An 886,208-nucleotide genomic window follows, 5' to 3' on the forward strand; every position below is an offset into this window, starting at 1 on the left:
TCGACGACGACGTTCTCGCGGTCGACGCCGGCCTTCTCGGCGAGCAGCACGCGCTCGGAGAGTTGGTCGATCACGTCCTCGACGACGTCGTCGTAGGTCACCTCCTGGTCCGGCACGACGGGCGCGTTGATGCTGTGCATCACGATCAGCCCCGCGTCGTGCTCGGCCGCGACGAACCGCATCTCGGGGTCCTCGAGCCCCGAGACGTCGTTGATGATATCGGCGCCGGCCTCGAGCGCCGCGTCGGCGACGGCGGCCTTGCGGGTGTCGATCGAGATCGGCACGTCGAGGTCTCGGATCCGCTCGAGAACAGGGACGACGCGGTCGATCTCCTCCTCGGTCGAGACGGGGTCGGCGCCGGGGCGGGTCGACTCGCCGCCGAGGTCGAGCACGTCGGCGCCGGCCTCGACCATGGCCTCCGCGCGGGCGACGGCATCCTCGACGGCGTCGTACTCGCCGCCGTCGTGGAAGCTGTCGGGCGTGACGTTCAGAATGCCCATCACGGCGGTGCGGTCGTTCCACGGCCATCGGGACTGCGAGGACCGATCGGCCGTCGAGCCGTCGTCGGCGTCGATCTCGAGCGTCGTCCGCAGGTCGCCGGCGAGTTCCGCAAGTCCCAGCGCCCGCGCGTCGGCATCGGCCTCGAGGCGGTCGACGAGGCGCTCGAACTGCGCGAGCGTCCCCATCAGGACCGCGTCGACGGGTTCGTCGTCCCGCTGTAGTCCCGAGAGCGCGCAGTCGCCGCCGACCCGCAGCAGTTCCTCCTTGACCAGCGTCGCCTGCCGGCGCCGCAGTCGCGTGCGCACGACGCGGTGGACGCCCTGCGCGCTCAGTTGCCGGACGCTAGCCTCGGGGACGTTGGCGTCCGCGAGCGCCTCGCGCGCGTCCGAGCGGTCGCAAATGCGTTTCGCGATCTCGGTGCGGGTCCACCGCTGGCGCGCCTCGGCGACCGCGAACAGCGAGCCGGTGACGAGCACGCAGTCGTCCGCGCCGGCCTCGGACAGCGCCGTCTCGAGGGCAGCCTGAACCGCGTTCTCGGTGCGGACGTCCGCGACGCCGGCGTCTTCGAACACGTCGGCGAGGACGGCCGAATCCTCGGCGCGGTCCAGCGTCGGCTCCGTCGCGATCACCGCGTCGGGCGTCGGCAGCGCCGCGGCCATCTCGCGGTGGTCCTTGTCGTGCATCGCGCCGAAAACGAGGCGGAGGTCGTCGTAGTCGTAGGTTCCGAGCGTCGAAGCGAGCGTCTCGCAGGCCCCGGGGTTGTGCGCGCCGTCGAGGACGACAAGCGGCTCCGTGTCGATGACCTCGAACCGGCCCGGCCAGTGGGCACTTCGCAGCCCGCGAGCGATGTCGTCGGTCGAGACATCGGCGACCTGCCGGGCGAGGGTCGCGGCGATCCCGGCGTTTTCCGCCTGGTGCTCGCCCGGCAGCGGCACGCGCGTCTCGACGCTCCACTCGTCGGCGTCGATCGAGACGGCGGCTTCGGTGTGGTTCGTCCGCCCGCCGTACTCGACGCGGACGTCGGGTTCGGGGTCCTCGTCGGCGAATCCGACCGTGACGACCTCGCCGGCCACGTCTCGAACCGCCTCGAGGGGCTCATCCGAGACGCCAGTCACGAGCGGCGCGTCGTCCGGGGCGACGTGGGCCTTATCGCGGGCGATTTCTTCCTCGGTGTCGCCGAGGATGCCCGTGTGCTCTAAGGTGACGCTGGTGACGGCGCTCGCGATCGGGTCGACGACGCTCGTGGCGTCGTACTTTCCGCCGATGCCGACCTCAAGGACGGCCACGTCGACGTTCTCGCGGTCGAACTGCCACAGCGCCAGCGCGGTCATCGCCTCGAAGAAGGTGGGCGACTCCCCGTCGGCGGCCCGGTCCGTGATGTACTCCTGCGTAGATTCGACGAACTCGCAGACGGCCGAGCGGGGGATCTTGCGCCCGTCGACGCGCACCCGCTCGCGCAGTTCCTCGAGGTGCGGCGAGGTGTAGAGCCCGACCGAGAGCCCGGCTTCCCGGAGCGTCCGCTCGAGCATCCGCGCCGTGCTCCCCTTCCCGTTGGAGCCGGCGACCTGCACGAAATCGACGCCCTCGTGCGGGTTCCCGAGGTGGGCGAGGAGCCGCGCCGTCGACTCCGTCCCTGGTTTCGGGCGGAACCGTCGCAGACCGAAAAGCGCGTCCGCCGCCTCGTGATACTCCATATCCGAACCACAGAGTCCGCCCGCTTTAGGGTGTCGGACTCGGGTTCGAGCCGGGTTGTGGATTTCACCGATCGACGGCGGCTACGCGGGAACGAACCGATCGACGACAGTTGCTCGAACGACTGTCTCGAGGAGCGCACTCAACAGTTCGCCGGCGATCACGACGGGACCGTATACAAACGCGTAGATGAACAACGCGTCGGATTCGCCACCGACGTGCAAGAAGAGGAGCGCAGCGAACGCCGTGCCGACGAACAGACAGACGAGCGGCGCGATGAGCGTCCGGCGCACGAACAGCACATGCGGAATCGCAGCCTGCAGTCCGAGGACGACGACGCCGACGCCGACGACGAACAGGAATCCGTCCAGCGACGGCCACAGCGCGGGCGGATGGCGGCCGACCGCGATCCGGACGCCGAACCAGAGGCCGACGCCGCACAGTCCGTACGCGAGCCCGGCAGCGGCTGCGGACAGCATCGAATCGGCCGTTCGGCCACGGAACGCGATCGGAAGCGACGCCCCTACCGCAGCGATCGCCAGCGCCGCGCCGGCCGTCAGTAGGTCGCTCCTGAGCACGGGTCCGGCTGTTTCCAGCACACCCAAACATCAACTGGATTAGGCATGGGTCTTTCGACGGGCAACCGCGGTGCCAGTGTGCCGAACGTGTTCGTCAGAAGAAGCATCAGGGCGGCGCGAGCAGTCTCACGCAAACGGTTTAGGGTAGCCTAAACCGAGGTGATCCACCCCATGTCAAAGACGGATTTCGATTCCGAACGAGAGTACGACGACGAGAAATTCTCTGCGCGTACCGTCTTCGAAACCGACCGCATGAAGGTCGTCTGCGGCTACTTCGAACCCGGACAGTTCATCCCGGTCCACGCGCCGGGCAGCGACGTCGCGATCCACGTCCGCTCCGGAACCGGGGTCGTCCGCGACGGCGACGACGAACACGCCGTCGAACCCGGCGACGTCGTCACCGTGCCGGCCGACGTCGACCGCGGCGTGCGGGCGAGCGAGGACGAACGCCTCGAGGCGCTGCTCGTGACTAGTCCGCCGCCGACCGACGCCGAGCACGCGCCCGTCCGCGAGGGGCTGAAACGGGGCGTCTTCGATCCCTGAGCAGATCGATTCGAGTCACTGCGACGGCTCGGCCCGCCCCGTGGGTTCGGTCCCGGGTTCCTCGCGGGTCACCTCGAGGAAGGCGTCCTCGAGGCTCCGCGCCTCGCCGGTCTCGGCGCGGGACTTGAGCGTCTCGGGGTCGCCCTCGGCGACGAGTTCGCCGTCGTGGAGGACGCCGATCTCGTCGGCCAACTCGTCGACCACGGGGAGGATGTGCGTCGAGAGGAAGATCGTCATCTCCCGGTCGGCCAGATCGGCGATGGTGTCCCGCATCGTCCGCGCGGCGCGGGGGTCGAGCCCGCTGGTCGGCTCGTCGAGGAAGGCGACGGCCGGCTCGTGGAGGACGGCCTGGATGACGCCGACCTTCTGGCGCATCCCCTTCGAGTAGTCCTCGATGCGCTTGTTGGCGTCGCCGAGCAGGTCGAACCGCTCGAGCAGGGATTCGATTCGCTCGTCGGCCTCGTCCTCGGGGATGTCCCGCAGGCCGGCGGCGTACTCGAGCTGTTCGCGGCCGGTGAGTTCGTCGTAGACGGGCGGATCCTCGGGGAGGTAGCCGATGTGGGGCGCGACAGCCTCGCGCTCGACGATCGAGTGGCCGGCGACGCGGGCAGACCCTGACGTCGGCTTCGTCAGCGTCGTCAGCATCCGCATCGTGGTCGTCTTACCGGCCCCGTTGGGTCCGAGAAAACCGTAGACGGTCCCGCGATCGACCGCCATCGTCAGGTTCGAGACGGCGGTCGTCTCGCCGTAGCGTTTCGTCAGGCCGTCGGTCTCGATGGCGGGGGCGTCGGCGGGGCGCATACCGGCCATTCCGGCCGAATAGCATTAAACCCCTGTCATTTTCTGCGCCGTGATGACAGAGATCCAAAGTGTTTACTACCAGCGCGGTGCGGATTCGACCATGTGCTTCCCGTTCGCTCGTCTTCGGCCCCGTTCCCGGCTCCGCCCCCGGGAGCGCCGCTCGAGTGCCGCTCGAGGTGAGCCCTGATGCGCGCCGCGCCCGCCACCGTCGCGCACCTCGAACTCCGTCGGACCGTTCGGACCTTCGTCGGGAACAAGACGAAACTGCTCATGATGGCCGCGGTCGCCCTGTTCGCGCTCGGGCCGATCACGTTCCTCGGCCTCTCGATCCTCCCGTCGCTGGGCGAGGAGGCGGCCGCCGGGACGATATCCCCCGAGACCGCCGAGACGATCACCGGCTACGTCACCGGCGGTACGGCGGTCGTGTGGCTGTTTCTGACCTTCATGGCGATACTGCGGACGGTGACGACGGTCGGCGACGTCGACGAGCCGGAATTCCTCCTGCTGTCGACCCCGATTCGCAACACCGTCGTCGGCGTTATCGCCGCCGAAACCGTGCTGCTCGGCGTCTGGGTGGTCCCGCCCGCGATCCTCTTTGCCGCCGCGTTCGCCTACGGCGCGGGGACGGTCCTGCCGGTGCTCGCGGCGCCGCTGCTGATCGCGTGCCTGCTCGTCACCGCCGTCCCCGTCGCGTTCGTCGTCGGGATCGCGATTCGCCACCTGATCACCGTCTACGAGCCGATCGCCCGCTACCGACTGGTGCTGTTCGCCGCGTTCTGGCTCGTCTACTTCGGCGCGATCGCGACCGGCGGCCTCGACGCCGTCATGACGACGCTGTTTACGCACCTCCAGGCCAGTCCCCTCGGCTGGCCCGGTCACCTGCTGTTGCTCGGCGTCCCGGGAATCGACGCTTCGATGGTCGGCGTCGGCGGGGCGCTCGTCGGCTCAGCGCTGCTGGTCGGCGTCGCGGTCGCCGTCGGGATCCCCGCGGCGCGGCTGCACTGGTTCTCCGATCCGGCCCGCTTCGAGGACGACGAAATCGACGAGGAGACGTCCTCGGACCGGCTGAGTGAACTCCTCTCCGGCGCGGTCTCGCGTCCCGTCCGAACGGTGACGGTGACGGCGATCCGCCGATCGAAACGCTCGCCGATCCGGCTGGCCTACGCCGGCTACCCGCTGCTCGGGACGCTCGGGTTCGTCCGGCAGATCATGGAACTGGGGACGGTACCGCCGTTTCTGGCCGTCCTCTTTAGCCTCTACGTCGTCTGGGCGGCCGGCGTTCTCTTTACGCTCAACCCGCTGGGCGATCTCGGTCCGGGACTGCCCGCCGTCCTGACCTCGACGCTGACCGGGCGGCAGGCGATCCGCGGCCGCGTCCTCGCCGGCGCGCTCGTCGGCGTGCCGATCGCGATCGTCGCGTCCGCGGTGCTCGGATTCGTCAGCCCGCTCTCGCTCGAGCACACCGCGGCGCTGGTGGCCGGGACTGCAGTCGGCGCGGTCGCCACGCCGGCGCTGGCGACCGGCGTCGGCTCGGCGTTCCCCCGCTTCGGCAGCGTCAAGGTGACGAACAACCGCGAGGCCGTGATGCCGAGCAAGACCGCCTTCCTCGTCTACACGCTCTCGATCGCGCTGCCCGCCGTCGCCGCCGTCGTGCTCTACCTTGAGGCGCCGGCACTGATCGCCGATCTCATCGCGACGGTGTCGGCGTGGACGCCGGGGCCCGAGCTGGCGATCTCCGCCCAGGCAATCACCGTCGCGGCCTGGATCGTGCTGGTCGTCGGACTGGTCGCGCCGCTCGTCTCCTACCGGTACGCGGTCGAGCGGTTCGACTGGTACTACCTCGACTGACTGGCCGGCCGATCGGCTCGAGGGCATCGGACCCGGCCGCCTGCGCGGCCGAAAGGCCGACTGACTCGCCGGTTCCCGATCTGTTTTAGCGATCCCTTGAGAACGCCGACACGAGATGGAGTACACGACGCTCGGCAACACGGGAACGACGGTATCGAAGCTCTGTTTCGGCACCTGGCGCTTCGCCATGGAGAGCGACGGCGTGGTCGAAACGGACCGCGAGGAGGCCCACGAGCTGCTCGACACCGCGTGGGAGAACGGCATCAACTTCATCGACACCGCCAACGTCTACGGCGATCCCAACGGCACCAGCGAGGAGTGGATCGGCGAGTGGCTCGAGGACCACGACCGCGAGGACTTCGTCGTCGCCTCGAAGGTCTACTTCCCCTTCGACGGCTGGGGCGAGCCCGGCCCGAACGACTCCGGGCTGGGGCGCAAGCACATCCGCGCCCAGATCGAGGGCACGCTCGACCGGCTCGGGACGGACTACCTCGACGTCTACTACATCCACCGCTGGGACGAGGATACGCTGATCCGGGAGACCCTGCGGACGCTGACCGAACTCGTCGAGGAGGGGAAGGTCCACTACCTCGGCGCCTCCTCGATGGCCGCCTGGCAGCTGACCAAGGCACTCTGGACCAGCGACGTCGAGGGACTCGAGCGGTTCGACGTCACCCAGCCGATGGTCAACGCGGTCCAGTACGACGAGGTCGGCGACTACCTCGACGTCTGCGCCGATCAGGACCTGGCGGTCTGTCCGTACTCGCCGCTGGCCGGCGGCTTCCTCACCGGCAAGTACGAACGCACCGAAGACGGCGGCTTCGAGGCCCCGGACGGCTCGCGAGGCAGCCTCGACGAGATGTTCGACGAGTACTACGTCAGCGAGCGGGCCTGGGACGTCCTCGACGCGGTGGAGAGCGTCGCCGACGAACTGGACGCGACCCCGGCGCAGGTCTCGCTGCGCTGGCTGATGGCGCAGGACCGCTTTACCTGCGTCCCGATCGTCGGCGCGCGAACGTCCGAGCAACTCGAGGAGAACGTGGGCGCAGTCGACCTCGACCTCTCGGACGAGCAGTTCGAGCGCATCGACGCGGCTCGAGCGGCGGACGAGTAACGGTCGGTGAGAAACGGATCGGGACGGCTGACGGCGGTTACGAGTCGGCCGTTTCGTCTTCGTCTTCGTCGCGCTCGTCATCCGCGTCGTCCTCGCGGTCGTCGCGCGGCTCGGCTTCGTCGGTTCGATCGATCGCCTCCTCGAGTTCCCGCTCTCGCTGGCGGTCTTCCTCGTCGCGCGCTTGCTTGTCTCGCCCCCGTTTCGTGTCTCCCATGTAGTAAACGACGGGGGTGACCTGGATAACGCTGCGCCCGGCACGCGCGAGACCGTCCGAGCGCGGGCTGCTGCCTGCGCCGACGCGGGCGTCCCCTACACGATCGTCGACGACAGCGGCGAGGACGCGATCGTCCTCGCGCTCTCGACCGTGACCGGGCGGATGCTCTCATCGCTGCTGCTCGAGGACGAGGAAGTCCTGACGCCGGAGACGCAGTTCGAGATCATCAGGACGACGGCGCCCGCGCTCGTCGGGCGGAGTCTCGGCGAGGTGGACGTTCGCGCCCGGCTCGGCTGTACGGTCGTCGCCGCCGAGCGCGACGGCAAGCTGCTGACGAACCTCGGCGCGGAGTTTACGATCCGCGCCGGAGACACCCTCATCGTCGCCGGCAGCGACGAGACGGTCAACCGGTTCATCTCCGTCGCGAAATGACGCCGCGTCGCCGCGACCCGCCGCCAACGATCCGCGGACGGGCTCGCGACGTGCGTTCGGGGGACGAGACGAGCGCGCCGGTCACGCGAGCGCGTTCTCGATCGCCGCAACGATCGATTCCTCGTCCTGTGAATCGTCGACCGGCTCGCCGTCAACGAACACCGTCGGCGTCGCCTCGACTCCCTTCTCGTCGCCGCGTTCCCAGTCCGCGACCAGCGTCGGGTAGTAGGTGTCGTCCTCGAGCGCTGTCGTCACGGCCGACGGGTCGACACCGACGTCCTCGGCGGTCGCAGCCAGTTCGTCCGCGCCGCCGATGTCGTCGCGCATCACCGCGCGCTTGTACTCGAAAAAGCGCCCGTTCGGATCGCCGTCAGTGCGGGTTTCGGCCTGAACCGCGCGGGCAGCGTTCGCCCGCGCTGCGGACGAATCAGATGCCATCACGACGAAATCGCGATGGCGGTACTGGATCTCCCCTGGCTCGATATAGTCGGACTCGATCGTCGGGAACACGTCGGCCTGAAACTCCTGGCAGTGGGGACAGCCCAGGTCTTCGTAGACGGTGACGGGCACGGTGCCGTCGCCGAGCGTCGGCACCGGGAGTTGGCGATCGGCGTCGACGCCCTCGAGTTCGCCGGGGATCGACGCCTCGAGGAACGACGTACAGCCGGCGAGACCTATCGCGGACGCGCCGGCGGTCGCGGCCAGAAACGAACGGCGATGCATTACCCGACTCTAGCGAGCGAAGCGAGTTAGGCCCATCGCAGCGGGGAGGAACCGACGCCGGCGGCGGTTACAGAACGAGCGCGTCGACCAGCACCGCGACCAGCACCGCCCCGAGGAAGGCGTTCGAGGCGTGGAACGACCGGAACGCCGCGGCTTCGGTCTGCTCGAAGTGGAGGACGACGGCTGCCCAGAGGAAGATCCCGCCGAAGATCGCGACCGTCGCCGCGTAGATGACACCTAGGTCGGTGAGCCACGCGAGCGCGACGGTGCTCACGAGCGTCGCCGCGAGGTAGTAGACGATGTGCTTGCGGGTCTCGGTCTCGCCGCGGACGACCGGCATCATCGGGAAGCCGCCGCGAGCGTAGTCGTCCTTGTACGCCAGCGCGAGGTTGTAGAAGTGCGCCGGCGTCCAGAGGAAGATGACGCCCGCGAGCGCGAGCCCCGGAACCCCGATCTCGTTGGTGACGGCCGCCCAGCCGATCAGCGCCGGCAGCGCGCCGGCGAAGCCGCCGATGACCGTGTTCTGGACCGTGTTCGGCTTGAGCAACAGCGTGTAGACGACGCTGTAGAACAAGATTGCGGCCAGTCCCAGCGCCGCCGCCAGCCGGTTGATCGAGAGGAAGACGGCCAACGAGGCGACCGTCAGGAGGCCGCCGAAGGCCAAGGCGTTCCGGACCGGCACCAGATCAGTCGCCAGCGGCCGGTCCGCGGTCCGGGACATCCGCCGGTCGATGTCGCGCTCTAAGACGTGGTTGAAGGTCCCCGAGGCGCCGATCGCGAGGACGCCACCGCCGAGCGTGGCGACGATCGTGTAGGGATCGAGCGACGGGCCGGCGGCCAGGGCCATTCCCGCGGCGGCGACGAGACAGAGCAGCCACATCAGCCGCGGCTTCATCATCTTGAAGTAGGCGAATGCGGTCAGCCGGGCGCGAGCGATCGGGCTCGAGGGGAGCTCCCGTTTCTCGGTCGGGCCCTCCTCGAGCGGTTCGTCCGCCATCGTCGGCTCGGACGCGATCGCGTCGTCTTCTCGGCCGGTAGCGAGCTCGAGGTCCCAGGCAAGCGCGAGCACGACGCCGGCGAAGATGACGACGCCGAGCCCGAGGTGGAGTCCGGGCGCGATGGCGTCGGCGCCGAGCGTCGCGGTGGCCGCGCCAACGCCGACCTGAATCACGTAGAGGCCGGTCGCTGCGAGCAGCGTCCGTCGAACGCGGGCGGTGGCGTCGCCGAACGCGGCGACGGCGGCCGTCGCGGCGACGAGCAGTCCCACGACGACGGCCGCGATGCGGTGGCCCCAGACGATGACGAGCTGCGTCTGGTCTAACGGATCGGTCGGCGCGTGGCAGGTCGGCCACGTCGAACACGCCGACGCGGCGTCCGTGATCGACGTCGTCGCGCCGACGATCAACAGGAGGTAGACGCCCAGTGCGGTCGCTGTAAGCAGTGCGGAAAACCGTCGGTGCGTCCCGATCGGCCGGGGAAACGAGTCGGTTGCCACGGCTATTCTCGTCTGCAACGTTCGACTCTGCGTATTTATGATTCCCGCTTTTGCCCCCGCTTTCCCCCGATTCGGTCGACGTGCGTGACTCTCACATTCCCATGTCTTCGGCCGCCGCGGGGATCGGCAGGTCGTGCGGCGAGACCCCGAGCAGCTCCGCGGCGTGGTCGAGCGCCATGTCGAACCCGTAGTAGCGCTCGAGTTCGTCGCCGTCTGGCGTCGGACGGACCTTCAGCATGGCGTACCCCTCGATGTTCTGCGCGATGGCGGCGGTCGCGCGCGGCCCGGATCCGCCGCCCGTGCGTTCGAACGCGAGGATTCGCTCGGCGTCGGTTTCCTCGTAGGTCGCCGCGATCCCGTCGGCCTCGGCGGTTCGCGCGTCGGCGTCGGTCCCGTTCGACTCGCCTTCAGCGGCCGTTTCCGTCTCCGTACCCGATTCCGCCTCCTCGTCCGGCTCGGTCATGGCTCGTACTCGAAAGTCCAGAACCGGGAAGTTATCGGTTTCCGAGCCGAGATCGATACCGCTTTTTCGCCGCCGTCGGGAGTCGACGACGTGTCCCGGACGGCGTCCGACAGGTCCCGCCCGCTCGCCGAGTTTCGGCTCACCCGGCGCGTCGCCCTCCAGTGGCTCGGGACCGCGGTGGTCGGCTTCTTCGTCTTCGCGTACTGCTTCGCTCGGGTTCTTGCGGCGATTCGCGGCGAAGCCCTCGAGCCGATCGTGATCCGGGCGACGCCGCCGACCGTCCACTTCTGGCTCGTCGTCTCGCTAGGGCTCGTCGCGCTCGTCGTGGTGCTCCACGAGGCGCTTCACGGGCTGGTCATGACGCGGTACGGCGACGAGCCCGGCTTCGGGATCGGCGTCGCCTACTTCGTGTTGCCGTACGCGTACGCCGAGACGCGGGGCGATTTCACCCGTAACCAGTTGCTCACGATGCTGCTCGCGCCGTTCGTCGCGATCACGACCCTCGGCGTCGCCGCCATGGTCGTCTACCCATCCGCCGTGTTGCTCATCCCGCTCGCGACGAACGCGGCCGGCTCGATCGGCGACCTCTGGATGGCAGCGACGGTGCTGCGGTACCCCGCGGACGTCCGCGTCACCGAGCTTCCGGACGGCGACGGGGTGCAGGGGTTCGCGATCTACGGCCCGGAACGCGGTCACGCCGCGGACGGACGGCCCTCCTCCCTCGAGCGTCGGCCCGCCGCGGTCCTCCTCACGACGCTGCTCGCGGGCGCTGCCGGCACGCTCGCGATCCTCGTGGGACTGGGCATCGTCGCCGTGCTGGGCTCGCTCGCGCTCGGCTCGGGCGACGTCGTGGTCGGCTACCCCGACGGCGGGTGGTTCCTCTTCCGGCACGAACTCGGGGTCGACGGGAACGCACGCCTCGAGATCGGCGCCGCGTCCGTGCTAGCGGTCGCCGCCGTCGGCGGGATCGCGTGGACGCTCGCGGCGGCCGTTCGCGGCGGACTCGAGTGACCGGCGGGTGACGGCGGTCGATCGCCTCGAGCCGGACGGACGAAACCGGAAACCGTAACGTTCGAGCGACGCCCCCGCGACTCTCCCGCCATGACCAAGTGGCTCCAGAGCGGCCGCCGCCGGGACATGTGCGTCCTGCTGGCCGCCGCCGAGGACGGCGAACTCCGCGGGCAGCAACTGAAGTCCCGCCTCGAGTCCCACTACGACGACCGCATCGACCCGAAGTCGTTCTACGGGTCGCTCTCGGCGCTGGTAGATGCGGGCTTCGTCGAGGAGCGAACCGAAGGCATTCACGACGTCTATCGACTTACTGACGAGGGTGAGCGACGGGTACAGGAACACTACGAGTGGCTCCGCGAGCGTCTCAAGTCGGACGCCTCGAGCGAGATGGTCGACTCCTGACTGCCGACCATGAATCCGCTGCGGTCCCTCGATCGCCTCGATTTCGCGGTGACCCTGCGGCGTCGCTAATATATCCCCCTGATATCGTGGGGGTCGGTCCGGCGAACTTCCGCGCGCTGGGAATTAGCGGCGAGGTTTGTCCGTGCGCGGCGCCACGTTCCACGTGAGGGGATTCACAATGGCCGTCGCCGACATCGAGCGGGACGTCTTCGGCGAACAGATTCACCCGATCACCCGGGCGGTCGCCGGCGTCATCGCGGCGATCGGGGTTGCAGGTCACGTTGCGCTCGGCGTCGCTGTCGCGTTACTGTTCTATATCCTCCTCGCGGGGATGTGACGCGGCAGTGCGACCGCGTCACCGCGGTCATATCGCCGTTCTCGATCATCCGGCGCGTCGCGGGCCGGTTACTCCTCGAGCAACTGCTCGCCGATCGTGTTCCGCAGGATCTCGCTCGTTCCCTCGTAGATCTCGTTGAGTTTGGCGTCCCGGTAGAACCGCTCGGCGGGGAAGTCCTTGGTGTAGCCGTAGCCGCCGTGGATCTGGATGCCCTCGTTGGCGACCTCGCGGCTGACTTCGGAGGCGTAGAGCTTGGCCTGAGCGGCCTCCTTGATGTAGTTCTCCCCGCGGATCTTCCGATCTGCGGCTTTGTGCATCAACATCTTGGCGGCCTGAATTTTCGTGTCCATATCCGCCAGCTTGTGTTTGATCGACTGAAACTCGCCGATCGGCTGGCCGAACTGCTCGCGCTCGTTGGCGTAGTCGCGGGCCGCCTCGAACGCGGCGCGGGCGATGCCGACGCCGCGGGCGGCGATGGTGATCCGGCCGCCGTTCAGCGTCTTCAGCGCCTGGACGAACCCCTCGCCTTCCTCGCCGAGCAGGCGGTCCTCAGGCAGGCGCATGTCGTCGAACCGCAACTCGGCCGTGGGACAGCCCTTGTCGCCGAGTTTCTCCTCCGTGTTCTCGACGATGAAGCCGTCGTCCTCCTCGGGGCGGACGACGAACGCGGAGATGCCCTTGTTGCCCGCCTCGGGGTCGGTCTTCGCGAACAGGGTGATCGTGTCCGCGACGGAGCCGTTGGAGATCCAGAGTTTGCCGCCGTTGACGACGTACTCGTCGCCCTCCCGTTCGGCCGTGGTCTCCATCGCCGGTACGTCGCTGCCCGCGCCCGCCTCCGAGAGCGCGAACGCGCCGATGTCGGAGCCTTCGGCGAGCGGCACGAGGTACTCCTCCTTCTGGCCCTCGGTGCCGAAATTGTAGAGCATGTTCCCCGCCAGCGAGGTGTGGGCCGCGACGATCGTTCCCAGTCCGCCCGAGCCGCGGGAGATCTCCTCGAGGCCGATCGCGTAGGAGTGGTAGTCGAGGCCGGCGCCGCCGTACTCCTCGGGGAACGGCATTCCCATGAGCCCGAGGTCGGCCATCTCCTCGATCAGGTCGTGGGGAAACTCGTCCTCGTGGTCGATCTCGTCGGCGACGGGAACGACCTCCTCGTCGACGAACTCGGCGACCATGTCCCTGATCTGTTGCTGCTCGGGGGAGAGCGCGAAGTCCATACCGTGGTATTTGGAACCACCGGACTTTATTGTTCGTTCCGTTATCCGTCCGCCGCGGTCGTCGTCGAACCGGCCGTAGCGAGCCGAACGCCGACCGCGGGGCCGATTCAGTCGTCGTCCGGCGCGGCCTCCTCCGGAACCCGTCCCTCGACCAGCGACTCGTCGGCGTACTCCTCGCGGATGTCCTTCTTCGAGAACTTGCCCGTCGCCGTCTTCGGAATTTCCTGGATGAACTCGACGTCGTCCGGGAGCCACCACTTCGGGTACTCGTCGGCGAGTTGCGCCCTGATCTCGTCGACGAGCGTCTCGCGGTCGGCGTCCTCTGTAGGGACGACGAACGCGACCGGCCGCTCCTGCCACCGCTCGTGGGGCACGCCGACGACGGCCGCCTCGGCGACGTCGTCGTGGGCCATGATCGCGTTCTCGAGTTCGACCGACGAGATCCACTCGCCGCCGGACTTGATGACGTCTTTCTCCCGGTCGACGATCTTGACGTAGCCGTCCTCGTCGACGGTGACGACGTCGCCGGTCTTGAGCCAGCCGTCTTCGAACTCCGCCTCGTTGGCTTCCGGCCGCTTGAAGTACTCCGTGGCGACCCACGGGCCGCGGATCCACAGTTCGCCGAAGTCCTCGCCGTTCCAGGCGACTTCCTCGCCGTCGTCGCCGACCACCCTGAACTCGAGCCCGGGCATCACGAGCCCCTGTTTGCTGCGCTTGTCGACCTGGGTCTCGTAGTCGGCGTCCTGCAAGTCGGCCCTGAGGTGCGAGACCGTGCCGATCGGCGCCGTCTCCGTCATCCCCCAGGCGTGCAGCACCTCGACGTCCCGGTCGTCGAACCACTCGATCATCGACTTCGGCGCCGCCGAACCGCCGACGATCACGGTCTCGAGCGCCGAGAGATCCACCTGATTCTCCGAGCAGTACTCCATCAGGCCGAGCCAGACGGTCGGCACGCCCGCGGTGATCGTCACGCCCTCGGTTTCGATTAGGTCCGCGAGGTCCGCGGGCTCCGGGGACGGGCCGGGGAAGACCTGCTTGGCACCGCCCGCGGTCGCCGTGAACGGCATCCCCCAGGCGTTGACGTGGAACATCGGGACCACGGGCATGACGACGTCGTCGTCGGCCATCGGGATCCCCTGGGGCGTCTGCGAGGCCATCGTGTGGCTCCAGAGCATCTGCTGGGTGTACTCGACGCCCTTCGGATCGCCGGTCGTCCCCGAGGTGTAACACATCCCCGCGGGCTGTTCCTCGTCGACGTCGGGCCAGTCGTACTCCGTGTCCTGTCCCTCGAGGAACGACTCGTAGGGCGTCGCCTCGAGATCGTCGGACTCCTCGCTCCCCATGACGACGAAGTCGACGCCGTCGAACTCGCCGTCGGCGTCGTCGACCGCACCGGCGAGTTTCCCCGCGAAGGACTGATCGACGAAAATCAGTTCGTCGTCGGCGTTGTCGACGATGTACTGAATGTGCGCGTCGGGGAGGAGGGGGTTAATCGTGTGTAGTTGCGCCCCCATCGACGGGACGGCGAAGTACGTCTCGAAGTGCCGCGAGTGATTCCAGCAGAACGTCCCGACGCGGTCGCCCTGCTCGATTCCGTGCTCCTCGAGGGCGTTCGCGAGGCGGCAGGTACGGTCCTCGTACTCGGCGTACGTGTACCGCTGCATCCCGTCGTGGTTCCGGGAGACGATCTCCGTGTCGGGGTACAGCTTGTTCGCGCGCCACAGAAACGGCCGAAGGGTCTGGTCTGTTCCCGCTGGCATACCAACTGTTTAATCATGAATATATCGTATTACTCTTTCCATATGCGGGTTGATAGACAGGACCACGGTACGGGTCATGACGGCCGATGAACGTGACGCGGCGTGACTGAGGACACAAAGCGCGAGTCCCGACCCGGTCGGCGGGTCACCGGCCGCGGCGACGCTATCCGGAACTGACCGCCTCGAGCGCGTCCTCGATCGGCTCGTCGCCCGACAGGATCTCGAACGTCTCCCCGTCTACGGGGTCGAAGTCGATCGCGGTCACGAGCACGCGGGCGACGTCCTCCCGTGGGATGTCGCCGTCGGCCGGCTCGAGGTCGGCGGCGGCCCGAATCTCGCCCGTGCCGTCCTCGGTCGTCAACTCGCCCGGGCGGACGATAGTATAGGACAGGTCGCTCTGGCGGAGGTACTCGTCGGCCTCGGCCTTCGCGATGAGGTAGTCCCGCAGCGGGTCGGGGCCCGATTCGGGATCGTCGGCGCCCATCGAACTGAGCATGACGAACCGGTCGACGCCCGCGTCCTCGGCGGCGTCGATCAGGTTGATCGCGCCGTCGCGGTCGACGCCGTAGACGTCCTCGCCGTTCGAGCCGGCGGCGAAGACGATGGCGTCGCAGCCCTCGACGGCGGGCTCGAGCGAGTCGGGGTCGGTCAGGTCGGCGACGACCGGCTCGCCGCCGAGCGATTCCAGCTCCTCGGTCTGCGATTCGTCGCGGATCATCGCCCGCGGTTCGGCGTCGCGCTCGGCGAGCAGCCGCGTGACGTGCTGTCCGGTTGGACCGTGCGACCCGGCGACGAGTACGGTCTCGGCCATATGAACGGTTCGGTCGTGTTCGGAAAAGACGTTTCGCCGGGCGGTGCCGGCGCCCGACGGCGACGGGCCGGATCGGCGCGTCACGCCCGGCGCTACCGCCGACGTGTCAGTCGAGACGACGGTCAGAACCCGCGACGGTTGTAACGCGGCCTACATAAACCGACCACGGTATTTTTCCGACGTGGCGACAAAGAAAACGCGAGTAAATGACCACCGGCCAGCACGATTGCACAACTGACGCCGACCTGGAGTGGTGTTACGACGCGGTTCACGGTGTTTCGCGGACCTTCTCGATCACGATCGATCGGCTCGAGGAGCCGATGTCCAGACACATCTGCGTGGGGTATCTCCTCTGTCGCGTTGCGGACACTATCGAGGACGCGGGCCACATCCCGCCGGAGACGCAGACCGAACTCCTCGAGACGTACGATCGACTCCTCGATCCCGACGCGGAGCAGCCGGTGGCTGCGTTCATGGACGACGTCGAGCCCTGGATCCCCGACGAGCGAACCGACGACTGGGAAGTCGTCGCCCAGACGCCGCGGGTCCTGCGCACCTTCGACTCGCTCGACGAGGAGCCCCGCGAGATCATGCGCGAACCCGTCCGCGAACTCGTCGACGGGATGGCCATGTTCACCGACCGCTACGCCGACGAAGGCGGGCTGCGCCTGCAGACCCTCGAGGAACTCGAGGAGTACTGCTGGTACGCCGCCGGCACCGTCGGCACTCTGATCACGGGCCTGGTCGCCCGCGGCGCCTCCGAGGATCGAGCCCAGGAGCTACGGGACAACGCCCGCTCCTTTGCCCTCCTGTTGCAACTGGTCAACATCGCCAAGGACGTCGAGGACGACTACCGCGAGGAGAACAACGTCTACCTCCCCGCGGAGTGGCTCGCCGAGGAGAACGTCGACGCCGAGGCCGTGACCCACGAAGCCAATCACGGCGGCGTCACGAACGTCATCAAGCGCGTCACGAACCGCGCGGAGACGTACCTCGACGACGCCCACCGCTACCTCGAGCTCGTGCCGGAGCGACACGGCAACCGCCTCTCGGCGTGGGCGATCCCCTACCTGCTCGCGGTCGGCACGATGCGCGAGCTTCAGGCCCGGCCCGAAGACGTCGTCCGCGAGGGCGACGTGAAGGTCTCTCGAGCGGAGGTGTACGCACTCATCCAGCAGTTCGAGGAGGACGTCCCCCGTAGTCGGCTCGACGAACTGCGCCGGAAGATGGCGAACCAGCCGCTGCATCAGTAATCCGTCGAAGGCGCTATTCTGTCCGTCCCCTACGACGATCCGTCGGTCGAGCCCCGTCGGCCGCCAGCAGCCGTCCGACGAGCGCCAGCGGATAGCCGAAGACGACGACCGTCGTCGCCCAGCCGAGCAGGACGACCCAGGCGACGAGAACGCCGAACCCGGCCGGCGTGACGAACCACGACAGCGCGACGGCACCGCCGATCAGGGAGACCCCCGCAACTGCGGCGATGGCGAGCGGCACGACGGCGCTCGAGCGGCGCTCGGCGGCGTACCCGAGGGGCAGGAAGCTGGCGGTCGCCAGCCCGAAGGGGAGCGCGGCCAGCGACGCCGCGCCCCCGAGGAGCCACAACAACGCGCCGGTTCCCGCGGTGACGAGCGCCGCGAGTCCGATCACGCCGCGAGTACCGCGTCGGCCCCCGCCGCGGCGAACTGCGAGTCCGAGACCGGCGTATCCGACTCCGAGGGCGCTCAGCGCGCCGAGGGCGGGACTGAACGGGTGTCCGGTTGCGGCCGTGCTCACGACGATCAGGCCGACCGCACCGGTCGCCCCGACGACGACGAGCAACCGCTCGAGCGCGGCGAGATCGTACGCGTCGCGGCCCCAGTCGACGCGACCGACGGCGATGCCGGTGAGCGCGAGGAAGACGCCCGGAAGCAGGCCGAAGCGAACGCCCTGCGCGAGCACCGGCGGACCGATCTCGAGGCCGATCGTCGCGTAGCCGGTCGCGGCGCCGACGAGCGCGGACGCGTCGCTCGAGGCGTACGTAACGTAGGTCCGGTCGCCGAACTCGCTGTCGCCGGTCCACGTCGCCGTATTGCCGTCGACGGTCGCCCCCGGCGGATCGTTCGTCACGACGGTCCCGTCGGGCGTGTGGATCGTCACGCGATCGGCCTCCAGCCAGTAGCGGTCGTACCGATTATCGAGCGCGAAGTAATCGATGACCTGAGTGTCACCGACGCCCGTTCGAACGACATCTTCGACGGCGTAGGTCACCGTGACGGTGCCGTTCTCGAGCGCGATCGTCCGGTCGACGTCCTCGTCGACGACGTGGTAGTAGGTGCCCGTCGGATCGACGTCGCGCTCGAGGGCGGTGGCGTTCTCGCGGTACCGGTCGGCGGCGGAGTCGTTCACGGGGACGCGCTCGATCCAGCGCGAGTCGCCGTCGGCGTCGACGTACACGTCGAGCGTCCCGCCGTCCGTCGCGCCGGGGACGCCGTCGGCGCAGCTGCCACAGAGGGTCGTCGGCGGGGGTGCGCCCGCGACGACGGCGACGGTTGCGAGCCCTGTCAGACAGCAGCAGAGGAGTACGGCGAAGCGGGAACCCGTCATCCGTGGCCGATTCGAGTGTCAGACACTAAAACTTCTAGTCCGAACAGAAGAAGTTGCCCACGCCCGTCGCATCGTCGGTCGTCGGACCGGCCGCCCGTGCGGCTCACTCGCCGTCCAGTTCGGTTCGCACCATCTCCTCGAGGCGATCCAGCCCCGTCTCGAGGCGCTCCAGCTCGTTCGCGAAACTCAGCCGGAGGTGGCCCTCACCGCCGGCGCCGAAGGCCGTCCCCGGTGCCGCGACGACTTCGTAGTCGTAGAGCAGTCGCTTCGCGACGTCCGCGCTCGAGCCCTCGAGCGCGCTCACGTCGATAAAGGCGTAGAAGGCGCCCTCGGGTTCGGCCGCGGAAACGGCGGGGATCGACTCGAGGCGGTCGACGACGTACTCGCGGCGCTCGCGGAAGGCGGCCCGCATCTCCTCGAACGGCTCCTGCGGACCGGTCAGGGCCTCGACGGCGGCGTACTGCGCGGGCGTGTTCACGCAGGAGGTCGTGCTCTCGTGGATCGTCTCGATCTTCGAGAGGACGTCTGCGGGACCGGAGAGCCAGCCCATGCGCCAGCCGGTCATCGCGTAGGTCTTCGAGCAGGAGTTGATCGAGAGCACCCATTCGTCGCGGTCGGCGCGCTCGGCGAGGGCGACGGCGCGGGGCGGAATCTCCTCGTAGGCCAGTTCGCGGTAGACTTCGTCGGCGAGGACGTAGGCGCCGTGGTCGGCCGCGGCCGCGACGACGCGTTCGACGGCGTCCGCGGGGAAGACCCGGCCGGTCGGGTTCGACGGCGAGGTCAGCAGGACCGCCGCGGTGTCCGGCCCAATCGCGTCGACGATCTGCTCAGGGTCGGGCTCGAATCCCCGGTCGGCGGGCATCGGCACCTCGACGGGAACCGCGTCGGCGAGTTTCGCCTGCGAGATCGGATTCGGCCACGCGGGCGTGGGGACGACGACCTCGTCGCCGGGATCGGCGACCGCGTGGATCGCGAGGTGCAGCGCCTCGACGCCGCCGTTCGTGACGACGATCTCCGAGTTCGGGTCGACCGCGCGGTCCCGCTCGCTCGAGAGCTTCTCCGCGATCGCCGCCCGCAGTTTCGGCAGCCCCGCGTTCGAGGTGTAGTTCGTCGCGCCGCTCCGCGCGGCCTCGACCGCCGCCTCGACCACGTGCTCCGGCGTGTCGAAGTCGGGCTCGCCGAACTCGAGGTGGACGAGGTCGCTGTCGGCCGTCTCGCGCTCGTACTCGGACGCGAGCTCGAACATCACGCGGATCTGTTGGGGCTCGATCTCGCGGACGCGTTCGGAGAGCCGATTCGCTTCGGGTTCGGAGTCAGTGTCGGCGGCGGACGACCGAGTCATTGCTCGAGACGAGGACGGTGAGCGGCAAGAAGATTCGGAGTCGCGACCGGCTGTGGCGGCGTACTCGCTACTCGTACTCGTAGAACCCCGTCCCCGTTTTCTTCCCGAGGTCGCCGGCCTCGACCTTCCGCTTGAGGAGGTAGGCCGGCTGGTACCGGTCGCCGAGTTCCTCGTGGAGCGTCTCGGAGGCGTGCAGGCAGATATCGAGGCCGATGTGGTCGGCGAGCCGCAGCGGGCCCATCGGGACGTTCGTCCCGAGTTCCATCCCGCGGTCGATGTCTTCCTTCGAGGCGACGCCCTCGTCAAAAGCGCGGATCCCCTCGTTGATCCAGGGCATCAGAATTCGGTTCGTGACGAAGCCGGGTTTGTCGTCGGCCTCCCAGGTCGTCTTCTCGAGATCTGCGGCGATCTCGTGGGCCAGATCGGTCGCCGCGTCGCTCGTCTTCTCGCCGACGACGACCTCGACGCCCTCCATGATCGGCACGGGATTCATGAAGTGCAGGCCGATGACGCGCTCGGGGCGCTCGAGGTCGGCGGCGATGGAGGTGATCGAGAGCGTGCTCGTGTTCGTCGCGAGCAGGACATCGTCGTCGCAGACGCGCTCGAGGTCGGCGAAGACCTCTCGCTTCACGTCGAGGTCCTCGAGGACGGCCTCGACGACCAGATCGCAGTCCGCGAACTCCTCGAGGTCCGTCGTCCCCTCGATCCGCCCGCGGATCGTCTCGGGGTCTTCCTCGAGGGCGTCGCGGTTTGCGAGCCGCTCGAGGCTGTCCCGGACGGAGTCGAACCCGCTCTCGACGAACTCCTGCTCGACGTCGCGCATCCGGACGTCGTAGCCGGCCGTGGCGGCGACCTGCGCGATGCCGCTGCCCATCGTTCCCGCGCCGACGACGCCGATCCGGTCGATGCGATCGCGTACCATACCCCGCGTTCGACGGAGCACGTGGTAAACGTGGGGGCTAACCCGCCCCCGGAGCCGCGAGCTGACCGGATCGCTCGAGGTCCCCGCGGCGGCACTAGACCTATAAGCGAGCACGAACGTCGGCACGGGTATGCAACGCGATGGCATCCAATTCCATAACGTCGCCGAGGCCCGGCCGGCTACGGGACGAGACGGGCACCTGCTGCAGCGCGTGCCGGAGGCGGTCCGGCGGGAACTCAACGAGGGCGCGCAGTCCCGGATGCACCACCCTGCAGGCGTCGAACTGCGGTTCGTCCCCGACGGGACCGCGTCGGTGACGGTCTCGACGCTTCCCGGCGGGAGCGCCCCGGAAGGCACCGTCCGGGTCTTCTGGGGGCCGATTCAGGGGACGACGGCGGTCGTCGGATCAGAGCCGACGACGATCGAGGTCTCGCCGCCGGAGACGCTGGCCGACCTCGAGTCGGCGGCCCGCGAGGACCTGGCGTTCGATCCCCGGGTCTGTCGGCTCCGGCTGCCGGGCGAACACCGCGGCGGCCCGATGGTCTACCACGGCCACGAGGGCGACGTCCGGCCGCCCCACGAGGACGAGTTGCCGGACCGGCGGTACCTCGCGTACGGGACTTCGATCACCGAGGGCGAGGCCCCGTCGGCGGAGCACCTGACCTACGTCGGACAGACGGCGCGGCGGCTGGACGCCGACCTGATCAACCTCGGCTCCTGCGGCACGGCCTACTGCGACGCCGCGATCGCCGACCACATCGCCGCACGCGACGACTGGGACGTCGCGACGCTCTCGATCTCCGTCAACATGGTCGGGATCTTCTCCGCCGACGAGTTCCGCGAGCGGGCCGAGCACCTTATCGACCGCGTCGCCGCCGCTCATCCCGAAAAGCCGGTCGTCCCGATCACCATCTTCCGGAATGGGTGGGACGTCCGACAGGGCGCCGGCGAGTCGAGCGAGGCCGAGGAGTGCGAGCGGTTCCGCGAGGAACTGCGCGCGGTCGTCGCCGAGACGTCCCACGACAACGTCCACCTGCTCGAGGGCCCCGAACTGCTGCCGACGATCGAGGGGCTCACGACCGATCTGCTCCACCCCGGCGACGACGCGATGATCACGATGGGCGAGCGCCTCGCGGCGGAACTCGAGCCGTTGCTTGAGGCGTGACCGGCGGGCGACCTGCGAAGGAGTGGGCGCCAGGGCGACCGCCACGGCAGGCGCCGGCTCGAGCGCTCGCGCATTCGGCGGCGAGACCGACGGGACAAGTTTCAAGACCGGACGGTGAGAGCTACTGATAACCGGTGGAACTGCGTGAGCAAGAAAGAGGTCGTCAACGACGCGGGTGCGAACGGGGGTAGTGTCGACGAACGTGACGACAGCGACGGGCGCGTCGATATCGGCATTGGGATCACGGTCGACATCGATCCCGCGGCCGTCGACACCGAGCACGTCGAACTCACGTACGACGAGGACGAACTGCTCGAGGCGGACGCCGACGCTGATGCGGGCCCGTTCGACGACTCGACCGCCAGCGGCGAGCGACGGCGCGACATCGAGGCCGACGAACGGGAGGCGCTCGAGGCGGCCGACGTCGACCCCGACGCGGTGCTGGAGAAGGAGTACTCCTACCGCATGCTGCTGGATGCGGGCGTCGCGGAGTCGACCGCTGATGCCCTGCGCCGGCGGTTCTCTCTGCCGTGGTCGTTCGAGGGCGACGGGGACGACGACCTCGAGCGCCGCTCGAACGAGATCCGCGGCCTCGGCGCCGCCGAGCGGGAGTGGATCGCCGTCAGCGACGACGAGGGGTGGCAGGCCTTTGAGTACGAGGCCGTCACCAAGAGTGACGACCGTTCGGACGCCGAGGGCGCCGACGACGCCGACGCCGAACGACCGTGGCCGCGGCCCACCCCCGTCACCGCCGTCACCGGTGTCGGGCCCGACGACGCCGAGACGCTGGCCGAGGCCGGCGTCGTTTCGGCGGAACGACTGGCGACGATCGACGCCTTCGAGGTCGCGAAGGCGCTCGACCTGAACGTCTTGCACGTCCGGACGTGGCGCCACAACGCGCGGGAACTGCTCTGAGTGTCGACCGGCAGCCGACCGTTTCGACTACGTGCTGACCGGGATCCCCTCGTCTCGAGTCCGGTATCGATACCCGAGCGGCGGCGAGTACACGCCTTACGAATTCCCCACCGTTTATAATCGCGTTGTTAGTTACGCTTCGGTAGTATGTCGATTCTAGACCGGTAGAAAATCGCCGCCGGAGACGCTTACTACTAAAATAAGTAATTCTGGTAATTCGGATCACCAGAGATTTATACTCGCCTGTTGGACGATCCACCAGATGCTTCCCATCGACGACTCCCCGATCGTCCGCGACGGCAAATCACTGATTCTCGCGATGGACCACGGGTTGGAGCACGGCCCGACCGACTTCGAGGAGGTCCCCGAGAAACTCGATCCGTCGACGGTCTTCGAGACGGCGACCCACGACGCCGTCACCGCGATGGCCGTTCAGAAGGGGATCGCCGAGGGGTACTACCCGAGCTACGAGGACGACGTGAACCTGCTGGCGAAGCTGAACGGCACGTCGAACCTCTGGATGGGCGAACCCGACTCGGCGGTCAACTGGTCGGTCGACTACGCCGCCGAACTGGGCGCCGACGCGGTCGGGTTCACCGTCTATAGCGGCTCCAACCACGAGGTCGAGATGTTCGAGGAGTTCCGCGAGGTACAGGAGCAGGCTCGCGAGTACGACCTGCCGGTCGTCATGTGGTCCTACCCCCGCGGCCAGGGGCTGAAAAACGACACCAAGCCCGGCACGATCTCCTACGCGACCCGCATCGGCCTCGAGCTCGGCGCCGACATCGCGAAGGTCAAGTACCCCGGCAGCGCCGAGGCGATGGCACACGCCTGCAAGTGCGCCGGCGACATGAACGTCGTGATGAGCGGCGGCTCGAAGACCGACGACTACGAGTTCCTCTCGACCGTCGAAGCCGCCGTCAACGCCGGCTGCTGCGGGCTCGCCGTCGGCCGCAACGTCTGGCAGCGCGAGGACCCCACGCGCATCCTCGACGCCCTCGAGAAGGTCATCTACGAGGAGGAAACGGCCGACGCCGCGCTCGAGGCGACCGAGTAACATGACGGTCTCGGATCCGGTCGTCGAGGAGGTCGTCGCGACGATCAGCCGCTCGGCGACGGAGATCCGACAGGGGCTGATCGGCCGCCGCGGGGCGGTCGAGGAGGACGCGGCGAACCCAAGCGGCGACACCCAACTGGAGGCCGACGTCTGGGCGGACGAGTTACTCGAGGACCGGCTGTCGTCGATCGGCGGCGTCGGCCAGTACGCAAGCGAGGAGCAGCCAGCGGTCGTCGACTGCGGCGGCGATCCCGAGACGGAGGACGTGTACGCGGTCGCGGTCGACCCGCTGGACGGCTCCTCGAACCTCGAGTCGAACAACGCGATGGGGACGATCTTCGGCGTCTACGACGCCGCGCTTCCGGCCCGCGGCGAGACCCTCGTCGCGGCGGGGTACGTGCTCTACGGGCCGATCACGACGATGGTGCTCGCGACCGAGGAGACCGTCTCGGAGTACGAGATGACCGGCGGCGAGCGGCGGCTCCTGCGCCGCGACGTGACCCTCCCCGACGACCCGGTCGTCTACGGCTTCGGCGGCCGCGTTCCCGACTGGCCCGACGACTTCGAGTCGTACGCCCGCGAGATCGAGCGGGAGCTGAAGCTGCGCTACGGCGGCGCGATGATCGGCGACGTCAACCAGGTGCTCACCTACGGCGGCGTCTTCAGCTACCCCGGCCTCGAGTCCCGTCCCGAGGGGAAGCTCCGGCTCCAGTTCGAGGGGAATCCGATCGGCTACGTCGTCGAGCGGGCGGGCGGACGCTCCTCGGACGGGGAGCGGTCGCTGCTGACCGTCGATCCCGAAGAACTCCACCAGCGGACGCCGGTCCACGTCGGCAACGAGGGGCTGATCGAGCGCCTCGAGGACGCCCTCGAGTAGCTGCGGACGCCCTCACGCGGCCGTAGCGGCCGGCCGCTTTTCTTCTCTGCCCGCCGGCGTCAACCGCGCTCGGTCCAGGCCGCCGTGACGGTGACGTAGCCCCCGATGCCCAGCACCAGCAGCGCGTAGAACAGCCACCGCGGCCACGCGGTCTCGAGGAACAGCAGCGTCAGGAAGACGACCCACAGCGTCGCGACGAGGAGGTCGACGGCGAGGCGAACGCCGGCGCTGGCGAGCGTTCCGACGGTGAGCGACGGTCGAGCGGAGTCGTCGCTCATGGACGATCACGTCCACTCGGAGTGTCTTCGTCGCACGGGTCGAAACGGCCCCTCGGAGTGCCTCGGGCGGACGAGTCGAGACGGTCGCGATTCGTCGATCGAGTCATCAGAAGTGGTACCCCTGCGTTTCGGTCAACCGATAGGCGCTGACGCCCCAGACGTAGCTCTGGCCGGGCCACCAGGTCCGGGCGTTGTTGAATCCGGCGACGAGGACGTCGTTCGGTTCGCCTTCCGGATCGGCGTAGTAGCTCACCGAGCCGCTGTCGCCGTCGGTCAGGTCCATCTCGCCGCCCCAGCGGATCTGCCCGCGACGGCAGGACCGCTCGGTGAAACACGTCACGGCGTCGACCCCCTGGATGCGCCCCGTCGTGTGGCCGGTGAGCGCGCCGACCTTCTCGAGGGTCGCGCCGCGCGCGGCGAGGTCGGCCAGACCGAACTTCGTGAGCTGCCCCCGGACCCGAACCGGCGTCGGGGCGTCGATCCAACTCGTGGGCGCGTACTCGCCGGTCGGTTCGACGGCGGCGACGTCCACGAGCGGGTGGATGCGGCTGACGGTGCCCAACTGAACCGTCTCGCCGTGCTGCGTCGGAAGCAGCAGCCGTTCGCCGTCGGCCTCGTCGCCCGCGAATGCGTGGCCGGCCGTCACGAAGAACGAGCGCTCGCCGTCGGGGTGGTACAGCGCCGGGGAAAGCGTCGCCATGCTCGAGGGCGTGTGGCAGGCGACGCCGCTCGGGGGGCCCACGCCCGCGATCCCACTTGCGATCCGCGGCTCGGCGTCGGCCGCGTCCGGCCCGATCACGTTGTCGTCGATCTCGATGATCGTCTCGGTGTCGATCGAGACGTCGTCGGCGAATTCCCTGATCGCCTCCGGGACGGAGTCGCCGTCGCTCGAGATGCCGACGGAGACCGAGGCGGTGCCGCTCTCGTGATCGCCGGGGACGACCGCGCTGCCGAGGTAGCCGGTGAAGGCGACCCGGGCCAGCAGGTCGTTCACTTCGAAGGCCTTCTCGACGGCGGCGTACCAGTCGGCGGGGACGTATTTCGTCCGCTCGGTCAGCGAGAACGGGTCAGCGGGATCCTCCCTGACCAGCGCGGTGACGATCGGCACCTCGCCGTCGTCGGCCGCGAGGAAGTCGTCGACGCCGAGCCAGCGGGCCATCCCGACCGCGAACCCGCCGCTGACGAGGGTGCGAACGAACTCGCGACGATCCATCCCCGGCTCGACGCGATCGCGAAGCGTCGCGAGCCGTCCGGCGGGACGGTCTGATTGATCCTCTGACATGCCCTCGAGACCGATGCCGTGTACCGCTGCACCCCGTTACGGCAAAGCTAATGTTCACGTACACGGGGTAGTCAGGAGTTACTTGAGCTACGGCGATATCGGCGATAGCGATTCTGCCTGCAGGTGCTACGCGACGGACGGCGCGGGGACGTCGCGCCGTCCGACTCCGACGGGCGGCCGGGAACGACCGCGTACCGATTCCTGTCGCCCAGCTAACCGACCCGTTATAATGGGCGAACGGGTGAACGCGAGCGTTCGTGCGAGCGGCCGTACCACGACGAACTGTCTCCGTGCTGGTGACCACGGAGGCGATGACACCCCCCGACCGGTTCGCGCCGTCTCCCGACGCGCGATCCTCCTCATCCGTCCGCTCCTCGACCGCCGACCGCAGTTATCGCGGTTGTCGGTGCGGCGCGAACCGCTCTCTACCGTGTCTTTTCCCTCCTTTCTCGCCTACCACGAGCGCGCGCTGGTTTTTTGCGACGGGCCGCCCCATACTGTGGTATGAGAGTCCGTATCGCACCGGGGGCGTCCGACGACGAAGCCTCGGCGATCGCGGCCGCGCTGGCCGAGCACCTCGGTGCTGCGGTCGAAGTGTACGTCGGCGACGCGGACGAGCCGGCGGCGGTCCGCGAGTACGACGGTGACCGGACGGGACGCGAACCGCCCGCCGAGGGCGACGCCGGAACCGCGATGGCCGACGGCAACGACGATGCCGACGACCTCGGCCCCACCGAGCGCGAACGCCGGCTCCGCGCGGAGATCGCGGACATCCTCGAGGGCGGCCCCGAGAAGTACCGCGAGCAACTCCCCGAGGAAGGGAAGCTGTTCGTCCGGGATCGACTGGACCTGTGGTTCGACGGCGAGGACGACGCCTTTCTCTTCGAGGACGGCAAGTTCGCGGCCTTCGACGGCTGGCACCCCGACGGGACGGGCGAGGAAACGGACGATCGACTCCCCGCCGACGGGCTCATCACCGGCGCGGCGACCTTCGAGGGGCGGGACGTCCACTTCATGGCCAACGATTACACGGTCAAGCGCGGCAGCATGGCCGCGAAGGGCGTCGAGAAATTCCTGCGGATGCAACAGCGCGCCCTGAAGACCGGGCAGCCCGTCCTCTACCTGATGGACTCCTCGGGGGGCCGGATCGACCAGCAGACCGGCTTCTTCGCCAACCGCGAGGGGATCGGGAAGTACTACTACAACCACTCGATGCTCTCCGGGCGCGTCCCGCAGATCTGCGTCCTCTACGGCCCCTGCATCGCCGGCGCGGCGTACACTCCCGTGTTCGCCGACTTCACGATCATGGTCGAGGGGATGTCCGCGATGGCCATCGCCTCCCCGCGGATGGTGCGGATGGTAACGGGCGAGGAGATCGACCTCGAGGAGCTGGGCGGCCCGCAGGTCCACACCCGCGAGTCCGGGTCGGCGGATCTCGTCGCGAAGGACGAGGAGCACGCCCGGGAACTCGTGGCGCAACTGATCGGCTACCTGCCGGACAACGCCGACGAGAAACCGCCCCAGCGGGGAACGAAGCCGCCGGCGAAGTCGCCCGACGGCATCGATTCCGTCGTCCCCCAGCGGCCCAACGAGGGGTACGACATGACCGCCGTCATCGAGCGGGTCGTCGACGACGGCTCGGTCTTCGAACTCCAGCCCGACTACGGCCAGGAGATCGTCACGGCGTTCGCCCGGATCGACGGCCGGCCGATCGGGATCGTCGCGAACCAGCCGGCCAAGCGCGCGGGGGCGATCTTCCCCGACGCGGCCGAGAAGGCCGCCCAGTTCATCTGGAAGTGCGACGCGTTCAACGTCCCGCTGCTGTACCTCTGTGACACCCCCGGGTTCATGGCCGGTTCGGGGGTCGAGAAGGAGGGCATCTTGGAGCAGGGTAAGCGGATGATCTACGCCACGTCGGCGGCGACGGTGCCCCAGCAGACCGTCGTCGTCCGGAAGGCCTACGGCGCCGGCATCTACGCGATGGGCGGGCCGGCGTACGATCCCGAGAGCGTCATCGCGCTTCCGTCGGGCGAGATCGCCATCATGGGCCCCGACGCGGCGATCAACGCCGTCTACGCGCGCAAGCTCGCCGAAATCGACGATCCGGCGGAACGCGAGCGCACCGAGCGGGAGCTGCGCGAGGAGTACCGCGAGGACATCGACGTCCACCGGATGGCCAGCGAGGTCGTCATCGACGAGATCGTCCCGCCGAGCGCGCTTCGCGAGGAACTGGCCGCCCGGTTCGCGTTCTACGAGGACGTCGAGAAGTCCGTGCCCTCGAAGAAACACGGGACGGTGCTGTAGACTGTAGCGAGTCGCTTCACGACTCCTCGCCTCGGTCCGCGAGTCGGCTCGAGGCCGGCCGTCGCCCAACCTCCCACGTTTCGTATAGGTATTACCGCACGTTGACTCGCGTATTCCTCGTTTTCCGCCGCGGTTATCGCCGCTTAAATCCGGGGCGATCGCGGCTACGGTTGTCATAACAATACACGGTGTGCTGGAACCGCCGGGTGTTCCGGCGCTCCGATGGCCCCGGCCGGTTCGACTCCGGCGGAGCGCCTATGGGTTCCGACGCCCCGTACTGGCACCACCGCCTCCCCGTCGACGTCACGTCGCTCGGCTTCGAGCGGCTGCTGTGGGTCGTCGTCGTGATCGCGCTCGTGGGCGACGTCGCGACGACGTTCGCCGGGCTCTACCTGGGGCTGTCCGAATCGAACCCGGTCGCCCGCGGCGCGATCGACGGCTACGGGCTCGGCGGCATGCTCGCCCTGAAGGGGTTCGCCGTCGGCGTCGCGCTGTGCTGTCGGCCGCTGCTGCCGCAGGTCTACCGCCCGATCATCCCGGCCGGCCTCGCGCTCCCGTGGACGGTCGCCGTCTGCATCAACCTCTACATGATCTCGTTCGTCGCCTGAATCGACTCGGCGCCGCTCTCGCTCTCGCCCCGCTCTCACTCGAGGAACTCGACGGCGACGTCCGTCGAGTTGGCTTCCCACTCCGCCCGCGAGATGCTGTAGCGGTAGCAGTCCGCCGGCTCGCCGTTTAGAACGACGTGGTTCCGGATGCGGCCCTCGCGACGGCCGCCGTAGGCGTCGACGTACGTCTCGATCGCGTGATTCGACCGGTCGTTGTCGACGTGGGCGGCGACGGCCACCAGTTCGAGGTCGAGCCGGTCGAACGCCAGGTCGACGAACGCGGCGGCTCGCTCGCCGGCGTAGCCACGGCCCCAGAACCGCTTGCGGAGCCAGACGCCCAGCGTCATCGTCCGCTTCTCCCAGTCGATGCCGAAGCCGCCGACGCCGGCGATCTCGCCCGCGCCGTCCTCGCCCTCGCGAGGTCGGATCACGTACGACGCGCCGTCGTTCGACTCGTATCGCTCGGCCTCGCCCTCGCAGAACTCGAGGGTGTCCTTAGGCGTCTCGTGGGGGTCCCAGGGGAGGTACTCGGTGACTGCCTCGATGTCGGGGTCCGACGAGCAGATCTCGTACAACTCGAGCGCGTCGACCGTCTCCGGCCGCAGCGCCTCGAGTCGCAGGCGATCGGTTTCGATGCTTTCGGGGAGCACGTCGCCCATAGCCGTCGTGTCGTCAGGTCGAATAAAAGTCGTGCCGGTGGTGTGCGAACGAGTCACAAACGATGCGCAGGGCGTCGCATCAATCGTCGGCTGCGTGCTCCCGTTTCAGCGAGAGCACCGTCCGATCGAACTCGCAGACGAGGTCGTCGTCCTGGTTGAACGCCTCCACGTGCATGGTGACGACGCCGCGCTCGCCGTCGCTGGTCTCGCGCTTGTCCGTCACCGTCGACCGCGCGCGGATCGTGTCGCCGTGGAAGACCGGGTTCGGGTGCTCGACGTCGTCGTAGGAGAGGTTCGCGACGATGGTGCCGTCGGTCGTCTCGGGGATCGAGATCCCCACCGCGAGCGCCATCGTGTAGAGGCCGTTGACGACGCGCTCGCCGAACTCGGTGTCGGCGGCGAACTCCCGGTCGAGGTGTAGCGGCTGCTGGTTCATCGTCATGTCGCAGAAGCGCTGGTTGTCGCTCTCGGAGATCGTCCGCCGGCGCTCGTGCTCGATGGTTTCGCCGACCGCGAACTCCTCGTAGTACAGGCCCGTCATACTATCTCCGTCGACGATACGAACCAAAAGCCTACCCCAGCCGATCCTCGAGCGGCGCGGTCGCTCGAAACTCGAGACGCGAGGATCGAATCGAGGTCGGACGAGCCGACCGAAACTGTTTTCGATGCGTTCGTATTAGAATACTAATATTTCAGCCGTCGGCCGGTGATTCCCGTGACGTGGTTACTACAGGTCGTCGACGTCGGCGCGACCCTCGAGGAGGCGACCGGTGTCTGGCGGTACGTGCTCGTGTTCGTCCTGACGATGGTCCCCGCGATCGAACCGTTTCTCGTGATCCCGGCCGCGATCGGCCTCGGGCTCGACCCGGTACTGACGGGGCTGGCTTCGCTCGCCGGCAGCGTCACGGCCGTCGGCGTGATTGTCCTCGCCCAGCGGCGACTCGTCGCGTGGTGGTCGCGCCGGTTCGGCGGAGAACCGGGTGACTCGAGCGACCGCTACGACCGCGCGCGGCGGCTCTGGAATCGATACGGACTCGCCGGGCTCGCGTTCGCCGGGCCGATACTCGCGGGAATCCACCTCACGGCGCTTTTGGCGGCGACCGCGAGGCCGGACGGCCGGACGGCGATCGGCTGGCTGACCGTCGGGCTCAGCACATGGACGGTCGCGCTCGTCGCCGGGTCGGTCGCGGGATTCTCGGCCCTCGGAATCGTCTGAGCGCGGACGCCGGCCGATCGCTCGGCCGCCGCGCCTGCGACGCGCAAGGCCCATCCCGAAGACGCCGCGACCCCGAGCCCCGACGGGTGAGTCACGTGAACGCACGTCGATCCGGGACGATCGCTGACACCGATCCCGACCGTGCGGCGCGAGTCGTCGCCGAGCGCGCGACGGGGATCCGGGAGGGGCTCGAGGATCTCGTCGACGGCCTCGCCGACGCCGACGTCGTCCTCCTCGGAGAGGCGTCCCACGGCACCTCGGAGTACTACCGGCTGCGAGCCGAGATCACCGCTCGACTGCTCGAGCGCGGCGACTTCGCGTTCGTCGCCGTCGAGGGCGACTGGACCGACTGCTACGACGTCACCGAGTACGTCACCGGCCGATCCGAGGCTGACGGCGCCCGCGAGGTGCTCGCCGACTTCGATCGCTGGCCGACGTGGATGTGGGCCAACTGGGAGGTCGTCGAGTTCCTCGAGTGGCTGGCCGACTACAACGACGGCCGCGAGCGCGGCGAGCGAGCCGGCTTCTACGGGCTGGACGTCTACGGACTCTACGAGTCGATGGCCGCCGTCATCGACTACCTGCGGGAGATCGATCCGGAGCTGGCCGACCGCGCCCGGGACGCCTACCACTGTTTCGAACCGTACGGCGAGGACGCCCGCGAGTACGCGTCGTCGATCCGGCTCGTGCCCGAGGACTGCGAGGACGAGGTGCTCGAGGTGTTGGGAGACCTCCGCGAGGAGGTCCGCCGGCGCCACGAGGACGCCGACGGCGACGACCCGCTCGCCGAGTTCGCCGCCGAGCAGAACGCCCTCGTCGCGAAGAACGCCGAGTCGTACTACCGCACGATGGCCCGCGGCGGGGGCGAGTCGTGGAACGTCCGTGACCGACACATGAGCGAGACCCTGGAGCGGCTACTCGAGTTCCACGACGGGCCGGGGATCGTCTGGGCGCACAACACGCACGTCGGCGACGCTCGCGCGACGACGATGCAGGACCGCGGGAAGCTCAACCTCGGGCAGTTGGCCCGCGAGGAGGTCTGCGAGGACGACGCCGACGTCGCCGCCGTCGGCTTCGGCTCCCACCGCGGGAGCGTCGTCGCCGGCGAGGAGTGGGGCGCGCCGATGGAGCGGATGACCGTTCCCGAGGCGCGGGCGGGTAGTCACGAGGACGTCTTCCACCGGACCGACCTCGAGGACACGATCGTCCGGTTCGACCGGGGCTACGGGACCGCCGACGACGAGCCGGCGCCGCTGGCCGAGCCGCGGGGCCACCGCGCTATCGGCGTCGTCTACGATCCCAGCTACGAGGGCGGCAACTACGTCCGGACGGTGCTGCCGAACCGGTACGACGCGTTCGTCCACGTCGACGAGACCGAGGCGCTGCACCCGCTGGACATCGAGGGCGGCGAGACGCCGCCGGAGACGTACCCGTGGGGGCTCTGACTCCGACGATCGTCCGCCGTTAGCGAGGTCGTCCGCCCGACCGGCGCACCGCCGCGACCGGCCCGCCGCCGCTGACGATGTCTGCAACAGACGTTTTCCTCGAGCGCACGTATTCGGGACGATATGACCCGCGATCGAGACGAGTTCGATCCGGAGGGTCGCGAGGAGCGAGAGATCGGTCGCGAGATGGTCGACGGTAGTTCGGGGCTGGGGTCGGTGCTCGCCCACCTCTACCGCGGGGAGGTCGATCGCGCGGTGAACTGGCGGACGCGGCTCGATTCGACCACCAACTGGGCGGTGACGGTCATCGCGGGCCTGCTCGCGTACGCCTTCTCCAGCGAGGACGCCGCCCACACGATCGTGCTGATCGCGATGCTCATCGGCGTGGTGTTCCTGCTGATCGAGGCGCGCCGGTACCGCCGGTACGACGTCTGGCGCTCGCGCGTTCGCACCATGCAGGAGAACCTGTTCGCGACCGCGCTCGATCCCGCCGCGGGGATCGAGCAGCGCGACTGGCGACGTCAGTTGAGCGCTGACTACCGAGATCCGGACGTGAAGCTGCCGCTTCGCGACGCGCTCGCACACCGGCTCAGGCGGGTGTACCTCCCGCTGCTCGTCGGCCTGCTGATCGTCTGGATCGTCCGACTGACCGACGCCGAGGCGCCCCTGCTCCGGGCCGCCGCCGTCTCGAGGACGCCCGGCTGGCTCGTCGTCGGGCTCGTCGCCGCGGTGTATCTGGCGCTGACCGCGGTCGCGTTCTGGCCGAACGCCGCCGCCGTCTCGGAGACGACCGAGGAGGGGGATCGCGGCGACCTCGAAGCAGACGAGGCGGCGAAAAGAGAGCGGTGACGGCCGTTACTCGACCATCTCCGTCTCGTCGCCGGCGTCCTGCTGCACCCAGATCGTCTTCGTGTTCACGAACTCGCGGATGCCGTGGCGGGAGAGTTCCCGGCCGTACCCCGAGTCCTTCACGCCGCCGAAGGGCAGTCGCGGGTCGGACTTGACGAGTTCGTTGACGAACGCCAGCCCGGACTCGAACTGCCGGGCGATCCGCTCGCCGCGCTCTAAGTCCTCGGTCCAGACGCTCGCGCCCAGTCCGAAGCGGGTGTCGTTTGCCTTCTCGATCGCCGCTTCCTCGTCGGGGACGCGGAAGACCGTCGCGACGGGGCCGAACAGCTCCTCCTCGTCGGCGGGCGCGTTCTCGGGGACGTCCGTGAGCACCGTCGGCGGGTAGAAGGCGCCCTCGCGGTCCATCGGCTCCCCGCCGAGTTCGAGCTGGCCGCCCTGCTCGACGGTCTCCTCGACCTGCCCGTGGAGGTCCTCCATCAGGTCCTCGCGGGCCTGCGGGCCGATATCCGTGTCCTCGTCCATCGGATCGCCGACCGTCTGGTCGTCCATCTCCTCGACGAACCGATCGACGAACTCGTCGTACACCTCGTCGACGACGACGAACCGCTTCGCCGCGATACAGGACTGGCCGTTGTTGATGAGTCTGGCCTGGACCGCCGTCTCGACCGTTTCCTCCATCGGCGCGTCCTCGAGGACGACGAACGGATCGCTGCCGCCCAGCTCGAGGACGGTTTTCTTGAGCTGACTGCCGGCGGTTTCCGCAACTGCACGGCCCGCGCCGTCGCTGCCGGTGAGCGTGACGCCGGCGATGCGCTCGTCCTCGATGACGGAATCGATCTCGCTCGAACTGATCAGCAGGGAGGTAAACGCCCCTTCGGGGAAGCCCGCCTCGCTGAACACGTCCTCGATGGCCCGCGCGCAGCCGGGGACGTTCGAGGCGTGTTTCAGCAGGCCGACGTTGCCCGCGGCGAGGTTCGGCGCGGCGAAGCGGAAGACCTGCCAGAACGGGAAGTTCTGAATCTGACTGAGGGCGGTTGAAGGTGAGAACATGGCTCTACGAACTTGAAACGTCGGAATATCCGTGTTAACGGTGAAAACACTTTAGTGGCCACAGTCCCCAGGGACCCACATGGGCAAGAAACCCACCGTCGCGTTCCGTGTCGAAGCGGACACCAAGGCGGAGTGGTCCGAAGCGGTCGAACAGTCCGACGAATACGCCAGCATGAGCCACCTAATCAAGAAAGCGGTAAACCGTGAACTGGCGGGCGCTTACGACCGCGACACGGGCGGAGGAAGCGGCGTGAGCGACGCCAAGGTGAGTGAGATAGTGGAACACCTCGAAGCCCTCGAAGCCACCGTGAGCGGCCTTGACGACGACGTGAGCGACGCCACGGACGCCCTCCACGCTTCGAGTGGCGTAGACGACGAACTACCCATAGACGTGTTCAAGGCGCTTCCCGAGGGCGAGGACAACGCCGTGACTGTCGCGGAACTGTCCGACATGACGGGGCGGAAGGAACCCGCGGTTCGCTTTGCCCTCACCAACATCAAGCGGAACACGGGGGCGATTCGGAAGGTCGAACCCATGCGGCCCGAAGGTGACAACGACGGCGTAGAGGCGGGCCAGGAATCGGGCGTGATTGAGGAACCGCGGTGGTACAAGGTTGAGGGGGCGTAAACATGGCTCAAGCCATGAGCGACGCCGTGAGCCGTGTCATAGCGGAGGTGGAGAGTAAGAACAGCGACACCACGGGGTCACGGTACGCGGGGGCGATTCGCGCCTTTGAGGCGTGGTGTGACGACCGCGACACGGACCCCTTCGAGGCGACGCCGCTCACCGTGGAGGACTACCTACAGTACCAGGCGGACGACGGTGGCCAGGGCGACGACGGCTACGCCTACCAGACGCTTACTGTTCATCGGGCCGCCCTGGTACAATTCTACAAGCGGGCGCGGCGTCTCGCGGAGTACGGTGAGGCTCCCGAACTACGGTACGACGACAACCCCGCGGGCGAGGTGAGCATGGGCGATATTGACGTGGCGACGACGGACACCAAGCGGAACGACGTATTCGAGAACCGCCCCGACGACGACGGCGCGACGCTATCGCCCGACGACGTAGAGGAACTGGCGAATAACGTCCCCGCCCCGAAGGTACGGAACGAACTACTGGTACGGCTCATGTACCAGGGGATGTTGAGACGTGGAGAGGCGGCCCGTATCAAGGTGGAGAACGTGGACAGAGACGCCAGAGAGGTGTTCATCCCCGCGGAGGACAGTAAGACGGGCGATAGCCACACGGCCTACTACAACGACTCTCTCGACCGTCTCATGTCGCTGTGGTGTGACGCCGACCGCCCTGCCGTCGCGGACGACGACAACCCCTATCTGTTCGTCTCGCAGAAGGGCGGGCGTCTCGCGGACTACACGGTGAGCGACATTATCCGTCGCGCGGCAGACAACGCGGACCTACAGGAAACGCTCTACACGAACGCTCGCGGCTACGACGTGTCCCGTGTCACGGGCCACACACTCCGCAGGGCGGGCGCGACACGGCTCTACGACAAATCCGACGACATCTACCTGGTAAAGGAAGCCCTCAATCACGACTCCATAGAGACGACACGCCAGTATCTCCGCCTTGAGGAGTCGGACCTTGGCGAGAAAGTCCGCGAGAACTGGTAGCCACGCCGTTCTCCACCCCAATATCGCCTCTACTCCCGTTTTTCAGACGCCTGAGTGGGTCGAAACCACGGAATCGCTCAGACTGGAATCCCGTCTTTCCTGGTTTGGTCCGTCTCACCCCCAGGGGTAGCGCGGACTAAACACCGCTCCCTCTCTCGCGCCCGTATGCTGGCGTCTCAGACTCTCTCGCGGAGGTGGGGGTAAAACGCCTCTACCGTCCGATACTGGCGGGTAGACGCCCCCACGCGCCAATATCGGGGTGGCGGCCCGTGTCTGAGAGCGGTGAACTGAGTATGAGCGGCGTGCATATCGGGCCGCCCGTTCCGCTCGCGCCACGCGCCCGCGCCCCCACACACGCGCGTGACCCGGCAACGGGCGTGGAGCGCGACAGGGGCGTACCACTACCGCGGTCCCATATACGTTGTAGTAATACGCCCGTTAATCGCGCCCGCCCGCGCGGGGACGCCCGACGCGCCCGCTAATCGCTTATCTGGCCTTCTAACGGCTTTTGGTGGCGTGACGTGGCCCGCTACGCGCGCGCCCGCGCGAACCATGACGGTGCCTGATTATTAGGCGGTGGTATTACTCGGTGATATTCTCGCGTGACCCAACCGCCCCCATGCTGTTCACCGAGGTACGGGCGAAACCACCGTGGAGCGGGCGGGGTGTTCACTTGTAAGCGGAAGAAATCGCCCGAAGATAGGGGGATGGGGCGGGCCAAATTCCTGCCGCGGTGATGCGTGACCCGCATACGAACTGTCGGGAAAATTACTTAGCGTAATGTTTAAGTGGCTCCAGCCCGTAGTGTATACTGAGCGGTGGCCGCGCGCGGTGAACAGTTCCCCGAACGGCGAAACGCCCGTTCTCTCGGCGCTCAGGTGGATAACGAGAGAAATCCACATTCCGCGCGCCAGGGGCGTGTACCCACGCGGGGCCACGGCGGAGGACAACGACTATGGCAAAAAGAACCAATCGAGTGAGACTGAGCGACCAGGAAAAGCGGGTCCTCGAACTGGCCCGCGCCACCGTCTACGACGGTGAGGTTCCCTTTGGCGTGGTAGTCGAGCGCGCCTGTCGGAACCTGTTAGCGGAGGAACAGAACGACGACGGACCACGCCACGACCGCGGTAAGGGGGTGGAACTGTGAGCGAATCCGTGTACGCCGAAACCTACCGACGGCCCGACGACGGCGACGTTATCGAACTGCCAGCAGACGCCCGTACTCAGGTGGAGCGGGTCGGCAGTCAGACGGTCCCCGATTGCATCATAGAAGTGATAGGAACTGGCGAGCGGTCGGCGTTCGTTCTACTGCGTGACGACGCCGACGGTGAGGTGTCCATGCCCCAGGGGTCGAAGGTAATCGGAACGGACCCGTGGGAGGCGGAACTGTGGTATGCGGTCCCAAAGTCCGCCTACGCGGACGGGGGTAAGGAATGACCACGTTCGACCTTGACGCCGTGGCGGACGCCCGTGAGAGGCTTCCCGAACGTGGCGACGTTCCGACCCCCGTCGCGGAAGCCCTGGAACCGCGAGAGGTGCCAGGATACGAACGGGAGCGGCCCCTGTCAGAAAAGGGATACCAAGCCTACCCGTCTGAGGACCCCAGGGACATCCTGAAACCACGGTACGGCGAGGTTCTGGCGGAGGTGTGCGACCACCCTGCCGCGGAGAGTGTCGGGGACGTATCACGTGAGTTGGGGGTTTCGGAGGACCTTGTGAGGGAAGCCGCCACCCTGCATGAGGGTGTCGAACTACCCGACGGGGCGGACGGTGATGGTGGCGACGCCAACACCCTCACGTTCCCCCAGGGTGGTGAGGTTTCGCTTGACCACCTTCGGACCCCTCCACATGAGGACGCCAGGGTGTTGCATACCCTGGTTGTAGACGCCGCGCTCGGCGTGGGGGACGTGGTTACGTGGTTCGACCGCCAGGAGGGTGTCGCCACCCCTTCCGCCAGGGACATCAAGAACGCCCTGAAGCGGGTCGGACTCATGGAGGGGGAACCCACGGACACCGACCGACGTACCGCAAGGGGGGAGAGGCTGGAAGTTAATAGGGGCCAGGGACGCCACGACGCCACGAGCGTAGATGCCACGGGGATTACGGGGTCCCACCCTGACGACGCCGACCGCATCATTACCAGGCGAGCGGACGAGTAAAGCGCCCGTACCGCCCGAACACGGGCGTCTGACCACCTTCTTACCCTCTTTTTACGTGAGTTTATCAGGGGTAGCCGCGGGACCCCCGTGTAGCGATTGACATACCCCACCCTGGCGGTGTGAAAAGCCACGAGCGCGAGAAAGACTGAGGAAGCGGCGTTAGCCGCCACCAAAGGCGTGTCGAACAGAACCGCGGATTCCAACGACGTGGGGGCGGATTCCCACGTCCGCCCACCTGGGATGACTTCGACATCCCCAACCTCAGTTGGGGCGCGGGTCATCGGGCGAGCAGAACGCCCTCTCCGTTTAGACATAGGGGCTGGAGACGTAAAAATGTTTCGGACGCATATTCGTGGCGGAGAATATGCCTGTAGTGTATCGGGCGGAACGGCGTAGTTGGGGCCGCCCGCCCGCCAAAACGGTGGGGTCGGGGCGCGGGAAGCGGACGGTTCTCCGCCCCTCCGCATCGTCCCGATGCGTTCGGTAGCGGAGACGCCACGCCTCTCCGCGACCTCCGCGGGTCCGTTCCTCGGGGGACGGGGTGGCCTCCCGACACGCGGGGCGGTGGCGGTGGCGCGCGGAAATTCCGTTCTCAAGTGTCGAACAGAAATATGGGACCCGCGAGACGGTGGTGGGGCGGCCCATACTGTGGTTGACACGCCCCAGGTGGGTGGGGACTGTTCCAACACACGGGGCGCGAGTATGGACCACCACACCGTACCCTCTCGGGTTCCGCGTAGCCTATCTTTGATGTCCCGCCCCCACGCCCTCTTGCGAATCACTTTTCTGATGAAAGAATCCAGAGAGGTTCGCTGTCGTCGCTGTTCAATATGTTTGCTACGTTAACACCAATATTCTGGCGTATCGCGTTCCATATCGGTAGAATAGTCGTTCTCAATCCAGAAAGTCAGATTAGAACGGGAAGTTCCAGGGCATGATCGCCAGGATCGGGCCCAGCGGCTGGTAGGCGACGACGGTGCGGGCGCTCTCGTCGCTGGCGACCACCTCGTCCTGCAGGAACTCGGCCGCGTGCTCGGCGTAGTAGTCGCAGACCCACGCGCACTTCTCGACCTCGTCGCGGGCCTGCCCGATGGGTTTCCCCATCTCTCGAGTCATGAGTTCGGCGTACTCGTCGGCGTTCTCCCGGAGGACTTCGCCCGCGCGAGCGAGCAACCGCTGGCGGGTCTCGATCGGCGTTTCGCTCCATTCGTCGAAGGTCTCGCTGGCCCGCTCGAGTTGCTCGTCGCGCTCGTCCGCGGACTCCTCGTCGTAGGTGTCGACGACCTCGCCGGTGGCCGGATTGGTGCTCTCGATGCTCATGCGCACGTCGACGACGAGCAGACGCTTAGAACGTCGGGCGGCTATCGAAGGGGCCCGTGAATCCGGGCGTCCGTGAGGAAAACCGATGCAGCGCCAAGCGTTTTCCCGGCTGGTCGGGAAGCTCTGACACCTGCACACCCGGCGGTCGCTGCGGCGTCCCGACGCGGTCGCGGTCGCCGCAGCAGCCTTCTACCCGATTATGACACCAGCTAACTCCACGACCGAGTCCGAATCCGAGTCCGAGACCAACCACGAGCCGGAAAGCGCCGTCGAAACCGCCCGGCGGCAACTCGAGCGCGCGGCCGCTCTCCTCGACGTCGACGACGGCATCATCGAGCGACTGCGGCACCCGACGAGCGTGTATCGGGTGTCGGTCCCGCTCGAGCGCGACGACGGGAGCACGGAGATACTCACGGGGTATCGCGCCCACCACGACAGCGTCCGCGGCCCGTACAAGGGCGGGATTCGATACCATCCCGGCGTGACCGAGGACGAGTGTATCGGCCTCTCGATGTGGATGACCTGGAAATGCGCGGTGATGGACATCCCCTTCGGTGGCGGCAAGGGCGGCGTCGTCGTCAACCCGAAGGACCTCAGTCGCGACGAGAAGGAGCGACTCACCCGCCGGTTCGCCGAAGAACTGCGACCGATAATCGGACCGATGACGGACATCCCGGCCCCCGATATGGGAACCGATCCGCAGACGATGGCGTGGTTCATGGACGCCTACTCGATGCAGCAGGGCCAGACCGAGCCCGGCGTCGTCACCGGCAAACCGCCGGTCGTCGGCGGCTCCTACGGCCGCGAGGAGGCGCCCGGCCGAAGCGTCGGGATCATCACCCGGGAGATGATCGAGTACTACGACTGGGACCCCGAGGAGACGACCGTCGCCGTGCAGGGATTCGGCAGCGTCGGCGCGAACGCGGCCCGGTACCTCGACGAGCTGGGGACGTCCGTCGTCGCCGTCTCGGACGTCGACGGCGCGATCTACGATCCCGACGGCCTCGACACCACCGACGTCGAGGACCACGACGAGACGCCGGGGATGGTCTCGGGCTACGACGCCCCCGAAACGCTGTCGAACGAGGCCCTGCTCGAACTGGACGTCGACGTCCTCATCCCCGCCGCGATCGGCAACGTCCTGACGGCCGAGAACGCTCGCGACGTGCAGGCCGAGATGATCGTCGAGGGCGCGAACGGCCCGACGACCTCGAGGGCCGACGAAATCTTCGAGGAGCGCGGGGTACCGGTCGTGCCCGACATCATCGCCAACGCCGGCGGCGTCACCGTGAGCTACTTCGAGTGGCTCCAGGACATCAACCGCCGGTCGTGGCGCCTCGAGCGGGTCAACGAGGAACTCGAGACGGAGATGCTCCGGGCCTGGAACGCCGTCCGGTCGGAGTACGAGGATCGGGACGTCACCTGGCGGGACGCGACCTACATCGTCGCGCTCTCGCGGATCGCCGCGGCGCACGAGGCGCGGGGGCTCTGGCCGTAGCTCGCTCGTCGGGCCGTTGCTGGTCTCCGCCGGTCCCCCCACACCCCTCGTTCAGAGTGAAAACGGCTCGTGGGGGAGGGGCCTCCCTGTCTCAGGTCTGCGGGTGAGGCCGAGGCCGAAACCGAGTATGGTCGGCGGTTCGAGAAACGAAAGACGTCGCGAAACAGCGGACGCCGTCCGGATACCGAATCGGGATCAGGAGAACGACGAGAGATCCACGTCTCGGTTCTGTACCTCGTTGCTGCGGTCGACGAGCCGATCGTACGTCGGGAGGTCCTCGAGCGAGGAGTCCCGGCGGACGGCCTTGACGATGTGCTTCGGGTCGGTGACGAGCCGGTGGAGGAGGTAGCTGCCCTGCGAGCGGCCGCCGCCGGTCTTCTCGGACTCGATGACCCCGAGAAAGGCCTGCTCCTTGAGCTGGCGGTAGAGCCCGTTTTCGGTGATCGGATCGTTGGCCACGAGTTCGCAGATGCTGACGTAGCGCTCGTAGATCTCGCGGGTCTTGTACGTCTCCCGGTCGCCGGTGATGATCCGACTCGCGAGCGCGTACAGCGCGAGCTTCGCGTGGACTGTCGCGCCGCTGGTGAGCTCCTCGATCCGGTTGATCTCCGCGACCTCCTGGGCCTGCTGGATGTGGTCCTCCGAGACGATCTCAGAGCCCGTCCGGCGAGCGAGTTCGCCGGCCTCCTTCAGAATCTCGATCGCCTTGCGCGCGTCGCCGTGTTTCTTCGCCGCCAGCGCCGCGCAGAGTTCGATCGTGCCGTCCTCCAAGACGCCCGGCTGGAAGGCGTCCTCGCGGTTGCGCATGATCTCCCGCAGTTGGGAGGCGTCGTAGGGGTGGAAAAAGAGTTCGCGGTGGCCGAAGCTGCTGTCGATCCGCTCGTCTAACGTCTCGCGGTACTGGATCTTGTTGCTGATGCCGATCACGCCGATGTAGGCGTCGGTCTTCTGGGCCTCGCGGGCCCGCGAGAGCTGCATCAAGATGTTGCTGTTGTCCAGCTTGTCGATCTCGTCCAAGATGACGACGATCGCGTCGAAACACTCGTCGAGGATGCTCCAGATGTGCTGGTAGTACTCCATCGTCCCGACGCCCCGGAGAGGGATGTGCTCCTGGTAACCCGTCTCCTCCTTGAGGCTGAGCGCCAGCTGGCGGGTCGCCCGCGTCTCGGTGTTGGCCTCGGAGCAGTCGACGTAGAGGACGCTGCAGTCGATGTCGTTGCGCTGTGCGGCGTCGCGAGCGCGGGTCGCGACGTGGCGGGAGATGAGGCTCTTGCCGGTGCCGGTCTTGCCGTAGATCATCACGTTGTTCGGCGGATCGCCCCGCGTGATCGCCCCGACCTCGGCCGCGACCGACTGGATCTCGTCGTCGCGACCGACGATCCGGTCCTCCTCGGGGACGTGACCGACGTGGAGGAGCTCCTTCCGATTGAAGATCGGATCGTGCGATTGAAAGAGCGGATCCCCACCAGCCTGATCGGACATGTCCGCATCCTCGGAGACGTATATTATAAAACCACGTGAAGGCGTTCAGACTGATAACGTTCAAGTACGGCGACGAACGCCCGGAAAATCGTCCGGGCGGCTGTTCTCGCGCTACAGGCCCGATTCAGACTGAATTCGAGACTCGAGTCCCGGAGGCGGCCGACTTCGTCACGACTACCCACACCCCTCGTTCAGAGTGAAAACCGTCGAACGGACGGGCCGACTCGAGGAGGGATGAGCGTCGGAACGAATCGCACAGGAGCGGCGAAGTTGTGGTGAACGCCGTCGTCCTTCAACGAGTGTATCCGCTCGTGCGAAAATCATCTCTTTTCCTTTCTCCTTCTTCCTTCCTTCACCGGTCTAGCTAGTAGTATTGTATCTTACGAATAAGGAAATAGTATCCTATTCATATCCGATCTCGAGAATATCTGGATCGGGTCGGACGGAATCACCGCGGTCCCAGCCACCGACCTCCCCTCTGCTGACCGTTTCACTCTGAACGAGGGGTGGGGCCCTCGGGAGTCACGAACGTCCCACCGTCGAGGTAGTGAGCGAACCGTTCCGCGACGGTTCGCTCGCTTCCCGTATACCACCCCCCGTTCAGAGTGAAAGTTCGCGGTGCGATCCGTCGACCGATTCGATGCGCCTCCGCCGAACGGTGCGGACCGTCGATCGATCCGACTAGCACCCGCTCGACGGCGACCGGTACACCGATCGCCGTTTTCACTCTGAACGACGGGGGTGACACGTTCGAGAACGCCCGTCTCTCCGGTTCGAACGATAGCCGCTCGAGCGAATTCGCCCTCGCACACTCCAACGACGCCGTTTCACTCTGAACGAGGGGTGTCTCCGAGCGAACCGGTCGCCGTCTCGTCGTCTCGAGGCGGACCCCACTTTCACGGTCGTCGCCCGCGTGTGTGTGGCCATGGCACGCCGAAGCGTTCTCTTCACCCCCGGCGATCGGCCCGACATGCTCCGATCGGCCCCCGAGTCCGGCGCCGATACGATCGTGTTCGATCTCGAGGACGCCGTCTCGCCCGATCGAAAGGACGACGCGCGAACCGCCGTCCGGGAGGTCCTGGCTGATCCCGACTTCGACCCCGACTGCGAGGTCTGCGTTCGGGTCAACGCCGCGCGGGCCCAGTTCGCGACCGACCTCGAGGCCGTGATCGGCGACGCCGATTCGGAGGGATCGAGCGCCGCTGGCCGACCAGATGCGGTCGTGCTCCCGAAGGTTGCCGGCCCGGCGGACGTCCGCGAACTCGTCGACGAACTCGAGCGAACCGACGGCACCGACGGCACCGACGGCACCGACCTACCGGTGTTCGCGCTGCTCGAGACCGCGGCCGGCGTGCTCGCGGCGCCGGAGATCGCCGCCGTCCCCGCCACCGATGCGCTGGTGTTCGGCGCTGAGGACCTCGCGGCTGACATCGGCGCGACCCGCACCGCGGAGGGAACGGAGGTGCTCTACGCGCGGGAGCGAGTCGTACTCGCCGCAGCGGCCCACGATTGCACGGCGATCGACACGCTCGTCACCGACTACGAGGACCAAGACCGACTCCGGGAAGACGCTGCGTTCGCGGTCCAGCTCGGCTACGACGGCAAGCTGGCGATCCACCCCGCGCAGGTCGGGCCGATCAACGAGGCGTTCACGCCGACGGCCGAGGAACGGGAGTGGGCGGAGCGCGTCCTCGAGGCCAAACGCGAGGCCGACGCCGAGGGGCGGGGCGTCTTCGAGGTCGACGGCGAGATGATCGACGCGCCGCTGGTCGCCCAGGCCGAGCGGATCCGCGCTCGGGCGGACGCCGCGGACGAGTGACGGCGCCGCTGATCGGGCCGGGGTTGCGATCGTGCAGTATACTAATATCTCCATATTCCTTATATTGTTATTTTATGCCCCATCAGGATTCTTCGCTACGTTTATTTTGGATACCTCGAAACCGTCACGTAATGGCAAGCCAAGTAAACCCATTCGAGAGCCTCCAGTCGCAGATCGACGATGCGGCAGCGTACCTCGACGTCGACGAGGACGTCATCGAACGCCTCAAACACCCCGAGCGGGTGCTCGAGACCAACCTCACCGTCGAACTCGACGACGGCAGCCTCGAGCGCTTTAAGGCCTTCCGGTCGCAGTTCAACGGCGACCGCGGGCCGTACAAGGGTGGCATCCGCTACCACCCGGACGTCTCCCGCGACGAGGTCAAGGCGCTGTCCGGCTGGATGACCTACAAGACCGCCATCGTCGACATTCCGCTTGGCGGCGGCAAGGGCGGTATCATCATCGACCCCGACGACTACTCCGAGAGCGAACTCGAGCGGCTCACCCGCGCGTTCGCCAAGGAGCTCACCCCCTGATCGGCGAGGACCGCGACGTTCCCGCGCCCGACGTGAACACGGGCCAGCGGGAGATGAACTGGATCAAGGACACCTACGAGACCTTCGAGAACACCACCGAGCCCGGCGTCATCACCGGGAAGGCGCCCGACTCCGGCGGCAGCGCGGGCCGGGTCGAGGCGACCGGCCGCTCGACGGTCATCGCCGCCCGCGAGGCCTTCGACTACCTCGACAAGGACCTCGAGGGCGCGACGGTCGCCGTGCAGGGCTACGGTAACGCCGGCTCGATCGCCGCGGAGCTGATCGACGAGATGGGCGCGACGGTCGTCGCCGCCAGCGACTCCTCGGGCGGCATCTACAACCCCGACGGCTTCGACCCGGTCGCGGCCAAGGCGCACAAGGCCGAGACCGGCAGCGTCGTCGGCTACGACGAGGCCGAAGAAGAGATCACCAACGAGGAAGTCCTCACGCTCGACGTCGACCTGCTGATCCCCGCGGCCCTCGAGAACGCGATCGACGCGGACCTCGCCGAGGACGTCGAGGCGGACGTCATCTCCGAGGCCGCGAACGGGCCGCTGACCCCCGACGCCGACGAGGTGCTCGAGGACAAGGACGTCTTCGTCATCCCGGACATCCTCGCGAACGCGGGCGGCGTCACCGTCAGCTACTTCGAGTGGGTCCAGAACCGCCAGCGCTTCTACTGGTCCGAGGAGCGGGTCAACGAGGAACTCGAGGAGATCATCGTCGACGCCTTCGACGCGCTCGTGGAGACCTACGAGGAGCACGGCCTCGAGAACCCCCGCACCGCGGCCTACGTCGTGGCGATCCAGCGGGTCGCCGACGCGTTCGAGGAAGCGGGCTCGTTCCCGTGAACTGAGCGGTCCGCTCGCGATCGCGCGGTCACACGGTCATGCAGTTACGCGGTGACGCGGTCACGCGGTCACGACCGCATCAGTACCGTTTCGTTACTTTTCAGGCGAACCTGACGCTCAGCGATTCGTAGAGGGAGCGAGCGTTTCCGCATGTGGGTCTCTTTTACACACCAGTCCTGAAGGCCGACTGGACTGCGTCATGGCTGGGTCCGATCCGCACGGCAGTTTCGAGGACATCCGCGACGAACTCGAGGGGAATCCGATGGCGAAGCTGGTTCGGTACGCGCTCCCCTACTGGGTGCCGCTGTGCATAGGGTTCGTTTCGACCATGATCAACCGCGCCGCGCGGCTATTTCCGGCGCTGATGCTCGCGGCCGCGATCGACCTGGTGATCACCCAGTCGGGCGGCGTCGATCAGTTGCTCGCGGCGACCGGCCTCGTGCCGACCGAGCCGATCCCGGCGGATCGGACCGGCGAGCGGCTCTCCCTGCTGTACTACCTGGGGGCGCTGACGGTCGGCGCCTACGTCGTTCAATCGATCGCGCACTACCTGTCGCGGTACTTCTTCCAGACGACCGCCCAGCGCATCCAGCACGACCTGCGGCTAGACACCTACGACCACATGCAGCGGCTCTCGCTGTCCTTCTTCAACGACCACCAGACCGGCGGGATGATGGCGATTCTCAACAGCGACGTCAACCGCCTTGAGGACTTCTTCAACACGGAACTCCGCCAGCTCACGGAGGCGGTGATGATCTTCGCGCTGGTCGGCGGCTACATGCTCTACACCGAGCCGTGGCTGGGCGCGCTGGTGTTGCTCCCGGTGCCGCTGATCGCCCTCGCGACGGCGAAATTCATCATCTGGATCGAGCCGAAGTACAAGCGCATCCGCGAGCGGGTCGCCCAGTTGAACACGCGGCTCTCGAACAACCTCGGCGGCGCGGCCATCGTGAAGTCGTTCGACCGCTACGACGTCGAGCGCGGACGGGTCGCGGAGCAGAGCCGCGGCTACCGCGACGAGAAGATCGGCGCGATCACGGTCCGGAAGGCGTTTTTCGCCTCGCTGCGGTTGCTGGTCGGCGCGATGTTCGTCTCGATCCTCGTCGCCGGCGGCTACTCCGTCGTCACCGCGGGCGGGCTCACCGCCGGCACGTTCGTCGTCTACTTCATGTACCTCCGGGAGCTCGACGGCCCGATGACCCGGATCGGCAAGACGGCCAACAACTACCAGAAGGCCAAATCCAGCGCCGAGCGGGTCTTCGGGATCCTGGCGACCGACGCCGACGTGCAGTCGCCGCCGGACGCCGAGACTCCCGACGCGGTCGCGGGCGACGTCGCGTTCGAGGCCGTCCGGTTCAGCTACGGCGCGGACGGCGAACGGATCCTCGAGGGCGTCGACTTCGAGGTCGAGGCCGGCGAGACGGTCGGCTTCGCGGGGACCAGCGGCTCCGGGAAGTCGACGCTGCTGAAGCTCCTCCCCCGGTTCTACGACGTCGACGATCGCCACGCGCTGGCGGACGGCGGCGTCGACGGCGAGTCGGGCGACGACCCGGCCGTGCGGATCGACGGCGTCGACGTCCGGGACTACGACCTCCAGACGTTGCGGGACCGGATCGGCGTCGTCGAGCAGGACCCCTTCATGTTCTCCGGCACGATCCGCGAGAACGTCGCCTACGGCGACGGCGAGGCGTTCCGGACGGTGCTCGAGGCCGGCGAGGGGGCAGACGGCGTGCCGGCCGACGTGGATCGCCGAATTCGCGAGGCGGCGATCGCCGCGGGCGCCCACCGGTTCGTCGAGGAGTTACCCGAGGGCTACGACACGATGGTCGGCGAGCGAGGGGTCAAGCTCTCCGGCGGCCAGCGCCAGCGGATCTCGATCGCGCGGACGATCCTCAACGACCCCGATCTCATCGTCCTGGACGAGGCGACCAGCGACGTCGACACCGAGACCGAGCGGGTGATCCAGCGCAACCTCGAGGAACTCACCGCCGATCGAACCGCCTTCGTCATCGCCCACCGGCTCTCGACGATCCGAGACGCCGACCGAATCGTCGTCATGGACGACGGCGAGGTGATCGAGACCGGGACCCACGACGACCTCGTCGCGGCCGACGGGACGTACGCCGACCTGTGGGCGTCGCAGACGAGCGACGGGAGCGACGCCGATGACGGCGGTGGTGCGGGCGGGGGTGGCGACGACCGACCCGGCACCGGCGACCCGTCGCTCGCGGGCGACGACTGACGACGCCGCTCGAGACTCCCCGTCTCGGCGCGCGGCGGTTTCCGCGACGGGATCGGGAGCACCGAGTTTCTCCCCCGTTACTTGTTAGAACTATGCCCTTTCAGGAAACGAACAAACACTTATGAACTGACTCGAGATTGTCGCGGTGATGCAACGACGAACCTTCATCGCCGGACTCGGTATCGGCGGCCTCGCCGGGCTCTCGGGCTGTCTGGGCGCGATCGGCATGGCCGAACACGCGTCGACGCCGGCCGGCGTCGACCCCGCCGTCCGCGAGGACAACGGCTACGAACCGCCGACACTCGAGGAGCTCGTCGTCGAACGGGAGGTCGGGACCGACGCGTACTCGGAGACGATCACGGTCACCAACCACCAGACGCAGTACGAGCGGGTCGTCGACATGGGCCCGCTGGGCGAGCAGCGCGGGGCCGTCTTCTCCGTGCTCTCGACGCCGCAGATCGAACTGGCCGGCCGGCAGTTCAACCCCGTCGCGGAGATGTCGACGACGGAACTCGTCGACCTCATCGCGAGCAACTACGAGGGGATCGGGAACGTCACGCTCGAGGAGGAGGCGGCGATCCAGATCCTCGGACAGGCGACGACGCGCTCGCGGTTCAGCGCGGACGCGGAGTTCGAGGGCCAGAGCGTCGAGATCGACCTCCACGTCACCGAAGCCGTCGAAACCGACCAGGACCTGCTCGTGACCGTCGGCGTCTACCCGAAGCGGCTCCGGAGCCGCGAGCAGGAGCGCGTGCTCGCCATGATGGAGGGCGTGACCGAAACGCTCCGAGAGGACGCGTCGGCGAACGGCGGAAACGAGAGCGACGGTGACGGAGGCAGCGGTAACGAGAGCGACGGCTCCGGTGGGGGCAACGAGACGCAGGACGGAAACGAGAGCGGCGACGGCAGCGGTGGAAACGAGAGCGATGACGGCAGCAGCGGCGGAAACGAGAGCGACGACGGCGGGCTTTTCGGAAGTTAACTCGCGGTTCTATCGTCCACCTTTTGCCGGAACTTCGGCGCCGACGGTCCGATTTTTCGCTTGGGACTCGTGTCCGACGGCGAGCGGAACTCGTGACTCGCGACTCGTAACCGTCGCTACAGCCCCAGCTCCCGCCCGATGACTAGGTGCTGGATCTCGCTGGTCCCCTCACCGATCTCCATGAGCTTCGCGTCCCGGTAGAACCGCTGGGGCGCGAAATCGGTCGTGTAGCCGTAGCCGCCAAGCACCTGCACGGCGTCCTCGGCGACCTCGCGGGCCGCCTCGCTGGCCTCGAGTTTCGCGAGCGCGGACTCCCTGGTGACCGGTTCGCCCGCGTCGTAGGTCCTGGCGGCTCGGTAGGTCAGCAGGCGGGCCCGCTCGGTCTTGCGGTGCATGTCGACGATCGTGTCGCGGACGGCGTCGAACTTCGAGATCGGCTGCCCGAACTGCTCGCGCTCCGTGCTGTAGGCCTTCGCGCTCTCGTAGGCCCCCTGCGCCAGCCCCGTCGAGAGCGCCGCGATCGAGATCCGGCCGCCGTCCAGGGTCTTCTTCGTCTGCTCCCAGCCGTCGCCTTCCTCGCCGAGCAGGCGGTCCTCGGGGAGCCGGACGTCCTCGAGGCGGATCTCGCAGGTCGGCGAGGCGTTCAGCCCCATCTTGTCCCAGACCGTCGAGACCTCGAAGCCGTCGTCCTCGCGGGGGTCGACGATGAACGTCGAGATGCCGTCGTAGCCCGCGTCGGGCTCCGTCACGGCCTTGACGAGGATCGAGCCGGCGACGCTGGCGTTCGTGATGAACTGCTTGGTGCCGTTGAGTACCCACTCGTCGCCGTCCTTCTCTGCCGTCGTGTCCATATCGGAGGCGTCCGAGCCGCTCTCGGGCTCGGTCAGCGCCCAACCGCCGAGGTACTCCCCCTCCGCGAGCGGGCGGAGCCAGCGTTCCTTCTGGGCGTCGGTGCCGAACCGCTCGATTGGTTTCGAGGCCAGCGAGACGTGCGCGACGTAGGAGAGGCCGATCGCGCCCGAGACGCGCCCGAGCTCCTCCGCGACCAGCGCGTACATGAGCGTGTCGCCCCCGAGCCCGCCGTACGCCTCGTCGATCGGGACGCCGAGCATGTCCAGCTCCGCCAACTGGTCGAAGATCTCGTCGGGAAACCGGTGCTCGTCCTCGATCTCCTGCGCGATCGGCTCGATCTCCCGCTCGCAGAAGTCCCTGACGGTCTCCTGTATCATCCGGTGTTCGTCGGGCAGCTCGAACTCCATGCCGCAATACTTGCCGGCATGTGGGATAAACGCACCGCCGACGTTCACCCATTGCGCCGGCGAATGTCGCGTTTCAAACGCCGAGCGACTCGAGGAAGGGGGAACCGACGACCGCGAGGCTACCAGCCGCGGTCGCCCTCGCCCTCGTCGTCGGACCGCGAGCTATCCCGGTCGTCGGTTTCGTTGGAATCCCACCCGTCCGCGTCTCGATCGTCGGCGTGGCCCTCGTTCCACCAGTCGTCGCGGTCCTCGTCGGCAGGCCGGTCTCGGTCGGCCCGCTCTCGCCTGTCGTCCGGGTAGGGCGACCCGAGGCCGTTTCGTCGATCGCGGTCGGCGGTTCGAATCTCCCGCCGCAGGTCCGAGACGAGGTCGAGGTCCGCGTTCGTATCGCCCAGCAGCAACAGCGCGTAGTACTGGAAGTACGTCGGGATCGGCAGCTGGACGAGCGCGACGACCAGCAGGATCGCGAGCGCGCCGAGAACCGCGAGACCGCCCGCGATCCAGACGCCGACTCCGCCGAGCAGTACCAGGACGAATCCGACCGCGAGGAAGGGGATCGCGACGACGATCGCCCCGAAGAGGGCCACCGCGCCCGCGCCGACGGTGACGACGAGCCGGAGGATCCAGACCAGCACCAGGTAGACCGCGTACTCCGCCGGGTTCGATCGCAGCGTCGGCCAGAACCGTCCCCACGCGCCGAGGACGCCCCGGTCCTCGAGCAGCATGATCGGGGCGACGAACTCGGTGGTAAAGCGCATCACGACGCCGTAGACCAGACCGACCGGGACCGCGAGGAGCACGACCGGAGCCAGCGAGGCGAGCGCGGCCTCGACGGTCGATGCGCCCGAAACGAGGAGAGCCGCCGGAATCCCGACGAGCGCGAGCGCGGCGAGGCCGACGAGCGCTCGAAAGAGAAAGAGCCGCACGCCACGCCCGACGTTCGCCCGCGCATACTGCCGAACGCGGACCGTCGTCGAGCGCAGCGACTCGATGAAGACGAACTCCATGATCGCGCCGACGAACTCGAAAAGCACCCAGAGCAGGAGCGCGACCGCGAGCACGATCGCGGCGACGACGAGTACGTCGTCGGGAACGTCGCCGGGGCCCGTCTCGAGGGACGGGGACGGGTCCTGGGGCACCATCTCGGGGTTGCCGGACGTGGCCACCCCCGGGTTGCTCACGCCGAACCCGCCGACGAAGAAGGCGACGAGCGCGAGCTTGAGCCACAGTGCCGGGCGGACGGGCAGTAGCAGGCGTCGCGTCGCGTCCAGCGCGTCGCTTAAGTCGTCGACGGCGTCCATCGCTACGTCCGCCTACTCTCGGCGAGTTGAAAATAATACTGCCCGACGACGGCCGGCCGAACACGTCTTCCCGGTTACACTTCGGGATGCATTTAACGCTGAAACGAGTCTATCCGTCGTATGGATCTCCGCCAGCTAGCCCGCGGGACGGTCGAGTGGGACCGCATCGAGCGCGTCGTACGAACGCTGGCGGACCGCTACGACCGCGAGGTCGTCCGCGTCGAGTTCCTCGAGGCCGACAACTGGCTGTCGACCCCCTGCGTCATCGACGACGAGTGGTTCGTCAAGATCGTCTCGCGGCAGAACGCGTTCGTCCACGCCCTCCTGACGACCGGCCGGAACGTCGGCGCGGTCTCGGCCGGTACCGGCGGCTTCTTCGACCGCTTTAGCACGCCCCGCGAGATGGTCGAACACGAGTACGAGGCGACCCAGCGGATGCGCGAGATCGGCGTCAACGCGCCCCAGCCGATCGAGGCCTTCGAGGTCAACGGCCTCGGAGTGCTCGTGCTCGAGTACCTCCCCGAGTTCGAGTCGTTCGGCACGGTGTCCGACGCCGTCGTCGACGAGCGAGCCGAGGAGCTGTTCGACATGCTCGCGACGCTGCACGAGCACGGCCTCGCCCACGGCGACCTGCGCGCGGAGAACATCCTGCTCTGTAACGGCGAGATCTACTTCATCGACGCCACCAGCGTCCACGCGGACCGCGTCGCGGAGACGACGGCCTACGATCTGGCCTGCGCGCTGGCCGTCCTCGAGCCCCGGATCGGCGCCCGGCGGGCCGTGCAGGCGGCGTCGTCGGCCTACGACCCGGAACAACTGCTCTCGGCGCGGCGCTTCCTCGATTTCGTCCGGCTGCGCCCCGACCACGAGTTCGACTCGACGCAACTACGGGGGGAACTCGAGAAGGCGGCGGATCTCGGCGGGCAGTGAGCGGACCGTCGACGAGTCGCCGACGAACCGTCGGCGAACCGGCGCTCCGGCGTCGCCGCATGTGAGTCACCACCAGGGTTTTGGCGGTTCTCGTCGTACGATTTCCCATGAGCCAGCAAGCCTCCGAGCAGGCGTACGGCCACTACATCGGCGGGGAATGGACCGACGGCAGCGGCTCCGACACGTTCGACAGCGAGAACCCTGCGACGGGCGAGACCCTGGCGACGTTCCGCCGCGGCACGGAGGACGACGTCGACGCCGCCCTCGAGGCGGCCGAGGACGCCTTCGAGGAGTGGCGCGAACTGTCCTACATCGACCGGGCGGAGTACCTCTGGGACATCTACCACGAACTGCGGGACCGCCACGAGGAGTTAGGCGAGATCGTCACAAGGGAGTGCGGCAAGGAGATCTCGGAGGGGAAGGCCGACGTCACCGAGGCCTGGCACATGGTCGAGTGGGCGGCGGGCAACGCGCGCCACCCCCACGGCGACGTCGTCCCGAGCGAGGTCGCGGGGAAGGACTCCTACATGCGCCGGAAGCCCCGCGGCGTCGTCGGCTGCATCACGCCGTGGAACTTCCCGGTCGCGATCCCCTTCTGGCACATGGCGATCGCCCTCGTGGAGGGCAACACCGTGGTCTGGAAACCCGCCGAGCAGACCCCCTGGTGCGGCCAGATCATCGCCGAGATGATGGAAGACGCCGGGATTCCCGACGGCGTCTTCAACATGATCCAGGGCTTCGGCGACGCCGGCGCGGCGATCACCGACGACGGCCGCGTCGACACCGTTCTCTTCACGGGCTCGGCCGAAGTGGGCCACGAGATCGCCAGCAAGGTCGGCGGCGAACCCGGCAAGCTCGCGGCCTGCGAGATGGGCGGCAAGAACGGGATCGTCATCACCGAGGAGGCCGACTTGGACATCGCCGTCCACTCCGCCGTGATGTCCAGTTTCAAGACCACCGGCCAGCGCTGCGTCTCGAGCGAGCGCCTGATCGTCCACGAGGACGTCTACGACGAGTTCAAGGAGCGGTTCGTCGACATCGCCGAAGACATCGCGGTCGGCGATCCGCTCGAGGCGGACACGTTCATGGGGCCGGCGATCGAGGCCGACCACGTCGAGAAGATCCGCCGGTACAACGAACTCGCCGTCGAGGAGGGCGGCGAGGTGCTGGTCGACCGGTTCGAACTCGAGGACGACGAGATACCCGAGGGCCACGAGGACGGCCACTGGGTCGGCCCGTTCGTCTACGAGATCGACTACGATCCGGATCTGCGCTGCTTGAAGGAGGAGTGTTTCGGGCCGCACGTCGCCCTCGTCGAGTACTCGGGCGATATCGACCGCGCCATCGAGATCCACAACGACACGCCCTACGGCCTCGCGGGGGCGATCGTCTCGGAGGACTACCGCCAGATCAACCGCTTCCGCGACCGGGCCGATCTGGGACTGGCGTACGCGAACCTGCCCTGCATCGGCGCCGAAGTGCAACTGCCGTTCGGCGGCGTCAAGAAGTCGGGTAACGGCTACCCCAGCGCTCGAGAAGCCATCGAGGCGGTCACCGAGCGCACCGCCTGGACGATGAACAACTCGAAGGAGATCGAGATGGCCCAGGGGCTGTCGGCGGACATCGTGACGCGGGACGACTGAGCGGCCAGCCTCGCTCTCCAGATATTTTCCCGTCTTCGCTTGCGCTCGAGAGAGCGGAGTACCGTCCCGACGGCGACGTAGCGTACGCTCGGCAGTATCGTGCGGGAAGCGAAATGGAAAGGGGTGGACGAGGCCGAGGTGTGGCGACGGATGCGGACGCGGATGCGGGTGCGGACGTAACGCTCGGTCCCGGGCCCGAGCGTGCGACGGGCCGGAGCGACGCGCATGCCGGTTCGACGTGAAAAGCGTCTTCCCGGCACCTATCGATTGGCGCCCCGAGACAAAAAGTCAGCGGTCGGCAGTTGCCACCCGCCGCCCGTCGCGGATCCCTCGGATCGGGCCTTCGTGGCGCTCGTACCGCTCAGAAGCGCCGATCCCGAAGCGCCGGAAACTCCGCGCGGACGTCGGCGACCTCCTCGCGGTCGACGTCGGCCGCGACGAGCGCCGGCCCGTCGCCGCTCGAGGCGACCGGCACGCCCCAGGGGTCGTAGACGGTCGACCGGCCCAGCAGCGTCGTCTCCCCGTCGTCGGTGTCGAACGTACCGGCGCCGTTGATCGTCGCGACGTAACACTGGTTCTCGATGGCCCGCGCCCGCGAGAGGGTCTCCCAGTGCTCGATCCGCGGGTACGGCCACGCGCTCGGGACGAGCACGAGTTCGGCGCCCTCGTCGATCAGCCGGCGGTACAGTTCCGGGAATCGCAGGTCGTAACAGGTCGTCACGCCGACCGTAACGCCCCCGATCGTCGCGGTCTCGAGGCGCTCGCCGGGGACGAGCAGCTCCGACTCGGCCGATTGGTAGCCGAACAGGTGGTGCTTGCGGTAGCGCAGTTGCAGGTCGCCGTCGGCGTCGAACAGCGCAGCGGTGTTGGCCAGCCCCTCGTCGGCGGGGGTCGGGACGGTCTCGGTCGCCGCGAGGTCCTCGACGATACTTCCGGCGAGGACGGCGACGCCGTGCTCGGCCGCGGCGTCCCGCAGCGCCGTGAACGTCTCCCCCTCGAACGGCTCCGACAGTCGCGCGTAGCGGTCGAACGCGAAGTAGCCGACGTTGAACAGCTCCGGGAACGCGACCAGGTCCACGCCCCGCGCGGCGGCGCGCTCGATCGCCGCCAGCGCCCGCTCGACGTTTTCCTCGACGCGGCCTGCCTCGATACGGATCTGGGCGAGGGCGATCGAGAGCGATTCGGCGGCGGTCGCGTCCGCGGTCGATGGGTCGTTCATGTGCATCTCTGTCTCACGGGTACTCGTTTATTCGTCTAGCTCCCGCTCGAGCGCGCGGCGGAGGTTCTGAATCTCGTCGTCCAGATTGCGCTTGAAGAACTTCTCGACGCCCGGGAGTTTGCCGTCGACGACGAAGTGGTTCTCGAGGCGGGTACCCCCGTCGATCTCGACGATCTCGTGTTCACCGGTCACCTCGAGGACCTTCGATTTGCCGACGAACTTGACGTACTCCGGCGGCCTGCGCGTGACGTCCTCGGTCTCGACGGCGACGGTTCGGCGCACGAGCGGGATCGGCAGTTCGACGTGCCAGGTGACTCGCCGCCCCTCCGGGTCGTCGGCGGAGTAGCGCTGGACCACGCTGATCGCTCGAGCGCGATTCTCGGGGTCGGCGATGAACTCCCAGACGCGCTCGGGCGGTGCCGACACCTCGAACGACCGGTCGACCCGTACAGTCATGCGGCTAACTGAGTCGTTGTGGGGTAAAAAGACCGTGGACCGCGGCGAGACGACGGTCGCGGCGAGCGGGAACGGAAATCGGGAAGCAGGGAGAGGGAGCGGTCGGGTGAACGTTCGAGACGGCAGGAGACGATCGGCAAACCGCTTCGAACCCCGACGCGGCGATCGCCGGTTCGCCGTCCGGAGCGACGTGCGGTGCGCGACGACGTGCGACGCGCGACGGAGCGACCGTCGGCGTCAGCTCAGAGTGACTTTCCACGTCGTCGACCGGGCGCGGCCCCACTTTTCGATGTCGACCTCGTCGGATTTCTCGGCGAGGTGGGGGAGTCGCACGCCGACCTGCTTCGACGAAAGTCCGATCGCATCCGCGATGTTCTTCGCCCGGAAGTACCGTTCGCCGCGGGCGGCGCTCTCGCGGAGATACGAGAGGATTCGCTGCTCTTCGTCGGAATAGTCGGTCATCGTCCGTACGTGGTCTAGGGGGTCACCGGCCTTAACTCTTAACGGCCGCCCCCTCGTCCGTACCGGGTTTCCGACCGCAGAGAACGGTTCGTCGGCGGTTCGGTTCGGCAGTTCCGCCGCCGTCGCGAGCGGCCGCCCGGGAGGCCGTCAGTCGTCAGTCCCAGAGATGCAGTCCGACGACCGCGATCGAACTGAAAAGGACCGCGGCGCCGAAGCCCCAGGCCGCTTCCAGTTCCGGTGCGCCGATCAGCATCAGGAGCGCGCCGAGCACCGCGATTGCGCCGGCGCCGAGCGCCAGTCCGACGCCCTTGTCCGTCGAGTTCGTTTCAGTAGCCATGCTCGTGGGTTGTTAGCGGGGTCTCTTAATAGCACTTGTTCGCGGCCGTATTTGGACCCCGTCCCGAACCGCGGCCTGAGCAGAGCGCTCAGTTGATCGTCGTGTGCTCGGACTCCTCGTTCAGCGCGAGGTTGGCCGCGATCTCGGCGTTTCGCATCGCGTACTGTGCAGTCTGCTCGAGGCTGACCAGCACCTCCCGAACTCGCAGCAGGTCCTCGTTGGCCATCTCCGGCAGGTTCTCGAGGATCTCGTCCTCGAGGGTGGTGATCTCGTGGAAGAGGACGCGAACCTGATTGGACTTGTCGTAGTCGCGTTCGACGGCCGCTTCGACCGCCAGCGAGGTAATCTCGTCGACGAGATCGTTCAGTTCGCGGATGTCCCGCATCACGGAGCTGTCGACGTCTAACGTGTGGTTCTCGGTCTCGATGACGATCTCGGCGATGTCCTCCCCGTTGTCGGCGGTCAGCTCGAGGTTCTTCGCGATCGAGCGGTAGCCGATCAGCGGGAAGCCGCTGGAGAGCCCGACCGCGCGGGCGAGGTTGGGGTTCTGGTAGGCCGTGAAGATCAGGCGAAGCAGGAGCACGAAGATCTTGTTGGCCTGTCGCTCCCGGTTCAGCGCCCGTTGGGCGAGGTCGGGGTTGCCGTGCGCGAGGGCCTTGATCCCCTCGCCGCGCATCGTCTGGCCGGTCCGCTCGAGTCGTTCTAAGAGGTTGTCGAGGGTGAAGTCCTCGGGGTCGACCGAACAGCGGATTGCAATGCTTTCGGGGGTTTCCTCGATGACGCCCAGCCCCATCAGCTGGGTTTCGGCCTGGTAGACGGCGTTGATGTGGTCGGAGTCGAGCGCGCCGTCCTCGCGCTCGATGCGGATGACGCGCCGGCCCAGCACGTACTGGGCGACGATCGCACGCTCGACGGCGTCGGCGTCGAGATCGTCGGCGTGGATGACCGCCTCCGTCTCCTCGGAGCTGGCCGATTCGGGCATCACGGTCAGGGTGCCCTTGCCGCTGGTTCGCAGGGAGACCTCGTCGCCCTTCTCGACGGCGTGCTCGGACGCCCACTCCGCGGGCAACGTCATCGCGAGGGTCGACGGGCCGAGTCGCTGCACTTTCCGGGTTTCCATGCGACGGGCTACGCGGGACTCGACCTTAATCTTGACTATATGGTCATTATATCGAGTCCAATAGTTATATGGTTAGTTCCCTCGGTAGAACCGATCCGATCCTTAAACTAGATTCAGGCAGTTGCGGTAGCGATACGCAGACCGAATACGGTGCGAGAACGCGCGGTGAGCGGCGGACCGGCGGGGCTACGCCGCGTCAGACGACCTTCACGAGCCGCGTCGTGAACCGGCCGGTCCGAACGCGGAGCCACCCCCGCAGCTCCTCGTCGATCGCTTCGTCGTCCGTATCGACGTGGAGCGCGTCGATCCCGTCGAGTTTCGCCTCCGAGGCGACGACCTCGATCTCGTCGGCGCGCTCGATGACCGCTGGCGAGATCTGGTGGTTGCCCCGCCCGAAGATAAAGCCCTGACCGCCGATCGGCGAGACGACGATCGTGACGGGGTCCTCGAGAACTGCGAGGATGTCCGATTCGGCGGCGTCGCGGGCGAGCACCTCGCCGTCGCGCCAGACGTCGACGCCGAGCGGCGACGGGTCGATCCCCAGTTCCTCCTCGATCGCGCCGACGGTGCCGCCCGGGCCGAAGACGTAAGTTCGATCGTCGTCGACCTCGCGGGCGAAGCCTGCCGCCAGCGAGTCGACGCTGCCGCTCGAGAGCTGCTTGCTCGACTGGACGTCCGGCGCGACGGGGACCGGGACGACGGCCTTCAGTTCGGTTCGGACCTCGCCCTCGCGGTAGGCGTCCTCGTCGATGTCGTTCACTTCGCGGGCCTCGACGCGGTCGAACTCCGCGGCGATCCGGCCCGCGTCGGCCGGCGTGACGGCGAACGCCGACGAGTAGATCTTGACGCCCGCGGGGACGCCGAGCATCGGCGTGCGGTCGTCGGTTCCGATCTCGGCGTCTCCCTCGACCGCCTCGAGAACCTCCGCGACGTCGACGGCCGTCCCGTCCCCGCCGACGAACAGCACGAGGTCGACCCCGCGCTCGAGGAAGGCCCGGACGGCGGCCCGCGTGTCCGCCGCGGTCGTCTCCGCGTCGGCCGGGTCGACGCCCGTCGCCCGGCAGTCGGCATCGGCGTCGCTGGCCGGCTCGTAGACGACCTCGGGGTCGAACCCCGCGTCTCGAGCCGCGCGCTCGCCCAGCACGCCCGCCCCGGTGTAGACCGTCGCATCGGGGTCGCGGCGGTGCAGCGAGCGCAGCGCCTCCCGCGCCCGGTCGGGTGCGCGCGGCTCGGCGCCCAGGCGGCGCGCTTCCGCGACTTTGCCGTCCGTTCCCTTCAGGCCGACCCGACCGCCCATTCCTGCGATCGGATTGACGACGACGCCAAGCGCGTCCATGGCGGCTCTAGGGCGATTTCGGACAAAAGGCGTCCGGTGTTCCGGGCGATCACCCCGTTTTCTGAAATATTAAGAGGGGCGGGGACCGATGGCCGACCATGAACGAACTGACCTACGTGCTCGCCGCGGAGACCAAACTGCCGATCGAACTCGTCGGCTGGGGCGTCCTGATCGTCAGCCTGCTCGTCACGATCGTCTGGCTCGCCTACGTCTACCGCTGACCGCCGGTATCGACCCGTTCTCGAAGCCACGCCGCCGCCTCGGCGACGGTCGCTTCGTCCGTGCTCTCGATCGCGATCCGGACCGACTCGCCGGGGTAGCTGCCGACCGACACGTCGAACCGCTCGCGAACCCCCTCGAGGCGATCTAGCAGCGCGCTTTCGGGCTCGTCCGCGACGACCTCCTCCCGATAGGTCGGCGTCCCGGAGAACTCCGGGGCGATCGTCTCGAACATCGCCTGCATCTCGTCGGGAACGCCCGGCAACACGTAGACGTCCTCGAGCGCCGCGCCCGGGGCGACGCCGGCCTCGTTGTGCAGCGCCCGCGCACCCGCTGGGAGATCGGCCGTCCCCTCCGTCAGTTCGGAGCGCGAGTAGCCGTCCTCCTCGAGCCAGGTCAGCGCCTCCTCGTGGGTCTCGAGCGGGCGTCCGAGCGCGGCGGCGATTCCCTCCATCGTGACGTCGTCGTGGGTTGGGCCGAGGCCGCCGGTGACGACGACGGCGTCGTACTCGGCCCGGTACTCGTTGACGACGCGGGCGATGTCGGCGACGCGATCAGGGACCGTCGTGACGCGCTCGACGGCGACGCCGCGCTCGTTCAGGCGTTCGCAGAGCCAGGTGGCGTTCGTGTTCGTCGTCTGCCCGGCGAGCAGTTCGTCCCCGACCGTAACGACCGCGACGTTCATACGAGCGTGTTAGGGACCGGTCCTCAAAACGGTATTCCAGCGGCCGTCGCCGCTTCGTCCCCGGACCAGTCGCCGTTCAGTCCGTACGCACGCCATTTTCGGATCGGATCGTTCATATAAATAAACAGTTCACCAGCCACAAGATTCAATTAGAGGAGTTAGAATAGTCCACCAATGTCTTCGGGTCGGACACAGTACGAATCGGATTCGGATGCGGTTCTCTCAGCGCTCGGCAACAAGTACAGCGCCGAAATCCTCTGCGCTGCGGGCACGCCGAAATCGGCGCAGGCGCTGAGCGAGGACATCGAGATTCCGATCGCGACCTGCTACCGTCGTATCGAGGAACTCGTCGACGCCGGGCTCCTGACCTGCGAGGGGCGGGAACTCTCCGAGAAGGGGCGGCGCACGAACATCTACCGCCGCACGGTCGACGAACTCGAGGTCGATTTCTCCGAGGCCGAGCCGGAGTTCTCCCGCAAACGCCGGACCGAGGCGAAAAACCAGCTGCAGGACCAACTCGAGGACTGACGGGACGGCGCCCCGACGGTCGGTCTCCCGAATCGCGCGGGTAGCGTCGGCACCGCGCCGGTGCGGCCGGTTCGTGGACGCACCGGCCGCGCCCGCAGTGACCATTCTTAAGTAATATCAGGGGAATACTGCGGTGTGACTGAACGAACCGCCAGCCGCGAGCGCGCGGAGCGAGCCGACGCGGGGCTCGAGTCCGGGGCGCCCGCGGCGCAGGTCTCCGGCACCGAACGCGTCCTCCACGTCGGTCGCGACCGGCCGATCCGCATCAGCGCGGGCCACCGGCTGCAACACCACGACGGGAAGTGCGCGCGCCCGCACGGCCACAACTACGAAATCGCTGTCACCGTCACCGGCGAACTGACGGATGAAGGGTGGGTCGCGGACAAGGGCGATATTACCCAGGTAATAGACGAGTGGGATCACCGGTTCCTGCTCGAGCGCGGCGACCCCCTGATCGAGGCCTTCGAGGCGGCCGGCGACGCCGACGGGATTGTGGTCCTCGAGCACCCGCCGACGGCCGAGGTGATGAGCGTCGTCCTCGAGCGGAAACTCGAGGCCGCGCTGCCCGACACCGTCTCGGAGGTCGCGGTGCAGGTCAACGAGACGAGCGAGCTCTGCGGCGGTGGGTTCTGAATGCCGGTTTCCGATTCGGTCTCGGCCGACGACCGGGAGGCCGCCGGCGACGAGGAGACCGGCAGTGCGGGCGACGGCCCCGGCCTCCCGATCAACGAACTGTTCGAGTCCCTGCAGGGGGAGGGCACGCTCGCCGGCGTCCCCTCCGTCTTCGTCCGAACCAGCGGCTGCAACCTCCGCTGCTGGTTCTGCGACTCCTACCACACGTCGTGGGAGCCGACCCACGCCACCATGTCGCTGGCGGAAATCGTCGCCGAGGTCGAGCGCTACGACGCCGACCACGTCGTGCTCACCGGCGGCGAACCGCTGCTCCACGAGGCGAGCGTCGACCTGCTCGAGCGCCTCGACGATCGGGGCTACCACACCACCGTCGAGACCAACGGCACGATCCACCGCGACGCGCCGATCGACCTCGCCTCGATCAGTCCGAAACTCGAGAGCAGCACGCCGACGCCGGAGCGGGATCCGAAAGGCGAGGGCGAGTGGGAGAAGCGCCACGAAGACGCCCGCATCGATCTCGAAGCGCTGGCCGCGCTCGTCGAGGACTACGACTACCAGCTGAAGTTCGTCGTCACCGACGACGCGGACATGCCCGAGATCCTCGACCTCCTCGAGGAGCTTCGGGGCGTCGCGGACGTCCCCGTTCGCGACGGAAACGTCCTGTTGATGCCCGAGGGAGCCACTCGAGAGCGCCTCGCGGAGACCCGGACCCGCGTCGCGGATCTCGCGATGGAGTACGGCTTCCGCTACACGCCGCGGCTGCACGTGGATCTGTGGAACGACGCACCGGAGACGTAACTCGACGAGTACGATACCATGACTGCAGACACTGACACGACCGACGAAGCCGAACCGTCCGCCGACCGCAGCAAGCGCGCCGTCGTCCTCCTCTCGGGCGGCATGGACAGCGCCACGGCCGCCTACGAGGCCCGCGAACGGGGCTACGAGATCTACGCCCTGCACACCTCCTACGGCCAGCGCACCGAGAGCCGCGAACTCGAGTGCGCCCGCCGGTTGGCCGACGAGATCGGCGCCGCGGACTTTCTGCAGATCGAAACGGGCCACCTCTCGGCGATCGGCGCCTCGAGCCTGACCGACGACGAGATGGCGGTCGCGGACGCGGACATGGACAGCGACGAGATTCCGACGTCGTACGTCCCCTTCCGCAACGCGAACCTGCTCGCGATGGCGGTCTCCTACGCGGAGGCCAACGACTGCGACGCGGTCTTTATCGGCGCCCACAGCGAGGACTTCTCGGGGTATCCTGACTGCCGCCCTGAATTCTTCGAGGCCTTCGAGAACGTGGTGGACGTCGGAACGAAACCCGAGACCGACATCGCGATCGAGGCGCCGTTCGTCGAGTGGTCGAAGACCGACATCGCCGAGCGCGGGGTCGAACTCGAGGTCCCCTACGAGCACACCTGGAGTTGCTACCGCGAGAACGAGCCGGCCTGTGGCACCTGCGACGCCTGCGCGTTCCGCCTGCAGGCGTTTCAGAATATCGGCGTGCGCGATCCGATCGAGTACGCCGAGCGACCGTCGTACGTCGAGCGCGACGGCGGCCGGTAAGCCGTTTTGAACCGAGCGCAACCCTGCCACCTGAAGGGATTATCCCGCTCGAGCACCGAGGACAGATATGCAGCGGTGCGACCAGCTACCGAGACTGACCGGGAGCGAGGGTGGAAGCGCCCGGGTCAGACGCTCGAGGGGGGAGTGACGTGACTGACGATCCGCTCCCGGCCGAACACCTCTCGCCGCTCGCCGCGCTCGTCGACGAGGTACTCGCGGGGGTCGGCTACGAGATGGCGGCCGCCACCGACGCCATCGACGATGCCGTCCCCGGCTACGGCGGTCTCTTTGATCCTGCGACTTCTCGAGACGAGTTACGCCGCGCGCTCGAGAGTCTGCTCGCGTCGGATCTCTCTCGGCCGCCCGTTCCCGAGCCGGCGAGCGACGCCTTCGTCCTCTACGTCGACGGCAGTTCGCGCGGCAACCCCGGCCCCGCAGGTGCGGGCGCCGTCATCATGGACGCTTCGGAGGACCAACTCGCTCGTCTCGGTCGGCCCGTCGGCTCCCGGACCGGGAACAACACCGCCGAGTACGTCGCCCTCCAGCTCGGACTCGCCGAACTGTTGGCCCGCTACGAGCCGCGTAGACTGGAGGTGCGCATCGATTCGATGACGGTCATCCGGGACGTCTGGGGCGGCGACGACCCGACGGAGCCGGGCGTCGAGACGTACAGCGAGGCCATCGGGGCGGCGCTGTCGAACGTCCCGGACCACCGGTACACGCATCTGGCCGACAGCGATCCGAACCCCGCCGACGCGCTGGCGACGGTCGGTGCCGATATCGCGGCCATCGGTCCCGGATAGCAACCGTTACTCGTTGACCAGCAGCAGCTTCCCGCGGAAGTCGCCCGCCTCGCCGCGACGGTGGGCCTCCGCGACCTCGTCGAAGGCGTAGCGGTCGTCGATGTGCGGCTCGAGGGCGCCCTTATCGACCAGCGTCGCGATCGTGTCCAGTTCCTCGCCGATGCGCTCCTGGCGGTCGCCCAGCAGCACCGGCAGAATGACCAGCACGACGCCCAACTCGAGCGAGTTGGCGTGCATCGGTGCGAGGTCGAGGTCCTGCGCGGCGCTGGATTCGGTCGTCACGACGCTGCCGAACGGCCGGACCGCCTCGAAGGCCGTCTCGAGGTGCTCGTCGCCGACCGGGTCGAAGACGACGTCGAAGCCGTCGCCGCCGGCGTGCTCGTCGACGTAGGTCTCGACGTCCGTTTCGGTGTAGTCGACGGTCGCGTCGGCGCCCAGTTCTTCCGCGAGCTCGCGCTTTTCCTCGCTCGAGGCCGTCGCGGTCACGTCCGCGCCGAACCAGTCGGCCAGTTGGACGCCGACGTGGCCGACGCCGCCGGCGCCGCCGTAGACGAGCACGTCGTCGCCGATATCGACGGTCGCCTTGTCCGCGAGCATCTCCCAGGCCGTCAGCGCGACGACCGGGAGCGCGGCGGCCTCCTCGAGCGGAATCTCGTCGGGTGCGTGGGCGAACGTGCCGGCGTGGCCGACGACGTAGTCGGCGAGCGAGCCCTGCCGGCCCGCGCCGCCGGGCATGCCGTAGACTTCGTCACCCTCCTCGAACTGTTCGACGCCGTCGCCGACCGCGTCGACGACGCCGGCGACGTCGCAGTGGAGGATCGCCGGGAACTCGGGCGCGAAGTCCGGGATCGCGCCCTGGCGGATCTTGTAGTCGACGGGGTTGAGGCTCGAGGCGACGACCTCGACGCGGATCTCGTTCGGCCCCGGTTCGGGGACCTCGCGGGTCGTCTCCTCGAAGACGTCGGGGTCGCCGTACTCCTCGATCGCGTAGGCGGTCATTTCAGAAGGCATCTCGTCTCGACGTTCGGCACCGATTCGGGAATACCCGGCGCTTCCGGTCACGCGTGCTGAGAGTCATGGATAGCGGACCGTCCTGCTGGTTTCGGTTCGGTCCCGATTGGCACGCCGTGCGGTCCGGCGGGGAACTCGAGTTCCGTCCGGGTCGCTCGTCTCGAGGCGCTCGAGCACAGCTAGCGATTCTTACCAAATGTTCAACACGATTGCCGTCGAACGCCGTACCGAGCACCGATGGTCGATCCCCTGGCGTGGTTCCGCGACGACGAGGGCGACTGGACGGTCCCCGAGGGCCGCTGCGGGGAGTTGCTCGTGCTGGTCGTCGGGCTCCCGCTGTTCGCCTGGCTTGTCCCTGCACAGGCCGACCTCTCCCTGCCCGCGCGCTGGACCGACGCGTGGTGGACCGCCGTCTCCGTCGGCGTCTGCTGTGGCTTCTGTTACGCCGTCATCACGAGGGAGTACCTCGTTGCGGCGGTCCCGGACACGAACGCCTGGACGATCGTCTCGTTTCTCTGCAGTAGCGTCGGGTTCTCCGTCTTCAGGCACGTGCCGGCAGCCGGCGCCGTCGCAGTGGGTCTCGTCGCCGCCGGTGCGACGATCGTCGGAATCTACGCGCTCTGGCTGCTGTCGCCGCTCCACGAGGGGATCGGGCCGGCCAGACGCGGCGTCGAGCCCCCGTCCGCTCTCGAGTCACGGTCGTCGGAGCGGTACTCGTCCGATTGGTACTCATCGGATTCGTAATCGACTCGCACTACCGGCGTCTCACCACGCCGACTCGAGAATCCCTTCGATCTCCTCGGCGGTCGGCTCCAGCCCCGGCGGTGCGTTTTCCATAAACCGGTCCGCCAGTACGTCCCCGGCGACCCCCTCGAATTCCTCGGGCTGGGGCCCGTCGACGTTGCGCAGCTTCGCCGGAAGCTCGAGGGCGTCCCGAATCTCCGCTACCGCCTCGACGACCGCGGCGCCGTGATCCGCGGCCTCGTCCACCCCGAGCGCGTTCGCGAGCAGCCCCGAGCGCGCGTCGATGGCCCCGGCGTCTTCGCGCTCGAACAGGTACTCGAGGACGTGCGGCGCGACGACCGCGTGGGCGGCCCCCTGCTGGACCTCGTACGTCCGGCTGAGCGCGTGGCCGAAGGCGTGGATTATCGAGAGCGTCGTCCCCTCCGGGCGGGAGACGCCGTACTGGACGAGGACGATCCCCTCGAGGATCGTCTCGTACGTCCCGGTGTCGCGACCGTCCGGATCGCCCGCGCCGAACGCGCGCAGGCCGTCCTCGAGCTTCTCGAGGCCGTGCCTAGCCGTCGCGTCGGTGACCGTCGTCGCGTTCGCGGCGTAGAGCGTTTCGACGCCCTTGTCGAAGCCGTTCATCGCGGAGCCGGCCAGCACCGAGTCGGGCGTCGTCGCCACGAGTTCGGGGTCGTAGAACGCCGCCTCAGGCATCAGCCGCGGGTCCGAGATGCCGCCGCCGATCGCCGCCCCGACCGGGCTCGAGTCGGGGGCGGCGGTGACGCCGGCGACCTGTGAGAGGTCGGCGCCGGCCAGCGTCGTCGGGACCGTGAGGATCGGGAGCAGCGCCGCGTCGTCCGGCACGGCGATCGTCCCCGTCTCCTCGAGTTCCTCGGCCAGCGCGGCGGCCGAGCGGTCCCGCGCGGCGAGGACGCTCATCACCGTTGCGACGTCGAGACTGCTACCGCCACCGACGGCGACGAGCGCGTCCGCGTCCTCGGCGTCCGCCCGCGCGACGCCGTCCAGCGCCGTCGACAGGCGTTTCTTCGGCGTCGTTTCGTCGAAGACGCCGGCGAGCCGATCGCCGAGCCCGGATTTCACCGGCTCGATCACTACCGGGGTATCGCCGACCGTCGACCCGCAGACGACCAGCGCGCGCTCGAGGCCAAGTCGCTCGAGTTCGTCCTCGAGGGCGGCGACGCAGCCGGCGCCGAACCGGATCGTCGCCGGGTGGTACTCGAATCGGAACGCGGTCTCGCGGTCGTAGCCGTCGTCGCTTGGGCCGCTCGGATCGCTCGAGACGGGTGGGTTCATGGACCGCAGTACGTCGCCGCGAGTGTTAAAAGCGCGAACAGCATCGCCCGGCGGGAGGGCTCGACGCTGGATCGACGCGCCTACTCCGGCACCGGAATGAACTCCGGTTCGACCTCGCGGAGCCGTCCGGTGCTCTCGAGGAACGAGTGGAGGTCGTCGTACAGGTCGAACTCGGCGTCCGAACCGCCGTCGGCTGCCACACCGCGACCGCCGCTGCGGAGCGTGTACCAGTCGCCGACGATCGCGCAGTAGCGCTGGGCGCGGGTCATCGCCACGTTCAGCCGGCGCGGCCCGTCCAGCGGCCGGCCGAGGAACCCGATCTCGCCGTCGGCGTTGCTCCGGACCAGCGAGAGCACGATCGCGACCTTCTCGCTGCCCTGGAAGGAGTCGATCGTATCGACGGCGACCTCGCGGCCTCGGCCGCGCTCGAGGTGCCGGCGCAGTTTCCCGCGGATCGCGTCCACCTGCGCCGTGTACGGCGTGATGACGCCGACGTCCGAGGGCTCGAGGGCGTCCTCGCCCTCGAGGAGGTTCGAGACGAGGTGCGCGACCAGCCGCGCCTCCGCCTCGTTTTTCGTCGAGCGGTCGACGGTCGCCTCGCTGCCGCCGACGTCATAGCCCACGAGCGCCGGCCGGTCCGCGAGGGCGTCGACGTCCCGGCCCTGCCGCAGCGCGCGGTCGTAGAACCGGCGGTTGGGGAACCAGGCGACGTCGCGGTGCATGCGGTACTGGGTTCGCAGTTGGACGCCGACGCCCTCGTAGACGCCGCCGTCGGCGTAGAGGTGCTCGAACAGCGAGAGGCCGGCCGCTGAGTCGGGCGGCTCCTCGGTCGCGCTGAACGGCGGCAGCTGCTTGTGGTCGCCCGCGAGGATCACCTTGTCAGCCCTCGAAAGCGGGATGCAGGAGGCGGTACACGTCGCCTGTGTCGCCTCGTCGAGCACGAGCACGTCGAACTCCCGATCCAGCACCGCCGCGCTACTGTTCGTCGCGGCGACGACGTCGGCCCGCCCGTCGCACCCGGCGTACCGCCGGCCGACGACCTCGTTCGACGAGTTGCCGGCGTTGACCCGCCGAAGGGTGAACTCGCCGGCCCCATACTGGGCGTAGGCGTGCAGCGACCGCTCGTCGGCCGCGTCTGGCGTGCTCGAGCCGACGACGAGGTTGTCGACCGCCTGGTTCGAGTCGGCGCAGACGAGGACGTCGTCGCCGGCTTCGACGGAGCGCCTGACGACCTCGACGAGCGTCCGCGTCTTTCCCGTCCCCGGCGGGCCGTGAATGCAGAACAACTGGTCGGCGAGCAGGGCGCAGGAAACGGCGAGTTCCTGCTCCTGATTCAGTTCGACGTCCTGCTGGCTGCTCTTGACGCCGGCGGTGTCGCCGAAGGTGACCGGCTTCCCCCCGGTCAGCAGCGCGCGCAGGTCGTCGCGCTCGCGGACGCGCTCGATCGCCTCGAGTTCGCGGTCGTAGGGAACGGGATTCAACAGCAGGGTCGCCGCGAACCCCCGCCGTTTCTTGTTCAGATAGCCGCCGACGGTCGTTCGGTTCTCGATCTCGCCCCAGTCGATCGCGAGGGCGACTGTCGTTCCCTCGAGCGCGTCGACCGTCGCCGGGATCGGGAACTCGTCGGGCGCGTGCTCGTCGCTCGGCGGGTGAAGCAGTACTTCGTTTCCCTCGTGGATGCCGAACTCGTCCTGGACGTACCGGTATCGGTCTCGCCGCTCGGCACTGCCGTCGCCGCCGCTGTCATCAGCACCGTCGTCGACCCGAAACCGGTAGACGCCGTCGTCCGGACGGCCGAGCGACGCCAGCGAGGGGATCGCGCCGAACCCCTCCCTGCGGAGCTGTTCGGCCGATTTCCCGGCTGCTCGCTCCCGGTTCTCGTCCCGCTGGGCGTCCATCTCCGCCTGAACGAACGACTCGAGTTCGTCGAAGAAGGCGTCCGGATCGCCGTCGACCGGGTTGCGGGCGGGCTCCCGTTCCGCGATCGGGGAGTCGAAGTACGCCGGCGGCTCGGCGGGTGCGTAGTCGGAGTGCCAGAACCGAATCCGCTCGGCGAGCGGGGTCCTGACGAACGCGTCGCGGTCGATCGACTCGTGCTCGTCCCCGTCTTCGTAGACGAACACCTCGCCGTGGAGGGCGTGATCCGTGAAGGCGACGTACTCGCCGGTTAGCGACGCGCCGTCCGGTTCGTGCAGCGGGATCGCGATCCAGTCGTCCTTCTCGGGGTGACCGAGGTCCTCGTGGTGGCTCGCGTACTCGACGATGCCGTCGACGGGGATCGGCTCGTCCCGCGTCGGCTCGAGGGCGTCACTGACGGGTGCGCAAAGGGTCGCAGACGAGAGGTCGAAGGTGTCGATCGCACTCTCGAAGAGGAGGGACATATCGACCCGATCGAAGTGTTCGCTCCTAAACTTTTGTGTCGCGGTGACGCATCGTCGGGCCGCTCCGGTCGATCACTTTCGCCCCGCTGCGGGAACGCTTTTAAATCCTGCACGCCAAGTACGGACGAATGGAACTCGATGATCATGCCGAGGATCTCGCCTCCGACCTCGGCGTCGACAAAGAGGAGGTCAAATCCGACCTGCAGAACTTGGTGGAGTACAGCGTCCCGATCGACGAGGCCAAACAGAGCCTTCGCCGGAAGTACGGCGACGGCTCGAGCGGCGGCGGGACGCCCGAGTCGAAGGACATCGCCGACATCACCCCCGAGGACGGCAACGTCACCGTGACGGGGGTCGTCCTCACGGCGGGCAAGCGATCGATCCGCTACCAGGGCGACGACCACGTCATCGTCGAGGGTCGCCTCGCCGACGACACCGGCGTCATCGACTACACCGCCTGGGAGGACTTCGGCCTCTCGCCGGGCGACACGATCACCGCCGGCAACGCCGGCGTCCGCGAGTGGGACGGCGAACCCGAACTCAACCTCGGGGAAAGCACCTCGCTTTCCTTCCAGGAGGAGTCGATCGACGTCCCCTACGAGGTCGGCGGCGACGCGCAACTCGCCGACCTCCGGACGGGCGATCGTGCGGTCAACATCGAAGTGACGGTCGTCGAGTGCGAGCGCCGCACCATCGACGGCCGCGACGGCGAGACCGAGATCCTGAGCGGCGTCTTCGGCGACGAGAGCGGCCGCCTGCCGTTCACGAACTGGGACCCCGCGCCCGAGATCGAGGAGGGGAACGCGGTCCGCATCGAGAACGCCTACGTCCAGGAGTTCCGCGGCGTCCCCGAGGTCAACGTCTCCGAATTTTCGACCGTCACCGACCTCGAGCGCGAGATCGACGTCGGCGCGGACACGACGACGATGGACGTCGGCGAGGCCGTCCGGACGGGCGGCATCTACGACGTCGAGGTCGTCGGCAACGTCATCGCGGTCCGGGACGGCTCGGGGCTCATCCAGCGTTGCCCCGAGTGTTACCGGGTCATCCAGAAGGGGCAGTGCCGGACTCACGGCGACGTGGACGGCATCGACGACCTCCGCGTGAAGGCGATCATCGACGACGGCACCGGGACCCTCACCGCCGTCCTCGACGACGAACTCACCGAGGACGTCTACGGTGGCACGCTCGAGGACGCCCTCGAACAGGCCCGCGAGGCGATGGATCAGGAGGTCGTCGCCGACCGGATCCGCGAGCGCATCGTCGGAAAGGAGTACCGCGTGCGCGGGCACCTCTCGGTCGACGAGTACGGCGCGAACTTGGACGCCGAAACGTTCGCGGAAAGTGACGACGATCCGGAAGCGCGTGCGACCGCCTTCCTCGAGGAGGTGCGAGCATGAGCGCGAACGACGACGAAGAGATGGAGATTCCCGGCCGCGAAGTCGCCTACCGGCTGTTCGCGGCCGAGTACGACGACGCCTCCGTCTCCTACACCGAGAGCGACGAGGAGCGGGCGCCCAACTACGTGATCGCGCCGACCGGCGCCCGGATCAACCGGCTGTTCGCGGTCGGCACGCTGACCGAGGTGACGGCGGTCAACGACGAGATGGTCCGGGCCCGCGTCGTCGACCCGACCGGCGCGTTCGTCGTCTACGCCGGCCAGTACCAGCCCGACGAACTGGCCTTCCTCGAGGGGATCGAACCGCCGGCGTTCGTCGCGGTCACCGGAAAGGCCCGTACCTTCCAGCCTGAGGACTCCGACCAGGTGTATACCTCGATCCGCCCCGAGAGCATCGCGACGGTCGACGCCGACACGCGCGACCGCTGGGTCGTCAGCGCGGCCGAGCAGACGCTCGAGCGGATCGAACTGTACGCGGCCGCCGCGGAGGCGGACGTCCGCGGCGACGAGCTGACCGACGCTCTGCTCGAGCAGGGGGTCGAACCCGGCCTCGCGGCCGGCATCCCGCTCGCGCAGGACCACTACGGGACGACGCCGTCGTACCTCGCGGCCCTGCGCGACTGCGCGCTCGACGCCGTCGAGGTCGTCTCCGGCGACCTCGATCAGGTCGGGCCGTTCGACGCCGGCCCCGGAGAACCGAACGCCGGATACGAGGACGCGACGTTCGACTCCCTGACCGATCTGGGCGTCGACGCCGTCGACCTGTCCGCGCTTGAGGCCGTCTCGACCGAGAGCGCCGCCGAGCAGGAACCGGCGGTTGAGGCGGCAGCTGAACCCGAATCCGAATCCGAACCTGAACCGGAAGCGGTCGCCGCGACCGCCGGCGGCGACACCGTCGAATCGTCGTCGGCAGCCGGCACCGCGACCGGTGACGCCCGCGACGACTCGACCGAGGGTGCGACCGAGGCCGATATCGAGTCGGACGCCGACGACGCCGGCGTCGAACTCGAGAGCGAGAGCGTCGAGGGCACTGTCGAAGCCGAAGCGGCGTCCGGAGCCGAACCGGAGCCGGCATCCGAACCCGAACCCGCCGTCGACGCGGAATCCGAATCGGACGCTGCCGCGGAGTCCGACCTCGAGACCGACGCGACCGACGCGGTCGACGAGGGTGCGGACGAGGACCTCGGCGACTTCGACGCCGAGGACATCGGCGACGGCATGTACGAGATGGACGACGAGGAGCGCGAGCAACTCGAGGAGGAGTTCGGTGCCGAGTTCACGACCGGCGCCGAGGTCGAGGAGCCCGGCGAGGCCGGGATCGACGTGCCGGAGCCGGACGAGGCGGACGCCGATGCCGAGGCTGACTCCGATCTCGAGGCGGACACCGGCGCCACCGACACTGACGCCGACACTGAGGCCGCCGTCGACGACGACCTCGGCGCGCCGCCGACGTCCGGCCTCGAGGACGAGGCGCGCGAGTCTGACGTCGAAACCGACGCCGAACCGGACGCCGAATCCGAGGCGACCGAAGACGAGTCCGTCGAGGAGACGGCGGCCGAGCCGGACGAGCCGGAGTCGGAGCCGGAAGCGGCGTCCGCTACGGACGACTCCGCGGACGACTCCGAGGACGAGGACGAAGCCGCTGACGAGGCCGCCGACGGCGAACCCGCCGAGGACGTCGATCTCGAGGACTACGTCGTCGAAACCATGGCGGAGCTCGACGACGGCGACGGCGCTGACCGCGGGGAACTGGTCGAGACCGTCGCCGCCGACACCGGCGCGTCCGCGGACGAGGTCGAGGACGCCATCCAGGACGCGCTGATGGGCGGGCAGTGTTACGAGCCGGACGACGAGACGCTGAAACCGATCTAAGCCGGCTCCGCTCGAGCACACAATGAACCCAGGATCGGGAGCGCCGACCCCCCGCGTCGAGCCCGTTCCCGGCGAGCCCGCCGCGACCGCGACGGTCGACGGTGACCGCGCCCTGCTGGTCGCCGACTACCACGCCGGCTACGAGGCCGGCCTGCGCTACGAACGCGGCGTCGACGTTCCCAGTCAGGCACCCGACCGCCGCGAGCGCCTGCTCTCCTTGCTCGAGCGAACCGCCGCCGACCGGCTGGTCGTCTGCGGCGACCTCATGCACTCGATCGGCGATCCCGGCGGCGCCGAGCGCGGTGAACTCGAGGTACTGCTCGAGTCCGTGCCGTCGACGGTCGAGGTGACGGTCGTGAAGGGGAACCACGACGGACAGCTCGAGACGTGGTTCGGGGCCGACGCCGCGGACGCCGTCGACCGCCCGAACCCCGACCTCGCCACCGTCACCGTCGTCCCCGGAGACGGCGTCACGCTCGACGGCGTCGGCGTCTGTCACGGCCACACCTGGCCAGCGCCCGACGTCCTCGAGAGCGACGTCGTCTGCCTCGGCCACGAACACCCCTGCGTCCGCCTCGAGGACGAGGTCGGCGGGAGTCGCGTCGAGCGGGCGTGGCTCCGCGGCCGGCTCGATCCGGCGCCGTTTCGCGAGTACGGCGGCTACGACGACGCGGCGATTTCGTGGCTCGAGTCGCCGGACCTCGAGCCGCCGCGAGTCGTCGTCGTCCCCGCGTTCAACGATCTGGTCGGCGGCACGTGGGTGAACGTCCCGAACCAGTCGTTTCTCTCGCCGTTCCTGCCCGACGGGATAGCTGACGGCGAGGCGTACCTGCTCGACGGGACGCGGCTCGGGCCGTACCGGGACGTCTGACGCTGACCGCGCGGTTCGTCTCCTCGAGTTGCCCGCTATTCCTACGCGCTTGGAACGAGCGGTGGCGCTACGACACTGACGCGCCAACAGTGAGTTATGGCTGACGGTGAGCTCCGCGTTCCGCCACTCTCGTCGTCGATTCGGATCGTCGGCGAAACGGAGACGGCAATCGACGGCGATGCGCTCGCCGACTGTCCGCTCCGCGAGCGCGAGTGCGAGATCGTCTGCGCGACCGGCGACCGATACACGGAAACGTGGTACGGCGTCCCGGTGCTCGAACTCCTCGAGCGGGCGTCGGTGCCGCCCGAGACGACCCACCTGCTCGTCGTCTCCGCCGACGGCTACCGCGCCTGCGTCGCCGTCGACACGGCGCTCGAGGGGCTGGTGGCGCTCGGGAAGGACGGCCGGCCGCTCGCGGACGCGAGCGACTACGAGACCCGGTTCGTCGCGGCCGGCGCGGACGGGCCGCGGACCGTAAAGGACGTCGCGCGGATCGAGGCGGTGACCCTCGAGCCGGGGGAAGATCCCGAAGCGTACGAGATTGGCGTCGAGTCGGCGCCCGAGTCGGAATCCGAATCCCCGTCGCCGGACGACGCCGCGTAAGCGCCCGCGCGATCGGCCAGCGCATGTAAGCCGAATCGCCATCTCCCGACCGGGAGAACCCCCGTTCATGTCCATGGAAACGTACCGGCTCGAGGTGCGCGAGACCGAGGAGCCGGGCCTCGACGCCGACGTGTACAACGCGGACGACGTCGTCGAGGAATCGACGTACGTCTCCTACGATGACTACGAGCTCGAGCCGCCGTCCCAGTCCGACGAGCGGCGGTCGTCCGCGGCAGAGATTACCGCGGACGTGACGACGGTCGATCTCCAGTACGAGCGGGACGACGGCGGCTTCCGCTTTCGACTGCTCGGCGATCGCGACGAACTGGCGACCGTTCGGATCGAAGCCGAAGCGTCGGACCGCGAGTGAGTCGAGCCGCCACCGACGAGGCGACGGGCGAGAAGGAGCGACGACTCTCGACGGGTATCGGTTCGCGGTAGCGGTGCCGACCCAAAGAAACGGCGGCGATCGTTCGAGAGTCGATCTCGGCGTCCGCGCGTGTCGGCGTCAGCCGAAGATTCCGACGAAGCTCTCGTAGACCCCGGTCGCGTTCTGCCAGAGGACGATCAGCAGCAGGATGATGACCGGAATCCGGAGGATCCAGATCCAGGTCTGCCCCCAGGCGCCGAGGTTCCGGATGCCCTTGCTGATCTCCTCGAGGCCGAGGTCGGTCTGGACCCAGCCGATGTAGATCGCCAGCAGCAGGCCGCCGAGGATGAGCAGGATCTGGTTGGCGATCCCGTCGTACACCACGAGCCAGACGAGCGACGACGACTGGTCGTACGCCACGGGGACGCCGAGGAGGAAGATCGCCGTCCCGAGGACCGCGACCGCCACCTTCCGATCGACGTCGTGTTCGTCGATCAGGTACGAGGTGACGACCTCCATGATGCTGATCGCGCTCGAGAGGGCGGCGATCGCGACGGTGGCGAAGAAGACGGCACCGAGGAGCCAGCCGAACGGGATGTTACTGAACGCCTCGGAGAGGCTGACGAAGATGAAGCCCGGGCCGTCGGTGGTCTCGGTCAGGTCGGCGGTGAAGAGGATCGGGAACGCCACCAGGCCGGCGGTAAACGCGATCAGCGTGTCGAGGCCGACGATGATGACGCCGTCCTTGGCGAGATTTCGGTCCTCGCCGAGGTAGGACGCGTAGGTGATCATCACGCCCATCCCGAGCGAGAGCGTGAAGAACGCCTGCGCGGCCGCCGCGGGCAGGATCGAGTCCCAGTTCGAGATCATCGTTCCCAGGTCGGGCGAGAGGTAGTACGCGTAGGCCTCGCCGGCGCCGGGGAGCGTTCCGGCGTAGACCGCCAGTCCGATCAGGAGCGCGATGATCGCGGGGACCATCAGCTTGACGGAGAGTTCGATCCCGTCCTGGATGCCGAACGCGACGATGCCGATGACGGCGGCCATGAAGATCGCGTGCGTGAGCACCGACGGCAGCCCACCGGTGGTCGCCGCGAACTGTGCGCCGGCGCCGCCGGCGGCGTAGTTACCCTGCAGTCCGATGACGATGTACTGGAGAATCCATCCGGCGACGACGCTGTAGTACGACAGGATGACGAAGCCGGCGACGAGGAACACCCAGCCGACCTTCGACCAGATCCCCTGCCCGACCTGTTTCATCGCGCCGACGGGGTTCCGGTCGGTGTATCGGCCGATCGTGAACTCGACCAGCATGACCGGAAAGCCGACGAACGCGATCAGGAGGAGATAGAAGACGAGAAACGCCGCGCCGCCGTACTCTCCTACCTGATACGGGAACCGCCAGATGTTACCTAGCCCCACTGCGCTACCGACCGCGGCAAGGATGAACCCTGCCCTCGTTGCCCATGATTCTCGTTGAGCCATATCGCTCTGTTTGAAAGAGGGCCCATATAACTTTTCGTGGTTTCCGGATCGAGATCCACCGGTTCGAGGCCGGTTCCGAGCGGTATTCCGGCTAAAATTGCAACCCGGCGGAATCGTATTTCTTTATAAATTATAGTTCACGGGGGCGTCGGTCTCGCGCGACCGGTCACCGCAGGCAGTGATAAACCGTGAAGGTGTTACGGAATCCTTTTCCTGTTGGTCATCACAACAGGGCGTATGATACCGACAGGGGTGTTTCGAGCGTGACGATGGAAGACCGCATCGACGAACTCGAGAAGCTCCGCGAGGAGGCCGAGTTGGGCGGCGGCGAGGAGCGCATCCAGAAGCAACACGACAAGGGGAAGATGACCGCCCGCGAGCGGATCGACTACTTCCTCGACGAGGGCACCTTCACGGAGTTCGACCAGCTCCGGACCCACCAGACGAGTCAGTTCGGGATGGAGGAGCGAAAGATCCCCGGCGACGGCGTCGTGACGGGCTACGGTGAGGTCAACGGTCGCACCGTCTTCGTCTTCGCCCACGACTTTACGGTCTTCGGCGGGTCGCTGGGCGAGGTTTTCGCCGAGAAGATCTGTAAGGTAATGGACATGGCGATGGAAGTCGGTGCCCCCGTCGTCGGGCTCAACGACTCCGCCGGCGCCCGCATTCAGGAGGGCGTCAAGAGCCTCGCCGGCTTCACCGAAATCTTCCGCCGCAACCAGGAAGCAAGCGGCGTCATCCCTCAGATATCAGGTATCATGGGCCCCTGCGCCGGCGGCGCGGTCTACTCGCCCTCGATCACGGACTTCATCTTCATGGTTCAGGACACGAGCCACATGTACATCACCGGGCCCGGGGTCACCAAGACCGTCACCGGGGAGGAGGTCACCCACGAGGAACTCGGCGGCGCGATGACCCACGCCGGGAAGACCGGCGTCGCCCAGTTCGCCTGCGAGAGCGAGGAGCAGGCCCTCGACGACATCAAACGACTGCTCTCCTATCTACCGCAGAACAACGTCGAGGACCCGCCCCGCGTCGAGCCGTGGGACGATCCCGACCGCCGCGACGAGCGACTCAACGACATCGTCCCGCCGAGCCCCCAGAAGCCCTACGACATGATCGACGTCATCGACTCCGTCGTCGACGAGGGGTCGTTCTTCGAGGTCGCGGAGAACTTCGCGAAGGAACTGGTCGTCGGCTTCGCCCGCCTCGACGGGCGCTCGGTCGGCATCGTCGCCAACCAGCCCCGGGTCAACGCCGGCACGCTGACCGTCGACTCCTCGATGAAGGGCTCGCGGTTCGTCCGCTTCTGCGACTCATTTAACATCCCGATCGTCACCTTCGTCGACGTCCCCGGCTACATGCCCGGCACCGATCAGGAGCACCGCGGGATCATCCGCCATGGCGCGAAACTGCTGTACGCCTACGCCGAGGCGACCGTCCCCCTCCTCACCGTGATCACCCGGAAGGCCTACGGCGGCGCCTACTGCGTTATGGCCTCCAAAAATCTCGGCGCGGACGTCAACTACGCCTGGCCGACCGCCGAGATCGCCGTCATGGGTCCCCAGGGCGCGGTCAACATCCTCTACCGCGACGAACTCGAGGAGGCCGAGAACCCCGACGAACTCCGCGACGAACTCATCGAGGAGTACCGCGAGGAGTTCGCCAACCCTTACACGGCAACGGACAAGGGCTTCCTCGACGACGTGATCGTTCCCACAGAGACCCGGCCGCGGCTGATCGACGACCTCGAGATGCTCGAGACGAAGCGCGAGCAGAACCCGGACAAGAAACACGGGAACATCCCGCTGTAACGATCGACCCATGGCATCACAGAAACAGACGAACGCGACCGATGGGGCCGAGCCCGCGGCGGCCGATCGGCCCGCCGGCGAGCGGCCCGACGCGGCGGCGGTCCTCTCGGACGTCGAACTCGACATTCCGGACACCGCAGACGAGGAGGAGGCGGCCGCGATCGCCGCCGCGGTCGGCGCCCACCTCCACGACCACGCCCTCGCGGTCGCCGCGGCGGCCGCGAGCGAGGAGGAGACGTGGGACGGCAAGCGCTGGGCCTTCAGCGGCCGGTTGCGCGACCAACAGCACCGCCACGCCCGCGTCCCTCGCGAGGCGCCGACGAACGCGTGGTCGGCCGCGGGACGGACGGATCGGTTCTAACTCCGAGACCGTCCACACTTATCCTGTCACCCACGACCGTCCGACCGTTCAGCGACTATCGCGATCGCCCGCAACTGCGCCTCGTATCGCTCGAAAACCCGCCGTAGCGATCGCACTCGGCGCCGTACCTGCGGCCGTCTGAACAGATTGTACCCGATCCGCAGCGTGCCCAGCAGTCCTTCGTCCGCGAGCACTCGCCGCGGCTCGAGCAGCGCCATCGGCTCGACGGCCCGCCACGTCACGGTGAAACCCGCGGTCTCGAGGCGGTCGACCCAGCAGGACTCGGTGAGCGGCTGCGGGTGGACGTTGGCCACCTTCGCGGCCTCCCGGCGGATCCGGGTCGCGGTCTCGTCGTCGACGCCGTCCGCGAGCGCCAGTTCGTGGATGCCGTACCGGCCGCCGGGTCGCAGCAGTCGGTGCGCCTCTTCGAGGATCGCCCGTTTCCCGGAGTCGGGCTGCATCGTCAGCATCGCTTCGCCGTAGACGACGTCGGCCGAGTCTCGAGGGAGGTCGGTGTCGGCGGCGTTCCCGACGACGATTTCGGGCGCGGGCTGAGCGACCCCCTCGAGCGTCTCCCGAAGCCGCGCCGCCCGCTCGCGATCCAGTTCGATTCCCGCGTACGAGTTCGGATTTCGAGCGAGCGCGAGCCGTGCGGTCTCGCCGACGCCGGGTGCGAACTCGACGACGTCGTCCGCCGACGTAATCGAGAGGGCCTCGAGCAACTCGCGAGTCAGCGCCTGGCCGCCGGGACGGAGCGTCCGCTTGCCGAGGGCGGCGAGCAGTTGGTGTGCCGGTCGGTTCGCGATCGGCATCGACTTGCGGGTCATGTTGAGCGTCCGGCGTCGCTCGCTTGAGCGCCGCTGTGGACGTCCGGAACGTCGCTTCCTCGTCGTATCGCCGTTGCCCCGAACATGCTCGTCCGGAGTAGATAGCACCCGTTCGGAACAGTGTCACCGGTCGGTACGACCGGCGAGGCGGCGTCTCGAGAACTGCATTCGACGCCGGAAAGGCCGGCGTCGCGACTGCCGATCCGTGAATAGAGGAATGAAGTATGAATAGTGAAGCGGCGAACCGACGTTCCCGGAGGCTCGCGCACTCCAGTACTTGCCGGAACGCAGGCGGGCTTAACTTCCGTGTTCGGGATGGGTACGGGTGTTGCCCCGCCGCTGTGGCCGCTTCAACGCCGACCCGCGGAATCGAACCACGGTACAGCCATCGTCGGTTTCCGCGTTCAGTACGCCGTTCCCATTCGGGGAACGTAACGGTTTCGTTTCGAACCAACCGCGCGAACGAGACGCGTTCGCGCGGGACGGTCTCAGTGAACCGATCGGTTGCGAAAAAGTAAGGTAGCAGCCTCGCAACTGTTTGTACAGAAATGTTCAGGAAGGTCCTGGTGGCGAACCGCGGCGAGATCGCCGTCAGAGTCATGCGCGCGTGCGAAGAACTGAACGTCGGGACGGTCGCGATCTACTCGGAGGCGGACAAGGACGCCGGACACGTCCGCTACGCCGACGAAGCGTACAACGTCGGGCCGGCTCGCGCGGCCGACTCCTACCTCGATCACGAGGGCGTCATCGAGGCCGCGCGCAAGGCCGACGCCGACGCGATCCACCCCGGCTACGGCTTCCTCGCGGAGAACGCCGAGTTCGCCCGCAAGGTCGAGAACGCGGACGGGATCACCTGGATCGGACCTTCCAGCGACGCCATGGAGTCTCTGGGGGAGAAGACCAAGGCCCGGACGATCATGAACGAGGCCGACGTCCCCATCGTTCCGGGGACCACCGATCCCGTCACCGAACCTGAGGAGGTCAAGGAGTTCGGCGAGGAGCACGGCTACCCCATCGCGATCAAGGCCGAGGGCGGCGGCGGTGGCCGCGGGATGAAGGTCGTCCGGTCCGAGGACGAGGTCGAGGACCAACTCGAGAGCGCCAAGCGCGAGGGCGAGGCCTACTTCGACAACGACTCGGTCTACCTCGAGCGCTACCTCGAGCAGCCCCGCCACATCGAGGTCCAGATCCTGGCCGACGAGCACGGCAACGTCCGCCACCTCGGTGAACGGGACTGCTCGCTCCAGCGACGCCACCAGAAGGTCATCGAGGAGGCTCCCTCCGCGGCGCTGACCGACGAACTGCGCGAGAAGATCGGCGAGGCGGCCCGCCGCGGGGTCGCCGCCGCGGACTACACTAACGCCGGCACCGTCGAGTTCCTCGTCGAGGAAGAGTCCGGCCGGGACGGCCCGCTGGGTCCGGACGCGAACTTCTTCTTCCTCGAGGTCAACACTCGGATCCAGGTCGAGCACACCGTCACCGAGGAGATCACGGGCTACGACATCGTCAAGCGCCAGATACAGATTGCGGCCGGCGAGGAGATCGACTTCGAGCAGGACGAGGTCACCTTCGACGGCCACGCGATGGAGTTCCGGATCAACGCCGAGAACGCGGCGAACGACTTCGCGCCCGCGACCGGCGGCCGACTCGAGACCTACGACCCGCCGGGCGGGATCGGCGTCCGATTGGACGACGCCTTGCGGCAGGGCGACGAACTCGTCACCGACTACGATTCGATGATCGCCAAACTCGTGGTCTGGGGCGAGGACCGCGACGAGTGCATCGAGCGCTCGCTGCGCGCGCTCCGGGAGTACGAGATCGAGGGCATTCCGACGATCATCCCCTTCCACCGGCTGATGTTGACCGACGAGGAGTTCGTCGCCAGTACGCACACGACGAAATATCTCGACGAGGAGATGGACCCAGAGCGGATCGAAGAAGCCCAACAGCAGTGGGGCGGCGACACCGGCGACGGCGGCGACGGCGAGGACGAGGAAACCGTCGAGCGCGAGTTCACCGTCGAAGTCAACGGCAAGCGCTTCGAGGTCGAACTCGAGGAACACGGCGCGCCGGCGATCCCGACCGGCGATGTCGAGGCCGGCGGCGGCGGCCAGGCCCAGCCGCCCCAGCCGGCGGGCGGCTCCGGCGGCGGTGGCGAGGTCGCCGGCGAGGGCGAGACCGTCGACGCCGAGATGCAGGGGACGATCCTCGACATCGAGGTCGAGGAGGGCGACGAGGTCGCGGCCGGCGATGTGCTGGTCGTCCTCGAGGCGATGAAGATGGAAAACGACATCGTCGCCTCGAAGGGCGGGACGGTCGTCGAAATCCCCGTCGAGGAGGATCAGAGCGTCGACATGGGCGATACGCTGGTCGTCCTCGAGTAGCGTCGGCCGCTTCGGGAGCGTCCCTCATTCTCGGCAGACGACCCCGGCCGGAACGTGTTCGGCTGAACGCCCAACTTCCTTCGTTCGGAAGACGGAGGTGCACGCGATATCGACGACCGCCCCTGCAAGCGATCGACGGCGTCCGGACTCGTCTGCACGTGGTACCGGCTCCGTCTTTCACCCATACCGATATCGCGTGCGGTCGGAAGCTACTCACCGATCGGTTCGATCGTGCGGTCGGTGCGTCGATGTGCCGACTCCGCTCTAGAGCCATCGTCTTCCGCCGGTCGGCCCGAACCCTGTAATCGACGGGCTCGAGAACCCGTCACCGGTGGCTGTTCAGTCAGTCCGGGTCGACCTCGCGGTTCACGTTCGATCTTTTGTCTCGGTACCGATCGTCCACGCAGTCGGCCGTCTGTCTGGTCTCGATTCCGGCGAAACCGGGCGTACAGTCAGTCGCCCGAGGCCGGCCGCTCGAGCGTCGAGGCGTCCTCGCGTTCCCACGGCAGCGGACCGTCGTACGCGTCGGGAACGTAGGGACAGAGCGGGTCGCTCGCGAGGGGATTTCCGGTGTGGGCGTAAGCCCGCGAGCGGCTGCCGCCGCAGACGTGGCGGTAGGGGCAGGCGCCGCACTTCCCCTCGAGGTTGTCGCGATCGCGCAGCGACCGGAACAGCGACGAGTCGCGGTAGATCTCGGGCAGGGATTCGTCGCGGACGTTGCCGGCCGACTGCGGCAGGAAGCCCGAGGGGAACACCTCGCCGGTGTGGCTCACGAACGCGAAGCCGTCGCCGGCGATGATGCCGGTTCGGCGGCCGATGCCGTCGTCTGCGGGTCCGTCGTTGGATCCAGACCCGGCACCGGACCCGGCTCGAGGCCTGCCGCCCGAGCCGTCGGTCGCTCGCTGCATCGCGACCCGGCGGTACTGGGGCGCCTCGGTCGTCTTGACCCCGAACGGCTCCTCGTCGCTGACCTCGTTCAGCCAGGCCATCACCGCGTCGGCCTCGTCCGGGTCGATCGGCTCGAGCACGCGGCCGCGGCCGACGGGGACCAGGAAGAAGACGCTCCACAGGACTGCCCCGAGGTCACGCAGCAGATCCTTAATTTCGGGGAGTTCGCCGACTGTCTGGCGGCAGACGGTCGTGTTAACCTGCACGGGGAGGCCGGCCGCGCGGGCGTCCTCGACTGCCCGCACGGTTTCCTCGAAGCTGCCGTCCTCGCCGCGGAACTCGTCGTGGGTCGCGGCCGAGGCGCCGTCGAAGCTGACCGCCATCCGCTTGAGGCCGGCGTCGGCCAGCGCCTCGATCCGGTCGGCGGTCAACGAGTGCGTGCCGCTGGGCGTGATCGTCATCCGGAGGCCGAGGTCGGTGCCGTAGTCGACCAGCTCCTCGATGTCGTCGCGGACGAGCGGATCCCCGCCCGAGAGCACGACGAGTTGTCCCTCGCCGAACTCGGCGGCGTTCTCGAGCAGGCGCTTGCCCTCGGCCGTCGAGAGTTCGTCGGGGTGGCGTTTCTCCTTCGCGTCGGCCCGGCAGTGGTCGCAGGCGAGCGCGCAGGCCTGGGTGACCTCCCAGATGAGGACGAACGGCCGCTCCGACGTATCGACGTGACCAGGTCTCATTGCTCGGTACTCGTAAGCGACCGAAGGAAAGCCGCGCTCTCGTTCTCACCGGTCGGGAAGACGCGAACGCGTTCGTCCGACCGACGACGTGTTCCCAGCCGCTGGGAGTTTGGGGAACGATCTTGCTCGCCGTTTCGTACCGTCGAGTATGGTCGAGAAGGCGCGCCGCACGAAGGTCGAACGCGACGACTCCGAATCTCCGATCCCGCAGTGGGAGGTCTTCGTCCGCGACGAGGAATCGGAGCCGCTGCGCCACGTCGGCAGCGTCGCCGCCGAGAACGCGACCGACGCTCACGAAAACGCCTCGAGGCTGTTCGGCTGGTATTCGGTCGACCTCTGGGTCTGTCCGGCCGACGAAGTCGTTCGGTTCTCGACGCAGGCGGTCGACGACGAGGGGGCGGCCGATCCGGAAGTAGACGGCGACGAATCGACCGACGACGCGGACGGCGAGAGCGAGGAACCGCGCGTGTACAAGGAAACCGCCGGCGCGTCCGACATCAACAGTCTGTAGGGGGATCCGTTCGTCGTTCGGTGATCCGCCCGTCGACCGCGAGCGCGACACCGGGCGTTGACCGACGGTCAACCGCCACTATTCAATTCGTATATCAGTCCTGAAAGCTGACATCCCGCGTATAACAATGTCGGTTCTCTCCGGAGAACCGACGATGCGTTCCGTATCGCCGTCCGACGATCGAACCGCCGTCTCGTCCGTCGTCGGCGTCCTCGTTCTGATCGCGATCACCGTTGTCCTGGCCGGCGTCGTTCACGCGTTCGCGTTCGGTCTCGCGGACGACACCCTCCAGACGTATCCGACGGCCGGCGTCTCGATCGACGCCGACGCGGACTGTGACGACGAGAAAGCGACGGGGCTCATCGCGACCCACATCGCTGGCGACTCGATTCCCGCGGACGAACTCTACCTCAAGGCCGCGGGAGACGATCTCGAACTCTCTGGCTCGTGGGCTGATCCCGACGGGTACTCGACCGCCGCCGTCGACGACGGGGCGGTGAGCGCTGGCGATACCGCGACCGTCTGCGCCAAAGACGAGACGCTCGAGGAGACGACGGTACGGGTCGTCTGGCGGGCGGATTCGGGCACGCGATCCCTCGTCCTGGCTGAGTGGGACGGCAGCTAAGCTCGAGTCGGCTGCGGCCGCCGCGTCTTACTCTTGGACGTGCGCGCGAGTCACGTGGCCGCCACAGCCACACTGATCGACGTACTCGAGGTCGACGTCCTCGAACGCGGCCTCGAGTTCGTCCCAGAGGTACGTTTCGGGGTGGCCGTGGTCGCCGTGGGTCACGAGGTTGACGTGGTAACCGCTCGCGGTCGCCTCGATCGCGTCTTTGGCCTGCTCGACGACGAGGTCGCGGTCGGCCGCGTGGTGGGGCTGCTCGAGGTTCGCGGACCACGAGTTCTCGTGGTCGCGCCGCGTCACCGGTTCGACGTCGCTGACGTCTTCGGCCATACGGCAGCGTCAGCGCTCGACGGGCCTAAGGGCTGAGACGAACGCGTTCGGTCGACGGCCCGCACGGGTCTCCGTCAACAGCAGAACATGAACGGGTAGATCAGCGCCACGCGGTCGCCGTCCTCGAGTTCCGTCTGGAACCCGTCGAAGTGTTCGTTGAACTTGCCGTTGATGCAGACCCGGGCGTAGGTACGGGTCTGCTCGCCTTCGGGGTTCTTGCGCCACGTGCCGGGCAGTTCCTCGGGCGGGTCCGCCCAGCCGTGGGCCGTCGCCTCCTCCTCGGTTTCGGCGATCAGCAGGTCCTCGACGTCGTACTCCTCGAAGAAGGCCTCGAGGAAGTCCCGCAGCCGGGTCCCCTCGAAGGTGAACTCGAGTTCGTGGGTGCCAACGGCGTCGCGGACGTGGCCGGTACAGCGGACGGTCACGGTGGTGGTTTCGGGAGTGGATTCGCTGGCGTGATCGACGTCGGTCGTCTGCTCCTGGGTAGCTTCGGCCGTCATACTCGTCCGTACGACGCAGCGGGGCGAAAACCCGACTCCGAACGTGTTCGGGAGTAATCGAACGACGATCGGAACCGAACGGTCGCGTATGAACCGGATGCCTGGCGGGCTACGGACCGATCAGCAACCGCCGATGGCGATCCCGTTTCGCCACTTCGTGCTCGCGCTGGCGTTTCTGGTCGCCGGCGTGGTCGGCGGGACGGTCCTGACCGTCGCGACGCTGCCCGGACTGTCTACGCTCGCGGTCGTCCACGTCGTCCTGCTGGGGTGGATCGCCGTGACGATCATGGGCGCGATGACCCAGTTCGTCCCCGTCTGGTCGGGCGTGACGATCCACTCGCGGCGGCTCGCCGTCGCCCAGCTGTGGCTGGTCGTCGTCGGCCTGCTGGGCTTTGCCGGCGTCCTGGTGGCCGGCGCGCTCGCGTGGCTGCCGGTCGTCGCCGCGCCGATCCTGCTCGGCATCTGGCTGTTCGTCTACAACGTCGGCCGGACGCTGCTCGCCGCGCGCCCCCTCGAGTTCACCGAGCGCCACTTCGCGCTCGCGCTCGCGTGTTTCGCCCTCGTCGCGCCGCTGGGCTACTTGCTCGCGGTCGATTTCACCCGCCCGGCGTTCGACGCGGTATCGCTCGGCCACGGCGACGTCCGGCTGCTCCACGCCACGCTCGCGCTGTACGGCGCCTTACTCGCGACGGTCGTCGGCGCGTTGCTCCAGCTCACGAAGATGTTCGCCCAGTGGGACCTCGGAGCGCTCGAGGATCGACTGCTCCAACTCGAACAAGTTCTCTATCCCGTCGGCCTCGTGGCGTTCGCGGCCGGCCGCGCACTCGGAGCGGAGATCCTCGCGAAAGTCGGCGCAATGGCCCTGCTGGCCGGCCTCGTGGCGTTCACGGTCGTCATCGTCCGCGCGCTCGCGGGATCGACGGCCGAGGGGTCGCCGATGACCGACCGCTACTGGGTCGTCGCCGCGTCGCTGTACGCGTGGGCGTTCCTGACGGTTCCCGCGTGGTGGCTCGAGCCGACCGGCGAGACGGTGTTCGGCCATCCCGACGCGTCGAATCTGCTGATCTTCGGGGTCTTCGGCTTCGTCGTCGTCGGCTCGCTGTACCACATCGTGCCCTTCATCATCTGGCACGAACGGTACAGCGACCGGCTAGGGTTCGAGCAGGTGCCGATGATCGACGACCTCTACGACGACCGCCTCGAGCGGGCGGACTTCGCGTTCACCGTCGTCGCGCTCGTCGGACTCGTGGTCGCGCCGCTGTTCGATCTCCCTGGCTTCGTCACGGTCGGCAGCGCGGTCCTCGGCACGGCCGGCGTCGTCCTGTTCGTCTCGAACGTGTTACTGACGATCCACCGACACGGGCCGAACGGTCTCGCCGGCGTGCTGCGGAGCGGGGACGGCCTCGAGGCCGACGAGAGCGGGGACGACCTCGAGTCCGCGGAGGGCGGCGTCGGCGAGGTCGGCGACTGACGTCCTATTCGAGCCGAATCAGCGAGTGAATCTTGTCGTACCGGATGCTCCCCTCGTCGAGCGGTTGCCCGTCGAGCTCGAGGTAGCCGGGCTCGAGGCCGGTGACCTCGCCCTCGTGTTCGGGGTCGTCGGAGCCGGTTCGGTCGGCTTCCCAGACCTGGACGACGTCGCCGACGTCGACGTATTCCTGTACGAGTGCTTTGGCCCGTTCGTCGTCGGCGTCGGGCGGAATAGTGAGATCGGTCATCGTCTCGGACCACGAGGGCCACGGGGGTAAACGCCGTCGCGTCAGGTGACGGGCGCTTTTGTAGCCGCGCGGACTGCGGTCGCGGTCGTCGTCGCGCTTCGCTCCCGCTCACTCCCACTGCGTCGAGATGTACAGCAGCGCGATGAGACAGAGAATAACGACGACGAACAGCGCCACCGTCATCACGAACGGATCGAGCATATCGGCCGTTCGGATCGGCCGATCAAAGTGCTGTCGGTTGGCTGACGAACGGCGAGGGTCGTCGCGAACTGCCGACCGCCGGCGAACGCCGCCCGTCCCCGTCACGACAGTTTTTGTACGGTCCGGCCGAACTATCGGCATGAAAGTCATCAAGGACAGCGTCCACGACCACCTCCAGGTCGAGGGCGTCGCGCGCGATCTCCTCGATACCCCGCTGGTCCAGCGGCTCCGAGGTATCAGCCAGCTCGGCACCGTCTCGCTCGTCTATCCCTCCGCGAACCACACCCGCTTCGAGCACAGCCTCGGCGTCTACCACCTCGCCTGCAAGGCCCTCGAGCAGCTCGGCATCGAGGGCAGACGGGCCGACCGCGTCCAGGCCGCCGCCCTGCTGCACGACGTCGGCCACGGCCCGTTCAGCCACAACCTCGAGTCGCTGACCCACCGTCGGACGGGCCGGTACCACGACGACGTCGACGACTTGCTCGTCGACGGCACGGTCGGCGACGTCCTGCGCGACCACGACCTGGATCCCGAGCGGATCGCGGGGCTGATCGCCGGCGAGGGGCGGTTCGGTCAGCTCGTCTCGGGCGAACTCGACGTCGACCGGATGGACTACCTCGTGCGGGACGCCCACCACACCGGCGTCCCCTACGGGACGATCGACCACGAGCGGCTGGTTCGGGAACTCACCTTCGTCGACGGCGAACTCGTCTTAGACGAGGGGAACGTCCAGGCCGCCGAGAGCCTGCTGGTCGCACGGGCGCTGATGAACCCGACCGTCTACAGCCACAGCGTCGCCCGGATCAGCAAGGCGATGCTCCGCCGGGCGGCCGAACGCTTGCTCGAGCGAACGGACCTCGACGCCGAGACCCTCCAGCGGATGGACGACGCCGACCTGATCGTCGCCCTGCGGTCCTGCGAGGAGACGCAGGAGTTCTCCCGCCGGCTGGACGAGCGGGACCTGTACAAGCGGGCGGTGTGGGCCGAGATCGACGACGTCCCCGGCGGCGTCATCGAGAGCGACCACGAGTCGGTCCGCGAGTTCGAGCGCGAGATTGCCGACCGCGCCGCGGTCGACCAGGAGTACGTGATCCTCGACATCCCGAGCCGCCCGTCGATGACGGAGTCGACGACGCGGGTGATGGTCAACGGCGACATCCGACGGCTGGGCCAGCAGTCGCCGCTCGTGGAGGCGCTGCGCGCGGCCCAGTACTCGCAGTGGCGACTGGGCGTCTACTCGCCGCCCGAAATACGCGAGCGGGTCGGCCGGGCCGCCGTCGACGTGCTCGGGCTCGACATCGACGGCGCGCTGGTCAGCGAGGTCCGGAACGGGATGGATACGACGCTGGATCAGTTCGTCGACGACTGACGGCGGAGCACGGAGAATTCGACCGTCAGGACCGCAGCGACTCCACTCGCTCGAGCGTATCTGCGTCCTCGGGTTCCTTGTCCGACCGCACCGCCAGGAACCGCGGGAACCGTAGCGCGTAGCCCGACGAGTAGGTCGGCGAGGTCTGGATCTCCTCGTAGCCCACCTCGAAGACGACCGCCGGCTCGAGACCGACGTCCTGACCGTCCTCGGCGGCGATGTGGGGCTCGAGCAGCTCCGTCAGCTCTGCGAGCTTCTCGTCGGTGATGCCGGTCGCGACCTTCCCGACGGTCTCGAGGTCGTCGCCGTCGCGCACCGAGAGTTCGAAGGTCCCGAGGAAGTTCGCCCGGCGACCCTCGCCCCACTCGGCGCCGGTGACGACGCAGTCCAAGGTCTCGACGTCGGGTTTGCGCTTGCGCCAGTGTTTCCCCCGGCGGCCGGGCGAGTACGTCGAGTCGGGGTTTTTGAGCATGATCCCCTCGTGGCCGGCCTCGAGGGCGTCGGCGTCGATCGCCTCGATCTCGTCGGGGTCATCGGTGGTCCAGAGCAGGGAGAGGCCCTCGATGTCGGCCTCGTCTTGCTCCGGCGCGTCGTCGGCGTCCGCCAGTACTGCTCGTAGCCGGTCGTGACGGGCCGTCAGCGGCTCCTCGAGCAGGTCCTCGCCCCCGGCGTGCAGGCAGTCGAAGAAGACCGGTCGGACGGTGACTTCTTCGCGAGCCTTCTCGACGTCGTGCTTGCGGCGGAACCGCTTGAGCACCTCCTGGAAGGGGAGCGGGCTGCCGTCGTCGTCGACGGCGACGACCTCGCCGTCTAAGATGGCCGGTTCCTCGAGGGTCTCCTCGGCGTACTCGAGGACTTCAGGGAGGGCGTCGGTTACTTCCTCCATGTTGCGGGAGAAGACGCGGGTCTCGCCGTCGGCGGAGTGGTGCAACTGGATCCGCGCGCCGTCGTACTTCCACTCGACGGCGGCCTCGTCCCACTCCTCCAGTGCGTCGGTGACGGTGCCGGCCTGCGCGAGCATCGCCTGCACGGGCCGGCCGATCTCGAGGTCGATCGCCTCGAGCCCCTCGCTCCCCTCGTCCCGGGCGATGCGGGCGACCTCGCCGTAGTCGTTCGAGACCTGCAGAGCATGCTCGACCTCTTCCTCGGGGACGTCGAAGGCCTCGGCGATGGCGTCCCGGACGGTCCCCTCGCCGACGCCGATGCGCATCTCCGAGAGGACGAGCCGCGCGAGGTAGCGCGCTTCCTCGCTCGAGCAGCGGTTAAAGAGGCCAAAGAGGAGATCGACCTTGCGGTCCTGGCTGCCCGACCCTTCGGCGGCTGCGAGGTCGGTGAGGGTCTCCGAGACCTCGCGGACGGTGAGGTCGTCGCCCCCGCCGTCGCCGCCGGTGAACGCGCCCAGGCCCTGCTGGCCGCCGAAGTCGTAACTGGCCGCCACGTCGCCGATCTCGCCCAGGTCGGCGAGGCGCTCCTCGACGTCGTCGGCGTCGACGTTCGTCCCGGCGGCCCGCGCGATCGCCTCGTAGCACGCGCTCGGGCCGATGTCCAGGGTCGTCGAGTCCCACGCGGGGAAGACCCGGCCCTGGACGAAGCGGGCGACGACCTCGAGGTCGTCGCCGGCGTCGCGGAGCAGGTCGGTGACGTGGGCGACGATCTCGAGGTCCGCGGGCTCGGCTTCGATCGCGGCGGCGCGGTCGGCGAACGTGGCGAACTCCATCGGCGGACGCTACTGCCGGCGGGAGTAAGAGTAAAACGGTTCTGAGACGCCGACGCTCCTCGGAAGCGAGTCGAGTGGACCGGCGAGCGGCTCCCGCGGCCACGCCTCGCGGTGAACGTATTCGAGGGGCTGCTTTAAAGGCAGTTGCGGCCGCACTCTCAGGTAGACCAATGCCCGAGGAGGAACTCGCGGACCGGGTCGCCGACGTGCTTTCGGTCGACGCCGAGGCGTACCAAGCGCAGGCCGCGGCCGACGCCGAAGTCATCAAGGAGGGGGTCGAGAACGGCGTCTTCGACAACCCGCAGGCGATCGTCGGCCTCGAGTACGAGTTCTACGCGGTCAAGGACGACGACTGCGCGCTCCGGCGGGTGCCCCGGCGGCTGCTCGAACTGATCGGGTTCGAGAAGGAACTGGGGCTGCACAACGCGGAGATGACGACCAGCCCGCAGCCGTTAAACGCCGACGGGATCGTCGCCCAGGAGTCGGAGGTCAAGTCCCGGCTGCGGACGGCGCTGACCGTCTCCGAGTCGGAGGGGATGCGGCTGGTCAGCGACGGGCTCTGGACGATCCCGCCGGAGGGCGAGGACGCGGCGACGTACCTGACCGACAGCGTCGAGCGGACGGCGACCGCCGAGGACGGCAGCGAGCGCGCGATCCGCGTCGCGACGAACATGAGCGACTCGGCGCGCTACCACGCGATGGCCAACACCGATCAGGCTCAGGCCGCGGGGATGCGAATCGAGGCGCCCCACGTCTCCCTGCAGGCCGACACCGTCATGCCAGAGAGCCTCATCACGTCGATCCAGCCCCACTACCAGGTCCCCCACGCGCCCGACCTCCCGGACTACTTCAACTACGCACTGCGGATCGCGGGCCCGCTGCTCGCGCTCGGGGTCAACTCGCCGTTCTTCCCGCCGGACCTCTACGACGAGGACGCGACCGCCGAGGAGATCCTCGAAGACGGCTGGATGGAACACCGGATCAGCGTCTTCGAGACCGTCCTGAACGACCCCACCACCGGCGAGGGGAAGGTGCGGTTCCCCCGCGATATAGAGACCGTCGAGGAGGCGATCGATCGGATCGCGGGCGACGACACGATCGTCCCCATGCCCGTCGACGAGGGCGAGCGGTTCGACGACCAGTTCCCTCACTTCCGGCGGAAACACGGCACTTACTGGCGGTGGGTCCGTCCGGTCTTCGGTGGGCCGACTCGCTCGGCGGCCAACGCCCGCATCGAGTTCCGCCCGATCCCCGCCCAGCCCACGGTTCGGGACGGCACTGCCTTCCTCGCGGCCTTCGCCGGCCTGCTCCAGAGTCTCACCCGCCTCGAGCACCCCGTCCGCGAACTCGACTGGCCGGTCGCTCGCGAGAACTTCTACGCCGCGATGGTCGACGGCCTCGAGGCCGATCTCACCTGGATCACCAACGACGGCAAGGAGACGACCGACCGGCTCGAGCTCTACCGGGACCTGCTGGCCCACGCCGAGGACGGCCTGACGAACCGCGGGCTGAACGAGGAGGAGGCCGCGAAGTACCTCTATCCGCTCCGGCGGCGGGTCCGCCAGGAGGTGACGCCGGCGAGTTGGAAGCGCGAGCAGGTCCGCGACGAACTCGAGGACGGCGCGAGCCTTGACGAGGCGATCACGACGATGCAGCGACGCTACGTCGACCGCCAGCGCGAGACGCTGCTCGAGGGGAGCTTCGCGGACTGGATCGGCGACTGAGTCCGAGTGCAGGCCGGTCCGGGCCGGATCCGCACGGCCGACGAGCGGCCGCTCGCGAACAGCCAAAAGCGATTAAGTAGCCACGCTCGAGAGTGTAGCGTATGGTAACCTTCCTCTCCGGGGGCACCGGGACGCCGAAGTTGTTAGACGGCGCTGGGGCCGTGTTTTCGCCGGAGGAGACGACGATCGTCGCTAACACGGGCGACGACATCGAGATCGGCGGCCTGTTCGTGTCGCCGGACGTCGACACGCTGCTCTTTCAGGGCGGGGGCGTCCTCGATCGCGAGACGTGGTGGGGGATCGAGGGCGACACGCACCGGACGAACGCGGCGCTGATGGAGCTCGCCGACGCCGCGGACCTCCCCGAGGGGCCGCAGTACCTCCCCGAGGACCGGCAGACGGCGGGGCGGGACATCGCGAACTGGCGGCGCTTCTCCGGGATCGCCGAGTTCATGACGATCGGCGACCGCGACCGGGCCGTCCACATCACGCGCACGAGCCTCCTCGATCAGGGGTATACGCTGAGCGAGGCCACCGAGCGCCTCGCCGACGCCTTCGATCTCTCCGTCGACCTCCTCCCGATGAGCGACGACCCCGTCGCCAGCCTCGTCCACACCGACGAGGGGATGATGCACTTCCAGGAGTACTGGGTCGGCCGCCGCGGCGATCCCGACGTCGAGAACGTCGAGTTCCGCGGCTCCTCGACCGCCGAGCCCGCGCCCGGCGTCCTCGAGGCGCTCGAGGACACGGTCGTCATCGGCCCGTCGAACCCGGTCACCAGCATCGGCCCGATGCTGGCGCTGCCGGGGGTCGCGGACGCGCTCGCACAGACGCCGGTCGTCGCGGTGTCGCCGTTCCTCGGCGACGAGGCCTTCTCCGGCCCGGCTGAGGACCTCATGGAAGCGGTCAACGCCGAGCCGAGCACTGAGGGGCTGGCGACCGCGTACCCCTTCGCCGACGCCTACATCGTCGACGAGGGCGACGACGTCGAGTTCGACCGGCCGACGATCCAGACGGACATCCGCATCGACTCGCCCCAGGACGCGACGCGCGTCGCTCGGGCGATCGAGCAGGCGATCGAGATCGTCAGTTAGCATGTCTGAACTCCCCTTCGACCCGCCGCTCGCCCTCGCCAGCCTCAGCGGCGAGGCCGACGCCGAGTGGGCCCGCACCGGCGCCGAGTACGCCGGCGCCGCCTTCCTGGGCGGTATCGCCCTCGACGAGGAGTCGCGGGCCGCTGCGCGCGAGCTCGTCGCCCGCGACCGGACCGAGTTCCTGCCGCCCGAGCCGCTCGCCTTTATCGACCGCCAGCTCGCCGCCCTCGAGGATACCCCGATCCAGCCGGGGTTCAACGTCCGGAGCGCGACCCGCGAGCCGATCGCCGACGCGGCACGGGTCTGTCGCGACCGGGAGGCGCTGCTCGAGATCAACGCCCACTGCCGGCAGGACGAACTGTGTGCGGTCGGCTGCGGCGAAACCCTCCTGCGGGACGCCGATCGGCTCGCCGACTACGTCGCGACGGCCGCCGAGACCGGCGCGACCGTCGGCGTCAAGGTCCGCGCCGAGGTGCCGGGCGTCGACCTGCCGGCGCTCTCCCGGCGACTCGAGGACGCGGGCGCGGCCTTCGTCCACGTCGACACGATGGACACCGAATCGGTGGTCGCCGACGTTACCGACGCGACCGACCTGTTCGTGATCGCCAACAACGGCGTCCGCGACGACGAGACCGTCCGCGAGTACGTCGACTACGGCGCGGACGCCGTCAGCGTCGGCCGGCCCAGCGACAACCCGGCGGTGCTCGAGCGCGTCCGTTCGGCGGTGGATCGGCGGCTCGGGGTCGAAGCGCGTCCCTGAGTTCGCTCGGATTCTCCTTATCACGGTCTCGGATGCAGTCGATACAGCCGGTAACTACTTCGAATAATATCAAATCGGCAACAACTGTTTTAGGGACTGCGTCGCTCTGTCCAGAGGATGTCGACGGAACTCATCGAACGAACCGACGAGTACACGATCGAACTGGACGAGGAGCAGGGCGTTCCGATTTTCACGTACAACGACTTCGTCTCGGGTGAGGAACTCCGGGAGATCGCCCGCACGTGGGCGGACTTCATCGCATCCGAAGGCGCCGACCGGTACGTCGTCAACACCGAATCAATCTCCGCGCACGACGACGCGGACAAGCGGTGGCTCGCCGAGACGTGGCTCCCGAACCTGATCGAGCAGGGCGTCCGCTACGGCGCCGGCGTCTACGCCGACTCGGCGATCGCGAGCATGGACATGGAGGAGATCGAAGGCCAGTTGAACGCGATCGATCCCGACTTCGAGTACCGCATCTTCGGCTCGGACGACGACGCGCTCGAGTGGCTGGCGGCGCAGTAAGCCGCGAGTACGGCGTTCTCGACGACCGGTTCGACGGCTGCCCGAGAGGAAAGGCCTAACCAGCGGGCTCGCTTGCATCCGAGCATGAGCCTCGACGATCTCAACGAGGAGATTCAGGCATCGTACTCCGAGTTCGGCGACGAGCTGTCGATCGACCTCGACCGCGAGACCCGAAACGAACTCGCGCTGCTCGAGACCGCCTTGGATCCCGAGGAGACGGACGAACTCGTCCGCCGGGCGATCCACATGCTCTTTCAGTCGACCGTCGAGACGGGGAACCTCGATTTCCACCTGCGCTCGGCCTACGACGTCACGTACGACGAGTATCTCTCGGGCATGACCTTCGACGAGATGACCGGCGCCGATCAGTATCCGACGATGGACGACGAGCGGCGGTACCAGTTCTAGCTCTGCCCGGCGTTTCTCACTCGGTCGATCCCATTTGGGGCGGTAGTCGAGCGGCCGCGAACCAGAACCTGACGAGCAATCGCATCGTCTCGACGAACTCGTCCGCGGTCCCGTCCTCGCGGTCGTCCGCCGGGAGTTCGACGACCGCGTTCGCCCGCCGATCGTAGGCGCGACGAACCGCCGCTTTGGACGCGGTTTCCGGGAGAAAGACGACGAGCGGAATCCGCGCGAGCTCCGGCTCGGCGGCGATCGTCTCGAGGACGGAGTCGCCCTCCAGCAGGGTCGAGGGATCAGTTCGGAGGACGACCAGCCCCGGGACGGGGGCGTCCTCGTACGCGCCTCGCTGCCGGAGGAAGTCCAGACACGCGGATTCCTCGCGGACGACGTGCAGCGTGACGTCGTCCCGCTCGGCCTCGAAGGCGCGTTTCGTCCGCTCGATCCGGTCGCTCGAGGACTCGACGAGTAACACGTCCGGCGGCTCGGTGGGATCGTCGCGGTCGATCATCGTTGGCGTCCGTTCTGCAGAGCGCGGTGGCGGGTCGTCACCGGGACACGTCGGCTGCGTCGTCGGCCGTCCGGAGCGAGATCCGAATTCGGACCCGAACCCGGATCCACAGCCGAACTCGCCGTCCGTCGCTCGAGTCTCGAGCGCTTCGGACTGGGACCCGGACCCGGACTCGGATTCGGCGTTCGGGCCGCTACTTGTCGACCGACCCGTGTAATCCTTCGCACTGCATACCGAGCGGTGCGGGCGGACCCTGCCGACGGCGTTCGTATTCGCGTTCGTCGCATCGTCACCGACACGCCCGATAGAACACCGACGCGACGGGGGATTCGACGCGTCCGGTCGGCTCTCGAGAGCCGGTTTCGGCCGCGGTTCGACGGGACACTCAGTCGTCGATCGGCGCGGCGCTCGAGAGCGCCTCGTCGAGTTCGGCGTCTTCCATCTTCTCGACTAAGGCCTCGATCACTTCCTCGCGCTTGCCCTTGACGAACTTGATCGAGCCGACGACGAGGTGGCCGCCGCCGGAGACGCCGCCGCCGGGGACCTCCTCCTCGAGTTCCGAGACCATCTGCGGGATGTCCAGGCGGACGCCGTCGGAGCGCAGGACGGCGAAGTCCGGCCCGTAGCCGACCGTGATGACCGGGTCGCCGGTCTCCTCGATCTTGCGGTCGTGGATCTCGCCCGTCGTCTTGCCCGGTGCGGGGTAGGTAAAGCGGTGGGCGTAGTTCTCGACGTCGATCCGGTAGAGGTGTGCGCCGTTATCGAGCTCCTCGTGCTCGAGGTGGGGCGTCGCGGCCGCGAGTTGTTCGTCGACCTCCTCGCGGGCGCGCTCGGCGAAGAAGTCAACGAGCTTGCGGTGGCGCTGCTCGTCGTCGCTGTCGATCTGGAGCAGGTCCTGAATCAGCTGATCGCCGGAGTTGTAGCGCAGCCAGAAGGCGGCGTAATCCAGGGCCTCGCTGACGTCCTGCAGGCGCTGTTCGTCGTACCCCTCCTCGGCGGCCAGCGCGAGGTAGTCCTCCATCGCGTCGGCCTTCGAGCGGTCCGAGAGGCCGGCGACGGCGGGGACGTGGCGCAGCTGGTCGGTCAGGTCGGGGTAGATCATCCGCGCGAGTTCGACGCAGAGCATCCCCGTCGTGATCCGGTAGTCCTCGTCGTGGAGGTAGGGGTTGACGTGGGCGTCGAGCAGGTCGCCGACCGCGTCGGGGTCGGGGTGGTGGTGATCGATCGCGACGATCGGGATGTCGTAGTGGGCCAGCGTCTCGTAGGCCGGGACGTCCTCGGCCGTCGAGCCGTTGTCCAGCATGAGCAGGAGGGGAAGCTGCTGGCCGTGTTTCTCGCGGTCCTCTAAGGCGAAGTTGAGGTCCCGCGTGGCGTCTTCCATCTCGTAGAACGGCGCCTTCGCGGGCAGGCGCTTGATGAGGTGTCGCGGCGCGTCCTCGTCCTCGTGGACCTCGGCGATGAACCGCTCGAGGGCGATCTGGACGGGGACGGCGGCGCACATCCCGTCGCCGTCGGCGTGATGGCGCACGCGGATCGGGCGCCCCTCGAGGACGGTGCGGCGGAGTCGCTTCGCGACCTCCTCGAGGTCGGGGCGGAGCTTCTCGAAGGCGGGCCAGTCGATCAGGGGCTCGACCTCGTGGGGCTCGGCGCGCTCCTCGAGGGCGATTTCGATGCGCTCGCGGGCGTCCTCGGCGTCTCGGCCCTCGAGTTTCGAGAGGCCGTCGACCTCGATCTGGACGGAGCCCTCGCGGTGTTCGGGGGTGCCGGTGACGCGGACGACGTCGCCGACCTCGACCTGCGGGTAGGCACGGACACCGGCCTCCTCGAAGGCCGCGCAGGGGACGACGCCGTACTCGTCGGCGACGTGGAAGATGGTCGGGCCGCCGGTCTGTTTGACCTGGACGACCTCGCCCTCGAGGTGGATCTGCTCGCCGACGTTGGCCTCGAGGCGGTCGGTGCCCGTCAGCGCGTAGTCGTGGGGGACCTCCCGGAGGGTGTAGTCGTCGACGTCGACGGGCTCGAAGGCCATGTCGCCGTTGTCGCGGACGCTCTCGAGTTCGACGACGAGTTCGTCGCCGACGGCGTAGGTGCCCTCGAGGACAGATTCGTGGACGAGACCGGAGACGGATTCGGAGAGATCGACGAAGACGCCGTAATCGACGATGCCGTTGATTTCGGCGAGATAGGGCTGGTTCTTCTCGAGATCGTCTGCGGTGCAATCTGCATCGAGATCGTAGACGACGGAATCCCCGTCGTCCGCGCCGGGTTCTCCGGCGGACGCTTGTGTCATCTTGATACGTCGTTTGGGGGTGGCCGCGTATAACCCTTGTCAAGAAGGGCCGGGTACGGCGCGAGAAGCGGATGTAATCGACTGCGAATACCAACGGTGTTCGCTGCTTCGGCTTGGATGCCGGGCTCTCCGTTACTCCGTGAGGACGGTCACGGGTCCATCGAACTCGAGCAACACCTGCTGGGTCGCATCGCCGAACAGCGCCTTGCCCGTCGGCGAGCGCTCACGACCCGGGAGGTAGACGTGGTCGCAGTCACGTTCCGCGGCGGCCTCGAGGATAGCGTCGGCCTTCTCCCCGACGTAGCCGGCCGTCTCGTACTCGACGTCGAACTCGGACAGCACGTCCTCTGCGAGGTCGCGTGCGAACCGTCGTGCGCCCTCGCGTGCGTCGTCGGTCGTGTACGTGCCGCCCGAACTCGCGATCGACGACATCGCCTGCTTGCGTGCGGCGTACTCCTCGTCAGTCGTCGCATGGATCAGGACGACGGTCGCGTCGTCGGCTTCGGCGAGCGATCCTGCCATTCGTGCGAGTTCCGTGGCCGCTTCCGTCGGTTCGGCGACGACGAGTGCTCGGTCCATGTCTGATCCTGTGATTGCAAATACGTAAATACATATGGGTATTAGTTAGTGATATTCAAAATATATAACTGATATTCGGAATCTATAACGAATATTTTCGAATCGTTGTCCCAATACCATAAAATATACCAATTGTTCCTTGGGAACGTAGCTGGTGAACTATGTACATACCGCTACAGGGAGTTGAGTTCGCTCACAGTCCGATGTTGACGTTTCTCGTCGGACTGGTCGTCGTCGTAGCACTGCTCGTCTGGCTGGATTTCCCGGCGTTCATCGGGTTGATCCTCGCCGCCTTCACCGTCGGCCTGGTCAACGCGGTCTTCGTGCCGGACTTCGGGCCGGCCGAAGCCGCGACGCGGGTCGCGGAGGCGTTCGGTAACGGGATGGCGGGTATCGGTATTCCGATCCTCGCCGCCGCCGTCATCGGCAAATCGATGCTCGAGAGCGGCGCTGCCCAGCGCATCGTCCGCGGCTTCCAGAACCTGCTCGGGAAGGACAACTCCGACATCGCGCTGCTCGGTAGCAGTTCCGTGCTCGCGATTCCGGTCTTCTTCGACAGCGTATTCTACCTCATGGCGCCGCTCGCCCGATCGATGCGTGCCCGCGTCGGCCGCGACTACACGCTCTTCCTCGTCGTCGTCGGGGCCGGTGCGGCGACCGCGCACGTCTTCGTGCCGCCGACGCCCGGCCCGCTGGCCGTCGCGTCCGAAGTCGGCAGCGACCTGGGCGTGACGATCCTCATCGGTCTGATAACGGCGGTTCCGGCCGTGACCGTCGCCGGCCTCGTCTACGGCCGCTGGATCAACGCCCGGCTCGACATCCCGCTTCGCGACTCCATGGCGACGACCACCGAGGAACTGCAGGAAGTCGCCGAACGACCGACGAGTTCGCTGCCCGGCCTGCTCGCGTCGTTCGCGCCGATTCTGGTCGCCGTCGGTCTCATCGGCGCCTACACCGTCGTCGACTCGTTCCAGGAGGTCTTCCCGCCGCTCGGCCTGATCGAGCCGGTCGTCGTCTTCGTCGGCGATAAGAACGTCGCGCTGATGCTCGCCGCCATCGTCGCCGCCTACGTCCTGTACAGCCACAACGAGATGAGCTCGAGCGAGTGGAGCGAGGAGCTGACCGAGGCCCTGAAAAGCGGCGGTAACATCGCCGCGATCACGGCCGCCGGTGGGGCCTTCGGTGCGATGCTCGCCGCCTCCGGGATCGGCGATTACCTGGCGGACGCGCTTCAGGAGGTCGGCATCGGCCTGCTGATCACCGCCTGGCTCATCGCCGCGATCGTCCGGATCGCGCAGGGGTCGGCGACCGCCGCGATGCTCACTGCGGCCGGGATCATGGCCCCGCTCACGGGACAGCTCTCGGTCAACGCCGCGTACCTCGTCATGGCCATCGGGGCCGGCGGCAACATCTGCTCGTGGTACAACGACTCCGGCTTCTGGCTCGTCAAGGAGATCGGCGGTCTCACGCAGGTCGAGACGCTGAAGACCTGGACCGTCCTGACGACTCTCATCTCCGTGACGGGACTGATTACGACCGTCGTCGTCTCGTCGCTGTTCCCGCTCGCGTAGCGCGGACGACCCCGACGCTCGAGCGCGTCGGTTCCGGTTTCGTTCTTTTTGCGCAGTTCGCCCGGAGCAGCCGCCTCGAGCGCCGCGTCCACGCCGCCGACCCGCAGACCGCGCGGAGTCGGCGCATCGGAACGTTTAGCAACCGCAAGCCCGGACGTGGTGACATGGGGCTGCTCGACGCGCTGTTTCGCTCGAACGAGATCCTCGGCATCGCCGAGGAGACCCTCGAGTTCGCCATCGAGTCCTCGGAGGCGGCCCACCCCAACGAGTACATGGGCTTTCTGCGCGGGACCGAAGCCGATCAGTTGGGGCTGGACCGCGACGGGCTCGTCATCACGGATATCCTGGTGATTCCGGGCACCGAGTCCAACAGCGTCAGCGCGACCGTCAAGACGAATCAGATCCCGAACGACGTGAAGGCGTTGGGCAGCGTCCACTCCCACCCGAACGGCGTCCTGCGGCCCAGCGACGCGGACCTGGGGACGTTCGGCCGCGGCACCGTCCACATCATCGTCGGCGCACCGTACCGTCGGACGGACTGGAAGGCCTTCGATTCCCAGGGGCGACCGACGTCCCTGAACGTGATCGACGTCGATCTCCCCGAGACCGAGGAGTTCTTCGACTTCACGCAGGCTGACATCGACGAGGAGTTGCGAGGATGACGGCGGACGACGCGACGGCCGATGACGAACGCGGCTACGGCAACGAGGGCGCCACCCGCACTGTCATCGCCCAGGGCACCTTCGACATCCTCCACCCCGGCCACGTCCACTACCTCGAGGAGGCCGCGGCGATGGGCGACGAACTGATCGTCATCGTCGCCCGGAAGGCCAACGTCGATCACAAGGAGAAGCCGATCTGTCCCGCCACGCAGCGCCGGGACGTCGTCGACGCGCTCGAGGCCGTCGACGAGGCTATGTTGGGTCACGAGGAGGACATCTTCGTTCCGATCGAGGAGATCGATCCCGACGTGATCGCGCTGGGCCACGACCAGCACCACGACGAGGCCGCCATCGAGGCCGAACTCGAGCGCCGGGGGATCGACTGTACGGTCGAGCGCGCGAGCGGCCGCGAACCCGGCGAGGCGGAACTGCTCTCGACGCGTCACATCATCGATCGAATTCTGGAACGGCGGGGGTAAGGACGGATAGTCGATGGCAACCGTCGCGACGCGTTTCCGAGCGCTTAGTTCTCGATGATCGCCGCCGGCGGCGGCAGGCGCAGCGAGTCGACCGTGTGACCTGTCTCGACGAAGTGCTCGATCGCCTTCTCGGACACCTCTTTCTCGCTGTACCCCTCCGACGTGCTGATCTGCCACTCGCACTCGAGACAGTACTTACACATTCGATTCTCTACTGGCCCTCCGTGGTATGGCATCGAAAGGGTCATGCAGGAAATCGAAGGGACGCGTTCGTCCTCGAGCCACGGCATCTTCGCCGAAGAAACCGTCGTACGACGTCTATACCGTGATTCGAGACGGACCGACGCAGCGGCCGACCGCGACCGGGCGTAACTACTCCCGTTTAACGCCGGGGTTGGTCACCGCGCCGTTGGCCGCCGAGCCGAAGTCGCGGCCGTACTTCGCCAGCACGCCGGTCGTGTACTGGGGCTCGGGCAGGTCGCGTTCCTCGAGCCGCCGCTCGATCTCCTCGTCCGTGAGGTCGACGGAGAGCTCGAGGTCGTCGATGTCGATCCTGACGGTGTCGCCGTCCTCGAGGGCGGCGATGGGCCCGCCGACGGCGGCCTCCGGGGCGACGTGGCCGATGGAGAACCCGCGGGTCGCGCCGGAGAACCGGCCGTCGGTAAAGAGCGCGACGTCCTCGGCGTGGCCCTGGCCGGCGACGGCCGAGGTGACCCCGAGCATCTCGCGCATGCCGGGACCGCCGCGCGGGCCCTCGTTGCGGATGCCGATGACGTCGCCGCTCTCGACGCGACCGTCCTGAACGTACTTCATGGCGTCCTCCTCGTTCTCGAAGATGCGGACCGGGCCCTCGTGCTCGAGGTGGTCCTCGCCGGTGATCTTGATGACGGCGCCCTCGGGCGCGAGGTTGCCGGTGAGGATGCGGATGGCGCCCCGCTCGTGGATCGGGTCGTCGACCGTGTGCAGGAAGTCGACGTCCAGGTCCTCGATGGCCGGCGGATCGACGCGCTCGAGCGCCTCGGCGAGCGTCTCGCCGGTCACGGTCAGCGCGTCGCCGTGGAGCAGGTCGGCCTCGAGCAACTCGCGGAGGACGACCGGGATGCCGCCGACCTCGTGGATGTCGTTCATCACCTTCTCGCCGCCGGGCTGGAGGTCGGCGATCTTGGGCGTGCGGGCGCTGATCTCGTTGAAGTCCTTGATGTCGAGGTCGACGCCGGCCTCGGCGGCCATCGCCAGCAGGTGGAGCACGGCGTTGGTCGAGCCGCCGACCGCCACCTGCAGCGCGATGGCGTTCTCGAAGGAGTCCTTCGAGAGGAAATCGGAGGGTTTGCGCTGCTCTCGGACGGCCTCGACGGCCAGTTCGCCGCTCTCGCGGGCGACCTCGTAGCGCTCCTCGTCCTCGGCGGGCGGCGAGGAGGAGCCAAGCGGCGCGAAGCCGATGGTCTCGGAGATCGAGGCCATCGTGTTGGCGGTGAACATCCCGCCGCAGGAGCCGGCGCCGGGGCAGGCGTTGCGCTCCATCTCGTCGAGTTCTGCTTCGTCCATGTCGCCGTCGGCGACGGCGCCGACGCCCTCGAAGACGTTCTGAATCGTGATCTCGCGGCCCTCGTGCTCACCAGGCATGATCGAGCCGCCGTAGAGGAAGACCGACGGGAGGTCGGTCCGGATCGCGGCCATCATCATCCCGGGCATGTTCTTGTCGCAGCCGCCGATCGTGACCAGTCCGTCCATGCGCTCGCCGAAGGAGACGAGCTCGACGGAGTCGGCGATGAGTTCCCGCGAGATGAGGGAGGCCTTCATCCCCTCGGTCCCCATCGAGATGGCGTCGGAGATGGTGATGGTGCCGAACTCGATGGGCATGCCGCCGGCCTCGTCGACGCCCTCGAGGGCGGCCTCGGCCACGTCGTCGAGATGGACGTTACACGGCGTGATGTCCGCGGCGGGGTTCGGGACGCCGATCATCGGCGCGCCGAAGTCCTCGTCGTCGAACCCCATCGCCCGGAACATCGCGCGGTGGGGGGCCTTGTCGGGCCCCTCCGTCACCTCGCGGCTCCGGAGGTTCTCGTCCTTTCCGTAGTCGAACTCGTCGTCGCTGCTCATGGTCGGTTCTTGTATCCCGCAAGTATAAACACCCAGTTCTCGGCCGATTATTCCGCACGGAACTGTCCGGGCGAACATGTTCGACCGTAACCTGGGGATAGTCGTTCGCGCCGGTTACGCGAGTCGACCGATGACCGCCTACTCGAGGCGCGCCGCGGCGTCCTCGAGCGCCTCCCTGGTGTCGACGCTCTCGAACGTCGCGTCGTCGACCCCGGCGTCTTCGAGGACGTCCTCCGCGACGGTCACGTAGTCGACCCGCTCGAGGGCGGCGACGATCCGCTTGTCGTCGGACTCGAGGGTCGCCGCACACGCTTTCGCCATCGGCTCGGTCCGGTAGACCGCCTGGGTCGTCTGGTACCAGCCGTCCTCGAGTCGGACGACGGCGCCGTCGGCGTCCGCGTCGCGAGCGCGCCCGTAGAGACGTTCGAGCAGGTCGGGATCGACAAAGGGCATGTCGCAGGCGACGACGGCCGCGAACTCGCGGCCGTAGGTCTCGCCGACCGCCTCGAGGCCAGTGGCGATGCCGGCGACCGGCCCCCGATCCTCGACGGGATCGAGCGCGAACTCGATCGTCGGGGTCGCGCCCTCGAGGGCGGTCGCGATGGCGTCGCGCTGGTCCGCGCGACAGTTGACGACGACCGCGTCGGTGACGGCGGCGAGCCGGTCGACCACGCGGCGGATCATCGGCGTTCCGGCGAGGTCCGCGACCGCCTTGTCCTCGTCGCCGAAGCGGGTCGAGTAGCCGCCGGCGATGACCAGCCCCGCGAGGTCCGGCGCCGGTGCCGGCTCCGACTCCGGCTCGAGAGCCGCGTCGGCGTCCGCGTTCGAACCCGAACTCGAGTTCGCGGTCGGACCCGAATCCGGTCGGGAGCGATCGGGAGGTGACACGCCTCGAGATAGTACCGAGGCGGCCATAATACTGGTGTTGACGCGGCGCCGACGGCTGCGGATAGCGCATCCAGTTCGAATCTGAATATCAGGTAATTTTATACGCTCTCGGGGCTAATTCGTCCGATCCTACCGTTCTTCGAGGAAGAAAGCTTATACCGCACCGTTCGACTCATCGAACCATGGCACGCGACGCTTCGGTACGCAGCCAGACAGCATCGAGCGACTCACCACTCCCGAACCTCGTGACCATCGTCGGTCGCGGCGTCCCCTCGAAGTTCGAGATCGCCGTCGACGGCGAGATCGAGATGGTCGCCGACGATCCGGTCGCGGAAGCCACGATCGTCTCCGAGAACGTCGCCGAGGGCGCGATCGACGTCGGCGTCCAGCGGTTCCGCTTCTCCGGCGAGATGGCCAACGTCCACGTCGTCGACTGGAACGGCGTTCCCGCACCCGAATCCTCGAGTACGCCGAACGTCCACGTCGACTACAACGTTTCCGAGCGATAACGTCGCTCTTCTCCGGGTAGGTGCCTCGGTTTCTCGCGATATTCCTCGTCTTCGTCCCGCCTTCTCGAGTCGCGACGCTCCCCGTCGTGATCCGCCGTCGCGTCTCTCGCGGACCGGTAGCCTCCGCCACCGTCGTCAGGCGTTGCCAGCGCCGAAACCCCCTTGCGGGGGGCGCTCCTACCCCGACGATATCGATGTCGAACGCGACGACCGGCGCCCCGTCGGACCCCGAACCCACCGCTGCGACCGTCAGCGCGGGCGCCCGGCTCCACGTCGGCTTCCAGAACCTCTCGCTTGCCCGCGAGCGCCTCTACGGCGGGATCGGCGTCGGCCTCGAGGAGCCCCGCGTCACCGTCACCGCCGAACCCGCCGAGGGCGTCGCGAGCGACGACCCGCTCGGCCGGGAGTACGCCGCCCGCGCCGTCGAGATCCTCGACGTGCCCGGCGTCGACCTCGCGGTCGAGGAGCGGCTCCCCCGCCACGTCGGCCTCGGCAGCGGCACCCAGCTCGCGCTGGCGGTGCTCGCGGCGACGGCGCGGGCCTACGGCCTCGAGGCCCGCCCTCGAGAGCGCGCGCCGGCGATGGGCCGGGGCGGCCGCAGCGGCGTCGGGGTCGCGACCTTCGAGGGCGGCGGATTCGTCGTCGACGCCGGCCATCCGACGAACCGCTTTACGACGGAGCCGCCCGCGGAGGGCGACTGGACGGTGCCGCCGGCCGTCGCCCGCCACGCCCTCCCCGAAGACTGGCGATTCCTCGTCGTCGTTCCCGACGCCGAACCCGGCCGCTGCGGCGAGAGCGAGGACGAGAGCATGCGCGCGGTGGTCGAACGGGCCGACCCGGCCGTCGCCGACGAGATCGCCGGCGTCGTCACCCGGAAGCTGCTGCCCGCGGCCGCCGCGGGCCGCCTCGAGGCCTTCGGCGAGGCGGTCGCCGAAATCGGTCGGAAGAACGGCGCGTGGTACGCCGATGCGCAGGGCGGGGTCTTCCGCCCGCCGGCCGGCGAACTCGTCGAGGCGCTCGAGGACTGTCCCGTCCTCTCGGGCATCGGCCAGTCGTCGTGGGGGCCGGTCGTCTACGGGGTGACCGACCGCCGGCACGCCGACGAGGCCGCCGCGGCGGCCGAGGACGCGCTCGCCGAGCGGGGCCTCGAGGGGGAGGTGCTGCTGCCCCGCGCCGCGACGGACGGGGCGACGATTCGGACGGCGGACGATCGCTGACGCGGTCGTCGCGGGCACCGTCGCCGAGATACCGCTGCGCGCTCGAGGCCGCAGAGTAAAAGGTCGCGTGCGCCGACGGTGCGGGTATGGAACGGATGCCGCTGGGCGTCGCGCGCCTCGACCGGATGATCGGCGGCGGCGCGCCGGCCGGCAGCGTCGTGTTGCTCGCCGGCGAATCGGGCGCCGGCGCGCGGGAGTTCGCCTACACGAGCGCCGTCATGAACGGCCTCGCCGAGCGGGGCGCCGACCAGTTCGACCTCCACTACGGCGACCTCGAGGACGGCGCGACGCTGCCCGAGGGTATCCACTACATTTCGTTTACGGACGAGCGGACGGCGGTCGCCGGCGAGATGTCGTTCGTCATGGAATCGGACCTCGTCGAGGCGGGGATGGCCGCCGTCGAGTTCGTCGAACTGGCCGAGGAGTACTTCCAGCTGACGCCGGTGCCCACCGAGTGGTACGCCGAGCGCACGGCCGACATCACGCAACTGGGATCGCAGACCGAACGCGACGACGTCCTCGACGCCTTCGGCGGCTACCTGACCGAACACGCCGCGGGGAACCTCGTGATCGTCGACTCCGTGACGGACCTGATCGCGGCGGCCGACGACCGGCTCGGCTGGGCCGAGCTGACCGTCCTTCTGAAGGGGCTCGCCCGGGCTTCCCACCGCTGGGGCGGCGTCATCCTCCTGCTGGTCAACTCCGAACTCCTCGAGCCGACGCAACTGGGCCGGCTCAAGGAGGCGACCGACGGAACCCTGCTGTTCGAGTGGGAGAGCGGCGGCTCCGAGCGCGCCCGGACGCTGGTCGTCGAGCAGTTCCGCGGCGTCCTCTCGCGGCTCGAGGACGAGAACATCGTCCGGTTCGAGACCGAGATCGGCGACGCGGGCTTCGACATCAGCAACGTCCGAAAGATCCGCTGAGGTCCCGTCCGGGACCGAGATCGGCCACTGCGGGCGGTCGCCGTCGGCAACAACCCTTATGCACCGACCCTCGCTAGCTACAGTAGATGGAGAGCGAGGACGACCAGGGGGACGTCTCGTTCGCGCTCCCGGCCGACGTCGACGACTGGGTGACCGACACGGCCGCGGACCGCGACGAATCGCCCGCCGACGTCTGTCGGCGCGTCGTCGCGGCGGCCCACGCCGCCGCGACTGAGGGGGAGGACGCCGAACCGGCCGATCGCGAGGACCTCGAGGAGCTCCGGGGTGAACTCGAGGCCCAGCGCGAGGAGTTCCGCGACCTCCTCGAGGACGTCCGCTCGCGGGTGATCCAGGTCAAACGCGAGACCGACGCGAAGGCGCCCGCCGAGCACGACCACGAGGAGTACGAGGCCGACGTATCGTCGCTTCGCGCGGATCTCGAGGACCTCGAGGAGACCGTCGACGCCGGCTTCGAGAACTTCGAGGAGGTCCTCGAGTACCTCTTAGAGCGGACCGACCGCCTCGAGGAGCGCTCGACGGTGCTCGCGAAGGCGGCCGTTGACCTCCGGGATCACTGGGACGCGTTCGCCGAGCGTGAGCGCCGCCGGGCGGCGGCCGACCGGCTCAAGACCGCGGCCAACCGCCTGGGAGTTCGGACCGCAAACTGCGAGGATTGCGGCTCGAGCGTCGACGTCGCACTGTTGACTGCACCCGAGTGTCCCCACTGCGCGAGCCCGTTCGCCGACGTCGCCGAGAAGCAGTCGTTTTTCGGCTCGCCGACGCTCGAGACCGGCGAGCCGCCGGCGCTCGAGGGCCGAGCCGAGCGCGCGACGGAATCGACGGCCGAGGACGTCTTCGCGGCGATCGAATCGAACGCCGAGACCGCCGCCGAAACGGAGCGCGACCGCGCGCTGCCGTTCGACACCGACGCATGAGCGACGGATCCGACTCGAACTCGAGCGACGACCCCCGGAACGGTGAGCGCGACCAGGACCTCGAGCGCGGGACGGCCGTAGACTACGACGAATTCGACGCGCTTCCGGGTCCTGAACGGGCCGGCTCGGAATTCGAAGCCGACGGCGCGCCGGACCCGGACGCTGGCACTGACGTGGACGCGAGCGCACCCCAAGACCGCGAATCTGGCGCGCGAGCCCGCAACTCGGCCTCGAGTCGCGAGTCGACCGCCGATCGTGCCGGGCCGCTCGGCGACCTCGCCGCCGCCGTCGACGACCGGTCGACGGAAACGGATCGCGACGGGACGGACGACGCCTTCGACGACCTGTTCGAACGCGAGGACGTCACCGAACTCGACCCCGACCGGCTCTGGGAGCGCCTCGAGGAAGACGACCCGCTCGCCGACCAGTACGCGGACGACCGCGAGATCCGCGAGATCGACAAGCACGAGTACTGTCACCGGTGCGAGCACTTCGCCGACCCGCCGGCGGTCGGCTGCACACGCGAAGGGACCGACATCCTCGAACTGACGACCCTCGATACGTTCCGGGTCGCGGACTGTCCGGTCGTCCTCGAGGACGAGGACCTCGAGCGCCGGTACTAATCCTCGGTCGGCCACAGCGGCCTCGAGGCGTCCCTCGAGCCGTCGTCGGGACGGGAATACGAGGTGTTTTTGCGCTCGATGTCCTACCTGCGGGTATGCAGTTTTGCGACGACTGCGGCTCGATGATGAAAGCCGACGGCGACCGCATGGTCTGTACGAGCTGCGGCGCCGAGACGGAACGGGACCGCGAGCAGGAGGACGCGTTCGTCACGACCGAGTCTCAGACGGACGACGACGTGATCGAGTCGGACGAGAACGCGAACTTCGAGGGGAAGCCGAAGGCGACGGACGTCGTCTGCGAGGAGTGCGGGAATCAGGAAGCCTGGTACACGCTCAAACAGACCGCGTCGGCCGACGAACCGCCGACGCGCTTCTTCAAATGTACCGAGTGCGGGAAGAAGTGGCGCGGCTACAATTGATCGCAATCACACGCACCCCCGCGTAAGAGACGAATCCGGGGCGTCGGAGACCGGTCTATCGGAACGGTCCCCGACCGACGGTGTACCTATGAGTCGCGACGAAACGGAGTCACGGAGCTGCCGGCTCAGAAGTCTCCGTTGATGATGTCCGCCACCTGCTGGGGGTCGAAGAGCGTGAGCGAGTCCCCGCGCAGCGTCTCGATGCCGTCCCACTCTCCGAAGGCGTCGGGGTAGAACTGCCTCGCCGCTGCCTCTGTCTGGAAGAGGTTGATGACTGGTCCCTGGTAGGAGCCGCCGCCGCGGTAGAGCCGGTCGTTCTCGACGGCTGAAAGCTGGCTGCCGACCGGGTCCTCGCGCATGGTCTCCAGCCGGGAGTCGAACTCCTCGGCCGAGACGTGCGAGAAGCCGTACTGGAACACGATCGCGTCGGGATCGACCTCGAGCAGTTGCTCGTAGTCCCACTTCGCGTACCCGCCCTCGATGTGGTCGTCGAAGGCTCCGCGCATCCCGAGGTCGCGGTACTGCTTGTGATTGTTCCCCTCTTGGACGGGATAGACGTAGAACGACCCCGCCTCGAAGTCGGAGTTGACCGACACCAGACCGACCGTGGGCCGGTCCTCGGTCGGCGGCAGCGTCTCCTCGATGGTCGCCTGCATCTCGTCGTGGATCCCGGCGAACGCCTCGTAACGCTCGGTCTCGTCGAACGCCTCGGCGACGATCTCGAAGGCCTCGTACAGCGAGTAGTACCGGTAGTCGTGCCAGTCGTCGCCGCGCCGTCGGATGTAGTTCCCGAGGAACGGGCCGACCTGGGTGGCGATCTCCTCGGCGTCGTCCTCGCTCCAGTCGTCGGACAGGACGCCGAGCCAGTTGGGGTCGATCAGGTGGACGTCGCTGTCCAGTTCGTAGAAGATCTCCTTGTCGAACTCGCCGTCCTCCGCGATCGGCGTGACGTCCTCGAACGAGACGTCCACGCCCGGCAGCGCGTCGTAGAACGTCGTCGGCATGGTTGCGGGATCCCAGAGGCCTCTGAGGCCGTCGGCCTTCCCCAGGGCGATTCCCATGTCGCCGTATGTGCTGAGAAACGCCGACCAGGTCTCCGGCGGTTCGTCGAACTCGACGGTTCCCATCGGCTCCATCGAAACCGAGTAGGACGTGTCGGCCGTCGGGTCGGAGTCCTCGGAGCCGTTCGACGTCGATCCCGACTCGTTGCCGCCAGTTCCGTCGTCACTGGCCGAGGTATCGTCCCCGGCACAGCCGGCGAGTACCCCACCCGTGATGACCGCGCCGCCGTACTTCACATAGTCTCGTCGCGTCGGTGCCTCGGATACCGTATCGTCTTCCGCCATACGGTTTAGGCTCGCCTAATTGTTCTAAAGCGTTCTGATTTTAGGTCGGCCAAAACGGATCGATCTAGAACTCCGCCGCGCGGCTACAACCCGCCGACCGAGTCTCCGTTCACTGGAGCGCTCGAGCCCGCCATCCAGTCATCGAGGCCGGCATCAAAACTCGTCGGCGAGGATCCCGCCGACGATCGCACCGACGACGCTGAGCCCGAGCGTGTACAGGACGCCGAACGCCAGGACGACGAAGAACAAGCCGCCGGTCCTTCCGGGCGCGCCGGCGCCGAGAAACATCAGCGCGGCGAGCAGGCCGAACAGCACCGTCGGTACGAGCATGACGAGCCCGGCGAGCGCCCCGACCCGCAGCCCGTCCCCCGTATCGCCGTCCTCGAGGTAGCCGGCGAGCGCGCCGCCGACGAACGTCGATCCGGGGACGAACGTGAAGACGATGCCGACCCCGCCGCCGACGAGGGCGTTGATCGGCGTGCTCCAGCCGGGACTCAAGTCGTCATCGTCGGGGTACGTCTCGATCGTCGGCGGGGTGTCGGCGGTGTCGGAGGACATACGGACCGATACCGACAGCACCGTGAAAAGTGTTCGTCTCCGAGAGGTCCGTTCGGTCGGTCTAGCGCGGCCCGCAACGTTCACAACCCCGCAGACGAACCGACGAGTAGACGAATGTCAGACGGCCCGCGGCTGCCGGGCGTCGAGCGCGAGGACGAGGAGGACCGAATCGTCCTCCACGTCGACGCCGACTGCTTCTACGCCTCCTGCGAGCGACTGCGCGATCCCGACCTCCGGGGCGAACCCGTCGTCGTCGGCATGGGCTATGAACCCGGCGAGACGATCGGCGCCGTCGCCACCGCCAGCTACGAGGCCCGCGAGTTCGGCGTCGAGAGCGCGCAAGCGATTTCGACCGCCCTCGAGCGTCTGCCCCGCCGCGCGGCCCTCGATCCGGACGCCGAGGATCACGACCCGGACCTGACCCGCGAGGAGACCGGCTTCTACCGCCCGGTCGACATGGACTACTACGAGTCGGTCGCGAGCGAGGTCCGGGACATTCTGCACGACTGCGCCGACGTCGTCCGCGAGGTCAGCATCGACGAGGCCTACCTCGACGTCACCGAGCGAACCGCCTGGGAGGTCGCCGACGGCTTCGCCCGCCACATCAAAGACCGCATCCGCAGGGAGGTCGGGGTCACCGTCAGCGTCGGCGCCGCGCCGACCATGAGCGCGGCCAAGATCGCCAGCGACTTCGACAAGCCCGACGGGCTCACGGTCGTCCGGCCCGGCGAGGTCCGCGAGTTCCTCGCGCCCCTCGAGGTCGACCTGCTCCACGGGGTCGGTCCCGTGACGGCTCGCGAGTTGCGGGAGATGGGACTGGAGACCGCGGGGGACGTCGCGGCGGCCGACCCCGAACCGCTGGTCGAGCGGTTCGGCGAGCGCGGCCGGGAACTCTACGAGCGCGCCCGCGGCGAGGACGACCGCCGCGTGGAGCCCAAGGGCGACCCCAAGAGCTTCTCGCGGGAATCCGCGTTCGCAGAGCCGGTGTCTGACCCCGAGCCGAAGTACGAACAGATCGAGACGCTCGCGGCCGCCGTCGCCGATCGCGCCCGGCGCGAGGGTGCGCTCTACCGGACCGTCGGCGTCAAGGCCGTCACCCCGCCATACGACGTCAACACGCGCGAGCGCTCGCTACCGGGACCGGTCGACGATCCGGAGCTCGTCGACCGGATCGCCCACGAACTCTTCGAGGAGTTCGAGGACGAACCCGTCCGCAAGGTCGGGGTTCGGGTCGCGAACCTCGAGTTCTCGGCGGCCGATCAGGCGAGTCTCGACGGGTGGGACGGCGCCGAGAGCGGCGGAGCGGGCGAAAACGGCGCCGACGACGAGACAGAACCCGCCCCGTCGCTCGAGCGGCGTGAGGCGGGGGAGGAGGCGGACGGCGACGACGCTGCGTCGGCGGACGGGCTCGAGGCGCCGTCGGACGGACAGGCGTCGCTGACGGATTTCTCCTGAGAGACGCGGCGAGTCGGCAGACGCTCGGCGGGTCCCGATCGCGGTTCCGTTCCGGAGTCGATCCTAACCGCGGTGCCGTCCCGGAATTCGGACCGCCGCGTGCGACCGTCAGCCGGAACACTGAAACGATACCCCTTCGTTGCCACTCGAGTAACGAACTATACCGTCTCGATCGCCTATGACAGAGGACTTCTACGACCTTCTCGATATCCCTCCCGACGCTTCCCAGGACGAGATCAAGGAAGCCTACCGCGAGAAGGTCCGCGTCTACCATCCGGACGTTAACGACGACGATCGCGCGCGAGCGCAGTTCACGGCGGTCAAGAAGGCCCACGAGATCCTCGGCGATCCCGTCGAACGCCGGGCATACGATCGCATGGGCCACAGGGACTACGTCGCGAAGCGCACCAGCGGCATCCCCTCGCCGGACGTGTGGAGTTCCGATTCCGACGGCGGCGGGAGCGGTTCGTCGTCGACGAGCGCCGCGTCGTCCGGTTCGGGTTCACGTTCGACCTCGAGTTCGAGGTCGCGTTCGTCGCGATCGACGTCGACCGGCGGCTCTGGATCGACCTCCCGCAGCCGCTCGCGGTCGACCGCCGGCTCCGGTTCTACTGCTGGTTCCGGGTCGGCGACCGGCTCCGCCGCAGGTTCGTCAACGTCGCAGAGCCGATCGACGAACCGAACCGCCGGAACCGGCACCGCGACTGGATCGGCCGGCGCCGCGAGCGCGTCCGCTTCGAACGCAAGCACGAGCGGGGCGGCCTCGAGCGCCGGGACGGCGTCCGGCGGGACCGCGAGCACGAGAAGTGGCGGCTCGAGCGCGACCCGGAACCGAACGGAGAACCGCACTCGCTCGGACGACGCAGACGCCAACGCGTTCGTCCGCTGGTGGCGCCGCCGGAACTTCGCCTTACCGCTGATCTGGCTGTCGGTGCTCGTCTACGGGATCGGACTCGGCCACTTCGCCCGCGAGAACGAGTCCGCGCTCGCGGCGCTGGTCGCGGAACTCACCGCCGTCGGCGCCGATCCGGCGGCGCTCCGGGAGACGCTCTCGAGCGGCCGACGCGGCGTCGAGGCGCCGGCCGCGTTCGTTATGCAACTCGAGGTCGTCGAGCCGCCGCTGCCCCCGCTCGAGTGGAGCGCTGCGTTAGCGGGGATCGTCGTCGCGGCGGTCGCGATCGTTCTCATCGTCCGACTCGTCCGGCGCGAGGACACCTGGGGAACGGTCACGATCGACGAGACGATCTTCGTCGCACTCGCGGTGACCGTGGCGGCGACGCTGTTCGGCGGCCCCCTCCTCGCAGGGGCGGCGCTCATGCCGTTCCTGTTTACGGTGATCGTCCACCGGACCAGGCTCGGCCCCGGCTGGAAGCCGTCCTACCTGTACGTCGTCCCGGTGCTTGCCCCCGCCGTCGCCCTGGGGGCCGGCCTCGTCGGCTACGCGTCGCTCCCGGGCGATATACTGGCGTTCGTCGTCCTCCCGTTCGCGGGCGCGTTCGGGCTCCCGCTGCGGGCGACGATCAGGAAGCACTTCGATCGCTGACCGCCGCGATTCTCCGTCGTTCGTCCGTCCGCCGTCGTTTCGACTCCCGTTCTCAGCCGACCAGCGTCGCCACGCCCTTCGTCTGCCGGTAATCACTCGCCAGGATCTCCTCGATCGTCTCGACGATCGTCTCGCGGTCGCCGTCCTCCCACTCGGACGGATCGCGGATGGGGACGACCATGAACCCCCGGCCGCGGATCTGTCGGGCGTGCAGCGCGGCCATGTCGAGCTCGAGGTGGCGGCGCTGGGTCGTGTACTCTCGCAGGACGTGGTCGGTCGCCTGCGCGCCGACTGGCAGGAGGATGTGGGCGTTGATCGCCCGCAGCTCGGCGTCGAAGAACCGCTCCAGATCGTCGTAGTCCCGCGCGGTCGGCTGGTGACCGTTCGGGAGACAGCACATGTGGACGTAGCTGCAAAAGAGGTTCTCGAGGTCGGGCTCGTCGCGCGGTCCGGAGACGAAGCCGGTCTCGCGGAAGACGTCCTGAATCGCGACGCCCGCGTCGATCTCGGTGAAGGGGACGCCCGTCCGCTTCCCGCCGTGGACGCCGGGATGGTCGCCGATGAGGTGGAAGTCGGCGTTGGCGTCACCGTAGCCGAAGACGGCCGTCCGCTCGTCGGGCGGCGTCCGGTCGAACGGCGGTCGGAGTCCGAACGGGTTGCTCGTCCTATCGGTGACGTTTTGCACAGATATACTGACGGGCGGCTCCACAATAACGGCCGCGATTGCGGTCAGGCAGCGTGTGGACGTACTCGAGGCGGACTGCGAAGCTAGGGTTCGGGCGGTTCTTTGGGGCCGGAACCGGATCCGGTTCCGGTGCCAGTACCAGTGCCGGTACCGGAGCCGGATCCCGCTCCCCGTCTGAGACGGTTAGGTCCGCCCTCGCTCGAGCGAGAGCGCGAGCGCGGTTCGACGACGAGCGTCGCGTTGATCAGTTCGGCGAGGCCGCGGCGCAGCCGCTGGGAGACCGCGGAGTCGGAGATGCCGAGCCGTTCGCCGAGCTCGACGAGCGTCGTCTTCCGCGGCACGTCGAAGTAGCCGGCCTCGTAGGCGGCGACGACCAGCTCCCGCTGGGCGTTCGTCAGGCCGAACCGCCGGCGGTGGTCCGATCCGACCGCCTCGTGGAGCTGGACGAGTTCGATCGAGATGTCGTCCTCGACGCAGGCCGTGTAGAACTCCGAGAGGTCCTCGTAGGACGGAAAGCGGAGTCGAAACGTCCACTGGGAGGCGGTGCCGGCGGCGCTCGTGACGATCGCGTCGCTGCCCCGGATCGCCTCGAGGACGCCGTCGACCCGATCCTCCCACTCGATCTTGACGAGAACGCTGTCCTCGAGTTCGTCGACGGCGGTGGCGTCGGTGACGGTCGCGTTGTCGGTCAGTTCGTCGACGACCGAGTCGGCGAGGTCCGCTGGCACCCAGAGGTACGGAATGCTGCCCTCGTCGGCCGGGACCGTCGTCTCGACGGTGACGGTCGCGTCGCGCTCCGATTCGAGCAGCGACCCGAGCGGAAACTCCGTCGCGGGGATCGAAACCGTCGCGATGACGCTCATCGGTGACTCTCGAGCGCGGTCGAGCGGTCCGCGAGACGCCCCGCTCCCGTCTCCCTTTCCGTCCCCGTTCGTATCGGTTTTCGTCGCTTCACGTTCCAACACCGGACAGTACGCTTCGAACGTCGAACACGACTGTACATACGGTTCGTCGGTAATACATTCACAGGTCGTTACAAGAATCGGCCGGTTAGATATCGAAGTCGTTTAAATATCTCTCGCGGCGGAACGCGGTGATTTTATGCCGTCGTCCCGGCTCTCTCCCGACGAATGTATCAGCTCGGCCACTACGGCGCGGCGCTGTTGGCGTACGCGCCCCTCGGGGCGGCCGTCTCGCTCGCGGGTCACGAACCGGCCGCGGTCGTCGGCGGCCTCGTCTGCGTCGGCCTCTCGACGCTGCCGGACTGCGATCACCGGCTGCCGCTGATCGACCACCGGGGGCCGACCCACACCCTGCTGTTCGCGGGGCTGGTCGGCGCGGCCCTGGCCGGGACCGTCGCGGTCCTCGGCGACGCCTCGGCCGCGCCGCTCGCCGTCGGCGGACCGGACGACGCGCTGCTCGCGGCCTTCGCGTTCGTCGTCGGCGCGCTTTCGATCGTCTCGCACCTCCTCGCAGACGCCCTGACGCCGATGGGTATTCGGCCGTTCTGGCCCGTCTCGCGGCGCCACTACACGCTCGAGGTGACGCCCGCGGCGAACGCGATCGCGAACTACGTGCTGTTCCTGATCGGCGTCGGCGCCGTCGCGGTCGCCGTCGCCGCGGTGTCGCTGTTCGGCTGAGCAGCGCGCGGCGCGAGCACCTCGAGCGGGAGAACGGAGCCCGTCTACGACGAGGCCGGCGGCCGCGAGCGGCCCGCGGCCGTCCGGCTGAGTTTGATCGCGACGGCGATCAGGCCGAGCAGGGCGGCGGCGAGGGCGATGTAGAGGTAGTCGAGCGCCGGATTGAGCGTCATCACCGTCCGGCGACCGAGGAAGACGACGACGAACGCGAGCGGGAGCGCTCCGAACAGGATCCCCACCGTCCGCCGCGACGCGAACCGTTCGCGGCCGACCAGTGCGGCGACGATGACCCCGGCGAGCAGGGCGAGGGTGACGCCGTACTGGGCCATCTGCATGGTCGGCGAGTAGTTCGTGATGTCGCTCAACACGATCGGGCTGAGCGCGACGTGCAGCGGGAGCGCGACCGCGCTGAGCCCGAGACCGCCGAGAACGTGGGTCGTCGTCAGCCGCGGCTCCCAGACGAGGACGGTCGCGACGACGAACACGACGAAGATGAGCACGGCCGTCCAGAAGTGAAGCGAGAGGATGTTCATCTGGTACTGCAGCACCGTCTCGCGGCCGAGGACGACCTGCACCGGCGTCAGCAGCATGCCGAGGACGACCAGCGCGGCGACGCGTCGCTCGACGTCGGGCAGTCGCACGGCGGCCAGCGCGGAGCCGATGATCGCGAAGCCGGCGAACATCGCGACGAACCGGTGGATCCACTCGTAGAAGCTCGGCAGCGACGCCGGAAACAGGTTGAAGGGGCCGGCGTCGCACTGGGGCCAGTTCGCCTCGCAGGCGAGCCCCGATCCGGTCGCCTTGGCGGCGATCCCCAGCAGGATCGTCGCGGAGACGAGGAGGAGCGTCGTCCCGAGCAGGTGCCGGAAGCCGAACCGATCGATCAGCGAGCGAAATGTCGGACGGGTAGCGTGACTGGTGGACGACACGGTCGTTCGTCGGGGGTTAGGACCACCCGTATTTAGATTTCCCGTGTCGGCGGTCTCCGTCAGCGCTTCGTCAGCGCTTCGTCAGCGCTTCGTCAGCGCCCCTCGAGCGCCCGCCCCGGCCGCCGCCGGCGTCCGTCGGATTCAAGACCCGTCCCCGACAGCACCTGACATGGGCAACGACGACAAGCGCGCGCGACTCGAGACGTTCCTCGAGTCCCACGACCTCGATGCGGTGTGGTTCGCACGGCCGAACTCCTTCGCCTGGCTGACCGGCGGCAACAGCGTCATCGACCGCGAGAGCGACACCGGCGTCGCGGCGGTCGGCTACGACGGCGACGTGCGGATCGTGACGAACAACATCGAAGCCGATCGGATCGAGGCCGAGGAGCTGCCGGATCTCGAGGCCGACGCGGTCTCGATCGAGCAGTTCTCCTGGCACGCCTCCTCGCTCGCCGAGGCGATTTCCGCCCGCGTCGGCGACGACGAGCGCGCGGCCGCCGACGTCGACGTGCCGGGCCTCGAGCGGATCGACCCGAGCGCGCTGCGCCAGCCGCTGACCGAGCGCGACCGCGAGCGGTACCGCGAACTGGGCCGGGAGACGGCCGCGGCCGTCGAGTCGGTCTGCCGGGAGCTTCGCGCCGAGGACACCGAACACGAGGTTGCCTCGGCGCTGCGGGTCGCCCTCTCGGCGCGGGAGATCGAAGCGCCGGTCTGTCTCGTCGGCGGGAGCGAGCGCGCCCAGCAGTATCGTCACTTCACGCCGACGCAGGCCGAACTCGGCGACTATGCGATCCTGTCGGTCACCGCCGAGCGCCACGGCCTGCACGCGAGTTGTACCCGGACGGTCGCCTTCGACGCGCCCGACTGGCTCGAGGACCGCCACGAGGCGGCCGCGCGGGTCGAGACGTCGGCGCTGGCGGCGACCCAGGCGGTCGCAGAGAACGACGGCACCGCCGGCGACGTCTTCGGCGCGGTCCAGGACGCCTACGCCGCCGTCGGCTTCGAGGGCGAGTGGGAGTACCATCACCAGGGCGGGGCCGCCGGCTTCGCCGGCCGGGAGTGGATCGCGACGCCGGACCACGAGGCCGCCGTCGAGGTCCCGATGGCCTACGCCTGGAACCCGACGGTGCAGGGCGCGAAAAGCGAGGGCACCGCGCTCGTCACCGCCGACGAGGTCGAGCCGCTGACGACGACCGACGACTGGCCGACCGTCACCGCCGAGGCCGTCGGCCGAGACCTCGAACTCGAGCGACCCGATATCCTGACGCTCGAGGGCGAGTCGGAGTAAGTAGGCGCGAACGGACGAGCGGACGAACGGACGAGCGCGGCGCTCGCGGGCGAAGAGGAGAAAGAAGTAAACCGGGACCGACGACCGTCTCCGGATCGCGAGTTACGACCGCTCGTCGTCTTCGTCCGGATCCTTGATCTCGATGTCCGTCTCGTCGTCCTCGAACTCGAGGTCGGCGCCCGTCTCCGAGTCCTCCGCCGGCTCGGTCTCGTCGTCGAACGGCGCCGTCTCGTCGACGGTGATCGTGACCGGCTCGACGTCCTCCTCGAAGGCCGGTTTGGGCTCTTCCTCGTCGCGGTCGAGGATCCGATCAAGCGTGAAGATCGTGTTCAGTTCCTGCTGGACCTGGTCGACGACGCCACCGACGAGTTCGCTCGGCTGGATCGCCGTGTACTCGTAGGGGTTGTTGCCGGCGCCCTCGCTCGCGCGCTTCTCGCGGCTGACCCGATCCTCTTCGTGGAGCTCCGCGAGGGCCTCCCGGACCGTGCTCGGGTAGAGGCCGGTCCCCTTCGCGACCTCCTCGGAGGTGCTCCCCGGATTCGCCAGCAGGTAGACGTAGATCTTCGCCCGCGTCTCCGTGTCGAGGATCCACGACAGCAGGTCGACGATCCGCTGGTCGACCTCCTCGACCGTCGGGTTTCGCCCGCCCTCGGGCTCGTCGATGACGACGTCGTCCTCGAGCGACCGGCGCTCCTCGCTCCCCTCGTCCCCGTGGTCGTCGGTATCGTTCGGTTCCATGTGTCCTCTTATCCGGGACAAAGTTTCGTGCGGGGTTAAACCTTTGCGGGGGGTCGAACGAGCGGGATTTCGGCCGGTCCGGTGCCCCGCGATCGTTCGTCGCCGCCGCGTCGGGCGACTCGAGCGGCCGGCGTCGTCCGGCGGAAACCGCCGCGTGCGAACCGTTCCCTCGCCGTTCCCCGTTAGTACACCTTCACTTTCACTCCGGTAGCGTACACCTTTTAGCCCCGCCGCTAGTACAGGGAGGTGATGACGTCGTTCCAGTCGACGCTCGGTGAGGAACCCGGGATCGCCGAGGAGCTGGCCGAAAGCCAGCAGGCGATCTCGATCGCCGAGTTCTTCGAGAAGAACAAGCACATGCTCGGCTTCGACAGCGGCGCTCGAGGCCTCGTCACGGCCGTCAAGGAGGCCGTGGACAACGCCCTGGACGCCGCCGAGGAAGCCGGTATTCTCCCCGATATCTACGTCGAAATTCAGGAGGAGGGCGACTACTACCGGCTGATCGTCGAGGACAACGGCCCCGGGCTGACCAAGGAATCGCTGCCGAAGGTTTTCGGGAAGCTTCTCTACGGCTCTCGCTTCCACGCCCGCGAACAGTCCCGCGGCCAGCAGGGGATCGGCATCTCCGCGGCCGTTCTCTACTCGCAACTGACCAGCGGCAAACCCGCCAAGATCACCAGTCGAACCGAGGGCGCCAGCGAGGCCCAGTACTTCGAACTCATCGTCGACACCGACGAGAACGAACCCGAGATCAGCGTCGAGGAAACCACGACGTGGGACCGCCCACACGGGACGCGCATCGAACTCGAGATGGAGGCGAACATGCGCGCCCGCCAGCAGCTCCACGACTACATCAAGCACACGGCGGTCGTCAACCCCCACGCCCGCCTCGAGCTGCGCGAGCCCAAGGCCCACTTCAAGTTCGAGCGTGCGACCGACCAGCTCCCCGAGGAGACCGAGGAGATCCGACCCCACCCCCACGGGGTCGAACTCGGCACCGTCATGAAGATGCTGGCGGCGACCGACTCCCAGACCGTATCGGGCTTCCTCCAGGAGGAGTTCACCCGCGTCGGGAAGAAGACCGCCGACTCGATCATCGACGCCTTCCGCGACCGCCACTACGGCCGCGAGATGCGCTGGCGCCCGCCCGCCGTCCACGAGGAGATCGACCTCGAGGCCGCGGTCTCGGACGCCACGGCGAACAAGGGCGCCGACGCGACCGCCGCCTTCGCGGAAGCGATCGCCGACGCGGTCGACGACCGCGACCGGATCGCGCACCACGAACTGCTCGCGGTCGTCGAGGACGCCGCCGAAGCGGTCGAAGCCGAGCACGGAACGACGTTCGGCGACACCGTTCGCGAGAACGCCGTCGATGCGGTCTGGCGCACGCTCGTCGACGAACTGCCCGAGGACGCTGACGAGGACGCCGACGAGCAGGCCGCGACCGACGAGTCGCGTCTGGTCGCGGACCTCTACGAACTCGCCGACGAGGCCACGAGCACCCGCAAGGACGACGAGATCGTGCAGGCGTTCGCCCAGCGCCTCGCCGGCAAGTTCGCCGACGCCGCCGCGGACGACATTCGCCACCGACACACCCGAACGCAAGTCCGGGAGTTTGTCGACCGCGCCGCCGACCTCACCGAGGAGTACGACGAGGTCTCCTTCGGCGACACCGCCCGCGAGAACGTCGTCGAAGCGATCTGGGACGTGATGGCGACGGTGCCGGACGACCCGCCGCTCGTGCGCGAACTCAACGGCGACCGCGACGCCACGAGCGACCTCGTCGACGCGATGCGCGAGACCGACATCATGGCGCCGCCGACGCGGTGTCTCTCGCCGATCACGGCCGACCTGATCGAGGCCGGCCTCGAGAAGGAGTTCGACGCCGACTTCTACGCCTCGGCGAGCCGCGACGCGGAGGTCCACGGCGGCGACCCGTTCGTCGTCGAGGCCGGCATCGCCTACGGCGGCGAGATCGAGAGCGAGGGCAGCGCCGAGGTGATGCGCTTTGCGAACCGCGTGCCGCTCGTCTACCAGCGCGGCGCCTGCGCGACGACCGACGTGGTCAAGTCGATCGGCTGGCGCAACTACGGGCTCGACCAGCCCGGCGGCTCCGGGCTCCCCAACGGCCCCGCGGTGATCATGGTCCACGTCGCCTCGACGAACGTCCCCTTCACCAGCGAATCGAAGGACGCCGTCGCGAACGTCCCCGAGATCGAGGACGAGATCGAACTCGCGATCCGGGAGGCGGCCCGCGATCTCAAGAGCTACATCAACAAGCGCCAGTCGATGCAGCAGCGCCGGAAGAAGCAGAACGTCCTCGGGAAGATCCTCCCCGAGATGGCCGAGAAGGTCGCCGAGGTGACGGGCCGCGAGGAGCCCGATATCGACGACGCGATCGCCCGGATCATGAACAACGTCCTCGTCGAGCGGCGGGTCAAAGAGAACGGCGACGGCCAGGAAATCTCCGTCGTGGTCGAGAACAACTCGAGCACCAACGAGAGCCTCGAGATCACGGACATCGTCTCGGCCGAACCGACGAACCTGCCCGACGACGCCACGGTCGTCGAGATGGACGGCGAGTGGTTCGTCAAGTGGGAGCCCGAGGTGTCGAGCGACGACGAGGCGACGCTGGCGTACGAGGTCCCCGACGACGCGTCGTTCGATCTGGACGTGAAGGGTGTCGAAAGCGAGAAACTCACGGTAAACCAGTAACATGAGTGCAGACGACGACCAGCAAGCACGAGAGCAGTTGATCGATCTCGCGGCGCAGTTCTACGACCAGTTCGAACTGGGCGAGATCCCCCACATGTCCGTGCCGACGCGGACGAAGAACAACATCGAGTACGACGAGGACGAGGAGGTCTGGGTCTACGGCGACCGGGAGTCGACCCGCTCGGCGAACTCCGTCCGCGGCGCGCGAAAGCTCCTGAAGGCCGTCTACACCATCGAATTCCTCGCCGAACAGCTCGAGGAGGACCGCTCGTCGACCCTGCGTGAACTCTACTACCTCTCCGAGAGCTGGGACAACGAGGAGGCCCAGTTCAGCAGTCAGGACGAGTCGAACAGCCTGGTGGAGGACCTCGAGATCGTCTCGGGGGTCACCCGCGAGGACTTCCACATGCGCCCCGAGGAGTCGGGCGCGACGATCATGGGCCCGCTGCACCTGCGCGAGCAGACCCGCCGTGGCGAGCGCGAGATCCACTGCCAGAAGGACGTCGGCGAGGGCGGCTACCAGATCCCGAACAATCCGGACACGATCGAGTTTCTGGACTGCGACGCCGACTTCATCCTCGCGGTCGAGACCGGCGGTATGCGCGACCGCCTCGTCGAGAACGGCTTCGACGAGGAGTACAACGCCCTGATCGTCCACCTCAAGGGCCAACCCGCCCGGGCGACCCGCCGCATTACGAAGCGGCTCCACGACGAACTCGACCTCCCGGTCACCGTCTTTACGGACGGCGACCCGTGGTCGTACCGCATCTACGGCTCCGTCGCCTACGGGTCGATCAAGTCGGCCCACCTCTCCGAGTATCTGGCGACGCCCGAGGCGAAGTTCATCGGCATTCAGCCCGCCGACATCGTCGAGTACGAACTGCCGACCGACCCGCTCAGCGACTCGGACATCAACGCCTTGGAGAGCGAACTCGAGGACCCGCGCTTCCAGACCGACTACTGGGAGGAACAGATCGAACTGCAACTCGAGATCGAGAAGAAGTCCGAACAGCAGTCGCTGGCCTCCCACGGGTTGGACTTCGTGACGGAGACGTATCTGCCCGAACGTCTCAGCGAGATGGGCGTCCTGTAACGGCCGAGACGCCGTTCGAGATACCGTTCACCGTCAGAAAACTGATCTAGGACCCGCACTCGAGGGTCGATCCACCGGACGGACTGTTCCTACCTGCCGCTCGCGATGCAGTCCGGATGATAGACGCCGAGACCGCTGGTGTCGCTTTCGGTTGCTCTGTATAATCGTTCGCCGCTGATCGTCCCGCCGCAGGCGTCACACGTCATCGGCGTTCCTACCCCTTCACGGTATTAAACTTGCCTGTGAGCACGGGCGTAGCAACAGCGCCGAGACCACGGCCGTAGCACGTGAATCGATTCGGCTGTGGGGAAGCAGATCTGGTAGTCGGATCAGTCGAGGTGCTCCGGTTCCGGCTCCGGCCCGGTTCCGCTCTCGAGGTCCGACTTCCGCCCCGTCCCCGCTCTCGAGGGATCACTCCTCGCGGCCGAGGCCCCGTCGACGGTCTCCCGTCCGGTGCGGCCCGCCTCGGTGCCAGCGGACGAGAATTCGGCGTTCGCACACCGTTGGCAGTAGTAGTTCCGGCCTGCCGATCCCGTCAGCGGGACGCCGAACAGGCAGAACTCCGAGCGGTAGGTCCGCTCGAGGCCGCGCCCGACCGGCTCGGCGCACGCCGAGCAGGGGCGGTCGTGCGCGACGACGGATCGTTCCTCGACCGATCGGATGCGGCCGTTCGTCGTCACCGAGCGGCGCCGCTCGAGGCGGCTGCGGACTGACGGGAGGGCGCCGACGCCTACGGCGACGAAGCCGACCGCGAGCGCGAGAAACGAGAGGCCGAGTACGGGCGCCGCCGATAGCTGCAGTCCGATCGCTGCGAGGATCGCCCCCGCGATCAAGCAGACCGCGGCGGTCACTCGTTCGAGCAGGTGGGAACTGGACCTCGACTCCTCGCGATCGGATTTCTCGAGCGGGTCGGGCCACAGGACCGTCCGTTCGGCGTCCTCGACGTACCGGTAGGCGCCGTAGAGCACGTTTCCGAGACCCATCGTCCACCAGACCGTCAGCAGGGCGACGACGAGGTGCTCGTCGACGTCGCCGAACGTGCGCCGGACCATCACCGCGTGGTCGCCGAAATCGCGCTCGAGTTGCCAGCCGTCTCGGGACGCCCGCGCGATCCGCGCCTCGAGCCGCTTGCGGGCCGGCCGGTCGACGTCCTGACCTACGCTTGCGGGGCCGTCGGTCGATCGAGCGCCTCGCCGGCTCGCGTCCGAGCGCTCACGGCGCTCGATCGCGGTCCCGCAGTTCGGACAGTAGTTCATCGACGGCTCGAGGGAGTGCCCGCAGTGCGAGCAGTACCGCGTCTCGGACCGTCCCTGGCGGTCGTCGGCCATACGCGACTAGTCGCGGGGCGCGGCACTAACTCTTGGGACCGGTTGACAGACCGGAAATACAGCCGCACGGACGGGTCTCGAGGGGTTCACTCACGCTCGACGGCGCCGTCGAGCACGACGGGCACGCCCCGATTTGCAACGTCGACGACGAACGCGTCCGCGTCGGTTTCGATCGCCTCGAACGCGCCGTAGTGAATCGGCAGCACGAGGTCTGGGGCGATCGCCTCGGCTACCGCGGCGGCCTCGCTCCGGTCCATCGTGAACGTGCCGCCGATCGGCGGCAGGAGGAGGTCGACGTCCAGCCGTTCGTGGAACGAGTGGACGTCGGTGTCGCCGGGCCAGTAGGCGGTGACGCCGTCGATCGTGACGCCGAAGCCGCAGCCCTCGCCCTCCGGGTGGTACGGCCGTCCGTCGTCGTCGGTGTGCGGTCCCGCCGGATCGTTGTACGCCGGGGTCGTGAACAGATCGAGCGGCCCGAGGACGAACGACTCGTCGTCGCCGACGCGCTCGACGTCGTAGGGGAGCGTCTCGGGTCGATCGTCGACTCCCTCGATCGCGTCGGCGTCGATCGACTCGTGGACGAGGACCATCGCGTCCTCGCGGGCCACCCGCCGGATCGACGCCGGGTCGTAGTGGTCGCCGTGAGAGATGAGAACGAGGTCACCATCTCGGAGCTCTTGCCCCTCGAGGATGCCGTACCGCTCGGGTCCGGGATCGAAATAGACGACGGCACCGGTCTCCCCCTCGAGGCGGACGGTCGCGAGGCCGAACCAGTCGACGGTTACCGGGCCGAATCGGACGGTCATCGCCGAACCGTTGACCGACTAGATCGATAAGCGTTCGGCTCTTCGGAGGTTTCGGTCGCGCTTGCGACCCGTCGACCCCGCTTGCAGACGAACGGGCAATCACTACCAGTCCGGCGCACCTACGAACCGATGATGGACACGATCAACCACCATATAACCAGAACATATATATTGGACAGGGCCGATTAGTTTATAAGCAAGGCAAAACCTTTATATGCGCTACGGTCTTACTATACGTTAGCCGAGGCGACCGGGTTTCTTCTGGTTTCCCCACCCGGGAGCCCCGAGTAACCAACCCCATACACCATGTCCGATTCAAACATTCGAACCTACACGCGCGAGCAAGAGGACGAGGAGGAAGAGACAGTAACGCGGTCGGATGAGCAAGAGCAGTGCCCGGAGTGTGGCGGCCGACTCGTGTCGGACGCCGAGCACGCCGAGACGGTCTGTGAGGACTGCGGGCTCGTCGTCGAGGAGGACGAGATCGACCGCGGGCCCGAGTGGCGCGCGTTCGACGCCGCCGAGAAGGACGAGAAGTCCCGCGTCGGCGCCCCCACGACCAACATGATGCACGACCAGGGGCTCTCGACCAACATCGGCTGGCAGGACAAAGACGCCTACGGCAAGGCCCTCTCGAGCCGCCAGCGCCAGAAGATGCAGCGCCTGCGCACCTGGAACGAGCGGTTCCGCACCCGCGACTCCAAGGAGCGCAACCTCAAGCAGGCGCTGGGCGAGATCGACCGGATGGCCTCCGCGCTCGGCCTCCCCGAGAACGTCCGCGAAACCGCCAGCGTGATCTACCGCCGCGCCCTCGAGGAGGATCTGCTGCCCGGCCGTTCGATCGAGGGCGTCGCGACGGCCTCGCTGTACGCCGCCGCCCGCCAGGCCGGCACTCCGCGTAGCCTCGACGAAATCTCGGCGGTCAGCCGCGTCGACAAGATGGAACTGACCCGCACGTACCGGTACATCATCCGGGAGCTCGGCCTCGAGGTCCAGCCCGCCGACCCCGAGAGCTACGTGCCGCGGTTCGTCAGCGACCTCGACCTCTCCGACGAGACCGAGCGGATGGCCCGCGAACTGCTCGAGTCGGCCCGCAAGGAGGGCGTCCACAGCGGCAAGTCGCCGGTCGGCCTCGCGGCCGCCGGCGTCTACGCCGCGGCGCTGCTGACCAACGAGAAGGTCACCCAGAACGAGGTCAGCGAAGTCGCGAGCATCTCCGAAGTGACCATCCGCAACCGGTACAAGGAACTGCTCGAGGCCTCGGACACGGCGGCGCCGGCCTAAACCGGCTTCAACGGCCGTCATCGGGCGGGTAACGACGGGTTGTATTTTTTCGACGTGTCGGCGTGTGACGCGACAAAGCTTTTGACGCTTGGTGTGCAATCGAGTAACATGGACGAAACGACCGTGCAACTATTATGTCCAGAATGTGCGAAAGACTGGCAGGTCGCGCCCGGCGAACTCCCCGAGTCGGCGGACATGTTTCACTGCCCGAACTGTCACGCCTCGCGGCGGACGGCCGAGTTCATGCGGACCGACCGCGATCTCCAGACGCTGAAGCAGCTCGGATAGCCCCCCTCTTTTCCGCATCGCCCGCTCGAGCGGCAGTAATTGCTTCCTAAGATCGAACGACGGAGCTGTCTCGATCGGTAGTTCGATATTACGGAGCGTTCCGACAGCCGATCGTCGACGTGTCGGTGCAACGGTCAATTTGGCGGACCGTTCGACCGAGTCAGGCGACGGCTGACCCGAATTTCGATCGACTAGCGTCTGTCTTCGAACAGTTAGCGATCGGTACGGTCAGAAAACCCTGTATAGGTCGCATGGTAACGCGACTCAAGATAATAATATAACCCTGCAGTGGATAGGACAGCATGGTTATGAAGAAGCAGGAGCTCATCCACCTTCACGGTCTTCTCGCGGAGGTATCGAACCAGTGTGCAGAGTGGGACAACTGCGAGATCGACCTCGAGGAGTACGAATCGCTCGGCATTCGGCCGACATCGATCCACAAATCGAAGACCGATCACAAAGCTGCTGTTTTTGCGCTCGCCGGCGGCATCACGGCGAACATGCGTGACGACGAACAGGAAGCAGTCGCCGCTACTGCGGACTGAACCTTCGGAATATCCTCCGGTCGATCTCAACTACTACTGACTGGCGAGACCGTTCTCTCTCTCGGTGATACGCGGATAAAAAAACGGACTACCGGAACCGAACCCGCCAGTAAACGCCGATTATTCGACCAGGTCTTCGAACTCGGGCAGCACTTCGTCGTCTTCGTTTTCGTCGTCGGTCTCGTCCTCGTCTTCGCCTTCGGTCGAGCCGCCGTCGGTGTCCGACTCGAGTTCGAGGTCGTCTAGTTCGCCGGCGCCGGGTTCCGCGTCGCCCTCGGTCTCCTCGTCGAGGTCTTCCTCCTCCAGCACTTCGACTTCCTTCACCTCGAGCGGAATGTTCTCGAGCCGTTGGCCGATCTCCTTGCGCGCGATGCGCGAGGCGTGTTCCTCGCGCTCGACGTTGAAGACGGTCATCTCCAACTCGAGGGCGACGAGGGCCTCGTCCGCCGCGATGAACGCGGGCGGCAGTTCCTCCCCGGACGGGGAGGTGCGCTCGCCCATGTTTATCTCGACGTAGTTCAAGTCAGGGTTCAACATCTCTCCCGTCTTCGAGATGGCGATGCGGATCGCCTCGTCTTCCGTCTCAACGTCGAACACCGGCACTGCAGCTTCGACGACAACCCTGCAGTTCATACCTAGACATTGTATCGCCTACAGTATCAAGGTTCGCCTCTCGAGCCAAGGAAATCGGTCACTGCCCGCGGGACCATGGGGGATTGAGCCGGTACCAGGGGCGGTTGAAAGCGACTGCAGCCCTCGAGAATGTCCCGAAATCAGTTCGATCGACGTCGGCCCGGTTCGAAAGGCCCAAGCCGTCGCCCCCGAAGGCTCGCACGAATGGAAACGGGCACGATCCCGCTCGCGGACCTCGTCGGCGGCCTCGATCTGTACCGCACCCTCGAGAGCGGCCAGACCTACCTCTGGCGCCGCGAAGACGGCGAGATGTACCGCACCGAACCCGCGCCGGGAGCGTGGTACGCCACCGTCGTCGACGGCGAGGTGATCCGCGTCCGCACCGTCGACGGCCGCCTCGAATGGCGGTCGACGACCGACGCCGAACCGACCGTGCGCCGCCTGCTGCGCCTCGACGACGACCTCGAGGCGATCGTCGACGCCGCGCCGAACGATCCGCTGCTGCGGGAGGCCTACGAGGCCCACCGCGGGATGCGCCTCGTGGCGGATCCGCCCTTCGGCTGTCTGATCTCGTTTATCTGCTCGGCCCAGATGCGGGTGAGCCGCATCCACGGGATGGTCTCGACGCTGGCCCGCGAGTACGGCGACCCGATCGAGTTCGACGGGGAGACCTACCACGCGTTTCCGACGCCCGAGCAGCTCGCGGCCGCGACGGAGGCCGAACTCCGCGAACTGGGACTCGGGTATCGTGCGCCCTACGTCGTCCGCACCGCCGAGATGGTCGCCGACGGCGAAGCCCATCCGGCCGAGGCGCGCGAGCTCGAGTACGAGGCCGCGCGCGACTACCTGTGTCAGTTCGTCGGCGTCGGGGACAAGGTCGCCGACTGCGTGCTCCTCTTTTCGCTGGGGTTCGACGAGGCCGTGCCGCTGGACACGTGGATCAAGTCGGCGATCGAGGACCACTATCCGGACTGCGATCGCGGTTCCTACGCGGCGACCTCTCGGGCGATCCGCGACCGACTCGGCGGAGAGTACGCCGGCTACGCGCAGACGTACATCTTCCACCACCTCCGGACCGGCGAGTAGCGCCCGAACGCCACCCTCCTGCCCTACCCTCGAGAGTCCCAGCGGTGCGTTTCGCCGCCGTTGAATCGTGAGAACCGTTTTGTGAGTTCGCTGCCACTAGCTCCCTATGAGCCTCGAGGCACCGATCGTCCTCGCCGCGACCGGCGGCTTCGTCGGCCTGCTCGGCGTGCTGATCAAGTACTTCGGGCGGGTCGAGCTAATCGCCGGCTACGATCCCGATCAGGTGGCCGACGCGGACGGACTGGCGGATTTCGTCGGGACGAACGCCCTCTACGTCGCCGCCCTCCTGCTGGTCGTCGCGCTCGCCGAGTACGCCGAGCCGGTCGGCGGCCACGGCGCGGATCTCGCCTGGCTCGCGTTCACGGGCGGCGTCCTCGCGCTCGCCGTTCGAATGGTCCGCGGCGCTCGACGCTACGAAGTCGATTCCTGACCGGCAGTCACTCTGCTCGAGCGAGCGCCGACCGCCGACTCAGCGAGCGCCCTTGTCGCGCTCGCCCTCGTCGTAATCCGCTCGTCCGGTTAGCGCCCAGTACGCCTGCGAGACGATCGTCACGGCGAAGACGGCGACGAGCACGCCCGCGAGCGCGAGGGCAGCCGTCCGCCCGAGCAGATAGAAGGTAAAACCGCTCGCGCCGACGACGAACAGGATCGAGCCGACGAAAATCTCGAGCAGGTCACGCAGTGACGCACGGCTGCTCGAGACGTCGACGTACTCCTCCTCGAAGCGGTCGATGATGCCCATGGCTAGCAGAACTCCGCGAGCGTTCGCTGGTCGCGTTTCAGCGGCTGCGCCCGGTAGCCGTACTCGGTCGCGAGCGTATCTGCGAACGATTCGTCGAAGCCGTGGTGGGTGTAGACGACGTCGGGGTCGATCGCTTGGACCGTCGCCACGAGTTCGTCGAAGTCGCAGTGGTCGGTCAGCGGAAAGGTGACGTCGTAGTTGCCCCGGTACAGGAAGGAGTCGTCGACCGCCCAGCCGGAGAAGCCGGCCTTCAGCCCGCCCTCGCGGTCGACGGCCATCTCGACCCAGTCGGCCCGCGCCTGGTTCGACGGGAGGACGACGATCTCGTCCTCGAGGCCGCGAAGCGAGTCGTACGGCTGGCCGGGGAACTCGAGGTCGCCGTCGGTCGCCGCCGCGATGGCCCCGTTGACCGCGTGGATCGAGTCCGAGACGAGGATATCGCGGTCGTCGCCGTTGCCCTCGAGCGCCTCCCGGGCGAGCCACTGGAGCTTCTGCGCCCGGCCCAGCGAGTAGCCGAACAGAAAGCGCGGGCGATCGGCGTTGTCCCGCAGCCAGTCCGCAATTTGGGCCTCGAGTTCGTCCTGCGGCGGAAACCGGTACTCGGGGCTGCCGTAGGTCGTCTCCATCACCAGCACGTCCGCGTCGACCGCGGCGGGGTCAAAGCCCTCGAGGTAACACCGATCACGGGTCGAGAAGTCGCCGGTGTAGCAGTAGCGCCGCCGGCCTCCGTCTTCGTCGGCGTCGATGAGCGCGGCCCTCGAGCCGACGACGTGGCCGGCGGGGATGAGTTCGACGTTCGCCGCGCGCTCGACGAACTCGAACTCGGTTCCCGAGCGGGCCGCCGCGATGGCCGCGGTCTCGGCCGAGCAGACGACCGTCTCGGGCGACGAGCGGAACGTGTGATCGGCGTGGGCGTGGCTGACGACGTTCACGTCGCCGGCGGCGCTGCGGGCGTCGGCGACGATCCGGCCCGCCGGGCCGCAGTCGAAGTGGATCCCGTCCCGGTGGCGTACGGTCACTGCCACTGCGTAGGGGCTCGAGCTACCTTTCGCTGTCGCTCGCGCTGGTCCGCGATCGACTCGAGCGGGTCACAGGCTAGGGACCGCCAGCGCCGGCACCGACGGACGGGATTTTTGACGGTCGCGGACGACCCCTCGCGTATGGCGGACCGAACCCGCGCACACGTCTTCGTCTCCGGCACGGTACAGGGCGTCTACTACCGCGCGACGACTCGCGACACGGCCCGTGAGGAGGGCGTCGACGGCTGGGTGAAGAACCTCGAGGACGGCCGAGTCGAAGCGGTCTTCGAGGGGCCCGAGGAGGCCGTCGAGTCGATGGTCGAGTTCTGTCACGAGGGGAGCCCCGCGGCCGAGGTCGAGGATGTCGCGGTCGAATATGAGGACCCGCAGGGCGAGGACGGGTTCGAGATTCGGTACTGAGGCCGTTGCCCACGCAGCGCCCGTCCCCGGCCCTCGACGAACCGTGAAGCGGCGTAAAACGAGTGGGTAATACGCTCTTATTCGGGGGTAATAGCGCTTTACTGGCCCGTTTCAACCGAGTTTACGCCTCGACGCGGTCGCGATACTCCTCGAGCCACGGCGGTTCGTCGGTGTACTTCCACTCGGCCCACTCGGCCTTCTCGCCGGCGTAGTAGGCGCGGTAGGCGGCGACGGGATCGCCGGGCCGCTTGTACTCGTCGGGCATCGCCTGCGGGCGCGGCGTCGGCTCCGCGCTCGGGAACTCGATTTCGTCGGGCTCGATGAGTCGGATGACTCGCCAACTGGCGTGATCGTCATCTTTCTCGTATCGTTCGACGAACTCCGCGTTGAGCGCCTCGGCGTGGTCGCGCAGGCGCAGCCAGTTGGCCCGCGATTCGGTCGCCCACTTCGTGACGGGGTGATCGACGTGGGTCGGCCGGTAGAGAAACTCCCGCTCGTAGCCGTTCTCGCGGGCCGCCGTACAGAGCACCTGCGCGGCCTCGACGAGCAGCTTGTTGACGTGCTGGTCGCAGTGGTATCGAGCGGCGAGCCGCGGGTCCTCGTCGAGCCAGAAGACGTTCACACCGGCGATAGGGCCGCGAAGGGTATGGGTGTGAACCCTAACGGTGTTTGGTCGGCTGAAGACACGTCGGCGGTATTCGAACGGTCCGCAACGTTGAACGGCCGGCCCGTCGAAGCCTCAGACATGATCACGGGAGAGCGGATGGCCGCCGTGGACGAGAACGCCGCGGCGCTGGGCGTGCCGCGAAAGCAGTTGATGGAGTCGAGCGGACACGCCGTCGCCCGCGCGGTCCGCGAGGTCGCCGACCCGGGCGCGAGCGTGGCGATCGTCGCCGGCCGCGGGAACAACGGCGGGGACGCGTTCGTCGCCGCCCGGTTCCTCGATGCGTACGACGTCACCACCCTCCTGCTCGGCCGCGCCGAGAACATCGGCACCGAGATCGCCCGCGAGAACTGGGAGGCGCTCCAGCGGGCCGACTACGACACCCGCGAGGTGAAAGACTCGAGCCAATTCGACCGGCCGGACTGCGACGTCGTCGTCGACGCCATGCTCGGAACTGGGATCAGCGGCGACCTCCGGGAGCCGGCCGCGACCGCCGCCGAGGCGATCAACGCCGCCGACGCGACCGTCGTCTCGGTCGACGTCCCCTCCGGCTTCGACGCCGACGCGGGCGAGCACGCCGCCAACGGCGTCGAGGCCGACCGAGTCGTCACCTTCCACGACGCGAAGCCCGGTCTCGAGGAACTCGACGCCGAGGTCACGGTCGCCGACATCGGCATCCCCGCCGCAGCGGAGCGGTTCGTCGGCCCCGGCGACGTCGACCTCGCGCGACCCGACACTCGCGAGGGCCGGCCCAACGTCATCGGCGGAGGGCCCTACACCGGCGCGCCGGCGCTGGCCGCCCAAGCCGCGCTCAGGGCCGGCGCCGAACTCTCCTTCGTCGCTGCGCCCGACTCGGTGGCCGGCGAAATCCAGGGCTACAGCGAGGACCTCATCGTCCAGCCCTACGAGGAGGACGTCCTCACGCCCGAGCGGGCGGAGGCGCTCCTCGAGCGCGTCGAGGGCTACGAGACGCCGGTCGTCCTCGGCCCCGGCCTCGGTACCGCCGACGAGACCCTCGAGGCCGTCCGCCGGTTCCTCGAGTCCTACACCGGGACGGCGGTCGTCGACGCCGACGCGCTGCGGGTCGTCCCCGAGGTCGAGACCGAGGCGACGCTGGTCTGTACGCCCAACCGCGGCGAACTCGCGGCGATGGGCGGTCCCGACGCCGACGACCTCGCCGCGGTCGCGGACGAGATCGAGGACTTCGCGGCCGACCTCGGCCACGTCGTCCTTGCGAAGGGCGCGACCGACGTGATCACGGACGGCGAGCGAACCCGGATCAGTCGCTCGGGGACGGTCGGCATGAAAGTCGGCGGCACCGGCGACACGCTCGCCGGCATCGTCGCGGCCCTGCTCGAGCACGCAGCGCCGCTCGACGCTGCGGCCGCGGGCGCCCACGTCAACGGGCTGGCCGGCGAGCGCCTCGCCGAGCGCGACGAGCACGGGTTCCTCGCCTCGGAACTGCTCGCGGAAATTCCGACGGTCCTGTGGGACGGAGGTGACGGCGATGTCTGACGATCCGACGCCGGCCGAGGGCTCGAATCCCGACCCGCGAGCCGATGCCGACGATACCGACTCGACGGATCTCACCCACACCACCGACGAGGGCGACGTCCAGATGGTCGACGTCGGGGACAAACCCGACAGCGAGCGCCGCGCCGTCGCGATCGGCGAGATCCGCCTGCAACCCTCGACCGTCGACGCCATCCGGGACGACGAGATCGGCAAGGGCGACGTGCTCGCGACCGCCCGCGTCGGCGCCGTACAGGCGGTCAAACACACCTGGGAGACGATCCCGATGTGCCACCAGATCCCGATCACGAACGTCGACACCGACTTCGAACTCGGCTCGGACCGGGTCGAACTCGAGGTCGCCGTCGAGACGACCGGCAAGACCGGCTGCGAAATGGAGGCCCTCGAGGGCGTCACGACGGGGCTGAACGTCGTCTGGGACATGGTCAAGGCCGTCGAGAAGGACGCGGACGGGCAGTACCCCGAGACGGGGATCGAGAACGTGCGGGTGCTGCAGAAGGAAAAGCGGCGCCGGTAGGTGCGGAGTTCGTCTCGGCGGATCGGCGAAGGATTTTTCTGCCGACTGATGTTTGCATACTAACATGACGTCCGGTAGTGACTCCCGGAAAAACTCATCTGCAGAGAGCGCGTTCGAACACCTCGTCGCGGCACTGAAACACGTTTTCGCGGCACTCGTCGTGACGTGTGCGCCGGTGCGACGTCTCGTCGCGTCTCGATCGGGCCTCGAGCGCATTCGGCGCGGGGCCGTCGGACGGCGGAGACCCGCGTCGGTTACGGCGGTCCTGTCCGCACCGATAACGGCAGCGCTGATCGCTCCACTGGTGGCCGCCACGGTCGGCTACGGTCGAATCGAACGGTGGGTCGTGGGCGGTGCCCACAGCCCCGGCCAGTGGCTCGGCGGGATACTGCCCGGAACGGCTCCGCGAGCGATCGGGATCGTCGGAATCGGCGTGCTCGTCGCGGTCGCTGCGGCCGTCGCCGCTCGAAACTCGGGGCTGGGGCCGACGATCGCGGTCGCGATGGGGCCGATCTTCGGTGTCGGTCTCGCGAGGTACGGAACGACGGTCGAGCACTTCTCGCCGAACAAATTCCACCGGTTCTTCGGGGCGACGGGACTGCACTTCGAGGCGGTCGGCCCCGTCGCGACCGTTCAAACCGCCCTGTACCTCGCGGTCCTGTGGGGCGTCCCGATCGGGGTGCTCGGATTCGCGCTCGGGACGGTCGGCCGTCGGCTCTCCCGTCTGTTCGGCGGCCGCCGCGGTGGTAACGGAATCTCGCGGGCGGAATTCAGGTGATCTCACGCTGTCCGTCGGTTCGGAGACACGCTGCACTACCCTGTACCTGTACTCCGTCGGTTCGCACCGCCCTCTGACGACTCGTCTCGCCGGCCCGAGGTTCGATAGAACCGCCGGAATTGATCGGCGATCGGTACGAACTACTGGCCGATGACGCTTCAGACCGCTCTCTGCGACGCTCTCGAGATCGAGCACCCGATCGTGCAGGCGCCGATCGGCAGCGCGACGAACCCCGAACTGGCGGCGGCCGTCTCCAATGCGGGCGGCCTGGGCCACCTCGCGGTGACGTGGCGCGACCTCGAGGAGACCCGCTCGGTGATCCGCGAAACGCGCGACCGAACCGAGCGGCCGTTCGCGGTCAACCTCGCGCTCGACGACGCGACCACCGTCGTCGACACCGAGGAGCACCTCGCGACGGTCCTCGAGGCGGGCGCGCCGATCGTCTCCTTCTCGTTCGGCGACGCTGCGCCGTACATCGACTCGGTCCACGACGCGGGAGCGATCGCGATGCAGACCGTGGGCAGCGCGGCCGCCGCGCGCGAGGCCGTCGACGCCGGAATCGACGTCGTCGTGACGCAGGGGCTCGAGGCGGGGGGCCACGTTCAGAGTGAAACCGCGACGACGGCGCTGGTTCCGCGGGTCGCGGACGCGGTCGGCGACGCGGTCCCGATCGTCGCCGCGGGCGGGATCGCCGACGGCCGGGGCGTCGCGGCGGCGCTCGCGCTGGGCGCCGACGGCGCGTGGCTCGGCACCCGGTTCGTCGCGACCGAGGAAGCGACCGTCCACGACGAGTATCGGCGGCGGTTGCGGGAGAGCGACGAGACCGACACCCGTCACACCACGCTGTTCGACAAGGGCTGGCCGGGCACGCCCCACCGCGTGCTCGAGAACGAGACGCTCGAGCGCTGGGACGACGCCGGTCGGCCGCCCGCCGGCGAACGGCCCGGCGAAGACGACGTGGTCGCCCGCACCGGCGACGGCGAGCCGATCGAACGCTACGACGAAGCGCTCGCGACGCCCGACGTCGAGGGCGACATCGAGGCGATGGCGCTGTACGCCGGTCAGAGCGTCGGCGGGGTAGACGACGTCCGGTCGGCGGCCGACCTCGTCGCAGACCTCGCCGCCGAAACGCGCGACCGGATCGGGGCGGTGGCCGGCCGGATCGACGGTACCAAGCGCTGACCTACAGGTCCATTCCGCCGTTGATGTCGATCACTTCGCCCGTGATGTAGGACGACTCCTCGCTCGCGAGGAACCGAACGAGGGCCGCGACGTCCTCGACCTCCGCGAGGCGCTCGAGCGGGATCCCCGCGATGATCCGATCGAGCACCTCGTCCGGCACGCTCTCGACCATATCTGTGCGCGTAAAGCCGGGGGCGACGCAGTTGGCCGTCGACCCGCCCTGGGCGAGTTCGAGGGCGATCGTCCGCGTGAAGCCGAACATCCCGCTCTTGGCGGCGGCGTAGTTGGCCTGCCCGAAGTTGCCCTGCTTGCCGACGACGCTCGAGATGTTGATCAGCCGCCCCTCCTCGGCTTCCCAGATGTCGTCGTAGAACTCCTGGGTGCAGTTGAACATCCCGCCGAGATTGACGTCCATCACGCGGTCCCAGTCCTCGCGGGTCATCTCCGTGAACTGCTTGTCGGCGGTGATGCCGGCGTTGTTTACGAGGACGTCGGCCGGACCGAACGCCTCGTGGCAGACCTCGCGCATGTGTTCGACCTGATCGCGGTGGGTGACGTCCGCCTGGGCCGCGACGGCCGAGCCGCCGGCGGTTTCGATCGCGTCGACGGCCTCCTGTGCCGCCCCCTCGGAAGAGCGGTAGTTGATGACGACGTTCGCACCTTCCTCCCCGAGGTACTCGGCGATCCCCCGGCCGATACCGCGTGCCGACCCCGTGATGACGCAGGTTCGTCCGTCCATCGACATGGTTGGTCCCACGTTCTACCTCCGGTGGTAAATAATAACATGCAGTATGATACGTTCCGCGAGACGCGACTGTTCACGGAGAATCAAAAACGAGCGCGACAGGACGAGGGAGACGAGGCCGGCACCGCACCGAGCGCGCCGACCTCGAGACCCGCCGCGACGGGTCGGCGGCCGTTACCGCTCCGCGGCCTGTTCGATCCAGTCCTCGACGCGGCTCGGCGAGAGGCCGGTCTCCGCGGCGAGTTCGGCGGCATCCGCGTCGGCGAGTTGGTCGAACGTCTCGATTCCGGCGTCTGCGAGCGTATCGGCGTAGGCCTGGCCGACGCCGCTCAGTTCGGTCAGGTCGTCGGTTTCGTCCGCGATGGCGGACTCGGAGTTCAACTCCTCGTCGGTGATCTCCTCGGCGACGTCCTCGTCGACGGTCATCTCGCCCGGCTCCGCGGGTTCGTCCTGAACGTCGTCTTCGCCGCGCGCGGCGATCTCCTCGTCGGACCGGTCTTCGCCGTGGAAGTCGCTCGTCTCGGCGTCGATGTCGTCGGTTTCGGTCGATTCGGCTCCGGTGTCGACGTCGACGCCGCCGTCCGAGAGGTCGTCGTCGCCGGTTTCGTCGCCGGCGACGTCCTCGGCCAGCGCGGCGTCTTCGTCGTCCGCGGGTTCGGACGACTCCGGCTCGCTCTCGACGTCGGAGCCGTTCGAACGCTCCTCGAACCACTCGCAGACGTCCGGCCACAGTTCCTCGTGGCTGCGCGAGGAGACGGACATCCCGATGTGGCCCGTCGCGAACTCCATGATCTCGGTGTCCTCGGACGGAATCGCCTCGTTGAACGGCTTCGAGGCCCCCGGCGGGATGAGGTGGTCGTACTCGGCGACGATCTGCAACACCGGCATCTCGATGTTGTCGAGGTCGACGCGCTCGCCGCCGAGTTCGAGTTCGTTCGCGTGGAGCTTGTTCTCCTGGTAGATATCGCGGATGAACTCCTCGTAGGCCCGGCCGGCGACGTCGATGCCTTCGTCGAGCCACCGCTCCATCCGGGCGAAGTTCTCGACGAAGTCCTCGTCCTCGAGGTTGTCGTAGAAGCGGACGTACTTCGTGACGTTGTTCGCGACGGGGTCCATCAGGGCGAAGCCGGTATCGAGGAAGTCCGCGGGGACGTTGTCGAACGTCTCGGTGACCGTCTCGGGGTCGTAGTAGTCCTCGGCGCCCCACAGCTCGAGGACGCCGCCGTCGCCGGCGAAACAGAGGCCGGCGGCCATCAGCCCGAGGTTGCGGACCTTCTCGGGGTAGAGCGCGGCGTACATGGCCGACATCGTCCCGCCCATGCAGTAGCCGAGGATGTTGATCGCGTCCTGCCCGGAGCGGTCGCGGACGACGTCGACGCAGTTGTCGATGTAGCGGTTGACGTAGTCGTCTAAGCCCAGCGAGCGATCGAGCTTGGAGGGCTCGCCCCAGTCGATCAGGTAGACGTCGAAGCCGGCTTCAAGCAGCCGGCGGACGACCGACCGGTTCGGCTGGAGGTCGAGGATGTACGGCTTGTTGATCAGCGCGTAGACGATGAGGATGGGAACGTCGTGTTGCTCCTCCGTCTGCGATTCGTAGTGGAGCAGTTCGAGTTTGTTCTCCTCGTAGACGACCTCGCTTGGCGTCTGGCCGACCTCGACGTTCTCGATGGTCTCGGTGCGGTCGGGCGCGACGCGGGCCTTCTCGGCCAGTTCGGCCGTCGCCTCCCAGGCCTGACGCTGGATGTCCAGTGCGGTTGTGTAGGGGTTTTTCATGGTTTCACTCTTGGTCCTCGAGGTGCTCGAGAATCCGGTCGAGCTTCTGCTCGACGTCGTGCTGGCGGCGCTCGAGTTCGACGAGGCGGTCGCCGACCTCGACGACGTCCTCCTCGGTCGCGAAGCCGAGCGTCCGCAGCGTCTCCTGGGCGGCCTCGTCGGCCTGCTGCTGGAGCTCGAGGACGTCGCCGACGGTCTCGCCGGTCATCTTCGCGAAGGCCGTCGTCGACATGACCTCCTTGAACGCCTCGTTGGCCGTGTTGAGCCAGATGTCGCGGAACTCCTCGACGTCGACGTCCTCGCCCTCGAGCTGGTCGTTCATCCGCTCGACCATCTGCTGGGAGGCGTTCATCCAGGTGTCGTAGGCCTTCGCGTAGCCCTCGACGCCCTCGGAGATCTCGTTGTCCTCGGTGGCCTGGCCGACGGTCTCGGACCAGCTCTCGACGAACTGCGCCTGGGCCTCCATGTTGTCCTCGAGCGCTTCGAGGAACTGCTCGTTCCACTGTTCGACGAACGCGTTCCAGTCCTCTGCCTGCGGGGATTGCTGTGAGTCTGCCATAGTGTGCTAGTGTGGGGTAGTGTGGCGTAGTGCGTAGTGTAGTAAACTCGCGTACGTACGAAAAGACCGGGGGCTGACGGCGTTACGCCGACGCGTCGAACTCGTCCGCGGCCTGCTCGACGTTCTCGGCGACGGCCGAGACGTTCTCCTCGACCTGTTCGTGGGCCTCGAGGGCGGCGTCGAACGAGGTGTCGACGACCTCGGAGTAGTTCTCGACGAACTCGTCGTAGGCCTTCTCGGATTCCTCTACGGCCTCGACGGCGGCCTCGAGCGACTGGAGCTGGGCCTCGGTCGCGGAGTCGACGCCCTCGTCGACGAACTCGCGCAGCTCCTCGAAGTCGGCGCTGCCCTCGGGCAGCGAGGCCTCGATCGCGTCGAAGTAGGCGTGGGCGGCGCCTTTCGTCAGTTCGGCGTTCGATTCGACGAGGTCGCTCGACCCCTCGAGGGCGTCGGCGAACGCGCCGAACGAGGCCTGCTGCGCCTCGAGAGCGTCGTGGGTGATCGTCTGGGACTGTTTGACGGCGGTGCGCTGGGCGTCGAAGAGTGCGGTGATGGGGTTCTGAGTCATGGTTGGGTTCTGTGTAGGGTCGTTGATTCGGATTGGTGTGCGGTTTGGCTCGTATTCCGGGGCGACTACTCGTCTCGGTCGCGCTTGACCGGCACGACGATGGTCTGGACGATGTCGCCCTCTTCGATGTCGAGGGCCTCCCGTTCGGGTTCGGGAATGCTGATCCGACCGCCGCTCTGGACCCGGGCCTTGAACGTCGCCGTGCCCATGTTCATCGGCCCGAAGGCCGACATCTCCTCGAGCGGGTTCGCCGAACTCGCCTGGAACAGCTGTTTCATCATCTCCTGCTGAGACTGCGCGACTTGCTCGCCAGCCTCCTGCATCTCCTCGAACATGGCCGGCGGGAACCAGAGCGATCGGTCGGAGTCGTCCGTCATCACACGAACAAACGAGCGCCGCACTAATAAGGGTTTCCACTAGATACCATTGAATGGCAGCAGATGTATCGAGTAGGATCACAAGGGAGCGGATCGCTCGAGCGTCGGGCTCGAGTCACCGGCAGCAACGGCAATTGCGGCGATTGCGCCGCCAGCGAACTCGTTTCTCGCGGTCCTTAACGAACGATACTGGCCTACTTGTTCAGCCAAAGAATCATTACCACGCCTCCCCAAACAACGATAGATATAGATGTCACAGAATTCCGGGCGGAATAACTTCGCCGCCATGACGAACGCGTGGACGGCGATGACCCAGAGTTTCCTCCGCAGTGCGACCGCCGCCAACCGGGCGGCCCTCTCCGCGATGGTTCCGAACGGGAACGGAACGGCGTCGGACGACGGCATCGTTCCGGCCTCTATCCCGTCCGTCGACCACTCGAATCTCGACTGGGCCTTCGAACGCACCGTCGACAACCGCGACGCGATCAGCGTCGGCGACGCCGTCACCTTCGAAAAGACCCTCTCCGACGAGGACGTTTGCGCGTTCGCCCAGATCAGCGGCGACACGAACCGCCTCCACCTGGACGACGAGTTCGCCGCGCAGACGCGGTTCGGCGAGCGGATCGTCCACGGCACGCTCGTCTCCGGGCTCATCAGCGCCGCGCTGGCGCGCCTGCCCGGCCTGACGATCTACCTCTCGCAGGATCTCGAGTTCCGCGGCCCCGTCAAGATCGGCGACCGCGTCTCGGCCCGCGTCGAAATCGTCGAGGACCTTGGCAACGACCAGTTCCGACTCGAGACGCAGATTCGCGACGAGTCCGACGACGAGACGGTCATCGACGGCGAAGCCGTCGTTCTGATCGACGAACTGCCCGACGAATAGGCGTCGTCGCGCCTCGCGGCGCCGCCACATTGCTTCTCCACAGTATAAGTGGTTCCTCGCGGAACGACCGTACATGACACTGTTCGGGACCGCCGGGATTCGCGGTCCGGTAACCGACGTCACGCCGGAGCTGGCCCTCGCGGTCGGACGGGCCGCCGGCGAGCCAGGTGCAACGTTCGTCGTCGGACGCGACGGCCGCGAAACGGGGCCGGCGCTCGCCGCGGCGATGGAAGCCGGCCTCGAGAGCGCGGGCGCGGACGTCTACCGGCTCGGGCAGGTGCCGACGCCGGCGCTCGCGTACGCCTCGCAGGGACGGCGCGGCGTGATGATCACCGCGAGCCACAACCCGCCGACCGACAACGGCATCAAGCTCTTCGCCGACGGCGTCGAGTACGACCGCGAGGCCGAACGGGCGATCGAGGACGCCGTCGCGACCGACGGTGACGACGGCCTCGCATCGTGGGACCGATGGGGCGAGTCCGGTCGCCTCGAGGTCCTCGAGGAGTACCGCGACGCGGTGGGCGACTACGTCCGCGAGCAGTTCGCGGACCGTCCGACGACCGCCGACCGGCCCCTCGCCGGGCTCTCGATCGCCGTCGACTGCGGCAACGGCATGGGCTCGGTCGCGACGCCCCACGTCCTCGAGCGCCTCGGCGCCGACGTCACCGCGGTGAACGCGAACGTCGACGGCCACTTCTCCGCGCGCGAGAGCAAGCCGACGCCGGAGACGCTGACCGACTTCGTCGAGTTCGTCGCGGACGGCGAGGCGCCACGCGCCTCGGAGAACGCGAGCGGCCGGTTCGACCTCGGCCTCGCTCACGACGGCGACGCCGACCGGCTCGTCGTCCTCGGCCCCGACGGCGAGGTGATCCACGAGGACACCGTGCTCGCGGTGGTCGCGGAACACTACGTCGCCGCGAGCGACGCCGCCGATCCCGTCGTCGTGACGACGCCCAACGCCTCCGCGCGGATCGACGAGCGGGTCCGCGAGGCCGGCGGCCGCGTCGAACGCGTCCGCCTCGGCGCGCTCCACGAGGGGATCGCGCGCGAGCGACGGCAGGGCGACGCGGACACCGCCGTCGTCTTCGCCGCCGAACCCTGGAAGCACATCCACACCGCCTTCGGCGGCTGGATCGACGGCGTCGCGAGCGCCGCCGTCGTCGCCGCGCTCGTCGCCGAGGCCGGCGGCACCGACGCGCTCCGCGACCCGGTCACGGAACGGCCCTACCGGAAAGTCAGCGTCGACTGCCCCGACGGCGCCAAAGCGGACGTGATGGCGGCCCTCGAGACCGAGCTCCCCGACGCGTTCCCCGAGGCGGCCGTCGACACCGACTACGGCGTGCGCCTCGAGTTCGACGACGCGTCGTGGGTGCTCGTCCGTCCGAGCGGGACCGAGCCCTACGTGCGGATCTACGCCGAGAGCGAGACGGTCGACGACCTGATCGCGAGCGCGCGGACGGTCGTCGAGTCGGCGGTCGACGACGCGACCTGACGCCGCCGGCCGTCAGTGACAGGACGAAACGTAACCGAACTGCTCGAGTTGTTGGTGTGTCTCACCCGTATACGAGTCGTTCCCATGCGCTCGTTTATTGCCGGCCACAGATTCCGACGAGTATAAACCGATTGTTTGCGCTAGTCGCTCCTATGCCACGTAACAGACGAGCTGTTTTGACGGGGATGGGTGCTGCTGGACTCGCGGCGATGGCGGGTTGCGTCGGCGGGTTCGGCGAGGAATCGGGTAACTCGAGTGCACGGGTCGGTATGGTCTACGCGACCGGCGGCCTCGGCGACGACTCCTTCAACGACATGGCAAAGCAGGGTGTCGAAGACGCAAAAGAGGAGTTTGACATCACGTACGACCAGACGGAGCCCGAATCGGCGAGCGAGTTCGCCGGCGCGCAGCGGGACTTCGCCGAGAGCGGCGACTACGATCTGATCAACTGCATCGGCTACGCGCAGAAGGACGCGCTTTCGGAGAACGCGCCGGAGTATCCGGAGCAGAACTTTATCATCGTCGACGACGTCGTCGAGGAGGACAACGTCCGGAGCTACATTTTCGGCGAACCCGAAGGGTCGTTCCAGGTCGGCCACCTGGCCGGACTCCTGACCCAGGAGGAGTTTTCCGCCGGCGCCGGCGAGACGAATCCGGACGCGAACGTCGTCGGCTTCGTCGGCGGCACTGAGTCGCCGCTGATCCAGTCGTTCCACGCTGGCTTCCAGGCCGGCGTCAAGCACGCCAACGAGAACGCCGAGGTCGTCTCGACGTACGTCGGCGGGTTCAACGACACCGCCGGCGGCCAGCAGGCCGCCCGCACGATGTACCAGGACCAGAACGCGGACATCGTCTTCCACGCGGCCGGCCGCACCGGCATCGGCGTCTTCCAGGCGGCCCAGGACGAGGGTCGGTTCGCCATCGGCGTCGACAGCGACCAGTCGAAGTCCAACGCGGACTTCGCCAACGTCATCCTCGCGAGCATGGTCAAGCGCGTCGACACCGCCGTCTACAACGCCATCGAGTCCGTCGTCAACGACGAGTTCGCGGGCGGCGAGACCGTGACGCTCGGCCTCGAGGAGGAGGGCGTCGGTGCCGTCTACGGCGACCAGCTCGGTAGCGAGATCCCCCAGGAGATCAAGGATCAGGTCGCCGAGTCCAAACAACAGATCATCGACGGCGAGATCGACGTACCAAGCGAACTGTAACCGATGACCGAGTCGGGAACGGGAACGACTGACGGGGCAGCACCGACCGATTCGGGGGCGGACGGACGGAGCGGCGGCCGTTCCGCCGACCTGGATCGAGACCGGGAGGCCGCCGGCAGCGACCTCGCCGTCCACCTGGACGGCATCACCAAGCGGTTCCCCGGCGTCGTCGCGAACGACGACGTCGACCTCCGCGTCGAGCGCGGGACCGTCCACGCCCTGCTCGGCGAGAACGGGGCCGGCAAGACGACGCTGATGAACGTCCTCTACGGACTCTACGAGCCCGAGGAGGGCCGCGTCGTCGTCGACGGCCGAGAGCGCTCGTTCGACTCGCCGCGGGACGCCATCGACGCCGGCGTCGGCATGATCCACCAGCACTTCATGCTGGTCGACACGATGACCGTCGCCGAGAACATCGCGCTGGGCAACGAACCGACGAAGTGGTTCGGGATGGCCGTCGACCGCGAGCAGGTCGAACGCGAGGTGCGGGATCTGTGCGACCGCTACGGCTTCGACGTCGATCCGCAGGCGACCGTCGAGGATCTGAGCGTCGGGGTCCAGCAGCGCGTCGAGATCCTCAAAGCGCTGTTCCGCGGCGCCGACGTGCTCATCCTCGACGAGCCGACCGCGGTCCTCACGCCTCAGGAGGTCGAGGGCCTCTACGACGTGCTGGACGAACTCACCGCACAGGGGAAGACGATCATCTTCATCACGCACAAGCTCGAGGAGGCGACCCACGCCGCGGACGCGATCACCGTCCTCCGGGACGGCGAGTCCGTCGGCACGGTCGACCCCGAGCACACGACCCGCGAGGAGCTGGCCGAGCGCATGGTCGGCCGCGAGGTGCTGCTCGAGGCCGAGTCCGAGCCGGTCGAGACCGGTGACGTCGTCCTCTCGACGGAGAACGTCGCCGTCGAGGATACTCGCGGCGTCGACGTCGTCTCCGGAATCGACCTCGACGTGCGGGCCGGCGAGATCGTCGGCATCGCTGGCGTCGACGGCAACGGTCAGGCGGAACTGATCGAGGCGATCACCGGCCTCCGGACGCCAGACGAGGGGACGATCACCTACGAGGGGACTGACGTCACCGACTGGTCCCGCCGCGAGCGGATCGAGGCCGGCATGGCCTACATTCCCGAGGACCGCCAGGAGCGCGGGCTCGTCATGCCCTTCGACCTCGTCGAGAACGGCGTCCTCGGTAGCCAGCGCTCGGCGGAGTTCGCCGACGGCGGCCGCATCGACTGGACCGACGTCCGCGACCACGCCGAGGAGATCATCGAGACCTACGACGTTCGCCCGCCGAACGCCGACGCGGACGCCCGCTCGTTCTCCGGCGGCAACCAGCAGAAGTTCATCGTCGGCCGCGAGTTCGAGCGCGACCCGTCGCTGGTCGTCGCGACCCATCCGACCCGCGGGGTCGACATCGGCTCGACGGAGTTCATCCACGACCGCCTGCTCGAACTGCGCCGCGAGGGCGTCGCGATCCTGCTCGTCTCCTCGAAGCTCGACGAGGTCCGCTCGCTCTCGGATCGGCTGGCGGTCATCTACGAGGGCGAGTTCATCGACGTCACCGATCCGGACGCCGTCACCGAGGAGGAACTCGGCCTGCTGATGGCCGGACAGGAACTCGAGGCGGACGGCGGCCGTGGCCGCGGTGGCGATCGCAGTCACGGCGCCGGTGCCGGCGCCGGGGGTGACCCCCGATGAGCGCCGACGGGGACCGCCTCGAGCGGCTCCTCGAACGGCTCGTCGGGGCCTCCGTGCTCGAGCGAGTCGTCATCAGCGTCGCGGCGCTGCTGGCCGCCGTCCTCATCGGCGGCGTGCTGGTGTTCGTCTCCGGCGGCATCGCCTCCTGTCGCACCGGCCTCGATCTGGCCGGGGTGACGTTCTGTTACAACCCGATGCAGGTCTACTACGAACTGTTCCTCGGGGCGATCGGCCACCCGCTCGAGGGCGGCTGGAGCCCCACGAACTACAGCCTCGCGCGGACGCTCCAGCAGACGACGCTGCTGATCTTCGCGGGGCTGTCGGTCGCGGTCGCGTTCCGCGCCGGCCTGCTCAACATCGGGACCCAGGGGCAACTCGTCGTCGGCGGACTCGCGACGGCCGTGACGGTCGTCTACGCGGCGCCGATCGTGCCCGGCGGCTTCGTCGGCACGATCGTCCTCATCCCGCTGGGCGTGCTCGCCGGCGCGGTCGTCGGCGGCCTCTACGGGGCGCTTCCCGGCGTCCTGAAGGCCTACGCGGACGCCAACGAGGTCATCACGACGATCATGCTCAACTTCGTCGCGGCGGGGGTCACGTCGACGCTGCTCTCGCAGTGGTTCCAGGACCCCGACAGCACCACCTCGCGGACCGAGCCGGTCCCCGAGTACGCCGAGATTCCGACGCTTCCGTACGTCGGCTTCGGCGGCTCGGCGGACTTCTCGCTGCTCGCGTTCGGGTTCGCGGTCGCGCTCATGCTCGGGACCGCCTGGCTGTTCGTCCGCACCTCGTTCGGCTACGAACTACGGACGAGCGGCACCCAGCCCGCGGCGGCCGCCTACGGCGGCGTCGACGAGAAGCGCATGACCGTCGCCAGCATGACCCTCTCGGGCGCGCTCGGCGGCGTCGCCGGCGCGTTCTGGGTGCTGATGGTCCACGGCAGCTGGCTCGAGAACGTGCCCTCGATCGGCTTCGACGGGATCGCGGTCTCGGTGCTGGCCGGCAACAACCCGATCGGCGTCGGCGCCGCGGCGTTCCTGTTCGGGGTGTTAGACAGCGGTAGCAACTCGATCGGGACGGCCACGGACGTGCCGCCCGAACTGGTCGGCGTCCTCAGCGGCCTGATCATCCTGTTCGTCGCGATGCCGGAGTTCTTCCGCACGATCGGCCGGCGGTTCGTCGACCTCGAGACGGCGCGGCCGGTTCGCGCGGACGGCGGCGACGCCGACGCCGATGCTGACGCCGCTGCCGCCGAAACCGGAGGTGACACCGATGAGTAAGTCCACCGTGACCGAGACGGAGACGACCGACCCGGACGAACCGACCCTGCCGTTCTCGCGGCGAACCACCCTCGGACTGGCCGTCGGCGCCGGACTGCTCGCGGTCTGGATCGTCGTCGGCCTGCTCGCCCCCGACTCGTGGGCCGGCGTGTTGCTCTCGATCGCGGCGAGTCCGAGCACGCACACGGCGATGCTCCGGCTGGCCGTCCCGATCGCGCTGGCGGCGATCGGCGGCATCTTCGCCGAGAAGAGCGGCGTCATCAACATCGGCATCGAGGGGCTGCTCATCGTCTCGGCCTTCTCCTCGATCGTCGCCGTCCACTGGCTCGGCGCCGGCCAGTCGACCGCCGGCCTGTCGAACTACTGGTGGGGCCTACTCGCCGGCACGATCGTGAGCGTGCTGTTCGCGCTGCTCTTCGCGATCGTCTGCATCGAGTTCAAGGCCGACCAGATCATCGCCGGCCTCGCGGTCTGGCTCATCTCGCTGGGCCTGGCGCCGTTCGCCTCCCAGATCGTCTTCGGCAGTCCGAACACCGCCAGCGTCGGCCGGTTCTCGAGCGTGACGGTGCCGGTCCTCTCCGACCTGCCGCTCGTCGGCTACCTGCTGTTCGACACCGAACCGCAGGTCTACATCATGCTCGCGGGCGCGGCCGTCGGCTGGTACCTGCTCGCCCGAACCAACTTCGGGCGCTGGGTGGTCGCCAGCGGCGAGAACCCCAAGGCGCTGGACACGGCGGGCGTCGACGTCCGCAAGGTCCGATACGCCGCCGTCCTCCTCTCGGGCGTGTTCGCCGGCCTCGGCGGCGCCGGGTTCGCGCTGGGCGACCTCGGGACGTTCGCCGGCGGCGGCGACACGGCGATCAACGGCCGCGGGTTCATCGCGATCGCGACCTACCTGCTGGCGAACTACAACCCGATCGGCGCCCTGCTGGGCTCGTTCCTCTTCGCGGGGCTCGACGCGATCCAGACCGGGATGCAGGCGGCGGGCTACGCCCTTCCGACGGAGCTCATCCGCGTCATCCCGCACATGACGGTCATCGTCGTCCTCGTGCTCGTCGGCCGCACGCGGCTGCCCGACGCCGCCGGCGAGCACTACGAGTCCGGCGAGGACTGAGCGTCGATCACCGTTTTAGCCGCCGACGAATCGCCGGGAGCAGTGCCTTCTTGCCGTCGCCCCGCACAAGTAGCGTGCATGACCGACTCCGACGTCTCCGCGAACGACCCGCTGATCGAACGCGCACGCGAAATCCAGTCGCAGGCCCACGTCCCCTACTCCGAGTACGCCGTCGGCGCCGCCCTCGAGACGGCCGACGGCGAGGTCTTCGTCGGCTGTAACCTCGAGAACGCGAACTACAGCAACAGCCTCCACGCGGAGGAGGTCGCGGTCGCCGAGGCGGTCAAGCAGGGGTACGACGACTTCGCTCGGATCGCGGTCAGTTCCGGCCGCCGCGACGGCGTTACCCCCTGCGGGATGTGCCGGCAGACGCTCGCGGAGTTCTGCGACGACGACCTCGTGGTCATCTGCGACGAAGGTGAAAGCGCGGAGCCGTCCCTGTACACGCTCGGCGAACTGCTGCCGAACACGATTTCGCAGGAGACGCTCGAGGACTAACGCTCGTTCTCGCCGCCGTCGCCGTCGAGGCGCTCGGCGAGCCGGTCCCGAAGAATCGTCCGGTGACACCGCTTCTTCTCGGTGTTCTCGAAGCAGACGAGCGCGAGCGACTCGCCGGACTCGAGCCGCTCCGTGAGCTCCTCGACGGCCGCCTGCGCGTCCGCCGACGACTCGAGGTGGTCGCAGTAGGCTTCCTCGAACCCGACCTGTTCCCAGGCCGCGTTGTGGGCGCCCTCCTCGCACAGCCCCTGCATCTTCATGTCCTCCTCGATCTCGCGCATCGACTCGAGCAGATCGGCGGGCGGGCCGAGTTCGGGGTGGTTCTCGTCGACCGCGGCGTGGAACCACGGCGCCGGCTGTCGGACGACGCCGACGTAGGTCGCGTCGTCGGGCACCTCGGCTAAGTCGTGCTGGATGGCGGCGACGTAGGTGTCCGCGAGCACCCCCTGCGTCTCGGTACCACGAGACTCGGTAGCCATAGCGGTCCTACGCGGGCCCCGCATTTATATACGGCGCCGGTCCGAATCGCTGTCCGTTCAACAGCGATGCCAGGGGACAGCGAAAACCCGAACGCGGAGGTACAGTACCACCTCGAGGTCAGCCCGGACGACGTCGCCGACACCGTGCTCCTGCCGGGCAACCCCGAGCGCCTCGAGAAGATCGTCGACTTCTGGGACGACCACGAGCTGCGGGCCCACCACCGCGAGTACCGAACGGCGACGGGCAGCTACGAGGGGACGCCGATCTCGGTCACGTCGACGGGAATCGGCAGTCCCTCGGCCGCCATCGCCGTCGAGGAACTCGCCCGCGTCGGCGTCGAGACGTTCATCCGCGTCGGCTCCTGCGGCGCGATCCAGCCCGAGATGGACGTCGGCGATCTGGTCATCACGACCGGCGGCGTCCGGCAGGAGGGGACCAGCGCCGAGTACGTCCGGGAAGATTACCCCGCGGCCGCGGACTACGAGGTCGTCAGCGCGCTCGTCGCCGCGGCCGAACGGCTGGGCTACGACTACCACACCGGCATCACGATGAGTGCAGACTCATTCTACGCGGGCCAGGGCCGGCCCGGCTACGAGGGGTTCGAGGCCGCCGGCGCCGACGAACTGGTCGACCAACTCCAGGAAGCGAACGTGAAGAACATCGAGATGGAGGCCAGCGCGATCATGACGCTAGCGAACGTCTACGGCCTGCGCGCTGGCGCCGTCTGCACCGTCTACGCCAACCGCGAGACCGGCGAGTTCCGGACAGAGGGCGAGTCTCGAGCCGCCGAGACCGCCAGTCTCGCGACGCACCTGCTCGCGAAGATGGACGCGGCCAAGCGCGAGGCCGGCGCGGACCGGTGGCATCCGGGGCTGTCGCTCAATCTCGAAGATTGAGGACTGAACGCGAAGAACGCGGAACCTGCAGACCGCCGACGCCACACGGAGAAGCCTAGTCTCGAACGCGGACGATCTCTTCCTCGAACACCCGGCGGTTCGGGATGATGTACTCCTCCGAGTCGTCCTCGATCTTCGTCACGAACAGGTCGACCTCCTGGACGATCCCGGCCTGATCGCCGATCCGAATCTCGTCGCCGATGCCGTAGGGCTGGTTCAACAGCAGGTAGATCCCCGCCGCGCTCGAGACGAGGAAGTCCTTGAACGTGACCGCGCCGACGACGACGATCCCGGCCGCGTAGACGGCAAGCAGGATCAACAGCGGGTAGACGTAGACGCCGATCTGACCGAGCGCGACGAGAAAGGCCACGTACAGCACGGAGTACTTGACCAGCCGCGGGAGGATCGAGACCTCCGGCAGTTTGACGCTCCGGAGGTACTCGCTGACGACGAGTTCCGACTTGTCCGCGACGACGAACCCGAGGATCACGACGAGCGCCGCGACGAACACCTGCGGGATGTACTCCGTGACGCGAAACCAGAACGACTCCGTGTCCAGCAGCTGGGCGATGTGGATCGCCGTCAGGACCGCGATGCCGTAGATGAACCACGAGCTCAGGCGGGCGACGATCTCGACGGTCGACGTGCCCAGCGACTGGGCCGTCCGCTCGAAGGGCGTCCCCTCGACCGCGTCGGGCACCCCCGACGCCGCCAGCAGTTCCTTGTTGAGCCGCCCGACGAGGTAGCCGACGACGAGTCCGAGCGCCAACACCGCGGCTGCGATCACCGCCGGCTCGTCGAGAAACGTCTGCCAGTTCATCTCAGTACGCCTCCGGATCGACCTCCAGAATGAGCTCGCCGGCCTTGAACGCCCGGACGAGCCCGTCGCTTTCCGAAAGCACGATCGAAACCGCGTTCGTATCCCGCGTGATCGCCGCGCCGGACATGTGCCGGGCGCCCAGTCCCTTCGGAATGTCGATCCCCTCCGCGGACGGCTCGAGGTAGCGGTAGGCCGAGACGATCTTGCCGGCATCGGAGATGACGAACGCGCCGTCGAGCCGCGAGAACTCCTTCAACATCACGTTCACGATCGGGTCGCCGACGTGGACGTGGGACTTCTCGAAGGGGTTGTACGAGAGGGGGCGGGACTTGTTCATCACCTTGCCGGCGTCGCCGACGACGAACAGCGCGCCGACCGGTTTCCCCTTCTGGCCCTTCTGTCCCAGTTCGATCGCCAGCTCCAGCACCGACTTGATCACTTCGGGCTCGGCCCGGGACTGGGCGAACAGATCGTAGATGCCGGTGTGGGCGTCGGCGTCCGCACGCACGCGAGAGACGGTATCTATCTCGCCCCCGAAGACGCCCGTCGCGCAGATGAGCTCGTCGCCGTCGTCGACGACGTCCTGTTCCAAGGCGCCCTCGAGGGCGAACTTGACCCGTTCGGTGACCTCCTCGAACTCGAGGGGGAGTTCGACGAACGTGTCGGCGCCGACGTCGTTCTCCGTGCCCACGACGACGACGTCTAAGTCGTCGATCTCCCGAAACCGTTCGTAGAACGATCCGCTCGGTGCGAACAGCAAAATCGCGTCGGCACCGGAGAAGAGCTCCCCGAACACGTCGTCTAACCCGGCCATTGCTCATACAAGTCGCGCCCGCGCGAATAAGCGTTGTGGAGGCGTCTGACGCGTGTCTGTCGATTTTCGCCCGATTCAGGCGAATTCAATTAGTTCAACCGTTCGTGTAATTCAGTCGTCAGTACGCGCGGTCGGTTCCGGGCCCGCCGTCGGACGCGGTCGCTCCGCGAGCGGTCGGACGGTCGTCACTGATCGGCAGTTACGACAGGAGCGAAGAATGTACCGACAGTTGACTCGAATCGAACGACGATCGCGTTGTCCGTCTCGACGGACGTCGCCGCTCACTCGGCGTCGACCGTCCCTGAAATTCGCCGGAACTCGCCGTCGCCGCAGGTGCAATCCGCGGAGACGCCGATCGGCCGGATCGTCCCGTCGGGTTTGACTTCGGAGACGAAGACCGATTCGCACGACTGGCACATCACGACGGTCTTCGTACTCGATTTTGATTTGCTCACGGAAACGGAATACACGTCACTCCCGTATCACCATTCCTCCAACTCACTTTGGGAGAACGCCGGCCGAGAAATCGAAAATGCGCCGCCAATACGCTTCTAAAGCGCCGTTTCGGGAAGTTAGGAGATAGGGAGGCCCGAGTTAGCGCGCGGCCGACGGCTCGGCGAGACCGTTCAGGAACTGCTCGCTCACCGCGTTGAACGCGGTGGGTCGATCCTGGTTCACGAGGTGGCCGGCGTCATCGAGCGTCACCCGCCGGCCGTCGGCGAGGGCCGACGCGAGTTGGACGCCCTGGCGCTTGACCTGCGGGGCCTCCTGCTCGCCGTGGACGACGAGCGTCGGGACGTCGACGCCGGTCAGATCGGGCGGGTCGTACCGCAGGAGCGCGTCGAAGACCTTCCGGAACTCCGGACGGGAGACCTCGCCGACGGACTCGATCGCCGCCGAACGCACGTCCGGCTCGACCGACAGCCACTGTTGGCCGGTCGTCGCTCGGACCGACTGGAGCAGCGAGCGGAACGTCGTCTTCGGCCCCGTCAGCGACAGCGACGTCGCGAGCACCGGCCCGGGCGAGAGGAACAATTCGGTCCCGGACGGGAGGTCGACAGGCGGCATCGAGCGAATTGCACCGCCGAGGATCGCACCTGCCGGGACGGCGCCGTTCGACGCGCCGTCGGCGCCCGAACGTGAGCCCGGACCCGCGTGGCGGTGGAGGTACTCCTGGACGACCATCGATCCCAGCGAGAGGCCGCAGAGAACGGGGCGCTCGATCTCGAGGTGCGATAGCAGCGCCTCGAGGTCGTCCGTGAACAGCTCGATCGAGTACCGATCGGCGTCGGTCGCGCCCGTCCGGCCGTGGCCGCGCACGTCCAGGGTGACGGTGGGGTAGTCCGCCGCGAAGTGATCGACCTGCGGCTTCCAGGCCGTGCCGTTCAGCCAGCCGCCGTGGACGAACACGATCGGCCGGTCGCGGTTTCGTACCTGGTCTCCGTCTCGATCCAGGCCGTGCGTTTCGTACCAGAGCCGTCCGTCCTCGAGCGCGAGTTCCGGCATCGGTCCGTCCTCCGGGTCGCGAACGGATAAGCTAGCTGCCGTCCGGCCGACGGGAGTCGATCAGTCGCCGCGGCCGGAGTCGACGTTCGATCCCGCACCGCCGCCGTCGCCGAGCCAGCGGTCCCAGAAGGAGTCGAACTCGGCGTCGTCCTCGGCGATGCGGTCCCAGTGGGCGAGGCCGCGTTCCTCGCGCGATCCAGGGACGGTGTTGTCGAGGATCAGCGCCGCGAGTCCGCCGACGGCCATGCCGGTCGAGCCGACGATGTAGACGGTGTCGACGACCGCCTGCACCGCCGCCCCGGCCCAGATCGGCAGCGAGGCGAGCGTGGCCTCGAGCCCGATCGCCTCGCGGAACGCGATCGGCCCGTCGAAGTTGCCCATGTAGGCGGGGATCGCCAGGCCGACGAACAGCGCGAAGCCGACGATGAACGTGTTCCGCGAGGAGTCGAGGTCGACGTGACGGAGGTTGGAGATCCCGACGGCGACGATCTGGCCGAACATCGCGATGAACAGCCCGCCGACGATGGGGTCGGGGATCGTCGCGATCAGTTGGCCGAAGTAGCCGACGAAGCCGACGAACAGCATGACGATCGCGCCCAACTGGACGACGTAGCGGGAGGCGACGCCGGTCAGCCCGATCGCGCCGATGTTCTCGGAGTAGGAGGTCGAGCCCGCGGTGCCCATCAGTCCGGAGAAGACGTTCATCAGCCCCTCCATGCCGATGCCGTGGTTGATCCGTCGCTCGCTCGGCGCGCCGGCGCCGGTCAGGTTCGCGACTGCGTAGTAGTCGCCGATGCTCTCGACGATCGAGGCGAGCACGCCCGCGAACATCCCGACGATGAACGCGGTCGTAAACTGGGGCGTGCCCCACTGTAACGGGTAGATCGGGAAGAACAGCTGTGCGTCGGTGACGTCGCCGAGCGGGACGTAGCCCGGATGGCCGCTCGGGAGGACGCCGGTGACCGACAGCGCGGCGGCGACGATCCAGGCGATCGCGAGCGCCAGAATGACCGGATACAGTCTGAACGCCCGGTGTTTGACCTCGAGGTACTGCGAGAACAGCAGGATCAGTCCGAGCGTCAGGCCGAGCAGCCACCAGCTCTGGTCGGCCGCCGTGATCTGGCTGGCGCCGAACAGCGAGAGGCCGATCAGCGCGATCGTCGGCGCGACGACGACCGGCGAGAGGAATCGGCGCAGCTTCCCGACCAGGCCGAAATACCCCATCGCGACTTCGGCGAACGCGGCGACGATGATCGCCCCCTGTAACTGGAGGAGCGCGGTTTCCCATCCCTGCCCCTGGACGCCCCCGGCGCCGACGACGCCGACGATAGCGAGAGCGGGCGCGAGCATCGAGAACGGCGCGCCCTGCACGATCGGGTAGCGGTTCCCGAACGTCGTCTGGGCCAGCGTCGCGATCCCCGAGACGACGAAGAAGGTGCCGATGAACCGGGCCGTGACGTCGCCTGGCATCCCCATCGCCTCCGCCAGGATCAGCGGGACGGCGATGTTCGCCCCCACCATCGTCAGGTAGTGTTGCACGCCGAGGACGAACGATTCGCCCAGCGGCGGCCGGTCGTCGATCCCGTACTCGATGTCGTCGCTGGCGGCCCCGTCGGCGGCCGCGTCGTCCCCCGTCATGGATAGTCGTTCGTCGGATGACGGAACGGGAAGTCAATAGGCGTATTGATCCGCGACGGCCGCCGAGACCGGACTGGACACGTCACTAACACGTACGCAGACGGAGCGTATTGATCTCGGCGAGCGCGGGCCGAAAGCCGACGGCCGTCGGTTCGAGCCGCTCGAGGCCGACGGTCGAGTTCGATACCCCGTCCAACCGCGCTTCAGAACACGACGTTCCAGCCGTAGCCGCAGCGGTCGCACTCGAACGTCTTCTCGAGGCCGTACTCGAGTGCGGCCCGACCCGTTTCGGTTCCCGAGTCGGTGGGCAACTCGGGCAGTCGCTCGCGCACATTGTCCGCGCAGTCGGGACGCGTCACGGTAGACCAACCCCGATACGATTCGGAACGCCGCCGTCGCCGTTACTCGGACGCGGCGCGGTCGGCCGCCGCTCGCACCGTTTCCGGCGACAGCGCCGCGAGGTCGATCAGGTCGCCGTCGGTTTCGTCGGCGACCAGCCCCGAGAGGCCGGCCCGCGCGTCGTCGCCGGCGTCGACCACGAGGACGTGGGCTCCGCTGCGCGCGAGTCGGCGTGCGGCCCGCCGGGTGGACTCGGTCGGCCCCCCGTCCCCCTCGGCGACGTTCGCGCGCCCGTCGGTCACGAGCACCACCACCGACGCGTCGGTCTCGGCGCGCTCGAGGACCGCTGCAGTCGTCTCGAGGCCCGCGGGCAGCGGGGTGCGATCGCCCGACGGGAGTTCCTTGAGGTGCCGTGCAGCCAGCGAGACGCTGTCGGTCGGGGGCAGCAGGACGTCCGCATCGTCGCCCGCGAAGGCGACGAACGCGACCTCGTCGCGGTGCTCGTAGCTGTCCCGCAGCAACTCGAGGACGACGCCCTTCGCGGTCCGCATCGCCGGGCGCATCGAGGCGCTGGCGTCGACGGCGAAGACGATCGTCGCCGACGCGTCGCCGGTGCGGACGGACCGCCGGAGATCCCGCTTTTCGACCCGCGACTCGCCGCGGGCCGCCGCCGATCGCACGGACGCGGCGGCGTCGATCGGCCCGTCGCCGTCGGCGGGTTCGGTTCGAACCCGGGCGCCGCGGTTGTCGACGCTCGGCGCGGTAGCGGCGCGCGATCCGCCGGTCGCGGCTCCGTCATCGCCGCTCTCGGCGTCGGGCGTCTCGAGGGCCGGCGCCGACGCCTCGCCGATATCGGCCCGCTGCTGACCAGGGACGAGCGGTTGCGCGGTTTCGTCCGCGTCGCCGTCGTCCGGGCTCGAGCCGTCCTCGTTCGACTCCGGTCCGTTGTCGCCCTCGCTCGAGTCGTCGTCCGCACCCGCGCCGCCGGTATCCGAGGCCGACTGGCCCGCGGCGGATTCGTCGTCGCTTTCCGGCCGCTGTTCCCGGTCGGGACCGGAACGCGAGTCGTCGCCCGACTCGTCGTCGGGGCCGTCAGACTCGTCGCCACCGGAGTCGGACTCGCTGGTTTCGTCCTCGTTCTCGCCGTCCGGCGTATCGTCGTCGCGCTCGTCACTCTCGCCCTCTCCCTCGTCAGATTCGCTGTCCGCGCCGTCTCCCTCGTCAGCCCCGTCGTCGAACCGGTCCTCGAGCAGATCGTCCAGGTCCGGTTCGTCCTCGAAGGGCGTGCTCCGGAGGCGGTGGGGCAGCGCGTAACTCGCGGCTTCGTGGACGTCCGGTTCGATCACCGTCGTCCGCCCCTCGAGCGCGGCGATCGTCATCGCGGTGCGGGCGATCGCCACGTCGCCGCGGTGGCCGTCGACGCCCGCCTCGAGACAGAGGTCGGCGATTTCCGCCTTGAACTCGCGCGGGAGGTCGACGTCCGGGAGTCGACGTCTGGCCTCGAGCAGGGTCTCGCGGAGGGCCGCGACGTCGTCGGCGTACCGCTCCTGGGGGTTCGGATCGCCGTCGGCGCCCTCGTCCTCGAGCACGCGATCCATGATCTCAACGCGCTCGTCGACGTCCCGGGCGCCTTCGACGGTGGCCTGCAGGGCGAACCGGTCGCGCAGTTGGGGGCGCAGATCCCCCTCCTCGGGGTTCATCGTCCCGATCAGCGTGAACTCGGCGGGGTGGGAGACGCTGATCCCGTCGCGCTCGACGCGGTTCACGCCGCTGGCCGCGGCGTCCAGGAGGACGTCCACGAGGTGGTCGTCCAGCAGGTTCACCTCGTCGACGTAGAGGATGCCCCGATGGGCGCGGGCCAGCAGGCCGGGATCGAAGTCGGCCGCGCCGGCCAGCGCGTCCTCGACCGAGAGGGTGCCGACGACGCGGTCCCGCGTCGCCCCGAGCGGCAGCGTGACGAGCGGGACGGGCCGCGTCTCGACGGGCATCTCCGCGGGATCGCGCTCGCGACAGTCGTCGCACTGCAGCGCGGGGTCCTCGGGTGCACAGCCGTAGGGACAGTCCGCGACGGCCCGCTGCTCGGGGAGCAGGTCGACGAGTCCGCGCACCGCCGTCGACTTCGCGGTGCCTTTCTCGCCGGCGATCAAGGCGCCGTCGAGGTTGTCGTTGGCCGCGACGCACAACAGGACGCGCTTGAGATCCTCCTGTCCGACGATCGCCGGAAGGGGAAGCGACGAAGATTTTTTACCCCCGGCGTTTACAACCATACTTGAGCTAATACAACAGAGGTTTAAAAAATCGATGACACGGATCGGGATCTACACCGCGACGGAGAACGAACTCGGCTCGATCGGGCAGGCCGCACAGCGCCTCGAGGACGTCGACCTGGTCGTGCGCTCGGAGAGCGACCTCGAGGACGAGGCCGACGTCGAGGCGTTCGTCGAGGAACTGCGCGACGCCGCGGCGGCGATCTTCTGGCTGCACGGCGCCGAGGACAGCATGCCCGGCTACGACTACGCGACGAGCGAACTCGAGGCGGCGGGCGTCCCGCTGATCGTCAAGGCGACCGGCGACGCCTTCGCCTTCGAGGATACGACGGTGAGCGACGACCACCGCGATCTCGTCTACGACTATCTCGAGAAGGGCGGCACGATCAACGTCGAGAACCTGTGTCGGTTCCTCGTCTCGGCGTACGAGGGACGAGACCTCGAGTACGACGATCCTGCCGAACTCCCCACGGAGGGCGTCTACCATCCCGACTACCCCGGAATCGGGTACGAAGAACTGCTCGAGACCCACGATCCCGACAGACCCACGGTTGCGATCTGGTTCTACGAATCTCACTGGACCCACGAGAACACCCGCTACGTCGACGCGCAGGTCCGCGCGCTTGAGGAGCAGGGGGCGAACGCCCTGCCGATTTTCTGTAACCCCGCCACGGACACCGACGAGCAGGAGGACGCCGAGTGGGTGACCGACAACTGGCTCATCGACGATACCGGCGAGCCGATCGTCGACGCCGTGCTCTCCTCGTTCATGTTCTCGCTCTCGATGGACGAGCGCGGCCGGTCGGCCAGCGACGAGGGCGAGTCGGCCGAGGACGTCTTCCTCGACCGCCTCGGCGTCCCAGTTCTCCAGACGATCACCACGATGCGTTCGCGCTCGCGCTACGAGTCCAGCGACACGGGCGTGATGGGCTTCGAACTCGCCCTCTCGGTCGCACTGCCGGAGTTCGACGGCAACGTCATCACCCACCCCATCTCGGGGAAGGAGCGCACCGACGACGAGGCCGGCATCGGCTCCGCGCCGAAACACCACTTCCCGATCGAGGACCGGATCGACCACGCGACGCGGTTGGCAGTCAATTGGGCCGAACTTCGACACACCCCCAACGAGGATAAGAACGTCGCCGTCGTCCTGCACAACTACCCCCCGAGCGATGACGGCATCGGCACCGCGTTCGGCCTCGACTCGCCCGAGTCGACCGTGAATTTGCTCGAGGAACTCGAGGCTCGCGGCTACGACCTCGGCGGCGAGACGCCCGAGGACGGGCAGACGCTGGTCGAGACGCTGACCTCGCAGTTGACCCTCGAGGACCGCTGGGTCGCGCCGGAAGACGTCCGCGACCTCTCGGTCGACGTCGTTTCGCCGGACACCTACGAGAACTGGTTCGAGTCCGCAGACGAGCGATTCCAGGAGAACGTCGTCGAGGAGTGGGGCGAGGCCCCTGACCGGCCGTTCGCCATCCCGGGCGTCGAGTTCGGCAATGTGCTCGTCACGGTCCAGCCCCCGCGCGGGTTCGGGATGGACCCCTCGAAGGTCTACCACGACTCGGACCTGCAGCCGCCACACGACTACTACGCCTTCTACGGCTGGCTGCGCAACTCCTTCGAGGCCGACGCCGTGGTCCACCTGGGCACGCACGGCAGCCTCGAGTGGCTCCCCGGCAAGACCGTCGGCCTGAACGGCGAGAGCGCGCCCGATCAACTGGTAGATGACATCCCGAACGTCTACCCCTACATCGTCAACAACCCCGGCGAGGGGACCCAGGCCAAGCGCCGGTCCTACGCCGCCATCGTCGACTACCTCACCCCGGTCATGCGGTCGGCCGGCACCTACGACGAACTCTCGGAACTCGAGGAACTCGCGAACCAGTACCGCGAGGCCGGGATGGAGGACGCCCGCGCGGACGACGGCGAGCACCTCGAGACGCTGATCCGCGAGAAGGTCGAGGAACTGGACCTCGCGGTCGAGTTGGGGATTGCGGGCACCATCGACGAGAAAGCCGACGTCCGCGGCCCCGACGAGGCCGGCTCGACGCTCGCTGAGGGCGACGTGGACGGCGACGAGGTCGACATCGACGAACTCGTCGAGCGGATCCACGAGTACCTCACCGACGTCAAGACCACGCAGATCCGGCTCGGCCTGCACACCATGTCCGAGCCGCCGGCCGACGAGCGACTCGTCGAGTACCTCGTCGCGCTCACGCGCCTCGAGAACCCCGGCGCGCCGAGCCTGCGCGCGAGCGTCGCCGGCGCGCTCGGCGTCGACTACGAGAAGATGCTGAACGCGCCCGGCGAGTACGACGAGGATCTGGGCATGACCTACGCCGAGGCTGCCGATATCGTCCACGAGACCAGCCTCGAGTTGGTCGAGACGCTCGCCGAGCACGACTTCGATATTCCGGAATCCGAACGCGGCGCGGGTCCCGAGGACGAGGTGAACATGAACCTGCTCGTCGTCGACCTCGAGACGATCGGCGACGCCCGAGCGAAGTCGGGTGCCCACGACGCCCTCCGCGAAGTACTCGCGTACATCTGCGAGGAGGCCCAGCCCCGTGTGCAGGGTGCAGAGGACGAGATTCCGCGAACAGTGGACGCGCTCTCCGGCGAGTACGTGCCGCCGGGCGGCTCCGGCGCGCCGACTCGCGGCGGCGTCGACCTGCTGCCCACTGCGCGGAACTTCTACACGCTCGATCCGCGGAAGGTGCCCGCCAAACCGGCCTGGCAGGTCGGGAAGGAGGTCGCGGAAGGCGTGCTCGAGCGCCACCACGCCGAAAACGACGAGTATCCCGAGGAGATCGGCGTCGTCGCGTGGGGCACCCCGACGGTGCGCACCCGCGGGGAGACCATCGCGCAGGTGCTCGCCATGATGGGCGTCGAACCGCAGTGGACCGACGCCGGCCGCATCGACGACGTCGAGCCGATTCCGCTCGAGGATTTGGGCCGACCCCGAATCGACGTGACGACCCGCGTTTCCGGGCTGTTCCGCGACGCGTTCCCGGCCGCGGCGGGGGTCATCCACGACGCCGTGGACGCGGTCGTCGATCTGGACGAGCCGCACGACATGAACTACGTGAAAAAGCACGTCGAGGAGGAGGCCGAAGAACTGCAGGACGAACAGGACCTCGATGAATCCGACGCCCGGAAGGCCGCGAAACACCGCGTCTTCACGACCAAGCCCGGCGGCTACGGCGCCGGGACGAACAAGGCCGTCGACGAGGGTAACTGGGACGACCGCGCCGATCTCGCCTCCGTCTACGTCCAGTGGGGCGGCTACGCGATGGGCTCTCGCGGGCGCGTCTCCGACGCCCACGACGCCTTCGAGCGGCGCCTCTCGAGCGTCGACGCCACCGTGAAGCTCGAGGACACGATGGAGCAGGACGAGTTCGACTCCTCGGACTGGTACGCCTTCCACGGCGGGTTCATCTCCGCAGTGTCCGAAATCTCCGGCGAGGAACCTGCCTCCTACGTCGGCGACTCCTCGGACCCCGACAACGTCGACGTCTACACGAACGAGGAGAAGGTGCGCAAAGCGATGCGCTCGCGCGTGCTCAACCCCGACTGGCTCGAGTCCATGGAGGAGCACGGCTACAAGGGCGCTGGCGACCTCTCGACGACGGTCGACGTGACGCTGGGCTGGGACGCCACGACCGGCGTTGTCTCGGACACCCTCTGGGAGGAGGTTGCCGAGAAGTACGCCTTCGACGAGGACCGCCAGGAGTGGCTGCGCGACGTTAATCCGTGGGCCCTCGAGTCCATCACGGACACGCTGCTCGAGGCGATCGACCGCGACCTCTGGGACGCCGACGAGGAGACGGTCGACCGGCTTCGCGACCTCAATCTCGAGGTCGAGGGCGATCTCGAGGCGCGGACGACCAACGAGGCCGTCGGCGCGGACGCGGGGGTGTCGACGGATGACTGACGGCGACCAAGAGTTCGAGGAGGAGTACGCCGACCTCGGCGCGACCACGCAGAACGCGATGGACATCGCGGAGACGAGCATGGACATCGTCCGGCAGTTCGTGCCGGACGAGACGCTGGCCGACCGCGTGCGACAGAAGTCGGTCCACTCGATGGGCGACATCGAGTTCCAGCACCTGATCGAATTTACGGGCGCGGACGAGCTCGGCGACGACGAGGACGCTCCGGTCCGCGCCGGCGCTCGAGCGGTGCTCGAGGAGGCCGACATCGTGACCGACATCACGATGCCTAAAGCCGGGATCACGAGCCGGGGCCACAACTGTGAGAAGCGAAAGGCGATCGGCCACGGCGCCGAACTTGCGAAGGAGACCGGGATGACCCGGACCGCCGCCTCGGTGCTCGAGCTCGACAAGCAGGGCGCCTACGACGGCGCCGTCGCGACGATCGGCAACGCGCCAACGGCCGCGTTCGCGCTGGCGGACTGCATCGAGAACGGCACGCGACCCGCCGTAATCGTCGCGACGCCGGTCGGCTTCGTCAAGGCCGAGGAGAGCCGCCAGCGGATCCGCGAGGTCAGCGAGGAGTACGGCGTCCCCGCGATTACGAACGTCGGCCGCCGCGGCGGGAGCGGCCTCGCCGCCGCGCTGACGAACGAACTGATCCACGTCGCGAAGGACGTGCGGACCGACGAGCTCGACCTCGAGCTGACGGCCGACGAACGAGCGGCCCGGGCCGCCGACCGGAGCGAGGACGACGGCGACGAATGAGCGATTACGACCTCGACGTGGGCCCGGATCCGGCGACGTTCGCAGCCGCGGCGCCGGAACCTGATATCGACGACGCTGGCGACGAGCCGGTGTACGCCGTCGGCATCGGCCCCGGCAACCTCGAGTACCTCACGCCACGTGGCGAGCGGGCGATCCGCGAGGCGGACGTGATCGTCGGCTTCACCACGGTCGTCGAATTCGTCGAGAATCTCGTCGACGAGGACACTGACCTGCTGACCTGCGGATACAAGGACGAAGCCGCGGCGCTCGAGGCGTTCGGCGAGCGCGTTGCGGCCGGCGAGTCGGGAACGGCCGTCGCGATGGGCGATCCGAACCACTCGGGGTACCAGTTCGTCGGGAAGGTGCAGGACGCCGTGGAACGGGAGACTTCCGACGTGCCGGTCCGGATCGTTCCCGGCATCTCGTCGCTCCAGATGGCCGCCAGCCGCGCCCGCACGCCCATGGAGGACACCGAGTTCGTCACGCTGCACAAGAGCGGCGACCTCGAGGGCGATATGGACCGGCTCGCCGCCGCGGTCGTGGACGACGACCGGCACCTGCTCGCGCTCCCCCGACCCTACGACCGGATGCCCGGCGATATCGCACAGTTCCTGCTCGAGCGGGGCGCCGATCCCGCCCTCGAGGCGCTGGTGCTCGAGAAGTTGACCCACGAGGACGAGCAGATCCACCGGTTCACGCTGGCCGACCTCGCCGAGCACGCCGGCGGGAGCGGACGGGACGACACGCCGTTCTCGGATCTGGTCGTCCTCGCTGTTCGACAGCCGGTGTCGTAGTCGGGCCTCGATACGGTCCTTCGAGAGTTCCGCGGCCGTCCGTCGGCGGCGAGTTTTCCGTCGGCTCGGCTACTCCGGAACGTCGCCCGCGACGACGTACTGCTCGTAGTCTGGATCGTCGCCCCAGAGCACGGCATCCATCAACGGCTCGTACTCGACCCGCTCGAGACCGTGTCGCTCGAGCACCGTCACCAGCTCCTCGGGCGGTCGCCCGTCGTACAGCGGCAACTCGTCCCGAATCTCCCGATACCCCTCGAACGGCTCGTCGAAGTCCCAGTGGCCCTCGATCAGGACGATGCGCCCGCCCGGACGGACGACGCGACGCCACTCCCGGAGCGCCGCCGACGGATTCGGCAGCGTCCAGACGAGGTGGCGGGCCGTCGCGACGTCGTACGCGTCCGCCGGCTCCGAGATCGACTCCGCGTCCCCGTTCCGGAACGCGACCGACCGGTCGCGCTCGTGGGCCTTGGCTCGTGCGCGCTCGAGCATGTCTTCCGAGAGGTCGACGCCGGTGACGTCGTGGCCGATTTCAGCGAGTAACAGCGAGACGACGCCGGTTCCACAGCCGAGGTCGAGCACTCGTCGCGGCGGCTCTCCGTCGCCGACCCACTCGCGAAGCACCGACAGCCACGCGTCGCGTTGCGCCTCGTCTCGCACGGCGTGGTGGCTATCGCCGTCGTACGACTCCGCGCGTCCGTCCCAGTACTGCCGGACGCGGTCTTTGACGGTCTCGTCCCGTTCACTCACGACTCGCCACCTCGGTCCGGTCTTCGAATCGGGCCGAATCGACGGCCGCATCCGCGGATGTCATCGGTCGACGAGTTATTTAATTTAACTGAATAAATCGTTTCGAGAATCGGTAATATCTACACGGGATGGCGGGCGGACCGACGCCGTCCGTTCGACTCCGCGCGATGGACGGCCCGCGGGACGATTCGCGACCGCTCGTCGCCGCTCACTCGTCCGCTTCGTACTCCCGCAGCACCGACGAGACGGTGCTCTCGACCTCCTCGAGGGCGACGGCGTTGGTCTTCCTGAGGTCGTCGCCGTCCCGCGCCTCGCTCAGATGCCGCAGCGCCTTGCGGAGGTGCTGTTCGGTCTCAAGTCCGTCGTCCCCGCGTTCTCGGTCCTCGCTCATAGTTCGATCCGACGGTCGTAGCCGACTCGAGCGGTTAAATTCGTCGGTGGTACGGACGGGACGGCGGACGGTCACTCGAGGGCGTCCCGAACCGCCGCTCGCCGCTCGGCGAAGGTCGCGTCGTCGAGCACCGGCGTCGCCGCCTCGGGATCGATCGCCGCGTCCGCCGCGAGGTCGATCCAGGCGCGACAGCCCCGGTAGCTCCCCCGCTCGTCGATGAGCCGGGGTGACTCGAGTTCGCGAACCCGCAGCAGGAGCACGCGCAGTTCGTCGTCCGGGTCGTACTTGTCGCGCAGACCCTCGGGCGTGTAGACGTAGTGGCGGGCCAGCGCCTCGAGGTCGCCACTCGAGACGGCGTACTCCTCGCGGACGTCGGCGACGCCGCGGATCGGGATGCCGGCGTCGGGTTTGGCGCTCGCCCGGTGGTAGTACTCCTCGTATTCGGCTCGATAGCGGGTCGGCTTCTGGTGGCTGTAGGCCGGGTAGAGCGCGAACCGCTCGTCGATCGTTCCCGGATCGAGCGTTGGGTGGCGAACGAGCACCGTCTGTACGCCCTCGAGTAAGGCGTTGACGACGCCGGCGCGTTCCTTTAGCGCAGGGATTGGCTCCGATTCGGCGGTCGCTGCGTCGCTCATCGGTACGATTGGGAAACGACGACCGGTCCCAACTCGGTTTCGGTCCCGCGGCGAGGTCGCCCGCACCGACGGATTCAAGGTCGGTTGTGGAAACGCAACCACAATGATGAACGGATTCGTCCTCGGCGGCGTCAGTTCCGGCGTCGGCAAGACGGTTGCGACGCTGGCGATCGTGCAGGCCCTCGAGGACGCCGGCTACGACGTTCAGCCCGCGAAGGCGGGGCCGGACTTCATCGATCCGAGCCACCACGAGGCCGTCGCGGGCCGGCCCTCGCGAACCCTCGACTTGTGGCTCGAGGGCGAGGACGGCCTCCGCCGAAACTACCGTCGCGGCGAGGGCGATATTTGCGTCGTCGAGGGCGTAATGGGCCTGTACGACGGCGACGGCTCGAGCACGGCGATGGTCGCCGAGGCGCTCGATCTGCCGGTCGTGCTCGTCGTTGACGCGAAGGCGGGGATGGAGAGCGTCGCGGCGACGGCGCTGGGATTCGAGAAGTACGCCGAGACGATCGGGCGCGACATCGACGTCGTCGGCGTCGTCGCCCAGCGCGCTCACGGCGGCCGCCACGAGCAGGGCATTCGGGACGCCCTGCCCGACGATCTTGAGTACCTCGGCCGGGTCCCGCCGAACGACGACCTCGAGATTCCCGACCGGCATCTCGGCCTCGAGATGGGCGAGGAGGCGACGCTGCCGGAGGAGGCGCTCCGGGCGGCCGCCGAATCGCTCGAGGCCGAACGGCTGGCCGCGGTGGCGCGCGACCCGCCCGCGCCCGAGGAACCCGTCCAGCCCGCAGACTCGGTCGACGCCACCGTCGCCGTGGCCAGCGACGCCGCCTTCTGCTTCCGCTATCCGGCCACGCTCGAGCGGTTCCGCGAGCGCGCCGCGGTGGTGACGTTCTCCCCCGTCGCGGGCGATTCCGTTCCCGACTGCGACGGCGTCTACCTCCCCGGCGGCTACCCCGAACTCCACGCCGCCGAACTCGAGTCGAGCGACACGCTCTCGGAACTCGGCGCGTTGGCGAGCGAGGGACTGCCGGTCCTCGGGGAGTGCGGCGGCCTGATGGCGATGAGCCGGTCGCTGACGACGGCCGACGGGGATCGCCACGAGATGGCCGGAATCCTGCCCGCCGACGTGACGATGCACGACCGGTATCAGGCGCTCGATCACGTCGAACTCGAGGCCGTCGACGGGACGCTCACCGCTGACACCGGCGAGACGATCCGGGGCCACGAGTTCCACTACTCGAGCGCCGCCGTCGACGGGGACGCCCGGTTCGCGTTCGAGACCGTCCGCGGCGACGGCATCGACGGCGAACACGACGGCCTCACCGAATACGAGTCGCTGGGCACGTACGTCCACGTCCATCCCGAAAGCGGGGCATTCGATCGGTTCCTCGAGCGTCTCGCCGGCTGATCGTCGCTAATTGCCGTCGAGCCAACTGGACGTCCCGCTCTGTTTAACTGTCATTGTGGCAAACTGGATGCTATGGAAGCGACCGCGCCGACGAGCGTCTTGCTGCCGACGACGGCGTGGACCGACGCCTGCGGGGAGGTCGCCGAGCAGCTGCGACCGGCGGACGAACTCCTCGTGCTCTGCGATCGGGAACTCGAGTCGGTCGCCGCCCGGATCGACCAGTATCCCGACAACGTTCGGCTGGTCGTCGCCGGCGAACCGGAGGGGTGCTCCGGAAAGGCGAACGCGATCGCGGCCGGGATGGAGGCGGCCCAACACGACCGCATCGTCTGGACCGACGACGACTTTCACCACCCGTCGGACTGGCTCGAGCGGTTGCAGGCCGACTACGAGCGTCAGGGGCCGACCACCGAAGTGCCGGTCTTCGTCGGGCAGGATCCGCTCGCGAAACTGCTCGAGCCGACCTACGCCGTCAGCGGGACGCTCGGCGTCGCACTCACGGACGTTCCGTGGGGCGGCGCCGTGATCTTCGAGCGCGACGATCTCGCGGGCGAGGCGGCGTTCCTCGAGGATCTCCGGCGGACGATCAGCGACGACGGCCTCCTGATGGAGTACGCCGATATCACGAGCGTCGGGCGGACTCGATACGTCGAGATCGGCGGCTCGATCCGCGAGACGATCGAGAATCAGGTGCGGTTCACGCAGATCGTCCGACAGCACGACTCGCGGGGGTTCGCGGCACAGGCCGGCCTCGCTGCGGTGCTCGCTGCCGGCTGCGTGCTGTTCCCGCTGCCGGCGTTCACGGTGCTGACGGCGGCGATGGCGATCGTCTACGCCACGTTCGGCATTCGCCGATGGACGTTCCTCGCGGCGTATCCGGCGGTACTGCTATCGATCCCGCTGCTCGCGTACGCGCTGACTCGCCGGTCGTTCGTCTGGAGCGGTCGACGCTACCGGTGGCGCGACAAGTTCGACGTGACCGTCGAAACCGAGTCGTAAGGGTTTCGCGGGATCTGACGGGCGGATCGATCCGATTCGGTATTGTCCACCCGAGTAAGCAACCGTAGTTGCGCTACACCAAACAAAATTGTTTTAGGCCCGGCCGCTGATTCCACGCGTGATGCCACCCATCGCGCTGCCCTACGACGCGAAGGCCGGGCCGACCAAGTCGGAGGTCCGAGCCGTCGTCCGGTCGAAACTCGCCCTCGAGCCGGACGACCACTTCGCGGAGGTCGGCTCCTGCACGGGGGCCGTCACGATCGAAGCCGCACAGCGGGCCGGGCGGGTGACCGCCCTCGAGCGAAAGGCCGAGCGCCTCGAGACGACCGAGAAGAACCTCGCCGCTAACGAGGACTCGATCCGCGCGGACGTTGAGCTTCGGAACGCGGAGGCTCCCGAGGGCCTACCCGACGACGCCGACGCGCTCTTTCTCGGTGGAAGCCGCAACTTCGAGGCCGTCCTCGATCACGCCGTCGAGACCGAGGTCGACCGCATCGTGATGAACGTCTCGCGGCTCGAGGTCGCCGGCAAAGCGACGGAGGTGTTCCGCGAGCGAGGAATTCTCGAGGAGGTCGTCCAGTTCCAGGTGAGCCACGGCTACGAACTCGCGGGGGCGACGAGTTTCAATTCGGACAACCCGGTCTACATGCTGGTCGGGAGCGCGACGCCCGATTCGAATTCGGACTCGGACGACGGTGAGAAAGTTGCGACGGACGGCGGCGAGGTGAGCCGATGACCCTCTACGGCGTCGGCCTCGGCCCCGGCGAAGCCGACCTCGTCACCGTCCGTGGAAAGGACGTCCTCGAGAGCGCCGACGTGGTCTACTCGCCGGGTCGTCTCTCGCGGTCGGTCGCCCTCGAGCACGTCGCCGAGGAGAAGATCGGCGATCTGGACTTCCCGATGACGAAAGACGAGGAGAAGCTCCGGCGGGCCTGGAAGGCGGCCGCCGCGGAGGTCGCGCCCGAGGCTCGCGAGGGCGACGTCGCCTTCGTCACGCTGGGCGATCCGAACGTCTACTCGACCTTCGGCCACCTGCGCCGGACGATCGACGCGTTCCACCCCGACGTGGACCTCGAGATCGTCCCCGGCGTCAGCGCCGTCACCGCGTTCGCGACCGCGATGGGGATCGAGATCGAGGCCGGCGCGGGCCTCGCGCTGCGCGAGGCCGCGGGCGGCGCGAGTCCGACGGGACCGGATCGGATGATCCTGTTCAAGGTCACCGACGCCCCCGCGACCCACGAGGGGCTCGTCGACGCCGGCTACGACGTGACCTACGGCCGCCGGCTGTTCATGGAGCAGGGCGAGACGATCGTCACCGACGACCCCGCGGAGATCGACGAGCGCGACTACTACACGCTCGCCTACGCCGAGAAGGCCGACCTCGAGGTCGAGCCGGCGACGGCGGCGTTCGAGGCGGACGACGAGTCCGGGTCGGACGACGCGACGACCGATAGCGAGCCGGTCGCGGACGGTGGACGCGAACTGACCACCGAGGAACTCGCCGCCCTCGAGCGCGCCGAGGGGTACGAAAGCGGCGACTACGGACTCGGCGAGGACCGCGAGCACGAGCGCGGAGGTGACCGATGAGCGACGACGCCTCGGAGCCGAACGACCCGCAGATGGCGATCGACTCCCAGTCCGACCGGCGCCGCGAGCAGCTCGACGACCGCGTCTTCGAGCACAGCGCCGGCGACGAGCAGGAGGGCATCCCCTTCGTCGGCGCCGGGCCCGGCAACCCGCGCCTGCTGACCGTCGCCGGGAAGGAACTGCTCGAGGAAGCGGACCTCGTGGTCCACGCGGGCTCGCTGGTCAACAGCGAACTCCTGGACGAATACTGCGGTCACGCCGAACTCGTCAATTCGGTTGGGAAGGATCTCGAGGAGTTGATCCCGCTGATGCGGGACGCCTACGAGGAGGGGCGTAACGTCGTCCGTCTCCACAGCGGCGATCCGGCGATCTACGGCGCGGCCTTGGAGCAGATGGACGCGCTGGAACACGAGGGCGTACCGACGTACTTCGTGCCCGGCGTCACCTCCGCCTTCGCCGCGAGCGCGACGCTGCGGACGCAACTGACGCTCAACGAGGTGTCGAACCACGTCGCGTTCACCCGGCCGCAGGGGAAGACCTTAGAGCCCGAGGAGGACCACATCTCGGAGTTCGTCGAAATGGGCGACGTGACGACCTGCATCTACCTCGGGACCCACGCCGTCCGGGAGACGATGGACCGGCTGCTCGAGGACGGCGCGGATCCCGAGACGCCGGTCGCGGTGATCTACCACGCCTCCTGGCCGGACGAGGACGTGATCGTCGGTTCGATCGCCGACATCGCGGACAAGGTCGAGGAAGCCGGCTACCGCGCCTCGGCGCTGGTCGTCATCGGCGACGCCGTGACCGGCGCGGGCTACGAGCGCTCGTACCTCTACGGCGACTGGGCCAACCGCGGATCGAGTTCGAATTCGGGTGCGGACTCGAGCGAGTCCGAGTCCGGGGCCGCGTCCGACGAGTCGGCGGACGGCGGCGAAGCGTCGTCGGACTGAGCAGGCCGTCGATCTATTTTTCCGGGCGACCCGCGCGAGCGGGAGTTCATAAGGGATGGCGCGGCCAGAGCGGGTATGATCGCCATCGCTGGCTCGAAAGGCGGCTGTGGCAAGTCCACGGTCGCGCTCGGCCTCGCGACCGCGTTCGCCGGGGCGGATCCCCCGATCCCGGCGATCGCAGTCGACGCCGACCGGCAGCTACCGAACCTGCACGTGATGACCGATCTGGACCGAGAGCCGACGCTCGCCGCCCTCGAGCGCGGAGCGACGCTGAAAGAGATCGCACAGGAACATCCCCGCGAATCGACCGTCGGGATCGTCCCCGCACCGAAACCGTCGGACACCTTCGCGTTCGACTCGCTCGCCGATCGGGCCACCCTCGAGGGGACGCAAGTGCTGCTCGACTGCCCCGCCGGCGCCGGCCCGGACCTCGTCGAACCGCTCCGGAGCGCCGACGGCGTGATCGTCGTCGCCGGCGACTCGGAGCGAAGCCTCGAGGCCGCGGAGACGACGATCGACGTGGCGCGGCGACTCGGCGTGCCGATCTACGGCGCCGTCCTGAACCGCCGGTCCGAGGTGCCGGACCGCGCGGCCGAGTGGCGCGGCGTGCCGATACTGGGCTGCGTTCCTGATCGCCCGTCGCCGCTGGCGAACGACGAGGTCGCGGCGGCGTTCGACGAGATCGTCGAGCGACTCCGTACACAGTCCCCGCGCGAGCGGGCGCCGCCGACGACCGACGGCGATCGGCTCCCCGTCGGTGCGGATGCCCTCGACCGCCACCTCGACGGCGGGCTCCCCGCGGGCGCTATCGTCGCGCTCGTCGCCGACCCGGCGAGCCAGGCCGAGCGGCTCCTCTACCGAGCGACCGAACTCCGCGGGACGCTGTACCTCTCGACGGAGGGGTCGCGGAAAACGGTTCGGCGCGCGATCGAGACATCTACGGTCGACGCCGGCGAGCCGACGATCAGACGCGTCGCCGGCGACGACGCCCTCGCGGAGGCGACCGCGCTGGTCGAGGACCTTCCGGACGCGGCCACGCTGATCGTCGATCCGGTCGACGAACTCGAGCGACGGGATCGGTCGACGTACGTCTCCTTCCTCGATACGCTGTCCGAGCGACTGGCCGAAACTGACGGCCTCGCGATCTTCCACTGTCTCGACTTCGACGAGCCCGCCAATCGGTCGGCGACGCTGCGGGCCGCCGACGCCGTGTTCGAACTCGAGACGGTCGGCTCGGGCCTCGAGAGCGACGTCGGCCACGCCGTCTCGGTGACCAAGTACCGACCGGACGCCGGCGCGATCGGCACGGTTCCGATCGCGTTCGACGCCGTGAACGCGGGCGCAGGCGCGGGGCCGATCGAGCCCCCGTCGGACGCCGACTGCGGCGGCTCGAGGTGAGTCGATGATCGACCTCCCGTCCGAGTCATTGCTCGGCATCGCGTACGGGTTGCTGTTCGGATTCGGCCCGGCGCTGCTCGCCGGCCTCGCAGCGATCGCCGTCGGAATCGGGACCGATCGGTCCCTTCCAGTCAGTGCTGGGCTCGCAACGGTGCCAGTTGCGATCGGCACCGGCATTGCCGCCGGAATCTTCGATCCGAGCGCCGGCCTCGAGCACGGGTCTCGAGTCGCGTTCGCGTCGACCGTCGCGGGCGCCCTCGGCATCGTCGCGGTCGCTCAGGGCGATCAAATCGCGACCGAGCTTCCGCGGGACCGGGCGGTGCCGATCGTGCGCGGAACGGCCCTGTCCGCGGACGCGATCGACGCCGTCGACGCGATGGGCCAGGTGACGATCCGGTCGGCCGGCGCGATCCGCGAGTTCGACGGCTATCCGTCGCCGTCGCCGGCACTGCGGACGGCCCTCGCGGAGGGTGCCTGGCGATTCCCTGCGGACCTGCAACTGTCCGAACTAGAGCGACGGCTCGAGCAACGGCTGCGGACGATCCACGGGCTGTCGGCGATCGACGTCGCGGTCGACGGCCGCGGACGAGCGACGATCACCGCCGCGCCGCCGACGAAGGGCGTCGCGACGTCGCTTCCCGACGGCACGCGGGCCGTTACGGTCTCCGGACTGCTCCCGACAGGTATCGAATCGGGCGACCGCGTCGCGATCGGCGCCGTCGATGCTGACTCCGGTGACGGTGACGGTGACGAGTCCGCCGTCGCTGCGACGCTCGAGGGCGAGGTGCTCGCGGTCGGCGCAGGCGAAGACTCGAGCGTTCGTTCACGGTCCGATTCGACCGAATTCCACGCTGCGGACGCCGGATTCGACGGCGGCTCGGGACGACTCACGGTGTGCGTCGCGGCGAGCGACGCCGGCCGGTTACTCGCGGCCGACCGGTATCGAATCGCCGTCCTCCCGAGCGGCGACGCGCCCGCGTTCGAGGCCGCGGCGCTCCTCGAGGAGGCCGGGCGACCGATTCGCTCGATCGGCGGGGGCGACGCGCTCGGGGGCGAGGACGCCGACGGAGCTCTCGACGCCGATGCCGGCGAGGTGCTGGCCGTTCACAGCGGCGAGTGGGAGTTCGTCAGTACAGGCACGACCGATGCCGGGGGCGATCTCGAGAGCGCGGACGGGGCCACTGCGGCGACGCCGACCCGCGCGTTCGTCGCCGCACCCCGATCTCGCTCTCGAGACCGCGAGGTGACCGACGAATGATCGACGCCGCGTTCTACGCCGAGTTGCTTCGGCAGGCGGCGGTCGGCATTGCGGGACTGGGGCTACTGTCGGCGGTCGTCGCCGGCCTCCTCGCGGCGGGCTACCGGCGGGTGACGACGCGAGCGCCGCCCGCCGGCGTCGCGGTCGGCGTCGGCCTGTCGGCGGTCGCCGGTTACCTTGCGTACACCGCCTTTGCTGCGAGCGCCTTCTTCGAGGGCGTCCCCCTCGAGCACCGCGCGAGCGCCGGCTATCTGCTTGCGACGGTCGCGGTCGCCGGCGCCGTCGGCACAGCCGGCGGACGATTCGGCGACCGGCTCGCCCGGCAGGTGCTGGACATCACCCGGATCGACGCGCACGGCGAGCCCGCCTCGATCGTTCGTACCGCCCGCCTCGCCGTTTCCCTCGAGTTGCCCGCGACGATCGACGACGCGGACGGCTACCGGCCGGTCGACCCCGCCGTTCGACGGGCGCTCACCGGAACGGTCGTCACGGTTCCCCATGGCTCGTCCCCCGCCGAGCGGCGCGACCGGCTCGAGCGCCACCTCGAGCGCGACTACGAGCTCGATTACGCGGCCGTGACGATGGCCGCCGACGGGAGCGTCGAACGGGTTCGCGTCGGCCGACGGCAGCCCGGACTCGGATCGGTGCTGCCGCCGTCGACCGCCGCCGTCGCGATCTGCACGGACCCGCTGCCGGACGCGAGCGTCGGCGATCCGGTCGAAATCTGGACCTCGACCTCACGAGAAGGAGGTCGAACGCGGGACGAAAACGAGACGCGACGACGCGACGATCGGAATCAGGAGCGACTCGTCGCCACGGGGCGGCTCCGAGCGTCGACCGGATCGGTCGCCACCGTCGTCGTCGACGTCGATCGCGCCCACGATCTCGCGGCCGACGAACGCTACCGACTCGTCGCACACCCCGACGAGGCGACCGACGGCTATGCGTTCGCCGCCGCGGTTCGGACGGCCGACGAGACGGTCGCGACGGTACCCGTCGAACCCGACGGCCCGCTCGTCGGCGAGTTCGTCGGCTGGCTTCCCGGCCGAGCGCTCGTACTCGAGCGGGACGGTGACCGGCAGCCGCTGCCCCCGGATCGACGGACGCTCGAGGCGGGGGACGAGTGCTGGCTGCTCGCGTCGCCGGCCGAGTTGGCCGCGTTCGATTCCGGGGCGCTCGATACCGCAGTCGAGTCGGAATCTGGGAGCGGTGGGAACGCATGGTAACGGTCGACGCGACCAGCGACCGAACGAACGGCGTCACGCGCGTCCGAGTCGTCGTCGCGAACACGCGAGCGACGCCCCAGCGCGTTCGCCTCCGCTGCCGACTCGAGGGGCCCCTCTGGATTCCGCGCCGCGACGGCGTCCCCGATCCACACTGGGACGACGACTGCTGGACGGCGACGATCCGACCGAACCGCCGCCGCGGGGTCGGGATCGCGAGTCCGGCGCCGCCGACCGACCCGCTCGTCGAGGTCGTCTCGAGCGAACGCTGTGACGCCGACGCGGTCGGTCGCTCGGACGACGGTGCGGTCGCACTCGCCGACCTCGAGGACTGGCGGCCGACGCGCGAGACGCTCGGCCTCGAGCGCGAGCGAGAGCGGACGTACGGCGGCGACGAGACTAACCGATGATCGTCGCCGTCGTCGGTGGAAAGGGCGGCGTCGGCAAGTCGACGACGGCGTGGAACCTCGGCCGCGAACTCGGCGCGGTCGTCGTCGACGGCGACCTCGCGGTCCCGGACCTCCCGTCGGGTCCCGCCGCGGAGCCGGATCTCCACGACGTGCTCGCCGGGCGTGCGGATCCGCTCGAGGCGGTCGCGGACGCCGGCCCCGTGGCGGTGCTCCCCTGCGGTCGAACGCTCGCGGGGGCCCGCGCGTCGGCCCTCGAGGCGCTCCCGTCGGTGCTCGATCGACTCGAGCGACGCTTCGACCGCGTCGTCGTCGACTGTCCGGCGGGGCTCGCGCGCGACGTCGGCGTCGAACTGCAGTCGGCCGATCTCGCGGTGCTCGTGACGGCACCCTCGCGGGCGGCGCTGGTCGACGCGGTGCGGACCCGCGACCTCGCGGCCTCGCTCGAGACGCCGATCGCCGCGGCGGTCCTCAACAGGGCGGACCGCGACGCCCACGCGTCCCTCGGCGACCGTCTCGGCCGGCGGCTCGGCGTCGACGCGACGATCGTCGCGGAGCAGGCGGCGGTTGCCGACGCGCAGGCGCGGTGGCACCCCGTCTGCGATCATCGGCCGGACGCCCAGGCGGTCGACGCCTATCGGACGGTCGCGGGTCGGCTCGAGCGGGCGAGCGAGACGTCGTGATCGTCGGTCCGAGAACGCTCGAGAACCGCCGACTCTTTTCTCGACGGCCGGCATATGCCCGCGCATGGAGTATACGACCCTCGGCGACACCGGCATGGAAGTCAGCAGGATCTGTCTGGGCTGCATGAGCTTCGGCGATCCCGACTGGCGCGAGTGGGTCCTAGACGAGGAGGAGAGCACGGAGATCATCGAGCGGGCGATCGACCTCGGGATCAACTTCTTCGACACCGCCAACATGTACTCGAAGGGCGAGTCCGAGCGAATCCTCGGCGAGGCCCTCGAGGGCTACCGCGAGGAGTCGGTCGTCGCGACGAAGGGCTACTTCCAGATGCGCGAGGACGATCCGAACTCGGGCGGTCTCTCCCGGAAGGCGATCGAGCAAGAACTCGAGGCGAGCCTCGACCGGCTGGGGATGGACACCGTCGACCTCTACCAGATCCACCGCTGGGACGACGACACGCCGATCGAGACGACGCTGCGGGCGTTAGACGACGCCGTCCGCCGCGGGCAAGTGCGCTACGTCGGCGCCTCCTCGATGTGGGCCCACCAGTTCGCCGAGTCGCTCTATACCAGCGACCGGCTGGGTCTCGAGCGGTTCGCGACGATGCAGAACCACTACAACTTGGTCTACCGCGAGGAGGAGCGCGAGATGCTGCCGCTCTGCGAGAAGGAAAACGTCGGCGTGATGCCGTGGTCGCCGCTGGCGCGGGGCTATCTAACGCGGCCCCACGAGGAAATCGACGCGACGACCCGCGGCGAGACGGAAGAACACATGTACGAACACCCCTACCGCCAGGGCGGCGGGCAGGAAATCAACGAACGCGTGGCGGAACTGGCCGCCGAAAAGGGCGTGACGATGGCCCAGATCGCGCTTTCGTGGCTGCTGCACAAGGACTGGGTCGATGCGCCGATCGTCGGCACCACCAGCGTCGAGCACTTAGAGCAGGCCGTCGAGGCGCTCGAGATCTCGCTGTCGGCCTCGGATATCGCGTATCTCGAGGAACCGTACGAGCCGGTGCCGGTGTCGGGCCACGACTAGGGCCGCCCGGTTCGACGGCAACCGAGCGCAGCGGGCTACCCGTCGATCTCGGCCGCCGTCGCCCACCCCTCCTGCGCGTAGGCCATCTCCCAGAACTGGAGTTCGAGTCTGGCGCTGGTGCGGAACGCCTCGCGCATGGCGTCGTGCTCGCCGGGGTAGCGCTCGCCGCAGCGGTCGACGAACGCGCGCATCCAGTCGACGGCCTCGCGGAACTCGTCGCTGGTGTACTTGTCGATGAACGGCTGGTAGGGGTTCTCATCGTCGGTCGAAATCTCGGCCATGTGCTCGGCGACGTCGAGATAGCCCTGTCCGCAGGGGTAGATCGCCGCCGCGATCTCGGCGAGCGACCCCTCGTGGGCCGTCCGCACGAGATAGTTCGTGTAAGCGACGCAGGTCGGCGCCTTCTCGACGGCCTCGAGGTCCGCCGGATCGATGTCGTAGTCGGCGGCGAACTCGCGGTGCAGATCCATCTCGAAATCGAGGATCTCATGGGCGACGCCCAGTAGATGGGTCATCGTCTCCTCGTCGCGGGCCTTCGTCCCCGCGATCGCGAACACGCGGGCGTAGTCCAGCAGGTAGCGGTAGTCCTGGCGCACCCAGTGGAGGAACGCGTCCTCGTCGAGCGTGCCGGCCGCGAGTTCCCGCACGAACGGATGATCTTTCTGGGCCGCCCAGATCTGTTCGCCCTCCTCGAGCAGTCGGTCGCTGAACGCCATCGGCACTTCCTACTACCCGATAATACAAATGGGTTATCTCCACCGGTACCTCCCGTCTCGACAGCCGCTTATCAAATAGAAATAAATTATCCAGTCGACACGTCCGGCACTATCACGGAAATTCATTATAGTATCGTCGCGCGGTGGATCTCATATGCGGATCGTTCTCAACGAATCGACGAAGACGGCCCACAAACCCGCGCGCAGCACGCGAAATCAGCCGGCGGACTGCGGCGCGTTGCGCCACGTGTCGACGGATCGCATTCGGATAATCTCCGAGGAAGAAATCGAGCCGGCAGTCGAAGCCGAACTCGAGCGCTGCGGGCGGTGCTTCGAGGAATCGGGCGGCTACTGATACCGACGACGACTCCTTGCGACCGGCACGACGGCTGGCGATCAGGGACTGTACTCCGGCGACTGCGCTTCGATCGTGTCGGCGACGTTGTCGAGTTGCTCGCCGAGCGTCGCCACGAGGTCGTCGAACGTCGCGATCCCCTCGAGTTTGCCGTCCTCGTCGACGACGGGGAACCGGCGAACGTTGTGCTCCTCGATCGCGCGCGAGATCTCGATCGGCTCGTCGTCGTACCGCAGCGTCGCCGGATCTTCGGTCATTACGTCCTCGACCGCGGTCGACGTCGGGTCGTCGTAGTCGGTGAGCGCGAGCGCGATGTCGCGGTCGGTGACGATGCCGACGGGTTCGTCGTCGTCCGTGATGACGATCGCGCCCACTCGCTCGGACTCGAGGCCGGTGTCTGGACTGGCCGTTACCACGTCTTGGGGACCGAGTTCGCCGACAGGCATAGCAGTGATATCGACCACGGAGCGACTATTCAAGGTGGGCCTTTCGCCTGAAACCGATGTCGAGGGTCGCCGCGCGGGCGGGTCAGTCGTCGGCCTGCCGCCCGCCGACGTCTTCGGGGTCGCCGCCCTGCCCCTCGAGCTGGCCCGGCGTCGGCGAGACCACGTTAGACGCCTCCGCGGGCGGGACGTCGAGCGGCGAAATGCGAACGCTGGTCACCTTGTAATTCGGGATGTACGACGTCGCGTCGAGATCGTGCTCGGTGAGCTTGTTGACCGCTCCCTGCGGGAAGTGCATCGGGATGAAGACGACGCCGGGGTCGGACGTGTCCTCGACGTTCGCCCTCACGACGATCTCTCCCTGGCGCGACTCGACGCGGACGTACTCCTGGTTTTCGACGTCTAACTGTTCGGCCATCTCGGGGTGGATGGTGACGAAGCTCTCGGGGACGTGGTTTATCGACGTCTTGACCCGCCGGGTCATCGTGCCCGTGTGCCAGTGGTACAGCACCCGTCCGGTCGAGAGCGTGAGCGGGTACTCCTCGTCGGGCATCTCCGGCGGCTGGGCGTAGTCGGCGGGGACGAACCGCGCTTTCCCGTCGTCGAAGTTGAACTCGTCCTCGTAGAGGTACGGCGTTCCCGGATCGTCCTCGTCGAAGCAGGGCCACTGGATCCCCTTCGTCTCCTCCTCGAGTCGCTCGTAGGTGACGCCGCCGTAGATGGGGACGAGGTCGTTGATCTCGTCCATCACGTCGGCCGGCCCGTCGTAGTCCCAGTCGTAGCCGAACCGTCGGGCGAGCTGGATGAGAATCTCCTGATCCGGTTTCGCCTTCCCCGGCGAGTCGACCGCGGGACGGACCCGCTGGATGCGCCGCTCGGTGTTGGTGAACGTGCCCGACTTCTCGGCGGCGGAGGCGGCCGGGAGGATGACGTCGGCGTATTCGGCCGACTCGGTCAGGAAGACGTCCTGTACCGCGAGGAAGTCGATGTTCTCCAGCGCCTCCTCGGCGTTGTCGACCTCCGGTTCCGAGAGGACCGGATTCTCGCCCATGATGAACATGCCGCGGAGGTCGTCCTCGTGGATCGCGTGGAACATCTCCGGGAGCCGAAGCCCGATCTCACTGGGCGGGCGCTCTCCCCACTCGTTCTCGAACTTGTCCAACACGTCCTCGTTGGCGAGGTTCTGATATCCCGGGAGCGTGTGCGGGGCCGGTCCCATGTCGCCTCCGCCGCCCTGGACGTTGTTCTGGCCGCGGAACGCCGAGAGGCCGGCGCCGGGCTTGCCGAGGTTGCCCGTCAGCAGCGCGAGGTTGGCGATCGACAGCACGTTCCGCGTGCCGGTGTTGTGCTGGGTCAGCCCCATCGCCCAGCCGAAGATGCAGGTGTCCGCGGTGGCGATCGTCTCCGCGGCCTGCTTCAGTTCCTCGGCGGGGACGGCCGTCAGCTCCTCGACCTTCTCGGGCGTGAACGGCTCGACTTTCTTCTTCAGCTTGTCGAAGTGCTTCGTCCGCTCCTCGATGAACTCCTCGTCGTGGAGGTCGTTCTCGATAATGTACCGCATCATCCCGTTCATCCAGGCCACGTCCTCGCCGGGAGTCGTCCGGATGTACTGGTCGGCGTGCTCGGCCATTCCCATCTCGCGGGGGTCGATGACGATGAGGTCAGCGCCGTCTCGGACGTTCTGCTTGATCCGCGTCGCGAGCACGGGGTGGGACTCGGTCGTGTTCGAACCGGTGATGAGATAGCAGTCGGTCTCCGCGATGTCCTCGTTGATCCGGTTGGTCATCGCGCCGTAGCCGACCGTCTGCTGCAGCGCGGCCACCGTCGAGGAGTGACAGAGCCGCGCGCAGTTGTCGACGTGGGGCGTCCCGAGGATCTGCCGAGCGAACTTCTGGCAGAGGAAGTTCTCCTCGTTTGTCGTCTTCGAGGAGGAGATCACCGACAGCGCCTCGGGGCCGTGTTCCTCGCGGATCTCCGAGAGCCCCTCGTAGACGCGCTCGAGCGCCTCCTCCCAGGACGCTTCGCGGAACCCCTCGCGGCCGACCGGACCGTCGGGTGCGTCCTCCTTCCGGATCAGCGGGGTCTCGAGGCGATCCTCGGCGTCGACGTAGTCGTAGCCGAACTTCCCCTTCACGCAGGTCGAGAAGTCGTTGGCCGGCGCCGAATCGGGCTCGGCGGGCCGGACGCCGACTACCTCGCCGTCCTTGCCGTAGAGGTCGAACCGGCAGCCGACCGCGCAGTAGTTGCAGGTCGTCTCGGCCTTCGTGACCCGCGAGAGGCGCGCGTCGCCGATCGTCGTCGCGACGTCGAACAGGCGGCCGGCCGACATCGCCTCGCTGGCGACTCCCTCGGCGACGTGCTCGGCCTCCTTGAGCGCGCGGTCGCCCGCCTGACGGACGGCGTCGCTCGCGTGGCGTCTGGCGTCGCCGGCTCGAGCTCTCGCGAAGGACATGTAGCGGGCGACGCCGGACAGGTCCTCGTCCTCGGCCGGGACGCTCGCGCTGCCGCTCACGTCGTACGGCAGGTCCCGATTCGGAGCCTCCGTCTGATCGGCCGTTTCGGCCTTCGGGCTCTCTAAGACCTTCCCGATGGAGTTCTCCTGAGTGAACCCGGGAAGGGGCATCGTCGCGATGTCGGTCAGCCCCTGCTCGACGAGGGCGCCGGTCGGGCAGACGGTCGCGCAGTGGCCACAGGAGACGCAGGTGGACTCGTCGAAGGTCTCCTCGCCGTTCTGGAAGGCGATGCGGGTGTCCTGGCCGTGGCCCTCCATGCGGAGGACGCCCTCGACCTGCACGTCGTTGCAGGCCTCGACGCAGCGGTTACAGAGGATGCACTTGTTGCGGTCGATCTGGATGGCCGGGGAGGTGTCGTCAAGCGGCTCGTACTCGTCGCGGTCCTCGAAGACGCCCCAGCGGGGCTCCTCGACGCTCTGCTCGATCGACGTCTCCTGTAGTTCGCAGCGGCCGTTCTGGCCGCAGGTCGTACAGCGGAGGTTGTGGCCCGACAGCTGGAGGTCGAGGTTCACGTCCCGCGCTTCGGCCGCGTCGTCCTCGTCGGTCCGCACCGTGAGCCCGTCCTCGGCGGGGAACGAACAGGCCGGCACGAGCCCGTGTTCTTCGGTGTGGACGGTACAGGTTCGACACTCCCCGCGGGGCCCGATCGCGTCGGCCTGCTCCGTGTCCCGGTCGTAGTAACAGAGGGCCGCGATCTCGTCGGCGGGATCGGTCGACTCGATCGCGTCGATGATCGTCGATCCGGGCGGCACCGAGACGGACGTGCCGTCGATCGTGAGGGTGGTCGCGTCGCCGTCGGCATCGGCGCCGTCCGATCTCACGTCGGGATCGTTCGCGGTTCCGGTCTCGAACTGTTCCGTGATCGGGGTGCTCGGCCGCGGATCGGTCACCTCCGGCACCGACGGGAGCCGCTCGACCGCGGTCGGTCGCCGCTCGGTCTCCGCGTCGTCGACGTGGCTCGCCACGTCGTCGCGGCCGCTGCTCATCGTCCACCTCCGGTCTTGCACACGCCGGCGGGACAGCGACCCTCGGCGTGGGCGACCACCTCGCGCTCGAACTCGCGCATCCCCGTGACCGCCGGGCGGATCGCCGAGCGGCCGAACTGGCAGATGCTCGTCTCCCCCATCACGCGGGTCAGTTCGCGGATCTTCGCGTCCTCGTACGTACCGTCGTAGATGTCTCGAAGCATGGTCGTGAGCTGAGCCGTTCCGTTTCGGCAGGTGACGCAGCGACCGCAGTTCTCCTCCGCCGCGAAGTTCGACCGTCGGCCGGCCGTCGCGAGGACGCAGTTGTCCTCGTTCAGCAGTTCGACGACGCCCTCCGTCCCGAGGCCGGCGCCCTCGAGCGCCGGCGCCGACGGCGAGTGAGCGAGCGACCGCGCGAAGCCGCCGAACTGTCCCCCGACGCAGGCCATCTTGAACTGCCCCTCGAGGTCGGCCGCCTCGCGGACGTCCGCCAGAGTGCCGCCGGTCGGCAGTTCCACGGTCGCCGTCGCATCGACGTCGCCGGTGACGGTCACGAGGCGGGTGCCGGGATCGGCGTCGTCGGCGTCGAACGCGTCCGGCTCGAGCATCGCCTGTCGGACCTGCGCCATCGTCCGCGGCGTGTGGATGACGGTCGGTCGGCCGTAGAGGCCGTGTTCGGCGGGGGAGGGCGGACGCAGGCGTGCCTCGAGGCGGTCGTTGCCCTCCATCGCCTCGAGGGCCATCGTCGGCTCGGTGGCGACGTACCGGTCGGGGCCGACGACGACCTCCGGCGGCTCGTCGCGGTCGAGGTGCTCGCCGAGCGTCTCCGCCGCGTTCTGGGCGGCCTCGCGGACGCGCTCGCGAGCCGCCGCGTCGTTCTCGTTGCAGTAGACGACGACGTCGTCGGCGCCGACCAGTTCGGCGACCGCGAGCGCGCCGTCGACCACCTCGCCCGCTGCGCCCTCGAGCAGCGTCCGGTCGGTCTCGTTGCGGTCGTCGCTCTCGTTGGCGTTGACGACGACGACCGGCCCGCGGTCCGGCTCGTCGGTCGCCGCGGCCGCGTCGCGGGCCCGCTCCCACTCCTCGGCGACTGGCTCGTCGTCGCTCCAGTCGCCGCGGCCGCGGCCGAGCAGGCCGATCTCGCGGACGCGATCGAGGGCCGTCTCGGGCTCGTCGCTCGCCAGCTCGGCCGCGGAGTCGGCCGGTACCGACGCGGGCTCGATCCAGCCGCACCGACCGAGCGCGCGTCGCCGCCCCACGGCGAGCGGCCCGTCGTCGGGGACGGGAAGCGCGGCCGGCGTCGACTCGTGGTCGACGACGGCGATCGCGTCTTCCGTCGGGAGTTCGCCCCGCTCGAACGTCTCCACTGGCGACTCGAGGCGCCCCGTGATCGATCCCGGATAGAACGCCGTCTGACCGTCGCGGGTGAAGCAGACGAGCGGCTCGAGTTTCGGGACGCCGGTCGGGCCCGTCTCGAACACGGGCGTGTCGTCGGCCGCCGATCGAATCTCCGCTACGGCGCGGCGGCTTCGCTGTCGACTCCGCGATCCGGCGGCGACCCGGATCGCCGTCGATTCGTCAGTCGGAACGCTCCGTGTACCCATTGGGGGCGAGTCCGAGGCCAGGTACCGAAAAAGCACGGCTTGAAACGGTATGGACGGGCCGAATCGCGGCCGTCGAACGCGGACGGCGTGCGAGTGCGAGTCGCTCGGCATCGCGCCGTCGACCGCTCGTCGACCGCTCATCGTCGATCGCTCGAGCCGAGTCGGCTCGCCGGGACGTCCGTTCCGGTAGCCGGTGTCGCCGACCGTCAGAACGGCGGTTCCAGCTTCGGCGTCGCGCTGCGTCGGCGGAGGAACGCCAGGGCCGCAACGGTACCCGCGAGCGCGACGAGGGCCGCAGGTAGCGGCCGAACGCGTCGAGGGCGCGTGCGCTCCGTTCGCTGCCGGTCACTCTCCGATTTCGGTTCGGATCGTCGCCGATCGCCGAACATACGTCGCCGTTCGTCGGAGCGACGGATAGGTCTTCGCGCGGCGTACGACGACCGCGAAGGGGACCCGATTCCGACCGATCAGTCGCCCGTCTGTTCGGCCGGACGTCGGCCCGGTTCGTTGTGGGACTCCCGGACGTCCTCGATCCGGTAGTAAAGGGCGGCCACGGCTGCCAGTCCGACGACTAGCGCGCCGGTGACGATGTAGAAGGCCATGACGTAGCTGTTAGTGCGTTCGACGATCGCCGAGATGAGCATCGGGCCCGCGACGCCGGCGGCGCCCCACGCCGTCAGGGTGTACCCGTGGATGGCGCTGAGCTCCTTCGTTCCGAACAGGTCGCCGAGGTACGCCGGCAGGCACGCGAAGCCGCCGCCGTAGGCGGTGATGATCAGAAACAGCAGCCCGGCGAACAGCCAGAGCTGCGTGATCTGGGGCATCAGCAGGAACGCGGCGATCTGCAGCGCGAAGAACGCGCCGTAGGTGGTCGTCCGACCGATGTAGTCGGAGACCGTCGCCCAGAAGATCCGTCCGCCGCCGTTGAAGACGCCGATGAGACCGACCACCGACGCCGCGGTCGCCGCGTCCACCCGGGTGATGGCCTGGGTCATCGGCGACGCGACGGACAGCAGCATGATCCCGGCCGAGATGTTGATGAACATGACCAGCCACACGAGGTAGAACCGCGGCGTCCGCAGCGCCTCGCTACCGGTCAATTCCTCGAGATCGGTGCTGACGGAGACGCCCTTCGCGTTGTCCGCATCGGTGTCAAGTTCGCTCTCGTCGACGCCCGCCGGAACCCAGCCGTCCGGCGGCTTCTTCAGGTAGCTCGAGCCGGCGGCCATCAGGAGGAAGTAGGCTACGCCGAGCGCGTAGAAGGTGACCGGGATGCTGACGGTCTCGATGATGAAGTTCGCGACCGGGCCGGTCACGAGCGCGCCGGCGCCGAAGCCCATCACCGCCATGCCGGTCGCCATTCCGCGGCGGTCGGGGAACCACTGGACGAGCGTCGAGATCGGCGTGATGTAGCCCAGGCCGATACCGATCCCGCTGATCACGCCGAAGGTGAGCAGGAAGCCGACGTAGCTGCCGAACTGGACGCTCACGCCGGCGCCGACGATTCCGAGTCCGAAGGTGCCGGCCGCGATCAGTCCCGAGGTTCGGGGCCCGCGGTTCTCGACGAACCCGCCGAGAAACGCCGCCGACAGCGCGAGGAACACGATGGCGACGGTAAACGCCAGCGACACGTCCGAGATCGGCCATCCAAACTCGTCGCGGAGGGGGTTCTGATACACGCTGTACGCGTAAATCGAGCCGATCGACAGGTGGATCGCCACCGCCGACACCGCGATGAGCCACCGGTTTCGGTCTGCGTTAGTCTGTACCATTGTAGCCGGGTACCGGATTGACGAATAAGTACTCAGGGCGCGCGTTTGCTACCCGCGAGCCGCGATCGCCAGCCGGGACCGTGCCCCTCCTCCCGCCGGCGGTGACGGGTCTGTACGGTCCCAGTCGGCGTCTCGCGACGCCGAACGAGTACCGCGTCCTTAGCGTCGCAAGGACCTCGTCGGACGCTCGAGATGGCAACCAGTTCGCGGACCAGTCTCAGCGGATGGGATCGGCTGAAAAACCAGCATCGTCGACGGTTTCGAGATCCCGTCTACTGCGTCGCGGCGACGTCGTCGGCGAACTTCTCGCGAACTTTCTCGACCTTCGGCGCCGCGTGCATCGTACAGTACGCGTCGTTGGGGTTCTTCTCGAAGTAATCCTGGTGGTACTCCTCGGCCTCGTAGAACGCCTCGAGCGGTTCGATCTCGGTCACGATCCCCTCGTAGAGGCCCTCGTTCTCGAGTTCCTCGGCAAACCGCTTCGCGGTCTCGAGTTGGTCCTCGTCGTGGGCGTAGATCGCCGACCGGTACTGCGAGCCGACGTCGGGGCCCTCGCGGTCTTTCGTCGTCGGGTCGTGGATCGTAAAGAAGACCTCGAGCAGGTCCTCGTAGGCGATCTCATTGGGATCGTACTCGATCTGGACGACCTCTGCGTGGCCGGTCTCGCCACGGCAGACCGCCTCGTAGGTGGGGTTCTCGACGTGGCCGCCGGCGTAGCCGGAGGTGACCGAGTCGACGCCCTCGAGTTCTTTGAAGGCCGCTTCGACACACCAGAAACAGCCGCCGCCGAACGTAGCTCGTTCCATACCGCTTCGTAGGCGTCGCGCGAGGAAAGATGTGACGGGCTGGACCGCCGGACCGGGCTGACCGCCTCGAGCGACGGTCGCGGTGCGGGCGGCTACCGGTCGCCAGCCAGCCACGTCAGCAGGACGCCGTCGTCGAGCCGTTCGACGCTCTCGAGTTCCAGCGTCGGGAAGTCCTCGACGAACCCCTCGCCGTCGGCCAGCGTTGGCGCGTCGCGGCCGCCGATCACCGTCGGGCCGACGAACACCCGCAGCTCGTCGACCAGTCCGTCCTCGAACAGCGAGAAGATGAGTTCGCCGCCGCCCTCGACCATGAGTCGCTCGAGGCCGGCCGACTGCAGCGCCGCGAACGCGCGCAGGAGGTCGACCCGGTCGTCCCCGGCGGTGACGAGTTCCGCGCCGCGGTCGGCCAGTTCCATCCGCCGGTCGACGGGCGCCGCCTCGCTCACGCAGACGTACGTTTCCGCGGCGTCGTCGAGGACGTCGGCGTCGACGGGCGTCCGCGCCTTCGAGTCGACGACGACGCGAGCGGGGTTTTCGGGCTCGCCGTCCGCGACTCGCCGCTCCCGCAGGTCGGCGTCCTTGACGGTGAGGTGCGGGTCGTCCGCGAGGACGGTGCCGACCCCGACGACGACGGCGTCGCTGTCGGCCCGGAGCCGGTCGACGCGCTCGAAATCGGCTTCGCCGCTGATCGCGATCTGTTCGCGGCGCCTCGAGGAGAGCTTCCCGTCCGCGCTGACGGCGGCGTTGACGACGACGTGCATACCCGTGCTGGGCGGGCCGGCGCAAAGAAATCACCGTCCGCCGGCGACAGGCGACGGCCGACTGGTGACGGCCGACAGACGACGGGCGACGGCCCTCGAATCGCCAGCCGCCGCGACCCCCGTCCTGTGCAGGCTGGGCACCCTTCACACGAACGCGGCTAGGACGGCCTATGACGACCTTCACGGCCGACGACATCGGCAAGCGCGTCGAGAGCGCGACCGGGGAACCGATCGGGAGCGTCGTGAACATCGACCGGGAGACCGCCTACGTCGATCCGACGGCCGACGCGGTCGCGTCGCTCAAGGCCGTCCTCGACTGGGACGGGGGCACCGACACCGTCCCGCTCGCGGACGACGCCGTCGGCGAGATCACCGACGAGGCGGTGCGCCTCGAGGCAGAACTGCCGGCCGAAAGCGTCGAATCGAACATAGACCCGGAGTCGGGCGACGAGTCCGCGGCGGATCCGGACGCGGACGAGAGCTATTCGCCGGGCACGTCGGTCGAAGCGTCTGTCACCGAGCCGGGGACCGACCAGAGCGATCCCACGCTCGGCACGGAGCACCGAACCGAATCGAGTCCCGAGATGGGCGAACAACCGGCGCCCGACGAGCCGGCCGCGGAGACGGAGGCGGAACCGCGGACCCGAACGCAACCCGACCCCGACGCGGACGCGCCGCACCACGCGCCCGAGCAGGCGGAGCCGGCCGAGGAGTTCGATCCGATGGGGGAGATGGAGGACAGCGACGCGGTCGATCCCGAGACCGAAGATCCACTCGACGAGACCACCGGCGGCAGCGGCGAGCGCGCCGACGACCTCGAGTCGGTCGAGGAGGAGACGGGGCGGGATCTCGAGGTCGATCCGTCCGAACTCACGGAGGGCGAACCCGAGGCCGAGATCCGCTCGCGGGAGGACGTCGGCGATCGGACGGACGCCGAGGTCGCCCGGGGAAATACGACGGGCGTGGACAGCGAGACCGAGCGGCCGAACCCCGGCGAACCGGGCGACGAGGCGACGTCAGTCGATACGACGACCGAGGCCGCGGACGAGAGCGGCGGCGAGGGACAGAGCGAGAGCGAGGGCGAGGCCAGGAACGAGCGGTCGGAGTCGGACGCAGACGAGCAGCGATAGCGCACCCGCGACGGCGCACGCGGTCGACTGACTCAAGCGACGACGGGCGACTCGAGACCACGGCCAGCGGCGAGCGCGGTCAGTCGGTCGGCGACTCCGCCTCGGGGTCGTTTCGGTCCCGATCCCGGTCTCGCTCCCGTTCGATCGTCGTCACGGAGATCCCCGCGAGGACGACGAGCCCGCCGGCGACGGTGATCGCGTCGGGAATCTCCGGCAACAGGACGGCGGCCAGCACCGCCGCCCCGATCGGCTCGCCGAGCCAGGCGACGCTGACCACGACCGACTCGAGGTGCTTCAGGACCCAGTTGACGACCGTGTGGCCGAAGACGCCGGGGCCGACGGCCATGCCGAGAAAGAGCAGCCACTCGCCGACGGGGTAGGCGAGGTAGTCGTGGCCCTGCGCGGCGACGACGAGGAACAGGGTCGCCGCGCAGGCCCCGTAGACGACGGTCACGTAGGGGAACAGCGAGACGCGCTGGCGGATCGACCGCCCGGCGAGGACGTAGCCCGCGACGGCGACCGCGCCCAGCAGCGCCAGCGCGTTCCCCAGGGCCGTCGCGTCGGCGAGCGGCGCCCGCCCCGCGTCGCCGAACGACATCGCGGCGGCGCCGACGACGGCGACGGCGATCCCCAGCACCGTCTCGCGGCCGATCCGCTCGCCGAGCAGGAGGCCGGCCCCGAGGGCGACGAAGATCGGCTGGGTCTGGACGAGCGTGACGCTCGCGGCGACGCTCGTGTACTCGAGGCTCTCGAACCAGGCCGCGAAGTGAATCGCGAGCGCCACGCCGGCGACGACGGCGCCGGCGAGGTCCGACCGCGAGAGCCGCGCGAACTCCCCGCGGTGGCGCAGGAGGGCGACCGGCGCGACGATCGCCGTCGTGAACAGCACGCGGTAGAACGCCGCGACCGAACTCGGCGCCCCGCTCCAGCGGACGAGGATCGCGCTCGTGCTCGCGGCGAAGACGGCGACGGCGAGTGCGGCGTACGGTGTCACCTCGCGATCTGCCGGTAGCACGGCTCGAGAATGCGGTCGGACCGTCAAACGAGTTCCGTTACGGGGTCCGGCGGTCAGGGAGGAGAGGAAGGGAACGAAGCGACGAGCCTACGGCAGCCGGTTCCCGCGGTATATCTCGGCGTGCTCTTTATCGACCTCGGAGAGCGGGATGACATCGTCCTCCGTCAGGTCCTCGGCCTCCCACTCCTCGAGGTACGCGACGGCGTCCTCGCGGTCGGCGAACGGGCGCGGATTGGGCCCCATGGGCTCGTCGACGGTCGCCTGCTCGTCGGTGACGAGCACGTAGTGGGCCACCATGGCGTCGATCAGGTCGCGAGTTTCGAAGCCCGTCACCCAGCCGGCGGTGACGGGCGACTCGATCGGCTGGTAGGCGTAGTACGCGAACAGACAGCCCGGCGTGTCGAAGACGGCGCCTTTCCCGTTTTCGTGTGCAAGCTGGCAGTACCAGTTGGCGTAATTTTTCGCCGTCATGCCGCAGACCGGACAGCGCTGCCCCTCGAGGAACGCGATCGGTTCGTCGCCGGGGTGATCGACGAGGTCCTCGCCGTAGCGGTTTCCGCCCGCCGCGTCGGCCCCCTCGTCGTCGTCCTCCGCCGACTCGTCGCCGCTCCCCGGACCGCCGAGACACCCCGCGACGGCGAGCGCCGTCCCCGTTCCCGCCGTCCCGAGGAGCCGCCGTCGCGTTATCGGTTCGCTCGCGTCTCCGCCCTCGAGTCGATCCATACTCGCAGTAGCGGCCTGGACGGCAAAACCGGCGTGGTTCGGTTCGCGAAAGCGGCGAGACTGACCACGGCGTGGTCGGCGGCTACTCGAGCAGCTCCCGCGTCCGCCGGTGGCGGTCCCGGAACATCGCCTCGAAGCCGAGCGACGAGAACGGCGTCGCGGCGGCTCCGAGCGGACCGAGCGGGCCCAGTGGGAGTTCGTAGTCGACGCGATCCCGGACGATCGTCGCCTCGCCGTCGGCGTAGAACGCGTGCGTGTGCGTCCACTCGTCGAACGGCCCGTCGACCATCTCGTCGCGGAAGTAGGCCGTCCCGTCGCCCCGTTCGCGCTCCGTGATGACCGACGTCCACCGCTGGCGCGGTCCCGCGCCGCAGGGACGAACTGAGAGCGTCACTTCCGACCCGACCTCGAGCACGTCGGGGTCGGGGTCGCCGTCGGGGCCGACGACGGATTCGACGCGGAGTCGCATCCAGTCCGGCGTCAGCGCCTCGAGGCCGGACACCCCCGAGTGGAAGTCCCAGACGTCCTCGAGCGGAGCGCGGACCCGCGTCCGCCGTTCGTAAGTGGGCATGCGGCTCGATACGACCGCGATCGTGAAAAGCGACCGCCTCGGACAGGTGACACGGTTGAACCGATAACGCGACGTGGAGAACGGCGTCGGCGGAAATCGGGCGACGGACGCGGAGGGCCGTCGCGGGGGACGGGTGGAGAGCGGTGCGGCGGGCGAGGTCGCGACGCCGGTCGCCTCAGGCTCAGGGCCGCGGCGCGGCCTTCTGCAGCGCCGTCTCGGCGACGTTTCCGCCGTAGTCGGCGCTTCGGGACAGCGAGTCGAGGATCAGGCCGAGCGACTGGGCCAACACCGGATCGAGGTCGCGGAGGATGTCGTCGATTCGGCGGGTGTGCTCGTCGATTTTGGGAACGGCCTCGAGGGCCTCGTGGCTCTTGGCGGTCGCCTCGTCGCCGTCCTCGGCGAACAGCGCGTCCATCGACGCCTCGAGGATGTCCGCGACGTCGGCGTGCAGTTCGAGGAGCGGATCGGCGACGTCCTCGGGGACCTCCTCGAGTTTGAGCGCGATGTTGCTGATCTTGACGGCGTGATCCGCGACCCGCTCGAGCTGGCGGGCGCTGGAGTGGTAGTCGAAGCAGTCCTCGCGGGGGAGGCCGAGCTCCTCGGCGGCGCGGGGTGAGCGCAGCGTCGCGCGGAAAATGCGGGAGACGACGAGAAAGAGCCGGTCGACGTCGTCGTCGCGGTCGATGACGTCGCGGGCGATGTCGTCGTCGTTTTCGACCAGAGCGGTGACCGCGTCGGCGAGCATCGAGGTCGCGATCAGCCGCATGCGCGTGACGGCGTTGACGATCGACAGCTCCGAGGAATCCAGCAGATCCTGAACGACGACGCAGTCGGTCTGCTCCTCGACGACTTCGACGCCGATGAGCCCCTGGATCGCGCTGCGGATCGCGCGGCGCTGCTCGGTCGTGATCCGGTTCGCCTCGAGGCGGATCACGTCGAAGCCGCTGACGTACATCGTCAGCACAGCGCGAACGAGCCGCTCGTCCGTGAGCGTGGAGACGTCGAGCGTGCCCTCCTGGCGGTCGGCGTCGCTCTTCGGCGTGACCAGAAGCGTGTCGTCCTCGGAGTAGATTTCGACGACGGTACCGCTGCTGACGTCGTTGTCGGTCGCCCACTCCTTCGGCAGCGAGACGGTGTAGGTCGACCCACCGGTCACCTGGACCTTGCGTGTCTCCATATGTCGCGCTTCTAACGGGAGGAATATAAATCTACCTGGATCTATAGAGTAATCGGATATCGGCGCTTCTAGTGCCGAATAACGGCTATATTCGAAACGTTACTGGACGTACCATCAGGTAGTCATACACCAACAAACATAGATATAGATACCAGTATATACCTATCTGTTCTTGAGACCGAACGAATAACGAATTCCCGGTCGCAACGGTCGCTCATGGACGAGTACGAACGCGGCGAGAACCGGACGGACCTCGACGGACTGTCGCTCGAGGCGGCGGTCGACGCCGTCGACGACGAGTCGGCGGACGACGGCGCGGTACGCGAGACGCTCGCCGTCGTCGCCGACGACGGGGTCGTCCGCCGGGCGGCGGTCGACGACGCGCTGGCGAACGCGTCGAAGGTGGTAACGACTGCGGAGACGCGCGCCGAACTGGCGGCCACGGCGATGGACGACGCCCGCGACGCCGCAGCGGGCGTCTCGGAAATGGACGTCGTCGCGACGCGCCTCGAGGAGTTCGCGTCGCGGCTCGAGACCGTCGAGGATAGAGCGGCCGGGCTCGGCGAGCGCTTACAGTCGATCCTCGACCGCAAGGGCGACGGCGACCTCTACGACCTCGCCCGAGAGATCCGGGGGATGACCGCCGCGGCCACCGAAGTCCAGCGGGCCGCCGACGACCTCCAGTTCGAACTGGAGTCGTTCGAAGCGTGGCTCGAGGACCCCGACCGCCGAGTCGCGGAGCTCACCGACGACGTCGACGCGCTCGAGCAGTCGCTGGACGACCTCGAGGGCGTCGTCGACGGGCTCGCGGCCGAGGCCGACCTCGAGGACGGCGACGACCCGGCGGTCGCGTGGGCGCAGGCGTCGATCCAACACTGTGTCGCCGAGCTGATGCTGGCGGATCTGCGGGCCGAGCTGGCGACGCTCCGGGAGTGGGCCGACCGCGAGGACGCCGATCGGCCGTCGGGCGTCGGCCCGCGGCTCGACGATCTGGCGGCGCGTCACGACGCGACCGGCGAGCGACTCGCCGAGCGCGCCGAGCCGGCGTGGCGCGAGCGCTTCGGCGACCAAGTGGCGGCGCTCGAGGAGGCGTTCGGCGAACTCGAGCCGCCGGTCGCCTGGGACGCGGTCGAGTCCGTCGTCGAGGAGCATCGACCCGGCGACGAGTAGCGCCGCCGTCCGTTGAGGGGACGGTAGTCTAGGTGCCGAACTCTCGAATTCAGGTCACTGCGCCGCCGCAACCGTTCCGTCCCGGAAACGCGGGTCGAAGAAGCGGGAAAATCAGTACAGCAGCGCCGGATCGTTCTCGACCATGTAGCGGGTCCGCGCGGCGACGTTGACGGCGTGGTCGCCGATCCGCTCGAGATCGCGGATCGTCAACAGCGCCTGCGAGACGTCGTCGAGCAACCGCTCGACGTCCCAGGCGTCGGCCTCGCTGGCGATCAGGTCGCGCACGACCGCCTCGCTGGCGCGCTGACACAGCGCGTCGATCTCGTCGTCGCGGGCGGCGATCGTCCGACAGGCGTCGGCGTCGTCCGCGACGTAGGCGTCGACGGCCGCCCGAACCTGCTCGCGAACGTCGTCGCCGATGCCGCGAACATCGATCTCGGAGAACGCCGCCGCGTCGGCGGCCAGCGCGTACTCGGCGAGGTTCGTCGCCAGGTCGCCGATCCGCTCGAGATCGGTGATGATCTTGAACGAGGCGGCGACGAACCGCAGGTCCGAGGCGACGGGCTGTTGCAGCGCGAGCAGGTCGATGCAGTCGCCCTCGAGCTCCAGATAGCGCTCGTTGATGGCTGCGTCTCCGTCGATCACCGCCTGAGCCAGCTCGTCGTCGCCGTCTCCGAGGGCCGTCAGCGCCCGACCGAGCTGCTCGAGTACCGCGTCGGCCATCGCCTCGACGTCGGCCCGCAGCCGATCGAGGGTCTCGCGGAAGTCCTCGCGCGCCACGCGTCTCACCCGAACTTGCCGCTGATGTAGTCCTCGACGCGCTGGCTCTCGGGGTTCTCGAAGATCTTGTCGGTGTCGTCGTACTCGACGAGTTCGCCGCCGGTCAGGAAGACCGCCGTCTGATCGGAGACGCGCGCGGCCTGCTGCATGTTGTGGGTGACGACGACGACCGTGTAATCCTCCGCGAGGTCCTCGATGAGGTCCTCGATCTTCGAGGTGGCGATCGGGTCCAGCGCGGAGGCCGGCTCGTCCATCAGGATGACCTCCGGATCGACCGCCAGACACCGGGCGATACAGAGCCGCTGTTGCTGGCCGCCCGACAGCCCCAAGGCGTTGTCCTCGAGGCGGTCGTTGACCTCCTCCCAGAGCGCGGCCCGCTTCAGCGAGCGCTCGACGAGTTCTTCCTCGCGCCCGGGTTCGGCGCGGCCGGTCAGCCGCGCGAGCAGTCCCGTCTCGACGTCGCCGTGCTTTCGCGGCCCGTAGGAGACGTTCTCCCGGATCGATTTCGGGAAGGGGTTCGGGTTCTGGAACACCATGCCGACGCGCTTTCGCAACTCGACGAGGTCGACGCCGTCCTGGTAGACGTCCTCGCCGTCGAGTTCGACCGTGCCGTCGACCCGAGCCCCGCGGATGCGGTCGTTCATGCGGTTCAGACAGCGCAGGAACGTCGACTTGCCGCAGCCGGACGGCCCGATCAGCGCCGTCACGCTCTGCTCGGGAATCTCCATCGAAACGTCCTTCAGAGCGTGATCGTCGCCGTAGTGGACGTTCAGATTCTCGACGGCGAGTTTCGTCTCGCCGTCGGCGTCGTAGTCGGTCCACTCGGGACGTGTCTCCTCGGCGGTTTCGCCGGCGGTCGTCGAGACCGCCCGTTCGTCGGTCCGGTTCGTCGAATCGGTCGTCTCTGCAGGATTCGTTCGACTCATTGGTGGAGTTTCCGTCTGAAGTAGTATCGCGTCGCGATGCCGATCGCGTAGAACGCCAACACGACGAGCAGCAGCGTCAGTGCGAGCCCCCACGCGAACTGCTCGGGGTTCTCGATGTTGCCGCTGAGCCCCGCCGTGATGAGCGCGTACAGCTGGTAGGGCAGCGCGCTCGTGGACTCGAGCAGCGCGGGGTTGGTGACGAACGGCGGCGAGGCGTGCAACTGGAAGCCGCCGATGACGTTCGGCGCGGCCCCCTTTCCGGGGAGGACGCCGCCGCCCATCGTCAGCAGGATGGGGGCCGTTTCCCCGGCGATGCGGCCGACCCCGAGGATGACGCCGGTCGTGATCCCCGGGATCGCCGCGGGCAGGACGACGCTGCGGATCGTCTGCCACTTCGAGACGCCAAGCGCCGCGCTGGCGTCGCGGTACTCGTCGGGGACCGCCAGGATCGCCTCGCGGCTCGTGATCAACACGAGCGGCAGCAGCATGAACCCAAGCGTCAGCATCCCCGCGAGCAGCGACTTCTGGTTGCCGAATCGGGGGATGAGGAAGGCCGCGCCGAACAGGCCGAAGACGATGCTGGGGGTGCTCCAGAGGCCGTTGGTCGCGATCTCGACGGCGGTTGTGAACCGGCCCTGCTCGGCGTACTCGCTGAGGAAGACCGCGGCGCCGACGCCGGTCGGCACCGCGAACAGGACCGCGCCGACGACCAGCCAGATCGTACCGACGAGCGCGGGGAACACCCCGGCGACGTCGACGAACAGCGACGCGCCGTTCGTCAGGAACGGCCACTTGATCAGCGTCCCGCCGCCGACGGCGAACCCGTTGAACAGGCCGGGCAGTCCCTTGATCGTGACGAAGGCGACGAGGCCGACCAGCACCGCGAGGATCGAGAGGACGATCAGATAGATCAGGACGTACGCGCCGACGTTGCGCCCGCGAGCGCCGAACCCGCCGTAGGCCTTGGCGGCCGCCCAGCCGGTGAGCAGCGACGCGAACATCGCGAGCGCCGGGACGACGGTATCGCCGAACAGCGTCGCGTTGTAGTCGACGAGCTGCCACTCCCAGCCGGGGCCGACGACGCCGGTGACGAGTGCCAGCCCGGCGAGGACGGCCAGCCCTCCCGCTGGCAGCGTCGAGCCGACATCCTCGCGCGGGAACGCCGTCGCGGCGAACGCGGCGGCGCCGGCGACCAGTCCGACGGCCGTCGAAGCGATCATTCCCAGTCCGGCGGCGCCGGTAGTTAGCGCGCCGACCGCGAACCAGACGCCCGTGAACGCGACCGCGGCGACGAGGCCCGCGCTGGGCTGGGGGCCGGTGTCGACGTACGCGAGCTGCGAGGCGAGCCCGAAGCCGACGACGCCGAGCCCGAGCCCGAGCAGCGCCGCACCCAGCGCCGTCGACAGCGGGACGCCCGCGACGGGGACGGCGACGGCGATCTCGAGGACGTCGAGCAAGGCGACGAGGCCGACGGCAAACACCAGCCCGGAGAGGGCGACCGCGGTGGCGGCGGCGCCCTCGTAGCTGCTGCGGCCGTCGCGGACGAGCGCGGTTTCGGTCGCGCGGCTCATCGCTCGACACCCCCGAGGCGGCGGCGCATGCGCGCCTCGATGTACTGCGAGGCGACGCTGAGACAGAGGACGGTCACGAACAGCACGACGCCCGCGGCGAACAGCGCGCTCTCGTGGACGCCGTTGGCGTTGCCGTACTGGGAGGCGATCAGCGACGTGAGCGTCTCGTAGCCGTAGAAGACGTTGGTTATCGGATCGGGGATCTTCTGGACGCGCGCCAGCATCACGGTGGCGGCCATGGTCTCGCCGATCGCTCGACCGACGCCGAGCAGGACGGCCGCCGAGACGCCCGAGAACGCCGCCGGAAGCGTGATCGACGTCATCGACTGCCAGTCGGTCGCGCCGAGCGCGAGCGAGCCGTCCTTCATCGAGTCGGGGACGCTCGTCAGGGCGTCCTCGGCGACGGAGACGACCGTCGGCAGCGCCATCAGCCCGACGACCAGCCCGACGAACAGGTACGTCGAGCCGCCGTTGAGCGCGAACTCCCGGCCCGCCCACGGGTTGATGATCGTAAAGCCGATGAAGCCGTAGACGATCGAGGGAATCCCCGCGAGGATCTCGATACCGGGCTTGACGAGCTCCCGGACGGTCGGCGGCGCGATCTCGGCGATGAAAAGCGCCGCCGCCACGCCCAGCGGCGCCGCCACCAGCGTCGCGATGGTCGTCACCATCACCGTCCCGTGGATCATCGGCAGCAGCGAGTAGCGAACGGGCTCGGTGACGGCGTCCCACCGCGTCTGGGTGAACATTCCAAGCCCGGGCACGGAGACGCCGAAGACGGTCGCGCTCTCGTACCGGAAGGCGGGGATCGCCTCGAGGAAGATGAAAACGACGATCAGCCCCAGCGTAACGAGGGTGACGGTCGTCATGGCGAAGGTGATCGCCCGCGCGGTCAGCGCCTGGTGGCGGACCCAGCCGTAGCCGGTCGAAACGAGAAACGCAGCGAAGGGAACGACCGTCCACGGCGACGTCAGCAGGAACCCGGCGAACGCGGCCAGCAGCGCCCCCATCGAGAGGCCGACGACCGCCAGCGCTTCCGGCTCCGTCTCCGCGACGAACTCTCGAGTGCGCCCGAGACGTCGCTCGACGCGCTCTCCCCAACCGCCGATCTCCGAATCAGTAACTGAACTCATGGTGTCTGGAAGAATTCATTGGTTTCGTAACCTGGACCGCGAGGTCGGTGTCGATGTCGGTGTCCGCACGGCCGACCGACTACACCTGATCCGGGAGCTTGTCCTTCTCGGCCTCCAGGTCGGACGTCGGCAGCGTGATGTAGTTTTGCTCCTCGACGAACACCTGCTGGCCGAACTCGGTCAGGAACATGTTGAGGAACGCGGCCTCGCGCATGTCCGTTCCCTCCGGCGTGTCCTCGGTGATCTTCGTGTACATGTGGAGGTCGCGGTTCAGCGGGTACTCGGCGTCGTAGATGGTGTTCTCGGCGTCGGGATCGGGCTCGTAGACGGTCCCGTCGAAGTCGATGGCGACCGCCTGAATGCCCGAGCCCGCGAACGCCAGCGCCATGTAGCCGATCGCATTGTCGTTGTTCTGTAGAACCTGCTGGACCTGCTGGTTCTGCCCGAGGCGGGTGTCGACCTCCATCGGCGCGTCGGCGTCGCCGAGCATGTTCAGTCGGAAGGTGGTGTCGGTTCCCGAGCCCTCGGCGCGGCCGACCACGTAGATCTCCTGATCGGGGCCGCCGACCTCGCTCCAGTTGGTGATCTCCCCCTGGTAGATGCCGCGGATCTGTTCGCCGGTGAGCGTCTCAACGCCGGCGTCGTAGATCTCCTGACTGACGAAGACCGGCTGGCCGTCGCGGCCGACGACGTGATCGACGAAGTTCTCGTCGCGCTCCGCCTCGCTGATGTCGAGTTCCGCGGTGATCGGCCCCGAGGAGTTACCGATGTCGACGAGGCCGTCGCGGACGGCCTCGCAGCCGGTCCCGGAGTGGCTCAGCGCGACCTGCGTGCTAAAGGGCGGGTTCGACCGCTGGCCGGTTTCCTCGAACCCGTACAGCCCCGCGAAGTAGTCGGCGATGTTCTTGTCGGTCTCGATCTGGTCCCAGCCGGGAACCGACGACTCGTCGTTTGCCCCCCAGTACTCACCGTCGGACGGCGGCGCGTTGGAGTTCCAGTAGGAACTGCCCGTGTTCGAGATGGGGTAGACCGTCGAGGAGCCCTCGGCGCTCAGCGTGCTCGGGCTCGAGCCGCCGTTGCCTCCGCCGTTCCCGTTGCCGTCGCCGCTTCCGTTGCCGCCGTTATCACCGTCACTGCTGTTGTTTCCGTTCCCCCCGCTGCTACTGCTGCACCCGGCGAGGCCGGCCGCCCCGACGGTGGCGGATGCGAGCAGGTATTTTCGACGTGATACGCCGCCAGCCTGGCGCTCCGAATCGCTTGCCATCACCAGAGTCGTGGCGTGAGGCCATTAAACGGGTTTATAATAGCAGTACGATCGAATACCTATCGCTCCGTGATGACAGTTCGGAAACTCACGGCTGGATACCGGTACGTCCTGATATATACTCGTACGTATCAGTCTCGAGAGCGAGCCCCAGCGACCGCAGCGACGGCGCCGGGAGACCGAAACGCGACGATTAACGCCGTCCGATCGCGTCCCAGGCCCGTTCGCGACCGTCCGCCGACGTCCGTAGCGGTAAATGGACCTACGTATCGGAACGTCGTAAACATATAAACTGCTTATCCGAAGATTCCTGAATCCTCGCCCGAGTAACACGTGACGACCGCTTTCGCGCAGTCGGACGGGGCCGTACCGTTTGCACACCGCCGAATCGACCTCGAGCGATACGACGACGTCTACGTCGTCGGCGACGTACACGGCTGTCTCGAGGAGTTGGAGGCGCTGCTGGCGACGCTCTCGCTGGGCGAGGACGACCTCGCGGTGTTCGTCGGCGATCTGGTCCGCAAGGGACCCGAGAGCCGGGCCGTCCTCGAGCGGGTCCGGGAGTCGCCCCGGCTGCTGTCGGTACGGGGGAACAACGAGCAGAAGCTGCTCGACGGCGACGCCGCGTTGCCGGAACTGGACGACCGCGACCGCGAGTACGTCGCGTCGCTGCCGGTCGCGATCGGTTGGGACGGCGGCCTCGTCGTGCACGGGGGCGTCGATCCGACCCGGACGCTGGACGCTCACTCGGCGGGGGACGTGCTGACGATGCGGTCCCCCCGCGGGGACGGGTACGACGGACCATTCTGGTTCGAGGCCTACGACGGCCCGCCCCGCGTTTTCTTCGGCCACACCGTCCTCGAGGAGCCCCTCGAGCGGGAGTGGGCCGTCGGGCTCGATACGGGCTGCGTCTACGGCGGCCGGCTCACGGCCTACGACGTCCGCCGCGACCGGTTCGTGAGCGTCGACTGTGAGGCGCGGGTCGACCGGGACGACGACAAGATCGTCGACGTCGGAACGCGGTGACCGAGGTGGTGCAATGACCGACGAGACAGCCGACGGCGACGGCGAGGACCGACGGTCGGACCGCGAGGCGACCGACGGCGCGGCGACCGATGGATCCGCCCTCGAGCGGGACGCGAGCGACGCCGGCGATCGCGACGCGGCCGGCGCGGACGGGACGGCGGACGACCGCGACCCGGACGAGACGGAACTCGAGTTCGTCGATGACTCGGGGGACGACCGTGACGAAGCCGACGCGCTCGAGGCGACCGACGGGACCGCGGACGTGGGTGCTGACTCGGGGAGCGACGCCGACGACCCCGAGGAGCCGATCGTCCCCGCCGACGTCGATCTCTCGGACCCGGACTACTACCTCAACCGCGAACTGAGCGAACTCGCGTTCCAGCGGCGGGTCCTCCACGAGGCCCTCGACGAGACGAACCCGCTGCTCGAGCGGGTGAAGTTCCTCGACATCGTCACGCAGAATGTCGACGAGTTCTTCCGCAAGCGTATCGGCGGGCTGAAACAACAGATCGCCGCGGGGATCACGGAGGAGACGCCCGACGGGCGGACGCCGGCCGAGCAGTGGGCGGCGGCGCTCGCGGAATCGCGGGCCCTCCTCGAGCGCCAGCATCGGTGTTACCGCGAGGAGATCCGCCCGGCGCTGGCCGACGCGGGCATCCACATCGTCGACTACGAGGACCTCGGAGCGCCCGACCGCCGGGCGATCCGCGACTACTTCGAGAGTTCGGTGTTGCCGACTCTGACCCCGCTGACGTTCGATCCGGCCCACCCGTTCCCCTTCATCTCGAACCAGAGCCTCTCGCTCGCCGTCCTCACCCGCGAACGACCCGGCGCCGACGTCACGTTCTCGCGCGTGAAAATCCCGCGCAATCAGGTGCGGTTCGTGCAGATCGGCGACGACGCGCGGTACGTCCTCCTCGAGGACGTGGTGCGGGCGAACCTCGATCTCCTCTTTCCCGACGTCGAGATCGTCGACACCGCCCTGTTTCGGGTGACGCGAAACGCCGAAGTCCGGCGCAACGAGGAGGTCGCGGAGGACCTGATCGAGATGGTCGAGGAGGTCTTGGAGGAGCGACGGTTCGCGACCGCGGTCCGCCTCGAGATCGAGCGCGACGCGCCCGAGGCGGTGCTTGACATCCTCACCCGCAAGCTCGACCTCGAGGACCGGGAGGTATTCCACCTCGACGGGCCGTTGGACTACCGGGACTTCTCGGAGCTGACCGACCTCGGGCGCGACGACCTGATGGTGCCCGAGTGGACGCCCCAGCCGCACCCGCGGCTCGGCCGCGGCGAGGACGGCCGCAGCGTCTTCGACGTGATCAAGGATCGGGACGTGCTCGTCCACCACCCGTACCACTCCTTCGAGGGGACCGTCCAGCGGTTCCTCGAGGAGGCGGCCAACGACCCCGACGTGCTGGCGGTCAAGGCGGCGATCTACCGGACCGCCAGCGACTCGCAGGTCATCGAGAGCTTGCTCGAGGCCGCGCGCAACGGGAAGCAGGTCGCAGTCATGGTCGAACTCAAGGCCCGCTTCGACGAGGAGAACAACCTCGAATGGGCCAAGAAACTCGAGGAGGAGGGGATCCACGTCGCCTACGGGACGATCGGCTACAAGACCCACACGAAGACGTCGCTGGTGGTTCGCAAGGAGGACGACGGCGTCCGACTGTACTCCCACGTCGGCACCGGAAACTACCACTCCGAGACCGCAAAGCGCTACGAGGACCTGGGCCTGCTGACGGCCGATCGGGACGTGGGACAGGACCTCGTCCGCCTGTTCAACTACTTCACCGGCCACTCGATGCACCGCGAGTACCGGAAACTGCTGATCGCACCCGGCAACATGCGCGAGCGGTTCGTCGACCTCATCCGCGCGGAGGCCCGCCGGGCCCGCAACGGCGAGCGGGCCCGGATCGTCGCGAAGGTCAACCGCCTCGAGGACCCCGAGATCGTCCGCGAACTCTACCGGGCGTCGATGGCCGGCGTCGACATCGACCTCATCGTCCGGGACATCTGTCGGCTCCGGCCCAACCTCGAGGGGATCAGCGAGACGATCGACGTCCACAGCATCGTCGGCCGCTTCCTCGAGCACTCCCGGATCTTCTACTTCCGCGCGGGCGGCGACGAGCGGTACTACATCGGCTCCGCCGACTGGATGTCGCGCAACCTAGACAACCGCGTCGAGGCGATCGCGCCGATCGACGAGCCGCGGCTGCAGTCGCGGCTGGCGGAGATTCTCGAGACCCTACTCGAGGACACCGAAAACAGGTGGCTGATGCGGTCGGACGGGAGCTACGAGCGGGCCCGCGATGCGGCCGACGGCTCGACGCTCGACATCCACGAGGCGTTCATGCGGGCGGCGCTGCGGGGCGACGGGCACCGCTGACCGTCGAGCGCGCCGGATCGCGCAGCGAGGTGGGCGGTGCATACCCTGGGTCACCACGCCGGCCGGAAATAACGTTTCTATGACGGGTACGTCCCGTCCCGTACTCGAGTACGGCCGTCGCAGCGGCTACGAACCGGCACGGAGTACGACTGAGCGGTACGTAGCGGTACGAGCGGGGAATAGCGGCACGGAGTCCTCCTAGCAACCGACTTGTGGCGAGTCGTCGTGGGGGTAATCGAATGGCTCCCGACTCCGTCCCCACCTCGGTCCGAAACCGCGACGCGAACGCCGACCGGGAGGTCCCGCCCGCCGACGACGGCCGAGATCGCGCCGCGTCCGATCGACGCGACGCCCGACCGCTCCCCGCGGCACGGTCCGAGTCGCCGGCACGGACCCACGCCTGTCCGCTGTGTGGCTACACCGACGAGAGCAGGGACAGCGTGTTCACGCACCTCCTGCTCGGCCACCGGAAACGAGCGATCAGCAGCGCCCTCCTCGAGGTCCATTCGAGCGCCGGCGGTGCCGGTCGCGACTGACGGCCGCGACCGTCTCGCCCGCCGCCGACCCGATTCGGCGTGCCGGGGCCCCCGTTCGCGCGCCGACCGGCTACGGCTCCGGCCGATCGACCGGATCTGCGCCCGAGTCGCGCTCGAGTAACCGCTTGAGCGACCGATCGACGGCGTCCGTTCCGCGTTCGATACCCCGCCCGAGTTCGGCGATCGCGGCGAGGATCGGATACGTGTGCTCGCAGTTCCCGTAGAAGTAGCGCTCGAGCGTCCCGACGTCCCCGATCACGAGCTCCCGACGCCGCCGTCGAAGCGCGGTCTGGCGCTCGGTCGCGAGCTCGTCGCAGCGCTCGCGAAGACTTTCCAGGCGGTCCCTCGTCATCCCGAGCGCGTTGAACTCCATGTTCGCCAGCGGCTGATCGAGTAAGGACTGCAGGTTCTGGCAGCCGTCGGTCAGTTCGCGATCGGCGTCGGCGAGGGCCTTGCGTTCGGCCTCGACGTGCTCGAGGAGTTGCGCGCGGTTCTCGACCGCCTGTGCCGCCGCGGTCACCAGCGACCGCTGCAACTGCGGCCGGAGCCGCGCGTGCTGTTCGAGGGCCGCGGCCTGTTCCTCGCTGAACTCCTCGGCGACGCTCTCGAGCCAGGTATCGCCGTACAGGTCGTCGTAGTGGGGGACGCTCATCACCGTCTTGACGTACGCGTCCCGGACCGGCGAGAGCCCCTCGGACGGCCGTCCGCGCGCGGCGGCGCCAGCGTGCGCCGCTCCGGCTCCGACGCCGCCGGTGTCGGCACCGATTCCGCCGCCGATCCCTGCACCGGCGGTGGCGGCGGTCGCTTGCGGCGTCGCCGTCTCGAGGGCCGCCACGCGGCGCCGGAATCGCTCGAAGGCGCGTCGTTCCGCGGTCAGTTGTCGTCGCTCGCGCTCGAGGGGCTCGCGGGCCGTCGCGAGCGGCTCGCGGATCTCGGAAACGGCTGGCGCCTCGAGGGGGTCGGACGACGCGCGCGACCGGCCGTTGCGGCCGCGATCGCGATCGGGAGTCGGTGTCGGGGGCACGGTGTCCGGTGCTCGCGGCCTAGCTACCGTAAAGGCATCTAGTAGGCGTCGGTTCGACTACGTTCTCGTCCGGAGGAGACTATAGCGTCGCGAACGCGACGTGTGCGGTCGGCCGTCGGGCGCCGATCGCAGACCGCTCGAACACGGCGGCCGGCAGCTCACGAGGCGATCGTCGATTTTCGGCCCGTACGAACGCGACGGCAGCTAGCAGTAGCGCTCAATACCACAATTAGCAGCGGCTTTGTGGGCGACCGGCGTGGGACGGCACACGGCGTCTTCGACGTCGCCGTTCGAAAGCCATGACGGACTCAACGAGCGAATACGATTCCGAGGGCGTCCGACAGCGACTGGCGACGGCGGCGCGGTACCCGCCCCGAACCCGGTCGATCGATCTCGAGTCCATCGTCGTCCGGTACGAGGACCGCCCCGATCGGTGCACGATCACGCCCCGGGAGTGCGCCGATTCGGATCGGCTCACGACCTGGCTCTCGGCGGACGTCGACGCGTTCGTCGATCTCGATCGGATGCGCTGATCGCCGGTCGTCGCGACGGAGCGGGCCTGAGACGGGGTAGTTCTAGTTCGATCGACATCCCGGATGCGGCTCGCGAGGACGTGCATTCGGCAGCCAAGCGACGGTCGCAGGCTGCGAGTGGGCGGCGAGCGCGGCGAACGCGACGGTCGACGCCGGAATCGCGAGCGCTTACTTCAACCGCTCCTGCAGGAACGACGGGTGGGCGGCGGTCACGCCCTCGATCTCCATGAGGTCCTCGGAGATGATCTCGCCCAGCGAGTCGCCGTCTTCGGCGCGCACTTCGGCCATCAGCATGTGGTCGCCGCTGGAACTGTACAGCGCTTCGATCTCCTCTAAGTCCTTCAGGGCCTTCGTCGCCTCGACGTAGCGTTCGCTCGCGACGTCGATCCCGACCATCGCGATGGTCTTGCTCGAGAGTTTCTTCGGGTCGATGTCGGCGGAGTAGCCGACGATGACGCCCTCCTCCTCGAGCTGGTTGATGTACTTGCGGACCGTCGGCTTCGACACCCCCGCCCGCTCGGCGATTTCGGCGTAGGAGGCCTGTGCATCCTCTTCGAGAACCTCGAGGATGCGATCTTCCGTAGCCTGTGTACTCATGGTAGTCTCTTTTGCTCCGGCGGAAAAATATCTTTTGTATACGAAAACGTCGAATCTCCTATCGGAAGTCGAGCTGGAATCGGGGATAAACGTCCCCGATACGGCGGCTGACCGCGTCATCGCCGGACTTATTCGCCCGCTGGCCGCAGGTCGGGACGTTCGAATGGTCGACCCGAGTTACGTCAGCGGCGCCGTCTGGTTCGTCTGCGGGGTTGCGATCCTCTATCTCGGTTACCTGATCGGGCTCCGCGGCCGGGCCGATCTGCACGCAGACTACGACGAGTCGAGGGACGTCGATCCGGCCTACGTCTCGCGGTGGGTCGGCGCGACGGCGCTGCTGATGGGGACGCTGGTCGTCCTGTACGCGATCCGCGAAGCCGTCTACGGCTTCCATCCCTACGCGCTCGGCGGCCTCCTCGTCGCGCTGCTGGCGCTGAGTTACGCGACGAAACTGATCGCGCGCGGGGTCGGCTACCGCGGCGACTGACCGCCGGGGCGCCGACCGCCACCGTCGCTCGGTGCGGCGACTCGAGGGACTCGCCGCTCGAGGAGTAGGTCCGTCAAAAAACGCGTCGGAAACCGATTCGACATCGAAGCCGATCCGACTCGGCCGACGCGGGATTCGAGGTGCGGCTAGCGGATCGCCGCTATCGGCTATCGCGGCCGTTACCGGCGATCGGCGTTACTTGTGACGGTCGAGCAGGTCGTAGCTGCGCTCCCACTCGGCGTCGTCGTCGAAGTACCGCTCGGCCAGCGGCTCGTCGGGCATCTCGCCGACGGCGCGCTTCTCCTCGGTGTAGGACGGACGGTCCTCGTCGACGTAGTAGCGACCGGTCAGGACGGTCCCCTCGTTGAGGACGTCCTCGGTCTCGCGCATCATCTCGGCCGCTTCGGCGCGGTCGTGGATGTCGTGCTCGTAGTCGTCCGACTCCTGGATGTCGATGTAGGGGACGTACTGTCGGGCGTCCTTGTTCCAGGTCGGACACTGGGTCAGGAAGTCGACGTGGGCGAAGCCGTCGTGCTCGATGGCTTCCTTGATGATCTCCTTTGCCTGGTTCGGGTTGACCGCGGCGGTGCGGGCGATGTAGCTCGCGCCGGCGGTCAGCGACTGCGAGAGCGGCCGGATCGGCGTCTTCGCGCTACCCGAGGGCTGGGTCTTGGACTTGTGGCCCTTCGGGCTCGTCGGCGACGTCTGGCCCTTCGTCAGCCCGAAGATCTCGTTGTTGAACACGATATAGGTCATATCGTGGTTCTCGCGGGCCGTGTGGATGAAGTGGTTGCCGCCGATCCCGTAGCCGTCGCCGTCGCCGCCGGCGGCGATGACCTCGAGGTCGGGGTTCGCCAGCTTCGCGGCGCGAGCCACGGGCAGCGCGCGGCCGTGGATCGTGTGGAAGCCGTACGTGTCAAGGTAGCTGTTCAGCTTGCCGGAACAGCCGATCCCGGTGACGGTCAGCACTTCCTCGGGCGTCTTGCCGGCTTCCGGCAGCGCCTGCTTCAGCGATTTCAGGACGCCGAAGTCGCCACAGCCCGGACACCAGGTCGGCTGCGGTTCGACACCGGGGGTGAACTCGTCCCGGTCGATCTCTCGCTCCTCACCGATTGCGTTGAATGCACTTATTGTTAGTCACCTGCAGCAGGTTCGATTCGTACCTGTGCGGTCGGTTCGCGGTCCTCCTCGGCGATGTTGACCTCGTAGCCCTCGACGATCTCGGCGGGCTCGAAGGGGTTGCCGTTGTACTTGAGCAGGCTGGTGAGCTTCTCGCCGAAGCGACCCAGTTCCTTCTGCAGGAGCCCGCGGAACTGCGCGCTGGCGTTCATCTCGACGACCATCGCCTCGTCGACGCTCTCGAGGAACTCGGTCAGTTCCTGCTCGGGGAACGGCATCATGTCGGAGACGCCGATACCCTTGACGCGGTAGCCCTGGTCGTTGAGGCGTTCGACGGCCTCCTCGACGGCGCCCTGGGAGGAGCCCCAGGTGATGATGCCGTACTCGGCCTCCTCGTCGCCGAAGTAGGTCTGGTTGGACTCGCGTTCCTCGTCGAGTTCCGCGCGGATGGACTCGAGCTTCTCGAGGCGCCGGTCCATCTGGTAGACGCGGTTGTCCGGGTCCTCGCTGATGTGGCCGACGGGGCTGTGCTCGTTACCGGTCGCGAGGTAACGGCCCCCCTTCTGGCCGGGCAGCGAGCGCGGCGAGACGCCGTCCTCGGCGTCCTCGTAGTTAAACCGCTTGAACTTCCCGGAGTTGTCGTGTGCGGCTTCCTTCAGCTCCTCCTCGGTCAGCGTCGAGCCCAGGTCCGGCGAGGGTTCGCGGTCGAAGAACTCGACGTCGACGTTGGTGTTCTCGCCGGAGAGCTTCTGGTCGTAGATGAGCATGACCGGGATCTGGTAGTCCCACGCGATGTCGAAGGCCAGCCGGGTCTGCTCGTAGGCCTCCTCGATGTTGCCCGGCGCGAAGACGACGCGCTGGGAGTCGCCCTGGCTCGTGTACAGGACGTGTTCCAGGTCGCCCTGCTCGGGCTTGGTCGGCATCCCGGTCGAGGGACCGGCGCGCATCGCTTCGACGAGCACCAGCGGCGTCTCGGTCATCTCGGCGAGGCCGAGCGGTTCGCTCATCAGGGCGAACCCGCCGCCGGAGGAGCCGGACATGGCCTTGACGCCGGCGTGGCTCGCGCCCACCGCGAGCGCCGCGGCCGCGATCTCGTCTTCGACCTGTTCGGAGATGCCCCCCATCTCGGGGAAGTTCTGGCTGAGGATGGTGAACACGTCGGTCCACGGCGTCATCGGGTAGCCGGAGATGAACCGACAGCCGGCGTCGATGGCGCCGTAGGCGATCGCGTTCGAACCGGACAGCAGCGCCTGCTCGGTCTCGTGTTCGCTTTCCGGAACGCGCAGGTCGTGCTCGAACTCGAGGTCCTGGCCCATCTCGTAGGCCTCGTGGAGGATATCGAGGTTGGACTCGAGGATGTCCCCGCCCATGGCGTCCGCCATCAGGTCCTCGATGTGTTCGAGGTCCATCTCGAGCAGGGCGGCGGTGATCCCGACGCCGGCGGTGTTGCGCATGACCTCGCGCCCGTGCTCCTTGGCGAGTCCGCGCAGGTCGACCGGGTAGACGTGCCAGTCGTTCTCCTCGGCGCGGGCCTCGAGGTCGAGCGCCTCGACGTCCTCCTCGCTGATGAGGCCCTCGTCGTAGACGATGACCCCGCCCTCGCGGAGGTCATCTAGGTTCTCCGAGAGGGGCTTGATCTCCTCGTTGCCGTAGTAGGCTTCCTCCTGCGGGTTGCGGGCGAACGAGTCGCCCAGCGCGAGCAGGAAGTTGTAGCCGTCCCCCCGTGACTGTACGTTGTGGTCTGTGGCCCGGATTTCGACGTAGGTGTGGCCGCCACGGATCCGCGACGGATAGTGGCGGTGCGTGAATACGTCGAGCCCCGAGCGCATCAGCGCCTTCGCGAAGTTCTGGCTCGTCGAGTCGATCCCGTCTCCGGAACCGCCTGCGATTCGCCAGATGAGTTCGTCGTCGCTCATAGGTAAATCAGTGGCCGGTGGGCCAACCGTACCGAGATTTTGCCGTACCGAACCTAAAGCCTTTGCTATAGATTACCAAGGATCTTTCGTGAAGGATTGACAGTAGCGCGAAATAAACTCATGATAGATAATTTTAATAGTAGTGTATTAAGTATGAGGTGCGATATATATCTCCCGTCACGAGCGCGGCAGTCGTCCACCGCCACCGCGTGCGGCGATTCCGGCGGGGTCGGCGACGATACCTTTTACACGCGGGTTGTGATACCCTTCCCCATGGGATACATCGTCAGGATGCCGAAGCTGGGGCTCGAAATGGAGTCGGGAGAACTGCTCGAGTGGCACGTCGAGCGGGGCGAGTCGGTGTCGGAGGGGGATCTCGTCGCCGAAATCGAGTCCGAAAAGAGCGTCGGCGAGGTCGACGCCCGCGAGGACGGGGTCCTCAGGAAGACGTATCTCTCGGAGGGGGAAACCGTCCCGCCGGGGACGCCCATCGGCATCGTCGCGCCGGCCGAGGCGGACATCGCGGACCTCGAGGCCGAGGCCGAAGCCGACCTCGAGGGCGACGCCGCCGCGGCCGAGGGCGCTGCGGGCGCCGGTGATGTGGGCGGCGGTTCCGAGTCGGAAGCGGCGGCGAACGGCGCCGGCGCCGCGGCGAGCGCCGAACGCGCCGGGGGAAGCGGCGCCGAGACGGCCGACGAACTCAGGGCGTCGCCTCGAGCGCGCGAGCGAGCCGACGAACTCGGCGTCGACCTCGCGACGGTCGAGGGAACGGGATACCAGGGCTCGATCACCGAGGACGACGTCGAACGGGCCGCGGCGGCGGCCGAGGGCGACGGGGAATCGGCCGCCGACGTCGACGCCTCGCCGCGCGCCCGCCGCCGCGCCGAGGAACTCGGCGTCGATCTCGCGACGGTGGAGGGGACGGGCTATCAGGGCGCCATCACCGAAGACGACGTCGAAGCGGCCGCCGCCGCGGACGAGGGAGCCACCGCCGACGCCGCCGGCGCGTCGCGCACCCTCGCCGAGGAGCGCCCGTTCGACGGCATGCGCCAGACCATCGCCTCGCGGCTCGGCGAGAGCTACCGCGAGGCCGTCCACGTCACCGTTCACCGCGAGGCCGACGCCGAGGCGCTGGCGACCGCCGCCGCGGCCGCCGACGACGCCCTCGATACCGACGTCTCCGTCCAGGACGTCCTCCTGCGGGCCATCTCGGCGGCCCTCGAGGAACACCCGGCGTTCAACGCGACGTTCGAGGACGATGTCCACGAGCTGTGGGAGGAGCACAACGTCGGCATCGCCGTCGACGTCGAGCAGGGGCTCATCGCGCCGGTGCTGTCCGATGTCGGCTCGAAGTCGCTGGCCGAGATCGCCGACGACCGCCGCACGCTCGTCGAACGCGCGACGAGCGGCGACTACACGATGGACGACCTGCAGGGCGGCACTTTCACCGTGACGAACCTCGGCGTCCTCGGCGTCGAGTCGTTCGATCCGATCATCAACCCGCCGCAGGTCGCGATCCTCGGCGTCGACGCGATGGAGGAGCGGCCGACCCGCGGCGACGATGATGGCGTCGAGTGGCGTCGCCACCTCCCGTTCGACCTCTCTTTCGACCACCGCGTCGTCGACGGTGCGGACGCCGCCCGCTTCCTCGAGACACTCGTCGATCACGTCGAAAATCCGTGGCCGCTCCTGCCCGAGGACGTCGCCGAGGCGGCCGACAGCGGGACCGCCGGCGGAGCGGAGACGGAGATGCCCGGCCGGTCGGTCACGGCCACGAACCCCGAGGGCATGCGGGGTCGCATCGAGGCCGGCTCCTTCGAGTGGACCTACGACGAGCCCGAATCCAACGGCGGTACGGAGACCGGCCCGACGCCGGTCGACGTCGCCCTCGGTGGGCTGGCCTCCTGTCTCTCGCTGAGCACCAGGTACCAGGCGAACAAACGCGACACGGCCGTCGACGAGATCCGGGTCGACGTGGACGCGACGCCCGACGAGGGGGCGGTCGAGGACGTCACCGCGACGATCCGGCTCGCGACCGACGAGGACGACGAGACCGTCGACCGGATCGTCGACCTCGGCGAGCGGGGCTGTCACGTCTCCCAGATGCTCCGGGAGGACCTGGAACTGAATCTCTCCTGGGAGCGGCTCTGAAGACGCCGCTTCCAGGAGGCCGTCACTCGGGGTACGTCCGATCCGGCTCCGGCATCGCGTCGACGTTCGCCGCGGTCTCGAAGATCGCGCCGTTGAGTTCGTCGGCCGTGTCGAAGTACCAGTACTCGGTGCCGCCGTAGTTGCCGCTCTGGATGACCGGTAGGCCGGCGTCTTCGAACTCCTCGACGACCGCGTGCGGATCGTCGAAGGCGAAGCAAGCGACGTGGTGGAGCCCTTCCCCGTGCTCCTCGAGGTGCTCCGTGTAGATGCTCTCCCCCTCGAGCGGCTCGATCAGCTCGAGCATCGTGTCCCCGAGCTGGGCGAGCGCGAGCACCATCGAGTACTCGTGGGGCTCGCCGCGGTAGGTTCGGTCGGTGAGCGTCGGCGGCTCGAACCGGTAGACCTCCCACGGGCCGATCCCGAGGATCGAGCCGAATCGGTCCATTCCGTCCTCGATGTCCTCGACGACGAACGCGACCTGGGAGAGTTCCGGAATCTCGACGCCAGTATGTGGAATGTTATCTACCACCATGGTGGCGACCCTCGCTACCACGACGTCGAAGTAATACTTTGTGTTGGTCGTGTCGGCCCGACGGCCTACGTCTCGCGGCGCTCCTCGGGGACGGCGCCCTCGAAGGCCCCGACCCGCGTTCCGGCCTCGAGCGCCGCGCGCACGTCGACGAGTCGCGGGCCCGCCTCCGCCGCCGTCGGGCGCAGTTCGACCGTCGCGTCCGTCAACTCGAGTTCGCGCTCGCCGTCGGCGCCGACGACGCCGTCGGGAACGTCGAACTGAACCGACTCACCCGGCTCGAGTCGCTCGATCGATTCGACGCCGACGGTCGTCGTGACGCCGGGCGCCAGCACCGCGCGGACGGTTCGCGGCGCGGCTTCCGGATCGGCGAGTCGAACGGCGACGCCGCCCGGTTCGTCAGGGGCGACGGTCTCGAGCGCGCCCGCGACGGCCGGCAGGCCGATGTCGCCGGGGTGGGCCCGCGAGACGACCCCGCCCCGGAGGTCGGCCGGATCGACGAGCGCCCGCGTTCCGACGAACGACTGCGCCGACACTTCCGCGGCGGCCAGGCCGGTCAGCCCCCGCTCGCCGGTCGGGGTCTCGGCCCGCGCCTCGACGGTGCCGTGGCGCGTCGTCACCTCGTCGGTCGACACCGCGCCGGTCGCGACCAGCGCCGCCGCGACGCCGGCGACCGTGCCGTCGACGGTGGCGGGAACGACGTTGTTCGTCCCCGTCGACACCGAGACCAGCGGGACGTCGCCGAGTTCGGACGCGGCGTCCCGCGTCGTCCCGTCGCCGCCGAGGACGACCGCGGCGTCGACCGCGTCGCGAAACCGGGCCGCCGCACGGCGGGTGTCGGCCGCCGTCCCCTCGATCGGCGTCTCGAGCGTCGTCGCCTCGAGCGTCTCGGCGTCCGCCGCGTCCTCGAGCGCGCGGTCGGCGATCCCCGCACGGTCGGGCATGACGAGCACCTCGAGAGTGCGATCACGGCCGCACTCGCCGTCGCCGGCGACCGCGGTCAGCCCGTCGAGGACGCACGCGGCGACCCGCCGCTTCGCGTGGTTGTCCACGACGCTCGCGCCGCCCGTGAGGCGGCGGACGTCGCGGCCGGCCGCCGGGTTGACGATCAGGCCGACGCTCGGTACGGCCGACCCCATTCGATCACGCCACCCGCTCGATGGCCTCGCGGACGTCGTCGCCCGAGGGCAGGACCTCCTGCTCGAGGGGCGGACTGAATGGGATGTGCGTGTCCGGCGTGCCGATCCGCTGGATCGGCGCGTCGAGGCTGAAGAACGCCTCCTCCTGGACGCGGGCGACGATCTCGGCGTGGGTGCCGTACGAGAGCGGGCTCTCGTCGGCGACGATGAGCCGGCCGGTCTTCCGGACGCTCTCGGCGATCGTCTCGACGTCGAGCGGGTACAGCGAGCGGGCGTCGATCACCTCGACGCTCACGTCGCCGTCCAGGCTCTCGGCGGTCTGGAGCGACTCGTCGACGAGCCGCTGGGTCGCGACTACGGTGACGTCCTCGCCCTCGCGCTCGACGGCGGCCTCGCCGAGCGGGACGGTAAAGTCCTCGTCGACCGGGACCTGCCCCTCCTGCTCGTAGATCATCTTGTTCTCGAAGACGAAGACCGGGTCGTTCGAGCGGATCGCGGCCTTGGTCAGCCCCTTGGCGCTCGCGGCGGTTCCGGGCGCGACCGCCTTCAGTCCCGGGAAGTGCGCGATCCAGGAGTGGATCGTCCCGGAGTGCTGGCTGGCGGCGCCCATGCCGCCGCCCTCGGTCGTCCGGACGGTGACCGGCATCTCGGCCTTCCCGCCGAACATGTAGCGCATCTTCGCCATCTGGTTCATGATCTGCTCCATCGCGACGCCCGCGAAGTCCGAGAACATGAGCTCGACCACAGGCCGGGTGCCGGTCGCCGCGGCGCCCGTGGCCGCGCCCATGAAGCCCGCTTCGCTGATCGGCGTGTCGCGGACGCGCTCGTCGCCGAACTCCTCCCAGAGGCCGCCGGTCACTTCGAGGACGCCGCCGAACTGGCCGATGTCCTCGCCCATGAGGTAGACGTCTTCGTCGCGCTCGAGTTCCTCGCGGAGCGCCTGGCGGATGGCCTCCCGGACGGTCATCGTCTCGGTCTCGGTCTCGAGTTCGCGTTCGGGTTCAGCGTGTGCGGTCATGGCTGATCACCTCCCTGACGGTCGCGGCCGCCGTCGGCCCTGGTCCTGGCTGCCTCTGCAAATCGTTCGATCTCCGGCGGCGTCTCGGCGAACATGTCCTCGTAGGCCTCCTCGGGCCGCGGCTGGTCGGCCTCCTGGGCGTACTCGACGGCCTCCTCGATCGTCGTTTCGGCCTCGGCCCGCATCTCGTCGAACTCGTCGTCGGTCAGTTCGCCGCGCTCGATCAGTCGCTCCTTGAACGAGTCGATCGGATCCCGGTCCTTCCAGCGCTGGATCTCGTCCTCGTCGCGGTAGGGCTCCTCGTCGCCCTCGTAGTGGCCGCGGTAGCGGTACGTCTTCGCTTCCACGATCGTCGGCCCGTCGCCCGCCCGCGCTCGAGAGCGCGCCTCGGCGACGGCTTCCGCGACGGCGGTGACGTCCATCCCGTCGACGGTCAGTCCCGGAATGTCGTAGGCCTGGGCCGTGTCGCTCAGATTGTCGACGTTGTGCTGGTTCTCGACGGGCGTCCCCTCGCCGTACTGGTTGTTCTCGACGACGAAGATCGCCGGCAGGTCCCACGTGGCGGCCAGGTTGATCGCCTCGTGGGTCTGGCCCTGCGCGACGGCGCCGTCGCCGAGGAAGCCGACCGCGACCTGATCGCGGTCGTCGTAGTCGATCGACAGCGCCGCGCCGGTCGCCATCGGCGGTCCGGCGCCGACGATCCCGTTCGCGCCGAGCATGCCGGCGTCGACGTCCGCGATGTGCATCGAGCCGCCCTTACCGTTGCAGTAGCCCTCGGCCTTGCCGTAGAGCTCGGCCATCATGTACTTCGGATCGAGCCCCTTCGAGATGCAGTGGCCGTGGCCGCGGTGGGTGCTCGCGATGTAGTCGTCCGGATCCAGCGCCGCACAGGTGCCGACGCCGACCGCCTCCTCACCGATGTAGAGGTGGACGAACCCTGGTATTTCGCCGTCTGCGAACCGATCCCCTGCTTCCTCATCGAACGCGCGGATGGTCAACATCCGGCGCAACGCCTCCCGTCGTCCCGCTTCGGTCTCGAGGTCGTACTCTGCCATGCGACGAGTTGGCGTACAACATCATCCGGTATATGTGCTAGCATCCACCACCATGTGGTACCAGCCGAGTATCCCTCACTTCGAACGGAACTCACACGAAACGAAGACCGTCGCCGAGCGCTACTCGAGGGCGAGCGACGGCGGGGCGGCTGGCTCGAGTCCCTCGCGGGCGCAGAAGTCCTCGAGGAAGTCGGCGCGATCGCCGATCTCGCCGGGCGCGTGGGAGTCGGTCCCGACGGTGACGGCGACGTCGTGCTCGCGCAGGATCTCGAGGAACTCGTCGGTGGGATGGACGATCCCCTCGTCGGTCAGCGCGCGCCCGGCGTTGATCTCGGGGACCGTCCGGGAGTCGGCGAACGCCCGCGCGACGCGGCGGTAGTGGTCGGTGGTCGCCCGCCCCCGGAGCGATCCCGTGCGCTCGATCAGGTCGACGTGGGCGGCGACGTCGAACAGTTCCGACTCCACCAGCGAGACGAGGTGATCGAAGTACTCGTCGACGACGTCGTCGAGCGCGTCGTCCGACAGGTCGGCGAAGTTGGAGGGCACCTGTACGTTGCCGCCGTCGACGGCGTGGACGCTCCCGATCGCGTAGTCGAAGTCGGCCTCCTCGAGAAAGTCCGCGATCGCGTCCGCGTCGCGAGGGTCGTAGTCCATCTCGACCGCGTCGTAGATCTCGATCGACCGCTGCTCGCGCAACCGCTCGATCGCTCGTCGGCGTCGCTCGTAGGTGAGATCGAGGTTGAAGCCGTAGCGTCCGCGCATCCGCTCCAAGCGGTCCCGCGACGAGACGTTGCAGTGGTCCGCGAAGCCGACGCCCTCGAGATCGGCCGCCTCGGCGGCGCCGACCATCTCGCCGAGGTTCTCGCCGTCGGAGTAGTTCGAGTGGATATGAAAATCCCGCATACCGTGTCAACGGCGGCTGACGGGTTAGTAGTTCGGCACGCTGTTGCGATCACCGGATCGGCGTGGACTCGAACCCGCGACGGATTACGGCGCTACTTAGTACGAGCCTCGTGCGCCTCGAGAGGACATCTGGCGCCGTCTCGCGGTTTCGCTACTCGTTGCGCGGGTTGCTCGGGTGGTAGTCCGTGTCGTACTCGCCGGGCTGGTCGTCGACCCGGTCGGGGTTGATCCGGCCCGACAGCAGCATGAAGTCCACGAGCGTCAGCGCGAGCATCGCCTCGACGACCGGCACGCCGCGGGGCGGCAGCACGGGGTCGTGGCGGCCAATGACCTGCTCCTCCTTGATCTCGCCGGTCTCCCAGTCGGCCGTCTGCTGGGGCTTCGGGATGGAGGTCGGCGCGTGCAGCGTCACCTCGCCGTAGATCGGCTCGCCGCTCGAGATGCCGCCCTGGATGCCGCCGTGGTCGTTCTCGACGGGCGTCGGATTGCCCTCGTCGTCGAACTCCCAGTCGTCGTTGCGCTCCTTGCCGGTCCACTCGCGGGCCTCGCGGCCGAGGCCGAACTCGAAGGCCGTCGTGGCCGGGATCGCCATCATCGCCTGGCCGAGCCGCGCCGACAGCGAGTCGAACCGCGGCGCGCCGAGGCCGACGGGGACGCCTTGGGCCTCGAAGTAGATCGAGCCGCCGATGGAGTCGCCTTCCTCCTGGTACTCCTCGATCAGGTCTTGCATCTTCTCGGCGGTCTCGGGATCGGCACAGCGCACGTCGTTCTCCTCGCTGTATTCCTTGATCTGCTCGAAGCTGACCTCGGGCGCCTCGACGTCGCCGATCTGGTTGACGTGGGCCTTGAGTTCGATCCCCTCGCGCGCCAGGAGCTTCTTCGCGATCGCCCCGGCCGCGACCCAGTTGACGGTCTCGCGGGCCGACGAGCGGCCGCCGCCGCCCCAGTTGCGCGTGCCGAATTTGGCTGAATAGGTGAAGTCGCCGTGGCTGGGCCGCGGTGCGGTAATGAAGGGCTCGTACTTACCCGAGCGGGCGTCCTTGTTCTGGATGACCATCCCGATCGGGGTGCCGGTCGTGTAGCCGTCCTGGATGCCCGACTTGATCGAGACGGCGTCGGGTTCGCCTCGAGAGGTCGTGATCATCGACTGGCCCGGCTTCCGGCGGTCGAGGTCCTCCTGAATGTCCTCCTCCGAGAGCTCGAGGCCGGCGGGGCAGCCCGAGACGGTACAGCCCATCGCCTCCCCGTGGCTCTCGCCGAACGTGGTCACCTGAAAGAGGCGACCGAACGAGTTGCCGTTCATTACCCTTCCGTGGGAGGGCCTGGCATTTAGGTTTTGCAATCTCCCGTTCCGAGCGCAGTTCGTGGCCCCGAAACGCGGCGGAATCGTTAATTCCCCGCGCTGAGGGATGCGCGTATGGACGAGGAGTGCCCGTTCTGTCGAATTATCGAGGGCGAGACGGACGCTCACGTCGTCGCCGAGGACGCGCGGACGATCGCGTTTTTCGACGAGAACCCCGCCTGCGAGGGGCACACGCTCGTCGCGCCGACGGCCCACCGGGAGGATCTGCTCGCCGACGAGGAGACCAACGCCGCGGTCTTCGAGACCGTCCGGACCGTCTCGGCGGCGATGGAAGGACTTCTCGAGCCCGACGGGTTCAGCGTCTTCTACTCCACGGGGCCGATCGTCGGCCAGGTCGAGCACGCGCACGTCCACCTTCTGCCTCGCTACGATGACGACGACATCTCGCTCGGTCTCCGACGAGACGAACTGGACGACGAGCGCGCGAGTGGGCTCGCGACGCGGCTTCGCGAGCGGGTGTAGCGCCCGACGACTGCCGGCCGCCGCCGATCGCTCCCGTCGACGGCCTCACTCGAGCAACTGCGAGAGCCGACACGCCGCCAGCGGCACCAGCATCTCGTCGGGGTTGAGCCCGCCGTGCATCCCGATCAACTCGAGTTCCGCGGGCTCGTGTGCGCCGCCGTACCAGACGCCCAGGTCGCGATGGGTAACGACGAGATCGCCCAGCCGGCGCTCGAACGTCGCCGACGGCTCGCAGTCGCCGAACAGCCCCTTCTCGAGAACCGTCTCGCGCCGGAAGATCCGGGCATCGAGTCGCTCGGTCAGTTCCTCGCGGACTCGTTCGACGGTCCCCTCCCGCAGGTGCAGGTGGACGTTGCGCGGACTCCCCGCGTAACGGATCGGCTCGCCGTCGGGGCCGCGTGCGAGGCTCTCCTCGAGGACGTCGAACTCCGTCAAGTCGACGTTACGGTCGGGATCGGTATCGACGTGGCCGTGATCGGCCGTCACGAGCACCAGCGTTTCCGCGACCGTCTCGGGGTCGACGGTCGCCAGCGCGTCCGCGAGTTCGCCGCAGGCTCGCTCGAGCGTCTCTCGATAGGATCGCGAGGTCGTCCCGTGCTGGTGGGCGGCGACGTCGACGTGAGGCACGTACGCGAAGACGTACGAGGGCGACGCAGCCGCGGCGAGAGCCTCGATGAGCGTCGGGCCGAGGTCCTCGAGGGCCTCGTACTCGTGGTTCGTCGCGTACGCCTCGTGCTCGGGGTAGCCCGTGACGTAGCGGACGTCGACCGCGCCATCGAGGTCCGCGACCCACGGCTCGGCGTCGGCGACGTCCTCGGGCTCGAGGCCCGCGGGCGGATTCCCCGCCTTGTCGACGAAGGGTAGCGAGAGGAACGAGGTGCCGACGGTCGGCTCGTAGACGTTCCAGCCGATCACGCCGTGCTCGGCCGGCAGCGCGCCGGTGTGATAGGTCGTCATCGCCGCCGCGGTTTCAGAGGGGTAGACCGACGTCAGCGGGGTGACGGTGCCCCGATCGGTCAGCCGCTCGAGCAGTGGGACGTCGCGCTCGCTCCGCCAGCGGTTGAGTCCGAGGCCGTCGAGCAGGACGACGAGGACGTTTTCGACGTCCGTCTCGACGCCGGACAGCGCGTCGTCGGGGAGCGTCCGTCCCGTATCGGCACCCAGGATCGACGCGACGGTGTGGGGGACGTTCGCGAAGCAAAACGAGTCGTACGCGGGGTGGAGGTAACCGTCGTCCTCGTACCGGTCGCGCAGGCGCTCCTCGAGGTCGGACCGGAGCATGGGCGTCGCTTGTACGTCGCCGTTCCTAAAGGATCGGCAGGACCGAGGTTACTCGCTGCGCTCGAGGTCCGTACCCAGGTCGGCGAGCATATCGAAGAAGCCGGGGAATGAGACGTCGACGTGGTCGGCGCCTCGCACCGTCGTCTCGCCGTCGGCGACGAGCCCCGCGAGTGCGAGCGCCATGATGATTCGGTGGTCGCCCCGTCCCTCGACGGTCGCGCCCTCGAGGGTCGACTCGCCACCGTGGACGGTCAGCGAGTCCTGCTCCTCGGTGGTCTCGACGCCCAGCTTCCCGAGCTCCTCGGCCATCGCGCTCACGCGGTCGGTCTCCTTGTAGCGGACGTGCTCGGCGTTCGTAATGCGCGTGTCGCCCTCGGCGACCGCGCCCAGCGTCGCGATCGTCGGCAGCAGGTCCGGCGTGTCCTCGACGGAGACCTCGATCCCCTCGAGCGAGCCCGCCGCGACGTCGATCGTGCCCGCGTCGCGGTCCCACTCGACGTCGGCGCCCATGCGGTCGACGATGTCGACGATGGCGGTGTCGCCCTGCGCGCTCGGGTTCGCGCCCTCGATGCGGACGCCGTCCTCGCTGGCGATCGCACCCGCGGCCAGCGGGTAGGAGATCGACGAGAAGTCGCCGGGGACGGCGTACTCGCCGTCCGCAGGGCGGTAGGACTGCCCGCCTTCGACCGCGAACCCCTGGGCAGTCTGCTCGGCGTCGACACCGTAGGCCTCGAGCAACTCGAGCGTGATGTCGACGTACGGCGCGGACTTGAGTTCCGTCTCGAGGTCGATTTCGATGCCCTCCTCGGTGACGGCGCCGGCCATCAGTAGGGCAGTAATGTACTGCGAGGAGACATCGCCGGGGATCGATACCTCACCGCCCGCGATGGGGCCGGTGACGACCAGCGGCGCCTGGCCGTTGCCGCGGGTGCTCTCGGCCTCGCCGCCGAGGTCCCCGATCGCCTCGAGCAGCGGGCCCTGGGGCCGCGAGCGCAGCGACTCGTCGCCGGTCAGCACCGACGTGCCGTCGGCCAGTGCGGCCGCGGCGGTCACGAGCCGCATCGTCGTCCCGCTGTTGTCGCAGTCGATGACGTCCGCCGGCACGCCGGGGCGGCCGTCGAACCCCTCGATCTCGAGGCGTCCGTCCTCCCGTCGATCGACGTCGCCGCCGAACAGTTCTACCGCGCGGGCGGTCGCTCGCGTGTCGGCGCTCCAGAGCGCGTCCCGGACGGTCGCACCGTCGGCGTAGCCCGCGGCGAGAATCGCCCGGTGCGTGTAGCTCTTCGAGGGCGGTGCCCGTGCGGTCCCCCGGAGGCTCGAGGGGGAAATGGTGACGTTCATGGTGGGGGTGTCGAGCGGCCACCCTATACCGATACCGATCCGGGCGAGGCGCGATCGGACGGGCGCGCCCGTCGCTTGCGTGTCCACGGCTTTATCCGCGATATTGTGGACGTGAACCCATGCGGCTCGTAGAAATCTTGGTCCCCAACGAAAAACGGGAGGCCGTCGAGGAGACGCTCGAGGACGAGGGCCTCGACTTCACCCTCGTCGAGGAGGAAAGTCGCGAGGACCCGTCGGTCGTCATTACGTTCCCGTTGCCGGCGCCCGCGGTCGAATCCATCCTCGATAAGCTCCGGGAGACGGGGATTGAGGAGGACTCCTACACCGTGGTCGTCGAGGCGGAAACCGTCGTCTCCGAAGGGTACGACGAACTCGAGCAGCAGTACGCCCAGAACACCGCGCGGATCTCTCGCGAGGAGATGCAGTCGCAAGCGAAGGATCGCACCCCGCAATTCAGCACGTATCTCGTCATGACGATAATGAGCGTGGTCGTCGCGACCGCCGGCCTGTTGCTCGATTCGCCGGCGGTCGTCGTCGGGTCGATGGTGATCGCCCCGCTGATCGGACCGGCGCTCGGCGCCAGCGTCGGCACGGTAATCAACGACCGGGCGCTGTTTCGGCGCGGAATCAAGCTCCAGGCGATCGGCCTCGGTGCCAGCGTCGCCACCGCCGCCGCCTTTGCGTTCGTCGTCCGAACGACCGGGCTCGTTTCACCGATGCTCAACATCTACGAGATTTCGGAGATCGAGGGGCGTTTAACTCCGGATTTTCTCTCGCTCGCCATCGCGATCGGCGCCGGCGTCGCGGGCGCGTGGACGCTCACTGCGGGCACGTCGACCGCTCTCGTCGGCGTGATGATCGCCGCCGCGCTCGTGCCGCCGCTGGGCGTCGTCGGTATCGGTATCGCGTGGGGCTTGCCGGCGGTCGCCGCCGCCGCGGGCATCCTCGTCCTCGTGAACATGCTCACGATCAACATCACCAGCCTCGCCGTCCTCTGGTACAAGGGGTATCGGCCGGACACCTGGTTCCAGCAGGACGAAGCGCGCGTCACCACCGAGAAGCGCGCCGTCGTCCTCGTCGTCACGATCGTCGTCCTCTCGGCGTTTCTCGGCGTCGTCACGTACGACACCTACCGAACCGGCGTGTACGAGGAGGAGATCAACGAGGACGTGACCGCCGTCCTCGCGTCGCCCGAGTACGCCGAACTGTCGCTCATCGACGTTACCGTCGAGTACGGCGACCCGGTTCCGATCCGGCAGCCGGAACGTATCGTCGTTCGGGTCGCGTATCCGATCGGAACCGATCCGCCGGAGATCGGCGACGAGATTCGGTCCCGCGAGAGCGTCGTCGCCGAGTCGGCGATCCGATTGCCGACGGGGCCGCTCATCGACGCGCACCGCGCCGAGGTGGTCGTCTACTACATCGGGCGCGGCTAGCCGGTTCGTCCGCGTTCGTCCGCTCGTCCGCGGCGATGCGACCCCGCCTCGAGCGTTCGAAACCGCTACGACCGTTCGAACTCACGAACAGCCGATCGACGCGGCGATCTCGCGCAGCGGCTCCGCCTCGTCGATCGCGGGACTCGCGACGCGGTAGCTCAGCCCCGACCCGCGCTCGCAGGTCCAGAAGATCGTCTCGAGTTTGCCGTCCTGATAGTAGGTCGTCGTCGGAACCCCCTCGACGGCGAGCTCCGCTAAGGCGCTCGAGTCGGCGTCGAACCGCTGGGTCTCCCGTACGGCGACGAACAGGTCGCGGCCGTTCACGCCGGAATCGGTGTACCACAGCGTCACGGTCGTGCCGAGCTTCGCGGAGCGTTCGACGACGGTGACGCGGTCGAGGACGAACGGATCGGGGACCTCGGGATTCGGCAGGTCGTAGGGCACGGCACCTTCGGCCGCCTCGATCGAGTCGAAGACGCCCTCCGGTTTGGTCCCCTCCCGCTCGATCGTCGCGTCGGCCGGGGGCTCGTACGTGAACGTCCCTGCGGGCAGCCCCTCGTCGATCGCCAGGTCCGCGTAGGTGACCGCCGTCCGGTGGAGGAGTTTGCCGTCGCCGTCCCGGACCGCGTTTCGCTCGCCGACCGGGTAGCGGTACTCGTCGTCGATCAGGACGGTCCGACTGATCGTCAGCTCCTCGAGGTCGGTCGAGGGGTCCAGCGGAATGGCGTACACCGAGTCGCCGACGAGGAGCTCGATCGCCGGCCCCGTCTCCTCGAGCGGCGGGCGCGCCTCGACGGCGTGGACTTCGCGGCCGTCGACGGTCTCGGTGCCGGCGTACTCGAGGCGGTACGCGTCGCGCAGTTTCTCGAGGACGAGTCGGGTCCGGTCGGTGTCGGTCTTGTTAGGGTGGAACTGCTTCTCGACGACGTTCGATTCGGGGTCGTACTCCCAGGTGACCGTTCGGTTCGTGACCGCGACCGAACCCGCCGGCTCGTTCGGGTCGGTCGACTCGAGGACTTCGATGCGCTTCGCGGCCGGCGGGCGCGAGAAGACGCGTTCGGTCCGTGTGGCGGACGTCGTCGGCGTCTCGAGTTCCACCCGGCGGGTCGCCGCCAGATCGTCTATCCCGGCGCGGGTCTCGATGGCCTCCTGCAGGAGCGCGTCGCTCGAGGGGGCGTCGGTGCCGGTATCTGTATCGGTATCGTTGTCGGCGTCGCTGCTGGGAACACTGACGCACCCGGCGAGTGCGGCAACGCCCGCCGCGAGGAGCCGTCGACGTCGCATACAGGAGAGATTCGATCGTAAATTGATAAGTCTGTATGTCCGTTCAGCAGCCCGTAACAGCGCGGACGGGTTCGGTCGACTCCGGCGGCCGCGATCCGCGACATTATGTGCCCGCCGGTCACATGGGCGGGTATGAACGTCGATCCCGACCTCTCCCCGCTCCGCGAGGCCGTCGCGGCGGCCGGCGCGGACGGCTACCTCATCGACGACGACGCGACCGATTCCGATCAGCGGTACGTCTCCGGCTTTACGGCACCCGACCCCTACCAGACGCTCGTCACCGACGACGGCGTCCACCTGCTCGTCTCGGGCCTCGAGTACGGGCGGGCGACCGCCGACAGCGGCGCCGATACCGTCACGCGTCGCTCCGCCTACGACTACCAGGAGCTGGTCGCGGAACACGGCCCCCACGGCGCGAAGGTCCGGATGCTCGAGGCCTTCCTCGAAGACCGCGGCGTCGAGACGGTCGCGGTCCCCCGGAGCTTCCCGACCGGAACCGCGGACGGGCTGCGCGATCGGGGCGTCGGCGTGACGGTCGAATCCGAGGGCGTCGTCGAGGAAATCCGCGCAACCAAGACCGACTGGGAGGTCGACCAGATCCGGCAGACCCAGCGCGCCAACGAGGCCGCGATGGCCCGCGCCGAGGAACTGATCGCGACCGCCGATATCGCCGAGGACGGGACGCTCGTCCGCGACGGCGAACCCCTGACCAGCGAGCACGTCGCCGAGGAGATCGAGGTCACGCTCCTGCGCCACGGCTGTAGCCTCGACGAGACGATCGTCGCCTGCGGCGCCGACGCCGCCGACCCCCATGACCGCGGCAGCGGCCCGCTCGAGGCCGACGAACTGATCGTGATCGACATCTTCCCGACGGACAAGGAGACGGGCTACTTCGGCGACATGACCCGCACGTTCGCCCGCGGCGAGCCGGGCGAGGAGGCCCGCCGGCGGTACGACGTGACCCGAGAGGCCTTCGAGGCCGCCCTCGAGGCGGTCGAGCCCGGCGCGACGGGCGCGGACGTCCACAATGTGGCCTGCGACGTGATCGAAGACGCCGGCTACGAGACGCTGCGCAGCGACCCGCACACCGAGACGGGATTCATCCACAGCACGGGCCACGGCGTCGGGCTGGACATCCACGAGCAGCCGAGCGTCTCTCCCGCAGGCGGCGAGCTCGAGCCGGGCCACGTGATCACGATCGAGCCCGGGATCTACGACCCCGCCGTCGGCGGGGTCCGTATCGAGGATCTGGTCGTCGTCACCGCGGACGGCTACGAGAACCTGACCGACTACCGCATCGGTCTCGAGCCGGTCGCCGAGTAACCGGTCGTCGTCGCACGCCCCCGGCTCGAGAGTCGACTCCACGCCGCCGGCTACCGTTCAGGCGACCGAACGTATCGAAATCCCGGAATCTATTTTTACGCGTTGTCCCGAGGTCTACCCGTATGCGCCAGCTCCTGTGGTGGCTCATCGGCGGTTCGCGGGGCGGGCACAACCGCCTTCGAATCGTCCGGACGCTACAGGAGCGGCCGATGAACACGAACCAGTTGGCCGAGGAGCTCGATCTGAACTACAAGACGGTCCAGCACCACCTCGAGGTGCTCGAGGAGAACGACATCGTCACGACGCAGGGCGACAACTACGGCCAGCTGTACTTCCTGTCGGACCGCATGGAGGAGAACCTCGACATTCTGGAGGAGATCGTCGAGCGAGCGGACGTCGACCCCGATCCCACCGACCAATGATACGCGAACTCAGTGCCCCGGCGAAAACGGCGCTCGTCACCGGAATCGCGGCGGTGTTCGGACTGTTGAGCACCGCCGTCCTGCCGACAATTCCGCTTCCGCCTCGAGCCCCGGCACTCGAGGTCGTCCACCTGTTGATCCGGATGGAACTGTTCGTCACGACGTTCAACCTCGTGTTGCTGTTCGCGCTGACGTGGTCGTACGTCGCCCTCTACCGGGACCTGCCGAACAAGTACAGCATGAGCCTCGTCGTCCTGAGCCTCGCGCTGGTGCTGTACGCGATCACATCGAATCCGCTCGTGCAGTTGCTGTTCGGCTTTCCGCCGGTGAGCGATCTCGGGCCGTTCGGGTTCATTCCGGACGTCTTCGTCGGCTTCGCGATCATCGTGCTGTTCTACCAGAGCCAGACGTAGGGTCGTCGGCTGCCGCCGTTCGTCGGTCGGCTCTCGCTTCAGTTCGCGGTTCACGCCGCAGGATCGAGTGCCGCACGCGGTCGTCCGACACTTGCAACCGCTCGACGCTCCCGAAGCGAAGGACGGCCGGTTCGTCTCCGGCCTCAGACCCGCGGCTGCGGCCGCGTGCCCAGCGTCAGCTCGACCGACTGCTCCTGGCCGTCGCGGACGACCGTCACCGAAATCGTCTCGCCCGGACTCGTCTCGAGCGCCAGGTAACTCGAGAGGTCCTCGAGCGAGTCGATCTCGGCGTCGTTCAGCGCGACGATGATATCGCCGCCCGTCGGCACCCGCGTTCGGTCGACGATCGCGGTGCCGCTACTGGGCCGGAGGACGCCGTCGGACGGGCCGCCGGCCCGGACGCCTTCGACGATCACGCCGCGGGGGTTCTCGAGGCCGTTGGCCTCGGCGACGGCCGGGGTCACGGTCGCGAGCGAGACGCCCATGTAGGCGTGCTCGTACTCGCCGTTCTCGATGAGCGAGGGGACGACCCGCTGGGCGAGCGCCGCCGAGATGCCGAAGGCGATGTTGTCGCCGCCGCCGGAGTTGATGACGGCGATCACCTTTCCGTCCAGCGAGACGATCGGACCGCCGCTGTTGCCGGGGTTCGCCGCGGCGTCGGTCTGGACTGCATCGGGGATGTCGTACCCCAGCGAACTCGGGATCGAGCGGTTGACGCCGCTGACGACGCCCGTCGTGAGCGTGCCGTCGAGGCCGTAGGGGTTGCCGATGACGAGCACTTCCTCGCCGACGACCGGGTCGCCCTCGATGAAGGGCAGCGGCGTCGCGTAGTCGGGCCGATCGTCGACCCGGACCGCCGCGAGGTCGCTGTAGACGTCGGTGCCGACGACGGTTCCCGACCGCCACTCGCCGTCCCGGAACCGGACGTCGAGTTCGGTCGCGTTCCCGACGACGTGGGCGTTCGTCACGAGGTGTGACTCGTCGTAGACGAACCCCGTCCCCTGCCCGGACGACGTTTCCATCAGGGCGACCGAATCGACCGTCTCCCGGTAGACGGCGGCGTAATCCCCGTTCGAAGGGGGATCGCGCCGGTCGGCCGCGTCGGACTGCCCGGTCGTCGACCCGTTCGGTTCGGCGGCCGTCCCGTCGTTCGCGCCGGGGGTCGTGCAACCGGCGAATACCCCCGTCGCCGCCACGCCAAGCGCCTGCAGCACGCGTCGGCGAGAGAGTCGGTTTCGAGGCATCCGGCCGACTGTAGGTTCTGTTAGTACCTTTCTTTTTCCCGATTTTTGTCCCAACTCGAGGGAAACTTAGACCCAAATTCGACCCAAGTGACGGCGGCCCTCCCCGCGAGTCACTCGAGCGCGATCCGCTCGCCGACCTCGAGGCCGTTTCGGAGGGCGGCGTGGAGCCGCCCCTCGCCGGCGACCCAGTCGCCGAGACAGTACAGTCCCTCGGCCTCCGCGCTCCGGAGCGGCCCGCTCGGAGCGCCGGCCTCGGGCAGCGCGTAGCGCCAGCCCTGGTGGTCGGTCCAGTCGGGATCGGTCAGCCGCTCGTCCTCGAGCACGTCCGCGGCGATCCGGGCGAGTTCCGCGCAGTTCTCCGCGGGCGGGTCGTCGTAGTGCTCGACTGACCACTCGCGGTTGGCCTGCACGATCAGCAGCGACTCGCCGTCGGGGACGTGGCCCGGCTTGCACTCCTCGCGGGCGATCCAGCCGACTTCGTGGTCCTTGTCGGTGTTGACCAGTGCGTAGTAGGGCCGCTCGAGTTCGAACGGATAGTGGAGCACGGCGGTCCAGATCGTCCGGTAGGGGACGCTGTCGATGGCGTCGACGAGCGTCTCGCGGAGATTGCCGTCCGGTTCCCACTCGGCCGATCGCAGGAGAGCGGCGGTCTGGGGCGCCGGCGGATTCAATAGGAGGGTATCGAAGGGACCCCACTCGTCGCCGTCGGCGTCCTCGAGGCGCCAGACGGCAGTTTCGCCGCTGCGTTCGTCTCCGCCGGCATCCCGAATCAGCCGTTCGACGCGCGTCCTGCGGTGGACGTCGGCGTCCGTTCGAGCGAACAGTCGCTTCGCGATCTGGGTGAGTCCCGCCCGATAGGTCCACTTGTGCTCGTCTGCGTCGCGCCCCTCGGAGACGTCACCGTCGCGGTCGAACGTCCAGACCGGCTCCGTGACGTCGACCAGCCCGTCCGTCTCGAGCGTCTCCGTCAGTAGGTCAGTAACGCGCTCGTCGTCGTCCTTGACGTAGTTCGCCCCGTAATCGTAGACCACGCCGTTGCGCCGTCTCGTCGCCGCGCGGCCGCAGACGCCGCCGGACTTCTCGAGCACCGTCACCGTCGCGTCGGGCAGGGTCTCCTCGAGGACGTACGTCGCGGCCGCGGCGGCCGCGCCGGCGCCGACGATACCGATTCGGTCCATGCGGGGACCTTGCGCGCACTGGGGCAAGTAACCCGTCCCCGCCGCGAGGGTTGCCGCCACCGCGTGGCGGGTCAGAAACCGGACCGGCGAGCGGAGGGTCCGGATCGCCGTGATATTGTTTATCGTTACCAAACGCGTATCGGACGTGAGAAGCGATGTCCAGCGCAACGCAGACCAAAACGCAGACCGTAGAATGCCCGCAGTGCGGTGCGACCGTGAGCGTCGACGTCCCGGCGGCGGACGCGACCGTGCGAACCAGTCTATACGTGGCCGCGTTCGGCGATTCCGTCGACGTCACCTGCGCCGACGATCACCGGTTCTGGGTGTACTACTGCTGACGCTAATCGGGTGGCCGGGAGTCCCGCAACCGGTCCGGGGACGACCCTACAGTTCGCGCGCCATCATCACCTCGTCGACCAGCTCCCCGTCGACCGCGTAGTGGTCCCGACGGATCGCCTCGGTGTTCCAGCCGTGGTCGGTCAGGAACTCGAGCGCCCGGTCGTTGGTGACCGGAACGCTGTTGTACACCTTCCGGAAGCCGTTGGCGTCGGCCCACTCGACGCCGCGCTCGAGCAAGGCGCTACCGATTCCGTGCCCGCGGTAGGCCTCGCGGACGCCGACGGTCTGCTGGGCGGTCCCCTGCAGCCGCTCGACCTGCGGCAGCTCGAGGTGGGTCCAGCCGACGACGTCGCCGTCGACCGTCGCGACGAAGAACACCCGCGAGCGGACCGCGTTGTGTCTGGTGACGGCGCTCTCGTAGAGCAACTCCTCGGCGACCGTCTCCGCGACGACGTAGGTCTCCGCGTCCGTCACGTCCCGGATGGTCTCGATCAGGCCGTCGAAATCGTCCTGGTGTCCCGGCCGAATCGCGAACGCGAGGTCGTCGCTCTCGTACTCCTCGACGGCGCCGAACTCGAACCCGATGCGGAGCGTCCCTCCGTCCTCCTCGAGGTAGCCGTCCGCCTTCAGCTCCTCGAGCCGCGAGCCGAATTCGTCGGCCGGCAGCGAGACGTACTCCCGTAACTTGTGGCGTTCGACGGTGCCGTGGCGCTCGACGTACTCGTAGAGCCGCCGGTTGGCTTCGGACGAAAACGTGGGCCGGTCGGTCGCTCCCATATCCCCGATACGCTCCCATTCGGTTTATTGGTTGCCTATTGGTAGCATTTGACATCATCGAACCGACGGGTCGCGAACGATCCGATCCGTCGACGCCGCGAACCGTTAGCCCGCGGAATCGATCGAACGCCTTTTGCGACGCCGGCCGGTAGCAGGGAGCGATGGACGTACTGATCGTCGGCGCGGGGTCGATGGGGACGTGGTTCGGGCGCGCGGTCGACGCCGCCGTCGCGTTCGCCGACGTCGATCCCGACGCCGCAGCGGCGGCCGCCGACGCCGTCGACGGGGCCGAGGTCGCCCCGATCGGACTCGAGGGCGACGGCGACAACACAGCCGACGGCGGCTACGACGTCGTCTGCCTCGCCGTTCCGATGGCCTACGTCACCGACGCGATCGCGACCCACGCCGACCGAGCGGAGCGCGCCGTCGTCGACGTCTCCGGCGTGATGGCACCCGCGCTCGAGGCGATGGCCGAGCACGCGCCCGACCTCGAGCGCGCGAGCCTCCACCCGCTCTTTGCCCCCGAACGCGCGCCGGGTTCGATCGCCGTCGTCCGCGACGCGGACGGGCCGACGATCGACGCGTTGCTCGCCGGCCTCGAGGCGCGAGGAAACGACCTTTTCGAGACGACGGCGGGCGAGCACGACGAGGCCATGGAGACGGTGCAGGCGGCGACTCACGCCGCGGTGTTGGCGTTCGCGCTCGCGGCCGAGCCAGTTCCGGAGGGGTTCGAGACGCCGATCTACGAGGGGCTGGCGCGGCTGGCCGAGCAGGTGACCGAGGGGACGCCGCGGGTCTACGCCGACATCCAGACCGCCTTCGACGGCGCCGACGCGGTCTCGGCGGCCGCCGCGGAGATCGCCGCGGCAGACGCCGACGAGTTCGAATCGCTGTACCGGGAGGCGGCGGCGACGTGGCAAGGCGCGAGCGACGCGGCCGACCGACCGGACGGACCCGCGAGCGGAAACGGCGGTGATTCCACATGAGCGACCAACGGGAAGCGATCCGATCGAACGCGAAGTACCTGCGCAACGTCCGGCCGATCGATCCCGACGAGATCTGCGAGTACGTCGAGGGGAACCCCCACCCGGCCGTCGTCCGTCAGCACCTCCGCGAGGACGCCGTCGACCTCGGCCTGATCGAGCGCGACGACGGCACCTTCGTTCCCGTCGACGACGAGCCCGTGCCTCCCAATCGCGGGCCAGTTCGGGCGTTCCCCGCCGACTACGAGACGGCGCTCGAGGACCTGCTCGTCGAGCGCTACGGCGTCAACTGGCACCAGGACGGGGCCGGCGACCTGCTGCGGTCGACGATCCGCCGGTTCAAATCCCGCTACCTCGAGGGGCGACACGTCGAGTACGACGACGACGTCGCGGCGGGCTACGCGATCTACCACCTGCCGGCCTACTACGCCGCCGTCCAGTACGCGCTGAACGATCTGGCCGAGCGCGGCCTGCTCGGTCGGGACCTGCGCGTGCTGGACATCGGCGCCGGCGTGGGCGGGCCCGCGCTGGGACTCTGTGACTACCTGCCCGACGACGCCCTGCTCGAGTACCACGCGATCGAACCCAGCGCGGCCGCGGACGTGCTCGAGGAACTGCTCGCGGAGACGGGCCGGAACGTGCACACGACGATTCACCGGACGACGGCCGAGGCGTTCGATCCGGCGGCGGTGTCGGGGGACGGCGACGGCGGTGACGACGCCTTCGATCCCACCGCTCCCGACGACGGCTTCGACCTCGTGCTCGCCTGTAACGTACTGAGCGAGCTGCAGGACCCCGAGACCGTGCTTCGGGACGCCCTCGAGTGGCTCGCCCCCGACGGCACCGCGCTCGCGATGGCGCCCGCGGACAAGAACACGAGCGTCCAGCTGCGCGAGGTGGAACGGGCCCTCGAGGACGAGCGGCTGCTGGATCCCGAGGTGTTCGATGCGCTCGAGGACGGCGACGACGGTGACGACGGCGAGCACGGGCAAAGCGAAACCGCCGACCGCGCTCGCAACCGCCGCGGCACCGTCACCGTCTACAGCCCCGCCGTCCGCCTCTGGCCGGGCGAGCGCCCCGCCGATCGGGGCTGGTCGTTCGACGTTCGCCCCGACCTCGAGGTGCCGTCCTTCCAGCGCAAGCTCGACGAGGCGACCCCCGAGCACGACGCCGAGCACGCCCCCGGCGAGTTCGTCAACGTCGACGTCCAGTTTTCCTACTCGCTACTGCGACTGGACGGCCAACGCCGGATCGACATCGCGCTCGAGACCAGCGACTGGGCGAAGATGGCCGACATGGAACGCCACGTGACGAATCGGATCGACCTCGTCGCGGCGAAGCTCAGCCGGTCGCTGAGCGATAGCGACGACGGCCGCCGCAGCGGCCGCTCGAACCCCCTGTTCAAGATCAGCGACGGCAGTGAGCAAATCGACCACTACGCCGTCCTCACGAAGGAAACCGCGCTCAACCGACCGCTGCTCGAGGCCGACTACGGCGACGTGCTCTCCTTCGAGTCGATCCTCGCGCTGTGGAACGACGACGAGGAGGCGTACAACCTGGTCGTCGACGAGGAGACCGTCGTCGACCGAATTACCTGAACTCTGCTCCCGTTTTCTCGAGGCTCCGCGGAATCGTGGATACTCGATACGAACCTACGAAAGCCCCTGTCGCGCTCGGTGGCTGCGACTCGCTGCGGTCCTCGTTACACTGCGGTCCTTGCATCGTCTCGCCTACCGAGAGCGACAGCCCCTTTCATTCCCACCCGTTTCGGCTGACCGGCGAAGCCACCGTCGGGTGGGAATGAAAGGGGCTGCTGGCATCCGGGAAGACGGGCGACGGTGAGCCGAACGAAGTGAGGCGAACGTCGGAAGACTCCCTTCGGTCGTCTTCCGGAATAAGCACGCGATCGTAGCGAGCCCATCGACCGGGTGCCGGCAGGAGCTTTCGTAGTGGTATCGATCGATTCGAAAGGAACGCTGATCCGTATCGATCAGACGTGAGTTCGTACCACACGAAGCGGTGGGCTTTTCGCGCCGGCCTCCAACTCACCCGGTATGAGCGACGCCCTCGAGATCCTGCTGACCAACGACGACGGGATCGACAGCACCGGGCTGTACGCGTTATACGACGCGCTCTCGGAGCACGCAAACGTCACCGTCGTCGCCCCCGCCGACGACCAGAGCGCCTGCGGCCGCTCGATCTCCCACGAAGTCGACGTCCGCGAGCACGAACTCGGCTACGCGCTCGAGGGGACGCCCGCCGACTGCGTCGTCGCCGGCCTCGCCGAACTCGGCCCGTTCCCCGACCTCGTCGTCGCGGGCTGTAACAAGGGCGCCAACCTCGGCGAGTACGTCCTCGGCCGCTCGGGGACGATCAGCGCCGCCGTCGAGGCCGCCTTCTTCGACGTCCCCGCGATCGCGACCTCGATGTACGTCCCCGTCGACGGCGACCCGCTCGACGCGGTCGACCTCTCGACGGACGACTACGCCGAGGCGACTCGCATCACCTCGTTCCTCGCGGAACACGCCCTCGAGACGGCGGTCTTCGAACACGCGGCCTACCTCAACGTCAACGTCCCAGTCGCGGACCCCGAGGGCGAACCGGCGCCGGTCGAGATCACCCGGCCCTCTCAGCGCTACGAGATGGACGCCGAGCGCGACGGCGAGCGCGTCCACCTCCACGACCGCGTCTGGGAGTCGATGGACCCCGAGGAGATCCCCGATCCCGAGGGCACCGACCGCCGGGCCGTCGCCGAGGGCCGGATCAGCGTCTCGCCGCTGACCGCGCCCCACTCGACGAACTACCACGAGGCGCTCGAGGCGCTCGCCGATCGCTACGCGGAGTCGGTCGGCGTCCCGGAGCGCGCGCAGTAGGGCCGCGATCGGAGACGAGCGCCGATCGCGGCCGGCGGCGCCGAGCGCTTCGCTGCTACCCCGAGGGATATGTACGTCGACGGTGACGGGTCGGCTATGGCGACGGTCGAGATCGAATACTGCGTTCCGTGCGGGTTCCTGTCACGAGCAGAAGACGTCCAGCACGCGCTGCTGTCGACGTTCGGCGAGCGGCTCGACGCGGTCACCCTCGCCACGGGAGCCGACGGCGTCTTCGTCGTCCGCGTCGACGATACTGTCATCTTCGATAAGAGCGAAGACGAGTACGACGTCGACGAAATCGTCAGACGGGTCCGGGATCAGCTATAATCGCCGCCGCTCCGGACGGGACGTGTCCGCGAACCGAGCGGATGGCGGACTTGCAGTTCGCAAGGTGACCGACCTTCGAGACGGGGCCTGTCACCTCGAGACGAGGACCGGTCGTCACCGCTGCCGGCAGCAGAAATATAACCGATAAGACAGAACACCAATGTAACTGCGTGTTCAGGGTCCAGTACGGACAATCGAGGGTAGACACATGGTACTGAGTTCACTCCGGGCTCGCCTCTCGTCGCTCTGGTCGACCGAATCGGCCGACGAGACACCGAACGAGTCCACGACGACGGACGAGGCATCGACCGACGAACCGAACGAGGACGAGACGCTGAGTTACGCCGAGGAGATCGAGTACGGCGTCGACGAGCGCGAACTCCAGGACGAGGACAAGGTGCTCCGATTGCTCGTCAAGCGCGGCGGGCGCGTCGACGAATCGACCGTCCGCGAGGAAACCGGCTGGTCGGAGGAGCGACTCTCCGAGGTCATCGACAGCATGGAGGACGACGACCAGATCAGCGCGATCACGGTCGGTCGGAAACGGGTCATCTGCCGGCGGGGCTTCGAACCGAAAGGCTACCGCTCGCACCTCAACGAGTAAGCCGATCGCCGAGTCCGGCGCGATCCGGAGCCGGTACCGATCCGCCGCGGGCGGCGCGGTCGCTCGCCGCCGCTCGCGCACGTCTCCCTTTTTCCGTTCGATTGTCGCGTGACTCCGCCTCGAGTCCCAGGTCTTGAGTTCCGAATCCGCCCGTCGCCGCCGACTCCCGCTCTGCGGGCGACAGTCGCCGCTCTCGAGAGGTCGGCCGACCTGAACGCGGCACGGCCGCTGATCGCCGGCGCGGCGGCATGTTCAGGCAGTAGCGGTTTCAGTTGCACGTCCGAGTAACTATACATGCTAGAACTCGCACTCCTGTTCTTCGTTGTCGCGATCATCGCGGGCGCGCTCGGCGCGGGGGGCATCGCCGGCCTCTCGATGACCATCGCGAAGTGGCTCGTGTTGCTCTTCCTCGTACTGGCCGTCGTCTCGCTGCTGCTCTGAGAGTCCGTCGGCGGCAGTCCGTCTCGAGCCCCTCGCAAACCCTCGCAAGCACAGCGGCTATCCACGCCAACCGAGTGTCACTACGACATGACTGATGAGCCGCTCGAGACGGTCCGCTCGCCGCTGGGTCGTCGCCGGACGCTTCGATTCTTGGGATTGGCTGCGGCCGGCTCGATGACCGCGCTCGCGGGCTGTTCCGAGGAGGGCGAGGAGCCCCCCGAACCCGAAAACGACCCGACGGACGAGGACACGCCCGGCGAGAACGACTCCGACGGCGAATCACCGGCTCCGACCGAGCAAAACGACACGCAAACGGAAAACGAAAGCGGGATCGTAGAAAACGGCACGGACGCAGCGGCGGACAACGAAACGACCGCCCAAGAAAACGAGACGCAGGGAAACGAGAGCTAACGCACTCGCGCGTCCGACGGCCGTCGGCCTCCTGCTCGAGGCGTGCGGGTATCGCACGCCGAAAGGGGGTATCGCGCGCGGCTCACGCCCCCGATTGACGGATCGCTCAGCGGTGACTGCGCATCGACCTGCCCTCGAGAGGGTCGGGACCGAACCGAGGACAGGTCACCCGCACGTACGGCGTCGACGCGCGTAGCCCTTCGCCTGACCTTTTCAGGGGTACTTTGTGGGGGCCCAAATTTGGAACGGGCGAACGCGTTCCTTCCGACTCCGACGCCGCGATGATTCCGAGCGGCGTCGAAAGTAGCGAACCGGCCGATCGGTGTCTCGCTATATCATTCCTGCATTGGTTCCTTAGGAGTGCGTCTGGAACCTGATCGGACATGGTTTCGTACGAACTCGATCAGCGGGATCGACAAATTCTCCATCTCTTACAGACCAACGCCCGAAGTATCAGTACCGAAACGATCGGGGAGGAGATCGGAATCGCCGCTTCCACCGTCCGGAACCGGATCAACAAGATGGAGGACGCGGGGATCATCAGGGGGTATCACCCCGAGATCGATTACAACGCGGCGGGTCATCCACTCCACTATCTCTTTCTCTGCTACGCCCCAGCGGCGGAGCGGGACGAAATCGTCCGGGAGGTCCTCGAATCCGTGCCCGGCGTCGTCCGCGTGAACGAGCTGATAGACTCCGAGATCAACGTGGTCGTCGAAGTGATCGCGGAGGACGCGGAGACGCTGGATCGGTCCAACAAGGGGCTGAAAGAACGCGGTTTGGACGTCAAACGAGGCGAGGTCTACAAGAAAACCCACGTGCAGCCGTACGATCACTTCGGGGCCGACTACGACGATACCGACGGATCCGCGTGATACCCACTCTCAGTGTGCGTATTCGTCCGAGCAGAACCGACAGTAGACCTTCTAGAGAAGAATAAACTGCTAAATCGTCTCGTTAGAACCAACGAAGCCGCAACCTTATATCGGGCGGCGTCCTCCGTCCCATCACGGACGGGGTTGCAGGCGGTCGATCCCTCCACCAGATACAAGCGATGCAATCACAGAACTCTCCCTCGGACGAACTCCTTGCCGTACTCGCCGCTCGCGATCGCCGGCTCGTCCTCGAACTCCTCAGGCGGAACGGCGGCGCCTCCGTCGATTCGCTGAGCGCTCAACTCACCGGTGCCCGCGAGAGCGAGGCGCTCGCGACAACCGTCGGCGATACCCGTACCCGCATCGAACTCCACCACGCGCATCTCCCGCGACTCGACGCGGCTGGCCTCCTCGAGTACGATTCGGATACCGGTCTCGTCGAACCAGCCGCTCCGTCCGACGACCGCCTCGATACGCTCCTCGAGACCGGAGACGAAGCGCGGTGACTCCGATCATGGGCGAGCGATTCAACCACTGGCTTTCCTGTCCCGACTGCAGCGGGGACGAAGACGTGAGTCTACTCGCACACGGGACGGACATCGTGGTCGAATGTTACGGGTGCGGTCGCATCGCCGAATTCACGCTCGGCGAAGACACGCCGTTCCAGAACGTCAGTGCCGTTCTCGAGGGCGGTTCCGGCGAATCGGCGACCGATTAGCACGCTCTTTCGTCTCAGGGATTCCCGTGCGATGGATCAGAGATCTAATCCTGTAGAACGCGAGGACATGGTCACTCACGACCAGAGTTACCAATGCAGCTCTCAATCTCTCCGAACTACATCAAAAGCCGCCTGCTGACTATAGAGAAAGAGTTCAGCACGACGGCATCGTTTGTTTCACGTCGGAACTAGTGAACCACCCACTCAATGGATTAGCGAGTTTAACAGTTACTCAGAATCTGCTGGTTGGAGTAGAAGATACTTGCCCTCCTCAACAGTAATTTGAAAGCCGCTATAGACGAATCTGACTATCCCGTTCTGCTGTGACTCACACAGTTCATCCAACATTTCTGGGTCAATCGTCCTATATAGTGGAACCAACTCCTGAGGCTCACGCTCTTTTAATGAACTTACAGCACGGATAGCCGCCATACTCACAGATTCCCCCTCCGGAATTTCGTACTCTACCAGCAACTGCTGCTCCGGACTTTCGGGCACCATCATTGACTTCAGTGGTTGTGGGCGGATAAATCTCGAGTTGGAAATGTAACCCAGCACTGGATTAGTGCCATAGTCTAAACGGCAACTGTAGATGTAAACATAAACGAAAAAGGAATATTGAAACGAAGATGCAAATTGGTTCGAATCTGTTTGCTCGTCTAATACTCTTTGGAGGAACGATCAGAGAGGAAGCTGGTCGCTCCAGTTGATTGGAGCAGTACGCCGCAGAGACCCGAGGTAACTTTGGTAGGGTGGACCGGCTCTCGCGGTGGCTTCTCGAGTCACGGCCGACACCTCCCATCCTCGAGCGCCGGGCAGTGTTTTTCCGGATAGTCGATCTTGCAGCCGCAGAACTCGCAGATCAGTGGCGAGTGATCGACGCCGATCGGGCGCCGAATCACGCGAACCACCTCGAGTCCCTCAGAAAACCGCCAACAGGCGTCGGACTGCGTACGGTTTTCTGTTGAACTCTATTCTCTGAGGGCGTAGTCGCAGCCACACTACGATAGTAGGACTGAGACTGAGAAACGGGGGTTACGTTCAGAGTACATAGAAGACGTGTAATCTCTCTTGGAGACGGGATTTTATATCCAAGTGTTAGTTTTTGGCTTGTATGAGTGAAGCAGAGCTGGAGCCTGAAAACCGCCATAGTGAGAGGCGGATTGACCTGCTGGAGACGGAGTATGAACAAACAGGTGAGGAAATCCGATATAGAGACCGGATTCTTCACAATTCGTATTATCTGTTGGTCATCATCTTCGGTGTATTCGCAGGAAACGTTCTCAATCAGTGGGGCAACTCTGCTATTGCGGTCGCTGCGTTATCTTTTTCGGCAGGAATCGCATTTCTCTTTCTGGCTATCGTAATTGAAGTGTATTTCAGACGACGTAGTTCAGCGATGGTCCGTCGAGATGAGGTTGAGAGGGCAATACGAGATGATTTTCCCAGTTCGTTCGAACTACAGAAGGGCCTATATCGAGGATTCTTCGAAGCCGGGGAATCCGACCCAAGGGAGAAACAGGGCTTGATAGAAAACCGCGGGCCGAACACGGTAGCCTCTATCGTCAATCTCGGGTCAGGCGCATGGATTGGCCTTGCGGTTTATTATTTGCTTGACTATAGCGTGAATTGGGGAATAGCCAGTAGTGTCGGCGCTGGTGTAACCATCTGTATTCTCTGGTCAGTAATAGTAATATACCTCCAAACACGGGGGCGCACAGGACATTACGAGGGCACCTATTTCTAAATAGGCAGACACGGTACTCTATCCTCGTAACCGTGCCACGTCAGAGGGCCGTGTACCGAGACGTGTTCCAATCGGTCCGGCGGTTCTCGCCGCTATATGGGTCTCAACCGCTGGCGAATCAAAAGCCAGCCGGAGAAATCGCCACCCGGCGGAGACGTATTACTGGAGCCTTCTATGATATAGGCGGAAGAACGGTAGTGGACTCGCCGGGATTTGAACCCGGGGCCTCTCCCATGCCAAGGGAGTGATCTACCTCTGATCTACGAGCCCTCGTTCGCACTCCATAGTATTTCGGACGGATAGATAAACCCCTCGAAATTCTCGAGGCCGTGGAGTCAATCACTGGCACGGTATGACCTAGAAACGCTTTAGTCCGTCCCGCCGAAAGCCTCGGTGGGAAGCGCACGGCCGCAAATCCGACTTCGTCACCCGAGAAACGCTGTTCGTGGTGGCTTGGGATTGCGGAAGTGCACCGGCAGTCGCGCGACCGTATTCGCGACTGTCGCGTCATCGTGCGGTCAGTGCGGTTCCTATCCTCGAACAATGGCACGAATGCATACCCGCCGTCGCGGCTCGTCCGGTTCGGACAAGCCGGCGGCAGACGAACCTCCGGAGTGGAGCGACGTCGACGCGGAGGACATCGAAGACCGCGTCGTCGAACTGGCAGAGCAGGGCTACGATCCCAGTCAGATCGGGATGAAGCTGCGTGACGAAGGCGTCACCGGCACGCCCGTCCCGGACGTCAAGCTGGCGACCGGGAAGAAGATCACCGAGATCCTCGAGGAGAACGACGCCAAGTCGGAGATCCCCGAGGACCTGTACAACCTGATGGAACGTGCCGTGCGCCTGCGCGAGCACGTCCAGGAGAACCCGCAGGACTACCAGAACAAGCGCGCCCTGCAGAACACGGAGTCGAAGGTCCGCCGTCTCGTCGACTACTACCGCGGCGACGAGCTCGAGCCGGACTTCCAGTACTCCTACGACGTCGCGAAGGACCTCCTCGACGAGGAGTAAGATAGTCGATGTCCGCAGACGGTCGGTCCGCAGACGCAGACGCCCGCGCCGCCGATCTCGAGAGCGCGAGCTTCGTCCGGCTCGTCGCGCGAGCCGACGGCGACGCGCTCGCGGCGAGCGGTCTCGTCGCGCGGGCGTTGGCCGACCGCGGAACGCCGTTCCAGGTCACCGTCGGCCGGACGATCGCGGACCGAACTGCACGCGCCGAAGTGGCGGCCGGCGACGAGCGGGATCTGACGCTCGTCATCGGCGCCGCCGATGTCGACGCCGACGCTCCCGCCACCGTCACCCGACTCGACGCGGACGACCGGCCCGCGACGCTCGCGGCGGTCGATCACGTCCGCGAACTCGGCGCGACGCCCGACCTCGCGCTCGCGCTGGCCGGCCTCGCGGCTGCCGGCCTCGAGCCGGGGGCGGGCGAGAGCGAGTGGGTCCTCGAGACGGCCCAGGAGCGCGGTCTGGTCGAGCGCCGACCGGGGCTTGCGGTGCCGACGGCGGATCCGGTCGACGGGGTCGCCCATTCGACGCGACTGCGCGGACCGTGGTCCGGCGACGCCGACGCGGCCCGCGACGCGCTCGCGGACGCGGTCGACCTCGACGCGCCGCTCGAGGCCGACGCCCACCGGACGATCGGCTCGCTGGTCGCCCTCGAGGCGGTCAGCGCCGACGCAGCGGGCGAGGTCGCCGCGGAGTCGGTCCAGCGCGCGCTGCGGCCGTACGCGACGCCCGGGGCCGACGCGCCGTTCGAGACGGTCGGCGGCTACGCCGACGTGCTCGAGGCGACTGCCCGCGCGGAGCCGGGCACCGGCGCCGCGCTCGCGATGGGCCACGAGGCCCGCGAGCAGGCCCTGTCGGCCTGGCGCGAGTACGGCCGCCGCACGCACCGCGCGCTCGAGGCCGCCTCGACCGGCCGCTACGACGGGCTGTACGTCGTCGGCGTCGACGACGGGCCGGTCGAGGGGGTCGCACGCGTTGCGGCAGCCTACCGGTCGCCGGAGCCGACCGTGCTCGTCGTCGGCGACGGCGAGGCGGCGCTGGCGACTCGCGACGACGAGTCGCTCGGCCCGGCGGTCGAGGGCGTCGCTCGAGAGCTCGCCTGCGAGACCGAGTACGACGTTGGGCGGCAGCGCGGCTACCTGCGGTACGACCCGGACGGGGACGCGAACGCGGACATCGACGAGTCGACGATCATCGCGACAGTGAGGGAGCTGCTATGAGTCGGCGGGCGACGATCCGGACGGCCCACGACGACCCCGAACTCGTCGCGCGGGCGCTGCGCCCGGACAACACCGACGAGATGGAGACGACGGTCGACGCGGAGTCCGGCGAGGTCGTCACGCGGATCGAACGCGAGACGACCGGCGGACTGCACTCGAACGTCGACGACTACGTGGTCAACCTCGAGGTCGCGACGGCGATCGTCGACGGCGCGCGACGGACAGCACGCACAACCGACGGACGCGGGACAGCGTCCGAACCAGAACACAACCACACAGACACAGATACCAATGAGTGAACGCTCAGTTTCACGCGCGAAACAGGAGAAGCGGTGGTACACCGTGCTCGCGCCGGAGCAGTTCGACCGGCAGGAGCTCGGCGAAACCCCCGCTGACGAACCGGAAAAGGTCTACGACCGAACCATCGAAACGACGCTCGGCGAACTCAACGACAACGCCAGCGAGAACAACACCAAGCTGACCTTCAAGATCACGGACGTGGGCAGCGACTCGGCCTACACCGAGTTCAAGGAGCACTCGCTGACCCGAGACTACCTGCGCTCGCTCGTCCGACGCGGCGCCTCGAAGATCGAGGCCTACGTCACCGTCCTCACGACGGACGACTACCGCGTCCAGATCCAGCCCGTCGCCTTCACGACCAAGAAGGCCGACGCGAGCCAGGAGAAGGCCATCCGCGAGCAGATGGTCGAGATGGTCGAGGAGGCCGCCGCCGAGCGCACCTTCGAGGAGCTCATCGACAGCGTCGTCGAGGGACGGCTCTCCTCGGGCATCTACGGCGAGGCCAAGACGATCTACCCGCTGCGCCGCGTCGAGATCCAGAAGGCCACCCTCGAGGCCCACCCCGAGGAAGTCGCCGAAGAGGAAGCGACGGCGGTCGACGTCGACGAGGAAGACGTCGCCACGGGCGACTAATCGCGATACCGAACGCGACGACAATTTCGTTTTTTGCGGGACAGGAAGTCGACCAGTGCCAACGCTGCGTCCCACGTCCGCGCTCGTTGACTGCGTGACCGTTACGCTCGAGCGCTACAGCGGCCGTCGCAGACAGGTCGCAGTCGACGGACAGAGGTCGGCGAACTCGTCGGTCCGGCGGATCGCCGACGGCGCGTCCGATCGGTCGATTCGTTCGTAGCCGCGACCTTCGAAGAACTCGGCCGCGGTCGTCGTCAGCAGGTACAGCGTCTCCACGCCGTCGGCCCGCGCTCGCTCCTCGAGCGCGTCGCAGATCGCCGACCCGTAGCCGTTCGACCGCGCCCCTGACTCGACGACGAGCGACCGCAAGAGTCCGTCGCTGCCGTACCGCTCGAGGCCGCCGATTCCGACTCGCTCGTCGCCGTCGACGGCGACATAGAACGCCCTCGGCTTCTCGCGGACGTCTCCGCTCGGGAGGTCAGCGGCCTCGAGCAGGGATTCGACGTACGCGAGGCCCTGATCGCGATCGCGCTCGTCGGCCGGCCGAAGCGTAATCGACGCGCCGTTCATGCGAGACGACAACGACGACGCGCTATTAGTCGCTACCGGTCGCTCACCCGAGATCGATGGGGTCGACTTTCAGGTACTCTCGCGCCACGACCGTCGCGTACGACCCCTTCGGCAGTGCGAACGACAACGAGAGCGGGTCGGTCTCGAGCGACAGGTCCGTCCGCACCAGGATCGCCCGTCGCGTCCCGCTCGAGTGGAACTCGCCGGGCAGGTCGAAGTCGCCGGGTGCGAGGTCCAGATCCTCGAGCACCGCGCGCTCGATCTCGCCTTGCTCGCCGTCCGCGAGGTCGGTTTCGGTGCCGACCAGCGGCGCGGTGACGAACGCGCGGCCGCGCTCGCAGTGGCGAGTGACGGAGTCGACGCGGCGCTCGTCGACCCGCTGGAGGCGGTCCGTGTCGGGGAGGACGAGCCCCTCGGGCGCGTCGGTGTCGGCGAAACAGACCACGTCGCCCGCGACGGGCCGATCGAACGGCAGCCCGCGCTCGAGGCGTTTCGAGAGCATTCGGTTGAACGCGTAGGACTGGGCGGCGTGGACGAACAGCCGCTGGAGGTTAGAGGGGAGGCGCTCGAGCGCGGCCCTGAAATCGTCAGGGCCGGGCTCGCCGTCGCACTCGGCGAGTTCGTGGAGCATCGACCGTTCGTACCGGAGCCGGTTGGGGAACCGCTCGAGGGCCGCCTGCCAGTCGCGGGTGTCCTCGACGAACGACCGGGCCTCCTGGGTTCCCTCGGGTTCCGCGTCCGTCGGCCGGCCGAGGTAGGCCATGACGGCGCCTTCCCAGTCCCCGCGGACGATCTCGAGACCGACTCGGTGGGTGATCGGGCGGCGGCTGCCGAAGCGCTGCTGGCCGAAGAAGTTGGGGACGCCGACGGAGATGGCGTCGTCGTCGGGCTGTGTGCGTCTCGAGTCCTCGTCGAACCCGCCGAACTCGTGCAGTTCGTCCGTAATCTCCGCGGCGGTGTCGGGTCGCTCGGGGTCGCTCACGACGAGTTCGAACTCGTTGCCCGCCAGATCGCCGAACTCGAGCGAGCGGCCCGCTCGCCCGAGTACCTCGACGTCCGCCCCGTTGACGTCGGGCAGGTCCTCGGGGTCGGCGCCGTAGACCGAGAACAGTTGCGTCGTCACGGCGTACTTGTCCTTCGTGCCGGCCCAGTTGACCCGCTCGCGGGAGACGCCCAGCGCGTCGGAGAGCCGCGTCGCGAAGTCGTTCGTGTCCCAGCCCCGCAGCGTCGCGCGGACGACGAGGTGGGGGTAGGCGTCTGCGTTCGCGTCCGCGGGCTCGGTGTCGAACCGCTCGAGTTCGCGGACGCGGAACTGGTCGTCGTCGTCGCGCAGGTGGCCGCCGACGCCGTCGGCGTCGCTGACGTAGTACGCCATGCCGACGGCCTGCTCTGTGGGGTGGGCTGGACGCATCGCTTGGCGGCGGTTCGGGCGCCGGCGGTAAATCGGTTCGTTCTCGCGACGACCTGCGCTTGCACGCCCGTCGCTCAAATTCGTCGCCGCGCGATTCTCACGTATGAGCGATGCTCCGTCCCGATCGTTTGACGACGACTCGCCGCCGCGTATCGACGACCCGGAACAACTGTGCGACGCGATCGTCGAACTGATCGACGCCCTCGAGGCCGGCGATCTCATCGGCGAGGAGCAGGCGGACCAGCTCCGCTCCGACGTCTACAGCTCGGTCGAACTGGTGGATCTGCCCGAGGAAGAGGAGTGAGGCGGACAGCGGGACGACCCGGATCAGAACAGCGAGAGATCGCCCGTCACGCGGTCGACCCGGTCGTCCGCGGCGGGGCCGACGGCCAGCGCCGTGACGGTGCCGGGCTCGAGTTGCGTGTGGCCGGCGTCGCGAACGAGGGCGTTCGGAACGCCTTCGCTGTCGGCGATCTCGGAGAGCTCGTGTAGCTGGCGTTCGCTCTCGCCCTTGAGGACGACCTTCTTCTGCCCGCCGTCTTTCCACTGGCGTCGGAGCTGGCTGTCGGCCTTCTCGTAGGCCGACAGCGACGCGTGCGCGACCTGCGCGGCGAGTTTCCCCTGGCCCATGCCGATGTCGGTGCGGGCGACGATCGCCTGTTTCATAGCCGAAGCGACGACGGGAGCGCCTTTATCCCTGGCTATCCGTCTCCGGCACGGTCCGGTCGTCGGTTCCGGTTCGTGCCCCTCGCCCCACGAACGCGTTCGCACCGTCGCGTCCCGCGGCTTCAGTGGACGATCGCGTCCTCGAGCCGGAGTTCCCGTTCCGTCCGGGCGGCCTCCGGGCCCGCCTCGACCAGCGTCGGTTCGTCGACCGGCTCCGAGAACCGATCCGGATCGGGTTCGACGCGCTCGGTCATCGTCGTGAAGACGGAGCCGCGTCGGCCGCCCGCCATGACGATGCCGCCGTACTTCCGGTCGTCGAACGCGGTCTCGTCGGGGTCGGGAAACTCCTCGCGGATCAGATCCGCCCCCTCCCTGACGTGCGCCGCTGCGCGTCGCTGCGAGTACTGGCTCTCCTCGTAGTAGGTCTCGGCGTACTCGTCGTCCAGCTCCTCGGCGGCGTGCTCCGGCGACTCGTAGTAGGTCGACTTCGGCGTCGTGTAATCGCTGGCGAAGCGGACGTTCACCGTGAAGCAGTCGGGATAGCGCATGATCAGCGGCGTGTACAGCATCTCCGTCACCGTCGCGGACTGCTGGATCCGCCAGAGCCCCTCGATGAAGTACGCGGCGATCTCGGCGATCTGGTCGTCGCGCTCGTCGCGGTAGTACGCCATCGCGACGTCCTCGTACTCCTCGCCGGCGATCTGCTCGAGCCGTTGTTCGATGATTTGAGCCGCGTGCTCGAAGCTCGTCTCGAAGGCGGCCAACAGCGGCACGTCGGGGTCGGCGAGCAGCGACGCCCGGCGCTCCTCGGCCGCCGCGAGGGTCTTCGCGTTTTCGTGAAATGCCCGCTCGGCGTCCGCGTCGGGAAGCGGTATTCGAACCGCGCGCTGGTGGAGCACGCGAGCGTCGCCGCAGAAGCGATCCGTTCCCCCGGTCATGCGACGACGTACGAGCTACACCCTAATAATCGATGAGGCCGACCCGGATCCGGGATCCGACCCGCGGAAATGAACCCGCGGTGACCCGTCGCGCCTGCGCCGGATCGGGTCATTTAGGAGCCCGTAGCTCGCTCCTACTCGATATGATCCTCTCCGACGCGGACATCCTCGAGCGGCTCGAGGCGGGCGACCTCGTCGTCGAGCCCCTCGACGAGCCCGAACTACAGATCCAACCCGCGAGCGTCGACCTTCGACTCGGCCGCGAGTTCCTCGAGTTCCAGCGGACGAACATCCCCTGTATCCACCCCAACTCCGAACAGGAAGTCGACGAGTATGTCACCGAGACGGTCGTCGACGAGGGCGACGACTTCATTCTGCACCCCGGCGACTTCGTGCTCGGGACGACCCACGAGCGCGTCGAGATCCCGCCGGACCTGATCGCCCACGTCGAGGGCCGCTCCTCGCTGGGCCGGCTCGCCGTCGTCGTCCACGCCACCGCCGGCCTCTGTGACCCTGGCTACCGGGGACAGATCACCCTCGAGCTCTCCAATCTCGGGACCGCACCCGTCGCGCTCACGCCGGGGATGCGCATCTCGCAGCTCACCTTCACCGAACTCAAGACGGAGGCCGAACGGCCCTACGGCAGCGAACGCGGCTCGAAGTACCAGGATCAGGACGGCCCGCAGGCCTCGCGCATCCAGAGCGACCACGAGTTCGGCGGCGACCAACTCGAGCGGGAGCGCGAGGACGACTGAGCCCCGGTCGACGAGACGGTTATCGTCACGACGCGACTGCAAGTTCTCGTTCTCGACCGATTACGCCGGTGCGGCCGCCGAGCGATCCGTGTAGCGCCAGACGCCGACGGCGACGAGAATACCCAGGAGGAGGCCGACGCCCAGCGAACTCACCGTCCCGACGGGCTCGAGGGCGGCGCCGCCGACGATCCCGCCGACGAAGCCGACGCCGAACCCGATCGCGGTGCCGCCGACTCGCCCCCGGCCCTCGGGGACGTCGTCGCCGAGGCCGACCGAGACGGCGATCGTCGCGACGGCGCCGGCGACGGTCCCGGTGAGAAGGCCCAGAAAGATCGCGAACTCGATCCAGTGGACGGTGATCGCGGTCACGCCGATGCCGACGACGAAGAAGCTCGCGATCCCCGCGACGAGCGCGAGCGCGCCAGTTCTGAGCGACATTACTGACCACTTCCGTCCGCAGGGACAAGTATATGCAGTGTCTCGAGTCGCCGGGCGTCGGGACGAGGGACAAATGAGTTATCCGGCACGCGCTCGTACGCCCGCCAAATGCAATTCGTCGAAGAGATCGTCGTGGACGAGTTCCTGCCGACCGTCCGGTCGCTGCTGGCCGGCGAACTCCGCGAGCAAGGGCTCACCCAGAGCGAAGTCGCGGAGGTGCTCGGGATCAGCCAGAGCGCCGTCTCGAAGTACGCCCACGGCGACGTGACGACCAACGACCGCATCGCCGCAGACGAACGCGTCCAGACGCTCGTCGAGGACCTCGCGACGGGACTCGCGAGCGGCGACGTCACGCCCGTCCAGGCGCTCATCGAGATCGAGGTGCTGATCCGCGAACTCGAGTCCGGCGGCGACCTGCTGGCGCAACTCCACGAGGACGCCGTCCCCGAACTGGCCGAGCACGGCTCCGGGTTCCGCGTCCACGACCCCGAGAGCGACCTGCGGACCAGCGAGCGCGTCCTCTCCTCGCTGCGCCGGGGCCTTCGCATCCTCGAGAACGCCAGCGGCTTCGCGACCCTGATCCCCGCGGTCGGCTCGAACCTGGTCGCCTGCACCCCCGACGCGGCCGACGTCGACGATGTCGCCGGCGTTCCCGGCCGGATCTTCGACGTGAAAGGGCGCACGACGATTCCCGCGGAGCCCGAGTTCGGCGTCTCCGAGCACGTCGCGACGGTGCTGCTGGCGGCGCGCCGGCACGGCTCGGACGCCGCGGCGGCGATCAACGTCCGGTACGACGAGGACCTGCTCGGCGACCTCAGGGAAGCCGGCCACGTCACCGCGGAGTTCGACGAGTCCGACGACGTCGCCTCGAGCATCGGCGCGGCCATCGAGGACGAGCCCGAGGCGTCGGTGCTCTACCAGACCGGCGGGATGGGGATCGAGCCGCTGATCTACGTGCTGGGACCGAACGCGGAGTCGGTCGCGGACACGGTCCGGTCGCTGCTCTAACGATGGACGACTCGAGGAGTGGGCCGGAGCAACGATGAGCCGCGACTCGGATTCGGAAACCGCCCAGGAGTTCTACGGCCGCTGGGCGCGCCTCTACGACCTGATCGCGCGCCGAACCCCCGGTATCCCGGCGCTACGCCGGCGAGCGGCCGCCGCCTGCCGGCTCGAGCCCGGCGACACCGTCGTCGAGATGGGCTGTGGCACGGGCGCGAACCTCCCCTACCTGCGCGAGCGGGTCGGCCCCGAGGGGACCGTCGTCGGCCTCGATTTCACGGGCCCGGTCCTCGAGCGCGCCCGCGAGCTGACGGCCGAGTACGACAACGTCCACGTGGTCCGGGGTGATGCGACACGGCCGCCGTTCGGCGCCGCGTCCCTCGAGAACGCGGGCGTCGACGGCGGCGACATCGACGCCCTGCTCGCGACCTTCGTCGTCGGCATGCTCGGGGACCCCGCGGGCGTGGTCGACGACTGGTGCGACCTCGTCGGTCCCGGCGGCCGCGTCGTGCTCGCGAACGCCGCCCGAAGCGACGCGTGGTACGCGCCGCCGGTCAACGCCGTCTTCCGGGCGATCGTCGTCCTCTCGACGCCGCCGACGACGAAGCTTCGCTACGAGAACGACCCGCACCTGCGTCTCGACGAGAAGATCGACGCCGCCCACGCCCGCCTCCGCGAGCGATCGGCGGCCGTCGCCGACGAGACGCACGTCTTCGGGGTCGTGCGACTCACCGGCGGTCAACTGCCGGAGTCCTAACGCTCTCGCGGTGCGGTCGACTACTCCTCGAGTTCCGGCCCCTCGTGCGCGACGATCCGCTCGCGAATAGCGGCGGGAATCGGTCCCGGCCGCTTGGTCTCGGGGTCGACGAACACGACCGTCGACTCGCCGGTCGCGACCGAGTCGCCGTCCACCCGGAGGTCGTACGCCATCGTCGCGCTCGAGTTGCCGAGTTCGGTGACTTCGGCGGTGACGGTGGGGTCGTCCTCGATCGTCAGCGGCCGCCCGAAGTCGATCTCGAGGTGGGCGATGACGAAGTTCAGGTTCTCGAGGTCGACGTCGAAGACCTCGTCGACGTAGGCGACGCGGGCCTCCTCGAAGTAGCTCGCATAGACCGCGTTGTTGACGTGATTCATGGTGTCTAAATCACGGTACCGCACGTCGACGTCGACGGTGATGGGATCGGTCATATGTAACACATCGAACGCGACTCCGGTAGAAGTGGGCTGGGGTTCCGGCAGCGCCGCGGGACTGACGTGGCCACCCGGGATACGGGACGGCGTTCGCCACCGATCGTCGCGCGTCGGATTCGCCGTCCGTCACTCGCCGTACAGCCGCGCGTGGTCGGCGCAGAATTCCGGTTCGCGAAGCTGGGCGTCGATCACCTCCTCGTGATAGTGGGCGTTGTAGAGCCGACACCCTTCCCGATCGCAAAAGCCCTCGCCCGTCTCGAGAACGTGGTACGCCTGCAGGACGTACCCCTTCAGCGCGTCGGTCGTCCGGGGATCGTTCTCGATCAGAAAGTCCCCCTCGACCTGATTCTCGAGGACCTCCCGCGGCGGCGTATCGCCGGACAGCAGGGCGTGCCGTTGCTTTTCCTTGTAGTACGCCTCGGGCTTCGCGGGCGCCTCGTAGAGCCCGGGCACCGAGACCAGCGCCGGCTGGCCGAGGACGGTCACGCGCTTGTGCCAGCGGCCGTCGTGGTCGCCCCACGTACCGATCGCCCGGTCGAGAACCGCGACGTGGAGCGTCTCGAGGCCGCGCTCGTCGGCCGGCAGCGCCGCGTTCAGCGCCCGCTGGACCGCCACGCCGTCGTAGAGCACGCCGCCCTCGCGCTCGGGGTGCTCGAGCGCCCGCTCCTCGTAGCGGATCGTCCCGAGCATCGCGTTCCCGGTCTCGCGCTCGTGGGGTGATTGCACGCGCGCCGCGGCGAACCGCTCGGCGAGGTCTTCCGTCCGGTGCACGTCGAGGAACCGATCGCGCACCGTCACCGACGCCTCGATCCGCCCCTCGAGCCAGTCGGCGATCGCGTCGACGTCGGCGACGGGTTCGGTGTCGTCACCCTCCTCGTCGTCGCCTCGAGACGCCTCGCCGGCGATGGGCGTCGGTGCGCGGTAGCAGATGACTCGGTCGACCATGTATGAGATGGTGATACCATCCGGTGAAACGCTTGCGGTCGGCCCGCGCCGCCGTCACTCGACGACGACCGTTCCCGTCATTCCGGCCGCTTCGTGGGGGATACAGACGTACTCGTGCTCGCCGACGGTCTCGAACGTTCGGACGTAGGACTGGCCGTCCACGATCGCGCCGACGCCGTCGTCCCATCCCTCGCGGGCGGCGTCCTCGCTCTCGAAGTCGCCGGAGGCCCAGTATTCGGCGCCCTCGGGGATGTCGTCCTCGGAGGCCGTGACGGAGTGCGGTTCGCCCTCGACGAACTTCCAGGCGACGGTGTCGCCCTGCGAGACCGTGATCTCGGCCGGCTCGAAGGAAACGGCGCGCATCTCGACGACGTGATCGGCGTCCGCCGGAACGCCCTCGACGACGTTCGGGCCGCCCTCAAGGTCCTCCGCGTGGCCGTGGCCCTCGTCGTGGCCGTGACCGTCACCCCCGCCCTCGCCCGGCGCCCGCTCGAGCGCGCCCGCGACGGCGAACTGCGCCCGCCGTGCGGCGCCGGCGAAGTTGCCGGCCGCCTCGCCGACGCCCTCGCCGGCCGCGAGCGCCTCGATGTAGGCCTCGAGTTCGCTCTCGAAGGTCTCGTACGCGTCGCGGTCGGCCGCCTCGAGCGCCCCGTGCGAGCGCGCGCTCTCGAATCGCGCGAAGGTGTCCCGCATCACGCCCGCGGCCGTTTCAGAGTTGACGCCCTCGAGACCGTTGAGAACGGCCGCGTCCCAGCCGCGGGCCTGCATGGTCGCCAGCTGCGCCGCGTGGCCGGCGGCCTCGTCGGCGGCGAGTTCGTACGCCGCGTCGACGGCGGCCGTGAGCGCGGCGTCCGCGGCGGACGCGACCCCCTCAGCGTTCTCGTTGCCGGCCGCCTCGGCCAGCGTCGGGAGTTCGCCCTCGAACGCCCCGTACAGGTCGCCGTTAGCGCTGCTCAGTTCGTCGTGGACCGCCGACGATTCCCAGCGTTCGGTCGTCCGTTCGGCGAGCGTCTGTGCGGCCCCGAAGTGGCCGGCCGTCGCGAGCACGTCGACGTCGGCGACGCGCGCGCCGAACAGCGCCATCTCGAGCGCGAGCGCGTTCGCCGCCTCGAGGCGCTCGCGCTGGGCCGCCCGCATCTGTTCGTCGGCGATGGCGGCTTCCTCCCGGACGCGCTCGAGGGCGCCCTCGTCGAGCCCCTCGAGGCGCAACTCCTCGAGCGCTTCTTCGAACTCCTCGTAGGTCTCGCGATCGGTCTCCTCGAGTTGCGTGTGGGCGCCCCACTCGGCGGTGGCGGCTTCGAACCGGGTGATCGTGTCGCCGACGACGGACGCGCCGACGTCGAACTCCTCGGCGACGCCGAGCGCGAGCGCGTCGGCCGTTCGGGCGCGGATGGCGTTCCACTCGGCCGCGACGCCGAGTTCCGGATCGACGGCGGGCGTCTCGTCCTCCTCGGCGCCGTTCGAATCGCTGCTGCTCGAGTCGTTACCGCTCGAATCGGAGCCGTTCGTCCCCGTCTCGGTTCCGGTCTCGTCCGCACCGCCAGTACAGCCGGCAACAGCCGTTCCCGCGACCGCTGCGCTCAGCGCCAGTAGGTTTCGTCTCGTTGTCATGTTTTTTAGGCTAGCCTAAACAATAAAATACCTTTCGGGAATTCCAACCGAAGGGAAATGGTACCGAGACGGAGGGACGATTGACGACTTCCGGACGAGTTCGCGCGAACAATCGTCGACAATTCGTGAGGATAAGCGGCACCAAAACGCAGTGATGGTATCTTATTCCCGTATCCCTAAAATAGCACAGTAAACTTATTATCTGATAAACATAATGGGTTAGCCGATGGAGGATGCTGTCGATGTATTGATCATTGGACAAACCGCTGCTGACTGGTTGTTTCCGTTGGCCCGAGGCGTCGTCGGTATCGGAGTCGCGCTGCTTTTCGTCCTCGTAATCTGGCTGCGGTTCGAGCAACTCAATACGGTGTACGCCAGTGACGATTCCGAGACGGACGTCCGAAAAACCAACTGTCCGGCGTGTGGTGCTCGCATCTCGGTCGACTCCGACGTCTGCGATCACTGCGAGACGTCGGTGACCGAGGAGTCCGAGATTTCGACCGAATCCACGCCCACGCCGGAACGCGGCTGAATCGACGAACAGGCGGCGGAAATCACCCGCTCGAGCAGACGGCGTTGGTGGTCCATTCCGATACGACGGCCGATGGTCGCGATCCGTTGTGACTCCCGCTCGTCTCGATCAGTCGTCGGCCGGCGCTGCGCGCGAGGTGATGTCGACCGGTTCGGCGTCGATCTCGAGTTCGTCGAGCGCTTCCTGGGCGGCGCGCTTACCCGAGACGAGCATGGCGCCGAAGGTCGGTCCCATGCGCGGCAGGCCGTAGGTCGTCGCGGTGGCCATCCCCGTCGCGATCAGGCCGTCGTGGACGAGGCCGGTGTGCTCGACGACGGCGTCCTCGCTCTTGCCGACCCACATCGAGTCGTGGCCGGGCGAGTCGTGGCCGGGCGCGCCGTAGCTGTCGTCGCCGGTCTGGTCCATGCCGGCGTTCTCCTTCGCGTCCTCGATGCCAGGGGCGTCGAGCACGCCGCGCTCGTCGAGTTTCTTGACCGCCATCGCGTCGTGACCGGTCGCGTCGATGACCAGGTCGGCCTCGACCGCGATCGGGTCGACGCAGGTGATCTCGCGCGGGAGCGCGTGGACCGGCGTCCAGTTCATCACGATCCCCGAGACCTTGTGGTCCTCGCGGATGACGATGTCCGTGAACTCGGTCATGTTCTGCATCTTCGCGCCCGCGTCGCAGGCGGCCTTGATGAGCCCGGAACAGGCCTCCGGCCCGTTGGCGATGTACAGTCCTTCGCTGTCCTCGGACTGTTTGTAGGAGACGTCGAGTTCCTCCAAGATCTGCTGGGCCGGATCTCGCACCGTCACCTTGTTCATCAGGAACCCGCCGAGCCAGAACCCGCCGCCGAGGTAGTTGTTCTTCTCGACGACCATCGTCTTGACCCCGCGCTCGGAGAGTTCCTTCGCCGCGGTCAGCCCCGAGGGGCCGCCACCGACGACGATGACGTCCGAGTCCGAGAAGTCCATGAACTCCTCGGTCCATTCCTGCCCGATCGCGCGCGTCACGTCGGCCTCGCCGACCTGACTGAATTGATCGAATTCGCTCATACAACTAGGTGGTATCCTCCAGTGGTGAAAAACCTATCGTGATGTAGCACTGCAATTACACGTCGAGAGGGAGCCCGTTTTCGGCATTTATCAGCCGATAGCGACCGCCGGGCACAGAATGAACTAGATTCGAGCGGCGAGCCTATCGAAAACTGATCGACGGAAGAAAGCGGAGAATCAAGTCGGTCGCGGTCGCTCGAGACTCAACCGGCGGCTGGCGGCTACTCGCTTTCGGTGACGACGATCCGGCCGATCATCCCCGCCCGGATGTGGGGTTCGCAGAAGTAGTCGTAGGTGCCGGGCACCTCGAAGGTGTGCTTGAAGGTCTCGCGAGGGCCGAGGCGACCCCCGCGGTGGTCGTGCCAGGCCTCGACGGCCGTTTGCTCGTCCTCGAAGCCGCCGGTGGCGAAGTAGTCGGCGCCCTCGGGCAGGCTGGCTTCGCGGGCCGTGATCGTGTGGTCGGCGCCGCTCGTGTTCTTCCAGACGACGGTCTCGCCGACGGTCGCCTCGTACTCCTCCGGAACGAACGAGTTGCGGGTCATGCCGATGGAGCAGTCGTCACCCTCGCAGAGGTCGTCGCTATCGAAGGCGCTCATGACGGTCGAGCAGCCGGCCAGTCCGGCCGACGCGGCGGTTCCGACGGCGGCGAGGTAGGCGCGCCGGTGCATACCGTACCCTTGGGAGCACCGCGACATAACCGCCGTGGTTCGCGGCTCGAACCGAGCGGCCGCCGCGTCGGAGAGCGATCGCGGAGCGGTCGACCGCCCCGACTGTCAGTTCCGGCGACGCCGCCGCGAAACGAAAACACGTAAGGGACCGGCCCGCCGAACCCGCGAGTATGCTTCCGCGGTTCGTCGGCCGGTTGGGCGTCGCCGACGCGGTGACGATCGCGAACGCCGCCCTGGGATTCGTCGCCGTCGTCGTCGCCTTCGTCGACATCGATCTCGCCGCCCGCCTCATCCTGTTCGCGGCCGTCGCCGACGGCCTCGACGGCATCCTCGCGCGCCGGTACGGCGGCACCGAGGCCGGCCCCTACCTCGACTCGCTGGCCGACGTCGCCTCCTTCGGCGTCGCCCCCGCGGTGCTCGCCTTCGTCGTCGTCTCCCGCGGCCTCGAGATCTCCCTCGAGACGGTCACCCCGGAACTGCTGCTCGTGGCCGTCGTCTGCGCGCTGTTCGTCGCGACCGCGGTCACCCGACTCGGGATGTACACCGCCTACGACGTCGCGGCCAACTACACGGAGGGGATTCAGACGACGCTGGCGGCGACGATCCTCGGAGCGGCGATCCTCGCGGGGATGGCGGACCCGTGGCTCGTGCTCGCGGTCACCGCCGCCTTCTGTTACCTGATGGTCTCGCGGATCCGGTACCCCGACCTCCTCGCGCGCGACGCAGGCATCATGGGCGTCGTCCACGTGCTCGCGATCCTCGTGCCCGAGTTCGCGGGGCGGACCTTCCCGTACGCGCTCCTGACGCTGGGGATCGCGTACATGACGCTCAGCCCCTGGTTCTACTGGCGGGAGGACCCTCAGCCCGCGGAGACCGACGTGCATGGAAACGCTTAGGGCGATCCTGCCACGACCGTCACGTATGGACAGTGTCACGCGTCGGCGTCGTCTCGCACGGGTGGTACCATGAGTGAGGAATCGAACGGCGACGAGGGCGAACCCGAGGCCGAAGCCGAGGACGAGGCGGAACAAGCGCAGTCCGCCGACCTCGAGGCCATTCGGACCCGACTCGAGGCGCTGAACGAGGACCTCGAGGGCCTGCAGGCCGAACTCGAGGCGGCCGAGACCGAAGACGACCTGGACGTCGTCGAGGCCGACATCGAGGCGTTCCGCGCGGACCTCGAGGAGATCGAGATTCCGGAGCCGCCGGAGGAGGAAGACGAAGACGAGGACGAGGACGAGGAGTCCGAACCCGCGCCCGAAGAACAGCTCCAGGAGACCTACGACGAGATCGAGAGCGACGTCTCCGACCTCGAGGACGACCTCGAGGACAAGCGCGGTCCCTACGCCGAAGACGTCATCGGCGAGATCGACGGCGTCAGCGGTACGATCACGGGCACGCGCTGGGCCGAGGAGGGCGACGAGGAACTGATCGCGGCGACCGAGGCCTTCCTCGCGGACCTGAACGACCTGCTCGGCACCTCGGTGTCGCTGCCCGCCGGCCTCGAGCCCGCAAGCGGGGCCGAACTCGGCGAGAACGGGCAGGAGGAGAAGACCGTCCCCGACGACCTCGGTGCGACGCTCGACGAGGCGACCGAGGCCGTCGACGCGGCCGACCTCGATCCCGACGACGACGCCGAGACGATCGCCGGGCTGCTCGAGGCGACCGACGAGTTCGAGTCCGCGGTCGAGGACGCCACCGAGTGGACCGACCTCGAGGTGCGCGAACAGCTCCGCCGCGAGGGGTTCTACGACGTGCTCGACCACGTCAAGGACTTCCCGCCGGAGTGGCACGCCCTGAAGGTCCACGAGAAGCGGGGCAACGTCGACCAGATCCTGCTGGCCTACGACTCGCTGGGCTCGGAGTTCATGGAGGAACACTGCCTCGAGGCCTTAGAACGGATGGCCCCCGAGGAGGCAATCGATCCGATGCTCCAGAAGGCCAACCGCCGGGACAAAGCGGCGATGCGCATCCTCGGCAAGATCGGCGTCGCGGACGACGAGGTCGTCGACACGCTCGTCGACTACGTCGACTCCAACCCGGACCTCCAGAAGCCGGCGTTCCGCGCGCTCGGCGAGATCGGCGCCGAAGACGCCGTCCAGCCGATCGCCCAGCAGCTCGTCGAGGACAACCCGGACGTCCGGAGCTGGGCCGCCCGCGCGCTCGGTCTGATCGGCGACACCCGCGCTATCGACCCGCTCGCCGACGTCCTCGCGGACGACGAGCAGGATCGGGTCCGCGCGAGCGCTGCGTGGGCGCTGAACCAGATCGGCACGCAGGAGGCGCTCGAGATCGTCGCCGAGTACGAGGACGACCGCGCCTACCTCGTTCAGGCCGAGGCCGAGAACGTCGACCTCGAGCCGGCGGCCTGAACCCGATCGCGGCTCGCCGATTTTCGCTGCCGGTCCGACTCGTTACCGTTCGTCCAGCACCACCGGAATCCCGCGACTCGCCACGTCGCCCGCAAAGGCTCGCGAATCGGCCTCGAGTTCCGGAAACGTGTTGTAGTGAATCGGGAGGACGAGCTCCGGCTCGAGCGTCTCGGCTAGATCGGCCGCGCCGTGGCGGTCCATCGTGTAGTTCTGCGCGATCGAGGGCATGAACAGCGAGACGTCGCCCGCCAAGTCGTCGTGGGCGTCGATCACGTCGCTGTCGCCGGTCCAGAAGCAGGAGACGCCGTCGACGGTCAGGAGGAAGCCACAGCCCAGCCCCTCGGGGTGGATCGGCTCGCCGCCTCGCGCGTTCGGCCCGTCGGGGTGGTTGTACGCCGGGACGGCCCGCACGTCGACGCCCCTGACGGCGAGCTGGTCGCCGTAGCCGATCCGGCGGACGTCGTACGGAAGCGTCTCGGGTTCGACGACGTCCCGGCCGCCGGCGGAGATCCGCTCGGCGGAGACCGATTCGTAGACGACCACCGTCGCGTCCTCGGCGGCGACGCGCTCGACGCCGTCGTCGTCGTAGTGGTGATCGTGGGTGACGACCACGAGGTCGCCGTCCTGCGCGTCGTAGGGCTCGCCGCTGGGATGCGGCGCCTCGCCGTACTCGTCTTCCCACGTGCCCTCGAGCGTTCCGTAGCGGCCGGGATCGGTGTAGATCACGGTGCCGTCCGGCGCTTCGATGCGTGCGGTCGCGTAGCCGAGCCACGAGACCGCCAACCCGTCGTGCGTGATTGCCATGCTCGGCACAACCCGTTCGCATCCCAAAAAACGACAGGTCGATTCGGCCGTCGATCGGCCGATTGAGGACCCGGCCGACGGTCGCATACGGCCGATCATTTATATGCGAACGAGCGGCCAGGGAGAGCGATGCCCACTGGGGTCTTCGGTCGCGTCGCGTTCGTCGCGTTCGCTGCGCTCATCGTTTCTACGGCTGTATTCGGAATCGCCTTCGCGACCCCGGGAACGGGGATAGCGTCCGCCGACGCCGCCGATTCGACCGCCGACTCGAGGATCGGCGTCGAAACCAAACCCGATTCGAACCGCGCCTGTCCGCCCAGTGCCGCCCTCGGGTCCGACGCCGAAACCGACCGATCCGACCGATCGCCCCGAATCGTCGAACTCTACCCGAACCCGACTACCCACCGCAATGTCGGCGAGTACGTCGTCCTCGAGTTCCCGACGGACACCCGGGTCGGCAACTGGACGCTCACCGACGGCCACGCGACGGCGTCGCTGCCCAACGAGACCGTCTCCGGGCGCGTCGCCGCGACCGTCGATCCGAACGCCACGGCGACGCTCACCGACGAGCCGGTCCTGGAACTCGAGGGGGCGATCCGATTCGCGGTCGACGGCGACCGCCTCGCGCTTCGCAACGGCACCGAACCGATCGACGAGGTTCGCTACGAGGACGCGCCGACCGCCGAACGGTGGTATCGTACGGATTTCGAAACATCCGGGACGGACGCACGGAGCGGCCGGGGTCGGTGGTGGCCCCGAGACGCCACCTGCCGCCCGCCCTCGAGCGCCGACGTCGACGACGCGACGGTCTTCGTCCTCCCGGACGCACCGAGTGTTCCGCTCGAGACGATCCGCAGGGCCGATGAACGGCTCCTGCTCGCCGGCTACACCGTCACCTCCGAGGCCGTCGCCGACGAGCTCGTCGCGGCGGCCGAGCGCGGCGTCGACGTCGCGATCCTGTTCGAGTCCGGCCCCGTCGGTGGGACCCCGGAAGCGACCGGGCCCGTCCTCGAGCGCCTCGAGGCGGCCGACGTCGACGTGCGGGTGATCGGCCGCGGCGACGCCCGATACCGCTACCATCACCCGAAGTACGCCGTCGCCGACGACAGCGTGCTGGTCACCAGCGAGAACTGGAAACCCGCAGGCGTCGGCGGCGAGTCGAGCCGCGGTTGGGGCGTTCGACTCGAGGACCCCGCCCTCGCGGCCGACCTGGCGAGCGTCTTCCGCGCCGATTTCGACGGCTGGGACACGCGGTCCGGAGCCGCCTTCCTCCGAAACGCGACGTTCGGTTCCGCCGCGGACGACGGTGAGGCCGCGGAATCCGGCGCCGAGTCCGAGTTTCCCACGAATCACGAGCCGACGACGGTCCCTCTCGACGCCGCGGAGTTGTTAGTCGCGCCGGACAACGCCGAGCCGCGGCTCGCAGAACTGATCGCGAACGCCGACGACGAAATCCTCGTCAAACAAGCCAGCATCGACGGCGAGTTCGCCCTCCTCGAGGCCGTCCTCGACGCTGCCCGTCGCGGCGTCGACGTCGAGATCCTGCTCGATTCGACGTGGTACCACGAGGAGGAGAACGCCGCCGTCGCCGATCGACTCGAGCGGATCGCCGCGGCCGAGGACCTCCCGCTCGAGGTGCGACTCGCCGAGGACACCGATCGGTTCGAGAAGATCCACGCGAAGGGGGTCGTGATCGATCGCGAGGTAGCCGTGGTCGGCAGCGCCAACTGGAACGCGAACTCGTTTCGGAACAACCGGGAGGTGCTGGTGGCGCTCCACGGGGAGGCGGCAGCGGAGTACTACGCGACCGTCTTCGAGGCCGACTGGGCGGGTGATTCGTGGTCGCTTCCAATCGGGACGGCGGCCGTCGTCGTCCTCGCGCTGGCCGTCGCCGCGCTCGTCGGCCGTCGGTACGTTCGGTTCGGCGACGAATACGAATCGCCTCGCCGATCGGACTGAGCCGGCGAGGTACCGGGTCTCGAGGCGATCGCGATCGTGTCGTCGGACCGGGATTGCGACCGTAAGTAAACGCCGCTCGCTGCGGATCCGGTAACGACTGCCGTCTCAGTCGGCGTCCGCCCGCTCGCTCACCTCGAGCCGGTCGCAGCAGTCCTTCTCGACGTTGAAACAGTCCGGACACTCCTCAGGGCGGTCGATGATCGTATCCAGCCGCTCTGCGACCGTATCGTCGATGACGCTCTCGAGCGCGCGGGCCTCCTCGCGAAACTCCTCGACCTCAAGGACGTTCGTCAGGAACCGCTCGATGATGCAGTAGGTCTGCAGGGAGTCGTGAGCGCGCTCGAGCCCTTCCTCGGTCAGCGTCGCGCCCTTGTACTTCTCGTGTTCGACGAGCTCGCGCTCCTCGAGTTTTCCGATCATCTCGTTGACGCTCGCCGGGCTCACCTCGAGGAGATCCGCGAGCGTGCCCGTCGACGCCGGTCCGTCCTCCATCCGTTGTGCGAGGTAAATCGCCTTGAGATACTGATCTGCAGTGTTCATCGCGTCCCTCCGTTGCCGTTGGTGGTTTCGGTGTCGATGTCGGTCGTCGGTGCTCGGGTCGAAACCGATGCCACGCTCGGCGCGGCGACGATCTCGGTCGCCCCGATCATGCTCTGTGCTCCATGATCTCCGTGACCTCTTCGACGCCCTCTTTCTCCTCCTCGCGGATGTCGTACAGCGTCTCGAGCAGTCGATCGCGATCGACCGCGAACTCGGCATCGGCGGCTTCGATCGCTTCGATCAGGTCGTCGTAGAACTTGTAGGCGGTCTCCTCGTTGGCTAGCTGGTCGTAGAGAACGCCGTCGGTGTCCTCGGGCGGTCCGTACTGTGCGTCGACTAAAGCGTTGATCTCCTCGTAGGCCACCGTCTCGGCGTCGAGGTCGTCGATCAGCGCCTCGAGTCGCTCGCGGTGGTCGGCCGACTCCTCGCTGGCCTCGACGAGCAACTCCTCCACCGCCTCGTCGACCTCCGCCCGTTCCTCCGCCGGCAGAGACTCGAGGTGGTGGGCGGCGCGTGACTCGACGACCTCCTCGAGCACGACCCCGATCTGCAGGAGCCGCGCCAGCTGGTGGTCGCTCGAGACGCGCTGTCCCAGACTCATATCTCGATAAGTGGGCCGCTGTTACTTAGTCGTCTCGGAGCGTCACTGGGGAAGCAGGACGTTTTGCTCGCATGCACGGCTTGGAGCCGACGGTTTCGGTACCCAAAAGAAAACGACGAGAACGGAAAGAGACGAGAGCGAACGCGTTAGTCGCGCTGGCGGAGTCGGGTCGCGATCAGTTCCTCGAGGTCCTCGCGCAGTTCGTCGACGGCGATCTCCTCGAGGACGGGCACGAAGAAGCCCTGCACGAGCATGTTCGTCGCGGAGCGCTCGTCGATGCCGCGGGAGGTCATGTACAGCAGGTCCTCGCGGTCGATCTGGCCGACCGTCGCGGAGTGGCTGGCCTCGGTGTCGTGGTTGTTGATGATCAGCTTCGGCGAGGCGTCGGCCTCGCTTTCGTCCGAGAGCATCAGCGTGTTCTCGCGCTGGTAGGAGCTGGTGTCCCAGGCGTCCGTGCCGACGTCCTGAACGCCCTCGTAAACCGAGCGGGCGACGTCGTCAGTGACGCCGCGAGTCACGAGGTCCGCGGTCGTGTGCTCGCCGCGGTGCCAGACCTTCGCGTCGAGGTCGAAGTGCTGGTCGTTGTGGCCGTAGAAGGCGCCGACGATCTGGGTCTCCGCGGAGTCGCCGTTGAGCTCCGTCGAGACGCCCGACTTCGTCAGCTGCGTGCCGAGGTTGACCTCGATCCAGTCGATCGTCGCGTACGTGTCGGCGTCGCCGCGCTTGAGCGCGAAGTTGTAGGCCTCCTCCGAGAGGTTCTGGAGGCTGCCGTACTGAACGTTGCTGTTCTCGCCGGCGGCGACCTCGACGATGCCGCTGTAGTACTGCTCCTCGGCCTCCTCGCCTGTCGACTGGCGCTCGAGGATCGTCACGGAGGACGATTCCTCGGCGACGACGAGCGTGTAGTTGAACAGCGAGCGGGAGTTCTGCTCGGTCCGGATGGTGACGTCCTCGGCGTCGACGCCCTCGGGGACGTAGACGACGGTCCCGGTGCTAAAGAGGGCGGTCGACAGCGCCGTCAGGTAGTTCTCCTGGGGATCGACGATCGAGCCGAAGTGCTCCTGGACGAGGTCCTCGTGCTCCTGGACTGCTTCGGCCCACGAGAGGACGTCGACCTCGTCAGGACCGACCTGGTCCTTGTCCTCCGCTGCGTTCAGCGGGTCCACGAGCGACTCGAAGTCGAGCTCGTGGAGGTTCGTCCAGTCCCGACCCGGCGTCCGGATGACGTCCGGCATGTCGAGCTCCTCGAGCGCCTCGAGCGCCTCGAGGCGGGTCTCGAGCAGCCAGTCGGGCTCGTCGAGGTTCCCGCTGATTTCGCGGACCTGTTCCTCCGTCAGATTGGCGTGTACCTGCGTGCTCATATTATCCGAGGCTACCTTCCATCTCGAGTTCGATGAGGCGGTTGAGTTCGACCGCGTACTCGATCGGCAGTTCCTCCGTGATCGGCTCGATGAAGCCGGCGACGATCATCTTCTTGGCGTCGTCGTCGTCCAGTCCGCGCGACTGGAGGTAGAAGATGTCCTCGTCGCCGATCTTGCCGACGGTCGCCTCGTGTGCGACGTCGACCTTCGACTCCTCGATCTCCATGTACGGCATGGTGTCCGACGTGGACTCGTTGTCGAACATCAAGGCGTCGCACTCCACCGCAGTGGAGGAGTTCTCGGCGCCGTCAGCGATGTGGACGAGGCCGCGGTAGTTGGTGCGGCCGCCGTCCTTGGAGATCGACTTGGACTCGATGGTCGAGGACGTCTCGGGCGCGTTGTGGTAGACCTTCGCGCCGGTGTCGATGTCCTGGCCCTCGCCGGCGAAGGCGATGGTGATGTGGGTGTCGGTCGCGCCGCGACCCTTGAGGATCGAGCACGGGTAGAGCATGGTGGCCTTCGAGCCCATGCTGCCGGAGACCCACTCCATCGTGCCGCCTTCCTCGACGATGGCGCGCTTGGTGTTGAGGTTGTAGGTGTTCTTCGACCAGTTCTGGACGGTCGAGTACTGGACGTGAGCGTCCTCGCCGACGAAGACTTCCACACCGCCGCTGTGGAGGTTGTGGGTCCCGTACTTGGGCGCGGAACAGCCCTCGATGTAGTGGACCTCGGAACCTTCCTCGGCGATGATGAGCGTGTGCTCGAACTGGCCCATCCCTTCCGAGTTCATGCGGAAGTAGGCCTGAACGGGCATCTCGACGGTGACGCCCTCGGGGACGTAGACGAACGAGCCGCCGGACCAGACGGCGCCGTGCAGCGCGGCGAACTTGTTGTCGCTCGGCGGCACGCAGGTCGTCATGAAGTGCTCCTTGACGAGCTCGGGGTGCTCCTGGACCGCGCGGTCCATGTTCATGAAGATGACGCCCTTCTCCTCCCACTGCTCCTGCATGTTCTGGTAGACGACCTCCGACTCGTACTGGGCGCCGACGCCCGAGAGGGCGTTCTTCTCGGCTTCAGGAATGCCGAGCTTGTCGAAGGTGTCCTTGATCTCGTCGGGCAGCTCCGTCCAGTCGTCGACGCCTTCGCGCTTGTCGACGTCCGGGCGGATGTAGGGGACGATCTCCTCGACGTCCAGTCCCGAGAGGTCGGGCATGCCGGGCCAGTCCGACGGCATCGGCATGTTCTGGTACTGCTCGAGCGCGCGGAGACGCCGCTCGAGCATCCAGTCGGGCTCGTCCTTGTCCTCGGAGATCATACGGATGACCTCCTCGGTCAGGCCCTTGTCGGATTTCACCGCGGCGTTCTGTTCTTTCTTGAACTCGAACCGCGCTTCGGTGTCTGTTTCTTTGAGGTGGTCTTGTTCGGAACTCATAATTTGATTGTGTATATGGTTACGGCCGTAGGGTTATTACGGTTGTTCTAGCCGGGACCGGTTACGCGGTGCCGTAGACTTCTTCGCGGACCCAGTCGTACCCCTTGTCCTCGAGCTCCTCGGCGAGCTCGGGGCCGCCGCTCTTGGCGATCTGGCCGTCGAGCATCACGTGGACGTGGTCGGGCTCGACGTAGTCGAGGATGCGCTGGTAGTGGGTGATCTGGAGGATGCCGGTGCCCTGCTCGTCGCGCAGCGCGTTGATGCCGTTCGAGACGTCCTGCAGCCGGTCAATGTCGAGCCCGGAGTCGATCTCGTCGAGGACGGCGATCGAGGGCTCGAGGATGGCGGCCTGCAGCACTTCGTTCTGCTTCTTCTCGCCGCCGGAGAAGCCGGCGTTGAGGTAGCGCTGGGCGAACTTCTCGTCCATGTCCAGCTGCTGCATCTTCTCCTGGAGGATCTCCTGGAACTCGGCGACGCCGATCTCGCCCTCGTCCTCGGGGCCTTCCATCGGCGAGGACTCGAACCCTTCGTCCTCCTCGTCCTCGTCTTCGCCTTCTTCCTCCTCGAAGAGCTCCTCGCGCTCCTCGATCTTGGCGTTCAGCGCCGTGCGGAGGAAGTTCGTCATCGTGACGCCCTCGATCTCGGCGGGGTACTGGAAGCCCAGGAAGATGCCGAGCGCGGCGCGCTCGTTGGGCTCGAGGTCCAGCAGGTTCCAAGTGCGCTGGTCCTCGTCGATCTCGACCTCGTCGCCGAACTCGTTCTCCTCGAGGTGGAGGAGGACCTCGCCCTCGGTGATCTCGTAGGCCGGGTGGCCGGCGATGACCTTCGCGGTCGTCGACTTGCCGGAGCCGTTAGGGCCCATCAGGGCGTGGATCTCGCCCGATTCGACCTCGAGGTTTACCCCCTCGAGAATCTTCTCGTCGCCGTCCGCCACTTCTGCGTGCAGGTTGTTTAGCTCGAGACGTGCCATAGTACTCTGTCATATGAACGGTGGGGCGTATCACTCATAACGGTTTCGTATCCAATTGGATACGGTCCCGCATTAGAAAAATAATTTTCCGAAAGAGGAACTCGAGTTGTGGACGATCGGACCGCCGTCTCTCGATTCCGGTACGAACTGTCGAAGGAACGTCACGTCTTCCAGAGGGAAACAGGCGGTTCGCACCGGCCGAACGCCTACATGAAGCTATCTAGGCCCGTCTGCTCCTGTCCGCTCTTGACTTCCTCCCAGGAGACGTCAAGCGCCTCGAGGATCCGCTCGATCGGTCCCTTCAGCGTCTTCTCGAGCATCGTGTCGTAGTCGATCTCGAACTCCTCGGGAATCTGGTCCTCGTACTCGAAGCAGATGACGTCCGGATCGCGCTTGAACGCGCCGTAGAGGGGATCGGTCTGCGGATCGAACCCTTCCTCGCTCTCCATCCGCCGGAAGAACGCGGGGTCGACCCGGTCGAGGTAGAGCCGCTTGGGCTTGCTCCCGCGCTGGAAGTTGGTGCCAAGCAGGAGGTTCGCGTACTTCGCGCCCCGAACCTGGGCCGTGTCCGTGTCGTAGTTGTCCAGCCGCTTGCCGATCCCGCCCGGAATGGCGATCTCCTCGAGACTCACGTCGCCCGCGAGCACGTCCTCGATGACGCCGTTGACGTACTCCTTGGCGCCCTCGACGTCGCCCTCGCGGACGATCATCTCGATGACGCGGTGCTGGACCTCCTTGGTGATCGGCGCGATGTCCGAGCGCTGGTACTCGAAGCCGACGATGTCGATGTCGTTGACCTCTTTCCCCTCCTTCCAGGTGATGTGACCGGCGTAGCGTTTCTTCTTGCCGGCCTGGAAGAACCGCCGGTAGAGCTTCTCGAACTCGATCTGGAACCGGTGGGACTCAGCGTTGAGGTCCTCGCGCGCGAAGTCGTCGTAGCGCCCGTTGATGTGCTCCTCGATCTCGAAGGAGGTCTCGATGGCCTCCTCCTGGGAGACGCCGGGACCGAGCTCGAGCATCACGCTGTCGGTGTCGCCGTAGGTGACCTCGTAGCCGAGTTCGGTGGCCGCGGTTTCGGTGAACTCGATGACTTCGCGGCCGGTGGCGGTGATCGCGGAGGCGGCCTCCTTGTCGTAGAGGCGGAACTGCTCCCAGCCCGAGACGCCGTACAGCGAGTTCATGATGACCTTCACGGCGCCCTGCTGGCGGTCGTACTGCTCGTACTCCGGACTGCCGGGTTCGTACTCGTTGCGCAGTTCCTTCTTCTCCTCGCGCTCGGCGAGCAGTTCCGTAATCATCTCGCGCATGACGCCGTCGGGCTCCTTGCGGAAGTGAATCTCGTCGTCGCCGACCGGCGCGACGTAAGTCTCGCCGTCGTACTCCTCGGGGTTGACCTTCGTCTCCGGCGAGGCGTTGATCGTCGTCATGCACATCGGGTACAGCGACTTCAGGTCCAGCACGGTGACGTTCTCCTTGACGCCCGTGATCGGCTCGAAGACGGCGCCGCCCTCGTACTCCTCGCCGGCTTCCTGCTGGCCCTTCGAGGGCAGCGCGAACCGCCCGTGAGCCTCGTGGAGGACGTACATGTCGACCGCGTCGCCCGGCGTCGGGGCGTCCTCGAGCTTACAGCCGACGAAGGAGCGCACCTCGTCCCAGAAGGGGATAATCTCCTGCTGGCGATCGAGTTCGACGCAGAGTTCGACGTCCCGCAGGTTGTACGCCAGCAGTTGCGTCGGGTCGTCCTCCCAGAGGTCGCCGATGTCACCGGCGTAGCGCTCCTTGCCGACGCCCAGTTCCTCCTCGCCGACGGCGTCCAGCCGGTAGGAGTCCAGTTCCGAGAAGACCATCCGCTGGTAGCCGTACAGCAGGTCGAAGACGATCCGGCCCTTCACGTCCGGACCGCCCCAGTTGCTCCGCCAGACCTCGTCGACCCGCGAGAGCCGATCGATATTCAGATCGTACTCGTGGTGGGGACCCTGCAGCTCCTCGAGGCGGTCGAGGAAGTACGGCGCGTCGAAGTCCTCGAAGTTCCACCCCGTCAGCACGTCGGGGTCGGTCTCCTCGACGTACGTGAGGAAGTCGTCGAGCATCGCCTCCTCCTCCTCGTAGCTGCGGACCTCGTGGTCGATCGCGCCCTCGATCGGGTCGTAGTCTTCGATTGCGGTGGGAATCTCGCCGTCGCCGATCGGGGCCTCGTAGAGCCACATGACGTACTCGTCGCGGTAGGAGTCGTGGCTGGTGAGACAGACGATCGGCTCCTCGCCGTCCTCCGGAAAGCCCGAGCGGTCGTCGACCTCGATGTCGAAGGTGTTTACTCGGGGGGTGGCGTCGGCGTCGACCGGCTCGACCTCGTCGTGGGGGACGACCAACGAGTCGTCCTCGGCGCGGCGTTCCGGCACGCGGATGCCGCTGCGGATGTCCTTGTCGATCAGGAAGCGGTTGGGGAACAGGATGTCGGCCTCGTAGTGCTCGAAGTCGTCGCGCACCTTCCCGACGTCGCGGGGCGTCTGGCCGAAGATCTTGGTGAGCTTCTCGCCCCGGATGCTCTCGTAGCGGTCGCCGTTCTCGTCGTACTCCTTGCTGCCCGTCAGCCGCTCGTACTGCTCCTCGGGCGGCCGCTCGAGCGTCTCCGTCGGCGCGTAGAAGTAGGGCCGGAAGCCGACGACCTGGACGTGCTCGAGTTCGTCGTCGGCCGTGCGCCCGAACACGTGCATGATCGGGCGCTCCTCGTCGCCGTAGCCGGCGATGGTGTAGTCGACCTGCATCACGGCCAGATCGAGTTTCCCCTGGGGTTCGGGGAGGGTCTCCTCGAGGACGTCGATCACCTCGGCGGCGTTCGAACCGCCGTTGCCGGCGACGTGTACCGCCTCCTCGTCCGGCCGATCGGCGGACTCCTCGTCCGCCTCGGAAAACTCCGCGAGTCCGGTTTGGCCCGCCTCAGTCATGATCTCCCGATTGGCAGTCGTCGGATAAAAACCCCCGCAATCCCGGTCTCGGCCGGCCCAGTTTCCGCGCCGCCGACGGCGCGCCGTCCCCGATTCGTCACGCCGTGCGAACGGTTCCCGCGAGCTTGCGGGAGCAACAAGACATATAATGTGGTAACACATACCATAGGAATAGGTGATCGAGGTTGTCTACCCGAACCGACGACGCGACGGACGGACGCGAACCGAGTAGCGAACCCGCGGGTACCGAGACGATCGAAGCGTACGAGACCGACGACGGCGTCGTCTTCTATGACGCCGAGAACCCCCTCGCGTGGGTGGAAACGTCCCGGACGCTGACGCTGGACGAGGTCGCCTGATTCGGCACCGCCGTTTGGACCAGTTCACGTCTAAACGCGAATCCTTTTCTTGCCGCCCTGCGACGCTGCCAACGTGGCCTCCGACCGACCCGACGAGGCGGACGAGCGCGATCCCGCCCCGGACGCAAGCGCCGGTGACGGAACCGGGGACGCGACCGCGGAGCGCGAAGACTCGTCTCCCGATCGCGACCCCGACGACGCCTCCCCGACGATCCCGAGCGTCGGAACCGAGAACGCCGGCTCGGGCCTCTGGTCGGACCTGAAAGCCGACCTCGAGATCGACTCGATCGACGTCCCCGAGGTCTCGAACGACGTCACCGACGGCGCCGACGCTGACGCCGAGGTCGACGCGTCGACCGAGACCGCCCTCGATCCGTCGGCCGCACCGCCGGAACTCGTCAAGACCTTCTGGGCGCTGGTGCTCGTCATCAACGCCGCACTGCTGGCCGTCTCGCTCGGGATCCTCTTTCTCGTCTTCGAGGGTGCGACGAGGCGCGGCGGCGCGTTGGTGGCCGGGGGACTCGTCCTCTTTGGCTTCGCAGTTCGGCGGTACAGAACCTACCGGCAGTCGGCCGATCAGGCCGACTCGGAAGCCAAGGGAGACGCCGACGCCGACACCAACGACCCCGGCGTATCGGCCGATACCCGTACGAGCGTTGACGAGTCAGCGAACAGCGAAACATCTTCAAACGATGTGGCCGAACAACGGCCACCGGACGACTCAGACCCATCATGAAAACCGTCCAGGACGACACCGGGAAACGGTACCTCTTGCTCAAGCGGTCCGAACAGGCGAGTCTCGTGCGCGATCCGGAGAACGGCAACGAGTGCTACGTCCAGAACGATCGCCTCGAATCGACCGACGAACACCCCCTCGAGACGGCCGCGCGGACCGTCCCGAGTTCCGTCCGGACGCTCCTCGAGGCCGTGCCGGACGAGCGGACGCTCGGCCTCCTCGTCGAACTCGAGCGCCGGGGCCCGCTCGGCGTCCGAACGCTGCTCGACGCGAGCGACTTCTGCGAGAGCGACCTCCACGGGCGGCTGACGGTGCTTTCCGCCGCCGGCCTGCTCGCCGAAACCGACGTCGACGGCGAACGGGGCTACCGAACCACCGATGAATGCGCCGACGCGCTCGCTGTCGTCCGATCCGACGTGTCCGACGCGGCCGACGAGTCGGCGGCCGGCGCGCTCGACGTCGACGAGGGATCGACCGCGGCGAACGAAACCGAAACGTAAGGGAGACCGATTCGGAGACCCGTTCTGCAGGCCTCGATCTCAATCGGACGCGATGAGTTCCATCTCCGGCGGCTCGCCGCGCTCGAGCCGCGAGCGGTTCGACGTGGCGTCCTTCTCGACGCGGACCAGCGAGTCGGCCGCGCCGACGAGTTCCTCGTCGTGGCTGACGACGACGATCTGTTCGACGCCCAGTTCGCGCATCGACTCGACCAGCGAGACGAGTTGCGTGACGTGGCCCGAGTCGAGGAAGACCGTTGGTTCGTCTAAGATCAGCGGCGGCATCGGCGCGGTGCCCTCGACGCCCTCCGCCAGCAGGCGGTAGATCGCACAGCGCAGGCTGAGGTTAAAGAGCGCCCGCTCGCCGCCCGACAGCTGTTCCGGCTCGAGCGCCTCGCCGTCCTTCTGGTAGACGGTCAGCCGGTAGTCGCCGTCCAGTTCGATCGCGGCGTAGGAGTCGTTCTGGTAGACCAGATCGAACGTCTCGTTCAGCAGCCGCTCTAGGGTCTCGACGTTCCGTTGGCGCAGTTCGGACCGCAACTCGCCGTAGGTCGTCTGCAGCGTCTCGGCCTCGTCGTACAGCGACTCGAGGCGGTCGCACCGCTCCTCGAGGCTTTCGAGTCGCTCGCGCAGCCGCTCGAGTTCCTCGAGTTCGTTCTCGACGGCGCCGATCGCGTTCTGGAGCTCGGTGCGGCGCTCCTCGAGTTCCTCGAGTTTCGCATCGACCTTCTCGATGTACTCCTCGGCGTTTCGCTTGTCTTCGCGGGCCGTCGCGACGCGCTCCTCGTCGAACTCCGACTCGAGGTCGCGTTTGCGCTCGCGCTTGCCCGAGAGCGTCTCGCGGCGCTCGTCGTTGAGCTGCTGCCAGTTTCGCCGGCGCTCTCGGTGGTTCTCGATCTCGCTCGCGAGGTCATTTCGCTCGTCGTCGATCTCGGCGATGCGGCGCAGCGCCTCGAGCGACTCCTTGATCTCGCCCCGTTCGCCGTTTATCTCGCCGAGTTCTTTGCGCTTCTCGGCGATTTCGTCTTCCAGTTCGTCGGCCTCCTCGCGTTTCCGTTCGGCCTCGTTCTCGTACTCCTCGGCGTCCTCGAGCAGCCCCTCGCGCTGTTCGCGTCGGTCTTCGAGGCTCTCGCGCTTCTCGGTGACCAACTGCTCGACGTTGTCGCGGTTCTCCTCGAGCCGGTCGACGCGGCGTTCGGCCTCGCGGAGTTCCTCGGCGCGCTCGATCCGCTCGTCGAGGTCGTCGCGTTCGGCCTCGAGTTCTTCGAGTCGGTCCTCGAGGTCGGCGAGCTCCTCGCGCTTGTCGTCCAGGACGTCGACGTGGGGCGAGTCCTCGACGGGCTGGCCACACTCCGGACACTTCCCCTCCTCGAGCAGCCGTTCGCCTTCCTCGATGGCGTTCTCGGCGGCTCTGATGTCGGCGGTGACGTCGCCAATCTCGTCGGTAAGTTCCTCGCGCTCGCGCTCGAGGTCCGCGAGGTGGTCGGCGGCGTCGCCGAACCCGATCGGCGCCTCGTCGAACCGGCCGCGGACGTCCTCGATCTCGTCCTCGAGGTCCTCGAGTTTCGCCTCGCGGTCGGCGATGTCGTCCTCGTCGCGCTCGATCCGTTCGTCGAGGTCGTCGGCCTCCATGCGGGCCTGTTCGGCCTGAGACTCGAGATCGTCGGCCTCCTCGCGGAGTCGCTCGATCTCGCCGTTGGTCTCCGTGATCGCGACGCGGACCTCCTCGAGGTCGTCGCGCAGTTCCTCGTCACGGGCCTCGAGCTCCTCGATGCGCGCTTCGACGGCGTCGGTGTCGGCGCTCGCAGCCTTGAGGTCGGCGTCGGCGAGCAGGTCCGCGCGCTCCTCGGCCAGTGCTTCGCGCTCGGCCTCGAGTTCGCGAATCCGCTCTTTCGCCTCCTCGCGCTGCTGTTCTGTCTCGGAGATCTTCGACCGGAGTTCCTCGATCGACTCCTCGAGGTCCGAGATTTCCTCCTGCGTCTCGGCGTGGCGCTCGAGGACGTCTTCGGCGGTCTCGAGCGTGTTCCGAGCCTGCTCGCGCTGGGTCTCGTAGTGGTCGATCTCCTCGGAGACGTCGGCACGCTCGGATTCGAGGCTATTCAGCCGCTCGTGGAGCTCCTTGTCCTCCTTGCGCTCGACCTGCTTGCGGACGTCCTCGAGGACCTCCCGCTGGCCGTCCAGCACCGACTTGACGCCCAGCCGGGCGTCGCTGGCCCGCTCGCGGTAGTCCTCGAGCGCGCCCAGCTGGAGGAGGTCGTCGATCATGTCCTGGCGGTCGCTCGGCGAGGCGTGGATGAGCTTGTTGACCTCGCCCTGGCGGACGTACGCGCAGTTGACGAAGGCTTCGGCGTCCATCCGCAGGAGCTCGGTTACCTCGCGGCGCACGTCGCGGGCGCCCTCGATCGTCTCCGTGGGGGTCTCGAGGACGCACTTGGTCGTCGTCGCCCGATCACCGCGCAGTTTGAGGCGGCGCTCGACGTGGTAGTCGCGGCCGTCGTGGGTGAACCACAGTTCGACCTCGGCCTCCTCCTTGCCGGTCGTGATGACGTCGTCTAAGGTGCGGTCGTCCAGCGCCTTCGAGCCGTACAGCGCGAAGAAGACGCCCTCGAGCAGCGTCGATTTGCCGCTGCCGTTGACGCCGTGGACGACGGTGACGCCGCGTTCGAGGCCGAGGTCGGCGTCGCCGTAGCACTTGAAGTTCCGCAGGCGGATGCGGTCGACCCTCACGCGAAATCACCCAGGGAAGCGGTGTCGGCGTCTGCGGGCTCCTCGTCGCCGGTGCTCTCCGCGTCGGCGGACTCGCTCGAGGCCTCGTTGCCTCCGTCGCTGGCAGGTGCTGCGCCGGAAGCATCGTCGCTCGAGGCCTCGGCTTCGGCCGTCCCGCCCGATTCGGCAGACGCAGCGTCGGCCGTGCCACCGCCGTCAGCAGGTTCGGTACCGGCGTCGTCGCCGCCCAACTGATCCGCCACAGTCGTCACGTCCTCGTCGCTCGGTTCCCGCTCCGGGGCGGGTTCGAACGCCGAATCGTCCTCCTCGAGCAGGTCTCGTACCCGCCGTTCGACCGTCTCGCGGACGTTCGCGTCCGCGAGGTCGTCGTTGCGAACCGTCTCGTCGATCTCGAGGGCGGCGTCGCTCAGCCCGAGGTCGCGGACGCGATCGCGGACGGCGGCGTCCGGATCGGCGAAGCTGACGGACACCTCCTCGTCCTCGTCGGGCAGTTCGCGGCGGTCGTTGACGCGGGCGACTAAGGCGCCGCGATCGATCGCCAGTTCCTCGACGGCGGCGGGGGTGATCGGCCGGCCCTCGCCCTCGATCGTGACGATGACGACCGCGTCCTCGAGGTCGGGGTCGTGCTGGCGAACCCGTTCCTGAACGCGGTCGATTCCCTCGCCGTCCTCGAGTTCGACGTCGACGAAGACGAAGTCTCGCGTTTCGGCGATCGCGCGGCGGCTGATGGCGACCTCGTCGTCGAACTCGACGAGGTTGTACCCCCGATCCTCGCGCTCGCTGGCACTTGCGCGCTCGGTCGAACCGCAGTAGGTGACCCACGCGTCCTCGACTTGCGCGGTCTCGGGCGCGTGATTATCGCCGAGCAGGACGGCGTCGAAGTCGACCGTCGACTCGGTGAGCAGGCGCTCGGTGTCCCAGTCGGCGTGCGCGAAGGGTTCGAACAGGCCGTGGCTCACCAGTGTCGCGTGGTCTGCGGCGTCGGGGACCGGTTCGAACTCGTACTCGAGGTCCTCGCGCCGCGAGCGGGGGACGAAGTCGAGCCCGTAGAAGGCGACGTCGTCGACCACCTCGGGCTCGGCGCCGAGTCGCGTCGCCAGCCCGAGATCCGCAAAGAGGTCGAGCCACTGGGCGTCGCGTTTCCCCTCGTGGTTGCCGACGACGGCGAGAAAGGGGATGTCGGCGTCGGCGAGGGTGCGCAGAATATCGATCGTTCCCTGCAGGTCGACCAGTCCGGGGCGGCGGTCGTGAAAGAGGTCGCCGGCGTGGATCACGGCGTCGACGTCGTCGTCGACGGCGTCCTCGACGACCCCCCGGAAGGCCGCGAGGAAGTCCCGGCGTCGCTCGGGCGAGTTGTACTGCTGGTACCCGATGTGGGTATCGCCCGTGTGGATTACCCGCGTCATTGGGCAGTCGTTGGGGAGCGGGCCCTAAAGGGGTTCCGCGACCAGAGTGAAAGTAAAGCGAACCGACGCGTCGCTCGCGACGACGGTGGGACACGAGAGAAATCGACGGAAGCAGGAACTCGAGACGAGACGGAAGACGGCGGTCGGCAGCGCAGATTCGATCTCGGTCGAGCGGTTACGATTCGATGTCGAGACTGTACAGCCGCTTGCGGGCGTCCGAGAAGGAGAACCGCGAGTCGATGACGTTCTCCTCGTCGAGTCGGTTCAGGGCATAGCGGACCGTCCGGGACGGCAGCAGCGTCTCCTCGGCGATCTGCTGCTGGGTCATCGTGTCGTTGTACTCGAGGACTTTCGCGACGAGTTTGGCGCTGGGCGGCAGGTCGCGAACGTCCTCCCAGCTCCCCCTGTCGTCGGCCTCCTGTCGGATCGACTCTGAAGCACTCATCACGTGTCCCTTTCGAATACGGAGTGATAATATTTTCTGTTTCGTGTAATGCCTATCGGTTATATTCCCGACAGGGTGTGCTGACCCGAAGCCTCTTATGAACCAACCCCCAAAGCACGTGTGATGACCGATACTGTGGACGACGTCGACCTCCCCTACGACGAGGACGAGGCGTCCCAACAGGAGAAGATCCAGGCGCTCGAGGAACGGCTGGAGGTCCTCGAGGCGCAAAACGAGGAGATGCGCGACAAACTCCTCGACGCGAACGCCGAGAACAACAAGTACCAGCAGAAGCTCGAGCGGCTGACCCACGAGAACAAGAAGTTAAAGCAGTCCCCGCTGTTCGTCGCCACGGTCCAGGAGATCACGGACGAGGGCGTCATCATCAAGCAACACGGGAACAACCAGGAGGCCCTGACGGAGGTCACCGAGGAGATGCGCGAGGAACTCGAGCCCGACGCTCGGGTCGCCGTCAACAACTCCCTCTCTATCGTCAAGACCCTCTCGAGCGACACCGACGTCCGGGCTCGCGTGATGGAGGTCACCGAGAGCCCCGACGTCAGCTACGAGGACATCGGCGGCCTCGAGGACCAGATGCAGGAGGTCCGCGAGACCGTCGAAATGCCGCTGGAGAACCCCGACATGTTCGACGACGTCGGGATCGACCCGCCGAGCGGCGTCCTGCTGTACGGCCCGCCGGGCACCGGCAAGACGATGCTCGCGAAGGCCGTCGCGAACCAGACCGACGCCACCTTCATCAAGATGGCCGGCTCGGAGCTCGTCCACAAGTTCATCGGCGAGGGCGCCAAGCTCGTCCGCGACCTGTTCAAGGTCGCCCGCGAGCACGAGCCCGCCGTCATCTTCATCGACGAGATCGACGCCATCGCCGCCAAGCGAACAGAGTCCAAGACCTCCGGCGATGCCGAGGTCCAGCGGACGATGATGCAACTGCTCTCCGAGATGGACGGCTTCGAGGATCGGGGCGACATCCGCATCATCGCCGCCACCAACCGCTTCGACATGCTCGATCGGGCCATCCTCCGTCCCGGTCGGTTCGACCGCCTCATCGAGGTTCCCAAGCCGAACCAGGAGGGGCGCGAGATCATCTTCCAGATCCACACCCGCGACATGAACGTCTCCGACGACGTCGACTACGCGGAACTGGCCGCGGAGGCCGAGGACGCCTCAGGTGCCGACATCAAGGCCGTCTGCACGGAAGCCGGCATGTTCGCCATCCGCGACGACCGCACGGAGATCCAGATGGAGGACTTCCGCAACGCCTGGGACAAGGTGCAGGCCGAATCCGACGACACCGAGGACGTCTCGAAGACGTTCGCCTGAGGACCCTCCGGGGACTGCCACCCCGACCCCGACCAGCGGGGCTCTCGATATAGCGGCTTTCGCTCCCGGTTTCTGCGGGTTCGCCGTTCTCGATTCGTCGATTCGCCAATTCACTCTCGAGACGGTGGGTATTTTCACTCCGAGTCGCGGCGCTGTGCGGCCGGTCTCGAGACGGGCCGCGCTACGGCGTCGCGAAAACGAGCCACGGCACGACGAACAGCGCGACCGTCAGAACCGCGAGGATGACGAGATAGCCCGCGACCGTGCTCGCCGCGGCGAGCCACGCCGGGTGCTCGAGGTCGGTGCGAGTGAGTGCCATACGCGAACGTCCAGCGGACGAGGCATAAACGTGCCGACGAAGGACGTTGCGCGTTCCGGACCGTTTTTACCGGCTGACTCGCTACGGACACCCAATGACGAAGATCGTCGTGGTGGACAACCACGGACAGTTCACGCACCTGGAGCGCCGGGCGCTTCGCGACCTCGGCGTCGAGACCGAACTGATCGACAACGACACGCCCCCCGAGGAGGTCGAGGCCGACGGCGTCGTCCTCTCCGGCGGCCCGGACATGGACCGGATCGGCAAGTCGCCCGAGTACCTCGAGGCCGATATGCCGGTGCTGGGCATCTGTCTCGGCATGCAACTGATCGCCGAGGAACTCGGCGGCCGCGTCGGAAGCGGCGACTACGGCGGCTACGCGGACGTGAACGTCGACATCGTCGACGACGACGACCCGCTGACCGGTTCGCTGTACCCCGAAACGCGAGTCTGGGCGAGCCACGCCGACGAGGTCAAGGAACTACCCGCGGGGTTCGAACTGACCGCCGAGAGCGATGTCTGCGACGTCGAGGCGATGAGCGACACCGACCGCGACATCTACGGCGTCCAGTGGCACCCCGAGGTCGCCCACACCGAGGAGGGCGAGGAGATCTTCGAGAACTTCGTCGAAATCTGCGAGTCGCGGTAACGGCTCGTCGACCCGCTGGGAGTCGGGTACGCGTCGCATCGACGCCGGCCTCGACTTTCTCGCCGGGCCGTCGCTACGTCTGCCAAGCCAGCGCGACCGCCGTATCCGATTCGAGCCAGGCCGCCTCGTTCGTCGTATCGTAGATTCGAACCGTGCCGTCGGCGTCCTCCCGCTCGGCGTACCGCCCGGGTGTGTGGGTCCTATCTCGCATAGCGACTGTCACCCGAGCACGAAACCCGCAGAGCATAGCTTTTGTGGGACGGCGCCGAATCGCCGCTAGCTCGCCTGACTCGGCCCTATTCCGCCGGCTTCTCGCGCGTCGGCCCGTCCGTTCGGATCTCGATGCCGACGTCGCTCGGCTCGAGGACGTCCGGCAGCTCCTCGTCGCGGTCGCCGGTGATGGCCGCGAGCACCTCCGCGACGTAGGCGTTGAACAGTTCGGGGTGTTCGCTCATCGGGAAGTGACCGATCTCGGCGAACTCGATCGCCGTCGCGCCCTCGCCGATCCCCTCGGCCGTCTGGCGGCCGTCCTCGGGCGTGGTAAGGTAGTCGTACTCGCCGTTGGCGATGTAGAGGGGGCACGCCTCGGCGTCCACCTGATCCAGTTTGTCGCGGTAGTCGTGGTCGACGGAGTAGTAGTACAGGTCCCCCTTGAACACGCCCGTCGCACCCTGTTCGTAGAGGTACATCGTCTCGCGGCGGCTCCGCTCGGGGCTCTGGGGCGCCATCAGTCCCCAGCAGGAGTAGGCGTTGACCTCCGTCGTGTTCACCTCCGGATGGTCGAGCCAGTCGATGTAGAAGCCGGGGCTGTAGGCGCCGCACTCGAGCCCGATCAGCGCGCGGAACCGATCGGGGTACCAGTCGGCCAGCTCGAGGGCGATGTTCCCGCCCATGCTCGAGCCCATGTAGATCGGCTCCTCGAGCTCGAGGGCGTCGGCGAGGGCGACCAGCGTCTCGGCGAACTGCTCGGCCGTCAGCGTGTAGTCCTCTTTCCACCACTCGCGCGCGGTCGGGGGCACTGACTTCCCGTGGTAGGGCAGGTCGTGGGCGATGATGCGGAACTCCTCGGTGAGGTCCTCGTCGGTCAGGAGGTGGCGCCACTCCTGACAGTTGTTGCCGGCCGTGTGCTGACAGAGCAGCGGGATTCCGTCTTCCGGGCCGTTTTCCTCGACGTAGATGCGGTAGTCGACGCCGTCGACGTCGACGTGCACGTAGGAGCCGGTGATCGGTTCGACGTCGCCGGACTGGAAGGAGTCGGCCATCTCAGGTCCCCCCGTCGTTGTGCGCGACCCGCATCAGATCGAGCGTCCGCTGGAACGCGCGAAGGTGCTGGAAGATCTTCTTGTTGTTCCCGGTCAGCCGCAGGTGGCCGTCCTCGTTCCGGACCGCCGTCCGGTAGTGCGAGGCGATGATCTCGTGGTTGAACGCTGGTGGCGTCTCCTGAACGAACTCCTCCCAGGTCTCGCGGTCGCCCTCGACGCCGAACGACCACTGGTGGTTCATCGTCGGGTTCGGGACGAGGTTCGCGATCTCGCCGCCGTCCATCTCCACGAGCACGCGTTCGTCGCCGATTTCCACGTAGAAGTTCTCGGAGAACTTGTCGTGACCTCGGACGTCCATCTCCGGGTCGCCGTTTACCGTTTCCTTGTACGACTCCCACCACTGGTGAGAGCCCAGTTCTGTGTCGGTCATCGCAACCGGATCCACGTTCGCCGATCCGCTCCAAATAGCTCACACAATGGATCCTGATAGCTCGAGGACGAATACAACGCCGCCGACGCCGCCGGCGATGCAACTCGAGGACGGACGTGCGACCGTCTCGAGCGGTTTCGACGTGGCTCAACGCCGCCGAAGAAGGGGGCGACGGTCGCGGTGCGGTCGGCGGTACCGCGCCGCGGGACGTCGAACCGGAACGGGGCGAGGCGGGCCTACGCGGCCTCGAACAGTTCGTCGACCGCCTGCTGGGCGACGAGCGCGGCGTCGTCGGCGACCCGTTTCGGGTCGGGGCCGCCCTCCTCGTCCGGCGCGTTCAGATAGACGTCGACCTCGAGGACGCCGTCCTCGAAGGTGACGGTGACGTCCAGATCGCGTACGTTCGATTGCTTGTACTCCGAGAAGACGTAGCCTTCCGCGGCGTCAGAGGCCGCCTGCACGACCTCCTCGGCGGTCGGCTCGCCGTCCGTCTCGGTCGACATGTCGATCGGCGCTTACGCGCCGCCGGCGCCCGGACCGCCCGGGCCGGCCGGACCGCCCATGCCGCCGCCGGCGCCGCCGAGCAGCTCCTCGAGCTCCTCCTGGAGGCTCTCGAACTGATCCTGGACGCGCTCCTCCTGCTTCTCGAGGGTCTCGAGGCGGATCTCCAGCGAGTCGACCTTGTCTTCGAGGTCCTCCTGGGCCTCGTCGTAGTCGGTCTCGACGAGGAGTTCGCCGACGTTGCGGTACATCGTGGTGTCCTCGTCGATGTTCTCGAGTTCCTCGAGGGCGTTTTCGGCCTCGGTGAGGTTCGTCTCGGCTTCCTGCTTCTGAACGGCGACCTCCTGGGCCGTCTCTTGCAGGTCCTGGAGCTGTTCGATTTTCTCCTGTGCCTCCGGCGGCAGATTGCCTTGCATATCTCGACCGTCGCCCTCCGGACTGATAAAGCCAAGCTTTATCGTCGGCCCGGAGTGTCCGTCCCGGTGACGGTTCGAGCGTCGCGTTCCCGTCCCGAGGCGCGATTTACCGCGGTTTACCGTGGCCACTATCGCCGAATCTGCTCGGAATCGAAAACATGGCAATCCTTTTCCGCGGCGCAACAGAATTCGAGGGTATGACGGACGAAAACGAATCCGGATCCGAACCCGAGGCCGACAACGGCGACGGGGACGAGGAGAAGTCGTTCCGCGAACGAGTCGAGGAGATCCGCGAAAAGCGCGCCGAGGAAGGCGAGGAGGGCGACGCGCCCGAGAGTCCGTTCGGCGGCGGCGGTGGCGGCCCCGGCGGCATGGGCGGGGGCGGCAACCCCTTCGCGCAGATGATGGGCGGCATGATGGGCGGCGGTCCCGGCGGCGGCCCGGGCGGCCGCGGCGGCGAGGAAAGCAACGAGGAACTCGTCCGCGAAGTCCGACAGCTCCGCGACGAGATGCGCGACCAGACCCGTGCGTTAAAGCGGATCGCCGACGCGCTCGAGGACGACAACTAACCGCCGGCTCCGGCGACTCCGGCGACGAGAGCTTCCGTCGCCGGATTCCCTTTTCGACGGTGCGACGCTCGAGTAGCGACCGATTCGGCGTGCCGTCGAGACTTCCGTTTCCGGTCGCGCTCGAGGCATGTCTACTCCGCGTCCTGCTCGGCGTTCGTTCCGGGGTCGGCATCGGCGTCGGGGTCGGGATCGACCCCAGCGGGGGTTCGACCGCCGATCCGTCGAACGCGCGGGAATCGCTCCGCGGCCCACTGGTAGATCGACCAGCGGCCGACGAACGCGTGCGCCAGGGTGACGGTGGCGTAGGCCATCGCGAGTCCGGCGACGACGTCGATCGCCCAGTGGATGCCCAGATACATCGTCGAGACCGACACCGAGGCGGCGAGGACGAGCGCGACGACGAACCACTTCGGATAGACCTGCCGGGTGCGATAGGCCATCAGCGCGACGGTCCCCGACAGCGACGCGTGCAGCGACGGGAAGACGTTCGTGTTGCGATTTACCTCGCGAGTGAGGTGCTGGTACTGCGGGTAGGTGTCGTACAGCAGCGCCGTGACTTCGGGGATGATGTTCCGCGGCCCGTAGGAGATAAAGAGGATGTAGCACGCGAGCCCGAGTGCGTAGTTCAGCGTGTACGCCGCCAGAAGCTCCCGCAGCGGCCGCGTGTCCGAGAGCGCGAAGTAGGCGATGACCGGGAAGACCAGCAGGAACACGTAGCCGTAGATGTAGATCACCGAGAAGAACGTCGTCGCCGCCGGCGTCGCGAACGACTGCAGCCAGAGGATGAACTCCCCCTCGAGGTCGTAGATCGGCCCGGTGAGGTTCCACCCGAGTATCCAGGCGATCTCGGGGCTGAGTATCCTGAGGTCGCTACTCCCGATCAGGACGGCGGCGAGGACGGCGGTCACCGGCAGGATCGCGCGCACTCGCTCGCGCCACTCCCGCAGGGTCGTGCGGAGCCGTCGGCGGCCGACGAAGACGGCGACCGAGAGCAGGAGCAGCGCGGCGACGACCGCGGTCAGTTGCGTCAGGACTTGTGTCAGCATCAGTGTCTCACCCGGAGTCGGCCCTCGCCGTCGTACCTGAACCCGGCGGCCTCGAACGCGTCCCGTGCCGCGTCAACGTCGATCTCGCCGTCCCGTCCGAGAAACGGCGTCTCCGGATCCTCGCCGTCCCAGCGCAGTTCCTCGGGGGTCCACTCCTCGGTGACCGGGGCCGCGACCGGCCGCGCGTGGCCGCCGAACACGTCCTCGACGAGCCACGCCTTGTCGATCAGGCGCGCGACGCACCGCCGGAAGCGCGGGTTGCTGAACGGCGGCTTGCGCGCGTTGAACCCGAGGTGGTAGAACAGCCACGACTCGGACTTGAGGGCGTCGACGTGCTCGGTCGCCGAAGCGACCTCGAGGGCATCGTCGACGACGTAGCTCTCGAGGGTCGTGCTGGTGACGTCGACCTCGTCCGTCTCGACGCGCTCGATGGCGGAGGTGCTTCGCGGATCGATCCCGAACCGGAGCCGATCGGCGGTCGGCTCGGGCAGGGGAACGTCCTCGCGGCGGGTGAAGTGATCGTCGACCCGCTCGAAGGCGACGTAGTCGCGGTCGGCTCGGCTCGCGAACCGGTAGGGGCCGCTTCCGACCGGCGGGAGGTTGTCCGTGACCAGCGCCTTCGTCGTTCCGGGGGCGACGCGAACGCCGGGGACGTCGGCGGCCGCCGCGCGGGGCTCCCAGACGTGTTTCGGAAGGATCGGAACCGTCAGCGCGTACTCCCCGACCGCGCGGCTCGCGTCGACCGTCAGCTCCAGGCGGTGGTCGTCGACGACGGCGACGGTTTCGACGGCGTCGACGCGGCCGCGGTGGCGCGGCGACGGGGCGGCGACCTCGAGGTCGCCGAGGCCGGTGTCCGCGAGGAATCGGTAGGTGAACGCGACGTCCTCTGCGGTCAGCGGTTCGCCGTCGTGGAACCGACAGTTCTCCCGCAGGCGGATCGTCATCGTGTCGCCGGCCGCGTTCCACTCCCAATCGGCGGCGAGCCACGGCACGAAGTCGCTTCGGGCAGCGGGTTCGTCGTCGCTTCCGTCACCGCTCTCGTTGCCGCCGTCGGTTCCCGAATCGCCTCCGGCGGCGCTCTCGCTCTCGCCGTCGAGCATGGCACCGTCGAGATCGGAGTTGCCGACGGGGGCGATCGCCAGCGAGTCGTAGAGCAGATCGACGATCGTGCCGCGGCTGCGGTACTCGGCGGAAAGGGGGTTGAGGTTCTGCGACGGACGCGCGTTGACGTGGGCGGTTCGCAGTTCGGCCGGCTCAGTTCCGTCGTCGTTCCCGGTGTCGGTCCCGTCGCCCCGTTCGGACTCGACCTCGAGTCCGAGGTAGCCGAGCCGGGTAGCGGGGTGGCCGTTCCCCCAACCCGTGAACCGGTCGGTCCTGACGAGTCGGTACTCGTCGGGGATACAGATCGGGACGAAGGGCTGCTCGACGGCCAGCGCCTCGAGCGTGTCCCCGACCGCCTCGCGCCGGGCCTCCCCGTCGGCGGTCCGCTGGGCCTCGAGGCGGTCGTCGAACGTCAGATCCGTGTATCCGAACGGGTTCTGCCAGCCGGCCTCGTCCGCGTAGCGCGAGTGCAACGCTTCGTAAAGGAAGGCCGGGTCGGTGTCGGCGGGGTGCGTTCCCACGTAGACGTCGAAATCCTGGTTGATCAGTATCGTCCGGAGAAATTCCACGCCGGAGAGGATCTCGATCGAAACGTCCGCGCCGACGGTCTCGAGGGCGGCCGCGATAGTGCGGGCAACCTGAATGCTCTCGCGGTCGCCGTCGGTGGGGAGCGTCGTGATCGTCAGCGAGAGGCGATCGGCTGCTCGCCGATTGACGGTGTTTCGGAACCGGCGCACGCAGCCGCTGGTCGCGACGGTCGCACCGGCGCCGAGCGTCGTCAGCATCGCTCGACGAGTGCGACCGTCGCCGCGGCCGTCGCCGTTCACAGCGGAGTCGGTCATGAGTGTCTTGGTGGGAAGGGGGATCGGGGCGGTTTCGTATCGATGGAGGCCGTTGGCCTGTTGAATATAACAATATTGCGTTATCGCACTAACACAACGGTCGCCGGGAAGCCCGTCGGTGCTCGATTCGAGGAACGCAACACCAATAGGGACACCGACGAAACACGACCCTATGAGCGTCGCCGCCGAGCGCCTCGAGCGACTGCACGAGCTCGCCCGATCGGCGGCAGCGGCGGGCGACGACGAGCGGGCCCGCTACTACGTGCGGCTCGCGCGTCGGGTCGCCGAGCGAAACCGCCTCTCCCTTCCCGAGAAGTTCCGGCGATTCACCTGCGACGACTGCGACCGCTACCTGCGGCCGGGATCGAACGCCCGCGTCAGGCTGCAGGACGGCACCGTCGTCGTCACCTGCGACTGCGGCGCCCACGCGAGGTACCCCTACGAGGAGTGAGGGCCGCGGCAGTGCGGGCGGCCGGGAGTGGGGCGCGATGACACGAGTGACGGCGACCCGGTTCGCGAAGATTCAACTGCCTCCACTCCCTTACTCGAGGCTATGGATCAGCAAGAACTCAAGAAACGGGCGCACGACCTCGACGTGACCGTCTGGGTCGGCAAGAGCGGCATCGAATCGGTCGTCGACGAACTCGACGATCAGCTCTCGAACACGGATCTGGTGAAGGTGAAGTTCCTGCGGGCCGCCCGCGCCGGCAGCTCGACCGACGAGAAGGCGGCGGATCTCGCCGAGCGGGTGGGCGCCGAGCTCGTCGAGACGCGCGGGCATACGGCAGTGCTGTATCGATGACCGGCGATGTCGGATCTCCCTCTACGGCGACGTTTTTCCGGCCGCTGCAGGCCGACCCCGCCGGTCCGGTCGAGCGCGCCCTCGAACTCGTCGGCCTCGAGGCGTTCACGGCCAGCATCGCTAGCGCGATCCGGTTCGTCCTCGCGTTCGTCGTCGTCTGGGCGGTAGGGCGGTTCGTCGTCCTGCCGCTCGTGCGGCGCACTCTCGATCGGCGCGGGATGGACGAGCACGCGCAGAACCCGCTGTTGATGGTGACCCGGTTCGGGATGCTCTTTCTCGCGATCGCGGTCGCCTTCGGCTTCGGCGGGTTCGGCAACTTCCTCGTCTCGATGGCCGGCATCGCGGCGGCCGGCGCGCTGGCGATCGGGCTGGCGATGCAGAACGTGATCTCGAACTTCGTCGCGGGCATCTTCATCTACACCGACAAGCCGTTCCGGATCGGCGACTGGATCGAGTGGGACAACGGCGACTACGCGGGCGTCGTCGAGGACATCAGCCTCCGCGTGACCCGCGTTCGCACGTTCGACAACGAACTGCTGACGGTGCCCAACTCGGTGCTGACAGACGATGTGATCAAGAACCCGGTCGAGGGCGACAAGCTGCGGCTGAAGTTCGTCTTCGGCATCGGGTACGGCGACGACATCGAACACGCCAGCGAGATCATCGTCGACGAGGCGGAACGCCACCCCGACATCGCGGACGATCCGGCGCCGAGCGTGCGCCTGATCGAACTCAACGACTCCGACGTCGGGCTCCAGTCGCGGTTCTGGATCGACGATCCCTCGCGGGCCGACTTCGTCCGCATCAAAGGCGAGTACGTGACCGCCGTCAAGCGGCGGTTCGACGAGGAAGGGATCGACATCCCCTACCCCGTCCGCACCCTCGAGGGCGACCTCTCGTTGAACGACGCCGATCAGAGCGTCGTGCAACCGGCCGAGTGAGAGAGCACAGAAGCGCAGTCGAGGCGACTCACCACTCCTCGACGGTGGCGTTCTCCGGCGGCTCGAACGCGAACCGTTCGTCCTCGAGGCCGACGTTGAACCGCACCGTCTCGTACGCCATGCGCAGTTCGTGGCGCTGGCCGTTCTCACCTTCGTAGACGAGCCGTTCCTTCAGCGGGTAGTCGTACTCCGCGTCGATCCAGAGGGACCACTCGACCACGCCGAGGTCGGTCTCGACGGGCGCGGTCTCGAGCGGGACGACGAACTCGGTGTTCCCGACGAGCACCGAGACGTCGCGCTCGACCGTCTCGTTTTTCGGTTCGATCTCGAGGACGTGCGCCTCGCGGTTCGCGATCCGTGCGGTGCCCGCGTACTCGAGGTCGTACAGTTCGCGTTGCTCGGCGGCCATCGCGGCTCGATCGGACCGGATCGCTTCGTCGTCGAACGGCTCCGCCGGCTCGAAGCGGTACGCCGTCGCCGCGTCCGGATCGTAGCTCCAGGTCATCGAGGCGTTCGAGACGTAGCGGTCGCCGATCACGGACGGCTCCGACGCGTTCAGCACTTCGCTGCGCTCGTCGGTGTAGGGACGCTTCTCGACGCGGACGCGCTCGGAGACCGTGTCGTTCCCCGCGGTCATCTCGACCGTCCGGATCCCCTCGAGGTCCTCGAGGTCGTCGGCGTGGACGAACGCGCTCTCGAAGAGCGCGTCCGGATCGGGGTCGGAGGTGGTACCGGCTCCGGCGCCGCTCCCGTCGCTCGTCGGCACGGAGACGGCACACCCCCCGAGCGCGACGAGCAACGCGACCGCGCCGAGGAGCGCGACGAAGCGGCGAGATGTCATCACGAAAACCAATCTCGAGAAAACTTCTAAACTTTTCCATCGCCGGGACGACAGCCGGTTGCGATGCCGTCAGGTCCTGTTCCGGCTCCGGCTACGACTCCGCCGTCGAGACCACGTAGACGCCCGCGGCCATCACGACGCCGCCGAGCACGAACTGCGGCCCGAGCGATTCGCCCAGCACCGTCGCGCCGAGGGCGCCGCCGACGACCGGCTGCGCGAAGAAAAACGCCGAGATGACGCTGGCGTCGACGTACTCCATCCCCTTGTACCACAGGTACCACGCCGCGGCGGTGCCGAGCACGCCGAGGTACAGCACCGCGGCGACGAGCTCCGGCGTCGGCTCGATCGCCCGCAGCGACGCGTCGGTGAAGGCGACCTCGAGCGGCACCAGCGCCGCGAGCATCGGCACCGCGGCGAGCGTGGAGTAGGTCGCCGTCTCGAGGGCCGAGTAGCGGTCGATCAGCGGCTTCCCGCGGACGGTGTAGAGCGCCCACGTCGCGCTCGCGATCAGGAGCATGCCGACGCCGATCGCCGGCGTTCCGCCGGCGAGCGTCGAGAGGTCGTACTGGCCGGTCAATACGATCACCGTGCCGCCTAACGCGGCGACGATCCCGACGACGAGGCGGCCGGTGAGCCGTTCCCCCAGCAGCGTCACGCCAAGTAAGATCGTGAAGATCGGCGTCAACACGGTGACGAGCGAGCCCTGACTCGCGGTCGTCATCGCAGTGCCGAGGAACTGGGTCGCCATCGAGGCCGCGATGACCGCCCCGAGGGCGACGAAGCCGAGCACGTCCCGGCGCGCGAACCGTCGACGCGGATACCGCAGGCGGACGACGAGCAGCAACACTGCCGCGCCGACGGCGACCCGCAGGAACGCCAGCGTCACCGGCGGAATCGACCCGAATCCCCACATGCTGACGACGTAGAGTCCGCCCCACAGCACCGCCGCGGCCAGCGGCGCCAGCGCGAACAGGTACGTCGTGCAGAACCGTCGCAGACGAGCGACTCGAGCATACGAACGACTCATCGATCGCACGTAACGGAAGGGGGGATATGGTCCCTTCGAACCGAAATCAACCGGCTCGAGTCGAGACGCGCCGGCGAACCGACCGACGGAGAAGCAGTTCGGCGACGAGCGCCGCCGCTCTGCGATCGGTTTCGGTATGAAGTATGAGTGTGGAAGCCGCGATTGCCCGGCGTTCCGGCCGGGGGAATCCCGGTTGCCTTCTCCACCCCGCGACCCGTCGAGCGACAGGTGTCCGGCGGTCCACTGCTCGCTTCCGCGCCTGATGGGCTGTCGCCGGCTAACCGCGATGGGGCGTCCCTGCGGACGGCCATCGCGGACCGCTGTCCCCGACGGACGAGGCTTCCATGTTGGCTCCCGGGGCCCCGGCCGGTCTGACCGGACGCCCGCGGTGTTCGGTCCCCGCTAATGACCGTAGCGCGGGTAGTGAGCAGGGCCAAACTGCCCGACCTATCCATCCCTTCGTAGGGGGTTGCTCCTTAAGGGCCTTTCGCCTCCGCAATCGCACGACGGCGTGCGGGTCGCTCGTCCCGACAGCTCCGATCCCCTTTCATCGGCCGCGAGCATTACCCGACCGCCGCCTCGAGCGCTCACTCCTGCTCGAGGTCGCCGTGGTCGGCGCCGCCGGATTCGCCGCGCTCCTTCGAGGTCAACGGGACGGCGAGGGCGAGCAGCGCGAGGTAGTAGATTCCGACGGCGGCGGCGACGACCGTGCCCTCGACGCCGGGAAGCGAGGCGCTTGCGGGGAACGTTTCGTCCGGAGTGAACGCCCAGAGGTGGAAGAGCCAGCCGATCAGCATCGCGGTGATCAGCGGGAGGTAGACGCGGCGCAGTCGGTGGCTGAACGCGCCGCGGTAGCTGATCTTGGGCGACGGGTTCCGGTAGTCGTCGCTTAGTTCCTTGCGCCACGCCGTCCGTTCGACGCCCGCGGAGGGATCGAGCGCGTTGGCGAAGAGGTTCTCCTGCAGGACGCGGACCCGCGAGCGCCAGACATCGTAGTCCTGGAACCGGCGTGCCTCGATGAAGAGGAACGCGGTCCCCACGATGATGCCCGCGAGAATGACCGCGTGGGACACGTCGCCCGAGAAGGCGTACGCGACGATCGCGGACATGACCGTCACGGCCCAGTTGGTCGTGGTGTCGAGGCGGCCCCGCCAGTTGACGGCGCGATCGACTTCGCCCCTGTAGAGGTGGGCCGCAACGGAGCCGAGCCCGGTGCTCTGATCGACCATCTCGCGGCCGATCTCCCGCTCCTCCTCCGCCTCCGGATCGAACTCGGGGTCGCCCTCGCTCATACGCGGCCGTCCGATCCGCAGCGACAACATCCTTTCACCGGCAGCCGTCGGGTCCGCCTCGGTCGGGTCCGCCGACGGACGAACCGAGATCGTCGCCGAGGGGCTCTCCGAGGACGTTCGACGCGCCGGACGGCTCGAATCGCTCAAGAACGGAGACGCCGACGGGGCGAGTGCCGGTGACGCCGTCAGGCCTCGCCGGCTTCGGCGCCCTCGATGACGGACTTGAGGCCGCCGCTGTCGCCCTCGAACCGGTCCTCGCTATCCGGCGTCACGCTCTCGAGCGCCCGCTCGAAGTGGTTGGCGGTGAGTTCGATCGCTTCGACGTCGCGGTCCTCACCGGCCGCTTCGGCTTCGACGTGCTCGCGGACGGCGATCGTCGCGGCCTCGCGGCAGACGGCCTCGATGTCGGCGCCGGTGTACCCCTGCGTCTCGGCCGCGAGTTCGTCGAGGTCCACGTCGTCCGCGAGGGGTCGGTCGCGGGTGTGGATCTCGAAGATTTCGCGGCGGGCGTCCTCGTCGGGTTCGCCGACCGCGACGTGGCGGTCGAGGCGGCCCGGGCGGAGCAGGGCGTCGTCGATCAGTTCGGGCCGGTTCGAGGCCGCGATGACGACGACGTCCTCGAGTTCCTCGAGCCCGTCGAGTTCGGTCAGCAGCTGGGAGACGACGCGCTCGCCGACGTTCGAGTCGCCGGTCCCCGAGCCGCGCTCGCTGGCGATGGCGTCGATCTCGTCGAAGAAGATCACCGTCGGCGCGTTCTCTCGGGCCTTGCTGAAGACCTCGCGGACGCCCTTCTCGGACTCGCCGACGTACTTGTCGAACAGCTCCGGCCCTTTGACCGAGATGAAGTTCGACTGCGACTCGTTGGCCACCGCCTTCGCGAGCAGCGTCTTGCCGGTGCCCGGCGGGCCGTGCAGGAGGACACCCTTGGCGGGCTCTAAGTTCACCCGTTCGTAGGCGTCGGCGTATTCCATCGGCCACTGGACGCTCTCGCGAAGCCGTTCCTTGGCCACCTCGAGGCCGCCGACGTCGTCCCAGGAGACGTCGGGGACCTCGACGAAGACCTCGCGCATCGCGGAGGGTTCGATCCCCCGCAGCGCGGACTTGAAGTCGTCGACGGTGACCTCGATCGCCTCGAGCACCTCGGCGTCGATCTCCTCGGACTCGAGGTCGAGGTCGGGCCGGACCCGCCGCATGGCGGTCATCGCGGCCTCCTTGGCGAGGTTCTCGAGGTCGGCGCCGACGAAGCCGTGGGTGTTCTCGGCGAGCCGGCCGAGGTCGACGTCGTCGGCGACGGGCATGCCGCGGGTGTGGATCTGGAGGATCTCCTCGCGGCCGTCGGCGTCGGGCGCGCCGATCTCGATCTCGCGGTCGAACCGGCCCGGCCGACGGAGCGCGGGGTCGATCGCGTCGACGCGGTTGGTCGTGCCGATGACGGTGATCTCGCCGCGCTCCTCGAGGCCGTCCATCAGCGAGAGGAGTTGCGCGACGACGCGCCGTTCGGTGTCGCCGGTGACCTCCTCGCGCTTGGGCGCGATGGAGTCGAGTTCGTCGATGAAGACGATCGCGGGCTCGTTCTCGGCGGCCTCCTCGAAGACCTCGCGGAGCTGCTCCTCGCTCTCGCCGTAGTACTTCGACATGATCTCCGGCCCGGAGATCGTCTGGAAGTGGGCGTCGATCTCGTTGGCCACCGCACGGGCGATCAGTGTCTTGCCGGTGCCCGGCGGACCATGCAGGAGGACGCCCTTCGGCGGCTCGATACCTAATGTGCGGAACAGTTCGGGGTGGCGCATCGGCAGCTCGATCATCTCGCGGACCTGCTCGAGCTCCTGGTCGAGGCCGCCGACGTCCTCGTAGGTCACCGTCGGCGTCTCGGCGGCGTCCTCGCTCTCGAACGCCCCCTCGGCTTCGACCGCGAGCTGATCGGATTCGCGCTCGGCGATCTCGATCTCGGTGTCGCCGCCGACGACGACCGTGCCGCCGGGCTCGGTGTCGACGACGGTCACGGGGAGCTGCCGGCCGGCGCGGCTCGAGAGCAGGCCGAAGCCCAGCGACAGCGAGAGCCGGTCGCCGGGGCTGACGGCGCGCTCGGAGAGCTTGTCGCGCAGGTAGGAGCCGAGGTCGCCCTGCACGCGGACGTTCTCGGGGAGCGCGACGGTGACGCGCTCGGCCGGCTCGACGTCGGTCGGTTCGACCGTGACGGCGTCGTCGACGCGCGCGCCGACCGCCTGGCGCAGTTGGCCGTCGATGCGGACGATGCCTCGACCGGTGTCCTCGGAGCGGCCTGGCCAGACCCGCGCGATGGCCCGACCGTCGGGGCCCTCGATCGCGACGAACTCGCCGCTCGAGACACCGAGTTCGTCCATCCGGTCGCGATCGATCGCCGCGAGACCACGGCCGGCGTCTTTCCGTTTGAGCGGTTTTACGCGGAGTCGCATGGGTGATCACCTCGAGCGTGACTGTGCGACGGGGTTCAGTTGCAGCCGAACGGGGATGCTCGTCGGCGCGCGACTCGAGCGCGAAAAAACGCGGCCGACCGATCGACGCCGGGTCCATGTGCGCCGACGAGGGGCAGTCGGAAGCGGGACTGGTTCGCCGGGACGGAATCGGGTGCCCGGGGACCGATTCACCGGCGACGAGGCGGATTCAGCGGCGGGCGACGCCGGGCGGCGAGGCGCCGGGCCGCGAGCGGGAGGGAGGACGACGATGGGACGACGGCCCGGCGGTAGCCGGCGTTAGCTACCGCCCTCGAGCGGGATCTCCTTGCCGCGGGTGGTCGCGTCCGCCGTGGGGAGACGGACCTCGAGGACGCCGTTGGTGTACTCGGCGCTGATGGACTCGTCGTCGACGGTCTTGGGGAAGCGGAACCGACGGTGGTAGGTCTTCTTGCGGCCGCGGTCGTCGTCGACGTGCTCGGCGGCCACGTTCAGGACGCCGTCGTCCCACGCCAGCTCGATCTCGTCGGTCTCGAAGCCGGGCATGTCGATCGTGAGGACGAACTCGTCGTCCTCCTCGTACAGTTCGTAGTCGTTACCGCCGGCGTCGCCGAACAACCGGGACGGCATCTCGAGGCCTTGCATCCAGGTGCTGGGCGCGCTCGCTCGCACCATGGTGATCACCTCGAGTTCAGTTGATGATTGACAGCGGTTCGTGATAAATCTGTCGTTCCATGAGGTGTGTTATCTCATTAGTGAGCGGAACCACGCTCGAGGACCGCGGGGAGGAAAAGGCCCATTATCCGGCCGACACATCGCATACGTATGGGACTCGGCAGCACTGCAAAGAAGCTTCAGGGACTCTCGGAACGGGCCGAGGCGATGTACAAACAGGTACAGAAACTCCAGGAGCGGATCATCAGCCTGGAAGAGGAGATGGACGACACCCACGACACAGTCAACCGGATCGACCACCAGTTGACCGAACAGCGCGAACTCCTGCTGGCGCTGGCGGAGGAGCAGGGGATCGACGGCGAGGAAATCCTCGCCCAGGCGGCGATCGACGAAGTAGATGTCGAGAGCGAGGACGACGGGTCCGACGCGACCGACGGCGAGTCGGCATCGGCCGACGCCGGCGAGACGACCGCCGAGTAAGGGTCGACACGAACGGACGGACACCCGCCGAACGGCCGCCCGGCTCCGCTTTCAAAAAGCGACCAGTTGTGAACGACCGTCGCTTTGGTCGATGCGGGCGTCGATCCGAGAGGCGTCGCATCCGGCCGCGACCGCGTTCTCTCGTCATCGGGCCGGCCGGCGTCCGCTTTCTGACGGCCGCCATCGTTGCGTGAGGGCCTCGCACGCGTCGGGCGGAACGACAAACCTAACAGCAGTGGCAACTTTTGCCAGAACAATGACCACTCACGAGCAGCCGTTGGAGTCGGTCCTCGAGACGATCGGCCGCACGCCGCTCGTGCGGCTGCAGGACGGGCCGGACGACGTCCGGATCTACGCGAAACTCGAGACGTTCAACCCCGGCGCGAGCGTGAAGGATCGGATCGGCCGCTACATGCTCGAGGCGATGCTCGAGCGTGGCGACGTCTCCGCCGGCGGGACGATCATCGAACCCACCGCCGGGAACACGGGGATCGGACTCGCGATCGCCGCCGAGCAGCTCGGCCTGGACGCCATCTTCGTCGTCCCCGAGCGGTTCAGCGTCGAAAAACAGCAGCTGATGGCGGCGTTAGGTGCGGAGATCATCAACACACCGACCGAGGACGGGATGGGCCGCGCGATCGAGCGCGCGCACGAACTGGCCGCGGAACTCGACGACGCGGTCGTTCCCCAGCAGTTCTCGAACCCGCTGAATGCCGAGGCCCACTACGAGACCACCGCGCCGGAGATCTACGAGGCCCTCGACGGCGAGGTCGGCGCGGTCGTCGCCGGGTGTGGCACCGCCGGCACGCTCATGGGACTCGCCGAGTACGCCCTCGAGCGAGATCCCGCCACCCACGTCGCGGCCGTCGAACCGGAAGGATCGATCTACGGCGAGGCGATCGGCGAGGACCGCGAGGAGGGCGAGTACAAGATCGAGGGGATCGGCACGCACGACCTCGAGACCAACGAACTCTTCGACCCGGACCTCGTCGACGACGTCCTCGCGGTCGCGGACGAGGCCGCCCACGCGGAACTCAAACGCCTCGCCCGCGAGGAGGGCCACCTGGTGGCCTCGAGCGCCGGCGCCGCCAGCGTCGCCGCGAAACGCGTCGCCCAACAGATCGCCGACGGTGACCTCGAGACGCCCCACGACACCGTCGTGACGATCTTCCCGGACTCGAGCGAGCGCTACCTCTCGAAGGGGATCTATCGCTCGTTCGAGGAGTGGAGTTCCTGACCGAACCGGAGTCTACGCCGGACGACGAGACCGGGGCGACCGAACGCGAGACGTCCGCTGACCGCGACCCGTCGCACGATCGGCGACGCCGCCGCTTCGACCGCGGGGCGCCGAACCGCCTGGACCGCCGCCGTTCGACCGCCAAGACCCCTCAACTCGAGGTCGGCGTCTGGTGAAGCGTCGTCGCGTCGACGACGTCTAACTCGTCGTCGCGCTCGGCTTCCCAAACCCGGAGGACGAGATGCGCCTTACAGTGGTGCTCGACGAGTTCCATTCCCGTCTTCCGGTTCCTGAGCACGAGTTGGCAGGTCCCGTCGTTCGAACAGCTCCCGGACCGGTCACACATGGGTACTGGTAACGCGTACTCCTCTTGCGGATAAGTCTCTGTCGGTCAGTATCATCGCTGAGAGGCAGCCGTTGGCGCTTCCGGGCGTGAGACGGCTCGATCCCCGCTCGAGGGCCGCAGAGGACCGTCGGGTTCGATTCGCGCCACGCCGCTCAGGCGACCAGCCGCCGGTGCTCGACCATCATGCAGCGATCCTGAACGACCTCGCGGCCCGCCTCGATCGCCCGCTCGGCCGCCGCGTCGTCCCGAATTCCCTTCTGCGTCCAGACGACCTTCACGTCGTCGCGCTCGAGCGCCTCGTCGACGATGTCGCCGACCTCCTCGCTCGGCCGGAAGAGACAGACGACGTCGATCTCCTCGTCGACGTCGGCGAGGCTGTCCCGCGCCGGCCGCCCGAGAATCTCGTCCGCGAACGGGTTGACCGGGATCACCTCGTACCCGCGCTCGTCCAGGTAGGCGGGAATGTCGTGCGCCGCCTTCCCCGGCGTGCTCGAGCAGCCGACGACCGCGACGGTGTCGTACTCGAGGATCGATCGAACGTCGGCATCTGACTCGACGGATTCGACGGCCATACGCGGTATTAGCGATGCCGGACGTATATAGTCCGGGCCGCGGCGAACGGGTCCTCGTCCCCGCCGAGCTACCGCTCGCGCCGCCGGTCCGCCGCTCGACCGCCGTTACGTGAGCCCGGCGGTTCTGATTTCGGGATCGTCCCCGTCGCCGATCTCGACGATGCCGTCGAACAGCTGTTTCAGCGTGTTCATCGTCTGATCGTCGTGGGCCGTCGAATCGATGACGTAGACGCCCATCGCGTCGGCGCTCTGGATCCGTCCCGTGAAGACGTGGAGGAAGCGAAAGACGGTCTGGAGATCCGAGTACATCAGCAGCGTCGACACCGAATCCAGCAGGACGCGGTTCTCGGTGACGTCCCGACCCTCGTAGAACTCCCGGAGGAACTCCGAGAGCTTGATGCCGATTCCGGTCATGTCGACCGGCGAGGAGGCGTACTTGATGCGGGGATCGTCCTCGACGGCGCCGATCCCGCGCTGTTTCGTCACGCAGTCGACGATCCCGATCGTGGCCTCCTCGAGCTCGAAGTCGTCCTCGTCGTCGAACCGCTCGAGCACCTTGTCGGCGCTGTCCTTAGTCGTCACGACGATGGAGCCGTCGCCCCGACCGGCCCCGTTCGTGAGAATCTCGTAGGCGAGTTGGCGTTTCCCGGTCAGCGGCGGACCCGCGATAAGGACGTTCGTCCCCGGATCGAGTTCTGTGTCCGGAAGGACATCTACGAGGTCATACATAATGCTCATGTTCGTCTCAGCCGTGGCGACGCCCACTGCTGGCACCGCTGTCTCCGTCGTGCGTGATAGGAGAATACGGGAACCGGTTTAAAATCTTTTTGATTAGTTGTCAATTAGCGCTGGCCATTCCGAACGGCAACGGAAATCGTGAGCCACGTCCTCACACTCCGCTGACCGCGGGTACCGCACGACCGACGATGAACGCGAGCGCCGCCAGAAACATTCCGTACTTGAGATGAGACTGGCCGGCGGTTGGATCGTCGAAGCTCTCGGCGGTCGCGTAGAGCATGACCGCGTCCGCCGGCACCACGACGAGCAGGTACGCGACGCCGAAATACCCCAGCAGGTACGGGAGCGGACTCGCGAGCACGGCCAGCGCGAGAAGGGCGAGGCCGAGTCCGACGGCGCGTCGCTCGCCGACCGCGATCGGTAGCGTTCGCAACCCCTCTGCGCGGTCACCTTCGACGTCCTCGACGTCCTTGACGATCTCCCGCGTGAGCGTCGCGATCGCCGCCAGCAGGGCCAGCACAAGGGCCGGTTCGACGTCGCCATGCTCCCCGACCGCCGCGGCGCCGAACAGGAACGTGCTCCCGACGAGATAGGCGACGACCGCGTTACCGACCCCGGGAAGCCCCTTGAAGAACTCGGTGTAGGCCACCAGCGCGAGGAGGTTGACGACCGCGATCCCGATCGCGAGCACCGGCAGCGTGACCGCCAGTCCGATCGCGATCCCGAAGAGGACGAGGCTGTACGCCAGCGCCCCGCGGGCGCTCACCGCCCCCCGCGGAATCGCCCGTTCGGGTTGGTTGATCCGATCGATCTCCCGATCGAAGTAGTCGTTGATCGCGTTGCCCGCGCCGACCGCCAGTCCGGTCGCCGCGACCGCAGCCGCGACCGCGACGGGCGCCTCGGCCATCCCGCCGGCGACGAAGGCCCCGATGAACGTCAGGACGCTCGCCGCGATCACGTTCACCGGCCGCAGCAACTCGAGCAGCCCGCGCACCGTCTCTCCCGCAGTCATTTCGTTGCCGGGAGTGCTCAGGCAGGCCGGTTAAACGGTGCGATCCGGCCCGCGTTCGAGACTGCGTCTCGCGGCGAGCGTCCGTCGTCTTCGACATCGCGTTCGCCGACGGACGATCCATCCGCGGATCCGACGTCGTCTACCGCCACTCCTCGAGATCGCAGAGGGTCTCCGCCTCGACCGAGATCCACTCGCTCACCCGCTCGTCGCCGCTGGCGTCGACGGGAACGGCCGTCCAGAGCCCCTCGTCGGTCAGTAACTCGAGCGGTGCGGCGCGGTCGTACCCATCGTCCGCGACGGGGGATTCGTTCACCGTCATGTGCGTTCCTACGGCCGCCGTATAAAGAGCCGCGCCGATAATTTCCAGCGGTTGGGAACGTGAGACCGAGATGAGGGGGTTGTGCTCGAGCAGCAAGTCGGGACCGAAGCGGTGTGTCCACGTCTGTCGGAATGGGTGAAAATCGAGTCACTTATACGGACCCGTCGGATACGATATGGCGAGGGCGCTTAGCTCAGTCTGGACAGAGTGCTTGGCTTCGGACCAAGTTGTCGCGGGTTCAAATCCTGCAGCGCCCATGATTTCATACACGGCGGTAATACCGGAAATCGCCTGACGGCGGCGACTTCTTGGATCTCTTTATAAGGGCTTATTCCCCTCATTCCTCTAGCCTGCGTGAAGTGACCACTCACTTCATAATCGGCAGACGGCGGCGACTTCACCGAGTTTATTTTTAAGCCGTGGATCATGGGCGCGTCGACCTTTCGTAACAGAGTGTTACGAAATGCGGAGCCATTCGTCACACCGCGGTTGGCGTCGTGATCCGAGTTCATCCGTCCACGTTATGCGGGTCCGTCCCGTCCCTCGATTCCGTACATCCAAACCCAACACCGCTACTTATAATGGTACGCACTAGCACACCCGCCGACAATAGAATAATATACTGGGTTCAACACGCCGTGTTATCGGTGGTTCGAACGGTGAGACGCCGGTCCAAAACTCCCTACAGCTGATACCGGATTTCACGACCAGTTTAAGTACTGCCGCGCGCACCAGCACTCGACCTACCAGCTGCGTGTTATTGTTGCGGCCAATCTATCTGTCGCGCGCCACGATCCGTCTCTGGTTAGCGTTCTTTTCCGCACTCGGTACAGACCGTCGTGAATCCGAGTTCTTCCCAGACGTGGTCACACTTGGGGCGTCCGTCGTCCGGAGTAGCATCTACTGCGTGGTCGATTACAACACGGTCTGGCTCAAGCGTTATTGTCGCCTCACACTGTGACCAGAAACACGTACACCACTCCCTCCCATTGTAGTTTACTCGCCAGTCATGGCTGTGGACCGTCGGCTTTTCGCCTTTTTCTTCAATCCGCCGGGGTGAAACCGGTTTCTCCACCGTCTCCAAATTATAGACAAGTTCCGCATCTTCCTCGGCTTCTGAGTGCGGTTTTGGCCGATAGAATTGCTGTCGCTGTGGATCATACACTCGGTTTTCAGCACAGAGATCACACCGGATACACCGCCTCCGTTTCTTTATATCCACAAATACGTGTGAACAGTCTGGAATCGGATCTTCCCGCGTAAACTGTGGTCGTTCTTCCTCATCGTCATTTCTGTCTGTCTGATCCCTCCCGGTGAGCGATGGCGGCTCATCCTGATACGGTGAATACGCCTCTTCACTCCCGGTGTTGAACGCCACCTCCAGCTGATCAATCAGGAATCGATCGTTCTGGAAATCGTCTGGTGTCGCCCAGTACACGCTGAAGTCTTGCGACAGATAGTCGTGAGTCGTTGCCCGAACATTCTTTCCTTCGTTCCGGTATTGGACCTCGACGATGATCCCTTGGCCGAAAAATCGGTTTTCCTCGGTGAACTCAAGGTACGCATCGGCCCGGCGCTGATCCGCAGCTGTCTCGGTATCGTTCACGTCCACTCCAATCTCTGGTGCACACCGCGCATACTGCCCCTCATACTTCTGGCGGAGTGCAGAGACCGCGAGCGACTTCAGCTTCCGATGTGTTTCCGACTCACCCGCGGATACACCATCACATCCACCTGCATTGCTTCCGGGGGGATGGAAGAAGTGTCGGGCCGTCCCATCTTCAAATGGGCCTCGGACCTGCATCCGCTCAGAGCAGGTCGGACAGACCACATCTTCACCATCATCTACTTCCTCGGGGAGCACAGTCCGATCTTCCCTGTGAGCGATGAACGGCATTAGATATCACACCGATTAACGCTGAGGACTAAGGTTCATGACCGTAGTGAATAGGATGGCGGCGGTGACGATGAGGCCGCCGATCACTGCTCGGTATTCAGCAGAGCCGGGGATCGCGGAGAGTGCGTAGAGGCCGACGAACGCTACAGTCCAGACGATGAGTGATGGAACAACCCCCGCTGAAGACATGCTGGTAAGTTAGCTGTATATAATGTTAAAACCTCGGAGAGAACTGGCTACTAACTGATCCATGTATCTCGGGATTGATGGAGTGGAGTCCGTGACTCTCTCCATACTTCCACTTCGAACTATCAGACTTTTGCTCGATTCTCCTCTAGAAATCAGTAAGATGGAAGAACTTTCATGTATGCTGATCACGAATTTCCGATAAATGGAGATAAGTCGGCGTCAAGTACTCCGTAGTTCGACCGCAGTCGCTACTATATCCTCTTTCTCGCCACAAGATTCTATCAGTAGTGCGTCCTCATATTCTTGCCAGCCCTTCGGCCAAGCAGACCGGCCGACACCCACGGAGCCAGACGAATTCTCCCACGAGGCCGTCGTTACTGAGGCGTACGGCAAACTGGTTCTCTCTGAAGATCGGCCGTACTGGGCCTTCCCTGTATGCTCGCCTTCAGACCCAATTACGATTGAATACGAGGTCCGACCTGAGAATAGCACGTCCACGCCAAGCATCCTTGTCGTTGATGGTGACGGCCTAGACGAGTACCAAACGAAAATTGAGCCTGCCTCGATAACCACTGGCCCGGTCTTTTCCACAACAACCATCGACCCTCCTATCATTGATCCATTTGAGATTCCTACAGGGATCCGCCAGAACAACATCCATCCAGGGAATCTCCCTGATCGCGGAAAACACAACCAACCATGGACTGAAGGATCAGCTGCCATGGATCTTCATACGGTCTCCTGCTTAAACTCATCTGATTTCGGGCCAGTAGCAGAGGCCCATACTATTGAGCCCGGTCAGTACTACATGGTATTCGACTGGACCGACGACGTTCTTCAGTCGACATCTGACGATGAAACCACCGTCCACGTTTCGCTTCGAGCATCGCATCCGACGGAAATTCCGGCAAGCGACACTGTACCGGCAGCTCTCAAAACATTGTATAACAGCTTCTCGGCTGAGTCGTCGGTATCAGACGTAGTTGTCCCTCTTGCTGAAGCTGTTTGTTCCGGGGTCCCGGATGAGCTCCACGATCTGCCGGTTTCTGAAATTAATCAAGTTGCTCCGCAGGCAGGGCAGCTCGTTGCTGCTGTCAATGCTGTTCTCACCATCCTAGGTCAGGAACTCGAGTATGCTCCAGCGTTCACGCAGTCGCTTGTCAATCAGGCGTCGGCTTTGACTCGGTGGGGGATGTCGGCGATCCCAGTCGCCAGTAGTCTTACTCAACTCCTCGATGATGCCTGTAAGGTTGCACATGCGTCTCCAGACACGGTTACTGATAGTGTTGAAAATCTGTTGATGAGTCTGGGAATTTTTGTGGCGGATTTGGCGCTCGCGAAATACGGGTTGACTGCGCGGATTGCCCGCTTCGCGACGGGTATGGCTCACAAGTACCTTCTCGGATTTCTTGCTCGAGTGTTCGGCCTAGAAACGTACTTGTTACTGTTACGAGAAGTGTATACGATAACGTTGGGCGGTATCAAGGCCGTGATAGGACGGATCAAAGATGTCACGAAAGAGATCGGCCGACAATATGATTTCCTCTCTAAGGAAGAGGTTGAAACAGTGCAGGAGATGGACGAGGATTCGCTGCTATCCCTGAACATGGATATTGACTGGTTTAGTCTGAATCCGGAGTGCAGTGTTTAACGCTGACAGTGCCCTTATCTCCAGATACCAAAGAAATAGCTAATCGCAGCCGAGATAGCACCAACACCACGGACTACCTTTGTAAGCACTTCAAGGCCGATTGCACCGAGAACGCCACCGAATACAGGATCAACTACCGTTGCTATTCGGACTAGCGTACTGAACTGGAAGAGATCGATAAGAACCACGGCACTGGTGAATAATGCAAAGTCTTCGACCGTTGCAATGCCGTAGTTATGCAGGATCACGAGGCTCGCGAGGCCGATGACAAGGAGCAGCACCAGGTAGTCACGGCCATGTTCGGTAGCGTTCTCAGGATCGCTTGTTGGCCACTCTTTGAGGAAGTTCGCTGTTTGAATCAGCGATTTTAACAATCCTGGTGACATTCGCTCGTTCGTTAACTAAGCAGATACAGTGTCATAAGTTTTCTCACAGTTCTATCGATCACTGCTTCTTACTTGCCCATCCACAGTCGGGGCACTCGCTCCACGTCCAGAGATCGGGTTCAGTACCGACGCCGCGGGCCTCTCCCGGTGTTTTCTTCGCCGACTGTTCTCGTACGTTCGCCCCGCACTCCGGACAGGTGGGACGCGGATACTTTTCTCGTAGTTCCTGCTGGTGTTCCCGGTATGCTTCTTCCCGGTATACGGTGTAGATGTGGCCGGTTACGTCGTTGCCGTGGACGTCGCGGATGGCTTGCCGCCATGCCTCGACCGACGCAAACCCAGACTCATCCACGTAGTGCGACTCCATTTCATCCATGTCTGGCGAGGCGTTCCACGAAATCCCGGCGATCACTGCGTCAAACTCTTTCGGCCCGGTCCGACTCCGCCGAATCCACACCGGACCGCTATCCCGTTTGTTAGTGCGGAACGTGTAGACCTTACCCTCGTCCCGGAGCTGGCGGAAGACTTTGTCCCGACTGAAAATCATGGGTAGTCTCGGCCGGTCGTTAGCCATGTTTCTTTGCCACCTCCAATAGGTCCAGCATCAGGCCGTCGTTGACGTACTCTTCCGTCGATTCCAGTTCCTCGTCCGGGTGCAGGAACTGCTCGCGGAGTTCGTCGAATGCTTCCTCGTAGGTTTTCACGCCTTCGTTGATCTGGCCGTGTTCATACCGTAGCCAGTCCGCCAAGTATTCGAGGTTCACCCAGCCAAGGTGCCCGAACTTGTGCAACCCGCCGCTGATGTAAATGTCCTCCCGGGATGTGTCGCTGATGCAGTCCTGAACGTGGACTGCAGCGATTGCTTTTGCGTGCTCCTGTTTGTGGGCGTAGGTATCGAACGGGCATCGCTTGCATTTGATCACGTAGCTCATGCGCTGTCACCCCCGTAGGTATGTGCGGCTACAGTCGTAGTGCCGTGTGAACCGTGGTGATCCGTAGATGGCTGCGGCCTCGCCTACATCGAACGGGATGTTCGGCATTACCATCTTCTTCCCCGTTTCGTTGTGGTCGTTGATCTGGGTCGGGCCGTCCACTGTCAGCCATCCGGTCCAGGTCCGCCACCGCGGCGTGTACGTATTGAGCTGTACGACGTTGTGGTTCCCGTATTGGCTGTAGTTCATGTAGTCTGGGTCCTCGTGGCAGGTCACGATGATCGGGACGGGTTGTAGGAAGAACAGCGTCCACCCGAACCCGGCACCGACCATCACGAACACGAGCAAGAGGTAGAACAAGACATCGGGCTGTGCATCGGTCACTGCGTATCACCTTCGAACCGGTGTCGGATCTTCTTGTTGACGTACTCGTCGTTGTTGTCAACCTCGAACTGGGTGTCGTGCCAGTGGTTCTCGCAGTGCCGGCACATCACCGCCTGACACGGACAGGTGTTCCCGTGGCCGTCGTGGTGTTCAAGCGACCGTCCACAGTCCGGACACTCGCGTGGTATCCTAATCCGCAGTAGTATCACCCTCGTCAATGATTTTTCCTTGATTACGCATCACTTCGAGATCGTGTTTTCCAGCGGGCCAGACAAATCCCGCACCGAGCAGCCCGGTGAACAAGAGCATTCCTCCGTACGCGATAAGCGGTTGAGTTGAAGAAAGGTCGCCGAAGATACAGGCCATGACTCCAGAGAAGATGACGCCGATCATGACTCCTTTCGCCTTTGCATATTCCCGCCAGTATTCCTCCTCTGTCATCTCCTTAATTCCTATCACCTTCTGTGCCATTTTCGTGATCGAATTTTTGGAGAGCGACGTAGAACAGTAGTGACCAGGGCACGACGACGCCAACCAATGTCAACAACCCCAGATAGTTGAGGTAGTCCATATTCACGCCGTAACCGCCCTGATTCACCGCCCGTGCCATCGGCCCGTATGCTTTCTCGGTGAGCTGCATCCGCCACGAATCGAAATAAATGCCGACAGCGAACCCGCCGGCCACGCTCACAACAAGTTCGCTCATTTTAGGCCATCTCACTGTGTATCACCATCTGCACCACCGTTCTGGACGATCTCTTCCCAGCACTCCTCGTGGTAAAACTCCTCTATCGGGATACCTCGTCGCATCAAGGAGAGGATCTTATGCAGGGTCGAATTGAATCCCGTGATCTTTGTCACCGCGATATACGGCTCAAAGTCTGAAGCCGACCGGTGCACGATCACCGTATCCCCACAAGCCTCGCACTCCCTAACGGGGTTCCAGCTAATTTCCATCACCCTCTGCGTCAGGGTTCTGTTGCTTATCTCCGACCAGCTCTACGCGGAACGTCTTTCCGCGGAATCGTTTGGGGATGAGGATGTGGGCGCTGTTGCCGCACTTTTTGGCTTCCAGTGTGTCACGCCACTCCTCAGACTCTTCTACCAGTTCTGCCCGGAATGTTTTGCCGTGGAACCGTTTCGGCAGCCGGATGTGTGCGCTGTTCCCGCACGGGTCTGCGGTCCGGGTTTCCACCCACTGCTCCGTCGCCATGAGTACATACTATGTAAGAACATTTAAATAAATGGTCCAGCCACTTGGAACTCCGAACGTTCAGTGTTCACGCTACACGAACAACCCGCCTTCTTCCTTACCTCAGAGCGCCCCCGTCAGGCGGCGCAACCGCGGATAACACCAGTTTGCCACCAATGGCCTGGTCCAATAGGAGAGTGGAGAGATTTAGGACCAATTCTGCTCAATGTATTGGACGGCCTCTGGCGTATCCAACGGGATAGATGAACTCCCATTTCTCACGTATAGAGTCTCGTCACAATAGACTGGTTCAGGAGCGCGGTCAACGCGGACAACGCAGACTTCCTTCTCATCAATTTCTTCAAACTCGATACGAGTGAACAAGGAGGCGAACGGGCTTCCAATCCGACTGGAGATCTCCTGATTAATCTGCCGTTCAAACTCGTCTTTTCCCTCCGGCATCAACTTTAAGTCCCGCTCCAACCCCGTGATTTCCTTGCTGTCGTCTTCCACACCAATCATTAGTAATCCGCCTTCCGTATTCGCAAAAGCACATACCTCTTGGACAGCCTTTTCTTTCAATTCAGAATTTGGTTCATCCTGATGGACATCATATAAGAATGTCTCTTTGTACTCCAAATTGATGTCCTCTTCTTGTCCAATCAATTCTTCAATATTGATCTGTTCCTCCGTTTTAGAACCACTCTCAGCCTCCGCTGCTGACTGTTGTGGCTGCGACTGGGTCTTGTATCGATCTAACTCCTGACGCCCCAACGGTTCTATTTGTAATGCGGTATATGGTGGCGACCCCATTACCAACGATGCATCCACCCATCCCTTCTTTACCATATACCACATATTCAGATCGACAAGATCATCATCGAGATCGAGTTTATCTCGGAAGTCTTCACCATCAAACCGCGCTCCAGGATTATCCCGTTCTAAATCCTCCAATTCATCTAATATGTAATACCGGTGATCAGCTTCTAGAAAAGTGTCACCAGTTGCCTGCTGCAACTCGTCGACGCCCCGCGGAGTGAGACTAATTGTACCGCGTGAATTCAACGCAGGACTATAATCAACCAGGTACTCCTCATCCAAACGATTAAGCGCATAATCCAAATCGGACTCCTCCACGTCGAAATCAATCGTATCGACCACTTCTTCCACAATCGAATCAGTCCCATAGGAGCCGAAGGGACTCTCCGCCTGCGCACCGTACAAAGTTGCCAATATTTCCCTCTTTAGCGCTTCTGTATCAGTCTCGGACATTACCCCCTATATAGTCCCGTCCGACAAAAAACACCCAGTCCTTCCCAAGATAGCCCATGAAATATCAGTTATACAACCATGCTTGATTGGGTGCGAACAACCTGCCTGAAGTCCGCCGAAAACCAGTCGAAAACACGCCGCCAAAAGAGAATCGTAACGGGCTGTTACACAAGCCTGCAGCGCCCATCCTTCTGCGGGTTGATACGGATCCAAGAGCCTTTGCGGAGGTATTTCACATTCGTTGATCGATCGGTTTTAGTCGTCATCCACGACGAGCACCGGCCGCGCTGCTTGGCGAACGACGGCGTCGACCGTACTTCCGAGCAACGCGCCCTTGAACGACGAGCGTCCTCGAGAGCCGATGACGATCACGCCGACGTCCCGCTCGTCGGCGTAGGACAGAATCTCCTCGTGCGGGACGCCGGTGCGGATCGTCGTCTCGACGGCCAGCCCCTCAGTTTCGGCCGCCGCCTCGAGATCCGCGAGCACCGACTCGGCGCGCTGTCGCCGTCGCCGGTCGGCCTCCTCGGGGTCGACGATCGCGTTGTCGTACTCGGTTCGGCTCTCCAGTACGACGATCCCGTAGAGGGGAACGTCGAACCGGCGGGCGAGCGTAATCGCCTGGTCGACCGCCGCTCCAGCGGTGTCGCTGCCGTCGGTCGCGACGAGGACCGAATCGTACATGGCTACCGGTTGGGGCGCCAGGGAGAAAGCAGTACTCCCGGGGTGAGATTGCCGGCGGACCGGCGGCTACGACCGCGGTCGCCGCCGCGCGGTTCGCGTCGTCGCGAACGTCGACACCTATATGGAAGCGGTTCCAAGGGCCGGTATGGAAGAGGAAGTCCCGGTAACCCGTCGCGATCTCGGGTTGCTCGTCGGTATCTCGGTCCTCGGTGGCGTCGTCATCGCAGCCGCGCTGTTACCGCCGGAACCGTCGCCGCAGTTTCTCAACGCCGTGATGGTCGGCACGATGTTGGTGTCGTTCTTCCTGTTTATCCCCGTGATGGGGGTCCGGATGTTCATCGAGGAGGGGGCCGAGGACTGAGCCCGGACGAGACGACCGCGGGTCGACGACCGGTCGCCGCCGTCGCTCCGTCTCGGTACCCACGTGCGTTAGAGCCACGGCTATGGCGGTGAGCTCTTACGTGGGATCGCGGTCGAGCGGATGATCGGTCCGAGACCGTCCTCGACTGGCCGCTCGAGCGGTCACTCGTGGACATCCCTTCGGTGGTTCGATCGTCGAGCGCCGCGTGTTTCGAGTCGCTTCCCGGCGAGACGTGGGACCGAGCTCGCACTGGGAAACGCTTCGAGAGTTTGCCTCGGTGTATCGAATACGAGACCGGTTCTTGACGAGCGCTCGAGTCAGATTCGTCTCCGGGTAACCGTATTCAATATTATCGGGTAATGACGGCGCCTGCTGCCGATATTATGACCCTTGTTCCCACGGAACAGACAATCTTTATTCCTCCCTTCGTTGGCGACTCAGACGGATGATGTCCACGAGCGAACAGCTGCTGACGACGCCGGACGACCTCGCATCGCCGACGACCAAACTCGTCTATCTGGTCCTCCAGATCGAGGGGCAAGCGACGGTGACTGACCTTCAGCGAGGGCTCGGGCTGTCGAAGCTCACGCTGTTGCCCGTTCTCGAGTCGCTCCGCCAGCGAAACTACGTCGAACGAACGGAGGGGGGCTATGCAAGCTACTGAGCGCCGCGACGCCTCGTCCCCCGCGGTCGCGATCGATCGGAAGGGAGAGTATCGGATCGACTGCTACGTCCGCGGGGCCGTCCCCGGGCCGACTCGCGAGCGGATCGCCGCCGTTACCGCCCGCCTCCAGCGGTTGCACGCGTCCGACGTCGTCGCCGACTACCGGGTGCGCCAGTGGCCGCCGGAGCGCCACGTCACCGAGTCGAGCGAGACGACCGCGGTGTCGCGGTCCGAACTCGTCGACGCGTTCGAGCGGTGGGCCGACGACTGCGGCCACTCGCTCGAGCCGGCGTTCCGCCGCCGGGAGCGTCCGGCGTGGCCGCTGGGTCGGGAGGACGGCCAGACGTGCGAGCGGGTCCGCGTGCCGGTCGTGGCGCTGGCCCTCTACGCAGACGAGGATCGGACGGCGTCGGAACCGGCGCTGGACCGCGACTCGGAGTCGGCGTCGGGACCGGACCTGACCGCAGAGGGGCTTCGGGGCGTCGTTCCCTACACCGAGCGCGCACGGGCCGGAGACGGGCGGACGTACTCCGTGGGTGAGTGGCTCTCGGCGGTCGAATCGGCGTGGCGCGAGGATCTCGTCGCCGCCTCCGACGCTGACTCCGAGCCCGAACGGCGATCGGTTCTCGGCGGCCCCCGATGACGGCGGCCGCGATCGAACGCTCTGTGGACCACGATCGCCGGGTCGGGACCACGGCCACGGTTGACCGACCGATTCCGACAGCTGGCAGTGATTCACGACCCGCGACGGCCGGTAGTCGATGACGAGACGAGGGACGACGACGTTCGACGCTCACTTCCGGTTCTTCTTCGGCATCGTCGAGAACCGCGCCAGGCCCTTCATGTCGGCCCGCTTCGACGGCGGCGGCGCCACCGTCGAGCGACGGGCGGCGCTACTCGCTTCCCCGACCCCGCCTCGATCGGTTTCGGTTCCGAAGTCGTGCTCGAGGAGGCCGTCGTCCGCTTCCTCCGTTTCCTCCGCTTCCTCCGGTTCGGCGGCCGAATCCGCGGTCTCGTCGTCCGCGGCGTCGGCATCGGTCGCCTCGGCTTCGCTCTCGTCGGTCTCGACCGCCGAACTCGCCTCCTCGAGTCGCGCTCGCAGGTCGGCGACGTCGTCCCCGAACGAGCCGAGCGACGACTCCATCGACGACCGTAGCTTCTCGCTGAGCGCGTCGGCAGTCGACGCGTCGGTAGATTCCTCGCCTGCGGTATCGGCCTCGTCTTCGTCGCCGTCGGCCGAACCGGATTCGTCCGCGGGGGATCGAGAGTCGGACTCAGATGCCGCGTCCGCGTTCGTGTCCGCGTCTACATCTGCGTCTGCGTCGGTCGTCGCGGCGCCGTCGCCGCGATCGATGCGCTCGCGCAACTCGCCGACGGCGCCGTCGAGTTCGTCGCCGCGGTCGGCCAGGTTCGCGAGATGGAGGAGCCGTCGGAGATCTTCGACGGCGTCCGGGTCGCCCTTCGCGATCGCCTCCGGAATCGAATCGGGCTCGGTGCCGTCGGGCAGCGTCTCCAGCCCGAACGCCTCGAGGAGCGCCTCAGGGTCGGACGACTCGACGATCTCGCTGGCGTCCTCGGCGGCCGCGACGACGTCGCTCGTCGGCGATCCGTCGTCCGCGGCGTCTGCGTTCGACAGAAGCGTCCCGCTTCCGGCGGTGGCGGCTCGATTCAAGACGTCCGTAATGCGGTCGTTTCGGTGTTCGTTCATGGGTTTTGAAACCGTTCGCCGTCTGCGCGTTCGCTCATCCGTCCGCTGAATCCGAATCCGTCTTCCCGTCCGAATCCGCTGTTGTCGCTTCGGTTTCGTCCTCGTCGGTGTCGGCGGGCTCCTCGTCCGCCTCGTCCTCGTCCGTCACGGCGTCGATGATCTCGTCGGTCATCTCATCGCGGCTGAGGTTCGCCTTGACGTCCACGTCCTTGGCGATCGACTGGAGATCGTCGTACGACATCATCCCGAGGAAGTCTTCGAGCGTCTCCCGTCTGAGGTTCTCGAGGTCGTCCGCCGAGGGTTCGGCAGCCGCGTCTTCTTCGTCGGGCGCCTCCTCCGTTTCGTCGGCTGCCTCCGCCGCTTCGTCGGCCGTCTCGTCTCCTTCGTCGGTCGCCTCCGCCGCTTCGCCCGCCTCGCCTTCCGCTTCTGCCGCCGACTCGTCTTCGTCCCCGCTCTCGTCGTCGCTCTCGAGCAGCTCGTCGACGCCGGTCGCTTCGCCGGCCGATTGGGCCGCCGACTCGACGGCGTCTCGAGCGCTGGCGGCTTTGCCTTTGGCCTCGGATTCGGCGTCAGCGTCGTCCGCCGCTTCGGCTTCGGCCTCGCTCTCGTCGGCGGCCGTACCCTCGGCTTCCGACTCGCTCTCGCCCCCGCTCTCGGACAGCCCCTCGAGGCTACCGCCCTCGGCGGCGCTCCGCGCCAGCGACTGGAGCGACGACGTCGCGTTGTTTTCTTCGACGGTCTCCCGGATCGCGTCGCGAATCGCGGCCGTCAGAGCCGCCCGCATCTCCGTGCTGTCTTTCCCCTCCTCGACTCCCTCGGCGATCGACTCGTGGACGCCGCGACCGATCGCCGCGCCAAGTTCGCGACCGACGCGTTCGCCGAACTTGCGACCGACCGCAGCGCCGACCTCGCCGCCGTCGAGGCTGTCCTCGAGGCTGCCGTCGCCGAGCATATCGGCCACGTCGAGCTGGTCGCTCACCTCCTGCGTCACCAGTTTCTTTAGTCCACTCTCGTTCCCGCTTTCGCTCTCACTCATCGCGCTCACCTCGAGGCGTGATCGATCGTCTGCCGTCGAAACGAATCCGTGCCATGGTCACTCCTCCTCGGCGGCTTCGACCGTTTCTTCGTCCGCGTCCTCGGTTTCGCCGTCCGATTCGTCGGCATCGTCGCTCGCTTCGGTCTCGTCCGTCTCACCGTCGGCGTTTTCAGTATCGGACGCGTCGTCGTCAGCCGACGATTCGTTCGTCTGCTCGTCGGCTCCCGATTCCGTTTCCTCCGCCGGTTCGTCCGCGCCTTCGTCGGAGTCAGTTTCGTCCGCGTCCTCCGATTCCGCGTCTTCGTCGTCCGTCTCGGCGTCTTCGTCCTCGGATTCCGGTTCGTCCTCGTCGGATTCGACATCGCCGGTCCCTTCTTCGTCCGTTTCGGCGCCCTCGTCGCCGTCTTCGGCACCTCCCTCGTCCTCTTCGATGGCTTCGGACGGCTCGTCGGACTGAAGCAGTTCCTCGACGACCATATCGCCGAGCGCCCGGCCGATGGATTCGCCGACCTTCCGGCCGACGAGCGCCCCGATCTGGGCGCCGAGGGCTTCTCCGAGTGGCTTGTCCTCGTCGATCTCGTCCTCCCACTTCGTGCCCTCGATGAGCTCGTTGATGTCGACGTTCTCGGCGAGTTTCTCGTAGTCGATCCGCTGCGTTACTGCCTGGGTTCGGGACTGGGTGTCGGATTCCTCGCTCATCGTCATGCAGCCTCCTGTGTCGCGTCGGGTCGTTCACCCGTCTCGTCTCGTTCGTCCGCCGGTTCGAGCTGCTCGAGCAGCTGCTGTATCACCGTTCGAACGATCGTCGCCACGATTTCTTCGACCGGTAAACTCGGAACGAGACTGGCGAGCATTCCTTTCAACCGACCGCCGGCAGCGGCGAGTGGCCCCGGCGATTCGGCCGGTTCTTCCTCGGTCTCGTCTTCGCGTTCGCCTTCTTCGGACTCCGCCTCCGTCGGCGTCTCCTCGTCCGCCTCGACTTCGATCGGCTCTTCTTCCTCGGTCGCCGGTTCCTCGTCCGGCGCTTCCTCCTCGGCACCGCCGAAGAGTCCGCGGAGCCACTTCACTGGCTTACCGAGGATCTCCTTCATCGAAGTGAGGAGCGAGGAGAGCCGTCCGCCGGATTCCGCTTCCGCCGCTTCCGCTTCGCCTTCGGCTTCTTCGCCGCCGCCCATTCCCAGCAGCTCCAGCAGCTTGTTGAACAGTTCCGTTGGCTTGCTCATCAAGTTGCTGAGGGCCTCTTTGGACTTCTCGAGCAGGCCGCTGAGCAGGTCCTTGGCCTTCCCGGGAACCTTCTTGAGCAGCTCGATCGGCTTGTTCAGCAGCTCTTTCGCCTTGTCTATCATTGCCCCGGGACCGTCCAGCAGTCCTGTCACCGCGTCCAGCAGATTCCCGACCAGGTTGTTCTCGCCCGACCGCGCCGAGATGTCGAGCTGGACCGGGTTCAGGTTGACCTCGAGGCCGAGCAGGTCGAGGAACAGCCCGTCGAGATCGAGGTGCAGGACGCCGGACGCGTCGTCGCCCTCGTAGACCGTTTCGGCGTCGTCTGCGTGGCCTTCCGCGCGATTGTCCTCGGTGAACTCGCCAGTATCGTCGCCGACGTCTGGTTCCTCCGCTTCTTCCTCGACTTCCTCGGCTTCCGCTTCTTCCGGTTCGTCCTCTTCACCTACCTCCTCGAGCTCCGCTTCTTCGGCTTCTTCCTCGGCCTCCTCGTCGCCTTCGTCGACGTCCTGCTCTTCTGCTTCCTCCGCGAGGTCTTCTGCGTCCGTTTCCTCGGCCTCCTCGTCTTCAGCCTCAGATTGCCCGGATTCAGCTTCTTCCGCCAGTTCCGCTTCTTCGGCGTCCTCGCCTTCGGTTTCCACTTCCGTTTCCTCGGCATCGTCTTCGTCGGCCTCTTCTCCTTCCGGTTCCTCGTCCGGCTCCGACATCTCCGGCTGACCGCCGTCGGTCATCACCCTGCGCTCCGTTCGAGTCGGTTGGTCACTGCCGTGACGGTCGCTCGAGGCGTCCGCGACCTCCACGAGATCGGGACAGTCCTCGGAACCGTCATCTTCTAGGTGCTCTGTCATTATAGCGGAAAAGACGAGGGTTGGCGTTGTGGTGATTTCCCTTGCGTGTGCGGCTTACCGCCGGGCGTTGGCGGGTTTCGAGAACTGACGGAAAACAGAACGGCGGAACCGTTCGATCGAGTCGATCGTCTCGGAATCCTACTTGAGGGCGGTCACGTGCAGTGCGTACTCGCCGCGTGTCTCGCCCTCGTCGTGGTACGCGACGGGTTCCTCGATCGCGGCGAGAGTCCCGCCGCTGACCGTCGCGGCAGTCGCGATTCCTGGAAGTCGCTCGAGGCCCGCCGGTCCCGACTCGAGGTCGTACCACCGAACGGCGTGGGTCTCGGGGTCGCGGACGCGGAAGTTCTGGGCGCAGGGAGCGACGAGCCGATCGTCGGCGGCGGCAAGCCCGTGGACGAAGCCGCGAACCTCGTCGTCCCAGCGTAACGCGCCGTCGGCGTCGAACGCGGCGATCCGGTGCTCGTTCGGATGGCGGCTCTCCGTCTCGCGGCTCGCTTCGGCGTAGGTGTTGCCCGTCACGAACGCGATTCGGCCGTCGTTGGCGTACGCGTGGTTCGGATAGGCGTAGAGCGTCTCTCCGTCGATTTCGGTCGGGACGGCGAGGTCGACCCGCCAGCGCTCGGCGCCGCCGGGTCCCAGCAGGTAGCCGTGCTTGTCCCCGTGGCTCGCGACGGCGACTTGCTCGCCGTCGATCGAGACGTCCCCGACGCGGCGGTCACCCTCGGTGCCGGGATCCCACGTCCACGCGGGGTCGCCCGACTCGGCCTCGAGGACGACCAACCCGACATCGTGGTCGCCCATGCAGCGGTTGTAGCCGATCGCGAGCCGGTCACCGTCGGCGGCCAGGTCCAGCGCGATCGGCGAGGCGTCGGTCTCGTACCGCCAACGCACCGTCCCGTCGGGCTCGAACCCGTAGATCGTACTGTGCCACTGGCGGGTCTCGCCGTCGCGCTCGTAGCGCCGCGCAGCGGTGTAGAGCCGTCCGGTCGCCGGATCGGCCTCGAGGGCGACGACGTAGGGGAGGTAGAAGACGCTGTCCCTGGTAGGGTCGCCGACGTCGGCGGCGGTATCGTACCGCCAGCGGCGCTCGCCGGTGTCGGCGTCGTAGACCGCAATCGTCCCCGCTTCGCCGCGGCCGGCGACGACGATCGCGTCGCCGCCGTCGGTACCCTCGTCGGTTCCGTCAGCGTCCTCGAGCGACGCGATACCCACGGCGTGCTCCGGATGGGTGACGGTCCATCGGGGTTCGGGCTCGGCGTCGGAGTCGGCGCCGGACGACTCGCCGTCGTTGCCCTCGAGCGCTTCCGCGCCGCGCTCATAGGCCGTCACGGTGCCGTCCCACCGACCCGCGACGATGAGATCGTCGGTCGCGTGAACCGCCGAGCGGGTCCACATGTGGCGGCTGCGTGCGGGTTCGATCTCGCCGAGCGAGACGCTGGCGAGGTCGCTCGAGCGCTCGGATACGGCATCGGATTCAGCGTCGGCCATCGTCCGGGTCACTCGTCTTCGACCGGGAAGGTCTCGTGGAGGGTGTCGTGGGCGTCGCCGAGGCCGTCGACGATGTGGTCGCCCTGCGCGCGCAGTCGCTGGACCGCGCGCTCGGCGTCACGAACGGCCAGCAGCCGCCCCCGCGTGTAGTCGTACTCGGGGTCGTCGCTACCCATCGCGGCGACCTCCTCCTCCAGATCGACGAGGGCCGCGTCGAGGTGGCGTTCGATCTCGGCGAGGCTCTCGGCGTTGGCCAGCCCCTCGATCGGTCCCTCGAGGTGGCCCTCGAGTTCCTTCTCGGCGTGGTCGCGGGCGCTCTGGTCCCCGACGCCGAGGACGTTCATCAGTCCGAGTCGCAGCGCTTCGATTTCGTGGCAGCTCATGGTTTGGTGTGGTGAATTGGTGGAGTCGTGTCTTTCGTCTCGAGTGGCAGTTAGCTATCGATGCTCCTTACAGCGTCTGATCGACCAGATCGCTCACGATGCGGTCCCGGTCGAGGTGGTCGGAAACGATCCGCTCGGCGTCCTCGCCCGCGACGTCGCCGTACCAGATGCCGTCCGGGTAAACGGCGACCATCGGCCCGTCGCCGCAGCGGCCGAGACACGACGACCGCGTGATGCGGGCGTCGCAGTGCTCGGAATCCCGCACTTCCTGGCGCAGGCGCTCGAGGACCGCCGGCGACCCCATCTCCGCGCAGGTCTGGTTCATGCAGACCGCGACGTGCTTTTCCGGCGCGTCGTGGCTGTGGGGTTCGTCGTCGACGTCCTCGCGGTCGGCGTGGGCCTCCTGGTGGGCCAGCGCGCGCAGCATGGCGCGGGCGCCGCCGACGTCCTCCTCGTAGCCCTCGAGGTCGACCTTGTACTTGCACGTGTCACAGGACATCTCGACGCTGTCGGTGCGGGCTTCCTGCCATCGGTCGGCGAAGACGTCCAGCAGCCGCGAGTCCGTTCCCAGGGGATCGCCGGCCAGCGCGTCGACGTACGGATAGTCCTCGTCGAACTCCGCGGTCCAGTCCCGAACCCGCTGGGTGAGCACCCCGTCGCCGAGCATGTAGGGGAGGACGACCACGGCGTCGGGCCGGTGCTTCGAGAGCCCGTGGAGGGTGTCCTCGAGCGTCGGCTCCGTGACGCCGATAAAGGTCGCTTCGACGCGGTCGAACGCGCGACCCTCGTAGAGCAGCCGGGCGAGTTTGTGCACGTCGCCGTTGGCGTCCGGGTCGCTCGAGCCGCGGCCACAGAGGACCACGGCCACGTCGTCGGCCTCGCGGTCGACGCCCAGTTCGGCCTCGACTTCGGCGGCGCGGTCATCCAGCAGGTCCAGGATGGCCGGGTGGATGCCCAGGTGGGAACCGTTGGAAATCTCGAGGTCGTACTCGGCGCGGGCCTGCTCGATCGCCAGCGGCACGTCGTTTTTGACGTGGCTCGCCGCAAAGAGCGAGCAGTGGACGACCGTCACCCGGTCGGCGACCGGTTCCAGTCCCGCGAAGGCCTCGTCGATCGCCGGCTCCGCGAGCTCGAGGAACGCGGCGTCGACCGGGATGCCCAGCCGCGACTCGAGGCCGGCGGCGAGTTCGCGGACCTGCTCGTTTGACTTCTCGCGGCGGGAGCCGTGCCCGATCAGGAGGACGGCCTCGTCGTCGAACGCGGCGGTCGAACCGGGCGCGGCTTCGTCGGGTGTCGGTGTGCTCATCGTATCGTAGCGTTCCTCGTAGGTGCGTCGGTCGGTCAGTCGTCGTACGCCTCGGCCTGCTCGAGACTCCGCTCGAGTTTTCGGCGGCGACTCGGCGCGAACAGTCCGGTCTCCTCGCAGCTCTCGTAGAGCCAGGTACCGAAAGCCGGCGCGTCGGCGTCGTCGACGCCGAACCAGTAGCCGCCCGACGAGGTTTCGGAGAGATCGCCGTAGGCGGCGTCAACGGGACACTCGTCGATCAATTCCTGCGCGAACTCGAGCAGGTCGCGGTCGTCGTGGACGAAGGAGATGCCCACGGTACCGCTCGAGGACTTGAAGCAGATCGTGCCACACCCCTCGAGCAGTCCCCGCAGGAGTTCCCGGTCGTACTCGCTGAACGCGCCGAAGCGGGAGTTGCCGCGGCCGTCGACGGGGAGCCCGAGGGCGCCGCTGCGGCCGAGCAGTCCGGATTCGTCGCCGTCGATCGTCAGCGTGTACTCGTCCTCCGTCCGCGTGATCGACGTGTCGTGTGCGTAGTCCCGAGTCGTCGTCTCGTGCTCTACGTCGCCGCCGGCGACGGCCGCGAGCACCTGCGCGGATTCCTCGTCGTTGGTGACGACCTCGAGCCGATCATCTGTGACGTCGCCACTGCCGGCGACGTGACCCCAGAAGTACGCGGTCGCCGGGTGGCCCGCGAGGGGGTCCGTGGGAACCTCGATCTCGAGGACTGCGTCGGCGTCGCCGGCTTCCGCCTCGGCGGAGTCGGCGTCGCTCATTCGCCCACCTCCCGGACGACGATGGCGTCCGTCGGACAGGCCGCCGCGGCCTGCCGGGCCTCGTCGATGCGGTCGTCGTCGAACGTCGCAACGACCCGTTCGGCGGTGTCGGTGACCTCGCCCTCGCAGTCGTAGACCGGATCAGCGTCCGGATCGACGGTCGCGAGGCCGTCCTCGCCCTCGACGAACCGCGGGTCGCGGGTCAGGCAGGCGAAGATGCCGTCACAGGCGTCCTTCTCGATGGTGACTTCGTATCGTGGCATGCGTAGTAGCGGAGTGGTGGTATCGGTCGCGTCGCCGCCTCAGTAGTCGTACTTCGTCTCGTAGCCCCGCGGCGTGACCATCCGGTCGTCCCAGACGTAGGTGTCCTCGGTGCCGACGACGATCGTCGTCGTCATGTCGATGATCTCGCTCTCGCCGAGCTCCTCGAGTTCGCCGAGTTCGGTGATCATCACCTGCTCGTCCTCGCGGCCGGCGCCGTGGACGATGCCGACCGGCGTGTCGGGGTCCCGGTGGGTCAGGAGGATTTCGCAGGCCTTCTGGAAGTTCTCGCGGCGCTTGCGACTCCAGGGATTGTAGATCGTGATCGCGAAGTTCTCGCTGGCGACCGAGTGCAGCCGGGACTCGATCTCGGGCATCGGCACGAGGTGGTCCGACAGCGAGATCGAGACCGTGTCGTTCACGAGCGGTGCACCCAGGCGCGCGGCGCAGGACTGTGCTGCCGGGACCCCCGGCACGACCTCGAAGTCGACCATCGAGGCCGTCGCGCCCTTGGACTCTAAGATCTCGAGCGCCAGGCCGGCCAGCGCGTAGACGTTCGGGTCGCCGCTGCCGACGATGGCGACATCGTTGCCAGCGAGCGCACGGTCGATCGACTCCTCGGTGCGAGAGACCTCGCCGCACATCGGTGTGTCGTAGATGTCCTCTGCCTGCTCCGTGATCTCGTCCGGGATGAGTTCGATGTAGGTCGTGTAGCCGACGATGTGGTCGGCCTCGATCAGGGCGTCCTTCGCGCGCTCGGTCATCCCTTCGGGGTGGCCGGGACCGAGGCCGACGGCGATCAGTTGGCCGGGCTCGGCGTCGAAGTCCTCGATCGTCGCGCCGACCTCCTTCTCGTTGCTCGAGTCGTCGTCGGAACTCGAACTCGAGGCGCCACACTTCGATCCGCTCGAGGACGAAGCCGAACTCGAGGAACCGCCGCATTTGGAACTCGAATCAGCACTGCTGCTCGAGGAACCGCCACACTTCGAGCTCGAGCCGGAACCCGAGTCCGCGCTCTCGGTTGCGGATTCGGAACTGCTCGAGGCCCCGCATTTGGAGGTGCTCGAAGTGTCGGTACTGTCGGTGGTCGATGCGCCGCAGTTGGATGTCGATTCGCCGTCAGCGTCGGCGTCAGAATCGGTGTCCGTGCTCATGGGTCCGTAGTCTCAGAAGTCCTCGACGTCACGCCCGCCGCGCGGGGTGACGAGGTACGTTCGGTCGTCGTTGCGCCAGGTCTCGGTCTCGTGGTTGCCGATGATCAGCGAGGTGCCCATCCCCGACACCTTGTCGTCGTGATCGGCGGCCTCGCCGAGGGTGGTGATGAACTGGCTCTCGCCGTTCCGGCCGGCGTCTTCCCGGCCCGCGTCGTTGACGATCGCCACGTAGGCGTCGTCGGTGCGCTCCTCGCGGACGATCTCGACCGCCTTCTCGTAGTTCCGCCAGCAGTTGTAGAGGACGATCACGAAGTCCGAGATCGCCGCGGCGCGGAGCTTCTCCTCGATCTCGTCCCAGCCGCGCCACTTGTCCGACAGCGAGACGGTACAGAAGTCGTTGCACAGCGGCGCGCCGACGTTGGCCGCGCCGCCCAGCGCGGCGGTCATGCCGGGGACGACCTCGATCGGCACGTCCGTCGCCGACTCCTCCTCGGCCATCTTGAAGATGAGGTCGGACTTGCCGTACACGGAAGGATCGCCGCCCGAGACGTGGGCGACGTCTTTCCCCTCGCGAACGTAGTCGAACGCCGCGCGGGCGAGTTCGATCTGCCGACCCATCGTCGAGCGGACGATCTCCTGCTCGGTGCCATCCTCGCGGGTCGCGATCCCGTCCTCGTCGGTCCGCTCCTCCGACGGGATGGTGCCGTCGTCGCGCAGGAACTCCTGGTAGAGGCTCGAGGCGATGACGACGTCCGCCGACTCGATGACTCGCTTGGCCTTCTTGGTCATGTGATCCGGCAGGCCGGGGCCGATGCCGACGACGTAGAGGGTGCCGTGGTCGTCGGGCGTGCCGCCGGCCGTCGCGTCAGTGGATTCGGCGTCGGAGCTCATCGGCCGATCGCCACCGTCACCTCGTCCTCGTAACTGCGCTTCTCGAGGACCAGCTCGTGGTCGCGCCCGCCGGCGATCGCCGAGGCCTCGGAGACGCCCGGCCAGCCGATCAGTTCCTTCGATTTGGAAGGCGTCGGCCCCTCGTGCTCGAGCAGCGTCTCCTTGTCGAAGGTGACGACGCCCAGATCGAGTTCCTGAGCCGCCTCGAGCAGTCCCTCCTCGTCTTCCTTCCGGGTCGCGGTGCCGACGAACTCGACATCCTCGAGGTCGTAGTCAGTTTGCTCGAGAGCTTCGTGCCAGGCCTCGAGGAACGCCTCCTTGTCGGCGCCGGAGACGCTGCCGGTGCCGATGACGACGCCGTCGTCTTTGTTGCGTTTGAGGACGGTGACGTCGTCGCCGACCAGCACGGCGCGGGGCCCCTCGAGGCGGGCGACGGGACCGAGGTTCTCGTCTAGCACGGCGAGGTTCGTCTGGACCGTCGAGTCGCCGTTGACCACGTGAGCGTCCATCGCCTTCGCCCGTGACTCGACGCCCTGCTTCCCCGCGGCCTCGGAGGCGGTCGTCATCGCCGGCACGGCGCCCATCGTCGCCAGATCCTGCGCGACCTGGTTAGCGCCGTGGTGGCCGCCCGTGATCGGGATCGCCCACGTCAGTTCCTCGTCGACCACGCAGATCGCGGGATCCTCCCACTTGTCATCGAGCAGGTGGGCCGTCTTGCGCATCGCGATGCCCGAGGCCATCAGCCCGACGAAGCAGTCGTACTCGCCCCAGTGCTCCTCGAAGACGTCGCCGTGGTACTCGATGATGTCGATCGTCTCGTAGCGATCAACGAGTTCCGATTCGATCTCCTCCGCGGTCTCGAGTTTGCGCTCGAAGGAGATGATCGCGATTTCCTCCGCGACTTCGCCGTCGCTGTCCGGCGTGGAACAGTGACCGCCACTGTCGTCGTCCGCGCCGGAACTCATCGTCTCCCTCCGTGCCGATGCTGTGTGGTTCGCGCGTTCACGAGAGACACCATCGAGGGCCTCCCTAATACAACCTACGTTTCCTATGTACAACGTAACTTTATCTCGAGTCGATATCGTCTCCGGACAACGATAATTTATCATCGTTCACGCTATCCAAAAATTCATTACGTATGGTTATTGTATTCGGAAACGGATGTCATCTGACGCACGAACTCGCCGCCACTGGCTCGCGACGTGTGCCGTCTCGAGCGTCGGAATGGCGGCGATTGCGGGTTGTTACGAAAGCGATTCCACCACGGCGGATTCCGGGGGCGGATCAGACACGAGTGGAGCGTCGACCGAGATCGACGATAGCGGCGACTTTGGCTCGTGGCCGATGGTTCGTTACAACGCGGCGAACCGGCTTTCGGTTCCTCACAGCGGTCTCGATGGAAAACCTGAAATCCTCTGGACGGCTGATCTCGACGGCGTTGTCGAGTCACCGGTCGTCTATGACGATACTGCCTTCGTTAGTCACGGAGATGGGTTCTATACTGCGATAAATCTCAGTGACGGCGATACCGTTTGGCAGCACGATACCACCGGCTGGACTGCACCAGCGGTTTCTGACGCTGCTGTTTACGTCACCGGTGACGGTGTCGAAGCACTCGATCACGACACAGGTGACGTACTCTGGACGACCGGGCACGAAGAACGAGTCGGCACGCTTCGTGTCTATGACGGAAATGTCTATGCTGGTATTGGTGACACAGTTGTCGTACTAGATCCGGACGGTAAGGAACTCCAAAAGTTCGAAACAGCAGCGACTGTTCAGGCACTCGCGATTGACGATGACTATATCTATGTTCGTTCCGCTTCTGAAGAAGCAGAAGATATGTTTTCAGTCGCAGCCTATGATAGTGAGTCAAATGATAGTCTTTGGGAGCATAACGTAATTGACGGGACACAATGGGCGGATGACCGGTTTACAAGGTCGTTCCCAGTTATAAACGGTACTGTTTATACAATCGATAACGATACTATTGTTTCGATCGATAGTTCAAGTGGTGAACTGACTGACTTAGCCGATATCGGTACTCCTTCTTGGACACGACCCACTATTGTTAATAATACAATCTATGTTCGGTCGCAGGAACCAACAGCATATAATCTTGAATCCGGAGATGAAATAACAGACTGGGAAGTAGAAAAGAATACAAAAGAACCATTCGTAGTTACCAAAGATACTGCCTACGCTGCACGAGGAACCGGTTCCACGTCACCACAGAATCTAATGTCTGTTGATTTGGAAAGTGGTGATGTTAACTGGGAAATCCAGGTGCCAGAACTCTCAAACAATCATATGCCAGTTGTTTTAGACGGCTTGATTCTCCTTCCAATTAATGACCCAGGTATGATTGCATTCAAATAATCAGCTATCCGTCAGTTAGAACGTACATCTAAACAATGGCGTGTATCTGAACCAGCGTTTGGTCCAACTGTTTTCCAAGTTTCGGCGCAGTAGGTCGTTCCCTCACGAATATATCTTCCATCTGCGACAGCCGGAATCGGTCCACCCTTCTGTACAACAGCACCGGGCATCACCACGATCACTTCCGTCTTCGTCTCGAAGTCGACCGCTTCGTTCTGACCCACTTGAACCGTCTCGCCGTCCGAAAGTTCGACCTCGACCGGACTCTCCTCCGCGACGTACGTCAATCGGCTACTGTCCGCCGGATCGCCGATCGTCGAACTGACCTCGAGACGAGCGTACTCGCCCTTGGCGGTGACGGACCAGGCGTTGAGCGTCGCGTACCATTTACTCGGCATTGGGAAGACGAGCGGCAGCCCCGGCCAGGCGACGCGGTTGTCCGTCTGAATCGAGAGCGGATCGTGGTGGACATCGGACTCCGTGTCCAGTACGGTCGCGTTCGCCGCCCGAACGGCTGACTCTTGCGTGCGGTTGATCGACGCCGTCGCGAGATACGTCGGCGACCCCGACACCTCGTACTGGGCGTCGTCGTGGACCGGCGATCCCTCGAGCGAGACGGGATCGGGTTCGAAATCGGCGTTCGCGAACCCCTGCACGAAACTGAGCGCTTGATCGACGTGCTCGAGGCCGCCATCTTCGCCGATTGTGTCGAGTTCGTCCTCGGTGGCGTCGAGTTGTTCGTCGTACTTCTCGTCGAACAGGTCGAGCCAGTAGTAGAGGCGATCGAAGTACGCCCTGCGGACCTGCGCTCGCGCGCGGTCCTCGGGCGTCTCGTACGGGCCGTCGTCGACGTATTTGTCTTCGAACCGTTCCTTGATGTCTTCTTTCGCCAGCTGTGGCGGCGTCTTGCCGTCCGTGAGGCTGCTGATCTCGACACGGAGCGGGTCCCGTTCCCACTCCGTCGTGAAGTTCCGGTGGACTTGCTCGAGTTCGTCGGTCAGACGGTGGGTGAGTTCGCGTCGCTCGCCTGGAATGACGGCGTCCGACTCGAGCGTCGCGCTCCGTTTCTCGCGGATCGCCCCGACGGCCGCGCGGCGAAGCGAGTCGGGATCGCTCCCGCTGAGAGACCGTTCGAGTTCCCGCTCGAGCTCGCGCTCCGCGGTCGCGTAGCGGTCCGCCGTCGTAACCTCGACGAGCGCGGTTTCGAATCCGTCGTCGAACGTGGCGGCTGCGGCCGAGCCGTAGTCGGTCTCGATCGGCGCCGGCGCGACGCGGAACTCGTCGGGTCGCGCGTAGTACTCCCCGCCGGCGTCGAAGCCGTACTCGCCGTCGATCGTCAACTCGAGCGCGACGTCGACCTCGTCGGTCGCGGACGTGGTCGTGCGGTTCGGACTGGTTCGCGTCTCGTTTTTGGCCTCCCAGCCGTGGACGACCGTCACGTCGACGGTCGCCGCCGCGGAGAGTTCGTGGATCGGCCGCTCGTAGCCGTCGCCGTCGCGTATCGCCGTGTGATCGATCTCATCGATCGTGACGTCGATCACCCGTTCGGCGTCGGCGCTCCGGTCGCGGACGTACTCGCTCCCGGCCGACGGCGGCGTCGGGAGCGATCCGGCCGAGGCGGAGACGTCGGTGCGCACGTCGATCTCGTAGAGTTCGTCGCGGATGTCGGCTATGCTTCGATCGTACTCCTCGCCGGTACCGAGATCGAGGCCATCGAACTCCTCCGGGAGGCCGCCGCCTTCCTTCTCGATTCGCCGAACCATCGCGTCCGACTCGTTCTCGAGGTACGCGACCGGATCCTCGTACCGTTCAGCGTGGTACTCGAGGTACGTGGCGCGGGCGAGATCGGCGACGGGAATGTCGACCTTCTGGTTGGCCGCCGCCATGCTCCCGAGGCCGCCCTGTACCAGTTCGGAAAGCGGCGGTACCTCGGGGAGTTCGCCGGTCGATTCGTCGCCGAAGACCCAGTCGTTGATCAGGCCGCCCTCCTCGCACAGCGACCGCTTGAGATCGATCGTCCCGTTGGCCGGCCCCGTCCCGTCGTCGGTCCCGTTGCGCGACTCGGTGGCACCGTCGCCGGCCCGTCCCCGTTCCTCGAGCCCCGCCGAAAACGCGGTACTGCCGTTCGGAACGATGCCGCCCGCGTCGACCTCCGTATCGATATCGCCGATCGTCTCCGCGAAGTCCAGCCCCATGCAGGTGTACTGCGGCCGCATCGTCCGATCGGCGTAGGGGTCGCGAGTTCCGAACACGTCCTCCTGCACCGAGAAGATGGCGTGATTCGTCAGGACCTCGGCGTGGTCAGTCCCGATGCCCTGCTCGAAATCGTGGTCCGCGGGTCGCTTCGTCGCGTTGCCGAACCGGTTCCACCCCGCTTTCGTGTACGCGATCGGATACAGTCGAGCGGCGAGTTCCTGGCCGAGACCGTCGAGGCTCGTCGGATCCGGTGAGCCGTTCGGTTCGAAAAAGCCCCGGTTGAGTTCCCGTTCGTACTCGGTCATCCGCTCGTGCAGTTCGAACACCGGCGAGCCGACGGTAGTGCTGATCGACCGCGTCTCCGACGGAATCGAATCGCCGTCGACGGTCGCGTTTAGTTGGACGCCGTGAATCGTCGCCCGGATCGTCCCCCGATCGACGCCGTCGTCGAAGGCGCCGATCTCGAGGTCGACCTTGTCGATTGCGTCGCTCGGTCCGATTGCGCCGTCGTCCGGCTCGGCCGTAACTGGCGGCACCGAGACCGCCGATTCGGAACCAGCGCCGAGCGACTGCCCCGCCGCCGGCAGCCGCTCGACGGCCTCGAGGTAGACGAGGAGTTTGACGTACCGTCTGAAAGCCGTCGTCTGATCCGGTGCGGACGCGATCGCATCGACCTCGCTACCCGCCGTCGTATTGATTGGGGCCGCACCTGCGCGAGCTGTCGCCTCGAGGACTGCCGTTCGAAATTCGCTCTGGGTCGCCGCTGTCGTCCGTTCGACGAGCAGGTCGGCGTCCCGTTCGACCGTCGGCGCCGTGCGCCGCTCGAGCGTCGCGATCGCGCCGATGCTCGCGACGAGCAGGAGGACCGCGATCATCGCGAACGGAACCCGCGCGCGGTCGTCGTCTGCGATCGATACCGTCGGAGTGGATCTATCGTTGCCGCTCATTCGTACGTTTGCACCGTGATTTCGATCGGTTCCGTCGAGACGACCTCGTCGAACGTCGACTCGAGAGCGCGTCGCCGCTCCGCCCGTTCGTGAGGCGTCGGGTCGTCGCCGTAGGCCGCGTACGTCTCTCGGATCTCCGCCCCTGCTCGGCTGGTACGCATGTCCGCCGCGATCGCGGCGGCGAGCCCGTCGGCGTCGCCTGCATCGCCGCGAAGCGCCGCATTCGCCGCCGTCGCGCTGGGCGTTTCGCCCGTGACGTGGTCGTCGACGTCGACGCCGACGGTCGCAGCCGTTCGCCGGTAGTCGTACACCGTCACCGCGTGCTCCGGCAGCGTCGACTCGAGTGCGTACTGGGTCTCTCGGGGCGGGAAGTAGCCGTCCACGATCACCCCCGCGATCTCCTCGCCGACGGTGTCGAAGCCGTCCTCGATGCCGCTTCGCTCGGTCGTTCCCGTCTCGCCCTCGAGAAACGCGTCGGCCAGCGTCTCGGCGTCGACCGCCGGAACGGGACTCGAGACCGTCGTCGTCGCACTCGAGACGTCGGCCGACCGCGGCGGCCGCTCGCCGACGGTCGCCGTGCCGGCGATCCCGGCACCGTCGTACGGTTTCCAGGTCGCGATCGCGTAGACCGACCGCTCCCCGCCGGCGAGGCGTCCCTGCGTCGCCGCCTCGACCGACCGTTCGACGTCGTGCCCGTACGCGAACAGTTCGGTGCCGTCGATCCGAACGTTCGTCAGCGCCGCTTCCCCGAGCAGCTCGGTCGCCGAGCCGTACGTCATGATTTCGTCGCGATCAGCGTCGCCGGCGTCGGACTCGAGCCGCGAGGGGCGGTCGTAGTACTCGCTGTCGGTCGCGGCGACGCCGGACTCGTTCTCGGCGCCGAGATCGTAGGTGATCGTGATCGTCGTCCCGGACAGCGTCTCGAGCGCTCGATCGGCGCGCTGGCCGTCGCTCGGCTTCTGCTCTCCGTCCTCGTGGAGATAGAGCCCGACGGCGACCACGCTCGCGCTGATGAGCAGTAGCGCCAGCGAGATGTCCATGACCGTCGAAATCGCGCGCTCGTCGGCGTTGGCGCCGGCGCTGGCTCCCGTTACCATACCTGCACCTCCAGCGTTCCGGAGCGAACGTCGGCACCGTTGGTCACGGCGACTGGAATCGACCGGGTCGCGACGGACGCGTCGGCCGGCGGGCCGTCGTCGGCGAGGGTGCGCTCGAGGTCGCGAACGTCGGCCGAATCGGTCGCGTCGGGGTAGCCGGCCGGGAACGCCGCCGCGGCGATCGTTCGCTCGCCATCGCCGTCGATTACGGTTACCGTGACGGAGACGGTCGAACCCGCCGGGAGCGAGTCGCTCGAGACGAGCGTCGCCGGGTCGGCATCGGCGCCGGTACCGGCGTGCGCATAGAACACCCCGTCGTCCTGAATATCGTCCCAGACGAGGTCGATCGTCCGCTCGGCGGTCGTTCGGTCGCCGGCGCCGGAGCGGAGCGGCTGGACCGCGACCGCGTACAGTCCGAGCCCGATCACCACCATCGCGACCGCGACGATCGCCGCGATCGGTTCGGTCTGGGCCCTAGACGCTGACGAGCGTGACATAGTGAACACCGTCGCGGGTCTCGTGCCAGTAGGGATCGTCGAACGCCTCGAGGGTCGTCTCCGGACCGCAGATCGTCACCCACTCCCCGGTCCGTTCGATATCGGCCCGACAGTCGTCGAACTCGGGGCCGGAGACGCTGACCTCGAGGTCGTACGTCCCCGCCCAGACGGTGACCTCGTCCGCGTCGCTGTCGGCCACGTCCTCGAGGTCCGACTCGACGAACCGGATCGTCTCGCCGCCGGCGTCGAACGACTCGAAGCGGACGTCCGCGCTCGCTTCGGTCGTGACGTCGGGCGGGTCGTCGCACCAGACGCCGAGTCCGGAGCACGTCAGCGACGTCACGCCGTCGCGGAACCAGCCCTCGGAGTCCTCGAGGTCGACCGTCTCGACCAGTTCGCGGCCCTCGACGTCGACGGCAACGCGCTCGAGGGGCTCGTCCCGGTCGCCGGTCGTCCTGAGCCGCAGTTCCTTCGGGACAGCGACGTCGTCGGCGTCGAGCGCGTCGCTTTCGTCCGCGAGGTCCGCCTCGAAGTCCGTCGCGTCGGTCGTACGCGCCTGGATCCCGACCGCGTCGTCGGCCTCGACGGCAACCGTCCGGGCGACGAGTTCGCCGTCGGTCCGAAGCGACTCGCCGGCGTTGTCAGCCTCGGCGGCCGCCACGTCCGCGAAGAATTCGGCGGCGGCGTCGGTCTGCGGGTCCTCGAGCGCCGCGTCGTACTCGTTGTCGAACGACCGACCGTCCGTGAGGTTCTCGAGTCGCTCGTGGCCGTTAACCGGGACGACGGCGCCATACGCGAAGGTCGCATGGGCAGTCCCATGCTCGTTCGCCATGGTGATCGTCTGACGGTTGATCGTCGTACGGTCGGCGTCGTGCTCGTAGGTCGCACTGGCGGCGTACTCGCTGCCGGTGGCCGCTTCGATCGCGTCGGCCGCTCGGTCCGCGTCGGGCGTCGGGCCCGGTGCGATCCCGACCGCGAGTCCCGCGAGCGCGACGCTGACGATCGAAACCGCGACGTAGGTGTACCACGCGTCAGCGGGCGTCTCGAAATCCATGCCGTCGTTGGCCGCGCTTCGGTATATAAAGGAGAGGACGGTTACAGCGGCGCGACCAAGACGGCGTCGATCAGCGCCACCGTCAGCACGAACAGCGCCATCGAGGAGACGAGCGTCCGCCCGACGTGGTAGCCGAACAGCGTCCGGTCCATCCCGAACCGGAGCGCGTACGACAGCGGCGTCAGAATGGCGGCCAGCAGGAGCAGATAGACGGCCACGACGACGCCCAACTGATCGGTCGCCAGCGTCGTCGCGTCGCTCATCCCCACAGCGTCGAAGTTCTCGACCGAGAGCATCCCCGCCATCCCGACGGTCGCCCCGCCGACTATCGGCCCGAAGTACGCCGCCGTGTTGTCGAGCGTGCTCGTCACGCGCACGAGTTCGCGTTTCGTCTCCGCTTCGACGTCCTCGAGCTCCTCGAGGTGGTCGGCCATCGCGACGATCGCGCGGCCGGCCGGCTTCCCCTCGTCGCCGGCGATGGCGAGCAGCGCCGCCATGCTGCGGGCCCGCTGGCTGGGTACGTCCCGGAGCGCGCCGTAGTCGCCGAGGAATGCCTCCTCGACGCTCGTGTGCAGGCGACGCTGGACGCCGGCCGCGTGCGCGAGCATCTCGCCGGTCTCGTCGGCGACGCGGTCGGCGGCGAGTTCGATGGCCGCCTCGACGGACTCGCCCTCCGCGACCTGCCGGCCGATGATGTAGAGGGCGTCGGTCAGATTTGCTTCGACGTCGCGCACGTGATTTCGGAGCTCGAGAATGGGCCCGTAGACCGCCAGCAGGGCGACGCCGAGGCCGATTCCGACCGCCGCAATTTCGGCGAGGTATGCGGGTCCAACCGCCTCGATAATGGCGTAGGTTACCCCGGAAGCGAGCAGTCCCCAGCCAGCTCGCAGCCACAGTCGATCGCGGAGGTCAGGATGGGAGCGATCGATCTCCGGCGGCGGAAAGGCGACGGGACGGCGAACGAGCAGCCAGATCGCGGCACCGAGCAAACACAGCGGTAGCACGATGTCGTACAGGAGCACGAACATCCAGATGTTGAGCGAAACGCCCGCCATCGGCGCCGCCGGGACGAGCGCGATCAGCGCCAGCGGGAGCAGAATGCCGAAGGCGAACAGCATCGTCGTCGGCGCCCTGATCGCGGCCGTGAACTCGGCCATCCTGCTCCGCGTCCCGTCGAGGATCGCCGAGAGCGCTCGCTCGAGCGTGCGGCCGCGCTCCCCCTTGGGGGCGTCTTGGGCGGTCGCCAGCAGCGTCGACGAGCGCCGCAGCGCCGGGAAGTGGGGCGCCCACTCCTCGGCGAACGAAAGCAGGCCGGCCCGCGGAGTCCCCTTCGAACGGGTCACGTGGGCGGCGAGGCTCCGGGCGAGCGGCCCCTCGCCAGTCCGCGCGGCGAACCGGACCGCGTTCTCGAGCGAGGGCTGGATCTGCATCCGCAGGACCGCACGTCCGACGAGCGTCGGCGTGTCGCCGAGCGCCTCCGTTCGCCGAAACGCGGCCGCCAGGTGCGGCCACGAGTGAACGGCGTGGATCGACGCGAGCGACGCCGTCAAGACGAAAAAACCGACGAACGGCAACGGAACGCCGTAGAGCAACAGCGGTAGCGGGACGAGCGCGGCAAGCAGCCCGGCACCGTAGCCGGCCCTGACGACCGTCTCGGGGTCGTACGGCGGTTCGACGAATCGAACGGAATCCCGAAGCTCGTCGCTCGCCGAGACCGGGTACGGGTACAGTCTGGCGAGGCCGCGAACGAGCGCGGGTTCTACGTCTCCCACCGCGACTCACCCCCTGTCCGCGTACGCCGCTGCCACGTCTGCCGGCGACGTTCGGCCGTCCTCCGCGAGCGCTTGCATCGCGTCGGTCCGGTCGGCGATCGCCGCCCTGACGTCGGCGTAGGCTTCGGTCGGCCCGGCGATCGCGTTGACGAACCGGCTCTCTCCCCGGTCGATCCGCCCGGTCGGCGCCGCCTCCCTGCCCTCGAGTTCGTACAGCGGCTCGAATCGGACGTCCCCGCCGTCGCCCAGCACTTCTTCGACGCGAGCGACCCGACGACTGCGCCCGTCGGCGGTTCGGTACGACTGGACCGTGACGACGAGGTCCGTCGCGGCGAACGACGACGGTTCGACGTCCAGATCGGAGACGACTCGCTCGTACACGGCCGGCGCCCCGTCGCCGTGGATGGTCCCCAGGACCGCGTTGGCGTTCGCGCCGACGCGCATCGCCTCGTAGAGCACCCGGGCTTCTTCGCCGCGGATCTCGCCGACGACCAGTGCGCCATCGCCCAGTCGCAGGGCCGTCCGCAACGCGTCCGCCGGCGAGATTTCGGGGCCGTTGCCGGTGCCGGTCCGGAGCGCCTGCACGTCGCGCCCGACCGACTGCAGCGCGGCGACCGGGAGCTCCGGCGTGTCCTCGATGAGCACCGTCCGGGTGTCCGGCGTCACCTCGTAGAGCAGCGTTCCAAGCAGCGTCGTCTTCCCCGCGCCGCGGGTGCCGGCGATCAGCGCCGCGGCGTTGCGCTCGATCGCGACCGAGAGAAAGCCGGCGACGGCCGGCGGCACCGTCCCGTTGGCGACCAGCGCCGGCAGCGTGAACCGGTCGTCGGCCCGCTCGCGGAACGCGAAGCCGGTGCCGTCCGCGACCGGATCCGTGACGCCCGCGATGCGGAGCCCGCGACCGTTCGCAAGTGCGGCCGTCGCGTCGATCGTCGGCTTCGCCCGCGAGAACGCCCGGCCGCTGGTCCGCCGGATGCGCGAGGCCAGCGCCTCCGCGCCGGTCTCGGTGAGGTGGACGTTGGTCTCCATCGCGACCCCGTCGCACTCGACCCGCAGCGGGTTCGCCGTCACCGGCGACGTGGCGTAGACGTCGGTGACCGCCGGATCGGCGAACAGGTCCTCGAGCACGCCGTAGCCGTCGGTGTGCTTCTCGAGGATGGTCGTTAGCGTCGGATCGACGTGCTCGTCCGCGTCCGCAACGAGGTCGACGGCTCGAGACGGCGCCCGGTCGCCGTCGACCCACCCCTCGGCGATCGCCTCGTAGCCGTTGCTGAGCAGTTTTCGGTCGGCCAGCGACAGCGAGAGGTCGACGACGTCGAGCGCGTACAGCGGCAGTCGATCCGCGCGCTCGTAGACCCGCGCCGTGCTCCCGGTCGGGAGTTCCCTGACGTCGGTGAGCCGAGCCCGTGACTCGTCGTCGACCGTCCGCTCGACGTAGTAGTACGCGATCTCGAGGCCGACTCGCGGCGAGAACGCGTCCTCGTACGCCTCGACGTCCGAGACGGCCTCGAGCAGCCCCGACTCGAGGGCGACGTCGCCGATCGCATCGACGCGCGTCTCGAGGGTCGGCGTCGCCCCGAGCGGATCGCGCGCGACGTCCCGCGCCAGTCCGTCGTCGCGCGAGCCCAGCAGTTCGACGAATCGGCCGGCGGCGCCGAGCAGCGCCGTCGCCCGCGCGTCGTAGCGGTACCGGAGGCCGTTCGAGCGAACGACGATGGCGTCCGCGTCGCGCTCGGCCAGTGCGGCGACGACCGCCCGGCGACACGACGGCGCCTCGGCGAGCGTCCCGTCACAGGCCGACGCGTCGACGATGAGCGTGCGGTCCTCGAACGCGAGTTCGCAATCGCAGTCGCCGTTCTCGGTCGATCGGTCGGCAAAGTCAAAGAGGGCCCCGAGGCCGATTCCGGCGAGCAGCGTCGGCACGACGCCCGTCCGCTCGCCGTCGGCCGCGGCCTCGTTCGATGGCATAGGCTAGCTGGCTCGCGTTCCGGTTTAAACTCGGACATCGGGAGGGGGTCCGTCGCGCGAGGTGGCCATCTCCGGAGTCGGGCGGCTACATCATCGCGAGTGGGGCAGCGTCGCAACGACGACCGGCCGGCCGTCGGCGTCCGGTCGGAGCACGAGTCGGACGTCCCTCGTGCCGCTCCATCCGATTTCGGTCGTCCGATCCGCCGCCGGATCGCGGTAGACGATGCGACTCTCGAGGATCGTTCGCCCGCGCGTTCCGTCAGTCAGTACGTACCGCGCGACGCTGGCGTCGTCGGCGACCGGTTCGATCTCGAGGCGGTCGACGCCCGCTCGAGTCAGGGAGTCCGTCGGGACCGAAAACTCGACCACCCGCTGCGGGTTCGAATGCCCAGCGGGAGAGAGTTCCTCGGTCGTCTCGAGGTCGATCGCCGCCGCTTCGAGGGCCGCGAGCTCGCTTCGCAGTTCGCGTTCAGTCGTCTCGCCGGCGGCGTCGTCGATCGCGAGTCCGGCCAGCCCCAGAATCGCGAGCGTCAGGAGGACCGCGACCACGTATCGGATCATGGGAACCAAGCGCGAACCGACGCGAGCAGTCCCGATTCGGCGGCATCCCCACCGACCTCGTCGTCGGCCTCCGTCGTCCGATCGCTTTTCGCCGTCCCTGCCCCCGTCCCCGTCTCGTCCCCGAGCGATCCCGGGTCGTCCGCTCCCGCGACGATGTCCGTCGCCGTCTCCTCCGGCGTTCGGGCCGTCGCAGTATCGCTTCGGCTTTCGTCGTCGTCGGATTCGGTAGTAGCCTCGAGCGACGGGCACCTGGTCGGTTCGTCCGCTCCTTCGGTCCTCCGTTTTGCCGCATCGTTGAACTCAAACCCGGACTCGGATTCGACCTCGTCAGCCCCGGCGTCCGTATCGGAACGAGCGTCTTCCACCACCGTTTCGTCCGTCCTCGCGAGGACGCCGCCCCGGACGTCGCCGAGTTCGACCTCGAGCCGGTCGACCCGCCGCTCGAGTCGGTCGACCGTCGCGACCGCCGACGCGGCCTGGCGCTCGACGTCGTCGGTGATCGATTCGACGTTGCCGACGTACCCCTCGAGCGACTGGACCGCCGCCTCGAGGTCCGCGAGCCGTCGCTCGTGCTCGTCGACGCGCGTCTCGAGGTCGGCGACGGTCTCCGCGATCGCCGCTACGTCTGCGAGTTCGTCCAACGTCGCGTCACCGTCGACGACAACGCGCTCGACGGCCGACAGCCGCTGCTCGAGTCGATCGAGATCGGTCATGGCGGGGGTTGCTGCGGGATCGGATTTAAACTCAGACCCGGGCCCGAATCCGCACACGATTCGGATCGACGCGGCTTACGGCCGATCGGCGACCTCGCGCGCTCTCGGACTGCCGCCGCCGTGCGGGGTGTGCCGGCGGCGAATCCGTGCAGCGTGGATCGTCTCCGTCGCGTCGTCGATCACGACGACGCTCCCCGGGTCCGTCGGCAGCCGGTCGGCGAGCGACTCGCGGACGTACGTCGGCTGGGCGGCCTCGAGCGCTTCCAGGTCGCTCTCCGCCGTCAGCCGGTGGGCGACCAGCACGTCGGACTGGGAGATCGCGGTCTCCGAGAGCGAACTCGGCCGCTGGGTGGCGAGGACGAGGCTGACGCCCGGGGCGCGCCCGCGCGTGAGTACCGTATGGAGGGCGTCCGCCGCGACGCCGGCGAAGAACGCGTGGGCCTCGTCGAGCAAAAGCCACGGCAGCCGGTCGATCGTCTCGTCGATCCGCGCGCGGTACAGCGCCTCCGCGACGGCGCGACAGACCGCGTTCATCGGCGCCATGTCGAGCCCGGAGACGTCAACCACAGTGACCTCGGCGCCGGCGAGTTCCGCTGCGTCGAGCCCGTCGGGGTCGAACGCACCCCACGACTCCGCGAGCGCGATGTGGTTGGTCGCGGCCCGCTTGTCGGCCCCCGGCGCGTCCGTCGCCGCGACGCGCTCGCGCATCCCCTCGAGCGTCGCCGATTCCCGGGCGGCCCGCCAGACGAGGCTTCCCGCGCCGCTCTCGGGCGAGAGGCCGAGCAGCGCACACCACGATCGGGGGTCGAGCGCGTCGGCTGCGACGGTCGGTTCGGCGACGACCTCGACTGGGACCGGCGCATCCGTCGACCCGTCGGCGAGCGTCGCGAAGGCGCCCATCGGATCGACGATCACCGGCGCGACGCCCGACGCCCGCGCGAGTTCCTCCGCGAGGACGCCGAGGGTGTAGGACTTCCCGTAGCCGCGCTTGCCCACGACCAACATCGCGTGCGGACCGTCGAGGTCGACGTACAGGTCGGCGCCGTCGCTGCCGTCCAGCGCGCGGTAGGTTCCGACCTTGCCCGCCTGTACCGTCTCGGCGTCGCTCCCCCGTCCGATGACGAAACTCATGGCGACCGTTCGTTCGGCTTCCTACTTGAACCCGCGACCCGGAGTTTACGTACGAAGGGGCGACCAACGGCGGTATGGCTTCAGGACGAGAGTCACCGTCACCGACCGTATCGATCTCCGTCGGCTCGAGGCGCTCGTTCGCCGACGACGATCGCGCGATCGAGGGGTTGCCGATCAGACTCGTGATCGCGCTCATCATCGGCGTCGTCTCGCTGGGGATCATGCTCCAGATCCTCGGCGGCATCGACGGCTTCCAGACGGACACCGAAGTCGACGTCCGGTTCGACGACGCGACGATCGCCGATGACGACGACGACGTGAGCATCTCCGTCGTCGACGAGGACGGCAACGAGGTGACCGACGCGGTCGTCGTCGCGCAGGCCGGCACGGCGCGGATGGACGGCGCGTTATCGGCGGAGACGGGCGACGACAACGAGGTCGAGTTCGATTTCGACAGCGACGGCGACCTGTCCCTCGCCCCCGACCAGTCGACCGGCACGATCGAGTTCACGATCCAGCCGCCGGCCGATTCCAACTGGGAGGACGACGAACCGAACAACGAACTACTGGTGGTCGACGACTGAGCGGCTCGGCCGTTCGCGTTCGATCGCCGACCGTCGTTTTTCGTCGGTGCGTCGCAATTCGGTCGTCGAGCAATCGGTAGCGTCTCCAGCGCCCGTTCTCGAGTCGAACCAGATCGGTAGGGGCGCCCTGCTTCCGCTCACAGCGCGTCCGTCTCGAGCCCGCCGACGGTGCGCCGGAGCGCGACGACGGCGGCGATCCCCGCGAGGCAGTAGCCGGCGAGGAGCAGCCAGCTCGTCCCCGTCGCGCTGTCCATCGCGAACTTCGCGACGGTGTTGGCCGGGTGTTCGGGCAACAGACTCGCGACCACGAGGGCGCCGACGACGCCGATCGAGTAGAGTAACTGCGCCTGCCGCCGATCCGGAGCGGACAGCGCGACGATCGCGCCGCCGCCGACGACGAGCAGCGCCAGCGCCGCGACCAGCGCGACCAGCGCCGTCGGGTTCGCGATGGTCGTGCCGTTGACCGCGAGCAGAACCATCCAGGCGACGGCCTGTAGCGGCGCCAGCGCCGCTGTCGCGGCGACTTTCGCGTCGACGATCTCGGTCAACGAGAGCGGGGCGACCCGAAGCAGCGCGAGCGTCCCACGGTCGCGCTCCTCGATCAGCGAGTCGACGACGATCGAGCCGCTGATGAACACCGGCAGGAAGCACAGTAGCGGGAGCAAGACGGTGTAGGTGAAACCGACGTACGGACTCGCCCCGATCGCCGACGGCACGGACAGCGGCGTCTCGGTCAGTCGACCCGCCTCGGCGTTCGCCACCCGCTCGGCGCGCTCGAGTTCCTCCAGCGCGTCGCGCAACTGGACGACCAGCAGCGTCGTCTCGAGCCCCTCCTCGGGGGCGGTGACGTGGACGAATAGTTGGCCCTCGTCGGTCCGCGACGTTCGTAAGACGGCGGCGACGTCGCCGCGGTCGAAGGCCCGCTGTGCGTTCGCGGCGTCGAACCGGGCGGCGGAGAGCCCGTCCTGTCGCGCCGCGACCTCGACGAGGTCGTCGGCGCCGTCGCCGGTCACCGCGACCTCGGTCCGGTAGCCGTCGACGGCGCCGGGGTCGTACAGCGAGACCAGGCCGACGACGAGGAACGACGAGAACGCGGCGATGAACAGCTGGATCGCGATCGCGAGCAGGATCGTCTTCTCGGATCGCAGCGAGCCCAGTTCCCGGCGGACGAGCGCCAGGCGAGCGCGCCAGGACGCTCCCTCTGACTGTTCCGGACCTCCCTCGAGCGCCGGCGGGTTCGGGCCCTGCTCACGCGACAAGGGCGATCACCCCCGCGTTGTAGGCCGCGTGGACGAGCGTCGCGGCGACGAAGCCGAGCGCGTAGCCGACCGAGCCGCGGCTCGCCCCGATCGCCGAAACGACCGCCGTCGCGGCGTGGAGCGCGAGCGGCGCGAGGAAGAGCGCGCCCGCGAGGAACGGCCCGGTCGTACTCGCGAGATCGGGACCGAAGGCCGCGGCGCCGACTGTCAGTTCGGGGAGGCCGACGAACTGGACGACGTGGGTGACCTTCTCGCCGACGAAGAACCCGAGGCCGGACAGCGAGCCGACGACGATCGCGACGCGAAGCGAGGCCTCGAACCTCGAGCGGGCGAAGCCGGCGTAGACGTGGACGCTCTTCGCGAGTTCCTCGATCGCCGCCGCGAGCACGAGGACGATCGGGAGCGCGACCGCCTCGGGGACCGCAAACAGCAGGGCGACGATGAGCAACTGCCCCGCGAAGATGAAGGGGATAAAGAGGATCGAGAGGACGAACGGACTCCAGCGGGCGTCCCACCGCGAGAGCGCGTCGATCTGGCTCGCGATCGCGTCGAGGACCTTCGCCGGAATCGGCTTCTGGTCGAACATGTCCTCCTCGCGGTAGATGCCGATACCGAGCAGGAAGAGGACGACCGCGCTGAGGTAGAACGGCAGCGTCGAGAACAGGTACTCCCCGGCCGCCACCGACCCGCCCTGCAGCGCCGTTACGATGAGCGTCAGTGGCGAGATCAGCGCGATCGGCGTCACGTCCGTGAAGATCGCCGGGATGAAGGCGTAGGTCGTTAGCCCGACGCTGATCGCGACGGTGACGAACGTGAGTTCCTTGAACGACCGGGCGAGCATCGCGCCGACGAACGTCGACGCCAGAAACAGCGCCGCGATCGGCAGCGCCGCGGCGACGGCGATCGGCCCGCCGTCGATCGCGTACGCGATTCCGGCCGCGATCGCGACCAGCGCGAGCAGGTACGGCAGCGTCTTCCCCGCGACGATCTCGTAGCGCGAGGCCGGCGATACCAGAAGCAGTTCGCCGCGGCGCTTGATCCGCTCGTCCATGATCGTGCTCCCGTAGGCCTGGATGACGAAGTTCATCGGCACGACGAACAGGAACGCGAGCACGAGCGACTCGAACGGAAACGGCGGCGAGAGCGACCCGGGCGCGCCGACCGTCGTCCCGGCGGCCTCCGCCGATCCGCCGACGTTCGGCACCTGTAGTTCGTCACCGGCGCTCGCGTCGCTGCCCTCTCCCGTTCCGGTGCGCTCGGCGTCGCTCGAGGAGCCGTCGCCGGCCGTCGCACCGTCGCTGCCGGTATCGCCGTCCGCAGCGTCAGCGCCGCCGGAGTCGTCCGGCGCAGGGAGATCGCGTTCTCGGTAGTCGAGTTCGACGAGGACCGGATACGCGGCCGCCTTGTCGGTCTCCTCGTCCATTAGCATCTCGTTGTAAGCGTCGATGGCGTCGCGAAACGCGTCGTAGGCGGGTTCGCCGTTGTCGCCGACGTCCCACATCCTGTCGTCGGAGACGACGAGATCGACCGACTCGCCTATTCCGTCTCGGTCGACGCCCTCGAGCGGTACCGGCCGGAACCGGTCGCTCTCGACGGCGACGTCGTGGTAGGGGTTGGCCTCGTCGACGCCGACCACGTAGATCTCGTCCTCGAGCCCGAGGCCGTCGTCGGCGACGCCGAAGCCGACGACGCCGACGACGAGCACCATGGCAGCGAGGATCAGCACGGTCTTCCGGTCGACAGTTCCGGTACTGCGCGAGACTTCCCACCGGGCGATTCGGGCGGTTCTCGAGAGCGAGTCTCGGAGACCGGCCGTCACGCCAGTCGACTGCTGTGCGTCGGTGTCGCTGGTATCGGTATCACGCCGATCATCGCGCGACCGCTCGAGACCGGTCGTGTCTTCGTCCGCCGCGTCGTCCCTGCTCACGGCTCGGCCTCCGCGTCCCGGTTGCGGTTGCGCTCTGCATCCGGATCCGCGCCGCTCGCGATCTCGAGGAAGATGTCCTCGAGGCTCGGCGTCTTCGTCTGGATGTCGGTGACGCGGCCGCCCTTTGCTTCGACGGCCTCGCGGATGGCCTCGACGGCGGCCATGTCCGCGACGACGTGGCGGACGTGCCGTCTGTCGTCCGTCTCCTCGCGCGTGACTTCGACGAGCTGGAATTCGTCCTCGAGCGCGGTGCTACCGTCTTTGGTCGCGTAGACGTGGTACTCCGTGCCGCCGTGTTCGTCGCGGATCTCGTCGACGCTCCCGCGGGCGATGATCCGCCCGTCGTTCATCACCGCGACGCGGTCACAGACGCTCTCGACGTGAAAGAGGTTGTGCGCGCTGAAGACGATGGTCTTCCCCTGCTCGCTCAGTTCGCGGGTGAACTCGATGATGTAGTTCGTCGTCAGGGGATCGAGACCAGAGGCCGGCTCGTCGAAGATGAGCACGTCCGGATCGTTCACCAGCGCCCGCGCGATCGCGACCTTCCGCTTCATCCCCTTCGACATGTTGCCGATCCGTCGGTCGCGGTGCTCGAGGTCCAGTCGGTCGAGCGTGTCCGCGATCCGCTCGGTCGCGACGTCGACGGGAACGTCGTAGAGGTCCGCGAAAAACTCGAGGTAGTCCGTCGCCGTCATCTCCTCGTACAGCGGCGACTCCTCGGGGAGGAAGCCGAGCCGTCGCTGCATCGCCGGCGCGCCGGGTTCGCGGCCGGCGACGACGGCCGTGCCGGCGGTCGGTTCGACGAGCCCCGCGAGCATCTTCAGCGTCGTCGTCTTCCCCGCGCCGTTGGGGCCGACGACGCCGAACACCTCGCCGCGCTCGATCGCGAAGGTACTCCCCTCGACGGCGGGAAAATCGCCGTACTCCTTTCGGAGCCCGTCCACTTCGAGTATCGCCATTCGTTGTTCGTTCCTCGAGAGTGAGCCACCCGAGTAAAGTGTAGTGGCCGCTGACAGTCTTCCGAGACGTTCGGTTCGGGCCCGACGCCATCGCGATAGCGGGACCGGATGCGCCGCCGTACGGCGGTCCCGGCCACTCGAGTCGCGAGTTCGAGACGGGAAGACGTACGGATTTTGATACGAACGCGGAACGCGTCCGTACTCCGGCGAATAACTATCCTCGTGTTAGCTGGTTCGGATCCGAACTGCTATACGAGTGGGTCCCCTACGAACGGCCGACCGAGATGTCTTCCCCCCAGACACAACCCCGCGACGACGAGGCCACTCAGCGGGGCGATCACGATCACGAGCGTGAACGCGAACGCGAGCAGGACGCCGCCTGTCCGGTCATCGCGTCGATCGAGCAGATTGGCTCACAGTGGCGGCTCGCGGTCCTCCACGAACTGTTAGACGGCGAGCAGCGGTTCAACGAACTCAAGCGCTCGACCGACGCCAACGCCCGCACGCTGTCGCGCGTCCTCGACGACCTCGGCGAGATGGGGTTCGTCGAACGGCGCATCGAGGAGGACTCGCCGATCGCGACCTACTACAGCCTCACCGAGAAAGGCGAGTCCTTGGAGCCGGTGTTCGACGAGATCGAGTGCTGGGCCGGCAGTTGGCTCGAAGAAGACGCGCTCGAGAAGTAGCGACGGTTTTCGTTTTGAACAGGTCGTCGTTCGGTCGCCGGAGCCGCGGCCTCGACGCCTGGAGGAACGCGCCGGCGACCGTTAGTCGTCGACGTCGAGTTCGACCAACTCGAGCGACCGATCGAGGTGGCAGACGTCGTGGGGCGGGTCGCCGCGAATCTCTTTGATGCGGTGCTCCTCGTCGAACTCGACGCCGTCGGGTTCGCAGTACTCGTGGCTCGGACACTCGACGTACGGACAGGGGCCCTTGAGGGTCGCTTTGCTTCCGGCGAACGCGCCCTTCGACGGGACGTTGGCCTCGACGGCGGCGGGTTCGACTTCGACGGCGCGAACGCCGCCGTCGTGCATCGCACACTCCAGCGTCTGGGCCTTCTCGCGGACGTCGGTGACGCGGTACTTAGTGCCCTCGGCGAGATTCAGACACTGGCTGCGGTAGGGACAGCCGGCGCAGCCGTCGGCCTCGCCCTGGTAGACGAACTCAGTGCCGGGCTCGGCCAGGCGGGAACCGATGAGCGTGACGGTCGACATGACGCGTCGTACTCGCCACGCGCGGTTAAGCCTCTCGTCCTCGTCACTCGCGGCTGCCGGCTCGAGTCTCGGAGGTCGGCCTATAGCCCGCTACTCGCCCTCGCCGTCCGCGCTGCGGCCCGTCAGCTCGTCGAGCCGGTCGAAGTACCGCTCGCGGGGCACCTGGTACAGTTCCCGGTAGTCGATCTCGCCGTCGTCGAACGCCCGCGCGAGTTCGACCGTGCGCTCGAGCGCCGCCTCCCGCGTCGGGTAGCGGTCGTGGTCGTCGAGCGTGACGTCGGGCTCGAGGTAGAGCGTGACGAACCAGTCGGACGCGCCGGTGGTATCGGTGGGGTTCCGTCCGGGACGGCGGGTTCGCCGGCCGTGGGTCAGGTACAGGGTCGGCAGGCAGGGGGCGGGAAACGCGGCGGCGTCGAAGACGTCGGGCCGGTACGCGAGGACGAGGCGACCGTCGTCGCCCCGCGACCAGACGTCCCAGGCGTCGGGCAGGTCCGTCAGTTCGTCCATACCGGCCGTACCGTCGCCGGTCCTAAAGCCTCGTCGTCGCGGGACGGTGCGACCGCCACCTCGGCGATCTCCGGGGCTCGAACGGCCTTTCCTGCGATACTGCCGTCCGATCCCTCGCACTGATTTACCGGGCTTGCAGAATCCGGGAACAGCGTTGTCACTCCGGACCGCTCTCATGCGACCGCATTTCACACGATGCAGCGCATCCAGAGCTATAAGCGGAGCAACGTATGAGTGACAGTACCGTATGCGCCCACGCAGTCGAGCGCGCGCGAGCGCGCCACGCCAGTGCAGGGCCGCCGTTTACGGCAACCGTCTTCGAAAAATGAGGTGTGGTATCAGTTGACGGTGTACGGTTCTGGCAGGATTTGCCTGCAATTAACTGCTGGTAAATACCTTTTGGGGCTAAGATTAAGTACCTGGATTACTCACTCATTAAATACTATCGGTATCCGATCGCCGGACCGATCCACTCCGCGCCCGTCCCCGGCGCACGTCGCGCACGATCGCCGAGTCGGTCGTTGCGCAGCGACGAGTGGTGATAGCTCACACATGACACGACAAACCGCCGCCCGAAGGGGTTCGCGCTCTCCCAGCGCCGCGCTCGCGGAGGGGCGACCGCGTACCGGAGCCGCCGAACGGGTGGACCGGACGACCGGACCACCGTCGAAACGGGCGGGCCGGACGACCGACCCGGTTCGGCTGGGCGAGGCCTCGGCTGGTCGACTGCCGCCTACACCACGTCCGCACACTCCCTGCGCGGTCACGGCCGACCGACGACGGGGGACCAACCAACGAGCAGTGATACAATGAACGGTGACATCGAGACGCTCGAGACGCTCAGTACGGAATACAAGGAATCGATGCCCGCGGACCTGCGGGAGACCAAGTCCTTCGACTGGTACCTCGAAGAAGTGTACGAGGACCCGAAGATCGCCCGTAACGCCCACCAGCGGGTCGCGGACATGTTCGACCACTACGGGACGACATACGACGAGACGGAGGGCATGGTCGAGTACCTGCTGGCCAGCGAGGACCCGCTGCACGACGGGGAGAACACCTTCTACGGGAAGGTAATCCACCAGTCGATCCACGAGTTCGTCAACAAGGTCAAGTCCGGCGCCCGCCGGCTCGGCCCCGAGCGCCGTATCAAGCTGCTGCTCGGCCCGGTCGGGTCGGGTAAGTCCCACTTCGACAAGCAGGTGCGCCGCTACTTCGAGGATTACACCCTGCGCGAGGAGGGTCGGATGTACACGTTCCGCTGGACGAACCTCTGCGACGTCGTCCAGGATCAGGACCCGGCCGACGACACCGTCCGGTCCCCGATGAACCAGGATCCGCTCGTGTTGCTCCCCCTCGAGCAGCGCCAGCGCGTGATCGACGATCTCAACGAGAACCTCGACGCGCCGTACACGATCCAGAACGATCAGGCGCTGGATCCCGAGTCGGAGTTCTACATGGACAAGCTGCTGGCCTACTACGACGACGACCTCCAGCAGGTCCTCGAGAACCACGTCGAGATCATCCGGCTGGTCGCCGACGAGAACAAGCGCCAGGCCTTGGAGACGTTCGAGCCCAAGGACAAGAAGAACCAGGACGAGACCGAGCTCACCGGCGACGTCAACTACTCGAAGATCGCCATCTACGGCGAGTCCGACCCGCGCGCGTTCGACTACTCGGGGGCGTTCTGTAACGCCAACCGCGGCATCTTCTCCGGCGAGGAGCTGCTGAAGCTCCAGCGCGAGTTCCTCTACGACTTCCTGCACGCCACCCAGGAGCAGACGATCAAGCCGAAGAACAACCCCCGGATCGACATCGACCAGGTGATCGTCGGCCGGACGAACATGCCCGAGTACAAGGACAAGAAGGGCGACGAGAAGATGGAGGCGTTCAACGACCGCACCAAGCGGATCGACTTCCCCTACGTACTCAGCTACGAGGACGAGGCCCAGATCTACGAGAAGATGCTCAACAACGCCGACGTCCCCGACATCAACGTCGAGCCCCACACGCTCGAGATGGCGGGCCTGTTCGGCGTCCTCACGCGCATCGAGGAGCCCGACGCCGAAACGGTCGACCTCCTGTCGAAAGCGAAGGCCTACAACGGCGAGATCGACGAGGGCGACGACATCGACGTCAAGAAGCTCCGCGAGGAGGCCGAACAGAAGGCCGAGATCGGCGAGGGCATGGTCGGGGTCTCCCCGCGCTTTATCGGCGACGAGATCGCCGAGGCCATCATGGACTCGAAACACCGCCAGCGCGGGTTCCTCTCGCCGCTGACGGTGTTCAACTTCTTCGAGGAGAACTTAGAGCACCACGGCTCGATCCCGGAGGACAACTTCGAGACCTACTACCGCTACCTCGAGACGGTCCGCGAGGAGTACAAGGAGCGGGCCATCGAGGACGTCCGCCACGCCTTGGCCTACGACATCGACGAGATCCAGCGCCAGGGCGAGAAGTACATGGACCACGTCATGGCCTACATCGACGACGACACGATCGAGGACGAACTCACGGGCCGCGAGCAGGAGCCCGACGAGACGTTCCTACGTAGCGTCGAGGAGAAACTCGACGTCCCCGAGGACCGCAAGGACGACTTCCGCCAGGAAGTGAGCAACTGGGTCTCCCGGCGCGCCCGCGAGGGCGAGGCGTTCAACCCGCAGGACAACGAGCGCCTGCGCCGCGCCTTAGAACGTAAGCTCTGGGAGGACAAGAAGCACAACATCAACTTCTCCGCGCTGGTCAGCGCCAACGAGTTCGACGACGACGAACGCTCCGCGTGGATCGACGCCCTGATGGAACAGGGCTACTCCGAGGGCGGCGCGAAGGAAGTGCTCGAGTTCGCCGGCGCCGAGGTCGCCAAGGCAGAGATGGACAACTAACATGACCGAACGCGACTACGTCACCGAGGCCGACCGCGAACTCGAGGAGACCTACGAGGAGCCGATGAGCCTCGCGGCGTACGTCGATCGGATCTTCGAGAACCCGACCGTCGCCTCCCACGCCTCGAAGTACTTACTCGAGGCGATCGAGGCGGCCGGCACGCGTACGGTGGTCGAGGAGGGCGAGGAGAAGGAGCGGTACCGCTTCTTCGACGACCCGCACAACGACGGCGAGCACGCCATCCTCGGCAACACCGAGGTCTTGAACGGGTTCGTCGACGACCTCCGATCGATCGCCGCGGGCCGGGCGAAAGACGAGAAGATAATCTGGTTCGAGGGGCCGACCGCCACCGGGAAATCGGAGCTCAAGCGCTGTCTGGTCAACGGGCTGCGCGAGTACTCCAAGACGCCCGAGGGCCGGCGGTACACCGTCGAGTGGAACGTCACGACCGCCGAGGCCGGCGAGCGGGGCCTGAGCTACGGCGGCGATCCGACCGCGACCGACGAGCAGAACTGGTACGAGAGCCCCGTTCAGGCCCACCCGCTGTCGGTGTTCCCCGAGGACGTCCGCCAGGAGATCCTCGCGGACTTGAACGCCGAACTCGACGACCACGTCCCGGTGCAGGTCGACGCGGAACTCGACCCGTTCTCCCGGGAGGCGTATGACTACCTCGAGGAGCGGTACCGCCGAGACGGCGAGGAGGCGCTGTTCTCGGCGATCACGGACGACGCGCACCTGCGCGTGAAGAACTACGTGGTCGACGTGGGCCAGGGGGTCGGCGTCCTCCACAGCGAGGACGAGGGCCAGCCCAAGGAGCGGCTCGTCGGCTCGTGGATGCACGGGATGCTTCAGGAACTGGACTCCCGGGGCCGCAAGAACCCGCAGGCCTTCAGCTACGACGGCGTGCTCTCGCAGGGCAACGGCGTCCTCACTATCGTCGAGGACGCGGCCCAGCACGCCGACCTCCTCCAGAAGCTGCTGAACGTCCCCGACGAGCAGTCCGTGAAGCTGGACAAGGGGATCGGGATGGACGTCGACACCCAGATGCTGATCATCTCGAACCCCGACCTCGAGGCCCAGCTGAACCAGCACGCCGACCGCAACGGCATGGACCCGCTGAAGGCGCTCAAGCGCCGGCTCGATAAACACCGCTTCGGCTACCTGACGAACCTCTCGCTGGAGTGTGAGCTGATCCGGCGCGAACTGACGAACGAGACCGACGTCTGGGAGGCGGAAAGCTACGACGAACTCGAGGAGCGGATCCGGGCGCCGGTGACGGTCGCGATCAAGGATCAGGCCGGCGAGACGACGGTTCAGGAGTTCGCTCCCCACGCCCTCGAGGCGGCCGCGCTGTACGCGGTCGTCACGCGGTTAGACGAGGAGAACCTGCCGAACGGCCTCGACTTAGTCGACAAGGCGCTGATCTACGATCAGGGGTACCTGCAGGAGGGCGACACCCGCCGCGAGAAAGACGAGTTCGACTTCGACGACGACGGGGCGGACGGCGACCACGGCATTCCGGTCACGTACACCCGCGACACCCTCGCGGAGCTGTTGCAGAGCGACCGGGACCGCCACCACCCCGATCTGGCGGTCGAGGACGTCGTCATGCCCCGCGACGTGCTGAACGCGATGGCCGAGGGGCTGGCCGAGGCGCCGGTCTTCTCGACGGGCGAGCGCTCGGAGTTCGAGAACCGCGTCGTCCCGGTGAAGAACTACATCTACGACCAGCAGGAGTCGGACGTCATCGAGGCGATCATGCACGACAAGCGGGTCGACGAGGAGACCGTCGCCGAGTACGTCGAGCACGTCTACGCGTGGGAGACCGAGGAGCCGCTGTACAACGACCGCGGCGAGCGCGTCGAACCGGACCCGCTGAAGATGAAGCTGTTCGAGGTCGAGCACCTCGGGCGGTTCTCCGAGGACGAGTACGAGGGGAACCTCCCCCGCGAGAGCGTCCGCAACTTCCGCCGTGAGAAGGTGATTACGTCGCTGAACCGCCACGCCTGGGAGCACCGCAACGAGGACTTCTCCGTCGAGGACGTCGACCTCACCGCGATCCCGGTGATCAAGACCGTCCTCGAGAGCCACGACTGGGACGACGTCAAGCGGACCTTCGAGGACTTCGACCCCCGCCAGTGGGATGACCCGCCCAGCGGCACCGAGACGGCGGCGGTCAAGGAGGACACGATCGAGACCATGGTCGAGGTGTTCGACTACTCGGAGGCCTCGGCCGAACTGACCAGCAGACACGTCATGGGACAGGTGAGCTACAGATGGGACTGAGAGACGACCTCGAACGATTCCGGGAAGTGGGCGAAAAGCGCCGCGAGGACTTAGCCGACTTCATCCAGTACGGCGACCTCGGGGGCAGCGGCCCCGGACAGATCAACATCCCGGTGAAGATCGTCTCGCTGCCGGAGTTCGAGTACGATCAGCGCGACCAGGGCGGCGTCGGGCAGGGCGACGGCGACACGCCCGACACCGGCCAGCCGGTCGGCCAGCCCCAACCCCAGCCGGGTGACGGCGACGACGACGGCGACGGCGACGAACCCGGCGAGGAGGGCGGCGAGCACGAGTACTACGAGATGGACCCCGAGGAGTTCGCCCAGGAGTTGGACGAGGAACTCGGGCTCGACCTCGACCCGAAGGGCAAGAAAGTCGTCGAGGAGAAGGAAGGCCCCTTCACCGACCTCACTCGGACCGGCCCGAACAGCACGCTCGACTTCGAGCGGATGTTCAAGGAGGGCCTCAAGCGCAAGCTCGCGATGGACTTCGACGAGGAGTTCCTCCGCGAGCTCTGCAAGGTCGAGGGCATCGAACCGCGCGAGGTCTTCGAGTGGGCCCGCGGCGAGAACCTGCCGGTCTCGATGGCCTGGATCGAGGAGGCCTACGACGACATCCCCGACGAGGAACGCGGCAAGTGGGCCTCGATCGAGGAGGTCGAGGCGAACGTCGAGCGCGAGGACGTCCAGCAGAAGATCCGCCGGGAGGGGATCGACCACGTCCCCTTCCGCCGCGAGGACGAGCGCTACCGCCACCCCGAGATCATCGAGGAGAAGGAGAAGAACGTCGTCGTCGTCAACATCCGCGACGTCTCCGGCTCGATGCGCGAGAAGAAACGGGAACTCGTCGAGCGCACGTTCACCCCGCTGGACTGGTACCTCCAGGGCAAGTACGACAACGCCGAGTTCGTCTACATCGCTCACGACGCCGAGGCCTGGGAGGTCGAGCGCGAGGAGTTCTTCGGCATCCGCTCGGGCGGCGGGACGAAGATCTCGAGCGCGTACGAACTGGCCGCCGAGTTGCTCGAGGAGTACCCCTGGAGCGACTGGAACCGCTACGTCTTCGCGGCCGGCGACTCCGAGAACTCCTCGAACGACACCGAGGAGCGGGTCATTCCGATGATGGAGGAGATCCCGGCGAACCTCCACGCCTACGTCGAGACCCAGCCAAGCGGCAACGCGATCAACGCCACGCACGCCGAGGAGCTCGAGCGCCACTTCGGCACGGACGACGACGAGGTCGCGGTGGCCTACGTCAACGGCGAGGAGGACGTGACCGACGCGATCTACGAGATCCTCTCCACGGAGAGTGACGACAATGAGTAAAACCAACTCCAACGCCGATCGCTTCCGCAAGCAGGCGATCGCTACCGACCTCGAGGAACCGGTCGAGGAGGCCCGCAACCTCGCACAGAAGCTGGGCCTCGAGCCCTACCCCGTCAAGTACTGGATCATCGACTACGACGAGATGAACGAACTCATCGCCTACGGCGGGTTCCAGACGCGGTACCCGCACTGGCGGTGGGGGATGAAGTACGACAAGCAGCGCAAGCAGGGCCAGTACGGCGGGGGGAAGGCCTTCGAGATCGTCAACAACGACAACCCGGCCCACGCGTTCCTCCAGGAGTCGAACACGCTGGCCGACCAGAAGGCCGTCATCACCCACGTCGAGGCCCACTCCGACTTCTTCGCGAACAACGAGTGGTTCGGCCTCTTTACCGACGGCCGGGCCGACGAGGAGCAGGTCAACGCCGCCGCCATGCTCGAGCGCCACGCGCGGGCGATCGACGACTACATGTCAGATCCCGACATCGACCGCGCAGAGGTCGAGAAGTGGATCGACCACTGCCTCTCGCTGGAGGACAACATCGACCAGCACCGCGTCTTCCAGCGCCGCCTCGAGGTCGACGGCCCCGGCGAGGACCTCGAGGACCTGGACGACGACCTCGCGGAGAAACTCGACGAACTGAACCTCTCCGACGAGATCAAAGGCGAGGTGTTCGACGACGAGTGGCTCGAGGAGCTCGAGGGCGAGGACGGCGGCGTCACCTTCCCCGAGGAGCCCGAGAAGGACGTCCTCGCGTTCGTCCGCGAGCACGGCAAACAGTACGACGACGACGCCGAGCGGGCCGTCGAGATGGAGGAGTGGCAGCGCGACGTCCTCGACATGATGCGGGCGGAAGCGTACTACTTCGCCGCCCAGAAGATGACGAAGGTGATGAACGAGGGGTGGGCCGCCTACTGGGAGTCGACGATGATGACCGACGAGACCTTCGCCGGCGACGACGAGTTCATGAACTACGCCGACCACATGGCGAAGGTGCTCGCCTCCGGCGGCCTGAACCCCTACAGCCTCGGCATGGAGCTGTGGGAGTACGTCGAGAACACCACCAACCGCCGCGAAGTGCTCGAGCAACTGCTCCGCGTCGAAGGGGTTTCCTGGCGCAACCTCACCGACGTCGTCGACTTCGACGACGTCCTCGCGACGCTCGAGCCGCCAGAACCGATCGACACCATCACCCCCGAGACGCTGGACGCGCTCGAGGAGGTCCCCGACGAGTGGATCGACCGCGAGGCCCTCGAGAAGGCTCACGAGGGCGAGATCGACGTCGAGAAGTATCCGTGGAAGGTGCTGACCTACGAGGGACTGGCCCGACGGCACTACTCGCTGGTCAAGCGCCAGCATCGGGGCTTCCTCTCGCGGGTCAATCAGAACGAACTCGAGCGGATCGGCCGCTACCTGTTCGACGACGCGCGCTACTCGTCGGTCGAGGAGGCGCTGGACGACGTCGACTTCACCGCGGGCTGGGACCGGATGTTCGACATCCGCGAGAGCCACAACGACGTCACCTTCTTGGACGAGTTCCTCACGGAGGAGTTCATCACGGAGAACAACTACTTCACCTACGAGCACTCGCAGGCGACCGGGCAGTTCCACGTCGCCAGCGACGCCGCCGAGGACGTCAAGAAGAAGTTGCTCCTGCAGTTCACCAACTTCGGGAAGCCGACGATCGCGGTCTACGACGGCAACTACAACAACGCCAACGAACTCCTGCTGGGCCACCAGTACAACGGCGTCATGCTCGATCTCGGCCAGGCCAAGGAGACCCTGAAGCGCATCTTCGAGCTCTGGGGCCGGCCGGTGAACCTGCTGACCATCGTCAAGGAGGTCGACGAGCACGACATCGAGGTCGCGAAGCGCCGCAACCGCGAGCCCGAAGCGAAAGAACGGGGCAAACTGATCCGCTACGACGGCGACGAGGTGACCGTCGAGGACGTGCCGTGGGAGGAGGTCGAACACCTCGCGGCCGACGACGTCGACTACGACACCAAACCCGAGGATTGGCTGGCCTGAACGGCCGATTGACTTCCGTCCCCGTCCGTTTCTTTCACGGATCCGTGAATTAAACAGACAGAAGATTTTTACCGCCGATAGAATATGGAGCGCATGTTATGGATGGGGATGGGGGCGAGGGCAGCGCGCAACTCCGGCGTTCCGCGGACTCGGATGCGGAGACGGATCCGAACCCGAACCGAGACTCGAGTTCGGCGCCGAACGCACCCGCGGAAGCGACCGCGGAGTTCAACCTGCCGACAGTCCTCGCACGACTCGACGCCGCCGACGTAGACGAACAGCGACGGGCCGTCCGAACGATCCGGGCGCACGTCGACGACCGACCGGACGCCTGTATCCCGGCCGTCCCGAAGTTACGGGCGCTGCTCGAGCGACCCGACCTCGAGTGCCGCGAGGCGGTCGCCTACTGCCTCGCGGAACTGGCCGAGGAGTCGGCCGCCGACGTCGCACCGTCCGCGGACGAGATCGTTTCGTTCGCGGCCGACCGACCGTCCCACCCGGCGACGGCCGACTGCTGCCGGTGTCTGGCCGCGATCGCGAGCGAGCGGCCGGCCGCGCTCGTCGACCGCGTCGACGCGATCGCGCCGGTCCTCGAGAGCGACGTCCCGGCAGCGCGGGCGGCCGCCGCGCTCACGCTCGCCTGGATCGCCGCGGAGTTCGACGGCTGGACCCGCGGGACGGAGGGTCCCGACGCCGACGGTGGCGACGGCGACGACAGCGACGACACCGGTACCGACGGACGACCGAACGATCCCGTCGAGCCGGTGCGCGACCGACTGCTCGCGCTCCTCGAGGACGATCGCGCTCGGGTCCGGAAACGCGCCTGTCTCGCGCTGGGGTACGGCGAGGTCGCGGCGGCGCGCGATCGGCTGGCCGACCTCGCGCGGACCGACCCCGATCCGGCAGTTCGGGATCGCGCCGCGTGGGCGTCGGACCGGCTCCGGTAGTCCGGGTGCCGACGCGGTCTCGAGTCGCCGGCGACGCCGAGGCCGCCGAAGCCGCGACCGCCGAAACCCCAATCAAAAGGCCGCCGGCTCGCGTACGCTCGCGTATGCAAACGGCGTTCACCGTCGACACCGACGCGCGGCTCACGACGGTCGATATCACGGACCAGGTCGCGGCGGCCGTCCCCGAGGACCTCGAGACGGGGACCTGCACGGCGTTCGTCGAACACACGACCGCGGGGCTCGTCGTCCAAGAAAACGAATCGCGACTGCGCGAGGACCTCGAGTCGTTCCTTTCGGAGCTGGTTCCCGACGAGGGACACGCACACGATCGGCTGGACGGAAACGCGGACTCGCACCTGCGCGCGACGCTGCTCGGGCCGGCCGTGACGATCCCGGTCACGGACGGCCAACTGGCGCTCGGCACCTGGCAGTCCATCCTGCTCGTCGAGTGTGACGGGCCGCGAACGCGGACGGTCTCAGTGACGACGGTCGGCGAGTCGGATTAGCACCCGTTATCGCCGCAATCGAGAACCGACTGAAATCACCACGTATTGGGGTCAACGGTTCGACTCTCCGGTCCAAACCCTTTAGCAAGTACTCTTAAACGCGTCCCGCGACTACCCCGAAGTGAGCACCTGATCCGATGTCCTCCGCCCCATTCAGCCGCCGTCTCTCCGCTCGTGGTGATCCGCCGTGAGCGACCGGTTCACCGAACCCGTCGAAATTCTGCTCGTCGAGGACAACCCCGGCGACGTCCGCCTCATTCAGGAAGCGTTCGCGGCCCTTCCGACGGAGGTCACGCTGTGCGTCGTTACCGACGGCGACGACGCGCTCGCCCTCCTCGAGGACCGCTGGAACGGGGGCGAGACGGCGCTGCCCGATCTCGTCTTGCTGGATCTCAACCTGCCGCGCGTGGGTGGCCTCGAGTTCCTCGAGACGATTCAGGACGAGCCGGCGTTCGCTCGACTGCCGGTCCTCGTGTTGACGAGTTCGGAGGCCCACGAGGACGTCCTCGAGAGCTACGAGCTCGCCGCCAACGCCTACCTCACGAAGCCGACCGATCCCGACGAGTTCGCGTCGATGGTCGAGACGATCGCGGAGTTCTGGTTCCGGCGCGCCGCGCTGCCGCCGATGCCGTAATCCGGGTGAGCGCCGTCGGAACCTGTGACCGCACCTGCGCCCGCACCCGTATCTGCATTCGCATCCTCGATCGCGGCGAATCGCCGCGAGGTCCGTTCCCGCTGCCCCTGACATTGATCCGTTCGGCCGTTGCACGATCGGCCATGGCAGCCGACAAACCATTCACCGTCGACTTCGACGACACCGTCGCCGTGATCACCGGCGCCAGCGGCGCGCTCGGCAGCGCCGTCGTCGACCGCTTCCGGGACGCCGGCGCGACGGTCTGTGCCGTCGACGTCGTCGCCCCCGACGACGACGATAGCCTGCTCGAGCCCGACGAGGAAACCCACTTCTACGAGGCGGACCTCACTGACGAGGACGACGTCTCGGCGCTCGTCGATGAGATCGTCGACGACCACGGTCGGATCGACCACCTGCTGAACATCGCCGGCACCTGGAAGGGCGGCGACCCGATCGCCGAGACCGATCTCGAGGAGTTCGAGTTGCTGGTCGATATCAACCTGAAGACGGCCTTTCTCGCGTCGAAACACGCGCTGCCGCACCTGCAGGAAACCGAGGGGGCGATCGTCAGCGTCAGCGCCCGCTCCTCGCTCGAGGGCGGCGAGGGCGACGGGCCGTACCGCATCACGAAGGCGGGGATCCGGATCTTCACGGAGACGCTCGCCGAGGAAAACGAAGGGACCGTTCGCGCGAACTGCGTGATGCCGAGCGTGATCGACACGCCCGCGAACCGGGAGATGATGCCCGACGCGGATCACGATACGTGGGTCGATCCGAGCGAGATCGCGGACGTGATGGCCTTCCTCTGTAGCGACGGGGCGACGGTGACCAGCGGCGCTGCGGTGCCGGTCTACGGCGAAGCCTGACCAGGGTTAGGAGTCGGAGTCGAGGATCGAGGGTCGATGGTCCAGGGTCGACGCCGCGCTAGTCGGTACCACGGCCAGTTGCGTCCGCGCCGTCCCCCGACAGTTCGACGGTCTCCGATCTAATCTCGTCGCCCTCCCGCCACTGGTAGTATCGGTATTTCGTCCCCGCGATTTCGGTAACCGTCACCGTCGCGCGTTCCGGAACCCCCGGTGGGTAGCCGTCGGTGTCACCGTCACCGTCACTCGAGCCGGTCCCGTCCTGGGTCGATTCGATCCACGCGGCCAGATCCTCCGCGTACGCCGCGACCGCGGGCAGCGACTCCGGCTTCTCTCTCGCCAGCTCCGCGATGGCGGCGCGAAGCGAGGGCTCGAGGGCGGCCGGCGGGCGCGGCCGGTCGTCGTCTGACATCGGTCGCGAGTTCGTCGCGAGCGATAAAATGGGCGCCGGTTGCGGACCGGTCGGTGGAGCGCGGCCCTCCCGCGGTGATTCGGGCCACCGTTGATATGCCAACTATTAATACCTGATATCGGATATATATTCAAGCGCAGTACAGACTTATATATCAGCGCGGAGTCCTTCCTCCTGACAATGCAGGCACAGGAGCACCGCCCCACGGAAACGCCCCGAATCGAACCGGTTCCCGACGAGATCGAGTCCGCGCAGGCGAAGCTCGTGTACGTCTACCTCGCGGCGACGGGGAGCGCGACGGTCGACGAACTCCGGGAGACGCTGGCGCTGAAGAAGGTCACGCTGTTGAGCGTGCTGCGCTCGCTGATGCGGATCGGCGTGGTCGAGAAGGACGGCTCGACCTACGTCGTTACGGCGTGACTGGTTGTCGACGGAGACGTCCGTAACTGCGTCGAGTCGGTCGCTCGAGCGACGAGCGATAGCGGCGACGCAGAACCGGACACAAAAGCGCGACGCGAACCGCAAGCGGCGAGTGACGGTGACGAACGGCGAACCGCGAGGGACGAGACGTCCTCGAGCGCGGACCCAACGAACTCGGATCGTCGCGAACCGCGACGAAAGCCGGCTCAGTACTTCTCGAGGTAGCGGTCGAGTTCCCACTCGGAGACGTCGACGAGGTACTCCTCGAACTCCTGGGTCTTCGCTTCGACGAACTTGGGCGCGACGTGCTCGCCCAGCGCGTTGTAGATGACCTCGTCGTTCTCGAGGGCGTCGACGGCCTGACCGAGGTTCGACGGGAGCGTGTCGATGCCGTACTCCTCGCGGGTCTCCTCGTCGAACTCGTAGATGTTCTCGCGGATCGGGTCGGGACACTCGAGGTCGCGCTCGATGCCGTCCAGCCCGGCGTGGATCATGGCGGCGAACGCGAGGTAGGGGTTACACGACGGGTCCGGCGAGCGCAGTTCGATGCGGCTCGCGGCCGGGACGCGGGCGGCCGGCTTGCGGACCAGCGCCGAGCGGTTCCGGTCCGACCAGGCGACGTAGACCGGCGCCTCGTAGCCCGGCACCAGGCGCTTGTAGCTGTTCACGGTGGGGTTCGCGACCGCCGTGATCGCCGGCGCGTGCTCGAGGACGCCCGCGAGGTACGAGTGGGCCTCGTCGCTGAGGTTGAACTCGTCGTCCTCGTCGTGGAACGCGTTCTCGCCGTCCGCGGTCATCAGCGACATGTGGGTGTGCATGCCCGAGCCGTTGATGCGCGGGATCGGCTTCGGCATGAAGGTCGCGTGGAGGTCGTGCTGGGCGGCGATGGCGCGGACGACCATCCGGAAGGTGGCGACGTTGTCAGCCGTCGCGAGCGCGTCGTCGTACTCGAAGTTGATCTCGTGCTGGCCGCGGGCGACCTCGTGGTGGCTAGCCTCGATTTCGAAGCCCATGCTCTCGAGGCCGTAGATGATGTCCCGCCGGACGTCGCTGGCGAGGTCCTTGGGCGCGACGTCGAAGTAGCCGCCGTGGTCGCCGGTCTCTGTCGTGGCGTTCCCGTCTTCGTCCTCCTCGAACAGGAAGAACTCGGGTTCGGGGGCGAAGTTGACGGTGTAACCCATGTCTTCGGCGCGTTCGAGGGCGTTCTTCAGAACGCGGCGCGGGTCGCCCTCGAACGGTTCGCCCGTGGAGGTGTCGTAGACGTCGCAGATCATCCGGGCGGAGACGCCGTCGTTGTCGTTGCGCCACGGGAGCACGGCGAACGTATCGGGGTCCGGCACGAGGCGCATGTCCGACTCCTGAATGCGGACGAACCCTTCGATCGAGGAGCCGTCGAAGTAGATCCCCTCGGTGAAGGCCTTCTCGGCCTGTCGCGCCGGCACGGCGACGTTCTTGACCGTCCCGAGGATGTCGGTGAACTGCAGGCGGAGGAAGTCGACGTCTTCCTCCTCGATTTTCTCCAGTACGTCTTCTTCCGCAGCAGTCAGGTTGTCACCTGTCATCTTCTACTCGAATAGGACAATGGATTCTACTATTAAAGCTCTACTGTTGTGGGCGAATATACTCGGATCGAATCAAAATTAGTCAATCGTCCGGTTCAATCCCGGCATGACCGGCGCCGCTGTGAAGTACGTTCGCAAAACGGAGACAAAATTTGAGAATGTTCGCGATGGTGTCGGAAACGGGGTGTACATTCGTCTGGATATGCACGAACGACCAACAGATCGGCCGTTCACCGCGCGCGGGTCGCGGCTCCCGCGTCGGAGGAAGCGAGACGAAAATCAACTAGAAATTCGCTCGAGCGCCCGACGACGGCGACGTTCGGCGTCGGTGGCCGCGCGTTCGCGGCCGCCGTCGCTCCGGCGGTCGTCTCGGTCGTCGCGGCGAGGCCGTTTCGTGATCGTCGTCTCGCAGACCGGACAGACGTAGACGACGGTCCCGTCGTGCGCGCGGCGACGCCAGTCCCCGTCGATCGGACTGGTGTGATTACATTCCCGGCAGAACAACGTCGATTTTCGGCGCGTTACCGCCTCGTAGGTGCCGGATTCGGTCATTGGCGGTCCTAGGCGTTCGACGTATAAATGTCCTTTCTGTGATGATTATCGATCCAGTACGCGTCGGCCGCCGTCGCGTCGGCCCGGCGCGGTTCGAAGGTGGGCATTCGAATCCGTATAGAGCGTATAAGTATTGGTCGAACGGGCGATTTCCGTGTGCGGACGTCGCCATGGCCGTCCACCCTCGCCGTCCGATATCCGTATCCGTCCGGCGACCCAACCGCGCGTATGAACGACGCCGCAACGAAACCGGTACGGCTCGCGGACGGATCCGAGCTCGAGGCGTTCGTCGACCGGCACGACGTGGCGCTCGTCGAGTTCTACACGAAGGGCTGTCCGAAGTGCCAGGCCATGGAACCCGTACTCGGCAACGTCGCGCGGTCGACCGGCGTTCCGATGGGGATGCTCAACCCCGGCGACGACCTCGCTCTGGTCGACCGGTTCGATATCGAGTCCGTCCCGTCGCTGCTCCTCTTTCGGGACGGCGAGCCGGTTGCCCGCATCGCGGACGGCTTCGTCGGCGGCGACGAGGTGACCGATTTCCTGACCGATCACGCGCCCGACGCCGTCGAGGAATAGGCGTTCGGTTATTCGTCGTCCGCCTCGAGGTCCTCGGGATCGACCTCGCCCTCGAGGTACCGTTCGCCGAGCTCGGTGATGTCGTAGACGCCGGTCATCGGGTTCTTCAGGAGGCCGCGCTTCGCGAGTTCGCGGCACCGATACGACGCGTGCGGCCCCCGACAGACCCCCTCGTCCCTGATCTGGCTCGGCTCGAAAATCTCGTCCTCGCACATTAGTTCGAGGATGTCGTCGTCCACCGGATCCATCCATTCGGCGGGTTCGGCCATACGGACGGGTACGTGCGTCCGCATTAAGAATCACGCGTTTCCGGGCTCGAGGCGGCCGACGCCGGATCCGGGCCGGGATCGGGACCCGTTACTCCGCGGTGCCGTAATCCACGTGGACGTTCGGCGCCGCTGCGGGCGAGTGGCCCGTGATCTCGCGGTCGACGAACGTCACGTCGACGAGGTCGCCGTCGAAGCGGAACGAGACGGTTCCGGTCTCGACGGTTCCTTCGACGGTCGTGCCGGAGACGACCGTCGTCTCGCGAGCGGCGTCGGCCGCGTCGATCGCGCCGTCGACCGTGATCTCGAAGCTCGAGGGCGTCCCGTGGCCGACGATGGTCACTTCGTTCGGGTAGGGATCCTCGTCGTCCGCGCCGTCGATCGCGATGACCGTCGCGGGGGGCGTTTCGGTCGCATTCGGTCCCGCGCTCGCGTTCCAGCCGTCCATCCGCTCGATCGATCCGTCTCGGTCAGCGTCGCCGTCGGTCGCTTCGTTCCGTGCCATACCCGTTCGAACTCGGGTATACGATCATAAGCCTTCCCACTGAATTATCCGTCCGACATCGAGAAATTTGGGTCGTATTATCCGTTTCGTCGAAGTATCGCGTCGCAACTGCGGGAACGATCGCCGGCGGGTCGCGACGGTAGCGGTCGCTCCGCCCGTCGCGCACGGCGCCGCGACCGTTACTCGGACTCGGCGTCGAGCAGTCCGAGTTCCGTCGCGATCAGGTCGGCGATGTGGTCCGCGACGTCGGGATCGACTTCGGCGATCGCCTCGCCGTCGTGGAGCTGGTCGTTGTGTCGGTCGATCGTCTCGGCGAGGTCGGCGAGCGGCACGCGGGAGGTCGTTTCGCACTCGGGACACACGACGGGTACGCGCGGATCGTCGTCCGGTTCGGCGGGCGCCATTGTCGGGAGTCTCACCGCGACCGTCAAAACCTAATTGGTTCCAGGCGTCGCTCGAGTTCGCCCTCGCGACGAGTCGGACGAACGGACCGGAGCGACGGCGTCGGCGATCGGGCCGGCGCCGGTCGTCTCGGCTCAGGACGGCCGCGAACCGACGTACCGCGCGATCATGGCGGATCCGAGCGCGGCGATCGCGGCGACGGCGCCGAAGCCGGGCAGACTGTCGCCCGCGCCGTCGGCGGACTCGTCGCCGCCGCTCTCGTCGGTTTCGTTCGCGTCGGACGGCGTCGACTCGGACGACGCGTTTTCGTCGGCGCTGCTCGAGTTCGTCGCGTTCCCGTCGCCGGCGTCGGTCGCGTTCCCGTCGTCAGTCGCGTTCTCGAGGCTAACGTTCCTGTCCCCGTCGAGTTGGAGCACGACGACGACCTGTCCGTGCGAGCGGTTGGGGTAGAAGTTCCAGCCGCCGCCGGCCTCCTCGTAGGACTCGGCGTCCTCGATCGGATCGACGTCGGTCTCCCAGGCGTCGTGTTCCTGCTGGACGTATCCGACGAGTTCGATGTCGTCCGCGTGCTCGCCGCTGATCTCGGCCTCGCCGTACTGCACTTGGCCGTCCTCGGGGAGCCCGTGGATGCCGATGCAGTGGGCGTCGAGATAGCCGTCGCCCTGGATGAACTCCGGATCGGTGCCGAACTGGTCGCCGTCGAGCGGGCGTTCGTAGTGGTCGGTCAGCGGGTACTCGACGGTCATCGGATTCGCGTGGGAGTGCCAGTCCAGCGACTCGCCGGTCGGGACCGTGACGGTCGTGTTCGGCACGCTCTCGCCGGCCACGACCTGCCCGGCCTCGTTGAACAGCGAGACGCAGATTTTTCCGGAGCCGTCGCCGAGGTACGGGGATCGGTACTCGTCGCGTGGATTGACGTAACTCACCCAGCTACCGTCGTCTGCCCTCGCTTCGAAGTACGGATCGCCCTCCTCGGGAACCGGCGCGACGAACTCGGTCTCGGAGACGTTCTGCTGGACGGCCGGGTTCGCCAGGGAACCCGAGGCCGAGCCGGCGTCGGAGGTACCTGCACCCGCCGCGCCGACGGCGAGGCCGACCGCCGCGACGCTACTGACCGCGACGAGGGCGGCGAGAACGAGCGCGGTCCGCGCGCGCCCGTCTCCCGCGCCTCGCGGGAGGAGAGTCCGCATTCGTCTCACCTCCGGCCGGAACCTCGCGCGGTCGTCGCGAGCGATCGCGATGCGAGGGACGCGAGGGACGGGCGGCTGCGGCCGTCCTCAACCGTCGATCCGCCGCCGGGGGTTCCCGGAGTCGCGTCGGCGGGTGCGGACCGAGCCCGTCTCGAGGGCGCGGACGGTTCCGTCGGGCGACCGGTCGGAATCAGTGACTGTCGTGAATCGATAACTGTCATCTCGTCGAAGTAGCGAGTTACACCTTGTAGCTATGCGTCGCGTACTCGGTCGGAACGCGGCCCCTACCGCAGTTACGAGCCGATTTCGACGCCGGTTCGGAGCGAGCGATCCCTTGCGTTGCCACCCCGAACAGACTTCCAAGTCGGGGGAGTAAGGGCGCCGATGCGCCTTCCACCGACACCGCGAACGCGCGAGCAGGACGCCCGAACGACCCCACCGGCGGGTGACGCCGACTCGAGCGGCGGCCGGGGCCTCGTGCGGAAGCTGCTGTTGCTCTCGCTGGGGCTCGCCGCCGTCGCGTACGCCGCGTCGCGGTACATTGAGGTCCCCGACGAGTTCGAGGAGATTCCGATCGGCGAACGGGAGGCGGACGTCGACCGGAGCGAGGAGGGGCCGCCGACCAAAGACGCGAAATCGGCGGCCGACGAGGACGTCGGGTCGGACGCGGACGTGACCGGTCTCGAGGGCGAGTCCGGTACCGAAACCGACGCCGAGGCGACGGACGTCATCGATGACTCCGGTACGAACGACGACATCACCGACGAGGAGCGCTCGCCCGAAGAAATCTCGGAGCGCGCCGACGAGAACGTCCCCGATCCGGGCGAGATGTCCGGCGACGACGAACTCGTCGGCGAGGAGGACGATTCGAGCGGCGGCGAGGCGTCGGACGAGGAGTAGTCGCCGCGCCGTCGTCGCGCCACCGCGTCCTCGAGTCGCCGCTCGAGCCGCCCGAATCGACGACCGGAGCGTGGTCCTTATGCGTCGCTCGCCCCTACGAGAAATCGATGACTGACGGGGACGTCGCGGCCTTTACGCACCTCGGCTCGACGGTTCGCGGGGCGCTTTCCGAGCGCGGATTTTCGACGCCGACGGCGCCCCAGCGGCTGGCGATCCCGCCGCTCGCCGCGGGCCAGAACACGCTCGTGATCGCGCCCACCGGCAGCGGCAAGACCGAGACGGCGATGCTGCCCGTGTTCGACCACCTCGTTGCCGACGACGGGCCGCCCGAGGGCTTCGGCGCGCTCTACATCACTCCGCTGCGGGCCCTCAACCGCGACATGCGCGAGCGCCTCGAGTGGTGGGGGGAGTACCTCGGCCTCGAGGTCGACGTCCGCCACGGCGACACGACCCAGTACCAGCGGGGCAAGCAGGCCGAGGACCCGCCGGACGTGCTGATCACGACCCCCGAGACCGTTCAGGCGATGCTCACCGGCGAACGGCTACGGGAAGCGCTGCAGGACGTCTCCCACGTCGTGATCGACGAGGTCCACGAACTCGCCGCCTCGAAGCGGGGTGCGCAGTTGGCGATCGGCCTTGAGCGGCTCCACGACCTTGCGGGCGAGATGCAGCGGATTGGCCTCTCGGCGACGGTCGGCGACCCCGAGGACGTCGGCCAGTTCCTCACCGGCGGCCGGCCCTGCGAGATCCGCGAGATCGACGTCGGAAGCAACGTCGACGTGACGGTTCGCCAGCCCGAGATCACCGACGAGGACGAGGACCTGTCGGGAACGCTGATGACCGACGCCAGCACGGCCAGCCATGTCCGGCTAATCCGCGACATCGTCGCCGACCACGAGTCGACGCTGATCTTCGTCAACACGCGTCAGACCGCCGAGGCGCTGGGCTCGCGGTTCAAGGAACTCGATCTCCCGATCGGGGTCCACCACGGCTCGCTGTCGAAGGAGGCCCGGATCGAGGTCGAGGACCGGTTCAAAGCCGGCGAACTCGACGGGCTGCTCTGTACGTCCTCGATGGAACTCGGGATCGACGTCGGCCGCGTCGACCACGTGATCCAGTACAAGAGCCCGCGGCAGGTTACGCGCCTGCTCCAGCGGATCGGCCGCGCCGGCCACCGCCAGGACGAGGTCTCGAGCGGCACCATCGTCACGACCCGTCCCGACGACACCTTCGAGGCGCTGGCGATCGCTCGCCGGGCCCGCGAGGGCGAGGTCGAACCGGCGGCGATCCACGAGGGCAGCCTCGACGTCGTCGCCAACCAGATCCCGGGGATCGTCCAGAGCCGCGGCGACACCCGCTTCCGGGAGGCCTACGACACCGTCACGCGCGCGTACCCGTTCCGCGACCTGCCCGAAGAAACTCTCCGCGAGATCTGTTCGGAACTGCACCGCAACCGGATCGTCTGGTTCGACGAGGGGGAAGATCGGCTCGAGACGACCGGCGGCACCTGGCAGTACGTCTATTCGAACCTCTCGATGATCCCCGACGAGGAGACCTACGAGGTCCACGACATCGCGTCGGGCCAGCAGATCGGCACCTTAGACGAGCGGTTCGTCGTCAACTTCGCCCAGCCGGGCGAGGTGTTCGTCCAGCGGGGCGAGATGTGGCGGATCGCGGAGATCGACGACGAGGACGGGAAGGTGAAGGTCAGCCCGATCGAGGACCCCGCCGGCGAGGTGCCGTCGTGGATCGGCCAGGAGATCCCGGTCCCCGCCGCGGTCGCCCAGGAGGTCGGCGAGATTCGGGGCGTCGCGCAGCCCCAACTCGAGACGGGCGCCGACGCGGCCGCCGTCGGCCGCGAACTCGCCGGCCGCTATCCTGCCGACGAGTACACCCTCACCGAGGCCTGCGACCAACTCGAGAAGCAGGTCGAGGCCGAGGCGCCGATGCCGACGGCCGACCGAATTGTCCTCGAGCGACAGGGCCGAACGATCGTACTCAACGCTTGCTTCGGCCACATGGCCAACGAGACGCTCGGTCGCGTGCTCTCGGCGCTTTTGGGCCAGCGGGCCGGTTCGTCGGTGGGACTGGAGACTGACCCCTACCGGATCGAACTCGAGGTCCCGAGTTCGATCGCGACCAGCGACGTGATCGCGGTGCTCGAGGACACCGACCCCGACCACGTCGAGACGATCGTCGAACTCGGCCTCAAAAATTCGGACGCGCTGGCCTTCCGGCTCGCGCAGGTCTCCGCGAAGTTCGGCGCGCTCAAGCGCTGGCAGGGTCAGGGGTCGGGCCGGATCTCCAACGAACGCCTACTCGCGGCGCTCGAGGACACGCCGATGTACGAGGAGGCGGTCCGCGAGGTGTTCCACGAGGACTTGGACATCGAGCGGGCGAGTTCGGTGCTCGCGGGGATCCAGTCGGGCGAGCTCGAGCTGGTCACCCACCGCGGACGGACGCCGGTCGGCCAGGGCGGCCGGTCCTCCTCGGGGAAAGAACTGCTCGCGCCGGAGAACGCCGACGCGAGCGTCATCGAGACGGTCAGGGAGCGCCTGCGGAACGACCGGGTCATCCTGCTGTGTACTCACTGCAAGGAGTGGAAGGTCAAGACGAAAGTGAAGCGGGTATCGGAGCAGCCCGAGTGCCCCGAGTGCGGGTCGACCCGGATCGCGTCGCTGAACCCGTGGGCCGAGGAGGTCGTGCAGGCAGTTCGCGCCGAGGAGAAAGACGAGGAACAGGAGGAGATGACCGAGCGGGCCTATCGAGCTGCGAGCCTTGTCCAGAGCCACGGCAAGCAGGCGGTCATCGCGATGGCCGCCCGCGGCGTCGGGCCGCACAACGCCGCTCAGATCATCAACAAGCTCCGCGAGAACGAGGACGAGTTCTACCGGGACATCCTCTCGAAGGAGCGCGAGTACGCGCGGACGCAGTCGTTCTGGGACTGACCGGCGACGGTCGCGCTCGAGTCGGTTCGGAACCGCCCCGCTCGAGGTTCTCCGAGACGGGATAAACGGCAGTCGAAACAGTTCAATCCTATAAAATGAACCGAACAAATACGGCGACTCACCGCAGCCCTTATCCTCACATATGTCGAAACTCCAGCGATGGAATCCGGGCCGCCTTCGACGCCTCCGACGAGTGACGCGGACCACGAGAGCGACACTGCGGGTTCGAACTCGAGTCGGATCGGCGCGCTCCTCGCGGCGGCCGACATCGCCGGGTTCCGCGCGACGAAGACCGGCACAATTACCGACGTCAACGACGCGTTCACGTCGCTGACCGGCTACAGTCGGTCCGAGCTCCGCGGCGCGTCGCTCACGGACCTCGTTACCGCCGACGACGGCAGTCTCGAGGCCCTCGTCGCGACGGACGCCGCGGGCGAATCGGACGGCGAGACCGACGCGGCACCACCCCTCGAGAGCGACGCGGACCCGGTCTCGATTCCCGTCTCGCTGCGGACGAAAAGCGAGTCGGTCATCTCCTGCGACCTCCACCTCGAAGTCTTCCCGAGTTCCGACGGCGAGCGGGAGCTGGGCGGCATCGTCGACCGCCGACCGAGCGCGACGGCGACCGTCTCGGAGCCTGACCTCACCTACGGCAAGACGTTCCAGGCGCTGGCCGAGGCGCTGCCCGACGGAATCATCGTCCTCGACACGAACAGCGATATCCAGTACGCCAATCCGGCGGTCGAGCGCATCCTCGGCTACACGCCCGACGAACTGGTCGGCTCGAGCAAGGTCAATATCATCCCGCCGCGGCTGCGCCAGACCCACCTCGACGCGCTGCAGCGCTACCTCGAGACCGGCGAGCGACACCTGAACTGGACCTACGTCGAACTGCCCGGCCAGCACAAGGCGGGCCACGAGGTGCCCCTTGCGGTCTCGCTCAACGACTTCACCTACGACGGCGACCGCTACTTCGTCGGCCTGTTCCGCGACATTTCGCCCCGGAAGGAGGCCGAACGGGCGCTCACCGAGAAGGTCGTCCAGCTCGAGTCGGTCAACTACCTCGGCCGCTACGCGCTGGAGAATCCGGACGTCGACGACCTGCTCGAGAAGGCGGCCCGCCTGATCGAAACGGCGCTCGACGTCGAGTGCTGTCTCGTCCTGGAGACCGAACCGTCGCGCGTCGCCGGCGAGCCCCCTGGTCTCGCCGCCCGGGCGAGCGTCGGCTGCGACGACGAGTTGCTCGACAACGAGACGACAGACGCGGTGTCGTCGTCGGAACCGGGACTGTTGGCCGAACGAACGCTCACGACCAGCGAGCCGGTCGTGGTCGAATCGTTCGAGGCCGACGACAGGGCGGAGTGGTCGTCGGTGCTCGACGACCACGGCATCCGGAGCGGCGCGGGCGTCACGATCGGTCCCGCGGACGACCCGTGGGGCGTTCTGGCCGTCTACGACGATCGGCAGCGGGAGTTCGCCGACCACGACATTGACTTTCTGGAGAGCGCCGCGACGATCCTCGCGACCGGGATCGAGCGCCAGCAGTACGAGCGGCGGCTCAACGAGACGGTCGCCGACCTCGAGGAGTCCAACGAACGCCTGGAGCAGTTCGCCTACGCGGCCTCCCACGACCTCCAGGAGCCCCTGCGGATGGTCTCGAGCTACCTCCAGCTCATCGAGGACCGGTACGTCGACGAGTTAGACGAGGACGGCGAGGAGTTCATCGAGTTCGCGGTCGACGGCGCCGAGCGCATGCGCGAGATGATCGACGGCCTGCTGGAGTACTCGCGGATCGACTCGCAGGGCGATCCCTTCGAACCCGTCGACCTCGACGAGGTGCTCGAGGACGTGCTTACGGACCTGCAGGTGAAGATCGAGGACACCGACGCGGAGATCACCGCGGAGTCGCTCCCGACCGTCGAGGGCGACGCCAGCCAGTTGCGCCAGCTGTTCCAGAACCTGCTCAGCAACGCCCTCGAGTACAGCGGCGACGAGCCGCCGCGGGTGCACGTCGGCGTCGAGCGGAACCGACGAACGTGGGAGATCACGGTGGAAGACGAGGGGATCGGCATCGACCCCGACGAGGCCGACCGCGTCTTTCAGGTGTTCCAGCGGCTCCACAGCCGCGACGAGTACCCCGGAACCGGGATCGGGCTCGCGCTCTGTCGGCGCATCGTCGAGCGCCACGGCGGTCGCATCTGGGTCGACTCCGAGCCCGGCGAGGGGTCGACGTTCGCGTTCACGATCCCGGTCGACGGGCCGCGGAACCGGCAGTAATAACGCTTGTGGCGGGTGCCAAACGGTTTATAGTAATTCGTCCGAGTTGTCTGTCTATGTCACCGTATCGCGTCCTCTTCGTCGACGACAGCGACTTTCTGACGGAACACGTCAGCCGAACGCTGCGGTCGGAGCACGGCTTCGACGTCGAGACTGTCGCGACGGCGCCGGACGCCCGTTCCCTCCTCGCCGACTCCTCGTTCGACTGCGTCATCGCCAGTTACGAACTGCTCGACGAGAACGGCCTCGAGCTCGCGGCCTCGCTGGGTGAGGAGGCGTCGATCCCCGATCTGCCGTTCGTGCTCTTTACCGGAAACTCGCTCGAGCCGCTGGTCGACGAGGCGCTCGAGGCGGGCGTCTCGGCGTTCGTCAGCAAGAGCGACCACGCGACGGGGGAGATGAACGTCTTCGCGAATCGGATCCGGCTAGCGATCGAAGCGCACGACTGAGCCGCCGACCCCCTGCGCTCCGTAACGGCCATACGCCTTGCCGTTGTGGATCCTGTATGAAGTTCGCTCCGGGCGCCTGGAAGTACGCCATTCCGCCGCTGCTCGCCGCACCGTTCGCGCTCCTGATCAGCGCCACGGCGGGACTCCTCTCGCTCGCGGCCGGCGCCGGTGTCCTCGCCTTTTTCCGCGATCCCGACCGCTCGCCGCCGCCGACGGGCGTCGTCGCGCCGGCCGACGGGCGCGTCTCGGTCCTCCGCGAGGAGGGCGACCGCGTCCGGCTCGGCATCTTCATGAACGTCTGGCACGTCCACGTCGTCCGCGCGCCCTTCGCCGGCCGCGTCGCGGACGTCGAACACGTCTCCGGCGCGAACCGCCCCGCCTTCTCCAAGGAATCCGACCGGAACGAGCGGGTCCACGTCCGCATGGAGACCGAGTCGCCGAACCTGCCGGCTCGTGACGACTCGAGCGACGGCGAGACGGTCCCCGCACCCGACCCGGACGACTACCCCGATACGCCCGACAGCGACGCCGAAGTCACGCTCATCGCGGGCGCGTTCGCCCGCCGGATCCACCCCTACGTCGAGGCCGACGAGGACGTCGAGCGGGGCCAGCGCATCGGCCACATCGCGTTCGGCAGCCGCGTCGACGTGCTCTTTCCGCCGTCGGTCGATCGGTCCGACATCGCCGTCGAACCCGGCGACTCGACGACCGCCGGCGAGACGGTCGTCCTCGAGGGCGACGGCTTCGCGGGCGGCGGCCTCGAGTTCGACGCGGCGACCGAGACGCCCGAGGGCGCGGGCGAGGAGATCGATACCGACGGCGACGGCGAGTCCGGTTCGTCCTCGAGTCCAGCTTAACCCTTCCGGCTCGAGTCTCGCCGGTCGCAGCCGTCGACGCGACGGCGCCGACTAGATGGCATCCGTCGGCGATCGTCAGCGTGCCGGACTCAAAAAGGCGATTTCGCTTCGATCGGAGGACGATACCGGACTAGACGTCCGCGTCCTCGCGCGCCGCCTCGAGGTGGCGGCGTTCGATCAGGACCTCGTCGGCCTTTTCGTTGGCCTCTTCGGGTTCGTACTCGGCCGCGACCTCGCGGATCGCCCGCATTGAGGCGTCGCGCACGAGCGCCTCGAGGTCGGCGCCGGTGTAGCCCTCGAGTTCCGCGGCGAGATCGGAAATGTCGACGTCGTCCGCGAGCGGTTTCCCGCGGGCGTGGACCGCGAGGATCTTCTCGCGGGCCTCCCGGTCGGGTTCGCCGACGTAGACGTGCGTGTCGAGTCGGCCGGGACGGAGCAAAGCGGGGTCGATGTGGTCCTTGCGGTTCGTCGCCGCCAGCACCACGAGGTTCGGGTTCTCGCGCATGCCGTCCAGTTCCGTCAGCAACTGGGAGACGACCCGTTCGGTGACCTCGTGACCCTCGCCGCGGGCCGAGGTGATCGCGTCGATCTCGTCGAAGAAGACGATAGAGGGCGCGGACTGACGGGCGCGCTCGAACACCTCGCGGATGGCCTTCTCGCTCTCGCCGACGTAGCGGTCGATGATCTCCGGTCCGTCGACGCGGACGAAGTTGACGTCCGTCTCGCCGGCCAGCGCCCGCGCGAGCAAGGTTTTGCCGGTCCCCGGCGGGCCGTGGAGCAGGACGCCGGAGGGCGGTTCCGTGTTCGTCTCCTCGAATAGGCGGTCGTAGGTTAGAGGCCACTCGACCGATTCGCGGAGCGTGTTCTTCGCCGCCTCGAGGCCGCCGACGTCCGAGAAATCCGTGTTCGGGGATTCGGCGACGTACTCGCGCATCGCGGAGGGCTCGACCGACGCCAGCGCCTCGTCGAAGTGGCGCTTGTGGACCGTCGGGTTTCGGTTCCACTCCTCGCGGTCCTCGGAGTCGGTCGGCCGATCCCGAATGGCCGCCATCGCGGCCTCGCTCGTGACCGAGTCGAGGTCCGCGCCGACGAACCCGTGGGTCCGTCGGGCGATCGCGTCGACGTTGACGTCGTCGGCCAGCGGCATCCCGCGGGTGTGGACCTCGAGGATCTCCTTGCGGCCCTCCGCGTCGGGGACGCCGATCTGGATCTCGCGGTCGAAGCGTCCGCCGCGCCGGAGCGCGGGGTCGATCGCGTCGACGCGGTTCGTCGCGCCGATGACGATGACCTCCTCGCGGGCGTCGAGCCCGTCCATCAGCGTCAGCAGTTGGCCGACGATCCGGTTCTCGGCGTCGCCGTCGTCGTCGCGCTGGCCGGCGATGGAGTCGATTTCGTCGAAGAAGATGATCGTCGGCGCGTTCGCGGACGCGGCTTCGAACACCTCGCGGAGTCGCTCCTCGCTCTCGCCTTTGTACTTCGACATGATCTCCGGCCCGGAGATCGTCTCGAAGTTGGCGTCGACCTCGTTGGCGACCGCGCGAGCGATCAGCGTCTTCCCCGTGCCGGGCGGGCCGTACAACAGGACGCCGGAGGGCGGCTCGACGCCCAGCCGGCGGAACAGGTCGGGCTCCGAGAGCGGCAGCTCGATCATCTCCCGGACGAGCTCGAGTTCGTCGTCGAGACCGCCGATGTCCTCGTAGGTGACGCCGGTGTTCGGCTGAGACGCGGGCGCGGATTCGGACGTTGTCGCACCCGCAGCGGTACCGGAACCGCTCGAGCCGTCGGTACCCCCAGTGTCGCCGGCTCCGGTCCCGGACGTACTCCCGGCTGCTGTACCGGTCGTCGAGCCGCCGCTCGCGTCGGGGGCGTGAATCCGGATCGTCGTCGCGCTCGTGATCCGCACGTCGCCCTCGGGGGTCGTGTCGACGACCTTGAACGGCTCCGCGCCGACGCCCTCGACGCGGATCTGCTCGCCGGTCCGGACCGGCCGATTGCGGAGTTTCTTGGTCGCCTCGCGCTCGGCGACCTGCCGCTCGTCCTTCGAGAGCGACGGCGGCGGCGTCAGCGTTACGCGCTCGGCCTCGCGGATCGAGGACTTGTCCGCCGGCCGGACCGTCACCGCGTCGCCGACGTGGACCCCGGCGTTCGCGCGGGTGTCCGCGTCGATCTGGATGACGTTTTCCGCCACCGACGGATCCGCCGGCCACATCTTCGCGACCGTCGACTGCTCGCCCTCGATGACGACGGTGTCGCCGCTCAACACGCCCAGCTGTCGCCGTGCCAGTTCGGGGATCCGCGCGACGCCGCGGCCGGAGTCGCGCTTTTCGGCCGCTCGTACCGACAGCGAAACGCCGTCCGAATCCGACCCGCTCATACCCCTTGCTTTCGGGCGCGATGTCTTGAGAATTTCCCCGCGCGGGTTCCGGCGGGTGGCGGTCCGGTCGGGAACGTCAGTCGGCGGTCCACGGCGACGCGCGCGTTCCCGGTCCGTCCGAACCGGAGAAACGCATTTGGGCGTCCCCGTCGCACCGTACGGTATGGTCGTCCAGACCGAGCGCGACGACGCAACCTGGTACGAGTGCGAAACCTGCGGGTTGCTCTTCGACGAGAAGTCGGACGCAACCGAACACGAGAAACACTGCGACGGCTCCGACCCGTCCTACATTCAGTAACGCGCGGCCGCAGCGAGCTACTCGAGGCGCTCGCGGTGGTCGGCCGCAAGTTCTCGAGCCTGCTCGCGGGTGTGCGTTTCCGTCCAGCGGACGCGGGCAGCGTCGCCGTAAGCCAACGCGGTCTTGAGCTCGTCGCGCAGGATGCCGTGATCGACCGAGAGCACGGCTCCTGAGCCGTCGCCGAGCTCGTAGACGCCAGGTTTGTCGGGGGCGCTTCGGACGGTCTCCCGGTCGAGGTCGCTCCAGGGTTTGCTGAGCGGCACGGTTACTTGCTCGCTCGTTCGTCGGCGTCACCGCCAGCGTTTTCGCTCGCGCTCTCGTCCTCGCGGTCGGCCTCGCCTTCCGCGACCAGTTCGTACGCGTGCTCGCTCAACTCGTCCTCCGCGAAGACGAACACGCGGCCGTCGACGACCTCGAGGTCCGCCTCGACGCGGATCGAGTACGCTTCGGTCGTGACGGTCACGCCCGGAAACAGCACCTCCTCGTCGTCGGCCTCGAGCATCACCCGGCCGACGCCCGTCGACTCGAGGATGTCGTCGTGGGTGTCGCGGTCGTTGACGTAGGTCATCACGCCCTCGACGCCGTCGGGGTCGGTGACGAGGACGTGGACGTCCTTGCCCGGCGGCGTCGTGATGGACTCCTCGACGGGCTTCGGCGGGCCGTGGTAGAACACGTCCCGGCCGTCGAGGTACTCGACGACGATGCCGCCCTCGACGAAGTCGACGCCGATCGTGCTGGGTGCGACGTTGCTGCGCGCGCTCATTAGATGCACGTTCGGCCGGAGTTCGGAAAAGCGGCACGTTCCGCTGGACCGGAGCCGGTGTCGCCCGTCGATGTGAGCGCGAATCCGCACCGCACCGGCGGCGCTCGAGGCGGTGCGTCTCGAGCGGGTCCGGCGGTCCGCGGAACTCGGCGATTAGCTTTGCGGATTGACAACCCCCGCCGAGACCGTCAGCCGTAAATACGCGCTTTGAGAGTGTACCCGTATGGACGGCCGCGCCGTTGCCCCCGCAGCCGGGACGGTTCTCAACGCGCTCGCGACCGGGGTCGGCTCCGCGTTCGCGATCGACCTCGAGACGACAGCGACCGTTGAACTCACCGACGACGGGACCTTCGTCGGCGAGGTCGACGGCCAGCCCGACGCCGACACGACGCTCGTCGAGCGCTGCGCCGCGTTCGCGGTCGACGAGTACGCCGAACAGGCGGGCCTGGACTCCGACGAGGTTGGCGCCCGCGTCCGCACCGAGAGCGAGGTGCCGATGGCCTCCGGGCTGAAAAGTTCCAGCGCCGCGGCCAACGCGACGGTGCTCGCGACGCTCGACGCGCTCGAGATCGCCGACGCGGTCGAGCGCGTCGAGGCCTGCCGACTCGGCGTCCGGGCGGCCCGCGACGCCGGCGTGACGGTCACGGGCGCGTTCGACGACGCCAGCGCCAGCATGCTCGGCGGCGTCACCGTCACCGACAACCGCGGCGACGAACTGCTCGCCCGCGAGGAAATCGAGTGGTCGGCGCTGGTCTACACGCCCCCAGAGCGGGCCTACAGCGCCGACACCGACGTCTCGGCCTGCGAGCGCGTCGCCCCGATGGCGAAACTGGTCGAGGAACTCGCGCTCGAGGGCCGCTACGGCGAGGCGATGACCGTCAACGGCTTCGCCTTCTGCGGCGCTCTCGAGTTCTCGACGGGCCCGATGATCGACGCCTTACCTGACGTGACCGGCGTCTCGTTGTCGGGGACCGGCCCGAGCTACGTCGCCGTCGGCGACGAGGCGACGCTCGAGGCGGTACGCGAGCGGTGGACCGAGCGCGACGGAACGACACGGTTACTGAAGACGCGAACGGACGGAACACAAGTACAATGACTCGAGAGTCAGCGACCGACGGGAGCGGAAACGGAGCCGACGAGGAATCGGAGACGCGAACGCCCGACGAGATGAGCCTCGACGAACTACGCGAGGAGATCCAGACGATCGACCGCGAGATCGTCGAGCTGATCGCCCAGCGCACCTACGTCGCGGATACGATCGCGCAGGTCAAGGAGGAGCAGGGCCTGCCGACGACCGACGAGAAGCAGGAACAGCAGGTCATGGAGCGAGCGGGCGAGAACGCCGAGCAGTTCGACGTCGACGCGAATCTGGTGAAGGCGATCTTCCGACTGCTGATCGAGTTGAACAAAGTGGAGCAACGCGAGTCCCGGTAAGATAATTCGGGTGTTTCAGAGCTTCTACCGTCGCCGAGTTAGTCAAATCCTCTTCCGCTAGCTGCTCTTTCAATCATCGCTCGATCAGAGAGTGACAACAAGTGCAGGAACGAACCGCTTCGGCGAAGAAGGCGGCTTATTCGACACGATCCCGAATCACCATCACCTTCACCCTGCGAACGCCGTCGAAATCGCGGAGTCGATACGTGAGTTCGCGGATCCGCTCGGCGGCCCCTCGACAGAAGAGCGACTCGAGGCACCACTCGCCCTGGTGGGTGTGACTCGTGTTGAGGATGACGTCCTGATACTCGTGCTGGACGCCGTGAAGTTCTCGAATCACCTCGTGGTGGCGATAATCGAACGCAATGAGTGCGACGATCTCACCGGCTGTCTCTTCGAGACGAGAATGTGACTCGATATATTCCAACATCGCTTCTCTGACCGCCCGCGACCGGTTTTCGATCTCCTGTTCCTGCCATACTCTGTCGAATTCCTCGACTACATCGTCAGGGATGTTGAAACTCGTTCTCATTACCAGTACTGAACCGTGCAGATACAAGAGGCTAGTTATGACGAATCGCCCGATTCGGTATTAACAACCTCTAAAGTCAGCCATTTCCAGTACCCAGTGAGGCGATGTTTCCCAACGAACTGCTTGGTCCGCTCGTCGGTGCGGTCGTACTCGGTGCCATTCACGGTATCGAACCGGGCCACGGCTGGCCAATCGCTGCCTCATATGCTCTCGATAAAGCCAACAAGTGGGCGTACGGGTTCGCGGCGAGTTTCATCATCGGTGTCGGCCACCTCGTCAGCAGTCTTGCGATGGTGGGTGTGTTCTTCTACGCGAAAGACTATTTCAACCTCACACAGGTCAACGAGCCGATGAGGCTACTCGGTAGCATCCAAATCGGCGGACCGGTGAGTCTCGTGGCTGGTGCCTTGCTGATCGTGCTCGGTGTCCGTGAGTACTTCCATGGCCATTCTCACGGAACTCAGAACGATGACAACGGCGACCACAGCCACGGGAGCGGCCATCACGACCACGGACATCCACACGACCACGAAAACCACGGCAGTGGACTGTTCATCCGTCTGAAAGCGTTCATCCCGTTCGTCGGAGGACACTCTCACTCGCACGATGACGTCAACGAGGCTGCCGACCGTAGCCTCCTCGGTATCGCGTGGTTCGCGTTCGTCCTTGGGTTCGCACACGAGGAGGAATTCGAAATTATCGCGTTCTGCGCCGGGTCGAACTACTGCCTTGAGTTGATGAGCGCGTACGCTCTCACAGTCATCGTAGGTATCGTCGGGCTGACGATGCTGTTGATTGCGGGCTACCAGCACTCTGAGGAGAGAGTCGAACAGTACACGCCGTACCTCCCAGCGTTCTCCGCCGCCGTTCTCATCGTCATGGGAATCGGGTTCATCGTCGGTCTGTTCTGAAACGACATATATGGCAAATCGACACACGATGACGTTCTTCGAGGGTATCCAAGAACCGGTAAATACCGAAATCGTGTTACGTGAGTTAGAGACCTGAACAAGGTGGAGCAGCGCGAGAATCGGTAGCGCGCGACGGAGAGTCCGCTATCTGTATATCGTCGTCAAATTATCTCAGATTCACCTCTAGTAGCTGCGTTGCCGTTCTTGCTCGAGCAGCGAGAACGACAATTCGACCAAACGTCGCCTCCTGCGTAGCGAATTCGGTGACGAATCGGTCCGTGCTTAGACAAACCGAGCTATGAGGGGGGAGACTCGGAAGACTCGTCATCGCCGTCGGAAACGGAAGGCAGTGCCGCGATGGAGTGCCAGAACTCGACGACCGACTGAAGCCGGTCCGCGAACTCGAGCGGATCGACGGGCTTGTGCAGACACGCGTTCGCGCACGCGTCGTAGGCCCTGATGAGGTCGTCTTCGGACTCCGACCCCGTCAAAACGATCACCGGAATTCGCTTCAGTTCCGGATCGGATTTGATCTCCTCTAGGACGGTTTGCCCGCTGATCGCCGGGAGGTTCAGATCCAGGATCACGAGTTCGGGCCGGGGCGCATCGGCGAATGCATCGCGCCGATAGAGCCAGTCGAGCGCCTCTTTGCCGGTCTGTACGGAATGGAGTTCCCCCGGAAGATTTCGATCGGCGAACGCCTGCTCGATCAGGTGGATGTCGCCGTGATTGTCCTCGACCAGCAGGATCTCGAGGTCCGCCGCCGGGACGTGCGCCTCCATCAGTCCGTCGCCGTTTTCGGGAGCGTGATGTGGAACGTCGACCCGTTTTCGGGCTGCGACTCGACCCAGATCTCCCCGTCGTGGTTTTCGACGATCTCCTGGCACAGCGAGAGTCCGATACCGGTTCCCCGGTACTCGTCGTCGTGGTGGAGTCGCTTGAACACCTCGAAGATGCGGTCCGTTTTCGCCGGATCGATGCCGATCCCGTTATCGGCGACCGTAAACTCCCAGCAGTCGGATCGCTCCTCGGCCTCGATTTCCACTCGCGGCGGGTCGCTATCGTTGTACTTGATGCCGTTGGAAACGAGGTTGGCGAACAGTTGCTCGAGTTGTTCGCGGTCCGCCACGACCGCCGGGAGCGAGCCGACGGCGATCTCGGCGTCGTTCTCCTCGATCTGGACCTGAATATCGTCGATGACCTGTCCGAGGACGACGTCGCACTCGACGGGTTCGAACTCCTCGTCCGCCTGTTCGACCCGCGAAAAGGAAAGCAGGTCGCTGACCATCGCCCGCATGCGGTCGGCGCCGTCGACGGCGAAGTCGATGTACTCCTGTGCCTGCTCGTCGAGGTCGTCCTTGTATCGGTTCTCGAGGAGTTGCAGGTAGCTCGAGACCATTCGAAGCGGCTCCTGCAGGTCGTGGGAGGCCGCGTACGCGAACTGTTTCAGCCGGTCGTTCGACTGCTGGAGTTTCGTGACCGTCGCCTCGAGGTCCTGCTGGTACTGCTGCTGGTCGAGTTCGTACTTCACCCACTGCCCCATCAGTTCGAGATACGCGCGATCGTCGTCGGAGAACGGCTCTCCCTGCGGTTCGGAGCCGATAAAGGCGAACGTTCTGTCTACGCCGTCCTCGACCGGGATGTAGGTCCCCAGGTACGTCTCGACGCCGAATTCCTCGTAGACGGTGAGGTCGTCGTAGCCCGCTTCGACGGGGTCGGCGATGCTGGCGGCCTCTTTGATGGCCGTGGCGGCGCTACAGTACGTCTGCGACAGGGGAACCTCGGTTCCGGGTTTGTAATACTCGTGCTCGCCGCTGATGTATTCGACGCGCAACCGGTCGTTCTCGGGATCGACCCGGTTGAGGGAACCCAGTTCGAGATCGAACCACTCGCACCCGAGGTCGAACACTGCGTCGAGTTTCTCCTCGAAGGAGAGGTCCGGGCTCCCCGTGATCTCGTTTAGTTCCTGGAGGAAGCGCTTGTGATCCGACAGTTCGGTCTTCGCTTCGGTGCGATCCTTCAGCGTCCCCAACATCCGGTCGGCCTCGTGATCCGGGCGATCGGGTCCGCAGAACTCCTCCGGCGGCGTGTAGTAGAAGTTGTGACAGACGGTGTTGTCGTGAATGAGGTGGGGATGGACCCGGACGACGTCGCAGATCCCCTCCGACGGGAACTTCTCGCGATTGTAGACGCAGAGGGCGATGGCGTCCTCGCCCTCGAAAATGTCGTTCACCCGGCTTTCGTATGCCATGAACTCCTCGATCGTCAGATCGTCCTCGACGATCCAGGACGTTTCAGCGACCAGTCGGAACGCCTCGAACTCCCGCGTGGCCTCCGCGATGGTGTCGGCGTACAACGCCATCATTTCGTCGGCGTCGAAGGAGCCGCCTTTGAGATACGTCTCCTGAACGGTTTTGAACTCCAGCCGACCGGAATCGAGTGCGTCGTCGACCTCGATCCCCGCCTCCCGCATCGCCTCCTCTAGCTCGGCTCTCGTGCTCTCGTCGATAACGTACAGGCACTTCTCGTTGCGCTCGAGCCCCTGACGCATGAACGGAATCGCAGAGGAGAACAGCTCCGCTTTGGTTTCGTAGACGAGCGCGAAGTGATCGTTGGAGTGGTCGTGGTCGCTCAGCGGCTCGACCGGGCCGCGAAACTCCTCGCTCTGGCGAAGCGCCTCGAGCCCGCTATCGAGACTGAGAACGTCAGGCTGGCCGCCAGGCTTACTCATTAGTTTCCCTACTGGGAGCGAACTCATAAGATTGTCCCACCGAGTGAGCGAGTATGCGCTGTATCAGGGCTCTGTCCGATTCACACGCTTTCTGATCGGTTTCACAACGTCCGCCGGACGTCCCTAAATCACGACGTCGTCGTCAGCGAGGTACTCCCGCTCCGTTCGTCGCGCTTCCGAGCCCGCTTCGACGAGCGTCGGCTCGGTAACCGCGTCGGAGAATCGGTCTCGATCCGGCTCGACGCGCTCGAGCATCGACGTGAACGTCGTGCCGCGGCGGCCCCCCGCCCCGACGATGCCGCCGTACTTGCGCTCCTCGAACGAGGTCTCGTCCGGGTCGGGAAACGCCTCCCGAATGCGCTGGGCCGTTTCTCTGATGTACTCGGCCGCCCGTCGCTGCGAGTACTGACTGTCTGCGTAGAACGCTTCGGCGTGTTCGTCGCACAGGTCTTCCGTGAGGTGGTGGGGCGATTCGTAGCGGACCGACTCGGGAGTCGTGTAGCCGCCGGCGAAGCGAACGTTCACCGTGAAGCTATCGGGGTAGCGCAGGATGAGCGGGAAGAAGAGCAGCTCCGAGACGGTCGTTCGCTGCTGGATTCGCCAGAGCCCCTCGACGTAGTACGCGGTGAGTCGTCCGATCCGATCGTCGCGCTCGCCGCGGCAGTACGCCGTCGCGACCTCCTCGTAGTCCTCGCCCGCAATCTGGCGACAGCGGCGCTCGAACGTGTCGACCAGGCGCTCGAACTCGGTCTCGTGGGCGTCGAGCAACGACACGTCCGGATCGGCGAGCAGGTCCGCGCGCCGCTCGCGCGCGTCGGCCACGGCCATCATGTGATCGTGGAACGTCCGCTCGGCCTCGAGGTCGGGCAGCGGCGTGCGAACCGCCCGCTGATGGAGCACCCGCGTCTCGGCGTTGAATCGGCGGTGGGTGCCTGACATTCGACGGAGCGTTCGGCCCGTCGGGTCTTAACTGCCGGTCACTCGGCGACGTTCGCCTCGAGCGAAGGCGGAAGACGTATCGGCGTCGCTGACGGTCGTCGATCGCTGAAAAATGATTGATACGGGGGGTCGGGAAACACGGGAACGATGGCTACGTTCGGCTGGAACCGGCGTTCGGCGGCGGTAGATCGCGCAATCCGATCGCGACTCGAGCGCGGCGGCCTCGGTTTCGCGGGGCGCCGTTTCACGACAGAATCCGCGGACGGTGCGGATCGACGACAGCGAAGGACGGACCGATCGCGGGAGAGCGAGCGACCGACGCGGTCCCGGATACGGACCGACGGCGGCGAGCACTCCGGCGACGAACCGATCGCGATCGAGTTCCTCGACCGCGAGACGGTGCGGATCGTCGGCGACCTCGAGGAGACGCTGCTCTCGCTGTTCTGGTGGGACGAGTCGGGGTACGTCGGGACGATAACGGAGCCGATCGGCGGCGTCGACGGCGAGCGGACGGTCGCCGCGTCCGAGGCATTCTCCGATCAGACGTTCGCCTACGGGCCGATCGTCACCGGCGTCGAGGGGTTCACGGAACCGGGACCGTCGGTTCCGGGCACCGGCGACGTCGCCGCCTCGAACCCCGACCTCGAACGCCACGTCGAAGCCGTCCGCGACGAGTACGACGGCGTCGACCTCGAGGATCCGTTCCCCGACGCGCAGTGACGCGGCCGGCAGCGGGGGTTACAACTCCGGCACCGGAACGACGACGACCGGCCGCGTGGCCGACTCGAGGACGGTCTGTGCGGTCGAGCCAAGGGCCGCCGTCGCGTCCGGATCGCCGCTGCGGGCGCCGATGACGAGTTCGTCGGCGTCGATCTCGTCGGCGACGTCCCGGAGGACCGAGGCGGGATCGCCGTCCCGGACATCCGTTTCGACGTCGCCGACGGTCGCGAGGCGGACCGGGGCGACGTTCAGCGCCTCGCGGGCGTCCTGTCGGGCCGTGTCGTCGTCGACGGCGGCGACGACCGTCACCGCGTCGTCGCTCGTCGCCCGCTCGTCCAGGTAGTCACAGATCGCCGCGGTCGTGTGTACGGAGTCGGTGCCGATCAGATACCGCATATCGGCTGCAGGAAGTCCAGTACCAAGAACGCGGCGCCGAAACCGTCCGGCGCCGGGGCGTTTTCTCGGTCGGAAAACGCGCTCGCACCACTAATACGGAGGCGGCGAAAGGAGAGACCGGGGACGTGATAGGTCCGCCCCTGCCGCGATCACGTCCCATCGATCCCCACTGCCCGATCACGGATCGAACGACACTCACCTCCCCCTCCACCGACGCTCCCCCGATCCGCGTCGGTTCGTTCGATCCCCCTGCCACCCTCGAAGCGGTCTTCCGCCCTTCGTTCACGTTGGCTTCGGCCCTCACGGTCGTGCTCGCTCGCACAAACGTGTGCGAACACGTCCGGTTTGTCCAGTTCGTCCGGTTCGCCCGGTTCGTTTACGTTCTCTCGCCCGCGCTCAATGCTGGCCGTACAGCGAGTACATGATCGCGAGCAGCCCGCAGAGGCGGCTCACGTTCTCGAGGAAAGCAGTCACGATCTGCTCCATGTCGGTGACGGTCGTGATCGTGACGTTCACGAGGAACGGACAGAGCGTCAGCAGGAGGAGTCCGCCAGCGAGATAGAGCATCGAGGGCGCGTCGTTGCGCCGGTATCCCCGGTAGGCCTGGTAGGCGATGAGCGTCCCGAAGATCGCGACGAGAAAGAGACTCGCGACGGTAAGGAGTTCGAACAGCGTGGCCTCGTCGATGCGGACGGGGGCGCTCATCGCATCCCCTCCCACATCTGGGTGAACTTGTCCGCGACGTCCTCGTCGCGGTACGATACCTCGAGGTCGAACGTCCCGTCTTCCAGCGAGAGTTCCAGGCGATCGAGGTTCGCGCTGTAAACGCTGTAGTGATTTCCGTCGGGTGCGAGCTCCGTCTCTTCGGTGACGAGGCGGCACTCCTCGAGGCGGTCCAGCCGACGATAGATCGTCGGCAGGGACGCGTCACACCGTTCGCTCAAAGTACTGGCAGACATGGGTTCGACGCTCGTATGGGTGAGGATCTCCCGCGCGTACTCGTCGTCGAGGACTGCGAGCACCGTCGACAGGTCGGTCTCCTCACTCACTGGTAGCTGAATCGTTCCGGTACTGATATGAAAAGCAGTCCGATTTTTCTGACCCAGAAAACACGTCGCGTCTCGCGGCCGGCGCGATGACCGGGCGGGCCCGTCGTCGCCCGGTACGTGGCCGTTACGGACGGCCGGTCGCGATCCGCAGCGATCGCGATCGGTCCCGGTTCTCGCGGCCGATCGCGATCGGGCGGCGGGTATCGCGTCCATAACTAACCGGATCGGTCGGTTGTCGTCCGCTGATGTGGCCATGGGAACACGCGATCGTCGGCTATCTCGTCTATTCGCTCGTGAGTCGGCTCTACTATCGGGAATCGCCGGACGGTCCCGAAGCGCTAGCGGCAGTGATCGCGTCGGTGCTACCCGACGTCGTCGACAAACCGCTGGCCTGGGAACTCGAGGTGTTCGAGACGGGGTATGCGCTCGGCCATTCCATCTTCTTTGCGGTGCCGCTCGGGATCGCCGCCGGCCTCCTCGCTCGCACAGTCGGCCGGACGCGGGCCGGCGTCGCGTTCGCGATCGGCTACCTCCTGCACCTTCCCTCGGACGTGCTCGACGGCTACCTCCGCGGCGGCGTCCTCTACCCCGAAATCGTCCTCTGGCCCGTCGCGCGGGTTCCGACCCGGAATCAGGGACAGGGCCTTCTCGACCAGTTCCTCCAGTTCTTCGATCGGTATCGAAGCGAGTTGCTGGCCGGTGACCTCTCGACGTACCGGTCAGTCCAGATCGCGCTCGCGATCGGCGCGGCGCTCGTCTGGCTGGCCGACGGTGCGCCGGTCCTTCGAGAGTGTCTCGTGGGTGTGAAACGCCTCGTCCTCGGACGCAGCGGACGAAGCGATCGCTCGAAGGCCGGTCCCGGCAATCGGGACTAGCCGATCGACCGGTCACCGGTTTGCGGTCACGTTCCGCGCTCGATTTCCACCCGTCGCGATCGGTCGCCGTTACGGACTTCAAATAAATCCGTAATGTCGTCATTTACTATCGTATCGGTGCCGGTGAGAGTGACAGTGGAATGAGCGATACGATCCGGCGACATCGTCCCTCGAGCCGCGACCGGCGGACGCCGCTGCCGCTGCGATCCCGCCCTCGTCGCGGACGGTCGAGACGCAGGTGGAGACGAAGGCGAGCAGAACCGCAGCGATCGCCCTCGAGCGACGGTACCGCCGACGACGCGACCGACGGAGCGACCGGGGCCACCCGGATGATAGACGGATGACCGACCCGACCCGACCCGAACGGCAGTCCCGATCGACGGCCGCCGGGAGCCGAGACGGGACCGACGCAGCCGAGGACCCGGTCCGGCGTAGCACTCGCGTTCGGGAGTTGCCCGACGACGCCGAGTTCGCCCTCTGCCTGACCCACGACGTCGACCGGCCGTACAAGGGGATCCGATCGCTGTACTACGCGACCCAGGAACGACCAGGCTACCACCTCCGAACCGCCCTCTCCGGGTCGAACCCCTACTGGCAGTTCGAGGAGATCATGCGCCTCGAGGCCGAGCTGGGCGTGCGTTCGGCCTTCTATTTCCTGAACGAGCAGCATCTCCTCGCGGATCGCCCCGCCCGGGAGTGGCTCTCGCCGGCCAACTGGATCCAGCACCTGGGCCGGTACGACGTCACGTCCGAGGAGATCGTCGACGCCATCCGCGCCTTAGACGACGGCGGCTGGGAGGTCGGCATGCATGGCTCGTACCACTCCGCGGACGATCCAGAGCGGCTGCGCGAGGAGAAGGCGACGCTCGAGCGGGTTCTGGGCGGTCCGATCGCCGGCGGCCGCCAGCACCACCTGCGGCTGACGGTGCCGGAGACGTGGGAGTACCACCGCGAGATGGGGCTGCGGTACGACGCGAGCCTCGGCTCGACGACGGAGTGTGGCTTCCACGAGGGGTACCATCCCCTGCGCCCCTTCGACGACGAGTTCCTCGTCTTCCCGCTGACGATCATGGACCAGGCGCTACCGGATCCCGCGGCGAACCCCGACGCCGCGCGCCGGACCTGCGAGCGACTGCTGCTCGAGGCCGCGAACCACGGCGCGACGATGACGGTCCTCTGGCACCCGCGCTTTTTCAACGAGCGGGAGTTCCCCGGCCATCGGGACCTCTACCGCTGGCTCGTCGAGCGCGCACTGGAGCTGGACGGCTGGGTCGGCTCGCCCGGTGCGTTCTGCGACGCGCTCGAGCGGGGGCAGACGGCGGCGACTGGCGTCGACACGACCGCGACGGCGGGCGTCGAACCGTCGGAGGCCGAGACCGAACCCGGCCTCGAGGACGAGCCGACGGAGGCCACGCAGCCGTCGGCGTCGACGGCGCGAGGTGAACTATGAGGGAACGAACTCGCTCGGTCGTCGCCCTCGCGTTGACCGCGCTGGTGCTCTGCAGCAGCGTCGGCGTCGCGGCGGCGCAGTCGGCCGCGACTCCCCAGCAGGGACCGGCGGCGAACGCGCAGGCACAGGTGCAGGCCGCTGACTCCTACGTCGTCGAACAGGGCGATATGTGTCGCCAGATCCAGCCGCTCTCGACCAACGGCACGGTCGAGGCGTTCTACGACTACCGGAACCACGAGACCCATCCCGAGGGCGTCGACCGGATGTACAGCTCCTACGGGACCACGCACCTGCAGGAGGAGAACACGAGCATCCTCTTTCTCCACCGCGGGACCGACGGCCTGAGTCTCGTCGCCGTCCACGGCCACCTCGAGGACGGGACGAGCGGCGGTGGGGTCGCCTCCTTCGACATCGTCGGCGTACCCGACGAGACCCAGTGGGTCGTCCAGGACGACCTCTACGACGGCGAGTCGAACATGGCCCGGTGGCACCGCGGCGACGGCTGGATCGGCGCCGATTGGATCTGGAGCGAGGCCCGCACCGACGGGGGCGCGATCCGCGGCGGCCTCAACGGCGAGTTCGCCCTGACGGTGCAGCCGGCGTTCAACGAGGACTCGCCGTACTACGAGAACGAGAGCCTCCACGATCCCGACTTCTACGGAAACGGAACGGTCGAGGACTGGGAGGTCCTCTCCGGCGACGCCGACGACCCCGAGCGGTCGTCGCTCTCGCTCGAGGAGCCGGTGACGATCCGAACCGGCACCTGCGACGATCCCTCCGTCACGTACGAGCGCACCGACGGCGGCATCGCCGCGACGATCGACGGCGCGTCGGCCGACGACCGCGTCTCCCTGCAGCCGACCCGCGGAACGAACGAGAACGTCACCTTCGAACGCGTCGACGTCACCGGCCTCTCCGACACCGAGTCCGTGACGTTCGCGAACGACCGCCCCGACGACCTGCTCGCGTCGCCCGAGGGGGTCGACTCGCTGTCGCACCTGACGATGGACGGCGAACCCGCCGAGGACGTCTCGGCGACCGTCACCGTCAGCGTCGACGCTGCCGCCCTCGAGGAGCGCGGCCTCGAGCCGGAAGACGTCGCGCTCTACGAGGCCGACGCCGAGAGCGGCGGGTGGACGCAGGTCGAGACGACGATCGCGGACGAAACGGCGACCGAGTACCGGTTCACCGCCGAAGTCTCGTCGCTCGAGGCGGTAACGGTCGCGGAGGCGCGCGAGGATATGAGCGGCGCTGGCGGCTCGAGTTCGATGCCCGGCTTCGAGATCGGCGCTGCCGTCGCCGCGATCGCGGCGCTGACCGCGCTGCGTGCCGCTCGAGGGCGCGGTCGCGATCAGTAAGGCGTTGGCCGGCCCCGAGCCCGAGGACGATCGCGACCTCAGGCGCGAAGCGCCGCGGAACGTCCGCTTATTCCTCCCAGTCGATGAGCGGCGCCCGCTCCGACTCGTGGAGGACGAACGGGCCGATCGCGCCCGATTCCTTCGCGATCGAGGCCGTCCGGAGGACGTACGCCGTGAAGATGAAAAACGGGATCAGCGCGATCGTGACGCCGCCGTTGATGAGCCAGACGATGGTTGGGATATCCAGCACCGCTCCCGACGCGACCTCGGGTTTCAGGTAGAGCGACGCGTAGATCGAGAGGATGAGCGCCGGAATGCCCGTGACGAGGATCCGTCGGGACAAGTTGACCAGTTCCCACTGGAGGTAGTGGGCCTTGAAGAACTCCTCCGCCGGCCCGAACAGTTGCAGGATGTCGACCAGATCGTCGATCGCCTCCCGCGTCTCGTCGTCGATGCTCTCCTGGTGTTCCCAGTACAGTCGGCGCACGAGGTAGATCTTCCACGAGTAATTGTACGAGAGGGCGGCCCGCATGATCGTGAACTCCCCGAAGGGAGCGTCTGCTAACTCGTCGGTGATCTCGTCGGCGCTGGTAGCGATCCGGTCGACGAGCTGATCGACCCGTTCCTGAAGAAGCTGATCGTCGTTCTCGTCTACGGCCTCCTGCACCGCTCTGGCCCGATCGACGCTCGTGTTGATGAGCGTGCTCAGGAACCGCTCGGGTTCCGGGGGACCGGTCCACTGAAACTCCCGTTCGGAGTCTTTCCTGAACGCCATCGACTTGTCCATCCGCTCGCGCTGTCGGCCGAGCGAGCCGAACTCCTCGGAGAGCACGAGCTGGTTGATCGAGACGACGAGGGTCATGCCGGTGATGAGCACGCCGACGAGGGTCTGAAACAGCGTCTCGACCGTGTCTCCGTCGGCCAGCATCGACTCGATTGGGATATCGAGCGCGCTGAAGACCGTCAGGAGAACGAAACAGGCGACGGTCAGGACCGCCGTCACGGTCAGGCGATTCGCGCCGAACAGAAACCAGCCCCGGAGCGAGTTCTCGTTATCCATCGTCGTTCAGACGCGGCGACGGCCCGCGAGGGAAGGACGGTTCGACGATCATCTCTCGAGCGAACGGAGGTCTCACAGGCGTATAATACGACGGGCGTCGATGGCTTGCACCCGGACCGAAGCGATCAACGATCGGCATTTCGCGTCGACCTCGAGCGAAGAACGAGCTACGCCACGAGACCGCCGGCCTCGAGCCCGGCGAACGCCGGTTTAGTCGCCGCCGACCCCGAGCGCCCGGTCGGGGTCGGCCGGCTGGCGCTGCCCGAACTGGGCGAGGGCGTCGAGGCCGTCGACGTGACCGCGGGCGGTCGCCACGTCGACGATCAGTTCGGTGAGGTTCACCGTGTCCGCGAGGAAGGCGTTGCGCCGGCGCTGCCACGTCTCGTCGACGTCATCGGCCGCGAGCAGCGGCACCGCGTGCTCGACGATCTCGTCGGCCGAGGTCACGTTGCGGATCAGTCCCTGCTCTTCGAGCGCGACGAAGTTGCCCATGTCGTCGTCGCCGACGAAGGAGTTCGAGCGGATCGCGGGCGTCCCGAGCAGCGCGGCCTCGGTGACCATCGTCTGCGTGTCCGCGACCAGCAACTCGGCTTCGGCGAGCGCGTCGTGCATCAAGGCGGGATGGAGATCGAAGGGGCGGGCCGGCAGCCCCTCGAGGTCGGCCTCCCCGCTCTCGTCGGAGACGAGCACCGTCGCGTCCTCGCTGAGCCGGTCGACGATCCGGCGGCGATCCTCGGCCGTGAGCCCCTCCTTGCCGACGTCGTGTTGCGAGCCGAAGGCGTTGAGCCGGAGGATGACGTAGGGTTCGTCGGCTCCGAGCTCGAGGCGGTCGCGGATCGACGGGTTCGGCTCGTAGATCTCGGGGTGGAGGTACGCGCACTCCTTGAAGCCGGGGAAGACGTAGTGGTTCCGGCCCAGGTTCTTCCGGAACGTATTCGGCGTCAGGACGGCGCGGGCGAACGGCGTCGAGATCGTGTGGTCGAACGACGCGGGCTCGGAGTCGATGAGCAGCACCGTCGGCGTCCGCAGGACGGCGCCGGTATGGGCCGCGTAGCCGCCCATGCCGAAGACGAGGTCGGGATCGAAGCGCCGCGCCTGCGTGATCGCGCGCGCGTAGTGGGCCGGCAGGCGGCTCAGCAGCGACCCCTTGGAGGTGTCGCAGGCCCCGTACACCGCGTACGGAAGCTCGTACCACTCGAGGAGATCCACCGTGCAGGTGTAGTCGCGAGCGAGCACGAGCACCTCGTGGCCGCGGTCGCGCAGCCGCCGGACGGCGTGTTTGTACAGATGGACGTGCGCCGGGGTGTTCGTGAAAAACAGGTACTTCATGCTGGAGGCACCGTACCGTGAACGCCCCCGTCGAGCGGGTTTGTTATCTAGCTCGTACCGACTGTAACGGACGGCGGGAACGTCGGCAGTCGATCCCTTGGCCGCCGGCCGGGGCGGTAACAGCCGTATAATAATAGGACGACCGGGTGAGGGTCCCGTCAATGCAGTCGCAAGGACTTCACGCGCCGGACGACCGGGCGGTGGGACCGCGCACTCGAGACCTCGATCGGTACGTCTCCGTGCTCGATTCGGCGCTCGCGTACGCGCGCCGGCGGGACTACATCGGGCCGGACTACGGCGACGGGATGAGCAGCCAACTGCTGCAGGCGCTGCCCGTCGAGAACCGATTCCTCAATCTGGCGGTGCAGGAACTCGTCAAGCGGACGCCGGTCGATATCAGGCCGCTGTTGCGCGTCGAACACCGGCGCAACTACATGGGGGCGGCGCTGTTCTCGATGGCGAACCTGAACTACCACGACCTCCTGGCCGAGCGGGGGAAGCGAAACGACCCTGGCTTCGATCCGCTCGGGGAGGCCGAGCGACTGGCCGAGTGGCTCCTCGAGGAGCGTATCTCCGGCTACAGCGGCTTCTGCGGCGGCCACCGTCACGAGATCCAGCACCTCCGCACGAAGGGCGTGCCCAGCGATCCGGACATCGTTTCGACCTCGTTCGCGGTCCAGGCGCTCCTGCGGATCGCCGAACACGAGGGGCGGGAGGAGTACGCCGAGATCGCGCGCACGGCGGTCGACTTCATGGTCGAAGACCTGAACTACCGCGAGGTCGAGGACGGCGCGAAGGTCGACTACCACCTCAACCACCCGGAGGACTCCTACACGATCAACGCGGCCGCCCTCGGGGCGCAGATGCTGGTCGACCTCTACGAGTACTTCGGCGACGAGGAGCTCCGCGAGCGCGCGACGAAGATCTTCGATCACATCGCGGCCAATCAGACGGAGCGGGGCGGCTGGCCCTACCGGCTCCCGGCGGACGCGTCGCACCTCTCGATGGACAACCACCACAACGGGTTCGTCATCGAGGCGTTCCAGCGCTACCGCGAGGTCGTCGACGCGGATCGGTACAGCGACACCCTCGAGGACGCCGTCGAGTTCTACCGCGAGGAGCTGTTCGAACTCGACGGCGCGCCGAACTTCGACGAGGAGAGCGCCTACCCCCGGGACATCCACGCCAGCACGCAGGGCATTCTCGTCTTCACCCGGGAGGGCGACCTCGAGTTCGCCGAGCGGATCCTCCGGTGGGCGCTCGCGAACATGCAGGTCGAGGGCGAGGAAGGCCGGTTCTACTACCGCAAGTACCGCCACCACACCAAGCGCGTGACATTGATGCGGTGGTGTCAGGGCTGGATGTCCTACGCGATGTCGGAGTTCCTGCTGGCGTGTCTCGAGGCCGACGCCGACCGCGAGCGCGAGGACCGAGCCGAACCCGTAGAAGCATGAGCGAAACGACTGCCGAACGGACGGACGAGCGGGACGCGACGGCCTCGAGCGGCGACGCCAGCGGACGATCGACGAACGAGGCCGCCGAGCCGGCGACCGACCGCGACGAGACGCCGGCGCCGGCCGACTCCAGAGCGCGGTGGCGGCGACCGATCCCCGACGAGGACGCGGGCGGCGACGCGCGCGTACTCGTGCTCACCGGCCTCGCGCACAAGAACGAGCGCCACTACGGCCCGCTCGCGGAGGTCGCCGGCGAGACGACGCTCGTCTGCCTCGAGCCGGAGTACGCGATCGACGACGCGGAGTACGTGCAGGTGCCCGATATCGGGCCGCGCCTCCTGCGGATCCTCCTCCTCTTTTTCGTCGCGCTCTACGAGGGGTACCGGAACGAGTACGACGCCGTCGCGTCGATCTCGCTGTTGCCCTATGGGCTCTACGCGCTCGCGCTGAAGGCCGTCTACGGCTATCCGGCACACCTGGGGATCATCGGCATCGACCTCGACCACCACGCCAGGCAGTGGTACGGCGCCGGGCCGCGCTGGGCGTTCAGGCAGTTCGACGCGATTTCGGTTCCCGGCTCCGCCCACGCGCGGGAACTCGTCCGAATGGGCGTCCCCGAGGAGCGGGTCGAAATCCTGACGAACGCGATCGACGTCGACACCTACCACCCGATTCCGGCCGATATCGACGCCGAGTACGACTTCGTCTGGCTCGGCCGCTTCAGCGCGGAGAAGGACCCGCTCCTGTTCGTCAGGGCGCTCGCGCAGCTCGAGGCGGACGGCCACGACTTTCAGGCGGCGATGGTCGGCACCGGATCCGATCGAACCGCAGTTATCGACGAAATCGCCGCACACGGCCTCGAGGACCGCATCGATCTGCCGGGTTGGGTAGACGACCCGCTGTCGTACTACCGGCGCTCGGACACCTTCGTGCTCACCTCGCGGCGCGACGCCCTGCCGCTGGCGCTGCTCGAGGCGACGGCATCGGGGCTCGCGCCGATCGTCCCGCCGGTCGGCTCGGTGCCGGACGTCGTCACTGACGGCGAGAACGGAATTGTCGTCGACGAGCGGACGCCGGCGGCGTTCGCCCGGGCGATGGCGCGCTGTCTGGACGAGCCGGACTACCGGGCGGCGCTCGCGGACGCCGCGCCGTCAGTCCGGGAGGAGTTCGGCACGGACGAGGCCAGCGAGGACTGGCGGCGGATTCTCTCGACGCTCGAGGACTAGCGCCTGCGTGCGACTCCGGAGCGCCGTTCCGATCGATTTGGCCGTCCTTGCCCCTCGTTTTCCGTCTCGTTCCGGACGCTCGAGTCCTCGATTTTGTGCTCGATCGATCGGCGATCGCCGTCGTGTAGTTCGTGTACCGCCAGTGGACGGTTCCGCAGCCGTTACCGTCCGGTAGCAACGAGATAACAAAACGAATAGTCGTCGCAGGACGACACACATGGACATCGAACGACTGACGCTCGCCGAGTGGGGCGAGGCGCTGCCCCGGTCCGGGTTCGAGGTGTTCCACGAGCCCGACGCCTTGACCGTCCTCGACGCCCACACCGACGCCGAGATGCGCCTCTACGGCGCCTTCAAGGGACAGCAGGCGGTCGGCCTCCTCCCGGTCTTCGTCGACGAGAAGTCCGTCGGCCGCACGGTCTTCTCGCCGCCCGTCTCCCTTGGCGTTCCCCGCCTGGGTCCGATCATCAACCCGAACAGCCCGAAGCGCCGCAAGTGGGAGCGCATCAACGGCGAACTCGCCGAGGCCGTCGCGGCCGACCTCGAGACCGACAAGCGCTCGACGCTGTTCCGGATGACCTGTCCGGTCGGCTACGACGACCCCCGTCCCTACGACTGGAACGGGTTCACGACCGAGCCGAAGTTCACCTACGTCGTCGACCTCGAGGACTGTGCGGACGTCGAGGACGCGATGTCGGGGTTCAGCAAGAGCCTCCGCAACGAGATGCGCCGCTACGACGACCTGGACCTGACGATCGAGCAGGAGGGGATCGAGTCGGCGCTGCGGATCTACGAGGACGTCGTCGATCAGTACGCGGAGTACGACGACACCGCTCCGATGACCAGGCCCTTCCTGCGGGATCTGCTCTCGTCGCTGGACGACGACTGCTGGCGCGTCTACGTCGCCCGAACGCCGGACGGCGAGTACAAGAGCGGCATCATCACGCTGTTCTCGAACGATCTGGCCTACTACTGGCAGGGCGGCGTCGTCGCCTCCTACGAGCACGTCAGCGTCAACAACCTCCTCCACCGAGTCATCCTCGAGGACGTCGTCACCGATCCCGAACTCGAGTCGATCACGGGGTACGATCTGGTCGGCGCGAACACCGAACGGCTCTGCGAGTACAAGGGGAAGTTCAACGGCGAGCTCCGGCCCTACTACGCCGTCGAGTCGGAGGGGCTCGAGATGACGCTGGCGAAGTCGGTCTACAGCACCGTCAGCGGCTCGCTGAAGTGAGTCTCGGGTAGTCGACGTAGAGCCGCCGAAACCGAAGCGAGCGAACGGGTCGATTTTCGAATCGCGGCGTTACCGGGCGTTGTACTCGACGTCGACGAGCGCGTTCCCGTTCAGCCAGAAGTCCGTGATGTCACCGCTGAACCAGTAAGCGTCCTTCGAACCGTCGACGGAGCCCTCCACTGCGGTGCCGTCGACGCTGTCGCCGTCGTCGATCGTGGCGTTCCGGTGGGTCGCCTTCTCGACCGAACCGGAGACCTCGAAGCGGTACTTCGCCGACTCGCCGGTCTCGGTCGCGTCGATGACGAGCGCGTTCGACGGCCGATCTCCGGAGCCGTCGTCCCCGTTGCCGTCGTTCCCGTCGCCGGACGTCGCCTCAATGACCTCCTCGACGGACAGCTTCTCGCCGTCGAGTTCGACCCACATGACGTCGGGCTGGGCGATGTCGATCGACGTGACCGGGCCCTGCACGCGGAAGGCGTCGCCGTAGCCGCCGCCGGTGAGGCCGCTGACGCGGGTCGTACCGTCCGACTCCTCGATCGTGTCGTTGCCGTTGCCGCCGATCGCCTTGCCGGACGGGCTCTCGTAGTCGGCGTCCGCGAGTTCGACGGCGCCCTCCGCCGTGAACTCGTACTCGGCGTTCCGCGCCTCGGGTTTCGTGACGAACGCGAGGAGGTTGTCGCTCGCGCCGTCCTCGTCGTCGCTCTCGTCGCCGGACGTCGCTTCGATGACCTCCTCGACGGACAGCTTCTCGCCGTCGAGCTCCACCCACATCACGTCGGGCTGGGCGATATCGATCGACGTGACCGGTCCCTGCACGCGGTAGGCGTCACCGTAGCCGCCGCCGGTGAGGCCGCTGACGCGGGTCGTACCGTCCGACTCCTCGATGGTGTCGTTGCCGTTGGCGCCGATCGCCTTGCCGGAGGGACTCTCGTAGTCGGCGTCCGCGAGTTCGACGGCGCCCTCCGCCGTGAACTCGTACTCGGCGTTCCGCGCCTCGGGTTTCGTGACGAACGCGAGGAGGTGGCCCTCGCGTTCCTCGCCGTCGTCGCCGGTGTTCTCGTCCGGCTCCTCGCCGCTTCCCGGTTGTGTGGGGGTACCGTCGCTGCCGCCGCCCGACGCGGCCTCCTCGGCCGAAAGTGGGACGCCCTCGACTTCCTCGGGGGAGGTGCGCCGGGGCGCGCCCGCGGACGAGCCGTCGATCGAACCCGAGTGAACGTGTTCCGTCTCGTAGCGGACGTTCTCGAGGCGCGGTCGCGCGTTGTCCTGCCAGTGGCCGTCGCCGACGCGGATGTCCCCGAGGTCCGAGTCGGAGAAGTCGCAGTTCACGGCTTTCGGCGCGTTGTAGAACGCCCAGAACCCACAGTCGGAGCCGACGGAGACGCAGTTCTCGACGCGGCTGCCGTCCGTGCCCACGCGGAACGAGGAGGAGACGCAGTTGGCCGCGTAGCTGTTGGTGATGATCACGTCGCCGCCACCGCCGCCGCCGCTGGGGTGGGAGGGCAGGTCGCCCGGCGAGCTACCGTAGATCGCGTTGTCGGGCATGTCCTGAATGTTGACGTTGTTGATCCGAATCGTGCCGCTGTGAGAGTTCGCGACGTAGATTCCCGTGGGGCCGTTCGGATACGTGTCGCCCGTCGCCCCGTCCGCGAAGTAGAAGTTGTCGATGACGCCGTCGCCGCTGACGATGAACGGCTCGGCCTTCTGCGTCTCGTCCCAGTTACCGCGGATGCCGACGTTGCGCACCTCCCAGCCCGAACCGCGCGCGCTGATCTGGAACTTTGCGTTCCGCGCCGAAATGTCGATCAGCGTGTTCTCGAGCGTGTCGCCGCTACCGAGCGTGATCGTGTGCGTCTCCCCGGCGGGGACCTCGATGACGTCGTAGTCCTCGCCGGCGGCCGCAGCGGAGCCAGCGGCGCCGAGCGCGACCGCGCTCGCGGCCGCTTTGATATAGGAGCGTCGACCGACCAGCGTTCGTTCGTCGGAATCCGAGCCAGACTCCTCGTTGGTAGTCATACACTGCGGTTCAGGAACAGTTCGTCGAAGTAAGAATCTCTTCAACTGATTAGTCTTTATAACAGTACAGTCACGGCTGGCTGATCGTCAGGGAAAGAGAATAAACTCGCCGACGTGAACGTGGCGGCCGGAACTGGTCGGCGCCGCAAGCCGGAGGACGGACACCTTCGGGCCCCGGAGGACGGTACGCGAGCGAGCCGAAGCGAGGGCGTATCGAACCGCTCGAGCGAAAACTAGGTGACGGCGTCGGCGCCGTTAACTCAGCTGGGCGACGGCCCGGCGCAGATCCAGCAGCCCGCTGGTGACCGCCAGCGCGAGCCAGCTGGCGACGCCGAGACAGACGATCGCGACCAAGGAGACGACGCTCGAGACGTATGGCAGGCCCAGCACGACGATCAGCGACATGCCGAGCGCGATGGTGCACACCGTCAGGGCCGTCCGGAAGAGCGACCGGAGCGGGAGCGACAGTTCCGAGTGGATCAGATAGACGTTGATTCCGACCATGATCGCGTAGCTGATCACCGTCGACAGCGCCGCGCCGACGACGCCGATCGTCGGCAGGAACACGAGGTTGAGGACGAAGTTGAGTACCGCCGTTCCGCCCTTCGAGAGGGCTCTGTGGCGGGCGCGTCCGAGGAAATCGAGCGCGTCGTCGGTGATCTTGTTAATCGATTGGAGGACGACGAACGCCGCGAGCACCTGCACGATCGGAATTGCGCCGAGGTAGCCCGCTCCGAAGACGTACCGAATGGCCGGATCCGCGACCAGCGCGATGCCGGCGGCGGCCGGGACGTAAAAGAGCAGGTTGTACTCGAACGTCGTCCGGTAGATCTCGGCGGCCCGCTCGAGGTCGTCGCTCGACTTCGACTCACCGTAGGCGGGGGCGAGCGCGAACCCGAGCGAACTGGCGGGCGCGGTCACGAACTCGGTCAGCTGCTTGCCCAGGGTGTAGTAGCCGACCGCGACGGGTGAGAGGATCGCCCCGACGAGCACGATGTCGACCCGTTTGTAGAGGATCGACGCGGCGCCGGTGACGGTGAGCGGCAGGCTGTACTCAACGAGCCGTCGGGTGAGGCTCTCGGTCTCCGCCGTGTCTTCGCTTTCGGTCGACTCGGTCGCACCGGCGTCACCGCCCGCGTTCCAGTCGGCGCGCGACACCCACCGGTAGAGGACGGTCAGTCCGAGCGTCGCGCTCAGCGCGTAGCCGATCACGTATCCGAACAGCGCCCCGGCCACGCCGAACCCGAGCGCGAGCAGCGACAGGACGGACGCGAGGATACCGAGGTTCGCGACGATCAACAGCAGCGCGCTCCAGGAGACGCGGTTGAACCCCTGACAGAGGAAGTACCCGAACGAGTGCAGCGTCCGGGCGACGATAAAGAGGAACCCGATCGAGAGCAGCCAGACCAGGTCGGGTTCGCCAAACTGCGCGGCGATCCGCCCGCGGAACGCGAGGACCGTCCCCGCGACGATCGCGATCGCGACCGCGTTGAACGCCAGCGCGCGCCGGACGATGAACGGGATCTTCGACGGATCCGTCTCGCGGTACTCGGTGACGTAGCGCGCGGCGGACTTGGCGAACCCCATCCGGCTGAAGAAGATCGCCACGCTGCAGATCGAGATCGCCAGGTAGAGCAGTCCGTACTCCCCGGTCGTCAGGAAGACGTTCGTCAGGAGGAGCACGAGCAGGCCGTTGACGCCGACCTCGACGACCTTGGCGGCCAGATTCGCCTTGAATCCGCTGACGAGCTCGTCGGTTGCCGACATGGGTTTACGACCCGTCGGCCGTCGGCGTCGGCTCGAGGCCGTCGATCCGCGGTTCGACTGCGGGGGGAACCCGCCGGAAACGGCCGGTCGCCGTCCTCGCTGGCCGCTCGCGCTCGAGCGGCGACGGCCGGGGGTCCGACGATCCGATTCGGTGCGACGGGGTCCGATACTGGCGTTCGATGTCCGGCATTCACCGCGAACGCTAGCGCGACCGAGCCCTTGTTATTGATCTGCTACCGGATTTCACGCCGAACGTGCGGCTGTTTGCGGTCGATTGAAACGAGAAGCGACGGCGGCGGAGGGACGCCGGGTCCGAGAGCGCGGCCGCGACGCCCCTACTCGAGGGTCGATTCGGCGTCGACGTAGTAGAGGGTAAACCCGCCGTTGGACTGGACGCGATTCACGTGGGGCTGCGTTGCGATCGAGTCGAGTTCAGCCTCGGTGTACCGGAGCTCGTTGTACGCGTTCAGCTCGCGTTCGTAATCGACCTGCGTCAGTGCGAGGTATCTGTCCCCGTCGTACTGCGACGCGAGGGGTGTGCCGAACGACGACGCGTCGAGATTCGGGTGGCCGTGCATTCGCTCCTCGTTCCCGTTGATCGCGTCGTCGAACCGGTTCGGTCCGCCCCGTAAGCCGAGCATCTCGATGTCCTCGTTTCGGTTTTCGAACGCGGTCTCGTAGCCGTTCATCTGCGCGTCGCTGACGTGCGGCGACGCCTTGTAGATGTACGGGGACGGGATCACGGCCACAAGCGACAGGACCAACAACAGGGCGAATCCGACGGCGACGACCGGATGGCCGGCGACGAGTCGCGATCGATCGCGGTCGCCCGAAAACCGGGCCGTGACGCCGTGGATCGCGACCGCACCGAGAATCGTCACGAACAGCAACATCAGTCCGAAGACCCGGAAGTGCATCTTCGAGTTCGGCGCGAGGAAGTAGATTCCGAACAGCGGAACGAGCGCGGCTAACGCGCCGAGGAAGTACGTCGTTTCGGCCCGAACCGCCGCAACCCAATTCGAGTTTCGGCGGACGAGCGCGGCGAGCGCGAGCGCGGCGACGAGGATCAGGAACACCAGTTCCGGGGTGAACAGCTTGAAGAAAATCTCGACGAGGCTGCTGCCGATCGCCGAGAGCGAGGCCCCCTGCCCCGCGACGGCGTCGGCCGCCCGGCCGCCTCCCTCGAGCAGGAACTCGATGGCCGACCCGAAGAAGTGCTCGAACATGCCGCCGAAGAAATCGTAGTTCGAGATCCACACCAGAAAGAGGCCGATCAGAAACAGCGAGTGGCCGTACAGCGTCGTCTGGCCGGCCATCCGCCCGCCGTCGGCGACGCGGCGCGCGAGGAACTGGAGCGTACAGATCCCGAGGAAGACGGCGATCAGGTGGGCGACGAGCTGGGGGTGGTAGACGACGGTCGCGACCGAGACGAACGCGAGGGCGACGCCGATCGCGGACGCGGGGCGGGAAACGCTCGCTCGACCCGGCTGAACGTACTTGAGGACGAGGTACACGAGCAGCGCCGAGAACAGCACGGCCTGGGACATCGCGTGCGCCTCGAGGAACATCGAGATCGTCGTGATCGGCAGCAGGAGGAAGGCGGCGAAGGCGCCGATCGCCGCGGCGCGGCCGCGGTCCGCGGGAACGATCGTCCGGACGCAAAGGGGAACGAACGTACAGAAGACCAGGACGGCCAGCAGGACCATGAGCAGCATCGACTGCGAGAGGGGCAGGTTCAGCGTCGAGTGGATGAAGACCGTCACCGTGTGGATGGCCGGATAATAGAGGTCGAACGGGACGATCGTGCCCTCCGCGATGGCGCGCGCCCAGCCGAGGTGCGTTAACGCGTCGTAGTGGCCTAGAAAGCGGTAGCCGCGAACGATCGGGAGGCCGACGAACACGGTCATTCCGAGACCGCCGAGGAGGATCGCGAGCGGCCGGGTCGCTCGTCCGTCGCTCCGGGACGGACCGAACGCGACGGCGAGCGACGCGGCCAGCGCGACCAGCAGGCCGGCCCAGACCGCCGTGGGAGTCATCGCGTAGATCGAAAGCTCGTACTCGGTCGCCGGATTCGCACGCGCGACGAGCGCGCTGGCGGCGACCGCGAGGAAGCCGAGCGCGAGCGCTACGTTTCGAAGCGGATCGCCGACGGGTGACTGTGTTGACATTCGAACTATCGCGTCGTTCGCCGATCGCGGGCCTTGTTATTCGCTCGTTGTCGACCGTAAGCGGTGCGATACCCGCCGTCGAGTCGCGTCGAAGTGATCGTACTCGAGCGGGCCGTCGCAGACGACAGTCCGACAACAGCACGAACGGAACCCGAGCCTCGAGGACGTACGAATCCAGCGCAGCGAATCGGACGACGAGCGCCCGACGGAAGACGGGCTGGCGACGGGCAGCGACGAAACGACGGACAGACACAGGTCAGCCGACGAACCGCGACGATTCAGACGGACGATCGGGAGAACGGACAGACGACGGGGAGACGACCGGGACGACCGACGGTAGAACGACACCTGTGACACCTGTGGGCCCACGGTAGAACGACGCCCGTGAACGCACGGACGACCGCGAGTACGCGAGCGCGAGAAAACGGCCCTGCCTCGCTAGCCGTCCGACTCGGCCTCGAGCTCGTCGGAGATGTCGACCCAGAGGTAGGCCGATCGGTACGCGTTGTCGACGGTCGGCGTGTCCGGCACGTCGCCCTCGTAGAGTAACACCGCGATGCGGACGTCGCCGCTCTCGGCGGCCGGGGTCACCGATCGCTCGTCGGTCACGGTCTCGCCGTCGCCGACCTCGTACTCGACGCGCTGGTGTTCTGTTCGCTCGAGTACCGATCCGTCCTCGAGCCACTGTTCCTGGACGACGGCCGTGTACTCGGTCGCCGTCCCCTCTCGGTTTTCGACGGCGATCGTGAGCGGGACGGGCTCGCCGGACTCGATCTCGGTCGTGTAGTTGGCCGCGACGAGGTCGCCGGAGTCGTTCTCGCCGAGGAGCCGCAGCTCGGTGTACTGCTCGCCCTGCTGGGGCGAGACGAGCGCGTACCCGACGCTCGTCATCGCGATCAGCATGCTGACGACCAGGACGACGTTGATCGCCGTGTGCACCGTCGAACCCGTGCCGAAGATCGCGGCGCGGACGGCTCCGAGCTTGCGAACGAGGCGGAGTCGATACCGATCCTGGGCGGGGACCAGGAACCGACGGACGGCGGCGATCGCGACGGTGACCAGGACGAACCCGCTGACGGCGCCGACGAGGACGGGACCCGTAAAGTCCAGCGAGAGGGCCGCGATGGCCAGTCCGAGCAACGGCAGCGACGCGAAGCTCAGCCCGAACGCGAGCGCGGCGCGTTCGACCTCCGTCACGTCACGCGTCTGGCCGATTCCGAACCCCGTCGACGCCTCGAGCGGGGTCGCGCGGGGAAACAGCGCCGCGACGATCGCGTAGCCGGGCGCGAGGAACAACAGCGGAAATCCGACCGCGGCCCGCACGACCGGCGAGGCGACGTCGACGACCGTCAGGAGGAGGGTCGCGACGGCGACGAATCCGGCGACGGCGACCAGATCGGTCGGCGTTCGTGCGGCGAGGCGCCTGGTTCCCTGGCCGACGGCGACGACCGGCCGAACCGTTCGAATCAGAAGGTCTTTCATTTATCCGTCAGTTATCCGATCCTCGACCGGTTCGATAATTGTTACTCGTCGTATAACGGACGGTTCATCGAGACTACCGGTCGAGACGTCGCTCGGCTCGCGGGGTCGAAACGGTGCCGCACGCCCCGACAGCGTCCCGACGGCGTCCCCGCGGCGTTCCGACGGCTCTGCAGCCGCGAAAGAAGGGCGCTCGAGGCGAATTTCGGCTGCAGGCGGCCAACGGACGGCGTAGCTGGCGACTATACCGGCCACCGGACTCGGTCTCCCCATCGCCGGACGTGATAGCGGTCGTGATAGACAGTCCGCGACGACGGAAACAGGTTGCTTACAAAGTGCTCGTGAAGCGATCGGTCGCGTATGGTACGCCGAGCGACTGACAGCGACAACGACGACGTCCGATCGGCCGTCGCCGGGTGGTCGAGCGCATGAGCGTCGACGTCCGCGTCGCGACCGACGAGGACCGCGAGAAGTGGAACCGCTACGTCGAGCGATCGCCGCAGGGGACGCTGTGTCACGAACTCGAGGCGCTGCGGGTGCAGGCCGACCACGCCGACGCGACCTTGCACCCGCTGATCGGGTTCAAGGGCCAAGAGCCGGTAGGGCTGTTTCCGGTCTTCGAGATCAGAAAGCAGTTCGTGACGACGGCGTTCTCGCCGCCGCCGCACCTCCGGGTGTCCTACCTCGGCCCTGCGTTCCTGAACATGGGGAAGCTGAAACAGCGCAAGCGCGAGCGGCGCCGCCAGCGGTTCATGGACGGCTGCTTCGAGTGGATCGAGTCGGAGCTGGCGCCGAAGTACGGCCACATCCGGACCGCGACTGCGTTCGAGGACTCGCGGCCGTTCAAGTGGAACGAGTACGACGCGACGCCGGAGTACACCTACGCCGTCGATCTCACGCTCGAGGAGGACGACCTGCTGATGACCTTCAGCAGCGACGCGCGGAGCAACGTCCGCAACGCCGACGAGGACGCCTACGAGATCGAGGTCGGCGGCCCCGAGGAGATCCGACTGATCCACGAGCAGGTGAAGAACCGCTACGAGTCCCAGGGCATCGACTTCGACGTGCCGGTCGAGTTCGTCCTCGACCTCGCCGAGGAGTCCGCGAACGGCCACGTCCGGCCATACACGCTGCGCGTCGACGGGGAGTTCGTCGGCGGGATCTTGGCGCTCGAGTACGGCGACACCACCGGTCGGTGGATGGGCGGCGTCCGGACCGACGCCGACGTCGACGTCCCGACCAACGACCTGCTCGACTGGGCGATCATGCAGGACGGCCTCGAGAACGGCCTCGAGACGTACGACCTCGTGGGCGCGGACACGCGCCGGATCAACCGCTACAAGGCGAAGTTCAACCCCGAACTGCGGACCTACTACAGCCTCGAGTACGGCAAGTGGGGAATGCGGCGGCTCGCGTCGCTGTACGACAGCGTGAAGTAGCGCCGACAGGCCTCCTTTTCTCCGAGTAGCGCGTCCGTTCCCCGATTGTCAGCGCGCGCAACCGGGCGTCGTCGACGGTTAGCTCGACCGTAGCGCGGGCCGGGGTCGCGCCGCCGGCGCTCGCTCGGGTAATCGCGCTCATAACGAAAGGGCCCGACGACGGAGCCGGTATCGATGGACGACGGATCCTCTCTTCGAACGCTGCTCGTCGGCATCGACGCCGCCTGCGACCGCGTGCTGGCACCGATGTTCGAGGACGGCGACCTCCCGGCGCTCGAGTCGATCTACGAGCGGGGCGCGAGCAGTCCGCTCGAGTCCCAGATCCCGCCGTGGACGGCCTCGGCGTGGCCGTCGCTGTACACCGGCAAGAACCCCGGCAAGCACGGCGTCTTCGGCTTTCTCTCCTTCGACGGCTACGACTGGGACGTCGTCAACGCAAGCGACGTCCGCGAGCGGGCGCTGTGGGAGCTGCTCGACGACCACGGCATCACGAGCGTCGTCGTCAACGTGCCCGTCACGCACCCGCCCCGCGAGTTCGACGGCGCGTTGATCCCCGGCTACACCGCGCCGGAAGACCCCGACTGTCACCCCGCGGGGCTCCTCGAGGAGGTCCGCGACGAACTCGGCGCGTATCGGGTCTACCCCGACGAGGACGCGGCCGACCTCGGGGACGCCTACGCCGACTGCGCCCGCATGCGCGGCGAGGCGTTCCGGTACCTCGCCGACCGGTTCGATCCCGAGTTCGGCTTCGTCGAGTTCCAGGGGACCGACTCGATCTTCCACGAGGAGCCCGAGAACGACGAAGCGATCCGAACGATCTACCGCGAGGTCGACCGCCAGCTCGCCGAGATTCTCGAGGCCCACGACCCCGACACCGTGATCGTCGCGAGCGACCACGGGATGGGACCCTACGACGGCTACGAGTTCCGGGTCAACGACTACCTCCGCGAGGGGGGGTTCGTCGCGACGGAAAACGGCGGCGAGGGGATGCCGACGTGGGCGACGGTTCGGGACGACACCCTCAAACAGGGAGAAGACGCCACCGAGCACGATCCCGGCGTCGCCGAACGAGCCATGGCGGGCGCCGCGAAAGTCGGGCTCACAAGCCAGCGGATCGGACGGCTCCTCGAGCGACTCGGCGTCTACGACCTCGTCGCGACCCACGTGCCGACTGGCCTCGTCAACGCCGGCGCGACGCAGGTCGACTTCCCGGAATCGACGGCCTACGTCCGCTCGCGGATCGAACTCGGCGTCCGGCTCAACCTTGAGGGCCGGGAGCCCGAGGGCGTCGTCCCGCAGGCGGAGTACGAGACGGTCCGGAACCGTGTCATCGACGCCTTGCGCTCGGCGAGGACGCCCGACGGCGAGCCGGTGTTCGAGGCGGTACGGCCGCGCGAGGAGTTCTTCCACGGCCCCGAGAGCGAACGCGCGGTCGACGTCGTGGCGATCCCGGCCGACTTCGAGCACTTCCTCTCGGCGACGCTTCGGGACGAGCCGTTCGGCCCGCCCTCGGAGCCGTGGAACCACAAGCTCGAGGGGACGTTCGCGGCCCGCGGGGCGGCGATCGACCCGTCGGCCGACCTCGGCGAGCCGCACCTGTTCGACGTGGCGCCGACCGTGTTGGCGTCGCTGGGCGTGCCGGTCGACGACCGGATGGACGGCCAGCCGCTCCCCTGCGTCGAGTCGACGGGGACGCGGTCGTACTCGCGGGCCGACGACCAAGATGCCGTCGCGACCGCCGACGAGGCGGTCGAGGATCGACTCGCCGATCTAGGGTATCTCGAGTGACGCGTCCCGAGCGCCGAGTCGCAAGTTGTCGGCCGACGGCGGCCGCCGCGAGTTCCCGACCGCGGGGAACGAGCCGCGGTGATTTAACCGCCGAGTTCCACGGTTCGAATCCGGATGAGTCTCCTCGAGAACCTCGCGCTGGTGTTCGTCGCTGGTCTCGTCACCGCGCTGGCGACCGGAGTCGGCGCGCTCCCGTTCCTCTTTTTCGATTCGATCAGCGACCGTCGGAACGTCGTGCTGTGGGGGATCGCGTCGGGGATCATGCTCTCGGCGTCCGTGTTCGGCCTCGTCGACGAGGGGCTGGCCGAGGGGACGCCGGGCGAACTGGCCGTCGGGCTGGCCGCCGGCGTCGTCCTCGTCGTCGTCGCCCACGAAGTCCTGCTCGACGTCGACATCGATCCCCGTGAGTACGAGGCGGCCGACTTCAAGAAACTCGTGCTCATCCTCGGAATTTTGACCGTCCACAGTTTCCCGGAGGGAGTCGCCATCGGCATCTCCTTCGCCGACCTCGGCCTCGAGGGCGGGATCGCGCTGTTTGGCTTCACGGTGCCGCTGCTGGCGGTTTTCATGACGATCGCGATCTCGATCCACAACGTGCCCGAGGGGACCGCGATCGCGATTCCGCTCTCGTCGATGGGCGTCCGCGACTGGAAGCTCGTCTGGTGGGCCGTCTTCTCGAGCCTTCCCCAGCCGGTCGGCGCGGTCATCGCCTTCAGCTTCGTCCGTATCGCGCGGGAGTTTCTCCCCTACGGCTTCGGCTTCGCCGCGGGGGCGATGATCTACCTCGTGCTCACCGAGTTCATCCCGGAGGCGTTAGCCGTCGGCGCGGGACTGCCGGGCGACGGGCGGCGGGAACTCGTCGGCGGACTCGCCGTCGGCGTCGCGGTCATGCTTCCGCTACTGTCGATCTGAGCGGGCGTCGTAGCAAATATTCGATTCCTTCTCAGGTGCATAATACCGAAACACAGATTTAGCCGGGTCTGACAGTAGCGAACGAATGCGGTACCGTGGCGATTCCGAACGGCCGCTTCGGTTCGCCGACGTGATCCACCCATGAGCCGAATCGACGCGACGGTCGCGGACGCCGTCGAGATCTACCTCCAGCGGAAGACGGTCGGCGACGCGGACGGCCCCGAGACGGGCGGGACGTACGCCGCCAAGGCCGAACTGATCCTCGAGCGGTTCGTCGACTGGCTCGAGCGCGAGCACGGCGTGCGGTCGCTGTCGGCGCTCGAGACCGAACACATGCGGTCGTACGCCCGCGAGCTGCGCGACCGCGCCGACCGCGGGGAGTACGCGCCCGCCACGGCCGGCACCTACTACGCCGTCGTCCGGGCCTTCCTCTCGTGGTGCGCCCGCGGCGAGATCATCGCGGCGAACCCGGCGGCGAGCGAGCGGGCGACAGCGCCGCTGCCCAGCGACGACTCCCGTCCCGACCGCGAGTGGACGGCCGAGCAGCGCCGGCGGCTCGAGGCCTACGTCCGCGATCGGGCGCTCGCGGCCGACCGCGAGCGGGGCTCGGACCGGGAGGACCGGCGCGACCGACTGCGCGAGTACGCGATGGTCGCGGTCCTCGCCCACTCCGGAGCGCGGGGGTCCGAACTGTTCCGGGTCCCTCAGGACGACCGGCGGACGGGCGCGACGTGGGACGACGTCGACTTCTACACGGGGACGATCCGCGTGCTCGGCCGGTCCCAGCGACTCGAGGAGGTCTCTCTGCTCGCGCCGGCGCGAACGCCGCTGCGTCGCTACCGGGTCGCGCTCGATCCGCCCGCGAACGACTGGCCGCTGTTCCCGACCCGCCACGCGCCGTCGATCGCCCGCCGCGTCAGGACGGTGCTGCGCGAGCGCGGCTACGACGACGAGGAGATCGAATCGCTGCTCGAGGAGCGGACGGCGACCGAACTCGCCCGCGAGCGGTCGATCGCTCCGCCGGCGATCACGACCGAGGGCGCCCGCTCGGTGCTCAAGCGGCTCTGTTCGGCGGCCGGGATCGACGTCGACGGCGAGTACCTCACGCCGCGGGTCGTCCGCGACGAGAGCGCCGATCGGTCGCGCCGCGAGAGCGCTCCCGCGGGCGGGGCCGGCGGCTCGAGTTCGGTGTCGGTCCTCGAGCGCTCGACGGCCGTCCCCGAGACGGAGACGCGGCCGGTGGTGCTCGAGTCCGGCGTCGACTCGGGTACTGGCTCGGCGTCCGGGTCGGACCCCGATCGCGCGGACGGCGGGACCAGTACTGGTACCGGTAGCGAGTAAGCGAGTGTCGCCGTCGCATCTCCGTTTTCGTCGTGTTTCGTAACTCGAGTCGGTAGGGTCGCGAGGCCGAGAGAATCGGTGCGGCCGCGAGAGGTCGGATCGGCCGCGAGAGCCGACTTCGAAAAGCGTGACGGACGGTTAGCTAACGAGCAGCCACAGGATCACCGTCAGCACGAGCAGCAACACGAGGACGGTCGTGCCGATGCCCGCGCGGAGGTGGAGCGTCGACGGGCGGCCGCCGTCCGCGGGCCGGCGCTCGTCGGCGTCGACCAGCGGCAGCCGGCGAGCGGCCGCGTCGACCGCGAGGACGGGGTTGTTCCCGATCCAGTAGCAGCGCTTGACGCCCGCGACGACGAGCGCGTCGACAGCGGCGTACAGTTCGGTCGTCGCCAGCATCGACCAGCGGCCCAGGTAGTACCCCGCCGGGTAGACGAACGACGCCGGGTCCGGCAGGTCGAGCTTCGAGAGGGGCTTGCGGACGATCGCGAAGGTGACGAGCGCGATGGCGGTCAGCGTCCCCGCGCTCTGGAGGTGGCTCGCGCTGTAGGGGTGGAGGTGCCCTTCGCCGTCGTTCGGATAGACGAACGTAAACTCGCCGCCGCCGTGGCCGTGCAGCGTCGGCGCGAGGTCGGCCAGCCCCTGCCACCAGACGCCAAACAGGAGGCAGGCGCCGCCGAGGCCGAGCATCGCGACGGTCTGGCCCGGCTTGGCGTCGGGAACCGACACGTCGCTTTCGCCGTGGAGGAAGACGTAGTAGCCGAGCTTGATGAACGAGAGGAGGGTTCCGATCGCGCCGAGCCAGAGTAGCCAGTACAGCGCCTCGAACTCGTGGACGCCGTAGTAGTGTGGATCGGCCGCGTCGAAGAGCATCCCCTTGCTGACGTAGCCGTTGAAGCCCGGGATCGCGGTGATCGAGAGCGCACCCAGCGCGAACCCGATCGCGGTCAGGGGCATCTCGCGCCAGAGCCCGCCCAGCTTGTAGAGGTCCTCCTCGCCGGTGCGGTAGATGACCACGCCGACGGCCATGAACAGCAGGCTCTTGAACAGGATGTTGTTGAACAGGTGGCTCATCGCGCCGGCGACGGCGATCTCGCTTTCGACCATCCAGGCGCCCATCCCGATCCCGGCGACGATGTAGCCGAGCTGGGCCTGGATGTGATACGAGAGGAGCGCCCGCATGTCGTGTTGCAGCAGGGCGAAGGTCGCGCCGTAGACCGCCATCAGGCCGCCCATGTACGCGATGTAAATGCCGAGGTCGCTCTCGGCGCCGATCGGGAACGCCCGGTAGAGGACGAACGCGCTCGTCTTGGTCGTGTACACTGAGAGGAACACCGACGCCGCGATGTGGGGTCGCGGGTAGGTGTCGGGCAGCCAGATATGGAACCCGATAAAGGCGACGTTGACGCCCATGCCCAGCACCGCGAGCAGTTCCGGAATCCCGGCGGCGATACCGGTTCCGTCGTAGACGAACGTGCCGGTCTGGACGTAGTGGGCCGCGACCGCCAGCATCACCAGCACGCCGCCCGTGCCGTGGAACAGCGCGTACCGGAAGCCGGCCCGGACCGCCTCGCCGCCGTAGTCCCAGACCACGAGCGTGCTCGTGACGGCCATCAGTTCCCACATGAACAGGAGCACGAGCCAGTCGCCGGCGAAGGCCGCCCCGATCGACGAGGAGAGGTAGATCAGCGCGAACGCGGTCAGCCGCTTGCTCGCCTCGCTCGAGTAGGCGTAGATGACGCTGCAGATCCCGAGGAAGCCGAGCCCGAGGCCGACCATCCGGGAGAACTCGTCGACGTAGTAGGGGACGACCTCGAAGCCGAGGAAGGTCCCGCCCAGGTGTTCGCCGCCGGGCGCGACCAGCGAGATCGCGAGCACCGCGGCGAGGCTGAGCGCGCCGACGGTGAAGCCGGCGAGTCGGGGCAGTACGAGCACGAGCAGCGCCGCCGCCAAAATGAGCAACGGCGGGTAGGCCATCGAGAGGGCCTCGAGTTCGAATCCGAGTCCGAACGTCATCAGTTGTTCACCTCCGTCAGGAGCTGGTCGAAGGGAACGTCACCCAGTTCCTCGAAGGGCATCCCGAAGACGCCCTCGACGATCCGCACCGCTAGGTCGAGGAAGACCGCGTGGTCGGGAACGACCCCGAGGACGACTGCGCCCGTCGCGATGACGGCGATGGGCGCGAGCATGAGCCACGTGCTCTCCGCGAACGGGGAGCGGCGCGGCCACTGGCCGGTCGGCGGGCCGCCGGTGAGGTGGTCGTCGTGGTCGCCGTGGTGGTCGACGCTGCTGACGCGTTCGCCCGTTCCCGCGGGCACGTCGGCGTCGCTGGGGTATTGGTCGACGGCGTACTCGTAGTCGGCATCGTCTTCGTCCGCGGCGTCCGATTCGGGTTCGGTTTCCTCGGAGCGAGCCGAGTCCGCCGCGTCGGCCGCGTCGGCCGCGTCGGCCGCGTCGGAGCGGTCCGCCTCGCTCTCGCCGCCGTCGGTCCGTTCGCCGCCGTCGGCGGCGACGGCCTCGTCGCGCTCGTCGTCGCCGTACGATTCCACCAGACCGCCCCGCGGGAACTCGAGGAACGGCTTGGCGTCGTGGCGGTCCTCGCTCTCGAAGAAGGCGGTGTAGACGACCGGCCAGAAGTAGCCGATGTTGAGCACCGCCGAGAGCAGGAGGGCGCCGGCGAACAGCCAGTAGCTGCCGCCGACGTCGCCGGCGCCGATGAGCATGTAGAACTTGCTGACGAAGCCGGCGATCGGCGGCAGCCCGGCCATCCCGGCCGCGCCGATCGTGAACGCCGACATCGTCAGCGGCATCCGCTTCCCGATGCCGGCCATCTCGCTGATGTAGTCGGTGTGGGTCTCGACGTGGACCGCGCCCGCGCAGAAGAACAGCGTGAGCTTCGCGAACGCGTGGGCCGGGATGTGGAACAGCGCGCCGACGATCGCGTAGGGATGCAGCAGGGACAGCCCCAGCACGATGTACGACAGCTGCGCCGTCGTCGAGTACGCGAGCCGGCGCTTGAGGTGGTCCTTGCGCATCGCGATGATGCTGGCCGCGGTCAGCGTGAACGCGGCGACGATCGCGACCGGGATGTTCAGGCCGACCTCGCCGATCCCGGGTACGTCCAGCGGCAGGTCGTAGATCAGCCCGGGGCCGTAGACCTCAAGGATGACCCTCGAGATGCCGAAGGCGCCGGACTTGACGACCGCGACCGCGTGGAGCAGCCCGGAGACGGGTGTCGGCGCGACCATCGCGTCCGCGAGCCACGAGTGCAAGGGCATCAGTGCGGCCTTGACCCCGAAGCCGAAGATCAGCAGGAAGAAGGCGGCCTGCGCGTAGACCGGCTCGGCCTGTGCGGCTTCGGCCAGCGCCGACATGCCGCCGGCCTGGAAGGCCAGCGTCGGCGAGCCGACCAGGCTCGTCAGCCAGTAGACCATGACCGTCCCCGCGAGCAGGAAGACCCCACCGCCGAAGAACGTGTACGTGATGTACTTGCGGCCGGCGATGCGGGCCTCGTCGTCCTCGTTGTGGGCGACCAGCGGGTAGGTCACCAGCGACAGCAGCTCGTAGAAGACGAAGATCGTCACGAGGTTCGCCGCGAAGGCGATCCCCACGGCGCTCGAGAGGCTGGCCGCGAAGGCCGCGAAGAAGCGGGTCTGCGCGTGTTCGTCGAGCCCCCGCATGTACCCCGTCGCGTAGAACGACGTGAAGATCCAGAGGAAACTCGCCAGCAGAGCGAAGAAGATCCCCAGCGGGTCCGCGCGAAGGGCGAAGTCCAGTCCCTCGAGGAACCGGATTCCGGTTGCGTCGTAGAGGCTCCACTCGTAGACGGCGCCGTTCACGACGCCGGGGAGCATGCTGGCGACGAGGCCGAACTTCGCGAGGGCGGCCAGGACGGACCAGCTCTCGCGGAGGTTCGGTCGGCGATGCGATGCGACGATCAGGACGATCGCGACCGCCGAGACAAGGACGGCGGCGAGCGGGCGGATGTCAGCAACCATCAGTTAAACACCTCCGTCAGGAAGGGCGCGAGCATGTCGGCGAGCGTGCCGCCGGCGAAGCCGAGCGCGACGGCGGCGATCGCGGCGACGACGACGACCGCGAGCATCCCCGTCGAGACGGCGTCGGGCGAACCCTTCGTGCGGAACGCGGCGGCGGGGTCGACGGTACCGGGAGCGGCGTCGGACCGCTCGTCGTCGGTGCCGCCGTCCGTCGCGGCCGTCCCCGTCGGACGGGGCCGTTCGGCGGCCGTCGGCGGCGTGAAGTACATCTTCTCGAGCAGGCGTGCGGCGTAGGCGAGGGTGAGCATGGTACTGAGGAAGATCACGGCGGCGACGGGCCACAGTTCGGACTGGACGGCGCCGACGGCGATGTACCACTTGCCGACGAAGCCGACGCCCGGCGGGACGCCGACAAGCGCAAGCAGCATGACGGCTATCGCGCCGGCGGCGACCGGGCGATCCTTCGCGAGGCCGGCGTACTCGTCGACGGTGCGGGCCCCGTAGCTCGTCGCGACGAGGGCGACCCCGAGGAAGAGCCCGGCCTTCAGTAGGCCGTGGCCGACGAGGTGGATCGCGGCGCCGACGAAGGCCGTCTCGGACTGGCCCGCGATGACGACCCCGTAGGCGGCCAGCACCAGGCCGAACTGCGAGACGGACGAGTACGCGAGCATCCGCTTGACCTCGCGCTGGATCACGGCCAGCCCCGTGCCGGCGAGGACGCTGATGCAGCCGATCGCGACGACGATCGGACCGACCCGCGGGATCGACGCGAGGTAGTCGACGCCGAAGACGGAGACGATCAGCCGACCGAAGGCGTACGCCGAAGCGGTCGAGACCAGCGCCGCGATCAGCGGCGTGACGCCGTCGGGCGCCCGGTGGTAGGCGCTGGGCTGCCAGGTGTGCAGCGGCCACTGAGCCACCTTGGTCGCGAAGCCGACGATCATGAATCCGAGGCCGGCCCGGACCAACAGCGGCCGTTCGGCGTTCGGAATCGCCGTCGCGAGTTCGGCCATGTTGAGCGTCCCCGTCGCCATGAGGACGAAGGCGACGCCGATCAGGTACATCGATGCGGCGACGGTCCCCAGGATCAGGTACTTCAAGGCGGCGACGGCCGCTTCCGGCCCGTCGCCGCTGGCGACCAAGGCGTAGGTCGCCAGGCTCGTGATCTCGAGGAAGACGAACAGGTTGAACGCGTCGCCGGTCAGCGAGATGCCCAGTAGGCCGCCGGTCAGCAGCAGGTAGGCAGTGTAGAACGTGTTCCCGCGCGGGCCGCCCCGGCGCGTGTACGCGAGGACGCCGAGGGCGACGGCGGTCACGAGCAGGACGATCAGCATCGAGAACTGATCGGCCACGAGCTGGATGCCGTACTCGCGGGGGTAGCCACCGAGTTCGTGGGTCACCCGGCCGCTAGTGTAGACCTCGCGTGCGAGGGCGAGGGCGCCAGCGAACAGCCCGAGCGTGGTGAGTGCCGCGACGGGCCATCCCGTGCGGTCGAACCACAGTCCGAGCGCGATCGGCAGCGTTGCCGCGAGGATCGGCGCGACGATCAGCAGCGCCGGGAGGAGGTCGATACTACTCATCGGCACGCACCTCCCGAAGCGTGTCCTCGCGGAGCGTCCCGTACTCCGCGTAGATGCGGATCACCAGCGCCAGCCCGACCGCCGTCAGCGCGATGCCGACGACGATTGCGGTCAGGACGATGACCTGGGGCAGCGGGCTCGCGACCATGACCTCGAGCGGTTCGCCCTCGTGGGGGACGATCGGCGCTGAGGCGCCCGGGACGTCGATGTAGGCCATCGCGACGAACAGCAGGAAGATCGCCGACTGGAACAGGCTCACGCCGATCAGCTTCTTCACGAGGTTCTCGTTGGCGATCACCATGTAGAGCCCGATCCCCAGCAGGACGAACACCAGTACGTAGAGGTAGTTCGCCGCGAGCGCTTCAATCATCGTCGCTCACCTCCGTCGTCGGCCCTGCTGCGTCGGGGGCCGTCGTCTCGTCGGGCGTTCCAGCGCCGCCGCGTTCGGCCCGCCGCTCGGGCGTGAACCCGGCCGCCATCGCGAAGAACAGCGTGACGATGATGCTCGAGACGATCAGCGAGATGCCGCCGATCTCGACGGCCTCGAGGCCCCAGCTCGTGTGAATGTGGAGAGCCTCCTTGAGCTGGTCGAGTTCGAGGAAGTTCCCGCCGAGGGCGATCATCGCCAGGCCGACGGCGCCGAAAAAGAGGACGCCGCCGGTGGCGAGGCCGACGAGGACCGAGTTGCGGAGCCACTGGCGGGTCGGCTCGATCCCGAAGGCGAACGCCAGCATGAGGATCGTGACCCCGACGATGGCGCCGCCCTGGAATCCGCCGCCGGGGGCGTTGGCCCCGTGGAAGGTCATGAACAGCCCGTAGGTGAGCGTAAACGGTGCGATGATCTTGACCGCGGTCATGATCACCTGACTCTCGGTGTAGGTATCGTCGACCGGATCGGCGTCTGCGTTGGACATTAGGCGAACACCTCGCGTTTCAGGACCAGCAGCGTCGCGATTCCGGCGCCGAAGACGACGACGGCCTCGCCGAAGGTGTCGAACCCACGGTAGGCGGCCAGCACGGCCGTCACCGCGTTCTCGACGTGGGTCTCGTGGTAGGTTTCGGTGATGTAGTGTTGGGTCACCTCGAGGTTCTGCCAGACGGCCGTCTCCGTGCTGCCGACCTCGTACATCTCGGGGACGATCGTGAAACAGACGAGGCCCACGAACACCGAGACGACGGCGGCCGCCGGCAGGTGGATCCGCTCTACCAGGCGGTCGGTCGACGGGCGGGTCGTCCGCGCGATCGTGAGGAGCAACAGCAGCGTCGTCACGCCGGCGCCGATCGCGGCCTCGGTCATCGCCACGTCGGGGGCCAGCAGGAACGTATAGAGGATGGCCATTCCGAGGCTGTAGGCGCCGAAGACGATGATGACCGACAGCACGTCCCGGAACAGCGCCGTCGCGACCGCGGTCACGAGGATAAAGACCGCGAGCGAGTAGGTGAACGCGCTCATCGGGGGTCACCTCCGTTCTCGCCGTCCTCGCCGTTCCCGCCGTCGGTCGCCGCGGTCGGCCCGCCGTCGGGGTCGGTCGCGTCGTCGCCGCTCGTTGGGCCGGCGTCGGCGTCGCCCTCCTCGGCCAGCAGCGGCTCGACGCCCGACTCGGCGGCCGAGCGCGCGATCGCGTGGGCCGCCGTCGGGTTCGTGATGAAGATGAAAAACAGCAGCAAGACGGTGTAGACCGCCGCCTGCTGCCAGCCAAAGGCGAGCGCGACGGCCGCCAGCGCGAAACCGGCCCCGAGCGTGTCCGTCTGTGAGGCGGTGTGGGCCCGCGCGTAGATGTCCGGCAGGCGGAGCACGCCGACCGTCGAGACGAGCGTGAAGAACACGCCGAGCCCGAGCAGAACGACGATGGCCGCGAACCGCAGGGTCTCGATCACAGCACACCACCCCGCTCGACGGTGAACTTCGAGATGGCGACCGACATCAGGAAGTTCAACAGCGCGTAGATCAGCGCCACGTCGAGGAACCACGCCTGATCGAGCGCCGCCGCCAGCAGCGCGAGGATGACGACCGTGTTCGTCCCCAGCACGTTCACCGCGAGCAGCCGATCCTGCGTCGTCGGCCCCACGACCGCGCGGTAGAACATCGCGATCGCGAGGACGACGAAGGCCGCGGCTGCCCAGAGGAACAGCTCCTCGAGGCCGACGCCGGAGCCGAGGCCGAGCGACTCGAGGGTCACAGCTCGTCACCTCCGACGATCTCGGCGTCGTCCCGTTCGCGCGGCGAGGCGATAGCGGCCGAGTCGCGGCCGTAGAAGACGAACCGGATCCCCTTCTCGAGGCCCCCGTCGAACAGGTCCTCTCGGGCCGCGGGGATCAGCGTGTGGACCAGCAGCTCCCGGTCGTTGGCCCGGACAGTCAGCGTCCCCGGCGTGAGCGTGATGCTGTTTGCGAGCGCGGTCAGGGGCAGCCCGCTGCGAACGCGGGCGTTGACCCGCGTCAGCGTGGGCTCGATCGGCATCGACGGCCGCAGGATGACGGCCGAGACCGCGATGTTGGCCTTGACGATCTCCCAGAGCAGGTACGGGATGTAGAGGGCGAAGCGAACGGTCCGCAGCGGCGACTGCACGCGATCGAGCGGGAACGTGAACGTCACCTGGGCGAGCACGATCGAGACGACCCCGGCGACGGCGACCCCGGTGACGAGGTCGAACCAGTAAAACGGATCGCCGAGCACGAGGTAGAAGCCGAGGGAGATCGCGAACGTCGCGAAGAACCGATCGAAGGTCTCGCCGCCGCTGATCAGCCGCTGGTGGCGGGCCGGCCGCTCGACCGGCGCCTCGTCGAACGCCAGCCCCTTGCGCTGGAGTTCGCGCTCGAGGGGCTGGAGCATCGGCGTCGTCGCCCCCGGACTGTACTCGGGATCGAGGACGATCCGATCGACGCCGTGGTCGTCGACGTACTGGCCGAAGATGTCGGCGAAGTCGCGGGGACCGAACAGCAGTTCGTCGGTCCCGAGCACGGCGGTTTCGACCGTCACCGCGGCGTCGGCGGCGTCCTCCTCGACCCAGTTCGTCGCGCGCGAGAGCAACTGTTCGGCGTCGTCGCGCTGCTGCTGGCTCTCGGGGGAATCGGCGTCGTAGGGCAGTGCGACGACCAGATGACACTCGAGGTCGGGCGCGTCGGCGTCGGCTTCGGCGGCCGTGTCCGCGTCGGCCGCCTCAAGTCCGGACTGGACCGCGTAGCCGACCGTCTGCCGGACGGTCACCGTGTCCGACAGCGGTACGAGGACTCGTTCAGCCGCCACGGGACATCCCTCCTGGTGACCGTCGTTGGATACTCATGACTCTCTTTGTTACTCGAGTCAAGCGGTAGCCGTAGGAAAACGATTTCGTTCTCCCCTAATCGGCTCGAACGGTCGGGGTCGTTTTCACGACTCGTCAGTGCCACGTTCTCCACCGAAACCGACGAGCGGGGAAACGTACGTTCGATTCCTCGCGTCGCCGTCGATCCGGCGAGGGAGCGCAACCTTTACAACTTAAGTTTCAGTAGGTAAACTTGGTTTGTATGACACGGACCGAAACCGTTTCGGATCGCATCGACGCCGCACGGAGTGACTGCTCGGCGACCGAAATCGCCGTCGGGCTCGCGTTCGCCGCCGCGATCGCGTTCACGCTGGTCTTCCTGCAGGAGCCGCTCGTCCACGACGCGATGCACAACTTCCGGCACGCGGCCGGCATCGTCTGCCACTGATGCTGTACGACTACCTCAGGCGAGGCGTCGCCGCGGGCGTCGTCGCCGGCCTCGCGTACGGCCTGTTCGTCGCGCTCGTCGCGAACCCGCTGAGCGGGTACGTCGAAACGGTCGGCCACGAACACGCGCACGAGCACGGCCACGGTCACGCTCACGCCCATTCGCACGCCGTTTCGGAGCTCACGACGACCGTCGTCAGCATCGGTAGCGGCGTCCTCTGGGCGATCTTCCTCGGCGGCGTCTTCGCGATCGCGCTGTACTTCCTCGAGCCGGCGCTGCCGGGCCGGGACGCCGCGAAGGCGTACGTCCTCGCCGGCGCGGGCTTTCTGACCGTTTCGGCGACGCCGTGGCTCGTGTTACCGCCGGCCGCTCCGGGCGCCGAACACCTGTACGGCGTGGGGACTCGGCAGGCGCTCTACCTCGCGCTCGTCGTCGTCGGTGCGATCGTCGCCGCCGCGTCGGTCCTCGCGTACCGGCGGGCGGCACCGCGGCACCGCCTCGCTGGCCTCGCCGCCGGTGCGGCCCCGCTGCTCGCCGTCGGAATCGCGCTGCCGCTCCTCACGCCCACGACGGTCTCCCACCCCGGACTCTCGGCCGACCTCGTCGCGACCTATCAGGGGCTCGTCGTCCTGAGTCAGGCCGCGCTCTGGGCGCTGCTCGCGGGCGTGTTCGGTTGGCTCCACGACTGGGAGTCCCCGTCGACGACCGACGTGGCCCCGGGACCGACCGGAGACGCCGGGACTCGAGACGACCGCGTCGCGAACTCGTAACGCATGCGCGATCGAACCGCCAAGCAGCGCGAGCGCCTCGACGCGCACGTCTTCGTCTGTACGACCGAGCGCGACTCGGATCACGCCTGCTGCGGGGACGCCGGCGCCGACGAGACGTTCGACGCCGTCGTCGACTGGCTGCGCGAGCGGGACGCCTTCTGGACCGCGGTCTCGGTGACGACGACCGGCTGTCTCGGCCTCTGTAGCGAGGGCGGGACGGCGATCGCGATCCAGCCGCGCAACGAGTGGTACTCCGACGTCCAGCCCGACGACGTGCCGGCGCTGCTCGAGGACGCCTTCGGTCCCGAAGCCGAGCGAGTCGCCGCCGGAGACGGCGGGGAGCGCCGGTAAACGGCGGCCGTCCGTCGCTGCGTTCAACGTCGGACGACCGTCCGACCGAGCGCGAACATTCTTCCGCGCTCGCGTGGTCGACCCACCATGACCGCGCCCACGGATACCGATAGCGACGTCGTCCTCGTCGACGGCGCGCGAACGCCCCACGGAACGCTGCTCGGCTCGCTCGCGGACGTCGAGGCGGTCGAACTGGGACGGACGGCGCTCGACGGTCTCCTCGAGCGCGTCGACGTCGACGACGCCGCGATCGACTGGGTCGCCCTCGGCAACGCCATTCAGGCGGGTATCGGACAGGTTCCGGGCCGGCAGGTCGTCGTCGAGTCCGGGCTCCCGAACGAGACGCGCGCGACGACGATCAACGAGGCCTCGGGGTCGGGGATGAGCGCCGTCTCGCTCGCGGCCGATCGGATCGCCGCCGGCCGTGCCGACCTGGCGGTCGCGGGCGGCTTCGAGTCGATGACCAACGCGCCGTGGATTCTCCCGGACTACCGGAAAGGCCGGCGGTACGGCGACGTCGAACTCACGGACTCGATGCTCTACGATTCGCTGTGGGACGTCAACCTCGACGTCCACATGGGCGAGATCACCGAGGGACTGGTCGACCGCGAGGGTATTTCCCGCGAAGCACAAGACGAGTACGCCCTCGAGAGCCACCGGTGGGCCGCCGAGGGGATCGAGTCTGGCGGGTTCGACGACGAGATCGTGCCGGTCGAAACGAACGGCGAAACGGTCGACACTGACGAAGGCCCGCGGCCCGACTCCACGCTCGAGGACCTCGCCCAACTGCCGACTCCGTTCCGCGAGGACGGCACGATCACGCCCGGCAACGCCTCGAAGCTCAGCGACGGCGCGGGCGCAGTATTGTTAGCCGACGCGGACGCGGCCGACGAGCGCGGCCTCGAGCCGATGGCGCGGCTCGTCGACTATACGACCGCGTACCGGGACCCCGACCGGTTCAACGAGGCTGTCGGCGACGTCACCGAGGCGCTGCTCGAGCGCAACGACCTCACGGTCGACGACGTCGACGCCTACTGGATCAACGAGGCCTTCGCCGCGCAGGCGGTGTACGTCATGGACCGCGTCGGCATTCCGCGCGAGAAGCTGAACCCGCAGGGCGGCGCGGTCGCGTTCGGCCACCCGATCGGGGCCTCCGGCGGCATGCTCGCGGCGAGTCTGGCCTACCAGCTTCGTGACGATCCGGACGTCGAGCGCGGCGTCGTCGGGATGAGCATCGGCGGCGGCGGGGCGATTCTGGGGCTGCTCGAGGCATACTGAGCGTCGGGGTCGCCGCTGTACACCCGCTGCGGAACGGACGCAGAGCCGGCGCGCTCCGAGACGTTTACCTACCGTCCGTTCGCATCCCCACCAAATGACGCTGTACTCGCGGGTTCGTCCCCTCGCGTTCAAGCTCCCGGCTGAGACGGCCCACGGCCTCGGGAAGCGAGCGCTCCGGGCGGCTCAATCCACCCGTCCGACGCGGGCGGCCCTCTCCTACGCGTACCGGTACGAGCACCCGGCCCTCGAGGTCGACCTGTTCGACACCTCCTTCCCGAACCCGGTCGGCGTCGCGGCCGGCTTCGACAAGAACGCAGAGGTGACCCACGCCCTCGAGGCGCTCGGCTTCGGCTTCGTCGAGATCGGCACCGTCACGCCCTACCCGCAGGCGGGCAACGACCGCCCGCGACTGTTCCGACTGCAGGCGGACGAGGGCATGGTCAACCGCATGGGTTTCAACGGCCAGGGGATGGAGCGCGTGAAGGCCCGCCTCGAGGACGACGGCACGCCGACGGTTCCGCTGGGCGTCAACGTCGGCAAGATGAACTCCTCGAGCGAGGACGAGGCGATCGAGGACTACCGCCGCGTCTTCGACCGGCTCTCGCCGTTCGCCGACTACGTCGTGGTGAACGTCTCCTGTCCGAACACGCCCGACGAGTTCGACGAGGCCTCGCCCGAGCATCTCCGGGCGATCTTCGAGACGCTCGAGGCGGAGAACGAGGCGGACGTGCCCATTCTCGTCAAGATCGGCCCCGACGAACCCGAAGACGCCGTGCTGGATCTGGTCGACATCGTCCAGGAGTTCGGCCTCGACGGGATGATCGCGACCAACACCTCGACGAGCCGCGAAGGGCTCGCGTCGCCGAAGCGCGAGGAGTGGGGCGGCTTGAGCGGGAAACCGATCGAGGACCGGTCGACCGACGTGATCCGGACCATCGCCGACTACACCGACGGCGACCTCCCGATCGTCGGGGTCGGCGGTGTCGACTCCGCTGCGAGCGCCTACCGGAAGATCCGGGCCGGCGCCTCGCTCGTCCAGCTCTACACCGGATTCGTCTATCGGGGCCCCTCGACCGCCAAGCGGATCAACGAGGGGCTGGTCACGCTCCTCGAGCGCGACGGGTTCTCGTCGGTCGAAGACGCGGTCGGGGCGGACCTCGAGTAACGGGTGCGCTCGAGCGTCGCGACCGGAATCGATTTAGTCGAGACTCGCTACGAGGACGCGTTCGACGGATCCGGATCGTCGATCGCGTCGTCGAGGCCGTGTAGCTCTGCAGGACCGACGGCGCGGTCGGAGCCGGTCGACCGGATCTCGCGGTTCGACGACTCCTCGCGCTGGTGCTCGACGGTCGGCGCCGCGTCGCCGTCGGTCACCGATAGGTAGACCGACTTGAGTTGTTCCGTTCTGTCCGTCTCGGACTCTCGTTCGGCGTCGGCTTCGATATCGGCCATCGTTCGGTCCCTCACCGGATCGCAGGGCCGACTCGAGAATATAAACACCCCGTTACTCCCAGTTCGCGGGAACGTCACCGCGGGCGGAACGAGTTCGCCGAGGCGCCGCTGGTAGCCGCGAGCGCGCGTCGCTATGGCTTACCGGCTGAGAAGCGATTTTAACCGCGAGAGGAGCCCGCCCCCGCTGTCGGACCCAATTTTCGCCTGCTCGCCGCTCGCCCGGAAGTCCGGGCCGAGCGTGTTCGCGGCCGACACCGCGGGACAGTCGTGGTTCTCCGGCAGCCGGTGCTCGGAGCAGTAGCCGTCGCCGCAGTACGAGCAGGAGTTTTTCATGCTGTCGTCGCCGGAACATCCCGGATAGGCACAGTCTCCCATTCGGTTCTAGGGAAGGGGTCAGATAGTATCAATCTGTGGTTCGTCGCTAGTTCTCCGCGACCGAAACGAGACCGTACGCCGCGTTTACTCGACGTCGACGCGGGTGCCGTATCCCGACTCGCCGACGACCGTGCCGTCCTCGTAGACGACCTCGCCGCGGACGACCGTCGCGACCGCCTTGCCGGTGAAGGACTCGCCGATGAACGGCGTGACGCAGTTCTTGGAGTGGAGTTCGTCGGCGTCCTCGAGCGTCCACTCACGCTCGGGGTCGACGATCGTGAAGTCGGCGTCGGTGCCGATCTGGAGCGACCCCTTCTGCGGGTACATGCCCCAGATCTGGGCGGGTCGGGTCGAGTGGCGCCGGACCCACTCCTCCATCGTCAGTCGGCCCTCGTTCACGAAGGTGAGCATGACCGGCACCTCGGTCTCGAGGCCGACGAACCCCGAAATCGCCTCCCAGGTGTTCCCGAAGGGATCGTCGACCTTCTTCTCCTCGGGGGTGTGGGGTGCGTGATCCGTCGCGATGGAGTCGATCGCGCCGCCCTCGATGCCGACCTCCCAGAGTTTCTCGCGCTCGTCGGCGTCCCGGATCGGCGGCTGGATGCGGGCCGGGTTCCCCTTCTCGCGCATGACGTCCTCGGTGAACCAGAGGTAGTGGGGCGTCGTCTCGGCGGTCACGTCGACGCCGCGCTCTTTCCCGCGGGCGACGGCTTCCGCCGCCGATCCCGAGGAGACGTGGAACATGTGCACCTTCGCGCCGGTCTCCTCGGCGAAGGAGATCATCCGCTCGACGGCTTCCTGCTCGGCGATCACGGGGCGAGAGTGGGAGTGATCGATGGGGTCGTTGCGCCCCTCGGCCTGGAACTGCTCGGTGTAGTGGTCGATGATCTCCCCGTTCTCCTCGTGGAACCCGAGTCGCTTGCCCGTCTCGCGGATCTTCTCCATGGCCTCTATGATCTCGCCGTCGTTCGGCGGCGGCACGTCGCCGACGGTCGAGCCGAGGAAGATCTTGAAGCCCAGCGCGCCGGCCTCGTCGATCTCGGGGATGAGATCGAGGTTCTCCGAGGTGACGACGGCGTAGCTCTGGAAGTCGACGTGGGCCGACGCTTCCCCGCGCTCGAACTTGAGTTCGAGGTGCTCGGGTCGGTCGATGACGGGGTCGGTGTTCGGCATCCCGACGACGGTCGTGACGCCGCCGGCGGCGGCCGCGCGCGTCGCGGACTCCCAGTCTTCCTTGTACTCGAGGCCGGGTTCGCGGTTGTGGATGTGGCCGTCGACGATGCCGGGGACCAACACCTTCCCCTCGGCGTCGACGACGCGGTCCGCGTCCGGCAGGCGGTCGCTGCGGCCGACGGCGACGATGGTGCCGTCCTCGACGGCGACCCCCGCGTCGGGCGTGCGCCCGGCGGGCGTGACGACGGTACAGTTGCGGACGACGAGGTCGACGGTCATTGCCCTGCGTTTGCCGAGGGCGGCGCATATAGCTTCTGTTGGCCGGCGGCGGCCGTGACGGGCCGGCGGTCGCTACGACGGGTGTCCTCGCGCGAGTGTACCTCCTATCCGATTCGTCGTCCGCTCCAACGGCGACGCTGTCGGCGCACGGACACTCGAGACCGCCGACACGATACCGCAGTAGCGCCGATAAATACGATATTACACGCCGTAGGCGCCGGGTACGACCGGGTACGAATAGTATACTAAACCGACGGGAGATGGTCGACAGGCGAGTAATGGACTCGTCATCGTCACCGATCCGCGATCAGACGGTTCTCGTGACCGGCGGCGCCGGCTTCATCGGCAGTCACCTCGTCGACGCCCTGAACTCGCACAACGAGGTCCGGGTGCTCGACGACTTCTCGACCGGCAGCCGGTCGCACCTCCCCGACGGCGTCGATGTTTTCGAGGGGGACGTCCGCGATCCCATGCTGCTCCAACGGGCCGCCCGCGGCGTCGACCTGATCTTCCACCACGCGGCCATCGTCAGCGTCACCCAAAGCGTCGACGCGCCGCGCCAGAGTAATCGGACGAACCTCGAGGCCGGCCTCCTCGTCCTCGAGCAGGCCCGCCAGGAGGACGCCCGCGTCGTCGTCGCCTCGAGCGCGGCGATCTACGGCCACCCCGAGGAACTGCCGGTGAGCGAGCGCGCCGCGACGAACCCGACCTCGCCCTACGGCGTCCAGAAGCTCGCGCTGGACCAGTACGCCCGCCTCTACGAGGAACTGTACGACGTCCCCACCGTCGCCTTGCGGTACTTCAACGTCTACGGCCCGCGCCAGCAGGGCCCCTACAGCGGCGTCATCTCGACGTTCCTCGAGCAGGCCCGCGCCGGCGAGCCGATCACGATCGAGGGCGACGGCGAGCAGACCCGCGATTTCGTCCACGTGGACGACGTCGTCCGGGCGAACCTGCGGGCCGCGACGACGTCGAACGTCGGCGAGGCGTACAATATCGGCACGGGCGATCGAACCTCGATTCGCGACCTCGCAGAGACGATCCGCGACGCGACCGACTCCTCGTCGCCGATCGTCCACAAGGATCCCCGGCCCGGCGACATCAGACACAGCCGCGCCGACGTCTCCAAGGCCGGCCGTGACCTCGGGTTCGAGGCGACCGTCGGCCTCGAGTCGGGGATTCGGTCGCTCGTCAGCGCTGACTCGGCCGAGCCGTCGGAACCCTCGATAGAGACGACAGCGGACTCGTAGTCGGTGGCGTCGTTCGCTCCGGCCGGGCGTTCGATCACCGTGCATAACCCTTGTGTCAGTATCGACGTATTTAGCGCCCACAAAACGCGGTATCCTCGCGACCGGTACGGCCCATCGATCGATTGACGGTGGCACCGTCGGCGTCGGGTTTCTGTAGGTGAGAGATAACTATCGGCGTCGACGCCTCAGACATCTATATGATCGGCAGCCCTCTGATCGACAACCTCATCGTCTTCGGCGTGAGCCTCCTGATCGGCGCGCTCGGCATCTACGCCGGGGCGAAGGTGGTCGTCGACGCGGCCGACTACACGTACGCGATCATCACCGCGCTCATCGGCGCGCTCATCTGGGGGATCGTCGGACTTTTCTTCGGCTGGATCCCCCTGTTGGGCCCGATACTGGCGTTCATCGCTTACCTGGCGGTGATCAACGCCCGCTATCCGGGCGGCTGGATCGACGCCGCGGCGATCACGCTCATCGCCTGGGTGTCGGTACTCGTCGTGCTGTACGTCCTCGCCATCCTCGGCGTGACGGCCTTCGACGCGATCGGCGTCCCCGGCGTCTGATCGCCGTCGTCTGCTCGATCCTCGTCTCCGTCCCGGCCGCTCTCGATCCGCGCCGGTGACCTCGAGTCGGCGAACCGCGCTCGAGTCGGCCAGAGCACGGAGCGCCGATCGCGGTTCGAGTCATTACAGTTACGTATTACCGAGTAAAGCCGGATCGAATCCGGGCTAATCGAGCCGAACGTCCGACTGCGTTTATTCGGTGGGTTGGCGAACGACCGTCCGACTATGAGATCCGAGTTCATCGTCAGCCATCCGTTCGCGGCGTCCGTCGCGTCACCGGCGAGAGGCGACGGAACGGGACGGTTCGATCCCGAGTTCGGCCACCGCAGGTCGAGGTCGACCGACCGCGCGCCCGACCGCGGCGCCGTTCACGGCCGGCCGGCGCCAATTCGGCCGATCGCTGCGGATGCAGGGAGAGCGAACTTGGACGATGAACTCGCGCTTGCTAGCACTGAGGCCTGCTGCACCCGCTTCGGCGGAGGTGGTAGGATGACCGAGTCGTCGACCGCGCCGTCAGTCGGAACTCGAGATATATAATTTCGAATTAAATTAATCTAAAACAATAGTAAACCATGACTATAAAAAGTGATTTGTGGTACGCCAACGACGGTACAGAGACGACCAAGGATCGCGGCCACAGCCAACGCCATGAGCAGTAACACACAGACTTCGATTCCCGACGTCCCGCTCGTACTACCGGACGGCGGCGTCAGCGAACTGCTCGAGCCAGGCCTGGCGGACGGACGCTCGGTGGCATCGCCGGCGGCACTTTCCGACACGCCGCTCCAGTTGGCCGGGCCGCACCTCGCCGCGCTCTTCGGCATCGTGGCGCTCGCGCTGTTGGGCGGCGTCCTCGCGGTCCGAAACCGACTCGACGAGCGCGATCAGCTCGCGGCCAGCCAGGAGCAGCCGGCCGACGAGTTCGTCACCGACCGGGAGAAGATCCGGCAGCTCGTCACCGAAAACGGCGGCCGGATGAAACAGTCGCGGATCGTCGACTCCGTTGACTGGTCGAAGGCGAAGGTCAGTCGCCTGTTGGCCGAGCTCGAGGAGGAGGGCCAGATCACGAAACTTCGGCTTGGCCGGGAGAATCTGGTCTGTTTGCCCGGGCACGAACCGACGGCCTCGAAGTCGCCCGAACAGGCCCAAAACGAGTAGTGCGGAAGCGAGTTCAATAGGTATTTTCCGACCCGGCGTCGACCTGCGACGCCGCGTTTCGCAATCGGAACGCGTCGCTGATCGGCTGTTAACGGTCATAGTAGGCTGTTTCTCGCCGAAATGGTTGTCCCCGTTTATGCGTCTGATCGGACGAGTAGCCGCTGCCTTCACGGCAGACTATGAACGCACGCAATCAGGTACTGGTCGTCCTCACCGCACTGCTGATGGTATGCTCGAGCGGGGCGATGGTTGTCGGCGCATCCGGATCTGGATCCGGGTCCGGGGCAACCGTCGCTGAGCAGCCGGCAGGTGAGCAGACGACCGCCGAGACACAGGCGCAGACGCAGGCACAGGCACAGAACGATACTCAAAACGAAACGGGCGACGAACCGGTCGCGATCGAGCCCGATACGGACGACGCCGACGGCGACGGGCAACAGCCCGCGTACGTGACGTTCGAGGACCAGACGACCCAGGGCCAGACGGTCGTCGTCGACGAGGTGTCGATGGCGAACGGCGGCTTCGTGGCGATCCACGATAGCAGCCTCCTCACCGGGAACGTCATCGGCAGCGTCATCGGCAGCTCGACGTACCTCGAGGCGGGGACCCACGAGAACGTCGAGATCACGCTGGACGAGCCGCTCGGAGAGAGCGAGACGCTGGTCGCGATGCCGCACCGCGACACGAACGACAATCAGGAGTACGACTTCGTCGAGCAAGAGGGCCAGGCTGATGGTCCGTACACCGACGGCGGTCAGCCGATAACGGATCAGGCGGTCGTGACGGTCGGCCAAGCCGAGGAACCGGTCGATCAGACGCCTAACGAGACCGACGAGCAGCCCGTCGATCAGGAGCCCAACGAAACCGACGACCAGCCGGTCGAGCAGGAGCCGATCGGTGAAGAGCCGAACGAAACCGACGATCAACCCGTTGAACAGGAGCCGATCGGTGAAGAACCGAACGAGACCGACGAGCAGCCGGTCGAGCAGGAACCGATTGGAGAGGAGCCAAACGAGACTGACGAGCAGCCAGTCGAGCAGGAGCCGATCGGAGAGGTGCCGAACGAGACCGACGACCAACCCGTCGATCAGGAACCGATCGGTGAAGAACCTGAGGAAGAGCCCGCTGACGTACCCGACGAGATCGAGTCGGCGATCAACGTCAATATCGAGCAGGCGAACATCTTCGTCCTCCTCGGTGACGGACAGCACACCGGCGATACCCCGATGCAGGACGGCGACATGCCGATCGGCGCCGACGGTGACGGAGACGACGTCCTCGACGAAAACACGACCGACGTCGGCGAGTCGAACGTGACCGATACCGTCAACGAGAGCGACATCGAGGGCGTCCACAGGATCTCGCTCGGCGAACAGACCGTCCTCATCGTCGTCGACGACGCGCAGATGGCGGACGGTGAGAACGTCACCGAAAATGAGACCGAGATGGCCGTTCGCGGGCAGGTCAACGTGACGATCGAGCGGGCGAACATCTACGTCATCATCGGCGGCGCCGACGAGATGCCCGCCGAGGAAGAACCGGCCGAGGTGCCGATCGAAGAGCCGGTCGGGGACGAACCCGTTGACGAAGAGCCCAACGTAACCGAGCCCATCGGCGAAGAACCCAACGTAACCGACGAGGAGCCGAACGTAACCGAACCCGAGGAGCCGAACATCACCGAACCTGAGGAACCGAACATCACCGAACCCGAGGAACCGAACATCACCGAACCCGAGGAACCGAACGTAACTGAGCCCATCGACGAAGAGCCCAACGTAACCGACGAGCAACCGGCGGACGAGGAGGCCCAGCCGTTCGTCGTCGATGAACTCGAGGCGCCGTCGTCGGCGGAGGTCGGTGAGACGGTCAACGTCACCGCAACGATCACGAACCCCTCCGAGACGGAGGCCACGCAGGAAGTCCAGTTCCGCCTTGACGGCGATCTGCTCGCCACAGAGGACATGACGATCGACGGCGGTGAAAGCGAGGAGATTACGTTCTCCCTCGACACGAACGGCCTCGAGGCGGGAACCTACGTCCACATGGTCCTGACCGAGGAATCCGGCGCAGTCGACATCCTCGAGCTGACGCAGGGCGACGGACTGAACCAGACCGATAACGCCACCGTGGCTGGGTAAGACGAGTTCCGACGTCGCTCGCGCAGGGAACCGTCGACACCAGCCGAGACGCACGCTCATCTTCTTTTCGCGCTGCGACTCCGAGAACGAGGCACGCATCCGGCCGTCAGTACCTCGGACTGTCGAACGGTGAACGGTGTCCCGTCCTCTCGAGACCGTCCGCCGAGCGTCGCGACCCACGTTGGGTTCGACGGGAGTTCGAATAGCGTCGGCACTCGACGAGAAGAACCAGAAGAAGCGAGGGGCGAAACGGAGAGCGATGCCGCCGGCGGCTCAGGCGAACACCTGGTACGGGCTGCTCGCGGCGATGACCAGAAAGACGAGCACGCTCCACAGTACGGGATCGATGCTCGAGAGGGTCGGCAACTCGAGTCCCGTGAGCGCGATGACCGCGAGACCGAGCACGGACGCGATCAGGTGAAACTGGAGGACGGTCGACGGATCGTCGTCGTGGCCGTCGACGTACGCGAGGACGTCGTCGAAGTGCGGGCCGGGTTGGATCGTCTTCGCCTCGGAATCGTACTCGATGACGTCGTCCTCCTCGAGTTGGGGGAGGTGCGTCTGCTGGAGGGAGACGTAGACGCTCTTGTAGAGGTTGTTCGGCACGGGCGTGGTGTCGGATTCCGTTTCGGCGATTTCGGTCGCGACCTGCGAGACGTCGACCTGCCCGGACTCGTTCGCGAGCAACTGGACGATCGCGCGGCGCCTGTCGTTGCCGAGGATGTGAAACACCTCGCTTTCCGCCAGCGACCCGGAACGACTCGTCTGGACCGACATTGATCAAGAGGAGATCGCGAACGCGCTATCGACGGACAGTCCATCGCCTACCATCATACACGTCTCCCATTTTGCGAACCACTAACTTTAACCTGCTGTATTATTTACAAACGTATTTATGGGAAACGATTGAACTCTCGATCGAGAAACGGGGACGGGACGGCGTCGTCGGTCCGAGAGGGGATTCGGATCGGCGCCCGCACGACACTGATCGGCCATCGCGTCGATCGCCGCGCCCGTCTCGCTTCGAGACGGGGTCGACGGCGTGTGCGTCTCCGTCCGGCGGATCGGCGGCTGTCGGTTACGCGCGGCTCGAGGCGGTGGCCGCGATCGGTGCAGGGCGAGCGGGACCGCGCCAGCTCACTCCGATTCGTCGCTCGGCAGGTGGCTGCCGGACTGCATCTCCCGATATGTCGTACAGCCCGGACAGCCGTGGACGACGTCGCCGTTGTCGCCGAAGACGCGGGCGAACTGTTGGGTAACGTGGGTCCCGCAGTTTCGACAGCGTGCGCCGGCCGTCGACGATTCCATGGGTCGCCAGTCGTGTTGGTTTGAGTTCATAGTCGGTGTCGGTTGTGGTGGGGGTGTAGAGGCGGGTACGAACGCCCGTACCTATCGCGGTCGTCGTGTCGGTACCGACGGGCTCGTCCGTCGCCGGGGACCGCGAACGCGATCCGCGGACGACGCTGTGCAACGGAGTCGTCCGAGCACAGTACAAGCGGGGAAGCAAACGCGAATAAAGGAGGGCGACCGTTCACCCGTGCCGCCGAATAGGAGGGCCGGAAACAGCGTCTTTCCGGACGATTGCCCGGTAGAACCGATCGAGACCGTCGAATTCGAGCGTATCGAATCGGCCACCTCAACGTGAATTTGTACGGCTTGCGTCGCGTTCGATGCGAAAAGACCCGATTGATCGAGCGAGACGCCGGGAGAAACGTCGTGTTTCTCCGCAGAAACGGGAAGTTTCGTCGCTGAATGACGGTCCTACGGACGATAAAGTACATCGTTATAAAATACCCGTATCGCTTACCGGTTGTATCGCCGGAACGTAATGGTGGCATCCCCAATGACGGCTTCCGACCGATCCGATCGCCGCGCATCGCCCCCTCTCGAGACCGAGAGCGAACGACCGACCCTCTCAGCCACGCACCGCTAAGCACTGTATCACTATGTCCACGCAAGCGAGCAACACTCGATCGGAACTGACCGCGGATTCGACGGCACAACTCGACGTCCTCGGCGACGAATGCGCCCGCACCATTCTCGTCGCGACGAGCGACGGGCCGAAGACCGCCAAGGAGCTGACGAAACGGACCGACAGCTCGTCGGCGACCGTCTACCGTCGGATCAACAATCTACTCGAGAGCGATCTCCTCGCGGAGTGCGTGCGATTCGAGGACGACGGATCGCACACGACGGCCTACGAGGCGACGGTCGACCAGTTGCGGATTCGAATCGGCGCGGACGGGATCGACGTCGCGCTGGCGAACGCCGATCCGTGACGCCGACGGGACCCGCGATCCATCGGACCGGCTCGACGGCCCGGGCGATCGACCGAACCGGCGACGACGAGACGCCGATTATCGCGAACTGATACCGATCACGGCGACCGGTTCCCCGCGGAGAACGGTTACGGCGGCGGATTTCGACCAGTGTCAGACTCGTTCGTACGATCGCGACGTTCACGAGAACGCGAATTTTATCCTCCGCTCTCCTGTTGAAAGATGTACTAACGACCCTGTACGACGCGGATAACAAATATCCACTCACTGGAACGGTCACTGTGATTGAGCAATGCACGATCTAACCGGCTTCCAGCGAGATCTCCTGTACGTGATCGCGGGCGCCGATCGGCCGTCGGGGCAAACGGTCAAAGACGAGGTCGAAAAGTACTACAGCTCCGAGATCAATCACGGACGGCTCTATCCGAATCTCGACACGCTCGTCAACAAGGATCTCGTCGAAAAGGGGCAACTCGACCGCCGGACGAACTACTACGCGATCACCGACGACGGTCGACAGCGGATCAAAGAACGGCGGGAATGGGAGGAGCAGTACGTCGATTTTTAAACGGGACACGTCACCGATCCGGATCCTGTCGGACCGCCGGGTGAGATGGTGGACGCGGTTCGCTGCGGGGAGCCGCTACGCGCTACGGAGAACGACAGCGGTGCGACCGGGCCGGCACCTCGAGGCGACCGACGGAACCGCGACGGGGTTACGGGGCACGTACCGGGCCGCCGATCGGCGAACGCAGTCGCGTCGAACGGGTTCCGGCGGCCGACTCCGCCCCGTCGCGCCTTCGGCTTCGGTCGCCCGTTCGCCGCTCGAGCGTCCGATTTCCGGGATAACGCGGCCATAACAAAACGATAGCGGGTGTATCGATCCCGTCACAATGGTACCTGGATCGGCGAGAGGCGGACCGAGCGAACAACCGGTGAGTCAGCGATGAGTTTTCCGACGAACGCCCGACCGCGGCTCGGTTTCGTCCGGAAGTATCCGGTCGATCTGGCGCTGGTCTCGCTGGTCGCCGCCCTCGCGGCGCTCGTCGTCACCGGCGTTCCGGCCGGGAACGCCGGTCGGCTGCTCGCGGCGTTCGCGCTCGCCCTCTTTCTGCCGGGCTACGCGCTCGTGTCGGTCCTGTTCCCGGCGGCGGCGCGGGACCCTCGGGCGGACGCGGAAACGGAGATCGAGCGCCGGCCGCGGGGAATCGACACGGTGGAGCGGCTCGGCCTGTCGTTCGCGCTGTCGATCGCGATCGTGCCGCTGGTGGGGATCGTCCTGCCGCTGACCGAGTGGGGGCTGGCGACCGAGCCGGCCGCGGCGGCGCTGGCCGGACTCACCGTCGCGCTGGCGCAACTGGGCGTGCTCCGGCGGCTCCGGACGCCCGCGTCAGACCGGTTCACGGTCTCGCTGACGGCGACGCTCGGCCGACTGCGCCGGGACGAGGGTGCGGTCGCGACCGCCTCCTCGGTGATACTGGTCGTCGCGATCGCGGCCGCGACCGGGGCGCTTCTCGTCGGCTTCCTCTTTCCGGCGTCGGCTGGCGGGTTCTCGGAGCTCGGCCTCTACACCGAGAACGAGGACGGCGAGCTCGTCGCGGGCGAGCTTCCGGACGAGGTGGCCCCCGGCGAGTCCGTGCCGGTGTCGTTTGCGATCGAGAACCACGAAGGCGAGGAGACGTCGTACACGGTCGTCGTCCAGCAGCAGGTGCTCGAGGACGGCGAGGTCGTCGAGCGGACGGAACTCGGGCGGATCGACGGCACCGTCTCGGCCGGTTCGACGGGCGTCGCCGAGCGCGAGATCACGCCGACGGCCGGCGACGGCGAGACCGTTCGAATCAGTCTGCTCCTCTATCCCGGCGAGCCGCCCGCCGAGCCGACGAACGAGAACGCCGAGGCCGACACCTACTTCTGGGTGACCGTCACGGACGACGCGGCCGCGTAGCTCGATTCTCTCCGCTCGTCGGTCTCCGAGTCGACTTTTCGCGTCCAGGTCGCTCGTCGGACGGCGACGTCTTTCGGCTGAAACCGCAGACCGTCACCTCGACCCGTGTACTCGTCGTTTTTGCAGGAACGTCGGTACTCGAGACCGATTTCTCGACGATCGTCACCGCGAGCATCGACGCGTCGCACGTCGAGTCCGCATCGCCACTCGAGCGGGGATCGGGGGTCGAGAACGAGTCGCTCGCGGGAGCGGCCGCGAATCGCGACGGTCGGGTCGAGGAGGGCGATCAGGCGGCGCCGTCGAACCGACGGAACCGGCTCGCAGCGCGGGGCCGTGCGAGCGGTGAACGAGGCGGAGGGCAGGACTGAACGCGATCTTATCGACCCGCGAGACCGAGCGGGGAGTCGACGTCCGGTCGTCGCGAGACGTGCTGTGCGATCGAGAGCGCGAGGACGACGGCGCAAAGCGCCAGCGCGACGGCCGGCGCGGCGGTCGCCGCCGGGCCGAACGAGAGCGCCGTCACCGCGAACGCGACGACGCCGACGACGGTCGCCGCAGCGTACCAGCGGTGCCACGCGCGGCTCGTGCCGTGGTGACGGTCGAGGTACGGTTCGAACACCTCCTCGTCCGGCAGGAGCTCGATCTCGTGGCCGTCGGGATCCCAGTCGACGATCCCGTGGTCCTCGAGCATCGGCAGGTGCGTCTGGTACAGGGAGATGTAGACCCGTCGTCGCTGCGTGCGGGTCACATCGTCCGGATCGGTGTCGTTCTCCCAGGCCGCGACCTGTTCGACCAGCGGCGCGAGATCGCAGGTGCCGCCCTGCCGCTTCAGGTACTGGACCGTTCGACGCCGGCGGGCGTTGCTGAACACGTCGAACAGTTCGGCCTGCGTGAGTTCGTGCTCGTGTTCAGACATGGGTGCCCTCGCGTTCCCGAATCCGTATCGAATTCCGTTCGGGGATGGTCGGATACCTCACACCACCGACTGCCACCCGTTGACCCTTTACTATCGCACGGCTACCGTCTCGAAATCGAATTGTACCCGTTAGCGCTCGTGACTGACGCGATATCCGACGATTCGACGGCCGTAAACGAAACGAACGCGCGAAAACGGTCGAAACGGGGGAGGGTTCGAGACCCAGTTGGGGGCGGCGTTCCCGCCGCTCGAGCGCTGTAGTTCGTGGCTACGGATCCGTCAGGGCGGAGATAACAAAACCTCGTTACCCGGTGTATCAGCACGATTCCCTCGCGGGTATCGAGTAACCGATGACACAGCATCACCGACGACGAGTGCGCGTTCGGACGCGTTCGAGAACAGGACCGTCCTCGCCCCCGACGAGTCGCGCGAGCGGACCGCCCGCCGGCCGCTCGAACCGCCCGACGCGACCGACCCCCGGCGGAGGTGTCGCGCGATGAGCGAGGCCGTCCGCGACGCGGACGCGGACGACGTCGTCCGCGGCGAGGACTGCACGATCGACGACGGCGCCACCGTCGGCTACGGCGAGTTCGACGAGCCGACGCGGATCGGAGACGACGCGACGATCCGGGCCGGCTCGATCGTCTACGGCGACGTGACGATCGGCGACGGGTTCGCGACCGGCCACGACGTCCTCGTGCGCGAAGGAACGGCCATCGGCGACGACGTGCTGGTCGGCACGAAGACGGTCATCGACGGGCAGACGACGATCGGCTCGCACGTCAGCCTCCAGACGAACGTCTACGTCCCGACGCAGACGACGATCGGCAGCAACGTCTTCGTCGGCCCGGGCGCCGTCCTGACCAACGACGAGTACCCCATCCGGACCGACGACGGGCTCGAGGGGCCGACGATCGAGGACGGCGCCTCGGTCGGCGCGAACGCGACGCTGCTGCCGGGCGTGACGATCGGCGAGAACGCGTTCGTCGCGGCCGGCGCCGTCGTCACCGAGGACGTGCCAGCTGACAGTCTCGCGGTTGGAACGCCCGCGACGATTCAGGACCTCCCCGAACCGCTGGAAGGGCCGAACGATCTAGCATGAGTAATACGAATCTCGACACCGAGACCGAGGCGGAACCGGACCCCGAACCGGAGCCGGAGCCGACGACCCGCGACGCCGACGCGACCGAGACGGCCGACGGCGACGTCGACGCACCCGACTCCCTCCCGTCGGTCTCGATCGCTGACCCCGACGTCGGCGCGGACGCGATCGATCGCGTGCAGTCGATCCTCGAGAGCGGCGCGCTGGCGGACGGCCCCGAAGTCAGGGCCTTCGAGTCCGAGTTCGCCGCCTACTGCGGCGCGGATCACGCCGTCGCGACCTCGAACGGGACGACGGCGCTGCACGCCGCGCTCGAGGCGCTCGGCGTCGAGGACGGCGACGCGGTGCTCACCTCGCCGTTCTCGTTCGTCGCGAGCGCGAACGCGATCCGGCTGGCCGGCGCGAAACCGGTCTTCGCCGACGTCGACCCCGAGACCTACACGCTCGATCCGGACGACGTTCGACGAGTCCTCTCGGAGCGGTCGGACGTCGTCGGCCTGCTGCCGGTCCACCTCTACGGGCTCCCCGCCGACATGCCGGCGCTGTGCGATATCGCGGACGAGCACGACCTGTTCGTCCTCGAGGACGCCTGTCAGGCTCACGGCGCGCGGATCACCGGCGACCGCGTCGGCACGTTCGGCGACGCGGCCTGCTTCTCGTTCTATCCGACGAAGAACATGACGACCGGCGAGGGCGGGATGATCACGACCGACCGGGACGACCTCGCCGAGCGCGCGCAGCGCTACGTCAACCACGGCCGCGCCGAGACCGGCACCGGCGGCTACGAGCACGTCGACCTCGGGCACAACTACCGGCTGACCGCCATCGCGGCCGCGATCGGCCGCACGCAACTCGAGCGGCTCCCCGCGTTCAACGAGGCGCGACGGGAGAACGCCGCCTTCTACGACGAGCGGCTGTCGGACCTCCCGCTCGAGACGCCGACGGAGCCGCGGGGCTACCGCCACGTCTACCACCAGTACACGGTCCGGACCGAGTCCGAGGACGAGCGCGACGCCCTCGCGGAAACGCTCGAGGCGCGAAACGTCGATTCGGCCGTCTACTACGACACGCCGATCCACCGCCAGCCGGCCTACGAGACGATCAGCACGGCCGCGGCGGAGTTCCCGGAGGCGGAGGCGGCGGCGGACGAGGTCCTCTCGCTGCCGGTCCACCCCAACCTGACCGACGACGAGCGGCGAAGCGTCGTCGAAGCAGTCCACGATCACTACCACTCGACATGAGCACGGAACACACGGATACGGTCCCCACGGTACCCACGCGAGCCGGCGTCATCGGCGTCGGCGCGATGGGCGAGAACCACGCGCGAGTGTACAGCGAACTCCCGGGCGTCGACCTCGTCGGCGTCTCCGACCGCGAGACCGACGTCGCGCAAGCGGTCGCCGACGAGTACGGCACCGAGGCGGTCGGCCTCGAGGAGCTGCTGGATCGCTGCGACGTCGTCACGGTCGCGGTTCCGACCCACGTCCACCACGACCTGGTCACGACTTGCCTCGAGGAGGACGTCCACGTGCTGGTCGAGAAGCCGATCGCCGAGACGGTCGAGCAGGGCCGCCGGATGGCCGACCTGGCCGAGGAGCGCGGGCTCGTCCTGCAGGTCGGCCACATCGAGCGGTTCAACCCGGCCGTCCAGACGGTCGGCGAACTGATCGACGACCTCGACGTGATCAGCATCGAGGCCGAGCGCCTCGGGCCGCCGATCGACCGGGACGCGCCCGGCAACGTCATCTTCGACCTGATGGTCCACGACGTCGACATCGTCGGCTCGATCCTCGATGACACGCCGGACTCGATCGCCGCGATGGGCACCGAGGACGGCCGCTACGCGACCGCGACGATGGAGTACGACGACGTGGTCGCGACGCTGACGGCCAGCCGCGTCACCCAGAAGAAGGTCCGCAAGCTCTCGGTCACCGCCCGCGAGTGCTTCGTCGAGGTCGACTACCTAGAGCAGTCGGTGCTGATCCACCGCGACTCGTTCCCGGAGTACGTCAACGACGAGGGGCAGAAGCGCTACCGCCACGAGAGCGTGGTCGAGCGCCCGCGCGTCGACAACGGCGAGCCGCTGCGCCACGAACTCGAGTCGTTCGTCGAGAGCGTTCGCACCGGCACGGAGCCCGAGGTCACGCCCGAGGACGGCATCGAGGCGCTCGAGGCGGTCCGGACGATCGACGCGATCGTGGCGGACGAGGAGCCGCCGGGCGCGCAGACGCGACGGGAGCAGTCACAAGAACGGGAGCAGTCACAGGAACCGGAACGGGAGGTGGAGGTCAGATGACGGCGGACTCGACCGATGCGATCGGCCTCTACGGCGCGAGCGTCGCCGAGGACCGCCAGCGCGAGGCGCTGACCGGCGGCGAGGTTCCGGTCGCCGTCTACGGGCTCGGCAAGATGGGGCTCCCGCTGGCGGCGGTCTACGCCGAGACGACCGGCAACGTGACCGGCGTCGACGTCGATCCCGACGTCGTCGAGACAGTCAACGCCGGCGAGAGCCACGTCGTCGGCGAACCCGGTCTCGACGACCTAGTCGCCGAGCAGGTCGGCGCGGATCGGCTCGAGGCGACGACCGACGGGCCGGCGGCCGCCGCGGACGCTCGCGTCCACGTCATCATCGTGCCGACGCTGCTGGACGAGAACGACGATCCGAACCTCGCGACGGTCGAATCGGTCGCCGACGACATCGCCGCCGGGCTCTCGCCCGGCGACCTGGTGATCGCCGAGTCGACGCTGCCGCCTGGCACGTGTCGGGACGTCCTCGAGCCCCACCTGGTCCAGGAGAGCGGCCTCGCGGCCGACGAGTTCGGGCTCGCGTTCTGCCCCGAGCGGACCTCGAGCGGGCGCGCGCTGCAGGACATCCGCGGCGCCTATCCGAAGGTCGTCGGCGGCGTCGATTCGGAGAGCACCCGCGCCGCGACGGTCGTCTACGACGAGCTCTCGAGCAACGAGGTCCATCCGGTCTCGGACGCGACGACCGCTGAAGCAGTGAAAGTGTTCGAGGGGCTCTACCGCGACGTGAACATCGGGCTGGCGAACGAACTGGGCCGGCTCGCCGACGAACTCGAGATTTCGGTGCGCGAGGCGATCGACACGGCCAACGACCTGCCGATGTGCCAGCTGCACGACCCCGGCCCGGGCGTCGGCGGCCACTGCATCCCCTACTACCCGCACTTCCTGCTGGGTCGGACCGAGGAGCCGATGGACCTGACCCACACCGCGCGGCGGGTCAACGACGGGATGCCGCGCGTCGTGGTCGACCGCCTCGAGCGGGAACTGGCCGCGACCGGCGTTGACCTCGCGGACGCCTCGGTCGTCGTCCTCGGGCTCACCTACCGCCCCGGCGTCGAGGAGACGCGCGCCTCGCCCGCGCTGGACATCGTCGACGAACTGTCCGAACGCGGCGCGGACGTCGCGGGCGTCGATCCGCTGGTCGATCCCGCCGAGTACGGCGCGCGGCCGGTCGCACTCGAAGACCTCGAAGCCGAGTCGGAGACGCTCGACGCGGCCGTCGTCGTGACGCCTCACGAGGAGTTCGACCGGATTCCGTGGACCGACCTCGAGCCGATGGTCGTCGTCGACGGGCGCGACGCGGTCGACCTCGCCGGGACGGCCCCGGCCCACCGGGAGTACACGCTCGCGGGGTCGCGAAGCGGACGGCCGCCGGCTCCCGAGGGTGCTGCCGGCGCCGACGCAGGTACGTCCGACGACCTCGAGACCGAGACCGAGGCGGAGACCGAAGCGACCGGCGCGACGAGAACCGACGGCGGAACCGAAACCGGAGCGCGCGACGATGTATAAGGGCAACACGATCGGCGTCGTCGTCACGTCGTACAACGAGGAGGCGTTCGTCGGCCGCGTCATCGAGACCGTTCCGGCGTTCGTCGACCGGATCTACGCCGTCGACGACGCCTCGCCGGACGGCAGCTGGGACGTGATCCAGCGCGTCGCCGAGCGGATCAACGAGGAGGAGGAACCGGAAGCGGAACTGGCCCTCGCCGACGGCGGCGACGGCCGGCGCGTCGTCCCCATCCGCCACGACGAGAACCGCGGCTACGGCGCCGCCGTCAAGACCGGCTACGAGCGCGCCGCCGCGGACGGGATCGACGTCGTCGCGGTGATGAACGGCGACGGGCAGATGGACCCCGAAATCCTCGATCGGATCGTCGACCCCGTCGCCACTGGCGAGGCCGACTACGCGAAGGGGAACCGGCTACTCTCCCCCGACGACCGCGAGGGCATGTCGACGTTCCGCTTCGTCGGCAACGCGTTGCTCACCGGCCTCTCGAAGTTCGCGACCGGCTACTGGACGATCGGCGACCCGCAGAACGGCTACACCGCCATCTCGCGGGAGACCATCGAGGCCCTCGACCTCGAGGCGATCACCGACCGGTACGGCTTCCTCAACCACATCCTCACGCACCTGAACGTCGACGGGCGGCGGGTCGCCGACGTCTCGATGTCGGCGGTCTACGGCGACGAGGAGAGCAGCATCCGGTATACGTCGTTCGTCCGGTTCGTCTCCCTGCTGTTGCTCCGGAGCTTCCTGTGGCGGCTCAAGCGCCGGTACGTCGTCGAAGGGTTCCACCCGGCGGTGCTGTTCTACGGCGCCGGCGCGTCCGGACTGGCGGGCGGGCTCGCCGGCGCCGTCGGTTCGATCGCGCAGCGTCGCGGCGAGAACGGCGCCGACGGATTCGCGGGGCTGCTCGCGTCGTTCGTCGCCGCCCTGCTCGGGCTCGTCTCGCTCGGCGCCGCGATCGCGATGGACGCCGACGAGAACGAGCCGCTCGAGGTGACGTACTACGACTCCGAGGATGACGGGGCGCACGATGGCCGGATTCGAACGGACGATCACGACGGCCGAACGCGCCTGGAGGTAGAGACGAGAGACCGGTCCCAGCCCCGGTCGCAGCCGAATCGCGAACCGGAACCGACGACGGACGGCGACGACTGAAGTTCAGGATCGGCGCGGCAGCGGCGTTTCGAACGGCAGTCAGTCGATCGTGTAGGTAACGATGTCGTCGCCGCCGCAGGCCGGACAGGTCGTCGCTTCTGCGGAAACGTTCGTCCCGCAGTTGCGACACTCGTGGAGGACCGTCGTCTGTTGGCCGTCGGCGTCGGTCTCGCCCTGAGATCTGGGCGCTGAGTCGGGACCGGACGGCGAGTCGGAGTCGGGGTCGGGGTCAGGTTCGGCGGCGGAGTCGGTGAACAACTCCGATAGCAGGCTTGAGAGGGACATAGAACGGGTAGCGGTCGTACTACGGTGTCGGCAATAAGCGTTTTGTACCGGTCGTGAAACCGCCGCCCCTCGCGAGCCGCGCGTCCGCCGCTCGAGTCAGCCGTCGCCGCTCGAGACCCGCGTATGGTCACCGAACGGGTCGGAAAAAGTTCCGGATAACAAAGCCTCGTCTCCGGCTCTAGTCGGTCGACTGAGATGCACGTCCTCACGCTGACGACGAACGCCGACGCGCCGTTCATGACAGAGCAGATGCGCGCGCTCGAGCGACGCGGCGTCTCGTTTTCGACGCTTCCGGTTTCGGGGGAAGGCGATTCGGGGAAGACCCGCAGCCCGACCGACTACCTGCGCTACTTCCCGGAGGTGATCGCGGAGGCCGGCAACGGCTACGACCTGGTCCACGCCCACTACGGGCTGACGGCGCCGATGGCGCTCGCGCAGGTGCGCAAGCCGGTCGTGCTCTCGCTGTGGGGCTCGGACCTCTACGGTCCCGTCGGCCCCGTGAGCCGCACCTGCGCGCCGCTCTGCGACGAGGTGGTGGTGATGTCCGAGGAGATGCGCGAGACGCTGGAGCAGGACTGCCGGGTGATCCCCGACGGGGTCGACTTAGAGAAGTTCCAGCCCGCGCCGCAGGACGAGGTCCGCGAGGCCGTCGGCTGGGACCCCGACGAGTACCACGTCCTCTTTCCCTACCTCCCCGAGCGCGAGGTGAAGAACTACCCGCGGGCGCGGCGGATCGTCAACGCAGTCAACGGGCTGGTCGACCGCCCGGTCCGATTACAGACCGTCTACGGCGTCGATCACGACGCCGTTCCCGACTACATGAACGCCGCGGACGCGCTGCTGTTGACCTCCCGCAGCGAAGGCTCGCCGAACTCGGTCAAGGAGGCGCTGGCCTGCAACCTGCCGGTCGTCTCGGTCGACGTCGGCGACGTTACCGAGCGCCTCGAGGGGGTCGACCCCTCGCTCGTCTCGGACGACGACGAGGAGCTGATCGAGGGGCTGCGGGGGATCCTCGAGTCCGGCAAGCGGTCGAACGGGCGCGAGGCGGCCCGCGAGGTCAGCGTGGAGCAGACGGCCGATCGGTTGCACTCCCTGTACGAACGGGTCGCTGCTGACGGTCGGTAAGGCGTCGGCGCCGAGTCGGACCGCCTCTGCACCAGTACCTGCATCTGCGCCAGTACCTGCGCCCGCACCGATCGGTGCCAGAACGCAGTGCACCTACCGCGTTCGACGCTGGAGGGCATACGTACCGAGGCCGAACGCGAGTCCCCCGAGATTTCCTGGATCAGAGACGACGTCGGATCCCCGTCGAACGCCAGCACCCTGACGACGCCCGTCGCGCCGACCCAGACCAGGACGGCGAGGGGAACGGAGAGCCGCGGGCGCTCGAGGTCGAACTCCATCCGTCGTTCGATCACCACACTCGATTGATAGATTCATGGCGGGACCGACTTCCTGTTGCACAAACAGGGACTCGCTTTACCCGACGACCGGGTGAGAGATGCGACCGGAGATCCACGATGGACGGCACGATGGAAGCACTCACCTGGCACGGCGAAAAGGACGTTCGCGTCGACGAGGTCCCGAAACCGGAGATCGTCCACCCGACCGACGCGATCGTCGAGATCACGGCGACCGCGATCTGCGGCTCCGACCTCCACCTCTACAACGGCTACATGCCCAGCATGCGCGAGGGCGACGTCATCGGCCACGAGCCGATGGGCGAGGTGATCGAGGTCGGCGACGAGGTCGAGAGCCTCGAGGTCGGCGACCGGGTCGTCGTCCCCTTCACGGTCAGCTGCGGCTCCTGCTGGTTCTGCGAGGAGGAACTGTACTCGCTCTGTGACAACTCGAACCCCAACGCCGAGGTCGCCCGCGCGGCGATGGGCCAGTCGCCGGCCGGCCTGCTGGGCTACTCGCACATGCTCGGCGGCTACGCCGGCGGGCAGGCGGAGTACCTGCGAGTTCCGTACGCCGACGTCGGACCGATCAAAGTCGACTCCGATCTGGACGACGAGCAGGTCCTGTTCCTCTCGGACGTCTTCCCGACGGGCTACATGGCCGCCGAGAACGCCGAGATCGAGGACGGCGACACCGTCGCAGTGTGGGGCTGCGGCCCGGTCGGCCAGTTCTCGATTCAGAGCGCGCAGTTGCTCGGCGCCGAACGCGTGATCGCGATCGATCGCATTCCAGAACGGCTCGAGATGGCCAGCGACCACGGCGACGCGGAGACGATCAACTTCGAGCACGAGGACGTCTACGACCGGCTGATGGAGATGACGGGCGGACGCGGCCCGGACCGCTGTATCGACGCGGTCGGCACCGAGGCCCACGGCACGGGGCTGAAGGGCGTCACGGAGAAGCTGAAACAGGAAGCGCACGTACAGGACGACCGCCCCGTCGTCCTCCGGCAGGCGATCAAGTGCTGCCGGAAGGGCGGCACGCTCTCGGTGCCGGGCGTCTACATCAGAAACTCCGACAACGTCCCGTTCGGCCCGCTGATGAACAAGGCGCTGACGGTCAAGACCGGCCAGACCCACGTCCAGCGGTATCTCGGCCCGCTGCTCGAGCGGATCAAGGAGGGCGAGATCGATCCCTCATTCATCGTCACTCACGAGACGCCGCTGACGGACGGCCCGGAGATGTACGAGACGTTCAACAACAAGGAGGACGGGTGTATCAAGGTCGTGCTGACGCCCTGAGCGACGCCGTGAGAACTCAGAACGGCGCCTGCTTCCGCAGGCGGCCGACCAAATCCCTGATCGCTTCGCGTTTGTAGTAGCCGACGGCGGAGGCGACGACCACACCCCCGATGATCGCCATCCCTTCGACGAACTCGCCGCTGGCCAGTTCGCCGCCGGCGTAGACGGTGAGGACGTATGCCGGGAGGCGTCCGAGGCTGATGGCGATCATGAACGTTCGGAGCTGCCACTTAGTGAGCCCGGCGAGAAAGCACACGGCGTCGTCCGGAAGTCCGGGGAGAACGACGAACGCGACGAGGCCCGGAAAGCCGACCCGGTCGACGAACCCGTCGAAGCGGGCCACGACGTCCTCGTGGAGGACGTCCTCCACGAACGAGCGACCGTAGCGATCCGCGAGCAGGAACGCGATCGCGCTCCCGATGAGAACGCCGGTGACGCTGTAGACCGTGCCGGCCACCGAGCCGAAGAGGTAGCCGGCGACGAGCGCGACGGCCTGTCCCGGAATCGGGGCGACGATCACCTGCGCGATTTGGACGAGCACGAAGACCGCCGGCGCGAGCAAGCCGAACCGATCGATCCACGCCCGGAGTTCGGCCGGCTGAAAGACGAACGGCGCGTATCTCCGGATCGATAGGTAAAGGAGAACGAACCCGGCGACGACGAGAAGGAGACTGAGAACCCCTCGCTTTCGAGCCTCGGCCGACGAGAACACCTGCATCCCGTTTCGGACGTGTTCCCCACCCGACTTGAGTATTCACCCGTCCGATTACGGCCGACTCACTCGCCCGTTCGCCTCTCAGGTCCCCGCGTACCCCCGATTCGACGCCGTCCAACCGACGGCAGATCTACAGCCAACACGAGTCGGCCGTCCGCGGGGCTGTACGCCGCGATTACTGGAACTCGTTTCGATACCAAGCGACCGTCTCCGGCAGGTGCGCCTCGAGCGGTTCGTACTCGTATCCCAGTTCGTCGGCGGCCTTCGCGGAGGTGTAGAACAGCCGCTCGGTCGCGAGCTTGGCCATCCGTCGGTTGAACGGGAACACCTGCCGGCCGGTGGCGGCGCCGACGGCCTCGGCGACTGGACCGGCAGCGTGGATCGCCGCCGACGGCACGGGGACCCGAGCCGGCGCGCCGCCGAGGTGGTCGGAGATCCGCGAGACGGCGCGGTCGTAGGTGAGGTTCTCGCCGCCGAGGATGTAGTGCTCGCCGTCGCGGCCCCGCTCGTAGGCCGCGACGATGCCGTCCACGACGTCCGAGACGCCGACGATGCTCAGCCCGCCCGGCAGGTAGGCCGGCATCGTCGGCTCGAGGCCCATCGAGAGCAACTGCGGCGTGAACGAGCCGTCTCTGGGGCCGAAGACGGAGGTCGGGTGGACGGTGACGGCCTCCCCGTCCTCGTCGGCGTACCGGTCGACGAGTTGTTCGGCCTCGGCCTTCGAGGACTGGTAGGCGCCGATCGGCTCGGCGACGTCGGTTTCGTCGGCGAACGGCGACGACTCGTTCGGTCGGCGCGTCCCCGCCGTGCTGGTAAAGACCAGTCGGCCGACGCCGTTTTCGCTGGCGCGGCAGGCCTTGAGCACGTGGGCCGTCCCGTCGCGGTTGACGCGCTTGACCGTCTCCGGGGTCGCGCTCCAGAGGCCGACGCCCGCGAGGTGAAAGACGGCGTCGGTCCCGTCGACCAGGTCGCGCAGCGTCTCGTCGTCGAAGACGTCGCCGACGTACCACTCGAGCGTCCCCTCCTCGCCCTCGTCTGCGCCCTCGAGAACGCCGCGATCGGAGGACGGGCGACTGAGCGCGCGGACGCGCCAGCCGTCCGCGAGGAGCCGTTCGCAGAGGTGCGATCCGAGGAAGCCGGTCGCGCCGGTGACGGCCGCGATTTTCGCTTCGGTCATAGTTACTGCTCGAGTTGCGGCGGAACCGCGTCGCCGCCGACGGCCGCGTAGAGGCGGTACGCGGTCGTCACGGCGGGGTGCGTTTCGTCCGACGGCGGCAGTTCGGCGTCGGCGAGTCGGTCTCGAAGCGCGTCGAAGTCGAGAGCATCGGCGCTTGCGCCGACGCGCTCGACGGTGATCGGCTCGTCGTCGCCACCGGCCGTGAGGGCAAGCGCCGGATCGTCCTCGAGCGCGGCCCCGAACAGCGACGCGCCGAGGGCGTCGACGGCCGGCGCCGGCCCCGCGAACAGGGCGTCGGCCGCGTAGGGGTCGGTTCCGTACGCGGTCGTCGCGTCCATGACCGAGAGCGCGGGGTCGACGGCTCGCGTCGTCGCGACGGCAGCGGTCTCCGAATTGGCCGCGGAGTCGACGAGATCGGCGAGTAGCCGCACGCCGCCCGCGACCTGCCCGTCTTCGGTCGGCCGCAGCGTCGGCGCGGTGACGACCGCCCCTCGAACGAGTCGCGTCGGGACGGAGACCGACGCCGACCGGCCGTCGACCTCGCGGACGACGTCGGTCCGCGGTTCGGCGTCGTCGGCCAGATCGACGAGTTCGGCGTCGAAGCGCTCGAGCAGGTCGTCGTAGCCCAGGTACGTCGCCGTCCGCTCGAGGTCGATGAGCTCGTCGCTGGCGCCGGCGACGGCGACGTCGGCGTCGGTGCGATCCTCGAGGACGGCGACGAGAGCGCCGACGACGGCGGGGTCGGTCACCGTCCCGGTCGAGGGGTGGAAGGGGTAGTGCGCGTCGGGGACGATCGTGATCTCGTCGGCGGTCGCCAGGTCGCCGTCAGTCGAGAGCGCCGGCTCGAGCAGCGTCTGCACCGGTTCCTCGAGAGGCGCCATCCGCGTATCGAGATCCGGAATCCAGCTGCCGCGCCGATCGCCGCGATCGACGGCGGCCGCGCGAACGGGTCCGCTCACGGCATCACCTCCGGCGCGAGTTCCTCGCGATCGGTCCGCGCGGCCAGTTCGTAGGCCGTCTCCGCCAACTCGAGCGTCCGGCGGCCGGTCTCGCCGTCGACCGGCGGCGTCTCGCCCTCGCGGACCGCCTCGAGGAAGTCGCCGAGCGCTCGATAGTGGGCCCGCAGGTAGAAGGTGGGCCCGAAGACCTCGCGATCGACGTCCGCCACGCGGCTCGCGACGTTCGACAGCGCGGACTTGGCCGCGCCCGCGTAGAAGTTGTCCGGCAGGTGATCCCGGTTGCTGATCGTCCCCGTCACGCCCTCGAGGCGGAGCCGGGTGTTGACCTCCGGCAGTTGCTCCCACTGGTAGGAGCCGCAGTGGAGCGTGATCGTCGTCTCCGTCTCGGGGGCTCGCATCATCACCGTCGCCGCGTCCTCGACCGGCACGTCCAGCGTCTCGCCGGTGGCCGCGCTCTCGACCTCAAGGTCGCCGAACAGCCACTCGAGCACGTCGAAACAGTGGATCCCCAGCTCGAGCAGGGAGCCGCCGCCGGCCGCGTTCGGATCGAGCGGCCACGACGCCGGGGGCTCCTCGGCGGGCGGCCGGCCGAGCGGGCCATCGTTGAGCCGCGTCATCGACGCGTACGGAACGTGGCCGACGGCGCCATCCTCGTAGGCCTCCTTGACGCCGACGACGTCGGGCTGGTAGCGCAGCGTGTGATCGACCCCGACGGCGATGCCCGCCTCGTTCGCGGTCTCTAACATCTCGTCGGCCTCTTCGGTCGAGCGAGCGAACGGTTTTTCGACGAACACGTCGACGCCGGCCTCGGCGGCCCGCTCGACGGCTTCGGCGTGGAGGAACGGGGGTAAGGCGACGACCGCCGCGTCGAGGGCCTCGGCCTCGAGCAGGGCGGCGTAGTCGTCGTACGTTCGGTCCGCGCCGGCGCGTTCGGCTCGCTCGCGGTTCTCGGGAACCGCGTCGGCGGCCGCGACCACGTCGACGTCTGCCATTGCGCTCGCCGACTTCAGGTGTACCATGCCGATGTTGCCGACGCCGAGCACGCCCACCGAAAGCGAACTCGAGTCGGTCGATCGGCGCAGAACTGCGGATGACATCTATCCGTGACAGGGCCAGCAGCGGGTTTTGTTATCAGCGTCGTACAGAACGGGCCGGAACTGTAGCCTTCGATTCCCCCTGTCCGGCGCGCTGTCTTTTACGGATACTTATTCGAATACGCCGTTCAGTCAGGCGATTCGATAGGTACGTTTTTACGTGCTAATCGTCGCCGATCGTCTGACCGTCGACCGGGGCGACCTGTCCGTCGACGCCGCGGGCGACGTCGACCGTTCGCGCGACCTCGCCGATCGTTTCGACGGTCAGATCGGTGTTGGAGCGCTTTTGATCGAGGTACGCCAGGATCGCCCGCATCCGCCGGTCGTCCCGCTCGTGCGTGAGGTTGTTCGGATGGAGCCACATGTGGAAGATTCCGTCCGACTCGACGGCTTCGTCGATTCCGCGGCGGGCCTGAACGACCATCGGATCCTCCCAGATCGACTCCGCGACGGTCCGTGCCGGCCCCTCGAAGCCGAACAGGAACAGCGAGGCCGGGACGTTCACCAGTCCGTACTCGTCGACGACCGGTTCGACCAGCATCGATTGGTCCCGAAACGTCGAATCGAAGATCCCACGAACGCCGTCCCGCGTCGGCGACCGGCCCCGGTACGCCTGGAGGCCGTAGTCGGCGAGGACATCCCGGTGGGCGATGTCGTTGCGGGGGTAGACGAACGTCTCGACGGACTGGTCCCACTCGGCGGCGATCTCGGTGCTGCGACGGAGTTCGGCCTCGGCGAGCTCGCGATCCGTCTCCGGCTGTCCGAAGAGGACGTGGGAGAACGAGTGGCTGGCGAACTCGTGGTCCACGTCGGCCGCGAGCAGGGCGTCGACCAGATCCGGCGCGAACCGTAGATCGGCCCGGTCCGCCCACTCGGTTCGTTCCCGCTCGAACCAGCCCTCGGGCGCCGGATGTTCGGCGTGTCTCCCGTCGCAGGACTCGAGCATCAAGTGACCGACGACGGCCCAGGTCGCGGGGATCTCGAACTCCGAGAGCAGATCGAGCATGACCGACCAGCCGCGGCGGCCGGACTCTACCCGATCGGTCGGCAAGGTGTCGAAGTCGTGGAATCCCCAACCGAGTTCGGCATCGAGCGAGACGACGACACTACCCATAACTCCCACCACGCGTGATCGTCATACTCGTGATGGAGTCGATTGGACGGTTTTGTTATTGATCGCCTTTCGATGGCAAGCGCCGCCGTATCGAGACCGATAGACGACGATACGATTCGAATACGATCGGCGGGTCCCCGCCGATCAGACGCCGCACAGGCAGCCGCGAGCGGCGACGATCGGTCGCCGATCCGGACCGTCCTGTAAGCGGAACATCCAGAGGCAGGCGATAGTCGGCGCATCTAACGGTAAGCCGGTCGAACAGCCGGAAACGCCGCGGTTCGTCGCGTTAACGCGACCGAACGGGACGGGAATCGACACGGGTGAGGGTTGAACACTCCCTATAACAAAGCGGTCATCCGGTATCCTGCCGGATAGCAGGTGTTTTAAAATTATGAGCGGATCTTCCCCTACGTCCGAGCGGGCGTTCGTCCTCGGACTCGACGGCGTACCGTGGCGACTCATCGAGCAGTGGAGCGACGAGGGTGAACTCCCGAACTTCGCCCGGATGCGCGAGGAAGGCGCGTCCGGGACGCTCGAGAGTACGCGCCCGCCGACGACGCCGCTCGCGTGGCCGTCGATCGCGACCGGCGTCTGGCCGGACAAACACGGGATCTACGGCTTCCAGAACCTCTCGGCGGAGTACTCCCACGAGATGTACACGAGCCACGACATCCAGCAGCCGCCGCTGTGGGAGCAGCTCCAGCCGGCCCACGTCGGGAACGTCCCGATGACCTTCCCGGCCCGCGACATCGACGGCTCGATGGTGACGGGGATGATGACCCCCTCGACCGATCAGGAGTTCACGCACCCGTCCGAACTCGGCGACGAGATCGAGGAAGCCGTCGGCGAGTACGAGATCAGCCTCGACTATCCGGAGTACGCCGACCGCCCCGACGAGTTCGAGGAGGCCGTCGCGAACATGCTCGAGCAGCGCCGGGAGGTGATGCAGCTGCAGATGGATCGGGCGGGCGACGACTGGCGGCTGTTTTTCTTCGTGTACACGGCGCCGGACCGGTTCCAGCACCTCATCTGGGACATGGACCGGCTGCTCGAGCACTACAAGAAACTCGACGACCTGCTCGGCGAGGTCATCGAGTACACCGACGACCACGACGCGGACCTCTACGTCGTCTCCGACCACGGCTTCGGCGAGATTCACAACCTGATCTACGTCAATCACATTTTGGAACGCGAGGGCTATCTGTTCAGACGCGAGGACGAGGGCACCCGCGGCGCGCTCGCGAGCCTCGGCATCTCGCGGGACAGCATCACGAACATGCTCGAGCGGGTGGGCATCTCAGAGGAGATGCTCGTCTCGACCCTGCCGCGGAGCCTGCTGGACACCGTCGCCGAGCAGATTCCGGGCGATCACGCCCTCTACGACGTCGACTACGAGCGCACCGTCGCGTTCGTCCACGACGCGGGCAACTGTTACATCAACGACAGCCGGCGGTTCGCAAACGGCAGCGTCTCGCCGAGCGACGTCCCCGAGATCAAGGAGGAACTCATCGACGTCTTCGAGTCGGTGACCGACGAGAACGACCGCCAGCTGCTCGAGGTCTACGACGGCGACGAGCTGTTCCCGACCGATCCCGACTCGCCGGACCTGATCGTCAACGGGATCGACGGCTACGACGTCCGCAACGGGATCGAGGACGAGGTGCTCGGCGACACCGGCAACTACGCCGCGAGCCACCGCAGCACGGGCATCATGCTCTGTCGCGGGCCGTCGATCGAGCCCGGTGCGACGCTGCGGGGCGCGCGCGTGGTCGACGTGGCGCCGACGCTGCTGCACGGGATCGGCGAGCCGGTGCCGGCCAACGCGGACGGCCGCGTCCTCTTCGACGCCTTCGACGAGTCGGCGACGCCGGCCTCGACGAAGGTCCAGCGGTCCGACGTCTCGCAGGTGGCGACGACGCCGGACGGCGAGGTCGACGAGGACTTCGACGACGTCGAGGACCGGCTGAAGGGACTGGGCTACATGGAGTAACTGGTTTTCGAGTGCGCTCGTGAACCCGGAGACGAGCGTATTCGTCGAATCGGTCCGGTTCGAGTGCTCAATTACTCGCTAGTTGCCGCCTCGAGAATCCACCGTCGGACCTGTCGCTTCGCGTTTCCGTACCGCGAATGCGTCGTCGCCTCGAGTCGCGTCCCGGATCGCATGCGAGAGACCTCGTATCCGCCGCCGGGGTGCTCGTCGGTGGGTTCGACGATGAGCCGCAGTCCGGTTTCGATCGAACTGTAGTACTCGATATCTCGGTCGCGGTCGATGCTGTACTTCCAACCGGTGAGCAGGCTGTCGTCATCCCCGGTAGGGCTGGTGGAGCCGGTAGGGCTGGTGGAGCTGGTAGGGGCAGTGGAGTCGGTAGCGCTCGAGTCGGTCGTCGGTCCGGTAACCCACCGCCGCCCCTTCCGCAGGTCCTGAAACCGGAGGGCGTGGTAGCAAACCCGGACTGCCTGCCTCGTTCGGGGCGTAACCGGCGAATCATCGCGCCCGACGAGTTCTTCGAGCCGGTCCTGTATCTGGTCGTGAGTCTGTCGAACGATTCTGTCGTAGCTGGTCGTCCCGATTGGGGGTGGGGACATGTTATGCACCTGCAGCAATTCCTCCGCTCGAGCTAAGGAAGAGATGTCATCCGGCCCTGGATTGGTTCGAAGAACGGAATAAACGGCGCTTCCGGTTAGAACCGACTCGAAAAGGACAACCTCGCGGGCTTTGACGAATTTCCAATAGTCCTCTCCAGTAGCGCGTTCGGCGTTCGCCTCGAACGCGGCCTCGATCTCCGCCACGCTCGCCTCCCGATCGATGTCTAATACGTCTCGTGCGTGATTCACACCAGTTATATCGTCGGCAGTTTCGAACTCACGGTCGGCCATTCGGTATCGGTGGTTCGCGGTACTACGAAAAAGCAGTCGCGATAGCGAACTAACAGGAACCGGTCTCGAGCATACCGGACGGACTTGAGGGACGTCCGAAGATCGGATCCGGCACCTGACGCCGTGTTACCGCCCGCGGATCCGATCCAATCCGTCCTTCGCCGCCGTCAACACCGGATACGCCGCGTTGTACACCGGCGTCGGCGCGTTTCGGGCGCCCGTCCGGAACAGTCGGTGCGACAGCGGCGGTTCGGCCTCGTCGACGAGTTCGTCGAGATCCGCCTCGAGCAGCCACTCGAAGAAGGCCCGTTCGTCCGGCGATTCGGGCTCGGTTTCCCGAACGCGATCGCGAATGTCGGCCCACATGTACCGCTCGTCCTGGCCGAGGACCCACTCGCCGCCCTCGAGCGCGTGGCGGATCTCGGCGTAGTCGTCGTGAGAGAACGGGTAGCCGTGGGCCGTCGGCTCGAGTCCCGACAGCCGGAGGCCGACGGCGGTCCGGTAGCACTTCTCGCAGGCGCCGCAGTTGCCGTCCATGCGCGCGTTGCAGGTCTGGAGTTGCAGGTCGGGCGCGTCGCTCTCGACGTAGTCGGCGATGACGTCCAGTCGCTCCTGGCGGGTGAGGTCGTAGGCGTCGTGGTGGCACTCGGTGCCCGTCCAGCGGACGTGCTCGTCGATGTCGGGACGGGAGCCCCACTCGAGGTCGATGCCCTCCCAGTGGGTCGCGGCGACGTACAGGTCCTCGATGCCGCGGGCGTACGCCATCGGGGCACAGAGGCCGAGCAGGCCGAGCCCGTGGCCGACGGAGCTGTACCAGGCGCCGTCGACGAACCGCTTGTAGTGGGCGAGCAGCATCGCGTGATCGAGCGCCTCGAGCGCGTTCGTCTCGACGAAGGCGGTCTCGAGGCCGCGCTCGTCGGCGAACCCGGTCACGCGCTCGCGGAGGTGGCGCCAGTCTTCGGCGCCGGACTCGTCGGGCGCGACGGTCCAGCCGCGGACGCTCACGAGCGTCGGCGACTCCTCGCGGTGGCGGACGTACGAGCAGGTCGAATCGACGCCGCCGGTAAAGAGGAGGGCGCTGTCGCCGTCGTCGGCCCCAGTGTCGGAGGGTGGTTCAGGATCTATCGTCCGCTTCGCGTACAGCGTCCCGCCCTCGAGGAAGTCGTGCATCGCGAGCAGGGCGGCCTTGACGTCCTCGAGCGCCCGCGCGAAGGTCGCGTCGACCTCGTCGACGTAGACGTCCGCGCCGTTGGCCCACGCGACCGGACAGACGTTCGCGAGGACGGGGATCGCGAGCACGCCCTCGGGAACGTCCTCGATCGGGCGGTCGTAGCTGGTTCGGAACGGGGCGCCCGTAAAGAAGCGCTCGAGGTCGGCCGAGGGGTCGATCTCGCACTCGAGGGTCGTCCCGTCGGTCTCGAGACGGTCGATGACGATCGATGACACGGTGTCGAAGGAACCACGAACCGCTACAAAAGCCACCGGTACCGTTGATCGGTTCGGCCGCGCGAAATCGATCCGTAGGCGACGGCGGCGCTCGGACAACGGCGCCGTACTGCGGGGCGGCCCGCGACCGCTCCGGCGATCGGCGCGAACGGGTTCGTCGTCGGCTCGAGGCCGGTCGAGAGCGGGTCGAAAGCGGTGCGAAATCCGACCCGGCCGTCGCACCCAGTCGTCGTACGGTCGGTCGAACGCTCGAGCGTTCGCCGGCGGTCATTTGGAACCGACGGATTCGGATGGACTCCGGTATCCGCCGCGGAGCGGGCCGATCGCGGCGACTCCACACTCGTTGACGGCTATAGGATCCCTATAACAAACCCCGCGATCGACGACGGTCGCGCCAAGGCATGCGTATCGACATCGCTGCGACAGTGCGTCCGGAGCCGGAGGGTGATGGCGGGTCATGAGCCGAACGAGCCGCAACGTCGCGTTCGCCGTCGGCTTTTTGGCCGTCGCAGCCGGCGTCCTCGTCGCGAGAGCGAACCCCGCCACGTCGTACGAGGCGTCGGTGTACGCGGCGACGCCGACGGCGACGTGGGTCGGCCTGGGGATCGGCATGGCGATCGCCACGCTCGCGGCGCTGGGCCGTCGCGGCCGCGATCGAGCCCTCGGAATCGGGCTCGGCGGGCTGGCGGTGACGGCGATCGTGTCCCTCCCCGTGATTCGGAACTACCGGTTCATCGGAATGGGCGACGCGCTCACGCACCTGGGCTGGACGCGTGACATCGTCACCGGGGACATGCCGCCCCACGAGCTGATCTACCCGGGCGTCCACTCGCTGGCGGCGGTCGTTCACTACCTCGGCGGCGTCTCGATCGAACGCACCCTGCTGTTCGCCATCGTCATCCTGTTCGTGCCGTTCCTGATCTTCGTCCCGCTGGCCGCCCGCGAGATCTCGGACACGGGGCTGGCGGCCGGCTGCGCCGCGATCGTCTCGTGGATGGTGCTGCCGATCAACAACGTCGCGACGCACATGGGCATCCACACCAACTCGAACGCGCTGTTTCTCGTCCCCGTCATCGTCTTCGCGTTCGTCGCGTACCTCAGACGCCGGTCGACGGTCGAGCGACTCCCGTTCGGTCTCTCGCCGTTCAGCGTCCTCGTCTACCTGTCGGGCATCGGTCTGCTGCTGGTCCATCCCCAGCAGATGCTCAACGTCGTCGTCCTCGTGGGTGCCATCGCCGGCGTCCAGTTTCTCGCCCGGCGCCGGTACGACGACCACCCCCTCCTCGAGCAGCCGACGATGTACGCCCACGCGGTCGTCCTCGGCGCGATCTCCACCGGCTGGGCGCTCGGCAACGAACGGTTTCGCAACGCCGTGCGGACCCTCGTCGAGGGGGTCCTGTCGGCCGAGATCGGCGCCTCGCAGGAGGTCGATCAGCGCGGCGCCTCGCTGACCGACATCGGCGGCAGCATCGCCGAGCTGTTCGTGAAGATGTTCTTCGACGCCGCGGTGATCGGGCTCGTCGCGGGGCTGTTCGTGCTGGCGACCTGGCTCGGGTGGACCCGAACCGACCGCGAGGCGTCCACGTTCGTCACGTACCTGGGGCTCGCGCTGATCCCGCTCGGCGCGATGTTCGCCGTCTACTTCGTCGGCACGCCGACGATGGCGTTCCGACAGGTCGGGTTCATCTACGTCGTCCTGACGATCCTCGGCGGGATCGGGCTGGCCCACGCGATCGGCGGGCTCTCGCGGTACGTCTCGAGGCCGGGCGCGAACGCGGTGGCGTCGGTCGGCCTCGGGGCGCTGCTGGTGCTCGGGCTGGTGACCGTCTACGCCTCCCCGCTGATCTACAGTCCGACCCAACACGTCACCGACGAGCAGTTCAGCGGCTACGAGTCCGCCTTCGAACACACCGGTGGCGACCGACCCTACGTCGGCCTGGGCTACGATCCGTACCGGTACGATCACGGCATCAACGGCCTCGAGGGGCAGGAAAACGCGCCGCTGAGCGGGGCAGCGTTCTCGAGCGGTACCGTCGACGCCGAGCGGTTCGAAGCCGGCAACTACAGCGGGGCCTACCGCGGCGTCGACTACTACCTCACGATCTCGGCGTTCGACGAAACGCGGGAAACGGAGGTTTATCGCGGGCTCGACATCAGTGACGAGGCGGTCGAGGGCGTCGAGAGCGCCCGATCCGCGAACAAGGTGATCTCCAACGAGGAGTTCGAGATGTACGCCGTTGCTAGCGCGGCGTAAGCCGTCGTAGAACGGCAAACAGGGGGCATAACAAAACCGCGTTTTCTCGTCGTTGTATATCGATCATGTCTGCTCTCGACGACGTCCGCGTGCTCGACTTGACGCGCGTGCTTGGCGGGCCGTACTGCACGATGTTGCTCTCCGATATGGGTGCAGACGTCGTGAAGATCGAACCGCCGGGTGGGGATTTCGTCCGTGAAACGCCGCCGTTTCACGACGAGGACGACAGCTTCGGCGGCTACTTCCAGAGTATCAACCGCGGGAAACGTAGCCTCGAGCTCGATTTCACCGACGAGGACGATCGCGAAGACTTCCTGTCGCTCGTGGAGGCGGCGGACGTCGTCGTCGAGAACTACCGGGCCGGGACGATGGAGAAGTTCGACCTCGAGTACGAGCGCCTCGCCGAGATCAACCCGCAGCTCGTCTACGCGGCGATGCGCGGGTTCGGCGATCCCCGCACCATCGAGAGTCCCAAACAGGACGAACCGGCGTTCGACCTCGTCGCCCAGGCGATGGGCGGCGTGATGCACCAGACCGGCCAGCCGGACGGCCCGCCGACGAAGGTCGGGTTCGGCATCGGCGACATCTTCACGGGCGTGTTGCACGCAGTCAACATCCTCGCGGCGCTGCACTACCGCGAGCGGACGGGCGTCGGGCAGTTCGTCGACACGGCGATGTACGACTCGATGGTGAGCCTCGCCGAGCGGGCGGTCTACCAGTACTCCTACACCGGCGAGGTCCCCGAGCGGAACGGGAACTCCCACCCGACGCTGTTCCCGTACAACGCCTTCGAGGCCGAGGACGGCTACGTCGTCATCGCCGCGCTCACCGACCGCCACTGGCGGAACCTCTGTGAACACATGGGCAGACCCGAGTGGGCGGTCGACTACGCCGACGCCGCCGATCGCCTCGAGCACCGCGAGAAACTCCGCGAGGCGATCGCGGAGTGGGTCGGCTCCCGGACCGCCGCGGAGGTCCTCGAGACGCTCAACGGCTCCGTGCCGAGCGGGCCGGTGCAGGACGTCGCCGACATCTACGAGTGCGAGCACGCCCAGCAGCGGGAGATGCTCGTCGAGGCCGAACTGCCGGAGGCCGATGAGACGGTGACGATCGCCGGCACGCCGATCAAGATAGCCAAGACGCCCCCCGAGCCGGGCGACCGCGCGCCGCTGCTGGACGAGCACCGGGACGAACTCCTCGAGGTCGACGTCGCACAGCCGCCTGAGCCCGACGCCAGCGACGGGGAGACGGAGCCGGTCGGGGTCTCGCAAGAACAGTCGCAGGACGATTGATCCGACCATGGCAACGAACACGAACTCATCGAATCGAACGGAATCGAACGCAGAATCGGCGGGAGGAGACGAGGGGACGCGATCGACGGATCAGGACCGGGAATCGCCGACGAGCGACGGGAGCGCCGACGACGACCCGTACACGATCCGTCCCTACGAACCCGACGACCGCGAGGACTTCCTCGAACTGTACGATCAGGTCTTAGGCGACCGCGACGACGAGTGGTTCCGCTGGAAGTACGAGGACAACCCCTACGTCGATCACGTGCCGATGATCGTCGCGACCCACGAGGGACGGGTCGTCGGCACGAAACCCAGTTTCGCGCTGGAACTGCGCGCGGGCGAGCGGACGCTGCGGGCGCTCCAGCCGGCCGACGTCATGGTCCACGAGGACCACCGCCGCCGCGGCCTCTACTCGCGCACGACGGAGCGGCTCAAGGAGCGGTACCGGGACCGAGAGGCCGACCTGTTCTTCAACTTTCCCAACGAGGCGACGCTGTCGGGCAGCCTCAAGCACGGCTGGCGGATCGTCGAGGAGGTGCCGACCTACTACCGCGTCCAGCGGCCCGACGCCCTGGTCGACGGCGACGGACACGGGCGCCTCGAGACGCTCGCGACGGCCGCACGTCCGCTCGCGTCGGCGTACTTCCGCGCGCGCGGCCGGCTGGCCGATCCGCCGTCCGACGTCGTCGTTCGCCGGTTCGCGGACGTGCCCGTCGAACGGTTCGTCGACCTCTACGAGCGAGCGGTGCCGGGAACGCTGCACGCGCACCGCGACGAGACGTTCTACGAGTGGCGCTTCGAGAACCCGAAGTGGACCTACGACGCCTACGTCGCGAGCCGCGACGGCGAGCCGATCGCCGGCGTCGTCGCCGGTACCCGAACCCGTGACGGAACGACGGAGACCTGCCTGACCGACGTCGTCCCGCTGGCGCGGACCCGCGAGCGGCGTGACGGTCTCGAGGCGATCCTCGCTCGCGTGGTCGCGGACCGACGCGATTCGGCGTTGCTCGCGGCGAGCGGGCGAGCGGTCGGCCCCGATCTGCTCGGTAAGTTCGGCTTTCGGTCCGATCAGTCGCTGCCGTTCTCGAAGGTGACCCAACCGACGACGCAGGTGACCTACCCGCTCGCGGACGACGGGGGCCATGAGTGGACCGTCGCCGGCCGCGCGATCGCCGACCCGTCGAACTGGACCGTGACCTTCGCCGAACAGGACACCTGGTGACGGCGGTAATCGGCTCCTATTCTCCGCTCCGGTCGATCGTTTGACAGAAACGGTCGTCGGTCGACCGGTTTCGGCCCCTTCGTCCCTTCTCGAGAAAGTAGCCGGTAGAACCGCTCTCGACGGTGGTAATAGACTATTTACCCGGAAAACACGCTGTTACGACGGCCGTTTCGGCTGGTATTCGTTCATATGTTCGTGAATTAAGTGCGGTAGATTGTACCCAAATCCATAGCGTTACAAATATATTCTGTAAATTTAATCCATATCGCCAAGGAAAAGTTTATGAGTACAAGCCCAGGTTACGCAAGTGTATGGCGCAGAATCCCCGTACGACCGAAACGGAATCCGCTCCGACTACAGGCCGTAATTCCGGATTAAGCCGCCGCAACTACGTCCGCTCGCTCGCTGCGGTCGCGACCGCAGCAACCTCCCTCGGCGCAGCCGGCACGGTCGCCGGCCAGAGCCAGGGCGACTACGAGGTCATCGAAGCGTCGGGCCAGACCATCCAGGTCGGGTCCGGCGAGACGTGGGAGAACAAACTGATCGACATGACCACCGGCGGTGACATCATCGTCAGCGCGTACGGTTCCGACTGGACGATCCGCAACATCGGGTTCAAGGGCAAGAACACCTCCGGCACCGGCTCCGCCACCTTCGGCATCTGTGACGAGGGCGGCTCGAGCACCATCGAGAACATCTACCTCGGCGACGGATCGGACGGCCGCAACGGCGCCGACACCGGGCACGGCCAGACCGCCTTCTGGGTCGACCCGAAACACTCCGGCCACATCGACTTCAAGCACCTCAACATCCAGAAGTTCGCCGACAACGCGATCTACGGCTCCGCCCCCGGAAACAACGGCGGCGGCACCCTCCACATCGACCGTAGCTTCGCCGCGAACTGCCGTGTCTCGCACTTCCGCATGGCGACCGAAGGCTGTAAGCTCACGAACTCGAGCATCTACGTCGACAACCAGGAAGGCTACCAGGGCCGCGGCGTCTGGGCCTGGGCGCCGGGTACGATCGAGATCGACAACTGCCAGATCGAGATGAACGGTGCGCACACGTCGATCGCTGCGGGCGCGAACGGCAACCCGACGGAGGTCGTCGTCACCGACTCCGACTACGACAAGCAGGCCGGTATCGCCGAACAAGCCGGCTCGAACGTCCAGCTCGAGAACACCGGCACCAATCCGGAGGCCGTCATTCCGGAAGGCGCCCCGACCAGCCCCGAAGAGGCCGCCAGCGGCAACTAACGCGAACGCGAACCCGACTCGCGCTCGACCCTCCACTCCAACCGACTCCCGACGCATCCCCTCCGGTCGATCCCCCGCCCTCCGCTGACGCCGACGGCTCTCCACCGACTCCCCCGACGTCTTCGACCCTCCACTGACGTCCCCGCTGACGCTTCCCTCCGCCTTCCCCGCGTTCGTGATTTCGTCGCCTTTTTCCGTCGTTTTTCGTCCGTTAGCGCCGCTGCTCGAGGTAACCCTCGATAGTTCGCGGCGTTTCGCCCCGTTCGGACGCTGCTTCGCCGGTGAACTCGCTCGAAGCGACGGGCTCGCGGTTCGTCACCACCGGGGCGTCTTCCCTACCGACGCGCGGTGACCGCGACTGCCGCACGCCGCCGATGCGTTCGTCGTCGACCGAAATCGGCCGGTAATGACGTATTACTACCGCGAAACGGTACCCGCCGATCGTGTTTCCCCGTCCGAATCCGCCGGTCTCGAGCAGTTTCCCTTCGCAGAGGCTGCATTGGAATTGGTATAATTCCGTGTACGAATGGAGATTATTTTCTGAACTAACCTTCAGAATAGACTTACTATGTGTAAATTTTAAGTATTTTAAGGCGGAAGGTTTATGCTCGTAGTATAGTATTACCCGATCGCAATGGCACGCGAACCTTCGGTACTGGATGACGGTAAATCCGGCGAGGATGGCACTGAATCGTCGGACGAGGGCGGTAATACCGGATTACTCGATCGGCGATCGTACATGCGCCTCGCGGGCGTGACGACGGCCGCGGCGACGATCACCGGCTCCGCTACAGCGGCGGGCGACTACGAGGAGATCCCCGCCCGCGGGCAGGTCATCCGGATCGGGCAGGGCGAAACGTACGAGAACAAGCTGTTCGACCTCACGACCGGGGACAGCGTCGTCCTGCTCGTCGAGGGGAGCAACTCCGTGATCCGCAACATCGGATTCAAGGGGCTCCACCGCGGCGACGGGTTCATGATCTCGATCACCGCCCCCGCGGGCGACGTCCTGATCGAGAACGTCTACCTCGGCGACGGCTCGACCAAGGAAGGCGAGAGCTTCGTCCACGGGCCGGGCGCCGTCTTCTACCACCGGGACGCCGCCTGCGACGTCACCTTCCGGAACATGAACGTCCAGGGGTGGCCGAACAACGGCTTCTACTGTTCGAACACCGCCTCGGGCGGCTCGGTTCGCTTCGAGAACTGTTACGGCAAGAACAACGGCGTCTCCACGTACCGCGTCGCCGGCGGCGACGACGCGATCATCGACTCCGTCGCCTACAACGACGACACCGACTACGGCCCCGGCTGGGGCGGTTACACCGAGGATTCGGGCCGCCCGGTCTGGGTCTGGCCCGGCGGCACCGTCACGATCGAGGACTCCAACTTCGCGGCCGGCAGCTACGGCCGCGCGATGGTTCTGCGGGGCAGCGGCACCGCGCGCATGACTGGCGGCGGCATCCGCGGCGGCGTGCAGGGCTCCGGCCTTCAGCGCTCGAACGTCTCGAGTTCGCCGGACCTCTCGCGACCCGAGGGCGTCCCGACCTCGGCCGAGGAAGCGGCCGCGGGCGGCTCGAGCGGGTCGCGGCCGGACGCGAGTCCGAGTCCGGACGAGGACGGCCAAGAGACCGACGAGACCGAGGACGACCGGGAACTCCCGAACGTCCTCCTCGTCGAGGGCGCCGAGTCAGACACGACCCGCTACGAGTTCGAAGTCTCCGGAACGGTCGAGAAGTCGAACGCCGACGGCGCCTCCATCGACGCGGAGGACGAGATCGACGGCGGCGCCGTCCACGGCTCGGTCGCAAACTGGAAGGACGCCTTCCGGTTCGACGGCGACCTCGAGGAACTCACCGTCGACGGTCCGGGCACGGTCTCGCTCAACGGCGAGCAGGTCGACCCCGCCGACTACGGCAGCGACCTCCCCCACGTCCTCGAGGTGCAGGGGCAGGGCGTGCCGACGAGCTTCGAGATCACGGTCGACGGCGAGATCGAACTCGCCGGCGGCGCGGATCCCGACGACGAGGCGACGACGATCTCAGGTTCGACGGTCCAAAGCGCCGTCACCGACGAGACGCAGACGTTCCGGTTCGCCGGCGCGCTGACGGACGTGACCTTCACCGAGGGCGAGGCGACCGTGCTCCTCGACGGCGAGGAGATCGATCCTAGCGAGTACGGCGACCACGAACTGCTCCCCCACGCGCTCGTCATCGACGGCACCGACGCCGACGGGCCGAGCACCTACTCGTTCCGGACCAGCGGGTCGGTCGTCCGCTCGAACTACCGAAACGCCTCGATCGACGACGAGGACGTCGTCGAGGACCGGGCCGTTCGCGGCGCGGTCGGCAACTGGCTCGACGCGTACTGGTTCGACGGCGACATCGAGGACTTCCGGCTCCTCGGCGACGCGGCGGTCGACGTCCAGTACAACGCGCGCGACCAGTAACCGCCCTCGGTTTTCGACGCGGCCCTGACGGTCGGCGGTTCGATCGCTCTCCCTCCAGTCGCCGTTCAGTGTCGCCGGCTACGGTGCACGCGCGACGCTGGTACCGATTCTGCCGCAAGGAAGAATGGCTCCCGCGCCTGGAACAGCAAGCTGGCACGCGAACTGCTCCGGTACTGGATGACGATCGCCGGGAGCCAACTGCCGCTACGCGCGGGGAGATTAAAAGTCCTTCTCGAGTGAGTTGTCGGCGTTCCGGCGAGCGACGGAGTCACACGGCGGCTGCCTCTGCAGCGACCGCGAGTCCGAGGCGTCGACGGAGACGGTCGCCACGCGGGCGGTCGTTACGTAGCGGATCGAGAACGAACGGACAACCGTGACGTGAGTCGAGTCGCGCCGGCAACGGTCGCGCTCGTACCGGCCGGAGATCGATCGGGGTCGGGATTGGGGGCGGAGTCCCGAGGGCGAGCGAGCGAGAGCGAGGCGGGGAGAGAGCGACTCGGAATCACTCGATCCGGGACAGTTTCCCGTTGACGTTGCGTTCTTGCTGTCGATTCGTCACGACGTGGGCGACCGAGAGACAGCAGAACGCGGCCACGACGACCCCGGCCAGCGCGACCGTCGGAACGGCGGCCAGCCCCGGTACGCCGAGCACCGCGGCGCTCAGGAGGGCGGCGCCGACGACGCTCGTGGCGGCGTACCACCGATCCCACCGATCCTGCTGGTGGGAGTCCGTGTCGAGGTACATCATCAGCAGGTCGGCGTTGTCCGCCAGCGAGATCAGGCCGCGATCCTGGTCGTACTCGACGATGCCGGCGTCGTCCATCTTCGGGAGGTGAGTCTGGTAGAGGGCGACGTAGACGCGCTTTCGCTGGTCGGAGCTGAGCGCGTTGACGTCCGTGTCGTTCTCCCAGGCGGCGATCTGTTCGGCCAGTTCGCCTAACGTCACCGTATCGTCGGCCTCGAGGAGATAGGTGAGGACTTCGCGGCGGCGGCGGTTCTTCAGAAGCTCGAAAATGACGTCCTTCGAGAGGGATTCGTCGTCGTCCTCGCCGACCGACGACGCGATCTCGTCGGGGAGCGACGTATCGATCGAGGACATTATTTCGCGCCTCCGTACGTGGTCGTTACGGGCTGGCCCGTCCGATGCCGTCGCCGGTAGCCGCCGCAATCACCACCGAGCTGTCGGGTCGACAGCGACCGCTGTACTTCCGAACGGCGATTCGCAGTCACGATTGACACACCAAGTTGTACGCCAACACTGATACTCTTAAACACGGCCACCTTTCGCATCGGCTGCAAAGGGGCGGCGGGTACGGGACGATTTCCGCCGACCCCCGTCGCGGACGGACCGAGACAGCGTCCCGCCGCGCCGCTCGAGCCGCGACCGCGGGAGCGGTATCGGATCCCTGTGGATCCGTACCGGCGGCGTACGTGCGAAGCGGCGAGCGAGGGCGGAACGTCCGAGATGTGGATCTGCGACACGGCACTCACGCAAACGTTCGACTCCATCGACATAAATTCGACCGTCGGTTCGGGGTCGAAATCGCGGTTTACACGATGAACGATCGGTTTACGACGCGGGCGAGGCGGAACGATCGGTTGCTTTCATGTGCCACGTTCACGTTGATCTCGATGGGGCGAGGCGACCGAGCGCGGTCGCTTCGCCCGGAGACGATCGATGGGACACTCCGTCGGCGCGGGCCGACCGATCGTTTCGAGCGGGCGATCCGCGGCCCGATCCGGCGATCTTTCTCCTCTCCTTCGACCGACGTCGACGCGGGCAGTAAGACCGTGTTTCCGGCGAAACCATGTGAGCCCCTTACAGTGCCGGCAGCGGTGCATCAGTGTGATGACACAGTCTATTATCGGTCGCGCCAGAAACGACCCCCAGGAGACGAACGCCGAACTGTGTCCCGACTGCGAAACCGAGACGATCGTCCACGATCCGGATCGCGGCGAACGCGTCTGCGAGGAGTGCGGACTCGTCCTGACCGAGGACCCGATCGACTACGGCCCCGAGTGGCGCGCGTTCAACGCCCAGGAGCACGACGAACTCTCGCGCGTGGGCGCGCCGCTTACCCAGTCGATGCACGACCGCGGGCTGACGACGACCATCGACTGGCGCAACAAGGACGCGAACGGCCACTCGATGTCGGCCGAAAAGCAGGGCCAGATCCACCGGCTGCGGGTCTGGCAGGAGCGGATCCGAACGAAAAACGCCGGCGAACGCAACCTCAAGTACGCCCTCTCGGAGATCGACCGCATGGTCAGCGCGCTCGGCGTTCCCGACCCCGTCAAGGAAACCGCGAGCGTCATCTACCGACGGGCCCTCGAGCAGGACCTGATCCGCGGGCGCTCGATCGAGGGCGTCGCGACCAGCGCGCTCTACACCGCCTGCCGCAAGGAGGACATCCCGCGCAGTTTAGAGGAGGTAACCTCGGTTTCCCGGGTCGACCAGCGCGAGATCGGCCGGACCTACCGGTACGTCGCGGACGAACTCGACATCAACTTGGAGCCGACGAACCCGCGCCAGTTCGTCCCGCGGTTCTGCTCGGAACTGGACGTCGGGAAGGACGTCGAGACGAAGGCCGTCGAGATCATCGACGAGACGACCGAACAGGGGCTACACTCTGGCAAGTCGCCGACGGGCTTTGCCGCCGCGGCCATCTACGCCGCCGGCCTCCTCTGCGACGAGACGATCCCCCAGCGCGCCGTCGCCGAAACCGCGCAGACGACCGTCGTGACGGTCAGAAACAGGTACCGCGAGCAACTCGAGGCGATCGACCAGCAGCCGACGTCTACATGATCGACCGCTCGTCCTCGCCGTAGGCGTCCTCGTCGACCAGTGCGTGGAGGTTGGCGTACGGTACGAACGCCATGAAGTCGTCGTCCTCGTCGAACAGTTCAACTCCGTCGTCGCCCTGCTCGTACCGCTCACAGACGATCTGTCCTTCCGGGAGGATAGCACGGAACATACGAGTGGGTACGCCACCCACGCAGATATACCGTTCGCCGCCGCGTCCGCCGCGAGGTCAGTGGTCGACGGTAAACGCCGCGAGCTGTCCGTTGAGTTCCGTCGCCGTCTCCGAGAGGGACTCGGCCGCACCCGAGAGCTCCGAAATCGTCGCCGTCTGTTCCTCGGCGGCCGCGGCGACGTCGCCGGCCTCCTCGAGGGTGCGTTCGCTCTCCGCGGTCGCCTCGTCGACCATCGTGACGACCTCCTGGCTCGTCTCGGCCTGCGCGTCGGTCGCCTCGTCGATCGACTGAACGCCCTCGTTGGCCTCCTGAACGCGGTCGGCGATCTCCCCGAGGTGGGTGAGGCTCGCTTCGATCGTTTCGGCGCCATCGACGACCTCTCGTTGCATCGCGCGGATCTCCTCGACGGCCTCCCGCGTCGAGGTCTGCACGTCGGTCACGATCGTGTCGGCTTCGGCCGTGGCCTCGCCCGTTTCCGCGGAGAGGGACTTGATCTCGTCGGCGACGACGGCAAATCGGCTGCCGTCCGCGCCGGCTCTGGCCGCCTCGATCGAGGCGTTGACCGCGAGCAGGTTCGTCTCCTCGGCGATCTCGTCGATCAGGTCGACGATTTCGCCGATTCGCGCGAGTTCCTCGTCGAGGGCCTCGATCCGCTCGACGATCGCCTCCGAGCGGCGCTCGAGGCGGTCGAGTTCGTCGACGGCGTCGCTGGCGGTGTCCCGGCCGTTGCGGGCGCTCTCGGCGGCCTGCTCGGAGACGTCGGCGACGCCGTCGGCCGTCGACGCGATCTCCTCGATCGTCGCCGAGAGGTCGCTCATCTCGCCCCGAACCGACTCGAACCGCTCGTTTTGCTCCTCCGTCGCGGTGGCGATCGCCTCGGCCGATTCGCTGACCTCCGCGCTGGCCGTTTCGATCTCCGCGACGCTGGTCGAGACGTCCGCCCCGACCTCGTCGACCTCGTCCGCGAGCCGCTGGATGCTCGAGAGCGTTTCCTCGAGGTCGTCCAGCGTCGCGTTTAACGCGTCGGCGATTTCGACCATCGCGTCGTGGTCGCTCTCGATTTCCACTCGGCCGGTGAAATCGCCCTCGGCGCAGCGCCGGAGGACCGCGCGACATCGGTCGGCGTCGGCCTCGAGCGTCGCGTTTCGCTGCTCGACTTCCTCGCGCTGGCGTTCGATCCGTTCGCGGCTCTCCTTGAGGTCGGCGATCCGCGTCTCGAGGCTCGTTTGCATCTCTGCGAGCGAGTCGCCGAGGTCACCGGGGATCGACTCGGAGAGCGCGTCGGCGTCGAACTCCTCGGCGGCGAGCGCGTCGGCCTGGGCCGCGACCGTCGTCAGGTAGTCGTCCATCGCGACGAACGACCGCTGGAGGTCGCCGATTTCGTCGGCCTGATCCGGTTCCGGCGGCCGGTCCTCGAGTCGGCCGTTCGCGATTCCCTCGGCGACCGCCCGCAGTTCCTGTAGCGGCCGAATGACGTCCTCGCGAGCGATCAATAGCGTGTTGACGAAGGCGACGAGCGCGAGGCAGAAGACGACCCCCGTGAGGACGATCTGTCCCGTCGGAAAGACCGCGAACGCTTCGCGAGGCCCGAGAAAGACCAGCGGGAGCGCGAACACCGCGAGCGTCGAACAGAACTGGAGGACGACCGCGGCCATCATCTTTCGCTCGAGGCTCTCGGTGACGCCCAGCCGCGCCATCGAGCCCCACAGTAACGATTCGTATCGCCCGCGGATCGAGCCGGACGCCCCGCCCCGCTCGGCGACGCCGTCCGAAGAAATCGTCGACATACGGCGATACATGCTCCGTCACTTATATGAATTCCGTGCGGATTACCACGTCGCGGGAAGATCCATCCTGCCCCCGTATCGGGCATATATCAGCCACTCAAGGCGTCTCTGTCGGTAATAGCGGGCTCCGGCCAGCACGCATTTGTGGGTGTCTCGACGACCCGAGTGCATGGATCGACGTCACTATCTGGCGCTCGCGGGGACGGTAGCCTCGGGAGCGCTCGCGGGATGTACGGGACAGGTTACGGACGTGATCGAAGGAACGACCGAACAGGTCGGACGGAAAGCCAACGAGAGCGTCGACGAAACGATGGCCGACCTCACGCGCCCGCCGTCCGCGGACGTGCGGGTCGAACACGACGGCACCGTGATCGTCCGGTCGCTCGGCGGGGACACGGTCGGCGTCATGTGCGGCTTTCCGGAAACCGACTCGCCCGTCGAAGAACTCGAGACGAGCGAGCGCGCCGTCACTGGGCCGGGAATGCTCGAGAACTGTCCGAAAGAGCGGCTCGTCGCGGTGAACGAAGTCGGGGATATCAAGGTCATCGAAGAACTCGAGTGAGCGACCGCTGATTCGGTCGGCCCCGCAGCGGACGCCGTCGACGGTGCCGCTACCCGGGATTCGAGATCCAAGCGAAACCCGTTTACTCGCGCCGCGGATACGGATCGGCAGTGACGGACGAACCTGCCGCAACCCCGGATCGCGACGACAGCGAGGGCGACGCCGATACCGACGAACTCACGCTCGCGCAGTTCCACGAGGCGTCCCAGCGCGAGGGCCGCCCCGTCCTCACCGCCGGCGCCGTCGCGCGAACCCTCGAGCGCTCCCACGACGAGGTCAGCGAACAGCTCGACCGACTCGCCGAGCAGGGTGCCCTCGAGCGGCTCTCGGTCTCGACCGACCCCGTCGTCTGGTACCCGACCGAACTCGAGGACTTGACCGACAAGGAGCGGGTCGTCGTCTTCCCGAAGCGCCGCGAGATCGTCGTCGACCGCCCCGACCAATTCACGCGCGCGCAACTGGCGCAGTTCGCGCACCTCGAGGACGGCAACGGCGAGCAGGGGTACCGCTATGTCGTCCGGCCGGAGGACGTCTGGCAGGCGCCCCACGACTCCTTCGACGAGTTGGCGCGGACGATGCGCCAGGCGCTGGGCCAGCGCAACGAGCAACTCGAGGAGTGGGTCTGGAGCCAGTGGGATCGGGCCCACCAGTTCCGCCTCTACACCCACGAGGACGGCTACACCGTGCTCGAGGCCAAGAGTCCGGAAGTGATGGGCAACGTCGCCCGGCAGAAGTTGGACGAGGAACACGTCCACGCGCCGATTTCGGAGACCGAGGACTGGGTGCGCGAGGGCTCGGAGGCCGCGATCAAACGGATCCTCTACGAAGCCGGCTACCCCGTGCAGGACCACCGCGATCTGGAGTCCGGTGAAGAGCTGGAAATCGACCTCGAGGTATCCCTTCGGGACTACCAGCAGACCTGGGTCGATCGCTTCGCCGAGGCCGGCGAGGGCGTCTTCGTCGGGCCGCCGGGCAGCGGGAAGACCGTCGCCGCGATGGGCGCAATGGCCCACGTCGGCGGCGAGACCCTCGTCCTGGTGCCGAGTCGCGATCTCGCCCGCCAGTGGGCCGACACGATTCAGGAGTACACCTCCCTCGGCCCCCACCAGATCGGCCAGTACCACGGCGGGCAGAAGAACGTCCGCCCGGTGACGATCGCTACCTACCAGATCGCCGGGATGGATCGCCACCGCTCGCTGTTCGACGACCGCGAGTGGGGCCTGGTCGTCTTCGACGAGTGCCAGCACGTCCCCTCGGACGTCTACCGGCGGAGTACCCACCTGCAGTCCCGGCACCGCCTCGGTCTCTCCGCGAGTCCCATCCGCGAGGACGACCGCCAGAAAGAGATTTTCACCCTCGTCGGGCCGCCGATCGGCACCGACTGGCAGGCCCTGTTCGACGCCGGCTTCGTCGCGGAGCCGGAACTCGAGATTCGCTACGTGCCGTGGGGCGACGACGAGCAGCGCAACGCCTACGTCTCCGCGGAGGGCCGCGAGAAGTACCGCATCGCCGCTGAGAACCGCGGGAAGGTAGACGAGATCCGGTACCTGCTATCCGCGCATCCCGACTCGAAGGCGCTGGTCTTCGTCGACTACCTCGAGCAGGGCCGCGAACTGTCGGATGCGCTCGACGCGCCGTTCATCAGCGGGGAGACGCGCCACCACGAGCGCCGGCGGCTGTTCGACGAGTTCCGGCGCAACGAGCGCGACCTGCTTGTCATCTCGCGGGTCGGCGACGAGGGGATCGACCTCCCGACGGCCGACCTCGCCATCGTCGCCTCCGGGCTGGGCGGTTCCCGCCGACAGGGCACGCAGCGGGCCGGACGGACGATGCGTCCCGCCGGCGGCGCGCTCGTCTACGTGCTCGCGACGCGGGGGACCCGCGAGGAGGACTTCGCCCGCCGGCAGCTCCAGCATCTCGGTCGGAAGGGGATGACCGTGCGCGAGCAGACCGTCGAGCGTGACCGTGATGAAGAGGACGAGACGGCGGAGTCCGCCGAAGACGACAGCGAGGACGAGGAGACGGACGAGGGCGACGCCGGTGGAGAGAGCGAGAGCGAAACCGCCTTCGATCGCTAACCGACGTCAGCTATCGGCGGCGCGTCCGACTCGACGGCGTCGACCTGTTCGACTTTCTCGACCGTCCGCACGCCGACGCCGTCCTCGAGCGCCGGTCGAACGCGATCGACGTCGGCGCCGCCGGGCTCGACGGCGGCGCGGACGCGGAGTTCGACGGTGGTATCGTTGAGGCCGGGCGAGACGTGTCGGATGTCCGCATCGACGACCGTTTCGACGGCCTCGACTCGTTCGACGACGCGGACGGCGCCCTCGGCGAGGTCGCCCGGACCGCCCAGGGGGACGCGAACGGTGAGGGTTGCGACGATGTCGGGCTGGTTCTGCTTCTGCGTTTGCTTGCGCGGTTGGTTGGACAGGTCGGTCATAGGCCCCCGTCGAGAATCGAACTCGACGCTCGGCCGCGCCGCCGACCGGACGAATCGTCCGGACGACGCGGCCGCGTGTTGACCGGTACACCACGGGGGTCGCGGTCGCGGCGCCCCCGCTGGCCGAACGTCGATACCGTCTACAATGGATCCGAACCGGTGGCTCCCCTCATGGGTTATGGGGTGCCTGAGAACGGCGTCGGACCGTCCGGCCGAGCGGTGACGAGTTCCGTTACGCGGCGCGGACGGTTCCGACGTCGACACCGATCCCGGATCGCTTCGGGATCAGATTGAGCGACCGACGGACCGGCCCACGCGCGCCGGACTCGAGGCCGAGACTGGCCTCAAGCCAATAACGAGTGTGGAATGCGCCACCCGTCCCACGGTTGCAGGAATTCAGGAACGCGGTGACGAGCGCGGTGGTGGTCATCGGTCGGAACCTACGCTGACGGTGTGGTTCCATTGACATAATTATTTCCACAGTATGGTACCACACGACATAGCCGAGCCAGTCAGCGGCGGCGACAGTCACCCGAGGCCAATATTCAAGGTACCGCGTTCGAAGACTAGGTAGCATGAACGACGCGGCCTCGATCGCCCGAGCGCGACTCCGAGCGCGGAAACGAGAGGTGGGGCGCCGGTGAGCGACGACGAGAACCAGCGCGAGGTGCTCGTCGGCGAGACCGACGCCGGGAAGGACCTGTGGCTGCCGGTCGTCGAACTCCTGACCGGCCGCGGGTTCGTGACCGGAAAGTCCGGCTCCGGCAAGTCGAACACCGCCTCCGTCATCGCCGAGGAACTGCTCGAGGCCGGCTACCCCCTCCTGATCGTCGACACCGACGGGGAGTACTACGGGCTCAAGGAGGAGTACGAGATGCTCCACGCCGGCGCCGACGAGGAGTGCGACATCCAGATCGGGCCCGAGCACGCCGAGCAGATGGCGACGCTGGCCCTGGAGGAGAACGTCCCGATCATCCTCGACGTCTCCGGCTACATCGAGGAGGGCGTCGCGGACGAACTCATCCGGAAGGTCGCCCGCCAGCTGTTCGTCAAGGAGAAGAAGCTGAAAAAGCCCTTCCTGCTGGTCGTCGAGGAGGTCCACGAGTACATCCCCGAGGGCGGCGGCGTCGGCGAGACCGGCAATCTCCTGATCAAGATCAGCAAGCGCGGCCGTAAACACGGCCTCGGCATCGTCGGCATCAGCCAGCGGCCCGCCGACGTCAAGAAGGACTTCATCACGCAGGCCAACTGGCTCGTCTGGCACCGCCTCACGTGGGACAACGACACGAAGGTCGTCGGCCGGATCATCGACACCGAGTACGAGGAGGCCGTCGCCGAACTGAACGACGGGCAGGCGTTCGTCCAGACCGACTGGATGGACGCCGACGTCCGCAAGGTCCAGTTCCGCCGCAAGCGCACCTTCGACGCCGGCGCCACGCCGGGGCTGGACGACTTCGAACGCCCGGAGCTCAAGTCCGTCTCCGACACCCTCATGGGCGACCTGCAGGAGATCTCCGAGCGCAAGGAGCGCGAGGAGAACCGCATCCTCGAGCTCGAGAACGAACTCGAGAAGAAGGAAAAGCGCATCGAGACCTTAGAGGACGAACTCGAGTCGGCCCGCGACATCTCGAATGCGGCCAAGCAGATGGCCGACGCCCTGACGCGGCCTGAGACGTTCCAGACGCAGTTGCCGGACCGGGACGGCGACGGCGAGGAGCGCCGGCTGCACGACGAGATCGTCGCCCTCGAGGAGGAGCGCGACGAACTCGAGGACGCGATCGCCGAGCGAGACGAGCGGATCGAGGCGCTGGAGGACGAACTCGCGTCCCGGGCGGAGACGATCGATCGGCTTCGCGAGGTCAACGAAAAACTGCGCGAGCACGTTCGCGAACTCGAGGCGGAGACCGACGGCGACGAGGAGTCGATCATTCAGGCCAGCGGTGACGACCTCGAGTTCGGCTACGCGTCGGTCGACGGCGGCGACGAGGGCGAACTGGTCGTCGCGGGCGAGCCCGAGTCGGCGCGGCAGTCCGGCGACGACGGTGCGGGCGTTCCGGAGCGTGGCCCCCTCACCGGCTACAAGCGCGGCGACTGGCCGGACGTCGAGCAAGAACGGACACCGACCGCTGGCGGCGACCGAAGTGACGGAATGACGGGCCGCAGTCGTAACCGCAACCGCGAGCGCGAGCGCAGTTCCGCAGTTATCGAGGGCGAGGAAGGGGCGAACGGCGCCGAAACGACCGCTGACGACCTCGAGGCCGCCGTCCCCGACTACACCCTCGCCGGGCAACACCAGCCCGGCCGCCGCCTCGTGAGCGAACTCGAGGGCACGTCGGTCGGCGAATCCCTCGAGCGCGCCAGCGAAGGGTCGCGGTGCTCGGTCGAGACGGCCGGCACCGTGCTGATCGCGTTGGCGCGCGAGGGGCCGCTCGAGGCGGCCGCCGTCGCGAAGCGGGTCGATCGCTCCACGATCGCGGTCCAGAGTCTCCTCTCGGAGCTGCGCACCGAATCGGTTCTGGACAGGAGCGGCGAGCGGGCGTACGCGCTGGCGGACGACGCCTCTGAGGAGATCGCCTCGCACCTCGAGGAGAGCGACTAGTTCCGAGGGATCTCGTTTTCGCTACGTCGAAAGTCGGTCGCCGATCGCCTCGAGCGTCGACGGCTCGATGTGCTGGTGGACCGGCAGCGCGACGATCGTTTCCGAGAGCCGCCGCGCGGTCTCGTAGGCCGGGCCGTCGCGGACGGTCGTCGAGAGGCGCGGCCAGGTGTACGCGCCGACGCCGCGGTCCTCGAACGTCGCGACGAGATCGTCGGGATGGGCCGCTCGGACCGGGAACGCCTGCGGACAGATCCCCTCCGGCAGGTCGTCGTAGACGACCGCGAGGTCGTCGCGGTCGGCGAGGACGCGGCACCACGTCCTGAAGTTGGTCCGTCGCCGCTCCCGGATCCGGTCAGGATCGGCGTTCTCGAGGACGTGCTTCGACAGCTTCGCCATCGGCGTTTTCCCGTCCTCGTATCGCTCCTCGGGGGTGCCGACGGCCGGCGGGTCCTTGCCCTCGTCACCCTCCTCGAGCGTCGTCCCGCCGTCGGGTTCGGTCCTGTCGTTTTCGGGCGGCTCGGTCTCGGTCCCGTTCCGATTCGCGTCCCGCCGGTCGTCGGCCCGGGCGGACCCGCCGAGCAGCGAGCCGAGCGACGCGCCGGTGCCGCCGACGCCGTCGAGAACGTTTCGAGCGGCGGATTTGAGCACGAACGCGCCGTCACCGAGACCGACGCGGTCGCGGACGCCGGCGTGTTCGGACGGTTCGTAGGCCTCGATCGCCGCGTCGCTGTTCCGGTAGAGGACGGCTCCGTTCGGGACCGGCAGCAGTTTCCAGAGGCTCGCGATCCCGACGTCGCCGTCCGTCCCGAGCAATCGTCCGTCGGCGACGCTGAGCGGGGCGTGCGCGTTGTCGTCGATGTGGTAGCAGTCGTACTCGTCCGCCAGCGCCGCCACCTCCTCGAGCCCGGGCTGGGGAAAGCCGAAGTAGTTGACCGACATGACGGCGGCGGTCTCGTCGTCGATGCGGGCCTCGAGGTCGGCGAAGTCGGGGGCGAACGAAGGCCGCACGCGGTAGTACCGCGGCTCGAGGTCGAGGTCGCGAAACGGTTCGGCGACCGCGTCGGGCAGGTAGGCCGGGATGAGGACGTTCTGCCCGGATTCGACGAGGCCGGCGAGGCCGTCCCGGAGCGCGACCTTCCCCGAGCCGTAGTAGGTGTGGGCCCTCGCGCGGTCGTCGAAAACCGCCTCGAGTCCCTTCCCGTTCCGGCTCGCGAGCGATCGAAACGACAGGGTCGGCGTGGCACGGAGCATGCGTGACGGGCGGCCGCTCGGCGACGAGCCGCGTAGTACGTGGTTCAGTACGCGGATACAGCCTTAGTGATGGGGACGATACGTCCGGTTGCGGGTCGACAGGCGCGGCTTACAGCCCCGGCGCCTCGTGTGAATCGCGCGACATCTCCGGCTGAAAACCCCCCTTACGATTCGCAAGCGCTTGCATAACAAAGCGCGGATAGACGAACGCTTCGCCCATGGTTGATTCGACCGACGAAGACGATCTTCGCCTTCTCGTCGTCGGACTCGACGCGGGGTGTCCACCGATACTCGAGTCGCTGTTCGAGTCGGGCGAGGTGCCGACCTTGCGACGGATACTCGAGTCAGGGACCAGCGGGTCGCTGGAGTCGCAGATTCCGCCGTGGACGGCCAGCGCCTGGCCGTCGATGTACACGGGGAAGAATCCGGGCAAGCACGGCGTCTTCGATTTCCTCTCGTTCGACGGCTACGACTGGAGCGTGGTGAACTCGAGTCACGTCCGGGAGCGGCCGGTCTGGGAACTGCTCTCCGAGCACGGGATCACGAGCGTCGTCGTCAACGTTCCGGTCACGCACCCGGCCCGAGCGTTCGACGGGGCGCTGATTCCGGGGCTGACCGCCCCCGAAGACCCGGACTGCCACCCCGAGGGGATCCTCGAGGACGTCAAGCTGGAGTGTGGCGGCTACCGGGTCTACCCGCAGAGCGGCCCCGAACCGGACCAGTCGATCGAGGGGTACGAGCGGACGATCGAACTCCGGGGGAAGGCCTTTCGCTACCTCTGTCGCCGGATGGAACCCGAGTTCGGCTTCCTCCAGTTCCAGCAGACCGACTCGGTCTTCCACGAGCGACCCGGCGACAAGAAGGCCATCGAAGCCGTCTACCGCGAGGTCGACCGGCAGGTCGAGCAGACCATCGAGGAGACCGACCCCGAGAACGTCCTGATCGTCAGCGACCACGGGATGGGAAAAGTCACGGGCCACGAGTTCCGCGTCAACGAGTTCCTCCGCGATCGGGGCTACCTGCAGGCCCACCGGGGCGGCGAGGGGATGCCCGACTGGTCCAAGAGCTGGGAGAACGACCTGCTCTACGGCGAGGACGCGGGCAGCCACGAGGAGAGCACCCTCGAGAAGGCCCTGAACGTCGCCGCGCGGTTCGGCGTCACGACCCAGCGCGTCGCGAACGCGCTCGAGCGGGTCGGCCTGAAGGAGCCGATCGGCAGGCGGGTACCCAACGACCTGATTCGGGCGGCCAGCGAGCAGGTCGATTTCGCCGACTCGGAGGTCTACATGCGCTCGAAGAGCGAACTCGGCCTGCGGATCAACCTCGAGGGGCGCGAGCCGAACGGGCAGGTGCCCGAATCGGAGTACGAGCGGGTCCGCGAGGAGGTCGTCGAGGCGCTGTCGTCGGTTCGGACCCCGGACGGCGAGCCGATGTTCGACGCCGTCGGCCCCCGCGAGGAGTTCTTCGACGGGCCGTACCTCGACGAGGGGCCGGACATCGTCACGGTGCCCGCGGCGTTCAACAACGCGATCAGCGCCGATCTCGGGAAAGACCTGTTCGGCGAGCCGATGGAGCCGTGGAACCACAAGCGGACCGGCGTCGTCGGCGCGATGGGCTCGGCGTTCGACGAGAGCGCCTCGCTCGCGGACGCCGACGCGACGATCTTCGACATCGCGCCCACGATCTGCGCGCTGTTCGACGTGCCGATCGACGCCGAGATGGACGGCGAAACGCTGCCGATCGTCGAGGCCGGGCCGGAAGCGGAGTACCCGTCGTACGATCCCGAACCGATCGCGGCGACCGAGGATCAGATCGTCGAGGATCGCCTCTCGGATCTGGGGTACCTATGACCGTCGAAGTCACGACGCTCGACCCGTGGACCGAGGCCGAGGAGTGGAACCGCTACGTCGAGCGGTCGGACGGAACCAACCCCTTCTTCCGCGCCGAAGCGCTCCGCCTACAGGCCGAGGACACGGGCACGACGCTGCACCTCCTGACCGGCTTCAAGGGGCAGGAGGCGATCGGACTCTTTCCTGTCTTCGAGTACTCGAAGGGACCGATCACCGGCGCGTTCTCCCCGGCGCCCCAGTCGTGGTCGCCCTACCTCGGCCCGGCGACGCTGAACCTCGCGAAGGTCAAGCGCCGCAAGGCCGATCAACGGATCCAGCGGTTCCTCGAGGGCGCCATCCAGTGGATCGAGGAGGAAATCTCCCCGCTGTACACGCGGTTCGTCGCCGCCGAGTTCGAGGACGTGCGGCCGTTCGTCTGGAACGATTACACCGTCGAGCCGGGCTACACCTACGTCGTTGATCTCGAGGGCAGCGAGGAGGAGCTCCTGAGTCGGTTCAGCAGCGACGCCCGACAGAACGTGCGCGGCGCGGACGAGGACGCCTACGTCGTCGAGGAGGGCGACGCCGACGACATCGACCGCATCGTCGAGCAGGTCGCCCAGCGGTACGAGAATCAGGGTCGGTCGTTCCACCTGAGCCCCGATTTCGTCCGGTCGGCGTACGCGGTGCTGCCCGAGGGCTCCGTGCGGCCGTACGTCTGCCGCGTAGACGGCGAGGTCCTGGGCGGCATCCTCGTCGTCGAGTCGGACACCACCCGATACCGCTGGCAGGGCGGCGTCAAACCGGACGCCGACGTCGACCTGCCGATCAACGACCTGCTGGACTGGACCGTGATGCGCGACGGCCTCCATGCGGGCCTCGAGCGGTACGACCTCGTCGGCGCCGGCGTCCCGAGCATCAACCGCTACAAGGCGAAGTTCAACCCGCGCCTCGAGACGAACTTCACGATCACGTCGGGCGCGTTCGGCGTCGATCTGGCGATCGATCGGTACCGAAAACTCGCGTAGGGCGGCCGGGTTCGGCTTCTCGCCGTTCTGTTTTCAACCGAAAGTCTCACGGTCGACGTCGCGACTCCGTCGTCACTCGGCGATCCGATACCTCGACTGGCGGGCGTCCTCGAGGCAGACGCGGCTGGCGACGCAGTCGGCGTCCTCGAGTTTGCCGAGCGCGTACCGGACGGTGCGCGCACAGAGGCGCGACTCGGCGGCGATCTCCTCCTGAGTCATCGCGCCCTCGTACTCGAGGACCTTGTAGACGAGCTTCGCGCTCGGCGGGAGCTCCGAGACGGACGTGGCGGATTTGGAGGCGGCGTCGGACTCGGACTCGGCGGCGGCGTCGCGATCGCGCTCGCGATCTGCTTCCTGATCGGTCGCACTCATAGATGCTGTCCCGGCCTACGGGCTCGCTCGTATAGACGCTGGCGACAGTTCAGAAATATAGGGGGGCGCTAACGACGGCGGCCGTCTCGAACGGGATCGGTACTGACGGCGCCGCGGCCGGGGGTGAGTCCGCTCGAGATCCGACGGGCGCGTTCACCGGGCGAGGCCGCCGGTAATCCCCACATAGTAAGGCGCTCGGTCGCGTCACCGACGCGTATGTTCGGAACCAGCGGCATCCGCGGCACCGTCGGGGAGGACGTCACGGCGGAGCTCGCGCTTTCGGTCGGACGCGCGGTCGCGTCGGAAGGCTACGAAACCGTCGTCGTCGGGCGCGACGTCCGCGAGAGCGGCGACGTGCTCGTCGACGCGGTCGCGTCGGGGCTGCGCGAGTGCGGCGCCGACGTCCTCGAGGTCGGCGTCGAGTCGACGCCGACGATCGCGCGGTCGATCGAGCGCTTCGACGCTGATGCGGGGGTCGTCGTGACGGCCTCGCACAATCCGGCGCCGGACAACGGACTCAAACTCTGGAACCCCTCGGGGAAGGCGTTCGGCCCCGAGCAGCGCGACGCGATCGAGCGCCGGCTCCGCGAGGACGACTACGACCTCGGGGCGTGGGACGAACTCGGCACTCGTCGCCGGCGGGACGCCGCCCGCGAGCACCACGCCGCGGCGATCGAGGCGGCCGTCGACCTCGAGTCGACCCCGAGCGTGATCGTCGACCTCGGCAACGGCGCCGGCACGATCACGGCCGAGGTGCTCGCCGACCTCGGCTGTCACGTCCGGACGCTGAACGGCCAGCAGGACGGCTCGTTCCCCGGGCGTCCCAGCGAGCCGAACGAAGAAACGCTCGAGACGCTGGCCGCGCTCGTCGCGGAGACGAACGCCGACCTCGGCGTCGCCCACGACGGCGACGCCGACCGGATGATGGCCGTCGACGAGACGGGAACCTTCGTGCCGAAGGACGCCCTGCTCGCGCTGTTCGCCCGCGAGGCCGCGGGCGAGGGCGATCGGGTCGCCGCCCCGGTCGACACCAGCCTCGCCGTCGACGACGCGCTCGCGACCGTCGGCGCCGCCGTCACGCGAACCAAGGTCGGCGACGTCTACGTCGCCGAGCGGACGACCGAGGACGGCGTCGTCTTCGGCGGCGAGCCCAGCGGCGCCTGGATCTGGCCCCAAGAAACTCGGTGTCCGGACGGCCCGCTCGCGGCCGCCAAGCTCGTCGAACTGGTCGCCGACCGCGGGCCGCTCTCCGAGCTCGCCGGCGCGATCGAGCGGTACCCGATCCGCCGGACTTCCCTCGAGGTCGAGGACAAGGCCGCGGTGATGGACGAGGTCCGGACGCTCGTCAGCGACCGCTACGACGACGTGGACACGCTCGACGGCGTGCGGGTCGAGGCCGACGACGGCTGGTTCCTGCTTCGCGCAAGCGGCACCCAGCCGCTCGTCCGGGTAACCGCGGAAGCCCGCGACGAGGACGCCGCCGAGCGGGTCTTCGAGGAGGCGCGGGAGCTCGTCGGCGGCGCGCTCGAGGCGACGGAGGCGGACGCGGAGTAACGGTCCCGGACGACCCACCGCCAACCCATCGCTCGTTTCCGTACCCCAGTCCGCGTTCGTACGTTTGGCGCCGAACGAGGGCTGTGACCGCGACGACGCTCAATCGTGACTATCGGCAGCGGCGGTCGATACGGACACGATCGCGCCGTTACAATGTGAGCGAGAACGAACTGCTATCTGGCTTCTTCGGGGATGAAGTCGGACGTCTTCATCTCGCGGTACGTCGCACAGTCGGGACAGGCGTGGACGACGTCGCGGTTGTCCCCGAACACGCGGGCGAACTGTCGGGTCACCTGGTTCCCACAGTTGACGCACCGGGGGGCGCTCGTGTGTTCTCGAGACGTCATCGGCGTCCACTTCGCGTCGGATGGTTCCGTCGACATCAACAGGCCGTAGCCACAGAACGGTATTTACTATAGACCCCATAATTCGGCTCGAACCGGTTAGTCGCTCGTTGAAACGGGCCGAACCTTACGAGCGAAACGAATCAGATATCGGCAGAGTCACGAGCTGCTTCCCGATAAATATTGTATTTCGAGCCGGTAAGACCGTATTACTAGTTACGGTATTGACGATTCGATCGGCGATAGCGTCCGCTCGATCCGACCGGACGTTCGATCGTCGATCGACGATCGTGCGATCGGGTACCAACAGCCATTACCGAGCGGAGCAGTCGACCGTGATCCGCGGCGGCCGCGAGTCGCGGCCGGGCTCGCAGGGCGCGAGTAGAACCCGTATAATTATCCCCCGAATCGGCGTACGGTGGGGCATGAAAGCTGTCGTTCTCACGGCGGGTGAAGGAACGCGGATTAGACCGCTCTCCGCGTCGGTGCCGAAACCGATGCTGCCCGTCGCCGATCGACCGCTCGCCGCCCACACCGTCGACGCGGCCGTCGACGCCGGTGCGGACGAGATCGTCCTCGTCGTCGGCTACGAGGCCGAGACCGTGCGGGAGTACTTCGGATCCGAGTACCGCGGCGTCCCCGTCAGCTACGCCGTCCAGGAGGAGCAGGCCGGCACCGCCGACGCCGTCAACGCCGCCCGCGAGCACCTCGAGGGCCCCTTCGCCGTCCTCAACGGCGACAACCTCTACGATCCGGCCGCGATCGAACGACTGTTCGAGGCCTGTCCGGCCGTCTGCGCCGTCGAGGTCGACGATCCGAGCAACTACGGCGTGCTGAGTACGACCGACGGCACGATCACCGACATCGTCGAGAAACCGGCAGACCCGCCGACCAACCTCGCCAACGCCGGCGCGTACGCCTTCCCCGCGGATGCCCGCGAGTGGCTGGACGTGCCCGCGAGCGAGCGCGGCGAACACGAGATCACGGACGTCCTCGGGCGGGTCATCGACGAGTACGCCGTCACGCCGGTCACCCTCGACCGGTGGATGGACGTCGGCCGCCCCTGGGAGCTGCTCGAGGCCAACGAGTGGAAGCTCGGCGAGCTCGAGCGGCGCCTCGACGGGACGGTGAGCGACGACGCCCACCTCGAGGGCGACGTGGTCGTCGAGGAGGGTGCGACCGTGAAGCCGGGGGTCGTAATCGAGGGCCCGGCGCTGATCCGTTCGGGGGCGACGGTCGGTCCCAACGCGTACGTCCGTGGCGCGACGCTGATCGACGAGGGCGCGAAGGTCGGCAACGCCGTCGAGGTGAAAAACAGCGTCCTCTCGCCGGGCGCGACGGTGGGTCACCTCTCGTACGTCGGCGATAGCGTCCTGGGTCGGGACGTCAACTTCGGCGCGGGGACGACCGTCGCCAACCTGCGCCACGACGAGGCCGACGTGAAGTTCTCCGTCAAGGGCGACCGCGTCTCGACCGGCCGGCGGAAGTTCGGCGTCGTCGCCGGCGATGGCGTCAAGACGGGAATCAACACGAGCCTTACGCCGGGGCTAAAACTCGATACGGGCGCGACGACGATGCCCGGCGAAACCGTCGAGCGGGACCGGTAACGGCCGACCGCCCGCGGCTCGAATCGGGCCGATCGCCGTCGGTGCCGAACGTTCTCCGCGAACCGTAGTTATCAGGTGTTGACTTTATGTAGCCGGGGAGAGCCATCACATACGGAGGGTGTCGATCGGTATTCCGCGGATCACCGACCCTCCAGTTCCGATTCCGACGTCATCGAGTGCGGGTCGTGCGTATCGGCGCCGTGGGACGACGGCTACGGGGGTGGCCGATCGTCCTGCGGCCTCGAGGACTCGTACTCGCTGACGCGTCGATCGCGTCGAGTTACGTTCCGCGAGCGACGCGTTCGATATCGAGTGGGGGCGTCTCATCCGAGCGGGGGCGGGGAATCCGCCCGAACCGCCGCCTCGATCTTCTCTCTCTCAGTTCCGCAGGAAAAAGCGACGGCGCCGTTACTCGACCGTGACGCTCTTGGCGAGGTTGCGCGGCTTGTCGATTGGTCGATCCAGCAGGTCAGCCGCGTAGTAGGAGACGAGCTGCAGCTGGACGTTCGCCAGCAGCCCCGCGAGGTCGGGATCGGTCTCAGGGATCTCGAGGTGGGCGTCTGCGACCTCGACGGCGCGGTGGTCCTCGGGACAGACCGCGACCACCGGCGCGCCGCGGGTCTGTGCCTCCTCGGCGTTCTTCAGCGTCTTCTCGTCCTCTTCGCCGGTGAAGATCGCGAAGACTGGCGTCTCCGGCGTGACGAGCGCCAGCGGCCCGTGCTTGAGCTCGCCGGAGGCGAACCCCTCCGCGTGCTCGTAAGTGATCTCCTTGAACTTCAGGGCGCCCTCGAGCGCCACGGGGTAGCCGAGCCCGCGGCCGATGAAGAAGTACGAGCGGCTGTTCTCGTATCGGCTGGCGATCCACTCGGCGTCGGACTCCCGGAGGACGGTCTCGATCTGCTCGGGCATCGCGTCGAGGTCGGGCAACAGCGCCTCGAGGTCGGCCGCCGGCTCGCCGCGGACGTCGTCGGCGATGCGCTGGGCCAGCAGCGTGAGCATGACCGCCTGCGAGGAGAAGGTCTTGGTCGCGGCGACGCCGATCTCCGGCCCGGCCCGGATGAATAGCGCGTCGTCGGCCTCGCGGGCGGCCGTGGAGCCGACGACGTTCGTGACGGTGAGGGTGGCCGCACCCTCCGCTTTGGCCTGGCGGAGGGCGTTGAGCGTGTCGGCCGTTTCGCCGCTCTGCGTGACGGCGACGACGAGGGTGTCCTCGTCGACCGGCGGCGCGGCGACGCTGTACTCGTTGGCCAACAGCGCCGTCGCCTCGATGCCGGCCCGGTTCAGCGCGAGCGATCCGTACAGCGCTGCGTGGTAGGAGGTACCGCAGGCGATGAGCTGGACGCTGTCGATTCCCTCGAACGCGCCCGACTCGAACCCGTCGAGGGCGATCCGGCCGTTCTCGGGGTCGATCCGGCCCTCGATCGCCTGTGCCAGCGAGGTGGGTTGCTCGTGAATTTCCTTCAGCATGAAGTGGTCGTACTCGCCCTTGCCGGCCTGTTCGGGGTCCCACTCGACGGTCTCGGGCTCGCGCGTGATCGGGTTGCCGTCGAGGTCGGTAAACTCGACGCCGTCCTCGTCGACGACGACGACATCGCCGTCCTCGAGGTAGACCACGCTGTCGGTGTACTCGAGGAAGGCGGGGACGTCGCTGGCGAGGAAGAACTCGTCGTCCTCGACGCCGACGACCAGCGGGGAGCCCTTGCGGGCGGCGTAGAGAACGTGTTCACCGGAGAGCATCGCCGTGACGGCGTAGCTGCCCTCGAGGTCCTCGATCGCCCGCCGGAACGCGGCTTCGTTGTCCAGCCCCGAGTCGAGGTAGTACTGAATGAGGTGCGGGATGACCTCGGTGTCGGTGTCGCTCGTGAACTCGTGGCCCTTGGCCTGGAGCCACTCCTTGAGTTCAGCGTAGTTCTCGATGATCCCGTTGTGGACGACCGCGACGTCTTCGGTGCCGTCCGTGTGGGGATGGGCGTTCTCGTCGGTCGGCGGGCCGTGGGTCGACCAGCGCGTGTGGCCGATGCCGACGTCGCCCTCGAGCGGGTCGTCGATCGCTTCCTTCAGCTCCTCGACCTTCCCCGAGCGCTTCTCGACGTCGATGCCGGAGCCGTTCTGGATCGCGATGCCCGCCGAATCGTAGCCCCGGTACTCGAGGTTCTCGAGGCCGGTCAGCAGCGTCTCGACCGCGTTCCCGTCGCCGACGTGTCCGATGATTCCACACATCTCTCGATCACCGTCGGTCGAATCGGCGAGCGTCGGTCGTCGCGCGGACCGCAGGGGTCGTCGGCGCGGCCGCCGTCGAATCCGGGCTCGGTGCGGCCGGCTGTCGATGCGCGTGCGCGGAGATATCGAGATCGCTGGCCGTCCGTGACGATCGCGCAGGCGGCGTGCGTGGTCGATCGTCCGCGGCGGCCCGTCGAGATCGGAACTGATACACGGACATGAGAGGATCCAGGCAAGCCGAGCCCATTACTATAGATTGGCTACCGATTCCGGTAGCGTCGGGGTACTCTCGAGCGGCCGTTCGCTCGGTCCGCGAAACGAGTTCCGAATACGTTGATAGAATTTGACCAATTTCGTGATCGTATGTTCTATTCGAGCGCTTCGATCGAACATACGGAACCGAAACGAGCGGACAGGACGGAGTATGTCAACCAAACGCGATCGAGACGGCGGCGTACGGGCTCCCGAACGACCGTATCGGGCCCGATAAATCGTCGGTGCGACCGGAAAACGGCCGGTAAACGAAGCGAAACGCCGTGTGCCGGACTCGAGACGAGCGCGGCGTCGGCCGCGAGCGATCCCGGCCGCCGGTTTGGAAAGTGGGCGTTCGTTGTCCCGATCCGGTCACGAGTGCACCGTTTCGATCGGTTCGGCCGCATCCGTTGCGTACTCGACGCCGGCCGAGCGATTCGCCTGAAACCCATCGTTTATTAGGTCCCCGTTCGTGGTCCGGAACCACGATCCGCTCTCGAGCCGCACTGTTCGTGTACTGACCCGTTTCCACCCGCTTCGAACACCGTTCCCGAGCGACGATTCACATGATTCGGCCGCTACTCGCCGACGTCGGACTCCCCCTCGAGCAGCCGGTGCTGGTCTTTACGATCGCAATGGCGGTCTTTCTGGTCGGCCCGCTGTTCGTCAAGCGCCTCGGACAGCCGGGTATCGTCGGCGTCGTCCTCCTCGGCGCGGCGATCGGTCCAGACGCGCTCGAGTTCGTTAGCCACTCGGACGCGATCGTGTTGCTCGGCGAGGTCGGGCTGATCTACCTGCTGTTTACCGTCGGCCTCGAGCTCGACATGCAGGGGTTCAAGGAAGCCCCGGAGAACGCGGCGCTCTTCGGCCTGACGAGTTTCGGCCTGCCGTTCGTCGTCGGCGCCGCCGTCGTCTACGCCGTCCTCGATCTGAACCACTGGGCCGCGCTGTTGCTCGCGTCGGTGTTCGCCTCCCACACGCTGCTCGCGTACCCGGTCGTCAACCGACTGGGGGTGACGAAGAACCGCGCCGTCACCGCCGTCTTCGGCGGCATCCTCTTTACGGATACGATCGCGCTGATCGTGCTCGCGATCGTCACCGGCGCCGTCGGCGGCGACCTCACGCCGTGGCTGTTCGCGCGGGTCGCGCTCTCGCTCGTCGTCCTGTTCGGCGCGGCGCTGTTCGTCGTTCCGCCGATCTCGCGGCGGTTCTTCCGGACGTTCAGCGAGGAGAGCTACTTCGAGTTCCTGTTCGTGATGGTCGCCATCTTCGCCACCGCGAGCCTCGCCGAACTGCTCGAGCTCGCGCCGATCCTGGGCGCGTTCATCGCCGGCATCGCGCTGAACCGGCAGATTCCGGAGGGCGGCACCCTGATGAACCGCATCGAGTTCGTCGGCAACGCCTTCTTCATCCCCTTCTTCCTGCTGCACGTCGGGATGTTCGTCGATCCGACGGTCATCCTCGACGGCCCCGAGACGCTGTGGATCGCCGCCGTCATCACCGGCGTCATGCTCGTCACGAAGTGGGTCGCCGCCTGGCTCGTCGCCGCGGTGCAGGACTACACCTCGTCCGAACGGACCGTCATCTTCGGGCTCTCGACCGGGCAGGCCGCGGCCGCGCTGGCGATCACGCTCATCGGCTACGATCTCGGGCTGTTCGGCACGGCGGTGCTCAACGCCGTCGTGTTGATGCTCGTGGTCACCGCCGTCCTGAGCCCCTGGCTCACCGAGCGCGGCGCGACGGCGCTGGCCCTCGAGCGCGACGTCGCGGGCGGGGACGGGACGACCGATCCCACGATCCTGTTGCCGCTGTCCCACGACGCCGAACTCCAGCGGCGGCTCATGGAACTCGCGTTCGTCATCAAGGGGGATCGCGGCGCCGAACCGGTCCACCTGATGACCGTCGTCCAGCCCGACCGGGACGACGACGCGACCGAGCGCGAGATCGCCGCGGTCAGCGAGGATCTCGAGGAACTGGCCGCCGAAGGCAGCGCAGCGGAGGTCGACGTCGAAACCGAAACCCGGGTCAATCACAACGTCGCGTCCGGCATCGTCCAGGGCGCCGCCGAAGTGCGAGCCGACCAGATCATCATGGGCTGGGACGCCGAGCGGAGCTTCCGCCACCGGATCTTCGGCAGCATCATCGATCAGGTCCTCGAGGGGACCAACCGGCCCGTTCTGGTCTCGCGGCTCGGCCACCCGATCAACACGACCCGGACCATCCACGTCGTCGTCCCCGCCGGCGTCGACCACCACGGGGGGTTCTACGAGGCCGTCCACCTCGTCAAGCGGCTGGCCGCGAGCCTGGGCGCCGAACTGAACGTCATCGTCGTCGACGGCTCGGCCCACCAGCTCGAGCACCTGTTCGACATGGTCGAGGAGGACGTCCCGGCCGAATTCAGTTCGATCGACGGCTGGGAGCGGCTCATCCCGCGCCTCGAGTCCGAAACCGGCGACGACGATCTCATCGTCGCGCTCTCGCCGCGACCCGGCGGCGTCGGCTGGCGGGCCGAACTCGAGGGGCTACCGGCGCAGCTGGCCGCGTTACCGCCGGCGTCGTTCATCGCGATCCACCCGCGGCGGGGGAAACCCGAGTACGACCGGCAGTTCCTCCGATTCAAGTAGCGCTCGAACGGCGGAATCGCAATACGGCGTCGGGTGTCAACGGCTCACGGAACTACCCCGAACCGGCACACCTTTGAGGGGCGGCGTCGTTGTTCACGTATGGGTTTTGGTAGCTACGACGAATCCGAGCAACAGCAACAGACGACCGACGACGAGGACGACGCCGAAGCCGTAAACATCCACGAGAACGACCACAACGGGGAGATGTCCTTCGAGTCGGACGTCTCGACGGACGAACTCGTCTCCCAACTCGGCTCGATGAAGGACGAGGCCGACGACGAGGAGTAACGCCGACTGCGACGCCGCCCGTTCTATATCCGACGACGCCCGAACTCGAGTCGCCGCCTCCCGCTCGAGTCGAGGTGCGCCAATCCCCGCTTTTTCGCTCCCGACGAAATCGACGAGCGGAGCGGTCGCTCGAGCGCTCGTCGCGGTCGAAAAGCTACCGCCGACGGCCGTCAGCGACGGGACAGCGTCGACGCGCAGAGTTCGCCGATCGCCCGGCGAAGGCGCTGGGAGACGGCCGATTTCGAGACGCCGAGCCGATCCGCCAGTTCGTCCTGCGAGATGCCACGGGGGACGTCGAAGTACCCCTCCTCGTGGGCGACGGCGAGCAGTTCCTGCTGTTTCTCGGTGAGCGCGACGACGCCGTCGTCCTCGTCGTCGGAGACGCGGAGGTGATCGACCGTCAGGGAGATTCCCCGCTCCCGACAGTACTCGTTGAACGAGACGAGGTCGTCGCGACTCGGAAACCGCAGCTGGACGCGCCAGCCGTCCCTGCAGCTGGTCATCTCGAGCACGCGACCGCCGACCGCCGCCGTCCGCTCGACGAACGTCAGCGTCCGGTCGGCGATGCCGACCCGGTAGACGCGCCGATCCGTGTAGCGGTCGACCAGCACGGGATCGACGGCGGTCGGGTCCGCCTCGAGGGCGGCCTCGAAGGCGTCGAACGCGGCGCCGTAGACGGTGAGGAAGACGAGAGTGGGGCCGTTTTCGACCGTGGTCCAGTACTCCGGTTCGACGGTGACCTCGGTCGCGCGTCGGAGGGTCGGGCGGAGGAAGAGGTCGGCGTGGTCGAGCCGGAGCTGCGCGACGATGCCGCCGTCGGCTTCGGAGGGAACGCCGGTGTGTTCGCGGTCGACGTCGGCGTCGGTTTCGCCGGACGCGTCGGTCGCCTCGGCGTCGGCGTCGGTTCGCGTGGAGGACTCGGCATCGGTGAGGTCGATGCTCACAGCGGCATCCGCCATCCGGCTGGATGACAGGTGTAAGTTCGCATTACCGGGGACTCGCTCATCGAATGCGTGATTCGACCGCGAGTACATGGTCGTAGACGCTATACACGGAACCGATCAGCCGCCTGTCGTCAATACTGATTCAGCCGTCGTTTCTCCGTCACGTTCGCGCCGAAAGAAACAGTCTGTTACCGCCTGCGACCGGCGGGCTAACGACGAACTACGATCGCCGAATCCCCGTCCGCCGGCGTCGGTCGGAGCGGCAACGAGGGATTACCCCCGGTCGTCGCCGTTCCGGTCGTCGCCGCGCTCGTCGAACAGCAGTTCGAACAGCTTCCGCTGGGCCAGCCGGAGGTGACGGCTGAACGTCGGCTGGGAAACCCCCAACGTCTCGGCGATCTCCTCGCCGGTGCTCTCGCGGGGCCAGTCGAAGAAGCCGCCGTAGTAGGCCGCCTCGAGCGTCCGCAACTGCCGCTCCGAGAGCCGGTCGCGGAGCTCGGCGTCGAACGGGCGCGCCGGCGGCGCGGAGCGGTCGCGCTCGCGGCGCGCGACCAGTTCCGTCCCCGGGTGCGTGCGGTCGATCGTGCGGACGAACGAGCGCACGTCGACGGTGCTCGAGAGTTCGATCACGAGCCGCGCCCGGTCGTCGACCGGCGCAATCGAGCGCAACGCACCGCCGTACTCCGCGAGCGTCTCCGCGACGGTCGAATCGGACAGGCGGATCTCGAGGGGCGCCCGGTCGGCGTCGGGTCCGCCGCGGTCGTCGGTTCCGTTGGTTTCGTCGTCCTCGTCATCTCCGTCGTCACCCCCGACCACCCGGAACGACTCGACCGCCGAAACCCCCTCGAGCGTCGTGCGGATCGCCGCCGGCTCGGCGCCGCCGATCGTGCAGTAGACCGTCGAGCCGCCCGACGACCGCGGGACGACCGTCCGGACGTCGATCCGGCTCCCGACGCCGCGCGCGATCGCGGAGAGCGGCTCGGACTCGTCGCGGACGACGATCTCGAGTTCGGCGACGCTGTCGGCCAGCAGGGCGCGCTTGCGCTCGAGCGCGCCGATCGCGTGCCCGGCGACGCTTGCGAGGTGGGTACAGGCAGCCCGCAGCCCCTCGTCGAACGCCGCCGGCCGGGTCGCGTACGCGGTCAGCGTTCCGTACCGGAACTCGTCGTGCTCGATCGGGACGCTCAGCGCCGCGCGAAAGCCCCGCTCGAGCGCTTCGCGATGAACCGCGTCGGTGTCGGCGCCCTCGAGGTCGTCGACGACCGTCGGTTCGCGGCTCGTCGCGGCCCGGACGGCCGGATCGTCGGGGTCATCGCCGTCGGCATCCCCCTCTAGCGAAAGCGACGCCGACTCGAGGAAGTCGCCGTCGCGGCCGGCCCACGTCGCCGCCGTCAGCGTCTCGCGACCCGCGGCGGTTCGACCGACCCAGGCGAGCCCGAGATCGGCGTCGCGGCCGCCCTCGCCGGCGTCCGCGTCGAGCGAGGGCGACAGCGACAGCACCCCCTCGCAGAGGCGCCGTTCGACGTCCTCGCGCGTCTCCGCCGCGAGGAGGTCGCGCTCGCACCCACGAACCCGCTCGTCGCGGGCGAGGGCCGACTCGAGGCGCGCGCGGTCGCGGCGGCAGTCCCGGACGCTGGCCCGCTCCGCGAGCCGGTCGAGGGCGATCGAGGCCGCGTCCGCGAGCGCGGCCGGCGCGTCGAGATTCAGCGCCTCGAAGGCCATCGGCTCGGTGCTGGTCGCCAGCACGACCGCGCGGTCGTCGACCGGGACGGCGAGCGCGCGCTCGGCCCGGATCCCGGAGCGGGCAAGCGCCGGCTCGAGCGCCGAGCGGTCGTAGACGGTCGGCTCGTCGACGTCGAAGGGGTCCGCGTCCGAGTCGTCCGCGGTCCCCGCGCGGTCGTCGAACGCCCCGCGGTCGCGGTCGATCGACGGCAGTTCGACCGCCGGCCGCCCCTCGCGGGTCGTCACCGCGGCGGGCCTGAGCCGGTCCTCGTCGACGCGGTACCAGGCGGCTACCTCGGCGTCGGCGGCGGCGCGAAGGCCGTCGATCGCGGCCCGACGGACGTCGCCGGCCGTCTCCGCGCGGGCCAGCTCGGCCAGCGCGTCCCGGACCGACGAGAGCGCGGCGGCCCCGGAGCGGCGCCGGTCGCGGACGACGCAGACCGTTCGCTCGCGCTCGTCGTCGGGCAGCGGCGCGACGAAGACGTCGACCGGTCGTCCCGCTCCCCTGTCGGTCTCGGAGTCGCTCGTCTGCGATTCCTCGGCCGCCCCGACCGGCTCGAGCCGCCCGGAAATCGGCTCCATCCAGCGGACGATCGGCGATCGGGCGCGCTCGCGGACCGTCGCCGCGAGCGCCTCGTCGAACAGCGCGTCGACCTCCCGGCCGACGAGCGTCCTCGCGTCGGCCAGCTCGAGCAGCGCCGCGTTCGCCAGCGCGACCGTTCCGTCTTCGAGGACGGCCACCCCGTCCTCGAGCGCGTCGATCGTCGACTCGAGCAACTCGAGTCGGTCGCGCTCCCGGCTCGAGTGCTCGGCTTCGGCGGCCGGTGCTGCTCCCGCCGCTTCTTCTTCAGACGGAATCTCTCGAATCAGGACTGTCAGGCCGTCATCGTCGGGTGCGGCCAGGACCGCGAGCCGGCGCTCGTCGATCGCTGCCTCGAACCGGACGACGGAACCGGTCGTCGCGGCCTCCCGAAGCCGGCTGGAAAACGTCTCGCGGGCCGATTCGGGCAGCAGGGACCAGACGACGGTGCCCGGCCGCGGCTCGCCGTCGAAGAACCGCCGAGCGGCCGTGTTCGCGTACTGCAACTCCCAGTCGGGCCCGAGCGCGAACGCCGGCTCCGGGAGGCGGTCGAGCGCCGCTCGAGCGCCATCGCCGGCGGGCTCGACGGGACCGACGGCGGTCACGGTGACGACGAGTGCGTCGACCCCCGGCTCGGCAATCCGATCGGCGCAGGTCAGTTCGACGAGGCGCCACTGCCCCTCCGCGTCGCCCAGCCGCAGCGTCTGCCGCTCGCTCGAGCCGAAGGAGGCCGCCGCGACCGTCGAGAGCAGTTCCTGGACGTCGCCCCGATCGTCCGGGTGGACGAGCCGCGGGAGCGTCGTCCGCTCGAGCTCGTCCGTCGTGTACCCCAGCCGCGACTCGGCGGCGGGGCTCGCGTACGCGATCGCGCCGTCCTCGTCGACGGCCAGCACGAGCGCGTCGGACCCCTCGAGAAGGGCGCGGACGCGCCGGTCCCGGTCCCGCCCCGCGGTCTCGAGCCGCCGTCGCTGCGCGGCGTTTCGAACGCGCGTCGCGACGACGGCGGTCGAGTCGTCAGTCTCGACGATATCGGTTGCGCCGGCCTCGAGCGCGCGGTCGGCCGACGCGCCGTCGGTGACGGCGACAATCGGCGCGTCGGTTCGCGCCGCGAGGCGCTCGAGCCAGGACGTGCCGTCCCCGCGGCCGCGACCCGAGGCGTCGGGAGCGTCGGAATCGGGCCGGAACTCGCAGACGAGACAGTGCACGTCGGTCTCGGCCAGCCGCTCGAGCGCGTCCGCGACCGTCGGCTCCCTGACCAGCGCGGCCGGATCGAACGCCGCGGCGAGGGCGTCCGCCGTGCGGTCGATCCGGCGCGAGTCGCCGACGACGAGCACGCGGAGGACGTCACCGACCGTCGCGGTAGCGCCGTCGCTCACCGGACGCTCACCTCGCTCGCGCGCCGGATCGAATCCCCGGCGCAGCCGATGCGATCGGGCTCGGGCTCGGCTCGAGCCGCGCGAATCGCCCGTCGGCCTCCGCGCGGGCGCTTGAGGGGCGTTCGATCGCCGGTCCCTCCGGAGCGACGGACCACAGTGCGGAGCGATTCCGTCGCCGGCAGGTTAATTATCGATCGCGTATCGACGGGTAGTACCGGATTACGGGCGCTCCCGGTTCGCCGAGGCGCGGACGACGCGGCGGCGCGACCGATCGAACCGCGCGACGCTACGTCTCCCGGACCACGACGACCGGGACCGGCGAGTTGCGGACGACCTCCTCGGCGACGCTGCCGACGACCAGCTGATCGAGGCCGGAGCGACCGACCGTCCCGACGACGACCAGATCGATCGGGTTCTCCTCGGCGGCCGCGACGATCTCCTCCTGCGGGACGCCGTGGCGGACGGTCGACGTGACCTCGAGGCCCGCGTCGGCCGCGGCCCGTTCGGCCTCCTCGACCGCCAGCGCGGCCTCGCCCTCCTCGTCGTGGCTCATTTCGTCGCGCTTTTCGGCCGCGTGGGGCCCGTCTTCGGACACCGAGAGGACGTGTAGATCCGCCTCTAACTGACGCGTGAGTTCGATCGCGTGCTCGGTCGCCTGGCGCGACCCCTCGCTGCCGTCGGTCGCGAGCATGATGTCCTGATACATCGTTGTCGGCAGTTCGGCGGACTGAGGGATACTTTTCTGACCTGCGGCTGCCGGGTGTTCGCCCTCGAGGTGCCGCGCGACCGTCCCGGTCGCGCTGCGCTCAGAGCACGTCGAGGACGACGATCGCGAGGTAGAGTTGCCCGAGGCCGGCGACGATCATGATCGCGCCCGCGAGGCGCTCGAGGCGCTCGCCGTGGGCGACGAACCGGCCGGCGCCGGCGAGCAGGCCCATCCCGGTGGCGACGGTCAGCGAGACCATCAGGAGGACGACGCTCCCGATGTACGTGCCGACGACGACCGCCCCCGACGCCGGCGGCAGCGACAGCGCCTGGGCGACGACGCCGACGAAAAGCGGCGCGACGCAGCCGGCCGCGGCCAGCGCGTACCCCGCGCCGAAGATTCCGAACCCGAGGACGCTCGAGCGCCGCTGCGGCAGGGGGATCGACAGCGAAGGGGCGCGGTCGACGACGACCAGGAGCCCGAAGACGACGAGCAGCGCACCGATGAGCGGCTCGAAGTAGACGATGTTCGACAGCGTCGCGTGGCCGATCCAGAACGCGGCGCCGAAGAGGGCGGCGAGCGTCCCGAGCGCGCCGAGGCCGGCGACGGTGCCGCGGCCGAGCGCGCCGCTCAGGGAGGCCCCCTCGCCCTCGGTCTGGTTCACGTAGAAGCCGACGTAACCCGGCAAAAGCGGGTACGCGCAGGGGGAGAAGAACGTCGAGATGCCGGCGATCAGCGCGAACGTCAGCGACTCGAGGGTCGACGCGTCGACCATGCTACTCGTCGGCGCCCTCGCTGGCGTCGATCGCGGCCTCGATCCTGCCGACGAGTTCGTCGGCCGACTTGACGCCGTCGTCGGACCACAGGACCCGGCCCGACGCGTCGACCGTGACGGCGGTCGGGTAGCCGGACCCGAGGTAGCGTGCGCTCAGTTCCGCGGCGGGGTCGACGGCGATGGGCCAACTGCCGTCGTGTTCGTCCCACCAGGCGGCGAGTTCGTCGTGACTGATGCCTTCGTTCGTTACTGAGATGAACTGCACGTCGGCGTCGGCGACCCGTTCGTGGGCCTCGGCGAGCGCCGGCATCTGTTTCTCGCAGGGCGAACACCACGTCGCGAACAGGTCGATGAAGGTCGCCCGGCCCGGTTCGGGAACGAGCACCTCGCCGGGCTCGCTGCCCGGCGCGTCGATCGTCTCGAGTCGGAGGGGGTCGCGCGGTTCCTCGTCCGCCTCGTCGCTCTCGGTCCCGTTCTCGCTCTCGCCGGTGAGTTCGTCGACCGACGGCAGTCCGTAGACGGCGACGGCTCCGGCGCCCGCGAGCACGCCTGCGCTGCCGAGTCCGGTGAGGACGTCACGCCTGCGCACGATCGATCACCCCTGTGCGACGGTTCGCGCGTCGTCGACGAGTTCCTCGATGGAGACGAAGTCCTTGTTGAGCGCCTGCGGGTACGAGCGCTCGACGATCCCCTGCTTGTTCGCGAGGAGGATCAGGTTGATGTGCTGGAAGGTGTACGCGCCGTGGTCGTGGCCGCTTTCGTTGCCTTCCTGGTCGTCGCTTTCATTGCCCGCGTGACTCCCCTCGCTCTCGTTACCGGCGCCGCCGTGTCCGCCGCCGGACGACCCGTCGTCGAGCCGCTGGAGGCCCAGCCCGAACTTGTCGGCCGCCTCCTTGGCCGCCTCGTTCGTCTCCGGGCGGAGGAAGTGCCAGTTGTCGGCCTCGTGATCGATGCCCTGCTGGGCGGCGTACTCCTCGAGGACGTCGGGCGTGTCGCGTTTTGGATCGAACGTCATCGCGAGCAAGGCGATGTCGTCGGCGTACCCCTGTTCCGCGGCGTCTTCCTGAATGCGACGGAGCCGCGTCATGAGCGCGGGACAGGCGCCATCGGGACACGAGGTGAAGAAGTAGGTCATGACGATCGCCCGCTCGCCGGTAAACTGGTCGCGGGTGATCGTTTCGCCGGCGAGCGGGTCCGGGAGGGAAAAGTCGGGGAACTCCTCTCCGTGGACCGGGTAGATGGCGACGTCGGGATCGCCGCGTGACTGCTCCGGCGGTCCGAGCACCGTGTCGTCGTCGCCGAGCCCGACGGCGCTCGTCGCGCCGTCGAGACATCCCGCGAGCCCGGCGGTGCCGGCGGCCCCGAGCGCCTGGAGGTACGTCCGTCGTTCCATATCTGTTCCGTAGGATGGCGAGGTCAAAGGTTCGTTGGTACGCCTCCCGAAGCGGGCCGCGTCCCGGCCGTGCAGTCCCGCTCCGCCGATCGCCGCACTCAAACCCCGCTACCGTTTCGGCCGTTCGACGACGTAAACGACGAGATACCGAATCGAACGGTCCGGAACGGAGCGCGTTCGGCAGCGTACGGCTGGTATAACTAATTCGGGGGTCAGCGTACAGCCGCTGTATGTCGCAAGCGAACCGCTCGGCCATGCAGATCGGCTGTCCCGAATGTGATGCGACGATCGCCGCATCGCTGCCCGCCGGTCCCGGCATCAGCGACACCGGATCGAACCGGCTGCAGGGACGGGAGACGCACTGTCGGAACTGCGGCCACGAACTCGAACTGTACTACTACTGACGTCCGTTTCGGCTACTGCTGCAATCGCCTATTTCTCGACTCCCGTTTTTCGGCGGTCCGCGAGAGGACTCGCAAAATCGCTAATCGGTAACCCGAACGGATCACCGAACCGCCGCGCCGGTCTCCCAGCCGCGCGGCGAATCGTTGAGCCGCTCCGCGCCGTCCGCCGTGACGACCACGAGGTCCTCGATCCGGACGCCGAACCGGTCCTCGAGGTAGATTCCCGGTTCGACGGAGAAGACCATCCCCGGCTCGAGTTCGCGGTCGTTCCCGTCGACGATGTAGGGCGGCTCGTGGACCTCGAGGCCGACGCCGTGGCCGGTCCGGTGGACGAAGGCGTCGCCGTAGCCCGCGTCTTCGATGACCTCTCGGGCGGCCCGATCCACGTCCTCGGCTGCGACGCCGGGCTCGACCGCCTCGACCGCGGCCTGCTGCGCGTCGGCGACGACCTCGTGGACCCGCTCGTATTCCGCGGACGGCTCGCCGACGACGATCGTCCGGGTCTGGTCGCCGGGGTAGCGAGCCGTCCCGCCGTCGCCCTCGAGAGCCGCGGCGACGAACGCGCCGAAGTCGAGGACGATCGGATCGCCGCGTTCGATCTCCCGATCCCCGCTGTGATGGTGGGGTCGCGCGCCGTTGGGTCCCGACGCGACGATCGTTTCGAAGGCGGGCTCCGCGCCGCCGTACTCGGCGAGCAGGCGCTCGATCTCGGCGGCCAGTTCGGCCTCCGTCTCGCCGACCAGCTCCGCGCCCCGCTCGCGGATCTCGAGGGAGACGCGGTCGGCGAGTTCGGCGGCCCGACGGAGCGTCTCGAGTTCGAGGTCGTCCTTCCGGATCCGAAGCGGCTCGAGGACGGTGCTCGCGAGGCCGAACGCGGCGTCGGGCAGGAGCGTCCGAAGGTCCTGCGTGAACGTCGCCCACATGCGATCGTCGACCAGGACGGTGGGGTCGTCGGCACCGTCGACGCCGCACTCCTCGAGAGTCCGCCCGACCGTCTCGAGCGGGTCCTCGTCGTCGTCCCACAGCCGCAGTCGCAGGGCAGCGACGGGGAGGGCGGCCAGTTGGGACTCGTACATCGCTGGCGCGACGAGCGTCGGTTCGGCGCCTCTCCCGGCGCGGGGCACGAACAGCAGCAGGTGCCGCTCGGACGGCGATTCCTCGAAGCCGGTGAGGTAGGTCAGGTTCGGGCTCGGGAAGCAGACGGCGACCGCGGCGCCGCGCTCCTCGAGGCGGCGCCGGCAGGCGGCGAGTCGCTGGTCGAACGGAGCGTCCATGCCCGGACCATCGATCGACTGCCGGAAGTACGTTTAGGGACTGCGCCGCGTCCGGTCGCCGCGAACCCGATAATCGATGATTATCGCGTATGATGGGCGTTATAAGCGTGCTCGCCGAACGTTCAATCGGGGATATGTATCGCGACGGGCTATTAAATCCCCAGGCAAGCGCAGGCCACGAACCAACCCGTCGTCGGACTGTGGATACGCAGCGAATGCGATTTCCTGAAGAGCGCTTGTCGTCGACGAATTCGTATCGGGGTCAGGTCGGCGGCGGCGGACGCGGTCGGGCCGCCGACGAAACCCGATCGAACGGTCCGAACTGTCCCGGCTCGCTGATCGTCGTTTCGAACCGCCAACCGTACCGCCACGAGTACGAGAGCGACAGCGACGGCGACGGCGACCGGTCCGTCACCGTCGACGAACCCGCCGGCGGCCTTACCGCGGGGCTCGATCCCGTCGTCCAGGAGGCCAGCGGCACCTGGATCGCCTGGGGAGACGGCGAGGCCGACTTCGAGGTCGCGGACGAGGACCACTGCGTCGAGGTCCCGCCCGACGAGGAGGCGTACACGCTACGGCGGATCGACCTCTCCGAGGAAGCCGTCGAGTCGTACTACTACGGATTCAGCAACCGCGTCCTCTGGCCGCTCTGTCACGGCCGTACCGATCTCGTCGATCACCGGTCGGACGACTTCGACTGGTACCGCACCGTCAACGAGCGGTTCGCCGACGCCGTCGTCGAGCACGCGAGCGACGACTCGATCGTCTGGCTGCAGGACTACCACTTCGCGCTCGCGCCCCGGCGGATCCGCGAGTCCGTCCCCTCGTCGACGACCGTCGCGCAGTTCTGGCACATCCCCTGGCCGACGCCGGAGACCTTCCAGCAGTGTCCGGCCGCCGGCCACGTCCTCGAGGGGCTGCTCGGAAACGATCTGCTCGGCTTCCACGTCGACCGGTACGCGGACCGGTTCCTCGACTGCGTCGAGCGGTACCTCCCGGCCGCCGGCGTCGACCGCCGCGAGCGGACGGTTCGCTACGACGGCCACGAGACGCGGGTCGTCGCGACGCCGATGGGCATCGACGCCGAGCGGTACGATCGCGACGCCCGGTCGGTCGATCGGTCGCAACTGGCCGCCGTCCGCGACGAACACGGAATTCCGAACGATACCGTCCTCGGCCTGGGCGTCGACCGGCTCGACTACGCGAAGGGCATCCCCGAACGGTTCGCTGCGCTCGAGCGCTTCTTCGAGCGGAACCCGAACTGGCGCGGCGAGTTCACCTTCGTCCAGAAGGCGACGCCCTCGCGGACTGACATTCCGGCCTACCGGCGGTACGGCGAACACGTCCGCAGCGAGGCCGAGCGGATCAACCGCCGGTTCGGCACCGGCGACTGGCAGCCGATCGTCTACACCGAGGATTACGTCGAGCACGAGAACCTCTGTGCGCTGTACCGCTACGCGGACGTGATGATCGTGAGCTCGCTGGCCGACGGGATGAACCTGGTCGCCCAGGAGTACGTGGCCGCGAACGTCGACGGCGACGGCGCGTTGCTCCTGAGCGACCGGACGGGCGCCCACGAGCGGCTCGGCCCCCACGCGCTCACGATCGACCCGACCGACGCGGACGGGACGGCCGCCCAGCTCGAGCGGGCGCTCTCGATGCCGCTGCGCGAACGGCGACAGCGCATGGGGACGCTGCGGACCCGCGTGTTCGATCACGACCTCGAGGCGTGGATGGACACCCAGTTCGACTGGATCCGCAGCATTCACGGGGACCACGCGACGGACTCGAGCGACGGCGACGAAGCGGACGACGAGCGCGATCCCCGCGAGCGGACGCCGACGGCGTGACCCGTCGGTTTCGCCGCAGGCATCGAGCCGGAGACGACCGCGGACGTACACGCGAACGCAAACGTAACTGATGACGACCGACGACACCGTCCCCGACCCGCTCAAGGAACAGCTTCCGGCCGTTCGCGCGGCGCTTTCGAACGCCTCGCGGCTGCTCGCGTGTCTGGATTTCGACGGCACGCTCGCGCCGATCGTCGACGACCCCGACGCGGCGGCGCCGACGCCGGCGAACGACGCCGCGGTCGAGACGCTCGCGGCCGCCCCGGCGGTGACCACGGCGGTCATCAGCGGCCGGGCGCTGACCGACGTCCGCGAGCGCGTCGATGCTCCGTCGATCTACGCCGGCAACCACGGCCTCGAACTCGAGCGGCGGGGCTCGGTCGCCGTCCATCCGGTCGCTCGCAAGCGGGCGACGCAGATCGAACGCGCCTGCAAGGCGCTCGAGACCCTCCTCGAGCCGATTCCGGGGACCCGCATCGAGAACAAGCGACTGACCGCGACGGTCCACGTCCGGTCCGTACCGGCGGCCGCCGAGCCCGTCGTCGAGACGCACACGCGCGAGATCGTCGACCGGTTCGGCGACGACGCGCTCGAGATCTCGGGAGGGAAGCAGATCCTCGAGATCGAGCCGTCGATCCCGTGGGGCAAGGGCAACGCCGTCGAGCTGATCGAGGCGGAACTGCCCGCCGACACGGTAGCGCTCTACGTCGGCGACGACACGACGGACGAGTCCGCGTTTCGAGCCGTCGAACCGGACGGATTCGGCGTGCTGGTCGGCGACGCGGAGCAGTCGGCGGCGTCCGCTCGCGTCGCGTCTCCGGACGAGGTGGCGTCGTTCCTGGAGTGGCTCGGCACGACCGGGGCCGAACTGGTCGCGGAGTAACCGGGCGTCAGCGCGGCCGGGACGGAAAACGACAGGGGGCAGGCCGGGCACGATCAGGGGACGATCGGGGGGCGTCTATCGCCGACGGATACGCGGGGGTCCGGGAGAACCGTCCGTGATCGTGCCCGCAACAACGATCGGTCCCACGGCCAATAATTCTTCCGATGGTAATAACCGGTGAAGCAGCGCTCGGTAGCCGAAAGTATTAGTTACCACTGGAAATATAGTAGAAACCACGAGAGTGAACGAGAGTGAAGTTACGTCAACCAACTGACTTCCTGATCCTCGAGGCGCTCGAGGACAAGGGGCGAAACGTCGCGACGAACCTCGCGGAGCACACGGGGAAGAGTCGGAAGAACATCAACACCAGACTGCCGGTACTCGAGGACTACGGGCTCGTCCGGAAGATCGGTCCGGCCGAACGGTCCGGCCTCTACGAGATCACCTCCATGGGGAAGGCAGCACTGGTGTACCGCGATCAGTACGACGAGGTCGACGACTTCGAGTCCCTCATCGAGGGACCGAGCGCCGGCGACGTCGACGTCGAGGGGGACGCCAGCGCGCAGGCGGAGTTCGCTCGGGGCGAGCCCGAGGACGACGACGAGTAACGTCCCGAATCGATTCGACCGCGGTTTCTGGTCTCCGTTTTCGTTTCCTCGCGCCCGATTCGGGAGCCGCCGGTATCGGCGATACCGGGCGGACGATCGGAATCGTCACCGCGGGATCTCGAGTCGGGAGCGGCCGTCGGCGGCCAGTTTTCGACGGGCGCACGACGAAAAGGCGAAACTCAGCGCGCGCTCGCGACCGACCGGATCCGGGTAGTCGGTGCCACACTGCGAGCGATCGGTCTCGTGGTCGGGGTCGAAGGCGTACGCGCTGATCATCGGCGTCGCGACGACGGCGTCGCCGTCCCGGAACGCGACGCCGTGTTCGTGTCCGAGACCGAGCGCGTGACCGACCTCGTGGACGAGCACCTGCATCGTTCGCGTCGCGTCCGTCATCGGTGCGATCCGGCGCGGATCCGGCTCCGTTCCCGAATCGCTATCGCCACCGAACAGGTCGTCGAACGGCTCGAGGCCGTCGATGTGCCGGGCGCCGCCGACGGAGGCGACGCGGGGCACCCCGTAGCCGGTCGGGGCGTGCCGCATCTCCCCGTCCGTGACGAGCAGGTTGACGTCGTCGGCCGGCTCGAGCGCGCGTGCGCCGATCGTCCCCGCGGCGACCGCCAGCGGCCACTCGCCGCGGCGCGTGACCGCTGCGCCGTCTTCGGTCGACACCGGGACGGTGCCGCCGATCGACAGGTCGACCGTCCAGAACCCCAGATCGAGGACCCGGCCGAGGTACTCGCGGACGCGGTCCGCCACGTCGTCGTAGTCGGCCGCTCGTTCCGAGAACCAGACGCGCACCTCGAGCGTCTCGCCGCCGGCCCGGGTCGCGTACGCGAGCGTTCCGAGCGACGCGACCGATCCGATCGCCCCGAGAAACGCCCGTCGATTCACGCCCGCTCGTTCGACCGGAAATCCCTACTCCGTCCCGGTGAACAGTCGCACGCTTTATATTCAGGGCCGGCTGTCAGTCGCGGTCGCAGGGAGGTTCAGCGAGTTCGGAGACGGCCCCGACTTACCGGCGCGTCTCGAGCGACGGATACCGGGTGTCGACGACGCGGGCGATCTCGCCTCGCACGCGGATTTCGACCCACGCCGGCACCGTCGCCGGATCGACCGCCGAGAGCATGAGCAGGCCGCCATCGGTCGTTTCGACGAGGCGGCGGTCCGGCTCCCGCTGGCGAATACAGGGGCGCCACGCGCCGCGGCGGAGGTTTCGCGTGACTTCCCAGTCGGTGTAGTAGTGCCCGTTCGAGCCGGCGTAAAGCTCGTCGACCGGTGTATCGCCGATCACGGGTCGTCCACCACCGATCTCGACACCCGTCCGCAACCGTCGGCCGATCGCAGCGTCTTCCCTTCCATCCCGCTCGAGCGATATCGACCCTCGGCCATCGACGCTCGGGTTTACATGGTCGACCTTTATGAAATCATGACTATCCCGTTTCGCAGAACGTGGGCGACGCGGTCGCGTTCGAACCCGGCCGGGTCCGCGCCGCATCCGTCCCGGAACCGGTCGGCACGCGGCGTCTGCGCCGCGAACAACGAAACCCACATTACGGAGACGGCCCGACCTGCAGGTAGTGACCCGCGTCTGTCTCATCGGGAAGCCCGAGAGCACCCTCCGCTACGAACTCCTCTCGCGCGAGACCTCCCGCGAGGCACTCGCGACCTACGACCTCGATCGGCCGTTCGAGAACTCGCTTGCCGTCCGCACGGTCAGCGTCGGCGCCGCCGTCTCCCTGCTGAACGACCTCGACTGGTACCTCACCCGTTTCGTCGACGAGGCGCTCGTCCAGGAGCCGAGCGTGAGCGACGAGGAGTGGCTCTCCCGGGCGCTGGCCGAGCAGCTCCGGAACGGCGACGTCGAGCCCGAGGAGACCGCCGAGTACTGCAAGGTGTACGGCCTCGAGGTGGACGCGGCCGATACCGAGTCGGAGCCCAAGCCCGCCGACGAGTCGGCGCCGGCCGCGGACGCCTCGAGCGGGTCGGACGCGGCCGACGACGGTCGCGGGCGGCCGCGGCTCGTCGAACCGCTGTACGTGCGCCGGACGGACGGGGAGTTACCGGCGTACGACCTCCGGGACGTCGACGAGACGCTCGTCGTCCGGCTGACCGAAGAAGAGTACTCGCCCTGAGCGCGTGGGCGACTACGCGGTGTCGGCGTCGGCGTCGTTTTCCGTCTCGCTTTCGTTGTTCGCCGCGGTCTCGTTCCCGCCGGACGCGCTCGCGCTATCGCTGGCGGCGCCGATTCCGTATTCGCGGCCGTTTTCGTCGACGATCCGCACCGACATCTCCGTCACCGGCTCCGACTCGAAGGTCGCGCGGACCAGCAGTCCGACCGTCGTCTTCGCCTGCGCGCAGTACTCCGTCTCCTCGGACACGTCGCGGACCGCGGCCTCGAGATCGAGGACGTCCGCGCTGTCCTCCGTTTCCGTGAGCCCGATCGACTCGAGGACCATCTCGTAGCAGTGCGTCGGCGCGTCGGCCTCGAGCGGGACCAGCACGCTGTCGTTGAAGGTCGTGTCGGCGACGAACTCGGCGACCGGATCCTCCTCGAGGCCCCGGTCCGCGAGCCAGTCCTCGGCGCGGTCCTGCGTCACGAACAGCGAAGCGTCCGGTTCCGTGGGCGTTTCGGGGTACTGGTAGGAGTGGGTCTCGTGCTCCAAGGGCTCGCCGGTCCCGTCGGACCCGTCAGATCCGTCGGACCCGTTGGCACCGGATTCGTCGTCGGACTCGTTCCCGGTGTCCGACTCGTTTCCGTCGTCGGATTCGTTTCCGCCGTTCGACTCGTTGCCGCCGGAATCGTCTGAACCGGAGCCGGGAGTAGAATCGTCGAGGTCCTGAATACAACCCGCAGAGAGGGCGAGTGCACCGCTGGTGCCGAGGAGGACGGCTCGCCTCGAGAGGGACGACTGCGAAGTCGGGGATGTCATCTCGCCCGAACGTAGACGCGGGTGACTAAAGACGGTTTGCGTAACTGAAAGAGGCGTTTTTGCTATCTCGTTTTCGTTTTCCCCGCATCGGACTCGAGCGATAGAAGCGGTAGCCCGCGGCGACCGTCAGTCGAACAGACCGGTCGAGAGGTACCGCTCGCCGCTGTCCCAGAAGACCGTCACCACGAGCGGGCAGTCCTCGGCCGGCTGTCCGCCGTCGGGTTCGGGGGTCGCCGCCGGCTCGTCGAACGCGCCGGGCACCTCCGGACACTCGAGGTCGGGCTCGGCGATTTCGCGGGCGATCCGCTGAGAGACGAGGCTCGTCGCGCCGCTGGACTGGCCCACGAGGATGCCCTCCTCGCGGGCGAGGCGGCGACACTCCTCCTCGGCGTTCTCGAGTCGGACGGTCTCGACGCGGTCGATCAGGTCCAGATCGAGGTTGTCGCTGACGAATCCGGGGCCCATCCCCTGGAAGTCGTCGTCGCCCGACTCGCCCGTCGAGAGGACGGCGTTGCGCTCGGGTTCGACGGCGATGACGTCCATGTCGGGGAACTCCTCGCGGAGCCGCCGTCCCGTGCCCGAGATGGTGCCGCCGGTGCCGACGCCGGCGACGAAGGCGTCGATCTCGCGGTCGCCGACCTGCTCGAGGATCTCCTCGCCGGTCGTCTTGTAGTGGGCTTCGGGGTTCGCGGGGTTCTCGAACTGCCCTAGCTGGACCGCGCCCTCTGCCTCGAGTTCGTCGGCGCGGGCGCGGGCGTCCTCCATGTCGCCCTCGACGAGCTCGAGGTCGGCGCCGTAGGCGGCCATGATCTGCCGGCGTTCCTCGGACTTGTCGGCGGGCATGACGATGGTGAGGTCGTAGCCGCGGGCGGCCGCGACCAGCGATAGGCCGATGCCCGTGTTCCCGCTGGTCGGTTCGACGAGCCAATCGCCGGGTTCGATGTGCCCCTCGCGTTCGGCCGCGCGGACCATCTCGCGGGCCGGCCGATCCTTGGCCGAGCCGCCGGGGTTGAAGGATTCGATCTTGGCGGCGACGGTAACGCCCTCCGGCGAGTCGACCTGGACCAGCGGCGAGCCGACGGTGTCCAGGATGCTCCCTTTCATTAGCACTCCCTAGTGCGTTCGAGCCATAAACCGATGCTGGACTCAGGCAGGACGTGCCGGTGTATCGGCTAGTCGCGGAACTCGAGCGTCCAGTGAGTACTTCGAGCGTAGTGCACACCTTGAAAGCCCCCTGGTCCCTTTCAGTCCTGCCCGGCGGCGGTTGGTCGGTCCGCTACCGAAGCGGTCGGCGGTCACGCAAGCCCACGTGCACGGCCTGTCAGAAACACGGTCGTTAAGCCCCCCGGCGCACAATCCATGCGTATGAGTCTCGAGACCATGAACCCGAACCCGACGTGGGACGCCGCGTCGTACGAGGACGCCGTCGACACGCTCGAGGAGCACAACGACGAACTGGTGTACAAGGTCTGGGGCGGCGACTGGTGCAAGGACTGCCGCGCCCTCCTGCCCGATTTCGGCGCCGCGCTGGACGCCGCAGACGTTCCCGGGGACCGCATCGAGGAGATCGCGGTCGACGAGGACAAGCAGGGGCCGGGCGTCGACGAGTACGGCGTCGAGTACATCCCGACGATCGTCGTCGAGAACGACGCGGGCGAGGAGATCACCCGCTTCGTCGAGGAGGAGGACCTCCCGCCGGCGATCTGGCTGGCCCAGCGGCTCGAGGAGGAACTGGCGTAAACGAGTCCGTTCGTTCCCGTTCCGCTCGGTCGATTCCGTTTTGCTGGCGGTTGACTCCTCCAGTAGCGGCGCGTCCGACTCCGTTCAGAACCGGGGAGGGGCCAGCACTATCCCTCTCGGCGTCGGACGTGAAACGTCATGGCAGCCGACGCGGACGATCCGGTCTACTACGTGATAAGCGACCTCCACATCGGCGGCGACGAACAACTGGGGGAGGTCGACTTCCTCCCGGAGTTGCTCGAGTTCCTCCGCGACCTCGAGGAGACCGACGAGGACGCGGAACTGGTCATCAACGGCGACGCGTTCGGATTGTGGGAGTTCACGGAGGTCGACGGACCGGCGAAGTTCGACGTCCTGACCGAGCGGTACCCCGAACTGTTCGACCAATTGCGCGAGACCGGCGACTCGATCCCGATCACGCTGTTGCCGGGCAACCACGACAACGAACTCGCGGCCTACGACGAGTACGTCGAACGGCTGGCCGAGTACAACGTCGACCTCGTCCGGGCCGAATCGATCACTCGGCCGGTCGGCGACCGGACGATCTACTTCGAACACGGGCACCAGCGCGACCCCAACAATCGGTTCGAGGACTTCGGGAATCCGTACGAGACGCCGCTTGGCTACTACTACAACACCAACGTCACGAGCAGGGCCGGCCGGCTGTCCGAGCGGGGACGGTTCAACTGGCTGAAGGACGTGCAGGCGGTGACGCCGACCGAACGAGTCCCCCGCTGGCTCCTCTCGAAGTACTTCTACCGCGAGATGAATCCGCTGCTTCGCTACGCCGCGATCCCGATCCTGCTGCTGTTCAACGTCAGCGTCGTGCTCGCGGTGCTGGCCGGACTGGACGTCGCCGGCGTCTGGACGCTGCCCGTCGAGGCGGCCGACGCGGCGCTCACTCGGCTGGGTCTCGTCGGGGAGGCGGTCCACTTCCTCCTCGTCGCCAACGCGGCGATCGCCGGCGTGTTGGTGCTCGCGGGCGTGCCGCTCTACCTCGTCGTCCGCGACGTCGGGAAGACGGTCGATCGGTTCGGCGTACTCGAGACGGACCTCACTGTCGACCCCGACGAACCGTACGCGGCGGCCGCCCGCGAGGAGTTCGCCGAGCGTCCGGAGACCGCGGTCTTCTGTTACGGCCACACCCACCGCCCGCTGTTGAAGGAAGTCGACGGCCGGGCGCTCGTCAACACCGGCACGTGGCTGAAGCGCCTCCACCGCCGCGACGTCGTCGCGGGGCTGCTCCCGCCGGTGTTCTATCCGTCCTACCAGCTGTGCGCCGTGCGGATCGCCGCCGAATCCGACGGCGTCGCGGTCGAGTTCGAGCGGATCGAGAAGGACGATCCGAGCGCGGATGAGATCACCTACACCGAGCGCCTGCTCACGCTAGGGCGGGCGCCGACTCCGACCCTGCCCGATCGAGCGGTCGTCGACGACGCGGGCCTCCAATCCGCCTCCGCTCCGGACGAGTGAGGGGAAGGGAACTCGAGCGAACGCGATCCCTCAGAACGGGCTCTCGTCGTTGAGCGACGGACCGTCAGCACTCGCCCCCTCCCCCTCGACCGCCGCGTTGTCGCCGAGCCACTCGAGGGCCTCGTCGACGTCGTGGGTCGGCGGCGAGCACGTTCGATCGCGGCAGACGTACAGCGTCGGCTCGCCGTCGCGGGCCTCGCGGCCGGCCCAGATCGGCGGCGCTTCCGCGAGGTCCAGTTCGTCGAGCCAGCCCTCGAGTTCGTCCTCGGTCGCCGGCCGACGCGCGAACAGCCGGTCGGGGAAATACTGCGAGGCGAACCGGTCACGCCACTCATCGGGGAGGTCGTCGGCCGCGACGGTCACCTCGAGCGCGCCCGCCTCGAGGCAGTCCGCGGCGAGACACAGCGTCGTGTGCTCGAGGGAATTGGCCTCGATCGTGTTCGCGTGGGTCTCGAGGACGGTCGCGGCGATTTCCTCGAAGTCCTCGTCGGCGAATTCGTCGAGCGCGAGCAGGACTTCGACGGCGACGCCAGTCGCGGCGGGCGTCGACTGATCGCCCAGTTCCTGCGGTCGCGTGACCAGCGACTCGCCGCTCTCGGGGGTGAAATACAGCGTGCCCCGGTCGGCGTCCCAGAACTCGGCCTCGATCGTACGGGCCAACTCGAGCGCGAACCGGAGGTGCTCGAGGTCGCCGGTGGCCTCGTAACAGCCCAGCGCGCCCCGCGCGAGGAAGGCGTAGTCCTCGAGGTAGCCGTCGACTTTGACGTCCCCGTCCTTGTACCGCCTGTTGAGCCGCTGCTCGCTCTCGTTCCAGAGCCGATCCCGCACGAACTCGAGGGCGTCGACCGCCATGTCGGCGTACTGGTCGTCGCCGAGGACGAGCGCGGCCTCGGCGCAGGTCGCGATCATCAGCCCGTTCCAGCCCGCCAGCACCTTCTCGTCGCGGTTCGGGCGCGGCCGCCCCTCGCGGGCCGCGAACAGTTGCTGCCGTGCAACGTCGAGGCGCTCCTGCACCTCGCTCTCCTCGAGGTCGTACTCCTCGGCGAGCTCGTCGATTGAGCGCACCCGGTTGGGCTGGTTCCGTCCCTCGAAGTTGCCCGACTCCGTGATGTCGTAGCGGTCGCAAAAGAGGTCGGCCGTCGTCTCGCCCTCGAGGGCCTCCCGGACCTCGTCAGGCGTCCAGACGTAGAACGCCCCCTCCTCACGTTCGCCGGTCTCGGGGTCCTCGCTCTGCGCGTCGAGCGTACTGAAGAAGCCGCCCTCCTCGTGGGTGAGTTCGCGGTCGACGAACGCGAGCGTCTCCGCGACGACGTCGGCGTAGCGCTCGTCGCCGGTGAGCTGGTAGCCCGTCAGGAAGGCCCGCGGGATCTCGGCGTTGTCGTACAGCATCTTCTCGAAGTGGGGAACCGTCCAGTCCCGGTCGACGCAGTAGCGGTGGAAGCCGCCGCCGACGTGGTCGTAGAGCCCGCCCGCGGCCATCGCGTCCAGGGTTTCTTCGAGCACCGCCCGATAGTCGTCGCGACCGGTGCGGTCGTACGCACGCGCGAGAAGCTGGAGCCGCGAGGGTTGCGGGAACTTCGGCCCGTCGGTGCCGAAGCCGCCGTACTGGCGGTCCGCGCTCCGAAGGGCTGCGTTGGCAGCGGTCTCGAGCACCTCGCTCGAGGGCGGTTCCGCTGCGCCGCCTGCGCCCGCGCCCTCGGGCGTCTCCTCGAGGCGGTCCTTCGCCGCCTCGGTCCACTGGTCGGCGCGGTGTTCCATCTCCTCGCGGTCCTCGCTGTTCCAGGAGTCGCTGATCCGCTCGCAGAGGTCGAGGAAGCCGGGCTGGCCGCGCTGACCCTCCCGGGGGAAGTAGGTCCCGACGAAGAACGGTTTCCCCTCGGGGGTGAGCCACGCCGAGAGCGGCCAGCCGCCCCGCCCGGAGACCAGTTGGCAGACGGTCATGTAGATCGAGTCGATGTCCGGGCGCTCCTCGCGGTCGACCTTGATCGGGACGAAGTTCTCGTTCAGCACCTCGGCGACCTCCTCGTCCTGGAAGCTCTCCTCCTCCATGACGTGACACCAGTGACACGCCGAGTAGCCGATCGAGAGGAAGATCGGCACGTCGCGCTCGCGGGCCGCCTCGAGGGCCTGTTCGTCCCACGGTTGCCAGTTGACGGGGTTGTCCGCGTGCTGGCGCAGGTAGGGACTCTCCTCGTCCTCGAGCCGGTTGCGCCGGGTCGGGTTATCCATGCCCGACCATAGTCGTGCAGCCGGTAAAAGATCCGTGTTCGCGGGGCCGGAATCGGACCGGCGTCCGTCGCTACGCGTCGTTCTCGGCCGATTCCGAACCGGCCGAACCGATGCGGCGGGCCGTCGTCCGCAGGAGGGACAACTGCGTACTGAACACCTTCGCGCCGGCTTCGAACACGTAGCACGCGCCGACTTCGAGCGATTCGCGCGTGAAGACCGTCGTCGTCGATCGGACCTGCGTTTCCGAGAGTGCGAACCGGACGACGTAGCCGACGTACTCGTCGGGCCGGGTGAGGACGGGAACCGTGTCGCCGTTCGGAAGCGCGAGGAGTTCGACGACGATCGGCGCCGGCAATCGATCGACGACGCGGCCGGTCGTTCCCGGCTGATAGTCGGTTATCGGGACCAGCACCCGTGGGTCCGGTTCGTCGTCCTCCGACGGTGGAGTCGCTTCCGCCGAACCCTCGCCGGTGTCGACTGGCGAACGGATCGATTCGGCCGACTGTCCACCGGCTGCATCCGCGGTGTCCGATTGGCGATTCGTCGCAGTGGGCGCCGTATTGGCCCCTGAAACGTCCGATTCGCTCGAGCCGTTGGCCGCTCGGTTAGGAATCATGGATTGCTGAGATGGCTTTCGGTACGGGTGCGCTGACTCCGGTATCGACGGTCACCGACACCACCTGCGGACAGACGGATCGACCGTCGTCTCGTTGCAACCGAAACCGGATCCGAGTCCGAGTCCGACGAGCGCGTCGTCGTGACCGTCAATAAAATAGATGCCGAGCCGCTATTCCAGCGACGTCGAGAGGAGGTTCAATTGGGTGCTGAAGATCTGTGCGTCATCGCCGAGCGATCCACTGGCACCGCTCTCGTAACTCTCGTCGCGGGTGAACAGGAGGATCGTGGGCCCCTGCGGTCCGTCGTCGGCCTGGAGACGGACGACGTGACCGGCGTACTCATCGGGCTGCGAGATTTCGGGGACGGTCTCCCCCTCGGACTGGAGGATTTCGACCGTCGTCGACGTCTCGAGCTGCGAGATGACCTCGAAGCTTTCGCCGGCCTCGTAATCGTACGTGAACACTAGAACTTGTCCGTCATCGTCTTGCACCATCGTTATGCACCTCCGGTCGTGTTGTTCTCAGTGGTCGTCTCGTTGTCGTCGGTCGTCACTTCTACCTCCACGTCGTCCTCGGTGACTTCGGTGTCCTCGGTATCCTCGGTGTCCATGCCGCCGCCGCCGTTGACCGACGTGCTCATGAGGTTCAGTTCCGAGCTCAGCACGGACGCGTCCTCGCCGATCGTTCCGGTGTCACCGGCGCTCAGGCTCGTTCCTCGCGTGAACAGGAACGATGTGATTCCCGACTCCTGACCGATGTCGTATCGGATGACGTGTCCGGTCCACTCGTCGGGCTGGGAGATCTCCGGCACGGTTTCGTCGTCCACTGAGAGGATGTCGACCGTCGTCCCACTCTGGAGTTGGGCAAGGACTTCGAAATTCGCACCCGGATAGAGATGTCTCGCGAAGACCGCTATCTGGCCGTCCTGTGCGCTGACCGTAGCTGTTCCGAAAGTGCCGAGCGTCAGTGCGCCCGTCGCGAGGGCACCCTTCGCCATGAATGATCGCCTCGAGTCGCCTGTCGTGTCTTGTTCGCTCATGTGTTCTCTCACACCCCGTCGCGGGGCGTGACTGACCTTGTCCGAGTTGTCGAATAAACGCCGTCGACCGTTTCTTTCCGTATCAATTAATTTAGCAGCCTGGGAGTTTCTTCGAGTGATTGCGTTCGAAAGACGTTCGTCGCACCGGATTCGCCGTTTTCTGGAGGACACGAGCGCTGACAGTTTCCCACGAGAAAAGCCGGATTCGCAAAGAGGTGTCACCGATCAGTGATCATCGGAAACGTGATCGACGCCGTTTGCAGTCGGAAAAAGGGAATTACGTCGGCCGTAGAACGAAACAATAGCGACGGCGGTCGACCGTCGATATGCGGCCGTCAGGCGGTCGGAACGCCCGTCGGAACGGGAGCGGACGAGGACGGGCCACGACGTCGGTCGCGTAATCATCACTGGTCGCGAACGACCGATCGACCAGCGCAGGGACAGTTGCCCCGATAGTGTCGTATATACAACCAATCTCGACGGCAGCGAGCGATCGGTCCGCGCAATTGTCACATTCTGCGTGAACGGAACGAACGCGACGGGAGCAGAACAGGTAGTGCTTCGAACGCGCGTTCTTGCGACAGTCAGTCGGTGTGAGAGGTGACTCGTCGGCGAATCGGTAGCTGAAGTGATCTTCCCCGCCGTAGCGATTTCGCGCGAAACGACACTCTCCCGTCGAACTCGAGGGGGTTCGCCCTGGATCGCACGGGCGGTCACCGCGCTCTGTGAGGCGATTTCGGGACGTTCGAAGGCGGTTCAGGTGGAGGGTCGACGCCGCGTCCGGCGTCCGCGGAAACTCTCCCTTTGAGGCGGTAACCGCCATCATATCGCGTCGTTCACGAACGCAACGCCTAGATTCGTCGGAAACGGTCGGAGACAGTATCGGTTTTGCCAGCGATCATTCTCCTCCTCTCAGTGGTAACATATGACAAAGATAGGCGCATCCACCTGCGTGACCGATCATCGCCGGTTCTCGAACGGCGGCGGCCGGGGCCGGGCTAGGCGTCGACCGTCGATTCCGGGCTGACGTACTCGCAGAACGCGAACCCGTCACGCTCGTCTCGAGCGACTTCCGTCCACGCCTCGCGGTCCCAGTCGGGGAACCGGGTGTCGCCGTCGGGGTCGTCGTGGACCTCGGTCACGACCAGCCGATCGAGGGCGGGCAGAAACTGTTCGTAGACCGTCGCGCCGCCGGCGACGAAGATCCGATCGGCGCCGTCGTGTCGCTCCCGTGCCGCCGCCTCCGCCGCCTCGAGCGCGTCCTCGAGATCGGTCGCGACGACGGCGTTCTCGGGCGTCTCGAGGTCGCGGCTCGTGAGGACGATCGTCGTCCGCCCCGGCAGCGGTTCGCCCAGCGCCTCGAGGATCCCCTCGTAGGTGACCCGCCCCATGATGACGGGGTGGTCCATCGTGGTCTCCTTGAAGTGTTGCAGATCCGCGGGGATGTGCCAAGGCATGTCCCCGTCCTTCCCGATGACGCCGTTGTCGGCGACGGCGACGATGCCGACGAGTTCGCGGTCGGTCTCCGGAAGCGCTCCCTCGTCCTCGAGTTTGCGGTCGTTCATTCTGCGACGCCGAATTTGATCCCGTCGTGGGACTCGTACCCCTTCAGTTCGACGTCCTCGTAGGCCAGCTCGTCGATCGAGACGTCCGCCACCTCGAGCGTCGGTCGCTCGAGCGGCTCGCGCGATAGCTGCTCGAGCAGACCCGGCACGTGATCCAGCCGCTCGTCGCCCTCGGCTTCCGGCGGCGCCTCGGACTCGAGCCACTCCTTGACCGCGAGGTAGTCCTCGCGGTCGTCGACGTCGGCCAGCCGGGACTGGAGGGCCTCGAGGTTGTCGGCGTACCAGTCCCCGCGTTCGCCCTTGCCGCAATAGACGTGGGCGTCGACGACCGTGTGCGCGAAGGTGCCGGGTTCGAAGCCGGTCTGCTGGGCGACGACTTTCGTCAGCAGCGCGTAGGCCGCGACGTTGAACGGGACGCCGAGCGCGATGTCGCCCGAGCGCTGCGTGAGGTGACAGTTCAGCCGGTCGCCCTGCACGTTGAAGACGAAGGAGTAGTGACAGGGCGGCAGCGTCGAGACGGCCGCGTTCGCGGGGTGCCAGGCGTTGACCACGAGCCGCCGCGAGTTGGGGCTATCCGAAAGGGTGTCGATCACGTACTGCAGTTGATCGAACGTGCGGCGACCGTCCGCCTCCTCAGTGACCCAGCGGTTCGTCTCGTCGGGCCAGGACTCGCCCTCGAGTTGCGCCTCTCCCTCCGGAATCGGGTAGCGCCGCCAGAAGCGACCGTAGGCGGTGTCGAGGCGCCCCTCCTCGTCGGCCCAGGCGTCCCAGATCTTGGTCTCCTCGCGGAGGTTGCGGATGTGCTCCTCGCCGGAGAGGTACCAGCAGACCTCGTGGAGCATCGAGTTCCACCGGTAACCGTCCATTTTCTTGGTGGTCAGGAGCGGGTACCCCTCCTGAAGGTCGACCTCGTAGTGCTCGCTGAACGACGAAATCGTGTCGACGCCGGTCCGGTTGGGCTTGTGGGTCCCCTCCGAGAGCGCCGCGTCGACGAGATCGAGGTACTGTTGCATTGTCGCCCAATTTGGAGTGCCCGTACATAGTGGGTTCGGACTGATCGAACCGACCACTTTCACCGCGCTGTCCAAACCCTCTTTGTCCCCCCGCGCCTTCCGACGATCAATGACCGCTCGAGCCGGCGCTCGCCTGCTCGCCCTCCCGCCGTCGGCGATCGTCGACCGACCCGCCGCGACCCTCGCGGACGTCGATCGGACCCTCGAGCCCGATGCCGTCTGGGTGCTCGGCCCGTCCCGCGAGCCGCAGGCCTTCGCCGCGGCGCGGCGGGCGTTCGACGCGTCGGTCTTCCATCCACCGCTCGAGGCCGGCGATAGCTCCCTCCAGAAACAGGAAATCGCCGACCGTGAGGTCGTCGTCGCACAGAGCGCACGGGCGATGCAGGCGTCTCCGGATGCTGTCTCGAGCGCGCTCGAAACCGCCGACGAGGGCGCTGCGCTCGTCTGCGACGATATCGCGACCTCGACGCGACCGACGGCCCTCGAGACGACCCTCGAGGGCGCCGACGTCCTCGCCGCGGCACTACCGACGGGCCGCGTCACGACCGTTCTGACGGGCAGCGAGCCGGCCGGCTACGATGAACTGTGGCACCTCGAGGCTGAGACGGAGACCGGCGGCGGTGCGGGTGCGGTCCGACGCGTCGATCACGACCCTGCGATCGATCGCGAACCGGCCGGGGACGACTGCGTTTCCGTCCGCGTGCAGGGAGTCGGTCCCACTGGGGGATACGGCGGTGGACAGTCCATCGCGCTCCTCGAGTTCGCCGCCGACGGCATCGGCGTCGACACCTACGACGTGACCGACTTCGGCCTCGAGGCGGTGTCCGGAATCGGCCCGAAGACCGCCGAGCGGCTGGCCGACCGCGGCGTGACGACGCGATCCGAGTTGCTCGAGACGCCGGTCGAACGGCTCGCCGAACTGCCCAACGTCGGTCGGGACCGCGCGCGTCGGATGCACCACCACGCGACGGTCCTCGAGACCGGCGAGCCCCGTAGACTCAGCGACGAATCGCTGCCCGGCGAGAACTGGTCGACCCCGCCACTCTGTCTGGACATCGAGACCGACGGACTCTCGCCGACGATCATCTGGCAGATCGGCGTCTACGACCCCGCGACAGACGAGCACCGGGCGTTCGTCGAACGCGACGATCCGAGCGATCCGGCCGCTGTGCTCGAGGCCTTTTGCGACTGGCTGCTGGGCGTCCACCCGAACAGAGCCCTGCTGACCTGGAACGGGTGGGGATTCGACTATCGACATCTGGAGGCGTTCGTCGCCAAACACGTCCCCTACTACGCCGAGGAGTGGGACTCGATCCCCAAACTCGACCTCTACCTGTGGGCCGTCGAGAACGAGAACGCCCTCCTCCCTGGGCGGACGAACAAGCTCGAGTCGGTCGCCGGCGCGCTCGGCTACGAGGACGCGGGAACGGGCCTCGACGGCGCGCAGACGGCCGCAGCGTACCAGCGGTTTATGCGAACGGGCGAGCCGCTCGAGTGGCACCGCCACGAGGCCTACTGCGAGGACGACTGCCGGGCCCTGTGGCACGTCTACGAGCGGCTTCGGGACGCGCCGCGGGTTTCTGATTCGGGTGCGACAGCGGGCTCGAGTTCGGGGACTGTGGACGCCTCGACATCGCAAGGTAACGACAGCGATCCGAGCACGACCGATAGCGAACAGACCGGACTGGGTGATTTCTAGATGAGCGAGCGCGAGTCTGCAACCGACGATACGGAGATTCCGATCACCGGCGACGAACTGACCGACACCTTCCCCGGCTACCGGTCGGACGACGACGTCTCCGTCCTCGAGTTGCCGGGCCGCGACGCATCGACGGTGCCCAACGAGGAGGTTCTGCGGCCGGAACTCGCGGGGCCGCTCGCGAACGACCTTTATTCTCATCAGGCCGAGGCCCTCGAGGCACTGGCCCGCGAGGAGAACGTCTGTGTCGCGACGAGCACCTCCTCGGGAAAGACGCGGATCTACGCACTCCAGATCGCGCGGAACTACCTCGAGGCGCGGGCTCGCGGCGAAGACTCGACGGCGTACGTCCTCTACCCGACGAAGGCGCTCTCGCGGGACCAGGAGCGCGAGTTGACCGATCTATTCGACGACCTGGGACTCGATATTTCGGTGCGGGTCTACGACGGCGACACGGAGCGCGGGCAGACTCGCCGACAGATCCGCGAGGAGGCCGACGTCATCATCTCGAACTTCGCGGGCGTGAACACATATCTGCACGACCACGACCGCTGGGCGCGCTTTCTGTCGGCCTGCGATCTGGTCGTGATCGACGAGTCCCACACCTACACCGGCGTCCACGGGATGCACGTCGCCTGGATCATTCGGCGGTTGAAGCGGGTGCTCGAGTACTACGCGGCCGACCCGCAGTTCGTGCTCACGAGCGCGACGATCGGCAATCCGGGCGAACACTCCGAGGCGCTGATCGACGAACCCGTGACGGTCGTCGACGAGGACGGCTCGCCGACGGGGCCGCGGGATCTGGTGTTGTGGAATCCGCCGCCGCGAGCTCGCGAGGACGAGCGAAGCGAGTCCTCGGAGATGCGAACGGGAGCGACGCGGGCCGAGCGAAGCGAGGGCCGCGAGGAGCGACACGTGAGCCGCGAGGATACGGAAGACGAGCGCGACGAGTGGAGCGAGACGGACGGTGGCGAAGCGACGCAAAGCGACGGCGGCGAGGACGCCATCGTCGAGCGCGTCCCCGCCACCGTCGAAGCGCCGCGGCTCCTCTCGCATCTCACCTACCACGACGCACAGACGCTGCTGTTCTCGCCCTCGAGAAAGCTCGCCGAACTCTCGGTCAAGCGGGCGTCGAAGCACCGCCACGACAACCGCCGCTACTACACGAACCCGGATCGGGGCAGCGCCATCGAACCCTATCACGCCGGCCACTCGCGCAAGAAGCGCCACGGCACCGAGCACCAGCTCAAGACCGGCGTGCTGGACGGCGTCGCGTCGACCAACGCCCTCGAGCTGGGGATCAACATCGGCGAGATGGACGCCACGGTGCAGTTGGGCTATCCCGGCCAGCGCCAGTCGTTCTGGCAGCAGCTCGGCCGCGCCGGCCGGGGGACGAAACGCGCCCTATCGGTGCTGGTCGCCGAACACCGAACCCTCGACCAGTACGTCGTGAACAACCCCGACTACCTGCTCGAGAACGACGTCGAGGACGCGGTCGTCGACGTGGACAACGACGCGGTCTTCGCCCAGCACCTGCGCTGTGCGGCCGACGAACTCGCGATCGACGAGTCGGACGTCGGGCGGCTGGCCGACCGCGAGCGCCTCGAGCGGGCCCTCGAGATGTGGCGACGCGCCGGACAGTTACAGGGGAGCCTCGAGACGGGCGTCTCCTACGTCGGCCCGCCGCGACCGCAGCAGTCGATCTCGCTGTACGCGACGACCGGCGAGGAGTACGAGGTCGAACTGGCCGACGGCGTCGACGAGCAGTACGATCCGCAGATGGAGCCGCTGGCCGAGGAGCGCGTCCTGCGGGACTTCCACGAGGGCGCGGTCCGGCTGCATCAGGGCCAGCAGTACGAGGTCGTCGACGTCGAGCACGACGCGCCCCGGCCCTCGGTGACGGTGCGGCCGACCGACGTCGACTACTACACGCGGACGCGGACCGACGTGACGGTCCTCGATGCGGTCTCGGAAGAATCACGCGAGATCGGCGACTTCACGCTGCACTTCGGCCGCGGCCGCGTGCTGGTCTACCACGGCACCTACGACAAGGTCGCAGTCCACGGCGGGAAGAAGAAAGAGCAGGCGATCCCGACCGACAACCCGCCGCTGTCGATGGAGACGCAACTCTGCTGGCTCGAGGTGCCCCAGTACGTCGAGGACGCCCTGGTCGAGAAGTACCGCGACTTCACGGTGCCGGAGATGGACGGGGAACTCGCCCAAACGGCCCACCTCGGCTACGCGGGCGGGCTCCACGCCGCCGAGCACGCGACGATCGGCGTCGCGCCGCTCGAGTTGATGGTCGACAAGCGCGATCTCGGGGGGCTGGCGACGTTGACGATCGACTCGCACCTCGAGCAGTCGCCGCGCGAGGAGACCGGATTCGGGACGGCGCGGAACGGCGACGCGCCGCAAAACATCGCCGCCGCCGAAGCCACCGTCAGGGAGATCGCACAGGGCCTCGAGCGCGAGCCGGCCAGCGGCTGGTTCATCTACGACGGGATCGACGGTGGCCTCGGGTTCGCGCGGGCGATCTACGAAAACTTCGAAGCCGTCGCCCGGCGGGCACGCGAGCACATCGCCGACTGCGATTGTGGCCGCGTCGACGGCTGTCCCGCCTGCGTGATGGACGAGCAGTGCGGGAACGACAACCAGCCGCTGCACCGGGACGCGGCCGTGGACGTGCTGGATCAGCTGCTCGGAGACGCCGGAGAGGAAGCGCTCGAGGCACACCTCCCCGACGAGGAGTACGGCGGTGAGCGGCGGCCGCCGCTGTTCTACGCGTAACCCGTTCGTTCGGCCGTGTCACAGTCGGAAGGATTCGGACGAGTTCTGCAGCGGCCAGATCTCGTACAGCCCGCGGCAGAACAGGACCAGAAATCCGAACAGCAACGCGACCGCGAGACCGACGCCGAGGAGACGAGGCACCGGAACGAGCGTTCCCTCGGAAAGGGCGAGCATGAGGTTGGACCCGGCCCAGCAGCAAAACGCCGGAACAACGTATCGCCGGCTCCGGTTCGGTTCGGTGACTCTCGAGAGGACCGCAATTAGAAGCAGGCCGAATACCGGGATGGCGAAATCGATGACGTTCGATACGCCGCCGAACCACTCGAGCATTGACGACAACCGGTAGCGAAAGTGTCATAATTCTTCTGCAGGCTCGAGCGTCACCCTTCCGACTCGTTTTGGCGGCGACCGACTCGGTGATCAAGACGCGCTGTTCGTTGCAGACGAGACGACGTTTCCAAGTCCCACTATCAGTCCGTGTCCGCTTCCGAGATGGCACAGACCGCCGCGTCCCGGCCCTCGAGCGCAGTCGCCTCCCCCTCGAGCCAGTACGTGAAGTCGTAGGCGGCGCTGCCGCCGGAGCCGTGGACGACGGCGACCTTCCCGGTTCGCTCGTCGCCGCTGCAGTCCGCGGCGTCGACGCCGTCGGGGAATGCGAACGGCGCGTACGTCGTCTCGAAGGTTCGCGTCGCGTCGGCGGGAACGACGAGATCCGTTCTCGAGGGCGAGAGACGCTGATTCCCGTCGACGCCGACGACGCCCGGGCCGCGGTCGAACGACGACCGGTCGAACGCGTCGGCCTGCGGATCGACCGTCGGATTCGGCACGTCGCCGTAGACGGCGACGAAGCGGACGAGCAGCGGGGCGGTGCCTTGATTCTCGATCGCGAGTCGCGCGCGGCCATCGGGAAGCGGTTCGACATCGGGCACGAACGCGTGGACCTGGCCGCCGACGCGCAGGGTGGCGATGCCGTCCGCCGTCTCGGCTCGGACGCGAAGCGATGGGGAGAGCCGCGTCTCGAGGCGCTCCGGGAGGACGATCCGAAAGCGGACGGATCGATCGGGATCATCGATCGTCTCGTACTCGTCGTCGCGGGAGGGATCGAAAAGGGCGACCTCGCGCACGTCGACGTCGTCCCGGAACTCGACGACGAGGTCCCCGCCGTCGAACCGCGACGTCGCGAAAACGGCGTCCGAATCGAGCTCTGCCGCGGTGAGCGGGAGCGAGTCCGCGCAGCCGGCCGTCAGGAGGGCGCCCCCGGCTGCGAGGGTCTGGAGGAACGGGCGGCGGTTCATACGTATGACAGTTCGGTCGGGACGTATATATTTTCTATCTCCTCGCTCCAGTCGAGCACGCCGCTAGAGTAACCACAATCGTGCATACTTCCACTCGAGAAAAGAGCAACGCTTACAGGTTCGTGCGTTCCGCTAGCGACCATGCGAGAGAACGTGCTCCTGATCGGCGGCGGCGGCCGCGAACACGCCATCGCCCGTGCGCTCGAGGATAGCGAGGCCGACCTCTACGCCTGTGCGGGCAACCGAAACCCCGGTATCGCCGCGATCGCGACCGACTTCGAGACGCTCGAGACGACTGACCCGAAGGCCGTCGTCGAGTACGCCGAGGACGTCGACGCGACGATCGCCGTCATCGGCCCCGAATCGCCCCTCGAGGCCGGCGTCGCCGACGAACTCGAGGGCGCCGGCGTCTACGCCTTCGGACCGAAGGAGGCCGACGCCCGCATCGAGACGGACAAGGCCTTCCAGCGTCGGTTCATGCAGGAGAACGACGTTCCGGGCTGTCCCGATTTCGAGACCTTCGACGACATGGAGGCGGCCTGTGAGTTCATCGACGAGTACGACGGCGACCTCGCGATCAAGCCCGCCGGCCTCACGGGCGGCAAGGGCGTGAAGGTGATCGGCGATCAGGTCACCGCCGAGGAGGGCAAGGAGTACATCCGCGAGTCCGAGTACGACCGGATCGTCTTAGAGGAACGGTTGATCGGAGAGGAGTTCACCGTTCAGGCCTTCGTCGCCAACGGCGAGTTCCGGACCGCGCCGGCGGTGCAGGACCACAAGCGCGCCTACGAGGGCGACGAGGGGCCGAACACCGGCGGCATGGGCAGCTACTCCGACGCGACGACGCACCTCCCGTTCATGACCGAGGACGACTACGAGGAGGCCGTCTCGATCATCGAGGCGACCGTCGACGCCCTCGAGGACTACCGCGGGATCCTCTACGGCCAGTTCATGCTGACCAGCGAGGGGCCGAAAGTCGTCGAGTTCAACGCCCGCTTCGGCGATCCCGAGGCGATGAACACCTTACCCGTGCTGGAGACCGACTTCCTCGAGGTGCTGACGGCCGCTCGAGACGGCGAGGAACTGCCCGAACTCGACTTTGCCGAGCAGGCGACGGTCTGCAAGTACGCCGTCCCCGAGGGCTACCCGACGGACCCCGAGGCGGGAGCGAAGATCAAGGTGGACGAGGAAAGCGCCGGGGATGCGCTGCTGTACTACGCCAGCGTCGACGAGCGCGACGACGGCATCTACACGACCACCTCGCGCGCCTTCGCCGTCGTCGGCCTCGCCGATTCGATCACCGAGGCCGAGGAGATCGCCGAGGACGCCCTCGCGGTCGCCGGCGATGAGGGACTGCACATGCGCCACGACATCGGCAAGCCCGACCTCGTCCAGCGGCGGATCGACCACATGAACGAACTTCGCGGCGAGTAAGTCGCGGTCCGCAGGGCGCTCGAGTCGCGTCCGAAAACCAAAACGGTAGGAACAGCGATTCTACGCCTGTCCTTCGTTTCCGTCGTCGGTGAGCTCGTCCGTTTCCTCGGAGACCGACGACTGGACGTCGTCCGTGTCGACCGGCGTGTTCAGTTCGTCCTGGTTGATCGCGTCGTCGAGCGTCTGGGTATCGGTCACCGCCTGCAGCCCGTCCTCCTCGACCGCCGATTTGATCGACCCGGCGTCGATCGCCGAATCGAGCGTCGCGTCGTCGGCGTTCGTCTGCGATTTGAGCGCGCGGCGGACGGCGACGTAGCCCACCAGCACGAGCCCGCCCGAGGCGATCGCCCCCGGAATCCCGTAGCGTTTGTACCCGAACTTCACCGCTTTCTTGCCGACAGTAAATGCGCCGATCATTGTGTCTCGACTTCGTTCGGACGCGGAAAGAGGCTGGGGCTTTCGTACGACGATGCGCGGTGGGTCCCTCGTGGGGCTAGCGGTCGAACGCTGGTGCGACGTCCGCGGCCGCTTCCCGCAGTAACCGCACGCCGAGGTCGATCTCGCGCTCGGTGACGTCCAACGGCGGGAGCAGGCGCAGCGTCTTGTACCCGCAGCCCAGCGTCAGGAACCCGCGCTCGAAGGCCGCCTCGAGGACGGCGTCGCGGCGCGCCTTGGTATCGAACTCGACGGCGAGCATGAGCCCGCGGCCGCGGACGTCGACGGCGCCGGGGAGGTCCCCGTCCTCGATGGCGTCCTCGAGTCCTCCGCGCAGTTGCCGGCCCCGGTCGCGGACGTTCGCGAGCAGGTTCTGCTCGTGGATGACGTCCATCGTCAGCGCGCCCTGCATCGAGGCGATGACGTCGCCCGCGCCCCACGTCGAGGAGAGGCGGCCCTTCTGCTCGGGGAAGACGTCCGAGCGGGAGATCGTCGCGCCGACGCGCAGTCCCTTCCCCGCCGTGATGACGTCCGGCGTGAGATCGAGGTGGTCGACGGCCCACAGTTCGCCGGTCCGGCCCAGCCCGGACTGGATCTCGTCGACGACGACGTTGAGGTCGTAGCGCTCCCGAAGAGCCTCGAGATCGCGGGCGAACTCGTCGTGGGCGACGCGGTAGCCGCCCTCGCCCTGGATCGGCTCGAGGATGAGGAAGGCGACCTCGTCGGGATCGATCACGCCCTGTTCGGGGTGGAGTTTGTCGGCGACGACGTTGCCGCCGGGGCCGTCGGTGCGCCACCGGGTCTCGTAGGCCTCCTCGCTTCCGGGGTAGGGAACGCTGACGACGCCCGGCACTTCGGGGTAGCCCCGACGGTGGACCGTCTTCGAGCGGTTGAGCGAGAGCGCGCCCAGCGTCCGGCCGTGGAACGCGCCCTCGAAGGTGAACGCGCGGTGGCCGCCCGCAGCGTAGCAGATCTTGATCCCGTTCTCGACGGCCTCCGCGCCGGAGTTCGAGAGGAACACCCGATCCATGTCGTAGTGGTCCGTCGCGGCAACGAGCCGGTCCATCAGCTGCGATGGGCCGGGAAGCTCCGCGTCGGCCGGGGGTTCGCTGCCGTCGGTGCTCACGTAGAAGTCCTGGCCGGCGATCTTCAGCGGATCGACGAGGTCGAATTCCTCGAGTTTCTCGCGGACGGCCGGGTTGTTGTATCCCAGCGGCGCGGCGGCCACGTGGCTCGTGAAGTCCAGCAAAACGTTGCCGTCGACGTCGGTGCAGAAGGGGCCGATCGCCTCGCGACTCGTATCCCAGACGAACTCGTAGACGTAGGTGCTCGGCGCGGCGAACTCGTGGTGGTAGTCGACCCACCGCTGCGCTCGCTCGCCGGGGAGCGCCTCGACCCGCGGTTCGACCGTCTCTCTGTCCATGGCGTTCGTTTACCGGGGAGAAAGTAAAGGGATACGACCTCGCGGCGCCGTTCGTCGTGGCCGGCGGGCCGACGGGCCGGCAAGGCGGCGGCGCTCCGATCGGCGGACGGCGCGGCACCCGATCCCCGACCTTAGACGACGAAGACGACCGACGCCAGCGCGCCGCCGAGCAACAGCGCGGCACTGTAGGTCGCGACCTGATTGCGGAACCCGTGGTTCGACGAGGTCGCCGCCAGCATCGCCTTCACGACGATGCTCGAGACCGTCGCGAGCAGGATGGCGATCGTCGCCTCGGCAGCCGCCAGTTGGCCCCCGCGGTAGAGGACGACCGCCGATGTGGTCGCGCCGGCGCTCGAGACGAAGCCGCTGGCGACGGCCGTCGCGTAGAACCCGAGCGTCCCGAAGGAACTCTCGGCCACCGACCCGAACACGAGCACGACGAGGAAGACCGCGCCGAACGCGAGCGCGTTTTTCAGGGAGAAGGGACTCTCGAGTTCCATCTCGCCGGACTGGCCCCAGTCGGCGGTCAGGGCCGCGATGGCGAACGCGATCAGGATGACGGCTCCCAGCGGGACGATCGCCTCGACGAGGACGTCGTTGGGGCCGCCGACGGTGAACCCGACCGCGATCGCGAGGTTGCGCGCGGCCATCGCGGCGTTGGCCAGCAGGATGGCGGCGACGGCGTAGGAGGCGGCGTCGGGCCGCTGGCGGACGTGATCGAGCATCGTCCCGACGACGGCTGTCGAGGAGGCGAGGCCGCCGAAGAAGCCGGTGACGGCGATGCCACGGCCGCCGTAGGTCGAGACGATCGCGTAGTTGGCGATCCCGATCCCCGCGACCGCCACGACCATGAGCCAGATGACCGTCGGCTCGAGTTCGATCGTGGTGACGCCGAGATCGAGCGAGTACGTGGACGGCAGCAGCGGGTAGATGACGAACGCGAGGATCGCGAACTCGGTCGTCGAGCGCATCTCCTCGCGGGAGAGTCCCCAGGCGAACTCGTGGAGTTCGCGCTTCAGGACCAACAGTAGCGACGAGACCACGGCGACGGTCACGCCCTCGATGATGTACTGTGCGGCGACGAGCGCGCCGACGCCGTAGGCGACGAGCATCGAGACCGAGGTCGTCAGCGAGAGCCCCGCGTCCTCGTCGCCGAGCAAGCCCTGTACCGCCAGCAGGACGCCCTGGACGATCACCAGGAACCCGCCCAGGACGAGCAGTCCCTCGCCGACGGCGGTCTCGAGCGAGAGGATCGTAAAGACCGCGGCGAGCAGGCTGATCAGCGAGAACGTCCGGATGCCGGCGGACTTCTGCGACCACTCGCGCTCGAGACCGAGGAACATCCCGAGCGCGCCGGCCAGCGCGATCCGGACGACCGTCTCCTCGAGCGGCGGCTCGGCGAGTTGCAGCGGAACCTCGTTCACTCGCGAACATTCGCTCCGGCCGCACATAAGCGACGCGCCGGCGGTGAATTCTCGACCTCCATCGAACTCGCGGGAGACGGTTCGAGAACGGTGGGCCCGATGTCGATCGCGTTACTCGCTGAGACCGTCTCCGCGCAACCGCGATCCGTCGCGGGGACAGTACTCGTAGTTCGGATCGGACGTCTGGAACCCACAGTCGGGACACCGCCGCACCGCTCGAGCGTCGGCTTCGGACCGGCGGCCGCGACCGAGGAGGAACGGGACGAACGGCAGGAACAGAAACAGCAGTACCGTATCGAGGTAGATCCAGGCGGCGGCGCTGACGAGTAGGCTGACGGCGAGACCGGCGAGCGCAGTGAGCGTTCGCGACGAAACCACGTTCAGCTTAGAGGTCGACGTACTGGGATTCCCAGTCCCGGCGCGCCTCGAGTTCGCGCCGGCCGCGGCGCGTGAGCGTGTAGAAGTTCGTCCGGCGGTCGCGCCGTCCCTTCTCGACGAGGCCCTTGTCGACGAGCGTATCGAGGTTCGGGTAGAGCCGGCCGTGGTGAATCTCCTTCTCGTAGTACTCTTCGAGTTCTTCCTTGATGGCCAGTCCGTGGGGTTCGTCCTCGCCAGCGATGACGTAGAGCAGGTCTCGCTGGAATCCTGTCAAGTCGTACATTGGGAAAGTCCTAGGCTCACTTACTGTCGAATTTTAATAAGGCTATCGGGTCGTTACGAATGAAACGGAACGATACCCGGCGTATTCCGGAGAGAGAGCGTCGTTTCGAATGATAATCGCCGTGACTGATTTCCCCAGGCGACACGTATAACGTTCGCTTCATGTTTACAGTACAGTGTGTTCGTTTCGGTATAGTTATACGAGTGGAGCGATACGGCGGCGGCTCGAGCGGTGTCGATCAGAACATAGAACGAAGCCGTCGCTCGGACGTGTAGTAAACAGGAAAGCAAATCGCGTGACGGGAAAAACGTCACGCGATCGCTTGCCGCCCTGAATTGGTCCCCGCTGACGCTTCGGCCCTCCAAGCGAAGCGTCACCTGAAAGGATTCGCCGGTAAAACTTAAATGTAACGGAATAGGACGCAGCCATGATAGGTCACGGAATCACATGTGTTCTTCCTCGAGAACCCACCCGAGCGCCCGCTTGTAGTAGGTGAACATCTGCTCGACGCCGTCGTGGCGCATCTCGTCGCTCTCGAGGTGTTCCGTGAGGAACTCGTACTGTTCGCGGATTTCTTCCTCGTCGCGCATACGGATCGCTACCGGCGGCAACACCAAAATAGTGGGGCGCGACGTCTCGGCGAGCGGTCGAACACCGGTCTGTCACCGCGACGGTACCGGACTCGAGCGAGCGGTCTCGAGTCGTGAGCGGCCGCGGGTGACGTCGGGGATCGAAGGCGAGCCGCGAGCGAGTTACATCTCCGTCGTGTTCTCCTCGCTTTCGTTGCCGTCGGTCATGTTTCCGTCAGTCTCGTTGCCGCCCGCGCCGCCGGTCGCACCCTCGCCGAGGGTCAGCGTGAGCTCCTCGTCGGATCCGTCGATCGTAACCTCGTCTTCGGTCTGCTGGCCCTCGTGTTCGGCGGTGACGGTGTAGTCGCCGTTCTCGAGGTTCTCGAACTCGGCTTCGCCGTTTTCGCCCGTCTCCTCCTCCCAGGTCTGATCGGTGCCGCCGGCCATTCCGTCGGTCTCGTTACCGGCAGTCTCGTTGCCGTCGGTTTCATTGCTGTCGGTTGCGTTACCGGCGGTTTCGTTGAGACCAGTTTCGTTATCGTCGGTCTCGTTGCCGTCGGTTTCGTTGCTGTCGGTTGCGTTACCGGCGGTCTCGTTACCCATCCCGTCGTCCATCATACCGCCGGCGCCGTCGCCCTCGACCGTGACGGTAGCGCCTTCGACGGGTTCGCCCTGATCGTCCTCGACGGTGACCGTCAGCGCGTACGTCTCGGTGTCGGTTTCGTTGCCGGTCTCGTTGTCCTCGGTCTCGTTCCCGTCGCCGAGGTCGGTTTCGTTGCCGGTCCCGTCTTCCGTCTCGTTGCCTCCGTCGGTACCGTTCGCGCCGTTTCCGCCGCCGTCGGTACAGCCGGCCAGTACGAGCGCGCTTGTTGTACCTGCGGCGGCGACGAACGTGCGTCGGTTTAGTCTTCGATGGGACATATCTCCGGATAGAACGTTCCAGTTGGTTTCAGTGCGGCCTGCAACTGCCGTCCGTTAATCACCTATTGAACGTCGTCCCCCCACCTGTGACCGTCAGCGCCGCTGTACCGTCCGTTTCCGAAAACCGTCATCGGATCGAACACTCCGTACGGGGAGACACTCCGCGACGAAAAACGAGTCATTGAGCCGAGAGCGGCCGGCGTCGCTCCGGAGGGACTTTTGGGACGCCAGCCCTAGACCGGCCTATGAAGATCAGGGGCGAACGCGAGTGCAAGGAGTGCGGGACTCGCTGGTCGTACTACGAGACCGGCAGCATCGGCTGCCCCGCCTGCGGCAGCATCCGCAGCGTCGGGGTCGACGAGCGGACCGAACACACCGACCTGCAGGTCGCCTTCGATCTCACGGCGGTCCGCAGCGACGTCGACGACGTCCCGATCGACGACCTCGCGGAGCGCGCGCAGGAACACTGCCGGGACTACGTCCGCCGTCGCGGGTTCGTCAACGCCGGCCGGCTTCGCGACCTCGACGACACCTACCTCGCCGCGACCGAACTGCTCCACGTCGCCGACATCGTCGGACGAGAGATCCAACTCGAGGAGCGCGAGGAGCTGTACTTCCTCTCGCTGTTGCGCGACGCCGACGACGGCGAGCGCCCGCCCGTCGAGGAGGTCCCGACGACGCTCCGGACGGCCCGCGGACTCGCCTACGCGAACGCCGTCCGCGAGTACCGCCGCGACGTCCGGACCTGGCTCGACGAGCGGGATCGAGCCCTCACCACGAGCGAGCGCACCGCACTCGAGACGCTCGGCGAGCACGTCAAGCGGATCCGCATGCTCGACGGCGACGTCGAGCCCCGAACCGCCGAGCAACTGATCGACGCGACCCGCGACCTGGCCAACGGCCTTCGGGGCGACGAGCTGGCGTTCAGTCGCGCACAGGATCGACTCGAGGGGCTCGAGTTCACGGCGGGCGAGTAACAGAACCGGGGACTTCGAGAGAAACGGGACCTTCAGCAGCGTTTCAGGGCAGGTCGACGTCGACGCCCGCCTGCAGGCTCGCGGCCTTGACCGTGTTGTAGAGCAACATCGCGCGGGTCATCGGGCCGACGCCGCCGGGGACGGGCGTGATCGCGCTCGCCTTTTCCTTGGCGCTCTCGAATTCGACGTCGCCGACGAGCTCGTACCCTTTCTCGTTGTCGGCGTCGACGCGGTTGACGCCCACGTCGATCACGACCGCGCCCTCGCCGATCATCGAGCCGTCGACCAGTTCCGGGGCGCCCGCGGCGGCGACGACGATATCGGCGCTGCGGGTCTTCTTGGCGAGGTCCTCGGTACGCGAGTGACAGACCGTCACCGTCGCGTTGCCGTCTTCGGCCTTCTGGATCAGCAGGTTGGCGAGCGGCTTGCCGACGATATCGGAGCGGCCGACGATCGTCACGTCCTTGCCCTCGGTGTCGACGTCGGCAGCCTCGAGCAGTTTCTGGACGCCGTGAGGGGTGCAGGGACGGAACCGGGCGTCGCCGGCGACCAGCCGGCCGACGTTCTCGGGGTGGAAGCCGTCGACGTCCTTCGCGGGGTCGACCCGGCGGATGACCTCGCGGTAGTCGACGTGGTCCGGGACGGGCGCCTGGACGATGTAGCCGTGGACGTCGTCGTCCTCGTTGAGGTCCGCGATCTCGTCGTACAGCCGTTCCGGCGGAGCGTCGCCGTCGACGTCGACGTGGTAGCTCTCGATGCCGACCTCCTCGCAGTCCCGCTGTTTCATGTTCACGTAGGTCTCGCTGGCGGGGTCGTCGCCCATCAGCACCGTCGCCAGCCCCGGCCGCGCGCCCGCGTCGGCGAGCGTCTCGATGGCGTCGGTCAGGTCGTCGCGAATCTCGCTCGCGACGGCGTTGCCGTCGATGATCTCGGTCTCGGTCTCGGTCTCGGTCGCGGTCTCAGTCATACTCGAGACGGCGGCCGCGAGGCTCATTAACTCTCGGATTCGTGCGCAGAACGAGGGGCAGAACGGCCGATAGTATGCACGTATGTGCCCACATCAGCCGGACGTCGCCGGTCGAGACCGCTCGCTCGTGTCGGTTCCGATCGGTCGACCGGATCGCGACCATCGCGAATGCGACCCCGGCTCGCCGGTTCTCAGTCCCGGTTTCGATCCAGGTCCCGGTCCTCCGTCCCCGGCTCCGAAATCTCCCACTCGGCGGTGTCGCGCGCGTCGGTTACGGCGACGGCGTACTCCCCGAGGAGGTCGGCGTAGTCGTCGGTCCCGGCCTCCGCGACTAGCCGTTCGGCCTGTCGTTCGTGGACCGCCTTCGCGACCGCGAGCGCGTCGGGATCGACGTCGACGTCGCGCTCCTCGAGCGCCGGCGCCAGCCGCTCCGTCCAGGCGTCGTCGGGGAGCAGGCAGACGGCCCGATGGTCGACCGACAGCGGCGGCTTCCCGGCGACGTGATCCGCCGTCCCGACGAGGTCGTGGGTCTCGAGGGCCTCGAGGAGGCCGACGACGTCGGCCTCGGGAACGTCGGTTGGCGCGTCGGCCATCGCGTCGTCGAACGCGAGCGGATCGATCGGCGCGTCCATCGTCTCGGGCCGGGGCGTCGGGTCGCCCTCGCGTTCGCGTTCGATGGTCTCCTCGGCGACGGGATCGCTGTCGTCCGGCGTCTCCGGGAGCGGTTCGGCGCGGTACGGTTCGCCGTCGTCGAATCGGACCGGGACGAGGCCGATCGTCTCCGCGGCCGTGATCGCGTCGAACAGCAGCGGGCGGGCGGGGTCGTACGCCTCGAGGTCGATCCCTAACCCTTCGGGCGGTTCGGCTCGGACCAGCGGGTCAGGGACGGGCGCGACGACCTCGCCGCCCTCCTCGAGCAGCTGGCGCGGGTAAGGCGCGTCGGCGGTCTGCTCGTCCGGAATCGCGCTGCAGACGAGCATCGGCTGGTCCTCGTACTCGTCGACGTCCCAGTCGATCCGGTCGCCGGCCGCGGCGTCCATGAACTCGGCGACCGGCGTGAGCTCGAGCGCCAGTTCCGAGGCCGCCGACTCGTCGGTGTCCCGCAGCGCGAGCAACCGATCGTCGTCGAGGATGGTACCGGTCGGGCGCGTGGACATAGCGGCGGTACGGCCGGTCGGGCCAAAAGCCGCGTGCCGGCGAGTGACAGGGACGGACGGGCTCGAGGACGCCCTCGCACGGTCGAACCGCGGCGGACGGTACCGCACTTCGCCACGGTTTTATCGACTTCGGCCGCGTGGCGCGGCGTATGGCGGATCCGCTCGGTCGCGCCGTCCGCGACCACTACCGCGGCGAGCGCTCGGAACCGCTGCTCGATCGCGACGGCGACGAGGTGCGCGAACACCGCATCGAGGAGTGGTACTTCGGCGACCACGAGGAAGACGCGTGGCGAGACCGGTGGATCGAGGGGCCGCTGCTCGATATGGGCGCCGGCGCGGGGCGGGACGCGCTGTACTATCAGGAGCGGTTCGAGACCGTCGCGCTCGAGGTCAGCGACCGCCTCGTCGAGACGATGCGCGATCGGGGCGTCGAGGACGCCCGCCGCGGGGACATGTTCGCGCTCCGCGAGGGGTTCGACCGCGACCGGTTCCGGTCGGCCCACGCGATCGGCACACAGGTCGGACTGGCCGGTTCGATGGCCGGCGTCCGGGAGTTCCTCGCGGACCTCGCGCACGTGACGACGCCGGACGCGACCGCCGTCCTCGACAACTACGCGCCCGAACTCGAGGCCACGAGCGGTGCCTTCGGCTACCGCGCGGATCCGACGCCGGGACTCGCCTACCGGGTCTACCACCTCGTCTACGAGGGCGACGTCGGCCGGACGCTGCTCTTTCGGCTCTTCAGCGTCGATCGGCTCCGCGAGGCGACGATCGGCACGCCCTGGGAGGTCGTCGCGACCACGTACGGCGACGTGCAGTGGCGCGCGGCGCTCGAGAAGCGGTGAGAACGAAAGCGGAGAAATACGAGGTGGCAGTCGATCCGGGATTTTCAGCCGCGGATTACTCGTACAGCGGGTTCTCCTCGCAGAGCTGTTCGACTTCCTCGCGGACCTCGGCGATGACCTCGTCGTCCTCGAGGTTGTCGATCACGCGGGCGATGAGGTCACCGACCTTGCGGCAGTCGTCCTCGTCGAAGCCGCGGGTCGTCAGCGCCGGCGTGCCGGCGCGGATGCCGCTCGGGTCGAACGGCGAGCGCGTCTCGCCGGGCACCGTGTTCCCGTTGAGAACGATGCCGGCCTCCTCTAAGGCCTCCTCGGCGTCGCCGCCGGACGTGTCGGGGTGGCTCTCGCGCAGGTCGACCAGCACGAGGTGGTTGTCGGTGCCGCCCGAGACCAGCGAGAAGCCGTGGTCGGAGAGCGACTCGCCCAGGGCCTTCGCGTTCGCGACCGTCTGCTCGGCGTAGTCCTCGAACTCGGGCTGGAGCGCTTCCTTGAAGCCGACTGCCTTGCCGGCAATGTTGTGCATCAGCGGGCCGCCCTGACCGCCGGGGAAGACCGCCGAGTCGATGTCGTCGGCGTACTCCTCGTCGCACATGACGATGCCGCCCCGGCCGGCGCGGATCGTCTTGTGGGTCGAGCCGGTGACGAAGTCGGCGACGCCGACCGGCGAGGGGTGGACGCCCGCCGCCACGAGCCCGGTGATGTGAGCGATGTCCGCGAGGTGGTAGGCGTCGACCGAGTCCGCGACCTCCTGAATGCGCTCCCACTCGATCTCGCGCGGGTACGCGGAGTAGCCCGAGACGATGATGTCGGGCTCGAACTCCGCGGCGTGCTCGGCGAGGCTCTCGTAGTCGATGTAGCCCGTTTCGGGGTCGACCTCGTACTGCTCGACCTCGTACAGTTGGCCCGTGAAGTTCGCGGGGTGGCCGTGGCTCAGGTGGCCGCCGTGGTTGAGATCCAGCGACAGGATCTTGTCGCCGGGCTCGAGCATCGCGAAGTAGACGGCCTGGTTGGCCTGCGTGCCGGCGTGGGGTTGGACGTTGACGTGTTCGGCGCCGAACAGCTCCGTCGCGCGCTCTATGGCGAGTTCCTCGACTTCGTCGGCGAACTCGCAGCCGCCGTAGTAGCGCTCGCCGGGGTAGCCCTCGGCGTACTTGTTCGTCAGGGCGCTCCCCTGGGCGTCAATGACGGCCTCGCTGGCGTGGTTCTCGCTGGCGATCATCTGCAGCGTCGACCGCTGGCGGTCGACCTCGTTCTCGAGCGCGTCGGCGACGTCGGGATCGACCTCCCGAACGTGGTCGTGTTCCATGTGCGTTGTGCGAACTGGAGACGGCATAAGTGTACCTTTTCAGCCGATTCGGGCGGCGCGGGACGAGTATCGAAAGGCCGGCACTCGAACTCGATCGATTACCACGACCGATACCGATAAGTAACGGTAAGCGTCAGTAAGACTAACTGAACGGGGTGACATGTAGCCGCGTACATGATCGAGTGGGAATTAGATCCCGGGACGCTCCGCGTCCGCGACGTGGACAACGCGACGGTGGCCGTTCGCGGCGAGTTCACCGTCGCCGACGAGGCGGTCGAGATTCCTCGACCGATCGACGAGAGCGTCGCGGTGACCGCGAGCGAACTCCGGTTCCCACACGCCGTCTGCTACGCCTTCGCGCTCGAGGGCGACGACCGGTACGAACTCGATCCGAGCAGCGGGCCGGTCGTCCTCCCGCCCGGCGAGTACGTCGTCGACATCGACGCCGAAATCAAGGTCTACCTCCAGTTCTGCGGCCGGGCGCGGATCGAACAGACCGCCGATTTCGAGTCGATCGTCGTCTCCTTCCCCGAGCGAACGCGGATCGCGCTCGGCTTCCGAAGCCGGAACGAACTGCCGGTCGGCTCGATCACGGTCCCGGACCGACCCGCGGCGATCGCCGAAGCGATCACCCACCTCGGCGCCGCCCACCGAACCGACGGCCCCGACCGGACGTATCCGACGCTGCGGGGCCACCCGCCGCTGCTCGAGCCTGGCGACGAACTCTCGATTCCGGACTGCCTGCGGGCGGACGTCCCCGAGACGGGCATCGAACTCGCCGTGCCGCCGCGGTACGAACCGCTGTACGTGACCGCGCCGCTTTCCTACTACCTGCAGGCGTCGGTCCACGTCACCGACGCGCTCGAGGGTCCGAACCGTCCCGACGGCGCTCGGCTTCGACTGCCCGACCGGGGAATCGAGAAGCGACTCGGCGCAATGCCGGTCCTCGAGAGCGACGTCGAGCGCCTGCTCCGGAAGACGTTCTTCCTGGACTGTCTGGTCCGCAACGCGGGTCCGTACGGCACCGCTCTCCGCGAATGCGGCGTCCTCGACGCGCTCGGCCTCGAGAGCGAGACGCTGTACGAGGCGCCGCCGGACGAACGTCTCGCAGCGTACCTCGAGGTCCCCTTTGAGGCGATCGAACACCGGCTCCCCGAGTGGCACCTCGCGACGTACGTCTGCCCGACCTACGACAGCCTCGAGACGCTGCCGTTCCTGCTCGATCGAATGAGCCTGATCTACCGGCCCCGAACCACCGAACTCGAGGGGAAAGAACTCGTCGAACGCTCGCTCGAGGAGTTCTATCGCGGTCGCGACGGCGGCGTTTCGGGGACCGAAACCGCGAGGGGTAACGAGACTGCGACCGGCACCGCGCACGCAACCGGGGCCGAGAACGGAAACGGAAACCGAAACGGAGCCGACGCCCACTCCTCCGCGGGACGGGACCCCGAATTCCGGTCCGACCGCCGCGCGGGCGGCGAGACCAGGGCCAGCACCGGGCGGGTTGCCTCCGTCGACATCGTCAAACCGGAGCTCCGACACGGCCGAACGCACGGCTGGCTCGCCGAGGGGGCTCCGATCGACGTGTTCAAATCCGCCCCCGAAGCCTACCGCAACCGGCTCGACTACCTCGAGGGGACGGGCGACGGCGAGTCGACGTCGATCCGCGTCGTCCTCAACGATCCCGAGATGGCCGGCGAACACGACGACGTCGCGGCGATCTACCGTCGCCGCGCCCGGGAACGGTCGACGGAGATGGACGTTACCGTCGAGGAGTCGCTCTCGACGGCCGAACTCGCCCGCCTGCTCGAGTCGGAGAACGACTTCGTCCACTACATCGGCCACTGCGAGACCTGCGGCCTGTGCTGTCCCGATGGGTCGCTCTCGGTCTCGTCGCTCGATCGCTGCCGAACGCAGACGTTCTTCCTGAACGCCTGCGGCTCCTTCTACGAGGGGACGACGCTGATCGAGAAGGGCAGCGTCGCCGGCGCGGTCACGTTCACGAAGGTGCTCAACGACCACGCGGTCAAGGTCGGCTCGGCGTTCGCTACCTTTCTCGTCCACGGGTTCAGCATCGAGCGCGCCATGCGCCTCGCCCGGCGGCGGATCATGATGGGGAAAGACTACGCGGTCGTCGGCGACGGCACTCACTCGCTCGCGCAGGGGACCAACCCGTTCCCGACGACGATCACCGTCGAACCGCTCACCGACGGCCAGCGCGAACGCGCACGCTCGCGCCCTCGAGGGCGAGGCCGCGGGCGAGGGGGAGGGGCGAAATCGCGGTCGGCGTCGGCCGCGCGCTCGAACTCGAGACCGAGAGACGGCGAGGGCGCCACCCGATATCTGGTGACGTTCGACTGCTACTCGACGCGGACGACCGGATCGTACTACGTGCCCCACGCTGAGGCCGAGTCCGCGACGCTGTGTGGCAACGAGTCGAACTTCGTCCTCTCGGCCGCCGAACTGGCGACCCTGCTCGAAAATACGGACGCGGCCGTCATCTACGACGGCGACGTGTACTGGTCGCGGGAACTGTGCGCACGATTCCGCGGCTGACGGTCGCTACGGACCGCCGTAGGTGCTGACTCCTTTCGACTGTGCGGGCGGGACGACGTTCGGGTCGCCCGTTCGAACGCGGGGGAACTGGTCGGCAAGCGATCGAGGGACCAATCGTTGCGTATCGCGATCACCCATACGGTCGTGTGGTCACACACGGCCCACATAACAGTTATTGTGTTGATATATTTGTGTACAATAGATAATAGCGATCCACAATCGCCATCAGTGACGGGGAACGCCGTCGGACGATTGCCGCATACTGTAATCTGACCAACGGAAGACCGGACAAAAATTACCGTCAGACGAGCCAACAGCAAAGTTATCGCGTGCAAATGGCCACCAAAATTAAGTAGCGAACATCCGTTTACTTCTGTAGAGTGATGACCTCGAATTTACTCAACCACCAGATTGACGATATCCTCGAGTCCATCCTGACGGACGCGAGTGGGGACATTTACCTTGTCAATCCGTCCCGGGATGCCATCGAGGAGTTCGTCGGCGTCGCGACCGACTTCGACGGCACGTTACCGACGGTGCACATGCTCGCCGACGAGCGCACGCTGAAGGAAGTGATGGACGACTTCATCGTCGCCTCGAACGCGGCCGACCTCATCAGCGAGGACGCCCTCGCCCTGCGGACGCTCGAGGAGGCGCCCGAAAACTCGCTCGTCATCACCGAGGATCGGATCGTCGCGATCGTCCACGCCGGCGACCGCGTCGGCGGGCTCGTCACGGACGACGAGAGCTTCGTCGAGGACACCTACGCCGCCTACGCCGAGCGCTGGGACGAGGCCTCGACGTACAACCTCCGCACGCCGCCGATCTCGGACGTCCGGGAGACACTGGCCGACGAGATCGGTCCCGACGCCGAGGCCGACTTCACCGCGATCCTCGACTCGCTCGAGACGGCCCGCGGCGACGGCGACGGGCTCGACGAGGTCACTATCTCGCTGCTGGTCGCCGCGAAGAACGAGGCGCTGCTGTACGACATCAGCAAATGGGGGGAGGACGTCGGCATCGCCTCGAAGGCGACGTTCAGCCGGACGAAGACCAAACTCGAGGACATGGGCCTGATCGACACCGAGAAGGTGCCGATCGACGTCGGCCGCCCGCGCCTGCGCCTGAAGATCGGCGACGAGCGCCTGCAGGAAGCCGACAACGGGCAGTTGGCGACGGTGGCGCAGTCGATTCTCAACTAACAACCTTTTACGCTGCGTTTGTTTCGCGCCGGCGGCAGCATCGCTGCCGCACGGCGCGTCGGCACTCGGTAAAAGGTTGATCAAAAGCACTCCTCCTTCCGTTCCGAACGCGTAGCGTTCTCCACATCAGTCGTCGGCCCGCTCGCTCACTTCGTTCGCTCGCGGTGAGTTACGGGTGATCGCCTGCCCTCCCCCGAGTCGTCCGTCTCTCGCAATGCTCGAGACGGACTCCCGGCCGAACGATCTGGGGGCCAGTGGTTCAGCAGCGTCGGATGACGCAAACCCCAAGTCCCAGCCGCGAGAGGGCACGCGTATGTACGAGGCCGTCCGCGCCCACCCCGACGGACAGAGTACGGTCGCCAGGTTCGCCCACGCGGCGGCCGACTACGGCTTCGAGGGCGTGGTCGTTCGCAACTCGTCCGGTACTCGAGCCGACTACGACCCCGACCGGATCCGCGAGGAGTACGGGGTCGACGTCGTTTCGGGCGTCGAAATTCGGGCCGACGATCCCCAGCAAGCAAGCGGCGCGGTCGGCAACTACCGGACCGACGAGACCATCGTCACCGTCGCGGGCGGCACGCCGGCGCTGAACCGCTTCGCCGTCGAGAACGAGAAGGTCGACGTGCTCGCGCGGCCGATGGCCGACGAGGGCGACGTCAACCACGTCCTCGCGAAGGCCGCCGTCGAGAACGGCGTGCGCCTCGAGTTCGACCTCGCGCCGGTACTGCGGACCCACGGCGGCCGCCGGGTCCGCGAGTTGCAGGCGCTGCGGAAACTCGCCGAGATCGTCGACTACTACGACGCGCCCTACGTCGTGAGCGCCGGTCCGTCCTCGCACCTCGAGTTGCGGGCGCCCCGCGAACTGGCGGCGCTGGGCGACCAGATCGGCCTCTCGAGGGAGTTCGTCGAGGAGGGGCTCGCCGAGTGGGGGCGGCTCGCCGAGCGAAATCGTCGCATCCAGTCCGAGTCGTTCATTGAGCCCGGGGTCGAACGGGGCAGGTATGAAGAAGGATCTTGAGGACCACGCCGCCCGGTTCGACGAGAAGGCCGGCGAGTACGACGACTCGAAGTCCGACGAGTACCGGGCCTGCGCGAACCTCGTGATCGAACACGCCGCCCCCGAGCCGTCCGACGTCGTCCTCGATCTCGGCACGGGAACCGGCGCCATCGCGCTCCCGCTGGCCGAGGACGCCGACCGCGTCGTCGGCCGCGACATCAGCGAGGGCATGATGGAAGAAGCCCGGCGGAAGGCCGACGAACGGGGCCTCGAAAACGTCGCGTTCGACTACGGCACCTTCCGCGAGCCCGAGTACGACGGCGAGGTCGATATCGTCACCTCGAACTTCGCGATGCACCACCTCTCGGACGACGAGAAGCGCGAGGCGATCGACGCGATCGCCGCCCTCGAGCCGCGCAAGTTCGTCCTCGGCGACGTCATGTTCTTCGGCGAGCCCGATCCCGAGGAGCCGTTTTACTCGCCCGAGGTCGACGATCCGGCGACGGTCGGCGTCCTCGCGGACGCTTTCACGGACGCGGGCTTCTCGCTTTCGGCCGTCGAGCGCGTCCACGATCAGGTCGGGGTGCTCGTCGCCGAGCGGACGCCGGACGTCGAGGCGGACGCCGACCGATCAAGCGACGAATGAAACACCTCCCGAAACACCTCCGGCCCCGGTGGCGCTACCTCGCCGTGGAACTCGAGACGTGGCCCGACGAGTCGATCGACCGGCGCGCGTTCCAGCGGGAGGTGTGGTACGCGGGCCAGAACCTGCTGGGCGATCCGGGGAGCGCGGCCGCCGACCTGACCGTCGTCCGCTTCGCGTTCGCGGACGGGATCGGCGAGGCGATTATCAAAGTCCGGCGCGGGGAGACGGAACCGGCCCGCGCGGCGATCGCCTGCATCGACGATATCGACGGCGCTCCCGTCGGAATTCGGGTCCGCGGTATCAGTGGCACGATCCGTGCCGCTGAAGAAAAGTATTTAGGTCGACGCGGGCAAGTTTCCGAGGAGAGAAACGTCGTGTTCGGGAACGAGGAGCGGGTCGCCGTCGTGCGAAACGGAAACGGACTCGCAGACGTGCGACTCGAGGAGTCGTTCGCGGGTGCGACAGACCTCGATTACGATTCAGATTTAGCGTGATACTATGCAGGGACAAGCCCAACAGCAGGCGTACGACCGCGGCATCACGATCTTCTCACCGGACGGTCGACTCTACCAGGTCGAGTACGCCCGTGAGGCGGTCAAGCGAGGAACAGCAAGCATCGGCGTGCGGACCCAGGACGGCGTCGTTCTCGCCGTCGACAAGCGCGTCCCGTCGCCGCTGCTGGAGGACTCGAGCGTCGAGAAGATCCACAAGGCCGACAACCACATCGGCATCGCCAGCGCCGGCCACGTCGCCGACGCGCGCCAGCTGATCGACTTCGCGCGACGGCAGACGCAGGTCAACCAGCTGCGCTACGGCGAGCCGATCGGCGTCGAGACGCTGACCAAGGAAGTCACCGACCACATCCAGCAGTACACCCAGGTCGGCGGCGCCCGCCCGTTCGGCGTCGCGCTGATCGTCGGCGGCATCGAGAACGGCGAACCGCGCCTGTTCGAGACCGACCCGTCGGGCACCCCCTACGAGTGGAAGGCCCTGGCCGTCGGCGCCGACCGCAGCGACCTCCAGGACTACTTAGAGCAGAACTACGACGAGGAAGCCGACCTAGACGGTGGCATCCAGCTCGCGCTGGACGCGCTCGCGTCGGTCAACGACGGCTCCCTGCTCCCGAGCGAAGTCGGGCTGGCGACCGTCGACGTCGAGACGGAGGAATTCGAGCAGTTCGACCAGGACAAGATCGCGACTCACCTCGAAGAGAACGACCTCCTCGGCAGCGAGGAGGAGGAAGAAACCGACGAGTAACGGACCGGACCGCCGGCGTAATCGAGTCCATAATCGAATTCGAATCGGGCGGGAACCGGAATCGCCCGCCGATTCGACCGCGTCGCGACCCCGCTTTTGCGACCGCATCGAAATCGAACCGGACGCGAGCCGCGTTCGGCCCCACCGTTGCGTCCGCTCGGCGACGGGAGACGGGACATCCGTAGCGGCGGCCGGCCGCGTTCTCGCCGGCGAGCCGACACGGCGAACCGTCAGGAAAAGCTCTTTTAGTCGGCCGGAGGTACGTTCTGGTATGATATCACTCGACGAGGCGGTGACGGCGCGACTCGAGTCCCACGGGGCGCGCTTCGAAGTCCTCGTAGATCCGGACGCGGCGCTGGCGATCAAACGCGGCGAGTTCGACGGCGACTTAGAGGACGTCATCGCTGCCGAGGACGTCTTCGAGGACGCCTCGCGGGGCGACCGGCCGGCTGAGAACGACCTCGAGAAGGTCTTCGACACGACCGATCCCCTCGAGATCATCCCCGAGGTGATCAAGGAAGGGGAGATCCAGATCACGGCCGAGCAGCGCCGCGAGATGCAGGAACAGAAGCGCCGGCAACTGATCGACACCATCACGCGCAACGCGGTCAATCCGCAGATGGACAACGCGCCCCATCCGCCCGAGCGCATCGAGAACGCCCTAGAGGAGGCCGGCTTCACGGTCGATCCGATGGAGCCGGTCGAGAGCCAGGTCGACGACGCCTTGGACGCGTTGCGGCCGGTCATCCCGATCCGGTTCGAGGAGGTGACGGTCGCCGTGCAGGTGCCCGCCGAGCACGCGGGCAGCGCGCAGGCGAAGATCCGACAGTTCGGCGACCTCGAGCGCGAGGAGTGGCAGTCCGACGGCTCGTGGATCGGCGTGCTCACGTTCCCCGCGGGGCTGCAAAACGAGTTCTACGACGTCGTCAACGAGCACACCAGCGGCGAAGCGGAGACGGAGATCATCAAGGACAAGGACGACATCAAGACGCGGTAGCGGGACGGGAGGCGTCTCGAGGCCGTCGGCTGACTCCGTCTCACAACTCGACGACCGTCGGCGGTCACCCGCGGTGAAAGCCGATCAGAAACCCGCTCGCGAATCCGGCGCCGATCGTCAGCGTCGAGAGCACCGACTCGAGCAGGGGAGCCGCCGCCCCGTCGAGCTGCTCCCCGGTGCCGACGAGCCCGGCCGAGAGGCGCTCGTAGTCCACGATGACGATCCCCTGGGACTCGAGGTAGCGAAAGGCCATCAGCTGGATGCCGACTACGATCGCGAGCACCTTCGCGACCCGCTTCGTTCCGAAGCCGACCAGCGCACCGATCGCCAGTCCGCCGCCGAACTCGAGGGCGAGCGTCGCGGGATCGACGTCGATCATCGGCCCGACCATTCGAGTCGGCGGTAATGACTGTTGTGATCGCTTTCCGGTATCACGGTCCCGGGTTTCGATTCGGGCTCGCATCCGCGAGAGCCGGGCGATTTCGGCCGCGGAGGCAGCGCCCGACGGCGGCGGGCGCGGGATTCAAGGCGGTCGGATGCGTACGTGCATCTATGTCACTCGTTCGGTCAACGGAGGTGTTCGACCGGCATCGTTAGCGTGTCGGGGGTCCCGCCGCATCGGTCCCGGCGTCGACTGGCGGGTCCGCGCCCGCGCCGATGTCGGCACCGCGGTCGACCATCCGCGGCTCCCGACCGGCCGTGCAGTCGGCTCGCGACGGGAGACGACGAAACGCCGCCGCTCGGCTCGAGCCTCGTCTCGCGCTCGAGCGAGCGAACCGACGACCCCCGCCCGACTCACGCACGCTCACATCCACTCGCATGAACGCGATCATCGCAAAGCGCGTCGACTCCGGAACGCCAGACACGACCGAGATCCGCGACCTCGCCGAAGCGGCCGGCTACACGGTCGTCGGCGAGATCACCCAGTCCCGGAAGGCCGACCCGGCCCTTCAGATCGGCGAAGGCAAAGCCGAGGAACTCGCCGAGGCAGTCGAGCGAACCGGGGCGACGACCGTCATCTTCGACAACCGGCTCGGCCCCTACCAGACCTACAACCTCGGGCGGATGCTCCCCGAAGGCGCCGAGGTCATCGACCGGTTCACGCTGATCCTCGAGATTTTCGGCCAGCGCGCCCAGACCCGGAAGGCCCAGCTCCAAGTCGAACTGGCCGAACTCCGCTACGAACTGCCCCGCGCCGAGGCCAAGACCAGCCTCGCCAAGCGCGACGAGCACCCCGGCTTCATGGGGCTCGGGGAGTACGACGAGAGCCGCGAACAGGACATCAAGGATCAGATCAGCCGGATCAAGGACGAACTCGAGCGGATCGAGCAGACCGAGGAGCAGCGCCGGGAGCGCCGGCGGGACTCGGGGTTCGATCTGGTCGCGCTCGCGGGCTATACGAACGCCGGCAAGTCGACGCTGCTGCGGCGGCTCGCGGCCGACCTCGACGTCGACGAGAACGAGGGGCTCCATCAGGACCTCGACGCGACGGCCGAGTCGCGGGACAAGCTGTTCACGACGCTGGGGACGACGACCCGCCGCGCGGACATCGAACCCCGCGACGTGCTCGTGACCGACACGGTCGGCTTCATCAGCGACCTGCCCCACTGGCTCGTCGAGTCGTTCAAGTCGACGCTCGACTGGGTCTACCGGGCGGACCTGGTCCTGCTGGTCGTCGACGTCAGCGAAGACATCGACGAGATCCACGAGAAGCTCGTCACCTGTCACGACACCCTCTACGAGCGCAACGAGGCGCCGATCGTGACCGTGTTGAACAAGATCGACAAGGTCGACGACGACGAACTCGCCGAGAAGCGGCGGGCCCTCTCCTCGCTTGCGCCGAACCCGGTCACGGTCAGCGCGCGTGAGGGCACGAACGTCGAGGCGCTGCTCGCGCGCATCGACGACGAACTCCCCGACTGGGAGGAGGAGCGGCTGATGTTGCCGATGACCGACGATACGATGAGTCTGGTCTCGTGGATTCACGACAACGCGAACGTCGACGACGTCACCTACGGCGACGACGACGTCGTCGTCTCCTTCGAGGCCCGTCCCGCGGTAATCTCGCAGGCGCGCTCGCGCGCGAGTGAGTTGCGGACGGCGGCGGCCGAGTCGGCCTGACGCGGCGGCGACCGGCCCGGACCGTCTCCGCGACCCCAACCATATAAATTCCTGACCGAAGTCCAGTAGGATATGGAACGTGTTGCAATCATCGGCTCGTCCATGACCCAGTTCGGGCAGCGGGACGCCTGGATCCTGGACCTCCTTTCGGAGGCCGGGCTCGAGTGTCTCGCGGACGCGGGCGTCGACGCCGCGGACGTCGAACACCTGTACGTCTCGAACATGGCCAGCGGCGAGTTCGAGGGACAGACCGGCGTGATGAACGCCCTCGCACAAGACATCGACGCGGTACCGGCCTACACCCAGCGCGTCGACCAGACCAGCTCCAGCGGCGGCGCGGGGATCTACGCCGCCTGGCAGTCGGTCGCCAGCGGCGCCAGCGACATGACGCTGCTCGTCGGCGGCGAGAAGATGACCCACCGGACGACCGGCGAGGCGACCGACGTCATCGCGTCGCTGACCCACCCCGCCGAGTACAAACACGGCGTGACCCTGCCCTCGTTCGCGGGCCTGACCGCGCGCCACTACTTGGAGCGGTTCGACGCGCCCCGTGAGAGCTTAGCGAAGGTCGCGGTCAAGAACCACAAGAACGGCGTCGACAACCCCAAGGCGCAGTTCCGGAAGGAGGTCGACCTCGAGACGGTGCTCGAGTCGCCGATCGTGGCCGACCCGCTGCGGCTGTACGACTTCTGTCCGATCACGGACGGCTCGGCGGCGCTGATGCTCTGTCCCGAGTCGGTCGCCCAGGAGTACACGGACGACTACGTCGTCATCTCGGGCATCGACGGCGCGACCGACACCCACGTCGTTCACGAGCGCGAGGATCCGACCGTGATGCGCGGCGTCGTCGAGAGCGGCGAGGGCGCCTACGAGATGAGCGGGCGCGGCCCCGACGACATCGACGTCGCGGAGCTCCACGACATGTTCACCATCCTCGAGTTCCTGCAGATGGAGGGGCTGGGCTTCGCCGAGCAGGGCGAGGCCTGGCAGCTCGTCGAGGAGGGCTACACCGAGCGCGACACTGGGGAACTGCCGATCAACACCTCCGGGGGGCTCAAGTCCAAGGGTCACCCGCTGGGCGCCAGCGGCGTCGCGCAGGGCGTCGAGATCTACGAACAGCTCATGGGCGAAGCCGGCCCGCGACAGGTCGAGGCCGACGTCGGCCTCTGCTGTAACGTCGGCGGCTTCGGCAACTGCGTGATCACCACCATCATGGAGGCGGCACGATGACGATGGAAGCGACCCGCTACGAGGACGGTTCGATCAGCTACCCCGGCCACCCGCGCGGCCCCGGCGGCGCGGAGCCGGCGGAAACGATCGACCTCAGCGAGTACACCGCCGAGATCGTGACCTGGACGACGTCGACGGCCACGCCGCCCGGCGTGCGCGAGCCGAACCACCTCGCGATCGTCGAGTTCGACGTGGACGGCGAGTCCGTGCGGGCGATCGGCCAGCTCACGACCGGCGACGTCGAGACCGGCGACGAAGTGCGGCCGGTCCACGTCGACGAACTCCGCGAGCCCGGCGCCGGGATCCGCGAACCCGACAGTCAGGCCTGGGACGGCTACCGGTTCGAGCCCGTCGACTAACGGCCCGGCTCGAGCGACGCGGCCCCGCCGGCCCTCACCTGCGGAACGCGTCTTTGAGCCCGTTCGTGATCCGCTGGAGCAGCGATTCCGCGGACGGTCGCGGCGACGACCGTCGCCGGTCCGCGGTCGCGGATTCCGGTTCCCGGTCCCGCTGCGGTTCGGTTTCCGTTCCGGTCGGCGCCCGATCGGCGGCGCTCGACGACGCGGACGTCTCGCAGTACGGACACGCGTCGTTCTCGTCGGCGTAGTACGGCAGGCCGCAGTCGTCGCAGGTCGTTCGCGCTCGCCGTGTGGCTGGTTCGGTGCTCATGGCCCTCCGAAACGTGTGCAACGATCACTATTAGCATTCCGTCCGTACAGGCTCCGGCCGAAATTGTAATCGACTGTTGGCCGATTCGGGGCGTTCGAGTCCGGATCCCGGGCACCGGTAAAAACGGGACTACTCACTCGGTTCTCGAGGAACATTCGATCGCTCGATACCGCCGCTATCGGGCGATCGCCGGCGCTTCAGCGGGGAAGGCGGTACTGGCTTCGCGACCGCGGATCACGTCGCGCCGGCGTCGGCCCCACTGTCGTCCTCGTCTCCGTCTTCGCCCGTCGAATCGGAGCCCCGGTCGTTCGTCGCGTTGTCGTCGGACTCGTCATCTTCGGCGTCGTCGTCCGCCGCGTACTGATCCTTGAGCGTCTCGAGTTCGGCGTCGACGTCGACGTTCGAGTTCGCGTTTGCGTTTGCGTTCGCGTCCGCGTTCGACGCGGACTCGTCGTCCCCGTCCGTCGCGTTCTCGTCCCGGTTCGTCCCGTCTCCGTCGGGTGCGCCCTCTTCGATGTCGATCTCGACCGCCGACGAGTCCGCGTCGGTCCGCGTCCGGGTCGCGGCGGCGTCACTCGTCGCCTCGCGGAGGCGCGCGTCGACCTCGTCGCGGAGGTCGCGCGCGTCGGCGAGCAGGGATCGCGCCTCGTCGTCGGCCGGCAGCGTCCCCTCCAAGGCCGCCCGCTGGAGTTCGGCGAGCGCGGTATCGAGCCGCTCGAGGGTCGTCTCTCGGAGCCGGTCCGCGCGCTCGCCGCTCGCCGTCGCCGCGTCGGCCGTCCGATCGCGAACGTCCCGCTCCGTCCTGACGAGTTTGAGTCCGCGCTGGAACGCCTCGAGCGCGCGGACGCTCGACTCGAGGACGGTGAGGGCGGCGGGGACCGCGACCTCGTCGGCGAACGCGAGGAGTTCCCGCGGCGTCGGCGGACGGAGCGGCGGTCGCCACCCCCCGCGATCCCGCGCTCGCCCCCGCCCGCCACGTCCCGACTGCTCGAGTTCCCGACGGAGGTCCTCGAGGGTCCGCGTCAGCTCGCGGATGGCGTCCGAAAGCTCGTCGTCCTGATCGGCCATACGAGAGCTACGGCGGCCGGGCTGAAAAGTCGGCCGATTGTCAATCAGTAATCGCGAAGAACGAGAGCGTTGTTAGAAGATCCCTGCACGCGGAACCGCCACGATCGACCGCGTCAACGGGACGGAGCACGGTCACCTGCCGCGCTCCGGGCGAACGGGGTCGTCGAGTTGCTCGAGCCGCCGTTCGACGCGGTCGTCGGACTCCGAGAGCGCAGGGGACGGTACGAACGGCGGTGGCGGCTCCGCGACCGGCGGAGAGCGACCGAGTGGATCGCGCCGTGAGCGTCCGAACGCGCCGGGCGAGGCGCATGGCGCACTCGAATCCGGACGGAGCGGCCGTCACCGTCGATCCAAGCGCTTTTACCCTCACCGTTCCCCTGAACGGGTGTGCGAATCGAGAACAGTTTCATCCCGGTCCGCGGGGTCGGCGAAACGACCGAGCGCCGCCTGTGGGAACGGGGGATCACCCACTGGGACGAGTTCGACGACGGCGTCGACGTCGTCGGCGACACCCTCGCCGACCGAATCGAGACGTTCATCGACGAGGGGCGAACCCACCTCGAGCGCGGCGACGTCGCCCCGTTCGCCGAGCGCCTTCCCTCCGCGAGCCGCTGGCGGCTCTACGAGAACGTCCGCGAGCGGACCTGCTTCCTGGACATCGAGACGACCGGGCTCGACGCCGACCGGCACGAGGTGACGACGGTCAGTTGCCACCGCGGCGACGAGACGAAGACGTTCGTCAAGGGACGGGACCTCACGAGCGAGCGCCTCGAGCGGGAACTCGAGGCCGCGTCGCTGCTGGTCACGTTCAACGGTGCGCGGTTCGACGTGCCGTTCCTCGAGACGTGCTACGACATCGACGTCGACGTGCCGCACCTCGATCTCATGTACCCCTGTAAGCAGGTCGGACTCGACGGGGGGCTGAAGGCGATCGAACGCGAACTCGGCATCGACCGCGATATGCCTGACCTCAGCGGCCGCGACGCCGTCCGCCTCTGGCGCGAGTACGAACGCGGCGACGAGAGCGCGCTCGAGACGCTCGTCGAGTACAACCGCGCGGACACGAAGAACATGCGACCGCTGGTCGAGACCGTGACGGACCGACTCCACGAGCAGGTTTTCGAAGCGGCGCGCGACGAGGCGTAGCCGGCGTCCGCGACCGTCCCCCTCGTCTCTCGCCGTCGCCGTAACTTCGCCGCGTGCGGCCGTAATGCACAGCCAGGAGAGCAGCACGCGGGCGGTACGCCTACGGTGCTGGCAGTCATCCGTCCTGATATGACAACCGAGTACGAGTACGACGTCGACATCGACGTTCGGCTCCGCGACATCGATTTCATGGGCCACGTCAACAACGCGACGTACGCGACCTACCTCGAGCAGGCCCGCGAGGCGTACTTCACCGACGTGCTCGGCGTCTCGCTCGTCGACACCGGCACCGTGCTCGTAAACCTCGAGATCGAGTACGTGCGCCCGATCGACGCCGACGCGGACGTGACGATCGGCCTTCACGTCCCGGAACTCGGCACCTCGAGTCTCCCGATCGAGTACGAGATCCGCGCGGACGGCGAGCGGGCGGCGACCGCATGGACCGTCCAGGTGCTCGTCGACGAGGAGAGTGGCGACTCACGACCGCTGCCGGAGGAGTGGCGCCAACGCATCGACGCGACTCGAGAGTAACAACACTGAGACGCGGCGTCTCGAGCCGAGGCCGAATCGAGGGCAGTTACTGTCGCGGATCGTCGTCGTAGACGTCGACGTCACCGTCGCTCGTCACGACGACGTGGTAGTCACAGTAGGAGAATTCGACGCGGCCCGCGGTCCGGGCCGTGCCGTCCGTTCGCGGCGCGAAAAGCGAGTCGAGAGCTTCGGGGTTGATCGCGTCGTAGAGCGCTTCGTACTCCGGCGGTTCGATATCAGTCGGATCGACGCCTTCCCGTTCGGCGACTGCGGAGATAATTGCAAAACTTAGCGACTGGTCGTCGGCTGCTTCCGAACGATCGACTGAGAGTAGCATTGGCCGGACTCTTTCTTCGCCGAGATATAAATCCTCTGGCCTAGCCCCGATATCGACGGACAAATACGTACGTCAATGACCAGTTTAGACCCTTACCCGTCTATTTGGTCACTCGTATTGGGATAATATTAGCACTCTCGTAGCATTTGAAACGTTTCAAGGAGGAATATTCCACGTACAAGGAGGGGTTGTAGACCGCTCAGACTGACAACCGGCGGTCGATCAGTCACGGTCGCGGAACTCGGCCGCCAGAACCGACGGAACCGCTATCGATAGACCGGAGTCTGCCCGTCGCTGGAACTGATCGGCCGGACCGAAACGCCGGCCGGTTCGACACCTTTATATCGAATGTGAATGAACGTTCAATCGGCGAGGGCGGGGAGACACTATCGGTGCCCTGACATTACCCGTTCGCCCGGACGGATCTCTCCCTCGCCATCGTCGCCGGTATCACCGCCCGTGAGGCCGCGACGAACTTCTGATCGCTACCGGCGCGGATCACCGGTTTGCCCGGCCGGTGATCCGTCGTCGTTCGCGCGTTGTGATGCTCGAATGAGTTTCGTCGGCCTGCCCGCCGGTCGCTTCGATACCGACTCGAGAGTCTCCGAAACGCGCGGCGAACGAGTTCTCGGTGCGACCGAACGAGGTCACAGTTCGTCGCTACCCGTCGCGATCCGGAACCACGCGTTCTTCGGCCCTCTCATCAGATACGTCACGCTCCCGTTCGACGTGTCGGTCCATCTGACGTACTCGCCCTCCGTGTATCGAGCAGCGTCGGGCAGACCGTCTCCGTCGTGGGTCCCGTATCCGTTGAACGTCGAACCCGGTCCGAGATTCCACTCCATTCCTCCCGAGAGGCGACTGTATCCTTCTCTGACCTTGATATTCGGACCGTCGATCATCAGGCCACCGTCGGCCATCCTGTGGGGATCCTCGAGGTGACCGACGAAAAACGCCCCGTAATTATCGATGTGATCCGGTCCGTTGTTTCGAATCGCCACTTCCATATCGTTGCACTGGATGTGTCCGTGGACGATCAGCTTACCGCCGGACGGACCATCGGTGACGATTCCGTTCGTCGCTCTCGCGATCACGACCGAAAAACGGTTCCCGTTTACGAATCCGCCGTCGGTCGTATCCGTGCGGATCGCCGTATCGTACCCTCGGATGGTGAGCCTCCCCGAGCAATGGGTAATGTACTTCTCGGCCGCCGATTTCAGCAGGAGTCCGGTCCCCTCGCCTTTCTCGCCGTGCAGGTGAATCGGACCGTCTAATCTGAAGTGACTGTCCGCGTTGGCTCGGTACCATTGCGTCGTCGATCGCGCTCCGTCGGCAACGAGAACGTTGCTGGTATACCCATCGAATGCTCTCGTTTTGATAGTGAGGGGACCGGAAATCTTGGTCCCGGTGTCGACGAATAAGATGTCCGTGTCCGCCTCCGGAACTAGTGTAGCGTTATTCGGCAGCAGGCAGACCCCCTCGCGCAGGGAGACGGTTTCCGAAACCCGGTACGTTTTATTCGGAACGAGACGGACCAGCCCCTTTTCGTCCCAGCCCGCCGAATCCGCCGCCCGATCGATCACGTCCTGAAGTTCGCCGCCCTCGCGGGCCACGAAGGCGTTGTTTAGCTCGCTGATATCGGCCCCCTCCAGATACGTCGTTCCGGGGACGGGATTCTCCGTCGTTCCGGTGTTCGCCGGTCGCCAGTCGCCGGCGTCGTCGTCCCATTCGAAGATCACGTTCATGTCCTTCGCCTCCGCTCGAGCGCCGTCAAATGGGCCCTCGGCGGGAAAATCGTCGTAACTCTCGAACGGAACGATGACCTGCTCTTGGAGCCCGCGCCAGTTCTCGTCGTCCTGAACGCGGCCCCAGCGGTCTTCGTAGTCTTCCGGGTTCGCTGCATCACTGAGGACGGCGAAATCGCCCCAGTCGGTTCGCGGTGGTTCGGGGTAGTTACTCATTACTGGTGAACTCGGCTACAGTCGGTTTAGCTGGTGTATCAAGGGAAGGGAGGTCTCGGCTTGCTACTCTCGTCGACGTATCCGGATCGTCGGTCGCGTCACTGTCGTTCAGTTCCATCGGAAGTGGAACCGCTCAATTCCCCGGACCCGCGGAACGCTTCGCTCGCACCATCGTTCCGCTCGGTGGCGGACTTCCCGTAGAGGCCGGCGCCGTACGCTCCGCCGCCGTAACGCTCGCCGCTCCCGGTCTGTGCACCGACCTCGGTTCCCGTCGAACCGATCCCGACCGCTGTTACGAGCCCGAATAGCGTCCGTCGCGTGAGCCTCATGTGATTAGTTTGCTACTATTATATTTGTATTAAAGGCTTGGAGACGTATCAACGAATGACTCGCGTCCGCTCGACCCGATCCAGTGCTCGAGAGAGGGTGATACTGATTCGCTCTCGCCGACGAAGACCGGGAACTGGCAGTTCCTGACGGCGTGACCGATCGAGTTCAGCGGAAAAGTCCGAGAGCCAGGGGTGGGATTTGAACCCACGAAGTCTCGATTACAAGTCGAGTGCATGAACCGCCCATGCTCCCCTGGCGCAGGCCGTTAATTACCCGTCCTCCTTTGAGTGTGTATCGTTTTCGCTTTCCGATCGGTCGCAGCGCGCCTCGCGATCCTCGAGCGACCGCGACATCGTCACGCGAAACGCGTCGAACCCCCGGTCTCTGTAGAAGCGTCGCGCGGCCTCGTTGTCGGCCATCACCTCCAGAATCACGACCTCGGCGCCGCGATCGGCGAGCGCGTCCGCGGCCGCCTCGAGCAGCGCCGCGCCGATCCCGCGGTCGCGATGGGCGGGTTCGACGTAGATGTTCGAGATCGTCCCGCGCGTCGCGTCGAGTTCGAGCGCGCCGTGCTCGAGGGAAAACGAGACGAAGCCGACGGGGTCGCCGTTGCCGGCGCCCTCGGCGCGAGCGACGAGCAGCGCGTCGGCGGCCTGGTGGGCGGCGAGGGTTTCGCGCATACGGTTTCGGTTCGCGTCGGCGCGGACGGCGGAGTCGTACGCGCGCTGTCCGCGAGCCAGCCGGACCCACAGCTCCGTCACCGCGTCGACGTCGTCGCTGGTCGCGGGTTCGATCGTCACGTCGTCCGCCATGGATTAGAGGTAAAAACGAAGGCGGCGCCGGGAGTCGCCGCAGAAAAGCGGTGGGTCGGGTCGTCAAACGGGGCGGGCCGACGGCGCCCGCCGGGGACGTCGGTCATCGTCGGCCCCTCAACCGTCGTCGCCGAAAGGTCTTTTCATCGCGTCGAGGGGTGCGGTCGGAACGGATCCGCTACACGGTCCGGCAGTCCGGACAGACGAGTTGGCCGTTCGACTCCCGTAGGGAGTCGGCCAGCGAGCCGCAGGCCTCGCAGACGCCCTGGGTCGTGTACTCGTCGCCGCCGTTGGCGAGGGCCCGCTCGTCGGCCTCCGCGGCGGCGGATTGGGGCGTCAGGTTGTCGGACCGCTGTCCGGGTTCCGACCCCCGAACTGAATTATTCGAACTCGAGCGGGGCGCCACCGTCGCCTGGAACGAGCTGGCGGCGGCGATGACGTCGCGCTGGGTGACGACCCCGCGGACGCCGGTCTCGTCCTCGACGACGACGTTCCGGATGTTCTCCCGGGTCATCAGGCTCGCGGCGTCGGTGAGCGACCGATCCGGCGCGACCGAGATGACCGGCGTCGTCATGACGTCGCCGACGGTCAGGTCCGCCGGCTCGCGCTCGTCCGCGACGAGATCGAGCAGGTCCCACTCGGTCATGATGCCGACGGCGTCGGCGCCCCGAACGACGAGGACGCAGCTCGCGCGCTCGTCGCGCATGAGTTGCACTGCTCCGAGGACCGTGTCGGACTCGCTGACGCCGACGTAATCGGTCGTCAGGACATCCGTGACCGACAGTTCCGATTCCATGTGAGAAAGAAACACACAGACGGGCTAAAAGCTACCCCCGCTACGCTTAAGCGATTCGGCGGCGAAGATTCACGGATCGGATTCGGTCGCCGACTTCCGCTCGAGTTCGAGACCGATTGCTTATTCCCACTCGAGTTCGACGCGGGTCCCGTCGGCGCGACACACCTCGAGGGCGTGTTTCGCGGCGTAGCCGGCCTCGTGGGCGCTGTCCCCGCGACCGACGCCGACCTGCATCTCGACGTCGACGGCGTCCTCGACGTGGTGGATCGCCTCCTCGTAGTCGGGCGCCTCGAGGTCGGGACAGACGACGATGACGTTGTCGCCGCCGACGAAGAAGGAGAGGCTGTCGTGGACGCGGCGCATGTGTCGCATGAGTTCGGCGTACCCCTGCTCGATCTCGATGAACGTGTCGAAGGCGTTGAGTTCGTCCGTGTAGTTGCCCGTCGCGTTGATCACGTCGAAGTGGGCGATCTGGACGTCGCCGTCGGTACGGTGGCCCTCCTCGATGACGCGGCCCTCGAGGACCTCGCGGCGGTCCTTGTCCTGGGCGCTGCCGGCCTCCTGCAGCCGCGCCGTCGCGTCCGAGAGCGCCTGCACGGGCGTGGTGCCGGTCGCGACGCCGAGGCTGAGCGTGACCGGATACCGGTTGCCGATCGAGTCCTGCAAGCGTGCGTGGTCCTCGAGCGAGAGCCCGTTCGTGACGGCGATCATGTTGTCGAACCGGGTGAAGAAGACGTAGCCGTCGCGGGCGCCGACGAACTGGGAGATGTCCGCGTAGAGGCGGGACTGCATCGTCTGCAGGTCGGTTTCCCGGCGAGGCTCGGGCGTCACCGTCCACGGACCGTAGTTGTCGATCTGAAGGAGCGTAACCTGCGTGTTAGTCACTGTACCCCCACGTTTCGACGCCCGTCGTATAAGTGATACGTAATCCAGATTCGTGATGCGAACGGCGGTGTCACGGACGGCGCCGCTCGAGCGGCGGAGGAACGGGCGTTACGCGTGTTTCTTCTCGGGGTTGGCGCCCTTCGGATGGTACATCCAGAAGTCGCCCTCGCGCATGGCGTTGCCGACGGCCTTGTGCATCTCGACCATCTCCTCGAACTCCTCGGCGTCGACGTACTCGAAGATCTCGCGCATGGCGACGACGCGCTCGTGGTTGATCCGGATCGGGTAGTCGCCGTACTCGTCGACGAACTCGGCGACGTTGAGTGGGAAGTCCTCCTCCTCGTCGACCTTGTCCGCGATGATCCGCATGTCGTACTTGCGCCGTCCCTCGCTGCCTTCCTCGCCGTCGGGATCGACTGGCCAGTCGTTGCTCATGGTATACTCGGACGTGTGCAGGGGTCCCGCAAAAGGATTACTGTTACCGGCGTCCGGCCGGCGACACCCTCGCTCGAGACGCAGTCCGAGCGGCCGGCGGTAGTTTCGCAGCCGTCGGAAGCGGTGTGGAATTCAGTTCGGAGAGAGCCGCTCGAGGCAGAATATCTCCGCCTCAGTCGGCTGCTCGGACAACAGATCAGCCGCTCGAGCGGGCGGACGGAACGTCGTCGAGCCGGCGTAGGGCATTGCGTAGGCTGCCTCGAGCGACCCGTCCCCGTCGACCAACTCGAGCCCGTCCGTCAGGAACCGATCGCGCTCGAGGCCGTAACAGAGCGCGATCGACTCCCCGGCGGTGACGATTCCGACGTCAGATAGCGCGTGCGCGGTACCGTCCCCGTCGACGATCGAGGGAAGACCCGCGGACTCGTCGAGCCCCGAACCCTGTAGCCAGAGGTCGAACCGCGCGGCCGGATCGACGCCGGCGTCCGCTTCGAACGACGCCAGTTCCTGCACGGCGTCGGCGTGGTCGGGATAACACAACGACCGGAGCGACGACGCGCCCGCGCCGGCGATCGGAACCGTAAATTGCTGCCGTTCGCCCGGCGCTAACGCGAGACGCTCCGTCGTGCGACCGAAACAGCGGTCCTCGAGCGACGTGTCGGCCACCTCGCCGTCATCGTCGAGCGCGAGCGCCGCGGCCTCCCGCTCGGCGACGTAGGCGTCGGGATCGCACGGCATCGCGTACGCCGCCAGTAGGTCCGCGCCCTCGCTGCCGTCGGTCGTTTCGACGCGACACTCGAGGCCGTCCCCGCCGAGCAGGCGCTCGCGATCCAGCGCGCGGAAGACGGTCGCCCGATCAGTGGCCATGCTGCCGTCGGGGTACTCGCCGTCCGCGTAGCCGCCGAAGTCGCCGACGTACTTCCACGCCGCGTCGTCGCCGTCCTCGTTCTCACCCTCGCCCGTACCGCCAGCACGGACCGCCAGCCGGTGGTCGTGGAAGCCGAAGCCGTCGCCGATCAGCCAGAGGTCGAACGCGTCGGCCGGGTCGAACCCCTCCTGCGTCTCGAGCGTGGCCAGCCAGGGATAGAGGGCCCGGTCACGGGCGATCGTCAGCGTGTTGACCGACCCGCCGTCGAGGTCGGCCCCCTCGACGTTCGGGACGAACGGGTCGAACCCGCTTTCCGTCGGGACGTACCCGTTGCGAACGTACCAGCCGATCCCGGCCGCACCGGCCTCGAGCGAGGTCCGGAGGTTCATCCGCATCGCCTGTTTGCTCGGCGTGTGGTTCGGGTTGATCGTGTGGCTCTGTCCGAGGTAGAAGACCGGTCGCTCGAGTTCGGTCCGCGCGTTCGAGACGAGGCTGCGCACGGCCGCGTTGGCCGGCTCTGGACCGACGTCCTTCTCGTACCAGCCGCGGTAGAAGTCGACGAACCCGAAGTCGGGATCGGCGCCCTGATCCCGCAGTCCGTCGGCCAGCGTCGCGAACACCTCCGGGCGCTTCGAGTCGACGATGTACGGAAAGTGGACGAACGGGCCGACCTCGAGGGCGTCGTTGGCCTCCCGGACGGCCGCCGCCTGCGCGGCGAAGATCTCGGGACCGTACGCGAGCAGGTTCCGGACCGCCGCCTGGTTCCACGCTCCGCCCTCGACCCACTGGCCCATCACGGGGGCCTCCTGCCAAAGGATCACGCGGCCGGCGTCGAACAACTCGCCGTGACGTCGGGCCACGCGTCGTAAGCGCTCGAGGTGGGCCTCGCGGGCCTCGCGGTCGGTCGCGAGCCGCTCGGCGGGAACGTCGTTCAGCAGACCCACGTTGAGCCAGACGTCCAGTCCGAACTCGCTCGCGGCGACCATCGGGTCCTCGAGCACCTCGGCCAGCGTCGCCTCGTCGTCGTTCGTCGCGACGAGGACGACCGCGAGGTCGTGGCGGCGCGCGAATGCGAACAGGTTCTCTCGGACGGGCTCGTCGCTCCACAGGCCACCGCCGAGCCAGAGGAAGTCCTCCCGGGGGCCCGACCGCCGACTCGAGGCCGGGGGTGCGTCCGAGGCGGCGTCGCCGGCCGAATCGTCGCGGAGCCCGCGATAGCCCGCGTAGCTGCCTGCCAGTCCGATCCCGAGCGCGCCGGCGGCGAGGTAGCCGCGGCGGGAGAGGAGGGCGTCGTCGATGCTCGTCTCGTCGGTAGCGTCGTCGACCATGGTAGTCCCTCGAGCGCGCGAGCGGAGCGAGCGCTCGATACCGTCCCGTATCACGGTGGAGGATTTCAGCGTTGGCCCGGCACCGTCCGCGCGACGCGGCCCCGTCGGCGACGTGCACGACTCGACGACTCGAGTTCGGGCGTCGAACGGGTCGAACCGAAGAACTCGGCGACGATTGCGATCGCGATCCGCGGCAGTGAGCCGCGACCCGCGGCGTCAGTCGTCCGCCGCTAGTTCGTCTTCCTCGCCCAGCACGTCCTCGCGGTGTTCGTCGAGCAGCGGCGCTCGCCCGCGCGGTTCCGGCGGCGTCGCGGTCATCTTGATCGGGTTCCCCGCGATCTCGACCTCCTCGTCCACACCCGGCTGTTCTACCGGCACGAGCATGTCCCGGTCGTGCACGTGGGGGTCCTCGAAGATCTCCTCGGTCGACTGGACCGGCGCGGCCGGCACGCGCCCCTCGAGCCGGCCGACTAGATCGTCCGTCGCGAGGCCGCTCGCCCAGTCGGCGATCTGTTCGCGCAGGTCCTCGCGGTGCTCGAGGCGGTCGGCGGCGGTGGGATACTCCTCGGCCAGATCCGAGCGGTCCATCGCGTCACACAGCGCCTGCCAGTGGTTGGTGCCGAAGGCGGCGATGACGGCGTACCCGTCGGCAGTTTCGAACGCGTCGTAGGGGAACAGCGTCGGATGCGAGTTCCCCTGCCGCGTGGGCGCCTCGCCGGTGTAGGACTGCTGGTAGATCGCGCGCTCGGTGAGGCTGAGCATCGAGTCGTACATGCCGGTGTCGACGTACTGGCCCTCGCCGGTCTGTGCGCGATGGTTGACCGCGGCGAGGATGCCGATGCAGTTCAGCGTCGCGGTAAAGAGGTCGCCGATGCCCGGCCCCACTTTCGTCGGCGGCCCGTCCTCCTGGCCCGTGATCTCCATCACGCCGCCCAGCGCCTGCGCGATGAGGTCGAAGGAGGGCTGGCCCTGGCGGTGGGTCTCGCCGGTGCGCGGATCGCCGAAGCCGCGGATCGAGGAGTAGATCAGCCCCGGATTGCGCTCGCGCAGCGTCTCGTAGCCGAGGTCGTACTTCTCCATCGTACCCGCGCGGTAGTTCTCGACGACGACGTCGGCCTCCTCGACCAGCGAGAGGAAGTCCGCGCGGTCCTCGTCGTCGTTGAAATCGAGCTCGAGGCTCTTCTTCCCGCGGTTGACGCTCTGGAAGTAGCCCCCGTAGGCCTCCTCGTCGGGGTCGTCGACGTACGGCGGGTTCGAGCGGATGAGGTCGCCGCCGGGGCGCTCGATCTTTACCACGTCCGCGCCCATGTCCGCGAGCAACATCGTACAGTACGGGCCGGCGAGCACCTGGGTCAGATCCAGCACGCGCAGGTTCGAAAGCGCACCCATGAGGCCATCCTCCCGGGCCGGGTGCAAAAACCTTTACCATCAATAATGATGTTGTGGCTGTATGCCACACTGTCCAGTTAAACACCATTAAAGAATATTATCATGGAAGATCATTAACTTTATAGCCCACGCTCTCATCGTCCCGACTACGATGTCCGGAACGGTCGTCCTCGGCGTGATCGGCTCCGACGCTCACGTCGTTGGCATCACGATCCTAGAGCAGGCGTTCAGTGCAGCGGGCTTCGAGGTTATCAACCTCGGCGTGCAGACCTCCCAGGAGGAGTTCGCCGAGGCAGCCGTAGCACACGACGCCGAGGCCGTACTGGTCTCCTCGCTCTACGGACACGCCGAGCAGGACTGCCAGGGCTTCCACGAGGTCTTGGAGGACGCGGGCGTCGAGGCCGTCACCTACATCGGCGGCAACCTCGCCGTCGGCCAGGACGACTTCGAGAAGACGCGACGGACCTTCCGCGAGCTCGGGTTCGACCGCGTCTTCGACTCCGAGACCGACCCCGAGGAAGCCATCGCCGCCCTCCGGCGGGACCTCCAGATCACACCGACCGAATCCGAACGCGCCACGGTGAGTTCGTAGGTCCTCGATGATACGCGACGAACGCATTCCGGCCGACCAGCTACGGCGCATCGACGAGGAAATCCGGTCGAACTGGCCCACCGGCGACGAGGTCGACTTCGAGGAGGCGATTCGCTATCACGAGTCCCTCCCCGACCGCAAGCGGTTCGCGGACGTCCTCGAGTCGGCGGACAAACCCCTCTTACAACCACGGGCGGGCGTCCCGCAACTCGAGGACCAGATCGAACTGCTGGAGTACCTCCACGGGGAGGGGAAGGCGGATCTGCTCCCCACCACCATCGACTCGTACACGCGCGACAACGAGTACGAGAAGGCCCAGGAGGGACTCGAGAAGGCCCGCGAGACCGGCGAGGACACCTTGAACGGGTTTCCGGCGGTCAACCACGGCGTCGAGGGCTGTCGCGAGTTGATCGAGGCGATCGACGCCCCGATCGAGGTCCGCCACGGCACCCCCGACGCCCGACTGCTCGCGGCGATCACCTTCGCCGGCGGCTTCCAGAGCTTCGAGGGTGGCCCGATCTCCTACAACATCCCCTACACCAAACGGCACGGCCTCGAGGAGACGATCGAGCGCTGGCAGTTCGTCGACCGGCTGGCGGGGGCCTACACCGAGCGCGGCGTGCGGATCAACCGCGAGCCGTTCGGCCCCCTCACCGGAACGCTCGTGCCGCCGTCGATCGCGATCGCGATCATGCTGATCGAGGGACAGCTCGCGGCCACGCAGGGCGTGCGCTCGATCACGCTCGGCTACGGGCAGGTCGGCAACGTCGTGCAGGACGTGGCCGCCCTCAACGCCTTGCAGAAACTCGGCGATGAGTTCCTCCCCGACGAGGTCGTCGTCACGACGGTCTTCCACGAGTGGATGGGCGGCTTCCCGCCGGACGAGGCCCGTGCGAACGGCGTCATCGGCCTCGGCGGGATGACCGCCGCCATCGCACAGCCGGACAAGGTCATCACGAAATCGCCCCAGGAGTTCCAGGGCGTGCCGACCAAGGAGGCCAACGCCGCCGGCCTCCGCACCACCCGACAGGTCATCGACATGGCGATCGAGCAGAACATCGACATCGACGGCATCCGGGAGGAACAGGAGTTGATCGAGCGCGAGACGCGGTGTCTGATGGACACCGTGCTCGAGCACGGCGACGGCGACGTGGTCCAGGGAACGTTGAAGGCCTTCGACACCGGCGCACTCGACGTTCCGTTCGCGCCCAGCGACAGCGCGAAGGGCGCCGTGCTCCCGGCGCGGGACGACGACGGCCGCGTCCGCATCTTCGAGTGGGGCGATCTCGCGATGGACGACGAGATCAAGGAGATCCACAAGGCCCGACTCTCCCGGCGCGCCGACACCGAGGGCCGCGATCAGTCCTTCAAGATGGTCGCGGACGACGTCGACGCGATCAGCGACGGGAAGCTCATCGGCCGACCACAGTCCCGATCGAAGCCGGCCTCGCAGGGTGATATCTAATGACGACCGAGACAACGATTACGGCGATCCACGCAACGCCCGGTTACTCCGGATTCTTCTTCGACGACCAGCGCGCGATCAAACGGGGCGCCCGGCAAGACGGGTTCACCTACGACGGCGAACCCGTCACGGAGGGGTTCGACGAGATCCGCCAGGCCGGCGAGACGCTCATCGTCGACGTCGAACTCGCGGACGGCACGACGGTGCGGGGCGACTGCGCCGCGGTGCAGTACTCCGGCGCCGGCGGCCGCGATCCGCTGTTTACGGCGGCGGAGTACGCCCCCGTCGTCGAAGGGCCCGTCGCCGACGAACTCGAGGGCCGCGACGCGACCGCGTTCCTCGCGAACGCGGCGGCGCTCGAGGAGCTACAGGCGAACGGCGACCGGCTCCACACGGCGATCCGCTACGGCGTCTCGCAGGCGCTGCTGGCCGCGGCCGCCTCGGCGACGGGGACGACCAGAACAGACGTGCTGGCCGACGCCCTCGAGACCGAGCCCGCGACCGAGCCGGTGCCCGTCTTCGGCCAGTCCGGCGACGACCGCTACACCAACGCCGAGAAGATGTTCGTCAAGGGCGTGCCGGTCCTTCCCCACGGCCTCATCAACAGCCGCGAGAAGATCGGCGAGGACGGCGAGACCCTGCTCGAGTACGTCGAGTGGCTCCGGACGCGCTCGCAGGAGTTGGGTCCCGAGGACTACGACCCCCGCTTCCACATCGACGTCTACGGGATGATCGGCGAGATCTTCGGCGCGCCGTACGACCGCGCCGAGGTCGTCGACTACTTCGCGGCTCTCGAGGAAGCCGCCGCGCCGTACCCGATCCAGATCGAGGGGCCGATGGACGCCGGCGGCCGCAGCGAACAGATCGAAGCGATGGTCGAGTTACGCGACGGGCTGCGAGACGCCGGCGTCGAGGTCGACATCGTCGCCGACGAGTGGTGCAACACGCTCGAGGACGTGCGGGGGTTCGTCGACGCGGGCGCAGCCGACCTCGTGCAGGTCAAGACGCCCGATCTGGGCGGCATCCAGCGCAGCGGGCGGGCGGTCCGCTACTGCGAGGGGACCGACACCCGCGCCTACTTGGGCGGCACCTGCAACGAGACCGAAACGTCCGCACGCGCCTGCGCGCACGTGGCGCTGGCGACCGACGCCGCGCAGGTGCTCGCGAAACCCGGCATGGGGTTCGACGAGGGCTACATGATCGTCGAGAACGAGATGCGGCGGACGGTCGCCAGACGCGCTCGAGAGCAGTTCCCGAATGCTGACGAGGTGACCGCGGATGACTGACGACGATGATTCGGTCGATTGGACCGATCCCGACACCTTCGCGCAGGCCCTCGAGCGCGCCGACACGAAGGAGAAGGGCAACTACTTCGAGGACTTCGCGGAGGGCGAGGTGCTCGAGCACGACCCCGGCCTCCGGCTCACCCGCTGGGGGAACGAGGCGTGGATGAGCCAGACGCTGAACCACGATCCAGCCTACTGGCGCACCGACGCGGCCCGCGAACGCGGGTTCGACGAGCCGCCGATCCATCCCGACTACCTCACCGCGGCGACGCTTGGCATCACCGTCGAGGATCTGAGCGAGAAGGGCGGCTACTTCCTCGGTCGTACCGACGTCCGATACCCCGGCGCGCCGGTCTCGCCGGGCACCGAACTCCGGGTCGAGAGCGAAGTGGTTTCGACGGCGACCTCGAGTTCGCGGCCCCAGTACGGCATCGTCACTTGGCGGACGCGCGGGCGAGACGCCGCGACGGACGAGGTGCTGTGCTCCTACGAGCGCACGAACATGATCCCACGCCGGGAGCCGGTCGAGACCGACGGGAGCGGCGCTTCGGCCGCCGAAGACGTCGACGATGACGGCGGGCCCGCTCTCCCCGACACCTTCGTCACCCCCGACGGCGGCTACTACGAGGACTTCGTCGCCGCCCTCGAGGACGCCGCCGAGCGCGACGCGGCTGTCGCCTACCGCCACGAGCGGGGCCGCACGCAGGACGACGTCACCGTCGCCGCGCTGCCGCTCGCGACGCTCAACACGGCCAAGCAACACCACAACGCCGACGCGATGGCCGACGCGCCCTCGGGCGACATCGTCACCTACGGCGACGTGACCCGCTCGACCGCGCTGGGCCACGCCCGCTCGGACGAGCGGACGTGGCGCGAGGTCGGCTTCGACGACGAGTCCTTCCACACCTTCGTGACGCCCGGCGACACCGTCTACGCGTTCACGCGAGTGCTCGAGGCCGACGACGACTCGAGTTCGCCCGACGAGGCTGGTACCGTCCGTTTCGAACACGTCGCGTTCAATCAGGACGACGAACCCGTCTACTCGGGCACCAGAACCGCGGAGATCCGGAAGCGATCCCGATAGGACACCGACGACACCCGATTGAGATCACCCCCACCGTACCCCCACGACACCCCCACCCGATCCACAGATGACGACCGACGACACCGACACAGACGTTCGACTCTGTCGAACCTTCCAGACCGCACCGGCCGCCGTTCCGAAGGACGACTCGGCGAAGTACCTCGTGTCCGGCCTCGAGGCCGACGGCTTTCAGGCCCCCGACTGGCTCGTGCCCGACTTAGAGGACGGCACCGCGCCCGACATGAAGGCCGAGGGCCTCGAGAACACGATCGAGCACGTCCCCCGTCATGAGTTCCCCGGCGAGATCTGGCCCCGCGTCGAGTGGAGCTACGAGGACGAGACCGACCGCGAGAAGGGGCGCGACCAGATCGACCGGCTCGTGAGCGCGATCGGCGACGAGATCGAGGGCGTCGTCGTCCCCAAGGTCGGCCGCCTCGAGGACGTCGAGCGCGCCGCCGAGGCCGTCGCGGAGGCCGAGCGCGAGCACGGCTACGCCGACGGTTCGATCGGGATCTCGATCATCGTCGAAACGGGACGGGCGCGCTCCGATCTGCGCGAGATCTCGAAGTTCGGCGAGGACTCCCGCCTGACGGCGCTCGTGTTCGGTCCCGTCGACTACACCGCGGAACTCGGCGGTCGCGACTTAGGCGACGGGCGCCCGCGCTGGGACGGGCTGCTCGAGGCGCTGTCGAACGAGGCCAGCGCCGCGGGCCTGCTCTCGATCGGCGGCCCGTTCGACGACCTGTTCAAAGAACGGGCCGGGCTGACCTACTACAACGCCGAGGCCTACGCCGATCAGGTCGAGCACGAGGCCCGGCTAGGACTGGACGGCTCCTGGTCGCTGTACCCCAAGCAGACGATCCAGGCCAACACGATCCACATGCCCACGCCCGACGAGCTCGAGCGCGACGTCCGCAAGATCGAGCGGTTCAACGAGGCAAAACGCGAGGGCACCGGTGCGGTGACGATCGACGGCCAGATGGTCGACGAGGCGACGTTCAAGAACTTCGTCAACACCGTCCGGACGGTGCGGACGATCGACGAGCGACGGCCCGACCAGACCGCCGAGTACTACGACGACGAGCTACTCGAGCGGGCGCTCGGGATCGAACTCTCCTACCGATAGCGCGAGCGCGAGCGCACTCGACCGGTTTCGTGTTCTCGGCGTCGCGGACGCGCGGCGCTCGACGAGCGGCGGGACGGACGCTCAGTCGCCGCCGCTCGGCCGCTCGCCGTGGAGGAACGTGCTCGCGAGGGTCGGGAAGATCCGATCGGCGAAGTGAATGGCGAGCACCACGACGATCGGACCCAGAAACAGGCCGTACCAGCCGAACGCCAGCGTCCCCAGGAAGTAACTCAGGAGGACCAGCCCCATGTGGGCGCCGCTGCGCGCCGAGAGCAGCGACCGGGCGAAGAAGTCCGGAATGGTGTCGATGACGATAACCGAGAGCGCGAAGAACGCGATCGGTTGCCACAGCGGCGTCTCCGTCGTGACCGCGTCCGCGAGGAGATAGAGCCCGTAGGGGACGTAGACGATCTTCATTCCGACGGCGGGGACCAGGGTTCCGATGCCGATCAGGACGGCCAGCAACACTGGCATCCCGACGACCGTGCCGCCCGACGCGAACTGGTTCAGCAGGAAGTACGTCCCCGCGGCGATGATAGCCGCGACGCCGATGACGGCGAGGTTCCCCACGAAGACCGTCTCGAGGTCGTCGTCGACCGCCTCGAGGTACGAGACGATCTCGTCGTCGTACTCGATACTGCGGCTGACCCAGCGTCGGAGCTTCCAGTCGTCCCGCAGCAGGTAGAACAGAAACGTCAGCATGAGGAAAAAGCGCGCGAGGACCCCGGCGATGGACCCCGCGATCGAGGACAGTCGTCCGACGATGTCCGGCACCCCCTGCTGGATCACCGACGCGATCGATCGGCCGCTGCCGGTCCCGATCAGGTCTCGCAACTGCGACACGTCGCCCTGGCGGACCACCGAGAGGTACGGATCGAGCGCCGCCCGGTACGCCTCGAGGTCGTTAGCGAGGAGAAACTGATCGAGCTGTCGCAGCGCGACCACTCCCGTATAGACGATGATGGCCGCCATCGGAAGGACGATCAGGAGGATCGTGATCGTCGCCGTGACGTTCGGATGCTCGATGTGGCGGTTGAGGTGCCGGTACAGCGGCCGGGTCGCGTAGTAGAGAAAGATCGCGAACAGCAGCGTGCCGATGTAGGCGTAAAGAGCGTAACCGATCGCGGCGGCGATGACCAGACCGAGACCAGCCCAGACGGCTCGCTGGCCGTCCCACTGGCGGAGCGCGCACATAGTCGAGACACGACGGCGACGGCCAAAAGCGACCGGCGCGCAACTGCACGGAACGGCCGAGGCGGGCGTGCGGGCTTCGAGCGCGGTCGGCCGCCGCTACCCCGTCCCCGTCCCCTCCTCGGCCGATTCCTCGCCGGGAGACGCCTCGCGGACCACCAGCGAATCGACGCGCGACCCCTCGACGGCGGTCACCTCGAGCGCGTAGCCGTCGACCTCGGTCCGGTCCCCGACCTCCGGCGCTCGGCCCAGTCGGTCGAGGACGAGTCCGCCGATGGTACCGAACGCCTCGGTCTGGAAGTCGGCGCCCAATCGCTCGTTGACCGTCGACACCGTCACGCCGCCGTCGACGACGTAGGTCCCGTCCCCGCGGCGATCGATCGACGGCTCGTCGACGTCGAACCCGTCGCGGAGGTCACCGACGATCTCCTCCACGAGGTCCTCGACCGTAACGAGTCCCTCGAAGACGCCCCACTCGTCGATGACCGCGGCGATCTGGGCCCGGTCGCGCTGGAACTGCTCGAGGAGGTCGACGGCGGGCGTCGTCTCGGGAACGATCGGCAGGTCGCGCGCGATGTCGCCCGCGGTCGCCGACTCGAGGGCGTCCTCGCCCTCGCGCTCGAGGACCCCCAGCACGTCCTTGGCGTCGACGAAGCCCACCACCTGATCGGGATCGTCCGCGTCGACCACCGGATACCGGGTGTGGCCCGACTCGAGGATCAGCGATCGAAGATCCGCGATCGAGCGGTCGCTGTCGACGGTGACGGCGTCCGGGCGCGGGACCATCACCGCTCGAACCTCGGTATCGTCGAGTTCGAAGATCTGCTCGATCATTTCGACTTCGGTCGTATCGATCTCCCCGGTCTGTCCGGATCGGGCCAGCACGGTCCGGAGCTCCCGTTCGGACAGCGTCTCGTCGGTCTCGGAGGCCGGCGGAACCCCGAGCAGCCGCGTAAAGCGGTTCGCCGCTCCGTTGAAGACCACGATGCCGGGAAAGAGAACGTAGTAAAAGAACTTCATCAGCGGCGAAACCAGCAGGGCGACCCGTTCGGCCTCGGCGATGGCGACCGTCTTCGGGGCGAGTTCGCCGAACACGACGTGAAGGAAGGTGATGAAGGTGAATCCCACCGCGAAGGCCACGAGGTGAAGCAGGTTCTCGGGCAGCAGGGGCGCGAGCACCGGCTCGAGCAGCGCCGCGATGGCCGGTTCGCCGAGCCACCCCAGTCCGAGCGAGGCGATGGTGATACCCAGTTGGGTGGTCGCGAGATAGTCGTCAAGGTTGTCGACGGCCTCCTGCAGGATCGTCGCGCCCGTCCGCTCTTCGGCAACGAGATGTTCGACCGCCGACGAGCGCACGCGGACGTAGGCGAACTCCGACGCGACGAAGAAGCCGTTCAGTCCGACCAGCAGGAACGCGCCGACCAGCCGCGCGCCGGAGACGACGAGATCTACCATCGGTACCACCTCTCGCGCCGCCGCGGCCAGCGGGCCGACGGGCAGGTTGGTGGCTCGCCCGCGACGGCCGAATGAACGTCGATACGCTCCATTACCTCGAGTTCGGGTCCGAGCCCAATAGTTTCAGGGGCGACAGACGCAACCCGAAGGCAACGTCGACCGGGTTCGTCGGCTCGGTTCGCGGTTTACGGGGTACTCGAGGCAAAGCCGGCGGGGATGGGATTACCGTCGCTCACGGATTTGTTCGCGGCAGAACGGTGGGGATGGGATTTGAACCACAGTCGGAGCGAAGCTCCTCCCTGATTCAAATCCCAGCGTCCACGCTTCGCTCCTCGCGTAGTGCTCGTCGCAGAAGCGGTGGGGATGGGATTTGAACCCATGAGGCTATACAGCCACCTGCTCTCAAGGCAGGCGCGTTGGGCCGCTTCGCTACCCCACCTCACCACCTCGTACCGCGTCCGCTCAAAAATGGTTATCGGTCTATCGCCGCTCGAGCGACTCGCTCTCCCCGCTGCCCTCGCCGACTTCGAGCCCGTACTCGTCCGCCACGGCGGCCGTCGCCGGCGCACCCGGTCGCTCGGCCGCCCGCCGCGCCTCGAGCCCCGCGATCGTCGTGCACAGCCCCGATTCGGACCGCACGTCCGGCACCGTCGGCGCGAACCCGAGTTTCAGGCCGGCGTCTTCGCCGCGGTCAGCGAGCGTCGAAAGCGCCGGCGTCGCGTACGCGTCGCTGAAATCGATCGGCTCGGTGAAGCCAGCGAAGTACGCTCGTCCGCCAGTCGACGGGCCGAGTACCGCGTCGTAGCGCCGCAGCGACATCGCCGCCCCGTCGATCTCCGAGCGGCTCACCAGCGGCGCCGTCGGCTCGAGCACGCCGACGCTGCCGGCCTCCTCGCGCTCGAGCAGGTGGGTGACGCTGTTGCCGACCCGCGCCGCGTGCGTCGAGCCGACCTGCCGTTCGAATCGGACGTCGTCGGTGTTCTCGAGGGCGGCGGCCGCCAACTCGCGGATCTCGGTCTCGGGATCGGTGAACCCAGCACCGGTGAACTCGTCGGGCAGCGTCTCCGCGTCGCGGTAGTTGACCAGCAGGTCGCCGCCGCTCGAGGCGACGGCATGCAACACGTCCGCGACGGCGGCCTCGTACAGCGTAGCCGCGTCCGCGGCGGTCAGCGGCGTGGTCTCGACGAGTGCCGGGAGGACGAGCCCCTCCCGCGGCGGGTCGACGGGAACGACGACGATCATGCCCGGTACTCCGACGGCGGCGTCCTTGAACGCGGCGTTTGCGGCGTCGGTTCCCGAGACGGAGTCGAAAAGCCGCCTCGAGGACGACCGGCCTGAACGCCCCGAGGGTTACGGTTCCGGGACGCGTACTGCGGACCGCCATGGATACTCGACCGATCGCGGGCGCGGTCGGCACGCTCGTCCTCGCTGTCGTCGGACTCGCGGCGCTCTACGGCGTCGCCAGCGGCTATCTGGTCGAACCGCCGGGAGGCCTCGAACTGCGCGCGCCGTCCGTCGGAACGGCCCTCGTCGCGGTCGCGGTCGTCGCCGCGTTGACCGCACTCGGAGTACGTGGTGGTGGACGACTGCAAACGCCGTACTGGTGACCGGTTCAGAACGTCACGTCGAGCGGTCGGGCCGGCCGACTACCGTCCCTGGCGCCCCTTCGTCTGGCGGTAGTCCGACGCCATCAGTTCGGCGAAGTGTTCGACCCACGCCTGGGTCTGCCCGTCGGTCTGCTCGGACGGGGCAATCATGGGGACGAGTTCGAAGCCCCGTCCCCGGATCGTCGTCGCGTGGGCGTCGGGCAACTCGAGTTCGTCCGTGGGGGTCGTCGTGTACTCCCTGCCCAGTTCCGCGAGCGCGCGCTCGCCGACCGGGATCAGGATTTCGGGGTTGATCATCCGGATCTCGGCGTTGAGGTACGGCTCGCAGTTGCCGATCTCCTCGTCGGTCGGCGGCCGTTCGGGGTCGCGACACCGGGTGAGGTTCGTACAATAGACGTTCTCGAGGGCTGGCTCGTCGGCCGGGGAGGTCGCGTCGCAGAGGGCGAGTCGCTCGAGGATGCGACGGAGGTCGGTGCCCTCGGAGTCGTCGGCCTCGCCTCCGTCTGCGTCGCCGGAACGGGCGACGAGCGGGATCCCGATCTCGTCGGCCGTCGGCGTCGGCCGCTCGCCGACGAACAGGAAGTCCGCGCCGACGTCGCCGTAGCCGTGGACGACCTGCGTGCGCGTCTCGCAGAGCGCGGGACAGTTCCGACACTGCTCGTCCATGTTGAACGGGTTCGCCCGGCGTTGCTGATTCGCGTCCACACTCGCGTCTCGAGGGGAGCGACCAAAAGCGCCGCGGCTGGCCGGCGGCGCTCGAACGAGGGGTAAAAAAGGGTCAACGCTGCGGGGGATCGAAATCCGAACGCGGGACCGCGATTACTCCTGCGTCTGGGCCGCGTCGATCCACTCCTCGGCGTTCTCTTCCGAGATCTCTGCGGTGCTGGCGACGGTGTGTGCGTCCGCCTCCGCGAGGTCGCTGATCGTCTCGATACCCGCCCCGGCGAGGCGTTCGGCGTACACCTGACCGACGCCTTCGATCGACTGCAGGCTCTCCTCGACGACTTCGGTTCCGCCTTCGGTTGCGGTTTCGATCGCGTCGGTCGTGTCCGACGCCGCGTCTTCGGTCGCCTCGGCCGCTTCACCGACCAGATCCTGCGCGCCCTTCTGGGTCGTTTCGACGACGTCTTCGGTTTCCTGCTGGGCCGTCTGAACGGTCTCGACGACCTGTTCGGATTGCTGCTGGATCGTTTCGGCGGCCTGTTCGGTCTGCTGCTGGACGTTCTCGGCGGCTTCCTCCGCGAGCCGAGCGCCCTCGACCGCCTGCTGCTCGGTCTCCCGGTGCGTTTCGAGCGCCGACTCGATCGACTCGGCGACCACCGTCTGCTGCTGCTCGGTCAGCTCCTCGAACGCCTCGAGGAACTCCGACTCGAACTCGTTCCAGGCGTCGTCCTGGGTTCGTTCGAACTCGTCGAACTGCTCGTCGACGGCCGCTCGCACGTCCTGTCCGTCCCCCTCGAGCGCCGACTCGATCGCGTCGAACTGCGCGTTCAGCAGGTGCTGGAACAGGTCGGCGCTCTGCTCGAATCCCTCGTTCAGCAGTTTCTGGGTCTGTGCCGCGTTGTCCTCGAACTGCTGGTCGATCGTCGAGCGGACGTCGTATTCGTTCTCGTCCATCGCCGTCTCGAACGCCTCGAGCTGGGCGTCGATGAGTCGGCGGGCGAGTTCGGTCCCCTGGCGCTGAGCGCTTCGCTGCGCCGCCATTCCGTTTCGGAGGGCCGTTTCGGTCACGTTCTCCTGCATCTCGAGTCCCTGCGAGAACAGCTGCTGGCTCTGTTTGATCGACTGGCGCTGCAGTTCGAACGTGGCTTCGATGGGCGTGGTTGCGTTAGTCATGGGTATCACGGAGGTTTGTGACGAGGCGGGTCGGATCCCTCGTCGCTACTTCCTACCTAAACAAAGCAGTCACACACAGATAAGTGGTACCCTTGCATGGTACTGAGAGGTATTAGATGGTGACCAGTGGAAGAATTACAGCGACATCGAACGGCCTGCGGAGATCCGAGAGACGAGAGGCTGTCGCTATCAGAAGTACTGAGGGCCGGAAAGATGCGATAAACGGCGATCGGCCGGACCGATGACGATCGGGAGCGATCGACGGTGATCGGATCAACGAACGACGATCGGCGGGACAGAAACGGACGGATCAGCGACCGAGGCCGCCGCGTTCGTTGACCTCGAGAATGAACTTGACGTTGCGAACGATCTCCTCGGGCGTCGTCTCCTCGTCCTCGTCGTAGAGGTCGCTGGTGCGGTAGAGGATGTTCGCGAGCTGTTTGCTCTCGCTGGTCTCGCCGCGGACGTCGTCGGCGACCTCGCGGAGGAGGGCGACGCGTTCGGGGTCGGGGTCGAATTCGTCTGCGTTCGTGTCCGCGTCCGCGTTGCCGTCCCCACCCGCGTCGGCGTCGCGGTCCCCGTCTCCGTCAGCAGTGACGTCGCCGTCAGTCATCGCTCCGAGACGCCGCCCGCTGCGATTGGGAGACGCTGCGCCGGTGTACGATCCCCGTGTTGTTCGCCACGTTCTCGGTGATCGTCCGGAACGACTCGCCGACCTCGCTGTCGTCGTCGAGAACGGTCGGCTTCCCGCTATCGCCGCCCTCGCGGACGCTCGGATCGAGCGGGATCGAGCCGAGGAACGGCATGTCGTGCTCGTCGGCGAACTCCTTCCCGCCGCCGGCGCCGAAGATGTCGTGCTGGCTCCCGCAGTCGGGGCAGGCGAACGAGGACATGTTCTCGGCGATGCCGAGGACGACGGTGTCGTGCTGGGCGAACATCTCCAGTCCCTTGCGCGCGTCGTCCAGCGCGACGTCCTGGGGCGTCGTCACGATGACCGCGCCGGTGACCGGCATCGTCTGGAGCATCGTCAGCTGGGTATCGCCGGTCCCTGGCGGGAGGTCGACGACGAGGTAGTCGAGGTGGCCCCACTCGACGTCCTCCGTCAGCTGGGTGATGACCTTGTGGACCATCGGACCGCGCCAGATGACGGGGTCGTCCTCGCCGGTCAGGAAGGCCATGCTCATCAGCTTCACGCCGTACTTCTCGGGCGGGACGAGCGTCTCGTCCTCGGTGGCCATCGGCGGCTCGTCGGCGTCGACCATCCGCGGCACGTTCGGCCCGTAGACGTCGGCGTCGAACAGGCCGACGCGGGCGCCGAGTTGCGAGAGGCCGGCCGCGAGGTTGACCGCGACGGTCGACTTGCCGACGCCGCCCTTCCCGGAGGCGACGGCGATGACGTTCTTGACGCCGGGAAGCACCTGCTCGTCGCTCGAGAGGTCGTCCCGGTCGGGAACGCTGGCCGAGAGGTCGGGCTCGAGGCCCGCCTCGACGAGCGCTTCGCGGGCTTCGGCGGCGATGTCCGATTCGGTCGGCGAGTACGGTGCGCCCAGCGCGAGGTCGACGCTGACCTCGTCGCCGTCGACGGAGATGTCGTTAACGAGTCCGAGCGAAACGATGTCGTCGCCGAGTTCCGGATCCTCGACCGTCCGGAGGCGGTCGCGAACGGCGGCTTCGTCCATATAAGGGTGTACTTCCCGGCGTCGAAAAGGGTTGTGTTCCCACCGTTTTTCTTCGGGACCGCTCTCCCGGCTCGAGAGACCGCCAATCCCTCGTCAGCGACCGAAATCGAATATTTCGCGGACCTCGCGGAACGCCGGTCCGCTCAGTCACGAAACGGCGGAGCCGTTTCGAACGGCGTCGCCCGCGATTCGACCGCCGTGGCCTGCCGTTCGGACGCGTCGGCTCCTTACGCGTTAAAATCGAACCGCGGCCCGCCGTAGGTCGGCGGATCCGGCTCGAGTTCGACCCCCTGCTCGTAGCGGACGAAGTTGAGGTAGAAGGGACGGCCGCAGCCCTCGACGGGTTCGCCCTCGAGGTCGGTAACGGGGCCGTCCTCGCCGCAGATGAACTCGACCCCGTCGGCCGCCTCGCGGTCCGGGTCGTCCGGGGCGGCGTACTCCCAGCCCGGCTGGCGGACTTTGGTGACCGAGCGATCCGCGAGGTCCGGCGGCCGCTCGAGGCTGACGACGGCGCCGCAGTGGGGACAGGTGTACCGGACGGTGACGGTGTCAGTGTCAGTCATCGGCGGTTCTAGGCGCGTGACGGACGTAAGCCTGCGGGCGCCGGCCTGCAGGTCACTCGAGTCAGGTCCAAACCGTTTACCGGCTCGCGCCCACACGAACAGCCATGACCGACGGCACGGCCGAGTTCGACCCCGCAAAGTTCGAGGACAAGTACGTCCACTACTTCGAGGAACTCGAGACGGCCTACTCCAACGCCTACCAGCAACTCCACGGGCGATACGATTCGACGGTGCTGAAGGCGATCGATCGCAAGGTGCTCGCCGAGAGCGAACCGTTCTACGAAGGTGATGGCGAGTTCCGCGTCGAACTTCCCGACGACGTCGAGGAGCGCGTCGGCGCCGTCGCCGACCACGAGCAGTTCGACGCCGCCCTCGAGGAACTCGTCGACCGTATCGAAGGCGAGTTGCGCCGGATCTTCGGATTCGACAAGTAGCGTCACGGCCGGCTCGGCCGTCCGCCGTCCCGCGAACTGCCGCCACCCGGAACACCTTTGCCGCTGACGGGAAACCCCTTCAGTATGATCGACGAGACCGTCGAGGAGATCCAGGAGATGCAGACGCACAGCGCCTCGGTGGTCGCGGTCCACGCGGCCCGGGCGCTCGAAGAACTGCTCGATCGGGAGTTCGCCACCGTCGACGAATACCTCCGGGATCTCGAGCGCAACGGCTCGGTCCTCCGGCGGGCGAATCCCTCCCACGCATCGCTCCAGAACGCGGTCCGTGAAATCGTCGAGGACGTCGAGGACGCCGACCCCGACAGCGTCGAGGAAGCCAAGGAGCGCACTGCGAAGAAGATCGACGCCGTCGTCTCCCGGGTCGAGTCCGGGAAGCGGCTGGCTGCCGAGAACGCCGTCGAGCACCTCGCGGACGGCGCGACCCTGCTGACTCACGACTACTCCTCCACGGTGATCGAGGCCTTAGAGCAGGCGACCGACGCCGGCAAGACCTTCGACGTCTACGTCACCGAAGCCCGACCCAGATACATCGGCCGCAAGACCGCGCGCACCCTCGCCGACCTCGAGGGCGTCGAGGCGACGCTGATCACGGATAGCGCGCACGGCCTCTACCTCGAGGAGTGCGACCGCGTCGTCGTCGGCATGGACTGCATCGTCGAGGACACGCTCTACAACCGCGTCGGGACGTTCCCGATCGCCTCGACGGCGAACCGCCTCGACGTGCCCGTCACCGTGGTGGGCTCGGCCTCGAAGATCGTCGGCGAGGCGTTCGTCTTCGAGAACGAGTTCCGGCCGGGCAGCGAGGTCATGCCCGAACCGGCCGAAGGGTTCGACGTCGAGAATCCCAACTACGACGCGACGCCGGTCGAGTTGCTCGAGAGCGTGATTACCGACGAAGGTCGACGGGAGCTGTAGGCCGCTTTTCGATTCGTCGGCCGTCCCCGCGTCTTACTCGCGCTCGCCGAACGTCCGCGGCGATCCCTCTCGCGGGCTCGCCCACTCGACGGCGTTGCGGAGGACGCGGCGGATCTCCTCGTTCTCGTAGATGGGGAACGTCTCGTGGCCCGGCCGGAAGTAGAAGATTCGGCCCTTCCCGCGCTGGTAACAGCAGCCGCTGCGGAAGACCTCGCCGCCCTCGAACCAGCTCGTGAACACCAGCCGGTCCGGTTCCGGGATATCGAACGGCTCGCCGTACATCTCGGTCTGGGGCAGTTCGATGCACTCGTCGATGCCGTCGACGATCGGGTGGCCGGGGTCGACGACCCAGAGCCGCTCGGTGCCGCCGTCCTCGCGCCACTGGAGGTTACACGTCGTCCCCATGAGCCGTTTGAAGATCTTCGAGAAATGGCCCGAGTGGAGCACGATCAGCCCCATGCCCTCGAGTACGCGCTCGTGCACGCGGTCGACGATCTCGTCCTCGACCTCGTCGTGCGCAATGTGCCCCCACCAGAACAGGACGTCCGTCGCCTCGAGTACGTCCTCCGTAAGGCCGTGTTCGGGCTCGTCGAGCGTCGCCGTTTGCACCTCGTCGACGGGGTCGTGTCCCTCGAGGGCGTCGGCGATCGTCGCGTGGATGCCGTCCGGATAGACGGCGGCGGCCTCCTCGTCTTCCTGCTCGTGACGGAACTCGTTCCAGACGGTAACGGTGACCATTATCCTCGTGTGGCCGGCCGATCCCCTTATGTCGGCCGATCGCAGTCCGCGAAAGTCAGGGTATAAGACATCATTTTCTATCCGCCCCTCCTCGGTCGATCCGGGGAAAACTATCTTACTCCCTGAATGAATCCGGCGGAGAGAGCGTAATCAGTCACAACCCTTATTTCGGTTGCTGACCGCGTTTCTGTATGAACTGGAACCGCCCGCCTATGGGAACGAAACGAGGTTTTTCTCGCCGGTCGCTCGCCTCCTCCACCGAGACCTCCGTCCCTGACGAGACGCGAGGTGACGACGCGTGATCGGCGACGATATCGGCATCGGCGTCGTCGGACTGGGCGGTATGGGACACCTACACGCGCGAACCGTCGCGGACCAGGGCGCCTCGGTCGTTGCCGGCGCCGACCTGGTTCCGGAACAACGGCAGCGGTTCGCCGACGAGTTCAACGCGGCAACCTACGAAACCCACGAAGACCTCCTCGAGAACGACGACGTCGACGCGGTCATCGTGACGACGCCCAACCGGTTCCACGAACCGATCACCGTCGCCGCGCTCGAGGCGGGGCGTCACGTGCTCGTCGAGAAGCCCCTCGCGCACACGTTAGAGAGCGCCGAGCGGATCGCCCGGACGGCCGCGGAAAGCGACGCCATCTGCATGGTCGGCTTCCACAACCGCCACGCGGCCTCGATGACCATGTTCGAGGAGCAACACGCGCGCGGCCGGTTCGGCGAACTCACGCACGTCGAGGCCAACTACGTGCGCCGGCGCGGCGTCCCCGGTCCGGGCTCGTGGTTCACCGACCCCGATCTGGCCGGCGGCGGCGCCCTGCTGGACATCGGCGTCCACGCGCTCGATCTGGCCCTCTACGCGCTCGATTTCCCCGACATCGTCGAGGTCACGGGGACGGCTCGAACCACGTTCGGCACCCGCGAGGAGTACGCCGACCCCGAAGGGTTCGGCGACAACTGGGACGCCGAGAGCGAGACCTACGAGGTCGACGACTCGGTCAGCGCCTTCATTCGCTGCGCCGACGGGACGACGATCTCGCTGGAAGCCGCCTGGGCGACCAACCGCGAGGAGAGCATGGACTTCCGCATCCGCGGCACCGAGGGCGGCGCGCAGTTCGACATCGGCGACACGAACCTCAAACTGCTCGAGACCGGGACGGCCGGCTCCGACCACTACGCCGACATCCAGTTGACCGGCGAGGAGTCGATGACCGGCTACGCACAGCAGGACGAGCAGTTCCTCCGGGCGATCGCGGCGGGTAGACCGCCCGAGACGAACACGATCGAGGAAGCGATGACCGTCCAGCGGGTCATCGACGCGATCTACCGCTCGAGCGAGGAGAACCGCTCCGTGCAGGTCGAGACGCCGGAACTCGAGGCGGAAGCGACGCCGCGGGCGGACTGACGCGGGCACCGCAGAACGGCTTTCGACTTTCGGTTGCTATTTTCGACCCGTGACCCTCGACCCGTGGTACAGCGGCCGCTACGCCAACTGGCGCTGGTCGGGGAGAACTACCGGGTCGGCGCCGCTGTCGCGGATGGATACTGCGGAACCGACACGAACACGAACGGCGCCCGCGATACGCGCCGCTCGAGAGCGGTGCGCGCGGGCGAAAAGCGAGAGAGTCCGGAAACCGAGAACCGGCAATTGGAAACCGGAAACGGCGGGTCGACCGAGACGGCGGCCTTAGACGACCTCGTCGAAGTCGTGGTGGCCGTGGATGTCGACGCCCTCGTCGGTGATCTCGCAGAGGAAGACGCCGTTACCGGAGCCGGTGTCGCGCTCCGCGGCGGACTTGATCGCGCTGGCGGCGATCGTCGTCGCCTCGTCGTTCGAGAGGTCGTCCTCGTACTCCTGCTCGAGCAGGCCGTAGGCCAGCTGCATCCCGGAGCCGGTGACGGTGTAGTCGTCCTCCATGACGCCGCCGGCGGGGTCGATGCTGAAGACGTGGCTGCCGTCCTCGTCGACGCCGCCCAGGATCGGGTGGATGGCGAAGAACGGGCCGCCGCGGGCGAAGTTGCCCGCGAGGTTCGCCAGCGCCTCGATGCTCATGTCCTCGCCGCGGCGGGACTCGTAGAGGTTGACCTCGGCCCGCAGCGTCGAGATGAACGACTGGGCGCCGCCGACGCTGCCGACCAGCGTCAGCGCGCCGGTCGGGTGGATCTGCTCGACCTTCTGGACGTTCTTGTTCGAGACGAAGCGGCCGCCGAGGCTGGCGCGCATGTCCGTCGCGATGACGACGCCGTCGGTGGTCGTGATACCGATGGTCGTCGTCCCCGTCTTGTTGACGTTGTCCAGGTCGTTCATCGAGAGGTCGTTCTGGGGCATGCGCCCGACTTCCGGCGCGTAGGGGTCGGTGTCGTCGGCCAACTGGTCGACCGTCCCGGAGAAGTCGGAGTTGTGTTGGGGTGTACGCATTGACGGAACCTTACGGCCGGAACGGTATAAAAGACCGGCGTTCACCACCGTCGTTTCCGCTACTATCGGTAACGGCGCAGTGACGGCTCGAGCGGCGGCGATCCTCGAAAACGAACCGGACGGACGGCCGCTCGGCCGCGGCGGCGGTCAGCCACCGCGGGCGGCGGAACGGCGGTCGCTCGGCGATCGAAAAACGACAGAACGGCGCCGTGCGTTCGGATTAGGGCTGGGCGGCCTCGTACGCGTCCTCGACGTTCTCGAGGAGGCGGTGGAGCGGGAGGGACAGTCCGGCCTGGCGGGCGGCGATCGCGAGCGGCATCGCGAGGATGCCGACCACGATACACAGTTGGTACAGTGCGAACATCGTCGCGCGGTACACGCGGGATATCATCGGCGTTCAGCCGTGGTTCAGACGAGGGTCGTATATAAGCTTTCTTGGATGCTCGAATTCATAATCATCGTTAATTCACTATTGGGTCGACGCCGTCGTGCGATTCAACTCGAGTTTCGGTTTGGACAACTCGAGGTGCACTCGCGGCGAAATCCGGGTATCCAGGCGGGAATCGATCCGGCCGATTCTCGTAACTTATGAGAATCATTCGGTTCGCGTGCGCGCTCCGCGAGCGCCGTGGCACGCGAATTCGTGGCATCGTCGCCTGCGAACGGAGACGAACCGCAAAGCAGGAAACCCTTCGGACTGAGTATGACGTATGGGCAACTATCTCGTCGCGATGGAAGCTGCATGGCTCGTCCGTGACGTCGAGGAGATCGACGACGCGATCGGCGTCGCCGTCAGCGAAGCCGGGAAACGACTCAACAGCGAAGACATGGACTACGTCGAGGTCGAGGTCGGCGCGACGGGCTGTCCCGCCTGTGGCGAGCCCTTCGATTCGGCCTTCATCGCGGCCGACACCGCGCTCGTGGGCCTGGCCCTCGAGATGGAGGTCTACAACGCCGACGGGGAGGAACACGCCTCGCGGATCGCAAAGAGCGAAGTCGGCGGCGCGCTGCGGGACGTCCCCCTGTCAGTCGTGGAAGTCGTCGAGGTTCCCGAAGACGAGTAGCGCATCGGCGCACACGACCCGCTGCCGCGAGTACTGGGGCGACCCAAAGTACTTTTGATAACCGGTAGTTATCTATGCGTATGGAACTCCCGACGCCCGCCGACCTGCGCCAGCGCCGCACCGAACTCGGGCTGACCCAGAGCGAACTCGCCGAGAAGGCAGACGTCTCCCAGCCGCTGATCGCGCGCATCGAGGGCGGCGACGTCGACCCGCGGCTCTCGACGCTCCGCAGGATCGTCAACGCCTTGGAGAAGGCCGAGAGCGACGTCGTCCGCGCGGAGGACCTGATGAACGAGGCCGTCGTCAGCGTCTCGCCCGACGACGCCGTCAAGGAGGCCGCGCGAAAGATGGAGGAGGAGGCCTACTCCCAGCTGGCGGTCATCCAGGACGGGATTCCCGTCGGCTCGATCAGTCAGAGCGATCTCGTCCACCTCGACTCCCAGGCGCGCGACGAACCCGTCGAGGAGCACATGAGCGAGAGCTTCCCGACCGTCTCGAAGGACGCGACCTTAGACGAGATCAGCAACTTACTCGAGCACTACAAGGCGGTGATGATTACCGAGGCGGGCGAGACGGTGGGCATCATCACCGAGGCCGACATCGCCGCGCGGTTCTCGTAATCCGGAGACGGAGCCGGCGGGTCAGAACTCCTGTTCGACGTCCGAAAAGAGATCGAGCGACGGTCCCTTCTCGCGGTCGACGTCGACGCGAAACGTTCGGTCGTCGCCGAGGTTAATCGCGATCCGATCGAAGTTCGCAACGTATCTCGATTTGGCGTGGGGGCCCCGGCGCGCCCCGTTCGTTTCCGTCACCAGGTCCGCGTCCGCCAGTCGGTCGAGTTTCTTGTACGTCGAGGAGAGGGGGATGTCCGCCTTTTCGGCGATCTCGTCGGCCGTCAGCGGTTCCTCGAGGACCGCGATGATGCGACGGCACGCGTCGTCGTCGAGCGCGGCCACGATCGACTCGAGGCCGGCGGGCTCGTCTGACGACGAAAACTCGAGTGACATTGGGTGCCAACGGGTTAGGAGCGAGGCCTAAAGACACGTTTGGTCGGCGGCGAGGGCGTCGGTTCGGCGACGGCCGTCGGCGCCGCGACCGTTACGATCGCTGCAATCGCCGCGATCGCCCGACCGCGCGCCAGTCGGTGGCTACATGTGCCGGCGCGCCGACGAGTCGCGTATGAGCGACGAGCGCGAGCGTCCGTCCGCGGACGCAGACCCAGAGGCGGATACGGACGCGGATTCGAACACGAACGCGCATTCGGACGCCGACGCAGATCCGGTCGCGAACGCGCCCGGCCGCGGACGAACGCCGGAACCGGAGCGCATCGAGCCGGCCGCGCCCGAGGAGTTCGGCCTCGTGCAGGTGTGGTGGGGCGACGGCAAGGGCAAGACGACGGCGACGCTCGGCATGGGGATGCGCGCCGCGGGCCACGGCTACCGCGTCCACATGCTCCAGTTCATGAAGGGCGGCGCCTCGAGCGTCGAGGCCGTCCGCGGCGAGTACAACGCGATCACGGCGCTACCCGGCATCAGCTACGAGAACCTCGGCCACTACGGCTGGCACGGCATGGCCGACGGGAGCGACGAGGAAGACCACGAAGCGCAGGCGCAGGCGGGCCTCGAGCGCGCACGAGACCTGCTCGCGGCCGCCCGCGAGGCCGACCTCACGACGCCGTTCCCGCTCGACGGATCCGCCGACGAGGGCGTCCACATGCTGATCCTCGACGAGGTGCTCTACGCCGCGGACCGCGGCCTGATCGGCGAGGACGACGTGCTCGCCCTGATCGAGGAGAAGCCCGCCGACCTCGAGCTCGTGCTGTCGGGCAGTCACGCCGAACCGAGCTACCTCGAGGACCGGGCGGACCTGATCACGAACGTCCGCAAGGAGAAGCACCCGATCGACGCGGGCCAGCGGGCGCGCCGCGGAACCGAGTTCTGAGTCGCCGCGGAGCGTTAGCGATAGCGGACAATATTTGGCGAACACGTTCGGCACACCGTCGCCCTCCGTCGATCTGCCCCCAGCACAGTTATTATCCACCGTTGATAATCGCCGTTGGATGGGAGCCATACGGGTAGCTGGGTTGACGAAATCGTACGGGGAAGTGCAGGCAGTCGACGGGATGACCTTCGACGTCGACCGGGGCGACGTCTTCGGCTTTCTCGGGCCCAACGGCGCGGGCAAGACGACCACGCTCCGCGCGCTCACCGGCCAGCTCCGTCCGGACGCGGGGGACGTCCGGGTGCTGGAGCGCGATCCGAGCGCGGCGCCGATCGAAACGCGACGGCGCGTCGGCATCGTGCCGGAGCGGGGGTCGCCGCCGAGCTTTCTGACGCCGCGGGAGTACCTCGAGTTCGTCGGCGACGTCCGCGATCTCGAGCCCGACTACGTCCGCGAGCGGACGGAACTCTGGAGCGACCGGTTGGGATTCTGTAGCAAACTGGACACGCTCCACACCGACCTCTCGCGCGGGCAACAACAGAAGGTGATGATCGCGCAGGCGTTCCTCCACGAGCCCGACGCGGTGTTGATCGACGAGCCCCTGGCGAACCTCGATCCGCTCGTCCAGGAGCAGGTCAAGCGGTTCCTCGTGGCGTACGCGGCCGACGACAACGCCGTCTTCGTCTCGACGCACAACATCGACGTCGCCGCGGAGATCTGTACGCGGGTCGGGATCGTCGCCGACGGCCGACTCGTCGCCGAGCGGACGCTCGAGGACGGTCTCGGCGACGGGGACGGGAACGACTCCCTGCTCGACGTCTTCCTCGAGCACGTCGATCCGGCCGAGACGCGGGACGTGCCGTCGCTCGAGCGGGTCGCGCCATGACCGGGGAGGACGCCGGCCCGACACCGAGTTCGGGATCGGCGACGGGATCGACCCGCGCCGGCAAGAGGACCGCGTGGACCGTCTTCCGCGCGCTGGCCCGCGAGGAGTGGCGGCTCCACGCGCGGCTGTTCGGCGGCTGGCGGTTCGCCTGCTTCCCGCTGGTCGTCGCCGCGCTGACCGCCGCGGGGGCGTTCGCGCTCGTCGAAACCGGGACCGCGGCCGCGACCGTCGTGACCGGGCTGCACGTCCTCGCGCTCGGCTTCGGCCTCTACGGCGGGACGGCCGCCCTCGCCGGCTCGTCGATGCTCGAGAACGTCTTCGGGCGGCTGTCGCTCGTCCTGTCGACGGCGACGACGCTCCCGCTCTCGCGGCGCCGCCTGCTGGGCCTGTTCCTGCTGAAGGACGCGCTGTTCTACGGGCTCGTCTTCGTGCTACCGATGGCGATCGCCGCAGCGGCACTCGAGGCGCGCGCGACGTCGACGGCGACAGTACGGGGCACGGTGACCGCGGTGCTGGCCCTCTGGCTGTCGCTCTCGCTCGTCTTCGCCGTCGGGACGACGGCGACGGTCGGCCTGATCGCCGCCCGGACGCGGGGGGTTCCGACGTGGGCGATCGGCCTCGCGCTCGGCCTCGTCGCGGCCCTCGGTTGGCTGGCCAGCCCGGTCGACGCCGCGGCCGTTCGCGCCGCGCTCGTGCCGCTGAACGGCTCGCTACTCGGCGCCGTCGGACTGGCCGCCGCGGCGGCGCTCGGCGCCGTCACGGCGCTCGCGGTCTACGATCCGACCTACGGGAAGCCGTCGCGGACGGCCAGCGATCGGTTCGGGACGATCAGCGACGCGCTGCCGATCGAGACCGACGCGCTCGTGGCGAAGACGCTGCTCGAGCTGGCGCGCTCGGCCGGCGGCGTCTGGAAGCCGCTCGTCTCGGCCGGCGTGCTGTTCGCGCTGGTCGCCGCGCTCGTCGGCGTCGTCGAGTCGATCACCGGCATCGCGCCCGCGCCGGGGATCTTCTTCGGCGGCGTCCTCGGGCTCTCGGCGTTTACCACCTACAACTGGCTCACGCAGTTCGACTCGCTCGAGGACTATCTCGTCTATCCGATTCCGATCGCGGACGTCTTCCGGGCCAAGCGGACCGCGTTCGTGCTGGTCGGCGCGCCGACGGTCGCCGTCCCCTATCTGGCGGCGCTCGTCTGGTTCGACGCGACGCTCGTCGACGCCGTCGCCGGCGCGGTCGTGCTCGCCGGCTACGCGCTGTACTACTACGGGCTCACGGTCTACCTGGCCGGCTTCGATCCCAACGAGTTCCTCTTCGACGCCGTCCGCTTTTCGGGGTTCACGGCCGGGGTGGCCGTCCCGCTCGTGCCGACGCTGGTCGCCGGCTTCGTCGCCGCGCCGCCCGCTACGGCGGTCGCCGCCGCACTCGGCGTCGCGGGGCTCGTCGTCGGCGCCATCGGGTACGTCCTCTCGAGTCGCGCGGGGCCGCGCTGGGGCGAGCGGTATCGGGACGGCGCGGCGTAGCGCCCTCGGGGGGTGGGTTCGTACGGCTGACCGTGGCAGTCGCAGCCAGCACCGCTATGGGCGATCCCGGCGTAGGGACGGCGATTCATGCGCCGGCGAGACGCGCTTCGACTCGGCGCGGTCGGCACCGTCGGCGGCGCCGCGCTCGCGACGCTGGCGGGCCGTCTCGAGTCCCTCCGGCGGGAGGACGCCTGGCGACGACTGGTCGTCGACCCGCCCGAGGGAATCTACGTTCCGCCGAAAATCGACGAGATGGTCGCCTACGGGACGGAGACGGTCGGCGGCCGCGAGATCGCGGTGCTGGCGACGCGGCCCCACTCGTTCTGGACGGTCACCGGCGACGAGCGGACGCGGGCCGACCTTCGATCCGACCACTCGCTGCACCTGATGGTCCGCGTCCGGGACGTCGAAACGAATACGATCGTGCCGACGTCCGTGACCGTCGCCGTCCGCCGCCACCGCGGCGGCGAGCGCGTCGACCGGCGGACGCTCTGGCCGATGCTCTCCCAGCGGATGGGGTTTCACTACGGCGACAACGTCGCCCTCGCGGGCGACGGCACCTACGAGGCGATGGTCCGAGTCGGCGGCGCCGACTGCAGGACGGGCGGCGCGCTCGCCGAGCGGCTCGAGAGGCCGGTAACGACGACGATTGCGCTCGAGTACGCGGCCGACGAAATCAAGTCGCTGGAGCGGACGCTGATCGACGCCGACGAGCGCGATGCCGGCGACGCGCTCGAGCCGATGGGATCGGCCGACGGGGACCGCGACCGACCGGCGGCAGTCGCGCCGCCGTTCGAGTCGCTCCCCGGCGACCGCGTCGGCGTCGAGACCGGCGACGACGTCCGTTTTCCGGCGGTCGTCGTGGACGGCGTCCGCGGCGTCACCGACGCCCCCTACCTCGCGGTCGTGCCGCAGACGGCGTCCAACGGCTACGTCCTGCCGTTCGCGTCGCTCTCGGTTGCCGGTCTGAGCGGAGAGCGAACGGCGTTCGACGAACCGGCCCGCGAAACGATCGCCCCCGAACTCGGCCACCACTACGGCCTCGCGCTCGAGGGGGTCGACCTCGACCGCGTCGACGGGCTCTCGTTCGCCCTCGAGCCGCCGCAGCTCGCCCGTCACGAGGGGTACGAGACGGCGTTTCTCGAGCGCGAGCGCGTTCGCATGCGCGTACGACCGACGCTCGATGGCGATCGCGATCGACCGGCGTCGGGGTAGTGCGCTCTCAGTCGGCCGACCGCGCGCCCGTCCGCTGCTCGGCGTCGTCAGCGGACGCGAGGACGAGTCCGCCGAGCGCGAGCAGGAGGACGCTGACGACGACCCAGTGGGGGTTCCACGCCTCGGTCCCGTGGACGACGTTGTGGATGTCGAGCACGTAGTGGTCGACGACGCCGTCGAAGACGTTGAACGCGCCCGCGCCGAGGACGATCGATCCGAGGAAGGCGCGCGTCGAGAGGCGCTCGTCGGTCCCGTTGACGACGCGCCAGAGCATCGCGACGCCGATCCACGCGACGAGGAGCATCACCGCCGTGAACAGCCCGTCGAACATGACGTTCGTCCGGAGGCCGTCGTAGCTATACGGATCGTAGAATCCCGAGAGGAGGTGGTGGGTCTGCAGGATCTGGTGAAAGATGACGACGTCGAGGACGGCGCCGAACCCGAACCCGACCGTCCCGCCGGCGAGGACGAGTCGCCGTCGCAGACGGCGCCGCTGAGTGACCATACGGAACCGCCACCGACGACGGGCAAAAATCGAGTCCCGACGACTGCCACGTCGTCCCGCGGCGGCTCGAGGCCGGGGTGCACCGGCCCGCCGCAACCGATAGGACGATACTCGAGGCCGAGCGAATACCGCGTAGCGGATGACTCGAACGCTGCTCGTCGCCGGCACCGCGAGCCACGTCGGCAAGTCGACCGTGGCCGCCGGCCTCTGTCGCCTGCTCGCCGATCGGGGGGTCGCCGTCGCCCCGTTCAAGGCCCAGAACATGAGCAACAACGCTCGCGTGGTCGTTCGTCCGGAGGACGACGGTGGTGCGGCGACGCCGGATTGCGGCGCCGCTCGAGCCGAGGCCGATGAGGCCGGCGATGAGGACGAAGCCGGCGGAGCCGAGATGACCGACGCCGACCGCTGGGGCGAGATCGGCGTCTCGCAGTTCGTCCAGGCGCGGGCGGCGCGCACGACGCCGACGACGGACCACAACCCCGTCCTGCTGAAGCCTCGCGGCGAGGGGGAGAGCCAACTCGTCCTGCAGGGCGCGGCCCACGACCACGTCCCCGTCGGCACCTACTACGACGAGTACTGGGACCGCGCGCGCGAGTGCGCCGTCGACTCCTACCGGCGGCTGGCGGCCGACAACGAGGTGATCGTCGCAGAGGGCGCGGGCAGCATCGCCGAGATCAACCTCCACGACCGCGACCTCGCGAACGTCGAGACGGCCCGCTTCGCCGACGCCGAGATCCTCCTGCTGGTCGACATCGAGCGCGGCGGCGCCTTCGCCAGCCTCTACGGCACGATCGAACTGCTGCCCGAGGACCTGCGCGAGCGGGTCGTCGGCGCCGTCGTCACCAAGTTCCGCGGCGACCGCTCGCTGCTCGAACCCGGTATCGAGACGATCGAATCCCGAACGGGCGTGCCGATACTCGGCGTGCTGCCCTATGACGATCCGGGGCTGCCCGAGGAGGACAGCGTCTCGCTGCCGGGGCAGGAAGAACGGGGTGCGCTGGGCGACGACGACGGCGTCCCCGACGAGCGCCGGATTCGGATCGCCGTCCCGCGATTCCCCCGCATCTCGAACGCGACTGATCTCGAGGCGCTGGCGGCCGAACCCGGCGTCTCGGTGGTGTTCGTCCCGATCGCTGCGGACGACGGGGCCGGAGACGACGCCGCGCGGACGCAGGCCGACCCCCTCGAGCGCGTCGGCGCGGACGCCGTCGTCCTCCCGGGGACGAAGAACACGGTCGACGATCTCCTCGCGCTGCGCGAATCGCCCGTCGGCGACGCGATCCGCGCCTTCGACGGCCCCGTCGTCGGCCTCTGTGGCGGCTACCAGATGCTCGGCGAGCGGATCACGAACGCCGGCCTCGAGGGCACCGGCGGCGTCGGCGACGTCGTCGAGGGCCTGGGTCTACTACCGGTCGAAACCCGCTTCGAGGCCGACAAGCGACTCGAGCGTCGCGCGGTGTCGGTCGACGGATCCGCGACGCCGCTGCTCGCCGGTGTCGGTGCCGACGCGACCGCCTCGGGCTACGAGATCCACGCCGGCCGGACGCGCGCGCTCGAGCCCGTCGCCCGGCCGCTCGAGGACGCGAGCGCCGCGCGCGGTACAGTGCTGGGGACGTACCTGCACGGCCTGTTCGACGACGCGGCGGTCCGGACGGCGTTTCTCGAGGCCGTGGCCGAGTCGGCGGGCGTGGACTGGCCGGCCGGTACCGGTGCGGGTCGGACCACGGGCCAGTCACCAACCGAGACGCCGTACGACCGCGCGGCGGCGCTCGTCCGCGAGCACGTCGATCTCGAGGCCCTCGGCGAACCGTTCTACTGAGAGTCGATCGAGGGCGCTGGGGCGGAATCGAAGACGATCGGACGATTAAAATCGAAACAGTCGGGGCCGGGCGGGAGAGGCGGTCGTCGAGGCGCCTCAGGGCGAGCGCTCCCGGTACGTGCCCAGCAGCTCCTCAAGGATGATACACTCCTGATCGGTCGAGTCGTAGTGGGTGTCGATGAACCGCTCCGCGGCCTCGTAGTTGCCGCGAAGCCCCTGTTTGCGGACGGTGATGACGGCGTCGAGAAAGAGCGTTCCACCGTCGGCACCCAGCGCCTTCGCGTGGTCCTCCTCGGTGATGTCGAGTTCGGACTTGATCTCGTCGAAGTTGAACGTCTCGACCTCGTGATCGTCGTTGATCAGCGTGAGCACGTACTCCGCGGAGAACCGATAGAACTCGGATTTGCTCTCGAACATACCGTCTTCGACGAGCGCGTCGATCTCCTCGACGACCTCGTCGGGGTACCTGACGGTATCTTTAGCCATATGATGAACGTCCCGCCGCTGATTAATTACTGTTTCGGGGAAACATAACTAACCTGTCCGGTTGCCCGGCAGGCCTCGCGCCTGATCCGCCGCCGATCGCAACTACCCACAAATTTATTATTTACGGTATGCAAATCCGAGTCACGATGGTAGACGAATCCGAACTCCGACAACAGATGATCGACGCGTTCGAAGGCGCGGACTACCCCGTCTCGAGTCCGATGGATCTCGTTCCGGCGCTGCCAAACGGGCCGGGAACGAAGTTCGAATCCGGCGACTTCTCCATGACCGCGATGGAGATGAACACGAAGGTTTCGGGCGGGGACTTCCCCTACGACGACCCCGAATCGCTCGTCGACGATCTCCTCCAGGAACTGAAAGAGAAGGGCGAACTGTAAGCGACGCCACTGCCGTCTCGAATGCGTCCGGTCCTCGCGACGTCTGTCGAGACCATCACATTTTTATTCCGATGTGCGGTTGTGGGTAGAAAGAAGCCGCTCTGCGACTCTCGGTCGAGCGGCGCTCGAATGGTGGGAAATGACGCCTGACTTGCGCGGTCGACCGATCGTCATCGTTCGCGGCTCGGAGACCCGAGAGAGCCGCATCGCCGATTCCCTCGAGGCGGCCGCCGGTCGACCGGTGCGGGCGATCGCCGCGACCCGTCTCGCGGACGCGTTCGAGCCGATCGACAGGAGCGAGACCGGGGACGGGATCGGCGACGGCGAAGGGGCGACGATGGTGTCACTAGCGACGCCGACACTGACCCTGACGCTGACGCCGATACCGACGCCGACGGCGGCGTTCGCCGCCCGTCGGCCGTCGTCCTCGAGACGGACGATCGGTCGGAACTGCGGACCCTCCTCGAGCGCGTCCGCGACGCCGTAGACGTGCCGACGATCGCCGCTCCGCCGACCGGCAGCGAGTCGCTCGCGGCGACCGCGGTCCGCGCGGACGCGGACGAGTACGCGCCGGCCGACGGCGACGATGCGGTCGATCGGATCCTCGAGGCGGCCGCCGACGGACCCGATCGCGGCGGGGCCGACGGGGAGCGAGACTACCACCGGATCCTCGCCGACGAACTCCCGGACGAGGCGTTCGTGATCGGCGAGGACGGAACCTACCTCGACGCGCAGATCCGCCCCAACACCGCGGAGCTGTACACCGTCTCGTCGGACGAGCTGATCGGCCGGACGCTCGAGGAGGCGTTTCCCGACGACACCGTCGAGAAACTGCGGGCGTGTATGGACCGCGCGTTCGAGACCGAGGAGATCCAGTCCGTCGAGTACGCGGCCGAAACCACCGACGGCTTGCGGCGGTTTGAGGGGCGGGTGGTCCCGATCGACGAGCGGATCGACGGCCAGCGGGCCGTCGTCTGGCTGGCCCGCGACATCACCGAACGGGCGAGACGCGAGCGCGAACTCCGCTCGCAGCAGGCCCGGCTCGAGCGGCTCAACCGGATCAACGCGGTCGTCCGCGACGCGATCGAGACGCTCGTCCAGGCGCCCACGCGGGACGCGATCGAACGGCAGGTCTGCGAGCAACTCGTCGACTCCGAGCTCTACTGCGGCGCGTTGATCGTCGAACGGGCCGCGGACGACACCCTCTCCTACCGGGTCGGCGCGGGCGACGCGACGACGTACATGGAGCGCAGCCGGGCGGTCGACGCCGACGAGCACTGTTCGGTCGCCCGGGCCGCGGAAACCGGCGACACGCAGATCACCGACCGCATCCTCGAGACCGAGCCGCTTCCCGACGAGCTACAGGCGGCGGCCCGCGAGGACGACGTCAGGGCCGCCATCGCGGTCCCGATCACGTACGAGGACGCCACCTACGGCGTCCTCTCGGTGCTCGCGAGCCGGACCGACGCCTTCAGCGACAGCGAGGCCGCCGCCTTCGAGCTGCTCGGCGAGACCATCGGCTTCACGATCATGGCGGTCAAGAACCGCCGGCTCCTGCTGGCCGACACCGTCGTCGAACTCGAGTTCCGCATCGACGGCGGCGAGACGGTATCGTTCGACCTCTCCGAGCGGTACGACTGCACCTGCTCGCTCGAGTGGGTCGGCACGTCGTCGCAGGGGAAGACCTTCCAGTTCGTCACCGTCGACGGCCTCGACGGCGAGACCGTCCTCGACGAAGCGCGAGCCCACGACTCCGTCGAGGAGTGTCGGCTCATCCACGACGGGGTGAACCAGTGTACGATCGAGATGCGGCTGGCCGAATCCGGCGTGCGGACGCTGGCCAACCACGGGGCGACCATCCGGGACGTCGCCGTGAACGACGGCGTCGGAACCTGCCTCGTCGAGGTCCCGCAGGACGCGGACGTTCGCGAGATCGCGGACGCGCTGTCGGTGATCTACGAGAACACCGAACTGGTCGCCCGCCGCGAGGTCGATCGCCCGGTTCGGACGGCGGCCGAGCGGCGCAACCGGATCCTCGACGAACTGACGGACCGACAGCTCACGACGCTTCGGGTCGCCTACTACGCCGGCTTCTTCGACTGGCCCCGCGAGAGCACGGGCGAGGAGATCGCGGAGGCGATGGACGTCACGCCGCCGACGATGCACCAGCACCTCCGGAAGGGGATGAAAACGATCCTCGGCGAGTTCTTCGAGGCGGGCGACTGGACGCCCGAAGAACGGTAACGTAATCGCGGTCGTCGGGTGCGGATACTTCGGCGCTTCTAATTTCAGATCGGACGGCGGACTTCGGGTTCGGGTCAGGGCTCGACCAGTGTTGCGTTCTCGGCCGCTTCTTCGGCGCGTTCGAACAGATCGTCGGGTTCGGCCTCGAGCAGCGGCTCGAGGCGGGCGTTGGTCTCGGGTCGATCCGGTGCGACGCGGTTGCAGCCGGCGTCGATGGTCGAATCCGTGAACGTCCCGATCTCGCGGGCCGTCGCGACGATGTCCTGTTTGTCGCGGGTCAGCAGCGGCCGGTGGATCGGCAGGTCGGTGGCCCGGCTGGTGATCGCGAGGTTCTGCATCGTCTGGCTGGACTTCTGGCCGACGGCTTCGCCGGTGACGATTCCGTGGGCGTCGATCCGCTCCGCGAGCACCTCGGCGGCCCGGTAGAAAAAGCGCCGCAGCGAGAGCATCCGGCCCCGCTCCATCTCCGAGACCAGCAGGTCCACGGTCTCGCCGCCGGGGATCTCGTAGACCCGCATGTCGAAGTTGGGCGCGTACCGCGAGAGCGTCCGCACCGTCTCCATCGCCCGCGCCTCGTGGTCGATGCCGCCGTAGGCGCCGAGGTCGACGTACACCGGCACGACCGGAGAGCCGCGTTTCATCATCTCGTAGGCCGCGACCGGCGAGTCGATCCCGCCGCTGATCATCGCGATCACCTTCTCCTGAGCGCCAAGCGGGAGCCCGCCGGGCCCGTCGACTTTCTCGAGGTAGATGAACGCGGCCTCCTCTCGGACTTCGACGCCGAACGTGAGGTCGGGGTCGTCGAGATCCACTTCGGGGTCGAACTCGTCCTCGACGGCCTCCCAGATCGCCGTTCCGCCGTCGCGGGCCAGCTCCTCGCTGCCGTAGGGGAGCTCCTTGTTCGCCCGCCGAGCGTCGACGGCGAAGCTGCCGCCGTCGTAGTGCTCGCGGGCGGTTTCCGCGAGCGCTTCGAGGACCTCCCCCTTCTCGGTGCTCGTGGTCAGACACGCGCTCGCGGAGACGACGCCGAAGGCGTCGGCCGCGGCCGCGGTCGCCGCCTCGACCGCGTCCGGCTCGGTGTGGATCAGCGGGCGGTTCCAGCGGCGTTCGACCTCGCCGGGAATCGACCGGTCCTCGAGCAGCGCCTCGAGGTTCTCGATGAGGATGCCCTCCATGTACTGTTTGACCGTGTCGCTCTTGGTGTTCAGGTCCCCGTGGCGGACGAGGACGGTGTCGGCTCCCGGCGGATGCATGCTCGGGGATAGACGATCACGGCTATAAGGGGGTTACGAGGGCGTTCGGCGCCGGCGGAGACGATCGTCGCCTCAGCCGGTCGACTCGCCGACCGAGGGGCTGACGCGGCCGGTGTGCGCGTAGATTCCCGTGAGAAGGACGACGCCGGCCAACAGCGGTAGGATCGCGCTCAGCCCGTAGACGAATTCGAAGCCGACGGCGTCGACGAGCGGCAGCGAGACGAGCGGGCCGAGCGCGCCGCCGACGTCGCCGAAGACGTTGTTGGTCCCCATCGCACGGCCGACCCGCTCCTCCGGCGTGAGGTCGGCCAAAAGCGCCGTCAGCGGGCCGCCGACGCCGCCCTGCCCGGCGCCGATCAGGACGCAGGCGAGCACCAGCACCTCGAAGCTCCGGCCGGTCGCCAGCGCGACGAAGCCGACGAACGAGGTCAGCAGGAAGCCGAGCATGACGGGCACGCGAGCGCCGACGGCGTCGGAGAGCGCGCCGCCGCCGAGCGTGAACGCAGAGCCCGAAAGCACCGTGGCGGCCATCAGCATGCCCGACGAGCCCTGCGCGTCGAGGCCGAAGATGACAATCGCGCGCTCGTCGAGCAGCAGGACGAGCGTCGAGAACAACACGCCGATGTACGCGAAGTAGAGCCCGAAGTTGACGAGGCCGACGGTCAGCGCGGGGACGGTCGTCTCGACGTCCCAGGGTTTGACCGACTTCCGCTCGGCGTCGACGTGCGTTTCCGGGACGATCAGGAACGCGATGACGCTCGCCAGTCCCGCGAAGGCGGCCGCGAGGACGAACGCCTCGACGTTGCCCCAGACGTCGCTGACGAGCCCGCCAAGCACGAGCCCCGCGGGGAAGCCGAACGTGATTCCCGCGCGGACGATACCCATGCTCGTCCCCCTCGAGTCGGCCTCGCTGACGTCGGCCGTGATCGTGTAGGCGGTCGCGAAGACGAGCGCGCTGCCGATCCCCCAGAGGACGCGGGCGACCAGGAACCAGCGTGCCGGCGTCGACGAGAGGATCGCGACGACGTAGCCGAACGTCGCGAGCCCCTCGATCGCCAGCCCGGCGATGAACGGTTTGCGGGTGCCGATCCGATCGACGAGCGAGCCGGCCGGCGCGTTCGCCACCAGCCGGGTGAATCGGTTGGCGCTCAGGATGATTCCGACCAGAAACGACGAGATGCCCAGCACCTCGCCCAGGTTGGGGAGGATCGGAAAGACGACGCCGCCGCCGAACCCGACGAAGAAGGTGCTCGCGACGACGGCGAGGACGACGCGGTTCGAACTCGCTGTTGGGAGTGACACGATCGATCGCTCTCGAGCAACGGCGGATATTTCGAATCGTAACGGTTCCGCGCGGACGAAGCCACGCGGCTGCGAGTAATGGCTCTGTCGGATCCGGTCTACATCTCCGCCGCGGTCGCGGGTCGGATCCGGTCTACACCGCCGCGGTCGCGGGCGGCCGGACGTCGATCGTGGCGGCCACGGTCTCGCGAGTCGATTCCGCACCGCAACCGCCCGATCCGACTGCGATACCCGTTCGGTACCGAGCGACGCTCCGGTATCGTTTCCGGGTTAATGTCAACGCGTGAACGGATAAAAATTCGCGTAGCGGACAGTTGCCGGACGTACCGTCCCGAACATGTAGTCTCAGTGTCTACTTTCGATCGGTATGCCCGCTCACTGTTCGCGGCGGCGCTTCCTCGCGGGGAGCACCGCACTGGGCGCGACGGTCGCGACGGGGTGCATCCCGGATTCTGCGCGGGCGACGGAGACGGGGTCGACACTGGCAGCGCAGGACGACCTCGAGACCCTCGTCGACGAGACGGTCCGGGCGCAACTCGAGGAGCACGACGCCGCCGGCGCCGTCGTTTCCGTCGTCCGCGACGGGTCGATCGCGCTCGCCCGCGGCTACGGGGAGCCGACGTTCGACGACGACCCCGTCACGGCCGACGAGACGCCCGTTCAGGTGGGGTCGATCTCGAAACTGCTCACCTACACCGCCGCGATGCAACTCGTCGATCGCGGCGAGATCGCCCCCGACGACGACGTGAACGACCACCTCGAGTCGGTGTCGGTCCCGAACGCGTACGACGAGCCGGTGACGCTGGCGCACCTGGCGACCCACACCGCCGGGTTCGAACTGCGATCGCGAAACGACACCGTCAGCCGGCTCGAACACCGGCAGTCGCTCGAGGACGCCGTCGGAAGCAATCAGCCGAGCCGGATACAGCCGCCCGGCGAGCGACTCGGGTACACGAACTACGCGGCCGCGCTCACGGGCCAGGTGATCGCCGACGCGACCGGGTCGTCGTTTCGCGAGTACGCCGAGACGAACGTCTTCGAACCGCTCGGCATGGATCGCAGTACCTTCGCGCCGGTTCCGGACGCCCTCGAGGACGGCGTCCGCGACGCGCTCGTCGCCGACCTCCCCTGGCACTCGAACGTGCCGCCGGCGTCCGGGCTGTGGTCGACGGGGACCGATATGGCGCGGTTCATGCTGGCCCACCTCGAGGGCGGGGCGACCGACCGCGGGCGAATCCTTTCGGCGGAAGCGACCGACGAGATGCACCGCCAGTGGTTCACGTCCCACGAAGCCCTCGACCGCATGGCGTTCGGGTTCTTCGAGCGAACCAGAGACGACGTCCGCCTGCTCTACCACGGCGGCAGCGGGCCCGGATATCAGAGTTCGCTCGTTCTCGTCCCGGAACTTGACCTCGGACTGTTCGTCTCGTTTCAGGGAGCCGCGCCCGGCGGCGCCGCCTCGGCGATCAGGGAGGCCGTGCTCGATCGCTACGTGCCCGTAACCGACGCGGACCTGACCCCGGACGGTCGGCCCGACCGGGCCGACGACCTCGAGGGGACGTATCGGGCCGTCCCGATCCGCGACCACACGACCTACGAGAAGGGCCTTTTCACCGCGCTGATCCCCGACATCGACGTCCGAATCGACGACGACGGGGCGCTGGTCACCGACGCCGACGGCGAAACCCGCTGGGTCGAAGTCGAACCGCTCGTGTTCCGCCGCGTCGACGGCCGGCGGACGCTCGTCTTTCACGAGGACGACGGCGAGATCACGGGCTTCTCGAGCGAAACGCAGTCGTGGGCGTTCGCTCCGATCTCGCTGGCCGACGAGAAGGCCGTCCAGGCTGGTCTGGCGGTCGGCACTACGCTCGTCGTCGGGTCGGGCGTTCTCGGCTGGCCGCTCGCCGCGGCCGTGCGCCGGTATCGAGGATCGCCGTCGGCGAGCGGCGAGGACGCGCGACGAGCCCGGTGGGCGGCCGGCACCGCCGGCGCGCTCCTGTTCGGGTTCGTCGCCGCGCTCGTCGCCTTGCTCTTGCTCCTTCCGGCCCTCGGGCGTCCCGGCCTGTTCGATCGGCCGCCGCGTGGGTTCGGCCTGCTGTTTCTCGCGCCGATCGCCGCCGCCGTTGCGACCCTCGTCGCCGCGGGGTACGCGGTGCGGGCGTGGCGCGAGGGGTTCTGGAGTCTGCTCGTTCGGGTGCACTACACCGCGGTCGTCGCTGCGCTGGCGGTCCTGCTGTGGGTGTTCCGCTACTGGAACCTGCTCGGGATACCGGCGTAAGGGCGAGAAGAAGGTCGACGGGCCGCTCAGTACGTGGTGAGTTCGCCGTCGATGACCTGCCGCGTGACGTCGGTGACGTTCCCGAGTTCCTGGTCGACGATGGTTTCGATCTCCGCTTCGACGTCCTCGAGGGCGACGCCGTCGGCGGTGACGACGTGGACGTCGGCGACGTGGGGCTGGTCGATCGGGCGGCCGATCTGCGAGAGCAGGCGCACCCGCAGGTCGCGGATGCCGTCGACCTCGCTCACGACTTCCTCGGCGATCTCGGTCGAGAGCAGGTTGTAGATCTTCCCGATGTGGTTGACCGGATTCTTCCCGCTGGTGGCCTCCATCGACATCGAGCGGTTGGGCGTGATGAGCCCGTTCGCGCGGTTCCCGCGGCCGACGGAGCCGTCGTCGCCCTGCTCGGCGGAGGTGCCGGTGACGGTCAGATAGATCGACCCCTCCTCGTAGTCGTCGGCCGTGTTGACGTGGACGTTGACCTCGCGGTCGGTGTGGTCGGTGGCGACGTCTTCGACGAACGCCTCGACGGCGTCGACGGCGTCGATGTACTCGTCGAGGTCGGCGATGTGCTCGTCGATCATCGCCGCGGCGACGGTGACGTCGATCGTGTCGCCCTCGCGCTTGCCCATGAGCTTCACGTCGGGGCCGAGGAACGGGTTCTCGTCGGCAAACTCGCCGTTGAGCCGTCGCTCGGCCTCGAGGACGATCTGCTCGGTCTCGGTCAGGGGCGCGTGGCCGACGCCGAAGCTGGTGTCGTTGGCCATCGGGACGCTCACTTCGTCCTCGCCGAACACTTCCTGCAGGTCGCCGCTGCCCTCGCCGAGCTTGACGTCGACGACGATGTCTTCGCCGACGTTCAGCTGGGGAATCTCCGACTCGAGGTACTCGCGGGCCGCCCGCAGCGCGATCGTCTCGGCGGGAATCGTCTGCCCGTCGTAGTGTTTGGTCGCGCGGCCGACGATCAGGAGATAGATGGGATCGACGACCTCGCCGCCGCCGAAGGCGGGCGCGGCCTCGCCCGCGACGAGTTGGGTCTCGTCGGTGTTGAAGTGCAGTACCTCGCCGACGCGGTCGATGTACTCCCGGGCGAGCGCCTCGGAGACCGCTTCCGCGACGCCGTCGCAGATGGTGTCGGGGTGACCGATCCCCTTTCGCTCGACGATTTCGACCTCTTGATCTTCGACTGCCTGTCGGTCGATCGGCTCGACCCGGATGTTCCGCTCGCTCATTGTCGGTTCTTTGGCAAGCGCCGTTCTATAACTTGCGGAAACAGATCCTGGTTCGAAAATGTCTGTTAGTAATACACACGCGGGCGACCGTCACGACTCCAGAAGCAGGCCGAGGTACGAGGTCCGAATCTGGTCGGCCGGATCGAGATCCAGGGCCTCGAGAACGGCGTAGGCGCCCTCGCGAGCCGCCTCGAGGTCGGCTTCGCGCTCGACGTCGGTCTCGACCTCGACGTACTCGCCGACGTCGTCGACGGCGTCGAGCGTGATCGTGTAGGCGTACGTGCGCTCGTCGCCGTCGGCGTCGACGTTGACGGCGACCTCGACGGCATAGTGCTCGCGTTCCTTGCGCACCGTCGCGGCGGGGGCGAACCCGAGGCTCGTCAGCACGGCGTCCATCTTCTCGCCGTCCGCGACGCCGGTTTCGATCTCCTCGCGGCTCTTGGATTCGTCGTCGAGCAGCGGCCCCTTGTAGGTGATGCGGCTCTCGGCGTCCGCGTTCGAGTCGGGGCGCGACTCGCGGCGAATCCGCAGCGCCTCGTCCGTCTCGGGGAACGACCGGTGGGGCGCGTCGTAGTAGGTGTCCTCCTGTACGACCGCTCCCGCGCGGTCGGCCTCGAGGCGACCGTCGCCGTCGCTCCCGCCCTCGAGACGCTCCCGGACGGCCGCGAGATCGGGGTCGGCGGGCACCTTGACTTCGACCTCGTACATGGGATTCGTGTGATTCGAGTGGGCGACCGGTGGAGTAAGTATCGGTTGTGCTTGCACTCGCCTCGCCCCCGCGATCGACCTCGCGGGAAAACGTCGCCCTTAAATGCAGACGGCGGGACGTACAACGTATGACCGAGGAAGAGGAGGCCGAGCTAGAGGAGCAGGCCGATGACGTCGAAGCGGACGCAGAAGACGCCGAGGAAGCCGAGGGGCTTCAGGAAGGCGACTTCGTCGAGATCGAGTACACCGCCTACACCGTCGACGGCGACCAGCTCGTCGACACGACCGATCCCGAGGTCGCCGAGGAGGAAGGCGTCGACGACCAGGGCCAGGAGTTCAAGCCGCGCACGATCGTGCTCGGCGAGGGCCACATCTTCGAGGCCGTCGAGGACGACATCGTCGGCTCCGAGCCCGGCGACGAGGGCTCCGTGACGGTGCCCGCCGAGGACGCCTTCGGCGAGTACGATCCCGACAACGTCGAGACCGTCAGCGCCGAGAAGATCGACGAGGACGACCGCTACCCCGGCGCGAACGTCACGGTCGACGGCCGACAGGGCTACATCAGCACGATCATCGGCGGCCGCGCCCGCGTCGACTTCAACCACCCGCTGGCCGGCGAGGACGTCGAGTACGAGTACGAGATCGTCGACGAGGTCGAGGACCGCGAACAGCAGGCCGCCGGCCTGTTCGAGATGTACCTCGGGATGGAGCCCGAGCTCTGGATCGAGACGGACGAAGTCGAGGAGGAGGTCCCCGTCGAACCCGACGAGGACGAGGAAGACGACGACGAACCCGCCGAACCCGAGTTCGAGACCGAAGTCGTCGAGAAGGAGACCCTCTACCTCGAGGCCACGCCCCAGATGACGATGAACCAGCAGTGGATGATGGGCAAGCAGCAGATCGCCCAGGACATCATGGGCAAGGTCGACGTCGACCGCGTCATCGTCCAGGAGGTCATCGACGGCATGGGCGGCATGGGCATGCCCGGCATGATGGGCGGCGGCATGGGCGGCATGGGCGGCGGCGACATCGAGGACGCCCTCGAGGACGCCGACGTCGACGCCGACGAGATCGTCGAGGAGCTCGAAGGCGCCGACGAGTAACGTAACGCCGACTCGCGTTCTATCGTTTTATTCAACCCGCCGAGTCCGTAGACTCCGTTCGTCAGTACGTACCGGTTCGCCGCTCGGCGGACCGTAGACCGTACCAGGACTGCGAACTGCACCTGCGCGGCCCGGCTTTTTCCGCCGGCGGCTCGTAGCCCGCCGGGCACGATGCGCGATTCGTCGAGCGACGGCGTCGGATCGACGCGCGAGAGCCGAACCGACACCGGCGGTCTCAGGGTGTGGCTGCTGCTGGACGGCAACCGGTTCGTGATCGCCGTCGCCGTTGCGGCCGGGCTGGGAGCGACGTACCTTGGACTGACGATCAGCGGTCTCGCGCCGCTGGTCGACCTTCAGTCGTTACTCTACGTTTTCAGCGGCCTGATCTCGGGAAATTTCACGCTGATCACCGTCGTCGTCTCGATCAATCAGTTGCTGCTCTCTCGCGAACTCAAATCGCCGGGGGAACTCGAGTCCGAAATCGAGAAGACCGTCGACTACCGGGAGGAGATCGAGTCGGTGACGAACCGGGTCGCACCGGCCGAACCGTCCGGATTCCTCCGACTGGTCGTCGAGAGCTCCCGTCAGGACGCCCAGCGTCTCGGCGGAATCGCCGCGATGGCGGCGCCGGAGGAGATCCACGACGAGATCGACGATATCGTGACCGGCCTCACGGCGGAGTTCGACCGGATCGACGGTCTCGTCAAGGAGTCCGACGAGGGTATCTTCAACACGCTCTCGACGATGCTCGAGACGAATTTCGCCCACGAGATCCGACGGCTCGACGAACTCCGGCAGACCTGCGACGACGACCTGCCGGACGAGGTCGACGCCGCGATCGACGACCTGCTCGATCGGCTGCGGGAGTTCGACATCGCGCGGCAGTACTTCAAAACGGTCTACCTGCAGGTCGAACTCTCCAGACTCTCCAGAAACCTTCTCTACGCGGGGATTCCCGCCGTCGGCGTCGCAATCGGGATGCTGTTCGCGCTGACGGGGCTGGCGGGATCGTCGTTCACCCGGACGGTCCAGCAGGTCCTCTTTCCGATCACCGCGGCGGTCGGCTCGTTCCCGCTCGCGCTGCTGTTCGCGTACATCGTGCGAACGGCGACGGTTACGGAGCGGACCGCGGCGATCACGCCGTTTACGACGCCCGAGCAGGAGGAGTAAGCGAACGGTCGGAACGGAGGAGGACCGTCTCGAGCCGCGGACCCGACACGGGCACTCGCACGGATCAGGCGATGTCCCGACTCGTGTCGATCTCGACCTCCTCCGTGAGCTCGAGTTTGATCGATTCGGTCGGCTGGCCGCCGCTGCGGAACTTCGGGATCGTGAGGTGGTTCTCGAGTTCGGTCCCCGTCACGTCGGTCCGGAGGTCGAACACCGCGTCGGCGGCGTGGATCGTCCGGGCGCGGTTTTCGGATCGATCGCCGGCCCGTCCCTTGAGACAGTGAAGCACCGCGACGGAACCGGTCTCGACCATGCGCGCCTTGAGGTCGTTGAGAAAGTCGACGTACTCGTCGGTCGACGTCCGCTCGAGGGTGTCCATCGTGTCGACGATGAGGTTCGCGCCGTCGGGCAAGGCGTCGACGAGCTGTCGCGCTTCCTCGAGGAGCGCGTCGCCGGTGACGGCCCTGATGGTCGGGCTCCCGACGGCCGATGGCGAGTCGTCGATCGCGTGCTCGATGACCGTCGTCGAGCGTTCGGTCGTGAGATAGAGCGTCCCCCGCGCGGCCGTGAGTTCGTATAGGAGCAGTTCGGACTGGCTGGCCGGACGGGCGGTGTACGCGATGACGCTCCCCGGCGGTAACCCGCCGTCGAGTTTCCGATCCAGCACGTCGATGCCGGTCTCCAACCGATCGACCATACGATTGTCCGTAGTTGCTCCAGTCCCCGGATAACTCTTTGCCTTCGCGTCGCCGTTCTAACGGCGGTGAACCGGCGAATCCGGCCATCCGTCTGACATTTGGTCCGGAGCGGCGATCGATCGGGACGGTGGCGTCTCAATCTCTCGAGCGGGCGCGGGCCCGGCGCCGGTCCCGGCGGAGCGACGCGGGCGCCGCGCGAACGAGCGCGGCGCCGACCTCGAATGGAGGGATTCAAGGGGCCGGCAAGAGCCTACACGAACGAAAAGGAATGCGCCACGATCACCTCATCACGAGCAAACAGCTCTCGCGCGAGGACATCGAGACCGTCCTCGATCGGGCGGCCGAGATCGACGCCGACCGGGCGGCCGTCGCCGACCGCCACGCGGGGAAACTGCTCGGGCTCCTCTTTTTCGAGCCGAGCACGCGGACGAAGATGAGCTTCGAAACCGCGATGAAGCGCCTGGGGGGCGACGTCGTCGACATGGGTTCGGTCGAGTCCTCGAGCGTCAAGAAGGGGGAGACGCTCGCCGATACGGTCCGAGTCATCGAGGGCTACGCCGACGCCCTGGTCCTGCGCCATCCCAAGCAGGGCGCGGCGACGATGGCAAGCGAGTTCGTCGACGTCCCGCTGCTGAACGCGGGCGACGGCGCGGGCCACCATCCCACGCAGACGCTGCTCGACCTCTACACGATCCGGGAGAACGCCGGACTGGACGACCTCACCATCGGCATCATGGGCGATCTGAAGTACGGCCGGACCGTCCACTCGCTGGCCTACGCGCTGACGAACTTCGATACGAGCCAACACTTCATCAGCCCCGAGAGCCTGCAACTGCCCCGCGAGGTCGTCTACGACCTCCACCAGCAACAGGACGCCCAGATCCGCGAGCACGAGTCGCTCGAGGAGGTCCTGCCCTCGCTGGACGTGCTCTACGTCACCCGCATCCAGCGCGAGCGGTTCCCCGACGAGCAGGAGTACCAGAAGGTTGCCGGCGAGTACCAGATCGACGCCGAGACGCTCGAAGCGGCCAGCGACGACCTGACGGTGATGCACCCGCTGCCCCGCGTCGACGAGATCGCGCCGGAGATCGACGAGACCGACCACGCGGCCTACTTCGAGCAGGCCCACAACGGCGTCCCGGTGCGGATGGCGCTGCTGGATCTGCTGCTAAGCGACGCCGAGGGAGAGGGAGGAGGTGAGACCGATGAGTGACGACCACGACCACCACGACGGCAACGCCGACCACGAACTGCGCGTCAGCAAGATCCGGGACGGGACCGTCATCGACCACGTCCGCGGCGGCCAGGCGCTGAACGTCCTCGCAATCCTGGGCATCGACGGCAGCGAGGGCGAGGAGGTCTCGATCGGGATGAACGTCCCTTCGGACCGGCTCGCGCGCAAGGACATCGTCAAGGTCGAGGGTCGAGAGCTCAGTCAGGACGAGGTCGACGTCCTCTCGCTGATCGCGCCCGACGCGACGATCAACATCGTCCGCGAGTACGAGGTGGTCGAGAAACACCGCGTCGAGCGACCCGACGTCGTCGAAGGCGTCCTCTCCTGTCCGAACCGCGGCTGCATCACGACCGGCGACGAGCCGGTCACCTCGCGGTTCGAGGTGCTCGACGACGCCGTCCGCTGTGCGTACTGCGAGACGATCGTCCGCGAGGAAATCGCCTCGCTGATCGAGACGAACTGAACCCGACGTCCGTCTCGGGTTCGGCGGCGACGGACCGTCTTTCGTTGCTAGAAATCTATCCCGAATATCTAAGTGGGTTCCGACCCCATCGTTCAGTCGTACATGTCGCGTACAGTCAAGGTTTTGCTCGCCCTGGTCGTCATCGCCGTCCTCTGGAAGGTCGCGTTCAGCGGTTCCGCCGACGTCGAGGAGATCGAGTACGAGCCGACCGAATAACCCGTCGCATCGCACCCTAACCGAACGGCTTACGGCGACGGCGTCGTACCCTGAGTTATGTACGGCGTCGTCACCCGAAACGCCGAAGAAGTCCGGTGGCCGGAGTTCGAACGCGGATTCTACGAGGTCAAGGACGTGACCGGCCGGTCCGCCGAACCGATCGAGGACGGGATCAACATGGTCTCCTGTTTCGCCGACAACGCCGCCGCCGACGCCGACCCGTCGCTCGTCCCCGTCGACGATCTCGGTCGCCCCGCAACGCGGGATCGCCCGCAGTTCGACTGGGATTACATCTGTCCGACCCGGACCGATTACCGAGAGGGACTGCTCGAGATCATCGACGACTGCGTCGCGGCCAACGAGGACGTCCGGCTCGACGACGTCGGCTTCCCGCGCGCCGAGTACTGCCACTGCGGCGTCTGCGAGCAGGCGTTCGAGGCGAGCGAGTACGACGACCGCCTCGAGTGGCGCGCCAGCGTCGTCACCGAGTTCGTCGAGGAGGCCGTCGACCGCATTCCCGGCACGACCTACATGACGCTCTACCCCGATCCCTATCCCGGCCACCTCTACGAGCGTGCCGGCCTCGACCTCGCGGCCCTCGAGGACCTGATCGACGAGTTCGTCGTCCCGCTGTACGACACGCACTACGGGACGACCTACTGGCTCGAGACGATCGCGAAGGGCTTCGAGAGCGCGCTCGAGACGCCGTTCAACATCGAGTTGTACGCGGTAAACGTCGACGTCGACGATCTGATTCACGCCCTCGAAGTGGCCGAGGCGTACGGTGACGGCGTCCTGTTCGGGTACGAGGCCTCCAACGCGCGGGCGGCGCTGCGGCGCCGCCGCGCCGACGAGCGCGAGGGGAAGTCGTTCGGAGAGCCGAGTTCGGAGTCGTAAGTCGAGACCGGCCGGAGCGAGTGGCTCGGGGCCGTCTGGCACCGATCGGGCGGCCGCTAAGCTAGTGTTACCGCGATAAGGATTCGTTCACGGCCGGACTCATACTCTCCTGAGACCCGAGCGCGATCCGGGTTCGCCGGCGACGGCGGGTCGCGGTTGTCGGTCGGTTATCGATCGTTTCGAGCGGTTGAGCTCGTGCTACCGAACTGGAACCGACGGCGCCCTTTATTGACTGCTCCGTCGCGCTCGATACCGGGGATCGACGGGCCTCGAGGGACGGCAGCGAGCGGACGATTGCCGGCGGACTGCGGTCCCCGACGTCGCGACGACGCCCGTCCACCCGTCTAGACGGAGAACCGATCCTCGCATCGCGAGCGATGGCGTCCACGCCCACCGAGAGCGCTACATAAAACCAATGACAAACCAGCAATCCGACTCCGATCCGACGAGGCAGATGCAACGAACGACGGTGAACCAGGGACAGGAGGCGCTCGAGCAGCTAATGAACCTCCAGCGCAGTATGGCGCAGATGACCTTGAGCGCGCTCCAGTGGCAGGAGACGGCCCAGGAGCAGGGGATGGAGATGACGCGGTCGATGCTGAACCAGTTCCCGGGTCAGGAGTTTACGCAGTCGATGCTCGAGAGCTATCTCGAGGGGATGGAGGCGATGATGCCGGAGATGGAACGCGCGCTCGAGCGGGGTGCGGCGGCCGGAATGGCCGCGCAGTCGGACGCGCGGTCGCAGTCGCAGTCCGACCACCGGCAGTCGTCGATGGCCGGACGCGGAAGCGGGATGGAGATGAGCGGACAACAGTGGTCGATCGGCGAGACGGGCGGCCGGCACGCCGAGCAGGCGGGGTCGCATCGGATGGACCGGCCGTCTCAGCAACGGCAACCCCGACAGTCGCCGGGACCGTACCCGCAGACCGGCGAGTGGATCGATCGGCAGCAGTCAGGCTCGCAGCCACAGCCGCAACCGCGATCGCAGTCACAGTCGCAGGGCCGAACCTACGGCGGCGAATCCGCCGCCGCGACGGGGCCCGAACGGCACGTGCAGGACGACCGCTTCGGACGAATGGGGTCGGGGCTGGGACCGGAGCCGGAACCGGAGCGGGGGTCCGACCACCGAGGAGCCCCGTCCCGAAGCGGGGATCAGTACGGCGATCGACCGACCTCCCGCCACGGTCAGGAGCAGCAGCCGGAGCGGACCACCGGGCCAGAGCGAGCCGCGGATCGAACGAGCCAGCAGCGGGACCTGAGCCGACAGCAGGGCCCGGGCCGGCAGGACCGGGGGGAGCAGTACGGACAGCGACGACAGCAGCCCACCCCTCAGTCCGAAGCGCAGGGTTCACAGCGGATCGAGAGCGAGCCCGGCGGTCCGGGCGCGGAACCACGCGCCGGACGACAGCGGGCGATGAGCGGGCGCCCGTCCCAGCAGGGCGAAGGGATGGGTGCCGGTCACGATCGCGACCGCGAGCGAGCCCGCGGCCAGGGCCGCGAAGAACAGTCCGGCGATCGGCCTCGAGACGAGCGCGACGGCTCGGGGTCGGGCGAGCGGCTGCGGGAGACCGACGCCGGGAGCGACTACCGAGAGCAGAACGAGACCGACGCGCGGGAGGAGTAGGCACTCGAGTCGGCTCGAGACGTGGATCGGTTTCCTATCCTTCTTCGACGGGAGGATCAGGCCCCGCGGGGAGATAGAGGCGGCGACCGACGCCGGATCGGCCGAAAAATCGAGCGGTATCGCAACGCGAACGGATCAGCGACCGGTTCAGCGAGTGTTTTTGTCGTCGTCGCTCATGAGGCCGTCGTCATCGTCGTCATCGTCGCTCATGAGCCCGTCGTTATCATCATCGTCGCCGAGCAGGCCGTCATCGTCGTCGCGCCGCGTCCGTTCCTCGCGTCGACGATCCTCGTCGTCGCTCATCAACCCGTCGTCGTCGCTCATGAGCCCGTCGTCGTCTCGAGTTTCGTCGTCGGTGAGACCGGTCGGGTTCCCGGTGTCGGTGCCGGTGTCCGTCCCGGTGTCGGTGTCCGCCGTCCCCGCGATCTCGGTCGTTCCGCCTGTGCCCGTCGCTCCCGTCGCGGTTCCGGTTTCGGTTCCGGACTGGTGGTCCCCGAGGTCGCGCTCGAGGCGGATCTCGTCGTCGGTCACGCGGGCGATCGCCTCCTCCTGGAGCGGGTAGGCGTCCTCGTCGGTGCTCCCCCAGCCGAGCGTCGCCTTGATGCTGTCCGTGATGCCCGGGTCCGGTTCGACGTACGCCGTTCCGTGTTCGACGTCGCCGACGATCCCGATCTTGTCGCCGTCCGCGTTGACGATGTCCTTGCCGATGTCGTCGTCGGTAAATTGTGGTGCCATTGTAATTCAATCACCGTCGGAAACGCCCAAGTTGGTGGTGCTTGCTGTGGCTTGCGACCGATTCGAAAGGTCGGATTCGTCTCGAGGCCGTCAGACGGGAGCGCAGTGATCGACGACGCGGACGGCTGCGCTCACACTCGCGTTTGCGCTCGCTCGGTCGACGAGTACGGGTCGAGAAAACATCGAGGGACGAGTCAGCTGTTCGAACCGCCGAACGCGGGCCGTCCCGTTCAGTCCGAGGGCATCGGCGGTGCGGTCGTCTCCTCCTCCGCGACGTTTAGCTCCGAGGTCACCAGGGCGCGGTAGGCCCGACGGAGCCGCTCCGAGAGCGCCTGGTGGGAGATGCCGAGTTCGTCGGAGAGTTCCTGCATCGAGACCTCTCGCGGGATCTCGAAGTAGCCGTGGTCGATCGCGGCGACGAGCGTCTCGTACTGGCGGGCGGTGAGGCCGGACTGGGAGTGGGTCTCCTCGGCCACGTCGAACAGGCGCACGATCGTCGGCGTCACGTCGTTGTCGACCAGCCGATCGTAGAGCGTGCTGACCGACTCCCGGTCGACGACGCGAACGCTCAGCAGCCACGTCCTGTTCGAGGCCGAGGCGGACAGCACCGTTCCGCCCTCCTCGAGGACGACCTGGAACGGATCGACCGCGTCCGGATCGAACTCGATGTCGTACAGCCAGCGATCGCCGTCGCTGCTGATCATCGTGTACTCCTCGATCTCCGAGGAGTCCGTCAACGCGGCCTCGACCTCGTCCTGGGACGCGCCCGAGAGCCAGAGCCCCTGTCCGCTCGAGGCGATGACCCGCTCCATTTCACAGTTCAGTGATGGGACGGCCTCGAATAACTCGCCCAGTCCGGTTCCGTCCGCCGGAATCTCGATGTCTGCGATTGATGTCATGAACTCATCTACTGGTACAGCAGGGATCACAATAACCCCACTTCCAAAGAGATTAGCAACGCCGGTAGCGACTATCCGTATTTTTTATCGATTCGTTCTCGCCCACGAGATAGTCAATAATTCCTGGGTGTGCCGATCAGGACTCGCACGGCGACGACGGCCAGCAGCGTCACCGCGAGCAGCGAGAGCGCGATCGGCACGATCGCCTCGAGGCCGTCGGAGATGTAGGCGACGCGGATCTGCGTCGGCATCGTCCGCGGGTTGTACGCGACCATCATCGTCGCGCCGAACTCGCCGAGTGCCCGGACGAACGTCAGCACGATCCCGGCGGCGATCGCGTTCCGAGCCAGCGGCAGCGACACTGAACGGGCGGTCTCGAGCGGTCCGTACCCCATCGTTCGGGCGACCTCCTCGAGTCGCGGGTCGACGCCGTCGAAGCCGGCCTTCGCGGTGACGACGAGGTAGGGCGCGGCGACGAACGTCTGGGCGAGGACGACGCCGATCCGGCTATCCGTCAGGGAGACGCCCAGCGTCGCGGCCGCGGCGCCGATCGGCGTGTAGCGACCGACGACGGTCAACAGCAACACGCCGCTGACGATCGGCGGAACCACGAGCGGGATCACCACGGCGGCTTCGACGAGCCGTTTGCCACGAAAGCTCGCTCGAGAGAGAACGTACGCGAGCGGGACGCCGAAGACGGTCGCGATCGCCGTCGAGACGGGCGCCGTGAGCAGCGAGTTGCGAATCGCCGTCCGAACGGCGGGGTCCGCGAATCCGTCGAGCACCTCGATCGATCCGAGCTGCAGGATGAAGACGACGAAGGGGACGAGAAAGTACGCGAGCAGGACGGCCCCGAGCAGCGCCGGAACTGCCAGCCCCGTCGCGGGACGGCCGCCCTCGAGTCCGATTCCGAATCGCGCGTCGCCGTTTCGGTCGCCGTCGGTCACGCGTCGTCCACCTCCGGAGCGTTTCGAGCAGCCGTCACGGCTCGAGCACCTCCGGGACGTCGCCGTGGGCGCGCGGGAGCGAATCGCCGACGCGCAGGCCCCGCTCGGTGAGCAGCGACGGGTTCGAGACGAGAAAGTCGACGAACTCGCGACCGGCCGCCGGCGCGTCGCCGGTGGAACACACCGTCGCCCCGTAGACGACCGGCGATCCGTGAGCCGTGTAGCCGTCGTCGGTCGTGTAGCTCACGTCGGCGTACCGGTCCGCGTAGTCCGGATTGCCGAAGTTGTACGCGTCGGGCAACTCGACGTACGGCAGGTCGTGTGCGACGGCCATATTCTTGTAGGCGACCGCACAGGCCCGGTTGCCTGCCTCGAGGCCGGCCAGCAGGTTCGCCTCGTTGGGTTCCCGATACGCGCGCTCGAGCATCGACTCCCGAAAGCCCTCGAGGTCGTGCTCGCGCGCGGCCAGTTCGAACAGGAGGACGGCGCGGTAGCCCAGCGGGTCCAGATCGGGATCGCTGATGGCGATTTCGTCCGGCCCGGCGTCGGCGAACACCTCGTACCACGGCTCGCCGTCCGCCAGGCGGGCGCCGAGGGTCGTCGCCGGCGCGTAGGCGATCACGACTTCGTTGGCCGCGAAGGCGAGGTCCCAGGAGGCGTACTCGGGTCGGAGGCGGTCCCGCAGCAGTTCGAGGTCGGCGCTGATCACGACGTCCGGCCGCTTGGACTCCTCGACGACCATCCGGACGACGGCGTTCGATCCGTGGTACTCCCCCTCGTAGACGGTATCGGTCTCGGATTGAAACGCGGGGCCGACGCCGTTCTCGAGGACGGTCGCGAGGCTACCAGCCGAGAGGACCCGAACGTGGTCGCGATCGGCGAGACAGCCAGCCGTGCCGACGGTTCCCACGGCCGTCCCGGCAAGCGTCGCGAGGAGAGCGCGACGGCTCCCGGTGAGGCTACCGGCGGGGCTGTCTGCGCGTCGCATACGTGACCGTCGAAGCCCGCACCCAATATAACTGGTTTCAGTTCCTATGTTGTGGGAACGTAAACTCATACAGTTGCTCCGGCGGCGACGATCGACCGAATTCACCCTGCCGACTGCGGCGAAAACCGGGCGTCGTCACGTCCGTCGGTCAGTCCGCTGATCGGTCGAGCGCGAGCGGGTCGACTGAACGGATCGTCTCGACGAGGGACTCGAGGCCGTCGTCGCGGCGACCGACGACGGGACCGCCGACCTCGGCCGGCTCCCGCTCCCCGACGAGGATCGTCGGCAGCGGTGCTTCGGAAAAGCCTTCGACGAGAACGACGTCGTAGCCGCGGCGCTCGAGGCGCTCGAGGGTGCTCGCGAGCGCCCGTAGTTCCCGCAGTTCCGAGGGGTCGAGGTCGTTATCGCTCTCACGCTCGCCGAGATCGAACGGGTCCACACCGGGTTCGTCCGGCGGATCCCGTTTCCCCCGGGCTGTGACGTCGAAGGTCAGTTCGGGTGTGATACCGACGACGGTCTCCGCGCCGGCGGTTCGGTGGCGGTGCGTGTCCGCGCCGGGCGTGTCGATCTCGATGTCGTGGTGGATCGACTTGACGGTCGCAACGCGGTCGTCCTCAGCGAGTCGGGGTACGAGTTCTTCGACGAGCGTCGTCTTCCCCGAATCGCTCGGGCCGGCGAGACAGACGGCCCGGAGTCTCGATCTCGAGTCGGCGGTCATACGAGCGCGATTCGGGGAGCGGCGTTAAGACGTGTTCGAACGACCGTTGATACCGACGGCGACGCGGACCGCTGGCACGGCCCGTCGCGACCGTTCGGCCGTTGATCGCGGGGTGGGCCGCTCACCGCGGCCCGTCGCGGTCGCCCATCGGCATCTGATCGCTGCCGGGGGTCGGACCGGCCGACGGGCGCTGGCTCTGGCCCTGCCCCTGCGCCGGCGACTGCGACGGGTTCGAGCCGCAGGTCCCACAGCGGAAGTCGCCGTCCTGATCGGTGAAGTCCTCGAGCGGCGACGGGGGCGTCTCGGCGAAGACGTCGGGCTCGACGCCGAAGTGCTCGGCGTCGGCCTCGACCAGCGCCACCACGAGATCCGCCAGCGCCCGGTAGAACGGGTCGTCGGCCTCTTCGTGGACCGTATCTCGGAATCGCGGAACCCAGCGCCCGAGGTGGTCCTCGAGGAAGTCCGCCTGCGCGTTCGTGACGATTTCGACGCCCTTCTCGTCGCCGGTTTCCGCGAGGTACGCCGTCTGCAAGGCGAGGTGGGAGACGAACTCGAGTTCGACGCAGAGGTGGTCGACTCGCTCGCGGTTGCCCTCCTCGAGGTCGAGGTCGAAGGCGCCGTAGAAGCCCGCGATGTCCGCGAGCCGGTCGGTGTTGGTCACGAGCGTACCCGGTCCGTACTCGACCTCGTACTGCTGGATTTCCCCGCCCTGCTCGAAGCCGAACAGCGCGGCGTAGGTCGAGTAGCAGTCGTCGACCTCGTCGGGGTCGGTCGGACTCTCGGCGGCGACGGTTTCGGCGGCCTCGCGGAGGTCGTCGTCGCCGATCGCCGCGGCCGATTCGACGAGTTGCTCGTCGAACTCGTCGGACTCCATCGCCTCGCGGAGGTCGTCGGTCGGGCGGTCGAACGCCAGCGACGCGAGCTTATAGAGTCGCGCGCGGTGGACGTGGTGGTCTGGTCGTGGCATGGTAGAGTAGGTGTGTCGTTCGGAGACGGTTACGTGATGTCCAGTCGGTACGCGTTGTGCTTGTCGTCGAAGCGATCGCGCTCGTACTGCGGCTCCTCCATCGGCACGCGGGCGACCGTGTGGCCGTCCTTGTCGTAGCCGATGGCTTCCTCCTCGGTCACTTCGAACTCCTCGATGCGCCACTCAGTCGAGCCCATCAGCTGGATCACGCCGCGGAGCTTGCGGTACTCCTCGTCGCCGCGGCGGGCCTTGCGGTAGGTCTCCTGGGCCTCCTCGACGCCCGGGCCGAACATCTGGTAGAGGTAGTCCGTCGGCACGTTGATCGGCGGGATGTAGTAGACGTTCGGCTCGAGGCCGAGTTGCGGGTACAGCGGGAGCGCGACCTCGGCCTCGTGGACGAGGTAGTCGACGGGCGCGGAGGGGTCGGCCTGATCGGGCTGGTTGACCCAGCCGTGCATGCGGATCTTGCCCAGGCAGTTTTCGAAACACTGCGGGACGAGCCCCTGCTCGACCTTCGGGTAGCAGCCGACGCACTTCTGGGAGTTCATCGCGACGGGGTTGTAGATGGACTTCCCGTAGGGGCACGCGCGGACGCACTCCTGGAAGGACTGGCAGCTCTCCTCGTCGAGCAGGACGATGCCGTCCTCCTGGCGCTTGTAGATCGCCTGGACGGGACAGCTCCCGGCGCAGGCCGCGAACGTGCAGTGGTTGCACACCCGCGGGAGGTAGAAGAACCACGTCGGGTGGTGGTCCTCCTCGATGTGCGTGTCGGGCTCGACGGCCTCGCCGGTGGGTTCGTCCTCGCCGAGGTTGGGCTGGGCCCAGTCCTCGTCCTCGGGGATGTAGCCCTCGAACTTCGACCCGTGAATGTTCTCCGGATCGTCGTCGGGGACCATCTCCTCCCAGTTGATGTCGTTGGCCTCGAAGATCGTGTCGCCGTCGTAGACGCCGTCCGAGCCCCACTCCTGGACCCCGAGCCGGTCGAGGATCTCCTTGTCCCACCCGAGCGGGTAGGAGCCGTAGGGCTTGGTCTCGACGTTGTTCCAGAACATGTGCTCCTGGCCCTCGTTGTTGGTCCAGGTCGTCTTACACGACAGCGAGCACGTCTGGCACGCGATACACTTGTTCAGGTCGAACACTGCCCCCCACTGCCGCTCCGGACGCGCTTCCGGGTAGGGGTATTTCATCTCGCGGCCGATCTGCCAGTTGTAGACTTCTGCCATTGGTTGTCACCTCGTAGTTGTGTTTCCGTCGTCGTTCTCAGTCCGATTCGCCCGTGTAACCGCCCTGCAGGTACTGTTTCATCGTGTCGTCCTCCTGGGTCGGCCGCACGCCCTCGTCGACCGGGCGCCAGTTGCCCTCGCCCTCGAGGCCGCCGTCTTCGGCCTTCTCGATCTTGACGAACGACTCCTTGGGCGCGCCGTTGGCGGCGTGGACGTCGGGCTCGAAGCCGACGTCCATGTTCTGGCCGAACATGTCCTTGCGCGGGAGCGTGTCGGTCAGCCAGGTCCGGCGGAGCCACGTCGAGGTCATCGACTGGTGGCCGCCGCTGCGGTACATCGACACGTAGTTCGTGTCCTCGGACTCGGCCTTCCCGTCGTCGCGCTTCTGCTGGGCCTCGTAGGACTTGTGCGAGGTCTGGGTCACGTTCATCCAGCTGCGGGTGACCCCGCGCGGGAGACTGGGCTGGTAGCGGATCCGCATCAGCGCGCGGGTGTACTCGGTCTCCTCGTCGTCGGGGTCGTATCCCGGGAACGGCCGGTCGGAGGGGTCGGCGTCGACCCACACGTAGTCGCCGTCCTGTAAGTCCTCCTCGCGGGCGTCCTTGGGGTTCATCTCGACGTACCCCTCGCCGATGTACGGCTTGCGCTTGTCGAAGGTGTCCCGACCCGTCTTGCGGCCCTGGTCGCCGTAGTTGCTCCACCAGACCGCCATCTCCTCGAGGTCGGCGCCGAAGGTGTGGGTCCCGTGGCGGTACTTCGGCGTCATGTAGACGTAGTCGTAGCCGTCGTCGACGTCGGTCAGCGGGTGGCTGGTGTCGGTCAGTTCCGACGGCGACTTCACGACGTTGCGGACCTGCCGGTCGTTGGTGTCGCGGGCCTTCTTCTGGCTGTCCCAGCCGCGGTCGTCAGGCGTCTCGGGTGCGACCACGGGACTGTCGCTGTCGTCGACGATGACGTTCGGCTCGTAGGGGGTCGCGTCCATCGGCTCCCGGTGGAGCGGGATGTGTTCGCCGGCCTCGGCGAACTCCTCTTCCTCGCGGAAGAACTCGAGCCGTCCCGTCTTCGTGTACCAGGGCTGGGAGTCTTGGGTCTGCTCGTTGCCGACGTGCTTGGGGTAGGTCCGGGTCATGATGATCGCCGGCGTCCCCTTGCGGGCGTCTTCCAGCAGGTCCTCGACGTCGTACCCCTTGACGGCGTTGGAGTGGTCGAAGATGCGCTGGATGTACGGCTTGGCCCGGTACTCTTCTTCGTCGATGAAGGCCCAGTAGTCGACGAACCGATCGTCGCCGGTGAGTTCGGCGAGCTTCTCGGCGACGCCCTTGTAGTGTTGGGTGTCGTTCAGGGTGTTGTAGATCCGGTCGAGCTGCGTCTCCGGCATCGTCGTGATGAATGGGTTCGTGACCGAGGCGGTGATGTCGTGGACGTGGTGTTCCGCCCACGAGTCCGCCGGGAAGACGATGTCGGAGTACTCGCAGGTCATCGACCACCACCACTCGTTGGTGAAGAACGCCTCGATCGCCCCGGTGCGCAGGGCCTTTTCGATGATCTTGTAGGCGCCCTTCGCGTTGCCGAGGATGGAGTTCGAGCCGGAGACCCAGATCGACTTCGTGGGCGTGTGCATGTGCGAGTCGCCCTGGAAGTACTCGCCGTCGACCTTCAGCGGCTTGTCGAGGTTGGTGTAGAAGTGCGCCGAGTGGGCGTCCCAGCGCTTGTCGGTCGGCGCGGGTTTCTCTGGATCGAGTTCGGGATTGAATGGGTCCTCGTTGGCGTACTGGCTGACGCCGTTGAAGTACGCCATCCGGTAGTTCCCCGAATAGCTGCCGACGTTCCCGGTGCGGTAGCCGACGTTGCGCGTCAGCGACGCCAGCAGGAACACCGACCGGCCGTGCTGGTCGGCGTTCGCGTAGTGGTTCGGCCCCATCCCGGTCAGGACCATCGTACTCTGCTGGTTGTCGGCGAAGTCCCGCGCCAGGTTCTCGACGGCCTTCGGGTCCGTGCCCGTGACCTCGGCGGTCGACTCGAGGTCCCAGGTCTCGGTCAGGTGCTCCTTGATGAGGTCGAAGACGGTCCGGACCGCGACGGTGCTGCCGTCCGCGAGTTCGACCTCGAACTCGCCCTCGATGGTCGCGGGCACCTGGAAGTCGTCGCCGACGTCGTCGCGCGTGACCGGCTCGAACTCGCCGCTCTCGGCGTTGTGGACGACGAAGTCTCCCCACTCGCGGCGCAGTTCCTCGGTGATGACCTGGTCGTCGATGTCGGTCACGTCGACGCCGGGTCTGTCAGCGTCACTCGCGACGGAATCGGTCTTCTCGAGGTCGGCGGGTTCGTAGTCGGCGAAGACGTCGCTGGCACGGAGGAGCTCGTTGTCGTCCATCCGGACCAGCAGCGGGAGGTCGGTGTGTTTGCGGACGTACTCCGTATCGTAGAGCTCCTCCTCCATGATGACCCGCGCGGCGCCGAGGAACAGCGCCGAGTCGGTCGCGGGCCGGACCGTGATGAGCTCGTCGCACTTCGAGGCCGTCGCGTTGTAGTCGGTGAAGATGCCGGTGAGCTTCGACCCCTTGAGCTTGGCCTCGGTCAGCCAGTGGCAGTCGGCCATCTTCGAGGTCAGGTAGTTGATACCGTCGAGCACGATGTGGTCGGCGTACTCGATGGAGGCGAGGTCGAAGTCGACCGTCTGCTGGCCGGTGACCATCGTGTGGCCCGGCGGCAGGTCGGTGTGGAACGAGTAGTTGTCAAGTCCCATCGCGCCGAGGGCCTCGTCCTCGCTGACGTCCCGGACGTAGTTGTCCAGCAGCGCCATCGAGTTGGCGTTGCGGTACTGGCCGAACAGCTTGATGACGCCCAACAGCGGCATCCCGCCGCGGAACTTCATCGTCCGGACGCCGGCGCCCTGGGTCTCCTCGACGACGCGCTTGTCGTAGCCCTGATCGAGCAGCGACTGCATCCCGCTCTCGCCGCTGTACTGCTTGGCGAGCTCGAGGAAGGTGCGGGCGGCGTACTCGTGGGCCACCTCCTGGGAGACCTCGACGAAGTCGTCCTCGCCGCGCTTGGCGTACTCCTCGGGCATGGAGCCGTCGTCGTTGCGCGGGAAGCCGTCGTCGACCCACTGTTTGAATCCCTTGCGGATCATCGGGGCCTTGACGCGCTGTTCGTTGTAGAAGCGCTCGACCATCGCCAGGCCCTTGTTACAGACGCGGGGGTCCCAGCGCTGGGAGGACTGATTCCCGTCGAGGTCCGTCGCCTCGCCGTAGTTCATCGACGGGCCGAGGCGAGTGATCTGGCCGTTCTTGACCGTGGCCTCGAGGTAGCAGTTGTGCGTGTCGTTCGGCGTACACGTGAGCATGTAGGAGTCGTCGTGGGCCCAGATGTCCCGGTACTTCTGGTCCCACTCCTCGTTGGGATACTCCTCGAGCGGGTTCATCTCGATCTGGTTGCCGGCCTCGGCGTCGGCTTCGGCTTCTTCGGGACTCAGCCGACGGTAACCGAGGAAGCCGAGTCCGGACGCGCCGGCGAGCCCGGCGGCCGCGGCGCCGAGTTCGCGGCGGGTCAGGTTGAGCCCGCCGTCGTCCTCGTCACTCATCGTACCACCCCGCACGCGGCGTGCGGGTGGGCGGATGGGCGGCGGGCGAGCCGTTCGCCTGCCGGCGCGGACAGCGACAGTCGATCGTTGATCGTCCGTGTGCCATCACGGTCGGTACTGCGCACTCGACTCTTTAACGCGACGCGTCTATTCCCACGAGTTGGGGACGCTACCGCCGAAATCCTGCTAATAGTGGGTCTTTAAAACGGGACGGAACCGATCGAGACGAGACCGCAGACGGACCGAAAATCAGTACCGCGGGGGCGTCAGGTCGCCGGCTCCGACACCGCTGCCGGCGACGACGGCTCGAGTTCGACCAGCCAGCCGTCGTAGCCCAGATCCTCCACGTCGGTTCGCTCGAGCGAGCGGCCGTCACGCGCGAGGCTCTCGTCGACGACCGAGACGAGGTCGTCGGGTTCGCCCCGCATCACGACCGACACCGGCCCGTCGGTGACGCCGAGTTCGGTGACGACCTGCCGGTGGCAGGTTTCCGGTGGCAGTCCGCGCAGATCGATCGCGTCCTCGGGGACCGCCGGCCCGGCCTCGTGCTCGAGGAACGACTCGACGGTCGCCCGCAGATCGGCGATCGCTTGCTCGCCCGCCGTCTCGGGATCGTCGAACGACGCGGCCGTCGGCTCCCGCAGCGTCGGATCGAAGGGGACGGGCTCTACGTCGGCGTAGGCCGCCTCGACGACGTCCTCGGCGATGGTCTCGGGATCGGCGTCGTCGAACGGCCCCGCGGCGTCCGCGACCGAGCCGACCATGTTCGGGACGACGCCGACCGTCGGCACGTCGTTGGCCGTGTACAGCGCCGCGGTTCGCCGGGTCGCCCGCACGCCCTCGTCGGTCGGCGTGCTCACGAGCAGGCCGCCGTCGAGCGGCGCCTGCTGGACGATCGTGTACACTGCGTCGCCGATCCCCGGCGGCAGGTCCACGAGCAGCACGTCCCGGTCGTCCCACGCGGCGTCACCCAGCAGGTCCTTCACGACGTCGTGGACCATCGCGCCGCGCCAGGCGACCGGCCCGTCTTCGGCGATCAACTCGATGCTGACGACCTGAATGCCGTCGACCTCGACCGGCATCGGCTTCCCCGACGGCGAGGACTGGACCGGCCCCTCGGCCTCGAGCAGGTCCGGCGCGTCGGGCGCGTAGACGTTCGCGTCGAAGACGCCCACGTCCAGCCCGGCCTCGCTGAGCGCCCGTGCGAGCGAGACGGTGACGGTCGTCTTGCCGACGCCGCCCTTCGCGCTGCCGACGGCGATGATGGAGTCGACGCCGGAGACCGGCAGTCCGGTCTCGGGAGCGTCCGACCCCGCTGCCTCGACACGGACGTGGACCACGCCGTCGGTCGCCAGTCCGGCGCCGCGCAGTTGGTCGGTGAGTCGGTCGGCGAGCACGCGGCCGACCGGCTCGAAGTCGACGGTGAAGGTAACGATGCCGTCCTCGACGTCGACGTCCTCGATCAGCTGCTCGCTGACCGGATCGCCGCCCATGATCCGGACCTCGCGGACGCGGTCGATGACCGCCCGCCTGATCTCGTCGTCCGTCTGCGGTGTCTCGTCGGTCATATACGGGCGTTCGGTCCGGTCGGGTATTTCACTCGTCGGGAGTTCCCACGGCGCGGGAAGACCCGCCGGGGCTGCGACCGACCGCCGTCCTCGGCCGATGCGGTTGCACCGAACCGGCGCCGCTCAGATCAGCCCGAGATCGATCAGCGCGGCGCCGAACAACCCCGCGGCGGCGAGTACCGTCTCGGGGACGGCGGGACCGCGGCGAATCCGCTCGCCGTCTCGAGCGTACATCGCGTAGACGAGTCGAAAGCGCGACGACATCGCGACAAGAGCCAGCAGATAGCGCGGTTCGACGGCGCCCAACCCGACCGGGACGACGAGCACCAGTACCTGCACGACGGTCCAGGCGAGGACGTAGTGGCCGGTCCGTCGGCCGCCGAGGACGACCGGAACGGTTCGCACGCCGGCTTTCCGATCACCGTCGACGTCCCGGAAGTCGCCGATGATCGACGTCGTGAGCGCGCTGATCCCGAAGAACGCGACCATCACGAGATCGATCGCCGCGACCGTTCCCGTCAGGCTGCTCGTCATCACGAGCAGCAACGAGCCCGAAAAGAGCGCGACGACGACGTTCTTGAGCACGAACCGTTTTTTGAACCTGAACGGCGGCGTCGAGTACGCGACCCCCAGACACAGGTACGAGAGCGCGACGGCCACCGGAATCTGTCCGAGGAACGCGACCGAAATACCGACGATCGCCACGACCGCCGTGCAGAGATAGACGACGATGACGCGCCTGTACGTCTCGTCCAGAACCGGGTTGTAGCTGTCGTTCAGCCGATCTTCCTCGACGTCGGTGAAGTAGTTGTACAGGTACACGACGCCGTACGCGAGGAACATGACCCCCGCGGCGAGCGTTGCGGCGGTCCACTCGAACGCGTCGGGGTGCAGCAAAATCCCGGCGACGGCCACCGTCACGCAATTTATCGCCGGTCTAATCCGGAGGACAGTCAGGAACGTTCGGACCTTGCCGAAAACCGTCTCCAGCCCCCCTCTCGATGGCTTCGTTTCCTCCGTCGGGATCATTTGAATCCATTCATATCTTGCTGTACACGAACATTATTTGTATCGGTGATGGCTGTTAGCTCGTGACGATGTCTCCGATCTCCCCTCGAGTCCGACGATCCGACCCCGAAACCGGTTTGAGAGCGGCTGTCGACGGCACTCGGCCGAACCGTATCGCGGTACCGAGGCCGTATATTTCGGCCGAAGTTCGAATGGTGTCTCGGATTCACCCCCGACAATTAAGTGTGTTATTCGTGGAAACGATGATATGAATCCTCGAGACGAGCAGGCCCTTCGACTGCTCGCGGATCCGCGCAATCGGGCGATACTGACGGTTCTCAACGACGCCGCCAAACCGCTCGCCGTCGCCGAGTTGGTCGACCGGCTCGCGGCGACCGACGCCGAGAGCGGCGATTCCCTGCCGACCGAGGCCGACCGCGAGCGGCTGCGCATCTCGCTGCATCACACTCGACTGCCGCAACTCGAGGCGGCCGGGCTCGTTGAGTACGACCGGGAGACGAACGTCGTCGCCTACGAGCGCTACCCCGCGGTCGACGCAGAGCTCCTAGAACTGGAGATGATCGACGAACTGCTGTCGTATTTCAGCACCGGGTCCGGCGCGACCGACGACACGATCGGGGTCATCGAAGGGCGGGACGCGGTGATCGAACACGGGCGCCACCTCACCGAAACGGCCGAGGACGAACTGTTCCTGATGTACGTCTCCGACGCCCTGTTGCGATCGTCGTGTCTCGATCGCGTCGACGCGGCCCTCGAGCGGGGCGTCGACATCGCGCTCGGCTCGAAAAATGCGGACGTCCTCGAGCGGACGCGAGAGCGCCTGCCCGGCGTCACCGTCTGGGAGCCGCAACTGGACTGGTGGAACGATCCGTCGACGTATCCGACGGTCGGACGGCTGGTTTTCGCGGATCGGGAGCGGATTATGCTCGCCATTCTAAAGGAGAGCGACATCGACGGGACGACCACCGAGATGGCGATCGTCGGCGACGGTCCCGAGAACCCCCTGGTCGTCCTCGTCCGACAGCTGTTGGGACCGCGACTCGACCATCTCGACTACCAGAGCGAGGAGTTTCTGGACGACCTTCCGTTCGACTCGTAACTCGTATTCACGATCGATCTGCTACGTATGAGCGACCCACCACGCCCACGCACGGACGGCGGCGGTACCGACGACTCGTCACCCCGACTGCAGTTATCGTACGCGCTCGAGGACGACGAGGCGCCCAGTACCGGCGTCGTGAAGGCGACGGCGATCCTGACGGACACGTCGCCGCTCGACCTCGAGCCGCTGTATAACGTGATCGATCCCGATCACCTGGACGGGATGTTCCGGTCCGCCGACGGCGGCACCGTCTTCGTCGAAACCAGATTCGTCTACTGCGGCTGTACGGTGACTGTAACGCCGGAGACGGTGTACCTCGAGCGGATCCACGACGATCGTTGATCCGTCGGGCCGCTTGAGCGGTCGACTCGAGTCGGAAGTCGGAAGCGGGATAGCGACGGCTCGAGATCCGGTCGCAGTCAGAAAGCGGGTGGAAGCGGGATAGCGACGGCTCGAGGGTTTGACGGGCGCAGAACGCAGGCCGGGCGCGATTTGAACACCCAGTCGATCGCTTCCTCGCTCACTCTGTTCGCGAGACTGCGCTCTCCCTGCGATTCAAATCGCGGTCGCCGCTCTGCTCGTCACGAATTGTTCCTCGCAGAAGCGGGCCGGGCGCGATTTGAACACGCGACCGTCTGATTAAGAGTCAGACGCTCTGCCGGACTGAGCTACCGGCCCTTGCATCTGCGAGTTTTCGCCGGTCGTTAAAATACGTTTCCCTTGAAGACCGGCGTGGCAGGCGACGACACGTACCGTACCGCCGTCGAAACCAGGCATCCGACCGTGACAGTATCGCAACGTAACAATCTTCGGGAGCGTTAAGTGCGGTCGGTCCCACCACACGGGCAATGAGTACGGGGGTTACGATCTCGTCGATCTCTGACTATGCGATCTTGGGCTGCGGGAGCGTCGGCTACGCCGTCGCCGAGGAACTCGTCGAGCAGGGGAAGGACGTCCTCATCATCGACCGGGACGAGAGCCGCGTCGAATCCCTCCGCGATCAGGACTTAGACGCCCGCACCGCCGACATCCGCGAGCCCGAGGCCGCCGACCTCGTCGCCGAGCGCGACGTCGTCCTCATCCTCGCCTCCGACGTCGAAGCCAACAAGAAAGCCCTGGAACACATCCGCGACCAGAACGACGGCCAGTTCGTCGTAGCGCGCGCGAGCGACCCCGTCTCCGGCGACGAACTCGAGGACCTGGGCGCCGACATCGTCATCAACCCCTCCTCGGTCATCGCTGAGTCCGCGCTGCGAGCGCTCGAGTCCGGCGAACTCGAGTACAACGCCGGCAAGCTCGCGGAGCTGCTCGAGGAAACCGGCTCGCGGCTGGCGATCATCACCCAGGACAGCCCGGATCCGGACTCGATCGCGTCGGCGGCGGCGATGCAGGCGATCGCCGACCACCTGGGCGTCGAATCGGACATCATCTACCTCGGCGATGTGGGCCACCAGGAAAACCGCGCGTTCGTCAACCTGCTCGGCATCGACCTCGTCCAGTGGGACGAGATCGAGGACTACTCGGTGTACGACACCGTCGCGATGGTCGACCACGCAACTTCCGACGAGATGGATCTCCCCGTCGACGTCGTGATCGACCACCACGAGCCCGAGAGCGACTACGAGCCGGAGTTCGTCGACATCCGGCCGAACATGTCCTCCACGTCGACGATCATGACGAAGTACATTCAGGAGTTCGACATGAACGTCTCCGAGGAGGTCGCCACCGCCCTACTCTATGGCATCCGCGCGGAGACGCTGGATTTCAAACGCGACACCACCCCCGCCGACCTCACCGCGGCCGCCTACCTCTACCCCTTCGCGAACCACGACACTCTGGAGCAGGTCGAATCCCCGTCGATGTCCCCCGAGACGCTGGACGTCCTCGCGGAGGCGATCGCCAACCGCGACGTTCAGGGGAGCCACCTCGTCTCCAACGCCGGCTTCGTCCGCGACCGCGAGGCGCTCACGCAGGCCGCGAGCCACCTCCTCAACTTAGAGGGCGTCACCACCACCGCCGTCTTCGGCATCGCCGACGAGACCATCTTCCTCGCGGGCCGCTCGAAGGACATCCGCATCAACATCGGCAAGGTGCTCGACGACGCCTACGGCGAGATGGGCGAGACCGCCGGCCACTCGACGCAGGCCAGCGCGGAGATTCCGCTTGGCATCTTCACCGGCATCGAGATTTCGGAGGACAATCGGGACACGCTGCTCGAGTTGACCGAGGAAGCCGTCAAGCGGACGCTGTTCGACGCGATGGGCGTCGAGGGAACGGAAGGCTCGAACGGCTCCTGAATCCGCGACCGGCCGTTTCTATCGGGCGTCGGTCGCGCCGTCTTTCCTTACCGACTCGCAGATTGCGCGCTTTGCACCGTCGGCAGCCGCCAGTCGTAGGTCACCGCCACTAACCGCGTCCCGACGGTCACCGACGCACACGCCGCGGCGGCGGTACTGCCGGTTACGCCGAGGGCAGTCGCCGCCCAGTACGTCGTCCCGCCCAACACCGCGCAACTCGCGTAGAAGTCCTCGAAGAGGATGAACGGCGCTCGGTCCAGGAGGATGTCAGCGAACGCGCCACCGCCGACCGCGTTGATCGTCGCGACGGCGACGACGCCGAACGCCGAGACGCTCGCCTCGGTCGCGACGATCGCGCCGGTCGTCGCGAAGGCCGCGAGGCCGATCGCGTCCGCGACGAGCGTGAGCGGATGCGTCTCCACCGACGAAAAGACGACGTTGAGCGCGATCGCCAGCCCGACCCCGAGCAGCCCCAGCCCGATCTCGAGCGGGGACTGCAGTGCGAGCGGCACGCGCGTCACGAGCAGATCCCGCGTCGCGCCGCCCGCGAAGGCCATCGTCAGCCCGACGACGGCGATGCCGAAGACGTCGAACTCCTCGCGGATCGCCTTCGTCGAACCGACGAGGGCGAACGCGACCAGTCCGATCGTGTTCATCGCGGCGAAGGGGTCGCCGAACAGTACCCCGAGGAGCTCCGAAGCCATTAGCGCCGCCTACGCGGGGCCCCGTCTTGAGGGCACCGTCACGGGCCGAGGCAGGGCCGGCCGCCGTTCGAACGCCCGCCGCGGTCTCGGCGAGGTGGAGAAACGGAGAAATCAGGGGTGTCGTTCGGTACGACTCGAGCGGCGGCGATTGCGGGTCGCGACGCTCGACTCGAGAATCGAAACTCGGGAACCGGCGACGCGATCAGGCCAGCAGTTCGTCCTCTTCCTCGTCGGGTTCGCGAACGCGTTCGACGACGTCGTTGATGAGGACGATGTCGCCGACGGAACGGACCCACCGATAGGGGACGATGACGCCCCGTCCCGTGCGCGCTTCCTCGGTGAACAGCTCCGAGTTGAGATTGCCGAGCGCGAGTCCGGTCACGGACTGCCCGTCGATGTTCAGCTTGAGATCCTCGATCTCGCCGACGAAAACGCCGCCGTTCGAGTACACCTCGCGACCGACGATCGAGGTGATCTCCTGGGGAGTGTCGTCCATCTCTACCATGTCTTGCTCCATGGGGGGCGGACTCTTAATTGTTGGTCAGACGTGGCAGTCTCTCGAGGCAAACGGTCGCGAACGCGTATAAATAGAAGCGGCGGCTCGAGCGGCCGGGATCTCCGAGCAAGTCAGGACTCGAGCCCCAGAATCGAGTCGACGGCCGCGTGGTCGGTGAGCAGTTCCTGCATGAGTTCGACAGTCTCCTCGTTCTGCGTGCGGCCGCTGCGGACGACGTCCTCCGCACGCTCGACGGTCGTGAGCGTGTCCGTCTGGACCGACAGGACGGGGACGCCCTTCTCGGCGGCCTGGCCGAGGACGGCGCCGGACGGCCGGTGGCCGCCGGTGAGGATCAGACAGCGGACGCCGGGCGCCTCGAGCGCGGCCGTGTGGATCTCGGCGCGGTCCCCGCCGGTGATGACGGCGGCGTTTTTCGTCCGCCGGAAGCGCCGCAGGGCGCTGTCGGCGCCCATCGCGCCGACGGAGAACCGTTCGACGAGGGCGTCGTCGCCGTCTTCGACGAGCACCGACGCGCCGAGTTCGCTCGCGAGGTCCTCGACCGTCACGCCCGCGAGGGTCCGGTCGCTCGGGAGCACGCCGAAGACCGGCACGTCACGGCCCTCGAGGAAGGGGACGACGTCGGTCTCGAGCTGGTCGTAGGCGGCGTCGGGGACGTCGTTGAAGACGACGCCGGCGAAGCGGTCGCCGAACGCGTCGGCGGCCGCGAGGACGTCGTCGACGTCGCCGGGCTGTCGATAGGGCGCGACGAGCACGACCCGCGCGTCGAGCAGTTCCGCGACGTCGACGTCGGTGAGGTCGACGATGCCGCCGACCTCGTACTCGCCGCCGCCCTCGACGAACATGCGGTCGTTGCCGTCTGCGAGGGAGTCGAAGGCCTCGCCGACGCGCTCGCGGAGTTCGTCGGGATCCTCACGGCCGCGGATCGCCTGCTCGATGAACGTCGGGGAGTAGACGACGGGTTCGAGGTCGTGCATCTCCGCGTCGAGGTCGAGCAGTTCCCGGGCGAGCATCGGGTCCTCGTCCAAGGTCTTGCCGACGTTGCTCTCGAGGCGCGTCCCCTTGGGCTTCATGTAGCCGACGCTGTCGCCCTCGGCCTGCGCGAGGCGGGCCAGCGCCAGCGTGATCGCCGTCTTGCCGACGCTCTCCTCGAGCGAACTGACGAGGATCGTGTCCGTCGCGCCGTCGGCGGTCGTCGCGGTGGCGCTGTCGGTCGTCTCGGTGTCCGTGCCGTTCGTGCCGCTGTCGGTGTCAGTGTCGGTATTGGTGTCGGTGTCCGGGGTGTCGGTATCAGTCATTGTCGAGTTCCTCCGTGTCCACGGTGAGTCGCAGGTCGATCGCCTGTACGCCGTCGGGGCCCGCCACGAGCGGGTTCACGTCGAGTTCGAGGATCGACGGGAAGTCGGTCACCAGCTGCGAGAGCCGCTGGATCGTCTCGACGATCGCGTCGACGTCGGCCGGCTCGCGGCCGCGGGCGCCGCGCAACAGTGGCGCCGCCTGAATCTCGTCGATCATGTCGCGCGCTTCGTCCTCGCCGATCGGCGCGACGCGAACCGACGTGTCCTCGAGAATTTCGACGAAGATGCCGCCGAGGCCGAACAAAAGCAGCGGGCCGAACTGCGGGTCGCGGTTCATGCCGACGATCGTCTCGGTCGATTCGTCGACGTCGAGCATCTCCTGGATCTGGACGCCGATGATCGTCGCGTCGGGCTGGTAGTTGCGCGCCCGGGAGACCAGATCCTCGTAGGCGTCGTAGACGTCCGCGTCGCTGACGCCGACTTTCACCCCGCCGATGTCGGACTTGTGGGTGATGTCGGGGCTGACGATCTTCATCACGACGTCGCCCTCGATCGACTCGGCGACCTCGCGGGCCCGGTCCGGATCGTCGACGATGTCGCCCGCGGGCGTGGGAATCCCGTAGGCCTCGAGCAGGTCCATCGATTCGACGCCCAGCCGGTTATCGTCTCGGTCGGCCGCTCGCGCTAAGATCTCGCGGGCGCGCTCGCGGTCGACGTCGAACTGCGCCGGGTCGTCGACCGTCCGCTCGCGGACGTCGCGGTACCGGGCCAGCCCGTCGAGTCCCGCGACCGCCCGGGAGGGGTCGAAGTAGTTCGGAACGCCGGCGTCCCGCAGGACATCTTCGGCGGCACTGACGCGAACGCCGCCCATCAGGCTGGTGACGACCGGCTTTTCGTACTCGTCGCGCTTCTCGATGACCGTCTCGGCGAGTTCGTCGTACTCGAGGACGGCCGTCGGCGCGGCCACGACGACCGCGCTGCCGACGTTCGGATCCGCCAGCGCGATCTCTAAGGCCTCGCCGAACCGCTCGACGTCGGCGTCTCCGATGGCGTCGATCGGGTTGTAGACGTTGGCCTCGTCGGGCATCGCTGCGGTCAGTTCGTCGATCGTCTCGTCGGTGAAGTCGGCCATCTCGAGGGTCGAGTCGCCGACCGCGTCGGTCGTCAGCACGCCCGGGCCGCCGGCGTTGGTGATGACGGCGACGCCGTCCGAATCGGGCTCCGGCAGGCCCGAGAGCGCCCGCGCGTAGTCGAACAGCTCCTGAACCGACTCGGCGCGGATCACGCCCGCCTGCTCGAGGCCGGCCTCGTAGGCCCGTTCGCTCCCGGCGATCGCGCCGGTGTGGGAGGACGCGGCCTGCGCGCCGGCGTCGGTGCGACCGGATTTCACGAGGACGATCGGCGTGTCGTCGGTCACCTCGCGGGCCGTCCGGACGAACCGCTGGCCGTCGTCGATGTCCTCGAGGTAGCCGATGATGACGTCCGTGTCGGGGTCGTCGCCCCACTCTTCGACGAAGTCGGTCTCGTCGAGGACGGACTTGTTCCCCACGGAGACGACGTCCTTGAAGCCGATCCCCTCCTCGTTGGCCCAGTCTAAGACGGCGGTGATGAACGCGCCCGACTGGCTCATGAAGGAGATCGACCCCTCGCGGGCGTTCTCCGGGCCGAAGGTGGCGTTCATGCCGATCGGCGTCGACATGATCCCCAGGCTGTTCGGCCCGACCACGTTCAGGTCGTACTCGGCGGCGATCTCGCGGAGTTCGCGCTCGCGCCGGGCCCCTTCGCCGCCGGTCTCGGAGAACCCGGCCGTGATGACCACGACGTTTTTCGTCCCCGCCTCGCCGAGTTCGCGTACGGTATCGAGCACCACTGGCGGTGGGACGACGACCACCCCCAGATCGATCGGCGGCGCGCTCGCTACGTCCTCGTAACACTCGAGCCCGAGAACCTCGTCGCGCTTGGGATTGATCGGGACGATCTCGCCCTCGAAATCCGACTGCAGGTTCTCGAGGATCGCCCGACCGACTGCCCCCTCGCGGTCGGTCGCCCCAACCACACCGACGGTCTCGGGTCGAAAGAGTTCGGATAATCGTCCCATCGATTGGGGGTTCACTCCGGATCGAGTTAAACCCCGTTCTCATTCCCGCCGTGCAGGGACGAAATCCTCGTGATAGATGCACTGAGATAGCCGTTCTCGGCCGGTTTCGAATGTGGAACGATACCACTCACTCCGGACGGCGGTCCGGCGTCAGTGCATCGAAATCGCCGCCGTCGACCGATCCGAGAGGGCGATCGAACAGAGGTAGAACAGGATCGCGACCACGATGATCGAGCCGCCGGAGGGCAGGCCAAACCCGAGCGCGAACGCGAACCCGCCAAGCACTGCACACTGACCGAACAGGATCGAGCAGTACAGCGTCTCGCGGAAGCTGCGCGCGATCTGGGAGGCCGTCGCGACGGGGATCACGAGCATGCCGGCCACGAGGATCACGCCCAGCACCTGCATCGCGCCGACGACGACGACCGCGGTCATCACGATCAGCAGGGTGTTGTATCCGCGGACGTTGAGCCGGGCGACGCGGGCCGCCTGCTCGTCGAACGTGATAAAGAGCAACTGCTTGTAGGTCGCCGCGACGACGGCGACGACGGCCACGCTGAGGATCGCCATCATGCGCGCCCCGTCGGCCGTGACGACGGCGATGTTGCCGAACAGGAAGCCCTCGATGTCGATCGCGATCGACATCGACGAGCGCCCCCAGCTGATCAACAGCGTGCCGACGGCGAAGCTCCCGGTCAGCATGATCGCGACGGGAACGTCGCCGAACGCGCTCGTGCGCTCGGTGAGCCACTGGACCGCGAGCGCGCCGAGGACGGCCACGACGAGCGCGACCCACAGCAGCGAGCCGTTCCAGCCGGTCAGGCCGCTGACGATGAGCCCGACGGCGACGCCCGCGAACGCCGTGTGGGCGAGCGTCTCCCCGATCAGCGCCATCTGTCGGTGGACGAGGTAGGTGCCGACCAGCGGCGCGACGATCCCGACGAGGACCCCCGTCGCGATCTGGCGCCACATGAACGCGTGCTGGAAGACGTTCGTCCCGAGGTAGTAATCGAGCCACATCCCGGCGATGAGGAACTGCTCGAACGGGAACCGGGCCGGGGGGAAGACGTGGCGGAGCCAGTCGAGCGCCACGAATCCGACCATCGCGGCCGCGAGCACCGCGACGAGGCCGAGCCCCGCGAGTTCGATCCCGCGGCGCGGCTCGAGCGATCGGAGACCGTCGCCGTCGCCGTGCGATCGCTGCCGCGGCTCTCGTTCTCCGTCCGTCGTCCCCGTCGCCCCTGTCGTCGTGCGTTCGTCCCCGCTCATCGTGTCAGTGGTGGTGGTGGACGACCGTGCCCGTCGCCCCGTAGGCTTCGCTCAGCGCGTCACTCTCGACGAACGATTCCGTGTCGCCGTGGTGGTACAGCTCCGTGTTGATACAGGCGATGCGATCCGCCCGGTCCGTAACGACGCCGATGTCGTGCTCGATCAGGATGATCGTGATCCCGTCCTCGTTCAGCGACTCGAGCAGCTGGTAGAACGCGTCCCGGGATTCGGCGTCGACCCCGACCGTCGGCTCGTCTAACGCGAGCAGGTCGGCCTCGGAGGCCAGGGCCCGCGCGATGTAGGCGCGCTGGCGCTGGCCGCCCGAGAGCTGGTTGAGCTGCTGGTCCGCGAGGTCCGCGATGCCGACCGTGTCGAGGGCTTCGTCGGCGATGGCGCGGTCCTCGTCGGACAGCCGGGAGTGGCCGACGTGGGCGAACCGGCCCATCCGAACGCACTCTCGGACGGTGACGGGCATGGCGCCGCCGCCGCTCGTGGCCTGCTGGGAGACGTAGCCGATGCGTTCGCCCTGTTCGAACTCGTCGACGGGCTGGCCGAACAGTTCGACCGAGCCGCTGTCGGGACTGAGCAGCCCGAGCATGAGCTGCAGCAGGGTCGTCTTGCCGGAGCCGTTGGGACCGATCAGCCCGAGGAAATCGCCCGCCTCGACGGTCAGCGTCACGTCGTCGACGGCGAGTTGCTCGCCGTAGGCGAACGAGACGTCCTCCAGTTTCACGACCGGGTCCGAGGCCGAGTCCAGGTCTGGTTCCGGATCGAGGTCCGAATTCGCCGTCACTGTCGTCTCACCCGCCGTTGGACGCCGAGGGTACTTCGGTCTTCCACTTCGGCGGCCGTGCCAGTACCCGTACCGTTCGATCCCCGGTTCATTCCGCCACCCCCAGCGCCGCCCGGAGCGACGGCAGGTTCAGTTCCGTCATCTGCTCGAGCCAGCCCCAGCCGCGGTCGTTCCACTCGGCGGTGGTCCCCGCCAGCGGGCTGATCGGCTCGGCCGATTCGGCGTGGCTGTTCTCGAGGAGGTGCATAGCTTGCTGGGGAAGCTCGTCGCCGCCAGTCGTCTCGAACGGGTCGTACAGGATCGTCTCCATCTCGTGCTCGTCGATGAGGTCGATGGTGTCCGCGAGCTGTCCGGAGGTGATCTCCGCGTTGGGCGAAACGTCGACCGGCGTGTGCAACTCGAAGCCGTACCGCTCCTCGATGTACCGGAAGGAGTCGTGGCCGGCGAGGACGGCGACGTCGCGGTCGGCTTCCGCGACGAGCGACTCGAACTGCTCGTCGACCTCCGCGAGCCGTTGCGCGTACGCGTCAGCGTTGTCCCTGTAAGTCCCCTCGTTGTCGGGATCGGCGGTGGCGAGTCCGTCCGCGATGGTCCCGACGATCTCCTGCGCGAACACGGGGTCGACCCAGACGTGGGGGTCGTGGAACTCCGAACCGTCGGTGCTGTTGTCGTGCTCGTGCTCGTCGTGCTCGTGAGATCCGGCGCTCTCGTTGGTGCCGTGATCGTGTCCGTCGCCGTGGCCGTCCGTGCTCTCGTTGGGGTGGTCGTGCTCGTCTCCGTGATCGTGCTCGTGCGCCTCGTCGAACGCCAACAACTCGTCCTCGAGCCCGTCCATGCCGTCGATCAGCGTGACGTGGTCGTAATCGGTCTCGAGCTGCGACGCGACGTCCTGCGCCCAGGAGAACTCGGGCGAATCGAGGTAGACGAAGACCTCCGCGGCCGCGACGTCGGCGGTGAGATCGCCCTGGGGTTCCCAGCCGTGGCCGATCTGGCCCGCCTCGACCGGGCTCTCGAACGACAGTCGATCGCCGGCCACGCGTTCGCTCCAGTCCAGAAGGGGGAAAAACGCCGCGTAGCCGCCCTCGGGACTGACGCCAGCGTTGGGTTCGCTCAGACAGCCGGCGAGACCGGCGAGCGAGGAGAGCGCGAGCGACCCAGCGCCGGCCTGCAGCACCGAACGGCGTGACGGATTCATACGAGAGGGTACGGGCTCGAGCATAAAAGAGTTGTTATCTCCAGGCTCGTTGTTAATAACTCGTGGCAGCTAAGCCGGTCGTGTTAGTAACAGGGGGTCTGCAACCGGTCGACCGAACGATCGACGCCCGAAAAGACGCGGCGTCACGCGCTGTGCGACGAGTAAGCGGGCGAATGCGAACACGACGGCCTCACTCGCGCTCGACGACGCCGATTCGGAGCGTCCGGACGTGACCCAGTCCCCTACGGAGCTGCCGTCGCCACTCGGGCTCTCGTCGCTCATCTTCGAGTTCCCGTCGAAGCCGCTCGTTTTCGTCCTCGAGGTCGCGGTTCGCGGTCTCGAGTTCGTCGACTCGCGTCTCGAGCGCGTCGACGCGGTCCTCGAGCCGATACCGCCGGTTGCGCTGGGACGCGAGGTCGTGTTGCAGTTGGTCGCGCTCGCGGGCGACGGTCTCGAGTTGCTCGGCGAGGTGCTCGCGCTCCCGTCGGCCGTCGTCGACGAACGGCGGGCGGTCCGACTCGGGGATCGTCTCGTGATCGTCGGCGGCGTCCGGCTCGTCCGCGTCGTCCTCGTCGGCCTCGAGCGTGAGGTGGCCCCCTCTAACCCCGTTGACGACGGCGCCGATCAGCAGGATGAGTCCGCCGAAGTAGAGCCACGTGAGCAACAGCAAAATTGCACCGAGCGGCCCCGCGCTCTCCGAGCTTCCGGCGAAGGAGACGTAGACCTGAAACAGCGACTGGAGCGCCGTCCAGCCGACGGCGGCGACGGCGGCGCCCGGCAGCACCTCGCGGGCGGAGAGGTCGAGGTCGGGGAAGTAGTAGTACATCGGGAGGAACGCGAGGGTGAGTACGCCGACGAGCAGGAGCGGCTGGAGCACGCTAATGAACGGAATCGCCGGGAAGAACGCGAGGACGATGCTCGCCGCGACCGCCGCGAGCAGCGCGCCGCCAAGCGCGCCGAAGACGATCAGACCGTCACGGATCTGGTCGACGAGCGAACTCTCCGCCGTGGTCTCGTAGATCTCGGAGAACGCCGTGTCCAGCCCGCGGAAGATCTTCAATGCCCCCCATAGGAGGACGAGGACGCCGATGATCGACGACCCCGCCGTTGCGGGCGAGTTCTCGATCGCGTTCTCGACGATCAACTGTCCGCTCTCGGGGAGAAAGCCCTCGGTCGCGGCGGTGACCTCGGTGGCGAACTGGTCGCCGCCGACGATCGTGACGAGGAAGAACACGAGCACCAGCAGCGGTAACAGCGAGATGAACGCCTGGTAGGCGATGCTCGCGGCCATGAACGTGACGTTCTTCTCTTGAATGCCGCCGAAGACCGTCTTGCCGAACGAGACGGACCGGCCGAGATCGGGAGCCATGGAAGACGAACGGCGACGGAGGACGAAAGGAAGCCGGCTTGCATGCTCGTCGTCGGTTTTTTTCGGTCGCGGACGCGTCGTCTTCCACCGATCGCCATCGGTCAGCGATCCGCCGAGAGTTAGGCCGACCAAAAATAAAACCGCGATATTCTGGAATAGATTTTTGCGAAAGCGGAACAATTGTTTCTGACTGGATAAGCTTTAAGTAGGTCGCGGACCATCTATCGAATACGATGAGCACCCAGAAGACCGTCCGACAGTCCGCCGACACCGTCGAGGAGAGTCAGCTCCGGCTCGACCAAGAGAAGTCCGAGCAGATCGTCGAGGCGCTGAACACGGAACTGGCGAATTCCTACGTACTGTACCACCAGCTCAAGAAGCACCACTGGGTCGTCGAGGGCGCCGAGTTCCTGCCGCTGCACGAGTTCCTCGAGGAGGCGTACGAGCACGTCGAGGAGGGGGCCGACGAGATCGCCGAGCGGGCTCAGGCGCTGGGCGGTGTCCCCGTCTCTGGACCGTCGAACCTCGAGGAGCGGGCGACCGTCGAGTTCGAGGGCGAGGACGTCTACGATGTCCGCACTATGTTCGAGAACGACCTCGAGATGTACGGCGACATCATCGAGTCGATGCGCGACAGCATCGAACTCGCCGAGAACCTCGGCGACCCCGCGACCGCCGAGATCCTGCGCGAGATCCTCGTCCACCTCGAGGAAGACGGCCACCACTTCGAACACTACCTCGAAGACGACACCCTCGTCCTCGAGGAGGCCACGAAGTAAGGCCGACTACGGCTGCATCCCGGCGGACCGGGTACAGCGGCGGCAGACGGACTCGTTTTGATTTTGCTTTTCGCTCGCTACGCGAACGAACGATCGCGAAATCGCAACTCCGTCCGATCGATTTCGATCCGTCGAGAAGCGAGAGAACGCGGTTGTGAGCCGATGCTATCGGATCGAAACTACCGAACCGGTTCCGAGTTTCCGCCGTCGAGTGGGGGTGAGCGTCGCCTCCGATGCCGGTCCGTCGCGGTCGAGTTCGGACCGTTCAGGGCTCGAGATCGACGGCAAGATCGGTCGCGATCCAGCCGTCGGAGTTGTCTCGTTCGGTGAAGACGACCTTGCCGGGGCGGGTTTCGTGACTGGTCACGACCACCGCCGGCTCCTCCGGTTCTTCGGCGTCGGGGTCCTGCCTGCGAGCGGGTACGTCCATCACGCTGAGTTAGGTAGGCCTAATTCTAAAAAGGTTTTGGTCGGCCTAAGTTCTCTGGAACTGTGCGGTTCGCTCCGGTGCCTCCCGGTTCGACGGACGGATGGAGTCCGCCGATCTTCGGAACCTCGGTTCGAGGGACTCCTTGAGGCCCGGAACAGGCGGTCCGGCCCCCACCCTCGAGATCGGGGTTCAGCGCCTACTTTCAACCCGCTCGAGGCCGTACCGGCGCGTATGGAGTTCGACGTGATCCAGGGCGACATCGCCGAACAGTCCGCAGACGCGCTCGTCAACGCCGCGGGCACGAGCCTCGAGATGGGCTCCGGCGTCGCCGGCGCGCTCCGTCGCGGCGCCGGCGAGGAGATCAACGAGGAGGCCACCGCGAAGGGTCCCGTCGACCTCGGCGCGGTCGCGGTCACGGACGCCTACGACCTGGACGCCGAGTACGTCATCCACGCCGCGGCGATGCCCCACTACGGCGACGGCCAGGCGACCGACGAGAGCATCCGCGACGCGACCCGGAACGCGCTCGAGGAGGCCGATGACCTCGGCTGTAAGTCGGTCGTGCTCCCGGCGCTTGGCTGCGGCGTCGCCGGCTTCGACCTCGCCGACGGCGCCGCGATCATCGGCGAGGTGATCCGAGACTACGAGCCCGAGGTGCTCGAGAACGTCCGCGTTATCGCGTACGGCGACGAGGAGTACGATACGATCCGCGCCGCGACGGGGAACGCCGAGTAGTCGGCACGGACCGAGGAGAGCGAGTCCGATCGATAGGGGAGTCAGAACAGGGAAGCAGTCCGCCGGAAACGGTCGCTTCGACCCCGACGTTCCGATTTAAAGACGCCACCTGTGTTCGGGAACGATCACCTACGGCCGCGCGAACCCGCCCGTATGAGCCAGCACGTACTGGTGGCGATGGATCGGACCGACGCATCGGGCGCGGCGCTCGAGTACGCGTTCGAGGAGTATCCCGACGCGAAGATTTCCGTCCTCCACGTCACCGTTCCGGCCGGCCCGCTCGGTCGGTTCGGCGCCCAGGACCCCTGCGAGTACGTGGTTCCCGAACTGACCACCGAGGGGAGCACCGTCGTGCTCCCGGCGCCGGACCGTTTCACTCGCGCCCAGTGCCGAGGGGCCGCCGACGCGCTCGACCGCGCCCGCGAGCTCGCCGAGCACTGCGACAGGGAGATCGACCTGGCAGTCCGCTCGGGCAACGCGGCGCGGGAGATCGCCGACTACGCCGACGAGCACGCGGTCGACCGAATCGTCGTCGCGGACCACCCGCCAACGACCTTCCGACCGCTCTTTCGCTCTGTCCCCGACTCGATCGCGAACAACACGTCCACCCCGATCACGGCGCTGTAACCCGGTCAGGACAGCGAGAGTCCGCGAATTTCGACCGAGTTCCCCTCCTCGACGCGGCCGATGACCTGTCCGTCGGTCGCAGCGACGAGATCCGCCGCCTGTGCCTCGGGAAGCGCGACGACGAAGCCGGTCCCCATGTTGAACGTCCGGTGCATCTCCTCGTCAGTCACGTTGCCTTCCTCCTGTACGAACTCGAAGATCGGCTGGGCCGGCAGCGGGTCGTCGACGACATACTTGCGCTCGCCCATCCGCAGGAGGTTCGTCCAGCCGCCGCCCGTGACGTGGGCCGCCGCGCGAACGTCGTACTCGCGCATCGACTCGAGCAGATCCGTGTAGATCCGGGTCGGTCGGAGCAGTTCCTCGCCGATCGTTCGCTCGGGATCGAGCGGGAACTCGTCGGTGTACTCGTGGTCGCGCGTGACCGCCTCGCGGGCCAGCGTCAGCCCGTTCGAGTGGATCCCGTTGGAGGGGAAGCCGACCAGCGCGTCGCCGACTTCGGCCTCGCCCTCGAGCACCTCGTCCTTCCCCGCGAGCCCCGCGCAGGTGCCCGCGAGGTCGAACCCCTTCACGACCTCGGGCATGACCGCCGTCTCGCCGCCGAGCATGGTCAGGTCGGCCTCCTCGAGCCCGACGGCGAGCCCCTCGCCGATCTCGTTGGTGAGGGCCTCGTCGGGCTCGTCGATCGCGAGGTAGTCGACGAAGGCGACGGGCTCGACGCCCGCGGCCACGAGGTCGTTGACGTTCATCGCGATGCAGTCGATGCCGATCGTGGAGTAGTCCTCGATGGCCTCGGCGACGAGCAACTTGGTGCCGACGCCGTCCGTGGCGAGCGCGAGGTAGCGATCGCCGATGTCGATCAGGCCGGCGTACTCCGTGCGAAGGTCGCTGCCGAAGGCCTCGAGCAGGGCCGCGGTCGCGTCCTCGCTGGCTTCGATGTCGACGCCGGTGTCGGCGTAGGTGAGTCGCTCCTCGTCCGCGTCCGCGCTCCCGTCGTCCGCTGGGTCGGTCATGTGTGAACGACCTCCCGGGGTGAGCAAAAGGACACCGGTCCGGCGAGCGGCGGTCGGGAGGCTGATATCCTCGGACCGCGATTGATCGAGGCCGCGTCCTCAAAGCCATCGCGGACGGCTGGACGACCGTCCGCGGCGGGCTCGCCTCGCCCACGAGCTGCGTCCGCAAGTACGTGCGAAACGTCTGCCGTCAAGTTTCGGACCGGCGTCCGGATAGGAATGAGGATCGTCAATTCGCAATGATTCTATTGAGATAACTGAAGGCCTATCGTAGGCGATCGAAATGACGGCTGGGACGTTAGAATAACCCCACGAACAGAACCATGTACCCTGCAGTAAGGATGCTAGGGACGAATACGAGCGCAAAGATACCTTTGTGCCACTTGAAGACTGCTCGCCCGTCCAGCGGGCCGAACGGGATCATGTTGAATGCGGCCAAGAAGAGGTTGATCCCGATCCCCATCTGTCCGATAGTCTCGATAGGTGCGGGTAGCAAAACCAACGGGAAGAATAGCACTGCAAGCAGGAGATTAGTGACTGGCCCGGCGAGCGCGATCATCGCGTTCTCCCGCTGGGTGATCTGCCCGCGGTGGTAGACCGCTCCCGGCGCGGCGAAGAGGAAGCCGGCCAGCGCGCTCATGAGTGCCAGGAACAGCATCTGGTAGTCCGCCCGGAACTCCGCGACCTGGCCGTACTCGACGGCGACGACCTTGTGCGCGAGTTCGTGCAGCAGGAAGGCGACGCCGACGGTCACCAGGCTCAGCCCGACCGGGCGGGCGAGGGTGACGACGTCGACGGCCCGAAGGGGCGTCCGCCACAGCGCGAAGGCCAGGCTCAGCGTCAGCCAGGCGACGGCGAGATCGAACAGTTCCTGATCGCTGAAGGTCAACTCCGGATCCGGTCGACGACCGGAGCGCGAACCGGTACTCACGTCAGCACCTCCCGAAGCAGCTCGAGGCTGTTCTCGGCGCCGCGGACGAGTTCGGCCATCAGGGCGTCGACGCCGCCGATCTCGGGAGCCAGCCAGGGGAGCACGACCAGCGGAAAGAGCACGCTCGCGATGATGCTCCCGACGTTGGTCAGCGCGACGATCATGATCAGGCGGAACAGCGGCACGTCGAACATGTCCTCGAGCGCCTCCCCGATCGGTCGCTCGGTGTCGTCGACGATCTCGTTTAACGTCTGGATGTCGCGGACGTTGACCGGCCGGTGTTTGAGTTCGACGTAACCGGTGAACCAGCCCGGCGCGAGCAGCGGGTTGATGCTGGTCAGCCAGGCGACAAGCCCGCCGACGCCGGCGCTGGTCCAGCGCGCGCCGGCGAGCCGCGCCAGCGCGAACGCGAAGATCCCGTTGAACAGGAACCACGCCGCGAACAGCTTGAGCAGGAAGGCGTTCTGAACCCCCGCCATGACCAGCAGGAAGAAGAACACGACGAACCCGAACGTCAGGAGGTAGCCGACGAGCTTCGCCGGCGAGAACCGGCTGCTCGAGGCCGTCCCGGTCAGCGACTCCTTCGGCGGGAGCGTCTCGGGGTTCTCGAGGTAGCGTTCGATGCCGGCCCTGTGTCCGGCGCCGACGATGGCGAGCACCTCGTACCCCTGCTCGCGGAGGTCGTGGAGGTTGTGCGCGATGTAGGCGTCGCGCTCGTCGATCAGGGCGTTGGCTCCGCCGGGGCTGAACTGGCGGAACTCCTCCATCATCGCCGAGACGACGTCGCCGTCGGTCATCTCCTCGATGTCGATCTCGTCGACCTCCTCGACATCGCCGCTGAACGCGTCGAGGACGACCCCGAGGAGGGCGCCGACGGCGACGCCGATTCCGAGTCCGACCAGGACGCCGACCGTCCCGCGGATCGCGTAGGCGCCGGCGCCCTCGAAGGCCGCGGCCGAGATCGGGCCGACGGAGACGCCGGTCGCGACGAACGCGAGACAGGCCGCGATGCCGGCGAGGACGCTGACGGCCAACTGGCCCGCGAACGTATCCAGAATCCCGCCCGCGGCCTGCCCGAGCCGCTCGAGCGACGGGAGAAAGAGGAAGCCGCCGACGAGCCCGAGGAGGGCCCCGACCCCGGCCGCGCCGACGTACTGGAGCGTCGACGACCCCGTAACGCCCAGCATGAGCAGGTCGCCCGCCCCGAAGTAGGGCGCGAGAAAGGCGGCGAAGACGACGCCGAAGACGACGCCGGCGACGGCCCCCAGCGAGAGGCCGATCGTCCGTGGGTCGGTGACGCCCAGCGCGAGCCCGCCGACCATCTTTAGCTTCTCGGTAAAGGACAACCGCTGCCAGAACCGCTGGATCGTCACCTGAATGTCTCGGTCGACCAGCGCGACGCCGCTGCCGTTGCGCTCGGCGGCCTCGATCCCGGCTTTCATGTCCGCGCCCGGTTCGATGTCGAACTGCTCGCCGAGCCGCGACTGCACGTACGAGAGCATCCAGTAGGCCAAGAACTGGAACACGGTGTTGCCCGAGAGGAGATCCGTCGCCTCGAGGTCGTCGGGGGTGCCGCCCTGCATCTGGCGGTAGCGTCCTTCGTCGAGTTCGACGGCGACCACGTCGGGCCGTTCCCGATCGACCGTTTCGTGAACCTCGTCGACGCTCGCCTGCGAGACGTGTGCCGTCCCGAGGACGGTGACGGAACCCTCGTCGCCGTCGGAGGGGGACGTCGGGGGCTCCGGCACGTCGGCGTCGCCTGCATCGCTCATTAGCGGGTAAACTTGGCCGCGACTTTTACCAGTATCGGACTCGACAGCCGTGTCAGCACGGCCCACGGGGCCGGTGAGACGGCGGTCGACGCGACCGGACTCGGCTCGAGCGCGACGGTAAGACTCACGTGTTCGCTTTCGAAACGACGGGTGATGACCGATCTCATCGAGACGGTAATCGAGAACCGCGAGATGGTGCAGCCGAACCACGCGAACATGCTCGACGTGGCCCACGGCGGCAACGTGATGAAGTGGATGGACGAGGTCGGCGCGATGTCCGCGATGCGGTTTTCGGGGGAGACCTGCGTCACCGCCCACGTCAACCGGATGGACTTCGAACGGCCCATCCCGGTCGGCGACACCGCCTACATCACGGCCTACGTCTACGACGCGGGCACCTCGAGCGTCAAAGTCAGACTCGTCACCGAGCGCGAGGACCTCCGAACGCGGGAACGCGAGAAGACCACCGAATCCTACTTCGTCTACGTCGCGATCGACGAGGACAACGAGCCGACCGAAGTGCCCGAACTGACCGTCTCGACGGACGAGGAAGAACGGCTACGGCAGGAAGCGCTCGCGGGGGAGAACGGAAACGGTCACGAGCCGAACCACGAGAACGGCAACCACTGAGACCGAGCCGGCGCTGTGACGGCCTCGTCCGGCCGCGACCGGGTCGACCGAACGGCCGCCGTCCCTACCCGCGAGTCGACGCGTAACCGAGACCGATCGACGAGAACGGAACCGGCCGGCGTTACTCGTCTGCGGTACGCTCTTTCGCCTTCTCGACGTACTCGCTGGCCGTGTCGCGCGTTTCAGCGACGAGCGCGCCGACGAGGCCGCCGATCGCGCCGCCGGTACTCGCCGCGTTCCGACTGAACAGGGCCCCGATGCCGGCACCGATACCGGCGCCGATGGCCGCGTATCGCGAGCGTCGCAGGACGGTCGTGATTTTCTCTCTCATGTGTCGAATATAGCGGTTTATACGGGTAAATATGTTTGGTCGGATTACAGTCACGTCGACTTACCAGCGGCGGCACTCAGAGGATCGTCTCGACCTCGGCCAGCGACTCGAGGACGTGGTCCGGCTCGACGGACGAGTCGGCGAGGTCGGCTCGATCCGTCACGCCGGTGAGCACGACGGCGGTCGTCATCCCCGCGCGGGCGCCGAGTTCGACGTCCGTGTCGAGGCGGTCGCCGACGACCAGCGTCCGGTCGGGCGCCGGATCGTCCAGTAGCTCCATGGCCGCCTCGGCAGCAGTGGCGGAGGGCTTACCGAGGACGGCGTCCGGCTCGCGGCCGGCCACGGCCTCCATCGCGGCGAGGATCGCCCCCGAGCCCGGAACGGCGCCGTCGTCGACCGGGATCGTCGCGTCCGGATCGGTCCCGTAGAAGGGGACGTCGCCCTCGAGGGCCCGCAGCGCCTCCCGGAGCGTCTCGTAGGAGAACTCGTCGTCGAACGAGCCGACGACGACGTCGGCCGCGTCGGGATCGGCGGTGAGGGCGACGCCGGCTGCCTCGAGGAGCGACTCGAGTCGCTGGCCGCCGACGAGGTAGACCCGATCGTCGGGGTGGGTGTCGGCGAGGTACGCGGCGGTGATCGTCGCCGAGGTGAGCACGCGCTCGGGATCGACGTCGACGCCGAACGGGGCGAGTTTCTCGCGGTAGTGGTCGCCGCCCCGGGTCGGATTGTTCGAACAGAGGACTCGCAAACAGTCGGCATCGTCGAGGGCGCGGATGCCGTCGGTCGCGCCGGGCAGGAGTTCGTCGCCCCGGATGATCGTCCCGTCCACGTCGAGGATCACCGCCTCGTAGTCGCTCATCGGTCGGCGGTACGGGCGTCTCCCGATTGAGTGTTGGGGCGGGAAACGGCGACCGGCGGCTGCGGTTTTCAGTCCGATCGCTCGAGTTCCGGTTCGGATTCCGGATCGGACTCGGATTCGGAGCCGAACTCGAGTTCCTCGGTGTCGATCCCGGCCCGGTCGGCGCGCTCGTTGGAGTCGATCAACCGATCGAGCTTCGCCTCGAACTCCGCGTCGGAGAGTTCGCCCGCGGCGTACCGCTCCTGCAGCCGGGTGACGGGATCGCGGTCGTCGGCCGCAGCGTCCGTCGCGGTGCGATCCGCGTCGGTCGCGGTCGCCGGCTCCCGCGCGTCGTCCGACCCGTCGGACCGCGTGAGCGCCCACACGAGAATGAAGCTGAAGATGAGGAGGGCAAGCGTCAGGACGCCGGCCACCGGTCCCCCGAGCAGGAACGCCGCGATGACCAGCACGTCCCCCAGGACGAACTTGATCGCGAAGAGCTCCGTGAGACTGTAACTGCGGCCGCCGGTCTCACTGGCCATACGAGCCCCTACGACGGCCGGACGAATAACTGTAGGGTCACTACCATTACTCGAGGAACACGTTCGCGGTCGACGGTCGTCGCGGCCACGGCGCGGACCGCAAGCGCGAGGAGGGAATTCTTATCCGCCGACCGGTCCTACGAACGGGCATGACACTCGAGGTCGAACCCCCCGAGCCGCCGGAACTGGAGTTCGTCGATCCGAACGAATACGACGACGCGACGATCAGCGCCGAGGGCGAGGTCGACTACCGCCGCGAGGAGCTCCAGGAGTTTCTCGAGACCGGCGCCTGGGAGGAGGCGTTCGATACGTGGCGCGAAGACACCGATCTCGAGGAGCGGGAGTACGAGATCGCCCGCGACCTCGACCTGTTCTCGCAGTTCGACTTCTTCTGGGACGACTTCGCCGACCGCGTCGGCTACCACGCGCCCGGGATTCCGGAGGACTGGCAGGCCCGGGAGTATCACCCCGAACTCGACACGTGGGGGACCGTCTCCTCGATCAACGCGGAGCTGACGGAGTTCGGCCAGATCGTCTCGGAGGTGCTCAAGGAGGAGTACATCGACTGGGAGGCCGAGTACGAGCCGCCGGAGGACCTGCCGGACTTCGACTGAAAGGAACGCGCGTGAGCGACGGCGAAGCGACTACTCGCGGGCGACCGCGATGTTTCTCACGACGCCGCCGCACTCGGGACAGGACGCGAGCGACGCGGCCGTTTCTCGGTGGCCGCAGTCGCGACACTCGTAGTACGATCGGTCGGGGGAGTACGGATCCGCGTATACCATAGCCAAACGAGAACCAGTGCCACGGAAAAGGATTATCCTCAAACAGCCCAGTACCGATTCGTACAATTACGATCGCATAAATCCGATTAATTACCGAACGTTCGTCGAATTCCATAGCGGCTGCGCTCGAACGCATCACGTCGCAGCCGATCGCGAATCAGTGGGCGAGAACGAGGCGGATCAGTGGGCGAGAGCCAACCGGAAGCGACGTCTCGCCGGTTCGTCACGGCGGCCGACGTTCTCGACGGGCGACCCCCCTAGCCCGTCCACTCGCCGCCCATATCGCCGGCGACGTTCGTTCGCCACCGATCGAATCGGTGCTCGCACGCCTCGCTCTCGTCGATGTGATCGACGAATCCGGCGCCCGGCGACGGGAGTTCGTCCCCGCAGAAGGGGCAAACGATCGGATCGACCCACTCTCGAGTACTGTTCGTTGACATCGTGGCTCGACGTACTCGAGCCGTCCATATAAGGCTCTGCTGTATATATTCAATATACCTAGGACGTCATAATATTACCATAGGAGATCCGCGGGAACCGGACGATCGACGGCCGCGGCGCGGATCGGTGTCGGCGACGCGGACCGCAACCGGTGGTTTCTCGTCGGCCGGCGGCGCTACACTGACAGGAACGCGATGGAATCGGTATCGACGACGGTCCGACGGCTCGCTCGGTTCGACGCCCTCGCGCTGACGGCCGCGATCTGGTTTCTCGCGAAGTTCCTCCGGTACTCGTTTCCGCCGCTGTTCGGCGACTTTCAGGCGAGTTACGGCGTCTCGAACGCCACGCTGGGAACGGCGTTTACCGGCTTCATGCTCGTCTACGCGGCCATGCAGTTCCCCTCGGGCGTGCTCGCGGACCGGCTCGGCTCGGTCGTCGTCGTGACGGTGGGCGCTCTAGTCGCAGCGACCGCGGCGCTGATCCTGACCGTCGACGCGCCGTTCGCCGTCCTCGTCGCGGCGATGCTCGTCATGGGCGGCGGCACCGGCGTCCACAAGACGGTCTCGGTTCGGCTCCTCGCTCGAGCCTACCCCGATCGGACGGGGCGAGCGCTCGGCGTGTTGGACACGGTCGGGACCTTCAGCGGCGTCGTCGCGCCGACCGCGGTGGTCGCGGTGGCCGGCCTCACCTTCGCGTTCGGCGAGAGCTGGCGGCTGATCTTTCTGAGCGGCGGATTGGTCGGCGTCGCGCTCGCCGTCCTGTTCCGCGTTCGGGTCCCGAAGCGCGTGCCGGACGAGACGACGGCCGGCGGCGCAACTGGCGGCTTCGACGCGGTCGACCTCGGAACGTACGCTCGCCTCCTCCGGAACCGGCGGTTCGCGACGTTCGCGCTCCTGACGGTGCTGTTTTCGTTCACCTACAACGGACTCGTGGCCTTCATCCCGCTGTACCTGACGGACGCGGCCGGGTTCGGGGACGCGACCGCGAATCTGCTGTACAGCCTGTTTTTCCTCGTGAGCTTCGTTCAGCTCGGCACCGGCGAACTCAGCGATCGGCTCGGGCGGCTGCCGATCATCGCGTGCTCGCTCGGGGTGGCGATGGCGGCGCTGATCGCGTTCGTCTCGCTGACCGGGACCGCCGGGCCGGTCCTCCTCGGCGGCACGCTCGTCGCCGTCGGTGTCGGATCACACGGCTTCCGGCCCGTCCGCGGCGCGTACCTGATGACGGTCATTCCGGATGACATCGCCGGCGGCGGACTGGGCGTCGTCAGAACGATGCTGATGGTCGCGGGCGCGATCGCGCCCGCGATCGTCGGCGCGGTATCGGAGTTCGCCGGTTTCCGACCGGCGTTCTGGCTCCTGGTGGCGTCGGTCACCGGTGCGACGGCCCTCGCCGCGTTCCTCCTGGTGACCGACCACGGTGTGGGTCACATCCTGCAGACTGTGGGATCGCTCGGACGGCGCTGAGGGCGGTCGGGTACCGCCGTCGGCGTCCACGAGCGCCGCCGCTCGCAAACGGACGAGCACCGAGTGGCGAGTATTATTTCTCACCCGAGTACAAATCTACACATACCAGATTTAGTATGGTTATGTCTGGAGTAAGGAAACGGATTATAGTGCCGATAGAAGGTACGTAGCGCCTATACAGGATCGAGTTGAGGTAAGTTATGACACACAGCGGTCAAAATATGCATGTTTATATATCGCGGTGATCGGCTGTTACGTATATGTCCGAAACCGGGACGGAACCCCGTCCGCTGGCGACACAGCTTCCCGATCCGGCGACTGCGTCGAACGTCCGATACAACCCCTCCCGCGAGGAACTTCGGGAACTCGCCGCCCACGAGGAGACGACGACCGAGTTCGGCTCACCCTCCTACGTCAGCGAGGTCCGGTCGCGAAGCGCCGACCGGACGAAAAACGCCGTCGACCACGAGTTTACCGACCGCGATCGCGACCTCCTCGAGGACGCGGTCGGCCGAGCGGGCGACCGCGAGATGGTCTGCGTCGATCGGCTGATGGGGCGCCACCCCGACGCGACCTTCTGCTGCCGACTGTTCGTCCCCGTCGATCACGCGCGGATCGCGCTCGCGTGGACGACCCTCTTCGAGCCCGCCGACGGCCGCGAGCCCGACCTCTACACCGTCCAGGATCCGGACTACGACGAGACCGCGATCCGCGTGCTTCCCGACGAGGGCGTGACGGCCGTGCTGGGCACGGACTACATCGGCGAGGCCAAGAAGTCGTTCCTCCGGCTGTTCATGTACCGGATCAAGCAGCAGGGCGGGCTCGGCCTCCACGCCGGGAGCAAGCGCGTCCGCGTCCGCGACGCCGACGGCGACGTCCGGACCGTCGGGCAGGTCTTCATGGGCCTATCGGCGACCGGCAAGTCGACGCTGACCTCCCACGGCTGCTGGCTCGAGGAGCCCGAAGACGCCACGATGTTGCAGGACGACGTCTGCGGGCTCCTGCCCGACGGGACGGTCGCCGGCAGCGAAGGCGAGGGGCTGTTCATCAAGACCATCGGCCTCGACCCGGACGAACAGCCCGAACTCTACGAGGCTGCGACCCACGAATCGGCGGTCCTCGAGAACGTCGCCGTCGACGACGACGGCACCGTCCACTTCGACGAAGATCGGTACACGTCCAACTCCCGGGCGATCGTCCGGCGCGACCAACTCGAGAGCGCCGACGAGGAGATCGACCTCGAGCGGCTCGATCAGGTCTTTTTCATCACCCGAAATCCGCTGATGCCGCCGGTCGCGAAGTTAGACGAGAAGGAGGCCGCCGTCGCCTTCATGCTCGGCGAGTCGATCGAGACCAGCGCCGGCGACCCGTCCCGCGCGGGCGAATCGATCCGCGTCGTCGGGACGAATCCGTTCATCATCGGCTCCGAAGGCGAGGAAGGGAACGTCTTCCGGGACCTCATCGACGATCTGGACGCCGAGTGTTACATCATCAACACGGGCTATCTCGGCGACGAGTCCAAGGACGTCGGCGTCGAGGAGTCGGTGACGATCCTGACCGAAGCCGCGCGCGGAACGATCGAGTGGACCGACGACGAGCGCACCGGGCTGACGATTCCCGACTCGGTGCCCGGACTCGACGTCGAGGAGTACTACGTCCCGGACCACGTCGACGATTACGAGGACGCGGCCGCCGATCTGCGAGCGGAGCGCCGCGCGTACCTCGAGCAGTTCGACGACCTGCGCGAGGAGATCAAAGACGCCGTCTACTGAGGCGGACTCACCCGAATCGGCGGGGAGAAACGCCGGCGCAGGCCCTCGAGTCTCCGGGTTGGCGACCGGCGGCAGCGATTGCCGCACAAGAATAGCGTTATATGCGTGCAGTTCTCACGGCCTTCTAATGAGTGCACAGGTCCGAGCGCCGACGGCTCGCGTATGCGAGCGGTGCGAGCGCGCCGAATACTGGGACGAGGAACTCGAAGCGTGGCAAATCGACAGCGAGGACGGCGAAAAGCAAGTCGGGAACCCCCACTGTCTGCACGAGTGGGACATCAACGGTGCGTTTAATCCGGTCGTCGACGACGCCTAACTCCGTTTCTGATCAGCGCCTCGAGGCACGGATCGGACGACGCGGAGACGGCGGTGTCGGCGGTGCCGAGTCGCGACGTCACGACGCGACGAAGCATCCTTTTTGCGCAGGCGGCGCCTAGTCCGCGACGATGCCGACGGTCTACATCACGGCGCCGCCGGACCGCGCCGACGAACTCGCCGCGACGCTGGTCGACGAGCGACTGGCCGCCTGCGTCAACCGACTGTCGACCACCTCGACGTACCGCTGGGAGGGCGAGATCCACCGCGACGAGGAGGTCGTCCTCCTCGCGAAGACCACCGACGACGCCTACGACGACCTGGTCGATCGGGTCCGCGAACTCCACCCCTACGACGTGCCGTGTATCGAACGGTTCGACGAGGCCGACCTGCTCGAGTCGTTCGCGGAGTGGCGCGCCGAGAGCGTCGACGGCGGGTGACGGAGGCGGCTACTGTGGACGGCGGTTCGCAGCGCGCGCCGACTCCGGCGCTCGTGGCGCTCGTGCGTGAGCCTATCACAGGCGACGACTGCCCGAAAAAGCAACCCTTAAAACTCGCGCACGGGTTGTGACAGGTATGGCTGGAACCATCGAAGTGCTCGTTCCGGGTGGCCAGGCCGATCCCGGCCCGCCGCTCGGTCCCGAGCTCGGACCGACGCCCGTCGACGTACAGGCGGTCGTCCAGGAGATCAACGACCAGACCGAGGCGTTCGACGGCACCGAAGTTCCCGTCACCGTCGACTACGAGGACGACGGTTCGTTCTCGATCGACGTCGGCGTCCCGCCGACGGCGGAACTGATCAAGGACGAGGCCGGTTTCGAGACCGGCAGCGGCGAACCCCAGGAGGACTTCGTCGCTGACCTGTCCGTCGATCAAGTCAAGCAGATCGCCGAGCAGAAACACCCCGACCTGCTCGCCTACGACACGAAAAACGCCGCGAAGGAGATCGTCGGTACCTGCGCCTCGATGGGCGTGACCATCGAGGGCAACGACGCGCGCGAGTTCAAGGAGCGCGTCGACAGCGGCGAGTACGACGACGTCCTCGCCGAGTAACGGTTCCGGTTCGGAGACCGTCTCACGGGCTCGTTTTCTCCCGGTCCGACCGTGCCGTGCGCACCGACGCTGACGCCCGGAAGCCGCCGGCTCGGTCGATACTTCCCACACCCCGCTCGCGAGTGTAACGGCCGTTTCGGCGTCAGACGAGCGTCTGACGACGTTGCCGTTAGTGCCGAGCTAGCGGTGGTCGACCAGTAGCGTATCGCTGGCTGCCGTCTCGAGGCGATCGGTCCAAGCGAGGCGATCGAGCGGATCGACCCGAGCGACGGCCGCGGCAGCGGGCGGGACGCGGAAAGCCGATCAAATGGCGGCGGAGAACGAGTCTCGGCAGATTTTAGATCTTGTTCGCGGGCGGGACGGTTCGCTCGTCGGGTCGCGTCGAACCCCTCGCGGCGAACAGCACGCGGACCCCGGCCCCGACGCCGAGCGCGGCGGCGAGCGCGGCGAGGGCGACCGTCGCCTCGAGCGCACCGCCGGCCGCGCCGGCGAGGAGGCTCCCGACGAGGACGCCGGCCCACAGGCGGTCGTAGCCGGCCCGCGACGCGATCGATCGCCCGATCGCGACGAGGCCGACCGCGGTCAGCGTCGGCAGCGTCGCGAGCCCGAGGACGACCAGCGGGATGCCGAAGAAGACCCCGACGCTCTCGCCGGAAATGAGATAGCCCGTCCCGGCGAGGGAGGCGACGACGAGCGCGGCCGGCAGGCCGATACAGATCGAAATGACCGGGCTCCGGCGGGCGGTCCGGACCGATCGGGAGCCGTACCCCTGCACGAGTCCGAGGACGAGCAGTGCGAGCAGCGCCGTCAGAACGAATTGTCCGCCCGCACGCACGGGAACCGCGAGCGATCGGTAGCCCGCGATCCATTCGGAACCGAACGACGTGAGGGGGCCGGCCGTCGCTCCCCCGCTACCGACAACCGCGTATAAACTTTCTGGCCACATACGCCTACAACTATCGTTCAGTCCCATATTACCTTTGGTTGGCGGAGATCGCTGTAGCGAGTCACTCGCTCCCGACTCCCGGCTCCCGCGCTGATGGACGAACGGGTCCGCCGGCGTCATCGATCGGCGACGACGCGCCGATACGCGCGCGTCGCCGTCGCACGCCGGCGATCGGGGCGGCTCTCGAGGAACGCAGTTCGACGGGTTTAAGTTCGGCATGGCATTTCCTTCAACAGAGACAGGCCTAGCCTGTTTCACTGACCCGTAGGAGCATTCCTGCGTACTACGGAGGTGAACGATGGCAGATTCGGATATCGAAACCGCAGTGGCTCGCGCACTCGAGGAAGCGCCGGATCGGAACTTTACCGAGACGGTCGACCTCGCGATCAATCTGCGCGACCTTGACCTGAACGAACCGTCGAACCGTGTTGACGAGTCCGTCGTGCTCCCGTCCGGAACCGGACAGGAGACGCGAATCGTCGTCATCGCCGAAGGAGAAACCGCCGTCCGCGCCGAGGAGGTCGCGGACGAGGTCCTTTCGGAGGACGACGTGGCCGACCTTGACGACGACGAAGCCAAGGACATGGCCGACGAGACGGACTTCTTCATCGCCGAGGAGGCGATGATGCAAGATATCGCCCGGCACCTGGGTACCATCCTCGGTCCCCGGGGGAAGATGCCGGACCCGCTCTCGCCCGACGAGGACGTCGTCGAGACCGTCAACCGGCTCAAGAACACCGTGCAGCTTCGCTCGGGTGACCGACGTACGTTCCACACGCTCGTCGGGTCCGAGGAGATGGACGCCGAGGACGTCGCCGACAACATCGACGTCATCCTGCGACGCCTGCACGCCGACCTCGAGAAGGGGCCCCAGAACATCGACGCCGTCTACGTGAAGACGACGATGGGGCCGTCCGTGGAGGTGGCCTAACATGAGCGCACAGGCTGAACGCAAAACCGAGAACCTTCCCCAGTGGAAGAAAGAGGAGGTCGACGAGCTCGCCGACCTGCTGGCCGACTACGACAGCGTCGGCATCGTCGGCCTCACCGGCATCCCCTCGAAGCAGCTGCAGGACATGCGCCGCGATCTGCACGGCACCGCGGAGCTGCGCGTCAGCCGCAACACCCTGCAGATCCGCGCGCTCGAGGACGCCGGCTACGACGACCTCGTCGAACACGTCGAGGGTCACGTCGGCCTGATCGCGACGAACGAGAACCCCTTCAGCCTCTACAAGGAGCTCGAGGCGTCGAAGACGCCCGCTCCGATCAACGAAGGGGAAGTCGCCCCGAACGACATCGTCATTCCCGAGGGCGACACCGGGATCGACCCCGGCCCGTTCGTCGGCGAACTGCAGGGCATCGGCGCGAACGCCCGGATCGAAGACGGTTCGATCCAGGTCATGGAGGACTCGACGGTCCTCGAGGCCGGCGAGGAAGTCTCTGCGGACATCGCCAACGTCCTCAACGAACTGGGTATCGAACCCAAGGAAGTCGGGCTCGACCTGCGCGCCGTCATCGCCGACGGCGTGCTCTTCGACCCCGAGGACCTCGACATCGACGTCGAGGCCTACGAGAGCGACATCGCGACGGCTGCCGCCCGCGCACGGAACCTCGCGATCAACGCGGAGTACCCGACCGCGGCGACGGCGCCGACGCTCATCGCCAAGGCCACGGGCGAGGCCAAGAGCCTCGGCCTGCAGGCCGCGATCGAGGACGAAGCCCTCATGCCCGACCTCGTCAGCAAGGCCGACGCACAGGTGCGTGCGCTCGCGTCCCAGATCGACGACGAGGAGGCCCTGCCCGAGGAACTGCAGGACGTCGAGGCGCCCGCTGCTGAAGCTGACGCTGAAGCGGCCGCCGACGACGAGGGCGAGGACGAATCGGCAGACGAACAGGACGACTCCGAGGCCGAGGACGCCGACACCGACGACGACGAAGACGACGGTGACGGCGCGGCCGGTCTCGGCGAGATGTTCGGCTAACGACCACTAACGGAGGATACAACAATGGAATACGTATACGCTGCACTCATCCTGAACGAATCGGGCGAAGAGATCAACGAAGACAACCTCACCGACGTGCTCGACGCCGCCGGCGTCGACGTCGAGGAGTCCCGCGTCAAGGCGCTCGTCGCCGCGCTCGAGGACGTCGACATCGACGAAGCGGTCGAGGAAGCCGCTGCCGTCCCCGCCGGCGGAGCCGCCGCGGGCGGTGCCGCTGCCGGCGGCGCCGAAGGCGGTGCCGAGGAAGAGGAAGCCGAAGAGACGAGCGACGTCCCGGACACGACGGACGAAGACGAGGACGACGACGAAGACGAGGGCGCCGGCGGCGAAGGCCTCGGCGAGCTCTTCGGCTAAGTCGGTCGCGACGAGTTAGACAACCTTCCGATTTTTTGGCGTCGATCAGTTTCGGAGAGCAACAGCGCCGTGTCGTTCCCGACTCGAGCATCGCCGCGTAGCCGAGCGTGCGAGACGCGTGACGTCGTTGGCCCGATTCTTTACGTCGGTCCAGTCGCCACGCTACGGTGAGACGAACCGAATGACCGACACATCGATCTATCGCCGCGGGGCCCGATGACGCTGAGCTACCTCGGGTTTCACGCGGTGTTTCTGTGCCCGCCGATCCTCGCGCTGGGCTGGCTCGCGTACCGGCGGGCTGGATCGTCGCCGGCGCGACGCCAGTGGAGCCGGCGAGTCGGAACCGGACTGGCGATCATCGTCGCCCTCGCGGTCGTCTACACGACCCCGTGGACGAACTTGCTGATCCCGCGGGGCGTGTGGTGGTACGGCGAGGGCGTCGTTCGCGGAACGCTCTGGCACACGCCGCTCGAGGAGTACCTCTTTTTCGTGCTCCAGCCGATCCTGACCGCGCTCGTGCTGGTGCAGTTCGGACCGCCGGCGTCCGACCGGTCGGTGGAACTGGGACTGGGGCCGGGACTGGAATTACCGGGACGACGCCGTATCGCCGGCTGCTGTGCCGGCCTCACCGTCGTCGGTCTCGGCTGGGCGCTGCTGCGTTCGGGATCGACCGAGACCTACTACCTCGGTGCGCTGGTGCTGTGGGCCGGACCAATCCTCACGCTGCAGTGGGCGTTCGGAGCACCCTACCTCTGGGCGACCCGCCGGCTCGTCGGGCTCGCGGTCGGCCTTCCGACGCTGTACCTCTGGCTGGCCGACCGGCTCGCCCTCGAGTGGGGCCTCTGGTACATCTCCGAAACGCACACGACCGGCTACGCCGTCGCCGGCTTGCCGCTCGAGGAAGCGCTGTTCTTCCTCGCGACGAACGCATTCGTGGTTCAGGGGATCGTCCTCTACGCGTGGGTGGTCGATCGGGCCGACGAACTCCCCTCGCTCGACGTTCGGCGGCCGATCGGGCGCCGCTCGAGCCGGCCGGCACAGCGGGTGCAGACGGAGCGAGAGCCGGAACCAGACCCGGGAACGAACCCCGATGTGGACACCGCCGATGCGCGCTGACGTGACGAGCCGGGCCTCGCCCGGGACGGCTGCCGCGGCGAACTCCCGTCGCCGGGCGGCGCACGCGAGCCATGCTGTGGGACTGGTTACGATCGTCCTTGGCATCGCGATTGGCGTCGCGACAGACTCGATCCCGCTGGCCTACCAGTACGTACCGCTGGCCGCGAGCGTCGTCCTGCTGGGGCTGCCCCACGGCGCCGTCGACCACCTCGTCTTGCCGCGCTCGAGGGGCCGACCCGTCACGCCGCGGGCGCTGGCAGCCGTCGGCCTCACCTACCTCGCGATCGGCGGCGCCTACGCGGCCCTCTGGTTCGTCGCCCCCGCGGTCTCGTTCGCGCTGTTCATCGGCCTCACCCTCGTCCACTGGGGCCAGGGCGACGTCTACGCGCTGTGCGAACTGACCGGCGCGAGCCATCTCGAGACGCCCGCACGAAAGGGGCTCACGCTGGTCGTCCGCGGCGGCCTCCCGATGCTCGTGCCGCTGGTCGCCTTCCCCGACCAGTACGCGTTCGTCGCGGGCTCCCTCGTCGGCCTGTTCGACCCCGGTGCGGCGGCCGCGCTCGAGGGCGCGTTCCGGCCGGCGGTTCGCCACGCCGTCGCCGTCGGCTTTGGAACGGTCGTCGCCGCGGCGCTCGCGCTCGGCTACCGCCGGACTGACGCCCTCGAGCCCTGGCTGATCGACGCGGGCGAGACGCTCGGCCTCGCGGCCTTCTTCGCTGTCGTCCCGCCGATCCTCGCGATCGGCCTCTACTTCACGGGCTGGCACTCGGTGCGGCACATTCTTCGGACGCTGTTGCTCGACGACGTCGCGGTCGCGGCGCTGGCGGACGGCAACGCTCGAGGCGCGATCGGTCGCTTCGCGCGCGACGCCGCGCCGCTGACCGCCGGTGCGCTCGTCGTCTTCGCCGGACTGGCGGTCGCGGTGCCGCGGACGCCGGCGACCGTCCCCGACGCCGTCGCGCTGTATCTAGTCGGCATCGCCGTGCTGACGCTGCCCCACGTCGTCGTGGTGTCGGTGCTGGATCTCGAGCAGGGGCTCTGGACTGGCCAGTAGCGGGCCGGTGCCGTCCGAGCGCGGGTTTAAGTACGAACGGGCGGCCAGCACGAGCGATGCCCGAGCCCGTGGCGGCGGCAGCCGCGTCAATCGCGCCGATCGAACTGGCCGCCGATCCGTGGCTGACGGCCCAGTTGCTGGCGTGGACGCTCGCCGGCTGCCTGCTCGGAGGCTGCAGCGGCCTCGTCCCGGGCCTGCACGCCAACAACTTCGCGCTCCTGCTGGCCGGCCTCGCTCCCGCGGCGCCGGGCCCGCCGCTGTTCGTCGGCTGTGCGATGCTCGCGGCCGGCGTCGTCCACACCTTCCTGAACGCCGTCCCCGCGATGGCGCTGGGCGTCCCCGACGCCGAGATGGCGATCACCGCACTCCCGGGCCACCGGATGGTCCTCGAGGGCCGGGGCTACGAGGCGATCCGCCTCTCCGCGCTGGGAAGTATCCTCGCCGTCCTCGCGGCCGTGCCGCTCGCGGTGCCGATCACGCGGGGCGTGACTGCCGTCTACCCGACGGTGCGGGCGCACCTGTCACTCGTGCTGGCCGTGGTCGTCGTCGCGCTGATCGCCTCCGAGCGAACCGGGCGCCGGATGGTCGGCGGCGCCCTCTCGTTCGGGCTCGCCGCCGGTCTCGGCTGGCTCACGCTGGACCTCGAGCCGGCGGCGCCGCTCGAGGCCAGCGGGACGCTTGCGCCACTGTTCGCGGGCCTGTTCGGCGCGCCGGTGTTGATCGAGGCGATCTTCGGCAGCGGGATTCCGCCGCAGGACGGCGACGGAATCGCGGCCTCGAAGCGCCTCGTCGGGGCGACGGCCGTCGCGGGTGCGTTGGCGGGTGCCGTCGTCGGCTACGTTCCGGGCGTCTCGGCGGCCATCGCCGCCGTCGCGGTGCTGGTGGTCGTCCCCGGCGGGGCCAGCGACCGCGGCTACATCGTCGCGACCAGCGGCGTCGACACGGCCAACACCATCTTCGCTCTCTTTGCGCTGGTCGCGATCGGCCAGCCACGGACCGGCGTGATGGTCGCCTTCGAACGCGTGAACGCGCCGCTCGAGTTGCCCGTCCTGATCGCGAGCATCGTGATCGCCGGACTGCTCGGCTTCGTCCTCGTGATCGTCGTCGGCGACGCCTACCTCGAGGCGGTCGGGCGGCTGACCTACTGGAAGCTCTCGGCGGCCGTGCTCGCGCTGTTGCTCGTCCTCTCGGTGCTGTTCGCCGGCCCGATCGGCGTCGGAATCTTCGTCGCCGCGACGGCGATCGGACTGGTCCCGGTTCGGCTGCGAGCGCGGCGCGTGCACCTGATGGGCGTCTTGATCGGACCGCTGATAGTCGGGCTGTGATCCGACGGTTCCGTGCGCTACGCGTCGCTCGAATCCGCCGCCCGAGCGGCCGCGACGAGTTCCGCGACGCGCTCCCGCGAGACGGGGTTCGTCGTCTCGCCGCCCTCCTTGAGCGCCGTGCCGACGATGGCGCCGGTGGCTCCCGCCGCGAAGCAGTCCGCGATCGTCTCACGTGTGACGCCGCTGCCGACGAGCACCGGCACGGGCACCTCGCGATCCGCGAGCGCGTCGGCGACCCGTTCGACGTCCTCGAGCGACGTCTCGGTACCCGTCCCGGACCCTGAGACGATGACGCCGTCGGCCCGACCGCGCCCGACCGTCTCGAGGGCGGCCCGCTCGACGTCGGTCTCGCCGATCGGCGTCGCGTGCTTGACGTGGACGTCCGCGAGGATCGCCACATCGGCGTTGATCCGGTCGCGCAGCCGTACCGTCTCGTGGGCCCGTCCCTCGAGGACGCCCTGATCGGTGGCAGCGGTCCCGACGTGGACGTTGACCCGGACGAAGTCGGCGCCGACGGCGGCTGCGATCGACAGCGCCGCTTTGGCGTCGTTCCGGAGCACGTTGATCCCGACCGGTACGTCGACGGTGTCGGTCACCGCCGACGCGACGGCGGTCATTTCGGCGACGACGTGGGTCGGCACCGACTCCGGGTAGAAGGGCGCATCGCCGAAGTTCTCGAGGACGATGCCGTCGGCGCCGCCGTCCTCGAGGCGCCGGGCGTCCTCGAGCGCGCGCTCGCGGATCGCTGCGCGGTCGCCGTCGAAGGCCGGCGCGCCGGGGAGGGGCGGTAAGTGGACCATCCCGAGGACCGGCCGATCGGCGTCGAAGCGCTCCGCGAAGGGAGTGACTGCGGTCATACCGGAGGTGGCACTTCGAGGCGGTTATACGGTTCGTCGTCGCTTCGTCGACGAATCTGCGCTCGCGGGACGGGGGATGCGACCGCGGACCGAACGCGATCGGCACGCAATCGCAACCCGGCAAAGCCGTCGCCGTCCGCGGTCGTTTTTCCTTGCCCGTCACTACGATCGAACGCACATGACCGACCTCTTTTCCGACCTCTCGCTGCGCGACCTCGAGATACCGAACCGACTCGCGGTCTCCCCGATGTGTCAGTACTCCTGTGACACCGACGGGCTGCCCACGGAGTGGCACCGCGTCCACCTCGGCAGCCGCGCCGTCGGCGGCGCCGGGATCGTCATGACCGAGGCGACGGCCGTCGAGCCGCGCGGCCGGATCACGCCCCACGACCTGGGCATCTGGAGCGACGAACACGCCGAAGCGCTGCGGCCGATCACCGAGTTCGTCCGCGATCAGGGCGGGGTGCCGGGCATCCAACTGGCCCACGCAGGCCACAAGGGCAGCAAGACCCGCCCGTGGGACGGCAACGTCCCGATCGCGCCCGACGAGACCGACCCCGACGGCGCCGAGGGCTACGAGGTCCTCTCCCCCTCGCCCGAGGCGTATCCGCCGTTCGAAGGCGACCGGCCAGCCATGCGGAAGGCCGATCAGGACGACATTGAGGGCGTGATCGACGCCTACCGCGCCGCCGCCGAGCGCTCGCTCGAGGCCGGCTTCGAGATCGCCGAGGTCCACGCGGCCCACGGCTACCTGCTCCACGAGTTCCTCTCCCCCGTCACGAACGACCGCGACGACGACTACGGCGGGAGCTTCGAGAACCGGACGCGGCTGGTCCGGGAGGTCGTGCGGGCCGTCCGCGACGTCTGGCCCGACGAGAAGCCGGTCTTCGTCCGCATCTCCGGGACGGACTGGCTCGAGGACCGCGAGTCGTGGGATATCGACCAGTCGGTGCGACTGGCCGGCGACCTCGCCGAGCTGGGCGTCGACCTCGTCGACGTCAGTTCCGGCGGACTCCACCCCGATCAGCAGGTTCCCGGCGGGCCGAACTTCCAGGTGCCGCTGGCCGAAGCGGTCCGCGAGGGCACCGACGACCTCGCCGTCGGCGCGGTCGGCGGCGTCACCGAACCCGAGCAGGCCGACGCGCTCGTCCGCAACGGGCGCGCGGACCTCGTGCTCGTGGGGCGAGAGTTCCTGCGCGATCCCTACTTCAGCCTGCGCGCGGCCGGCGAACTCGAGGACGACGCGGCCGAGGAGTGGCCGGTGCAGTACCGACGGGCGGTGCAGCGATAGCGACGGCGATAGCTCGGTTCAGTCCCCGCCCGTCGCCCGCTCCTCGAGCGACGAGCGTCCGCGGTCGGCGCCGGTACCCTCGTCGATCCGCAGCGCCTCATCGCGGGCCGCGTGCACCCGCTGCGGGAACGGGATCGAGATCCCCTCGCGGTCGAACGCGGCGTCGATCGCCTCGATCACGTCGGTTCGGGCGTCCAGTTTCCGCCGCATCGTCGGCTCGCCGATCCAGGACCGACACTCGAGGACGATCGCCGAGTCGTCGAACCGTTTGGCGATCACCTGCGGATTCGGATTGTTCTTGACCGACTCGACCTCGTCGACCGCGTCGGCGACGACCGACCGGGCGAACTCGAGGTCAGTCTCGTAGTCGACGCCGACCTCGACGTCGATCCGGAGCTGGTCATTCTTCGAGTAGTTCGTCAGCTGGCTGTCGGTCACCTCGTCGTTGGGGACCAGGACGTGTTTGTCGTCGAACGTCTGGATCTGAGTGGTAAAGAGCGTGACGTCGGTGACGATGCCGGTCGTCTCGTTGACCCGAATCCAGTCGCCGACGGTGAACGGCCGCGTGAACAGCAGGATGAAGCCCGCCAGCATCGCCGCGAGCGTCTCGCGGGCCGTCAGCGCGACGAGCGCCGTAATCGCGCCCGCGCCGATGAAGATGTTCGTGAGGTCGATCCCCCAGAGCGTGAAGATCACCGTCCCCGCGACGGCGACGATCCCGATGTCGGCGACGTGGTACGCGACCTCGCGCTGGTGGCTCGTCAGCGCCTTCGTCTGGGCGAGTTTATCGATCGACCGGTTGACGACCCTGATCGCGAGGTAGGCCGTCAGCGCGATCGCGAGCGTCATCAGCTGGTACGCCGCGATCCAGCGGTTGATCGACAGTATCGCGAGGATGTACTCGAGAACGAACGTCATCCGCCAGACGACGCTGAGGAGGTAGACGGCGGTGACGACGACGCTCACGAGGACGAGCACGGACGCGATTTCCTCGAGTTGCCGTCCGTACTTCCGTCTCACGACGGGCCGGATACGCGAGGCGGCGACGATGCCGAGCCCGACGAACGCGGCTAGCAGAACCGTGGCGAGCAGCCGGCCCTCGAACGCGGCGAAGTACGCCTCCTGTAGTCGTCGGATCAACTCCGGCCGAAGCGAAGTTGCGACTACTGAGCGAGAGTGATCCACGTCGACAACGCGGATAGGGGAGACGCGTATTTGTACCCAGAGCCGGCACTCTCAACCCCGAATAGTCATCGAAACATCGTTTTCTGCCGACTTTTCTGCGAGCTGCGAATCGCCCACCCTCACCGCTCGCCGGCTCGAGTCGCGGCGATCGAGTCGACCGCGGTCAGTCCTCTTTCCACTTGATCGAACAGCCCTGCGAGGGCTTCCACTCGAGGTCGACGTCCTCACCGGCCAGCACCGCCTCGATCGCCTCGCGGACGTGGAACCGCGTCGGCTCGTCGTCGGGGTTCAGTGCATCGTCGAGTCGGCCCTGGTAAGCCAGGCGGAACTCATCGTCTTCTCGAGCAAAGAGGAACGGATCGGGCGTACAGACCGCACCGTACTTGGCGGCGACCTCCTGGCTCTCGTCGCGCAGGTAGGCGTCGTACCGAACGCGGCCCTCGTCGACGAACTCCTGCATCTTCTCGAAGGAGTCTTCGGGGTACTCCTCGGCGTCGTTGGGGTTGATCCCGACGACCGAGACCTCGTCGTACTCGTCGGCTAGCTCGTTCAGCAGGTCGAACTTGGCCTGGGCGTACGGACAGTGGTTGCACGTGAACACGACCAGCAGCGCCTCGCTGTCGGCGAAGGACTCGAGCGTGTACGTCTCGCCGTCGACGCCCGGCAGTTCGAAGTCGGGCGCGGCGTCGCCGGCCTCGAGTTCGGTGTCGGACTCTTGCAGTACCATACCGAACCGTTCGATCCGTTGATGCTTAAGAATCCCGCTGGCGGAACGATTCGGGCTCGAATTCGGACGTGCGACCGCAAAAGCGAGCCGTCCGTGACGGCGTACCTATTTGTACCACCCGCGGCATCGATGGAACATGCAGACGCTCGAGATCACGGACGAACAGTACGCGTTCATCCAGCGGCTCCGGCAGGAGATTTCCGAGGAGGTCGTCGGCAAGTACGGCTACGTCCGGGAGCGGGACGCGGTCCAGTTTCTGATCGACAACATCGACGGCGAGGCCGACGTGGACATCGAGATCGACGAGGCCTTTCACTCCTCGGCGACCGCCGACGTCGCTGGGTCGGTCGACGCCGCGATCGAAGCGGACGGCGAGTCGGCCGGCGAGGAGGTCTCCTACGACGAGAACGACGAGCCGATCGATCCGACCGAAACTGACGACGCGGACGAACCGTCGACCGACGACGCCGACGGTGACTCGGACGACTCGAGCGACGCCGACGACGGAACCGAAAGCGACGACGCGAACGCGAACACGGACGACGAGAACGGCGACGCCGACGACGACGAGATGTTAGACGAGATGATGAGCCTCCTCGAGACCCACGACGACAAGTGGGAGGAGTCGTCCGCCTCGGACTACCGCTACACCGTGACGCTGCCTGACGGCTCCACTGAAGACGTCCAGACGAAAGACGACGTGCGGGCGCTGCTGTTCAAGAACTACCGGTAACCGCCGAATCGTTTGTCTCGCTACCGGTTCCCGCGCTCCGATCTCTCTGTCCCTCGAGATCCGTCCCGATCTATCGTGGGAAAGAACAACGTTTTTACTCGCGCTCGCGGTTGCCCGTGATATGAGCGAACGCGAGGTGCTCGAGTTGCTTCGTGAGAACGCGCGATACTCCACCAGCGACATCGCGCGAATGACCGACCTCGAGGAAGACGAGGTCGAGGCAGCGATTGAGGAACTCGAGGCAGCAGGCGTGGTTCGCGGCTACCAGGCGGTCGTCGACTGGGACAAACTGGAAGACGAGCGCGTCCGCGCCGAGGTCGAGTTGAACGTGCGCCTCGACCGCGAGACCGGCTACGGCGACATCGCCGAGCGCCTCGCTCGATTCCCGCAGGTCAAGGCCCTGCGCCTGGTCAGCGGGGACTACGACTTCGACATGGAGGTCGAGGGCGACTCGATCCGCGAGGTCTCCCAGTTCATCAGCGAGAAGGTCGCGCCCGTCCCCGAGATCACCCAGACGGTCACCCACTACGTGATGACCTCCTACAAGGAGAACGGGATCGAACTCGGCGACGGCGACGAGGACGACCGGCTCTCCGTTTCGCCCTAATAGCCCATGACCTTCGAACTCTCAGATCGCGTGCAGGCGGTCCCACCGTCGGGTATCCGTCGGTTCTTCGAGATCGCCGAGGAGCGCGACGAGGTCATCTCGCTGGGCGTCGGCGAACCCGACTTCTCGACGCCGTGGGCCGCCCGCGACGCCGCGATCACGTCCTTAGAGCAGGGGAAGACCTCCTACACGGCCAACCGCGGCAAGCGGGAGCTCCGGGAGGCGATCAGCGACTACGTCGCCGACCGGTTCGACCTCGGCTACGGCGCCGACGAGGAGATCATCGTCACCGCGGGCGCGAGCGAGGCCGTCGACCTCGCGTTCCGGGCGCTGGTCGATCCCGGCGACACCGTCGCGATCGCCCAGCCGTCGTACATCTCCTACGAGCCGGGCGTGATCTTCGCCGGCGGCGAGGTCCTGCCGGTCCCCACGAAGCAAGAGGACGACTTCCGGCTCACCGTCGAGGGCCTCGAGAAGGCCGGTGCAAGCGAGGCCGACCTGCTCGTGCTCTGCTACCCGAACAATCCGACCGGCGCGATCATGCGCGAGGAAGACCTCAAGCCGGTCGCCGAGTTCGCCCGCGAGCACGACCTGACCGTGCTGGCCGACGAGATCTACGCCGAACTCACGTACGACGGCGACCACACCTCGATCGCGACGCTGCCGGGCATGCGCGAGCGCACCATCGTCTTCAACGGGTTCTCCAAGGCCCACGCGATGACCGGGCTGCGGCTGGGGTACGCGCTCGGCCCCGCCGACGTCATCGGCGCGATGAACAAGATCCACCAGTACACGATGCTCTCGGCGCCGACGACGGCCCAGCACGCGGCCCTCGAGGCGTTAGACTCCTGCGACGGCGACGTCCGGGAGATGGTCGACCAGTACGACCGTCGGCGGCGGTTCGTCCTCTCGCGGTTCCGCGAGATCGGGATGGACGTCTTCGAGGCCAAGGGCGCGTTCTACTGCTTCCCCGAGGTCCCCGCGGGCTGGACCGCCGAGGAGTTCGCCGAGGCGGTCCTGCGCGAACAGGGCGTCGCGGTCGTCCCCGGCGACGTCTTCGGTGCCGGCGGCGAGGGCCACCTCCGGGTGTCCTACGCGACCGGCCTCGACGACCTGCGCGAGGCGCTGAACCGCCTTGAGGCGTTCGTCGCCGATCGAACCTGACGCTTTCGTCGCTCGAGGGAATACCGCGACCGATTTGGTCGTCCTCCTCCCTGTCGTCCGTATGAGCGACTACCGTCCGCTTCCGGACGACCGCGAGCACCGCGCCCTGTTCCACGAGTTCAGGAGCTACGCGTTCAGGCCCGAAGAGGGCGTACCGGCGTACGATCCCGACGAGCACGATACGCCGCGGGCGATCCTGGGGGCCCGTCGCGGCCTGTACGATAGCGAAGGCGAAGAAGACGAAGAAAGCGAGGCCGGCGAGGACGAACTGCGCGCCGTCTGTCGCCACTACTGGCTCGCGGCCCGCGTCCGCGGCGAGGACCGCCCCGTCGCCGGCCTGGCCTCGGTCGCGACGCCGCCCGAGCACCGGCGGCAGGGGTACGTCCGGCGACTGCTCGCCGACTCCCTCGCAGAGTACCGCGAGCGGGGCGATCTGTTTTCGCTGCTCTGGCCGTTCCGCTACCGGTTCTACCGCCGATTCGGCTGGGATACCGCCAACCGGATCGCGATCCACGAGTTCGAACCCGGCGTGCTGTCGTTCGCCCGTCGCGCGGACCGGCCGGGAACGTTCCGCCGCCTCGAGGCCGACGAGTACGCCGCGCTCGAGGCGGCCTACGAATCCCGCCGCGAGCGGTACGCCCTCGGGCTGGCGCGAGACGAGGACTGGTGGCGCCACCGGGTTTTCGGCGGCGGCGAGACCGACCCGTTCGTGTACGCGTACGAACGCGACGGCGAGGTCGTCGGCTACCTGGTCTACACCGTCGACGACGGACGGGAGGGGAAGACGATGCGGATCTCGGAACACGCGGCGGTCGACCGCGAGGCGCTGCTGGCCCTGCTGTCGTTCGTCGCCGACCACGACTCGCAGGTCCGGCGCGTCCGCTTGCGCGCGCCCGAATCGTTCCCGCTGCGCGACCTCGCGACGGACCCTGACGAGATCGAAACGACGATCGAAACGGGGCCGATGGTCCGACTCGTCGACGTCGCGCCGACGCTGGCCGCGCTCGCCTCCCCCGCCGCCGACGCGAGCACGTCCCTGACGATCGCGGTCGACGATCCGCTGGCCGAGTGGAACGACGGCACGTTCGCGCTCGAGAGCGAGGCGGGCGACGGCACCGTCGACTGCGAACGAGTGGAAGCGGGCCCGGACACCGACCCCGACGCGGCCCTCGACATCGGCGCGCTCTCGCAACTGGTCGTCGGCGCCCGATCCGCCACGGCCCTCGAGCGAACGGGGCGACTCGAGGCGTCGAGCCCGGACGCGACGGCGACGCTCGCCGACCTGTTCCCCGAGACCGACGTGTACCTCGGGCACTTCTTCTGATTCCGACTGCACCGCCGTGCAAGCGCAGGTCGAACGCTTGTCCGCGCGTCGGCCGTCCCCTCGAGCATGAGCGACTCCGAACACGAAGCACACTCGCTCGAGGGCGTGACCGTCGCGGTGTTCATCGCACCCGAAGGGACGGAGGAAATCGAGTTCACCGAGCCGAAGGACGCCGTCTCCGAGGCCGGCGCGACCGTCGACGTCCTCGGGATCGAAACGGGCGAGGCACGGACGGTCAACAACGATCTCGAGGAGAGCGACGCCTACGAGGTCGAGAAGACGTTCGACGACGTTTCGGCGGACGATTACGACGCGGTGATCGTCCCCGGCGGCACCGTCGGCGCCGACACCCTGCGCGCGAACGAGGACGCCGTCGAACTGCTCCGTTCGCACGTGACGGCCGGCAAACCGGCGGGCGTCATCTGTCACGGTCCCTGGCTGCTGGTCGAAGCGGATGTCGTCGACGGCCGGAGGCTAACCTCCTATCCGAGCCTGCAGACCGACGTCCGCAACGCGGGCGGCGAGTGGGTCAACGAGGAGGTCATCGTCGACGACAATCTGGTGACCAGCCGCAAGCCGGACGACCTCGAGGCCTTCTGCGATTCGATCCGCGAGGCGTTCGCCGCGGCGTAACGTCGCCGGATCCTCGTCGATCGGTCGAACACCGCTTTTGACCGTTCTCGAACATCTTCGAGCGGAACGCGACCGGTGCGCGGATAGTCATCAATGGGTATATGTCCCGACGTTCCGTACGGTTCGGCCACGACAGTCAAATACGCCCTTCGTGAAACACTGGCTGACTGTTCGCCAATGGCGACGATAAACGACAACCTTCACGCGAGCGAGGTCGGCGCGCAGCCACCCGCAGGTGTAGGTTGGTTCAGCCGTCCGAATTCTGATCCGGGCTCGAATGCGGGTTCGAGTTCGGGTTCAGGTTCGCCCCCTGGTGATCGACCGTGACCCGACGATCGATCCCGGCGCTCGACCGGATCACGGACGCCTTCTTCGCGCTCGATACGGACTTCCGCTTCACCTATCTCAACGCGCGCGCCGAGTCGCTGCTCAAGCGTTCGCGCACGGAGTTGATCGGGCGGGTCATGTGGGACGAGTTCCCCGAAACCGTCGAGACGCAGTTCCCCGACGGCTTCCACCGCGCGATGGACGAGCAGGTCCCCGTCTCCTTCGAGGTCTACCACACCCGCCTCGAGACCTGGTTCGAGGCCAAGGCCTACCCCTCCGAAACGGGGCTCTCGGTGTACATGCGCGACGTCACCGAGCGCAAGCGCCAGGAGACGTCGCTGGCCCAGCACGCCGCCGTCGTCGAGGCGATCAGCGACGGCGTCGTGACGCTGGATCGCAACCGAGAGATCGTCTCGGTCAACGGCGCGATGAAACGGATCCTCGGCGCGGACCGCGAGGAACTGATCGGTGAACACGTCGAAATCCTCCCGGAACTGGCCGCGATCGACGACGACGACGCGGTCGAGATCGGGCGCGCGATCACCGACATCGACATCGGCACCGCCCAAACGCGGCGCCTCGAGGCGCCGTTCACCGCCGCCGACGGCACCGAACGGATGGGCGAGTTCCGCTTCGTCCCGATCGAGGACGACGCGGCGACCGTCGCTTGCGTCCTTCGGGACGTCACCGACCAGCACGAATACGAGCGCGTCGCCGCCTCGCTCCACCAGGTCACGCGGTGGCTGCTCGACTCCGACGACCCCGAGGAGATCTGCGCGATCGCCGTCCACTCGGGCAGCGACCTGCTCGATCTGCCGATCAGCGGCGTCTGGCTCTTAGAGGAGGAGCACGGCTACCTCGAGCCGGTCGCCGGCACCGCCGGCGCCCACGACGAGTTCGGCGGCCTGCCGCGGTTCTACCCCGGCGAGGGGCTCGTCTGGGAGGCGTTCGAGGCCGGCGACGTCGAGCGGTTCGACGACCTCGCGGCCCGCGAGGACCTCTACAACCCCGAGACCCCGATCCGCTCGGAGATCATCGCCCCGATCGGCACCCACGGCGTCCTCATGACCGGCGCCCTCGAGCCCAACCGGTTCGACGAGACGGACGTCGAACTGATCTCGACGCTCGTCGAGAACACGCGCGCGGCCCTCGACCGGGCCGACCGCGAGCGGGTGCTCCGCGAGCGGACCGCCGAACTCGAGCGCCGGACCGAGCGCCTCGAGGGCGTCGCCGACGTCCTCTCGAACGACCTCAAGCGACAGCTCGAGACGGTCGCCGAGGCGCTCGAGGACGGCGAGGAGCGACGCTCCTCGAGCGGTCGGACACAGCCCGACGACTGGGAGTTCCCCCTCGCGGAGGACTCCGTCGAGACGACGCTCGACCGGGCCGAGCGGCTCGTCGACGACGTCAAGGAGTTCGCCCGCAACGCCACCTCCGTGCGGACTCGGAGCCGAATCCGCCTCGAGAGCGCGATCGAGGAGGCGCTCGCGGGCTCGCGGCTGGCCGACGACGCCGTCATCGTCGAGCGGCCGGCGACGCTGCGGGCCGACGCCGACCGGTTCGTTCACCTCCTCGAGACGGCCTTCGACGACGTCGCGTCCCGGAGTCGGAGTCCCGGCGACGTGACGGTGTGGATCGACGTGATCGGCCTCGAGGACGCCGACCGCTCGCGGGGCTTTTTCCTGCGCGACGACGCGGCCGAGGTTCACCACGGGACCCACGACCGACTGCTCGATCCCGGCGCCGACGACGAGACGGCCATCGAGGGGCTCGGCCTGGCGCTCGTCAAGGCGATCGCCGAGGCCCACGACTGGACGCTCTCGATCGAGCAGGGTTCCGAAGGCGGCACGCGGATCGAAATCCGTGACGTGATGACCCTCGAGGTGCCGGAGTCGACCGCCGAGTAATCGATCCGCTCGAGTGCCGACGCGCAGGCTAGTTTTCGCCCGCGTCAAGCGCGTCTCGCATCGCGTATCGCGTCGGATACGCCGATCGCCTCAGCCTCGCTTTCGGCCGTCCGGACGTCGTACTCGGCCTCGAACCACGCCGTATAGCGGGCCGCGAGGGCCGGATCGTCTAAAGAACCGCCTCGAGGACGCGTCAAAACACCGACTGCTCAGCGAAAAAACGGTACCGGCGCGGGCCGCTCACTCGAGTTCGCGTTCGATCGTCGCGCGCCGGTCGCGGATCGTCGCCGCGTCGGTCTTGAGCGTTCGGTCGGCGGCTTCGATCTCGAGGCGGCCGTCGGCCGTCGCCGAGCCCAGGCTGACGACGGGTGCGACGCCGTCGAACGCCGCGCGGACCGCGTCGGGGTCGGTCGTCTGGATCAGGACGCGACCGGGCTGTTCGTAGAACAGCGCACCGGCGGGGTCCTCGACGTCCGCAGGTAGGGTTATCTCGAGGCCGGCCTCCTCGGTTACCATCTCCGCGAGCGCGACGGCGAGGCCGCCGTGGCTGACGTCGTGGGTCGCGAGCGTCGCGTCGTCGTCGGCGACCTCGGCGATCGTCTCGACGAGCGCCGACGGCTCGTCGGGCAGCGCGGGGAACGTATCGCTGCCGTCGAATCGGGCGAGGTACTCCGAGCCGCCCAGCGCGAACTCGCCGCGCTCGAGCGCGAGATCACCCACGAGCAACAGTTCGGCCTCGGCGTCGGGCGCGGCCGACAGCGGCGGCGCGTCGTAGCCCGCTTTCGCGCCGACCATCGCGAGCGTCGGCGTCGGCGGGATCGGGCCGGCGACGGAGTCGTTGTACAGCGAGACGTTCCCGCCGACGACCGGCGCCTCGAGGGTCGCGCACATGTCCGCGAGGCCGTCGACGATCCCCTTGAAGCCGCCGTAGACGTCGGGCTTCTCGGGATTGCCGCCGTTGAGACAGTCGACCGCTGCGAGGGGGGTCGCGCCCTTGGCCGCGACGTTCGTCGCGTTCTCGAGGGCGACCGCCTGCGCGCCCTCGTAGGGGGCGGCGTCGGTCCAGTTGGGCGCGGCGCCCGACGAGATAGCAAGGCCGGTCCCCGCCTCGCGGACCGCGACGATCGCGGCGTCGTCGCCCGGCCCGACGCTCGTGCGCACGCCGACCTCGTGGTCGTACTGGCGGTAGACCCACCGCTTCGAGGCGGTGTTCGGACTCGCAACGACCGTCTCGAAGGCCGCCTCGAGGTCGACCTCCGGAAGGTCGGTCTCGGGTTCCGCGGGCTCCTCGGCGGGCAGGTCGTTCATCGGCGCGCCCTCGCCGAGGAACTCGGCGTCGACGTCGACGACGGTCTCGCCCTCGAACGTGCAGGTGTAGTTGCCCTTGGTGACCTCGCCGATCACGGAGCAGCCGAGGTCGAACCGCTCGGCGATCTCGCGTACCCGATCGACGTTCTCGGGTGCGACCTCGTAACACATCCGCTCCTGGGATTCGGCCAGCAGGATCTCGAGGGCGTTCATGTTCGGCTCGCGCTGGTGGACGCGCTCGAGTTCGATGTCGGCGCCGAGGCCGCCCTTGGCGACCAGTTCGCTCGAGGCGCCGCCGAGGCCGGCCGCGCCGAGGTCGCGGGCCGATTCGATCAGGCCCTCCTCGACGAGCTGCTCGTTCGCTTCGATCAGCAGCTTCTCCGCGTAGGGGTCACCGACTTGGACCGCGGGCCGGTCTTCGGTCTCGGCGTCCTCCGAGAGGTCCTCGCTGGCGAAGGAGGCCCCGCCCAGGCCGTCCCGTCCGGTGGCGTTGCCCACGAGGACGAGTTTGTTGCCGGGTTCCTGCGCAACGGCTGTGACCAGTCGCTCCTCGTCGGTCAGGCCGACGCAGGCGACGTTCACGAGGGGATTCCCCTCGTAATCGGGGTGGAAATCGACGCTGCCGGCGACCGTCGGAACGCCGATGCAGTTCCCGTAGTGGCTGATCCCCTCGACGACGCCCTCGAACAGGTACTTGGAGTGTTCGCGGTCGAACGCGCCGAAGTACAGCGAGTCCGCGAGCGCGATGGGGTAAGCGCCCATCGAGAGCGTGTCGCGGACGATGCCGCCGACGCCGGTCGCGGCGCCGTCGAACGGATCGACGTAGGAGGGGTGGTTGTGGCTCTCGATGCCGAGCGTGATGTAGGTGTCCCCGTCGGCGCCGTCCCCGTCCTCGCTCCCAGCATCGGCGTCCGTGTTATCCGGCACGGCGACGACCGCCGCGTCGTCGCCCGGCCCGACGACGACCTGCTCACCCTCGCTCTCGAAGGCCGACAGCAGGGGTCTCGAGGAGCGGTACGCGCAGTGTTCGCTCCAGAGGTTCTCGAACAGCGCCGCCTCGGCCCGGGTCGGCTCCCGCCCCAGTTCGTCGACGACGAGTTCGCGGTCCGAATCGGCAAGACTCATTCATCTAGGTGGTGAAAGCCGGCCGGTAAATGGGTTTCTATGTGCACCTTCGTGTATACTACAGCGATCGTCGACGCCCAACGCCTCGAGTCGGGACGAGAATCGCCCGCGGACGCCGTGAGAGACGGTCGCAACCGTCGCTCTCAAGGTCAACCGTTACGCCCGCCAGCGCCCTTCGTCCCGGTACCATGGGAAGAAGCGAAACCACGTCCGTCCTCGAGGAGACGCTCGAGTTCGATCCGCCGGGATCGCGTCGGCTCCGGCTCGCGTTCGCCGCGCTCTGGACCGTCGACCTGATCGCCGCGGCCTGCTTCTTCCTCGTGCCGTACGCGAGTGAGCTCAACCCGGTCACCGTCTTCTTCTACGACCTGTTCGGGCTGGCCGGCGTCGCGCTCGCCGCCTGCAGTTACGCCGCGATCGTCGTCGTCGTGGGCAACGTCCTCTCGGACCCGCTCGACAGCCGGTTCGTCGGCGGTGTGATCGCGCTGTACGCCGCGTTTGCCCTGAACAACGTCGCGTTGCTCCTGTTCCGCCAAGCGCCGCTGGAGATGGCCGCGGTGGCGCTGTGATCGGAGACAGTGCGCTCGAGTCGACGGTCGCAAATCGGCATCGGTCGGCGACGTCGACGGTATCGACGACGCGACTCGACTACTCGTAGGGCTCGAACTCCTCGCCGAACAGCAGGAAGTAGCCGGTGCCGACTGCGCCGATGACCGCGGCGATCGTGAACGCGAGTTCCGCGCTGACGAACTCCCAGAGGTAGCCGCCCAGCGCGGCGCTGGGGATGACGATCGTGTTTCGCAGCAGGTAGTACGTACCCGTCACGCGACCGCCGGCACCCCGCTCCGCGGGGCCGACGATCAGCGCCTTGTGCGAGGGGAGCCCGGCGAACCGCAGCCCCGAAAAGGCGAACACGAGGATCATCGCCGCCGCGGTGTTGGCGGTGAACTCGGGGACGTTGATGAGCACGATCGGGAACATCGCGTAGACGGCGAAGCCAAGCGCCACGACGGGTTTGAGTCCGACGCGTTCGGCGGCCTTGGCCGCCGGAACCATCACCAGCAGCGCGACGAGCATCTCGACGCCCAGCAGGTAGCCGAAAAAGGCCTGCGGCGAGAGGTCGACCGCATACGAGAAGCCGCCGAGGGCGATCGTCGTCTCGAGGCCGACCTCGTAGAGCCGCGTGACCACGAGGACGAAAAAGGAGTAGACCATCCCGTTGGCGAAGCGGACGAGCGTGTCGCCGACCAAAAGCGGCCGCAGCGGGTCGGGCATGTCCCGCAAGTCCTGGGCGATCTGCTCTACGCCCTCGAAGGAACCTCCGATCGAGTCCTCTTCGGCGTCGTAGAGGAGGTGCTGGACGACGGTGCCGAGGAGTCCGAAGACGACCGCGACCGCGAGGACGTACTGGAAGCTGAGCGTGAAGTCGGGGTGGAGACCGATGAGCGCCGCAGCCAGGACGGGCCCGACGAGGAATGCGGTCCGGCGGAACGTCTCGGTGCTGGCGAAGCCGGCCGCCAGCCGCGAGGGGTCGGTGGCCTGCTTGACGACGGCGAAGGTCGCCCCGAGACCGAACGACTTCCAGGCCTGCGCGAACACCAGTCCGACGAAGATCCAGAGCCAGGGCTCGATCGTGACGGGGCCGACCGGGGTCGGCCCGAACTGCCCCGCGACGAGCCAGACCGCGAACCCGAGCGTCGACAGGAATCCGAACAGCGTCAGCGCGTATCTCGAGCCAATCCGGTCCGAGATCGCGCCGCCCGGATACGGATACAGGGCGGAGATGATGTTCCCGAACGTCCCGAATAGTCCGACGACGAACCCCGAGGCGCCCAGCGCGACCATGTAGTCCGGCAGAAAGCGGCTCGTCATCTGGAAGCCGAGGCTGAAGGCGAACATCGCCAGCGACAGCACCAACACGTCCCGCTCGAGGGCGAAGAACTGGCGGAACGTGTCCAGTGCGCTCGGTTCTCGCTCGTCGACTTCGATTTCCTCCGTCCCCATCCTCAGTCACCGGCGTGGAGTCGCCATCGATCGGAGCGACGTTCGCTTCCGTAATAGGAATAGCGTCTTCATCACCGTACGTTTCAACTCATTCCGAACTCCGTAGCTGTATTTAGAACCCAATACTCGACTAGAGTGGGATATAGAGGGCGCTATACGGCCCTAGTGAAGTGTTCCGGAATAGTTAATTGAATATCTGCTCAACCGTATTGCGATGGCCCAAGCGACCGAGCGGCTCCACCGCTATCTCGAAGACGAACTGGGCGAGTGTCGTGACGAAGACGTCGACTGCCGACTCGAGGAACTCGACGCGCTCGAGGAGACGATCGGCGCCGAGCGGGTCGAGACGGAACTCGACGTCCTGTCGGCGCTGGCGAACGGGACGCGCTACCGGATCGTCCGCGCGCTCGTCGCAGCCGAGGGGGAACTGTGCGTCTGCGAACTGGACGCGATCGTCGACGTCAGTGAGAGCGGTCTGAGTCACGCGCTCTCGACGCTCGTCGACGCGGGGCTCGCCGTCGACCGAAAGGACGGGCGCTGGAAGACGTACCGGGCGACCAACCGCGCCACGGCGCTCGTGACGGTGCTCGAGGGGTGCGTCGGCGATGACTAGCGGAAGCGGCGACGCATCCGGGCCCGACATCGCCTTCGTCTGTGTTCAGAACGCGGGCCGGAGCCAGATGGCCGCCGCCTTCGCCGAACGCGAACGCGAGCGCCGCGACGCCGACGTCGAGATCGTTTCCGGCGGGACCGATCCGGCCGATCGCGTCCACGAGGCGGTCGTCGCCCCCATGGACGAGATCGGCATCGACCTCAGCGATCGAACCCCGCGCGAGGTCACCTCCGAGGAGCTGCGGGGCTGCGAGTACGTCATCACGATGGGCTGCTCGGCCGCGGGCGTCTGTCCGGCGACCTGGAGCGGCGAGAGCCGCGACTGGGACCTCACCGACCCGCACGGGAAGGACGTCGAGACGGTTCGCGAAATCCGCAACGAGATCGAGGCCCGCGTCGAAGCGCTGTTCGACGAAGTGTAACGTCTCGAGCCAGCGCGTCTTCGATTTGCGCTGTTCGGAGGTGTAGCTTCGCCACGCCCGCTCCGATCCAAACCCGTCTCGAGGACCGTCCGCTAACCCCGACGAGACGGGTCGTAATCGGATAACTTTTGATCGCGGTCGGCGAACGTCAGTCCGTGCTGTCGGTCGAACTCCACGCCCACTCGGCGCTGTCGTACGACGGCCGGGACTCGGTCGAACTCATCTTAGAGCAGGCCGAGGCCGTCGGCCTCGACGCGATCGCCGTCACCGATCACGACGAAATCGACGCCAGCCTCGAGGCAGCCGAGCTGGCCCCCGACTACGGGCTCCTCGGCATCCCGGCGATGGAGATCTCGAGCAAGGCGGGCCACGTACTGGGTCTCGGTCTCGAGGAGGCCGTGCCGCCCGGGCTTTCCTTCGAATCGACGCTCGAGGCGATCCACGAGCAGGGCGGGTTGGCGGTGATCCCCCATCCGTTTCAGGAGTCGCGCCACGGCGTGATGGCCCGGATCTCCCGGGAGGAACTCGCGATGGGCGACGCGATCGAAGTCTACAACTCGCGGCTGTTGACCGGCCGCGCGAACCGACAGGCCGACCGCTTCGCCCGAGCGCGCGAGCTCCCCCGTACCGCCGGCAGCGACGCCCACATCAGCGAGATGGTCGGCCAGGCGATCACCCGCGTCGACGCCGAGGAACGGTCCGTCGACGCGATCCTCGAGGCGATCCGCGCGGGGAAGACGTCCGTCGAAGGGAAGCGAACGCCGTGGCGCATCAGTTTCCAGCAGTTCGCCGGCGGCGTGACCCGGCGCATCCGGAGCGGCATCATGGGGGTGTTCCGGTGACGACGCCGACCCTCCGCGGCGCCGCCGAGACGGTTCGAGACGCCCTCGAGCGCAGCGATCCGCTTCCGGGGACGACCGGCTTCGCGGGCGAGGTCGACGGTCGACTCGTGCGGGACGTGCTCGGCCGGGAACCGCTGTTTTACGAAGGGGACGGCGACGCGATGGCCAGCGACGAGAGCGCGGCGTGGGCGTTCGAACCGGCCGCGCTCGAGGAGCCGATACCGTTCCCAGCGGGTGGGGTACGAGACGCCGACAGGGCAGGACGCGTCGAACCGACCGACGTCGAGCGCCGCTGGACCCTCCCCGATCCCGACCCCGAACCCGATCGCGAGGCCGCCCTCGAGGCGCTCGAGGACGCGATCCGGACGGCGACGCGGACGGCGCGGGACGAGGACCGCGAGGTCGCCGTCGCCTTCTCCGGCGGCGTCGACTCCGCGCTGGTGGCCGAACTGCTGGACGCGCCGCTGTACGTCGTCGGCTTCCCCGACAGTCACGACGTCGAGGCCGCGCGCACGGCCGCCGACGCGATGGGCCGCGAGCTGACGGTCGTCGAACTCGAGCCCGCCGACCTCGAGCGCGCGGTGCCCGAGATCGTCCGCGCGACGGGCCGGACGAACGCGATGGACGTCCAGATCGCCCTGCCGCTGTACCTGGTCGGCGAACGGGTCGCCGCGGACGGCTACGACGCGCTCGCGGTCGGCCAGGGCGCCGACGAACTGTTCGGCGGCTACGAGAAAGTGGTGCGACTCGACCACCGCGTCGACGCGGCGACGACCCGCGGCGCCGTGCGAGAACAGATCGACAGCCTGCCCGACCAGCTTCCCCGGGACGTGCTGACGATCCGGGCGACCGGCCTCGAGCCGGTCGCGCCGCTGCTCCACGACCGCGTGGTCGAGGCGGCACTGGAGCTGCCGGACGAGTTGCTGGCCGACGAGGAGATGCGAAAGCGCGGCTTCCGAGAAGTCGCGTCGCGGTATCTCCCCGACGAGGTCGCGACGCGGGACAAGAAGGCGGTCCAGTACGGCAGCCTTGTGGCCCGCGAACTCGACCGACTCGCCCGGCAGGCGGGCTACAAGCGCCGGATGGACGATCACGTCTCGAAGTACATCGCGTCGCTGCTCGAGGGCGAGGATGAGGGCGACGATAAGGACGAGTAAAGCCCCCTCAGGACGGCAGCGGACACAGACTCGCCGTAAAGACGACCCGCTCGTCGGTCTCGTTTTTCGCGCCGTGATCGGCGCCGCGTTCGTGGTGCACGACGCCCGGCGCCTCGATTTGCTCGCTCTCATCGCCCTGCAGGACCGTCACCGTTCCCTCGAGGACGTGGAAGACGTTCGTGCTCTCGGCGTGCTCGTGGGGCTCGAGTTCCGCGCCCGGCCCGAGCGCGAAGGCCTTCACGAGCACGTCGTCGGTGACGACCAGTTCCGCCGTTTCGACCTCGCCGTCGGCCGGCTCGAGGTCGGCGATCGCGTCGTACTCGTCGAGTGACGTGGGCATGGCTGTGACTGTGAGCGTGCGATTCGGTACCGAGAATATAAACGCTACCGCTTACCCGTACCCGCTACCGCTCGTCGGTGAGAGATTCAGCCTTCGGTTTCGGTGGGGAGCGCGTCGGCCGGTTCGTCCGAGGTGTGCTCGGCGACCGTGCGACGGTTGGATTCGCCGATCCGGTCGGCGACCGCCTCGACGACGTCCTCGACGGACTCCTGGACCGGGCTGTCGTCGTCCTTGACGATCGGGCCCGCGCTGCCGTCGGCGCCGAAGTCCGGGTGGATCGGAATGCGGCCCAGCAGCGGCACGTCGTAGTTGTCGACGATCGTGTCCGCGCCGCTGGTGCCGAACAGCCCGTGCTGGTCGCCGCAGGACGGGCAGACGAACGAACTCATGTTCTCGACGACGCCGAGCACCGGGGTGTCGTGCTTGTTGAACATCTGGATCCCCTTGCGGGTGTCCTCTAGGGCCATCTCCTGGGGCGTCGTGACGACGACCGCACCCGTCACCGGCATCGACTGCAGCAGGTTCAGCGTCGCGTCGCCGGTCCCCGGCGGCAGGTCGACGATGAGGTAATCGAGGCGGCCCCACTCGACGCCCTCGAGGAACTTCATCATGAACTTGTTGACCATCGGCCCCCGGAGGATGGCGGGGTCGTCTTCCTCCTCCATCATGAAGCCCATGCTGATCACGCGGACGCCGTCCGAGCGGGGCGGAACGATGTCCTCGTCGGGCGTCACGCCGGGCTCGCTCTCGACCGGCAGGATCTTGGGCACGTTCGGCCCGTGAATGTCGGCGTCGAGCAGGCCGACCATCGCGCCGCGCTTCTCGAGGCCGGCCGCGATGTTGGCCGCGACGGTCGTCTTACCGACGCCGCCCTTCCCCGAGGCGACCGCGATGACGTTGCGCACCCGCGGGAGGACCTCGTCGTCGAAGCCGTGCTCCTCGCCGACGTGGGCCCGCAGGTCGGCCTCGAGGCCGACCTCCTCGCAGAGCTCGCGGATCCGGTTGCCGATCTCCATCTCCGAGGGCGCGTAGGGGGCGTTGAAGGCCAGCGAGATGCGGGCGGTCTCGTCGTCGATCACGACGTCGTTGACCAGGCCGAGCGTGACGATGTCCTCGCCGATGTCGGGGTCTTCGATGTCCTCGAGTTTGATTTTGAGTTCGTGTTCTGTGATGCTCATGGTGCGTCGATGTGCGTATCAGAACAGAAGTGGCCGACGGGGATACGTGTGATGGTTCGCGACCCTAGCGGTGCGACGACGGCGGCACTGTCGGCGGTTCGCCGTCTCGCGTCGGCGGCTCACCTCGGTCCGACGGGACCGAACGGCTCGGGCAGGCCGCCGTAGAAGAGGATGCCGATCAGCATCGTCAAGAAGAACATGCTGATCCACATCGAGGTCGTGAGTCCGACGAGGTACGAGACGCCGAGCAGCCCCGTCTTCGTGTCGCTCGGTTCGCCGACGAACCAGGCGATTATCATGACGTAGACCGGAACGAGGATGACCCCGAAGATGAGCCAGGTTCCGGTGTTGGGAAACCCGGTCACGCCCGCGGTCCCTTCGTACCCGTGGTACAGGGCCGTCTCGAGGGCGGCAGGGAGTGACATACGTTCCCTTCGACGATCGATGTCGTGGTGGTGGTGCCTGCATTCTCACCGTCGGCCGTCGGCCGTCGCGTAGCGGACCCGACCGTCGCAGATCGGTCGCGTCTCTCGCCCCTCGCGTATCGGACGTCCTCGCCGTTCACGCCCGTCGCTGGAGGAGGGTCGGCGATGAACGAGACTCCGTCTCGAGCGGACGAACGGACGAACGGACAAGCGGATGAGAACGCGAACGATAAAATCAGTCGACCGGCGATACGAGGGCGGCGGCCCTTACGGACCGGCCGCGCCGACCGGCTCGGGCATGCCGCCGTAGAAGAGGATGCCGATCAGCATCGTCAGGAAGAACATGCCGACCCACATCGAGGTCGTCAGCCCGACGAGGTAGGAGACGCCGAGCAGGCCCGTCTTCGTGTCACGGGGCTTGCCGGTGAACCATGCGATGAGCATGATGTAGACCGGGACCAGGATCAGCGCGAAGATGACCCAGGTCCCCTCGTTGGGGAAGCCGGTGAAGCCCTTGGTGCCGTCGTAGCCGTGGTACAGGATTTCCGCCGGAATCGATGTCAGTAGGTTCGTTGCGCTCATGCTTCCACCTCCGGTTCGGTAGCGTCGCTAGCGTGTTCCTGTTCGTGTCCGTGATCGCCGCGCAGGTGTTCGACCGCGTGGAGCTCGACGACCGGGACGAGCCGCGAGACCGACAGGAACAGCAGCGCGACCAGCGCCGTCGTTCCGACCAGCGAGAGCCACTCGATCGCGCTCGGGAAGTACGTCCCGGGCGTGTTCCAGTAGATGTCGAAGGTCGGGTGCAGGAACCCTTCCACGACGAACAGCACCTTCTCGGACAGCGTGGCGACGAGCACCGCACCGCTGGCGAGAAGCGCTCGCTTCTTGCTGAACAGCGCCGGGCGGATCGCCTGCAGGAAGATGTACACGAGCGTGGTGAAGACGAGGGCGATCGCGAACTGGTAGACCGGGTGTGCGAGCTTCCCTTCGGCCGCGTGCGCTTTGGCGAGCGGACCGAGGTAGACGCCGTTGAGGACGGACTGGAGCTGGAACCACAGGTACAGCAGGATGAAGAAGCCCAGCCACAGCAGCAGTCCGCGGAAGATGTCGTCGGTGATGATGTGGTCCCAGTCGTAGGCCCGGCGGAAGATGTACGAGATGATCGTCACGCCGCTGATCGCCGACATCAGCGCGATGCTGAGGAACGTCGGGCCCTGAATGCCGCCGGTCCAGGCGGGCATCGCCGGGAGCAGAGCGAACAGCCACGGAATGACGCCACCGTGGAGCAGGAGCGGGGCCATGATGATGACGGCGGCGGCGAGCCACCAGACCATCCGTTCGATGACCTCGTCTTCCTTCTCGGTGTACCCGATCGTCAGGAGCTTGTAGATCGGTTCGAAGCGGTCCGGCAGCTGATCGCGCAGTCGGTTCACGTCGTACCGAACCGTCAGGCCGAGGTACGTCGCCGACAGCACGAAGTAGGCCGTAATGACCGTCACGTCCCACACCAGCGGCGAGTTGTTGACCGTGATGTGGTAGTGACCGATGACGCTGGTGACCATCCGGTCCGGACGGCCCATGTGGACCAGAATGTAGAACCCGGCCGCCGAGAGGCCGCCGATGGTCGTCAGTTCAGCGATGCGGGCGACCGGCATGTACCGGTCCATACCGAGCAGGCGAACCGACGCCGACAGGATGATCCCGCCGTGTGCAACGCCGACCCACCAGATGAACGCGCCGATGTACAGCCCCCAGGTCACGCCGCCACCGCTACCCCAGTCGCCGAGGCCGGTGACGATCAGTCCCTTCTGGAGCTGGTAGGCCCACGCCACGAGGAACGCCACGAGACCGAGGGTGGCGATGCCGTAGATGGTCAGATATTTCTTCGAGAACCGGTCGACCGGACTGAGGATGTCCTCCTCAGAAGGCGTCTTCGTGCTCACAGCGACCACCCCGTGTCGCCGACGGTCCCCTCGTCGAGGACCTCTTCCTTGCGGTTGTCGACGAGCGCGACTTCGCTCCCGTCAGAGCGCGTGTACGTCACGTCGCTGTAGCTCGAGGGCCCTTCGACCTGCTCGGCTTCCGGACCGGGCTCCTGCCCGATGTACGTGATGTTCGGGTGGGTCCCGATGTCCTCGAGCAGCTTGAACTTCGAGGTCGGGTTGCCCGCGTACTCCCGAAGCAGGTCGTTGGCGTCGCTCGCTTCGCCCTCGCCGAGGCGAAGCTCCGACAGGTTCTCCTCGCTCTCGAGGTTGACGTACTCCTCGACCGCGTTGACGAACTCGATGACGGCCTGTTCCTTGTCGAGGATGCTGTTGTTCTCCTCGTCGCCGGGCTCGAGGCCCTCGCTGGCGAGCTGAATCGCCTTCATGGCGGCGAGCGTCTCGCGGTCGAGGCCTAGTTCCTCGTTTTCGAGCACGGTCTGGAGGTCCGCGTCCGAGCTAAGTTGCTCGTTGACCGTGTCCGTCGACGGCGGACCGGAGAAGCCGTAGACGTCGATGACTGCGCGGCTCTTGGCCGGGTGCTCACGGTGCTGGGAGGCGTCGCTGCGTTCGTCCTTGACGTTGCCGAACTGGATCGCGTTCGGCGGGCAGGCGCGTTCGCAGGCGGTCGTCCCGACTCGCTCCTCGCCCTGCTGGCCGTCCTGCATGGACGGACACATCGTACACTTGCTCATCGTGCCGCGGGGCGAGCGACTGTCGACCCAGCGCTCCTCGCCGTTCTCGTACTCGGCGTGGGTGATCTCCTGCGGGTCCTCGTCGTTGGGACCGGTGATCTCGCTGTGGGCCACGTCGGGTTCGTCCCACTGGAAGTAGTTGACGCCGTAGGGACAGGCGACCTGACAGTACCGGCAGCCGATACAGACGTCGTAGTCGGTCAGCACCAGGCCGTCCTTGTCGCGGGTGTGACGGGCCGTCGTCGGGCACACCTTCTCACAGGGGGCGTCCGTACAGTGCTGGCACGGCCGCACGAGCATGTTGAAGTCGCTGACCCCGCCGCGAACGTCGGGCGCGGGGGTGCCGCCGGACGAGACCTCGTCCTCGAAGGCCATGACGTACATCCAGTTGACGCCCTGGTCCAGATCGTTCTCCGAGGCGCAGGCGGACATACAGGAGAGACAGCCGTCACAGCGCTCGAGGTCGATCGTCATCCCCCACTGGACGTCGCGCTCGTGGACCTCCTTGGCTTCGGTGTGGCTGCCGCCGTGGCCGTCGCCTTCGCCGCCGGATTCGGCGACGTTCTGCTGGCCGGCTTCGGCGGTACCCCACGCGCCGAGTCCGACGGCCGCCGCGCCGGCGCCCATCTTCTTCATCGCGCCGCGACGGGTATCCTCGCCGTCGCCGCCGAACTTGTCGAGCATTCGGCCGACCGTCCCCTTGGCTTCCTCCTGGGCGGCCTCGTACGCTTCGGCGGTCGGGCGGTTGTCCTCGCCGAACTCCTCCATCACGTCCTCGTGATATTTCTCGTGGAATTCGGCTTCGGAGAGCTCGCCCTTGGTGACCCGCATCGCGTCCTGGGCCATTTTCATACCGAGTTCCGTATCGTACTCGGTATCGTCGAGCATCCCCTCGAGTTCGTCTTCCCACTCGCTTCCGAGTGGGTGGAAGGATTCATCGTCCGTACTCATTCAGTTAGAACACCTCTGTAGACGCCGTTTTCGTAAGGCAGTAACTTGCTGGGGTGTACTTTAACATGTCTATCTGTGCTCCTCTAGCCCGGACTCACAACCAAACACGGTTCAAGTATGGACCCGATTTCCACGCCGCGAGAATCGATCCGAACAAATTCGGTTCTATAAATGCTGTCGCTGTTTGACCCGGTTACGTTTCGTGCCTGGCGTTACCACGACACGTTACGCGAACCCCGCCGATCCATAAATCGGCACGAGGCCCGGAGCGGCTCGACGACGGCGCGTGCGACCCGCAGGAACGGACTAGCGGATTGCGGCCGCGACGGACCGACAAACCTCGAGAGCCGGCCGCGGACGACGTTCGGCTGAAAATACTTGTCGCGAGCACGCCGACCGTCGCGTATGGTCGACGACCGACGGCCCACGCCGACGGAAACGCGCTCGCTCGAGTCGCTCGAGCAGCGGCCTCACGCGCGGGTGTTCGACGGTGAGCCGAAGACGATCCGACTCGCGCTCGAGGAAGGAGAGGAGATTCCACCCCACCAGCATCCGGATCGGGAGATCGTCTTCCACGTGCTGGAGGGGCGGGTCTCGATCGCGCTCGGCGACGACGATCACGATCACGAGGTCGCGGCGGGCGAACTGATCCGGTTCGACGGTGCGCAGGAGATCGCCCCGACCGCGCTCGCGGATACCACGGCACTGCTCGTCCTCGCCCCGCGGGCCGCGGACGGCGACGATTCGGCCTGACTCGCGGTCAGTCCGCCGCGAGCTGTTCCTCGAGCGACTCCTCCTCGTCGAGGCCGGGCAGGTCCTCGACGAACCGCTTGATGATCGCCTCCTCGGCCCGGTGGAGCGTCTCGCTGCAGGTCGATTTCGCGATGTCGAGGTGCTCGGCCAGCTCCGTCAACGAGCACTGCCGCGGGGTGTCGTAGTACCCCTTCTCGACGGCGGCGGCGACGACCTCGAGCTGGCGCTCCGAGAGCAGTTGGCTCTCGTGGAGCCGCTCGCGGACGTTCTCGATGCGGTACTGGAGCCCGAAGTGCTCGAGTTGCTCGGCGAGTTCGGCCAGCCGGTCCCGCGAGCCCGTCACCTCGATGGTCGCCTCGCCGTCGGAGATCTCGACGGGGAGTTCGATCGGCATCCCCGACTCCTGGGAGGAAAACAGCAGGAGCGGCGCCGTCGTCTCGAAGTGGACCGTCGCCTCGTTGTCGCTCCACTGCGCGAGCGTGAGCTCGGTGATCTGCGGGTGGTTCGTCATGTCGTCGACGATCTCCGGCACCTCCGAGCCGGTGATGCGGACGAGCGCGAACCCGGTGTCGGAGCCCGGAACGCCCGCCAGCACGCGAAACGTCGCGTCGGGATACTCCGTGGAGAGCTGCTGGATCCAGATCTGGTCGGGCATCGTGATCGTCAGTGTCGCCTGTGCCATACGCGAATATCCTAGGCGTAGCTATATACCCGTAGCTACGAATATGTTCGTCGGAATTCCTACGGTGTGGGAATTCGGCCGTACGAACACGTTCGCAGGAATGCCCAACACGAATCCGGGGGTATCCACGATCGATGGCAACCAACACCGCCGACCGCACGCTCGACGTGCGCGAGATCGACGGCCCGCCGTTCGACGACATCATGTCGGCGCTGAGCGCGCTGAACGCGGGCGAGCGCCTCGAGTTGATCGCGCCCTTCGAGCCGAAGCCGCTCTACGAGGTGCTCGACGCGCGCGGCTACACGCACGAAAGCGAGCAGCGCGACGGCGTCTGGCACGTGTTCATCGAGGAGTCCTGACGACGCCCGCGAACGCCGGGCGGTCCGGCTCGAGGGAGGCGAACGTGTTCGGGCAAAGGCCGACGGCGCCGCCGCGTCGACTCCCACCTGCATGACCCGACTCGACGTCAGGGACATCCCACCGGTAAACCGCCACCCGACCATCCACGAGGAGTTCGAGGCCTTAGAGCCCGGCGAGACGCTGACGATCGTCAACGACCACGAGCCGAAGCCGCTGTTTTACGAGTTCCAGGCCGAAGTCGAGAGCTTCGACGCCGACGGCTACGAGGTCGAGCAGGTCGATACCGACGAGTTCGTCGCGAAGTTCCCAAAGGTAGAGGCGTAGACCCGCATCCGGCGGTATCGGCCGCCGTCGGCCCGAACACGTGCGGCACGAAAGATAGCTCGCTCCCCCTCGATCACTCACGTATGCAGTCACCCGCGTCCGTCGTCGACCGCACCGACGCACCGACCGATCGACCGCGAGAGACGATCGACGTGCGATCGCTCGGCCCGCCGGAGCCGCTGAAGAACACCCTCGAGACGCTCGCCGACCTGCCCGACGAGACGGTGCTGGTCCAGCGGAACGATCGCGTTCCGCAGTTCCTCTTTCCGAAACTCGAGGACCGGGGATACGCCCACGAGAGCGTGGAACTCGAGGACGACGACGAGGTCGTGACCGTCATCTGGTCGCCCGACGCCTGAGCGGCGCTCGTCGCTCGTCGTTGTCGCTCGCCGTTCGATTCCGAGGCTACGCCGCACTCAGGTGCTCGAGCAGCGCCGCCGTCAGCCGTTCGGGTTCCTCGTGTTGGACCCAGTGGCTCGTCCCCTCGAACAGCTCGAGACGCCGCCCCTCGCGGGCGCAGCGGTCGTAGCTGTCGACCGCCAGTTCCGTTCCCAGCGCCGCGTCGTCGGTGCCCCAGGCGAGCAGCGTCGGCGCCTCGACGCGGTCCCGCGGCGGAGTCGTCGCGTCCCTCGCGCTCGCCCGATACCAGTTGAGCATTCCGGACAGCGCGCCTTCCCGGCTCCAGGCGCGCCGGTAGCGTTCGAGATCCGCGTCCGAAAAGGTTCCCGGCGCCGCCGTGGCCCGGAGCGCGCGCTCGAGGAGTCGAAAGTCGTCGTACCGGCAGACCAGTTCGGGCAGGCGGGGCACCTGGAAGCAGGCGGCGTACCAGCTCCGGCGCAGCTGGGCGGGGTTCGATCGGAGGTGCTGCCGAAAGACGGTCGGGTGCGGCGCGTTGACGATCGCGAGTCGATCGACGACCGCGGGGTGGCGAAGCGCGAGGTCCCACGCGACTATCCCGCCCCAGTCGTGGCCGACGACGTGCGCCTCGTCCCGGTCTTCGGAGGCGATCAGTTCGACGACGTCTCGAGCAAGGTGTCGCCGGCGATACGCGCGCACCGATGTCGGCTTCTCGCTCAGATTGTAGCCGCGCTGGTCGGGCGCGAGCACCCGGTAGCCGGCGTCGACGAGCGGCCTGATTTGTTCGCGCCAGCCGTACCAGAACTCGGGAAAGCCGTGGAGCAAGACGGCGAGCGGGTCGTCCGGATGGCCGGCGGCGACGACGTGGAGGTCGACGCTGTTGACCGTCCGCACGTCGGTCGTCGTGTCGCCCGTCGATAGCACCGACGGGTCCGCTTGTGGGGAGACGGCGTTCGCGCACATACCCGTCCGTTCGACGCCACAGGTTTTCAATCGCTGCCGTCGGAGGAGCGAGTCGATACCGACGGAACGATAGCCGACCATGTTCGATGTATTTCCTTCATTCAGAGAATCGTCGATTAGAGTGTACGTATGTCCACCGTATTCGGAGATGGGGAGAAGAACAATGACCACCACCGCAGCCAACCGACGGCAGTTCATGCAGGCAGTCGGGGCCGCCGGCGTAGTTGCAATCGCCGGCTGTCTCAGCGACGACGTGTCGGGGAACAGCGCGACGACCGAAAACGAGACGGCGGTCGAGGAGGGACTGCCGGCGGCGAAGGCTGTCGACATCGACCGCATCGCGCGGGACCCCACTGACATCCCGGCCCCGGTCGACTGGACCGAGCCCCGCGAGCACGACGTCAGGATCCGGACGAAGGACGTGACCGCCGAAATCGAGCCCGGCGTCACGTTCGACTTCATGACCTTCGAAGGGCAGGTCCCCGGCCCGATGGTCCGCGTCCGCAAGGGCGACCGGGTCAACCTCCGGTTCGAGGTGCCGGAGGAGACCAACATGGCGGCCCACAACCTGGACTTCCACGCGGTCTACGGTCCCGGCGGCGGCGCCGAGGCGACGACCCTCGCACCCGGCGACGACGCGGCGGAGATCAGCTTCACCGCCGAGTACGCCGGCGCGTTCGTCTACCACTGCGCGGTCGCCGGCGACATGGACCACCACATCAGCGCCGGCATGTTCGGCTCGATCCTCGTCGAGCCCGAGGAGGGGCTCCCCGAGGTGGACCGCGAGTACTACCTCGGTCAGCACGAGCTCTACACCGACGGCGACGTCGGCGAGGAAGGGCACCACACCTTCGACTTCGACGCTATGATGGCGGAGGAGCCGACCTACGTCGTCTTCAACGGCCAGGCCTACGGCTTCACCGCGGACGGCGTCGGGCCGATGCGCGCCGAGACCGGCGAGACCGCACGGGTGTACTTCGCCAACGGCGGGCCGAACCTGCTGAGCTCGCTCCACCCGATCGGCAACGTCTGGCGCGACTACTACCGCGACGGCGACCTGCTCAGCGAACCGGACCGGAACGTCGAGACGGCGCCGGTCGCGCCCGGGACCACCACCGTCGGCGAGATGGAGTTCCCTGTGCCGGGACCGGTCAAGATCGTCGACCACGCGCTCACGCGGGCCGGCCGCCGGGGCGCGCTGGCGGTCATCGACGTCACGGGCGAGGAGAACCCGGAGATCTACGACGAGAATCCGGGCGGCGACGAGACCCGGTGACGGTGACCTCCCACCGTGATTTTTGGCGACGCTTCCGATCGAGCGGTCGCCGTCGACGACCGCGAGCGTTCGACGACTCCGCGTCGACGCGGATCGGGAGCAGCGAGGCCGTCGAGCGCCGCGTTCGATCCTCGCCGTCGCGCTCCGACGGCGTCACCACCGCCGTCGATCGCCTACGTCCAGACCTGCAGACAATCCGTCGAACAGAAGTGCAGCTCGATCTGCGCGTCCGGCTCGGACTCGAGGTGCGTGGTCAGCGTGTATGCGATCTCCGACTCCGACTCGCAGTTATCGCATTCGCGGTGCATACCGAACCCGTAGCGATGCACTATATTCAGTATGGACCGATTATCTGGAGTAAGATCGTGTTAGCATCGCAGACAGTCGGGTCAATACGGTGTTGGAGTCGGGAACCGACGGGGGACGGGCGAAGTTAGACCGCGAACCGCGACGGGAAACGACGCGACGTCAGGCCGGCGCGCCTTCCTCCGCCTCGAGGAGTTCGTGGTACCGATTGCGGATCGTCACTTCGGAGATGCTGGCGACCTCGCTGACGTCGTTCTGGGTGACCTTCTCGTTGGTCAGCAGCGCGCCGGCGTAGACCGCGGCGGCGGCGAGGCCGACCGGCGACTTGCCGCTGTGGATCCCCGAGTCCTTCGCCGTCTTGAGCAGCTGGCGCGCGCGGCGCTCGGTCTCGTCCGGAAGGTCGAGATCGCTCGCGAAGCGGGGCACGTAGCTCTCGGGGTCGGCCGGCTGGACCTCCAGTCCCAGCTCGCGGATGACGTAGCGGTAGGTGCGGGCGATCTCGTCCTTCTCGATCCGGGAAACCGAGGCGATCTCGTCCAAGCTGCGCGGGGTGCCGGCCTGGCGGGCGGCGGCGTACAGCGAGGCCGTCGCGACGCCCTCGATCGAGCGTCCGGGCAACAGGTCCTCCTCGAGGGCACGGCGGTAGATGACGCTGGCGGTTTCGCGGACGTTCTCGGGGAGACCGAGCGCGGAGGCCATGCGGTCGATCTCGCCCAGCGCCTGCTTGAGGTTGCGCTCCTTGGAGTCGCGGGTGCGGAACCGCTCGTTCCAGGTGCGCAGACGCTGCATCTTCTGGCGCTGGCGGCTCGAGAGGGCCTTGCCGTAGGCGTCTTTGTCCTGCCAGCCGATGTTGGTCGAGAGCCCCTGGTCGTGCATCATGTTGGTCGTGGGGGCGCCGACGCGGGACTTCTCGTCCTTCTCGGCGGCGTCGAACGCGCGCCACTCGGGCCCGCGGTCGATCTCGTCTTCCTCGACGACGAGGCCGCAGTCCTCGCAGACCGTCTCGGCGTGCTCGGCGTCCGACACAAGTCGGCCGCCACACTCCGGGCACTGCTCCCGTTCGCCTGCCTGCTCGCGCGACTCCTCCTGTACGGCTTGGCGTTGCTCGTCACTGCGAGTTCGAATGCTGGAGTCAGTCATTGTGTTAACCGTCGAAACCTCGGTGAAAACGCTCGAATCCGTAGTGCTCCCTAATAAATGGAGACGAGAACTTAAATACTACGATAGTACGCGCCGCGCGAGGGACGGCGGACCGCCCGCGTCGGGACGGTCGCTCGAGACGGGGCGAACCGATCCTCGCGTATCGAAACCCTTACTCTCCGGAAGGCGGTTCGAACAGGTATGAGCGACGACGCCGTCAGTCCCGAGGAGGTCCGCCACGTCGCGGAGCTGGCTCGCGTCGACCTCGAGGACGACGAGGTCGACCGGTTCGCCCGGCAGTTCGCGGATATCCTCGAGTACTTCGAGACGTTAGACGAGGTCCCCGAGGTCGACCGCGAGGCCGACCTCGCGAACGTGATGCGACCGGACGAGGAACGCCCCTCCCTCGAGAAGGAGGAGGCGCTGCGCAACGCGCCGGAGACCGAGGACGGCTACTTCAAGGGGCCGAACGTCTCGTAACGCCATGTCCGAGAACATCTACATCACGGAGGAGCGGATCGAGGGCGCCGACGACGGCCCGCTCGCGGGGACGACCGTCGCCGTCAAGGACAACATCTCCACCGAGGGCGTCCGCACGACCTGCGGGTCGGCCATGCTCGAGGACTACGTCCCGCCGTACGACGCGACGGTCGTCGAGCGCCTGAAAGCGGCCGGTGCGACCATCGTCGGCAAGGCCAACATGGACGAGTTCGGCATGGGGACGACCACCGAAACCTCCGCGTTCGGCGCGACGGACAACCCCGCCGCGCCGGGTCGGGTTCCCGGCGGCTCCTCGGGCGGTTCCGCCGCCGCCGTCGCCGCGGGCGAGGCCGACCTCGCGCTCGGCTCCGACACCGGCGGTTCGGTCCGCTGTCCCGCCGCCTTCTGCGGCGTCGTCGGGATCAAGCCCACCTACGGGCTCGTCTCGCGGTACGGCCTGGTCGCCTACGCCAACAGTCTCGAGCAGATCGGCCCGTTCGCGGACACCGTCGAGGACGCCGCCGCCCTGCTGGACGTGATCGCCGGCGAGGACGAGCGCGACGCGACCACCCGCGAACCGCAACTCGAGGGCGAGAGCTACGCCGCCGCCGCGACCGGCGACGTCGACGGCCTCACGATCGGCGTCCCCACGGAACTGCTCGAGGGCGCCGACGAGGGCGTCGTCGAGACGTTCTGGGACGCCATCGCGGACCTCGAAGACCAGGGGGCCGAGTACCACGAAGTCTCGCTGCCCTCCGTCGAGCACGCCGTCGAGGCCTACTACGTGATCGCGATGTCGGAGGCCTCCTCGAACCTCGCGCGGTTCGACGGCGTCCGCTACGGCCACTCCGGCGGCTACGACGGCAACTGGAACGAGGCCTTCTCGAAGGCTCGCAAGGAAGGCTTCGGTGACGAGGTCAAGCGCCGCATCCTGCTGGGCACGTACGCGCTCTCGGCCGGCTACCACGACAAGTACTACAAGCAGGCTCAGGACGCCCGCGCGTGGGTCAAGCAGGACTTCGACGAAGCCCTGTCCGAGGCCGACGTGCTCGCCTCGCCGACGATGCCCGTGCCGCCGTTCGAACTCGGCGAGAGCCTCGACGATCCGCTCCAGATGTACCTCGCCGACGCCAACACCGTCCCCGTGAACCTCGCGGACCTGCCCGCGATCTCGGTGCCCGCGGGCGAGACCGACGGCCTCCCCGTCGGCCTGCAGCTCGTCGGCCCGGCGTTCGGGGAGGAGCGGCTGATCCGGGCGGCGAGCGCGCTCGCCTGATCGAAGCCGGCGATCGGTACCGGACAGGTACAGACTTTTTACTGTGGGACGCAAAGCCACGATTCGCTGACCCTCCATCGAGTGAACAGGTATGAAAATCACACACCATCAGGAGGTCGAATTCGACGAATTTTCGCGTGCGTGTGACCTCGTCGAGCAGTACTTCGGCGAGACGCTCGACGACGTCGCGCTCCACGCCCCCGTATCGCGCCGCCAACTCGTCGCGGTCCTCGCGCGCGCCCAGCTGTCGGGTCGGCGCCTCGCGAACGACCAGGTCGCCGACGCGGGCGAGATCGTCTACCAGTCGAACCGCGAGACGCTGTTCTGGCTCGACGGCGACTTCTGGACCGACGTCCGCGGCTGCCACAACCTCGAGCCCGACGAAGGCCGCGCGGCGCGGGAAGTCCACCGGCGGATCCTCGAGGCGATCGACGGAGACGTTCCGTACTACAGCCGCGAGCGGGATCCGTTCGTGTTGATCGAGCGGTTCGGTCCGTACGAGTAACTGCGCTCGCGACGCTCAGTACCGGTCGAAAATCGAAAAGCGAAACGTATCGAACGCGCGGTTGCGGCGACCGTCTCGGCGCTCGAGCGCTCGAGGGCGCGACGGCGTCGTCGCCCGGACTTACTCCTCGTACGCGAGGTTCATGATCCACTGCGAGAAGGCGTCGCTGTTGGGGTCGACCTCCTCCTCGCCGATAAAGGGCGAGAGCATGTCGCCGGCCATCAACAGCGTGAAGTCCAGATCCCGCGCGGTCGGGCTGATGTAGTAGGTGTTGTGGCCCTCGTAGATCGTCTCCTCGCGGTCGACTAACCCCTTCTCGACGAGCGACTCGACGATCCGGCTGCCCTTCCGGGAGGAGACGCCCAGCTCCTTCCAGAAGTCGCTCTGGTGAATGCCGCCGGTCTCGCGGACGAGTTCGAGGCCGGCGCGCTCGTCCTCGGAGAGTTCTTCTTCGGCCGCGGAGACGCTCACGGTGACCACCTCTCCGTGCTCGCCGCTACAGGCAGGAGTGCGTCCATGTCCATACGAGGGTTCGGGAGCCGCTTAAATGTGCCCTTCGGCGTCGCCCGCGAACGCGGACGCGTCGGCGACCGCGGGGAGGTCGACCGCCTCGTAGGCCGTTCGACACGGCGGACCGTCCGCGAACGCGTACCGGGTCCCGTCGTCCCCGACAGGGAGCGCGATCAGCGACGACGAGCGAGTCCCGAACCCGTCGCCGTGGATGCAGACGCCGTAGTCGTGATCGCCGAGGACGGAGCCCGCCCGCTCGAGCCACTCCGAGACGGATTCGTCGCCGTCGACGACCGACAGTTCGCGACGTACCGAGCGGGCGTTCTCGGCCTGCGCTCGAGCCGCTTCGGTCCGGAACGACGGGATATCGACCTCGTCATCGACCGCGACGTTGACCACGACGTGGACGCCGGGTTCGAAGTCGGTCCGGACGAGGTCACCGTCCCACTGGAGACAAAAGGCGTCGTCCGCGTCGGCGGTCACGAGGTTGAACCCGGCGTACTCGTCGACAACGGTCGCATCCTCGACGATCGACGCTGCGTCGGCGGCCGACCGGGCCTCGAGGACATCCGCGACGAGCAAGCCGCGCGAGCGCTCGCCCGCGAGGTCGGCGTCGGTCCACCGGTTGGTGATCCCGGCGAAGACGCCGAACTCGTTGTAGCCGATCCAGGTGCCGCCGGCTTCGGCGTCCTGTGGCGCGACGATCAGCGGGTCCTCCTGGTAAATCCCCGGCGGCCGCGAGTCGCGATCGACCGCCTCATCGCGGTTCGCCGCAACGGCGACCGGCGCGTCGTCGAACACCTGCCAAGCGAGGGTCAGCGTGCACACGACCTGAAGTAGGGTCTCAAGGGTCTTAACTCCAGTTTCGAAACGAAGGGCAATCCGGCCAGTCAGCGTTCGTCGACGTCGATCCCGTCCTCGAGCAGCCGGTCGCGCGCGGACTCGCGGTCGACGGTCCCCGAGGCCGTCCTGGGCAGCCCGTCCACGAACGCGATCGTCTTCGGTTGCTTGAAGCCCGCGAGGTGCTCGTCGCAGTGTGCGAGCAGTGCGGCGATATCCGGTGCGGTCTCCGCCGCCGGTACGACCAGCGCCGCGACGCGCTCGCTCCACTCGGGATCCTCGAGGCCGACGACGGCGGCGTCCTCGACCGCGGGGTGCCCGCGCAGGACCGACACGACCTCCCCGGGATCGACGTTCTCGCCGCCGGTGACGATGCGGTCGCTGCGCCGGTTGAGGATCCAGAGCCGGCCGTCCGCGTCGCGGTAGCCGATGTCGCCGGTGTGGAGCCCGCGCTCGCCGAACGCCTCGGCCGTGCGATCGGCGTCGAGATAACCCGGCGTCACCGTCGGTCCGGCGACGACCAGTTCGCCCGGTTCGCCGACCGGCACCGGGTCGCCGTCCTCGTCGATAACAGTCACGTCGGTATTCACGAGCGGCTGGCCGACCGTCCCCTCGTGTTCGCGAACGTCGGCCGGCGTCGCGGTCGCGACCTGCGAGGCCGTCTCGGTCATCCCGTAGGTCGGGTGGACCGGCACGTCCGCCTCGAGACAGCGCTCGAGCAACTCGCTCGAGGCGGGCGCGCCGCCGAGCAGGACGAATCGCAGCGATTCGGGCGGTTCCCACCCGGCGTCGAGCAGCCGTTTGCACATCGTGGGGACGAGCGAGACTCCCGTTACGTCGTACTCGTCCGTCACGCGGGCGGTCTCGTCGGCGTCGAACGCCCGCTGGATCACGACGGTCGTCCCGTACAGCGTCGAGCGGACGACCGGCGCGAGTCCGCCCATATGGTACATCGGGAGACAGCAGAGCCAGCGATCGTTCCGGTCGACGCCCAGCCGGAACGCGGAGGCGGTCGCGCTGGCGACGAGGTTGCCGACGGTCAGCCGGACGATCTTCGGCTCGCCCGACGTGCCGGAGGTGAACAGCAGGAGTTGCGTATCGTCGCGCTCGAGCGGAACGGGATCGACCGACGGCGAACTTGAATTGCCGTCCGCGGTCGTCTCGAGGAGCCGGACGTCGGCGTCGGCCGCGGTGTCGGATTCGGGCTCGTCGACGGAGAGCACCGGCAGCCCGCGGCTGCCGGTAGATTCCGCTAGTTCGAGCGCCGTCGCTTCCGTCTCGCGCTCGCAGACGACCGCCTCGAGTTCGGTCCGCTCGACCTTCGATGCGAGTTCGGCGGTCGTCTCGCGGACGTTCAGCGGGACGACCGTCAGCCCGAGCCGCATCGCCGCGAAGAGGAGGGTCGCGAACGCCGGTCGGGTGCTCATTAGAAGGCCGAGTCGGTCGTCGACGACAGTTGCGGCCTCGAGCGCCGCCGCAGTGCGGTCGACGCGGCGGTCGAAGTCGGCGTAGGTCCACGCCGCGTCCGCGTCGCCCTCGTCCGCGTCGGCGTCGATCAGGGCCGTTCGCTGCGGCGTCGTCGCGGCTCTGTGCGCGAGGAGGTCGCGGGTGGGCCACTCCAACGTCGCACCCGTAGGCCCCGTCACTCCTCCCACACCCCCTCGACGCCCAGCCCCTTCGCCTGGGGGACGACCGCCGACCCCTTCTCGAGCAGGACCGGATCGCGGCCGAGGTCCTCGGCGAGCAGTTCGGCGGTGGCGAGCCCGCAGGCCGGCACGTCGGGGATCGCCGCCGCGAGGTGGACGGCGCCGGTCCGGGCGACGACGCCGTCGATGGTCGTCGTGACGATCGGCGTCACGTCGACCTCCATCAGCCACGCCGCGACCCGGCGGGCGACGTCGACGCCGCCCAGCGCCATCGGCTTGAGGACGACGGCGTCAGCGGCCTCGGCGTCGCAGATCGCGTCCACGCCGTGCTCGAGCAACCCCTCGTCTAACGCGATGTCGACGCCGTCGCTTTCCGCGCGGAGGTCGGCGTGGCCCTCGAGCGCCCCCGCCGGAAGCGGCTGCTCGAGGACCGAGACGCCCAGATCGGCGAAGGCGTCGAGCGCGGACTCGGCCTCCTCGTAGGTCCAGGCCTCGTTGGCGTCCGCGCGGAGTTCGACGTCGTCGCCGACCGCGTCGCGGGCCTCGCGGACGCGCTCGATGTCCTCCTCGACGCTGCGCAGGCCGACCTTGAGCTTACAGCAGGAGTAGCCCCGTTCGGCCGCCTCGCGCGCCGCCGTGCGGGTTTCGGCGGGCGAGCCGTCGCCGACGGTCGCGTTCACCGGGACGCGCCCGACCATCGGCCCGTTGCCGAGGTAGCGGTACAGCGGCGTCGCGTGCCGCGAGGACTGCAGGTCCGCGAGCGCGAGCGACACCGCGTGGCGGGCCGCGACCTGCCGGTCGACCGCCTCGAGCGCCTCGTTCGGGCCGCCGGTCCGAAACGCCTCCCGGGCGCGCTCGAGCGCCGCCCGACAGTCGTCTCGGGATTCGGTCCACCCCGGCAGCGGCGTTGCCTCGCCGTAGCCGACGACGCCGTTCGCGTCGGCCAGTCGGACGAGAAAGCCCTCGCGAGCCTCGATCGTCCCGTTTGACGTCTCGAGCGGGTGCTCGAGGGCGAGCGAGAACGGCCGGAACTCGAGTTCGAGGTCGGCGTTCGGGTCGGCGTCGGAGTCGGGGTCGCGGTCCGAACCCGGATCGGAACCACTCATAGCACTACCAGCCCCGCAGCGAACAGCACCGCGTACAGCGCGAGTAGCTTTCCGGTCCCCTCGAGCGCCGGATTGAGCGCCTCGCCGTCGGTTCTGGTCAGGACCGTCTGCGCCACCGACGCGGCGTAGGGCAGCGAGACCAGCGGAAGCAGGGCGCCGAGGCCGAAGCCCTCGAGCCAGAACCAGAGCGGCGTCAGGTAGGCCAGCGCGAGCAGCGCCAGGTACTCGACGCGGCTCCACCGGTAGCCGAGCCGAACCGCGAGCGTTCGCTTGCCGGTCTCGGCGTCGGTCTCCTTATCGCGGATGTTGTTCACGACGATGATGCAGGTCGAAATGGCGCCGATCGGTAGGCTGGCGACGAACGCCTCGAGGGTGACCGTCTCCGCCGGAATCGTCGTCGTCAGCGGCTCTGCGAGGACCGCGGCCGCCTGCACGTAGAAGGTCCCCATCACGGCGACGACCCCGAAGAAGACGAAGACGAAGGGGTCGCCCAGGCCGTGGTAGCCCAGCGGATACGGGCCGCCGGTGTAGGCCCAGCCGCAGAGGACGCTGACGAGGCCGATCACGAGGATCGGGACCCCGCCGACGTAGACGAGATAGGTTCCCGTCAGAATCGCCAGCGCAAACGTGACGATCGTCGCGAGTTTGACCTGTTCGGCGGGGATGAGCCCCGACTGCGTGACGCGGGTGAATCCCTCGCGGTCCTCCGTGTCCGCGCCCTTGATCGCGTCGTAGTAGTCGTTCGCGAAGTTGGTGCCGATCTGGATCAGCGCCGCGCCGACGAACGCCAGCAGCGCGGGCACCGGGGCGAACACGCCCTCGGAGACCGCGAGTCCGGTACCGACGATGACGGGCGCTGCGGCCGCGGGCAGCGTCTGCGGGCGCGCCGCCATCAGCCACGCCTTCGTCCGTGACGTCTCCACCTCGGTCATACCTCGAGTGTCCCACTCGAGAGAGTGTCAACGTTGGCATTGCAGTCGACCGACGGCAGCCCCGCCGCCCCTCGGCTACCCGATCGACGACGGCACCGTCAGTTCGACCGGCGGCATTTCGAGAAACGCCGTCTCGTACCCCTGGTGGCGGGCGACCTGCGGCGGCGAGTCGACCTCGATCGTCACCGAATCGTCGGCCTCGAGCGCCCCGACGCCGTCGACGTCGGACAGCGAGATGCCGTAGTGCAGTCCGAACTCGCCGTCGAGGGTCTGCTCGAGCGCCGTGTCTCCGAGTTCCGATCCGTCCCGTTCAACCCGTATACGGAGGGACATATCCGCCAGCGGCACGCGGTTGTACGGCGTCCGCGGCGAGACGAGGAGATACCGCCCGTCGCCGTCGGCCAGCCGGTGATCGGGCTCGAGCACCGTTGCGAGGAACGCCGCATCGCCGCTGCGGGGGAGGTCGGCCGTCTCGAGGTCCTCGCGGTCGGCAGTCCCGTTCTCGTCGTCGGCGGCCGACTCGACCAGCAGCGCGCCAGGGTAGGCGTCGACCGGCGGCAGCGCGGAGTAAGGAATTTGGTCGTGAGCGCCGCCACCGTCGCCGTTTGCGCCGTTCGTCGCCAGCATCTCCATCGGCTCGAGGGCGCCGCGTTCGCTCCATCGATCTTCCTTGAGGTACTCGACCCCGCCGACGACCGACTCGCGGAACGCGTCGTCGTAGTCGAACTCGAAGGTAGCAGTCGCGCGCTCGTCCAACCGGCCCGCGAGGGCGCCGGTTTTGCGGGTCGAGATCGGCGGTAGGGTAACCTCGACGGTGTAGGTTCCGTCGCCCGGCAGCCCGACGTTGTCGCCGAAGTGAAAGCCCATCTCCTGGGAGAGCATGGTCCAGGGCCGGCGCGGTGCGCCGACCTGCTGGCCGTCCCGTTGGACCCGGAGTTGGACGCCCTCGTCGACCGGAAGGACGGTTCCCGTTTCGGCGTCCCAGACGACGAACATCATGTGCACGCCGCGGGCCTCGTCCGGCGTCGTCCGCTCGACTGCGTCGTCGGTGTCGCCCGCGATCACCCAGAACTGGTGCGGGTAGGACAGCATCGCCGCGACCGCGTAGTCGCCGGCCGCGACCGGCTCGAGGGTCCGCATCGACTCGCGGTGGGTCGGCAGGTAGACGGCATCGGGCGGGTCCTCGACGGTGAGCTGTCGGGGGAGCGCCGCGTCGTCGCCGGCTTCGTTTCCGCTCTCGTTTCCAGCGTCGCCCGCGGAGTTGCTCTCGTTCCCGTCGGACCCATCGTCGGTGCTCGTACAACCCGCGAGCGCGAGGGTTCCCGTCGCTGCGGCCGTTCGGCGGACGAAGGTTCGGCGGTCGACGGCGTCGAGCCGTTGCGTTCGGTCTTGCATGTGTCTCGCGTCGTGTTCTGTGGGTGTTGCGCGCGGCGCAGCCAGCGCCTCGAGTCAGTCGGCGTCGGCGTCACCCTCGGGATTCGCCGGCGGCAGGGCCCGCAGCGACCGCGGCGGCACCAAGTAGTTGCCCCGCCGGTCGACGAAGATGTAGTGGCGGATCCCATTGTTCGCCATCGGCACGTCCAAATCGGCGCCCGTCATCGCCTCGCGCGTCCGGACGAAATCGCCGATCCCGCGCTGGAGGGCGAGGAAGTGGACGCCCGGCCGATCGCCGTCGACCGTGTTGAAGTCCCGGCGCAGGAGCGGCGGCTCGCCGTCCTCGCGGGCTCGAGCGGCCTTCTGTGCGTGGCCGACGACGTTGTGTTCCCGGGCGTCGTCGTTGGTGGCGTCGATCCGCTCGGGCGTCAGCCCGTTCGTCGTCGTCAGCTTCTCCCCGACGTCGCCGACGAGGTTCTCCTCGGCGTGCTCGCGGCTGAACAGCTTCGAAACCCGCTGGGTGTGGTTCTCCTGCCGGAACCACTGCTCGAGATTGATCTCCAGCGACTCGACGTGCTGGGTCGTCGCGCCGGCGAACGGCCCCGACTCGATCGTGACCCGGTCTTCGGTCGCCTGACTGGCCTGAAAGCCCGACCGAAAGCCCATGAAAAAGGACGCCTCCTCGGGCACCGACTCGGGGACGCCCGGGACGTCAGTGTGCTCGGCGGGCAGCCCCGCGCCGACGAAGCCGGTCCGGCGGCGGTCCTCGAGGCGCTCGAAGACGCCCGCGAGATCGGTCTCGACCGCGAGCCCGTTGAGCCGCTCGCGCTCGCCGAACAGCCCCTCCTCGGCCTCGAGGACGACCTCGGGACGGTCACTCGCGAGGTGGAGGAGGGCGTCGAACTCGTCAAACCGGGGGGCTTCCTGTGGGGTCAGCGCCTCGGGGCTCGGCAGGTCGACCGCGTCGGGCAGCGAGGCGTCGAACCGGTCGAAGTACGCCGGCGCATAGCCGAGCGTGAACACGAGTCCGTCGTTGCTCCACTCGTAGGCCCGCTCGAGGGTTCGGAGCGCGGCTTCGGTCGTTTCGCGCGCGTCCGCAGCGATCGGATCGGCGGCTTCGTCGCTGTCACCGTCGGCGCCGCTGTCGCCGCCCTCGAGCGCGCCGTCCCGAAGCGACAGCGCTACCAGCACGTGGTGCTCCGGCGGTCGGACGTTACCGTCGTCGTCGGTCGCCAGCGCGTCGTTCCACGCGTGTTGGCGGTCGGGAAGCGACTCGGGATCGGTCGTCCCGGTCGGCACGTCCGGTTCGCCGTCCTCCTCGTCGACGACCTCGAGGCAGGCGCTCAGCGCCGTCGCGCCGCCGGCGGCGACCAGCGCGCGGAGGTAGTCCCGGCGGGGCAGCGAGGACCGATCGGGAAGCGTCACTACCTGAAAGACCGGCCGTGAGCCTCAAATGACTTTCTCCGGTCGGTTACGCGCGGCGCTCGAGACCGCCCGGCGAGTCAGTAGTGCCAGGGGAAGTCGTCGAAATCCGGCTCGCGGCCCTCGACGAACGCGTCCCGTCCCTCCTTGGCCTCGTCGGTCATGTACCCCAGCCGCGTCGCCTCGCCGGCGAACACCTGCTGGCCGATCATTCCGTCGTCGGTCATGTTGAAGGCGTACTTGAGCATCCGCATCGCCGTCGGGCTCTTGGAGTTGATCCGCTCGCCCCACTCGAGGGCCGTCTCCTCGAGTTCCTCGTGGGGGACGACCTCGTTGACCATGCCCATCTCGGCGGCCTCCTCGGCGTCGTAGGTCTTCCCGAGGAAGAACACCTCGCGGGCCTTCTTCTGGCCGATCTGTTTCGCGAGGTAGGCCGAGCCGAAGCCGGCGTCGTAGCTGGCCACGTCGGGGTCGGTCTGGAGGAACTTGGCGTGCTCCTCGCTCGCGAGGGTGAGATCGCAGACGACGTGCAACGAGTGGCCGCCGCCGACGGCCCAGCCGGGCACGACGCAGACGACGACCTTCGGAATGTGGCGGATGAGGCGCTGGACCTCGAGGATGTGCAAGCGACCTTGCTCAGAAGCACGCTCCTCGTCGCCTTCGTACTGGTAGCCGTCCTCGCCGCGGATCGTCTGGTCGCCGCCCGAACAGAACGCCCAGCCGCCGTCCTTCGGCGACGGGCCGTTACCGGTCAGCAGGACGCAGCCGACGTCGGTCTGGCGCTTCGCGTGCTCTAAGGCGTCGTACAGTTCGTCGACCGTCCCCGGCCGGAAGGCGTTTCGCACCTCGGGCCGGTCGAAGGCGATCCGCACCGTCCCGGAGTCGACCGCGCGGTGGTAGGTGATATCGCGGAAGTCATCGTTTAGCTCGAGCGGCTCCCAGCGCTCGGGATCGAACAGTTCCGAAACCATGGCTCGTGTTTGGGGAGGGGCGGCTGAAATAGATTCGCGTCCAGCCGAAAGCCCCTGCCCCGGTCGACCGACTGGATCGACCGGGTCACCCCCTTTCAGTCCCGCCCGTTTCGGCCGTTTCCCGAGGGACTGGATCGAACCGAGAGGGGGCGTGGTGCGAGTTCATCGATCGAAGGCCGTGTAATCGAGACCGCGTCAACTCACGCTCGAGTGGCGTTCAGCCCCTCCTGGATATCGACCGCGTACGTCTCGTCGACCTCGAGCGACGTCGGACTGTCACGGACGGTGTTCGTCGCGACGACGCCCGCCGCGCCGGAGCGGATGCGGATCCCGGCCGCGTCGGCGCCGCTGATCGAGTTCCCCGTCACGGTGAAGCTGTGGGGCCGTTCCGTCTCGCGGGCGGCTTCGTCCTCGGGGTCCGCGGGAACGGTTCGGGCGAGGACGCCGACCGGGCAGTCGTCGACCTGATTGCCCGAAATCGTGATGTCGTACGAGCGAGCGCGGTCCGTCCCGGCGATTTCCTCGCGGACGTGAGTCTCCTTGTACTCGATTTCGATCCCCGCCTCGCCGCCCGGATCGGGGGCGTACTCCTCGAGGTCGCGACAGACGTTGCCGACGATGGCTCCCTGCTGGGCGGGCGAGCAGGCGATGAGGCTGTGCCCGCCGTCCTCGACGACGTTGCTGGAGACGGCGAAGTTGCTGACGTTGTAGATCGCGATGTTGTTGTAGGTCACGCCGGCGACGTAGTTCTGCGCGACGACCACGTTCTCGGAGCGGCGCAGATCCCGATCGCCGCCGGTCGGTGCGGCGCGGCTGGTGATCCCGTACCAGTTTGGATCGAGGACCTCGTTGCCGACGACCCGCACGTTCCGACACCGCGAAAACGAGATCGCCATCTGGAAGCCCTCGACAGTGCGGTTATTCGCGATCACCAGGCCGTCGCAGCCGTCGGCCTGGATCGCGTTGTTGTCGATCTGCGTGCCAGCGGCGTCGAATTCGACGTTAGCCACCGTCGCGTCGTCGCCGCGAACCCGAATTAGGTCGTGGCCTGACTCCCCGCTCGCGCCGGCGACGATGAAGCGAGTGCCACCGCTGCCGACCAGCGTGGTATTGTCGCCGATCGTTGCCGGTCCGCCGAACTCGAAGGTATCGCCGCTCGCGACGACGGTACCGCCGGATTCCGAGAGTTCGTCGAACGCGTACTGGAACGCCTCCTCGGCGGCGCCGTCGGTCGTGAACGCGATCGTTCCCGTCTCGCCCTCGAGAACGAGGTACTCGGCGTCGGCGAGACGGCCGCGTCCGCGTCCACGTCCACGTTCGCCGTCGGTCGCACCGCTGGCGCGGTCGCCGCTTTCGCTTCCGTTCCCGTTTCCGCCCTCGTCCCGCCCTCGTTTCCGGCCCCGGAACTCGAGCTCGCCGACTCGAGCGACGTAGTACACTGTCCCGGCCGAATCGGACGCACTGGTCGGCTGCGCCCGCCCGGAACCGGCCAGCGCGCCGAGTCCGACGGTCGCGCCGAGTCCGCCGAGGAACGATCGACGCGTCAGCCGTCCGTTCGCCGCGGGCCATCCGCTCGTCGTACCGGTATCGTCGAACATCACCCGAACCTGTCGACGGTCGACCGATAGCGCTTTATAATAGTTGTACGGCCAAATTTCGAGACGTACGTCGAGAACATATTCGACACGACGGATACGTACTAACCGCGGCGACCGTTGCAAGTCGCGCTCGAGCCCCCGCCGAAAACGCGACGGCCGAGCCGACGGATCGTCGTCGATCGCGAGAAACATAGTCCTCGATACGGTACCGTGGGCCGATGGCAGACGACGACTCCGCGAGCGACGACCGAACCGTCATCCGGGCAGGCCGCGAGTTCGAACAGGAGTACCGCCTCGACGCGAGCGAGGCGGGCGAGTTCCTGATCTCGCTCGGCGAACAGCTCCGCGACGGCGACGAGCTGACGATCAGCGACACCACCGACGGCGAAGCGTGGGAGCTGCCCTTCGCCTTCGGCGAGCCGATCGACCTCGAGCTCGACTTCGACGGCATGGGCGAGCCGGAACTCGAGATCGAACTCGAGTTGCCCGGCCGCACGGACGAGCAGGCGCCGCAGGTCGACTAAGGAGCGCGGGCCGGACGATCGGAATCGTCGGTCCGCGGTCCGACCGGCCTCGAAGGTCTCCGAAAGCCCCCGACGGCGACCGATCGAACGCCTCTTGTGTCCGTCCTTCCTGCGACCGCGATATGGATGCCGGACTCGGAATGGCGATTCTCGCCGCCGTCGTCTGGGGGCTCTACATCTTCGTCCTCAAGCGATCGTTTGCCGACTATCCGCCTGCGGCGCTGACCGTTCTCATCAACGCCTTCGGCATCGCGTGGTACCTGCCGGTCGCGCTCACGGAAGTCGACGGCGCCGCCGCGGCCCTCCGCGCGTTCGGCCCCGAGGAAGCGGGCGTGACGGCGCTGACGGTGGTCATGACCGCCGCCGCGTTCGTCCTCTTTCTCGAGGCGATCGACGAGGGCGACGTCTCCTACGTCACGCCGATCAACAAGATCGTCCCGATGTTCGTGTTGCCCCTCGAGGTGCTGGTGCTCGAACAGGTCCTCACGCCGCTGGAGGTCGGCGGCGTCGTCGTCGCGACCCTCGCGGTGTACGTTGCGAACTACGATCCCGGCGGCTTCTTCGAGCCGTTTCGGAAGGCCGCGGCCTCACGGCCCGCCCAGCTCGCGCTGCTGAGCGCGATGTGTTACGCAGTCAGCGACCTCGGCAAGCGGGTATCCTTACAGGAGCTCGCTATCCCCGAGCGGCTCTGGGTGCCGATGTTGCTGCTCGGGGTCGCGGCCGTCCTCCTGCCGAGCGCGGTTCGCAATCCCCCGACCGCGATCCGCGGCGACCTGCCGAAACTCGCCGTCGCTGGCGGGATGGTCGCGCTCGGGGAGCACCTGACGACGCTTTCGTTCGCCGTGCTACCCGCCAGCATCGCCTCGCCGGTCATCAACACGCAGGCGATCGTCGCCGTCGTTCTCGGCGGCGTGCTGCTTGGTGAACGGCACTTCCGGCTGCGGCTCGTCGCCGCCGTGCTCGCGGTGATCGGCGTGACGCTGATCGCGATCTGACGGATTCAGGAGGTCGATTCCAGCACCGAATTAGGCGCCGTTTGATATAGCGCCATGAGGTTTATTTGATCGATATCGGCCAGCGGTCACGGTCGTCGCTACGCAGTCTGCAGCAGGCAATCGGTAGGTAAACTGCTCGAGACGGACAGAAAAACCGTCGCTCAGTCGTCCTGCGTACCGTCGACGGCGTCGGCGACGCGCTCGGCGAGTTCCTCGCGACGGCGGTGACTCCGCTCGGAGTCGAACCCGACCGACAGCACCTGCGTCCCCTCGCGCTCGAGCGACCGCCGATACGCGTCGGCGAACTCGCGGGGTTCGACGCGCTCGAACTCGAGGCCGTATGCATCCCCGAGCGATTCGAACCCAATCCTGTGGGGTGTCTTGAACTGCTCGGTGAAAGGCGGGTCGAATTCCTCGATGGGGAGTTTGTGGAAGATGCCGCCGCCGTCGTTGTCCAGCAGGACGATCGTGGCGTCGACGTCGCACCGATCGACCGCGAGCAGGCCGTTCGCGTCGTGGTAGAAGGCCAAATCGCCGGTGACGAGCACGAGCGGTTCGTCCGTGCCGGCCGCGCTGCCAGCGCCAAGCGCCGTGCTCTCGATGCCGTCGATGCCGCTGGCTCCCCGGTTCGCGAGCACCGTTAGCTCGGCGTCTCGGGGGCGGCCGAACCGATCCGCGTCCCGGATCGGCATGCTGTTCGAGACGAACACCGTCGCCGGATCGGGCGCGGCCTCGAATACCGACGCAAGGACGGCGCCCTCGAGTGGATCGGCCTCGAGCGCGTCGTCGGTTCGCGCTTCCTCGTGAATTTCCCAGTGGTGGCGCTCGGCGGCCTCGAACTGCGAGAGCCACCCGTCGTCCGTGTCCGTCCTAGCCGTCGATCCGGAGTCGAGCAACTCGAGCAGCCCCGCCACGACCGACGCGGGCGTCGCCGTGAGCAGATCGGTCGCCGTGAACGTCGCCTCGCGCCACGCGCCCGCGGGGTCGATGAGGAACTGGCGCGCGTCGGCGTCCCGCAGCGCGTGGCGCAGCGGCTTCGAGGTCGGCGACGCACCGACTCGGAGGACGATGTCCGGATCCTCGAGCGCGTCGATATACGTGTCGTAGCCACCGTAGATCCAGGACTCGTTGCGCGCTCGAACGTGCGAGCCGAACCGCAGCCCCGACAGGGGATCCGCGAGGATCGGCGCGCCGACGCGCTCGGCGAGGTCGACGACCGCGTCGGGCTCGAGTTCCCGCAGGTCCCGCGGATCGGCGGGGCCGGCGACGATCAGCGGCCGCTCGGCGGTCTCGAGCGCGTCGGCGAGCGACTGGAAGCCGTCGGCGTCGCTCTCGAGCGTTCGCCGACCGCGGTTGGTCTCGACGAAGGCACCGTCTCGACCCCGCCCGGCGACCGTCTCACCGAAGGAGTCGGGGACGGCGTCGGGAACCTCGAGCGGCTCGAGGGGTTTCTTGAACGGGCAGTTGAGGTGGACGGGGCCGGGCTCGACGCCGACGGTCTCCGAGAGCGCCCGCGCGGCGGTCGTCCGGAGGCTCCGGACCTTCCGCTCGTCGGCTTCGGGCTCGGGAAGCTCGGCGTACCAGCGGACGGCGTCGCCGTAGAGCTTGACCTGATCGATCGTCTGGTTCGCGCCGCTGTCGCGGAGCTCGGGCGGCCGGTCGGCCGTCAGCACCAGCAGCGGCACGCGGGCCTGATTCGCCTCGATCACGGCGGGGTGGAAGTTCGCTGCGGCCGTTCCGGAGGTACAGATTAGGGCCGTCGGCTCGCCGGTGCGGCGGGCACGGCCGAGGGCGAAGTAGGCCGCCGAGCGCTCGTCCAAGTGCGAGTAGACCTCGATATCAGGGTGTTCGGCGAACGCGACCGTCAGCGGCGTCGATCGGCTCCCCGGGGCGATACAGACGGCCTCGAGGCCGCCGGCGGCGAGTTCGTCGGCGAGGACGCGACCCCAGAGGGTCGCGCGGTTCGGTGCGCTCATGCGTGTCTTGAAGTTTCAAACGGCGAACGGAATCGTTATCGCAACTCGTCGAGAATCGGCCGGAACTTCAGCTGCACCTCCTCCCACTCCTCGTCGGGGTCGCTGTCGGCGACGATGCCGCTGCCCGCAAAGAGCGTGACGGCCTCGTCGGTCGCGATTCCCGAGCGGAGGCCGACCGCGAACTCGCCGTCCCCGTCGGCGTCGAACCAGCCGACCGGGGCGGCGTACCAGCCCCGGTCGAACGGCTCCGTCTGGCGGATCGTCTCCCAGGCAGCGTCCGGGGGCATCCCGCCGACCGCGGGCGTCGGGTGTAGCGCTTCGACGATCTCGAGGACGTGGCGGTCGCCGTCGAGCGTCGCCTCGATCGGCGTCCGGAGGTGCTGGATCGTCGCCAGTTTTCGGATCGTCCGGTCCGCGACGTCGAGATCCTGCGCGAGCGGCGCGAGCTGGTCGCGAATCGCGTCGACGACCAGTTCGTGCTCGCGCCGGAGCTTGTCGCTCTCGAGCAGTCGATCGGCGTGCTGTTGGTCCTCGTCCGGCGTCTCGCCGCGCGGCGCGGAGCCCGCGAGCGCCTCCGTGGCGACCCGCGGGCCGCGTTTCGCGACCAGCCGCTCGGGCGGCGCGCCGAAGAAGGTGGTTCCGCCCTCGCGGCCGATCCGAAACCGGTAGCAGTTCGGGTACTCCCGGCGGAGCCGCTCGAGTGTCGCGCCGACGTCGATCGGCCCCTCGAGGTCGACCGACAGCGCCTGCGCGAGGACGACCTTCGTGAGGCGGCCGTCGGCGATCCGCTCGAGGGCGGCCTCGATCCCGGCCCGCCACTCCTCGCGCGAGGTGGTTCGCCGGGTCGCGGCGACGCCGGGACCCGCGCCGCTCGGCTGCATCGCCGGAAGATCCGCGATGCGGTCGTGCCAGCGCTCGAGTCGGGCGGTCGCCTCGGCGGCGTCGCCGCCGACGGCGGTGAGCCACGTACCCTCGCCCTCGTCGCTTCGGACGACGAACACGCGGGGGATCACGAACGAGGCCGCGTCGAACCCGTCCCACGTGGGATGTGAGCTCGACGCCCGATTCGATTCCGAGGGCGAGTCCGACCGGTCGGCGGCGTGGTAATCGTGAAACGCGAAGCCGCCGACCGCCCGCGGGCGAGCGACCTCGGGGCCGTCGTGTTCGAGCCCGTCGAACGCGCGGCTCGCGCGTCGCCGAATCTCGGCGAACCGCTCGGGCCCGGTCGCGACGAACCGCGCGGCGACGCCGCGGCCGACGAGCTCGAGGCCGTCGGGCGCGGCCCACTGGATGCGCGCGCGGTCGGTCCGGTCGGCGTCCGCTGCGGTGGCGGTGTCGGCGTCGGCGGCCGCGATCGCGCCGAAGGAAACGTCCTCGAGTTCGCGGCTGCGGCTCACCAGTTTGCCGTCGACCGTCGCGGTCCGGGTGGCGGCGTCGCCCGCCAGCCGGCCCTCGACCTCGCGCTCGCCCGACGTCCGGTCCATCGCACGATGGTCAGGACCGCCGCGCCTTCAGCCTAACTATATCGCTCCTCTCGCCACGGGTTCGCCGTCTGTGAGTAGCCGCGCTTCTCCCAGTAGCCCCGCTCCGGTTCGGTGAGGAACTCGACGCCGTCGACCCACTTGGCGCCCTTGTAGGCGTACTTGTGCGGCGTGACGACCCGGAGCGGACCGCCGTGGTCCGCCGGTAGCTGCTCACCGTCGAACGCCCAGGTGAACAGCACTTCCTCGCGCATGCAGTCCTCGAGCGGGAGGTCGGTCGTGTAGCCGTCCAGCGCGAAGAACATGACGTGGACGGCCTCGTCGTGGACCCCCGCGCGCTCGGCGATTTCGGGGAAGGGAACGCCCGTGAACTCGCAGTCGAACTTGCTCCAGCCGGTCACGCAGTGGAAGTCCTGGCGCTGGGTCTCGCTGGGCAGGTCGCGGAACTCGTCCCACGAGAAGGACAGTTCCTCGTCGACCGCGCCGGTGACGGTGAACTCCCACGTCTCGGGGTCCCAGTCGGGCGTCCCGCTCTTCGAGAGGACGGGGAACTCCGAGGTTTCGCGCTGTCCCGGCGGAAGCCGATCGTCGCCGAACTCCCGGTAGAGGTCCGTAACGTCGCTGGTCATGTCCGACCCTTGGTCCGGATAGCCGTAGGTGTGACGCTCCGAGGCGACGGCTCGAGCGGGTTGGCACGTGCACCACCAGACGTTACCGAACCAGTGCGGGTGCGCGTGACAGGAACGGCAGGAGAAACGCCGCGTTACCTGCTGAAATGGGGCCTCGAAACGGTGTGAAACGGTCCGGCGGCCGTTATAATACCAGCGTACGGGCTGAAACCCTCGCCACCCCTTAGTAGCGACTCGCCCACCGATGCAATGCATGGCGAGTAGACAACAGATGACGGAACGGGAAACGTCCGGACAGGCAGCCGGCGAAGTCGGCGAACAAGCGATGGGGCCCGCGTTCTTGGCGTCCGCGGCGTCGGTCGCCCTCTCGTGGTACTACTTCTTCCTGCGCGGGGAGACCGAGCGCGGACTGTTCGTCGGCCTCTGGCCGCCGACCATCCTCGCGTTCGCGAGTTACTTCAACCAGCGCAAGATGAGTCGGCAACTCGAGACGCTGACCCAGCCCGGAACGAAGCTGAAGGACGCGATCGACTCGATGATGGGCAACCGCTAACGCGGTCCGAGTCCCATCCTCCCGCCCTGACGACGGCTCCTCGTGAGCCACCGCTGGCGCGCGACTGCCGGCCCGATTCAGCGGGAAACTGCGTTTCGGGAACCGACGACGCCCTTTTCTGCGCGTGCAGAATCCCCGTCAAACCTAAATACCCCCTCACCGAAAGCCGAATCAGATGCCGAAAGTAGAGATCACCATCCCGGAACACCTCGAGATGCAGATCGCCCAGATGGTCGAACGCGGCGAGTTCGTCAATCGCGAGGAGGCGATCGAGGACCTCCTCTCGACGGGCATCAAGGCCTACAAGACCAGCGGACCGATGGACGAAGAGGAGGGCACAGGTACCGGTGGCGGCACCGGTCTCGAAGACGACGGTATGATGGGCCACGACGACGAGTACGTCTTCTAACTCCGACCTACAGTGCGACCGTAAGGAGGGGGATGCCGAAGGCGATCGCCGCCCCGACCGCCAGCACGAGCGCCCCGACGCCGACGTCTTTTGACGAGTAGTCGCTCATCGGTGCGGTCGTCCGCTCGGCCTCGAGATCGTGGCCGACGTCGGCGCCCGTGTCGCTTCCGTGCTCCGCCGGAGCGTCGTGCGTGTCGTCCGTGTCTACCATACCCGCGTGTTGACGGCTCGCCGCCTTAAAAACACCTACACGGGACGCGGCGGTCGCCCGTTCATATCAAAGTATTTACTGACGGCGTGACGATTACTGGCGATGCCCTCCATGACGATTTCTCGCAGGCGACTGCTCGCTACTGCGGGCAGTACGCTCGCGCTCGCCGTCGCAGGGTGTGCCGGAAGCGACGGCAGCGGCACCACCGTCGAACACAGCACGAGCGACGGGACGACGCTCGAGTCGAGCCACGAGTACGAGTCGATCGCCGTCCGGGCGGCCGAAAACGAGAGCTTCGTCCACCGGGACGAGGAGGCGGCCGAGGCGGCCGACGACCGCGACGGCTACAGGAGCAGCTGGAAGCGGGTGTTCGTCGTCGACGACGAGGCTGCGGCTGCCCTGCGAATCGAGACGAACGAGCGCGACGCAAACCGAATCCGCGAGTTCGTCGAGGCGACCGACTTCGAGAACGCATCGATCGTCGTCGAACAGCGGCCGATCGAGGACTGCTACCGGCGGCGGCTCCTCGCCGTCCAGGCCGGCGGCGACGAGGTGCGGACGGAGTACTGTCAGACGCTGAAAGACGCCACGACGCCCTGCGAAGCTGGCAAAGAGCTCATCGAAGCGATCGTCATCCGCGTGCACCGGCCCTACGACGAGGCGCCCTCGAGTTTTTCGAGTTCCGAGAGCCACGCATGCCGGGACGCCCGGCGGGCCGCCCGCTACGGAAACGAGTCGGTCGCCGACGGACACGAGTCGAGCGCGACGGGCGACGGAACGAATTCGACGGCGGCCGCCGGGGGAACGGAGGGCGGGGACGAATGACCGACGACGGCCGATCGCGCCTCCGTCGCCGGCGATTCCTCGCCGGCCTCGCAGCCGGCGGCAGCGTCGCCGTCGCCGGCTGTAGCGACGCCGCGCTCCCCTGGGAGGACGACGCCGCGCCGTCGTTTACCGCGGCGGACGCCGAAACCCTGCTTGCGGACGCGACGGCGCCGACGATCGAGTGGCCGGCCCCGGTCCGGCCGACTCGAGGCGCACTCGAGGACGAACTCGAGCGGATCGACGCGCTCCTCGAGTCGGTCCCGGCGTCGCTCACCGACGACGACGTTCCGAACGGCGTCGTTCGAAATGAGATCGCCGACGATCGGGACGAGGCCCGCGAGATCCGGGACCGCGCCGGGGCCGGGAGCGGCGATTCGGATCGGGCCGCGAACCGGTACCGCAGGCTCCGCGAAACGAGGGGCGCGCGGGACGCGGCTCGAGCGGCGGCGACGGCGCTGACCGCGATCGACGCCGATCGGGCGCGACTCGTCGCGGACCTCGAGGCCGAACGCGAGGCCGCCCGCTCGACGGTCCGTGACCTGCGGGCGGCGGCCGACTACCGCGGCGGGGCTACCGACGCCGGACGACTCCGAGCGGCGCTGTACTGGTACCGGCGGGAGGACGACCTCGGGGGAGCCGGACACGTGCTCGAGCGGTGGAGCGTCGATCCGGCCGCGAGCGTCGTCGACGTCGGGGACGCGGCGGGCGACCTCGAGTTCGCGACCGCGACGGCGAACGTCTGGGAGCACTTCGACGCCCGGTACGCGGCCGCCGTGGACGCCGCGGGGAAGCCGGTCGCCCTCGAGTCGCCGTTCGAAACCGCGCTCGAGCGCTCGATCGAGCGCGCCGACGAGACCGGATTTCCGAGCCAGGACAGCGAGGAGTGGTACGAAGCCGTCGGTCTGGACGACCTCGAGAGCCAGCAGTTGCGGCTGTTCGTCTGGGACGTCGGCCGGCGCGTCGAGGACGCCCGCGAGGGGATGACGACCGCCCGCGAGGACGGCGACCTCGCGACGGGGCTCGCGCGGGCGCTCGAGTTCGAGCAGACCTATCGGGCGTTCGAGACCGTTCGCGACCGGCTTCGGGAGGGAACGATCGCGACGCCCGAGACGATCGACGAGATCCGGGCCGAGCGGACGGCCGCGCTCGAGGCGGCGGCCGCGGCCCGCGAGGAGCTGCCGCCGGACGAGCCGTCGCTCGCCGCGTACCGCCTCTCGGAGACGCTGCAGGAGCTCACCTGGGCGGACGAGGCGGTCCGGCGGGCCGCCGACAACGACTCCGAAGTTGTCGTCTCGCTCGGCGATGAGTACGGCGATTACGCCCGTGTTCGTGCGGCACTCGAGGCCCTGCCGGACGCCGTGACGGCGTTTCGCGGGCGGTTGCTCGCCGAGTGAGCCGCTTCGAGAACAGACGGCGCGAATCGCCCGATCCAGACGCCTTTACTACCCCGGGTGCCAACACCCGGTAAGAACCACCGCTCATGGCACTGACCAAGCGAATCATCCCGTGTATCGACGTCGACCTGGACGAGGACGGGAATCCGGCGGTCTACACCGGCGTGCACTTCGAGGACCTCGAGTACACCGGCGACCCCGTCGAGATGGCCAAGGCGTACAACGAATCGGGCGCCGACGAGTTCGTCTTCCTCGACATCACCGCCTCCGCGGAGGGCCGCGAGACCATGCTGGACGTCGTCCGCGACGTCGCCGACGAGGTCTTCATTCCGCTCACGGTGGGCGGCGGCATCCGCACCACCGAGGACATCAAGGAGACCCTCCGGGCCGGCGCCGACAAGGTCTCGATCACGACCGGCGCCCTGGAGCGCCCAGAACTCGTCAACGAGGGCGCGAAGGCCTTCGGCAGCCAGTGTATCGTCATCAGCGTCGACGCGAAGCGCCGCTTCGACGAGCAGGGCGAGCACTACGTGGAGATCGACGGCGAGTCCTGCTGGTTCGAGTGCACCAAGAAGGGGGGCCGCGAGGGGACCGGCATCGACGTCGTGGAGTGGGCCGCCGAGGCCGAGGCCCGCGGCGCGGGCGAACTGTTCGTCAACTCGATCGATAAGGACGGCACCAAGGACGGCTACGACCTGCCGCTGACGAAGGCGGTCACGGAGACTGTCGACACACCGGTCATCGCCTCCTCGGGCTGTGGCGGCCCGGAGGACATGTACGACGTGTTCACCGAGGCCGACGCGGACGCCGGGCTGGCGGCGTCGATCTTCCACTTCGGCGACTACTCGATCGAGGAGACCAAGGAGTACCTCGACGAGCGCGGCGTGCCGGTTCGGCTCTGAGCGGGGCGTGCGACGAGTGGCGCTGGTGCCGGTCGCGGCGTTCGAGACGCTCGTGCCATCGACCCGACACGCTTATTCTCTCGCAGTCGACCGCTAGAAGCAGTGAAGTGGCGGTGCACCTGGTGTGGGAAGCCCCACGCGGAGAACGACCCACCCTGCGACGAGTGCGGGCACAACGCCTTCGAGAAGGCCGTCGTCCGCGCCGACGAGGACTCGAGCGACGCGAGCGGCGGCGCCGATACGAGCGGCGCGCCCGACGAACTCGACGGTGCCGAACCGGGAACCGTCGACACCGGCACCCAGTACGTCTGGCGCTGCCCGAACTGCGGCCGGGACCACGTCAGGAACAACCCGCCCTGCTCGCGCTGTGGCAACCCCGACCTCGAGCAGACCGAACAGACCTACGACGACGTCGATCGGGACCTCGAAACGCCGAGTTGGCTCGCGGTCGCGAAGCCGTACGCGCCGATTCTAATCGTCGTCGGACTCGTCGTCGCGCTGTTCGCGACTGGAATCGTGCCGCCGTCGGTCTTGCCGGGAATCGGCCCGCCGCCCATGCCGGATGCACCCGGAAACGCGAGTCAGGCCAGCGGACTCGACCTCGAGGCGACGGAGCGGCTGGTCCACGAGCGACTCGAGGCCGCCCGCGACGCGGGCGAAGAACGGACGTACGACGCCGACCTCGCGGCCTTCGCCGAGTACTGGAACCGGGCCTTCGTCGCCAGCGAGTACGGCGACGCGAGCCCCAAACGGGCCGAGCCCGGAGCGTTCGGCGTCGACTGCGCGGCCGAAGACGTCGTCGCTGGACAGCTTCCGCCGCTCGAGCGGACCATCGACGGCTACGAGAACGAATCGGAACTCGCAACCGAGGTCGCCGCCACCGTTCGACCGACGGCCGACGCCGGCTCGAGCGGCGAGTTCTCGAGGGAAGGACTCGATCTACACGTCACGGACGACGGGGCAGTTCACGGCTTCTACGCGACGTGCTGACGGCTGGCGCGGTGGGACGCGTCGAGCGACTGCCGATCTGAGAGAGTAGAAATTCGAAGAAAGCGGAGACGGTTACGCCGCCTGCGCGGCGTCTTCGAACGTCTCGCGGAACGAGACGGCCTTCTCGCGGACGTCGACCGCCGCCTCCTCGAGCGCCTCGAGCGGGTCGACGCCGCCCTCGGTCTTGATCGTCAGGATCGGCTCCGTCTGGCCGCCCGACTGCTCGGGGTTCATGTCGTAGGTCGCCGCGCTGACGTCCTCGTGCTCGAGCAGTGCGCCCTTGAGGACGTTCATGAACGTGTGATCCTCGCCCGCGATCTCGATCGAGAGTTCGTCCTCGGTGCTCTCGGTGACCCGCAGTTCCATGTCACCGTCTCCGGCCGTCGACCGCTTGTACCTTTCGAAGGCGGGTAGCCCTCGATCGCAGAGCCGGGTTCGGGGACCGGAGACGACGATCGCGAGCGGCGACGGGGTTCGCGCCGAACGGCGCCGGACAGCGAACGGTATATGGGCGTGCGGTCGCACCACAGGGATATGCGCTGGACCGCGATCGCGCTCGCGACCGTCCTCGCGGCGACGTTCGCCGTCTCGCTCGCGACCGTCAGTCGGCTCCACCGACCGGAGCGGCGCTGGCGCGACGTGGTCGGCGAGCGACTCGTCATGGGCGTGCCGTGGGGGACGCTGGTGGTCGTCGCGTTCGTCGTCTGCGTGTACCTGTTCGTCCAGGACGGCATCGCGGACTTCGACAACCCGGTGACGATTCCATTCCGGGCGTGGTCGTATTTCTATCCGCTCGGGGTGGCGACCGCCGCGTTCTCTCACTCCGGGCCGGGCCACCTCATCGGCAACGTGACGGGGACCCTCGTCGCCGCGCCGATCGCCGAGTACGCCTGGGGCCACTACGCGCCCGAGCGAGACGCCGGCGCGACGGCCGACGACCGTCTGGAGCGGTGGCGAACGAATCCGCGACTCCGGGCGTTCGTCCTCTTTCCGCTCGCGATCGTCGTCGTCGGGCTGCTCACGAGCGTGTTCGCCCTCGGCCCGATAATCGGCTTTTCGGGGGTCGTCTTCGCGCTCGTCGCCTTCGCGATCGTCCACTACCCGATCGCCACGCTCGTCGCGGTGATCGGCCTGCAGGGCGTCCTGCTGACGGTCTATCGTGCGGTTCGAAACCCAGTGTACGTCCACGTCGTCGAGCAGAGCCCGCCGACGATGCCCTCGTGGGCCGGCATCGCGATTCAGGGCCACGCGCTCGGGTTCTTCATCGGACTCGTCCTCGGGGCGCTGGTGCTCGAGCGCCGCGACCGCCGTCCGAACGCGCTTCGGATCTGGCTCGCGGTCCTGCTTTTCGCGTTCTCCCGAGGGCTCTGGGAGATCTACTGGTACGGCGAGGGCAACTCCTACATCCTCTTTCGGGGCCTCGGCGTCGTCGTCGTCACCGTCCTCGCGCTGGTGGTCACGGTCGCGCTGGCCGGCTCCGACGACCCCCTCGTTCCGCGGCGCGGCGAGCGGCTCGTCGCGCGGTTCCGCGGCAGTTCCGGATCGCGGTCGCCGGATCGGTCGGACTCGCTCGTCCGGCCGCTCGAGATCGTCGGCGGCGCGCGGACGCGCGGCGTAGACGGCGCCGCGGACGGGCGGCGCGCGGCTCAACTCGAGCGGATCCGCGAACTCGCCGGCGATGCGGGGCCGAGCGGATCGAACCGTACCCCGTTGGCGAACGCGACGCGTCGCGGATCGGCGTTTCTGGTCGTCCTCCTGGTGCTCGCGGTGCTGGCCGGGATGGCGATTCCCGTCAATCTGGCCGTCTACGAGCCGACCGAGGCCTCGAGCGACGCGATCGAGATCCGGGATTACACCATCGAGTACGCCGAGGAAGCCGAGAACGAACTCGTCTCCGGCATCGGCATCGACGCGGTGGTCGACGACAGCAGCCTCGAGGCCAGCGGCGTCATCGTCTCGAGCGACAGGCGGAACATCTGGATGGAAGCGGTGACGAGTCAGCGGCTCTCCTTTACCGGCGAGGAGACCGTCGCGGTCGGCGGCCCCGGGTGGCGCGAGACGGTCCACGTCGAACGCGTCGGCTGGGTGCCGGTCGGCAACGATCCGGTGTACCAGATCCGGATGTGGGAGGCCGGCGAGGAGCCGACGGTCGTCTACGAGTCGACCGGCGCGATGGCGGACGTGCTGATCGACGAGCAGCTGGTGACGGTCACCTCGCAGGACGGCGAGTTCGTCCTCGAGGTCGCCTCGAACGAGACGGATCGGGTCGCGACGGCGCCGCTCCCCGACGAGGGCGAGTCGGTCCGAGCCGGCGGCCTCACCTTCGAACGGAAGGACGGAACGCTCTACGCCGCCACGGACGGGACCGTCGTCGCGGTCGCGAGCGAGGAGACCTACGACTGACCGCGACCGGCGGGCGGCGACCGGCAGCGGGCGGACCGCGGGAGGCGGACGGCTGACGACCCGACGGCTGACGATCGACCGGGCGACGGCACGACCCCACGGCCGACGGCCGCCTGTACGGCGCGATTTCCGTTCGGAATCGAAACGTGTTTGCGGTGATTTCTCGAGCGCCGCGGGGAGACGCTGCTTCCACGACCGGCGGTTTCAGGTGCTACTCGGCTCGAGCGCCCGATTTCGATCGACGGCTCGTTCTCGCCGCCCAATATATAACTGACGGCGAACAGTCGCTCGTACGTGGATATTTCAGGGGCTCGAGCGGGAGCCGACCGATCGGCGGCGGACCGATCGCGCGGCGGCCGCTGCGCCGCGATTCGTTAACGGCCACGTGGCCGCGGGAAGTCGGCGTGAAACAATGACTCGACGTGCCGTTCGATCGAGTGAGTTGAATCCGGAGAGATGAGCCACCGTTCACTCCCGAAATCGGCGTCGGAGGCGGCCGACGCCGACTTCGACGCCGACGCTGACGTCGATGACACGTCCGCTCGAGACGACGGCCGCGCCGATTCCCGGGCGCCGGCCGCCGTCCGTCTCGAGAACGTCACCCACGAATACGGCTCCGACGGCGGCTTTCGGTCGAGCGAGAGCCGGTCGGTGACCGCGCTTCGCGACGTCTCGCTGTCGATACGGCCCGGCGAAATCGTCGGCCTCGAGGGGCCGAGCGGAAGCGGCAAGTCGACGATTCTGCACGCGGTCACGGGACTGCTAGTGCCGACGGAGGGACGGGTCGAGGTGCTGGAGACGGACCTGACGTCCCTCTCGGAGCGGGAACGAACCCGGATGCGGCGGCGCCACGTCGGGATCGTCTTCCAGCGGTTCCACCTCCTGCCGTCGCTGTCGGCCCGCGCGAACGTCGCCCTGCCGCTGGTTCAGGTGGGCGTCCCCAAGTCCACCCGCCGCACGCGCGCGGAGGAACTGCTCGAGGGGGTCGGACTCGCCGATCGGGCGAGCCACCTGCCCGGCGAACTCAGCGGCGGCGAGCGCCAGCGGGTCGCGATCGCCCGGGCGCTGGCGACCGACCCGGACGTCATCGTCGCGGACGAGCCGACCGGCGAACTCGACACGGCGACCGGCCGGAGCGTACTCGAGCTGTTGACCGACGTCGGCCGCGAGCGCGACCGGGCGGTGCTGGTCGCCTCGCACGACGACGACACCCTGGCGGTCGCCGATCGGGTGATCTCGCTCCGGGACGGCCGGGTGGTGACGGATGGTGGATGAACGCGACGACGGCGGGACGGAGACGAGCACGACTATCGACGGCACCCGCCGACGCCGGTGGAGCGACCTCCTCGGGTTCTCGGTCACGCGGCTGTGGAACCGCGCGACGCGAACGCGGTCGGGCCGCATCGCGGCGACGATCAGCGCGGTCGCGCTGACGATCGCCCTGCTGGTCGTCGTGACCGGCGTCGCGATGGGGCTGGCCGACGGGGGCGTCGTCAGCGACGACGACGCCGACGTTCGGATCGCGCCGGAGGAGAGCGGGGCGCTCTCGTCGGTCGACGGCGTCGAGCGCCCCCGCCTCGGGGAGACGAACTCGCGCGCGGCGACGATCCGCGAGCGCGAGGGGGTCGAGCACGCGTCACCGGTGCTCACCGAGACGGTCCGCCTCGAGCCGGCCAGTGACAGTGAGGGCGACGGCACGTCCGAGCCCAAGCACGTGCTCCTCGTCGGCGTCGTCCCGGACGACGAACCCCGGACCGTCGCCGGCCTTCCGATGGACGCGCTCGAGCCGGGCGATCCTCACTACGCCGGCGGTTCCTACGACGGCGTGCCGCGCCAGGAGGTCGTCCTCTCGGAGGCCGCGGCGAGGAAACTCGGCGCGACGACCGGCGACGAGCTCGAACTCGCGATGCCCGGGGTCGACTCGAGCGCGGCGGCCGAGACGTCGACGCCGTCGGTCACGGTGACCGCCGTCGAACCGGCCGGCGACGGCGCCGATAGCGAGCAGGCCGCGCCCGTCGCGCTCGTCCATCTGAGCGAACTCCAGACCGTTTCCGGGGCGGACGACGGCGAGCTCGCGGACCGCGTCCTCGTGTGGGGCGAACCCGACGCGGCCGAGGCGGCCGCTGCCGAGGCCTATCCCGACGCGGCCGTCGAGTCGGCCGCCGAACTCGACCTTAAGTCGCTGTTCGACGACGGGCTGGCGCTCGCGACGAGCCTGCTAGCGCTGCTGGCCAGCGTCGTGATCTGCGCGTCGTTCGTCGCGACGACGATGGGAATGACCGTCGACCAGGACCGGCGCACGCTCGCCGTCCTCGAAGCGGTCGGCTTCCCCGCCTCGAGCCGGCTGCTGGTCGTCGCGCTGTCGACGCTCGTCACGACGGTCGCCGGCGCGGTGCTGGGCGTCGCGATCGGGATCGGCGGCGTCCACGTCGTCAACGCCGTCGCCGCCGCGACGGTCGCGCCGGGCACCGTCGCGGTCGTCCACCCGGTGTTCGTCCCCTACGCCGTCGGCGTCGCCCTCGTCTCGGGGCTGGTCGCGGTTCCCTACCCGCTCGCGGTCGCCTCGCGCACGTCCGTCCTCGCGGAGGTGGGACGATGAGCCCGAGCGTCAGCGGCGCCCTCGTCCGCTCGAAGGCGGTCGTCGGCCTCGCGCTCGCCCAACTGCGGCGCTCGCCCGGCCGCACCGCGCTGACGGTGGTCGCGGTGGCGGTCGCCGTCCTCGCCGTGACGCTGCTCGCGAGCCTCGGCGTCGGCGTCGTCGAGACCGGCCAGCAGGGGCTCGAAAACGCTGATCAGGACATCTGGATCTCGAGCGATCCCGTGGATCCAGCCGCCAGCGGGACGGAGAACCCGATCGTCGGCGCCCACGGGATCGCGGGACAGCTCATGCAGCGCGACGACGTCAGCTACGCCGCGCCGATCGGGCTGTACGACGTCTACGTCGGAACGGATCCGAACGACCTCGAGCGCCACCCCGCCGTAGGGGTCCGAGAGACCCACGAGGGATTCGACTTCCAGTCCGGCGGCGGGTTCGAGACGCCGCCGGAGGCCTACGAGGGCGGCCGGACCGAGGAGCCGATGACAAACGAGATCGTGCTCGATCCCCGCGTCGCCGAGGAGATCGGCGCCGAGGTCGGCGACACGATCTACGTCGGCACCAGCCGCCAGACGGCGCCCGAGTACGAGTTCACCGTGGTCGGAACCTCGAGCTACTACTCGCAGTATCTCGGCTCCGAGACGGTGACGATGCCGCTCGTGGACCTGCAGGCCGTCGCCGGCACGACGGGGACCGATCGGGCGACGTTCATCACGGCCGACGTGGCCGACGGCGCCGACCGGGAAGCCGTCGCGAACGAACTCGACGCCGAATACCCGGCCTACGACGTCCGCACGAGCGACGAGCAGATGGAGGCGATGTTCGCCGAGCGGCCGCTCGTGCTCGCCAGCGGCGCGACGCTGGTCGGGCTGGCGATCGTCGGCGGCGTCGTCCTCACCGTCAACCTGTTCGTGCTCGTGGCCGCCCAGCAGCGAGACGAACTCGCGGCGCTACGGGCCGTCGGCCTCTCCCGGCGCGTCCTCGCGGGGACGATCGCCGTCCAGGGGCTCGTCACCGGCGTCGTCGGGGGCGCCGTCGGCCTCGTCGCGACGCCGCTGCTCACGAGGGGATTCAACCGCGTCGCGGCATCGATCGCCGGCTTCGAGAACCTGCTGCAAACGCCGCCGAAGGTATACGCCGCCGGCTTCGCGGTGGCCATCGTCGTCGGCACCGTCGTCGCGCTCGTCGCCGGCTGGCGCGCCGGAAAGTACGCCAGCATCGAGCACCTCGAGATCTGAGCCGCTACGTCGAGCCGTCGCGCCACTCGATCCGGAACACTTCGGCCGCGAGCGTCTCCCGCTCCGCGTCGTGGAACTCGAACCGCCGCTCGATCGGGAACTCGGCGCGGAAGGCGTGGGTCACCTCGCCGCCTTCGTCGGCCGCGAACGACTCGACGAACTCCTGGCTGTCCTCGTTGTGGATGGTGTAGGAGACGGTCGCGATCGAACTGGCGGTCTCGAGGAAGCGCCGATCGGCGTGGCGGTTGCCGCGCTGGGCGCCGAAGGGCGGATTCGAGAGGACGGTGAGATCAGAGCGAGCGAGCGGCGGGCGGGTCGCATCGCCGAGAATCCAGTCGATCGAACTCGAGTCGACGCGAGCTGCGTTTTCCCGGGCGACGGCGAGCGCGTCGGGGTCCACGTCGATCCCCAGCGCGCGGTCGGCGCCGGCGAGCGCGGCTCCGATCGCGAGCATGCCGGTTCCCGTCCCGAGGTCGACGACCGGCCGCTCGAGGTCGCCCGAGAGGGCGGCGCGGTGACAGACGTGGGCGGCGATGTCGGGCGGCGTCAGGTACTGTTCGAGCGCGGCCGACGGCTCGGAAAAGTCCGCGAGCGACTCGAGGTCCCGGGCGAGCGAGCGACGCGAGGGGCCTGCCATGCCCGGCCCTTAGCGGTCGAGCGTGATCGGGCCGTCGATCTCGAGGACGAGCCCTTCGCGCTCGGCCCGTTCGGCGCAGGCCGCGAGCGCTGGGCGGACCTTCTCGTCGTTGGCGACGTCGTCGACGGCGACCGTGACCGAGTTGACGCCGAGGAACGAACCGGCGCGGACGTAGCCGCGCACCCGATCGATCTCGTCCTGGGTTGCGAACGAGCAGTCCTCGTCGAAGCAGGCCTCGACGGTCAGTTCGACCGGCGAGAGGTCTTCGGCGGCGAACTCGCGCTTGAGGTCGCGGAGGTACTCCGGCGCCGTCGACTCGAGGGAGGCGGCCTCGAGGGTCACGGGGGTGACGTCCGCGGGTGAACAGCATTCGATCGCTGACTCGCCGTCGGCGGATGACGTGGTGCTCATTACGAGACCATACATAGGCTGCATACAAAAATGTTGTTGGATTCGCAGTAGTAATACCCGGGCGGTGAACGGTTCGCCGATCGGCGGTGGGGTGGCGGCCGGCGACATCCTTCTTTCGTGATATGATCGAATAGAGTTAAGGACGGGCCGTTCGAAGTCTACCTATGGACGAGTGCCCCCGGTGCCAGGGCTCGCTCGAGGAACTCTCGCTCGGGGACGTCTCGACGGTTAGCTGTCCGCACTGCGAGTACGCGGACATCCCCGTCGAGCACGATCGGGTCCCCGAGACGCCCGAATCCTGGCGGGACGCGCTCAATCGCTTTTACGAGGAGACGGTGCCGAAGGTCGATCCCGTCGAAGTCGAGGCGGAACCGGGCGAGGAGCCGGAGCCGATCGCTCGAGAGGACTGAGAACGCGAGCGGCGTACGGAGCGCTCGAGACGCCAGAGCGGTGGCGCCGTTCGTCGGTGAGAGGACTAGCGGCGGAGAACGAAGGGAAGAGTGAGAGCAAGCGAGTGCGAAACCGTCGGAACCGAGAACTCGAGCGGAGTTACTCGGCGGCGGCCGCTTCGGCTTCCTCGTCGTCGACGTCCTCGTCCGAGCGAGCGGCGACGAGCCCGCCGCGGGCGACGCTGTAGAGCGGTTCGTCGGCGTGGGTCACGCCGCTGATCGAGAACGGGATGTTCGCGTCGTTCAGGTGGTCGCGGAACAGCTCCTCGAAGCCGTCGGGGCTCGAGGTGCCGCCGGTGACGACGACGGGGACGTCCAGCCCTTCCTCGACGTCTTCCTCGTCGACCTCCTCGACGATGTTGTCGATGACGTAGTCCAGCAGGTTCTCGTAGTAGATCGACAGGGCACCCTCGACGCCGCCGACGTCGGTGGTGAAGTCGAGTTCGAAGTCGTCCTCCTTGATGGAGGTGACCTTGTCGACGGGCGTGCCGGTCGCGCGGGCGGCCTGCTCGTCGACCCAGTCGCCGCCGCGGGCGACGGAGAACTTCATGACGGGGACGGCGTAGTAGGCCAGACAGACGTTCGTCATGCCGGCGCCGAAGGAGATCCCGAGGCCGGTGAAGTTGTTGTCCGCGAGCTCGGAGTAGATGACGGACATCCCCTCGTTGATGGGCTCGGCGTCGTAGCCCATGTCGTCGAGGAAGGATTCGATCGTCTTCTGGTGGTACAGCGTCGAGAGGTCCGAGTCGATCGGATCCGCGGGCGTCGAGAAGTAGAGCTTCTCGTCCGGATAGGCGGGCTCGCCGACGACCTGCTCGATGATGAGCTTCATCATCGGGATCGCGCTCTGCTCGTCGTTCGAGAGGATCCCGTGTTTCATCGGGCGGCGGGTCTCCTTATTGAAAATGTTCGCAAAGTTGAGGGCGTCGTCGCCGACGACGTAGACCTTGTCGTCCTTGCGAATGTGGAGGACTTCGCTTCGCGAGAGCATCTGCTCGGCCATGTCCGAGTACTCGATCTCGACGAAGGAGTTGCGCTGCTGCACGAATACCGTGTCGTTCCCATCCTGCTGTGCAGACAGGATGTTCATCGTACCGACGTCCAGGCCTTTGGCCATAGTTGGGCAAGGCGGCCGACGGATTATAAATCTATGTGCGTCGATTTCATTTTCTCAAATTGAGGAAAAACATAGTATTTACCGCAGTTTACGAAGCCTTAATTCCGATCGAGGAGAGACCGCAATGAGTCGAGCAACGACGATAGCGGGCCGCGACCGTCGTCGTCCGCCTCGGCGAGTTCCTCCGCGCGGCGCTGCTCGCGCAGTTCCTTCAGTTTCTGGGTCTGATCGTCGACCGTCGCGCTCGAGGTGGTGGTCTTCGTCTCGCCGCCCTTCAGCCCCTTGAGGCCGGCGACCTGCGCGTCGACGCCGGAGGAACGGGTGGTCGTCGTCCCGGCCTCGCTGACGTTGACTTCGTCGAACTCGTCCTCGGAGAAGCTCAGGCGCTTGTGTTCGGTCTTCTCGACGCCACCCCAGGAGAGTTCGACGTCTTCCATGGCCTCGTCGATGTCCCGCTGGATCTCCTCGTCGGAGTAGGACTCGCCCTCCTCGTCGTTCGCGTCGACCTCGACGCGATCGGCTTCGCGGGCCATGTCGAGGTAGTGGGCGATTAGCGCGGCGCCGGTCGAGGCGGTCAGCCCGGCGAGGCCGACGGCGTAGGTCGCGGTAACTTCGACAGTGTAGTCGGTTTCAGCCATGAAGTTCCAGTTGTCCGGGTACGCGAAGAGGAAGCCGACCGTCGCACCGACGGTGACGACCGCGCCGGCCGTCGAGACGCCGATGGTCTTCCGATCGGCGGGCAACAGGACGACGACGCCGAGGATCATCGCCGGCAGGGAGAGCATGCCGAGCGCGTAGGCCGGCTGGACCCATCTGAAGTAGGCCGGATCGGTTCTGCTGAACGTGCTGCTCCAGAGGAAGAGGATCAGTGCGACGACCGCCAGACCGACGCCGCCGAGGAACAGGCCGAACCCGAGATAGACGTCGGTCCGGTTCTTCGGTTCGCCGATATATCGGCGGTAGAGGTCGAAGAGATAGCCGTCGAGGGGCTGTTCCGCTGGCATTAAGGCCTCGTTTACGCTCCAGTACTATGACTGTTGGGTCAGACGCGGGTCGTCGCCCGGTGATAGGCGGTGATCGCCGCCGCGGAGAGTCGATACCGGACCGCGTCGCCGACGACCGCACGCCATCTATCGCCGACCGAATTTCCCGGACAGTCCGCCGAATGCAGGTCGTCGTGACAGCGTGCAGTATATACGTCCGTGGCCGTTAGGACGGCTAATGAGTCAGGAGTCGGAGTACACCGAGGGGGACCTCCGGAACACCGGAATGCAGCTGCGACACGATCGCGAGTGGGACTACGAACTCGAGCGGATCGTCGACGCGATCGAGGAGCGAGACGCCGAGAAGGTCGGCCTGCAGTTCCCTGAAGGACTGAAGCGGCGCGGCCCGGCCGTCGCCGACGACCTCCGCGAACTGGTCGGCGACGACGTCACCTTCATGCTCTCGGGTCAGCCGTGTTACGGCGCCTGCGACCTCGACACCTATCTGATGAAGCGCACCGACGTGTTCGTCCACTTCGGCCACTCGCCGATGAAGAACACGGACAAGGTGATCTACGTCCCGCTGTTCTCGAACGTCGAGGTCACGCCGATCATGGAGGAGGCCCTAGACACCCTCGAGCCCCCCGAGGAGACCGAGGGCGTCGGCCTCGTGACGACGGCCCAACACATGAACCGCTACGACGAGATGAGCGCGTTCCTCGAGGAGCGGGGCTACGAGGTCCACAGTCGCCGCGGCGACGAGCGGCTGACCCACGAGGGACAAGTACTAGGGTGTAACTACGCGAGCGCGGACGTGCCCGCGGACCAAGTGCTGTACGTCGGCGGCGGAAAGTTCCACCCGCTCGGGCTGGCGATGGAACACCCCGACAAGCACGTCGTCATCGCCGACCCCGTCAACAACGTCGTCACCGTCGCGGACACGGAGAAGTTCATGAAGCAGCGCTACGCCGCGGTCCACAAGGCGATGGACGCCGAGAAGTGGGGCGTCATCTTCTGCACCAAGATCGGCCAGGGCCGCTGGGAGGTCGCCCAGGACATCCTCGAGGACAACGATAACGCCTACCTCATCACGATGGACGAGGTGACGCCGGACCGCCTCCGGAATTTCGACATGGACGCGTTCGTCAACACCGGTTGTCCGCGGATCACCACCGACGACGGCCCGCAGTTCCACAAGCCGATGCTCACGCCCGGCGAGTACGAGATCGCCGTCGGCAACAAGCCGCTCGACGAACTCTCCTTCGACACGTTCCACGGCACCTGGTAACCCGCCTCGCCGGGATCAGCCGCGTGGAACCGTACCCGAATTGCGTCGTTCCGATTAGTCGGTTTCTGAACTGTCCGTTCGAACGTAACTACCCGATCAGCGACACAACTCGTATCGCATCGGCTGTGCGACGCTCACGATCGAAATACAGTCACCAGGAATAGTATATATGGAAACTGAACCAGAAATAGAGTTATACTATCCACGGTATTTTAGTTCTATTCAGGAGAAATTCAACGAGAACTGCGTAATGGACGACTGATTCCAAATCTGTTTGGAGGAGTTCTTTTGCCCGAACGGCACGGACCAGTAGTCGATGAGTAACACAGCGGCCAGCGGACGATCGACGACCGCCCGGGACGACTGCTTCCGGTCGCTCGCTGACGCCACCCGACGCGCGCTCCTCCGACTCGTTCACGACCGATCCCCCGACGGCATCGGGAAAGACGAACTTATTCGCGAGCTTGCGGCGGTAACGTCCGATAAATCGGTCGACGACGTGACCGACGCGGAGTACCAGCGGGCCGCCGTGGCCTGCCAGCACACGCACCTGCCGATGCTGCTCGAGGCGGGCCTCGTCGCGGAGGCCGACGACACCGAGACCGACAATGACGCTGTGATCGTCGCGACGGACCACTGGGCGTTCGACGAACCCGCGCTCGAGAACGTCATCGCGGGCCGCCTCGACGCGTCGGCCGAAGAACTCGACGCGCTGTTCGAGGGCGTCGCCGACTCGCGTCGCCGGCTCGCGCTCTCCGTCCTCGCGGGCAACGCCCGCGCGGAATCGGACGCGATGGACCGCGACGCGCTCGCTCGAGCCGTGGCCGCTCGCGAGGTGGGCACCGACGCGGACGACGTCTCGCAGGACCGCGTCGCGTCCGTCTACAGCTCGCTCGTCCACGTTCACCTGCCGCTTCTCGAGGACGCCGGCCTCGTTGACGCGACGTCGGACGGCGTCGCCTACGACGGCCATCCCGAACTGCACGTCTCCTGGATCGGGGACGACGCGCTCGAGACGGGTGCCGACGGAACGGCGGTCGCCGAGATCGACATTCGGGTCCGCTCGGAGTTTACGATCACCGTCGCCGAGCAGTCGCTGCGCGAGTAGCGTCCCCGACGGCCCCCGGATATCGAACGCTGGTCATCTGGCGGTCGCGACGCCACACACCACACGCCGCACGGCGCCGGTCGCCGCGGGCGTCGGCGCCCGATGTTCGTCGCGCACAGTCAGGGTTTTCGAGAAGACAATAACACTTACCCAGTCGGTCCTCGCACCAACGGGTATGATCCAGAGCGACTGGGGCGATTGGTTCATTCAGCGGATCGAAGACGCGAACCCCGACGGCGTCGCGGTCTGGTACCTCGGCTGTAACGGCTTCGTCCTGAAAGACGGCGAGGGGACGACGATCTACATCGACCCGTACCTTGGCCTCGGCAACCCGCCGCGGACCGTCCGGATGATTCCCGTCCCGTTCACGCCCGGCGACGTCGAAACCGCCGACGCGGTGCTGGCGACCCACGAGCACACCGACCACGTCGACGGGCCCAGCCAGGCGCCGATCCTCGAGAACACGGGCGCGACCTTCTACGGCGCCGACGACAGCCTCGCGGTCGCGCGCGAAGAAAACTGGACCGACGAGTGGGACGTCGCCGACGATCAGTTCGTCGAAGTGGCCGAGGGCGACACCGTCGAGATCGGCGCGTTCACCGTCCACGTCGAGGAGGCGTACGACCCCGACGCGACCCACCCGGTGAGCTACGTCATCGAGCACGACGCCGGCACCTTCTTCCACGGCGGCGACACGAAACCGAGCGACGAGTTCGCCCGCATCGGCGAGGAGTACGACATCGACCTCGGCGCCCTCGCGTTCGGCACCGTCGGGATGATCCCCGACAAGGAGACCCTCGAGCCGAAGCGAACGCGCTGGTACAACGACGAGAACCAGATCATCGAAGCGGCCGAGGACCTCGCGCTCGAGCGGCTCCTGCCGAGTCACTGGGACATGTGGCGCGGGCTCACGTCGGATCCGAAGGTGCTCCATCACCACGTGAAGAGCTTCGACCACCCCCGCGAACTTGAACTCGTCGAGATCGGCGATCGCGTCGAACTCTAGATCGGTTCGTGAACTGAATTTGATATTCTCCCGTACCATTTATAATAATGGTGGGGCAACGTTGCCCGCATGAGTAGCACCGCCGACACGGACGAGGTTATCGAGGTCAGTGCTGACGGACTCACCGTCCGGAAGACGTTTACGGCGGACGAGTTTCCGGTCCCCGCGATTCGGTTCGAGATCGACTCCGAACGCGAGAGTCAGGTCGATTTTCGCCTTTCCGAGGACATTCCCGACTCGTTCCCGATGGACAAGGTCGGCTTCCACCCCGACTACCACAGCGACGACTGGACGGCGTTTCAGGACAACCACGTCGAGTTCACCGGCACGCTCGAGCCCGGCGACACGCTCGTTACGGTCTACGGCGTCCGAATCGACGACGAGAGCACGGCCGAGGAGTTCCTCACCGAGCCGACGGTCGTCGAGGTAAGCGCCGAGGAGCAGCGGACGACCGACGGCGACGAGATCGACGACGGCGTCATCGACAGCATCGTCTCGGAGGACCGCAACCAGGCCGTCAGGGACATGCTCTCTGGCGACTCGGCCTCGGTTCCCGGCCTCGACGCCGCCCCGGACGCCGCCGGCGACTCGAGTGCCGACGATGGCTCCGCAGACGATGCGGCCGCGTCCGCTGATGCGGCGGACGCGACGGACACTGCCGACGACGCCGAAACCGAAAGTGCCGGTCCCGATGCGGCCGACGACGCTGACACGGACGACGAGGGCGGCCTCGACCTCGACCTGAGCGGCGTCGACACCGATCCGGCCGACGAATCCGACGACGGCGACGCCGAGGGGGACGACGCGCCCGACATCGACCTCGGGTTCGAGGAGGAGGAGATCCCCGATCCGGCCGACGCGGACGAGGACGCCGATCCGCTCGGGGCGCCGGACGACGACGAGGACCTCGATCTCGACCTCGATCTCGAGGCCGATTCCGACGAGGACGACGAGGACGCGGCCGAAAGCGACACGGATTCCCTCGAGTCGGTGGGCGACGAATCGGACGACGACGCAGAGTCCGAAGGTGAGGCCGAAGCGGACCCCGACATCGACCTCGGACTCGAGGACGAATCTACGGCCGACGACGAGGACGAAACGGTGGCCGACGTTGAGGACGAGGAACTCGAACTCGAATCCGATCCCGAGTCTGAACCCGAGGCCGAATCCGCGACCGACGACACCGACGCGGGCCTTGAGGACGGCAGTGCCGCGGAAGCCGCGGCCGACGACGTCGAGGCGGACGACGTTGAAGCCGACGACGTGACCGAGACGATCGACGAGGAAACGGCACCGGACGAACCCGCCACGGAGGCCGCCGAACCGGAACCGACGTCTACGACGACCACAGCCGACGAAGCGCCGTCGGCAACTGAAGCGGACGCCGAGTCGGATTCCGAACCCGAGGCCGAGACGGAGACCGCAGCCGAACGCCTCGCGAGCGAGATCCGCAACGGCGAGGTCGACGAGGACGAACTCGAGGTGCTTCGCTCCGAACTCACCGCCGAACCGGAACTCGACGCGTCCGAACTGGCGAAGCTCGACCACCTCCAGTCTCGCGTCGAGGAGGTCGCCGCCTACGTCGGCGCCCTCGAGGAGTTCCTCGGCGAGAACGGCACCGGCGAGCAGCTCATCGAGGACTTCCGGTCGGAACTAGAAGACGTGCAGGACGACCTCGCCGCGATGGACGACCGCCTCGCGGACACCGAGTCGCAGGTCGACGACGTCGAAACCGAGATCGACACCCTGACCGAGTGGACGGCCGACCTCGAGGACGAACTCTCCGACCTTGAGGACCTCCCGGAGACGGTCGACGCGCTGACCGATCGGACCGACGACGTCGAGGCGGACGTCGAGACGCTCGAGTCCGGCCTCGAAACCGTCGAGGATGAGGTCGAGACGGTTGCGGACGACGTCGACGCGGTCGAAGGCGAGGTCGACGACCTCTCGGCGGATCTCGGCGCCGTCGAAGACGACGTCCGGTCGGTCGAATCGGAGCTCGAGACCGTCGAGTCCGATCTCGAGGACCTCGAGGAGGAAGTTACGGACATTCAGGAGTGGCGCAACCAGCTCGGGTCGATGTTCGCGGACAACTGACGGCCGCCATCGACGCCAGGCAGCGATAGCCGAAAACACAACTCGTTTATCCGTCGCCGGTCGAGGACTGCTCGATGGGCGAGACGATTCCGATCGCCGTTCCCAGGAAAGGACGCCCCCTCGAGTCGGTCCTCGATCGACTCGCGCGGCGGCTCGACGTGCCCGACCTCGCGGACGAGATTTCTTCGACGCTCCGCCACGAGAAGGCCGTCACGAAAGGCGACCTCGACCCCGACGAGGAGAACGTCTACCATCGTCTCGCCGACTACAGCACCGCCGACGAGCCGACCGAACCCGAGTACACCCTCCTGCGGGACGCCCGCGCCGGCAAACCGCGGCGGATCGTCTTCGACAGCGTCACGATTCCCCTCGCGGACGTCGACGCGATCGACGTCGACGGCGACGCCGCGATCCAACTCGTCGGCCGCGAGGAACCGTTTCGGGCGCTTCGCACCCACGAGTTCGCGCTCGGGTTCGACAGCGCCGACCTCGTCTTGGAGGAGGTCGTCGAACTCCGGCCCGAACCGCTGGATCGGATCGCCGACGTCAACGCCCGGATCGATCCCGCCGACACCGACGTCCGCGTCGTCACCGGCCTCGGAGATACCGTCTACCACACGCTGATGGCGACGCCCGAGGTCGCGCCCGCCGACGACTCGCTCGACCGGGACTTCCTCGAGGGCTACGAGGGGCCGCTGTGTATCGAACCCCGGTACGAGCGGCTCGTCCAGGCCGTCCTCGGCACTCGAACGCTCGACGGCGTGGAGTTTCGCTACCCCGCGGAAGGCCGCGAGGAGGAGGCGGCGATCGCCGACACGGGACTCGGCGTCTATCTCACCGTCACCGGCTCGACCGCCCGCGAACACGGCCTTCTGCTGGGGGAGCAACTGTTCCCGAGCGAGACCGTGCTGCTCGAGAACTCCTCCGAACTGCACGAGACGGACGCTGCGGCGGCCGTCCGCTCGCTGTTAGACGGCGACGATCTCGAGACGGAGCTCACCGTCGGCGGCGCCTCGCAGTAACGTCGGTTTCGGGTATCGCTCGCCTCAGAGCTGACTCGCCAGCGGCACGACGTACGACTCGACGAAATCGATCAGCCGCTCGACTAGCTCCTCCCGGTCGACGAAGTAGCGGAATCGGAGGTCGTACGCGTCGTCCATCTCGTCGATCGACGCGCTGCTGAACCGCGGCTCGTAGACGGTACCCGACTCGCCGCTCGCTTTCTCGGCTTCCGCGAAGATACAGAACGTCCGCGGATCGCGCAAGCGGGTCTCGTCGTCCCGTAATCGGAAGTGTTCGGGAATCGCGCCGGCCTCGGCTCCGGCGCCCGTCGTGAGTCCGGCCTTCGTGAAGACGAACGCGTTCCCGGCGCTCGCTTTCGCGAACGCCACCGACTGATCGATGACCGGCATCCCCGGCTCCTCGAGGTCCCGCCGTTCCGCCTCTCGTCTGGTCGGGATCTCGACGTCGCTCGCGATGAACGCCGTCGTCCCGGTTTCGGCCGACACGCGGTCGCAGATCGTCCGCAGCGTCGTTTCGATCGCGTCGGGCGCGGCGTCGCTCCCTCGCGGGGCGAGCGGATCGGGCGGCAGTGGGTAGCCGTCGTCCGGATACAGGTAGGCGGGATCGAGCAGGCGGTACGGTCCCATGAGGAACACGAACACGTCGTCCCGGTCGGCGTCGGGGAGCGATCGGGCGACGTGGGCCTCGATCGGCATCCCCTCGTACTCCGTGAGCGCGGTCATCCCTCGCCGATCCGAACGGACGACAGTTAAAGTTCGTTTCAGAAATTCATCTTAACATCGGTTAAGTCTAAGTGGATCGGGTCCGTACCCTCGCCCATGAGCGAACGAGAGATTTCGAACGACGAACGCTCTGCCGCCCGAGACCGGGTCGAGTCGGACCTGCTCAACGGCACGCTCGACCTCGAGCGGGAGGCAAATCGCCTCAAAGTGATGGGCGAGCCTACGCGCTTTACCATCCTCTACCTGCTCGCCGAGGAGGGTCGGCTGCGGAGCGGCGAACTCGCCGACCTGCTCGACCGGCGGCAAAACGATCTGTACCACCACCTCAACACGCTCGAGGACGCCGGTCTCGTCGGCAAATTCCGCGACGGCAGCAGTCGAGTGTACGAACTGTCGCCGTTAGCCGAGGGGTTCGTCCCGCAAATCTTCGACGCGGTCGGGGCTCGCGCCGAGGCCGTGTAACGTCGCAAGGCGAGAACCGACGCTGCGGCGAGGGAAGATTTTCTCCCACGAATTCGCCGATTCGTTTTCCTAGTGATGGCAACGGCCGTATTCGTTCTGGAGGGGTCCTTACACGGTCGAAAAGCGATTAGATGCGTTGGATCGAGGACTCCAGTTTCGATATAGCGATATAGAATTTAGAAGTTCGATATGGGACAGTCGGCGCTTCAGATTACGGTTAGTATTTCGACATGACGTGGAGCAGTAACTGCTGAATGCGTGAAGATTCGATTCGATATCTCGAGCGAGACGTGATCGACGCGGAACCGCTACGGCGACGGCGTCACCGAGTAGATGTGCTCGAGGTACGTTTCGCGAACGCGGTCCCCCCAGTTGTGGGTGTAGGTGTCGATCACGTCACTGGCGACGTCGCCCCGCAGGTACTGGACGATCCCCCGATCGCCGGTTCGATCCCGGAGGTGGGTGGTGAAGAAGTGCCGGAAGTAGTGAGGCGTGACGTTCTCGGAGGCCCCGCCGCCGGTCCGGTACCAGCCCCGTTCCCTGGCGTACTGCTCGACGACGTGGTGAACGACGTTCGGCGTCAATCGCTGCCCCCAGCTGTCGGCCGTCCCGACGAATAGCGGCTCCGTCGCCGCCGCGGACGGCGTCCTCGAGTCCGACGGCACGTCTGGCCGGACGGCAAGCCACCGGACCAGCACGTCCTTCAGTTCGTCGTCGATCGGAATCACGGTCTCGCGCTTGCGCTTGTTCGACGCCGTGCGCCGTTCGCCCCCGGATTCCTCGCCGTAAGTGTGCTCCGTCGAGACGAACAGCGAGTCCGGACGCCCGGCGATGTGGGCGCGGGGCTGCCACGTCTGGGCCTCGTGCTCGAGGTGGCAGTCGATGAGGTCCAGATTGCACAACTCCCCGGCCCGCATGCCGGTTTTCAGCAGCGTAACGACGATCGCGCGGTGCAGCGGATGGCGGACGTCCGCGACGAACGATCGCATCTCGGGCAGCGTGATATCGCGGCGAGTCGGGTTCGACTCGATCGACTCGCTCATCTCCTCTAAGACGACCGTCATCGGGTTCTCGTCGGTGTGGCCGACCCGCTCGAGGTAGCTGTAGAAGCGATTGAGATAGGAGGCGTAGGTCGCGACGGTGCTCTCGGAGTGGGTGGACCGCAGTTCGTGGATCCAGGCCATGCAATCCCGATAGCTCGCCTCCGGCGGTGCCTTCTCGAACCGCTCGGCGAGGAACGACTCGTAGTCCGTCAGCACGCGCTGATAGGCCGCTGCGGTCCGTTCGTTGCGGCCGTGGTGCTCGATGTCCTGCAGGAAGTATTCGACCGTATCGGCCTGCTGTTGGGGCGGCTGACTGTCACTCATCGTCGACCACCACGTACCCGCCCTCGCGGCCGCTGTACCGGACCCTGTTCTCGTCCTGTAGCCGCTGCAGCGCCGCGTCGAGGTCGTCCTCGACGTCGTCGATCAGCGCGTCGACGAGTTCGTCCCAATCGTGGACGCCCTCGCGCTGGAGCACCTCAAGGATGCGGTCGACGAAATCATCGCCGGCAGCGTCGGCTGCTCCGGTATCGGCAGCCGCCTGGTTCGCTCCATTGTCGGCGCCGCCGCTCGAGGGCACTTCGAAATCGCTCCGTCCCGCCTGGACCATCGTCCGGACGAACTCGCTTTGGCTCATCTCGAGGTCGTCGGCGTGGTCCTGCCAGGCCTCCTTCTGGTATCGAGGAACGTATGTTTTCACGGCAACTCGCTCGTCGTCTGTCATCGCCGGCACCCACTCACTCCGGTCACTTCAATCTAACCCACATTCACAAATAAACATCCTTATTTGGGGATCTGGTTCCCTGAACCCGCCCGCCAGATAGTATTATTTGTGAATTCAGGGCTGCAATTCGCCAGTATGTGGTCCTACCTTGGAAAATAAAGATTCAACATCGAACCGGACACCTCCGGGCTGTACCCTCGCCGATCACAGTCGTGGCTCGAGGTCGAGGAGAGTCCCTCACCACTTCGTGAGAAAACAACAAATTAATTACCTATATGGGGCAGCCAATTCGCTAACTGTATTATTTTCAACCATATCTGCAACCCCATTCTGACCGGCTAGACCCTAGGGGTTGCAGCCGAGAAACAGGCGTCCAGGAAGACTATTTTCCACCCGTAGATCCGATGATTTATTGGAGGGGTCGTGCATTCGGCCATCGTCAAATACCGTCTGCAGATAGTGAGGAATGATATCGTCTACCGAGATAGAGTGGAACGAGATCTACACCGCAAACCGTTCTCGTTCCCGCCGGCTACCCGTGGTCGACGAACGAACGGTGTCGGCTGAGTGATGACTGTCGATCAACAGTGCGCCGTACATGCGGGATCGACGACCGACCCGTTCCGCCTCAAAACGGGCTGCGGCCAGACACTCGCTCGCCGATCCGAATGCGTCTCCGTCGGTCGTTGGACGGCCCCTCCCGCCGAGACGGCACTCGAGGGGAACCTCGGATCAATCACACTCGCGCCCATGATTTAGTTCGAGGGGAGCCGATCGTCGGCCGACGAGTGTGAACCCCAGTCGGAGAGAGCCGTGGCTCCCCCGTGGTCGATCCCCGCGACCAGCGCCATTCCCCGCGTGACGTGGGCGATCCGCCCGAGTAGATTCGCAGTCGGCGGCGGGACGGACGAGCGTTCCGTCGTCGATATCGGGTGGACGATGCAGTGGTACGGGGAATCGCGGACGGTATCGGTCGCGTTCGATTTCCGCTCGATGTCTCGAGGACCCGCCTCGCAAGAGTAGCCTGCCGACGCGGACGAGTCGGTCGGGATAGAACGACAGCGATGTCGACCGCGATCGGCCGACGCGGACCCCGTCGCTGGGAATCCGGCGATTCCAGGCCGGACTCCGACGTCCGGCTGAGAACGAACGCGTCGCGGAGCGACGTCAGCTGGTCAGCAGGTACCGACGTTCCGAACTCGAGAGGACGAGAGGGCAGCGAAGACGAACGGTTGTCACTCGCTCGAACGGCGATCGGCGGGTGCAACTGCAGCGTGACGATAAGTCGGGTATGTTTTCAGGGCGTTAAGCAATATCACTAACATAAAATTCTCGAGAGCGTGTCTCGCCACGGACTGATAAATTGCATATCGCTATATCGAAAGCGGGCGGATTCCCGATGGAACGAGTCGCCGCGTAGACCACGAAACGGAAAGACGGTCGGCCGTCACCGACCGCGGCGGAACGGCCGTCGAGATACCTGTCGGGAGTTAGCTCCTCACACGGCCGACGGATGCACACCGCGTCGAAACGTGAGGTCGTCGGAGGGACGGTTCAGCGAGGGATCAGTTCGTCGTTACGCCGACGTCGTCGACGTGATAGAGGTCCTCTTTGAGCCCTTCGCCGTCGCAGTCCTCGGTCGGGCACTCGTAGTGCCAGCCGTCCTGGGTCGCGTCGCCCTCCCGGAACCGCTCGCCGCAGACCTGGCAGAACAGCTGCCCCTTCTGGCAGGTATCTCGGTGGAGTTCGAGCGCGAGTTCGGTCTGAAACGACTGGTTGCAGTTGCGACAGGTGTGCATAATTCGTCTGACGCCATCCTCCGCCAAAACTGCTTGGGTTCGTTTCTTACGGTCGATTCGTCGGTGATTCGGCCTCGTTATGCTGATTTGCGGGAGACGAGCCGGGAAGAAAGACGGTCCGTCGCTCCGATGGATCCCGCGTCGAGTGGTCCGTCCGCTGGTAGGTTCGGCGGTTCGAGTCCGTTCCTGGCTGGGACGACGCGAAGGAGGAACGGCCGGCGGTCCGAGCAGTGGAGAAAGCAACGGTCGGGACGGACGGCGGCGTCCAGCGATCTTCCCGGACTCATTTGTGTCTAGCAGACTAACAACGACCCGTAATGAACTCGCTCGTAATCGGCGCGCGACTGATCGCCGGACTCCTGTTGATTCTGGCGAACGCGTTCTTCGTCGCCATCGAATTCGCGTTGACCCGCGCCAGACAGTTTACCGAGGAGGAGTTCATCGACGGTAATCCCAAACTGGAGCGAGCGTGGGAGATGACGGACAACCTCGAGATCTACCTGACGACGTGTCAGGTCGGGATCACGGCCTCGAGCATCGCCGTCGGTATCGTGGCCGAACCCGCATTGGCGGCCATCTTCGAGCCGCTGTTCGAGGATACGGTGCTGGCCTCGATCGGGAGCGGGGCGATCATCGCCTTCCTGATCATCAACCTCATCCATCTGACCCACGGCGAACAGACGCCGACGTATCTGGGCGTCGAGCGCTCGCGGATGGTCTGTCGGTACGGGGCGGCCCCGCTGTACTGGTTCCACTGGATCATCTCGCCGATCATCACGCTCGGCGACGCGATCGCGAAGTGGACGCTCAGACTCTTCGGGATCGAGATGACCGGCGCGTGGCTCGAGACCGAGGAGGACGTCATCGAATCGCGCGCCGACCTCCGAAACCGGCTCGGCTCGATCCTCGACGAGGGGGACCTGCCCGAGGAACGCCGCGAGGAGGTGATGAACGCCTTCCAGATCGGGGAACAGCCGATCGGCGAGTTGATGGTGCCGCCGGACGAGATCGTCGCGCTGTCGACCGAGGACGATCCCGAGGAGAACGTCCGAAAGATGGAGGAGCGACCGCAGACGCGGTATCCGCTGGTCGGAGCCGACCTGACCGACTTCCGCGGGATCGTCTACACGCCGAGCCTCCTCAGACGACGCCAGGAGTTGGCCGACGGCAACGTCGACTTCGAGGAGTTGGCTGCCCCGCCGATGACGCTCTCGCCGGACGTCGACGTCAGCGACGCGATCGACCAGTTCCAGACCGAGAACCAGGAACTCGCCCTGGTGATCGAAGACGGCGAGGTCGTCGGACTCGTCACCGTGACCGACATGCTCGAGGCGGTGATGGGCGACATCGAGGATCCGCTCGATCTGGAGCGGGTCGAGATGGCCGAACGGTAACGGACTCGGTGCCCCGATCCGGCCGCGCCGCCGAGAGCGACCCCGCGACTGCGCGCTGCCGACTTTTCCGCGTGGCGGTGAAACGAACCGGTATGTATCATGACATTCTAGTCCCGACCGACGGCAGCGACTCGAGCGCGGCGGCGGTCGACGAGGCCGTCGCGATCGCCGACGGCGAGGGGGCGACGGTCCACTTCCTCCACGTTATCGACGAGGGGACGGAGATGTCCGCCGGCGGGTCGGGGATGGTTGCGCCGCAGCTTACGGAGACGCTCGAGGAGCAAGCCGAATCGGCCCTCGACGACGCCGAAAGCCGCGCGGAGGCGGCGGGCGTGGACTACGAGCGACTCACGCGCGAGGGGGATCCCCACGAGGTGATCGAAGCGTACAGCGCCGAGCACGATGTCGACCTCGTCGTCATGGGTGCGAGCGGACAGTCGGGACTGAAAGAGCGCCTGCTCGGGAGCACGACCGACCGCGTCGTGCGCACGGTCGAGACGTCCGTGCTGATCGCCCGGCCGTGAACGTCGGGGACGTTCGGCGGAGCGCCGGCACCGCGATCGTTCATCAGCCGCGGTAAGTGAGCATCGCCGACGTGTTGTAGGGGTCCCCTACGGTCCGCAGACGGCAACCAGAGCGGCTACCGACCGACCGTTCTCTCCGCTCGACAGTACCAGCAGAGTGGACGTATCGAGCGGCGCTATAATCGCGTCCAGAAGTGATTACGGAGTAATTTTATCATGATAGTTTCTGATGTACATCACCATTAAGACGGAGCCAAGGGTAGGTCCCCCTCCATGTCAAACAATGGCATGCGGCACCGGGCGGAGTGGTATCGGCGTGGGGTCATGAAGGCCACGGCGGCGGCCGGCGTGTTGGGGCTGCAATCGGGCCTCGGCAGCGCACAGGGGGACGAGCAGGGCGATGAGGTAGTCACCACCGACGAGCAACCGCAACTACCGGACGCGCAACAGCGCGTCGACCTGGCCGAGCGGGTCGGTCCGCGAGACTTCCACGAGGAGAACTACGAGATAATCAACGTCCACCGCCGGAAGGAGGCGGTACAGACGCTGTTGCGCGATCCGGAGGTCAACAGTGTCGCGCAGAACTGGATCGCGCACTTCATCAGCTACGAGGCGCTGACGAACCACCTCGACTCGATCGCCATTCAGGGGCCGACGGACTACACCGTCGACGGCGGCTTCGAGGAGGGGACGTTCACCGTCACGGCGATCGACCGCCAGACGATCTACGGGCTGATCGACCGGCGGCGAAACGAAATCGTCGCGCTGGAGATCACCGAGCCCACCGACGTCGAGTGGACCGAGGAGTACACGGAGGAGGAGATCCGGCGCGGCCAACTCGTGCTCGACCAGGAGGAGGTCCGGCAGTACGTGGAGGGGAAGGAAATCTGGCCGATGTTCAAGGTGGCCGAGAGCATCACGAGCGGCCGCGGCCTCGCGCACTACGAGATGTCGACCATCGTCCTCTACGTGGCGGACGACGATAGCGTCAGCGTCGTCTCCGGGTTCCTAGACGTCAGGGAGGAGGGCAACCCCGAGTTCCTGAAGGCGTACATCATCGACGACTTCATCCGGTATCCGGTCCAGCAGCTGGCACGAGAAACCGCCACGAACGACGAGTCGGTCCTCGGACAGGCACCGAACGTCCCCATGGAGAAGCGGCCGATGAAGACCGCCAACAACGGGTTCCACCGGTTCGATACGTTGCCCGAACAGCAGTTCGAGCAGGACAACTGGAACATCAGGTGGGAACCGCCAGAGACCCAGGGCGTGACCTTCTGGGGCGAGTACAACGGCAAGCCCGTGTTCAGCACGATGAACGCGATGGCGACCCCGACGGCGTACGGCCTGCCGCCGCGCGAGGGTCGCAACACCCGCGAGTGGTACTTCCCGGACGGCGAACCGGTCATCAACGGTCACCACATCTTCTGGGACGTCCACAGCATCCCCTTCGGCGGTCCCGGCCAGATGGCGAAGATAGACTACCCCGAACGCCGCGGGCATTCCTCGGGCTTCCAGTTCCGAACCCACTACCACACTGGAGCGCAGGGCCGCGGGAGCGTCGACTTCCACTCCGGCGCGCAGTTCGGGCCGTACAACTACAACATCTCCTACGAGTTCTTCGCGGACGGCCGCGTCGTCCCCATCTGGCGCCGGCACGGGCCGGGCTACGTGGTGGAAGCGCTGCGCAACTACGGCGTCCCCGACGACTGGGAGGGCGAGGAAACCGTCGTCCAGCAGTACCTCCACTTGACGGCGCTTGAACCCACGCCCGGGACGACCGAGGGCGGCGTCCGGACGCAACTGTTCGACGGGGAGGAGTGGATCACCCCCGAGGAGGAATTCTACCACGTCGGCGAACCCGGTCAGAAGCTCCGGTTCGCCAACCCCGGCGGGAGCGAGCAGATCGACGTGCCGCTCGACCGGGACCTCGAGGTCGTCGTCGTCCGGCCCCATTCGGACGAAATCGGTCCCGCAGCGGATCAGGTGACCCGGACGAAGGACAGGGAGGTCGAGGCCGCGTTCTACCACCCCGCCCAGTACGTCGACGGCGAGTCCATCCAGGACCAGCGGGTCATCTTCTGGCTCGTCATGGAGGCCTCGATGGACGAGGTGCCCCACCCGGCGGGGGTCACCGGCTACGTCGCGCAGGCGGAGTTCCAACTCAACGGGTACGAGGACTGACCCGACTCTCACCCCGTCTCTTTCTCGACGCCCGATCGGTCCATACCGCGTAAAAGGGCCGGCTTTTCGAGCGCCACTCGGCACGACGGCCTACAGCCGGACGGGCCGTTCCTCCTCTACTCGCGTCCGAGCGGGCCCGGCGTCTCGCACCGCCTGAATCGATTCCGCCACGCGCTTTCGCCGCTCCCGTTTCGGAACGGGCGGAACGAGACGATCGCCGGGATCACTCCGTCGCGTCGAAGTCGATATCCTGTTTCTCGCCGGCCAGCGCTACGTGTCCGTAGTTGAGGAGGCCGACGAAGACGGCGCCGCCGACGATGTTGCCGGACGTCGTCCAGAGGAGAAAGTGACTGTACTCGGCGAGGGTGACGTCCCGTCCCAGGAACATCGCCGTGAGGACTTCCGTCGTTCCGAGAATGCTGTGGTGGAAGGGGCCGGAGCCGATGACCGCCGTGACGATGATGACGAAGAGGATTCGGCTGACCGTATCCCGGCTCGCCGCCGACAGCCACGTTACCAATCCCATCAGCCAGCCGGCGATCACCCCGCTGAGGAAGATCACCCACCACGAGTACGGAAGCAACGCGGACGCTAGCGTTCCGAAGGCGTCCGCGGTGATGATACCCAGCGGCGGGCCGACGAGGGTGATCAGACCGGCAAACAGCGCGCAGCCCACGAGGTTTGCGGCGAGCGTGACGCTCCAGACGCGACCGAGTTCGCCGATCGTCGCCCGGCCGTCGAGTACCGGGAGAATGGCCATCGTCGAATGCGCGGTGAACAGTTCCGTTTGCCCGATGACGACGAACAAGAACGCGATCGACGAGACGCCGCCTAGCGTGACTTGCTGTATCAGCTTCGATTCGAATCCGCCGGAAAAGGTCAGCGCCATCGCCATGAGCAACGCCCCGAAGCTCAGGTTGAGTCCGGCCGACAGTCCGGAGAGAAACACGCCCTTGGGAGGACGATTGATCTCCTTGAGCGCGCTTTCCATCTCCCGCTCGAGGATCTTCCGATACGAGAGCGACGCCCCCTCCGGCTCGGTAGACTCCGTGCCCATTCTGTGTCGACTGCTTTCAGCGGGACGGGCTTGAAGTTGGGCACGTATGGAGTAAGCTGAGAATCTCGAGCGGAACGACTCGAGTCCGCTGTTCAGAAATGGGTTTCGTCGACGGGGAGTACCGCACTCCTGATCACCGACGGCCGAACGATCCCACTGGTGATCGCAGTACGATGGCAACAGCGCAGCAGTCGGTAACTGCAGTCCTTCAGAACGGAACTGCCGGTTCAGATCCAAACCGCGACTTCTAGCGAAACGGTACCGCCAAGGGACGAGACGAGAGTCCCTGACGGCTCAGTCGTCCTGCCCGAGGATGCCCCGCTCGGTCATCTTCGCGGGATCGAGCACTTCGTCGGCCTCCTCCTCGTCCAAGTAGCCCTTCTCGAGGACCACTTCGCGAACGGTCTTGCCCTCCTTGAGCGCCGTCTTGGCGACCTCGCTGGCCTTGTCGTAGCCGATGTGGACGTTCAGCGAGGTGGCCATCGCCATCGACTGCTCGACGCGGTCGCGGCAGTACTCCTCGTTGGCCTCGAGTTTCGAGACGAACCGCTCGGCGAAGACCTGACTGGCGTTCGAGATGAGTTCGGCCGACTCGAGGAAGTTGTGCGCGAGGACGGGCTTGTAGAGGTTCAGATCGATCTGGCCCTCCGCGGCGCCGGCGGAGACCGCGGCGTCGTTGCCGACGACCTGCTTGTGGACCTGGTTGACGGCCTCGGCGACGACGGGGTTGATCTTGCCGGGCATGATCGAGGAGCCGGGCTGGTTCTCAGGCTGTTCGATCTCGCCCAGGCCGTTGCGCGGACCGGAGGCCAGGAGCCGCAGGTCGTTGGCGATCTTGTTCAGCGAGCCGGCGACCGTTCGCAGGGCGCCGTGGGCCTCGGACATCGCGTCGTGGGCGGCCTGGGCCTCGAAGTGATTGTCGGCCTCGCGGAACTGGACGCCGGTCTCCTTGGTGATGTACTCGGCGGCGCGGCCGGGGAACTCGGGGTGGGTGTTGAGGCCCGTGCCGGTCGCGGTGCCGCCCAGCGCGAGTTCCGCGAGGTGCTCCCGCGTTTTGTCTACACGTGCGAGGCCCTTCTCGACCTGCGTGCGGTAGCCGGAGAACTCCTGGCCGAGCGTGACCGGCGTCGCGTCCTGCAGGTGGGTGCGGCCGGTCTTGACGACGTCGTCGAACTCCTCTTCTTTCTCCTCTAAGGCCTCGCGAAGGGTGTCGAGAGCGGGGATGACGTCCTTCTCGACGGCCTCGAGGGAGGCGACGTGCATCGCGGTCGGGATGACGTCGTTGCTCGACTGGCCGTAGTTGACGTGGTCGTTGGGGTGGACGACGCGGTCGCCGATTTCGCTGCCCATGAGCTCGGCGGCGCGGTTGGCGATGACCTCGTTGGCGTTCATGTTCGAGGACGTCCCGGAGCCGGTCTGGAAGACGTCGACCGGGAACTGGTCGTCGTGTTGGCCCTCGATGACCTCGTCGGCGGCCTCGATGATCGCCTCGGCGACGTCCTCGTCGATCAGCTCGAGGTCGCGGTTGGCCTGCGCGGCGGCCTTCTTGACGACGCCGAGCGCGCGGACGAACCGACGGCTGAACGTGATCCCCGAGATGGGGAAGTTCTGGATCGCGCGCTGGGTCTGGGCGCCCCAGTAGGCGTCCGCGGGCACCTGCATCTCGCCGAGGCTGTCCTCCTCGATTCGGTAGTCGTCGTCTCCCATACGCGGGGCATCTCGGGGTGTCAGGTAAAATCCACCGGTACGGCGCGACGATTCGCCCGCGGAGGACGCGTCGGGGGACTGTCGCCGCGAGCGGCCGAACGTTCTCACTCCGATATTTTCACTCGTATCTTAAATAATAATAGTAAACATTAAATATGGGTTTGATGCCAGCTTTACTCGCATCTAAAATAATAATAGTAACTATTAAGTATTTGGTCTTCTACCAACATGGTGAGGCTTAACATGGATTTCAATAGTGATCGTTCGCGGAGAACGGTTCTGAAGGGTGCTGGCCTGGCGGGAACCGGAGCGATCGCCGCACTTGCGGGATGTACCGGCGGCGGAGACGACGAAGGCGGTAACGGTAACGGCAACAGCAGCGGTGGCGGCGACGGAGAGTGGAGCAACACGCTCGAAGTCCTCCACGGTTGGACCGGCGGCGACGGCGCCAAGGCCGCCGAGGCCCTCTTCTCGGCGTTCCAGGAGCAGTATCCGGACATGGACGTCGAGCCGAAGCCGATCGGCGGCGGCGGCAACCAGAACCTCGACCAGACGGTCGCCAACCGGCTGCAGGGCGGCAACCCGCCGAGTTCGTTCGCCGGTTGGCCCGGCGAGAACCTCACGCAGTACGAGGGCGTCCTCGGCGACGTCGAGAGCAACGTCTGGGAGGAAGCCGGTCTGAAGGACGCACACGCGCAGGAAGCGGTGGAGGCCTGCCAGTCGTCCGCCGGCTTCTCCGCGGTTCCGATCGGCTCCCACCGGCTGAACGACCTCTTCTACAACGTCGAGGTCATCGAGGAGGCGGGCGTCGATCCCTCGTCGCTGCAGAGCGTCGACGATCTCATCGACGCGCTGGACACCGTGTCCTCCGAAACCGACGCGACGCCGTTCGCGTTCTCGCTCGCGCCGTGGTGTATCCTCCAGACGTGGGGCACCGTGATGCTCAGCGAGAACGGGTACGACGCCTACATGAACTTCATCGAGGGCAACGGCGACGAGAGCGCCGTCCGTGGGGCGTTCGAAAAGCTCGAGGAGATCCTGAGCAACTACATCAACGACGACGCCGCCTCGGTCGACTTCACCGAGGTCAATCAGGACATCATGAGCGGCGACGCCGCCTTCATCCACCAGGGTAACTGGGTCGCCGGCGCGTACATCACCGAGGAACTGGAGTACGGATCCGACTGGGACGCCGTCCGGTTCCCCGGTACCGAGGACATGTACACGCTCCACATGGACTCGTTCATCTACCCCGGCGACAACCCGAGCCCCGAGGAGAGCGCCGCGTGGCTCCGCTTCGTCGGCTCCGAGGAGGCGCAGGTGGCGTTCAACCAGTACAAGGGATCGATCCCGACGCGGACGGACGTCGCCACCGACCAGTTCAACGACTACCTCACCGACACGATCGAGAACTTCAACGAAGTGTCGGAGAAGCCCCCGACGCTCGCCCACGGGCTCGCGGTCGACCCGAGCACCCAGTCGGAGCTCGAGGGCGTGCTCAACGACAACTTCGCCGATCCGTACGACGTCGACAGCGCCACGAGCGGCTTCATGGACGTCGTATAATAACTACAGCCTACCAATTTTATGAAAGGAGTGCTAGAATTACTGCGTAGCGTCCGTGATAAGCGACGCATCGAGACCGACGGGGGGACGAGGACGGGGACGGCCGAGGGACGGTCGACGCTTCGTCGCTGGCTCGACAGCGACATCGTTCAGTCGGCGCCGTTCTGGTTCCCGCCGTTCCTGCTCATGGGGTTTTTCGTCTACGCGGCGATCGCGTGGAACTTCTTCCTGTCGCTGACGAGTTACTCGGGATTCGGCGAACCCGACTACAGCGACCTCGGCATCCAGAACTACACGGCGTTGCTGAACGATCCCCAGTTCTGGTCGGCGACGCGGAACACGGTCGTGCTGCTCGTCGGCTTCACCGTGGCGTGTCTGGCGATCGGGCTCGTGCTGGCGCTGCTGCTCGACCGGAAGATCCGATTCGAGCGATCGTTCCGGACGATCTACCTGCTCCCCTTCGCCCTGTCGTTCATCGTCACGGCGCAGTTCTGGCGATGGATGTACAACGTCAACAACGGGATCGTCAACCAGTTCATCGGCCTCTTCGGCCTCGGACCGTACAACTGGCTCGGCGATCCGAAACTGGTCCTCGGATCGGTGATCTTCGCGCTGGTCTGGCAGTTCAGCGGCTACGCGATGGTCATCTATCTCGCCGCGCTGCGGTCGATCCCGACCGACCAGTACGAGGCCGCCCGCGTCGACGGAGCGAGTACGCTGCGGATGTACTGGCGCGTCATCATCCCGCAGTTGCGCCCCGCGATAGTCAGCGCCTCCGTGACCCTCGTCCTGTTCGCGCTGAAGGCGTTCGACTTCCTGTACGCCACCTTCGGCGGCTACCGGCCCCGAAAGGGCGCGGACATCCTCGCGACCTTCATGGTCCGCGAATCGTTCGGCAAATCGGAGTGGGCCTACGGCTCCGCGATCGCGCTCGTGTTGTTCGCGCTGTCGCTGGCCGTCATCGCGCCGTACCTGTACACTCAGTACAAGCGAGGTAACCTATGAGCGAAGAAACAGTCACACCCGAAGCGGCGACGGAACGAACCGCGCTTCCGGCCATCGACGTGCAGCAAGCGTTGCTGTACGCGACCCTGGTCGGGCTCGTGGTCTTCTACCTAATCCCGATCGAGTCCGGACTGGTGACGGCGATCAAGACGTCGGAAGCGCTGCGAACGACGTACCCGTTCGCCCCGCCGGGACTCGAGGGATTCACGTTCGAGAAGTGGACTTACGCGTTCAACATGCTCAATCGCGGCCTGGTCAACAGCATGCTGTTTACGATCCCCGCGACGATCCTCTGTGCGATCTTCGGTAGCACGGCGGCGTACGGGTTGACGCTCGTCGACTGGCGCGGCCAGGTCGCGGTCTTCGCGCTGTTCATCGCCGGCATCTTCGTCCCGTACCAGGCCGTGATCGTCCCCCTCTTCGAGTTCTGGAACCAGTACATGCAGTTCGGCGAGCGACTCGCGTTCCTCTGGGGACTCCCGCTGCTCGCGGAACACCACGCGACGATCCTCGAGTTGATCATCACGCACACGGCGTACGGGATTCCGATCTGTACGCTGATGTTCCGATCGCAGTACAAGACGATGTCCTGGGAGATGATCGAGGCGGCCCGACTCGACGGCGCGACGGTCTGGCGGATCTACCGCCGGATCGTCCTGCCGCTGTCGGCGCCGATGTTCGCCGTCGTGTTCATCTTCCAGTTCACGCAGATCTGGAACGAGTTCCTGTTCTCGCTGACGATCATCGGCAGCGTGAGCAATCCGGCCGCGTCCGCGACGCTGATCCTGTCGGGGCTCGGCGAGTCGCTCCAGGGAACCGACTACCCGCTGCGGATGGCGGGGGCGTTCATCACGGCACTACCGACACTGATCGTGTACGTGCTGTTCGCCGACCAATTCGCTGAGGGCGCACAAATATGACCGACCGCCGACAGAGTACACGAAAACGGAGGATCTGACGATGGCAGAAACGACACTCGACGACGTAACGAAAGTATTCACGGACGACGACGGCAGCGACATCGTTGCCGTCGACGAGGTATCGATCGACATCGACGACGGGGAATTCCTCGTGCTCGTCGGCCCGTCGGGCTGTGGCAAGTCGACGACGCTGCGGATGATCGCCGGCCTCGAGACGATCACGGACGGCGAGATCCGCCTCGACGACCGCGTGATCAACGACGTCCCGGCGAAGGACCGGGACATCGCGATGGTGTTCCAGTCGTACGCGCTCTACCCGCACATGACCGTGCGGGAGAACATGGCCTTCGGGCTCGAGGAGTCGACAGACCTCTCGGACGAGGAAATCGACGATCGCGTCGAGGAGGCCGCCGGGATGATGGGGATCGCCGAGCTGCTGGACCGAAAACCCGGCGAACTCTCGGGCGGCCAGCAACAGCGCGTCGCGCTCGGCCGCGCGATCGTCCGCGAACCCGCGGTCTTCCTGATGGACGAACCGCTGTCGAACCTGGACGCCAAGCTCCGCGCGCAGATGCGGACCGAGCTCCAGCAGCTGCAAGACGAACTCGACACGACGACGATCTACGTCACGCACGACCAGACGGAGGCGATGACGATGGGCGATCGCATCGCCATTCTCAACGACGGCGAACTCCAGCAGGTCGGGACCCCGCTCGAGTGCTACCACGAGCCCGCGAACCAGTTCGTCGCGAACTTCATCGGCGAACCGTCGATGAACTTCCTCGACGTGAACCTCCGCGAGAGCGGCGGTAACGCCGCGCTCGTCGGCGACCACCTCGAGTATCCGATCTCGGACGACATCGTGGATGCGGTCGGCAGCCGCAGCGACGTCGTCTTCGGCGTACGGCCGGAGGACATCGACATCGAACGCGACGAGGGGCGACAGGCCGGGGGACACGAAATCCCCGCGCAGGTCTCGGTCGTCGAGCCGACCGGCGACGAGAACATCGTCTACCTCGTGCTCGGCGACGAGGAACTCGACAGCGACACCGAGTTGCTGGACACCGATCGCGAAACGATCATCGCGACGATCGACGGAATGAGCACGGTCAACTCCGGGGACCGCGTCGTCGCGCACATCCCTGAGGACGCGATCCACCTCTTCGACGCGCGGACCGGCGAGGCGGTACACAACCGCCGCGTCGAAAGCACAGAGCCCCGCATTCCGAACGTCTAAGCCGCCGTTCGAACCGCGGCCGATCTGACGCGCCGCCGACGAGGCACCGTCGGCCGTTCGAGTGCGGTGCGATCGGTTTCGATCGCACTGATCGTTCTCCGCATTCTGTTTCAATCTACACGCAACGAACAGCCGACGCTACGGACGCATCTGCACTTACTTCGAACCCGCGACCGCGTTCCCCGCCGCTCGAGCGCAGCCGACGCCGACGGCTCGAGCGCCGGCGACGAGGAAGTACGCGGCGCCGGCCGCGGCGAGGACGCCCACCGCGTCGCCTCGCTGGAGGGTCACGAGAGCGAACCACGTTCCGAACAGGACGAGCGAAAAGCCGACGATCCAGCGGAGGAGATACCCCGCATTGGAGAGCACCGGCACGACGGCGTCGGTATCGCCGGCGGCGCGCAGTCGGCCCTGCGAGACGCTCGCGGCGACCGCGACCGGATACGCGTAGGCACACGCCAGTAGGGCAAAGAGCAGCAGCGTCGTCGACACGAGCGTGAGCAGGCCGGCGCCGCCCTCGAGCGCGGCGGGATCGGTCGTCTGCATCGCCGACAGCGCGAGCAGCGCGAGCGGCGGGACGAGCACTACGATCGACAGTGCGAGCGCCGCGAGGCCGGGACGGACGAGCCCCCGAACGGCGGGCCAATCCCGCCGGTCGGGGTGGGCCAGGACGATTGCGGTCGTGCCGAGAAGCGCGACGAGCCCGGCCGCCGCGAGGGCCGCCGGAACGAGACCGACCACCAGCGGGCCGAACGCCGCCGCGTACCGGAGACCGACGACGAGCAAAACGACGGCGACCAGAGACCTGAGCAGCGCTCCCCGCCCGAACTCGTCGGCGACGGGATATCGAAGCGCGTCGCGAATCACTCCGACCACCGGCGACGCTCGGCGACGCCATCTTTCATGTACGGCGAGTGGGACGGTCGGTGCAAAAACGTCGCGGTCCGCCCGGCGGACCGCATTGCCTCGCAGTTCGTGGCTCGGACCTCGTCGATCGCCCAGTACTTGAGCGGGGTTCAGGGATCGGATACCGTCACGCGATCACGTGAAATCGACCGACAGGCCGAGATCGTCGGCCGCCGCGCGCTCGCGCAAGGCCGTCTGTAGCCGCTCGCGACTCGTCTCGTGGACGCCGTGGGCGTCCTCGAGCGCGATGTCGTAGATCGTCGACGACGACCAGACGAACGACCGGGAGCTGGCCGTGTCGACGACCAGCGAGGCGATCCCGAGCCGACGCTGGAAGATCGACCGCCGGGTCGAAACCGTCTGGATCCGGTAGTAGGGGATCACGGTCGTCCGCCGGCGCCAGAAGCCGCTGCGGATCACGAGGTGGTCGTCGCCGACGAAGTAGCCCAGGTGCTTGTACCGGAGGTGGGCCGCCGGCGGCACCGCGACGAAGACGACGGCGGCGAGGTACCACCGCTCGAGGGGCGTCGCGTACGAGACGGCGAACGCGACGGCGACGATGGCGGCGGCGACCAGCGAGTACCGCACCAGATAGCGTCGGCGGGCGACCGGCGACGGACTCCGGAACGACGGCGTCTCGACGCCGGTGAGGTTCTCCGCGAACGCGAAGATCCGATCGCTCGAGGCCAGCGGGACCGCCGACTGGCTGCCGGCGTCGCTGTCGGGGCCGTAGCCGGCGGTCTCGACCCACAGCCCGGCGTAGCCGAGCAGGCGCTGGAGCGGGTTGTCGGTGACCGTGACCGACTGGACCTTCTCGGCGGGGATCGAGCCGCTGTAGCGCTGGAGCAGGCCGCGCTCGTAGACGAAGTCGTCGCCGATCCGACCGAGCCGGAAGCCGTAGTACGTCGCGAACGTGTACGCGACGCTAAAGAGGTAGGTGACGCCGACGCTGAGCAGCCCCGAAACGATCGTCAGGACGCCGTAGCTGCGCGCGTCGCCGGATCCGAGGTCCTGCGGCCCGCCGAACGGCGCTGCAGCGGCGAGGAAGCCCTCGATCACCGCGTCGGTCGCGAAGAAAAACAGGAAGAAGCCGGCGGCGCTGGCGGCCGGACGGAACGTGGTAAACGCGTACAGGAGCAGCTCCGAGTCCGCGAGTTCGAACAGCCGCTGGCGACGCTGCGGGGCCGGCCGTTCGGCGTCCGAACGCGAGTCGGGCGCCGCCGTGTCCGATTCGGGTTCGGATTCGGGTTCAGGTTCGGACCCAGGTTCGACGTCCGCGTCCGACTCTCGCGTGCGGTTCCGGTCCCGTTCCTGACGGCGTTCCGCGACGCTCGCGGTGCGGCGGCGGATCTCCGCCTGAAGCCGGTCCGCCTCGTCTTCGCCGACGACGGACAGCGTCGCCTCGGTCTCGCCGCCGCCGGCGGTCTCGATCGAGACGACGGCCAGCCCGAGCAGGCGCTGGACGACGCCCTGCCGGATGTCGACGTTCTGGATCCGGCCGTAGGGGATCTCTCGAGAGCGGCGGGCGAACACGCCGGAGGCGACGTCGACGGTGTCCTCGGTCACGCGGTAGCCGAACCGGTAGTAGTACGCGATGCCGTAGGCGAGCCCGACGAGGAAGCCAAGCGGCGCGGCGACGACCGTCCAACTCCCCTGTATCGGGTCGAAGATGCTGGCCAGCGTGCCCACGAGGAACAGCGGCAGCCAGAGCCCGAGGAAGGCGTACCGGAGCGCGTACGTGACCGCGCTGAAGGGATGTAAGCGGTTCATAGTCATAGTGGGAACGTTAGACGGCGTCCTCGGCCTCGCTCTCGACGGCGAGTTCGCGAAGGGTGTCCTGCAGTTCCCGCGCGCGGTCGGGCGTCAGCCCCGGAATCCGGACGTCCGCGTTCCGCGAGCCGGCCGTGTAGACGACCACGCTCGAGAGGCCGAAGACGCGCTCGATCGGCCCGAACTGCGTGTCGACGTGCTGGACGCGAACGAACGGGACCGCGGTCTCGACGAACGTGACGACGCCCCGCTCGAGGTAGAGCGCGTCCGCTTGCAGTTCGAACTGCCAGACCTGGTAGAGCCGCACGGCGTAGGCGGCGCCGAGCAGGAGGACGAGGACGGCGACGCCGCCGATCGCGGCCGTGGGCACGTCGAAGAGCACCTGATCGACGGCCGCGAGGGCGACGCCGACGACGATCGCCGCGAGCAGCCCCTGCCCGATCCAGAGGAGTCGAATGCGGGGGTTGAGCGCTTCCATACGCAATCCTATCAACAGAGGTGGATAAACGTGCGGGTCGCGTTTCGACGCGCGGTGCGCGGCGGTCGGAGCGATCGGACACGACGGTCACGGCCGGGCCGGAATCGGGTCGTCCGCCCTAGGCCTCGAGGTCCTCGTACTCCTCGGGCGTGTACGTCGACAGCTCGAGGGCGTGGATGTCGGTCGTCATGTGATCGTCGAGGGCGTCGTACACCTGCTGGTGCTGTTGCACCAGCGGCAGCCCCTCGAACGCGGGCGAGACGACGGTCGCCGCGAGGTGGTCCTCGTCGTGCTCGTCGCGGGCGTGCGTGACCGTCGCCTCGGCGTCCTCGAGTTCCGATTCGATGAGTCGCTCGACCTCGTCGGGTTTCATACGGGGTCGAAGGGGCGCTTGCGGCAAAAGGGGTGTGGTCGAGGACGCCGGCGGCCGCGGTGGCTCAGAACGGCACGTCCGGCGGGACGTCCGGTCCCGAGCCCGAGTCCTCGGACAGCCCGTCGAAGCCCGTGCTGACGCTGACCGAATCGATCGCGTCGATCTCGTCGGGGAGCCGGCGCTGGATCGCCTGGGTCGTCATCGGACTGACGCCGCAGCCGCTGCAGGCGCCGGTGAGGTTGATCCCGACGCGCCGCTCCTCGAGGTCGACCTCGGTGATCGTCGACTCGCCGCCGTGCAGCTCGATCTGGGGGAAGTTCCGCCGGAGGAACAGGGAGACGGCCTCCCGGACGTCGTCCTCTGTGGCGGCGGAAGCGGAGGCATCTGGTTCGGACGCGGTCATACCGGTCTCGAGGGGCCGCAGGGGTTTAGCCCTGTTCGTGTTCGCGATACCGGCCCTCCGTGGATGGCGGCGACTTTATGCCGATTCGGGACGCGCCCCCCGGTATGTCACTGGCAGCCGAGACGCGCCGGGCCGTCGCCGACCACCCGTTCCTCCTGACGGCGCTTCGCGCGGGCGTCGTCAACTACACCGCCGCCGCCCGCTTTCTCGCGGCCGACGGCCTCGAGGGCGACACCGACGCGATCGCGACGGCGCTGCGCCGGTACGCCGAGGAGGTGCCCGACTACGAGACCGAGTCGCGGGACATACAGGTCCGCATGGAGAGCGGAATCGGCCCGCTCGAGGGAGATGAGAGCGGCGGGGACGACGCGCTGCTGACCGTCGGCGGCGCGGCCTTCGGTCCCGTCGACGGCGACCGGACCGCGATCGTCGCGACCGGCGACGTGGATCCGGCCGCGCTGGCCGACGCGCTCGCGCGGCTCTCGATCGAGGACGTGTCGCCGACGGCGGCGGCCGTCGCCGCCGCGGAGGGAACGATGGTGATCGTCGTCGACCGACTCGAGGGGGCCAACGCGGTGCGAGCGGTCGAAGCCGCGCTCGAGGGCGTCGTCGCGCCGGCGGGCGACGAGAACGAGTAAGCTGGAACCCGCGGAATCGCTGCCAGTCCGCCGCTACGGCTCGCTCGCGACCGGCAGCGTGACGGCGAACGTCGACCCCTCGCCCGGCTCCGACTCGACGCTGATCTCGCCGCCGTGGCGCTCGACGATCCGCTGGCACAGCGCCAGCCCGATCCCGGTCCCGGCGTACTCCTCCCGGCTGTGGAGTCGGTCGAAGAGCTCGAAGATCCGCTCCTGTTCGGCGGGCGGGATGCCGATGCCGTCGTCGCGGACCGAAATCGTCCACGCGTCACCGTCGGGAGTGCGTTCGGCCGCGATATCGATCCGCGGCGGCTCGTCGCCCGAGTACGTGATCGCGTTGTCGAGCAGGTTCTGGAACAGTTGCCGGAGCTGTTCAGGGTCGCCCGTAACCCGGGGCAGATCCCCGACCGTCAGGTCCGCGTCGGTCTCCTCGAGGCGGAGTTGCAGGTCGTCGCGAACGTCCGCGACGACGGCCTCGAGATCGGTCGGCTCGAGCGGGCCGCCGCGGGACTGGACCCGCGAGTACTGCAGGAGGCCGTCGATCATCGCGCGCATCCGCTCGGCGCCGTCGACCGCGAACTCGAGGTACTCGCGGGTCTCCGCGGAGAGCTCGTCGTCGCGGCGGTCGATGAGTTGCAGGTAGCTCGAGACCATCCGCAGGGGCTCTTGCATGTCGTGGGAGGCGGCGTAGGCAAACTGCTCGAGGCGCTCGTTCGAGGTCTCGAGGCGGTCGACCGTGCGCTCGAGTTCGCGCTCGCGTTCGTGTTGCTCGAGTTCGTACTTGACCCACTGGCCCATCGAGCGGAGGAAGGCGCGTTCGTCCTCGGTGAAGGGCTCGTCCGGGGTCGTCTCGCCGACGAACGCGAACGTTCGGTCGGGGCCGCCGTCGATCTCGACGTACGTGCCGAGGTACGACCGAACGCCGAACTCGCGGTAGGCGAGGACGTCGTCACACCCCGCAGCCTCGGGATCGGCGACGTCCGCGACCGCGTTCGTCTCCGCCGCGAGGGCGCAGAAGGTCTCCGACAGCGGCAGTTCGGTACCCGGTTCCAGTCGCTCGTGCTCGTCGCTGACGTACTCGAGTTCGAACCGGTCGTCGGCCGGATCGACGCGGGCCATGCCGCCGAGGTCGAGGTCGAATCGCTCGCATCCCAGATCGAACAGCGCGTCGAGCTTTTCCTCGAACGAGCGGTCGGGGTCGGCGATGATCTCGTTCTGGCGCTGCTGGTAGCGTTCTCGCTCCTGAAGCTTGGTTTTCGCCTCGGTGCGGTCGCGCATCGTGCCGAGCATTCGATCGAGTTCGTGGGCCGGCTGGTTCGGGCCGCAGAACTCCTCGGGCGGCGTGTAGTAGAAGTTGTGACAGACGGTGTCGTCGTAGATGAGGTGGGGGTGAACGCGGACGACGTCGCGGACGACCGCCGGCGGGAACCGGTTGCGATCGTACTGACAGACCGCGACCGCGTCCTCGTCGTCGAATAGTTCGTTGACCTTGCTCTCGTAGGTCATCGTGTCCTCGACCGAGACGTCGCTCTCGAGGATCCACGTCATCTCGGCCGCCAGGCGAAAGCCCTCGTACTCGGCGTTGACCTCGTCGATGACGTCGCCGTAGAACGAGATCATGTCGTCGACGTCGAAGGTCCCGCTCCGGAGGTAGGTGTCCTGAAACGTCTCGATGACCAGCGAGCCCGACTCGACGGCGGATGCGACGTCGATTCCTCCGTCTCGAAGCGCCGCCCGCACCTCGTCGACGGACCCCTCGTCCGTGACGTAGACGCACCGCTCGCCGCGCTCGAGACCCTGTCGGAGGAACGGAACGACCGCCGCGAACTGGTCCTCGGGGGAGTCGTAGATCAGGGCGAAGTGGTCGTTGCAGAACTCGCCCTCGACCTGTTCGACGGGGCCGCGGAAGTCGGGGCTCGTCGCCAGGGCGTTCAGGGGGCGCTCGAGATCGAGAACGTCGTCGCCGGGGGAGGAATTTGTCTTACTCATGGGAGAGGGGAGAGCGGCTATCGATTCGAGTGGACGCGAAGGGAAAAGGGCGCCGGTCAGCACACGAACGATCGTGTAGAATCGGGCGGTTCGGCCTCGAGCGCCGACGGTTACGGCTCGAGGCCGGGCATCTTACGCCCGGTCGTCGGCGGCCAGCAGCGTGAACGAGAACGTCGCTCCCTCGCCCGGTTCGGAGTCGACCCAGATCTCGCCGCCGTGGCGTTCGACGATCCGCTGGCACAGCGCGAGTCCGATCCCGGTGCCGGGATGTTCGTCCCGACTGTGGAGGCGTTTGAACACGTCGAAGACCGCTTCCTGCTCGTCGGGATCGATCCCGATCCCCTCGTCGGCGACCGAAATCACCCAGCGGTCGCCGCGCCGCCGGGCGTCGACGTGGACCTGCGGCGGCGCGTCGCCGCTGTACTCGAGGGCGTTCGACAGCAGGTTCTGGAACACCTGGCGCAGCTGGCTGGCGTCGCCCTCGACCCGCGGGAGGTCCGCGACCGTAATCTCGGCGTCCGTTTCCTGGATCTGGAACTGCAGATCCTCGAGGACGTCGTCGAGGATCGGCTCGAGGGCGATCGGTTCGATCGGGTCCCCCTGCGTCTCGACCCGCGAGTAGGCCAGGAGGGCGTCGATCATCTCCCGCATCCGCTCGGCGCCGTCGACCGCGAACTCGATGAACTCCTCGCCGTCCTCGTCTAACTCGTCGGCGTACCGGTCCTCGATGAGCTGGAGGTAACTCGAGACCATCCGCAGCGGTTCCTGCAGGTCGTGGGAGGCCGCGTAGGCGAACTGCTCTAAGCGCTCGTTGGACTCCTCGAGTTGCGCGATCGTCTCCTCGAGTTGCCGCTGGTACTTCTTGCGCTCGGTGATGTCGTGGGCCATCGTCACCCCGGCGAAGACGTCGCCGCGGGTGTCGGTGATCGGCACCGCGTAGAGGACCCACTCCCGGCCGGCGTACTCGAGTTCGACCGACTCCTGCTCGCCCTCGAGCGCGGCCAGGATCGCCGGCTCGAGGTCGTCGACGGTCTCCTCGGGCCAGACGTCGTAGAAGTTCTCGCCCTCGAGGTCGTCGGGCTCGACGGGGATCTTGTCGAACCCCTGGCCGGCCGCCAGGGTGTAGTCGAGGTCGTGGTCGAACAGGGTGACGAGCCCGTTCGGGAAGTGCTCGGCGAGGGTCCGGTAGCGCTGCTCGGACTCCTCGAGTTCGCGCTCGCGTTTCTTGCGCTCGGTGATGTCGCGGTCGGAGACGACGATCGAGACGACGTCGCCGTCGTCGTTCGTGACGGGGCGGAAGACGCCGTTGAGGGTGTACCACTCGCCGTTCGGCCGCGTGAGGTCGGTCTCGAAGTTCACGTACTCGCCTGCGGCCGCGCGCTCGGTCCACTCACGGACGTCGTCCTGCACGCCGTCGCCCTCGCCCCACCACGGCGTCTCCCAGAACGGGGCGCCGGTCACGTCCGCGAGGTCGGCGTCGATGTACTCCATCGCCGTCCCGTTGATGTCGATCACCGTCCCGTCGGGCTCGAGCAGGCCGACGAGGATGTTCGGATCCTCGAAGATCGCCTCGAAGCGCCGCTCCGTCCGCTCGAGTTCGCGCTCGCGCTGGACCCGCTCGGTGACGTCGCGGAAGTACACCGAGATCCCGGTTTCGGAGGGGTAGAGGTTCGCCTCGACCCAGAAGCCGAGCGTGTCGTAGTAGAGTTCGTAGCTGGTCGGCTCCTGCGTTTCCAGGGCCGTGTGGAACGCGTCCCACACTTCGTCGAACTCCCTGAGGTCGGGAAAGGCGTCCCAGAGGCGCTCGCCGAGCAGTTCGTCCTCCGATCGCTCGAGCAGTTCGGCGGCGCGGTCGTTGACGTGCGTGAAGCGGAACTCATCGTCGACCGCGTAGAACGCGTCCGAGACGCGACCGAGGATCTGTTGCAGTTCGCTCTCGAGTTCCTGCTCGCGCTCCCAGCGGTCCGTCATATCGCGGGTCACCTTCAGGAAGCCGCGGTGGGTCCCGTCGGCGTCCCGGACCGGCGTGATCGTCACGTTCGCCCAGAACCGGGAGCCGTCCTGACGGACGCGCCACCCCTCGTCCTCGACGGAGCCGTTCTCGAGGGCCAGTTCGAGGTTTCGCTCGGGGACCCCCTCCGCACGGTCCTCCTGCGTGTAGAACGTCGAGAAGTGTTCGCCGATGATCTCGTCGGCGTCGTACCCCTTGATCTGCTTCGCGCCCTGGTTCCAGCTGATGACGGTCCCGTCGGCGTCCAGCCGGAAGATCGCGTACTCCTTGACGGCGTCGACCAGCGACTCGAACGCCTCCCGGCTCTCCCGGAGGTCGCTCTCCGATCGCTTCCGGTCGGAGATGTCGTAGTAGAGCTCGATCCGGCCGCCGGCGTACTCCCCGGATTCGATCGGCTTGCTCTGGTACTCGAGCCAGCGCGACTTGCCGTCGTCGCCGGTGACGCGACACTCGTACCGATCGAGGTAGCTCCCCTCGTCGTAGGTCGAGCGGACGCTCCTGACGAACGGCTCCGGCGCCGCGAGGCGGTCCGCGATCGTCTCCTCGACCACCGTCCGGCCGTCCCGGCCGACGACGGCCTCCCGGTCGAGGTCGAGAAAGTCCGCGGCCGTGTCGTCGACCCAGGAGACCTCGAGCGCGTCGTCGAGCACGAGGACGCCGACGTTTGGCCCGTCCGGCGCCCGCACGGACTCGAGGGTCTGCAGCCGCTCTTTCGTCTCCGCGAGGTCTCGAGCGACGCCGATCGTGCCCCGCAGTTCGCCGTCGGCGGTGATCGGCGACACCCGCAGTTCGCAGGGGACCGTGTCGTCGTCGACGGTTCTGATCGCGAGTTCGAAGGTCGGGAGCGAGTCGGGCGCGCCGGCCTCGTCCCCGCCGTTCAGGGCGTCGGCCAGTTCACGCTCGATCGCCTCGACGTCGGCATCGTCGAGCAGGAGGGTGACGTGCTCGCCGAGCAGTTCGTCGCGCGAGTAGCCCGTCGTCTCGACGACGGCGTCGTTGACCGCGACGAAGCGGCCGGCCGCGTCGAGCTGGTAGAGTCCGTCGTCGATCGTCTCGACGAGGGTCCGAAACCGCTGGAGCGCCACGTCGTCGTCCGCCCCTCCCCAAAACCCCGGGCCCGTGGCGTCCGATTGGGTATGCATGTACGCCTAGTGGGCGCTGACGGGAATAAATCTCCTGCCGGTCGGCGCGGATCGAACGTCGAGCGCTCCCCGGGGTTCGGCGACGTCGCCGAACCCCGTCGGGCCGTCGATCAGCCGCTCGCCGGCCGATACCAGTCAGGTGCCTCGAGGAGCCGCACGGTCTCGTCCGCCGGATCGTAGGCGACCGCTCCCGTCGCCTCGAGTCGCGGGAGGTCGACGTGAACGAGTCGGACGCGGAGCGAATCGCGACCGTCTCCGCGCCCGAGCGTCGGCGCGGCCGCCTCGTCGGCCAGCGCATCGACGAGCGCGGAGACGGTCACGGCTCCCGCGGCGGACTCGAGATGGGCGAGCAGTCGGCGCCGTCGACGGAGCGCAAACGGCGGGATCGACGAGGCGAGCGTCTCGTCGGCTCGGAGGGCGCGAAGCGGGACGGGCAGCGGCGAGTCGGAATCGTCGCGGACCATCGCGGTTCCGGCTTCGGAGGGGCCGTCAAAGGCGGTTTTGGCAAATCCGTCCAATCGTCGGTCGGCCGGGTAGCCGGAGCGTCGGCGAGGCTCGAGCGGGACGTTCGCGGGGCATCACACCGCTTAACTTTCAGCCGGGGGAAGTGCCGGTAATGACCCTGCACGTGACGAACACGTTGACGGGCGAACGGGAGCCGTTCGAGCCGCAGGACCCGGAGAACGTCTTGCTCTACTACTGCGGCCTGACGGTCTCGGACCCGCCCCACCTGGGCCACGCGCGGTCGTGGGTCCACGTCGACGTCATGCACCGCTGGCTCGAGTACCTCGGCTACGACGTGCGTCACGTCGAGAACTTCACCGACGTCAACGAGAAGATCGTCGCCCGCGTCGGCGAGGGCGACGTCGGCGAGAGCGAGGACGAGGTGGCCGAGAGCTACATCGAGCGCACCCTCGCGGACATGCGCTCGCTGAACCTCCTGCGGGCGGAGGTCTACCCGCGGGTGTCCGAGCACGTCCCCGAGATCGTCGACCTCGTCGAGACGCTGGTCGAGAAGGGCTACGCCTACGAGTCCAACGGTTCGGTGTACTTCGACGTCACCGAGTTCGGCGACTACGGCAAGCTCTCCAACCAGGACCTCGAGGAGATCGAGTCCCAGGGCGACCCCGACGAGCGTTCCGAGAAGCGCCACCCCGCCGACTTCGCGCTCTGGAAGGCCGGCGGCGTCGACGCCGACGCGGTCGAGGAGCACCGCCACGAGGACGCGGCGCCCGCCGAGGAAGCCTGCGAAACGTCCCTGACCTGGGAGTCGCCGTGGGGCGAGGGACGGCCCGGCTGGCACATCGAGTGCTCGGCCATGAGCATGACCCACTTGGGCGAGACGCTGGACCTCCACGTCGGCGGCCGCGACCTGGTATTCCCCCACCACGAGAACGAGATCGCCCAGTCGGAGGCCGCGACCGACCGGCAGTTCGCGAAGTACTGGCTCCACTGCGAACTGTTCCAGATGGACGACGAGAAGATGTCCTCGAGCCTGGGCAACTTCGTCACCGTCGAGGACGCCGTCGACGAGTGGGGCACGAACGTCCTGCGGACCTTCCTGACCGCGGGGTCGTACAACAGCAAGCAGCTGTACTCCGACGAGACGATCGCCGAGGCCGAGGAGCGCTGGGAGCGCCTCGAGCGCGCCTACGACGCCGCCGTCGACGCCCTCGACTCCCCGGACGCGCGGACGAAAGTCGCGGACGAAGACTTCCGCGAGGCCGTCGCGGCGGCCCGCGAGGCGTTCGTCGAGGCCATGAACGACGACTTCAACACCCGCGAGGCCCAGTCCGCGCTGCTTTCGGTCGCGAGCGAGATCAACGCCCACGTCGACGACAACGACGAGTACGACTACCGCGGCCTCCGCGAGGCCGTCGAGGCCCTCGAGGAACTCGGCGACGTGCTCGGCCTCTCCTTTACGGGCGAGACGACCGGGTCGGCCGACCTCGCCGGCGACGTCGTCGACCTCGTGCTCGAGGTCCGCGAGCGGGAACGGGACGCTGGCAACTACGAGCGCGCCGACGAACTGCGCGACGAACTCGAGGCCATGGGCATCGAGGTGCAGGATACGGACGAGGGGCCGACGTACCGACTGCCGTCGGGCGAGTAACGGTTCCGCCGATCGCGCCTCGAGCGTTCGGCCTTCAATCTGTTTTCGACCGCGAGTCACCGTAGGAGAGTGCAAAGCGACGCGGCCACGTACCCGCCCCACTCGGTCGGTTCCGTGCGAATCGACACGAACTCGAGCGGGCGACGGCGATGGCGCCGAGATTCGAGAGCCGTGGGGAAGAAGAACGGCCGCTAACGGCCCGCTACAGGCCGATCGCAGTCACGATCGACACGCCGCTTGCGAGCGCGCCGAGCAGGTAGCCGCCGATCGCGCCGCCGTTGAGCAGCGGCAGCCCCGCGTGCGCGCGGCCCTTGAGCACCATGTACAGCAGCACGAGCAGTCCGGCGAGCGTCCCGGCGAGCGCGCCCAGCGCCGCCCAGTTCAGCGCGATGAACGGCACCGAGATCGTTCCGGCCTCGAGGAAGAAGGCCGCGCTCGCGACGAGGATCGTGGGGATGACGGCGTCGCCGAGGCCGATGAACAGGGCGTCGCGGTCGATGTTGCGCTCCTCGTCGTCGTCGGCGTCAGTCTGCGCTCGGGAATCGGAGGCAGAATCGGAACCAGAACCGGAACCGGACGCGGCGTCGTTCCCGCCGTCCTCGAGCGTCTCGGCCGTGCTATCCGGATCGAGGTAGGTGTACGAGAGCGTCGTCGGCACGACGAGGACGACCGGGATCTTGAGGTCCATTACGCCCTCGGCGAGGTCGAGCATGTGTTCGGTGCCGTAGACGCTGATGGCGTCGTAGACCGCCAGCACGGTCAGCAACAGCAGCGCCGGGAGGAGCCCGAAACTGATGCCGAACAGGGCGCCGGCGCCGGCCCCGATGAGGGCGCCGGCGCCGTCGATGACGTACCACTCGGGATAGAAGTAGAGGGCCGCGCCGACGCCGACGGCGGCCGCCGCGGCGAGGGCGTTCGTCGAGCCGACCGTGACCACGGGCGGCACGAACTCGCTTAGGACGTACCACGCGAGCATGACGCTGACCGCGATGATCAGCCCGCGAATGAGCCACTGGAGGTCGAACTTGAACGCCGCGAGCATGAACCCGGTCGCGACGAGGATGATCCCGAAGTAGACGATGCTGTTGGTCGGGTTCGCCGGATCGTCGACGGCCTGCCGTCCGGCCTCGTCGAACGGCTCGAGCAGCGCCAGCGCACCGAGTTGGATGCTGAGAAAGAGCAGCACCGTCACGCCGACGGCGACGAGAACCCGTTTCCGGTCGTCGTTCATAGCGCGGCGTTTGGCCCCCGCTCCTATGGTGTTTTTGTTACACGTCCGCTCGCCGAGGAACGACCGCGGGCGACGAGGAAGGCCGCGGTCGGCGGTTTCCGTCCGCGATGGCCAGCGACCGCCACCGGGGCCGGGACCGCTATCGGGCGTACAGCGTCGATCCGACCAGCGACGGCAGGTGCACGTCGTCGTCCGGCGTCACCGCCAGATAGGGCCGATCGACTGGCCCGAAGACGTCAACGACGCGGCCGACCTCCTCGAGGTTGTCGTCGAGAACGGCGGTGCCGATCTCGTTTCGGTGAGCGTCCGCGTCGCCGTCGCCACCGTCACCGTCGTCCGCCCGCAACACGGCCAGTCCCTGCGCGGTGCGGACGACCGAGCCGACCCGACGCATCTCACTCGCGCATCGCGACGACGTACGCCGCGACGGCCTGGACGAGGTCGTTTTTCGTCGAATCTTCGGCCCCGCGGACGACGACCCGGCCGCGCTGGGCCCACGGCTCTCGAGAGTAGGCTTTGTCCCGCTCGATCGTCGCGTCGTATCCGATCTGCTGGACCGCCTTGGCGATCTCGTCGACCGTCGGCTCCTCGACGGCCAGATCCTCCGAGACGCGCCGCCCCTCGGATCGCGAGAGGTTCGCATCGAGGTAGGCGGGCCAGATGACGTTCTCGACCATACGTTCGTCTGCGCAGGCCGTGGTGTAAACCCTTTTCAAAACGAGTCGCGGCGCTCGCGAATCGATCCGGCGGCTCGCACCTACCGGCGACGGACGAGCAGCGCCGCTGCGGCGAGCGTCCCGACGACGGCGACGGGAACGTCGAAGCCGGGGATCGAGTCGCCTCCGCCGCCGCTCTCGGTCTCGTTCGATCCGCCCGCTCCGGCGTCCGTTCCGTTCTCGTCGCTCGCGCCGTCGTCGGTGCCGCCGTCCTCGGGTTCGGTTTCGGTCTCGTTCCCGTCCGCGGCCTCGAGTTCGTCCTCGGCCTCCGCGTACGCGTCGGGGTGGACCTCGCTGGCGATCTCCTGGATCGCGAGGACGACGCGCGGGCCGGGCTGGCTCATGTAGTTGTCGTTGACCGCGACGAACCGCTCGTTCTGGTAGGCGGTCGTCGCCGTCACGGACTCACGAACCGGCGGCTCCTCGGCGGAGTCGCCGTAGACGATCCATTCGGGGTCTTCCTCGACGACGACCTCCTCGCTGATGGTCGCCCAGCCCTCGAGGCCGGCTTCCGCACCGAGGTTGTCGACGCCGGCCGTGGTCAGGATCTCGTCCTGGAAGGTGCCGTTACCGGCGGTGTAGCCGCCGCCCATCGCGTAGTAGGCGAGCGGCCGGTCCTCGTCGGATATTGCCTCGTCGACGATCTCGAGGCGCTCGTTCATCCACTCGAGGGTGTCCGCGGCGCCCTCGCACTCGCCGACGATCTGTCCGGTGAGCCGGACGTTCTCGGCGACGCCGTCCAGCGATTTGCTGGTGGGGAAGACGTAGACCGTCAGCCCGGCCTCGCGGAGCTGATCGATCACGTCGTCGCCCTCGAGGGCGTTGGCCGCGAGGACGACGTCGGGTTCGCGGTCGATGACTTTCTCCGCGACTGGCGTGACGCCGTCGTCCTGCGTGATGTCGAGTTCGGCGCTCGCGTTGAGGTAGTCGGTGTAGGGGCCGACCGGCATGCCGACGACCTTCTCCTCGGCGCCGATCTCGTACAGCGTCTGGGCGTCGCTGGGCTGGAGGGCCACGACGGACTCGGGTTCCTCCTCGATCGTGATTTCCTCGCCCGTCGCGTCCTCGAGCGTCAGCGGATACTCGCAGGTCGGGCCGTCCTGTGTCTGTGCTAGCTGTGCCGTCTCCGCCGTCGACTGTCCGGCCGCCGATGGGGTCCCGACGACGCCGGCGGGAACCGCACCGGCGAGGAGCACGGTCGCGGTGACGAGCAGGATCAGTAGTCGTCGCATGTCCCGTACATCCACTCGAGCCCAACAAATACTTGACTACTGCAAGCGAGGTTGCAATCGTGCCGCAGCCGGGCCGAATTATCTCGTGGACGGTCGCGCTCGCGGCGTTGCTGGTCGTCGTCGTCGTCGCCAGCGCGATGCTCGGGCCGGTCCGGATCGACGCGCCCACGGTGGTGCGGGCGATCCTGAACCGCGCGGGGGTCGGCGCGTACGACGTCTCGGCGGCCCACCAGACGATCGTCGCCGACGTGCGACTCCCGCGGATCGCGCTGGCCGCGGTCGTCGGCTTCGCCCTCGCGGCCGCCGGGACCGTCATGCAGGGATTTTTCCGGAATCCGCTGGCCGATCCGTCGATCATCGGCGTCTCCTCGGGCGCGGCGGCCGGCGCGGTCGCCGCGATCGCGTTCCCGGCGCTCGTGCCGTTCGGCAGCCTCCACCTCGCGGCGTTCGTCGGCGCGCTGGCGACGGCGTTTCTCGTCTACGCGATCGCGACCGAGGGGGGCCGGACGCCGGTCGCAACCTTGCTTCTTGCCGGCGTCGCCGTCCAGGCCTTCCTCGGCGCGGCGATTTCGTACATGCTCGTCCACAGCGGCGACAGCCTCCGCGAGGCCGTCGTCTGGCTGATGGGCCACCTCGGCAACAGCACCTGGGGCGACGTCCGCTTCGCGTTCCCGTTCGCCCTCGTCGGCGTCCTCGCGCTCTGTGCGTTCGCCCGCGACCTGAACGTCCTCCTGCTGGGCGAGGAGGACGCCCACCACCTCGGAGTCGACGTCGAACGGACCAAGCTCCTCCTGCTCGCGCTGGCCAGCGTCGTCACCGCCGCCGGCGTCGCCGTCGCGGGCGTCATCGGCTTCGTCGGCCTCGTCGTCCCCCACATCATGCGGCTGGTCGTCGGCCCCGACCACCGCATCCTGCTGCCGACCAGCGCGCTCGCCGGCGCCTCCTTCCTCGTCGCGACGGACACGCTCGCTCGAGCGGGGCCGGCCGAGGTCCCGGTCGGGATCGTGACGGCCGCGCTCGGGGCGCCCTTCTTCCTGTTCCTGCTCGTTCGTCGGGAGGTGCATTCGGTGTGAGCGACGCCGGCCGCGGTGCGGACGGAGACGACGCGGCGCTCCCGAGTCCCGAACCTGCGACCGTCGCCGTCGAAAACGTCTCGCACGCGTTCGGCGACCTCTCGGTCCTCGACGACGTCTCCCTGACCGTCGAGCCCGGCGAGTTCGTCGGCCTCGTCGGACCGAACGGCGCCGGAAAGACAACCCTCCTGCGGACGATCAGCGGCGCGCTCGAGCCCGATGCGGGAACCGTCGCGATCGACGGGACCGACGTCCACGACGTCTCCGCGCGGGCCTCGAGTCGGCTCGTCGCCGTCGTCCCGCAGGACACGACGCTCTCCTTTTCCTTCGACGTGCGGGACGTCGTCGAGATGGGCCGGCACCCCCACCGCTCGCGGTTTGCGCCGCCGCAACCCGAGGACCGGGCGGCCGTCGAACAGGCCCTCGAGCGCACCCGAACGGCCGACCTCGCGGATCGGCCGATCGACGAGATCAGCGGCGGCCAGCGCCAGCGGGTCGTCCTCGCCCGCGCGATCGCGCAGGCGACGCCCGCGCTCGTACTCGACGAACCGACGGCGAGTCTCGATATTAACCACCAAGTCGAGACGCTCGAGCTGGTCCGCGAACTGGTCTCGGAGGGGCGGACCGCGGTGGCGGCGATCCACGATCTGGATCTCGCCGCGCGGTACTGCGATCGGCTCGTCCTGCTGGCCGACGGGGCGGTATATCGAGAGGGGCCACCGTCGGACGTGCTCACGAGCGACGCACTCGCGGAGTCGTTCGACGCGCGTGCGGTCGTGACGCCGAACCCGGTGACCGGAAGCGAGACGGTGACGGCGTTAGCGGGAGATTCCGACGCGACGACCGCGCTTCCGGATCGCGTGCACGTCCTCGGCACCGGGACCGCTGCTGCCGGCGTCCTCGCCCGCCTCGAGACCGCCGGCGTCGACGCCTCCGTCGGTCCGGTTCCGTCCGGCGACGCCGCGGCGGAACTCGCCCGCTCGCTCGAGGCGGACGCCCTCGAGGTCGATCCGTTTTCGGGACTCTCGAGCGCGGACCGGTCGGCCGTCGACGGGACGGTTCGGGACGCCGACGTCGTCGTCCTCGCGGACTTCGTCGCCGGCGCTGGAACCGCAAGGCTTCTCGAGGAGCTTCCAGAGACCGTCCCGCCGGTCGTCGTCGAAACCCGTCCGTTCGCCGACCGCAACTTCGCCGGCGCAGCGGCTCGAGAGCGGTACGCGACGCTTCGCGAACGAGCGGTCGAAGCATCGGTTGAGGACGTGCTCGAGGCGGTGCGGGCGGCGTCCGCGGCACGATCGGAGGACCGGTCGCGGTCGCAGTCGACGTCGGCGGTCGATTCGACCGACGATTGAGACGGTTCAAGTCGGAATTACCCGCACGGACGGAGCGACGCGGTCGTCGCGACGCTACCGTCGGCGTGGCGAACGTAACTATGCGTTAGCGCTATCCGGTGCACCGGGTTCGTCGACCGGAGTGCGAATGTGTCGCCGTTTCGGGGCGCAATCGGACTCTGACAGCGGAAACGTGAGTGCAGCTTTTTCTCTGCCATCGGAGTCGTCGCAGGTGGATGACCGACACCGACACAGACACCGACCGAACGCGGCGCACGGCGCTCAAGATTCTCGGCGCGACGGCGGCAACGACCGGGCTGGCAGCCGGCGCGGCCGCTCAAGAAAACGAAACCGACGATAGCGACGGCGGCGGGGACGAATCGGAGCAGCTCCCGATCATCCTCGCCGGTCGCACGGAGTACTGGTACGGCGTCTCGCCCGAGGAGATCGAGGGCGAGGAGAATCCGACGCTGCAGTTCGAGACGGGCCAGGAGTACGAACTGGTCTGGATCAACGTCGACGGCGCCGAACACGAACTGATCGTCGAATCGGAGGACGGCGAGGAACTCGAGACCTCGGACTCCTCGGAGACGGCGGGCGAAGCCGTCTCGATGACGTTCGAGCCGAGCGAGGACGCGGCCGAGTACTACTGCGAGTACCACCCGGAGAACATGCGCGGAGACGTCGAACTCGGCGAATCGTTCGACCTTGAGCCCCACGAGCACGGGGATCACGGGCACGACCACAGCGGGATGAACGAGTCCGAGAGCGGGTACGGTAGCAACGAGTCCGACGAGTGACCGGTTCGCGGCTGCGGCGACGAGCATCGCGGCGCCTCGAGCGGGTCGCGGCCCGGCGGATCGGAGCGAACGGTCGCAACTCGCAACTGGACGGTTTTTTACCCCTCCGCCTCCCAGACTCGGGCAATGACTGAGACCGAGTACGACTACGACGAGCTCGGACTCGTCGCCGGGCTGGAGATCCACCAGCAACTCGACACGGCGACGAAGCTGTTCTGCCAGTGTCCGACCGAGCTTCGCGAACCCGAGGAAGCCCAGCGCACCTTCACGCGCTACCTCCATCCCACCCGCAGCGAACTCGGCGAGATCGACGAGGCCGCCTTAGAGGAGAGCAAGGTCGAACGCGAGTTCGAGTACCTCGCCTACGACACGACCTGCCTCGTCGAGGAGGACGACGAGCCGCCCCACGAACTCGACGAGGAAGCCCTCGACACCGTCCTCGAGATCGCCCAGCTGATGGACATGAGCCCGGTCGATCAGGCCCACGTCATGCGCAAGATCGTCGTCGACGGCTCGAACACGACCGGGTTCCAGCGCTCGACCCTGATCGCGACCGACGGCGAGATCGAGACCGACGACGGCGCGGTCGGCATCGAGGACCTCATGCTCGAGGAGGAGAGCGCCCAGCGCGTCGCGGAAACCGACGACGGCGTCCGCTACAGTCTCGATCGGCTCGGCATCCCGCTGGTCGAGATCGGCACCAGCCCGGACATCTCGACGCCCGAGCAGGCCCTCGAGGCGGCCGAGCGGATCGGCATGCTGCTGCGCTCGACGGGCAAGGTCAAGCGCGGCCTGGGGACGATCCGCCAGGACGTCAACGTCTCGATCGAGGAGGGCGCCCGCGTCGAAATCAAGGGCGTCCAGAGTCTCGACGACATCGACGACATCGTCCGCAACGAGGTCGGCCGGCAGGTCGAACTCGTCGAGATCGCCGACGAACTGATCGAACGCGACGCCTCCGTGGGCGAGCCCGCGGACGTGACCGACGTGTTCGAAGACACCGACAGCGGCGTCATTCAGGGCGCCCTGAACTCTGGCGGCTCCGTGATGGGCGTCCCGCTGTACGGCTTCGACGGGCTGGTCGGCCGCGAGATCGCGCCCGACCGCCGCCTCGGCACCGAGTTCTCCGACCACGCCAAGCGCCACGGCGCGGGCGGCATCTTCCACACCGACGAACTGCCGGCCTACGGCGTCACCGAGGAGGAAGTCGAGGAACTTCGGGACGCGGTCGGCGCCGGCCCCGACGACGCCGTCGCCATCGTCGCCGACGAGACCGAGATTGCCGAGAGCGCCATCGAGGCCGTCGTCGAGCGCGCCGAAACCGCCCTCGAGGGCGTCCCCGAGGAGACCCGCGGCGCGAACGACGACGGGACGACCCGCTACCTGCGCCCGCTTCCCGGTGCGGCGCGGATGTACCCCGAGACGGACGTGCCGCCGGTCGAGCCGGACCCGAGCGAGGTGCCCGAGCCCGAACTGCTGACCGAGAAGGTCGAGCGCTACCAGGCGGAATACGACCTTGACGCCGGCCTGGCCGAGCAGGTCGCCTACGGCGAGTATATGCCGCTGTTCGAGGAGGTCGTCGGCGAGGGCGTCGATCCGACGCTGGCCGCGACCACCCTCGAGTCGACGCTGACCGAACTGCGCCGCGACGACGTGGCCGTCGAGAACCTGACCGACGAGCACCTCAAAGGCGTCCTCGAGATGGTCGAGGAGGGCGACCTGCCCAACGAGGGCGTGCCGGACCTGCTGACCGCCCTCGCAAAGGATCCCGACCGAACCGCCGAGGAGGCGGCCGAGGAGGCCGGACTCGGCGGCGCCGACGAGGAAGAAGTCCGCGAGGCCGTCGTCGAGGTCGTCGAGCGCAACGAGGCGCAGGTCGAAGAAGAAGGGATGCAGGCCTTCTCCGGGCTCATGGGCGAGTGCATGGGCGCGCTCCGCGGGAAGGCAGACGGCGACCTCGTGAGCCAACTGCTGCGCGAGGAGATCCAGAAGCGGGCCTGAGGCCGACCGAGCGTCGTAGCGTCTCTCTCGAGTCTTCTCAGTCGTCGACGAGTTCCGCGAGCAGCGTCTCCAACTCGTAGCTCTGGAGCGCGTCCCGTTCCTCGATCGCCGAGATGACGAACGTCGAGTCGGTGCGCTCGACGCCTTCGATCTGCTCGAACTCGGCGATCAGTCGCTCGACCATCTCGCTGCCGCTCAGACGGGCAATGACGATGAAGTCCGTCTCGCCCATCGTGAAGTAGACGTTCGTGACCCCCTCGACGGTCAGCAGCCGGTCCGCGAACTCCTCGTAGGAGCCCTGGTAGTCGGCGTGGATCTGGACCAGGACGGTGACCCCGAGGCCCAACTCCTCGAGGTCGATGTCGTACCGGTCGTTTTCGATGACCCCCTCCTCGCGGAGGTTGTTGAGCCGGTAGTGGATCGTCGAGACCGGGATGCCGGTCTCCTCGTGGAGCTGCTCGGGGCTGCCCGTCTCGAGTTCGGAGATCGCCTTCAGCAGCCGGATGTCGCGCTCGTCCATAGCGGGACTTCCGTGCCCGCGAACGTGTGTCTTTCGTTCGATATAATTGTATTTTTCTCCAACGAGCCGACCGTCATCCGGCTTCCGTTCGGATAGTATCCATATGTGTGATTCATAATTCGAGAAATCGCGGAATTTGGCAGAAGCTTCTAAGTAGGAGAACTGATTTCGAATCGAGTATGACTCTACTCGGATCAGTGCCAGACGGGTACCGCGAAGCGGTGCTCTTTTCGATACTGGCGCTCTGTTGGGGAAGCTCGTTCGTGGCGATCAAAATCGGCCTCGAGTACGTGCCGCCGCTGCTGTTCGCCGGCTTTCGGTACGCGATCGCCGGCGCGATCGTGCTCGGCTACGCGGCGGTCGCGACCGACCAGGTGCGGCCGGAGACGCGCACGGAGTGGCTCGCGGCCGGCGTCGCGGGCGTCTTCGTCATCGCGCTCTACCACGGCCTCCTCTATCTCGGCGAACTGTACGTCCCCGGGGCGGTCGCCGCGACGGTCGTCAGCACGGCCCCGATTCTCACCGCGGCGTTCGCCGGCCTCCTGCTTCCGGAGGAGCGACTCGCGCCCGCCGGCGTCGTCGGCTTCGTGCTCGGTCTGGTCGGCGTGATCCTCGTGGTCCAGCCCTCGTCGGCGACGCTCGCCGGCGACGTCCCGCTCGGCGTCGCGCTCGTGTTCGGGTCGGCGATCGCGTTCGCCCTCGGGAGCGTGCTCACCCGCCCGATCGAGTCGGATCTGCCGATCGAGACGCTGCAGGCGTGGGCGATGCTCATCGGCGCCGGCGTCCTACTCGCATGGGCGGCCGTCCGCGGCGAGTCGATGTCGTCGATCGCGTACACGACGGAGACGCTCCTGTCCTTCGGCTACCTGACGCTCGTCTCCGGCGTGTTCGCGTTCTTCCTCTACTTCGAACTGCTCGAGCGCAGCGGGGCCACGCAGGTCATTCTCGTCAGCTACGCCGAGCCAGTGGTCGCGATGGGCGTCAGCTGGGTCGTCGTGGGCTACGTCGTCGACTCGCTGACGATCGTCGGCCTGCTGACGATCCTCGCCGGCTTCGTCATCGTCAAGCGCCGGGCGCTGTACGAGCTCGTGCGCTCGAGCGGGATCGGCCGGCCGGCGCCGTTCGCGACCGACTCGCGGGCCGCGGACGGCAGATCGGACGCGCACACCGACGGCGGCGTGGGCCTCGAGCCGGGGGACGACTGAGTCCGCCCCGAGGACCGGGTCGAAGCCGGACACGGATTTTACCTGTAGCCGGAAGGTTTTCCGTCCGCATGTGACCAACACGGTATGAACCGCGTTCGGATCTGGACGCTCGGCATCTTCCTGTTCGTCTTCGGCGACGCGATCGCGATGCAGGCGCGGGGCCCGATCCTCGCGGAACTCGGGACCGCGTTCGACGTCTCGGAAGCCGCGCTGGGGCTGGTCGCGCCGGCGGGAACCGCGGGATTCGTCCTCGCGGTCGTCGCAACGGGGCTGCTCGCCGGTCGGCTGCCGATCCGCCGAACGATGGCGCTGGGCGCGGTCGGCGTCGTCTGCGCGCTCGCCGCGATGGCGGCGGCGCCGGTCTATCTCGTCTTTCTCGGCGCTCTCCTGGTTCAGGGCGGCGCCGCCGGGGTCTTCCGCGGCCTCGATCGCGCGGTGCTGAGCCACCTCCACGCGGCGCGTCGCGGACGGGTCTACGCGGCCTACGCGTTCGTCTGGGCCGTCGGCGCGGTGCTCGGTCCGCAACTGGTCAGCGCCGTGGTGACCGTCGCCGACTGGCGGGCCGTGTTCGTCGTCATCGCCTGCTGTTTCGTCCCGACCGTCCTCGTCGCGGGCCGAACCGACCTCCCCGCGGTCGATGCCGAGCGGTCGCTCTCTCGAGCCGCGCTGCGAGAGTTGCTTCGGCGGCGGTCGGTCGTCGCCGCCTGCGTCGGCATGGCGCTGGTCGGCGCCGTCGAGGGGATCCTCTTTACGTGGCTCGCCTACTACGCCGGCACCTTCTACCCGACGACGACGGCGAACCTGCTGCTGTCGGTGTACCTGCTCGCGTACATGCCCGCGCGGCTCAGCTACACGGTCGCGATCGATCGGGTGCCCGCGCTCGTCCTCCTGCTCGTCGCGACGCTGCCGACGATTCCGTCGCTCGCCGTCGCCTTTTCGGGAGTGACCGGTCCCGCGCTCTTTCTGGCCGTCTTCGTCGCCGGCGCGGGACTCTCGAGCGTCTTCCCCGTGCTGTCGGCCTACGCCGTCGAAGCGGCGCCGGAGTACAGCGGTCCGCTGACCGCGCTAACGACCGGCGCGACCTACGCTGGGATCGCGACCGCGCCGGCCGTCGTCGGCGTGCTCGCGGAGGTCGTCGGGATCGGGCGCGCGCTCTGGCTGACCGTCGCGCTGGCGGTCGCTCTCTTCGCGACCGTCGCGGGGACGTGGCTCTGGACGGGCACGCCGAGCGCGCCGTCGTCAGACGCGGCCTCGAGTTGACCGCCAGAACGAAAAGCGCCTACTCGTCGACCAGGTCGCCCGCGTACTCGGCGTCGACCACGGCGGTCGTCCCGTCCCGAACTACCGCGATATCGACCGAATCGGCGTCCGTTCCCAGCGCCGATTCCGACTCGAGGCGGCCGATGTCGAGACGGTCCGCATCGGCGTAGGTCGCGATGGCGCGCGCGCTGGCGTCGGTGCCCTCGCCGTTCCCGACCGAGAGGTGCTGGTGGAGCCCGTTCGCGCCCTCGAACGCGTCGAAGGCGAACGTGAGTTGGTCCGCGTCGTCCGAGGCGTTCTCGAGCGTTTCGGCCGCGAATTCGTCGTCGGTCGTGGCGAGGCCGAGCGCGATCCCGTCGTTCGCGCCCGCACGGAGGAGCGCGTCGAACCCGTCGTCGACCGCGTGTTTCGGCTCGCGCTCGCCGGCGGCCGTCGCGACGGTTCGCTCGACCGCGGTGACCGGATCGAAGTCGGAGTCGCTCCCGCTGGGTGCGGAGAAGGCGAAGACCTCGTCCGTGACCCCGACGACCTCGCCGGTCTCGCCGTCCGTATACGTCGCGTACTCGTCGGAGACGGTTTCGGGCTCGTAGGCGCTGGTGGCCTCGAGGTCGGCCGTGAGACCGTCGAAGTCGTACGCGCCGACGAACGCGTAGACCCCGTCGGCGAAGACGAACGTTTCCTGCGTGCCCTCAGCTTGATCGGTTTCGCCGTTCGCCTGATACGCCTCGAGGCTGGGCGAGTTCCCGAGCAGGCTGATGGCGTGCGAGCAGTACAGCGCGACGAGGATCGGATTCCCAAGCAGCGGATCGCTCGGTTCCGTCCCCGCTTCGGCGTCGGAACCCTCGAGCAGCGACGCCATCGTCTCGACGTCGATCGCCCCGTAGAAGTAGCCGGTGCCGTCGGTGTCGGGAAGGACGGACGCGTACGACGGGCGTTCCGTCCCGAGCGATACGTCGGCGTCGCCGGTCGATTGCCCGCCTCGAGTCCCCTCCTCGGAACCGTCTGCGTCGTCGCCGTTTCCGGAGTCGGTGGTTTCCGAACAGCCCGCCAGGGCGATCATCCCGGAGCCGACGAGCGACAGCGCAGTTCGTCGATCGAACGTAGTCATTCGGTGGGAGTCACCGCTTAACCCACATTATTGTACTGGCCTCCCGTCGGAAAATATGTCAATGCGGTCACAGACGATACTGGACGGATACGGGCGAGATCGACCGCTACCGGCTGGACTGGTCGGACTCCGACTGCTCTGCGGGCCGTTCCGTCGCGCGCCTAAGCAGCCCAAGCAGCGTGTTTGCCTCGCGCTTCGTGAGATCGGCACGCCCGTGGACGCGCCGGAGCATCCGCATCGTCTTCTCGCGCTTCTCGTCGGGGTGGTTGATCTCCTCGAGCAGCGCCGCCCACTGATCGTAGAGCCGGTCGTACATCGGCTCGGGCGCGCGGACGCGCTCGAGGTCCGGCAGCTGCGTGTCGTCGTCGTCCAGGGTCAGCGTCCGGAGTTCGTAGAGCGTGACCGTCGCCGCCTGGCCGAGGTTGAGCACCGGATACTCCTCGGCGGCCGGGATCGAGCAGATCTCGTCGATCCGCTCGAGTTCCTCGTTGGTCAGGCCGATGCGCTCGCGGCCGAAGACCAGCGCCGTCGGCGCCTCGACGGTCGGCAGCCGCTCGGCGAGGTCCGCCGGCGTCGAGAACGGGAACCGCATGTGGCTGCGGTCGTCTTCGTTGGTCACCGCCGTACAGCCGATCGTGTGGTAGTTCTCGACGAGTTCGTCGAACGTGATCTCGGTCGCGTTCGGGAGAATGTCCTCTCGAGCGTGGCCCGCGAAGCCGTAGGCCTCGCCGTCGGGATCGAGTTCGGGGGGATCGATCAGCAGGAGGTCCTCGAAGCCGAAGTTCTTCATCGCTCGCGCGATCGTGCCGACGTTGCCCGGCGACTGGGCGTCGACGACGGCGACGGCGGGCGGCGTTCGCTCGTCGGGGAGATTCGCGTTCGAATCGGCCGACCCATCGGGAGTAGTGTCGTCCGTCATGGCTGGCTATCGCCGGCTACTCGCGGTGGAGGCGAACGGTCGTGCTACTGTTCCGGACCGGTGTGTCTCGAGCGGGAGCGGGGATCGCGGAGCCGAGTCGCGTGAACCGATCATACGGGAGGTATCGAGCGGGTGTGGAAAAGTGATGCGTTCGCGGCGGGGGATGACTCAGTTGACGGTGATGGCGGTGCTAGCAGTGGTGACGGCAGTAACGACGATGACAGCGGTAACGACGATGACAGCGATAGCGGTGGTGACGGTGACGATGCTGTCCTCGAGCGGTCGTGACCGAGCGATCGTGACGTCCGGCGGGATTCTCGGATCGGATCGTCCGAGCACGTTTCCGTCCACTTCTTTCTTACTTCTTGTTTTGTCTGGACTAGACTAGTATCTAGTTCTCTAGTAAACTTCTTCATTCGAATCGAAGTCTGCTGTACAAACAGTTGCTTTCCACTCTGGAAGGTTTTGATTTGGCTGGTGTTCTCGCTGGATTCCTAAATGAATCGGGACTCATGGGGTAGGGGAGGGACACACCCCCTTCGCGTTTGTAACCCCGTATCAGTGGGTGGGGGTTCTGTACGGGAACACACCTCCGTCGCGGTTGTAAAATATCGCTCCAGACGGGACGAATCGCGAGAAAATCGGCGATCGTCTCTCACCTGACCCACCCATTCTCCATTACATCCGCGACGGTGGTGTGTGTGCCAAACCCGGAACGCGGACACCGATCCGAAAATTGCGTTCCGTAGTTTTTGCGGCGAGTCGATTCGGATTCTACGGTCCCATTCGATCGTTCGGCGATCGTCGGAATCGGATTTCGATCGCTATCCGGCGGAGAGTCGATGCCCGGCCGTTACATCCGCGACGGGGGTGTCCGTCCGCGAACGGCGAGACGGAACCGATTAGACGCGCGATGGCGGCGATTCGATCACATACCGCCGATCGTTAGGTATTTCCGGAATCTAGATGCTAATACGTCGGATTTACATCCGCGATCGATCTCCATAGCTTTATTTCAATCCAGTCGGTAGTCACCCGACACTGCAATGTCCGCGAACGACGATCGTGATCCACTCTTTCGGTACGACGATCCGGTCTTCGCCGACGAGCGGCTGCTCGAGATCACGCACCTTCCGGGGCCGGACCGGATCGTCGGGCGTGACGAGCAGATGCAACGGGTCGCGGACGCGCTCAACCCGGCGATCTTCGGGAGCGAGCCCAACCACCTGTTCATCTTCGGCAAGACCGGAACCGGCAAATCCCTCATCTCGCGGTCGGTCACCAAGCGCGTGATCTCGGAGGCCCGCCGCGACGACGTCACGGTGAAGTACGCCTTCATCGACTGCGGGGAGCAGAACACAGAAGCGTCGGTCATCAAGACGATCGCCCAGATCGTCAACGAACCCGACGAAAGCGGCGTCTCCGTCCCCGACCGCGGTCTCGGCACCGGCGACTACTACAAGCGCCTCTGGCAGGCCGTCGACCACTGCACCGACGTGACCATCGTCATCCTAGACGAGATCGACATGCTCGAGGACGACGAGGTCCTCCGCAAGCTCTCCCGGGCCGGCGAGAACCGCCGCATCTCGGACTCGAGCATCGGGATCATCGGCATCTCGAACAAGATCGACTTTCCCGATCACCTCTCGGAACGCGTCAAATCCAGTCTCTCGCGGGACGAACTCGTCTTCTCGCCGTACGACGCGAATCAGCTCGTCGAGATCCTCGAGAAACGACGGGACGCGTTCCACGACGGCGTGCTTTCCGACGACGTGATTCCCCTCACCGCCGCGCTCGCCGCGCAGGAACACGGGGACGCGCGCAAGGCGATCGACATCCTCCGCAACGCGGGGCGGATCGCCAAGAAGCAAAACGATACGCGCGTCACGGCCGAACACGTCCGAGACGCCAAGGAGAAGACCGAGGCCGACCGCTTCAACGAGCTGATCGAGGGCTCGCCCCAGCAGGCCAAGGCCATCCTCTACGCGCTGACGCTGCTGACCGAGAACAGCTCCGAGAAGGAGTTCCCGACCAAGATCATCTACAACCAGTACAAGGAGATCGCTCGACAGCTCGACTTCGACGTCCTCTCCGAGCGCCGCGTCCAAGAAATTCTTCAGGAGCAGAACTTCCTCAACGTGATCCAGTCCGAGCGCGAGGGCCGTGGACGCGGCCGCGGCGCCCACGCCAAACACCGCCTGCTCGAGAACCCCTCGATCGTCAAGAAGGTGCTGCTGCGCGACGCGCGACTGGCGCCGCTCGAGGACGCGGACGGGTCGGACGGCACCGATCGCGAGGGAAGCGTGGGTCCCGGACCGCAGCCATAACGTTCGCGTCGCACGATACCGCCGCTCGGTTCGCCGCTCCCGTCCTCCCGTCCGCTCGTCGCGTTCACCGCAACCGCGGCTCCTTTTAGGCTCTGCTCCTCAGTCGAGGTATGAACACGGTCGACGCAGCGGGACTGCAGATCGGCGACGACCATCCGCCCCGGATCATGGGCGTCCTGAACGTCAGCGAGGAGTCCCCCTACGATCCGAGCGTCTACGACGACCCCAGTGAGGCCGCCGCCTACGTCGACGAGGAACTGATCGGCGAAGGAGCCGACATCGTCGACGTCGGTCTCGAGTCCGCGAACAAGCGCTTTGAGGTGCTCTCGGCGGAGGAGGAACTCGACCGACTCCACGTGGCGCTCGAGACCATCGAGAGCGTCTCCGGCGACGCCGTCTTCTCGATCGAAACCCGCTACGCCGAGGTGGCCGACGAGGCCCTCTCGCGGGGGTTCGACATGGTCAACGACATCTGCGGGTTCGCGGACCCGGAGATGCCGACCGTCTGCGAAGACCACGACGCCGCCGTCGCGAAGATGGCGAGCCCGCCGGACCTCGAGCGGCCGGGCGCGGTCGAGGAGACCGACTGGGCCACGCGGAAGTCGCCGGAGTGGGCCGCCGAGGCCGACTACGTCGACCAGGTCTACGAGGCGCTCAAGCAGAACGGACTGACGGACAAGACGATCGTCGACCCCGCGTTCGGCGGTTGGAGCGAGGCCCAGACGCTCGAGGACGACCGCGAGACGTTCCGCCGGCTGCGGGAGTTCCGCGCGCTCGAGCAGCCGATGCTGGTCTCGATCAACCGGAAGAACTTCCTGGGCGAGATTGCGGACCGCGAGACCGAGGAACGACTGCCGGTCAGCCTCGCGGCCACGTCGATGGCCGTCGAGCGCGGCGCCCACGTGATCCGAACCCACGACGTCGCCGAGACGCGCGACGCCGCCCTGATCGGCGACGCCTTCACCGAACGGGCGCACGTCGCGACCGAGGACTTCTCGATCACGCGACTGGACGTCCGTTCGAATCGACAACTCCGCCGACACCTCTCCGAGCGCGGCGTCGATCTCGAGGTCGCGGACGAGTGGCCGACGAACCTTCTCGAAATCGAGGGATTAACCGCGGCCCAGCAGGAGCGTCTGACGGCAGCGGCGTCGGACGCGGCTGTTTCCGTGTACCTTGGTAACAGTAATACCGTATTACTGTCGGGACGCACGGAATCGATTTCGGACGTCTCAAAGCGTCTTCGGGGAGAGAACGACGTTATGGAGCTATTAGGAACGGAACTCGACAACGTACTATAGTAAGAGAAAGCTTATGCCGGAGGCTTCGAAATGAGGGAGTGGACGCCGGGCGGCCTCCCGGGTAGGGGTACTTTGGAGGCGACCCCCGGCCCACAACACGGAATTATTGTGGCATTACGTCGACCAGTGACGACGCCGTCCTGACACGCCGACGCGAGTTCTCGAGTAACCGATCCGACGAGCCGTCGGCAGCGACGCGAGACGAACAGTTACGTCGCCGCAGCGACGACTCGAACCAGAGAGCTACGCATGGAGTTCGACGACTGGAAGCCGGTGTACGACGCGATCCTCCGCGACTTCGGCTACGACCGCACCGGCGACGAACGCGCGCGAGATGTCTTAGCGTCGCTGACCGATCCGTTCGACTTCGCACTGCTGCCGTCCCTTCGCGACGCCACCGTCGCGATCGCCGGCGCTGGGCCGTCGCTTGAGGACGAGGAAGAAATCGAGCGGGCCCGCGAGGCCGACGCCGTGTTCGCGGCGTCGACGGCGGCGGACGTCCTCCGGGCGCACGACGTCGCGGTCGACTGCATGGTGACGGACCTGGACAAGAATCCCGACACCGTGCGGCGGGTGACCGACGGCGGCGTGCCGGTCGCGGTCCACGCCCACGGCGACAACGTCCCGGCCGTTCGGGCGGTCGTCCCCGACTGCGCCGCCGAGTTCGTCTTGCCGACGACGCAGGCGGCGCCGCGGGACCACGTCCGGAACTTCGGCGGGTTCACCGACGGCGATCGGGCCGCCTTTCTCGCGGATCACCTCGGCGCGCGAGCGCTCGTCTTCGTCGGCTGGGACTTCGACGATCCCGCCGTCACCCCGACGAAAGGGCGGAAACTCGAGTGGGCCGAACGACTGCTGTACTGGCTCGAAGTGCGGCGCGGCGAGCGCTTTGCGGTGCTCGACGGCCGCCGCGACGGAATCGAGACGGAGCCGCTGCCGATCGACTGACGCCGATCTCGCGGAGCGAGCAACGAGCGAACGCGCTTCGGGGCCGTCCTACCGGATGCGATACTCGACGATGTCGTCGCAACCGCAGACGGGGCAGTCGGCCTCCCGCGATTCGATCGTCTTGCCGCAGCGGCGACACTCCTCGATGATCGTCGCGTCGTCGTTCGCGCTCGAGAACAGGACCGATTTGACGGCGTTTCGCATCGTCGATCGAGTCGTGGTCCGCGTCGTCTGTTTCTGTCCGCTCATACCCCACTCCATCCCGATATCGTAGTTCGTTATTGTCTTTCTACTAAGACTATCACGAGGTAGGACACGTCTAACGCCGGAGCGGGCGTTACAGCGGTAGCCCTCGCTGCTCGGCGCGTGTCGTCCCCCTTCGCGTCACTCGCTTCCGTCGGGCGCGAGGGCCGCAATCGTCGCCTCGATCTCGTCGCTCGAGGCGCCCCGCGGGAAGCCGATCCCGACCTCGTCGACGCCGTCGAGCCGCTCGAACTTGCGGAGCTCCTCGCGAGCGCGGTCGGGCGTCCCGACGGCCGCGAGGTCGTCCAGGAGCGCGTCCGGAATCGCCTCGAGCGCGGCCTCCTGATCGCCGTTCGCCCAGGCCGCGGCGATCTCCTGGGCTTCGTCTTCGTACCCCTGCCGGGCCAGCGACTCCCGGTAGTAGGTGCCCATCGCGCCGACGTAGAACGCGAGGTGCTGGCGGGCCAGCGAGCGGGCGCGGTCGCCGTCTTCGAGGGCGCAGGCAGTGACCGAAAGCGTCACCCGGACGTCCTCGGCGCTCCGATCACCGAGGTCGGCGCCGCGTCGCAGGTCCTCGAGGCGCTCCTCGAGCCCCGCCGGCGTGAAGAGGATCGCGTGCCAGCCGTCGGCGAAGCGGCCCGCGAGTTCGACGGCCTTCGGCCCCATCCCGGCGGCGTCGATCGGGACCGGTTCTTCGGGCGGATTACAGCGCAGCCGAAAGCCCGACAGCGAGAACAGATCGCCGTCGTACTCGACGCGCTCGCCGGAAAGCACCGTCCGCACGATCTCGATGTACTCGCGGGTGCGACGGAGCGGCCGGTCGAACTCGAGGCCGTGCCAGCCCTCGATGACGGCGGGGCCGCTTGGCGCGATTCCCATCCGCAGGCGGCCGTCGGAGGCCTCCTGCAGGGTCGCGGCGGTCTGGCCGAGCAGCGCGGGCGACCGCGAGTAGACGTTGACGACGCTCGGGCCGATCCCGATCCGTTCGGTCTCGCGGGCGATCGTCGCGAGGACGGTGACGGCGTCGCGGCCCCACGTCTCGGGGAGCCAGGCGAACTCGTAGCCGCGGCGCTCGCCGAGTCGAGCGAGGTCGACGAGCGCGTCGAGGCTGGGCTGTGCTGCGACCGGGAGGTGGAGACTTCGATCCGTCATACTGAAACCGGGAACGACGCGGCCACCGGCGAGGGCGTGCGAACCGTTCCCAGTCCGACAGATGGCGTCAGTTCACTTAACTGTCGGCGCGAAATCGAACGGCGGAGGAGAGGATGGAAGGGAGGGACGGTGAGGGCCGAGGTCGAACGGCGCCAGCGAGGACCAACTAGCGTCGGCGCGGAGGGAGTCGGATGGCGTCAGCGTGGACCGGAATCGTCGGCGCGGAGCGGAGGCGAACGGACGGCGTTCGCGGATATCGAATCCGAGGGCGTCGACGCGTCAGAACAGCGCGTCGAGTTCGCCGCCGGTGTCGACCAGCGACGAGAACTCCTCCTGGGCGTTCGCCCGAACCGTCTCGGTCGTCTCCTGGGCCTCGATGGCGACCTCCTGGAGCTGATCGACGCGGGGCACGTCGGTGACGCCCGACAGGAGGACGATCGCGCCGACCTCGTCTTTGTCCGGCCGCGGGTAGTCGCCGCCGCGGATCTCCATGCTGCCGGTCTCGTCTTCGAGCCACTGGCGGCCGCGCTCGACGCCTTTCCGGTTGAGGTGTTCCGGCGGCCCGGTGGCGACGACCAGCCCGCGGTCGGCGCTCGAGACGTCGCAGGGGAGGGTCAAGCGTCCGAGCGTCGCCTTGCGGACGAGGCTGGTCAGCCGGTTGACCGCGGCGCCCTCGTCGAACTGTTCCTCGCCGCGGAACGAGGAGAGCAGGCCGCCGGAGGTGTCGACCGTCTCGCGCGCGTAGCCGATCGTCGAGATGCCGTCCTCTAAGGTGTTGATGATCTCGGAGGAGTCGACGACGCTCTCGGCGACGTGATCGCCGTGGCCGACCTCGCCGGCGGCGAACAGCAGCCCGAACCGCTCGACGATCTCGCGGTTGATGCGGTCGTAGCCGCCCTCGACGGACTCGCCGGCGCTGCGCCAGACGTCGTTGTCGAAAACCAGCAGGTTGTCGACCTCGCGGACGAACGTCTGGAAGGAACGGGCCGCGTTCAGCGTGTAGATGCCGCCCTCGTCCGTCCCGGGGAGGATGCCGAGCCCGTAGACGGGTTCGGTGTAGATCCGCTGGAGGTGTTTCGCGAGGACGGGCGCGCCGCCCGACCCCGTGCCGCCGCCCATGCCGGCGACGATGAGGAACGCGTCGATCTCGTGGACCTGAATCCGATCGATCGCGCCCTGAATCTCGTCGATGTCCTCCTCGGTGACCGACGCGCCGAGCTCGTTGTCGGCGCCGACGCCGTGGCCCTTGACGCGCGCCTGGCCGATGAGTACGCGGTTCTCCTGCGGAACGTGCTCGAGTCCCTTGAGGTCGGTCGTCGCGGAGTTGACGGCGATCGCCGCCTCGGCGAAGCCGCCGCCGACCGCGTCGTCGTACGCCAGGAACTCGTCGACGATCTTCCCGCCTGCCTGACCGAAGCCGATGAGTGCGAGTTTCATGGTTGTCTCTCGTGGCCGTCCTGCGGGCGACCGCGACCGCGATCGGAAGGTGCGGCGCCGGATCGCCCGGCGTCTGGAACGGGTGCCACGTCCCGACAGTCCCCACTGGTAGCTATTGTTATGGCCCGCGTACGAACGAAGAAAACACAATCATCGTCTGGCTACTTTCGTCTCTTTCAGATAGTCATCGATTAACGACCTTCATCGTCTCGTGAATACTGTCGATCGATGCCATTCTCGGCCGTCGTCACTAATTCTATCTGCTCGATGGTAGCGTAAAATGGGACGAAAGGGCCGCTACCCCGGAATATCGTCGTTATATTTCGAAAGTAACTCATATACGCAATGACGGCATACCCAATGCAACATGGAGGACGACGCTCCGTCGATCGGCCGACGAGGGGTTCTTGCCGGCGCCGCCGGAGTAGCGACTAGTTCCCTCGCCGGCTGCTCGGAGCGTTTCTGGTCGCGCGCGGAAAACTCCGGCCCCGAACGGGTCGAACTCACGATCAAGTCGCTGCCGACGGAGGACGACGAGATCGCCGCAAAGATCGTGAGCCAGTTCCGGGAGAACCTCCGGACGGCCGGCATCGCCGTCAGCCACGAACCCGTCTCTGAGGCCGAACTCTACCGAAGCGTCCTGCTCGAGGGCGATTACGACATCTTCGTCGCGCGCCACCCCGGCCTCGACGAGTACGACGCGCTCCGCGGGCTGCTCCACTCGCAGTTCGTCAACGAACGGGGGTGGCAGAACCCCTTTCACTTCTCCGACGTGACGGTCGACGACTACCTCGAGCGACAGCGGACGGCCGACGGGAGCGACCGCCAAGCGGTGCTCGGCGATCTGTTCGAGTATCTCGGCCAGACCCCGCCGTACACGGCGGTCGCCTTCCCGAACCGGGTCGGGGGCGTTCACGACGCCGTCGACGCGGCCGCCCCGCCGCGACGCCCGCTCGACTACGTCGACGTCCTCGGCCGGACGCCCGCGGACGACACCCGCGAGGACCCGCTCACGGTCGGCATCTTCGGCGACGGGCTCGGAAAGCGGCTGAACCCGCTCGTCGTCGACCGGAATCGGGTCGCCGGGCTGCTGGGTCTGCTGTACGATCCGCTGGCGCGACCCCGACGGACGCGTCTCACGACCGCCCCCGGCGAGTACGTTCCCTGGCTGGCGGCGGCGATCGACTGGACGGACGCCGATCCGCTCACAGCGACCGTGACGCTCCGAGAGGGGCTGACCTGGCACGACGAAACGCCCCTCGACGCGGACGACGTGGCCTTCACCTACCGGTTCCTTCGGGATACCTCGATGGGCGGGGTCGAGGGCGGCGTCCCCGCGCCGCGGTACCGCGGCCGGCAGACGCTCGTCGAGACGGTCGAGGCGGTCGACGACCGGACCGTCCGGTTCGTCTTCGACGAGACGGTCAGAGCGGCCGCGGTGCGGGCGTTCGCCGTGCCGATACTGCCCCGGCACGTCTGGGAGCCCCGATCGGAGATCGTGGCCGGTCACCGTCCCGAAGCGCTCGTCACCGACAACACGTCGCCCGTCGGCTCCGGCCTGTTCCGGCTGCGGGCGGTCACGGACGACGCGATCGAACTCGAGCCGTTCGACGAGCACGTCCTTCGCGACGCGACGACCGATCGTCCGGACGTCCTCGAGGACTTCTCGCAGTTTCCCGGCCTCAGATACCGGATCGAGCCCAACGCCGGCTCGATGATCGAATCGCTGCGCAACGGCGATATCGACATCACCGGCGCCCCCGTCCCTCCGTCCCAGCTCGGCGGGATCCGCGACGGGACGGAAACGTCGGTGCTCACGGGGCGGACGAACGACTTCTACATGATCGGCTACAACCTCCACCATCCCGATCTCGGCAACCCGAACGTCCGACGGATCCTCTCGCGGCTGATCGATCGGGAACACGCCGTCAGGGAGTTTTTCGCCGGCCGCGCCGAGCCGGCGACGGAGTACAGTTCCCTCGTGGGGGTCCGCAACGAGGAGTGGACGTTCGACGACCGCGCGGCCGTCTCGATCTTTCCCGGCTCCGACGGGAAGGTCGACGCCGAACGAGTTCGCTCGCTCTTCGAGGAGGCCGGGTATCAGTACGACGACGGCGTTCTGCTCGGTTGATCGTCCCCGAGAACCCAGTGCCAAGTGCCCGCTGGCTACGTCCCGTCGGCTGTGCCCCGCCGACTGCCTCCCGCCGGCTACGATACGCGGCCGCTACGGACCGGTCAACGTCGGCCGTCGATCGCGCTGTGCGTCGCCTCTCGAGGGCGATGACGGAGCTTGTAAAGGTTAATGCCATCGCGACCATAATACAGCAAAACCCGCATGTCGTTCCTCGCCGTCCTCCTCGAGCTCGCCCTCGTCGTCGCCGCGATGCTCGCGACGGCGTCCCTGGCGATCGTCGGTCCCCGCCGGCTCGCGTCGTCGCTCGACGACGCCCGCCGCCGGCTCGAGACGTGTCTGGTTCCGCTGCTCGCACTCGGAAGCGTCTTGTTCCTTCGCTGGTTGACCGCCGACATCGCCGTGCGGCTCGAGCACCGGGTCTTCGGGAACAACATCACCCACTGGTTGTTCAACCTCGACCGGCTGGTCTTTCCGGAGAGTCCGGTCAGTCTGCTCCAGTCGTTCCAGTCGCCGGAGCTGACGTCGTACTTCGCCTTCGTCTACGTCTACGGTTACGCCTTTCTCCTCCTGTTTCCGTTCGTCGCGTACTTTTCGCTCGACGAGACGGACGAGCTGACCGACCTCATCCTGGCGTTCACCGCGAACTACGCCATCGGCCTGTGCTGTTACGTCCTCTTTATGGCGTACGGACCGCGAAACTTCGATCCGCTGTTGTTCGACGGGCTGCTGTACGACGCCTTCCCGCAGATCCGGGAACTGACGAGCAACGTGAACCAGCCGACGAACGTCTTTCCGTCGCTGCACACGTCGCTGTCGATGACCGTCCTCATCTTCGCGTGGCAGACCCGCGAGCAGTACCCGACGTGGGTGCCGGTCGCCGGCGTCCTCGCGATCAGCGTCGTCGTCGCGACGATGTACCTCGGGATCCACTGGTTCGCCGACGTCATCGCCGGCACGCTGCTGGCCGCACTGAGCGTCCGCATCGGCCGCAACTACACCGTCGACGGGGCCACCGCGTCGGTCCGCCGGTATCTCGGCGCTCGATTAGACGCCGGCGGCCGAACGGACGGCGACTGACCGACTATCGACCTGCGTCGCCCTTCGAACGCTCGAGCCGTCAAGGCCGACCAAGTGTTGTAAAACAAATGTCACATTTTCGCTAGCCTTATCCGACGGAATCCGCTAGCCGGACGCATGCCCTTGCCAGCGGACTCGTCGACGTCCGGCGATTCGGTTCCGCCGAGTCAGGCGATCGTCGCCGCCGTCGCCGACCACGAGGGCGTCGACGTCACCGAGATCGAGCCCCCGGCCTACGACCCACTGTACACGGTCGTCAACCCGGAGGCGCTCGACGAACTGTTCGACCTGCCCTCGGCCGGTCCCGCCCGCGTCCACCTCGAGTACGAGGGCTACGCGATCACCGTCCACAGCGACGGCCGCGTCGACGTCAGCGATCCCTCCGCGGACGAATCGGTCGGCCGGCCGGTCGAGGACTGACGGCGACTCCGCGGCCCAGCGCTCGGTCCGCGCGGAACGCGGCCGAGACTCACCGCTGCGCGGTTCGCGGGCGCCAATCGAGCGACGCCCCGGGAACGGCCCGGACGAGGGCAGTCGTCGGTTCGTACGCGACCCGGTCGGTCGAGGGTTTGCGCGCGGTTAACTTCCAGAACCCGGGCGCGTGGAACGTGAACTCGCAGTACCCCGCCTCGTCGGTTCGGCGCCGCTTCGACCCGGAGCCGGCCTCGACGATCGCTCCGTCGATCGGTCGGCCGAGGCCGTCGCGAACCCGCACCGCGAGTCGCTCCCCGACGGAAACCTCGCCGCGCTCGAGCGCGAGCGTGAGCGATCGTTCGACTTGCATGCGAGTTCCTACCACGCGTGTACTGAAAGCGGATTCCTTGCAACAGCGCGCACAGTACTCGGCGCTCGAGGCTAGCGCGAACGACGAGCGACGCGTCGGCCACGGTTGCGAACGCAGTCGGTGACCAGTCCGGCGTCTAGTCCTGCTCCTCGATGGTGATCGTCTGGCCTTCGTCGCTCGAGCGGTAGATCGAATCGATGATCCGCTGGACCGACAGCGCCTGCTCGATGCTGTCGTCGCGGTCCTCGCCGGCCACGATCGCGTCGAAAAATGTCTTCTGTTCCTCTGTGTGAGTATCGTTCTGTCGCGTTTTGACGGACGTATCCTCGAGGTGGTCGGGACCGACCGTACTCGCCGAGTGAAAGCTGAGATCGCCCTCGAGGAGGTCGAACCGCGCGGCCGACTCGGTGCCTCGCACGACGAACTCGTGGTCGGCCGGGCGGTTGGTCGCCCACGCCACCTCGAGGCTGATCGTTCGGCCGTCCGCACAGCGGACGAACGCGCTGGCGGAGTCGTCGACGTCGAACTCGCCCGGGCCGGCGTCCTCGCCCCACATCTCGAGGTAGGCGTACTCCTCGCGCGAGCCGAAGTCGCCCCGCGTAACGCCGCTTACCTCCTTGACCGGCGGATAGCCGAGCAGGAAGAGCGCGAGGTCGATCGCGTGGACGCCCAGGTCGATGAGTGCCCCGCCGCCGGCGATCTGCCGGCGGGTGAACCACGAGCCGCGGCCGGGGATGCCCCGCCGGCGCACGTAGTTGGCCTCGACGTGGGTCACGTCGCCGAGATCCCCCCGTTCGATCCGGTTCTTGACGATCTGAACCGCGTTCGCGAACCGGTTGTTGAAGCCGACCATGCAGACGCCCTCGGAGCCGTCGGCCGCGGCGGCGATCCGCTGGGCGCTCTCCAGCGTGTGGGCGAGGGGCTTCTCGAGGAGGACGTGCAGGTCCCGTTCGAAGGCGTCGACTGCGTACTCCTCGTGGTACTTGTTCGGCGTCGTGATGATGACGGCGTCGACGGTGTCGTACAGTTCCTGATGGTCCTCGTATACTTCGACGTCGTACCGACGGCCGAACCGCGTCCGCGCCTCCGGAGCGACGTCCATGCCGCCGACGATCGGGACGCTGAGGTCGACGAGCCGTTCCGCGTGGTACTGTCCGATGTTGCCGAGGCCGACGATTCCGGTCTTGATGTCGCTTCGATCCATTGTCATCGCTCGTGTTGGGTCACTCGTTCGATCGTCGCACTATACACTCGATGTTGCTATATCGAATCTATGCGCTGGACCGCCTTTGATGCATTGCCAAACCGCCCGTGACGAGGGTCGGTCCGAGCGCCTCGGCTCGACGCCGAGTCGGCGGACGCGGGCTCCGTCTCGATCTTGTTCGGCCCCGTTCTCGACCGTTCAACTGTCGGCTTCCGTCGGCGTCGTTCCGGGCTCGCGCTCCGAGCGATCGGTCAGCCCGTGGCGCAGCGCCTCGCCGGTCGCGCCGTCGAACAGGTGGATCTTCGAGCGGTCGAGGACGACGTCGACCTCCTGGGCCTCCCGGATGTCCGTATCCGGGGTGACGCTCATCAGCAACTGATCCGACGACGTCGCCGGATCCTGGTCCATCGAACTCTCCGCGGTCTCCGAGAGCAGCAGGTAGACGAAGATCTCGTCGCCCATCGGCTCGAGCACGTCGGTCCTGGCGTCGATCGGCGCCGTGGTGTCGGTCAGCGAGTCGGTCTCCTCGACCAGGTGGACGTCTTCGGGGCGAACGCCGAGCGTGATGGTGTCGCCGACGGCCGCACCCGGTACGTCCTCGGGCCGGAGGTCGACGCGGAAGTTATCGGTCTCGAGGCCGTCTGCGGTCAGTTCGCCCTCGGCGAAGTTCATCGAGGGCGAGCCGATGAAGCCGGCGACGAACAGGTTCGCCGGCTCGTTGTAGCAGGTCAGCGGCGGGGCGATCTGCTGGAGTTTGCCCTCGTTCAGGACGGCGATCCGGTCGGACATGGTCATCGCCTCGGCCTGATCGTGGGTGACGTAGATGACCGTCGTGCCGAGTTCGCGGTGGAGCCGCTGCAGTTCCGTGCGCATGTGCACCCGGAGCTTCGCGTCCAGATTCGCCAGCGGCTCGTCCATCAGGAACACGTCCGGGTTCCGAACGATCGCGCGGGCGATCGCGACGCGCTGGCGCTGGCCGCCCGACAACTCGTCGGGCATCCGATCGAGCATCCCCTCGAGCTGGACGATGTCGGCGGCCTGTTCGACGCGGCGCCTGATCTCGTCGTCGTCGTACTTCCGGAGCCGGAGGCCGAACGAGATGTTCTCGAAGACGTCCATGTGGGGGAACAGCGCGATGTTCTGGAAGACCATCGCGACGCCCCGATCCTTCGGGGCGAGGTTGGTGACGTCGTCGTCGCCGATGAAGATCTTGCCGTCCGTCGGCTTGGTCAGCCCGGCGACCGTCTCCATCGTCGTCGACTTGCCACAGCCGGAGGGGCCGACGAACGTGACGAACTCGCCGTCCTCGATCTCCATGCTGATGTCGTCGACTGCGGTGACGTCTTCGTAGCGTTTCGTGACGTGGTCGATTTGTACGCGTGCCATTGTGAATCACCTGGTGTTATTCTTTGAGTGCGCCTGCGGTCAGTCCGCTCACGATCTTTTCCTGGGCGACCACCACGAGGACCGCGACGGGGATCACCCCGATGATGCTCGCGGCGGCCATGAGGTGGTACATCACCTGGTACTGGCCCTGATAGGCGAGGATCCCCTCGAGGATCGGCGCCCAGTTCTGCGGTTGGCCGTCGGTCATCAGGAACGAGAAGAAGAACTCGTTGTAGACGGCGATGAACGTCAACACGCCGGCGGTCGCGACGCCGGGCGCCGACAGCGGGATGATGACCCGGAACAGGGCGCCGAGCCGGGTCGTCCCCTCCACTCTCGCGGCGTCCTCGAGGCCGTCGGGAATCTGCGCGTAGAAGGTCGTGAGGATGAAGATCGCCAGCGGCATGAAGATCGCCGACAGCGGCGTCACGAGGGCAAAGGGCGTGTTGTAGAGGGTGCCGTTCCCCGTGATCGGCCGGAGGATCGCGAAGTGGGTGTTGAACATGTCGTTCAGCGGGATGAAGAACGCCGCCGGCGGGAAGAACGAGATGATCAACACGAGCAACATTAGCGGCGTCCGGCCGGGGAACTCGAGGCGGCCGAAGGCGTAGCCCGCGAGGCTGCCGACGACGAGGACGACGATCGTCGACCCCAGCGCGATCACGAAGCTGTTAAACATGTACCAGTGGAACGGGATGACCTGGAAGACCTCGACGAACGCGCCGGGGTTGAATCCGTTCGGCGTAAAGACGATGTCCTGTAGCTGCCCTTCCGGCGTCAGCGCGACCATGAGCAGCCAGTAGAACGGGAACAGCGTCGTGAACAGGAAGAAGATCGCCGCGACGTAGAACATCGCGCGGTAGACCCGTCCCGGGTTGGAGATGGAGTCGGCCACCCACTGCTGGAACGGGCCACGATCGAGGTCCGCGTCGCGGTCCTGCTCGAGGACGTTGCCGCCGCCGTCCGGGCGGCGCAGCGTCGGATCTCGCTCCGGGTCGATACCGCCGTCGTCGGGATCGGTCGTCGGATCGGTGGAGTCGTTCGGGTCGGTCATTAGTAGAGCCCTCCTTCGGTGTCGCGGAACAGGAGCACGTAGCCGCCGATGATCAGGCCGATCACGAGCGCCGTCGAGAACGCGACCGCGGCGGCCGTCCCGTAGATGCGCGTGCCGCCGAACATCGCCTCGACGACGAGGCAAGTCAGCGACGGGACCGTCGTACAGCCCGCCGTCGCCTCGATCAGCCCGAAGACGCGCATCGCGTCCATCGTGCGGAACAGCATGGCGACCAAAAGCGCCGGCATCACGAGCGGCAGCGTGATCATCTTGAACCGCTGCCAGGGCGACGCACCGGCGACGCGGGCGACGTCGTAGAGGCTCCGGTCGACGCTCTGGAGCCCCGCGAGGATCAGCAGCGCCATGAACGCCGAGGACTTCCAGATGTCGGCCACGAGGATGATTGTGAACGCGTCCTGGCTGTTCGCCAGCGGACTTGAGCTGAAGATCCCGAGCCACTGCATCAGGTCGGTACCGAACCCGACCGTCGGCTGGAACAGCAGGAAGAAGATCATCCCCTGGATGACGATCGGCACCGCCCACGGGAGGATGATCGCCACGCGGACCCAGCGTCGGCCCCGGAAGTCCTGATCGAGCACGTACGCCTGGCCGAACCCGATCAGCGTCTCGGCGACGACGCTGATGACGGCGAACGCGAGCGTGACGAACAGCGCCTGCTGGAAGAGCGGCGTGCCGAACTCGACGAACGGGAACGACGAGGTCAGCGCGACGTCGAGGAACTGCCGCGCCAGCCGCGCGTTCCCGACGAGGATGTCGACGTAGTTCTCCGGGCCGACGAACCCGCCGAGCGGATCCATGCCCCGCGTCTGGTTGGCTCGCAGCGACATGAGGAAGGTCCGGATCAGCGGGTAGAACGCGATCAGCGTCAGCAGCGCGAACGCCGGGAGCAACAGCAGGTACGCGTAGGCGGCCTCGCTCAGGTTCTCCATCCAGTTGACGACGGCGTTGCCGGTCCGCTCCCGGTCGGCGTCGGACTCCCTGCCGATCAGCCGCTCGTCGTCGGTATCAGTCGCCATTCGATCCCACCTCCGCTTCGCTCTGTTCGAGCTCCTGAGCGAGCTCGTTCATCGCGGACTGGGGCGATTGGACCCCGCGGTACGCCGCGTTGACCGACTGGTAGATCAGCGCCGACTGCTCGGGCCAGAGGTCCGTCGCCGGGCGCGGAACCGCGTTCTCGCTCGCCTTCTGGACCACGTCCGCGTAGCGGACGACCGGCCCGACCTCCGACGCGTCGGCCTCCGCGACCAGATCCAGGTTCGGCGGCAGGAAGCCGCCGAGCTGGAAGATCGTGAGCATGACCTCCTCGTGGGAGAAGGCCTTGAGGACCTCTAGCGCCTCCTCCTGGCGGTTGGAGAACGGACTGACGGCGAGGTTCCACCCGCCGAGCGCCGCGGCGGTGCCGCCCGTCCCCTCGTACTCGGCCTCCTCCTGCGAGACCGCGTACGGCCGCGTCATGACGCCGAGGTTGTCTCCGAAGACCTCCTCCGTGCCGGTCTGGGCGATCGCGTACGACCAGTTCCGGTTCGAGACGGCGTTCCCGTCTGCAAACGGGTTGAGCGACTGCTGTTCGGTCCACTGAACGATCGCCGAGGGACAGATCTGGGGGTAGCCGTCGAGGGTGTTCTCCTCCTCTCCCTCGATGAACGAGCGCATCATCCGAATCGCCTGAATGACCTGCTCTCCGTCGACGGTGATCGGTCGTTCGCCGGCGAGGAACAGGTTGTCGAGGCCGCCGAAGTACGCCCCGCCCCAGGAGGTCATCACCTCGTTGAACGTACAGCAGGACAGCCCCTCGTAGGCGGCCGCCTGGGTCGTGAACCCGTAATCGACGCCGGCCTGGTCGCGCGCGTCGGCGATCGCGTGCGAGAACTTCTCCCACGACGGCGGATTCGTCGCCCAGTCGTCGGTATCGTACCCCGCGTCCTCGATGAAGTCCTCCCGATACAGCGTAAACCCCAGGTCGGGGAACAGCGGCAGGGCGTGGAGGTCGCCCGTCTCCGGGTGTCGAGCCGTCTCGAGGATCGCGTTGAGGTAGGTGTCGTTAACGCGCTGGAGCAACTCGTCCGGAAGCTCCTCCGTCAGGTTGACCGTCTGATTTCGAAGGATGAACGGCACCGTCCATCCGCTGTCCATCATGTGAATGTCCGGGGGTGCGCGCCCCGCCTCGAGCGCCGACTGCGTCGTCTGCATTCGCTGTGCGGAGTCGCTGACGACGGTCTGTACCTCGACGCGGATGTCTTCGTCGAGGCCGGCGTCCCAGAGGGCCTTCTGGATCGACGGCTCGTCGCCCTCGCTGTGCATGATGCCCGCGACGTCCGAGGCGGCGGTCATCACCACAGTGTTGGGTTCCCGACCCTGCCCGACGCAGCCGGCGACGGCGACCGTCCCGGCGGCGGTCGTCGCCGACGCGGCTTTCAGGAACGATCGGCGTTCCAGACGCCCCGTCGGACGGTCGCGCCTCCCGTCGGTATCACGTCCCATGACCAGTGATCGGTCCACCTTCGGGGACTTAATTGTTGGCAATAAATGTTGTAATAAAATTTGACTCTCTCTCTCCCGTGCCGGTTACGGGACTACTGCCGATCGTAACGACAGCGCCGTCGATTCGGCCCTGAACTCGCGGCCGTCGGCGCCGCCGCCCAATCAGCTATTTCCGATCGACGGTCGGCACCTGCCAGCAGATAACCGATAGGTCGACGGCCCGTACCCAACGGAACGACGGACGATGAGTCTAGAGGGGACAATCGGCCGCGGGAGCGGTGCAACCGGCGTCGTCGATGGCAGGGGTAGAATGCGACCGAGGAACCCACGTCGACGATCGGTGCCGGTCGAACCGCGATGCTCGCGCTCGAGCGGTCAGTCGTCGATCGCCGGCGGCTCGTGGCGGCCGATGTGGATCTCGTGGGCCTCGACGTCCTCGAGCGCGGCGACCCGGCCACCGACGGTGACGCGGTCGCCGTCGTCGGTCTCGAGGGTCAGCGCCGCCACTTCCTCGCTCACTTCGAAGGAGATGTCGAGAACGCGCCCCTGGACGACCCGCGAGCCGCCGACCTCGACGTCGCGGCCCTCGATCGTCGCGTAGAAGTCGCCGCTCTCCTCGATGAGGTCCTTCACGCACCGGCGGATCGAGGCGTACTTGCGGGGGAACCCGCGAACCGAGCCGTCCTCGCCGAGCGTGCGCTCGGCGGTCGTCCAGAGGACGGTTCCGAAGAAGCCCGAGACCAGAAAGCCGAGCGCCGATCGGTTGAAGATCACGCCGTACCGATCCTGGTCGTCCCGCAGCGCGTCCTGGGTCGCGTACACCGAGTAGTTGCCGTCGGCGACGGCGACGACCGGCGTCGTGATGCCCCGCCGCGCGCGGGCCGATGTCGCGACCGACTCGTAGTCGAACTCGGCCGGATCGGGCGCTTCCGCGCCCGGCGTCACGATTAGATCGACGCTGACGCCGGCCTCGACCGCCGCCTCGAGCTCCTCCCGAAACCGCGTCAGCAGGTCCGGCGTCAGCGACAGCGAGAGCTCGTAGTCGGCGTCGACGATGACCTCCTCGAGGTACCGCAGGATCGTCGACCGGGACTTGACCAGCGAGACCGCCTCCGTATCGCGGGCGGGGGCGGTGTAGCGGGCCTCGAGCTCGTCGATCATCTGCTCTAAGGAGTTCTGGACGTCGTCGAACGCCTCCGCGGGATCGATCGCGACGACCTTCATCGGGCGGGACTCGCGCAGTTCGACCAGCCCGCGGTCGCTCAGGCTACGGACGGTGTCGTAGACGCGCGGCTGGGGAATCTCCGTCCGATCGGCGATCTCGCTGGCCGTGAGCTGCCCCTGCTCTAAGACGGTGAGATAGGCGTCGATCTCGTACTCGCCGAGGTTGAACCGATCCCCGACGTGCTCGACGGTCGAGCGCAACTCGTCTGGTGCCATATCGCTCGCAACGGACCCTGCGAATAAATTATTTATTATTTCTCGAGTAGCACGCGTTTTCGAAATTAGGTAGTTTTCGATCGTCGCGCGGGTCCGCCGGCGGCGTTTCTCAAGGCGGTCGGATCGGTCGCGTATGCGACCCGGGCCGGCGACGAGCGGGGATCCGGACCGAAACTCGCGACCGGTCAGAACCCTTAACCAGTGTGGGGCTGAGTGTGCTGCCATGCGCGCGGTCGGGCAGACGACCCGAAACGACACCGACCAGGTCGGCGGGAACGCCACGGGCGGGGTCGACCAGATGAACGAGAGCGAGACGGTCGAGGGGTTCCAGGAGCTACTGCCGACGTGGGCTCCGGAGTACACCGCGCAGGTCGTCCTCGCGGCCGTCGTCCTCGTCGTCGGGTGGTACCTCTCGAAGCTCGTCGTCCGCCTCGCCGGCCGGACCGTCGCTCGGCGGATCCAGCGGCCGAGCGTCACGCGAACGGTCCTGCGCGGCGTCCGCGTGTCCGTGCTACTGGTCACGCTGGGGGTCGTCGCCAGCATTCTCGGCGTCGGAAACACGCAGATCCTCCTCTCGGTGACCGTCGTGTCGGCCGTGATCGCCGTCGTCCTCGCGCCGCTGGTCGGGAGCCTGATCAACGGCTTCTTCGTCCTGGCCGACCGGCCCTACGAGATCGGCGACATGATCGAGGTCGCCGACGCGGGCCACCGAGGGTTCGTCGAGGACATCACGATCCGCTACACCAAGATCTTCACCCTCCAGAATACCTTCATCGTCATCCCCAACTCCGAGATCCAGCAGCGCGACGTCGTCAACTACTCCGCGGAGGACGAGCGCACGCGCGTCTCCCTACAGTTCGAGATCACCTACGGGAGCGATCTCGAGGCGGCCCGGCGAGGGGCCGAGCGGGCGGCCCGGAGCGTCGACACCGTCATCTCGGGCGGGCCCGACATCCGGATCGGCAGCGCGCGGTACCGCGCCGCGCCGATGTGCGCCATCAACGAGTACGGCGATAACGGAGTCATTCTCGAGCTGTTCTTCTGGATGAAACACCCCTACAAGCAGGCCGTCGTTCGCTCGGCGGTCCAGGAGGCGATCCACGATCGCTTCGCCGAGCTCGACGTGGAGTTCGCCTACCCGCACCGCCATCACGTGTTCGACGAAACCAGCGGCGTCGCACGAATGGCGGTCGACGGACGGCGTCCCGAGCGGTCGTCCGGAGGCGACCGGGCTTCCGCCGCCGGGTCGGCCCCGGATCCCGATATCGAACCGAACCCCGACGCCGAATCGGACCGCGACCGGACGGACGCTCGCGACGGGCCGGGACCGCAGTCGGACGGCTCGGCCGATCGGAGCGAGTGACCGCCGCCGCTCGCCGCGTCGGCAACCCCAGTACCCCGGAACTCGCGGGAGGCTTTATCCGATCGCTGCCCGAACCGTCGGGTATCGATGTACGACGACATTCTGGTTCCGACGGACGGTAGCGAGACCGTCGACGAGACGCTGGCCCACGCCCTGCCGATCGCGACCGACAACGACGCGACCGTCCACGCGCTGTACGTCGTCGACAGCCGCATCACCGCCGCGGCCGGCGACAGCGACGCGGACCTCGAGCCCTCGCTCGAGGCGGAAGGGCGGGACGCCGTCGCCGAGGTACGGGAGCGCGCGGCGGACGCGGGGCTCGAGGCGGTCGGCGAGGTCGCTCACGGGACGCCGGCGAAGACGATCCTCGAGTACGCCGACGAGCGCGGGATCGATCTGATCGTCATCGGGACGCGGGGGAAAAGCCCGCGAGAGAAAGTGACCTCGCTGGGGAGCGTCTCGGAGCGCGTCGTCGACAACGCCTCGATTCCGGTGTTCGTCGTGCGGAACGCGGGGGACGAGTAACGCTACTCAGGCCGGCGCGCTCTCGACCGTGATCACTTCGCAGTCGAGGTGGTTGCGCAGGTAGCGGTCGATGTCGGGATTGTCGGTGAACCGCCGGAAGATCCGCCGCAGTCGACTCGCCTGCTGGCTGCCGATGACGACGACGTCGGCGTCCTCGGCCGCCACCTCGTCGAGGATGCTCTCCTCGACCAGAAAGCCCGTCCGGACGACGTACCGCGCGTTCTCGAGCGGCCCGAACGCGCGCTCGACGGCCTCTTTCAGATCGATTCGCGTCACTTTCTTCCCGTTCTGATAGAGGTCGACGTGGAGGACGGTCAACGCCGCATCCCGCTCGCGGGCGACCTCGATCGCCCGCTCGAGCGTTCGTCGCGAGTGCTTGGACAACGGGTAACGAACGGGAACAACGACCAGCGCCATTACCGGACCGACGATTCCTGTGCGGGTAAAGGTTTCAGTTAGCGAGCCCAGGGGTGAGTAACAGGCCCATACCGCGTCCTTGGCCCGCGATCGGCCGACGGCGGAAGCGGACGGACAGTCATTTATTTGGAGCGCGAGTAGGTACCATCATGCAACGGACCGCAACGGACGACGGGGAAACCGTCTACGTGTCCGAAACCGACGGCGACAGGGGATCGAAGGCACCCTTCCTCGTCGCCTACGAGTCGCGAGATGCGGACAGCCGGTACGGCTGGTTCTGTGCGAACTGCGAGAGCTTTGACAACGCGATGGACTCGATGGGCCGGATCAAGTGCAATCGATGCGGCAACTTCCGCAAGCCGACCGAGTGGGACGCCGCCCACGAGTGATCCGCCCGCCGTCCGCCATCGAGTAATTCGTAATTATCGATCGACGCTCGAATTTCCTCGTCGATCGTCCGTTCGCCGCGGCCGAACGGTCCGGACCGCCGAACCGTTCTCGCGAAACTGCACCAATACCAACGTTTATGATGGGGGCCCGCGTATCAACGCAGTGAATGGGACCTGTTAACATGCGACTCGTCGAGCAGGCCAGGTCGATCTTCGCCGAGTTAGGCTACACCGTTGAGGGCAACGGGCCCGAGTTCCGCGCCGAACGAGCATGGAAAGTCGTCCACGTCAACACAGTCCTCGAGACGGACGAACTCCCGTCGTCGGCGTCCGGCCAGTTCCACTGTTTCGTCGCCGAGCCGGACGACGCCGACGACCTCGAGGAGCGACTCGCCGAGGCCGAGCCGAACTACGAGTGGGCGATCATCGTCGTCGACGGGGACGACTATCAGGTCGAACGCGCACCGCCGGGCCCGCGGGCCTCGGCGTAAAACAGGTCGGTCGCGGTTCCGACTTCGGTTTTCGATTTCAGGCCGCTACTCGCCCAGCGCCCGCCGCGTCGCCGTCACGCCGGCGCCCGGATCGACGTCCGCGCCCAGCGACTCGAGGACGTCGCCCAGCGCCGTCACGACGTAGATCACGTTCTCCGGCCGCGCGGAGTGGCCCATGCAGCCGATGCGGAAGATCTCGCCCTCTAGATCGCCCAGTCCGCTGGCGATCTCGAGATCGTACTCCTCGAGGAGGCGGTCGCAGACCGCGCCGTCGTCGACGCCGTCGGGGACCCGGACGGCGTTCAGGCTCGGCAGCCAGTACTCGTCGGGCGCGTTCATCTCCAGTCCCATCGCCTCGACGCCGGCCTTCAGCGCGCCGGCGACGCGCTCGTGGCGGTCCCACCGCTGTTCGATACCTTCTTCGGCGACCAGTCGTAGGGCCTCGCGGATGGCGTAGACGTTCGTGATCGGCGCCGTGTGGTGATACGAGCGGTCGTCGCCCCAGTAGCCCTCGAGCAGGGAGAGGTCGAGGTACCACGAGCGGGGATCCTCCTCGCGCGAGAGGACCTTGTCCATGGCCGCGTCCGAGAGCGTGAGGGGACTCGCGCCCGGCGGACAGGAGAGACACTTCTGGGGCCCCGAGTAGGCGACGTCGACGTCCCACTCGTCGACGCGCAGCTCGACGCCGCCAAGCGAGGTGACGGTGTCGGCGATCACTAAGGCGTCGTGATCGTGGGCCGCGGCGGTCAGTTCGGGCACGTCGGGCTGGAGCACGCCGGTGCTGGTCTCCGCGTGTACGAACCCGAAGACGTCGGGGTCGTGCTCGGCCAGCGCGTCGGAGACGGCCGCGGGCTCGAGCGGTTCGCCCCACGGCGCGTCCACCTCGACGACCTCGCCGCCGGCGCGGCGGGCCATCGAGGCCATCCGGCCGCCGAAATAGCCGTTCGTCGGGACGAGCATCGTATCGCCGGGCTCGACGACGTTGCCGATCGCGGCCTCCATCGCCGCCGAACCGGTCCCCGAGACCGGGATGGTCCACTGGTTGTCGGTCCGGAAGGTGTAGCGCAGCAGCTCCTGGACCTCGTCCATGATCTCGATGAACGAGGGGTCGAGGTGGCCCACGAGCGGGGTGCTCATCGCCCGCAGCACGCGCGGGTGTACCTCGCTCGGACCGGGCCCCATCAGGGTTCGGTCCGGCGGCGTGAGTTCGTCGGTGGATGGCGCACGAACCGTCTCGTTCGACGCGTCTTGAGCCATGGGCGTGTGGTCGGAGAGCCACTCGCAAAGGCTTACCGACAACGGCGAACGAGCGACCCGGTCCCGAAGCGGCGCAACGCCGCCGCGGGAGACCGCGAGCGGGCGCGGTCTTCCGGGCGAGTCGTTTAAGCCGTCCCATCACGTACACGATACGTCGTGTTCGTCGGTCACGCCCTGCTCGCGTTCGCCGTCGCGTCCCTCGTCGCCGAGCGACGCGGCTGGGACGGCCGACGAGCCCTGCTCTTCGGCGCCGTCGCCGGCGCGTTCGCGGCGCTGCCGGACATCGACGTCGCGTACGCGCTCGTCGGCCTCGCCGACTGGCGCCTCGTTGGCGGCTCGCTCGGCGCGCCGGCGGCCTTCTGGGACGCGAGCCGAGTCGTCCACCGGTCGGTCACCCACTCGCTGCTCGTCGGTGCGGTCGCGGCGCCGGCGTTCGCCCTCCTCGCTGTCCGCGACTCGAACCCGAGGCGCGCCCGGTTCGTCTGGCTCGCCCGGCTCGCCGGAAGCGGCCTGCTCGTCGGCCTCGTCGCGACCGCCTTCGTCGCCGACGGACCGCTCGCCGCGTTCGTCATGGCGCTGTTCGCCGGGGGCGGCGTCCTCGTCGTCGCGAGCGCCGCTCGAGCGACGCCGCTGTCGCCGGCCGCGATCGGGGTAGCCGCGCTCTGGGGGCTCTGGTCGCACCCCTGGGGCGACCTCGTGACCGGCTCGCCCCCCGACTGGCTCTACCCGCTCGAGTCGCCGGTGCTCACCTCGCGGGTCGTCCTCCACGGCGACGAGACGCTGCACCTGCTCGGCGCGTTCGCGCTCGAACTCGCCACCGTCTGGCTCGCACTCGTGGCCGTCTGCCGACTCACCGATCGCTCGGTCCCCGCGCTCGTCGATCGCCGGGCGGCCGTCGGCGCCGCGTACGGCCCCGTCGCGCTCGCGTCAACGCCGCCGACCCTCGCCGTCTCGTACCACTTCGTCTTCTCGATCCTCGTCGTCGGGCTCCTCTCCGGGGCCAGTTGTCGGCTCCCGTCGTCGATCGGGAGCTCCCGGCCCCGAACCGACGGCGGCCGCTCGAGTTCGTCGGTCACGGCGGTCCTCGAGAGCGCGCTGACCGCCGTGAGTACCGTGACGCTCGGGCTCGTCGCGTATGCGGTCGTCTACGCGGCGTTGATCGCGCCCGTCTGACCGGGGCGCGGCGGGACCGGCCGCGACCGTCGGGGACATTCCTTTTGTAGGACCACTCGATACGAGTGACTATGACCGACTCTGCGCTCGATGAGTTGATCGCGGGCGGGCGGAACAACGCGGCGCTGGCGTGGGCGCTGATCGTCGCGATCGCCGCCGTCGGCGTCGGCGAACTGCTAACGGGCGGGCTGCTGTGGGCGATGTTCGTGGCGGTGCTCGTGGCCCTGGCGCTGCTGCCGCCGATCGCGTTCCGCTCGCCCACGGCGATGCTCCCCTGGGAAGTGTTACTGCTGGCCGCGTTGCCCGTGCTCGGGATGGCGTTCGGTACCGACCGGCTGACCGGCCACTTCGCGTCGTATCTCTCCGTCGCCGCCGTCGCGCTCGTCGTCGCCGTCGAACTCCAGTCGTTCACGTCGGTGCGGATGACCCCCGGCTTCGCCGTCGTCTTCGTCGTCGTCGCGACGCTGGCCGCGGCCGGACTGTGGGCCCTGCTCCGCTGGAGCGCCGCGCAGACGCTCGGCGTTCCCTTCACCGACGATCACGACGCGGTGATGTGGGAGTTCGTCTACTCCGCGATCGCCGGGCTCGGTGCCGGCGTCGTCTTCGAACTGTACTTCCGGCGGCTCGCGCGCCCCGAGACGCGGCTGCCGGAGGACGTCGCGCTGGAGGTGGACGATGCGTAACCACAGCCACCAGCTCCGGTCCACGGAAAATCAGCGCCGGCTCACCTACCTCCTCGAGGTCGGGCTGATCGGCATGCTGTTCGTCGGGATCGAGCGCGGCAACGTCGGCATCCTCGTCAACACCGGCGTCGGACTGGCCGTCACCCAGCTCCCGCCGCTGCTCGAGCGCGACTACGAGATTCCGATGGACCCGCGGCTCACCCTGTGGATCACGTCCGCGGTCTTCCTCCACGCCTTCGGCACCGTCGGCCTCCCCGGCGCGACCAGCACGCTGTACAGTCAGATCTGGTGGTGGGACCACATGACCCACGCGCTATCGGCGTCGCTGGTCGCCGGCGCGGGGTACGCGACCGTCCGCGCGCTCGACGAGCACGCCGACGGCGTTCACTTCCCCCGGCAGTTCGTGGCGGTGTTCATCCTCCTGTTCGTCCTCGCGTTCGGCGTCCTCTGGGAGATCCTCGAGTTCGTCATCGCGCTGTCGGCCGACGCGTTCGGCGTCAACGCCGTCCTCACCCAGTACGGCCTCGGCGACACGATGCTCGATTTCGTCTTCAACTCCATCGGCGCGCTCGTCGTCGCCCTGTGGGGCGGGGCCTACCTCGGCGACGTCACCGGCGCGATCGGCGAGCGACTCGAGTCCCGCGGCGGGTGAGGTTCACCCGGCGAAACCGACGCCCGGTTTTACGTCCCCGCGCGGTGTAGAACGGCGAGACATGGTCTTCAAGAAGATCACGCTCATCGGTACCAGCCCCGAAAGCTTCGACGCCGCGGCCGACGACGCCATCGACCGCGCGGAGGACACCCTGCAGAACATCCAGTGGGTCGAGGTCGACGAGCTCGGCGTCGAACTCGCGACCGTCGACGACCGGGAGTATCAGGCCGAAGTCACCGTCGCCTTCGAGCTCGAGGAGTAGGACGGTACCCGACCGGCGAACCGACGAGACGGATCGAGACGGGCGGCTAATCGCGGATCGCAGTCGAATCGGACCGACCGAGACGCGGTAAAAAGGATCGACGCCGTCCGCTACGTGCGGAACGATTCGCCGCAACCGCACTCGCTGACGACGTTCGGATTCTCGACGTGGAACCCTTCGGCCTGTAGGCCGCTCTCGTAATCGAGGACGCTGCCCTCGATGTACTTCAGGCTCGCCGGGTCGACGAACACGCGCAGGTCGTGGTGCTCGTAGATGGTGTCGTCCTCGTCGGGCGAGTCGTCGAACCGCATCCCGTAGGACAGGCCGGCGCAGCCGCCCTGCTGGACGAACAGGCGCAGTCCCGCCTCGTCGGCGTCGAGCCCTTCGCCCTCGAGCAGCGAGAGGGCCTGATCGGCCGCGTCCTCGGTGACCTCGATCTCGGGGTGGGTGTCCGCGTTCGGCTGCCCGCCATCCGGGCTGTCCGTGCTCATACTCCTCCCTTTCGTCGCGACGATGTTAACAGTGACGCCACGATAGCGACGCGACGTAACGCTTCCCGGCTAGCACTGCGAACGCACCGTCGCCTCGACGTTTCCCGTTCCCCGTCCTCGCCATCTTCGCTACACGTCTCCGGCCCACCGCGATCCGACCGGCTCCGGCGATCACGCGCTCGACCGACGCTTGACCGACCGGTAGTAGGACCCGAACAACCGCTCGTCGTTCGCCGACAGCGAGATGTCGTTCTCCGCGAGCAGCTCGACCATCCGCTCGAGGTCGCACTCGTACCACATCGAGAGCAGGCGGACATTCCGCTGGGCGTAATCGTAGTTCCGCTCGAGGACCCGCGCATCGGTCGGGTCGACGGTACGCGGTTGCATCTCGGCTAGTGTTTCGGTTCTACGGCCGTAAAACCAGTTCGTCCCTTCCGAGAATTACCCGCTCGATAACAGTTCAATTACGGACTGTTCGACGGGTTTGGGTCGGGTTGGGTCGCGGTTCGGGGGCGGCCGACCGATCGGCGGTCTCCGGTCTGCCAGCCGCTCGAGGTAGTCGACCGTTTTCGCCGGTCGCGTCGCGCTGGACGGTCGTCCGGGCGGTCGCGTCTGCGATCAACCCCTCGATTAAGCCGGTAACCGCATTTTCCGCGACCTCGGTTCGAGGCTGCGGCCGAGACGGCGGAAACCGGACGGCAACCGGGAGACCGACACCGCCACCGTCACCGTCCGCCCGCTACTCGCCGTCGTCCAGTCGCTTCCGAACGCTTTCCGCGTGGGCCTCGAGCCCCTCCGCCTCGGCCAGCGTCGTGATCGTCTCGCCGATGTCGGCCAGCCCCTCGCTCGAGAGCCGCTGGACCGTCGTCGAGCGGACGAACGTCTCGACCGAGAGCCCGCCCGTTACGCGCGCGCCACCGTTCGTGGGGAGCACGTGGTTCGTCCCGCTGGCGTAGTCGCCCGCGGCGACGGGCGTGTTCGGCCCGAGGAAGACGCTGCCCGCGCTGTCGATGCGCGCCAGGATCGACTCGTCGTCGTCCGCGACGATCGAGAGGTGCTCGGGGGCGTACTCCTCGGTAAAGAGGATAGCCTCGCTCATCGAGCGGGCCAGCAGGACGCCGCTGGCATCGTTGGCCAGCGCGTCGCGAATTACATCTTCGCGCTCGCGCGCGTTGGCCTGCTCGTCGACGGCGTCGGCAACCTGCGAGGCGGTCTCCTCGTCGTCCGTCACCGCGACGACCGACGCGTTCGGGTCGTGTTCCGCCTGCGCGACCAGTTCCGCCGCGACGAGCTCGGGGTCCGCGGTTTCGTCGGCGACGACGAGCACCTCGCTCGGACCCGCGAGGAAGTCGATCTCGACGTCCCCCCGGACCTCGGCCTTGGCCGCGGTGACCCACTTGTTCCCCGGGCCGACGATCTTCTGGACGCGCGTGATCGTCTCCGTGCCGTACGCGAGGGCGGCGATCGCCTGTGCGCCGCCGACGCTGTAGACCGCGTCCGCGCCCGCGACGTGGATCGCCGCCAGCGTCGCCGGGCTCAACTCGTCCGCCGGCGGCGTGACGACCGCGACGTGATCGACGCCCGCCACGACCGCCGGGACGACGCCCATGATCGCGCTCGAGGGGTAGGCCGCTGCGCCGCCGGGTACGTAGACGCCCACGCGCTCGAGCGGCCTGAAGCGCCGGCCCAGCTCTCGTCCGTCGTCGAACTCCTCGCGCCAGTCCTCGGGGACCTGTGCCTCGTGGAACTCGCGGACGTTGGCCGCGGCCGTCTCGATCGCCTCCCGGAGGTCGTCCTCGAGGTCGTCGTAGGCCCGCTCGCACTCGTCGGTGATCTCGAGGTTGCCGACCGAGACGCCGTCGAACTCCTCGGTGAACTCGCGGACGGCGACGTCGCCCTCCTCGCGGACCCGGTCGACGATCTCCCGCACGTCGCTTCTGACCGCCTCGATGCCGGCGTCGCGCTCGAAGAAGGCGGCGCGATCGTCCGGCCCTAGATCGGCGATCGACTGTACGTCGGTTGTCATACGCTCGAATTCGGCCGGCGCGCGAAAAACGGTTTCCTTATGCGTACGTCGCAGGTCACGCGTCACGCTCCTCGACCGGCCAGATACCGACCGCGTCCAGGGTGGCCCTGACGAACAGGTAGACGAGCAGCAGGAAGCCCGCGAAGATCAGCGGGGCCTGGAGGAGCGCCGCGAGTTCGGCGCCGACGATCAGGCGGGTAACGCCGCGGACGACGAAACTCGCCACGACGAGCGCGAACCCGATCACTGCGAGTCTGACGAACCCGGATCGGTCCATGCGTCGCCGTACGATGCGATCCACTAAATCCACCGCGGTCCCGGGTGCGGGCGCGATCGCGAGCGCGGACGCGGACATACAACCGCCGCTCGAGGTCGACCCCGTCGCCTTCGGCGCGGGCACTCGTCCGGGACGGTTCTCCGGCCAAGATCGAATCGAACCTATACCCAAACCGAACCCGACTCGTCGTTCTCCCAACCGACACCGACCAACACCGCTATCTCGAGTCGGTTCGTACTCGTTCCGACCCCCCGATCGACCTCCTCAATTCGCTTCGATCACTGGCCGAGACAGTGGCAGCCGCGAGAATGATCAACGTAGTTCAGACCGGTCTCGAGACGACGGCCTTATGTATCAACCCGGCCTTCGACACTAATGCGAACGACGTGGCGCACGGCGCCGCGTTCCCTCCGGCCGTTTCCCGGCGCGGAGGCAGGAATCACGTCCGCTCCCTTATATACTGTGGGGCACCCAGAAACGATCGCACATTCGCTCGCCGGCTGCGGTTTTCGGCGCGGCTGCGATCCGTTGCCCTTAAGTGTATACGGGGATTCGGATGGATTGCAAAGCAGAAGTGATCGACGGTCCGTTCAACCCGGGCCGTCATCTCGGACGACTCACGGTCCGAAGGGGTTAAGTACCCCTGACGGCTTACGAGTAGGTCCGAAGGAGATGAGGATTCCACCCCTGCGGTCTTCCGTACAGATGGGATCTGATGTGAGCCTTGGTAGTTCGGTGACGCCCGACCGGTCCACGCCGTGGGCCGACGAGCGCGCCGAACTGGACCCATAGTGTGAGTGTGTACCTACATTCACCGCCAACCCCCCTCCTTGTGAGGGGAGACATTCCGGTTGATCCTGCCGGAGGTCATTGCTAGTGGAGTCCGATTTAGCCATGCTAGTTGCGCGGGTTAGACCCGCAGCAGATAGCTCAGTAACACGTGGCCAAACTACCCTCTGGATCGGGACAACCTCGGGAAACTGAGGCTAATCCTGAATAGCGTTCTCACTCTGGAGTGAGGAGAACGTGAAATGCTCCGGCGCCAGAGGATGTGGCTGCGGCCGATTAGGTAGACGGTGGGGTAACGGCCCACCGTGCCAGTAATCGGTACGGGTTGTGAGAGCAAGAGCCCGGAGACGGTATCTGAGACAAGATACCGGGCCCTACGGGGCGCAGCAGGCGCGAAACCTTTACACTGCACGCCAGTGCGATAAGGGGACTCCATCTGCGAGGGCATATCGTCCTCGCTTTTCTGCACCGTAAGGTGGTGCAGGAATAAGGGCTGGGCAAGACCGGTGCCAGCCGCCGCGGTAATACCGGCAGCCCAAGTGATGACCGCTATTATTGGGCCTAAAGCGTCCGTAGCTGGCCAGGCAAGTCCATCGGGAAATCCGCGTGCCCAACACGCGGGCGTCCGGTGGAACCTGCTTGGCTTGGGACCGGAAGACCTGAGGGGTACGTCCGGGGTAGGAGTGAAATCCCGTAATCCTGGACGGACCACCGGTGGCGAAAGCGCCTCAGGAAGACGGATCCGACGGTGAGGGACGAAAGCTCGGGTCACGAACCGGATTAGATACCCGGGTAGTCCGAGCTGTAAACGATGTCTGCTAGGTGTGGCACAGGCTACGAGCCTGTGCTGTGCCGTAGGGAAGCCGTGAAGCAGACCGCCTGGGAAGTACGTCCGCAAGGATGAAACTTAAAGGAATTGGCGGGGGAGCACTACAACCGGAGGAGCCTGCGGTTTAATTGGACTCAACGCCGGACATCTCACCAGCATCGACAGCAGGAGTGACGATCAGGTTGATGACCTTATCAGACCTGCTGAGAGGAGGTGCATGGCCGCCGTCAGCTCGTACCGTGAGGCGTCCTGTTAAGTCAGGCAACGAGCGAGACCCGCACTCCTAATTGCCAGCAACACCCTTGCGGTGGTTGGGTACATTAGGAGGACTGCCAGTGCCAAACTGGAGGAAGGAACGGGCAACGGTAGGTCAGTATGCCCCGAATGTGCTGGGCGACACGCGGGCTACAATGGCCGAGACAGTGGGATGCAACGCCGAAAGGCGACGCTAATCTCCGAAACTCGGTCGTAGTTCGGATTGCGGGTTGAAACTCACCCGCATGAAGCTGGATTCGGTAGTAATCGCGCCTCAGAAGGGCGCGGTGAATACGTCCCTGCTCCTTGCACACACCGCCCGTCAAAGCACCCGAGTGAGGTCCGGATGAGGCCTGGCCACCAGGTCGAATCTGGGCTTCGCAAGGGGGCTTAAGTCGTAACAAGGTAGCCGTAGGGGAATCTGCGGCTGGATCACCTCCACAGACCGGGACCGGGGCGCTGCCCCGGCCCACCACAGCGGTCCATTTCGCTGCGATCGTCGCCCCACTCGTTCGGGCCGATCGGGCACCTTTGAACTACCAAGGCTCACACCTAGTTCCTCACCGCTCTGGTGAGGGTGGGCCCATAGCTCAGTGGGAGAGTGCCTCCTTTGCAAGGAGGATGCCCTGGGTTCGAATCCCAGTGGGTCCATGTCTCGGAGCGGATCGGCGAATCGTTCCCCTTAAGTGGGAACGACTCGTTCGATTCAATCCGAACGCAAACCGATGCACCACCCCGTGCAAACGTGGGTGGGAAGGGTCAATGCAGCCAGCCGTCTACTGGCCTGCAGATGCGACCGTGTGTACGTGTAGTCCAGGCGTCCACTGGACCCGTTCCCGGGTCACTATGCTGCCTTGTGCAGCGCAGATCCGATGAACGTGGCTACTGTGCCAGCTGGTGGATCGCTCGGCTTGAGAGCTGAAGAAGGACGTGCCAAGCTGCGATAAGCCTCAGGGACCCGCACGGAGGGGAAGAACTGAGGATTTCCGAATGGGAATCCCCACCGCAATTGCTTCGCGCAATGGGGAACGCCGAGAACTGAAACATCTTAGTATCGGCAGGAAGAGAAAACGGAATCGTGATGTCGTTAGTAACGGCGAGTGAACGCGACACAGTCCAAACCGAAGCCTTCGGGCAATGTGGTGTTCGGACTGACTCTCACTCCGCGAAAATCTACAGGAAGTCTCCTGGAACGGAGCACGAAACAGGGTGACAGTCCCGTATTGTAGATGAGTACCGGACGCGTCAGCTCCAGAGTAGCGGGGGTTGGATATCCCTCGTGAATCTCCCAGGCATCGACTGGGAAGACTAAACACTCCTCAAGACCGATAGCGAACAAGTAGCGTGAGCGAACGCTGAAAAGCACCCCACGAAGGGAGGTGCAATAGGGCGTGAAATCAGTTGGCGATCGAACGACGGGGCATACAAGGTCCTCTACACAACGACCGTAGCGCGAGCTACCAGTAGGAAGTAGAGGAAGCCGATGTTCCGTCGTGCGTTTTGAAAAACGAACCAGGGAGTGTGTCTGATTGGCGAGTCTAACCTGATTATCAGGGAAGGCGAAGGGAAACCGACATGGCCGCAGTCTTACGACGAGGGCCGCCGTGTTCAAGCGCGGGGAGTCAATCGGACACGACCCGAAACCGGATGATCTAGGCGTGGGCAAGACGAAGCGTGCCGAAAGGCACGTGGAGGTCTGTTAGCGTTGGTGTCCTACAATACCCTCGCGTGACCTACGTCTAGGGGTGAAAGGCCCATCGAATCCGGAAACAGCTGGTTCCGACCGAAACATGTCGAAGCATGACCTCTGCCGAGATAGTTCGTGGGGTAGAGCGACGGATTGGGGGACCGCACTCCGAGAGGAGTGCGCCCCCCTGTCCAACTCCGAACCTACGAACGTCGTTCGACGCAGGGAGTCCGGTGCACGGGGTAAGCCTGTGTACCATAAGGGAGACAACCCAGCGCCGGGTTAAGGTCCCCAAGTGTGGATTAAGTGCGATCGAAGGTGGTCCCGAGCCCTAGACAGCCGGGAGGTGAGCTTAGAAGCAGCTACCCTCTAAGAAAAGCGTAACAGCTTACCGGCCGAGGTTCGGGGCGCCCAAAATGATCGGGGCTCAAATCCACCACCGAGACCTGGCCGTACCCCTCACAGGGTAATCGCGTAGGTCGGCGTTCTGTTCGGGTGGAAGCACGGGTGAGAGCTCGTGTGGACCGTTCAGTAACGAAAATCCTGGTCATAGTAGCAGCGTTAGTCGGGTTAGAACCCCGACGGCCGAACGAGTAAGGGTTCCTCAGCAATGCTGATCAGCTGAGGGTTAGCCGGTCCTAAGTCTGCTCGTAACTCGCAGCAGACAACAGGGAAACAGGTTAATATTCCTGTGCCAGTGTGCATTCAAAGCCGACGCTTTGGGGCCGCCTCTGCTGGGTTTTCGCCCAGTCGAACAGTCGAAGATCGTGGAAGCCGTAATGGCACGAAGCGATTGAATGGCTGGATAGCGCAAGAGAGGTCAACCCAGAGCCCGTGAAAAGGCGAGCACACTGTCCGTACCGAGATCCGACACAGGTACTCGTGGCGGCGAAAGCCAAGGCCTGTCGGGAATAACCGACGTTAGGGAATTCGGCAAGTTAGTCCCGTACGTTCGCAATAAGGGATGCCTGCCCCGGAAAGGGGCAGGTCGCAGTGACTCGGACGCTCCAACTGTCTAGTAACAACATAGGTGACCGCAAATCCGCAAGGACTCGTACGGTCACTGAATCCTGCCCAGTGCGGGTATCTGAACACCCAGTACAATGGGACGAAGGACCCGTTAACGGCGGGGGTAACTATGACCCTCTTAAGGTAGCGTAGTACCTTGCCGCTTCAGTAGCGGCTTGCATGAATGGATCAATGAGAGCGTCACTGTCCCAACGTTGGGCCCGGTGAACTGTACGTTCCAGTGCGGAGTCTGGAGACCCCCAAGGGGAAGCGAAGACCCTATAGAGCTTTACTGCAGGCTGTCACTGAGACGTGGTCGCCATTGTGCAGCATAGGTAGGAGCCATTACACAGGTACCCGCGCTAGCGGGCCACCGAGGCATCACTGAAATACTACCCGATGGTGACTGCGACTCTCACTCCTGGCGGAGGACACTGGTAGCCGGGCAGTTTGACTGGGGCGGTACGCGCTTGAAAAGATATCGAGCGCGCCCCAAGGTTTCCTCACCCGAGTCGGAGACTCGGGGAAGAGCGCAAGAGCAAACGGAAGCCTGACAGTGTCCGGCCTAACGACGGACGCTGACGCGAAAGCGTGGTCTAGCGAACCAATTAGGCTGCTTGATGCGGCCAATTGCTGACAGAAAAGCTACCTTAGGGATAACAGAGTCGTCACCCGCAAGAGCACATATCGACCGGGTGGCTTGCTACCTCGATGTCGGTTCCCTCCATCCTGCCCGTGCAGAAGCGGGCAAGGGTGAGGTTGTTCGCCTATTAAAGGAGGTCGTGAGCTGGGTTTAGACCGTCGTGAGACAGGTCGGCTGCTATCTATTGGGGGTGTTACGGTTCCTGACGGGAACGTTCGTATAGTACGAGAGGAACTACGAATGGGTGCCACTAGTGTACCGGCTGTTCGAAAGAGCACGCGCCGGGCAGCTACGCACCACGGGGTAACGGCTGAACGCATCTAAGCCGGAAACCCACCTGGAAACGAGGAACCACCAAGGCCACTCCTACAAGAGGAGGTCGATAGACTCGGGGTGTACGCGCCAAGGCAACGAGGCGTTGAGCCCGCGAGCACTAACCGGCCAAGCCACACACTCATAACTGAGACACGCATTTGGATCTGCACTGTGACCCACGAACGGGTCCAGGCGCTAACTGGACTACACATACACACGGTCGATCACACCGATATTGGTATGGCGGCGGTTCGATTCCGTCGATCGGCGTTAGGCGGCCACAGCGGCGAGGTTCCTCCCGTACCCATCCCGAACACGGAAGATAAGCTCGCCTGCGTATCGGCAACTACTGGAGTGGGCGACCCTCTGGGAACGTCGATTCGCCGCCCCACTCATACTTCATCTCAAGCCCCGTCGAGCGACAGCCATCGGTGGTTGTCGCCCGGCGGGGCTTTTCGCATTTCATACGCGAAGCGCAGCGGCTGTTCAGAAGTAGAGCGCTACTACACTAACAGAGATCTCTTGAGGAGGTCCAGCAGTTACTTCTATTTCATTGGAGGTACCGAAAATGTCGCCCGGAACACTAACGTCCAGCCTCATCCCGTGGCGGCATGCCGCGTCAGCTGGCTAACCCTCGTGCCGGGCGGATGGCTGTGGGCCATCACCGGTCGGTGGAACGAAGTGATCGTTCCGACATATTGCGTGCCTGGGTTCGCCGTACTGTCATCGCACCCGAATGGGTTCGCTCGGACGGGGACAAAGGCACGCACTCGAGGTAGGGCTGCACGTCGTTTAAACGTTTTCTGCGAGAGGGAGTCCTCGTCCTCGCTCAATATCGAACATTTCGGTCCTGCGGAAAGGATTCGCCGAAGAAACTGCAACTAGCCGACAGCTGATACCGAGTCGAAAACCGGAGAGGACGAGACGTGACTGCGAACTGCGGTCAATAGAAGTACTCGTCTTCGGAGAGTTGGACGTAGCGACCGTCGCGGTAGTGGAACTTACGCTTCTTGTAGCTCGCGAGCAGTTTCGTCGCGTCGAAGCCGGCGGAGTAGGTACGCGAGAACAGGGAGTCGGTGCCGTTGGTACCTTGCATCTGATTGATGACGTCGAAGGCCCGGTCCCAGTCGTCGGGCTGGTAGTCTTCGACGATGTCCGCGAAGGTGACGTTGCGCAGGATCTCGTCGCCGATTGCGCGCTTCCAGATGTCGTTATAGTGCTCGAGCGAGTCGGTGCCTGCCAGCCGACCGGCGATCTTACCAGTGCGGACGGCGACGTGGTAGCCGCCCTCGTGGAACGCCGAGGTGGTACCCATCGCGCCGCCGGCGACGGCGATGTTGGCGCCGACGGGGGAGTCGATCGGCCGGGTCGAGGAGATCGGATAGGTTTCGGTGCCCTTCGACTTGCCGCGGTCCTCGACGATCGGGATGTCGGTCTCGATATCGTACTCGTCGCCGTACTCGCGCTCGAGCAGGCGGCGGATGTACTCGGAGCCGGAGGGGAGTTGGTCGTCGTCGCGATCAAGCAGTTTGTAGGCGGTGGGGTTGTCGATGTCCTCGAGTTCCATGCCGATGGGCATCGTCAGGCCGACGCGGGCGACCGTGCCGTCGTTGGGGAAGACCCACGGATAGGCGGTTTCGCCGGGCATGTAACCCCACCAGAACTTGAGTCGGTCCTCGAACTCTTCGAACAGCTCGGGGGGGAAGTCCCGATACTCCTGATAGGCGATGTGGTTCGCTTCAGGCGGGGAGAGATAGTCCGAGACGCTGCGGCCGGGGGCCGTAAACTGGTCGAGCGCGTCGACCGTGATCCGGCGCTGCGGGCCGTCCGCGAGGATGACGTACTGGGCCTCGAGTTGCTCGCCGTTCGAGAGGGTGAGCGTGTGGGTCGGTCCCTTCGGACTCGAGGCGCGGAGGTCGGTCTCGAGGTCAGTAACGCTCGTACCGACGCGCAGGTCGGCGCCGGCGTCCTCGGCCCGTTCGTAGAGCCAGTCGTCCATCCGCGCGCGGTGGAAGGTGTAGCCGAACTTCGGATAGGCGGCATCCATCCCCGTCGTCGTGATCTCGACGGCGCTGTTGGGGCCGATGAACTCGGTGGCCTCGAGTTCCCGGAGGATCACGTCGTCGGGGATCTCCCGGTAGTCGAAGTCCATGATGTCGATCCAGTAGTCGAGCATGCCGGCGGCGTCGGTCGAGTCGGGGCCGAGGTCCTCGCGGTCCTCCCGCGGGACGCCCTGTTCGAAGAGCACCGTCTCGGCGCCGTGGGCGGCGGCCCGCTCGGCTGCGGACGCACCCGCGGGGCCACCGCCGACGATCGCGACAGCAACGCGTTCCATACACCAGTGGCACTCAGCGGTGCGTATTAAACGGCATGAAATTCGCGGCGACGGGATGTTTTCGGTCGGCTCGCAGGTGCGCGTCGTCGGTCGCGTCCCGTCGATTTCTCGCGGACGGGCTGGACGCCCTCGAGGAACCCCGTTGGGTCCGGAGCAGTCGCGCCGCGACGTCGTATCTGAGATGAACGTTTTTGATGGTTCCCCTCGAGACCACGAGTACGGACATGAGCGAACGCGACAGTGACGATGACGGTGACGGTGATCGGAGCAGCGACGTCGACGTGCTCGTCCTTCGGCGAGGAACGCACGGCGTCCCGGTCGAGCAGTACGCTGCGGCGATCCGCGAGCGGCTCCCCGATCAGACCGTGCGACTCGCGCGAACGCCGGCCGAGGAGCGCGAGGCGATCCGCGACGCCGCGTTCGTCACCGGGATGACCCTCGAGGACGATCTCCTCGAGGTCGCCGAGAACCTCGAAGTGTTCGCCTGCGCGTACGCGGGTACCGGTCACCTGCCGATGGACCGACTCGAAGAGCGGGGCGTGACGGTGACGAACGCCTCGGGCGTCCACGGGCCGAACATCGGCGAGCACGTGCTCGGTGCGATCCTTCATTTCACCCGGCGGTTCCACATCGCGGAGCGCAGGCAGCGCCGTCGGGAGTGGCGCCACTACCAGGCCCACGAACTCGCGGGGTCGACGGTGACGATCGTCGGCCTCGGCGCGCTCGGCCAGGCGGTCGCGAAGCGCCTCGAACCCTTCGACGTCGAGACGATCGGCGTCCGGTACACGCCCGAGAAGGGCGGGCCGACGGACGAGGTGATCGGCTTCGAGGGGGACGCCTTCCACGACGCGCTGGCGCGGACGGGCTACCTCGTGTTGGCGTGTCCGCTGACCGAGACGACCCGCGGACTGATCGATCGCGAGGAGCTGGTGACGCTCGATCCCGAGGCGGTACTGGTCAACGTGGCCCGCGGTCCGGTCGTCGATACCGACGCGCTCGTCGAGGCGCTGCGGGGGAACCAGATTCGCGGGGCGTCGCTCGACGTGACCGATCCCGAGCCGCTGCCCGAGGACCACCCGCTCTGGAACCTCGGCAACGTCCAGATCACGCCGCACAACGCCGGTCACACGCCGAAGTACTACGACCGACTGGCGGACATCGTCGCCGAGAACGTCCGCCGGTTCGACGAGGCAGGCCCGGACGCGGACCTCGAGAATCAGGTCAACGTCGATTCCTGAGCGCGGGAGTCCGCTCGGGCGATCGGTCGACCGAATCGCGGACCCGTCCCGCTCGCGTGTACCTTTTTCACCCGGCACCGCCAAGCGCCGATAATGTCAGGACTCGATTCCGCGCGGGGATCGCTGCCGACCGCCACCGACGCGACGGCGCCGCACGGGGAGGACCGCCGATGACGCTATCGTTCGACGGGACGGTCATCGTCCCGGTCGGGGATCCGGACGACGGGGAACGGACCGCGGCGGCGCTGGTTCCCCACCTCGAGCCGACGAGCACTGCGGTCGTCGTCAACGTGATCGAGAAAGGCGGCGGGGCGCCCGACAAGGCGTCGATGGAACAGCGCGAGGAGTACGCCGCGGAGATCTTCGAGCGGGCGCGCGGGCCGCTCGCCGACTCCTCGGCGACCGTCGAAACGGCGGTACTCTACGGGACCGACGTCGTCGAGCGGATCTTCGCGGAAGCGGAGGACCGAAACGCCGACGCCGTCGTCTTCGTACCGCGCGAGGGGAACCGGTTCGCCGAACTGCTCACCGGCGACGTGGCCCGTCGGCTGGTGAAGGAGGCGTCGATACCGGTCGTCGCGCTTCCTCGCGACGAGTCGGAAAACTAAAACTAGCCGCTCTCCGTCTGCGACCGGTCGGATTCCGGTCAGCCTACGGCGCTGTTACGTCGGGAGTCGCGAGACCGACGTCCTCGGCGCGGTCGATCGAGTCCGCTCGCGCGAGCAGTTCCGTGCCGCGTTCGCGGAGGGAAACGGCGTTGGCGTCGATATCGAAGTCGACGGCGCCGGCGTCGGCCAGCTTCGGGATGTGGACGTGTCGGAGCGAGATCTGGATGCGCCGGCGCGTTCCCAGCAGCGCGTCGCCCCACTCGGCGATCCGTCCGCTCGTCCGGTCGTCCCCCTCGAGTTCGACGGTGAGGTGGTCCGCGAGATCGCTCACCGGAACCGGCGACTCGTTGTCGGCCAGGTACCGGAGGACGGCGCGGCGGTGTGGATCGGCGAGGACGCCGAACGACCCCGTCTCGTCGGTTTCGGCGGCGTCGGAAGCGTCGGAAACGGCAGCGTCGGCGCCGGGAGTAGACAGGGATTCGGGGTCGGAGACCACGGGGATCATACCTGTCGTTGGGCGGGTTCGTACTTGTGCCCGCCGCCAAAGTGTGCAGGGTAGTCGACGGCGTCGACTACGCGGACGACGTTCGATCGCCGAGGAAAAGGCGGCAGGAAGCGGGCGAAGGCGCCCGAAACTGCGACTCGCTGGTTGTGAAACGCGTTAGATGTAGCCGTTCTCGAGCAGCAGTTCGCCGTTCAGGACGCTCGCGCCGGCGGCGCCGCGGAGGGTGTTGTGCGCGAGGCAGTTGTACTGCAGGCCGAACGGCGACTCCTGGAGCCCGCCGGCGGCGATGGCCATCCCGCCGCCGAGGGTGCGGTCCATCCGGGGCTGGGGTCGGTCCGGCTCCTCGAAGACGTGGATGAGCGGCTCGGGCGAGGAGCGCAGGTCCAGCGAGGGGTACTCGCGCATGGCCTCGGCGGCCGCGTCCGCGGTCAGATCGTCCTCGGTCTCGACCCAGACGTTCTCGAGGTGGCCGTCGATGGTCGGGATGCGGTTACAGGAGGCCGCGACCTCCATGCTGTTGTGGGTCAGCTCGGCGCCGTCGAAGTCGCCGAGCAGCTTGCGGGACTCGGTCTCGAGCTTGTCTTCCTCGCTGCCGATGAAGGGGATGGCGTTGTCGATGATCTCCATCGAGGTGACGCCGTCGTAGCCGGCGCCCGACACCGCCTGCAGGGTCGAGACGTGGACCTTCTCGAGGCCGTACTCCGCGAGCGCGGCCAGGGTCGGGACGAAGGTGATCGTCGAGCAGTTGGGGTTCTTGACCATCGCGCCGTCCCAGCCGCGCTCGTCGCGCTGGACCTCGAGCAGGTCGAGGTGGTCGGGGTTGACCTCGGGGATGACCAGCGGGATGTCGTCGTCCATGCGGCCGTTCGAGGAGTTCGAGGAGACGACGTAGCCGGCCTCGCAGAACGGCGGTTCGACCTCCGCGCCGACGCTCGAGGGGAGCGACGAGAAGATGAGGTCGACGTCGTCGGGGACGTCGTCCGGGTCGGTCTCCCGGACGGTCATCTCCGCGACGTCCTCCGGGATGGGGCTGTCGACGCGCCACTTGGCGGCCTGTCTGTACGTCTTCCCGGCGCTGGACTCGCTCGCGGTCAGCGCGGCGATCTCGAAGTCCGGGTGGGGATCGAGAAGCTGAATCAGTCGTTGTCCGACGGCACCGGTTGCGCCGAGTACGCCAACTCGTACTGCCATTTTCCCGTATTCCGGGTTGGGACCGCAAAACCGTTTGGGTTTTCGTCTCATTACCATGATCGAATATCAGGTTCACGGGTTCGGATTCCCCGGACGGCGCCGTTGGCCGCCGTCACCGGAGCGTATAGAAGAAATTAAGAAAACGGAGCGGCACCTACGAACAAATGCATCACCGACAGGCCCAGTCCGGAACCGCCGTTGGACGATCGGCCGACCGCCGCTCGAGGCGCAGCGGGGTCTCGACCTCGACCGACCGCCGTTCGGCGGGGTGGTCTCGATGACGAACACGACCGCGAGTTCGGCCGACACGGGACTGTTCGATACGCCGTTCAGTATCGGTGCGGCCGTCGTCTCGGCGCTTTGCTTCCTGATCGGCATCTACATGGCGTGGACCGGTTTTCAGGGCGGCACGCTTCCGGTCGTCGGGACGGAGATGGGCATCGTTACCGGCATGGCAGGACTCATGATCACCGCGTTCTTCGGGCTGGTCGCGCTCGTCGCCGCGATCTACATGGAACCCGGTTTCGACTACTGATTCCGTCCGACCGCTGCTCGTTCTCCTTCGTCGATCCGTCTGTTCAACCAGTTTCGGCACGCAACCGCCGTGTCCGTCTTCGCTCGTTCGATCCCTACCGGCCCAACAGCAGCGGGGTCGAACCGCACTCGTGGGAATCGATCGACGCACCGGTCGCTCGAGGTCGAACGAGTGCGGTGAACTCGAGACGAGACGAAAACTCGACTTACGCGGTCGCCTGCGCGCCCTTCTTCCGCGTCACGTAGCCGGCGATGCGGTTACGGACGCCCTTGGACTCGACGTTGGTGAGCTTCGCGACGCTTTCCTTGTTCTGTTCGAAGTCGGTCGTGAACGCGTCCGGGTACCGCTCCAGGAGGAGGTTCCCGGTCTTCTTGACGTAGGCCGGTTTGATTGCCATGTGGGGAGGTTCCGTCCAGAGGCTCTTAATCCCTTTCTCTTTGACTGTGAGTGCAACGGCCGGGGTCGCTTGCGGGCCGGTCCGTGCGACCGCGGCTTTACCTCCCAGGGCGCGACCGGCTCGTATCGATAGCTTTCACCTCAGGGAGGCGACGTGCGTCTATCGACGAGTTGCTCGACGCGGATCGGTCGGACTCGAGCGAGGTGCCCGAACGGCCGGAATCGATCGCGAGACGGATAGCGGTCCCGTCTGAGCCTGAACGCCCTTCCCACTCGTCCGCGCGTCCACGCGTCCGCGCGTCGAGCAGCCGAAAGCCCCACCGTTACCACGACGAGTGTTCGCGCACGCGCTCGAGGGCCTCCCGTTCCCGCGGCCCGCCGGCCCGCTCGACGACCAATTCGTAGTACGAGAGCCGGTCGCGAAGTTCGGCCACGTCGTAGCCGGGGACGCCGAGTCGCGACGCGGCGACGGTCGCCTCGACGACGGCACCGAACCCGCGGCTGATCGTCGGCACCGTCGTCCGTTCGACGCCGGCCTTGAGCGGCCGCAGTTCCCACTCCTCCCACTCGGTGCCGTTCTCGGTCCCGCGGTCGACCGGTTCGACGGCCACGCGAACCCAGGCGGCGGCCGACTCGAGGACGGGGGCGTCGCGCTCGAGGATCGAGAGCGCGGCGTCGGCGAAGACGACGGGATCGTCGACGAACTGGACGTACCCTTCACCCTCGCGGTGGAAGTTGCCCCGCGTGCGGGTGTTGCCCCAGGTGGTTGCGGTAGCGAGCGGTTCGTCGGCGCCGTCCGTCCCGTCGGCATCGCCGTCGCTGCCGTCCCCGCCGTCGCCGGCGAACACCCCCAGCGCGGCCGCGTTCCAGCGGCCGTTCGGCCCGAGCGTCGTCACGACGGTTTCGGTGACGCCGGTCAGTTCGACGGGCCACTCCGCGGACGCGGTGTCTTCGTCCGCGTCACCTGCACCGTCGCTCATACCTCGAGCCCCCCGCGCTCGAGCGCGATGAACAGTCCCGCCGCCGTAATGTCGGCGGTCGTCCCGGGGTTGATCCCCCTGTCGACGAGGTCGTCCGCGAAGGTTTCGACTGCTCCGCGGTCGGTCTCGAGGGCTCGCCGCTCGTGGAGTTTTGCGGCGCGCTCCTGAACCTCTCGCGCCGCGTTCTCGCCGTGTTTGTCCGCGACGAGCGTGTCGGGGCGCTCGGCGAGCAGGGAGAGGAAGACCGCCGCAGCCCGCTCGAGCGGCGGGCCGTTCGCTTCGGCCAGGCGCTCGGCCGCGGTAAACGAGCGCTCGAACCCCGTCACCCACTCGCGGGCGACGTCGTCGCCGGGGACGCTGCCCTCCATGACGTCCAGCAGGGTCAGACCGCGCTCCTCGAGCGCCGGGACCGCGTCGGCGCCGCGGCGGACGTCGAGCGGCTCCATGTCCGCGGGCGGGTCGGCGACGAAGACGTCGACGTGCTCGAACGCGCGGTAGAAGGCGGCGGCGTCCGCGACGGTCGTGTCCTCGATGACGGCTTCGACGACCGGCTGAGCGAGGTCGTCGCTCGCGGCGCGGGTCAGGGGCACGAGCAACAACAGTGCGCCGAACTGGGTGTTGCCGCCGCCCTGCGCGGACATCCCCTCGACGGCGCGTTCGAAGGCCGGGCCGACCGCCGCGCCCTCGGCCGCCATCTCGAGGCCCCGCTGGGCGCCGATCGTTCCCGCGAGGAAGTGGTCGAACCGCAGGTCTTCGAGGTCGCGGTGGCGGTCGACGTTCCCGGGCTTGGGCGTGCCCGCGACCTCGAGCAGGAGCGCCAGTTGGGCGTGCTGGGCTGGCGTTCGCGTTCGCATGTGTCTGTGTCTTATCCGCCACGTGGTGGCCCGGTGGCTTAGGCGTACGGTTCATCCTCTCCGACTTCGGCCTCGCCTCGTTGGTTGCCAGCAGCCAGATCACTACCCCTAAACCGCCGCTCGCCCAAGTGCCGGCGATGAGTGATACGGAGGCGGAACCCACGTGGAGCCTCCCCGACGACCGCGAGGCCGTCCGCGCGGCGCTGATCGAGTGGTACGAGGACGACCACCGCGACTATCCCTGGCGCCGAACCGACGATCCCTACGAGATCCTCGTCAGCGAGGTGATGAGCCAGCAGACGCAACTCGATCGCGTCGTCGCGGCCTGGGAAGAATTCCTCGAGCGCTGGCCGACGACGGCGGACCTCGCCGACGCCGATCGGGCGGACGTCGTCGGCTTCTGGACGGACCACAGCCTCGGCTACAACAACCGGGCGAAGTACCTCCACGAGGCGGCCCGGCAGGTAGAGGAGGAGTACGGCGGCGACTTCCCCGAGGCGCCCGACGAACTTCAGGAGCTGATGGGCGTCGGCCCCTACACCGCGAACGCGGTCGCGAGCTTCGCCTTCAACAACGGCGACGCGGTCGTCGACACGAACGTCAAACGGGTGCTCTACCGCGCGTTCGACGTGCCGGACGACGACGCGGCCTTCGAGGAGGCCGCGCGGGAACTCATGCCCGAAGGCCGATCGCGGGTCTGGAACAACGCGATCATGGAACTGGGCGGAGTCGCTTGCGAGCAGACGCCGAAGTGCGACGAAGCGGGCTGTCCCTGGCGCGAGTGGTGCGACGCGTACGCCAGCGGCGATTTCACCGCCCCGGACGTCCCCACGCAGCCGTCGTTCGAGGGGAGCCGCCGCCAGTTCCGCGGGCGCGTCATCGGCACCCTGCGGGAGTACGACGAACTCGAGCTCGATACCCTCGGCCACCGGATCCGCGTCGACTACGCGCCGGGCGGCGAGTACGGCCGCGAGTGGCTCGAGGGGCTCCTCTCGGATCTCGAGGACGACGGACTCGTGGAGACGGACGAACGCGACGGAGAACTCATAGCGCGACTGCGCCGATAGTTCGGGATCGAAGCCGCTCTGCTCGGACTCACCGAACGTCTGAACTCGAGGCCCGCGAGAGAAGATACACCGCGACGAGCCCGAGTACGAGGTCCAGCCCGGCGAGGACGAGGACGCCGGGGACGACGCCGTTTAACGCCCCGTCGAACCAGGCGACCTCGATGACCGTCATTACGTCCCGGTCGAGCATGAGCGACCGGGCGGCGTCGACGCCGTAAGTGACGGGGTTGAACCGGGCGAACGTCTGGATCCACTCGGGCAGCGTCTCGAGCGGGAGGAAGGCGCTCGAGAGGAACAACAGCGGGAACTGGAGGAGGTTCGCGCCGATGATCGTCGACTCCTGATCGCGGGTGAGAATCGCCAGAGCGTTCGAGAACGCGACGAACCACAGCGAGAACAGGATGCCGACGCCGACGATCCCGAGGGCGCCCGTAAGGCCGGTCGCGATCTCCGCGCCCAGCAGGACGCCGAGGCCGAGAATGATCGCGACCTGGACCGCGATCCGGAACACTTCGGCGGCGGTCTTCCCGACGAACACTGCAGTGCGGTTCATCGGGGAGACCAGCACCTTCTCGAACATCCCGTTCTCGATGTCGTTGACTAGGCCGACGCCGGAGGTGACCGCGGCGGCGAGGGCGACCTGGATCGCGATCGCGGGGACGAGGTACGTCTCGTAGCCGATACCCGGAATGCCGCGGTTGACCGCGTCTCCGGCGACGTTGCCGAACACCTCGGTGAACAGGACGAGGAAGATGATCGGCTGAACGAGCGAGACCACGAGGACGAACGGGTTGCGGACCGCCTTGAGGTTCCACCGCTTGAAGTTCACCCAGACGTCGCCGAGGAACGTGTTCCCGGAACGATCGACGGTGGTGCCGCCGGTTTCGGTTGCACCGGTCGTTCCGGTGACTTCGGCGGCCGCGGTCGCGTCTCCCGATTCCGTCCCGCCGGAGTCCGGCGGACTCATCGAGACACCCCCTCGGGAGCGGTCTCAGGCGCTGACTCGGCATCGAGTCCCTCGCCGGTGATCGCGAGGAACACGTCGTCGAGCGTCGGCGACCGGACGTTGAAGCCGGTCACGGTCAGCCCCGCGTCCCGGAGCGCGACCAGTAGATCCGTCCCGCGCTGGCGGGCCGCCTCGGCGGTCACGCTGATGCCCTCGTCGGTCACCGCCACGGTCGCGTCCTCGAAGGCGTCGAACTCGCGGGCGATTTCGGCCGCCCGGTCCCGCGCGGCACGACCGCCGTCCACCTCGATGTCGAGCACTTCGCCGCCCACGCGACGCTTCAGCGCCGCCGGGCTCCCGTCGGCGACGATCTCGCCGTCTAAAATGACCGCCAGCCGGTCGCAGAGCTGGTCGGCCTCCTCCAGGTACTGGGTCGTCAGGAAGATGGTCGTGCCCCGATCGTTGATGTCTCGGAAGTAGTCCCAGAGCCGGTTGCGCGCTTTCGGATCGAGCCCGGTCGTCGGCTCGTCGAGGAAGACCAGCGGCGGCCGGTGGACCAGCGCCGTCGCCGCGTCGAGACGCTTTTTCATCCCGCCGGAGAACTCGTCGGCCCGCTTGTCGGCGACGTCGGTGAGGTCGACGAGCTCAAGCAGTTCGTCGACGCGCTCGGCCCGTTCCCCGCGGGGGACGCCGTAGGCCTCGCAGGCGAACCGCAGGTTTTCCTCGGCGGTGAGTTCGGGATCGACGCTCGTCTCCTGGGCCATGTAGCCGATCGACTCCCGGATCTTTCGGGGCTCAGATTGGACGTCGAACCCGTTGACGCGAACCTCGCCGTCGGTCGGCGAGAGCAGCGTCGCGAACACCTTGATCGTCGTCGTCTTACCGGCCCCATTCGGCCCCAAAAAGCCGAAGAACTCGCCCTCGGGAACGGTCAGGTCGACCCCGTCGACGGCCGCGGTTCCGTCAGCGTAGACCAGCCGCAGGTCGTCGACGTCGATGGCGGGTGTTCCCCGTTCCTGCTTCTGCTCCCGCTCCCGTGTGTCGGCGTCGGGAGCGGTCTCGGGCCGGTCTCTCGTCTCGTCGTCACCGCCTCGAGCGGCGCCGTCCGGTCGGTTCGATCCCATACCATTCCTACGGTACGTGTGGCAATAGACTTACAGCTTCGAACCCCATTGGTTACTACGAATTTTGAAGCGAGCGCCGGCGCCCAATTTCCTCAGAGTTCGTACTCGAGCGCCCAGTGGTGGAGGTGGCCGAACACCGGAAACAGCGCTTCGGCGCGCTCGGTCGGTTCGTACTCGACGCGCGGCGGAATCTCGTCGTACGACTCCCGATTCAAGAGCCCGGCGTCGGTCAGCTCCTGCAGCCGCGCCGAGAGCGTGTTCGGCGCGATCTCGAGGTCGTCCTCGAGGTCGCTGAACCGCAGGGGGCCGTCGGCGAACGCGAACGCGCTCAGGACTGCCATCGCGTGGGCCTTCCCCAGCAGATCCAGCAGTTCCGCGACCGTCCGTCGGACCTGCTCTCGTTCCGTCGGCTCGAGCGATTCGCGGAGCGCGACGGCCTCCTCTCGTGAGAACCGCGATCGAAGTTCGAGTGCGTCTGGCGGGTCGCTCATGTCGCGTCCCGCTACGGGCTCGAGAACGTAATACTTGCACGATCGTACTTTTGGCTAAACGTCGCTCGCAGCCCCAATACTTCGAAGCTTCGAAGTTGCAAGTATATGCGTTCTCGAGGCGTACTATCGGGTATGCGTATCACCGTATTCGGCGCGACCGGTCGGACCGGCGAGCCGCTCGTCCGGCAGGCGATCGACCGCGGCCACGAGGTCGTCGCCTTCGTCCGGTCGCCGGAGAAGCTACAGGTGGAGTCGCCGTCGCTGACGGTCGTGACCGGCGACGTCTACACCGGCGCGGGCGTCGCGGAGGCGGTCGACGGCGCGGACGCCGTCGTCTCCGTTCTCGGCCAGACGAGCGCGGGCCCGGACGATCTGCTGACCGTCGCGGGGGAGAACATCGTCGAGGCGATGCGCGAGGCGAACGTCGATCGGTTCGTCACCCTCGTCGGCGCCGGGGTTCGCGAGGACGGCGAACGCGTCTCGCTGTCGGGGAAAGTGATGGGCGCCCTCCTGAAAGTCCTCGCTCGAGACGTCCTCGAGGACGCGGCCGAACACGTCGACCGCGTCCGCGCGACGGATCTCGAGTGGACGGTCGTCCGCGCGCCACGGCTGACCGACGCCGAGGGGACGGGCGAGTATCGGGCCGGGGACCTCGATCTCGGATTCGAGTCCATTCCGCGGGCCGACGTCGCTCGATTCATCCTCGACTGTCTCGAGGACGAGCAGTTCGTCCGAACGATGCCGAAGGTGGGGCCGCATGGCGGCTGACGTGACCGCCACCGCCGATACCGTGGCGGACTCGAGGCGGTCGTTCCCGATCCGCGCTGCGCTCGCGACGGTCCTGTCGGTCGCCGTGAACGTACTCATCGTCGCCGCGGCCGGCGCGTTCGACGTCGCACCCGGGTTCCAGGCGCTTACCGTTCCGCCCGTCGCCTTCCTCTCGGCCGTCGGTGCGATCGGCGCCGCCCTCGTCTACCTGCTGTGTCGCCGGGTATCGTCCACTCCCGCTCGGACGTTCAGGCGCATCGCGATAGCCGTGCTCGTCCTTTCGTTTCTCCCCGATATCGGGCTGCTATTCGCCGACGAGACGGCGACGCCGCTCGCCGTCGGACTATTGATGGCGATGCACGTCACGGTCGCGGCGCTCTGTATCAGACTGCTTCCGGGTGGTGATCGGCGACGATGAGCCACGCCGTCCTCGTCACCGCGGCGAGCGGGACGGTCGGCCGACACGTCGTCGAACACCTCCTCGAGCGCGACGCGGTCGTGAAAGCGGGCTCTCGGAATCCGGCCGGGGCCGGTGAGCAGTTCGCGCGACGCGAGGATCTCACCGCGCTCGACGGCGAACGCGGAGGCGGGGCCGACGATTCGTTCGTCGAGTTCGATTTCGAGCGGCCCGAGACCTGGGGGCCGGCCCTGGACGGCGTCGACGCCGTCTTCCTCGTTCGCCCGCCCGGCGTCGCCGAGGACGACCTGACGGCGTTCGTCGACGCCGCGGTGCGGGTCGGCGCCGACCGGATCGTCTACCTCTCGACGCTCGGCGCCGACCGGAACGTCCTGCTGCCACACCACCGGATCGAACGGCACGTCGCGGCGTCGGGCGCGACCTACACCTTCCTCCGAGCGTCGTTTTTCATGCAGAACCTCCACGAGGTGCACGGACGGGACGTCCTCGAGCGCGACGAGATCTTCGTCCCCGCGGGCGCCGGCGCGACGAGCTTCGTCGACGCCAGGGACGTCGGTGAAATTGCCGCGCGCGTGCTCGCGCAACCGGACGACCACCGAGACGTCGCCTACGACGTGACGGGTCCGGACGCGCTCACCTACGACGAGGTCGCCGCCGCGTTCTCCAGCGAGTTAGACCGGGAGATCACGTACGCGGCCCCCTCGATCCCCGCGTTCGTCGCCCGGATGCGCGATCGCGGGCACCCGATCGGCTACGTGCTCCTGATAGTCGGCATCTACACGACGGCGCGGCTCGGCTTCGCCGATCGCGTGACCGACGACGCGGCGCGGCTCCTCGAGCGCCGACCGCGGGGAATCGAGGAGTACGTCGCCGGTTACGCCGACGAGTTCCGCCGAGACGACGCTGCGGGGACCGAACGGGGGGCGGCCGACTCGAGTCGCGTGCGGCCGGCGAGTCCCCCGCCGGACTGGCTGGTGCGGGTCGTGAACCCGATCCTGGAACGCGTGTTGCGGTCGCCGATCCACGGACTCGTCAGCGACGACCTGCTGTTGCTCACCGTAACGGGCCGGACGACCGGGACCGATTACACGTTCCCGGTTGGGTACGAACGGTCCGGCGACGTCGTCTACGTCACGAGCCACGGCACGAACTGGTGGAAGAACCTCCGGAACGGCGGCCAGCGCGTGTCGCTCCGCCTCGAGGGTCGCGAACGAACCGGCCACGCGGAGGTCTTCGAGCGCAACGACGTCGTCGCCGAGTACCTTCAGGAGTACTTCCGGCGACGAGGGCTCGGCGCGGATCGTCGCGTCGGCCTCGAGGTGCGAGGCGAGGCGGTTCCTGGCGTAGATACCCTTCAAGAGGCCGTCGACCATGTGGTCCTAGTGCGTATCGATCTACGCGAGTCGTAGTCGCATCCCGCCGATTCGCGGTTGCGCGAGAGGAACGCGACGGTCGCGGCCAGGACGAACGGAGCCGTACTGCCGGGCCTGGGACCCCCGAGCTCCGGGCGCCGCGATCAGTTCTGTTTGACGACGCTCAGTCGGACGACCACCGGTGTATTTCCCGCCCGCTCGCGTTGACACGACTACGATGGACGTACACGTCGTCGCACTCTGCGGGAGCCTTCGAGACGCGAGCGCGACTCGAACGGCCCTCGAGCGCGCGCTCGAGGCCGCCGAAGCGGGCGGGGCGACCACCGAACTGATCGATCTCCGGGAGTACGACCTCCCCACGTTCGATGCGGATGTCGACCGCGAGGACGCCGGCGACGCCGCGGCGCTCGCCGAGCGACTCCGGGAAGCCGACGCCATCATTCTGGGGACGCCGATGTACCACGGCTCCTACTCGTCGCCGCTGAAGGCCGCGCTCGACTACTGCGGGTTCGACGAGTTCCGGGACAAGACGGTCGGCCTGCTCGCGGTCTCGGGCGGCGCCTTCCCGGTGACGGCCCTCGAGCACCTGCGATCGGTCTGCCGAGCGTTAAATGCGTGGGTGCTCCCCCACGAGGTCGCGATCCCGAAGTCCCACTCGGCGTTCGAGGACGGCGAGTTCGTCGACCCGAGTCTCGAGGAGCGGACCGCGACGCTCGGCCGGCGCGTCGTCCAGTACGCGACGATCGAACCGGATCCGGACTCCTTCGAGAGCGGCCAGAACGTCGGCGCCGAGGGCAAGTAGAAGTAGTCAGGGACAGCGCTCGAGAAGTTGCTGGAACCGGCGCTGGTGGGCGAGGAACGCGAACAGCCCGAAGACGACGGCGCCGACCTGGACCGCTTCGATCCGGACGATCAGCGTCGCGAACTCGACCGACAGTGGCGGCGACGTGACCGACCAATCGACGAACCAGGCCGCAGAGGGCAGCGCCGACGCGCCGATCGCCAGCAGCGCGGCCGGCACGACCGGCACGAACGAGCAGCGGCGGATCGAGCGGCGACCGAACGCGCGCCGCTCGAACGCGAACTGACAGGTGAGCAGGATCGTGAGCGTCGCCGTCGCGAGCGCGAGCCCGGCCCGGCCCCCGACGCGGTCCGCGACGAACAACCAGAGGACCCAGGACGCCGTCAGCAACGTCGCAGCGCCGAGGCGACGGGGATCGAGCAGATCCTGGAGGTGGTTGACCGTCGCGCCGAAGACGCTCGCCCGGAGCAGGGCGCCGCAAAAGAGGATCCCCAGACCGGCGAGCGCCGTCGAAGTCGTCCGGGAGCCGGCGACGAGACCGAACCACAGCCCGACGGCGAGCGTCTCCAGCGCCGCAGCCGACAGCGCCGCGGTGATCCCCACGACGCGCTGGCGGGTCGTCCGACCGAGCACGCCGGGCTGGCGAATGACGCTCATACCCGGCTACTCGGCGACGGCGGGTTTCGTTATGCGACTCGTTACTGGCCAGAACGATCAGCGTTCGGGAATTTATAGGGGAGAAATACGACGTTTATTCGACCGATTTCCGTCGAGCGTCGATCGATCGGGCGGCGACCGCGGCGTCGCGCTCGGATCGGTCCGCCGCTCGAGCGAGCGTTCGACCGGTTCGTCCGGGCCTCGCGTCGACGCCGGTTCGGGGCGCACGTCGATCGCGCCGTGACCGGGCACTGGCGGCCGATCGCTCCGACCGGTGGTCGGTTTCGGTGGACCGCGATCGCGATTCGGGCCCGGGTGCCGCGATCCGTTATCGGTTGGTTACGAACGGCATTCGTTTGCGTAGCGCGCCCGTAACGATCGATTAGGCACTCAAAATCGTTGAAACGTTGGGTAGAATTATGTACGGCGGTGTGGTCGTGGATGATTATGCCCGAAATGGAACAACAGGACAGGACGCTGTCGGAGATCGTCGTTAAGGAAGCAGTCGAGAAAGGGCTGGACTCTCCCCTTCGCGACTCGATTCTCGAGGCCGTCGAGGAGGCTGACGGCGGCCGGCGCGGGAGCCGATTCCCGCTCGCCGGCGCCGTCTTCGGCCTGGGAGCGGCCCTCGGCTTTCTCGCAGGTCGGCAGTCGACAGAACTCGAGGAGTCGCCGCTGGAAGACTTCGAGGAGCCGGAGATCATCGAAGACGTGACAGAGCGAGCCGAGTCCAAGATGTCGGGTAGCGAAATCGAGACCGAGATGGAGGTGGAAATGGAAAGCGAGGAGCCGGAGGGCGGTTCCCGTCTCCCCCAGCTGCTGCTCGCGCTCGGCGTCGTCGTCGGCGCCGTCCTCCTGCGCCGTCGGATGGGCGGCGAGGAGGAAGAGGAGTGGGAGCCGATCGAGGAGTTCGAACCGGCGACGAGCGGTTCGGAAGACGAAGACGAATCTGAATCCGAATCCGAAGGCGACGGCGAGGAAGCGGAAGGCGACGAGACCGAAGAAGCGCAAGAGGAGTAACGGCCTCGACGACGCTGGTCTCGAATTTCACGCTCGCACTCGCACTGGCACTCGAACTCGCGGTCACTGTTTTTCTTTCGAACGCGACGGTTCGTCGGTGACGAAGGAGCTAAGAGGGCGACGCCGACAGTGTGAACGCAATGGAGACGACCCACCGCGTCTTCGTCGGTGATGCGCGCGATCTGTCGGCCGTCGACGACGAGTCGGTCGAACTCGTCGTCACGTCGCCGCCGTACCCGATGATCGAGATGTGGGACGACCTCTTCGCGGATCTCGATCCCGCCGTCGCGGACGCGCTCGAGGCCGGCGACGGGCGCCGAGCCTACGAGGCGATGCACGCCCAGCTCGACCGCGTCTGGGACGAACTCGAGCGCGTGCTCGTCGACGGCGGCATCGCCTGTATCAACGTCGGCGACGCGACCCGCTCGGTCGACGGCAGTTTCCGCGTCTATCCGAACCACGCGCGGGTGCTCGAGGCCTTCGAGTCCCGCGGGTTCGATCCGCTGCCCGACGTGCTCTGGCGCAAGCCGGCAAACAGCGCGGCCAAGTTCATGGGCAGCGGGATGATCCCGCCCAACGCCTACGTCACGCTGGAACACGAGTACATCCTGGTCTTCCGAAAGGGCGGGGAGAGCCGCGAGTTCGAACCCGGCGCCGACCGCCGCTACGAGGCCGCCTACTTCTGGGAGGAGCGCAACCGCTGGTTCTCCGACGTCTGGACCGAGGTGCGGGGCGAACTGCAGGCCCTCGAGTCGCCCGCCGATGCCGACGAACTGCGGGAGCGCTCGGCGGCCTACCCCCTCGAGATTCCCTATCGGCTGATCTGCATGTACTCGGCCTACGGCGACACCGTGCTCGACCCCTTCTGGGGGACCGGCACGACGACGCTGGCGGCGATGTGCGCGGGCCGGGACTCGGTCGGCTACGAACTCGAGGACGCCTTCCTCGAGGTGTTCGAGACGCAACTCGAGGGCGCGCCGGCGCTGTCGCGCTCGGTCGGCCGGGCCCGGCTGGAGCGACACCGCGAGTTCGTCGCCGAGCGCCGAGCGGGGGGATCGACCTTCGACTACGAGGCCGAACACTACGACACGCCCGTGGTGACGAAGATGGAACGGGACATCCGATTCCGCGAGATCGTTGACGTCGAGCCGACGGAGGACGGCTACCGGGCGACTCACGAACCGCTGTCGCTCGAGTGATCGCCGCGGCGCTCGCGGGCGGTCGAGGGCGGACCGCAGCGGCCCGTCACTACTTTGTCGCTCGGTAACACCTACACGATCGATGACGGGTCTCGACAACGTCGATCTCGACCGATTCGATTCGCGCCGCTCGACCGTCTACGCCGACCGCGGCATGGTCGCGACGAGCCAGCCGCTCGCGGCCCAGGCCGGCGTCTCGGTCCTGCGCGACGGCGGCAACGCCTTCGACGCCGCCGTCGCGACCGCAGCCGCGTTGAACGTCGTCGAACCCACCTCGACCGGGCTGGGCGGCGACGTCTTCGCGCTCTATCGCACCGCCGACGGTGAGGTCGGCGCGATGCGCTCATGCGGTCCTGCGCCCGCCGAGGCGACGATCGAGAACGTCGAACGCGCGCTCGAGGAGCTGGACCCCGCCGACCGCGAGCGGTACTACCCCGAATCGCGGGGCTACGCGGTCGACGGCGAGACCGACCCCGACGACCTCGAGATGCCGTTTCTCGGCCCCCACGCCGTCACCGTTCCCGGCACGGCCCGCGGCTGGGAGGCGACGGTCCGGCGGTTGGGCCGCAAGTCGCTGGGCGAGGTGCTCGAGCCCGCGATCGAGTACGCGACGGACGGGTTTCCCGTCTCGCCGGTCATCGCCCACCACTGGCAGAGCGCCGAGGACCTGTTCGTCGACGAGCACGCCCGCGAGGCGTATCTCATCGACGGCGAGAGCCCGGATCCGGGACAGACCGTCGCGCTGCCCCGCCTTGGCGAGTCACTGCAGACGATCGCCGAGGAGGGCGCCGACGCCGTTTACGAGGGCGAGATCGCCGACGCCATCGTCGAGGAGATCCGGTCGAAGGGCGGGTTCATGAGCCGGGACGACCTGGCCGACTTCGAGCCCGAGTTCGTCGACCCGGTCAGCACGACCTACAACGGCGCCGAGATCTACGAGCTACCGCCGAACAACCAGGGGCTGATCGCCCTCGAGGCCCTCAACATCGCCGAGGAGATCGGCGCCGGCGAGCGCGACTACGATTCGCCCGAGCGGATTCACGCCTTCGCCGAGGCGATGAAACTCGCGTTCGTCGACGGCCACCACTACATCACCGATCCCGACTACGAGGAGATTCCGCCGCTGGCCTTGAAGGCCTACGCTCGAGAGCGCGCACAAGCGATCGGCGCGGAGCCGATTCGGGATCCCGCCGTCGGCGTCCCGAACGCGAACGCGGAGGACGCGGACACCGTCTTGCTGACGGTGGGCGACGAGGAGGGGAACCTCGTCTCCTACATCAACTCGCGGTTCGCCGGCTTCGGGAGCGGGCTGGTCGCCGGCGACACCGGCATCGCCCTGCAGAACCGCGGCGCGTCGTTCTCGCTCGATCCCGACCATCCCAACAGCCTCGAGCCGGGCAAGCGCCCATTCCACACGCTCGTTCCGGCCGTCGCGAAGTTCGACGAGAACGACTGGGCGGCCTTCGGCGTCATGGGCGGCTACATGCAGCCCCAGGGCCACGTCCAGGTGCTCTCGAACCTGATCGACTACGGCATGACGCCGCAGGCGGCGCTGGACGCGCCGCGCTGGCGGTACCGGGAGGACGGCTCCCTCGGCGTCGAGGAGCGGCTGCCGGGGCAGGCGAAACTCGCACGCAAGGGCCACGACGTCACCGTCTTACCGCCGGTCATGTTCGGCGGCGCACAGCTCGTTCGCCGACGGGACGGGACCCTCTCCGGCGCGACGGAGCCGCGCAAGGACGGGGCCGTCGTCGGCTTCTGAGCGCCGACCGCCGGAGCCGCCGCCGGACGTCGCTGGTCGTCGGTCGCCGACTCGTCGTTGATGGCGAGACCTTCAGTCGAGCGCCCGCGAATCCGTGGCCGAATCGAACCCCGAATTGGACGCTCGCTCCGTCAGGGTTACGTCGACCTCGTTCCCGACCTCGACTTCGATACGATACGTTCGGTACGTGAACTCGACCCTCGCGGCGGCCTCGTGGGACCGCGCCGCGTCGCGGCGCAGCGAGTCCGCAAGCGAATCGAGTGCATCCGGATCGATCGCGTCGTACAACGGCGGCTCGAGGTCGACCGGATCGACGCCCTCGGCCGCTGCGATCGCCTCCGCGACGCGGACGCTCGGTTGCTCCCCCGATTGCATACGCCGTGGTGGAACGTAACGACACATGAATCCATTGATGGTTTACTGACGGTCGTCTGCCGCGCGTCAGACGCTTGGCTGACGCGCGTCGGACCGAGCGCAATCGAGCGCGGAGCGCGATCGAGCCGACGCGAACGTCGGTCGCCAGTACGTAGAGTCGCACCGCTGGTCGACTCGAGACGGCGTCGAAAAGGATGCCCGGGGAGGGATCCACACCCGATCTTTACATGCCCACATTTAAAATTGCATGAGTAATGACATCGAATCCGGAGCAGTCGATCGAACGCCTCCGCGAGCGAGTCCAGGAGGCTGAGGACATGAGTCAGGACGATGCTGACGCTCTCCTGCGGATGTCCAACCGTATCCGCATCCTCGGACCCTCGAAGTACTCCGACTTCGCTCACGAGAAGTACCTCATGCGAGCCGTCAAGATGGCCCAAGAAGTCGGTGGCCTCGCTGACGCCCTCGAGGATCGTGACGCTGCCGAGCAACTCGTCGCCTGGATCAACCGCGAGAAGGGCGACTCGGCAGAGACCAACAAGGACTACCGCGTCACCCTCCGCCAGTTCGGCAAGCTTGCCAGTCCCGACGACGTCGACGGCATCCCCGAGAGTCTCGAGTGGGTCCCGGGAGGCTACCCCAGCAACTACGATCCGGCGCCGGATCCCGGCGACATGCTCCGCTGGGAAGAGGACATCCTCCCCATGATCGACGCCTGCTCGAATCTTCGCGATCGCGCCCTCATCGCACTCGCCTGGGACCTCGGCCCACGCCCGTACGAACTGTTCGACATCACGCCGAAACAGATCTCCGATCACAAGTACGGCCTCAAGGTCACCCTCGACGGGAAGACTGGACGTCGTTCCCCCATCCTGATCCCGTCGGTGCCGTACGTCAGCCGATGGCTCGAGGTGCATCCAGGTGATCGCGAGGATCCGCTCTGGTGTAAGCTCAACTCCGGCGACTCGATCACGAACAACCGCATCCGGGACATCCTGAAAGACAAGGCCCGCAAGGCCGATGTCGACCGACCGGTCACACCCTCGAACTTCCGGAAGTCCTCGGCCAGTCACCTCGCGAGTCAGGGCGTCAGCCAGGCCCACCTCGAGGACCATCACGGCTGGACTCGAGGCAGCGACATCGCCGCTCGATACGTCTCCGTCTTCGCCGAGGCAAACGACCGCGAGATCGCCCGGGCCCACGGAAAGGACGTCGAGGAAGATGAACACGAGGATCTCGCGCCTCTGGTCTGCCCTCGATGCGACCGAGAGACTCCGCGAGATAGCGACGTCTGTGTCTGGTGCGGGCAGGCGATCTCCCAGCGGGCGATCGACGAGGACGAAGAACTCGACCGGCGCTGGGTCGAAAGCGCTGGAGAGGCTGCCGACGTCGACGGACTCTCGCTCGACGACGTCATGGAGGCCCGCGACGCTGTCGAAGACAATCCCGCACTGAAGCGACTGCTCTTGGGCGACGACTGACGACATCTACTTGTCACCTCCGTCCCCGTCGACGAGCTCGAGCATTCGTTCGATGTCCTCTGAGATCGGGAGGTCGGCGTCGGCGAGGCGTTCGAACAGATCGCGCTTCTCTTCGACGGTCTCTGCGGCTTCGGCTTCCGGATCAGTCATGGATTCTGTCGTGCTCATAGGTCCAGTTGCTCGCGGATGTAGCGCTGCTCATCTTGCGGGCGGTCCTCCAGCGGGATGCAGGTCACGAGCCGGCCGTTGGGCTCTGCCAGTAGAAGCGTCTCCGTCACCTCGTGGAAGCGAGTGCAGTCCGCCGGTGGCTTCGCCGACGGATAGTCGACTGGGATGGCCTCAAGCCACGCGACCTTCGGGTCCAGCTGCGGCCGGTTGGCGCGCTTTGACCATCGGTCGGGGAAGTGCGGATCGACCTCGAGGTCCTCAAACCGCGGCGTCGGTTTGACGTCGACGTCGCTGGAGTCGAGTCCGACCGCGCTCATGGAACGATCACCCCAGTCGCGATCGCGAAGGCGGCGCCGATCGTCAACGCGCACGCGAGCCCGAAGGCCAGCCAGCCGCGCAGGGTCAGCTGGGCGCGGTCAGCATCCGTCTCGAGTGTTCGAGGTCGGTTCCACGCTTCGTCAGGATGTACGTCGGCGAGAGTGGCAAACGCTTGGGCCGTCTCTCCGCATGCTGACGGGTGGTGATACGTCCACTCTGGATGTTCGCCACCGCAGGCGCACCGTTCAGTATCGTCCGGGGAGGTACCGCCGTCGGTCATCACGCGGTGATCGCCCGCGTTTCCGACGCGCTTGATCTCGCCCTCGAGTGGCGGCTTCCAGTGGACATACTCGGCCTTCGACTCGATGTGATCGCGGAACTCCTCGAGGCCGCGGTACCGGTCGACCTTGGTGTACGGCTCGAACTCGGCGTAGCCGATGACGTCCAGATCGACGAACCGTTGATCAGCGACCGTTCCCTGCGGCTGGATCGCGTCGAAGGCGACTCGCCGAACTTCGTCGCCGTCGGGCTCGTAGAACGTGTAGCGAACGAGCACGCGAGGCGTGACAGCGCCATCGTCAGTCATCGGTCGACTCACCCCGCTCGCGTTCGTAAGCCGCCGGATCCGGGCCGAGGTGGGTCGTCAGCCCGGCGCCGGCGTCGGCGACCATCGGGATATCGTTGTTCTGTTCGGCGCGCTCGAGTACGCTTGCACGCCAGACCGAACTGACCGCTGCCTCGAGTGCGAGTTCGACATCCTCGTTGTCGGTCGCCTCCTGGAGGCGCTCGAGTTCGGAACAGATCGCATCGATCTTCGCGATCGTGTCATCGCCGGCGAGCAACTGCTGGATCGCCTCGCGGACGGCCTCGCTGCGGTTCGGGTACTCGCCCTCGTCGACGAGGGCATCGAGGTCCTCGAGTTGCGTCTTGGGGACGCGCAGCGTGATGCGCTGCATTGGATCGTCACTCATCGGGGACCACCCCGTCCGGGGCAGCGTCTTCGCCGACGGCGATCCCGTCGTCGGTCGCGACGATCGTCTCGCGACGGAACACTTCCTCGAGACCGCCGTCGGCCATGATCAGGTCGGTCTCGAAGACGATGACGTCAAGGACGATTTTCGGATGGAGGTTTGCGTCCGAGTAGTACTCGGACAGCTCCTCAAGGAGTTCGCCGGTCGTCGTATACCGGCGATGACCTTCGAAGTCAGCGAATGCGATCCAGTCGGCGCGCAGTTCGCACTGGGTGACGATCTTCGCGGTCGTCAGCTTGTGGCCGTTCTGGTTGACGAGATCGACGAGATCACCCTGCTCGAACTCGTGCTCGAAGTCGTACCGGATCGTGACCGTCTTCTCGCCGTCCATGATCGGATCGACGTGCCGATCGTCAAAGCGAATCTGCGGTCGGCCACCGTCGGCCCGCAGTTCGCTCGCCGGTTCGAAGCCACCGTCGGGGACCTCGTCGCCGTCGTCCTCGAGATAGGCTTCACATGCATCGCAGGTGTGAGTCGCGTCGACGAACCGGGCGTCGCTCTTGAGGTTCGCGACGGGCACCTCGAGGATCTTCCCGCAAGCCGCGGCGTGGCGCCCGTCCTCGTAGTACATCGAGGCATGCCAGGTCTCGTTGATGTCCTGGACCCAGCACTCGACGCCGTCACCGGCGTCAGGGTTGAAGTTATCCACCGGCAGCCCGCGGTACTCCTCGAGGCGCTCTGGGCAGTGGTTGATGTCGTGGCCCGGCTGGTCGCAGTACCCACACCCTCTACTCATCGTCATCACACGCCGGTTCGGCGATCAGCAGTTCCTCGTCACCGTCGTCGACGAGGATCAGGTCGGGGTCGGACGTAAACGAGCCCGCGACCGAGCGGTCGACGCGGCCGATGACCTCGTAGCGGGCGGTCATACCGTCGACACCTCCTCGATCAGCGTCTCGACGTCGTCCGGATCGAGATACTGGCCGTCTTCGAGCGCATCGAAGATCTCGCCGTGTTCGACGTGGTAGGCGAACTCGAACCAGACCGTGCCGTGTAGCTCGCCGGGGTACTTCTCAGCGAGCTTGTAGCAGTTCGTGTCGTGGACACGGGCGCCGTTGTTCATGCTCAAGACAGCGATGTCAATGTAGTCGCCGCCGTAGCCGATCTCGCCGAGCAGGTGGCCCTGGCCATCGAACCGGGTGAGCATGAAGTACATGTACTGGCTGCGCTCGGGTTCGTGGACGCGGACGGTCTTCGTCTCGTAGACCGACATTACGCCTTCACCTCGGCTTTCTCGAGCGTCTCCTGCTCGGTCTCCTCTTCTTCGTCTTCGTCCTCCTCGAGGACGTAGGCGATCGGGACGATCTCTTCGTCGACGAAGCGTGCGAACTCCTCGACCGCCATCTCTTCGGGCTCCCAGATCGCGAAGTATCCGCTCTGGTAGAGAACCAGCCGGACGAACTCGCCGTTCCAGTGGGTTGTCAGTGCGACGCCGACGTTGGACTTCACCGCGTCCTTTTTCATCGCGCCCTCGCCCCACTGGATCGAGACGTCGTCGGTGTTGTACTCGCGCGAGGCCATCTCGATGGTGAAGTCGCGGCCGGCGTCGCGTTGGTTGCGCACGAACTCTGCCGGCGAGAACGCGACCGGATCGATCCCCGCGACGCCGGTGCGCTTGACGAACTCGGTGAACGGCCAGTCGACGTCGAGGTGTTCGTCCTGCTCACGTGGCGTGTGCGTGCGCTCGGCGACGACCCAGCCACCGTCCTGGACGTCGGCGATCCAGTCAGAGGCGACCATCCGCGTGCGCGTCTCACGGCTGACCTCGATCTCGTGGCCGTCTCTATCGACGATCTCCTCTTCCTTCGGCACGCGGCCGGCGATCTTCCCACGTTGGACAGTGAGCTCGTCGAGGTAGTCGACTGCCGACTTGACGTGCAATGAGCGGTGAGTGTCGTGGTAGTTCTCGAGGGGGTCGGACGCCGGCCCTCGGAGGAACGCGAGAGTGCCGTCGATCATAGCAGATCGACCTCCTCGGATTCGGGGTCGATCACGTCGATTCCCTGCTCCTCGAGATCCACGTGGAACTCGTCACGAAGCACGTTCGCAAGGCGTGGCGTCACGGCATCGGGCTTCGGCCCGTCGCCCATGTCGCCCTTCGCGACCGTCGGCTCGAACGTCTCGTAGCCGTTGACGCCGTTGATGTAGTGGTGCGTGCTGACGCTGGCGTGGTTGAAGACGTCGATCTCCTCGCCGTCCTTTTCGACGAGGATTCGGTCGCGTCCGGTGAGATCGATACCGCTCATCGCCATCCCTCCGTAGAAACGACGTCTGTGCTGTCCGCGACGATCCACTCGCCCGATTTGCGCGTGCCTTCGACGGCGTACTCGCCGTTGGTGGCGTAGTACGCGTAGAACGGCCTCGGACGCTGTTCGCGTGCTTCGGCGTCGTCGAACTCCTGGGCGATTCGGAGCCGCTGGACGACGACGTCCTCGGCCTCGAGGTCTGCGGCACGCTCAAGTGCGCCCGCAGCGTACCCTGATTCGCTGTCGATACTCTTACCGTCTTGCCGGTCGTTTGGGCGACCGGCTGGATTTCGTTTCGTCATCGCTCGTTGATCCAGCCCGCGGACCGCCGGGGCGCAAATCTGATTGGTACCCAGGTGCGTCCCGGCCGTGCCCGCGTGTACGTGTTCTGCAGTTGAACCCAAGACCCACTAAAAGTGACCCGCGTATTTCGAAACAGCCTACCGACGAGTAACCGCTGGCTAACGCCTATATTAGGCGCTGTAGCCGTCGGATAACAATTACGTCGGGTGCTGTGTGTCGACATGCGCTTTGGGTTCCTGCAGTCGGGGCGCGTTGGGGCGCGCCCCTCCTCGCTGTCAGTTAGTTCGTAGCCTGTGCTCCGCTGGTTTCGTCGGTCGTCTGATCTGGCCGACGGCCTTGGCGCTCGAGGTACTCGTTAATAGCCTCTCGGATAATCTCTGACCGGCTTACCGAGTTGCCGGGCTCGCTGCGCTCATAGGCAATCTCGTCGACTTCTTCGATCATTTCATCCGGGATGCTTACCCCTGGAGATGCCATCACCACCACGTTACCAGCCTACCAGCATAAAACTTTGGTAGCAAACCAGAGTGTTCACACCACTAGCATTTATATTACCAAGCTACCAAACCGGTTGTATGGCAAACACTGGAATCACCGTCCCCGACGAACTGCTCGAGGACTTCGACGACAAGGTGTTCGAGTTGAAAGCGGAGGGTGAGATCGACCGCGACGCTTCGAGGAGCGAAGTGATCCGCACGCTCATGGAGGAGTGGGTGGAGGGAAACTCGACGTCGAGTTCGACGGCAACGGTGACGGCTGACTGAGTATGCGCAACTTTCTCTCGCGGCTGTTCTCAAACTCCAGCGACCAGAGCCCGGTATCTGACCGATCCAGTGGGTACGACTACGATCACTACACCGACGCGGTCGAGGACGTTAAGCAACTCAAACGGGAGAAGCGTCACGACGAGGCTGAGGACTTGCTTCTCTGGTGCATCGACACTGCTGAGGCGGAGGAGAGTAGAGGGCTCCCGCGGTGGTACTACAAACACCTCGGGATCGTATATCGAAAGGAAGACCGCTACGAGGACGAGGTGGAGATTCTTGAGAGATACGTCGAAAACGCAACCAGTCCGCGACAGGAAATACTCGACCGTCTCGAACGCGCCCGCGAACTGTCGGAGAAGAACTGATCACCCTGCTGTAACCGTCTCAACCTCGAATTCGACAGGTGCTTCTAACTCTTCATCGACCGCTTCGTACACCTTCGAGTTCGTTTCACCAGGCATCTCGATTAGGTCGTAGTCGGCCATCTTCTTCAGATAATCCCACGCTCGGCGCCACCCCACCGGCTCACGCCGCCGCCCGTCGAAGATCTCGACCTTGTTCGCTCGATACGCCGCTTTCATCTCTTCACCGTTGACCGGGCCGACTCGGCGCACCAGTTCGTACAGCCGCTGATAGGTTACGGGCAGCGACCGCAGATTGTCCTCGCGGATCTTCCGCTGGGCGCGCTCGAAGGCATCGCGGACGTCACGCTCGTGGAAGCGATCGTGGCCGCGGTCCTGGGCGAGCTCCGCTGCGGCCAGCACGGTCTTGATCGCCCAGCGGGCCTCGCCATCACAGTCGTCAGCTATCCACTCGAGTTGGCCCGGCCGCGTTGGATCACCGACGAGGCCGTGCTCGATGCGCGGCTTGAGGATGTCGACGAGCTCCTCTTCGTTGTACTTGCGAAACTCGATCTGGGCGTCTGCCGGAAAGCGCTGCTCCATGTCGCCGTCCAGGCGGGCGAGCCATTCGACCTGCTGGTGGGTGATCGCGATCACCGACACCTTCTCGATCGAGAGTAGATCCTCGAGGACGTCCAGGTCCGGGATGACGTCAGCCTCGTCGAGGATCACGATGTACGGCGTGTCGCACACCTCTTCGAGTGTCTCGAGGAGACTCACTCGAGACTGGTTTTCGTGGACGATGCCAGTACTGGGGTGTTTCGCGGCCGCCTTGTGGATAATCTCGTAGGCCGTATCGCCAGAGCACTCGATGCCGACCGACTGGACGCTGGCCCGCTGGTAGAGATCGCGTAGCAGCCACCGGGTCGTTGCGGTCTTTCCAACACCCGACGGCCCGTGGATTAGCGCGTCCTCCGCGCGCCGCCCCTGCGTCGCGGGTTTCAGCAGCCGCGACAGCGCCTCGAGTTCGCTGTCGCGATGGACGATGTCGGCCTGGTATTCGTCGTCGAAGACCCACCGATTCTTAATCATATGTGACGGTATCCACGAGTGTCATAAAAGGCGTAATGGGCGTATTTCGAAACAGCGTTCGATAATCTGCATCAACATAATTTTCAGCGAACCAGAAGTTATTCCTCCTTTCCATCTATATGAGGTGTTATGTCAGCAGAAGCGACGACACAAACACCAGCAACAGATGAGCAGTATTGTTCAAGCTGCGGGGAAATTATAAAAAAGAAGGCTGAGATTTGCCCGGAATGTGGTGTGAGAAATGAAAATACACTGAGTGAATCGTCTGAACCAGAGAAGCTCTCGACAATGGGCGCAACTGGTTACTCAATCGTGAGTATCGTTACTGGAATACTTGCGACCCTCTTCTTCCCACCTGTCTTCGGCGCGATCTCGATATTTTGCGGATATAAAATATATCAGCGCCATCGAGAATTATATGGAATTGGTCTAATGGCCTTTGGTGGCATCACAATGATTATTGGTATAATAGTTGGAATGGCGGCTTGGTCGTAACGTTAAGGAATGAAAGATGTTCCTTGAATGCCTACTGGAAATTCTTCTCTGAAGAAAGAGTAACCGGAGGAGGCTCCAACTACTCGCTGATCGCAACGCCGTCAGCGCACTCGAGCGCCACGTCTTCGACCGGTTCGCGCCCGACATGTCGCCACTCGTCGGCGACTCGCTCGTACTCGATCCGCATGTGGCCGCCGTCGGCACAGGGCTCGAAGGCGAACTTCCGAGCCGCCGTCGACGCCGCGCCAGCGGACGCCGAAGCCCCGGTCAGTCATCGTCCTCAAGCTCGTCGAGTAGGGCCTCGGTGTATCCTTCGAGATCTTCGCGGTTGGCATGACGAACGACCAGCTCGGCGAGCCGCACACCAGGCCCCCAAAGGTCGGACAGCTTGAGATCCTTCGCGAAATCGAGCGTCATCTCGTCGACATCGCGGTTGCCGACATTATCGACGTAGCCGAGGAATCGTTGGTCCGGTTCGTCGAAGTCGTCGCTGACCTCGCCGTCGACGATCGTCTCGGCGACACCGATGAACGCCTCCGCTCGGCCGTCGACCTGGACATCCCACTCCTTGAGTTGCTCATCAGAGATCGCGTAGCGAAGGCTGTCATCCTCCTGCTCCTTGAGGACCTCGCGAATCGCGTTGCGCTTCCAGTTCCGCAGGTCGCGGAAGTACCAGAACGTCGCGAAGCCCTCGAGCGTCTCGAGTCGACGCGAGATCGAGATCTCGCCCTCGGTGCGCTCGACGACGTCGCCCTGATCGCGAACGACGGTGACCGGACCACTCCCCTCGACGAGGAACGATCGCGGTAGCACCGTCTCGTCGACGCCCTCGCCCTCGAGGGCGCCGGCGACATCGTCGTCGGCAGCTTCAGCTGAGGACATCACTCGTCACCTCCAGTAAGCCGCGCGGCTTCGGCAAGTTCGCGCGCCTCATGGACTGCGCCGATCGGGATATCCGAATCGAGTTTCGAGGACGCGTCTTTCGCATACTGCTCGAGGACGTCAGCCGCTTGCTCATCGTCCTCTGCAGCCCGGAGGAACAGTTCCTCGAGGACCGTGGCCACGATTCGGTCGAAGACCTGCCGGCCGCCGTCGGCCTTCTCGGTCTCGATCCGCATCAACCGGGACTCGGGGAACGCGTACGTCTTGTTCGGCTCGGACTTGACGCTCGAGCAGTAGACGACGTCGAAGACACGATCGTCGGCACTCGCGTTGAACCGTGCATTCCCGTAGTTCTCGAGGAGGTCGTAGCCGTACTCGTTGGTCCATTCGAGAGCGGTCTGTTCGGTGTCTTCGAGGACGTGAACGGGACGTCCCTGTGCTAAGTCGAGCGCTACGTCGCCGGGCTTGATGTCGGTCTCGTCAGTCATGGTGTCGTCGTCTTCCGCCATCCGCAGTTGCTGGTTAACGCGCTGTACGTGCGTATTCTCCTCTCCGCTGCCGTCCGCACGAACCGCCGGCTCGGGGCCGGCGACCGCCTCGGCCTCGCGACGCTTCTCGAGCTCGTGCTGGATGCGCTCGGACGGCCACTCGTCGACCCGACCGCCCTGCGGACTACGCGCGGCCATCGTCAGCACACCCCCTCGAACAGCGTCTTGAACTCGGTCCGGCCGAACTCGTCGGTCAGCCCCGTTCGCTCGTGCTCGAGAACGACGTGGTGAGCCGACGCCTCGAGGACGCGGTAGGTGTGCTCTGATCGCTGCTGCTCCTGGACGATATCGTTCCGTGTGGCGATCGGCGTCCGCCGTGAGCCTCCTTGCAGGTGCATCTTAGAACACCTCGTCGAGCGCGTCCTGGACCTTGTCAGCGGCCGAGACCGGACGGTCCGCCCAGCCGACTTCCTCGTCGATAAACTGGATCCAGATCGCAACGCCGTCCGTCGTGTCGTCGGCCTGCTCGTGGTCGGCGACGCCTTCAACGTGGAGGATCGGCCCCTCGAGCGAGAAGACCGGCACGGCGCCGTCATCGTCGCGGTCAGCACGCGCCTTCGTGACGACGACGCGGTCGCGCTTGCGGTCGAGGTGGTGGTGACGTCCTTTGACGTCCTCACCGATGTACGCGTAGTTCCAGCTGCGTCGCTCGAGGACGGTGTCGTCGATCTGTGCCTGGTCGTCGGTCGAAACGGTTTCATCCGTTGGGTGTTGTACGCTCATACGCTGGGTCTCCAGCACGGTCGAGGGTGTTGGCGCACCCGTCGGCCATTTCCTCAGCCGAACTCCCGTGCTCAGTCACTACTATGCACTAATGCATATTAAGTATTTTGCATGGACGCAAACGTATGCACCCACGCAAATTATTAGTGAGGTGAGACAGTACACTCATTTGCAATGGCGCAAAAACAGCAACCACGAATGGGTCGTTATCGCGCGATCATGACGGATACCGACCGAGAGTACATCTCGGGCGAAGGCGACGCCACGGACAACCAGCGGATGCAGTCCGTATCACGCGTCCGCTCGCGTATCAACAAGGAACTCCCGACGGATATCGAAGTCCTGGAAGAACACCGGCCAGATCTGCTCGAGAACCTCCGCGATGTTGTTTGCGACGACGCAAATCCCGACGGTGGGCGGGTGGAGACAGTCAACCGCGAGCGGATGACGCACGCACTCGATGATCTCGAAGCGGCGCTCGAGCGGGGCGATCGCGACCGGGTCGAAGAAGCTCTCGAGCGAGCGCGAGATGAGCTCGAAGACGGAGGTACCGATGAGTAGCGCAACCACTGATGGCGGCTCCCGTCTCGACTGGCCTGCCGACTTCGGCCGAACGGACCCGGACGACCGATCGCCGAATAACAACTTCGACGTCACGCTCTCGAAGGCCTTCTCGGATCTCGAGACCCAACTCGACCGACTCGACGTCGAGGAGTTCCGCTACTCGTTCGATGCCCGCCAACGGAAGAAGGACAAGCGCCCCTACTCGCGGGCGAACCCCGACGATCCTGGATTCGTCCTCCGCTGGACGATGGATGGCAACGACTACGCGGTCGCGTGCGACCGCTACTCGCGGCTCCGTGACAACGTCCGTGCCGTTGGCCTCTACCTCAAGGAGAAGCGGAAAATGGAGAATCGACCCGTAACGACGGGCCAGTCAGAGTTCGCAACTGCTCGACTCCCACCCGCAGACGGGGAGGCGATCGCGGCGCCCCCGGTGCAGAGTGATGACGTCCTCGACGAGGATCCGCACGAGGTCCTGGACGTCGCGCCGGACGCTCCCGACGAGATCGTGAAGGCCGCGTTCCGCGCGCAGGTAAAAGACCTCGAGGGCCACCCCGATACAGGCGGCTCGAGTAGACGGTTCCAGAAGCTCAAGCGGGCGCGGGACGAACTGCTCGAGGATTAACTCCATCACTCAGCATTCGTTCTTATGGTTCTCAAGTCTGCAAAAACACTATTGATTTAAATGTCTGGGAGCCAAGATACGGCCATAGACGAATTCCAGACCCATGAGTCAGTTTGAGACCGAAAAAGAGTTTTTAGAGTGGCTAGAGACCTGTCTTAAACACGCAGTCTCGGAGTTGGGTCTGGACTGGGATGATGGAACACGTGTCCGTCGTCAAAAGTACCTGTGGCTGGCAGTGTCTGAATTATATGGGGAGGACATTCCAGTTTCACACAGTTGGTTTCTATACGGGGTGAATATGTTCGATTCCCCGCCAACTCACGAGGCTATGGCGAGGGATTTTCCAGGTCTATCACTACCAGATCACTACGATCCCATAGTCACTCGCCATTCATATGAGGAGGTAGTATCCTTCTATACAAATGATCTGGACGACTTTTCGTTAGAAACATGGTGGAATCATCCAGATCGTGCAGATTTGGCTTTTCTTGAGCAATTTTACCAAGAATATGCCCCAGCAACATATAGAGATCTCTATCTAGAGAACGTAAACCTGCGGGAAAAACTTCGGCAGGCAAAGAAAAGAGTGGTGTCTGAAGAAGAAAATGTTGAAATGTATGATGATATATCGCTGATAACGGCACGCATGCAACTCGAATTGGCTGATTTACCCAGCCAAGATATCAATGTTGATGATTTTATAGAGTTCAGCAATACAATAGAAGATGTATTTCTGACGCTTGAGGGTTCAGATTATGAATCATACGACCAAGATATGAAGTCTGGACTCATTTCGGTTATATCATTTTATAGAGAAACAGTTTGGCCAGGTATTGCGGCGTCAGTGTCTACGGAGACAGTCTCAGGCCCGAATATGCGTACAGCACTTGATCGTGCAAATAAACAAGCAGAAAAAGCCTCGCGAGAATTCTCTAATAGTGTCAGCGGATTCCGAGAGGAATGTGAGAAATCGGGTCTACTACCAGATGTATCACAATATCCGGATCGCGACGATGAAATTGATCAGAATATAGATGAACTATTCCGAATGGGGGGAAGTAGAAATGGTCGATGAGTCTTTTTTACAATCTCATCAACCAGACACAACTGCTATCTTTGTTGATAGTTCTGTTCTTTTAGATTACACTTTAGATCGAGCTAAGGACTCCTCAAAGCTCCTGTTAGATAGTAAAACAAGATTTGTGACCAGTGAAACAGTTAGGCGTGAAGTCTCCAACTTAGTTACGCGACGCGAGTCGGTTTATCGAGATATCCTTGAATTTGCCGCCACTGGCAGGCTCTCTGAATATAGCATACCCCAGGGACGTTTAAGTAGAAATGATAGGCAAAAGCTGACTTCGCTAATTGAAGAATTGATTGGAATGGATGACGATGCAGTCATACTAAAGCGAATAAAAGAACGAGTTCGACGCGTCTCTCGAGCAGAAGAATTACTATTTGAGAGTTCTGATTCGATTATTGATAATGTGGTTCCGTCAGAACTCCCTCCACAAATCAAGGGATATCTGAGAAATATAATTTATAATGATAGCGATGTTCGTGTGCTTGCTAACGCGGCAGTTTGGTCAGAAAATGGTGGTACCGGAACAGTTGCGACAACGGACCACAATGATATGATTTCCAAAAGAGAATCTATCTTAGAAGTAACAAACAAAAACCGAGAAGTTGGGACTGTATTTGTATTCACTCCTAAAGAAATCACTAGCCAAAGAGTAGGGTGAACAATGGTTACGGCTATCGCCGCCAGGATGATCTCCTCATCGCTATTGCACTGACCGAGTTCTCAGTCCACTACGAACAGGCTGATCCCGAACTCTCGCGAAGAGCGTGGCAGCTGGCCGCCGACCGATTGCTCGAGCATGACGTCGAACCGCAGGAAGCTGTCGACGCGCTCGAGGTCGGCAAATGAAGATCAGAAAACAGGCGATACTCTTATCATCAAAACGTTCAATCGGAGTGGTATGAACCGGCGGCAGTTACTGATCGGGACCAGCGCTACTTTCTCGACGATTCTGGCCGGCTGCTCGAGCGGGACGTCTGAGAACCAGAACGAAGTCTACGCGGAGGAAACAGTCGAAGCAGTCGACGGCGAGGCTCCGGTGACCGTTGACAACTGGACGATCAAGGACGGAACGCTCCACCTTCACTTCACGCCAGTGGGTAGTCACGATCGCGTGCTACGGATCATCGCCGGCGCGTACGCGGGGAACGTGAACAACGGACTGGAACTCTCGCTCACCGGCTACGGCTACGAAGGAGATGAGACGGTCATGTACTTCCAGATCGAGCCTGACTGGGCGCAGCAGTTCATGGACGACGAGCTCACGGAAGAGGAATACATCGACCAGATCAGGGAGACTATGGCGTAGTCACACCCGCTCGGAGTTGCGTCCGACTCGAGTGCTGATCTCCTGGACGAGATCCCCAGCCGACTGTCCGATGCCGAGAGTTCCCGTGATCCGATCAGGCTCGTGGCTGATGTCCTTAATCTGGTATGGGCCGTCTCCAGGCAGTTCGTCCAGATCGATCGCGTTGATCACCGACCATTCGACCGAGTCTCGAGGAATCTCGAAACTCACGTCAGAGACCGCGTCGCCAGTTTCTTCGACCAAGAAGAGAGCGACCTGATCGCACATCTGCTTCGACGCAAGACCGGGGATGTCCTCGATCTCCGGTTCAACGTCGTCTTCGACGACGTCGCCGGCGATGTACTCGCCGCGGGGCTTGACGTCGGCGTCGACGCTGATCGTCTGGCCGTCCGAGATCGAGCCGCCCGATAGCGCCTTGATCTTGGGCTGGCCGTCTTCCGCCACCCGCTGGATCTCGTAGTCTTCCCCCTCTTTGAACTCTGTGTCGCCGCTGTAGACCGTTGTTTTACCGTCGACGAGCCTCGAGTCGGGGAACGGGAGATCAACCCACGAGCCGACCGAGACGGTCACCGACTGTCTGGTCACCCTCTGCGCGCCACCGTACACGATGGCGTGGTCGACGACGTCCTCGGTTTGCTTGTCGTTTTTGTACTTCGTGAGATCGGGGCTGTCGTTCGTCGCGCGCTGCTTGAGTTGCGTCCACTCGATCGAGGTCTCGTCGCCCTGTTGCTGGACCTCAAAAACGAAGTTACCGATGTCAGCACACTCGCGCAAGACTTCGATCAGCGGCTCGTCGAACGATCGGTTCGTGATGACCGGCGTATCGTCGAGGATCGCGTCGATCGCGACGTAATCGAGCGTCTGGGGCTGGTAACCATATCGGGGCGTCGACGCCTGTGGATCGAGATCAGTCCGTGCGCCGAGGCCGACGCGAGTTCGGGCAGTCGTGTTCAGTTCGTTGTACACGAGTGAGTGGCTCGTTGCGTTCGTGACCGTGTCGTAGTCGGTCGTCCCATCGATTCCGATCGAGAGCTCGGCGACGCCGTTCGCGTCGTTCGTAGTAACCTCGAGGAAGACCTCGCTGATCGCAAGTGGCGTCGTGATCGGTTCGAGCTCGATCCGAATCGGCGAGTTGGGGTACTCCCATGGACTGTCAAGATGCCCGCCTGACTCGTGGACTGAGTTGTCGAAGTTGCTGGAATCGTGATACCGCTGATCGTAGACGACTGCAAGGTCGACAATGTATGGATTGCTCCCCTGCGTCGCCTCTTGGGCGACTAAACTGCCGGAACTGAAGCTGCCACTGTATGCGTAGCTGAGATCGAACCAGCCGGGGGAGCTGGTCGAAGTCATGCTAATGGTCGCGAGGTTTGCGCCGTTGAAATCGAAATCAATGTCCGGCACATCGCTGCCGAGGATTCCCTCGCGCAGGGCGATCCCGACCTCGCCGTCCGGAATGGAGTAGCCGAAGTCGAAGTTGAGGCTGAAGTTCGCTTCGCCGGCGGAGCCTCCCGTGTACGATCCGTCACTGTGCTCACTGGATAGCTCTATGATCTGGCAGGTCTGTAGCGGGACGATCTCCCCATTGACGATCTCGAGCGGCAGCGTCTCGTCGGTCCGGATCTGCTCAAGGACAGCATCGGTGAGTGCTTGCTCAAGCTCGACGGTGGAATCGGCCTCTTGGATCCGGCGCTTCTCCCCAGTCTCGGTCTGCGGCGTATCGACGTTGGCCGTATAGCTCGTATAGTCGTTGATCAGCCGCTCGACGAATACATGAGTCTTCTCGACGTCGACATCTTCGGTCACTTGCGTCTCGAGTTCTGTCCCTCCCTTCCCCGTGAGCGACGTCTGTTTCGAGCTCTTTCCTTTCTTGAGCGATCGATGCTCGAGGCGGTCGACCGGCTCTCGATCGCCATCGTACCAGACGCGCATCGGAGCATCGTTCAATGCGTCGTCGTGCCAGCGCCGCCTGAATGGAACCGAGAGTTCGACGGTCGGGTAGCCGTTGGCCGTCGGGTTGCGAGTGATATCAAGCAGGTCTGGAGTCAGCGGCGCGTCGCGATCGGGCTGATCAACCTCGATGTGTGGGCCACGCGACGGCACGGCCCGGTCCTCGAGGCCGATTGATGTCGTCGTGGCTGTCTGTGCCGGACTGTCGGCGTGAACCCACTGCGTGAGGGCCCTGACCATGTAGAAGTACTCCCGGTCAGGTTGAACGGTATCGTCGGTGAACGATGTCGCCGACGCCGAGACGGTACCGACGAGTCGCCCAGGGTCGCCATCGGGATATGAGTAGTCAGTCCGCTTCCGGTAGATCTGCTGGGAGCCTTCGAACGTTGAGTTTAGTGACCAACTGATCGAGACCGATGTCGTCGACGTGCTCGAGATTGTTGGCTGATCGGCCGCGACGAGCTTGGTGATATCCGCGGCCTCGAGCCAGTTACCGGTCTTGTGCTCAGTCTGCGTCCGCAGCCGGACGCTGTACTTCTCCCCGTCGAGCAGCCCCGTGATGGTGTACGCGAGGGTGTCGTGCCCGACGACGGCGGAGTTGGAGTCGGAGTACGAGGTCGTGGTGTCGGGGTCCTCCTCCTTCCACTCGATGCGATACTCGCCGTAGTTGATCGTATCGTCCCAGTTCGCGGTGATCTCGCTCTGGACCGTTGCGTCGAGCGTCATCCCCGCCGCATCGGGCAGATCGGTAGTGAACGTCGCTGGCATTATCGATCCTCCACCATTGCGTGGTCGGTTTCCGAGATGACTTTCGTTCGGTACTTCTCGCCGTTCAGCAGGCTGTCAGCGGTGTAGCTGGTGGTTCCTGCGGAGAGCAGCCCGGAGTTGTCGGTGCCGATCCAGATGTCGTCCCACCACATCTCGTGTTTGGCATCGCTGTCGCCCCATATCCCGCCGCTGTAGCTCCACAGTTCGACGGTCTCCACGTCGGTCCCGTTCTTGAGCGGGACCGTCTCGACGTAATGGACGCTGCCAGAGGGCGACCAGAAGGCGACTGTAGCTTCGCTATTGGCCCAGTCGAAGAGAATCCCGGTCCAGACCCAGTGATCGTAGTAATCGACGCCTGCAGCGTCATACTGATCCACGGGACTGAAGCGTCCCGACGCGCCATTTGCGTCATCGATTTCCCACTGGGGGTTGTCGCTCGCGACGCCTATTTCGTAGTTCCCGTTCGAGTTCTTCAGTCGGATGCCGCCGCCCCAACTGTTGCTCGTCTCGTTCCACCAGTAGCTCACGAAGTCGACCTGCTCGCCGCCGGAGTGGACGGTCCACGACGCCTGCGGTGATCCGCTGACGACACTGCTGCTGTAGGCGGCGTAGGACCCGCTGTGGACGCGATCCGTAACCTGTGAAAGGTCGTTGACGGTCCAGCCGGTGAGTCCGTCCTCCCAGCTTTCAGTCTCGGTTTCGTGCCGGGCAGTGATGACCCGATGTCCGTTTTCGTTGTCGACGTTATCCGTCCACGACAGATCTGCAGTCGTGGGGTTGATCGCGTCGACGGTGAGTCCGGTTGTTTCGGGAAATTTCGCGACAGCAGTAGCCGAGATGTAGCTCGAGGCGAAGATGCGTTGATACGACCCGTGCCGGTGCTGCTCAAGGAACGCTCGGGTTCGAACATCGTATTCTTCGCCGTCAGCGAGACCGGTGATCGTCGTCGAGGTGCTAGATACGTCGTCGTGGTGCGTCCACGACGAGCTGCTACTCTTTCGGTATTCGGTGTCGTATTGCTTCCAGAACGTCGCGTTATTCGTCCATCCAGCAGTAATTTCGTCTTCAGCGGACGTATCGAGTTTGATGCCTGAAGGTTCAGCCGGCGTCGTGTACTCGTCGACGATGTCGCTGACGACGACGCGATCGACGGCAAAGTAATCGCCGCCGTACATCCCGGTGCCCGTCGTCGTCCCGATCCGGATGCGGTTGTCCGTCGACAGGAGCGACCCATCGATCGGGACGTGAACTTCGTACCATCCCTGTTGATTGTACTCCCAGTGGTAGTGCCGTACCGGCTGCCACGACGAGCCATCGTACCACGAGATGCCGAAGTTTTCGGCATCGTCGTCGAGGGATGCCGTCGCAAAGACGCAGCGGACGTGGACATTGGAATTACCGGAGAGGTCGCCGAGGTTCTTCTGAATCCACGTCCCTTGATCGCTGTCGACCCCTTCGCCGTAGAAGTAGTACGACCCCTCGTCGCCCCCGCCAATCGTCAAGTCCCCGGGGCCGCTGCCGGAGATGACCCCGGTGTCGCCCGCGAGATTCGAGGAGTCCCACGCGCTCAGATCGCCGGACTCGAAGTCGTCCTCGAAGAAGACGTTGTTTTCGTTCCCGTAGTCGGCATACACGAACTTCGACTTCTTCCCATGCGCGACTGTTTGGATGCGGAACTGGTACCGAGCATCCCGCTGGATCGGGTCGTCAGAAACCGTTGCAGTATATCCGCTTTCGGTTGTCCCCTCGCTGCTCCCCGCGAAATACGACCAGTTGCTCCATCCGTTGCCGGTGTCCTCGCGATACCGGATGTCGTAGTGGACGGCGATGTCGCTTTGGTGGGACCATGAGAACTCGATCGTATCCCCGTCCGGCCTCGAGACACTCGGATTGTGGGGCGGGATGGGCGTGGTGTAGGCCGTTCCCGTCGACACCCACGATGAACTGCCGACCGAATTCTCTGCGCGAATCCGAAAGACGAACGACGAGTCAATACCAACCTGCCGTTCGTACGCCGCGTCGGACGATGGCGTGTACGTTGCCGAGGTCGTCGATGCACCCGGGGTCGATGGTCCGCCCGCTGGATCGCTCCACCCGGTCCCGTCCCGGTCCATTTCGATCGTGTAGCTCCCCCGCTCGCCGTTCCAGTCCGACGGCTCGTCCCACGTAAAGTCGATCTGATCGTCAGCGACGACTGAAAGAGCGGGGTTGCGTGGGGGTTCAGGCGCGGAGATCCCGCCGTGGTAGACGATGTAGTCGAACCACATGTCCATGAAGTGGTCCGAAGACCACGCGCCAATGGCGACCTCGGCGATGTCGACGCCGTGATTGAGACTGACATTGACGCTGCCCCCCGAGCCCGACGACAGCCCGAGCCACGCGATCGAGACCTTGCCGGCGCTCCAGTCGAACATGAACGTGCAGCGCACCCACTCGTCGTAATTGGCCTCGGAGCCAAGTGATGTTGCAGAGTCGCTTTCGGACCCGTTGTTATAGCTGAATTGCGGGTTATTCGTCCCGGCAGCGACCTCGAGATTGCCGTTACTGTTGTAGATCGCGAGGCAGCCGCCGTTCGAGTTGTCGACCTCGTTGTAGTAGAACGTCAGCCCGAAGGGGTTCCCCGCATCGAACGACCGAACCGCCTGTCGGTACGAGTTGCCCGACGGGTAGTCGTAGTCGTAGACCGAGCGCGATCCCTCATACGCCCTCGAGCCGTCGTTCGTGGTGTCGCCGTTGACGGTCCAGCCGGACATGTCGCCGTCCTCCCAGTCCTCGTAGAGCGTCTTCTTGTGCTCCGTCGTATTCGAGACTGAGATGGCGTCGAACCACGCGGTGTAGTTGTCGACCCGGCTCTCGAAGTGGTCGAAGTGAGACGCCGAGCCGTTGTACATGAAGTGGAACGGCCCGTAGGTCGTTCCGTTGTACTCGACGTAGTACTCGTTGCGCGAGTAATGGACCTCGACCGTGATCTCGATCCACGTATCCGTCGGGCAGCTCGCGATCGGGACCTGTACCCCGTTCCCCGAGCCGTCGCCGTCCACGGCGTGGATATTCGACCCGTCCTGTACCAGATCGATGTTCCACGAGAACTCCGCGCCGTTCGGTGCTGATGCTGTGTTCTTAAACTCGATGGAGTCGACGCCGGAGTTGTTTTTCGACCCGACGTAGGCGTGGAAGGTGATGCGGTGGTCCCCGCTGGGGGAGTAGGCGCTGGTATAGGCGTGGACGTGGGACGGCGACCCGGTATTCGTGTTTTCGATCTTGAACGACGTAGAGCCGTCGTATGATCGAGCGGTGTCGGTCTGACACTCGCCATTGCTGTTATCGCGGTTGACGCTCCAATCGCTCGGAACGACTCCGTCTCCATGCTCGTCGAAGGATTCAGTCCATGCCATCTATCGTCGCACCTCGTTGCGGCTGATGAGCGTCTTACTCGCGTTCGGATCTACGACCGACGTCGACGCGATCGGCTCGAGCCACGACTCGAGATCAGCGGGTACGGGACCCGTCTCGCCGGCCGGAATGGAGAACTGCACCGTATCCCAGCCGGCATGGACGATCGCGTTCAGCGCGAACAACGAGCCGTCGACGTCGAACGTCAGCTGCGCCTGGTCGCGAACCATCGCGACCGACGTGAGATCGACGTCGAACAGCGAGACCGTCGACGGCTGATCGGCCTCGAGGCCGACCGTCGTCCAAGAGCCGCTCGAGGAGTCCCACTCCTCGGCCTCGAGGGTACCCGCGGCCTCGTCGAGGCGCAGGCGGATCAGACCGTTATCCATCACGACCTCGCCGGCGGCCTCGTGGCCACGTGAAAAGATACGCTGCCAGACGCGCTCGCCGTCGACTTCTCGCGTATCGAAGCTGCGAGTATCGAACACGCGCACCTCACCTGCTGCGTCCTGCTGCTTGTCGAGTTCGAAGAGCAGCGTCGGCGTCTCCGCGTCGCCGAGCGTGTATCCGGAATCCTCGAGGTTGTAGAGCTCGACGTCACCGTACGCCGTCTGCTTCGTGGCAGTTGGTGCAGCAAGTGAGCGGGAGCCGTTGAGACGCCACTGAACGTTTCGGGCAGCGCTCGGCAGTGCAACCGTGGCTGAAGTATCGTTGCCGTACTCGTGGTCGATATTTTGATTCGGGTTGGTTTCGAGCGCGCGGAGATGTGAGCCGATCGAGCCGCTCCACTCGAGGCTGAGCGAGAGATCTTCCGTGTCATCGTCGCTCAGTTTGTCGGTCGTCGAGAGGTTTAGCCGAGGTGTCCGTGTCGTGTTTGAGGCGACGTAGTAGCCGTCGATGCCGACCGGCCCCGTCCCGGCGACCGCGACCGGCGCGAACGTCGGCGTGTTCAGCAGCGTGTCGATCTCGGCGGCCCGCCAGGAGACGTCGTTGCCCTCGAGGTAGATCTGGACGTCGACCGACTGGGGCGAACTCGAGGCGGGATCTGCGCGGCCGATATCCTCGAGTGGCTCTTCAGTCGCGAGGTTGAGGCCGCCGTTGACCGGTCGCACTTCGACGCAGTCATCGGGGACTTCGATCGGGCCCAGGATCATGTGCGCGATCCCTCCACGATGACTTCGTCGACGACCTCACGGATCAGATCGCGCAGTGCTCGCTCGCTGTTGCTGGCCTCCAGCCTGAGCCGCGTTCCGTTGATCTCTTGGGGCAGCTGGTCGATCCGGGTCGCGATCTGCTCGAGGAGTTTCTCGGTTCGGTCCTTCTTCGTCTTGGTGTCGGTGCTGTCTCCGCTGGTGCTACTGTTAGCCATCAGCCGCTTGATCTGCGATTCCGAATCGACCGAGATCTCGTCGAACTTGCTGGGATCGACGTTGCCCTCAACGTCGAGATCGCGGTTCTCGAGTTCGGCGTAGATCCCTTGGATCGCCTTCGCCTCTTCCTTCTTCTGGGTGAGTTTCGATTCGGCGACATCGGCTGCGACATCTTGGTCGACGTCGGCGAGCGTGTCAGCGCTCCGGACCTGCTCTAACTGATCCTGCAGTTTCTGGACCTCTTCACGCGCTCGCATGTACTCCTCGCCGGTCGCCTCTGCCCGCTGTTTTTCGGCTTCGGCGAGTTGCTTCTCGAGGCGACTCTGGATATCGTCGACGGAGAGTGATTCGACGATGCTGGACGAGGCACTCTGGCCGAAGGACTGGCCGAACTCCTGGCCAGCCTGCTTGCCCTGTTCCCCGAACGCATCTTTGTTGAGGCCGACTTCCTCTGGAGACGGCATTCCGTTCTGGTCGTCCAGTATATCGGGCTGCATTCCGCTCTCGCTAGAACCTTGTAGGCCGAACGGGTCGGAGATGTGCTCGTTAAGAGCCTGTTTTGCGTCGTCGGTCGCGTCCTCTGCGTTGTTGACCATGTCGCGGAGCTTCCCTTCGATGTCTTCGGTCTCGATTTTGACTTTGGGCAGCTTGTTGATCTGCTGGATCAACCACTCGATGATTTTCCCGATCACGCCGGCGCCCTCCTCCGTCCACTGACGGATGTTCCCCCAGTCAGCAGCCCATGCTGCGGCGAGCGCACCGGAAGCCGCAATCAGTGCATAGATCGGGAGGAGGATCGGGGATAGGAGACCGTTGACTGCTGTCAGCGAGGGGATCACTGCTCCGTAGTTGACTGCGGCCAGGCTGGCTTTTGCAGTAGTGAGGACACCGTATGCCCCGGAGAGGGCGACGATCGACTGAGCGAGCAGCCCAGCCATCACGAGGATCGGGCCAAGCGAGGCGGCTAACCCACCAGCGACAAGGATCGCCCGCTGCTGATCTTCGTTCAAGTTCTGAAACTGTTGTGCCGCGCCCTTGATGTGACCAGTCGCGGTTGACAGCATCGGGAGCAGTTGGGAGCCGAGCGTGATACCGACGTCTTCCAGGTTCGATCGGGTGATTTGAAGCTCGGCATTCAGGGTGTCCCGTTGCGTCTGGGCCATGTCTTCAGTAGCCCCTTCGGCTTCGCGGAGTCGTTGTGCATTCTGCTCGAGAGCGCCAGACCCTTCCGAGATCAGCGCCGCCATGGCTGGACCTGCTTCGGTGCCGAAGATACGTGCGGCGTCGGAGGCCTCGACACCAGCCTTCTCCATGTTCTCGAGGATCTGAGCGAGCGATAGGACATTGCCCTGCGCGTCTCGCGTCTGGACGCCCATCTCCTGCAGCCGCTTGGTGACTGGCGAGCTCTCGTCGGAGATCTGCGAGAGGACGTTCCGCAGCGCTGTTCCGGCGCGTTCGCCCTGGATACCGACGTCACCCATCTGCCCGATCGCAGCGGACGCCTCCTCGATCGAGATGCCGAGCGACGAGGCGATTGGCGCGACCTTCGACATCGCCGTACTCATGTCCTGCATCGTCTGGTTGTGGTTCGACACAGTGGCAGTGAGTGTGTCAGTCACCTCGCTCATCTCGGAGGCTTCGTAGTTGAACGCCGACATGACGTTCGTCGCGACGTCTGTCGCTTCGGCCATCTGGAGGTTACCGGCTTCTGCGAACGCAGCGACCTGCGGCATCGCCTCGATGGCCTGTTGCGCGTCGAGGCCGGCACTAGCGAGATAGTAGTACGACTGTGCAGCCTGCTCTGCACTATGGGTCGTCGTGTTCGCGACCTCGCGGGCCCGCTCCTCGAGCCGCTTGCGCATCGCCTCGTCGACGTCGCCCATGACGGCGATCGAGCGCTGCATAGCCTGGTCGAAGTTCGCCGCTGCCCGAGCAGATAACGCGCCCATCGCAACGAGCGGTGCCGTGATCCCGGCTGTCATCGACTTACCGACGGACGTCAGCCGCTCACCAGTACGCTGGGCTCTGCCAGCGAGGCCGTCGAGGTCGTCCTGTGCGCCTTTTAACCCCGATTCGAAGCCGTCCTTATCGAGCTCAAGGACGGCAGTCAGTGTTGATATGGTTGGCATTGTTAGAAATCACTTCGCGATCGCAAACGGTCCAAAAACAGCGTCGGCCAGTACTGGTAGCTCTGCTCAGAACTGGAACTGGTCGGCGATCCTCTCCTGCTGATCTTGGTGGATCAGGTAACGGCGGATCCAGAAGGTCTGCTTCGCGCCGTCCATCTGGAAGAACTCCTCTGGCCGGAAGCGTTGCTCACGGTTCAGCCAGTCTAAGAACTGTCCGAGAGGAGACTCTGCAACATCTTCAGCTGATTCTGGTGACCGTCGCCCCGACCAAGATTCATAAAATCCTGGTAGAGCTCACCTATTTCGTCGTCAGTGAATCCGAGCGTCTCCCGCCAGACGTCAGGGTCCTGCAGCGAAGGATCAACGGCATGATCGGAGAGCGTCTCCTCCATGCGCTCGAGACCGACCTGTGCTTCCTGGAGGAGTTCGAAGAGGTTCGCGCCGTCCTGCGCGTCCTTGATCAGCTTCTCCTGCCGATCCTCGAACTCCTGACGGGTCTCCGGATCCGGGTAGAGGAACTCGATCTCGACGCCGTGCCGTTCGACCACGAACGTGTCCCGGGCACGTGCGTCGAAGAGTTCCTGTGCCTTCCCATAGAGTTCGGCTGCTTCACGTTGCTCCTCGCGTTCTTGTTCCTGCATCGAGTCGAGCGCCGCGTTCGCGGCGTCAGCGTTAGCTACTGTGCTGGTCATGGCTCGTCAGTTAGGCGCTCGGAACGTAGTCGATCCAGGCGTCGCCCTCGACCCACCACGTCCACGACGCGGTCGGCGGCGTCGACGACGGGTCAACCTCGGGGCTCGTGAGCTCACAGTCAGCGAAGCGATGCAGGAGTTCCGAATCGGCTGGGATGTCGGCCGTGCTGAAGTCGGGTTCGTCGGCGAAGTACGCGATCTCGATGTACTCGTCGCCGTTGACCTCCCGGTCTGACTTGTCGAACGTGATCTTACCGTCCGAGTCGACCACGCCGATCTTCGACAGCGCCTCGAGGTCTGGTGCGATCGCCGATACGACCTCGACGTCGATCGTGTTGTCTGTCCTGAAGCGACGGGTACGACGCTCACTGCCGGGGTTGAAGTCCTCGTTGCTCTCGTCGATCGTGACTGAGAGGTCGTCCTTGGTACAGAGTCCGAGTACAGTTCGGACCGGGTCGGTGCCACTTTCGTCGCAGTGAACGACTGAAACGACGCTTCCCTCAACTTCGAGGTTGTTAGTGATGTCTGCCATGGGTTACTCCTTGAGAGTGATCTTCGATTTGCTGATCTTCGTTTCTCCGCCGAACTCCGCAGTGATCTCGACGAGATACGTCCCGGCGCCGTTCGCCGCCGACGTGTCCCAGACGTACTCGAACACGCCGACGTCGTTGTGCGTCATCGACTGCGCCGAGACCACTTCGGTCCCGTCGCTGTTGTCGATGATCGTGATGTTCGCATCGGGGGTGCCGTCGCTGCCTTGGTCGTCCGGATCGATCGCTCCTGAGTCGTCGGTGTAGGCGATCTCGATCGGGACGTCTTCGCCGTCGTATGCTGATTTGATAGTCATCGTTCACCTGGACCGTAGAATTTGAGTCGGCCGCGTACGCGGCCAGTGTCGTCTCGACCGAACGCCGCGTCGGGATGGGCGTTGGTGATCGTTGCGTCGACGTGCGCGGTTGGTCCGCGCGAGATCTGTCCTGTTGGCATAGCTATCGGGTGTAGGCGGAGACCTGCCAGTCTTGGATCAGTGCGAGTCGGTCGCCAGTGACCTCGGCCCAGCTGCTCGAGGCTGTCCCCTCCGGGAGGAGTCCAGGAGCCTCGACGGCGACATCCATCCGGTCGGCGACGTGCGACATGATTTCGGCCATGCGGTAGGTCGGTGCGTCTTGCTCGGACCGCCAGGCGTCCGTCGCGACGACGCTAATCTGGAGCCGAAACTGGCGCTGGGTGGTCGCGAACTTGTGGGACTGCTTGCTCGAGGTCTCCGTGATCGGCTGGACCCGGACGACGACTGGATCCTCCTGCGGATCCTTCGGCCAGCCCTCGTCGATCGCGCTGCTGTCCTCGAGGACCGCGACGAGATCGTCGTGGTCGCGCAGGTCGACGATCGTGTCTCGAAGGGCGTCGTGCATCCCGTAGGTCATAGATCGAACTCCATGAGCCGCTCTGTGCCGTTGATCGCTGTAACGACGAGTGCCCGACCGAGTGACGGCCAGGTCCAGACCCGCTTGATCTCGAGTGTGATGGTGAGGTCGGAGATATTGGTCATCAGTTCCCCACCTCGGAGGCTACTCGATAGATCAACTGCTCGATGTCGCGGACCAGTTCGCGTTGCTCACGGTCCAACGCAGGCCGGAGCATCGGTTGCGCGGCCATCTTCCTGGTCCCTTTCTCGACATATTCCGCGTAGTCAGCCGTATTCCCGACTTCCGTTGTGATCGTTGAACGGGGCGTTCTCGTTTCCGCTCGCCAAGAGGCCCTTAGATTCCCCGTATCTACCGGGGTCCGCTGCTGTGCCCCTTTTTGCATGTTCTGAGCGGCCTCTTCCATTCGCGAGACGAGACGCTCGTCGGCGAGAACGACCATCTTCGCCAACTCGGCCTGCGCGTCCTCGGGAGCGAAGCCGCTCTCGAAGTCGAGTTCGATGTCCATCGTCAGACCTCTACTTTCGCCGCCTCGAGTTCGATGTGTTCGGGGATCACCGAGTCCAGGCGCTGCAGGTTCGGTGGCTGGAGCGAATACGTACCAGTTACCCCCGCAAGCTCCACCCGGTCGTCTGCTGCAACGCCCAGCTGGTAGGATCGCCCGGTGACTGTCTCGTTGCCGTCGGCATCCGTCTCGGTTTCATCGACGACATCGCCGACTGCTCGAGCATCGACGAGGATCCGATAGACTTCTTGGGGCCACTCGCCGTAGACCTCGCGAACGTACGAGGCACTCTGTTGCTCGGCGCGGACCGGGACGTCAGAGTACTGTGCGACCCACTCGTAGACCGGCTCAGTCTCGCCGTACGGATCCTCTTCGGTCCCGGTCTGTTCCTCGCTGTAGAAGGTCGCCCGGTCGTTCTCGAAGCCGTCGATCATGAATTAGCTCCCCGTCGTCACGTTTCGGTCACTATCCCAGACAGCACTGCTACCGAGTTGGCCCGAGGGATCCCACTTTGAGAGATCAGCCCGAAGCTGTTCGATACGGCCCCGCTCGTAAGTCTTCCGCGCGTTGCCGACCTGCTGCTCCGATGCGGACCGCTCGGAGCTCGGAAGCGAGAGGATCTTGATCGCAGCGAGGAGTTCCTCGATGCGCCGGAGTTGCGTCTGGTCCATCGTGTCTGTGTCGTTGACCCGCTCGTTGTCCTCCTGGGCGCGGTCCAGATAATTCTGGATCTCGCTGTCGGACAGCGACGTGTCGATAAGTGCGCGGACGTCACTCGGAGCGGCTTCGGTCACGGGCTACTCCTCCAGTTCGTCGAGCCGATCGTCGATCGCGTCCGTCGCCCCGTCTCGATCCTTCTGCTCCTCCTCGAGGGTCCGCAGCGCTCGGAGCGTCTCCTCGTCGTCGACGTCTTCGAGTTTGTCCTCGATCTCGTGGATCGTGTTCGACTCGGGGTTGAACGGGAGCGTCCCGGACTCGGCGTCCCCGCTCGAGCCCTCGGGTCCGCGGCCGCCAGATTCGATGTGCCGGTGCATCGCCAGCAGCTTGTCGGCGACTGTCGGATCCTCGACGTACGCGTAGCCGTCCTCGTCGAACTCGAGCGGCGAGTCGTCGCCGAGGATCTGCGAGTTGTGGAGTTCGCCTGCCTCGCCGGACTCGTGTTTGAGGTAGGGCATGAGTTACGTCTGGATCGCGATGTTCGCGCTCGGCTGGGTTGCCGCGAAGCCGACGCGTTCGTCAACCTGGTAGACGGTGCTCTCGATCGACTCGTCGTAGTAGCTCGAGACGTTGAGCGCGCGCCGCGTCGACTCCCAGCCGAAGTTGGTCGGGTCGACGAGGTAGGCCTCGCCCTCAGAGTAGTTGCCGGTGTTGTCGAGGAAGACCGGGACGTCGCCGGCGACACCGAGGAACGCCTGCTGGCCGACGAGGTTGCCCTCGGGCAGAATCCCCATCTCGAGGACGGAGTCGCCGAGTTCAGACGCCTGCGTGAACTTGTCCATGTTCAGCAGGGCGTTCATGTTCTGGCCGCCGGTGAGCAGCCGGAGCTCGCCGAGGTCCAGCTCGTCCTGGAACGCCTGCTGGCGGGCGAGCGTGATGTCCTCGTACTCGATGACCCCGGAGGCCGCGTTCCCGGCGTCGATCGGGCCGGCGCTGTTGGTGTTGTTCGAGAGGATGTTGTACGCGATCCCGTCGACGCGCGTCTCCTCGGCGCGGATCAGGTCCTCTTCCTGATCCATCGTGATGTCGATAACGTTGTCCTCGACGTCCTCGTCGGGGATGACGATCTCGAGGCCGTACTTCGTGTGGGCGACTTGGACCGTGTCGTAGTCCTTCGTCGCTCGCGGGAACTCGGACCCCGGCGGAACCTCGGCAACGTCGCCGTCGAAGTCCCCATCGGAGATCGGGAACTCGACCGAGTTCGAGTCGTTGTTGGTCGCGTCGTAGTCGCGGAATGCGGTACGACTCTGGTACTTCTTGTTGCGGATCTTCTCGACGATCGATCGAACGTCGTCGTCGCTGATGATGTCGGATGCTTTCTGGGACATATGTGATTAGGATGAGTTATTTTCGTTTACAGCAGGACCCACGCGTAGCCGTCCGGTGCGTCCTGTCCGCGCCACGAGCCGCCGGCGCCTGAGAGGGCGTGGGCAGGACCGCCGCTCGAGGTGACGAGCAGACCGCTGTTGCCGTTTGCCGAGTCGCCGAGATCGAGGTCGTCGCCAGCGCTGACGGATCCCTCGACCGCCGCGACCGTTGGCCCGCCGACGTGGGTCGGCGCGATGCCGCTGTTCTCCGTTCGGCGTCCGCGAGCGCGGACTCCGAGCAGTTCGTGACCCGAGCCGGCGTCGCCGGGCTCGAGGTCGCCGCCGACGATTGCGATCGCATCGCCGGCTGCAGTCGACCCGTCCGAGTCCGCGTAGCCGATAGTCGTCGTACTGTCGCCGCCGTTCTGTCCGGGTTTAGATGCCATGATCAGTCACCTCCCTCGTCGTGGGCGTTGTTCATGCTCTCGACAACCGAGCGGAGAGAGGACCGCTTCTGGTGTGTCGACAGATCGAACACCAGACGCTCCTCCTCGTCCCGCTCGGTCCATTCGTCGGGGTGGTTTTCGACGAGCGCGTCGCGTTCTTCGTCGTAGTACAGCGTCATCAGAGGACCTCCAGGGCGCCGTCGTAGTCGTCGGCGCCGGCGAGCTCGGCCGCCTCGTTGCGGAGGGCTTCGACGCGCTCGTCGGGGAGCGCGTTGCCGACGTTCGAGAGCTTCGTGTTGATCTCCTCGATGCGCTCGATGTCCTCCTCGGACGGACCGCTCGAGCCACCTGAGCCGCCAGTCGGGCCAGAGCCCGTCTCCGGTGTCTGGGTGAGCGCCTCGACGTCGAGGTCACCGTCGTCAGTCTGGAACTCTGCGGCCATCGCGTCGAAGCTCATCGCCTCGACAGTGGCCTCGCGAAGACCGAGGTCCTGGGTGAGCGCCTCGGCCATCATGTCCTCGACGATCGCGACGCGCTCGCGCATCGCTTCGGCCTCTTCGGCGTCCATGACTTCGGGCTCGTCGAGGTCAGCCGCCTCTTCGATCAGTTCTTCGTGTTCGTCTGCCTGTTCCTCGAGTTCAGTGAGTCGATCGCGCACCTCGGCCTCGACGACCGTCGGGTCGTCCTTCTGCCGAGCCGCTGCGACCAGCTCTTTTTCCTTGTCAGTTAGGTCCATGAGTAGTGAGTCGTCGTTGGCCGGGGTGCTCTGGCCGTTATCGCCGCCATGGCCGTCATCGCCACCCGGGTGATCGGTGGTCAGTGCTTCGACGTCGACGCCGTAGTGAGCCGACAGCGCTTCGGCTGCTTCGGGCTCGATCTTCGGCGACTGGCCGACGTTGATCTCATTCGATGGGACGCCGCCGTCGGCGACCAGGGCGACGTCTCGGGCTGCCCGAACCTCGACCGGTTCGTAGATCGCATCCGGATCCCCTTCCTCGCCTTCGACGAGCTCGACCTCGCGGATGACGACCGGAGAGATCTGAGCGAGGCCGGTCTCGACGACCTCCTCGGCTTCCCAGTCGGCCAGGAAGCCGTCGAAAATGAGCCCGGCGTCCTCGTCGAACGCCGTGGCCGTGATCTCGCCGACCTTCTCGTCCATCGAGACGGCACCAGTCAGTGCTGGGCCGTCCTCGGTCATCGTGACGCCGACGTGTTGTTCGGGATCCAGTGAGTCTGCCAGCGTGATCGGCTTCCCCTCGAAGATGCCATCCTCGGCCATCTCCTCGAGGACGTCCGCTGGCCAGCGCGTGCGCTGCCCCGAGAGGCCCTCGGTGATGTCGTCGACGCCGAAGAGAACACCGTGGACTGGTAGCTGGTTGTCAGCCGGTTCCGCCGCGACGGCAGCGACGCCCGCGCCGTCGCTCAAGATCTCGTACGTGGTCATAGCATGCTGAAAAGTCCGTCCGGGTCTGGACCTCGGCCCCGGATCGCGTCATCGGTGGTCGGTCAGTTCCCGGTCCAAACTGTGTGTGCACACCGGCAGTTGGGGTGCTGCGGCAGGTTGCCGTAGGCCTCCGACGCCGGATACGGTGCGCCGGCAGCGTAGGCTCGGCACTGCGAACACGCCCCGTTCGCCAGGATGACGTCGACCTTCTCGACGCCGGCGCGCTCCCACTCCTTGAGCCGAGCCCAGTTGTGGGAGTTCATGAGCTCCGTCCGAGAGATCATCGTCGCCCGGTTCATCGCCGCTCGAGGCGTGCCATCCTCGACCTTTCCGAGGACATCCGAGACTCCGCTGGCGATCTCCCGCGGTCCGTCACCGCTGGCGAGTCCGTCTGTCAGTTCCCGGCGGACGTCGCGAGCGATATCGTCAGTCAGCCCGCGGAGTTCCTCGAGGTTTCGCGAGTAGAGGTGCTCGAGTTGCTCCTGGTGGACGGGCATCCGGACCGATGTCGTGATGGCCGCCTCATCAGCGCCGGCGCCGATGTTCAGCGCGCCCAGTTCGCGTTGGGCGTCTTCGACGCCCTTGAGGTAGGCGCGCTCGATGTACTGGTTCTCACCGCCGAACTCGGTGAGGACCTCGTTTTCGAGTTGCTGCTCGAGCCAGCGTTGGGCGGCGTCGACCTTCTGCGGGTCAGTCGTGAACTCGAACTGCCCGGACGTCGGCGCGTCGACGAGCGCCTCGGTTTGCAGTCCGAGTGCGTCGTTCTCGATGATACCCGTCCGGAGCGCCGAGCGGATCGCGGCCAGTCGGCCACGGAGCCGTTGGGCGTAGCGCTGCCGGATCGTCTTGATGCGGGTGGGTTCGTCGCGATCGCGGGCCCGCTCGAGGTATCGCTCATGGGCCGACGTCTGGTCCGGGACACCGACGTCGGTGTTAGTGGCGGCAGTCGCACTCATCAGTCGTCAGCCTCCGTAGAGTCGGGCCCGACCATGTCCTCGATCGACGGCGCAGACTCGTCGACGTCGATCTCGCCGTCGACGAAGACGTCCTCGGGAAGGTCCATCGTCGTCTGCAGGAACTGCTCGAGGTCGAGGACGGCGTCGATGGGGACGTTGCCGAGCCCCTCGTTTAGCGCCGTCATGAACTGCTCCATCTTCTCGATCTCGTCGTCGTCGAGCGTCGCGATCGGGTTGTCGCTCTCCTTCGGTGCAATCTTGACCTCGAGGCCGGACGGGTCAAGTTCTGGATGGCGGTCCGCGACCTCGCGGAAGGCTTGCGTCCAGTCGCGTTCGGCGTCGCGACGCTCTTCGATGATCGTGTCCTGATAGGAGTTCTCCTGACGGTCAGAGACGTGATTAGCGATGCTCTCGCCGAAGGCTGTCGCATACTTCGGTGCCGGGAGCGGTGCGAGGATGTCCGCGACGTAGTGCTCGAGCGGACCGTCGAGTTCGGGTATCGTCGGTTCCCACTGATCGGGCGTGATCGAGCCGTCGTGGCCGACGATCCCACCCGCCTCGAGACTGTCGACGTTGGCGACCCACTCGTCTTGCTCGTCCTGGTCCCACGTCTCGACGATCACCTCGTCGTTACCAACCTCGGTGACCTCCGTGTCGAACTCCACGAGCCACACGCCGTAGGCCGTCTTTTTAATCGCGACAGCACGGTCGCGTTTGATATCACGGTACTCCTCGGCGTCATCGGCACACGATTCGAGAATTGGCGTTCCGAAGATCCCTTCCTCGGTCGCGTCGTCGCCACCGATGTCCGGATCGAGTGTCCGCTTGAGAACGTCGTTCTGCGAGAGGTAGACCTCGTCCTCGTCCATCCCGCCGTTTCGCTGCCCGACGATGCTCTGGTCGTCGAACTGGACGTAGGCAGCGGCCTCGTCGCGCTTCGTGATCTCGTCCTCTTCGGCGATCTCCGTGTCTTCTGGATCCAGCAGGATGTTCTTGTTGGCGTACGTTCTCGCCGAGACGGTCTCTGGGCGGATGTGTTTGAAGCCCGTGATCCGCGCGTCGGGTTCGGTGACCTCGTCGTCGGCCTTGAGGTACTCGTTGAGCGTCGTGCCCTTGGTCCATTTCTGGAGGATGTCGACTTTCAGGTACGGGTAGAACGGCTGGTGCTTCTCGCCGGCCAGGACTGCGCAGTTCTCGAGGAAGCCCCCTTCGGGTGCGAAGTCCGGTACCTCGCCATCTTCGGGCGCCTCTCCCATGAAGTACGCTTGTGTCGTAGGGTCGTCCGCCTCGATCCGAACGCCTGGCTTGACAACATCGCGGACGAACTGGTTGAGGTTCGCGCGGATGATGCCGATCTCTCGGTACAGCTGGTGATACTCGTCGATGTCCTCGGGCGGGTTGAGGTCGTCGACGTCCGAGGACTCGATGAAGATCCGCGAGTTGCGGGTGACCGTCTCGACGGTCTGACTGAGCCGTTGGGCGAGCGCTTCGACGCGGCCTTTGATCGGGCCTGAGCGGGATTGTGATTCTGTCGTAGACATGGTTATCGAAGGGAGTTCTGACTGGGCATCGAGCCAGACTTGTAGCGGACGGTCGTTTCGCCCTCGACGTTTCCGTCGATCCCCCACGCGGCCAGGGCAAAGCTGTCGACGCTGTCGTCGAAGCCGTTGTCGGGCGCGTGGTATCGCGTGTAGCCCGAGTCGGAGACGTCCTCCTGGAGCTGTCGAAGCTCGAGGTGGAGCTGATCGAGTGCCTCGATATCGGGGACCGTCAGGTCGCCCGCCTCGACGAGCGTGGCCAGCGTCTCGATGAGTTGCTTCTTCATCTTCGGGCTGAACGCAACCGGCTCGATCGGGACGCCAGCGCCGTCGAGATCGGAGACGATCTTGTTGTCGCGGGAGGCGTCAGGGAGAACGGTGCCGCCGTAGGTCTCATACACGCCACGGATGTGATCCTCGATGCCGTCCCAGGACTCGTTCTGGGCCCGGTGGTAGTACGCGAGGTCGCCGGCGCCGTCGACGGCGAGCGTCACGCGGTAGTCTCGAGACCTCGCGAAGTCGGCGCCGATCGCGACCGGCGCCGTGACCGCGTTCGGATCACGCCGCACTTCGCCGACGAACTCACCAGAGACGTCGTACTCTCGATCGATAGTGACGTCGTAATCGCCGGTGAACAGCGTGTCGTCGAGATCGCGGAACACCTGGCCGCCGTCATCTGGCAGCTGGGCGAGATACTCGCGCTGGAAGATGTGTTCCGGGACGGACCCGCGCTTGTCCTCGGGGTTCTCAGCGAGGAATGGGTTGTCGGCGGACGTCGCATGCCACGACTCATACTCGGGGTAGTCGGCAGACTGCCCGTAGTCGAAGAAGCGGTGGAACCACGACCGCGGCCGGTACGGCTTTGAGATGATCAGCGCGCAGCCCTGCGAGTCGAGCAGCATCGGCTCGAGGTCGCCGTACCAGATCCCTTCGCGCATCTGGTCGGCCTCGTCGAGGACGATCCGGTCGACGCCCTCGCCCTGCAGTGACTTCGGCCGGTCGAACGTACGGAACTCGATCCGGACGCCGTTGATGAGTTCGATGAAGTACGGCTTGCTCTCGCCGTAGTCGGCGATCCAGGCGTCGGGGATCGCGCTCTTGATCTTGTCGTAGCCGTGCTTGTTGGCCTGGTCGTACGTCGGGCCGACCCACCAAACGAGCACTTTCCGGGGGTCGTCCGGGCCCCATTGCGAGGCCTCCGGACGACGGGCGTACTCGAGGACGTCGATCGCGCCGGTCACGTTCTTCCCGGCTCGGCGCCCCCAGCGGCAGACCCGGAAGCGGGCGTCCGACTCGAGGACCTCCCGCTGCTTCTCGTGGACGGAGTACTGCGGCGCCGGCGTGAGGACCTCCGGCTGGTGGGAGTCGCTACTCGTCGCCATCGTCATCCTCCGGAGCGTAGGTCACGAACTCGGCAGTGACGTCGTGCGTCGAATCGACATCCGCGTCGACGTCGGCGTCCATGTCGACCTCGCGCTTCTCGGTCTTCGAATAGCCGAACCCGCGCTCGAGGACCCAGTCATCGTCGACGTTTTCGAGGCGTTCGACGACACCCCGACCTCGCGCGCGTTGCCAGTCCAAATAGAACTCTGCAAGGTCGGTCTCCTTCCCGTCCTCGAGGTCTTCCTCGCCCCAGTTGAGCCAGTTTCGGAGTGTTTGCTCCGTAATGCCGGCGTACTGGGCACAGTGCTCTTTGAACGCGCCGGTTTCTGCGGCGCCGATGAGCTTCTCACGGCGGCCCTGGTCGAACTTGCGAAGGGCGCGATCGTCGTCGACGTGGTCGACGCATGGGCCGGAGTCGCGGTCGGTGCCCCAACCCGCTGGGCGCTGGCACGGCTGTCCGGAGTCCGTGTCAGTCGATCCGCAGCGGTCATCGTCAGTCATGGGTTACTCTTCGGGATCGTTCGTCGTCTCGTCGAACGACTCGAGGTCGAGTTCGGCGAGCGCCTGCTTGGCGGCGAGCCACTCGCCGATCTCGATCCCGTTGAGGATGGCGAGTGCGCCCACCGCTGCCGAGCCGATGAGCGTTGGGTCGCCGCCGGCGCTGATCGCATACCACGCGATCCCGGTGACGAGGATGTTGGTGGTGATCGCCCGGACGACCTTGAGGTGCTGCAGCATCCGGAGGTCACCCCCGGTCCGATCGATCGCTTTGTAGGCCTCGACGAGGCTGTCGTAACAGTACCAGGGGCGGGTAGGTTGTCTCGTACTCATGACTCATCGTTCCCTCCAGATTTGGACTCGCCGTCGGACTGCAATTCGTCGACAGCTTGGACGCCCTCGCCCATCGCGTCGTCCCAGAGGTAGTAGCCCGCACCGACGGCGATCGCGACGGCGCCGAGCAGGATCAGCGAGTCCGGCTGGCGGCCAGCCCATGTCATCGCCAGCCACGTTCCGAAGAACGCGAGTAAGATGGCGCCGGCGATGGCGGTCTTAGCGAGCGTTTTGTAGTCTATACTGCTGCTGGAGTCTGTGGTTCGTGTCATGTGTCAGGAAATGAGTCCGTGAACGTAGGCCTCGAACAGCCAGTCCAGCGGTGTTGGGACGCCAAGGGCGTGCGAGGCCCAGTCGTCCCACATCGCGTAGACGCCGAACGCGGCGACCCAGAAGGCCGGTCGCGTGGCGTAGTGTCGAAACCGGATCAGGCCCGCCGTCGCAATCAGCGTCCCGACGACAGTACCCACTGCCCCGGCAGCCGCGTAGAACTGCCAGAGCATGATGAACGAAAAGAGGCCTACAGAGAGCCCGAGCGAAATGATCAGCGGTTCTCGGTCGGTGAAGCGGTCCCACGCGTACGTGACAGTCCAGAGTGTCAACAGTGCACCCCAGGTGAGGTGGTGTGGGAGCAGCGTGTTGCCGTCTGGAATGGATTCGACTGGGAACATGTATGAAAACAGGTGCGCCGGGTCGCATCTGCGAGGCTCGTGCCAAATCCCGGCGCAGGTCGGGACGGCCCGTTGGACGTCTTTTGGTCAGTCGCGGGATGGTACCCGCCCCGAAACAGTACAACGGAAACGCGGTGTCCCCTTCGGCCCGCCGGGGTAGGGGCGACGTCGGGCCACATCGGGGAGCTACCGCGGGTGGACGTTGGTGCGTCCGGTCGTGATCGTCGTGCCGTCGGCGTCGACGACGATCTCCGAGTGCGGGTTGTTCCAGGTCGGTTGCCAGCGGACGTCCTGGACGACGGCCTCGAGGCGTCGGCCGGCAAACTCGAGTTCAACGTCGTCGCCCTCGTTGATCGAGAAGACGGTCATGGTCAGCTGCGGGCGTTGCGGATCGCGACGGTCGTTGCGGCCTCGAAGACCTCGGTGTCGTACCCCGTGAACTGCGGCTGGGACTTGAGATGACCAACCAGGTGTTTCAGTACGTCGACGTCGACCGACTCGCCAACCTCGAGGAGGCGCTCGGAGAGGGTTTCGGCTCTCGAGAGCGCTTCTCGCCGGCTCATCGACTCCGAATCAGCACGGCCGGCGATCGAGCCGCAGTCGCTGCAGACCGTCCGTGTCGGGTACCGAGCCTTCGTTGTGATCTCGACTTGCCGCGAACCAACGCAGATCCCCTCCGGCCCGATCTCACCATCGGCGGTTTCGTAGAGTCGGACAGGGGCAGCCCGCGTCGCCTTCGGCTCGACGTCGTGGCCCAGCGTGCCGCTACAGACCCGGACGTGGTCGTGCTTGATACGACAGAAGCACGAAGAGCAGATCTCCGGGTTCGTGAAGATCCGCTTCTCGAAGACCTCGTCGGGGTCGTCGCGGTTCTGGACCTCGAAGGTGGGTGCTGTGGTGGACATGAGTACTGGGCAGGACAGACCGTCGGCTGTTGGCCAACCCCCGACGTCGTCGTTGCCTCGATCGGGGATCGAAGTAGAACAGCCGTTACCTCAGTACACTTGACTGTTAGGCAATAAGAACGGAGATAGTTACGATAATCGTGACTTCTCAGATCGCTATTGTTCGTCTGACGCGTTGGCGATCGTGTAGACGTCCTGGCGGGCGTCGCGCGTGTACGGCGTCGATTCGACGATCCCCTCATCCTCGAGCCGTGTGAGCGCCCAGCGGACGGTACGGGCCGGGAGTGTAATCTCCTCGCATAGTTCTTGCTGGGTGACGGGTCCGATGTCCTCGAGCACCCAGAGCACGAACTTCGCACTCGGCGGGAGGTCCTCGAGGTCGTGGTCGTGCTGTTGTTCAGGCATCGAGTCCGTCACCACCCTTCTCGCCGAGTTCGACGAGCCGTTGGTACATTGAGTGATCGCCACCGTCGTTGTTCAGCCCGATCTCGCCGCTGCAGTAATCGCACTCCTCAAAGCCCCACTCTTCTGCTTCGTCGCGGTCCCACTCGCGAACGGATTCGGGCATCCGCGAGCACTCTGGATCCGTGTGGTAGGCGCGGCGATCGCGGTTGTGGGCGTTCGTCGCGACGTAGACGCTGTCATCACTCGGCATCGCTCGCATCACCCCCTTCTGTTCGTGTGGAGTTCTCAGACTGTGAGACCAGCGTTCCGCAGAAGGGGCAGTACTGACCGGCCGCCGTGAACGACTTCGAGCACTCGTGGCAGATCTGGGAATAGCTCATCGCGAATCACTGTCCTCGTGATCAGTATCCGGCTGCTGTTTGCGGAACCGTTCCCCGCAGTCGGTACACTCTCCGTAACGACCGACTCGGAGGATTCGGCCGTCACAGAACGGGCAGCGTAGTTCTTCGCGGTCTTCGTCCCAGAGTTCGTAGTTCTCCGGTGGTACTGCCGATCGCTCCGTACCGTCGCTAGAGTTGTCGGAGTTAGTCATCGGTCTCACCCCGCAGGTACTGGATGCGCTGATTTGCGATTCCGATCACATCCCGTCGCGGATTCTCTGCCCGCGAGCGGTTCGTTTCGATCTTCTCGAGCAGTACTTCCGCGTCGTCGATGCCGATGCGTTTTCGACCCTCACGGTCCTCGGCTTCGAAGAGATCGCCGTTCCGACGAGCGGCCGTGAGCGCTCGATGGATCTCCTCGAGGCCGTAGCCGGCGCGCTGGAGCGTGCCGATCACCGACGGCTTCGACGCCAGTGGTGGCTGCATATGGCCCGAGTTGAAGTCGGTGGCTCGGATCGCGCGCTCGTAGACCTCCTTGGTACGCTTCCGGCGCTCTGATTCCGTCAGATCGCGTTGCTTTTGCACCGCCATGGTTACGCCCTCCCGAGGTAGCGGATATGGTCGGTCTGTGGCTCGATCGCGACGCCGTCATCGAGCATCTTGTCCATGTCCGAATGGAGCCGATCCGCACTGTAATCGCGCTCACGCTCGTCCTGGATGTACTCGATCACCCGGTCACGCGGGACACCGTTGCTGTACTCGTCCTCGAGTTCGTTGATCGCCTTGGCGAGCACCTTCCGGCGGTCCTTCTGGCTCTTCGACTGGCCAGTCTCGACGATATCGGCGTCGTACTCGCCGTCCTCGTTCTTCCCGACGTCCTGCATCGATCGACCGGCCATCTCAGTCGCGACCTGTGCGTGGCGTTCCTTGATCGTATCCGAGAGTTCGAACTTCGCAGCCGTCTCTGCGATCCGGACCAGTCCCTCGAGGTCGCGTAAGGTGACCGGGACCGGTGAGTTCTCGCTGACCTCGTACAGCCGGCGGATCTCGAGGTAGCTCTCGCGGAGTTGCTCTTTGACCTCCTGGCTCTCGAACGGCGGAACCGGCTGCTGCTTCGCGAGGGCGATCCATTTCCGGAAGATCTCGGGGTCGACGATCGGCTTGAGCGCATCGTCTTCGTCCTCGAGGTCGTCCGTGTCACGTTTCGCGGCATCGCGAGCATCGAGAACGTGATCGGCCAGCTGGCGATCGTCGTCCTCGTCGGGGACGTCCTGGACAGTGAAGATCAGATCGAACCGCGACAGCAGGTCCGACCGGAAGTCGAACTGTTCGGGGATCGGTTCGTACGGATCGAACCGCCCATGCTTGGGGTTCCCCGCAGCAATCACCGAGGCCCGTGTCTCGAACGTGGCCTGCTCGCCGGCGATCGAGGCGTTGATCTTCTGCTTCGACATCGGCTCGAGCATATACGACCGGACCTCGGAGTCCATGTCGTCGAGCTCGTCGATACAGACTGTGCCGCCGTTCGCTTTCACGAACGCGCCGGCCTCTAACGACCAGTCGCCGTCGCCGAAATCGTCCTGTTCGGCGGAGACTGTCAGTCCGGGCCCGGTCGCTCGGCGACTCGTCACTCCGACGGTACGCCAGCCGACGTCTTCCGCACGGTCGATGAGCTTTGACTTGCCGGTACCTGGATCCCCGATCAGGAAGACGTTCAGCGTTGATCGGTCCGTGTCGCCGTCTTCGTACTGGATCTGGCCGCCGGAGACCATCGCGAGGACCAGTGCTTTCTTCTCGAGGTCGTAGCCGTAGATCTTCGTCGAGAGTGACTGGGCGGCGACATCGAGGGGATCACCTTCGGCGCCGTTAGCGAGTTCGCGGATCCGCTTTCGTTCCTCGCTCGTGACATCGAGATCTTGCTGATCGGTCTGCTCGATCTCGATATGATGGCCCTCGAGGTAGGGATCGAACTTCGGCTGCTTCTTCGAGTTCTTCGTCTCCTGGTCGAAGTGGATGATCCCCGAGACGACGACGCGGTCACTGACGGTGACGTCGCCGGCGATATCGTCTTCGACGAACGCGTCGATCTTCTGCCCGGCGCCGTCGGCGAGCTCCGGCGGCACCTTGATCCGGAGTTTCTGTGCGTCGACGAACTCCGACTGGTCGAAGTTCACTTTGAACGGCCCCTGTCGTTCGCACCCCTGGCACTCGTGGGGTTCCTGGAAGTCGCCGTCGGACTGCGGGACGCGAGTGAGAGTGCCACAGAGCTTGCATTCGAACGCGGCTTCCTCGATCTTCGGGTAGACGTCGGAGGTCTTCGTGATCTCGCCACGGATCGAGCGGTAGTCTCCGAGGTGCTTCGAGGGCGAGAAATTGCCCGGATAGAACGTGAACTCCTCGGGGAGACCACCTACGCGTACGTGGGCGTGGAGATCGACGTCGATCGCGAGGTCGAACATCCGCAGTGCCTCTTCGAAGTACCGGCGCATCTGTTCCGGTTGCGCGAGGTAGTCGTCTGCGATGTCGGGATCGTAGTTGTAGATGTCTCCCCAGTCGACCTCGAGGGAGCGCTGTTCGTTCGGGTACTTCTGGGCCAGCTGGCCGATCTCCTCTTTGTAGTAGCGACGGTAGAACTCCGTCGCGAGACGATCGGTGAGCGTTCCGCCTTCGGATTGAGCTTGTGACATTGGATCGGTCGCGGGTTTTCTGCCGAGAATAATTCCGAATCGGACGTTCCGAACGACGAACGACGGCGTCGGACGGCGTCGGATTCGGCGTACTCTCGGCTAACGGACACTTATTTACACAACACTACTTGTACAGAGTTCCACTCTACTTTACGGAGGTGGAATCCCGCGCTGATGGAAACCCATCCTCAGTTCACCCCCTCCGAGGTCGTTTTATTCTCGGGAGAAAACGCCACTCCCTGTTTGGCTCGTTCTGCGTCGACGGCGAGTTTCATCGGCCGCTCCGACTCAAGGAACTTGAAGCCAGGAACGTCCTGAACCTCGTCCCCATCTTCGTCGACGCCGGCGGCGAGCCGCATCAGCTTGTAGCAGTGATCTGAGCCAGGCTCGCCGTCGAACACACTCCACATGACGTCGTTGTAGTCCAGCGTCGCCTTCCCGTGGCCGTTCACTGCTCGTTGGAAGGCGTGCTCGCGGACCTTCCCAATCTTCTCGTTGAGCGACAGCGACTCGTACGGCCGTTCGTCATCGATCTCGGAGAGACGGAGCTCCAGCGCGGTGAGGTCCTCGGCGAGATCGTCGTATTCGTCCTGGAGGTGGCCAACCTCTTCCTCGAGGTCGTTCACCTTCGACAGCGCACGCTGGGCGACCTGGAGGGCATCCTCTGGGCGGACGTTCGGTCCGTCCTCAGACAAAGCGGATCACCTCGTAGTCCCCGGCGTGGCCGGAACAGACCGTTCGCTCGCCGTGTTCTGGGTGATCGATAACGTACTCGGCCTCGTCGGTACAGCCGAGCGCCCCGCAGAACGGGCCGAACCCGTCGGTCGCGGAGCTCACGCGGCAACACCTCCGGTAGTCGCGGGATCACTCGATAAACCGGCTATTGATGTATGATCTCGGACAGATGGACTCGAGGCTTCAGCCGTGTTCGAGTCGGATGTAGAGTGCCCACTACGGGGTGTTCTTACGTGGGCATGTAAAGAATTTGAGTAGTGCCCGGGGAGGGCTCCGAACCCTCGATCTCCGCATGTCCCAGGTTCGAGGCTCGGCGGTCCTCGTGGGGGACACGGAGGCTTCCAAGGCGTACCGCACCGAATCTCTGAACCCTATGAGTGCGGCGCTATGTCCAGCTAAGCCACCCGGGCTCGTTTTCGGGTAGTGGCGTCGTTCTCTTTAACCTTCTCATTCGAATTCGGCGTGCAACGCGGACCCACGGATTTATCACAGGGCCATACGAACTACCGCGACATGAGCGTTCCCGGTATCGTCCAATCTACTCTCGGCGACGAGGACATCGCGGCGCGAGTCTCTCTCGGCAGCGAAGACGAACTCTTCGTCACCTCCTCGAGCACACTCGTCTACCGGTCCGACGGACTCCTGCGCGACGAATCGGTCGACGAGTTCTCCCACGAAGCCGACCGGCTCACCCTCTCGGAAGGACGGCGCAAGACCAAGTTTACCCTCGAGTATCCCCTGGAGGGGACACGGGAATTTACGGTACCCTCGGGCAAGACCGACGCGGTGCTCCACCCGGTTCTCGCGGGCGTCCTGAACGGCAACGACATCACGGAACCCGGCGAGACCGTCGCCAAGACCTACCGCTTCAGCGAACTGACGCTGATCGTCACGAGCGAACGGCTGGTCAAACACATCGGCGGCGCCGTCTGGGACGAGGACTACGAGGAGTACCACTACGAGGACGTGACGAACCTGTCCTTCGAGGACGGCAGCGTCGCGACCCAGATCGTCCTTGAGGTCGACGGCCGCCCGCAGCGGATCAAGGCGCCCAACGACGAGGCCAACGACCTCCGCGAGCGGCTCCAGCGAGCGCTGTTCGACTACCACGACGTCGGCTCGCTCGAGGAACTCAACGAGGCGATCGGCGTGGAGGAGGCCGACGACCGCGACGAGAGCGGGGGGACGATGGAGTTCGGCTCCGGCGTGGATCCGCTCGACGCCGACCCACCGGAACTCGACGATCAGGAGGGCGCTCGCGCGGCGAGCGGCGAGGCGGGCACGGACGGCGCAGCGGCCGACGCCGCTGCGGGCGCGAGCGCAGCGGAATCGAACGCGAACGCGCGTGCGGACGCGGGCGTGACCGCGTCGGGAGTTCCGGACTCGACCGACGCCCGAGCGGACCGACGGGGACGGGACGACGCTGGCGCCGCGTCAGCCTCTGAGACCACCGCCTCGTCCGAAACAGTCGACGACGCCGACGATCCGTTCGTCGAGGCGACGGAGTCGATCCCCGACGACGAAGCGTCCGACGCGACCGCCGCGCAACGTCGCCGGAGCCAGTCCGCCGACGCCAGGGACGCCGCCGACGCCGCCACCGCCACGGAGTCCTGGGCGTCCGACGACTCGGCCTCGACCACGACGGATCCCGATCCCGCCGTCCTCGAGCGCCTCGAGGCGCTCGAGGCGGCCGTCGAGCGGCAAAACGACGTCATCGAGCAGCAACAGCGGACGATCGAGCAGTTGATCGAGGAGTTACGGCAGGGTCGCTAGCCGGTTCGAACGACCGCCGACACGGTCTCGCGCCGCGGTTCGACTCGTATTTTGGTTCGATTTCGCACTCTGGACGAATCGACCGTCGGATTGCCGGGTCACTCGCGCCCCGTCACCTTTCGGATGCACGAGGAGCCGAACGGCCCCAGTTCGCCCGCCTCGAGATCGATGAAGTAGCCGGTCGAGAGCCCGGATCCGCAGCGCCGACAGGTGAACTCGCCCTCCTTGGTGATCACGTCCCGGTCGAAGTTGACGTACTGACGGCTCTTGGGGCGGACGATGCCGTCCTCGCGCTCGATGATGCCTCGTAGCTCGGCCTCGTCGAGGATCGTCCGGGTCACCGTCGGATCGGCCGTGATCGCCTCGATCCGATCGACGACGTCGGCCAGCGAGAGCGACTCGTGCTCGAGGCGCTCGAGGAGCGCGAGGCCGAGTTCGACGCGGTCGTCGCGATCGTCGCGGTCATCGTCATTCGCGCCCGTACGTGGGGGTTCAGCTGCGGTCGCGTCCGCCCCGTCCGCGGTCGCGTCTCCGTTCGCGTCCCCCTCCGCGAGGTCGTCGCGGTCGCCGTCGCGATCCATCGGTGAGAGGTGTCGCGCCGCGCCGAATAAACGTTGCGTCGTCCGGCGGCTCCGGACGGAAGACACAAAGAATTCAACACTCGCGTGAAAACTCGGGGCGATGTCGACGCTGCGCGGTTCATCTCCCCCGTTTCGCGCTCGAGCGGTCCTCGGGCTGCTCGCGGCCACTGCGATCGTCACCGCGGGCGTGCTCGTCTCCCCGTCGAAGGCGCTCGCGCTCGTCGAGTCGTTGGCGGCCGACCCGTTCCTGTTCGGGCTCGTCGTCGCCGTCATCTACCTCGCGCGGCCGCTGCTGGCCTGGCCGACCACGCCGCTGTCGGTCGTCGTCGGCTACGGCTACGGGGTCGCCCTCGGCGTGCCGATCGCGCTCGCGGGGATCCTCGTGACCGTGCTCCCGGTCTTTCTGGTCGTGCGACTGCTCTCGAGCGCGGACGACGAAGCGACGGCGGCGGCCGCCGATGTCGGCGCACTCGAGCGGGCGCTCCGCCGGACCGACGCCGCCGTCGATCGGTACTACGACGCGACGGGGCCGACCCGCGGCGTGATCGCCTCGCGGCTGGCGCCGATCCCCTCGGACGCGGCCACCTGCGCCGCGGCGACGAGCGACGTCCGCCTCCACCAGTTCCTCGTCGGGACGGCGATCGGCGAACTCCCTTGGACGGTCGCCGCGGTCGTCGTCGGCGCCTCGGCCGCGACGGTCACGACCGCCGGCCTCGGCGACCTCGGACTCCGACTTTCGATCGGGTGCGGGGCCGCGGCCCTGCTCCTGCTCGCGGGGCCGCTCTACCGGGCCGTCCGGACTCGAGTCGGCTCGTCCGATGCGAGGTCCGGGCGAGCGAACGGCTAATCGGCTCGTTCTCATTTCTGTCCGGCCGCTGCCGTAGAATTAATGACGGTACGTCGAGTCCGTCCCTGACTATGATCCCGTCTGGGAATCGGATCCGGCGTCGGTCGTCCCATCGTCGTCGGCGTCGCCACTATCCCCGTTGCCGTCCTCACCCTCGCCACTGGAGGAGTCGTTCGAGCGTCGGCCGCCGAACGGGGACCGCGTTCGATCGCTCGCCGCGTACCGCTCGCGGTCCTTCGCGTTTTCCTTCTCGAGGAAGCTCGGCCGTCGAACGCGGTCGGTACTGTCCGACGGGAGCGTATCGATGCGAATTCCCTGCAGGGACTGCGGGAGACCGGTCTTATCGTCGAGGTCCAGTTCTTCGTCGTCGCTCGACTCGGCCGAGCCGGCCGGGTCCGCCCAGAGATCCAGTTCGTTTTTCTCCGTGACGAGTCGTTTCCAGATTTCCTGCGGGCTTCCGTCTCCCTCGAGCTGGCGGACGTGCTGGCGCCCCTTCTGGTAGGCGAGTTCGGCGAAACTCCGATCGTAGTTCGTGTCGGTCGCTCCGCTGATGCGCTCGAGTTCGCCGGGGTGGTCCTCGCCGAGCGCTTCGGCGACGCCGAGCGCGAACGCGCGCCAGAGGACCTCGTTGCGGTCCTCGAGGGTCTCCCAGTCCGTCCCGAAGGTACGTTCGTACATGGTCAGGACTGGATCTTCTCGTCCGGATCGACGCGCAGGCCGCGCTCGGTGAACTCGAGGGGTCGGATGTCGCAGTCGATCTCGGTGCCGCGCATCTTGATGATCTGGACGCCGCGGGTCATCCCGCCCGACTCGAGGTAGTTGTGCATGAAGACGACGCCGTGGGCGAGGTAATGGCCGTCCGAGTAGGAGGTCGGGTCGGTCATCTCCGAGATCAGCAGGACGGTCGCGTCGGCGCGCTTGAGCTTCGTCAGGAACGTGACGAGTTCGCCGACCTCGTCGGAGAAGTAGTACTCGAGCAGCATCGTCGAGTCGATGACGACCCGATCGATCCCCTTCGACTCGATGAACGAGACGAGTTTGTTCGAGAGGTTCTCGACGCTACCCGGCCCCTCGCCGCTGCCGCGACCCGACGAGGAGGCGAAGAATCGCTTCGTCTCGCTCTCGAAGACGTCCATGAACTTCATCTGCCCGGAGCTCACTGCCTTGTCGAAGCCGAACTCGAAGTTCGTCATGTCGCTGACGAGCTCCTGTTCGGACTCGTGCATGCTCACGTACAGCGCGGTTTCACCCTCGAAGACGCCCTTCGTGAGAAACTGCGAGCAGAACGTCGTCTTGCCGCTCCCGGGCGGTCCGCTGACGATGTACAGGCGGTCCCGCAACAGGCCGCCGTCCACCAACTCGTCGAAGCCGGGAACGCCCGTGGAGAGTCGCATCGTCGAAGACAGGGTTCGTGTCGAATAAATAGATTCTGGCAGGTTACCGGCCCGTATTAAGCGCTCCGGCCGTCGACGCACTTGATCGGCCGACCGGCGGCGTGTCGGTTTATCGACACCACGACACCACAGTACCGAGACACTGCGACGCCGCGACACCCCGACACACGCGTTACTGAACCCTACCAGAACGTGTCTGCGCAGTCGTAGATAACGCCGTGTTGCGGGCAGACGTACTTGCAGTGGCGCTTGTACATCGGCTGGTCGCAGTGGGGACACGGCCTGCCACCGACCTCGTCGCCGCTGTTGGCTCCCGCGCTTCCGTCCGTCATACCCTCGAGTTGGACGGCCGGGAGGTAAGTGCTTCGCGTCCGAGAAAAGTGGGGCTGCAAAAGAGAAAAGAAATCGGACCGCTATCGACGGTGCCGAGCGTCGGTTACCTCAGCACTCGCTCCAGCCGCAGGACTCGCAGGTCTTGCAGCCTTCGGAGTAGTACAGCGACAGCGAGCCGCAGTCGGGACACTCGGGCGACTCGCCGGCGTCGATGAGGTCCTGGGTCGCGTCGCTGTCCGCGTCAGCGCCGCTCTTGGCGGCCGCGCCGCCGTCGGTCGCGGGTCCGTCGTAGGTCGCTTCCGCGTCCGCATCGGTCGACTCCTCGAGCGTCGCCTGCGTCGGGTACGGCTTGTCGATCTCGTCCTCGAGGTAGCGTCGCATCGCGGTGCCGATGGCGTCCGGGATGGACTGGATCTGTTCGCCCTTGTCCCAGGCGACCTTCGGACTGCGGGTGCCACAGAGCTCGTCGACGATCTCCTCGGGGTCGACGCCGGAACGCAGCGAGGTCGAGATGACCTTCGCCAGCGCCTCGGTGAAGGAGTTCGTGAAGCCGCCGGAGTGGCCGATGTTGGCGAACAGTTCGAACGGCTGGCCGGTCTCGGGGTCCTCGTTGATCGTCACGTAGACCTTCCCGTAGCCGGTGTCGATGCGCTGGCTGACGCCCTGTAAGGCGTCGGGGCGCTCGCGCTTTTCGGTGAAGTCGACCTGAATCGGCTTCTCGTCGGCGTCGTCGGCGCCGACGTCCGACTCGAGGACGTCCTGCACGTCCTCGTTCTCGAGGAACTGCTCGAGCCCGCCGAAGACCTCCTCGATCTGCTCGACGAGCGCCTCCGCGGCTTCGGTCTCGTCGGCGAAGTCGGCGTTCTTCGCGCGCGTGGTCAGCACCTGCTTGCTGCGGGTGCCGTCGCGGTAGTAGGTGACGCCCTTGCCGCCGTGCTCGTAGATGTACTCGAAGACCTCCTTGGCGTCCTCGAGCGTGGAGTCGTTGGGCGCGTTGACGGTCTTCGAGATGGCGGAGTCGACGCCCTCCTGACAGGCGACCTGCACGCCGGCGTGCTCCTTCGCGGAGAGGTCGCCGGTCGTGACGAACAGCTCGCCGATGGCGTCGGGCACCGTCGAGAGCCCCTCGACGCCGTTGAACTGGTTGGTCGCCATCTGCTCCTGGGCCTCCTCCTTGACGGCCTCGACGTCGATGTCGTTGGCCTCGAGCGTCCGGAGGAAGTAGTCGTCGAACTCGACGAGCATCTCGTCGCCCTGGACGTCGTCGGAGACGTTCTTGTAGTAGGCGACGTTGTAGATCGGTTCGCAGCCGCCGGTGGTGTTGCCGACCATGCTCGTGGTGCCCGTGGGGGCGATGGTCGTCGTGTTGTGGTTCCGGATGGCGAACCCGTCCTCCCACTCGTCGGCGTCGAGGCCGGTCTGCTTCTCGAACCACTCGCGGTACTCGGTCGGGTTCGCGTACTTGGACTTGTCCCACTCGTCGAAGCTGCCCCGCTCCTCGGCCAGTTCGTGGGAGGTCCACTTCGAGGTGTGGTTGATGTGGGTCATCAGCTGGCGCGCGACCTCGTTGGAGGCCTCGCTGCCGTACTCCATGCCAAGCTGGATGTACAGCTGCGCCAGGCCCATGATGCCCAGGCCGATCTTGCGCATCTCTCGGACCTTCTCCTCGATCTTCTCGACCGGGAAGTCCGACATCGTGACGACGTTTTCGAGGAACCGCGTGCCCATCTCGATGCGCCGGTCGAACTCCTCGAAGTCGACGGCCTCCTCGAGGAAGGCGTCGACGGCGGCCTCGAGGTCGTCGTACTCATCGCCGTGCTCGTCGTACCAGACGCGCCAGTCAGGGGCGTCCAGGTCGGCGAGCGTCGAGAGGTTGATGTGCCCGAGGTTACAGGCCTCGTACTCTTCGAGGGGCTGCTCGCCGCAGGGATTGGTCGCGAGGATGCGGTGGTCGGGGTGTTTCTCGACGTCGAAGGAGTGTTGCTTGTTGACGCGCTCGAGGTAGATGACGCCGGGTTCGCCGTTCTCGTGGGCGCCCTCGACGATGTCGTCCCAGAGCTCCTCGGCCGGGATCGACAGCTCCTCGCCGACCTCGACGTACTCGCCGAGGCCGAACATCTCGTAGAGCTCCTTGGTCTCCTCGGTGGCGACGTGGGGCTCGCCCGTGCGCGGGTTGGTGAAGGTGAACTCCTCGCCGTTCTGCAGGGCCTCCATGAAGTCGTCGGTGATGCCGACGGAGATGTTGAAGTTAGAGAGGTGGCCCTCGACGGCGTTGCGGAGGTGCTTCGGCACGCGGCCCTCGTCGTCGATGAGTTCGCGGGCCTCCTCGAGGGCTTCCTGGAAGGAGGTGTGCGTGTAGTCGTCGGGGTCGTTCAGGCGCAGCGTCTCGGCCAGCGAGACGTCCTTGTTCTTGGCGTGGATGAACTGGATGACGTCCGGATGGGAGACGCGCATGACGCCCATCTGCGCGCCGCGTCGGGCGCCGCCCTGGGCGATCGTCTCGCACATCTGGTCGTACGTGCGCATGAACGTGATCGGGCCGCTGGCGATGCCGCCGGTCGAGCCGACCGCGTCGCCGTAGGGGCGCAGGCGCCAGAAGGCATAGCCCATGCCGCCGCCGCTCTGGAAGACCTGCGCGGCCTCCTTGGCGGTCTGGTGGATGTCGTCGATGTCGTCCTCGGGGGAGTCGACGAAACACGCCGAGAGCTGCTGGAGCTCGTCGCCGGCGTTCATCAGGGTCGGCGAGTTCGGCATGAAATCCAGGTTCTCCATCATGCCCTGGAACTCGTCGGCGACCGACTCGACGTGGTCGCGGATCTCGTCGGGGAGTTCGGGGACGACGGTGTCGTAGGCGAACTTGTTGACGTTGTAGATAGACAGCGCCGTCTCGTCGTCGTCCTCTGCAGTCGTCCCGGCGCCGAAGACCTCCTCGGCGAGTTCGTCCCGGCGCGGGTGGTCGGGCTTGAGCTGGTCGGGCGTGACCGTGATCTCGATATCGCGCTTGCGCGCCTCGAAGACGGCCTCCGCGAGCGCGATGTTCTTCCCGACGCGCTCGAAGAGGTCCTCCTGCTCCTCGATCAGGTCGCCGTCCGCGTTCTTGCGGAGGTAGCGAGCGGGGAGAATGTTGTGGTAGGCGTTGTCAGTCAGACGGTCCTCGAGGGTATCGCCCTCGGTGCGCTTGATCGGCAGGGTTAGTTCTTCCGCGGTGAGCTCGTGCTCGCTCATGCGCGGGTCACCTCGCCGCTGTCCCGTCGCCGCGCGTCGATTCTGGCGTAAATCCGAGTCCTGGCTCTCATCGTTCGTAACGAAGGTTCGATATCAGTGAATGCCTATAAACCTGATGATCCTGACTACTTTACTTGTATTAATACAATTTTCGTTGTACAGATGTATCTGTACGGTATAGCCTGATTGCCTGCGACCGGTAGAACGGTCGCACTCACTCCTGCTAGACCCTACGATCCAATCCACCTTAACGATTGTCAGAGCGATCTGAAACCAAAACCGAATTGACAGGTACGACTCCCCGGTGAACGTCGCAGAAGCTCGGACGATTCGGCCGCTGAAACGCCTTCCGGTGGCCAGATATGGCCCTCGTTCGGCTCCGTCGGCACTTTCCTCGTTCCCGGAACTCGAGTCGCGACCGGTCGTCCCGTTCGTTCACGTTCGAGTGTCTGTCACGATATCCAGAAAGATTACGTCCCTGCAGTGCGGGGTCTCGCGTATGCCCGAACCATTCACTGGGTCGACCGTCCTCCTCGTCCTCGCAGCGCTCGCCGCCTTCGCGGTCGCCGTCATCGCGATCCGCATCGCGATCAAACTCGCCGTCCGCGTCGGCATCATCGCCGCTGTCGTCCTCGCGGCGCTGTACGCGACCGGATCGCTCGGCGTCATTCCCGGCGTCTAAACGCCCGCAGATCTTCGCTTAGAACAGTCGTCTCGGGTTCAATCGGTTGCTCTCGTTTCTACGGTCGTCGGTTCTCGAGCGCGGCGTCGAAATCGACCCGAGCAGCGGTTAGCACTGTGCGAGGAAGTTCTCGATCACGTCGTGGCCGACCGCCGTCAGGACGCTCTCCGGGTGGAACTGGACCGCCTCGAGCGGGTACTCGCGGTGGCGCACGCCCATCACGAGCGTCTCGCTCCCGTGGTCGGCCGTCGCGGTCACCTCGAAGCAGTCGGGTACCTCGGTCGCGATCAGCGAGTGGTAGCGGCCGGCCCGAAAGCCCTGCTCTAAGCCCTCGAAGACGCCCGCGCCGTCGTGGTCGACGGACGACGCCTTCCCGTGGATCGGCTCGGGGGCGCGACCGATCGTGCCGCCGTACTCGTGGACGGCGGCCTCGAGGCCCAGACAGACGCCCAGCGTCGGAACCTCGGGACTGATCTCCCGCAGCACGTCCATCGTGACGCCCACGTCGCGGTCGTTCTTCGGGTGGCCCGGACCGGGGCTGACGATGATCGCATCCGGGTCGACCGCGCGGATCTCCTCGAGCGAGGCGGTGTTTTTCAGCACCTCGGTCTCGGTGCCGGCCTGCTGGCTGACGTACTCGACGAGGTTGTACGTGAACGAATCGTAGTTGTCGATAAAGAGGACGCGGGTCGCGTCCCCGTCGGTCGCCGATCCGTCGCCGCTTGAGTCGTCCGCGTTCGCGTCGTCTCGTTCCTGCGTCGCGTTCATCGGCTCACCTCCGTCGTTTCGCGGCGCCCGTCCGGCCCGGCGTCGGTCTCATCGGCCGGCAGTTCGATCTCCTCGAGGGCCGCGAGGACGCCGCCCATCTTCTTCTCGGTTTCCTCGTACTCGGATTCGGGGTCGCTGTCGGCGACGAGTCCGGCGCCGGCCTGGACGGTGATCCGGTCCCGCTCCCCTTCGTCCTCTACCGTTGCCGTTCGAATGACGATCGCGAAATCCGCGTCGCCCGTCCAGGAGTAGTAGCCGACGCCGCCGCCGTAGAGCCCGCGGGGCTGGGCCTCGAGGGCGTCGATGATCTCCATCGCCCGAATCTTGGGCGCGCCCGAGAGCGTCCCGGCGGGGAAGGACGCTCGAGTCGCGTCGAATGCGTCGGAATCTGCCGCGAGGCGGCCCGTCACCGTCGACTCGATGTGCTGGACGTGGCTGTACTTGAGGACGTTCATGAACTCGTCGACGCGGACCGAGCCCGCCTCCGACACGCGTCGCACGTCGTTGCGCGCCAGGTCGACCAGCATCGTATGCTCGGCTCGTTCCTTCTCGTCGGCCAGCATCTCCCCCGCGAGGCGTCGGTCCTCGACGGGGCTCGAGCCCCGGTCGCAGGTGCCGGCGATCGGGTTCGACATGACCTCGCGCCCGCGCACGGAGATCAGCGTCTCCGGGCTCGCGCCGACGACGGTCAGGTCGTCGTGCTCGAGCAGGTACATGTACGGCGAGGGGTTGACCTCGCGCATCGCCTCGTAGAAGCCGAGCGGATCGACGTCGCCGTAGAGTTCGCGCTTGCGCGAGATGACGCCCTGATAGATGTCGCCGTCGAGGACGTGCTCTTTCGCCTTGCGGACGCTCTCCTCGTAATCGGCCTTGGGACCCGCGGTCTCGTCGCGCTTGACGAACCCGCCGGTTTCGGGTCGCTCCGCGTCGCGCAGCGTGTCTGCCACCGCGGCGGCTTCAGCCTGGAGCGCGTCGTAGACCGCGTCCGGGTCGTCGTCGGCCTCGAGGATCGGCGTGAAGACCAGCGAGACGGTGCCGTCGCGCTCGTCGAACGCGAGGGTCTTCGTCGTCAGGACGAACTGTCCGTCGGGGAACCGCGACTCGGGTCGCTCGAGGCCGACCTCCTCGAGCCAGAGGTCGTAGACGGCGTCGTAGGCCAGGAAGCCGACCAGGCCGCCCTCCAGGTGCTGGCGGTCGTGGTCGGGGAAGTTCGCCAGTTCGACGTCGGGCATGGCGGCCCGGAGCGCGTCGACCGTGTCGCCGTCGGCGTCGGTGTCGACGCCGGTGAGCGAGGCGTCGTCGGTCAGCGTTTCGACGCTGGCCTCGCCGGACTCGACCGTCACGACGGCCTCGGGGTCGTAGCCGACGTAGGAGTATCGCGCGTGGCGGTCTGCTTCGGCTGAACTCGGCCGGAACGCGCCGTCGGGATCGCTTGAGGCCGTCTTCTCGGCGCTCTCGAGCAGGAACGCGTAGGGCGATCGGTCGCGGTCGCTGCCCGCCGAGCGGCCGGTCAGCGCGGCGTAGGCCGCCAGCGGCGTTGTCTCGACTGCGAGGGTCGCGACGGTGCGGACGACCGTCGGCCCCTCGCTGCGCGTCGCGTGCTCGCGGAAGGCCTCGCGCTCGAGGTCGAAGGTCGGTACGTCGGTCGCGTCGGCGTCGGTAGCTGCGTCGCTCATGGGGGTTCAGGGCTCCGGGTGTAGTTCCGATTCTGAGTCCGGGTTCGATTCCGCCGACTGCGTCGCGTTCTTGGCCCGGCGGACGAACGATCGGACGGCCGCGGAGTCCTTGACGCCGCCCTCAGCCTCGACGCCGCTGGCCACGTCGACGGCGAACGGCTCGACCGTCCGCACCGCGTCGGCGACGTTCTCGGGCGTGAGTCCGCCCGCGAGGATCAGCGGCGACTCGAGGTCGGTAGCGGCCGCTTTCGTTTGTTCCCAGTCGTGAGTTTCGCCGGTGCCGCCGCCGCCCGACTCGTCGACCGTGTCGACGAGCAGCCCGTCGACGACGTCGTCGTAGCGCTCGGCGGCCGCGACCTCATCGGAATCGATCGCCAGGAGGACGTCGGCGTCGGTCTCCGACCGCAGGCGCTCGAGCAGCTTCCGGTCCGCGTCGCCGTGAAGCTGGACGGCGTCGGGACCGACGTCCTCGACCAGTCCGACGGCGCGGTCGGGATCCGAGGCCATCGTCACCAGCACCGCCGTCGCGAACGGCGGCGCGCTCGAGACGAGTGCTCGAGCGCGCTCGACCGACACCTCGCGGGGCGTGTCGACCGGCACGTCGCAGATGACGCCGACGGCGTCGGCGCCGGCGTCGACGGCCGTCTCGAGGTCGGCCTCGTTCGTGAGGCCGCACACTTTCACGCGCGTCGCGGGCATCGATTCAGACCTCCGGTTCCGCTTCCGGCTCCGGCGTCGCCTCGGCGCCGCTGCAGAGGTCCTCGAGCTTCGCCGCCGCGTCGCCGGACTCGATCGCCTCGAGCGCAGCGTCGGCGCCGGCCTCGAGCGAGTCGGCCTCACCGGCGACGTAGATCGCCGCACCGGCGTTCGCGAGGATCACGTCCCGTTTCGCGCCCGCGACGTCGCCCTCGACGATCCCGCGCATGTCGGCGGCGTTCTCCTCGGGGGAGCCGCCCGAGATGTCCGCGATGTCGTGGGTCTCGAGCCCGAGGTCGGCAGGTTCGACGGTGTACTCCTCGACGGCTTCGCCGTCGACCTCCGCGACGCGGGTCTCGCCGTGGACGGCGATCTCGTCGGTGCCGGCGCCGTGGACGACCAGCGCGCGCTCGACGTCCATCCGGGAGAGGGCGTCCGCCAGAACGGGGACGAGGTCGGGATCGTAGACGCCGACGACCTGCGCGTCCGCGCCGGCGGGGTTCGTCAGCGGGCCGAGCACGTTGAAGATCGTCCGCATGCCCAGTTCCTTGCGCGGGCCGATGACGGCCTTCATCGCCGGGTGGAACACCGGCGCGAGCATGAAGCCGATCCCGTCGTCCTCGATGGCCGCCTCGACGGCCGGCGGTTCGGCCTCGACATCGACGCCGACCTCCTCGAGCACGTCCGCGCTGCCGGACGAGGAGGAGACCGAGTAGTTGCCGTGCTTGGCGACCGGCACGCCAGCGCCGGCAGCGACGATCGCGCTGGTCGTCGAGACGTTGATCGTGTCGTAGTCGTCCCCGCCCGTGCCGCAGGTGTCGACCAGCGGCTCGCGGTCCGGCGAGATCGTCCGCGCGGCCTCGCGCATCCCCTGCGCGAAGCCCGCGATCTCGGCCTCCGTCTCGCCTTTCGCGCGCAGCGCCGCCAGCAGCGCGCCGATCTGGGCCTCCGTCGCGTCCTCGAAAACGGCCGTTGAGGCCGCTCGAGCGTCTGCCTGTGTCAGATCCTCGCCCTCGGTCACGCGTTCGACGTACTCCTTCATAGTGGAAACCAATGTACGTAGTTGTCTTACAATGCTCAAATGAGTACATCACCTTAAGCGTGTCGGAGGGGACGGTGCGTGGGGCCGACTCGCGTACGGCGACCGATTCGAAACCTTCAATTATGGTGGCCAGCAACCAATGAGTGCAGACGACGTGGCGACGCGCCACGGTGCAAGCGAAACCAGGCGGGTTGGTGGTCTAGTCTGGTTATGACACCTCCTTGACATGGAGGAGGCCGGCAGTTCAAATCTGCCCCAACCCATTTTTCGAGCGACATTATATGAGGAGAGCGGCAAGCACGTCGCTCCAAAAATTGGTACGGGTAGTTTGAACCAGACGAGGCACGCAGCGTAGCGAGCACGTCTCGGCGTGGTTCAACTCTGCCCCAACCCACTACCTCCCCGCGAACGACTTCTCGAGCGCCGGTGTCGACGTTTCGACTTCGAAGTGTGTTCTCGAGTCCCCCTCGCTCGAGGCGGTGATTCCGTCTCGCGTTCACCGTCGAAGCCGATACTGTGATGGGATCACATGGCTCTCCGCGACCGAACAGTAGAAAAAGCCGAGTCGACTGGACCGGTGTATGGAGGTCGTAAGCCGGTTGTTGGCGCTGCTCGTGTTGTTGCTGCTCGGGACCGGCCTGCGAACGACCGGCGTCCTGAACGCGACGCGGACGGCTCGACTGAACGCCGCCGCCTACTACGTGGCGCTGCCGGCGCTGATCTTCGTCTCGACGTACGACCGCGATATCGGCGAACTGCTGTCGCCGACGCTACTCGCCGGACTGCTGTTCGTCCTCTTTGCGACGGCCGGGATCGCCTGGCTCGTCCACCGGAATCGGTCGTCGACGCCGCGTCGCAGCGTCGCGATCGTCCAGTCCTACCACTCGAACCTCGGCTACCTCGGCCTGCCGCTGGTGGCCGCGACGTTCGACGACGACGTGACGGCGATCGCCAGCGTCGTCCTCGGCGTCGTCACGCTGACGCAGCTGCCGCTGACGATCGTCGTCCTCTCGACGCTCAACGGCGCGGGGGCCGCGATCGGCGACGAAATTCGCGGCCTCGCGACCAATCCCGTCCTGGCGGCGTTGATCGCCGGGCTCGTGACCGGCTCCGTCGGCGTCTCGATCCCCGGCACGGTCACGGCGGGGCTGGACGTTCTGGGGACGCTATCGCTGCCGCTGGCGCTGCTGTGCGTCGGCGCGTCGCTGCAGGTCGATCTGCCGTCGGTCGATCTCGGCGCGACGGGATCCGTGATCGGGCTCAAGATCGTCTGCATGCCCGCGCTCGCGTGGCTCGTCTTCTCGCTGCTCGACGTCGGCGCGACGACGTTCACCGCGACGGTCGTCATGCTGGGAACGCCGACGGCCGTCTCGACGTTCGTCTTCGCGACCGAACTCGGCGGCGACGAGGAGTTCGCGTCGCTGAACGTCTTCCTGACCACGCTGGTCTCGATCGCGACGCTGTTCGTGCTGATTACGCTCGTGAGCTAAGCGCCGCGGGTGCGGGACCGTGAGAGCGAGGACGCCAGCCCGAGCCAACGGAGACTGACAGGCCCGGAGCGCGAAGACGACGATTACGAGAAGAACCGCTTGATACGGTCGAGAACACCGCCCTGCTCGTCCTCGGAGTCGTCCGCTCCGCTCGAGCCGTCGCTTTCGTCGGCGTCCGTCTCGTCCCCGCCGTCGATCGAGCCGGCGAGCGGACCCGCGTCGGAACTCGTCGCGGATCCGGGTCCACCGATCGCCGCAGCGCCGGACTCGAGGTCGTCCATCGAGAGGTCGACGTCGTCGATCTCGGGCGTCGATTCGCGACCGTCGCCGGCTTCCGCGGCCCGGACGTCAGCGCCGGTGATCTCGCCGCGTTCGACGCGGGCGGCGAGGTCCGCCTCGGCTTCGGCCGCGATCTCGTCCGCCGCCGCCGGCTCGTCCTGTTCCGCCGCGTCCCCGCTCTCGAGTTCGGTCGGGTCGTCGTCGGCGTCGGCTGGCTCCGGATCCGAGTCCGTGTCCGATCGCCGATCTGCGGTCGAACTCGAGTCGCCGTCGTCCTCCGTCGACGGTTGCGATTCCGCGTCGGCTCCGTCGCCGGTGTTCGGCTCCGCGGGTGTCCCGTCCGTCTCGGATACGGTCTCGGCGGCTTCGGACGCGGTCTCCGTCTTCGGGCCCGGAATTTCGTCCTCGTCGAACTCGGTCGTGACCGACTCGAGCGGATCCGAGTCGGATTCGACGGTCGTGGTGGTTACGGTCGCGCCGCTCGCGTTCGAATCGGTGTCGGCGGAGCCGGTCTCCGATTCGCCGTCGGTGTCGGACGCCGACCCGGCGTCGGTATCGTCGAGCGACGCGAGAATGTCGTCGACGCTCTTGTCCGAGACGACGCGACGCGGACCGCCGCCGGGCTCGAGGCTGTCGGTCTCGTCGACGTGCCCCCGCTCGTCTCCGTCTCCGTCTCCGTCTTCGTCCTCGTCCCCACCGCCGTCGGGGTGCAGGTCGTCGGCCTCCGACGGGCGTGATCGCTCGTTGCTCATTGTGGGGGTCTGGCGGTGCCGAGACCATAATCTTTCTCCCGTCGTCGCGTGAAAACGAGTCGACGTGTCTCGCCGGAGCGGCGGTCACTCGGCCAGGACCGGGCGCGCCCGCACGACGTTGAGCACGGCGCCCAGTAGGAGGATGATCCCGGCGAAGTAGAGCCAGGTGACGAACAGCAACACGGCGCCGACGGCGCCGTAGGCCTGATACTGGCCGGCGTTGGCCGCGTAGATCTGGAAGCCGCCCTGGAGGATCGTCCAGCCGACGGCCGCGAAGACCGCCCCCGGCCAGACCTCGCCGACCGCGACCGGCACCGGCGGCAGGACGTAGTAGATCGGCAGGAACACCAGCACGAGTCCGAGCAACAGCGTCACCCAGCTCACCGTTCCGGCGAAGGGGACGACGTCGCCGGCGAACCCGAGCACGGCGCCGACTGCGACCATCAGCGCGAGCGCGCCCGTCCCCGCGACGATGACGGTGAGGCCGTCGCGGATCTGATCGAGCAGGGAGTCGTCGACGACTTCGTCGTAAACCATGTCGAAGGCGAGGCTCAGCCCGCGAAAGACCTTGAGCGCACCCCAGGTCGCGACGACGAGCGCGACGACGGTCGCCTCGGCGCGACCGGATTCGGCCGAGAGGGCGTTGACGACCAGCGTTTCGCCGGCCTCCGGCAGGAAATCGCCGGCGATCAGGATCAGGCGTTCGGCCGCGTCCTCCCCGCCGATCAGCGAGCCGACGACGAGCGCGAGCAGCACCATCGGAATCAACGAGACGAACGCGTAGTAGGCGAAGCCGGCCGCGAGAAAGGTGATATCGCGGTCGCTGGCCGTCCGGTAGATCGCGGTGAGTGTCTCCCTCGCGTCCATGTCGGTGTTCCCGACTACGGAGGGCAGCCCTAAGAACCTCGGAATCGTTCGCAGCGAGTGTATTCGAGCGCTTTCCGGTCTCGTCACCACGTGCGACAGAAGTTGTGCGACGCGTAGACTGCCCCGTCGTCGGCGATGTAGACGCCAACGCCGCCGCGATCCCAGCCGTGGTCGACGTTCTCCTCGAGAATCGCCTCCCGGTGGGCGGTGGAGTTCATCCACTGGTTGACGAGGCCGGTCGCGAGCCGTTCGGCGGTCCGGTACTCGACGACCCCGCCCCCGCCCGGCCGCTCGACCGGCCGCCCGACCCAGGTCAGCGCGATGTTCTCGCCGTAGGCGCGACAGTAGTCACCGACGTCGGTGAAGCGATCGTACGGCCCCTCGCCGTCGGGGTTTGTGTGCGCGAAGTACTCCCGCTGGGCCATGTCGTAGCTGTGTGCCCGCGCGACCGACGCGATGGTCCCGTCCCACGCCAGCGGCGCGAGGCCGTGTTCGGCCCGACGCTCGTTGACTTCCGCGTGGACGAAGTCCTCGACGGTCGCCGAGTCGATCATCTCGACCTCGGTCTCGTAGCTCGAGACGCCAGAGTCGTCGGGATCCGTCACGTTCGGGTCGCGGTCGCCGGCCGGCGGCGGCTCGGGGCTGGGGCTCGGCGCGGCGTCCGGGACGCCATCGATCCGGATGTCGTCGGGGGCACCGAGATCCTCGAGGGCAAGCGGCGTCGCCACCAGCGCCCCCAGCGCGAGCGCGCAGACGAGCGCGACGGCGAGAACGAGGTTGAACAGTGCCCGCAGGACGGCACGGTCGGTCCGCTCGGCGTCGGGGTCGCTCGCTCGCGCCGATGGGCCGCGCCGCGTCATCGACGGCTACGTCACCGAACCGAGATAAGGCAGCCGCGGTCAGTTGCAGCGAGTGATACTCGGACCGCCGCTCCGGTCGTGCCACCGTCCCGATCGGTACGAGAGCGACGATCGATTCGCGTCGGCGGTCACAGGAGAATCGAATCGTCCGAACAGGTCGTCTGGGAGAACCGAACGCCGTCGTCGAGAAGCCTCGCTAGAACGCCGATCTCGTACGGATCCTCGTCGCCACAATCCGGGAGGTAGTGATAGTGATGCGAGACGCCGGTCGAGCCCACGATGAGTTCGATGCGGTAGGGACGGTCGGTAACGACGTCTTCCACGCTCCACGTCTCGTCGAGTTCGGTCTGCGGCGGAATCTCGAACGAGTCCTCGTAGGCGATCGCCTCGCTTCGCTCCGATTCGTCGGGATACAGGAAGGCGACGTCGATCAGCGTGGATTCCTCGAGGTAGTTTTCGACGGCGAAGTCCATCTTCGGTCGAAACGCATAGCGGGCCGAACAGCCTGCGAGACCGGAAAGACCGAGCGCGCCACTTGTAGCGAGCAACTGTCGTCTAGAATACATTTCGTCCGCCCATCTTCAAAGTAGACGGTGATAATGATATCGGATCGACAGACCGTCGGTCGGCGGCTAGTTCGCGTCCGTTCCCGGGCTGTTTTGTACCGCGCCTCTCGTCTTTGCCGTCACCGATCGGTCGCTTTCGTCCCGAAGATCGTTTCGTGGATCCCGATCACGAGCCCCGGGACCACCGCCATGAAAAGGTGCTCCTCGAGCGGGATGCCGGCGACCTCGATTCCGGTCCGGAGTTTGATGTCGAAGACGCCGACGGCGAGGGTGTAGCGGTCCCAGACGTAGGCGATCGGGTACAGCGCGAGGATCGTCACGGCGGCCCGTCGGAGGGCGTTGGCCCGCCGCAACAGGAGGGCGGCGACGGCACCCCAGAACAGTTCGGTCGCGAGGTAGGTGTAGCGGCCGAGGACGCTGATATCGATCATTCCGCGCTCGTCTTCAACGCCAACGGCAAAAATCCCCGCACCGATCGCCGCTTGGATAAAACGGGCAGCACGTTAAATACCTCGGCGACAGTACGTATATCCAGAAGGATGAATATCGCTGATATCGCCACCCAGGAGTACATCGAAGTCGACGTCGGCACGCGCATGGGGAAAGTCCGTTCTATGTTCGAGGACGGCAACCCCAAGGGAATTATCGTCACGAACGACGGGGAATACGAGGGCGTCATCAGCGAGCGGGAGGTCCTCCAGTCGCACGTCGAGGACGACGCCAAGGTGAAGGCGCTGACCAAGCCGAGTCGGAACGCGCCGGCGCCGAAGGTCGACCGCGAGGAGGACGTCCGGGAGACCGCCCGGGTTCTCATCGAGAGCAACGCGAAGGTCGCGCCCGTCTTCCAGAACGGCGAGCTCTGGGGGGTCATCACCGACGACGCGATTCTCGAGGCCGTGATCGACAACCTCGACACGCTGACCGTCGAGGACATCTACACCGCGGATCCGGTCACGATCGAGGAGGACGACGGGATCGGCCGGGCGATCAACGACCTGCGCGAACACGGCATCTCTCGGCTCCCCGTCTTGAACGAGAACGGCTACCTTACCGGCGTCGTGACGACCCACGACATCGCCGACTTCGTCATCCGCGAGAGCCACTCGACGACCACCGGCGACCGGGTCGGCGACACCCAGCGGATGCTCGACGTGCCCGTCTACGACATCATGAACAGCCCGGTCGAGACGACGAACCTCGACGCCACGGCCAAGGAGGCCGTCGAGACGATGCTCGAGAAGGACTACGCCGGACTCGTCGTTACTCCAGAGGACGACGACCGGATCGTCATCGGCGTCATCACCAAGACGGACGTCCTGCGCGCGCTGACGTTCACCGAGGAGGAGCGCATGGACGTGCAGATCTCCAACATCTCGATGCTCGATACGATCTCCCGGGAGGGCGTCGTCGAGGGCATCGAGGAGGTCGCGGACAAGTACCAGGACATGCAGGTCCACCACGCCAACGTCCGCTTCAAGGAACACAAGGAGAAGCTCCGGGGCACTCCGCTTGTCCACTGTCAGATCCGCCTGCGCACGAACAAGGATCAGGTCGCCGGCACGGGCGAGGGGTACGGCGCCGAGAACGCCTTCCGGGTGGCACTCGAGAAGCTCGAGCGCAACGTCTTAGAGATGAAAGGCGTCGCCAGCGACGAGGAGTACCGCGGCCAGCTCCTGCGGAAGCTGAACGAACTCTAGCGATCCGAGCCGTCGCCGCCGCCCCCGTTCCCGTCCCCGTCTCCGCCGCTGAACAGCAACGACAGCAGTTTTCGCTCGGCCGACCGCAGGTGCTCGTGGAAGGTCGCCGGCGACACGTCCATTTCGGCGGCGAGTTCCTCGCCGGTTATCTCCCGCGGCCAGTCGTAAAACCCGTTCACGTACGCCAGGAGGAGGGCCTCGTGCTGTCGCGGCGTCAGCATTCCGAGGATCGCCTCGTAGAGCTCCCGCTGCTGGAACAACGGGACGGAGTAGGACTTCTGCCGGCGAGCGACGATCTCCACGTCCGGATACGTCGCCTGAAACTCCTCGATCACGTCGGACGCGGAGTAGATCGACGGAATCTCCGCGACGATCCGGGCGGTGCCGTCGCGGCTGCTCAGTTCCGTCGGAATCGCCCCCGCGTCGGTCAACCCGATCGTGAAGAACTCGCCCGCCTCGTCGATCCGGACCTCGACGATCGCGTCCTCGGGACCGCTGCTCACGAGACGGCCCTCGATCCCCTCGTACTCCTCGATCACCTCGAGAACCCGTTCGGGATCCGTGCCGCTGACGCGGTGGAAGATCGTGTAGGCGCCGTCGCTCCGCGGAAGGAGTTGAATGAGCGTTACGTCGCCGCCGGTTTCGTCGGACATGGCGACGAGCGGATACCGTGAGTCGGTGACGGTGAACTCGACTTCGACGACCGAATCACGAGCGTCGGTTCCTTGCGACACGGTTGCATATGACTAGCCGATAGAGCGACTTACCTGTTGGCGTGGCCCCCGACCCACGACCCCGCGACCTGATCGGCGATCGAGGCCGTTCTCAGAGCGGTCCCCCGTCCTCGCCGCCCTCGAGGCCGCGGTCCGTGATCCGGAACTGGACGGACTCGCCGGCGGGTTTCGACCGGTGCTTCTCGAGGGTCGCGCGCCGGTTGCCGCCGCGGAACCGCTCGAGGCGGAGCACGACGCCGGTCCAGTGCTCCAAGGTGTTCCCGCCCAGCGGCCGCGTCCGATCCGAGTCGGGGTCGGAGAACACCTGGTTCGTCAGGACGACCGCGAGGTCGTGTTTGCGCGCGAGCGACAGCAGGTGGGTCACCTGACGGGCCACCTTGCGCAGCGCCTCGCCCTCGTCGCCGGCGCCGGTACGCTCGAGGCGGTAGAAGCCGGTCGCGCTGTCGAGGACGATCAGGTCCGCCCGCTCGGCGAACTCCTCGGCGTCGCGGACTGCCTCGGCCTGTTCCTCGAAGTCCAGCGCGTTCTCGATGACGATTCTCGAGGCCACGGTCTCGACGTCGAGGTCGGTCGTCGGTTCCGGGTCGCCGCCGTCGGACGACGCGGCCGGCGCCGAGTCCTCGATCCGCGCCGACAGCAGTTGCTCGAACCGGTCGACCGAGACGCCCTCGGTGTCGACGTAGACCGCCGTCCCGTCGGCGACGGCCGTCTCGACGGCCGCCGAGAGCGCAAGGTTCGTCTTCCCCGCGGCCGGCGGGCCGTACACCTGCGTGACGGTCCCGCGTTCGAACCCCCCGCCGAGCAGCTCGTCGACCGGGCCACAGCCGGTCGGAATCGCCTCCTCGTTCACGGGCGTGCTTGGGCCGGTCGGCGCAAAAACCCCCCGGAACCGCTCCGCGAACCGTTCGTCCGTCAGTTTCGAATCCGTCGGCTTGCGGCTCTCGGCTCGAGACGGTAGTGATAACACCGACGGTCGCGACGTGTCGCCCGTATGGACAGTCAGCCTGGCGGAGAAACGGCGACGGACGCTCGCGAACGATCGGCGTCGACCGACCGGTCGCTGGTCGGGGCGTGGCTCGCTTCCGCCGGAATCGCCGTCGGTACGCTCGCCGCCGCGCTCGGGGCGTACGCACTCACTCCGGGAACGCCTGACTGTCAGCTATATACGGCCCGAATGTGGATGTTCTGTCCGTGGTTCCGCCAGTTCTTCGGAAACGCGGTGGCCATTTTCGGTGCGGTTGTCGTCGTTTTCGTCCCGTGTTGTCTCCTCGCGGGCGCGACTCGAGCGCTTCGGCGTTACCTGAATCGGCCGTGATCGAAATCACTGACCGGGTAGCGGATCGCCGTCGGAGAGCGTCCCGCCGTAACTCGGGCAGCAAAGCGAGTCGACGTGACCGGGGAATCCGGACACGTTTATTCGGACCGGCCACGAAGGCCGACCCGTGATCGTCGTCGCAACGTCGGACTTCGAGGTGTACCACGGCGTCGTCAACGAGCTTCGCGACCGCGGCACCGAGTTCACGACCGTCGAGCCCCACGAGGAGCTCCCCGAGCGGACCGCGGTCGTCGTCACCGGCGCCGACCACGCCGACGACTTCGCCGACGTCACCACGATCGTCGCCGATCCCGACGATCCGCGACGGGCCGTCGATCAGGCGCTGACCGCGGTCCGGGGCGAGGGCGGCCGGACGATCATCGGCGTCGATCCGGGGCGCAAACCCGGCATCGCCGTCCTCGCGGGCGAGATGGTCGTCGCCGCCTTCCAGGTGCCGCTGGCCGACGCCGTCGAGGTGATCGAGCGCGAGGCTGACGAGGCCGCCGACCCGGTCGTCCGGATCGGCGACGGCTCGCGGCTCCAGAGCGCCAAACTCGTCAACGACCTCGAGAACGTCCGCGTCGAACTCGTCGACGAAACGGGGACGACGCCGTACCTCGGGACGGGCGCGCGTGGGATGGAGGACGTGCTCGCGGCAGTCAACATCGCGCGCCTCGAGGGCGAGGTGGTCGACACGCGCGAGATCGAACCGACGGCGGGCGAACTCCAGCGGATCAAGGACCGGTCGCGCGAGGAGAGCGAACACAACCGCGCGATCGACGAGGTGCTCGCCCGACGGGTCGCGGTCGGCGAGCTGACGATCGACGAGGCGCTGGCCGAACACCGCGAGGACGCCGACTCGGCGGGCGGAAGCGACGCCGACGAGTAGCGTCCGCTCCCCGGGACGGTGTGTCCCTCGAGCGTCGCTCGTCGGCTATCGGGGAACCGGATACCGAATATCGATCCGGTCGCCTCGCGACCGGGACGACGCGGCCGGCGGACGGGCGTCCGGCGAGGCAGATCGCACGGGCGGCCGTCGTTCCGTTCGACTCGAGGGCCGGACGCCGCGCGCGAACGCCGGTCCCGCCGCCGACGTGCGGCAGGCTCGCGATCAACAGGACGTCGTCGTGTTCGTCTCGATTCCGCCGTCGGTAAACGAGACGACCGTCCGGGACTCCTCGCAGGGCGTCCCGGATCGGGAGATCGACGACGTGTTCCGGATCCCGCCGGCCTCGAGCGTCGTCTCGTAGGTCCCCGGCTCGCCGATGACGATCTCGAGGGCCGTCTCCGCGGGCAGTTCGTTCGTCCCCTCGAGCACGGTGGTTCCGTCGCGATCGATCCGGATCGCGACCTCGCGGTCGCGATCCGACGCGTTTTCGATTCGGATGCGGTGGTAGACGGTCGCCTCCTCGTCGACCAGTTCCTCGTCGTCCGTTTCTTCACCATCGCCTTCGTCGCCCTCGTCCCCCGAATCGTCGAGCGCCGTCGTACCGATCGCCTCGAACGGCTCGGCCTTGAGCGTCTCGAAGGTCAGTTCCGTATCTTCCTCGAGCACGTCGTCCCCCTCGGTTACGGTCTCGTTTCCAATCGCTTCGTCCGTCTCGTTCCCGGCCTCCGCCACTGCCGTTTCGTTTTCGTCGCCGCCCCCGTCTGACGAATCGTCGGCTGCCCCGAGACAGCCGGCGAGAGCCCCGAGCCCGACCCCGGACGCGACCCGAACGAGCGTTCGTCGATCCATATCTGGAGGGGCCACCTCGAGGACAAAACCACTTTTTCACGAGCTACTGATCGTCTCCGCGGACGATAGATCGGCGGGCCCGCGCGTCGTCGATCCGTCTCTTCGGGGGACTGCCGCCTGGGCTTTCGGCTTTCGCGACTGCGAGCGCGTATCACCGAATCGGAAAGACAGGGCCGGAGACTGATTTGGGTCTCGTTACCGACGGCTCGGCCAGCGATCCATCATTCGTATCACACGACCGGCAGAGAACCGATCTCCGCGCAAAGTTTCGACTACAGCGTCGCAATCGTCTGTTTTGCTTGCAAACGATTGCCCGCGTTTATCCGGGGGTTCGGTGAACCGCCGATGCCCGCTGCGGGCTGATACCCATGATCGGACGTAACATCGGTCAGCGACTACTCACGGTGGTCGTCGTCGTCGGACTGCTGGCGATGGCCTTCGGAGTCGGCGCTGCAACGGCAGATGAAGTAGAGGACGGCGACCAGTCCGTCGAAACCAATGAAGTGGTCGAGAACGTGACGGTCGAAACGAGCGAAGCGGTCGAGAACGTGTCGGTCCAAAACGAGAGCACGCAGACGGTCGAGGAGTCCGTGACGGAAACCGAGACCTCGTTCTCGTCGGACGGCGGTGACGCTCCGTCCGACGTCGGCGAGATCGACTTCGGCGACGACTTCATGGACTCCGGCTTCGCCACCGACATCGTCGACCAGACGCTCACGAACGTCGACGAGATGTTCGACTAACCGTCTCGCCTCGAGTCGTCTCGACGGGGATTTCCGTCGACCCTATTTTCCGGACCGGCATCCGCGCCGCGGACGGCCGCTCTCGCCGAGCCGTCTCTAGACGAGGTCCGTCGGTGCCGATCACCGTCGACAGCGGTCGCTCGGCGTCGATCGCGACGCGGCCGCCAAAAAACGAGATATCGAAATAGGGTGGATAGCCGGTCGAACGACGATCGCGTAACGGTTCGGTTACGCTGCGGTCCAGAGGTTCGTCGCGGCGACGGACCCGAACTGGACGTTCTCGTTCTCCTGCATGGTCACCTGTGCCGCGCTGGCGGTATCACCGTTTTCGGCCACGGCGATGGCGGCCTGCTGCTCGTTGACGTTCTCCTGCGTGACGAACTGCACCTGCGCGAGCTGGGCGCTCGCGTGCTGCTGGGCATCGTTCGTCTGCTGTGCGTCGGTGTCGTACGAGATGCCTTCGATGCCGTCGACGTCTTCGCCGCCCACGGTCACGCTCGTGGTCGAGGTCACGATCGCGTTCTCGTACTGGTGGCTCGGGCCGGCGTAGACGTTCAGCGCGTCCGCGATGCCGACCTGCGAGTTGATGTTGGACTGGTAGGCCAACTGGACGGCGGTGGCGTTGCTCTCGTTGGTCGCGATCGCCAGCGCCGTGTTCTGCAGGTTGACGTTCATCTGCTCGGTGGTCTGGTTCTGCGCCACTTCGGAGGTAGCGGTCTGGATGCCGCTCTTCTTGTGGTGGTCGCCCTCCTTGTCGGCGAGCAGCGTCTCGTACGATCGCTCGGTGTCGAGGATCTGGGTGTCGCCGTCGATCCCCGCGGTCGCGACGTTCATGCCGCCGAGCGACCGGATGACGTTTTCGGCGGTCGCGTTGCCGATCTGCTTGTTGAGGTTGGTCTGTTCGGTCATCTGGATCGCGGTCGCGACGCTGTCGTTACCGACGGCGATCGCGACGGCGCCGTCCTGCTGGTTGATGTTCTCCTGGCTGACCGCCTGGCCCTGCTGGACCACCGCTGACGCGGCCTGATCCTCGAACTGACCGTTGCCCGTGTAGACGTTGGTCGCGTTGGCGACGCCCTGCTGCAGGTTCTCGTTGGACTGCTGGGACTGCTGGAGGGCGGTCGCTTCGCTGCCGTTCTCCGCAATCGCGAACGCAACGTTCTGCTCGTTGTAGTTGAGCTGGGCGACCTCCTGGACCTGCGTCACTTCGGCTTCGGCCGTCTGGTCGGCGTCGTCGATCTCGGGCTTGTGGCCCTTCTTGTCGGCGATGCCCCAGCCGTCGAACGACTTGCCGTCGCTGTTGCCGATGATGATGTTGACCTCGCCGACGTCCTCGAACTGGGTCTGGACCGCCTGCGTGTTGTCGGCGTCCGCGTCCGCGAACTGGTCGTTATCGTTGTGCTGCGAGGCCTCCTGCACCGCCGTGGCCTCGCCGCCGTCGATCGAGATCGACGTCGCGTTCTCCTGCTGGTTGATGTTGACCTGGTCGACGTCCTGGTACTGGGAGATCTCGACGTCGCTCGCCTGATCCCCGGACGCGTGCTGCTCGATGTACTCCTCGAGGGTCATGTCTCCGAGCTCGGCGCCGAAGACCAGGTACAGTTCTTCACCGTCCTCGAGCGCGTACGGCGCGCCGCCGTTGGCGCTGGCGTTGGCGTTGCCCCCGGACTCGGCGTCCTCGCCGGCGGCCGCCATCGGCGCGCCGACCGAGAGCATCGCTACGGCGACTATACATGCCATAAGAACCGTCGTACACTGTGAACGTATCGTCGTCGTGTTTGTCATGATTCGTTTGACGTGAACCGTGAGAGTCTTCGTTTCTGTAACTCCACGGCGTGAACCGTCGTATCCCGATGACAGACTTTGTTATCTGTCAGTTTCGACAAATATGAAGCGACCTACCGTTCCGAAGGCCTGAACTTACGGGCGGAAACGGATAGCTTCGACCGCAAACGGTTCGATATGAAGGTATGCTAACGAGGAACAGTCGGCAGTCAGTCGGTATTGACAGTCTCGAGGCTTCGAAACCGCCGGCTACGTATCGAAAGGAGTGACTGTTTCACGGCGCAAAGGCACCGGTTACTGGAAACCGGTCCCGAACCGCCGCGGTTCAGAGGCGGCATTTCGGGGACGGCGCCCCGTGATCGGCTCGACGGAACTCGAAGCGAACGATTCAATAAGGTGATCATATCGACCAAAGGGTGCGGCGTTGGGGACGATGAACTCCGTACCTTTCCGCATATCAACGGTTGCAGCGCCTCTAATACGAGAATTCCGTTGAAACTGTTAGTCGGGTTGAAGTGGCACACCGTGATGAGCAGCGACTGGGCAACGCGTCACAGCGGGGATGCGTCGGGAGTCGGTTGGTACCTCTCGCGACGAGCGGCGGCCCCGCGGACGGGGTCGACGCTCCGTTGCGGAGCGTACCCCCTGTGTGATGCGTGCCTCATAAACGAAACCTCAACCCAAATATCGGTACTTCCCGAACGTCGCTTCGTGAACTGTGCTGAGTCATGGACGAACAGAGTGAATGCCGGTGTGGTAACTGAGTGAACAGGAAGTAGAATCCACGCATGAGGAGAAGTGAAGTAAGAAGGCTGAGATACGCTGTTCTAGGCGAATGCTGTTGCTCACCAGGAGCTTGCCCAAGGCCGCGGGCTGGCGTCAGCCCGCGGCCGGCGCGTATGCTTCTGGCACACCTGTTCCGTTCATTTCGATCTCCCAAGTCCGCTCTAGCTCTTCCTCTAATGCATGTCTGATCCAGTCAGAGAACGTCTTGAACGTGAATTCCTCGGGCAGGTCGCGCCCGCCCCGCTGGGGGCGGGCGACGACCGCCCATCGAAGCACAAGCCAGAGGTTCTCCAACAGGAATCCAACCAGGACGAACGCGAAGCGGATGATTGGGTCTTGTGTCGTCGTTACCACTCGTGCTTGGCGAAATACACGGTAGCTCGTTTCGATCGCTGACCGTTTCCGATAGAGCCGTTCGACTTGTTTCGGCGTGCGATCGGCCAGATCGCACGCCACATAGCCTCGCACGACCTCGCCACTTTTCCCGCGATCTCCGGCGTGATATGACACAGCGACCGCGAGCGGGAATTCCAGTTCCCGCTCGCGGCCTTTGTACATCCGATAGGTTGTCATGTACGAGCAGTGCGTATCCAGCTTCTTCCTCATGCGCTTGCCCTTCTTTTGGACGGGAACGACAGTCGCAGCAACCTCCCGTGAGCGGCGCAGAATACGTTCGTTGTAGAAGCCGCGATCAGCCAACAGAAGCTCTATCTCGAAGGGATAGGCCTCGACGCGGTCGAGGACGCGCTCGACCGCGTCGGCCTCTTTCTCATCACTACGGACGTACGTCATCGCCAACGTCACTGGCTTTCCGTTCGAGACGAGATACGCCGTGCAGTACCGGTGGCACGTCGTTGTTCCGTCTTTCGCGTGCATGCGACAGAGTTCACCTTCTTCATCGGCGTACGTTCCGTGGTAGGGGTTATCGACGAAGTCAATGGAGACGATCCTCGACCGATCAGGGTCGAGGATCGTCATCGCTAACTCTCTGAGAAGGCGGTTAGCAACCCGCTCAAGCCACTCCCGGTTGAGCGTATGTAGCCAGTCCATGACAGTATCGTCACAGACAGCGTTGTCGTTGTCCTTGCACGTCTCCCAGATGGACGTCTGATTGACTGCTGCAAGAATGACAACAGCCCAGATATCGCCGGGATCGAGGGGCGAGCCCTCGATCCCTGGCAAGGGGAGCTGGCAGATGACGTCTTCCGCTAAATCTTTCACGTCCGAATCCGAAAGAACACCGTCTGGCTGAGGGATACTGAACACATTCACTCAACCAGACATCTTCCTCATGAGACCAACGCTTTAGCTCCAGCTCTCACACCAGTCGGGAAGTACCGAATATGAAGCGCGCACTCGCGATCACATTGACGGTAGCGCTGTTCGGAGCCCTCGCAGTTGTGGGGCTCACCGGAGCAGCTGCGGCACAGGAAGACACAGATAACATCTCCGATGTCGACGAGCTCATCGAGCAGACCATCGGTGACATCGAGGCGACGCAGGAGCAGAACTTGCAGTCGGGTGACGCGAACGTCGACGTGAGCGTCGACCAGACGAACAACAACGCGCAGACGGCCAGCGCGACGGCCGGTGACGCGCTCGCCCTCGACGGCTCCAGCGGTGGTGCCGGCGCTGCGGCTGCGGGTCACGCAAAGTACAAGAGCGGCAGCGGTGCCGGTGCTGCGGCTGACGGCGCCAGCGCTGGTGCGACGGCGTTCTCCACCGCCGAAGTCGCTCAGTCGCAGGACGTCGACCAGACTAACGCTGCTAACGTCGACGCCACGGCTGAAACCGGTAACGTCAGCGGCGAGCAGGACCTCGAGCAGGAGCCCGAGCAGGAGTCCGAAGTCGGCAACGTGACCGTCGGCGACGACGGTGACGGTGCTGACGGCGACGACGGCACTAACGGCGACGAGGGTGTCTCCGCTGAGGACGTTACCGTTATTGATGATGACGGTGAATACCTCGTCTACGTTAATGGTGAGCTCGAGGGTACCTTCAGTAGCGAAGGTGGCCTGCTGAGCTTCCTCGAGAATGTCCTCGGACTCGATGACAGCGAGATCGACGACGTTCTCGACGGTATCGGGATCAGCCTCTAAATAGCTGAATAGAATCACCGTTTTACTTCTGCACTTTTTCTGCGTTTGGCGAGGCTTGACAACTCGCCTGCATTGCGGCAGCTGACCTGCGTCTCGTGACGTTCCTCGGTTATACAGTGAACGTCAAGGATGGTCTGCTCAGTACCGACGAGCGGGGTGATTTTGAGCGTCTGTACGCGACCGAAAACATGATTTCCATCGTAGTAGACTGAAGAATTCGTGCAACCGCGCCAACAGGCGTAGCAGCACCCGCTAGGCTGACATCTTGGTTCTGTCAAATGACAGCGTCGAGCGATCAGGGAAATTGGTAATCTCAAGGCCGACCTCCGGCAGTATTTGTGGGCGCCCGCTCAAGAGATCGAGCATTTCGAGGGAGGATTTCTTCAAGTAAATCCAAAGACAATGCCGCGAAACGACGGCGTAGTCAGCGAGTTTCCATCACCCTGTGTGGCGGTAGACTCGCCCTGACCATCAACAGCATTTTAGATCACGTCACGACCTTCCCGGTGAAGCAGAAACTACTCTTGTCGGAAGCAACCGATTGTGGGAGGGCGTGATAGAGTAGTATTTATCAGATATGACGAATACCGGCAGGGTGATCCAATGTAAGACCAGTATACCGGAACCAACCGTATTTTCATGCACATGACTGTGTGGCTCTATGATTTGATCCGGCTTATCAGGCCCTATAATCCGCCAATTCGCGGTGAAATGGTTGGCCGGGTTCAAGTGAGATACCGTGGTCGACCGTAACTGGGCAACGCGTCACGACGGGGATGCGTCAGCGGTTGATCATCACCGCGACGAGTAGCAGTTTCGGGATGGGGTTCGACGGTTCGGTACCCGCAATATCCTCGGTGTGATGCGTGCCTCGAAAACGGATCCAACGAAACAATGAAACGCGCACTCGCAATCACACTGACGGTAGCAATATTCGCGGTTGCGGCGATGGGATTCGCCGGAACGGCAGCGGCACAGGAAGATACAGAAAACCTCACCGATAACATCATCGAGCAAACCATCGGTGATCTCGAGGCCAACCAGGAACAGAACTTGTCGTCGGGCGACGCGAGCGTCAACGTGAACGTCGATCAGACGAACAACAACGCGCAGACGGGCAGCGCGGCGAGCGGTGACGCGCTCGCTGCTGGCGGCTCCGGTGGCGGTGCCGGCGCTGCGGCTGCGGATCACTACAAGAGCGGCGGCGGCGCCGTGGCTACCGCTGACGGTGCCAGCACCGGCGCAACGGCGTTCTCCACCGCTGAAGTCGCCCAGTCGCAGGACGTCGACCAGACCAACGCTGCTGACATCGACGCAACGGCCGAGAGCGGCGATGTCGAAGGTGAGCAGGACCTCGAGCAGGAACCCGAACAGGAGTCTGAGGTCGGCGACGTGACGTTCGTCGATGAGGGTGCTGCTGCAGACGATAATGGGGACACTCTTCCCCCCATCGAGTCTGAGGGTACTTGGTTCGTCTCGAACCCTGGTGGAGTAGTCTTCGGCCCTTACACTCAGGATACGGCCGAGGGGATCGTCGAGCAGCGCGGTGAGGGCTGGACGGCATTCCAGCTGTCAAGTCAGACGTAATCTGAATCCCTACTAATCGAATTTTTCACAGCAGCATATTCCAACAGTCAGACGTCCTCGAATACTTCTTCCTCGGCTCGTCGTAGTACCTCACGAGTAGCGGTCGCTGTCTCTTGAGCCACGACCTTCGCGTCCTCATACTCGGCGCTGACGTCGTAAACTTCTCCATCAGAGTCGCTCGCGATTTTCACGGTCACTTGGTAGGTTTTGCCGCCGAACTCGAGTTCAACCGTCTCGAACTTCCGCTGTGCGATCCACCGATGCGTCGCCCCAGCGTCACGAACTCCGAGCGTCCCCGTCTCCTCGGCGAGCGCCTGTACGACACTCTGTCAGTCCACGGATGGACAGGTTACAGTGTAGGAAGACGGAGTACTGCTATCACGGTTCTTACTCATCGCGGAACAAGCGGTTGCACCGAAGAAGTAGTACGATATCAGGACAGCGTGACTGGCACCAGTACGGTCAAAACGATCATCAGTACGAGAGAGCGGTACCAGCTCGTTCCCAACTCCTTTTTGACGTGTCTGCGTCTTTCTCGAGACGACAGAATCCAGCTTTTCAGAACCTATAATATGTGTGTTCGGCTCGAAACGGTTTGCAGGATTCAAATAGCGCTCCACGATGGTATAGCTGGGGCAGTACACGAATCGGGGGAGACACCGGAAGCTGGGTAGTTCCGGGCCAGCGGTAACCCGTTAGTAGGGGGTGATGTCGCGTTATGACACTCGCCCGTTCGGTGCGTGCCTCGTAACTGGAGGTCAAACCATGAAGCGCACACTCGTGATCACACTGACGGTAGCCCTGTTCGGCGCTCTCGCGGTTGTAGGGTTCACCGGAGCAGCTGCGGCACAGGAAGACCCGAGCAATCTCTCCGATAGTATCATCGAGCAGACCATCGGTGATCTTGAGGCCGAACAGAACCAGGATTTACAATCAGGTGATGCGAACGTCAACGTGAACGTCGATCAGACCAACAACAACGCACAAACGTCCGGTATCTCGGCCGGTGACGCGTTCGCTGCCACCAGCGGCGGTACTGGTAGCTCAGCGTTCTCTAACGCCGAAGCGTCTCAGTCCCAGAACGTCGACCAGACTAACGCGGCTGATATCGACGCAACGGCTGAAAGTGGCGACGTCACAGGTGAGCAGAATCTTGAACAGGAACCCGAACAGGACGCTGAGGTCGGAGACGTTACCGTGGTCGATGACGATGACGAGACCCTCTGGCGGATCCGGAATGACGCTAACCAGATAATAGCGGACGGATTCGAGAGTCGAGCGGAGGCGCTGGACTACATCGACGAAAACAATTTAAATCCGAACTTCCACTTCGTCGAGCCATACAGCCCTAGTTGAGCAGAAAATAGATTTAAATTATTTTTGGAGGATAGTGATCAAATAACTCAGGGTATCTTCCTCTCAACTAGTTGAATAATGTCTCGAATCGCTAACCCGGCCTCTCGAGCGACGGCCTTCGCGTCCTCGTACTCGGCACTCACGTCGTAAACTTTCCCATCGGAGTCGCTCGCGATTTTCACGGTCACTTCATACGTCTCACCCCCGATCTCGAGTTCCACCGTCTCAAACTCCCGATTCGCAATCCATCGATGCGTCGCTCCGGCATCCCGTACTCCTAACGTCCCCGTCTCCTCGGCGAGCGCTCGAGCGACGCGCTGTCGGTCCTCGGGTTTGCAGATGACCTTCACGAGGTGGCCCGGGCGGGACTTCTTCATCGTCGCCGGGAGAATCGAAACGTCACGCGCGCCCGCGTCTGCGAGGGTCTCCTGCAGGCCGCCCAGCACCTCCGGCGTCGCGTCGTCGAGGTTCGTCTCGAGAACCGCAATATCGTCCTTCACGAGCGAGCCCTCGCCTCGGCCGACCAGCGCCCGGAGCACGTTCGGGTGCGGATCGAGGTCGTAGCCCCCGGCGCCGTAGCCCGAGGCCTCGAGCTCGAGCGGAGGGAGTTCCTCGACGCCGTCGGCGAAGTGGGCGAGGATCGCCGCGCCCGTGGGAGTCAGCAGTTCGCGGTCGACAGGGCCGCCGCGCAGCGACCAGTCCGCTTCCTGGGCGATCTCGACTACCGCCGGCGTGGGGACGGGGTATTCGCCGTGGCTCATCCCGACGGTGCCGCCGCCGGTCGCGAGCGGCGTCGTGACGATCCGATCCGGCTCGAGGTCGTGGATCAGCGCCGCCGCACCGACGATATCCGCGATCGCGTCGTCGGCCCCGACCTCGTGGAAGTGGATGTCCTCGAGGGATTCGCCGTGGACGCTGGCTTCGGCCTCGCCGAGGCGCTCGAAGATCGCGAGCGCGTCGTCCTCGACGGCGGCGGGGAGGTCCATATTCGCGACGATCTCGCGGACTTCCTGATAGCTGCGGTGGGGGCCGTGGCCTTCGGCGTGGACGTGGCCGTGGTCGTGGTTGTCATCGCTATCGCCGTCGCTCGAGTGGTCGTGGCTGTGATCGTGATCGTCGTGATCGTGTGCGTGTCCGTTCGAGTGATCGTGGTCGTCGTGGTGGTGACCGTGTTCGTCGTGGCCATGACCATCGTGATCGTGGTCGTGGTCGTGCTCATGCTCGTGACCGCTCGAGTCACCGTCGCCGGTCAACACCACGTCGACCGTCGTCGACGCAATTCCGCACTTGACCGTCTCGTCGATCCGGTACTCGAGCTCGAGGGCGGCTTCGACGGGGGCGAGGGCGTCGGGGTCGGCCCCCGCGTCGAGCAGGGCGGCGAGGAGCATGTCGCCGCTGGCGCCCATGCGGCCGTCGAACGCGAGGACGTTCGCGCCCGTATTCGTGGTCATACGTACGACGGGGAGATGAACGGCAAAAAAGCCATCTGCTCGCCGATCCGGTTGCGCCAAAACCGACCGATGCCGTCACATCTATGTAGCCACCTCCCTAAGTCTGACGTGGTAGCATCTAGCACAACTAGAGCTAGCAAAAAACCTATCCGATCACGAATCGGAGTGACTGACATCGCCGTCCATCCCGAATCATGAACGAAGTTCAACTGGAGGTTGCCAAAGCGTACCCGAACGACTCGGGTCGTGGTATCGCCCGACTCGACCCGGACACGCTGTTGCATTTGAAGCTGAGTCCGGGCGACATCATCGAGATCGAAGGTGCGGACACCACCGCCGCGAAGGTGTGGCGCGCCGACCGGCAGGACTGGAACACGGACACCGTCCGCATCGACGGCTTCACCCGGCAGAACGCCGACGTGGGCATCGGCGAGCGCGTGACGATCCGGAAGGCCGAAGCGACGAAGGCCGACAAGCTCACCCTCGCGCCGCCCGAGGAGGCGTCGGTCCAGTTCGGCTCCGACGCCGCCGGCATGGTCAAGCGGCAGATCCTGAAGCGGCCGGTCGTCGGCCGCGACATCGTCCCCGTAATGAGCTCGACGAACCACCCCTTCATGCGGTCCCCGGGGCAGGCCATCCCGCTGATCGCCGTCGAAACGGAGCCGGAGGGGGTGGTCCTCATCACTGAGGACACCGACGTCGAACTCCGCGAGGAGCCCATCTCGGGCTTCGAGAAGACCGGCGGCGGCATCACCTACGAGGACATCGGCGGACTCCAGAGCGAGATCCAGCGGGTCCGGGAGATGGTCGAACTCCCGATGAAGCACCCGCAGATCTTCAAGAAGCTCGGCATCGAGCCGCCTCAGGGTGTCCTCCTGCACGGCCCGCCGGGCACCGGGAAGACGCTGCTCGCGAAGGCCGTCGCCAACGAGACCTCCGCGAGTTTCTTCTCCATCGCGGGCCCGGAGATCATCTCGAAGTACTACGGCGAGTCCGAACAGCAGTTACGCGAGATCTTCGAGGACGCGACCGAGGAGTCGCCGTCGATCATCTTCATCGACGAACTCGACTCGATTGCCCCCAAGCGGGAGGACGTCACCGGCGAGGTCGAACGCCGCGTCGTCGCCCAACTGCTGACCATGATGGACGGCCTCGAGTCGCGCGGGCAGGTCATCGTCATCGCCGCCACGAACCGCGTCGACTCGGTCGATCCCGCGCTGCGCCGCCCCGGCCGGTTCGACCGCGAGATCGAGATCGGCGTCCCCGACGAGACCGGCCGCGAGGAGATCCTGCAGATCCACACCCGCGGGATGCCGCTGTCGGACGACGTCAACCTCGGTCACCTGGCCGACGAGACCCACGGCTTCGTCGGCGCCGACATCGAGAGCCTGACGAAGGAGGCCGCGATGAAGGCCCTGCGGCGGTACCTCCCCGAGATCGATCTCGACGAGGAGGACATCCCGCCGAGCCTGATCGACCGGATGATCGTCAAGCGCGAGGACTTCCGCGGCGCCTTAAACGAGGTGGAACCGTCGGCGATGCGGGAGGTCCTCGTCGAGCTTCCGAAGATCTCTTGGGACGATGTCGGCGGCCTGCAGGAGGCCAAAGAACAGGTTCAGGAATCCGTCGAGTGGCCACTCTCGAGCCCTGAGCGGTTCGACCGACTGGGCGTCGATCCGCCGGCCGGCGTCCTGCTGTACGGGCCGCCGGGCACCGGAAAGACGCTGATGGCCAAGGCTGTCGCCAACGAGACGAACGCGAACTTCATCTCGGTGCGCGGCCCGCAGCTACTCAGCAAGTGGGTCGGCGAATCGGAGAAGGCCATCCGGCAGACTTTCCGCAAGGCGCGGCAGGTCTCGCCGACGGTGATCTTCTTCGACGAGCTCGACGCTCTCGCTCCGGGACGGGGCGGCGGCGAGACCGGCTCGAACGTCTCCGAACGGGTCGTCAACCAGCTGCTGACCGAGCTCGACGGCCTCGAGGACATGGAGGACGTGATGGTCATCGGCGCGACCAACCGCCCCGACATGATCGACCCCGCGCTCCTGCGTTCGGGTCGGTTCGACCGCCTCGTGATGATCGGCGAACCCGACGTCGAGGGCCGCGAGCGCATCCTCGAGATCCACACGCAGGACACGCCGCTGGCCGCCGACGTCTCGCTGCGAGAGATTGCTGAGATCACGGACGGCTACGTCGGCAGCGACCTCGAGTCGATCGCCCGCGAGGCGGCCATCGAGGCGCTGCGCGAGGACGAGGAAGCGGACGTCGTCGAGATGCGCCACTTCCGCCAGGCTATGGAGAACGTCCGGCCGACGATCACCGAGGACATCCTCGACTACTACGAGCGCATCGAGGACGAGTTCCAGGGCGGCTCGGGCGGCCCGGAACCGACGGGTCGTCGCGGCAGCCGGATCGGCTTCCAGTAACCGCGCCCCACCGGTCGGCCTCCATCCGCACCTGGGCTACCTGACGCCGCTCGTGGACGGCGGGCGGTTTCGGATCGTTCTTTTGTCGGTCGCGTTCGTTCGTCTTCGCCACTCTGTAGCGACGGTTCGTCCCCGAAAGAGAGGTGCTAGCGTCGGATCGGCGACGACGGCTGTCGAATCTATCAGCTGCGGTCCTCGAGCAGATCCACGTAGCGGCGCGTCCGTAATCCGGTATTGGATCGCGGTAGCCGTTCCCTACGCTCCCCGTCTTCCGGTATGTCACTCAGTGACACTTCTGGCGGAGTAGGGACGAAGATCGCCGCCTCGAGCCGCGCTGCCACGGGATCGACGGTCGTACACCCCGGTAGACTCGCGTGAATCGCGGCTAGCGGATTGAAACCGTCGCGCCGATATATGGGACTCGAGGTCGGTATTTCGACCGTCTCAGGTGTTTCGATGTCGGATTCCACAGCCGCGTGCGAGCAGCGCTCGACCTCGATCGGCGACGCGTCGAGTAGCGCCGAGAACGGCGACGATCGCCCCCGCCTCGAGCGAGCGGCGCCGACGATTGTGACCGGCGTTCGGAAAACGTGTTTCTGGGGGGCGATCCTGTTGCCGTTTCTCCACGTCCCCCTGTTGCTCAGCGGGTTAGCGACGGCGTTCGATACGGCGGTGTTTCTCGGGCTCCTGTCGCTCAACCTCGTCGCGCTCTACGTCGGGCATGCCTACGAGGAGCACGACGGGCACGACAGGCACGACGAACCGTCGCGGTAACCGCAGCCGGTAGTAGGCTGCGGCGCGTCAGTCGCCCGAAACCCACCCGTGCACGTGGTCGAACTCCTCTCTGATGGCCCGCCGTTTGACCAGAAGGAAGCCGGCGAGGATCAGTCCGAACCCGACCAGCGTCGCCGCGTCGACGACCTGGTCCAAGTAGAGCCAGCCGACGACCGCCGCGAAGATCGGCGCGACGTACGACACCATGTTGATCTCGACGGCGCCGAGCCGCTCGAGTAGGTCGAAGTACAGGAGGAAGCCCACCGCGCTCGCGCCGACCGCCAGGTACGCGAGCGCGCCCAGCGCCTCCGGGTCGGTCCACGTCGCCGGCTCGAGGGGTTCGCCGAGCGCGAGGCTGACCCCGTGGAGCAGGAGGGCGCCGCCGAGCATCGACCACGCTTCCATCGTCTCGATGGGCAGCGAGGCGTCGATGCGGCGGGTCAGCACGCTTCCGAGGGCGAACGACGACGACGCACAGAAGACGAGCAGTTTGGCGACGGCGTCGGTCGCGAACAGGTTCGAGGGGTCGGGCTGGGCGATGACCGCCACCCCGACGAGCCCGAGACAGACGCCGGCGATGCCCGCGGGCGAGAGGGCGTCCGAGGGCATCAACAGCCGCGCGAAGCCAGTCGTGAGGACCGGCGAGAGGCTGACGATAATCGATGCGGCTGCAGGAGTCGTGTGCTGTTGGCCGACGAAGAGAAACGCGTGGTAGGCGGCGATCAACAGCGCGGCCCCGACGGCCGCGGTCATCCACTCGTCGCGTCCCCTGGGGTACCACGCCGCGCCGTTTGTGCCGTCCGCACCGCCGACGGCGTAGGCTGCGTAGCCGAGCATCAGGAGCCCGGCGACGTCGTACCGCAGCGCCGCGAACAGCACCGGCGGAAAGTGCTCGAGGCCGGCGCTGATCGCGACGAACGCGGTTCCCCACAGGGCCGACAACACCAGAAACAGTCCGAGGTTCCGATAGCGGCTCACAGCGACGGTTGCCGCGGCACCGTACAATGCGTTTCGATTCGAATCAGTCGGTTCTGCTCGAGGTCGACGGATCGTTGAACAGAAAGTGCGACGGTCAGGTCGCGACGGTCGAGCAGGTGCGATCGAGACGTAGCGAACGCTATCCCGGAGCCCGAACGGCGGGAGGGGAGAAGACGTAAGCGGGGCGCGACGGCGAGGATGACTCCCGACTTCGCGGTCTATCTAGAAGACGACTGTCAGTCGTTCACAGGACCGGGCGCTTGCGGATTTCCGGGACGTCCTCGGTCTGCTTGAACTGCTTGAGCAGCGGCTTGATGTCCTCGAAGCCCTCCGCGAGGACGATGTCGCCGCTTCGGAGGTCGTACTCGACGATGTCGTAGTCGGCGAGGCGGGGGAGGTGGTTGTGGACCAGCGTCACGTACACGCGCTGTCTGGCTTCCTTTTCGATCGTCTCGATCGGTTGCTCGTGTTCCCAGGCGGTGATCTGCGTGATGAGGTCCTCGATGTTTTCCTCGCCCTCCTCGGCGAGCAGGTAGAGCAGGTAGCGTCGCTTCGATTCCGCGAGCAGGGAGCAGGCGGCCTCCATCCGAGTGGCGTTCGTCGTCATAGTAGCAGGGATGCATCGGGTGGTATTACACCTACTGCCAATACAGATAGGACCGCTGAGCCGTACTCTCACCGATTCTAACGGGAACGCGGTCGGCGAGCGGAGCGAAACGAACGATCCGAATGCCGGTTCGGAGAAGATGCCAGTCGGCCACTCACGGTCGCGGTGACCGATGACGAACGGAGCGGCGACGAGGGAAAACGCGACGTTCGCCGAGTGAATCCAGGGGTAAGTTTAAGAAATCCTCGGTTCGTACTACGGGTATGGCCGCTCACGGCCGGTCCGCACTGCGGGACCTGTTCGACGAGTCGCCCACGCCCCACATCGCCCACCCCCCTCGCACCCATCACCGCGACTTCTACGTCGCCACTGACGGGTCGTTCCGGGAGTCGGGCGGCGGACTGGGCGCCGTCATCGAAACGCGCGACGGCACCCGCGTCGCACGCATCGCGACCGCGGATACGCCGCCGGACAACAACGTCGCCGAGTACCGAGCGTTGCACCTCGGCCTCGACGTCCTCGCCGCGCGAGCGCCGCGGGACGCCCGCGTCGGCGTCCTCGTCGACCACGACGCGCTCGCGAGCAACGTCAACACCGCTGTCCTCGCGACGAACCACCCCGACGGCAAGCCGCCGCAACCGCTCTCCGTTCCCCCGGCGACGCGGTATCACTGGCGCGGGATCGAGGCCCGCCTCAACGGCTTCGACGAGGTTCGCGCGGCGCGAATCGACAGCGACCAGAATCCCGCGCACCCGCTCGCGAACACGCCGGACCGGTACCGACACGTCAACCAGGAGCCCGACCGCTGCGTGCTCCCCGATCCCCTCGAGTCCCGAGCGTCGGAGACGGGCGCCGGAACCGGAGCGGACGCCGCCGAAAACGCCGAGTTCCCGCCGCCGTCCCGTGCCGATCGTCACGGCACCGGTACCGGAACCGGCGGGAGCGGACGCGCCTCCGACTGACCCCGGCGCACCCGACAATCGTCACCGTTATTCCGCCACCGCGGCGAGTCGTTGCCGATGAGCCTTCGCGTCGCCGCCGCCGCACCGTTCATCCAGAACGGGACCGACCGACTCGAGGAGGGCGAGTTCGTCGTCGCACTCTCGCTGGACCGGGACTGGTTCTCGCCCGATCAGGCCAAGCGCCTGATCGATATCGCGACGCGCGAGGGCTTGCTCGAGCGCGACGGCGACGACCTCGTCGCGACGTTCGACCCCTCGGAGGTGACCGTGCCGGAGGAGTTCGTTCCCGACGAGGACATTCTACAGGAGCGCTCGGCGTTCGAACGGGTGCTCGACGCGCTCGTCGCCGACGGGATGGAAAAACACGAGGCGGTCGGCGCGATCAACGCCCTTCAGGGCGACCTCGGCGTCACGATCGAGGCGGCCGCGGTCGTCTACGCCCGCCGCGAGGGGCTCGACGTCGCCGATATCGCGCCGATCGCCCGCGACGCGATCGTCGAGAGCGGGGAAGCCGAAGAGGGTTAGTTTTCGCCGGCCCGACGACGAGCATGGTCGAGGATCGGATCACCGACGGCAAGCGGATCGCACAGCTGTTATCCTCGGAACTCGACGGCCGCGAGGACGGCGGGCTCGACCGCGTCGCCGTCACGAACGCGGATCGCGACGTCGAACCGACGACGGACGGGGCGCGAGCGTACGACGTCTCCCTGATCGACTCGAGCGGCGATGACGATAGTGATGTCGACGACGGTGGCGAGGCCGACGCTGACGACCGACTCGCGCGGGTGTTCGTCCACGAGGACCGCGCCCGCCTCGAGTTCGTGCGGGGGCAGGACCTCGCGGCCGAAGCGGCCGAGGAGCTCGAGCTCCGGGTCCGCCCCAAGGCGACGCGGCCGCCGCGAACGCTCGTGTTCGTCGAGAGCGGCGCCGAAGTCAAGCGGGCGACGGACGCGGTGCAGGCGGTACTCGACGGGCTGGACGACGAATAGGTCTCGTTCTCGCCGCCGTCACTCGAGCTCCGAAAGCACCGCCGGCAGCGCCGTCGCGAGCTCGCGCTGCTCGACGTGGGCGACCGCCCGCGGATCGGGATCGGGGCCGTCCTCGAGCAGCACCTGCACGGCGGTCATGCCGGCGTTGGTCGCGCCCGCGACGTCGGCCTCGGCGTCGTCGCCGACGTAGACCGCGTCGGCCGGGTCGACGTCCAGTTCCGCCGCGATCGCCTCGAACGCGCGCGGGTCCGGCTTGCCGGCCTCGAGTTCGCCCGTGACCAGCGCCGCGTCGAAGGCGTCCTCCCAGCCGAGCGTCTCGAGTTTGTCCCGCTGGGCGCGGACGGGGCCGTTGGTGAGCAGGCCGACGCGGTACTCCGTTCTGAGAGCCGCGAGCAGCGATTCGACGCCGGGCAGGGGTTCGAGCGCCTCGGCGATCGTCTCGCGGTAGGCCGTCGCGACGGCGGCCGGGTCGGCGTCGGTGTCGCGGCCGGCAAGCAGGTCCGCGAAGATGGGCTCGCGCGACTCCCGCGTGAGGTGCTGCCCGTGGACCTCGAGGTACTCCTCCCTGGTGAGCGGCGGCGCGCCGGCGGCGTCGACGGCCTCCCGCAGAATGGTCTCTCGGTCCCGGGTCGGCACCGCGAGGGTGTAATCGAGGTCGAAGACGACCGCCCGTGGCATCGTAGCAGGTACGGAGGGCTCGAGCGGGTTGAAGCTATCCCTTCGGCGCGGGCGGACCGACCGTGCGAGCGGCGTCCGCGTCAGTCCCCGCTCGGCCGCACCTCCGTCCCGGCGCGGGCCTCGAGTCGCGGCACGACGACGGATTCGATCCGATCGGCGTACTGCATGAGCGAGGTGCCCAGCACGCTCATGACCAAGACGTAGCCGACGGCGAAGGCGTAGATCTCCCGTCCGACGCCGTCCGCGAGCGCGGCCTCGGCCCCCGAGAGCGCGAGGCTCGCGATGATAAGCGAGAACTCCCCGCGGGTCGCCATTCCGAGGCCGACCCGGACCGACCGGCGCTCGCTGAGGTCGTAAATCCGCCCGCCGAGGTAGCCGCTTACCAGTTTCGTCGGCGTCGTCGCGATCACCGCGACCGCGATCAGTCCCGCGACGCCCGCGAACAGCGACGGGTCGGTGACCAGTCCGATCCAGAAGAAGAAAATCGCCGCGAAGGCGTCCCGGAGCGGCTCGAGCAGGTTCTCGAGGTCGTGGACGTGGTCGGTTGACGAGAAGGCCATCCCGACGAAAAAGGCGGCGACGGCCTCGCTGACGCCGAGCGAGAGCGCGGCGCCGGCGATCAGCAGCGTGATTCCAAGCGCTCGGAGCACCACGAACTCGTGGGAATCGGCCTCCAGGCTGCGCTGGAACCACGCGGTACCCAGGTAGACCAGCAGGAGGAGCCCGAGGATGAAGCCGACCGCGACCCCGATCTGGCTCAGGGCCGCGCCGACGTCTCCGCTACCGACCACCAGCGCGGTCACGACGGAGAGGTAGACGGCGATAAAGAGGTCCTCGAAGACCAGGGTTCCGAGCATCGCGTCGGACTCGTCGTTGGCGATCCAGCCGAGATCGATCAGCGACTTCGTGATGATCGCCGACGAGGAGATGTAGACGATCCCGGCGGTGAGGAAGGCCGGCAGGAGTGCACCGAACAGCGCGTAGCCCAACAGTAGACCCACGCCGAAGTTGATCGCCAGATCGACCGCGCCCGCCTTCCCGATGCGCTCCTTCGAGGCGAGGAGCCGATCGAGGTTGAACTCGAGACCGAGGAAAAAGAGCAGGAGGACGATCCCGATCTCGTGGCCGACGTAGATGAAGTCGGTCTCGACGAGCGCGAGTTCCGATCCGTGGGGCACGAGGTCCGTCCCCAGCAGCGCCGGGAAGTCGACGGTGCCGAGCACGTGCTCGCCGAGCAGCATGCCGACGAGGATGTAAAACGGGATCACCGACTGGTCGATTCGATTCGCGAGGACGCCGGCGGTGGCGACGGCCGCGAAGAGGACGCCGACGTCTAGCAGCGCGGTGGATTCAGCAGTTGCCACTCGCGGTCACCTCCGTCGGGACGAACGCGGGCATCGATCGGTCAGACCTCGTCACCTAGCAGCGTTTCGAACTCGGCGCAGTCCTCGCGCTCCCCGACGACGACGAGCGTGTCGCCGACCTCGAGTACCGTCTCCGGCGTCGGCGGCGAGATCAGGTCGTCGTCGCGCTGGATCGCGATGACCGAAACGCCCGTCTGCTCGCGGATCGCCGCTTGCTCAAGGGTCTGGCCGGCGATGTCGGCCGCCTCGGTGACGTTGTACCACTCGAGGAACGTGTCGTCCGAGAGCATCGTCTCCACCGCTTCGGCCTGGACCGGCTGGAAGTACGCCCCCTCGAGAATCGTGCCGACCTTGCGGGCGAGCCGATCCGAGAGGTCGAACAGCTTGTCGCCGTCCGCGTCCGGGTTCGGCTTCAGGAACACCTCCCGCTTCCCCGTGTTGTGCGTGACGATGACGAGCCGCGCGCCGTCATCGAGCTCGACCTCGAACTTCTTCCCGACGCCGGGGAGGTCGCTCTCGTAGATGGTCATACGTCAACGACGGGGAGCGGCCCTATTAAAGACCGCGTCGAACCGCGAGAGCCGACGTCGCGGCGGCCGCCGCCGACGGACGACTAGTCGGCCAGTCCTTCGATGAGAAACTCCGCGGACGAGAGGTTCGTCGCCAACGGCGTGTCGTGGACGTCGCAGATCCGCAACAGCGCCGAGATGTCGGGTTCGTGAGGCTGGGCGCGCAGCGGATCCCGCAGGAAAACGACGCCGTCGAGGACCCCCTCTGCGACCTCCGCGCCTATCATCAAGTCGCCGCCCAACGATCCCGATTCCTTGCGCTCGATCTCGAGGTCGGTCTCCTCCATCAGCCGTTTGCCGGTCGTGCCGGTCGCGATCAGGTCGTACTCGCGCAGTTGCTCCTCGTGCCGCTTCGCGAACTCGATCAGGTCCGGCTTCGTTTCGTCGTGTGCGATGAGTGCAACGCGGGTCATACCGGACCGTCGACTGCCGGGGAAATAAGCGTAGGCGACTTCGCGCCGGCGCCGTCCCGATCCGCATCGGGCCGCTCGACCCGTCCCATAAGCGGCAACCTCGAGCGGGGACGGAACGGTTTACTGTCCCGCCGAGAGAGTATCGGGACGATGACGAACGCGCTCCACTCCCATCACGTCGGTATCACCGTCAGCGACCTCGAGGGCGTCCTGCCGTTCTACCGCGACGTCCTCGGGTTCGACGTCGCCGATCGGTTCGAGGTCGACGGCGACGCGTTCTCTACGGCCGTCGGCGTCGACGGCGCCGCCGCGAACTTCGTCCACCTCGCGGCCGACGGCGTCCGCGTCGAACTCGTCGAATACGAGCCGGAGGCCCGCGCGTCGCCCGACGCCGGCCTCAACCAGCCGGGCGCGAAACACCTCGGGTTCACCGTCGACGACCTCGAGGCGTTCTACGCGGGGCTGCCCGACGACGTCGAGACGGTGAGCGAGCCGCAGACGACCGCGACCGGCAACTCGATTCTGTTCCTGCGGGATCCCGAGGACAACCTCGTGGAAGTGCTCGAACTGTCCGAGTAAGCCGCCGCGGAAGCGGGTCGAAGCCGTTCGATCGGGGGCGACGCTAGCTCTGCCAGTACGCTCGCGTCAACAGCACGAGCACCGGGAAGATCTCGAGGCGGCCGATCCACATGTAGAGGATCATGAGCAGCTTGGAGGTGGTCGGAAACTCGCTGTACCCGCCCATCGGCCCGGTCACGGTTCCGAGCCCCGGCCCGATGTTCCCCAGGGTCGCGATCGACGCGCTCACGATGTCGATCACGTCGAACTCGACGAACAGGCCGACGCGCGAGGCGTCGGCCGCGAGCAGCCCGACGCCCACGAAAAAGAGCACGAGGTACAGCAGCGTGAAGGCGTAGATGCCCCGTACCGCGTCCTCGTCGAGGATCCGTCCGTTCATCCGAACCGGCCGGACGGCCTCGGGGTGGACCGTCGTGAACAGCTCCCGCCGCAGCGTCTTGAGGATCACGAGCCACCGGAGGATCTTGACCCCGCCCCCGGTCGACCCCGTCGAGCCGCCGACGAACATCGCGAACAGCAACAGCGCCTTCGTCGGCCCGCTCCACTGGGCGAAATCGGTGTTCGCGTAGCCGGTCGAGTTAACCAGCGACGTGATCTGGAAGACCGCGTACCGCGCCGATCGCTCGAGGTTGCCGCCGATCTGGCCCGTCTCGGCCGTCTCGAGCGACGAGAAAAAGAGCATGACCGTGCCGACGATCGAGAGCACGGTGACGGCGCCGATGTAGAGTCGAAACTCGTTGTCGCGCAGCATGGTCCGCGGATTCCCCGAGACGACGTGCCACCAGAGCACGAAGTTGACCCCCGCGACGAACATGAACGGGACCACGAGCCACTGCACGACCGGCGAGAACGCCTCGATGCTCCGGGCTTCCGGCGAGAAGCCGCCGGTCGGCAGGGTCGTCAGCCCGTGAGCGACCGCGTTGTACGCGTCCATGTTCGGCGCGTAGCCCGCGACGTGGGCCGCGTACAGCAACGCGATGTAGAGGGCGGTGAAGCCGACGTAGGCGATCCACAGGACGCGGGCCGTCTCGGCGATGTGGGGCGTGAGCTTCGAGACCCCCGGACCGGGCGTCTCGGCCTCCATCAGTTGGGCGCCGCCGACGGCCATCTGCGAGAGGATCGCGACCGCGAGGACGATGATCCCCATGCCGCCGACCCACTGGGTCAGCTGGCGCCACATCATCATCGCGCGGGAGTGGGTGTCGAAGGAGATATCGCCCATGACGGTCGCCCCGGTCGTCGTGAACCCGCTCATGCTCTCGAACAGCGCGTTGACCGGATGGGCCACGGTCCCGTCCCCCGCGAGGACGAACGGTACGGCGCCGAACGCCGCCGCGAACAGCCACGTGAGCGCGACGACCATGAACGCCTCGCGGGCGCCCGGATCCGGCTCGGACTCGAGTTCCCGCAGCGCGAGGCCGAAGCCGGCGGTCATCGCCATCGTGACGACGAACACCCAGAGGTCGTCGCCGCCGTACAGCAGGGCAGTGACGATCGGCACGACGTAGGTGACGGAGAGAAAGGCGAGGAGCGTGCCAACGAGGCTCAATCCGGATCGCCAGTCGACGCGGAGGTGGCGGCGCATCTAGATCGCCTCGATGACCGCGTCGAGCACGTCCGCGTCGACGAACACGACCACGTGGTCGCCGGGCTCGACGACCGTCTCCCCGCGGGGCGTCACGAGTTCGCCGCCCCGCGAGATCGCGCCGATGACGACGCCGTCGGGAAGCGCCGCCGTCGCGTCGACGATCGTTTCGCCGGCCAGCGCGCTCTCCGGACTGACTTCGAACTCGATCACCTCCGCGCGGTCGTGTTCCAGCATCGCGACCTTCTCGGTGTGGCCGGCCCGCGTAAAGCGGACGATCTCCTCGGCGGTCTCCTCGCGGGGATTGACCGCGACGTCGACGCCGACCGTCTCGAAGAGATCCGTGTACTCGCGGTTCTCGATGACCGCGACGGTTCGATCGACGCCGAGCCGTTCGGCCAGCAGCGAGACGAGGAGGTTCTTCTCGTCGCTGTCGAGCGCGGCGATGACCACGTCGGCCTCGTCGACGTGTTCGCGCGCGAGGAACTCGGTGTCGGTGGCGTCGCTTTCCATCACCAGCGTGTTGGGGAGCGATTCGGCGACCTCCCGTGCGCGGTCGGGATCTCGTTCGATCAGCCGCGGCCGGTAGCCGTGCTCTTCGAACTCGCGGGCGGCCTGAAAGCCGATCTCGCCGGCGCCGACGATGATGATCTCCTCGCCGCTGGTCGTCGACGGAACGACGTCGCCGGCGAAGTCGGCGACGGAGCCGGCGCTGCCGATGACGACGACCCGGTCGCCGGCCCGCAACACGGTGTCTCCGCGAGCGACGATCATGTCGTCGCCGCGGAAGATGCCCGCGAACGTCAGCGAATCGTAACAGTCGGCCTCCTCGACGGTCATGTCGGCGATCGGACTGTCGTCGTTGATCTCGAACTCCGCCATCCGGACGAGACCGCCGACGAACGTATCGACGTCCTGCGTCGCCGGAAGCCCGGAGATCCGAAAGATCGCCTGCGCCGCCAGCAGGTCCGTACAGACCATGAAGTCGACGCCGAACGCGCCCTGGGATCCCTCCCACGTTTCGAGCAGCGTCCGCCGCCTGACCCGCGCGATCGTGAACGCGTCGCTGATCGTCTTCGTCGCCCCGCAAACGACGACGTTCGCCTCGTCGCTGTCCGTACAGGCGATGACGAGGTCGGCCCGTTCGACGTCCGCCTCGCGGAGCGTCTCGAGTTCGGTGCCGTCGCCTTCGATCGCCAGGACGTCGACCGAGTAGGTGAGGTCCTCGACGACGTCGCCGTCCCGGTCGATGACGATGACGTCGTGCGATGCTTCGAGGTTGGCGGCGATCGCGCGACCGACGTCACCGGCGCCGACGATGACTACGCGCACGGTAAGGCCTCCATTTCTACGGATCGTTTTGCCGGTATTAAGAAATGTCTTACGACGAACGACGAGCGACGAGCGGCGGCGCGCACGCGGCGTCCGAGTAGGGCTCCCCCGTCGCCGGTCAGATCGTCGCTCGCCGCCCAAACGCCGCCGGAGCGTCGCTCGAGACCCAGTTCGACCCGAATCGAGCGCCGGCGCGGTCGCCGTTCCGAACCGATTATTGTGCCGGACGCCACACCTCGGAGCACCCGATGCGAATCCGCGTCGACTGGCGCTCGAGTTGCAGCCTCACGGGGACGGTTCTGAAGTGGATCGCGGTCCCGCTCGCGGCGCCGCTCTTGCTGGCCGTCGCCGACGGCGGCGACGTCCTCCCGTTCGCCACCGCCGTGGTCGTGACGGTCGTTCTGGGAGCGGCCCTCGAGTTGCTGAGCGACGAGCGCCAACTCGGTCAGCGCGAGGGGTTCCTGATGGTCGCGCTGACGTGGCTCAGCGTCGGCCTCGTCGGGGCGATCCCGTTCTATCTGGCCGGCCTCGAGGCGGGTCCCGCCTCCGCGTTCTACAGCTTCGTCAACGCCGCCTTCGAGAGCATGAGCGGGCTCACGACCACCGGCGCGACCGTCATGAACGCCTGGGACTTCGAGAACCAGTCGCGCGCGATCCTGCTCTGGCGGCAGCTCCTCCAGTGGCTCGGCGGCCTCGGGATCCTGATCGTCGCGATCGGCCTCCTCTCGAACCTGATGATCGGGGGTGCCCAGCTGATGGAGACCGAAACGCAGACGAAAAACGTCACCAAGCTCACGCCCCAGATCGAGCGGACGGCGCGACTCATCTGGGGACTGTACGTCGGGCTGACGGTGCTCGCGGCGGCGACGTTCTACCTGCTCCACGTCGCGGGGCTCGCGCCGAAGATGGACCTCTTTAACGCCGTCGCCCACGCGCTGACCAGCGTCTCGACGGCCGGCTTCTCGCCGGAGGCCCGGAGCATCGCCGCGTTCGAGCCGATCGTCCAGTGGACGGTCGCGCCCTTCATGCTCCTCGGGGCGACCAACTTCGTGCTGCTGTACCACGTTACGCGGGGCGATTTCGAACGCCCGCTCGAGTCCGAGGAGTTTCGCTTCTACCTCGGTATCGTCGCCTTCTTCACCGCGGTGACGGTGTTCATCCTTAGCTTCGATCCCGACACGAATCTGGGGCTCGAGCCGACGATCAGACACGCGTTCTTCAACGTCGTGTCGATGGTGACGACGACGGGCTACGCGTCGGCGAACTTCGACCTCTGGTCGGCCGGCGCCAAACATGTGCTCTTTCTGTGCATGTTCTTCGGCGGCATGGCCGGCAGCACGACCTGCTCGATCAAGACGCTCCGGTGGCTCGTGATCGTCAAGGGGCTGTATCGCAACTTCTTCACGTCGATCCACCCGGAGGCGGTCCGCCCCGTGCGGCTGGGCGACACCGTCGTCGACGAGGAGACGATCAACGACATCTTCGCTTACGTGATGCTCGCGATCATCATCTTCTTCCTGCTGACGGTGCTGATCGTCGTCGACGCCGCTCGAGCGAGAACGGCCGTCACCGAGTTCGAGGCATTGAGCGCCGCCGCGTCGATCTTCCTCAACATCGGCCCCGCGTTCGGCATGGCCGGCCCGATGAACAGCTACGCCGGGTTCCCGGTCACCACGCGGGCCGTCATGGTGGTCATGATGTGGATCGGCCGCATCGAGATCATCCCGGTGCTCGTGTTGTTGCTGCCGGCGTACTGGCAGTCGTGACGGTTCCGCTCGCGGAGCGGGGCCGAACTCGAACCCGAACCCGAATCGTCGCCACGAGACTGTCGGTTACGATCGGCTCGCAGACGGGATCTCTTTCGATTCCCAACTGAGCGGAGCCTTCGTTCCGGGATGCGAAGTACAGGGATTATATATTTCGCCATCGCACAGCATGGCGTATGTCCGAGCGAACCGGCGGCGACTACCGGCTCGACGAGATCGATCGCCGGATCGTCCACGCGCTCATGGGCGACGCGCGCAACACCTCCGCGCCCGCGATCGCCGAGGAGGTGAGCGTCTCGCCCGCGACGATCCGCAACCGGATCGCGAAACTCGAGGAGCACGGGGTCATCGAGGGGTACCACGCGACCGTCGACTTCGAACGGGCCGACGGCTCGCTGATGAACCTGTTCCTGTGTCACGCCCCCTTCGACGAGGTCGAGGGGCTCGCCCGCCGGGTCGGCACCGTTCCCGGCGTGATCAACGTCCGGGAGCTGATGGGCGGCCGGATGAACCTCCACGTGCTCGCCGTCGGGACGGACACCTCCGACCTCCGCCGGATCGGTCGCGAACTCGAGACGATGAACGTCGAGATCGAGGACGAGTTCCTCCTGCAGAACGAGCACGCGTTCCCCTACGCGCCGTACGGACCGGCGGACGGCCGCCGCCGGGAACCGTTGACCGACTACATCAGTCTCACCGGCGGCGCCGAGGTCGTCGAGGTGACCGTCCACGAGGACGCGCCGATCGCCGGCCGCACGCTCGAGGAGGCCGACGACGACGGCGTCCTCGACGATCACACGCTCGTGATCGCGATCGAGCGCGACGAGGACGTGATCACGCCCCACGGCGACACCGAGCTCCGCCCGTACGACGTCGTCACGGTGTTCTCGCCGACCGACGCCGACGAGCCGGCGCTCCGGGGATTCCGCGGCCCGGACGGCGACCTCGAGCCGACGCAGGTGCAGTGAGATGCCGCTCGGACGATTCCTCCCCGAGTTCCTCCGGCGGACGGACGGGGACGGGGGCGAGCCCGACGCGGCGGCCGGGACGATCATCTACGAGTGTCGCCACTGCGGGACCGATTTCGACGAGCAGTGCGAGCGGTGCCCCGTCTGCGGCGCGACGGAGATCGCGACTTACGAGTTCGGATCGGGAATCGAGACCGAATCGGAGTCCGAGACCGAGACCGAGTCCGAGTCAGAAACCGGATCGAAATTGGAGTCGGCGTCGGAAGCGGAGGACTGAGCGGAAGGCCCGCGGCAGGCGAGCGTCGATCGCACCTGCTCGACCTCGGTCTCGCAGGACGGACAGCGCTCTTTCTCATCGGCGATGTAGACGGTACTGCAGGTCGAACAGTGAAAGAGATTGCCGGACGCGTCGACCCGCCGCCGGTCCTCGCGGCGGTCTCCGTCGTCGGCCGTCGTTCGCTCCGATCCGTCGTCAAAGGCCGAGCGGACGCGGTCGAGGAGACGCTCGAGAGACGATTGGTTCGAAAGCGTAGATCTGAGTCCCATACACGAGCCAACCAGTATTCGGTCGAAATAGATACCGTCTAAAGAATTTGGGCATCTCGTACCGTTCAAACATCTAATACGTACGGTCCCGTCCGGATAGCAACCTTTTCGACCGTCGCGGGGCCACTCGCTGCCATGAACTTCTTCGACCGGCTGCACGACCGCATCCGAACGGTCGACAGCGTCGTCAGCGTCGGGCTCGACCCCGACCCCGAACGGCTCCCCGACCACCTCGAGGAACACGACCTCCCCCGCTGGGCCTTCAACCGCCGGATCATCGACGCGACCCACGAACACGCCGCCGTCTACAAGCCCAACGCTGCCTTCTACGAGGACCCCGACGGCTGGCGCGCCCTGCAGGAGACCATCGCGTACGCACACGGGAAGGACGTGCCCGTACTGCTCGACGCGAAGCGGGCCGACATCGGGAACACGACCCGCCAGTACGCCAAACTGCTCGAGACGGTCGACGCGATCACCGTCAACCCCTATATGGGCCGAGACTCGCTGCAGCCGTTCCTCGCCGACGAGGAGTCGGGCGTCTTCGTCCTCTGTCGCACGTCCAACCCGGGCGGCGCGGACATTCAGGACCTCGAACTCGAGACCGGCGAACCGGTCTACGAGCGGGTCGCGGCGCTGGCGGATCTCTGGAACGAGAACGACAACGTCGGCCTCGTGGTCGGCGCGACCCAACCCGAGGAACTCGAGGACTTACGCGAGCAGGTTCCAGACCTGCCCTTCCTCGTACCGGGGATCGGCGCACAGGGCGGCGACGCCGAGGCCGCCGTGGAGTACGGACTCGCGGACGGCGTCGGCCTCGTCAACTCCTCGCGCGGCATCATCTTCGCTGGCGAAAACGATGGCGAGGAGTTCGCGAAGGCCAGTGAGCAGGCGGCGAAGCGACTGAAAAAGCGGCTGAATCAGTACCGGGACTGAGCGTCAAAAGGGGTCGAATCGAACCGATCACGCCGCGAACTCGACGCGCGGCCGGTTCGGGTGCTCGAGGGTGACGAGGGTGTAGACGGGCGAGCGCTTCGGGTACTCGCGGACGACCGCTTGCTCCTCGGGCGTGAGATCGCCCGTCACTTCGACGTCGATCTCGAGTTCGCCGTACATTTCGTCGGCCCTGTCGATATCGTGGATGCCGAACAGCATCCGGAGGTCGACGGGTGCGCGGACGGTCGTCGTGACGTCGGCGACGTCGATCCCGTCGCGGATCGCGTTGTAGGCGATCGTCCCGTTGATGCACGCTGTCAGTCCCGCGAGCGCCCCCTCGATGGCCTCGTAGCGGTCCGTCGGCTCGAGGTAGCCCATCGCGTCTTCGAGCTCGGGCGGGAGGCCGAACTCGAGGGTGTGCTCGCGCTCCTTGCCCATCGTCTCGCCGCCGAGGGCCCAGTCGCCGATCGTCGCCGTCGTGCGGTTAGCGGTCGGCTCGGTGACGCCCGTCGCCCGGAACTCGAGGGTACCCTCACGAGGGTGTTCCGCCAGCCAGTCGATGAACTCGCGGTGGGTGTCGACGTCGACGCCGTGGTCGATCTCGTCCGTGCGTTCCGCGGTCATCTCCGTGCGGTTCTCTGTGGTCATTTCGCTCATCTACGTATACGTACGCGTCCTCGAATCTTAACACAGTATTACGAACGGGTAGTATAGTCCGAGGATCTGCCCGAACGTCCACCGCTGTGCGGTCAGATTCCCTGTCGATCGGATAGGGCCGCCGGTTCGACGACGCGCCCGGCGATCCGTCCGTCGACGACCCTGCCGACGATTTCGACCGCGACCGGTTCGGTCGGCGGCCGCTCCTCGAGGCGGTCCAGCCCCTCGACGACGGCGACGTCCATCGGGCTGGCCTCGACCGGGTGCGCCGCGACCAGCGTTCCGTCGCGCTCCTCGAGCTCGAGTCGGAACGTCTCGCCGACTGCGAGCGATTCGCCGAGCAGGTCCCGGATCGAGGTCACGGTCGGGTTAGAACCGGTTGACGTCCACGTCGTCGTGGTCCGGATCGGGGTTCGTGACCGGATCGCCCCCTTCCGACGGACGCGCCTGCGACGCGCAGTCGGCGCACAGGCCCGTCTCCCGCTCGTAGTGTTGCTCGCACGCGAGCGTCCCGCAGTTGTCGCACCGCGCCTGTGCTTGCCGGGACTCGCAGATCTGACAGAGGCCGCTGACGCTCATAGCCATTGTAGGTGCTCGAGCGCCTTCAACCCGGGGCAGGATCCTCCCAGTTGGGTCGATCGCATTCCCCTCGCGTGCTAATCGGTGCTGTTCCGTTCGCGCTGACCGTCCAGTTCGTCATCGCGTTCAGCCGTGTTCCATGTTATCAATTGACGAGAAAGCTTTTGCCGTGTGAGGCGCTAACGGTGTATATGAGCCGTGACCGGGCCCTCCTCGAGCGGGCCCTGGACCGTGGCGAACAGGACGGTGGCAACGTCGAGTTCAAGGAACGCCTCTCACGGGACGTCCACCTCGAGGGTGGGCGACGCGAGAGCCTCGCCGCGCAACTCCGGCACCGACTGCTGTCGGGCGACGGCGAGGCGACCTACGTCGTCGGCGTCACCGACGACGGCGGCCTCGCTGGCATCGACCCGGACACCTTCTCCGAGACGATGGACGTCCTGTCCTTGCTCGCCGAGGAGGCCGACGCGCATATCGACGACGTCCAGACGTGGGGCGTCAAGGACGGACTCGTCGGCGTCGCGTTGATCCACGAGGGTAGCGTCCTCGAGACCGACGACGAGCACGTCGTCGTCGGGACGGCCGGCCACGTCGACCACGGCAAGAGCACGCTCGTGGGCTCGCTCGTCACGGGGAAACCGGACGACGGCGACGGGGCGACTCGCTCCTATCTCGACGTCCAGCCCCACGAGGTCGAGCGAGGGCTCTCCGCCGACCTGTCCTACGCCGTCTACGGCTTCGACGACGAGGGGCCGGTTCGCGTCCGCAATCCCAATCGGAAGGCCGACCGCGCAGAAGTCGTTCAGGAGGCAGACCGCCTGGTCTCGTTCGTCGACACCGTCGGCCACGAACCGTGGCTCCGAACGACCATCCGCGGACTCGTCGGGCAGAAACTCGACTACGGCCTGCTGGTCGTCGCCGCGGACGACGGCCCGACCCGCACCACGCGGGAGCACCTCGGCGTCCTGCTCGCGACCGACCTGCCGACGATCGTCGCGATTACGAAGACCGACGCGGTCAGCGAGGAGCGCGTCGAGGAGGTCGAACGCGAGGTCGAACGCCTCCTCCGGGAGGTCGACAAGTCACCGCTGCGGGTCGCCCGCCACGGCGTCGACGCCGCCGTCGAGGAGATCAACGAGCGCGTCGTCCCCATCGTCGAGACCAGCGCCATCACGATGGAGGGCCTCGAGACGCTGGACGAACTGTTCGATCGGCTCCCCAAGACCGCCGAGGACACCGGCGAGTTCCGGATGTACGTCGACCGCAGCTACTCCGTGACCGGCGTCGGCGCGGTCGCCTCCGGCACCGTGATGGCCGGCGAGGTCGAGGCCGGCGACGAACTGCTCATCGGACCGATGCCCGACGGTCGCTTCGAGGAGGTCGAGGTCCGGTCGATCGAGATGCACTACCACCGGGTCGACAAGGCCCAGGCGGGCCGGATCGTCGGCATCGCCCTCAAGGGAATTCAGGAGAGCGCCATCGAACGCGGCATGGTGCTGCTCCCCCGCGACGCCGACCCCGAACCCGTCCGGGAGTTCGAGGCCGAAGTCATGGTCCTCAACCACCCCACCCGCATCGGCGACGGCTACGAACCCGTCGTCCACCTCGAGACGATCGGCGAAGCCGCCGCGTTCTACCCCGAGGACGGGCGGCTCCTGCCGGGCGACACCGGCGAGGCCACCGTCCGCTTCAAGTTCCGCCCGTACCTGGTCGAGGAGGGCCAGAAGTTCGTCTTCCGCGAGGGCCGCAGCAAGGGCGTCGGCACGGTGACCGACGTCCACCCGATGGACTGACGTCACTGACGTCACACCACCGAGTTTCCGCCCGATTTCGATCCGCTCGCTCGAGCCGAACACGCGCCGCTCGAAGACGGTCCTCCGCGCCGACCGGTCGCGGCTCCCCTCGGTGACTTTCGGTTCCGGATCGCCGCCGCGAGGCCGACACGAGCGGACAGCGTGCACGCTACTTTATCGTCACCACGGCGGCGCCGCCAACTGTCGGAGGCTCTCGAGCGTGTACGCCGGCGTCGTGTCGACGTCATCTAGAACGTCGCCACCGCCGGCACGCGGAATCCACACCGGCCGGAGCCCGGCGGCACGAGCACCCGTGATATCCGGCGATAGTGAGTTTCCGACGTATACCGCTCGCTCCGGGCTCGAGTCCAGTTCCTCGAGCGCCACGTCGAACGGCTCCGCGGCCGGCTTCGCGGGCGTCTCGTAACCGCCGCAGACGATCGTCTCGACGTAGCCGTCGAGGCCTGCCGCCTCGAGTTTCGCCCGCTGGAGTGCCGGCGCGCCGTTGGTCACGACGCCGAGCCGGTACTCCTCGGCCAGCGTCTCGAGCACGTCCTCGGCGCCTGGAACGGAATCGACGCACTCCCGCTCGCGGATCGCCGCATACTCGTCGGCGACGGCCCAGCCCGTTTCGCGGTCGTAGCCCGCCTCGACCGCCAGTTCGCCGAACCGCCGTCGCCGCACGTCGGTCGCGCTCTCGCTCGCGCCGGTCTCGAGGCGATCGTCCGCACCGCTCTCGAGGCGGGTCCCGTACCGGTCACGGTAGTCCCCGACGTCCCACAGGTTCTCGACGCCGGCGCGTTCGAACGCCGCCTCGAGGACGTCTCCGGCGTCCGCGTCGGGTCGCGGCGCAGTACACAGCGTGCCGTCGAGTTCGAAACAGATCGCCTCGACGTCGCCGTCGTCCGCTCGTTCGTCGGTCATTGACCGTGGCCCGACGTAGCCGCGTTCGACACGAAAGCGGCCTGCCTCCACATCCATGGTATCGCCTCGCCGTCCGCGGATTTCGCTCGGTGGTCCAATTAGAACGGCCGGTGCGGTCGGTGCCGTCGTCGCGGTCGGTGCGTTGCCATCGTCGCGGTCGTCGCTGTCACCCCCTCGCTGGGACGCCACGCGACGCTCCGGCTCCAGCGGTCGAACCGGCAGAACTGATCCGCGCCGTCCGGGTCCGCCGACTACAGGTCGAACGACTCGACGAGCAGGTCCTCGTCCGTCTCGCCATGGACGTAGGTCGGCCCGCCGAGCACGTCGATCGTCACCTTCGCGGGCGCGAACAGATCCGAGGGGACTTCGGCGAACTCCCAGTCGAGGTCATCGAAGACCTCGCCGAACGGCCGGCCGTGGTCCTCGGCGGCCGTCGAGGCGACCGAATCGAAGATGTCGGAATCCTCGCGGACCGTGAGGTGGGCGGTCCCGCCGTAGGCGATCGCGTCGTTCGTGCGCGCGATGGCCGTCCGCTCGTCGTCCGCGACGGGGGCGACCGGCGCGCGGCCCGTCGCCGAGACGATATCGAGCGGATCGTAGCCGAGTTCGGCGAGTCGGAAGGTCGCGAGTTCGGCCGCACGCGCGGCGTTCGTGATGCTGCCGGCGAGGCTGGCGGTCGGGTAGGCCAGCAGGAAGACGCTGCTAGGTTCGACCTCCGCGAGTTCGGCGACCTGTTCGGCGGCCGATTCGGTGGGCAACTCGTCGGTCTCGACGGCCAGCGCCGTCAGGTCGAAGGCGTCGGTGTAGCCGACGCGGCGAAACTCCTCCTCCTCGGCGACCAGGGCGCGGGCCGGGCCGCTACCCAGCCCCTCGAAGTCGTCGGTGGTCAG

Annotated in this window: 879 protein-coding genes, 8 tRNA genes, 4 rRNA genes, 1 other RNA gene and 9 pseudogenes (2 of these 901 only partly in view); 406 read left to right on the forward strand and 495 right to left on the reverse strand. The window is 67.0% G+C overall.

Annotated features, from left to right (window positions below):
- Together folP (ACYQ26_RS10670) and ACYQ26_RS10675 are read right to left on the reverse strand one after the other, a co-directional pair.
- Positions 1-2,195, reverse strand: the 5' portion of a protein-coding gene (gene folP, locus ACYQ26_RS10670; protein ID WP_459808872.1) for a dihydropteroate synthase. The gene continues 286 nt to the left of window position 1, outside the view; 2,195 of the gene's 2,481 nt are visible here — the first part of the coding sequence; its start codon is at positions 2,193-2,195; its stop codon lies off the left edge, out of view.
- An 81-nt stretch (positions 2,196-2,276) separates the two neighbouring features.
- Positions 2,277-2,771 carry a hypothetical protein gene (locus tag ACYQ26_RS10675; protein ID WP_459808873.1) on the reverse strand — a complete coding sequence of 165 codons (495 nt, stop codon included), beginning with the start codon at positions 2,769-2,771 and terminating at the stop codon, positions 2,277-2,279.
- Positions 2,772-2,942: 171 nt separating this feature from the next.
- On the opposite strand from ACYQ26_RS10675, the gene ACYQ26_RS10680 reads away from it, so the two are divergent.
- Positions 2,943-3,314 carry a cupin domain-containing protein gene (locus ACYQ26_RS10680; RefSeq protein WP_459808874.1) on the forward strand — a complete coding sequence of 124 codons (372 nt, stop codon included), beginning with the start codon at positions 2,943-2,945 and terminating at the stop codon, positions 3,312-3,314.
- Positions 3,315-3,329: 15 nt separating this feature from the next.
- Here ACYQ26_RS10680 and ACYQ26_RS10685 read toward each other — a convergent pair whose 3' ends face one another.
- Positions 3,330-4,115, reverse strand: coding sequence for an ABC transporter ATP-binding protein (locus ACYQ26_RS10685; RefSeq protein ID WP_459808875.1), 786 nt, complete (start codon positions 4,113-4,115; stop codon positions 3,330-3,332).
- A 186-nt stretch (positions 4,116-4,301) separates the two neighbouring features.
- Between ACYQ26_RS10685 and ACYQ26_RS10690 the strand changes: the two genes are divergently transcribed.
- On the forward strand, positions 4,302-5,963 hold the full coding sequence (locus ACYQ26_RS10690) for a hypothetical protein (protein WP_459808876.1): 1,662 nt from the start codon (positions 4,302-4,304) through the stop codon (positions 5,961-5,963).
- Between the two features lie 115 nt (positions 5,964-6,078).
- Positions 6,079-7,077, forward strand: coding sequence for an aldo/keto reductase (locus ACYQ26_RS10695; RefSeq protein WP_459808877.1), 999 nt, complete (start codon positions 6,079-6,081; stop codon positions 7,075-7,077).
- A 37-nt stretch (positions 7,078-7,114) separates the two neighbouring features.
- Here the strand turns inward: ACYQ26_RS10695 and ACYQ26_RS10700 are convergent, their stop codons facing one another.
- The gene (locus ACYQ26_RS10700) at positions 7,115-7,291 is read right to left on the reverse strand and encodes a hypothetical protein (RefSeq protein ID WP_459808878.1); all 177 of its coding nucleotides are present in this window, start codon (positions 7,289-7,291) and stop codon (positions 7,115-7,117) included.
- A gap of 132 nt (positions 7,292-7,423) precedes the next feature.
- Between ACYQ26_RS10700 and ACYQ26_RS10705 the strand changes: the two are divergent.
- Positions 7,424-7,723: pseudogene (locus ACYQ26_RS10705) on the forward strand (cation:proton antiporter regulatory subunit); the annotation flags it as partial.
- A gap of 81 nt (positions 7,724-7,804) precedes the next feature.
- On the opposite strand, the gene ACYQ26_RS10710 reads toward ACYQ26_RS10705, so the two are convergent.
- The 3 genes from ACYQ26_RS10710 to ACYQ26_RS10720 form a co-directional block, all read right to left on the reverse strand.
- Entirely contained in the window at positions 7,805-8,446 is a 642-nt protein-coding gene (locus ACYQ26_RS10710) for a DsbA family protein (RefSeq protein ID WP_459808879.1), read from the reverse strand.
- A gap of 67 nt (positions 8,447-8,513) precedes the next feature.
- Complete coding sequence (locus tag ACYQ26_RS10715) at positions 8,514-9,941, reverse strand: heme o synthase (RefSeq protein ID WP_459808880.1); 1,428 nt, start codon at positions 9,939-9,941, stop codon at positions 8,514-8,516.
- Positions 9,942-10,032: 91 nt separating this feature from the next.
- Positions 10,033-10,404, reverse strand: coding sequence for a DUF7111 family protein (locus ACYQ26_RS10720; protein WP_459808881.1), 372 nt, complete (start codon positions 10,402-10,404; stop codon positions 10,033-10,035).
- Positions 10,405-10,494: 90 nt separating this feature from the next.
- Here ACYQ26_RS10720 and ACYQ26_RS10725 point away from each other — a divergent pair, with 90 nt between their 5' ends.
- The 3 genes from ACYQ26_RS10725 to ACYQ26_RS10735 all read left to right on the forward strand — a co-directional run bounded on the left by ACYQ26_RS10725 (position 10,495) and on the right by ACYQ26_RS10735 (position 12,154).
- Complete coding sequence (locus tag ACYQ26_RS10725) at positions 10,495-11,415, forward strand: DUF3267 domain-containing protein (protein WP_459808882.1); 921 nt, start codon at positions 10,495-10,497, stop codon at positions 11,413-11,415.
- A gap of 90 nt (positions 11,416-11,505) precedes the next feature.
- Positions 11,506-11,817 carry a PadR family transcriptional regulator gene (locus tag ACYQ26_RS10730; protein ID WP_459808883.1) on the forward strand — a complete coding sequence of 104 codons (312 nt, stop codon included), beginning with the start codon at positions 11,506-11,508 and terminating at the stop codon, positions 11,815-11,817.
- Positions 11,818-11,995: 178 nt separating this feature from the next.
- Entirely contained in the window at positions 11,996-12,154 is a 159-nt protein-coding gene (locus ACYQ26_RS10735; protein WP_459808884.1) for a hypothetical protein, read from the forward strand.
- 68 nt (positions 12,155-12,222) lie between these two features.
- Here the strand turns inward: ACYQ26_RS10735 and ACYQ26_RS10740 are convergent, their stop codons facing one another.
- The 3 genes from ACYQ26_RS10740 to ACYQ26_RS10750 all read right to left on the reverse strand — a co-directional run bounded on the left by ACYQ26_RS10740 (position 12,223) and on the right by ACYQ26_RS10750 (position 15,939).
- A complete protein-coding gene (locus tag ACYQ26_RS10740; RefSeq protein WP_459808885.1) occupies positions 12,223-13,368 on the reverse strand; it encodes an acyl-CoA dehydrogenase in 1,146 nt (381 codons plus the stop codon).
- A 107-nt stretch (positions 13,369-13,475) separates the two neighbouring features.
- Entirely contained in the window at positions 13,476-15,128 is a 1,653-nt protein-coding gene (locus ACYQ26_RS10745; RefSeq protein ID WP_459808886.1) for a long-chain fatty acid--CoA ligase, read from the reverse strand.
- 163 nt (positions 15,129-15,291) lie between these two features.
- Entirely contained in the window at positions 15,292-15,939 is a 648-nt protein-coding gene (locus ACYQ26_RS10750; RefSeq protein ID WP_459808887.1) for an SDR family oxidoreductase, read from the reverse strand.
- A 206-nt stretch (positions 15,940-16,145) separates the two neighbouring features.
- Here ACYQ26_RS10750 and ACYQ26_RS10755 point away from each other — a divergent pair, with 206 nt between their 5' ends.
- A complete protein-coding gene (locus ACYQ26_RS10755; protein WP_459808888.1) occupies positions 16,146-17,192 on the forward strand; it encodes a phytoene/squalene synthase family protein in 1,047 nt (348 codons plus the stop codon).
- Between the two features lie 13 nt (positions 17,193-17,205).
- On the opposite strand, the gene ACYQ26_RS10760 is transcribed toward ACYQ26_RS10755, so the two are convergent.
- From ACYQ26_RS10760 to ACYQ26_RS10770, 3 genes are all read right to left on the reverse strand, one after another.
- Positions 17,206-18,522: a hypothetical protein gene (locus ACYQ26_RS10760; RefSeq protein WP_459808889.1), complete on the reverse strand. Its 1,317-nt coding sequence runs from the start codon at positions 18,520-18,522 to the stop codon at positions 17,206-17,208.
- Positions 18,523-18,625: 103 nt separating this feature from the next.
- Positions 18,626-19,864, reverse strand: a complete 1,239-nt coding sequence (locus ACYQ26_RS10765) for a pyridoxal phosphate-dependent aminotransferase (RefSeq protein ID WP_459808890.1) — start codon at positions 19,862-19,864, stop codon at positions 18,626-18,628.
- Between the two features lie 67 nt (positions 19,865-19,931).
- The gene (locus ACYQ26_RS10770) at positions 19,932-20,786 is read right to left on the reverse strand and encodes a 3-hydroxyacyl-CoA dehydrogenase family protein (RefSeq protein ID WP_459808891.1); all 855 of its coding nucleotides are present in this window, start codon (positions 20,784-20,786) and stop codon (positions 19,932-19,934) included.
- 130 nt (positions 20,787-20,916) lie between these two features.
- Here ACYQ26_RS10770 and ACYQ26_RS10775 point away from each other — a divergent pair, with 130 nt between their 5' ends.
- The 4 genes from ACYQ26_RS10775 to ACYQ26_RS10790 all read left to right on the forward strand — a co-directional run bounded on the left by ACYQ26_RS10775 (position 20,917) and on the right by ACYQ26_RS10790 (position 24,800).
- On the forward strand, positions 20,917-21,951 hold the full coding sequence (locus ACYQ26_RS10775) for an SGNH/GDSL hydrolase family protein (RefSeq protein WP_459808892.1): 1,035 nt from the start codon (positions 20,917-20,919) through the stop codon (positions 21,949-21,951).
- Between the two features lie 144 nt (positions 21,952-22,095).
- The gene (locus tag ACYQ26_RS10780; protein ID WP_459808893.1) at positions 22,096-22,866 is read left to right on the forward strand and encodes a DUF7409 domain-containing protein; all 771 of its coding nucleotides are present in this window, start codon (positions 22,096-22,098) and stop codon (positions 22,864-22,866) included.
- Between the two features lie 262 nt (positions 22,867-23,128).
- Entirely contained in the window at positions 23,129-23,923 is a 795-nt protein-coding gene (locus ACYQ26_RS10785) for a class I fructose-bisphosphate aldolase (protein WP_459808894.1), read from the forward strand.
- Position 23,924: 1 nt separating this feature from the next.
- On the forward strand, positions 23,925-24,800 hold the full coding sequence (locus tag ACYQ26_RS10790; protein WP_459808895.1) for a class 1 fructose-bisphosphatase: 876 nt from the start codon (positions 23,925-23,927) through the stop codon (positions 24,798-24,800).
- 59 nt (positions 24,801-24,859) lie between these two features.
- Here the strand turns inward: ACYQ26_RS10790 and ACYQ26_RS10795 are convergent, their stop codons facing one another.
- Positions 24,860-25,078 carry a DUF8119 family protein gene (locus ACYQ26_RS10795; RefSeq protein ID WP_459808896.1) on the reverse strand — a complete coding sequence of 73 codons (219 nt, stop codon included), beginning with the start codon at positions 25,076-25,078 and terminating at the stop codon, positions 24,860-24,862.
- A 106-nt stretch (positions 25,079-25,184) separates the two neighbouring features.
- Positions 25,185-26,360 carry a hypothetical protein gene (locus ACYQ26_RS10800; protein WP_459808897.1) on the reverse strand — a complete coding sequence of 392 codons (1,176 nt, stop codon included), beginning with the start codon at positions 26,358-26,360 and terminating at the stop codon, positions 25,185-25,187.
- Between the two features lie 504 nt (positions 26,361-26,864).
- On the opposite strand from ACYQ26_RS10800, the gene ACYQ26_RS10805 reads away from it, so the two are divergent.
- Together ACYQ26_RS10805 and ACYQ26_RS10810 are read left to right on the forward strand one after the other, a co-directional pair.
- Positions 26,865-28,664: an acyl-CoA carboxylase subunit beta gene (locus ACYQ26_RS10805; protein ID WP_459808898.1), complete on the forward strand. Its 1,800-nt coding sequence runs from the start codon at positions 26,865-26,867 to the stop codon at positions 28,662-28,664.
- A gap of 257 nt (positions 28,665-28,921) precedes the next feature.
- The gene (locus ACYQ26_RS10810) at positions 28,922-29,272 is read left to right on the forward strand and encodes a DUF5658 family protein (protein ID WP_459808899.1); all 351 of its coding nucleotides are present in this window, start codon (positions 28,922-28,924) and stop codon (positions 29,270-29,272) included.
- 35 nt (positions 29,273-29,307) lie between these two features.
- On the opposite strand, the gene ACYQ26_RS10815 is transcribed toward ACYQ26_RS10810, so the two are convergent.
- Both ACYQ26_RS10815 and ACYQ26_RS10820 read right to left on the reverse strand, forming a co-directional pair.
- Positions 29,308-29,922: a GNAT family N-acetyltransferase gene (locus tag ACYQ26_RS10815; protein ID WP_459810742.1), complete on the reverse strand. Its 615-nt coding sequence runs from the start codon at positions 29,920-29,922 to the stop codon at positions 29,308-29,310.
- An 88-nt stretch (positions 29,923-30,010) separates the two neighbouring features.
- Entirely contained in the window at positions 30,011-30,472 is a 462-nt protein-coding gene (locus tag ACYQ26_RS10820) for a MaoC family dehydratase (protein ID WP_459808900.1), read from the reverse strand.
- A 174-nt stretch (positions 30,473-30,646) separates the two neighbouring features.
- Between ACYQ26_RS10820 and ACYQ26_RS10825 the strand changes: the two genes are divergently transcribed.
- The 3 genes from ACYQ26_RS10825 to ACYQ26_RS10835 all read left to right on the forward strand — a co-directional run bounded on the left by ACYQ26_RS10825 (position 30,647) and on the right by ACYQ26_RS10835 (position 33,441).
- The gene (locus ACYQ26_RS10825; RefSeq protein ID WP_459808901.1) at positions 30,647-31,147 is read left to right on the forward strand and encodes a small multi-drug export protein; all 501 of its coding nucleotides are present in this window, start codon (positions 30,647-30,649) and stop codon (positions 31,145-31,147) included.
- A 95-nt stretch (positions 31,148-31,242) separates the two neighbouring features.
- Positions 31,243-32,592, forward strand: coding sequence for an erythromycin esterase family protein (locus ACYQ26_RS10830; protein WP_459808902.1), 1,350 nt, complete (start codon positions 31,243-31,245; stop codon positions 32,590-32,592).
- A gap of 123 nt (positions 32,593-32,715) precedes the next feature.
- On the forward strand, positions 32,716-33,441 hold the full coding sequence (locus ACYQ26_RS10835) for a DUF2270 domain-containing protein (RefSeq protein WP_459808903.1): 726 nt from the start codon (positions 32,716-32,718) through the stop codon (positions 33,439-33,441).
- A 6-nt stretch (positions 33,442-33,447) separates the two neighbouring features.
- Here the strand turns inward: ACYQ26_RS10835 and ACYQ26_RS10840 are convergent.
- Positions 33,448-34,455: pseudogene (locus tag ACYQ26_RS10840) on the reverse strand (NAD-dependent succinate-semialdehyde dehydrogenase); the annotation flags it as partial.
- A gap of 115 nt (positions 34,456-34,570) precedes the next feature.
- On the opposite strand from ACYQ26_RS10840, the gene ACYQ26_RS10845 reads away from it, so the two are divergent.
- From ACYQ26_RS10845 to ACYQ26_RS10865, 5 genes are all read left to right on the forward strand, one after another.
- Positions 34,571-35,119 (forward strand): hypothetical protein, encoded by a 549-nt coding sequence (locus ACYQ26_RS10845; RefSeq protein WP_459808904.1) that lies wholly within the window; start codon positions 34,571-34,573, stop codon positions 35,117-35,119.
- Between the two features lie 14 nt (positions 35,120-35,133).
- Entirely contained in the window at positions 35,134-36,126 is a 993-nt protein-coding gene (locus ACYQ26_RS10850) for a tyrosine-type recombinase/integrase (RefSeq protein ID WP_459808905.1), read from the forward strand.
- 976 nt (positions 36,127-37,102) lie between these two features.
- Positions 37,103-37,273 carry a hypothetical protein gene (locus tag ACYQ26_RS10855; RefSeq protein ID WP_459808906.1) on the forward strand — a complete coding sequence of 57 codons (171 nt, stop codon included), beginning with the start codon at positions 37,103-37,105 and terminating at the stop codon, positions 37,271-37,273.
- A complete protein-coding gene (locus ACYQ26_RS10860; protein WP_459808907.1) occupies positions 37,270-37,563 on the forward strand; it encodes a hypothetical protein in 294 nt (97 codons plus the stop codon). The genes ACYQ26_RS10855 and ACYQ26_RS10860 overlap by 4 nt, the downstream gene beginning before the upstream one ends.
- Positions 37,560-38,285 (forward strand): hypothetical protein, encoded by a 726-nt coding sequence (locus ACYQ26_RS10865; protein WP_459808908.1) that lies wholly within the window; start codon positions 37,560-37,562, stop codon positions 38,283-38,285. Before ACYQ26_RS10860 ends, ACYQ26_RS10865 begins: the two co-directional genes overlap by 4 nt.
- A gap of 915 nt (positions 38,286-39,200) precedes the next feature.
- Here the strand turns inward: ACYQ26_RS10865 and ACYQ26_RS10870 are convergent.
- Positions 39,201-39,605, reverse strand: a pseudogene (locus ACYQ26_RS10870) (aldehyde dehydrogenase family protein); the annotation flags it as partial.
- 199 nt (positions 39,606-39,804) lie between these two features.
- Here ACYQ26_RS10870 and gdhB point away from each other — a divergent pair.
- A complete protein-coding gene (gdhB, locus tag ACYQ26_RS10875; protein ID WP_459808909.1) occupies positions 39,805-41,103 on the forward strand; it encodes a glutamate dehydrogenase GdhB in 1,299 nt (432 codons plus the stop codon).
- A 195-nt stretch (positions 41,104-41,298) separates the two neighbouring features.
- Here the strand turns inward: gdhB and ACYQ26_RS10880 are convergent, their stop codons facing one another.
- Positions 41,299-42,585 (reverse strand): Cdc6/Cdc18 family protein, encoded by a 1,287-nt coding sequence (locus tag ACYQ26_RS10880; protein ID WP_459808910.1) that lies wholly within the window; start codon positions 42,583-42,585, stop codon positions 41,299-41,301.
- 925 nt (positions 42,586-43,510) lie between these two features.
- Between ACYQ26_RS10880 and ACYQ26_RS10885 the strand changes: the two genes are divergently transcribed.
- The 5 genes and pseudogenes from ACYQ26_RS10885 to ACYQ26_RS10905 all read left to right on the forward strand — a co-directional run bounded on the left by ACYQ26_RS10885 (position 43,511) and on the right by ACYQ26_RS10905 (position 49,015).
- Positions 43,511-44,404, forward strand: a complete 894-nt coding sequence (locus ACYQ26_RS10885; RefSeq protein ID WP_459808912.1) for an HpcH/HpaI aldolase/citrate lyase family protein — start codon at positions 43,511-43,513, stop codon at positions 44,402-44,404.
- Positions 44,405-44,535: 131 nt separating this feature from the next.
- Positions 44,536-44,960: pseudogene (locus ACYQ26_RS10890) on the forward strand (Glu/Leu/Phe/Val dehydrogenase dimerization domain-containing protein); the annotation flags it as partial.
- Positions 44,961-44,972: 12 nt separating this feature from the next.
- Positions 44,973-45,791 carry a Glu/Leu/Phe/Val family dehydrogenase gene (locus ACYQ26_RS10895; protein ID WP_459810743.1) on the forward strand — a complete coding sequence of 273 codons (819 nt, stop codon included), beginning with the start codon at positions 44,973-44,975 and terminating at the stop codon, positions 45,789-45,791.
- Between the two features lie 199 nt (positions 45,792-45,990).
- On the forward strand, positions 45,991-48,033 hold the full coding sequence (locus ACYQ26_RS10900) for an ABC transporter ATP-binding protein (RefSeq protein WP_459808913.1): 2,043 nt from the start codon (positions 45,991-45,993) through the stop codon (positions 48,031-48,033).
- Between the two features lie 148 nt (positions 48,034-48,181).
- Positions 48,182-49,015 carry a DUF6517 family protein gene (locus tag ACYQ26_RS10905; RefSeq protein WP_459808915.1) on the forward strand — a complete coding sequence of 278 codons (834 nt, stop codon included), beginning with the start codon at positions 48,182-48,184 and terminating at the stop codon, positions 49,013-49,015.
- A 116-nt stretch (positions 49,016-49,131) separates the two neighbouring features.
- On the opposite strand, the gene ACYQ26_RS10910 is transcribed toward ACYQ26_RS10905, so the two are convergent.
- Positions 49,132-50,274, reverse strand: coding sequence for an acyl-CoA dehydrogenase family protein (locus ACYQ26_RS10910; protein ID WP_459808916.1), 1,143 nt, complete (start codon positions 50,272-50,274; stop codon positions 49,132-49,134).
- Between the two features lie 119 nt (positions 50,275-50,393).
- The gene (locus tag ACYQ26_RS10915) at positions 50,394-51,575 is read right to left on the reverse strand and encodes a DUF7544 domain-containing protein (protein ID WP_459808918.1); all 1,182 of its coding nucleotides are present in this window, start codon (positions 51,573-51,575) and stop codon (positions 50,394-50,396) included.
- 120 nt (positions 51,576-51,695) lie between these two features.
- Between ACYQ26_RS10915 and ACYQ26_RS10920 the strand changes: the two genes are divergently transcribed.
- Entirely contained in the window at positions 51,696-52,505 is an 810-nt protein-coding gene (locus ACYQ26_RS10920; protein WP_459808919.1) for an RIO1 family regulatory kinase/ATPase domain-containing protein, read from the forward strand.
- A 107-nt stretch (positions 52,506-52,612) separates the two neighbouring features.
- Positions 52,613-54,148 (forward strand): aldehyde dehydrogenase family protein, encoded by a 1,536-nt coding sequence (locus ACYQ26_RS10925; protein ID WP_459808920.1) that lies wholly within the window; start codon positions 52,613-52,615, stop codon positions 54,146-54,148.
- A 361-nt stretch (positions 54,149-54,509) separates the two neighbouring features.
- Here the strand turns inward: ACYQ26_RS10925 and ACYQ26_RS10930 are convergent, their stop codons facing one another.
- From ACYQ26_RS10930 to ACYQ26_RS10955, 6 genes are all read right to left on the reverse strand, one after another.
- Positions 54,510-55,367 (reverse strand): carbon-nitrogen family hydrolase, encoded by an 858-nt coding sequence (locus tag ACYQ26_RS10930; protein WP_459808921.1) that lies wholly within the window; start codon positions 55,365-55,367, stop codon positions 54,510-54,512.
- A 27-nt stretch (positions 55,368-55,394) separates the two neighbouring features.
- A complete protein-coding gene (locus ACYQ26_RS10935) occupies positions 55,395-55,823 on the reverse strand; it encodes an SRPBCC family protein (RefSeq protein ID WP_459808922.1) in 429 nt (142 codons plus the stop codon).
- Positions 55,824-56,060: 237 nt separating this feature from the next.
- Positions 56,061-56,285, reverse strand: coding sequence for a DUF7123 family protein (locus ACYQ26_RS10940; protein ID WP_459808923.1), 225 nt, complete (start codon positions 56,283-56,285; stop codon positions 56,061-56,063).
- A gap of 154 nt (positions 56,286-56,439) precedes the next feature.
- The gene (locus ACYQ26_RS10945; RefSeq protein ID WP_120243230.1) at positions 56,440-56,622 is read right to left on the reverse strand and encodes a DUF7525 family protein; all 183 of its coding nucleotides are present in this window, start codon (positions 56,620-56,622) and stop codon (positions 56,440-56,442) included.
- An 88-nt stretch (positions 56,623-56,710) separates the two neighbouring features.
- A complete protein-coding gene (locus ACYQ26_RS10950; protein ID WP_459808924.1) occupies positions 56,711-57,742 on the reverse strand; it encodes a PhoU domain-containing protein in 1,032 nt (343 codons plus the stop codon).
- 196 nt (positions 57,743-57,938) lie between these two features.
- On the reverse strand, positions 57,939-59,078 hold the full coding sequence (locus ACYQ26_RS10955) for an ATP-NAD kinase family protein (protein ID WP_459808925.1): 1,140 nt from the start codon (positions 59,076-59,078) through the stop codon (positions 57,939-57,941).
- Between the two features lie 98 nt (positions 59,079-59,176).
- Here ACYQ26_RS10955 and ACYQ26_RS10960 point away from each other — a divergent pair, with 98 nt between their 5' ends.
- Positions 59,177-59,299, forward strand: coding sequence for a hypothetical protein (locus ACYQ26_RS10960; protein ID WP_459808927.1), 123 nt, complete (start codon positions 59,177-59,179; stop codon positions 59,297-59,299).
- Here the strand turns inward: ACYQ26_RS10960 and ACYQ26_RS10965 are convergent.
- Complete coding sequence (locus ACYQ26_RS10965; protein ID WP_459808929.1) at positions 59,290-59,982, reverse strand: competence/damage-inducible protein A; 693 nt, start codon at positions 59,980-59,982, stop codon at positions 59,290-59,292. The genes ACYQ26_RS10960 and ACYQ26_RS10965 overlap by 10 nt on opposite strands.
- Before the next feature lie 174 nt (positions 59,983-60,156).
- Here ACYQ26_RS10965 and ACYQ26_RS10970 point away from each other — a divergent pair, with 174 nt between their 5' ends.
- The 5 genes from ACYQ26_RS10970 (at position 60,157) to ACYQ26_RS10990 (ending at position 63,515) form a co-directional block, all read left to right on the forward strand.
- Complete coding sequence (locus tag ACYQ26_RS10970; protein ID WP_459808930.1) at positions 60,157-60,510, forward strand: winged helix-turn-helix domain-containing protein; 354 nt, start codon at positions 60,157-60,159, stop codon at positions 60,508-60,510.
- A gap of 135 nt (positions 60,511-60,645) precedes the next feature.
- On the forward strand, positions 60,646-61,143 hold the full coding sequence (locus ACYQ26_RS10975; RefSeq protein WP_459808931.1) for a 6-pyruvoyl trahydropterin synthase family protein: 498 nt from the start codon (positions 60,646-60,648) through the stop codon (positions 61,141-61,143).
- Positions 61,144-61,941 (forward strand): 7-carboxy-7-deazaguanine synthase QueE, encoded by a 798-nt coding sequence (locus tag ACYQ26_RS10980; protein ID WP_459808932.1) that lies wholly within the window; start codon positions 61,144-61,146, stop codon positions 61,939-61,941.
- Between the two features lie 18 nt (positions 61,942-61,959).
- On the forward strand, positions 61,960-62,712 hold the full coding sequence (gene queC, locus ACYQ26_RS10985; protein ID WP_459808933.1) for a 7-cyano-7-deazaguanine synthase QueC: 753 nt from the start codon (positions 61,960-61,962) through the stop codon (positions 62,710-62,712).
- Between the two features lie 149 nt (positions 62,713-62,861).
- The gene (locus ACYQ26_RS10990) at positions 62,862-63,515 is read left to right on the forward strand and encodes a ribonuclease HI family protein (protein WP_459808934.1); all 654 of its coding nucleotides are present in this window, start codon (positions 62,862-62,864) and stop codon (positions 63,513-63,515) included.
- Between the two features lie 6 nt (positions 63,516-63,521).
- Here the strand turns inward: ACYQ26_RS10990 and ACYQ26_RS10995 are convergent, their stop codons facing one another.
- Positions 63,522-64,526: a zinc-binding dehydrogenase gene (locus ACYQ26_RS10995; RefSeq protein ID WP_459808935.1), complete on the reverse strand. Its 1,005-nt coding sequence runs from the start codon at positions 64,524-64,526 to the stop codon at positions 63,522-63,524.
- Positions 64,527-64,763: 237 nt separating this feature from the next.
- Between ACYQ26_RS10995 and ACYQ26_RS11000 the strand changes: the two genes are divergently transcribed.
- Positions 64,764-65,270 carry a hypothetical protein gene (locus ACYQ26_RS11000; RefSeq protein ID WP_459808936.1) on the forward strand — a complete coding sequence of 169 codons (507 nt, stop codon included), beginning with the start codon at positions 64,764-64,766 and terminating at the stop codon, positions 65,268-65,270.
- A 21-nt stretch (positions 65,271-65,291) separates the two neighbouring features.
- Here ACYQ26_RS11000 and ACYQ26_RS11005 read toward each other — a convergent pair whose 3' ends face one another.
- Positions 65,292-66,569 (reverse strand): iron-containing alcohol dehydrogenase family protein, encoded by a 1,278-nt coding sequence (locus ACYQ26_RS11005; protein ID WP_459808938.1) that lies wholly within the window; start codon positions 66,567-66,569, stop codon positions 65,292-65,294.
- A gap of 80 nt (positions 66,570-66,649) precedes the next feature.
- Complete coding sequence (locus ACYQ26_RS11010) at positions 66,650-68,950, reverse strand: AAA domain-containing protein (RefSeq protein WP_459808939.1); 2,301 nt, start codon at positions 68,948-68,950, stop codon at positions 66,650-66,652.
- Between the two features lie 128 nt (positions 68,951-69,078).
- Between ACYQ26_RS11010 and ACYQ26_RS11015 the strand changes: the two genes are divergently transcribed.
- The 5 genes from ACYQ26_RS11015 (at position 69,079) to ACYQ26_RS11035 (ending at position 74,065) form a co-directional block, all read left to right on the forward strand.
- Positions 69,079-70,350, forward strand: coding sequence for a Single-stranded DNA binding protein (locus ACYQ26_RS11015; protein ID WP_459808940.1), 1,272 nt, complete (start codon positions 69,079-69,081; stop codon positions 70,348-70,350).
- The gene (locus ACYQ26_RS11020; RefSeq protein WP_459808941.1) at positions 70,347-72,221 is read left to right on the forward strand and encodes an RPA family protein; all 1,875 of its coding nucleotides are present in this window, start codon (positions 70,347-70,349) and stop codon (positions 72,219-72,221) included. Before ACYQ26_RS11015 ends, ACYQ26_RS11020 begins: the two co-directional genes overlap by 4 nt.
- A 22-nt stretch (positions 72,222-72,243) precedes the next feature.
- A complete protein-coding gene (locus ACYQ26_RS11025; protein ID WP_459808942.1) occupies positions 72,244-73,092 on the forward strand; it encodes a metallophosphoesterase in 849 nt (282 codons plus the stop codon).
- Between the two features lie 96 nt (positions 73,093-73,188).
- Entirely contained in the window at positions 73,189-73,695 is a 507-nt protein-coding gene (locus ACYQ26_RS11030; protein ID WP_459808943.1) for a molybdopterin-dependent oxidoreductase, read from the forward strand.
- A gap of 67 nt (positions 73,696-73,762) precedes the next feature.
- Positions 73,763-74,065, forward strand: coding sequence for a hypothetical protein (locus ACYQ26_RS11035; RefSeq protein ID WP_459808945.1), 303 nt, complete (start codon positions 73,763-73,765; stop codon positions 74,063-74,065).
- A 138-nt stretch (positions 74,066-74,203) separates the two neighbouring features.
- On the opposite strand, the gene ACYQ26_RS11040 is transcribed toward ACYQ26_RS11035, so the two are convergent.
- Positions 74,204-75,547, reverse strand: coding sequence for a sodium-dependent transporter (locus tag ACYQ26_RS11040; RefSeq protein WP_459808946.1), 1,344 nt, complete (start codon positions 75,545-75,547; stop codon positions 74,204-74,206).
- 269 nt (positions 75,548-75,816) lie between these two features.
- Between ACYQ26_RS11040 and ACYQ26_RS11045 the strand changes: the two genes are divergently transcribed.
- On the forward strand, positions 75,817-77,361 hold the full coding sequence (locus ACYQ26_RS11045; RefSeq protein WP_459808947.1) for an acyl-CoA carboxylase subunit beta: 1,545 nt from the start codon (positions 75,817-75,819) through the stop codon (positions 77,359-77,361).
- A gap of 10 nt (positions 77,362-77,371) precedes the next feature.
- A complete protein-coding gene (locus tag ACYQ26_RS11050) occupies positions 77,372-77,722 on the forward strand; it encodes a DUF8022 family protein (protein WP_459808948.1) in 351 nt (116 codons plus the stop codon).
- 26 nt (positions 77,723-77,748) lie between these two features.
- On the opposite strand, the gene ACYQ26_RS11055 is transcribed toward ACYQ26_RS11050, so the two are convergent.
- A complete protein-coding gene (locus ACYQ26_RS11055; protein WP_459808949.1) occupies positions 77,749-78,549 on the reverse strand; it encodes a class I SAM-dependent methyltransferase in 801 nt (266 codons plus the stop codon).
- A 231-nt stretch (positions 78,550-78,780) separates the two neighbouring features.
- Positions 78,781-78,902 (reverse strand): 5S ribosomal RNA (rrf, locus tag ACYQ26_RS11060).
- 195 nt (positions 78,903-79,097) lie between these two features.
- Between rrf (ACYQ26_RS11060) and ACYQ26_RS11065 the strand changes: the two genes are divergently transcribed.
- A complete protein-coding gene (locus tag ACYQ26_RS11065; RefSeq protein WP_459808950.1) occupies positions 79,098-80,933 on the forward strand; it encodes an acetyl-CoA carboxylase biotin carboxylase subunit in 1,836 nt (611 codons plus the stop codon).
- Between the two features lie 452 nt (positions 80,934-81,385).
- Here the strand turns inward: ACYQ26_RS11065 and ACYQ26_RS11070 are convergent, their stop codons facing one another.
- Complete coding sequence (locus ACYQ26_RS11070; protein WP_459808951.1) at positions 81,386-82,552, reverse strand: TIGR04053 family radical SAM/SPASM domain-containing protein; 1,167 nt, start codon at positions 82,550-82,552, stop codon at positions 81,386-81,388.
- Positions 82,553-82,700: 148 nt separating this feature from the next.
- Between ACYQ26_RS11070 and ACYQ26_RS11075 the strand changes: the two genes are divergently transcribed.
- Positions 82,701-83,063 (forward strand): Htur_1727 family rSAM-partnered candidate RiPP, encoded by a 363-nt coding sequence (locus ACYQ26_RS11075; RefSeq protein ID WP_459808952.1) that lies wholly within the window; start codon positions 82,701-82,703, stop codon positions 83,061-83,063.
- A gap of 154 nt (positions 83,064-83,217) precedes the next feature.
- The gene (locus tag ACYQ26_RS11080; RefSeq protein WP_459808953.1) at positions 83,218-83,688 is read left to right on the forward strand and encodes a type IV pilin domain-containing protein; all 471 of its coding nucleotides are present in this window, start codon (positions 83,218-83,220) and stop codon (positions 83,686-83,688) included.
- A 27-nt stretch (positions 83,689-83,715) separates the two neighbouring features.
- Here the strand turns inward: ACYQ26_RS11080 and ACYQ26_RS11085 are convergent, their stop codons facing one another.
- Both ACYQ26_RS11085 and ACYQ26_RS11090 read right to left on the reverse strand, forming a co-directional pair.
- On the reverse strand, positions 83,716-84,018 hold the full coding sequence (locus tag ACYQ26_RS11085) for a CGCGG family putative rSAM-modified RiPP protein (protein WP_459808955.1): 303 nt from the start codon (positions 84,016-84,018) through the stop codon (positions 83,716-83,718).
- A 74-nt stretch (positions 84,019-84,092) separates the two neighbouring features.
- The gene (locus ACYQ26_RS11090; protein WP_459808956.1) at positions 84,093-84,518 is read right to left on the reverse strand and encodes a MoaD/ThiS family protein; all 426 of its coding nucleotides are present in this window, start codon (positions 84,516-84,518) and stop codon (positions 84,093-84,095) included.
- An 88-nt stretch (positions 84,519-84,606) separates the two neighbouring features.
- Between ACYQ26_RS11090 and ACYQ26_RS11095 the strand changes: the two genes are divergently transcribed.
- Positions 84,607-85,989, forward strand: coding sequence for a heme-copper oxidase family protein (locus ACYQ26_RS11095; protein ID WP_459808957.1), 1,383 nt, complete (start codon positions 84,607-84,609; stop codon positions 85,987-85,989).
- A 4-nt stretch (positions 85,990-85,993) separates the two neighbouring features.
- Here the strand turns inward: ACYQ26_RS11095 and ACYQ26_RS11100 are convergent, their stop codons facing one another.
- On the reverse strand, positions 85,994-86,236 hold the full coding sequence (locus tag ACYQ26_RS11100) for a hypothetical protein (RefSeq protein ID WP_459808959.1): 243 nt from the start codon (positions 86,234-86,236) through the stop codon (positions 85,994-85,996).
- Between the two features lie 340 nt (positions 86,237-86,576).
- On the opposite strand from ACYQ26_RS11100, the gene ACYQ26_RS11105 reads away from it, so the two are divergent.
- Positions 86,577-87,806, forward strand: coding sequence for an HD domain-containing protein (locus ACYQ26_RS11105; protein ID WP_459808960.1), 1,230 nt, complete (start codon positions 86,577-86,579; stop codon positions 87,804-87,806).
- 25 nt (positions 87,807-87,831) lie between these two features.
- On the opposite strand, the gene ligA is transcribed toward ACYQ26_RS11105, so the two are convergent.
- Entirely contained in the window at positions 87,832-89,523 is a 1,692-nt protein-coding gene (gene ligA, locus ACYQ26_RS11110) for an ATP-dependent DNA ligase LigA (RefSeq protein ID WP_459808962.1), read from the reverse strand.
- A 170-nt stretch (positions 89,524-89,693) separates the two neighbouring features.
- On the opposite strand from ligA, the gene ACYQ26_RS11115 reads away from it, so the two are divergent.
- The 5 genes from ACYQ26_RS11115 (at position 89,694) to ACYQ26_RS11135 (ending at position 94,034) form a co-directional block, all read left to right on the forward strand.
- Entirely contained in the window at positions 89,694-91,247 is a 1,554-nt protein-coding gene (locus tag ACYQ26_RS11115) for a glutamate-cysteine ligase family protein (protein WP_459808963.1), read from the forward strand.
- Positions 91,248-91,348: 101 nt separating this feature from the next.
- Positions 91,349-92,341, forward strand: coding sequence for a 2-phospho-L-lactate transferase (gene cofD, locus ACYQ26_RS11120; RefSeq protein WP_459808964.1), 993 nt, complete (start codon positions 91,349-91,351; stop codon positions 92,339-92,341).
- A gap of 1 nt (position 92,342) precedes the next feature.
- Positions 92,343-93,101 carry a tRNA-dihydrouridine synthase gene (locus ACYQ26_RS11125; RefSeq protein ID WP_459808965.1) on the forward strand — a complete coding sequence of 253 codons (759 nt, stop codon included), beginning with the start codon at positions 92,343-92,345 and terminating at the stop codon, positions 93,099-93,101.
- Positions 93,102-93,218: 117 nt separating this feature from the next.
- Complete coding sequence (locus tag ACYQ26_RS11130; RefSeq protein WP_459808966.1) at positions 93,219-93,626, forward strand: hypothetical protein; 408 nt, start codon at positions 93,219-93,221, stop codon at positions 93,624-93,626.
- An 84-nt stretch (positions 93,627-93,710) separates the two neighbouring features.
- On the forward strand, positions 93,711-94,034 hold the full coding sequence (locus tag ACYQ26_RS11135) for a ribbon-helix-helix protein (RefSeq protein WP_459808967.1): 324 nt from the start codon (positions 93,711-93,713) through the stop codon (positions 94,032-94,034).
- Between the two features lie 16 nt (positions 94,035-94,050).
- On the opposite strand, the gene ACYQ26_RS11140 is transcribed toward ACYQ26_RS11135, so the two are convergent.
- The 3 genes from ACYQ26_RS11140 to ACYQ26_RS11150 all read right to left on the reverse strand — a co-directional run bounded on the left by ACYQ26_RS11140 (position 94,051) and on the right by ACYQ26_RS11150 (position 97,408).
- A complete protein-coding gene (locus ACYQ26_RS11140) occupies positions 94,051-94,539 on the reverse strand; it encodes a response regulator (protein ID WP_459808968.1) in 489 nt (162 codons plus the stop codon).
- 385 nt (positions 94,540-94,924) lie between these two features.
- A complete protein-coding gene (han, locus tag ACYQ26_RS11145) occupies positions 94,925-96,829 on the reverse strand; it encodes a Hef-associated nuclease (protein WP_459808970.1) in 1,905 nt (634 codons plus the stop codon).
- 132 nt (positions 96,830-96,961) lie between these two features.
- A complete protein-coding gene (locus tag ACYQ26_RS11150) occupies positions 96,962-97,408 on the reverse strand; it encodes a universal stress protein (protein ID WP_459808971.1) in 447 nt (148 codons plus the stop codon).
- Positions 97,409-97,611: 203 nt separating this feature from the next.
- On the opposite strand from ACYQ26_RS11150, the gene ACYQ26_RS11155 reads away from it, so the two are divergent.
- From ACYQ26_RS11155 to ACYQ26_RS11165, 3 genes are all read left to right on the forward strand, one after another.
- Positions 97,612-98,979, forward strand: coding sequence for a GntP family permease (locus ACYQ26_RS11155; RefSeq protein ID WP_459808972.1), 1,368 nt, complete (start codon positions 97,612-97,614; stop codon positions 98,977-98,979).
- Positions 98,980-99,143: 164 nt separating this feature from the next.
- On the forward strand, positions 99,144-99,641 hold the full coding sequence (locus ACYQ26_RS11160; protein WP_459808973.1) for a Mov34/MPN/PAD-1 family protein: 498 nt from the start codon (positions 99,144-99,146) through the stop codon (positions 99,639-99,641).
- Entirely contained in the window at positions 99,638-100,120 is a 483-nt protein-coding gene (locus ACYQ26_RS11165; protein ID WP_459808974.1) for an FAD synthase family protein, read from the forward strand. Before ACYQ26_RS11160 ends, ACYQ26_RS11165 begins: the two co-directional genes overlap by 4 nt.
- A gap of 44 nt (positions 100,121-100,164) precedes the next feature.
- On the opposite strand, the gene ACYQ26_RS11170 is transcribed toward ACYQ26_RS11165, so the two are convergent.
- The 3 genes from ACYQ26_RS11170 to mobA form a co-directional block, all read right to left on the reverse strand.
- Positions 100,165-100,323: a hypothetical protein gene (locus ACYQ26_RS11170; RefSeq protein WP_170155505.1), complete on the reverse strand. Its 159-nt coding sequence runs from the start codon at positions 100,321-100,323 to the stop codon at positions 100,165-100,167.
- 169 nt (positions 100,324-100,492) lie between these two features.
- Positions 100,493-102,220 (reverse strand): dihydroxy-acid dehydratase, encoded by a 1,728-nt coding sequence (gene ilvD, locus ACYQ26_RS11175; RefSeq protein ID WP_459808975.1) that lies wholly within the window; start codon positions 102,218-102,220, stop codon positions 100,493-100,495.
- A 138-nt stretch (positions 102,221-102,358) separates the two neighbouring features.
- Positions 102,359-102,979, reverse strand: a complete 621-nt coding sequence (gene mobA / locus ACYQ26_RS11180) for a molybdenum cofactor guanylyltransferase (RefSeq protein ID WP_459810744.1) — start codon at positions 102,977-102,979, stop codon at positions 102,359-102,361.
- Between the two features lie 311 nt (positions 102,980-103,290).
- Here mobA and ACYQ26_RS11185 point away from each other — a divergent pair, with 311 nt between their 5' ends.
- The 6 genes from ACYQ26_RS11185 (at position 103,291) to ACYQ26_RS11210 (ending at position 107,734) form a co-directional block, all read left to right on the forward strand.
- Entirely contained in the window at positions 103,291-103,617 is a 327-nt protein-coding gene (locus ACYQ26_RS11185; RefSeq protein ID WP_459808976.1) for a hypothetical protein, read from the forward strand.
- A 194-nt stretch (positions 103,618-103,811) separates the two neighbouring features.
- Positions 103,812-104,834 carry a beta-ribofuranosylaminobenzene 5'-phosphate synthase family protein gene (locus ACYQ26_RS11190; protein WP_459808977.1) on the forward strand — a complete coding sequence of 341 codons (1,023 nt, stop codon included), beginning with the start codon at positions 103,812-103,814 and terminating at the stop codon, positions 104,832-104,834.
- A gap of 86 nt (positions 104,835-104,920) precedes the next feature.
- Positions 104,921-105,757: an RAD55 family ATPase gene (locus ACYQ26_RS11195; protein WP_459808978.1), complete on the forward strand. Its 837-nt coding sequence runs from the start codon at positions 104,921-104,923 to the stop codon at positions 105,755-105,757.
- 86 nt (positions 105,758-105,843) lie between these two features.
- On the forward strand, positions 105,844-106,692 hold the full coding sequence (locus tag ACYQ26_RS11200; protein WP_459808979.1) for a hypothetical protein: 849 nt from the start codon (positions 105,844-105,846) through the stop codon (positions 106,690-106,692).
- Complete coding sequence (locus tag ACYQ26_RS11205; RefSeq protein ID WP_459808980.1) at positions 106,689-107,315, forward strand: DUF8135 domain-containing protein; 627 nt, start codon at positions 106,689-106,691, stop codon at positions 107,313-107,315. The genes ACYQ26_RS11200 and ACYQ26_RS11205 overlap by 4 nt, the downstream gene beginning before the upstream one ends.
- A 95-nt stretch (positions 107,316-107,410) precedes the next feature.
- Complete coding sequence (locus ACYQ26_RS11210) at positions 107,411-107,734, forward strand: transcription factor S (protein ID WP_459808981.1); 324 nt, start codon at positions 107,411-107,413, stop codon at positions 107,732-107,734.
- Between the two features lie 125 nt (positions 107,735-107,859).
- On the opposite strand, the gene ACYQ26_RS11215 is transcribed toward ACYQ26_RS11210, so the two are convergent.
- A complete protein-coding gene (locus ACYQ26_RS11215; RefSeq protein WP_459808982.1) occupies positions 107,860-109,080 on the reverse strand; it encodes an ABC transporter substrate-binding protein in 1,221 nt (406 codons plus the stop codon).
- Between the two features lie 153 nt (positions 109,081-109,233).
- On the reverse strand, positions 109,234-109,638 hold the full coding sequence (locus tag ACYQ26_RS11220) for a DUF5518 domain-containing protein (protein WP_459808983.1): 405 nt from the start codon (positions 109,636-109,638) through the stop codon (positions 109,234-109,236).
- Between the two features lie 114 nt (positions 109,639-109,752).
- Here ACYQ26_RS11220 and ACYQ26_RS11225 point away from each other — a divergent pair, with 114 nt between their 5' ends.
- A complete protein-coding gene (locus ACYQ26_RS11225; RefSeq protein ID WP_459808984.1) occupies positions 109,753-111,093 on the forward strand; it encodes a DNA polymerase Y family protein in 1,341 nt (446 codons plus the stop codon).
- Between the two features lie 178 nt (positions 111,094-111,271).
- Positions 111,272-111,406: pseudogene (locus ACYQ26_RS11230) on the forward strand (DnaJ domain-containing protein); the annotation flags it as partial.
- 77 nt (positions 111,407-111,483) lie between these two features.
- On the opposite strand, the gene ACYQ26_RS11235 reads toward ACYQ26_RS11230, so the two are convergent.
- Positions 111,484-111,942 carry a hypothetical protein gene (locus tag ACYQ26_RS11235; RefSeq protein ID WP_459810773.1) on the reverse strand — a complete coding sequence of 153 codons (459 nt, stop codon included), beginning with the start codon at positions 111,940-111,942 and terminating at the stop codon, positions 111,484-111,486.
- A gap of 82 nt (positions 111,943-112,024) precedes the next feature.
- Here ACYQ26_RS11235 and ACYQ26_RS11240 point away from each other — a divergent pair, with 82 nt between their 5' ends.
- Complete coding sequence (locus ACYQ26_RS11240) at positions 112,025-112,636, forward strand: molecular chaperone DnaJ (RefSeq protein ID WP_459810774.1); 612 nt, start codon at positions 112,025-112,027, stop codon at positions 112,634-112,636.
- Positions 112,637-112,688: 52 nt separating this feature from the next.
- On the opposite strand, the gene ACYQ26_RS11245 is transcribed toward ACYQ26_RS11240, so the two are convergent.
- Positions 112,689-113,321 (reverse strand): uracil-DNA glycosylase family protein, encoded by a 633-nt coding sequence (locus ACYQ26_RS11245; RefSeq protein ID WP_459808985.1) that lies wholly within the window; start codon positions 113,319-113,321, stop codon positions 112,689-112,691.
- A gap of 83 nt (positions 113,322-113,404) precedes the next feature.
- On the reverse strand, positions 113,405-114,184 hold the full coding sequence (locus ACYQ26_RS11250; RefSeq protein ID WP_459808986.1) for a helix-turn-helix domain-containing protein: 780 nt from the start codon (positions 114,182-114,184) through the stop codon (positions 113,405-113,407).
- Positions 114,185-114,451: 267 nt separating this feature from the next.
- Here ACYQ26_RS11250 and ACYQ26_RS11255 point away from each other — a divergent pair, with 267 nt between their 5' ends.
- The gene (locus ACYQ26_RS11255; protein WP_459808987.1) at positions 114,452-114,961 is read left to right on the forward strand and encodes a metal-dependent hydrolase; all 510 of its coding nucleotides are present in this window, start codon (positions 114,452-114,454) and stop codon (positions 114,959-114,961) included.
- 44 nt (positions 114,962-115,005) lie between these two features.
- Here ACYQ26_RS11255 and ACYQ26_RS11260 read toward each other — a convergent pair whose 3' ends face one another.
- Positions 115,006-115,890, reverse strand: a complete 885-nt coding sequence (locus ACYQ26_RS11260) for a COX15/CtaA family protein (protein WP_459808988.1) — start codon at positions 115,888-115,890, stop codon at positions 115,006-115,008.
- 169 nt (positions 115,891-116,059) lie between these two features.
- Here ACYQ26_RS11260 and ACYQ26_RS11265 point away from each other — a divergent pair, with 169 nt between their 5' ends.
- Entirely contained in the window at positions 116,060-117,178 is a 1,119-nt protein-coding gene (locus ACYQ26_RS11265; protein WP_459808989.1) for a M24 family metallopeptidase, read from the forward strand.
- A gap of 102 nt (positions 117,179-117,280) precedes the next feature.
- Here ACYQ26_RS11265 and ACYQ26_RS11270 read toward each other — a convergent pair whose 3' ends face one another.
- Complete coding sequence (locus ACYQ26_RS11270; RefSeq protein WP_459808990.1) at positions 117,281-117,916, reverse strand: helix-turn-helix domain-containing protein; 636 nt, start codon at positions 117,914-117,916, stop codon at positions 117,281-117,283.
- 249 nt (positions 117,917-118,165) lie between these two features.
- On the opposite strand from ACYQ26_RS11270, the gene ACYQ26_RS11275 reads away from it, so the two are divergent.
- Together ACYQ26_RS11275 and ACYQ26_RS11280 are read left to right on the forward strand one after the other, a co-directional pair.
- Entirely contained in the window at positions 118,166-120,631 is a 2,466-nt protein-coding gene (locus ACYQ26_RS11275) for a DNA topoisomerase VI subunit B (protein ID WP_459808991.1), read from the forward strand.
- A gap of 1 nt (position 120,632) precedes the next feature.
- Entirely contained in the window at positions 120,633-121,724 is a 1,092-nt protein-coding gene (locus ACYQ26_RS11280; RefSeq protein ID WP_459808992.1) for a DNA topoisomerase IV subunit A, read from the forward strand.
- A gap of 329 nt (positions 121,725-122,053) precedes the next feature.
- Here the strand turns inward: ACYQ26_RS11280 and ACYQ26_RS11285 are convergent, their stop codons facing one another.
- Entirely contained in the window at positions 122,054-123,052 is a 999-nt protein-coding gene (locus ACYQ26_RS11285) for a DUF8108 domain-containing protein (RefSeq protein WP_459808993.1), read from the reverse strand.
- Positions 123,053-123,138: 86 nt separating this feature from the next.
- Positions 123,139-123,858 carry an MBL fold metallo-hydrolase gene (locus ACYQ26_RS11290; RefSeq protein WP_459808994.1) on the reverse strand — a complete coding sequence of 240 codons (720 nt, stop codon included), beginning with the start codon at positions 123,856-123,858 and terminating at the stop codon, positions 123,139-123,141.
- A gap of 306 nt (positions 123,859-124,164) precedes the next feature.
- On the opposite strand from ACYQ26_RS11290, the gene ACYQ26_RS11295 reads away from it, so the two are divergent.
- The 3 genes from ACYQ26_RS11295 to ACYQ26_RS11305 all read left to right on the forward strand — a co-directional run bounded on the left by ACYQ26_RS11295 (position 124,165) and on the right by ACYQ26_RS11305 (position 125,975).
- The gene (locus ACYQ26_RS11295; RefSeq protein WP_459808995.1) at positions 124,165-125,142 is read left to right on the forward strand and encodes a transcription initiation factor IIB; all 978 of its coding nucleotides are present in this window, start codon (positions 124,165-124,167) and stop codon (positions 125,140-125,142) included.
- A gap of 108 nt (positions 125,143-125,250) precedes the next feature.
- Entirely contained in the window at positions 125,251-125,430 is a 180-nt protein-coding gene (locus ACYQ26_RS11300) for a DUF7836 family putative zinc-binding protein (RefSeq protein WP_459808996.1), read from the forward strand.
- Positions 125,431-125,738: 308 nt separating this feature from the next.
- Complete coding sequence (locus ACYQ26_RS11305) at positions 125,739-125,975, forward strand: UPF0058 family protein (RefSeq protein ID WP_459810745.1); 237 nt, start codon at positions 125,739-125,741, stop codon at positions 125,973-125,975.
- Between the two features lie 120 nt (positions 125,976-126,095).
- On the opposite strand, the gene ACYQ26_RS11310 is transcribed toward ACYQ26_RS11305, so the two are convergent.
- Positions 126,096-126,608 (reverse strand): DUF555 domain-containing protein, encoded by a 513-nt coding sequence (locus ACYQ26_RS11310; RefSeq protein WP_459808997.1) that lies wholly within the window; start codon positions 126,606-126,608, stop codon positions 126,096-126,098.
- 204 nt (positions 126,609-126,812) lie between these two features.
- Between ACYQ26_RS11310 and ACYQ26_RS11315 the strand changes: the two genes are divergently transcribed.
- Both ACYQ26_RS11315 and ACYQ26_RS11320 read left to right on the forward strand, forming a co-directional pair.
- A complete protein-coding gene (locus ACYQ26_RS11315) occupies positions 126,813-127,694 on the forward strand; it encodes a DNA-3-methyladenine glycosylase family protein (RefSeq protein WP_459808998.1) in 882 nt (293 codons plus the stop codon).
- A gap of 106 nt (positions 127,695-127,800) precedes the next feature.
- Positions 127,801-128,124 carry a DUF3784 domain-containing protein gene (locus ACYQ26_RS11320; RefSeq protein WP_459808999.1) on the forward strand — a complete coding sequence of 108 codons (324 nt, stop codon included), beginning with the start codon at positions 127,801-127,803 and terminating at the stop codon, positions 128,122-128,124.
- Positions 128,125-128,163: 39 nt separating this feature from the next.
- On the opposite strand, the gene ACYQ26_RS11325 is transcribed toward ACYQ26_RS11320, so the two are convergent.
- Positions 128,164-128,436: a hypothetical protein gene (locus tag ACYQ26_RS11325; protein ID WP_459809000.1), complete on the reverse strand. Its 273-nt coding sequence runs from the start codon at positions 128,434-128,436 to the stop codon at positions 128,164-128,166.
- Between the two features lie 2 nt (positions 128,437-128,438).
- The gene (locus tag ACYQ26_RS11330; protein WP_459809001.1) at positions 128,439-129,455 is read right to left on the reverse strand and encodes an mRNA cleavage and polyadenylation specificity factor-like protein; all 1,017 of its coding nucleotides are present in this window, start codon (positions 129,453-129,455) and stop codon (positions 128,439-128,441) included.
- Between the two features lie 141 nt (positions 129,456-129,596).
- On the opposite strand from ACYQ26_RS11330, the gene ACYQ26_RS11335 reads away from it, so the two are divergent.
- Positions 129,597-129,875 (forward strand): acylphosphatase, encoded by a 279-nt coding sequence (locus ACYQ26_RS11335; protein WP_459809002.1) that lies wholly within the window; start codon positions 129,597-129,599, stop codon positions 129,873-129,875.
- Positions 129,876-129,996: 121 nt separating this feature from the next.
- On the opposite strand, the gene ACYQ26_RS11340 is transcribed toward ACYQ26_RS11335, so the two are convergent.
- Positions 129,997-130,497, reverse strand: coding sequence for a hypothetical protein (locus ACYQ26_RS11340; protein ID WP_459809003.1), 501 nt, complete (start codon positions 130,495-130,497; stop codon positions 129,997-129,999).
- Positions 130,498-130,620: 123 nt separating this feature from the next.
- Here ACYQ26_RS11340 and ACYQ26_RS11345 point away from each other — a divergent pair, with 123 nt between their 5' ends.
- The 4 genes from ACYQ26_RS11345 to ACYQ26_RS11360 all read left to right on the forward strand — a co-directional run bounded on the left by ACYQ26_RS11345 (position 130,621) and on the right by ACYQ26_RS11360 (position 134,549).
- A complete protein-coding gene (locus ACYQ26_RS11345; protein WP_459809004.1) occupies positions 130,621-132,054 on the forward strand; it encodes an NAD(P)H-hydrate epimerase in 1,434 nt (477 codons plus the stop codon).
- Positions 132,047-132,589: a cyclic pyranopterin monophosphate synthase MoaC gene (gene moaC / locus ACYQ26_RS11350; RefSeq protein WP_459809005.1), complete on the forward strand. Its 543-nt coding sequence runs from the start codon at positions 132,047-132,049 to the stop codon at positions 132,587-132,589. Before ACYQ26_RS11345 ends, moaC begins: the two co-directional genes overlap by 8 nt.
- Before the next feature lie 64 nt (positions 132,590-132,653).
- The gene (locus ACYQ26_RS11355; RefSeq protein ID WP_487247248.1) at positions 132,654-133,367 is read left to right on the forward strand and encodes a DUF8071 domain-containing protein; all 714 of its coding nucleotides are present in this window, start codon (positions 132,654-132,656) and stop codon (positions 133,365-133,367) included.
- Positions 133,368-133,517: 150 nt separating this feature from the next.
- A complete protein-coding gene (locus ACYQ26_RS11360) occupies positions 133,518-134,549 on the forward strand; it encodes an NAD(P)H-dependent flavin oxidoreductase (protein ID WP_459809007.1) in 1,032 nt (343 codons plus the stop codon).
- Between the two features lies 1 nt (position 134,550).
- On the opposite strand, the gene ACYQ26_RS11365 is transcribed toward ACYQ26_RS11360, so the two are convergent.
- The 5 genes from ACYQ26_RS11365 to ACYQ26_RS11385 all read right to left on the reverse strand — a co-directional run bounded on the left by ACYQ26_RS11365 (position 134,551) and on the right by ACYQ26_RS11385 (position 138,571).
- Positions 134,551-135,294, reverse strand: coding sequence for a beta-ketoacyl-ACP reductase (locus ACYQ26_RS11365; protein ID WP_459809008.1), 744 nt, complete (start codon positions 135,292-135,294; stop codon positions 134,551-134,553).
- A gap of 174 nt (positions 135,295-135,468) precedes the next feature.
- Positions 135,469-137,067: a class III poly(R)-hydroxyalkanoic acid synthase subunit PhaC gene (gene phaC, locus ACYQ26_RS11370; protein ID WP_459809009.1), complete on the reverse strand. Its 1,599-nt coding sequence runs from the start codon at positions 137,065-137,067 to the stop codon at positions 135,469-135,471.
- A gap of 4 nt (positions 137,068-137,071) precedes the next feature.
- Positions 137,072-137,626, reverse strand: coding sequence for a poly(R)-hydroxyalkanoic acid synthase subunit PhaE (locus ACYQ26_RS11375; RefSeq protein ID WP_459809010.1), 555 nt, complete (start codon positions 137,624-137,626; stop codon positions 137,072-137,074).
- An 82-nt stretch (positions 137,627-137,708) separates the two neighbouring features.
- Complete coding sequence (locus tag ACYQ26_RS11380; RefSeq protein ID WP_459809011.1) at positions 137,709-138,194, reverse strand: hypothetical protein; 486 nt, start codon at positions 138,192-138,194, stop codon at positions 137,709-137,711.
- A gap of 65 nt (positions 138,195-138,259) precedes the next feature.
- Complete coding sequence (locus ACYQ26_RS11385; RefSeq protein WP_459809012.1) at positions 138,260-138,571, reverse strand: AbrB/MazE/SpoVT family DNA-binding domain-containing protein; 312 nt, start codon at positions 138,569-138,571, stop codon at positions 138,260-138,262.
- Between the two features lie 250 nt (positions 138,572-138,821).
- On the opposite strand from ACYQ26_RS11385, the gene ACYQ26_RS11390 reads away from it, so the two are divergent.
- The 7 genes from ACYQ26_RS11390 to cdd all read left to right on the forward strand — a co-directional run bounded on the left by ACYQ26_RS11390 (position 138,822) and on the right by cdd (position 146,750).
- The gene (locus ACYQ26_RS11390) at positions 138,822-139,454 is read left to right on the forward strand and encodes a MaoC family dehydratase (protein ID WP_459809013.1); all 633 of its coding nucleotides are present in this window, start codon (positions 138,822-138,824) and stop codon (positions 139,452-139,454) included.
- Positions 139,455-139,527: 73 nt separating this feature from the next.
- Complete coding sequence (locus ACYQ26_RS11395; protein ID WP_459809014.1) at positions 139,528-140,946, forward strand: phosphohexomutase domain-containing protein; 1,419 nt, start codon at positions 139,528-139,530, stop codon at positions 140,944-140,946.
- Positions 140,947-141,098: 152 nt separating this feature from the next.
- A complete protein-coding gene (locus tag ACYQ26_RS11400; RefSeq protein ID WP_459809015.1) occupies positions 141,099-142,154 on the forward strand; it encodes a BMP family lipoprotein in 1,056 nt (351 codons plus the stop codon).
- 3 nt (positions 142,155-142,157) lie between these two features.
- Positions 142,158-143,861, forward strand: coding sequence for an ABC transporter ATP-binding protein (locus ACYQ26_RS11405; protein ID WP_459809016.1), 1,704 nt, complete (start codon positions 142,158-142,160; stop codon positions 143,859-143,861).
- Entirely contained in the window at positions 143,858-145,138 is a 1,281-nt protein-coding gene (locus ACYQ26_RS11410) for an ABC transporter permease (RefSeq protein ID WP_459809017.1), read from the forward strand. Before ACYQ26_RS11405 ends, ACYQ26_RS11410 begins: the two co-directional genes overlap by 4 nt.
- Positions 145,131-146,252, forward strand: coding sequence for an ABC transporter permease (locus tag ACYQ26_RS11415; RefSeq protein ID WP_459809018.1), 1,122 nt, complete (start codon positions 145,131-145,133; stop codon positions 146,250-146,252). Before ACYQ26_RS11410 ends, ACYQ26_RS11415 begins: the two co-directional genes overlap by 8 nt.
- Before the next feature lie 78 nt (positions 146,253-146,330).
- The gene (cdd, locus tag ACYQ26_RS11420; RefSeq protein ID WP_459809019.1) at positions 146,331-146,750 is read left to right on the forward strand and encodes a cytidine deaminase; all 420 of its coding nucleotides are present in this window, start codon (positions 146,331-146,333) and stop codon (positions 146,748-146,750) included.
- Here the strand turns inward: cdd and ACYQ26_RS11425 are convergent.
- A complete protein-coding gene (locus ACYQ26_RS11425; protein ID WP_459809020.1) occupies positions 146,747-147,229 on the reverse strand; it encodes a DUF488 domain-containing protein in 483 nt (160 codons plus the stop codon). The two genes, cdd and ACYQ26_RS11425, sit on opposite strands and share 4 nt — an antisense overlap.
- Positions 147,230-147,295: 66 nt before the next feature.
- On the opposite strand from ACYQ26_RS11425, the gene ACYQ26_RS11430 reads away from it, so the two are divergent.
- Entirely contained in the window at positions 147,296-148,126 is an 831-nt protein-coding gene (locus tag ACYQ26_RS11430) for a nucleoside phosphorylase (RefSeq protein ID WP_459809021.1), read from the forward strand.
- 55 nt (positions 148,127-148,181) lie between these two features.
- Here ACYQ26_RS11430 and ACYQ26_RS11435 read toward each other — a convergent pair whose 3' ends face one another.
- From ACYQ26_RS11435 to ACYQ26_RS11465, 7 genes are all read right to left on the reverse strand, one after another.
- Complete coding sequence (locus tag ACYQ26_RS11435; RefSeq protein ID WP_459809022.1) at positions 148,182-148,946, reverse strand: mechanosensitive ion channel family protein; 765 nt, start codon at positions 148,944-148,946, stop codon at positions 148,182-148,184.
- A gap of 1 nt (position 148,947) precedes the next feature.
- Entirely contained in the window at positions 148,948-149,760 is an 813-nt protein-coding gene (gene dacZ, locus ACYQ26_RS11440) for a diadenylate cyclase DacZ (RefSeq protein WP_459809023.1), read from the reverse strand.
- Positions 149,761-150,041: 281 nt separating this feature from the next.
- The gene (locus tag ACYQ26_RS11445; protein ID WP_459809024.1) at positions 150,042-150,215 is read right to left on the reverse strand and encodes a hypothetical protein; all 174 of its coding nucleotides are present in this window, start codon (positions 150,213-150,215) and stop codon (positions 150,042-150,044) included.
- A 139-nt stretch (positions 150,216-150,354) separates the two neighbouring features.
- Positions 150,355-151,266 (reverse strand): alpha/beta fold hydrolase, encoded by a 912-nt coding sequence (locus ACYQ26_RS11450; RefSeq protein WP_459809025.1) that lies wholly within the window; start codon positions 151,264-151,266, stop codon positions 150,355-150,357.
- A 60-nt stretch (positions 151,267-151,326) separates the two neighbouring features.
- Positions 151,327-152,904 carry a uracil-xanthine permease family protein gene (locus tag ACYQ26_RS11455; RefSeq protein WP_459809026.1) on the reverse strand — a complete coding sequence of 526 codons (1,578 nt, stop codon included), beginning with the start codon at positions 152,902-152,904 and terminating at the stop codon, positions 151,327-151,329.
- Between the two features lie 203 nt (positions 152,905-153,107).
- Positions 153,108-153,236 (reverse strand): hypothetical protein, encoded by a 129-nt coding sequence (locus ACYQ26_RS11460; RefSeq protein ID WP_459809027.1) that lies wholly within the window; start codon positions 153,234-153,236, stop codon positions 153,108-153,110.
- A gap of 69 nt (positions 153,237-153,305) precedes the next feature.
- Positions 153,306-155,510, reverse strand: a complete 2,205-nt coding sequence (locus ACYQ26_RS11465; RefSeq protein WP_459809028.1) for a VWA domain-containing protein — start codon at positions 155,508-155,510, stop codon at positions 153,306-153,308.
- Between the two features lie 34 nt (positions 155,511-155,544).
- On the opposite strand from ACYQ26_RS11465, the gene cobN reads away from it, so the two are divergent.
- Genes cobN through ACYQ26_RS11480 form a run of 3 tightly spaced genes read left to right on the forward strand, consistent with a single transcriptional unit; the run spans position 155,545 to position 161,007 of the window.
- Entirely contained in the window at positions 155,545-159,447 is a 3,903-nt protein-coding gene (gene cobN / locus ACYQ26_RS11470) for a cobaltochelatase subunit CobN (protein WP_459809029.1), read from the forward strand.
- Positions 159,440-160,213: a precorrin-8X methylmutase gene (locus tag ACYQ26_RS11475; RefSeq protein WP_459809030.1), complete on the forward strand. Its 774-nt coding sequence runs from the start codon at positions 159,440-159,442 to the stop codon at positions 160,211-160,213. The genes cobN and ACYQ26_RS11475 overlap by 8 nt, the downstream gene beginning before the upstream one ends.
- Entirely contained in the window at positions 160,210-161,007 is a 798-nt protein-coding gene (locus tag ACYQ26_RS11480) for a cobalt-precorrin-7 (C(5))-methyltransferase (RefSeq protein WP_459809031.1), read from the forward strand. The genes ACYQ26_RS11475 and ACYQ26_RS11480 overlap by 4 nt, the downstream gene beginning before the upstream one ends.
- A 69-nt stretch (positions 161,008-161,076) precedes the next feature.
- Here ACYQ26_RS11480 and ACYQ26_RS11485 read toward each other — a convergent pair whose 3' ends face one another.
- The 3 genes from ACYQ26_RS11485 to ACYQ26_RS11495 form a co-directional block, all read right to left on the reverse strand.
- Positions 161,077-161,754, reverse strand: coding sequence for a class I SAM-dependent methyltransferase (locus ACYQ26_RS11485; RefSeq protein ID WP_459809032.1), 678 nt, complete (start codon positions 161,752-161,754; stop codon positions 161,077-161,079).
- Between the two features lie 208 nt (positions 161,755-161,962).
- Complete coding sequence (locus ACYQ26_RS11490; protein WP_459809033.1) at positions 161,963-162,145, reverse strand: hypothetical protein; 183 nt, start codon at positions 162,143-162,145, stop codon at positions 161,963-161,965.
- 71 nt (positions 162,146-162,216) lie between these two features.
- Entirely contained in the window at positions 162,217-162,780 is a 564-nt protein-coding gene (locus ACYQ26_RS11495; RefSeq protein ID WP_459809034.1) for a DUF1802 family protein, read from the reverse strand.
- A gap of 106 nt (positions 162,781-162,886) precedes the next feature.
- On the opposite strand from ACYQ26_RS11495, the gene ACYQ26_RS11500 reads away from it, so the two are divergent.
- The 11 genes from ACYQ26_RS11500 (at position 162,887) to ACYQ26_RS11550 (ending at position 173,738) form a co-directional block, all read left to right on the forward strand.
- The gene (locus ACYQ26_RS11500; protein ID WP_459809035.1) at positions 162,887-164,194 is read left to right on the forward strand and encodes a cobyrinic acid a,c-diamide synthase; all 1,308 of its coding nucleotides are present in this window, start codon (positions 162,887-162,889) and stop codon (positions 164,192-164,194) included.
- A gap of 72 nt (positions 164,195-164,266) precedes the next feature.
- Complete coding sequence (locus tag ACYQ26_RS11505) at positions 164,267-165,193, forward strand: glycosyltransferase family 2 protein (RefSeq protein ID WP_459809036.1); 927 nt, start codon at positions 164,267-164,269, stop codon at positions 165,191-165,193.
- Positions 165,194-165,314: 121 nt separating this feature from the next.
- Positions 165,315-165,929, forward strand: coding sequence for a precorrin-6Y C5,15-methyltransferase (decarboxylating) subunit CbiT (gene cbiT, locus ACYQ26_RS11510; protein ID WP_459809037.1), 615 nt, complete (start codon positions 165,315-165,317; stop codon positions 165,927-165,929).
- Complete coding sequence (locus ACYQ26_RS11515; protein ID WP_459809038.1) at positions 165,926-166,780, forward strand: cobalt-factor II C(20)-methyltransferase; 855 nt, start codon at positions 165,926-165,928, stop codon at positions 166,778-166,780. The genes cbiT and ACYQ26_RS11515 overlap by 4 nt, the downstream gene beginning before the upstream one ends.
- On the forward strand, positions 166,777-167,730 hold the full coding sequence (locus ACYQ26_RS11520; RefSeq protein WP_459809039.1) for a cobalt-precorrin-4/precorrin-4 C(11)-methyltransferase: 954 nt from the start codon (positions 166,777-166,779) through the stop codon (positions 167,728-167,730). Before ACYQ26_RS11515 ends, ACYQ26_RS11520 begins: the two co-directional genes overlap by 4 nt.
- A gap of 75 nt (positions 167,731-167,805) precedes the next feature.
- Positions 167,806-169,128: a DUF7125 family protein gene (locus tag ACYQ26_RS11525; RefSeq protein WP_459809040.1), complete on the forward strand. Its 1,323-nt coding sequence runs from the start codon at positions 167,806-167,808 to the stop codon at positions 169,126-169,128.
- Positions 169,129-169,132: 4 nt separating this feature from the next.
- Positions 169,133-170,386: a DUF8167 domain-containing protein gene (locus tag ACYQ26_RS11530; RefSeq protein WP_459809041.1), complete on the forward strand. Its 1,254-nt coding sequence runs from the start codon at positions 169,133-169,135 to the stop codon at positions 170,384-170,386.
- Entirely contained in the window at positions 170,383-171,612 is a 1,230-nt protein-coding gene (locus ACYQ26_RS11535) for a DUF8167 domain-containing protein (RefSeq protein WP_459809042.1), read from the forward strand. Before ACYQ26_RS11530 ends, ACYQ26_RS11535 begins: the two co-directional genes overlap by 4 nt.
- A complete protein-coding gene (locus tag ACYQ26_RS11540) occupies positions 171,606-172,019 on the forward strand; it encodes a DUF7857 domain-containing protein (protein ID WP_459809043.1) in 414 nt (137 codons plus the stop codon). Before ACYQ26_RS11535 ends, ACYQ26_RS11540 begins: the two co-directional genes overlap by 7 nt.
- Positions 172,016-172,699, forward strand: a complete 684-nt coding sequence (locus ACYQ26_RS11545; RefSeq protein WP_459809044.1) for a MinD/ParA family ATP-binding protein — start codon at positions 172,016-172,018, stop codon at positions 172,697-172,699. Before ACYQ26_RS11540 ends, ACYQ26_RS11545 begins: the two co-directional genes overlap by 4 nt.
- A gap of 64 nt (positions 172,700-172,763) precedes the next feature.
- Positions 172,764-173,738, forward strand: coding sequence for an aldo/keto reductase (locus ACYQ26_RS11550; RefSeq protein WP_459809045.1), 975 nt, complete (start codon positions 172,764-172,766; stop codon positions 173,736-173,738).
- A 35-nt stretch (positions 173,739-173,773) separates the two neighbouring features.
- Here ACYQ26_RS11550 and tenA read toward each other — a convergent pair whose 3' ends face one another.
- Complete coding sequence (tenA, locus tag ACYQ26_RS11555; protein ID WP_459809046.1) at positions 173,774-174,454, reverse strand: thiaminase II; 681 nt, start codon at positions 174,452-174,454, stop codon at positions 173,774-173,776.
- Positions 174,455-174,608: 154 nt separating this feature from the next.
- Between tenA and ACYQ26_RS11560 the strand changes: the two genes are divergently transcribed.
- A complete protein-coding gene (locus ACYQ26_RS11560; protein WP_459809047.1) occupies positions 174,609-174,809 on the forward strand; it encodes a hypothetical protein in 201 nt (66 codons plus the stop codon).
- A 41-nt stretch (positions 174,810-174,850) separates the two neighbouring features.
- Here ACYQ26_RS11560 and ACYQ26_RS11565 read toward each other — a convergent pair whose 3' ends face one another.
- The 6 genes from ACYQ26_RS11565 to ACYQ26_RS11590 all read right to left on the reverse strand — a co-directional run bounded on the left by ACYQ26_RS11565 (position 174,851) and on the right by ACYQ26_RS11590 (position 183,673).
- On the reverse strand, positions 174,851-175,255 hold the full coding sequence (locus ACYQ26_RS11565) for a CBS domain-containing protein (protein WP_459809048.1): 405 nt from the start codon (positions 175,253-175,255) through the stop codon (positions 174,851-174,853).
- 82 nt (positions 175,256-175,337) lie between these two features.
- Positions 175,338-178,751 carry a formate dehydrogenase subunit alpha gene (fdhF, locus tag ACYQ26_RS11570; protein WP_459809049.1) on the reverse strand — a complete coding sequence of 1,138 codons (3,414 nt, stop codon included), beginning with the start codon at positions 178,749-178,751 and terminating at the stop codon, positions 175,338-175,340.
- Positions 178,748-180,334, reverse strand: coding sequence for an NADH-ubiquinone oxidoreductase-F iron-sulfur binding region domain-containing protein (locus tag ACYQ26_RS11575; RefSeq protein ID WP_459809050.1), 1,587 nt, complete (start codon positions 180,332-180,334; stop codon positions 178,748-178,750). Before ACYQ26_RS11575 ends, fdhF begins: the two co-directional genes overlap by 4 nt.
- Positions 180,335-180,801: 467 nt before the next feature.
- Entirely contained in the window at positions 180,802-182,106 is a 1,305-nt protein-coding gene (locus ACYQ26_RS11580; protein ID WP_459809051.1) for an L-lactate MFS transporter, read from the reverse strand.
- Positions 182,107-182,378: 272 nt separating this feature from the next.
- Positions 182,379-182,912, reverse strand: a complete 534-nt coding sequence (gene msrA, locus ACYQ26_RS11585) for a peptide-methionine (S)-S-oxide reductase MsrA (RefSeq protein WP_459809052.1) — start codon at positions 182,910-182,912, stop codon at positions 182,379-182,381.
- Between the two features lie 92 nt (positions 182,913-183,004).
- Positions 183,005-183,673 carry a 2,5-diamino-6-(ribosylamino)-4(3H)-pyrimidinone 5'-phosphate reductase gene (locus ACYQ26_RS11590; RefSeq protein WP_459809053.1) on the reverse strand — a complete coding sequence of 223 codons (669 nt, stop codon included), beginning with the start codon at positions 183,671-183,673 and terminating at the stop codon, positions 183,005-183,007.
- Positions 183,674-183,843: 170 nt separating this feature from the next.
- On the opposite strand from ACYQ26_RS11590, the gene ACYQ26_RS11595 reads away from it, so the two are divergent.
- Entirely contained in the window at positions 183,844-184,803 is a 960-nt protein-coding gene (locus ACYQ26_RS11595; RefSeq protein WP_459809054.1) for a hypothetical protein, read from the forward strand.
- Positions 184,804-184,882: 79 nt separating this feature from the next.
- On the opposite strand, the gene ACYQ26_RS11600 is transcribed toward ACYQ26_RS11595, so the two are convergent.
- From ACYQ26_RS11600 to ACYQ26_RS11615, 4 genes are all read right to left on the reverse strand, one after another.
- Positions 184,883-185,818 (reverse strand): DMT family transporter, encoded by a 936-nt coding sequence (locus ACYQ26_RS11600; RefSeq protein ID WP_459809055.1) that lies wholly within the window; start codon positions 185,816-185,818, stop codon positions 184,883-184,885.
- 87 nt (positions 185,819-185,905) lie between these two features.
- Complete coding sequence (locus ACYQ26_RS11605; protein WP_459809056.1) at positions 185,906-186,541, reverse strand: nitrous oxide reductase accessory protein NosL; 636 nt, start codon at positions 186,539-186,541, stop codon at positions 185,906-185,908.
- An 82-nt stretch (positions 186,542-186,623) separates the two neighbouring features.
- Complete coding sequence (locus ACYQ26_RS11610) at positions 186,624-187,112, reverse strand: SRPBCC family protein (protein WP_459809057.1); 489 nt, start codon at positions 187,110-187,112, stop codon at positions 186,624-186,626.
- 181 nt (positions 187,113-187,293) lie between these two features.
- Positions 187,294-188,289: a PhoU domain-containing protein gene (locus tag ACYQ26_RS11615; protein WP_459809058.1), complete on the reverse strand. Its 996-nt coding sequence runs from the start codon at positions 188,287-188,289 to the stop codon at positions 187,294-187,296.
- Positions 188,290-188,505: 216 nt separating this feature from the next.
- On the opposite strand from ACYQ26_RS11615, the gene ACYQ26_RS11620 reads away from it, so the two are divergent.
- Positions 188,506-189,459 (forward strand): halo transducer protein, encoded by a 954-nt coding sequence (locus ACYQ26_RS11620; protein ID WP_459809059.1) that lies wholly within the window; start codon positions 188,506-188,508, stop codon positions 189,457-189,459.
- 111 nt (positions 189,460-189,570) lie between these two features.
- Here ACYQ26_RS11620 and phoU read toward each other — a convergent pair whose 3' ends face one another.
- From phoU to ACYQ26_RS11645, 5 genes are all read right to left on the reverse strand, one after another.
- Positions 189,571-190,239, reverse strand: coding sequence for a phosphate signaling complex protein PhoU (gene phoU / locus ACYQ26_RS11625; protein ID WP_459809060.1), 669 nt, complete (start codon positions 190,237-190,239; stop codon positions 189,571-189,573).
- A gap of 5 nt (positions 190,240-190,244) precedes the next feature.
- The gene (gene pstB / locus ACYQ26_RS11630) at positions 190,245-191,165 is read right to left on the reverse strand and encodes a phosphate ABC transporter ATP-binding protein PstB (RefSeq protein WP_459809061.1); all 921 of its coding nucleotides are present in this window, start codon (positions 191,163-191,165) and stop codon (positions 190,245-190,247) included.
- Complete coding sequence (gene pstA / locus ACYQ26_RS11635; RefSeq protein ID WP_459809062.1) at positions 191,162-192,736, reverse strand: phosphate ABC transporter permease PstA; 1,575 nt, start codon at positions 192,734-192,736, stop codon at positions 191,162-191,164. Before pstA ends, pstB begins: the two co-directional genes overlap by 4 nt.
- Positions 192,733-193,869: a phosphate ABC transporter permease subunit PstC gene (gene pstC / locus ACYQ26_RS11640; protein ID WP_459809063.1), complete on the reverse strand. Its 1,137-nt coding sequence runs from the start codon at positions 193,867-193,869 to the stop codon at positions 192,733-192,735. Before pstC ends, pstA begins: the two co-directional genes overlap by 4 nt.
- Before the next feature lie 79 nt (positions 193,870-193,948).
- On the reverse strand, positions 193,949-195,133 hold the full coding sequence (locus tag ACYQ26_RS11645; RefSeq protein WP_459809064.1) for a substrate-binding domain-containing protein: 1,185 nt from the start codon (positions 195,131-195,133) through the stop codon (positions 193,949-193,951).
- Between the two features lie 333 nt (positions 195,134-195,466).
- Here ACYQ26_RS11645 and ACYQ26_RS11650 point away from each other — a divergent pair, with 333 nt between their 5' ends.
- The 3 genes from ACYQ26_RS11650 (at position 195,467) to ACYQ26_RS11660 (ending at position 199,081) form a co-directional block, all read left to right on the forward strand.
- Positions 195,467-196,159, forward strand: coding sequence for a metallophosphoesterase family protein (locus tag ACYQ26_RS11650; protein WP_459809065.1), 693 nt, complete (start codon positions 195,467-195,469; stop codon positions 196,157-196,159).
- Positions 196,160-196,172: 13 nt separating this feature from the next.
- Positions 196,173-198,545: a polyphosphate kinase 1 gene (gene ppk1 / locus ACYQ26_RS11655; protein ID WP_459809066.1), complete on the forward strand. Its 2,373-nt coding sequence runs from the start codon at positions 196,173-196,175 to the stop codon at positions 198,543-198,545.
- 239 nt (positions 198,546-198,784) lie between these two features.
- Positions 198,785-199,081: a hypothetical protein gene (locus ACYQ26_RS11660; protein ID WP_459809067.1), complete on the forward strand. Its 297-nt coding sequence runs from the start codon at positions 198,785-198,787 to the stop codon at positions 199,079-199,081.
- A 70-nt stretch (positions 199,082-199,151) separates the two neighbouring features.
- On the opposite strand, the gene ACYQ26_RS11665 is transcribed toward ACYQ26_RS11660, so the two are convergent.
- Complete coding sequence (locus ACYQ26_RS11665; RefSeq protein ID WP_459809068.1) at positions 199,152-200,105, reverse strand: DUF7260 family protein; 954 nt, start codon at positions 200,103-200,105, stop codon at positions 199,152-199,154.
- A gap of 299 nt (positions 200,106-200,404) precedes the next feature.
- On the opposite strand from ACYQ26_RS11665, the gene ACYQ26_RS11670 reads away from it, so the two are divergent.
- Complete coding sequence (locus ACYQ26_RS11670; protein ID WP_459809069.1) at positions 200,405-200,638, forward strand: DUF7511 domain-containing protein; 234 nt, start codon at positions 200,405-200,407, stop codon at positions 200,636-200,638.
- A gap of 168 nt (positions 200,639-200,806) precedes the next feature.
- Here ACYQ26_RS11670 and lrpA1 read toward each other — a convergent pair whose 3' ends face one another.
- Positions 200,807-201,235 (reverse strand): HTH-type transcriptional regulator LrpA1, encoded by a 429-nt coding sequence (gene lrpA1, locus ACYQ26_RS11675; RefSeq protein ID WP_459809070.1) that lies wholly within the window; start codon positions 201,233-201,235, stop codon positions 200,807-200,809.
- A gap of 163 nt (positions 201,236-201,398) precedes the next feature.
- Between lrpA1 and ACYQ26_RS11680 the strand changes: the two genes are divergently transcribed.
- Complete coding sequence (locus ACYQ26_RS11680) at positions 201,399-201,722, forward strand: hypothetical protein (protein ID WP_459809071.1); 324 nt, start codon at positions 201,399-201,401, stop codon at positions 201,720-201,722.
- 195 nt (positions 201,723-201,917) lie between these two features.
- Here the strand turns inward: ACYQ26_RS11680 and ACYQ26_RS11685 are convergent, their stop codons facing one another.
- Entirely contained in the window at positions 201,918-202,853 is a 936-nt protein-coding gene (locus ACYQ26_RS11685) for a thiamine pyrophosphate-dependent enzyme (protein ID WP_459810746.1), read from the reverse strand.
- A 2-nt stretch (positions 202,854-202,855) separates the two neighbouring features.
- Complete coding sequence (locus ACYQ26_RS11690) at positions 202,856-204,757, reverse strand: 2-oxoacid:acceptor oxidoreductase subunit alpha (protein ID WP_459809072.1); 1,902 nt, start codon at positions 204,755-204,757, stop codon at positions 202,856-202,858.
- Between the two features lie 273 nt (positions 204,758-205,030).
- Here ACYQ26_RS11690 and ACYQ26_RS11695 point away from each other — a divergent pair, with 273 nt between their 5' ends.
- Positions 205,031-206,908 (forward strand): 2-oxo acid dehydrogenase subunit E2, encoded by a 1,878-nt coding sequence (locus ACYQ26_RS11695; RefSeq protein WP_459809073.1) that lies wholly within the window; start codon positions 205,031-205,033, stop codon positions 206,906-206,908.
- A gap of 22 nt (positions 206,909-206,930) precedes the next feature.
- On the opposite strand, the gene ACYQ26_RS11700 is transcribed toward ACYQ26_RS11695, so the two are convergent.
- From ACYQ26_RS11700 to aroC, 6 genes are all read right to left on the reverse strand, one after another.
- On the reverse strand, positions 206,931-207,440 hold the full coding sequence (locus ACYQ26_RS11700; RefSeq protein WP_459809074.1) for a VOC family protein: 510 nt from the start codon (positions 207,438-207,440) through the stop codon (positions 206,931-206,933).
- A 65-nt stretch (positions 207,441-207,505) separates the two neighbouring features.
- On the reverse strand, positions 207,506-208,576 hold the full coding sequence (locus ACYQ26_RS11705) for an NAD(+)/NADH kinase (protein WP_459809075.1): 1,071 nt from the start codon (positions 208,574-208,576) through the stop codon (positions 207,506-207,508).
- A 4-nt stretch (positions 208,577-208,580) separates the two neighbouring features.
- On the reverse strand, positions 208,581-209,594 hold the full coding sequence (locus ACYQ26_RS11710) for an alpha-ketoacid dehydrogenase subunit beta (protein WP_459809076.1): 1,014 nt from the start codon (positions 209,592-209,594) through the stop codon (positions 208,581-208,583).
- The gene (locus tag ACYQ26_RS11715; RefSeq protein WP_459809077.1) at positions 209,591-210,649 is read right to left on the reverse strand and encodes a thiamine pyrophosphate-dependent dehydrogenase E1 component subunit alpha; all 1,059 of its coding nucleotides are present in this window, start codon (positions 210,647-210,649) and stop codon (positions 209,591-209,593) included. The genes ACYQ26_RS11710 and ACYQ26_RS11715 overlap by 4 nt, the downstream gene beginning before the upstream one ends.
- A 120-nt stretch (positions 210,650-210,769) precedes the next feature.
- Entirely contained in the window at positions 210,770-211,552 is a 783-nt protein-coding gene (locus ACYQ26_RS11720) for a PHP domain-containing protein (RefSeq protein ID WP_459809078.1), read from the reverse strand.
- 151 nt (positions 211,553-211,703) lie between these two features.
- Entirely contained in the window at positions 211,704-212,855 is a 1,152-nt protein-coding gene (gene aroC, locus ACYQ26_RS11725) for a chorismate synthase (RefSeq protein ID WP_459809079.1), read from the reverse strand.
- 114 nt (positions 212,856-212,969) lie between these two features.
- Here aroC and ACYQ26_RS11730 point away from each other — a divergent pair, with 114 nt between their 5' ends.
- A complete protein-coding gene (locus ACYQ26_RS11730; RefSeq protein WP_459809080.1) occupies positions 212,970-213,377 on the forward strand; it encodes an HIT family protein in 408 nt (135 codons plus the stop codon).
- A 45-nt stretch (positions 213,378-213,422) separates the two neighbouring features.
- On the opposite strand, the gene ACYQ26_RS11735 is transcribed toward ACYQ26_RS11730, so the two are convergent.
- Both ACYQ26_RS11735 and aroA read right to left on the reverse strand, forming a co-directional pair.
- The gene (locus ACYQ26_RS11735) at positions 213,423-214,658 is read right to left on the reverse strand and encodes an alkaline phosphatase family protein (protein WP_459809081.1); all 1,236 of its coding nucleotides are present in this window, start codon (positions 214,656-214,658) and stop codon (positions 213,423-213,425) included.
- Between the two features lie 48 nt (positions 214,659-214,706).
- Positions 214,707-215,999, reverse strand: a complete 1,293-nt coding sequence (gene aroA / locus ACYQ26_RS11740) for a 3-phosphoshikimate 1-carboxyvinyltransferase (protein ID WP_459809082.1) — start codon at positions 215,997-215,999, stop codon at positions 214,707-214,709.
- Positions 216,000-216,118: 119 nt separating this feature from the next.
- Here aroA and ACYQ26_RS11745 point away from each other — a divergent pair, with 119 nt between their 5' ends.
- A complete protein-coding gene (locus tag ACYQ26_RS11745) occupies positions 216,119-217,435 on the forward strand; it encodes a TIGR00341 family protein (protein WP_459809083.1) in 1,317 nt (438 codons plus the stop codon).
- An 81-nt stretch (positions 217,436-217,516) separates the two neighbouring features.
- Here ACYQ26_RS11745 and ACYQ26_RS11750 read toward each other — a convergent pair whose 3' ends face one another.
- Entirely contained in the window at positions 217,517-218,719 is a 1,203-nt protein-coding gene (locus ACYQ26_RS11750; protein ID WP_459809084.1) for a LolA family protein, read from the reverse strand.
- Between the two features lie 132 nt (positions 218,720-218,851).
- Between ACYQ26_RS11750 and ACYQ26_RS11755 the strand changes: the two genes are divergently transcribed.
- The 3 genes from ACYQ26_RS11755 to ACYQ26_RS11765 all read left to right on the forward strand — a co-directional run bounded on the left by ACYQ26_RS11755 (position 218,852) and on the right by ACYQ26_RS11765 (position 220,877).
- A complete protein-coding gene (locus ACYQ26_RS11755; RefSeq protein ID WP_459809085.1) occupies positions 218,852-220,042 on the forward strand; it encodes a M24 family metallopeptidase in 1,191 nt (396 codons plus the stop codon).
- A 122-nt stretch (positions 220,043-220,164) separates the two neighbouring features.
- Positions 220,165-220,464 carry an ArsR/SmtB family transcription factor gene (locus ACYQ26_RS11760; protein ID WP_459809086.1) on the forward strand — a complete coding sequence of 100 codons (300 nt, stop codon included), beginning with the start codon at positions 220,165-220,167 and terminating at the stop codon, positions 220,462-220,464.
- Positions 220,461-220,877, forward strand: coding sequence for a DUF8036 family membrane protein (locus tag ACYQ26_RS11765; protein WP_459809087.1), 417 nt, complete (start codon positions 220,461-220,463; stop codon positions 220,875-220,877). Before ACYQ26_RS11760 ends, ACYQ26_RS11765 begins: the two co-directional genes overlap by 4 nt.
- 143 nt (positions 220,878-221,020) lie before the next feature.
- On the opposite strand, the gene ACYQ26_RS11770 is transcribed toward ACYQ26_RS11765, so the two are convergent.
- Positions 221,021-222,121: a S1C family serine protease gene (locus ACYQ26_RS11770; RefSeq protein ID WP_459809088.1), complete on the reverse strand. Its 1,101-nt coding sequence runs from the start codon at positions 222,119-222,121 to the stop codon at positions 221,021-221,023.
- A gap of 110 nt (positions 222,122-222,231) precedes the next feature.
- Positions 222,232-223,299, reverse strand: coding sequence for an NAD(P)/FAD-dependent oxidoreductase (locus tag ACYQ26_RS11775; RefSeq protein ID WP_459809089.1), 1,068 nt, complete (start codon positions 223,297-223,299; stop codon positions 222,232-222,234).
- Positions 223,300-223,454: 155 nt separating this feature from the next.
- Here ACYQ26_RS11775 and ACYQ26_RS11780 point away from each other — a divergent pair, with 155 nt between their 5' ends.
- A complete protein-coding gene (locus tag ACYQ26_RS11780) occupies positions 223,455-223,637 on the forward strand; it encodes a hypothetical protein (RefSeq protein ID WP_459809090.1) in 183 nt (60 codons plus the stop codon).
- Between the two features lie 46 nt (positions 223,638-223,683).
- Here ACYQ26_RS11780 and ACYQ26_RS11785 read toward each other — a convergent pair whose 3' ends face one another.
- The gene (locus ACYQ26_RS11785) at positions 223,684-224,415 is read right to left on the reverse strand and encodes a GNAT family N-acetyltransferase (RefSeq protein WP_459809091.1); all 732 of its coding nucleotides are present in this window, start codon (positions 224,413-224,415) and stop codon (positions 223,684-223,686) included.
- Positions 224,416-224,576: 161 nt separating this feature from the next.
- Between ACYQ26_RS11785 and ACYQ26_RS11790 the strand changes: the two genes are divergently transcribed.
- From ACYQ26_RS11790 to ACYQ26_RS11835, 10 genes are all read left to right on the forward strand, one after another.
- Positions 224,577-225,401: a prephenate dehydrogenase gene (locus ACYQ26_RS11790; protein WP_459809092.1), complete on the forward strand. Its 825-nt coding sequence runs from the start codon at positions 224,577-224,579 to the stop codon at positions 225,399-225,401.
- Positions 225,398-226,996, forward strand: a complete 1,599-nt coding sequence (locus ACYQ26_RS11795) for a small ribosomal subunit Rsm22 family protein (protein WP_459809093.1) — start codon at positions 225,398-225,400, stop codon at positions 226,994-226,996. Before ACYQ26_RS11790 ends, ACYQ26_RS11795 begins: the two co-directional genes overlap by 4 nt.
- Before the next feature lie 456 nt (positions 226,997-227,452).
- The gene (gene surE, locus ACYQ26_RS11800) at positions 227,453-228,271 is read left to right on the forward strand and encodes a 5'/3'-nucleotidase SurE (protein ID WP_459809094.1); all 819 of its coding nucleotides are present in this window, start codon (positions 227,453-227,455) and stop codon (positions 228,269-228,271) included.
- A gap of 96 nt (positions 228,272-228,367) precedes the next feature.
- Positions 228,368-228,598, forward strand: coding sequence for an Rdx family protein (locus ACYQ26_RS11805; protein WP_459809095.1), 231 nt, complete (start codon positions 228,368-228,370; stop codon positions 228,596-228,598).
- Between the two features lie 208 nt (positions 228,599-228,806).
- Positions 228,807-229,202: a helix-turn-helix transcriptional regulator gene (locus ACYQ26_RS11810; protein WP_459809096.1), complete on the forward strand. Its 396-nt coding sequence runs from the start codon at positions 228,807-228,809 to the stop codon at positions 229,200-229,202.
- A 294-nt stretch (positions 229,203-229,496) separates the two neighbouring features.
- On the forward strand, positions 229,497-229,643 hold the full coding sequence (locus ACYQ26_RS11815; protein ID WP_459809097.1) for a DUF1328 family protein: 147 nt from the start codon (positions 229,497-229,499) through the stop codon (positions 229,641-229,643).
- 87 nt (positions 229,644-229,730) lie between these two features.
- The gene (locus tag ACYQ26_RS11820) at positions 229,731-230,054 is read left to right on the forward strand and encodes a hypothetical protein (protein ID WP_459809098.1); all 324 of its coding nucleotides are present in this window, start codon (positions 229,731-229,733) and stop codon (positions 230,052-230,054) included.
- A gap of 383 nt (positions 230,055-230,437) precedes the next feature.
- Positions 230,438-230,929, forward strand: a complete 492-nt coding sequence (locus ACYQ26_RS11825; protein ID WP_459809099.1) for an Lrp/AsnC family transcriptional regulator — start codon at positions 230,438-230,440, stop codon at positions 230,927-230,929.
- Positions 230,930-231,108: 179 nt separating this feature from the next.
- Complete coding sequence (locus ACYQ26_RS11830; RefSeq protein WP_459809100.1) at positions 231,109-231,435, forward strand: DUF7344 domain-containing protein; 327 nt, start codon at positions 231,109-231,111, stop codon at positions 231,433-231,435.
- Between the two features lie 8 nt (positions 231,436-231,443).
- Entirely contained in the window at positions 231,444-231,647 is a 204-nt protein-coding gene (locus ACYQ26_RS11835) for a hypothetical protein (protein WP_459809101.1), read from the forward strand.
- A 228-nt stretch (positions 231,648-231,875) separates the two neighbouring features.
- Here the strand turns inward: ACYQ26_RS11835 and ACYQ26_RS11840 are convergent, their stop codons facing one another.
- A complete protein-coding gene (locus tag ACYQ26_RS11840; RefSeq protein WP_459809102.1) occupies positions 231,876-232,148 on the reverse strand; it encodes a HalOD1 output domain-containing protein in 273 nt (90 codons plus the stop codon).
- Between the two features lie 613 nt (positions 232,149-232,761).
- Between ACYQ26_RS11840 and ACYQ26_RS11845 the strand changes: the two genes are divergently transcribed.
- A complete protein-coding gene (locus ACYQ26_RS11845; protein ID WP_459809103.1) occupies positions 232,762-233,394 on the forward strand; it encodes a hypothetical protein in 633 nt (210 codons plus the stop codon).
- Between the two features lie 198 nt (positions 233,395-233,592).
- Here the strand turns inward: ACYQ26_RS11845 and ACYQ26_RS11850 are convergent.
- Positions 233,593-233,664, reverse strand: a tRNA-Ala gene (locus tag ACYQ26_RS11850).
- Between the two features lie 273 nt (positions 233,665-233,937).
- Between ACYQ26_RS11850 and ACYQ26_RS11855 the strand changes: the two genes are divergently transcribed.
- Genes ACYQ26_RS11855 through ACYQ26_RS11870 form a run of 4 tightly spaced genes read left to right on the forward strand, consistent with a single transcriptional unit; the run spans position 233,938 to position 236,558 of the window.
- Positions 233,938-234,408 carry a 30S ribosomal protein S15 gene (locus tag ACYQ26_RS11855; protein ID WP_459809104.1) on the forward strand — a complete coding sequence of 157 codons (471 nt, stop codon included), beginning with the start codon at positions 233,938-233,940 and terminating at the stop codon, positions 234,406-234,408.
- An 8-nt stretch (positions 234,409-234,416) separates the two neighbouring features.
- On the forward strand, positions 234,417-235,625 hold the full coding sequence (locus ACYQ26_RS11860; RefSeq protein ID WP_459809105.1) for an exonuclease: 1,209 nt from the start codon (positions 234,417-234,419) through the stop codon (positions 235,623-235,625).
- Positions 235,622-235,924: a KEOPS complex subunit Pcc1 gene (locus ACYQ26_RS11865; protein WP_459809106.1), complete on the forward strand. Its 303-nt coding sequence runs from the start codon at positions 235,622-235,624 to the stop codon at positions 235,922-235,924. The genes ACYQ26_RS11860 and ACYQ26_RS11865 overlap by 4 nt, the downstream gene beginning before the upstream one ends.
- A complete protein-coding gene (locus ACYQ26_RS11870; RefSeq protein WP_459809107.1) occupies positions 235,917-236,558 on the forward strand; it encodes a 30S ribosomal protein S3ae in 642 nt (213 codons plus the stop codon). Before ACYQ26_RS11865 ends, ACYQ26_RS11870 begins: the two co-directional genes overlap by 8 nt.
- A 114-nt stretch (positions 236,559-236,672) precedes the next feature.
- Here ACYQ26_RS11870 and arsN2 read toward each other — a convergent pair whose 3' ends face one another.
- Positions 236,673-237,128 (reverse strand): arsenic resistance N-acetyltransferase ArsN2, encoded by a 456-nt coding sequence (gene arsN2, locus ACYQ26_RS11875; RefSeq protein ID WP_459809108.1) that lies wholly within the window; start codon positions 237,126-237,128, stop codon positions 236,673-236,675.
- Positions 237,129-237,171: 43 nt separating this feature from the next.
- The gene (gene truD / locus ACYQ26_RS11880; protein WP_459809109.1) at positions 237,172-238,539 is read right to left on the reverse strand and encodes a tRNA pseudouridine(13) synthase TruD; all 1,368 of its coding nucleotides are present in this window, start codon (positions 238,537-238,539) and stop codon (positions 237,172-237,174) included.
- A gap of 103 nt (positions 238,540-238,642) precedes the next feature.
- On the opposite strand from truD, the gene ACYQ26_RS11885 reads away from it, so the two are divergent.
- Complete coding sequence (locus tag ACYQ26_RS11885) at positions 238,643-238,843, forward strand: hypothetical protein (protein WP_459809110.1); 201 nt, start codon at positions 238,643-238,645, stop codon at positions 238,841-238,843.
- A 23-nt stretch (positions 238,844-238,866) separates the two neighbouring features.
- On the opposite strand, the gene pth2 is transcribed toward ACYQ26_RS11885, so the two are convergent.
- On the reverse strand, positions 238,867-239,205 hold the full coding sequence (pth2, locus tag ACYQ26_RS11890; protein ID WP_459809111.1) for a peptidyl-tRNA hydrolase Pth2: 339 nt from the start codon (positions 239,203-239,205) through the stop codon (positions 238,867-238,869).
- Positions 239,206-239,327: 122 nt separating this feature from the next.
- Positions 239,328-240,143: a hypothetical protein gene (locus ACYQ26_RS11895; RefSeq protein ID WP_459809112.1), complete on the reverse strand. Its 816-nt coding sequence runs from the start codon at positions 240,141-240,143 to the stop codon at positions 239,328-239,330.
- Positions 240,144-240,286: 143 nt separating this feature from the next.
- On the opposite strand from ACYQ26_RS11895, the gene dcd reads away from it, so the two are divergent.
- The gene (gene dcd / locus ACYQ26_RS11900) at positions 240,287-240,898 is read left to right on the forward strand and encodes a dCTP deaminase (protein WP_459809113.1); all 612 of its coding nucleotides are present in this window, start codon (positions 240,287-240,289) and stop codon (positions 240,896-240,898) included.
- Between the two features lie 60 nt (positions 240,899-240,958).
- On the opposite strand, the gene ACYQ26_RS11905 is transcribed toward dcd, so the two are convergent.
- Positions 240,959-241,336 carry a DUF8147 domain-containing protein gene (locus ACYQ26_RS11905; RefSeq protein WP_459809114.1) on the reverse strand — a complete coding sequence of 126 codons (378 nt, stop codon included), beginning with the start codon at positions 241,334-241,336 and terminating at the stop codon, positions 240,959-240,961.
- Positions 241,337-241,444: 108 nt separating this feature from the next.
- Here ACYQ26_RS11905 and ACYQ26_RS11910 point away from each other — a divergent pair, with 108 nt between their 5' ends.
- Entirely contained in the window at positions 241,445-242,344 is a 900-nt protein-coding gene (locus ACYQ26_RS11910; protein ID WP_459809115.1) for a thiamine-phosphate synthase family protein, read from the forward strand.
- A gap of 34 nt (positions 242,345-242,378) precedes the next feature.
- Entirely contained in the window at positions 242,379-243,095 is a 717-nt protein-coding gene (locus ACYQ26_RS11915) for a class I SAM-dependent methyltransferase (protein ID WP_459809116.1), read from the forward strand.
- A gap of 20 nt (positions 243,096-243,115) precedes the next feature.
- Here the strand turns inward: ACYQ26_RS11915 and ACYQ26_RS11920 are convergent, their stop codons facing one another.
- From ACYQ26_RS11920 to ACYQ26_RS11940, 5 genes are all read right to left on the reverse strand, one after another.
- Positions 243,116-243,526 carry an acyl-CoA thioesterase gene (locus ACYQ26_RS11920; protein ID WP_459809117.1) on the reverse strand — a complete coding sequence of 137 codons (411 nt, stop codon included), beginning with the start codon at positions 243,524-243,526 and terminating at the stop codon, positions 243,116-243,118.
- A 129-nt stretch (positions 243,527-243,655) separates the two neighbouring features.
- Entirely contained in the window at positions 243,656-244,474 is an 819-nt protein-coding gene (locus ACYQ26_RS11925; protein ID WP_459809118.1) for a DUF7001 family protein, read from the reverse strand.
- A gap of 54 nt (positions 244,475-244,528) precedes the next feature.
- A complete protein-coding gene (locus tag ACYQ26_RS11930; protein ID WP_459809119.1) occupies positions 244,529-246,085 on the reverse strand; it encodes a DUF5059 domain-containing protein in 1,557 nt (518 codons plus the stop codon).
- 640 nt (positions 246,086-246,725) lie between these two features.
- On the reverse strand, positions 246,726-247,652 hold the full coding sequence (locus tag ACYQ26_RS11935) for a sulfide-dependent adenosine diphosphate thiazole synthase (RefSeq protein WP_459809120.1): 927 nt from the start codon (positions 247,650-247,652) through the stop codon (positions 246,726-246,728).
- A gap of 221 nt (positions 247,653-247,873) precedes the next feature.
- Positions 247,874-248,320, reverse strand: a complete 447-nt coding sequence (locus ACYQ26_RS11940) for a cupredoxin domain-containing protein (RefSeq protein WP_459809121.1) — start codon at positions 248,318-248,320, stop codon at positions 247,874-247,876.
- A 170-nt stretch (positions 248,321-248,490) separates the two neighbouring features.
- On the opposite strand from ACYQ26_RS11940, the gene ACYQ26_RS11945 reads away from it, so the two are divergent.
- A complete protein-coding gene (locus ACYQ26_RS11945; RefSeq protein WP_459809122.1) occupies positions 248,491-249,216 on the forward strand; it encodes a protein sorting system archaetidylserine synthase in 726 nt (241 codons plus the stop codon).
- A gap of 69 nt (positions 249,217-249,285) precedes the next feature.
- Positions 249,286-250,692 (forward strand): HEAT repeat domain-containing protein, encoded by a 1,407-nt coding sequence (locus ACYQ26_RS11950; RefSeq protein WP_459809123.1) that lies wholly within the window; start codon positions 249,286-249,288, stop codon positions 250,690-250,692.
- Positions 250,693-250,734: 42 nt separating this feature from the next.
- Here ACYQ26_RS11950 and ACYQ26_RS11955 read toward each other — a convergent pair whose 3' ends face one another.
- Positions 250,735-251,496 (reverse strand): MBL fold metallo-hydrolase, encoded by a 762-nt coding sequence (locus tag ACYQ26_RS11955; protein ID WP_459809124.1) that lies wholly within the window; start codon positions 251,494-251,496, stop codon positions 250,735-250,737.
- Positions 251,497-251,625: 129 nt separating this feature from the next.
- Between ACYQ26_RS11955 and ACYQ26_RS11960 the strand changes: the two genes are divergently transcribed.
- The gene (locus tag ACYQ26_RS11960; RefSeq protein ID WP_459809125.1) at positions 251,626-253,455 is read left to right on the forward strand and encodes a phospholipase D-like domain-containing protein; all 1,830 of its coding nucleotides are present in this window, start codon (positions 251,626-251,628) and stop codon (positions 253,453-253,455) included.
- Positions 253,456-253,560: 105 nt separating this feature from the next.
- On the opposite strand, the gene ACYQ26_RS11965 is transcribed toward ACYQ26_RS11960, so the two are convergent.
- The 6 genes from ACYQ26_RS11965 to ACYQ26_RS11990 form a co-directional block, all read right to left on the reverse strand.
- Positions 253,561-253,995, reverse strand: a complete 435-nt coding sequence (locus ACYQ26_RS11965) for a metal-dependent transcriptional regulator (RefSeq protein WP_459809126.1) — start codon at positions 253,993-253,995, stop codon at positions 253,561-253,563.
- Between the two features lie 106 nt (positions 253,996-254,101).
- Complete coding sequence (locus tag ACYQ26_RS11970; protein ID WP_459809127.1) at positions 254,102-254,596, reverse strand: ferritin-like domain-containing protein; 495 nt, start codon at positions 254,594-254,596, stop codon at positions 254,102-254,104.
- Between the two features lie 146 nt (positions 254,597-254,742).
- A complete protein-coding gene (gene sufD / locus ACYQ26_RS11975) occupies positions 254,743-255,957 on the reverse strand; it encodes a Fe-S cluster assembly protein SufD (RefSeq protein WP_459809128.1) in 1,215 nt (404 codons plus the stop codon).
- A 1-nt stretch (position 255,958) separates the two neighbouring features.
- A complete protein-coding gene (gene sufB / locus ACYQ26_RS11980) occupies positions 255,959-257,389 on the reverse strand; it encodes a Fe-S cluster assembly protein SufB (protein WP_459809129.1) in 1,431 nt (476 codons plus the stop codon).
- A 61-nt stretch (positions 257,390-257,450) separates the two neighbouring features.
- Positions 257,451-258,359: an ABC transporter ATP-binding protein gene (locus ACYQ26_RS11985; protein ID WP_459809130.1), complete on the reverse strand. Its 909-nt coding sequence runs from the start codon at positions 258,357-258,359 to the stop codon at positions 257,451-257,453.
- A gap of 206 nt (positions 258,360-258,565) precedes the next feature.
- A complete protein-coding gene (locus tag ACYQ26_RS11990; RefSeq protein ID WP_459809131.1) occupies positions 258,566-261,304 on the reverse strand; it encodes a DNA-directed DNA polymerase in 2,739 nt (912 codons plus the stop codon).
- 185 nt (positions 261,305-261,489) lie between these two features.
- On the opposite strand from ACYQ26_RS11990, the gene ACYQ26_RS11995 reads away from it, so the two are divergent.
- The 3 genes from ACYQ26_RS11995 (at position 261,490) to ACYQ26_RS12005 (ending at position 262,899) form a co-directional block, all read left to right on the forward strand.
- A complete protein-coding gene (locus ACYQ26_RS11995) occupies positions 261,490-261,663 on the forward strand; it encodes a DUF7331 family protein (protein ID WP_459809132.1) in 174 nt (57 codons plus the stop codon).
- 73 nt (positions 261,664-261,736) lie between these two features.
- Positions 261,737-262,399 (forward strand): DUF7322 domain-containing protein, encoded by a 663-nt coding sequence (locus ACYQ26_RS12000; protein WP_459809133.1) that lies wholly within the window; start codon positions 261,737-261,739, stop codon positions 262,397-262,399.
- Positions 262,396-262,899, forward strand: a complete 504-nt coding sequence (locus ACYQ26_RS12005) for a DUF7346 family protein (RefSeq protein ID WP_459809134.1) — start codon at positions 262,396-262,398, stop codon at positions 262,897-262,899. The genes ACYQ26_RS12000 and ACYQ26_RS12005 overlap by 4 nt, the downstream gene beginning before the upstream one ends.
- 39 nt (positions 262,900-262,938) lie before the next feature.
- Here the strand turns inward: ACYQ26_RS12005 and rad50 are convergent, their stop codons facing one another.
- The 3 genes from rad50 to ACYQ26_RS12020 form a co-directional block, all read right to left on the reverse strand.
- Entirely contained in the window at positions 262,939-265,623 is a 2,685-nt protein-coding gene (gene rad50 / locus ACYQ26_RS12010; RefSeq protein WP_459809135.1) for a DNA double-strand break repair ATPase Rad50, read from the reverse strand.
- Positions 265,620-267,029: a DNA double-strand break repair protein Mre11 gene (gene mre11 / locus ACYQ26_RS12015; protein WP_459809136.1), complete on the reverse strand. Its 1,410-nt coding sequence runs from the start codon at positions 267,027-267,029 to the stop codon at positions 265,620-265,622. The genes rad50 and mre11 overlap by 4 nt, the downstream gene beginning before the upstream one ends.
- Before the next feature lie 175 nt (positions 267,030-267,204).
- Positions 267,205-267,474, reverse strand: a complete 270-nt coding sequence (locus ACYQ26_RS12020) for a MarR family transcriptional regulator (protein ID WP_459809137.1) — start codon at positions 267,472-267,474, stop codon at positions 267,205-267,207.
- Positions 267,475-267,597: 123 nt separating this feature from the next.
- Here ACYQ26_RS12020 and pan1 point away from each other — a divergent pair, with 123 nt between their 5' ends.
- A complete protein-coding gene (pan1, locus tag ACYQ26_RS12025) occupies positions 267,598-268,815 on the forward strand; it encodes a proteasome-activating nucleotidase Pan1 (RefSeq protein ID WP_459809138.1) in 1,218 nt (405 codons plus the stop codon).
- Between the two features lie 181 nt (positions 268,816-268,996).
- Here the strand turns inward: pan1 and ACYQ26_RS12030 are convergent, their stop codons facing one another.
- Entirely contained in the window at positions 268,997-269,134 is a 138-nt protein-coding gene (locus tag ACYQ26_RS12030; protein WP_459809139.1) for a hypothetical protein, read from the reverse strand.
- A 94-nt stretch (positions 269,135-269,228) separates the two neighbouring features.
- Here ACYQ26_RS12030 and ACYQ26_RS12035 point away from each other — a divergent pair, with 94 nt between their 5' ends.
- Positions 269,229-269,783, forward strand: a complete 555-nt coding sequence (locus ACYQ26_RS12035) for a GMP synthase subunit A (RefSeq protein ID WP_459809140.1) — start codon at positions 269,229-269,231, stop codon at positions 269,781-269,783.
- Between the two features lie 73 nt (positions 269,784-269,856).
- Here ACYQ26_RS12035 and ACYQ26_RS12040 read toward each other — a convergent pair whose 3' ends face one another.
- The 5 genes from ACYQ26_RS12040 to ACYQ26_RS12060 all read right to left on the reverse strand — a co-directional run bounded on the left by ACYQ26_RS12040 (position 269,857) and on the right by ACYQ26_RS12060 (position 272,392).
- The gene (locus ACYQ26_RS12040) at positions 269,857-269,994 is read right to left on the reverse strand and encodes a DUF7331 family protein (RefSeq protein ID WP_459809141.1); all 138 of its coding nucleotides are present in this window, start codon (positions 269,992-269,994) and stop codon (positions 269,857-269,859) included.
- Between the two features lie 85 nt (positions 269,995-270,079).
- Complete coding sequence (locus ACYQ26_RS12045) at positions 270,080-271,045, reverse strand: alpha/beta fold hydrolase (RefSeq protein ID WP_459809142.1); 966 nt, start codon at positions 271,043-271,045, stop codon at positions 270,080-270,082.
- Between the two features lies 1 nt (position 271,046).
- Positions 271,047-271,475: a hypothetical protein gene (locus ACYQ26_RS12050; RefSeq protein WP_459809143.1), complete on the reverse strand. Its 429-nt coding sequence runs from the start codon at positions 271,473-271,475 to the stop codon at positions 271,047-271,049.
- Between the two features lie 236 nt (positions 271,476-271,711).
- Positions 271,712-271,978: a DUF3194 domain-containing protein gene (locus ACYQ26_RS12055; RefSeq protein ID WP_459809144.1), complete on the reverse strand. Its 267-nt coding sequence runs from the start codon at positions 271,976-271,978 to the stop codon at positions 271,712-271,714.
- 12 nt (positions 271,979-271,990) lie between these two features.
- Entirely contained in the window at positions 271,991-272,392 is a 402-nt protein-coding gene (locus ACYQ26_RS12060) for a prefoldin subunit beta (protein ID WP_459809145.1), read from the reverse strand.
- Between the two features lie 197 nt (positions 272,393-272,589).
- Between ACYQ26_RS12060 and ACYQ26_RS12065 the strand changes: the two genes are divergently transcribed.
- Positions 272,590-272,961, forward strand: a complete 372-nt coding sequence (locus tag ACYQ26_RS12065) for a hypothetical protein (RefSeq protein ID WP_459809146.1) — start codon at positions 272,590-272,592, stop codon at positions 272,959-272,961.
- A gap of 131 nt (positions 272,962-273,092) precedes the next feature.
- Here the strand turns inward: ACYQ26_RS12065 and ACYQ26_RS12070 are convergent, their stop codons facing one another.
- Together ACYQ26_RS12070 and ACYQ26_RS12075 are read right to left on the reverse strand one after the other, a co-directional pair.
- On the reverse strand, positions 273,093-274,007 hold the full coding sequence (locus ACYQ26_RS12070; RefSeq protein ID WP_459809147.1) for a phosphatase PAP2 family protein: 915 nt from the start codon (positions 274,005-274,007) through the stop codon (positions 273,093-273,095).
- Entirely contained in the window at positions 274,007-275,950 is a 1,944-nt protein-coding gene (locus ACYQ26_RS12075; RefSeq protein WP_459809148.1) for an ABC transporter substrate-binding protein, read from the reverse strand. Before ACYQ26_RS12075 ends, ACYQ26_RS12070 begins: the two co-directional genes overlap by 1 nt.
- A 172-nt stretch (positions 275,951-276,122) precedes the next feature.
- Between ACYQ26_RS12075 and ACYQ26_RS12080 the strand changes: the two genes are divergently transcribed.
- From ACYQ26_RS12080 to ACYQ26_RS12090, 3 genes are all read left to right on the forward strand, one after another.
- Positions 276,123-276,401 carry a ribonuclease P protein component 4 gene (locus ACYQ26_RS12080; RefSeq protein ID WP_459809149.1) on the forward strand — a complete coding sequence of 93 codons (279 nt, stop codon included), beginning with the start codon at positions 276,123-276,125 and terminating at the stop codon, positions 276,399-276,401.
- Between the two features lie 102 nt (positions 276,402-276,503).
- Complete coding sequence (locus ACYQ26_RS12085) at positions 276,504-276,752, forward strand: YhbY family RNA-binding protein (protein ID WP_459809150.1); 249 nt, start codon at positions 276,504-276,506, stop codon at positions 276,750-276,752.
- On the forward strand, positions 276,749-277,693 hold the full coding sequence (locus ACYQ26_RS12090; protein WP_459809151.1) for a mechanosensitive ion channel family protein: 945 nt from the start codon (positions 276,749-276,751) through the stop codon (positions 277,691-277,693). Before ACYQ26_RS12085 ends, ACYQ26_RS12090 begins: the two co-directional genes overlap by 4 nt.
- A gap of 28 nt (positions 277,694-277,721) precedes the next feature.
- Here the strand turns inward: ACYQ26_RS12090 and ACYQ26_RS12095 are convergent, their stop codons facing one another.
- The 6 genes from ACYQ26_RS12095 to ACYQ26_RS12120 form a co-directional block, all read right to left on the reverse strand.
- Positions 277,722-278,534: a LolA family protein gene (locus ACYQ26_RS12095; RefSeq protein WP_459809152.1), complete on the reverse strand. Its 813-nt coding sequence runs from the start codon at positions 278,532-278,534 to the stop codon at positions 277,722-277,724.
- Between the two features lie 91 nt (positions 278,535-278,625).
- Positions 278,626-279,561, reverse strand: coding sequence for a DMT family transporter (locus ACYQ26_RS12100; RefSeq protein ID WP_459809153.1), 936 nt, complete (start codon positions 279,559-279,561; stop codon positions 278,626-278,628).
- Positions 279,562-279,707: 146 nt separating this feature from the next.
- An RNA gene (gene ffs, locus ACYQ26_RS12105) (signal recognition particle sRNA) lies at positions 279,708-280,019 on the reverse strand.
- A gap of 129 nt (positions 280,020-280,148) precedes the next feature.
- Positions 280,149-280,853, reverse strand: coding sequence for a DUF2270 domain-containing protein (locus tag ACYQ26_RS12110; protein ID WP_459809154.1), 705 nt, complete (start codon positions 280,851-280,853; stop codon positions 280,149-280,151).
- A 185-nt stretch (positions 280,854-281,038) separates the two neighbouring features.
- On the reverse strand, positions 281,039-283,288 hold the full coding sequence (locus ACYQ26_RS12115; RefSeq protein WP_459809155.1) for a CDC48 family AAA ATPase: 2,250 nt from the start codon (positions 283,286-283,288) through the stop codon (positions 281,039-281,041).
- Positions 283,289-283,585: 297 nt separating this feature from the next.
- Complete coding sequence (locus ACYQ26_RS12120) at positions 283,586-283,960, reverse strand: Hsp20/alpha crystallin family protein (RefSeq protein WP_459809156.1); 375 nt, start codon at positions 283,958-283,960, stop codon at positions 283,586-283,588.
- Positions 283,961-284,110: 150 nt separating this feature from the next.
- On the opposite strand from ACYQ26_RS12120, the gene ACYQ26_RS12125 reads away from it, so the two are divergent.
- Entirely contained in the window at positions 284,111-284,440 is a 330-nt protein-coding gene (locus tag ACYQ26_RS12125; protein WP_459809157.1) for a DUF5798 family protein, read from the forward strand.
- 256 nt (positions 284,441-284,696) lie between these two features.
- Positions 284,697-285,677 (forward strand): PLP-dependent cysteine synthase family protein, encoded by a 981-nt coding sequence (locus ACYQ26_RS12130; RefSeq protein WP_459809158.1) that lies wholly within the window; start codon positions 284,697-284,699, stop codon positions 285,675-285,677.
- 151 nt (positions 285,678-285,828) lie between these two features.
- Here the strand turns inward: ACYQ26_RS12130 and ACYQ26_RS12135 are convergent, their stop codons facing one another.
- The 5 genes from ACYQ26_RS12135 to ACYQ26_RS12155 all read right to left on the reverse strand — a co-directional run bounded on the left by ACYQ26_RS12135 (position 285,829) and on the right by ACYQ26_RS12155 (position 288,664).
- Positions 285,829-286,023: a hypothetical protein gene (locus ACYQ26_RS12135; protein WP_459809159.1), complete on the reverse strand. Its 195-nt coding sequence runs from the start codon at positions 286,021-286,023 to the stop codon at positions 285,829-285,831.
- Between the two features lie 152 nt (positions 286,024-286,175).
- A complete protein-coding gene (locus ACYQ26_RS12140; RefSeq protein ID WP_459809160.1) occupies positions 286,176-286,595 on the reverse strand; it encodes a CoA-binding protein in 420 nt (139 codons plus the stop codon).
- 105 nt (positions 286,596-286,700) lie between these two features.
- Complete coding sequence (locus ACYQ26_RS12145) at positions 286,701-287,324, reverse strand: RAD55 family ATPase (protein ID WP_459810747.1); 624 nt, start codon at positions 287,322-287,324, stop codon at positions 286,701-286,703.
- A 160-nt stretch (positions 287,325-287,484) separates the two neighbouring features.
- Complete coding sequence (locus tag ACYQ26_RS12150; protein WP_459809161.1) at positions 287,485-288,345, reverse strand: geranylgeranylglycerol-phosphate geranylgeranyltransferase; 861 nt, start codon at positions 288,343-288,345, stop codon at positions 287,485-287,487.
- A 139-nt stretch (positions 288,346-288,484) separates the two neighbouring features.
- Positions 288,485-288,664, reverse strand: coding sequence for a DUF7511 domain-containing protein (locus ACYQ26_RS12155; RefSeq protein ID WP_459809162.1), 180 nt, complete (start codon positions 288,662-288,664; stop codon positions 288,485-288,487).
- A 182-nt stretch (positions 288,665-288,846) separates the two neighbouring features.
- On the opposite strand from ACYQ26_RS12155, the gene ACYQ26_RS12160 reads away from it, so the two are divergent.
- Positions 288,847-288,921, forward strand: a tRNA-Arg gene (locus tag ACYQ26_RS12160).
- Positions 288,922-289,469: 548 nt separating this feature from the next.
- Here the strand turns inward: ACYQ26_RS12160 and ACYQ26_RS12165 are convergent.
- Positions 289,470-290,561 carry a hypothetical protein gene (locus ACYQ26_RS12165; protein WP_459809163.1) on the reverse strand — a complete coding sequence of 364 codons (1,092 nt, stop codon included), beginning with the start codon at positions 290,559-290,561 and terminating at the stop codon, positions 289,470-289,472.
- A 910-nt stretch (positions 290,562-291,471) separates the two neighbouring features.
- On the opposite strand from ACYQ26_RS12165, the gene ACYQ26_RS12170 reads away from it, so the two are divergent.
- Positions 291,472-292,401 (forward strand): hypothetical protein, encoded by a 930-nt coding sequence (locus ACYQ26_RS12170; RefSeq protein WP_459809164.1) that lies wholly within the window; start codon positions 291,472-291,474, stop codon positions 292,399-292,401.
- Between the two features lie 14 nt (positions 292,402-292,415).
- Here ACYQ26_RS12170 and ACYQ26_RS12175 read toward each other — a convergent pair whose 3' ends face one another.
- From ACYQ26_RS12175 to ACYQ26_RS12220, 10 genes are all read right to left on the reverse strand, one after another.
- A complete protein-coding gene (locus ACYQ26_RS12175; RefSeq protein ID WP_459809165.1) occupies positions 292,416-292,787 on the reverse strand; it encodes a hypothetical protein in 372 nt (123 codons plus the stop codon).
- Between the two features lie 58 nt (positions 292,788-292,845).
- Positions 292,846-293,334: a hypothetical protein gene (locus ACYQ26_RS12180; RefSeq protein ID WP_459809166.1), complete on the reverse strand. Its 489-nt coding sequence runs from the start codon at positions 293,332-293,334 to the stop codon at positions 292,846-292,848.
- A 19-nt stretch (positions 293,335-293,353) separates the two neighbouring features.
- On the reverse strand, positions 293,354-293,719 hold the full coding sequence (locus tag ACYQ26_RS12185; RefSeq protein ID WP_459809167.1) for a hypothetical protein: 366 nt from the start codon (positions 293,717-293,719) through the stop codon (positions 293,354-293,356).
- A 6-nt stretch (positions 293,720-293,725) separates the two neighbouring features.
- Positions 293,726-294,103 carry a hypothetical protein gene (locus ACYQ26_RS12190; RefSeq protein ID WP_459809168.1) on the reverse strand — a complete coding sequence of 126 codons (378 nt, stop codon included), beginning with the start codon at positions 294,101-294,103 and terminating at the stop codon, positions 293,726-293,728.
- Between the two features lie 189 nt (positions 294,104-294,292).
- The gene (locus ACYQ26_RS12195; protein ID WP_459809169.1) at positions 294,293-294,574 is read right to left on the reverse strand and encodes a hypothetical protein; all 282 of its coding nucleotides are present in this window, start codon (positions 294,572-294,574) and stop codon (positions 294,293-294,295) included.
- Positions 294,549-294,809: a hypothetical protein gene (locus tag ACYQ26_RS12200; protein ID WP_459809170.1), complete on the reverse strand. Its 261-nt coding sequence runs from the start codon at positions 294,807-294,809 to the stop codon at positions 294,549-294,551. The genes ACYQ26_RS12195 and ACYQ26_RS12200 overlap by 26 nt, the downstream gene beginning before the upstream one ends.
- An 11-nt stretch (positions 294,810-294,820) precedes the next feature.
- Positions 294,821-295,060 (reverse strand): hypothetical protein, encoded by a 240-nt coding sequence (locus ACYQ26_RS12205; protein WP_459809171.1) that lies wholly within the window; start codon positions 295,058-295,060, stop codon positions 294,821-294,823.
- Positions 295,050-295,316, reverse strand: coding sequence for a DUF2080 family transposase-associated protein (locus tag ACYQ26_RS12210; RefSeq protein ID WP_459809172.1), 267 nt, complete (start codon positions 295,314-295,316; stop codon positions 295,050-295,052). Before ACYQ26_RS12210 ends, ACYQ26_RS12205 begins: the two co-directional genes overlap by 11 nt.
- A 186-nt stretch (positions 295,317-295,502) precedes the next feature.
- Positions 295,503-296,567 carry an AlbA family DNA-binding domain-containing protein gene (locus ACYQ26_RS12215; RefSeq protein WP_459809173.1) on the reverse strand — a complete coding sequence of 355 codons (1,065 nt, stop codon included), beginning with the start codon at positions 296,565-296,567 and terminating at the stop codon, positions 295,503-295,505.
- A 255-nt stretch (positions 296,568-296,822) separates the two neighbouring features.
- Entirely contained in the window at positions 296,823-297,251 is a 429-nt protein-coding gene (locus ACYQ26_RS12220; RefSeq protein ID WP_459809174.1) for a universal stress protein, read from the reverse strand.
- Between the two features lie 145 nt (positions 297,252-297,396).
- Between ACYQ26_RS12220 and ACYQ26_RS12225 the strand changes: the two genes are divergently transcribed.
- The 3 genes from ACYQ26_RS12225 (at position 297,397) to ACYQ26_RS12235 (ending at position 298,919) form a co-directional block, all read left to right on the forward strand.
- Positions 297,397-297,612: a hypothetical protein gene (locus ACYQ26_RS12225; RefSeq protein WP_459809175.1), complete on the forward strand. Its 216-nt coding sequence runs from the start codon at positions 297,397-297,399 to the stop codon at positions 297,610-297,612.
- 448 nt (positions 297,613-298,060) lie between these two features.
- On the forward strand, positions 298,061-298,276 hold the full coding sequence (locus ACYQ26_RS12230) for a helix-turn-helix domain-containing protein (RefSeq protein ID WP_459809176.1): 216 nt from the start codon (positions 298,061-298,063) through the stop codon (positions 298,274-298,276).
- Positions 298,263-298,919 carry an HTH domain-containing protein gene (locus ACYQ26_RS12235; protein WP_459809177.1) on the forward strand — a complete coding sequence of 219 codons (657 nt, stop codon included), beginning with the start codon at positions 298,263-298,265 and terminating at the stop codon, positions 298,917-298,919. Before ACYQ26_RS12230 ends, ACYQ26_RS12235 begins: the two co-directional genes overlap by 14 nt.
- A 150-nt stretch (positions 298,920-299,069) precedes the next feature.
- On the opposite strand, the gene ACYQ26_RS12240 is transcribed toward ACYQ26_RS12235, so the two are convergent.
- The 12 genes from ACYQ26_RS12240 to cbiG form a co-directional block, all read right to left on the reverse strand.
- On the reverse strand, positions 299,070-299,984 hold the full coding sequence (locus tag ACYQ26_RS12240) for a hypothetical protein (RefSeq protein ID WP_459809178.1): 915 nt from the start codon (positions 299,982-299,984) through the stop codon (positions 299,070-299,072).
- Positions 299,985-300,018: 34 nt separating this feature from the next.
- A complete protein-coding gene (locus ACYQ26_RS12245) occupies positions 300,019-301,020 on the reverse strand; it encodes a hypothetical protein (protein WP_459809179.1) in 1,002 nt (333 codons plus the stop codon).
- A 57-nt stretch (positions 301,021-301,077) separates the two neighbouring features.
- Entirely contained in the window at positions 301,078-301,719 is a 642-nt protein-coding gene (locus ACYQ26_RS12250; protein ID WP_459809180.1) for a hypothetical protein, read from the reverse strand.
- 2 nt (positions 301,720-301,721) lie between these two features.
- Complete coding sequence (locus ACYQ26_RS12255) at positions 301,722-303,089, reverse strand: DNA primase (protein ID WP_459809181.1); 1,368 nt, start codon at positions 303,087-303,089, stop codon at positions 301,722-301,724.
- Positions 303,090-303,227: 138 nt separating this feature from the next.
- Positions 303,228-304,577 (reverse strand): outer membrane protein assembly factor BamB family protein, encoded by a 1,350-nt coding sequence (locus ACYQ26_RS12260; protein ID WP_459809182.1) that lies wholly within the window; start codon positions 304,575-304,577, stop codon positions 303,228-303,230.
- 8 nt (positions 304,578-304,585) lie between these two features.
- Positions 304,586-304,960 carry a DUF3209 family protein gene (locus ACYQ26_RS12265; RefSeq protein WP_459809183.1) on the reverse strand — a complete coding sequence of 125 codons (375 nt, stop codon included), beginning with the start codon at positions 304,958-304,960 and terminating at the stop codon, positions 304,586-304,588.
- Between the two features lie 67 nt (positions 304,961-305,027).
- Positions 305,028-306,266 carry a CbiX/SirB N-terminal domain-containing protein gene (locus ACYQ26_RS12270; protein ID WP_459809184.1) on the reverse strand — a complete coding sequence of 413 codons (1,239 nt, stop codon included), beginning with the start codon at positions 306,264-306,266 and terminating at the stop codon, positions 305,028-305,030.
- 35 nt (positions 306,267-306,301) lie between these two features.
- On the reverse strand, positions 306,302-307,021 hold the full coding sequence (locus ACYQ26_RS12275; RefSeq protein WP_459809185.1) for a cobalamin biosynthesis protein: 720 nt from the start codon (positions 307,019-307,021) through the stop codon (positions 306,302-306,304).
- Positions 307,018-307,284 carry a ferredoxin gene (locus ACYQ26_RS12280; protein ID WP_459809186.1) on the reverse strand — a complete coding sequence of 89 codons (267 nt, stop codon included), beginning with the start codon at positions 307,282-307,284 and terminating at the stop codon, positions 307,018-307,020. The genes ACYQ26_RS12275 and ACYQ26_RS12280 overlap by 4 nt, the downstream gene beginning before the upstream one ends.
- A 39-nt stretch (positions 307,285-307,323) precedes the next feature.
- Positions 307,324-308,436 (reverse strand): precorrin-3B C(17)-methyltransferase, encoded by a 1,113-nt coding sequence (cobJ, locus tag ACYQ26_RS12285; RefSeq protein ID WP_459809187.1) that lies wholly within the window; start codon positions 308,434-308,436, stop codon positions 307,324-307,326.
- 12 nt (positions 308,437-308,448) lie between these two features.
- Entirely contained in the window at positions 308,449-309,327 is an 879-nt protein-coding gene (locus ACYQ26_RS12290) for a precorrin-3B C(17)-methyltransferase (RefSeq protein ID WP_459809188.1), read from the reverse strand.
- Positions 309,324-310,292: a cobalt-precorrin 5A hydrolase gene (gene cbiG, locus ACYQ26_RS12295; RefSeq protein WP_459809189.1), complete on the reverse strand. Its 969-nt coding sequence runs from the start codon at positions 310,290-310,292 to the stop codon at positions 309,324-309,326. Before cbiG ends, ACYQ26_RS12290 begins: the two co-directional genes overlap by 4 nt.
- A 196-nt stretch (positions 310,293-310,488) precedes the next feature.
- Here cbiG and ACYQ26_RS12300 point away from each other — a divergent pair, with 196 nt between their 5' ends.
- Positions 310,489-311,706, forward strand: coding sequence for an outer membrane protein assembly factor BamB family protein (locus ACYQ26_RS12300; RefSeq protein WP_459809190.1), 1,218 nt, complete (start codon positions 310,489-310,491; stop codon positions 311,704-311,706).
- Positions 311,707-311,717: 11 nt separating this feature from the next.
- Here ACYQ26_RS12300 and ACYQ26_RS12305 read toward each other — a convergent pair whose 3' ends face one another.
- The 9 genes from ACYQ26_RS12305 to ACYQ26_RS12345 form a co-directional block, all read right to left on the reverse strand.
- Positions 311,718-314,849, reverse strand: coding sequence for a DUF7286 family protein (locus ACYQ26_RS12305; RefSeq protein ID WP_459809191.1), 3,132 nt, complete (start codon positions 314,847-314,849; stop codon positions 311,718-311,720).
- A complete protein-coding gene (locus ACYQ26_RS12310) occupies positions 314,846-315,946 on the reverse strand; it encodes a DUF7284 family protein (protein WP_459809192.1) in 1,101 nt (366 codons plus the stop codon). Before ACYQ26_RS12310 ends, ACYQ26_RS12305 begins: the two co-directional genes overlap by 4 nt.
- Positions 315,940-316,443 carry a DUF7285 family protein gene (locus ACYQ26_RS12315; RefSeq protein WP_459809193.1) on the reverse strand — a complete coding sequence of 168 codons (504 nt, stop codon included), beginning with the start codon at positions 316,441-316,443 and terminating at the stop codon, positions 315,940-315,942. The genes ACYQ26_RS12310 and ACYQ26_RS12315 overlap by 7 nt, the downstream gene beginning before the upstream one ends.
- On the reverse strand, positions 316,421-317,497 hold the full coding sequence (locus tag ACYQ26_RS12320; protein ID WP_459809194.1) for a DUF7283 family protein: 1,077 nt from the start codon (positions 317,495-317,497) through the stop codon (positions 316,421-316,423). The genes ACYQ26_RS12315 and ACYQ26_RS12320 overlap by 23 nt, the downstream gene beginning before the upstream one ends.
- 41 nt (positions 317,498-317,538) lie before the next feature.
- On the reverse strand, positions 317,539-319,269 hold the full coding sequence (locus ACYQ26_RS12325; RefSeq protein ID WP_459809195.1) for a type II secretion system F family protein: 1,731 nt from the start codon (positions 319,267-319,269) through the stop codon (positions 317,539-317,541).
- 6 nt (positions 319,270-319,275) lie between these two features.
- On the reverse strand, positions 319,276-321,234 hold the full coding sequence (locus tag ACYQ26_RS12330) for an ATPase, T2SS/T4P/T4SS family (protein WP_459809196.1): 1,959 nt from the start codon (positions 321,232-321,234) through the stop codon (positions 319,276-319,278).
- 90 nt (positions 321,235-321,324) lie between these two features.
- Positions 321,325-321,795 carry a DUF7311 family protein gene (locus ACYQ26_RS12335; protein ID WP_459809197.1) on the reverse strand — a complete coding sequence of 157 codons (471 nt, stop codon included), beginning with the start codon at positions 321,793-321,795 and terminating at the stop codon, positions 321,325-321,327.
- Entirely contained in the window at positions 321,792-322,508 is a 717-nt protein-coding gene (locus ACYQ26_RS12340) for a DUF7310 family coiled-coil domain-containing protein (RefSeq protein ID WP_459809198.1), read from the reverse strand. The genes ACYQ26_RS12335 and ACYQ26_RS12340 overlap by 4 nt, the downstream gene beginning before the upstream one ends.
- A 75-nt stretch (positions 322,509-322,583) precedes the next feature.
- Positions 322,584-323,639 (reverse strand): ATP-binding protein, encoded by a 1,056-nt coding sequence (locus ACYQ26_RS12345; protein ID WP_459809199.1) that lies wholly within the window; start codon positions 323,637-323,639, stop codon positions 322,584-322,586.
- 74 nt (positions 323,640-323,713) lie between these two features.
- Between ACYQ26_RS12345 and ACYQ26_RS12350 the strand changes: the two genes are divergently transcribed.
- Positions 323,714-324,223, forward strand: a complete 510-nt coding sequence (locus ACYQ26_RS12350) for a DUF7382 domain-containing protein (protein WP_459809200.1) — start codon at positions 323,714-323,716, stop codon at positions 324,221-324,223.
- A 137-nt stretch (positions 324,224-324,360) separates the two neighbouring features.
- Here ACYQ26_RS12350 and ACYQ26_RS12355 read toward each other — a convergent pair whose 3' ends face one another.
- The 3 genes from ACYQ26_RS12355 to ACYQ26_RS12365 all read right to left on the reverse strand — a co-directional run bounded on the left by ACYQ26_RS12355 (position 324,361) and on the right by ACYQ26_RS12365 (position 328,368).
- On the reverse strand, positions 324,361-325,482 hold the full coding sequence (locus ACYQ26_RS12355) for an ABC transporter permease (RefSeq protein ID WP_459809201.1): 1,122 nt from the start codon (positions 325,480-325,482) through the stop codon (positions 324,361-324,363).
- Positions 325,472-327,301 carry a PrsW family intramembrane metalloprotease gene (locus tag ACYQ26_RS12360; protein ID WP_459810748.1) on the reverse strand — a complete coding sequence of 610 codons (1,830 nt, stop codon included), beginning with the start codon at positions 327,299-327,301 and terminating at the stop codon, positions 325,472-325,474. The genes ACYQ26_RS12355 and ACYQ26_RS12360 overlap by 11 nt, the downstream gene beginning before the upstream one ends.
- A gap of 104 nt (positions 327,302-327,405) precedes the next feature.
- The gene (locus ACYQ26_RS12365; RefSeq protein ID WP_459809202.1) at positions 327,406-328,368 is read right to left on the reverse strand and encodes an ABC transporter ATP-binding protein; all 963 of its coding nucleotides are present in this window, start codon (positions 328,366-328,368) and stop codon (positions 327,406-327,408) included.
- A 284-nt stretch (positions 328,369-328,652) separates the two neighbouring features.
- Here ACYQ26_RS12365 and ACYQ26_RS12370 point away from each other — a divergent pair, with 284 nt between their 5' ends.
- Positions 328,653-329,054: a winged helix-turn-helix transcriptional regulator gene (locus ACYQ26_RS12370; RefSeq protein ID WP_459809203.1), complete on the forward strand. Its 402-nt coding sequence runs from the start codon at positions 328,653-328,655 to the stop codon at positions 329,052-329,054.
- An 81-nt stretch (positions 329,055-329,135) separates the two neighbouring features.
- Here the strand turns inward: ACYQ26_RS12370 and ACYQ26_RS12375 are convergent, their stop codons facing one another.
- Both ACYQ26_RS12375 and ACYQ26_RS12380 read right to left on the reverse strand, forming a co-directional pair.
- A complete protein-coding gene (locus ACYQ26_RS12375) occupies positions 329,136-329,582 on the reverse strand; it encodes a UPF0179 family protein (RefSeq protein WP_459809204.1) in 447 nt (148 codons plus the stop codon).
- A gap of 90 nt (positions 329,583-329,672) precedes the next feature.
- Positions 329,673-330,089, reverse strand: coding sequence for a DUF5820 family protein (locus ACYQ26_RS12380; RefSeq protein ID WP_459809205.1), 417 nt, complete (start codon positions 330,087-330,089; stop codon positions 329,673-329,675).
- 809 nt (positions 330,090-330,898) lie between these two features.
- Here ACYQ26_RS12380 and ACYQ26_RS12385 point away from each other — a divergent pair.
- The 8 genes from ACYQ26_RS12385 (at position 330,899) to ACYQ26_RS12420 (ending at position 341,565) form a co-directional block, all read left to right on the forward strand.
- Positions 330,899-332,971 (forward strand): PrkA family serine protein kinase, encoded by a 2,073-nt coding sequence (locus ACYQ26_RS12385; RefSeq protein WP_459809206.1) that lies wholly within the window; start codon positions 330,899-330,901, stop codon positions 332,969-332,971.
- 1 nt (position 332,972) lies between these two features.
- Complete coding sequence (locus ACYQ26_RS12390; protein WP_459809207.1) at positions 332,973-335,258, forward strand: PrkA family serine protein kinase; 2,286 nt, start codon at positions 332,973-332,975, stop codon at positions 335,256-335,258.
- Entirely contained in the window at positions 335,249-336,583 is a 1,335-nt protein-coding gene (locus ACYQ26_RS12395; protein ID WP_459809208.1) for a YeaH/YhbH family protein, read from the forward strand. The genes ACYQ26_RS12390 and ACYQ26_RS12395 overlap by 10 nt, the downstream gene beginning before the upstream one ends.
- Positions 336,576-338,612, forward strand: coding sequence for a SpoVR family protein (locus ACYQ26_RS12400; protein ID WP_459809209.1), 2,037 nt, complete (start codon positions 336,576-336,578; stop codon positions 338,610-338,612). Before ACYQ26_RS12395 ends, ACYQ26_RS12400 begins: the two co-directional genes overlap by 8 nt.
- A gap of 98 nt (positions 338,613-338,710) precedes the next feature.
- Complete coding sequence (locus tag ACYQ26_RS12405) at positions 338,711-339,559, forward strand: HEAT repeat domain-containing protein (protein WP_459809210.1); 849 nt, start codon at positions 338,711-338,713, stop codon at positions 339,557-339,559.
- A 104-nt stretch (positions 339,560-339,663) separates the two neighbouring features.
- Positions 339,664-340,065 (forward strand): secondary thiamine-phosphate synthase enzyme YjbQ, encoded by a 402-nt coding sequence (locus ACYQ26_RS12410; RefSeq protein WP_459809211.1) that lies wholly within the window; start codon positions 339,664-339,666, stop codon positions 340,063-340,065.
- 187 nt (positions 340,066-340,252) lie between these two features.
- A complete protein-coding gene (locus ACYQ26_RS12415) occupies positions 340,253-340,699 on the forward strand; it encodes a response regulator (RefSeq protein ID WP_459809212.1) in 447 nt (148 codons plus the stop codon).
- Between the two features lie 143 nt (positions 340,700-340,842).
- Complete coding sequence (locus tag ACYQ26_RS12420; RefSeq protein WP_459809213.1) at positions 340,843-341,565, forward strand: SDR family oxidoreductase; 723 nt, start codon at positions 340,843-340,845, stop codon at positions 341,563-341,565.
- A gap of 58 nt (positions 341,566-341,623) precedes the next feature.
- Here ACYQ26_RS12420 and ACYQ26_RS12425 read toward each other — a convergent pair whose 3' ends face one another.
- Positions 341,624-341,974 (reverse strand): hypothetical protein, encoded by a 351-nt coding sequence (locus tag ACYQ26_RS12425; RefSeq protein WP_459809214.1) that lies wholly within the window; start codon positions 341,972-341,974, stop codon positions 341,624-341,626.
- Positions 341,975-342,154: 180 nt separating this feature from the next.
- On the opposite strand from ACYQ26_RS12425, the gene ACYQ26_RS12430 reads away from it, so the two are divergent.
- On the forward strand, positions 342,155-342,394 hold the full coding sequence (locus ACYQ26_RS12430; protein ID WP_459809215.1) for a helix-turn-helix domain-containing protein: 240 nt from the start codon (positions 342,155-342,157) through the stop codon (positions 342,392-342,394).
- 206 nt (positions 342,395-342,600) lie between these two features.
- Here ACYQ26_RS12430 and glnA read toward each other — a convergent pair whose 3' ends face one another.
- Positions 342,601-343,956 carry a type I glutamate--ammonia ligase gene (glnA, locus tag ACYQ26_RS12435; protein WP_459809216.1) on the reverse strand — a complete coding sequence of 452 codons (1,356 nt, stop codon included), beginning with the start codon at positions 343,954-343,956 and terminating at the stop codon, positions 342,601-342,603.
- A 279-nt stretch (positions 343,957-344,235) separates the two neighbouring features.
- The gene (locus ACYQ26_RS12440; RefSeq protein WP_459809217.1) at positions 344,236-344,508 is read right to left on the reverse strand and encodes a DUF8106 domain-containing protein; all 273 of its coding nucleotides are present in this window, start codon (positions 344,506-344,508) and stop codon (positions 344,236-344,238) included.
- Between the two features lie 228 nt (positions 344,509-344,736).
- Between ACYQ26_RS12440 and ACYQ26_RS12445 the strand changes: the two genes are divergently transcribed.
- Positions 344,737-345,087 (forward strand): thioredoxin family protein, encoded by a 351-nt coding sequence (locus ACYQ26_RS12445; protein WP_459809218.1) that lies wholly within the window; start codon positions 344,737-344,739, stop codon positions 345,085-345,087.
- 8 nt (positions 345,088-345,095) lie between these two features.
- Here the strand turns inward: ACYQ26_RS12445 and ACYQ26_RS12450 are convergent, their stop codons facing one another.
- The 4 genes from ACYQ26_RS12450 to ACYQ26_RS12465 form a co-directional block, all read right to left on the reverse strand.
- Positions 345,096-345,356 (reverse strand): hypothetical protein, encoded by a 261-nt coding sequence (locus ACYQ26_RS12450; protein ID WP_459809219.1) that lies wholly within the window; start codon positions 345,354-345,356, stop codon positions 345,096-345,098.
- A gap of 88 nt (positions 345,357-345,444) precedes the next feature.
- Entirely contained in the window at positions 345,445-345,858 is a 414-nt protein-coding gene (locus tag ACYQ26_RS12455) for a hypothetical protein (RefSeq protein ID WP_459809220.1), read from the reverse strand.
- A 179-nt stretch (positions 345,859-346,037) separates the two neighbouring features.
- Positions 346,038-346,262 carry a DUF8149 family protein gene (locus ACYQ26_RS12460; protein ID WP_459809221.1) on the reverse strand — a complete coding sequence of 75 codons (225 nt, stop codon included), beginning with the start codon at positions 346,260-346,262 and terminating at the stop codon, positions 346,038-346,040.
- Positions 346,263-346,394: 132 nt separating this feature from the next.
- Entirely contained in the window at positions 346,395-347,450 is a 1,056-nt protein-coding gene (locus ACYQ26_RS12465) for a PGF-CTERM sorting domain-containing protein (RefSeq protein ID WP_459809222.1), read from the reverse strand.
- Between the two features lie 384 nt (positions 347,451-347,834).
- On the opposite strand from ACYQ26_RS12465, the gene ACYQ26_RS12470 reads away from it, so the two are divergent.
- The 5 genes from ACYQ26_RS12470 (at position 347,835) to ACYQ26_RS12490 (ending at position 354,881) form a co-directional block, all read left to right on the forward strand.
- Positions 347,835-348,350, forward strand: a complete 516-nt coding sequence (locus ACYQ26_RS12470) for a hypothetical protein (RefSeq protein WP_459809223.1) — start codon at positions 347,835-347,837, stop codon at positions 348,348-348,350.
- 107 nt (positions 348,351-348,457) lie between these two features.
- On the forward strand, positions 348,458-351,298 hold the full coding sequence (locus ACYQ26_RS12475) for a DEAD/DEAH box helicase (RefSeq protein WP_459809224.1): 2,841 nt from the start codon (positions 348,458-348,460) through the stop codon (positions 351,296-351,298).
- Between the two features lie 159 nt (positions 351,299-351,457).
- Positions 351,458-353,575, forward strand: a complete 2,118-nt coding sequence (locus ACYQ26_RS12480; RefSeq protein WP_459809225.1) for a PAS domain-containing sensor histidine kinase — start codon at positions 351,458-351,460, stop codon at positions 353,573-353,575.
- Positions 353,576-353,631: 56 nt separating this feature from the next.
- Positions 353,632-354,024: a response regulator gene (locus ACYQ26_RS12485; RefSeq protein WP_459809226.1), complete on the forward strand. Its 393-nt coding sequence runs from the start codon at positions 353,632-353,634 to the stop codon at positions 354,022-354,024.
- A 56-nt stretch (positions 354,025-354,080) separates the two neighbouring features.
- On the forward strand, positions 354,081-354,881 hold the full coding sequence (locus tag ACYQ26_RS12490; RefSeq protein ID WP_459809227.1) for a protein sorting system archaetidylserine decarboxylase: 801 nt from the start codon (positions 354,081-354,083) through the stop codon (positions 354,879-354,881).
- Positions 354,882-355,011: 130 nt separating this feature from the next.
- On the opposite strand, the gene ACYQ26_RS12495 is transcribed toward ACYQ26_RS12490, so the two are convergent.
- Positions 355,012-357,255: an AAA family ATPase gene (locus ACYQ26_RS12495; RefSeq protein ID WP_459809228.1), complete on the reverse strand. Its 2,244-nt coding sequence runs from the start codon at positions 357,253-357,255 to the stop codon at positions 355,012-355,014.
- Between the two features lie 163 nt (positions 357,256-357,418).
- On the opposite strand from ACYQ26_RS12495, the gene ACYQ26_RS12500 reads away from it, so the two are divergent.
- Positions 357,419-357,553 carry a DUF7128 family protein gene (locus ACYQ26_RS12500; RefSeq protein WP_013880488.1) on the forward strand — a complete coding sequence of 45 codons (135 nt, stop codon included), beginning with the start codon at positions 357,419-357,421 and terminating at the stop codon, positions 357,551-357,553.
- A gap of 17 nt (positions 357,554-357,570) precedes the next feature.
- Here the strand turns inward: ACYQ26_RS12500 and ACYQ26_RS12505 are convergent, their stop codons facing one another.
- Entirely contained in the window at positions 357,571-357,816 is a 246-nt protein-coding gene (locus ACYQ26_RS12505; protein ID WP_459809229.1) for a DUF7508 domain-containing protein, read from the reverse strand.
- 2 nt (positions 357,817-357,818) lie between these two features.
- Positions 357,819-358,316, reverse strand: coding sequence for a DUF5796 family protein (locus tag ACYQ26_RS12510; RefSeq protein WP_459809230.1), 498 nt, complete (start codon positions 358,314-358,316; stop codon positions 357,819-357,821).
- A gap of 223 nt (positions 358,317-358,539) precedes the next feature.
- Between ACYQ26_RS12510 and ACYQ26_RS12515 the strand changes: the two genes are divergently transcribed.
- Both ACYQ26_RS12515 and ACYQ26_RS12520 read left to right on the forward strand, forming a co-directional pair.
- Positions 358,540-359,412, forward strand: coding sequence for a shikimate kinase (locus tag ACYQ26_RS12515; protein ID WP_459809231.1), 873 nt, complete (start codon positions 358,540-358,542; stop codon positions 359,410-359,412).
- The gene (locus ACYQ26_RS12520; RefSeq protein WP_459809232.1) at positions 359,409-359,750 is read left to right on the forward strand and encodes a chorismate mutase; all 342 of its coding nucleotides are present in this window, start codon (positions 359,409-359,411) and stop codon (positions 359,748-359,750) included. Before ACYQ26_RS12515 ends, ACYQ26_RS12520 begins: the two co-directional genes overlap by 4 nt.
- Positions 359,751-359,886: 136 nt before the next feature.
- Here the strand turns inward: ACYQ26_RS12520 and ACYQ26_RS12525 are convergent, their stop codons facing one another.
- Positions 359,887-360,282, reverse strand: coding sequence for a CopG family ribbon-helix-helix protein (locus tag ACYQ26_RS12525; protein WP_459809233.1), 396 nt, complete (start codon positions 360,280-360,282; stop codon positions 359,887-359,889).
- A 104-nt stretch (positions 360,283-360,386) separates the two neighbouring features.
- Here ACYQ26_RS12525 and ACYQ26_RS12530 point away from each other — a divergent pair, with 104 nt between their 5' ends.
- Positions 360,387-361,193, forward strand: coding sequence for a hypothetical protein (locus ACYQ26_RS12530; RefSeq protein ID WP_459809234.1), 807 nt, complete (start codon positions 360,387-360,389; stop codon positions 361,191-361,193).
- A gap of 296 nt (positions 361,194-361,489) precedes the next feature.
- Here ACYQ26_RS12530 and ACYQ26_RS12535 read toward each other — a convergent pair whose 3' ends face one another.
- The 3 genes from ACYQ26_RS12535 to ACYQ26_RS12545 all read right to left on the reverse strand — a co-directional run bounded on the left by ACYQ26_RS12535 (position 361,490) and on the right by ACYQ26_RS12545 (position 364,863).
- A complete protein-coding gene (locus tag ACYQ26_RS12535) occupies positions 361,490-361,975 on the reverse strand; it encodes a response regulator (protein ID WP_459809235.1) in 486 nt (161 codons plus the stop codon).
- Complete coding sequence (locus ACYQ26_RS12540; RefSeq protein WP_459809236.1) at positions 361,975-363,924, reverse strand: MEDS domain-containing protein; 1,950 nt, start codon at positions 363,922-363,924, stop codon at positions 361,975-361,977. The genes ACYQ26_RS12535 and ACYQ26_RS12540 overlap by 1 nt, the downstream gene beginning before the upstream one ends.
- Before the next feature lie 123 nt (positions 363,925-364,047).
- Complete coding sequence (locus ACYQ26_RS12545; protein ID WP_459809237.1) at positions 364,048-364,863, reverse strand: hypothetical protein; 816 nt, start codon at positions 364,861-364,863, stop codon at positions 364,048-364,050.
- Between the two features lie 147 nt (positions 364,864-365,010).
- Here ACYQ26_RS12545 and ACYQ26_RS12550 point away from each other — a divergent pair, with 147 nt between their 5' ends.
- A complete protein-coding gene (locus ACYQ26_RS12550; protein WP_459809238.1) occupies positions 365,011-365,583 on the forward strand; it encodes a hypothetical protein in 573 nt (190 codons plus the stop codon).
- Between the two features lie 18 nt (positions 365,584-365,601).
- Here ACYQ26_RS12550 and ACYQ26_RS12555 read toward each other — a convergent pair whose 3' ends face one another.
- From ACYQ26_RS12555 to ACYQ26_RS12565, 3 genes are all read right to left on the reverse strand, one after another.
- The gene (locus ACYQ26_RS12555; RefSeq protein WP_459809239.1) at positions 365,602-365,979 is read right to left on the reverse strand and encodes a universal stress protein; all 378 of its coding nucleotides are present in this window, start codon (positions 365,977-365,979) and stop codon (positions 365,602-365,604) included.
- Between the two features lie 396 nt (positions 365,980-366,375).
- Entirely contained in the window at positions 366,376-366,684 is a 309-nt protein-coding gene (locus tag ACYQ26_RS12560; protein WP_459809240.1) for a DUF7521 family protein, read from the reverse strand.
- Positions 366,681-367,028 carry an ArsR/SmtB family transcription factor gene (locus tag ACYQ26_RS12565; protein WP_459809241.1) on the reverse strand — a complete coding sequence of 116 codons (348 nt, stop codon included), beginning with the start codon at positions 367,026-367,028 and terminating at the stop codon, positions 366,681-366,683. Before ACYQ26_RS12565 ends, ACYQ26_RS12560 begins: the two co-directional genes overlap by 4 nt.
- Before the next feature lie 245 nt (positions 367,029-367,273).
- Between ACYQ26_RS12565 and ACYQ26_RS12570 the strand changes: the two genes are divergently transcribed.
- The 3 genes from ACYQ26_RS12570 to ACYQ26_RS12580 all read left to right on the forward strand — a co-directional run bounded on the left by ACYQ26_RS12570 (position 367,274) and on the right by ACYQ26_RS12580 (position 370,711).
- Positions 367,274-367,903, forward strand: coding sequence for a metal-dependent hydrolase (locus tag ACYQ26_RS12570; RefSeq protein WP_459809242.1), 630 nt, complete (start codon positions 367,274-367,276; stop codon positions 367,901-367,903).
- A 340-nt stretch (positions 367,904-368,243) separates the two neighbouring features.
- On the forward strand, positions 368,244-369,353 hold the full coding sequence (locus ACYQ26_RS12575; RefSeq protein ID WP_459809243.1) for a polysaccharide deacetylase family protein: 1,110 nt from the start codon (positions 368,244-368,246) through the stop codon (positions 369,351-369,353).
- Entirely contained in the window at positions 369,350-370,711 is a 1,362-nt protein-coding gene (locus ACYQ26_RS12580) for a hypothetical protein (RefSeq protein ID WP_459809244.1), read from the forward strand. The genes ACYQ26_RS12575 and ACYQ26_RS12580 overlap by 4 nt, the downstream gene beginning before the upstream one ends.
- A 67-nt stretch (positions 370,712-370,778) precedes the next feature.
- Here the strand turns inward: ACYQ26_RS12580 and ACYQ26_RS12585 are convergent, their stop codons facing one another.
- On the reverse strand, positions 370,779-371,771 hold the full coding sequence (locus ACYQ26_RS12585; protein WP_459809245.1) for a DUF7972 family membrane protein: 993 nt from the start codon (positions 371,769-371,771) through the stop codon (positions 370,779-370,781).
- 210 nt (positions 371,772-371,981) lie between these two features.
- Positions 371,982-373,100 (reverse strand): DUF354 domain-containing protein, encoded by a 1,119-nt coding sequence (locus ACYQ26_RS12590; RefSeq protein WP_459809246.1) that lies wholly within the window; start codon positions 373,098-373,100, stop codon positions 371,982-371,984.
- Positions 373,101-373,261: 161 nt separating this feature from the next.
- Between ACYQ26_RS12590 and ACYQ26_RS12595 the strand changes: the two genes are divergently transcribed.
- The 3 genes from ACYQ26_RS12595 to ACYQ26_RS12605 all read left to right on the forward strand — a co-directional run bounded on the left by ACYQ26_RS12595 (position 373,262) and on the right by ACYQ26_RS12605 (position 377,017).
- A complete protein-coding gene (locus ACYQ26_RS12595) occupies positions 373,262-374,554 on the forward strand; it encodes a prenyltransferase/squalene oxidase repeat-containing protein (protein ID WP_459809247.1) in 1,293 nt (430 codons plus the stop codon).
- Positions 374,551-375,780, forward strand: coding sequence for a glycosyltransferase (locus tag ACYQ26_RS12600; RefSeq protein WP_459809248.1), 1,230 nt, complete (start codon positions 374,551-374,553; stop codon positions 375,778-375,780). Before ACYQ26_RS12595 ends, ACYQ26_RS12600 begins: the two co-directional genes overlap by 4 nt.
- Positions 375,781-375,997: 217 nt before the next feature.
- Positions 375,998-377,017: a GNAT family N-acetyltransferase gene (locus ACYQ26_RS12605; RefSeq protein WP_459809249.1), complete on the forward strand. Its 1,020-nt coding sequence runs from the start codon at positions 375,998-376,000 to the stop codon at positions 377,015-377,017.
- Between the two features lie 69 nt (positions 377,018-377,086).
- Here ACYQ26_RS12605 and ACYQ26_RS12610 read toward each other — a convergent pair whose 3' ends face one another.
- The 4 genes from ACYQ26_RS12610 to ACYQ26_RS12625 form a co-directional block, all read right to left on the reverse strand.
- Entirely contained in the window at positions 377,087-379,030 is a 1,944-nt protein-coding gene (locus tag ACYQ26_RS12610) for a putative sodium/potassium/calcium exchanger (protein WP_459809250.1), read from the reverse strand.
- Positions 379,031-379,285: 255 nt separating this feature from the next.
- Positions 379,286-380,797 (reverse strand): flippase, encoded by a 1,512-nt coding sequence (locus ACYQ26_RS12615; RefSeq protein WP_459809251.1) that lies wholly within the window; start codon positions 380,795-380,797, stop codon positions 379,286-379,288.
- A gap of 335 nt (positions 380,798-381,132) precedes the next feature.
- Positions 381,133-382,965: an MFS transporter gene (locus ACYQ26_RS12620; RefSeq protein ID WP_459809252.1), complete on the reverse strand. Its 1,833-nt coding sequence runs from the start codon at positions 382,963-382,965 to the stop codon at positions 381,133-381,135.
- 438 nt (positions 382,966-383,403) lie between these two features.
- Entirely contained in the window at positions 383,404-384,447 is a 1,044-nt protein-coding gene (locus ACYQ26_RS12625) for a DUF1616 domain-containing protein (protein ID WP_459809253.1), read from the reverse strand.
- Positions 384,448-384,872: 425 nt separating this feature from the next.
- On the opposite strand from ACYQ26_RS12625, the gene ACYQ26_RS12630 reads away from it, so the two are divergent.
- The 4 genes from ACYQ26_RS12630 (at position 384,873) to ACYQ26_RS12645 (ending at position 389,924) form a co-directional block, all read left to right on the forward strand.
- On the forward strand, positions 384,873-385,883 hold the full coding sequence (locus tag ACYQ26_RS12630; protein WP_459809254.1) for a lipid II:glycine glycyltransferase FemX: 1,011 nt from the start codon (positions 384,873-384,875) through the stop codon (positions 385,881-385,883).
- Between the two features lie 174 nt (positions 385,884-386,057).
- Positions 386,058-387,671, forward strand: a complete 1,614-nt coding sequence (locus tag ACYQ26_RS12635; protein ID WP_459809255.1) for an alkaline phosphatase family protein — start codon at positions 386,058-386,060, stop codon at positions 387,669-387,671.
- A 114-nt stretch (positions 387,672-387,785) separates the two neighbouring features.
- Positions 387,786-388,583 (forward strand): ZIP family metal transporter, encoded by a 798-nt coding sequence (locus ACYQ26_RS12640; RefSeq protein WP_459809256.1) that lies wholly within the window; start codon positions 387,786-387,788, stop codon positions 388,581-388,583.
- Positions 388,584-388,724: 141 nt separating this feature from the next.
- Positions 388,725-389,924 carry a tyrosine-type recombinase/integrase gene (locus ACYQ26_RS12645; RefSeq protein WP_459809257.1) on the forward strand — a complete coding sequence of 400 codons (1,200 nt, stop codon included), beginning with the start codon at positions 388,725-388,727 and terminating at the stop codon, positions 389,922-389,924.
- Positions 389,925-390,062: 138 nt separating this feature from the next.
- Here the strand turns inward: ACYQ26_RS12645 and ACYQ26_RS12650 are convergent, their stop codons facing one another.
- The 9 genes from ACYQ26_RS12650 to ACYQ26_RS12690 are packed head-to-tail and all read right to left on the reverse strand — an operon-like array spanning position 390,063 to position 398,746.
- Entirely contained in the window at positions 390,063-391,937 is a 1,875-nt protein-coding gene (locus tag ACYQ26_RS12650; protein WP_459809258.1) for a Na(+)/H(+) antiporter subunit D, read from the reverse strand.
- Positions 391,937-393,919, reverse strand: coding sequence for a proton-conducting transporter transmembrane domain-containing protein (locus ACYQ26_RS12655; protein ID WP_459809259.1), 1,983 nt, complete (start codon positions 393,917-393,919; stop codon positions 391,937-391,939). Before ACYQ26_RS12655 ends, ACYQ26_RS12650 begins: the two co-directional genes overlap by 1 nt.
- Positions 393,919-395,499, reverse strand: coding sequence for a proton-conducting transporter transmembrane domain-containing protein (locus tag ACYQ26_RS12660; protein ID WP_459809260.1), 1,581 nt, complete (start codon positions 395,497-395,499; stop codon positions 393,919-393,921). Before ACYQ26_RS12660 ends, ACYQ26_RS12655 begins: the two co-directional genes overlap by 1 nt.
- Positions 395,492-395,869, reverse strand: coding sequence for a cation:proton antiporter subunit C (locus ACYQ26_RS12665; protein ID WP_459809261.1), 378 nt, complete (start codon positions 395,867-395,869; stop codon positions 395,492-395,494). Before ACYQ26_RS12665 ends, ACYQ26_RS12660 begins: the two co-directional genes overlap by 8 nt.
- Positions 395,862-396,413 (reverse strand): MnhB domain-containing protein, encoded by a 552-nt coding sequence (locus tag ACYQ26_RS12670; protein WP_459809262.1) that lies wholly within the window; start codon positions 396,411-396,413, stop codon positions 395,862-395,864. The genes ACYQ26_RS12665 and ACYQ26_RS12670 overlap by 8 nt, the downstream gene beginning before the upstream one ends.
- Complete coding sequence (locus tag ACYQ26_RS12675) at positions 396,413-396,952, reverse strand: DUF4040 domain-containing protein (protein ID WP_459809263.1); 540 nt, start codon at positions 396,950-396,952, stop codon at positions 396,413-396,415. Before ACYQ26_RS12675 ends, ACYQ26_RS12670 begins: the two co-directional genes overlap by 1 nt.
- The gene (mnhG, locus tag ACYQ26_RS12680; RefSeq protein ID WP_459809264.1) at positions 396,949-397,377 is read right to left on the reverse strand and encodes a monovalent cation/H(+) antiporter subunit G; all 429 of its coding nucleotides are present in this window, start codon (positions 397,375-397,377) and stop codon (positions 396,949-396,951) included. Before mnhG ends, ACYQ26_RS12675 begins: the two co-directional genes overlap by 4 nt.
- Positions 397,374-397,679: a cation:proton antiporter gene (locus tag ACYQ26_RS12685; RefSeq protein WP_459809265.1), complete on the reverse strand. Its 306-nt coding sequence runs from the start codon at positions 397,677-397,679 to the stop codon at positions 397,374-397,376. Before ACYQ26_RS12685 ends, mnhG begins: the two co-directional genes overlap by 4 nt.
- Positions 397,676-398,746, reverse strand: coding sequence for a monovalent cation/H+ antiporter subunit E (locus ACYQ26_RS12690; protein ID WP_459809266.1), 1,071 nt, complete (start codon positions 398,744-398,746; stop codon positions 397,676-397,678). The genes ACYQ26_RS12685 and ACYQ26_RS12690 overlap by 4 nt, the downstream gene beginning before the upstream one ends.
- Positions 398,747-399,006: 260 nt before the next feature.
- Here ACYQ26_RS12690 and ACYQ26_RS12695 point away from each other — a divergent pair, with 260 nt between their 5' ends.
- The 5 genes from ACYQ26_RS12695 (at position 399,007) to ACYQ26_RS12715 (ending at position 402,756) form a co-directional block, all read left to right on the forward strand.
- Positions 399,007-399,192 (forward strand): CbtB domain-containing protein, encoded by a 186-nt coding sequence (locus tag ACYQ26_RS12695; protein WP_459809267.1) that lies wholly within the window; start codon positions 399,007-399,009, stop codon positions 399,190-399,192.
- Positions 399,192-399,962 carry a CbtA family protein gene (locus ACYQ26_RS12700; RefSeq protein ID WP_459809268.1) on the forward strand — a complete coding sequence of 257 codons (771 nt, stop codon included), beginning with the start codon at positions 399,192-399,194 and terminating at the stop codon, positions 399,960-399,962. The genes ACYQ26_RS12695 and ACYQ26_RS12700 overlap by 1 nt, the downstream gene beginning before the upstream one ends.
- 3 nt (positions 399,963-399,965) lie before the next feature.
- Positions 399,966-400,313, forward strand: a complete 348-nt coding sequence (locus ACYQ26_RS12705; protein ID WP_459809269.1) for a (2Fe-2S) ferredoxin domain-containing protein — start codon at positions 399,966-399,968, stop codon at positions 400,311-400,313.
- Positions 400,314-400,400: 87 nt separating this feature from the next.
- On the forward strand, positions 400,401-401,591 hold the full coding sequence (locus ACYQ26_RS12710) for a thiolase family protein (protein ID WP_459809270.1): 1,191 nt from the start codon (positions 400,401-400,403) through the stop codon (positions 401,589-401,591).
- Between the two features lie 94 nt (positions 401,592-401,685).
- Positions 401,686-402,756 carry a quinone-dependent dihydroorotate dehydrogenase gene (locus ACYQ26_RS12715; RefSeq protein ID WP_459809271.1) on the forward strand — a complete coding sequence of 357 codons (1,071 nt, stop codon included), beginning with the start codon at positions 401,686-401,688 and terminating at the stop codon, positions 402,754-402,756.
- 47 nt (positions 402,757-402,803) lie between these two features.
- Here the strand turns inward: ACYQ26_RS12715 and ACYQ26_RS12720 are convergent, their stop codons facing one another.
- The 3 genes from ACYQ26_RS12720 to allB all read right to left on the reverse strand — a co-directional run bounded on the left by ACYQ26_RS12720 (position 402,804) and on the right by allB (position 404,870).
- A complete protein-coding gene (locus ACYQ26_RS12720) occupies positions 402,804-403,043 on the reverse strand; it encodes a hypothetical protein (protein WP_459809272.1) in 240 nt (79 codons plus the stop codon).
- Between the two features lie 138 nt (positions 403,044-403,181).
- Complete coding sequence (locus tag ACYQ26_RS12725; RefSeq protein ID WP_459809273.1) at positions 403,182-403,418, reverse strand: AN1-type zinc finger domain-containing protein; 237 nt, start codon at positions 403,416-403,418, stop codon at positions 403,182-403,184.
- Between the two features lie 84 nt (positions 403,419-403,502).
- Complete coding sequence (gene allB, locus ACYQ26_RS12730; protein WP_459809274.1) at positions 403,503-404,870, reverse strand: allantoinase AllB; 1,368 nt, start codon at positions 404,868-404,870, stop codon at positions 403,503-403,505.
- Positions 404,871-405,148: 278 nt separating this feature from the next.
- Here allB and ACYQ26_RS12735 point away from each other — a divergent pair, with 278 nt between their 5' ends.
- The 4 genes from ACYQ26_RS12735 (at position 405,149) to ACYQ26_RS12750 (ending at position 409,982) form a co-directional block, all read left to right on the forward strand.
- On the forward strand, positions 405,149-406,120 hold the full coding sequence (locus ACYQ26_RS12735) for an NAD-dependent epimerase/dehydratase family protein (protein ID WP_459809275.1): 972 nt from the start codon (positions 405,149-405,151) through the stop codon (positions 406,118-406,120).
- A gap of 212 nt (positions 406,121-406,332) precedes the next feature.
- Positions 406,333-406,686 carry a hypothetical protein gene (locus tag ACYQ26_RS12740; protein ID WP_459810749.1) on the forward strand — a complete coding sequence of 118 codons (354 nt, stop codon included), beginning with the start codon at positions 406,333-406,335 and terminating at the stop codon, positions 406,684-406,686.
- A 648-nt stretch (positions 406,687-407,334) separates the two neighbouring features.
- Entirely contained in the window at positions 407,335-407,844 is a 510-nt protein-coding gene (locus ACYQ26_RS12745) for a helix-turn-helix transcriptional regulator (protein ID WP_459809276.1), read from the forward strand.
- 179 nt (positions 407,845-408,023) lie between these two features.
- A complete protein-coding gene (locus ACYQ26_RS12750) occupies positions 408,024-409,982 on the forward strand; it encodes an Ig-like domain-containing protein (protein ID WP_459809277.1) in 1,959 nt (652 codons plus the stop codon).
- Positions 409,983-410,255: 273 nt separating this feature from the next.
- On the opposite strand, the gene ACYQ26_RS12755 is transcribed toward ACYQ26_RS12750, so the two are convergent.
- Both ACYQ26_RS12755 and ACYQ26_RS12760 read right to left on the reverse strand, forming a co-directional pair.
- A complete protein-coding gene (locus tag ACYQ26_RS12755; RefSeq protein WP_459809278.1) occupies positions 410,256-410,759 on the reverse strand; it encodes a DUF7344 domain-containing protein in 504 nt (167 codons plus the stop codon).
- A 360-nt stretch (positions 410,760-411,119) separates the two neighbouring features.
- The gene (locus ACYQ26_RS12760) at positions 411,120-411,320 is read right to left on the reverse strand and encodes a DUF7563 family protein (protein ID WP_459809279.1); all 201 of its coding nucleotides are present in this window, start codon (positions 411,318-411,320) and stop codon (positions 411,120-411,122) included.
- A gap of 608 nt (positions 411,321-411,928) precedes the next feature.
- Between ACYQ26_RS12760 and ACYQ26_RS12765 the strand changes: the two genes are divergently transcribed.
- The 3 genes from ACYQ26_RS12765 (at position 411,929) to ACYQ26_RS12775 (ending at position 414,206) form a co-directional block, all read left to right on the forward strand.
- Entirely contained in the window at positions 411,929-412,261 is a 333-nt protein-coding gene (locus ACYQ26_RS12765; protein ID WP_459809280.1) for a helix-turn-helix domain-containing protein, read from the forward strand.
- Positions 412,262-412,553: 292 nt separating this feature from the next.
- The gene (locus ACYQ26_RS12770) at positions 412,554-412,829 is read left to right on the forward strand and encodes a PadR family transcriptional regulator (RefSeq protein ID WP_459809281.1); all 276 of its coding nucleotides are present in this window, start codon (positions 412,554-412,556) and stop codon (positions 412,827-412,829) included.
- A gap of 378 nt (positions 412,830-413,207) precedes the next feature.
- Positions 413,208-414,206, forward strand: a complete 999-nt coding sequence (locus ACYQ26_RS12775) for a DUF1616 domain-containing protein (protein WP_459809282.1) — start codon at positions 413,208-413,210, stop codon at positions 414,204-414,206.
- A 376-nt stretch (positions 414,207-414,582) separates the two neighbouring features.
- Here the strand turns inward: ACYQ26_RS12775 and ACYQ26_RS12780 are convergent, their stop codons facing one another.
- On the reverse strand, positions 414,583-415,122 hold the full coding sequence (locus ACYQ26_RS12780; RefSeq protein ID WP_459809283.1) for a DUF7344 domain-containing protein: 540 nt from the start codon (positions 415,120-415,122) through the stop codon (positions 414,583-414,585).
- A 496-nt stretch (positions 415,123-415,618) separates the two neighbouring features.
- On the opposite strand from ACYQ26_RS12780, the gene ACYQ26_RS12785 reads away from it, so the two are divergent.
- Genes ACYQ26_RS12785 through ACYQ26_RS12805 form a run of 5 tightly spaced genes read left to right on the forward strand, consistent with a single transcriptional unit; the run spans position 415,619 to position 421,190 of the window.
- Positions 415,619-416,224, forward strand: coding sequence for an acyltransferase (locus tag ACYQ26_RS12785; RefSeq protein WP_459809284.1), 606 nt, complete (start codon positions 415,619-415,621; stop codon positions 416,222-416,224).
- On the forward strand, positions 416,221-417,465 hold the full coding sequence (locus ACYQ26_RS12790; RefSeq protein ID WP_459809285.1) for a DegT/DnrJ/EryC1/StrS family aminotransferase: 1,245 nt from the start codon (positions 416,221-416,223) through the stop codon (positions 417,463-417,465). Before ACYQ26_RS12785 ends, ACYQ26_RS12790 begins: the two co-directional genes overlap by 4 nt.
- Positions 417,462-418,520, forward strand: a complete 1,059-nt coding sequence (locus ACYQ26_RS12795; RefSeq protein ID WP_459809286.1) for a Gfo/Idh/MocA family oxidoreductase — start codon at positions 417,462-417,464, stop codon at positions 418,518-418,520. The genes ACYQ26_RS12790 and ACYQ26_RS12795 overlap by 4 nt, the downstream gene beginning before the upstream one ends.
- Entirely contained in the window at positions 418,517-420,037 is a 1,521-nt protein-coding gene (locus tag ACYQ26_RS12800; protein ID WP_459809287.1) for a nucleotide sugar dehydrogenase, read from the forward strand. Before ACYQ26_RS12795 ends, ACYQ26_RS12800 begins: the two co-directional genes overlap by 4 nt.
- Positions 420,030-421,190: a glycosyltransferase family 2 protein gene (locus ACYQ26_RS12805; protein WP_459809288.1), complete on the forward strand. Its 1,161-nt coding sequence runs from the start codon at positions 420,030-420,032 to the stop codon at positions 421,188-421,190. Before ACYQ26_RS12800 ends, ACYQ26_RS12805 begins: the two co-directional genes overlap by 8 nt.
- Positions 421,191-421,229: 39 nt before the next feature.
- Here ACYQ26_RS12805 and ACYQ26_RS12810 read toward each other — a convergent pair whose 3' ends face one another.
- The gene (locus ACYQ26_RS12810) at positions 421,230-421,475 is read right to left on the reverse strand and encodes a hypothetical protein (protein WP_459809289.1); all 246 of its coding nucleotides are present in this window, start codon (positions 421,473-421,475) and stop codon (positions 421,230-421,232) included.
- Between the two features lie 195 nt (positions 421,476-421,670).
- Between ACYQ26_RS12810 and ACYQ26_RS12815 the strand changes: the two genes are divergently transcribed.
- Positions 421,671-422,600 carry a glycosyltransferase family 4 protein gene (locus ACYQ26_RS12815; RefSeq protein ID WP_459809290.1) on the forward strand — a complete coding sequence of 310 codons (930 nt, stop codon included), beginning with the start codon at positions 421,671-421,673 and terminating at the stop codon, positions 422,598-422,600.
- 407 nt (positions 422,601-423,007) lie between these two features.
- Positions 423,008-424,177 carry a zinc-dependent alcohol dehydrogenase gene (locus ACYQ26_RS12820; protein ID WP_459810750.1) on the forward strand — a complete coding sequence of 390 codons (1,170 nt, stop codon included), beginning with the start codon at positions 423,008-423,010 and terminating at the stop codon, positions 424,175-424,177.
- A gap of 16 nt (positions 424,178-424,193) precedes the next feature.
- Here the strand turns inward: ACYQ26_RS12820 and ACYQ26_RS12825 are convergent, their stop codons facing one another.
- The 5 genes from ACYQ26_RS12825 to ACYQ26_RS12845 all read right to left on the reverse strand — a co-directional run bounded on the left by ACYQ26_RS12825 (position 424,194) and on the right by ACYQ26_RS12845 (position 429,236).
- Positions 424,194-424,895, reverse strand: a complete 702-nt coding sequence (locus ACYQ26_RS12825) for a TVP38/TMEM64 family protein (protein WP_459809291.1) — start codon at positions 424,893-424,895, stop codon at positions 424,194-424,196.
- 172 nt (positions 424,896-425,067) lie between these two features.
- Complete coding sequence (locus ACYQ26_RS12830) at positions 425,068-426,069, reverse strand: NAD-dependent epimerase/dehydratase family protein (protein WP_459809292.1); 1,002 nt, start codon at positions 426,067-426,069, stop codon at positions 425,068-425,070.
- 2 nt (positions 426,070-426,071) lie between these two features.
- A complete protein-coding gene (locus ACYQ26_RS12835; protein WP_459809293.1) occupies positions 426,072-427,028 on the reverse strand; it encodes a DUF362 domain-containing protein in 957 nt (318 codons plus the stop codon).
- Entirely contained in the window at positions 427,025-428,125 is a 1,101-nt protein-coding gene (locus ACYQ26_RS12840; protein WP_459809294.1) for a Gfo/Idh/MocA family protein, read from the reverse strand. The genes ACYQ26_RS12835 and ACYQ26_RS12840 overlap by 4 nt, the downstream gene beginning before the upstream one ends.
- A gap of 160 nt (positions 428,126-428,285) precedes the next feature.
- Positions 428,286-429,236, reverse strand: coding sequence for a polysaccharide deacetylase family protein (locus ACYQ26_RS12845; protein WP_459809295.1), 951 nt, complete (start codon positions 429,234-429,236; stop codon positions 428,286-428,288).
- A gap of 394 nt (positions 429,237-429,630) precedes the next feature.
- Here ACYQ26_RS12845 and ACYQ26_RS12850 point away from each other — a divergent pair, with 394 nt between their 5' ends.
- Complete coding sequence (locus tag ACYQ26_RS12850; protein ID WP_459809296.1) at positions 429,631-431,229, forward strand: alkaline phosphatase family protein; 1,599 nt, start codon at positions 429,631-429,633, stop codon at positions 431,227-431,229.
- 71 nt (positions 431,230-431,300) lie between these two features.
- On the opposite strand, the gene ACYQ26_RS12855 is transcribed toward ACYQ26_RS12850, so the two are convergent.
- Entirely contained in the window at positions 431,301-432,116 is an 816-nt protein-coding gene (locus ACYQ26_RS12855; RefSeq protein ID WP_459809297.1) for a hypothetical protein, read from the reverse strand.
- A 126-nt stretch (positions 432,117-432,242) separates the two neighbouring features.
- On the reverse strand, positions 432,243-433,562 hold the full coding sequence (locus ACYQ26_RS12860; RefSeq protein ID WP_459809298.1) for a hypothetical protein: 1,320 nt from the start codon (positions 433,560-433,562) through the stop codon (positions 432,243-432,245).
- Positions 433,563-434,019: 457 nt separating this feature from the next.
- Between ACYQ26_RS12860 and ACYQ26_RS12865 the strand changes: the two genes are divergently transcribed.
- The 5 genes from ACYQ26_RS12865 (at position 434,020) to ACYQ26_RS12885 (ending at position 442,035) form a co-directional block, all read left to right on the forward strand.
- Entirely contained in the window at positions 434,020-435,816 is a 1,797-nt protein-coding gene (locus ACYQ26_RS12865) for a hypothetical protein (protein WP_459809299.1), read from the forward strand.
- A 65-nt stretch (positions 435,817-435,881) separates the two neighbouring features.
- Complete coding sequence (gene mct, locus ACYQ26_RS12870; RefSeq protein ID WP_459809300.1) at positions 435,882-437,108, forward strand: succinyl-CoA:mesaconate CoA-transferase; 1,227 nt, start codon at positions 435,882-435,884, stop codon at positions 437,106-437,108.
- Between the two features lie 7 nt (positions 437,109-437,115).
- Entirely contained in the window at positions 437,116-438,333 is a 1,218-nt protein-coding gene (locus tag ACYQ26_RS12875) for a GNAT family N-acetyltransferase (protein ID WP_459809301.1), read from the forward strand.
- 311 nt (positions 438,334-438,644) lie between these two features.
- Positions 438,645-439,589 carry a hypothetical protein gene (locus ACYQ26_RS12880; RefSeq protein ID WP_459809302.1) on the forward strand — a complete coding sequence of 315 codons (945 nt, stop codon included), beginning with the start codon at positions 438,645-438,647 and terminating at the stop codon, positions 439,587-439,589.
- Positions 439,590-440,223: 634 nt separating this feature from the next.
- Positions 440,224-442,035, forward strand: a complete 1,812-nt coding sequence (locus ACYQ26_RS12885) for a hypothetical protein (protein ID WP_459809303.1) — start codon at positions 440,224-440,226, stop codon at positions 442,033-442,035.
- A gap of 502 nt (positions 442,036-442,537) precedes the next feature.
- Here ACYQ26_RS12885 and ACYQ26_RS12890 read toward each other — a convergent pair.
- Positions 442,538-443,134: a DUF7344 domain-containing protein gene (locus tag ACYQ26_RS12890; protein ID WP_459809304.1), complete on the reverse strand. Its 597-nt coding sequence runs from the start codon at positions 443,132-443,134 to the stop codon at positions 442,538-442,540.
- Positions 443,135-443,884: 750 nt separating this feature from the next.
- Between ACYQ26_RS12890 and ACYQ26_RS12895 the strand changes: the two genes are divergently transcribed.
- On the forward strand, positions 443,885-444,841 hold the full coding sequence (locus ACYQ26_RS12895; protein WP_459809305.1) for a transcription initiation factor IIB: 957 nt from the start codon (positions 443,885-443,887) through the stop codon (positions 444,839-444,841).
- Here ACYQ26_RS12895 and ACYQ26_RS12900 read toward each other — a convergent pair.
- Both ACYQ26_RS12900 and ACYQ26_RS12905 read right to left on the reverse strand, forming a co-directional pair.
- Complete coding sequence (locus ACYQ26_RS12900) at positions 444,834-445,010, reverse strand: hypothetical protein (RefSeq protein ID WP_459809306.1); 177 nt, start codon at positions 445,008-445,010, stop codon at positions 444,834-444,836. The genes ACYQ26_RS12895 and ACYQ26_RS12900 overlap by 8 nt on opposite strands.
- 57 nt (positions 445,011-445,067) lie before the next feature.
- Positions 445,068-446,798, reverse strand: coding sequence for a methyl-accepting chemotaxis protein (locus ACYQ26_RS12905; protein ID WP_459809307.1), 1,731 nt, complete (start codon positions 446,796-446,798; stop codon positions 445,068-445,070).
- Between the two features lie 169 nt (positions 446,799-446,967).
- Between ACYQ26_RS12905 and ACYQ26_RS12910 the strand changes: the two genes are divergently transcribed.
- Together ACYQ26_RS12910 and ACYQ26_RS12915 are read left to right on the forward strand one after the other, a co-directional pair.
- Positions 446,968-447,360 (forward strand): hypothetical protein, encoded by a 393-nt coding sequence (locus ACYQ26_RS12910; protein ID WP_459809308.1) that lies wholly within the window; start codon positions 446,968-446,970, stop codon positions 447,358-447,360.
- A 110-nt stretch (positions 447,361-447,470) separates the two neighbouring features.
- Positions 447,471-449,438: a DEAD/DEAH box helicase gene (locus ACYQ26_RS12915; RefSeq protein WP_459809309.1), complete on the forward strand. Its 1,968-nt coding sequence runs from the start codon at positions 447,471-447,473 to the stop codon at positions 449,436-449,438.
- Here ACYQ26_RS12915 and ACYQ26_RS12920 read toward each other — a convergent pair.
- Positions 449,435-449,800, reverse strand: a complete 366-nt coding sequence (locus tag ACYQ26_RS12920; RefSeq protein WP_459809310.1) for a hypothetical protein — start codon at positions 449,798-449,800, stop codon at positions 449,435-449,437. The two genes, ACYQ26_RS12915 and ACYQ26_RS12920, sit on opposite strands and share 4 nt — an antisense overlap.
- A 640-nt stretch (positions 449,801-450,440) precedes the next feature.
- On the opposite strand from ACYQ26_RS12920, the gene ACYQ26_RS12925 reads away from it, so the two are divergent.
- A complete protein-coding gene (locus ACYQ26_RS12925) occupies positions 450,441-452,399 on the forward strand; it encodes a helicase HerA domain-containing protein (protein ID WP_459809311.1) in 1,959 nt (652 codons plus the stop codon).
- Between the two features lie 21 nt (positions 452,400-452,420).
- Here ACYQ26_RS12925 and ACYQ26_RS12930 read toward each other — a convergent pair whose 3' ends face one another.
- Positions 452,421-453,650, reverse strand: coding sequence for a DegT/DnrJ/EryC1/StrS family aminotransferase (locus tag ACYQ26_RS12930; RefSeq protein ID WP_459809312.1), 1,230 nt, complete (start codon positions 453,648-453,650; stop codon positions 452,421-452,423).
- 218 nt (positions 453,651-453,868) lie between these two features.
- On the opposite strand from ACYQ26_RS12930, the gene ACYQ26_RS12935 reads away from it, so the two are divergent.
- Positions 453,869-455,500: an alkaline phosphatase family protein gene (locus tag ACYQ26_RS12935; protein WP_459809313.1), complete on the forward strand. Its 1,632-nt coding sequence runs from the start codon at positions 453,869-453,871 to the stop codon at positions 455,498-455,500.
- On the forward strand, positions 455,497-456,507 hold the full coding sequence (locus tag ACYQ26_RS12940; RefSeq protein ID WP_459809314.1) for a lipid II:glycine glycyltransferase FemX: 1,011 nt from the start codon (positions 455,497-455,499) through the stop codon (positions 456,505-456,507). Before ACYQ26_RS12935 ends, ACYQ26_RS12940 begins: the two co-directional genes overlap by 4 nt.
- Before the next feature lie 72 nt (positions 456,508-456,579).
- On the opposite strand, the gene ACYQ26_RS12945 is transcribed toward ACYQ26_RS12940, so the two are convergent.
- On the reverse strand, positions 456,580-456,879 hold the full coding sequence (locus tag ACYQ26_RS12945; protein ID WP_459809315.1) for a MarR family transcriptional regulator: 300 nt from the start codon (positions 456,877-456,879) through the stop codon (positions 456,580-456,582).
- Positions 456,880-457,095: 216 nt separating this feature from the next.
- Between ACYQ26_RS12945 and glmM the strand changes: the two genes are divergently transcribed.
- Positions 457,096-458,433 carry a phosphoglucosamine mutase gene (gene glmM / locus ACYQ26_RS12950; protein WP_459809316.1) on the forward strand — a complete coding sequence of 446 codons (1,338 nt, stop codon included), beginning with the start codon at positions 457,096-457,098 and terminating at the stop codon, positions 458,431-458,433.
- A gap of 173 nt (positions 458,434-458,606) precedes the next feature.
- Here the strand turns inward: glmM and ACYQ26_RS12955 are convergent, their stop codons facing one another.
- Complete coding sequence (locus ACYQ26_RS12955; RefSeq protein ID WP_013880584.1) at positions 458,607-458,816, reverse strand: DUF7563 family protein; 210 nt, start codon at positions 458,814-458,816, stop codon at positions 458,607-458,609.
- 386 nt (positions 458,817-459,202) lie between these two features.
- Here ACYQ26_RS12955 and glmU point away from each other — a divergent pair, with 386 nt between their 5' ends.
- A complete protein-coding gene (glmU, locus tag ACYQ26_RS12960; RefSeq protein WP_459809317.1) occupies positions 459,203-460,384 on the forward strand; it encodes a bifunctional sugar-1-phosphate nucleotidylyltransferase/acetyltransferase in 1,182 nt (393 codons plus the stop codon).
- 408 nt (positions 460,385-460,792) lie between these two features.
- Here the strand turns inward: glmU and glmS (ACYQ26_RS12965) are convergent, their stop codons facing one another.
- Positions 460,793-462,604: a glutamine--fructose-6-phosphate transaminase (isomerizing) gene (gene glmS, locus ACYQ26_RS12965; RefSeq protein ID WP_459809318.1), complete on the reverse strand. Its 1,812-nt coding sequence runs from the start codon at positions 462,602-462,604 to the stop codon at positions 460,793-460,795.
- A gap of 818 nt (positions 462,605-463,422) precedes the next feature.
- Here glmS (ACYQ26_RS12965) and ACYQ26_RS12970 point away from each other — a divergent pair.
- Both ACYQ26_RS12970 and ACYQ26_RS12975 read left to right on the forward strand, forming a co-directional pair.
- Complete coding sequence (locus tag ACYQ26_RS12970; protein WP_459809319.1) at positions 463,423-465,480, forward strand: cation:proton antiporter domain-containing protein; 2,058 nt, start codon at positions 463,423-463,425, stop codon at positions 465,478-465,480.
- 99 nt (positions 465,481-465,579) lie between these two features.
- Entirely contained in the window at positions 465,580-465,768 is a 189-nt protein-coding gene (locus ACYQ26_RS12975; RefSeq protein WP_459809320.1) for a DUF5786 family protein, read from the forward strand.
- A gap of 170 nt (positions 465,769-465,938) precedes the next feature.
- Here ACYQ26_RS12975 and ACYQ26_RS12980 read toward each other — a convergent pair whose 3' ends face one another.
- The 6 genes from ACYQ26_RS12980 to ACYQ26_RS13005 all read right to left on the reverse strand — a co-directional run bounded on the left by ACYQ26_RS12980 (position 465,939) and on the right by ACYQ26_RS13005 (position 473,264).
- On the reverse strand, positions 465,939-466,712 hold the full coding sequence (locus ACYQ26_RS12980) for a helix-turn-helix domain-containing protein (RefSeq protein WP_459809321.1): 774 nt from the start codon (positions 466,710-466,712) through the stop codon (positions 465,939-465,941).
- Positions 466,713-466,985: 273 nt separating this feature from the next.
- Positions 466,986-470,390, reverse strand: a complete 3,405-nt coding sequence (locus tag ACYQ26_RS12985; RefSeq protein WP_459809322.1) for a bacterio-opsin activator domain-containing protein — start codon at positions 470,388-470,390, stop codon at positions 466,986-466,988.
- Positions 470,391-470,676: 286 nt separating this feature from the next.
- Positions 470,677-471,096, reverse strand: coding sequence for a universal stress protein (locus tag ACYQ26_RS12990; protein ID WP_459809323.1), 420 nt, complete (start codon positions 471,094-471,096; stop codon positions 470,677-470,679).
- A 100-nt stretch (positions 471,097-471,196) separates the two neighbouring features.
- Positions 471,197-471,871, reverse strand: a complete 675-nt coding sequence (locus ACYQ26_RS12995) for a cytochrome C biogenesis protein (protein WP_459809324.1) — start codon at positions 471,869-471,871, stop codon at positions 471,197-471,199.
- Between the two features lies 1 nt (position 471,872).
- Entirely contained in the window at positions 471,873-472,460 is a 588-nt protein-coding gene (locus tag ACYQ26_RS13000; protein ID WP_459809325.1) for a TlpA family protein disulfide reductase, read from the reverse strand.
- A 6-nt stretch (positions 472,461-472,466) separates the two neighbouring features.
- Positions 472,467-473,264, reverse strand: a complete 798-nt coding sequence (locus ACYQ26_RS13005) for an SCO family protein (protein WP_459809326.1) — start codon at positions 473,262-473,264, stop codon at positions 472,467-472,469.
- 230 nt (positions 473,265-473,494) lie between these two features.
- Here ACYQ26_RS13005 and ACYQ26_RS13010 point away from each other — a divergent pair, with 230 nt between their 5' ends.
- Positions 473,495-473,668, forward strand: a complete 174-nt coding sequence (locus ACYQ26_RS13010) for a hypothetical protein (protein ID WP_459810775.1) — start codon at positions 473,495-473,497, stop codon at positions 473,666-473,668.
- A 101-nt stretch (positions 473,669-473,769) separates the two neighbouring features.
- Here ACYQ26_RS13010 and ACYQ26_RS13015 read toward each other — a convergent pair whose 3' ends face one another.
- Positions 473,770-474,942: an aminopeptidase P family protein gene (locus tag ACYQ26_RS13015; RefSeq protein ID WP_459809327.1), complete on the reverse strand. Its 1,173-nt coding sequence runs from the start codon at positions 474,940-474,942 to the stop codon at positions 473,770-473,772.
- 215 nt (positions 474,943-475,157) lie between these two features.
- Here ACYQ26_RS13015 and ACYQ26_RS13020 point away from each other — a divergent pair, with 215 nt between their 5' ends.
- The 3 genes from ACYQ26_RS13020 to ACYQ26_RS13030 all read left to right on the forward strand — a co-directional run bounded on the left by ACYQ26_RS13020 (position 475,158) and on the right by ACYQ26_RS13030 (position 478,283).
- Positions 475,158-476,792, forward strand: a complete 1,635-nt coding sequence (locus ACYQ26_RS13020; RefSeq protein WP_459809328.1) for an alpha,alpha-trehalose-phosphate synthase (UDP-forming) — start codon at positions 475,158-475,160, stop codon at positions 476,790-476,792.
- A 70-nt stretch (positions 476,793-476,862) separates the two neighbouring features.
- The gene (gene otsB, locus ACYQ26_RS13025) at positions 476,863-477,675 is read left to right on the forward strand and encodes a trehalose-phosphatase (RefSeq protein ID WP_459809329.1); all 813 of its coding nucleotides are present in this window, start codon (positions 476,863-476,865) and stop codon (positions 477,673-477,675) included.
- A gap of 251 nt (positions 477,676-477,926) precedes the next feature.
- The gene (locus tag ACYQ26_RS13030) at positions 477,927-478,283 is read left to right on the forward strand and encodes a winged helix-turn-helix domain-containing protein (protein ID WP_459809330.1); all 357 of its coding nucleotides are present in this window, start codon (positions 477,927-477,929) and stop codon (positions 478,281-478,283) included.
- 105 nt (positions 478,284-478,388) lie between these two features.
- Here ACYQ26_RS13030 and ACYQ26_RS13035 read toward each other — a convergent pair whose 3' ends face one another.
- Together ACYQ26_RS13035 and ACYQ26_RS13040 are read right to left on the reverse strand one after the other, a co-directional pair.
- Positions 478,389-479,174 (reverse strand): zinc metalloprotease, encoded by a 786-nt coding sequence (locus ACYQ26_RS13035; RefSeq protein ID WP_459809331.1) that lies wholly within the window; start codon positions 479,172-479,174, stop codon positions 478,389-478,391.
- A 121-nt stretch (positions 479,175-479,295) separates the two neighbouring features.
- Positions 479,296-479,574 (reverse strand): hypothetical protein, encoded by a 279-nt coding sequence (locus tag ACYQ26_RS13040; protein ID WP_459809332.1) that lies wholly within the window; start codon positions 479,572-479,574, stop codon positions 479,296-479,298.
- Positions 479,575-479,860: 286 nt separating this feature from the next.
- On the opposite strand from ACYQ26_RS13040, the gene ACYQ26_RS13045 reads away from it, so the two are divergent.
- Positions 479,861-480,415, forward strand: coding sequence for a DUF5804 family protein (locus ACYQ26_RS13045; protein ID WP_459809333.1), 555 nt, complete (start codon positions 479,861-479,863; stop codon positions 480,413-480,415).
- A gap of 12 nt (positions 480,416-480,427) precedes the next feature.
- Here the strand turns inward: ACYQ26_RS13045 and ACYQ26_RS13050 are convergent, their stop codons facing one another.
- The gene (locus ACYQ26_RS13050; protein ID WP_459809334.1) at positions 480,428-481,213 is read right to left on the reverse strand and encodes a hypothetical protein; all 786 of its coding nucleotides are present in this window, start codon (positions 481,211-481,213) and stop codon (positions 480,428-480,430) included.
- 126 nt (positions 481,214-481,339) lie between these two features.
- Positions 481,340-482,317, reverse strand: a complete 978-nt coding sequence (locus ACYQ26_RS13055; RefSeq protein WP_459809335.1) for a PLP-dependent cysteine synthase family protein — start codon at positions 482,315-482,317, stop codon at positions 481,340-481,342.
- A 261-nt stretch (positions 482,318-482,578) separates the two neighbouring features.
- Between ACYQ26_RS13055 and ACYQ26_RS13060 the strand changes: the two genes are divergently transcribed.
- Together ACYQ26_RS13060 and ACYQ26_RS13065 are read left to right on the forward strand one after the other, a co-directional pair.
- Positions 482,579-482,953: a TlpA family protein disulfide reductase gene (locus ACYQ26_RS13060; RefSeq protein ID WP_459809336.1), complete on the forward strand. Its 375-nt coding sequence runs from the start codon at positions 482,579-482,581 to the stop codon at positions 482,951-482,953.
- Positions 482,954-483,091: 138 nt separating this feature from the next.
- Positions 483,092-484,426, forward strand: coding sequence for a metallophosphoesterase (locus ACYQ26_RS13065; protein WP_459809337.1), 1,335 nt, complete (start codon positions 483,092-483,094; stop codon positions 484,424-484,426).
- Positions 484,427-484,456: 30 nt separating this feature from the next.
- On the opposite strand, the gene ACYQ26_RS13070 is transcribed toward ACYQ26_RS13065, so the two are convergent.
- From ACYQ26_RS13070 to thyA, 6 genes are all read right to left on the reverse strand, one after another.
- Entirely contained in the window at positions 484,457-486,655 is a 2,199-nt protein-coding gene (locus tag ACYQ26_RS13070) for a thioredoxin domain-containing protein (RefSeq protein WP_459809338.1), read from the reverse strand.
- A 70-nt stretch (positions 486,656-486,725) separates the two neighbouring features.
- Positions 486,726-487,271: a hypothetical protein gene (locus ACYQ26_RS13075; protein WP_459809339.1), complete on the reverse strand. Its 546-nt coding sequence runs from the start codon at positions 487,269-487,271 to the stop codon at positions 486,726-486,728.
- A 171-nt stretch (positions 487,272-487,442) separates the two neighbouring features.
- Positions 487,443-487,766 carry a hypothetical protein gene (locus ACYQ26_RS13080; RefSeq protein WP_459809340.1) on the reverse strand — a complete coding sequence of 108 codons (324 nt, stop codon included), beginning with the start codon at positions 487,764-487,766 and terminating at the stop codon, positions 487,443-487,445.
- Between the two features lie 2 nt (positions 487,767-487,768).
- The gene (locus ACYQ26_RS13085; RefSeq protein ID WP_459809341.1) at positions 487,769-488,311 is read right to left on the reverse strand and encodes a calcium-binding protein; all 543 of its coding nucleotides are present in this window, start codon (positions 488,309-488,311) and stop codon (positions 487,769-487,771) included.
- Positions 488,312-489,309: 998 nt separating this feature from the next.
- A complete protein-coding gene (locus tag ACYQ26_RS13090) occupies positions 489,310-489,876 on the reverse strand; it encodes a dihydrofolate reductase (RefSeq protein ID WP_459809342.1) in 567 nt (188 codons plus the stop codon).
- Positions 489,873-490,889 (reverse strand): thymidylate synthase, encoded by a 1,017-nt coding sequence (thyA, locus tag ACYQ26_RS13095; protein ID WP_459809343.1) that lies wholly within the window; start codon positions 490,887-490,889, stop codon positions 489,873-489,875. Before thyA ends, ACYQ26_RS13090 begins: the two co-directional genes overlap by 4 nt.
- Before the next feature lie 109 nt (positions 490,890-490,998).
- On the opposite strand from thyA, the gene ACYQ26_RS13100 reads away from it, so the two are divergent.
- Both ACYQ26_RS13100 and ACYQ26_RS13105 read left to right on the forward strand, forming a co-directional pair.
- Entirely contained in the window at positions 490,999-492,588 is a 1,590-nt protein-coding gene (locus ACYQ26_RS13100) for a ribonuclease H-like domain-containing protein (RefSeq protein ID WP_459809344.1), read from the forward strand.
- Positions 492,589-495,375, forward strand: coding sequence for a DEAD/DEAH box helicase (locus ACYQ26_RS13105; RefSeq protein WP_459809345.1), 2,787 nt, complete (start codon positions 492,589-492,591; stop codon positions 495,373-495,375). It abuts the gene before it with no gap.
- A gap of 18 nt (positions 495,376-495,393) precedes the next feature.
- Here the strand turns inward: ACYQ26_RS13105 and ACYQ26_RS13110 are convergent, their stop codons facing one another.
- On the reverse strand, positions 495,394-495,705 hold the full coding sequence (locus tag ACYQ26_RS13110) for a hypothetical protein (RefSeq protein WP_459809346.1): 312 nt from the start codon (positions 495,703-495,705) through the stop codon (positions 495,394-495,396).
- A gap of 140 nt (positions 495,706-495,845) precedes the next feature.
- On the reverse strand, positions 495,846-496,670 hold the full coding sequence (locus ACYQ26_RS13115) for a hypothetical protein (RefSeq protein WP_459809347.1): 825 nt from the start codon (positions 496,668-496,670) through the stop codon (positions 495,846-495,848).
- Between the two features lie 141 nt (positions 496,671-496,811).
- Here ACYQ26_RS13115 and purD point away from each other — a divergent pair, with 141 nt between their 5' ends.
- Entirely contained in the window at positions 496,812-498,104 is a 1,293-nt protein-coding gene (gene purD / locus ACYQ26_RS13120) for a phosphoribosylamine--glycine ligase (RefSeq protein WP_459809348.1), read from the forward strand.
- 60 nt (positions 498,105-498,164) lie between these two features.
- Here the strand turns inward: purD and ACYQ26_RS13125 are convergent, their stop codons facing one another.
- The 7 genes from ACYQ26_RS13125 to ACYQ26_RS13155 all read right to left on the reverse strand — a co-directional run bounded on the left by ACYQ26_RS13125 (position 498,165) and on the right by ACYQ26_RS13155 (position 503,537).
- Positions 498,165-498,521 (reverse strand): hypothetical protein, encoded by a 357-nt coding sequence (locus ACYQ26_RS13125; RefSeq protein ID WP_459809349.1) that lies wholly within the window; start codon positions 498,519-498,521, stop codon positions 498,165-498,167.
- Between the two features lie 76 nt (positions 498,522-498,597).
- Positions 498,598-499,962 carry an aminotransferase class III-fold pyridoxal phosphate-dependent enzyme gene (locus ACYQ26_RS13130; protein ID WP_459809350.1) on the reverse strand — a complete coding sequence of 455 codons (1,365 nt, stop codon included), beginning with the start codon at positions 499,960-499,962 and terminating at the stop codon, positions 498,598-498,600.
- A 131-nt stretch (positions 499,963-500,093) separates the two neighbouring features.
- Complete coding sequence (locus ACYQ26_RS13135) at positions 500,094-501,386, reverse strand: MgtC/SapB family protein (protein ID WP_459809351.1); 1,293 nt, start codon at positions 501,384-501,386, stop codon at positions 500,094-500,096.
- Positions 501,387-501,497: 111 nt separating this feature from the next.
- On the reverse strand, positions 501,498-501,764 hold the full coding sequence (locus ACYQ26_RS13140; RefSeq protein WP_459809352.1) for a zinc ribbon domain-containing protein: 267 nt from the start codon (positions 501,762-501,764) through the stop codon (positions 501,498-501,500).
- A 7-nt stretch (positions 501,765-501,771) separates the two neighbouring features.
- Positions 501,772-502,047 (reverse strand): PadR family transcriptional regulator, encoded by a 276-nt coding sequence (locus ACYQ26_RS13145; protein ID WP_459809353.1) that lies wholly within the window; start codon positions 502,045-502,047, stop codon positions 501,772-501,774.
- 443 nt (positions 502,048-502,490) lie between these two features.
- Positions 502,491-502,637, reverse strand: a complete 147-nt coding sequence (locus ACYQ26_RS13150; RefSeq protein WP_013880625.1) for a hypothetical protein — start codon at positions 502,635-502,637, stop codon at positions 502,491-502,493.
- 162 nt (positions 502,638-502,799) lie between these two features.
- On the reverse strand, positions 502,800-503,537 hold the full coding sequence (locus tag ACYQ26_RS13155; protein ID WP_459809354.1) for a hypothetical protein: 738 nt from the start codon (positions 503,535-503,537) through the stop codon (positions 502,800-502,802).
- Positions 503,538-503,782: 245 nt separating this feature from the next.
- Here ACYQ26_RS13155 and ACYQ26_RS13160 point away from each other — a divergent pair, with 245 nt between their 5' ends.
- Positions 503,783-504,514 carry a DUF7117 family protein gene (locus tag ACYQ26_RS13160; protein ID WP_459809355.1) on the forward strand — a complete coding sequence of 244 codons (732 nt, stop codon included), beginning with the start codon at positions 503,783-503,785 and terminating at the stop codon, positions 504,512-504,514.
- A 43-nt stretch (positions 504,515-504,557) separates the two neighbouring features.
- Here the strand turns inward: ACYQ26_RS13160 and folD are convergent, their stop codons facing one another.
- Both folD and ACYQ26_RS13170 read right to left on the reverse strand, forming a co-directional pair.
- Positions 504,558-505,481, reverse strand: a complete 924-nt coding sequence (folD, locus tag ACYQ26_RS13165; protein ID WP_459809356.1) for a bifunctional methylenetetrahydrofolate dehydrogenase/methenyltetrahydrofolate cyclohydrolase FolD — start codon at positions 505,479-505,481, stop codon at positions 504,558-504,560.
- A gap of 191 nt (positions 505,482-505,672) precedes the next feature.
- Positions 505,673-506,638 (reverse strand): hypothetical protein, encoded by a 966-nt coding sequence (locus ACYQ26_RS13170; protein ID WP_459809357.1) that lies wholly within the window; start codon positions 506,636-506,638, stop codon positions 505,673-505,675.
- Positions 506,639-506,787: 149 nt separating this feature from the next.
- Here ACYQ26_RS13170 and ACYQ26_RS13175 point away from each other — a divergent pair, with 149 nt between their 5' ends.
- Entirely contained in the window at positions 506,788-507,483 is a 696-nt protein-coding gene (locus tag ACYQ26_RS13175; protein WP_459809358.1) for a class I SAM-dependent methyltransferase, read from the forward strand.
- A gap of 55 nt (positions 507,484-507,538) precedes the next feature.
- Here ACYQ26_RS13175 and glyA read toward each other — a convergent pair whose 3' ends face one another.
- Entirely contained in the window at positions 507,539-508,786 is a 1,248-nt protein-coding gene (gene glyA / locus ACYQ26_RS13180) for a serine hydroxymethyltransferase (RefSeq protein ID WP_459809359.1), read from the reverse strand.
- A 174-nt stretch (positions 508,787-508,960) separates the two neighbouring features.
- Between glyA and ACYQ26_RS13185 the strand changes: the two genes are divergently transcribed.
- Entirely contained in the window at positions 508,961-511,342 is a 2,382-nt protein-coding gene (locus ACYQ26_RS13185; protein ID WP_459809360.1) for a hypothetical protein, read from the forward strand.
- 6 nt (positions 511,343-511,348) lie between these two features.
- On the opposite strand, the gene ACYQ26_RS13190 is transcribed toward ACYQ26_RS13185, so the two are convergent.
- Positions 511,349-511,480, reverse strand: a complete 132-nt coding sequence (locus ACYQ26_RS13190; protein WP_459809361.1) for a hypothetical protein — start codon at positions 511,478-511,480, stop codon at positions 511,349-511,351.
- Between the two features lie 245 nt (positions 511,481-511,725).
- Between ACYQ26_RS13190 and tbsP the strand changes: the two genes are divergently transcribed.
- The 6 genes from tbsP to ACYQ26_RS13220 all read left to right on the forward strand — a co-directional run bounded on the left by tbsP (position 511,726) and on the right by ACYQ26_RS13220 (position 516,441).
- The gene (gene tbsP / locus ACYQ26_RS13195; protein ID WP_459809362.1) at positions 511,726-512,544 is read left to right on the forward strand and encodes a transcriptional regulator TbsP; all 819 of its coding nucleotides are present in this window, start codon (positions 511,726-511,728) and stop codon (positions 512,542-512,544) included.
- A 313-nt stretch (positions 512,545-512,857) separates the two neighbouring features.
- The gene (locus ACYQ26_RS13200) at positions 512,858-513,562 is read left to right on the forward strand and encodes an RNase P subunit p30 family protein (protein WP_459809363.1); all 705 of its coding nucleotides are present in this window, start codon (positions 512,858-512,860) and stop codon (positions 513,560-513,562) included.
- Positions 513,546-514,187 (forward strand): class I SAM-dependent methyltransferase, encoded by a 642-nt coding sequence (locus ACYQ26_RS13205; protein ID WP_459809364.1) that lies wholly within the window; start codon positions 513,546-513,548, stop codon positions 514,185-514,187. Before ACYQ26_RS13200 ends, ACYQ26_RS13205 begins: the two co-directional genes overlap by 17 nt.
- The gene (locus tag ACYQ26_RS13210) at positions 514,184-514,681 is read left to right on the forward strand and encodes an Rpp14/Pop5 family protein (RefSeq protein ID WP_459809365.1); all 498 of its coding nucleotides are present in this window, start codon (positions 514,184-514,186) and stop codon (positions 514,679-514,681) included. The genes ACYQ26_RS13205 and ACYQ26_RS13210 overlap by 4 nt, the downstream gene beginning before the upstream one ends.
- Positions 514,682-514,685: 4 nt before the next feature.
- Positions 514,686-515,444, forward strand: coding sequence for an archaeal proteasome endopeptidase complex subunit alpha (psmA, locus tag ACYQ26_RS13215; RefSeq protein ID WP_459809366.1), 759 nt, complete (start codon positions 514,686-514,688; stop codon positions 515,442-515,444).
- A gap of 271 nt (positions 515,445-515,715) precedes the next feature.
- The gene (locus tag ACYQ26_RS13220; protein WP_459809367.1) at positions 515,716-516,441 is read left to right on the forward strand and encodes a ribosome assembly factor SBDS; all 726 of its coding nucleotides are present in this window, start codon (positions 515,716-515,718) and stop codon (positions 516,439-516,441) included.
- 64 nt (positions 516,442-516,505) lie between these two features.
- Here ACYQ26_RS13220 and ACYQ26_RS13225 read toward each other — a convergent pair whose 3' ends face one another.
- Entirely contained in the window at positions 516,506-516,820 is a 315-nt protein-coding gene (locus tag ACYQ26_RS13225; RefSeq protein WP_459809368.1) for an FUN14 domain-containing protein, read from the reverse strand.
- 440 nt (positions 516,821-517,260) lie between these two features.
- On the opposite strand from ACYQ26_RS13225, the gene hflX reads away from it, so the two are divergent.
- The 3 genes from hflX (at position 517,261) to ACYQ26_RS13240 (ending at position 520,151) form a co-directional block, all read left to right on the forward strand.
- Positions 517,261-518,562 carry a GTPase HflX gene (gene hflX, locus ACYQ26_RS13230; RefSeq protein ID WP_459809369.1) on the forward strand — a complete coding sequence of 434 codons (1,302 nt, stop codon included), beginning with the start codon at positions 517,261-517,263 and terminating at the stop codon, positions 518,560-518,562.
- 72 nt (positions 518,563-518,634) lie between these two features.
- On the forward strand, positions 518,635-519,792 hold the full coding sequence (locus tag ACYQ26_RS13235; RefSeq protein ID WP_459809370.1) for a thiolase family protein: 1,158 nt from the start codon (positions 518,635-518,637) through the stop codon (positions 519,790-519,792).
- Positions 519,789-520,151: a nucleic acid-binding protein gene (locus ACYQ26_RS13240; RefSeq protein WP_459809371.1), complete on the forward strand. Its 363-nt coding sequence runs from the start codon at positions 519,789-519,791 to the stop codon at positions 520,149-520,151. The genes ACYQ26_RS13235 and ACYQ26_RS13240 overlap by 4 nt, the downstream gene beginning before the upstream one ends.
- A 34-nt stretch (positions 520,152-520,185) precedes the next feature.
- Here the strand turns inward: ACYQ26_RS13240 and ACYQ26_RS13245 are convergent, their stop codons facing one another.
- Both ACYQ26_RS13245 and ACYQ26_RS13250 read right to left on the reverse strand, forming a co-directional pair.
- On the reverse strand, positions 520,186-520,461 hold the full coding sequence (locus ACYQ26_RS13245) for a hypothetical protein (RefSeq protein ID WP_459809372.1): 276 nt from the start codon (positions 520,459-520,461) through the stop codon (positions 520,186-520,188).
- Positions 520,462-520,695: 234 nt separating this feature from the next.
- The gene (locus tag ACYQ26_RS13250; RefSeq protein ID WP_459809373.1) at positions 520,696-521,529 is read right to left on the reverse strand and encodes a DUF7547 family protein; all 834 of its coding nucleotides are present in this window, start codon (positions 521,527-521,529) and stop codon (positions 520,696-520,698) included.
- A gap of 387 nt (positions 521,530-521,916) precedes the next feature.
- On the opposite strand from ACYQ26_RS13250, the gene ACYQ26_RS13255 reads away from it, so the two are divergent.
- Entirely contained in the window at positions 521,917-522,675 is a 759-nt protein-coding gene (locus ACYQ26_RS13255; RefSeq protein WP_459809374.1) for a ribonuclease H-like domain-containing protein, read from the forward strand.
- A 129-nt stretch (positions 522,676-522,804) separates the two neighbouring features.
- Positions 522,805-523,206, forward strand: coding sequence for an acyl-CoA thioesterase (locus ACYQ26_RS13260; protein WP_459809375.1), 402 nt, complete (start codon positions 522,805-522,807; stop codon positions 523,204-523,206).
- 46 nt (positions 523,207-523,252) lie between these two features.
- On the opposite strand, the gene ddfA is transcribed toward ACYQ26_RS13260, so the two are convergent.
- The 9 genes from ddfA to mct (ACYQ26_RS13305) all read right to left on the reverse strand — a co-directional run bounded on the left by ddfA (position 523,253) and on the right by mct (ACYQ26_RS13305) (position 532,347).
- Positions 523,253-523,543, reverse strand: coding sequence for a DdfA family disk-determining factor (gene ddfA, locus ACYQ26_RS13265; protein WP_459809376.1), 291 nt, complete (start codon positions 523,541-523,543; stop codon positions 523,253-523,255).
- A gap of 647 nt (positions 523,544-524,190) precedes the next feature.
- Positions 524,191-525,504 (reverse strand): hypothetical protein, encoded by a 1,314-nt coding sequence (locus ACYQ26_RS13270; protein WP_459809377.1) that lies wholly within the window; start codon positions 525,502-525,504, stop codon positions 524,191-524,193.
- 513 nt (positions 525,505-526,017) lie between these two features.
- Positions 526,018-526,091 (reverse strand) — tRNA-Thr (locus ACYQ26_RS13275).
- A gap of 12 nt (positions 526,092-526,103) precedes the next feature.
- Positions 526,104-526,646 (reverse strand): GNAT family N-acetyltransferase, encoded by a 543-nt coding sequence (locus ACYQ26_RS13280; RefSeq protein ID WP_459809378.1) that lies wholly within the window; start codon positions 526,644-526,646, stop codon positions 526,104-526,106.
- 178 nt (positions 526,647-526,824) lie between these two features.
- Positions 526,825-527,442: a CBS domain-containing protein gene (locus ACYQ26_RS13285; RefSeq protein ID WP_459809379.1), complete on the reverse strand. Its 618-nt coding sequence runs from the start codon at positions 527,440-527,442 to the stop codon at positions 526,825-526,827.
- Between the two features lie 120 nt (positions 527,443-527,562).
- Positions 527,563-528,327 carry a GTP cyclohydrolase III gene (locus ACYQ26_RS13290; protein WP_459809380.1) on the reverse strand — a complete coding sequence of 255 codons (765 nt, stop codon included), beginning with the start codon at positions 528,325-528,327 and terminating at the stop codon, positions 527,563-527,565.
- A 108-nt stretch (positions 528,328-528,435) separates the two neighbouring features.
- Positions 528,436-528,762 carry a DUF5785 family protein gene (locus tag ACYQ26_RS13295; RefSeq protein ID WP_459809381.1) on the reverse strand — a complete coding sequence of 109 codons (327 nt, stop codon included), beginning with the start codon at positions 528,760-528,762 and terminating at the stop codon, positions 528,436-528,438.
- A gap of 132 nt (positions 528,763-528,894) precedes the next feature.
- Positions 528,895-530,958 carry a hypothetical protein gene (locus tag ACYQ26_RS13300; protein ID WP_459809382.1) on the reverse strand — a complete coding sequence of 688 codons (2,064 nt, stop codon included), beginning with the start codon at positions 530,956-530,958 and terminating at the stop codon, positions 528,895-528,897.
- 216 nt (positions 530,959-531,174) lie between these two features.
- Entirely contained in the window at positions 531,175-532,347 is a 1,173-nt protein-coding gene (gene mct / locus ACYQ26_RS13305) for a succinyl-CoA:mesaconate CoA-transferase (RefSeq protein WP_459809383.1), read from the reverse strand.
- Between the two features lie 136 nt (positions 532,348-532,483).
- Between mct (ACYQ26_RS13305) and glmS (ACYQ26_RS13310) the strand changes: the two genes are divergently transcribed.
- The 5 genes from glmS (ACYQ26_RS13310) (at position 532,484) to citE (ending at position 537,900) form a co-directional block, all read left to right on the forward strand.
- A complete protein-coding gene (glmS, locus tag ACYQ26_RS13310; RefSeq protein ID WP_459810751.1) occupies positions 532,484-532,939 on the forward strand; it encodes a methylaspartate mutase subunit S in 456 nt (151 codons plus the stop codon).
- Positions 532,940-532,946: 7 nt separating this feature from the next.
- Positions 532,947-534,404 (forward strand): methylaspartate mutase subunit E, encoded by a 1,458-nt coding sequence (locus ACYQ26_RS13315; RefSeq protein ID WP_459809384.1) that lies wholly within the window; start codon positions 532,947-532,949, stop codon positions 534,402-534,404.
- On the forward strand, positions 534,404-535,690 hold the full coding sequence (locus tag ACYQ26_RS13320; protein ID WP_459809385.1) for a methylaspartate ammonia-lyase: 1,287 nt from the start codon (positions 534,404-534,406) through the stop codon (positions 535,688-535,690). Before ACYQ26_RS13315 ends, ACYQ26_RS13320 begins: the two co-directional genes overlap by 1 nt.
- Positions 535,683-536,774: a 2-methylfumaryl-CoA hydratase gene (gene mch / locus ACYQ26_RS13325; RefSeq protein WP_459809386.1), complete on the forward strand. Its 1,092-nt coding sequence runs from the start codon at positions 535,683-535,685 to the stop codon at positions 536,772-536,774. Before ACYQ26_RS13320 ends, mch (ACYQ26_RS13325) begins: the two co-directional genes overlap by 8 nt.
- A 67-nt stretch (positions 536,775-536,841) precedes the next feature.
- The gene (citE, locus tag ACYQ26_RS13330; RefSeq protein WP_459809387.1) at positions 536,842-537,900 is read left to right on the forward strand and encodes an L-malyl-CoA/beta-methylmalyl-CoA lyase; all 1,059 of its coding nucleotides are present in this window, start codon (positions 536,842-536,844) and stop codon (positions 537,898-537,900) included.
- An 81-nt stretch (positions 537,901-537,981) separates the two neighbouring features.
- Here the strand turns inward: citE and ACYQ26_RS13335 are convergent, their stop codons facing one another.
- From ACYQ26_RS13335 to ACYQ26_RS13350, 4 genes are all read right to left on the reverse strand, one after another.
- On the reverse strand, positions 537,982-539,094 hold the full coding sequence (locus tag ACYQ26_RS13335) for an AI-2E family transporter (RefSeq protein WP_459809388.1): 1,113 nt from the start codon (positions 539,092-539,094) through the stop codon (positions 537,982-537,984).
- A gap of 96 nt (positions 539,095-539,190) precedes the next feature.
- Entirely contained in the window at positions 539,191-540,546 is a 1,356-nt protein-coding gene (locus tag ACYQ26_RS13340; protein ID WP_459809389.1) for a hemolysin family protein, read from the reverse strand.
- A gap of 355 nt (positions 540,547-540,901) precedes the next feature.
- Positions 540,902-540,985 (reverse strand) — tRNA-Ser (locus ACYQ26_RS13345).
- A 41-nt stretch (positions 540,986-541,026) separates the two neighbouring features.
- Positions 541,027-541,788, reverse strand: a complete 762-nt coding sequence (locus tag ACYQ26_RS13350; RefSeq protein ID WP_459809390.1) for a hypothetical protein — start codon at positions 541,786-541,788, stop codon at positions 541,027-541,029.
- A gap of 140 nt (positions 541,789-541,928) precedes the next feature.
- On the opposite strand from ACYQ26_RS13350, the gene ACYQ26_RS13355 reads away from it, so the two are divergent.
- Positions 541,929-542,153 carry a hypothetical protein gene (locus ACYQ26_RS13355; protein ID WP_459809391.1) on the forward strand — a complete coding sequence of 75 codons (225 nt, stop codon included), beginning with the start codon at positions 541,929-541,931 and terminating at the stop codon, positions 542,151-542,153.
- Between the two features lie 39 nt (positions 542,154-542,192).
- Here the strand turns inward: ACYQ26_RS13355 and ACYQ26_RS13360 are convergent, their stop codons facing one another.
- From ACYQ26_RS13360 to ACYQ26_RS13380, 5 genes are all read right to left on the reverse strand, one after another.
- Positions 542,193-542,858, reverse strand: coding sequence for a uracil-DNA glycosylase (locus ACYQ26_RS13360; protein WP_459809392.1), 666 nt, complete (start codon positions 542,856-542,858; stop codon positions 542,193-542,195).
- Positions 542,859-542,972: 114 nt separating this feature from the next.
- The gene (locus ACYQ26_RS13365) at positions 542,973-543,989 is read right to left on the reverse strand and encodes a helix-hairpin-helix domain-containing protein (protein WP_459809393.1); all 1,017 of its coding nucleotides are present in this window, start codon (positions 543,987-543,989) and stop codon (positions 542,973-542,975) included.
- Positions 543,990-544,299: 310 nt separating this feature from the next.
- Entirely contained in the window at positions 544,300-544,602 is a 303-nt protein-coding gene (locus tag ACYQ26_RS13370) for a DUF7976 family protein (RefSeq protein ID WP_459809394.1), read from the reverse strand.
- Positions 544,595-545,668 (reverse strand): Mrp/NBP35 family ATP-binding protein, encoded by a 1,074-nt coding sequence (locus ACYQ26_RS13375; protein ID WP_459809395.1) that lies wholly within the window; start codon positions 545,666-545,668, stop codon positions 544,595-544,597. Before ACYQ26_RS13375 ends, ACYQ26_RS13370 begins: the two co-directional genes overlap by 8 nt.
- Positions 545,669-545,895: 227 nt before the next feature.
- Entirely contained in the window at positions 545,896-546,231 is a 336-nt protein-coding gene (locus ACYQ26_RS13380; RefSeq protein ID WP_459809396.1) for a DUF7969 family protein, read from the reverse strand.
- Between the two features lie 104 nt (positions 546,232-546,335).
- Between ACYQ26_RS13380 and ACYQ26_RS13385 the strand changes: the two genes are divergently transcribed.
- Together ACYQ26_RS13385 and ACYQ26_RS13390 are read left to right on the forward strand one after the other, a co-directional pair.
- Positions 546,336-546,665 carry a DUF5783 family protein gene (locus ACYQ26_RS13385; protein ID WP_459809397.1) on the forward strand — a complete coding sequence of 110 codons (330 nt, stop codon included), beginning with the start codon at positions 546,336-546,338 and terminating at the stop codon, positions 546,663-546,665.
- An 84-nt stretch (positions 546,666-546,749) separates the two neighbouring features.
- Entirely contained in the window at positions 546,750-547,601 is an 852-nt protein-coding gene (locus ACYQ26_RS13390) for an eIF2B alpha/beta/delta subunit family protein (RefSeq protein WP_459809398.1), read from the forward strand.
- A 33-nt stretch (positions 547,602-547,634) separates the two neighbouring features.
- Here the strand turns inward: ACYQ26_RS13390 and ACYQ26_RS13395 are convergent, their stop codons facing one another.
- A complete protein-coding gene (locus tag ACYQ26_RS13395; RefSeq protein ID WP_459809399.1) occupies positions 547,635-548,339 on the reverse strand; it encodes a ThuA domain-containing protein in 705 nt (234 codons plus the stop codon).
- A 298-nt stretch (positions 548,340-548,637) separates the two neighbouring features.
- On the opposite strand from ACYQ26_RS13395, the gene ACYQ26_RS13400 reads away from it, so the two are divergent.
- Positions 548,638-549,753 carry a Gfo/Idh/MocA family protein gene (locus ACYQ26_RS13400; protein ID WP_459809400.1) on the forward strand — a complete coding sequence of 372 codons (1,116 nt, stop codon included), beginning with the start codon at positions 548,638-548,640 and terminating at the stop codon, positions 549,751-549,753.
- 282 nt (positions 549,754-550,035) lie between these two features.
- Here the strand turns inward: ACYQ26_RS13400 and psmB are convergent, their stop codons facing one another.
- Both psmB and ACYQ26_RS13410 read right to left on the reverse strand, forming a co-directional pair.
- Positions 550,036-550,767, reverse strand: coding sequence for an archaeal proteasome endopeptidase complex subunit beta (psmB, locus tag ACYQ26_RS13405; RefSeq protein WP_459809401.1), 732 nt, complete (start codon positions 550,765-550,767; stop codon positions 550,036-550,038).
- 220 nt (positions 550,768-550,987) lie between these two features.
- Positions 550,988-551,131: a hypothetical protein gene (locus ACYQ26_RS13410; protein ID WP_459810776.1), complete on the reverse strand. Its 144-nt coding sequence runs from the start codon at positions 551,129-551,131 to the stop codon at positions 550,988-550,990.
- Between the two features lie 346 nt (positions 551,132-551,477).
- On the opposite strand from ACYQ26_RS13410, the gene ACYQ26_RS13415 reads away from it, so the two are divergent.
- The gene (locus ACYQ26_RS13415; protein ID WP_013880678.1) at positions 551,478-551,831 is read left to right on the forward strand and encodes a DUF555 domain-containing protein; all 354 of its coding nucleotides are present in this window, start codon (positions 551,478-551,480) and stop codon (positions 551,829-551,831) included.
- A gap of 80 nt (positions 551,832-551,911) precedes the next feature.
- Positions 551,912-552,451, forward strand: a complete 540-nt coding sequence (locus ACYQ26_RS13420) for a CBS domain-containing protein (RefSeq protein WP_459809402.1) — start codon at positions 551,912-551,914, stop codon at positions 552,449-552,451.
- A 21-nt stretch (positions 552,452-552,472) separates the two neighbouring features.
- On the opposite strand, the gene ACYQ26_RS13425 is transcribed toward ACYQ26_RS13420, so the two are convergent.
- The gene (locus ACYQ26_RS13425; protein ID WP_459809403.1) at positions 552,473-552,838 is read right to left on the reverse strand and encodes a helix-turn-helix domain-containing protein; all 366 of its coding nucleotides are present in this window, start codon (positions 552,836-552,838) and stop codon (positions 552,473-552,475) included.
- Between the two features lie 145 nt (positions 552,839-552,983).
- Between ACYQ26_RS13425 and ACYQ26_RS13430 the strand changes: the two genes are divergently transcribed.
- The 4 genes from ACYQ26_RS13430 (at position 552,984) to ACYQ26_RS13445 (ending at position 557,390) form a co-directional block, all read left to right on the forward strand.
- Entirely contained in the window at positions 552,984-553,772 is a 789-nt protein-coding gene (locus tag ACYQ26_RS13430; protein ID WP_459809404.1) for a cob(I)yrinic acid a,c-diamide adenosyltransferase, read from the forward strand.
- 118 nt (positions 553,773-553,890) lie between these two features.
- Complete coding sequence (locus ACYQ26_RS13435) at positions 553,891-554,658, forward strand: ABC transporter ATP-binding protein (protein WP_459809405.1); 768 nt, start codon at positions 553,891-553,893, stop codon at positions 554,656-554,658.
- Positions 554,655-556,175, forward strand: coding sequence for a hypothetical protein (locus tag ACYQ26_RS13440; RefSeq protein ID WP_459809406.1), 1,521 nt, complete (start codon positions 554,655-554,657; stop codon positions 556,173-556,175). Before ACYQ26_RS13435 ends, ACYQ26_RS13440 begins: the two co-directional genes overlap by 4 nt.
- An 87-nt stretch (positions 556,176-556,262) precedes the next feature.
- Entirely contained in the window at positions 556,263-557,390 is a 1,128-nt protein-coding gene (locus tag ACYQ26_RS13445) for an iron transporter (RefSeq protein ID WP_459809407.1), read from the forward strand.
- A 7-nt stretch (positions 557,391-557,397) separates the two neighbouring features.
- On the opposite strand, the gene ACYQ26_RS13450 is transcribed toward ACYQ26_RS13445, so the two are convergent.
- Positions 557,398-557,895: a DUF2243 domain-containing protein gene (locus ACYQ26_RS13450; RefSeq protein ID WP_459809408.1), complete on the reverse strand. Its 498-nt coding sequence runs from the start codon at positions 557,893-557,895 to the stop codon at positions 557,398-557,400.
- Positions 557,896-558,034: 139 nt separating this feature from the next.
- Between ACYQ26_RS13450 and ACYQ26_RS13455 the strand changes: the two genes are divergently transcribed.
- Positions 558,035-559,714 carry a cobyric acid synthase gene (locus tag ACYQ26_RS13455; protein ID WP_459809409.1) on the forward strand — a complete coding sequence of 560 codons (1,680 nt, stop codon included), beginning with the start codon at positions 558,035-558,037 and terminating at the stop codon, positions 559,712-559,714.
- Positions 559,715-559,810: 96 nt separating this feature from the next.
- Here ACYQ26_RS13455 and ACYQ26_RS13460 read toward each other — a convergent pair whose 3' ends face one another.
- The gene (locus ACYQ26_RS13460) at positions 559,811-560,200 is read right to left on the reverse strand and encodes a CopG family transcriptional regulator (RefSeq protein WP_459809410.1); all 390 of its coding nucleotides are present in this window, start codon (positions 560,198-560,200) and stop codon (positions 559,811-559,813) included.
- 146 nt (positions 560,201-560,346) lie between these two features.
- Here ACYQ26_RS13460 and ACYQ26_RS13465 point away from each other — a divergent pair, with 146 nt between their 5' ends.
- Both ACYQ26_RS13465 and ACYQ26_RS13470 read left to right on the forward strand, forming a co-directional pair.
- Positions 560,347-560,598 (forward strand): MTH865 family protein, encoded by a 252-nt coding sequence (locus ACYQ26_RS13465; RefSeq protein WP_459809411.1) that lies wholly within the window; start codon positions 560,347-560,349, stop codon positions 560,596-560,598.
- Between the two features lie 333 nt (positions 560,599-560,931).
- Positions 560,932-562,842 (forward strand): annotated as a pseudogene (locus tag ACYQ26_RS13470) (bacterio-opsin activator domain-containing protein); the annotation flags it as partial.
- A 74-nt stretch (positions 562,843-562,916) separates the two neighbouring features.
- Here the strand turns inward: ACYQ26_RS13470 and ACYQ26_RS13475 are convergent.
- Positions 562,917-564,095 (reverse strand): tRNA sulfurtransferase, encoded by a 1,179-nt coding sequence (locus ACYQ26_RS13475; protein WP_459809412.1) that lies wholly within the window; start codon positions 564,093-564,095, stop codon positions 562,917-562,919.
- 72 nt (positions 564,096-564,167) lie between these two features.
- Positions 564,168-565,397: an MFS transporter gene (locus ACYQ26_RS13480; protein ID WP_459809413.1), complete on the reverse strand. Its 1,230-nt coding sequence runs from the start codon at positions 565,395-565,397 to the stop codon at positions 564,168-564,170.
- A gap of 367 nt (positions 565,398-565,764) precedes the next feature.
- On the opposite strand from ACYQ26_RS13480, the gene ACYQ26_RS13485 reads away from it, so the two are divergent.
- Entirely contained in the window at positions 565,765-567,675 is a 1,911-nt protein-coding gene (locus ACYQ26_RS13485; RefSeq protein ID WP_459809414.1) for a serine hydrolase domain-containing protein, read from the forward strand.
- Positions 567,676-567,701: 26 nt separating this feature from the next.
- On the opposite strand, the gene ACYQ26_RS13490 is transcribed toward ACYQ26_RS13485, so the two are convergent.
- Entirely contained in the window at positions 567,702-568,907 is a 1,206-nt protein-coding gene (locus ACYQ26_RS13490; RefSeq protein WP_459809415.1) for a methionine adenosyltransferase, read from the reverse strand.
- Positions 568,908-568,997: 90 nt separating this feature from the next.
- A complete protein-coding gene (gene cyaB / locus ACYQ26_RS13495; RefSeq protein WP_459809416.1) occupies positions 568,998-569,615 on the reverse strand; it encodes a class IV adenylate cyclase in 618 nt (205 codons plus the stop codon).
- 128 nt (positions 569,616-569,743) lie between these two features.
- Here cyaB and ACYQ26_RS13500 point away from each other — a divergent pair, with 128 nt between their 5' ends.
- Positions 569,744-570,718, forward strand: a complete 975-nt coding sequence (locus ACYQ26_RS13500; RefSeq protein ID WP_459809417.1) for an FKBP-type peptidyl-prolyl cis-trans isomerase — start codon at positions 569,744-569,746, stop codon at positions 570,716-570,718.
- Positions 570,719-570,889: 171 nt separating this feature from the next.
- A complete protein-coding gene (locus tag ACYQ26_RS13505; RefSeq protein WP_459809418.1) occupies positions 570,890-571,888 on the forward strand; it encodes a DUF7972 family membrane protein in 999 nt (332 codons plus the stop codon).
- A 64-nt stretch (positions 571,889-571,952) separates the two neighbouring features.
- Here the strand turns inward: ACYQ26_RS13505 and ACYQ26_RS13510 are convergent, their stop codons facing one another.
- Entirely contained in the window at positions 571,953-572,585 is a 633-nt protein-coding gene (locus ACYQ26_RS13510) for an RAD55 family ATPase (protein WP_459809419.1), read from the reverse strand.
- Positions 572,586-572,854: 269 nt separating this feature from the next.
- Between ACYQ26_RS13510 and pyrB the strand changes: the two genes are divergently transcribed.
- From pyrB to ACYQ26_RS13530, 4 genes are all read left to right on the forward strand, one after another.
- Complete coding sequence (gene pyrB, locus ACYQ26_RS13515) at positions 572,855-573,799, forward strand: aspartate carbamoyltransferase (protein WP_459809420.1); 945 nt, start codon at positions 572,855-572,857, stop codon at positions 573,797-573,799.
- Positions 573,792-574,283 (forward strand): aspartate carbamoyltransferase regulatory subunit, encoded by a 492-nt coding sequence (gene pyrI / locus ACYQ26_RS13520; RefSeq protein ID WP_459809421.1) that lies wholly within the window; start codon positions 573,792-573,794, stop codon positions 574,281-574,283. Before pyrB ends, pyrI begins: the two co-directional genes overlap by 8 nt.
- A 273-nt stretch (positions 574,284-574,556) precedes the next feature.
- Positions 574,557-575,396, forward strand: coding sequence for a hypothetical protein (locus tag ACYQ26_RS13525; protein WP_459809422.1), 840 nt, complete (start codon positions 574,557-574,559; stop codon positions 575,394-575,396).
- Positions 575,397-575,850: 454 nt separating this feature from the next.
- Complete coding sequence (locus ACYQ26_RS13530; protein WP_459809423.1) at positions 575,851-577,020, forward strand: hypothetical protein; 1,170 nt, start codon at positions 575,851-575,853, stop codon at positions 577,018-577,020.
- Between the two features lie 147 nt (positions 577,021-577,167).
- Here ACYQ26_RS13530 and ACYQ26_RS13535 read toward each other — a convergent pair whose 3' ends face one another.
- The 10 genes from ACYQ26_RS13535 to ACYQ26_RS13580 form a co-directional block, all read right to left on the reverse strand.
- Entirely contained in the window at positions 577,168-577,755 is a 588-nt protein-coding gene (locus tag ACYQ26_RS13535) for a hypothetical protein (RefSeq protein ID WP_459809424.1), read from the reverse strand.
- A gap of 230 nt (positions 577,756-577,985) precedes the next feature.
- Positions 577,986-578,654 (reverse strand): helix-turn-helix domain-containing protein, encoded by a 669-nt coding sequence (locus ACYQ26_RS13540; RefSeq protein ID WP_459809425.1) that lies wholly within the window; start codon positions 578,652-578,654, stop codon positions 577,986-577,988.
- Positions 578,655-578,767: 113 nt separating this feature from the next.
- Positions 578,768-579,601, reverse strand: a complete 834-nt coding sequence (locus ACYQ26_RS13545; RefSeq protein WP_459809426.1) for an ABC transporter permease — start codon at positions 579,599-579,601, stop codon at positions 578,768-578,770.
- Between the two features lie 34 nt (positions 579,602-579,635).
- Positions 579,636-580,589: an extracellular solute-binding protein gene (locus tag ACYQ26_RS13550; protein WP_459809427.1), complete on the reverse strand. Its 954-nt coding sequence runs from the start codon at positions 580,587-580,589 to the stop codon at positions 579,636-579,638.
- A gap of 148 nt (positions 580,590-580,737) precedes the next feature.
- Complete coding sequence (locus tag ACYQ26_RS13555; RefSeq protein WP_459809428.1) at positions 580,738-581,307, reverse strand: molybdopterin-guanine dinucleotide biosynthesis protein B; 570 nt, start codon at positions 581,305-581,307, stop codon at positions 580,738-580,740.
- 121 nt (positions 581,308-581,428) lie between these two features.
- Positions 581,429-582,274 carry a TorD/DmsD family molecular chaperone gene (locus ACYQ26_RS13560; protein ID WP_459809429.1) on the reverse strand — a complete coding sequence of 282 codons (846 nt, stop codon included), beginning with the start codon at positions 582,272-582,274 and terminating at the stop codon, positions 581,429-581,431.
- Positions 582,275-582,303: 29 nt separating this feature from the next.
- Positions 582,304-583,497 (reverse strand): 4Fe-4S dicluster domain-containing protein, encoded by a 1,194-nt coding sequence (locus tag ACYQ26_RS13565; protein ID WP_459809430.1) that lies wholly within the window; start codon positions 583,495-583,497, stop codon positions 582,304-582,306.
- Positions 583,498-583,534: 37 nt separating this feature from the next.
- On the reverse strand, positions 583,535-587,080 hold the full coding sequence (locus tag ACYQ26_RS13570; RefSeq protein WP_459809431.1) for a molybdopterin-dependent oxidoreductase: 3,546 nt from the start codon (positions 587,078-587,080) through the stop codon (positions 583,535-583,537).
- Between the two features lie 266 nt (positions 587,081-587,346).
- Positions 587,347-588,648, reverse strand: coding sequence for a P-loop NTPase (locus ACYQ26_RS13575; protein ID WP_459809432.1), 1,302 nt, complete (start codon positions 588,646-588,648; stop codon positions 587,347-587,349).
- 123 nt (positions 588,649-588,771) lie between these two features.
- Positions 588,772-589,563: a UbiA family prenyltransferase gene (locus tag ACYQ26_RS13580; RefSeq protein ID WP_459809433.1), complete on the reverse strand. Its 792-nt coding sequence runs from the start codon at positions 589,561-589,563 to the stop codon at positions 588,772-588,774.
- Between the two features lie 361 nt (positions 589,564-589,924).
- Between ACYQ26_RS13580 and ACYQ26_RS13585 the strand changes: the two genes are divergently transcribed.
- Together ACYQ26_RS13585 and ACYQ26_RS13590 are read left to right on the forward strand one after the other, a co-directional pair.
- On the forward strand, positions 589,925-590,776 hold the full coding sequence (locus ACYQ26_RS13585; RefSeq protein ID WP_459809434.1) for a DUF7344 domain-containing protein: 852 nt from the start codon (positions 589,925-589,927) through the stop codon (positions 590,774-590,776).
- Positions 590,777-590,803: 27 nt separating this feature from the next.
- Positions 590,804-591,121 carry a HalOD1 output domain-containing protein gene (locus tag ACYQ26_RS13590; RefSeq protein ID WP_459809435.1) on the forward strand — a complete coding sequence of 106 codons (318 nt, stop codon included), beginning with the start codon at positions 590,804-590,806 and terminating at the stop codon, positions 591,119-591,121.
- A 262-nt stretch (positions 591,122-591,383) separates the two neighbouring features.
- On the opposite strand, the gene ACYQ26_RS13595 is transcribed toward ACYQ26_RS13590, so the two are convergent.
- Positions 591,384-591,457 (reverse strand) — tRNA-Lys (locus ACYQ26_RS13595).
- Positions 591,458-591,627: 170 nt separating this feature from the next.
- Here ACYQ26_RS13595 and ACYQ26_RS13600 point away from each other — a divergent pair.
- Positions 591,628-593,076, forward strand: a complete 1,449-nt coding sequence (locus ACYQ26_RS13600; protein WP_459809436.1) for a DHH family phosphoesterase — start codon at positions 591,628-591,630, stop codon at positions 593,074-593,076.
- Positions 593,077-593,123: 47 nt separating this feature from the next.
- On the opposite strand, the gene ACYQ26_RS13605 is transcribed toward ACYQ26_RS13600, so the two are convergent.
- From ACYQ26_RS13605 to ACYQ26_RS13640, 8 genes are all read right to left on the reverse strand, one after another.
- Complete coding sequence (locus tag ACYQ26_RS13605; RefSeq protein WP_459809437.1) at positions 593,124-593,780, reverse strand: trimeric intracellular cation channel family protein; 657 nt, start codon at positions 593,778-593,780, stop codon at positions 593,124-593,126.
- Positions 593,781-593,982: 202 nt separating this feature from the next.
- Positions 593,983-594,276, reverse strand: coding sequence for a PRC-barrel domain-containing protein (locus tag ACYQ26_RS13610; protein WP_459810752.1), 294 nt, complete (start codon positions 594,274-594,276; stop codon positions 593,983-593,985).
- Between the two features lie 131 nt (positions 594,277-594,407).
- Positions 594,408-595,592 carry a phosphotransacetylase family protein gene (locus tag ACYQ26_RS13615; RefSeq protein WP_459809438.1) on the reverse strand — a complete coding sequence of 395 codons (1,185 nt, stop codon included), beginning with the start codon at positions 595,590-595,592 and terminating at the stop codon, positions 594,408-594,410.
- A complete protein-coding gene (locus ACYQ26_RS13620; protein ID WP_459809439.1) occupies positions 595,585-597,690 on the reverse strand; it encodes an acetate--CoA ligase family protein in 2,106 nt (701 codons plus the stop codon). The genes ACYQ26_RS13615 and ACYQ26_RS13620 overlap by 8 nt, the downstream gene beginning before the upstream one ends.
- A gap of 150 nt (positions 597,691-597,840) precedes the next feature.
- On the reverse strand, positions 597,841-598,959 hold the full coding sequence (locus ACYQ26_RS13625; RefSeq protein WP_459809440.1) for a metal ABC transporter permease: 1,119 nt from the start codon (positions 598,957-598,959) through the stop codon (positions 597,841-597,843).
- Between the two features lie 4 nt (positions 598,960-598,963).
- Positions 598,964-599,752, reverse strand: a complete 789-nt coding sequence (locus ACYQ26_RS13630) for a metal ABC transporter ATP-binding protein (RefSeq protein ID WP_459809441.1) — start codon at positions 599,750-599,752, stop codon at positions 598,964-598,966.
- 88 nt (positions 599,753-599,840) lie between these two features.
- A complete protein-coding gene (locus tag ACYQ26_RS13635) occupies positions 599,841-600,947 on the reverse strand; it encodes a metal ABC transporter substrate-binding protein (protein ID WP_459809442.1) in 1,107 nt (368 codons plus the stop codon).
- A 190-nt stretch (positions 600,948-601,137) separates the two neighbouring features.
- The gene (locus ACYQ26_RS13640; RefSeq protein ID WP_459809443.1) at positions 601,138-602,316 is read right to left on the reverse strand and encodes a YhjD/YihY/BrkB family envelope integrity protein; all 1,179 of its coding nucleotides are present in this window, start codon (positions 602,314-602,316) and stop codon (positions 601,138-601,140) included.
- 233 nt (positions 602,317-602,549) lie between these two features.
- Here ACYQ26_RS13640 and dpsA point away from each other — a divergent pair, with 233 nt between their 5' ends.
- Positions 602,550-603,095, forward strand: coding sequence for a DNA starvation/stationary phase protection protein DpsA (gene dpsA / locus ACYQ26_RS13645; protein ID WP_459809444.1), 546 nt, complete (start codon positions 602,550-602,552; stop codon positions 603,093-603,095).
- 265 nt (positions 603,096-603,360) lie between these two features.
- Here dpsA and ACYQ26_RS13650 read toward each other — a convergent pair whose 3' ends face one another.
- Positions 603,361-603,525 (reverse strand): hypothetical protein, encoded by a 165-nt coding sequence (locus tag ACYQ26_RS13650; protein WP_459809445.1) that lies wholly within the window; start codon positions 603,523-603,525, stop codon positions 603,361-603,363.
- Between the two features lie 231 nt (positions 603,526-603,756).
- Here ACYQ26_RS13650 and ACYQ26_RS13655 point away from each other — a divergent pair, with 231 nt between their 5' ends.
- Both ACYQ26_RS13655 and ACYQ26_RS13660 read left to right on the forward strand, forming a co-directional pair.
- Entirely contained in the window at positions 603,757-604,260 is a 504-nt protein-coding gene (locus ACYQ26_RS13655; protein ID WP_459809446.1) for a macro domain-containing protein, read from the forward strand.
- A 153-nt stretch (positions 604,261-604,413) separates the two neighbouring features.
- A complete protein-coding gene (locus ACYQ26_RS13660) occupies positions 604,414-604,887 on the forward strand; it encodes a universal stress protein (RefSeq protein ID WP_459809447.1) in 474 nt (157 codons plus the stop codon).
- Positions 604,888-604,892: 5 nt separating this feature from the next.
- On the opposite strand, the gene purM is transcribed toward ACYQ26_RS13660, so the two are convergent.
- From purM to ACYQ26_RS13675, 3 genes are all read right to left on the reverse strand, one after another.
- Positions 604,893-605,897 (reverse strand): phosphoribosylformylglycinamidine cyclo-ligase, encoded by a 1,005-nt coding sequence (gene purM, locus ACYQ26_RS13665; protein ID WP_459809448.1) that lies wholly within the window; start codon positions 605,895-605,897, stop codon positions 604,893-604,895.
- A gap of 298 nt (positions 605,898-606,195) precedes the next feature.
- Positions 606,196-606,828, reverse strand: coding sequence for a zinc metalloprotease (locus tag ACYQ26_RS13670; protein WP_459809449.1), 633 nt, complete (start codon positions 606,826-606,828; stop codon positions 606,196-606,198).
- Positions 606,825-608,600 carry a TraB/GumN family protein gene (locus ACYQ26_RS13675; RefSeq protein ID WP_459809450.1) on the reverse strand — a complete coding sequence of 592 codons (1,776 nt, stop codon included), beginning with the start codon at positions 608,598-608,600 and terminating at the stop codon, positions 606,825-606,827. Before ACYQ26_RS13675 ends, ACYQ26_RS13670 begins: the two co-directional genes overlap by 4 nt.
- 153 nt (positions 608,601-608,753) lie before the next feature.
- On the opposite strand from ACYQ26_RS13675, the gene ACYQ26_RS13680 reads away from it, so the two are divergent.
- Positions 608,754-609,230, forward strand: a complete 477-nt coding sequence (locus ACYQ26_RS13680) for an acyl-CoA thioesterase (RefSeq protein ID WP_459809451.1) — start codon at positions 608,754-608,756, stop codon at positions 609,228-609,230.
- Positions 609,231-609,351: 121 nt separating this feature from the next.
- Here the strand turns inward: ACYQ26_RS13680 and ACYQ26_RS13685 are convergent, their stop codons facing one another.
- The 3 genes from ACYQ26_RS13685 to ACYQ26_RS13695 form a co-directional block, all read right to left on the reverse strand.
- On the reverse strand, positions 609,352-609,561 hold the full coding sequence (locus tag ACYQ26_RS13685; protein WP_459809452.1) for a hypothetical protein: 210 nt from the start codon (positions 609,559-609,561) through the stop codon (positions 609,352-609,354).
- A 76-nt stretch (positions 609,562-609,637) separates the two neighbouring features.
- Positions 609,638-610,420, reverse strand: a complete 783-nt coding sequence (locus tag ACYQ26_RS13690) for an HAD-IIA family hydrolase (protein WP_459809453.1) — start codon at positions 610,418-610,420, stop codon at positions 609,638-609,640.
- A gap of 68 nt (positions 610,421-610,488) precedes the next feature.
- The gene (locus ACYQ26_RS13695; protein WP_459809454.1) at positions 610,489-610,941 is read right to left on the reverse strand and encodes an SHOCT domain-containing protein; all 453 of its coding nucleotides are present in this window, start codon (positions 610,939-610,941) and stop codon (positions 610,489-610,491) included.
- 149 nt (positions 610,942-611,090) lie between these two features.
- Here ACYQ26_RS13695 and ACYQ26_RS13700 point away from each other — a divergent pair, with 149 nt between their 5' ends.
- Complete coding sequence (locus ACYQ26_RS13700; RefSeq protein WP_459809455.1) at positions 611,091-611,555, forward strand: DUF7992 family protein; 465 nt, start codon at positions 611,091-611,093, stop codon at positions 611,553-611,555.
- A gap of 30 nt (positions 611,556-611,585) precedes the next feature.
- Here the strand turns inward: ACYQ26_RS13700 and ACYQ26_RS13705 are convergent, their stop codons facing one another.
- Positions 611,586-611,726 carry a rubrerythrin-like domain-containing protein gene (locus tag ACYQ26_RS13705; protein WP_459809456.1) on the reverse strand — a complete coding sequence of 47 codons (141 nt, stop codon included), beginning with the start codon at positions 611,724-611,726 and terminating at the stop codon, positions 611,586-611,588.
- A gap of 257 nt (positions 611,727-611,983) precedes the next feature.
- Positions 611,984-612,166, reverse strand: coding sequence for a DUF7501 family protein (locus tag ACYQ26_RS13710; protein WP_459809457.1), 183 nt, complete (start codon positions 612,164-612,166; stop codon positions 611,984-611,986).
- A 195-nt stretch (positions 612,167-612,361) separates the two neighbouring features.
- Between ACYQ26_RS13710 and ACYQ26_RS13715 the strand changes: the two genes are divergently transcribed.
- From ACYQ26_RS13715 to ACYQ26_RS13735, 5 genes are all read left to right on the forward strand, one after another.
- Positions 612,362-613,633: an MFS transporter gene (locus ACYQ26_RS13715; protein ID WP_459809458.1), complete on the forward strand. Its 1,272-nt coding sequence runs from the start codon at positions 612,362-612,364 to the stop codon at positions 613,631-613,633.
- 260 nt (positions 613,634-613,893) lie between these two features.
- Complete coding sequence (locus ACYQ26_RS13720; RefSeq protein ID WP_459809459.1) at positions 613,894-615,405, forward strand: phosphoenolpyruvate carboxykinase (ATP); 1,512 nt, start codon at positions 613,894-613,896, stop codon at positions 615,403-615,405.
- 127 nt (positions 615,406-615,532) lie between these two features.
- Positions 615,533-615,721, forward strand: a complete 189-nt coding sequence (locus ACYQ26_RS13725) for an HEWD family protein (protein ID WP_459809460.1) — start codon at positions 615,533-615,535, stop codon at positions 615,719-615,721.
- A 130-nt stretch (positions 615,722-615,851) separates the two neighbouring features.
- Positions 615,852-616,160, forward strand: a complete 309-nt coding sequence (gene cutA / locus ACYQ26_RS13730; protein WP_459809461.1) for a divalent-cation tolerance protein CutA — start codon at positions 615,852-615,854, stop codon at positions 616,158-616,160.
- Positions 616,161-616,296: 136 nt separating this feature from the next.
- Entirely contained in the window at positions 616,297-616,773 is a 477-nt protein-coding gene (locus tag ACYQ26_RS13735) for a 50S ribosomal protein L11 (RefSeq protein WP_459809462.1), read from the forward strand.
- 337 nt (positions 616,774-617,110) lie between these two features.
- On the opposite strand, the gene ACYQ26_RS13740 is transcribed toward ACYQ26_RS13735, so the two are convergent.
- Positions 617,111-617,719: a hypothetical protein gene (locus ACYQ26_RS13740; protein ID WP_459809463.1), complete on the reverse strand. Its 609-nt coding sequence runs from the start codon at positions 617,717-617,719 to the stop codon at positions 617,111-617,113.
- 298 nt (positions 617,720-618,017) lie between these two features.
- Here ACYQ26_RS13740 and ACYQ26_RS13745 point away from each other — a divergent pair, with 298 nt between their 5' ends.
- The 6 genes from ACYQ26_RS13745 (at position 618,018) to ACYQ26_RS13770 (ending at position 623,571) form a co-directional block, all read left to right on the forward strand.
- The gene (locus ACYQ26_RS13745) at positions 618,018-618,650 is read left to right on the forward strand and encodes a 50S ribosomal protein L1 (protein WP_459809464.1); all 633 of its coding nucleotides are present in this window, start codon (positions 618,018-618,020) and stop codon (positions 618,648-618,650) included.
- 1 nt (position 618,651) lies between these two features.
- Positions 618,652-619,701, forward strand: a complete 1,050-nt coding sequence (locus tag ACYQ26_RS13750; RefSeq protein ID WP_459809465.1) for a 50S ribosomal protein L10 — start codon at positions 618,652-618,654, stop codon at positions 619,699-619,701.
- A 24-nt stretch (positions 619,702-619,725) separates the two neighbouring features.
- A complete protein-coding gene (gene rpl12p, locus ACYQ26_RS13755) occupies positions 619,726-620,076 on the forward strand; it encodes a 50S ribosomal protein P1 (protein WP_120242736.1) in 351 nt (116 codons plus the stop codon).
- Between the two features lie 216 nt (positions 620,077-620,292).
- Positions 620,293-621,192, forward strand: coding sequence for a lycopene cyclase domain-containing protein (locus ACYQ26_RS13760; protein WP_459809466.1), 900 nt, complete (start codon positions 620,293-620,295; stop codon positions 621,190-621,192).
- A complete protein-coding gene (locus tag ACYQ26_RS13765; protein ID WP_459809467.1) occupies positions 621,182-622,246 on the forward strand; it encodes a Brp/Blh family beta-carotene 15,15'-dioxygenase in 1,065 nt (354 codons plus the stop codon). The genes ACYQ26_RS13760 and ACYQ26_RS13765 overlap by 11 nt, the downstream gene beginning before the upstream one ends.
- Positions 622,247-622,302: 56 nt before the next feature.
- The gene (locus ACYQ26_RS13770; RefSeq protein ID WP_459809468.1) at positions 622,303-623,571 is read left to right on the forward strand and encodes a tripartite tricarboxylate transporter permease; all 1,269 of its coding nucleotides are present in this window, start codon (positions 622,303-622,305) and stop codon (positions 623,569-623,571) included.
- Between the two features lie 17 nt (positions 623,572-623,588).
- On the opposite strand, the gene ACYQ26_RS13775 is transcribed toward ACYQ26_RS13770, so the two are convergent.
- Positions 623,589-624,428, reverse strand: coding sequence for a BtpA/SgcQ family protein (locus ACYQ26_RS13775; RefSeq protein WP_459809469.1), 840 nt, complete (start codon positions 624,426-624,428; stop codon positions 623,589-623,591).
- A 178-nt stretch (positions 624,429-624,606) separates the two neighbouring features.
- Between ACYQ26_RS13775 and ACYQ26_RS13780 the strand changes: the two genes are divergently transcribed.
- Positions 624,607-625,719 (forward strand): NADH:flavin oxidoreductase/NADH oxidase, encoded by a 1,113-nt coding sequence (locus ACYQ26_RS13780; RefSeq protein WP_459809470.1) that lies wholly within the window; start codon positions 624,607-624,609, stop codon positions 625,717-625,719.
- An 18-nt stretch (positions 625,720-625,737) separates the two neighbouring features.
- Here ACYQ26_RS13780 and ACYQ26_RS13785 read toward each other — a convergent pair whose 3' ends face one another.
- Together ACYQ26_RS13785 and ACYQ26_RS13790 are read right to left on the reverse strand one after the other, a co-directional pair.
- Entirely contained in the window at positions 625,738-626,859 is a 1,122-nt protein-coding gene (locus ACYQ26_RS13785) for a mechanosensitive ion channel family protein (protein ID WP_459809471.1), read from the reverse strand.
- 208 nt (positions 626,860-627,067) lie between these two features.
- Positions 627,068-627,631, reverse strand: a complete 564-nt coding sequence (locus ACYQ26_RS13790) for a thioredoxin family protein (protein ID WP_459809472.1) — start codon at positions 627,629-627,631, stop codon at positions 627,068-627,070.
- A 136-nt stretch (positions 627,632-627,767) separates the two neighbouring features.
- Between ACYQ26_RS13790 and ACYQ26_RS13795 the strand changes: the two genes are divergently transcribed.
- The 6 genes from ACYQ26_RS13795 to ACYQ26_RS13820 all read left to right on the forward strand — a co-directional run bounded on the left by ACYQ26_RS13795 (position 627,768) and on the right by ACYQ26_RS13820 (position 634,326).
- A complete protein-coding gene (locus ACYQ26_RS13795; RefSeq protein ID WP_459809473.1) occupies positions 627,768-628,364 on the forward strand; it encodes a hypothetical protein in 597 nt (198 codons plus the stop codon).
- A gap of 121 nt (positions 628,365-628,485) precedes the next feature.
- Positions 628,486-628,971, forward strand: a complete 486-nt coding sequence (locus ACYQ26_RS13800; protein ID WP_459809474.1) for an Lrp/AsnC family transcriptional regulator — start codon at positions 628,486-628,488, stop codon at positions 628,969-628,971.
- Between the two features lie 6 nt (positions 628,972-628,977).
- Positions 628,978-630,135: a pyridoxal phosphate-dependent aminotransferase gene (locus ACYQ26_RS13805; protein ID WP_459809475.1), complete on the forward strand. Its 1,158-nt coding sequence runs from the start codon at positions 628,978-628,980 to the stop codon at positions 630,133-630,135.
- 61 nt (positions 630,136-630,196) lie between these two features.
- Positions 630,197-631,459: a GNAT family N-acetyltransferase gene (locus ACYQ26_RS13810; RefSeq protein WP_459809476.1), complete on the forward strand. Its 1,263-nt coding sequence runs from the start codon at positions 630,197-630,199 to the stop codon at positions 631,457-631,459.
- A 66-nt stretch (positions 631,460-631,525) separates the two neighbouring features.
- Positions 631,526-632,092: a type 1 glutamine amidotransferase domain-containing protein gene (locus tag ACYQ26_RS13815; protein WP_459809477.1), complete on the forward strand. Its 567-nt coding sequence runs from the start codon at positions 631,526-631,528 to the stop codon at positions 632,090-632,092.
- Positions 632,093-632,415: 323 nt separating this feature from the next.
- Positions 632,416-634,326 carry a sensor histidine kinase gene (locus ACYQ26_RS13820; RefSeq protein ID WP_459809478.1) on the forward strand — a complete coding sequence of 637 codons (1,911 nt, stop codon included), beginning with the start codon at positions 632,416-632,418 and terminating at the stop codon, positions 634,324-634,326.
- 240 nt (positions 634,327-634,566) lie between these two features.
- Here the strand turns inward: ACYQ26_RS13820 and purL are convergent, their stop codons facing one another.
- The gene (purL, locus tag ACYQ26_RS13825) at positions 634,567-636,759 is read right to left on the reverse strand and encodes a phosphoribosylformylglycinamidine synthase subunit PurL (protein WP_459809479.1); all 2,193 of its coding nucleotides are present in this window, start codon (positions 636,757-636,759) and stop codon (positions 634,567-634,569) included.
- A gap of 188 nt (positions 636,760-636,947) precedes the next feature.
- On the opposite strand from purL, the gene ACYQ26_RS13830 reads away from it, so the two are divergent.
- Entirely contained in the window at positions 636,948-637,328 is a 381-nt protein-coding gene (locus ACYQ26_RS13830; RefSeq protein ID WP_459809480.1) for a hypothetical protein, read from the forward strand.
- 79 nt (positions 637,329-637,407) lie between these two features.
- Here the strand turns inward: ACYQ26_RS13830 and ACYQ26_RS13835 are convergent, their stop codons facing one another.
- Positions 637,408-638,763 (reverse strand): MFS transporter, encoded by a 1,356-nt coding sequence (locus ACYQ26_RS13835; RefSeq protein WP_459809481.1) that lies wholly within the window; start codon positions 638,761-638,763, stop codon positions 637,408-637,410.
- Positions 638,764-638,977: 214 nt separating this feature from the next.
- Between ACYQ26_RS13835 and ACYQ26_RS13840 the strand changes: the two genes are divergently transcribed.
- From ACYQ26_RS13840 to ACYQ26_RS13855, 4 genes are all read left to right on the forward strand, one after another.
- Complete coding sequence (locus ACYQ26_RS13840; protein ID WP_459809482.1) at positions 638,978-639,376, forward strand: ArsR/SmtB family transcription factor; 399 nt, start codon at positions 638,978-638,980, stop codon at positions 639,374-639,376.
- A complete protein-coding gene (locus ACYQ26_RS13845; RefSeq protein WP_459809483.1) occupies positions 639,369-639,797 on the forward strand; it encodes an arsenate-mycothiol transferase ArsC in 429 nt (142 codons plus the stop codon). Before ACYQ26_RS13840 ends, ACYQ26_RS13845 begins: the two co-directional genes overlap by 8 nt.
- Positions 639,798-639,952: 155 nt before the next feature.
- On the forward strand, positions 639,953-640,639 hold the full coding sequence (locus ACYQ26_RS13850; protein ID WP_459809484.1) for a PHP domain-containing protein: 687 nt from the start codon (positions 639,953-639,955) through the stop codon (positions 640,637-640,639).
- Entirely contained in the window at positions 640,636-641,796 is a 1,161-nt protein-coding gene (locus tag ACYQ26_RS13855; RefSeq protein WP_459809485.1) for an asparagine synthase C-terminal domain-containing protein, read from the forward strand. The genes ACYQ26_RS13850 and ACYQ26_RS13855 overlap by 4 nt, the downstream gene beginning before the upstream one ends.
- A 7-nt stretch (positions 641,797-641,803) precedes the next feature.
- Here the strand turns inward: ACYQ26_RS13855 and ACYQ26_RS13860 are convergent, their stop codons facing one another.
- From ACYQ26_RS13860 to ACYQ26_RS13885, 6 genes are all read right to left on the reverse strand, one after another.
- A complete protein-coding gene (locus ACYQ26_RS13860) occupies positions 641,804-642,136 on the reverse strand; it encodes a cupin domain-containing protein (RefSeq protein ID WP_459809486.1) in 333 nt (110 codons plus the stop codon).
- Between the two features lie 86 nt (positions 642,137-642,222).
- The gene (locus ACYQ26_RS13865) at positions 642,223-643,314 is read right to left on the reverse strand and encodes an Mrp/NBP35 family ATP-binding protein (RefSeq protein ID WP_459809487.1); all 1,092 of its coding nucleotides are present in this window, start codon (positions 643,312-643,314) and stop codon (positions 642,223-642,225) included.
- Between the two features lie 119 nt (positions 643,315-643,433).
- A complete protein-coding gene (locus tag ACYQ26_RS13870) occupies positions 643,434-643,739 on the reverse strand; it encodes a hypothetical protein (RefSeq protein WP_459809488.1) in 306 nt (101 codons plus the stop codon).
- A 267-nt stretch (positions 643,740-644,006) separates the two neighbouring features.
- Positions 644,007-644,321: a hypothetical protein gene (locus ACYQ26_RS13875; protein WP_459809489.1), complete on the reverse strand. Its 315-nt coding sequence runs from the start codon at positions 644,319-644,321 to the stop codon at positions 644,007-644,009.
- Positions 644,318-645,682 (reverse strand): NrfD/PsrC family molybdoenzyme membrane anchor subunit, encoded by a 1,365-nt coding sequence (gene nrfD, locus ACYQ26_RS13880; protein WP_459809490.1) that lies wholly within the window; start codon positions 645,680-645,682, stop codon positions 644,318-644,320. Before nrfD ends, ACYQ26_RS13875 begins: the two co-directional genes overlap by 4 nt.
- Positions 645,679-647,367, reverse strand: a complete 1,689-nt coding sequence (locus ACYQ26_RS13885) for a 4Fe-4S ferredoxin N-terminal domain-containing protein (RefSeq protein WP_459809491.1) — start codon at positions 647,365-647,367, stop codon at positions 645,679-645,681. The genes nrfD and ACYQ26_RS13885 overlap by 4 nt, the downstream gene beginning before the upstream one ends.
- A 405-nt stretch (positions 647,368-647,772) precedes the next feature.
- Here ACYQ26_RS13885 and ACYQ26_RS13890 point away from each other — a divergent pair, with 405 nt between their 5' ends.
- Positions 647,773-648,120, forward strand: a complete 348-nt coding sequence (locus ACYQ26_RS13890) for a cupin domain-containing protein (RefSeq protein ID WP_459809492.1) — start codon at positions 647,773-647,775, stop codon at positions 648,118-648,120.
- Between the two features lie 7 nt (positions 648,121-648,127).
- Here ACYQ26_RS13890 and ACYQ26_RS13895 read toward each other — a convergent pair whose 3' ends face one another.
- Positions 648,128-648,802 carry a helix-turn-helix domain-containing protein gene (locus tag ACYQ26_RS13895; RefSeq protein ID WP_459809493.1) on the reverse strand — a complete coding sequence of 225 codons (675 nt, stop codon included), beginning with the start codon at positions 648,800-648,802 and terminating at the stop codon, positions 648,128-648,130.
- A gap of 134 nt (positions 648,803-648,936) precedes the next feature.
- Between ACYQ26_RS13895 and ACYQ26_RS13900 the strand changes: the two genes are divergently transcribed.
- From ACYQ26_RS13900 to ACYQ26_RS13910, 3 genes are all read left to right on the forward strand, one after another.
- Positions 648,937-649,161, forward strand: a complete 225-nt coding sequence (locus ACYQ26_RS13900; RefSeq protein ID WP_459809494.1) for a DUF2249 domain-containing protein — start codon at positions 648,937-648,939, stop codon at positions 649,159-649,161.
- Positions 649,162-649,252: 91 nt separating this feature from the next.
- A complete protein-coding gene (locus ACYQ26_RS13905) occupies positions 649,253-649,486 on the forward strand; it encodes a DUF2249 domain-containing protein (protein ID WP_459809495.1) in 234 nt (77 codons plus the stop codon).
- Between the two features lie 83 nt (positions 649,487-649,569).
- Entirely contained in the window at positions 649,570-649,845 is a 276-nt protein-coding gene (locus tag ACYQ26_RS13910) for a DUF2249 domain-containing protein (protein WP_459809496.1), read from the forward strand.
- A 46-nt stretch (positions 649,846-649,891) separates the two neighbouring features.
- Here ACYQ26_RS13910 and ACYQ26_RS13915 read toward each other — a convergent pair whose 3' ends face one another.
- Entirely contained in the window at positions 649,892-650,806 is a 915-nt protein-coding gene (locus ACYQ26_RS13915) for an alpha/beta fold hydrolase (protein WP_459809497.1), read from the reverse strand.
- 163 nt (positions 650,807-650,969) lie between these two features.
- Here ACYQ26_RS13915 and nirK point away from each other — a divergent pair, with 163 nt between their 5' ends.
- Positions 650,970-652,082, forward strand: a complete 1,113-nt coding sequence (gene nirK / locus ACYQ26_RS13920; protein WP_459809498.1) for a copper-containing nitrite reductase — start codon at positions 650,970-650,972, stop codon at positions 652,080-652,082.
- A gap of 173 nt (positions 652,083-652,255) precedes the next feature.
- Here nirK and ACYQ26_RS13925 read toward each other — a convergent pair whose 3' ends face one another.
- Together ACYQ26_RS13925 and ACYQ26_RS13930 are read right to left on the reverse strand one after the other, a co-directional pair.
- Positions 652,256-652,390 (reverse strand): hypothetical protein, encoded by a 135-nt coding sequence (locus ACYQ26_RS13925; RefSeq protein ID WP_459809499.1) that lies wholly within the window; start codon positions 652,388-652,390, stop codon positions 652,256-652,258.
- Between the two features lie 160 nt (positions 652,391-652,550).
- A complete protein-coding gene (locus tag ACYQ26_RS13930) occupies positions 652,551-653,528 on the reverse strand; it encodes a transcription initiation factor IIB (RefSeq protein ID WP_459809500.1) in 978 nt (325 codons plus the stop codon).
- 201 nt (positions 653,529-653,729) lie between these two features.
- On the opposite strand from ACYQ26_RS13930, the gene gatC reads away from it, so the two are divergent.
- From gatC to ACYQ26_RS13945, 3 genes are all read left to right on the forward strand, one after another.
- Complete coding sequence (gene gatC / locus ACYQ26_RS13935) at positions 653,730-654,008, forward strand: Asp-tRNA(Asn)/Glu-tRNA(Gln) amidotransferase subunit GatC (RefSeq protein WP_459809501.1); 279 nt, start codon at positions 653,730-653,732, stop codon at positions 654,006-654,008.
- Positions 654,009-654,012: 4 nt separating this feature from the next.
- Positions 654,013-655,284 carry an Asp-tRNA(Asn)/Glu-tRNA(Gln) amidotransferase subunit GatA gene (gatA, locus tag ACYQ26_RS13940; RefSeq protein ID WP_459809502.1) on the forward strand — a complete coding sequence of 424 codons (1,272 nt, stop codon included), beginning with the start codon at positions 654,013-654,015 and terminating at the stop codon, positions 655,282-655,284.
- Between the two features lie 91 nt (positions 655,285-655,375).
- Complete coding sequence (locus ACYQ26_RS13945; RefSeq protein ID WP_459809503.1) at positions 655,376-655,789, forward strand: DUF8048 family protein; 414 nt, start codon at positions 655,376-655,378, stop codon at positions 655,787-655,789.
- A 120-nt stretch (positions 655,790-655,909) separates the two neighbouring features.
- Here ACYQ26_RS13945 and ACYQ26_RS13950 read toward each other — a convergent pair whose 3' ends face one another.
- The 9 genes from ACYQ26_RS13950 to ACYQ26_RS13990 all read right to left on the reverse strand — a co-directional run bounded on the left by ACYQ26_RS13950 (position 655,910) and on the right by ACYQ26_RS13990 (position 666,188).
- A complete protein-coding gene (locus ACYQ26_RS13950; RefSeq protein WP_459809504.1) occupies positions 655,910-656,260 on the reverse strand; it encodes a helix-turn-helix transcriptional regulator in 351 nt (116 codons plus the stop codon).
- A gap of 72 nt (positions 656,261-656,332) precedes the next feature.
- On the reverse strand, positions 656,333-657,127 hold the full coding sequence (locus ACYQ26_RS13955) for an NRDE family protein (RefSeq protein WP_459809505.1): 795 nt from the start codon (positions 657,125-657,127) through the stop codon (positions 656,333-656,335).
- A 62-nt stretch (positions 657,128-657,189) separates the two neighbouring features.
- Complete coding sequence (menE, locus tag ACYQ26_RS13960) at positions 657,190-658,761, reverse strand: o-succinylbenzoate--CoA ligase (RefSeq protein WP_459809506.1); 1,572 nt, start codon at positions 658,759-658,761, stop codon at positions 657,190-657,192.
- Positions 658,762-658,781: 20 nt separating this feature from the next.
- Positions 658,782-659,891 (reverse strand): mandelate racemase/muconate lactonizing enzyme family protein, encoded by a 1,110-nt coding sequence (locus ACYQ26_RS13965; protein WP_459809507.1) that lies wholly within the window; start codon positions 659,889-659,891, stop codon positions 658,782-658,784.
- Entirely contained in the window at positions 659,888-660,823 is a 936-nt protein-coding gene (locus tag ACYQ26_RS13970) for a 1,4-dihydroxy-2-naphthoate polyprenyltransferase (RefSeq protein WP_459809508.1), read from the reverse strand. Before ACYQ26_RS13970 ends, ACYQ26_RS13965 begins: the two co-directional genes overlap by 4 nt.
- Before the next feature lie 75 nt (positions 660,824-660,898).
- Positions 660,899-662,218, reverse strand: a complete 1,320-nt coding sequence (locus tag ACYQ26_RS13975; protein ID WP_459809509.1) for a DUF7350 domain-containing protein — start codon at positions 662,216-662,218, stop codon at positions 660,899-660,901.
- 54 nt (positions 662,219-662,272) lie between these two features.
- Positions 662,273-663,622: a DUF7405 family protein gene (locus ACYQ26_RS13980; protein ID WP_459809510.1), complete on the reverse strand. Its 1,350-nt coding sequence runs from the start codon at positions 663,620-663,622 to the stop codon at positions 662,273-662,275.
- Positions 663,623-663,699: 77 nt separating this feature from the next.
- Entirely contained in the window at positions 663,700-664,590 is an 891-nt protein-coding gene (locus tag ACYQ26_RS13985; protein ID WP_459809511.1) for a 1,4-dihydroxy-2-naphthoyl-CoA synthase, read from the reverse strand.
- Between the two features lie 200 nt (positions 664,591-664,790).
- Positions 664,791-666,188: a twin-arginine translocation signal domain-containing protein gene (locus tag ACYQ26_RS13990; RefSeq protein WP_459809512.1), complete on the reverse strand. Its 1,398-nt coding sequence runs from the start codon at positions 666,186-666,188 to the stop codon at positions 664,791-664,793.
- Positions 666,189-666,406: 218 nt separating this feature from the next.
- Between ACYQ26_RS13990 and ACYQ26_RS13995 the strand changes: the two genes are divergently transcribed.
- Positions 666,407-666,712: an amphi-Trp domain-containing protein gene (locus ACYQ26_RS13995; RefSeq protein WP_459809513.1), complete on the forward strand. Its 306-nt coding sequence runs from the start codon at positions 666,407-666,409 to the stop codon at positions 666,710-666,712.
- 122 nt (positions 666,713-666,834) lie between these two features.
- Complete coding sequence (locus tag ACYQ26_RS14000; protein ID WP_459809514.1) at positions 666,835-667,707, forward strand: EamA family transporter; 873 nt, start codon at positions 666,835-666,837, stop codon at positions 667,705-667,707.
- A 161-nt stretch (positions 667,708-667,868) separates the two neighbouring features.
- Here the strand turns inward: ACYQ26_RS14000 and menD are convergent, their stop codons facing one another.
- The 3 genes from menD to ACYQ26_RS14015 are packed head-to-tail and all read right to left on the reverse strand — an operon-like array spanning position 667,869 to position 671,793.
- The gene (gene menD, locus ACYQ26_RS14005) at positions 667,869-669,683 is read right to left on the reverse strand and encodes a 2-succinyl-5-enolpyruvyl-6-hydroxy-3-cyclohexene-1-carboxylic-acid synthase (RefSeq protein ID WP_459809515.1); all 1,815 of its coding nucleotides are present in this window, start codon (positions 669,681-669,683) and stop codon (positions 667,869-667,871) included.
- A gap of 35 nt (positions 669,684-669,718) precedes the next feature.
- Entirely contained in the window at positions 669,719-671,167 is a 1,449-nt protein-coding gene (locus ACYQ26_RS14010; protein ID WP_459809516.1) for an isochorismate synthase, read from the reverse strand.
- 32 nt (positions 671,168-671,199) lie between these two features.
- Complete coding sequence (locus tag ACYQ26_RS14015; protein WP_459809517.1) at positions 671,200-671,793, reverse strand: sulfite oxidase-like oxidoreductase; 594 nt, start codon at positions 671,791-671,793, stop codon at positions 671,200-671,202.
- Between the two features lie 253 nt (positions 671,794-672,046).
- Here ACYQ26_RS14015 and ACYQ26_RS14020 point away from each other — a divergent pair, with 253 nt between their 5' ends.
- Together ACYQ26_RS14020 and ACYQ26_RS14025 are read left to right on the forward strand one after the other, a co-directional pair.
- The gene (locus ACYQ26_RS14020) at positions 672,047-672,346 is read left to right on the forward strand and encodes a hypothetical protein (protein WP_459809518.1); all 300 of its coding nucleotides are present in this window, start codon (positions 672,047-672,049) and stop codon (positions 672,344-672,346) included.
- A gap of 175 nt (positions 672,347-672,521) precedes the next feature.
- Positions 672,522-672,755 (forward strand): ribbon-helix-helix domain-containing protein, encoded by a 234-nt coding sequence (locus tag ACYQ26_RS14025; protein WP_013880805.1) that lies wholly within the window; start codon positions 672,522-672,524, stop codon positions 672,753-672,755.
- A 7-nt stretch (positions 672,756-672,762) separates the two neighbouring features.
- Here ACYQ26_RS14025 and ACYQ26_RS14030 read toward each other — a convergent pair whose 3' ends face one another.
- Positions 672,763-672,966, reverse strand: coding sequence for a DUF7550 family protein (locus tag ACYQ26_RS14030; protein WP_459809519.1), 204 nt, complete (start codon positions 672,964-672,966; stop codon positions 672,763-672,765).
- A 102-nt stretch (positions 672,967-673,068) separates the two neighbouring features.
- On the opposite strand from ACYQ26_RS14030, the gene ACYQ26_RS14035 reads away from it, so the two are divergent.
- From ACYQ26_RS14035 to ACYQ26_RS14050, 4 genes are all read left to right on the forward strand, one after another.
- Entirely contained in the window at positions 673,069-673,791 is a 723-nt protein-coding gene (locus tag ACYQ26_RS14035) for a hypothetical protein (protein WP_459809520.1), read from the forward strand.
- Entirely contained in the window at positions 673,788-675,185 is a 1,398-nt protein-coding gene (locus tag ACYQ26_RS14040; RefSeq protein ID WP_459809521.1) for a hypothetical protein, read from the forward strand. The genes ACYQ26_RS14035 and ACYQ26_RS14040 overlap by 4 nt, the downstream gene beginning before the upstream one ends.
- A gap of 86 nt (positions 675,186-675,271) precedes the next feature.
- Entirely contained in the window at positions 675,272-676,087 is an 816-nt protein-coding gene (hisF, locus tag ACYQ26_RS14045; RefSeq protein WP_459809522.1) for an imidazole glycerol phosphate synthase subunit HisF, read from the forward strand.
- A gap of 102 nt (positions 676,088-676,189) precedes the next feature.
- The gene (locus tag ACYQ26_RS14050; RefSeq protein WP_459809523.1) at positions 676,190-677,077 is read left to right on the forward strand and encodes a hypothetical protein; all 888 of its coding nucleotides are present in this window, start codon (positions 676,190-676,192) and stop codon (positions 677,075-677,077) included.
- Positions 677,078-677,149: 72 nt separating this feature from the next.
- On the opposite strand, the gene ACYQ26_RS14055 is transcribed toward ACYQ26_RS14050, so the two are convergent.
- Positions 677,150-677,443: a DNA-directed RNA polymerase subunit L gene (locus tag ACYQ26_RS14055; RefSeq protein WP_459809524.1), complete on the reverse strand. Its 294-nt coding sequence runs from the start codon at positions 677,441-677,443 to the stop codon at positions 677,150-677,152.
- A 168-nt stretch (positions 677,444-677,611) separates the two neighbouring features.
- Here ACYQ26_RS14055 and ACYQ26_RS14060 point away from each other — a divergent pair, with 168 nt between their 5' ends.
- From ACYQ26_RS14060 to ACYQ26_RS14075, 4 genes are all read left to right on the forward strand, one after another.
- The gene (locus ACYQ26_RS14060) at positions 677,612-679,480 is read left to right on the forward strand and encodes a rhomboid family intramembrane serine protease (RefSeq protein ID WP_459809525.1); all 1,869 of its coding nucleotides are present in this window, start codon (positions 677,612-677,614) and stop codon (positions 679,478-679,480) included.
- A gap of 456 nt (positions 679,481-679,936) precedes the next feature.
- A complete protein-coding gene (locus ACYQ26_RS14065) occupies positions 679,937-680,755 on the forward strand; it encodes an ABC transporter ATP-binding protein (protein WP_459809526.1) in 819 nt (272 codons plus the stop codon).
- A complete protein-coding gene (locus tag ACYQ26_RS14070; RefSeq protein ID WP_459809527.1) occupies positions 680,745-682,079 on the forward strand; it encodes an ABC transporter permease in 1,335 nt (444 codons plus the stop codon). The genes ACYQ26_RS14065 and ACYQ26_RS14070 overlap by 11 nt, the downstream gene beginning before the upstream one ends.
- Positions 682,076-683,314, forward strand: coding sequence for an ABC transporter permease (locus ACYQ26_RS14075; protein WP_459809528.1), 1,239 nt, complete (start codon positions 682,076-682,078; stop codon positions 683,312-683,314). Before ACYQ26_RS14070 ends, ACYQ26_RS14075 begins: the two co-directional genes overlap by 4 nt.
- A 4-nt stretch (positions 683,315-683,318) precedes the next feature.
- Here the strand turns inward: ACYQ26_RS14075 and ACYQ26_RS14080 are convergent, their stop codons facing one another.
- Positions 683,319-683,951, reverse strand: coding sequence for an METTL5 family protein (locus ACYQ26_RS14080; protein WP_459809529.1), 633 nt, complete (start codon positions 683,949-683,951; stop codon positions 683,319-683,321).
- A 9-nt stretch (positions 683,952-683,960) separates the two neighbouring features.
- Positions 683,961-684,362 carry a DUF7961 family protein gene (locus tag ACYQ26_RS14085; protein WP_459809530.1) on the reverse strand — a complete coding sequence of 134 codons (402 nt, stop codon included), beginning with the start codon at positions 684,360-684,362 and terminating at the stop codon, positions 683,961-683,963.
- A 164-nt stretch (positions 684,363-684,526) separates the two neighbouring features.
- On the opposite strand from ACYQ26_RS14085, the gene ACYQ26_RS14090 reads away from it, so the two are divergent.
- Positions 684,527-684,772, forward strand: a complete 246-nt coding sequence (locus ACYQ26_RS14090) for a zf-TFIIB domain-containing protein (RefSeq protein ID WP_459809531.1) — start codon at positions 684,527-684,529, stop codon at positions 684,770-684,772.
- Between the two features lie 139 nt (positions 684,773-684,911).
- Here the strand turns inward: ACYQ26_RS14090 and ACYQ26_RS14095 are convergent, their stop codons facing one another.
- Together ACYQ26_RS14095 and ACYQ26_RS14100 are read right to left on the reverse strand one after the other, a co-directional pair.
- Positions 684,912-685,928: a disk-shape morphogenesis protein volactin gene (locus ACYQ26_RS14095; RefSeq protein ID WP_459809532.1), complete on the reverse strand. Its 1,017-nt coding sequence runs from the start codon at positions 685,926-685,928 to the stop codon at positions 684,912-684,914.
- Between the two features lie 98 nt (positions 685,929-686,026).
- Complete coding sequence (locus ACYQ26_RS14100) at positions 686,027-686,932, reverse strand: cell division protein CdpA domain-containing protein (RefSeq protein WP_459809533.1); 906 nt, start codon at positions 686,930-686,932, stop codon at positions 686,027-686,029.
- A gap of 217 nt (positions 686,933-687,149) precedes the next feature.
- Between ACYQ26_RS14100 and dph2 the strand changes: the two genes are divergently transcribed.
- From dph2 to ACYQ26_RS14125, 5 genes are all read left to right on the forward strand, one after another.
- Positions 687,150-688,199 carry a diphthamide biosynthesis enzyme Dph2 gene (gene dph2, locus ACYQ26_RS14105; protein WP_459809534.1) on the forward strand — a complete coding sequence of 350 codons (1,050 nt, stop codon included), beginning with the start codon at positions 687,150-687,152 and terminating at the stop codon, positions 688,197-688,199.
- A 316-nt stretch (positions 688,200-688,515) separates the two neighbouring features.
- On the forward strand, positions 688,516-689,307 hold the full coding sequence (locus ACYQ26_RS14110; protein ID WP_459809535.1) for a DUF7344 domain-containing protein: 792 nt from the start codon (positions 688,516-688,518) through the stop codon (positions 689,305-689,307).
- A 175-nt stretch (positions 689,308-689,482) separates the two neighbouring features.
- The gene (locus ACYQ26_RS14115) at positions 689,483-690,313 is read left to right on the forward strand and encodes an MBL fold metallo-hydrolase (RefSeq protein WP_459809536.1); all 831 of its coding nucleotides are present in this window, start codon (positions 689,483-689,485) and stop codon (positions 690,311-690,313) included.
- 69 nt (positions 690,314-690,382) lie between these two features.
- Positions 690,383-692,410 (forward strand): AAA family ATPase, encoded by a 2,028-nt coding sequence (locus ACYQ26_RS14120; RefSeq protein ID WP_459809537.1) that lies wholly within the window; start codon positions 690,383-690,385, stop codon positions 692,408-692,410.
- Between the two features lie 74 nt (positions 692,411-692,484).
- Complete coding sequence (locus ACYQ26_RS14125; protein ID WP_459809538.1) at positions 692,485-693,432, forward strand: phosphoribosyltransferase HisG-related protein; 948 nt, start codon at positions 692,485-692,487, stop codon at positions 693,430-693,432.
- Positions 693,433-693,456: 24 nt separating this feature from the next.
- Here the strand turns inward: ACYQ26_RS14125 and ACYQ26_RS14130 are convergent, their stop codons facing one another.
- The gene (locus tag ACYQ26_RS14130) at positions 693,457-694,155 is read right to left on the reverse strand and encodes a DUF7509 family protein (RefSeq protein WP_459809539.1); all 699 of its coding nucleotides are present in this window, start codon (positions 694,153-694,155) and stop codon (positions 693,457-693,459) included.
- A 96-nt stretch (positions 694,156-694,251) separates the two neighbouring features.
- On the opposite strand from ACYQ26_RS14130, the gene ACYQ26_RS14135 reads away from it, so the two are divergent.
- A complete protein-coding gene (locus ACYQ26_RS14135) occupies positions 694,252-694,617 on the forward strand; it encodes an ArsR/SmtB family transcription factor (protein ID WP_459809540.1) in 366 nt (121 codons plus the stop codon).
- 308 nt (positions 694,618-694,925) lie between these two features.
- Here the strand turns inward: ACYQ26_RS14135 and ACYQ26_RS14140 are convergent, their stop codons facing one another.
- The 3 genes from ACYQ26_RS14140 to ACYQ26_RS14150 form a co-directional block, all read right to left on the reverse strand.
- Positions 694,926-695,984: a tyrosine-type recombinase/integrase gene (locus ACYQ26_RS14140; RefSeq protein WP_459809541.1), complete on the reverse strand. Its 1,059-nt coding sequence runs from the start codon at positions 695,982-695,984 to the stop codon at positions 694,926-694,928.
- Positions 695,977-696,384 (reverse strand): DUF5805 domain-containing protein, encoded by a 408-nt coding sequence (locus ACYQ26_RS14145; RefSeq protein ID WP_459809542.1) that lies wholly within the window; start codon positions 696,382-696,384, stop codon positions 695,977-695,979. Before ACYQ26_RS14145 ends, ACYQ26_RS14140 begins: the two co-directional genes overlap by 8 nt.
- A gap of 1,565 nt (positions 696,385-697,949) precedes the next feature.
- On the reverse strand, positions 697,950-698,183 hold the full coding sequence (locus ACYQ26_RS14150) for an HVO_2901 family zinc finger protein (RefSeq protein WP_459809543.1): 234 nt from the start codon (positions 698,181-698,183) through the stop codon (positions 697,950-697,952).
- Positions 698,184-698,500: 317 nt separating this feature from the next.
- On the opposite strand from ACYQ26_RS14150, the gene ACYQ26_RS14155 reads away from it, so the two are divergent.
- From ACYQ26_RS14155 to ACYQ26_RS14165, 3 genes are all read left to right on the forward strand, one after another.
- Positions 698,501-699,577: a CNNM domain-containing protein gene (locus ACYQ26_RS14155; protein WP_459809544.1), complete on the forward strand. Its 1,077-nt coding sequence runs from the start codon at positions 698,501-698,503 to the stop codon at positions 699,575-699,577.
- A gap of 92 nt (positions 699,578-699,669) precedes the next feature.
- Positions 699,670-700,101 (forward strand): universal stress protein, encoded by a 432-nt coding sequence (locus ACYQ26_RS14160; RefSeq protein WP_459809545.1) that lies wholly within the window; start codon positions 699,670-699,672, stop codon positions 700,099-700,101.
- 273 nt (positions 700,102-700,374) lie between these two features.
- A complete protein-coding gene (locus ACYQ26_RS14165) occupies positions 700,375-702,285 on the forward strand; it encodes a hypothetical protein (protein ID WP_459809546.1) in 1,911 nt (636 codons plus the stop codon).
- A 223-nt stretch (positions 702,286-702,508) separates the two neighbouring features.
- Here ACYQ26_RS14165 and ACYQ26_RS14170 read toward each other — a convergent pair whose 3' ends face one another.
- On the reverse strand, positions 702,509-703,342 hold the full coding sequence (locus ACYQ26_RS14170; RefSeq protein ID WP_459809547.1) for a formate/nitrite transporter family protein: 834 nt from the start codon (positions 703,340-703,342) through the stop codon (positions 702,509-702,511).
- Positions 703,343-703,636: 294 nt separating this feature from the next.
- Positions 703,637-705,049, reverse strand: a complete 1,413-nt coding sequence (locus tag ACYQ26_RS14175) for a class II fumarate hydratase (RefSeq protein ID WP_459809548.1) — start codon at positions 705,047-705,049, stop codon at positions 703,637-703,639.
- Between the two features lie 243 nt (positions 705,050-705,292).
- Between ACYQ26_RS14175 and ACYQ26_RS14180 the strand changes: the two genes are divergently transcribed.
- From ACYQ26_RS14180 to ACYQ26_RS14195, 4 genes are read left to right on the forward strand one after another with little or no spacing between them, the layout of a single operon-like run.
- Positions 705,293-706,615, forward strand: coding sequence for an ABC transporter substrate-binding protein (locus ACYQ26_RS14180; RefSeq protein ID WP_459809549.1), 1,323 nt, complete (start codon positions 705,293-705,295; stop codon positions 706,613-706,615).
- 21 nt (positions 706,616-706,636) lie between these two features.
- Positions 706,637-707,620 (forward strand): carbohydrate ABC transporter permease, encoded by a 984-nt coding sequence (locus ACYQ26_RS14185; protein WP_459809550.1) that lies wholly within the window; start codon positions 706,637-706,639, stop codon positions 707,618-707,620.
- A complete protein-coding gene (locus ACYQ26_RS14190; RefSeq protein ID WP_459809551.1) occupies positions 707,617-708,540 on the forward strand; it encodes a carbohydrate ABC transporter permease in 924 nt (307 codons plus the stop codon). The genes ACYQ26_RS14185 and ACYQ26_RS14190 overlap by 4 nt, the downstream gene beginning before the upstream one ends.
- 40 nt (positions 708,541-708,580) lie before the next feature.
- On the forward strand, positions 708,581-709,777 hold the full coding sequence (locus tag ACYQ26_RS14195) for an ABC transporter ATP-binding protein (protein ID WP_459809552.1): 1,197 nt from the start codon (positions 708,581-708,583) through the stop codon (positions 709,775-709,777).
- A gap of 156 nt (positions 709,778-709,933) precedes the next feature.
- Here ACYQ26_RS14195 and ACYQ26_RS14200 read toward each other — a convergent pair whose 3' ends face one another.
- The 5 genes from ACYQ26_RS14200 to ACYQ26_RS14220 form a co-directional block, all read right to left on the reverse strand.
- The gene (locus ACYQ26_RS14200; protein ID WP_459809553.1) at positions 709,934-710,644 is read right to left on the reverse strand and encodes a DUF4013 domain-containing protein; all 711 of its coding nucleotides are present in this window, start codon (positions 710,642-710,644) and stop codon (positions 709,934-709,936) included.
- 174 nt (positions 710,645-710,818) lie between these two features.
- Entirely contained in the window at positions 710,819-712,453 is a 1,635-nt protein-coding gene (locus ACYQ26_RS14205; RefSeq protein WP_459809554.1) for a PH domain-containing protein, read from the reverse strand.
- Between the two features lie 16 nt (positions 712,454-712,469).
- On the reverse strand, positions 712,470-712,931 hold the full coding sequence (locus ACYQ26_RS14210) for a PH domain-containing protein (RefSeq protein ID WP_459809555.1): 462 nt from the start codon (positions 712,929-712,931) through the stop codon (positions 712,470-712,472).
- A 118-nt stretch (positions 712,932-713,049) separates the two neighbouring features.
- Positions 713,050-713,304 carry a BolA family protein gene (locus tag ACYQ26_RS14215; protein WP_459809556.1) on the reverse strand — a complete coding sequence of 85 codons (255 nt, stop codon included), beginning with the start codon at positions 713,302-713,304 and terminating at the stop codon, positions 713,050-713,052.
- Between the two features lie 64 nt (positions 713,305-713,368).
- Complete coding sequence (locus ACYQ26_RS14220; RefSeq protein ID WP_459809557.1) at positions 713,369-713,707, reverse strand: NifU family protein; 339 nt, start codon at positions 713,705-713,707, stop codon at positions 713,369-713,371.
- Between the two features lie 104 nt (positions 713,708-713,811).
- On the opposite strand from ACYQ26_RS14220, the gene ACYQ26_RS14225 reads away from it, so the two are divergent.
- Positions 713,812-714,345, forward strand: a complete 534-nt coding sequence (locus ACYQ26_RS14225) for a DUF7523 family protein (RefSeq protein ID WP_459809558.1) — start codon at positions 713,812-713,814, stop codon at positions 714,343-714,345.
- Between the two features lie 33 nt (positions 714,346-714,378).
- On the opposite strand, the gene ACYQ26_RS14230 is transcribed toward ACYQ26_RS14225, so the two are convergent.
- The 3 genes from ACYQ26_RS14230 to ACYQ26_RS14240 form a co-directional block, all read right to left on the reverse strand.
- On the reverse strand, positions 714,379-716,334 hold the full coding sequence (locus ACYQ26_RS14230) for an MEDS domain-containing protein (protein ID WP_459809559.1): 1,956 nt from the start codon (positions 716,332-716,334) through the stop codon (positions 714,379-714,381).
- Between the two features lie 132 nt (positions 716,335-716,466).
- Complete coding sequence (locus ACYQ26_RS14235) at positions 716,467-719,487, reverse strand: PAS domain-containing sensor histidine kinase (protein WP_459809560.1); 3,021 nt, start codon at positions 719,485-719,487, stop codon at positions 716,467-716,469.
- A gap of 110 nt (positions 719,488-719,597) precedes the next feature.
- Positions 719,598-719,951, reverse strand: a complete 354-nt coding sequence (locus ACYQ26_RS14240) for a DUF7344 domain-containing protein (RefSeq protein ID WP_459809561.1) — start codon at positions 719,949-719,951, stop codon at positions 719,598-719,600.
- A gap of 152 nt (positions 719,952-720,103) precedes the next feature.
- On the opposite strand from ACYQ26_RS14240, the gene cysS reads away from it, so the two are divergent.
- Complete coding sequence (cysS, locus tag ACYQ26_RS14245) at positions 720,104-721,600, forward strand: cysteine--tRNA ligase (RefSeq protein ID WP_459809562.1); 1,497 nt, start codon at positions 720,104-720,106, stop codon at positions 721,598-721,600.
- A 202-nt stretch (positions 721,601-721,802) separates the two neighbouring features.
- Here cysS and ACYQ26_RS14250 read toward each other — a convergent pair whose 3' ends face one another.
- From ACYQ26_RS14250 to ACYQ26_RS14265, 4 genes are all read right to left on the reverse strand, one after another.
- Positions 721,803-722,831, reverse strand: coding sequence for a presenilin family intramembrane aspartyl protease PSH (locus ACYQ26_RS14250; protein WP_459809563.1), 1,029 nt, complete (start codon positions 722,829-722,831; stop codon positions 721,803-721,805).
- 139 nt (positions 722,832-722,970) lie between these two features.
- On the reverse strand, positions 722,971-723,225 hold the full coding sequence (locus ACYQ26_RS14255) for an H/ACA ribonucleoprotein complex subunit GAR1 (protein ID WP_459809564.1): 255 nt from the start codon (positions 723,223-723,225) through the stop codon (positions 722,971-722,973).
- A 1-nt stretch (position 723,226) separates the two neighbouring features.
- Positions 723,227-723,508, reverse strand: coding sequence for a signal recognition particle subunit SRP19 (gene srp19, locus ACYQ26_RS14260; RefSeq protein ID WP_459809565.1), 282 nt, complete (start codon positions 723,506-723,508; stop codon positions 723,227-723,229).
- Between the two features lie 80 nt (positions 723,509-723,588).
- Positions 723,589-724,779, reverse strand: coding sequence for a PGF-CTERM-anchored ABC transporter substrate-binding protein (locus ACYQ26_RS14265; protein ID WP_459809566.1), 1,191 nt, complete (start codon positions 724,777-724,779; stop codon positions 723,589-723,591).
- Positions 724,780-724,838: 59 nt separating this feature from the next.
- Between ACYQ26_RS14265 and btuC the strand changes: the two genes are divergently transcribed.
- From btuC to gatE, 4 genes are all read left to right on the forward strand, one after another.
- Positions 724,839-725,852 (forward strand): vitamin B12 ABC transporter permease BtuC, encoded by a 1,014-nt coding sequence (btuC, locus tag ACYQ26_RS14270; RefSeq protein ID WP_459809567.1) that lies wholly within the window; start codon positions 724,839-724,841, stop codon positions 725,850-725,852.
- On the forward strand, positions 725,849-727,204 hold the full coding sequence (locus tag ACYQ26_RS14275) for a heme ABC transporter ATP-binding protein (protein ID WP_459809568.1): 1,356 nt from the start codon (positions 725,849-725,851) through the stop codon (positions 727,202-727,204). Before btuC ends, ACYQ26_RS14275 begins: the two co-directional genes overlap by 4 nt.
- Positions 727,205-727,419: 215 nt before the next feature.
- Entirely contained in the window at positions 727,420-727,983 is a 564-nt protein-coding gene (locus tag ACYQ26_RS14280; protein WP_459809569.1) for a cupredoxin domain-containing protein, read from the forward strand.
- A gap of 126 nt (positions 727,984-728,109) precedes the next feature.
- Positions 728,110-729,984: a Glu-tRNA(Gln) amidotransferase subunit GatE gene (gene gatE / locus ACYQ26_RS14285; RefSeq protein WP_459809570.1), complete on the forward strand. Its 1,875-nt coding sequence runs from the start codon at positions 728,110-728,112 to the stop codon at positions 729,982-729,984.
- Between the two features lie 37 nt (positions 729,985-730,021).
- Here the strand turns inward: gatE and ACYQ26_RS14290 are convergent, their stop codons facing one another.
- Positions 730,022-730,504, reverse strand: coding sequence for an Lrp/AsnC family transcriptional regulator (locus ACYQ26_RS14290; protein WP_459809571.1), 483 nt, complete (start codon positions 730,502-730,504; stop codon positions 730,022-730,024).
- A gap of 179 nt (positions 730,505-730,683) precedes the next feature.
- Here ACYQ26_RS14290 and ACYQ26_RS14295 point away from each other — a divergent pair, with 179 nt between their 5' ends.
- Together ACYQ26_RS14295 and ACYQ26_RS14300 are read left to right on the forward strand one after the other, a co-directional pair.
- Positions 730,684-731,709 (forward strand): DMT family transporter, encoded by a 1,026-nt coding sequence (locus ACYQ26_RS14295; RefSeq protein ID WP_459809572.1) that lies wholly within the window; start codon positions 730,684-730,686, stop codon positions 731,707-731,709.
- Between the two features lie 84 nt (positions 731,710-731,793).
- The gene (locus ACYQ26_RS14300) at positions 731,794-732,969 is read left to right on the forward strand and encodes an MFS transporter (RefSeq protein WP_459809573.1); all 1,176 of its coding nucleotides are present in this window, start codon (positions 731,794-731,796) and stop codon (positions 732,967-732,969) included.
- 19 nt (positions 732,970-732,988) lie between these two features.
- Here the strand turns inward: ACYQ26_RS14300 and ACYQ26_RS14305 are convergent, their stop codons facing one another.
- Positions 732,989-734,077 (reverse strand): hypothetical protein, encoded by a 1,089-nt coding sequence (locus ACYQ26_RS14305; RefSeq protein ID WP_459809574.1) that lies wholly within the window; start codon positions 734,075-734,077, stop codon positions 732,989-732,991.
- Between the two features lie 106 nt (positions 734,078-734,183).
- Positions 734,184-734,996, reverse strand: a complete 813-nt coding sequence (locus tag ACYQ26_RS14310; RefSeq protein ID WP_459809575.1) for an RNA methyltransferase — start codon at positions 734,994-734,996, stop codon at positions 734,184-734,186.
- Between the two features lie 1,046 nt (positions 734,997-736,042).
- Between ACYQ26_RS14310 and ACYQ26_RS14315 the strand changes: the two genes are divergently transcribed.
- The 3 genes from ACYQ26_RS14315 to ACYQ26_RS14325 all read left to right on the forward strand — a co-directional run bounded on the left by ACYQ26_RS14315 (position 736,043) and on the right by ACYQ26_RS14325 (position 739,572).
- A complete protein-coding gene (locus ACYQ26_RS14315; RefSeq protein WP_459809576.1) occupies positions 736,043-737,323 on the forward strand; it encodes a Cdc6/Cdc18 family protein in 1,281 nt (426 codons plus the stop codon).
- A 110-nt stretch (positions 737,324-737,433) separates the two neighbouring features.
- On the forward strand, positions 737,434-738,624 hold the full coding sequence (gene folP / locus ACYQ26_RS14320; protein ID WP_459809577.1) for a dihydropteroate synthase: 1,191 nt from the start codon (positions 737,434-737,436) through the stop codon (positions 738,622-738,624).
- Between the two features lie 249 nt (positions 738,625-738,873).
- Positions 738,874-739,572 carry a 6-hydroxymethylpterin diphosphokinase MptE-like protein gene (locus ACYQ26_RS14325; RefSeq protein WP_459809578.1) on the forward strand — a complete coding sequence of 233 codons (699 nt, stop codon included), beginning with the start codon at positions 738,874-738,876 and terminating at the stop codon, positions 739,570-739,572.
- Between the two features lie 48 nt (positions 739,573-739,620).
- Here ACYQ26_RS14325 and ACYQ26_RS14330 read toward each other — a convergent pair whose 3' ends face one another.
- The 3 genes from ACYQ26_RS14330 to ACYQ26_RS14340 form a co-directional block, all read right to left on the reverse strand.
- A complete protein-coding gene (locus tag ACYQ26_RS14330; protein ID WP_459809579.1) occupies positions 739,621-739,821 on the reverse strand; it encodes a hypothetical protein in 201 nt (66 codons plus the stop codon).
- Between the two features lie 135 nt (positions 739,822-739,956).
- A complete protein-coding gene (locus ACYQ26_RS14335; protein WP_459809580.1) occupies positions 739,957-740,967 on the reverse strand; it encodes a TIGR04024 family LLM class F420-dependent oxidoreductase in 1,011 nt (336 codons plus the stop codon).
- 279 nt (positions 740,968-741,246) lie between these two features.
- On the reverse strand, positions 741,247-742,404 hold the full coding sequence (locus ACYQ26_RS14340) for a tubulin/FtsZ family protein (protein WP_459809581.1): 1,158 nt from the start codon (positions 742,402-742,404) through the stop codon (positions 741,247-741,249).
- A 367-nt stretch (positions 742,405-742,771) separates the two neighbouring features.
- Here ACYQ26_RS14340 and ACYQ26_RS14345 point away from each other — a divergent pair, with 367 nt between their 5' ends.
- The 3 genes from ACYQ26_RS14345 (at position 742,772) to ACYQ26_RS14355 (ending at position 746,035) form a co-directional block, all read left to right on the forward strand.
- On the forward strand, positions 742,772-744,535 hold the full coding sequence (locus ACYQ26_RS14345; RefSeq protein ID WP_459809582.1) for an ABC transporter substrate-binding protein: 1,764 nt from the start codon (positions 742,772-742,774) through the stop codon (positions 744,533-744,535).
- 204 nt (positions 744,536-744,739) lie between these two features.
- The gene (locus ACYQ26_RS14350) at positions 744,740-745,615 is read left to right on the forward strand and encodes a phosphatase PAP2 family protein (protein ID WP_459809583.1); all 876 of its coding nucleotides are present in this window, start codon (positions 744,740-744,742) and stop codon (positions 745,613-745,615) included.
- Positions 745,616-745,732: 117 nt separating this feature from the next.
- On the forward strand, positions 745,733-746,035 hold the full coding sequence (locus ACYQ26_RS14355; protein ID WP_459809584.1) for a HalOD1 output domain-containing protein: 303 nt from the start codon (positions 745,733-745,735) through the stop codon (positions 746,033-746,035).
- A 49-nt stretch (positions 746,036-746,084) separates the two neighbouring features.
- Here the strand turns inward: ACYQ26_RS14355 and ACYQ26_RS14360 are convergent, their stop codons facing one another.
- The 7 genes from ACYQ26_RS14360 to trmB form a co-directional block, all read right to left on the reverse strand.
- Positions 746,085-746,399: a carboxypeptidase regulatory-like domain-containing protein gene (locus ACYQ26_RS14360; protein WP_459809585.1), complete on the reverse strand. Its 315-nt coding sequence runs from the start codon at positions 746,397-746,399 to the stop codon at positions 746,085-746,087.
- Positions 746,400-746,535: 136 nt separating this feature from the next.
- Positions 746,536-747,609: a Gfo/Idh/MocA family protein gene (locus tag ACYQ26_RS14365; protein WP_459809586.1), complete on the reverse strand. Its 1,074-nt coding sequence runs from the start codon at positions 747,607-747,609 to the stop codon at positions 746,536-746,538.
- Between the two features lie 192 nt (positions 747,610-747,801).
- Entirely contained in the window at positions 747,802-748,989 is a 1,188-nt protein-coding gene (locus ACYQ26_RS14370) for an ABC transporter ATP-binding protein (protein ID WP_459809587.1), read from the reverse strand.
- Between the two features lie 16 nt (positions 748,990-749,005).
- Positions 749,006-750,043 (reverse strand): carbohydrate ABC transporter permease, encoded by a 1,038-nt coding sequence (locus ACYQ26_RS14375; protein ID WP_459809588.1) that lies wholly within the window; start codon positions 750,041-750,043, stop codon positions 749,006-749,008.
- Positions 750,043-751,080 carry a carbohydrate ABC transporter permease gene (locus ACYQ26_RS14380; protein WP_459809589.1) on the reverse strand — a complete coding sequence of 346 codons (1,038 nt, stop codon included), beginning with the start codon at positions 751,078-751,080 and terminating at the stop codon, positions 750,043-750,045. Before ACYQ26_RS14380 ends, ACYQ26_RS14375 begins: the two co-directional genes overlap by 1 nt.
- Complete coding sequence (locus ACYQ26_RS14385; RefSeq protein WP_459809590.1) at positions 751,070-752,545, reverse strand: extracellular solute-binding protein; 1,476 nt, start codon at positions 752,543-752,545, stop codon at positions 751,070-751,072. Before ACYQ26_RS14385 ends, ACYQ26_RS14380 begins: the two co-directional genes overlap by 11 nt.
- 375 nt (positions 752,546-752,920) lie before the next feature.
- A complete protein-coding gene (trmB, locus tag ACYQ26_RS14390; protein ID WP_459809591.1) occupies positions 752,921-753,985 on the reverse strand; it encodes an HTH-type sugar sensing transcriptional regulator TrmB in 1,065 nt (354 codons plus the stop codon).
- Positions 753,986-754,283: 298 nt separating this feature from the next.
- Between trmB and ACYQ26_RS14395 the strand changes: the two genes are divergently transcribed.
- Together ACYQ26_RS14395 and ACYQ26_RS14400 are read left to right on the forward strand one after the other, a co-directional pair.
- Complete coding sequence (locus tag ACYQ26_RS14395; RefSeq protein ID WP_459810753.1) at positions 754,284-755,348, forward strand: mechanosensitive ion channel family protein; 1,065 nt, start codon at positions 754,284-754,286, stop codon at positions 755,346-755,348.
- An 87-nt stretch (positions 755,349-755,435) separates the two neighbouring features.
- Positions 755,436-755,873 (forward strand): universal stress protein, encoded by a 438-nt coding sequence (locus ACYQ26_RS14400; RefSeq protein WP_459809592.1) that lies wholly within the window; start codon positions 755,436-755,438, stop codon positions 755,871-755,873.
- Positions 755,874-755,879: 6 nt separating this feature from the next.
- On the opposite strand, the gene ACYQ26_RS14405 is transcribed toward ACYQ26_RS14400, so the two are convergent.
- Complete coding sequence (locus ACYQ26_RS14405; RefSeq protein ID WP_459809593.1) at positions 755,880-756,290, reverse strand: universal stress protein; 411 nt, start codon at positions 756,288-756,290, stop codon at positions 755,880-755,882.
- A gap of 149 nt (positions 756,291-756,439) precedes the next feature.
- Here ACYQ26_RS14405 and ACYQ26_RS14410 point away from each other — a divergent pair, with 149 nt between their 5' ends.
- On the forward strand, positions 756,440-756,679 hold the full coding sequence (locus ACYQ26_RS14410) for a DUF5816 domain-containing protein (RefSeq protein WP_459809594.1): 240 nt from the start codon (positions 756,440-756,442) through the stop codon (positions 756,677-756,679).
- 182 nt (positions 756,680-756,861) lie between these two features.
- Entirely contained in the window at positions 756,862-757,170 is a 309-nt protein-coding gene (locus tag ACYQ26_RS14415; protein ID WP_459810754.1) for a DUF7116 family protein, read from the forward strand.
- A gap of 45 nt (positions 757,171-757,215) precedes the next feature.
- Here ACYQ26_RS14415 and ACYQ26_RS14420 read toward each other — a convergent pair whose 3' ends face one another.
- Complete coding sequence (locus ACYQ26_RS14420) at positions 757,216-758,427, reverse strand: pyridoxal-phosphate-dependent aminotransferase family protein (protein WP_459809595.1); 1,212 nt, start codon at positions 758,425-758,427, stop codon at positions 757,216-757,218.
- Between the two features lie 156 nt (positions 758,428-758,583).
- On the opposite strand from ACYQ26_RS14420, the gene ACYQ26_RS14425 reads away from it, so the two are divergent.
- The 4 genes from ACYQ26_RS14425 to ACYQ26_RS14440 all read left to right on the forward strand — a co-directional run bounded on the left by ACYQ26_RS14425 (position 758,584) and on the right by ACYQ26_RS14440 (position 761,197).
- On the forward strand, positions 758,584-759,600 hold the full coding sequence (locus tag ACYQ26_RS14425; RefSeq protein WP_459809596.1) for a metal-dependent hydrolase: 1,017 nt from the start codon (positions 758,584-758,586) through the stop codon (positions 759,598-759,600).
- A 71-nt stretch (positions 759,601-759,671) separates the two neighbouring features.
- A complete protein-coding gene (locus tag ACYQ26_RS14430; RefSeq protein ID WP_459809597.1) occupies positions 759,672-760,283 on the forward strand; it encodes a hypothetical protein in 612 nt (203 codons plus the stop codon).
- Positions 760,276-760,935, forward strand: coding sequence for a DUF2238 domain-containing protein (locus tag ACYQ26_RS14435; protein WP_459809598.1), 660 nt, complete (start codon positions 760,276-760,278; stop codon positions 760,933-760,935). Before ACYQ26_RS14430 ends, ACYQ26_RS14435 begins: the two co-directional genes overlap by 8 nt.
- A 61-nt stretch (positions 760,936-760,996) precedes the next feature.
- A complete protein-coding gene (locus ACYQ26_RS14440) occupies positions 760,997-761,197 on the forward strand; it encodes a dodecin (RefSeq protein WP_459809599.1) in 201 nt (66 codons plus the stop codon).
- A gap of 110 nt (positions 761,198-761,307) precedes the next feature.
- Here the strand turns inward: ACYQ26_RS14440 and ACYQ26_RS14445 are convergent, their stop codons facing one another.
- The 4 genes from ACYQ26_RS14445 to ACYQ26_RS14460 all read right to left on the reverse strand — a co-directional run bounded on the left by ACYQ26_RS14445 (position 761,308) and on the right by ACYQ26_RS14460 (position 763,991).
- Positions 761,308-761,688, reverse strand: a complete 381-nt coding sequence (locus ACYQ26_RS14445; RefSeq protein ID WP_459809600.1) for a HesB/IscA family protein — start codon at positions 761,686-761,688, stop codon at positions 761,308-761,310.
- Between the two features lie 171 nt (positions 761,689-761,859).
- Positions 761,860-762,075: a hypothetical protein gene (locus ACYQ26_RS14450; RefSeq protein ID WP_459809601.1), complete on the reverse strand. Its 216-nt coding sequence runs from the start codon at positions 762,073-762,075 to the stop codon at positions 761,860-761,862.
- A gap of 352 nt (positions 762,076-762,427) precedes the next feature.
- Positions 762,428-763,714 carry a histidinol dehydrogenase gene (hisD, locus tag ACYQ26_RS14455; RefSeq protein WP_459809602.1) on the reverse strand — a complete coding sequence of 429 codons (1,287 nt, stop codon included), beginning with the start codon at positions 763,712-763,714 and terminating at the stop codon, positions 762,428-762,430.
- Between the two features lie 55 nt (positions 763,715-763,769).
- Entirely contained in the window at positions 763,770-763,991 is a 222-nt protein-coding gene (locus tag ACYQ26_RS14460; RefSeq protein WP_459809603.1) for a hypothetical protein, read from the reverse strand.
- Positions 763,992-764,835: 844 nt separating this feature from the next.
- On the opposite strand from ACYQ26_RS14460, the gene ACYQ26_RS14465 reads away from it, so the two are divergent.
- From ACYQ26_RS14465 to rrf (ACYQ26_RS14480), 4 genes are all read left to right on the forward strand, one after another.
- Positions 764,836-766,305, forward strand: a 16S ribosomal RNA gene (locus tag ACYQ26_RS14465).
- 138 nt (positions 766,306-766,443) lie between these two features.
- Positions 766,444-766,515, forward strand: a tRNA-Ala gene (locus tag ACYQ26_RS14470).
- Between the two features lie 222 nt (positions 766,516-766,737).
- Positions 766,738-769,657 (forward strand): 23S ribosomal RNA (locus tag ACYQ26_RS14475).
- A 130-nt stretch (positions 769,658-769,787) separates the two neighbouring features.
- Positions 769,788-769,909, forward strand: a 5S ribosomal RNA gene (rrf, locus tag ACYQ26_RS14480).
- Positions 769,910-770,460: 551 nt separating this feature from the next.
- Here the strand turns inward: rrf (ACYQ26_RS14480) and ACYQ26_RS14485 are convergent.
- A complete protein-coding gene (locus ACYQ26_RS14485) occupies positions 770,461-771,852 on the reverse strand; it encodes an NAD(P)/FAD-dependent oxidoreductase (protein WP_459809604.1) in 1,392 nt (463 codons plus the stop codon).
- A 224-nt stretch (positions 771,853-772,076) separates the two neighbouring features.
- Between ACYQ26_RS14485 and ACYQ26_RS14490 the strand changes: the two genes are divergently transcribed.
- Both ACYQ26_RS14490 and ACYQ26_RS14495 read left to right on the forward strand, forming a co-directional pair.
- Complete coding sequence (locus ACYQ26_RS14490) at positions 772,077-773,090, forward strand: D-2-hydroxyacid dehydrogenase (protein ID WP_459809605.1); 1,014 nt, start codon at positions 772,077-772,079, stop codon at positions 773,088-773,090.
- A 170-nt stretch (positions 773,091-773,260) separates the two neighbouring features.
- Complete coding sequence (locus tag ACYQ26_RS14495) at positions 773,261-773,698, forward strand: universal stress protein (protein ID WP_459809606.1); 438 nt, start codon at positions 773,261-773,263, stop codon at positions 773,696-773,698.
- Positions 773,699-773,741: 43 nt separating this feature from the next.
- On the opposite strand, the gene ACYQ26_RS14500 is transcribed toward ACYQ26_RS14495, so the two are convergent.
- Both ACYQ26_RS14500 and asd read right to left on the reverse strand, forming a co-directional pair.
- Positions 773,742-774,203: a DUF7344 domain-containing protein gene (locus tag ACYQ26_RS14500; protein WP_459809607.1), complete on the reverse strand. Its 462-nt coding sequence runs from the start codon at positions 774,201-774,203 to the stop codon at positions 773,742-773,744.
- Positions 774,204-774,359: 156 nt separating this feature from the next.
- Positions 774,360-775,394 (reverse strand): aspartate-semialdehyde dehydrogenase, encoded by a 1,035-nt coding sequence (gene asd, locus ACYQ26_RS14505; RefSeq protein ID WP_459809608.1) that lies wholly within the window; start codon positions 775,392-775,394, stop codon positions 774,360-774,362.
- Between the two features lie 277 nt (positions 775,395-775,671).
- Between asd and ACYQ26_RS14510 the strand changes: the two genes are divergently transcribed.
- Entirely contained in the window at positions 775,672-775,929 is a 258-nt protein-coding gene (locus ACYQ26_RS14510; RefSeq protein ID WP_459809609.1) for a hypothetical protein, read from the forward strand.
- A 205-nt stretch (positions 775,930-776,134) separates the two neighbouring features.
- Here ACYQ26_RS14510 and ACYQ26_RS14515 read toward each other — a convergent pair whose 3' ends face one another.
- From ACYQ26_RS14515 to ACYQ26_RS14525, 3 genes are all read right to left on the reverse strand, one after another.
- A complete protein-coding gene (locus ACYQ26_RS14515; RefSeq protein WP_459809610.1) occupies positions 776,135-776,326 on the reverse strand; it encodes a 30S ribosomal protein S17e in 192 nt (63 codons plus the stop codon).
- A gap of 322 nt (positions 776,327-776,648) precedes the next feature.
- On the reverse strand, positions 776,649-777,305 hold the full coding sequence (locus tag ACYQ26_RS14520) for a DUF447 domain-containing protein (protein WP_459809611.1): 657 nt from the start codon (positions 777,303-777,305) through the stop codon (positions 776,649-776,651).
- Positions 777,302-778,159 (reverse strand): triphosphoribosyl-dephospho-CoA synthase, encoded by an 858-nt coding sequence (locus ACYQ26_RS14525; RefSeq protein ID WP_459809612.1) that lies wholly within the window; start codon positions 778,157-778,159, stop codon positions 777,302-777,304. Before ACYQ26_RS14525 ends, ACYQ26_RS14520 begins: the two co-directional genes overlap by 4 nt.
- Positions 778,160-778,296: 137 nt before the next feature.
- Here ACYQ26_RS14525 and ACYQ26_RS14530 point away from each other — a divergent pair, with 137 nt between their 5' ends.
- A complete protein-coding gene (locus ACYQ26_RS14530) occupies positions 778,297-779,226 on the forward strand; it encodes an HhH-GPD family protein (RefSeq protein WP_459809613.1) in 930 nt (309 codons plus the stop codon).
- Between the two features lie 28 nt (positions 779,227-779,254).
- Here the strand turns inward: ACYQ26_RS14530 and ACYQ26_RS14535 are convergent, their stop codons facing one another.
- The 3 genes from ACYQ26_RS14535 to ACYQ26_RS14545 form a co-directional block, all read right to left on the reverse strand.
- The gene (locus tag ACYQ26_RS14535) at positions 779,255-780,193 is read right to left on the reverse strand and encodes an ABC transporter permease (protein ID WP_459809614.1); all 939 of its coding nucleotides are present in this window, start codon (positions 780,191-780,193) and stop codon (positions 779,255-779,257) included.
- Entirely contained in the window at positions 780,190-781,296 is a 1,107-nt protein-coding gene (locus ACYQ26_RS14540) for an ABC transporter ATP-binding protein (protein WP_459809615.1), read from the reverse strand. The genes ACYQ26_RS14535 and ACYQ26_RS14540 overlap by 4 nt, the downstream gene beginning before the upstream one ends.
- A 92-nt stretch (positions 781,297-781,388) precedes the next feature.
- Positions 781,389-781,787 (reverse strand): winged helix-turn-helix transcriptional regulator, encoded by a 399-nt coding sequence (locus tag ACYQ26_RS14545; protein WP_459809616.1) that lies wholly within the window; start codon positions 781,785-781,787, stop codon positions 781,389-781,391.
- 132 nt (positions 781,788-781,919) lie between these two features.
- Here ACYQ26_RS14545 and ACYQ26_RS14550 point away from each other — a divergent pair, with 132 nt between their 5' ends.
- From ACYQ26_RS14550 to ACYQ26_RS14565, 4 genes are all read left to right on the forward strand, one after another.
- Positions 781,920-782,555 (forward strand): NAD(P)-dependent oxidoreductase, encoded by a 636-nt coding sequence (locus ACYQ26_RS14550; RefSeq protein WP_459809617.1) that lies wholly within the window; start codon positions 781,920-781,922, stop codon positions 782,553-782,555.
- Positions 782,545-782,973 (forward strand): DUF6069 family protein, encoded by a 429-nt coding sequence (locus tag ACYQ26_RS14555; RefSeq protein ID WP_459809618.1) that lies wholly within the window; start codon positions 782,545-782,547, stop codon positions 782,971-782,973. Before ACYQ26_RS14550 ends, ACYQ26_RS14555 begins: the two co-directional genes overlap by 11 nt.
- Positions 782,970-784,382, forward strand: a complete 1,413-nt coding sequence (locus ACYQ26_RS14560) for a nitroreductase/quinone reductase family protein (RefSeq protein ID WP_459809619.1) — start codon at positions 782,970-782,972, stop codon at positions 784,380-784,382. Before ACYQ26_RS14555 ends, ACYQ26_RS14560 begins: the two co-directional genes overlap by 4 nt.
- A gap of 181 nt (positions 784,383-784,563) precedes the next feature.
- Positions 784,564-785,148 carry an NADPH-dependent FMN reductase gene (locus tag ACYQ26_RS14565; protein ID WP_459809620.1) on the forward strand — a complete coding sequence of 195 codons (585 nt, stop codon included), beginning with the start codon at positions 784,564-784,566 and terminating at the stop codon, positions 785,146-785,148.
- 6 nt (positions 785,149-785,154) lie between these two features.
- Here ACYQ26_RS14565 and ACYQ26_RS14570 read toward each other — a convergent pair whose 3' ends face one another.
- Positions 785,155-785,805, reverse strand: coding sequence for a hypothetical protein (locus ACYQ26_RS14570; protein WP_459809621.1), 651 nt, complete (start codon positions 785,803-785,805; stop codon positions 785,155-785,157).
- A 447-nt stretch (positions 785,806-786,252) separates the two neighbouring features.
- On the opposite strand from ACYQ26_RS14570, the gene ACYQ26_RS14575 reads away from it, so the two are divergent.
- The 3 genes from ACYQ26_RS14575 (at position 786,253) to ACYQ26_RS14585 (ending at position 789,786) form a co-directional block, all read left to right on the forward strand.
- Positions 786,253-786,825, forward strand: a complete 573-nt coding sequence (locus tag ACYQ26_RS14575) for a hypothetical protein (RefSeq protein WP_459809622.1) — start codon at positions 786,253-786,255, stop codon at positions 786,823-786,825.
- A 140-nt stretch (positions 786,826-786,965) separates the two neighbouring features.
- Positions 786,966-788,024, forward strand: a complete 1,059-nt coding sequence (locus tag ACYQ26_RS14580; RefSeq protein WP_459809623.1) for a DNA-methyltransferase — start codon at positions 786,966-786,968, stop codon at positions 788,022-788,024.
- Positions 788,025-788,106: 82 nt separating this feature from the next.
- Positions 788,107-789,786, forward strand: a complete 1,680-nt coding sequence (locus ACYQ26_RS14585; RefSeq protein WP_459809624.1) for a gamma-glutamyltransferase family protein — start codon at positions 788,107-788,109, stop codon at positions 789,784-789,786.
- 72 nt (positions 789,787-789,858) lie between these two features.
- On the opposite strand, the gene ACYQ26_RS14590 is transcribed toward ACYQ26_RS14585, so the two are convergent.
- Positions 789,859-790,161 (reverse strand): HalOD1 output domain-containing protein, encoded by a 303-nt coding sequence (locus ACYQ26_RS14590; protein WP_459809625.1) that lies wholly within the window; start codon positions 790,159-790,161, stop codon positions 789,859-789,861.
- Positions 790,162-790,415: 254 nt separating this feature from the next.
- Here ACYQ26_RS14590 and ACYQ26_RS14595 point away from each other — a divergent pair, with 254 nt between their 5' ends.
- A complete protein-coding gene (locus tag ACYQ26_RS14595; protein ID WP_459809626.1) occupies positions 790,416-791,642 on the forward strand; it encodes a tyrosine-type recombinase/integrase in 1,227 nt (408 codons plus the stop codon).
- Between the two features lie 6 nt (positions 791,643-791,648).
- On the opposite strand, the gene ACYQ26_RS14600 is transcribed toward ACYQ26_RS14595, so the two are convergent.
- The 11 genes and pseudogenes from ACYQ26_RS14600 to ACYQ26_RS14650 form a co-directional block, all read right to left on the reverse strand.
- Positions 791,649-791,810 (reverse strand): hypothetical protein, encoded by a 162-nt coding sequence (locus ACYQ26_RS14600; RefSeq protein WP_459809627.1) that lies wholly within the window; start codon positions 791,808-791,810, stop codon positions 791,649-791,651.
- Positions 791,807-792,127, reverse strand: a complete 321-nt coding sequence (locus ACYQ26_RS14605; protein WP_459809628.1) for a hypothetical protein — start codon at positions 792,125-792,127, stop codon at positions 791,807-791,809. The genes ACYQ26_RS14600 and ACYQ26_RS14605 overlap by 4 nt, the downstream gene beginning before the upstream one ends.
- A complete protein-coding gene (locus ACYQ26_RS14610; protein ID WP_459809629.1) occupies positions 792,124-792,714 on the reverse strand; it encodes a hypothetical protein in 591 nt (196 codons plus the stop codon). Before ACYQ26_RS14610 ends, ACYQ26_RS14605 begins: the two co-directional genes overlap by 4 nt.
- Entirely contained in the window at positions 792,707-793,099 is a 393-nt protein-coding gene (locus tag ACYQ26_RS14615; protein ID WP_459809630.1) for a ribbon-helix-helix protein, CopG family, read from the reverse strand. The genes ACYQ26_RS14610 and ACYQ26_RS14615 overlap by 8 nt, the downstream gene beginning before the upstream one ends.
- An 85-nt stretch (positions 793,100-793,184) precedes the next feature.
- A pseudogene (locus tag ACYQ26_RS14620) lies at positions 793,185-793,550 on the reverse strand (ASCH domain-containing protein); the annotation flags it as partial.
- A 337-nt stretch (positions 793,551-793,887) separates the two neighbouring features.
- Positions 793,888-794,028: a hypothetical protein gene (locus ACYQ26_RS14625; protein ID WP_459809631.1), complete on the reverse strand. Its 141-nt coding sequence runs from the start codon at positions 794,026-794,028 to the stop codon at positions 793,888-793,890.
- Positions 794,025-794,372: a hypothetical protein gene (locus ACYQ26_RS14630; RefSeq protein WP_459809632.1), complete on the reverse strand. Its 348-nt coding sequence runs from the start codon at positions 794,370-794,372 to the stop codon at positions 794,025-794,027. Before ACYQ26_RS14630 ends, ACYQ26_RS14625 begins: the two co-directional genes overlap by 4 nt.
- Positions 794,372-795,118, reverse strand: coding sequence for a hypothetical protein (locus tag ACYQ26_RS14635; RefSeq protein ID WP_459809633.1), 747 nt, complete (start codon positions 795,116-795,118; stop codon positions 794,372-794,374). Before ACYQ26_RS14635 ends, ACYQ26_RS14630 begins: the two co-directional genes overlap by 1 nt.
- Positions 795,115-795,405 (reverse strand): hypothetical protein, encoded by a 291-nt coding sequence (locus tag ACYQ26_RS14640; RefSeq protein WP_459809634.1) that lies wholly within the window; start codon positions 795,403-795,405, stop codon positions 795,115-795,117. The genes ACYQ26_RS14635 and ACYQ26_RS14640 overlap by 4 nt, the downstream gene beginning before the upstream one ends.
- On the reverse strand, positions 795,402-795,707 hold the full coding sequence (locus tag ACYQ26_RS14645) for a hypothetical protein (RefSeq protein ID WP_459809635.1): 306 nt from the start codon (positions 795,705-795,707) through the stop codon (positions 795,402-795,404). Before ACYQ26_RS14645 ends, ACYQ26_RS14640 begins: the two co-directional genes overlap by 4 nt.
- A 280-nt stretch (positions 795,708-795,987) precedes the next feature.
- Entirely contained in the window at positions 795,988-796,185 is a 198-nt protein-coding gene (locus tag ACYQ26_RS14650; RefSeq protein ID WP_459809636.1) for a CopG family ribbon-helix-helix protein, read from the reverse strand.
- Positions 796,186-796,283: 98 nt separating this feature from the next.
- Here ACYQ26_RS14650 and ACYQ26_RS14655 point away from each other — a divergent pair, with 98 nt between their 5' ends.
- Both ACYQ26_RS14655 and ACYQ26_RS14660 read left to right on the forward strand, forming a co-directional pair.
- Positions 796,284-796,472 carry a CopG family ribbon-helix-helix protein gene (locus tag ACYQ26_RS14655; protein ID WP_459809637.1) on the forward strand — a complete coding sequence of 63 codons (189 nt, stop codon included), beginning with the start codon at positions 796,284-796,286 and terminating at the stop codon, positions 796,470-796,472.
- A 2-nt stretch (positions 796,473-796,474) separates the two neighbouring features.
- Complete coding sequence (locus tag ACYQ26_RS14660) at positions 796,475-796,840, forward strand: hypothetical protein (RefSeq protein ID WP_459809638.1); 366 nt, start codon at positions 796,475-796,477, stop codon at positions 796,838-796,840.
- Here the strand turns inward: ACYQ26_RS14660 and ACYQ26_RS14665 are convergent, their stop codons facing one another.
- A complete protein-coding gene (locus ACYQ26_RS14665) occupies positions 796,841-797,908 on the reverse strand; it encodes a Cdc6/Cdc18 family protein (protein ID WP_459809639.1) in 1,068 nt (355 codons plus the stop codon).
- Between the two features lie 129 nt (positions 797,909-798,037).
- On the opposite strand from ACYQ26_RS14665, the gene ACYQ26_RS14670 reads away from it, so the two are divergent.
- Positions 798,038-798,403 (forward strand): zinc ribbon domain-containing protein, encoded by a 366-nt coding sequence (locus tag ACYQ26_RS14670; RefSeq protein ID WP_459809640.1) that lies wholly within the window; start codon positions 798,038-798,040, stop codon positions 798,401-798,403.
- A 267-nt stretch (positions 798,404-798,670) separates the two neighbouring features.
- Here ACYQ26_RS14670 and ACYQ26_RS14675 read toward each other — a convergent pair whose 3' ends face one another.
- The 4 genes from ACYQ26_RS14675 to ACYQ26_RS14690 are packed head-to-tail and all read right to left on the reverse strand — an operon-like array spanning position 798,671 to position 800,556.
- Entirely contained in the window at positions 798,671-799,285 is a 615-nt protein-coding gene (locus ACYQ26_RS14675; protein ID WP_459809641.1) for a hypothetical protein, read from the reverse strand.
- Complete coding sequence (locus ACYQ26_RS14680; RefSeq protein WP_459809642.1) at positions 799,285-799,971, reverse strand: hypothetical protein; 687 nt, start codon at positions 799,969-799,971, stop codon at positions 799,285-799,287. Before ACYQ26_RS14680 ends, ACYQ26_RS14675 begins: the two co-directional genes overlap by 1 nt.
- Before the next feature lie 2 nt (positions 799,972-799,973).
- Positions 799,974-800,171, reverse strand: coding sequence for a hypothetical protein (locus tag ACYQ26_RS14685; RefSeq protein ID WP_459809643.1), 198 nt, complete (start codon positions 800,169-800,171; stop codon positions 799,974-799,976).
- Position 800,172: 1 nt separating this feature from the next.
- A complete protein-coding gene (locus tag ACYQ26_RS14690; RefSeq protein ID WP_459809644.1) occupies positions 800,173-800,556 on the reverse strand; it encodes a hypothetical protein in 384 nt (127 codons plus the stop codon).
- Between the two features lie 219 nt (positions 800,557-800,775).
- On the opposite strand from ACYQ26_RS14690, the gene ACYQ26_RS14695 reads away from it, so the two are divergent.
- From ACYQ26_RS14695 to ACYQ26_RS14720, 6 genes are all read left to right on the forward strand, one after another.
- On the forward strand, positions 800,776-801,117 hold the full coding sequence (locus ACYQ26_RS14695; protein WP_459809645.1) for a hypothetical protein: 342 nt from the start codon (positions 800,776-800,778) through the stop codon (positions 801,115-801,117).
- On the forward strand, positions 801,110-801,745 hold the full coding sequence (locus ACYQ26_RS14700) for a J domain-containing protein (protein WP_459809646.1): 636 nt from the start codon (positions 801,110-801,112) through the stop codon (positions 801,743-801,745). Before ACYQ26_RS14695 ends, ACYQ26_RS14700 begins: the two co-directional genes overlap by 8 nt.
- 103 nt (positions 801,746-801,848) lie before the next feature.
- Complete coding sequence (locus tag ACYQ26_RS14705; protein WP_459809647.1) at positions 801,849-802,820, forward strand: DUF8098 family protein; 972 nt, start codon at positions 801,849-801,851, stop codon at positions 802,818-802,820.
- Positions 802,780-803,487: a DUF8169 family protein gene (locus ACYQ26_RS14710; RefSeq protein ID WP_459809648.1), complete on the forward strand. Its 708-nt coding sequence runs from the start codon at positions 802,780-802,782 to the stop codon at positions 803,485-803,487. The genes ACYQ26_RS14705 and ACYQ26_RS14710 overlap by 41 nt, the downstream gene beginning before the upstream one ends.
- The gene (locus tag ACYQ26_RS14715; RefSeq protein ID WP_459809649.1) at positions 803,484-803,675 is read left to right on the forward strand and encodes a hypothetical protein; all 192 of its coding nucleotides are present in this window, start codon (positions 803,484-803,486) and stop codon (positions 803,673-803,675) included. Before ACYQ26_RS14710 ends, ACYQ26_RS14715 begins: the two co-directional genes overlap by 4 nt.
- 52 nt (positions 803,676-803,727) lie before the next feature.
- Entirely contained in the window at positions 803,728-804,135 is a 408-nt protein-coding gene (locus tag ACYQ26_RS14720) for a DUF8159 domain-containing protein (RefSeq protein WP_459809650.1), read from the forward strand.
- On the opposite strand, the gene ACYQ26_RS14725 is transcribed toward ACYQ26_RS14720, so the two are convergent.
- From ACYQ26_RS14725 to ACYQ26_RS14885, 33 genes are all read right to left on the reverse strand, one after another.
- Positions 804,136-806,811 (reverse strand): fibronectin type III domain-containing protein, encoded by a 2,676-nt coding sequence (locus ACYQ26_RS14725; RefSeq protein ID WP_459809651.1) that lies wholly within the window; start codon positions 806,809-806,811, stop codon positions 804,136-804,138.
- A 41-nt stretch (positions 806,812-806,852) separates the two neighbouring features.
- Complete coding sequence (locus ACYQ26_RS14730; RefSeq protein ID WP_459809652.1) at positions 806,853-810,248, reverse strand: fibronectin type III domain-containing protein; 3,396 nt, start codon at positions 810,246-810,248, stop codon at positions 806,853-806,855.
- Positions 810,249-811,400, reverse strand: a complete 1,152-nt coding sequence (locus ACYQ26_RS14735; RefSeq protein ID WP_459809653.1) for a hypothetical protein — start codon at positions 811,398-811,400, stop codon at positions 810,249-810,251.
- Positions 811,397-813,745 (reverse strand): phage tail tape measure protein, encoded by a 2,349-nt coding sequence (locus ACYQ26_RS14740; protein ID WP_459809654.1) that lies wholly within the window; start codon positions 813,743-813,745, stop codon positions 811,397-811,399. Before ACYQ26_RS14740 ends, ACYQ26_RS14735 begins: the two co-directional genes overlap by 4 nt.
- A gap of 203 nt (positions 813,746-813,948) precedes the next feature.
- Positions 813,949-814,437, reverse strand: coding sequence for a hypothetical protein (locus ACYQ26_RS14745; protein WP_459809655.1), 489 nt, complete (start codon positions 814,435-814,437; stop codon positions 813,949-813,951).
- Positions 814,438-814,447: 10 nt separating this feature from the next.
- Positions 814,448-814,969 (reverse strand): hypothetical protein, encoded by a 522-nt coding sequence (locus ACYQ26_RS14750; protein WP_459809656.1) that lies wholly within the window; start codon positions 814,967-814,969, stop codon positions 814,448-814,450.
- A 3-nt stretch (positions 814,970-814,972) separates the two neighbouring features.
- The gene (locus tag ACYQ26_RS14755) at positions 814,973-815,284 is read right to left on the reverse strand and encodes a hypothetical protein (protein WP_459809657.1); all 312 of its coding nucleotides are present in this window, start codon (positions 815,282-815,284) and stop codon (positions 814,973-814,975) included.
- A gap of 142 nt (positions 815,285-815,426) precedes the next feature.
- Positions 815,427-815,861 (reverse strand): hypothetical protein, encoded by a 435-nt coding sequence (locus ACYQ26_RS14760; RefSeq protein ID WP_459809658.1) that lies wholly within the window; start codon positions 815,859-815,861, stop codon positions 815,427-815,429.
- On the reverse strand, positions 815,858-815,986 hold the full coding sequence (locus ACYQ26_RS14765) for a hypothetical protein (RefSeq protein ID WP_459809659.1): 129 nt from the start codon (positions 815,984-815,986) through the stop codon (positions 815,858-815,860). The genes ACYQ26_RS14760 and ACYQ26_RS14765 overlap by 4 nt, the downstream gene beginning before the upstream one ends.
- Positions 815,986-816,369 (reverse strand): HK97-gp10 family putative phage morphogenesis protein, encoded by a 384-nt coding sequence (locus ACYQ26_RS14770; RefSeq protein ID WP_459809660.1) that lies wholly within the window; start codon positions 816,367-816,369, stop codon positions 815,986-815,988. The genes ACYQ26_RS14765 and ACYQ26_RS14770 overlap by 1 nt, the downstream gene beginning before the upstream one ends.
- A gap of 2 nt (positions 816,370-816,371) precedes the next feature.
- Positions 816,372-816,800 carry a hypothetical protein gene (locus ACYQ26_RS14775; RefSeq protein ID WP_459809661.1) on the reverse strand — a complete coding sequence of 143 codons (429 nt, stop codon included), beginning with the start codon at positions 816,798-816,800 and terminating at the stop codon, positions 816,372-816,374.
- A 3-nt stretch (positions 816,801-816,803) separates the two neighbouring features.
- Positions 816,804-817,160: a hypothetical protein gene (locus ACYQ26_RS14780; protein ID WP_459809662.1), complete on the reverse strand. Its 357-nt coding sequence runs from the start codon at positions 817,158-817,160 to the stop codon at positions 816,804-816,806.
- Positions 817,161-817,163: 3 nt separating this feature from the next.
- Positions 817,164-817,541 (reverse strand): hypothetical protein, encoded by a 378-nt coding sequence (locus ACYQ26_RS14785; RefSeq protein ID WP_459809663.1) that lies wholly within the window; start codon positions 817,539-817,541, stop codon positions 817,164-817,166.
- 3 nt (positions 817,542-817,544) lie between these two features.
- Positions 817,545-818,411 carry a phage major capsid protein gene (locus ACYQ26_RS14790; protein ID WP_459809664.1) on the reverse strand — a complete coding sequence of 289 codons (867 nt, stop codon included), beginning with the start codon at positions 818,409-818,411 and terminating at the stop codon, positions 817,545-817,547.
- Positions 818,412-818,437: 26 nt separating this feature from the next.
- The gene (locus tag ACYQ26_RS14795; protein WP_459809665.1) at positions 818,438-818,836 is read right to left on the reverse strand and encodes a hypothetical protein; all 399 of its coding nucleotides are present in this window, start codon (positions 818,834-818,836) and stop codon (positions 818,438-818,440) included.
- A gap of 2 nt (positions 818,837-818,838) precedes the next feature.
- Complete coding sequence (locus ACYQ26_RS14800) at positions 818,839-819,015, reverse strand: hypothetical protein (RefSeq protein ID WP_459809666.1); 177 nt, start codon at positions 819,013-819,015, stop codon at positions 818,839-818,841.
- Positions 819,015-820,280 (reverse strand): hypothetical protein, encoded by a 1,266-nt coding sequence (locus ACYQ26_RS14805; RefSeq protein ID WP_459809667.1) that lies wholly within the window; start codon positions 820,278-820,280, stop codon positions 819,015-819,017. The genes ACYQ26_RS14800 and ACYQ26_RS14805 overlap by 1 nt, the downstream gene beginning before the upstream one ends.
- Positions 820,281-820,342: 62 nt before the next feature.
- Positions 820,343-821,236 (reverse strand): hypothetical protein, encoded by an 894-nt coding sequence (locus tag ACYQ26_RS14810; protein ID WP_459809668.1) that lies wholly within the window; start codon positions 821,234-821,236, stop codon positions 820,343-820,345.
- Entirely contained in the window at positions 821,236-822,777 is a 1,542-nt protein-coding gene (locus tag ACYQ26_RS14815) for a hypothetical protein (RefSeq protein ID WP_459809669.1), read from the reverse strand. Before ACYQ26_RS14815 ends, ACYQ26_RS14810 begins: the two co-directional genes overlap by 1 nt.
- 2 nt (positions 822,778-822,779) lie before the next feature.
- Positions 822,780-824,156 (reverse strand): phage terminase large subunit, encoded by a 1,377-nt coding sequence (locus tag ACYQ26_RS14820; protein ID WP_459809670.1) that lies wholly within the window; start codon positions 824,154-824,156, stop codon positions 822,780-822,782.
- The gene (locus ACYQ26_RS14825) at positions 824,143-824,658 is read right to left on the reverse strand and encodes a hypothetical protein (protein ID WP_459809671.1); all 516 of its coding nucleotides are present in this window, start codon (positions 824,656-824,658) and stop codon (positions 824,143-824,145) included. The genes ACYQ26_RS14820 and ACYQ26_RS14825 overlap by 14 nt, the downstream gene beginning before the upstream one ends.
- Positions 824,659-824,661: 3 nt before the next feature.
- Positions 824,662-824,988, reverse strand: a complete 327-nt coding sequence (locus ACYQ26_RS14830; protein WP_459809672.1) for a hypothetical protein — start codon at positions 824,986-824,988, stop codon at positions 824,662-824,664.
- Positions 824,985-825,260 (reverse strand): hypothetical protein, encoded by a 276-nt coding sequence (locus tag ACYQ26_RS14835; protein ID WP_459809673.1) that lies wholly within the window; start codon positions 825,258-825,260, stop codon positions 824,985-824,987. Before ACYQ26_RS14835 ends, ACYQ26_RS14830 begins: the two co-directional genes overlap by 4 nt.
- Before the next feature lie 3 nt (positions 825,261-825,263).
- Entirely contained in the window at positions 825,264-825,590 is a 327-nt protein-coding gene (locus tag ACYQ26_RS14840; RefSeq protein WP_459809674.1) for a hypothetical protein, read from the reverse strand.
- 255 nt (positions 825,591-825,845) lie between these two features.
- On the reverse strand, positions 825,846-826,028 hold the full coding sequence (locus ACYQ26_RS14845; protein WP_459809675.1) for a hypothetical protein: 183 nt from the start codon (positions 826,026-826,028) through the stop codon (positions 825,846-825,848).
- Positions 826,029-826,030: 2 nt separating this feature from the next.
- A complete protein-coding gene (locus ACYQ26_RS14850) occupies positions 826,031-826,564 on the reverse strand; it encodes a hypothetical protein (protein ID WP_459809676.1) in 534 nt (177 codons plus the stop codon).
- 156 nt (positions 826,565-826,720) lie between these two features.
- Positions 826,721-826,969 (reverse strand): MarR family transcriptional regulator, encoded by a 249-nt coding sequence (locus ACYQ26_RS14855; RefSeq protein ID WP_459809677.1) that lies wholly within the window; start codon positions 826,967-826,969, stop codon positions 826,721-826,723.
- Positions 826,962-827,219: a hypothetical protein gene (locus ACYQ26_RS14860; RefSeq protein ID WP_459809678.1), complete on the reverse strand. Its 258-nt coding sequence runs from the start codon at positions 827,217-827,219 to the stop codon at positions 826,962-826,964. The genes ACYQ26_RS14855 and ACYQ26_RS14860 overlap by 8 nt, the downstream gene beginning before the upstream one ends.
- Positions 827,220-827,553: 334 nt before the next feature.
- Positions 827,554-827,940 (reverse strand): hypothetical protein, encoded by a 387-nt coding sequence (locus ACYQ26_RS14865; RefSeq protein ID WP_459809679.1) that lies wholly within the window; start codon positions 827,938-827,940, stop codon positions 827,554-827,556.
- Positions 827,941-827,942: 2 nt separating this feature from the next.
- Positions 827,943-830,036 carry a minichromosome maintenance protein MCM gene (locus ACYQ26_RS14870; protein ID WP_459809680.1) on the reverse strand — a complete coding sequence of 698 codons (2,094 nt, stop codon included), beginning with the start codon at positions 830,034-830,036 and terminating at the stop codon, positions 827,943-827,945.
- A gap of 188 nt (positions 830,037-830,224) precedes the next feature.
- Entirely contained in the window at positions 830,225-830,731 is a 507-nt protein-coding gene (locus ACYQ26_RS14875) for a hypothetical protein (protein WP_459809681.1), read from the reverse strand.
- Positions 830,724-830,873: a hypothetical protein gene (locus tag ACYQ26_RS14880; RefSeq protein ID WP_459809682.1), complete on the reverse strand. Its 150-nt coding sequence runs from the start codon at positions 830,871-830,873 to the stop codon at positions 830,724-830,726. Before ACYQ26_RS14880 ends, ACYQ26_RS14875 begins: the two co-directional genes overlap by 8 nt.
- Before the next feature lie 156 nt (positions 830,874-831,029).
- Positions 831,030-831,181, reverse strand: a tRNA-Met gene (locus ACYQ26_RS14885).
- A gap of 103 nt (positions 831,182-831,284) precedes the next feature.
- On the opposite strand from ACYQ26_RS14885, the gene ACYQ26_RS14890 reads away from it, so the two are divergent.
- Positions 831,285-832,544 carry a DUF7115 domain-containing protein gene (locus tag ACYQ26_RS14890; protein WP_459809683.1) on the forward strand — a complete coding sequence of 420 codons (1,260 nt, stop codon included), beginning with the start codon at positions 831,285-831,287 and terminating at the stop codon, positions 832,542-832,544.
- A 98-nt stretch (positions 832,545-832,642) separates the two neighbouring features.
- Here the strand turns inward: ACYQ26_RS14890 and ACYQ26_RS14895 are convergent, their stop codons facing one another.
- A complete protein-coding gene (locus ACYQ26_RS14895) occupies positions 832,643-833,125 on the reverse strand; it encodes a DUF5830 family protein (RefSeq protein ID WP_459809684.1) in 483 nt (160 codons plus the stop codon).
- 100 nt (positions 833,126-833,225) lie between these two features.
- On the opposite strand from ACYQ26_RS14895, the gene ACYQ26_RS14900 reads away from it, so the two are divergent.
- Entirely contained in the window at positions 833,226-833,972 is a 747-nt protein-coding gene (locus ACYQ26_RS14900) for a TVP38/TMEM64 family protein (RefSeq protein ID WP_459809685.1), read from the forward strand.
- 69 nt (positions 833,973-834,041) lie between these two features.
- On the opposite strand, the gene ACYQ26_RS14905 is transcribed toward ACYQ26_RS14900, so the two are convergent.
- From ACYQ26_RS14905 to ACYQ26_RS14920, 4 genes are all read right to left on the reverse strand, one after another.
- On the reverse strand, positions 834,042-834,650 hold the full coding sequence (locus ACYQ26_RS14905; RefSeq protein ID WP_459809686.1) for a DUF8057 family protein: 609 nt from the start codon (positions 834,648-834,650) through the stop codon (positions 834,042-834,044).
- Positions 834,651-834,652: 2 nt separating this feature from the next.
- Complete coding sequence (locus tag ACYQ26_RS14910; protein WP_459809687.1) at positions 834,653-835,366, reverse strand: RAD55 family ATPase; 714 nt, start codon at positions 835,364-835,366, stop codon at positions 834,653-834,655.
- 182 nt (positions 835,367-835,548) lie between these two features.
- Positions 835,549-835,698 carry an HVO_2523 family zinc finger protein gene (locus tag ACYQ26_RS14915; RefSeq protein ID WP_459809688.1) on the reverse strand — a complete coding sequence of 50 codons (150 nt, stop codon included), beginning with the start codon at positions 835,696-835,698 and terminating at the stop codon, positions 835,549-835,551.
- A 109-nt stretch (positions 835,699-835,807) separates the two neighbouring features.
- Positions 835,808-838,924 carry an adenosylcobalamin-dependent ribonucleoside-diphosphate reductase gene (locus tag ACYQ26_RS14920; protein ID WP_459809689.1) on the reverse strand — a complete coding sequence of 1,039 codons (3,117 nt, stop codon included), beginning with the start codon at positions 838,922-838,924 and terminating at the stop codon, positions 835,808-835,810.
- Between the two features lie 499 nt (positions 838,925-839,423).
- On the opposite strand from ACYQ26_RS14920, the gene ACYQ26_RS14925 reads away from it, so the two are divergent.
- The gene (locus ACYQ26_RS14925; RefSeq protein WP_459809690.1) at positions 839,424-839,606 is read left to right on the forward strand and encodes a DUF8029 family protein; all 183 of its coding nucleotides are present in this window, start codon (positions 839,424-839,426) and stop codon (positions 839,604-839,606) included.
- 108 nt (positions 839,607-839,714) lie between these two features.
- Here ACYQ26_RS14925 and trpG read toward each other — a convergent pair whose 3' ends face one another.
- Genes trpG through trpD form a run of 4 tightly spaced genes read right to left on the reverse strand, consistent with a single transcriptional unit; the run spans position 839,715 to position 843,788 of the window.
- The gene (gene trpG, locus ACYQ26_RS14930; RefSeq protein ID WP_459809691.1) at positions 839,715-840,374 is read right to left on the reverse strand and encodes an anthranilate synthase component II; all 660 of its coding nucleotides are present in this window, start codon (positions 840,372-840,374) and stop codon (positions 839,715-839,717) included.
- Positions 840,371-842,050 (reverse strand): anthranilate synthase component I, encoded by a 1,680-nt coding sequence (gene trpE, locus ACYQ26_RS14935; protein WP_459809692.1) that lies wholly within the window; start codon positions 842,048-842,050, stop codon positions 840,371-840,373. The genes trpG and trpE overlap by 4 nt, the downstream gene beginning before the upstream one ends.
- A 6-nt stretch (positions 842,051-842,056) precedes the next feature.
- Positions 842,057-842,749, reverse strand: coding sequence for a phosphoribosylanthranilate isomerase (locus ACYQ26_RS14940; RefSeq protein WP_459809693.1), 693 nt, complete (start codon positions 842,747-842,749; stop codon positions 842,057-842,059).
- A gap of 4 nt (positions 842,750-842,753) precedes the next feature.
- On the reverse strand, positions 842,754-843,788 hold the full coding sequence (trpD, locus tag ACYQ26_RS14945; protein WP_459809694.1) for an anthranilate phosphoribosyltransferase: 1,035 nt from the start codon (positions 843,786-843,788) through the stop codon (positions 842,754-842,756).
- Between the two features lie 188 nt (positions 843,789-843,976).
- Between trpD and ACYQ26_RS14950 the strand changes: the two genes are divergently transcribed.
- Together ACYQ26_RS14950 and ACYQ26_RS14955 are read left to right on the forward strand one after the other, a co-directional pair.
- Positions 843,977-844,051, forward strand: a tRNA-Val gene (locus tag ACYQ26_RS14950).
- A 318-nt stretch (positions 844,052-844,369) separates the two neighbouring features.
- Positions 844,370-845,278 (forward strand): AEC family transporter, encoded by a 909-nt coding sequence (locus ACYQ26_RS14955; protein WP_459809695.1) that lies wholly within the window; start codon positions 844,370-844,372, stop codon positions 845,276-845,278.
- Between the two features lie 83 nt (positions 845,279-845,361).
- On the opposite strand, the gene ACYQ26_RS14960 is transcribed toward ACYQ26_RS14955, so the two are convergent.
- The 5 genes from ACYQ26_RS14960 to ACYQ26_RS14980 form a co-directional block, all read right to left on the reverse strand.
- Entirely contained in the window at positions 845,362-846,309 is a 948-nt protein-coding gene (locus ACYQ26_RS14960) for a hypothetical protein (RefSeq protein WP_459809696.1), read from the reverse strand.
- An 84-nt stretch (positions 846,310-846,393) separates the two neighbouring features.
- A complete protein-coding gene (locus tag ACYQ26_RS14965; protein WP_459809697.1) occupies positions 846,394-847,176 on the reverse strand; it encodes a YihY/virulence factor BrkB family protein in 783 nt (260 codons plus the stop codon).
- 83 nt (positions 847,177-847,259) lie between these two features.
- Positions 847,260-848,036, reverse strand: a complete 777-nt coding sequence (locus ACYQ26_RS14970) for a CAP domain-containing protein (RefSeq protein ID WP_459809698.1) — start codon at positions 848,034-848,036, stop codon at positions 847,260-847,262.
- 128 nt (positions 848,037-848,164) lie between these two features.
- Positions 848,165-848,509, reverse strand: a complete 345-nt coding sequence (locus ACYQ26_RS14975) for a hypothetical protein (RefSeq protein WP_459809699.1) — start codon at positions 848,507-848,509, stop codon at positions 848,165-848,167.
- 212 nt (positions 848,510-848,721) lie between these two features.
- Positions 848,722-849,033 (reverse strand): lycopene cyclase domain-containing protein, encoded by a 312-nt coding sequence (locus ACYQ26_RS14980; protein ID WP_459809700.1) that lies wholly within the window; start codon positions 849,031-849,033, stop codon positions 848,722-848,724.
- Between the two features lie 108 nt (positions 849,034-849,141).
- Between ACYQ26_RS14980 and ACYQ26_RS14985 the strand changes: the two genes are divergently transcribed.
- Positions 849,142-850,299: a CBS domain-containing protein gene (locus ACYQ26_RS14985; RefSeq protein ID WP_459809701.1), complete on the forward strand. Its 1,158-nt coding sequence runs from the start codon at positions 849,142-849,144 to the stop codon at positions 850,297-850,299.
- Here the strand turns inward: ACYQ26_RS14985 and ACYQ26_RS14990 are convergent.
- A complete protein-coding gene (locus tag ACYQ26_RS14990) occupies positions 850,296-851,033 on the reverse strand; it encodes a bacterio-opsin activator domain-containing protein (RefSeq protein ID WP_459809702.1) in 738 nt (245 codons plus the stop codon). The two genes, ACYQ26_RS14985 and ACYQ26_RS14990, sit on opposite strands and share 4 nt — an antisense overlap.
- A 91-nt stretch (positions 851,034-851,124) precedes the next feature.
- Positions 851,125-851,883: a DNA repair and recombination protein RadB gene (gene radB / locus ACYQ26_RS14995; protein ID WP_459809703.1), complete on the reverse strand. Its 759-nt coding sequence runs from the start codon at positions 851,881-851,883 to the stop codon at positions 851,125-851,127.
- 592 nt (positions 851,884-852,475) lie between these two features.
- On the opposite strand from radB, the gene ACYQ26_RS15000 reads away from it, so the two are divergent.
- The gene (locus ACYQ26_RS15000) at positions 852,476-853,237 is read left to right on the forward strand and encodes a hypothetical protein (RefSeq protein ID WP_459809704.1); all 762 of its coding nucleotides are present in this window, start codon (positions 852,476-852,478) and stop codon (positions 853,235-853,237) included.
- Positions 853,238-853,459: 222 nt separating this feature from the next.
- On the opposite strand, the gene ACYQ26_RS15005 is transcribed toward ACYQ26_RS15000, so the two are convergent.
- Positions 853,460-854,086 carry an Ig-like domain-containing protein gene (locus ACYQ26_RS15005; protein ID WP_459809705.1) on the reverse strand — a complete coding sequence of 209 codons (627 nt, stop codon included), beginning with the start codon at positions 854,084-854,086 and terminating at the stop codon, positions 853,460-853,462.
- Positions 854,087-854,454: 368 nt separating this feature from the next.
- Between ACYQ26_RS15005 and ACYQ26_RS15010 the strand changes: the two genes are divergently transcribed.
- Positions 854,455-854,829: a hypothetical protein gene (locus tag ACYQ26_RS15010; protein WP_459809706.1), complete on the forward strand. Its 375-nt coding sequence runs from the start codon at positions 854,455-854,457 to the stop codon at positions 854,827-854,829.
- 228 nt (positions 854,830-855,057) lie between these two features.
- Here ACYQ26_RS15010 and ACYQ26_RS15015 read toward each other — a convergent pair whose 3' ends face one another.
- Together ACYQ26_RS15015 and ACYQ26_RS15020 are read right to left on the reverse strand one after the other, a co-directional pair.
- On the reverse strand, positions 855,058-856,569 hold the full coding sequence (locus ACYQ26_RS15015) for a hypothetical protein (RefSeq protein ID WP_459809707.1): 1,512 nt from the start codon (positions 856,567-856,569) through the stop codon (positions 855,058-855,060).
- 924 nt (positions 856,570-857,493) lie between these two features.
- The gene (locus ACYQ26_RS15020; RefSeq protein WP_459806326.1) at positions 857,494-858,666 is read right to left on the reverse strand and encodes an ISH3 family transposase; all 1,173 of its coding nucleotides are present in this window, start codon (positions 858,664-858,666) and stop codon (positions 857,494-857,496) included.
- A gap of 77 nt (positions 858,667-858,743) precedes the next feature.
- Here ACYQ26_RS15020 and ACYQ26_RS15025 point away from each other — a divergent pair, with 77 nt between their 5' ends.
- Positions 858,744-859,499 (forward strand): hypothetical protein, encoded by a 756-nt coding sequence (locus tag ACYQ26_RS15025; RefSeq protein WP_459809708.1) that lies wholly within the window; start codon positions 858,744-858,746, stop codon positions 859,497-859,499.
- Between the two features lie 47 nt (positions 859,500-859,546).
- On the opposite strand, the pseudogene ACYQ26_RS15030 reads toward ACYQ26_RS15025, so the two are convergent.
- Positions 859,547-859,969: pseudogene (locus ACYQ26_RS15030) on the reverse strand (IS5/IS1182 family transposase); the annotation flags it as partial.
- A 478-nt stretch (positions 859,970-860,447) separates the two neighbouring features.
- On the opposite strand from ACYQ26_RS15030, the gene ACYQ26_RS15035 reads away from it, so the two are divergent.
- Positions 860,448-861,086, forward strand: coding sequence for a hypothetical protein (locus ACYQ26_RS15035; protein WP_459809709.1), 639 nt, complete (start codon positions 860,448-860,450; stop codon positions 861,084-861,086).
- 47 nt (positions 861,087-861,133) lie between these two features.
- Here the strand turns inward: ACYQ26_RS15035 and larC (ACYQ26_RS15040) are convergent.
- Positions 861,134-861,415: pseudogene (gene larC / locus ACYQ26_RS15040) on the reverse strand (nickel insertion protein); the annotation flags it as partial.
- Between the two features lie 436 nt (positions 861,416-861,851).
- On the opposite strand from larC (ACYQ26_RS15040), the gene ACYQ26_RS15045 reads away from it, so the two are divergent.
- Positions 861,852-862,442, forward strand: a complete 591-nt coding sequence (locus tag ACYQ26_RS15045) for a hypothetical protein (protein WP_459809710.1) — start codon at positions 861,852-861,854, stop codon at positions 862,440-862,442.
- Positions 862,443-862,489: 47 nt separating this feature from the next.
- Here the strand turns inward: ACYQ26_RS15045 and larC (ACYQ26_RS15050) are convergent, their stop codons facing one another.
- Entirely contained in the window at positions 862,490-863,893 is a 1,404-nt protein-coding gene (gene larC / locus ACYQ26_RS15050; RefSeq protein ID WP_459809711.1) for a nickel pincer cofactor biosynthesis protein LarC, read from the reverse strand.
- Positions 863,894-864,087: 194 nt separating this feature from the next.
- Here larC (ACYQ26_RS15050) and ACYQ26_RS15055 point away from each other — a divergent pair, with 194 nt between their 5' ends.
- Positions 864,088-866,319 carry a CDC48 family AAA ATPase gene (locus ACYQ26_RS15055; RefSeq protein WP_459809712.1) on the forward strand — a complete coding sequence of 744 codons (2,232 nt, stop codon included), beginning with the start codon at positions 864,088-864,090 and terminating at the stop codon, positions 866,317-866,319.
- 456 nt (positions 866,320-866,775) lie between these two features.
- The gene (locus ACYQ26_RS15060) at positions 866,776-867,093 is read left to right on the forward strand and encodes a DUF8028 family protein (RefSeq protein WP_459809713.1); all 318 of its coding nucleotides are present in this window, start codon (positions 866,776-866,778) and stop codon (positions 867,091-867,093) included.
- 27 nt (positions 867,094-867,120) lie between these two features.
- Here ACYQ26_RS15060 and ACYQ26_RS15065 read toward each other — a convergent pair whose 3' ends face one another.
- Positions 867,121-868,071 carry a DMT family transporter gene (locus ACYQ26_RS15065; RefSeq protein WP_459809714.1) on the reverse strand — a complete coding sequence of 317 codons (951 nt, stop codon included), beginning with the start codon at positions 868,069-868,071 and terminating at the stop codon, positions 867,121-867,123.
- A 244-nt stretch (positions 868,072-868,315) separates the two neighbouring features.
- Positions 868,316-868,678 carry a DUF7344 domain-containing protein gene (locus ACYQ26_RS15070; protein ID WP_459809715.1) on the reverse strand — a complete coding sequence of 121 codons (363 nt, stop codon included), beginning with the start codon at positions 868,676-868,678 and terminating at the stop codon, positions 868,316-868,318.
- 263 nt (positions 868,679-868,941) lie between these two features.
- Here ACYQ26_RS15070 and ACYQ26_RS15075 point away from each other — a divergent pair, with 263 nt between their 5' ends.
- The 3 genes from ACYQ26_RS15075 to ACYQ26_RS15085 are packed head-to-tail and all read left to right on the forward strand — an operon-like array spanning position 868,942 to position 870,629.
- Complete coding sequence (locus ACYQ26_RS15075) at positions 868,942-869,640, forward strand: ribonuclease H family protein (RefSeq protein ID WP_459809716.1); 699 nt, start codon at positions 868,942-868,944, stop codon at positions 869,638-869,640.
- Positions 869,641-869,697: 57 nt separating this feature from the next.
- On the forward strand, positions 869,698-870,165 hold the full coding sequence (locus tag ACYQ26_RS15080; RefSeq protein ID WP_459809717.1) for a DUF2240 family protein: 468 nt from the start codon (positions 869,698-869,700) through the stop codon (positions 870,163-870,165).
- A 23-nt stretch (positions 870,166-870,188) separates the two neighbouring features.
- Positions 870,189-870,629 carry a DUF7993 family protein gene (locus tag ACYQ26_RS15085; RefSeq protein WP_459809718.1) on the forward strand — a complete coding sequence of 147 codons (441 nt, stop codon included), beginning with the start codon at positions 870,189-870,191 and terminating at the stop codon, positions 870,627-870,629.
- An 18-nt stretch (positions 870,630-870,647) separates the two neighbouring features.
- Here ACYQ26_RS15085 and ACYQ26_RS15090 read toward each other — a convergent pair whose 3' ends face one another.
- From ACYQ26_RS15090 to ACYQ26_RS15105, 4 genes are all read right to left on the reverse strand, one after another.
- A complete protein-coding gene (locus ACYQ26_RS15090; RefSeq protein WP_459809719.1) occupies positions 870,648-871,307 on the reverse strand; it encodes an HAD family hydrolase in 660 nt (219 codons plus the stop codon).
- Between the two features lie 80 nt (positions 871,308-871,387).
- Positions 871,388-872,671, reverse strand: coding sequence for a cation:proton antiporter (locus ACYQ26_RS15095; protein WP_459809720.1), 1,284 nt, complete (start codon positions 872,669-872,671; stop codon positions 871,388-871,390).
- 41 nt (positions 872,672-872,712) lie between these two features.
- The gene (locus ACYQ26_RS15100) at positions 872,713-873,201 is read right to left on the reverse strand and encodes a cation:proton antiporter regulatory subunit (RefSeq protein ID WP_459809721.1); all 489 of its coding nucleotides are present in this window, start codon (positions 873,199-873,201) and stop codon (positions 872,713-872,715) included.
- Between the two features lie 83 nt (positions 873,202-873,284).
- A complete protein-coding gene (locus ACYQ26_RS15105; RefSeq protein ID WP_459809722.1) occupies positions 873,285-873,653 on the reverse strand; it encodes a methylglyoxal synthase in 369 nt (122 codons plus the stop codon).
- Positions 873,654-873,803: 150 nt separating this feature from the next.
- On the opposite strand from ACYQ26_RS15105, the gene ACYQ26_RS15110 reads away from it, so the two are divergent.
- On the forward strand, positions 873,804-874,232 hold the full coding sequence (locus ACYQ26_RS15110; RefSeq protein WP_459809723.1) for a VOC family protein: 429 nt from the start codon (positions 873,804-873,806) through the stop codon (positions 874,230-874,232).
- Positions 874,233-874,275: 43 nt separating this feature from the next.
- On the opposite strand, the gene ACYQ26_RS15115 is transcribed toward ACYQ26_RS15110, so the two are convergent.
- Positions 874,276-875,817 (reverse strand): TrkH family potassium uptake protein, encoded by a 1,542-nt coding sequence (locus ACYQ26_RS15115; RefSeq protein ID WP_459809724.1) that lies wholly within the window; start codon positions 875,815-875,817, stop codon positions 874,276-874,278.
- A complete protein-coding gene (gene trkA, locus ACYQ26_RS15120) occupies positions 875,818-877,149 on the reverse strand; it encodes a Trk system potassium transporter TrkA (protein WP_459809725.1) in 1,332 nt (443 codons plus the stop codon).
- Positions 877,150-877,397: 248 nt separating this feature from the next.
- Here trkA and ACYQ26_RS15125 point away from each other — a divergent pair, with 248 nt between their 5' ends.
- From ACYQ26_RS15125 to pyrF, 4 genes are all read left to right on the forward strand, one after another.
- The gene (locus tag ACYQ26_RS15125) at positions 877,398-878,915 is read left to right on the forward strand and encodes a TrkH family potassium uptake protein (RefSeq protein ID WP_459809726.1); all 1,518 of its coding nucleotides are present in this window, start codon (positions 877,398-877,400) and stop codon (positions 878,913-878,915) included.
- A 176-nt stretch (positions 878,916-879,091) separates the two neighbouring features.
- Positions 879,092-879,883: an Lrp/AsnC family transcriptional regulator gene (locus tag ACYQ26_RS15130; protein ID WP_459809727.1), complete on the forward strand. Its 792-nt coding sequence runs from the start codon at positions 879,092-879,094 to the stop codon at positions 879,881-879,883.
- A 1-nt stretch (position 879,884) separates the two neighbouring features.
- On the forward strand, positions 879,885-880,160 hold the full coding sequence (locus ACYQ26_RS15135) for a hypothetical protein (RefSeq protein ID WP_459809728.1): 276 nt from the start codon (positions 879,885-879,887) through the stop codon (positions 880,158-880,160).
- Between the two features lie 404 nt (positions 880,161-880,564).
- The gene (gene pyrF, locus ACYQ26_RS15140; RefSeq protein ID WP_459809729.1) at positions 880,565-881,365 is read left to right on the forward strand and encodes an orotidine-5'-phosphate decarboxylase; all 801 of its coding nucleotides are present in this window, start codon (positions 880,565-880,567) and stop codon (positions 881,363-881,365) included.
- Positions 881,366-881,392: 27 nt separating this feature from the next.
- Here pyrF and ACYQ26_RS15145 read toward each other — a convergent pair whose 3' ends face one another.
- The 3 genes from ACYQ26_RS15145 to ACYQ26_RS15155 form a co-directional block, all read right to left on the reverse strand.
- Complete coding sequence (locus tag ACYQ26_RS15145) at positions 881,393-882,022, reverse strand: OsmC family protein (protein ID WP_459809730.1); 630 nt, start codon at positions 882,020-882,022, stop codon at positions 881,393-881,395.
- Positions 882,023-882,114: 92 nt separating this feature from the next.
- Positions 882,115-882,384, reverse strand: coding sequence for a hypothetical protein (locus tag ACYQ26_RS15150; protein ID WP_459809731.1), 270 nt, complete (start codon positions 882,382-882,384; stop codon positions 882,115-882,117).
- Positions 882,385-882,391: 7 nt separating this feature from the next.
- Entirely contained in the window at positions 882,392-882,601 is a 210-nt protein-coding gene (locus tag ACYQ26_RS15155; protein ID WP_459809732.1) for a hypothetical protein, read from the reverse strand.
- Between the two features lie 191 nt (positions 882,602-882,792).
- Here ACYQ26_RS15155 and ACYQ26_RS15160 point away from each other — a divergent pair, with 191 nt between their 5' ends.
- Positions 882,793-884,394, forward strand: a complete 1,602-nt coding sequence (locus ACYQ26_RS15160; RefSeq protein ID WP_459809733.1) for a GTPBP1 family GTP-binding protein — start codon at positions 882,793-882,795, stop codon at positions 884,392-884,394.
- Positions 884,395-884,574: 180 nt separating this feature from the next.
- On the opposite strand, the gene ACYQ26_RS15165 is transcribed toward ACYQ26_RS15160, so the two are convergent.
- Both ACYQ26_RS15165 and mch (ACYQ26_RS15170) read right to left on the reverse strand, forming a co-directional pair.
- Positions 884,575-885,318 carry an HAD family hydrolase gene (locus ACYQ26_RS15165; RefSeq protein ID WP_459809734.1) on the reverse strand — a complete coding sequence of 248 codons (744 nt, stop codon included), beginning with the start codon at positions 885,316-885,318 and terminating at the stop codon, positions 884,575-884,577.
- A gap of 251 nt (positions 885,319-885,569) precedes the next feature.
- Positions 885,570-886,208 carry the 3' portion of a methenyltetrahydromethanopterin cyclohydrolase gene (gene mch / locus ACYQ26_RS15170; RefSeq protein WP_459809735.1) on the reverse strand. Its footprint extends 294 nt past the window's final position, so the window shows 639 of its 933 coding nt (coding positions 295-933); its start codon lies beyond the right edge, outside the window — the gene reads right to left on this strand; its stop codon occupies positions 885,570-885,572.

The sequence above is a fragment of the Halopiger thermotolerans genome, assembly GCF_054654555.1.

Excerpts from the sequence above, each read along its gene's own strand:
- ACYQ26_RS10680 (WP_459808874.1), top strand. The coding sequence starts at position 2,943 with ATGTCAAAGACGGATTTCGATTCCGAACGAGAGTACGACGACGAGAAA.
- ACYQ26_RS10685 (WP_459808875.1), bottom strand. The coding sequence starts at position 4,115 with ATGCGCCCCGCCGACGCCCCCGCCATCGAGACCGACGGCCTGACGAAA.
- ACYQ26_RS10690 (WP_459808876.1), top strand. The coding sequence starts at position 4,302 with ATGCGCGCCGCGCCCGCCACCGTCGCGCACCTCGAACTCCGTCGGACC.
- ACYQ26_RS10695 (WP_459808877.1), top strand. The coding sequence starts at position 6,079 with ATGGAGTACACGACGCTCGGCAACACGGGAACGACGGTATCGAAGCTC.
- ACYQ26_RS10700 (WP_459808878.1), bottom strand. The coding sequence starts at position 7,291 with ATGGGAGACACGAAACGGGGGCGAGACAAGCAAGCGCGCGACGAGGAA.
- ACYQ26_RS10710 (WP_459808879.1), bottom strand. The coding sequence starts at position 8,446 with ATGCATCGCCGTTCGTTTCTGGCCGCGACCGCCGGCGCGTCCGCGATA.
- ACYQ26_RS10720 (WP_459808881.1), bottom strand. The coding sequence starts at position 10,404 with ATGACCGAGCCGGACGAGGAGGCGGAATCGGGTACGGAGACGGAAACG.
- ACYQ26_RS10730 (WP_459808883.1), top strand. The coding sequence starts at position 11,506 with ATGACCAAGTGGCTCCAGAGCGGCCGCCGCCGGGACATGTGCGTCCTG.
- ACYQ26_RS10735 (WP_459808884.1), top strand. The coding sequence starts at position 11,996 with ATGGCCGTCGCCGACATCGAGCGGGACGTCTTCGGCGAACAGATTCAC.
- ACYQ26_RS10740 (WP_459808885.1), bottom strand. The coding sequence starts at position 13,368 with ATGGACTTCGCGCTCTCCCCCGAGCAGCAACAGATCAGGGACATGGTC.
- ACYQ26_RS10745 (WP_459808886.1), bottom strand. The coding sequence starts at position 15,128 with ATGCCAGCGGGAACAGACCAGACCCTTCGGCCGTTTCTGTGGCGCGCG.
- ACYQ26_RS10750 (WP_459808887.1), bottom strand. The coding sequence starts at position 15,939 with ATGGCCGAGACCGTACTCGTCGCCGGGTCGCACGGTCCAACCGGACAG.
- ACYQ26_RS10755 (WP_459808888.1), top strand. The coding sequence starts at position 16,146 with ATGACCACCGGCCAGCACGATTGCACAACTGACGCCGACCTGGAGTGG.
- ACYQ26_RS10760 (WP_459808889.1), bottom strand. The coding sequence starts at position 18,522 with ATGACGGGTTCCCGCTTCGCCGTACTCCTCTGCTGCTGTCTGACAGGG.
- ACYQ26_RS10765 (WP_459808890.1), bottom strand. The coding sequence starts at position 19,864 with ATGACTCGGTCGTCCGCCGCCGACACTGACTCCGAACCCGAAGCGAAT.
- ACYQ26_RS10770 (WP_459808891.1), bottom strand. The coding sequence starts at position 20,786 with ATGGTACGCGATCGCATCGACCGGATCGGCGTCGTCGGCGCGGGAACG.
- ACYQ26_RS10775 (WP_459808892.1), top strand. The coding sequence starts at position 20,917 with ATGCAACGCGATGGCATCCAATTCCATAACGTCGCCGAGGCCCGGCCG.
- ACYQ26_RS10785 (WP_459808894.1), top strand. The coding sequence starts at position 23,129 with ATGCTTCCCATCGACGACTCCCCGATCGTCCGCGACGGCAAATCACTG.
- ACYQ26_RS10790 (WP_459808895.1), top strand. The coding sequence starts at position 23,925 with ATGACGGTCTCGGATCCGGTCGTCGAGGAGGTCGTCGCGACGATCAGC.
- ACYQ26_RS10795 (WP_459808896.1), bottom strand. The coding sequence starts at position 25,078 with ATGAGCGACGACTCCGCTCGACCGTCGCTCACCGTCGGAACGCTCGCC.
- ACYQ26_RS10800 (WP_459808897.1), bottom strand. The coding sequence starts at position 26,360 with ATGTCAGAGGATCAATCAGACCGTCCCGCCGGACGGCTCGCGACGCTT.
- ACYQ26_RS10805 (WP_459808898.1), top strand. The coding sequence starts at position 26,865 with ATGAGAGTCCGTATCGCACCGGGGGCGTCCGACGACGAAGCCTCGGCG.
- ACYQ26_RS10810 (WP_459808899.1), top strand. The coding sequence starts at position 28,922 with ATGGGTTCCGACGCCCCGTACTGGCACCACCGCCTCCCCGTCGACGTC.
- ACYQ26_RS10820 (WP_459808900.1), bottom strand. The coding sequence starts at position 30,472 with ATGACGGGCCTGTACTACGAGGAGTTCGCGGTCGGCGAAACCATCGAG.
- ACYQ26_RS10835 (WP_459808903.1), top strand. The coding sequence starts at position 32,716 with ATGACCCGCGATCGAGACGAGTTCGATCCGGAGGGTCGCGAGGAGCGA.
- ACYQ26_RS10845 (WP_459808904.1), top strand. The coding sequence starts at position 34,571 with ATGGGCAAGAAACCCACCGTCGCGTTCCGTGTCGAAGCGGACACCAAG.
- ACYQ26_RS10850 (WP_459808905.1), top strand. The coding sequence starts at position 35,134 with ATGAGCGACGCCGTGAGCCGTGTCATAGCGGAGGTGGAGAGTAAGAAC.
- ACYQ26_RS10865 (WP_459808908.1), top strand. The coding sequence starts at position 37,560 with ATGACCACGTTCGACCTTGACGCCGTGGCGGACGCCCGTGAGAGGCTT.
- gdhB (WP_459808909.1), top strand. The coding sequence starts at position 39,805 with ATGACACCAGCTAACTCCACGACCGAGTCCGAATCCGAGTCCGAGACC.
- ACYQ26_RS10880 (WP_459808910.1), bottom strand. The coding sequence starts at position 42,585 with ATGTCCGATCAGGCTGGTGGGGATCCGCTCTTTCAATCGCACGATCCG.
- ACYQ26_RS10885 (WP_459808912.1), top strand. The coding sequence starts at position 43,511 with ATGGCACGCCGAAGCGTTCTCTTCACCCCCGGCGATCGGCCCGACATG.
- ACYQ26_RS10900 (WP_459808913.1), top strand. The coding sequence starts at position 45,991 with ATGGCTGGGTCCGATCCGCACGGCAGTTTCGAGGACATCCGCGACGAA.
- ACYQ26_RS10905 (WP_459808915.1), top strand. The coding sequence starts at position 48,182 with ATGCAACGACGAACCTTCATCGCCGGACTCGGTATCGGCGGCCTCGCC.
- ACYQ26_RS10910 (WP_459808916.1), bottom strand. The coding sequence starts at position 50,274 with ATGGAGTTCGAGCTGCCCGACGAACACCGGATGATACAGGAGACCGTC.
- ACYQ26_RS10915 (WP_459808918.1), bottom strand. The coding sequence starts at position 51,575 with ATGGACGCCGTCGACGACTTAAGCGACGCGCTGGACGCGACGCGACGC.
- ACYQ26_RS10920 (WP_459808919.1), top strand. The coding sequence starts at position 51,696 with ATGGATCTCCGCCAGCTAGCCCGCGGGACGGTCGAGTGGGACCGCATC.
- ACYQ26_RS10925 (WP_459808920.1), top strand. The coding sequence starts at position 52,613 with ATGAGCCAGCAAGCCTCCGAGCAGGCGTACGGCCACTACATCGGCGGG.
- ACYQ26_RS10930 (WP_459808921.1), bottom strand. The coding sequence starts at position 55,367 with ATGAACGACCCATCGACCGCGGACGCGACCGCCGCCGAATCGCTCTCG.
- ACYQ26_RS10935 (WP_459808922.1), bottom strand. The coding sequence starts at position 55,823 with ATGACTGTACGGGTCGACCGGTCGTTCGAGGTGTCGGCACCGCCCGAG.
- ACYQ26_RS10940 (WP_459808923.1), bottom strand. The coding sequence starts at position 56,285 with ATGACCGACTATTCCGACGAAGAGCAGCGAATCCTCTCGTATCTCCGC.
- ACYQ26_RS10945 (WP_120243230.1), bottom strand. The coding sequence starts at position 56,622 with ATGGCTACTGAAACGAACTCGACGGACAAGGGCGTCGGACTGGCGCTC.
- ACYQ26_RS10950 (WP_459808924.1), bottom strand. The coding sequence starts at position 57,742 with ATGGAAACCCGGAAAGTGCAGCGACTCGGCCCGTCGACCCTCGCGATG.
- ACYQ26_RS10955 (WP_459808925.1), bottom strand. The coding sequence starts at position 59,078 with ATGGACGCGCTTGGCGTCGTCGTCAATCCGATCGCAGGAATGGGCGGT.
- ACYQ26_RS10960 (WP_459808927.1), top strand. The coding sequence starts at position 59,177 with ATGAACGAACTGACCTACGTGCTCGCCGCGGAGACCAAACTGCCGATC.
- ACYQ26_RS10965 (WP_459808929.1), bottom strand. The coding sequence starts at position 59,982 with ATGAACGTCGCGGTCGTTACGGTCGGGGACGAACTGCTCGCCGGGCAG.
- ACYQ26_RS10970 (WP_459808930.1), top strand. The coding sequence starts at position 60,157 with ATGTCTTCGGGTCGGACACAGTACGAATCGGATTCGGATGCGGTTCTC.
- ACYQ26_RS10980 (WP_459808932.1), top strand. The coding sequence starts at position 61,144 with ATGCCGGTTTCCGATTCGGTCTCGGCCGACGACCGGGAGGCCGCCGGC.
- queC (WP_459808933.1), top strand. The coding sequence starts at position 61,960 with ATGACTGCAGACACTGACACGACCGACGAAGCCGAACCGTCCGCCGAC.
- ACYQ26_RS10995 (WP_459808935.1), bottom strand. The coding sequence starts at position 64,526 with ATGCCTTCTGAAATGACCGCCTACGCGATCGAGGAGTACGGCGACCCC.
- ACYQ26_RS11000 (WP_459808936.1), top strand. The coding sequence starts at position 64,764 with ATGGTCGATCCCCTGGCGTGGTTCCGCGACGACGAGGGCGACTGGACG.
- ACYQ26_RS11005 (WP_459808938.1), bottom strand. The coding sequence starts at position 66,569 with ATGAACCCACCCGTCTCGAGCGATCCGAGCGGCCCAAGCGACGACGGC.
- ACYQ26_RS11010 (WP_459808939.1), bottom strand. The coding sequence starts at position 68,950 with ATGTCCCTCCTCTTCGAGAGTGCGATCGACACCTTCGACCTCTCGTCT.
- ACYQ26_RS11015 (WP_459808940.1), top strand. The coding sequence starts at position 69,079 with ATGGAACTCGATGATCATGCCGAGGATCTCGCCTCCGACCTCGGCGTC.
- ACYQ26_RS11020 (WP_459808941.1), top strand. The coding sequence starts at position 70,347 with ATGAGCGCGAACGACGACGAAGAGATGGAGATTCCCGGCCGCGAAGTC.
- ACYQ26_RS11025 (WP_459808942.1), top strand. The coding sequence starts at position 72,244 with ATGAACCCAGGATCGGGAGCGCCGACCCCCCGCGTCGAGCCCGTTCCC.
- ACYQ26_RS11030 (WP_459808943.1), top strand. The coding sequence starts at position 73,189 with ATGGCTGACGGTGAGCTCCGCGTTCCGCCACTCTCGTCGTCGATTCGG.
- ACYQ26_RS11035 (WP_459808945.1), top strand. The coding sequence starts at position 73,763 with ATGTCCATGGAAACGTACCGGCTCGAGGTGCGCGAGACCGAGGAGCCG.
- ACYQ26_RS11040 (WP_459808946.1), bottom strand. The coding sequence starts at position 75,547 with ATGGCTCAACGAGAATCATGGGCAACGAGGGCAGGGTTCATCCTTGCC.
- ACYQ26_RS11045 (WP_459808947.1), top strand. The coding sequence starts at position 75,817 with ATGGAAGACCGCATCGACGAACTCGAGAAGCTCCGCGAGGAGGCCGAG.
- ACYQ26_RS11050 (WP_459808948.1), top strand. The coding sequence starts at position 77,372 with ATGGCATCACAGAAACAGACGAACGCGACCGATGGGGCCGAGCCCGCG.
- ACYQ26_RS11055 (WP_459808949.1), bottom strand. The coding sequence starts at position 78,549 with ATGACCCGCAAGTCGATGCCGATCGCGAACCGACCGGCACACCAACTG.
- ACYQ26_RS11065 (WP_459808950.1), top strand. The coding sequence starts at position 79,098 with ATGTTCAGGAAGGTCCTGGTGGCGAACCGCGGCGAGATCGCCGTCAGA.
- ACYQ26_RS11070 (WP_459808951.1), bottom strand. The coding sequence starts at position 82,552 with ATGAGACCTGGTCACGTCGATACGTCGGAGCGGCCGTTCGTCCTCATC.
- ACYQ26_RS11075 (WP_459808952.1), top strand. The coding sequence starts at position 82,701 with ATGGTCGAGAAGGCGCGCCGCACGAAGGTCGAACGCGACGACTCCGAA.
- ACYQ26_RS11080 (WP_459808953.1), top strand. The coding sequence starts at position 83,218 with ATGCGTTCCGTATCGCCGTCCGACGATCGAACCGCCGTCTCGTCCGTC.
- ACYQ26_RS11085 (WP_459808955.1), bottom strand. The coding sequence starts at position 84,018 with ATGGCCGAAGACGTCAGCGACGTCGAACCGGTGACGCGGCGCGACCAC.
- ACYQ26_RS11090 (WP_459808956.1), bottom strand. The coding sequence starts at position 84,518 with ATGACGGCCGAAGCTACCCAGGAGCAGACGACCGACGTCGATCACGCC.
- ACYQ26_RS11095 (WP_459808957.1), top strand. The coding sequence starts at position 84,607 with ATGAACCGGATGCCTGGCGGGCTACGGACCGATCAGCAACCGCCGATG.
- ACYQ26_RS11100 (WP_459808959.1), bottom strand. The coding sequence starts at position 86,236 with ATGACCGATCTCACTATTCCGCCCGACGCCGACGACGAACGGGCCAAA.
- ACYQ26_RS11105 (WP_459808960.1), top strand. The coding sequence starts at position 86,577 with ATGAAAGTCATCAAGGACAGCGTCCACGACCACCTCCAGGTCGAGGGC.
- ligA (WP_459808962.1), bottom strand. The coding sequence starts at position 89,523 with ATGGAGTTCGCCACGTTCGCCGACCGCGCCGCCGCGATCGAAGCCGAG.
- ACYQ26_RS11115 (WP_459808963.1), top strand. The coding sequence starts at position 89,694 with ATGCCCGAGGAGGAACTCGCGGACCGGGTCGCCGACGTGCTTTCGGTC.
- cofD (WP_459808964.1), top strand. The coding sequence starts at position 91,349 with ATGGTAACCTTCCTCTCCGGGGGCACCGGGACGCCGAAGTTGTTAGAC.
- ACYQ26_RS11125 (WP_459808965.1), top strand. The coding sequence starts at position 92,343 with ATGTCTGAACTCCCCTTCGACCCGCCGCTCGCCCTCGCCAGCCTCAGC.
- ACYQ26_RS11130 (WP_459808966.1), top strand. The coding sequence starts at position 93,219 with ATGTCGACGGAACTCATCGAACGAACCGACGAGTACACGATCGAACTG.
- ACYQ26_RS11135 (WP_459808967.1), top strand. The coding sequence starts at position 93,711 with ATGAGCCTCGACGATCTCAACGAGGAGATTCAGGCATCGTACTCCGAG.
- ACYQ26_RS11140 (WP_459808968.1), bottom strand. The coding sequence starts at position 94,539 with ATGATCGACCGCGACGATCCCACCGAGCCGCCGGACGTGTTACTCGTC.
- han (WP_459808970.1), bottom strand. The coding sequence starts at position 96,829 with ATGACACAAGCGTCCGCCGGAGAACCCGGCGCGGACGACGGGGATTCC.
- ACYQ26_RS11150 (WP_459808971.1), bottom strand. The coding sequence starts at position 97,408 with ATGGACCGAGCACTCGTCGTCGCCGAACCGACGGAAGCGGCCACGGAA.
- ACYQ26_RS11155 (WP_459808972.1), top strand. The coding sequence starts at position 97,612 with ATGTTGACGTTTCTCGTCGGACTGGTCGTCGTCGTAGCACTGCTCGTC.
- ACYQ26_RS11160 (WP_459808973.1), top strand. The coding sequence starts at position 99,144 with ATGGGGCTGCTCGACGCGCTGTTTCGCTCGAACGAGATCCTCGGCATC.
- ACYQ26_RS11165 (WP_459808974.1), top strand. The coding sequence starts at position 99,638 with ATGACGGCGGACGACGCGACGGCCGATGACGAACGCGGCTACGGCAAC.
- ACYQ26_RS11170 (WP_170155505.1), bottom strand. The coding sequence starts at position 100,323 with ATGTGTAAGTACTGTCTCGAGTGCGAGTGGCAGATCAGCACGTCGGAG.
- ilvD (WP_459808975.1), bottom strand. The coding sequence starts at position 102,220 with ATGAGCAGCGACGACGAGTTCGACTACGGAAAGGACGAGAACCTCCGG.
- ACYQ26_RS11185 (WP_459808976.1), top strand. The coding sequence starts at position 103,291 with ATGGCACGCGACGCTTCGGTACGCAGCCAGACAGCATCGAGCGACTCA.
- ACYQ26_RS11190 (WP_459808977.1), top strand. The coding sequence starts at position 103,812 with ATGTCGAACGCGACGACCGGCGCCCCGTCGGACCCCGAACCCACCGCT.
- ACYQ26_RS11195 (WP_459808978.1), top strand. The coding sequence starts at position 104,921 with ATGGAACGGATGCCGCTGGGCGTCGCGCGCCTCGACCGGATGATCGGC.
- ACYQ26_RS11200 (WP_459808979.1), top strand. The coding sequence starts at position 105,844 with ATGGAGAGCGAGGACGACCAGGGGGACGTCTCGTTCGCGCTCCCGGCC.
- ACYQ26_RS11205 (WP_459808980.1), top strand. The coding sequence starts at position 106,689 with ATGAGCGACGGATCCGACTCGAACTCGAGCGACGACCCCCGGAACGGT.
- ACYQ26_RS11210 (WP_459808981.1), top strand. The coding sequence starts at position 107,411 with ATGCAGTTTTGCGACGACTGCGGCTCGATGATGAAAGCCGACGGCGAC.
- ACYQ26_RS11215 (WP_459808982.1), bottom strand. The coding sequence starts at position 109,080 with ATGGCGGAAGACGATACGGTATCCGAGGCACCGACGCGACGAGACTAT.
- ACYQ26_RS11220 (WP_459808983.1), bottom strand. The coding sequence starts at position 109,638 with ATGTCCTCCGACACCGCCGACACCCCGCCGACGATCGAGACGTACCCC.
- ACYQ26_RS11225 (WP_459808984.1), top strand. The coding sequence starts at position 109,753 with ATGTCAGACGGCCCGCGGCTGCCGGGCGTCGAGCGCGAGGACGAGGAG.
- ACYQ26_RS11250 (WP_459808986.1), bottom strand. The coding sequence starts at position 114,184 with ATGAGCGTCATCGCGACGGTTTCGATCCCCGCGACGGAGTTTCCGCTC.
- ACYQ26_RS11255 (WP_459808987.1), top strand. The coding sequence starts at position 114,452 with ATGTATCAGCTCGGCCACTACGGCGCGGCGCTGTTGGCGTACGCGCCC.
- ACYQ26_RS11265 (WP_459808989.1), top strand. The coding sequence starts at position 116,060 with ATGGGCAACGACGACAAGCGCGCGCGACTCGAGACGTTCCTCGAGTCC.
- ACYQ26_RS11270 (WP_459808990.1), bottom strand. The coding sequence starts at position 117,916 with ATGGAACCGAACGATACCGACGACCACGGGGACGAGGGGAGCGAGGAG.
- ACYQ26_RS11275 (WP_459808991.1), top strand. The coding sequence starts at position 118,166 with ATGACGTCGTTCCAGTCGACGCTCGGTGAGGAACCCGGGATCGCCGAG.
- ACYQ26_RS11280 (WP_459808992.1), top strand. The coding sequence starts at position 120,633 with ATGAGTGCAGACGACGACCAGCAAGCACGAGAGCAGTTGATCGATCTC.
- ACYQ26_RS11285 (WP_459808993.1), bottom strand. The coding sequence starts at position 123,052 with ATGGCCGACGACCGCCAGGGACGGTCCGAGACGCGGTACTGCTCGCAC.
- ACYQ26_RS11290 (WP_459808994.1), bottom strand. The coding sequence starts at position 123,858 with ATGACCGTCCGATTCGGCCCGGTAACCGTCGACTGGTTCGGCCTCGCG.
- ACYQ26_RS11295 (WP_459808995.1), top strand. The coding sequence starts at position 124,165 with ATGTCCGATTCAAACATTCGAACCTACACGCGCGAGCAAGAGGACGAG.
- ACYQ26_RS11300 (WP_459808996.1), top strand. The coding sequence starts at position 125,251 with ATGGACGAAACGACCGTGCAACTATTATGTCCAGAATGTGCGAAAGAC.
- ACYQ26_RS11305 (WP_459810745.1), top strand. The coding sequence starts at position 125,739 with ATGAAGAAGCAGGAGCTCATCCACCTTCACGGTCTTCTCGCGGAGGTA.
- ACYQ26_RS11310 (WP_459808997.1), bottom strand. The coding sequence starts at position 126,608 with ATGAACTGCAGGGTTGTCGTCGAAGCTGCAGTGCCGGTGTTCGACGTT.
- ACYQ26_RS11315 (WP_459808998.1), top strand. The coding sequence starts at position 126,813 with ATGGAAACGGGCACGATCCCGCTCGCGGACCTCGTCGGCGGCCTCGAT.
- ACYQ26_RS11320 (WP_459808999.1), top strand. The coding sequence starts at position 127,801 with ATGAGCCTCGAGGCACCGATCGTCCTCGCCGCGACCGGCGGCTTCGTC.
- ACYQ26_RS11325 (WP_459809000.1), bottom strand. The coding sequence starts at position 128,436 with ATGGGCATCATCGACCGCTTCGAGGAGGAGTACGTCGACGTCTCGAGC.
- ACYQ26_RS11335 (WP_459809002.1), top strand. The coding sequence starts at position 129,597 with ATGGCGGACCGAACCCGCGCACACGTCTTCGTCTCCGGCACGGTACAG.
- ACYQ26_RS11345 (WP_459809004.1), top strand. The coding sequence starts at position 130,621 with ATGATCACGGGAGAGCGGATGGCCGCCGTGGACGAGAACGCCGCGGCG.
- moaC (WP_459809005.1), top strand. The coding sequence starts at position 132,047 with ATGTCTGACGATCCGACGCCGGCCGAGGGCTCGAATCCCGACCCGCGA.
- ACYQ26_RS11355 (WP_487247248.1), top strand. The coding sequence starts at position 132,654 with ATGACGTCCGGTAGTGACTCCCGGAAAAACTCATCTGCAGAGAGCGCG.
- ACYQ26_RS11360 (WP_459809007.1), top strand. The coding sequence starts at position 133,518 with ATGACGCTTCAGACCGCTCTCTGCGACGCTCTCGAGATCGAGCACCCG.
- ACYQ26_RS11365 (WP_459809008.1), bottom strand. The coding sequence starts at position 135,294 with ATGTCGATGGACGGACGAACCTGCGTCATCACGGGGTCGGCACGCGGT.
- phaC (WP_459809009.1), bottom strand. The coding sequence starts at position 137,067 with ATGAAAAACCCCTACACAACCGCACTGGACATCCAGCGTCAGGCCTGG.
- ACYQ26_RS11375 (WP_459809010.1), bottom strand. The coding sequence starts at position 137,626 with ATGGCAGACTCACAGCAATCCCCGCAGGCAGAGGACTGGAACGCGTTC.
- ACYQ26_RS11380 (WP_459809011.1), bottom strand. The coding sequence starts at position 138,194 with ATGACTCAGAACCCCATCACCGCACTCTTCGACGCCCAGCGCACCGCC.
- ACYQ26_RS11385 (WP_459809012.1), bottom strand. The coding sequence starts at position 138,571 with ATGACGGACGACTCCGACCGATCGCTCTGGTTCCCGCCGGCCATGTTC.
- ACYQ26_RS11390 (WP_459809013.1), top strand. The coding sequence starts at position 138,822 with ATGTCACAGAATTCCGGGCGGAATAACTTCGCCGCCATGACGAACGCG.
- ACYQ26_RS11395 (WP_459809014.1), top strand. The coding sequence starts at position 139,528 with ATGACACTGTTCGGGACCGCCGGGATTCGCGGTCCGGTAACCGACGTC.
- ACYQ26_RS11400 (WP_459809015.1), top strand. The coding sequence starts at position 141,099 with ATGCCACGTAACAGACGAGCTGTTTTGACGGGGATGGGTGCTGCTGGA.
- ACYQ26_RS11405 (WP_459809016.1), top strand. The coding sequence starts at position 142,158 with ATGACCGAGTCGGGAACGGGAACGACTGACGGGGCAGCACCGACCGAT.
- ACYQ26_RS11410 (WP_459809017.1), top strand. The coding sequence starts at position 143,858 with ATGAGCGCCGACGGGGACCGCCTCGAGCGGCTCCTCGAACGGCTCGTC.
- ACYQ26_RS11415 (WP_459809018.1), top strand. The coding sequence starts at position 145,131 with ATGAGTAAGTCCACCGTGACCGAGACGGAGACGACCGACCCGGACGAA.
- cdd (WP_459809019.1), top strand. The coding sequence starts at position 146,331 with ATGACCGACTCCGACGTCTCCGCGAACGACCCGCTGATCGAACGCGCA.
- ACYQ26_RS11425 (WP_459809020.1), bottom strand. The coding sequence starts at position 147,229 with ATGGCTACCGAGTCTCGTGGTACCGAGACGCAGGGGGTGCTCGCGGAC.
- ACYQ26_RS11430 (WP_459809021.1), top strand. The coding sequence starts at position 147,296 with ATGCCAGGGGACAGCGAAAACCCGAACGCGGAGGTACAGTACCACCTC.
- ACYQ26_RS11435 (WP_459809022.1), bottom strand. The coding sequence starts at position 148,946 with ATGAACTGGCAGACGTTTCTCGACGAGCCGGCGGTGATCGCAGCCGCG.
- dacZ (WP_459809023.1), bottom strand. The coding sequence starts at position 149,760 with ATGGCCGGGTTAGACGACGTGTTCGGGGAGCTCTTCTCCGGTGCCGAC.
- ACYQ26_RS11450 (WP_459809025.1), bottom strand. The coding sequence starts at position 151,266 with ATGCCGGAACTCGCGCTCGAGGACGGACGGCTCTGGTACGAAACGCAC.
- ACYQ26_RS11455 (WP_459809026.1), bottom strand. The coding sequence starts at position 152,904 with ATGACGGGGGACGACGCGGCCGCCGACGGGGCCGCCAGCGACGACATC.
- ACYQ26_RS11465 (WP_459809028.1), bottom strand. The coding sequence starts at position 155,510 with ATGGTTGTAAACGCCGGGGGTAAAAAATCTTCGTCGCTTCCCCTTCCG.
- cobN (WP_459809029.1), top strand. The coding sequence starts at position 155,545 with ATGACACGGATCGGGATCTACACCGCGACGGAGAACGAACTCGGCTCG.
- ACYQ26_RS11475 (WP_459809030.1), top strand. The coding sequence starts at position 159,440 with ATGACTGACGGCGACCAAGAGTTCGAGGAGGAGTACGCCGACCTCGGC.
- ACYQ26_RS11480 (WP_459809031.1), top strand. The coding sequence starts at position 160,210 with ATGAGCGATTACGACCTCGACGTGGGCCCGGATCCGGCGACGTTCGCA.
- ACYQ26_RS11490 (WP_459809033.1), bottom strand. The coding sequence starts at position 162,145 with ATGAGCGAGGACCGAGAACGCGGGGACGACGGACTTGAGACCGAACAG.
- ACYQ26_RS11495 (WP_459809034.1), bottom strand. The coding sequence starts at position 162,780 with ATGAGCGACGCAGCGACCGCCGAATCGGAGCCAATCCCTGCGCTAAAG.
- ACYQ26_RS11500 (WP_459809035.1), top strand. The coding sequence starts at position 162,887 with ATGAACGGATTCGTCCTCGGCGGCGTCAGTTCCGGCGTCGGCAAGACG.
- ACYQ26_RS11505 (WP_459809036.1), top strand. The coding sequence starts at position 164,267 with ATGGAAGCGACCGCGCCGACGAGCGTCTTGCTGCCGACGACGGCGTGG.
- cbiT (WP_459809037.1), top strand. The coding sequence starts at position 165,315 with ATGCCACCCATCGCGCTGCCCTACGACGCGAAGGCCGGGCCGACCAAG.
- ACYQ26_RS11515 (WP_459809038.1), top strand. The coding sequence starts at position 165,926 with ATGACCCTCTACGGCGTCGGCCTCGGCCCCGGCGAAGCCGACCTCGTC.
- ACYQ26_RS11520 (WP_459809039.1), top strand. The coding sequence starts at position 166,777 with ATGAGCGACGACGCCTCGGAGCCGAACGACCCGCAGATGGCGATCGAC.
- ACYQ26_RS11525 (WP_459809040.1), top strand. The coding sequence starts at position 167,806 with ATGATCGCCATCGCTGGCTCGAAAGGCGGCTGTGGCAAGTCCACGGTC.
- ACYQ26_RS11530 (WP_459809041.1), top strand. The coding sequence starts at position 169,133 with ATGATCGACCTCCCGTCCGAGTCATTGCTCGGCATCGCGTACGGGTTG.
- ACYQ26_RS11535 (WP_459809042.1), top strand. The coding sequence starts at position 170,383 with ATGATCGACGCCGCGTTCTACGCCGAGTTGCTTCGGCAGGCGGCGGTC.
- ACYQ26_RS11540 (WP_459809043.1), top strand. The coding sequence starts at position 171,606 with ATGGTAACGGTCGACGCGACCAGCGACCGAACGAACGGCGTCACGCGC.
- ACYQ26_RS11545 (WP_459809044.1), top strand. The coding sequence starts at position 172,016 with ATGATCGTCGCCGTCGTCGGTGGAAAGGGCGGCGTCGGCAAGTCGACG.
- ACYQ26_RS11550 (WP_459809045.1), top strand. The coding sequence starts at position 172,764 with ATGGAGTATACGACCCTCGGCGACACCGGCATGGAAGTCAGCAGGATC.
- tenA (WP_459809046.1), bottom strand. The coding sequence starts at position 174,454 with ATGGCGTTCAGCGACCGACTGCTCGAGGAGGGCGAACAGATCTGGGCG.
- ACYQ26_RS11560 (WP_459809047.1), top strand. The coding sequence starts at position 174,609 with ATGCGGATCGTTCTCAACGAATCGACGAAGACGGCCCACAAACCCGCG.
- ACYQ26_RS11565 (WP_459809048.1), bottom strand. The coding sequence starts at position 175,255 with ATGCCTGTCGGCGAACTCGGTCCCCAAGACGTGGTAACGGCCAGTCCA.
- fdhF (WP_459809049.1), bottom strand. The coding sequence starts at position 178,751 with ATGAGCAGCGGCCGCGACGACGTGGCGAGCCACGTCGACGACGCGGAG.
- ACYQ26_RS11575 (WP_459809050.1), bottom strand. The coding sequence starts at position 180,334 with ATGGGTACACGGAGCGTTCCGACTGACGAATCGACGGCGATCCGGGTC.
- ACYQ26_RS11580 (WP_459809051.1), bottom strand. The coding sequence starts at position 182,106 with ATGGTACAGACTAACGCAGACCGAAACCGGTGGCTCATCGCGGTGTCG.
- msrA (WP_459809052.1), bottom strand. The coding sequence starts at position 182,912 with ATGGAACGAGCTACGTTCGGCGGCGGCTGTTTCTGGTGTGTCGAAGCG.
- ACYQ26_RS11590 (WP_459809053.1), bottom strand. The coding sequence starts at position 183,673 with ATGCACGTCGTCGTCAACGCCGCCGTCAGCGCGGACGGGAAGCTCTCC.
- ACYQ26_RS11595 (WP_459809054.1), top strand. The coding sequence starts at position 183,844 with ATGACGACCTTCACGGCCGACGACATCGGCAAGCGCGTCGAGAGCGCG.
- ACYQ26_RS11605 (WP_459809056.1), bottom strand. The coding sequence starts at position 186,541 with ATGGATCGACTCGAGGGCGGAGACGCGAGCGAACCGATAACGCGACGG.
- ACYQ26_RS11610 (WP_459809057.1), bottom strand. The coding sequence starts at position 187,112 with ATGCCCACTTACGAACGGCGGACGCGGGTCCGCGCTCCGCTCGAGGAC.
- ACYQ26_RS11615 (WP_459809058.1), bottom strand. The coding sequence starts at position 188,289 with ATGGAGACACGCAAGGTCCAGGTGACCGGTGGGTCGACCTACACCGTC.
- ACYQ26_RS11620 (WP_459809059.1), top strand. The coding sequence starts at position 188,506 with ATGGACGAGTACGAACGCGGCGAGAACCGGACGGACCTCGACGGACTG.
- pstB (WP_459809061.1), bottom strand. The coding sequence starts at position 191,165 with ATGAGTCGAACGAATCCTGCAGAGACGACCGATTCGACGAACCGGACC.
- pstA (WP_459809062.1), bottom strand. The coding sequence starts at position 192,736 with ATGAGCCGCGCGACCGAAACCGCGCTCGTCCGCGACGGCCGCAGCAGC.
- pstC (WP_459809063.1), bottom strand. The coding sequence starts at position 193,869 with ATGAGTTCAGTTACTGATTCGGAGATCGGCGGTTGGGGAGAGCGCGTC.
- ACYQ26_RS11645 (WP_459809064.1), bottom strand. The coding sequence starts at position 195,133 with ATGGCAAGCGATTCGGAGCGCCAGGCTGGCGGCGTATCACGTCGAAAA.
- ppk1 (WP_459809066.1), top strand. The coding sequence starts at position 196,173 with ATGACCGACGAGACAGCCGACGGCGACGGCGAGGACCGACGGTCGGAC.
- ACYQ26_RS11660 (WP_459809067.1), top strand. The coding sequence starts at position 198,785 with ATGGCTCCCGACTCCGTCCCCACCTCGGTCCGAAACCGCGACGCGAAC.
- ACYQ26_RS11670 (WP_459809069.1), top strand. The coding sequence starts at position 200,405 with ATGACGGACTCAACGAGCGAATACGATTCCGAGGGCGTCCGACAGCGA.
- lrpA1 (WP_459809070.1), bottom strand. The coding sequence starts at position 201,235 with ATGAGTACACAGGCTACGGAAGATCGCATCCTCGAGGTTCTCGAAGAG.
- ACYQ26_RS11680 (WP_459809071.1), top strand. The coding sequence starts at position 201,399 with ATGGTCGACCCGAGTTACGTCAGCGGCGCCGTCTGGTTCGTCTGCGGG.
- ACYQ26_RS11690 (WP_459809072.1), bottom strand. The coding sequence starts at position 204,757 with ATGAGCGACGACGAACTCATCTGGCGAATCGCAGGCGGTTCCGGAGAC.
- ACYQ26_RS11695 (WP_459809073.1), top strand. The coding sequence starts at position 205,031 with ATGGGATACATCGTCAGGATGCCGAAGCTGGGGCTCGAAATGGAGTCG.
- ACYQ26_RS11700 (WP_459809074.1), bottom strand. The coding sequence starts at position 207,440 with ATGGTGGTAGATAACATTCCACATACTGGCGTCGAGATTCCGGAACTC.
- ACYQ26_RS11705 (WP_459809075.1), bottom strand. The coding sequence starts at position 208,576 with ATGGGGTCGGCCGTACCGAGCGTCGGCCTGATCGTCAACCCGGCGGCC.
- ACYQ26_RS11710 (WP_459809076.1), bottom strand. The coding sequence starts at position 209,594 with ATGACCGCACACGCTGAACCCGAACGCGAACTCGAGACCGAGACCGAG.
- ACYQ26_RS11715 (WP_459809077.1), bottom strand. The coding sequence starts at position 210,649 with ATGGCAGAGTACGACCTCGAGACCGAAGCGGGACGACGGGAGGCGTTG.
- ACYQ26_RS11720 (WP_459809078.1), bottom strand. The coding sequence starts at position 211,552 with ATGCGGGATTTTCATATCCACTCGAACTACTCCGACGGCGAGAACCTC.
- aroC (WP_459809079.1), bottom strand. The coding sequence starts at position 212,855 with ATGAACGGCAACTCGTTCGGTCGCCTCTTTCAGGTGACCACGTTCGGC.
- ACYQ26_RS11730 (WP_459809080.1), top strand. The coding sequence starts at position 212,970 with ATGGACGAGGAGTGCCCGTTCTGTCGAATTATCGAGGGCGAGACGGAC.
- ACYQ26_RS11735 (WP_459809081.1), bottom strand. The coding sequence starts at position 214,658 with ATGCTCCGGTCCGACCTCGAGGAGCGCCTGCGCGACCGGTACGAGGAC.
- aroA (WP_459809082.1), bottom strand. The coding sequence starts at position 215,999 with ATGAACGTCACCATTTCCCCCTCGAGCCTCCGGGGGACCGCACGGGCA.
- ACYQ26_RS11745 (WP_459809083.1), top strand. The coding sequence starts at position 216,119 with ATGCGGCTCGTAGAAATCTTGGTCCCCAACGAAAAACGGGAGGCCGTC.
- ACYQ26_RS11750 (WP_459809084.1), bottom strand. The coding sequence starts at position 218,719 with ATGCGACGTCGACGGCTCCTCGCGGCGGGCGTTGCCGCACTCGCCGGG.
- ACYQ26_RS11755 (WP_459809085.1), top strand. The coding sequence starts at position 218,852 with ATGAACGTCGATCCCGACCTCTCCCCGCTCCGCGAGGCCGTCGCGGCG.
- ACYQ26_RS11760 (WP_459809086.1), top strand. The coding sequence starts at position 220,165 with ATGCGCCAGCTCCTGTGGTGGCTCATCGGCGGTTCGCGGGGCGGGCAC.
- ACYQ26_RS11765 (WP_459809087.1), top strand. The coding sequence starts at position 220,461 with ATGATACGCGAACTCAGTGCCCCGGCGAAAACGGCGCTCGTCACCGGA.
- ACYQ26_RS11770 (WP_459809088.1), bottom strand. The coding sequence starts at position 222,121 with ATGCCTCGAAACCGACTCTCTCGCCGACGCGTGCTGCAGGCGCTTGGC.
- ACYQ26_RS11775 (WP_459809089.1), bottom strand. The coding sequence starts at position 223,299 with ATGGACCGAATCGGTATCGTCGGCGCCGGCGCGGCCGCCGCGGCCGCG.
- ACYQ26_RS11780 (WP_459809090.1), top strand. The coding sequence starts at position 223,455 with ATGTCCAGCGCAACGCAGACCAAAACGCAGACCGTAGAATGCCCGCAG.
- ACYQ26_RS11785 (WP_459809091.1), bottom strand. The coding sequence starts at position 224,415 with ATGGGAGCGACCGACCGGCCCACGTTTTCGTCCGAAGCCAACCGGCGG.
- ACYQ26_RS11790 (WP_459809092.1), top strand. The coding sequence starts at position 224,577 with ATGGACGTACTGATCGTCGGCGCGGGGTCGATGGGGACGTGGTTCGGG.
- ACYQ26_RS11795 (WP_459809093.1), top strand. The coding sequence starts at position 225,398 with ATGAGCGACCAACGGGAAGCGATCCGATCGAACGCGAAGTACCTGCGC.
- surE (WP_459809094.1), top strand. The coding sequence starts at position 227,453 with ATGAGCGACGCCCTCGAGATCCTGCTGACCAACGACGACGGGATCGAC.
- ACYQ26_RS11805 (WP_459809095.1), top strand. The coding sequence starts at position 228,368 with ATGGCGACGGTCGAGATCGAATACTGCGTTCCGTGCGGGTTCCTGTCA.
- ACYQ26_RS11810 (WP_459809096.1), top strand. The coding sequence starts at position 228,807 with ATGGTACTGAGTTCACTCCGGGCTCGCCTCTCGTCGCTCTGGTCGACC.
- ACYQ26_RS11815 (WP_459809097.1), top strand. The coding sequence starts at position 229,497 with ATGCTAGAACTCGCACTCCTGTTCTTCGTTGTCGCGATCATCGCGGGC.
- ACYQ26_RS11820 (WP_459809098.1), top strand. The coding sequence starts at position 229,731 with ATGACTGATGAGCCGCTCGAGACGGTCCGCTCGCCGCTGGGTCGTCGC.
- ACYQ26_RS11825 (WP_459809099.1), top strand. The coding sequence starts at position 230,438 with ATGGTTTCGTACGAACTCGATCAGCGGGATCGACAAATTCTCCATCTC.
- ACYQ26_RS11830 (WP_459809100.1), top strand. The coding sequence starts at position 231,109 with ATGCAATCACAGAACTCTCCCTCGGACGAACTCCTTGCCGTACTCGCC.
- ACYQ26_RS11835 (WP_459809101.1), top strand. The coding sequence starts at position 231,444 with ATGGGCGAGCGATTCAACCACTGGCTTTCCTGTCCCGACTGCAGCGGG.
- ACYQ26_RS11840 (WP_459809102.1), bottom strand. The coding sequence starts at position 232,148 with ATGGTGCCCGAAAGTCCGGAGCAGCAGTTGCTGGTAGAGTACGAAATT.
- ACYQ26_RS11845 (WP_459809103.1), top strand. The coding sequence starts at position 232,762 with ATGAGTGAAGCAGAGCTGGAGCCTGAAAACCGCCATAGTGAGAGGCGG.
- ACYQ26_RS11855 (WP_459809104.1), top strand. The coding sequence starts at position 233,938 with ATGGCACGAATGCATACCCGCCGTCGCGGCTCGTCCGGTTCGGACAAG.
- ACYQ26_RS11860 (WP_459809105.1), top strand. The coding sequence starts at position 234,417 with ATGTCCGCAGACGGTCGGTCCGCAGACGCAGACGCCCGCGCCGCCGAT.
- ACYQ26_RS11865 (WP_459809106.1), top strand. The coding sequence starts at position 235,622 with ATGAGTCGGCGGGCGACGATCCGGACGGCCCACGACGACCCCGAACTC.
- ACYQ26_RS11870 (WP_459809107.1), top strand. The coding sequence starts at position 235,917 with ATGAGTGAACGCTCAGTTTCACGCGCGAAACAGGAGAAGCGGTGGTAC.
- arsN2 (WP_459809108.1), bottom strand. The coding sequence starts at position 237,128 with ATGAACGGCGCGTCGATTACGCTTCGGCCGGCCGACGAGCGCGATCGC.
- truD (WP_459809109.1), bottom strand. The coding sequence starts at position 238,539 with ATGCGTCCAGCCCACCCCACAGAGCAGGCCGTCGGCATGGCGTACTAC.
- ACYQ26_RS11885 (WP_459809110.1), top strand. The coding sequence starts at position 238,643 with ATGAGCGATGCTCCGTCCCGATCGTTTGACGACGACTCGCCGCCGCGT.
- pth2 (WP_459809111.1), bottom strand. The coding sequence starts at position 239,205 with ATGAAACAGGCGATCGTCGCCCGCACCGACATCGGCATGGGCCAGGGG.
- ACYQ26_RS11895 (WP_459809112.1), bottom strand. The coding sequence starts at position 240,143 with ATGACCGGGGGAACGGATCGCTTCTGCGGCGACGCTCGCGTGCTCCAC.
- dcd (WP_459809113.1), top strand. The coding sequence starts at position 240,287 with ATGATCCTCTCCGACGCGGACATCCTCGAGCGGCTCGAGGCGGGCGAC.
- ACYQ26_RS11905 (WP_459809114.1), bottom strand. The coding sequence starts at position 241,336 with ATGTCGCTCAGAACTGGCGCGCTCGCGCTCGTCGCGGGGATCGCGAGC.
- ACYQ26_RS11910 (WP_459809115.1), top strand. The coding sequence starts at position 241,445 with ATGCAATTCGTCGAAGAGATCGTCGTGGACGAGTTCCTGCCGACCGTC.
- ACYQ26_RS11915 (WP_459809116.1), top strand. The coding sequence starts at position 242,379 with ATGAGCCGCGACTCGGATTCGGAAACCGCCCAGGAGTTCTACGGCCGC.
- ACYQ26_RS11920 (WP_459809117.1), bottom strand. The coding sequence starts at position 243,526 with ATGACCGATCCCATCACCGTCGACGTCGACGTGCGGTACCGTGATTTA.
- ACYQ26_RS11925 (WP_459809118.1), bottom strand. The coding sequence starts at position 244,474 with ATGGTCGACCGAGTCATCTGCTACCGCGCACCGACGCCCATCGCCGGC.
- ACYQ26_RS11930 (WP_459809119.1), bottom strand. The coding sequence starts at position 246,085 with ATGACAACGAGACGAAACCTACTGGCGCTGAGCGCAGCGGTCGCGGGA.
- ACYQ26_RS11935 (WP_459809120.1), bottom strand. The coding sequence starts at position 247,652 with ATGAGCGAATTCGATCAATTCAGTCAGGTCGGCGAGGCCGACGTGACG.
- ACYQ26_RS11940 (WP_459809121.1), bottom strand. The coding sequence starts at position 248,320 with ATGCACCGGCGCGCCTACCTCGCCGCCGTCGGAACCGCCGCGTCGGCC.
- ACYQ26_RS11945 (WP_459809122.1), top strand. The coding sequence starts at position 248,491 with ATGCTTCCGCGGTTCGTCGGCCGGTTGGGCGTCGCCGACGCGGTGACG.
- ACYQ26_RS11950 (WP_459809123.1), top strand. The coding sequence starts at position 249,286 with ATGAGTGAGGAATCGAACGGCGACGAGGGCGAACCCGAGGCCGAAGCC.
- ACYQ26_RS11955 (WP_459809124.1), bottom strand. The coding sequence starts at position 251,496 with ATGGCAATCACGCACGACGGGTTGGCGGTCTCGTGGCTCGGCTACGCG.
- ACYQ26_RS11960 (WP_459809125.1), top strand. The coding sequence starts at position 251,626 with ATGCCCACTGGGGTCTTCGGTCGCGTCGCGTTCGTCGCGTTCGCTGCG.
- ACYQ26_RS11965 (WP_459809126.1), bottom strand. The coding sequence starts at position 253,995 with ATGAACACTGCAGATCAGTATCTCAAGGCGATTTACCTCGCACAACGG.
- ACYQ26_RS11970 (WP_459809127.1), bottom strand. The coding sequence starts at position 254,596 with ATGAGTCTGGGACAGCGCGTCTCGAGCGACCACCAGCTGGCGCGGCTC.
- sufD (WP_459809128.1), bottom strand. The coding sequence starts at position 255,957 with ATGAGCACGCAGGTACACGCCAATCTGACGGAGGAACAGGTCCGCGAA.
- sufB (WP_459809129.1), bottom strand. The coding sequence starts at position 257,389 with ATGAGTTCCGAACAAGACCACCTCAAAGAAACAGACACCGAAGCGCGG.
- ACYQ26_RS11985 (WP_459809130.1), bottom strand. The coding sequence starts at position 258,359 with ATGGCACGTCTCGAGCTAAACAACCTGCACGCAGAAGTGGCGGACGGC.
- ACYQ26_RS11990 (WP_459809131.1), bottom strand. The coding sequence starts at position 261,304 with ATGACTGAGGCGGGCCAAACCGGACTCGCGGAGTTTTCCGAGGCGGAC.
- ACYQ26_RS12005 (WP_459809134.1), top strand. The coding sequence starts at position 262,396 with ATGAAAACCGTCCAGGACGACACCGGGAAACGGTACCTCTTGCTCAAG.
- mre11 (WP_459809136.1), bottom strand. The coding sequence starts at position 267,029 with ATGACGCGGGTAATCCACACGGGCGATACCCACATCGGGTACCAGCAG.
- ACYQ26_RS12020 (WP_459809137.1), bottom strand. The coding sequence starts at position 267,474 with ATGAGTGCTTCAGAGTCGATCCGACAGGAGGCCGACGACAGGGGGAGC.
- pan1 (WP_459809138.1), top strand. The coding sequence starts at position 267,598 with ATGACCGATACTGTGGACGACGTCGACCTCCCCTACGACGAGGACGAG.
- ACYQ26_RS12030 (WP_459809139.1), bottom strand. The coding sequence starts at position 269,134 with ATGGCACTCACTCGCACCGACCTCGAGCACCCGGCGTGGCTCGCCGCG.
- ACYQ26_RS12035 (WP_459809140.1), top strand. The coding sequence starts at position 269,229 with ATGACGAAGATCGTCGTGGTGGACAACCACGGACAGTTCACGCACCTG.
- ACYQ26_RS12040 (WP_459809141.1), bottom strand. The coding sequence starts at position 269,994 with ATGCGAGATAGGACCCACACACCCGGGCGGTACGCCGAGCGGGAGGAC.
- ACYQ26_RS12045 (WP_459809142.1), bottom strand. The coding sequence starts at position 271,045 with ATGGCCGACTCCTTCCAGTCCGGCGACGTCGAACCGATCACCGGCTCC.
- ACYQ26_RS12050 (WP_459809143.1), bottom strand. The coding sequence starts at position 271,475 with ATGACCGACACAGAACTGGGCTCTCACCAGTGGTGGGAGTCGTACAAG.
- ACYQ26_RS12055 (WP_459809144.1), bottom strand. The coding sequence starts at position 271,978 with ATGTCGACCGAGACGGACGGCGAGCCGACCGCCGAGGAGGTCGTGCAG.
- ACYQ26_RS12060 (WP_459809145.1), bottom strand. The coding sequence starts at position 272,392 with ATGCAAGGCAATCTGCCGCCGGAGGCACAGGAGAAAATCGAACAGCTC.
- ACYQ26_RS12065 (WP_459809146.1), top strand. The coding sequence starts at position 272,590 with ATGACGGACGAAAACGAATCCGGATCCGAACCCGAGGCCGACAACGGC.
- ACYQ26_RS12070 (WP_459809147.1), bottom strand. The coding sequence starts at position 274,007 with ATGCTGACACAAGTCCTGACGCAACTGACCGCGGTCGTCGCCGCGCTG.
- ACYQ26_RS12075 (WP_459809148.1), bottom strand. The coding sequence starts at position 275,950 with ATGACCGACTCCGCTGTGAACGGCGACGGCCGCGGCGACGGTCGCACT.
- ACYQ26_RS12080 (WP_459809149.1), top strand. The coding sequence starts at position 276,123 with ATGAGCGTCGCCGCCGAGCGCCTCGAGCGACTGCACGAGCTCGCCCGA.
- ACYQ26_RS12085 (WP_459809150.1), top strand. The coding sequence starts at position 276,504 with ATGGATCAGCAAGAACTCAAGAAACGGGCGCACGACCTCGACGTGACC.
- ACYQ26_RS12090 (WP_459809151.1), top strand. The coding sequence starts at position 276,749 with ATGACCGGCGATGTCGGATCTCCCTCTACGGCGACGTTTTTCCGGCCG.
- ACYQ26_RS12095 (WP_459809152.1), bottom strand. The coding sequence starts at position 278,534 with ATGACATCTCGCCGCTTCGTCGCGCTCCTCGGCGCGGTCGCGTTGCTC.
- ACYQ26_RS12100 (WP_459809153.1), bottom strand. The coding sequence starts at position 279,561 with ATGAGTCGTTCGTATGCTCGAGTCGCTCGTCTGCGACGGTTCTGCACG.
- ACYQ26_RS12110 (WP_459809154.1), bottom strand. The coding sequence starts at position 280,853 with ATGAGCGAGGGCGACCCCGAGTTCGATCCGGAGGCGGAGGAGGAGCGG.
- ACYQ26_RS12115 (WP_459809155.1), bottom strand. The coding sequence starts at position 283,288 with ATGCGACTCCGCGTAAAACCGCTCAAACGGAAAGACGCCGGCCGTGGT.
- ACYQ26_RS12120 (WP_459809156.1), bottom strand. The coding sequence starts at position 283,960 with ATGGTGCGAGCGAGCGCGCCCAGCACCTGGATGCAAGGCCTCGAGATG.
- ACYQ26_RS12125 (WP_459809157.1), top strand. The coding sequence starts at position 284,111 with ATGGGACTCGGCAGCACTGCAAAGAAGCTTCAGGGACTCTCGGAACGG.
- ACYQ26_RS12130 (WP_459809158.1), top strand. The coding sequence starts at position 284,697 with ATGACCACTCACGAGCAGCCGTTGGAGTCGGTCCTCGAGACGATCGGC.
- ACYQ26_RS12135 (WP_459809159.1), bottom strand. The coding sequence starts at position 286,023 with ATGTGTGACCGGTCCGGGAGCTGTTCGAACGACGGGACCTGCCAACTC.
- ACYQ26_RS12140 (WP_459809160.1), bottom strand. The coding sequence starts at position 286,595 with ATGGCCGTCGAATCCGTCGAGTCAGATGCCGACGTTCGATCGATCCTC.
- ACYQ26_RS12145 (WP_459810747.1), bottom strand. The coding sequence starts at position 287,324 with ATGTATGACCTCGTAGATGTCCTTCCGGACACAGAACTCGATCCGGGG.
- ACYQ26_RS12150 (WP_459809161.1), bottom strand. The coding sequence starts at position 288,345 with ATGACTGCGGGAGAGACGGTGCGCGGGCTGCTCGAGTTGCTGCGGCCG.
- ACYQ26_RS12155 (WP_459809162.1), bottom strand. The coding sequence starts at position 288,664 with ATGACGGTGAACGAATCCCCCGTCGCGGACGATGGGTACGACCGCGCC.
- ACYQ26_RS12165 (WP_459809163.1), bottom strand. The coding sequence starts at position 290,561 with ATGCCGTTCATCGCTCACAGGGAAGATCGGACTGTGCTCCCCGAGGAA.
- ACYQ26_RS12170 (WP_459809164.1), top strand. The coding sequence starts at position 291,472 with ATGGATCTTCATACGGTCTCCTGCTTAAACTCATCTGATTTCGGGCCA.
- ACYQ26_RS12175 (WP_459809165.1), bottom strand. The coding sequence starts at position 292,787 with ATGTCACCAGGATTGTTAAAATCGCTGATTCAAACAGCGAACTTCCTC.
- ACYQ26_RS12180 (WP_459809166.1), bottom strand. The coding sequence starts at position 293,334 with ATGATTTTCAGTCGGGACAAAGTCTTCCGCCAGCTCCGGGACGAGGGT.
- ACYQ26_RS12185 (WP_459809167.1), bottom strand. The coding sequence starts at position 293,719 with ATGAGCTACGTGATCAAATGCAAGCGATGCCCGTTCGATACCTACGCC.
- ACYQ26_RS12195 (WP_459809169.1), bottom strand. The coding sequence starts at position 294,574 with ATGGCACAGAAGGTGATAGGAATTAAGGAGATGACAGAGGAGGAATAC.
- ACYQ26_RS12200 (WP_459809170.1), bottom strand. The coding sequence starts at position 294,809 with ATGAGCGAACTTGTTGTGAGCGTGGCCGGCGGGTTCGCTGTCGGCATT.
- ACYQ26_RS12205 (WP_459809171.1), bottom strand. The coding sequence starts at position 295,060 with ATGGAAATTAGCTGGAACCCCGTTAGGGAGTGCGAGGCTTGTGGGGAT.
- ACYQ26_RS12210 (WP_459809172.1), bottom strand. The coding sequence starts at position 295,316 with ATGGCGACGGAGCAGTGGGTGGAAACCCGGACCGCAGACCCGTGCGGG.
- ACYQ26_RS12215 (WP_459809173.1), bottom strand. The coding sequence starts at position 296,567 with ATGTCCGAGACTGATACAGAAGCGCTAAAGAGGGAAATATTGGCAACT.
- ACYQ26_RS12220 (WP_459809174.1), bottom strand. The coding sequence starts at position 297,251 with ATGTACGATTCGGTCCTCGTCGCGACCGACGGCAGCGACACCGCTGGA.
- ACYQ26_RS12225 (WP_459809175.1), top strand. The coding sequence starts at position 297,397 with ATGGAAGAGGAAGTCCCGGTAACCCGTCGCGATCTCGGGTTGCTCGTC.
- ACYQ26_RS12230 (WP_459809176.1), top strand. The coding sequence starts at position 298,061 with ATGTCCACGAGCGAACAGCTGCTGACGACGCCGGACGACCTCGCATCG.
- ACYQ26_RS12235 (WP_459809177.1), top strand. The coding sequence starts at position 298,263 with ATGCAAGCTACTGAGCGCCGCGACGCCTCGTCCCCCGCGGTCGCGATC.
- ACYQ26_RS12240 (WP_459809178.1), bottom strand. The coding sequence starts at position 299,984 with ATGAACGAACACCGAAACGACCGCATTACGGACGTCTTGAATCGAGCC.
- ACYQ26_RS12245 (WP_459809179.1), bottom strand. The coding sequence starts at position 301,020 with ATGAGTGAGAGCGAAAGCGGGAACGAGAGTGGACTAAAGAAACTGGTG.
- ACYQ26_RS12250 (WP_459809180.1), bottom strand. The coding sequence starts at position 301,719 with ATGAGCGAGGAATCCGACACCCAGTCCCGAACCCAGGCAGTAACGCAG.
- ACYQ26_RS12255 (WP_459809181.1), bottom strand. The coding sequence starts at position 303,089 with ATGACAGAGCACCTAGAAGATGACGGTTCCGAGGACTGTCCCGATCTC.
- ACYQ26_RS12260 (WP_459809182.1), bottom strand. The coding sequence starts at position 304,577 with ATGGCCGACGCTGAATCCGATGCCGTATCCGAGCGCTCGAGCGACCTC.
- ACYQ26_RS12265 (WP_459809183.1), bottom strand. The coding sequence starts at position 304,960 with ATGAGCTGCCACGAAATCGAAGCGCTGCGACTCGGACTGATGAACGTC.
- ACYQ26_RS12270 (WP_459809184.1), bottom strand. The coding sequence starts at position 306,266 with ATGAGCACACCGACACCCGACGAAGCCGCGCCCGGTTCGACCGCCGCG.
- ACYQ26_RS12275 (WP_459809185.1), bottom strand. The coding sequence starts at position 307,021 with ATGAGCGACGCCGACTCCGCCGAGGCGGAAGCCGGCGACGCCGACGCA.
- ACYQ26_RS12280 (WP_459809186.1), bottom strand. The coding sequence starts at position 307,284 with ATGCCACGATACGAAGTCACCATCGAGAAGGACGCCTGTGACGGCATC.
- cobJ (WP_459809187.1), bottom strand. The coding sequence starts at position 308,436 with ATGAGCACGGACACCGATTCTGACGCCGACGCTGACGGCGAATCGACA.
- ACYQ26_RS12290 (WP_459809188.1), bottom strand. The coding sequence starts at position 309,327 with ATGAGCTCCGACGCCGAATCCACTGACGCGACGGCCGGCGGCACGCCC.
- cbiG (WP_459809189.1), bottom strand. The coding sequence starts at position 310,292 with ATGAGTTCCGGCGCGGACGACGACAGTGGCGGTCACTGTTCCACGCCG.
- ACYQ26_RS12300 (WP_459809190.1), top strand. The coding sequence starts at position 310,489 with ATGTCATCTGACGCACGAACTCGCCGCCACTGGCTCGCGACGTGTGCC.
- ACYQ26_RS12305 (WP_459809191.1), bottom strand. The coding sequence starts at position 314,849 with ATGAGCGGCAACGATAGATCCACTCCGACGGTATCGATCGCAGACGAC.
- ACYQ26_RS12310 (WP_459809192.1), bottom strand. The coding sequence starts at position 315,946 with ATGGTAACGGGAGCCAGCGCCGGCGCCAACGCCGACGAGCGCGCGATT.
- ACYQ26_RS12315 (WP_459809193.1), bottom strand. The coding sequence starts at position 316,443 with ATGTCACGCTCGTCAGCGTCTAGGGCCCAGACCGAACCGATCGCGGCG.
- ACYQ26_RS12320 (WP_459809194.1), bottom strand. The coding sequence starts at position 317,497 with ATGGATTTCGAGACGCCCGCTGACGCGTGGTACACCTACGTCGCGGTT.
- ACYQ26_RS12330 (WP_459809196.1), bottom strand. The coding sequence starts at position 321,234 with ATGCCATCGAACGAGGCCGCGGCCGACGGCGAGCGGACGGGCGTCGTG.
- ACYQ26_RS12335 (WP_459809197.1), bottom strand. The coding sequence starts at position 321,795 with ATGATCCGATACGTGGTCGCGGTCCTCCTGACGCTCGCGATTCTGGGG.
- ACYQ26_RS12340 (WP_459809198.1), bottom strand. The coding sequence starts at position 322,508 with ATGACCGATCTCGATCGACTCGAGCAGCGGCTGTCGGCCGTCGAGCGC.
- ACYQ26_RS12345 (WP_459809199.1), bottom strand. The coding sequence starts at position 323,639 with ATGAGTTTCGTCATCGGACGGGGGAGCGACGCCGAGACGGTACAGGCG.
- ACYQ26_RS12350 (WP_459809200.1), top strand. The coding sequence starts at position 323,714 with ATGGCTTCAGGACGAGAGTCACCGTCACCGACCGTATCGATCTCCGTC.
- ACYQ26_RS12365 (WP_459809202.1), bottom strand. The coding sequence starts at position 328,368 with ATGGCGATACTCGAAGTGGACGGGCTCCGAAAGGAGTACGGCGATTTT.
- ACYQ26_RS12370 (WP_459809203.1), top strand. The coding sequence starts at position 328,653 with ATGTCTTCCCCCCAGACACAACCCCGCGACGACGAGGCCACTCAGCGG.
- ACYQ26_RS12375 (WP_459809204.1), bottom strand. The coding sequence starts at position 329,582 with ATGTCGACCGTCACGCTCATCGGTTCCCGCCTGGCCGAGCCCGGCACT.
- ACYQ26_RS12380 (WP_459809205.1), bottom strand. The coding sequence starts at position 330,089 with ATGGACGAACTGACGGACCTGCCCGACGCCTGGGACGTCTGGTCGCGG.
- ACYQ26_RS12385 (WP_459809206.1), top strand. The coding sequence starts at position 330,899 with ATGAACGGTGACATCGAGACGCTCGAGACGCTCAGTACGGAATACAAG.
- ACYQ26_RS12390 (WP_459809207.1), top strand. The coding sequence starts at position 332,973 with ATGACCGAACGCGACTACGTCACCGAGGCCGACCGCGAACTCGAGGAG.
- ACYQ26_RS12395 (WP_459809208.1), top strand. The coding sequence starts at position 335,249 with ATGGGACTGAGAGACGACCTCGAACGATTCCGGGAAGTGGGCGAAAAG.
- ACYQ26_RS12400 (WP_459809209.1), top strand. The coding sequence starts at position 336,576 with ATGAGTAAAACCAACTCCAACGCCGATCGCTTCCGCAAGCAGGCGATC.
- ACYQ26_RS12405 (WP_459809210.1), top strand. The coding sequence starts at position 338,711 with ATGGATGGGGATGGGGGCGAGGGCAGCGCGCAACTCCGGCGTTCCGCG.
- ACYQ26_RS12410 (WP_459809211.1), top strand. The coding sequence starts at position 339,664 with ATGCAAACGGCGTTCACCGTCGACACCGACGCGCGGCTCACGACGGTC.
- ACYQ26_RS12420 (WP_459809213.1), top strand. The coding sequence starts at position 340,843 with ATGGCAGCCGACAAACCATTCACCGTCGACTTCGACGACACCGTCGCC.
- ACYQ26_RS12425 (WP_459809214.1), bottom strand. The coding sequence starts at position 341,974 with ATGTCAGACGACGACCGGCCGCGCCCGCCGGCCGCCCTCGAGCCCTCG.
- ACYQ26_RS12430 (WP_459809215.1), top strand. The coding sequence starts at position 342,155 with ATGCAGGCACAGGAGCACCGCCCCACGGAAACGCCCCGAATCGAACCG.
- glnA (WP_459809216.1), bottom strand. The coding sequence starts at position 343,956 with ATGACAGGTGACAACCTGACTGCTGCGGAAGAAGACGTACTGGAGAAA.
- ACYQ26_RS12440 (WP_459809217.1), bottom strand. The coding sequence starts at position 344,508 with ATGACCGAATCCGGCACCTACGAGGCGGTAACGCGCCGAAAATCGACG.
- ACYQ26_RS12445 (WP_459809218.1), top strand. The coding sequence starts at position 344,737 with ATGAACGACGCCGCAACGAAACCGGTACGGCTCGCGGACGGATCCGAG.
- ACYQ26_RS12450 (WP_459809219.1), bottom strand. The coding sequence starts at position 345,356 with ATGGCCGAACCCGCCGAATGGATGGATCCGGTGGACGACGACATCCTC.
- ACYQ26_RS12455 (WP_459809220.1), bottom strand. The coding sequence starts at position 345,858 with ATGGCACGGAACGAAGCGACCGACGGCGACGCTGACCGAGACGGATCG.
- ACYQ26_RS12460 (WP_459809221.1), bottom strand. The coding sequence starts at position 346,262 with ATGGCGCCCGCCGAACCGGACGACGATCCGCGCGTACCCGTCGTGTGT.
- ACYQ26_RS12465 (WP_459809222.1), bottom strand. The coding sequence starts at position 347,450 with ATGCGGACTCTCCTCCCGCGAGGCGCGGGAGACGGGCGCGCGCGGACC.
- ACYQ26_RS12470 (WP_459809223.1), top strand. The coding sequence starts at position 347,835 with ATGCGCCTTCCACCGACACCGCGAACGCGCGAGCAGGACGCCCGAACG.
- ACYQ26_RS12475 (WP_459809224.1), top strand. The coding sequence starts at position 348,458 with ATGACTGACGGGGACGTCGCGGCCTTTACGCACCTCGGCTCGACGGTT.
- ACYQ26_RS12480 (WP_459809225.1), top strand. The coding sequence starts at position 351,458 with ATGGAATCCGGGCCGCCTTCGACGCCTCCGACGAGTGACGCGGACCAC.
- ACYQ26_RS12485 (WP_459809226.1), top strand. The coding sequence starts at position 353,632 with ATGTCACCGTATCGCGTCCTCTTCGTCGACGACAGCGACTTTCTGACG.
- ACYQ26_RS12490 (WP_459809227.1), top strand. The coding sequence starts at position 354,081 with ATGAAGTTCGCTCCGGGCGCCTGGAAGTACGCCATTCCGCCGCTGCTC.
- ACYQ26_RS12495 (WP_459809228.1), bottom strand. The coding sequence starts at position 357,255 with ATGAGCGGGTCGGATTCGGACGGCGTTTCGCTGTCGGTACGAGCGGCC.
- ACYQ26_RS12500 (WP_013880488.1), top strand. The coding sequence starts at position 357,419 with ATGGTCGTCCAGACCGAGCGCGACGACGCAACCTGGTACGAGTGCGAA.
- ACYQ26_RS12510 (WP_459809230.1), bottom strand. The coding sequence starts at position 358,316 with ATGAGCGCGCGCAGCAACGTCGCACCCAGCACGATCGGCGTCGACTTC.
- ACYQ26_RS12515 (WP_459809231.1), top strand. The coding sequence starts at position 358,540 with ATGGACGGCCGCGCCGTTGCCCCCGCAGCCGGGACGGTTCTCAACGCG.
- ACYQ26_RS12520 (WP_459809232.1), top strand. The coding sequence starts at position 359,409 with ATGACTCGAGAGTCAGCGACCGACGGGAGCGGAAACGGAGCCGACGAG.
- ACYQ26_RS12525 (WP_459809233.1), bottom strand. The coding sequence starts at position 360,282 with ATGAGAACGAGTTTCAACATCCCTGACGATGTAGTCGAGGAATTCGAC.
- ACYQ26_RS12530 (WP_459809234.1), top strand. The coding sequence starts at position 360,387 with ATGTTTCCCAACGAACTGCTTGGTCCGCTCGTCGGTGCGGTCGTACTC.
- ACYQ26_RS12535 (WP_459809235.1), bottom strand. The coding sequence starts at position 361,975 with ATGGAGGCGCACGTCCCGGCGGCGGACCTCGAGATCCTGCTGGTCGAG.
- ACYQ26_RS12540 (WP_459809236.1), bottom strand. The coding sequence starts at position 363,924 with ATGAGTAAGCCTGGCGGCCAGCCTGACGTTCTCAGTCTCGATAGCGGG.
- ACYQ26_RS12545 (WP_459809237.1), bottom strand. The coding sequence starts at position 364,863 with ATGTCAGGCACCCACCGCCGATTCAACGCCGAGACGCGGGTGCTCCAT.
- ACYQ26_RS12550 (WP_459809238.1), top strand. The coding sequence starts at position 365,011 with ATGGCTACGTTCGGCTGGAACCGGCGTTCGGCGGCGGTAGATCGCGCA.
- ACYQ26_RS12555 (WP_459809239.1), bottom strand. The coding sequence starts at position 365,979 with ATGCGGTATCTGATCGGCACCGACTCCGTACACACGACCGCGGCGATC.
- ACYQ26_RS12560 (WP_459809240.1), bottom strand. The coding sequence starts at position 366,684 with ATGAGCGCCCCCGTCCGCATCGACGAGGCCACGCTGTTCGAACTCCTT.
- ACYQ26_RS12570 (WP_459809242.1), top strand. The coding sequence starts at position 367,274 with ATGTGGCCATGGGAACACGCGATCGTCGGCTATCTCGTCTATTCGCTC.
- ACYQ26_RS12575 (WP_459809243.1), top strand. The coding sequence starts at position 368,244 with ATGACCGACCCGACCCGACCCGAACGGCAGTCCCGATCGACGGCCGCC.
- ACYQ26_RS12580 (WP_459809244.1), top strand. The coding sequence starts at position 369,350 with ATGAGGGAACGAACTCGCTCGGTCGTCGCCCTCGCGTTGACCGCGCTG.
- ACYQ26_RS12585 (WP_459809245.1), bottom strand. The coding sequence starts at position 371,771 with ATGGATAACGAGAACTCGCTCCGGGGCTGGTTTCTGTTCGGCGCGAAT.
- ACYQ26_RS12590 (WP_459809246.1), bottom strand. The coding sequence starts at position 373,100 with ATGAAGTACCTGTTTTTCACGAACACCCCGGCGCACGTCCATCTGTAC.
- ACYQ26_RS12595 (WP_459809247.1), top strand. The coding sequence starts at position 373,262 with ATGCAGTCGCAAGGACTTCACGCGCCGGACGACCGGGCGGTGGGACCG.
- ACYQ26_RS12600 (WP_459809248.1), top strand. The coding sequence starts at position 374,551 with ATGAGCGAAACGACTGCCGAACGGACGGACGAGCGGGACGCGACGGCC.
- ACYQ26_RS12605 (WP_459809249.1), top strand. The coding sequence starts at position 375,998 with ATGGACATCGAACGACTGACGCTCGCCGAGTGGGGCGAGGCGCTGCCC.
- ACYQ26_RS12610 (WP_459809250.1), bottom strand. The coding sequence starts at position 379,030 with ATGACTACCAACGAGGAGTCTGGCTCGGATTCCGACGAACGAACGCTG.
- ACYQ26_RS12615 (WP_459809251.1), bottom strand. The coding sequence starts at position 380,797 with ATGTCGGCAACCGACGAGCTCGTCAGCGGATTCAAGGCGAATCTGGCC.
- ACYQ26_RS12620 (WP_459809252.1), bottom strand. The coding sequence starts at position 382,965 with ATGTCAACACAGTCACCCGTCGGCGATCCGCTTCGAAACGTAGCGCTC.
- ACYQ26_RS12625 (WP_459809253.1), bottom strand. The coding sequence starts at position 384,447 with ATGAAAGACCTTCTGATTCGAACGGTTCGGCCGGTCGTCGCCGTCGGC.
- ACYQ26_RS12630 (WP_459809254.1), top strand. The coding sequence starts at position 384,873 with ATGAGCGTCGACGTCCGCGTCGCGACCGACGAGGACCGCGAGAAGTGG.
- ACYQ26_RS12635 (WP_459809255.1), top strand. The coding sequence starts at position 386,058 with ATGGACGACGGATCCTCTCTTCGAACGCTGCTCGTCGGCATCGACGCC.
- ACYQ26_RS12640 (WP_459809256.1), top strand. The coding sequence starts at position 387,786 with ATGAGTCTCCTCGAGAACCTCGCGCTGGTGTTCGTCGCTGGTCTCGTC.
- ACYQ26_RS12645 (WP_459809257.1), top strand. The coding sequence starts at position 388,725 with ATGAGCCGAATCGACGCGACGGTCGCGGACGCCGTCGAGATCTACCTC.
- ACYQ26_RS12650 (WP_459809258.1), bottom strand. The coding sequence starts at position 391,937 with ATGACGTTCGGACTCGGATTCGAACTCGAGGCCCTCTCGATGGCCTAC.
- ACYQ26_RS12655 (WP_459809259.1), bottom strand. The coding sequence starts at position 393,919 with ATGGTTGCTGACATCCGCCCGCTCGCCGCCGTCCTTGTCTCGGCGGTC.
- ACYQ26_RS12660 (WP_459809260.1), bottom strand. The coding sequence starts at position 395,499 with ATGAGTAGTATCGACCTCCTCCCGGCGCTGCTGATCGTCGCGCCGATC.
- ACYQ26_RS12665 (WP_459809261.1), bottom strand. The coding sequence starts at position 395,869 with ATGATTGAAGCGCTCGCGGCGAACTACCTCTACGTACTGGTGTTCGTC.
- ACYQ26_RS12670 (WP_459809262.1), bottom strand. The coding sequence starts at position 396,413 with ATGTCCAACGCAGACGCCGATCCGGTCGACGATACCTACACCGAGAGT.
- ACYQ26_RS12675 (WP_459809263.1), bottom strand. The coding sequence starts at position 396,952 with ATGAGCGCGTTCACCTACTCGCTCGCGGTCTTTATCCTCGTGACCGCG.
- ACYQ26_RS12695 (WP_459809267.1), top strand. The coding sequence starts at position 399,007 with ATGACACGGACCGAAACCGTTTCGGATCGCATCGACGCCGCACGGAGT.
- ACYQ26_RS12700 (WP_459809268.1), top strand. The coding sequence starts at position 399,192 with ATGCTGTACGACTACCTCAGGCGAGGCGTCGCCGCGGGCGTCGTCGCC.
- ACYQ26_RS12705 (WP_459809269.1), top strand. The coding sequence starts at position 399,966 with ATGCGCGATCGAACCGCCAAGCAGCGCGAGCGCCTCGACGCGCACGTC.
- ACYQ26_RS12710 (WP_459809270.1), top strand. The coding sequence starts at position 400,401 with ATGACCGCGCCCACGGATACCGATAGCGACGTCGTCCTCGTCGACGGC.
- ACYQ26_RS12715 (WP_459809271.1), top strand. The coding sequence starts at position 401,686 with ATGACGCTGTACTCGCGGGTTCGTCCCCTCGCGTTCAAGCTCCCGGCT.
- ACYQ26_RS12720 (WP_459809272.1), bottom strand. The coding sequence starts at position 403,043 with ATGGCCGATATCGAAGCCGACGCCGAACGAGAGTCCGAGACGGACAGA.
- ACYQ26_RS12725 (WP_459809273.1), bottom strand. The coding sequence starts at position 403,418 with ATGGGAGACTGTGCCTATCCGGGATGTTCCGGCGACGACAGCATGAAA.
- allB (WP_459809274.1), bottom strand. The coding sequence starts at position 404,870 with ATGACCGTCGACCTCGTCGTCCGCAACTGTACCGTCGTCACGCCCGCC.
- ACYQ26_RS12735 (WP_459809275.1), top strand. The coding sequence starts at position 405,149 with ATGGACTCGTCATCGTCACCGATCCGCGATCAGACGGTTCTCGTGACC.
- ACYQ26_RS12745 (WP_459809276.1), top strand. The coding sequence starts at position 407,335 with ATGAGCAGTAACACACAGACTTCGATTCCCGACGTCCCGCTCGTACTA.
- ACYQ26_RS12750 (WP_459809277.1), top strand. The coding sequence starts at position 408,024 with ATGAACGCACGCAATCAGGTACTGGTCGTCCTCACCGCACTGCTGATG.
- ACYQ26_RS12755 (WP_459809278.1), bottom strand. The coding sequence starts at position 410,759 with ATGTCGGTCCAGACGAGTCGTTCCGGGTCGCTGGCGGAAAGCGAGGTG.
- ACYQ26_RS12760 (WP_459809279.1), bottom strand. The coding sequence starts at position 411,320 with ATGAACTCAAACCAACACGACTGGCGACCCATGGAATCGTCGACGGCC.
- ACYQ26_RS12765 (WP_459809280.1), top strand. The coding sequence starts at position 411,929 with ATGTCCACGCAAGCGAGCAACACTCGATCGGAACTGACCGCGGATTCG.
- ACYQ26_RS12770 (WP_459809281.1), top strand. The coding sequence starts at position 412,554 with ATGCACGATCTAACCGGCTTCCAGCGAGATCTCCTGTACGTGATCGCG.
- ACYQ26_RS12775 (WP_459809282.1), top strand. The coding sequence starts at position 413,208 with ATGAGTTTTCCGACGAACGCCCGACCGCGGCTCGGTTTCGTCCGGAAG.
- ACYQ26_RS12780 (WP_459809283.1), bottom strand. The coding sequence starts at position 415,122 with ATGTCTGAACACGAGCACGAACTCACGCAGGCCGAACTGTTCGACGTG.
- ACYQ26_RS12785 (WP_459809284.1), top strand. The coding sequence starts at position 415,619 with ATGAGCGAGGCCGTCCGCGACGCGGACGCGGACGACGTCGTCCGCGGC.
- ACYQ26_RS12790 (WP_459809285.1), top strand. The coding sequence starts at position 416,221 with ATGAGTAATACGAATCTCGACACCGAGACCGAGGCGGAACCGGACCCC.
- ACYQ26_RS12795 (WP_459809286.1), top strand. The coding sequence starts at position 417,462 with ATGAGCACGGAACACACGGATACGGTCCCCACGGTACCCACGCGAGCC.
- ACYQ26_RS12800 (WP_459809287.1), top strand. The coding sequence starts at position 418,517 with ATGACGGCGGACTCGACCGATGCGATCGGCCTCTACGGCGCGAGCGTC.
- ACYQ26_RS12805 (WP_459809288.1), top strand. The coding sequence starts at position 420,030 with ATGTATAAGGGCAACACGATCGGCGTCGTCGTCACGTCGTACAACGAG.
- ACYQ26_RS12810 (WP_459809289.1), bottom strand. The coding sequence starts at position 421,475 with ATGTCCCTCTCAAGCCTGCTATCGGAGTTGTTCACCGACTCCGCCGCC.
- ACYQ26_RS12815 (WP_459809290.1), top strand. The coding sequence starts at position 421,671 with ATGCACGTCCTCACGCTGACGACGAACGCCGACGCGCCGTTCATGACA.
- ACYQ26_RS12820 (WP_459810750.1), top strand. The coding sequence starts at position 423,008 with ATGGAAGCACTCACCTGGCACGGCGAAAAGGACGTTCGCGTCGACGAG.
- ACYQ26_RS12825 (WP_459809291.1), bottom strand. The coding sequence starts at position 424,895 with ATGCAGGTGTTCTCGTCGGCCGAGGCTCGAAAGCGAGGGGTTCTCAGT.
- ACYQ26_RS12830 (WP_459809292.1), bottom strand. The coding sequence starts at position 426,069 with ATGACCGAAGCGAAAATCGCGGCCGTCACCGGCGCGACCGGCTTCCTC.
- ACYQ26_RS12840 (WP_459809294.1), bottom strand. The coding sequence starts at position 428,125 with ATGTCATCCGCAGTTCTGCGCCGATCGACCGACTCGAGTTCGCTTTCG.
- ACYQ26_RS12845 (WP_459809295.1), bottom strand. The coding sequence starts at position 429,236 with ATGGGTAGTGTCGTCGTCTCGCTCGATGCCGAACTCGGTTGGGGATTC.
- ACYQ26_RS12850 (WP_459809296.1), top strand. The coding sequence starts at position 429,631 with ATGAGCGGATCTTCCCCTACGTCCGAGCGGGCGTTCGTCCTCGGACTC.
- ACYQ26_RS12855 (WP_459809297.1), bottom strand. The coding sequence starts at position 432,116 with ATGGCCGACCGTGAGTTCGAAACTGCCGACGATATAACTGGTGTGAAT.
- ACYQ26_RS12865 (WP_459809299.1), top strand. The coding sequence starts at position 434,020 with ATGAGCCGAACGAGCCGCAACGTCGCGTTCGCCGTCGGCTTTTTGGCC.
- mct (WP_459809300.1), top strand. The coding sequence starts at position 435,882 with ATGTCTGCTCTCGACGACGTCCGCGTGCTCGACTTGACGCGCGTGCTT.
- ACYQ26_RS12875 (WP_459809301.1), top strand. The coding sequence starts at position 437,116 with ATGGCAACGAACACGAACTCATCGAATCGAACGGAATCGAACGCAGAA.
- ACYQ26_RS12880 (WP_459809302.1), top strand. The coding sequence starts at position 438,645 with ATGGCGCAGAATCCCCGTACGACCGAAACGGAATCCGCTCCGACTACA.
- ACYQ26_RS12885 (WP_459809303.1), top strand. The coding sequence starts at position 440,224 with ATGGCACGCGAACCTTCGGTACTGGATGACGGTAAATCCGGCGAGGAT.
- ACYQ26_RS12890 (WP_459809304.1), bottom strand. The coding sequence starts at position 443,134 with ATGTCCTCGATCGATACGTCGCTCCCCGACGAGATCGCGTCGTCGGTC.
- ACYQ26_RS12895 (WP_459809305.1), top strand. The coding sequence starts at position 443,885 with ATGACACAGTCTATTATCGGTCGCGCCAGAAACGACCCCCAGGAGACG.
- ACYQ26_RS12900 (WP_459809306.1), bottom strand. The coding sequence starts at position 445,010 with ATGTTCCGTGCTATCCTCCCGGAAGGACAGATCGTCTGTGAGCGGTAC.
- ACYQ26_RS12905 (WP_459809307.1), bottom strand. The coding sequence starts at position 446,798 with ATGTCGACGATTTCTTCGGACGGCGTCGCCGAGCGGGGCGGGGCGTCC.
- ACYQ26_RS12910 (WP_459809308.1), top strand. The coding sequence starts at position 446,968 with ATGGATCGACGTCACTATCTGGCGCTCGCGGGGACGGTAGCCTCGGGA.
- ACYQ26_RS12920 (WP_459809310.1), bottom strand. The coding sequence starts at position 449,800 with ATGACCGACCTGTCCAACCAACCGCGCAAGCAAACGCAGAAGCAGAAC.
- ACYQ26_RS12930 (WP_459809312.1), bottom strand. The coding sequence starts at position 453,650 with ATGCTCCGTGCCACGCCGACCCTGTCGTTTCGATCGCTCGCGAGCCGG.
- ACYQ26_RS12935 (WP_459809313.1), top strand. The coding sequence starts at position 453,869 with ATGGTTGATTCGACCGACGAAGACGATCTTCGCCTTCTCGTCGTCGGA.
- ACYQ26_RS12940 (WP_459809314.1), top strand. The coding sequence starts at position 455,497 with ATGACCGTCGAAGTCACGACGCTCGACCCGTGGACCGAGGCCGAGGAG.
- ACYQ26_RS12945 (WP_459809315.1), bottom strand. The coding sequence starts at position 456,879 with ATGAGTGCGACCGATCAGGAAGCAGATCGCGAGCGCGATCGCGACGCC.
- glmM (WP_459809316.1), top strand. The coding sequence starts at position 457,096 with ATGTTCGGAACCAGCGGCATCCGCGGCACCGTCGGGGAGGACGTCACG.
- ACYQ26_RS12955 (WP_013880584.1), bottom strand. The coding sequence starts at position 458,816 with ATGTCGACGGAACCATCCGACGCGAAGTGGACGCCGATGACGTCTCGA.
- glmU (WP_459809317.1), top strand. The coding sequence starts at position 459,203 with ATGAAAGCTGTCGTTCTCACGGCGGGTGAAGGAACGCGGATTAGACCG.
- glmS (WP_459809318.1), bottom strand. The coding sequence starts at position 462,604 with ATGTGTGGAATCATCGGACACGTCGGCGACGGGAACGCGGTCGAGACG.
- ACYQ26_RS12970 (WP_459809319.1), top strand. The coding sequence starts at position 463,423 with ATGATTCGGCCGCTACTCGCCGACGTCGGACTCCCCCTCGAGCAGCCG.
- ACYQ26_RS12975 (WP_459809320.1), top strand. The coding sequence starts at position 465,580 with ATGGGTTTTGGTAGCTACGACGAATCCGAGCAACAGCAACAGACGACC.
- ACYQ26_RS12990 (WP_459809323.1), bottom strand. The coding sequence starts at position 471,096 with ATGTATCAGGACATCATGCTCGCGACCGACGGCAGCGAGGGGTCGCGC.
- ACYQ26_RS12995 (WP_459809324.1), bottom strand. The coding sequence starts at position 471,871 with ATGGTCGACGCGTCGACCCTCGAGTCGCTGACGTTCGCGCTGATCGCC.
- ACYQ26_RS13005 (WP_459809326.1), bottom strand. The coding sequence starts at position 473,264 with ATGGAACGACGGACGTACCTCCAGGCGCTCGGGGCCGCCGGCACCGCC.
- ACYQ26_RS13010 (WP_459810775.1), top strand. The coding sequence starts at position 473,495 with ATGTCGCAAGCGAACCGCTCGGCCATGCAGATCGGCTGTCCCGAATGT.
- ACYQ26_RS13015 (WP_459809327.1), bottom strand. The coding sequence starts at position 474,942 with ATGGACGCTCCGTTCGACCAGCGACTCGCCGCCTGCCGGCGCCGCCTC.
- ACYQ26_RS13020 (WP_459809328.1), top strand. The coding sequence starts at position 475,158 with ATGCGATTTCCTGAAGAGCGCTTGTCGTCGACGAATTCGTATCGGGGT.
- otsB (WP_459809329.1), top strand. The coding sequence starts at position 476,863 with ATGACGACCGACGACACCGTCCCCGACCCGCTCAAGGAACAGCTTCCG.
- ACYQ26_RS13050 (WP_459809334.1), bottom strand. The coding sequence starts at position 481,213 with ATGACATCCCCGACTTCGCAGTCGTCCCTCTCGAGGCGAGCCGTCCTC.
- ACYQ26_RS13055 (WP_459809335.1), bottom strand. The coding sequence starts at position 482,317 with ATGAAAGGGAGCATCCTGGACACCGTCGGCTCGCCGCTGGTCCAGGTC.
- ACYQ26_RS13060 (WP_459809336.1), top strand. The coding sequence starts at position 482,579 with ATGAGTCTCGAGACCATGAACCCGAACCCGACGTGGGACGCCGCGTCG.
- ACYQ26_RS13065 (WP_459809337.1), top strand. The coding sequence starts at position 483,092 with ATGGCAGCCGACGCGGACGATCCGGTCTACTACGTGATAAGCGACCTC.
- ACYQ26_RS13070 (WP_459809338.1), bottom strand. The coding sequence starts at position 486,655 with ATGGATAACCCGACCCGGCGCAACCGGCTCGAGGACGAGGAGAGTCCC.
- ACYQ26_RS13075 (WP_459809339.1), bottom strand. The coding sequence starts at position 487,271 with ATGATTCCTAACCGAGCGGCCAACGGCTCGAGCGAATCGGACGTTTCA.
- ACYQ26_RS13080 (WP_459809340.1), bottom strand. The coding sequence starts at position 487,766 with ATGGTGCAAGACGATGACGGACAAGTTCTAGTGTTCACGTACGATTAC.
- ACYQ26_RS13085 (WP_459809341.1), bottom strand. The coding sequence starts at position 488,311 with ATGAGCGAACAAGACACGACAGGCGACTCGAGGCGATCATTCATGGCG.
- ACYQ26_RS13090 (WP_459809342.1), bottom strand. The coding sequence starts at position 489,876 with ATGAACGACCGCAAACTCGAGGACGAGGGAGCGCTTCCGGAGACCGAC.
- thyA (WP_459809343.1), bottom strand. The coding sequence starts at position 490,889 with ATGCAACAGTACCTCGATCTCGTCGACGCGGCGCTCTCGGAGGGGACC.
- ACYQ26_RS13100 (WP_459809344.1), top strand. The coding sequence starts at position 490,999 with ATGACCGCTCGAGCCGGCGCTCGCCTGCTCGCCCTCCCGCCGTCGGCG.
- ACYQ26_RS13105 (WP_459809345.1), top strand. The coding sequence starts at position 492,589 with ATGAGCGAGCGCGAGTCTGCAACCGACGATACGGAGATTCCGATCACC.
- ACYQ26_RS13110 (WP_459809346.1), bottom strand. The coding sequence starts at position 495,705 with ATGCTCGAGTGGTTCGGCGGCGTATCGAACGTCATCGATTTCGCCATC.
- ACYQ26_RS13115 (WP_459809347.1), bottom strand. The coding sequence starts at position 496,670 with ATGAACCGCCGCCCGTTCCTCCAGACCCTCGCAGCCGGGGGCGCCCTC.
- purD (WP_459809348.1), top strand. The coding sequence starts at position 496,812 with ATGCGAGAGAACGTGCTCCTGATCGGCGGCGGCGGCCGCGAACACGCC.
- ACYQ26_RS13125 (WP_459809349.1), bottom strand. The coding sequence starts at position 498,521 with ATGATCGGCGCATTTACTGTCGGCAAGAAAGCGGTGAAGTTCGGGTAC.
- ACYQ26_RS13130 (WP_459809350.1), bottom strand. The coding sequence starts at position 499,962 with ATGGACAGAGAGACGGTCGAACCGCGGGTCGAGGCGCTCCCCGGCGAG.
- ACYQ26_RS13145 (WP_459809353.1), bottom strand. The coding sequence starts at position 502,047 with ATGTACGACTTGACAGGATTCCAGCGAGACCTGCTCTACGTCATCGCT.
- ACYQ26_RS13150 (WP_013880625.1), bottom strand. The coding sequence starts at position 502,637 with ATGCGCGACGAGGAAGAAATCCGCGAACAGTACGAGTTCCTCACGGAA.
- ACYQ26_RS13155 (WP_459809354.1), bottom strand. The coding sequence starts at position 503,537 with ATGTCCCATCGAAGACTAAACCGACGCACGTTCGTCGCCGCCGCAGGT.
- ACYQ26_RS13160 (WP_459809355.1), top strand. The coding sequence starts at position 503,783 with ATGAAGATCAGGGGCGAACGCGAGTGCAAGGAGTGCGGGACTCGCTGG.
- folD (WP_459809356.1), bottom strand. The coding sequence starts at position 505,481 with ATGACTGAGACCGCGACCGAGACCGAGACCGAGACCGAGATCATCGAC.
- ACYQ26_RS13170 (WP_459809357.1), bottom strand. The coding sequence starts at position 506,638 with ATGTCCACGCGCCCGACCGGTACCATCCTCGACGACGATCGGTTGCTC.
- ACYQ26_RS13175 (WP_459809358.1), top strand. The coding sequence starts at position 506,788 with ATGGCGGATCCGCTCGGTCGCGCCGTCCGCGACCACTACCGCGGCGAG.
- glyA (WP_459809359.1), bottom strand. The coding sequence starts at position 508,786 with ATGGAACACGACCACGTTCGGGAGGTCGATCCCGACGTCGCCGACGCG.
- ACYQ26_RS13185 (WP_459809360.1), top strand. The coding sequence starts at position 508,961 with ATGATCGAGTGGGAATTAGATCCCGGGACGCTCCGCGTCCGCGACGTG.
- ACYQ26_RS13190 (WP_459809361.1), bottom strand. The coding sequence starts at position 511,480 with ATGGGTGATCGCGATACGCAACGATTGGTCCCTCGATCGCTTGCCGAC.
- tbsP (WP_459809362.1), top strand. The coding sequence starts at position 511,726 with ATGACCTCGAATTTACTCAACCACCAGATTGACGATATCCTCGAGTCC.
- ACYQ26_RS13200 (WP_459809363.1), top strand. The coding sequence starts at position 512,858 with ATGTACGAGGCCGTCCGCGCCCACCCCGACGGACAGAGTACGGTCGCC.
- ACYQ26_RS13205 (WP_459809364.1), top strand. The coding sequence starts at position 513,546 with ATGAAGAAGGATCTTGAGGACCACGCCGCCCGGTTCGACGAGAAGGCC.
- ACYQ26_RS13210 (WP_459809365.1), top strand. The coding sequence starts at position 514,184 with ATGAAACACCTCCCGAAACACCTCCGGCCCCGGTGGCGCTACCTCGCC.
- psmA (WP_459809366.1), top strand. The coding sequence starts at position 514,686 with ATGCAGGGACAAGCCCAACAGCAGGCGTACGACCGCGGCATCACGATC.
- ACYQ26_RS13220 (WP_459809367.1), top strand. The coding sequence starts at position 515,716 with ATGATATCACTCGACGAGGCGGTGACGGCGCGACTCGAGTCCCACGGG.
- ACYQ26_RS13225 (WP_459809368.1), bottom strand. The coding sequence starts at position 516,820 with ATGATCGACGTCGATCCCGCGACGCTCGCCCTCGAGTTCGGCGGCGGA.
- hflX (WP_459809369.1), top strand. The coding sequence starts at position 517,261 with ATGAACGCGATCATCGCAAAGCGCGTCGACTCCGGAACGCCAGACACG.
- ACYQ26_RS13235 (WP_459809370.1), top strand. The coding sequence starts at position 518,635 with ATGGAACGTGTTGCAATCATCGGCTCGTCCATGACCCAGTTCGGGCAG.
- ACYQ26_RS13240 (WP_459809371.1), top strand. The coding sequence starts at position 519,789 with ATGACGATGGAAGCGACCCGCTACGAGGACGGTTCGATCAGCTACCCC.
- ACYQ26_RS13245 (WP_459809372.1), bottom strand. The coding sequence starts at position 520,461 with ATGAGCACCGAACCAGCCACACGGCGAGCGCGAACGACCTGCGACGAC.
- ACYQ26_RS13250 (WP_459809373.1), bottom strand. The coding sequence starts at position 521,529 with ATGGCCGATCAGGACGACGAGCTTTCGGACGCCATCCGCGAGCTGACG.
- ACYQ26_RS13260 (WP_459809375.1), top strand. The coding sequence starts at position 522,805 with ATGACAACCGAGTACGAGTACGACGTCGACATCGACGTTCGGCTCCGC.
- ddfA (WP_459809376.1), bottom strand. The coding sequence starts at position 523,543 with ATGCTACTCTCAGTCGATCGTTCGGAAGCAGCCGACGACCAGTCGCTA.
- ACYQ26_RS13270 (WP_459809377.1), bottom strand. The coding sequence starts at position 525,504 with ATGAGTAACTACCCCGAACCACCGCGAACCGACTGGGGCGATTTCGCC.
- ACYQ26_RS13280 (WP_459809378.1), bottom strand. The coding sequence starts at position 526,646 with ATGGCGGACGACGTGACGATCGAACCCGCGACCAGCGACGACGTCGAC.
- ACYQ26_RS13285 (WP_459809379.1), bottom strand. The coding sequence starts at position 527,442 with ATGGAATCGGAACTGTCGGTCACGGATGTCCTGACGACCGATTACGTC.
- ACYQ26_RS13295 (WP_459809381.1), bottom strand. The coding sequence starts at position 528,762 with ATGAGCAACGACTGGCCAGTCGATCCCGACGGCGAGGAAGGCAGCGAG.
- ACYQ26_RS13300 (WP_459809382.1), bottom strand. The coding sequence starts at position 530,958 with ATGGTCGACGACGCTACCGACGAGACGAGCATCGACGACGCCCTCCTC.
- mct (WP_459809383.1), bottom strand. The coding sequence starts at position 532,347 with ATGGGTGCGCTTTCGAACCTGCGCGTGCTGGATCTGACCCAGGTGCTC.
- ACYQ26_RS13315 (WP_459809384.1), top strand. The coding sequence starts at position 532,947 with ATGATACGCGACGAACGCATTCCGGCCGACCAGCTACGGCGCATCGAC.
- ACYQ26_RS13320 (WP_459809385.1), top strand. The coding sequence starts at position 534,404 with ATGACGACCGAGACAACGATTACGGCGATCCACGCAACGCCCGGTTAC.
- mch (WP_459809386.1), top strand. The coding sequence starts at position 535,683 with ATGACTGACGACGATGATTCGGTCGATTGGACCGATCCCGACACCTTC.
- citE (WP_459809387.1), top strand. The coding sequence starts at position 536,842 with ATGACGACCGACGACACCGACACAGACGTTCGACTCTGTCGAACCTTC.
- ACYQ26_RS13335 (WP_459809388.1), bottom strand. The coding sequence starts at position 539,094 with ATGTGCGCGCTCCGCCAGTGGGACGGCCAGCGAGCCGTCTGGGCTGGT.
- ACYQ26_RS13340 (WP_459809389.1), bottom strand. The coding sequence starts at position 540,546 with ATGGTAGATCTCGTCGTCTCCGGCGCGCGGCTGGTCGGCGCGTTCCTG.
- ACYQ26_RS13350 (WP_459809390.1), bottom strand. The coding sequence starts at position 541,788 with ATGATCGTCGTCGTTCCCGTCGACCCGCCGCGGGAGGGGCTCGTCCTC.
- ACYQ26_RS13355 (WP_459809391.1), top strand. The coding sequence starts at position 541,929 with ATGGATACTCGACCGATCGCGGGCGCGGTCGGCACGCTCGTCCTCGCT.
- ACYQ26_RS13365 (WP_459809393.1), bottom strand. The coding sequence starts at position 543,989 with ATGACTAACGCAACCACGCCCATCGAAGCCACGTTCGAACTGCAGCGC.
- ACYQ26_RS13370 (WP_459809394.1), bottom strand. The coding sequence starts at position 544,602 with ATGACTGACGGCGACGTCACTGCTGACGGAGACGGGGACCGCGACGCC.
- ACYQ26_RS13375 (WP_459809395.1), bottom strand. The coding sequence starts at position 545,668 with ATGGACGAAGCCGCCGTTCGCGACCGCCTCCGGACGGTCGAGGATCCG.
- ACYQ26_RS13380 (WP_459809396.1), bottom strand. The coding sequence starts at position 546,231 with ATGACTGACACTGACACCGTCACCGTCCGGTACACCTGTCCCCACTGC.
- ACYQ26_RS13385 (WP_459809397.1), top strand. The coding sequence starts at position 546,336 with ATGACCGACGGCACGGCCGAGTTCGACCCCGCAAAGTTCGAGGACAAG.
- ACYQ26_RS13390 (WP_459809398.1), top strand. The coding sequence starts at position 546,750 with ATGATCGACGAGACCGTCGAGGAGATCCAGGAGATGCAGACGCACAGC.
- ACYQ26_RS13395 (WP_459809399.1), bottom strand. The coding sequence starts at position 548,339 with ATGGTCACCGTTACCGTCTGGAACGAGTTCCGTCACGAGCAGGAAGAC.
- psmB (WP_459809401.1), bottom strand. The coding sequence starts at position 550,767 with ATGCGTACACCCCAACACAACTCCGACTTCTCCGGGACGGTCGACCAG.
- ACYQ26_RS13410 (WP_459810776.1), bottom strand. The coding sequence starts at position 551,131 with ATGTTCGCACTGTACCAACTGTGTATCGTGGTCGGCATCCTCGCGATG.
- ACYQ26_RS13415 (WP_013880678.1), top strand. The coding sequence starts at position 551,478 with ATGGGCAACTATCTCGTCGCGATGGAAGCTGCATGGCTCGTCCGTGAC.
- ACYQ26_RS13420 (WP_459809402.1), top strand. The coding sequence starts at position 551,912 with ATGGAACTCCCGACGCCCGCCGACCTGCGCCAGCGCCGCACCGAACTC.
- ACYQ26_RS13425 (WP_459809403.1), bottom strand. The coding sequence starts at position 552,838 with ATGTCACTCGAGTTTTCGTCGTCAGACGAGCCCGCCGGCCTCGAGTCG.
- ACYQ26_RS13430 (WP_459809404.1), top strand. The coding sequence starts at position 552,984 with ATGTGCCGGCGCGCCGACGAGTCGCGTATGAGCGACGAGCGCGAGCGT.
- ACYQ26_RS13435 (WP_459809405.1), top strand. The coding sequence starts at position 553,891 with ATGGGAGCCATACGGGTAGCTGGGTTGACGAAATCGTACGGGGAAGTG.
- ACYQ26_RS13440 (WP_459809406.1), top strand. The coding sequence starts at position 554,655 with ATGACCGGGGAGGACGCCGGCCCGACACCGAGTTCGGGATCGGCGACG.
- ACYQ26_RS13445 (WP_459809407.1), top strand. The coding sequence starts at position 556,263 with ATGCGCCGGCGAGACGCGCTTCGACTCGGCGCGGTCGGCACCGTCGGC.
- ACYQ26_RS13450 (WP_459809408.1), bottom strand. The coding sequence starts at position 557,895 with ATGGTCACTCAGCGGCGCCGTCTGCGACGGCGACTCGTCCTCGCCGGC.
- ACYQ26_RS13455 (WP_459809409.1), top strand. The coding sequence starts at position 558,035 with ATGACTCGAACGCTGCTCGTCGCCGGCACCGCGAGCCACGTCGGCAAG.
- ACYQ26_RS13460 (WP_459809410.1), bottom strand. The coding sequence starts at position 560,200 with ATGGCTAAAGATACCGTCAGGTACCCCGACGAGGTCGTCGAGGAGATC.
- ACYQ26_RS13465 (WP_459809411.1), top strand. The coding sequence starts at position 560,347 with ATGGTAGACGAATCCGAACTCCGACAACAGATGATCGACGCGTTCGAA.
- ACYQ26_RS13475 (WP_459809412.1), bottom strand. The coding sequence starts at position 564,095 with ATGCATCCGCCGGGAGCCGACACCGTCCTCGTCCGCCACGGGGACCTG.
- ACYQ26_RS13485 (WP_459809414.1), top strand. The coding sequence starts at position 565,765 with ATGCCCGCTCACTGTTCGCGGCGGCGCTTCCTCGCGGGGAGCACCGCA.
- ACYQ26_RS13490 (WP_459809415.1), bottom strand. The coding sequence starts at position 568,907 with ATGAGCGAGCGGAACATCCGGGTCGAGCCGATCGACCGACAGGCAGTC.
- cyaB (WP_459809416.1), bottom strand. The coding sequence starts at position 569,615 with ATGTACGAGGTCGAAGTCAAGGTGCCCGCCGACCCCGATCTCGCGGCC.
- ACYQ26_RS13500 (WP_459809417.1), top strand. The coding sequence starts at position 569,744 with ATGACCGAGGAAGAGGAGGCCGAGCTAGAGGAGCAGGCCGATGACGTC.
- ACYQ26_RS13505 (WP_459809418.1), top strand. The coding sequence starts at position 570,890 with ATGCGCGATTCGTCGAGCGACGGCGTCGGATCGACGCGCGAGAGCCGA.
- ACYQ26_RS13510 (WP_459809419.1), bottom strand. The coding sequence starts at position 572,585 with ATGGTCGATCGGTTGGAGACCGGCATCGACGTGCTGGATCGGAAACTC.
- pyrB (WP_459809420.1), top strand. The coding sequence starts at position 572,855 with ATGCGCCACGATCACCTCATCACGAGCAAACAGCTCTCGCGCGAGGAC.
- pyrI (WP_459809421.1), top strand. The coding sequence starts at position 573,792 with ATGAGTGACGACCACGACCACCACGACGGCAACGCCGACCACGAACTG.
- ACYQ26_RS13525 (WP_459809422.1), top strand. The coding sequence starts at position 574,557 with ATGTACGGCGTCGTCACCCGAAACGCCGAAGAAGTCCGGTGGCCGGAG.
- ACYQ26_RS13530 (WP_459809423.1), top strand. The coding sequence starts at position 575,851 with ATGCAACGAACGACGGTGAACCAGGGACAGGAGGCGCTCGAGCAGCTA.
- ACYQ26_RS13535 (WP_459809424.1), bottom strand. The coding sequence starts at position 577,755 with ATGGCACCACAATTTACCGACGACGACATCGGCAAGGACATCGTCAAC.
- ACYQ26_RS13540 (WP_459809425.1), bottom strand. The coding sequence starts at position 578,654 with ATGACATCAATCGCAGACATCGAGATTCCGGCGGACGGAACCGGACTG.
- ACYQ26_RS13550 (WP_459809427.1), bottom strand. The coding sequence starts at position 580,589 with ATGCGACGCGCAGACAGCCCCGCCGGTAGCCTCACCGGGAGCCGTCGC.
- ACYQ26_RS13555 (WP_459809428.1), bottom strand. The coding sequence starts at position 581,307 with ATGACCGCCGACTCGAGATCGAGACTCCGGGCCGTCTGTCTCGCCGGC.
- ACYQ26_RS13560 (WP_459809429.1), bottom strand. The coding sequence starts at position 582,274 with ATGCCACGACCAGACCACCACGTCCACCGCGCGCGACTCTATAAGCTC.
- ACYQ26_RS13565 (WP_459809430.1), bottom strand. The coding sequence starts at position 583,497 with ATGGCAGAAGTCTACAACTGGCAGATCGGCCGCGAGATGAAATACCCC.
- ACYQ26_RS13570 (WP_459809431.1), bottom strand. The coding sequence starts at position 587,080 with ATGAGTGACGAGGACGACGGCGGGCTCAACCTGACCCGCCGCGAACTC.
- ACYQ26_RS13575 (WP_459809432.1), bottom strand. The coding sequence starts at position 588,648 with ATGACCGACGAGACACCGCAGACGGACGACGAGATCAGGCGGGCGGTC.
- ACYQ26_RS13585 (WP_459809434.1), top strand. The coding sequence starts at position 589,925 with ATGAATCCTCGAGACGAGCAGGCCCTTCGACTGCTCGCGGATCCGCGC.
- ACYQ26_RS13590 (WP_459809435.1), top strand. The coding sequence starts at position 590,804 with ATGAGCGACCCACCACGCCCACGCACGGACGGCGGCGGTACCGACGAC.
- ACYQ26_RS13600 (WP_459809436.1), top strand. The coding sequence starts at position 591,628 with ATGAGTACGGGGGTTACGATCTCGTCGATCTCTGACTATGCGATCTTG.
- ACYQ26_RS13605 (WP_459809437.1), bottom strand. The coding sequence starts at position 593,780 with ATGGCTTCGGAGCTCCTCGGGGTACTGTTCGGCGACCCCTTCGCCGCG.
- ACYQ26_RS13610 (WP_459810752.1), bottom strand. The coding sequence starts at position 594,276 with ATGGACGACACTCCCCAGGAGATCACCTCGATCGTCGGTCGCGAGGTG.
- ACYQ26_RS13615 (WP_459809438.1), bottom strand. The coding sequence starts at position 595,592 with ATGACTGATACCGACACCCCGGACACCGACACCAATACCGACACTGAC.
- ACYQ26_RS13620 (WP_459809439.1), bottom strand. The coding sequence starts at position 597,690 with ATGGGACGATTATCCGAACTCTTTCGACCCGAGACCGTCGGTGTGGTT.
- ACYQ26_RS13625 (WP_459809440.1), bottom strand. The coding sequence starts at position 598,959 with ATGAGCGGGGACGAACGCACGACGACAGGGGCGACGGGGACGACGGAC.
- ACYQ26_RS13635 (WP_459809442.1), bottom strand. The coding sequence starts at position 600,947 with ATGAATCCGTCACGCCGTTCGGTGCTGCAGGCCGGCGCTGGGTCGCTC.
- ACYQ26_RS13640 (WP_459809443.1), bottom strand. The coding sequence starts at position 602,316 with ATGGCTCCCGATCTCGGCCGGTCCGTCTCGTTCGGCAAGACGGTCTTC.
- dpsA (WP_459809444.1), top strand. The coding sequence starts at position 602,550 with ATGAGCACCCAGAAGACCGTCCGACAGTCCGCCGACACCGTCGAGGAG.
- ACYQ26_RS13650 (WP_459809445.1), bottom strand. The coding sequence starts at position 603,525 with ATGGACGTACCCGCTCGCAGGCAGGACCCCGACGCCGAAGAACCGGAG.
- ACYQ26_RS13655 (WP_459809446.1), top strand. The coding sequence starts at position 603,757 with ATGGAGTTCGACGTGATCCAGGGCGACATCGCCGAACAGTCCGCAGAC.
- ACYQ26_RS13660 (WP_459809447.1), top strand. The coding sequence starts at position 604,414 with ATGAGCCAGCACGTACTGGTGGCGATGGATCGGACCGACGCATCGGGC.
- purM (WP_459809448.1), bottom strand. The coding sequence starts at position 605,897 with ATGACCGACCCAGCGGACGACGGGAGCGCGGACGCGGACGAGGAGCGA.
- ACYQ26_RS13675 (WP_459809450.1), bottom strand. The coding sequence starts at position 608,600 with ATGAGCGATGCAGGCGACGCCGACGTGCCGGAGCCCCCGACGTCCCCC.
- ACYQ26_RS13680 (WP_459809451.1), top strand. The coding sequence starts at position 608,754 with ATGACCGATCTCATCGAGACGGTAATCGAGAACCGCGAGATGGTGCAG.
- ACYQ26_RS13685 (WP_459809452.1), bottom strand. The coding sequence starts at position 609,561 with ATGAGAGAGAAAATCACGACCGTCCTGCGACGCTCGCGATACGCGGCC.
- ACYQ26_RS13690 (WP_459809453.1), bottom strand. The coding sequence starts at position 610,420 with ATGAGCGACTACGAGGCGGTGATCCTCGACGTGGACGGGACGATCATC.
- ACYQ26_RS13695 (WP_459809454.1), bottom strand. The coding sequence starts at position 610,941 with ATGGCCAGTGAGACCGGCGGCCGCAGTTACAGTCTCACGGAGCTCTTC.
- ACYQ26_RS13700 (WP_459809455.1), top strand. The coding sequence starts at position 611,091 with ATGACACTCGAGGTCGAACCCCCCGAGCCGCCGGAACTGGAGTTCGTC.
- ACYQ26_RS13705 (WP_459809456.1), bottom strand. The coding sequence starts at position 611,726 with ATGGTATACGCGGATCCGTACTCCCCCGACCGATCGTACTACGAGTGT.
- ACYQ26_RS13710 (WP_459809457.1), bottom strand. The coding sequence starts at position 612,166 with ATGTCAACGAACAGTACTCGAGAGTGGGTCGATCCGATCGTTTGCCCC.
- ACYQ26_RS13715 (WP_459809458.1), top strand. The coding sequence starts at position 612,362 with ATGGAATCGGTATCGACGACGGTCCGACGGCTCGCTCGGTTCGACGCC.
- ACYQ26_RS13720 (WP_459809459.1), top strand. The coding sequence starts at position 613,894 with ATGTCCGAAACCGGGACGGAACCCCGTCCGCTGGCGACACAGCTTCCC.
- ACYQ26_RS13725 (WP_459809460.1), top strand. The coding sequence starts at position 615,533 with ATGAGTGCACAGGTCCGAGCGCCGACGGCTCGCGTATGCGAGCGGTGC.
- cutA (WP_459809461.1), top strand. The coding sequence starts at position 615,852 with ATGCCGACGGTCTACATCACGGCGCCGCCGGACCGCGCCGACGAACTC.
- ACYQ26_RS13735 (WP_459809462.1), top strand. The coding sequence starts at position 616,297 with ATGGCTGGAACCATCGAAGTGCTCGTTCCGGGTGGCCAGGCCGATCCC.
- ACYQ26_RS13740 (WP_459809463.1), bottom strand. The coding sequence starts at position 617,719 with ATGTGGCCAGAAAGTTTATACGCGGTTGTCGGTAGCGGGGGAGCGACG.
- ACYQ26_RS13745 (WP_459809464.1), top strand. The coding sequence starts at position 618,018 with ATGGCAGATTCGGATATCGAAACCGCAGTGGCTCGCGCACTCGAGGAA.
- ACYQ26_RS13750 (WP_459809465.1), top strand. The coding sequence starts at position 618,652 with ATGAGCGCACAGGCTGAACGCAAAACCGAGAACCTTCCCCAGTGGAAG.
- rpl12p (WP_120242736.1), top strand. The coding sequence starts at position 619,726 with ATGGAATACGTATACGCTGCACTCATCCTGAACGAATCGGGCGAAGAG.
- ACYQ26_RS13760 (WP_459809466.1), top strand. The coding sequence starts at position 620,293 with ATGACGCTGAGCTACCTCGGGTTTCACGCGGTGTTTCTGTGCCCGCCG.
- ACYQ26_RS13765 (WP_459809467.1), top strand. The coding sequence starts at position 621,182 with ATGCGCGCTGACGTGACGAGCCGGGCCTCGCCCGGGACGGCTGCCGCG.
- ACYQ26_RS13770 (WP_459809468.1), top strand. The coding sequence starts at position 622,303 with ATGCCCGAGCCCGTGGCGGCGGCAGCCGCGTCAATCGCGCCGATCGAA.
- ACYQ26_RS13775 (WP_459809469.1), bottom strand. The coding sequence starts at position 624,428 with ATGACCGCAGTCACTCCCTTCGCGGAGCGCTTCGACGCCGATCGGCCG.
- ACYQ26_RS13780 (WP_459809470.1), top strand. The coding sequence starts at position 624,607 with ATGACCGACCTCTTTTCCGACCTCTCGCTGCGCGACCTCGAGATACCG.
- ACYQ26_RS13790 (WP_459809472.1), bottom strand. The coding sequence starts at position 627,631 with ATGGTACTGCAAGAGTCCGACACCGAACTCGAGGCCGGCGACGCCGCG.
- ACYQ26_RS13795 (WP_459809473.1), top strand. The coding sequence starts at position 627,768 with ATGCAGACGCTCGAGATCACGGACGAACAGTACGCGTTCATCCAGCGG.
- ACYQ26_RS13800 (WP_459809474.1), top strand. The coding sequence starts at position 628,486 with ATGAGCGAACGCGAGGTGCTCGAGTTGCTTCGTGAGAACGCGCGATAC.
- ACYQ26_RS13805 (WP_459809475.1), top strand. The coding sequence starts at position 628,978 with ATGACCTTCGAACTCTCAGATCGCGTGCAGGCGGTCCCACCGTCGGGT.
- ACYQ26_RS13810 (WP_459809476.1), top strand. The coding sequence starts at position 630,197 with ATGAGCGACTACCGTCCGCTTCCGGACGACCGCGAGCACCGCGCCCTG.
- ACYQ26_RS13815 (WP_459809477.1), top strand. The coding sequence starts at position 631,526 with ATGAGCGACTCCGAACACGAAGCACACTCGCTCGAGGGCGTGACCGTC.
- purL (WP_459809479.1), bottom strand. The coding sequence starts at position 636,759 with ATGAGTCTTGCCGATTCGGACCGCGAACTCGTCGTCGACGAACTGGGG.
- ACYQ26_RS13830 (WP_459809480.1), top strand. The coding sequence starts at position 636,948 with ATGGGAAGAAGCGAAACCACGTCCGTCCTCGAGGAGACGCTCGAGTTC.
- ACYQ26_RS13835 (WP_459809481.1), bottom strand. The coding sequence starts at position 638,763 with ATGGGGACGGAGGAAATCGAAGTCGACGAGCGAGAACCGAGCGCACTG.
- ACYQ26_RS13840 (WP_459809482.1), top strand. The coding sequence starts at position 638,978 with ATGGCCCAAGCGACCGAGCGGCTCCACCGCTATCTCGAAGACGAACTG.
- ACYQ26_RS13845 (WP_459809483.1), top strand. The coding sequence starts at position 639,369 with ATGACTAGCGGAAGCGGCGACGCATCCGGGCCCGACATCGCCTTCGTC.
- ACYQ26_RS13860 (WP_459809486.1), bottom strand. The coding sequence starts at position 642,136 with ATGCCCACGTCACTCGACGAGTACGACGCGATCGCCGACCTCGAGCCG.
- ACYQ26_RS13865 (WP_459809487.1), bottom strand. The coding sequence starts at position 643,314 with ATGAGCATCACAGAACACGAACTCAAAATCAAACTCGAGGACATCGAA.
- ACYQ26_RS13870 (WP_459809488.1), bottom strand. The coding sequence starts at position 643,739 with ATGTCACTCCCTGCCGCCCTCGAGACGGCCCTGTACCACGGGTACGAA.
- ACYQ26_RS13875 (WP_459809489.1), bottom strand. The coding sequence starts at position 644,321 with ATGAGCGCAACGAACCTACTGACATCGATTCCGGCGGAAATCCTGTAC.
- ACYQ26_RS13885 (WP_459809491.1), bottom strand. The coding sequence starts at position 647,367 with ATGAGTACGGACGATGAATCCTTCCACCCACTCGGAAGCGAGTGGGAA.
- ACYQ26_RS13890 (WP_459809492.1), top strand. The coding sequence starts at position 647,773 with ATGGTCGACGACCGACGGCCCACGCCGACGGAAACGCGCTCGCTCGAG.
- ACYQ26_RS13895 (WP_459809493.1), bottom strand. The coding sequence starts at position 648,802 with ATGGCACAGGCGACACTGACGATCACGATGCCCGACCAGATCTGGATC.
- ACYQ26_RS13900 (WP_459809494.1), top strand. The coding sequence starts at position 648,937 with ATGGCAACCAACACCGCCGACCGCACGCTCGACGTGCGCGAGATCGAC.
- ACYQ26_RS13905 (WP_459809495.1), top strand. The coding sequence starts at position 649,253 with ATGACCCGACTCGACGTCAGGGACATCCCACCGGTAAACCGCCACCCG.
- ACYQ26_RS13910 (WP_459809496.1), top strand. The coding sequence starts at position 649,570 with ATGCAGTCACCCGCGTCCGTCGTCGACCGCACCGACGCACCGACCGAT.
- ACYQ26_RS13915 (WP_459809497.1), bottom strand. The coding sequence starts at position 650,806 with ATGTGCGCGAACGCCGTCTCCCCACAAGCGGACCCGTCGGTGCTATCG.
- nirK (WP_459809498.1), top strand. The coding sequence starts at position 650,970 with ATGACCACCACCGCAGCCAACCGACGGCAGTTCATGCAGGCAGTCGGG.
- ACYQ26_RS13925 (WP_459809499.1), bottom strand. The coding sequence starts at position 652,390 with ATGCACCGCGAATGCGATAACTGCGAGTCGGAGTCGGAGATCGCATAC.
- ACYQ26_RS13930 (WP_459809500.1), bottom strand. The coding sequence starts at position 653,528 with ATGACTGACTCCAGCATTCGAACTCGCAGTGACGAGCAACGCCAAGCC.
- gatC (WP_459809501.1), top strand. The coding sequence starts at position 653,730 with ATGAGCGACGACGCCGTCAGTCCCGAGGAGGTCCGCCACGTCGCGGAG.
- gatA (WP_459809502.1), top strand. The coding sequence starts at position 654,013 with ATGTCCGAGAACATCTACATCACGGAGGAGCGGATCGAGGGCGCCGAC.
- ACYQ26_RS13945 (WP_459809503.1), top strand. The coding sequence starts at position 655,376 with ATGAAAATCACACACCATCAGGAGGTCGAATTCGACGAATTTTCGCGT.
- ACYQ26_RS13965 (WP_459809507.1), bottom strand. The coding sequence starts at position 659,891 with ATGAGTGGTTCCGATCCGGGTTCGGACCGCGACCCCGACTCCGACGCC.
- ACYQ26_RS13970 (WP_459809508.1), bottom strand. The coding sequence starts at position 660,823 with ATGACCGAGGTGGAGACGTCACGGACGAAGGCGTGGCTGATGGCGGCG.
- ACYQ26_RS13975 (WP_459809509.1), bottom strand. The coding sequence starts at position 662,218 with ATGCAAGACCGAACGCAACGGCTCGACGCCGTCGACCGCCGAACCTTC.
- ACYQ26_RS13985 (WP_459809511.1), bottom strand. The coding sequence starts at position 664,590 with ATGGTTTCGGAACTGTTCGATCCCGAGCGCTGGGAGCCGCTCGAGCTA.
- ACYQ26_RS13990 (WP_459809512.1), bottom strand. The coding sequence starts at position 666,188 with ATGTTCGACGATACCGGTACGACGAGCGGATGGCCCGCGGCGAACGGA.
- ACYQ26_RS13995 (WP_459809513.1), top strand. The coding sequence starts at position 666,407 with ATGGCAGACGACGACTCCGCGAGCGACGACCGAACCGTCATCCGGGCA.
- ACYQ26_RS14000 (WP_459809514.1), top strand. The coding sequence starts at position 666,835 with ATGGATGCCGGACTCGGAATGGCGATTCTCGCCGCCGTCGTCTGGGGG.
- menD (WP_459809515.1), bottom strand. The coding sequence starts at position 669,683 with ATGAGCGCACCGAACCGCGCGACCCTCTGGGGTCGCGTCCTCGCCGAC.
- ACYQ26_RS14010 (WP_459809516.1), bottom strand. The coding sequence starts at position 671,167 with ATGGACCGGACGTCGGGCGAGCGCGAGGTCGAGGGCCGGCTGGCGGGC.
- ACYQ26_RS14015 (WP_459809517.1), bottom strand. The coding sequence starts at position 671,793 with ATGACCAGCGACGTTACGGACCTCTACCGGGAGTTCGGCGACGATCGG.
- ACYQ26_RS14020 (WP_459809518.1), top strand. The coding sequence starts at position 672,047 with ATGGCGAGTAGACAACAGATGACGGAACGGGAAACGTCCGGACAGGCA.
- ACYQ26_RS14025 (WP_013880805.1), top strand. The coding sequence starts at position 672,522 with ATGCCGAAAGTAGAGATCACCATCCCGGAACACCTCGAGATGCAGATC.
- ACYQ26_RS14030 (WP_459809519.1), bottom strand. The coding sequence starts at position 672,966 with ATGGTAGACACGGACGACACGCACGACGCTCCGGCGGAGCACGGAAGC.
- ACYQ26_RS14035 (WP_459809520.1), top strand. The coding sequence starts at position 673,069 with ATGCCCTCCATGACGATTTCTCGCAGGCGACTGCTCGCTACTGCGGGC.
- ACYQ26_RS14040 (WP_459809521.1), top strand. The coding sequence starts at position 673,788 with ATGACCGACGACGGCCGATCGCGCCTCCGTCGCCGGCGATTCCTCGCC.
- hisF (WP_459809522.1), top strand. The coding sequence starts at position 675,272 with ATGGCACTGACCAAGCGAATCATCCCGTGTATCGACGTCGACCTGGAC.
- ACYQ26_RS14055 (WP_459809524.1), bottom strand. The coding sequence starts at position 677,443 with ATGGAACTGCGGGTCACCGAGAGCACCGAGGACGAACTCTCGATCGAG.
- ACYQ26_RS14060 (WP_459809525.1), top strand. The coding sequence starts at position 677,612 with ATGCGCTGGACCGCGATCGCGCTCGCGACCGTCCTCGCGGCGACGTTC.
- ACYQ26_RS14065 (WP_459809526.1), top strand. The coding sequence starts at position 679,937 with ATGAGCCACCGTTCACTCCCGAAATCGGCGTCGGAGGCGGCCGACGCC.
- ACYQ26_RS14070 (WP_459809527.1), top strand. The coding sequence starts at position 680,745 with ATGGTGGATGAACGCGACGACGGCGGGACGGAGACGAGCACGACTATC.
- ACYQ26_RS14075 (WP_459809528.1), top strand. The coding sequence starts at position 682,076 with ATGAGCCCGAGCGTCAGCGGCGCCCTCGTCCGCTCGAAGGCGGTCGTC.
- ACYQ26_RS14080 (WP_459809529.1), bottom strand. The coding sequence starts at position 683,951 with ATGGCAGGCCCCTCGCGTCGCTCGCTCGCCCGGGACCTCGAGTCGCTC.
- ACYQ26_RS14085 (WP_459809530.1), bottom strand. The coding sequence starts at position 684,362 with ATGAGCACCACGTCATCCGCCGACGGCGAGTCAGCGATCGAATGCTGT.
- ACYQ26_RS14090 (WP_459809531.1), top strand. The coding sequence starts at position 684,527 with ATGGACGAGTGCCCCCGGTGCCAGGGCTCGCTCGAGGAACTCTCGCTC.
- ACYQ26_RS14095 (WP_459809532.1), bottom strand. The coding sequence starts at position 685,928 with ATGGCCAAAGGCCTGGACGTCGGTACGATGAACATCCTGTCTGCACAG.
- ACYQ26_RS14100 (WP_459809533.1), bottom strand. The coding sequence starts at position 686,932 with ATGCCAGCGGAACAGCCCCTCGACGGCTATCTCTTCGACCTCTACCGC.
- dph2 (WP_459809534.1), top strand. The coding sequence starts at position 687,150 with ATGAGTCAGGAGTCGGAGTACACCGAGGGGGACCTCCGGAACACCGGA.
- ACYQ26_RS14110 (WP_459809535.1), top strand. The coding sequence starts at position 688,516 with ATGAGTAACACAGCGGCCAGCGGACGATCGACGACCGCCCGGGACGAC.
- ACYQ26_RS14115 (WP_459809536.1), top strand. The coding sequence starts at position 689,483 with ATGATCCAGAGCGACTGGGGCGATTGGTTCATTCAGCGGATCGAAGAC.
- ACYQ26_RS14120 (WP_459809537.1), top strand. The coding sequence starts at position 690,383 with ATGAGTAGCACCGCCGACACGGACGAGGTTATCGAGGTCAGTGCTGAC.
- ACYQ26_RS14125 (WP_459809538.1), top strand. The coding sequence starts at position 692,485 with ATGGGCGAGACGATTCCGATCGCCGTTCCCAGGAAAGGACGCCCCCTC.
- ACYQ26_RS14130 (WP_459809539.1), bottom strand. The coding sequence starts at position 694,155 with ATGACCGCGCTCACGGAGTACGAGGGGATGCCGATCGAGGCCCACGTC.
- ACYQ26_RS14135 (WP_459809540.1), top strand. The coding sequence starts at position 694,252 with ATGAGCGAACGAGAGATTTCGAACGACGAACGCTCTGCCGCCCGAGAC.
- ACYQ26_RS14140 (WP_459809541.1), bottom strand. The coding sequence starts at position 695,984 with ATGAGTGACAGTCAGCCGCCCCAACAGCAGGCCGATACGGTCGAATAC.
- ACYQ26_RS14145 (WP_459809542.1), bottom strand. The coding sequence starts at position 696,384 with ATGACAGACGACGAGCGAGTTGCCGTGAAAACATACGTTCCTCGATAC.
- ACYQ26_RS14150 (WP_459809543.1), bottom strand. The coding sequence starts at position 698,183 with ATGCACACCTGTCGCAACTGCAACCAGTCGTTTCAGACCGAACTCGCG.
- ACYQ26_RS14155 (WP_459809544.1), top strand. The coding sequence starts at position 698,501 with ATGAACTCGCTCGTAATCGGCGCGCGACTGATCGCCGGACTCCTGTTG.
- ACYQ26_RS14160 (WP_459809545.1), top strand. The coding sequence starts at position 699,670 with ATGTATCATGACATTCTAGTCCCGACCGACGGCAGCGACTCGAGCGCG.
- ACYQ26_RS14165 (WP_459809546.1), top strand. The coding sequence starts at position 700,375 with ATGTCAAACAATGGCATGCGGCACCGGGCGGAGTGGTATCGGCGTGGG.
- ACYQ26_RS14170 (WP_459809547.1), bottom strand. The coding sequence starts at position 703,342 with ATGGGCACGGAGTCTACCGAGCCGGAGGGGGCGTCGCTCTCGTATCGG.
- ACYQ26_RS14175 (WP_459809548.1), bottom strand. The coding sequence starts at position 705,049 with ATGGGAGACGACGACTACCGAATCGAGGAGGACAGCCTCGGCGAGATG.
- ACYQ26_RS14180 (WP_459809549.1), top strand. The coding sequence starts at position 705,293 with ATGGATTTCAATAGTGATCGTTCGCGGAGAACGGTTCTGAAGGGTGCT.
- ACYQ26_RS14185 (WP_459809550.1), top strand. The coding sequence starts at position 706,637 with ATGAAAGGAGTGCTAGAATTACTGCGTAGCGTCCGTGATAAGCGACGC.
- ACYQ26_RS14190 (WP_459809551.1), top strand. The coding sequence starts at position 707,617 with ATGAGCGAAGAAACAGTCACACCCGAAGCGGCGACGGAACGAACCGCG.
- ACYQ26_RS14195 (WP_459809552.1), top strand. The coding sequence starts at position 708,581 with ATGGCAGAAACGACACTCGACGACGTAACGAAAGTATTCACGGACGAC.
- ACYQ26_RS14205 (WP_459809554.1), bottom strand. The coding sequence starts at position 712,453 with ATGAACCGCTTACATCCCTTCAGCGCGGTCACGTACGCGCTCCGGTAC.
- ACYQ26_RS14210 (WP_459809555.1), bottom strand. The coding sequence starts at position 712,931 with ATGGAAGCGCTCAACCCCCGCATTCGACTCCTCTGGATCGGGCAGGGG.
- ACYQ26_RS14215 (WP_459809556.1), bottom strand. The coding sequence starts at position 713,304 with ATGAAACCCGACGAGGTCGAGCGACTCATCGAATCGGAACTCGAGGAC.
- ACYQ26_RS14220 (WP_459809557.1), bottom strand. The coding sequence starts at position 713,707 with ATGACCGCGTCCGAACCAGATGCCTCCGCTTCCGCCGCCACAGAGGAC.
- ACYQ26_RS14225 (WP_459809558.1), top strand. The coding sequence starts at position 713,812 with ATGTCACTGGCAGCCGAGACGCGCCGGGCCGTCGCCGACCACCCGTTC.
- ACYQ26_RS14230 (WP_459809559.1), bottom strand. The coding sequence starts at position 716,334 with ATGAGTAAGACAAATTCCTCCCCCGGCGACGACGTTCTCGATCTCGAG.
- ACYQ26_RS14235 (WP_459809560.1), bottom strand. The coding sequence starts at position 719,487 with ATGCATACCCAATCGGACGCCACGGGCCCGGGGTTTTGGGGAGGGGCG.
- ACYQ26_RS14240 (WP_459809561.1), bottom strand. The coding sequence starts at position 719,951 with ATGGTCCGCGACGATTCCGACTCGCCGCTGCCCGTCCCGCTTCGCGCC.
- cysS (WP_459809562.1), top strand. The coding sequence starts at position 720,104 with ATGACCCTGCACGTGACGAACACGTTGACGGGCGAACGGGAGCCGTTC.
- ACYQ26_RS14250 (WP_459809563.1), bottom strand. The coding sequence starts at position 722,831 with ATGAACGACGACCGGAAACGGGTTCTCGTCGCCGTCGGCGTGACGGTG.
- ACYQ26_RS14255 (WP_459809564.1), bottom strand. The coding sequence starts at position 723,225 with ATGCGTCGGGTCGGCTCGGTCGTCCGCACCGCGCAGGGACTGGCCGTG.
- srp19 (WP_459809565.1), bottom strand. The coding sequence starts at position 723,508 with ATGGTCGAGAACGTCATCTGGCCCGCCTACCTCGATGCGAACCTCTCG.
- ACYQ26_RS14265 (WP_459809566.1), bottom strand. The coding sequence starts at position 724,779 with ATGCGACGACTACTGATCCTGCTCGTCACCGCGACCGTGCTCCTCGCC.
- ACYQ26_RS14280 (WP_459809569.1), top strand. The coding sequence starts at position 727,420 with ATGACCGACACCGACACAGACACCGACCGAACGCGGCGCACGGCGCTC.
- gatE (WP_459809570.1), top strand. The coding sequence starts at position 728,110 with ATGACTGAGACCGAGTACGACTACGACGAGCTCGGACTCGTCGCCGGG.
- ACYQ26_RS14290 (WP_459809571.1), bottom strand. The coding sequence starts at position 730,504 with ATGGACGAGCGCGACATCCGGCTGCTGAAGGCGATCTCCGAACTCGAG.
- ACYQ26_RS14295 (WP_459809572.1), top strand. The coding sequence starts at position 730,684 with ATGACTCTACTCGGATCAGTGCCAGACGGGTACCGCGAAGCGGTGCTC.
- ACYQ26_RS14300 (WP_459809573.1), top strand. The coding sequence starts at position 731,794 with ATGAACCGCGTTCGGATCTGGACGCTCGGCATCTTCCTGTTCGTCTTC.
- ACYQ26_RS14305 (WP_459809574.1), bottom strand. The coding sequence starts at position 734,077 with ATGACTACGTTCGATCGACGAACTGCGCTGTCGCTCGTCGGCTCCGGG.
- ACYQ26_RS14310 (WP_459809575.1), bottom strand. The coding sequence starts at position 734,996 with ATGACGGACGACACTACTCCCGATGGGTCGGCCGATTCGAACGCGAAT.
- ACYQ26_RS14315 (WP_459809576.1), top strand. The coding sequence starts at position 736,043 with ATGTCCGCGAACGACGATCGTGATCCACTCTTTCGGTACGACGATCCG.
- folP (WP_459809577.1), top strand. The coding sequence starts at position 737,434 with ATGAACACGGTCGACGCAGCGGGACTGCAGATCGGCGACGACCATCCG.
- ACYQ26_RS14325 (WP_459809578.1), top strand. The coding sequence starts at position 738,874 with ATGGAGTTCGACGACTGGAAGCCGGTGTACGACGCGATCCTCCGCGAC.
- ACYQ26_RS14330 (WP_459809579.1), bottom strand. The coding sequence starts at position 739,821 with ATGAGCGGACAGAAACAGACGACGCGGACCACGACTCGATCGACGATG.
- ACYQ26_RS14335 (WP_459809580.1), bottom strand. The coding sequence starts at position 740,967 with ATGACGGATCGAAGTCTCCACCTCCCGGTCGCAGCACAGCCCAGCCTC.
- ACYQ26_RS14340 (WP_459809581.1), bottom strand. The coding sequence starts at position 742,404 with ATGAAACTCGCACTCATCGGCTTCGGTCAGGCAGGCGGGAAGATCGTC.
- ACYQ26_RS14345 (WP_459809582.1), top strand. The coding sequence starts at position 742,772 with ATGGAGGACGACGCTCCGTCGATCGGCCGACGAGGGGTTCTTGCCGGC.
- ACYQ26_RS14350 (WP_459809583.1), top strand. The coding sequence starts at position 744,740 with ATGTCGTTCCTCGCCGTCCTCCTCGAGCTCGCCCTCGTCGTCGCCGCG.
- ACYQ26_RS14355 (WP_459809584.1), top strand. The coding sequence starts at position 745,733 with ATGCCCTTGCCAGCGGACTCGTCGACGTCCGGCGATTCGGTTCCGCCG.
- ACYQ26_RS14360 (WP_459809585.1), bottom strand. The coding sequence starts at position 746,399 with ATGCAAGTCGAACGATCGCTCACGCTCGCGCTCGAGCGCGGCGAGGTT.
- ACYQ26_RS14365 (WP_459809586.1), bottom strand. The coding sequence starts at position 747,609 with ATGACAATGGATCGAAGCGACATCAAGACCGGAATCGTCGGCCTCGGC.
- ACYQ26_RS14370 (WP_459809587.1), bottom strand. The coding sequence starts at position 748,989 with ATGGCACGCGTACAAATCGACCACGTCACGAAACGCTACGAAGACGTC.
- ACYQ26_RS14375 (WP_459809588.1), bottom strand. The coding sequence starts at position 750,043 with ATGACCGACCCGAACGACTCCACCGATCCGACGACCGATCCCGACGAC.
- ACYQ26_RS14380 (WP_459809589.1), bottom strand. The coding sequence starts at position 751,080 with ATGGCGACTGATACCGACGACGAGCGGCTGATCGGCAGGGAGTCCGAC.
- ACYQ26_RS14385 (WP_459809590.1), bottom strand. The coding sequence starts at position 752,545 with ATGGGACGTGATACCGACGGGAGGCGCGACCGTCCGACGGGGCGTCTG.
- trmB (WP_459809591.1), bottom strand. The coding sequence starts at position 753,985 with ATGGCACCAGACGAGTTGCGCTCGACCGTCGAGCACGTCGGGGATCGG.
- ACYQ26_RS14395 (WP_459810753.1), top strand. The coding sequence starts at position 754,284 with ATGAACGAGAGCGAGACGGTCGAGGGGTTCCAGGAGCTACTGCCGACG.
- ACYQ26_RS14400 (WP_459809592.1), top strand. The coding sequence starts at position 755,436 with ATGTACGACGACATTCTGGTTCCGACGGACGGTAGCGAGACCGTCGAC.
- ACYQ26_RS14405 (WP_459809593.1), bottom strand. The coding sequence starts at position 756,290 with ATGGCGCTGGTCGTTGTTCCCGTTCGTTACCCGTTGTCCAAGCACTCG.
- ACYQ26_RS14410 (WP_459809594.1), top strand. The coding sequence starts at position 756,440 with ATGCAACGGACCGCAACGGACGACGGGGAAACCGTCTACGTGTCCGAA.
- ACYQ26_RS14415 (WP_459810754.1), top strand. The coding sequence starts at position 756,862 with ATGCGACTCGTCGAGCAGGCCAGGTCGATCTTCGCCGAGTTAGGCTAC.
- ACYQ26_RS14420 (WP_459809595.1), bottom strand. The coding sequence starts at position 758,427 with ATGGCTCAAGACGCGTCGAACGAGACGGTTCGTGCGCCATCCACCGAC.
- ACYQ26_RS14430 (WP_459809597.1), top strand. The coding sequence starts at position 759,672 with ATGACCGACTCTGCGCTCGATGAGTTGATCGCGGGCGGGCGGAACAAC.
- ACYQ26_RS14435 (WP_459809598.1), top strand. The coding sequence starts at position 760,276 with ATGCGTAACCACAGCCACCAGCTCCGGTCCACGGAAAATCAGCGCCGG.
- ACYQ26_RS14440 (WP_459809599.1), top strand. The coding sequence starts at position 760,997 with ATGGTCTTCAAGAAGATCACGCTCATCGGTACCAGCCCCGAAAGCTTC.
- ACYQ26_RS14445 (WP_459809600.1), bottom strand. The coding sequence starts at position 761,688 with ATGAGCACGGACAGCCCGGATGGCGGGCAGCCGAACGCGGACACCCAC.
- ACYQ26_RS14450 (WP_459809601.1), bottom strand. The coding sequence starts at position 762,075 with ATGCAACCGCGTACCGTCGACCCGACCGATGCGCGGGTCCTCGAGCGG.
- hisD (WP_459809602.1), bottom strand. The coding sequence starts at position 763,714 with ATGACAACCGACGTACAGTCGATCGCCGATCTAGGGCCGGACGATCGC.
- ACYQ26_RS14460 (WP_459809603.1), bottom strand. The coding sequence starts at position 763,991 with ATGGACCGATCCGGGTTCGTCAGACTCGCAGTGATCGGGTTCGCGCTC.
- ACYQ26_RS14485 (WP_459809604.1), bottom strand. The coding sequence starts at position 771,852 with ATGGAACGCGTTGCTGTCGCGATCGTCGGCGGTGGCCCCGCGGGTGCG.
- ACYQ26_RS14490 (WP_459809605.1), top strand. The coding sequence starts at position 772,077 with ATGAGCGAACGCGACAGTGACGATGACGGTGACGGTGATCGGAGCAGC.
- ACYQ26_RS14495 (WP_459809606.1), top strand. The coding sequence starts at position 773,261 with ATGACGCTATCGTTCGACGGGACGGTCATCGTCCCGGTCGGGGATCCG.
- ACYQ26_RS14500 (WP_459809607.1), bottom strand. The coding sequence starts at position 774,203 with ATGATCCCCGTGGTCTCCGACCCCGAATCCCTGTCTACTCCCGGCGCC.
- asd (WP_459809608.1), bottom strand. The coding sequence starts at position 775,394 with ATGGCAGTACGAGTTGGCGTACTCGGCGCAACCGGTGCCGTCGGACAA.
- ACYQ26_RS14510 (WP_459809609.1), top strand. The coding sequence starts at position 775,672 with ATGACGAACACGACCGCGAGTTCGGCCGACACGGGACTGTTCGATACG.
- ACYQ26_RS14515 (WP_459809610.1), bottom strand. The coding sequence starts at position 776,326 with ATGGCAATCAAACCGGCCTACGTCAAGAAGACCGGGAACCTCCTCCTG.
- ACYQ26_RS14520 (WP_459809611.1), bottom strand. The coding sequence starts at position 777,305 with ATGAGCGACGGTGCAGGTGACGCGGACGAAGACACCGCGTCCGCGGAG.
- ACYQ26_RS14525 (WP_459809612.1), bottom strand. The coding sequence starts at position 778,159 with ATGCGAACGCGAACGCCAGCCCAGCACGCCCAACTGGCGCTCCTGCTC.
- ACYQ26_RS14530 (WP_459809613.1), top strand. The coding sequence starts at position 778,297 with ATGAGTGATACGGAGGCGGAACCCACGTGGAGCCTCCCCGACGACCGC.
- ACYQ26_RS14535 (WP_459809614.1), bottom strand. The coding sequence starts at position 780,193 with ATGAGTCCGCCGGACTCCGGCGGGACGGAATCGGGAGACGCGACCGCG.
- ACYQ26_RS14540 (WP_459809615.1), bottom strand. The coding sequence starts at position 781,296 with ATGGGATCGAACCGACCGGACGGCGCCGCTCGAGGCGGTGACGACGAG.
- ACYQ26_RS14545 (WP_459809616.1), bottom strand. The coding sequence starts at position 781,787 with ATGAGCGACCCGCCAGACGCACTCGAACTTCGATCGCGGTTCTCACGA.
- ACYQ26_RS14550 (WP_459809617.1), top strand. The coding sequence starts at position 781,920 with ATGCGTATCACCGTATTCGGCGCGACCGGTCGGACCGGCGAGCCGCTC.
- ACYQ26_RS14555 (WP_459809618.1), top strand. The coding sequence starts at position 782,545 with ATGGCGGCTGACGTGACCGCCACCGCCGATACCGTGGCGGACTCGAGG.
- ACYQ26_RS14560 (WP_459809619.1), top strand. The coding sequence starts at position 782,970 with ATGAGCCACGCCGTCCTCGTCACCGCGGCGAGCGGGACGGTCGGCCGA.
- ACYQ26_RS14565 (WP_459809620.1), top strand. The coding sequence starts at position 784,564 with ATGGACGTACACGTCGTCGCACTCTGCGGGAGCCTTCGAGACGCGAGC.
- ACYQ26_RS14570 (WP_459809621.1), bottom strand. The coding sequence starts at position 785,805 with ATGAGCGTCATTCGCCAGCCCGGCGTGCTCGGTCGGACGACCCGCCAG.
- ACYQ26_RS14575 (WP_459809622.1), top strand. The coding sequence starts at position 786,253 with ATGCCCGAAATGGAACAACAGGACAGGACGCTGTCGGAGATCGTCGTT.
- ACYQ26_RS14580 (WP_459809623.1), top strand. The coding sequence starts at position 786,966 with ATGGAGACGACCCACCGCGTCTTCGTCGGTGATGCGCGCGATCTGTCG.
- ACYQ26_RS14585 (WP_459809624.1), top strand. The coding sequence starts at position 788,107 with ATGACGGGTCTCGACAACGTCGATCTCGACCGATTCGATTCGCGCCGC.
- ACYQ26_RS14590 (WP_459809625.1), bottom strand. The coding sequence starts at position 790,161 with ATGCAATCGGGGGAGCAACCGAGCGTCCGCGTCGCGGAGGCGATCGCA.
- ACYQ26_RS14595 (WP_459809626.1), top strand. The coding sequence starts at position 790,416 with ATGACATCGAATCCGGAGCAGTCGATCGAACGCCTCCGCGAGCGAGTC.
- ACYQ26_RS14600 (WP_459809627.1), bottom strand. The coding sequence starts at position 791,810 with ATGAGCACGACAGAATCCATGACTGATCCGGAAGCCGAAGCCGCAGAG.
- ACYQ26_RS14605 (WP_459809628.1), bottom strand. The coding sequence starts at position 792,127 with ATGAGCGCGGTCGGACTCGACTCCAGCGACGTCGACGTCAAACCGACG.
- ACYQ26_RS14610 (WP_459809629.1), bottom strand. The coding sequence starts at position 792,714 with ATGACTGACGATGGCGCTGTCACGCCTCGCGTGCTCGTTCGCTACACG.
- ACYQ26_RS14615 (WP_459809630.1), bottom strand. The coding sequence starts at position 793,099 with ATGAGTGACGATCCAATGCAGCGCATCACGCTGCGCGTCCCCAAGACG.
- ACYQ26_RS14625 (WP_459809631.1), bottom strand. The coding sequence starts at position 794,028 with ATGACCGCCCGCTACGAGGTCATCGGCCGCGTCGACCGCTCGGTCGCG.
- ACYQ26_RS14630 (WP_459809632.1), bottom strand. The coding sequence starts at position 794,372 with ATGTCGGTCTACGAGACGAAGACCGTCCGCGTCCACGAACCCGAGCGC.
- ACYQ26_RS14635 (WP_459809633.1), bottom strand. The coding sequence starts at position 795,118 with ATGATCGACGGCACTCTCGCGTTCCTCCGAGGGCCGGCGTCCGACCCC.
- ACYQ26_RS14640 (WP_459809634.1), bottom strand. The coding sequence starts at position 795,405 with ATGAGCGGTATCGATCTCACCGGACGCGACCGAATCCTCGTCGAAAAG.
- ACYQ26_RS14645 (WP_459809635.1), bottom strand. The coding sequence starts at position 795,707 with ATGACGAAACGAAATCCAGCCGGTCGCCCAAACGACCGGCAAGACGGT.
- ACYQ26_RS14650 (WP_459809636.1), bottom strand. The coding sequence starts at position 796,185 with ATGGCATCTCCAGGGGTAAGCATCCCGGATGAAATGATCGAAGAAGTC.
- ACYQ26_RS14655 (WP_459809637.1), top strand. The coding sequence starts at position 796,284 with ATGGCAAACACTGGAATCACCGTCCCCGACGAACTGCTCGAGGACTTC.
- ACYQ26_RS14660 (WP_459809638.1), top strand. The coding sequence starts at position 796,475 with ATGCGCAACTTTCTCTCGCGGCTGTTCTCAAACTCCAGCGACCAGAGC.
- ACYQ26_RS14665 (WP_459809639.1), bottom strand. The coding sequence starts at position 797,908 with ATGATTAAGAATCGGTGGGTCTTCGACGACGAATACCAGGCCGACATC.
- ACYQ26_RS14670 (WP_459809640.1), top strand. The coding sequence starts at position 798,038 with ATGTCAGCAGAAGCGACGACACAAACACCAGCAACAGATGAGCAGTAT.
- ACYQ26_RS14675 (WP_459809641.1), bottom strand. The coding sequence starts at position 799,285 with ATGTCCTCAGCTGAAGCTGCCGACGACGATGTCGCCGGCGCCCTCGAG.
- ACYQ26_RS14680 (WP_459809642.1), bottom strand. The coding sequence starts at position 799,971 with ATGGCCGCGCGTAGTCCGCAGGGCGGTCGGGTCGACGAGTGGCCGTCC.
- ACYQ26_RS14685 (WP_459809643.1), bottom strand. The coding sequence starts at position 800,171 with ATGCACCTGCAAGGAGGCTCACGGCGGACGCCGATCGCCACACGGAAC.
- ACYQ26_RS14690 (WP_459809644.1), bottom strand. The coding sequence starts at position 800,556 with ATGAGCGTACAACACCCAACGGATGAAACCGTTTCGACCGACGACCAG.
- ACYQ26_RS14695 (WP_459809645.1), top strand. The coding sequence starts at position 800,776 with ATGACGGATACCGACCGAGAGTACATCTCGGGCGAAGGCGACGCCACG.
- ACYQ26_RS14700 (WP_459809646.1), top strand. The coding sequence starts at position 801,110 with ATGAGTAGCGCAACCACTGATGGCGGCTCCCGTCTCGACTGGCCTGCC.
- ACYQ26_RS14705 (WP_459809647.1), top strand. The coding sequence starts at position 801,849 with ATGAGTCAGTTTGAGACCGAAAAAGAGTTTTTAGAGTGGCTAGAGACC.
- ACYQ26_RS14710 (WP_459809648.1), top strand. The coding sequence starts at position 802,780 with ATGAACTATTCCGAATGGGGGGAAGTAGAAATGGTCGATGAGTCTTTT.
- ACYQ26_RS14720 (WP_459809650.1), top strand. The coding sequence starts at position 803,728 with ATGAACCGGCGGCAGTTACTGATCGGGACCAGCGCTACTTTCTCGACG.
- ACYQ26_RS14725 (WP_459809651.1), bottom strand. The coding sequence starts at position 806,811 with ATGACGCTCGACGCAACGGTCCAGAGCGAGATCACCGCGAACTGGGAC.
- ACYQ26_RS14730 (WP_459809652.1), bottom strand. The coding sequence starts at position 810,248 with ATGGCATGGACTGAATCCTTCGACGAGCATGGAGACGGAGTCGTTCCG.
- ACYQ26_RS14735 (WP_459809653.1), bottom strand. The coding sequence starts at position 811,400 with ATGATCCTGGGCCCGATCGAAGTCCCCGATGACTGCGTCGAAGTGCGA.
- ACYQ26_RS14740 (WP_459809654.1), bottom strand. The coding sequence starts at position 813,745 with ATGCCAACCATATCAACACTGACTGCCGTCCTTGAGCTCGATAAGGAC.
- ACYQ26_RS14745 (WP_459809655.1), bottom strand. The coding sequence starts at position 814,437 with ATGACCAGCACAGTAGCTAACGCTGACGCCGCGAACGCGGCGCTCGAC.
- ACYQ26_RS14750 (WP_459809656.1), bottom strand. The coding sequence starts at position 814,969 with ATGGCAGACATCACTAACAACCTCGAAGTTGAGGGAAGCGTCGTTTCA.
- ACYQ26_RS14755 (WP_459809657.1), bottom strand. The coding sequence starts at position 815,284 with ATGACTATCAAATCAGCATACGACGGCGAAGACGTCCCGATCGAGATC.
- ACYQ26_RS14760 (WP_459809658.1), bottom strand. The coding sequence starts at position 815,861 with ATGACCTACGGGATGCACGACGCCCTTCGAGACACGATCGTCGACCTG.
- ACYQ26_RS14765 (WP_459809659.1), bottom strand. The coding sequence starts at position 815,986 with ATGACCAATATCTCCGACCTCACCATCACACTCGAGATCAAGCGGGTC.
- ACYQ26_RS14770 (WP_459809660.1), bottom strand. The coding sequence starts at position 816,369 with ATGGACATCGAACTCGACTTCGAGAGCGGCTTCGCTCCCGAGGACGCG.
- ACYQ26_RS14775 (WP_459809661.1), bottom strand. The coding sequence starts at position 816,800 with ATGATCGACGGCTTCGAGAACGACCGGGCGACCTTCTACAGCGAGGAA.
- ACYQ26_RS14785 (WP_459809663.1), bottom strand. The coding sequence starts at position 817,541 with ATGCCCTACCTCAAACACGAGTCCGGCGAGGCAGGCGAACTCCACAAC.
- ACYQ26_RS14790 (WP_459809664.1), bottom strand. The coding sequence starts at position 818,411 with ATGTCCCAGAAAGCATCCGACATCATCAGCGACGACGACGTTCGATCG.
- ACYQ26_RS14795 (WP_459809665.1), bottom strand. The coding sequence starts at position 818,836 with ATGGCATCTAAACCCGGACAGAACGGCGGCGACAGTACGACGACTATC.
- ACYQ26_RS14800 (WP_459809666.1), bottom strand. The coding sequence starts at position 819,015 with ATGACGCTGTACTACGACGAAGAACGCGACGCGCTCGTCGAAAACCAC.
- ACYQ26_RS14805 (WP_459809667.1), bottom strand. The coding sequence starts at position 820,280 with ATGACCACGTACGAGATCTTGAGCGACGGCGCGGGCGTCGCTGCCGTC.
- ACYQ26_RS14810 (WP_459809668.1), bottom strand. The coding sequence starts at position 821,236 with ATGAGTGCGACTGCCGCCACTAACACCGACGTCGGTGTCCCGGACCAG.
- ACYQ26_RS14815 (WP_459809669.1), bottom strand. The coding sequence starts at position 822,777 with ATGTCTACGACAGAATCACAATCCCGCTCAGGCCCGATCAAAGGCCGC.
- ACYQ26_RS14820 (WP_459809670.1), bottom strand. The coding sequence starts at position 824,156 with ATGGCGACGAGTAGCGACTCCCACCAGCCGGAGGTCCTCACGCCGGCG.
- ACYQ26_RS14825 (WP_459809671.1), bottom strand. The coding sequence starts at position 824,658 with ATGACTGACGATGACCGCTGCGGATCGACTGACACGGACTCCGGACAG.
- ACYQ26_RS14830 (WP_459809672.1), bottom strand. The coding sequence starts at position 824,988 with ATGAGTACGAGACAACCTACCCGCCCCTGGTACTGTTACGACAGCCTC.
- ACYQ26_RS14835 (WP_459809673.1), bottom strand. The coding sequence starts at position 825,260 with ATGACACGAACCACAGACTCCAGCAGCAGTATAGACTACAAAACGCTC.
- ACYQ26_RS14845 (WP_459809675.1), bottom strand. The coding sequence starts at position 826,028 with ATGACCGTCTTCTCGATCAACGAGGGCGACGACGTTGAACTCGAGTTT.
- ACYQ26_RS14850 (WP_459809676.1), bottom strand. The coding sequence starts at position 826,564 with ATGTCCACCACAGCACCCACCTTCGAGGTCCAGAACCGCGACGACCCC.
- ACYQ26_RS14855 (WP_459809677.1), bottom strand. The coding sequence starts at position 826,969 with ATGCCTGAACAACAGCACGACCACGACCTCGAGGACCTCCCGCCGAGT.
- ACYQ26_RS14860 (WP_459809678.1), bottom strand. The coding sequence starts at position 827,219 with ATGCCGAGTGATGACAGCGTCTACGTCGCGACGAACGCCCACAACCGC.
- ACYQ26_RS14865 (WP_459809679.1), bottom strand. The coding sequence starts at position 827,940 with ATGGCGGTGCAAAAGCAACGCGATCTGACGGAATCAGAGCGCCGGAAG.
- ACYQ26_RS14870 (WP_459809680.1), bottom strand. The coding sequence starts at position 830,036 with ATGTCACAAGCTCAATCCGAAGGCGGAACGCTCACCGATCGTCTCGCG.
- ACYQ26_RS14890 (WP_459809683.1), top strand. The coding sequence starts at position 831,285 with ATGAGCGTTCCCGGTATCGTCCAATCTACTCTCGGCGACGAGGACATC.
- ACYQ26_RS14895 (WP_459809684.1), bottom strand. The coding sequence starts at position 833,125 with ATGGATCGCGACGGCGACCGCGACGACCTCGCGGAGGGGGACGCGAAC.
- ACYQ26_RS14900 (WP_459809685.1), top strand. The coding sequence starts at position 833,226 with ATGTCGACGCTGCGCGGTTCATCTCCCCCGTTTCGCGCTCGAGCGGTC.
- ACYQ26_RS14905 (WP_459809686.1), bottom strand. The coding sequence starts at position 834,650 with ATGTACGAACGTACCTTCGGGACGGACTGGGAGACCCTCGAGGACCGC.
- ACYQ26_RS14910 (WP_459809687.1), bottom strand. The coding sequence starts at position 835,366 with ATGCGACTCTCCACGGGCGTTCCCGGCTTCGACGAGTTGGTGGACGGC.
- ACYQ26_RS14915 (WP_459809688.1), bottom strand. The coding sequence starts at position 835,698 with ATGACGGACGGAAGCGCGGGAGCCAACAGCGGCGACGAGGTCGGTGGC.
- ACYQ26_RS14920 (WP_459809689.1), bottom strand. The coding sequence starts at position 838,924 with ATGAGCGAGCACGAGCTCACCGCGGAAGAACTAACCCTGCCGATCAAG.
- ACYQ26_RS14925 (WP_459809690.1), top strand. The coding sequence starts at position 839,424 with ATGCCCGAACCATTCACTGGGTCGACCGTCCTCCTCGTCCTCGCAGCG.
- trpG (WP_459809691.1), bottom strand. The coding sequence starts at position 840,374 with ATGAACGCGACGCAGGAACGAGACGACGCGAACGCGGACGACTCAAGC.
- trpE (WP_459809692.1), bottom strand. The coding sequence starts at position 842,050 with ATGAGCGACGCAGCTACCGACGCCGACGCGACCGACGTACCGACCTTC.
- ACYQ26_RS14940 (WP_459809693.1), bottom strand. The coding sequence starts at position 842,749 with ATGCCCGCGACGCGCGTGAAAGTGTGCGGCCTCACGAACGAGGCCGAC.
- trpD (WP_459809694.1), bottom strand. The coding sequence starts at position 843,788 with ATGAAGGAGTACGTCGAACGCGTGACCGAGGGCGAGGATCTGACACAG.
- ACYQ26_RS14955 (WP_459809695.1), top strand. The coding sequence starts at position 844,370 with ATGGAGGTCGTAAGCCGGTTGTTGGCGCTGCTCGTGTTGTTGCTGCTC.
- ACYQ26_RS14960 (WP_459809696.1), bottom strand. The coding sequence starts at position 846,309 with ATGAGCAACGAGCGATCACGCCCGTCGGAGGCCGACGACCTGCACCCC.
- ACYQ26_RS14965 (WP_459809697.1), bottom strand. The coding sequence starts at position 847,176 with ATGGACGCGAGGGAGACACTCACCGCGATCTACCGGACGGCCAGCGAC.
- ACYQ26_RS14970 (WP_459809698.1), bottom strand. The coding sequence starts at position 848,036 with ATGACGCGGCGCGGCCCATCGGCGCGAGCGAGCGACCCCGACGCCGAG.
- ACYQ26_RS14975 (WP_459809699.1), bottom strand. The coding sequence starts at position 848,509 with ATGGACTTCGCCGTCGAAAACTACCTCGAGGAATCCACGCTGATCGAC.
- ACYQ26_RS14980 (WP_459809700.1), bottom strand. The coding sequence starts at position 849,033 with ATGATCGATATCAGCGTCCTCGGCCGCTACACCTACCTCGCGACCGAA.
- ACYQ26_RS14985 (WP_459809701.1), top strand. The coding sequence starts at position 849,142 with ATGAATATCGCTGATATCGCCACCCAGGAGTACATCGAAGTCGACGTC.
- ACYQ26_RS15005 (WP_459809705.1), bottom strand. The coding sequence starts at position 854,086 with ATGGATCGACGAACGCTCGTTCGGGTCGCGTCCGGGGTCGGGCTCGGG.
- ACYQ26_RS15010 (WP_459809706.1), top strand. The coding sequence starts at position 854,455 with ATGATCGGACGTAACATCGGTCAGCGACTACTCACGGTGGTCGTCGTC.
- ACYQ26_RS15015 (WP_459809707.1), bottom strand. The coding sequence starts at position 856,569 with ATGGCATGTATAGTCGCCGTAGCGATGCTCTCGGTCGGCGCGCCGATG.
- ACYQ26_RS15025 (WP_459809708.1), top strand. The coding sequence starts at position 858,744 with ATGAAGCGCGCACTCGCGATCACATTGACGGTAGCGCTGTTCGGAGCC.
- ACYQ26_RS15035 (WP_459809709.1), top strand. The coding sequence starts at position 860,448 with ATGGGATTCGCCGGAACGGCAGCGGCACAGGAAGATACAGAAAACCTC.
- ACYQ26_RS15045 (WP_459809710.1), top strand. The coding sequence starts at position 861,852 with ATGAAGCGCACACTCGTGATCACACTGACGGTAGCCCTGTTCGGCGCT.
- larC (WP_459809711.1), bottom strand. The coding sequence starts at position 863,893 with ATGACCACGAATACGGGCGCGAACGTCCTCGCGTTCGACGGCCGCATG.
- ACYQ26_RS15055 (WP_459809712.1), top strand. The coding sequence starts at position 864,088 with ATGAACGAAGTTCAACTGGAGGTTGCCAAAGCGTACCCGAACGACTCG.
- ACYQ26_RS15060 (WP_459809713.1), top strand. The coding sequence starts at position 866,776 with ATGTCGGATTCCACAGCCGCGTGCGAGCAGCGCTCGACCTCGATCGGC.
- ACYQ26_RS15070 (WP_459809715.1), bottom strand. The coding sequence starts at position 868,678 with ATGACGACGAACGCCACTCGGATGGAGGCCGCCTGCTCCCTGCTCGCG.
- ACYQ26_RS15075 (WP_459809716.1), top strand. The coding sequence starts at position 868,942 with ATGGCCGCTCACGGCCGGTCCGCACTGCGGGACCTGTTCGACGAGTCG.
- ACYQ26_RS15080 (WP_459809717.1), top strand. The coding sequence starts at position 869,698 with ATGAGCCTTCGCGTCGCCGCCGCCGCACCGTTCATCCAGAACGGGACC.
- ACYQ26_RS15085 (WP_459809718.1), top strand. The coding sequence starts at position 870,189 with ATGGTCGAGGATCGGATCACCGACGGCAAGCGGATCGCACAGCTGTTA.
- ACYQ26_RS15090 (WP_459809719.1), bottom strand. The coding sequence starts at position 871,307 with ATGCCACGGGCGGTCGTCTTCGACCTCGATTACACCCTCGCGGTGCCG.
- ACYQ26_RS15100 (WP_459809721.1), bottom strand. The coding sequence starts at position 873,201 with ATGACCATCTACGAGAGCGACCTCCCCGGCGTCGGGAAGAAGTTCGAG.
- ACYQ26_RS15105 (WP_459809722.1), bottom strand. The coding sequence starts at position 873,653 with ATGACCCGCGTTGCACTCATCGCACACGACGAAACGAAGCCGGACCTG.
- ACYQ26_RS15110 (WP_459809723.1), top strand. The coding sequence starts at position 873,804 with ATGACGAACGCGCTCCACTCCCATCACGTCGGTATCACCGTCAGCGAC.
- ACYQ26_RS15115 (WP_459809724.1), bottom strand. The coding sequence starts at position 875,817 with ATGCGCCGCCACCTCCGCGTCGACTGGCGATCCGGATTGAGCCTCGTT.
- ACYQ26_RS15125 (WP_459809726.1), top strand. The coding sequence starts at position 877,398 with ATGCGAATCCGCGTCGACTGGCGCTCGAGTTGCAGCCTCACGGGGACG.
- ACYQ26_RS15130 (WP_459809727.1), top strand. The coding sequence starts at position 879,092 with ATGTCCGAGCGAACCGGCGGCGACTACCGGCTCGACGAGATCGATCGC.
- ACYQ26_RS15135 (WP_459809728.1), top strand. The coding sequence starts at position 879,885 with ATGCCGCTCGGACGATTCCTCCCCGAGTTCCTCCGGCGGACGGACGGG.
- pyrF (WP_459809729.1), top strand. The coding sequence starts at position 880,565 with ATGAACTTCTTCGACCGGCTGCACGACCGCATCCGAACGGTCGACAGC.
- ACYQ26_RS15145 (WP_459809730.1), bottom strand. The coding sequence starts at position 882,022 with ATGAGCGAAATGACCACAGAGAACCGCACGGAGATGACCGCGGAACGC.
- ACYQ26_RS15155 (WP_459809732.1), bottom strand. The coding sequence starts at position 882,601 with ATGAGCGTCAGCGGCCTCTGTCAGATCTGCGAGTCCCGGCAAGCACAG.
- ACYQ26_RS15160 (WP_459809733.1), top strand. The coding sequence starts at position 882,793 with ATGAGCCGTGACCGGGCCCTCCTCGAGCGGGCCCTGGACCGTGGCGAA.
- ACYQ26_RS15165 (WP_459809734.1), bottom strand. The coding sequence starts at position 885,318 with ATGACCGACGAACGAGCGGACGACGGCGACGTCGAGGCGATCTGTTTC.